Annotated in this window: 840 protein-coding genes, 17 tRNA genes, 1 other RNA gene, 3 pseudogenes and 2 riboswitches (2 of these 863 running past the window's edge); of the genes and pseudogenes, 391 read left to right on the forward strand and 470 right to left on the reverse strand. The window is 67.0% G+C overall.

The window, feature by feature from the left end; translation table 11 throughout:
- Together msrA and msrB are read right to left on the reverse strand one after the other, a co-directional pair.
- Nucleotides 1-188: the 5' end (the start) of a peptide-methionine (S)-S-oxide reductase MsrA gene (gene msrA / locus AC1C2U_RS00315; RefSeq protein ID WP_495359733.1), read on the reverse strand. Its footprint begins 334 nt before the window's first position; 188 of the gene's 522 nt are visible here — the first part of the coding sequence; it begins with the start codon at nt 186-188; its stop codon lies off the left edge, out of view.
- Nucleotides 185-646: a peptide-methionine (R)-S-oxide reductase MsrB gene (msrB, locus tag AC1C2U_RS00320; protein WP_495359734.1), complete on the reverse strand. Its 462-nt coding sequence runs from the start codon at nt 644-646 to the stop codon at nt 185-187. Before msrB ends, msrA begins: the two co-directional genes overlap by 4 nt.
- A gap of 212 nt (nt 647-858) precedes the next feature.
- Between msrB and metH the strand changes: the two genes are divergently transcribed.
- A complete protein-coding gene (metH, locus tag AC1C2U_RS00325) occupies nt 859-4485 on the forward strand; it encodes a methionine synthase (RefSeq protein ID WP_495360813.1) in 3627 nt (1208 codons plus the stop codon).
- A 13-nt stretch (nt 4486-4498) separates the two neighbouring features.
- Here metH and AC1C2U_RS00330 read toward each other — a convergent pair whose 3' ends face one another.
- The 3 genes from AC1C2U_RS00330 to AC1C2U_RS00340 are packed head-to-tail and all read right to left on the reverse strand — an operon-like array spanning nt 4499 to nt 7874.
- Nucleotides 4499-5365, reverse strand: coding sequence for an ECF transporter S component (locus AC1C2U_RS00330; protein ID WP_495359735.1), 867 nt, complete (start codon nt 5363-5365; stop codon nt 4499-4501).
- Complete coding sequence (locus tag AC1C2U_RS00335) at nt 5362-7350, reverse strand: ATP-binding cassette domain-containing protein (protein ID WP_495359736.1); 1989 nt, start codon at nt 7348-7350, stop codon at nt 5362-5364. The genes AC1C2U_RS00330 and AC1C2U_RS00335 overlap by 4 nt, the downstream gene beginning before the upstream one ends.
- Nucleotides 7350-7874 (reverse strand): hypothetical protein, encoded by a 525-nt coding sequence (locus AC1C2U_RS00340; RefSeq protein WP_495359737.1) that lies wholly within the window; start codon nt 7872-7874, stop codon nt 7350-7352. The genes AC1C2U_RS00335 and AC1C2U_RS00340 overlap by 1 nt, the downstream gene beginning before the upstream one ends.
- Nucleotides 7875-8087: 213 nt before the next feature.
- Here AC1C2U_RS00340 and AC1C2U_RS00345 point away from each other — a divergent pair, with 213 nt between their 5' ends.
- The 7 genes from AC1C2U_RS00345 (at nt 8088) to ligD (ending at nt 14123) form a co-directional block, all read left to right on the forward strand.
- A complete protein-coding gene (locus AC1C2U_RS00345; protein ID WP_495359738.1) occupies nt 8088-9005 on the forward strand; it encodes an aggregation-promoting factor C-terminal-like domain-containing protein in 918 nt (305 codons plus the stop codon).
- A gap of 190 nt (nt 9006-9195) precedes the next feature.
- Nucleotides 9196-10110, forward strand: coding sequence for an aggregation-promoting factor C-terminal-like domain-containing protein (locus tag AC1C2U_RS00350; RefSeq protein WP_495359739.1), 915 nt, complete (start codon nt 9196-9198; stop codon nt 10108-10110).
- Between the two features lie 117 nt (nt 10111-10227).
- Nucleotides 10228-11292: a YihY/virulence factor BrkB family protein gene (locus AC1C2U_RS00355; protein WP_495359740.1), complete on the forward strand. Its 1065-nt coding sequence runs from the start codon at nt 10228-10230 to the stop codon at nt 11290-11292.
- A gap of 40 nt (nt 11293-11332) precedes the next feature.
- On the forward strand, nt 11333-11839 hold the full coding sequence (locus tag AC1C2U_RS00360; RefSeq protein WP_495359741.1) for a nitroreductase family deazaflavin-dependent oxidoreductase: 507 nt from the start codon (nt 11333-11335) through the stop codon (nt 11837-11839).
- A 67-nt stretch (nt 11840-11906) separates the two neighbouring features.
- Nucleotides 11907-12695 (forward strand): lysophospholipid acyltransferase family protein, encoded by a 789-nt coding sequence (locus AC1C2U_RS00365; RefSeq protein ID WP_495359742.1) that lies wholly within the window; start codon nt 11907-11909, stop codon nt 12693-12695.
- A 66-nt stretch (nt 12696-12761) separates the two neighbouring features.
- A complete protein-coding gene (locus AC1C2U_RS00370) occupies nt 12762-13052 on the forward strand; it encodes a DUF2277 domain-containing protein (protein ID WP_495359743.1) in 291 nt (96 codons plus the stop codon).
- 51 nt (nt 13053-13103) lie between these two features.
- Nucleotides 13104-14123 carry a non-homologous end-joining DNA ligase gene (gene ligD, locus AC1C2U_RS00375; RefSeq protein ID WP_495359744.1) on the forward strand — a complete coding sequence of 340 codons (1020 nt, stop codon included), beginning with the start codon at nt 13104-13106 and terminating at the stop codon, nt 14121-14123.
- Nucleotides 14124-14168: 45 nt separating this feature from the next.
- Here ligD and AC1C2U_RS00380 read toward each other — a convergent pair whose 3' ends face one another.
- A complete protein-coding gene (locus tag AC1C2U_RS00380) occupies nt 14169-14999 on the reverse strand; it encodes an isocitrate lyase/PEP mutase family protein (RefSeq protein ID WP_495359745.1) in 831 nt (276 codons plus the stop codon).
- Nucleotides 14962-15807, reverse strand: coding sequence for a cytochrome P450 family protein (locus AC1C2U_RS00385; RefSeq protein WP_495359746.1), 846 nt, complete (start codon nt 15805-15807; stop codon nt 14962-14964). The genes AC1C2U_RS00380 and AC1C2U_RS00385 overlap by 38 nt, the downstream gene beginning before the upstream one ends.
- A gap of 64 nt (nt 15808-15871) precedes the next feature.
- Here AC1C2U_RS00385 and AC1C2U_RS00390 point away from each other — a divergent pair, with 64 nt between their 5' ends.
- Nucleotides 15872-16549, forward strand: coding sequence for an ArsR/SmtB family transcription factor (locus AC1C2U_RS00390; RefSeq protein ID WP_495359747.1), 678 nt, complete (start codon nt 15872-15874; stop codon nt 16547-16549).
- 24 nt (nt 16550-16573) lie between these two features.
- Here the strand turns inward: AC1C2U_RS00390 and AC1C2U_RS00395 are convergent, their stop codons facing one another.
- Nucleotides 16574-17242, reverse strand: coding sequence for a GTP pyrophosphokinase (locus AC1C2U_RS00395; RefSeq protein ID WP_495360814.1), 669 nt, complete (start codon nt 17240-17242; stop codon nt 16574-16576).
- A gap of 194 nt (nt 17243-17436) precedes the next feature.
- Between AC1C2U_RS00395 and AC1C2U_RS00400 the strand changes: the two genes are divergently transcribed.
- Entirely contained in the window at nt 17437-18288 is an 852-nt protein-coding gene (locus AC1C2U_RS00400) for an MBL fold metallo-hydrolase (RefSeq protein ID WP_495359748.1), read from the forward strand.
- Nucleotides 18285-19421 (forward strand): epoxide hydrolase family protein, encoded by a 1137-nt coding sequence (locus tag AC1C2U_RS00405; protein ID WP_495359749.1) that lies wholly within the window; start codon nt 18285-18287, stop codon nt 19419-19421. Before AC1C2U_RS00400 ends, AC1C2U_RS00405 begins: the two co-directional genes overlap by 4 nt.
- A 37-nt stretch (nt 19422-19458) precedes the next feature.
- Here AC1C2U_RS00405 and pdxR read toward each other — a convergent pair whose 3' ends face one another.
- Nucleotides 19459-20889, reverse strand: coding sequence for a MocR-like pyridoxine biosynthesis transcription factor PdxR (gene pdxR / locus AC1C2U_RS00410; protein ID WP_495359750.1), 1431 nt, complete (start codon nt 20887-20889; stop codon nt 19459-19461).
- 45 nt (nt 20890-20934) lie between these two features.
- Between pdxR and AC1C2U_RS00415 the strand changes: the two genes are divergently transcribed.
- Together AC1C2U_RS00415 and AC1C2U_RS00420 are read left to right on the forward strand one after the other, a co-directional pair.
- Nucleotides 20935-21426, forward strand: a complete 492-nt coding sequence (locus AC1C2U_RS00415) for a carboxymuconolactone decarboxylase family protein (protein WP_495359751.1) — start codon at nt 20935-20937, stop codon at nt 21424-21426.
- Nucleotides 21427-21456: 30 nt separating this feature from the next.
- On the forward strand, nt 21457-21921 hold the full coding sequence (locus AC1C2U_RS00420; RefSeq protein ID WP_495359752.1) for a VOC family protein: 465 nt from the start codon (nt 21457-21459) through the stop codon (nt 21919-21921).
- Between the two features lie 15 nt (nt 21922-21936).
- On the opposite strand, the gene AC1C2U_RS00425 is transcribed toward AC1C2U_RS00420, so the two are convergent.
- Nucleotides 21937-22347, reverse strand: a complete 411-nt coding sequence (locus AC1C2U_RS00425; RefSeq protein ID WP_495359753.1) for a YchJ family protein — start codon at nt 22345-22347, stop codon at nt 21937-21939.
- A 152-nt stretch (nt 22348-22499) separates the two neighbouring features.
- On the opposite strand from AC1C2U_RS00425, the gene AC1C2U_RS00430 reads away from it, so the two are divergent.
- Together AC1C2U_RS00430 and AC1C2U_RS00435 are read left to right on the forward strand one after the other, a co-directional pair.
- Complete coding sequence (locus tag AC1C2U_RS00430) at nt 22500-23336, forward strand: aggregation-promoting factor C-terminal-like domain-containing protein (RefSeq protein WP_495359754.1); 837 nt, start codon at nt 22500-22502, stop codon at nt 23334-23336.
- A 66-nt stretch (nt 23337-23402) separates the two neighbouring features.
- The gene (locus tag AC1C2U_RS00435) at nt 23403-23546 is read left to right on the forward strand and encodes a hypothetical protein (protein WP_495354277.1); all 144 of its coding nucleotides are present in this window, start codon (nt 23403-23405) and stop codon (nt 23544-23546) included.
- Between the two features lie 129 nt (nt 23547-23675).
- Here the strand turns inward: AC1C2U_RS00435 and AC1C2U_RS00440 are convergent, their stop codons facing one another.
- Nucleotides 23676-23969: a GNAT family N-acetyltransferase gene (locus tag AC1C2U_RS00440; protein ID WP_495359755.1), complete on the reverse strand. Its 294-nt coding sequence runs from the start codon at nt 23967-23969 to the stop codon at nt 23676-23678.
- A 23-nt stretch (nt 23970-23992) separates the two neighbouring features.
- Nucleotides 23993-24364 (reverse strand): RNA-binding S4 domain-containing protein, encoded by a 372-nt coding sequence (locus tag AC1C2U_RS00445; RefSeq protein ID WP_495359756.1) that lies wholly within the window; start codon nt 24362-24364, stop codon nt 23993-23995.
- Between the two features lie 62 nt (nt 24365-24426).
- On the opposite strand from AC1C2U_RS00445, the gene AC1C2U_RS00450 reads away from it, so the two are divergent.
- Nucleotides 24427-24876 (forward strand): NUDIX domain-containing protein, encoded by a 450-nt coding sequence (locus AC1C2U_RS00450; RefSeq protein ID WP_495359757.1) that lies wholly within the window; start codon nt 24427-24429, stop codon nt 24874-24876.
- A 9-nt stretch (nt 24877-24885) separates the two neighbouring features.
- On the opposite strand, the gene AC1C2U_RS00455 is transcribed toward AC1C2U_RS00450, so the two are convergent.
- Nucleotides 24886-25716 carry a DUF1295 domain-containing protein gene (locus AC1C2U_RS00455; RefSeq protein ID WP_495359758.1) on the reverse strand — a complete coding sequence of 277 codons (831 nt, stop codon included), beginning with the start codon at nt 25714-25716 and terminating at the stop codon, nt 24886-24888.
- Nucleotides 25717-25748: 32 nt separating this feature from the next.
- Between AC1C2U_RS00455 and AC1C2U_RS00460 the strand changes: the two genes are divergently transcribed.
- From AC1C2U_RS00460 to AC1C2U_RS00475, 4 genes are all read left to right on the forward strand, one after another.
- Nucleotides 25749-26372, forward strand: a complete 624-nt coding sequence (locus AC1C2U_RS00460; protein ID WP_495359759.1) for a CDP-alcohol phosphatidyltransferase family protein — start codon at nt 25749-25751, stop codon at nt 26370-26372.
- A 1-nt stretch (nt 26373) separates the two neighbouring features.
- A complete protein-coding gene (locus tag AC1C2U_RS00465; RefSeq protein ID WP_495359760.1) occupies nt 26374-26895 on the forward strand; it encodes an FHA domain-containing protein in 522 nt (173 codons plus the stop codon).
- Entirely contained in the window at nt 26892-27587 is a 696-nt protein-coding gene (gene ftsR / locus AC1C2U_RS00470; protein WP_495360815.1) for a transcriptional regulator FtsR, read from the forward strand. Before AC1C2U_RS00465 ends, ftsR begins: the two co-directional genes overlap by 4 nt.
- A gap of 111 nt (nt 27588-27698) precedes the next feature.
- Entirely contained in the window at nt 27699-28253 is a 555-nt protein-coding gene (locus AC1C2U_RS00475; RefSeq protein WP_495359761.1) for a MerR family transcriptional regulator, read from the forward strand.
- Nucleotides 28254-28344: 91 nt separating this feature from the next.
- Here the strand turns inward: AC1C2U_RS00475 and AC1C2U_RS00480 are convergent, their stop codons facing one another.
- A complete protein-coding gene (locus AC1C2U_RS00480) occupies nt 28345-29178 on the reverse strand; it encodes a ParA family protein (RefSeq protein ID WP_495359762.1) in 834 nt (277 codons plus the stop codon).
- 75 nt (nt 29179-29253) lie between these two features.
- Between AC1C2U_RS00480 and AC1C2U_RS00485 the strand changes: the two genes are divergently transcribed.
- The 3 genes from AC1C2U_RS00485 to def (AC1C2U_RS00495) are packed head-to-tail and all read left to right on the forward strand — an operon-like array spanning nt 29254 to nt 34590.
- A complete protein-coding gene (locus tag AC1C2U_RS00485; protein WP_495359763.1) occupies nt 29254-32658 on the forward strand; it encodes a pyruvate carboxylase in 3405 nt (1134 codons plus the stop codon).
- 37 nt (nt 32659-32695) lie between these two features.
- Complete coding sequence (locus tag AC1C2U_RS00490) at nt 32696-34087, forward strand: MinD/ParA family ATP-binding protein (RefSeq protein ID WP_495359764.1); 1392 nt, start codon at nt 32696-32698, stop codon at nt 34085-34087.
- Nucleotides 34088-34098: 11 nt separating this feature from the next.
- Entirely contained in the window at nt 34099-34590 is a 492-nt protein-coding gene (gene def, locus AC1C2U_RS00495) for a peptide deformylase (protein WP_495359765.1), read from the forward strand.
- Between the two features lie 76 nt (nt 34591-34666).
- Here the strand turns inward: def (AC1C2U_RS00495) and AC1C2U_RS00500 are convergent, their stop codons facing one another.
- Nucleotides 34667-36499, reverse strand: coding sequence for an AMP-dependent synthetase/ligase (locus AC1C2U_RS00500; RefSeq protein ID WP_495359766.1), 1833 nt, complete (start codon nt 36497-36499; stop codon nt 34667-34669).
- Between the two features lie 150 nt (nt 36500-36649).
- Between AC1C2U_RS00500 and AC1C2U_RS00505 the strand changes: the two genes are divergently transcribed.
- The 3 genes from AC1C2U_RS00505 to AC1C2U_RS00515 all read left to right on the forward strand — a co-directional run bounded on the left by AC1C2U_RS00505 (nt 36650) and on the right by AC1C2U_RS00515 (nt 39815).
- On the forward strand, nt 36650-37606 hold the full coding sequence (locus AC1C2U_RS00505) for an ROK family glucokinase (protein ID WP_495359767.1): 957 nt from the start codon (nt 36650-36652) through the stop codon (nt 37604-37606).
- A gap of 68 nt (nt 37607-37674) precedes the next feature.
- Nucleotides 37675-38364 (forward strand): lysophospholipid acyltransferase family protein, encoded by a 690-nt coding sequence (locus AC1C2U_RS00510; RefSeq protein ID WP_495359768.1) that lies wholly within the window; start codon nt 37675-37677, stop codon nt 38362-38364.
- 80 nt (nt 38365-38444) lie between these two features.
- Nucleotides 38445-39815 (forward strand): class II 3-deoxy-7-phosphoheptulonate synthase, encoded by a 1371-nt coding sequence (locus tag AC1C2U_RS00515; protein ID WP_495359769.1) that lies wholly within the window; start codon nt 38445-38447, stop codon nt 39813-39815.
- 100 nt (nt 39816-39915) lie between these two features.
- Here the strand turns inward: AC1C2U_RS00515 and pknB are convergent, their stop codons facing one another.
- Together pknB and AC1C2U_RS00525 are read right to left on the reverse strand one after the other, a co-directional pair.
- Nucleotides 39916-41850 (reverse strand): Stk1 family PASTA domain-containing Ser/Thr kinase, encoded by a 1935-nt coding sequence (gene pknB, locus AC1C2U_RS00520; protein ID WP_495359770.1) that lies wholly within the window; start codon nt 41848-41850, stop codon nt 39916-39918.
- A gap of 92 nt (nt 41851-41942) precedes the next feature.
- Complete coding sequence (locus tag AC1C2U_RS00525) at nt 41943-43208, reverse strand: LysM peptidoglycan-binding domain-containing protein (RefSeq protein WP_495359771.1); 1266 nt, start codon at nt 43206-43208, stop codon at nt 41943-41945.
- Between the two features lie 174 nt (nt 43209-43382).
- Between AC1C2U_RS00525 and AC1C2U_RS00530 the strand changes: the two genes are divergently transcribed.
- Nucleotides 43383-43724, forward strand: coding sequence for an Rv2175c family DNA-binding protein (locus AC1C2U_RS00530; RefSeq protein WP_495359772.1), 342 nt, complete (start codon nt 43383-43385; stop codon nt 43722-43724).
- Between the two features lie 45 nt (nt 43725-43769).
- On the opposite strand, the gene AC1C2U_RS00535 is transcribed toward AC1C2U_RS00530, so the two are convergent.
- A complete protein-coding gene (locus tag AC1C2U_RS00535; protein WP_495359773.1) occupies nt 43770-44882 on the reverse strand; it encodes a polyprenyl synthetase family protein in 1113 nt (370 codons plus the stop codon).
- Between the two features lie 75 nt (nt 44883-44957).
- On the opposite strand from AC1C2U_RS00535, the gene AC1C2U_RS00540 reads away from it, so the two are divergent.
- The 24 genes from AC1C2U_RS00540 (at nt 44958) to AC1C2U_RS00655 (ending at nt 72047) form a co-directional block, all read left to right on the forward strand.
- Nucleotides 44958-45344: an SCO2097 family morphological protein gene (locus tag AC1C2U_RS00540; RefSeq protein WP_495359774.1), complete on the forward strand. Its 387-nt coding sequence runs from the start codon at nt 44958-44960 to the stop codon at nt 45342-45344.
- A gap of 309 nt (nt 45345-45653) precedes the next feature.
- The gene (mraZ, locus tag AC1C2U_RS00545; RefSeq protein WP_115958231.1) at nt 45654-46085 is read left to right on the forward strand and encodes a division/cell wall cluster transcriptional repressor MraZ; all 432 of its coding nucleotides are present in this window, start codon (nt 45654-45656) and stop codon (nt 46083-46085) included.
- Between the two features lie 102 nt (nt 46086-46187).
- Nucleotides 46188-47141 (forward strand): 16S rRNA (cytosine(1402)-N(4))-methyltransferase RsmH, encoded by a 954-nt coding sequence (gene rsmH, locus AC1C2U_RS00550; RefSeq protein WP_495359775.1) that lies wholly within the window; start codon nt 46188-46190, stop codon nt 47139-47141.
- Nucleotides 47138-47731 carry a cell division protein FtsL gene (gene ftsL, locus AC1C2U_RS00555; RefSeq protein ID WP_495359776.1) on the forward strand — a complete coding sequence of 198 codons (594 nt, stop codon included), beginning with the start codon at nt 47138-47140 and terminating at the stop codon, nt 47729-47731. Before rsmH ends, ftsL begins: the two co-directional genes overlap by 4 nt.
- 24 nt (nt 47732-47755) lie before the next feature.
- On the forward strand, nt 47756-49564 hold the full coding sequence (locus AC1C2U_RS00560) for a peptidoglycan D,D-transpeptidase FtsI family protein (RefSeq protein ID WP_495359777.1): 1809 nt from the start codon (nt 47756-47758) through the stop codon (nt 49562-49564).
- A 13-nt stretch (nt 49565-49577) separates the two neighbouring features.
- Entirely contained in the window at nt 49578-51125 is a 1548-nt protein-coding gene (locus tag AC1C2U_RS00565; RefSeq protein ID WP_495359778.1) for a Mur ligase family protein, read from the forward strand.
- Entirely contained in the window at nt 51122-52534 is a 1413-nt protein-coding gene (locus tag AC1C2U_RS00570) for a UDP-N-acetylmuramoyl-tripeptide--D-alanyl-D-alanine ligase (RefSeq protein WP_495359779.1), read from the forward strand. The genes AC1C2U_RS00565 and AC1C2U_RS00570 overlap by 4 nt, the downstream gene beginning before the upstream one ends.
- Before the next feature lie 73 nt (nt 52535-52607).
- Nucleotides 52608-53708 (forward strand): phospho-N-acetylmuramoyl-pentapeptide-transferase, encoded by a 1101-nt coding sequence (mraY, locus tag AC1C2U_RS00575; protein ID WP_495359780.1) that lies wholly within the window; start codon nt 52608-52610, stop codon nt 53706-53708.
- Nucleotides 53708-55249 carry a UDP-N-acetylmuramoyl-L-alanine--D-glutamate ligase gene (murD, locus tag AC1C2U_RS00580; protein ID WP_495360816.1) on the forward strand — a complete coding sequence of 514 codons (1542 nt, stop codon included), beginning with the start codon at nt 53708-53710 and terminating at the stop codon, nt 55247-55249. The genes mraY and murD overlap by 1 nt, the downstream gene beginning before the upstream one ends.
- Entirely contained in the window at nt 55209-56477 is a 1269-nt protein-coding gene (ftsW, locus tag AC1C2U_RS00585) for a putative lipid II flippase FtsW (RefSeq protein WP_495359781.1), read from the forward strand. Before murD ends, ftsW begins: the two co-directional genes overlap by 41 nt.
- Nucleotides 56474-57574, forward strand: a complete 1101-nt coding sequence (murG, locus tag AC1C2U_RS00590) for an undecaprenyldiphospho-muramoylpentapeptide beta-N-acetylglucosaminyltransferase (protein WP_495359782.1) — start codon at nt 56474-56476, stop codon at nt 57572-57574. The genes ftsW and murG overlap by 4 nt, the downstream gene beginning before the upstream one ends.
- A gap of 112 nt (nt 57575-57686) precedes the next feature.
- Entirely contained in the window at nt 57687-59090 is a 1404-nt protein-coding gene (gene murC, locus AC1C2U_RS00595; protein WP_495359783.1) for a UDP-N-acetylmuramate--L-alanine ligase, read from the forward strand.
- A 289-nt stretch (nt 59091-59379) separates the two neighbouring features.
- Nucleotides 59380-60210 carry a cell division protein FtsQ/DivIB gene (locus AC1C2U_RS00600; RefSeq protein WP_495359784.1) on the forward strand — a complete coding sequence of 277 codons (831 nt, stop codon included), beginning with the start codon at nt 59380-59382 and terminating at the stop codon, nt 60208-60210.
- Nucleotides 60211-60382: 172 nt separating this feature from the next.
- Entirely contained in the window at nt 60383-61573 is a 1191-nt protein-coding gene (gene ftsZ / locus AC1C2U_RS00605) for a cell division protein FtsZ (protein WP_495359785.1), read from the forward strand.
- The gene (locus AC1C2U_RS00610; RefSeq protein WP_495359786.1) at nt 61570-62277 is read left to right on the forward strand and encodes a YggS family pyridoxal phosphate-dependent enzyme; all 708 of its coding nucleotides are present in this window, start codon (nt 61570-61572) and stop codon (nt 62275-62277) included. The genes ftsZ and AC1C2U_RS00610 overlap by 4 nt, the downstream gene beginning before the upstream one ends.
- Before the next feature lie 33 nt (nt 62278-62310).
- Complete coding sequence (locus AC1C2U_RS00615) at nt 62311-62787, forward strand: cell division protein SepF (protein ID WP_495359787.1); 477 nt, start codon at nt 62311-62313, stop codon at nt 62785-62787.
- 6 nt (nt 62788-62793) lie between these two features.
- Nucleotides 62794-63111: a YggT family protein gene (locus AC1C2U_RS00620; protein ID WP_495359788.1), complete on the forward strand. Its 318-nt coding sequence runs from the start codon at nt 62794-62796 to the stop codon at nt 63109-63111.
- A 114-nt stretch (nt 63112-63225) separates the two neighbouring features.
- Nucleotides 63226-63909 carry a DivIVA domain-containing protein gene (locus tag AC1C2U_RS00625; RefSeq protein WP_495359789.1) on the forward strand — a complete coding sequence of 228 codons (684 nt, stop codon included), beginning with the start codon at nt 63226-63228 and terminating at the stop codon, nt 63907-63909.
- Entirely contained in the window at nt 63899-64510 is a 612-nt protein-coding gene (gene lspA / locus AC1C2U_RS00630) for a signal peptidase II (RefSeq protein WP_495359790.1), read from the forward strand. Before AC1C2U_RS00625 ends, lspA begins: the two co-directional genes overlap by 11 nt.
- Nucleotides 64510-65430: an RluA family pseudouridine synthase gene (locus AC1C2U_RS00635; protein WP_495359791.1), complete on the forward strand. Its 921-nt coding sequence runs from the start codon at nt 64510-64512 to the stop codon at nt 65428-65430. The genes lspA and AC1C2U_RS00635 overlap by 1 nt, the downstream gene beginning before the upstream one ends.
- Before the next feature lie 77 nt (nt 65431-65507).
- The gene (dnaE, locus tag AC1C2U_RS00640; RefSeq protein WP_495359792.1) at nt 65508-69041 is read left to right on the forward strand and encodes a DNA polymerase III subunit alpha; all 3534 of its coding nucleotides are present in this window, start codon (nt 65508-65510) and stop codon (nt 69039-69041) included.
- A gap of 46 nt (nt 69042-69087) precedes the next feature.
- The gene (gene hisD / locus AC1C2U_RS00645) at nt 69088-70395 is read left to right on the forward strand and encodes a histidinol dehydrogenase (protein WP_495359793.1); all 1308 of its coding nucleotides are present in this window, start codon (nt 69088-69090) and stop codon (nt 70393-70395) included.
- Nucleotides 70396-70473: 78 nt separating this feature from the next.
- Nucleotides 70474-70947: a transcriptional regulator NrdR gene (gene nrdR, locus AC1C2U_RS00650; RefSeq protein ID WP_495359794.1), complete on the forward strand. Its 474-nt coding sequence runs from the start codon at nt 70474-70476 to the stop codon at nt 70945-70947.
- A 41-nt stretch (nt 70948-70988) separates the two neighbouring features.
- Nucleotides 70989-72047: a quinone-dependent dihydroorotate dehydrogenase gene (locus AC1C2U_RS00655; protein ID WP_495359795.1), complete on the forward strand. Its 1059-nt coding sequence runs from the start codon at nt 70989-70991 to the stop codon at nt 72045-72047.
- An 18-nt stretch (nt 72048-72065) separates the two neighbouring features.
- Here the strand turns inward: AC1C2U_RS00655 and AC1C2U_RS00660 are convergent, their stop codons facing one another.
- Nucleotides 72066-73124 (reverse strand): App1 family protein phosphatidate phosphatase, encoded by a 1059-nt coding sequence (locus AC1C2U_RS00660; protein ID WP_495359796.1) that lies wholly within the window; start codon nt 73122-73124, stop codon nt 72066-72068.
- Nucleotides 73125-73229: 105 nt separating this feature from the next.
- On the opposite strand from AC1C2U_RS00660, the gene AC1C2U_RS00665 reads away from it, so the two are divergent.
- The 5 genes from AC1C2U_RS00665 to AC1C2U_RS00685 all read left to right on the forward strand — a co-directional run bounded on the left by AC1C2U_RS00665 (nt 73230) and on the right by AC1C2U_RS00685 (nt 77146).
- Entirely contained in the window at nt 73230-73892 is a 663-nt protein-coding gene (locus AC1C2U_RS00665) for a TetR/AcrR family transcriptional regulator (protein WP_495359797.1), read from the forward strand.
- 92 nt (nt 73893-73984) lie between these two features.
- A complete protein-coding gene (locus tag AC1C2U_RS00670) occupies nt 73985-74797 on the forward strand; it encodes an ABC transporter ATP-binding protein (RefSeq protein ID WP_495359798.1) in 813 nt (270 codons plus the stop codon).
- On the forward strand, nt 74794-75483 hold the full coding sequence (locus AC1C2U_RS00675; protein WP_495359799.1) for an ABC transporter permease: 690 nt from the start codon (nt 74794-74796) through the stop codon (nt 75481-75483). The genes AC1C2U_RS00670 and AC1C2U_RS00675 overlap by 4 nt, the downstream gene beginning before the upstream one ends.
- A complete protein-coding gene (locus tag AC1C2U_RS00680) occupies nt 75480-76223 on the forward strand; it encodes an ABC transporter permease (RefSeq protein ID WP_495359800.1) in 744 nt (247 codons plus the stop codon). The genes AC1C2U_RS00675 and AC1C2U_RS00680 overlap by 4 nt, the downstream gene beginning before the upstream one ends.
- Nucleotides 76220-77146 carry an ABC transporter substrate-binding protein gene (locus tag AC1C2U_RS00685; RefSeq protein ID WP_495359801.1) on the forward strand — a complete coding sequence of 309 codons (927 nt, stop codon included), beginning with the start codon at nt 76220-76222 and terminating at the stop codon, nt 77144-77146. The genes AC1C2U_RS00680 and AC1C2U_RS00685 overlap by 4 nt, the downstream gene beginning before the upstream one ends.
- Here the strand turns inward: AC1C2U_RS00685 and AC1C2U_RS00690 are convergent.
- The 3 genes from AC1C2U_RS00690 to AC1C2U_RS00700 all read right to left on the reverse strand — a co-directional run bounded on the left by AC1C2U_RS00690 (nt 77143) and on the right by AC1C2U_RS00700 (nt 79299).
- Complete coding sequence (locus tag AC1C2U_RS00690) at nt 77143-77865, reverse strand: DedA family protein (RefSeq protein WP_495359802.1); 723 nt, start codon at nt 77863-77865, stop codon at nt 77143-77145. The genes AC1C2U_RS00685 and AC1C2U_RS00690 overlap by 4 nt on opposite strands.
- Before the next feature lie 121 nt (nt 77866-77986).
- A complete protein-coding gene (locus tag AC1C2U_RS00695; protein WP_495360817.1) occupies nt 77987-78922 on the reverse strand; it encodes a M56 family metallopeptidase in 936 nt (311 codons plus the stop codon).
- 2 nt (nt 78923-78924) lie between these two features.
- Entirely contained in the window at nt 78925-79299 is a 375-nt protein-coding gene (locus AC1C2U_RS00700) for a BlaI/MecI/CopY family transcriptional regulator (protein ID WP_495359803.1), read from the reverse strand.
- A gap of 111 nt (nt 79300-79410) precedes the next feature.
- Here AC1C2U_RS00700 and AC1C2U_RS00705 point away from each other — a divergent pair, with 111 nt between their 5' ends.
- The 10 genes from AC1C2U_RS00705 to holA all read left to right on the forward strand — a co-directional run bounded on the left by AC1C2U_RS00705 (nt 79411) and on the right by holA (nt 94617).
- On the forward strand, nt 79411-80823 hold the full coding sequence (locus tag AC1C2U_RS00705; protein ID WP_495359804.1) for a cytochrome ubiquinol oxidase subunit I: 1413 nt from the start codon (nt 79411-79413) through the stop codon (nt 80821-80823).
- A 13-nt stretch (nt 80824-80836) separates the two neighbouring features.
- Complete coding sequence (cydB, locus tag AC1C2U_RS00710) at nt 80837-81841, forward strand: cytochrome d ubiquinol oxidase subunit II (protein ID WP_495359805.1); 1005 nt, start codon at nt 80837-80839, stop codon at nt 81839-81841.
- A gap of 1 nt (nt 81842) precedes the next feature.
- The gene (cydD, locus tag AC1C2U_RS00715; protein ID WP_495359806.1) at nt 81843-83489 is read left to right on the forward strand and encodes a thiol reductant ABC exporter subunit CydD; all 1647 of its coding nucleotides are present in this window, start codon (nt 81843-81845) and stop codon (nt 83487-83489) included.
- On the forward strand, nt 83482-85209 hold the full coding sequence (gene cydC / locus AC1C2U_RS00720) for a thiol reductant ABC exporter subunit CydC (protein ID WP_495359807.1): 1728 nt from the start codon (nt 83482-83484) through the stop codon (nt 85207-85209). The genes cydD and cydC overlap by 8 nt, the downstream gene beginning before the upstream one ends.
- A 4-nt stretch (nt 85210-85213) precedes the next feature.
- Nucleotides 85214-86602, forward strand: coding sequence for an aminodeoxychorismate synthase component I (gene pabB, locus AC1C2U_RS00725; protein WP_495359808.1), 1389 nt, complete (start codon nt 85214-85216; stop codon nt 86600-86602).
- A gap of 74 nt (nt 86603-86676) precedes the next feature.
- Entirely contained in the window at nt 86677-89250 is a 2574-nt protein-coding gene (gene leuS / locus AC1C2U_RS00730; protein WP_495359809.1) for a leucine--tRNA ligase, read from the forward strand.
- A gap of 112 nt (nt 89251-89362) precedes the next feature.
- On the forward strand, nt 89363-90319 hold the full coding sequence (locus tag AC1C2U_RS00735; protein ID WP_495359810.1) for a phosphotransferase enzyme family protein: 957 nt from the start codon (nt 89363-89365) through the stop codon (nt 90317-90319).
- Nucleotides 90320-90444: 125 nt separating this feature from the next.
- Entirely contained in the window at nt 90445-91116 is a 672-nt protein-coding gene (locus AC1C2U_RS00740; protein ID WP_495359811.1) for a ComEA family DNA-binding protein, read from the forward strand.
- A gap of 1 nt (nt 91117) precedes the next feature.
- Nucleotides 91118-93562: a ComEC/Rec2 family competence protein gene (locus tag AC1C2U_RS00745; protein ID WP_495359812.1), complete on the forward strand. Its 2445-nt coding sequence runs from the start codon at nt 91118-91120 to the stop codon at nt 93560-93562.
- 26 nt (nt 93563-93588) lie between these two features.
- Nucleotides 93589-94617, forward strand: a complete 1029-nt coding sequence (holA, locus tag AC1C2U_RS00750) for a DNA polymerase III subunit delta (protein ID WP_495359813.1) — start codon at nt 93589-93591, stop codon at nt 94615-94617.
- A 140-nt stretch (nt 94618-94757) separates the two neighbouring features.
- Here holA and rpsT read toward each other — a convergent pair whose 3' ends face one another.
- From rpsT to AC1C2U_RS00770, 4 genes are all read right to left on the reverse strand, one after another.
- Complete coding sequence (gene rpsT, locus AC1C2U_RS00755) at nt 94758-95018, reverse strand: 30S ribosomal protein S20 (protein ID WP_495359814.1); 261 nt, start codon at nt 95016-95018, stop codon at nt 94758-94760.
- 122 nt (nt 95019-95140) lie between these two features.
- Complete coding sequence (locus AC1C2U_RS00760; protein WP_495359815.1) at nt 95141-95956, reverse strand: alpha/beta fold hydrolase; 816 nt, start codon at nt 95954-95956, stop codon at nt 95141-95143.
- A gap of 3 nt (nt 95957-95959) precedes the next feature.
- On the reverse strand, nt 95960-96583 hold the full coding sequence (locus tag AC1C2U_RS00765; RefSeq protein WP_495359816.1) for a response regulator: 624 nt from the start codon (nt 96581-96583) through the stop codon (nt 95960-95962).
- Nucleotides 96580-97806, reverse strand: a complete 1227-nt coding sequence (locus tag AC1C2U_RS00770; RefSeq protein ID WP_495359817.1) for a sensor histidine kinase — start codon at nt 97804-97806, stop codon at nt 96580-96582. Before AC1C2U_RS00770 ends, AC1C2U_RS00765 begins: the two co-directional genes overlap by 4 nt.
- 79 nt (nt 97807-97885) lie before the next feature.
- On the opposite strand from AC1C2U_RS00770, the gene lepA reads away from it, so the two are divergent.
- From lepA to hemW, 3 genes are all read left to right on the forward strand, one after another.
- Entirely contained in the window at nt 97886-99754 is a 1869-nt protein-coding gene (lepA, locus tag AC1C2U_RS00775; protein ID WP_495359818.1) for a translation elongation factor 4, read from the forward strand.
- 155 nt (nt 99755-99909) lie between these two features.
- Nucleotides 99910-100548: a DUF1990 domain-containing protein gene (locus AC1C2U_RS00780; protein ID WP_495359819.1), complete on the forward strand. Its 639-nt coding sequence runs from the start codon at nt 99910-99912 to the stop codon at nt 100546-100548.
- 2 nt (nt 100549-100550) lie between these two features.
- Nucleotides 100551-101801, forward strand: a complete 1251-nt coding sequence (gene hemW / locus AC1C2U_RS00785) for a radical SAM family heme chaperone HemW (protein WP_495359820.1) — start codon at nt 100551-100553, stop codon at nt 101799-101801.
- On the opposite strand, the gene AC1C2U_RS00790 is transcribed toward hemW, so the two are convergent.
- Both AC1C2U_RS00790 and AC1C2U_RS00795 read right to left on the reverse strand, forming a co-directional pair.
- Complete coding sequence (locus AC1C2U_RS00790; RefSeq protein ID WP_495359821.1) at nt 101785-102177, reverse strand: DUF4870 domain-containing protein; 393 nt, start codon at nt 102175-102177, stop codon at nt 101785-101787. The two genes, hemW and AC1C2U_RS00790, sit on opposite strands and share 17 nt — an antisense overlap.
- Nucleotides 102178-102311: 134 nt before the next feature.
- Nucleotides 102312-102701: a DUF4870 domain-containing protein gene (locus AC1C2U_RS00795; RefSeq protein WP_495359822.1), complete on the reverse strand. Its 390-nt coding sequence runs from the start codon at nt 102699-102701 to the stop codon at nt 102312-102314.
- Nucleotides 102702-102913: 212 nt separating this feature from the next.
- Between AC1C2U_RS00795 and hrcA the strand changes: the two genes are divergently transcribed.
- The 13 genes from hrcA to leuA all read left to right on the forward strand — a co-directional run bounded on the left by hrcA (nt 102914) and on the right by leuA (nt 116317).
- Nucleotides 102914-103936, forward strand: coding sequence for a heat-inducible transcriptional repressor HrcA (hrcA, locus tag AC1C2U_RS00800; protein ID WP_495359823.1), 1023 nt, complete (start codon nt 102914-102916; stop codon nt 103934-103936).
- Between the two features lie 55 nt (nt 103937-103991).
- The gene (gene dnaJ, locus AC1C2U_RS00805; protein ID WP_495360818.1) at nt 103992-105092 is read left to right on the forward strand and encodes a molecular chaperone DnaJ; all 1101 of its coding nucleotides are present in this window, start codon (nt 103992-103994) and stop codon (nt 105090-105092) included.
- A 12-nt stretch (nt 105093-105104) separates the two neighbouring features.
- Nucleotides 105105-105839, forward strand: coding sequence for a 16S rRNA (uracil(1498)-N(3))-methyltransferase (locus AC1C2U_RS00810; RefSeq protein ID WP_495359824.1), 735 nt, complete (start codon nt 105105-105107; stop codon nt 105837-105839).
- 24 nt (nt 105840-105863) lie between these two features.
- Complete coding sequence (locus tag AC1C2U_RS00815) at nt 105864-106238, forward strand: HIT domain-containing protein (protein ID WP_495359825.1); 375 nt, start codon at nt 105864-105866, stop codon at nt 106236-106238.
- Nucleotides 106225-107346: a PhoH family protein gene (locus AC1C2U_RS00820; RefSeq protein ID WP_495359826.1), complete on the forward strand. Its 1122-nt coding sequence runs from the start codon at nt 106225-106227 to the stop codon at nt 107344-107346. Before AC1C2U_RS00815 ends, AC1C2U_RS00820 begins: the two co-directional genes overlap by 14 nt.
- 22 nt (nt 107347-107368) lie before the next feature.
- Entirely contained in the window at nt 107369-107830 is a 462-nt protein-coding gene (ybeY, locus tag AC1C2U_RS00825) for an rRNA maturation RNase YbeY (RefSeq protein ID WP_495359827.1), read from the forward strand.
- A 1-nt stretch (nt 107831) separates the two neighbouring features.
- Nucleotides 107832-109148: a hemolysin family protein gene (locus AC1C2U_RS00830; protein WP_495359828.1), complete on the forward strand. Its 1317-nt coding sequence runs from the start codon at nt 107832-107834 to the stop codon at nt 109146-109148.
- Nucleotides 109141-110034: a GTPase Era gene (gene era / locus AC1C2U_RS00835; RefSeq protein WP_495359829.1), complete on the forward strand. Its 894-nt coding sequence runs from the start codon at nt 109141-109143 to the stop codon at nt 110032-110034. Before AC1C2U_RS00830 ends, era begins: the two co-directional genes overlap by 8 nt.
- A 91-nt stretch (nt 110035-110125) precedes the next feature.
- Nucleotides 110126-111319, forward strand: a complete 1194-nt coding sequence (locus AC1C2U_RS00840) for a sensor histidine kinase (RefSeq protein WP_495359830.1) — start codon at nt 110126-110128, stop codon at nt 111317-111319.
- Nucleotides 111316-111987, forward strand: coding sequence for a response regulator (locus AC1C2U_RS00845; protein ID WP_495359831.1), 672 nt, complete (start codon nt 111316-111318; stop codon nt 111985-111987). The genes AC1C2U_RS00840 and AC1C2U_RS00845 overlap by 4 nt, the downstream gene beginning before the upstream one ends.
- A 170-nt stretch (nt 111988-112157) precedes the next feature.
- The gene (locus AC1C2U_RS00850) at nt 112158-112919 is read left to right on the forward strand and encodes an ABC transporter ATP-binding protein (RefSeq protein WP_495359832.1); all 762 of its coding nucleotides are present in this window, start codon (nt 112158-112160) and stop codon (nt 112917-112919) included.
- On the forward strand, nt 112919-114316 hold the full coding sequence (locus tag AC1C2U_RS00855; protein WP_495359833.1) for an ABC transporter permease: 1398 nt from the start codon (nt 112919-112921) through the stop codon (nt 114314-114316). Before AC1C2U_RS00850 ends, AC1C2U_RS00855 begins: the two co-directional genes overlap by 1 nt.
- Nucleotides 114317-114541: 225 nt before the next feature.
- Nucleotides 114542-116317, forward strand: a complete 1776-nt coding sequence (leuA, locus tag AC1C2U_RS00860; protein ID WP_495359834.1) for a 2-isopropylmalate synthase — start codon at nt 114542-114544, stop codon at nt 116315-116317.
- A gap of 75 nt (nt 116318-116392) precedes the next feature.
- Here the strand turns inward: leuA and AC1C2U_RS00865 are convergent, their stop codons facing one another.
- Nucleotides 116393-117052 carry a trimeric intracellular cation channel family protein gene (locus tag AC1C2U_RS00865; RefSeq protein WP_495359835.1) on the reverse strand — a complete coding sequence of 220 codons (660 nt, stop codon included), beginning with the start codon at nt 117050-117052 and terminating at the stop codon, nt 116393-116395.
- Between the two features lie 95 nt (nt 117053-117147).
- On the opposite strand from AC1C2U_RS00865, the gene recO reads away from it, so the two are divergent.
- Nucleotides 117148-117885 carry a DNA repair protein RecO gene (gene recO / locus AC1C2U_RS00870; RefSeq protein WP_495359836.1) on the forward strand — a complete coding sequence of 246 codons (738 nt, stop codon included), beginning with the start codon at nt 117148-117150 and terminating at the stop codon, nt 117883-117885.
- Complete coding sequence (locus tag AC1C2U_RS00875) at nt 117882-118688, forward strand: isoprenyl transferase (RefSeq protein ID WP_495359837.1); 807 nt, start codon at nt 117882-117884, stop codon at nt 118686-118688. Before recO ends, AC1C2U_RS00875 begins: the two co-directional genes overlap by 4 nt.
- Before the next feature lie 25 nt (nt 118689-118713).
- On the opposite strand, the gene AC1C2U_RS00880 is transcribed toward AC1C2U_RS00875, so the two are convergent.
- From AC1C2U_RS00880 to AC1C2U_RS00890, 3 genes are read right to left on the reverse strand one after another with little or no spacing between them, the layout of a single operon-like run.
- A complete protein-coding gene (locus AC1C2U_RS00880) occupies nt 118714-120420 on the reverse strand; it encodes an ABC1 kinase family protein (protein ID WP_495360819.1) in 1707 nt (568 codons plus the stop codon).
- Nucleotides 120421-120422: 2 nt separating this feature from the next.
- Complete coding sequence (locus tag AC1C2U_RS00885) at nt 120423-120989, reverse strand: PadR family transcriptional regulator (protein ID WP_495359838.1); 567 nt, start codon at nt 120987-120989, stop codon at nt 120423-120425.
- A 46-nt stretch (nt 120990-121035) separates the two neighbouring features.
- A complete protein-coding gene (locus AC1C2U_RS00890; protein WP_495359839.1) occupies nt 121036-121602 on the reverse strand; it encodes a P-loop NTPase family protein in 567 nt (188 codons plus the stop codon).
- A 96-nt stretch (nt 121603-121698) separates the two neighbouring features.
- On the opposite strand from AC1C2U_RS00890, the gene AC1C2U_RS00895 reads away from it, so the two are divergent.
- Together AC1C2U_RS00895 and AC1C2U_RS00900 are read left to right on the forward strand one after the other, a co-directional pair.
- Nucleotides 121699-122364 (forward strand): DsbA family oxidoreductase, encoded by a 666-nt coding sequence (locus tag AC1C2U_RS00895; protein WP_495360820.1) that lies wholly within the window; start codon nt 121699-121701, stop codon nt 122362-122364.
- Nucleotides 122361-122486 carry a hypothetical protein gene (locus tag AC1C2U_RS00900; protein WP_495359840.1) on the forward strand — a complete coding sequence of 42 codons (126 nt, stop codon included), beginning with the start codon at nt 122361-122363 and terminating at the stop codon, nt 122484-122486. Before AC1C2U_RS00895 ends, AC1C2U_RS00900 begins: the two co-directional genes overlap by 4 nt.
- Nucleotides 122487-122529: 43 nt before the next feature.
- On the opposite strand, the gene AC1C2U_RS00905 is transcribed toward AC1C2U_RS00900, so the two are convergent.
- Complete coding sequence (locus AC1C2U_RS00905; RefSeq protein ID WP_495359841.1) at nt 122530-123006, reverse strand: aminoacyl-tRNA deacylase; 477 nt, start codon at nt 123004-123006, stop codon at nt 122530-122532.
- A 91-nt stretch (nt 123007-123097) separates the two neighbouring features.
- Between AC1C2U_RS00905 and dusB the strand changes: the two genes are divergently transcribed.
- The 3 genes from dusB to dnaG are packed head-to-tail and all read left to right on the forward strand — an operon-like array spanning nt 123098 to nt 127447.
- Nucleotides 123098-124255, forward strand: a complete 1158-nt coding sequence (gene dusB, locus AC1C2U_RS00910; protein ID WP_495359842.1) for a tRNA dihydrouridine synthase DusB — start codon at nt 123098-123100, stop codon at nt 124253-124255.
- Between the two features lie 2 nt (nt 124256-124257).
- A complete protein-coding gene (locus AC1C2U_RS00915; RefSeq protein WP_495359843.1) occupies nt 124258-125514 on the forward strand; it encodes a deoxyguanosinetriphosphate triphosphohydrolase in 1257 nt (418 codons plus the stop codon).
- A gap of 55 nt (nt 125515-125569) precedes the next feature.
- Nucleotides 125570-127447, forward strand: a complete 1878-nt coding sequence (gene dnaG / locus AC1C2U_RS00920) for a DNA primase (protein ID WP_495359844.1) — start codon at nt 125570-125572, stop codon at nt 127445-127447.
- A 6-nt stretch (nt 127448-127453) separates the two neighbouring features.
- On the opposite strand, the gene AC1C2U_RS00925 is transcribed toward dnaG, so the two are convergent.
- The 3 genes from AC1C2U_RS00925 to AC1C2U_RS00935 form a co-directional block, all read right to left on the reverse strand.
- Nucleotides 127454-128020 carry a TlpA family protein disulfide reductase gene (locus tag AC1C2U_RS00925; RefSeq protein WP_495359845.1) on the reverse strand — a complete coding sequence of 189 codons (567 nt, stop codon included), beginning with the start codon at nt 128018-128020 and terminating at the stop codon, nt 127454-127456.
- Complete coding sequence (locus AC1C2U_RS00930) at nt 128017-128520, reverse strand: hypothetical protein (RefSeq protein ID WP_495359846.1); 504 nt, start codon at nt 128518-128520, stop codon at nt 128017-128019. Before AC1C2U_RS00930 ends, AC1C2U_RS00925 begins: the two co-directional genes overlap by 4 nt.
- A 132-nt stretch (nt 128521-128652) precedes the next feature.
- Entirely contained in the window at nt 128653-130773 is a 2121-nt protein-coding gene (locus AC1C2U_RS00935; protein ID WP_495359847.1) for a metallopeptidase domain-containing protein, read from the reverse strand.
- 450 nt (nt 130774-131223) lie between these two features.
- On the opposite strand from AC1C2U_RS00935, the gene AC1C2U_RS00940 reads away from it, so the two are divergent.
- From AC1C2U_RS00940 to AC1C2U_RS00975, 8 genes are all read left to right on the forward strand, one after another.
- A complete protein-coding gene (locus tag AC1C2U_RS00940; protein WP_495359848.1) occupies nt 131224-132855 on the forward strand; it encodes an ABC transporter substrate-binding protein in 1632 nt (543 codons plus the stop codon).
- A 98-nt stretch (nt 132856-132953) separates the two neighbouring features.
- A complete protein-coding gene (locus AC1C2U_RS00945; protein ID WP_495359849.1) occupies nt 132954-134045 on the forward strand; it encodes an ABC transporter permease in 1092 nt (363 codons plus the stop codon).
- Between the two features lies 1 nt (nt 134046).
- Nucleotides 134047-135120: an ABC transporter permease gene (locus AC1C2U_RS00950; RefSeq protein ID WP_495359850.1), complete on the forward strand. Its 1074-nt coding sequence runs from the start codon at nt 134047-134049 to the stop codon at nt 135118-135120.
- Nucleotides 135117-136805 (forward strand): ABC transporter ATP-binding protein, encoded by a 1689-nt coding sequence (locus AC1C2U_RS00955; RefSeq protein WP_495359851.1) that lies wholly within the window; start codon nt 135117-135119, stop codon nt 136803-136805. The genes AC1C2U_RS00950 and AC1C2U_RS00955 overlap by 4 nt, the downstream gene beginning before the upstream one ends.
- Nucleotides 136805-137662 (forward strand): ATP-binding cassette domain-containing protein, encoded by an 858-nt coding sequence (locus AC1C2U_RS00960; RefSeq protein ID WP_495359852.1) that lies wholly within the window; start codon nt 136805-136807, stop codon nt 137660-137662. Before AC1C2U_RS00955 ends, AC1C2U_RS00960 begins: the two co-directional genes overlap by 1 nt.
- Nucleotides 137663-137755: 93 nt before the next feature.
- A tRNA-Asn gene (locus tag AC1C2U_RS00965) sits at nt 137756-137828 on the forward strand.
- Between the two features lie 104 nt (nt 137829-137932).
- Nucleotides 137933-138631 (forward strand): AzlC family ABC transporter permease, encoded by a 699-nt coding sequence (locus AC1C2U_RS00970; protein WP_495360821.1) that lies wholly within the window; start codon nt 137933-137935, stop codon nt 138629-138631.
- Nucleotides 138628-138933 (forward strand): AzlD domain-containing protein, encoded by a 306-nt coding sequence (locus AC1C2U_RS00975; protein ID WP_495359853.1) that lies wholly within the window; start codon nt 138628-138630, stop codon nt 138931-138933. The genes AC1C2U_RS00970 and AC1C2U_RS00975 overlap by 4 nt, the downstream gene beginning before the upstream one ends.
- A gap of 36 nt (nt 138934-138969) precedes the next feature.
- Here AC1C2U_RS00975 and def (AC1C2U_RS00980) read toward each other — a convergent pair whose 3' ends face one another.
- Nucleotides 138970-139536, reverse strand: a complete 567-nt coding sequence (gene def / locus AC1C2U_RS00980; protein WP_495359854.1) for a peptide deformylase — start codon at nt 139534-139536, stop codon at nt 138970-138972.
- A gap of 40 nt (nt 139537-139576) precedes the next feature.
- On the opposite strand from def (AC1C2U_RS00980), the gene AC1C2U_RS00985 reads away from it, so the two are divergent.
- From AC1C2U_RS00985 to AC1C2U_RS00995, 3 genes are all read left to right on the forward strand, one after another.
- Complete coding sequence (locus AC1C2U_RS00985) at nt 139577-140494, forward strand: DMT family transporter (protein WP_495359855.1); 918 nt, start codon at nt 139577-139579, stop codon at nt 140492-140494.
- A gap of 160 nt (nt 140495-140654) precedes the next feature.
- A complete protein-coding gene (locus AC1C2U_RS00990; RefSeq protein WP_495359856.1) occupies nt 140655-141911 on the forward strand; it encodes a glycosyltransferase in 1257 nt (418 codons plus the stop codon).
- Between the two features lie 10 nt (nt 141912-141921).
- Nucleotides 141922-141995: transfer RNA gene (locus AC1C2U_RS00995), tRNA-Ile, on the forward strand.
- 317 nt (nt 141996-142312) lie between these two features.
- On the opposite strand, the gene AC1C2U_RS01000 is transcribed toward AC1C2U_RS00995, so the two are convergent.
- Nucleotides 142313-142468, reverse strand: coding sequence for a hypothetical protein (locus AC1C2U_RS01000; protein ID WP_495359857.1), 156 nt, complete (start codon nt 142466-142468; stop codon nt 142313-142315).
- Nucleotides 142469-142687: 219 nt separating this feature from the next.
- On the opposite strand from AC1C2U_RS01000, the gene AC1C2U_RS01005 reads away from it, so the two are divergent.
- The 4 genes from AC1C2U_RS01005 (at nt 142688) to AC1C2U_RS01020 (ending at nt 144898) form a co-directional block, all read left to right on the forward strand.
- A complete protein-coding gene (locus AC1C2U_RS01005) occupies nt 142688-143008 on the forward strand; it encodes a hypothetical protein (RefSeq protein WP_495359858.1) in 321 nt (106 codons plus the stop codon).
- 144 nt (nt 143009-143152) lie between these two features.
- The gene (locus AC1C2U_RS01010) at nt 143153-143749 is read left to right on the forward strand and encodes a hypothetical protein (RefSeq protein WP_495359859.1); all 597 of its coding nucleotides are present in this window, start codon (nt 143153-143155) and stop codon (nt 143747-143749) included.
- Between the two features lie 195 nt (nt 143750-143944).
- The gene (locus AC1C2U_RS01015) at nt 143945-144658 is read left to right on the forward strand and encodes a hypothetical protein (RefSeq protein WP_495359860.1); all 714 of its coding nucleotides are present in this window, start codon (nt 143945-143947) and stop codon (nt 144656-144658) included.
- Between the two features lie 6 nt (nt 144659-144664).
- Nucleotides 144665-144898, forward strand: coding sequence for a hypothetical protein (locus AC1C2U_RS01020; protein ID WP_495359861.1), 234 nt, complete (start codon nt 144665-144667; stop codon nt 144896-144898).
- 805 nt (nt 144899-145703) lie between these two features.
- Here the strand turns inward: AC1C2U_RS01020 and AC1C2U_RS01025 are convergent.
- The 6 genes from AC1C2U_RS01025 to AC1C2U_RS01050 all read right to left on the reverse strand — a co-directional run bounded on the left by AC1C2U_RS01025 (nt 145704) and on the right by AC1C2U_RS01050 (nt 153496).
- Nucleotides 145704-147455 carry a sugar-binding domain-containing protein gene (locus AC1C2U_RS01025; protein ID WP_495359862.1) on the reverse strand — a complete coding sequence of 584 codons (1752 nt, stop codon included), beginning with the start codon at nt 147453-147455 and terminating at the stop codon, nt 145704-145706.
- A complete protein-coding gene (locus tag AC1C2U_RS01030) occupies nt 147452-149128 on the reverse strand; it encodes a GH39 family glycosyl hydrolase (RefSeq protein ID WP_495359863.1) in 1677 nt (558 codons plus the stop codon). The genes AC1C2U_RS01025 and AC1C2U_RS01030 overlap by 4 nt, the downstream gene beginning before the upstream one ends.
- A gap of 9 nt (nt 149129-149137) precedes the next feature.
- The gene (locus AC1C2U_RS01035) at nt 149138-150031 is read right to left on the reverse strand and encodes a carbohydrate ABC transporter permease (RefSeq protein WP_495359864.1); all 894 of its coding nucleotides are present in this window, start codon (nt 150029-150031) and stop codon (nt 149138-149140) included.
- A complete protein-coding gene (locus AC1C2U_RS01040) occupies nt 150028-150918 on the reverse strand; it encodes a carbohydrate ABC transporter permease (RefSeq protein ID WP_495359865.1) in 891 nt (296 codons plus the stop codon). The genes AC1C2U_RS01035 and AC1C2U_RS01040 overlap by 4 nt, the downstream gene beginning before the upstream one ends.
- A gap of 138 nt (nt 150919-151056) precedes the next feature.
- A complete protein-coding gene (locus AC1C2U_RS01045; protein ID WP_495359866.1) occupies nt 151057-152295 on the reverse strand; it encodes an ABC transporter substrate-binding protein in 1239 nt (412 codons plus the stop codon).
- Between the two features lie 202 nt (nt 152296-152497).
- Nucleotides 152498-153496, reverse strand: coding sequence for a LacI family DNA-binding transcriptional regulator (locus tag AC1C2U_RS01050; RefSeq protein ID WP_495359867.1), 999 nt, complete (start codon nt 153494-153496; stop codon nt 152498-152500).
- A 118-nt stretch (nt 153497-153614) separates the two neighbouring features.
- Here AC1C2U_RS01050 and AC1C2U_RS01055 point away from each other — a divergent pair, with 118 nt between their 5' ends.
- Nucleotides 153615-156920, forward strand: coding sequence for a LamG-like jellyroll fold domain-containing protein (locus AC1C2U_RS01055; protein ID WP_495359868.1), 3306 nt, complete (start codon nt 153615-153617; stop codon nt 156918-156920).
- Between the two features lie 906 nt (nt 156921-157826).
- Here the strand turns inward: AC1C2U_RS01055 and AC1C2U_RS01060 are convergent.
- Together AC1C2U_RS01060 and AC1C2U_RS01065 are read right to left on the reverse strand one after the other, a co-directional pair.
- Nucleotides 157827-158912 carry an aldo/keto reductase gene (locus AC1C2U_RS01060; protein ID WP_495359869.1) on the reverse strand — a complete coding sequence of 362 codons (1086 nt, stop codon included), beginning with the start codon at nt 158910-158912 and terminating at the stop codon, nt 157827-157829.
- Between the two features lie 81 nt (nt 158913-158993).
- Entirely contained in the window at nt 158994-160037 is a 1044-nt protein-coding gene (locus AC1C2U_RS01065) for an NAD(P)-dependent alcohol dehydrogenase (RefSeq protein ID WP_495359870.1), read from the reverse strand.
- 133 nt (nt 160038-160170) lie between these two features.
- Between AC1C2U_RS01065 and AC1C2U_RS01070 the strand changes: the two genes are divergently transcribed.
- From AC1C2U_RS01070 to AC1C2U_RS01080, 3 genes are all read left to right on the forward strand, one after another.
- On the forward strand, nt 160171-161007 hold the full coding sequence (locus AC1C2U_RS01070) for a helix-turn-helix transcriptional regulator (protein ID WP_495359871.1): 837 nt from the start codon (nt 160171-160173) through the stop codon (nt 161005-161007).
- A gap of 134 nt (nt 161008-161141) precedes the next feature.
- On the forward strand, nt 161142-161552 hold the full coding sequence (locus tag AC1C2U_RS01075) for a RidA family protein (protein WP_495359872.1): 411 nt from the start codon (nt 161142-161144) through the stop codon (nt 161550-161552).
- A gap of 98 nt (nt 161553-161650) precedes the next feature.
- On the forward strand, nt 161651-162307 hold the full coding sequence (locus tag AC1C2U_RS01080) for a TetR/AcrR family transcriptional regulator (protein WP_495359873.1): 657 nt from the start codon (nt 161651-161653) through the stop codon (nt 162305-162307).
- A 38-nt stretch (nt 162308-162345) separates the two neighbouring features.
- Here AC1C2U_RS01080 and AC1C2U_RS01085 read toward each other — a convergent pair whose 3' ends face one another.
- The 3 genes from AC1C2U_RS01085 to AC1C2U_RS01095 are packed head-to-tail and all read right to left on the reverse strand — an operon-like array spanning nt 162346 to nt 165027.
- On the reverse strand, nt 162346-162987 hold the full coding sequence (locus AC1C2U_RS01085) for an NAD(P)-dependent oxidoreductase (RefSeq protein ID WP_495359874.1): 642 nt from the start codon (nt 162985-162987) through the stop codon (nt 162346-162348).
- A gap of 30 nt (nt 162988-163017) precedes the next feature.
- Nucleotides 163018-164037 carry an LLM class flavin-dependent oxidoreductase gene (locus tag AC1C2U_RS01090; RefSeq protein WP_495359875.1) on the reverse strand — a complete coding sequence of 340 codons (1020 nt, stop codon included), beginning with the start codon at nt 164035-164037 and terminating at the stop codon, nt 163018-163020.
- 57 nt (nt 164038-164094) lie between these two features.
- Nucleotides 164095-165027: an NADP-dependent oxidoreductase gene (locus AC1C2U_RS01095; protein WP_495359876.1), complete on the reverse strand. Its 933-nt coding sequence runs from the start codon at nt 165025-165027 to the stop codon at nt 164095-164097.
- 97 nt (nt 165028-165124) lie between these two features.
- On the opposite strand from AC1C2U_RS01095, the gene AC1C2U_RS01100 reads away from it, so the two are divergent.
- The 4 genes from AC1C2U_RS01100 (at nt 165125) to AC1C2U_RS01115 (ending at nt 168776) form a co-directional block, all read left to right on the forward strand.
- Entirely contained in the window at nt 165125-165814 is a 690-nt protein-coding gene (locus AC1C2U_RS01100) for a TetR/AcrR family transcriptional regulator (protein WP_495359877.1), read from the forward strand.
- 451 nt (nt 165815-166265) lie between these two features.
- Nucleotides 166266-166502: a hypothetical protein gene (locus AC1C2U_RS01105; RefSeq protein ID WP_495359878.1), complete on the forward strand. Its 237-nt coding sequence runs from the start codon at nt 166266-166268 to the stop codon at nt 166500-166502.
- 655 nt (nt 166503-167157) lie between these two features.
- Entirely contained in the window at nt 167158-167325 is a 168-nt protein-coding gene (locus tag AC1C2U_RS01110) for an aldehyde dehydrogenase family protein (protein WP_495359879.1), read from the forward strand.
- Nucleotides 167326-167783: 458 nt separating this feature from the next.
- Nucleotides 167784-168776 carry a LacI family DNA-binding transcriptional regulator gene (locus AC1C2U_RS01115; RefSeq protein WP_495359880.1) on the forward strand — a complete coding sequence of 331 codons (993 nt, stop codon included), beginning with the start codon at nt 167784-167786 and terminating at the stop codon, nt 168774-168776.
- Between the two features lie 66 nt (nt 168777-168842).
- On the opposite strand, the gene AC1C2U_RS01120 is transcribed toward AC1C2U_RS01115, so the two are convergent.
- From AC1C2U_RS01120 to AC1C2U_RS01160, 9 genes are all read right to left on the reverse strand, one after another.
- The gene (locus tag AC1C2U_RS01120; RefSeq protein WP_495359881.1) at nt 168843-169376 is read right to left on the reverse strand and encodes a gluconokinase; all 534 of its coding nucleotides are present in this window, start codon (nt 169374-169376) and stop codon (nt 168843-168845) included.
- Nucleotides 169373-170611 carry a D-mannonate dehydratase ManD gene (gene manD, locus AC1C2U_RS01125; RefSeq protein WP_495360822.1) on the reverse strand — a complete coding sequence of 413 codons (1239 nt, stop codon included), beginning with the start codon at nt 170609-170611 and terminating at the stop codon, nt 169373-169375. Before manD ends, AC1C2U_RS01120 begins: the two co-directional genes overlap by 4 nt.
- A gap of 16 nt (nt 170612-170627) precedes the next feature.
- A complete protein-coding gene (locus tag AC1C2U_RS01130) occupies nt 170628-172088 on the reverse strand; it encodes a mannitol dehydrogenase family protein (RefSeq protein WP_495359882.1) in 1461 nt (486 codons plus the stop codon).
- Nucleotides 172085-173488 carry a glucuronate isomerase gene (gene uxaC, locus AC1C2U_RS01135; RefSeq protein WP_495360823.1) on the reverse strand — a complete coding sequence of 468 codons (1404 nt, stop codon included), beginning with the start codon at nt 173486-173488 and terminating at the stop codon, nt 172085-172087. The genes AC1C2U_RS01130 and uxaC overlap by 4 nt, the downstream gene beginning before the upstream one ends.
- A complete protein-coding gene (gene uidA / locus AC1C2U_RS01140; protein ID WP_495359883.1) occupies nt 173485-175299 on the reverse strand; it encodes a beta-glucuronidase in 1815 nt (604 codons plus the stop codon). The genes uxaC and uidA overlap by 4 nt, the downstream gene beginning before the upstream one ends.
- Before the next feature lie 39 nt (nt 175300-175338).
- Nucleotides 175339-176175, reverse strand: coding sequence for an ATP-binding cassette domain-containing protein (locus tag AC1C2U_RS01145; protein ID WP_495359884.1), 837 nt, complete (start codon nt 176173-176175; stop codon nt 175339-175341).
- Nucleotides 176175-178055 carry a dipeptide/oligopeptide/nickel ABC transporter permease/ATP-binding protein gene (locus AC1C2U_RS01150; RefSeq protein ID WP_495359885.1) on the reverse strand — a complete coding sequence of 627 codons (1881 nt, stop codon included), beginning with the start codon at nt 178053-178055 and terminating at the stop codon, nt 176175-176177. The genes AC1C2U_RS01145 and AC1C2U_RS01150 overlap by 1 nt, the downstream gene beginning before the upstream one ends.
- Nucleotides 178052-178993, reverse strand: coding sequence for an ABC transporter permease (locus AC1C2U_RS01155; RefSeq protein WP_495359886.1), 942 nt, complete (start codon nt 178991-178993; stop codon nt 178052-178054). Before AC1C2U_RS01155 ends, AC1C2U_RS01150 begins: the two co-directional genes overlap by 4 nt.
- 75 nt (nt 178994-179068) lie before the next feature.
- Nucleotides 179069-180610, reverse strand: coding sequence for an ABC transporter substrate-binding protein (locus tag AC1C2U_RS01160; RefSeq protein WP_495359887.1), 1542 nt, complete (start codon nt 180608-180610; stop codon nt 179069-179071).
- A gap of 815 nt (nt 180611-181425) precedes the next feature.
- On the opposite strand from AC1C2U_RS01160, the gene AC1C2U_RS01165 reads away from it, so the two are divergent.
- From AC1C2U_RS01165 to AC1C2U_RS01250, 18 genes and pseudogenes are all read left to right on the forward strand, one after another.
- Complete coding sequence (locus AC1C2U_RS01165; protein WP_495360824.1) at nt 181426-181881, forward strand: RHS repeat-associated core domain-containing protein; 456 nt, start codon at nt 181426-181428, stop codon at nt 181879-181881.
- Between the two features lie 591 nt (nt 181882-182472).
- Nucleotides 182473-182991 (forward strand): hypothetical protein, encoded by a 519-nt coding sequence (locus tag AC1C2U_RS01170; RefSeq protein ID WP_495359888.1) that lies wholly within the window; start codon nt 182473-182475, stop codon nt 182989-182991.
- Between the two features lies 1 nt (nt 182992).
- Nucleotides 182993-183361, forward strand: coding sequence for a hypothetical protein (locus tag AC1C2U_RS01175; RefSeq protein ID WP_495359889.1), 369 nt, complete (start codon nt 182993-182995; stop codon nt 183359-183361).
- Nucleotides 183362-183865: 504 nt separating this feature from the next.
- Nucleotides 183866-184105 carry a helix-turn-helix domain-containing protein gene (locus tag AC1C2U_RS01180; protein WP_495359890.1) on the forward strand — a complete coding sequence of 80 codons (240 nt, stop codon included), beginning with the start codon at nt 183866-183868 and terminating at the stop codon, nt 184103-184105.
- A 349-nt stretch (nt 184106-184454) separates the two neighbouring features.
- Nucleotides 184455-184925, forward strand: coding sequence for an immunity 26/phosphotriesterase HocA family protein (locus AC1C2U_RS01185; protein WP_495359891.1), 471 nt, complete (start codon nt 184455-184457; stop codon nt 184923-184925).
- A gap of 153 nt (nt 184926-185078) precedes the next feature.
- Nucleotides 185079-185750, forward strand: coding sequence for a hypothetical protein (locus tag AC1C2U_RS01190; RefSeq protein WP_495359892.1), 672 nt, complete (start codon nt 185079-185081; stop codon nt 185748-185750).
- Between the two features lie 63 nt (nt 185751-185813).
- Nucleotides 185814-186635, forward strand: a complete 822-nt coding sequence (locus AC1C2U_RS01195; RefSeq protein WP_495359893.1) for an RHS repeat-associated core domain-containing protein — start codon at nt 185814-185816, stop codon at nt 186633-186635.
- Nucleotides 186636-186637: 2 nt separating this feature from the next.
- On the forward strand, nt 186638-186877 hold the full coding sequence (locus tag AC1C2U_RS01200) for a hypothetical protein (RefSeq protein ID WP_495359894.1): 240 nt from the start codon (nt 186638-186640) through the stop codon (nt 186875-186877).
- Nucleotides 186878-187019: 142 nt separating this feature from the next.
- Nucleotides 187020-188240 (forward strand): annotated as a pseudogene (locus AC1C2U_RS01205) (FAD-binding oxidoreductase); the annotation flags it as partial.
- A 270-nt stretch (nt 188241-188510) separates the two neighbouring features.
- Complete coding sequence (locus AC1C2U_RS01210; protein ID WP_495359895.1) at nt 188511-188687, forward strand: helix-turn-helix domain-containing protein; 177 nt, start codon at nt 188511-188513, stop codon at nt 188685-188687.
- Nucleotides 188688-189489: 802 nt separating this feature from the next.
- Nucleotides 189490-189915 (forward strand): hypothetical protein, encoded by a 426-nt coding sequence (locus AC1C2U_RS01215; protein ID WP_495359896.1) that lies wholly within the window; start codon nt 189490-189492, stop codon nt 189913-189915.
- A 543-nt stretch (nt 189916-190458) separates the two neighbouring features.
- Entirely contained in the window at nt 190459-190905 is a 447-nt protein-coding gene (locus tag AC1C2U_RS01220; protein WP_495359897.1) for a hypothetical protein, read from the forward strand.
- Nucleotides 190902-191237, forward strand: a complete 336-nt coding sequence (locus AC1C2U_RS01225; protein ID WP_495359898.1) for a hypothetical protein — start codon at nt 190902-190904, stop codon at nt 191235-191237. Before AC1C2U_RS01220 ends, AC1C2U_RS01225 begins: the two co-directional genes overlap by 4 nt.
- Before the next feature lie 907 nt (nt 191238-192144).
- On the forward strand, nt 192145-192819 hold the full coding sequence (locus AC1C2U_RS01230) for a DUF3644 domain-containing protein (RefSeq protein WP_495359899.1): 675 nt from the start codon (nt 192145-192147) through the stop codon (nt 192817-192819).
- A 606-nt stretch (nt 192820-193425) separates the two neighbouring features.
- Nucleotides 193426-193974, forward strand: a complete 549-nt coding sequence (locus AC1C2U_RS01235) for a hypothetical protein (RefSeq protein ID WP_495359900.1) — start codon at nt 193426-193428, stop codon at nt 193972-193974.
- 744 nt (nt 193975-194718) lie between these two features.
- Complete coding sequence (locus AC1C2U_RS01240) at nt 194719-195363, forward strand: hypothetical protein (protein WP_495359901.1); 645 nt, start codon at nt 194719-194721, stop codon at nt 195361-195363.
- A complete protein-coding gene (locus AC1C2U_RS01245) occupies nt 195363-195554 on the forward strand; it encodes a hypothetical protein (RefSeq protein ID WP_495359902.1) in 192 nt (63 codons plus the stop codon). Before AC1C2U_RS01240 ends, AC1C2U_RS01245 begins: the two co-directional genes overlap by 1 nt.
- Nucleotides 195555-195632: 78 nt before the next feature.
- Nucleotides 195633-195941, forward strand: a pseudogene (locus tag AC1C2U_RS01250) (relaxase domain-containing protein); the annotation flags it as partial.
- Between the two features lie 273 nt (nt 195942-196214).
- Here AC1C2U_RS01250 and AC1C2U_RS01255 read toward each other — a convergent pair.
- Complete coding sequence (locus AC1C2U_RS01255) at nt 196215-197234, reverse strand: VOC family protein (RefSeq protein WP_495359903.1); 1020 nt, start codon at nt 197232-197234, stop codon at nt 196215-196217.
- 259 nt (nt 197235-197493) lie between these two features.
- Between AC1C2U_RS01255 and AC1C2U_RS01260 the strand changes: the two genes are divergently transcribed.
- The 6 genes from AC1C2U_RS01260 to AC1C2U_RS01285 all read left to right on the forward strand — a co-directional run bounded on the left by AC1C2U_RS01260 (nt 197494) and on the right by AC1C2U_RS01285 (nt 204011).
- Nucleotides 197494-198513: a fumarylacetoacetate hydrolase family protein gene (locus AC1C2U_RS01260; RefSeq protein ID WP_495359904.1), complete on the forward strand. Its 1020-nt coding sequence runs from the start codon at nt 197494-197496 to the stop codon at nt 198511-198513.
- Entirely contained in the window at nt 198510-199517 is a 1008-nt protein-coding gene (locus AC1C2U_RS01265; protein WP_495359905.1) for a cyclase family protein, read from the forward strand. The genes AC1C2U_RS01260 and AC1C2U_RS01265 overlap by 4 nt, the downstream gene beginning before the upstream one ends.
- Nucleotides 199518-199543: 26 nt before the next feature.
- Nucleotides 199544-200677: an FAD-dependent monooxygenase gene (locus AC1C2U_RS01270; protein WP_495359906.1), complete on the forward strand. Its 1134-nt coding sequence runs from the start codon at nt 199544-199546 to the stop codon at nt 200675-200677.
- Nucleotides 200674-201732 carry an amidohydrolase family protein gene (locus AC1C2U_RS01275; RefSeq protein WP_495359907.1) on the forward strand — a complete coding sequence of 353 codons (1059 nt, stop codon included), beginning with the start codon at nt 200674-200676 and terminating at the stop codon, nt 201730-201732. The genes AC1C2U_RS01270 and AC1C2U_RS01275 overlap by 4 nt, the downstream gene beginning before the upstream one ends.
- Nucleotides 201729-202703, forward strand: coding sequence for a fumarylacetoacetate hydrolase family protein (locus AC1C2U_RS01280; RefSeq protein WP_495359908.1), 975 nt, complete (start codon nt 201729-201731; stop codon nt 202701-202703). Before AC1C2U_RS01275 ends, AC1C2U_RS01280 begins: the two co-directional genes overlap by 4 nt.
- Before the next feature lie 66 nt (nt 202704-202769).
- The gene (locus AC1C2U_RS01285) at nt 202770-204011 is read left to right on the forward strand and encodes an MFS transporter (protein ID WP_495359909.1); all 1242 of its coding nucleotides are present in this window, start codon (nt 202770-202772) and stop codon (nt 204009-204011) included.
- Between the two features lie 40 nt (nt 204012-204051).
- On the opposite strand, the gene AC1C2U_RS01290 is transcribed toward AC1C2U_RS01285, so the two are convergent.
- The 4 genes from AC1C2U_RS01290 to AC1C2U_RS01305 all read right to left on the reverse strand — a co-directional run bounded on the left by AC1C2U_RS01290 (nt 204052) and on the right by AC1C2U_RS01305 (nt 206977).
- Nucleotides 204052-205038: a LysR family transcriptional regulator gene (locus AC1C2U_RS01290; RefSeq protein ID WP_495359910.1), complete on the reverse strand. Its 987-nt coding sequence runs from the start codon at nt 205036-205038 to the stop codon at nt 204052-204054.
- Between the two features lie 91 nt (nt 205039-205129).
- Nucleotides 205130-205966, reverse strand: a complete 837-nt coding sequence (locus AC1C2U_RS01295) for an NAD(P)H-hydrate dehydratase (protein ID WP_495359911.1) — start codon at nt 205964-205966, stop codon at nt 205130-205132.
- 13 nt (nt 205967-205979) lie between these two features.
- The gene (locus AC1C2U_RS01300; protein ID WP_495359912.1) at nt 205980-206726 is read right to left on the reverse strand and encodes a histidine phosphatase family protein; all 747 of its coding nucleotides are present in this window, start codon (nt 206724-206726) and stop codon (nt 205980-205982) included.
- A 104-nt stretch (nt 206727-206830) separates the two neighbouring features.
- Nucleotides 206831-206977, reverse strand: a complete 147-nt coding sequence (locus AC1C2U_RS01305; protein ID WP_495359913.1) for a hypothetical protein — start codon at nt 206975-206977, stop codon at nt 206831-206833.
- 286 nt (nt 206978-207263) lie between these two features.
- Here AC1C2U_RS01305 and AC1C2U_RS01310 point away from each other — a divergent pair, with 286 nt between their 5' ends.
- The 8 genes from AC1C2U_RS01310 to AC1C2U_RS01345 all read left to right on the forward strand — a co-directional run bounded on the left by AC1C2U_RS01310 (nt 207264) and on the right by AC1C2U_RS01345 (nt 212843).
- Nucleotides 207264-208241, forward strand: a complete 978-nt coding sequence (locus tag AC1C2U_RS01310; RefSeq protein WP_495359914.1) for a diacylglycerol/lipid kinase family protein — start codon at nt 207264-207266, stop codon at nt 208239-208241.
- A gap of 141 nt (nt 208242-208382) precedes the next feature.
- Complete coding sequence (locus AC1C2U_RS01315; protein ID WP_495359915.1) at nt 208383-208832, forward strand: SRPBCC family protein; 450 nt, start codon at nt 208383-208385, stop codon at nt 208830-208832.
- A gap of 88 nt (nt 208833-208920) precedes the next feature.
- Nucleotides 208921-209115: a hypothetical protein gene (locus AC1C2U_RS01320; RefSeq protein WP_495359916.1), complete on the forward strand. Its 195-nt coding sequence runs from the start codon at nt 208921-208923 to the stop codon at nt 209113-209115.
- A 132-nt stretch (nt 209116-209247) separates the two neighbouring features.
- On the forward strand, nt 209248-210258 hold the full coding sequence (locus AC1C2U_RS01325) for a manganese catalase family protein (RefSeq protein ID WP_495359917.1): 1011 nt from the start codon (nt 209248-209250) through the stop codon (nt 210256-210258).
- Nucleotides 210259-210388: 130 nt separating this feature from the next.
- Entirely contained in the window at nt 210389-211111 is a 723-nt protein-coding gene (locus AC1C2U_RS01330; protein ID WP_495359918.1) for a hypothetical protein, read from the forward strand.
- Nucleotides 211108-211539, forward strand: coding sequence for a phage holin family protein (locus AC1C2U_RS01335; RefSeq protein ID WP_495359919.1), 432 nt, complete (start codon nt 211108-211110; stop codon nt 211537-211539). The genes AC1C2U_RS01330 and AC1C2U_RS01335 overlap by 4 nt, the downstream gene beginning before the upstream one ends.
- Nucleotides 211536-212108, forward strand: coding sequence for a DUF3618 domain-containing protein (locus tag AC1C2U_RS01340; RefSeq protein WP_495359920.1), 573 nt, complete (start codon nt 211536-211538; stop codon nt 212106-212108). Before AC1C2U_RS01335 ends, AC1C2U_RS01340 begins: the two co-directional genes overlap by 4 nt.
- 255 nt (nt 212109-212363) lie before the next feature.
- On the forward strand, nt 212364-212843 hold the full coding sequence (locus AC1C2U_RS01345; RefSeq protein ID WP_495359921.1) for a DUF4383 domain-containing protein: 480 nt from the start codon (nt 212364-212366) through the stop codon (nt 212841-212843).
- A 188-nt stretch (nt 212844-213031) separates the two neighbouring features.
- On the opposite strand, the gene AC1C2U_RS01350 is transcribed toward AC1C2U_RS01345, so the two are convergent.
- The gene (locus AC1C2U_RS01350) at nt 213032-213361 is read right to left on the reverse strand and encodes a DUF7882 family protein (RefSeq protein WP_495359922.1); all 330 of its coding nucleotides are present in this window, start codon (nt 213359-213361) and stop codon (nt 213032-213034) included.
- 303 nt (nt 213362-213664) lie between these two features.
- Between AC1C2U_RS01350 and AC1C2U_RS01355 the strand changes: the two genes are divergently transcribed.
- Together AC1C2U_RS01355 and AC1C2U_RS01360 are read left to right on the forward strand one after the other, a co-directional pair.
- The gene (locus tag AC1C2U_RS01355) at nt 213665-214810 is read left to right on the forward strand and encodes a zinc-dependent alcohol dehydrogenase (protein WP_495359923.1); all 1146 of its coding nucleotides are present in this window, start codon (nt 213665-213667) and stop codon (nt 214808-214810) included.
- A gap of 32 nt (nt 214811-214842) precedes the next feature.
- The gene (locus AC1C2U_RS01360) at nt 214843-215409 is read left to right on the forward strand and encodes a hypothetical protein (protein ID WP_495359924.1); all 567 of its coding nucleotides are present in this window, start codon (nt 214843-214845) and stop codon (nt 215407-215409) included.
- Here AC1C2U_RS01360 and AC1C2U_RS01365 read toward each other — a convergent pair.
- The gene (locus tag AC1C2U_RS01365; RefSeq protein WP_495359925.1) at nt 215406-216611 is read right to left on the reverse strand and encodes an alpha-hydroxy acid oxidase; all 1206 of its coding nucleotides are present in this window, start codon (nt 216609-216611) and stop codon (nt 215406-215408) included. The two genes, AC1C2U_RS01360 and AC1C2U_RS01365, sit on opposite strands and share 4 nt — an antisense overlap.
- Before the next feature lie 275 nt (nt 216612-216886).
- Here AC1C2U_RS01365 and AC1C2U_RS01370 point away from each other — a divergent pair, with 275 nt between their 5' ends.
- On the forward strand, nt 216887-218392 hold the full coding sequence (locus AC1C2U_RS01370) for a PucR family transcriptional regulator (protein ID WP_495359926.1): 1506 nt from the start codon (nt 216887-216889) through the stop codon (nt 218390-218392).
- Between the two features lie 13 nt (nt 218393-218405).
- Here AC1C2U_RS01370 and AC1C2U_RS01375 read toward each other — a convergent pair whose 3' ends face one another.
- The 6 genes from AC1C2U_RS01375 to AC1C2U_RS01400 form a co-directional block, all read right to left on the reverse strand.
- Nucleotides 218406-219254, reverse strand: coding sequence for an ABC transporter substrate-binding protein (locus tag AC1C2U_RS01375; RefSeq protein ID WP_495359927.1), 849 nt, complete (start codon nt 219252-219254; stop codon nt 218406-218408).
- 260 nt (nt 219255-219514) lie between these two features.
- Nucleotides 219515-220321 (reverse strand): amino acid ABC transporter ATP-binding protein, encoded by an 807-nt coding sequence (locus tag AC1C2U_RS01380; RefSeq protein WP_495359928.1) that lies wholly within the window; start codon nt 220319-220321, stop codon nt 219515-219517.
- Complete coding sequence (locus AC1C2U_RS01385) at nt 220318-221262, reverse strand: amino acid ABC transporter permease (protein WP_495359929.1); 945 nt, start codon at nt 221260-221262, stop codon at nt 220318-220320. Before AC1C2U_RS01385 ends, AC1C2U_RS01380 begins: the two co-directional genes overlap by 4 nt.
- Before the next feature lie 6 nt (nt 221263-221268).
- The gene (locus AC1C2U_RS01390) at nt 221269-222162 is read right to left on the reverse strand and encodes an ABC transporter substrate-binding protein (protein ID WP_495359930.1); all 894 of its coding nucleotides are present in this window, start codon (nt 222160-222162) and stop codon (nt 221269-221271) included.
- Between the two features lie 136 nt (nt 222163-222298).
- Complete coding sequence (locus tag AC1C2U_RS01395) at nt 222299-222433, reverse strand: hypothetical protein (RefSeq protein WP_495359931.1); 135 nt, start codon at nt 222431-222433, stop codon at nt 222299-222301.
- A 55-nt stretch (nt 222434-222488) separates the two neighbouring features.
- On the reverse strand, nt 222489-223274 hold the full coding sequence (locus tag AC1C2U_RS01400) for a metal-dependent hydrolase (RefSeq protein WP_495359932.1): 786 nt from the start codon (nt 223272-223274) through the stop codon (nt 222489-222491).
- Between the two features lie 265 nt (nt 223275-223539).
- Between AC1C2U_RS01400 and AC1C2U_RS01405 the strand changes: the two genes are divergently transcribed.
- Nucleotides 223540-224052, forward strand: a complete 513-nt coding sequence (locus tag AC1C2U_RS01405) for a hypothetical protein (protein WP_495359933.1) — start codon at nt 223540-223542, stop codon at nt 224050-224052.
- 37 nt (nt 224053-224089) lie between these two features.
- Here AC1C2U_RS01405 and AC1C2U_RS01410 read toward each other — a convergent pair whose 3' ends face one another.
- From AC1C2U_RS01410 to AC1C2U_RS01435, 6 genes are all read right to left on the reverse strand, one after another.
- A complete protein-coding gene (locus tag AC1C2U_RS01410; protein ID WP_495359934.1) occupies nt 224090-225454 on the reverse strand; it encodes a dihydrolipoamide acetyltransferase family protein in 1365 nt (454 codons plus the stop codon).
- Nucleotides 225451-226473 carry an alpha-ketoacid dehydrogenase subunit beta gene (locus AC1C2U_RS01415; protein WP_495359935.1) on the reverse strand — a complete coding sequence of 341 codons (1023 nt, stop codon included), beginning with the start codon at nt 226471-226473 and terminating at the stop codon, nt 225451-225453. The genes AC1C2U_RS01410 and AC1C2U_RS01415 overlap by 4 nt, the downstream gene beginning before the upstream one ends.
- Nucleotides 226470-227603, reverse strand: coding sequence for a pyruvate dehydrogenase (acetyl-transferring) E1 component subunit alpha (gene pdhA / locus AC1C2U_RS01420; RefSeq protein ID WP_495359936.1), 1134 nt, complete (start codon nt 227601-227603; stop codon nt 226470-226472). The genes AC1C2U_RS01415 and pdhA overlap by 4 nt, the downstream gene beginning before the upstream one ends.
- Before the next feature lie 108 nt (nt 227604-227711).
- Nucleotides 227712-228206, reverse strand: coding sequence for an Lrp/AsnC family transcriptional regulator (locus AC1C2U_RS01425; protein ID WP_495353941.1), 495 nt, complete (start codon nt 228204-228206; stop codon nt 227712-227714).
- Nucleotides 228206-229030, reverse strand: a complete 825-nt coding sequence (locus AC1C2U_RS01430; RefSeq protein WP_495359937.1) for an oxygenase MpaB family protein — start codon at nt 229028-229030, stop codon at nt 228206-228208. The genes AC1C2U_RS01425 and AC1C2U_RS01430 overlap by 1 nt, the downstream gene beginning before the upstream one ends.
- Nucleotides 229031-229047: 17 nt before the next feature.
- Nucleotides 229048-230187 carry an aggregation-promoting factor C-terminal-like domain-containing protein gene (locus AC1C2U_RS01435; protein ID WP_495359938.1) on the reverse strand — a complete coding sequence of 380 codons (1140 nt, stop codon included), beginning with the start codon at nt 230185-230187 and terminating at the stop codon, nt 229048-229050.
- Between the two features lie 78 nt (nt 230188-230265).
- Between AC1C2U_RS01435 and AC1C2U_RS01440 the strand changes: the two genes are divergently transcribed.
- Together AC1C2U_RS01440 and AC1C2U_RS01445 are read left to right on the forward strand one after the other, a co-directional pair.
- Nucleotides 230266-231435, forward strand: coding sequence for a glycoside hydrolase family 3 N-terminal domain-containing protein (locus tag AC1C2U_RS01440; RefSeq protein WP_495359939.1), 1170 nt, complete (start codon nt 230266-230268; stop codon nt 231433-231435).
- 103 nt (nt 231436-231538) lie between these two features.
- Nucleotides 231539-232102 (forward strand): YceI family protein, encoded by a 564-nt coding sequence (locus tag AC1C2U_RS01445; protein WP_495353945.1) that lies wholly within the window; start codon nt 231539-231541, stop codon nt 232100-232102.
- 99 nt (nt 232103-232201) lie between these two features.
- Here AC1C2U_RS01445 and AC1C2U_RS01450 read toward each other — a convergent pair whose 3' ends face one another.
- From AC1C2U_RS01450 to AC1C2U_RS01460, 3 genes are all read right to left on the reverse strand, one after another.
- Nucleotides 232202-232963, reverse strand: coding sequence for an SDR family NAD(P)-dependent oxidoreductase (locus AC1C2U_RS01450; protein ID WP_495359940.1), 762 nt, complete (start codon nt 232961-232963; stop codon nt 232202-232204).
- Between the two features lie 117 nt (nt 232964-233080).
- On the reverse strand, nt 233081-233686 hold the full coding sequence (locus AC1C2U_RS01455; RefSeq protein ID WP_495359941.1) for a TetR/AcrR family transcriptional regulator: 606 nt from the start codon (nt 233684-233686) through the stop codon (nt 233081-233083).
- Between the two features lie 48 nt (nt 233687-233734).
- Nucleotides 233735-234850, reverse strand: a complete 1116-nt coding sequence (locus AC1C2U_RS01460; protein WP_495359942.1) for a winged helix DNA-binding domain-containing protein — start codon at nt 234848-234850, stop codon at nt 233735-233737.
- Nucleotides 234851-234986: 136 nt separating this feature from the next.
- On the opposite strand from AC1C2U_RS01460, the gene AC1C2U_RS01465 reads away from it, so the two are divergent.
- On the forward strand, nt 234987-236585 hold the full coding sequence (locus AC1C2U_RS01465; protein WP_495359943.1) for an ABC-F family ATP-binding cassette domain-containing protein: 1599 nt from the start codon (nt 234987-234989) through the stop codon (nt 236583-236585).
- Between the two features lies 1 nt (nt 236586).
- Here the strand turns inward: AC1C2U_RS01465 and AC1C2U_RS01470 are convergent, their stop codons facing one another.
- From AC1C2U_RS01470 to AC1C2U_RS01480, 3 genes are read right to left on the reverse strand one after another with little or no spacing between them, the layout of a single operon-like run.
- Nucleotides 236587-237423, reverse strand: coding sequence for an SURF1 family cytochrome oxidase biogenesis protein (locus AC1C2U_RS01470; RefSeq protein ID WP_495359944.1), 837 nt, complete (start codon nt 237421-237423; stop codon nt 236587-236589).
- Nucleotides 237420-237677, reverse strand: coding sequence for a hypothetical protein (locus tag AC1C2U_RS01475; protein WP_495359945.1), 258 nt, complete (start codon nt 237675-237677; stop codon nt 237420-237422). Before AC1C2U_RS01475 ends, AC1C2U_RS01470 begins: the two co-directional genes overlap by 4 nt.
- On the reverse strand, nt 237674-238009 hold the full coding sequence (locus tag AC1C2U_RS01480) for a DUF3099 domain-containing protein (protein WP_495359946.1): 336 nt from the start codon (nt 238007-238009) through the stop codon (nt 237674-237676). The genes AC1C2U_RS01475 and AC1C2U_RS01480 overlap by 4 nt, the downstream gene beginning before the upstream one ends.
- 133 nt (nt 238010-238142) lie before the next feature.
- Between AC1C2U_RS01480 and fabG the strand changes: the two genes are divergently transcribed.
- The 11 genes from fabG (at nt 238143) to AC1C2U_RS01535 (ending at nt 250602) form a co-directional block, all read left to right on the forward strand.
- Nucleotides 238143-238853: a 3-oxoacyl-ACP reductase FabG gene (gene fabG, locus AC1C2U_RS01485; protein ID WP_495359948.1), complete on the forward strand. Its 711-nt coding sequence runs from the start codon at nt 238143-238145 to the stop codon at nt 238851-238853.
- Between the two features lie 169 nt (nt 238854-239022).
- On the forward strand, nt 239023-240162 hold the full coding sequence (locus tag AC1C2U_RS01490) for a S1C family serine protease (RefSeq protein ID WP_495359949.1): 1140 nt from the start codon (nt 239023-239025) through the stop codon (nt 240160-240162).
- A 3-nt stretch (nt 240163-240165) separates the two neighbouring features.
- On the forward strand, nt 240166-243651 hold the full coding sequence (locus tag AC1C2U_RS01495) for an FUSC family protein (protein ID WP_495359951.1): 3486 nt from the start codon (nt 240166-240168) through the stop codon (nt 243649-243651).
- 158 nt (nt 243652-243809) lie between these two features.
- Nucleotides 243810-244115, forward strand: coding sequence for an urease subunit gamma (locus tag AC1C2U_RS01500; RefSeq protein ID WP_495359952.1), 306 nt, complete (start codon nt 243810-243812; stop codon nt 244113-244115).
- Nucleotides 244116-244254: 139 nt separating this feature from the next.
- The gene (locus tag AC1C2U_RS01505; protein ID WP_495359953.1) at nt 244255-245040 is read left to right on the forward strand and encodes a sirohydrochlorin chelatase family protein; all 786 of its coding nucleotides are present in this window, start codon (nt 244255-244257) and stop codon (nt 245038-245040) included.
- Between the two features lie 23 nt (nt 245041-245063).
- Nucleotides 245064-245492 carry an urease subunit beta gene (locus AC1C2U_RS01510; RefSeq protein WP_495359954.1) on the forward strand — a complete coding sequence of 143 codons (429 nt, stop codon included), beginning with the start codon at nt 245064-245066 and terminating at the stop codon, nt 245490-245492.
- A complete protein-coding gene (gene ureC / locus AC1C2U_RS01515; protein ID WP_495359955.1) occupies nt 245492-247216 on the forward strand; it encodes an urease subunit alpha in 1725 nt (574 codons plus the stop codon). The genes AC1C2U_RS01510 and ureC overlap by 1 nt, the downstream gene beginning before the upstream one ends.
- Nucleotides 247217-247223: 7 nt before the next feature.
- Nucleotides 247224-247919 carry an urease accessory protein UreF gene (locus AC1C2U_RS01520; protein ID WP_495359956.1) on the forward strand — a complete coding sequence of 232 codons (696 nt, stop codon included), beginning with the start codon at nt 247224-247226 and terminating at the stop codon, nt 247917-247919.
- 58 nt (nt 247920-247977) lie between these two features.
- Complete coding sequence (ureG, locus tag AC1C2U_RS01525; protein ID WP_495359957.1) at nt 247978-248613, forward strand: urease accessory protein UreG; 636 nt, start codon at nt 247978-247980, stop codon at nt 248611-248613.
- Nucleotides 248610-249593 carry an urease accessory protein UreD gene (locus AC1C2U_RS01530; protein WP_495359958.1) on the forward strand — a complete coding sequence of 328 codons (984 nt, stop codon included), beginning with the start codon at nt 248610-248612 and terminating at the stop codon, nt 249591-249593. The genes ureG and AC1C2U_RS01530 overlap by 4 nt, the downstream gene beginning before the upstream one ends.
- Nucleotides 249594-249666: 73 nt before the next feature.
- Nucleotides 249667-250602 (forward strand): urea transporter, encoded by a 936-nt coding sequence (locus AC1C2U_RS01535; protein WP_495359959.1) that lies wholly within the window; start codon nt 249667-249669, stop codon nt 250600-250602.
- Between the two features lie 105 nt (nt 250603-250707).
- Here AC1C2U_RS01535 and crcB read toward each other — a convergent pair whose 3' ends face one another.
- The 5 genes from crcB to AC1C2U_RS01560 all read right to left on the reverse strand — a co-directional run bounded on the left by crcB (nt 250708) and on the right by AC1C2U_RS01560 (nt 254041).
- Nucleotides 250708-251085, reverse strand: coding sequence for a fluoride efflux transporter CrcB (crcB, locus tag AC1C2U_RS01540; RefSeq protein ID WP_495359960.1), 378 nt, complete (start codon nt 251083-251085; stop codon nt 250708-250710).
- Nucleotides 251082-251531: a fluoride efflux transporter FluC gene (locus AC1C2U_RS01545; protein ID WP_495359961.1), complete on the reverse strand. Its 450-nt coding sequence runs from the start codon at nt 251529-251531 to the stop codon at nt 251082-251084. The genes crcB and AC1C2U_RS01545 overlap by 4 nt, the downstream gene beginning before the upstream one ends.
- Nucleotides 251531-252049, reverse strand: coding sequence for a universal stress protein (locus AC1C2U_RS01550; RefSeq protein WP_495359962.1), 519 nt, complete (start codon nt 252047-252049; stop codon nt 251531-251533). Before AC1C2U_RS01550 ends, AC1C2U_RS01545 begins: the two co-directional genes overlap by 1 nt.
- Before the next feature lie 64 nt (nt 252050-252113).
- Nucleotides 252114-252797, reverse strand: coding sequence for a phosphoserine phosphatase SerB (gene serB, locus AC1C2U_RS01555; RefSeq protein ID WP_495359963.1), 684 nt, complete (start codon nt 252795-252797; stop codon nt 252114-252116).
- A complete protein-coding gene (locus AC1C2U_RS01560) occupies nt 252794-254041 on the reverse strand; it encodes a glucose-1-phosphate adenylyltransferase (RefSeq protein ID WP_495359964.1) in 1248 nt (415 codons plus the stop codon). Before AC1C2U_RS01560 ends, serB begins: the two co-directional genes overlap by 4 nt.
- 80 nt (nt 254042-254121) lie before the next feature.
- Here AC1C2U_RS01560 and glgA point away from each other — a divergent pair, with 80 nt between their 5' ends.
- The 4 genes from glgA (at nt 254122) to AC1C2U_RS01580 (ending at nt 257234) form a co-directional block, all read left to right on the forward strand.
- A complete protein-coding gene (glgA, locus tag AC1C2U_RS01565; protein WP_495359965.1) occupies nt 254122-255312 on the forward strand; it encodes a glycogen synthase in 1191 nt (396 codons plus the stop codon).
- A gap of 70 nt (nt 255313-255382) precedes the next feature.
- A complete protein-coding gene (locus AC1C2U_RS01570; RefSeq protein WP_495359966.1) occupies nt 255383-256168 on the forward strand; it encodes an ABC transporter ATP-binding protein in 786 nt (261 codons plus the stop codon).
- Between the two features lie 111 nt (nt 256169-256279).
- Complete coding sequence (locus tag AC1C2U_RS01575; protein ID WP_022892088.1) at nt 256280-256528, forward strand: type B 50S ribosomal protein L31; 249 nt, start codon at nt 256280-256282, stop codon at nt 256526-256528.
- Nucleotides 256529-256622: 94 nt separating this feature from the next.
- Nucleotides 256623-257234 (forward strand): GNAT family N-acetyltransferase, encoded by a 612-nt coding sequence (locus AC1C2U_RS01580; RefSeq protein WP_495359967.1) that lies wholly within the window; start codon nt 256623-256625, stop codon nt 257232-257234.
- Here AC1C2U_RS01580 and AC1C2U_RS01585 read toward each other — a convergent pair.
- Nucleotides 257211-257909, reverse strand: a complete 699-nt coding sequence (locus AC1C2U_RS01585) for an exonuclease domain-containing protein (protein WP_495359968.1) — start codon at nt 257907-257909, stop codon at nt 257211-257213. The genes AC1C2U_RS01580 and AC1C2U_RS01585 overlap by 24 nt on opposite strands.
- A 125-nt stretch (nt 257910-258034) precedes the next feature.
- On the opposite strand from AC1C2U_RS01585, the gene AC1C2U_RS01590 reads away from it, so the two are divergent.
- Nucleotides 258035-258928 (forward strand): alpha/beta fold hydrolase, encoded by an 894-nt coding sequence (locus AC1C2U_RS01590; protein WP_495359969.1) that lies wholly within the window; start codon nt 258035-258037, stop codon nt 258926-258928.
- Entirely contained in the window at nt 258925-260025 is a 1101-nt protein-coding gene (locus AC1C2U_RS01595; protein WP_495359970.1) for a glycosyltransferase family 4 protein, read from the forward strand. The genes AC1C2U_RS01590 and AC1C2U_RS01595 overlap by 4 nt, the downstream gene beginning before the upstream one ends.
- A gap of 33 nt (nt 260026-260058) precedes the next feature.
- Here AC1C2U_RS01595 and AC1C2U_RS01600 read toward each other — a convergent pair whose 3' ends face one another.
- Together AC1C2U_RS01600 and AC1C2U_RS01605 are read right to left on the reverse strand one after the other, a co-directional pair.
- The gene (locus AC1C2U_RS01600) at nt 260059-260673 is read right to left on the reverse strand and encodes a histidine phosphatase family protein (RefSeq protein ID WP_495359971.1); all 615 of its coding nucleotides are present in this window, start codon (nt 260671-260673) and stop codon (nt 260059-260061) included.
- Between the two features lie 31 nt (nt 260674-260704).
- Nucleotides 260705-261487: an NAD-dependent protein deacetylase gene (locus AC1C2U_RS01605; RefSeq protein WP_495360825.1), complete on the reverse strand. Its 783-nt coding sequence runs from the start codon at nt 261485-261487 to the stop codon at nt 260705-260707.
- A 153-nt stretch (nt 261488-261640) separates the two neighbouring features.
- Between AC1C2U_RS01605 and AC1C2U_RS01610 the strand changes: the two genes are divergently transcribed.
- Together AC1C2U_RS01610 and AC1C2U_RS01615 are read left to right on the forward strand one after the other, a co-directional pair.
- The gene (locus tag AC1C2U_RS01610) at nt 261641-262462 is read left to right on the forward strand and encodes a TrmH family RNA methyltransferase (RefSeq protein WP_495359972.1); all 822 of its coding nucleotides are present in this window, start codon (nt 261641-261643) and stop codon (nt 262460-262462) included.
- Nucleotides 262455-263705: a D-alanyl-D-alanine carboxypeptidase family protein gene (locus AC1C2U_RS01615; protein WP_495359973.1), complete on the forward strand. Its 1251-nt coding sequence runs from the start codon at nt 262455-262457 to the stop codon at nt 263703-263705. The genes AC1C2U_RS01610 and AC1C2U_RS01615 overlap by 8 nt, the downstream gene beginning before the upstream one ends.
- Before the next feature lie 29 nt (nt 263706-263734).
- Here AC1C2U_RS01615 and AC1C2U_RS01620 read toward each other — a convergent pair whose 3' ends face one another.
- Complete coding sequence (locus AC1C2U_RS01620) at nt 263735-264520, reverse strand: SGNH/GDSL hydrolase family protein (protein ID WP_495359974.1); 786 nt, start codon at nt 264518-264520, stop codon at nt 263735-263737.
- A 71-nt stretch (nt 264521-264591) separates the two neighbouring features.
- Between AC1C2U_RS01620 and AC1C2U_RS01625 the strand changes: the two genes are divergently transcribed.
- Both AC1C2U_RS01625 and AC1C2U_RS01630 read left to right on the forward strand, forming a co-directional pair.
- Nucleotides 264592-266388 carry a DEAD/DEAH box helicase gene (locus AC1C2U_RS01625; RefSeq protein ID WP_495359975.1) on the forward strand — a complete coding sequence of 599 codons (1797 nt, stop codon included), beginning with the start codon at nt 264592-264594 and terminating at the stop codon, nt 266386-266388.
- A 45-nt stretch (nt 266389-266433) separates the two neighbouring features.
- Nucleotides 266434-267816 (forward strand): DHA2 family efflux MFS transporter permease subunit, encoded by a 1383-nt coding sequence (locus tag AC1C2U_RS01630; RefSeq protein ID WP_495359976.1) that lies wholly within the window; start codon nt 266434-266436, stop codon nt 267814-267816.
- A 26-nt stretch (nt 267817-267842) separates the two neighbouring features.
- Here AC1C2U_RS01630 and AC1C2U_RS01635 read toward each other — a convergent pair whose 3' ends face one another.
- Entirely contained in the window at nt 267843-269087 is a 1245-nt protein-coding gene (locus AC1C2U_RS01635; RefSeq protein ID WP_495359977.1) for a trans-sulfuration enzyme family protein, read from the reverse strand.
- A gap of 108 nt (nt 269088-269195) precedes the next feature.
- On the opposite strand from AC1C2U_RS01635, the gene AC1C2U_RS01640 reads away from it, so the two are divergent.
- From AC1C2U_RS01640 to AC1C2U_RS01650, 3 genes are all read left to right on the forward strand, one after another.
- Complete coding sequence (locus AC1C2U_RS01640; protein ID WP_495359978.1) at nt 269196-269672, forward strand: Lrp/AsnC family transcriptional regulator; 477 nt, start codon at nt 269196-269198, stop codon at nt 269670-269672.
- Nucleotides 269673-269865: 193 nt separating this feature from the next.
- Nucleotides 269866-270960 (forward strand): VIT1/CCC1 transporter family protein, encoded by a 1095-nt coding sequence (locus AC1C2U_RS01645; RefSeq protein WP_495359979.1) that lies wholly within the window; start codon nt 269866-269868, stop codon nt 270958-270960.
- A 7-nt stretch (nt 270961-270967) separates the two neighbouring features.
- Nucleotides 270968-271723: an SDR family oxidoreductase gene (locus AC1C2U_RS01650; protein ID WP_495359980.1), complete on the forward strand. Its 756-nt coding sequence runs from the start codon at nt 270968-270970 to the stop codon at nt 271721-271723.
- 56 nt (nt 271724-271779) lie between these two features.
- Here the strand turns inward: AC1C2U_RS01650 and AC1C2U_RS01655 are convergent, their stop codons facing one another.
- The 5 genes from AC1C2U_RS01655 to AC1C2U_RS01675 form a co-directional block, all read right to left on the reverse strand.
- Complete coding sequence (locus AC1C2U_RS01655; RefSeq protein ID WP_495359981.1) at nt 271780-272658, reverse strand: DUF3097 domain-containing protein; 879 nt, start codon at nt 272656-272658, stop codon at nt 271780-271782.
- A 9-nt stretch (nt 272659-272667) separates the two neighbouring features.
- Nucleotides 272668-276153 carry an error-prone DNA polymerase gene (locus AC1C2U_RS01660; protein WP_495359982.1) on the reverse strand — a complete coding sequence of 1162 codons (3486 nt, stop codon included), beginning with the start codon at nt 276151-276153 and terminating at the stop codon, nt 272668-272670.
- A 65-nt stretch (nt 276154-276218) separates the two neighbouring features.
- The gene (locus AC1C2U_RS01665) at nt 276219-277772 is read right to left on the reverse strand and encodes a DNA polymerase Y family protein (RefSeq protein WP_495359983.1); all 1554 of its coding nucleotides are present in this window, start codon (nt 277770-277772) and stop codon (nt 276219-276221) included.
- Nucleotides 277772-278485: a DnaE2-dependent mutagenesis accessory factor ImuA' gene (gene imuA' / locus AC1C2U_RS01670; protein WP_495359985.1), complete on the reverse strand. Its 714-nt coding sequence runs from the start codon at nt 278483-278485 to the stop codon at nt 277772-277774. The genes AC1C2U_RS01665 and imuA' overlap by 1 nt, the downstream gene beginning before the upstream one ends.
- A 252-nt stretch (nt 278486-278737) precedes the next feature.
- Nucleotides 278738-278821: transfer RNA gene (locus AC1C2U_RS01675), tRNA-Leu, on the reverse strand.
- Between the two features lie 111 nt (nt 278822-278932).
- On the opposite strand from AC1C2U_RS01675, the gene AC1C2U_RS01680 reads away from it, so the two are divergent.
- Together AC1C2U_RS01680 and AC1C2U_RS01685 are read left to right on the forward strand one after the other, a co-directional pair.
- Nucleotides 278933-280258, forward strand: a complete 1326-nt coding sequence (locus AC1C2U_RS01680; RefSeq protein ID WP_495359986.1) for a M20/M25/M40 family metallo-hydrolase — start codon at nt 278933-278935, stop codon at nt 280256-280258.
- A 70-nt stretch (nt 280259-280328) separates the two neighbouring features.
- Nucleotides 280329-281156 carry an undecaprenyl-diphosphate phosphatase gene (locus tag AC1C2U_RS01685; RefSeq protein ID WP_495353992.1) on the forward strand — a complete coding sequence of 276 codons (828 nt, stop codon included), beginning with the start codon at nt 280329-280331 and terminating at the stop codon, nt 281154-281156.
- 84 nt (nt 281157-281240) lie between these two features.
- Here AC1C2U_RS01685 and AC1C2U_RS01690 read toward each other — a convergent pair whose 3' ends face one another.
- Entirely contained in the window at nt 281241-282161 is a 921-nt protein-coding gene (locus AC1C2U_RS01690; protein ID WP_495359987.1) for a PAC2 family protein, read from the reverse strand.
- A gap of 74 nt (nt 282162-282235) precedes the next feature.
- Here AC1C2U_RS01690 and AC1C2U_RS01695 point away from each other — a divergent pair, with 74 nt between their 5' ends.
- From AC1C2U_RS01695 to lnt, 9 genes are read left to right on the forward strand one after another with little or no spacing between them, the layout of a single operon-like run.
- Nucleotides 282236-282910, forward strand: a complete 675-nt coding sequence (locus tag AC1C2U_RS01695) for an HAD family hydrolase (RefSeq protein ID WP_495359988.1) — start codon at nt 282236-282238, stop codon at nt 282908-282910.
- Nucleotides 282907-283959 (forward strand): tRNA (adenine-N1)-methyltransferase, encoded by a 1053-nt coding sequence (locus AC1C2U_RS01700; protein ID WP_495359989.1) that lies wholly within the window; start codon nt 282907-282909, stop codon nt 283957-283959. Before AC1C2U_RS01695 ends, AC1C2U_RS01700 begins: the two co-directional genes overlap by 4 nt.
- A 42-nt stretch (nt 283960-284001) precedes the next feature.
- Nucleotides 284002-284949 (forward strand): FKBP-type peptidyl-prolyl cis-trans isomerase, encoded by a 948-nt coding sequence (locus AC1C2U_RS01705; protein WP_495359990.1) that lies wholly within the window; start codon nt 284002-284004, stop codon nt 284947-284949.
- A 50-nt stretch (nt 284950-284999) separates the two neighbouring features.
- Nucleotides 285000-286061, forward strand: a complete 1062-nt coding sequence (locus tag AC1C2U_RS01710; protein ID WP_495359991.1) for a helix-turn-helix transcriptional regulator — start codon at nt 285000-285002, stop codon at nt 286059-286061.
- Nucleotides 286061-287080, forward strand: coding sequence for a helix-turn-helix transcriptional regulator (locus AC1C2U_RS01715; protein WP_495359992.1), 1020 nt, complete (start codon nt 286061-286063; stop codon nt 287078-287080). Before AC1C2U_RS01710 ends, AC1C2U_RS01715 begins: the two co-directional genes overlap by 1 nt.
- A 37-nt stretch (nt 287081-287117) precedes the next feature.
- Nucleotides 287118-287330: a twin-arginine translocase TatA/TatE family subunit gene (gene tatA, locus AC1C2U_RS01720; protein WP_495353999.1), complete on the forward strand. Its 213-nt coding sequence runs from the start codon at nt 287118-287120 to the stop codon at nt 287328-287330.
- A gap of 5 nt (nt 287331-287335) precedes the next feature.
- On the forward strand, nt 287336-288148 hold the full coding sequence (gene tatC, locus AC1C2U_RS01725) for a twin-arginine translocase subunit TatC (protein WP_495359993.1): 813 nt from the start codon (nt 287336-287338) through the stop codon (nt 288146-288148).
- A gap of 12 nt (nt 288149-288160) precedes the next feature.
- Nucleotides 288161-290590 carry a DEAD/DEAH box helicase gene (locus tag AC1C2U_RS01730; RefSeq protein ID WP_495359994.1) on the forward strand — a complete coding sequence of 810 codons (2430 nt, stop codon included), beginning with the start codon at nt 288161-288163 and terminating at the stop codon, nt 290588-290590.
- A 30-nt stretch (nt 290591-290620) separates the two neighbouring features.
- Nucleotides 290621-292183, forward strand: a complete 1563-nt coding sequence (lnt, locus tag AC1C2U_RS01735; protein ID WP_495359995.1) for an apolipoprotein N-acyltransferase — start codon at nt 290621-290623, stop codon at nt 292181-292183.
- Here the strand turns inward: lnt and AC1C2U_RS01740 are convergent.
- The 4 genes from AC1C2U_RS01740 to AC1C2U_RS01755 form a co-directional block, all read right to left on the reverse strand.
- Complete coding sequence (locus AC1C2U_RS01740) at nt 292180-292545, reverse strand: RNA polymerase-binding protein RbpA (RefSeq protein WP_495359996.1); 366 nt, start codon at nt 292543-292545, stop codon at nt 292180-292182. The two genes, lnt and AC1C2U_RS01740, sit on opposite strands and share 4 nt — an antisense overlap.
- An 84-nt stretch (nt 292546-292629) precedes the next feature.
- Complete coding sequence (locus tag AC1C2U_RS01745; protein ID WP_495359997.1) at nt 292630-293385, reverse strand: glycerophosphodiester phosphodiesterase family protein; 756 nt, start codon at nt 293383-293385, stop codon at nt 292630-292632.
- 9 nt (nt 293386-293394) lie between these two features.
- Nucleotides 293395-294336 (reverse strand): SPFH domain-containing protein, encoded by a 942-nt coding sequence (locus AC1C2U_RS01750; RefSeq protein WP_495359998.1) that lies wholly within the window; start codon nt 294334-294336, stop codon nt 293395-293397.
- Nucleotides 294337-294810, reverse strand: coding sequence for an NfeD family protein (locus AC1C2U_RS01755; protein WP_495359999.1), 474 nt, complete (start codon nt 294808-294810; stop codon nt 294337-294339).
- Between the two features lie 137 nt (nt 294811-294947).
- Here AC1C2U_RS01755 and AC1C2U_RS01760 point away from each other — a divergent pair, with 137 nt between their 5' ends.
- On the forward strand, nt 294948-295721 hold the full coding sequence (locus AC1C2U_RS01760; protein ID WP_495360000.1) for an SDR family oxidoreductase: 774 nt from the start codon (nt 294948-294950) through the stop codon (nt 295719-295721).
- Nucleotides 295722-295804: 83 nt separating this feature from the next.
- Here AC1C2U_RS01760 and AC1C2U_RS01765 read toward each other — a convergent pair whose 3' ends face one another.
- Complete coding sequence (locus AC1C2U_RS01765; RefSeq protein WP_495360001.1) at nt 295805-296413, reverse strand: HdeD family acid-resistance protein; 609 nt, start codon at nt 296411-296413, stop codon at nt 295805-295807.
- Nucleotides 296414-296767: 354 nt separating this feature from the next.
- Nucleotides 296768-298018 carry an amidohydrolase gene (locus tag AC1C2U_RS01770; protein WP_495360002.1) on the reverse strand — a complete coding sequence of 417 codons (1251 nt, stop codon included), beginning with the start codon at nt 298016-298018 and terminating at the stop codon, nt 296768-296770.
- 124 nt (nt 298019-298142) lie between these two features.
- On the opposite strand from AC1C2U_RS01770, the gene AC1C2U_RS01775 reads away from it, so the two are divergent.
- Both AC1C2U_RS01775 and AC1C2U_RS01780 read left to right on the forward strand, forming a co-directional pair.
- Nucleotides 298143-298895 (forward strand): M23 family metallopeptidase, encoded by a 753-nt coding sequence (locus tag AC1C2U_RS01775; RefSeq protein WP_495360003.1) that lies wholly within the window; start codon nt 298143-298145, stop codon nt 298893-298895.
- Between the two features lie 5 nt (nt 298896-298900).
- Nucleotides 298901-299311 carry a VOC family protein gene (locus tag AC1C2U_RS01780; RefSeq protein WP_495360004.1) on the forward strand — a complete coding sequence of 137 codons (411 nt, stop codon included), beginning with the start codon at nt 298901-298903 and terminating at the stop codon, nt 299309-299311.
- 21 nt (nt 299312-299332) lie between these two features.
- On the opposite strand, the gene AC1C2U_RS01785 is transcribed toward AC1C2U_RS01780, so the two are convergent.
- Nucleotides 299333-300496, reverse strand: coding sequence for an epoxide hydrolase family protein (locus tag AC1C2U_RS01785; RefSeq protein ID WP_495360005.1), 1164 nt, complete (start codon nt 300494-300496; stop codon nt 299333-299335).
- Between the two features lie 222 nt (nt 300497-300718).
- Between AC1C2U_RS01785 and AC1C2U_RS01790 the strand changes: the two are divergent.
- The 4 genes and pseudogenes from AC1C2U_RS01790 to AC1C2U_RS01805 form a co-directional block, all read left to right on the forward strand.
- Nucleotides 300719-301299: pseudogene (locus tag AC1C2U_RS01790) on the forward strand (ABC transporter ATP-binding protein); the annotation flags it as partial.
- Nucleotides 301296-302789: a hypothetical protein gene (locus AC1C2U_RS01795; protein WP_495360006.1), complete on the forward strand. Its 1494-nt coding sequence runs from the start codon at nt 301296-301298 to the stop codon at nt 302787-302789. The pseudogene AC1C2U_RS01790 and the gene AC1C2U_RS01795, both read left to right, overlap by 4 nt.
- Nucleotides 302790-303000: 211 nt before the next feature.
- Entirely contained in the window at nt 303001-303210 is a 210-nt protein-coding gene (locus AC1C2U_RS01800) for a hypothetical protein (protein WP_495360007.1), read from the forward strand.
- Between the two features lie 169 nt (nt 303211-303379).
- The gene (locus AC1C2U_RS01805) at nt 303380-304114 is read left to right on the forward strand and encodes a phosphotransferase (RefSeq protein WP_495360008.1); all 735 of its coding nucleotides are present in this window, start codon (nt 303380-303382) and stop codon (nt 304112-304114) included.
- A gap of 303 nt (nt 304115-304417) precedes the next feature.
- Here the strand turns inward: AC1C2U_RS01805 and AC1C2U_RS01810 are convergent, their stop codons facing one another.
- The 3 genes from AC1C2U_RS01810 to AC1C2U_RS01820 are packed head-to-tail and all read right to left on the reverse strand — an operon-like array spanning nt 304418 to nt 305714.
- Nucleotides 304418-304594: a hypothetical protein gene (locus AC1C2U_RS01810; RefSeq protein WP_495360009.1), complete on the reverse strand. Its 177-nt coding sequence runs from the start codon at nt 304592-304594 to the stop codon at nt 304418-304420.
- Nucleotides 304591-305121 (reverse strand): RNA polymerase sigma factor, encoded by a 531-nt coding sequence (locus AC1C2U_RS01815; protein WP_495360010.1) that lies wholly within the window; start codon nt 305119-305121, stop codon nt 304591-304593. The genes AC1C2U_RS01810 and AC1C2U_RS01815 overlap by 4 nt, the downstream gene beginning before the upstream one ends.
- Nucleotides 305118-305714: a hypothetical protein gene (locus AC1C2U_RS01820; protein WP_495360011.1), complete on the reverse strand. Its 597-nt coding sequence runs from the start codon at nt 305712-305714 to the stop codon at nt 305118-305120. The genes AC1C2U_RS01815 and AC1C2U_RS01820 overlap by 4 nt, the downstream gene beginning before the upstream one ends.
- A gap of 158 nt (nt 305715-305872) precedes the next feature.
- Between AC1C2U_RS01820 and AC1C2U_RS01825 the strand changes: the two genes are divergently transcribed.
- From AC1C2U_RS01825 to AC1C2U_RS01835, 3 genes are all read left to right on the forward strand, one after another.
- Nucleotides 305873-306223, forward strand: coding sequence for a hypothetical protein (locus AC1C2U_RS01825; RefSeq protein ID WP_495360012.1), 351 nt, complete (start codon nt 305873-305875; stop codon nt 306221-306223).
- Between the two features lie 386 nt (nt 306224-306609).
- Entirely contained in the window at nt 306610-306924 is a 315-nt protein-coding gene (locus AC1C2U_RS01830; RefSeq protein WP_495360013.1) for a PadR family transcriptional regulator, read from the forward strand.
- On the forward strand, nt 306921-307403 hold the full coding sequence (locus AC1C2U_RS01835; RefSeq protein ID WP_495360014.1) for a hypothetical protein: 483 nt from the start codon (nt 306921-306923) through the stop codon (nt 307401-307403). The genes AC1C2U_RS01830 and AC1C2U_RS01835 overlap by 4 nt, the downstream gene beginning before the upstream one ends.
- 820 nt (nt 307404-308223) lie before the next feature.
- On the opposite strand, the gene AC1C2U_RS01840 is transcribed toward AC1C2U_RS01835, so the two are convergent.
- Entirely contained in the window at nt 308224-308718 is a 495-nt protein-coding gene (locus AC1C2U_RS01840; RefSeq protein WP_495360015.1) for an SRPBCC family protein, read from the reverse strand.
- Nucleotides 308719-308821: 103 nt separating this feature from the next.
- Between AC1C2U_RS01840 and AC1C2U_RS01845 the strand changes: the two genes are divergently transcribed.
- Nucleotides 308822-309325, forward strand: a complete 504-nt coding sequence (locus tag AC1C2U_RS01845; protein ID WP_495360016.1) for a winged helix-turn-helix transcriptional regulator — start codon at nt 308822-308824, stop codon at nt 309323-309325.
- Nucleotides 309326-309478: 153 nt separating this feature from the next.
- Here AC1C2U_RS01845 and AC1C2U_RS01850 read toward each other — a convergent pair whose 3' ends face one another.
- Together AC1C2U_RS01850 and AC1C2U_RS01855 are read right to left on the reverse strand one after the other, a co-directional pair.
- Nucleotides 309479-309865, reverse strand: a complete 387-nt coding sequence (locus AC1C2U_RS01850; protein WP_495360017.1) for a hypothetical protein — start codon at nt 309863-309865, stop codon at nt 309479-309481.
- 1010 nt (nt 309866-310875) lie between these two features.
- A complete protein-coding gene (locus AC1C2U_RS01855; RefSeq protein ID WP_495360018.1) occupies nt 310876-311874 on the reverse strand; it encodes an alpha/beta fold hydrolase in 999 nt (332 codons plus the stop codon).
- Here AC1C2U_RS01855 and AC1C2U_RS01860 point away from each other — a divergent pair.
- Nucleotides 311848-312402: a helix-turn-helix domain-containing protein gene (locus AC1C2U_RS01860; protein WP_495360019.1), complete on the forward strand. Its 555-nt coding sequence runs from the start codon at nt 311848-311850 to the stop codon at nt 312400-312402. The genes AC1C2U_RS01855 and AC1C2U_RS01860 overlap by 27 nt on opposite strands.
- 409 nt (nt 312403-312811) lie before the next feature.
- Here AC1C2U_RS01860 and AC1C2U_RS01865 read toward each other — a convergent pair whose 3' ends face one another.
- Entirely contained in the window at nt 312812-314251 is a 1440-nt protein-coding gene (locus AC1C2U_RS01865) for a threonine/serine exporter family protein (protein ID WP_495360020.1), read from the reverse strand.
- 822 nt (nt 314252-315073) lie between these two features.
- Between AC1C2U_RS01865 and AC1C2U_RS01870 the strand changes: the two genes are divergently transcribed.
- Nucleotides 315074-315469, forward strand: coding sequence for a hypothetical protein (locus AC1C2U_RS01870; RefSeq protein ID WP_495360021.1), 396 nt, complete (start codon nt 315074-315076; stop codon nt 315467-315469).
- 220 nt (nt 315470-315689) lie between these two features.
- Here the strand turns inward: AC1C2U_RS01870 and AC1C2U_RS01875 are convergent, their stop codons facing one another.
- Nucleotides 315690-316412, reverse strand: coding sequence for an NADPH-dependent F420 reductase (locus AC1C2U_RS01875; protein ID WP_495360022.1), 723 nt, complete (start codon nt 316410-316412; stop codon nt 315690-315692).
- 265 nt (nt 316413-316677) lie between these two features.
- Between AC1C2U_RS01875 and AC1C2U_RS01880 the strand changes: the two genes are divergently transcribed.
- Complete coding sequence (locus AC1C2U_RS01880; protein ID WP_495360023.1) at nt 316678-317247, forward strand: dihydrofolate reductase family protein; 570 nt, start codon at nt 316678-316680, stop codon at nt 317245-317247.
- A gap of 266 nt (nt 317248-317513) precedes the next feature.
- Complete coding sequence (bsh, locus tag AC1C2U_RS01885; RefSeq protein ID WP_495360024.1) at nt 317514-318488, forward strand: choloylglycine hydrolase; 975 nt, start codon at nt 317514-317516, stop codon at nt 318486-318488.
- Between the two features lie 108 nt (nt 318489-318596).
- Here bsh and AC1C2U_RS01890 read toward each other — a convergent pair whose 3' ends face one another.
- Nucleotides 318597-319034 (reverse strand): VOC family protein, encoded by a 438-nt coding sequence (locus AC1C2U_RS01890; protein ID WP_495360025.1) that lies wholly within the window; start codon nt 319032-319034, stop codon nt 318597-318599.
- A gap of 439 nt (nt 319035-319473) precedes the next feature.
- Nucleotides 319474-319986 carry a TetR/AcrR family transcriptional regulator gene (locus tag AC1C2U_RS01895; RefSeq protein ID WP_495360026.1) on the reverse strand — a complete coding sequence of 171 codons (513 nt, stop codon included), beginning with the start codon at nt 319984-319986 and terminating at the stop codon, nt 319474-319476.
- A gap of 77 nt (nt 319987-320063) precedes the next feature.
- On the opposite strand from AC1C2U_RS01895, the gene AC1C2U_RS01900 reads away from it, so the two are divergent.
- Both AC1C2U_RS01900 and AC1C2U_RS01905 read left to right on the forward strand, forming a co-directional pair.
- Complete coding sequence (locus AC1C2U_RS01900; protein WP_495360027.1) at nt 320064-320408, forward strand: VOC family protein; 345 nt, start codon at nt 320064-320066, stop codon at nt 320406-320408.
- 206 nt (nt 320409-320614) lie between these two features.
- Entirely contained in the window at nt 320615-321136 is a 522-nt protein-coding gene (locus AC1C2U_RS01905) for a DUF1269 domain-containing protein (protein ID WP_495360028.1), read from the forward strand.
- 56 nt (nt 321137-321192) lie between these two features.
- Here AC1C2U_RS01905 and helR read toward each other — a convergent pair whose 3' ends face one another.
- Together helR and AC1C2U_RS01915 are read right to left on the reverse strand one after the other, a co-directional pair.
- Nucleotides 321193-323364 carry an RNA polymerase recycling motor ATPase HelR gene (gene helR / locus AC1C2U_RS01910; protein ID WP_495360029.1) on the reverse strand — a complete coding sequence of 724 codons (2172 nt, stop codon included), beginning with the start codon at nt 323362-323364 and terminating at the stop codon, nt 321193-321195.
- A 373-nt stretch (nt 323365-323737) separates the two neighbouring features.
- Nucleotides 323738-324709, reverse strand: coding sequence for an SDR family NAD(P)-dependent oxidoreductase (locus tag AC1C2U_RS01915; RefSeq protein WP_495360030.1), 972 nt, complete (start codon nt 324707-324709; stop codon nt 323738-323740).
- A gap of 79 nt (nt 324710-324788) precedes the next feature.
- Here AC1C2U_RS01915 and AC1C2U_RS01920 point away from each other — a divergent pair, with 79 nt between their 5' ends.
- Nucleotides 324789-325286: a MarR family winged helix-turn-helix transcriptional regulator gene (locus tag AC1C2U_RS01920; protein WP_495360031.1), complete on the forward strand. Its 498-nt coding sequence runs from the start codon at nt 324789-324791 to the stop codon at nt 325284-325286.
- Between the two features lie 13 nt (nt 325287-325299).
- Here the strand turns inward: AC1C2U_RS01920 and AC1C2U_RS01925 are convergent, their stop codons facing one another.
- A complete protein-coding gene (locus AC1C2U_RS01925; RefSeq protein ID WP_495360032.1) occupies nt 325300-325632 on the reverse strand; it encodes a hypothetical protein in 333 nt (110 codons plus the stop codon).
- Between the two features lie 75 nt (nt 325633-325707).
- On the opposite strand from AC1C2U_RS01925, the gene AC1C2U_RS01930 reads away from it, so the two are divergent.
- The gene (locus AC1C2U_RS01930; RefSeq protein WP_495360033.1) at nt 325708-326472 is read left to right on the forward strand and encodes an SDR family NAD(P)-dependent oxidoreductase; all 765 of its coding nucleotides are present in this window, start codon (nt 325708-325710) and stop codon (nt 326470-326472) included.
- Between the two features lie 17 nt (nt 326473-326489).
- Here AC1C2U_RS01930 and dhaM read toward each other — a convergent pair whose 3' ends face one another.
- The 3 genes from dhaM to dhaK are packed head-to-tail and all read right to left on the reverse strand — an operon-like array spanning nt 326490 to nt 328899.
- Nucleotides 326490-327224: a dihydroxyacetone kinase phosphoryl donor subunit DhaM gene (gene dhaM / locus AC1C2U_RS01935; protein ID WP_495360034.1), complete on the reverse strand. Its 735-nt coding sequence runs from the start codon at nt 327222-327224 to the stop codon at nt 326490-326492.
- A gap of 1 nt (nt 327225) precedes the next feature.
- A complete protein-coding gene (dhaL, locus tag AC1C2U_RS01940) occupies nt 327226-327873 on the reverse strand; it encodes a dihydroxyacetone kinase subunit DhaL (protein WP_495354045.1) in 648 nt (215 codons plus the stop codon).
- 24 nt (nt 327874-327897) lie between these two features.
- On the reverse strand, nt 327898-328899 hold the full coding sequence (gene dhaK, locus AC1C2U_RS01945) for a dihydroxyacetone kinase subunit DhaK (protein WP_495360035.1): 1002 nt from the start codon (nt 328897-328899) through the stop codon (nt 327898-327900).
- Between the two features lie 217 nt (nt 328900-329116).
- Here dhaK and AC1C2U_RS01950 point away from each other — a divergent pair, with 217 nt between their 5' ends.
- On the forward strand, nt 329117-329893 hold the full coding sequence (locus AC1C2U_RS01950) for an MIP/aquaporin family protein (protein WP_495360036.1): 777 nt from the start codon (nt 329117-329119) through the stop codon (nt 329891-329893).
- 91 nt (nt 329894-329984) lie between these two features.
- Nucleotides 329985-331499 (forward strand): glycerol kinase GlpK, encoded by a 1515-nt coding sequence (gene glpK / locus AC1C2U_RS01955; protein ID WP_495360037.1) that lies wholly within the window; start codon nt 329985-329987, stop codon nt 331497-331499.
- A gap of 25 nt (nt 331500-331524) precedes the next feature.
- Here the strand turns inward: glpK and trpD are convergent, their stop codons facing one another.
- Complete coding sequence (trpD, locus tag AC1C2U_RS01960) at nt 331525-332577, reverse strand: anthranilate phosphoribosyltransferase (protein WP_495360038.1); 1053 nt, start codon at nt 332575-332577, stop codon at nt 331525-331527.
- A gap of 135 nt (nt 332578-332712) precedes the next feature.
- Between trpD and ctaE the strand changes: the two genes are divergently transcribed.
- Genes ctaE through AC1C2U_RS01985 form a run of 5 tightly spaced genes read left to right on the forward strand, consistent with a single transcriptional unit; the run spans nt 332713 to nt 337855 of the window.
- Nucleotides 332713-333345 (forward strand): aa3-type cytochrome oxidase subunit III, encoded by a 633-nt coding sequence (gene ctaE / locus AC1C2U_RS01965; protein WP_495360039.1) that lies wholly within the window; start codon nt 332713-332715, stop codon nt 333343-333345.
- Between the two features lie 49 nt (nt 333346-333394).
- Nucleotides 333395-334189 carry a cytochrome bc1 complex diheme cytochrome c subunit gene (qcrC, locus tag AC1C2U_RS01970; protein ID WP_495360040.1) on the forward strand — a complete coding sequence of 265 codons (795 nt, stop codon included), beginning with the start codon at nt 333395-333397 and terminating at the stop codon, nt 334187-334189.
- Nucleotides 334190-334227: 38 nt separating this feature from the next.
- Nucleotides 334228-335304 (forward strand): cytochrome bc1 complex Rieske iron-sulfur subunit, encoded by a 1077-nt coding sequence (qcrA, locus tag AC1C2U_RS01975; RefSeq protein ID WP_495360041.1) that lies wholly within the window; start codon nt 334228-334230, stop codon nt 335302-335304.
- A complete protein-coding gene (qcrB, locus tag AC1C2U_RS01980) occupies nt 335301-336917 on the forward strand; it encodes a cytochrome bc1 complex cytochrome b subunit (RefSeq protein WP_495360042.1) in 1617 nt (538 codons plus the stop codon). The genes qcrA and qcrB overlap by 4 nt, the downstream gene beginning before the upstream one ends.
- 32 nt (nt 336918-336949) lie before the next feature.
- Nucleotides 336950-337855, forward strand: coding sequence for a methyltransferase domain-containing protein (locus tag AC1C2U_RS01985; RefSeq protein ID WP_495360043.1), 906 nt, complete (start codon nt 336950-336952; stop codon nt 337853-337855).
- 74 nt (nt 337856-337929) lie between these two features.
- On the opposite strand, the gene AC1C2U_RS01990 is transcribed toward AC1C2U_RS01985, so the two are convergent.
- From AC1C2U_RS01990 to AC1C2U_RS02010, 5 genes are all read right to left on the reverse strand, one after another.
- Entirely contained in the window at nt 337930-338361 is a 432-nt protein-coding gene (locus AC1C2U_RS01990; RefSeq protein ID WP_495360044.1) for a cytochrome c oxidase subunit 4, read from the reverse strand.
- Complete coding sequence (gene ctaD, locus AC1C2U_RS01995) at nt 338361-340097, reverse strand: aa3-type cytochrome oxidase subunit I (protein ID WP_495360045.1); 1737 nt, start codon at nt 340095-340097, stop codon at nt 338361-338363. The genes AC1C2U_RS01990 and ctaD overlap by 1 nt, the downstream gene beginning before the upstream one ends.
- Nucleotides 340098-340103: 6 nt before the next feature.
- A complete protein-coding gene (gene ctaC, locus AC1C2U_RS02000) occupies nt 340104-340997 on the reverse strand; it encodes an aa3-type cytochrome oxidase subunit II (RefSeq protein WP_495360046.1) in 894 nt (297 codons plus the stop codon).
- Nucleotides 340998-341195: 198 nt separating this feature from the next.
- Entirely contained in the window at nt 341196-341546 is a 351-nt protein-coding gene (erpA, locus tag AC1C2U_RS02005; RefSeq protein ID WP_495360047.1) for an iron-sulfur cluster insertion protein ErpA, read from the reverse strand.
- Between the two features lie 79 nt (nt 341547-341625).
- Entirely contained in the window at nt 341626-343068 is a 1443-nt protein-coding gene (locus AC1C2U_RS02010; protein WP_495360048.1) for a dipeptidase, read from the reverse strand.
- Nucleotides 343069-343105: 37 nt separating this feature from the next.
- On the opposite strand from AC1C2U_RS02010, the gene AC1C2U_RS02015 reads away from it, so the two are divergent.
- Nucleotides 343106-343687, forward strand: a complete 582-nt coding sequence (locus AC1C2U_RS02015; protein WP_495360049.1) for a DUF3043 domain-containing protein — start codon at nt 343106-343108, stop codon at nt 343685-343687.
- A 75-nt stretch (nt 343688-343762) separates the two neighbouring features.
- Here AC1C2U_RS02015 and AC1C2U_RS02020 read toward each other — a convergent pair whose 3' ends face one another.
- Nucleotides 343763-344911, reverse strand: coding sequence for an alkaline phosphatase family protein (locus AC1C2U_RS02020; protein ID WP_495360050.1), 1149 nt, complete (start codon nt 344909-344911; stop codon nt 343763-343765).
- A 73-nt stretch (nt 344912-344984) separates the two neighbouring features.
- Here AC1C2U_RS02020 and AC1C2U_RS02025 point away from each other — a divergent pair, with 73 nt between their 5' ends.
- Complete coding sequence (locus tag AC1C2U_RS02025) at nt 344985-347459, forward strand: DNA gyrase/topoisomerase IV subunit A (protein ID WP_495360051.1); 2475 nt, start codon at nt 344985-344987, stop codon at nt 347457-347459.
- Nucleotides 347460-347573: 114 nt separating this feature from the next.
- Nucleotides 347574-348905 carry an FAD-binding oxidoreductase gene (locus tag AC1C2U_RS02030; protein ID WP_495360052.1) on the forward strand — a complete coding sequence of 444 codons (1332 nt, stop codon included), beginning with the start codon at nt 347574-347576 and terminating at the stop codon, nt 348903-348905.
- 95 nt (nt 348906-349000) lie between these two features.
- On the opposite strand, the gene AC1C2U_RS02035 is transcribed toward AC1C2U_RS02030, so the two are convergent.
- The gene (locus AC1C2U_RS02035) at nt 349001-351079 is read right to left on the reverse strand and encodes a DNA gyrase/topoisomerase IV subunit B (RefSeq protein WP_495360053.1); all 2079 of its coding nucleotides are present in this window, start codon (nt 351077-351079) and stop codon (nt 349001-349003) included.
- Between the two features lie 146 nt (nt 351080-351225).
- Between AC1C2U_RS02035 and AC1C2U_RS02040 the strand changes: the two genes are divergently transcribed.
- Nucleotides 351226-351462 carry a DUF7455 domain-containing protein gene (locus tag AC1C2U_RS02040; RefSeq protein ID WP_495360054.1) on the forward strand — a complete coding sequence of 79 codons (237 nt, stop codon included), beginning with the start codon at nt 351226-351228 and terminating at the stop codon, nt 351460-351462.
- A gap of 125 nt (nt 351463-351587) precedes the next feature.
- Here the strand turns inward: AC1C2U_RS02040 and AC1C2U_RS02045 are convergent, their stop codons facing one another.
- From AC1C2U_RS02045 to AC1C2U_RS02060, 4 genes are all read right to left on the reverse strand, one after another.
- Nucleotides 351588-352325, reverse strand: a complete 738-nt coding sequence (locus tag AC1C2U_RS02045) for a type 1 glutamine amidotransferase (protein WP_495360055.1) — start codon at nt 352323-352325, stop codon at nt 351588-351590.
- Nucleotides 352322-353578, reverse strand: coding sequence for a Mur ligase family protein (locus AC1C2U_RS02050; RefSeq protein ID WP_495360056.1), 1257 nt, complete (start codon nt 353576-353578; stop codon nt 352322-352324). The genes AC1C2U_RS02045 and AC1C2U_RS02050 overlap by 4 nt, the downstream gene beginning before the upstream one ends.
- Before the next feature lie 7 nt (nt 353579-353585).
- On the reverse strand, nt 353586-354965 hold the full coding sequence (locus AC1C2U_RS02055) for an RNA polymerase sigma factor (RefSeq protein WP_495360057.1): 1380 nt from the start codon (nt 354963-354965) through the stop codon (nt 353586-353588).
- Between the two features lie 159 nt (nt 354966-355124).
- Entirely contained in the window at nt 355125-356051 is a 927-nt protein-coding gene (locus tag AC1C2U_RS02060; RefSeq protein WP_495360058.1) for a proteasome assembly chaperone family protein, read from the reverse strand.
- 87 nt (nt 356052-356138) lie between these two features.
- Here AC1C2U_RS02060 and AC1C2U_RS02065 point away from each other — a divergent pair, with 87 nt between their 5' ends.
- The 3 genes from AC1C2U_RS02065 (at nt 356139) to sucB (ending at nt 360711) form a co-directional block, all read left to right on the forward strand.
- Nucleotides 356139-357611 (forward strand): leucyl aminopeptidase, encoded by a 1473-nt coding sequence (locus AC1C2U_RS02065; RefSeq protein WP_495360059.1) that lies wholly within the window; start codon nt 356139-356141, stop codon nt 357609-357611.
- 98 nt (nt 357612-357709) lie between these two features.
- Nucleotides 357710-359083 (forward strand): dihydrolipoyl dehydrogenase, encoded by a 1374-nt coding sequence (gene lpdA, locus AC1C2U_RS02070; protein WP_495360060.1) that lies wholly within the window; start codon nt 357710-357712, stop codon nt 359081-359083.
- A 68-nt stretch (nt 359084-359151) separates the two neighbouring features.
- Nucleotides 359152-360711 (forward strand): 2-oxoglutarate dehydrogenase, E2 component, dihydrolipoamide succinyltransferase, encoded by a 1560-nt coding sequence (gene sucB / locus AC1C2U_RS02075; protein ID WP_495360061.1) that lies wholly within the window; start codon nt 359152-359154, stop codon nt 360709-360711.
- On the opposite strand, the gene AC1C2U_RS02080 is transcribed toward sucB, so the two are convergent.
- Entirely contained in the window at nt 360708-362279 is a 1572-nt protein-coding gene (locus AC1C2U_RS02080; RefSeq protein ID WP_495360062.1) for a serine/threonine-protein kinase, read from the reverse strand. The genes sucB and AC1C2U_RS02080 overlap by 4 nt on opposite strands.
- A gap of 229 nt (nt 362280-362508) precedes the next feature.
- On the opposite strand from AC1C2U_RS02080, the gene AC1C2U_RS02085 reads away from it, so the two are divergent.
- Nucleotides 362509-363222, forward strand: a complete 714-nt coding sequence (locus tag AC1C2U_RS02085) for a DUF4191 domain-containing protein (protein ID WP_495360063.1) — start codon at nt 362509-362511, stop codon at nt 363220-363222.
- A 41-nt stretch (nt 363223-363263) separates the two neighbouring features.
- On the opposite strand, the gene AC1C2U_RS02090 is transcribed toward AC1C2U_RS02085, so the two are convergent.
- Entirely contained in the window at nt 363264-363698 is a 435-nt protein-coding gene (locus AC1C2U_RS02090) for an RDD family protein (protein ID WP_495360064.1), read from the reverse strand.
- 138 nt (nt 363699-363836) lie between these two features.
- On the opposite strand from AC1C2U_RS02090, the gene glnA reads away from it, so the two are divergent.
- On the forward strand, nt 363837-365261 hold the full coding sequence (gene glnA, locus AC1C2U_RS02095; RefSeq protein ID WP_495360065.1) for a type I glutamate--ammonia ligase: 1425 nt from the start codon (nt 363837-363839) through the stop codon (nt 365259-365261).
- A 144-nt stretch (nt 365262-365405) separates the two neighbouring features.
- On the opposite strand, the gene AC1C2U_RS02100 is transcribed toward glnA, so the two are convergent.
- Complete coding sequence (locus AC1C2U_RS02100) at nt 365406-368420, reverse strand: bifunctional [glutamine synthetase] adenylyltransferase/[glutamine synthetase]-adenylyl-L-tyrosine phosphorylase (RefSeq protein ID WP_495360066.1); 3015 nt, start codon at nt 368418-368420, stop codon at nt 365406-365408.
- Nucleotides 368421-368431: 11 nt separating this feature from the next.
- Nucleotides 368432-369769 (reverse strand): glutamine synthetase family protein, encoded by a 1338-nt coding sequence (locus AC1C2U_RS02105; RefSeq protein ID WP_495360067.1) that lies wholly within the window; start codon nt 369767-369769, stop codon nt 368432-368434.
- An 88-nt stretch (nt 369770-369857) separates the two neighbouring features.
- Here AC1C2U_RS02105 and panB point away from each other — a divergent pair, with 88 nt between their 5' ends.
- Nucleotides 369858-370742 (forward strand): 3-methyl-2-oxobutanoate hydroxymethyltransferase, encoded by an 885-nt coding sequence (gene panB / locus AC1C2U_RS02110; protein ID WP_495360068.1) that lies wholly within the window; start codon nt 369858-369860, stop codon nt 370740-370742.
- A gap of 57 nt (nt 370743-370799) precedes the next feature.
- Here panB and AC1C2U_RS02115 read toward each other — a convergent pair whose 3' ends face one another.
- Nucleotides 370800-370985, reverse strand: a complete 186-nt coding sequence (locus AC1C2U_RS02115) for an SPOR domain-containing protein (RefSeq protein ID WP_495360069.1) — start codon at nt 370983-370985, stop codon at nt 370800-370802.
- A gap of 11 nt (nt 370986-370996) precedes the next feature.
- On the opposite strand from AC1C2U_RS02115, the gene map (AC1C2U_RS02120) reads away from it, so the two are divergent.
- The gene (map, locus tag AC1C2U_RS02120; RefSeq protein ID WP_495360070.1) at nt 370997-371860 is read left to right on the forward strand and encodes a type I methionyl aminopeptidase; all 864 of its coding nucleotides are present in this window, start codon (nt 370997-370999) and stop codon (nt 371858-371860) included.
- Between the two features lie 35 nt (nt 371861-371895).
- Nucleotides 371896-372648 (forward strand): polyphosphate--glucose phosphotransferase, encoded by a 753-nt coding sequence (ppgK, locus tag AC1C2U_RS02125; RefSeq protein WP_495360071.1) that lies wholly within the window; start codon nt 371896-371898, stop codon nt 372646-372648.
- A 39-nt stretch (nt 372649-372687) separates the two neighbouring features.
- Here ppgK and rnpB read toward each other — a convergent pair.
- The 3 genes from rnpB to AC1C2U_RS02140 all read right to left on the reverse strand — a co-directional run bounded on the left by rnpB (nt 372688) and on the right by AC1C2U_RS02140 (nt 374761).
- An RNA gene (gene rnpB, locus AC1C2U_RS02130) (RNase P RNA component class A) lies at nt 372688-373065 on the reverse strand.
- A gap of 87 nt (nt 373066-373152) precedes the next feature.
- A complete protein-coding gene (locus AC1C2U_RS02135) occupies nt 373153-373890 on the reverse strand; it encodes a zinc ribbon domain-containing protein (RefSeq protein ID WP_495360072.1) in 738 nt (245 codons plus the stop codon).
- A gap of 52 nt (nt 373891-373942) precedes the next feature.
- Nucleotides 373943-374761: a Nif3-like dinuclear metal center hexameric protein gene (locus tag AC1C2U_RS02140; protein ID WP_495360073.1), complete on the reverse strand. Its 819-nt coding sequence runs from the start codon at nt 374759-374761 to the stop codon at nt 373943-373945.
- 414 nt (nt 374762-375175) lie between these two features.
- Between AC1C2U_RS02140 and AC1C2U_RS02145 the strand changes: the two genes are divergently transcribed.
- The 3 genes from AC1C2U_RS02145 (at nt 375176) to AC1C2U_RS02155 (ending at nt 376528) form a co-directional block, all read left to right on the forward strand.
- A complete protein-coding gene (locus AC1C2U_RS02145) occupies nt 375176-375844 on the forward strand; it encodes a helix-turn-helix transcriptional regulator (protein ID WP_495360074.1) in 669 nt (222 codons plus the stop codon).
- Between the two features lie 130 nt (nt 375845-375974).
- Nucleotides 375975-376289 (forward strand): ArsR/SmtB family transcription factor, encoded by a 315-nt coding sequence (locus AC1C2U_RS02150; RefSeq protein WP_495360075.1) that lies wholly within the window; start codon nt 375975-375977, stop codon nt 376287-376289.
- On the forward strand, nt 376286-376528 hold the full coding sequence (locus AC1C2U_RS02155) for a hypothetical protein (RefSeq protein WP_495360076.1): 243 nt from the start codon (nt 376286-376288) through the stop codon (nt 376526-376528). The genes AC1C2U_RS02150 and AC1C2U_RS02155 overlap by 4 nt, the downstream gene beginning before the upstream one ends.
- A gap of 56 nt (nt 376529-376584) precedes the next feature.
- Here the strand turns inward: AC1C2U_RS02155 and AC1C2U_RS02160 are convergent, their stop codons facing one another.
- Together AC1C2U_RS02160 and AC1C2U_RS02165 are read right to left on the reverse strand one after the other, a co-directional pair.
- Complete coding sequence (locus tag AC1C2U_RS02160) at nt 376585-376902, reverse strand: transcriptional regulator (RefSeq protein WP_495360077.1); 318 nt, start codon at nt 376900-376902, stop codon at nt 376585-376587.
- Between the two features lie 343 nt (nt 376903-377245).
- Nucleotides 377246-377318: transfer RNA gene (locus AC1C2U_RS02165), tRNA-Val, on the reverse strand.
- A 54-nt stretch (nt 377319-377372) separates the two neighbouring features.
- Here AC1C2U_RS02165 and AC1C2U_RS02170 point away from each other — a divergent pair.
- Nucleotides 377373-378074 carry a hypothetical protein gene (locus tag AC1C2U_RS02170; protein ID WP_495360078.1) on the forward strand — a complete coding sequence of 234 codons (702 nt, stop codon included), beginning with the start codon at nt 377373-377375 and terminating at the stop codon, nt 378072-378074.
- Nucleotides 378075-378111: 37 nt separating this feature from the next.
- Here AC1C2U_RS02170 and AC1C2U_RS02175 read toward each other — a convergent pair whose 3' ends face one another.
- On the reverse strand, nt 378112-378567 hold the full coding sequence (locus AC1C2U_RS02175; protein ID WP_495360079.1) for a peroxiredoxin: 456 nt from the start codon (nt 378565-378567) through the stop codon (nt 378112-378114).
- A 174-nt stretch (nt 378568-378741) separates the two neighbouring features.
- Here AC1C2U_RS02175 and aceE point away from each other — a divergent pair, with 174 nt between their 5' ends.
- The 6 genes from aceE (at nt 378742) to AC1C2U_RS02205 (ending at nt 386370) form a co-directional block, all read left to right on the forward strand.
- Nucleotides 378742-381468, forward strand: a complete 2727-nt coding sequence (aceE, locus tag AC1C2U_RS02180) for a pyruvate dehydrogenase (acetyl-transferring), homodimeric type (RefSeq protein ID WP_495360080.1) — start codon at nt 378742-378744, stop codon at nt 381466-381468.
- 11 nt (nt 381469-381479) lie between these two features.
- Entirely contained in the window at nt 381480-382694 is a 1215-nt protein-coding gene (locus tag AC1C2U_RS02185) for a PucR family transcriptional regulator (RefSeq protein WP_495360082.1), read from the forward strand.
- Nucleotides 382695-382785: 91 nt separating this feature from the next.
- Nucleotides 382786-383706, forward strand: coding sequence for an ACP S-malonyltransferase (locus AC1C2U_RS02190; RefSeq protein WP_495360083.1), 921 nt, complete (start codon nt 382786-382788; stop codon nt 383704-383706).
- Between the two features lie 28 nt (nt 383707-383734).
- Nucleotides 383735-384739 carry a beta-ketoacyl-ACP synthase III gene (locus AC1C2U_RS02195; protein WP_495360084.1) on the forward strand — a complete coding sequence of 335 codons (1005 nt, stop codon included), beginning with the start codon at nt 383735-383737 and terminating at the stop codon, nt 384737-384739.
- A 66-nt stretch (nt 384740-384805) separates the two neighbouring features.
- On the forward strand, nt 384806-385054 hold the full coding sequence (locus AC1C2U_RS02200) for an acyl carrier protein (RefSeq protein WP_022894469.1): 249 nt from the start codon (nt 384806-384808) through the stop codon (nt 385052-385054).
- Nucleotides 385055-385134: 80 nt separating this feature from the next.
- Nucleotides 385135-386370, forward strand: coding sequence for a beta-ketoacyl-[acyl-carrier-protein] synthase family protein (locus tag AC1C2U_RS02205; RefSeq protein ID WP_495360085.1), 1236 nt, complete (start codon nt 385135-385137; stop codon nt 386368-386370).
- A 154-nt stretch (nt 386371-386524) separates the two neighbouring features.
- On the opposite strand, the gene AC1C2U_RS02210 is transcribed toward AC1C2U_RS02205, so the two are convergent.
- Nucleotides 386525-387046, reverse strand: a complete 522-nt coding sequence (locus tag AC1C2U_RS02210) for a DUF3145 domain-containing protein (protein ID WP_495360086.1) — start codon at nt 387044-387046, stop codon at nt 386525-386527.
- A 172-nt stretch (nt 387047-387218) separates the two neighbouring features.
- Here AC1C2U_RS02210 and AC1C2U_RS02215 point away from each other — a divergent pair, with 172 nt between their 5' ends.
- A complete protein-coding gene (locus AC1C2U_RS02215) occupies nt 387219-387863 on the forward strand; it encodes a PadR family transcriptional regulator (RefSeq protein WP_495360087.1) in 645 nt (214 codons plus the stop codon).
- Here the strand turns inward: AC1C2U_RS02215 and AC1C2U_RS02220 are convergent.
- Entirely contained in the window at nt 387842-389632 is a 1791-nt protein-coding gene (locus AC1C2U_RS02220) for a bifunctional 3'-5' exonuclease/DNA polymerase (RefSeq protein WP_495360088.1), read from the reverse strand. The two genes, AC1C2U_RS02215 and AC1C2U_RS02220, sit on opposite strands and share 22 nt — an antisense overlap.
- Before the next feature lie 79 nt (nt 389633-389711).
- Here AC1C2U_RS02220 and AC1C2U_RS02225 point away from each other — a divergent pair, with 79 nt between their 5' ends.
- The 3 genes from AC1C2U_RS02225 to AC1C2U_RS02235 all read left to right on the forward strand — a co-directional run bounded on the left by AC1C2U_RS02225 (nt 389712) and on the right by AC1C2U_RS02235 (nt 392637).
- Complete coding sequence (locus tag AC1C2U_RS02225) at nt 389712-390485, forward strand: putative endonuclease domain-containing protein (protein ID WP_495360089.1); 774 nt, start codon at nt 389712-389714, stop codon at nt 390483-390485.
- Nucleotides 390486-390622: 137 nt separating this feature from the next.
- Complete coding sequence (locus AC1C2U_RS02230) at nt 390623-391093, forward strand: NfeD family protein (protein ID WP_495360090.1); 471 nt, start codon at nt 390623-390625, stop codon at nt 391091-391093.
- 77 nt (nt 391094-391170) lie between these two features.
- Nucleotides 391171-392637 (forward strand): flotillin family protein, encoded by a 1467-nt coding sequence (locus AC1C2U_RS02235; RefSeq protein WP_495360091.1) that lies wholly within the window; start codon nt 391171-391173, stop codon nt 392635-392637.
- Nucleotides 392638-392816: 179 nt separating this feature from the next.
- On the opposite strand, the gene AC1C2U_RS02240 is transcribed toward AC1C2U_RS02235, so the two are convergent.
- From AC1C2U_RS02240 to pcaH, 7 genes are read right to left on the reverse strand one after another with little or no spacing between them, the layout of a single operon-like run.
- Entirely contained in the window at nt 392817-393479 is a 663-nt protein-coding gene (locus AC1C2U_RS02240; protein ID WP_495360092.1) for a 3-oxoacid CoA-transferase subunit B, read from the reverse strand.
- Nucleotides 393476-394222, reverse strand: a complete 747-nt coding sequence (locus AC1C2U_RS02245) for a 3-oxoacid CoA-transferase subunit A (RefSeq protein ID WP_495360093.1) — start codon at nt 394220-394222, stop codon at nt 393476-393478. The genes AC1C2U_RS02240 and AC1C2U_RS02245 overlap by 4 nt, the downstream gene beginning before the upstream one ends.
- Complete coding sequence (gene pcaC / locus AC1C2U_RS02250; RefSeq protein ID WP_495360094.1) at nt 394219-394635, reverse strand: 4-carboxymuconolactone decarboxylase; 417 nt, start codon at nt 394633-394635, stop codon at nt 394219-394221. Before pcaC ends, AC1C2U_RS02245 begins: the two co-directional genes overlap by 4 nt.
- Entirely contained in the window at nt 394632-395411 is a 780-nt protein-coding gene (locus AC1C2U_RS02255; RefSeq protein ID WP_495360095.1) for an alpha/beta fold hydrolase, read from the reverse strand. Before AC1C2U_RS02255 ends, pcaC begins: the two co-directional genes overlap by 4 nt.
- Nucleotides 395408-396769, reverse strand: a complete 1362-nt coding sequence (locus AC1C2U_RS02260) for a lyase family protein (protein WP_495360096.1) — start codon at nt 396767-396769, stop codon at nt 395408-395410. Before AC1C2U_RS02260 ends, AC1C2U_RS02255 begins: the two co-directional genes overlap by 4 nt.
- Complete coding sequence (gene pcaG, locus AC1C2U_RS02265; protein WP_495360097.1) at nt 396759-397322, reverse strand: protocatechuate 3,4-dioxygenase subunit alpha; 564 nt, start codon at nt 397320-397322, stop codon at nt 396759-396761. The genes AC1C2U_RS02260 and pcaG overlap by 11 nt, the downstream gene beginning before the upstream one ends.
- A gap of 1 nt (nt 397323) precedes the next feature.
- The gene (gene pcaH / locus AC1C2U_RS02270) at nt 397324-398133 is read right to left on the reverse strand and encodes a protocatechuate 3,4-dioxygenase subunit beta (RefSeq protein WP_495360098.1); all 810 of its coding nucleotides are present in this window, start codon (nt 398131-398133) and stop codon (nt 397324-397326) included.
- A 113-nt stretch (nt 398134-398246) separates the two neighbouring features.
- Between pcaH and AC1C2U_RS02275 the strand changes: the two genes are divergently transcribed.
- Together AC1C2U_RS02275 and AC1C2U_RS02280 are read left to right on the forward strand one after the other, a co-directional pair.
- Nucleotides 398247-398999 carry an IclR family transcriptional regulator gene (locus AC1C2U_RS02275; protein ID WP_495360099.1) on the forward strand — a complete coding sequence of 251 codons (753 nt, stop codon included), beginning with the start codon at nt 398247-398249 and terminating at the stop codon, nt 398997-398999.
- A gap of 111 nt (nt 399000-399110) precedes the next feature.
- Entirely contained in the window at nt 399111-400289 is a 1179-nt protein-coding gene (locus AC1C2U_RS02280; RefSeq protein ID WP_495360100.1) for a 4-hydroxybenzoate 3-monooxygenase, read from the forward strand.
- Between the two features lie 116 nt (nt 400290-400405).
- Here AC1C2U_RS02280 and AC1C2U_RS02285 read toward each other — a convergent pair whose 3' ends face one another.
- Genes AC1C2U_RS02285 through AC1C2U_RS02300 form a run of 4 tightly spaced genes read right to left on the reverse strand, consistent with a single transcriptional unit; the run spans nt 400406 to nt 407285 of the window.
- Entirely contained in the window at nt 400406-403129 is a 2724-nt protein-coding gene (locus AC1C2U_RS02285; protein WP_495360101.1) for a TIM barrel protein, read from the reverse strand.
- Nucleotides 403130-403177: 48 nt separating this feature from the next.
- A complete protein-coding gene (locus AC1C2U_RS02290; protein ID WP_495360102.1) occupies nt 403178-404941 on the reverse strand; it encodes a thiamine pyrophosphate-binding protein in 1764 nt (587 codons plus the stop codon).
- 11 nt (nt 404942-404952) lie between these two features.
- Nucleotides 404953-405837 (reverse strand): citryl-CoA lyase, encoded by an 885-nt coding sequence (locus tag AC1C2U_RS02295; protein ID WP_495360103.1) that lies wholly within the window; start codon nt 405835-405837, stop codon nt 404953-404955.
- Nucleotides 405834-407285, reverse strand: coding sequence for an aldehyde dehydrogenase family protein (locus AC1C2U_RS02300; RefSeq protein WP_495360104.1), 1452 nt, complete (start codon nt 407283-407285; stop codon nt 405834-405836). Before AC1C2U_RS02300 ends, AC1C2U_RS02295 begins: the two co-directional genes overlap by 4 nt.
- A gap of 451 nt (nt 407286-407736) precedes the next feature.
- Here AC1C2U_RS02300 and AC1C2U_RS02305 point away from each other — a divergent pair, with 451 nt between their 5' ends.
- The 4 genes from AC1C2U_RS02305 to AC1C2U_RS02320 all read left to right on the forward strand — a co-directional run bounded on the left by AC1C2U_RS02305 (nt 407737) and on the right by AC1C2U_RS02320 (nt 412998).
- Nucleotides 407737-410277 carry an outer membrane protein assembly factor BamB family protein gene (locus tag AC1C2U_RS02305; protein ID WP_495360105.1) on the forward strand — a complete coding sequence of 847 codons (2541 nt, stop codon included), beginning with the start codon at nt 407737-407739 and terminating at the stop codon, nt 410275-410277.
- Between the two features lie 206 nt (nt 410278-410483).
- Nucleotides 410484-411140, forward strand: coding sequence for a TRAP transporter small permease (locus AC1C2U_RS02310; protein ID WP_495360106.1), 657 nt, complete (start codon nt 410484-410486; stop codon nt 411138-411140).
- A gap of 3 nt (nt 411141-411143) precedes the next feature.
- Complete coding sequence (locus AC1C2U_RS02315) at nt 411144-412424, forward strand: TRAP transporter large permease (RefSeq protein WP_495360107.1); 1281 nt, start codon at nt 411144-411146, stop codon at nt 412422-412424.
- Nucleotides 412425-412524: 100 nt separating this feature from the next.
- Nucleotides 412525-412998 (forward strand): type II 3-dehydroquinate dehydratase, encoded by a 474-nt coding sequence (locus tag AC1C2U_RS02320; protein ID WP_495360108.1) that lies wholly within the window; start codon nt 412525-412527, stop codon nt 412996-412998.
- Nucleotides 412999-413007: 9 nt separating this feature from the next.
- On the opposite strand, the gene AC1C2U_RS02325 is transcribed toward AC1C2U_RS02320, so the two are convergent.
- Both AC1C2U_RS02325 and AC1C2U_RS02330 read right to left on the reverse strand, forming a co-directional pair.
- Nucleotides 413008-414369, reverse strand: a complete 1362-nt coding sequence (locus AC1C2U_RS02325) for an FAD-dependent oxidoreductase (RefSeq protein WP_495360109.1) — start codon at nt 414367-414369, stop codon at nt 413008-413010.
- Between the two features lie 28 nt (nt 414370-414397).
- Nucleotides 414398-415486: a Gfo/Idh/MocA family protein gene (locus AC1C2U_RS02330; protein ID WP_495360110.1), complete on the reverse strand. Its 1089-nt coding sequence runs from the start codon at nt 415484-415486 to the stop codon at nt 414398-414400.
- A 317-nt stretch (nt 415487-415803) separates the two neighbouring features.
- Between AC1C2U_RS02330 and dctP the strand changes: the two genes are divergently transcribed.
- Nucleotides 415804-416862 carry a TRAP transporter substrate-binding protein DctP gene (dctP, locus tag AC1C2U_RS02335; protein ID WP_495360111.1) on the forward strand — a complete coding sequence of 353 codons (1059 nt, stop codon included), beginning with the start codon at nt 415804-415806 and terminating at the stop codon, nt 416860-416862.
- 61 nt (nt 416863-416923) lie between these two features.
- Here dctP and AC1C2U_RS02340 read toward each other — a convergent pair whose 3' ends face one another.
- Together AC1C2U_RS02340 and AC1C2U_RS02345 are read right to left on the reverse strand one after the other, a co-directional pair.
- Nucleotides 416924-417688, reverse strand: coding sequence for an IclR family transcriptional regulator (locus AC1C2U_RS02340; RefSeq protein ID WP_495360112.1), 765 nt, complete (start codon nt 417686-417688; stop codon nt 416924-416926).
- 2 nt (nt 417689-417690) lie between these two features.
- The gene (locus AC1C2U_RS02345) at nt 417691-418449 is read right to left on the reverse strand and encodes an IclR family transcriptional regulator (RefSeq protein WP_495360113.1); all 759 of its coding nucleotides are present in this window, start codon (nt 418447-418449) and stop codon (nt 417691-417693) included.
- Nucleotides 418450-418585: 136 nt separating this feature from the next.
- Between AC1C2U_RS02345 and AC1C2U_RS02350 the strand changes: the two genes are divergently transcribed.
- From AC1C2U_RS02350 to AC1C2U_RS02365, 4 genes are read left to right on the forward strand one after another with little or no spacing between them, the layout of a single operon-like run.
- Complete coding sequence (locus AC1C2U_RS02350; RefSeq protein ID WP_495360114.1) at nt 418586-420433, forward strand: bifunctional sugar phosphate isomerase/epimerase/4-hydroxyphenylpyruvate dioxygenase family protein; 1848 nt, start codon at nt 418586-418588, stop codon at nt 420431-420433.
- Nucleotides 420430-420732, forward strand: coding sequence for a Dabb family protein (locus AC1C2U_RS02355; RefSeq protein ID WP_495360115.1), 303 nt, complete (start codon nt 420430-420432; stop codon nt 420730-420732). Before AC1C2U_RS02350 ends, AC1C2U_RS02355 begins: the two co-directional genes overlap by 4 nt.
- Nucleotides 420732-421661, forward strand: coding sequence for a shikimate dehydrogenase (locus AC1C2U_RS02360; protein WP_495360116.1), 930 nt, complete (start codon nt 420732-420734; stop codon nt 421659-421661). The genes AC1C2U_RS02355 and AC1C2U_RS02360 overlap by 1 nt, the downstream gene beginning before the upstream one ends.
- On the forward strand, nt 421658-422332 hold the full coding sequence (locus tag AC1C2U_RS02365; protein WP_495360117.1) for a TetR family transcriptional regulator: 675 nt from the start codon (nt 421658-421660) through the stop codon (nt 422330-422332). The genes AC1C2U_RS02360 and AC1C2U_RS02365 overlap by 4 nt, the downstream gene beginning before the upstream one ends.
- Nucleotides 422333-422338: 6 nt before the next feature.
- On the opposite strand, the gene AC1C2U_RS02370 is transcribed toward AC1C2U_RS02365, so the two are convergent.
- The 3 genes from AC1C2U_RS02370 to AC1C2U_RS02380 form a co-directional block, all read right to left on the reverse strand.
- Entirely contained in the window at nt 422339-423106 is a 768-nt protein-coding gene (locus AC1C2U_RS02370) for an IclR family transcriptional regulator (RefSeq protein WP_495360118.1), read from the reverse strand.
- Nucleotides 423107-423109: 3 nt separating this feature from the next.
- A complete protein-coding gene (locus tag AC1C2U_RS02375; RefSeq protein WP_495360119.1) occupies nt 423110-423910 on the reverse strand; it encodes an IclR family transcriptional regulator in 801 nt (266 codons plus the stop codon).
- A gap of 121 nt (nt 423911-424031) precedes the next feature.
- Nucleotides 424032-425012, reverse strand: coding sequence for a ThuA domain-containing protein (locus tag AC1C2U_RS02380; RefSeq protein WP_495360120.1), 981 nt, complete (start codon nt 425010-425012; stop codon nt 424032-424034).
- A 180-nt stretch (nt 425013-425192) separates the two neighbouring features.
- Between AC1C2U_RS02380 and AC1C2U_RS02385 the strand changes: the two genes are divergently transcribed.
- Nucleotides 425193-426143, forward strand: a complete 951-nt coding sequence (locus AC1C2U_RS02385) for a YncE family protein (RefSeq protein ID WP_495360121.1) — start codon at nt 425193-425195, stop codon at nt 426141-426143.
- Between the two features lie 99 nt (nt 426144-426242).
- Here the strand turns inward: AC1C2U_RS02385 and AC1C2U_RS02390 are convergent, their stop codons facing one another.
- A complete protein-coding gene (locus AC1C2U_RS02390) occupies nt 426243-426899 on the reverse strand; it encodes a flavin reductase family protein (RefSeq protein WP_495360826.1) in 657 nt (218 codons plus the stop codon).
- A gap of 953 nt (nt 426900-427852) precedes the next feature.
- Here AC1C2U_RS02390 and AC1C2U_RS02395 point away from each other — a divergent pair.
- Nucleotides 427853-428212, forward strand: coding sequence for an MmcQ/YjbR family DNA-binding protein (locus AC1C2U_RS02395; protein ID WP_495360122.1), 360 nt, complete (start codon nt 427853-427855; stop codon nt 428210-428212).
- The gene (locus AC1C2U_RS02400) at nt 428209-429522 is read left to right on the forward strand and encodes a replication-associated recombination protein A (RefSeq protein ID WP_495360123.1); all 1314 of its coding nucleotides are present in this window, start codon (nt 428209-428211) and stop codon (nt 429520-429522) included. Before AC1C2U_RS02395 ends, AC1C2U_RS02400 begins: the two co-directional genes overlap by 4 nt.
- A 547-nt stretch (nt 429523-430069) precedes the next feature.
- Here the strand turns inward: AC1C2U_RS02400 and AC1C2U_RS02405 are convergent.
- The 11 genes from AC1C2U_RS02405 to AC1C2U_RS02455 all read right to left on the reverse strand — a co-directional run bounded on the left by AC1C2U_RS02405 (nt 430070) and on the right by AC1C2U_RS02455 (nt 443424).
- Complete coding sequence (locus tag AC1C2U_RS02405; protein WP_495360124.1) at nt 430070-430618, reverse strand: DUF2243 domain-containing protein; 549 nt, start codon at nt 430616-430618, stop codon at nt 430070-430072.
- Nucleotides 430615-431442, reverse strand: coding sequence for a cytochrome c oxidase assembly protein (locus tag AC1C2U_RS02410; RefSeq protein ID WP_495360125.1), 828 nt, complete (start codon nt 431440-431442; stop codon nt 430615-430617). The genes AC1C2U_RS02405 and AC1C2U_RS02410 overlap by 4 nt, the downstream gene beginning before the upstream one ends.
- 1105 nt (nt 431443-432547) lie before the next feature.
- Nucleotides 432548-432775 carry a helix-turn-helix transcriptional regulator gene (locus AC1C2U_RS02415; RefSeq protein WP_495360126.1) on the reverse strand — a complete coding sequence of 76 codons (228 nt, stop codon included), beginning with the start codon at nt 432773-432775 and terminating at the stop codon, nt 432548-432550.
- A gap of 549 nt (nt 432776-433324) precedes the next feature.
- Complete coding sequence (locus AC1C2U_RS02420) at nt 433325-433693, reverse strand: hypothetical protein (RefSeq protein WP_495360127.1); 369 nt, start codon at nt 433691-433693, stop codon at nt 433325-433327.
- Nucleotides 433681-433896, reverse strand: coding sequence for an alpha-L-rhamnosidase N-terminal domain-containing protein (locus AC1C2U_RS02425; protein WP_495360128.1), 216 nt, complete (start codon nt 433894-433896; stop codon nt 433681-433683). Before AC1C2U_RS02425 ends, AC1C2U_RS02420 begins: the two co-directional genes overlap by 13 nt.
- 142 nt (nt 433897-434038) lie before the next feature.
- Entirely contained in the window at nt 434039-435052 is a 1014-nt protein-coding gene (locus AC1C2U_RS02430) for an SDR family NAD(P)-dependent oxidoreductase (protein WP_495360129.1), read from the reverse strand.
- Nucleotides 435053-435124: 72 nt separating this feature from the next.
- Nucleotides 435125-436204, reverse strand: coding sequence for a family 43 glycosylhydrolase (locus AC1C2U_RS02435; protein WP_495360130.1), 1080 nt, complete (start codon nt 436202-436204; stop codon nt 435125-435127).
- A complete protein-coding gene (locus tag AC1C2U_RS02440) occupies nt 436201-437448 on the reverse strand; it encodes a glycoside hydrolase family 1 protein (RefSeq protein WP_495360131.1) in 1248 nt (415 codons plus the stop codon). Before AC1C2U_RS02440 ends, AC1C2U_RS02435 begins: the two co-directional genes overlap by 4 nt.
- The gene (locus tag AC1C2U_RS02445) at nt 437439-439520 is read right to left on the reverse strand and encodes a hypothetical protein (RefSeq protein WP_495360132.1); all 2082 of its coding nucleotides are present in this window, start codon (nt 439518-439520) and stop codon (nt 437439-437441) included. Before AC1C2U_RS02445 ends, AC1C2U_RS02440 begins: the two co-directional genes overlap by 10 nt.
- 62 nt (nt 439521-439582) lie before the next feature.
- Nucleotides 439583-440941 (reverse strand): MFS transporter, encoded by a 1359-nt coding sequence (locus AC1C2U_RS02450; protein ID WP_495360133.1) that lies wholly within the window; start codon nt 440939-440941, stop codon nt 439583-439585.
- A gap of 38 nt (nt 440942-440979) precedes the next feature.
- Nucleotides 440980-443424 carry a glycoside hydrolase family 2 TIM barrel-domain containing protein gene (locus AC1C2U_RS02455; RefSeq protein ID WP_495360134.1) on the reverse strand — a complete coding sequence of 815 codons (2445 nt, stop codon included), beginning with the start codon at nt 443422-443424 and terminating at the stop codon, nt 440980-440982.
- A gap of 113 nt (nt 443425-443537) precedes the next feature.
- Between AC1C2U_RS02455 and AC1C2U_RS02460 the strand changes: the two genes are divergently transcribed.
- On the forward strand, nt 443538-444500 hold the full coding sequence (locus tag AC1C2U_RS02460) for a LacI family DNA-binding transcriptional regulator (protein ID WP_495360135.1): 963 nt from the start codon (nt 443538-443540) through the stop codon (nt 444498-444500).
- Nucleotides 444501-445147: 647 nt separating this feature from the next.
- On the opposite strand, the gene AC1C2U_RS02465 is transcribed toward AC1C2U_RS02460, so the two are convergent.
- Nucleotides 445148-445570 carry a hypothetical protein gene (locus AC1C2U_RS02465; RefSeq protein WP_495360827.1) on the reverse strand — a complete coding sequence of 141 codons (423 nt, stop codon included), beginning with the start codon at nt 445568-445570 and terminating at the stop codon, nt 445148-445150.
- A gap of 415 nt (nt 445571-445985) precedes the next feature.
- Here AC1C2U_RS02465 and AC1C2U_RS02470 point away from each other — a divergent pair, with 415 nt between their 5' ends.
- Entirely contained in the window at nt 445986-446690 is a 705-nt protein-coding gene (locus tag AC1C2U_RS02470; protein ID WP_495360136.1) for a hypothetical protein, read from the forward strand.
- Nucleotides 446691-447125: 435 nt separating this feature from the next.
- On the opposite strand, the gene AC1C2U_RS02475 is transcribed toward AC1C2U_RS02470, so the two are convergent.
- A complete protein-coding gene (locus tag AC1C2U_RS02475) occupies nt 447126-449015 on the reverse strand; it encodes an MBL fold metallo-hydrolase (protein WP_495360137.1) in 1890 nt (629 codons plus the stop codon).
- Nucleotides 449016-449441: 426 nt separating this feature from the next.
- Here AC1C2U_RS02475 and AC1C2U_RS02480 point away from each other — a divergent pair, with 426 nt between their 5' ends.
- Nucleotides 449442-452051, forward strand: a complete 2610-nt coding sequence (locus tag AC1C2U_RS02480) for an alpha-L-rhamnosidase (RefSeq protein WP_495360138.1) — start codon at nt 449442-449444, stop codon at nt 452049-452051.
- 68 nt (nt 452052-452119) lie between these two features.
- On the forward strand, nt 452120-453208 hold the full coding sequence (locus AC1C2U_RS02485) for a family 43 glycosylhydrolase (RefSeq protein ID WP_495360139.1): 1089 nt from the start codon (nt 452120-452122) through the stop codon (nt 453206-453208).
- Here AC1C2U_RS02485 and AC1C2U_RS02490 read toward each other — a convergent pair.
- The 9 genes from AC1C2U_RS02490 to AC1C2U_RS02530 all read right to left on the reverse strand — a co-directional run bounded on the left by AC1C2U_RS02490 (nt 453205) and on the right by AC1C2U_RS02530 (nt 466003).
- Nucleotides 453205-454272 (reverse strand): LacI family DNA-binding transcriptional regulator, encoded by a 1068-nt coding sequence (locus AC1C2U_RS02490; protein WP_495360140.1) that lies wholly within the window; start codon nt 454270-454272, stop codon nt 453205-453207. The two genes, AC1C2U_RS02485 and AC1C2U_RS02490, sit on opposite strands and share 4 nt — an antisense overlap.
- Before the next feature lie 220 nt (nt 454273-454492).
- Nucleotides 454493-455761 (reverse strand): ABC transporter substrate-binding protein, encoded by a 1269-nt coding sequence (locus AC1C2U_RS02495; protein WP_495360141.1) that lies wholly within the window; start codon nt 455759-455761, stop codon nt 454493-454495.
- An 86-nt stretch (nt 455762-455847) separates the two neighbouring features.
- On the reverse strand, nt 455848-456672 hold the full coding sequence (locus AC1C2U_RS02500; RefSeq protein WP_495360142.1) for a carbohydrate ABC transporter permease: 825 nt from the start codon (nt 456670-456672) through the stop codon (nt 455848-455850).
- Nucleotides 456669-457592, reverse strand: a complete 924-nt coding sequence (locus AC1C2U_RS02505; RefSeq protein WP_495360143.1) for a carbohydrate ABC transporter permease — start codon at nt 457590-457592, stop codon at nt 456669-456671. Before AC1C2U_RS02505 ends, AC1C2U_RS02500 begins: the two co-directional genes overlap by 4 nt.
- 493 nt (nt 457593-458085) lie before the next feature.
- Nucleotides 458086-458204: riboswitch (SAM riboswitch) on the forward strand.
- Nucleotides 458205-458351: 147 nt separating this feature from the next.
- Entirely contained in the window at nt 458352-460640 is a 2289-nt protein-coding gene (locus AC1C2U_RS02510; protein ID WP_495360144.1) for a glycoside hydrolase family 3 N-terminal domain-containing protein, read from the reverse strand.
- Entirely contained in the window at nt 460637-462916 is a 2280-nt protein-coding gene (locus AC1C2U_RS02515) for an alpha-L-rhamnosidase (RefSeq protein ID WP_495360145.1), read from the reverse strand. Before AC1C2U_RS02515 ends, AC1C2U_RS02510 begins: the two co-directional genes overlap by 4 nt.
- Nucleotides 462917-463003: 87 nt before the next feature.
- The gene (locus AC1C2U_RS02520; protein ID WP_495360146.1) at nt 463004-463825 is read right to left on the reverse strand and encodes a carbohydrate ABC transporter permease; all 822 of its coding nucleotides are present in this window, start codon (nt 463823-463825) and stop codon (nt 463004-463006) included.
- Between the two features lies 1 nt (nt 463826).
- Nucleotides 463827-464756 (reverse strand): carbohydrate ABC transporter permease, encoded by a 930-nt coding sequence (locus AC1C2U_RS02525; protein WP_495360147.1) that lies wholly within the window; start codon nt 464754-464756, stop codon nt 463827-463829.
- A gap of 98 nt (nt 464757-464854) precedes the next feature.
- A complete protein-coding gene (locus tag AC1C2U_RS02530; protein ID WP_495360148.1) occupies nt 464855-466003 on the reverse strand; it encodes an ABC transporter substrate-binding protein in 1149 nt (382 codons plus the stop codon).
- Between the two features lie 337 nt (nt 466004-466340).
- Between AC1C2U_RS02530 and AC1C2U_RS02535 the strand changes: the two genes are divergently transcribed.
- Entirely contained in the window at nt 466341-467378 is a 1038-nt protein-coding gene (locus AC1C2U_RS02535) for a LacI family DNA-binding transcriptional regulator (protein ID WP_495360149.1), read from the forward strand.
- Here AC1C2U_RS02535 and AC1C2U_RS02540 read toward each other — a convergent pair.
- The 5 genes from AC1C2U_RS02540 to mobF all read right to left on the reverse strand — a co-directional run bounded on the left by AC1C2U_RS02540 (nt 467375) and on the right by mobF (nt 474024).
- Complete coding sequence (locus tag AC1C2U_RS02540; RefSeq protein WP_495360150.1) at nt 467375-468340, reverse strand: IS481 family transposase; 966 nt, start codon at nt 468338-468340, stop codon at nt 467375-467377. The two genes, AC1C2U_RS02535 and AC1C2U_RS02540, sit on opposite strands and share 4 nt — an antisense overlap.
- Before the next feature lie 98 nt (nt 468341-468438).
- The gene (locus AC1C2U_RS02545; protein ID WP_495360151.1) at nt 468439-469725 is read right to left on the reverse strand and encodes a hypothetical protein; all 1287 of its coding nucleotides are present in this window, start codon (nt 469723-469725) and stop codon (nt 468439-468441) included.
- Between the two features lie 5 nt (nt 469726-469730).
- The gene (locus tag AC1C2U_RS02550; RefSeq protein WP_495360152.1) at nt 469731-469997 is read right to left on the reverse strand and encodes a hypothetical protein; all 267 of its coding nucleotides are present in this window, start codon (nt 469995-469997) and stop codon (nt 469731-469733) included.
- An 88-nt stretch (nt 469998-470085) separates the two neighbouring features.
- Nucleotides 470086-470442, reverse strand: a complete 357-nt coding sequence (locus AC1C2U_RS02555) for a sulfate permease (protein ID WP_495360153.1) — start codon at nt 470440-470442, stop codon at nt 470086-470088.
- Nucleotides 470443-470574: 132 nt separating this feature from the next.
- Nucleotides 470575-474024: a MobF family relaxase gene (gene mobF, locus AC1C2U_RS02560; RefSeq protein ID WP_495360828.1), complete on the reverse strand. Its 3450-nt coding sequence runs from the start codon at nt 474022-474024 to the stop codon at nt 470575-470577.
- On the opposite strand from mobF, the gene AC1C2U_RS02565 reads away from it, so the two are divergent.
- The 3 genes from AC1C2U_RS02565 to AC1C2U_RS02575 all read left to right on the forward strand — a co-directional run bounded on the left by AC1C2U_RS02565 (nt 473933) and on the right by AC1C2U_RS02575 (nt 476428).
- On the forward strand, nt 473933-474142 hold the full coding sequence (locus tag AC1C2U_RS02565; protein WP_495360851.1) for a hypothetical protein: 210 nt from the start codon (nt 473933-473935) through the stop codon (nt 474140-474142). The two genes, mobF and AC1C2U_RS02565, sit on opposite strands and share 92 nt — an antisense overlap.
- 258 nt (nt 474143-474400) lie before the next feature.
- Nucleotides 474401-475507 (forward strand): DUF8611 domain-containing protein, encoded by a 1107-nt coding sequence (locus AC1C2U_RS02570; RefSeq protein ID WP_495360154.1) that lies wholly within the window; start codon nt 474401-474403, stop codon nt 475505-475507.
- A gap of 108 nt (nt 475508-475615) precedes the next feature.
- Entirely contained in the window at nt 475616-476428 is an 813-nt protein-coding gene (locus AC1C2U_RS02575; RefSeq protein ID WP_495360155.1) for a DUF8757 domain-containing protein, read from the forward strand.
- Between the two features lie 11 nt (nt 476429-476439).
- On the opposite strand, the gene AC1C2U_RS02580 is transcribed toward AC1C2U_RS02575, so the two are convergent.
- The 5 genes from AC1C2U_RS02580 to AC1C2U_RS02600 form a co-directional block, all read right to left on the reverse strand.
- The gene (locus AC1C2U_RS02580) at nt 476440-476874 is read right to left on the reverse strand and encodes a DUF488 domain-containing protein (RefSeq protein ID WP_495360156.1); all 435 of its coding nucleotides are present in this window, start codon (nt 476872-476874) and stop codon (nt 476440-476442) included.
- 239 nt (nt 476875-477113) lie between these two features.
- A complete protein-coding gene (locus AC1C2U_RS02585) occupies nt 477114-478262 on the reverse strand; it encodes an alpha/beta hydrolase family protein (protein WP_495360157.1) in 1149 nt (382 codons plus the stop codon).
- Nucleotides 478259-479281, reverse strand: a complete 1023-nt coding sequence (locus tag AC1C2U_RS02590) for a hypothetical protein (RefSeq protein ID WP_495360158.1) — start codon at nt 479279-479281, stop codon at nt 478259-478261. Before AC1C2U_RS02590 ends, AC1C2U_RS02585 begins: the two co-directional genes overlap by 4 nt.
- Nucleotides 479278-479724 carry a hypothetical protein gene (locus AC1C2U_RS02595; protein WP_495360159.1) on the reverse strand — a complete coding sequence of 149 codons (447 nt, stop codon included), beginning with the start codon at nt 479722-479724 and terminating at the stop codon, nt 479278-479280. The genes AC1C2U_RS02590 and AC1C2U_RS02595 overlap by 4 nt, the downstream gene beginning before the upstream one ends.
- A gap of 82 nt (nt 479725-479806) precedes the next feature.
- Nucleotides 479807-480229, reverse strand: coding sequence for a hypothetical protein (locus AC1C2U_RS02600; RefSeq protein ID WP_495360160.1), 423 nt, complete (start codon nt 480227-480229; stop codon nt 479807-479809).
- Nucleotides 480230-480565: 336 nt separating this feature from the next.
- Between AC1C2U_RS02600 and AC1C2U_RS02605 the strand changes: the two genes are divergently transcribed.
- The 9 genes from AC1C2U_RS02605 (at nt 480566) to AC1C2U_RS02645 (ending at nt 487662) form a co-directional block, all read left to right on the forward strand.
- The gene (locus AC1C2U_RS02605) at nt 480566-481624 is read left to right on the forward strand and encodes an ArdC-like ssDNA-binding domain-containing protein (protein ID WP_495360161.1); all 1059 of its coding nucleotides are present in this window, start codon (nt 480566-480568) and stop codon (nt 481622-481624) included.
- On the forward strand, nt 481624-482553 hold the full coding sequence (locus AC1C2U_RS02610) for a bifunctional DNA primase/polymerase (RefSeq protein WP_495360162.1): 930 nt from the start codon (nt 481624-481626) through the stop codon (nt 482551-482553). The genes AC1C2U_RS02605 and AC1C2U_RS02610 overlap by 1 nt, the downstream gene beginning before the upstream one ends.
- Nucleotides 482541-483233, forward strand: coding sequence for a DUF2637 domain-containing protein (locus tag AC1C2U_RS02615; RefSeq protein WP_495360163.1), 693 nt, complete (start codon nt 482541-482543; stop codon nt 483231-483233). The genes AC1C2U_RS02610 and AC1C2U_RS02615 overlap by 13 nt, the downstream gene beginning before the upstream one ends.
- Nucleotides 483226-483636, forward strand: a complete 411-nt coding sequence (locus AC1C2U_RS02620) for a hypothetical protein (protein ID WP_495360164.1) — start codon at nt 483226-483228, stop codon at nt 483634-483636. The genes AC1C2U_RS02615 and AC1C2U_RS02620 overlap by 8 nt, the downstream gene beginning before the upstream one ends.
- 135 nt (nt 483637-483771) lie before the next feature.
- Nucleotides 483772-484530: a hypothetical protein gene (locus tag AC1C2U_RS02625; protein WP_495360165.1), complete on the forward strand. Its 759-nt coding sequence runs from the start codon at nt 483772-483774 to the stop codon at nt 484528-484530.
- The gene (locus AC1C2U_RS02630; RefSeq protein ID WP_495360166.1) at nt 484527-485504 is read left to right on the forward strand and encodes a ParB N-terminal domain-containing protein; all 978 of its coding nucleotides are present in this window, start codon (nt 484527-484529) and stop codon (nt 485502-485504) included. The genes AC1C2U_RS02625 and AC1C2U_RS02630 overlap by 4 nt, the downstream gene beginning before the upstream one ends.
- Before the next feature lie 57 nt (nt 485505-485561).
- On the forward strand, nt 485562-486218 hold the full coding sequence (locus tag AC1C2U_RS02635; protein ID WP_495360167.1) for a hypothetical protein: 657 nt from the start codon (nt 485562-485564) through the stop codon (nt 486216-486218).
- Nucleotides 486219-486227: 9 nt separating this feature from the next.
- Nucleotides 486228-487394, forward strand: a complete 1167-nt coding sequence (locus AC1C2U_RS02640; protein ID WP_495360168.1) for a M23 family metallopeptidase — start codon at nt 486228-486230, stop codon at nt 487392-487394.
- 1 nt (nt 487395) lies between these two features.
- Nucleotides 487396-487662 carry a DUF6112 family protein gene (locus AC1C2U_RS02645; protein ID WP_495360169.1) on the forward strand — a complete coding sequence of 89 codons (267 nt, stop codon included), beginning with the start codon at nt 487396-487398 and terminating at the stop codon, nt 487660-487662.
- A gap of 542 nt (nt 487663-488204) precedes the next feature.
- On the opposite strand, the gene AC1C2U_RS02650 is transcribed toward AC1C2U_RS02645, so the two are convergent.
- The 4 genes from AC1C2U_RS02650 to AC1C2U_RS02665 all read right to left on the reverse strand — a co-directional run bounded on the left by AC1C2U_RS02650 (nt 488205) and on the right by AC1C2U_RS02665 (nt 491218).
- Entirely contained in the window at nt 488205-489053 is an 849-nt protein-coding gene (locus AC1C2U_RS02650) for an SDR family oxidoreductase (RefSeq protein WP_495360170.1), read from the reverse strand.
- Nucleotides 489054-489220: 167 nt separating this feature from the next.
- Entirely contained in the window at nt 489221-489724 is a 504-nt protein-coding gene (locus tag AC1C2U_RS02655; protein WP_495360171.1) for a hypothetical protein, read from the reverse strand.
- Nucleotides 489725-489877: 153 nt separating this feature from the next.
- A complete protein-coding gene (locus AC1C2U_RS02660; protein WP_495360172.1) occupies nt 489878-490378 on the reverse strand; it encodes a hypothetical protein in 501 nt (166 codons plus the stop codon).
- Between the two features lie 48 nt (nt 490379-490426).
- The gene (locus AC1C2U_RS02665) at nt 490427-491218 is read right to left on the reverse strand and encodes a hypothetical protein (RefSeq protein WP_495360173.1); all 792 of its coding nucleotides are present in this window, start codon (nt 491216-491218) and stop codon (nt 490427-490429) included.
- A gap of 157 nt (nt 491219-491375) precedes the next feature.
- On the opposite strand from AC1C2U_RS02665, the gene AC1C2U_RS02670 reads away from it, so the two are divergent.
- On the forward strand, nt 491376-491759 hold the full coding sequence (locus tag AC1C2U_RS02670) for a RidA family protein (RefSeq protein ID WP_495360174.1): 384 nt from the start codon (nt 491376-491378) through the stop codon (nt 491757-491759).
- 188 nt (nt 491760-491947) lie between these two features.
- On the opposite strand, the gene AC1C2U_RS02675 is transcribed toward AC1C2U_RS02670, so the two are convergent.
- Nucleotides 491948-492274 (reverse strand): NIPSNAP family protein, encoded by a 327-nt coding sequence (locus AC1C2U_RS02675; protein WP_495360175.1) that lies wholly within the window; start codon nt 492272-492274, stop codon nt 491948-491950.
- 479 nt (nt 492275-492753) lie between these two features.
- On the opposite strand from AC1C2U_RS02675, the gene AC1C2U_RS02680 reads away from it, so the two are divergent.
- The 5 genes from AC1C2U_RS02680 (at nt 492754) to AC1C2U_RS02700 (ending at nt 497792) form a co-directional block, all read left to right on the forward strand.
- Nucleotides 492754-492882 carry a hypothetical protein gene (locus tag AC1C2U_RS02680; protein ID WP_495360176.1) on the forward strand — a complete coding sequence of 43 codons (129 nt, stop codon included), beginning with the start codon at nt 492754-492756 and terminating at the stop codon, nt 492880-492882.
- A gap of 936 nt (nt 492883-493818) precedes the next feature.
- Complete coding sequence (locus AC1C2U_RS02685) at nt 493819-494088, forward strand: DUF6112 family protein (RefSeq protein ID WP_495360177.1); 270 nt, start codon at nt 493819-493821, stop codon at nt 494086-494088.
- A gap of 29 nt (nt 494089-494117) precedes the next feature.
- On the forward strand, nt 494118-495503 hold the full coding sequence (locus tag AC1C2U_RS02690; protein WP_495360178.1) for a conjugal transfer protein TrbL: 1386 nt from the start codon (nt 494118-494120) through the stop codon (nt 495501-495503).
- A gap of 2 nt (nt 495504-495505) precedes the next feature.
- Nucleotides 495506-496966: an SCO6880 family protein gene (locus AC1C2U_RS02695; RefSeq protein WP_495360179.1), complete on the forward strand. Its 1461-nt coding sequence runs from the start codon at nt 495506-495508 to the stop codon at nt 496964-496966.
- Between the two features lie 64 nt (nt 496967-497030).
- A complete protein-coding gene (locus AC1C2U_RS02700) occupies nt 497031-497792 on the forward strand; it encodes a restriction endonuclease (RefSeq protein ID WP_495360180.1) in 762 nt (253 codons plus the stop codon).
- Between the two features lie 132 nt (nt 497793-497924).
- Here AC1C2U_RS02700 and AC1C2U_RS02705 read toward each other — a convergent pair whose 3' ends face one another.
- Nucleotides 497925-498545 carry a hypothetical protein gene (locus AC1C2U_RS02705; RefSeq protein WP_495360181.1) on the reverse strand — a complete coding sequence of 207 codons (621 nt, stop codon included), beginning with the start codon at nt 498543-498545 and terminating at the stop codon, nt 497925-497927.
- 161 nt (nt 498546-498706) lie between these two features.
- Here AC1C2U_RS02705 and AC1C2U_RS02710 point away from each other — a divergent pair, with 161 nt between their 5' ends.
- The 7 genes from AC1C2U_RS02710 (at nt 498707) to AC1C2U_RS02740 (ending at nt 505690) form a co-directional block, all read left to right on the forward strand.
- On the forward strand, nt 498707-499144 hold the full coding sequence (locus AC1C2U_RS02710; RefSeq protein WP_495360182.1) for a hypothetical protein: 438 nt from the start codon (nt 498707-498709) through the stop codon (nt 499142-499144).
- Nucleotides 499090-500625, forward strand: coding sequence for a putative type IV secretion/conjugal transfer ATPase (locus AC1C2U_RS02715; RefSeq protein ID WP_495360183.1), 1536 nt, complete (start codon nt 499090-499092; stop codon nt 500623-500625). Before AC1C2U_RS02710 ends, AC1C2U_RS02715 begins: the two co-directional genes overlap by 55 nt.
- 104 nt (nt 500626-500729) lie before the next feature.
- Nucleotides 500730-501674: a DNA-processing protein DprA gene (gene dprA, locus AC1C2U_RS02720; protein WP_495360184.1), complete on the forward strand. Its 945-nt coding sequence runs from the start codon at nt 500730-500732 to the stop codon at nt 501672-501674.
- Between the two features lie 10 nt (nt 501675-501684).
- A complete protein-coding gene (locus AC1C2U_RS02725) occupies nt 501685-503502 on the forward strand; it encodes a type IV secretory system conjugative DNA transfer family protein (RefSeq protein WP_495360185.1) in 1818 nt (605 codons plus the stop codon).
- Nucleotides 503503-503599: 97 nt separating this feature from the next.
- Nucleotides 503600-504088 carry a single-stranded DNA-binding protein gene (locus AC1C2U_RS02730; RefSeq protein WP_495360186.1) on the forward strand — a complete coding sequence of 163 codons (489 nt, stop codon included), beginning with the start codon at nt 503600-503602 and terminating at the stop codon, nt 504086-504088.
- Nucleotides 504089-504142: 54 nt separating this feature from the next.
- Nucleotides 504143-504685, forward strand: coding sequence for a hypothetical protein (locus tag AC1C2U_RS02735; protein ID WP_495360829.1), 543 nt, complete (start codon nt 504143-504145; stop codon nt 504683-504685).
- 729 nt (nt 504686-505414) lie between these two features.
- Nucleotides 505415-505690, forward strand: coding sequence for a hypothetical protein (locus AC1C2U_RS02740; protein WP_495360187.1), 276 nt, complete (start codon nt 505415-505417; stop codon nt 505688-505690).
- A 275-nt stretch (nt 505691-505965) separates the two neighbouring features.
- On the opposite strand, the gene AC1C2U_RS02745 is transcribed toward AC1C2U_RS02740, so the two are convergent.
- Both AC1C2U_RS02745 and AC1C2U_RS02750 read right to left on the reverse strand, forming a co-directional pair.
- On the reverse strand, nt 505966-506190 hold the full coding sequence (locus AC1C2U_RS02745) for a hypothetical protein (RefSeq protein ID WP_495360188.1): 225 nt from the start codon (nt 506188-506190) through the stop codon (nt 505966-505968).
- Between the two features lie 113 nt (nt 506191-506303).
- Nucleotides 506304-506522, reverse strand: coding sequence for a zinc-ribbon domain-containing protein (locus tag AC1C2U_RS02750; protein ID WP_495360189.1), 219 nt, complete (start codon nt 506520-506522; stop codon nt 506304-506306).
- A gap of 386 nt (nt 506523-506908) precedes the next feature.
- Between AC1C2U_RS02750 and AC1C2U_RS02755 the strand changes: the two genes are divergently transcribed.
- Nucleotides 506909-507649 (forward strand): hypothetical protein, encoded by a 741-nt coding sequence (locus tag AC1C2U_RS02755; protein WP_495360190.1) that lies wholly within the window; start codon nt 506909-506911, stop codon nt 507647-507649.
- Between the two features lie 110 nt (nt 507650-507759).
- The gene (locus AC1C2U_RS02760) at nt 507760-509031 is read left to right on the forward strand and encodes a hypothetical protein (RefSeq protein ID WP_495360191.1); all 1272 of its coding nucleotides are present in this window, start codon (nt 507760-507762) and stop codon (nt 509029-509031) included.
- Nucleotides 509032-509636: 605 nt separating this feature from the next.
- On the opposite strand, the gene AC1C2U_RS02765 is transcribed toward AC1C2U_RS02760, so the two are convergent.
- From AC1C2U_RS02765 to rplU, 12 genes are all read right to left on the reverse strand, one after another.
- Nucleotides 509637-510842, reverse strand: coding sequence for a site-specific integrase (locus AC1C2U_RS02765; protein WP_495360192.1), 1206 nt, complete (start codon nt 510840-510842; stop codon nt 509637-509639).
- A 60-nt stretch (nt 510843-510902) separates the two neighbouring features.
- Complete coding sequence (locus tag AC1C2U_RS02770) at nt 510903-511130, reverse strand: helix-turn-helix transcriptional regulator (protein WP_495360193.1); 228 nt, start codon at nt 511128-511130, stop codon at nt 510903-510905.
- Nucleotides 511131-511306: 176 nt separating this feature from the next.
- A tRNA-Ala gene (locus AC1C2U_RS02775) sits at nt 511307-511382 on the reverse strand.
- Between the two features lie 92 nt (nt 511383-511474).
- Nucleotides 511475-511849 (reverse strand): ribosome silencing factor, encoded by a 375-nt coding sequence (gene rsfS, locus AC1C2U_RS02780; RefSeq protein ID WP_495360194.1) that lies wholly within the window; start codon nt 511847-511849, stop codon nt 511475-511477.
- A gap of 34 nt (nt 511850-511883) precedes the next feature.
- Nucleotides 511884-512816: a hypothetical protein gene (locus AC1C2U_RS02785; protein WP_495360195.1), complete on the reverse strand. Its 933-nt coding sequence runs from the start codon at nt 512814-512816 to the stop codon at nt 511884-511886.
- A 311-nt stretch (nt 512817-513127) separates the two neighbouring features.
- On the reverse strand, nt 513128-513727 hold the full coding sequence (gene nadD / locus AC1C2U_RS02790; protein ID WP_495360196.1) for a nicotinate-nucleotide adenylyltransferase: 600 nt from the start codon (nt 513725-513727) through the stop codon (nt 513128-513130).
- Nucleotides 513728-513743: 16 nt separating this feature from the next.
- On the reverse strand, nt 513744-513965 hold the full coding sequence (locus AC1C2U_RS02795) for a hypothetical protein (protein ID WP_495360197.1): 222 nt from the start codon (nt 513963-513965) through the stop codon (nt 513744-513746).
- 51 nt (nt 513966-514016) lie between these two features.
- A complete protein-coding gene (locus AC1C2U_RS02800) occupies nt 514017-515285 on the reverse strand; it encodes a glutamate-5-semialdehyde dehydrogenase (protein WP_495360198.1) in 1269 nt (422 codons plus the stop codon).
- A gap of 49 nt (nt 515286-515334) precedes the next feature.
- Nucleotides 515335-516135, reverse strand: coding sequence for a glutamate 5-kinase (proB, locus tag AC1C2U_RS02805; RefSeq protein WP_495360200.1), 801 nt, complete (start codon nt 516133-516135; stop codon nt 515335-515337).
- Nucleotides 516132-517736 (reverse strand): GTPase ObgE, encoded by a 1605-nt coding sequence (gene obgE, locus AC1C2U_RS02810; protein ID WP_495360201.1) that lies wholly within the window; start codon nt 517734-517736, stop codon nt 516132-516134. The genes proB and obgE overlap by 4 nt, the downstream gene beginning before the upstream one ends.
- Before the next feature lie 72 nt (nt 517737-517808).
- Nucleotides 517809-518066 carry a 50S ribosomal protein L27 gene (rpmA, locus tag AC1C2U_RS02815; protein ID WP_022892059.1) on the reverse strand — a complete coding sequence of 86 codons (258 nt, stop codon included), beginning with the start codon at nt 518064-518066 and terminating at the stop codon, nt 517809-517811.
- A 19-nt stretch (nt 518067-518085) separates the two neighbouring features.
- Entirely contained in the window at nt 518086-518394 is a 309-nt protein-coding gene (gene rplU / locus AC1C2U_RS02820) for a 50S ribosomal protein L21 (RefSeq protein WP_495353896.1), read from the reverse strand.
- A 254-nt stretch (nt 518395-518648) separates the two neighbouring features.
- On the opposite strand from rplU, the gene AC1C2U_RS02825 reads away from it, so the two are divergent.
- A complete protein-coding gene (locus tag AC1C2U_RS02825) occupies nt 518649-518942 on the forward strand; it encodes a DUF4031 domain-containing protein (protein ID WP_495360202.1) in 294 nt (97 codons plus the stop codon).
- On the opposite strand, the gene AC1C2U_RS02830 is transcribed toward AC1C2U_RS02825, so the two are convergent.
- Nucleotides 518931-521669, reverse strand: coding sequence for an Rne/Rng family ribonuclease (locus AC1C2U_RS02830; RefSeq protein ID WP_495360203.1), 2739 nt, complete (start codon nt 521667-521669; stop codon nt 518931-518933). The two genes, AC1C2U_RS02825 and AC1C2U_RS02830, sit on opposite strands and share 12 nt — an antisense overlap.
- A gap of 274 nt (nt 521670-521943) precedes the next feature.
- On the opposite strand from AC1C2U_RS02830, the gene AC1C2U_RS02835 reads away from it, so the two are divergent.
- Nucleotides 521944-522570: a vitamin K epoxide reductase family protein gene (locus AC1C2U_RS02835; RefSeq protein WP_495360204.1), complete on the forward strand. Its 627-nt coding sequence runs from the start codon at nt 521944-521946 to the stop codon at nt 522568-522570.
- A gap of 64 nt (nt 522571-522634) precedes the next feature.
- Here the strand turns inward: AC1C2U_RS02835 and ndk are convergent, their stop codons facing one another.
- The 5 genes from ndk to AC1C2U_RS02860 all read right to left on the reverse strand — a co-directional run bounded on the left by ndk (nt 522635) and on the right by AC1C2U_RS02860 (nt 528890).
- Entirely contained in the window at nt 522635-523054 is a 420-nt protein-coding gene (gene ndk, locus AC1C2U_RS02840; protein WP_495360205.1) for a nucleoside-diphosphate kinase, read from the reverse strand.
- Nucleotides 523051-523518: a DUF4233 domain-containing protein gene (locus tag AC1C2U_RS02845; RefSeq protein ID WP_495360206.1), complete on the reverse strand. Its 468-nt coding sequence runs from the start codon at nt 523516-523518 to the stop codon at nt 523051-523053. Before AC1C2U_RS02845 ends, ndk begins: the two co-directional genes overlap by 4 nt.
- Nucleotides 523515-524876 carry a bifunctional folylpolyglutamate synthase/dihydrofolate synthase gene (locus tag AC1C2U_RS02850; protein ID WP_495360207.1) on the reverse strand — a complete coding sequence of 454 codons (1362 nt, stop codon included), beginning with the start codon at nt 524874-524876 and terminating at the stop codon, nt 523515-523517. The genes AC1C2U_RS02845 and AC1C2U_RS02850 overlap by 4 nt, the downstream gene beginning before the upstream one ends.
- A complete protein-coding gene (locus AC1C2U_RS02855) occupies nt 524873-528250 on the reverse strand; it encodes an isoleucine--tRNA ligase (RefSeq protein ID WP_495360208.1) in 3378 nt (1125 codons plus the stop codon). The genes AC1C2U_RS02850 and AC1C2U_RS02855 overlap by 4 nt, the downstream gene beginning before the upstream one ends.
- Before the next feature lie 244 nt (nt 528251-528494).
- On the reverse strand, nt 528495-528890 hold the full coding sequence (locus AC1C2U_RS02860; protein ID WP_495360209.1) for a GntR family transcriptional regulator: 396 nt from the start codon (nt 528888-528890) through the stop codon (nt 528495-528497).
- 140 nt (nt 528891-529030) lie between these two features.
- Here AC1C2U_RS02860 and AC1C2U_RS02865 point away from each other — a divergent pair, with 140 nt between their 5' ends.
- The 7 genes from AC1C2U_RS02865 (at nt 529031) to AC1C2U_RS02895 (ending at nt 537555) form a co-directional block, all read left to right on the forward strand.
- Nucleotides 529031-530677 carry an ABC transporter substrate-binding protein gene (locus AC1C2U_RS02865; RefSeq protein WP_495360210.1) on the forward strand — a complete coding sequence of 549 codons (1647 nt, stop codon included), beginning with the start codon at nt 529031-529033 and terminating at the stop codon, nt 530675-530677.
- A gap of 22 nt (nt 530678-530699) precedes the next feature.
- Complete coding sequence (locus AC1C2U_RS02870; protein WP_495360211.1) at nt 530700-531638, forward strand: ABC transporter permease; 939 nt, start codon at nt 530700-530702, stop codon at nt 531636-531638.
- On the forward strand, nt 531635-532507 hold the full coding sequence (locus AC1C2U_RS02875) for an ABC transporter permease (protein WP_495360212.1): 873 nt from the start codon (nt 531635-531637) through the stop codon (nt 532505-532507). Before AC1C2U_RS02870 ends, AC1C2U_RS02875 begins: the two co-directional genes overlap by 4 nt.
- Nucleotides 532507-534168: a dipeptide ABC transporter ATP-binding protein gene (locus AC1C2U_RS02880; protein ID WP_495360213.1), complete on the forward strand. Its 1662-nt coding sequence runs from the start codon at nt 532507-532509 to the stop codon at nt 534166-534168. The genes AC1C2U_RS02875 and AC1C2U_RS02880 overlap by 1 nt, the downstream gene beginning before the upstream one ends.
- 125 nt (nt 534169-534293) lie before the next feature.
- The gene (gene valS, locus AC1C2U_RS02885; RefSeq protein WP_495360214.1) at nt 534294-536876 is read left to right on the forward strand and encodes a valine--tRNA ligase; all 2583 of its coding nucleotides are present in this window, start codon (nt 534294-534296) and stop codon (nt 536874-536876) included.
- 8 nt (nt 536877-536884) lie between these two features.
- On the forward strand, nt 536885-537331 hold the full coding sequence (locus AC1C2U_RS02890) for a GNAT family N-acetyltransferase (protein WP_495360215.1): 447 nt from the start codon (nt 536885-536887) through the stop codon (nt 537329-537331).
- The gene (locus AC1C2U_RS02895) at nt 537331-537555 is read left to right on the forward strand and encodes a hypothetical protein (protein WP_495353882.1); all 225 of its coding nucleotides are present in this window, start codon (nt 537331-537333) and stop codon (nt 537553-537555) included. The genes AC1C2U_RS02890 and AC1C2U_RS02895 overlap by 1 nt, the downstream gene beginning before the upstream one ends.
- A gap of 29 nt (nt 537556-537584) precedes the next feature.
- Here AC1C2U_RS02895 and AC1C2U_RS02900 read toward each other — a convergent pair whose 3' ends face one another.
- Complete coding sequence (locus AC1C2U_RS02900; protein WP_495360216.1) at nt 537585-538412, reverse strand: methyltransferase domain-containing protein; 828 nt, start codon at nt 538410-538412, stop codon at nt 537585-537587.
- Between the two features lie 52 nt (nt 538413-538464).
- Between AC1C2U_RS02900 and AC1C2U_RS02905 the strand changes: the two genes are divergently transcribed.
- Nucleotides 538465-540510, forward strand: a complete 2046-nt coding sequence (locus AC1C2U_RS02905; protein ID WP_495360217.1) for a M3 family metallopeptidase — start codon at nt 538465-538467, stop codon at nt 540508-540510.
- On the opposite strand, the gene AC1C2U_RS02910 is transcribed toward AC1C2U_RS02905, so the two are convergent.
- Nucleotides 540424-541536, reverse strand: coding sequence for a DMT family transporter (locus tag AC1C2U_RS02910; protein ID WP_495360218.1), 1113 nt, complete (start codon nt 541534-541536; stop codon nt 540424-540426). The two genes, AC1C2U_RS02905 and AC1C2U_RS02910, sit on opposite strands and share 87 nt — an antisense overlap.
- 33 nt (nt 541537-541569) lie before the next feature.
- Here AC1C2U_RS02910 and AC1C2U_RS02915 point away from each other — a divergent pair, with 33 nt between their 5' ends.
- Complete coding sequence (locus AC1C2U_RS02915) at nt 541570-542190, forward strand: TetR/AcrR family transcriptional regulator (RefSeq protein ID WP_495360219.1); 621 nt, start codon at nt 541570-541572, stop codon at nt 542188-542190.
- 59 nt (nt 542191-542249) lie between these two features.
- On the opposite strand, the gene AC1C2U_RS02920 is transcribed toward AC1C2U_RS02915, so the two are convergent.
- The 5 genes from AC1C2U_RS02920 to sufB are packed head-to-tail and all read right to left on the reverse strand — an operon-like array spanning nt 542250 to nt 546406.
- On the reverse strand, nt 542250-542579 hold the full coding sequence (locus tag AC1C2U_RS02920; protein ID WP_495353877.1) for a metal-sulfur cluster assembly factor: 330 nt from the start codon (nt 542577-542579) through the stop codon (nt 542250-542252).
- 19 nt (nt 542580-542598) lie between these two features.
- Nucleotides 542599-543384 (reverse strand): Fe-S cluster assembly ATPase SufC, encoded by a 786-nt coding sequence (gene sufC, locus AC1C2U_RS02925; RefSeq protein ID WP_495360220.1) that lies wholly within the window; start codon nt 543382-543384, stop codon nt 542599-542601.
- 52 nt (nt 543385-543436) lie between these two features.
- The gene (locus AC1C2U_RS02930; protein ID WP_495360221.1) at nt 543437-543763 is read right to left on the reverse strand and encodes a non-heme iron oxygenase ferredoxin subunit; all 327 of its coding nucleotides are present in this window, start codon (nt 543761-543763) and stop codon (nt 543437-543439) included.
- Between the two features lies 1 nt (nt 543764).
- Nucleotides 543765-544973: a Fe-S cluster assembly protein SufD gene (sufD, locus tag AC1C2U_RS02935; RefSeq protein WP_495360222.1), complete on the reverse strand. Its 1209-nt coding sequence runs from the start codon at nt 544971-544973 to the stop codon at nt 543765-543767.
- Nucleotides 544974-544987: 14 nt separating this feature from the next.
- Nucleotides 544988-546406 carry a Fe-S cluster assembly protein SufB gene (gene sufB, locus AC1C2U_RS02940; protein ID WP_495360223.1) on the reverse strand — a complete coding sequence of 473 codons (1419 nt, stop codon included), beginning with the start codon at nt 546404-546406 and terminating at the stop codon, nt 544988-544990.
- 252 nt (nt 546407-546658) lie between these two features.
- Here sufB and AC1C2U_RS02945 point away from each other — a divergent pair, with 252 nt between their 5' ends.
- Both AC1C2U_RS02945 and AC1C2U_RS02950 read left to right on the forward strand, forming a co-directional pair.
- A complete protein-coding gene (locus AC1C2U_RS02945; RefSeq protein WP_495360224.1) occupies nt 546659-547567 on the forward strand; it encodes a COX15/CtaA family protein in 909 nt (302 codons plus the stop codon).
- 42 nt (nt 547568-547609) lie between these two features.
- Nucleotides 547610-547996, forward strand: a complete 387-nt coding sequence (locus AC1C2U_RS02950) for a VOC family protein (protein WP_495360225.1) — start codon at nt 547610-547612, stop codon at nt 547994-547996.
- 30 nt (nt 547997-548026) lie between these two features.
- On the opposite strand, the gene AC1C2U_RS02955 is transcribed toward AC1C2U_RS02950, so the two are convergent.
- Nucleotides 548027-548947 carry a heme o synthase gene (locus AC1C2U_RS02955; protein WP_495360226.1) on the reverse strand — a complete coding sequence of 307 codons (921 nt, stop codon included), beginning with the start codon at nt 548945-548947 and terminating at the stop codon, nt 548027-548029.
- A 328-nt stretch (nt 548948-549275) separates the two neighbouring features.
- On the opposite strand from AC1C2U_RS02955, the gene tkt reads away from it, so the two are divergent.
- From tkt to pgl, 6 genes are read left to right on the forward strand one after another with little or no spacing between them, the layout of a single operon-like run.
- Nucleotides 549276-551369: a transketolase gene (gene tkt / locus AC1C2U_RS02960; protein WP_495360227.1), complete on the forward strand. Its 2094-nt coding sequence runs from the start codon at nt 549276-549278 to the stop codon at nt 551367-551369.
- A gap of 26 nt (nt 551370-551395) precedes the next feature.
- A complete protein-coding gene (gene tal, locus AC1C2U_RS02965; RefSeq protein ID WP_495360228.1) occupies nt 551396-552505 on the forward strand; it encodes a transaldolase in 1110 nt (369 codons plus the stop codon).
- The gene (locus AC1C2U_RS02970; RefSeq protein WP_495360229.1) at nt 552502-554106 is read left to right on the forward strand and encodes a phosphoglucose isomerase-related protein; all 1605 of its coding nucleotides are present in this window, start codon (nt 552502-552504) and stop codon (nt 554104-554106) included. The genes tal and AC1C2U_RS02970 overlap by 4 nt, the downstream gene beginning before the upstream one ends.
- A 15-nt stretch (nt 554107-554121) precedes the next feature.
- On the forward strand, nt 554122-555663 hold the full coding sequence (zwf, locus tag AC1C2U_RS02975) for a glucose-6-phosphate dehydrogenase (protein ID WP_495360230.1): 1542 nt from the start codon (nt 554122-554124) through the stop codon (nt 555661-555663).
- Entirely contained in the window at nt 555660-556619 is a 960-nt protein-coding gene (locus AC1C2U_RS02980) for a glucose-6-phosphate dehydrogenase assembly protein OpcA (RefSeq protein ID WP_495360231.1), read from the forward strand. The genes zwf and AC1C2U_RS02980 overlap by 4 nt, the downstream gene beginning before the upstream one ends.
- The gene (gene pgl, locus AC1C2U_RS02985) at nt 556616-557386 is read left to right on the forward strand and encodes a 6-phosphogluconolactonase (protein ID WP_495360232.1); all 771 of its coding nucleotides are present in this window, start codon (nt 556616-556618) and stop codon (nt 557384-557386) included. Before AC1C2U_RS02980 ends, pgl begins: the two co-directional genes overlap by 4 nt.
- Nucleotides 557387-557479: 93 nt before the next feature.
- On the opposite strand, the gene AC1C2U_RS02990 is transcribed toward pgl, so the two are convergent.
- The 16 genes from AC1C2U_RS02990 to polA form a co-directional block, all read right to left on the reverse strand.
- Nucleotides 557480-557845 carry an RNA polymerase-binding protein RbpA gene (locus AC1C2U_RS02990; protein WP_495360233.1) on the reverse strand — a complete coding sequence of 122 codons (366 nt, stop codon included), beginning with the start codon at nt 557843-557845 and terminating at the stop codon, nt 557480-557482.
- 13 nt (nt 557846-557858) lie between these two features.
- Nucleotides 557859-558110: a preprotein translocase subunit SecG gene (gene secG, locus AC1C2U_RS02995; RefSeq protein WP_108595410.1), complete on the reverse strand. Its 252-nt coding sequence runs from the start codon at nt 558108-558110 to the stop codon at nt 557859-557861.
- A gap of 103 nt (nt 558111-558213) precedes the next feature.
- On the reverse strand, nt 558214-559026 hold the full coding sequence (gene tpiA / locus AC1C2U_RS03000) for a triose-phosphate isomerase (RefSeq protein WP_495360234.1): 813 nt from the start codon (nt 559024-559026) through the stop codon (nt 558214-558216).
- Nucleotides 559017-560231 carry a phosphoglycerate kinase gene (locus AC1C2U_RS03005; RefSeq protein ID WP_495360235.1) on the reverse strand — a complete coding sequence of 405 codons (1215 nt, stop codon included), beginning with the start codon at nt 560229-560231 and terminating at the stop codon, nt 559017-559019. The genes tpiA and AC1C2U_RS03005 overlap by 10 nt, the downstream gene beginning before the upstream one ends.
- 11 nt (nt 560232-560242) lie before the next feature.
- The gene (gene gap / locus AC1C2U_RS03010) at nt 560243-561247 is read right to left on the reverse strand and encodes a type I glyceraldehyde-3-phosphate dehydrogenase (RefSeq protein ID WP_495360236.1); all 1005 of its coding nucleotides are present in this window, start codon (nt 561245-561247) and stop codon (nt 560243-560245) included.
- 96 nt (nt 561248-561343) lie between these two features.
- Nucleotides 561344-561970, reverse strand: coding sequence for a superoxide dismutase (locus AC1C2U_RS03015; protein ID WP_495360237.1), 627 nt, complete (start codon nt 561968-561970; stop codon nt 561344-561346).
- Between the two features lie 104 nt (nt 561971-562074).
- Nucleotides 562075-563055 (reverse strand): DNA-binding protein WhiA, encoded by a 981-nt coding sequence (gene whiA / locus AC1C2U_RS03020; protein ID WP_495360238.1) that lies wholly within the window; start codon nt 563053-563055, stop codon nt 562075-562077.
- A gap of 38 nt (nt 563056-563093) precedes the next feature.
- Nucleotides 563094-563969, reverse strand: coding sequence for an RNase adapter RapZ (gene rapZ / locus AC1C2U_RS03025; RefSeq protein ID WP_495360830.1), 876 nt, complete (start codon nt 563967-563969; stop codon nt 563094-563096).
- Between the two features lie 38 nt (nt 563970-564007).
- The gene (gene uvrC, locus AC1C2U_RS03030) at nt 564008-565966 is read right to left on the reverse strand and encodes an excinuclease ABC subunit UvrC (RefSeq protein WP_495360239.1); all 1959 of its coding nucleotides are present in this window, start codon (nt 565964-565966) and stop codon (nt 564008-564010) included.
- Between the two features lie 4 nt (nt 565967-565970).
- Nucleotides 565971-568862: an excinuclease ABC subunit UvrA gene (uvrA, locus tag AC1C2U_RS03035; protein WP_495360240.1), complete on the reverse strand. Its 2892-nt coding sequence runs from the start codon at nt 568860-568862 to the stop codon at nt 565971-565973.
- 165 nt (nt 568863-569027) lie between these two features.
- Nucleotides 569028-571094 (reverse strand): excinuclease ABC subunit UvrB, encoded by a 2067-nt coding sequence (uvrB, locus tag AC1C2U_RS03040; RefSeq protein WP_495360241.1) that lies wholly within the window; start codon nt 571092-571094, stop codon nt 569028-569030.
- Nucleotides 571095-571157: 63 nt separating this feature from the next.
- Nucleotides 571158-571769, reverse strand: coding sequence for a dephospho-CoA kinase (coaE, locus tag AC1C2U_RS03045; protein WP_495360242.1), 612 nt, complete (start codon nt 571767-571769; stop codon nt 571158-571160).
- Nucleotides 571770-571887: 118 nt separating this feature from the next.
- Complete coding sequence (rpsA, locus tag AC1C2U_RS03050) at nt 571888-573339, reverse strand: 30S ribosomal protein S1 (RefSeq protein ID WP_495360243.1); 1452 nt, start codon at nt 573337-573339, stop codon at nt 571888-571890.
- A gap of 210 nt (nt 573340-573549) precedes the next feature.
- Nucleotides 573550-573858 (reverse strand): DUF1731 domain-containing protein, encoded by a 309-nt coding sequence (locus AC1C2U_RS03055; RefSeq protein ID WP_495360244.1) that lies wholly within the window; start codon nt 573856-573858, stop codon nt 573550-573552.
- 22 nt (nt 573859-573880) lie between these two features.
- Nucleotides 573881-575554, reverse strand: a complete 1674-nt coding sequence (locus AC1C2U_RS03060) for a DUF885 domain-containing protein (RefSeq protein ID WP_495360245.1) — start codon at nt 575552-575554, stop codon at nt 573881-573883.
- Nucleotides 575555-575699: 145 nt separating this feature from the next.
- The gene (gene polA, locus AC1C2U_RS03065; protein ID WP_495360246.1) at nt 575700-578396 is read right to left on the reverse strand and encodes a DNA polymerase I; all 2697 of its coding nucleotides are present in this window, start codon (nt 578394-578396) and stop codon (nt 575700-575702) included.
- A 57-nt stretch (nt 578397-578453) separates the two neighbouring features.
- On the opposite strand from polA, the gene AC1C2U_RS03070 reads away from it, so the two are divergent.
- Nucleotides 578454-578873, forward strand: a complete 420-nt coding sequence (locus tag AC1C2U_RS03070) for a hotdog fold thioesterase (protein ID WP_495360247.1) — start codon at nt 578454-578456, stop codon at nt 578871-578873.
- Between the two features lie 87 nt (nt 578874-578960).
- On the opposite strand, the gene AC1C2U_RS03075 is transcribed toward AC1C2U_RS03070, so the two are convergent.
- Nucleotides 578961-579566, reverse strand: a complete 606-nt coding sequence (locus AC1C2U_RS03075) for an ANTAR domain-containing response regulator (protein ID WP_495353845.1) — start codon at nt 579564-579566, stop codon at nt 578961-578963.
- Between the two features lie 36 nt (nt 579567-579602).
- Here AC1C2U_RS03075 and AC1C2U_RS03080 point away from each other — a divergent pair.
- Nucleotides 579603-579685 (forward strand) — tRNA-Leu (locus AC1C2U_RS03080).
- A 21-nt stretch (nt 579686-579706) separates the two neighbouring features.
- On the opposite strand, the gene AC1C2U_RS03085 is transcribed toward AC1C2U_RS03080, so the two are convergent.
- The 46 genes from AC1C2U_RS03085 to AC1C2U_RS03310 form a co-directional block, all read right to left on the reverse strand.
- On the reverse strand, nt 579707-580924 hold the full coding sequence (locus tag AC1C2U_RS03085) for a Fic family protein (RefSeq protein WP_495360248.1): 1218 nt from the start codon (nt 580922-580924) through the stop codon (nt 579707-579709).
- Nucleotides 580925-580971: 47 nt separating this feature from the next.
- Nucleotides 580972-581436 (reverse strand): SRPBCC family protein, encoded by a 465-nt coding sequence (locus tag AC1C2U_RS03090; protein ID WP_495360249.1) that lies wholly within the window; start codon nt 581434-581436, stop codon nt 580972-580974.
- A 131-nt stretch (nt 581437-581567) separates the two neighbouring features.
- Nucleotides 581568-582737 (reverse strand): DUF2776 family protein, encoded by a 1170-nt coding sequence (locus AC1C2U_RS03095; RefSeq protein ID WP_495360250.1) that lies wholly within the window; start codon nt 582735-582737, stop codon nt 581568-581570.
- Between the two features lie 70 nt (nt 582738-582807).
- Entirely contained in the window at nt 582808-584223 is a 1416-nt protein-coding gene (gene pyk, locus AC1C2U_RS03100) for a pyruvate kinase (RefSeq protein WP_495360251.1), read from the reverse strand.
- Nucleotides 584224-584296: 73 nt separating this feature from the next.
- Nucleotides 584297-585754 carry a glutamate synthase subunit beta gene (locus AC1C2U_RS03105; RefSeq protein ID WP_495360252.1) on the reverse strand — a complete coding sequence of 486 codons (1458 nt, stop codon included), beginning with the start codon at nt 585752-585754 and terminating at the stop codon, nt 584297-584299.
- The gene (gltB, locus tag AC1C2U_RS03110) at nt 585747-590339 is read right to left on the reverse strand and encodes a glutamate synthase large subunit (RefSeq protein WP_495360253.1); all 4593 of its coding nucleotides are present in this window, start codon (nt 590337-590339) and stop codon (nt 585747-585749) included. The genes AC1C2U_RS03105 and gltB overlap by 8 nt, the downstream gene beginning before the upstream one ends.
- Before the next feature lie 98 nt (nt 590340-590437).
- Complete coding sequence (lgt, locus tag AC1C2U_RS03115; protein WP_495360254.1) at nt 590438-591427, reverse strand: prolipoprotein diacylglyceryl transferase; 990 nt, start codon at nt 591425-591427, stop codon at nt 590438-590440.
- A 57-nt stretch (nt 591428-591484) separates the two neighbouring features.
- A complete protein-coding gene (gene trpA, locus AC1C2U_RS03120; RefSeq protein WP_495360255.1) occupies nt 591485-592270 on the reverse strand; it encodes a tryptophan synthase subunit alpha in 786 nt (261 codons plus the stop codon).
- Nucleotides 592267-593475: a tryptophan synthase subunit beta gene (gene trpB, locus AC1C2U_RS03125; protein ID WP_495360256.1), complete on the reverse strand. Its 1209-nt coding sequence runs from the start codon at nt 593473-593475 to the stop codon at nt 592267-592269. The genes trpA and trpB overlap by 4 nt, the downstream gene beginning before the upstream one ends.
- A gap of 1 nt (nt 593476) precedes the next feature.
- A complete protein-coding gene (gene trpC / locus AC1C2U_RS03130; protein ID WP_495360257.1) occupies nt 593477-594250 on the reverse strand; it encodes an indole-3-glycerol phosphate synthase TrpC in 774 nt (257 codons plus the stop codon).
- The gene (locus tag AC1C2U_RS03135) at nt 594250-594480 is read right to left on the reverse strand and encodes a DUF6704 family protein (protein ID WP_495360258.1); all 231 of its coding nucleotides are present in this window, start codon (nt 594478-594480) and stop codon (nt 594250-594252) included. Before AC1C2U_RS03135 ends, trpC begins: the two co-directional genes overlap by 1 nt.
- Before the next feature lie 34 nt (nt 594481-594514).
- Entirely contained in the window at nt 594515-595201 is a 687-nt protein-coding gene (locus AC1C2U_RS03140; RefSeq protein WP_495360259.1) for a Trp biosynthesis-associated membrane protein, read from the reverse strand.
- 11 nt (nt 595202-595212) lie between these two features.
- Nucleotides 595213-596739, reverse strand: a complete 1527-nt coding sequence (locus AC1C2U_RS03145) for an anthranilate synthase component I (protein WP_495360260.1) — start codon at nt 596737-596739, stop codon at nt 595213-595215.
- Between the two features lie 15 nt (nt 596740-596754).
- Nucleotides 596755-597126, reverse strand: a complete 372-nt coding sequence (gene hisI / locus AC1C2U_RS03150) for a phosphoribosyl-AMP cyclohydrolase (RefSeq protein WP_495360261.1) — start codon at nt 597124-597126, stop codon at nt 596755-596757.
- Nucleotides 597123-597884, reverse strand: a complete 762-nt coding sequence (gene hisF, locus AC1C2U_RS03155) for an imidazole glycerol phosphate synthase subunit HisF (RefSeq protein ID WP_495360262.1) — start codon at nt 597882-597884, stop codon at nt 597123-597125. Before hisF ends, hisI begins: the two co-directional genes overlap by 4 nt.
- A gap of 7 nt (nt 597885-597891) precedes the next feature.
- Nucleotides 597892-598731 (reverse strand): ATP phosphoribosyltransferase, encoded by an 840-nt coding sequence (gene hisG, locus AC1C2U_RS03160; RefSeq protein ID WP_495360263.1) that lies wholly within the window; start codon nt 598729-598731, stop codon nt 597892-597894.
- 61 nt (nt 598732-598792) lie between these two features.
- Nucleotides 598793-599056, reverse strand: a complete 264-nt coding sequence (locus tag AC1C2U_RS03165) for a phosphoribosyl-ATP diphosphatase (RefSeq protein ID WP_108595435.1) — start codon at nt 599054-599056, stop codon at nt 598793-598795.
- Between the two features lie 9 nt (nt 599057-599065).
- Entirely contained in the window at nt 599066-599737 is a 672-nt protein-coding gene (gene rpe / locus AC1C2U_RS03170; RefSeq protein WP_495360264.1) for a ribulose-phosphate 3-epimerase, read from the reverse strand.
- Between the two features lie 9 nt (nt 599738-599746).
- Nucleotides 599747-601192, reverse strand: coding sequence for an RsmB/NOP family class I SAM-dependent RNA methyltransferase (locus tag AC1C2U_RS03175; protein WP_495360265.1), 1446 nt, complete (start codon nt 601190-601192; stop codon nt 599747-599749).
- Nucleotides 601189-602124, reverse strand: a complete 936-nt coding sequence (gene fmt / locus AC1C2U_RS03180; protein ID WP_495360266.1) for a methionyl-tRNA formyltransferase — start codon at nt 602122-602124, stop codon at nt 601189-601191. The genes AC1C2U_RS03175 and fmt overlap by 4 nt, the downstream gene beginning before the upstream one ends.
- A 47-nt stretch (nt 602125-602171) precedes the next feature.
- On the reverse strand, nt 602172-602735 hold the full coding sequence (locus AC1C2U_RS03185) for a dTDP-4-dehydrorhamnose 3,5-epimerase family protein (protein WP_495360267.1): 564 nt from the start codon (nt 602733-602735) through the stop codon (nt 602172-602174).
- Nucleotides 602736-602859: 124 nt separating this feature from the next.
- Nucleotides 602860-604818, reverse strand: a complete 1959-nt coding sequence (locus AC1C2U_RS03190) for a primosomal protein N' family DNA-binding protein (RefSeq protein WP_495360268.1) — start codon at nt 604816-604818, stop codon at nt 602860-602862.
- A 1-nt stretch (nt 604819) separates the two neighbouring features.
- Nucleotides 604820-606013, reverse strand: coding sequence for a methionine adenosyltransferase (gene metK, locus AC1C2U_RS03195; protein WP_495360269.1), 1194 nt, complete (start codon nt 606011-606013; stop codon nt 604820-604822).
- Complete coding sequence (gene coaBC / locus AC1C2U_RS03200) at nt 606010-607287, reverse strand: bifunctional phosphopantothenoylcysteine decarboxylase/phosphopantothenate--cysteine ligase CoaBC (RefSeq protein WP_495360270.1); 1278 nt, start codon at nt 607285-607287, stop codon at nt 606010-606012. Before coaBC ends, metK begins: the two co-directional genes overlap by 4 nt.
- 13 nt (nt 607288-607300) lie before the next feature.
- Nucleotides 607301-607558, reverse strand: coding sequence for a DNA-directed RNA polymerase subunit omega (gene rpoZ / locus AC1C2U_RS03205; protein WP_022891987.1), 258 nt, complete (start codon nt 607556-607558; stop codon nt 607301-607303).
- A gap of 63 nt (nt 607559-607621) precedes the next feature.
- Nucleotides 607622-608557 carry a guanylate kinase gene (gene gmk / locus AC1C2U_RS03210; RefSeq protein WP_495360271.1) on the reverse strand — a complete coding sequence of 312 codons (936 nt, stop codon included), beginning with the start codon at nt 608555-608557 and terminating at the stop codon, nt 607622-607624.
- Complete coding sequence (gene pyrF, locus AC1C2U_RS03215) at nt 608550-609428, reverse strand: orotidine-5'-phosphate decarboxylase (RefSeq protein ID WP_495360272.1); 879 nt, start codon at nt 609426-609428, stop codon at nt 608550-608552. Before pyrF ends, gmk begins: the two co-directional genes overlap by 8 nt.
- Nucleotides 609425-612712 carry a carbamoyl-phosphate synthase large subunit gene (carB, locus tag AC1C2U_RS03220; protein WP_495360273.1) on the reverse strand — a complete coding sequence of 1096 codons (3288 nt, stop codon included), beginning with the start codon at nt 612710-612712 and terminating at the stop codon, nt 609425-609427. Before carB ends, pyrF begins: the two co-directional genes overlap by 4 nt.
- Nucleotides 612712-613923, reverse strand: coding sequence for a glutamine-hydrolyzing carbamoyl-phosphate synthase small subunit (carA, locus tag AC1C2U_RS03225; protein ID WP_495360274.1), 1212 nt, complete (start codon nt 613921-613923; stop codon nt 612712-612714). The genes carB and carA overlap by 1 nt, the downstream gene beginning before the upstream one ends.
- On the reverse strand, nt 613916-614647 hold the full coding sequence (locus AC1C2U_RS03230; RefSeq protein ID WP_495360275.1) for a PH-like domain-containing protein: 732 nt from the start codon (nt 614645-614647) through the stop codon (nt 613916-613918). The genes carA and AC1C2U_RS03230 overlap by 8 nt, the downstream gene beginning before the upstream one ends.
- The gene (locus AC1C2U_RS03235; protein ID WP_495360276.1) at nt 614640-615980 is read right to left on the reverse strand and encodes a dihydroorotase; all 1341 of its coding nucleotides are present in this window, start codon (nt 615978-615980) and stop codon (nt 614640-614642) included. Before AC1C2U_RS03235 ends, AC1C2U_RS03230 begins: the two co-directional genes overlap by 8 nt.
- Nucleotides 615980-616930 carry an aspartate carbamoyltransferase catalytic subunit gene (locus AC1C2U_RS03240; RefSeq protein ID WP_495360277.1) on the reverse strand — a complete coding sequence of 317 codons (951 nt, stop codon included), beginning with the start codon at nt 616928-616930 and terminating at the stop codon, nt 615980-615982. The genes AC1C2U_RS03235 and AC1C2U_RS03240 overlap by 1 nt, the downstream gene beginning before the upstream one ends.
- Nucleotides 616930-617475: a bifunctional pyr operon transcriptional regulator/uracil phosphoribosyltransferase PyrR gene (gene pyrR, locus AC1C2U_RS03245; RefSeq protein WP_495360278.1), complete on the reverse strand. Its 546-nt coding sequence runs from the start codon at nt 617473-617475 to the stop codon at nt 616930-616932. The genes AC1C2U_RS03240 and pyrR overlap by 1 nt, the downstream gene beginning before the upstream one ends.
- A gap of 242 nt (nt 617476-617717) precedes the next feature.
- Nucleotides 617718-618131, reverse strand: coding sequence for a transcription antitermination factor NusB (gene nusB / locus AC1C2U_RS03250; protein WP_495360279.1), 414 nt, complete (start codon nt 618129-618131; stop codon nt 617718-617720).
- Complete coding sequence (gene efp / locus AC1C2U_RS03255; RefSeq protein ID WP_495360280.1) at nt 618131-618694, reverse strand: elongation factor P; 564 nt, start codon at nt 618692-618694, stop codon at nt 618131-618133. The genes nusB and efp overlap by 1 nt, the downstream gene beginning before the upstream one ends.
- A gap of 130 nt (nt 618695-618824) precedes the next feature.
- Entirely contained in the window at nt 618825-619262 is a 438-nt protein-coding gene (locus AC1C2U_RS03260) for a type II 3-dehydroquinate dehydratase (protein ID WP_495360281.1), read from the reverse strand.
- Nucleotides 619263-619326: 64 nt separating this feature from the next.
- Complete coding sequence (aroB, locus tag AC1C2U_RS03265; RefSeq protein WP_495360282.1) at nt 619327-620412, reverse strand: 3-dehydroquinate synthase; 1086 nt, start codon at nt 620410-620412, stop codon at nt 619327-619329.
- Entirely contained in the window at nt 620409-620942 is a 534-nt protein-coding gene (locus AC1C2U_RS03270) for a shikimate kinase (RefSeq protein WP_495360283.1), read from the reverse strand. The genes aroB and AC1C2U_RS03270 overlap by 4 nt, the downstream gene beginning before the upstream one ends.
- Nucleotides 620920-622140 (reverse strand): chorismate synthase, encoded by a 1221-nt coding sequence (gene aroC / locus AC1C2U_RS03275; RefSeq protein WP_495360284.1) that lies wholly within the window; start codon nt 622138-622140, stop codon nt 620920-620922. The genes AC1C2U_RS03270 and aroC overlap by 23 nt, the downstream gene beginning before the upstream one ends.
- Before the next feature lie 66 nt (nt 622141-622206).
- A complete protein-coding gene (locus AC1C2U_RS03280; protein ID WP_495360285.1) occupies nt 622207-623037 on the reverse strand; it encodes a shikimate dehydrogenase in 831 nt (276 codons plus the stop codon).
- On the reverse strand, nt 623030-624547 hold the full coding sequence (mltG, locus tag AC1C2U_RS03285; protein ID WP_495360286.1) for an endolytic transglycosylase MltG: 1518 nt from the start codon (nt 624545-624547) through the stop codon (nt 623030-623032). The genes AC1C2U_RS03280 and mltG overlap by 8 nt, the downstream gene beginning before the upstream one ends.
- Nucleotides 624544-625020 carry a Holliday junction resolvase RuvX gene (gene ruvX / locus AC1C2U_RS03290; RefSeq protein ID WP_495360287.1) on the reverse strand — a complete coding sequence of 159 codons (477 nt, stop codon included), beginning with the start codon at nt 625018-625020 and terminating at the stop codon, nt 624544-624546. The genes mltG and ruvX overlap by 4 nt, the downstream gene beginning before the upstream one ends.
- A gap of 5 nt (nt 625021-625025) precedes the next feature.
- Entirely contained in the window at nt 625026-627683 is a 2658-nt protein-coding gene (gene alaS / locus AC1C2U_RS03295) for an alanine--tRNA ligase (protein WP_495360288.1), read from the reverse strand.
- Between the two features lie 122 nt (nt 627684-627805).
- A complete protein-coding gene (locus tag AC1C2U_RS03300; RefSeq protein ID WP_495360289.1) occupies nt 627806-628009 on the reverse strand; it encodes a hypothetical protein in 204 nt (67 codons plus the stop codon).
- Nucleotides 628010-628156: 147 nt separating this feature from the next.
- On the reverse strand, nt 628157-628780 hold the full coding sequence (gene rpsD / locus AC1C2U_RS03305; protein WP_495360290.1) for a 30S ribosomal protein S4: 624 nt from the start codon (nt 628778-628780) through the stop codon (nt 628157-628159).
- Nucleotides 628781-628995: 215 nt separating this feature from the next.
- On the reverse strand, nt 628996-630438 hold the full coding sequence (locus AC1C2U_RS03310) for a replication-associated recombination protein A (protein ID WP_495360291.1): 1443 nt from the start codon (nt 630436-630438) through the stop codon (nt 628996-628998).
- Between the two features lie 175 nt (nt 630439-630613).
- Between AC1C2U_RS03310 and AC1C2U_RS03315 the strand changes: the two genes are divergently transcribed.
- The 3 genes from AC1C2U_RS03315 (at nt 630614) to AC1C2U_RS03325 (ending at nt 633442) form a co-directional block, all read left to right on the forward strand.
- Nucleotides 630614-631393, forward strand: coding sequence for a peptidylprolyl isomerase (locus AC1C2U_RS03315; RefSeq protein ID WP_495360292.1), 780 nt, complete (start codon nt 630614-630616; stop codon nt 631391-631393).
- Between the two features lie 88 nt (nt 631394-631481).
- The gene (locus AC1C2U_RS03320) at nt 631482-632714 is read left to right on the forward strand and encodes a DUF349 domain-containing protein (protein ID WP_495360293.1); all 1233 of its coding nucleotides are present in this window, start codon (nt 631482-631484) and stop codon (nt 632712-632714) included.
- Nucleotides 632715-632839: 125 nt separating this feature from the next.
- On the forward strand, nt 632840-633442 hold the full coding sequence (locus AC1C2U_RS03325) for a hypothetical protein (protein WP_495360294.1): 603 nt from the start codon (nt 632840-632842) through the stop codon (nt 633440-633442).
- Here the strand turns inward: AC1C2U_RS03325 and AC1C2U_RS03330 are convergent.
- The 11 genes from AC1C2U_RS03330 to pdxS all read right to left on the reverse strand — a co-directional run bounded on the left by AC1C2U_RS03330 (nt 633429) and on the right by pdxS (nt 644275).
- Nucleotides 633429-635681 carry a RelA/SpoT family protein gene (locus AC1C2U_RS03330; protein ID WP_495360296.1) on the reverse strand — a complete coding sequence of 751 codons (2253 nt, stop codon included), beginning with the start codon at nt 635679-635681 and terminating at the stop codon, nt 633429-633431. The genes AC1C2U_RS03325 and AC1C2U_RS03330 overlap by 14 nt on opposite strands.
- Before the next feature lie 75 nt (nt 635682-635756).
- Complete coding sequence (secF, locus tag AC1C2U_RS03335; RefSeq protein ID WP_495360297.1) at nt 635757-636776, reverse strand: protein translocase subunit SecF; 1020 nt, start codon at nt 636774-636776, stop codon at nt 635757-635759.
- Nucleotides 636776-638518 (reverse strand): protein translocase subunit SecD, encoded by a 1743-nt coding sequence (secD, locus tag AC1C2U_RS03340; RefSeq protein WP_495360298.1) that lies wholly within the window; start codon nt 638516-638518, stop codon nt 636776-636778. Before secD ends, secF begins: the two co-directional genes overlap by 1 nt.
- A gap of 62 nt (nt 638519-638580) precedes the next feature.
- Nucleotides 638581-638985 (reverse strand): preprotein translocase subunit YajC, encoded by a 405-nt coding sequence (gene yajC / locus AC1C2U_RS03345; protein ID WP_495360299.1) that lies wholly within the window; start codon nt 638983-638985, stop codon nt 638581-638583.
- A 71-nt stretch (nt 638986-639056) separates the two neighbouring features.
- Nucleotides 639057-640133 (reverse strand): Holliday junction branch migration DNA helicase RuvB, encoded by a 1077-nt coding sequence (ruvB, locus tag AC1C2U_RS03350; RefSeq protein WP_495360300.1) that lies wholly within the window; start codon nt 640131-640133, stop codon nt 639057-639059.
- On the reverse strand, nt 640130-640747 hold the full coding sequence (gene ruvA / locus AC1C2U_RS03355) for a Holliday junction branch migration protein RuvA (RefSeq protein ID WP_495360301.1): 618 nt from the start codon (nt 640745-640747) through the stop codon (nt 640130-640132). Before ruvA ends, ruvB begins: the two co-directional genes overlap by 4 nt.
- On the reverse strand, nt 640744-641352 hold the full coding sequence (gene ruvC, locus AC1C2U_RS03360; protein WP_495360302.1) for a crossover junction endodeoxyribonuclease RuvC: 609 nt from the start codon (nt 641350-641352) through the stop codon (nt 640744-640746). The genes ruvA and ruvC overlap by 4 nt, the downstream gene beginning before the upstream one ends.
- Nucleotides 641353-641361: 9 nt before the next feature.
- Nucleotides 641362-642120, reverse strand: coding sequence for a YebC/PmpR family DNA-binding transcriptional regulator (locus tag AC1C2U_RS03365; RefSeq protein WP_495360303.1), 759 nt, complete (start codon nt 642118-642120; stop codon nt 641362-641364).
- A gap of 91 nt (nt 642121-642211) precedes the next feature.
- A complete protein-coding gene (locus AC1C2U_RS03370) occupies nt 642212-642742 on the reverse strand; it encodes a DUF1697 domain-containing protein (protein WP_495360304.1) in 531 nt (176 codons plus the stop codon).
- Nucleotides 642739-643383: a pyridoxal 5'-phosphate synthase glutaminase subunit PdxT gene (gene pdxT, locus AC1C2U_RS03375; protein ID WP_495360305.1), complete on the reverse strand. Its 645-nt coding sequence runs from the start codon at nt 643381-643383 to the stop codon at nt 642739-642741. Before pdxT ends, AC1C2U_RS03370 begins: the two co-directional genes overlap by 4 nt.
- Nucleotide 643384: 1 nt before the next feature.
- A complete protein-coding gene (pdxS, locus tag AC1C2U_RS03380; protein ID WP_495360306.1) occupies nt 643385-644275 on the reverse strand; it encodes a pyridoxal 5'-phosphate synthase lyase subunit PdxS in 891 nt (296 codons plus the stop codon).
- A gap of 144 nt (nt 644276-644419) precedes the next feature.
- Here pdxS and AC1C2U_RS03385 point away from each other — a divergent pair, with 144 nt between their 5' ends.
- Nucleotides 644420-645784: an aminotransferase class I/II-fold pyridoxal phosphate-dependent enzyme gene (locus tag AC1C2U_RS03385; RefSeq protein WP_495360831.1), complete on the forward strand. Its 1365-nt coding sequence runs from the start codon at nt 644420-644422 to the stop codon at nt 645782-645784.
- A 7-nt stretch (nt 645785-645791) separates the two neighbouring features.
- The gene (pdxY, locus tag AC1C2U_RS03390; protein WP_495360307.1) at nt 645792-646643 is read left to right on the forward strand and encodes a pyridoxal kinase PdxY; all 852 of its coding nucleotides are present in this window, start codon (nt 645792-645794) and stop codon (nt 646641-646643) included.
- Nucleotides 646644-646770: 127 nt separating this feature from the next.
- On the opposite strand, the gene AC1C2U_RS03395 is transcribed toward pdxY, so the two are convergent.
- Nucleotides 646771-647343, reverse strand: coding sequence for an HIT family protein (locus AC1C2U_RS03395; protein WP_495360308.1), 573 nt, complete (start codon nt 647341-647343; stop codon nt 646771-646773).
- Nucleotides 647340-649286, reverse strand: a complete 1947-nt coding sequence (gene thrS / locus AC1C2U_RS03400; protein ID WP_495360832.1) for a threonine--tRNA ligase — start codon at nt 649284-649286, stop codon at nt 647340-647342. The genes AC1C2U_RS03395 and thrS overlap by 4 nt, the downstream gene beginning before the upstream one ends.
- A gap of 380 nt (nt 649287-649666) precedes the next feature.
- Here thrS and AC1C2U_RS03405 point away from each other — a divergent pair, with 380 nt between their 5' ends.
- A complete protein-coding gene (locus tag AC1C2U_RS03405) occupies nt 649667-651736 on the forward strand; it encodes a glycosyl hydrolase family 28-related protein (RefSeq protein ID WP_495360309.1) in 2070 nt (689 codons plus the stop codon).
- Nucleotides 651737-651815: 79 nt separating this feature from the next.
- A complete protein-coding gene (locus tag AC1C2U_RS03410; protein WP_495360310.1) occupies nt 651816-652412 on the forward strand; it encodes a hypothetical protein in 597 nt (198 codons plus the stop codon).
- A gap of 131 nt (nt 652413-652543) precedes the next feature.
- Here the strand turns inward: AC1C2U_RS03410 and AC1C2U_RS03415 are convergent.
- From AC1C2U_RS03415 to AC1C2U_RS03425, 3 genes are all read right to left on the reverse strand, one after another.
- Nucleotides 652544-652615, reverse strand: a tRNA-Val gene (locus AC1C2U_RS03415).
- A 25-nt stretch (nt 652616-652640) separates the two neighbouring features.
- Nucleotides 652641-652714: transfer RNA gene (locus AC1C2U_RS03420), tRNA-Cys, on the reverse strand.
- Between the two features lie 57 nt (nt 652715-652771).
- A tRNA-Gly gene (locus tag AC1C2U_RS03425) sits at nt 652772-652843 on the reverse strand.
- A gap of 252 nt (nt 652844-653095) precedes the next feature.
- Between AC1C2U_RS03425 and AC1C2U_RS03430 the strand changes: the two genes are divergently transcribed.
- Both AC1C2U_RS03430 and AC1C2U_RS03435 read left to right on the forward strand, forming a co-directional pair.
- Nucleotides 653096-653168 (forward strand) — tRNA-Val (locus AC1C2U_RS03430).
- A 141-nt stretch (nt 653169-653309) separates the two neighbouring features.
- Nucleotides 653310-653669 carry a VOC family protein gene (locus tag AC1C2U_RS03435; protein ID WP_495360311.1) on the forward strand — a complete coding sequence of 120 codons (360 nt, stop codon included), beginning with the start codon at nt 653310-653312 and terminating at the stop codon, nt 653667-653669.
- 4 nt (nt 653670-653673) lie between these two features.
- Here AC1C2U_RS03435 and AC1C2U_RS03440 read toward each other — a convergent pair whose 3' ends face one another.
- From AC1C2U_RS03440 to zapE, 3 genes are all read right to left on the reverse strand, one after another.
- The gene (locus AC1C2U_RS03440) at nt 653674-654225 is read right to left on the reverse strand and encodes a type II toxin-antitoxin system PemK/MazF family toxin (RefSeq protein WP_495360312.1); all 552 of its coding nucleotides are present in this window, start codon (nt 654223-654225) and stop codon (nt 653674-653676) included.
- Between the two features lie 63 nt (nt 654226-654288).
- On the reverse strand, nt 654289-655509 hold the full coding sequence (locus AC1C2U_RS03445; RefSeq protein ID WP_495360313.1) for an ammonium transporter: 1221 nt from the start codon (nt 655507-655509) through the stop codon (nt 654289-654291).
- A gap of 295 nt (nt 655510-655804) precedes the next feature.
- Nucleotides 655805-656860: a cell division protein ZapE gene (gene zapE / locus AC1C2U_RS03450; RefSeq protein ID WP_495360314.1), complete on the reverse strand. Its 1056-nt coding sequence runs from the start codon at nt 656858-656860 to the stop codon at nt 655805-655807.
- A gap of 141 nt (nt 656861-657001) precedes the next feature.
- On the opposite strand from zapE, the gene AC1C2U_RS03455 reads away from it, so the two are divergent.
- Complete coding sequence (locus AC1C2U_RS03455) at nt 657002-657901, forward strand: sulfurtransferase (protein WP_495360315.1); 900 nt, start codon at nt 657002-657004, stop codon at nt 657899-657901.
- Between the two features lie 47 nt (nt 657902-657948).
- On the forward strand, nt 657949-658386 hold the full coding sequence (locus AC1C2U_RS03460; protein WP_495360316.1) for a SufE family protein: 438 nt from the start codon (nt 657949-657951) through the stop codon (nt 658384-658386).
- Nucleotides 658387-658434: 48 nt separating this feature from the next.
- Here the strand turns inward: AC1C2U_RS03460 and AC1C2U_RS03465 are convergent, their stop codons facing one another.
- Nucleotides 658435-659649 (reverse strand): alpha/beta hydrolase family protein, encoded by a 1215-nt coding sequence (locus AC1C2U_RS03465; RefSeq protein ID WP_495360317.1) that lies wholly within the window; start codon nt 659647-659649, stop codon nt 658435-658437.
- 85 nt (nt 659650-659734) lie between these two features.
- On the opposite strand from AC1C2U_RS03465, the gene AC1C2U_RS03470 reads away from it, so the two are divergent.
- The 4 genes from AC1C2U_RS03470 (at nt 659735) to AC1C2U_RS03485 (ending at nt 664933) form a co-directional block, all read left to right on the forward strand.
- Entirely contained in the window at nt 659735-660322 is a 588-nt protein-coding gene (locus AC1C2U_RS03470; protein WP_495360318.1) for a DUF3000 domain-containing protein, read from the forward strand.
- Nucleotides 660315-661511, forward strand: a complete 1197-nt coding sequence (locus AC1C2U_RS03475; protein WP_495360319.1) for an HRDC domain-containing protein — start codon at nt 660315-660317, stop codon at nt 661509-661511. The genes AC1C2U_RS03470 and AC1C2U_RS03475 overlap by 8 nt, the downstream gene beginning before the upstream one ends.
- 75 nt (nt 661512-661586) lie before the next feature.
- On the forward strand, nt 661587-662792 hold the full coding sequence (locus tag AC1C2U_RS03480) for a thiolase family protein (RefSeq protein WP_495360320.1): 1206 nt from the start codon (nt 661587-661589) through the stop codon (nt 662790-662792).
- Nucleotides 662792-664933, forward strand: a complete 2142-nt coding sequence (locus AC1C2U_RS03485) for a 3-hydroxyacyl-CoA dehydrogenase NAD-binding domain-containing protein (RefSeq protein WP_495360321.1) — start codon at nt 662792-662794, stop codon at nt 664931-664933. Before AC1C2U_RS03480 ends, AC1C2U_RS03485 begins: the two co-directional genes overlap by 1 nt.
- 103 nt (nt 664934-665036) lie before the next feature.
- Here the strand turns inward: AC1C2U_RS03485 and dxs are convergent, their stop codons facing one another.
- From dxs to dut, 5 genes are all read right to left on the reverse strand, one after another.
- Nucleotides 665037-666986 (reverse strand): 1-deoxy-D-xylulose-5-phosphate synthase, encoded by a 1950-nt coding sequence (dxs, locus tag AC1C2U_RS03490; protein WP_495360322.1) that lies wholly within the window; start codon nt 666984-666986, stop codon nt 665037-665039.
- Nucleotides 666987-667115: 129 nt separating this feature from the next.
- A complete protein-coding gene (gene acnA / locus AC1C2U_RS03495) occupies nt 667116-669926 on the reverse strand; it encodes an aconitate hydratase AcnA (RefSeq protein WP_495360323.1) in 2811 nt (936 codons plus the stop codon).
- Nucleotides 669927-670082: 156 nt separating this feature from the next.
- Nucleotides 670083-670871: a DUF3159 domain-containing protein gene (locus AC1C2U_RS03500; protein WP_495360833.1), complete on the reverse strand. Its 789-nt coding sequence runs from the start codon at nt 670869-670871 to the stop codon at nt 670083-670085.
- A gap of 5 nt (nt 670872-670876) precedes the next feature.
- Nucleotides 670877-671497, reverse strand: coding sequence for a DUF3710 domain-containing protein (locus AC1C2U_RS03505; RefSeq protein WP_495360324.1), 621 nt, complete (start codon nt 671495-671497; stop codon nt 670877-670879).
- Nucleotides 671494-671952 carry a dUTP diphosphatase gene (gene dut, locus AC1C2U_RS03510; protein ID WP_495360325.1) on the reverse strand — a complete coding sequence of 153 codons (459 nt, stop codon included), beginning with the start codon at nt 671950-671952 and terminating at the stop codon, nt 671494-671496. The genes AC1C2U_RS03505 and dut overlap by 4 nt, the downstream gene beginning before the upstream one ends.
- A 38-nt stretch (nt 671953-671990) precedes the next feature.
- Here dut and AC1C2U_RS03515 point away from each other — a divergent pair, with 38 nt between their 5' ends.
- A complete protein-coding gene (locus AC1C2U_RS03515) occupies nt 671991-672455 on the forward strand; it encodes a DUF3093 domain-containing protein (RefSeq protein WP_495360326.1) in 465 nt (154 codons plus the stop codon).
- Here the strand turns inward: AC1C2U_RS03515 and AC1C2U_RS03520 are convergent.
- Nucleotides 672452-672745: a DUF4193 domain-containing protein gene (locus AC1C2U_RS03520; RefSeq protein ID WP_495353764.1), complete on the reverse strand. Its 294-nt coding sequence runs from the start codon at nt 672743-672745 to the stop codon at nt 672452-672454. The two genes, AC1C2U_RS03515 and AC1C2U_RS03520, sit on opposite strands and share 4 nt — an antisense overlap.
- 194 nt (nt 672746-672939) lie before the next feature.
- Here AC1C2U_RS03520 and sepH point away from each other — a divergent pair, with 194 nt between their 5' ends.
- Nucleotides 672940-674007 carry a septation protein SepH gene (gene sepH / locus AC1C2U_RS03525; protein WP_495360327.1) on the forward strand — a complete coding sequence of 356 codons (1068 nt, stop codon included), beginning with the start codon at nt 672940-672942 and terminating at the stop codon, nt 674005-674007.
- Nucleotides 674008-674111: 104 nt separating this feature from the next.
- A complete protein-coding gene (locus AC1C2U_RS03530; protein WP_495360328.1) occupies nt 674112-674396 on the forward strand; it encodes a DUF6504 family protein in 285 nt (94 codons plus the stop codon).
- 52 nt (nt 674397-674448) lie between these two features.
- Here the strand turns inward: AC1C2U_RS03530 and AC1C2U_RS03535 are convergent, their stop codons facing one another.
- The 8 genes from AC1C2U_RS03535 to AC1C2U_RS03570 form a co-directional block, all read right to left on the reverse strand.
- Nucleotides 674449-675627, reverse strand: coding sequence for a benzoate/H(+) symporter BenE family transporter (locus AC1C2U_RS03535; protein ID WP_495360834.1), 1179 nt, complete (start codon nt 675625-675627; stop codon nt 674449-674451).
- A gap of 24 nt (nt 675628-675651) precedes the next feature.
- Nucleotides 675652-676926 (reverse strand): ATP-dependent Clp protease ATP-binding subunit ClpX, encoded by a 1275-nt coding sequence (gene clpX, locus AC1C2U_RS03540; protein ID WP_495360329.1) that lies wholly within the window; start codon nt 676924-676926, stop codon nt 675652-675654.
- 114 nt (nt 676927-677040) lie between these two features.
- On the reverse strand, nt 677041-677799 hold the full coding sequence (locus AC1C2U_RS03545; protein WP_495360330.1) for an AAA family ATPase: 759 nt from the start codon (nt 677797-677799) through the stop codon (nt 677041-677043).
- A 9-nt stretch (nt 677800-677808) separates the two neighbouring features.
- Nucleotides 677809-678477 (reverse strand): ATP-dependent Clp protease proteolytic subunit, encoded by a 669-nt coding sequence (locus tag AC1C2U_RS03550; RefSeq protein WP_495360331.1) that lies wholly within the window; start codon nt 678475-678477, stop codon nt 677809-677811.
- Nucleotides 678478-678504: 27 nt separating this feature from the next.
- Complete coding sequence (locus AC1C2U_RS03555) at nt 678505-679089, reverse strand: ATP-dependent Clp protease proteolytic subunit (RefSeq protein WP_495360332.1); 585 nt, start codon at nt 679087-679089, stop codon at nt 678505-678507.
- A 73-nt stretch (nt 679090-679162) separates the two neighbouring features.
- Nucleotides 679163-679645, reverse strand: coding sequence for a tetratricopeptide repeat protein (locus tag AC1C2U_RS03560; RefSeq protein ID WP_495360333.1), 483 nt, complete (start codon nt 679643-679645; stop codon nt 679163-679165).
- Nucleotides 679646-679791: 146 nt separating this feature from the next.
- Complete coding sequence (gene tig, locus AC1C2U_RS03565; protein WP_495360334.1) at nt 679792-681324, reverse strand: trigger factor; 1533 nt, start codon at nt 681322-681324, stop codon at nt 679792-679794.
- Nucleotides 681325-681373: 49 nt separating this feature from the next.
- A tRNA-Pro gene (locus AC1C2U_RS03570) sits at nt 681374-681447 on the reverse strand.
- Nucleotides 681448-681626: 179 nt separating this feature from the next.
- Between AC1C2U_RS03570 and AC1C2U_RS03575 the strand changes: the two genes are divergently transcribed.
- Nucleotides 681627-685406 carry an SCO7613 C-terminal domain-containing membrane protein gene (locus AC1C2U_RS03575; RefSeq protein ID WP_495360335.1) on the forward strand — a complete coding sequence of 1260 codons (3780 nt, stop codon included), beginning with the start codon at nt 681627-681629 and terminating at the stop codon, nt 685404-685406.
- Between the two features lie 85 nt (nt 685407-685491).
- A tRNA-Gly gene (locus tag AC1C2U_RS03580) sits at nt 685492-685565 on the forward strand.
- A gap of 100 nt (nt 685566-685665) precedes the next feature.
- Here AC1C2U_RS03580 and AC1C2U_RS03585 read toward each other — a convergent pair.
- Nucleotides 685666-686328 (reverse strand): response regulator transcription factor, encoded by a 663-nt coding sequence (locus AC1C2U_RS03585; RefSeq protein WP_495360336.1) that lies wholly within the window; start codon nt 686326-686328, stop codon nt 685666-685668.
- Nucleotides 686309-687592, reverse strand: a complete 1284-nt coding sequence (locus tag AC1C2U_RS03590) for a sensor histidine kinase (protein ID WP_495360337.1) — start codon at nt 687590-687592, stop codon at nt 686309-686311. Before AC1C2U_RS03590 ends, AC1C2U_RS03585 begins: the two co-directional genes overlap by 20 nt.
- A gap of 125 nt (nt 687593-687717) precedes the next feature.
- Here AC1C2U_RS03590 and AC1C2U_RS03595 point away from each other — a divergent pair, with 125 nt between their 5' ends.
- The 5 genes from AC1C2U_RS03595 to AC1C2U_RS03615 all read left to right on the forward strand — a co-directional run bounded on the left by AC1C2U_RS03595 (nt 687718) and on the right by AC1C2U_RS03615 (nt 691245).
- Nucleotides 687718-688458, forward strand: coding sequence for an ABC transporter ATP-binding protein (locus AC1C2U_RS03595; protein ID WP_495360338.1), 741 nt, complete (start codon nt 687718-687720; stop codon nt 688456-688458).
- Nucleotides 688455-689798, forward strand: a complete 1344-nt coding sequence (locus AC1C2U_RS03600; RefSeq protein ID WP_495360339.1) for an FtsX-like permease family protein — start codon at nt 688455-688457, stop codon at nt 689796-689798. The genes AC1C2U_RS03595 and AC1C2U_RS03600 overlap by 4 nt, the downstream gene beginning before the upstream one ends.
- A 217-nt stretch (nt 689799-690015) precedes the next feature.
- Entirely contained in the window at nt 690016-690297 is a 282-nt protein-coding gene (locus AC1C2U_RS03605; RefSeq protein WP_495360340.1) for a type II toxin-antitoxin system RelE/ParE family toxin, read from the forward strand.
- 11 nt (nt 690298-690308) lie between these two features.
- The gene (locus tag AC1C2U_RS03610) at nt 690309-690605 is read left to right on the forward strand and encodes a HigA family addiction module antitoxin (RefSeq protein ID WP_495360341.1); all 297 of its coding nucleotides are present in this window, start codon (nt 690309-690311) and stop codon (nt 690603-690605) included.
- 142 nt (nt 690606-690747) lie between these two features.
- Nucleotides 690748-691245 (forward strand): Dps family protein, encoded by a 498-nt coding sequence (locus AC1C2U_RS03615; RefSeq protein ID WP_495360342.1) that lies wholly within the window; start codon nt 690748-690750, stop codon nt 691243-691245.
- 100 nt (nt 691246-691345) lie between these two features.
- Here AC1C2U_RS03615 and AC1C2U_RS03620 read toward each other — a convergent pair whose 3' ends face one another.
- The 7 genes from AC1C2U_RS03620 to AC1C2U_RS03650 all read right to left on the reverse strand — a co-directional run bounded on the left by AC1C2U_RS03620 (nt 691346) and on the right by AC1C2U_RS03650 (nt 698915).
- Nucleotides 691346-692002 carry a response regulator transcription factor gene (locus AC1C2U_RS03620; RefSeq protein ID WP_495360343.1) on the reverse strand — a complete coding sequence of 219 codons (657 nt, stop codon included), beginning with the start codon at nt 692000-692002 and terminating at the stop codon, nt 691346-691348.
- Between the two features lie 70 nt (nt 692003-692072).
- The gene (locus AC1C2U_RS03625) at nt 692073-693482 is read right to left on the reverse strand and encodes a sensor histidine kinase (protein ID WP_495360344.1); all 1410 of its coding nucleotides are present in this window, start codon (nt 693480-693482) and stop codon (nt 692073-692075) included.
- On the reverse strand, nt 693472-695004 hold the full coding sequence (locus AC1C2U_RS03630) for a multicopper oxidase family protein (RefSeq protein ID WP_495360345.1): 1533 nt from the start codon (nt 695002-695004) through the stop codon (nt 693472-693474). The genes AC1C2U_RS03625 and AC1C2U_RS03630 overlap by 11 nt, the downstream gene beginning before the upstream one ends.
- Before the next feature lie 134 nt (nt 695005-695138).
- A complete protein-coding gene (locus tag AC1C2U_RS03635; RefSeq protein ID WP_495360346.1) occupies nt 695139-696653 on the reverse strand; it encodes an amidohydrolase in 1515 nt (504 codons plus the stop codon).
- A complete protein-coding gene (locus tag AC1C2U_RS03640; RefSeq protein WP_495360347.1) occupies nt 696650-697294 on the reverse strand; it encodes an FMN-binding negative transcriptional regulator in 645 nt (214 codons plus the stop codon). The genes AC1C2U_RS03635 and AC1C2U_RS03640 overlap by 4 nt, the downstream gene beginning before the upstream one ends.
- A gap of 44 nt (nt 697295-697338) precedes the next feature.
- Nucleotides 697339-698343, reverse strand: a complete 1005-nt coding sequence (locus AC1C2U_RS03645) for an Fpg/Nei family DNA glycosylase (RefSeq protein WP_495360348.1) — start codon at nt 698341-698343, stop codon at nt 697339-697341.
- Between the two features lie 2 nt (nt 698344-698345).
- Nucleotides 698346-698915, reverse strand: coding sequence for a ribose-5-phosphate isomerase (locus tag AC1C2U_RS03650; protein ID WP_495360349.1), 570 nt, complete (start codon nt 698913-698915; stop codon nt 698346-698348).
- 132 nt (nt 698916-699047) lie between these two features.
- Between AC1C2U_RS03650 and AC1C2U_RS03655 the strand changes: the two genes are divergently transcribed.
- Genes AC1C2U_RS03655 through AC1C2U_RS03665 form a run of 3 tightly spaced genes read left to right on the forward strand, consistent with a single transcriptional unit; the run spans nt 699048 to nt 701445 of the window.
- Nucleotides 699048-700235 carry a CE1758 family FMN-dependent luciferase-like monooxygenase gene (locus AC1C2U_RS03655; protein ID WP_495360350.1) on the forward strand — a complete coding sequence of 396 codons (1188 nt, stop codon included), beginning with the start codon at nt 699048-699050 and terminating at the stop codon, nt 700233-700235.
- A 2-nt stretch (nt 700236-700237) separates the two neighbouring features.
- A complete protein-coding gene (locus tag AC1C2U_RS03660) occupies nt 700238-700723 on the forward strand; it encodes a MarR family winged helix-turn-helix transcriptional regulator (protein ID WP_495360351.1) in 486 nt (161 codons plus the stop codon).
- The gene (locus tag AC1C2U_RS03665) at nt 700720-701445 is read left to right on the forward strand and encodes a CE1759 family FMN reductase (RefSeq protein ID WP_495360352.1); all 726 of its coding nucleotides are present in this window, start codon (nt 700720-700722) and stop codon (nt 701443-701445) included. The genes AC1C2U_RS03660 and AC1C2U_RS03665 overlap by 4 nt, the downstream gene beginning before the upstream one ends.
- A gap of 64 nt (nt 701446-701509) precedes the next feature.
- Here the strand turns inward: AC1C2U_RS03665 and AC1C2U_RS03670 are convergent, their stop codons facing one another.
- Nucleotides 701510-702529 carry a DUF2332 domain-containing protein gene (locus AC1C2U_RS03670; RefSeq protein WP_495360353.1) on the reverse strand — a complete coding sequence of 340 codons (1020 nt, stop codon included), beginning with the start codon at nt 702527-702529 and terminating at the stop codon, nt 701510-701512.
- 85 nt (nt 702530-702614) lie between these two features.
- Here AC1C2U_RS03670 and AC1C2U_RS03675 point away from each other — a divergent pair, with 85 nt between their 5' ends.
- The 10 genes from AC1C2U_RS03675 to AC1C2U_RS03720 all read left to right on the forward strand — a co-directional run bounded on the left by AC1C2U_RS03675 (nt 702615) and on the right by AC1C2U_RS03720 (nt 716926).
- On the forward strand, nt 702615-704099 hold the full coding sequence (locus tag AC1C2U_RS03675) for an SDR family NAD(P)-dependent oxidoreductase (RefSeq protein ID WP_495360354.1): 1485 nt from the start codon (nt 702615-702617) through the stop codon (nt 704097-704099).
- A 174-nt stretch (nt 704100-704273) separates the two neighbouring features.
- Nucleotides 704274-706823, forward strand: a complete 2550-nt coding sequence (pepN, locus tag AC1C2U_RS03680) for an aminopeptidase N (protein ID WP_495360355.1) — start codon at nt 704274-704276, stop codon at nt 706821-706823.
- 177 nt (nt 706824-707000) lie between these two features.
- Complete coding sequence (locus AC1C2U_RS03685; protein WP_495360356.1) at nt 707001-707912, forward strand: ABC transporter ATP-binding protein; 912 nt, start codon at nt 707001-707003, stop codon at nt 707910-707912.
- Nucleotides 707909-708766, forward strand: a complete 858-nt coding sequence (locus tag AC1C2U_RS03690; protein ID WP_495360357.1) for an ABC transporter permease — start codon at nt 707909-707911, stop codon at nt 708764-708766. The genes AC1C2U_RS03685 and AC1C2U_RS03690 overlap by 4 nt, the downstream gene beginning before the upstream one ends.
- A gap of 10 nt (nt 708767-708776) precedes the next feature.
- On the forward strand, nt 708777-710114 hold the full coding sequence (locus AC1C2U_RS03695) for a sensor histidine kinase (protein WP_495360358.1): 1338 nt from the start codon (nt 708777-708779) through the stop codon (nt 710112-710114).
- Nucleotides 710111-710821 carry a response regulator transcription factor gene (locus AC1C2U_RS03700; RefSeq protein ID WP_495360359.1) on the forward strand — a complete coding sequence of 237 codons (711 nt, stop codon included), beginning with the start codon at nt 710111-710113 and terminating at the stop codon, nt 710819-710821. Before AC1C2U_RS03695 ends, AC1C2U_RS03700 begins: the two co-directional genes overlap by 4 nt.
- Before the next feature lie 88 nt (nt 710822-710909).
- The gene (gene pepN, locus AC1C2U_RS03705) at nt 710910-713588 is read left to right on the forward strand and encodes an aminopeptidase N (protein ID WP_495360360.1); all 2679 of its coding nucleotides are present in this window, start codon (nt 710910-710912) and stop codon (nt 713586-713588) included.
- 11 nt (nt 713589-713599) lie between these two features.
- Nucleotides 713600-714718, forward strand: a complete 1119-nt coding sequence (locus AC1C2U_RS03710) for a mechanosensitive ion channel family protein (protein ID WP_495360361.1) — start codon at nt 713600-713602, stop codon at nt 714716-714718.
- A 47-nt stretch (nt 714719-714765) separates the two neighbouring features.
- A complete protein-coding gene (locus tag AC1C2U_RS03715; RefSeq protein WP_495360835.1) occupies nt 714766-715179 on the forward strand; it encodes a globin in 414 nt (137 codons plus the stop codon).
- Between the two features lie 61 nt (nt 715180-715240).
- Complete coding sequence (locus tag AC1C2U_RS03720; RefSeq protein ID WP_495360362.1) at nt 715241-716926, forward strand: FAD-binding dehydrogenase; 1686 nt, start codon at nt 715241-715243, stop codon at nt 716924-716926.
- 70 nt (nt 716927-716996) lie between these two features.
- Here AC1C2U_RS03720 and AC1C2U_RS03725 read toward each other — a convergent pair whose 3' ends face one another.
- A complete protein-coding gene (locus AC1C2U_RS03725; RefSeq protein ID WP_495360363.1) occupies nt 716997-717677 on the reverse strand; it encodes a DUF8185 domain-containing protein in 681 nt (226 codons plus the stop codon).
- 93 nt (nt 717678-717770) lie between these two features.
- Here AC1C2U_RS03725 and AC1C2U_RS03730 point away from each other — a divergent pair, with 93 nt between their 5' ends.
- The 3 genes from AC1C2U_RS03730 (at nt 717771) to AC1C2U_RS03740 (ending at nt 719780) form a co-directional block, all read left to right on the forward strand.
- The gene (locus AC1C2U_RS03730) at nt 717771-718661 is read left to right on the forward strand and encodes an acyl-CoA thioesterase (RefSeq protein WP_495360364.1); all 891 of its coding nucleotides are present in this window, start codon (nt 717771-717773) and stop codon (nt 718659-718661) included.
- 94 nt (nt 718662-718755) lie between these two features.
- Nucleotides 718756-719247 (forward strand): QcrA and Rieske domain-containing protein, encoded by a 492-nt coding sequence (locus tag AC1C2U_RS03735; RefSeq protein WP_495360365.1) that lies wholly within the window; start codon nt 718756-718758, stop codon nt 719245-719247.
- A gap of 2 nt (nt 719248-719249) precedes the next feature.
- Nucleotides 719250-719780 (forward strand): hypothetical protein, encoded by a 531-nt coding sequence (locus AC1C2U_RS03740; protein ID WP_495360366.1) that lies wholly within the window; start codon nt 719250-719252, stop codon nt 719778-719780.
- Between the two features lies 1 nt (nt 719781).
- On the opposite strand, the gene AC1C2U_RS03745 is transcribed toward AC1C2U_RS03740, so the two are convergent.
- The 4 genes from AC1C2U_RS03745 to ssb all read right to left on the reverse strand — a co-directional run bounded on the left by AC1C2U_RS03745 (nt 719782) and on the right by ssb (nt 723090).
- The gene (locus AC1C2U_RS03745; RefSeq protein WP_495360367.1) at nt 719782-720258 is read right to left on the reverse strand and encodes an acyl-CoA thioesterase; all 477 of its coding nucleotides are present in this window, start codon (nt 720256-720258) and stop codon (nt 719782-719784) included.
- Between the two features lies 1 nt (nt 720259).
- On the reverse strand, nt 720260-721942 hold the full coding sequence (gene ettA / locus AC1C2U_RS03750; RefSeq protein WP_495360368.1) for an energy-dependent translational throttle protein EttA: 1683 nt from the start codon (nt 721940-721942) through the stop codon (nt 720260-720262).
- 5 nt (nt 721943-721947) lie between these two features.
- The gene (locus tag AC1C2U_RS03755) at nt 721948-722436 is read right to left on the reverse strand and encodes a DUF6993 domain-containing protein (protein WP_495360369.1); all 489 of its coding nucleotides are present in this window, start codon (nt 722434-722436) and stop codon (nt 721948-721950) included.
- A 99-nt stretch (nt 722437-722535) separates the two neighbouring features.
- Nucleotides 722536-723090, reverse strand: coding sequence for a single-stranded DNA-binding protein (gene ssb / locus AC1C2U_RS03760; protein ID WP_495360370.1), 555 nt, complete (start codon nt 723088-723090; stop codon nt 722536-722538).
- 247 nt (nt 723091-723337) lie between these two features.
- Here ssb and AC1C2U_RS03765 point away from each other — a divergent pair, with 247 nt between their 5' ends.
- The 3 genes from AC1C2U_RS03765 (at nt 723338) to AC1C2U_RS03775 (ending at nt 725420) form a co-directional block, all read left to right on the forward strand.
- The gene (locus tag AC1C2U_RS03765; protein WP_495360371.1) at nt 723338-724345 is read left to right on the forward strand and encodes an aldo/keto reductase; all 1008 of its coding nucleotides are present in this window, start codon (nt 723338-723340) and stop codon (nt 724343-724345) included.
- Nucleotides 724346-724431: 86 nt separating this feature from the next.
- Nucleotides 724432-724689 (forward strand): hypothetical protein, encoded by a 258-nt coding sequence (locus AC1C2U_RS03770; protein WP_495360372.1) that lies wholly within the window; start codon nt 724432-724434, stop codon nt 724687-724689.
- A gap of 74 nt (nt 724690-724763) precedes the next feature.
- The gene (locus AC1C2U_RS03775) at nt 724764-725420 is read left to right on the forward strand and encodes a hypothetical protein (protein WP_495360373.1); all 657 of its coding nucleotides are present in this window, start codon (nt 724764-724766) and stop codon (nt 725418-725420) included.
- Between the two features lie 56 nt (nt 725421-725476).
- Here AC1C2U_RS03775 and nadE read toward each other — a convergent pair whose 3' ends face one another.
- The gene (nadE, locus tag AC1C2U_RS03780) at nt 725477-726298 is read right to left on the reverse strand and encodes an NAD(+) synthase (protein ID WP_495360374.1); all 822 of its coding nucleotides are present in this window, start codon (nt 726296-726298) and stop codon (nt 725477-725479) included.
- A gap of 143 nt (nt 726299-726441) precedes the next feature.
- Here nadE and AC1C2U_RS03785 point away from each other — a divergent pair, with 143 nt between their 5' ends.
- From AC1C2U_RS03785 to AC1C2U_RS03815, 7 genes are all read left to right on the forward strand, one after another.
- Nucleotides 726442-727662, forward strand: coding sequence for a cation:proton antiporter (locus AC1C2U_RS03785; RefSeq protein WP_495360375.1), 1221 nt, complete (start codon nt 726442-726444; stop codon nt 727660-727662).
- Between the two features lie 31 nt (nt 727663-727693).
- Nucleotides 727694-727766, forward strand: a tRNA-Arg gene (locus AC1C2U_RS03790).
- 111 nt (nt 727767-727877) lie between these two features.
- The gene (orn, locus tag AC1C2U_RS03795; RefSeq protein ID WP_495360376.1) at nt 727878-728498 is read left to right on the forward strand and encodes an oligoribonuclease; all 621 of its coding nucleotides are present in this window, start codon (nt 727878-727880) and stop codon (nt 728496-728498) included.
- Between the two features lie 43 nt (nt 728499-728541).
- Nucleotides 728542-728617, forward strand: a tRNA-His gene (locus AC1C2U_RS03800).
- Between the two features lie 30 nt (nt 728618-728647).
- Entirely contained in the window at nt 728648-728995 is a 348-nt protein-coding gene (locus tag AC1C2U_RS03805; RefSeq protein ID WP_495353718.1) for a metallopeptidase family protein, read from the forward strand.
- A 210-nt stretch (nt 728996-729205) separates the two neighbouring features.
- On the forward strand, nt 729206-732070 hold the full coding sequence (locus tag AC1C2U_RS03810; protein ID WP_495360377.1) for a sialate O-acetylesterase: 2865 nt from the start codon (nt 729206-729208) through the stop codon (nt 732068-732070).
- 44 nt (nt 732071-732114) lie between these two features.
- Nucleotides 732115-733383, forward strand: coding sequence for a serine hydrolase family protein (locus AC1C2U_RS03815; protein ID WP_495360378.1), 1269 nt, complete (start codon nt 732115-732117; stop codon nt 733381-733383).
- 38 nt (nt 733384-733421) lie between these two features.
- Here AC1C2U_RS03815 and AC1C2U_RS03820 read toward each other — a convergent pair whose 3' ends face one another.
- From AC1C2U_RS03820 to AC1C2U_RS03895, 16 genes are all read right to left on the reverse strand, one after another.
- Nucleotides 733422-733679, reverse strand: coding sequence for a hypothetical protein (locus AC1C2U_RS03820; protein ID WP_495360379.1), 258 nt, complete (start codon nt 733677-733679; stop codon nt 733422-733424).
- A gap of 58 nt (nt 733680-733737) precedes the next feature.
- Nucleotides 733738-734310: a nucleoside/nucleotide kinase family protein gene (locus AC1C2U_RS03825; protein WP_495360380.1), complete on the reverse strand. Its 573-nt coding sequence runs from the start codon at nt 734308-734310 to the stop codon at nt 733738-733740.
- A complete protein-coding gene (locus AC1C2U_RS03830) occupies nt 734307-735080 on the reverse strand; it encodes an energy-coupling factor transporter transmembrane component T family protein (protein ID WP_495360381.1) in 774 nt (257 codons plus the stop codon). The genes AC1C2U_RS03825 and AC1C2U_RS03830 overlap by 4 nt, the downstream gene beginning before the upstream one ends.
- Entirely contained in the window at nt 735077-736567 is a 1491-nt protein-coding gene (locus AC1C2U_RS03835; protein ID WP_495360382.1) for an ABC transporter ATP-binding protein, read from the reverse strand. The genes AC1C2U_RS03830 and AC1C2U_RS03835 overlap by 4 nt, the downstream gene beginning before the upstream one ends.
- Before the next feature lies 1 nt (nt 736568).
- Nucleotides 736569-737204: an ECF transporter S component gene (locus AC1C2U_RS03840; protein WP_495360383.1), complete on the reverse strand. Its 636-nt coding sequence runs from the start codon at nt 737202-737204 to the stop codon at nt 736569-736571.
- 38 nt (nt 737205-737242) lie between these two features.
- A riboswitch (TPP riboswitch) is annotated at nt 737243-737352 on the reverse strand.
- Between the two features lie 58 nt (nt 737353-737410).
- The gene (locus AC1C2U_RS03845; protein WP_495360384.1) at nt 737411-737743 is read right to left on the reverse strand and encodes a spore germination protein GerW family protein; all 333 of its coding nucleotides are present in this window, start codon (nt 737741-737743) and stop codon (nt 737411-737413) included.
- Between the two features lie 79 nt (nt 737744-737822).
- Nucleotides 737823-739079, reverse strand: coding sequence for a DNA polymerase IV (locus tag AC1C2U_RS03850; protein WP_495360385.1), 1257 nt, complete (start codon nt 739077-739079; stop codon nt 737823-737825).
- A gap of 62 nt (nt 739080-739141) precedes the next feature.
- Complete coding sequence (locus AC1C2U_RS03855; RefSeq protein WP_495360386.1) at nt 739142-739765, reverse strand: hypothetical protein; 624 nt, start codon at nt 739763-739765, stop codon at nt 739142-739144.
- 172 nt (nt 739766-739937) lie between these two features.
- Nucleotides 739938-741464, reverse strand: a complete 1527-nt coding sequence (gene gatB, locus AC1C2U_RS03860; protein ID WP_495360387.1) for an Asp-tRNA(Asn)/Glu-tRNA(Gln) amidotransferase subunit GatB — start codon at nt 741462-741464, stop codon at nt 739938-739940.
- A complete protein-coding gene (gatA, locus tag AC1C2U_RS03865; protein WP_495360388.1) occupies nt 741464-742999 on the reverse strand; it encodes an Asp-tRNA(Asn)/Glu-tRNA(Gln) amidotransferase subunit GatA in 1536 nt (511 codons plus the stop codon). Before gatA ends, gatB begins: the two co-directional genes overlap by 1 nt.
- Nucleotides 742996-743298 carry an Asp-tRNA(Asn)/Glu-tRNA(Gln) amidotransferase subunit GatC gene (gene gatC / locus AC1C2U_RS03870; protein WP_495360389.1) on the reverse strand — a complete coding sequence of 101 codons (303 nt, stop codon included), beginning with the start codon at nt 743296-743298 and terminating at the stop codon, nt 742996-742998. Before gatC ends, gatA begins: the two co-directional genes overlap by 4 nt.
- A 36-nt stretch (nt 743299-743334) precedes the next feature.
- Nucleotides 743335-745110: an alkaline phosphatase family protein gene (locus AC1C2U_RS03875; protein WP_495360390.1), complete on the reverse strand. Its 1776-nt coding sequence runs from the start codon at nt 745108-745110 to the stop codon at nt 743335-743337.
- An 18-nt stretch (nt 745111-745128) separates the two neighbouring features.
- Nucleotides 745129-747501, reverse strand: a complete 2373-nt coding sequence (gene ligA / locus AC1C2U_RS03880; protein WP_495360391.1) for an NAD-dependent DNA ligase LigA — start codon at nt 747499-747501, stop codon at nt 745129-745131.
- 58 nt (nt 747502-747559) lie between these two features.
- Nucleotides 747560-748243, reverse strand: a complete 684-nt coding sequence (locus tag AC1C2U_RS03885; RefSeq protein ID WP_495360392.1) for a hypothetical protein — start codon at nt 748241-748243, stop codon at nt 747560-747562.
- 87 nt (nt 748244-748330) lie between these two features.
- A complete protein-coding gene (gene mnmA / locus AC1C2U_RS03890) occupies nt 748331-749437 on the reverse strand; it encodes a tRNA 2-thiouridine(34) synthase MnmA (protein WP_495360393.1) in 1107 nt (368 codons plus the stop codon).
- Nucleotides 749438-749544: 107 nt separating this feature from the next.
- The gene (locus AC1C2U_RS03895) at nt 749545-750777 is read right to left on the reverse strand and encodes a cysteine desulfurase family protein (RefSeq protein ID WP_495360394.1); all 1233 of its coding nucleotides are present in this window, start codon (nt 750775-750777) and stop codon (nt 749545-749547) included.
- A gap of 102 nt (nt 750778-750879) precedes the next feature.
- Between AC1C2U_RS03895 and glgX the strand changes: the two genes are divergently transcribed.
- Nucleotides 750880-752958 (forward strand): glycogen debranching protein GlgX, encoded by a 2079-nt coding sequence (gene glgX, locus AC1C2U_RS03900; RefSeq protein ID WP_495360395.1) that lies wholly within the window; start codon nt 750880-750882, stop codon nt 752956-752958.
- Nucleotides 752958-753455 carry a Cys-tRNA(Pro) deacylase gene (ybaK, locus tag AC1C2U_RS03905; RefSeq protein ID WP_495360396.1) on the forward strand — a complete coding sequence of 166 codons (498 nt, stop codon included), beginning with the start codon at nt 752958-752960 and terminating at the stop codon, nt 753453-753455. The genes glgX and ybaK overlap by 1 nt, the downstream gene beginning before the upstream one ends.
- 119 nt (nt 753456-753574) lie before the next feature.
- On the opposite strand, the gene glgP is transcribed toward ybaK, so the two are convergent.
- A complete protein-coding gene (glgP, locus tag AC1C2U_RS03910) occupies nt 753575-756145 on the reverse strand; it encodes an alpha-glucan family phosphorylase (protein ID WP_495360397.1) in 2571 nt (856 codons plus the stop codon).
- A gap of 104 nt (nt 756146-756249) precedes the next feature.
- Between glgP and AC1C2U_RS03915 the strand changes: the two genes are divergently transcribed.
- Nucleotides 756250-758283, forward strand: coding sequence for an alpha-1,4-glucan--maltose-1-phosphate maltosyltransferase (locus tag AC1C2U_RS03915; RefSeq protein WP_495360398.1), 2034 nt, complete (start codon nt 756250-756252; stop codon nt 758281-758283).
- On the forward strand, nt 758276-760489 hold the full coding sequence (gene glgB, locus AC1C2U_RS03920; RefSeq protein ID WP_495360399.1) for a 1,4-alpha-glucan branching protein GlgB: 2214 nt from the start codon (nt 758276-758278) through the stop codon (nt 760487-760489). The genes AC1C2U_RS03915 and glgB overlap by 8 nt, the downstream gene beginning before the upstream one ends.
- 40 nt (nt 760490-760529) lie before the next feature.
- Here the strand turns inward: glgB and AC1C2U_RS03925 are convergent, their stop codons facing one another.
- Nucleotides 760530-761480, reverse strand: a complete 951-nt coding sequence (locus tag AC1C2U_RS03925; protein ID WP_495360400.1) for a co-chaperone YbbN — start codon at nt 761478-761480, stop codon at nt 760530-760532.
- Entirely contained in the window at nt 761477-763363 is a 1887-nt protein-coding gene (locus AC1C2U_RS03930) for a DUF8094 domain-containing protein (protein ID WP_495360401.1), read from the reverse strand. Before AC1C2U_RS03930 ends, AC1C2U_RS03925 begins: the two co-directional genes overlap by 4 nt.
- A gap of 146 nt (nt 763364-763509) precedes the next feature.
- On the opposite strand from AC1C2U_RS03930, the gene AC1C2U_RS03935 reads away from it, so the two are divergent.
- Together AC1C2U_RS03935 and AC1C2U_RS03940 are read left to right on the forward strand one after the other, a co-directional pair.
- Nucleotides 763510-765123 carry a DivIVA domain-containing protein gene (locus tag AC1C2U_RS03935; protein ID WP_495360402.1) on the forward strand — a complete coding sequence of 538 codons (1614 nt, stop codon included), beginning with the start codon at nt 763510-763512 and terminating at the stop codon, nt 765121-765123.
- A gap of 30 nt (nt 765124-765153) precedes the next feature.
- Nucleotides 765154-766218 (forward strand): AI-2E family transporter, encoded by a 1065-nt coding sequence (locus AC1C2U_RS03940; protein ID WP_495360403.1) that lies wholly within the window; start codon nt 765154-765156, stop codon nt 766216-766218.
- Between the two features lie 18 nt (nt 766219-766236).
- Here the strand turns inward: AC1C2U_RS03940 and AC1C2U_RS03945 are convergent, their stop codons facing one another.
- The 9 genes from AC1C2U_RS03945 to rpsB form a co-directional block, all read right to left on the reverse strand.
- Nucleotides 766237-766971 carry an alpha/beta hydrolase gene (locus AC1C2U_RS03945; RefSeq protein ID WP_495360404.1) on the reverse strand — a complete coding sequence of 245 codons (735 nt, stop codon included), beginning with the start codon at nt 766969-766971 and terminating at the stop codon, nt 766237-766239.
- Nucleotides 766968-767276 (reverse strand): Rv1322 family protein, encoded by a 309-nt coding sequence (locus AC1C2U_RS03950; RefSeq protein ID WP_495360405.1) that lies wholly within the window; start codon nt 767274-767276, stop codon nt 766968-766970. The genes AC1C2U_RS03945 and AC1C2U_RS03950 overlap by 4 nt, the downstream gene beginning before the upstream one ends.
- 51 nt (nt 767277-767327) lie before the next feature.
- The gene (locus AC1C2U_RS03955) at nt 767328-768011 is read right to left on the reverse strand and encodes an aggregation-promoting factor C-terminal-like domain-containing protein (protein WP_495360406.1); all 684 of its coding nucleotides are present in this window, start codon (nt 768009-768011) and stop codon (nt 767328-767330) included.
- Nucleotides 768012-768065: 54 nt separating this feature from the next.
- Nucleotides 768066-768620 carry a DivIVA domain-containing protein gene (locus AC1C2U_RS03960; protein ID WP_495360407.1) on the reverse strand — a complete coding sequence of 185 codons (555 nt, stop codon included), beginning with the start codon at nt 768618-768620 and terminating at the stop codon, nt 768066-768068.
- Between the two features lie 33 nt (nt 768621-768653).
- On the reverse strand, nt 768654-769640 hold the full coding sequence (locus tag AC1C2U_RS03965; protein WP_495360408.1) for a phosphatidate cytidylyltransferase: 987 nt from the start codon (nt 769638-769640) through the stop codon (nt 768654-768656).
- A gap of 9 nt (nt 769641-769649) precedes the next feature.
- The gene (gene frr / locus AC1C2U_RS03970) at nt 769650-770204 is read right to left on the reverse strand and encodes a ribosome recycling factor (protein WP_495360409.1); all 555 of its coding nucleotides are present in this window, start codon (nt 770202-770204) and stop codon (nt 769650-769652) included.
- Between the two features lie 33 nt (nt 770205-770237).
- Nucleotides 770238-770969 carry a UMP kinase gene (pyrH, locus tag AC1C2U_RS03975; protein ID WP_495360410.1) on the reverse strand — a complete coding sequence of 244 codons (732 nt, stop codon included), beginning with the start codon at nt 770967-770969 and terminating at the stop codon, nt 770238-770240.
- 165 nt (nt 770970-771134) lie between these two features.
- Nucleotides 771135-771965, reverse strand: a complete 831-nt coding sequence (gene tsf / locus AC1C2U_RS03980) for a translation elongation factor Ts (protein WP_495360411.1) — start codon at nt 771963-771965, stop codon at nt 771135-771137.
- 27 nt (nt 771966-771992) lie between these two features.
- Nucleotides 771993-773024, reverse strand: coding sequence for a 30S ribosomal protein S2 (rpsB, locus tag AC1C2U_RS03985; RefSeq protein WP_495360412.1), 1032 nt, complete (start codon nt 773022-773024; stop codon nt 771993-771995).
- Between the two features lie 274 nt (nt 773025-773298).
- On the opposite strand from rpsB, the gene AC1C2U_RS03990 reads away from it, so the two are divergent.
- Entirely contained in the window at nt 773299-773901 is a 603-nt protein-coding gene (locus AC1C2U_RS03990; protein ID WP_495360413.1) for a murein hydrolase activator EnvC family protein, read from the forward strand.
- A 2-nt stretch (nt 773902-773903) separates the two neighbouring features.
- On the opposite strand, the gene AC1C2U_RS03995 is transcribed toward AC1C2U_RS03990, so the two are convergent.
- Nucleotides 773904-774866: a tyrosine recombinase XerC gene (locus tag AC1C2U_RS03995; protein WP_495360414.1), complete on the reverse strand. Its 963-nt coding sequence runs from the start codon at nt 774864-774866 to the stop codon at nt 773904-773906.
- 67 nt (nt 774867-774933) lie between these two features.
- Entirely contained in the window at nt 774934-775842 is a 909-nt protein-coding gene (locus tag AC1C2U_RS04000) for a phosphodiesterase (RefSeq protein ID WP_495360415.1), read from the reverse strand.
- Nucleotides 775843-775957: 115 nt separating this feature from the next.
- On the opposite strand from AC1C2U_RS04000, the gene AC1C2U_RS04005 reads away from it, so the two are divergent.
- The gene (locus tag AC1C2U_RS04005) at nt 775958-776668 is read left to right on the forward strand and encodes a haloacid dehalogenase type II (protein ID WP_495360416.1); all 711 of its coding nucleotides are present in this window, start codon (nt 775958-775960) and stop codon (nt 776666-776668) included.
- A 6-nt stretch (nt 776669-776674) separates the two neighbouring features.
- Here the strand turns inward: AC1C2U_RS04005 and dprA (AC1C2U_RS04010) are convergent, their stop codons facing one another.
- The 8 genes from dprA (AC1C2U_RS04010) to AC1C2U_RS04045 all read right to left on the reverse strand — a co-directional run bounded on the left by dprA (AC1C2U_RS04010) (nt 776675) and on the right by AC1C2U_RS04045 (nt 782891).
- Nucleotides 776675-777961 (reverse strand): DNA-processing protein DprA, encoded by a 1287-nt coding sequence (dprA, locus tag AC1C2U_RS04010; RefSeq protein ID WP_495360417.1) that lies wholly within the window; start codon nt 777959-777961, stop codon nt 776675-776677.
- The gene (locus AC1C2U_RS04015) at nt 777958-779499 is read right to left on the reverse strand and encodes a YifB family Mg chelatase-like AAA ATPase (protein WP_495360418.1); all 1542 of its coding nucleotides are present in this window, start codon (nt 779497-779499) and stop codon (nt 777958-777960) included. The genes dprA (AC1C2U_RS04010) and AC1C2U_RS04015 overlap by 4 nt, the downstream gene beginning before the upstream one ends.
- Entirely contained in the window at nt 779499-779855 is a 357-nt protein-coding gene (locus AC1C2U_RS04020; protein ID WP_495360419.1) for a YraN family protein, read from the reverse strand. Before AC1C2U_RS04020 ends, AC1C2U_RS04015 begins: the two co-directional genes overlap by 1 nt.
- Nucleotides 779856-779960: 105 nt before the next feature.
- Nucleotides 779961-780284: a DUF2469 family protein gene (locus AC1C2U_RS04025; RefSeq protein ID WP_495353674.1), complete on the reverse strand. Its 324-nt coding sequence runs from the start codon at nt 780282-780284 to the stop codon at nt 779961-779963.
- A 5-nt stretch (nt 780285-780289) separates the two neighbouring features.
- Entirely contained in the window at nt 780290-780970 is a 681-nt protein-coding gene (gene rnhB / locus AC1C2U_RS04030; protein WP_495360420.1) for a ribonuclease HII, read from the reverse strand.
- Between the two features lies 1 nt (nt 780971).
- Nucleotides 780972-781715, reverse strand: a complete 744-nt coding sequence (lepB, locus tag AC1C2U_RS04035; protein ID WP_495360421.1) for a signal peptidase I — start codon at nt 781713-781715, stop codon at nt 780972-780974.
- Between the two features lie 104 nt (nt 781716-781819).
- The gene (gene rplS, locus AC1C2U_RS04040; RefSeq protein ID WP_495360422.1) at nt 781820-782167 is read right to left on the reverse strand and encodes a 50S ribosomal protein L19; all 348 of its coding nucleotides are present in this window, start codon (nt 782165-782167) and stop codon (nt 781820-781822) included.
- A 211-nt stretch (nt 782168-782378) separates the two neighbouring features.
- Complete coding sequence (locus AC1C2U_RS04045; RefSeq protein WP_495360423.1) at nt 782379-782891, reverse strand: hypothetical protein; 513 nt, start codon at nt 782889-782891, stop codon at nt 782379-782381.
- A gap of 73 nt (nt 782892-782964) precedes the next feature.
- Here AC1C2U_RS04045 and map (AC1C2U_RS04050) point away from each other — a divergent pair, with 73 nt between their 5' ends.
- Nucleotides 782965-783732, forward strand: a complete 768-nt coding sequence (gene map, locus AC1C2U_RS04050) for a type I methionyl aminopeptidase (RefSeq protein ID WP_495360424.1) — start codon at nt 782965-782967, stop codon at nt 783730-783732.
- A gap of 358 nt (nt 783733-784090) precedes the next feature.
- Here the strand turns inward: map (AC1C2U_RS04050) and trmD are convergent, their stop codons facing one another.
- From trmD to rpsP, 4 genes are read right to left on the reverse strand one after another with little or no spacing between them, the layout of a single operon-like run.
- Complete coding sequence (gene trmD / locus AC1C2U_RS04055) at nt 784091-784780, reverse strand: tRNA (guanosine(37)-N1)-methyltransferase TrmD (RefSeq protein ID WP_495360425.1); 690 nt, start codon at nt 784778-784780, stop codon at nt 784091-784093.
- A 7-nt stretch (nt 784781-784787) separates the two neighbouring features.
- A complete protein-coding gene (rimM, locus tag AC1C2U_RS04060; RefSeq protein ID WP_495360426.1) occupies nt 784788-785516 on the reverse strand; it encodes a ribosome maturation factor RimM in 729 nt (242 codons plus the stop codon).
- Nucleotides 785473-785709 carry an RNA-binding protein gene (locus tag AC1C2U_RS04065; RefSeq protein WP_022891825.1) on the reverse strand — a complete coding sequence of 79 codons (237 nt, stop codon included), beginning with the start codon at nt 785707-785709 and terminating at the stop codon, nt 785473-785475. The genes rimM and AC1C2U_RS04065 overlap by 44 nt, the downstream gene beginning before the upstream one ends.
- A gap of 3 nt (nt 785710-785712) precedes the next feature.
- Nucleotides 785713-786120 carry a 30S ribosomal protein S16 gene (gene rpsP / locus AC1C2U_RS04070; protein WP_495360427.1) on the reverse strand — a complete coding sequence of 136 codons (408 nt, stop codon included), beginning with the start codon at nt 786118-786120 and terminating at the stop codon, nt 785713-785715.
- A 276-nt stretch (nt 786121-786396) separates the two neighbouring features.
- Here rpsP and AC1C2U_RS04075 point away from each other — a divergent pair, with 276 nt between their 5' ends.
- The 3 genes from AC1C2U_RS04075 to AC1C2U_RS04085 all read left to right on the forward strand — a co-directional run bounded on the left by AC1C2U_RS04075 (nt 786397) and on the right by AC1C2U_RS04085 (nt 789317).
- Complete coding sequence (locus tag AC1C2U_RS04075; protein WP_495360428.1) at nt 786397-787566, forward strand: glutamate--cysteine ligase; 1170 nt, start codon at nt 786397-786399, stop codon at nt 787564-787566.
- A gap of 75 nt (nt 787567-787641) precedes the next feature.
- Entirely contained in the window at nt 787642-788313 is a 672-nt protein-coding gene (locus tag AC1C2U_RS04080) for a HEAT repeat domain-containing protein (protein WP_495360429.1), read from the forward strand.
- Nucleotides 788307-789317, forward strand: coding sequence for a HEAT repeat domain-containing protein (locus AC1C2U_RS04085; RefSeq protein ID WP_495360430.1), 1011 nt, complete (start codon nt 788307-788309; stop codon nt 789315-789317). The genes AC1C2U_RS04080 and AC1C2U_RS04085 overlap by 7 nt, the downstream gene beginning before the upstream one ends.
- Here the strand turns inward: AC1C2U_RS04085 and AC1C2U_RS04090 are convergent.
- Complete coding sequence (locus AC1C2U_RS04090; protein ID WP_495360431.1) at nt 789314-790747, reverse strand: GH1 family beta-glucosidase; 1434 nt, start codon at nt 790745-790747, stop codon at nt 789314-789316. The genes AC1C2U_RS04085 and AC1C2U_RS04090 overlap by 4 nt on opposite strands.
- 126 nt (nt 790748-790873) lie before the next feature.
- Here AC1C2U_RS04090 and AC1C2U_RS04095 point away from each other — a divergent pair, with 126 nt between their 5' ends.
- The gene (locus AC1C2U_RS04095) at nt 790874-791677 is read left to right on the forward strand and encodes a spermidine synthase (protein WP_495360432.1); all 804 of its coding nucleotides are present in this window, start codon (nt 790874-790876) and stop codon (nt 791675-791677) included.
- 27 nt (nt 791678-791704) lie between these two features.
- On the opposite strand, the gene AC1C2U_RS04100 is transcribed toward AC1C2U_RS04095, so the two are convergent.
- The 4 genes from AC1C2U_RS04100 to ftsY all read right to left on the reverse strand — a co-directional run bounded on the left by AC1C2U_RS04100 (nt 791705) and on the right by ftsY (nt 795429).
- On the reverse strand, nt 791705-792265 hold the full coding sequence (locus tag AC1C2U_RS04100) for a hypothetical protein (protein WP_495360433.1): 561 nt from the start codon (nt 792263-792265) through the stop codon (nt 791705-791707).
- Nucleotides 792266-792448: 183 nt separating this feature from the next.
- A complete protein-coding gene (gene ffh, locus AC1C2U_RS04105) occupies nt 792449-794023 on the reverse strand; it encodes a signal recognition particle protein (RefSeq protein ID WP_495360434.1) in 1575 nt (524 codons plus the stop codon).
- A 34-nt stretch (nt 794024-794057) separates the two neighbouring features.
- Nucleotides 794058-794540 (reverse strand): hypothetical protein, encoded by a 483-nt coding sequence (locus tag AC1C2U_RS04110; protein ID WP_495360435.1) that lies wholly within the window; start codon nt 794538-794540, stop codon nt 794058-794060.
- 13 nt (nt 794541-794553) lie between these two features.
- Complete coding sequence (ftsY, locus tag AC1C2U_RS04115; protein WP_495360436.1) at nt 794554-795429, reverse strand: signal recognition particle-docking protein FtsY; 876 nt, start codon at nt 795427-795429, stop codon at nt 794554-794556.
- A 107-nt stretch (nt 795430-795536) separates the two neighbouring features.
- On the opposite strand from ftsY, the gene AC1C2U_RS04120 reads away from it, so the two are divergent.
- Both AC1C2U_RS04120 and AC1C2U_RS04125 read left to right on the forward strand, forming a co-directional pair.
- Nucleotides 795537-796505 (forward strand): TIGR03885 family FMN-dependent LLM class oxidoreductase, encoded by a 969-nt coding sequence (locus tag AC1C2U_RS04120; protein ID WP_495360437.1) that lies wholly within the window; start codon nt 795537-795539, stop codon nt 796503-796505.
- Entirely contained in the window at nt 796502-798166 is a 1665-nt protein-coding gene (locus AC1C2U_RS04125; protein WP_495360438.1) for an alpha-amylase family protein, read from the forward strand. The genes AC1C2U_RS04120 and AC1C2U_RS04125 overlap by 4 nt, the downstream gene beginning before the upstream one ends.
- 40 nt (nt 798167-798206) lie before the next feature.
- On the opposite strand, the gene smc is transcribed toward AC1C2U_RS04125, so the two are convergent.
- Nucleotides 798207-801725, reverse strand: coding sequence for a chromosome segregation protein SMC (gene smc, locus AC1C2U_RS04130; RefSeq protein WP_495360439.1), 3519 nt, complete (start codon nt 801723-801725; stop codon nt 798207-798209).
- A 172-nt stretch (nt 801726-801897) separates the two neighbouring features.
- Here smc and AC1C2U_RS04135 point away from each other — a divergent pair, with 172 nt between their 5' ends.
- Nucleotides 801898-802971, forward strand: a complete 1074-nt coding sequence (locus AC1C2U_RS04135; RefSeq protein ID WP_495360440.1) for a GNAT family N-acetyltransferase — start codon at nt 801898-801900, stop codon at nt 802969-802971.
- Between the two features lie 15 nt (nt 802972-802986).
- Nucleotides 802987-804069, forward strand: a complete 1083-nt coding sequence (locus tag AC1C2U_RS04140; RefSeq protein ID WP_495360441.1) for a GNAT family N-acetyltransferase — start codon at nt 802987-802989, stop codon at nt 804067-804069.
- On the opposite strand, the gene AC1C2U_RS04145 is transcribed toward AC1C2U_RS04140, so the two are convergent.
- Nucleotides 804005-804697 (reverse strand): TetR/AcrR family transcriptional regulator, encoded by a 693-nt coding sequence (locus AC1C2U_RS04145; RefSeq protein ID WP_495360442.1) that lies wholly within the window; start codon nt 804695-804697, stop codon nt 804005-804007. The two genes, AC1C2U_RS04140 and AC1C2U_RS04145, sit on opposite strands and share 65 nt — an antisense overlap.
- Before the next feature lie 102 nt (nt 804698-804799).
- Between AC1C2U_RS04145 and AC1C2U_RS04150 the strand changes: the two genes are divergently transcribed.
- Nucleotides 804800-805357 carry a dihydrofolate reductase family protein gene (locus tag AC1C2U_RS04150; protein ID WP_495360443.1) on the forward strand — a complete coding sequence of 186 codons (558 nt, stop codon included), beginning with the start codon at nt 804800-804802 and terminating at the stop codon, nt 805355-805357.
- An 87-nt stretch (nt 805358-805444) separates the two neighbouring features.
- Here AC1C2U_RS04150 and AC1C2U_RS04155 read toward each other — a convergent pair whose 3' ends face one another.
- From AC1C2U_RS04155 to AC1C2U_RS04235, 17 genes are all read right to left on the reverse strand, one after another.
- A complete protein-coding gene (locus AC1C2U_RS04155) occupies nt 805445-805846 on the reverse strand; it encodes a hypothetical protein (protein WP_495360444.1) in 402 nt (133 codons plus the stop codon).
- A 57-nt stretch (nt 805847-805903) separates the two neighbouring features.
- The gene (gene mutM / locus AC1C2U_RS04160; RefSeq protein ID WP_495360445.1) at nt 805904-806827 is read right to left on the reverse strand and encodes a bifunctional DNA-formamidopyrimidine glycosylase/DNA-(apurinic or apyrimidinic site) lyase; all 924 of its coding nucleotides are present in this window, start codon (nt 806825-806827) and stop codon (nt 805904-805906) included.
- Nucleotides 806828-806867: 40 nt separating this feature from the next.
- Nucleotides 806868-809912 carry an alpha-mannosidase gene (locus AC1C2U_RS04165; RefSeq protein WP_495360446.1) on the reverse strand — a complete coding sequence of 1015 codons (3045 nt, stop codon included), beginning with the start codon at nt 809910-809912 and terminating at the stop codon, nt 806868-806870.
- A 30-nt stretch (nt 809913-809942) separates the two neighbouring features.
- Nucleotides 809943-810773 carry a carbohydrate ABC transporter permease gene (locus tag AC1C2U_RS04170; protein ID WP_495360836.1) on the reverse strand — a complete coding sequence of 277 codons (831 nt, stop codon included), beginning with the start codon at nt 810771-810773 and terminating at the stop codon, nt 809943-809945.
- Nucleotides 810774-810781: 8 nt separating this feature from the next.
- Complete coding sequence (locus AC1C2U_RS04175; protein ID WP_495360447.1) at nt 810782-811729, reverse strand: carbohydrate ABC transporter permease; 948 nt, start codon at nt 811727-811729, stop codon at nt 810782-810784.
- Between the two features lie 3 nt (nt 811730-811732).
- Nucleotides 811733-813085, reverse strand: coding sequence for an extracellular solute-binding protein (locus AC1C2U_RS04180; RefSeq protein ID WP_495360448.1), 1353 nt, complete (start codon nt 813083-813085; stop codon nt 811733-811735).
- Between the two features lie 113 nt (nt 813086-813198).
- On the reverse strand, nt 813199-814407 hold the full coding sequence (locus tag AC1C2U_RS04185; protein ID WP_495360449.1) for a glycoside hydrolase family 76 protein: 1209 nt from the start codon (nt 814405-814407) through the stop codon (nt 813199-813201).
- Nucleotides 814408-814563: 156 nt separating this feature from the next.
- Nucleotides 814564-815793 carry an ROK family transcriptional regulator gene (locus tag AC1C2U_RS04190; protein ID WP_495360450.1) on the reverse strand — a complete coding sequence of 410 codons (1230 nt, stop codon included), beginning with the start codon at nt 815791-815793 and terminating at the stop codon, nt 814564-814566.
- 94 nt (nt 815794-815887) lie between these two features.
- On the reverse strand, nt 815888-816598 hold the full coding sequence (rnc, locus tag AC1C2U_RS04195; RefSeq protein WP_495360451.1) for a ribonuclease III: 711 nt from the start codon (nt 816596-816598) through the stop codon (nt 815888-815890).
- 28 nt (nt 816599-816626) lie between these two features.
- Complete coding sequence (gene rpmF, locus AC1C2U_RS04200; RefSeq protein ID WP_495353628.1) at nt 816627-816830, reverse strand: 50S ribosomal protein L32; 204 nt, start codon at nt 816828-816830, stop codon at nt 816627-816629.
- Nucleotides 816831-816832: 2 nt separating this feature from the next.
- Complete coding sequence (locus AC1C2U_RS04205) at nt 816833-817402, reverse strand: YceD family protein (RefSeq protein WP_495360452.1); 570 nt, start codon at nt 817400-817402, stop codon at nt 816833-816835.
- Nucleotides 817403-817413: 11 nt separating this feature from the next.
- Nucleotides 817414-819741, reverse strand: a complete 2328-nt coding sequence (locus AC1C2U_RS04210; protein ID WP_495360453.1) for a transglutaminase TgpA family protein — start codon at nt 819739-819741, stop codon at nt 817414-817416.
- A 3-nt stretch (nt 819742-819744) separates the two neighbouring features.
- Entirely contained in the window at nt 819745-821112 is a 1368-nt protein-coding gene (locus AC1C2U_RS04215; RefSeq protein WP_495360454.1) for a DUF58 domain-containing protein, read from the reverse strand.
- Nucleotide 821113: 1 nt separating this feature from the next.
- Nucleotides 821114-822118 carry an AAA family ATPase gene (locus AC1C2U_RS04220; protein WP_495360455.1) on the reverse strand — a complete coding sequence of 335 codons (1005 nt, stop codon included), beginning with the start codon at nt 822116-822118 and terminating at the stop codon, nt 821114-821116.
- On the reverse strand, nt 822115-822606 hold the full coding sequence (gene coaD, locus AC1C2U_RS04225; protein ID WP_495360456.1) for a pantetheine-phosphate adenylyltransferase: 492 nt from the start codon (nt 822604-822606) through the stop codon (nt 822115-822117). Before coaD ends, AC1C2U_RS04220 begins: the two co-directional genes overlap by 4 nt.
- Nucleotides 822607-822657: 51 nt before the next feature.
- Entirely contained in the window at nt 822658-824883 is a 2226-nt protein-coding gene (locus AC1C2U_RS04230; protein ID WP_495360457.1) for an ATP-dependent DNA helicase RecG, read from the reverse strand.
- Nucleotides 824880-825689, reverse strand: coding sequence for a tetratricopeptide repeat protein (locus AC1C2U_RS04235; RefSeq protein WP_495360458.1), 810 nt, complete (start codon nt 825687-825689; stop codon nt 824880-824882). Before AC1C2U_RS04235 ends, AC1C2U_RS04230 begins: the two co-directional genes overlap by 4 nt.
- Before the next feature lie 49 nt (nt 825690-825738).
- Between AC1C2U_RS04235 and rsmD the strand changes: the two genes are divergently transcribed.
- Nucleotides 825739-826359: a 16S rRNA (guanine(966)-N(2))-methyltransferase RsmD gene (gene rsmD, locus AC1C2U_RS04240; protein ID WP_495360459.1), complete on the forward strand. Its 621-nt coding sequence runs from the start codon at nt 825739-825741 to the stop codon at nt 826357-826359.
- Here rsmD and thiL read toward each other — a convergent pair.
- Together thiL and AC1C2U_RS04250 are read right to left on the reverse strand one after the other, a co-directional pair.
- On the reverse strand, nt 826329-827339 hold the full coding sequence (gene thiL, locus AC1C2U_RS04245) for a thiamine-phosphate kinase (RefSeq protein ID WP_495360460.1): 1011 nt from the start codon (nt 827337-827339) through the stop codon (nt 826329-826331). The genes rsmD and thiL overlap by 31 nt on opposite strands.
- Nucleotides 827340-827364: 25 nt before the next feature.
- Nucleotides 827365-829101 carry a VWA domain-containing protein gene (locus tag AC1C2U_RS04250; protein ID WP_495360461.1) on the reverse strand — a complete coding sequence of 579 codons (1737 nt, stop codon included), beginning with the start codon at nt 829099-829101 and terminating at the stop codon, nt 827365-827367.
- Between the two features lie 204 nt (nt 829102-829305).
- Here AC1C2U_RS04250 and AC1C2U_RS04255 point away from each other — a divergent pair, with 204 nt between their 5' ends.
- Nucleotides 829306-829824 (forward strand): DUF3515 family protein, encoded by a 519-nt coding sequence (locus tag AC1C2U_RS04255; protein ID WP_495360462.1) that lies wholly within the window; start codon nt 829306-829308, stop codon nt 829822-829824.
- 130 nt (nt 829825-829954) lie between these two features.
- Here the strand turns inward: AC1C2U_RS04255 and AC1C2U_RS04260 are convergent, their stop codons facing one another.
- The 16 genes from AC1C2U_RS04260 to AC1C2U_RS04335 form a co-directional block, all read right to left on the reverse strand.
- Complete coding sequence (locus AC1C2U_RS04260) at nt 829955-831073, reverse strand: D-alanine--D-alanine ligase family protein (RefSeq protein WP_495360463.1); 1119 nt, start codon at nt 831071-831073, stop codon at nt 829955-829957.
- Complete coding sequence (locus AC1C2U_RS04265) at nt 830973-832112, reverse strand: NAD(P)H-dependent glycerol-3-phosphate dehydrogenase (protein WP_495360464.1); 1140 nt, start codon at nt 832110-832112, stop codon at nt 830973-830975. Before AC1C2U_RS04265 ends, AC1C2U_RS04260 begins: the two co-directional genes overlap by 101 nt.
- Entirely contained in the window at nt 832102-832878 is a 777-nt protein-coding gene (locus AC1C2U_RS04270; protein WP_495360465.1) for a lysophospholipid acyltransferase family protein, read from the reverse strand. The genes AC1C2U_RS04265 and AC1C2U_RS04270 overlap by 11 nt, the downstream gene beginning before the upstream one ends.
- Nucleotides 832879-832885: 7 nt before the next feature.
- Nucleotides 832886-834256: a UDP-N-acetylglucosamine 1-carboxyvinyltransferase gene (murA, locus tag AC1C2U_RS04275; protein ID WP_495360466.1), complete on the reverse strand. Its 1371-nt coding sequence runs from the start codon at nt 834254-834256 to the stop codon at nt 832886-832888.
- Nucleotides 834253-834873 carry a 3-isopropylmalate dehydratase small subunit gene (gene leuD / locus AC1C2U_RS04280; RefSeq protein ID WP_495353612.1) on the reverse strand — a complete coding sequence of 207 codons (621 nt, stop codon included), beginning with the start codon at nt 834871-834873 and terminating at the stop codon, nt 834253-834255. Before leuD ends, murA begins: the two co-directional genes overlap by 4 nt.
- A 2-nt stretch (nt 834874-834875) precedes the next feature.
- Entirely contained in the window at nt 834876-836468 is a 1593-nt protein-coding gene (leuC, locus tag AC1C2U_RS04285; RefSeq protein ID WP_495360467.1) for a 3-isopropylmalate dehydratase large subunit, read from the reverse strand.
- 165 nt (nt 836469-836633) lie between these two features.
- A complete protein-coding gene (locus AC1C2U_RS04290) occupies nt 836634-837137 on the reverse strand; it encodes an FHA domain-containing protein (protein WP_495360468.1) in 504 nt (167 codons plus the stop codon).
- Between the two features lie 43 nt (nt 837138-837180).
- Complete coding sequence (locus tag AC1C2U_RS04295) at nt 837181-839703, reverse strand: transglutaminase TgpA family protein (protein ID WP_495360469.1); 2523 nt, start codon at nt 839701-839703, stop codon at nt 837181-837183.
- Nucleotides 839700-841013 (reverse strand): DUF58 domain-containing protein, encoded by a 1314-nt coding sequence (locus tag AC1C2U_RS04300; RefSeq protein ID WP_495360470.1) that lies wholly within the window; start codon nt 841011-841013, stop codon nt 839700-839702. Before AC1C2U_RS04300 ends, AC1C2U_RS04295 begins: the two co-directional genes overlap by 4 nt.
- The gene (locus AC1C2U_RS04305; RefSeq protein ID WP_495360471.1) at nt 841010-841978 is read right to left on the reverse strand and encodes an AAA family ATPase; all 969 of its coding nucleotides are present in this window, start codon (nt 841976-841978) and stop codon (nt 841010-841012) included. The genes AC1C2U_RS04300 and AC1C2U_RS04305 overlap by 4 nt, the downstream gene beginning before the upstream one ends.
- Before the next feature lie 26 nt (nt 841979-842004).
- Entirely contained in the window at nt 842005-847326 is a 5322-nt protein-coding gene (locus AC1C2U_RS04310) for an Ig-like domain-containing protein (RefSeq protein ID WP_495360472.1), read from the reverse strand.
- A gap of 165 nt (nt 847327-847491) precedes the next feature.
- The gene (locus AC1C2U_RS04315; protein ID WP_495360473.1) at nt 847492-848208 is read right to left on the reverse strand and encodes a hypothetical protein; all 717 of its coding nucleotides are present in this window, start codon (nt 848206-848208) and stop codon (nt 847492-847494) included.
- The gene (locus AC1C2U_RS04320) at nt 848205-849872 is read right to left on the reverse strand and encodes a serine/threonine-protein kinase (protein ID WP_495360474.1); all 1668 of its coding nucleotides are present in this window, start codon (nt 849870-849872) and stop codon (nt 848205-848207) included. Before AC1C2U_RS04320 ends, AC1C2U_RS04315 begins: the two co-directional genes overlap by 4 nt.
- Nucleotides 849872-851080 carry an FHA domain-containing protein gene (locus AC1C2U_RS04325; protein ID WP_495360475.1) on the reverse strand — a complete coding sequence of 403 codons (1209 nt, stop codon included), beginning with the start codon at nt 851078-851080 and terminating at the stop codon, nt 849872-849874. Before AC1C2U_RS04325 ends, AC1C2U_RS04320 begins: the two co-directional genes overlap by 1 nt.
- The gene (locus AC1C2U_RS04330; RefSeq protein WP_495360476.1) at nt 851061-851954 is read right to left on the reverse strand and encodes a PP2C family protein-serine/threonine phosphatase; all 894 of its coding nucleotides are present in this window, start codon (nt 851952-851954) and stop codon (nt 851061-851063) included. Before AC1C2U_RS04330 ends, AC1C2U_RS04325 begins: the two co-directional genes overlap by 20 nt.
- A 110-nt stretch (nt 851955-852064) precedes the next feature.
- Nucleotides 852065-853102, reverse strand: a complete 1038-nt coding sequence (locus tag AC1C2U_RS04335; protein WP_495360477.1) for a TerC family protein — start codon at nt 853100-853102, stop codon at nt 852065-852067.
- Between the two features lie 249 nt (nt 853103-853351).
- Here AC1C2U_RS04335 and AC1C2U_RS04340 point away from each other — a divergent pair, with 249 nt between their 5' ends.
- The gene (locus AC1C2U_RS04340) at nt 853352-854041 is read left to right on the forward strand and encodes a TIGR00645 family protein (protein ID WP_495360478.1); all 690 of its coding nucleotides are present in this window, start codon (nt 853352-853354) and stop codon (nt 854039-854041) included.
- 142 nt (nt 854042-854183) lie between these two features.
- Here the strand turns inward: AC1C2U_RS04340 and AC1C2U_RS04345 are convergent.
- Together AC1C2U_RS04345 and AC1C2U_RS04350 are read right to left on the reverse strand one after the other, a co-directional pair.
- A tRNA-Glu gene (locus tag AC1C2U_RS04345) sits at nt 854184-854256 on the reverse strand.
- A gap of 98 nt (nt 854257-854354) precedes the next feature.
- Nucleotides 854355-855257: a diacylglycerol/lipid kinase family protein gene (locus tag AC1C2U_RS04350; protein ID WP_495360479.1), complete on the reverse strand. Its 903-nt coding sequence runs from the start codon at nt 855255-855257 to the stop codon at nt 854355-854357.
- Between the two features lie 60 nt (nt 855258-855317).
- Here AC1C2U_RS04350 and AC1C2U_RS04355 point away from each other — a divergent pair, with 60 nt between their 5' ends.
- Entirely contained in the window at nt 855318-855953 is a 636-nt protein-coding gene (locus AC1C2U_RS04355; RefSeq protein ID WP_495360480.1) for an MBL fold metallo-hydrolase, read from the forward strand.
- On the opposite strand, the gene AC1C2U_RS04360 is transcribed toward AC1C2U_RS04355, so the two are convergent.
- The 5 genes from AC1C2U_RS04360 to AC1C2U_RS04380 form a co-directional block, all read right to left on the reverse strand.
- On the reverse strand, nt 855954-857597 hold the full coding sequence (locus tag AC1C2U_RS04360) for a serine hydrolase domain-containing protein (protein WP_495360481.1): 1644 nt from the start codon (nt 857595-857597) through the stop codon (nt 855954-855956). It lies immediately after the preceding gene.
- Nucleotides 857521-859908, reverse strand: a complete 2388-nt coding sequence (locus AC1C2U_RS04365) for a transglycosylase domain-containing protein (RefSeq protein WP_495360482.1) — start codon at nt 859906-859908, stop codon at nt 857521-857523. The genes AC1C2U_RS04360 and AC1C2U_RS04365 overlap by 77 nt, the downstream gene beginning before the upstream one ends.
- A 184-nt stretch (nt 859909-860092) precedes the next feature.
- Nucleotides 860093-860167 (reverse strand) — tRNA-Gln (locus AC1C2U_RS04370).
- A 96-nt stretch (nt 860168-860263) separates the two neighbouring features.
- A complete protein-coding gene (gene gltX / locus AC1C2U_RS04375) occupies nt 860264-861778 on the reverse strand; it encodes a glutamate--tRNA ligase (RefSeq protein WP_495360483.1) in 1515 nt (504 codons plus the stop codon).
- 11 nt (nt 861779-861789) lie between these two features.
- Nucleotides 861790-862731, reverse strand: coding sequence for a LysR family transcriptional regulator (locus tag AC1C2U_RS04380; protein ID WP_495360484.1), 942 nt, complete (start codon nt 862729-862731; stop codon nt 861790-861792).
- A gap of 82 nt (nt 862732-862813) precedes the next feature.
- On the opposite strand from AC1C2U_RS04380, the gene AC1C2U_RS04385 reads away from it, so the two are divergent.
- Nucleotides 862814-863914, forward strand: a complete 1101-nt coding sequence (locus tag AC1C2U_RS04385) for an aminotransferase class V-fold PLP-dependent enzyme (RefSeq protein WP_495360486.1) — start codon at nt 862814-862816, stop codon at nt 863912-863914.
- A 58-nt stretch (nt 863915-863972) separates the two neighbouring features.
- Here AC1C2U_RS04385 and AC1C2U_RS04390 read toward each other — a convergent pair whose 3' ends face one another.
- Nucleotides 863973-864692 (reverse strand): helix-turn-helix transcriptional regulator, encoded by a 720-nt coding sequence (locus AC1C2U_RS04390; RefSeq protein WP_495360487.1) that lies wholly within the window; start codon nt 864690-864692, stop codon nt 863973-863975.
- Nucleotides 864673-865143 (reverse strand): group III truncated hemoglobin, encoded by a 471-nt coding sequence (locus tag AC1C2U_RS04395; protein ID WP_495360488.1) that lies wholly within the window; start codon nt 865141-865143, stop codon nt 864673-864675. Before AC1C2U_RS04395 ends, AC1C2U_RS04390 begins: the two co-directional genes overlap by 20 nt.
- Before the next feature lie 106 nt (nt 865144-865249).
- Here AC1C2U_RS04395 and AC1C2U_RS04400 point away from each other — a divergent pair, with 106 nt between their 5' ends.
- Entirely contained in the window at nt 865250-865753 is a 504-nt protein-coding gene (locus AC1C2U_RS04400; protein WP_495360489.1) for a hypothetical protein, read from the forward strand.
- 57 nt (nt 865754-865810) lie between these two features.
- Here AC1C2U_RS04400 and AC1C2U_RS04405 read toward each other — a convergent pair whose 3' ends face one another.
- From AC1C2U_RS04405 to AC1C2U_RS04420, 4 genes are all read right to left on the reverse strand, one after another.
- Complete coding sequence (locus AC1C2U_RS04405; protein ID WP_495360490.1) at nt 865811-866581, reverse strand: fumarylacetoacetate hydrolase family protein; 771 nt, start codon at nt 866579-866581, stop codon at nt 865811-865813.
- Between the two features lie 46 nt (nt 866582-866627).
- A complete protein-coding gene (locus AC1C2U_RS04410; RefSeq protein WP_495360491.1) occupies nt 866628-867743 on the reverse strand; it encodes a branched-chain amino acid aminotransferase in 1116 nt (371 codons plus the stop codon).
- Between the two features lie 25 nt (nt 867744-867768).
- Complete coding sequence (locus AC1C2U_RS04415) at nt 867769-868830, reverse strand: 3-isopropylmalate dehydrogenase (RefSeq protein WP_495360492.1); 1062 nt, start codon at nt 868828-868830, stop codon at nt 867769-867771.
- Between the two features lie 79 nt (nt 868831-868909).
- On the reverse strand, nt 868910-870463 hold the full coding sequence (locus tag AC1C2U_RS04420) for an MFS transporter (protein WP_495360493.1): 1554 nt from the start codon (nt 870461-870463) through the stop codon (nt 868910-868912).
- A 103-nt stretch (nt 870464-870566) separates the two neighbouring features.
- Between AC1C2U_RS04420 and AC1C2U_RS04425 the strand changes: the two genes are divergently transcribed.
- Nucleotides 870567-871142 (forward strand): TetR/AcrR family transcriptional regulator, encoded by a 576-nt coding sequence (locus AC1C2U_RS04425; RefSeq protein ID WP_495360494.1) that lies wholly within the window; start codon nt 870567-870569, stop codon nt 871140-871142.
- On the opposite strand, the gene serA is transcribed toward AC1C2U_RS04425, so the two are convergent.
- The 14 genes from serA to AC1C2U_RS04495 all read right to left on the reverse strand — a co-directional run bounded on the left by serA (nt 871132) and on the right by AC1C2U_RS04495 (nt 890957).
- Entirely contained in the window at nt 871132-872721 is a 1590-nt protein-coding gene (gene serA / locus AC1C2U_RS04430; protein WP_495360495.1) for a phosphoglycerate dehydrogenase, read from the reverse strand. The two genes, AC1C2U_RS04425 and serA, sit on opposite strands and share 11 nt — an antisense overlap.
- A 120-nt stretch (nt 872722-872841) precedes the next feature.
- The gene (locus tag AC1C2U_RS04435; RefSeq protein WP_495360496.1) at nt 872842-873213 is read right to left on the reverse strand and encodes a hypothetical protein; all 372 of its coding nucleotides are present in this window, start codon (nt 873211-873213) and stop codon (nt 872842-872844) included.
- Nucleotides 873210-873671 (reverse strand): DNA polymerase III subunit gamma/tau, encoded by a 462-nt coding sequence (locus AC1C2U_RS04440; protein WP_495360497.1) that lies wholly within the window; start codon nt 873669-873671, stop codon nt 873210-873212. The genes AC1C2U_RS04435 and AC1C2U_RS04440 overlap by 4 nt, the downstream gene beginning before the upstream one ends.
- Nucleotides 873672-873696: 25 nt before the next feature.
- Nucleotides 873697-874944 carry a hypothetical protein gene (locus AC1C2U_RS04445; RefSeq protein WP_495360498.1) on the reverse strand — a complete coding sequence of 416 codons (1248 nt, stop codon included), beginning with the start codon at nt 874942-874944 and terminating at the stop codon, nt 873697-873699.
- The gene (locus tag AC1C2U_RS04450) at nt 874941-875681 is read right to left on the reverse strand and encodes a copper homeostasis protein CutC (protein ID WP_495360499.1); all 741 of its coding nucleotides are present in this window, start codon (nt 875679-875681) and stop codon (nt 874941-874943) included. Before AC1C2U_RS04450 ends, AC1C2U_RS04445 begins: the two co-directional genes overlap by 4 nt.
- Before the next feature lie 25 nt (nt 875682-875706).
- Nucleotides 875707-877587, reverse strand: coding sequence for a 5'-nucleotidase C-terminal domain-containing protein (locus tag AC1C2U_RS04455; protein WP_495360500.1), 1881 nt, complete (start codon nt 877585-877587; stop codon nt 875707-875709).
- A gap of 378 nt (nt 877588-877965) precedes the next feature.
- Nucleotides 877966-878994: a ketol-acid reductoisomerase gene (ilvC, locus tag AC1C2U_RS04460; protein WP_495360501.1), complete on the reverse strand. Its 1029-nt coding sequence runs from the start codon at nt 878992-878994 to the stop codon at nt 877966-877968.
- Between the two features lie 109 nt (nt 878995-879103).
- The gene (gene ilvN, locus AC1C2U_RS04465) at nt 879104-879613 is read right to left on the reverse strand and encodes an acetolactate synthase small subunit (RefSeq protein WP_495353574.1); all 510 of its coding nucleotides are present in this window, start codon (nt 879611-879613) and stop codon (nt 879104-879106) included.
- Between the two features lie 3 nt (nt 879614-879616).
- On the reverse strand, nt 879617-881422 hold the full coding sequence (locus AC1C2U_RS04470) for an acetolactate synthase large subunit (RefSeq protein WP_495360502.1): 1806 nt from the start codon (nt 881420-881422) through the stop codon (nt 879617-879619).
- A gap of 44 nt (nt 881423-881466) precedes the next feature.
- Complete coding sequence (gene ilvD / locus AC1C2U_RS04475; protein ID WP_495360503.1) at nt 881467-883161, reverse strand: dihydroxy-acid dehydratase; 1695 nt, start codon at nt 883159-883161, stop codon at nt 881467-881469.
- 9 nt (nt 883162-883170) lie between these two features.
- Complete coding sequence (locus AC1C2U_RS04480; RefSeq protein WP_495360504.1) at nt 883171-885417, reverse strand: bifunctional alpha,alpha-trehalose-phosphate synthase (UDP-forming)/trehalose-phosphatase; 2247 nt, start codon at nt 885415-885417, stop codon at nt 883171-883173.
- 106 nt (nt 885418-885523) lie between these two features.
- Entirely contained in the window at nt 885524-887467 is a 1944-nt protein-coding gene (locus AC1C2U_RS04485; protein ID WP_495360505.1) for a YhgE/Pip family protein, read from the reverse strand.
- On the reverse strand, nt 887464-890349 hold the full coding sequence (locus AC1C2U_RS04490; protein ID WP_495360506.1) for an MMPL family transporter: 2886 nt from the start codon (nt 890347-890349) through the stop codon (nt 887464-887466). Before AC1C2U_RS04490 ends, AC1C2U_RS04485 begins: the two co-directional genes overlap by 4 nt.
- An 8-nt stretch (nt 890350-890357) precedes the next feature.
- Nucleotides 890358-890957 carry a TetR/AcrR family transcriptional regulator gene (locus tag AC1C2U_RS04495; RefSeq protein ID WP_495360507.1) on the reverse strand — a complete coding sequence of 200 codons (600 nt, stop codon included), beginning with the start codon at nt 890955-890957 and terminating at the stop codon, nt 890358-890360.
- Nucleotides 890958-891054: 97 nt separating this feature from the next.
- Here AC1C2U_RS04495 and AC1C2U_RS04500 point away from each other — a divergent pair, with 97 nt between their 5' ends.
- The 5 genes from AC1C2U_RS04500 (at nt 891055) to AC1C2U_RS04520 (ending at nt 894054) form a co-directional block, all read left to right on the forward strand.
- Entirely contained in the window at nt 891055-891243 is a 189-nt protein-coding gene (locus AC1C2U_RS04500; protein WP_495360508.1) for a hypothetical protein, read from the forward strand.
- Between the two features lie 102 nt (nt 891244-891345).
- Nucleotides 891346-891852 carry a hypothetical protein gene (locus AC1C2U_RS04505; protein ID WP_495360509.1) on the forward strand — a complete coding sequence of 169 codons (507 nt, stop codon included), beginning with the start codon at nt 891346-891348 and terminating at the stop codon, nt 891850-891852.
- Nucleotides 891853-892026: 174 nt separating this feature from the next.
- A complete protein-coding gene (locus AC1C2U_RS04510; protein WP_495360510.1) occupies nt 892027-892755 on the forward strand; it encodes a biotin transporter BioY in 729 nt (242 codons plus the stop codon).
- Nucleotides 892752-893432: an energy-coupling factor ABC transporter ATP-binding protein gene (locus AC1C2U_RS04515; protein WP_495360511.1), complete on the forward strand. Its 681-nt coding sequence runs from the start codon at nt 892752-892754 to the stop codon at nt 893430-893432. The genes AC1C2U_RS04510 and AC1C2U_RS04515 overlap by 4 nt, the downstream gene beginning before the upstream one ends.
- 28 nt (nt 893433-893460) lie before the next feature.
- Nucleotides 893461-894054, forward strand: a complete 594-nt coding sequence (locus AC1C2U_RS04520) for an energy-coupling factor transporter transmembrane component T family protein (protein ID WP_495360512.1) — start codon at nt 893461-893463, stop codon at nt 894052-894054.
- Between the two features lie 26 nt (nt 894055-894080).
- On the opposite strand, the gene AC1C2U_RS04525 is transcribed toward AC1C2U_RS04520, so the two are convergent.
- Together AC1C2U_RS04525 and AC1C2U_RS04530 are read right to left on the reverse strand one after the other, a co-directional pair.
- A complete protein-coding gene (locus AC1C2U_RS04525) occupies nt 894081-895328 on the reverse strand; it encodes an aminotransferase-like domain-containing protein (RefSeq protein WP_495360513.1) in 1248 nt (415 codons plus the stop codon).
- A 20-nt stretch (nt 895329-895348) separates the two neighbouring features.
- On the reverse strand, nt 895349-896149 hold the full coding sequence (locus AC1C2U_RS04530) for an SDR family NAD(P)-dependent oxidoreductase (RefSeq protein ID WP_495360514.1): 801 nt from the start codon (nt 896147-896149) through the stop codon (nt 895349-895351).
- Nucleotides 896150-896284: 135 nt separating this feature from the next.
- Between AC1C2U_RS04530 and AC1C2U_RS04535 the strand changes: the two genes are divergently transcribed.
- Nucleotides 896285-897916 carry a PucR family transcriptional regulator gene (locus AC1C2U_RS04535; RefSeq protein ID WP_495360515.1) on the forward strand — a complete coding sequence of 544 codons (1632 nt, stop codon included), beginning with the start codon at nt 896285-896287 and terminating at the stop codon, nt 897914-897916.
- A 76-nt stretch (nt 897917-897992) separates the two neighbouring features.
- Here the strand turns inward: AC1C2U_RS04535 and AC1C2U_RS04540 are convergent, their stop codons facing one another.
- Complete coding sequence (locus AC1C2U_RS04540; protein ID WP_495360516.1) at nt 897993-899486, reverse strand: NAD-dependent succinate-semialdehyde dehydrogenase; 1494 nt, start codon at nt 899484-899486, stop codon at nt 897993-897995.
- On the reverse strand, nt 899483-900739 hold the full coding sequence (locus tag AC1C2U_RS04545) for an aminotransferase family protein (protein WP_495360517.1): 1257 nt from the start codon (nt 900737-900739) through the stop codon (nt 899483-899485). The genes AC1C2U_RS04540 and AC1C2U_RS04545 overlap by 4 nt, the downstream gene beginning before the upstream one ends.
- Nucleotides 900740-900816: 77 nt before the next feature.
- Here AC1C2U_RS04545 and AC1C2U_RS04550 point away from each other — a divergent pair, with 77 nt between their 5' ends.
- Nucleotides 900817-901530 carry a GntR family transcriptional regulator gene (locus AC1C2U_RS04550; protein WP_495360518.1) on the forward strand — a complete coding sequence of 238 codons (714 nt, stop codon included), beginning with the start codon at nt 900817-900819 and terminating at the stop codon, nt 901528-901530.
- Here AC1C2U_RS04550 and nikE read toward each other — a convergent pair.
- From nikE to AC1C2U_RS04600, 10 genes are all read right to left on the reverse strand, one after another.
- Nucleotides 901527-903221 carry a nickel ABC transporter ATP-binding protein NikE gene (gene nikE, locus AC1C2U_RS04555; protein ID WP_495360519.1) on the reverse strand — a complete coding sequence of 565 codons (1695 nt, stop codon included), beginning with the start codon at nt 903219-903221 and terminating at the stop codon, nt 901527-901529. The two genes, AC1C2U_RS04550 and nikE, sit on opposite strands and share 4 nt — an antisense overlap.
- Nucleotides 903221-904189, reverse strand: coding sequence for an ABC transporter permease (locus tag AC1C2U_RS04560; protein ID WP_495360520.1), 969 nt, complete (start codon nt 904187-904189; stop codon nt 903221-903223). Before AC1C2U_RS04560 ends, nikE begins: the two co-directional genes overlap by 1 nt.
- Entirely contained in the window at nt 904186-905220 is a 1035-nt protein-coding gene (locus AC1C2U_RS04565; protein ID WP_495360521.1) for an ABC transporter permease, read from the reverse strand. The genes AC1C2U_RS04560 and AC1C2U_RS04565 overlap by 4 nt, the downstream gene beginning before the upstream one ends.
- 90 nt (nt 905221-905310) lie before the next feature.
- Nucleotides 905311-906972 carry an ABC transporter substrate-binding protein gene (locus AC1C2U_RS04570; protein WP_495360522.1) on the reverse strand — a complete coding sequence of 554 codons (1662 nt, stop codon included), beginning with the start codon at nt 906970-906972 and terminating at the stop codon, nt 905311-905313.
- A gap of 143 nt (nt 906973-907115) precedes the next feature.
- Nucleotides 907116-908123, reverse strand: a complete 1008-nt coding sequence (locus tag AC1C2U_RS04575) for a S66 peptidase family protein (protein ID WP_495360523.1) — start codon at nt 908121-908123, stop codon at nt 907116-907118.
- Nucleotides 908120-909547, reverse strand: coding sequence for a serine hydrolase domain-containing protein (locus tag AC1C2U_RS04580; protein ID WP_495360524.1), 1428 nt, complete (start codon nt 909545-909547; stop codon nt 908120-908122). Before AC1C2U_RS04580 ends, AC1C2U_RS04575 begins: the two co-directional genes overlap by 4 nt.
- Nucleotides 909544-910905, reverse strand: coding sequence for a M20/M25/M40 family metallo-hydrolase (locus tag AC1C2U_RS04585; RefSeq protein ID WP_495360525.1), 1362 nt, complete (start codon nt 910903-910905; stop codon nt 909544-909546). The genes AC1C2U_RS04580 and AC1C2U_RS04585 overlap by 4 nt, the downstream gene beginning before the upstream one ends.
- 228 nt (nt 910906-911133) lie before the next feature.
- Nucleotides 911134-911814 carry a MurR/RpiR family transcriptional regulator gene (locus AC1C2U_RS04590; protein WP_495360526.1) on the reverse strand — a complete coding sequence of 227 codons (681 nt, stop codon included), beginning with the start codon at nt 911812-911814 and terminating at the stop codon, nt 911134-911136.
- Nucleotides 911811-913241, reverse strand: a complete 1431-nt coding sequence (locus AC1C2U_RS04595; protein WP_495360527.1) for a serine hydrolase domain-containing protein — start codon at nt 913239-913241, stop codon at nt 911811-911813. Before AC1C2U_RS04595 ends, AC1C2U_RS04590 begins: the two co-directional genes overlap by 4 nt.
- Before the next feature lie 217 nt (nt 913242-913458).
- A tRNA-Lys gene (locus tag AC1C2U_RS04600) sits at nt 913459-913531 on the reverse strand.
- A 141-nt stretch (nt 913532-913672) separates the two neighbouring features.
- On the opposite strand from AC1C2U_RS04600, the gene AC1C2U_RS04605 reads away from it, so the two are divergent.
- From AC1C2U_RS04605 to AC1C2U_RS04615, 3 genes are all read left to right on the forward strand, one after another.
- Entirely contained in the window at nt 913673-914527 is an 855-nt protein-coding gene (locus AC1C2U_RS04605) for an inositol monophosphatase family protein (RefSeq protein ID WP_495360529.1), read from the forward strand.
- 2 nt (nt 914528-914529) lie between these two features.
- Nucleotides 914530-915453, forward strand: a complete 924-nt coding sequence (locus AC1C2U_RS04610; RefSeq protein WP_495360530.1) for an LLM class F420-dependent oxidoreductase — start codon at nt 914530-914532, stop codon at nt 915451-915453.
- Between the two features lie 125 nt (nt 915454-915578).
- A protein-coding gene (locus tag AC1C2U_RS04615) for a septum formation family protein (protein WP_495360531.1) crosses the window boundary here: on the forward strand, nt 915579-915951 show its 5' portion. Its footprint extends 152 nt past the window's final position; only the first 373 of its 525 coding nucleotides appear in the window; its start codon is at nt 915579-915581; its stop codon lies off the right edge, out of view.

Consider the following 915951-nt stretch of genomic DNA (forward strand, 5'->3'; position numbering starts at 1 on the left):
GTCTCGGGGTCGTACACGATCTCGATCGCCTCGGCGTGGGTGCCGTGGTTGCGGTAGGTCGCGTTCGGCACGTCGCCGCCCGTGTAGCCGACGCGCGTGCTGAGCACTCCCGGGCGCTTGCGGATCAGGTCCTCCATGCCCCAGAAGCAGCCTCCGGCGAGAATGGCGGTCTCGGTTCGTGCAGTCATCGTGCGTTCTCCTGGTTCTCGAAGAGGGTGCGGTATCGACCGTAGCCCGACTCGTCGAGCTCGGCGAGCGGGATGAAGCGGAGGGCTGCGGAGTTCATGCAGTAGCGCAGGCCGCCGGCATCGGCGGGTCCGTCGTCGAAGACGTGGCCGAGGTGGCTGTCGGCGCCGGCTGAGCGCACCTCGACTCGCTTCATGAAGAGCGAGCGATCGGTGTGCTCGGTGACGGCCTCAGGGTCGATCGGCTTCGTGAAGCTCGGCCAGCCCGAACGGCTCTCGTACTTGTCGGTCGAGGCGAAGAGCGGCTGCCCCGAGACGACGTCGACGTAGATGCCGGGATCGTGGTTGTTCCAGTACTCGTTGCGGAACGCCGGCTCGGTGCCGCCGTCTTGCGTGACCCGGTATTGATTCGGAGTGAGGCCGGCGAGGGCCTCGGGAGTCTTGCGGTAGTCCTGTGACACGTTTCCTCCAAGCTCGGCGTCGCTGGCTGCGGCGTCATCAGGGAAAACGACGGCGGGCGCAGGAGTGTTCCGCATTCGGGCTCGCCGAGCTGTGGGTTCGCTGTGAACGGAGGACATGCTGCAGCACGCCTCAGCTACCGTGACGGCGCATCCGTCACACGAGAGAGCTGAGATCGCCCGCTCGTTACGATTGCGGGGTGAGTGAACCCACCGTGCAGAGCCTGCCCGCATCCGTCGATGTCGAAGGCGCGGTGCGGCCCGAGCGATCGGCGCATCTGCTCGACGCGCTCGCACAGCGGGTGGTCATCGCCGACGGTGCGATGGGCACGATGCTGCAAGAGCACGACCTGACCCTCGACGACTATCAGCAGCTCGAGGGTTGCAATGAGATCTTGAACGTGAGCCGGCCCGACATCATCGGCCAGATCCACGACGCCTACTTCGAGACCGGCATCGACGCCGTCGAAACGAACACGTTCGGGGCGAACTGGTCGAACCTCTCCGACTACGGCATCGACGACCGCATCGAGGAGCTCGCCGCGGCCGGCGCCGCCATCGCCCGCGAACGCGCCGAGGCGTGGCAGGCGAAAGACGGTCGCGAGCGTTGGGTGCTCGGATCGATGGGTCCGGGCACGAAACTGCCGAGCCTCGGTCACACGAGCTACGCGCACCTGAAGCAGACCTTCGCGCTCCAGGCCGAGGGTCTCATCCGCGGCGGCGCCGACGCCTTCCTGATCGAGACCTCGCAAGACCTGCTGCAGACGAAATCGGCGGTGAACGGCTGCAAACAGGCCATCGCCTCGACCGGCGTGCGGCTGCCGATCTTCGTCGAAGTCACCGTCGAGACGACCGGCACGATGCTCATGGGCTCCGAGATCGGCGCCGCGCTGACCGCTCTCGAGCCGCTCGGCGTCGACGCGATCGGCCTGAACTGCGCGACCGGCCCCGCAGAGATGAGTGAGCACTTGCGGCACCTCTCGAAGTACTCGAACGTGCCCGTCATGTGCATGCCGAACGCCGGACTGCCGGTGCTCGCGGCGAACGGCGCGAGCTACCCGCTCACACCTGACGAACTCGCGACCGCGCACGAGCAGTTCGTGCGCGAGTTCGGCCTGAGCCTCGTCGGCGGATGCTGCGGCACCACGCCCGCGCACATGAGCGCCGTCGTCGCGAGGCTGCGCGGGTCCGAGGCATCCGCTCTCGCTTCGACAGACTCAGCGCGCGAGCACGACCCGGGAGTCGCGAGCCTCTACCAGCACGTGAGCTTCAGCCAGGAGAGCTCGTATCTCGCGATCGGCGAGCGCACGAACGCCAACGGGTCGAAGGCGTTCCGCGAGGCGATGCTCGACGGCCGATGGGACGACTGCGTCGAGATCGCCCGCAACCAGGTGCGCGACGGCGCGAACCTGCTCGACGTGTGCACCGACTACGTGGGCCGTGACGGCTCAGCCGACATGCGCGAGATCGTGTCGCGGCTCGCGAGCGCGTCGACGCTGCCGCTCGTCATCGACTCGACCGAGCCGGCCGTGCTGCAGGCCGGTCTCGAACTCATCGGCGGCCGGCCCGTCGTCAACTCGGTGAACTTCGAGGACGGCGAGGCGCCCGCCAGTCGCTTCGCCCGAATCATGCCGCTCGTCAAGGAGCACGGTGCCGCCGTCATCGCCCTCACGATCGATGAAGCGGGGCAGGCGCGCACCGCGGAGAACAAGGTGCGCATCGCATCCAGGCTCGTCGACACGCTCGTCGGCGAGTGGGGCATGCGCGTCGACGACATCATCGTCGACGCCCTCACCTTCCCCATCGCGACCGGTCAGGAGGAGACCCGCCGCGATGCGATCGAGACGATCGATGCGATTCGGCAGATCACGGCGAAGTACCCCGGCATCAACACGACCCTCGGCGTCTCGAACGTGTCGTTCGGGCTCAACCCGGCCGCTCGTTCGGTGCTGAACTCGGTCTTCTTGCACGAAGCCGTCGAGGCCGGCCTCACGAGCGCGATCGTCGACGCCGCGAAGATCGTGCCGCTCGCCTCGGTGCCCGATGACCGGCGCAAGGTCGCCCTCGACCTCGTGTGGGATCGCCGTGAGTACGCCGCCGATGGCACCCTCACCTATGATCCGCTCGTGACGATGCTCGATCTCTTCGCCGGCGTCGACATGGCCGCGATCCGCGATGCGCGGGCCGCCGAGCTCGAGGCGCTGCCAGTGGGAGAGCGGCTCGAACGGCGCATCATCGACGGCGAGGCGAAGGGTCTCGAAGCCGACCTCGACCTCGCCCGCGCCGGGGGACTCAGCGCCATCGAGATCATCAACGTGCACTTGCTCGAGGGCATGAAGGTCGTCGGCGAACGCTTCGGCTCGGGCGAGATGCAACTGCCGTTCGTGCTGCAGTCGGCCGAGGTGATGAAGAGCGCAGTCGCCCTGCTCGAACCGCACATGGAGAAGTCGGCCGCAGGTGGCAAAGGCAAGATGGTCATCGCGACCGTGCGCGGTGACGTTCACGACATCGGTAAGAACCTCGTCGACATCATCCTCTCGAACAACGGCTACGAGGTGATCAACCTCGGCATCAAGCAGCCCATCGCCGACATCATCAAGGCGGCCGAAGAGCACGACGCCGACGTGATCGGCATGTCGGGGTTGCTCGTGAAGTCGACCGTGGTGATGAAGGAGAACCTCGAGGAGCTGAACGCCCGCGGGCTCGCGAAGCGCTGGCCCGTCATCCTCGGCGGCGCCGCACTCACCCGTACCTACGTCGAAGACGATCTCGCCGGCATCTTCGAGGGCGAGGTGCGCTACGCCCGCGACGCCTTCGAGGGCCTCGCGCTCATGGAGCCGCTCGTCGCCGTCGCCCGCGGCGCCGATCCGGCGAGCGTGGGCCTGCCCGCGCTCAAGAAGCGCATCCACCGACCCGGACTCCTCACCGCCACCGAGCCGGAAGCGATGCCCGCGAGATCGGATGTCACGGCCGACAACTCCGTGCCGACCCCGCCGTTCTGGGGCACCCGCATCGTCAAGGGCATCGCGCTCGCCGAGTACTCCGCGTTCCTCGACGAGCGTGCGACGTTCATGGGGCAGTGGGGGCTGAAGCCCAGCCGCGCCGACGACGGCGCAAGCTATGACGAACTCGTCGCGACCGAGGGCCGCCCGCGACTGCGGTACTGGCTCGACCGCATCCTCGCCGAGGGGCTGCTCGACGCATCCGTCGCCTACGGGTACTTCCCGGTGGTCGCCGACGGCGACGACATGGTCGTGCTGCATCACGGCGACGACCCTGACGGCGTGCTGGGCGCTTCGGGTCTTCTCGCGCCCGATGGCGGCTCGGGCGGTGCGATCGGCAGCGACCGGCTCCGATTCCACTTCCCGCGCCAGCGCCGTGATCGACACCTGTGCCTCGCCGACTTCGTGCGTTCGCGGGAGTCGGGCCAAGTCGATGTCGTCGCCGTGCAGCTCGTGACGGCAGGGCAGCGCGTGAGCGAGGCCACCGCGAAGATCTTCGCCGAGAACCGGTACCGCGACTACCTCGAGCTCAACGGGCTCGCCATGCAGCTCACGGAGGCGCTCGCCGAGTACTGGCACTCCCGTGTGCGCGACGAGCTCGGCCTCGGCGGCGAAGACCCCGATGACGTCGCTGGACTCTTCAAGCTCCACTATCGGGGTGCCCGCTTCTCACTCGGCTACCCGGCGTGTCCCGACATGGAAGACCGCCGCAAGGTCGTCGAGTTGTTGAAGCCCGAGCGCATGGGCGTCGTGCTCTCGGAGGAGCTGCAACTGCACCCCGAGCAATCGACCGACGCGTTCGTCTTCCACCACCCCGAGGCGAAGTACTTCTCGGTGTAGTGCGGCGGAAGGGTCAGCGGCCAGCACGTCGTTCGCGCACCCGCTGCGGCCCATTCGCGGGCAGCTTCGCGCGCCGAAGCGCTGCGAGTACCGCCGGCCCCACGACCACGATGCCGATCACCGTGGTCACCGCGCGCACGGTATCCCACGTGAGGGTCGAGGTCACGAGCGAGTACATCGCGAAGGAGGCGACGTTCTCGCCGATCGGCGCGCCTCCGTCGTAGGAGATGCCGGTGCCGCCGCCGACTGCGAAGGGCCAGAACCAGATGTTCATGGCGAGGCCGAAGGCGTACGACGCGACCGCACCGTAGCCGGCGAGCATCACGATCTCGAGGACAGTCGCACGTCGTACTGAACTGACGGATGCCGTGCGCGGTCTGATGCGCGGCAGCAGCCCCGCACCAGCGGCCACCCAGGCGCACGCGAACATCTGGAACGGCGCCCATGGGCCGAACCCGACCCAGAGCACTGACGACACGGCGATCGTGAGCATGCCGAGAAGGAACCCGAACCGGGACCCGAACGCCCGGCCGGCGAGGATCAGCAGGATGAAGACCGCCTCGATGCCGCCGATGCCCGCGCCCGCAATGCGGATCCCGGCACCGATCGCAGCGAGCACGCCGAGGAGGGCGACCGCCTTCGCGGAGCGCATCTGCCGGTCGAGGCACAGGAGCACGCCCGCGATGGCGGCCGGCAGTACGGCGAACGCGACGATCGGCGCCGCGCGCTGCGCGTCGGCAGGCACTGCGGCCGCGAGCAGCGGCCAGCAGAACGCTGCCAGCGCCATGAGACTGCCGCCGACGAGGGCGGCCGAGGTCATGAGATCGCGACGATTCGCGGTGACGCGGCCGTCTCGGGTTCCGAGCTTCGCTCGCGTCACGCCCTCACCCCCGCTGGTGAAGCAGGCACGGGTGAGATCGTTCCGCCGACGATGTGCAGCTTGCGGCTCGCGAATCGCTCGGCGAATTCGGTATCGTGCGTCGCGAACAGCACGGTTCGCTGCTCGTTCACGGTCTCGACGAGCGCGGCGCCGACGAGGCTGCGGGCGTGCGCATCGAGTCCGCGAGCCGGCTCGTCGATGAGGAGCACGGAGGGGGCGGGTGCGAGTTGGATTGCAATGGCGAGGCACAGGCGCTCGCCGGCCGACAGGTCGCGCGGATGCCGCAGCAGCAGTTCGTCGAACGCGGTGACGTCTGACGGCGTGCTGCGCCCGAGCAGTCGGACGAACGTCTCGGCGGTCGGCACAGCCGGCCGATCTCTTCGATCGGCCCGGTGGCACTCTGCGGCGACCGTGGTGGAGAAGAAGAGATCGTCGAACGACTCCGGCACCAGGGTGACGGAGCGGCGGCGGTCGCGGGCGGCGAGCCCGGCCACGTCGGCGCCGTCGATGATCACGCTCTCAGCGGCATCCGGAACCGCGATCGCCCACAGCAGGCTGCTCTTGCCGGCGCCGTTCGCTCCCTCGAGCGCGACCACTTCGCCCGCGACGAGTGCGAAGCTCGCATCGCGTACCGCCTCGGTCTGGCCGCGCGTCACGCTCAGACCTCGCACGGAGGCGAGCGGATGCTGCGGCGTCGCCCCGACCGGGTTGCGCGCCGTGGGGGATGCCCATTCCGCGCCGCCCTCCGGATCGAACCGTGATTCCGGCACGGCCGACGGAGCGACACCGACGGCCACTCGCGTGTCGTGAATCTCGAGCCACGCGTCGGCGATACCGTGCCACTCGGCGGTGCGGTGCTCGGCGATGACGACGCAGACACCGGACTCGTGGGCGGCGCGGTCGAGTGCGTCGCACACCGTGCCGCGTGCCGCGGCATCGAGCTCAGCAAGGGGTTCGTCGACGAGCAGCAGGGCCGGGCTGGAGATCAGCGCCGCGGCGATCGCGACGAGCGTCGCTTCGCCGGCCGACAACGCGGCGATGGGACGCCCGAGCAGCCGAGTGATGCCGAGCCGTTCCGCGGTCTCGCGCACACGCTCGTCGATGTGCGCGGGGGAGTCGCTCCGCGTCGCGAGTGCGAACCCGATCTCGTCGAGCACCGTGGCGGTGGCGAACGCGAGACGAACCTGCTGAGCGACGGCGCCGACGAACCCCGACGTCTCACGCGGCGGGCTCTCGCGCCGGTCGAACCCGCCGACCTCGATGATCCCGCCCTGGCGGCCCCCCTCGAAGTGCTGGAACAGCCCGCTCATCGCGTCGAGCAGGCTCGACTTGCCGGAACCGGTCGGGCCGACGACGACCGTGAGCGTGCCGGGTGCGAAGGCGATGTCGAGGGCCTCGAGGCACCATGCACCGCCCTGATCGAGGGAAGCGTTCGTGAGGGTGACCGGCCGCGCCGGGTCGGGCTCGAGTCGGGAGGATGCAGCGAATCCCCGCACCTCCATCGATGCGGCTACCGCAAGTGCGCGTTCGATGGTGTGCTCGAAGACCGGGACGAGGAGTGCGGCAGGCCCGCGTTCGCCTCGGAGGGCGGCGGCTCGGCGCATCCGGCGCACGGACTCGGCCAGGGCTGGAGCGGTCGCCCACGCGATGACGAGCGATCGTGAGATCGCGCGCAGCGGCCCCCGCGTCGATCCGTGCACGAACATGCGCTGCACGTCGACGATGGCGTTCGCAAGGCCGAAGGCGAGGATGACGGCCGCGAACGGCAGAGCGCTCAGTGCGGCATTCGAGATCCCGCCACTGGTCACCGGACCGAACAGCGAGATGTGCGCGAACGGGCCGTCGAGCGGGATTCGCGGCGCATCCAGGAGGAGTACCCCGCCCCCGGAGCCGCCGCCGAACACGATCCGGTAGGCGACTCGCGCGACCACGAACACGGCTGCGACGATCGCCGCCGCCCGAAGCGGAGCCGCACGAAACCGCATCACCCGGCCGGAGTCGGCGTCTCCGTGCCGGTCGTGTAGACGAGGCCGACGCTCTGGCCCGGCTCGAGCTGCAGCGTCGGGAGCCCCGCTTGGGCGTACTCCCACTCGGCATCGGCCGACGACTTGACCCAGAGCGCCCAGTACGCGTACGCAGGGGGCATCGACCGGCACGACTCGACGAATGACGCTTCGCCTTCGACCTCGACGGTCTCGTCGGCCGCAGGTCGCCCTTGGACGCGGCAGATGATCTGTTCGCCCCACTCGGCCGATCCCTCGGTGGTGACGCCGGCCGAGCCGAGTGCCGACACCGCATCGACGACGGCTGTCGCCTCGACGCACTCCGACGCGGACGCGGTGTCGAGCGTGCCGAAGTCGACGATGACCGACACGCCTTCGCACGCGGAATCGGCCGCTGGAGTCTCCGAAGCCGAAGACGACGCGACCGTCGGCGCGGGGGATGCGGCCGCGCAGCCGCTGACGGCGAAGACGCCGACGAGAACCAAGGTGAAGAGGGGCAGTCGCACGTCGTCCACCCTAGCGACGAGCTGATCGAGGCCGCACTCACGTGAAGCACCGTGACGCCGACGGGCGGACGCTCGGTACGAATGGCTTGTGAACGCGAGGATCCCTTCGGTTAGTCTGTCGGGATTGGCAACTTCCGCGGGCGGAGGGCGCTCGCGGATCGTCGCATTTCGGGGGATCGGCCGATGAGTCGCGTTCCCCGACTGGGGAGAAGCATGAGCGAATCGTCCGGACCAACGACCGCCGCACGGCCCACGACGGGCGGATCGACCGGACTCGGCACACCGCGCAGGCGACCGCCCGGTCGGCGGTGGCGTGCGTTCGTCTCCGCCGGGGCCGTGATCGGACTCGCGGCCACGGCCGGCATCGGAGTGCTCGCGCGAGACGCCGTCGTCGATCGCGAAGCGAGCATCGAGGCGACGGCCCTGCTCACCGAGGCGTCGAATCTCGATGCGAGCCAGCTCGGCGTGCACGGCGGGATCCTGACTGCACGGGCGTCCCAGGACGCGACCGAGGCGCTCAGCGCGGCCGATGCGGCACTCGCGGCGGCGAGCGGTAAGTCGGACGCGGCCGACCTGGCGGCATCCGTCGCGGCGCTGAGGTCGTTCGAGCTCTTGGCGCCCGAACGCGTGTTCGCCCTCGCTGATCTGACGCGCGCCCACGCAGCGACTGTGCACGCCGCGGTCGCAGAGTACGACCGGATTGCGGCGGAGCGAGTCGCCGCAGAGCAGGCTGCCGCGGAGAAGGCTGCTGCGGAGAAGGCTGCAGCTGAGCAGGCGGAGGGCGCACAGCCTGCGCCCGCCGCACCTGCACCTGGCGCGCCCGCGAATCCGAGCGAGGCACAGGTCATCGCCCGCGACATGATGGCCGCGCGGTACGGGTGGGGCGACGATCAACTCGGATGCCTGGTCGCCCTCTGGAATCGCGAATCGGGCTGGAATGTCTACGCCGGCAACCCGAGCGGCGCCTATGGAATCCCGCAGGCGTTGCCGGGAAGCAAGATGGCCGCTGCAGGCGCCGATTGGCAGACGAGCGCGGCCACGCAGATCAGTTGGGGCCTCGGCTACGTGGCCGGACGGTACGGCACAGCGTGCGGTGCGTGGGCGCATTTCGAAGCGAACAACTGGTATTGATTCGCGCCGACAGGATTTACATCACGAGCGCGGGGTGCTGGTGCACGTGGATGACATTCACAGGAGAACATGAGGGTCTGTCCAGAACCTCTCGGCAGACTGGCCCCTTCGCCCGGGCGCCCCCGCTCGTGGATCGTCGATCAAGGATCGCCAAGCGCTCTGCGCCCCGGCGATCCGCCTTGTGAAAGTCATGCAGAACCAGTCTTCTTCTTCTGAAACCCCTTCGTCCGAACACCGCGAGACCACGGCACTTCGCCAACGGCCGCGCCGCAATCGCCCCCTCTGGAGGAGCGGCCCGATCCTCGCCACCGCCGCGGTCGTCGTCGTCGGCGCCATGGTCGGTACCGGTTTCGCCGTGCAGACCGCCGTCGCCGCGCAGAGCGAGAGCGTCGCCGAGACCGAGGCACTCACAGCTGCCGCGAACCTCGACATCGAGCAGCTCGGCTCCCATGCCGGCATCCTCGAGGCTCGCGCGGTGAAGGAGGCCAACGACACGCTCACCGTGGCCAACGACACGATCGTGGCGGCACAGGGCAAGGCGGATGCCACAGTACTCACCTCCTCCGTCGCCGCACTCGGGGACTACGAACTGCTCGCACCCGAGCGTGTCTTCGAGCTCGCGAACCAGACGCAGGCGCACGTAGTGCCGGTGCAGGCTGCAGTCGCCGAAGTCGATCGCATCGCCGCCGAACAGGCCGCATCCGCTGCGGCCGCTGCCGCGGAAGCTGCCGCCGCCGCCGCGGCAGCGGAGGAGGCCGCAACGCCCACACCGTCGACTCGCCCGACCGGGCCCGCGAACCCCAGCGGCGCCCAGGCGATCGCTCGCGACCTCATGGCCTCCCTGTACGGCTGGGGCGACGACCAGTTCGGCTGCCTCGTCTCCCTCTGGAACCGCGAGTCCGGTTGGAATGTCTACGCCTCGAACTCCTCGAGCGGCGCATACGGGATCCCCCAGGCTCTGCCCGGGAGCAAGATGGGCAGCGCCGGTGCCGACTGGCAGACGAACGCCGCGACCCAGATCACCTGGGGTCTCGGCTACATCGCCGGCCGTTACGCCACGCCCTGCGGCGCCTGGGACCACTCGGAGTCCGCCGGCTGGTACTGATCGCCGTCGAGTGATCGAGCGGCGGTGTCGTCGGGTTCAGCCCGATGTCACTGCCGCTCGGCATTTTCCAGGTGTCAAGCGGCTGCACGGACATCCATGCCTCGATAGCCTGACGGCATGAACGAGCACGGGGGCACGGGCCGGGAAACACGGAAAGCGACGGCATCGGCGAGTGGCGGCATCGTCGCGCTCGGAAAGCGTGTGACGGCCTGGGCATTGGCCAAGAAGCCCGTTCGTGCGTTCCTGCTGTACCAGGAGCACCACGGTGCGATGCTCGCCGACAGCGTGACCTACCGCGCGCTCTTCTCGGTCTTCGCGGGTGTCTTCCTCGGGTTCGCCATCGCCGGAGTCTGGCTGGCCGGAAACCCCGACGCGCTCGAAGCGCTCATCGCCACGCTCGGTACGGCGATCCCCGGCCTCGTCGGCGAAGGCGGACTCATCGACCCCGACGACCTCGTGCAGCCGCTGACCCTCAGCATCGCGGGCATCATCGCGCTGATCGGGCTCGTCGGAGCGGCAATCGGGGCGATCGGCTCGCTGCGCACGGCGTTCCGTGCGATCGGCGACCAAGCCGACGATCAGACGTTCTTCCTCTGGCTGCTGCTGCGCGACCTGCTGCTCGCCATCGGGTTCGGTGCTGCGCTCGCGGCCGCGGCTGCGGTGACGTTCTTCAGCACTTCCGCGCTCGGCACTTTGCTGGGCTGGCTCGGTATCGCCACGCACGACCCCGTGTTCGATGCGAGCACCAGAATCGTCTCGATCATCGTGATCTTCACCATCGACACCCTCGTGATCGCCGTGATGTTCCGACTGCTCTCGGGCCTGCGACCGAGTGCCCGTTCGCTCTGGACCGGGGCGGTCATCGGCGGCGTCGGGCTGTCCGTGCTGCAAGTGCTCTCGGGCCTGTTCCTCGGGGGCGCGACGAACAACCCGCTGCTCGCATCCTTCGGATCGCTCATCGCCCTGCTCATCTGGTTCAACCTGTCGAGCCAGGTCATCCTCATCGCCGCGGCGTACATCGTCACTGGCGTCGATGAGGAGCACGACCGCGTGCGCGCACGCCACGGCGCGCCGACGATCGCGATCAGGCGTATGCAGCACGCCGAGCGGCGGGCAGCGGATGCAGCGGCCGAACTCGCGGCGGCGCGCGACGCGGTCGAGCGTGAGCGGGTAGGCGGCTGACGGGGGCGACACGAAAGCCGCTGCACGCCAGAATGGGCAGATGCCGACCGTGTTGCATTTCGTCCGATCCGTGATCTCGCCGCTCACGCGCACTCGGCTGTTCCGCTGGAGCGCACCTCGAGTACTGCCGCGGGTCGAGCGGGTGTTCCGGGTGGCCTTCGGCGGCCGGGTGCAGCTCAGTGCGCTCCTCGTTCCGTCGCTCGTGCTGCACACGACGGGCGCGAAGTCTGGAGAGATGCGAGAGAGCGCGCTCATGTACACCCCCGACGGACGCGGGCGCGCGATCGTCGCAGGCACGAGCTTCGCGCGCGATCGGCATCCCGGCTGGACCTACAACCTGATTGCTCACCCCGATGCCGCCATCACGGTGCGGGGCAGGCGAATCCCGGTGCGTGCGAGCGTGATCGGCAGCGACGAACGCGATGCCGCGTGGGCCCGCATCGAGGCCCAGTGGCCGGGGTACCGCGCGTACGAGCGCGATTCGGGTCGTGTCGTGCGTTTGTTCCTGCTGCGGCCGGTCGCCGACACGCACCACGCCTCGATGTGAGGTGTCTGCGGCGACGCGTCGATGAATGCCACAGGCCGCGCTCAGCACCCGCGATTAAGCTGGGGACATGACGCGACGTCGCAGCGAACCCATCTACAGCGCGGCCATCGTGGCCGGGCGCGGACTCTTCGGGTTCTGGGGTCTGAAACGCAGCGTCACTGGCGTCGAGAACGTTCCCAAGTCCGGCGGCGCCGTTCTCGCGATGACGCATTTCGGGTACTTCGAGTTCGCACTCGTCGAATGGGTGACGTGGCTGGCGACGCGCCGGCACATCCGGTTCATGGCCAAGCAGGGCGCCTTCGACAAGCCCGTCGTCGGCTATCTCCTCCGTGGCATGAAGCACATCGCCGTCGACATGAAGGCCGGTGCCGCCGCCTACGGAAAGGCGGTCACCGCCCTTCGAGACGGCGAACTGCTGGGCGTGTTCCCCGAGGCCGGTGTCAGCGCGTCCTTCACCGTGCGCGAGCTGAAGTCGGGTGCGGCACGACTCGCGGCGGAGTCGGGCGTGCCGATCATCCCGGTCGCGGTCTGGGGTGGGCATCGATTGATGACCAAGGGTCATCGGATCCGATTCTTCGAACGGTTCGGGGTGCCGGTGAGCTTCGCTTTCGGGGCGCCGATCACCGTCGGCGCGAACGATGACCCCCGCACCGTGACCGAGCGACTGCGCGAGACGATGCAGGGGCTCGTCGATCGGCTCCAGGCCGAGTATCCCGTCGACGGCACCGGCAAGTGGTGGCAGCCGCGGAAGCTCGGCGGCACCGCGCCGACGCCCGAAGAGGCAGCCGCCGCCGATGCCGCGCGCGATGCGTCGCGTGCCTCCGCACGCGACGGCGACACCGCCCCGGCCGGCTGAGCTCGAACGCGCGCAGCGTCGCAAGCAACCCGAGACATCCCTGACTCCACGCGTTAAGCTCGGAACATGTGCAGGAACATTCACACCCTCCACAATTTCGAGCCCGAGACCACCGACGACGAGGTGCACGCCGCCGCGCTGCAGTTCGTGCGCAAGGTGAGCGGTTCGACGAAGCCCTCGAAAGCCAACGCCGAGGCGTTCGATCGCGCAGTCGCCGAGATCGCGCACGTCACGCGGCATCTGCTCGATGATCTCGTCACCAGCGCACCGCCGAAGAACCGCGAGGTCGAGGCCGCCAAGGCCCGTGAGCGGGCGGCTGGTCGGTACGCCGCGATGCCGGCCGCACAGACGGCGTGATCCCGCGAGGCGGCCGGGCGACGCGCCCACCGGGGGAGTAGCGTCGGTTCCATGGCCGATGCCGTCACTCTCACAGTTCCGGGTCCGCACGGCGATCGCGACGTGCGGATCTCCAGCCCGACACGTGTGCTCTGGCCCGAGGCCGGCATCACGAAGCTCGACCTCGCCGAGTACTTCATCGCGGTCGGCGCACCGTTCGTCGAGGCGAACGGCGACCGCCCGGTGTCGCTGCAACGATTCCCGGGAGGCGTCGACGGCGAGCAGTTCTTCTCGAAGAATCCGCCGAAGGGCGCGCCCGAATGGGTGCGGTCGGTGCCCGTGACCTACCCGAGCGGGCGCACGCATCCACAGCTCGTGATCGACGAGCCTGCCGCCGCGGTGTGGGCCGCGCAGATGAACACGATCGTGTTCCATCCGTGGGCCTCGCGCGCCGAGGCCCCCGACTTTCCCGATCAGCTGCGCATCGACCTCGATCCGCAGCCAGGTACCGGATTCAGCGAAGCCGTGCCCGTCGCGCTCGCGCTTCGCGAGCTCTTCGGTGAGGTGGGGCTCAGGGGCTTCGTGAAGAGCTCGGGCAGCCGCGGCATCCATGTATTCGCGCCGATCGAGCCCGAGCGCGAGTTCCTCGACGTGCGGCACGCGGTGATCGCGCTCGGTCGCGAGCTCGAGCGACGGATGCCGCAGCAGGTCACCACCAACTGGTGGAAAGAGGAGCGGGGCGACCGCATCTTCATCGACTTCAACCAGGCCAACCGTGATCGCACGATGGCGGGCGCCTACTGCCCCCGCCCGCTGCCGCTGGCCTCGGTGTCGTGCCCGCTCGAGTGGGATGAGCTCGAGCGGACGGATCCGAGCGAGCACACGGTGCGCACCGTGCCCGAACGGCTGCAGCGCGTCGGCGACCCCTGGAAGGGCATGCACGATTCGCCCGGCCGCATCGACACCTTGCTCGAGTGGTGGCAGCGCGACCTCGACGACGGGCTCGGCGAGTTGCCGTTCCCGCCCGACTTCCCGAAGATGCCGGGCGAGCCGCCCCGCGTGCAGCCCAGCCGGGCGAAGCAGCAGCCCTGATCCAGCGAACCAGCAGCGCTGATTCATCGAACTAGCAACGCTGATTCATCCGCGCGGGAGCGGCAACCCCGCGACTTCGGCATACGAGGGCATCGGTGCACCGTCGACCGAGTCACCGGTGAGCGAGGCCACGGTCGAGGCGATCGAGCCGAGCGCGGTGCGGAACAGCAGCGAACCGGTGCTGATCCTGGCCACACCGAAACCGGCGAGCTCGGCGATGCTCAGGCTCGGCTGCACGAGCAGGTTGAGCGGTGCGTCGATTTCGCCGGCGAGCGCGGTGATGGTCGCAGGCGTGAGCACGCCGGGCACGAAGATGCCGGATGCGCCGGCCGCCAGATACCGCCGGGCGCGCGACACGGCACTGCGGTGGCGTTCCCCAGAGCGGATGCCGCTTCGGGCGAGATCCTCGATCCAGAACGGGTCGGTGCGGGCGTTCAGGTAGAGCTCCGGCGCAGCGGCGGCGATCGCTGCGACTTTCGCCGCGGCCAGATCAGGATCGACGAGGCGCCCGTCGGCGTCGGAATCCTCGATGTTCACCCCGACGCACCCGAACGCCGCGAGCTGGGCGGCGAAGCGGCCGACCTCGTCCGGATCATCGGAGAACCCGGCTTCGAGGTCGACGGTCAGGGCGACGTCGTGCTCGGCGGCACGGCGAGCGAGATCGAGGGATTCCGGCGCGATCGCACCATCGCCGTCGCGCTTGCCCGCGGCGACGGCGATGCCGAGACTCGTCGTGCCGATCGCGTCGTGGCCGGCGGCGTGGAGCCAGCGCACCGAGGCGAGGTCCCATGCGTTCGGCAGGAGGAACGGGTCGCCCGGCCGGTGCAGGGCGGCGAATTCAGCGGCCGTGAGCATGCGCTGCCGCCGCTCTTCCATCGGTGCGTGCTGTGTCGATGATCGCCTCGGCGATCGCGAGTGCGTGGTGCGGTGCAGGGCATGCACGAGGTCCGGCGCCGAAGGCGAGCACTCGAGCCGCGTGATCTGCATCGGCGGCGCGGTCCGGGCCGTCCAGTCGCAGTGTGACGACGTCATGATCGTCGCGATCCGGCAGCAGACGCCTCGTGAACGGCACCGGGGAGTCGTCACGGAGCACGGCTTCGAGCAGCGCTCGCGTGGGCTCCGTGTCGGTGGCGGCCGCGGCTCGATCGAGTGCTCGCTCGATGAGCGCCGCCGTTGCCGCGTAGGCCTGCACGAGCAATTGCGTGCGCAACACCTGATCTGTCTCGTCGAACACACCCGCCGCGCCGAGCAGCGCGTCCACGGCGGCGTCCGCGGCCGACGATTCATCCGTGTCGCCGTTCGGGTAGGCCGACGCCACCGTCGCGACGAGCGCCGGCAGCGAGTCGGGGTCGCGGAAGCCGAGCGCCGCGCCGATCGTCACGATCGGGATGCGATGGGCCAGCTCAGCCATCGCGTCGGATCCGATTATGCCCCTGTGTCGGTCTGCGAGGGTGGATCGCGCACGTTCGGAGGCTGCGCGAGCGAGGAGCGCCGGGTCGAGCGCGGTGAGGAGCGCGTCGATGCGCGCTCGGCGAGCATCGTGTTCGGCACCGTTCACGAACCTCGACACCTGTGCGCGGAAGCGCTGCAATGAGGTGCCGTTCGTGCTCACAGCTTCGGGCACTCGAGCGGCCGGGTCTGAGAGGATGCGCGCGACATCGGCGCGGTCGATGATCTCGGTCATGACTCGACGCTATTCCCGACACGCTTCGATGGGCGACGAAGTGTCACCGTCGTATCGTGGAGGCATGCACGGAGATGCCGATCTCGCAGAACCAGCCCGACTCATGGGCGAGCCAGCTCGAGCGGCCATGCTCGTGGCACTTCTCGACGGTCGCTCGCTCCCGGCGAGCGAGCTCGCCGCGATCGCGGGCGTCGCCCCGCCGACCGCGAGCGCGCACCTCGCGCAACTGCTCGGCGGCGGCCTCGTCACCGATCGGAAGCTCGGCCGGCACCGCTACTTCACGCTCGCGGGGCCGGACGTGGCGAATGCCGTCGAGGCCCTGCAACTCATCGCGCCGCGCCGTGCCGTGACCTCGTACGCCCAGTCCACGGCCTCCGAACGGCTCGCGCTCGCGCGATCGTGCTACGACCACTTCGCCGGGCGGCTCGCGCTCGATCTCACGGACGCGCTCGTCGGGGAGGGCGTGATCGCGCCGCTCGTCGCCGGCGAGTCTGGCCGGGTGCTCGATCCGAGCACGCCGCTCGCGCAGCGCCTGGGCATCGCCGAGCTGGCCGGCCCTTCGCGCCGGCCCGCCGTACGCGGCTGCCTCGACTGGACCGAGCGGCGCCCGCACATCGCGGGCCGACTCGGCGAGCACGTGCTCGCGCGGCTCCTCGCCGAGGGCTGGGTCGTGCGGCGCTCCGGCGATCGCTCACTGCGGGTGACCGACGCGGGCGAGCGGGTATTCGCCTCGCTGGGGTGAGACGCGGTCAGACCTCGATGCCGGTCAGACCTCGATGCCGGTCTGGCCCGACGCAGGGTGGACGTGTGCCGACGCCGCGGGGGGTGGGGCGCCATGCACCTCGCGGTGCAGCCGCTCCATGCGCGCATCGAGGTCGGCCGCCGTGTGCGCGGCATTCGTCAGGCCGTCGAGGAGCTCTTGCGGCACCTGCCGGTCGTACTTGTAATAGATCTTGTGCTCGAGGCTCGCCCAGAAGTCCATGGCGATCGTGCGGATCTGCACCTCGACGGCCACGGGGTGCGCGCCGGTGGAGAGGAACACCGGCACCTCGACGATGACGTGCAGGCTCTGGTAGCCGTTGGCCTTCGGTTCCTTGATGTAGTCCTTGACCCGCATCACTCGGATGTCGCGCTGCGCCGTGAGCAGCTCGAAGATGCGATACGCGTCGGAGACGAAGCTGCACGTCACGCGCACGCCCGCGATGTCGGTGATCGTGTCGCGGATCATCTCGAACGTGGGATCGATGCCCTTGCGCTGCATCTTCTCGACGACGCTGTCGAGGCTCTTCAGCCGGCTCGAGATGTGCTCGATGGGGTTGTAGTCGTGGGTCTGGCTGAACTCCTCGCGCAGGATCGAGAGCTTCGTGATCACCTCGTCCATGCCGAACTTGTACCGGAGCATGAAACGCTCGGTCTCGTCGCGGAGCGCGCGCATCTCATCGAGCGTCTGGCCGTCGATGGTCTCGAGCGTGCGTTGCGCACGCGCCGTGAGCATGGGCGGCGTTGCGGCGTGCCGAGTTGGCGGGGTTCCGTCGAGCGGGGTCACGGATGCCACGCTACGACCTGAAGCTCTGCATTTCCTTTGATCACCGCGCCCGTTCGCCGATGGCGCATCGTTATTCTCGAGACATGGCAGATTGGCTCACCGTCGCACCCGGCATCCATCAGCGGCGGTACGACCCGTTCGACATTTCGATCGTCGTGATCGAGGGGGATGACGGCCTCCTCCTCGTCGACACCCGGGTGCAGCCGAGCGAGGCCGAAGAACTCGCCGCCGACATCGCGGCCCGATTCGGCCGACCGGTGCGCTGGGTCGTCAACACGCACGCGCACTTCGACCACACGTTCGGCAACCAGGTCTTCGGGCCGGGTACGACGATGGATGCCGCGATCTACGGCCATGCCCGCATCTACGCGCACTTCTCCGAATTCGAGGGCCCGCGGCTCACCGCCTGGCGGGCCGACCCCGCGCGTGAGCCCGGCCGGCAGTGGGAGGATGTGGTGCTCACCGCCCCGACGCATCCGCTCGCCGAACCCCTGATGCTCAACATCGGGGGCCGTCTCGTCGAGCTGCTGCCGCAGCTGCCGGCACACACCGACACCGACCTCGTGGTGTTCGTGCCCGACGAACGGGTGTGGATCCTCGGCGACCTCATCGAGCAGTCCGGGCCTGTGATGTACGGATCGGGCAGTTTCCCCCTCGACTGGCCGGGCGTGCTCGAGTCGCTCGCCGCTCAGATGCGGCAAGACGACCGCGTCATCCCGGGCCACGGCAGGGTCGTCGATCGTGCGTTCGTCGAGCGGCAGGCCGATGAGCTCCGGCTGATAGCCGACCGGTTCCGCGCGGCGCACGACGCCGGCCTCACGGCCGCCGAGGCGCTCGCAGCCCACGACGATTGGACGATCCCCGTCGATGGGCTTGTCGGCGCCGTCGAACGCGCCTACCTGACACTCGATCGTGCCGCGGAGGCCGGCGCGTGACGGGCATCGACGAGCCGTTCGAGATCAACGTCTCCGCAGGCGAGCTCGACGAGTTGCGCACGCGGTTGCGGCAGACCCGATTCGTCGAGGCGAGCAGCGCGCGCCCCTGGGCAGCGGGCGTTGATCCCACCTACCTTTCCGAGCTCGTCGCCGAGTGGGCCGACGCGTTCGACTGGAGCACGGTCGAGAAGGAGCTCAATCGTCTCGACCACCGCGTGGCGGTCGTGCACGGCACGCGGCTGCACTTCGTGCGTATGGGTGTCGGTGCGGCCGACGGGCCGGTGCTGCCGCTCCTGCTCATGCACGGCTGGCCGTCGAGCTTCCTCGAGATGCTGCCGCTCGCCCGCGCGCTGCAGCACGAAGGCGAGGCTCGAGGCATCCGTTTCGAGCTCGTCATTCCCTCGATGCCAGGTTTCCTCTTCTCGGAACTGCCCGACGGCCCGCTGACCAGGGAGGCCATGGCCGATCTGATGGCGGAGCTCATGGAGCAGCTGTTCGGCGACGCACGCTTCGGGGTGTTCGGCGGCGACATCGGCGGCACGGTCGCCGCCTGGATCGCGGCGAAGCACCCCGATCGTGTGCTCGGCCTTTACATGATCCACCCGCCGTTCCCGGCCGAGTTCACCGAACCGTTGGCCGACGCCGAACATCGATTGCTCGACGCTGAGGCTGCGTTCGACGAAGACGACGAGGGCTACAGCGCGATCATGGGCACGAGGCCCGACACGATCGGGGCGGCGCTCATCGACTCACCGGCGGGCCTGCTCGCGTGGATCATCGACAAGCTGCGCGACTGGAGCGACTCCGACGGCGACCTCGAGCGCCGGTTCGATCGCGAGAGCCTGCTCACGCTCGCGACCCTCTACTGGTCGACCGGTTCGATCGGCACGTCGTTCCGTCAGTACTTCGACTATCCGGCGAACCGTCCGCGACCGGTGATCACGGTGCCGGCCGGGTTCACGCTCAGTGCCGAGGCGATCATCCGCGACATGCCGAAGAGCATCGCCGACCGCGCTTGCAGTGACGTCCGAATCTGGCATGCGGCGACCGTGGGCGGTCATTTCATGGCGCACGAGGAGCCCGCGTTGCTCGCGGGACACCTCGCCGCGTTCTTCGAGGCGCTCGAGCGCTGACGTCGCGCACCGTCGGCGCTGCGATGCGCGCGAGCTGTCAGCCCCGCCCGACGGAGGCAGTGGGCTCGAGTTCCGATGCGATGGCGGCGAAGGCTCGGTCGAGTGCCGCCTCGAACCGGTGCGGCGGCGGTGCTCCGTACCCGACGACCATCGCGGGACCGCGTGACGCAGCCGCATCGCCGAGGCGATACGAGCGCAGCCCATCGAGGCGCACACCGAGCCGGTCGGCTGCGGCGGTCACGCGACGCTCGTCGACACCGGCAGGCAATTCGATGAGGCAGTGCAGCCCGGCGCGCATCCCGCTGACCCGACATCCCTCGAGTTCTGCGGCGACACGGGACTCGAGACGTTCGCGCCGCGCACGGTACTCGGCGCGGCGGCGGCGCACGGTGCGGTCGTACTCGTGCGCGCGCATGAAGGCGTCGAGTGTCGACTGGTTCAGCACGTCGGCGAGTCCACTCGTCGCGAGCAGTTGCTCGTCGAAGGCGGAGGCGAGGCGGTCGGGAACGACCGTCCAGCCGAGCGCGACGGCCGGCGCAAGGCTCTTCGACGCAGTGCCGAGGTAGATCACCGACTCGGGCGCGAGGGCTTGCAGGGCGCCGATCGCGCGCCGGTCGTAGCGGAATTCGCCGTCGTAGTCGTCTTCGACGATGAACGCCCCGGCGCGTTCGGCCCACGTGACCACCTCGAGTCGCCTCGAGGGCGCCAGTGCCGCTCCGGTCGGGAACTGGTGAGCGGGTGTGAGGAGCACGGCGTCAACGGAGAGTGCGTCGAGCTCTGCGACGACTGCGCCGTCGCGGTCGACCGGCACAGCGACGACCTCGAGTCCGGCGGCCCGGATGATGCGTCGGTGTGCCTCGTGCCCGTACTCCTCGACGGCGATGCGTCGGGCGCCGTGCGACACGAGGGCACGTGCGACCATCGCGAGACCCGCGCCGAAGCCACGCGTGACCGCGATCCGGTCGGCAGGCGCCCAAACTCCGCGGGTGCGGGAGACGTACTCGGCGAGCGTGGAGGCAAGCGCGGGGGAGCCGCGCGGCGGGCCATAGCCGAAGGCTGAGGCCGGCGCGTCGAGCGCCGAGCGGCGGGCGGCCGTCGCCCACTCGCGGCGCGGGAACGACGAGGCATCCGGAATGCCGCCGCGAAGGTCGAGACCGAGTCGCTCGGGCGTGCGCGGCGGTTCCGATTCCGCCGCTGCGCCGACGCTACGATCGCCGACCCAGGTGCCCGCGCCGACCCGCGTCTCGAGCCATCCCTCCGCCGCGAGACGCCCGTAGACCTCGGCCACGACGTTGCGCGCGATGCCGAGGTCGGCGGCGAGGGATCGGCTGGCGGGCAGCCGGCTGCCCGATTCGAGACGGCCATCACGCACTGCCACGCGCAGCGCCTCTTCGAGTGACGACGACTTTCGATGCGCATCGAGGTCGAGGTGCAGGTCGAGCCCGTGAATGGCCCATGTTCTCGGCATGGAATTGGACTGTAGCAGGGGTCCGATCATTCGTAGCGTTGGCTCATGACCATCACCGATGCACTCGTCGACGTCCCCGTCCGCCTCGACTTCGAGGCGATCGTCCCGCGGTTCTCGCGCGCGGTCGCTTCGCTCGACCATGCCGCCACCGCCGAGCTCGATCGAGTCGGCATCGACCCGCAGCTGCGCGAGATGGTGCGGCTGCGCGCCTCGCAGATCAACGGATGCGTCTACTGCGTCGACATGCACTCGAAAGATGCGCGCACGGCCGGCGTCTCCGAGCAGAAGGTCCACGCGGTCGTCGTCTGGCGCGACTCCGGGCTGTTCACCGCCGCCGAGCGGGCCGCCCTCCACCTGACCGAGTCGATCACACGCCTCTCGGAAACCCACGTGCCAGAGAAAGATCTCGCCGCCACCGTCGCCGTCTTCGGCGAGGAGCGCACGGCAGCGCTCATCTCACTCGTCATCACGATCAACGTGTGGGACGCGATCGGAGTGACCACGCGGTGCTGGCCCGTATCGCACGATGCCGCATGACCGGCCGCATCGGTCTGCGATGATGCAGAGATGACGGATGCCACGCGCCCACCGGTTCTGCAACTGCGAGTCGTCATCGAGGCCGAGGACTTCGACCGCGCCGTGGCGTTCTATCGCGACGCACTCGGCATGCCCGAACTCATGGCTTACGCCGAGGACGGTGACGACCGGGTCTCGATTCTCGACGCTGGGCGCGCGACGCTCGAGATTGCGAACCCCACGCACAAACGCGTCATCGACGAACTCGAGGCCGACGGAGTTCCGAGCCAGCGCATCCGGCTCGCTTTCGAGGTCACCGACGGTGCAGGCACCACTCGTCGGCTCGCCGACGCCGGTGCGGCAATCGTCGCCGAACCGGTGGTGACACCATGGCAATCCCTCAACTCGCGCCTCGATGCGCCCGCCGGTCTGCAGATCACGGTGTTCGAGGAACTCGAAGGCTCTGAGGAGCGAGCGCTGCGCGACGGGTTCAGTACGGAGGGCGAGCGCGGCTGAGCGCTCGGCATCGGGTCAGACGTCGCCGTCGACGTAGAACCAGCGGCGTCCGTCGCGAACGAACCGGCTCCGTTCATGCAGCGCGCCTCGATCTCCGTCGGAACGGTAGGAGGCGCGGAACTCGACCTCGCCGTCCCGGTCGAATGGACCGCCGCGAACGGCGTCGACGATTTCGAGTCGATACCACCGCAGCTCGTGCTCGATGTCGAGAACCGCCGGACGGGTGCTCGGATGCCACGTCGCCCGCAGGTAGTGGGCGTCGCCGACCGCGAAAGCCGTGTAACGGGAGCGCATGAGCTGGACTGCCGTCGGGGCATCCGTCGCCCCCGCGAGCAGCGGGCCGCAGCACTCGCCGAAGACGGATCCGCTGAGGCACGGGCAGCGCTCGTCGGCGGCCGGAATGGGGGAGCGGTCGGCAGTCGGCATGCTCCCAGTATCGCGGCGCACGGCGGCCGACCATCATGGTCTGCACAGGAAGAACTGAGGAACCCTTCAGAAACTCGGGGCAGAGTGTCTGACTTGTGCCCTCGCTCGGGGGCCGTCCCCCAACAGAAACCCGATCCGAGCACCTCAGACCTATGCGCAACGACACTACTTCAACGCCCGAAACCGAATCCGCCTCCGCAGAGCAGCACCAGCGCCGCGACATCCGCCGCCGCCGAATCGGCCGCAAGCGACTCGTCGTCGCCGGCGCAATCGTCGCCACCGGCCTCGTCGTCGGCGGCGGATTCGCGGTGCAGGCGACGCTCGCCACGCAGGCGAGCATCGATGCGACAGCCGCTCTCAGCGAATCGACCGGTGTACGTCACGACCAACTCGGCGCGTACAACGCCATCGCCGAGGCCCGCACGCGCAACAGTGCAGCGGACACCATCACCGCAGCCACTGTCACGCTCGCCGCAGTGGACGGCAAGGTCGATTCCAGTGGGCTCGCGGCATCCGTCGCCTCGCTCGGCGACTACGAGCGGTTGCCCCTCGATTCCATCGTCGACCTCACGAAGCAGACTCGCGCAGAGACCGCGAAGGCCGCCGCCGCGGCTGCGGAGTTCGACCGCGTCCAGGCCGAGCAGGCGGCCGTAGTGGCCGCGGCACTCGCACAAGCGAACACGCCTGACGGGGCACGAGCGACCGCCCGTGCTCTGGGAGCGTCGAAGTACGGTTGGAACGAATCTCAGTTCCAGTGCCTGAACCAGCTCTGGCAGAAGGAGTCGGGCTGGTCGTACACCGCCTACAACGCGTCGAGCGGCGCCACCGGCATCCCGCAGTCGCTGCCCGGCAGCAAGATGGCCACCGCCGGCGCCGACTGGCAGACCAACGCCGCGACCCAGATCAGCTGGGGCCTCGACTACATCGCGCGTGGCTACGGCACGCCGTGCGGCGCGTGGTCGCATTCTCAGTCGATGAACTGGTACTGACGCCGACCCATCTCGCGTATGGTTGCCGCACGGGGCCGTCCGGGCCTCCGATCAAAGGGCAAATCCATGTCAGACAAGTCGCCGAAAAAGTCGTCGTCCAAGACGGCAGCCAGCAAGACGCTCAAAGAGAAGCGCGCCGACAAGAAGGCGAAGGTGGAGAACCGCAGCGGAAGCGACGCAGTGAGCGACGCCACGCACCGCAAGCGTTGACAGCGGTCGTCGTCACCCGGTGAGAGGTTCGCCGTCGACACCGGTGCGATCGACACCGGTGCGATCGACCGTTCGGGCAGATTTGCGAGCGACGCTTCGGCTTCGTCGTCCGTCCGAACGGTTCGCCGTTCACGTCGCGCGAGGGTCGAGCAGCCCGGCGCGATCCGGATGCCGGTCGAACCACTCGCTGACATACCAGCAGCTCGGCACGATGTGGCGCGTCGAGGTCGCCTCGACATCATCGGCCGCGAATTCGACGAGCTCCCCGGCCAGGCCACTGCCACGGTACGGCGGGTTCGTGAAGGTCCGGGTGAACGCGACCGAGTCGCCGAGCACCCGGTAGTCGAGCACGCTCGCGATGTCTCCGTCGACCAGGAGCACGTAGCGGCGCGCGTCCGGGTCGTGGCTGAGTTCCTTGTGCACCTGTTCAGGCTACGCCGTGGCGTTCAGTGTCCGCGGAGGCGGTCGAGGTCTCGTCGCTCGCGTTTGGTGGGGCGGCCGGCGCCACGGTCGCGCGTGGCGACCACGGCCACGGTCTCTCGAGGCGGCGGGGGCGGCGTGCGATCGTCGACCGCCGCAGCTGCGAGCGTCGCCGACACACGCTTGACGAGGGTCTGACGCACGACGAGCATGCGATCGAACCCGCCGATGCGAACGCGCACCTCGTCGCCCGGTCGTACGGGCTGCGCCGCCTTCGCGCGTTCACCGTTGACCCGCACATGTCCCGCGCGGCATGCGGCCGTCGCAGCAGATCGCGTCTTGAACTGGCGCACCGCCCACAGCCAGGCGTCGACGCGCACCGGTGACTCGCCGTTCATGTCATCAGCCTACGGGCGGGCGGGCGGGCGTGCGCTCGCGGCGCGTGCGTCATGCTGGAGTCATGAGCGGAGCGAGCGGCGACGAATGGGTCGAAGGTCCCGACGGCGCACGGTATTGGGGCAGGTACGGTGCGGCGGGGCTGCTCGTCGTCAGCCCGACGCGAGAGGTGCTGCTCCAGCACCGTGCGGTGTGGAGCCATTTCGGCGGCACCTGGGGGATCCCCGGCGGCGCACGGCACGAGCACGAGACCGCTGTCGAGGCGGCCGTCCGCGAGGCCGGTGAGGAGGCGGGCGTGACGCCCGACCTTCTCGAGGTGCGTTTCAGCACCGTGCTCGACCTCGGATACTGGTCGTACACGACAGTCGTCGCCGATGCCACCGAACGATTCGAGCCGGTCGTGAGCGACCCCGAGAGCATCGAGTTACGGTGGATCGCTGCCGATCGGGTCACCGAGCTCGCGCTGCATCCGCGGTTCGCCGAAGCCTGGCCCGGCCTCGCCGCGAGGCTCTGAGCCGCCGGATCAGGTGGCGCGTTCGCCGACCTGCGATTTCGCAGCCCGCGGGAACCACGGCACGATCGGCGACGTGCGCGATCGGTACTCGTCGTAATCGGGGTACTTCGAGCGCGAGATCGACTCGGTGAAGATCGTGGATCCGATGAAGAGCGTCGTCAGCAGCACGGCCCCGGCGATGCTCCAGTGCAGCCACACCCCGGTCGCGGTGACGGCGAACCCATAGAAGACCCACCACTGCGCCTGCTCGAAGAAGAAGTTCGGGTGGCGCGAGACCCGGAACAACCCCGACTGCAGGAATCCGGGCTGCGGCGTGCGACCCGCTGCGCGCTCTGCGGCCTTCCACCGATGGAACACCCACTGCTGGTGGTCGGCGACGGTCTCTCCGGCGAGGAATGCCAGGAACACGATCGCGAGCACGGCGTCGCCGACCCCGAGTGGTGACGCGCCGGCCTCGAAGACGGTGTAGGCAGGCAGGCAGATGAGCAGGATGATCGCGTTCTGGTAGATCGAGATGAACAACAGATTGAACGTGGCGAACTGCGCGCGCGACATCCGCCCGCGCAGCACTGCCCAGCGGTAGTCCTCGCCGCCCGGGCGATAGCCGCCCTTGCGGGCGAAATTGAGGGTCAGACGGATGCCCCACGCACTCACGAGTACCGCCATCAGCACGAGCCGCGCGTCGAATCCGCTCGCACCCGCGAAGACCCAGACATATGCGATCGGGGCGATCGACCAGATGCGGTCGACCCATGAGTACTCGCGAGTGATGATCGAAGCGAGCCACGTCGCGAGGGTGATCGCGGCACAGATCAGGAGACACACGTGCAGTGGAGTCATGGCGGCATTCTACGGATCGATAGGATCGTGTCGTGGCTGGGGAGCGCGCGGGGGTCGTCGGTTCGGAGATCTGGACGATCCCGAACATCCTCAGCATGCTCCGACTCGCCCTCGTTCCGGTCTTCCTCATCTTCATCGTGCGCGGTGACTACGTCGTCTCGCTCATCGTGCTGATCGTCGCGAGCTTCACCGACCTGCTCGACGGATACCTCGCGAGGCGCCTCCGGCAGGTGACCAGGCTCGGGCAGCTGCTCGACCCTGCCGCCGATCGGCTGTACATCTTCGCCGCTCTCGTGGGGCTCGCCGCCCAGGGTCTCGTGCCCTGGTGGATCGTCGTCGTGATCGTCGCTCGCGACGTCTTCCTGCTCACCCTCGGCGTCGTGCTCGCGAACCACGGATACGGGCCGCTGCCCGTGCATCAGCTCGGCAAGGTCGCGACCTTCGCGCTGTTCTTCGGCCTGCCCGTGATCATGCTCGGGCTCGCATTCCCGGTCGTCGCCGACATCAGCCAGCCGGTCGGCTGGGCGATCACCCTGTGGGGGGCCTTCCTCTACTGGTGGGCCGGGATCATCTACGCGATCGAGACCGCTCGCGTCATCCGTATTCCGCGGGTGGCAGACGAGCCTCGATCGGATACGCTGGGACAGGGAGGTTAGTGTGGCGGATTCCGACATTACTCAGGCCGGTGGCACGAACGAGACCGGTGGCGAACCGTCGACGGCAACGTCGACGCAGGCTACGGTCGACGGTGCGACCGATTCGACCATCGGCTTCAGCCGTGAGACGGCGGCGCAATTGAGCGCGCTCGACGCCGACATCACCGCTGAAGAGCAGGAGGCGATCGCTGCGCTCCCCTCGGGGTCGGCGTTGCTCATCGTTCGTCGGGGCCCGAACAGCGGCGCCCGATTCCTCCTCGACACCGACGTCACAGTCGTCGGTCGTCACCCAGACGCCGACATCTTCCTCGACGACGTCACCGTCTCGCGGAAGCACGCGGAGTTCGTACGGCACCGCAGTGCGTTCGAGGTGCGCGACCTCAGCTCGCTGAACGGTACCTACTACGACGGCGTGCGCATCGAGACGGCCCTACTGAGCGATGGTGCAGAGGTGCAGATCGGCAAGTTCCGCCTCACCTTCTACGCCTCACGCCGCGACCTGGCTCCGGTGGCGAGCGAATAGTGGCAGCTCCCGCTGCGTCCACGCGCGCGAGCGGCCAGGCGCCACTGCTGGGCATCGGTCAGGTTCTCGCCCGACTTCAGCCCGAATTCCCCGAGCTGACTCCGTCGAAGCTGCGGTTCCTCGAAGAGCAACGTCTCGTCTCGCCGGCGCGCACCGCGGCAGGCTATCGCAAGTTCTCCACCGTCGATGTGGAGCGCATCACGGTCGTGCTGTCGATGCAGCGCGACCACTACCTGCCGCTCAAGGTGATTCGCACGCACCTCGAGGCGATCGACGCGGGCGAGACGCCGGCTCTGCCTGGGGCGACGAGTGCCGCGGCGTTCCTCGCCGGTGCCCGCAGGTTCCGACGTGACGAACTCATTGCACAGGCCGGCGCGACGAACGCGCTGCTCGACGACGCCGTCTCGACGTCGCTGCTGCCTGCAGCCGAGTACTACGGCGACGAGGCGCTCGGTGTGCTCCGCTCGCTCGTCGCACTCCGCGCGGTGGGCATCGAGCCACGCCATCTCCGCGGAGTACGAGCCGCGGCCGAGCGCGAGGCGGCGCTCGTCGAGCGTGCGATCGCGCCGTCGCGGCGAGCGGATGCCGCAGACAAGGCTCGTGCCGTCGAACACGGTCTCGAGCTCGCGGGTCACCTCGAGGCGGTGCACGCGAGCGTCGTGCGTGCCTCGCTCGGCAAGCTCGCGAGATGATGTCGCGACACGCCGTGACGTTCGGCCCGATGTGTTCGACAGAGGCTGTCGCCCTCGGTAGCGTGGAACTCGCGTCGACGGGTGCCGGCGCGAGAGTGAGGGGCGAATCGGATGAGTAAGCTCGACCGGACTCCACGCTCGCGCTACGACCTCGGGTTGCTCTTCACCGACGGCATGCCCGTCCACGATGACGCCACCGGGTATCGGGGCGCGGTCGCGGCTCGAGCTGCGGGCATCAGTTATCGACAGCTCGACTACTGGGCGCGCACGCAACTCGTCGAGCCGACGGTGCGCGGTGCAGCGGGTTCCGGAACGCAGCGACTCTACGGATTCCGCGACATTCTCGTGCTGAAGCTCGTGAAACGTTTGCTCGACACCGGCATCTCACTCCAGCAGATCCGCACGGCCGTCTCCCAGCTCCGAGAATCCGGCATCGACGACCTCGCGCAGACGACCCTCATGAGCGACGGCGCGAGCGTGTACCTGTGTACATCCGACGATGAGGTCATCGACCTCGTCAACCGCGGCCAGGGTGTGTTCGGCATCGCCGTCGGCAAGGTGCTGCGAGAGGTCGAGACGACTCTCGTCGAGATCAACACGCAGTCGGCCGATCCGCTCGACGAGCTCGCTGCGCGACGCGGCGAACGCCCGCGCAAGATCTCCTGACGATCACGCAGCCGACTGCTCGTCACTGCGACTGAGCGTCTGCACGACTCAGCGTCTGCACGACTGAGCGTCTGGGGGAGTTGGTCCGCGTTCAGGCGAAGGGTGTCGGGCTGTCGAGCGGCAGGCCGGCGAACTCGCCGATGTGCGCGGTGCGCAGCACGCGCTCGAGCAGCTGGTCGAAGTGCGCCGACATCTCTTCGGCACTCTCTCCGGGCCACATGTGCAGCGGCTTCGCGGCACCCTGCGCCTGCTGCAGCGAGGTGCGCTCGGGCAGCTGGGGCGAGAGCACGAGCGGGCCGAACATGTCGCGCAGCTCCTTGATGCGGAACTGGTGCTCGAGCGACTGCACGCGCGCGCGGTTCACGATGATGCCGAGCGGCTGCAGTCGAGGAGACAGGCCACGGCGGATCTCTTCGATCGCTCGGAGCGCCCGATCGGCCGCAGCGACGGAGAAGAGCCCCGGCTCGGTGACGACCGCCACCCGGTCGCTCGCGGCCCACGCGGTACGTGTCAGCGCGTTCAGCGACGGTGCGCAGTCGATGAGCACGAGTTCGTAGTCGGCTTCGACGTTCGCGAGCGCTTCTTCGAGCTTCCAGATGTCGCGAATCGACGGGTGCGGCCCGTCGAAATTGATCGCCGACGGGCTGCCGATCATCACGTCGATCGTCGACTGCGGGTTCGATCGCGCCCATCCGCTCGGCGCGATGGCCGACCGAACGATCTTCTCCTTCGGGGAGGCGAGCACGTCGGCGACGTTGAGATGACCGGCGACCTGGATGTCCATACCGGTCGAAACGTCGGACTGCGGGTCGAGGTCGACGACGAGGGTACGGACGCCGCGCGCGAACGCTGCCGACGCCAGTCCGAGGGTGACGGTCGTCTTGCCGACACCGCCCTTCAGAGAACTGACGCTGAGTACGTGCACGAACAGATACGTTACCTTTACTACTCGGGCGATACCTAAACGTTCGCTGTGCGGAAACCCGTCTGAAAGGTCTGCATGTTCACGAAGATCCTGGTTGCCAATCGCGGCGAGATCGCCATCCGTGCGTTCCGTGCCGCTGTCGAACTCGGTGCGAAGACGGTCGCGGTGTACCCGTTCGAGGACCGCAACTCGCTGCACCGCCTGAAGGCCGACGAGGCGTACCAGATCGGAGAGCCGGGGCATCCGGTGCGCGCGTATCTTGACGTCACCGAGATCATCCGCGTGGCGAAGCTCTCGGGCGCCGACGCGATCTACCCGGGATACGGGTTCCTCTCGGAGAACCCCGAGCTCGCGCAGGCAGCCGAGGCCGCGGGCATCACCTTCATCGGTCCGCCGAAGCGGGTGCTCGAGATGGCCGGCAACAAGGTCACCGCGAAAGAACACGCGATCGCCGCAGGCGTGCCAGTGCTGAAGTCGACACCGCCGTCGCGCGACATCGAAACGCTCATCGGCCAGGCCGACGAGGTCGGCTTCCCGATCTTCGCCAAGGCCGTCGCCGGCGGCGGCGGACGCGGCATGCGCCGGGTGAACACGAAGGATGATCTGCGAGCCGCCCTCGAGGAGGCGATGCGCGAGGCCGACAGCGCCTTCGGCGACTCGACGATGTTCCTCGAGCGGGCGGTGCTCCGGCCCCGTCACATCGAGGTGCAGGTGCTGGCGGATGCATCCGGCGAGACGGTGCACCTCTTCGAACGCGACTGCTCGGTGCAGCGCCGCCACCAGAAGGTCATCGAGATCGCGCCCGCTCCGAACCTCTCAGACGAGGTGCGCCGGTCGCTCTACCGCGACGCGATCGCCTTCGCGAAGTCGATCGGCTACGTGAACGCCGGCACCGTGGAGTTCCTCCTCGACACGGTGGGCGAGCGCGCGGGCGAGCATGTCTTCATCGAGATGAATCCGCGCATCCAGGTCGAGCACACTGTCACCGAAGAGGTCACCGATGTCGACCTCGTGGTCTCGCAGATCCGAATCGCGGCGGGGGAGTCGCTCGCCGACCTCGGCTTGGCGCAGGAGTCGATCCGGCTCCGCGGTGCCGCGTTGCAGTGCCGCATCACGACTGAAGACCCGACCGCCGGGTTCCGGCCCGACACCGGCAAGATCACCACGTACCGGTCTCCGGGCGGTGCCGGCATCCGCCTCGATGGCGGAACGATCAACCCCGGTGCCCAGATCAGCCCTCACTTCGACTCGATGCTCGCGAAGCTCACGTGCCGCGGACGCGACTACCCGGCCGCGGTGGCACGCGCCAAGCGAGCCCTTGCCGAGTTCCGCATCCGCGGTGTCTCGACGAACATCTCGTTCCTCCAGGCAGTCCTCGAAGACCCGGCGTTCGTCGCCGGAGACCTCAGCACGTCGTTCATCGACGAGCGCCCGCAGCTCGTGCGCGGGCGTGTCTCGAAGGACCGCGGCACCAAGATCCTGAACTGGCTTGCGGATGTCACGGTGAACCAGCCGAACGGAGCGGCACCGATGACCGTCAGCCCGGTCGAGAAGCTGCCTCCGATCGACCTCACGACCCCGGCACCGGCGGGATCGCGCCAGCGCCTCCTCGAACTCGGCCCCGTCGGTTTCGCACAGGCGCTTCGTGCGCAGACGCCGCTCGCCGTGACCGAGACGACATTCCGCGACGCGCATCAGTCGCTCCTCGCGACTCGCGTGCGCACTCGCGATCTCGTGGCGGTGGCGCCCTACGTCGCTCGGATGACTCCCGAGCTCCTCTCGGTCGAGGCTTGGGGCGGCGCGACCTACGACGTCGCCCTCCGCTTCCTCGGAGAAGACCCCTGGGCGCGCCTCGCTGCGCTCAGGGAGACACTGCCGAACATCAACATCCAGATGCTGCTTCGAGGCCGCAACACGGTCGGGTACACGCCGTACCCGACCGAGGTCACCGATGCGTTCGTGCGCGAGGCCGCGGCCACCGGCGTCGACATCTTCCGCATCTTCGACGCGCTCAACGACGTCTCGCAGATGCGCCCGGCGATCGATTCGGTGCTCTCGACCGGGCACGCCGTCGCCGAGGTCGCGTTGTGCTACACCGGCGATCTTCTCGATCCGGCCGAAGATCTCTACACGCTCGACTACTACCTCGGTCTCGCCGAGCAGATCGTCGACGCCGGAGCGCACGTGCTCGCGATCAAGGACATGGCCGGCCTCTTGCGGCCCACCGCCGCTGAGAAGCTCGTGACGGCCCTCCGCGAACGTTTCGACCTTCCGGTGCACCTGCACACCCACGACACCGCTGGCGGCCAGCTGGCGACGTTGCTCGCGGCAAGCCGCGCGGGCGTCGATGCCGTCGACGTCGCGAGCGCACCGATGGCCGGCACGACGAGCCAGCCTTCGGCGTCGTCGCTCGTCGCCGCGCTCGCGCACACCGAACGCGATACCGGCATCTCGCTCGACGCCGTCTCCGACCTCGAGCCCTACTGGGAGGCCGTGCGCCGCCTCTACCGCCCGTTCGAGTCTGGTCTGCCCGGTCCCACAGGTCGCGTGTACCACCACGAGATCCCGGGTGGACAACTGTCGAACCTCCGACAGCAGGCGATCGCGCTGGGCTTGGCCGACGACTTCGAACTCATCGAAGACATGTACGCGGCCGCCGATCGCATCCTCGGCCGGGTGCCGAAGGTGACGCCGTCCTCGAAGGTCGTCGGCGACCTCGCCCTCCACCTGGCAGCGGTCAAGGCGGACCCCGACGACTTCGAAGCGAACCCCGAGAAGTACGACGTGCCCGACTCCGTCATCGGATTCATGGCCGGCGAGCTGGGCGACCTGCCCGGCGGATGGCCGGAGCCGTTCCGCACCAAGGTGCTCGCGGGCAAAGACATCCGCATCGGCGTCACGGAGCTCACCGCGGAGCAACACGCGGCGCTCGAGGCCGACAGCGCGACGCGGCGGGCGACGCTGAACGCCCTCCTCTTCCCGGCGCCAACACGTCAGTACGAGCAGATTCGCGAACTCTTCGGCGATTTGTCGGTGGTCGATACGGCCGACTACCTCTACGGACTCCGCCAGGGCGCCGAGCACGTCGTCGAGATCGACACGGGTGTGCGCCTCTACGCCGGTCTCGAGGCGATCGGCGAAGCCGACGACAAGGGCATGCGCACCGTCATGACCATCCTGAACGGCCAGCTGCGGCCGGTCTTCGTTCGCGATCGTTCCATCGTCGTCGAGACGCGCACGGCCGAGAAGGCGGATGCCTCTCAGCCCGGACAGATCGCCGCGCCGTTCTCCGGCGTGGTGACCCTGCAGGTCGAGGCCGGCACCGAGATCGCGGCCGGCCAGAGCGTCGCTTCGATCGAGGCGATGAAGATGGAGGCCGCCATCACCTCGCCCATCGCGGGCGTCGTCGAGCGGGTCGCGATCCCCAAGACGCAGCAGGTCGAAGCGGGTGACCTGCTCGTCGTGGTGCGCCCGCGCTAAGCTGGGCGTTGGTTGACACTGATGAGGAGGGGTATCGGTGGCTGAAGACAAGTTCGAAGAAGAAGCTGCGACGCGTCGCGGTTCGGCAACACGTACGTCGGCGCTCGATCGCGGCCGCAGGCTCGCCGCCACCGGCGCGCACTCGGGAGCGGAGCTGGCAGAGAACCCGAACGTTCGGGTCGACCTGCCGCCGGCACCGGTGCACGAGATGCCCGACGACGAGGTCGCAGTTGCGATCGACGACGTCGCGGTCAATCCCGGCAGCCTGGTCGGCGGTGGCAGCAGTACCACTTCCGTCGAGGTCATCACTCCGGCTCTCGCCGGTGCCGGATACCGCGGTGCTGCGCGGCGTGAGCCCTCGCCATATAGCGCGCTGCTCGCCTCCGACGCATCGAAACTCCGCCGCGAGCGGGTGAGCACTGACACGGGCAGCCATGTCGCGATTGTCGATGTCCCCGGTGAACCGCAGCTCCCGCCAGAGGTGCCCGAGACCGCTGATTCGCTGACCGCCGATCGGCTCATCGACCTGAACCGCACGACTCGGCCCGCGCCGCAGGGCGGCCTGAACCGGTTCGTCTACGAGGCATCCCTCCACCTGGTCAACCTCGGTGATTCGGCGAAGGTGCAGGCGCACAAGGCCCTGAGCCACCGCATCCAGAAGCGTTTCGAGGGTGGCGCGCGCTTCGTGCCGGTGCTCACCCGAAAGGGTGGAGTCGGCAAGACGACCATAACGGCGCTGCTCGGTATGGCCCTCGCCAACGCGCGCGACGACCGCATCATCGCGATCGATGCCAATCCCGACCGCGGCACCCTCGCTGAACGCGTCGACCGCCAGACCCGCGAGACCGTGCGCGACGTCGTGGCGAAAGCCTCGTCGATCGGCGGGTACACCGACTTCTCCAGGTTCGTCTCACGCGATGAGACTCGTCTGGACATCCTCGCCTCCGACACTGACCCGACACTGTCCGAGGCGTTCGACGACAACGACTACAACGTCGTCGCCGGCCTTGCCGCGCGGTACTACTCGATCGTGCTCACCGATTGCGGCACCGGCATCGTGCACTCCGTCATGCGTGCCACGCTGCAGCGTGCCGACTCGGTTGTGATCGTCTCGGGCGGCAGCGTCGACGAGGCCCGTCTCGCGTCCGAGACGCTGACTTGGCTCGAGGCAAACGGATACGGTGAACTCGTGCGCAATGCCATCGTGGCGATCAACCTCGCGACCCAGGGCACGCACCTCGTCAAGGTCGACGAGATCGAGGCGCACTTCCAGTCCCGAGTGCGCGAGATCGTGCGCATTCCCTATGACCCGCAGCTCGCGGCCGGTTCCGTCGTGAACTGGCACGAACTGCGACCCGTCACCCAGCACGCGGCTCGTGAGCTCGCGGCGCTCGTGGTGGAAGGCATGCCCGCCGAGCGCGAGCACTGAACGGAGAACCATTGCCCGAACGACCCATTCGCCTGTTCGGCGACCCTGTCTTGAAGACCGTCTCCGCCCCCGTCGAACAGGTCGACGAGCGTGTGCGCGCACTCGTGACCGATCTGCTCGACAGCGTGAGAGTTCCCGGCCGCGCAGGTGTGGCCGCCTCGCAGATCGGCGTGAACCTGCGCGCGTTCAGTTACAACGTCGACGGTGAGGTCGGCTACATCTTGAACCCCGAGATCGTCGAGGTCACCGGCGGGAAAGAGCTCATCGACGAGGGTTGCCTCTCGGTTCCGGGGCTCTGGCACAAGACGCCGCGGCATCCGTTCGCCCGCGTACGCGGCATCGACCTCGACGGCAACGAGATCGAGGTTTCGGGCACGGGGCTCATGGCCCAGGCCTTGCAGCACGAGACCGACCATCTCGACGGTCTGCTGTACATCGACCGCCTCGAGAAGGCCGAACGGCGTCTGGCGATGAAGGAGATTCGCGAGTCGGACTGGTTCTGACTCGCGAGCACCCACCGACGACGAAGGCCCCGCGAGCGGGGCCTTCGTCGTTTCGTGAAGCAGTGGCTGATCGAACTCAGTGCACGATCGAGTGGCCCTCGGTCGCAGGTGCGCCCGAGTACATCGCCTCGACGTGCGGTGCGAAGTCGGCGAGGATGATGTTGCGCTTGATGCTCATCTTCGGCGTCAGGTGGCCGCTCTCTTCGGTGAGCTCGATCGCGAGCAAGGTGAACTTGCGGATCGATTCTGCACGCGAGACGGTCTCGTTGGCCGCATCGATGGCACGCTGAACCTCGGCGAGCACCGCCGGGTTGACGGTGGCCTCGTCGATCGACATGCCGGCGTCTTCACCGTTGTTGTTGAGCCAGACGGGCAGCATCTCGGGGTCGAGGGTGATCAGCGCCGAGATGAACGGCTTCTTGTCGCCGACGACGATGATCTGGCCCACGAGCGGGTTCGCGCGAATAGGGTCTTCGAGCGTGGCGGGGGCGACGTTCTTGCCACCCGCCGTGACGATGATCTCTTTCTTGCGCCCCGTGATCGTGAGAAAGCCGTCGGCGTCGAACGAGCCGATGTCACCGGTAATGAACCATTCACCGTCGAACGACGCTGCGGTCGCCTCGGGGTTCTTCCAGTACTCCTTGAAGACATTGAGGCCCTTGACCTGGATCTCACCGTCGTCGGCGAGGCGTACGGCGACACCGGGGAGCGGGGGGCCGACCGTGCCGATCTTCGACTTGTTCGCGAGGTTCACCGTTGCGGGCGCCGTGGTCTCGGTGAGGCCGTAGCCCTCGAGGATCGTGATGCCGAGGGCGTGGTAGAAGTGGCCGAGGCGCGGGCCGAGCGGGGCGGAGCCCGACACGGCGTACTTGACATTGCCGCCCATCGCCGCGCGCAGCTTGGAGTAGACGAGGGTGTCGAAGAGCTTGAACTTGAGCTTCAGGCCGACGGGGACCTTGCCGCTCTCTTTCGCGGTCGAGTAGGCGACCGCGGTGTCGGCGGCGGAACGGAAGATCTTGCCCTTGCCGCCGGCTTCGGCCTTCTGCTCGGAGACGTTGTAGACCTTCTCGAAGACTCGCGGCACTGCGAGCAGGAATGTCGGCTTGAAGCTCGCCAGCGAGGGGAGGAGCTGCTTGGTGTCGGGCTGGTGGCCGACGCGCACGCCGGCGTGCACGGAGAGCACCGCGATGAAGCGCGCGAACACGTGCGCTGTCGTGATGAAGAGCAGCGTCGAGGCGCCGTCGGGGTCGGACACGACCTCGCTGAGGGCGACCGCGGAGTTGCGGGAGAGCTCCACGAAGTTCGAGTGGGTGAGCACGCACCCCTTGGGCCTACCGGTCGAGCCGGAGGTGTAGATGAGCGTGGCGATGTCGGAGCCCACCGCGAGGCTGCGACGACGCTCGATCTCTTCGTCGGGAACCTCGGTGCCGCCGGCGATGAGCTTGTCGAGGTCGCCGAGGTCGATCTGCCAGGTTTCGCGGATCAACGGGAGATCGGGGTGTACCTCGTCGAAGCGTGCGAAATGGTCGGGCGTTTCGACGATGAGGGCGATCGCGCCGGAATCGCTGAGGTTCCAGCGCACCTGGGCGGGCGCACTCGTCTCGTACACCGGCACGAGCACGGCGCCGGCGAACCAGGTCGCGAAGTCGATCAGGGTCCACTCGTATCGGGTCTTGCACATCAGACCGATCTTGTCGCCCGGCTGGATGCCGGCCGCGACGAGCCCTTTCGAGAGTGCGATGACCTGGTCGTAGAACTCCTTGGTGGTGACCGGAGTCCAGCCGCCGTCAGCGGTCGGGAGCGAGAACAGCACGGAGTCGGGCGTCGCAGCGACGCGGTCGACCAGCAGGTCTGTGGTGTTCGCCTCGGGGTCGGCGGCAACCACGGGTGGGGCGGCGAATTCGATCACGGTAGCTCCTTCGGCACCGGGAGGGTTGCACGCGGCTCGGGTACCAGCGTGAACCGCGGCAATGGGGGTCTACTACACTCTAGTCGTTGCTCGTGCGGCCCCAGGTCTCGGCTCGATCACGCTCGTCCCCATCTGAAAGGCAGCCTCCTGGTGCACGCGATCGGAATCGACATCGGTGGAACGAAGATCGCCGGAGCGGTCGTCGACCAGCTCGGCAACATCGTCGCGAACGAGCGAGTCGCCACGCCGGCCGGTGACGCGAGACTGCTCGAAGACGCGGTCGTGCGAATGATCGATTCCCTGCGCGCCGGTGCAGAGGCCGAGATCGTGGCGATCGGTGTGGCGGCGGCGGGTTTCGTCGATGCGACGCACTCCACGGTCTACTACGCACCGAACATCGACTGGCGCAACGAGCCCTTCCGCGAGAAGCTCGAAGCCCGGGTCGGCACTGCCGTGGTCGTCGACAACGACGCCAACGCGGCGGGCTGGGCGGAGTTCCGGTTCGGGGCGGGCCGCATGGTCAGCGACATGGTGATGCTCACGATCGGCACCGGGGTGGGCGGCGCGATCGTCGCCGGCGATCGCCTCTTCCGTGGGGGCTTCGGCGCCGGTGCGGAACTCGGTCACCTCAGGGTGGTGCCCGACGGGCTTGCGTGCGGGTGCGGCCAGCGCGGATGCATCGAGCAGTACGGTTCGGGCCGGGCGCTGCTGCGCATGGCGAACGAGATCGCCGATGCCGGCGGCATCGGCCAGAACCTTGCGCGGGTACGCACCGAGCACGGCGGACTCGACGGGCACCTCGTCGGCGCGCTCATCGAGTCCGGCGACCCCGGTGCGATCGCTGCGCTGCGCCAGTTGGGCCACTGGCTCGGGCAGGCCGCGGCGAGTCTCTCGGCGGTGCTCGATCCGCAGCGCTTCGTCTTCGGTGGTGGGGTTGCGGCGGCCGGAGAGCTGCTGCTCGAGCCGATCCGCGCGGCCTTTCTCGAACACCTGCCGGCCCGCGGCTACCACCCCGAACCCGACTTCGTGATCGCCGAACTCGTCAACGACGCCGGGGTCGTCGGCGCGGCCGACCTCGCGCGAGTCTGGGTCGCCGAGCACGCCTGAGCCGCCGGCGCTAGGCTGAATCGGCGACGCTCGGCCGGGTCGCTGCCGCAGTGGGAAGGAGCTTCAGGGTGTTCTACTGGATCATGAAGCACCTCGTCATCGGGCCGATCCTCCTCTCGATCTTCCGACCGTGGGTCGTCGGCCTCGAGAACGTGCCCAAAGAGGGGCCCGTCGTGCTCGCCTCCAACCACCTCTCGTTCATCGACTCGATCTTCCTGCCGCTCATCGTCGACCGCCCGGTCGCCTTCCTCGCCAAGAGCGAGTACTTCACGGGCAAGGGACTGAAGGGCTGGGCGACGAGACTGTTCCTCAAATCGGCAGGGCAGCTCCCGATCGACCGATCGGGCGGCAGGGCCTCCGAGGCGTCGCTCGAGACAGGGCTGCGCGTGCTCGGCGACGGCAAGATCCTCGGCATCTACCCCGAAGGCACCCGCAGCCCCGACGGCAAGCTGTATCGAGGGCGCACCGGTGTCGCCCGCATGGTGCTCGAAGCCGGTGTCCCCGTGATCCCGGTGGCGATGATCGGCACCGAGCACGTGATGCCGATCGGCACGCGCCTGCCGAAGGTGCGACGCATCGGCATCATCCTCGGCGAGCCGATCGACTTCAGTCGCTTCGAGGGGCTCGAGGGCGACCGATTCGTGCTGCGTTCCGTGACCGACGAGCTCGTCTACGACCTCCGCGGGCTGAGTGGTCAGGAATACGTCGACGTCTACGCCAGTTCGGTCAAGGAGAAGCGCGCTCCGCAATCGCGATAGGCTCGTTCAGCGGCGGCGCAACGTGCGTCGCCTTTCTCTTTCCCGGCGCGATCGTGCGCCCGAATCCCTCAGGACATCCCGTGGTAGAGCTCGTCGAGCCGGTCGTGAATGCAGATCCCTCCGTGATTGCCGGCCTCGACTATTGGCGCACCCTCCCCATCAAGCAGCAGCCGACGTGGCCTTCGCCCGAGGCCGCCCACGCGGCATCCGCTGAACTCTCAACGCTGCCGCCGCTCGTCTTCGCGGGCGAGGTCGACATCTTGCGCGACCGTCTGGCCGCGGCCTCCAGAGGCGAAGCCTTCCTGCTCCAGGGCGGCGACTGCGCCGAGACCTTCGCGGGCGCCACGGCCGACCAGATCCGCAATCGTGTGAAGACCGTGCTGCAGATGGCGGTCGTGCTCACCTACGGCGCGTCGATGCCGGTCGTGAAGATGGGTCGCATGGCGGGTCAGTTCGCCAAGCCCCGCTCGAGCGACAGCGAGACTCGCGGAGATGTCACGCTTCCCGCCTACCGCGGCGACATCGTGAACGGGTACGACTTCACGCCCGAGTCCCGTGCCGCCGATCCGGCGCGGCTCATCAAGGGTTACCACACCGCCGCCTCGACCCTCAATCTCATCCGTGCGTTCACCCAGGGCGGGTTCGCCGACCTCCGGCAGGTGCACTCGTGGAACCAGGGGTTCGCGTCCAACCCCGCCAACGCTCGCTACGAGACCATGGCCCGCGAGATCGACCGCGCGATCAAGTTCATGGAGGCGTGCGGCGCCGACTTCGAAGCGATCAAGCACACGGAGTTCTACACCGGCCACGAAGGCCTGCTCATGGACTACGAGCGGCCCATGACTCGCATCGACTCGCGTACGGGCACGCCGTACGACACGTCGGCCCACTTCATCTGGATCGGCGAGCGTACGCGCGAGCTCGACGGCGCACACGTCGACTTCCTCTCGCGGGTGCGCAATCCGATCGGCGTGAAGCTCGGCCCGTCGACGACACCCGAGACCATGCTCGAGCTCGTCGAGAAGCTCGACCCTGAGCGCGAGCCCGGCCGCCTCACCTTCATCACGCGCATGGGTGCCGACAAGATCCGTGACGCGCTGCCGCCACTCCTCGAAGCCATCAAGGTGAGCGATGCCAACCCGGTGTGGGTCACCGACCCGATGCACGGCAACGGCATCACCACGCCCAACGGCTACAAGACGCGTCGCTTCGACGACGTCGTCGACGAGGTCAAGGGCTTCTTCGAGGCGCATCGCGACGCCGGAACGCACCCGGGCGGCATCCACGTCGAGTTGACCGGCGACGATGTCACGGAGTGCCTCGGCGGCTCCGAGCACATCGACGAAGAGACCTTGGCCACGCGCTACGAGTCGCTCTGCGACCCGCGCCTGAACCACATGCAGTCGCTCGAGCTGGCCTTCCTCGTGGCCGAGGAGCTCGCAGCTCGCTGAGTTGGAGCGCGGGGCGTCCGGTGGCGGGTGCCCCGCGCACCGCTCGTGAGCGGGCGGCCGGCGTCAGACCGTTCGTCCGATCCGTTCCGCTCCGATCTGCTCAGAGCGTGAGCGTGCCGACGAGCTTCACTTCGCTCCCGCGCACTGCCTGCGCGTCCGCGGCGGGGTCTTGCGAGGTCACGGTGACGAACGCCAGGAACGGCGTAGGGAAGCTGTGTGCGACGGTGAACTCCGCCGCCTCGAGCGCCTCGATCGCATCGGAGAGCTTCATGCCGACGACGTTCGGCACGCTCACGAGGTCTTGGCCCTTCGAGATGACCACATCGATCGAGTCGGCGGGTCGCACGGGATCGGTGTTCGCACTCGCGCTCAACACGGCGTCGGCCTCGACTGCCCCGGAGTTGTCGAACTCGGAGCCGACCTCGTTCATGGTCAGGTCCGCGGCGGCGAGCGCGGCCTCGGCCTCCGCCCTGGGCATGCCGACGACATCGGGCACGGCGCCGGCCGAGACCACGAGCGTCAGCGTGCCGAGTTCGGGGTACTCTGTGCCGACCGAATTGCCTTCGGCGTCGAGCACATCGATGACCTGGTCGGCCGGCACATCGGTCGAGAACTGCATGGCGCTGCCTTCGGCGACCGTGAAGTCGCTGAGCGCGGCGCGGGCTTCGGCGGAGGGGGAGCCTCGCACCTCGGGAACCGGCAGGATGCTCGGCCCCTTCGAGACGTAGAGCGTGACGAGCGAGCCGCGTTGTGCCTGCGATCCGGCTTCGGGGTCTGTGCCCGAGACCTGGCCGATCGGCACCACGGGGTCGTTCCGTTCGGCGGGCTCGACCGTGAACCCGGCCTCTTCGAGCAAGGTCGTCGCGCTGTCGGGTGCGAGGGTCGCGGTCTCGGGCACCTGGGTGAGCGCACCCGGCCCCGCGCCGAAGTACCAGCCGGTGCCTGCGGCGAGGCCGGTGAGGAGGACGACGAGGGTGAGGATCCAATAGCCGCGCCGTTTGCGGCGATCTGCATTCTTCGCGAGCGCGGCGGTGTCGTCGCCGTCGGATGCCTCGAGGGTCGCTGTCGAGGCGATCGATGCCGCTGCCCCGCCACCGTTGAGCACGCGGGTCTCCGCTGTCGCAGCACCGGCAGGCAGCGCCGAAGCGGGCAGCACCATCGTCGCCTGGGTGGAGAGCGGAAGGTGCGATGAACGGATCGACGGCTCGACCTCGCGCAGACGGTCGAGCATCTCGCGAGCGTCGTTCGGTCGCTCCTCGGGGTCGCGGGCCGTCGCCCAGAGCACGAGCTCGTCGAGTTCGACCGGCACCGCGGGGTTCTTGGAGCTCGGCGTGGGTACTTGGTCGTTCGCGTGCTGGTATGCGATCGCCATCGGCGCTTCGCCGACGTAGGGCTGCTCGCCCGTGAGCATCTCGTACATCATGATGCCGACGGCGTAGATGTCGCTGCGAGCGTCGGCGACGCCACGGGTGACGAGTTCGGGGGAGAGGTAGGCGATCGTGCCGAGCAGTGCCTGCCCGGTCGCGGTGTTCGCGCTGGCGGCCCGTGCCAAGCCGAAATCACCGAGCTTGATGCGCCCGTCGTCGGCGAGCAGCACGTTCTCGGGCTTGAGGTCGCGATGCACGATGCCGGCCTTGTGCGCGGCTGCCAGCCCTGACAGCACGGCGTCCATGATGTCGACGGTCTGCTCGGGCGTGAGCTTCTTGTAATCCTTCAGCAGGTCGCGGAGCGTGATGCCCGGCAGATATTCCATGACGAGGTAGGCCATGTCGGCGTCTTGGCCCTGATCGAAGACGTTCACGACGTTCGGGTGGGCCAGTCGCGCGGCCGAGCGAGCCTCTTGCACGAAGCGCGTCTTGAACGTGTTGTCGTCGGCGAGATGGCCGTGCATGATCTTGATCGCGACCCGGCGCTCGAGGCGCAGGTCGGTCGCGAGGTACACAGTGGCCATGCCGCCGCGAGCGATCCGCGAGCGCACCTGATAGCGGCCGTCGATGAGACGGCCGATCATGGGATCTGCGGGCGCGGTGGTCACCCTTCGAGTCTACGAAGAGGTATATGCCGCAGTCGGCGCAAACGCCGACGGCGCGCCGATCGCAATCCCATCGTGATGAGCGGGACCACCGATCAGCCGAGCTCGGAGAGCCAGGCCCTCGCCGACGCCTCCCACTTCGCGTAGTGGTCGGGGTGTGCGCTCAACTGCACGGCTTGCGCGGCCTGCGTGACGGTCAGCGCCTCCCAGCCCACGATGTCGAGGAGCCCCCGGGTGCGCCCGGGATTCGGGTTCGCGGCGCCCCCATAGAACGCCGTCGACGCCCGAACCGGGTCGAGTACCTCCTCGACGGTGCCCCAGCCTTGACTCGGACGTTGCTGGAAGAGCCCGAGCGAGTCGGCGTCGCCGTGGCTCGAGTTCTTCAGTCCTGATTCCTGTGCGGCCGAGGCGAGGGCGATGACGATGCCCTGGTCGGAAACGCCGAGTGCGCGGCCGACGTCGATGACGATTCGAGCGTTGGCGCGCATCTCGTCGGTGAGGGCGACACTCACCGACGCGACGGCCACAATGGCGACGGGCCGGGCGATGCGCAGTACCTGCCCTGCGCGGATGACCCCGGAAGCATCGAGTCCGTTGGCCGCGATGAGTTCCTGCACGCCGATATCGTGGCGCGCCGCGATATCCCAGAGCGTGTCGCCATCCACGACGACATGGGTGTCGGCGGTGACCGGGTCGGCGGGCGGCTGCGGTGCGGGTGCCGGTGCAGCCGGGGCCGGCGCATCCGCTTCGCCGGCCCCGGGAGGCAGCACGATCGACTGACCGGGGAAGATCAGGCTCTGCCGGCTGAGCCCATTGACGCTGAGCACCTGGTCGAGCGAGAGCCCGTAGGCCGCGGCGATTCCGCTCAGCGTGTCGCCTGCGGCGACAGTGTGGCGGGAGAGTTCGGTGGCGACAGGTGCGGGCGCAGGAGCGGGTGCCGACGCCGCGCTGTCGCCGGGCAGGGCGAGTCGCTGGCCCGGGAAGATCAGGCTCGACCAACCGAGTCCGTTCAACGCCAGGATGTCGGCGGTGGCAACGCCGTATCGTTCGGCGATGCCGCTCACAGTGTCGCCGTCGCCGACGGTCACTTCGCCGGGCACGGTGGCGGCCGATGCCTCACTCGACGCGGGCGGGGTGGTCGATGCACTCGCAGCCTTCGCCTTCAGCAGCCGTTTCGCCGATTGAGGCACTGCCTCGGCGGGCTGTGCGATGCCGAGCGTGACGGCGATCGTCGAGGCGACCGCGAGCGGCAGCGTGATCAGTCGACGGATGCCTCGACGGCGGCGTGGCATGTCGAACTCCGCCCGTCGCGAACGAGCCGTCGGGTCGGGTTCAGGTTCGGTCTCGGCTTCGTACGACATCGTTCCCCCTTCGCCGGCGCGCTGCTCCCGGCCCCCGCGGCAACCGTCGCATAGCCCCTCGGACGAGTCAAACACCTCCGCGCGAGTCCGGTGAAGCCGTGCCGCGGCGCCCTGCGGCCGCTCTCGCTCAAGTCCGGGTTCCGGAGTGGGCCCAGGTCATGGCAGTCTTGATCCGTGACCGATGCTGCTGCCGAGACCGACTGGCTGACTGTTCCTGACCTCGTCGAGATGCTCGGGCAGAGCCCGAGTCGCATCCGCCGACTCATCGATGACAGGCATCTGCTTGCCACGCGGGTCGACGGTGTCCTGAAGGTGCCCTCGGCGTTCCTCCGAGACGATGCGCCCCTGCCCGAACTGCACGGTACGGCGAACGTGCTCGCCGACGCGGGCTTCACCGACACCGAAGCACTCGAGTGGATGCTCGCCGAAGAAGACAGTCTCGGCACCTCGCCGATCGCCGCCCTCAGGGCGGGCCGAAAGGCCGAGGTACGACGCATCGCGCAAGCCCTCGCCTGATCCGAAGCCGTCCCGGCGCCTCGCGGCGCTCGCGGGCTCGGTGATTCAGCTCGCCCGACGGGTGACCGTCTTGGCGAGTGAACCGAGCTCGGCTCGGGCATCGCGGCTGAGCGGTGCGTCCTCGAGCGCCGCCATCGCCTTCGCGACATTCGTGGTGATGAGCGCTTCGACCTCGTCGACCGCGCCGCACTCACGGATCGTGCGCTGCAGCATCCGCACCTGTTCGGGCGCGAGGTCGGGGTCGCCGAGGAGTTCGTCGAGCAGTCGGCGCTGGCCGGGTGCGAGTCGTTCGCGGGCGATGGCGATGAGGATGGTCCGCTTGCCTTCGCGCAGGTCGTCGCCGCTCGGCTTGCCGGTGACCTCCGGGTCGCCGAAGACGCCCAGCAGGTCGTCGCGCAGCTGATAGGCGATGCCGAGCGGCAGGCCGAACGCTCGAAGGGCGCCGAGTTGGGCGCTCGTGGCTCCGGCGATCGCACCGCCGATCACGAGGGGCGCCTCGACGCTGTACTTGGCCGACTTGTAGATGATGACGCGCTCGGCGCGGAGCCGCTGTTCCGATTCGGGCTGGGCGAGCCAGGCGCGTTCTTCGAGGATGTCGAGATACTGACCGGCCGTCACCTCTGTGCGCATGCGCATGAACTCGCCGCGCGCGGCGCGGGCGGCTTCGCGATCGGGCAGCGGCGAGAGGCCCTCGTCGAGGAGCTCGTCGCTCCACCCGAGCAGTAGGTCGCCGAGCAGGATCGCCGCGGCACGGCCGAAGTCGGGGGAGCTGCCTGCCCAGCGGGAATCCGTGTGCAATTGCTCGAAGAGCCGATGGGCCGACGGAGCACCGCGCCGCGTATCGGAGTTGTCGATGATGTCATCGTGCAGCAGGGCGGCGGCGTGGAACACCTCGAGCGCGGACGCCGCGGAGACGATGGAGAACCGGTCGCGCCCGTTGTCGGCGGCGAACGGGTCGAACCCGTGTGCTCCGACGGCTTCCCAGCCCCAGTAGCAGAACAATGCCCGGAAACGTTTGCCTCCGCTGAGAAAGCGCCTTGAGAACTCATCGAGCGGCTCGAGGTCGGGGCTGATCGAGCGGAGAATGGAGGTGCGTTCGGCGAGGAAATCCTCGATGCGTTCGTGCACCAAATCGATCAGTCGGGAACCGTGAGCCACCTGCCTAGCCTAGCGAGGCGGGGCAGGGCTAGAATGAACTCGGATGCGCCGATCCCGAAGCCTGAGGGGAGTGAGATGCCGCTTTCAGAGCAGGAACAACGTCTTCTCGAAGAGATGGAGCGGAACCTCTATCGCAATGACGCCGACTTCGTGCAAGCAGTCGGCGGCGTTCGAGGTCGCCGACCGAACTACCGGGCGATCGTGCTCGGTGTACTTCTCGCCGTCGCCGGTGCCGGCGCACTCATTGCGGGGGTGGCATCGCAACTGCTCATCGTCGGCGTCATCGGGTTCGCCCTGATGTTCGCGGGTGTGCTCGTCGCTATCACGCCGTCGAAGCGGGGCGCTGCCACGGCCGCACCTGCCGAGCCCGCCGCCGCGGCCCAGGGTAGCCGCCGCTCGGGCGGCGGCTTCATGGACCGCATGAACGATCGTTGGGATCGCCGCCAGGAGGGCCGCGACTGATCCCTCCACTCTCCACCACCTGAACGGGTCGATCTTCGGATCGGCCCGTTTTTCGTGCGCCGGGCGTCGAGATCGTTCGATCGGACCGCCCGGCCGGAGCCATCCGTCGCCGATCGTCGCCGATCACGCCCGTTCCCTGCCGGGCGCGGCGCAACTCCCTCCACTCCACTCCACGCCAGGCTTTCCCACTGTTGCCGGGAAACTCACAGGCGGTTGACGAGGAAAACGAGCGAATGTCGTTGATTGGTGGATGAGAGTGGAGTAAAGTGGGGTCACCTGGATTCTGGCCGGAGGAAAGGGGGTGATGTGGTGTTCCTCGGTAGCTATGAACCAAAGCTTGATGAGAAAGGCCGTGTCATTCTTCCGGCGAAGTTCCGGGAGGAGCTTTCGAGCGGCCTCGTGCTCACGCGCGGGCAAGAGCACTGCATCTACGTGTTCAGCGCACGGGAGTTCGAGAGCATGAGCGACAAGATCCGCCAAGCCCCGGTAACGAGCAAGCAGGCGCGCGATTACATGCGCGTCTTCCTCTCGGGGGCTTCTGCGGAGACCCCTGACAAGCAGCATCGCGTCACCATCCCCGCAACGCTTCGTGCGTACGCGGGCCTCGACCGCGACCTCACGGTCATCGGTACGGGCAGCCGGGTGGAGATCTGGGACGCGACGGCATGGGCGACCTACCTCGCCGAGCAAGAGGCGGCCTTCGCGGACACGGCGGAGGAGGTGATCCCCGGACTCTTCTGAACCTCGGGCTCCGACTCCCAGCCGGCCGCGCCTGGTGCACTTCCCCGCATCAGGACGAACGGATGGGGATCGGAACCCGAGGCCTGGAAGGCAAGGCAGATCATGGACATCGAACGCATTCACACCCCGGTCATGCTCGAGCGCACGCTCGAGCTCCTGGCCCCTGCCATCGAGGGCGACGGCGCCGTGCTCGTCGACGCGACGCTCGGCATGGGCGGTCACGCGGCCGCGCTTCTCGAGCGGTTCCCGAAGCTCACCGTCATCGGCCTCGACCGCGACACCGATGCACTCGCCATTGCACGCGAACGACTCGCGAAGTTCGGCGACCGCGCTCGATTCGTGCACACGGTCTACGACGGCATCGAGCGCGCTGTGCGGTCGGAGGGGTTCCGCGAAGTGCAGGGCGTGCTCTTCGACCTCGGCGTCTCCTCGCTCCAGCTCGACCGGGCCGAGCGCGGCTTCGCGTATTCGAAAGACGCCCCGCTCGACATGCGCATGGACTTCACGAGTGGTCGCACCGCCGCCGACGTCATCGCTGAAGAGAGTGAAGAGGAACTGCGCCGCATCTTCCTCGACTACGGCGAAGAGAAGCTCGCTGCGCGATATGCACGAGCCATCGTCAAGGCACGAGCGGATGCTCCGATCACCCGTTCATCCGAGCTCGTCGCCGTCATCCAGGCCGCGACCCCGGTCGCCGTGCAGCGTCAGGGGCACCCCGCCAAGCGCGTCTTCCAGGCACTTCGCATCGAGGTCAACGAAGAATTGTCGGTGCTCGAGCAGGCCATGCCCGCAGCACTCGAGACGATCGCCGTCGGCGGTCGCATCGTCGTGCTGGCCTATCAATCGCTCGAGGACCGCATCGTCAAGCGCGCGCTCAGCGCCGCATCGAGTTCCACTGCCCCTGCCGGACTGCCGATGGAGCTGCCCGAACACCGCCCCGTGTTCAAACTCCTCGTGCGGGGCGCCGAGCTCGCGAGCGAGGCTGAGCAGGCGGAGAACCCGCGTGCGAAGCCGGTGCGACTGCGCGCAGCCGAACGAGTGCGGAGGCCGTCATGAGTGCTGTGCCCATCCAGTCCCTCCCCGTGCCGCGCCGGGGCACCCCCGACCGCGCACCGCGGCGTCTTCGACCGGCGCCCGAACGCGCTGTCCGTGCCGTTCGCGCGAAGCCGAGACTCGCCTACGCCGTCATCGCCCTCGGGGGAGTCGCCGCCATCATCGTCGCCCAGCTGTTGCTCTCGATCGCCGTCACTCAAGGGGCATACGACATCGACGCGCTGCAGACGCGCCAAGCGGCGCTCGCCCGCGAAGAGGCAACGCTCGCAGAAGACCTCGACCGCGTCGAGTCTCCCCAGTTCCTCGCGACGAAGGCCGAGGGGCTCGGCATGGTGCCGAACTCGAGCCCCGTGTACCTCCGACTTTCCGATGGTGCGGTGCTCGGCCAGCCCACCGCAGCATCGGGCGGCGCGGGTGCATCCGCGCCGCTCGTCCCGAATGCATTGATCGACGGCGTGCCGCCTGGCGCCGAGCAGCCGTCAGGAGAGACTCCGACCGGGGGAGTTCCCGGCGATGCGGCGGCCGACGTACCTGCTGGCGCACCGGCAGCACCGCCCGCCGACGGGGGTCTGCCGACTCCCGCCACGCACTGACCGTACGACCATTGGGAAGGCTCGATGAACCGCACCAGCCGTCACCCGATGCGGCGGATCCTCTTCTCCGCGGCCGTGCTCGTCGCAGTGGTCGGCGTCTTCGTCGTGCGCCTCGTCGACATCCAGGTCGTGCGGGCGTCGGAACTCAATGAGCAGGCCCAGGACGCGCGCTCCCAACCGGTCACGGTCCATGGGGCGCGAGGCGACATCGTCGACGCCAACGGCAAGGTGCTCGCCGACAGCGTGATGCGGTACGACATCGTGCTCTCGCCGAAGCAGGCGTCGAAGGCGGTCGTCGAGCGCGAAGTGCCCGACCCCGACAAGCCAGGCGAGCTCAAGGACGTCGAGGTGCCAATGGCCGACCTCGCTGCCGAACTCGGCGCCGAAGTCGGCCTGACCGGCGACCAGGTGCAGGGCATCATCACATCAGAGCTCGCCGAGAACGCGAACGCCGACTACGCGTACGTCGCCAAGCTCGTCGACACCGAGACCTACGAGCGGGTAAAAGCACTCGAGATCCCGTGGGTCTACGCTGACGAGCACCCCAGCCGCCGTTACCCCAACGGCGCCGTCGCTGGCAACCTCCTCGGCTGGGTCGGCACCGACGGCGAGCCGGCGGCCGGACTCGAGCTCTCTGAGAACGAGTGTCTCGCGAGCGAGAACGGCAAGGTCAGCTGGCTGCACAGCCTGCAGGACTGGGTGAAGATCCCCGGCACCGAGACCGTGCACAAGCAGGCACGCAACGGCGGCACGCTGAAGCTCACGATCGACACCGACCTGCAGTGGGAAGTACAGCGCATCGCCCAGGCGCAACGCCAGGCCGTCGGCGCCTCGTGGGCGATGGTCACCGTCATGGAAGTCAAGACTGGTCGACTCCTCGCGGTGGCCGACGTGCCGACCGTCGACCCGAACGACCCCGCCGCCACCGACAAGGACGATCGCGGATCGCGGTCGTTCACCGCGCCGTTCGAGCCGGGCTCGACGTTCAAAGCTCTCACCGCGGCATCCGTCATCAATGCGGGCAAAGCCGACCCGCTCAGCCAGGTCGTCGCGCCGTACCGATACAAGCCCTCGAACGGAGCCGACATCAACGACAGCGCCCGTCACGACGACCAGCAGCTCACGCTCACCGGTGTGCTCATCGAGTCGTCGAACACCGGCATGTCGAAGTTCGGCGAGTTGATGACCGACCGAGCGCGCTACGACGACATGCTCAAGTTCGGTCTCGGGGCCGAGACCGAGGTCGGCTTCCCGGCCGAGGAGCCCGGCGATCTGCACGGCGACCCCGATGAGGACTGGGACAACCAGACGAAGTACGCCACGATGTTCGGTCAGGGCCTCACAACGACCGCCGTGCAGATCGCGAGCGCCTACCAGACCATCGCCAACGGCGGAGTGCGCATGCCGGTCAGCCTCGTCGACGGCTGCGTCAGCGATGACGGCACCGCAACCACACCGCCGTCGCAGGGCACCCAAGTCATCTCCCCAGAGGCCGCAGGGCAGACGAGCCAGATGCTCGAGCGCGTGTACCAGGATGCCTGGCTCTCCGACGAATGGAACATCCCCGGCTACCGCGTCGCGGCGAAGACCGGAACGGCCCAGGTGCCTGACGGCAACGGCGGTTACCTCAAGGAGTATCTCGTCTCCGTGTCGGGCTTCGCGCCCGCTGATGACCCCCAGTTCGTCGTTTCGGTGAGCTACATGAATGCCGTTAAGATGAATTCGTCCGCCGCATCCGCTCCCGTCTTCCAAGAGGTGATGAGCCAGGTGCTGAAGAAGTACCGGACCGTTCCATCCGGCGCCCCGGCGCCCGAGCTGCCAGCTACCTGGTGAGAAAGTTGGGTTCGTGACCGGATCGCCTCTCACGGCCCTCCGGCCGAAGCACCCGAGCGCTCGATCGCTCTCCGGCCTCGCCGAAGCGTTCGGGTTCGCCGTGCTCGGCGACATCAGTGGAATCGAGGTGACCGGCGTCGACCTGTCATCGAAGGCCGTACAACCCGGCGACCTGTACGTCGGCGTTCCCGGGCGCAACGCGCACGGCGCCGAGTTCGCGGCTGCAGCGCGCGACGCGGGCGCGGTCGCGCTGCTCACCGACGCCGCCGGCGCCGAGCTCGCGTCCGACGCAGGCCTGCCAATCCTCGTCACGGCCGAAGCGCGCGCCGCGCTCGGCGACGTCGCCGCGTGGATTCACCGCACCGCCGAGAACCCCGCGACTCTCTTCGCCGTGACCGGTACGAACGGCAAGACGAGCGTCGTCTACCTGCTCTACGGCATCCTGCGCCAGCTCGGTGTCACGGCCGGGCTCACCTCGACCGCCGAACGCCGCATCGGCGATGAGGCCGTCACGAGTTCGCTCACCACTCCCGAGGCGAGCGAACTGCACGCCCTGCTCGCCCGCATGCGCGAGGTCGAGGTGAGAGCCGTCGGCGTCGAGGTCTCCGCACAGGCGCTTTCACGCCATCGCGTCGACGGTCTCGTCTTCGACGTCGTCGGCTTCACGAACCTCACCCACGACCACCTCGACGACTACTCGTCGATGGACGAGTACTTCGAGGCGAAGCGCGAGCTGTTCCAGCCCGAGCGTGCGCGTCGCGGCGTGGTCACGATTGATTCGGAGTGGGGTCGTCGCCTCGTCGCAGAGTCGCGCATTCCGGTGACGACGCTCACGGCCGTCGATGGAGTCGACGCCGATTGGCGCATCACCGTGCTCGAAGAAGGCGCCGACCACACCTCGTTCCAGCTCGAAGGTCCCGGCGGACGCCGGCTCGAGACGCAGGTTCCACTGCTCGGGTGGTACATGGCGGCCAACGCGGCACTCGCAATCGTCATGCTCGCCGAAGCCGGCTACGATCTCGACCTGATCGCGGTGGCGCTCGAACGCGATGGCGGCGTCGACGCTTACATCCCCGGCCGCGCGGAGCGAATCTCGGGCGACCGGGGCCCCGTCGTCTACATCGACTACGGCCACAGCCCCGACGCGTTCCTGCAGACGCTCGGCGCCATCCGGCGCAGCACCGCCGGGCGCATCGTCATGGTCTTCGGCGCCGACGGCGACCGCGATACGACGAAGCGCGCCGAGATGGGCGCGATCGCCGCCCGTGGCGCCGACGTACTCGTCGTGACCGACTTCCACCCGCGGTTCGAAGATCCGGCGGCCATCCGCGCCGCGCTCATCGCCGGCGCTCGCACGGCCGTGCCCGAGCGGGAGATCCACGAGATCGCCGACCCGCAGGCGGCCTTCCGTGCCGCGCTCGCCCTTGCAGGCGAAGGAGACGCGATCCTCTATGCGGGCCCGGGGCACGAGGACTATCACGAGGTGAAGGGTGTGAAGATCCCGTATTCGGCGAGAGAAGACTCCAAGCGGGCGCTGCGCGACGCGGGGTGGCTGGAATGATCGCCCTGACCTTGGCCGAGATCGCCTCGGCCGTCGGCGGCGTGCTCCGGCTCGACGGCACGACCGCCGCTCCCGAGACGATCATCGACGGCACGGTCACGACCGACTCGCGTGAGATCGGAGTCGGGGGAGTCTTCGTCGCCAAGCGCGGCGAGTTCGATGACGGCCACCGTTTCGCGCCCGCCGCGGCGGAACAGGGCGCCGCCCTGCTCATCGTCGAGCACGCGCTCGAGCTGCCGGTGCCTCAGATCGTCGTCACCGATTCGGTCGACGCCCTCGGGTCACTCGCGACCGAGGTCGTGCGCAGGGTCCGCGAGCTTGGCCGTCTCCGCATCGTCGGCGTGACCGGCTCGAACGGCAAGACGACCACGAAGAACCTGCTGCGCACCGTGCTCGAGCAGGTCGGCCCGACCGTCGCCGCACGGGCGTCGTTCAACAACGAGGTCGGTGCTCCGATCACGATGCTCGAACTCACCTCTGAAACCGAGTTCCTCGTTGCCGAGATGGGGGCATCGGCGGTCGGCGAGATCGCCCGGCTCGTGCGCATGGCCCGCCCCGACGTCGGCATCGTGCTGAAGGTGGGCCTCGCACACGCCGGCGAGTTCGGCGGCATCGAACAGACCGTGCGCGCGAAGTCCGAGATGGTCACCGACCTCCTCGAGACGGATGTCGCGGTGCTGAACGCCGATGACCCGCGGGTGGTGCCCATGGCGGATCTGACGGCGGCGCGCGTCGTCTGGTTCGGATTCGGCGAGTCCGCCGACGTGCGCGCCACCGACATCCAGGCGCACGCACGCGGTACCGAGTTCATCGTCACGGTGCCGGGCGGCGAATCGGCACGCGTGCGCTTCTCGGTGCTCGGCGAGCACCACGTCATGAACGCACTCGCGGCGATCGCGGCATCCGTCGAACTCGGTGTACCGCTTGCCGCGGTCGTCGATGCGCTCGAGCAGGTGACGCTCGCCGAACGCTGGCGCATGCAGGTCATGGGCGGCCGCGACGGTGTGACGATCATCAACGACGCCTACAACGCGAGCCCCGACTCGATGTCGGCCGCACTCAAGACGCTCGCACAGGTGAAAGCGCCCGGCTCGCGCACGATCGCGGTGCTCGGCGAGATGAGCGAACTCGGCGAGTTCTCGGGCGAGGAGCACGACCGCATCGGCCTGCTGGCCGTGCGCCTCGGCATCTCGCAGCTCGTCGTGGTGGGGGCCGGCGCCAGGCGCCTGCACATCACGGCGATCAACGAGGGCTCGTGGGACGGCGAATCCGCCTTCGTCGAGTCCGCAGACGAGGCATTCGACCTCGTCACGGCTTCCGTGCGCCCCGGCGACACGGTATTGGTGAAATCGTCGAACGCGGCGGGCCTCCGCCACCTCGGCGACCGACTGGGAGAATGGTTCGCGTGAGCACTGTGCAGGAACTCGGCGGGACTGGGCAGATGATCGGCCTGCTCGAAGACCGATTGGGAGAATGGTTCGCGTGAGAGCACTGCTGACCGCTGGGGCGTTGTCGCTCGCCTTCACGCTGTTTCTGACCCCGCTGTTCATCCGGCTGTTCACGCGGCTCGGGTGGGGGCAGTTCATTCGCGACGACGGGCCGAAGAGCCATCACGTCAAGCGGGGCACGCCCACCATGGGTGGCATCATCTTCATCCTGGGCACGCTCTTCGGCTATTTCACCGCGACCCTGCTCGTGAGCGACGAGCCGCCGACTGCCTCGGGATTGCTCGTGCTGCTGATGATGGTCGGCCTCGGCCTGGTGGGCTTCGTCGACGACTTCCTGAAGACACGCAAGAAGCAGAGTCTCGGACTCGGCGGCTGGGCGAAGGTGGCCGGACAAGTGGTCATCGCGGCGACTTTCGCGCTGCTGGCGCTGCAGTTCCCGAGTCGGCAGGGGGGCGTCACCCCCGCCAACACCAAGATCTCCTTCATCCGCGATCTCCCGCTGGATTTCATGGTGTTCGGCACAGTCGTCGGCATCGTGCTGTACGTCATCTGGATCTGTCTGCTCGCCGTCGGCACATCGAATGCCGTCAACGTCACCGACGGGCTCGACGGGCTCGCCACCGGTGCGTCGATCCTCGCGATCGGCTCATTCGTGATCATCGGATTCTGGCAGTTCAACCAGTCGCGCTTCAGTGTCAACCTGAATCAGAACGATCTATACCGCAGCTACGACGTGCGCGACCCGCTCGACATCGCGATCGTGGCGACGGCGATCGTCGGCGGGCTCATCGGATTCCTCTGGTGGAACACGAACCCCGCGAAGATCTACATGGGCGACACGGGCTCGCTCGCGCTCGGCGGCGCGCTCGCGGCGCTCGCGATCGTCAGCCACACCGAACTGCTCCTCCTGCTCATCGGCGGCCTCTTCGTCATCGAGACGGGCTCGGTCATCGTGCAGCGCGCGTACTTCAAACTCACGCACGGCAAACGCATCTTCCTGATGAGCCCGATTCACCACCACTTCGAACTGAAGGGCTGGGCCGAGGTCACGATCGTGGTGAGGTTCTGGATCATCGGTGGCCTCCTCGTCGCCGCGGGCGTCGGCGCCTTCTACTTCGAGTGGCTGCAGAGCTGATGACGGATGCCGCAACTCCCGTGCCCGATCGCCTCGATTCGCTGATCAGCTGGAACGCCGACTGGTCGGGGCTTCGCGTCGTCGTGCTCGGACTCGGTGTCACGGGGTTCGCCGTCGCCGACACGCTCACCGAGCTCGGCGCGAAGGTGATGGTTGTCGCGCCCGAGGTCGACGACGACCGTGCCCGCATTCTCGAGGTGATCGGGGCGGAGCTGCTGCGGCATCCGCTCGATGCCGTGCCGACCTCGGTCGTGCAGTTCGCACCCGAACTCGTCGTCGCCTCACCGGGCTTGCCCCCCGATCATCCCGTGCTCGCATGGGCCGCGACCGAGTCGGTCGCGGTGTGGGGCGACATCGAGCTCGCCTGGCGCGTGCGCGACAAGGTCGAGGCTGCCGAGTGGATCCTCGTGACCGGGACGAACGGCAAGACCACGACCGTGCAGATGACGGCGACATTCTTGGCTGCCAACGGCCTGCGCGCGGCACCGTGCGGCAACATCGGGGTTCCGGTGCTCGATGCCGTGCGCGACCCCGGCGGCTTCGACGTGCTCGTCGTCGAACTCTCGAGCTACCAGTTGCATCATCTGCCGAAGACCGGACCAGGCGCGCTGCACCCGTGGGCGAGCGTCGTGCTGAACGTGGCCGACGACCATCTCGACTGGCACGGCTCACCCGAGGCGTATCGCGCCGCGAAGGCGACGGTCTACGAGAACACGAAGGTCGCGTGCGTCTACAACCGCGCCGACGAAGCGACCCGTCGCATGGTCGAAGAGGCCGAGGTCGAAGAGGGCGCCCGCGCCATCGGGTTCGGACTCGACGTGCCCGGCCCGAGCGACTTCGGCGTCGTCGACGGCATCCTCTGCGACCGGGCGTTCCTCGACGATCGTCGTTCGGCAGCGCTCGAGATCATCACGCTCGACGAGCTGGAGCCGCATGGACTCGCCGCACCGCACGTCGTGGCGAACATCCTCGCCGCGTCAGCGCTCGCGCGTTCGTTCGGGGTGCCGGTGGGCGTGATTCACGACGCGCTCGGCGAATTCCGGCTCGACGCGCACCGCATCGAGACGGTCGCGGTGTCTGGTGGCGTCCGCTGGGTCGATGACTCGAAGGCGACGAACCCGCACGCGGCCGAAGCCTCGTTGCGCGCCTTCGGCAAGGTGGTCTGGATCGTCGGCGGTCTGCTGAAGGGCGTCGACGCCGACTCGCTCGTCGCTGCGCACGTGGGGCGGTTGCGCGCGGCGATCGTGATCGGCGTCGATCGCGCATCCCTCGTTGCCGCGTTCCGCCGACACGCCCCCGAGCTGCCGCTCTTCGAAGTGGCGACGGATGACACTGAAACGGTGATGCCCGACGCGGTCGCCTTGGCCGTGAGGGTCGCTGAAGACGGCGACACTGTGCTGCTTGCGCCTGCTGCGGCGTCGATGGACCAGTTCGCCGACTACGGCGACCGCGGGCGGCGGTTCCATGACGCAGTCCGATCGATGCTGGGGGGTGAGGCGCATGGCGACGCCGCCCCGCGCGAACCGCTCCCAGGAGCCTGACCGGCCGGGCGTCTCCGCCGCCCGCATCCGGCTCGGCCGCGTGTTCCGCGTCGAGTCGGCCGACTACTTCCTGCTCCTCGGCACCACGCTCTTCCTCGTCGTCTTCGGACTCGTCATGGTGCTTTCGGCATCCGTCGTGCAATCGCATCTCGAAGACGAGAGCTTCTTCGCCCAAGCGTTGCGGCAGGCGCTCTACGCCGTCTTCGGCGTTCCGATCATGCTCATCGCGAGCCGCATGCCCGAGCGGTTCTGGATGCGGATCGCATGGCCGGTGCTCATCGTGTCGTGCTTCCTCCAGCTCCTGGTCGTGGCGACGCCGCTCGGCATCAAGGTCGGCGGCAACACGAACTGGATCCAGCTGGGGCCCCTGCAGTTCCAGCCGTCGGAACTCATCAAAGTCGCCCTCGTCATGTGGCTCGGGCTGATCGTCACGAAGAAGGCGGCGCTGCTCGGAAATCTCGTGCACGGCATCCTGCCGATCATCCTCGTCGGCGGCGGTGCGATCGGGCTCGTGCTGCTCGGCGGCGACCTCGGCACCGTCATGGTCATGGGGGCGATGCTGCTCGGCGCCCTGTTCCTCATCGGCGTGCGATTGCGGCTGCTGGTTCCACCGATCCTCGCCGCGGGTGTCATCTTCGTGCTCGTCGCGATCTCGAGCGAGAGCCGCCTCCGACGCATCACCTCGTTCCTCGACGCGAACTGCGAGAGCGGCGGCTCGGGCGACGCGGTCAGCGATTGCTGGCAGATCCAGCATGGCTCGTTCGCCCTCGCCAACGGCGGCATCTTCGGCGTCGGCCTCGGCAACTCGGCCGCGAAATGGTCGTGGCTGCCGGCCGCCGACAACGACTTCATCTTCGCCATCATCGGCGAAGAACTCGGGTTGATCGGCGCGATCGTCGTCATCGCCATGTTCGTGCTGCTCGCCGTCGCACTCAGTCGCGTGCTGCGCGGGGCTCGCACCCCGTTCGCCCGTGCCGTCTCTGCGGCGGTGCTCGTGTGGATCATCGGTCAGGCATGTGTCAATATCGGTGTCGTGCTCGGCGTCTTCCCTGTTCTCGGTGTGCCTCTGCCTCTCGTCTCGGCGGGTGGCACGGCTCTGCTCACCACACTCTTCGCGATCGGCATCGTGTTGTCGGTCGCCCGCGACCCCGATGCGGCTTCTCGTGCCGCCGCTCGGGCCGCGTCGCGCAAGAAGACACGCGCGGCGTCTGCGAGAGCACCGCGATGACCGTCTACCTCCTCGCCGGCGGGGGCACAGCCGGACACGTGAACCCCTTGCTCGCGGTCGCCGACCGGTTGCGCGAGCGCGACCCGGCGGCAACCGTGCTCGTGCTCGGCACGGCCGAGGGACTCGAGGCGCGGCTGGTGCCCGCTCGCGGTTACGAACTGCTGACCATCCCCAAGGTGCCGTTCCCGCGGCGCCCGAACCATGCGGCTCTCGCCTTCCCAGCGCGATTCCGCGCGTCGATCGAGTCGGTCCGCGCCATCATCGACGAGCGCAGGGTCGAAGTCGTCGTGGGGTTCGGCGGCTACGTCTCGACGCCGGCGTACCTGGCCGCACGCCGGGCCGGCATCCCGGTGGCGATCCACGAGGCCAACGCGAAGCCCGGTCTCGCCAATCGGCTCGGCGCCCGATTCGCCGCAACCGTCGGCGTCGCATTCGAGGGCACCCCGCTGCCCGGCGCCCGCCTCGTCGGCATGCCACTTCGTCGTGAGATCGAGACGCTCGACCCTCCCGCACTCCGCGATGATGCGGCCGCACATTTCAGTCTCGACCCGTCCCGGCCGGTGCTCCTCGCCACGGGCGGTTCGCTGGGCGCGCGCCGCATCAACCGCACGATGGTCGACTCGGCGGCCACGATCACGGCTGCCGGCTGGCAGGTGTTGCACGTCACGGGCGCGAACGCAGAGGTCGCCGACCCTGGCGTCGTGGACTATCGCATGGTCGAGTACGCCGACCGCATGGACCTCGCTCTCGCGGTCGCCGATGTCGCCGTCTCGCGCGCCGGCGCCGCCACGGTCAGCGAGCTCGCGGCGCTCGGCATCCCGGCTGTGTTCGTGCCGTACCCCGTCGGCAACGGCGAGCAGCGCTTCAACGCGGCCGGCGTCGTCGAAGCCGGCGGCGGCGTGCTCGTCGACGATGCCGCCTTCGTTCCCGAGTGGGTCGCAGCACAGCTGCTGCCGTTGCTCACCGATTCCGAGCGCCGTCGCGGAATGGCGGCAGCCGCGGCATCCGTCGGGTTCCGTGACGGCACCGACCGCATGGTGGCGCTCGTCGACGAGGCGCTCGGCGAGGCAGCCGGCGACCGCGCGCGAGGCGCGTAACGTTGAGTGAGCGGATGTCGCGGCATCCGCTCCCATCGAATCCAGCGCCTGTCGGGCGCACCCGCGAACGACCGACCGCATTCCGACCGTACCGAGGAAGAACAGCCGCACCGTGACGATCAAGCCCGACCTCTCAGCCCCGATCCCCGCCGAACTCGGCGCCGTGCACTTCGTCGGCATCGGCGGATCGGGCATGAGCGGCATCGCGCGGCTCATGCTCGGGGCGGGGCACCGGGTCACGGGCTCCGACGCTCGCGATTCCGACAACATCGCCGCCCTCCGGGCGCTCGGTGCAGAGGTCGCGATCGGCCATGACGCGGCGAACCTCGCCGACGACGTCGACACGGTCGTCGTCACCGGGGCGCTCTGGCTCGACAACCCCGAATACCAACTCGCCCTCGAGCGCGGTCTGCCGATTCTGCACCGCTCGCAGGCCCTCGCCGCACTCATCGCGGGCCAGCGGCTCGTCTCGGTCGCCGGCGCGCACGGCAAGACCACCTCGACCGGCATGATCGTCACCGGCCTGCTCGCGCTCGGTGAAGACCCGAGCTTCGTCAACGGCGGCGTCATCGAAGAACTCGGAGTCTCTTCCGCGTCGGGCGACGGTGAGCTGTTCGTGGTCGAGGCCGACGAGTCCGACGGCTCCTTCCTGCTCTACGACACCTCGGTCGCGCTCGTGACGAACGTCGATCCCGACCATCTCGACCACTACGGTTCGCTCGAGGCGTTCGAGCAGGCCTTCGTCGATTTCGCCGATCGGGCCCGAGAGTTCGTCGTGATCTCCTCCGACGACGTCGGCGCGGCACGGGTGGCCTCGAGACTCACGCACGAGCGAGTGATCACCTTCGGCGAGGCGGCGGATGCGACGGTGCGCGTGCACTCCATCGCAACCGACGGGCCCGTGGCATTCGCCGTCTCCTACCTGGGTTCCGACTATCGCGCCCAGCTCCGCATCCCGGGGCGGCACAACGCGATCAACGCGGCGGGCGCGTTCGCGGTGCTCGTGGGCCTCGGCTTCGAACCCGGGGCATCCCTCGCCGGCATCGCGCGGTTCGCCGGCACCGGCCGACGTTTCGAACTGCACGGCACGGTCGGCGGCGTGAGCGTCTATGACGACTACGCGCATCACCCGACCGAGGTCGCAGCCGCGCTATCGGCTGCACGAACGGTCGTGGGGGAGGGGCGCATCATCGCGGTGCACCAGCCGCACCTCTACAGTCGCACGCGCATCTTCGCCAAGGAGTTCGCGGAGGTGCTCGAGCAGTACGCAGACGAGACCGTCGTGCTCGATGTCTACGGTGCAAGGGAAGACCCCGAGCCCGGCGTGACGGGAGCCCTTGTGAGCGAGCGTTTCGACGACCCCTCGCACGTGGCATTCGTGCGCGACTGGCAGGAGGCCGCCGACTACACCGCGGGAATCGCACGTGCCGGCGACTTCGTGATCACCCTCGGCTGCGGTGACGTGTACCGTCTCGTGCCGCAGCTGCTCGGGTCGCTCGAGCAGCAGCGCGGATGACGGTGGTGCCACGGTGAAGCGGCCGGAGGGGTTCGACGGGCCGGTCGCGCGCGCACCGCGCTCGAGGCGTCCGGCTTCCCCGGATCCTGCCGACGCGGGCCGCCGGCCGGCATCGGCCGGCGCATCCGAACCAGTGGTTTTCCGGGCCGGAGCGACGAAGCGCGCCAGCGCCCCGAGTTCGTCCTCGTTCGATCCCGACCATATCTCGACCGAGCCGATTGATGTCGTCACCGCAGCCCCGGTGTCTTCGATCGTGCCGGGATCGTCGCGACAGGGAGTTGCCGCACCAGTGCCCGATTCACAGGCGGACGCTCCCGCCGATGGCCGAACAGAAGCCGACCGGCTGCCACGGGATGCACGGGCCGCCAAGCGTGCGGTCGCGGCCGCCGCGAGGGAACGGCGCCGCTACGAGCGCCACGAGGTTCGCCGCTTCACGAAGCGGTCCCGGCGCCGGCGCATCGGCTGGTCGGTCGTGCTCGGCTCCGTCGCGGCGCTCGTCGTGGTGGTCGCGGTTGCCGCCTACTCGCCGTTGATGGCGCTGCGCGAGGTGCGCGTCGAGGGCGCATCGCGCATCCCTGTCGCCGAGGTGCAGGCGGCGTTCTCAGACACCCTCGGCACCCCGCTACCGCTGATCGCGAGCGCCGATGTGCTCGCTGCGCTCTCGGACTTCCCCCTCATCGAGACGTACTCGACGGAGACCATCCCGCCCGGAACCCTCGTCGTGCGAATCGTGGAGCGCGTTCCGGTGGGTGTCGTCGACACCGGCGAGGGACTCGAACTCGTCGACGCCGCGGGCGTCGTCATCGAACGCCCCGCCGAACGGCCTGAGGGGCAGCCGCTCATCGTCGCGGAGGGTGGAGTCGCGGGCGAGGGATTCCGTGCCGCCTCGGCGGTGATCAGGAGCTTGCCGGCCGAGGTGCGCGCCCAGCTCGTGGGGGCATCGGCCGCGACGGCCGACGATGTGCGCCTGGAGCTCTCGACGGGGGCGACCGTCGTGTGGGGAAGCTCCGAGGATTCCGCGCAGAAGGCGACGGTGCTCGCCAAGCTCATGGTCGCCGCTCCGCCCGATGTGGTCGGCGAGTACGACGTCTCGTCTCCGACGAGCGCCGTCACGCGGTGACCGAGGGGCCTGCGAGGCTGTTTTCGGGCTGATCCGGGACGCGGTTCGCGACACGCGGGCGCGCCTTGCGCAGGAGGGTAGGCCGGGCACCTACCGTCAATTTCAGGAATTGCATACTCAGCAAAACTTTAACCTTCGACTAGAGGTTCAGAGTTCGCACGGAAGGCCGGTCATGTCGACAAACCAGAACTACCTCGCCGTCATCAAGGTCGTCGGCATCGGCGGCGGCGGTGTCAACGCCGTCAACCGCATGATCGAACTCGGCCTCCGCGGAGTCGAGTTCATCGCGATCAACACCGACGCGCAAGCACTGCTCATGTCGGATGCTGACGTCAAGCTCGACGTGGGGCGCGACCTCACGCGTGGCCTCGGCGCGGGCGCAGACCCCGAGGTCGGCCGACGCGCCGCCGAAGACCACGCGGAAGAGATCGAGGAGGCGCTCGCGGGCGCCGACATGGTCTTCGTCACCGCGGGCGAAGGCGGCGGCACGGGCACGGGTGGTGCGCCTGTCGTCGCTCGCATCGCGAAGTCCATCGGCGCGCTCACCATCGGTGTCGTCACGAAGCCGTTCGGCTTCGAGGGCAAGCGACGCCAGACGCAGGCCGAACAGGGTGTCGCACGCCTGAAGGAAGAGGTCGACACCCTCATCGTGGTGCCGAACGACCGGCTGCTCGAGATCAGCGACCGCGGAATCTCGATGCTCGAGGCGTTCGCGACGGCCGACCAGGTGCTCCTCGCCGGTGTGCAGGGCATCACCGACCTGATCACCACGCCGGGCCTCATCAACCTCGACTTCGCCGACGTCAAGTCGGTCATGCAGGGTGCGGGCTCCGCGCTCATGGGCATCGGATCGTCGAGGGGGGCCGATCGTGCCATCAAGGCCGCGGAGCTCGCCGTCGCGAGCCCACTGCTCGAAGCATCGATCGACGGCGCGCACGGTGTGCTGCTCTCGATCCAGGGCGGATCGAACCTCGGTATCTTCGAGATCAACGACGCTGCACGACTCGTGCAAGAGGCCGTGCACCCCGAGGCCAACATCATCTTCGGTGCCGTCATCGACGACACGCTCGGCGACGAGGTGCGGGTCACCGTCATCGCGGCGGGCTTCGACGGCGGCGAACCGGGAGCGAAGCCCGTCGAGGCGCGGCGCACGAACTTCATGCCGGCAACAGTCGGTGCAGCTGTCGGAGGCGGGGGCATCTCGAGCGAAGCAGCCGATGTGATCGCCGAGATCGACATCGACGAACTGGTCGAGACAGCCAACTGGGGTGAGGTCGAGTCGAGCACGGCAGACCAGATCGTCTCCGACCCCGCGTTCGACACCGATGACGACGACCTCGACATCCCCGACTTCCTGAAGTGAGCAACATCCACGGCCGGAGCGCCGCGGCGGGCGCTGACACGCTCGCCGGGCGCCTGGTCGAGGTGACCGGGCGAATCGCGGATGCCGCGGCCGACGCCGCTCGTGACGCGAGCGAGGTGACGACCATCGTCGTCACCAAGTTCCAGCCTGCGACACTCGTCGCCGAGCTCGCGGCGCTCGGGGTGCACGATTTCGGTGAGAACCGCCATCAGGAAGCGCAAGCCAAGGCCGCCGAGCTCGCGAGTCTCGACCTGCGCTGGCATTTCATCGGCCAGTTGCAGAGCAAGAAGGCCAAGCAGGTGCGTGGATACGCTTCGGCGATCCACTCGGTCGACCGCGCTGCGCTCGTCGACGGGCTCCGTTCCGACGAGGCATCCGTCGACTGCTTCGTGCAGGTGAACCTGACCGATGACCCCGGCCGGGGCGGCGTCGCCCCCGATGCGCTCGAGTCGCTCGTCGAGCGGGTGCTCGGTGCGCCGGGGCTCCGGCTTCGAGGGCTCATGGCGGTCGCCCCACTCGGCGAGCCTGCGCGGCCCGCGTTCGCGCGCGTGCGAGAGTTCTCCGAACTCGTGCAGTCGTTGGAGCCCACTGCGAGAGATCTGTCCATGGGGATGTCGCACGATTTTCGCGACGCGATCATGGAGGGTGCGACACACCTGAGAATCGGAACGGCAATCACCGGGAATCGGCCGGTCGCCGGTTAACCTCGAAGAGACGGAACACAGACGGAGGCAGCGATGTCGAACCCGCTCAAGAAGACCATGGTCTACCTCGGACTCGCCGATGAAGAGCTCGAAGAGGAGACCCAGCAGGCACACGCGCCCGCGCCGGTGACACCGGTCGTGACCGCGGCGCCTGCACCGCGGACCGGCGCGGCGGTCACACCGCTGCGCAAGAACCATGTCCAACCGAGCACACCGCAGGCGGAGATGAACGAGATCCTGACCGTCCACCCGCGTCAATACCGTGACGCGCAAGTGATCGCCGAGTCCTTCCGCGAGGGAGTACCGGTGATCATCAACCTCTCGCAGATGTCGGATGCCGACGCTCGGCGTCTCATCGACTTCGCCAGCGGCCTCTCACAGGGCCTCTACGGCAAGATCGAGCGCGTCACGAGCAAGGTGTTCCTGCTCTCGCCCGCCCACGTGGTCGTCTCGGGGGAGACCGGCGAGAGCGAAGGCGACGTCGACGCGTCGTTCTTCACGCACGCGTAGCGCCCCGTGGGTGCTCTCGTCGTCGTTTGGAACATCCTCTACGCGCTGCTGCTCATCTACTTCTTCGTGATGTGGGGGCGGTTCGTGCTGGATCTGGTGCGCACCTTCAACAGGTCGTGGCGCCCGAGAGGCGCATGGCTCGTGGTCGTGGAGCTCCTCTACAGCCTCACCGATCCGTTGGTGCGCTTCTTCCGGCGGCTCGTGCCGCCGATTCGCATCGGCCAGATCGCACTCGATCTGGGCTGGAGTCTGGCTATGCTCGTGGTGATCGTGGCGATGACCGTGGTGTCACTATTGGCACAGGCAGCGGCCGTGCCCGGCTGATGATCTCCTCCGAGCATGAGGTCGAGATGATCGGCACTCACGACTCCGAGGATGTCTTTGCTACCGTTAGCTGAACGTGATCGAACAGTTCGACAGATTTGAGGGTGGAAAGCCATGGCGCTAACTCCGGAAGATGTGGTCAACAAGCGCTTCCAGGCGACGAAGTTCCGGGAGGGGTACGACCAAGATGAGGTCGACGATTTCCTCGACGAGGTCGTGGTCGAGCTTCGTCGACTGACCAGCGAGAACGAAGAGCTGCGGCAGCGGCTGGCAGCGGCCGAGGCCCGTGCTGCGGATGCGTCGAAGGCGCCGGCTGCCTCGGCGCCGACACCCGCGGTGTACGCCGCGCCGGCTGCGCCGCCTCCCACCGTCGCGGTGCAGATGCAGCAGCCCGCAGCTCCGCAATCGGACTTCGACGAGCAGACGAGCACCACGAACCTCCTGCAGCTGGCCCGCCGGCTGCACGAGGAACACGTGCGCGAGGGTATCGAGAAGCGTGACGCGCTCATCGCCGAGGGTCACGCGACTGCTGCGCGAGTCGTCGCCGAGGCCGAAGCGAAGCAGCGCGCCCAGATCGGCGTGCTCGACCAGGAGCGCGTGGCGCTCGAAAAGCGCGTCGACGAGCTTCGCCTGTTCGAGCGCGACTACCGGGCGAAGCTGAAGAACTACATCGAGGGCCAGCTTCGCGAGCTCGACACGGCGGCCCCGGTGCAGGCGTCGGGCAACCAGGGCTTCTCCGCTCCCGCGGGCTTGCCCGCTGAGCAGCCCGCACCGACCTTCCAGGGCTTTGGAGGCTGAGCGGGCCGTCAAGGTCGGCTCAACCACAGCACTCCTCGTCGTGGCCGGCGCCGCAATCGCGGCGTACGGCCTCGACCAGTTGAGCAAGTTCCTCGTCGTCACGAACCTCACCGAAGGTGAGATCGTGCCCGTGCTGGGAACGCTGTTGCAATGGCAGTTCGTGCGCAACCCCGGTGCCGCGTTCTCGTTTGCGAGCGGCATGACGTGGATCTTCACGATCCTGGCCGCGGGGGTCATCACCTTCATCGTGTGGTTCGCACGGCGCATCCGCTCGGTCGCTTGGGCCGTCGTGTTCGGACTCCTCCTCGGTGGCGTGCTCGGGAATCTGACCGACCGGCTCTTCCGGGAGCCGTCCTTCGGCCTCGGGCACGTGATCGACTTCATCTCGACGCCGTGGCTCATCCCGGCCATCTACAACGTCGCCGACATGGCGATCGTGTCGAGCATGGTGCTCTTCATGATCCTGACGATTCGCGGCATCGGCCTCGACGGCTCGCGTCAACCGCGCGAATCCAAGGCCGCCGAGACGGCACCGGCTACGCCGGAGGCGACCGCAGGCGAGGGCGATGCCGGGCTGCGCGAAGCCGCCCACGGCGCCTGATGGAGCACCGTTCCTTCCCTGTTCCCGACGGCCTCGAGGGTTCGCGCGTCGACGCGGGCCTCGCAAAGCTCCTCGGGTTCTCGCGCACACTGGCCGCGGAGATCGCGTCCCGTGGCGGAGTGAGCCTCGACGGGGCATCCGTCGACAAATCCGACCGCCTGCGCGCCGGCGCCTGGCTCGAGGTGAGTTGGGAGGAGCCGCGCGGTCTCACGATCGAACCGATCGCGGTTCCCGACCTCGGCATCATCCATGACGATGACGACCTCGTCGTCGTCGACAAGCCGGCGGGAGTCGCAGCGCACCCCTCGGTCGGGTGGGCCGGGCCGACCGTCGTCGGAGCGCTGGCCGCCGCCGGATTCCGCATCTCCACTTCCGGTGCACCCGAACGCCAAGGAGTCGTGCACCGCCTCGACGCGGGCACGAGCGGGCTCATGGTCGTCGCCAAGTCGGAGCGCGCATACACCGACCTGAAGCGACAGTTCCACGACCGCGAGGTCGAGAAGATCTATCACACGATCGTGCAGGGCCATCCTGATCCGCTCGCCGGCACGATCGACGCGCCAGTCGGCCGGCACCCCCGCTCGGAGTGGAAGTTCGCGGTGACCGCCGACGGCAAGCACGCGGTGACCCACTACGAGACGATCGAGGCGTTCCCGTACGCGTCGCTGCTCGAGGTGCATCTCGAGACGGGCCGCACGCACCAGATCCGTGTGCACATGGCTGCCCAGCGTCACCCGTGCGCGGGCGACTCGATGTACGGCGCCGACCCGACGTTGTCTGCCCGGCTCGGCCTCGAGCGGCAATGGCTGCACGCGAAGCAACTCGCGTTCGTGCACGTCGGCAGCGGTGAATGGACGACCTTCGTGTCGGAGTACCCGGCCGACCTCGCACACGCGCTCGACGTGCTGCGCGGGGACTGACGCGCGGTCGACCTGGGCCAGGCGTCACCCGGTCGCCGTAGACTTCAAGGACCCCCGAAACACACTCGCCATACACGATGAGGAGCCCAGTGGCCGCCGATTCCTTCGCCCACCTGCATGTGCACAGCGAGTACTCGATGCTCGACGGTGCAGCCCGGGTGGGGGAGCTCATCCAAGCGGCGAAGAACGAGGACATGCCCGCCGTTGCGATCACCGACCACGGCAACGTGTTCGGCGCCTACGACTTCTGGAAGCAGGCGACCGACGCCGGCATCAAGCCGATCATCGGTACCGAGGCCTACATCACGCCGGGCACGGCGCGCGGCGACAAGACACGCATCAGGTGGGGCAGCGGCGGTGGCGACGACGTCTCGGGCTCGGGTGCCTACACGCACATGACGTTGTTGTCGGAGACGACAGAGGGCATGCACAACCTCTTCCGTCTCTCGAGCCGCGCGTCGATCGAGGGCTACTACTTCAAGCCGCGCATGGACCGCGAGCTGCTGTCGACATATTCGAAGGGACTCATCGCGACGACCGGATGCCCGTCGGGTGAAGTGCAGACCCGGCTGCGACTCGGCCAGTACAACGAAGCGGTGAAGGCGGCATCCGACTTCCGCGACATCTTCGGCAAAGAGAACTACTTCGCCGAGATCATGGACCACGGCCTCGGCATCGAACGCCGCATCATGGAAGACCTGCACCGGCTCGCGAAAGACCTGGGCCTGCCGCTCGTCGCCACGAACGACCTGCACTACACGAACGCCGCCGACGCGAAGAGCCACGCGGCCCTGCTCTGCGTGCAATCGGGCTCGACCCTCGACGACCCCAACCGGTTCAAGTTCGACACCGACGAGTTCTACCTGAAGACCGCGGCCGAAATGCGGCACGTCTTCCGCGACTTCCCCGAGGCGTGCGACAACACCCTGCTCATCGCCGAGCGTTGCGACGTGCAGTTCAACACCAACGCCAACTACATGCCGCGTTTCCCGGTGCCCGACGGGGAGAGCGAAGACACCTGGTTCGTCAAGGAGATCGATCGCGGGCTGGCCGTGCGCTACCCGAACGGCATCCCCGCCGAGGTACGCACACAGGCCGACTACGAGGTCGGCGTCATCCTTCAGATGGGCTTCCCCGGCTACTTCCTCGTCGTCGCCGACTTCATCAACTGGTCGAAGAACAACGGCATTCGCGTCGGCCCGGGCCGAGGTTCGGGTGCCGGCTCGATGGCGGCGTACGCGATGCGCATCACCGACCTCGACCCCCTGCAGCACGGCCTGATCTTCGAGCGGTTCCTGAACCCCGATCGTGTATCGATGCCCGACTTCGACGTCGACTTCGACGAGCGTCGTCGTGGCGAGGTCATCAAGTACGTGACCGAGAAGTACGGCGACGAGCGTGTCGCGCAGATCGTGACGTACGGCACGATCAAGGCGAAGCAGGCGCTCAAAGACTCGGGCCGCGTGCTCGGCTTCCCATTCTCGATGGGCGAGAAGCTCACGAAGGCGATGCCGCCCGCGGTCATGGGCAAAGACATCCCGCTCACCGGCATCTTCGATACGAAGCACCCGCGGTACAAAGAGGCCTCTGATATTCGGGCGATCGTCGAGACCGATCCCGAGGCGAAGACCGTCTTCGAGACGGCACTCGGCCTCGAGAACCTGAAGCGCCAGTGGGGCGTCCACGCGGCCGGCGTGATCATGTCGAGCGATCCGCTCGTCGACATCATCCCGATCATGAAGCGCGAGCAAGACGGCCAGATCGTCACGCAGTTCGACTACCCTGCATGCGAAGCCCTCGGCCTCATCAAGATGGACTTCCTGGGGCTGCGCAACCTCACGATCATCGACGACGCCCTCGACAACATCGAGGCCAACCGTGGGCACCGCCCGGTGCTCGAAGACCTCGCGCTCGACGACCAAGGCGCTTACGACCTGTTGGCGAGGGGCGACACGCTCGGGGTGTTCCAGCTCGACGGCGGTCCGATGCGGTCGCTCCTGCGCCAGATGAAGCCCGACAACTTCGAAGACATCTCCGCCGTCATCGCGCTCTACCGTCCGGGGCCCATGGGCGCGAATTCGCACATCAACTACGCGCTGCGAAAGAACGACCTGCAAGAGATCACCCCGATCCACCCCGAGTTCGAAGAGTCGCTCCGAGAGATCCTCGACACGAGCTACGGCCTGATCATCTATCAGGAGCAGGTCATGGCGATCGCGCAGAAGGTCGCCGGGTTCTCGCTCGGTCAGGCCGACATCCTGCGCCGCGCGATGGGCAAGAAGAAGAAGTCCGAGCTCGACAAGCAGTACGCGGGCTTCTCGGGAGGCATGAAGGCCAACGGCTATTCCGATGCCGCAATCCAGAAGCTCTGGGAGATTCTCCTCCCGTTCTCGGACTACGCCTTCAACAAGGCCCACTCGGCCGCCTACGGCGTGCTGAGCTATTGGACGGCGTACCTCAAGGCGCACTACCCGGCCGAGTACATGGCGGCACTGCTCACGAGTGTCGGTGATGCGCGCGACAAGCTCGCCCTCTACCTCAACGAGTGCCGGCGCATGGGCATCAAGGTGCTTCCGCCCGACGTCAACGAGTCGATCGGATACTTCGCCGCCGTTGGTGAAGACATCCGCTTCGGACTCGGCGCGGTCCGGAACGTCGGTTTCAACGTGGTCGAAGCGATCCGCAGCGCACGCGAGACGAAGGGCCGGTTCGAGTCTTTCCACGACTTCCTGAAGAAGTCGCCGCTGCCGGTGGCGAACAAGCGCACGGTCGAGTCGCTCGCGAAGGCGGGCGCGTTCGACTCGCTCGGACACACACGTCGCTCGCTCGTCGAGATCCACGAGGGCGCTGTCGAGTCGGTCGTGAAAGAGAAGCGTGCCGAGGAGGTCGGCGACTTCGGCTTCGACTTCGACAGCCTCTTCGACGACGACGAGCGGGATGCCGCGCCGTCGCTCGTGCCCGCGCGTCCCGAATGGCCGAAGAAGCAGAAGCTGGCCTTCGAGCGCGAGATGCTGGGGCTCTACGTGTCCGACCACCCGCTTGCGGGACTCGAAGCTCCACTCGCGAAGCATGCGTCGACCACCATCACCGATCTGGTGACCTCGGATTCGACGCAGGATGCCGACACCGTCACGGTCGCGGGTCTCGTCACGAGCGTTCAGCACCGCATCGCGAAGGCCTCGGGCAACCAATACGGCATGATCACGGTCGAAGACTTCTCGGGCGAGATCACGGTGATGTTCATGGGCAAGGCCTACCAGGAGTTCGCTCCCGGCCTGCAGGCCGATTCGATCGTGGTCGTGCGCGGGCGCGTCAGCATGCGTGACGACGGTATGAACCTGCATGCCTACAGTGTGTTGACGCCCGAGATCGGTCAAGACGAAGATTCGGGCATCGTGAAGATCACGCTGCCCGACCAACGGGCGACGCAAGAGACGACAGAGGCGCTCCGAGAAGTGCTCGTACGTCATCATGGGGAGACCGAGGTTCGGATCACGCTGACGAAGGGTCGCGTCGGTCGTGTCTTCGAGGTCGGACAGTACCCGGTCAAGGTGACCGCTGACCTGTACGGCGAGCTGAAGAGCCTGCTCGGCCCGAACTGCCTCGTGTGAGGTGAGCATGGAGCCGGTCACGACACGTCGGTATTCTTGAGACATCATGTTGCGCACCATCGATCTCCGTGGCACCCGACCGACTCCGGCGGGCCTGCTCGCCCTCGTACCGAGATCGGCGACCGATGTGTCCGCCGCGCTCGACGCCACTCGCTCGATCATCGACGAGGTGCGCGAGCACGGCGAGACGGCACTGCTCGACCAGGCAGAGCGGTTCGACGGCGTTCGTCCGGCAGCGGTGCGCGTGCCCGCAGCTGAACTCGCCGCAACGCTCGATGGGCTCGCCCCCGAGATCCGCTCGGCCGCGCTCCAGACGATCGATCGCGTGCGCGCAGCGAGCGCGGCGCAGGTGCCGGCACCGCAGACGACCGAGCTCGCGGCCGGTGCCGTCATCGAGCAGCGCTGGCAGCCCGTCGCCCGCGTGGGTCTCTACGTGCCGGGCGGCAAAGCGGTCTACCCGTCGAGCGTGATCATGAACGTCGTGCCGGCACAGGTCGCCGGAGTGCGCTCGATCGCGCTCGCCTCGCCGCCCCAGTCCGAGTTCGGTGGACGCATCCATCCGACGATCGTCGGTATCGCGGCGCTCCTCGGCATCACCGAGGTCTATGCGATGGGCGGCGCCGGGGCGATCGGCGCGTTCGCGTACGGCGTCGAGGGCATCGGCCTCGAGCCCGTGCAGCGCGTCACGGGGCCCGGCAACGTCTACGTGGCAGCGGCCAAACGACTCGTGCAGGGGGTCACCGGCATCGACGCAGAGGCCGGCCCCACCGACATCCTCGTCATCGCCGACGAGAGCGCCGACGCTGATTTCGTGGCGGCCGACCTCCTGAGCCAGGCAGAGCACGACGAGCTCGCAGCAGCCGTACTGGTGACCGACTCACCCGAGTTCGCGGCGCGCGTGAGCGAACGCCTCGAGGCCCGGGCGAACGCCACCAGACACAGCGTGCGCGTGCGCCAGGCGATCGACGGTGCGCAGTCGGCAGTCGTGCTCGTCGATGATCTCGAGCAGGCCGCCGACTTCGCGAACGCCTTCGGCCCCGAGCACCTCGAGATCCAGGTGCGCGATGCGGATGCGACGCTCGCACGCATCGAGAACGCAGGCGCGATCTTCGTGGGGGCGTTCTCACCCGTCAGCCTCGGTGACTACGCGGCCGGCTCGAATCACGTGCTGCCGACCGGCGGTCAGGCACGGTATGCGTCGGGACTCTCGGCGGCGACGTTCCTGCGGCCGCAGCAGATCGTGCGGTACGACGAGACGGCACTTCGCGCAGTCGCTCCCGTCATCGCCGCACTCTCGACGGAGGAAGACCTTCCGGCGCACGGGGAAGCGATCACTGCTCGCTTCGAACGATGACACGAGCGCGCTGACGTTCGAGGGCCGGCGGCCCAGCGGCGAACACGTGCGAACCACCGCCGCTAGGCTTGGAGCACCATGTATTGTCCGTTCTGCCGCCACCCGGATTCCCGCGTCATCGACTCGCGCACGAGCGACGACGGGCTCTCGATCAGACGCCGACGCCAGTGCCCCGAGTGCGGACGCCGGTTCTCGACCACCGAGACCGCGAGCCTCGTCGTCATCAAACGTTCCGGCGTCGTCGAGCCGTTCAGTCGAGAGAAGGTCGTGCTCGGCGTGCGGAAGGCCTGCCAGGGGCGTCCGGTGACGGATTCCGATCTCGCGGTACTCGCGCAGAAGGTCGAGGAGACCATCCGCTCGACGGGCGCGTCGCAGCTCGAGGCGAACGATATCGGCCTCGCGATCCTGCCCCCACTGCGTGAGCTCGACGAGGTTGCGTACCTCCGATTCGCGAGCGTCTACCAGGCCTTCGACTCGCTCGACGATTTCGAATCCGCGATCGAACAGCTTCGCGAAGAGCACGGCCGGCTTCCGGCCCGACCCGTCGAGTGACGTCGGGTCGCGTGCTCGCACTCCGATAACCTGAGTGCGGCATGTATCGACTTCTCTTCTCCGTCTTCCTGTCTCGCATGGACCCTGAAGACGCCCATCACCTCGCATTCCGGGTAATCCGTGCGCTGCCGACGCTGGGGTTCGGAAAACTCGTCGAGCGGGTGACCGCGCCCGATCCCTCGCTCGTCGTCGAGACGCTCGGCCTCAGATTCCCATCGCCGTTCGGCGTCGCGGCCGGCTTCGACAAAGACGGCCTCGCCGTGCGGGGGCTCGGGCAGCTGGGATTCGGGCACGTCGAGGTCGGCACCATCACCTCGATCGCACAGCCCGGCAACCCTCGGCCGAGGCTCTTCCGCCTCGTCGGCGATCGCGCGCTCGTGAATCGCATGGGCTTCAACAACGGCGGTGCGGATGCCGCGGCGGGCCGTCTCTCGCGGCTGTCACGCCGTCGCGACCGCCCGGTCCTGGGCGTGAACATCGGCAAGAGTCGGGTCACCGAGGTCGAAGACGCCGTCGCGGACTACGAACGGAGCGCCCGGGTGCTCGCGCCGTTCGCCGACTATCTCGTGGTCAATGTCAGCTCGCCGAACACCCCCGGCCTTCGCGGCCTGCAGGAGATCGACTCGCTCGCCCCGCTGCTCGAATCGGTGCGTGCGGCCTCAGGGGCGACGCCGCTGCTCGTCAAGATCGCTCCCGACCTCGCCGACTCGGAGATCGTGCGCATCTGCGAGCTCGTGCAACGCCTCGGACTCGACGGCATCATCGCGACGAACACGACGATCTCGCGCGAGGGCCTGCGCGCCGCGGCATCCGTCATCGAGGCCATCGGGGCAGGAGGGCTCTCGGGCGCCCCGCTCGCGGCCCGCTCGCTCGAGGTGCTGCGGCTCATTCGCGGGCAGGTGCCTGCTGAACTCTGCGTCGTCTCTGTCGGCGGTGTCGAGACCGCGACCGACGTGCAAGACCGTCTGGATGCCGGCGCCACCCTGGTGCAGGGCTATTCGGCGTTCATCTACCGTGGGCCGCTCTGGGCGCGTCAGGTGAATCGCGGGCTCGCGAGGTTCGTACGTGACCGCCGGAGTTCCCTCGCTGCACGCGTCTAGGCACCGCGGGTCACTGCACTAGAGCACGCCGATCTCCGCGAGCTGGTCGGCGATCGTCGAGCCGTCGCTCGCCGACACCCACGGCACACCCGCCGCGTGCTGTTCACCCTTTGTGCGACCGCCCGCGAGCACGGCCTCGCCCTTCGAGAGACGCCGGATCGCGATGGCGGCCACCCGGCCGGGATGCTCTGCAGCGAAACGCTCATAGAGCTCTTCATCATGCTGGCCGTCGTCGCCGATCAGCAGCCAGCGCATGTCGGGGAACTCTTCGGCGAGGCGTCGCAGGTTGAGCTCTTTGTGCTCACGGCCGCTTCGGAACCAGCGGTCGTGCGTCGGACCCCAGTCGGTGAGCAGCAACGGGCCCGCGGGATAGAGATTGCGTGACAGGAACCGCGTCAGCGTCGGGGCGACGTTCCAAGCGCCTGTCGAGAGATAGATGACGGGCGAGCCCGGATGCGACCTGACGAGCCGTTCGAAAAGCACAGCCATGCCGGGTGTCGGGATGCGCGCGTGCTCGTCGAGCACGAAGGTGTTCCAGAATGCAACGAACGGCCGGGGGAGCGCGGTGACCATCACGGTGTCGTCGACATCGGAGATGATGCCGAAGTCGACATCGGGGCCGACGATCCAGATGGGCGCTTCGACGACCTCGGATCCTTCGGTGCGGAGAGTCACGCGATGCCAGCCCGGCTCGAGCGACACCGGCACCTTCGTGTCGACGACCCCGCCGCGGTCGGCCAGAACCTCGACGCGCTGGCCGGCGACTTCGATGACCACGGGCACGTCGCCGACGGGCACGCTCGTGAAGCTGCGCCATCCGCGAATGCCCTGTTCGCCCCGGCGGCGGCGGCGCTTGGACCGTTCGTTCGGGTCGACCGGGCGGCTGAGCAGGACGCGGCAGAGCACGCGCACCCACTCGGTCGAGCCGTAGCCGGTGTAGGGCACCACGGTGGGAACGTGTCCTCGACGCCGGGCCCAGCGTTCGCGGATGTCGTGGGCCCAGTCTTCGAGGCGCGCAGCACGATGCCGGACCTGGCGCTCTCGAGATCCGGCCGGAAGGGGGGGACTCGCCGGCATCCACTCAGTCTGTCATGAGGGGGAGTCGCGCCGCGAAACGGGCCGCGGGTGGTCGGAGCGCGCCTGCGGCTCCCGGTAGAGTGGACGCGCAACTGAGGAGGTTCCGTGCCGAATGTCGACCTGATCCTGGGGGCCGATCCGAGCCGGAGGCGCTCGATCCGCACCGAACCGACGCAGCGACGCAGTACGCAGCGGCTCGATGCGCTGCTCGATGCCGCCGCCGAGATCGTCGATGAGTCGGGCTTCGAACGGCTGACCACGCAGATGGTCGCCGAGCGTGCCGGTGCGTCGATCGGCACGGTCTACCGCTATTTCCCCGACCGTGTCGCGGTGCTGCACGCACTGCGAGAGCGATCGATCCGACGATTCCGGGAACGGGTCGCCGATGACTTGGCACGTACTGAACTCGCAAGCTGGTGGCAGGTCGTCGACGTCGCACTCGACGCCTGTGCCGCGATGTACCGCGACGAACCCGGTTTCAGCGTCGTGCACGCGGCGCAGCGCGAGACCGCCGACGGCGATGTCGAGCCCGAGTTCGCCCACCGCATGGCACGGGTGATCGAGGCCGAGTTCGGCGGCGATGCCGACCAGACAGAGCTCCGATTCCGCCTCGGTGTGGCGATCGAACTCGGCGACGCGCTCATCAGCCGCGCCTTCGAGCGCGCGGCGGCCGGCGACGAGCGTTACCTCAACGAGGCGAAGCGCCTCGTGCACGACTACCTCGCCGAACACCTCGGAGAATCCCGCGCCTCCAGCAACGCCGCCTGACTTGCCCGGGGCGCGTGCGTTGCCTCTCCGCCGAAATGGTGTTTGGCTTGAAACCGTGCCGGGCGAACGCCGGGCCGGGGATGAGGCACAGCATGATCGAGTTCCGGGGCGTCACGAAGCAGTTCCCCGACGGTACGGTCGCGGTGGCGGGAGTGGACATCGCCATCCCGCCGCGCAAGACGACGGTGCTCGTCGGGTCCTCGGGCTCTGGCAAGACGACCCTTCTGCGGATGATCAACCGAATGGTCGACCCGACCTCGGGCCAGGTGCTCATCGACGGAACGGATGTCGCAACCCTCGACCCCGTCTCGCTTCGCCGCGGCATCGGCTACGTCATGCAGAATTCCGGTCTGCTGCCGCATCGCAAGGTGATCGACAACGTCGCGACGGTGCCGCTGCTGCGCGGTGAGAAGAAGCGCGAGGCGCATGCGCATGCTCTCGAACTGCTCGATACGGTCGGACTCGATCGCTCGCTCGCCGACAAGTACCCGAGTCAGCTCTCGGGTGGGCAGCAGCAGCGGGTTGGCGTCGCCCGCGGCCTCGCGGTCGACCCGAACATTCTGCTGATGGACGAGCCGTTCGGTGCGGTCGACCCGATCGTGCGCGCCGAGCTGCAGCAGGAGTTGCTGCGCCTGCAGGGGGAGCTCGGCAAGACCGTCGTGTTCGTGACGCACGACATCGACGAGGCGTTCCTCCTCGGCGACCAGGTCGTGATCATGCAGCACGGCGGCCAGATCTCGCAGGCGGCGTCGCCGGCCGAGATCCTCGCGAACCCGGCCGACGAGTTCGTCGCGGACTTCGTCGGCGCGAATCGTGGCAAACGTGCCCTGCACCTGACTGAGGTCGATGGGCGCCGGCTCGTCGTCGACGCCGACGGTCGCCCGGCTGGAGTGCTCGCCTCGTGAACTGGCTCTGGTCGAATCTCGACCTGGTCGGCGAGCTGACGCTCACGCACCTCGCGTTGTCGGTGCCGGCGATCATACTGAGCTTCGTGGTCTCAGTGCCGATCGGCTGGCTCGCGCACCGCTACCGATGGTCGCGGGGGGTGCTGCTCGCTCTCTGTGCGCTGCTCTACGCGATTCCATCGCTCGCGCTCTTCATCGCCCTGCCGGCGCTCACCGGTCTCGGGCTGCGTTCGCCGGTCAACCTCGTGATCGCCCTGACGCTCTACGGTGTCGCCGTCATCGTGCGCACCTCGGCCGATGCGTTCGACTCGGTCGACCGCGACATCCGCCAGTCGGCCACCGCGGTCGGGTATTCGCCGGTAGGCCGGTTCTGGGGCGTCGAGCTGCCGTTGGCCGGCCCCGTGCTGCTGTCGGGGCTTCGGGTCGTCGTGGTCAGCACGGTGAGCCTTGCGACGGTGGGAGCGGTGATCGGCGTGCGGAGCCTCGGCACCCTCTTCACCGACGGATTCCAACGAGGCATCCAGATCGAGATCTTCACCGGCATCGTCGCGACGATCGTGGTCGCGCTCGTGCTCGACTGGCTCTGCGTGGTCGCCGGCCGGATGCTCATGCCGTGGTCGCGCAGCGACACGACGAGGTCGCGCGCCTCGTCGGCAGCGCTCGTGAAGCAGGCGGATGCCGCATGAACCTCATCATCGACGGCATCGCCTGGATCCTCGACCCGGCCAATTGGGTGGGAGTCGGCAGCATCCCGCAGCGCCTCTGGGAGCACCTGTGGATCTCGGCCGTCGTGCTCGTCATCGCTTCGGCGATCGCCCTCCCCATCGGAGCGTTCATCGGACACACCGGCCGGGGCCGGGAACTCGCGGTCAGGGTCTCGGGCGGGCTCCGAGCATTGCCGACCCTCGGCATGCTCACGCTCTTCGGTCTGTGGCTCGGCATCGGCCTCGGGGCCCCGATCATCGCCCTCGTCATCCTCGCCGTGCCGCCGTTGCTCGCCGGAGCCTACGCCGGCTTCGAATCGGTCGACCGGCGCACGATCGACGCAGCGCGCGCCATGGGCATGCGCGAATCGCAGCTCGTCGGCAAGGTCGAGGTGCCGCTCGGCATGCCGATCATCGTTGGTGGCATCCGCTCGGCGACGCTGCAGATCATCGCGACGGCGACGCTCGCCGCCTACATCGCCGATGACGGACTCGGCCGGTTCATCTTCGCGGGGTTGAAGACGCGCGACTATGCCGAGATGCTCGGCGGATCGATCCTCGTCATCCTCCTCGCCCTCATCGTCGACGGCGTCTTCGCGATCACGCAACGACTCGTGGTGCCCGCCGGCGTGCGTGCGACCCGAACCAGAGAGCTCCGCTCGCGGCCGACCCGGCCTCGAGCGGTCGTGGGGCAACCCATCATCGAAGGGAATCGAGAATGAATACAAAAGGAAAAGGCCGGCTCGCTGCCCTCGCAGCAGTCGCGGTCGGGGCGACAGTGGCCCTGGCAGGGTGCGCGTCGGGCGATCCGCTGGACAGCGGATCGGGAGGCGGCGACGCTTCGTCTGAGACGATCGTCGTCGGCTCGCAGGACTACTACTCCAACGAGATCATCGCCGAGATCTACGCGCAGGCGCTCGAGGAGAACGGCTACACGGTCGATCGGCAGCTCCGCATCGGACAGCGCGAGGTGTACATCCCCGAGATCGAGAGCGGGGAGATCGACGTCTTCCCCGAGTACACGGGCAACCTCCTCCAGTTCTACGTACCCGACACCACCGCCACGACGAGCGACGACGTCTACGCCGAGCTCGAAACCTCGCTGCCCGAGGGCCTTCGGGTGCTCGACCAGTCGCCGGCGACGGATCAGGATTCGTACAACGTCACCAAGGAGTTCTCCGAGACCAACGGCGTGACGAGCCTGGCCGATCTCGCGAAGGTGACGACTCCGTTGACGCTCGGCGGCAACTCCGAGCTGGAGACGCGTCCCTACGGTCCCGACGGGCTGAAAGAGGTCTACGGCGTCGAGGTCGGGTTCACGCCGATCGAAGACAGCGGTGGACCGCTGACGCTCAAGGCACTCGTCGACAACCAGGTGCAGCTCGTGAACATCTACAGCGCCGACCCGAACATCAAGGCCAACGACCTCGTCACCCTCGAAGACCCTGAAGGTCTCTTCCTGGCGTCGAACGTCGTGCCCGTTGTCAGCGAGAAGGTGACCGATGAGATCGCGGAGGTGCTCAACACCGTGAGCGCCGCGCTCACCCCCGAAGACCTCGTCGCGCTCAACTCGCTGAGCGTGAACGAACAGCAATCGGCCGACGAGATCGCGAAGAACTGGCTGGCCGAGAAGGCCCTCTTCTAACGATTCGCGTCGAGATTCGAGGGGTCGGATGCTGCGGCATCCGGCCCTTCCTCGTCGACGGGCGCCGTCGCGTCCGTCGACGCTGCAGCCATGTGCTTCGACTCGGAACGCACCAAGAGCTTCTTCACACCCCAAGCCGCGAACAGGAATACAGCGATGACTCCGACGAACAGGTAGCCGGCCCAATGCAATTCGCGGCTGAGCTCGCGGTAGCTGCCCGCCGCCAGCCAGCCGACGGTGACATAGGCGAAGGCCCAGACGACGCACGCTGGGAGAGTCCAGGCCATGAAGCGCCGGTAGCGCATCGAGCTCATGCCGACCGTGAGCGGGATGAGCGAGTGCAAGACGGGGAGAAAGCGGGAGATGAACACCGCGGGTCCGCCGCGGCGATCGAGATAGCGCTGGGCGCGATCCCAGTTCTCGTCGCCGATCTTGCGCCCGACCCACGAGCGATGGATATGCGGGCCGAACCAGCGGCCGAGGGCGAATCCGATGCTCTCGCCGATGAGGGCGCCGATGACGACGGTGATCGTGAGGGCGAAGTACTCGCCGAGCCCTTCGACGGCTGTCGACGCCACGATCACGATCGTGTCGCCGGGTACGATGAGGCCGATCAGCACCGAAGTCTCGAGCAGCATGCCGAGCCCGGCGAGCAGGGTGCGTGCGATCGGGTCGACGGCCTGGACGGTGTCGAGGATCCAGTCGAGGAGCTCGTTCATCGTTCGAGCGTAGCGAGGCGCGCTGAGCGCCCGCATCAGTCTGCGGGGTGATTCCGGGTCGCCGAAACCCGTACCGTAGTCGGGGTCGACGGCGCGCGAATCGACGTGTGCGGGGCCGGCGCTACGAGAACGAGCCGAGCGTGGCGAACAGTGACACGATCGGAATCGCGATGATCAGCACCGCGGCCCCGACGACCATTCCGCGGAAAGCGCCGCTCGGCCGACGGCCGGCCTCGCCGAGGCGGGAGAGCCTGGCTTCGAGCATCGCGATGTCGGGGATCACGCCGCCGGACTCGGCGTACGCCCCCGGCTCGCCGCCGCTACCGACCTGCAGCATCGCCCGCCGGAGGGCGTCGTCGCCCGCCGCCAGTCGGGCTTGATCGTCGGCGAGCATCTCCGCGAGCAAAGCGACTGAACGCTCGGCGCGATTGGCGATCGGGAACCACGGCAACGCAGTGTGCCACGCACGGAACGCGAGCAGCACGAGGTGATGCAACTGGTCGAGGTGCGCCCGTTCGTGAGCGATGACGGCGCGCAGCTCCGACTCGTCGAGTGCGTCGATGAGTCCCTCGGTGAGCACGGTCGCCGTGCGGATGCCGGGCACGCAGTAGGCGAGCGGCAACGGGTGGGCGAGCACCCGGGTACGAGGTTCCCCGGGCATCGGATCGCCGAGGATGTCGATGAGCTGGTGCTGTCGGCGACGCTCTCGTTCGGCGCGCACCCCGGTGAGCGCCAGGGTGAGCGCGAGGTGCACGGCGAGACCGGCGGCGAGGGTGAGCGCGGCGAGATGCACCACCCCGAATCCTGGGGGGATCGGTCCCACGAACAGGTGCGGAAGGAGTGCGGCGGCCGCAGCGAGCAGGGAGCCCTCTGGGGAGGCGCCGAAGACCAGCAGGCTGCCGATCATCGAAAGCCCGCCGCCGAGGGCGATGGCCTGCCACAGGGCGAGCGCGGTCGCGGGGGATCGGGAGGGCCAGGCTGCCCGGGAGAGCGCGACTGGAATGGGCCAGGCGAGCAGGAGCGCGAACCCGCCGAGCAGTGCAGCGACGGCGAGCATGGTCAAGATCGGGAGAGCTCGTCGAGGAGTCGTCGCAGCGTCGCGGCCTCGCCGGCGCTCACGGTGCCGACGAAACGAGCGAGGGCCGCGTCGCGGTCGCTCGAACGATCGAGCACCTCGTGCATGAGCTCTGCGGTGTGCTCTTCGCGGGTCAGGAGGGCTCGGTAGCGGTGCGGCCGGGTGTCGCGCGCGCGGGTGACGAACCCCTTGCGCTCGAGGCGCGACAGAACCGTGAGCACCGTCGTCGTGGCGACGGCGCGGCCGGGCTCACCATCGCGGAGCGCGAGCGCGTCGCGAAGATCATTGGCGGTAAGTGCGGCGTCGCGCGACCACAGCAGCTCCATCACGGAGCGCTCCAGTTCGCCGAGACTCGCCATGCCTCCAGACTACCGTCGCGGAGCGAAATGTTCTACGCTCTGTAGAAGAATCTTCTACGCGACGTAGAACGAACGATGGTCGCGACGTGATCGCGTGTGAAAGGTGCATCCGTGAACGAGCTGCTCGACCCGCTGCTCCTGGCCCGATGGCAGTTCGGGCTCACCACCGTCTACCACTTCCTGTTCGTTCCGATCACGATCGGTCTCGCGACCTCGGCGGCCATCTTCCAGACCGCGTGGTACCGCACCGGCAAGCTCGAATACCTTCGCATCACGCGCTTCTTCGGCACGATCTTCCTCATCAACTTCGCCATGGGCGTCGTGACGGGCATCGTGCAGGAGTTCCAGTTCGGCATGAACTGGTCGGAGTACTCGCGATTCGTCGGCGACGTCTTCGGCGCACCGCTCGCCCTCGAGGGACTGCTCGCGTTCTTCCTCGAAGCGACCTTCATCGGCATCTGGATCTTCGGTTGGAATCGCCTGCCGAGGGCCTTGCACCTCGCGAGCATCTGGATCGTCGCGGTCGGCACGATCCTGTCGGCGTACTTCATCCTCGCCGCGAATGCGTTCATGCAGAACCCGGTCGGCTTCCAGTTGAACGAAGAACGCGGGCGCGCCGAGCTCGTCGACATCTGGGCGCTCCTGACGAACCCCGTGGCGCTCGCGGCCTTCCCGCACACGATCGCGGCGAGCTTCATGGTCGGCGCCGGTCTCATCATCTCTGCTGCCGCATGGCACCTCGCGCGCAATCAGCATCTCGACACGATGCGGCCTGCGCTGAAGTTCGGCCTCTGGACGATGGTGATTGCGGGCGTACTCACGGTCGTGTTCGGCGACCAGCTGAGCCTCGCGATGGTCGCGACTCAGCCGATGAAGATGGCCGCGGCCGAAGCCGCCTTCAATACGGTCTGCGGCGCGGATGCCTCGTTCTCGCTCTTCACGCTCGGCACCCCCGACGGATCGAGTGAGCTCTTCTCGATTCGGGTGCCGTACCTGCTGTCGCTCCTCTCGACGCACAGCTTCGACGGATGCGTCGAGGGCATCAACGACCTCCAGGCCCAGTATCAAGTGCTGTTCGGGCCCGGCGACTACGCGCCGATCCTCTGGGTGACGTACTGGTCGTTCCGTTGGATGATGGGCCTCGGGTTCCTGCACATCTTCGTCGCCCTCGTCGGCCTGTGGCTCACCCGCAAGGGTCGTATGCCGAAGCAGGCATGGGTTTGGAAGGCGGCGGTCTGGAGCTTCCCGTTCTCGCTCGCCGCGATGATCTTCGGCTGGGTCTTCACCGAGATGGGCCGGCAACCCTGGATCGTCTTCAGCCAGCTCTTCACGGAATCCGCGGTGTCTCCGAACGTCTCCGGTCTCGACGTGCTCATCTCGCTCATCGCCTTCACCTTGATCTACGGCGCCTTGGCGGTCGTCGAGTTCAAGCTCGTCATCCGCGCGATCAAGACGGGCCCGCCGGAACTGGCGGAACCCGACCCCGAGACGGGGCGCGTCGAACAACCCACCACGGTGTACTAGGAGGAATGCGCACATGGATCTCTCGGTGCTCTGGTTCTGGATCGTCGCCTTCCTGTTCGTCGGCTACTTCGTACTCGACGGCTTCGACTTCGGCGTCGGCATGTCCCTGCCGTTCCTCGGCAGGGACGAGACCGACCGTCGCGTGCTGATCAACACGATCGGCCCCGTGTGGGACCTCAACGAGACCTGGGTGATCGTCGCCGGCGCCTGTCTCTTCGCGGCGTTCCCCGAGTGGTACGCGACCCTCTTCTCCGGGTTCTATCTCGCCCTCCTCCTGATCCTGCTCGCGCTCATCGCTCGCGGCGTCTCGTTCGAGTACCGTCACCAGCGTCCCGAAGCTGCGTGGAAGCGACGCTTCGACTGGATGATCATCGTCGGCAGCGCGGTGCCTGCGCTTCTCTGGGGTGTCGCGTTCGCGAACATCGTGCAGGGCGTGCCGCTCGATGCCGACCACAACTACATCGGCAGCTTCTTCGACCTGCTGAACCCGTACGCGCTGCTCGGCGGAGTGACGACACTGCTCTTGTTCTTCACGCACGGCGTGGTGTTCGTCGCGTTGAAGACCGACGGCGACATCCGCGGCCGGGCACGGCGGCTCGCGACGAGGGCCGGCGCGCTCACCGTGCTCGTCGCGGCGTGTTTCCTCGTGTGGACCGGCTTCGCATTCGGCTCCACCTGGTTCTGGATCCTCGCTGTCATCGCTGCGATCGCGCTCATCGGCTCCTGGGTTGCGAACGTTCGCGGAGCCGAGGGGTGGGCGTTCACGCTCATGGCCGTCACGATCGCGGCCGCCGTGTTCGCGCTGTTCGCCTCGCTCTTCCCCGACGTCATGCCGGCCTCGAACGATCCGGCGAACAGCCTGACGATCGCCTACGCCTCGTCGACGCCGTACACGCTCACGGTCATGACGTGGACCGCGGTGATCTTCCTGCCGCTCATCCTCGCGTACCAGGGCTGGACCTACTGGATCTTCCGCAAGCGTGTGATGCGCACGCACATCGAGGCGGCGGCGCACTGACGTGAAACCTCTCGACCCGAGGCTCGTGCGACGTTCGCGGGCGGCGCGCCGATTCCTGCTCGCGGGCGGCGTGCTGGCGTTGGTCCAGGCGCTTGCGATCATCGCGTTCGCCTGGGCGCTCGCGACCCTCGTCGCCGGGATCATCGGCGGGATGGCCTGGGCGGATGCCACTGCACCACTGACCGTCCTCGCCGCTGCGGTCGCGGCTCGCGCCCTCGCCGCCTGGCTCTGGGAGTGGACCGGATCAGCCGGCGCGATGCGTGTGAAGGGCGAGTTGCGCACGGAACTGCTCGCCGGGATCGAGCGCCGCCCGGGCGGACTGCCCGGATTCCCGACCTCGCGCATCGCCACGTTGCTCGGCCCCGGACTCGACGCACTCGACGAGTACTTCGGGCGGTACTTGCCGCAGCTCGTGCTCACCGCCGTCGCGACGCCGCTCCTGATCGCGGCCGTCTGGATCACGGACTGGCTGTCGGGGCTGATCCTCGTGATCGTTCTCCCGCTCGTCCCGGTCTTCATGGCGCTCATCGGTCTGGCGACCGAGGCCGTGCAGCGTCGCCAGTGGACGAGCCTGCAGTCCCTCTCGCGCGGCTTCCTCGAGGTCGTCGGCGGCCTGTCGACGCTCATGCTCTACGGCCGGGCCGAGCGGCAGACCCGGCGGATCCGTCAGGTGACCGACGACTACCGCGTGCACACCATGAAGGTGTTGCGCGTCACCTTCCTCTCGAGCTTCACTCTCGAACTCGCGGCCAGCCTCTCGGTGGCGCTCGTCGCCGTCTCGATCGGCCTGCGGCTCGTCGCCGGTGACATGACGCTCGCTTCGGGGCTTCTCGCGCTCGTACTCGCCCCCGAGGTCTTCTTGCCGCTGCGAAACGTCGGAGCGGCATTCCACGCATCCGCCGCGGGCGTCGAGGCGTCGCGAGATGCGTTCGACCTCTTCGAGGCCACGGATGCCACGGGGCGCGCGGAGCAGTCGGCGCACGGGTCGTTCGCTCCCGCGATCGTCGGCGCGGGCCTGCACGTGCGGGGACTCGGCGTGCGCCTCGACGATCGCGAGATCGTCAGCGGGTTGGACTTCGATGCGGGGCCGGGGGAGATCCTCGCCATCGCCGGGGAGAGCGGCGTCGGCAAGTCGAGCGTGCTCCGGGCGCTGCTCGGGTTCGTTCCCGCCTCAGGGAGCGTCACGCTGGACGACGCCCCATTCGACGCCGGTGCGCGACCGTCTGATCGCGGCAGGCTCGCCTGGGCCGGACAGACGCCGACGCTGCTCGCCGGAACCGTCGCCGCGAACGTGCGGCTCGGTGACGAACACGCCGATCCATTGCTGCTCGGCGAGGCGCTCCGACTCGGCGGCGTCGACGTCGCTCCCGAGCTCGAGCTCGGTGCGGGCGGTTCCGGCCTGTCCGGCGGCCAGTCGCAACGAGTTGCGACGGCCAGGGCGATGCACCGTCTGCTCGCCCGCAGCGCGCCGTTGTTGTTGCTCGATGAGCCGAGCTCTGCACTTGACGAGCGGCGGGAGGCCGAGCTCGTTGGGCACCTGCGGGAGATCGCAGCAAGGGGGCACACCGTCGTCGTCGCCACGCACCGCCCGGCCCTCCTCCACGCGGCCGACCGCGTCGTGACCCTCACGGCGGTGGCGCATGTCTGATCGCACGCGCTCGGTGATGCGACGCGCCGTGCCTGCGCCGAAGCGGCTCGCGTTGCCGGTGCTGCTCGGAGTCGCCTCCGCCGGGTCGACCATCGCGTTGCTCGCCTGCTCGGCGTGGTTGATCGCGCGCGCGGCTGAACAGCCGCCGGTGCTCTACCTCCAGCTCGGCATCGTCGGGGTTCGGGCGTTCGCGCTCGGACGCGCCACGTTCCGCTACCTCGAGCGCCTGACCGGCCACGACGCCTCGTTCCGGCAGCTCGCGAGTATCAGGGTGGGCATCTTCGGGCGGATGCTCCCGCTTGCACCCGACGGGCTGCGCACCAGCCGTCGCGGTGAGCTGCTCTCGCGCTTCGTGGGCGATGTCGACGAACTGCAGAACGTCACCTTGCGGGCCGTTCAGCCGGTCGTGAGCGCGGTACTCGTGCTCATCGCCGCGGTCACGGCGCTGGCGATGCTCGCACCGGCGGCCGCCATAGCCATCGGCGTGGTTCTCGTCATCGGACTCCTCGTCGCACTCCTGGCCGAGCGCACTGCAGCGGGCCGGGCCGAGCGTTCGATCGCGCCTCTGCGCGGCGCGCTGCAGGCGGCGGTCGTCGACCACGTACAGGCGCTCGACGTGCTGGTCGCCTTCGACGCAGCGAGCGACGACCGGTCGCGCATTCGGGCGATCGGCGTCGACCTCGAACGAGCCACCCGAACCCGAACGGCGTCTGCCGGTGCGGCTGCGGCGGTCGTGACGGCCATCGGCGGCTTCGCGACGCTCGCGAGTCTGCTCGTGGCCTGGCCGGTGTTCGCAGCGGGCGGCATCGACGGGCCCGAGTTCGCGGTGCTCTGTCTCGTGCCCCTCGCGATCGCCGAGGTCGCGGGTGCCATTCCCGTCGGGCTGGCCGCGTGGCGCGTCGCGCGCGTGAGTGCCGCGCGGGTCGCCGACGTCGTACCCGATTCGGTGCCGCCGGAGATTCCCGTCGCCCCGGCGGCTCCGCTCGCGGTTCGGTCGGAGCCGCACGACGGCCGACGAGAGCCCGATCGGTCGGGCCCGGGAGCGGGTTCGCGCGTGGGGCCGCCGGCGATCGAGCTGCGCGAGATCAGGGCGTCGTGGCCAGGAGGGCCCGCCGCCCTCGACGGACTCGATCTCACGCTCGCGCCGGGGGAACGGCTTCTCGTGCAGGGTGAGTCGGGCTCGGGCAAGACGACGCTCGCGCACGTCCTCGTGCGCTTCCTCGAGTACCACGGTTCGTACCGGCTCGACGGAGTCGAGGCGCGAGCGCTCGACCCCGTCGAGGTGCGGCGCACCGTCGGCCTCGTCGAACAACGTCCGTGGCTCTTCGACGAGGACATCAGGCAGAACCTCCTCTTCGCTCGCGAGACGGCGAGCGACGAGGAGCTGCTCGACGTGCTCGACCGGGTCGGTCTCGCCGATTGGGTCGCCGAACGCGGTGGCCTCGATGCACGGGTGGGGGAGCGCGGTGCGCTCGTCTCGGGTGGACAGGCGCAGCGCATAGCCCTCGCGCGGGCGATGCTCGCCCGATTCCCGGTGCTCGTGCTCGACGAGCCGACCGCGAACGTCGACCCCGACCGGGCCGGCGCGCTGCTCACCGAGATGCTCGGCGCAGCCGGAGCGGAACGCAGTGTCGTGCTCATCGCGCATGCCGGCGTCGACCCCGCGCTGGTCGATCGTCGCATCGAGATCCGCGACGGCCGGGCGCTCGACCTAGGCTGAGGGGATGCCCTGCCGCATCCGGAGCCTCGCGCTGGCGAGCTGGCGCGACCCCGCGCAGGCCTTCAGTGCGTTCGCCTCCGAAGCGCACACCGCCGTGTGGCTCGACGGTGGCCCTGGTGCGGTGGCCGGCTCGAGCGTCATCGCCTGGGCGCATGGCGACAGCACGCTGCTCGTGGGGGATGACCCGCCCGCCACGGTCTATGCGGAACTCGGCGCTGCGCTCGGCGACGAGGTCGTCGATGCCCGCGCCGAGGTCGGCTCGCCGTCTCCACTCGGCTGGATCGGATGGTTCGGCTATGAGTTCGGCACCCGCACGGCGGGCCTGCCGTTCGATCGTGCAGAGACGCCGGATGCTGCATTCCTCTTCGCCGACCGTGCGATCGTGTTCGATCATGCCGCCGGCTCGGTGCGTCTCGAGTGGCTCGAGTGGCTCGAGACGAGCGACTCCGCCGCAGCGCAGGAGTGGGCTGAGGGTGCCGCCGAGGCCTTCGCGCTGCTGCCCGCTGAGGTGAACACGGAAGCCGAACCCCCGCCGTCCCCGGCATCCGCACGGCCCGCATCGCACTGGCGCCACACCCCGGCCGAGTACGCCCGCCTGATCGCGGCATGCCAGGCCGCGATCACCCGCGGCGACGCGTATCAATTGTGTCTCACCAATCGCATCGACGTCGACGTCCGCCCCGATCCGCTCGAGACCTACCTGCGGCTTCGGCGCACGAGCCCGAGCCACCACGGGGGTTACCTGCGTTTCGGCGACACCGCGCTGCTCAGCGCCTCGCCAGAGCAGTTCCTGCGCGTCGAATCGAGCGGCTCGGTGTCGACGAAGCCCATGAAGGGCACCCGGCCGCGGAGCGCGGACCCGATCCTCGACGAGGCGCTGCGTCGGGACCTCGTCGAGAGCGAGAAGGAACGCGCCGAGAACCTCATGATCGTCGACCTCATGCGCAACGACCTCGGACGCGTCGCCGAGCTCGGCAGCGTCGAGGTGCCAGCGCTCCTCGACGTGGAGGAGTACGCCCACGTGCACCAGCTCGTCTCGACGGTCACGGCGCAGTTGCGACATCCGCTCACTGCGCTCGATGTGGTCGAGTCGGCGTTCCCGGCCGGCTCGATGACGGGAGCGCCGAAGCACAGCGCGATGACGATTCTGCACGAGCTCGAAGCGGGGCCGCGTGGCGTGTACTCGGGGGTCTTCGGGTATCTCGGGGTCGACGGCGGCGCCGACCTCGCGATGGTGATCCGCTCGATCGTGCTGACGCCGAAGGGTGCGAGCATCGGCACGGGAGGGGGCATCACGGCGTTGTCGGTCGCGGCCGAGGAGATCGAGGAGACGCGCATCAAGGCGAGGGCGCTGCTCGCCGTGCTGGGCGCGGATCTGCCGGTCGCGGAGTGAGTAGGCTTGATCTCCGAGTGCGCCGCGGTGCGGCGTGCCCGGAAGCCCCCGAGCGACACACGATTGAGAGTCACGTGGCACACGACCAGGACCCAGCGCACGCCGATGCCGACGCGTACGACTTCGCCGCAATCCAGGCGAAGTGGCTTCCCGTGTGGGAAGAGTCCGAGCCGTTCCGTGCCGGACGCCCGGGTGACACGAGGCCGCGCAAGTACATCCTCGACATGTTCTCCTACCCGTCGGGCGATTTGCACATGGGTCACGCCGAGGCGTTCGGCTACGGCGACACCGTCGCGCGCTACTGGCGGCACCAAGGCTTCGACGTGATGCACCCCGTTGGCTGGGATTCATTCGGTCTTCCTGCCGAGAACGCCGCGATCAAGCGCGGCGTCGATCCGAGCGCCTGGACCTACGCGAACATCGAACAGCAGAAGCGTGCCTTCCGCCAGTATGCGCCGTCGTTCGACTGGTCACGGGAGCTGCACACGAGCGACCCCGAGTACTACAAGTGGAACCAGTGGCTGTTCCTGAAGCTCTACGAGAAGGGCATCGCCTACCGCAAAGACGGTCAGGTCAACTGGTGCCCCAACGACCAGACGGTGCTCGCCAACGAGCAGGTCATCGACGGGCACTGCGAGCGTTGCGGCGCCGTCGTCACGAAGAAGGCGCTCACGCAGTGGTACTTCCGGGTCACCGATTATGCCGACCGGCTGCTCGACGACCTGAACCAGCTCGAGGGCGCCTGGCCGTCGAAGGTGCTCTCGATGCAGCGCAACTGGATCGGCCGATCCTCGGGTGCCGATGTCGAGTTCGAGATCGAGGGCCGTGATGCACGGGTCAGCGTCTTCACGACTCGGCCCGACACACTGTACGGCGCGACCTTCATGGTCGTCGCGCCCGACTCGGAGATCGCAGCCGAGCTCGCTGGTGGGGCATCCACCGAAGTGCAGACCCGGTTCCAGGACTACCTCGACTCGGTCCGTGCCGAGAGCGACATCGATCGCCTCTCGACCGACCGGCCGAAGACCGGGGTCTTCCTCGAGCGGTACGCGATCAACCCGGTCAACGGCGAGCGCCTGCCGATCTGGGCCGCCGACTACGTGCTCGCCGACTACGGCCATGGCGCGATCATGGCGGTGCCGGCGCACGACCAGCGCGACCTCGATTTCGCGCGGGCCTTCGGACTGCCGGTGCGAGTGGTCGTCGATACGAACGCGCCCGTGACCGGCGTGATCCCGGTCATCCCGCTCGACGAGAACGGCGACCCCTACCTGCCCGATGACCTGCCGGCCGACGACCCGGCGTCGACCGGTGTCGCGCTCGCTGGCGAGGGTCGGCTCGTGAACTCGGGTCCGCTCAACGGCCTGTCGAAGTCCAACGCGATTCGCCGGGTCATCGAGCTCCTCACGGAGCGCGGTCTCGGGCGTTCGTCGAAGAACTACCGACTTCGCGACTGGCTGATCTCGCGTCAGCGGTACTGGGGCACGCCCATCCCGATCATCCATTGCCCGACTTGCGGCGAAGTGCCGGTGCCCGAGTCGGAACTGCCGGTGCGCCTGCCGGACTCAGCGGGGCTCGACCTCAAGCCGAAGGGCGCGAGCCCGCTCGGTGCGGCCGAGGATTGGGTCAACGTCGCGTGCCCGAAATGCGGCGGTGCCGCGCGCCGCGACTCCGACACGATGGACACCTTCGTCGACAGCTCGTGGTACTACCTGCGCTACCTCGACCCGAACAACGACGAGCGCGCCTTCGACCCGGCAGAGGCTGAGAAGTGGCTGCCCGTCGACCAGTACGTCGGCGGCGTCGAGCACGCCATCCTGCACCTGCTCTATTCGCGCTTCATCACGAAGGTGCTCTTCGACCTCGGGTACCTGAGCTTCACCGAACCGTTCACCTCGCTCCTGAACCAGGGCATGGTCATCCTGAACGGCACGAAGATGTCGAAGTCCAAGGGCAACCTCGTCGAGTTCGCGAGCGAGCTGCAGGCGCACGGCGCAGACGCGCTGCGCGTCACGCTCGCCTTCGCCGGCCCGCCCGAAGACGACATCGACTGGGCGGATGTCTCGCCAGTCGGTTCCGCGAAGTTCCTCGCGCGGGCGTGGCGCATCTCGGGCGAGGTCACCTCGAGCCCCGACATCGAGTGGAAGACGGGAGACCCGGCCTTGCGCCGCATCACGCACCGGCTGCTCGCCGATGCGCCCGGGCTCGTCGAGGCGTTCAAGTTCAACGTCGTCGTCGCGCGACTCATGGAGCTCGTGAACGCCACACGCAAGGCGATCGACTCCGGCGCGGGTGCCGGCGATGCCGCGGTGCGCGAGGCAGCGGAGGTCACGGCGATGATCCTCGACCTGTTCGCTCCGTACGCCGCCGAAGACATGTGGCAGCGGCTCGGCTACGAGCCGACGGTCGCGCTCGTGCCCTGGCGCAAGGCCGATCCCGCACTGCTCGTCGAGGAGTCGGTGACGGCCATCGTGCAGGTCGACGGCAAGGTGCGCGATCGTCTTGAGGTGTCCCCGAAGATCTCGGGCGACGAGCTCGAAGGCCTCGCCCGCGCATCCGCTGCAGTGACCCGTGCCGTGGGTGAGCGCGAGATCGTGAACGTCATCGTGCGTGCACCGCGACTGGTCAACATCGCGACCAGGGGCTGACGGGCGGAGCGACTCAGAGCGCACTCGGCCTCTGTTCGAGAGAACGGCTGCGTCGCGGTCATCTCCGTCCTCGGATTCCCGACGGCGCTCCCAGTGTCGTTACCATTGGCGAATGCTGCCGCCGGGGTTGTCGATGTTGTGGGAGCCGGTCGACCCGAAAGCGGCGTTGCGGGAACGCTTCGGGTTCGATGGGTTCACCGCTGTCATCGACTGGGTCTCCAACGTGCTGGACGAGGTCTGGGAGATCTCGGTTGTGGATTGCGGCCGGATGGTGATCAGCGACCACAACGCCATCGTGTGGGTGGAGAGCAGCCGGGGTTCCCTCGTGATCAAGTGGTCGCGGGATCCGGAGCGGTTCGCGAGTCTGGAAGCGTCGGCCCGGTTGTTGCGAGTGCTCGGCGAGCAGAACGTGCCGGTGGCGGCACCGATTGCGGCGCTGGATGGGCGCGTTCGGGTGCTGTTGGACGGGCCGCTGGGTGCGTTGTCGATCGCGGTGCTGCCGGAATTGGCGGGCGACTGGCTGGATGCGCAGGATGCCGCGGCGGTGCGGGCCGCGGGAGCCAGTCTGGCCGAGCTGCACGACGCACTTCGTGCCTACCCGGTCGATCGATCGTTGACGACGACTGAGGTCGATGGGGTGCAGGCGCGGATCGAGGGCTGGCTGGCGAACCACGACCAGGGGTTGGCGCCGACGGCGTCGCACCGGTTGAACGAACTGGTGGCAGATCTGCCGGAGTTGGACGACGAAACTCAACTTGTGCACAACGACTTTCGCGCGGCGAACATCCTGACACGAGGATCGAGCATCGTCGGAGTGCTCGACTTCGACGAGTTGGTGTGGGACCACCGGGTGAACGACCTGGCCAAGGCCTGCGTCTACTTGAGCACGCGGTTCACCGACTGGCGGCCGACACCGGCAGCCGTTCGTCGCACGCTGCGCGCCGGATACGAGTCGGTGCGGCCGCTCGGGCCCGCCGAGACCCGATGGCTCGACGTACTGGTCCTGTGGCAAGCGATTCAGGCGATCCCGGGCACGGATGACCCGGCTGGATGGGCTGAGGCGCTGTAGCGGGTCACGGTCCAAGGGCTGGCGGGCGGCGTGACTCCTCCTCGACAGGGCGCTCGTCTCGCTCGGCGTCCGTCGCTCGACCGAGAAAGCGCGTGACGTGATCGTGCCTCGAATAGCGTGCGGGCATGCCCGCGAGCGACGTACCCGATCCGTTGGCTGCTCTCGACCCTGCTGCGCGCCGACACGGTCCTCGCGTGCGCGTCGCCGTCGGAGCCGGGGTCGTGCTCTTCGTCGTCGCAGTCGCCGTTGCTGCGCTCATGTCGTTCAGTGCGACGGGCGGCGGTGAGCAGGGCCGCATCGAGGCGTCGGGCGAGGCCGTCGCAGATGCCGACGACGGTGTGTCTGCGGCAGGCGTCGGCGCGCCACCAGTGCTCGTGCATGTGCTCGGCGCCGTCGCGAAGCCGGGTCTGGTCGAACTCGCGGCGGGCGCGCGCGTGGTCGACGCCGTCGCAGCGGCAGGCGGCTTCTCCGGCGACGCAGATCCCGCCGGGGTGAACCTTGCGCGCCTGCTTGTCGACGGTGAGCAATTGGCGGTGCCGGTGGTCGGTGAAGTGCCTCCACCGGCGGCGACGGGCAGCGGCACCGGCGCGCCGGGCGTGACCGACGGGCTCGTGCACCTGAACACCGCCGACCTCGCCGCACTCGACACGCTCCCGCGCATTGGTCCGGCACTCGCGCAGCGCATCATCGACTGGCGGGAGACGAACGGATCGTTCACGAGCATCGAACAGCTGCTCGATGTGGCCGGTATCGGCGACGCGGTGTTCTCGGGCCTCGCGAACCTCGTGGCGCTCTGACGTGCGCGACTTCCGGATGCTGCTGCCTGCGGCGGCCGCGTGGGTCGCCGCGTGGGTCGCGATCGGCCTGCCGGGTGCGGCACCCGGTGCAGCGATCCTCGCGTGGGTGCTGTGGGCAGCGGCCTGCGTCGCGGGCGGCATCGCCGTGCGCGGCGGCATCCGTCGTCGACGTCGGCTGGTGATGCGCGACCGCCGCGACCGTGCAGGCTGTGATGACCGCCGTGATGACCGCCGTGATCCGGATCACCACGCCGGGAGCACCTCGGTGCTCGTGCGGATGTCGGCGACGCTGCTCGTCACGCTCTCGGCGTGCGCGCTCATGGTGAGCGCCGCAGCACGCGGACTCGGCGCTCGCGAATCGTCGCCCCTCACTGAGGCGGCGCGGCATCACCGCACCGCGGAGGTCGTGCTCGAACTGACCGCCGCCCCGCGCGCGATGAGCACGAGCTGGTTCGCCAAGGGCGATTCACCACCATTGCGCGTCGAGGGCCGTGTCGTCGCCGTCGACGGTGGTGACACGCGGTCGGTACCGGTCGCGGCCGCCATTTCGCTCCCGACCCGCGAGCTGCAGCTGGGTGCGCGCATCGGGTTCGACACCCGGGTGGCCGCGCTCCCGAGCGCCGATGGCGCCGCCTTCCGGTTGAGTCCGACCGGTGACGTGCGGGTCCTGAGTGCACCGCCGCCGTGGTTGGGCTGGACGGTCGGCCTGCGCACCGGCTTCGCCGAGGCTGCGGGCGCGCTCGGCGGTGACGGGGGTGCCCTCGTGCCGGGGCTGGCGATCGGCGACACGAGCGCCGTCGACGATGGGCTCGATGCAGCGATGAAGGCCAGCTCGCTGAGCCATCTGACAGCCGTGTCGGGCGCCAACTGTGCGATCGTCACGGCCACGGCGTTCGCCTTCGCGGCCCTGCTCGGCGTGCCCCGATTCGTGCGAATCGTCGCTGCACTGACCGCGCTGGCGGGATTCGTCGTACTCGTGACACCCGAGGCGAGCGTCGTGCGTGCGGCGGCGATGGCGGTCGTGGTGCTCGTCGCCGTCGCAGTGGGTCGACCCGGAGGCGGCGTGGCGGCCCTTTCGCTCGCGGTCGTCGTGCTCCTGGCCGTCGACCCGTGGTACGCACGGGACTACGGGTTCGCGCTCTCAGTCTGCGCGACCGCCGGCCTGCTGCTGCTTGCTGCGCCGTTGACCGGCGCGCTCGCGCGGTGGATGCCGCTGCCCGTCGCCGCGGTGATCGGCGTGCCGCTCGCGGCCCAGTTGGCGTGCCAGCCGGTGCTCGTGCTGCTCGATCCCGCGCTCGCGCTCTATGGCGTCCCGGCGAACCTGCTTGCAGCTCCCGCAGCGCCGGTCGGCACCGTCGTCGGCCTCATCGGCTGTCTGCTGCTGCCGGTCCTGCCTTCCGTCGGGTTCGCATTCCTCCAGTGCGCCTGGCTTCCGGCGTCGTGGATCGCGCTCCTCGCCCGGGCGTCGGCTGCACTGCCGGGTGCGAGACTCGAGTGGCTGCCGGATGCCGCGGGCGCGCTGCTGCTCGCCGCCTGCACAGCGATCGCGCTCTGGCTCGTCCTCGACACGCGTCGTCGGCATCGGCGCCGACTTCGCGCGGTCGCGGCGGCGTCGCTGCTCATCGGACTCGCGGTGCCCGTCGGCGTGTTCGCGGGCGCACCTCTTCTCGGGGCGGCGACGAGGCCGGCCGATTGGGATGTCGCGGCCTGCGACATCGGACAGGGCGATGCCGTGTTCCTGCGCTCGGCGGGTGCCACGGCACTCATCGACACCGGGCCCGATCCTGCAGCGCTCGCTCGCTGCGTGTCGGTGCTCGGCGTCACGAGCATCGATCTGCTCGTGTTGACGCACTGGGACGCCGATCACGTCGGTGGAGCGTCGGCGGTGACGGGCATTGTCGGCACCGTGATCCACGGCCCGCTCGATGGCGAACGATCGAACCGGGCGCTCGGCCCATTGGTCGAGGCAGGTGCCGAGCCCGTCGAGGTCGTCGTGGGGTTCGGCGGCACACTCGGCGACGCGCGGTGGCGGGTGCTCTGGCCGAAACCGCGCGCCATGCCCGGCAACGACGCGAGTGTGGTGATCGATCTCACGACACCGAGCTACCGGGGCCTGTTCCTCGGCGATCTCGGCGAAGAGGCACAGGACCGGCTGCTGCGTTCTGCGAGCATCGGCCGGGTCGACCTGGTGAAGGTCGCCCATCATGGCTCGGCAGACCAGAGCGAGCGCCTCTACGACGAGCTCGACGCGACGATCGGCGTAATCGGTGTGGGCGCGGACAACGGATACGGGCATCCGACCGAGCGGCTGCTCGACCTCTTGCAGGCCGAGGGCACAGCCGTGGTGCGCACTGACCGCTCCGGTACCTTGTTGCTCACTGCCGAGGGCGACGGCTTCCTGCTCTGGAGCGAGCGGAGGGAAAGCGGTGTCGGTGCGGGCCCGTAGAATCGACGAAGAGAACGGGAGGTGCCGTGGCAGCGCGCACAGGGGCATCGGCCAAGACGAAGACGACGATTCCGCAACTCGCATGGCATGCGATCCGGCCCGCTCCGATCGTGCTGGTCTCGGGCGCAGAAGACGTGCTCGCCGAGCGGTCGATCACGATGCTGCGCGACTTCCTGCGTGGTGAAGATCCCGCGCTCGAGGTGAGCGACCTCGAAGCCGACGGGTATCGCCGTGGTGAGCTCATAACCCTCGCGAGCCCCTCGCTGTTCGGCGAGCCCCGTCTCATCCGGGTGAGCGGAGTCGAACGTGCGAGCGACGACTTCCTGCTCGATGCGCTCGACTACCTCGGGCAGACAGCCGAGTCGACCACGCTCGTCCTGCGCCACCGCAGCGGTGTGCGCGGTAAGAAATTGCTCGACGCTGTGCGTGCCGGCGGAGGGGGCGGCATCGAGATCGTCTGCGCCGAGCTCAAGAAAGACGCAGAGAAGCAAGACTTCGCGGCCGCCGAGTTCCGCGCAGCGGGCCGCAAGATCGCCCCGGGTGCTCTGCGCGCACTCGTGGGCGCGTTCAGCGACGACCTCCGCGAACTCGCTGCAGCGTGCCGGCAGCTCTTGGCCGACGCACCCGGCGACATCACCGAGGCGGTCGTGGCTCGCTACTACGGCGGGCGAGTCGAGACCAATGCCTTCGCGGTAGCCGACGCGGCCATCGCGGGTCGTCACGGTGAGGCGCTCATCGCCCTCCGGCACGCGCTCGACAGTGGCGCCGACCCGGTGCCCATGGTCGCCGCGTTCGCGATGAAGGTGCGCACCATGGCGAAGGTCTCGGGCACTCGTGGTGGGGGCGCGCAGCTCGCGGGCTCGCTGAGCCTCGCGCCATGGCAGATCGATCGCGCACGACGCGACCTGGTCGGGTGGAGCGACGAGGGGCTCGGTCGAGCGATCGAGGCGCTCGCGTCCACCGACGCCGCAGTGAAGGGCGCAGAGCGCGACCCGGTCTTCGCGCTCGAACGATTGGTCGGCGTGATCGCCTCCCGGGGTCGCGACCGCTCGTAGCGTCGCGTCGTGGGGGCCACCGGCTCACGACGGCGGCTTGGGCTGCGTGCGCTCCCAAGCCGTGTCGTCCGAGCACATATCGACGAACGACGAAGGCCCTGACACATCCGTGCCGGGGCCTTCGTGGAGTACGTGTCGCGTCAGAGCGCGGCGACCTGCTTCGCGATCGCCGACTTTTTGTTCGCGGCCTGGTTCTTGTGGATGACGCCCTTGCTGGCCGCCTTGTCGAGCTTGCGGGTCGCGGCGCGGAGGGCGGTCGTCGCCTTCTCCTTGTCGCCCGAAGCAACGGCGTCGCGCGTTGCGCGAACGGCGCTCCTCACTTCGCTCTTGACGGCCTTGTTGCGCTCTTGCGCCTTGAGGTTCGTGCGGATGCGCTTGATCTGCGACTTGATGTTTGCCACGTGGAGTTCGTCTTTCGTTCTTGTGCGGGTACCGGATATGCCGAGCGAAGGTAGAGGGGCCTCGCCGGCGAATCGTGCGGGGTGGGACCCACACGGAAGCCAACAGGCAACGATACCAGCTCTCAGCGGGAGTCACCAATGCGCTCGCGCGCGAGTCGGGCGGGGGATGTCTCGTGCGATCCGTGGCTCGCCCTGCGTCGCTCGGCGCCGGCGGCACGTCGGTCGAGTTCGGCGACCGCGCCGAGCACGATCGCGGCGAAGTCGTCTGGCCGGATGAGGCTGACGAGGTGGGTGGCACCGGGAATGATCACGAGCCGCCCGTCGCGGGCGGCGCGGAGCATCCGGCGCTCTTCGAATCGGAAGTGGTCGAAGCGTCCGTTCACGAACCAGACGGGTGCGTCGACATCCGCGAGCGCGGCCTCGGGGTCGAGTCGGCCGACCGCCTCGAGCACTGGCGCCATCACATCGAGCGCGACGCCGCCCGCGAGCACGTCGTCGGCGGCGCTCGGCGAGAGGAAGAGTCGGGCCATCGCGTCGTTGAGGCGACGCCCATGGTCGGGCATCGTGCCGATTGCGGCGGCGAGACGGCGATAGCCGTCGAGGGCGACGCCCCGCGGGCGCGTGCCGCACGACGCCGCCACGAGCCCGTCGAGACGGCCGGGATGGTGCGCGGCGTACTCGATCGAGATGTAGCCGCCGAGACTCAGGCCCACGAGAAGCCGCGGGATCGCAGTTTCGGCGGCGACCGGGTTCAGCGCAAGGTCGATGCTCCGCAGTGCCGCTTCGAGCGAGAAGGGTTCGCCGAGCCGCGTCCCGTGTCCGGGCAGGTCGACGGCGACCGCCTCGATGTCGTGCGCGGCGAGCAGCTCGAGCTGCCTTCGCCACATCGTCGACGAGGTGCGAAGTCCGTGCACGAGCACGACGCGGGCGCGAGGCATCCGTCAGCCCGCCCTGATCGCGCCGATTTCGCGGGCCCGTGCCACCGCAGCGGTGCGCGAACCGACGCCGAGCTTTGTGAAGCTGTGCACGAGATGCGACTTCACCGTCGCCTCGCTCAAGAAGAGGGATCTGCCGATCTCGCGGTTGGTGCGCCCTTCCGCGACGAGCGAGAGCACCTCGGCCTCTCGTACCGTGAGCCGCTCACCGCTCGCGAGCGACGCGTCGAGGCGCGAGGAGACCCCGGGTGCGAGTGCGGCATCGCCGACCGCCGCCGCGTGAACCGCGGCGATGAGTTCGGCAGGCGGTGCATCCTTCAGCAGGTAGCCGCTCGCGCCGGCCTCGATCGCGCCGAGGATGTCGGCATCAGTGTCGTAGTTCGTCAGCACCAGTACGCGGGGCGAGCCCGGTTGCGAACGAATTCGACGGGTCGCCTCCGCGCCCTGCATGGCGCCGGGGTACTGCAGGTCCATGAGCACGAGGTCGACTTCGGATGCCGCAGCGAGCCGTACCGCGTCTTCGGCCGTCGTCGCCTCGCCGACCACCTCGAGGTCGGGCTCGCTCTCGAGCATCGCGCGGATACCGGCACGCACAACGGGATGATCGTCGCTGAGCAGCAGCCGGATCACGGTGCCACCACCGGGATGCGAACGGAGACCGCGGTGCCGTCGCCGGGTGTCGATTCGATGTCGATGCTCCCGCCGAGGGCCTCGGCGCGCTGCCGGATGGCGCGGAGGCCGAAGCCGGCCGAGGCCGCGGCAGTGGGGTCATCGGCGTTCGAAGCACTGAAGCCGATGCCGTCGTCGACCACGTCGAGCGCGATCTCGTCGCCGAGGTAGCTCAGGGTGACGGATGCGTGGGCGGCATCCGAGTGCTGGAGCACGTTGGCGAGTGAACCCTGCGCGATGCGTAGGAGTGCAGCCTCGGTGGACATCGGCAGGAGGATCGGATCGCCGCTGGTGCCGAACTCGACCCGCAACGGTGTTCCCGCCTGCACCGACTGCTCGGTCGTGGCCTCGACGAGTCGCCGGAGCGCGGCGGGCAGCGTCTGCGCATCGAGCGAGGGCGGCGCGAGCTCGCGGATGAATCGCCGGGTCTCACCGAGATTCAGTGCTGCGGTCTCGCGTGCGAGCTGCAGCTTCTCTTGAGTCGCGGTGTCGGTGACATCGCGCTCGGCCGCGTGGAGCAGCATCTGGATGCTCGACAGGCCCTGCGCCACCGTGTCGTGGATCTCCTTGGCGAGGCGCTCGCGTTCGGCGAGTGTGCCGGCCTCCCGGCTCGCCGACGCCAACTCCTCGCGAGTGGTCATGAGATCGAGGATGAGCGCCTGGCGCTCCTGTGTCTCCTGCGCCATCGCGCGGTACCCGAGCCCGATGACGATCGCGACGCCGGCACTGATGAGCGGGCCGAGGATCGAGCCGACATTGAATCCGAGGTGGGTCGCGGTGCCCCAGACCGAGAGACCGAAGGTGAGCACGACGAGCGGCACGGCGATCGGGGCCGCGAGCACGTGCAGTTCGAGGAAGAAGAGCGGGAAGGCGAGGAACGCCGCATCGGGTGTCAGCGCCGACATGCCGACCCAGAGCATGAGAAGCCCGATCAGCCAGACCACTCGCGCCCAGGTCGGTAGGTGGCGGTGGGCCGCCGCGATGCCGGCGCCGTACCAGGCGAGGAACGCGACCGCGAGGATCGTGACGGAGACTTCATCGGGCGAATCGGCGAGCAATGCCCGCACGACGACGAAGAGCGCGAGTCCCACAACGAGCACGTGCAGGCCGAGCCGGAGCGCGGTGAAGACCGGACGGAGCGCCGAGGGCGCCACGTGCGCGTCAGGGATCTCGATCACGGCCATTTGCTCCGAGCGTAGCCCGGGGGCCTTGCGCGGGGCATCCGTCGAAAGTCTGAACGGAAGTCATGGGAGAATCGACTGGATGTCTCCGAGAGCTGCTAACCCGCCGGTGCCTGCCGCCACCGACCCCGCGCTGATCCGCAACTTCTGCATCATCGCGCATATCGACCATGGCAAGTCGACCCTTGCCGACCGCATGCTCGGAATCACCGGTGTCGTGAGCGATCGCGACATGCGTGCCCAGTACCTCGACCGCATGGACATCGAGCGCGAGCGCGGCATCACGATCAAGAGCCAGGCTGTGCGCATGCCTTGGGCCCTTCGACAGGCTCAGGGACCGGATGTCTCCTACGCCCTGAACATGATCGACACCCCGGGCCACGTCGACTTCAGCTACGAGGTCTCGCGTTCACTCGCTGCGTGCGAGGGCGCGATCCTGCTCGTCGACGCTGCACAGGGCATCGAAGCACAGACGCTCGCGAACCTCTACCTGGCGCTCGAGAACGATCTCGAGATCATCCCGGTGCTGAACAAGATCGACCTGCCGGCGGCCGATCCCGAGAAGTACGCGAAAGAGCTCGCCGACCTCATCGGCGGTTCGCCCGATGACGTGCTCAAGGTCTCGGGCAAGACCGGTGTCGGTGTCGAAGAACTGCTCGACCGCGTCGTCGAACGCATCCCTGCGCCGGTCGGCCGAGCGGATGCCCCGGCGCGCGCGATGATCTTCGACTCCGTCTACGACAGCTACCGCGGCGTCATCACCTATGTGCGCATGATCGACGGCCACCTGAAGCCGCGCGAGCGCATCCAGATGATGTCGACGAGGGCGACCCACGAGATCCTCGAGATCGGCGTGAGCGCCCCCGAACCGACCCCGTCGAATGGTCTCGGCATCGGCGAGGTCGGCTATCTCATCACCGGTGTGAAAGACGTGCGCCAGTCGAAGGTCGGCGACACTGTCACGACCGCCGCGAAGCCGGCCGCCGAGGCGCTGCCGGGCTACACCGAGCCGCTGCCGATGGTCTTCTCGGGTCTCTACCCGATCGACGGCAGCGATTATCCCGAGCTCCGCGAGGCGCTCGACAAGCTGAAGCTCTCCGATGCCGCGCTCGTCTACGAACCCGAGACCTCGGTGGCGCTCGGCTTCGGGTTCCGCTGCGGATTCCTCGGCCTGCTGCACCTCGAGATCGTCACCGAGCGCCTGGAGCGCGAGTTCGGGCTCGACCTCATCGCCACGGCGCCTTCGGTGATCTACGAGGTCACGACCGAAGACAAGAAGACCGTCACGGTCACCAACCCGAGCGAGTTCCCGACCGGCACGAAGATCGTCGAGGTTCGCGAGCCGATGGTGCGAGCCGCGATCCTCGCGCCGAAAGACTACGTCGGCACGATCATGGAGCTCTGCCAGTCCCGTCGAGGTGCGCTCATCGGCATGGAGTACCTCGGTGAAGACCGGGTCGAGATCCGCTACAACATGCCGCTCGGCGAGATCGTCTTCGACTTCTTCGACCAGCTGAAGTCGAAGACCGCAGGGTATGCCTCGCTCGACTACGAGCCGACGGGCGACCAGGCCGCCGATCTCGTCAAGGTCGACATCCTGCTGCAAGGCGAGCAGGTCGACGCGTTCAGCGCGATCGTGCACCGCGACAAGGCGTACGCCTACGGCGTGCTCATGACCGGTCGCCTGCGTGAACTCATCCCGCGCCAGCAGTTCGAGGTGCCGATCCAGGCGGCCATCGGCGCTCGCATCATCGCGCGCGAGTCGATCCGTGCGATGCGCAAAGACGTGCTGGCCAAGTGCTACGGCGGTGACATCAGCCGCAAGCGCAAGCTCCTCGAGAAGCAGAAGGAGGGCAAGAAGCGCATGAAGATGGTGGGTCGCGTCGAGGTTCCCCAAGAGGCGTTCATCGCAGCGCTCAGCGGCGACGTCGAGAAGAAAGACAAGAAGTAGCGTTCCGTTCGTCGCCGAGCGCTGATCGCGATGACCACGAGCCGCAGCCAGAACGGTCACAGGAGACATCCGTAGAATCGACGGATGCCTGCCGCCCGATCGCCGCGCCCGACCCGCACGCCCGTCAGGTGCCGCACCACAGGAGAGGCCGCCAGATGACCCGCCGAAGCACGTTCACGGACCAGTCGGTCACCTACGGGGCGATCGGGGCGACCCTCGCTCCCGACCTGCTTCGGTATCCGCCCGCCGGGTATCGCCCTGCCGAAGACGCGGTACGTCTGGGGTCGGGTGTCGACCGCTTCGAGCGCGCTGCTGAAGCACTCATGAGCTGGGGCATCCAGCGCGGTGCAGGCTTCGAGGTGACGGATGTCTCGGCCGGCACCGGTGCGCAGTACCCCGGCATCGTCTACGACGTCGAGGGGTCGCCGCTCGGCGAGCAGCCCGCCCCGCGCAGCGAGGAGCGCTTCGGGGCAGACGGCACGCCCTGCGTCGCCGCGGGAATGACCGCCGTGCTGCAGCGCAAGCGCCGGTTCGGTGCCGCGAAGACCCCTGTGCTCGTCGTCTACGTCATCGACGAGCCCGACCGCATCGGGTTCGCCTACGGCACGACGGGTGACGGTCCCGAGAGCGGTGAGGAGTCCTTCATCCTCGAGCGCCGCGACGACGACACGGTGTGGCTCACGATCCGATCGATCCTTGCGACCTCGGCCGTTTCGGCCCCGATGCAGCGCAAGCGCCGGCGCGAACTCACGAAGCTCGAACTCCGGGCGTTGCACCCTGCGGGCGGCGCGTAGGCGTGGCATCTGCGCTGCCTCTCGGCGATCCAGCACCGGCCGACGGGCTCCTGCCGGCATCGGCCGCCGTCGGCGCTGGCCAACGTGCGTTCGGCGTGTACATCCATGTGCCGTTCTGCCGGGTGCGCTGCGGCTACTGCGACTTCAACACGTACACCTCCGATGAGCTTCGCGGTGCGAGGCAGGTAGATTACGCCGACCATGCGATCGCCGAGGTGCGGATGTCGCGGCAGATGCTCGCGGCATCCGACCTGCCTGAACGCCTCGCGTCGACCGTCTTCTTCGGCGGCGGCACGCCGACCCTGTTGCCCGCGGCCGACCTCGTGCGGATGCTCGACGCCGTGCGCCAGGAGTTCGGCCTCGTTCCGGGCGCCGAGGTCACGACCGAGGCGAACCCCGACTCCGTCGGGCCCGAAGATCTCGTGCGACTCGCCGAGGGCGGGTTCACGCGTGTTTCCTTCGGCATGCAGTCGGCGGTGCCGCACGTGCTCGCCGCGCTCGACCGCACGCACGACCCGGCGCGGGTGCCGCTCGTCGTCGGCTGGGCACGCGACGCGGGCCTCGATGTCAGCCTCGACCTCATCTACGGCACGCCGGGGGAGTTGATGTACGACTGGGAGCGGAGCCTCGACCAGGCGATCGCGCAGCGACCCGATCATTTGAGCGCCTACGCCCTCATCGTCGAAGACGGCACGAAGCTCGCCCGGCAGATCCGTCGCGGCGAACTCGCGGCTCCGTCAGACGACCTCGAGGCGGACATGTACGAGCTCGCCGACGAGCGGCTCGCCGCAGCGGGCTACGAATGGTACGAGGTCAGCAACTGGGCGACGGATTCCTCGCATCGCTCTCGTCACAACCTCGGGTACTGGCGCGGCGACGACTGGTGGGGCGTGGGTCCCGGCGCGCACAGTCACGTGGGCGGGGTGCGCTGGTGGAACGCGAAGCATCCCTCGGCCTATGCCGATCGGGTGACCGCGGGCGTGTCACCGGCGGTGGGCAGGGAGGTGCTCGATGCGCCGACCCGCGAGACCGAACGTGTGATGCTCCTGACGAGGATCCGCGAGGGAATCGTCATCGCATCGCTGCACGCGGGTGGGCGTCACGCCGTGGCGGGTCTCATCGCCGATGGCCTCGTGGACGCGAAAACCGCCCTCTCCGGTGAGTTGGTACTCACCAGAAGAGGGCGGCTGCTCGCTGATGCCGTGGTCAGGCGCCTGCTCGACGAGTCGTCGGAGCTCAGCTCACGAACTTGATCGCGAGCGGGTAGGTGTAGGGCTGGCCCTGGTTCGCCTTCACTGCGGCGATGATGCTGAAGACGATGTTGACGATGTAAACCGCGATCAGCACGAAGATGCCGATGATGACGAAGGTCAGGATGGTGCCGACGACGTAGGCGATCGCCATGGTGATCTGGAAGTTCAGCGCCGTCGCGGTGTGCGCGCGCACGAACGGGCCCTTGTCCCTCAGGATGAGGTAGCCGACCAGGGCGGGAACGAAGCTGAAGAAGATGCCGCCGATGTGGATCAGCGTCGCCCAGAGCTTCTCGTCGGACGGGCTGAGCTGCGCGCCCTGCTGGTAGGGGTTCGCCGGCGGTGGCGGCGGAGGGGGAGGCGGGGTTGCGTCAGACATGTTGTCTCCTTGATCGGGTCGCCCGAAGGCGCGATTCGGCCTCGTCGCACGACGGGCGAGCTTTCAACCACCCCATGCTGGCACAGTGGCGCGCGCCGGGTGCGGAATTCGCCCGGCGCGCTTGGCCCGGCCGACTACTTGATGAGGCGGATCGCGAACGGGTAGCGGTAGTGCTGGCCGTCTTTCGTCTTGAGGAACGCGATGATCGAGAAGACGACGCTCACGATCCATGCCAGCCACACGACGAGGAAGCCGATGAGGATGAACGTGAGGATCCAGCCGACCACGTAGGCGATGAGGATCGTGATCTGGAAGTTCAGCGCCTCTTTCGCCTCGGTGTTCGTGAAGGAGCCCCGGTCTTTGAAGACGAGCCAGATGATGAGGGCCGGCAGGAATCCGAGGATGCCGCCGAGGTGCGCGAACGAACCCCACTGCACGTCTTGATCGGGTGCGAGCGGTGCAGCGGCGACGGGTTGGGCGGGCGGAACGTTCTGATCGGGTGCAGGTGAGTTCGGATCGGTCATGGCGGGTGCCTTTCGGGGTTCTCGGGTGAACCGCGTCTCGCGCGATGGGAAGATCGCATCCAAGGGTGACTCGCGGGATACCCATAAGCTAGCGCCGTCGCCTCGCTGCTGGCAACGGCCTCGTCGCAGGATGTCGCGATATGATTGGCACTCACTCAGAACGAGTGCTAAGTCTCAGAATGAGTGCTCAGCGTCAGACGGAAGCGAGGGTCATGGTCTCCGAACGCAGCCTCGCAGTGCTGCGCGTGATCGTTCAGGACTACGTCGCATCACGCGAGCCCGTCGGGTCGAAGACGATCGTCGAGCGGCACGCCTTCGGGGTGTCTGCAGCGACGATCCGCAACGACATGGCCCTCCTCGAAGAAGAAGAGCTGATCGCAGCTCCGCACACGTCTTCGGGTCGCATCCCGACCGATAAGGGCTACCGGGTCTTCGTCGACCAGCTCACCGACGTGCGCCCGCTGACCTCTGCCCAGCGTCAGGCGATCGAGACGTTCCTCGGCGAGTCGAGCGACCTCGACGAACTGCTGGCCCGAACCGTGCGCCTCATCGCCCAGCTCACCAAACAACTCGCGGTCGTGCAATACCCGAGCTTCGGCAGTGACCGCGTGCGTCACGTCGAACTCGTCTCCCTCGCACCCGATCGGGTGCTCTGCATTCTCATCACCGACTCGGGCCAGGTCGAGCAGCGCCTCGCCGAACTCGAGGAGCCGGTCGACGAGCGCACACTCGATGCGCTGCGGGCGCGGCTGAACAAGATCGCAGGGGGCCGGGCGATGGCGGATGCCGCTGAGGCGCTCTCGGGCGAGATCGACAGCGCCGACCAGCGGCACGCCGCTGTGCTGCACACGCTCGCAACGACGCTCGCCGAGCAGGCGCGCGCGCAGCGCACCGAGCGCCTCGTCGTGGCCGGGGCAGCGAACCTCGTGCGCACCGAGCAGGATTTCGCCGGATCGATCCTCGGCGTCATCGAGGCGATCGAGGAGCAGGTCACCCTGCTGAAGCTCTTCGGCGAGATGGCGACCGATGAGCATTCGGTGACCGTGCGCATCGGGCGCGAGAATGCGTCGTTCGGACTCGGCGAGACCTCGGTCGTCTCGAGCGCCTTCGCGATTCCCGGGCGCGATATCTCGCGACTCGGCATCGTCGGGCCCACCCGCATGGACTACTCCACCAGCATGGCGGCCGTTCGCGCCGTCGCACGCTACCTCTCCCGCACGCTCGGCGAGAGCTGAACCCGCCGCCCGTCGCACCCGACCGGCATCCGGCAATCGAAAGGACATGCCCTCCGTGGCCGACCATTACGAGGTCCTCGGCGTCTCGCGCGACGCCACACCCGACGAGATCAAGAAGGCGTACCGTCGTCTCGCCCGGGAGCTCCACCCCGACGTCAACCCGGGCGCCGAGGCATCCGAGCGATTCAAAGAGGTCACGCACGCGTACGACGTGCTCTCCGATGCCCGGGAGCGCGAGCAGTACGACCACGGAGGTCAGGGCGGCTTCGGCGGCGGTCAGAACTTCGGCGGCTTCGGCGACATCTTCGAGACGTTCTTCGGGGCCGGCCAACAGAGCCGCGGCCCGAGGTCGAGGCGGGAGCGCGGTCAAGACGCGCTCATCAGGGTCGAGGTGGGCCTCGAAGAAGTGATCTTCGGCACGCACCGCGACATCGAGGTCGACACGGCGGTCACGTGCGAGACGTGCCACGGCTCGTGCTGCCAGCCGGGCACCTCGCCCGTCACCTGCGACATCTGCCATGGCACCGGATCGATCCAGCGCTCGGTGCGTTCGTTGCTCGGCAACGTCATGACCTCGAGCCCCTGCGGCACCTGCCGCGGCTACGGCACGATCATCGCGACGCCGTGCGTGACCTGCCAGGGGCAGGGCCGCGTGCGTGCGCGTCGAACGGTGCCGGTCGATGTCCCCGCCGGTGTCGACACCGGCGTGCGCCTCCAGATGCCGGGCTCCGGCGAGGCCGGCCCCGCCGGCGGTCCGAACGGCGACCTGTATCTCGAGATCAAGGTCAAGAACCATGAGGTGTTCAGCCGCAACGGCGATGACCTGCTGTGCACACTCGAGGTCGCGATGACCGACGCGGTCCTCGGCACGACGGCCAACATCCCCGCGCTCGACGGCGACGTCGAGCTCGAGCTGAAGGCAGGGCTCCAGAGTGGCGAGATCCTCACCGTGAAAGACCGAGGCGTCACGCGGCTGCGCGGTGCAGGCCGCGGCGACCTGAAGGTCGGCGTGCAGATCGTCACCCCCACGAGGCTCTCCTCGAAGGAACGCGAGCTCATGCAGCAGTTCGCAGCCTCGAAGAAGGCGCCCGAGCCTGAACTCAGCCACTTCCAGCAGGGCATCTTCGCCCGGCTGCGTGACCGGTTCCTCGGTTAGGCGGATGCACCGGTGAGCCACCTCTACCTCGGCGAATCGCTCGACCTCGCGACCGTCGTATCCGGCGGCACCGTCGCGCTCTCCGGAGACGAGGCGCGGCACGCCGTGACCGTCTCAAGGGTGCGAACGGGCGAGCGCATCGCGATCGGCGACGGCCATGGCACGCTCGTTCACGGGATCGTGGCCTCGACGGGTGCGCGTGAACTCGAGCTCACCGTCGACGAGGTCATCGCCGAACGGCCGCCGGCACCGCGCATCACCCTCGTGCAGGCTCTGGCGAAGGGTGACCGCGACGAACTCGCGGTGCAGGCGGCGACCGAGCTCGGCGTCGACGCGATCGTGCCATGGGCGGCGAGCCGCTCCGTCTCCCGGTGGGAGGGCCCGAAAGCCGAGAAGGGTCGCCTGCGATGGGCTTCGATCGTGCGCGAGGCCGTCAAGCAATCGATCCGCGCCTGGTTGCCTGTGGTCTCGCCGGTCGCGACGACCGCGCAGCTCGCCGAGCGACTCGGCGGGCAACGGATGCTGCTGCTCGAGCCGACGGCGACGGCGATGCTGACCGACATCCGGCCCGATGGGCGTGATCTTGCGCTCGTGGTCGGTCCCGAGGGCGGCATCACCCCGGCCGAGTTGGAGCGCCTCACCGCTGCCGGTGCCGAACCCGTGCGGCTCGGGGCATCCGTGCTTCGTACCTCGACGGCCGGGCCGGCCGCGATCGCTGTGCTGAACGCGGCACTCGGGCGGTGGTGAGGCATCCGTCGCTACGATGGTGGAATGACCTCGTCCCGCGCAGAACCGACTCTCTTCGAGCGAATCGCCGCTCGTGAGATCCCCGCGCGACTGGTTGCGGAGACCGACCGCATCATCGCCTTCCACGACATCGCGCCCAAGGCGCCGGTGCACGTCGTGGTGACCCCGAAGTCGGGGGAGTACCGCGATGTCGTCGAGCTCGCGGCCGGCGACCCGGGGCTCCTCGCCGAACTCGTCGAGGTCGCGCACGGCGTCGCCGACGAACTCGCCGACGGCCAGTTCCGTCTCGTCTTCAACACCGGTGCCGCCGCCGGTCAGACCATCTTCCACGTGCACGCGCACGTGCTCGCGGACAGCCGTGACGGCGGTCTCGAGGAGGCCACGCTTGCCGGTGAGTGACCCCATCGGCGCCGGAGACGCCTCGCAGCCCGCCGAGGCCGACGAGGAACGGCTCAGCATCGACGGCATCGCCATGGTGCGGCTGCTCGGTCCGCAGGACCGCCTGCTCACGACCATCCAGCGCGAATATCCCGGCGTGGCCGTGCACGTGCGCGGCAACGAGATCGCGATCCGCGGCGACGTCGACGATCGCGTGCGCGTGCGCCGCCTCATCGAAGAACTGCTGGAGCTCGTGAAGAACGGGCAAGACCCCACCCCCACCGAAGTGAGGAGCTCGGCCCGCATGCTCGACGCCGATCCCAATGCCAAGCCGTCCGAACTGCTCGGGCAGGTGATCGTCTCGAGCCGCGGCAAGACCATCCGGCCCAAAACCGCGGGGCAGCGGCGCTACGTCGACGCGATCGACGAGCACACCATCGTCTTCGGCATCGGCCCAGCAGGCACCGGCAAGACGTACCTCGCGATGGCCAAGGCCGTGCAGGCGTTGCAGCGCAAAGAGGTCAGTCGCATCATCTTGACGAGACCGGCCGTCGAGGCGGGGGAGCGGCTCGGGTTCCTCCCCGGTACGTTGACGGACAAGATCGATCCGTACCTGCGCCCGCTCTACGACGCGCTCAACGAGATGATGGACCCAGAGCTCCTGCCGAAGCTGCTCGCGTCCGGCACGATCGAGGTCGCACCGCTGGCCTACATGCGCGGACGGACGTTGAACGACTCGTTCGTCGTGCTCGACGAGGCGCAGAACACCACGCCCGAACAGATGAAGATGTTCCTCACCCGCCTCGGATTCGGATCGCAGATGGTCGTCACCGGCGACATCACCCAGATCGACCTCCCGGGTGGCGCGAGCGGACTCCGGCTCGTCACCCGAATCCTCGACCACGTCGACGACGTCGAGTTCGTGCACCTCACGAGCGACGACGTCGTTCGGCACACCCTCGTCGGCCGCATCGTCGACGCGTACACCGAGTACGACCAGCGCCAGCAGGCGCAGCGATTCGAACGAGACCAGGCACGAGAGTTCGCGAACCGTGCCGAACGGCGCGGACACCAGGGTCCGCGCGACCACCAGCCACGGCTCGGCAAACGAGATGGACAGGCCAAGTGAGCAAGAAGGAGAGGTTCACGGCGTGAGCATCGAGATCAACAACGAATCGGCGATCGAGGTCGACGAGGCCGCCATCCAGCGGCTGGCCGTCTATGCGCTCGACGCCATGCACGTGCATTCCGACGCGGAGCTCGCGATCGTGCTCGTCGACGAGGGCGCCATGGAGCAACTGCACGTGCAGTGGATGGACGAACCCGGCCCCACCGATGTGCTGAGCTTTCCGATGGACGAGCTGCGGCCGGGCACCGAGGAGTCGCCCACTCCGCCCGGGCTGCTCGGTGACGTCGTGCTGTGCCCGCAGGTGGCCGAGGCGCAGGCACGCGCAGCGGGGCATCCGCTCATCGACGAACTGATGCTGCTGACGGCCCATGGAATCCTTCACCTGCTCGGCTTCGACCACGCCGATCCGGCAGAAGAGAAGGAGATGTTCGGCGTCCAGCGCGACATCCTCGTCGGGTTCTCAATGCAGGAGCGGCGCCGCTGACATGCAGCCGTGGATCTTCCTCGGCGCGGCCTTCGTGCTCGTCGCATTCGGCGGGCTCATGGCCGCCGTCGATTCGGCCATAGCGTCGAGCTCGCGTGCCGACGTGACCGAGTTCGCGCTCGAATCCCGCTCCCGGCGCTCGCTCCTCGCGATCGCCGTCGACACCGGCGCGCACGTCAACACGGTCAACTTCCTGCGCATCATCGCCGAGACGACCGCAGCGGTGCTCGTGACCCTCGCCTTCGCGTCGTTCCTCGACAATGTGTGGCTCGTGCTGCTGTACTCGGCGCTCATCATGACCGCTGTGTCGTTCGTGCTCGTCGGCACCAGTCCGCGCAGCGTGGGCCGAGTCAACGCAGAGACGGTGCTGCGACTGACCGCGACGCTCGTGCACTTCCTGCGTGTGCTGCTCGGGCCGCTGGCCGGCGCCCTCGTCTCGCTCGGGAACCGGGTCACCCCTGGGCGGGCCCGGTTCGGCGGGGTCTCGAGCGAAGAGGAACTGCTCAGCATGGTCGACGAGGCGACCGAGCTCGAGGTGCTCGAAGAGGGCGACCGTGAGCTCATCCACTCGATCTTCGAGTTCAACGACACCGTCGTTCGCGAGGTCATGGTGCCGCGTACCGACATGATCACGATCGAGTCGTCGGCGCATCTCTCGCACGCAATGGCCGTCTTCCTGAACGCCGGCTACTCGCGCGTTCCGGTGATCGAGCGTGACGCAGACGACGTCACCGGCATCCTCTATCTGCGCGATCTGGCCCGTCTCAGTTTCGAGCGCCCGCTCGACGCTGAGGGACTCACTGTCGGCGAACTCGTGCGACCGGCGGCGTTCGTTCCCGAATCGATGAAGGCCGACGCGCTTCTGCGTCAGATGCAGCTCGAGTCGAACCACCTCGCGATGGTCGTCGACGAGTACGGCGGCATCGCCGGACTCGTGACGCTCGAAGACCTGATCGAGGAACTCGTCGGCGACATCTCCGACGAGTACGACCGCGAGGCCGCTCAAGTCGAAGAGCTGGGTGATGGGCGGTTCCGCGTGAATGCGCGATTGCCGGTTGACGAGCTCGGCGAGCTCTTCGGCCTCGACCTCGACGACGAAGACGTCGACTCAGTGGGCGGCCTGTTCGCGAAAGAGCTCGGCCGCCTCGCGCTGTCGGGTGAACGCGTCACCGTGTCGGGCCTCGTGCTCGAGGCGGAGCGTACGGAAGGCCGACGCAAGCGCATCTCGACGATCCTCGTCGAACGCGATCAGGCGCTCATCGACGTGCAGAGCGCGTTCGAGTCGAGCGGCCCCGATGGAAGGAACAGCCGTGGCTGAGTACCGTGCCGGATTCGTCTCGTTCGTCGGGCGACCCAACGTCGGCAAGTCGACGCTCACGAACGCGCTCGTGGGTGAGAAGGTCGCCATCACGAGCTCGAAGCCGCAGACGACGCGGCGCGCCATTCGCGGCATCGTGCACCGCCCCGACGGGCAGTTGATCCTCGTCGACACCCCCGGCCTGCACCGGCCTCGCACTCTGCTCGGCGAACGACTCAACGCCCTCGTGCAATCGACGCTCGGCAACGTCGACGTGATCGCGTTCTGCGTGCCTGCGAACGAGCCGATCGGCCCGGGAGATCGATTCATCAACGAGCAGCTCGAGCACTATCCGCGGGCCAAGAAGGTCGCGATCGTCACCAAGACGGATGCCGCGTCGAAGAAGCAGATCGCCGAGCACTTGCTCGCGGTGTCGGAGCTCCGCGAGTGGGCGGCGATCATTCCCGTGTCGGCCCCGCGCGGTGAGCAGCTCGATGTGCTCGTCGCCGAACTGCTGGCGCTCCTTCCCGAGTCTGAGCAGCCGCTGTACCCGGCAGAGACCCTGACCGACGAAGACCCGGCCGAGCGCATCGCCGAGTTCATCCGCGAGGCCGCGCTCGAGGGCGTCTCCGACGAGCTGCCGCACTCGATCGCGGTCACCGTCGACGACATGGTCGAGCGAGAAGACAAAGACCTGCTCGAGATCTACGCGAATCTCTACGTCGAGCGCGACAGCCAGAAGGGCATCATCATCGGCAAGGGAGGGTCGCGCCTGCGCGAGGTCGGCACGACCGCTCGGGCGCAGATCGAGGGCCTACTCGGCCGCAAGGTGCACCTCGCGCTGCACGTGAAGGTCGCAAAGGAGTGGCAGCGCGACCCGAAGCAGCTCGGCCGCCTCGGCTTCTGACGCGGTCTGGTGCTTCGGCCCGCATACCTCTCGAGGATGATTCCGGGCGCCGGCTGAAGCTGTGCCACCGGTGAGCGCGTACGGTGGATCGGTGCCCACACCGATCAGCCGCGCGAAACTCACGACCGACATCGTGCTCGCCGGCGTGTTCGCGCTCGCGTGCCTTCCGTTCGCGTTGCTCGGCGGTGCGTCCGACATCGCGGTGCTCATCGTGTTCGCCGCGGCACTCGCGGTGCGGCGGTTTGCGCCCGGATGGTCGCTCGGCCTGGCATGGGCGGCCGCGCTGGCGCAGATGTTGATGCTGCGCGACCTGCAGCTGTACGACGTCGCCGTCTTCGGAGTGCTCTATTCGAGTGCCGCACACGGTGGTCGAGTCGTGAAGTGGCTGGGTCTGGTATCGGCGGGCGTCGGCGCCCTGTTCGCGACCGGGTATCTCGCGCTCATCAAACCGCTCATCGACAACGCCGGCTTCCTCGGTCCGCAGAGCACGATCAGCACGCTGATCTTGACCGCCGTGCTCTTCATCGCATCGATCGCCGTGTTCGTGCTGTCGTGGACGGCGGGCCTGCTTGTGCGGTCGGTGCGCGACACGCGTGAAGTGCGCCGGCGTGAGGACGCCGCGAACCGCGAACGAGAGCTGGTCGAGTACCGCTACGTCGTCGAGCAGGAGCGCAACCGCATCGCCCGCGACATGCACGATGTCGTCGCGCATTCGCTTGCGGTCGTGATCGCTCAGGCCGACGGCGCGCGTTTCGCCGCTCCATCACGCCCTGAGACGGCTATCGATGCCCTCGGTACGATCGCCGGCGTCGCCCGCGGCGCTCTCGGCGACGTGCGTCTGCTTCTCGCAGAGCTCCGTCATGATGAGGCGGGGGCGCCGCAACCGGTGCTCGACGACCTCGAGGGATTGCTCGAGCAGGTACGCGCAGCCGGACTCGACGTCCGCTTCGCCGAGACCGGTGCACGGCTGCAGCTCGGCACCGGCCACCAGATCGCGGTCTACCGCATCGCGCAGGAGGGTTTGACCAACGCTCTGCGACATGGCGACGTGAGCGCCCCGGTGCATCTCGAGCTGGGCTGGGACGCCGACGGTGTCGCGATCACACTCGTGAACGCCAGGCGAGCGGATGCCGCAGCACCCGAGTCGCACGCATTCCGGCACGGTATCCCCGGCATGCGGGAGCGCGCCCAGCTCACGGGCGGCACATTGCGGGCGGAGGCCGGCAGCGACGGGATGTTCCGGCTCATTGCGCGGATCCCGGCGCAGGCGGGCAGGCCGGCATGAGCGGCATCCGAGTCGCACTGGTCGACGACCAGTCGCTGTTCCGTGCCGGAGTGCGCATGCTCATCGAGTCGCAACCCGACCTCGAGGTCGTCGGCGAAGCGGGCGACGGTGCAGCAGCCGTCGTACTCGCAGCGCGCGAGCGACCCGATGTCGTGCTCATGGACGTGCGCATGCCGGTGCAGGATGGCATCGCCGCGACCGAGCAGATTCTTGCGACGGCCGAACGTGACGGCATCGCTGCGCCGAGGATCCTCGTGCTCACGACCTTCGATCTCGACGAGAATGCGGCTCGTGCGATCCGCGCCGGGGCGAGCGGGTTCGTGCTGAAGGACGCCGATCCCGAGTTCTTGCTCGCGGCGGTGCGCACGGTGCATCAGGGCAACCAGGTGATCGCTGCCGCAGCGACCCGCGCGCTGTTCGCCCATGTCGGGCGGGGCAGTGGCCGACGGCCGGCGCCAGCCGCATGGACGGACCTCACCCCGCGTGAACGCGAGATCTTCGGTCTCGCGGCCCGCGGGCTCAGCAACGGCGAGATCGCGGCATCCGAGTTCCTCTCGGAGGCGACGGTGAAGACGCATGTCAGTCGCATCCTCGCCAAGCTCAGCCTGCGCGATCGCGTGCAGCTCGTAGTCTTCGCCTACGAGCACGATCTGCCGGCCATCCCCTGACCACGTTTCTCAGGAGATATTCGCCGATTTCGCGCGTTCGGGTGCGGATTCTCCTGAGAAAGGTCGTATTCGCCAAGGGTGTTCCTGAGAAAGGGTCATCCGCAGGGATGACGACGAACCATCCATTCGCCGGATGCCCCGACACCTGCGCCGTCCGTAGCGTCGATGACATGCAGATCCAACCCTCTGACCTCGGCCTGATCGCCCGCGTCGCCGAACTCGGCAAGCGCTACGGAGGCGGCTCGGGAGCCGTCACCGCCCTCGACGATGTCTCCCTCGGCCTCCGCCGCGGTGAGTTCACCGCCATCATGGGCCCGTCAGGGTCCGGCAAATCGACGCTCATGCACATCATGGCAGGGCTCGACTCGCCGAGTGCCGGGCGGGTGTGGCTCGGCGACACCGACATCACCGAGCTCCCCGACTCGGCATTGACCGTGCTCCGGCGACGCCGCATCGGCTTCATCTTCCAATCGTTCAACCTCGTGCCGACGCTCGACGTGCGCGGCAACGTCATGCTGCCGTTCGATCTCGACGGGCGCCGGCCCACGCACGAGGAGCAGGGCTGGATCGACGAGCTCTTCGACACGCTCGGCCTGCGTTTCCGCATCGGGCATCGCCCGCACGAACTCTCGGGCGGCCAGCAGCAGCGGGTCGCGATCGCGCGGGCCCTCGCCACGCGGCCCGATCTCGTCTTCGCCGACGAGCCGACCGGCAATCTCGATTCACGCACCGGTCGCGAGGTGCTCGGGCTGCTCGCCGCTGCGAGCGCCCGATACGGCCAGTCGATCGCCATGGTGACGCACGACCCGATCGCGGCGAGCCACGCCGACCGCATCCTCTTCCTCGCCGACGGCCGGATCGTCCGCGATTCGGGGCGTTCGACGGCCGAGGAGATCTCGACCTTCATGCTGTCCATGGAGGCGGCGGCCTGATGCGTACCAGATTCAGGGATCAATGGCCGACGCTCATCGTTGCAACCCTCGCGGGCAGCTTCGGCGTCGCCCTGCTGCACGTCACCGGGTTGCTCGGCGCTGCGGTCGCCGCTGACGACGTCATGGGCTCGAGTGCGACGGTCGCACTCATGCTCGCCATCGTCGCGATCGTCTTCATCGTCATCTCGATCTACGTCTCTGCCATCGTCACCGCGAACACTGTCTCGACGGTCGTCGCCGGCCGCACGCGCCTCATCGCGTTGCTCCGCCTGATCGGCTCGAGCGCGAGGGCCCAGCGTGCGCAGGTCGCCAAAGAGGGGTTCCTCATCGGTGTCGTGGGAGCCGCCGTCGGTGTCGTCATCGGTTCTGGCCTCGCGTTCGCGCTCGAGGAGGTCGCGGTGCGGGTCGACCTGCTCCCTGCAACCGACTACGACTATCTGAACCCCCAAGTCGCCCTGCCTGCGATCGCCGTCGTGTTGACGACGTGGCTCGCCTCGTGGGTCGGATCGCGCCGGGTGCTCGCCGTGAGCCCCGTCGAGGCGATCGGCAATGCGAACGAGCACGACCGCAGCGAGGTCACCGCGCAGCGCGCGCGCAATGTGATCGCACTCGTGCTCGTCGTGGTGGGGCTCGTGCTGCTCGCGCTCGGGGTCGTCGTGGGGTTGGTCAGCCCGTTCGGGGTCTTCATCGGAGTGGTCGGCGGCGTGGTCTCGTTCACGGGCATCGTGCTCGGTGCGCACATCGTGATGCCGCCGGTGCTTCGCCTCGTCGGCCGGATGCTCGGGAGTTCGCCGGCCGCCCGGCTCGCAGCAGAGAACGCGGTGCGCCACCCCGAGCGCAGCTCACGCATGACGATCGGCCTGGTGATCGGCGTGACGCTCGTGACGACCTTCAGCGTCACGATGCAGTCCTATCGCGACATCATCGCGGCGGCGCAGCGGGCCCAGCCCGAGTTGTATCAGGGCATCGACGAGATGATGAACGTCACGGTGACGGTCTTCGCCGTGCTGATCGGCTTCAGCGCGCTCATCGCCGCGATCGGCATGGTCAACACGCTCTCGCTCAGCGTGTTGCAGCGCACTCGCGAGCTGGGACTGCTGCGGGCGCTCGGCTTCGATCGCCGGCAGCTGCGGGCGATGATCGTCGCCGAGAGCGCGGCACTCACGATCGCGGCGACCCTGACGGGGCTCGTGCTCGGCTTCGTCTACGGCTGGGCGGGGGCGCAGGCGTTGCTCGGCAACGTGAACGGCAGCCCCGGCATCGTGCTGCCCGGCATTCCGTGGGCGATGTTCGGCGTGCTCATCGCCGCGGCCGGCGTGTTGACGATCGTCGCTTCGATCGCGCCCGCACGGCGCGCGATGCGCGTCTCACCGGTCGTCGCCCTCGCGGCCGACTAGGGACTCACGACGCGAGGTGAAGAAGGGGAACGGAACGAGCGGATGCCTCTCGAGGCATCCGCTCGTTCCGTCATATTGCGCGCCCGGACAGGTGCGGTGTTAGCCTTGGGGGGTGCTTCACGGCCTGCTTCTCCTTAGCTGCCGCAGCGAGTCCTAGTTCTCAGGCCTCCCTCGCTGCGGAGTTCGTCGTCGGCTGAAACCCATCCGTAAGCGAGAAGAGCACTCATGCAGAACACCCAGAAGCCGTCGTCGATGCCCGTGCATCGCTACCGTCCGTTCCACGAGCAGATCCGCGTCGAACTGCCCGATCGCACGTGGCCGTCCAAGCGCATCGAGCGGGCGCCGCGTTGGTGCGCGGTCGACCTCCGTGACGGCAACCAGGCCCTCATCGACCCGATGAGCCCCGAGCGCAAGCGCATCATGTTCGACCTCCTCGTCAAGATGGGCTACAAGGAGATCGAGGTCGGGTTCCCGTCGGCGAGCCAGACGGACTTCGACTTCGTGCGCAGCCTCATCGAAGAGGGCGCGATCCCCGATGACGTCACGATCCAGGTGCTGACTCAGGCCCGCGACCACCTGATCGAGCGGACGTACGAGTCGATCGCCGGGGCCAAGCAGGCCATCGTGCACCTCTACAACTCGACGAGCATCCTGCAGCGCGAAGTCGTCTTCCGCACCGACCAGCAGGGCATCATCGACATCGCGCTGCACGGCGCGCGCAAGTGCCGTGAGATGGAATCGACCGTCCCCGGCACGACGGTCTACTACGAGTACTCGCCCGAGAGCTACACGGGCACCGAGCTCGAGTTCGCGGTCGACGTGTGCAACCAGGTCATCGAGATCTTCGAGCCGACGCCCGAGCGCAAGGTCATCATCAACCTGCCGGCGACGGTCGAGATGGCCACGCCGAACGTCTACGCCGACTCGATCGAGTGGATGTCGCGGCACCTCGCCCACCGCGAGAATGTGATCCTCTCGCTGCATCCCCACAACGACCGCGGCACGGCGGTGGCCGCCGCCGAGCTCGGCTACCTCGCCGGTGCCGACCGCATCGAGGGCTGCCTGTTCGGCAACGGCGAGCGCACCGGCAACGTCGACCTCGTCGCCCTCGGCATCAACCTGTTCACGCAGGGCATCGACCCGCAGATCGACTTCTCCGACATCGACGAGGTCAAGCGCACCGTCGAGTACTGCAACCAGCTGCCGGTGCCCGAGCGACACCCGTGGGCCGGCGATCTCGTCTACACGGCGTTCTCGGGGTCGCACCAGGATGCGATCAAGAAGGGCTTCGAGGCGATGGATGCCGAGGCCGACCGTCGAGGAGTCACCGTCGGCGAACTCGAGTGGGCGGTGCCGTACCTGCCGGTCGACCCGCGCGACCTCGGTCGCAGCTACGAGGCGGTCATCCGAGTGAACTCGCAGTCGGGCAAGGGCGGGGTCGCGTACCTCCTGAAGACCGATCACGCGCTCGACCTGCCGCGCCGCCTGCAGATCGAGTTCTCGGGCGTCGTGCAGGCCAAGACCGATGCCGAGGGCGGCGAGGTCTCGAGCGATGAGATCTGGCGCGTCTTCAACGACGAGTACCTGCCGGCGTCGCAGGAGCGCCCCGACGAGAAGTGGGGTCGCTTCGAACTGCTGTCGCTGCGCACCGAGAGTGCGCTCGACGGGGTCGTCAATGTGCGCGTCGGGCTCCGCGACGGCGAAGAGCGGGTCGAGGCCGACGCAAGCGGCAACGGTCCCATCTCCGCGTTCCTCGCCGTACTCGGCGCAGAGGGCGTCGAGGTGGCACTGCGCGACTACGTCGAGCACACCCTCGCGGCGAGCGGTAATTCACTCGCTGCCGCGTACGTCGAGCTCGAGGTCGACGGCCGGGTGCTGTGGGGCGTCGGCATCGACGCCGACATCTCGACGGCGTCGCTGAAGGCGGTCGTCTCCGCGGTCAACCGCGCACTCCGCAACGCGGTCGCCGTCGAACCCGAGCGCGAGGTCGTCGGCGTCTGACGAGTCTCCGGATGCCGCGTGCACGTTGTGCGCGCGGCATCCGCTCGGAACCGTTCCATCGAGTTGCAGGGGGTGTCAGGCTCGACGCCAGACCTTCCAGGTGCCGAGGGCACGCTGTTCGGGCAGGCTCCAACCGAAGCGGACCGAGCCCAGACGGGTGAGCGTGGTCACGACGACGCACACCGTCGCCGCGATGATTACGTTCACGCCGAGCGCGACGAGCGCGACGAGCAGCACCGTGCCGGTCGTTGCAGCGATGGCGTAGAGCGATCCGACGTGCATGAGCGCGATGGGCAGGTTGAGCGCGACGTCGCGCAGGATCGAACCGCCCACGGCCGAGAGCACTCCGATGAAGACCGCCGGCACTACCGGCACGCCGTAGGCGAGCGCCTTCGAGGTGCCGATCGCGCCGAAGAGTCCGATCGTCACCGCGTCGAGGGCGATGATGAGACCGTTGAGTTTCGTGAAGACGCGCAACAGCGCCATGCCGAGCAGGGCTGCCGCGGTCGCGATCGGCAGGTACCAGTTGCTCGAGATCGCGGCCGGCAGTTGATTCAGCAGCAGATCGCGCATGAGACCGCCGCCGAGGCCGACGATGACGCCGATGAGCGCGACGCCGAGCAGGTCGATGCGACGTTCGGTCAGTCGGGCGGCGAACATCGCACCCTGGATCGCGCCGATGGCCACGGCTGCGAGGTCGAGCCAGAGGGGGATCGTGAAGAGTGCGTGGTTCACGGCACCAGTGAACCATGTGCCGGAAGCGCTGGGAGACAACCGCGCCGCGGCATCCGCTTCGGCCGCTTCGCCCGTCTGGAGTGGGAGAATGAAGGGTGCCCGTGTATCGAGATGAAGCCGTCGTGCTCCGCACCCACAAGCTGGGCGAGGCCGACCGCATCATCACGCTGTTGACGCGGCAGCACGGCAAGGTGCGCGCGGTCGCGAAGGGTGTGCGGCGCACCGGTTCGAAGTTCGGTTCCCGGCTCGAGCCGTTCATGGTCGCCGACCTGCAGTTGTACGAGGGCCGCAGCCTCGACGTCGTCACTCAAGCCGAGTCGCTCGGCGCGTACGGCGCTCTCATCACCCAGGACTACTCGGCCTACACCGCAGCGAACGCCATGGTCGAGGCCGCCGACAAGCTCACCGAAGCTGAAGGCTCGCTCCAGCAGTACCTGCTGCTCGTCGGCGCCCTGCGCTCGTTGTCGAAGAGCGAACACGGCGCGAGCCTCACCCTCGATTCCTACCTGCTGCGCGCGCTCGCCCTTGCGGGCTGGGCCCCGAGCTTCCAGGACTGCGCGCGCTGCGGCCGCGTCGGTGAGCACACGGCGGTCGTCGTGCAACTCGGCGGCGTCGTCTGCGACGAGTGCGCGCCGCCCGGCACGCCCCGCATCGCACCCTCGACCGTTGCGCTGCTCGGCGCGCTGCTCGCCGGGGACTGGGCGTTCGCGAAGGCCTCGAGCGACCGTGACCGGGGCCAGGCGAGCGGTATCATCGCCGCCTACACCCAGTGGCACCTCGAGCGTGGCCTCCGCTCGTTGCCGCACGTATCCAGGGAGACGACCACCCAGTGAGCCCGAAGCCCTTCACACACCGTGACGCGGTTGCCTATCGGCCGATCGACTGGACGGGTCTGTATCCGCCCGAGCTGCCGAAGGGCGCGGCGCCCGCGCACGTCGCCATCGTCATGGACGGCAACGGCCGCTGGGCCAACCGCCGCGGCCTCACTCGCATCGAGGGGCACAAGGCAGGCGAAGCGGCCCTGCTCGACGTCGTCGCGGGGGCCATCCAAGCCGGCGTCAAGCACCTCTCGGTCTACGCCTTCTCGACCGAGAACTGGAAGCGTTCACCCGAAGAGGTGCGGTTCCTCATGGGCTACAACCGTGACGTGCTGCACCGGCGCCGAGACCAGCTCAACGAGTGGGGCGTACGCATCCGTTGGGCGGGGCGACGGCCGCGACTCTGGGCCTCGGTGATCAAGGAACTGCAGTTCGCCGAGAAGCTCACCGCGGGCAACGACACGCTCACCCTGACCATGTGCGTCAACTACGGCGGGCGCACCGAGATCGCCGACGCCGTGCGGTCGATCGCCGACGACGTGGCATCCGGTCGGCTGCGCCCCTCGGCCGTGTCGGAGAAGCTCATCGCGAAGCGTCTCTACGTGCCCGAGCTGCCCGATGTCGACCTGTTCGTGCGCAGCTCGGGGGAGCAGCGCACCTCGAACTTCATGCTCTGGCAGTCGGCCTACGCCGAGATGGTGTTCCTCGATACGCTCTGGCCAGACTTTTCGCGCGTCGATCTCTGGCAGGCCATCGAGTTGTATGCGGGTCGCAACCGCCGCTTCGGCGGCGCGGTGGATACGCCGACCGTCAGCTGAAGCAGGCACCGCTGGCGCGCCGTCGTCACCGCCTGCGCTGCCTGAAGAGGCCGGCGAACAGGGCGTGCAGCAGCGGCAGCACCGAGGCCGCCACGAGGGTCGTGCTGAGCACCGGGTTCGGCGTGGCGAGCAATGCGCCGCCGATGAGCAGTGCCGCGAACAGTACAGCGGAGACGACCCGGCGAGCGAGCCCTTCGATGCGATCGATGCGCCGCTCGAGCCGTGACGTGTCGAAGGACAACCTGCCTTCGTCGGCCTTGGTGATCAGCGCATCGATGCGATTCGGCAACTGCCAGACCAGTTTGGCGTTCGTCGCGGCCTGCGCCCCGAGATCTTGTGCGAGGTTGCCGCGCTCCTCGTTCAGGAGCTGTGTGGCGTAGGGCTCGACAGCCTTCCACACGTTGAAGTCGGGGTCCAGTGCGCTGCACATGCCCGAAGTCAGGGCCAGCGCCCGGAACAGCAGGAGCAGCTGCTCGGGCAGCTGGAAGGGCAGCGAGCGCATGACGTCGCCGAACTCATCGCCGAAGTCGCTGAGTTCGCGCGGATCGACGTCTTTCAGCTGGGCGAATCCCAAGCCGCCGAACCGCGCGAAGAGCTGGGTGAGGGCGCGCTCGAGTTCGCCGGTGTCGGCCGAGGGAAGGAGCACGCCGATCTGCTGCGCCGCCTGGATCATGCCGCGACCGTCGCGCGCGGCGACGGCGATGACGAGGGTGCGGAGGCCGGCTCGCAGTTCGGCGGGCACTTCGGCCATCATGCCGAAATCGACGAACGTGAGCCGCCACGGCGTGGCGGCTCCGGGCGTGGGCGCGCCCGCACTGGCCGCGCCCGGGGTGACGAAGATGTTGCCGGGGTGCGGGTCGGCGTGCACGAAACCGTGAGTGAACACCTGCTCGAACATGCTCTCGGCGAAGACCCGGGCCACCTCGCCAGGTGCGATGCCCGCGGCACGCAGCGCAGCGGTGTCGTTGATCTTGATCGCCGTCACGTCCTCGAGCGTGAGCACGCGTCGAGTGGTGCGCTCCCACACGATCGCGGGAGCGGCGACCCGGGAGTCGTCGGCGAAGGCCTCGGCGAATCGTTCGCCGCTCGCGGCCTCGTGCAGGTAGTCGATCTCTTCGAGGCTGGTCTCCGCGAACTCCTCGACGAGCGCTGGTGCGTCGACCCGGTCGGACACGATTCGGACGCGCTGCACCCAGCCGGCGATGCGGCGGAGGGCCGCGAGGTCGACCGCGACGATTTGATCGATGCCCGGCCGCTGCACCTTGACCACCACGTCGACGAGTCCGGTGTCAGCGGTATCGCCGTCGGCGAGTCGTGCGCGATGCACCTGGCCGAGCGATGCTGCGGCGACCGGCGTCTCGTCGATGCGGGCGAACACTCGCTCGAGCGGGGCACCGAGCTCGGCCTCGGCGAGCGCGCGGATCGCCTGGAACGGCTCGGCCGGCACTTCGTCTTGCAGACCCTCGAGCTCGGCGGTGATCTCGGGCGGCAGCACGTCGAGGCGGGAGGAGAGGAACTGCCCGACCTTGATCATGAGCCCGCCGAGGTCGACCGCGAGAACGCGGAACTGCTGGGCGAGTCGGCGCATCCGTCGTTCCCGCGAGCGCTCGGCGATGCCCGCGAGCCCGATGCGGGGGAGCACGAGTTCGAACCACCAGAGCGCCGCGAGTTGGCGCGCCGCGAAGCGCAGAATGCGGCGCGTTCGCGCGGGCCCGGCGCCTCCCTCCACCAGGTTCAGCCCTCGGCGAGGATCGAGTAGAGCCCGCGCCGGGTCTCATCGAGCAGCTCGACTGCGCGCCGCGCCTGCTCGGGTGTGCCGCTGCGGGCGATCTGCGCGGCTGCGGCGGCGAGTTCGACTCCCGCCTTCGACAGTGCTCGGTGCTGGTCCGCTCCCTGTGTCGCTGCAGATTCCCACGGCGCAGGTCGGTCGGCCCCGGCGGCGGCTTCGACGCGGCCGGCCTCGGTGAGCGAGTAGGTCTTGCGACCCCCGAGCTCCTCCGCGACGATGAGTCCCTCGTCGGCGAGCAGCTGCAGCGTCGGGTACACCGAACCCGCGCTCGGCTTCCATCTGCCGCCGCTGCGCTCCTCGATCTCGTGGATGATCTGGTAGCCGTGCATCGGCTCCTCGCTGAGGAGTGCCAGCACGGCCGCGCGCACATTGCCGCGCGCCATGCGGGTCGATGTGGGGCGCTGTTCGAACGAGGAGCGCAATTGCTGCATCGCCTCCCAGATCGCGGCGGCGGGCCCGTCGCGCGAAAAACCAGTTGAGCCGAATTCTCCTGTGGAGCCTGATCCGTTCATGATGACCTCCTGCGGTGCAATCGAACGATACTCAACGATATATCGTTCAGCCCGGATCTGGAAGGGGGTCATGGCCGGAGCGTCCGAAGACGCGAGCGACCCAGGCGTCTGCCTCGCGCGGATGCCGCAGCCGCACGACTTCGAGGGTCGAGTGACGCGCCTCTGCCGCGGTGACGAGCTCGAGCCGCCCGGCGTGGGTGTCCCACGCCCAGCGCACGATGTGCTCGGGGTCGGTGAAGATCGTGTGGAGCGGCGCCTCCCTATTGCCGTTCCAGAGCTCCTCGCGGCGCAGGCGACGGCGCACCGTGCGCGTGATCACTCGCTGCATCACGAGCGGGCGCGAGTAGTCGAGCGAGAGCATCACATCGGCCCGGCCGGCGAGCAGCTCGCGCACCGACTCGTACTGCCACTCGATGACCCAGCCCTGTTGCGCTGTGAAGGCGTCGACATCGACCATGAAGCTCGGGCGAGGCGTCCAGCCCGGTCCATGGAACAGGGCGTCGATCTCCAGGTACGGCAGGGCGGATGCCGCGGCGATCCGCCGCGCGAGGGTCGACTTGCCTGCCCCGCTCGTGCCGGCGACGAGGATGCGGCGCGGTGCGGGATCGGGCATCATCCGAGCCTATCGAGGTGCTGGTCGTCATCGAGTTCGCCGGGCTGGAACTCCGCGTGGGGAATACGGTGCACGATGCATCCGTTCGCATACTTCGTGAGTGAAGCCATCAAGATCGACATCTGGTCCGACATCGCGTGCCCGTGGTGCTACATCGGCAAGCGGCACCTCGAGAGCGGAATCGCCTCGCTCGGCGACGACGCACCTGCCGTCGACATCACGTACCACTCCTTCGAGCTCTCGCCCGACACTCCGCTCGACTTCGAGGGCTCGACGGTCGAGTTCCTGGCCGACCGAAAGGGCATGCCGGTCGAGCGCGTCGAGCAGATGCTCGAGCACGTCACGGGCGTCGCCGCGAACGCCGGACTCGACTACCACTTCGAAAAAGTCGCCCACACGAAGACGCTGAAGGCGCACGAACTCCTGCACTTCGCGAAGGCCAACGGCAAGCAGCTCGAGCTGAAGGAGCGCCTGCTGAAGGCCTACTTCGTCGAGGGCGGGCGCGTGAACCGCATCGACGAGCTCGTGAGCTTCGCCGTCGAGGTCGGCCTCGACGCAGACGACGCGCGCGAAGCGCTCGAGTCGGATCGCTACGCGTCAGACGTGCAGGCCGACATCGCGCAGGCACAGGACTACGGCATCAACGGTGTTCCGTTCTTCGTGATCGACGGCAAGTACGGCATCTCGGGTGCGCAACCTGCCGAGGTCTTCGCCCAAGCGATCACGCAGGTCGCCGGCGAGCGCGACGGGGCAGCCGCATGAGCGGCCCCGAGGCAGTTCAGGCGACGGATGCTGCTGTGCCCGCGCCGTTCGCGATGATCACGGGCGATGCGTCGGCGATGGTGTGCGAGGGCGACGTCTGCTACATCCCGACTGCTGGTTGAGCCTGTCGAAACCGGGTATCGACAGGCTCAACCAGCAGTCGCGCTATTCGGGATCGGAGATGTCGGCGACGGTCGCGTCGAACGCATCGATGAGCCGATCGGCGTCGACGAAGAGGCTGCGGCCGTGCTCGCCTGCTCCCATCGAGACGCGGCGGCCCGCGATCGAGGCATCGGCGACGACCGGCCAAGCCGTGGTCGAGCCCAGCGGGGTGATCGTGCCGCGTTCGTAGCCCGTCGCGGCGAGCGCGAGCGAGGCATCGGGCAACTGGAGCTTGTTGACGCCGACCACAGCGCGCAGTTTCGGCCACGAGATCTTGCGACCGCCCGGCACGAGCGCGAAGACGTACGTGTCGTCGCTGCGCTTGACGACGAGCGACTTGACGATGTCGGCGGGCGTGATGCCCAGGAGTTCGGCCGCCTCCTCGATGCTGCGCGCTGCCGGGCGCTCGATGATCTCGACGTCGAGGCCTCGTGCCGCGGCATCCGCTCGCACTCGATCTACGCCCGTGAGCTCTGACATCTCGTCCTCCCCAGCCTCGTCTTCCCGTGAATCTTAGGTGCGCATGGCCGAAGCGGGCGACTGCGCCCCGAACTCTGGGAGAATCTTGGTGATGTCCTCCACCACCACGCTTCCCGCGGGCCCGCTGACGATCGGCGGGCTCGCCCTCGACGTGCCCGTCGTGCTCGCCCCTATGGCCGGCATCACGAACACGGCGTTCCGTCGCCTCTGCCGCGAGTTCGGCGCCGGTCTCTACGTCAGCGAGATGATCACCTCGCGTGCGCTCGTCGAGCGCACTCCCGAGTCGATGCGCCTCATCACGCACCACGAGTCCGAGACGCCGCGCTCGATCCAGCTCTACGGCGTCGACCCGAAGACCGTCGCCGAGGCGGTCACCATGCTCGTCGCCGAAGACCGGGCCGACCACATCGACCTGAACTTCGGATGCCCCGTGCCGAAGGTCACCCGCAAGGGCGGGGGAGCCGCGCTGCCGTGGAAGAGCGGGCTCTTCCGGGGCATCGTCGAGGGCGCCGTGCAAGCCGCCGGCGACATCCCGCTCACGATCAAGATGCGCAAGGGCATCGATGCCGACCACCTCACCTACCTCGAGGCGGGGCGCATCGCCGAAGGCGCGGGCGTCGCCGCAGTCGCACTGCACGCGCGCACCGCCTCGGAGTTCTACTCCGGCGAGGCAGACTGGTCGGCCATCGCGAAGCTCAAAGAGACCGTGACGAGCGTTCCGGTGCTCGGCAACGGCGACATCTGGTCAGCCGATGACGCACTGCGCATGGTCGCCGAGACCGGGTGCGACGGCGTCGTGGTCGGGCGCGGATGCCTCGGTCGCCCGTGGCTCTTCGGCGACCTCGCCGCGGCGTTCCGCGGAGAATCGCAGAGCTTTCAGCCGTCGCTCGGCGAGGTCGCGCAGACGTTCCGGCGCCACGCCGAGCTCCTCACCGAGTTCTTCGACAGCGAAGAGCGCGGGTGCCGTGACATCCGTAAACATGTCGCCTGGTACTTCAAGGGTTATCCCGTCGGGGGAGACCTTCGGGCCCGGCTCGCGACGGTCGAGTCCCTCGCCCAGCTCGACGAGCTGCTCGGCACCCTCGACTGGTCGATGCCCTACCCGGGCGAGGGCGCCGAGGGTCCGCGCGGCCGCGCGGGCACTCCCAAGAAGCCGGCGCTGCCCGAGGGCTGGCTCGACTCCCAAGAGCTCGTCGGCCACGATCGGGTCACCCTCGTCGACGCCGAACTCGACACGAGTGGCGGCTGAGCGTGCGCGAACGACTCTTCGGCGGATACGAACCCGCCGATACCGAGCGCTGGCTCCCCGAAACGCACTCCTCACGGCGCAGCGACTTCGCTCGCGATCGTGCGAGGCTCCTGCACTCCAGTGCGCTCCGCCGACTGGCCGCGAAGACCCAGGTGCTGAGCCCCACTGCGGGCCTCGACTTCGCGCGCAATCGGCTCACGCACTCGCTCGAAGTGGCCCAAGTCGGTCGTGAGCTCGCCGAGAGTCTCGGACTCGACCCCGACGTCGTCGACACTGCTTGCCTCGCGCACGATCTCGGCCACCCGCCATTCGGCCACAACGGCGAGAAGGCGCTCAACACGTGGGCGATCGACGTCGGCGGATTCGAGGGCAACGCGCAGACGCTGCGACTGCTCACGAGGCTCGAACCGAAGGTGTTCGGGCCCGATGGTCGCAGCTATGGCCTCAACCTCACGAGGGCGAGCCTCGACGCGAGCTGCAAGTATCCGTGGCCCGAAGAGACGAGCGTCGCAGATCCGTCGGGCCGTGCGAAGTTCGGCTTCTACCAGGGCGACGTCGAGGTGTTCCGTTGGCTCCGCGCGGGCGCACCCGAGCGACGGCTCTGCATCGAGGCGCAGGTCATGGACCTCTCCGATGACATCGCCTACTCAGTTCACGACTTCGAAGACGCGGTCGTCAACGGCTACATCGACGTCGCCGCTCTCGGCGCACGGGTCGATCACGACGGTCTCGTCAGCTCGATGTACGAGTGGATCGGCGGGTCCATCGCCCACGACGAACTCATCGCGGCGTTCGATCGGCTCGATTCGCTCGACGGCTGGCTCGACACGTGGGACGGAAGTCGCCGCGACCAGGGCCGTCTGAAGAACCTCACGAGCCAGCTCATCGGCCGCTTCGCGCACGCTGCGACCGCATCGACTCGGGCGGCGTTCCCGGTCGCGAGCCTCATCCGATTCGACGCCGACGTCGTCGTGCCACGCAAGATCCAGGCGGAGATCGCGGTGCTGAAGGGCATCGTCGCGGCATTCGTGATGTCGCGCAACACTCGGCAGCCGATCTATCACCAGCAGCGCGAAGTGCTCACCTCCCTCGCAGACACGCTTCTCGAGACGGGCGAGCAGCACCTCGACTCGGGGTTCGCCGAAGACTGGCGAGCGGCCGCAGATGATGTTGCGCGCAAGCGCGTCGTCGTCGACCAGGTCGCGAGTCTCACCGACCAATCGGCTCTCGCTTGGTACGAGCGCCTCGTGCAGCGCTGAGAACCGATGCCGTCGGCCGGCCGTCGGGACTTCCGGGCGAACTAGGATGAGAACCATGGCGGGCCGAATTCGACAGAGCGATGTCGATGAGGTGAAGGCCCGAACCAACATCGCCGACATCGTGGGCGAGCACGTCAATCTGAAGTCCGCCGGCGTCGGGTCGATGAAGGGGCTCTGTCCCTTCCACGACGAACGCAGTCCGAGCTTCCATGTGCGGCCGGGGCTCGGCTACTACCACTGCTTCGGCTGCGGCGAGTCGGGTGACGCGTACACGTTCCTGCAGCGAATGGACCACGTCTCCTTCACCGAAGCCGTTGAGCGGCTCGCAGGGCGCATCGGGCTCGAACTGCACTACGAAGACGGCGGGCAGGCCTCCGATCATGGCAACCGGGCTCGGCTGCTCGCCGCGAATCAAGCCGCTGCCGAGTTCTTCACCGAACGACTCGGCACGCCCGAGGCCGAGGTCGGTCGCCGGTTCCTCGGCGAGCGCGGGTTCGACGCCGAGGCGGCGAAGCGGTTCGGCGTCGGCTTCGCGCCGAAGAGCTGGGATGCGCTCACCGACCATCTGAAGGGCCGCGGGTACACGAGTGATGAGCTCGCGGCATCCGGCCTCGTCTCGCAGGGCGATCGTGGCATATACGACCGTTTCCGCGGCCGACTCGTCTGGCCCATTCGCGACGTCACCGGGCAGACCGTCGGTTTCGGTGCCCGGCGCCTGCTCGACGACGACAAGGGCCCCAAGTACCTGAACACCCCCGAGACCGCGGTCTACCACAAGTCGCAGGTGCTCTACGGTCTCGATCTCGCCAAGCGCGACATCTCCAAGTCGCGTCGGGTCGTCGTCGTCGAGGGGTACACCGATGTCATGGCCTGCCACCTCGCCGGCGTCACGACCGCGATCGCCACTTGCGGCACCTCCTTCGGCGTCGACCACATCAAGGTGCTGCGCCGGGTGCTCGGCGACGACTCGGGCCTCGGCGAGGTCGTGTTCACCTTCGACGGCGATGCCGCAGGCCAGCAGGCCGCGATGCGCGCCTTCGGCGAAGAGCAGCGCTTCGCAGCCCAGACCTTCGTCGCGGTCGCTCCCGACGGGCTCGACCCGTGCGACCTGCGTCTCGCTCGAGGCGACGCTGCGGTGCGCACCCTCATCGACTCCCGCACGCCGATGTTCGAGTTCGTCATCAAGCACACCCTCGCTCGGTACGACCTCGAAACAGTCGAGGGGCGGGTCGCCGCACTTCGAGCGGCGGCGCCGATCATCGCCGAGATGCGCGACCCCGCGGCTCGCCCCGGGTACACGCACCAGCTCGCGCGCATGCTCGGCGTCGAACTCGCCGAGGTGACGCGCGCCGTGCGATCGGCATCGAGTCGTGCGAAGCCGGCGGGGGAGCGGGGCGGGTCGCCGGCGTCCGCCACGGCCGGCGGCGGCACGGCGGTCGCGACGGATGTCCCCGAGCGCCCGTTCTCGATCACCCAACTGCCGGCAGACCCCGCCACCCGCCTCGAGCGCGATGCCCTCCAGGCGATGCTGCAGTACCCTGACGCGGTCGGAGCCGAACTGCTGCGTCACGCCGTCGACAGCCGCTTCGGCAATCCGTCGCTCGCCGTCATCCGTGATGGAATCGCCTCGGTGCTGGCTACGCCCGATCCGGCGGTGCGAGTCGATCGCGTCATCGCCGAGGTGCCCGCGCCCTTCGCGGGCCTCGTGCAACAACTCGCGGTCGCCCCCGTGCCGCAGCGCAGCGAGGGCGAGCTCACTGCGTACGTGCAGGCGGTCGTGAGTGCACTCGTCGATCGCGAGCTGCTGCGACAGAAATCCGAACTGCTCGGGCGCCTGCAGCGTACGGATCGCACCGATCTCGCGGCGTACGGCACGCTGCAGCGCGCTCTCGTCGAGATCGAGACCGAGCGTCGAGCGCTTCGCGCGGAGTAGCGCGGGTCAGTCGTCGTCCGCGACGATGCGATCGAGCTGCTCCCTGAGCTTCACCACATCGGCTCCGGCGGGCCAGAGCTTGACGAGGTGTCCATCAGCGTCGATGAGTGCGGTCATGGGCGGTTCGGTCACCGCGTACGAGCGCCAGATCTGAAGTTCGGGATCGACGAGCACCGGCTGATCGACGTGATGCTCGTCGAGGTAGCTCGCGAGGGCCGCCCCATCGGTATCACCCGAGACCTGCGCGATGGCGATCATGTCGCCGTACTCCGAGTCGATCTCCGAGAGAACGGACTGTTGTTCAGCGCAGCTCGAACACCAACTGGCCATGAACTGCACGATCAGCGGCCGGCCGGCCGCGAGCGTCTCGAGGTCGACGGGTGTGTCATCGATGAGCGCGCCCTCGAGGGCCGGGGCCGCAGGGCCGACCGTGCCGGTTGCGTATGAGGCGCCCTCGGGCAGCGGCCCCGGCAATTGGGCGACGCCGCCTCGAGGGCCGCTCGTGCAGGCGGTCAGGGCGAGGATGAGTGCGGCGACGGTGCCGATCATCGCGATCGGTTGGATGCCGTTCATTCTGATCCTTCCGATCGTTCTGGTTCTTCGATGGCGGGGTCGAGGTCGGCGAGTGCGGGGACGAACACCATCGTCGCAGCAGCATCCGCTCGATGTTCGGCGACGACGTGGCCGTCGATGCTCACCCGATAACTCACGCCGTCTTCGAGTTCTGCGGCGCCGAGCTGGAAGCGGCAGAAGGTCGGGATGCGCGGTGCGTTCCCGTAGTCGATCTCGTCGACCTTCACGGCTTCGCCATCGTCGAGTACCGCCCCGAACGCTTGGCCACCGTTCTCGTCGAGCAAGCTCAGCTCGGCACCCTTGTGGAACTCGAGGTACGGCCTCGCGCCTGAGCACGAAGCGCCGAGCTCTCGCAGGTGACCATCGCGGACGACGAGTTCGAGCACAGCGCCATCGCCGGCGGAATCGTCGGCGCCGCGCGAACTCGCGCAAGCGGTGAGCGCGAGGGTCGGCAACAGGAGTGCGAGGCACAGTGCCGAACGTCGAACGGACGTGAACAAACGTTGCCTCCTCGTGCCCGTCAGTGCGGCGGGCGTGGTGGGTGGTGCAGGTACGGGGGATGCCGACGCCGAACGGGGCGGCGCGGAACGGGAGTGCTTCCCGTTCCGCGCGCCCCGATCGGCGCGGTCGACTCAGCGGCCGTTGCCCGGTGCGTCGAGCTCGCAGGTGATCGTCTCGGTTGCCGAGGGGTCGTTCTCCGACGTCGCGGTGATCGTGACGGTGGCATCCCGGGCGGCGTCGGCGCCGCGTGACGCATAGACCGGCACGGAGATCGTCTCCCCGGCCGTTGCGGTGACGATGCTGCTCGGCGTTTGCACCGACCAGCCGCGGCCCTCGATCGAGGTCGCGAGGCGATAGATGTCGCTGTTCGCCTTCGCATCCTCGACCGCGCCACCCGTGTTCGTCAGCGGAACGGCGCACTGCGCGATCGCGATGCCGTTCGCCTGCGCCTGACCGTGCATGGAGGCGAGGTGGCCGTTCACGACCGCCTGACCGAGGTCGACGCCACGGGCCTGCGGCCCGGCGCTCACCGTCGAACGCACGGCGACGTCGTAGGCGAGGATGCCGTCGTCGTCGCGTTGCACGTTCACGACGTAGAAGTGCAGCCCGTTCGCGGTGTCAACGTACTCGTACTCCGAACCGGAGTCGTTGCCGGCGTGGAAGAGCCCGTCGTTCAGTTGGCGCTGGTCGCCTCGAGTAACCATGATCGGCGTGCCGTCGGGGCGAACGTAGTCGACCGTCGCGAGGTCCTGCGGGTTCGCGTCGATCGTCCAGATGAAGGGGTTGCGATCCTGGTTCTTCGTCTTCGCGATCATCACGCCGTGGTCGGGCTGGAACGAGTCGGTGCCCATCTGGTCGATCACTTCGACGGTGTAGTTGTCGAAGGAACCGCCGTCGCAGTCGAACTGGGCCTGCCGGGTGCACGTGCCGCTCGAATCGTCGGCCGCGGCCTCGCCCGGCTTGTCGAACACCAGGTTGATGCCGGTGAGTTCACCGGGACGCATGACGGCCCGCGAGACGACGTTCGTGACGATCGAACCGAGCGAATCGAGTTCGCTCTCCTGAAGGTTCAGGTAGTTCGACTCGTCGATGATGCCGAGGTCGATGCGGTTGCGCAGCGCGACTCCCGAGGGCTGGGATCCGCCGGCGACCGACGGGACGCTCCATCGCTCGTGCGTGCCGCCCGGGCCGTTGAACGTTCCTCTGGCCAGGACATCGAACGGTCCACTGGTGTCGCGCAGTGGTCCGCCGTCGGCCGCTTCGGTACCGTACGGGTTTCCGTAGTTGTCTGAGATGCCGAGGATGTGTGCGAACTCATGCGCATACGTGCCCATGCCCGAAGACTCTGCCTGTGTCGAGTTGCCGGCCCGTCCGTTGCGCGGTGAGTTCGCGTTCGGCCAGTGGTTCACCGCAGCCGCCCATGAGGTCCACGGCACGTAGCGGGTCTTCGCCCAGTTCGCCATCGGCGCGCCGTTCTGGTCGAGGGCGATGCCGTTCTCATCACGGGGCGGTCCGAAGTCGTCGGTGACGTCTTCGGGGTTCTCGAACAGCATCTGCCCGAATTCCTCCCACGTCGCAGACTCGTCATGCCCGGCGGTGACGTAGAAGACCTGGTCGAACTGGGTCAGCGGATCCGTGCTCCCGATGTCGGCGCCCCAGAGTGCGAGCGCGTCGGTGCGGATGTTCTTGTCGCACGAGAGGCCCTGCGGACAGAATGCGGCGTTCGGCTTGTTGAACGAGTCGTTCAGACCGTACTCCTCGATGTTTCCCGGCAGTTCGTAGGGACCGAATGCCTCCATCTGCACGCTGAGCCGGCCACCGGACTGCTCCATCCAGTACTCATTGATGGTGCGGCCGTGGTTCAACTCGCTCGGCTTGTTGAGCAGGTCGAGATAGAAGCCGGGCACCGCTTCACGCTCGAGCCCGTTGGCGAGGCCCGAGGGATCGCCGAACGCATGCGTGCCTTCCGGCTGGGTCACGAGGAACGGCTGGTTCTCGAAGTCGACGAGCACGATGGCGCCGTTGAACTGCCGGTCCGAGCCTTCGGCGTCGTTCGCCCAGTCGGTGCCTGGCACGCCGACGTAGTCGTCCCAGGTCATGTCGTCCATGTTCTCCCAGTTCTGGGAGTCGACGGGGTTGAGGACGTCAGGGTCGAAACTGCCGGGCGGCGCGGCCATCGCGGCGCTGTTCGAGACTGACGCGAGCGCGATTGCGCCCGCAGCGGCGACGACCGCGACGGTCGTTCGCCTCATGCCGGTTCTGCGTCCCGCCTCAAGCCGTTCCGCTGGGTTGTGTCGTGTCACTGCCAACCTCCCGATCGTGTTCGCGGGCTTGCCGCCCACTCTCAATCCTGTGAAGCGGCGTTGAGTCCGCTGTCAAGATGGTGTGCAGGAAGCCTCCCACCGAGAGCTCTTCGAGCGACAGACGTCAGTACATTCCGAAGAGTGGGGACTTCCGACCGATATTGTTCGGAATTGTTGAACATTACGGTCCGATAACGTTGGGTTCTCCCTCAAGGTCGCCGTGCTACCTCTTGAAGGGTCTCCCGCAAGCGCGCGGTGGGGCGCCCTCACCTCATCTCATGAGGGTGGGAATGAGCAACCCGGCTCGTCCCGCGGGACCCGAACGTCTCGGTCTCACACACAGCTCGGCATCCGCCACGCGGCGGTCGTGCCGAAATCCATAGGAAGAGGTAGACGGATATGACATCCGCATCCAAGAACGGTCGGCGTAGCCTCGTCGCCGTGGCCGGTCTCTCGGTCGCAGCCCTCGCACTCGCCGGCTGCTCGGCCGACGCAGGCGGCGACAGCGCCTCGGGCGACTCGGTCACCGTCGGCACGACCGACAAGGTGACGACGCTCGACCCGGCCGGCTCGTACGACAACGGCTCGCTCGCGGTGCAGACGCAGGTCTTCCCGTACCTGCTGAACACCGACTACCAGAGCACCGACGTCGTGCCCGACCTCGCCGAGAGCGCCGAGTTCACCGCACCGACCGAATACACGGTCACGCTGCCCGAGGGCCTGAAGTGGGCCAATGGCAACGACCTGACGGCCGACGACGTGAAGTTCTCGTTCGACCGTCAGCTGGCGATCGCCGACCCCAACGGCGCCTCGAGCCTGCTGTACAACCTTGACAGCACCGAGGTCGTCGACGACACCACCGTCGTCTTCCACCTCAAGGCCGAGAACGACCAGGTCTTTCCGCTGATCCTCACGAGCTTCCCGGGTGCGATCGTCGACGACGAGGTCTTCGCCGCCGACGAGCTGACCTCCGACGACGACATCGTCGCGGCAAACGCATTCGCCGGCCCGTACACGATCGCGAGCTACGACTTCAACACCCTCATCTCGTTCAAGAAGAACCCCGAGTACAAGGGGCTCCTCGCCGAGGCGAAGACCGACACGGTCAACCTGAAGTACTACGCCGAGTCGTCGAACCTGAAGCTCGACGTTCAAGAGGGCAACATCGACGTCGCATACCGGAGCCTCTCCGCGACCGACATCGACGACCTCAAGGGCAACGACGCGGTCAACGTCGTCGAGGGCCCCGGTGGCGAGATCCGCTACATCGTCTTCAACTTCGACACGCAGCCCTACGGTGCGAAGACCGCCGAGGCCGACCCGGCCAAGGCACTCGCCGTTCGTCAGTCCGTCGCCGACCTCATCGACCGCGATGAGCTCGCCGAGCAGGTCTACAAGGGCACCTACACCCCGCTCTACTCCTACGTGCCCGCCGGCATCGCAGCTGCGGTCGAGCCGCTCGTCGAGATGTACGGCGACGGTCAGGGCGCGCCCGACGCCGACAAGGCGGCCGAGCGTCTCACGGCAGCCGGCGTGACCACGCCGGTCGAGCTGAACCTGCAGTACTCGAACGACCACTACGGCCCTTCGTCGGCCGACGAGTACGCGCTCATCAAGGACCAGCTCGAGGCGAGCGGCCTGTTCACGGTGAACTTGCAGACCACCGAGTGGGTGCAGTACTCCGAGGACCGCACGTCCGACGTGTACCCGGCGTACCAGCTGGGCTGGTTCCCCGACTACTCGGACGCCGACAACTACGTCACGCCGTTCTTCCTGATCGAGAACTTCCTCGGGAACCACTACGTGAACCAGGAAGTCAACGACCTGATCATCAAGCAGGCCTCGGAGCCCGACCCCGCCGCGCGCACCGCGCAGATCGAGGAGATCCAGCAGAAGGTGGCGGCCGACCTGTCGACCGTGCCGTACCTGCAGGGTGCCCAGGTCGCGGTCACCGGTACCGACGTCGAAGGCGCCGACGACACGCTCGACGCGTCGTTCAAGTTCCGCTACGCGGCACTGTCGAAGGGCTGAGTCGTCTGAACGACTAGAGTCTCTTCAACGCAAGGAACGGGTGGCCCGCTCTCCGGAGCGGGCCACCCGCGTTCCAGCCCACACCCGATTGGCGAACATTGACTTCAACGACGACGGCGCCCGTCAGCAGCGCGTCCCCTGAAAAACGGCGACGGCCGAAATCCTCCGGTGGTGGTCTCGGCCGATACATCATCGTTCGAGCGCTGCTCATCATCCCGACGGTGTTCATCCTCGTCACCCTCGTGTTCGTGCTCATGCGCTCGACAGGGGACCCGATCACCGCCGCGCTCGGCGGCCGGCTCACCGCCGACCAGCTTGCCGAGCGCATCCACGCGGCAGGCTACGACCGACCGATCATCGTGCAGTACCTCGAGTACATCGGCCAGTTCTTCACCGGCAACTTCGGCACCACGATCACCGATCATCGTCCGGTCACCGAGATCCTCGTCACCTACGGCAGCGCGACCCTCGAGCTCGCGTTCTACGCCCTGCTCGTCGCCTTCGTCGTCGGCATTCCGCTGGGTCTCGTCGCCGCGTACTTCCGCGACAAGGGTCAAGATGCCGCGTTGCGCGTGTTCGCCATCCTGTGCTACGCCACCCCGGTGTTCTTCGCCGGACTTCTGCTGAAGCTCGTCTTCTCCGTCTGGCTCGGCTGGCTGCCGGTGGCCGGGCGCGCTTCCGTCAGCGCGCAGCTCCAAATGGAGGTGCTGCCGAACAAGACGGGCCTGTACACGATCGACGCGATCATGACGGGCAACCCGGCGGTACTGGGCGATGTGCTCGCCCACGCGGTGCTTCCGGCGATCGCGCTCGGCCTGTTGACTGCCGGCGTGTTCCTGCGGCTCGTGCGCACGAACGTGATCGGCACGCTCTCGACCGATTACGTCGATGCGGCGCGATCGCGCGGAGTCAGCGAGTACCGGCTCGTGCAGAAGCACGCGTACCGCCCCGCTCTCATCCCGATCATCACCGTCATCGGACTGCAGATCGCCCTCCTGCTCGGCGGCGCAGTGCTCACCGAGACGACGTTCGAGTGGAACGGGCTCGGGTTCCAACTGGTCGAATACATCCAGGCGCGCGACTTCGTCGCGGTGCAGGGCATCGTCGCCCTGCTCGCCGTGATCGTCGCGCTCACCAACTTCATCGTCGACATCATCGCGGCGCTCATCGACCCGAGGGTGAGGTACTGACATGTCGACCGACACCGTCATCCGGGCGCCGAAACGGCGCCTCCGCGACCGGCTGCCCGTCGTGCACCAATTGCGCCAGAGCGTCGGCCTCCAGCGCGGCATGCTCGTCGCCGGCCTCGTGCTGACCGTCCTCTTCGTGCTGGTGGCGATCTTCGCGCCCCTGCTCGCCCCGTACGGCTTCGCACAGCTGCGCGACGCCGAGGGGCCGTTCGGAAGCCAGCAGCCCCCGTCGGCCGAGCATCTCTTCGGCACGACGGTCGGCGGCTACGATGTGCTGTCTCGAGTGCTGTGGGGTGCGCAGACCGCGATCCTCGTGATCATCATCGCCGTCATCCTCTCGATCTTCGCGGGTGTGCTGCTGGGGCTCGTCTCCGGTTACTTCGGAGGCTGGCTCGACCGCATGCTCGTCGTGGTCTGCGACGCCATCTACGCCTTCCCCTCGCTGCTCCTCGCGATCGTCATGGCGATCGTGATCTCGGGAGGCCAGTCGAACCTGTGGGGCGGCGTGTTCGCGGCCGCCATCTCGATCACGGTCGTGTTCATCCCGCAGTACTTCCGCGTGATCCGCGCCGAGACGGTGCGCATCAAGGCCGAGGCTTACGTGGAATCGGCGAAGGTGCTCGGCGCCTCCAACAGCCGGGTCATGTTCCGCCACGTGCTGCGGAACGCGACGCGCACACTCCCGCTCATCTTCACCCTGAACTCGTCAGAGGCCATCCTCACCCTCGCGGGCCTCGGCTTCATCGGCTTCGGTATCGAGCCGACCGCGGCCGCTGAGTGGGGCTACGACCTCAACAAGGCCCTGTCCGACGTCTCGAGCGGCATCTGGTGGACCGCGCTGTACCCCGGTCTGGCCATCGTGCTGGTCGTGCTCGGCATCACCCTCGTGGGCGAGAGCCTGAACGACCTCGCCGACCCGCGACTGCGTGGGCGACGCAGGGTCGCACAGTCGTCCGGTGAGGTCGCAGAGACATCCGTCGTACCCGGTGGCGCACTCACCGCTGGTCCGGGCGGACTGGCCGGGCTCGAAGACGGCGAAACATTCGACGAGCACGGAATCGAGGTCCGGTCATGAGCACGGTCGTCAGCATCGAACGGCTCGGCGTCTCGTTCGCCACCGACGCAGGCGCGGTCAAGGCCGTCGACGATGTGTCGCTCTCGGTCGAACGGGGCGAGGTCCTCGCGATCGTCGGCGAGTCGGGCAGCGGCAAGACCGTCACGGCGAAGGCCATTCTCGGGCTCCTGCCCGAGACTGCGACGGCCAGAGGCGCGGTCATCCTCTCCAACAAGGCGGGCACCGCCGAGCACGATGTCGTCTCGCTCTCGAGGAAGCAGTTGCGCGGCGTCAGGGGCACGGATGTCGCGATGGTGTTCCAGGAGCCGTCGAGCGCCCTGAACCCCGTCTACACCGTCGGGTGGCAGATCATCGAGGGGCTCCGCGCTCACACCAAGATCTCCAAGAAGGACGCACGGGCGAAGGCGGTCGAGATCCTCGGCCGCGTGGGCATCCCCGATCCTGAGCACCGTGTCGACCACTACCCGCACCAGTTCTCGGGCGGGCAGAAGCAGCGCGTCGTCATCGCGATGGCGCTCGTGCTCGACCCGGGTCTCATCGTCGCCGATGAGCCGACCACCGCGCTCGATGTCACGGTGCAGGCCGAGATCCTCGACCTGCTGCGTCGCTGCCGCGATGAGTTCGGCATGGGCATCGTGCTCATCACCCACAATATGGGTGTCGTTGCAGACCTCGCCGACCGGGTCGCCGTGATGTACCAGGGCAAGGTCTTCGAAGAGGCAGATGTCGAGACGCTCTTCGCCTCGCCGCAGGATGAGTACACGAAGGCGCTGCTCGCAGCCGTGCCGTACGTGGGCACCGGCACGGCGAGTGCGATCGACCGCGCCGAACAACGACCGACGGATTGGGCCGACCAGGCGCCGGTCGTCGAGGCATCCGGTCTCGAGATCGTCTACCCGGGCCGGTTCGGCCGTTCGGGCTTCCGAGCCGTCGATGGAGTGGACTTCGTCATCCGCCCGGGTGAAGTGCTCGGCCTCGTGGGGGAGTCGGGATCGGGCAAGACCACGATCGGGCGTGCCATCGCCGGTCTGACGAAGGTCACCGGCGGTTCCCTCCGCGTGCTCGGGCACGAGATGAATGACGTGCGCGAGCGCGAGTTCCGACCGTTGCGCAGCCGCATCGGCTTCGTCTTCCAGGACCCGGCGTCGAGTTTCAATCCGCTGCTCACGATCGCCGAGTGCGTCGCCGAACCGCTCGTGATCCACGGCCGGGCGTCGAATCCCGGCGCTGCGCGCGCCCGGGTCGACGAGCTGCTCGAGGCCGTGCAGTTGCCCCGTGCGTACGGTGACCGCTATCCGCATGAGCTCTCCGGCGGACAGCGGCAGCGTGCCAGTCTCGCCCGGGCGCTCGCGCTCGAGCCCGAACTGCTCATCGCCGACGAACCGACCTCGGCGCTCGACGTCTCGGTGCAGGCTCGCGTGCTCGAACTGTTCGCCGAACTGCAGCGCGAGTTCGGCTTCGCGTCGCTGTTCATCAGCCACGACCTCGCGGTCGTCGACCTGCTCGCCGACCGCATCGCGGTGCTCTACCGGGGCTCTCTGGTCGAGGAGGGCACCGGAGCAGAGGTGCTCGGCGCGCCGAGCGATCCGTACACCCAGCGGCTGCTCGCTTCGTTGCCGGTGCCCGATCCGGTCGCTCAGGCCACCCGACGGGAAGAACTCCGTCGACTTCGGGAGGCCGTCTGATGCGTGGCGCCGCCCACGGGTTCCCGATCGTGCTGAGCGATCTCTCGGTCGAGTACCCGGCGCACGGTGCGAGCCCCGCCTACGTGGCGCTGCACGGGCTCACTCTCACGATCGCTCCCGGTGAAGTGCTCGGTCTGCTGGGCAGTGCGGGCAGCGGCAAGAGCACTCTCGCGAAGGTGCTCTCGGGCGCTGCGTTCGAGACTCGAGCAGGTGAGGGCCGAGCCGTCATCACGGGCGGTGACGCGACCGTGCTCGGCCAGTCGCTGCGCGGAATCCCGAAGCGGAAGGTGCCCGAGTACCGGTTCCACGTCGGCTATCTCCCGCAGGATGCCGCATCGAAGCTGCCGGCCGACCGGAGCGTTTCCGAGATCATCGCGGAGCCGATCCTCGAGCGCGATCGCCGCTACAACGCGCGGGCCCTTGCCACGCGGGTCGCGACGATGCTCGACGGTGTGCGGCTCTCGCTCGGCATGCTCGACAAGTACCCGTACGAACTGTCGGGCGGGCAGCGGCAGCGGGTCGCCCTGGCACGCGCGCTCGTGCTCGGCCCTGCGGTGCTGGTCGCCGATGAACCGACCGCGGGCATCGACCTCACGGTTCGCGATGCGGTCGCGCAACTGATCGGCGAGCTTCGCGACCAGCACACGTTCTCGGCGATGATCATCAGCCACGATCTGCCTGTGCTGCGAAGCACGGCCGAGCGCATCGCCGTGCTCGACAAGGGCAGGCTCGCTGCGATCGGCACGATCGACGAAGTGCTCGACGATCCGCGGCATCCGTATGTCATGGCCCTGGCCGGGGCGCTCGACGCCGGTCATGCCGTGATCGACGACCTCGATCTGGGTCCCTCGGCATGACGGATGCCGCACCCGAGATGTTCACGACGCTCGGGCGGCGTCGAATTGGGAGTCGGGGCATCTTTTGCTAGAGTATTGACGCTGAACAAGCGATCCTCCATAGCTCAATTGGCAGAGCAATCGGCTGTTAACCGGTAGGTTCTTGGTTCGAGTCCAAGTGGGGGAGCAGTGAGGGCCGTCCGGGCATCCGGGCGGCCCTTCGTCGATGAGGGAGGTCTCGTGGACGAGCACGCCGATGCTGCGATGCCGCCTTCCGAGCGTGCCGAGACGATGCGCGCTGTGCGCTCCGGCGCGGTTCGCGACAGCCTCGCCGTCGGTCTCGCGACCGCGATCTACGGCATCTCGTTCGGGGCGCTCTCGGTCGCAGCCGGACTCGACATCTGGCAGACGTGCTTCCTCAGCCTCGTGATGTTCACCGGTGGCTCCCAGTTCGCGCTCGTCGGTGTGCTCGCGAGCGGAGGCGTCGCCGCGGGCGGCTCGGCGATCGCCACCGCCGCGATGCTCGGCATCCGCAACGTCGTCTACGGCATGCGCATGAAACCAATCGTCGACGGCGCCGATGGCGGCGGAGTGTGGCGACGCGTCGCCGCGGCGTGGATCACCATCGACGAATCCACGGCGGTCGCCCTCGCGCAATCGACTGAGCGCGGTGCGCGCATCGGGTTCTGGGTCACGGGCGTCACGATCTTCGTCGGCTGGAACCTCACCACACTCGCCGGTGCACTGATCGGCGACGCGCTCGGCGACACGAGGGCATGGGGGTTGGATGCCGCGGCCGCAGCAGCCTTCCTCGGGCTGCTCTGGCCACGCCTGAAGCGCTTCCAGGCAGGTGCGGTCGCCGTGGCGGCCGCAGTCGTGGCCACGCTCACGACACCGGTGCTGATGCCCGGCGTGCCGGTGCTCGTCGCCGCGGTGGTCGCGGTCGTCGTCGGCTGGTTCGACCTCTTCAACCGGAGGCGTGCATCGTGACGACCTGGCACATCATCCTCATCGCGACGGCGGCGACGCTGGCTCTCAAACTCGTCGGCCACTTCGTGCCGGCCGGATTCCTCGAACGCGAGCGGCCCGCGCGCATCGCGGACCTACTGACCGTCGCGCTGCTGGCCGCGCTCATCGCGGTGCAGACGCTCGGGGTCGGCCAAGAGATCGTCATCGACGCACGGGTTCCCGCGGTGATCGTCGCTGCCGCGCTGTATGCGCTCAAAGTGCCGTTCGTCGTGGTCGTCGCCGTCGCCGCAGCGGTGGCGGCCGGCATCCGTGCACTGGTGTGAATCGGCTGCACGAGGCATCCGTCGCCCTGAACCGGCTCAGGCCTCGAGGTCATCGACTCCCGGCATCCACTGCTGCCCAGGCTTGCCCCAACCCAGCTTGCGGGTGATCTTCGCGACGATGCGCTGGTCGCGCTCACCGAGGCGGTCTGTGTAGAGCGTGCCGTCGAGGTGGTCGTATTCGTGCTGGAAGATGCGCGCGAGCCATCCCTCAGCCTCGATCTCGAAACGCTGGCCGTCGAGATCGGTTGCGCGCAGAATCGCGCGCTCGGCCCTGCGCAGGCCGAAGCGCTCCCCGGGCACGGAGAGGCATCCCTCCGATTCTTCGTCGACGTCGGGCTCGCCCGGGGGCGGCGGTGTGATCCAGAGCTCGGGGTTGATCGCGACACCGCGCCAAAGAGTGGCCGACTCGTCGACCCAGCCGTAGGTGAAGAGCCGCAGGCCGACGCCGACCTGCGGTGCGGCGAGGCCGACGCCGGGCGCGGCATCCATCGTCTCGAACATGTCGCGCACGAGTGTGCGGAGATCGTCGTCGATCGTCTCGGCGGGAAGAGCGGGTGAGTGCAGCACCGGGTCGCCGGTGATTCGTATGGGGAGCACGGCCATTCGGCAAGGATATCCGGCTGTGAACGGGTAGGGTCGATGCGTGGATCCGGACCTGAGCGAGCTTTCTGAACAGATTGCCCTCGACCCCACCCAGTTCATCGGAATCCCGCTCGCTCTCGTCGGCGCGGTGTTCCTCTCGCTCGGTGCGCAGTTCCAGCACCGTGGTGTCGTCAAGGTCGAGTCGCACACCGTCGATACCCTCGGCAAGGGGCTGAACGGCCGGCAGCTCGCCCTCCTGCTTGCGAGGCCGTCGTGGGTCATCGGCACGGTCATGCTCGGGCTCGCGATCGCCTTCCAGCTGTCGAGCCTCTACTTCGCACCGATCATCGTGGTGCAGCCGCTCGGCGCGATCGCGCTCGTCATCACCTCGATCCTCAACTCGCGCATCAATAACGTGAAGCTGAACGGCAAGTCGATCTCGGCGATCGTGATGTGCGTGGGCGGCGTGTTCCTGTTCGTCGGTGTCGCCGCGTTCACCGCCGTCGACAAGCCGGTCACCGATCAGCAGCTCGTGACGATCCTGATCATTCTCGCCGTGGTGCTCGCCCTCGCCGCCGTGGCGTTCGGCATGTTCCGTGAGCGCATCCGGGCGATCTTCTACGTGATCATGGCGGGCGTACTGTACGGATTCGTCGCGACGCTCGCCAAGGTCCTGCTCGGCCGGCTCCAGCAGGGCGAGTTCGAATGGCTCAGCTGGCTGTGCGTGCTTGGACTGCTCGGCGCGACGGCGCTCGGCGCCTACTTCGTGCAGAACGCCTACGCCTCGGGCCCGCCCGATCTCGTCATCGCCGGTCTGACGGTCGTCGACCCCATGGTGGCGGTCGCGATCGGCATTCTCGTGCTCGGCGAAGCTTCGCAGGCGCCGCTCTGGGCGATCGGCGTGTTCATCCTCGCCGGGGTGATCGCCGTGTGGGGTGTGTTCCAGCTCGCACGAAACCACCCGCAGACGCGCTTGTGAGCTGAACCGAACTCACACTCCGACATGCGAGCGCACGGCAGCCTGCGTTGCGCTGCGTAGACTATCGTCGGATTCAGTCCGCGCGCCGATCCGCCTGTCGCGGCGCCCCGACGAAGGCCGATCGCCCTCGATTCGATGAAATGGTGAGGAACAACCCCACGTGTCTGACACCCCCGGTGCGCGTACCCCCGCCGGCACCGCCGGCGCGGAGACCGATCGACCGCTCACGGTCCTGATCGGCGCCGACACCTTCGCCCCCGATGTCAACGGTGCCGCCCGCTTCGCGGAACGCCTCGCTGCGGGCCTCGCCGAGCGTGGCCATGACGTGCACGTCATGGCTCCGGCAGCGAGCCGCAAGCATGGCACATGGAAGGAGGTGCACGAAGGTCAGGAGATCACCGCGCACCGCCTTCGGAGCTGGCGCTGGTACCCGCACGACTGGCTTCGCTTCGCACTGCCATGGCGCATCAGGCAGAACAGTGCCCGCGTCATCGACCAGGTGCAGCCCGATGTCGTGCACTTCCAGTCGCACATCATCACCGGCCGCGGCCTCTCGGTCGAAGCCAACAAGCGCGGCATCCGCATCATCGGCACCAACCACTTCATGCCCGAGAACATGCTCGAGTTCACGCTGTTGCCGCCTGCATGGCAGGAATGGGCCGTCGGGCTGGCATGGAAGGCCGCCGGCCGTACGTTCGGCCGCGCCGAAGCGGTGACGACGCCGACCCGCAGGGCGGCGCAGTTCCTCGAGAAGCACACCGGTCTCTCCGAGGTGCACGCCATCTCGTGCGGCGTCGACGCACACAAGTATTCACCGAGCTGGGAGCCTCGCACCGAGAACCGCATCCTGTTCGTCGGCCGCGTTACAGGTGAGAAGCAGATCGATGTGCTGCTGCGTGCGCTCACACTGCTCCCCGATTCGCTCGACGCGAAGGTCGAGATCGTCGGCGGCGGCGACCAGAAGAAGAACCTCGAGCACCTGGCCGTGGAACTCGGCATCGCCGACCGGGTGACCTTCACGGGGTACGTCACCGATGACGAGCTGCGCGAGGCCTACCATCGCGCCTCTGTGCTGGCGATGCCGTCGATCGCCGAGCTGCAGAGCATCGTCACGATGGAGGCGATGGCCTCGGCACTGCCGATCGTCGCCGCCAACGCGATGGCGCTCCCGCACCTCGTGCACGACGGAGAGAACGGATACCTCTTCGAGCCGGGCAGCGCGGAAGATCTCGCCGCGAAGCTCCGCACCGTGCTCGAGGCCTCCCCAGCCGACTACCGCGTACTGAAAGACGGGTCGATCCGACTCATCGCCGCACACGACATCCAGCGCACGATCTCGACATTCGAGAGCCTGTATCGTGGGAGGCCGGTGACCGACCCGGTCACCGATACCGCGCCGGCGACGCATCGAGACTGACCCGGCGCGCGGGGCGGTAGCTCAGCTGGTCAGAGCAGTGGACTCATAATCCATCGGTCACGGGTTCAAGTCCCGTCCGCCCTACTCATTGAATTGTACTTCTGATCAGGATTTTTTCCGTCCTTTCCGAGATGGGCATGTTCTCCGATCGAGTGGATCAGGATTGCCGTATATTGCTCTGATCAGGAGTTTTGCGCCGGATTTGAACCCGAGTCCAGATGATTCACGCATCAAGTCCCTGTCGTGGCAATTATCCCCTTGATCTGGGATTTCCCAGCATCATTCGCTCTGGATCGGGCGCGTTCACGTTTATCCAACGTTTATTCAACAGTGACACCAGCGCTGAGATGCTCGGCCGCTGATCGAGTTCCTGGTGAACGAAGGTGGGGCTGCCCGCTCGGTCAGCCGACGAAGGCCAGCTCGCGGCGCGCTTCCGCGATGGGCCCGTTCCTGTTCGATTCGGCGGAAGGCTGCGTGCCAACGCCAATCGTCGCGATGGCTGCGTAGGCGTCGTTCTCGGCGGTGGTGAGGCATCGTAGGGACGTGACGCGGGGCATGGTCGAAGCCACGAGCGAAGGAGGAGCATCCCTACATCTCTCGACAGCCAAGGCTTACCAGGGCGGCGTGGAGTTCACCACTCATGTCCCGGGGCGGGTGCCTGGTTCCTATGCGACCTATTCAAAGACAGTCGACTCGAGAGGGACGACGATTGGCTATACAAAGACTCAGGTTGCACCTGATGGCTCAATCGTCCACGTTAAGGACAAGCTGAACTGATGACCGCCCAATCCTTGACTCGTCGTGAAGCGATTTTGAGCCTCGTCGAGCTTCGTCATCCCGTTCAGCAGGCCGCGGCAGTGCTTGCCGGGTTTCCTTGGGATTCCGAAGAGGAGTTAGTCGTCCTTTCGTTCCACGATCTCGGCCGCGTGATTGACGCATTTCGTGTCGGTCTACTTCAAGAATCCGATCTCTGTACGTGGGCTGAGGCGTTATCGGGTCGCGAGGATATCGGGATGTCGGATGACGCCGAGCAACTCACGGAGTTTCTGTTCGACTCTCCATGGCAGAACTCTTCGGAGGACTTGACCAAGTCGTGAGCGACGTGAGTGCATGGCTGAGAGCGCGTGAGTCAGAGGAAGATTCGACCTGAATCGGCCTGACTTTGGTTCCGCCGTGTCACTTGGTTCTGCAATCGGCCCAAGCCCCAGTGTCACGCTTCTACTAAACGAGATGAAAATTCCATGGCGACTGGACGGTTGAGTTCCCCAGATTTCGGCTCCTACGATGCGGTGAACTATCGCCCGGATCAGTGGGTGAGCACGAGCGGTCCAGTGGCTCGCGCAGAGTATCGGCGGTTTCTCAGCGCGATCCCTGATCGGGTTTCGGCTTTTGAGGATTTTCTACGACGCAATGAGCTGCCCACAGGTCATGAGCGAGCGGATCTTCAGGAGTTGAATGACTGGTTCCTCAGAAATGTGCGGGCTGATCGGGCGGGGGCATGGCCCTCGCTTGAGTGGCGCTCGATTGCGATGGATATAGGGCTCTATCTCGGGCAAGCCGTCATTGAGTTACACAACAATCTGCGGTGGGACTTCGCGGTCAGTGCGCCGACGTCCGTCGAGTATCGCCAGCACGTGGTTGTCGGCTTCCAGCGTGCTGGATATGGGCGGCATCGAGTAAGTCCGTCCGCGGTGATGTTCACCTACGCAACTCGCGCGATACAGAAGGATCGCGTCGAGATCGTACTCGTTCAAGGCAAGCCCATGGAGTTTGACGCGGGGGCTATCGAGGAGCAGAGATTCGTTGAGTTCTTTGATGCAGTCAACGCAATGGCGTAGCGAGAATCCGTCTTGTCTCGAAACGGGACAGTGCAGATCCTCAGCAATGGGGGCGAATCCCGTTGGCTGAGTCGACTCTAGGAGTCCGACGACCCGCTGCTTGATCTGACCGATCCGCAACAGTGGAACGCGTACGCCTACGCAAACAGCAACCCAGTAAGCCGTGCGGATCCCACCGGGTTGCGTGTCACGGACGTGAACAACAATTCCTCGACGTCCTGGATTACAAATGCGCATCAGGCGGAGGCAGTCGCCGCGGATCAGGCCCGAGTTACCAACGCGTACAAGGCGGCCCGGAACCTCCAGACCGACATCGTGCCCTACGTCACGCCCTCGAATCCGTGCGTCGCCACCGACACCTGCTACGCCCCGAATCTGAGCAATCTCAGGGAGATGGCCCACGGGTCGTTGGACTTCATCGGATTGATTCCCGGAGTTGGCGAGTTCGCCGACGGAGCGAACGCGCTGTGGTGCCTATCTGAGAGTGACTACTTTTGTGCAGGACTCAGCGCCGGTGCCATGGTCCCGTTCGCCGGGTGGTTTGCGACGGCCGGAAAGGGCGTGAGGGCCGCCGCAGACACCGGCAGTGCGCGGAGCGTGATTGACGATGTCTTCGACGAGACCACCGGCCACTCCGGCGCGCCGAACCTGACGAGCGCGCTCGACTTATCTCAAGACGAAGCGCTGGATGCTGGTATCCGCTGGCTTGGCGACGGTTACACTGAGATCGGAAGGCCCGGGAGCGGCGTCTTCCGTTCCGCTGATGGCCGGCTGCAGTTCCGGATGGACAATGGCTCGATTACGGGTGGACATGCGCCGAAGCCCGGGCATGTGCACTTTGAGATCTATGAGCATGGCGGGCGCAAGCCGATCGTTAACAACCACGTCCCACTCGATTTCGGACGGTGAGGGGCGATGATCCGAAGAGACGCGCGGTTCACCGCCGGCCCCTATAACGGCAAATTCTTGGTCGCCGAGGAGGACGAGAGCGGGTCGATCATTGCGCTGATCTGCGATGGTCAGCCTGGAGCTCTGGAGACGATTGCAGACTTCTGGTTCGCCGACGTGGCTGAGTTGGAACTTGGCGTGACTGAGGACGGCTGGGAAGTCACCTGGCTGCCGCAGGGAAGCCTCGGGACGCCGTTTTGATCAGTAGTACAGCTCGGGGTACAGGCACGGTGCCGGTGCGGGACCGCACGCGGTCACGATCGCGACTACGGCGGGTGTCGCCCGAGCTCGGGGCCGCTGAAGGCTGGGGTGACTCTTGATTTGTTGTGCGGCGCTCCGCGATCATGCAACGTGCCAGGGGTGAGAGCGCGGACGCGGGGTCGAGTCGCGGGCGCATGGTCGGCATTTGAACCGTTCACGTTTATCCAACGTTTATTCGAACCGAGCCCGGCCCAGGCGCTCCGAGGTAACCCGAGTAGTCTGAAGTATGCAGATTCAGGATCGGCGAGAAATCCCCGATCATATCGAGATCAGTCGAGCAATAGCCGAGATTCGAGATCCGGGGGAGTAGTCCCGGGAGAGTCCATCGGTCACGGGTTCAAGTCCCGTCCGCCCTACAAATGCCTTCTCATCTGAGGTTTAATCGCCGAGTTCGGTATGCTGCGGGAGGCATTTGGCCCAAGAGTTCGTCCGTGCAGATGGTGCACGAGTGTCCTCGACAGATCGTGGCTGGACTCGGTTGAAGCGGACGGCATTAGGGCCTCTTTGATCATTGCGAGGTGTAGGTGCTCATGGCGAAATCGGCATGAGCTCCCACGGCCGAGGTCGAGGTCGAGGTCGAGGTCGAGCAGGCGTATTACGCTGACCAGGAATCAGCCCACCCGGCGACCGCCGGACAGGGAAACCGATAGGAACGAAACCCAGGCCGATTCACGACGTGGCGAGGGCGCCCGTAGGTGGGCGTTCTTCATTCTTGCCATCCTCCAGGTGATCCGTATGGAGCTTCTCAGCTGCCGAAAATACCGGCGAGCGTGTCGATCGGCACTTTGGGTGCACGATTCTCGTCAAGAAGGCCGTTCTGCTCCTGTGCGGTGTCGGTCAGTTGGGTGTAGCAGTACCCAGCGAACCCTGCGGTCCGGACTTCTTCCACGAGAGCGCGCAACTTGTCTACGTAATCGTCACCGTTCTGCGCGGCCCCGTAGCCAGTCCAAGCTTCTGTACGGCGGGTCAGGTTGATACCGCCAAATTCGCTGAGTAGTACGGGTTTGTGTGGGGTTGCATCGCCGTCCAGTGAGAGCCGACGGCCACCCGAGCGTCCGGTACAAACGGTGGTGCGCACGGAATCGACGGAGCCGTACCTCTCGCGGAGAACGGCTGGTTCGTGTGAATAGTCGTGTACACCGATGACATCGCCGTCGGTGTACTCCCACCCGTCATTCCCCATGACTAGCCGGGTGGGATCAAGCGCACGTATCAGCGAGTGCAGTGCTCTGACGGCGGAGCGTTGTCGCGGGTCCGTCTCCAGTTGGGGGATGCCCCAGCTTTCGTTGAACGGTACCCATGCGGCGATGCACGGATGGCTTCTGTCGCGCTCAACGATCTGAATCCACTCTTGCGTGGACCGCCGCAGCGCGTTCTCACTGAATTCGTATGCGGCGGCGGAATCCGCCCAGACGATCAGTCCGATTTCGTCGCAGTGTCGAAGAAATCTCGGGTCCGCCACCTTCTGATGTACGCGCAGTCCATTGAAGCCGAGCTGCTTGATGAGCAAGGCTTCAGCACGCAGCGCTTCACCTGACGGGGATGCGAGGTGTGTTTGTGGCCAGTAGCCCTGTTCGAGCACCAATCGCAGGAAGTATGGATGGTTGTTGAGCAGGATGTGGCGGTCGTCGGCGCTGATCGAGCGCAGCCCGGCGTAGGAGGCTACGTCATCCATGTCGCCGTTGTCGGCGCTCAACTGCATCTCGATGTCGAGAAGTGTGGGGTGCTCGGGGGACCAGAGGAGCGTTTCGGGTTCGATGTGCAACGTGGGCTGCTGGAGCTGAAGGTCGCCACGCCAGTTGGGGGCCAGCATGCGGTGCGTTGACTGGCTCAGCACGCGGCCGTCGTGCTTTACGACGATGTCGAGGCGGGATCCTCGCCAATCACCCGCAAGTTCGACAGCGGCCACCAAGGAGAAGTCCGAACCAGTGGTCAGTCCAACACTCTTGATGTGTGTGGCCGGAACATCCTCCCACCACACGGAGCGCCAGATGCCGGAGGTACGCCGGTACCAGATCACGTGAGGGTCGTCGGTCCAATCCTGCTTTCCGCGAGGTTGTCCAAGATCATGAGCTCGATCCAGGGTTCGAACCGTGAGGAGTTGGCCGCCACTCTGATTTAGGTACGGCGTGATGTCGAAAGAGAAACGTGTCTGGCCGCCCTCATGCGTTCCGATGTGGTCACCATTGAGCCAGACATCCGCGACGAAGTCGACCGCTTCGAAGTGGAGGAGCGCTCGGCGGCCGGGGGCGAGCGTGAGCTCGAATGATCGGCGATACCAGAGGACGTCGGTAACGTCGCGGCCGATTGTGGATTCTGTGGATTCAGGAGGGTAAGGCACGACGATTCGCTGGGCCTGTGTCCAGATCGGGTGCTCATCGAAGTAGCCGCTGTCCGCGCCCGACTCGGCGCCGTCCTCAACTAGCAGCCAGTCGCCGTCGAGCGAGGTCCAGTCGGCGCGGGCCAGCTGGGGACGGGGATAGTGGGCGGGGATCAAGTGCGCTCCTCGGGAGTGATGGTCAGGCGCTCGGGCCCGTTGGCGGGACAAATTGAGACGGCGAAACGGGTGAATCCGGGCTGGCGTGGACGGGGAGGCGTGGGAATGGAATTCTGAACTGCAACCGGCCGACCAGATATCTGCGTGGTCGCCGAGATCCGATCGTTGGTTTCGCTCACGTGCACCACGGCGTTGGTCTCTTCGGCGTGACTCTCCACTTTCCATCGAGCGCTAGCGAGCCGCGAATCGTCGGTGTCGATGACGATTGCTCGGTTGTGGTGCCCGTTCGCGCCCGTGGAAATGTCGATGCGACCGGATTGTTCGTCGACGTCGATCCACTCGCCTTCCATGCCGTGGCGGGGCAGCAGAGCCGTGCATCGTCGCGCAGACGGCGTGACGGGGTGGGCGGCAGAAAGTAGCGCTACAGCTCCCATCTCAAGCGCGAGTTCACCGTCCCAGGGTCGGGAGCTCCTGCCTCGCGAGTCGAGGATCGTCACCTCTACATCGTCAGCGGGCCAGTTCTGGTCGATGGTCAGCGTGACGTTGTCTTGAGCACGGTTCCATACGATGGCGGCCGCGCCCGATGAGTCGGCGGAGGCAACGGCGCCCACTCCTGCCGGTCCGTCAATGTCTACTCGTGAACGATCGCGCGGCATTGCTTGATAGAACTCATACACATGGAAGATTGGCTTCGGATTCCCGTCGATGTCGATCATCCCTGAGAAGTTCCCATGTCCACTGTCTTGGAACTGAGCCCAGTGCGTCCGTGTGAGTGCGCGGTTCTCGAGGAGGCGGGGGATATCGGCGGCGAATGCGGAGGCCATGAAGTGCTGATCCTGCAGGCCGCCGCGCGGATAGTCGATGGTGAAAGCGTTGTACTCGTTGAGGTGCAGTTCGAGATAAGGGAAGCCCTCGAATTCCGCGAGGATGTCGGTCACATTCCGGATCGTGTTATCCACCGAGAAATGGCCATAGTGATGGAACGACAAGAAGTCGAGTGGCAGGCCCTCGTCTTGCACCATTGTCAGGAATCGACGAATCCAATGCGAGTTCACAGACGCTGCAGCTAGCGCGGGGCCACCGATTCGCGCCCATGGGTTCACTTCTCGGATCGCTTGGGCGGTCTCGCGGTAGAGAGTGAGGTAGTCGTCGAGGTCCCCTGTGTAGAAGTGTGGTGCCCCGGTGCGTTCGTCGCGAAGGTCAGGCTCGTTGTAGACCTCGTGGTAGCCGACGCTCACGTGACGCTGCTCCATCCCTGCGACGTACTCCCGGACCGTGTCGACCCAGAGCGCGTCCGAGGTCCCCGTGCCCATCCACGTCGCCGCCTCGCCCTGCGCAGCGGTGGGGGTGTAGCAGTAGGACCAATAGGGGCGAACCCCACTCTCATTGAGGAACGCTGCGAGCTGGTCGGTCTCTGCAAAGTCGAAAGTTGGATCGAGCTCAACAGTCTTCCGCACGACCTCCCGCTGGCGGGGCATCCACTCGACTCCCCAGCCGAGATCGATGCGAAGCGACTCAGCACCGACGGCTTGGTAGAGCGGGCGGTCGCGGATGTATCGCTCGAGAGGAACCAGTCCCGAGTTGTAGATCGCGATGCGGTCTTTCGAGAGCGGTGGACCACCGTTGGTGGTGGCGTCAATGTAAACGGTCGCGTGCGTACGAGGTGTTTTCATGATGAACCTTTAGTTGGCGAGGCCGGTCATGGCGATTCCCCGCACGATCCATCGTTGGAAGACGATGTAGGCGATCATGATCGGCAGCGAGACGAGGGTCACGCCGGCCATGATCTCGCCGTACTGAGCGGTGTAACGTCCCATCAGCGATTGAAGTGCCTGGGTGAGCACCCAGCTGTCTTGGGAGGTCAGGTAGACAGCGTTGACGTAGAAGCTGTTCCACAGTCCGACAAACGTCAGCAAGCCAAGGGCAAGATAGGCCGGGCCGGAGAGGGGCACGATGATCGCAAAGAAGGTTCGCCAGGGACCTGCGCCATCGACCGCGGCTGCGTCCTCGAGTTCGCGTGGGAGCGTCAAGAAGAACTGCCGGAAGAAGAAGCTCGCGAACGCGGTCCCGAAGAGCATGGGAACGACGATCGGGAGCGGTGTGTTCAACCATCCGAGGTCGCGAAAGATCACGTACTGCGGGATGAGTGTCGCTTGAACCGGCACCATCAGCGTGAGAAGCAGGGTGACCAGGAGCGCTCCCCGTCCGGGAAACCGGAACCTGGCCAATGCGTACCCGGCAAGCGAGCTCGAGATAAGCGTGCCGGCCGTGCCCACCACAGCAATGACGAGAGTGTTCAGGAAGTATCGGCCAAGGTCGGGTAGGGCGGTGATGAGGTTCGCGTAATGCTCGAGCGTGATCGGGTTAGGAATCAACTGGTCCGCTCGGAACATGTTCTCGTCCGTGCGCAGCGACATCGAGACCGCCCACAGGGCCGGGAAGATGTAGGCGAAGACCAGGATGATCATGAGCGCGTGATACCCGACGGTCGCGGTCCGGCGTCTGCCGGCGAACCCCCGGGCGGAATATTCGCCGCGCAAGTTCGCGGAGGTTGGTGGGCTGAGCACTGTGGTCATCGCTTTCCCTTCCGCCGCGCGGTCTTGGTCGGAGCTGCGTCGGCGTAATAGACCCATCGACGGCTGATCGCGAACTGGGCCGCTGTGATCGCAAAGGTCAGCAGTGCGAGCATCCAGGCAAGAGTCGCGGCATAGCCGAGCCCCGACAGGGTTTCGTTGTAATTGAACATCTGGTTGTACATGTACAACACGACTGTCCGAGTCGAGTTGGACGGGCCGCCGGCCGTGGCCGGGCCGGAGGTCGAAGAGGTCATTGCCACGACCGGGTCAAACAACTGGAGCGCTGCAATCAGCGAGGTGATCATCAGGAAAAAGATGGTCGGCGAGATCATCGGGATTGTGACGTGGCGGAATCTTTGCCACCAATTGGCGCCGTCGATGGTTGCCGCCTCGACGAGGGTTGTCGGGACGCCCTGAAGCGCCGCAATATAGAGGGTCATGCCGAACCCGATCGTCTGCCATGTTGTGACCAGAGCGATCGATGCCATCGCCGTGGCCGGGTCCAGCAACCAGTCCGGGCTGTTGAAACCGAGCAGCTCGACTCCGAGCGTCACCGGCCCCGACTGGCTGTTGAACATCCACCGCCAGATCACGCCGATCGCTATCTGCGAAAGGACGTAAGGGAGGAAGATCGCGGCCCGGTACACACCGACGAACCGTCGAGGTGTGTACGCCAACAGTGCGGCGATGAGCGAACAGATGAGAAAGCTTGTGGTGCCGAACGCGATGAACTTGAGGGTGTTCAGCAGCACGGTAGGAACTCTCGGATCCTGGAACAGATAGATCCAGTTTTCTAGTCCGATGAACGTGGGCGAGGGGGCAATCAAATCCCAGTTCGTGAAGGAGTAACCGAGCGATGCCACGAGCGGAATGGCGGTGAATGCCACGAGTCCGAAGATCTGCGGGAGCACGAATAGGTAGGCTGTCCGCACTTGACGTTGGGCGAGCTTCGTTCCACGTGACTTCCGTCGCCGGGTGATAGGCGGCTCCTGCGAGGGCACCGCTCGGTTACGTTCCATCGGTTGCTAGCCTGCCGCTGCTTCGAGGATGGGGTCGATGCGCGTCTCGCAGATTCCGGAAAGCGCTTCGGCAGCAGACTTTCGGTTCATGATGATGTCCTCGAGCGCGGGGCCGATTCCATCCTGGCTAGAAACGGCACCCCACACCGCCGACGGGTCAGTATTCGTGAACGCAAGCGGCCATCCCGCTGGATCGAGCTGTGCGGCGACGAGGTTGCTGGGTTCATTCGGCGCCTCTGCGAAGTCCTGGCCGAGCGCGCGATCCTGGTATGCCGGGATCAGGCCCATCTGTTTGCCGGAGCCCTCGGTGGCCATGTACTTCAGAAACTCCCATGCAGAGTCCTTCACCTCGGACCCCTCGTACATCGCCCATGTGTGGATCTGGAACAGGGTCGCGTTACCCTCCGGGCCTTCCGGGAGGGCCGCAACGTTGTAGTTGAGATCCGGGTTCTGCTGTTGCACGGCGAGAACCTGCTCGTGGGAGCCCTGTTGCATCGCCACCTGGCCTCGCACCCATCGGGTGAAGCCGGGCTCTTCCTGCTGCAACTGCGGCGTGATCGCCGAGTGATCCTTCCACATCAGATCCTGCAACCACTGGAACCCCTCAACCGTTCCCGGGTCCTCGGCCGCACACTCGTCTCGCAGTTCGCCGCCGAGGATTCCTCCGCCAAAGGCCTTGAGGACCGGTGCGTAACCTGGTTCGATCGGAGCGGCCGCGAAGTTGAAGTACCCGTACTGAATGATGTTGTTCGGGTCGAAGTCGGCATCGCGGGCGTTGTTGCCGTTGGCGTCCAGTGTCAGCACCGCTGACCACTCGCGTAGGTCGTCGTAGGTGTACGAGCCGTCGGCCGCGGGTTCCTCCAAGCCAGCGGCGGCGAACATATCTTTGTTGTAGAACAGCGACTGGACGTTGTAGCCCATCGGCAGCGCGTAGATCTTGTCATCGATGGGAGAGGTAAGACCGTCAATGACGGCAGGCGTGAAGTCCTCGCGCGAGATGTCGCCGTCGTCGAAGTAGGGGGTGAGATCCGCCAACACCCCGTCGTTCGCGGCTTCGAAGTAGTTCCAACTGCCGGTGACGAAAACATCGGGCATATTGCCGCCGGCGACGAGGGTCTTGCAAGCGGCGTAGTCGACCGCGCAATCGCCCGACTCGAACTCGACCTTGATGTCGGGGTTGGCTTCAATGAAGCCGGCGGCGGCGTCCTGGATCGAGCTGATGTCGGCGTCGTTGCCCCAGAGCATGACCCTTACAGTCTGTTCGCCGGACGAATCGTTGCCGGCGGCAGTACAGCCGGCTATCGCTAGGAGCAGACCGGCGGCGGCAGTTGCCACCGCCAAGCGTGTGCTGTGTCCCACGGGATCTCCTTTGAATCGGTGGACTGTCAACATCTGCCACGTGGCAGATGGGACATTCTTACCCCAAGATCTGCCACGTGGCAAATCTCTAGCCGCCCGAACTCTCCCGAACGACCATGCGGTGCCCCACGGTGATGTCGGAAGGCGCGCCCGATCGGTCCTCGATTCGAGCCACCAAGGTGGCGACTACCGCGGTAGCGATCATGGATTTATCCGGCGCGACAGTGCTGAGGCTGGGAACGGCATACCGCCCATCTTCGAGATCGTCGAATCCGACAACTGCTAGGTCTTCGGGGACTTTTAGGCCTCGGTCGAAGGCGCGCCTCATCATTCCAAGTGCAAGGAGGTCGGTAGCGCAGAAGACAGCGTCCGGCGGCTCCACGGTGAGCAGGCGGTCCAATGCTTCTTGCCCGTCTTCGCGGTGATACGCGCGGGTAGGAATGATCAATGCCTCCTCGATTCTGATCCCGGCGTCGGCGAGGGCCGCGCGATAGCCGCGCTCGCGTTTGCGGGACATCACGAGCCGGTCCCGGGGGTCGCTTCCAGCGAAAGCGATCCGTCTTCGTCCATGCGAGATGAGATGAAGTGTGGCGTCGTAGGCCGCCTGACGATCGTCGATGCCGACGTGGTCAAAGCGCCCCGAATGCTCGGTCTCCCCGATGAGCACCACCGGATTAGCCGGATTTCGCGCGGATAGCCAGCGGAGAGCGCCGTCTACAGGGCTCAAGATTGTCCCCTCCGCGTACTCTGCGGCAGATCCGTAAAGTGCATCGCGTTCAGCGGCAGCGTCTCCGAGAGTCTGGCGCACCATGACCGCCAAGCCTCGATCCTCGGCGGCGATCACGATTCCACGCGCAAGCTCAGCGAAGTAGGGCACGTCGAGTTCTGGAATGACCAGTTGTATGACGCCCGAGCGACCCCGCCTGAGACTCCGCGCGACGTGGCTCGGCGCATAGCCGAGTTCGTCGATTGCTTTTTGGACGCGCTGCAACACGTCAGGGGAGATGTGCGGGTATCCGTTGACGACATTCGAGACCGTTCGGGGTGAGACTCCTGCGCGCTCTGCTACTTCGGCCTGTGTCGCCATGGTTCGTCCTCTCGTCGTCATGGATCGCCCCCGGAAGGGAATGCTGTTGTCTAGACGAGGATATCTGCCACGTGGTAGTTTCCGGTGTGCCACGTGGCAAACTATCAAGGAGGATTTCATGCCGGAGCGCTCAAGGTCGAAGACACGCCTGCTTCCGACAGCGTTGACGGCCGCCGTCGCCCTCATCGCGCCTGCGGTCGTCTACGGAGGCGCATCCCCTGCGTACGCTGCCACCGCCACCGTGACCGCCAACTTCGGTACTACCGTGAATTACCCGTTGGTGAAGTCGAAGTTCGCTCTCTACAACTCCTGCCTGGTGCCTGTCGACCGGTACAACCGCGACATCAATCTCATCAACGAGTTGGACACAGAACATCTACGCATCGACGGAGGATTCGGTGGAGATCCCAACTGTGGCTACGTCAACGATCCGGTGTCCGGAACCGCGAGCAACCTCACGTACAACTGGGCGGAGCCAGACCAATTCGTGCGTAACCTCAACGACCGAGCGGTAGCGCCCTACTTCTCGTACGGCTATCAGCCGGCACCACTGCAGATCAGCGGCAACTGGCGAAGCATGCCGTCGAGCCTGCCCGCATGGCAATCGGTCACGAACACGACGGCATCACACTTCGATCAGACCGATAATCCACTTGCATACCACGAGATCTGGAACGAACCGGATTTTGACGGGACCTTCTTCAACGGATCGATGACGGACTACTTCGAACTGTACAAGTACGGGGTGAACGGTATCCGCCAAGCGACGCCAGATGCCGTGGTAGGAGGACTCTCGAGCGCCTTCCGAACCGCGTGGATCACGCCGTTCCTCGATTATGTCGAGACCAACGACCTTCCCCTCGACTTCGTTTCCTTTCATCAGTATCCGTCTAACGCCAGTGATGAGCCGGCATTGATGAACAGCTACCTCGACGAGTTCAAGAGCCGCCTCAACGGCCGAGATCTGAATACCACCGAACTGCATCTGAACGAATACAACTCGTACCCCATCAACTACCCTCAAGGAGGCAGTCAGGACAAGGCGGGACTCGCGTCCTCGCTGCTGCGAGATTACAAGAACGTGTTGTCGCAGCCGTCGTTCGACCGCATCAGCTGGGCCCAGTTCATGGACAGTGGTCTTGGCAACTTCTCGGGCATGGTCACGATCGACGGCTACCGGAAGGCCGTCTACAACGGCTACAAGATCTACTCCATGCTGCCCACCGAGCGGCGTGAGCTCAACATCACAGGGTCCACAGGCGTCGACGGACTCGCCGCTTCGGACGACCATCGCGCCGGGATGGTGCTGTGGAACAAGTCCGGTTCCAGCCACACCATCAACGCAACCCTCAATGGGATCGCGTTCCCCACCGGCACGCTGCGCGTCTATCGCGTCGACGCGAGCAACGCCAGCTACGGCGACAACCCCGCCTCAGACCAGCTCGTACCCACCGAAACGCACGCGAACGTCTCAACAGCCGGACGCACCTGGACTGGGACGATCCCGAACGACGGCATCGTCTATCTCGAATTCGACGACAACACTGGCATCGGGACGAATTTGGAGCGAGACAACGGCGACTTCGTCCGCAATCTCAGCTACCGACCCGACCGCTACAAGACGTCCTACGCCGACTTCGAGCCCAAGACATGGACCGCGCACCTAGGAATGGCAGCCGAAACCTGGGCGGATGAAGAAGTCGGAGTGACCATCGACAACACTCCCGCTCGCCTGAACTTCAGCAACCAGGTCGGCGGGACGCTGCAGAACCTGGATGCCAACAGCTGTGCGTGCGTTCGGATCGACTACCAGGTAGGGAGCGCGTATACGAAGAGCGTTCTCTTTCACGGACCATTCAACGGGAGCGCGGACCTGTTTAACAGCTCGCGCAGTGCGCCGTTCCCGTGGGGAACCGCTGCGCAGGCCACTCAAGTCGTAGCACTGCCGAACATGGCCAACTTCGCGATCGACAACGCCACCTATGCACCTGCCAACTGGACAGGACGCAGCCAGATCACCTGGCTCCTCCAGAACTCTGGGTCGGGCACACGGTTCACCTCGGCCGTGGAGAATGGGATCGCCGGCTCATGGAAGTTCGACGAGGGTAGCGGGATCACTGCCATAGACGCTTCAGGTGTCGGCAACCCCGGGACTATCGCCAACGGGACACGAGCAGCGGCGATCACGCGAACCGGGCTCGTATTCAACGGCACCTCCACGTCCGTGAACGCCGGCAACTCAGCCTCGACAAGTTTCGGGACCGGAAGCTTCTCCATCGGCACGTGGTTCAAGTCGACGAGCACAGGCTTCACTCGGCTCGTCAGCAAAGGCAATTTCGAAAACACGAACGGCTATGCACTCGCCTTGAGCAATGGCACATTGACTCTGGCGGTCGGCGCTGGTGGTAATCAGAGTCAGTCTGTCCGCCTCAACACCCCCGCTGGCCTCAACGACGGAGCATGGCACCACGTTGCCGTATCCGTCGACCGAACGGCAGGGACGGTGAGGATATTTGTCGACGGAGTGCCCCAGACGCTCACCGTTGGCAGCGGCTACTGCGGCACCGCGAGCGGATCTACGGTAAGCATCTCGGCGTGCTCGAATGCCAACGCGTCGAGTTCAAGTGACCTGACGCTCGGGAGCTATAACGGCTCCTCCGAGTTCTTCGCAGGGACGCTCGACGAGCCGCGCGTCTACAACAGGCCGCTGACCGAGAAGGATGTACGGGGGTTGGCAGGGCAGGGCAGGGCGCCTGTGGCACGGTGGTTCCTCGACGACGGATCCGGCACCCGAGCGCTTGACGCAACAGGCGAGCGGAATCACGGTTATGTGTCCGCCCCGAGCTGGACCGGTTCGGGACAGCTCGGCGGTGCGCTGACCATGAACGGATCCACGACCAGTGTCAACCTCGGGAACCCGGGCCTCGCCAACTTCGGCAACGGCAGCTTCACGCTGAGCGCATATGCAAAGACAACCGGAACCGCGTTCCAGCGCCTTATAAGCAAGGGCAACCACGGAGACACGGACGGATACTTGCTCGCGATGAACGGAGGCGGCTTCACCTTCGCTCTCGGAGCTGGAGGCAACCAGAGTCAATCACTGGGCATGAACACTCCCACTGGGTTCAACAACGGAGCCTGGCGCCACGTTGCTGTAGTGGTCAACGGGACCGCCAAGACGGTGCAGCTCTTCGTAGATGGGGTAGCACAAACCCTCACAGTGGGAACGGGATACTGCGGCACGGCGAGTGGAACAACCGTGACCTACACCTCCTGCAGCCCAGACGCCACAGGCATTGATCGGCTGTACCTCGGCAGCTACAACGGCACCAGCGAGTTCTTCAACGGCTCGCTCGATGACGTCCGAATCTACAACCGAGCAATCAGCTCCACCGAGCTGACCAGTATCCGAGCAGGCAACTAGTGACATCACACCCCCCACCCGTCGCCAAAGCAGAGTCGGCGATGGGTGTGGCTGCTCGCGTCCACGCGAGTAGTCACAGGCGGCAGTTCATGGCGGCGGATGGCCTGTCGTTTCGCCCCGACGTTGCCGTCATGATAGGTCTGGATCAGTCGCTGACGGGGTGCTGTTGCTCTAATCCGTCAAACACGTCATCGAGAGCTATGATCCGTCCGCAGTAGTGTCAGTGTCCGTTCAAGGGTGCCGCGAACGCAAATAGCCTGAACCCGTGTGGCCACTCAAGACAGGTCGCGCCCATCCACGGGCGGGGTGTTGATTTGAACCGTTCACGTTTATCCAACGTTTATTCCATCCGAGTCCTGTCGAGTCGCTCCGAGATATCCCGAGTAGTCTGAACCCAGCAGTTTCAGGATCGGCGAGAAATCCCCGATCATGTCGAGATCAGTCGAGCAATAGCCGAGGTTCGAGATCTGGGGGAGTAGTCCTGGGAGAGTCCATCGGTCACGGGTTCAAGTCCCGTCCGCCCTACGGGTAGGAAATGATGCCTGATCTGGTATTTAAGGTTTGATACCATGAACGGCATGTGCTCGGATTGGCGCGGTTCGACTGATCGTGGATTGTGGAAATACCCTTTTGATCAGGGATTTCGATTCTGCACTTGAACCCGAGACCAGTTGATTCGCGGGTCTAGTGCCGGGGCTTCTGAATAGCTGTTTGATCAGGGGTTTTCCGGTCATTCTTCGCGCCGTCGGGCGGCGTTCACGTTTATCCAACGCTTATCCAACGAGTATTGGGACACCGGCCGGCACCGCGGGGCTCGTGGTTGCGCCGCGCAGCAGCACCGTCGGTGCCTGATCGGGATCCTTTGCGCGACAGCACACAAGAGCAGCAGTAAGGAGGGCTGGCGATCTAGTTCTTCCAGGCGGGTACGGCCTGTGACCACCGCTTCAGGTACGGGGCGAGGACGGGCAGATCGGCTGGCCCGAGGCGATCCACGGCGCCTTCGGCGTGGTGCCAGTACGGGTAGGGCAGCGGCGGCAGGCTGACATCATCCAGGCGCTGGCGCTCGTCGTCGGTGAGCGTGAGATCGACCGCGGCGAGGTTGTCTTCGAACTGCTCCACGGTGCGGGCACCCACGATCAACGATGAGACACCAGGGCGACCGAGGAGCCAGGCCAGAGCGATCTGGGCGGCGGACACCCCGCGGTCCGCTCCTACCCGGACGAGCTCGTCGATGATGTCGAACAGCTTCTCCCGGTCGTAAATCGGAGGCTCGGGCCATCCGAGGGTCTGGCGTGCACCGTCGGGACCCTTCTGGCCGCGCCGGAACTTGCCCGTCAGCAGGCCCGCTGCGAGCGGGCTCCACACCAGGATGCCGATGTTCTGGTCAAGAGCGACTGGCACCAGTTCGTGCTCGGCTTCGCGGGCCTGGAGCGTGTAGTGAATCTGCTGCGAGATGAACTTCTGGAAACCGCGGCGCTCCGAGATCCCAAGTGCCTTCATGAGCTGCCACCCCGAGTAGTTCGAGCTGCCTATGTAACGGATCTTCCCGGCCCGCACCAGCGTGTCGAGCGCCTCGAGGGTTTCCTCCAGGGGGGTGATGCCGTCCCACTCGTGGACCTGGTACAGGTCGATGTGGTCAGTGCGGAGCCGACGGAGACTGTCCTCCACGGCTCGGATGAGGTAGTGCCTGGACAGACCGGAGTCGTTGGGTCCGGACCCAACGGCCATGCGGCCCTTTGTCGCGATGAGGAAGGCATCGCGACGACCGGACAGCGCCTCTCCCAATATCTCTTCGGCGAGACCGTCCGAGTAGCCGTTGGCCGTGTCGATGAGGTTGACGCCATGCTCCGCCGCGACGTCGAGCAGACGGCGGGCATCCGAGACATCCCCGTTGCCAACGGGCTCGAAGAATCCCTTGCCGCCCAGAGACATCGTGCCGAGCGCAATCTCCGAGACCCGCAGGCCTGATCCGCCGAGGTACCGATACTTCATGATTCTTCTTCCTTCCTTCTACGCCGTGCAGGCGTCACTGGGCCGGCCGGCGTGGGATGTGTGGGGCCAGTACTGGGGCGATCAGGCGAAGCTCTTGGCGTCGATGACGAATCGGTAGCGCACGTCGGAGGCGAGGACGCGTTCGTAAGCTTCGTTGATGTAGTTGGCGGAGATGAGTTCGGTCTCGGGGAGGACGTTGTGCTCGGCGCAGAAGTCGAGCATTTCCTGGGTGACCGCGATGCCTCCGTTCGCGGAGCCCGAGATCGAGCGGCGCCCCGCGATGAGGGGCATGGCGGGGAGGCTGATGTCCTCCGACGGTGCGCCGAGCAGGACAAGGGTGCCGTCGACGGCGAGGAGATCAACGTACTGGGCGATGTCGAGCTTGGCGGAGACGGTGTTCAGGATGAGGTCGAACTGTCCGGCGAGCTTCTCAAACGTGTGCGGATCTTCGGTGGCGTAATAGTGGTCGGCACCGAGCGCGAGCCCGTCCTGTTCCTTCGAGAGGGTGCGGGACAGGACGGTGACTTCCGCGCCGAGTGCGTGGGCGAGTTTCACGCCGACGTGGCCGATGCCACCCATCCCGACGATCGCCACTTTCGTGCCGGGTCCGGCGTTCCAGTGCTTCAGCGGCGAGTACAGGGTTACGCCCGCGCACAGCAGTGGTGCGACTTTCTCGATCGGCAGTGATTCCGGGACCCTCAGGACGAAGTTCTCGTTGACGACGGTGGCCTGGGAGTAGCCGCCCTGGGTGATGGTGCCGTCATAGTCTTCACCGGCGTAGGTCTGCACGTTGCCGTTGAGGCAGTACACCTCTTCGCCTTTGAGGCACTGTTCGCAGTGCCCGCAGGAATTCGATTCGCAGCCGACACCGACGCGGTCGCCGACCTGGTGCTGGGTGACCTCGGGTCCGATCTCACGGACGAAGCCGACGATCTCGTGCCCGACGACCTGCGGGTAGGTGATGGGTCCCCAGTGGCCGCGGACGGTGTGGATGTCCGAGTGGCAGATGCCGGCGTAGGCGATGTCGATCAGCACGTCGTGCGGTCCGAGAGCGCGACGTTGAATCGTCGTGGGAACCAACGGTTCGGTGGGCGAGGTGGCGGCGTAGGCGTTGACGGTGAGCATCGGTTCTCCTAGTGGTGCAGAAGGCATGAGCCGGCGAAGGCCGGCACCATCAAGATTCCGCCTTCCGTCCGGGCAGGTGGGAGGCCCTCATAGGCCACCCCACTTCCCGAAGTGACGGAGGATGATTGGGGATATGAGCAGCAAGGACGAAGTTCGCGAGTTTCTGATCTCGCGGCGCGCCCGCGTCACAACAGCCAAGGCAGGCCTTCCCGACTTCGGCGGTGAGCGGCGCGTGCCGGGACTGCGCCGAGAAGAGGTCGCGATGCTCGCTGGCGTCAGTCTCGACTACTACAACCGGCTCGAGCGCGGCAATATCCACGGCGCCTCCGACAGCGTCCTGAACGCGATCGCCCGCGCCCTTCAGCTCGACGACGCCGAACGCGAACACCTGTTCCACCTCGCCCAAGGTGCACCACTCCCAATCGCCGCGCCGCCACGCACCGGGGAAGCCGCGGTGCGCTCCTCCGTGCAGCGCGTCCTCGACAACATGGCCGTGCCCGCGGTGGTCACCAACGCTCAGCAAGACATGATCGCCGCAAACGATCTGGGCCGCGCCCTCTATGCACCGCATTTCGATGTCCCGGGCCAGCCGAACATGGCCCGCTTCATCTTCCTCGACTCCCGGGCACCGGACTTCTACGCGGACTGGCCCCTCGCCCGCCGCATGAACGCCGCCATGCTTCGCCTGGAAGCCGGCCGCGATCCCCTTAACGAACAGCTCACCGCCCTCATCGGAGAACTCTCCACGAGGAGCCCACAGTTCCGCGCTGAATGGGCGCACCACGACGTCCACGAACACCGCACCGGTCAGAAGACCTTCAACCACCCCGAAGTCGGACCGATCCTGCTCACCTTCGACGCGTTCGACCTCCCCGGCGAACCCGGACTATCGATCGTCACCTACAGCGCCGAATCCGGCACTACCGACGCCGACAGACTCGCCCTACTCGCCAGCTGGGCAACGAACTAACCACGTCAGAGAAACGGGCCAACCCCGCCACACTCTCCTCCGCGCCAGCGCCGACGATAAATGGAACGGCAGGACCATTTAAGGTACTGGCGGTAAGTGGACATACCGGTCCACTTCTTGATTGGAGAATCACCATGGACACCAGCAGTGCATCGACCCGTTTCCTCTCACGCACGCCCCACGGGTTCTCCAACGTTGTCGAGGTGACCGGCGGGAGGCTTGTCTTTATCACCGGGCAGATGGCGCTTGATAAGGACGGGGCGCTCGTTGGGCCTGGGGATCTGAAAGCGCAGCTTGTCCAGGTGTTCGAGAACCTCAAGGCTCAACTTGAACTGGTCGGAGCTGAATTCCGGCACGTCGTGAAGATCGAAACCCTCGCTGAGGAGTCTTTCAGCGATCACGCCTACGACTTCGGCGAGGTACGCGACCGGTACATCAACACGGATAACCCGCCGGCCAGCTCCATCACACTCGCCCCGAAGCTCATCCACCCCGGCGCGCTCATCGATATCGCGCTTGTCGCCCACCTCCCGCTCGCGGCCTGACCGTAATGGCCTGGGGATGCGCGAAAAGCGTCCCCAGGCGTCGGGGCCGACCGGGGACTCCGAAATGGGTCACTCGTTCCGATTGTTAGGCTGGGCGAATGGCAGATTCAGTCTCGCCGCCGCAGGTGGACGGATCGCTCCGTGCGGACGCGGAGCGCAATCGCGACCGGATCATGGAGGCCGCACGCCGTCTTTACGCGGCAGAAGGCCTGAGTATCTCCATGGCGTCTGTGGCGAGAGAGGCTGGCGTTGGCAAGGCCACGCTGTCTCGTCGGTTCAGAAGTAAAGCCGAACTCGTCGCCGCCGTCTTCGCCGAACACATGAACGACTACGTCACAGCTACCGAGAAGGCCCTCGCAGACCCCGACCCCTGGCGGGGGTTCACCCAGTACATCGTCGCTGTGTGCGCGATGCAGGCCAATGACCGCGGCTTCGCAGACGTCCTGACGATCACGTTCCCACAGGCGCCTGAGCTCGAAGCACTCCGCAAGCGCGCGCTCACGAGCCTTCTTGAATTGATCGCAAACGCGAAGGCCGGGGGGAACCTGCGGCCCGACTTCGAGTCAGAAGACCTGTTCATCGTCCTCCTTGCCAATGCCGGCGTCGTGAGCGCGACCGGGCGGGTGACCTCGCGGGCTTCGAGTCGCCTCGCCGGTCACATGCTGCGCGCGTTCGCGACTCCGGACGCTCCGCTTCCCGAGATGCCGCCAGGACCGTCATCGAAGGATCTCAATCGTGCCATGGTTCGGGCGTAGGCCGAGGGATGCGATTCCTGCGAAGCTGCTGGTTCCGGTCAGTTGCTGATGGCAGGGGCGCGGTTGACGTAGGCGCGGGAGTCGACCTGCGCGGCGGTGAACGCCGCAATGTCGGCTCGGGTGATGGGGAACCCGATCGTGTTGGTGCCGTAGAATCCCGCGCGTACTGTCCCGGTCTTCTCGCCATCCTTCGGCGCGGTGAATCGGACGATCGTCCAGTCCAGGCCCGAGCGGGTGATGAGGTCGCTCATTCCGACCAGCTCGTCGTAGGCGCGGCGGAGGAACGTGCGGCCCATGAACGACACCAGACGGGTCTGGGCGGTCTTCTTCTCTTCCGGGTCGGCGACGCTGGGAGTGCCCTGGCCGATGATCCGGGTGACGCCGTGTTGCTTCATGGCTGTGAGGATGTGGCGGGTGCCCTCGACCAGGGGCAGGCCGGTGGCGTTCTTGTCCATACTGGGGCCGAGGGCGCTGACCACGGCGTCAGCACCCGAGACGGCCTCATCGATTGCGTTCGCGTTCGACATCTCCCCTACCACGATCCGCAACCGGTTTCCCCACGCGGCGGGGATCTTGGAGATGTTGCGGGCGTAGGCGGTGACGGTGTGTCCGTTGGCGAGCAGCTCGGCTACCGTGAGGGAGCCGATCGCGCCGGTGGCACCGAAGACGGTGACGTTCATCAGAGTGAGGTCCTTTCGTGTCTGGTGGGATTAGCTGGTGAGGACGTGGCGGACGGCGGGCGCGACGATGTCGCCGAACCGCTGGATCGAGTCGCGGACCATCTGCTGCGGCATGCCACCGAGGTCGACCTGGCCGAGGAACCGGTCCACGCCGAGTTCGCTGCTGAGGTCAAGGATCTTCTCGGCGATCTGGGCGGGTCCGCCGACCATCAGCGCGCCTCGGCGGGCCGCGAGCTCCCTCATCTGGAGGCGGTCGACGTAGAAGCCGCGGCCGCCGTTCGTCTCCGGGGAGAGGTACCGGTGGTAGTACGGGTAGAACTCCTCGAGCGCTTCCTCTTGGGTGGCGCCGACGTAGAAGTGGCTGGTGATGCCGACCTTCAGGCGGTCGTCGGAGTGGCCGGCGTCGCGGCCGGCAACCCGGTAGAGGTCGATCAGGCGTTTGGCGTGATCAATGGTTCCGCCGATGAGGCCGAGCACCATCGGCAGGCCGAGCCGGCCGGCGCGGAGCGCGGATGACGGGGTGCCGCCGACGGCGACCCAGATCGGGAGTTCGCCTAGGTGCCGCGGGTTCGCTGCCGCCTCGTTCAACGGCGGGCGGTACTGCCCGTTCCACGTGACCTTGTCCTCGTCGCGAAGACGCAGCAGCAGATCGAGCTTTTCGGCGAACAGTTCGTCGTACTCGGCCATATTTTGGCCGAACAGCACGAAGGGTTCGCGAAAGGCGCTGCGGCCGGCGCCGATCTCGGCGCGGCCGTGGCTGATCAGGTCGAGGGTCGCGAAATCCTGGTAGAGCCGCACCGGGTCAAGGACCGTGAGGACTGTCGCGGTGGTGGTCAGCGCGATGCGGCTGGTGGCCCGAGCGATGGCGGCGTGCACGACCGAGGGTGACGACACGGCGAACGCGCGGCTGTGATGTTCGCCGATGCCGTAGACGTCGAGGCCGTGCTGCTCGGCGAGTAGCCCGTACGTGATGATGTCGTCGGTTCGACTGGCGGCAGTATCGGGGCTGCCAGGGTAGATATCGGAGAGTGAGAAGACGCCGAGTTCCATTGCTTTTGCCCTTCCCCGCCGCCGCGGGGACCATCCGGTCCCCGCGGCGGTGAAGTGTTAGTTGATTGCGATGACGAGCTTGCCGAGAGTGCCGGCGGCGAAATCGCTGAACGCCTCGCCGGCCTGGTCCAGTTCGTAAACTCGCTGCACCGTGACGGTGGTGTGCTGCTCCTCCTGGTTACGAGCGACCCGCTCGAGCGTCGCACTCGACGGGGATGCGTAGATCGAGACGACCTGCACGCCCTCGGCGGGAACGTCCTCGGCTGTGCGGAGCATGGTCGACACGAATGTGCCGCCCTGCTTCACCGTGGGCAACAGCGGCTGCGGGTTGCCGGCGAAGTGCAGAACAGCGTCGAAACCATCCGGGTAGATCTGGGTGACCTGAACAGCTACGTCACCCTTGTAGTCGACCGTGTGCGCAGCGCCCAGCCGAGTGACCAGCTCGATCTCCTCCGCGGAAGAAGCCGTGGCCACGACCTCGGCGCCCGCCTTGACCGCGAGCTGGAGAGCCTGCTGGCCGACACCACCGGTTGCGCCGGCGATGAGTACCTTCTGGCCCTCGGTCAGGTTGGCGGCGTCGAACGCGTCGACGGCGGCGGTGCCGGCCAGGCCCAGGGCCGCGGCCTCTGTGAAGTCGACACCCTCCGGGAGCTTGGCGATGCCGACGGCAACCGGAACGGTCACGTACTCACCGATTGACCCGTCGCCGAGGGTCGACTTCGTTACGACACCGAACACCCGGTCGCCGGTCGCGAAACCCTCGACACCGGCGCCAAGGACGTCGACTTCTCCAGCGAAGTCCTTGCCGAGCACCACGGGGAAGTTGTGCTCCATCGCACCCTTGAGGTGGCCGTTCGCGACGGACAGGTCGAACCCGTTCACCGATGCGGCGCGGACGCGCACGCGGACCTCGCCCTCCGCAGGTTCTGGGAGAGCAACCTCGGTCACTTCGGGTGCCAGGTCATAGTCGTGCAACGCGAAAACCTTCATGATTCCTGCTTTCGATAAACTTGCGGATGTGGAACATGCGCTCCGCATAGATCAACCACGAACTGGAATTTCTATTCCGCATAGCTAGGATGAATCCATGCCGGACACTGCGAAGCCCCTCCGCGCCGACGCCGAACGCAACCGGCAGGCGATCATCTGCGCGGCCGGATCGGTATTCGCCCGGGAAGGAACCGCTGTGACACTCGAGCGCATCGCGGCTGAAGCGGGGGTGGGCGTAGGAACGATCTACCGCCGCTTCGCTTCCATCGACGAACTTGTCAGCGTCGTGCTCGAAGAGAAGATGCGCCGATACGCCGACCGAACCGAGGAAGCCGCAGCTCAGGCGGCAAGCACGCCTTGGGAGGCGTTTCGCGATTGGGTGCTGTTCCTCCTCGAGCAGCAGGCCAACGATCTCGCCTTTAGCGACGTGATCCTGTCAGCGGGTACGGTCAGCGAGTTGTTTGACGCTGAAGTGCGGCGCGCGCTCCGTGCATCGATCAGCCTCGTCAACCGGGCACGCACAGCCGGAGCGATCCGTCCCGACTTCGACCACAGCGACCTCCTTATGCTGCAGCACGCGAACGCCGGCGTGGTGCGTGGGACGCATCGAGCTGCGCCCGAGGCCTGGCGGCGCTTTGGTGACTACATGCTGCAGTCCTTCCAGACGGCTACCGGCCTGCTAACCGCGCCTCCGGCGGTCTGGGCTCGCGGTCAGGCAACGGGTGCCCAACTTCAGTCGCACCCACCGCGGCGGCGCCAATTTGCGGCCAAATCCACCACAATCTAGCGCTGCAAGTCACAGGAAGCGCCTGATTCTCACGCCTCAGGCGCAGTGCGCCAAGTCACGTCGAAGGTCGGGGTATTAGCGTTTGTGGTGCCGGCCTCGAGAGACCGCAAGCATGCGTAAGCCCTATGAGCGGTCCGTCAGCGGACGTCCGCAAGCGGATCGATCGGTTCCTACGAGAGGCCGAGGATCTCCACCGCTTTTCCTCGAACGCCCGCCTTCTTAAGTAGTGACCGTCCGGCTGGAGATCGTAGTGTCGCTACGTTGTGCGTTGTCTCTCCACACGACCCCGGAAGCGATGGAGCAGTTTGGCTTCTGGGCGGTCGTGCGTGCGATGCTGCGCACACACGTCTCGCCGGAGGGGCGAGCGCCAGACCACCTATTCAGAACCGCCTACGAGACTCGCCGGCCACCGGAGGGTTGCCGAGCGCACTTCGGATACTCGCAGCACTACGTGGCAGCGGCAGGCGTTCACCACGGCCCGACGGGCCTCGATGAGGATGCCGACTACGTCGCGCACGTGAGTTTCGGGCTCGGCTCCATGCTCTTTCAGGTCGGGCTCTCAGGCGGATCAGACTGGGGCAAGCGCCTGGCGCTCAAGCTGCTCAAGCGACCCCAACTCTGGTTCCCCGATTCGTTCTACTGGATCGCTCCGCGTGAGACTGATCTGCGCACGATCTATATCCGCTGACGCGAGAGGCCGCGTTCGCCGCGATCAACTCGGGCGCAATCGCCATGGGCTACCCAATCCTTACCGACGACGGATCGACCCTCCAGCCGACCGATGTCGTCCCCGAGCGATTCCACGATCAACTCGTCCTGCGGGAGTTCGGTGGCGCATCGCTCGCGTTCGGTCGCGACTCCACAGGTGCATAGGGATTCGCGATTTCCGAAGCTTCGGTCGCCTACACAGTCGGATATCATCCATCCCGGGCGCGTCGTTTCGGAACGGCCGGCGTAGGGGGCCTGCTAGGGAGATGCTAGGGAACGCTCAAGAATCGGGGGAGCGCTTAGAGGACGCTGACGGTGGGAGATTCCTCCTCTGATCTGGGAATGTGGATGCTTCGTACACGCTCGGATATCGGGTCGATATGGTGCCCTCGGAACTCAAACTCCATTGGTCACGGATGCCATTAACGGCATGTACCCGGATTTGGCGCGGTTCGGTCGCAGGAGCCTCACTGACCTCCGCCATGGACGCGATTGAAGAGCTCGAGGAAACCGCGAAACTTTTGCTACTGCTTCACGGCCGCGACATTCGTCCCCTTACCCACGATCAGGTCAACGCGCTCGCCGCACCATAGCGAGCACGTACCGAGCACCGAAAAACACTGATGTTCTACTCGATGAACCCAGCGACGGGGGAGCAAGTTGCACAGTTCTCGCAACACACCGCCGCCGACGTCGACGCCGCACTGACCTCCGCGGTCGAGGCACAACGTGAGTGGAGGCGGGAGCCAATCGGTGAGCACCCTCGACGAGGCGCTCGATCGGCGAGCCATCGGATGAGTTGACCGCCCTCGAGCTGTTTTCGCTCGGCGATCGATCAGGTGCGTCGGCGGTGAGGGCCTCAGCCTCCTACGCTTGCGCAGGCGCGCGCAGCGGATGTTGCCCCATTCCGTCCACGGGAACCGGCTCTTCTGTTCGACATCGCGATCGGCCGATCGCCGTCGCCACTTTGGTATTCCGACGACCCGCTCCTCTCGGCGGAGTCTATGATTCGGACCCTTGCCCTGTGGCGCCTGGCGGTGAAGAGCGTGGGAGAGATTTGCACACCATCCGATGTGCAACCATCATGCAATGCCACTCGAGATCGACACCACGCGCGCGCTCCGCACTCAAGACCAGCTTGTATCGCTGGTCGTGCAGTCCTGAGTGCGAGTGTCGATGACGAAAGCCGTGCTGCCCCTAGTTACCGTCCACCATGGCAATTGATAGAATATTGCCAAGTGTTGTCGGAAGAGGGTTAGCAATGGTCGAGGGGACTCGCGTCACCGCTCGAGACGTGGCCGCGCGTGCCGGCGTCGCTGCGTCCACCGTCTCGCGGGCGTTCAATACCCCGGGAAGAATCAACGAGAGTACCCGCCAACGGATCATGGATGCGGCGCGGGAGCTGGGATATACAGTTGCCCCTCGCGCTGCCCAGCGACGCGGCCTAGTTGCGCTGCTCGTTCCTGACGTGACGAACCCGTTCTACTTCGACATCATCCGCTCGACGCAGGAACAGCTGCGGAGCGCCGGTTACATGCAACTGCTCATCGACACCAGCGAGTCGGGCCGCACCGAGTCCGAGACGCTCGAACAGTTACTAGGTGTGGTGGACGGTGTGATCCTGTCTGCAACTCGTCTGGATTCGGAGGCCTTGCGTGAGGCCGCCTCCCGGCTTCCGTTAACGGTGATCAACCGAAGGCACGACGACATTCCCAGCGTGTTGATCGACATCCGCATAGGCCTCACACAGGCCGTCGACCATCTGAAAGCGCTCGGTCATCGGACGGTCGCCTTCATCTCCGGTCCACCCGAATCTTGGCAGAATCGTTGGCGATGGAAGGAGTTTGAAGGCCAGATCCTCTCGCAGGACATGGTGCCAATTCTCGTCGGGCCCCACCCGCCGACCCTCGCTGGGGGCGTTGGTGCCGCCGATGCACTGCTGCTGACGGACGCCACCGCCTGCGTGGCATTCAATGACATGCTTGCGATCGGCGTGCTCCAACGCCTCCGGCGCCGCGGAGTGTCCGTGCCAGGCAATCTCAGTGTCGTCGGCTGCGACGACATCTTCGGAGCGGACTTTTGCGATCCGCCGCTGACAACCATCGCGGGAGACACTCAGCAGGCGGGTCGGCTGGCGGCCGCACGGCTCCTTGCCGCGCTGAACGGCGAGCGAACCGTTGGTGGCAGCGCGACGTCCCTGATCCCCACGCACCTGCTGGTGCGTGAGTCCACGGGACCCGCGCCAGCCAAGTGAAGCGCCCGTGAATGCGCCGCTCGAACCGTAGAGCGCCTCATGAGCGCCGTCGATCTCTGGCGCCGCTCATGGGTGAACCGGCCCAGGAACAGCCGCCCGGAGCGCCACGAGCGCATCAGCAACGATCGCCCCGACATTCTGATCGATGCCTATGGTGACGCCGTTCTCTCGCTCTTCCAGCTGCTCCAGCGTCGCCAGCTGCGACGCCAGCATCGCCGCCGGCATGAAGTGCGCGGTGCGCGCGCGCAGCCGCCGTTCCAGTAGGTCCGCGTTTCCGTCCAGGTGCACGAACACCGTGCCGGGCGCCTGAGCGCGGAGCCGGTCACGATACGACCGTTTGAGCGCAGAGCAAGCGACAACGAGCCCGGGCGCTTCGGCATCCGCCAATACAGAACCGACCGCATCGAGCCATGGCAGACGGTCTGCATCGACGAGGGGGGCACCTGAGGCCATCTTCGCCACGTTCGACGGGCTGTGCAGGGAGTCGCCGTCGAGGAAGGGTAGCCCGGCGGCCACGGCCAGAGCGGCGCCCACGGTGCTCTTCCCGCAACCCGCAACCCCCATGACCACGATCCGGCGCGGCGGCGGCACGGCGCTCACCAGTCGTGGACGGTGCCGTCGAGCAGTCGATTGTAAGGCAGATACGCTTGCTCGTAGGGGTACTTGCCGGCCTCGTCGACGTTCAGGTTGACACCGAGCCCCGGCTTATCGCCGGGGTGCAGGTATCCGTCGGTCCAGGTAAACGACTGCTCGAAGACCTGGTCGGTCTTCGAGCCGTGCCTCATATACTCCTGGATACCGAAGTTGTGGATCGCCAGCCCCAGGTGCATCGCCGCGGCCATCCCGACCGGCGAGATGTCGGTCGGCCCGTGCATACCTGATTTGATCTGGTGCATCGCGGCGTAATCGAGCGTCTTCCTGAGCGCCGTGATCCCGCCCATGTGGGTGACAGCGCCGCGAACATAGTCGATGAGCTGGTCGCGGATGATGTCCTTGAAGTCCCAGATCGTGTTGAAGATCTCGCCGATCGCCAACGGGGTGGTGGTGTGCTGGCGCACCAGCCGGAGCGCCTCCTGGTTCTCCGCCGGTGTGCAGTCCTCGAGCCAGAAGAGATCGTACGGCTCGAGGTCCTTCCCCAGCCGGGCCGCCTGAATGGGGGTCATCCGATGATGACCGTCGTGGAGCAGTGGTATGTCGGGCCCGAACTCATTGCGGACGGCCTCGAACACTCCGGGCAGATGGTTGAGGTAGGCGCGGGTGTCCCAGTCCTCCTCGATCGGCTTGGTGCCGCGGCGCGCAGGCTCGTGGTCGTAGCGGACGGTGGCGTCTCCTACGTCGGCGCCCTGGGCGGCGATGCCGTAGATCGCCTTGAGCGTCGGGACACCGGTTTGCACGCGGATCGCCTTGTAGCCCTCCTCCTGATGCGACCGAATCGAGTCGAACAGCTCGGGCAGCTCCTTCCCGGACGCGTGCCCATACGCCATGAGGCCGTTGCGAGATGCGCCGCCGAGGAGTTGGTATACGGGCATTCCCGACGCTTTTCCCTTGATGTCCCAGAGCGCCATGTCGACCGAGGCGATCGCCGCCATCGTGACCGGTCCCCTCCGCCAGTATGCCGAGCGGTACAGGAACTGCCAGGTGTCCTCGATTCGCGACGCATCTGCCCCGATCAGCAGCGGAACCACGTGCTCGGTCAGATACGTGACGACGGCGAGCTCTCGGCCGTTCAGCGTCGCGTCTCCGAGCCCGGTGACACCCTCGGCCGTCGTGAGCTTGAGCGTCACGAAGTTGCGGTCGGGGCTCGTGACGATGACTTCGGCTTGTTCGATTCTCATCAGGTCTTTCCCTTCTTCAGAAGTATGCGGCGCCAGCGGGCAGGTCTTCGTCGAGCGACTCAACCCGGTCGATGAGTTCGTCGTCTGCGCCAAGAGCGGGGTCCAGGAGAGTCAGAAGCGAGGCGATGATGCGGCGTGGTTCATCGCCAAGACCGGCCGCCAGAGCGTCATCGATCTGGGACCTATTCGCGTCCTGGTCGCGTGCACCCGATTGAATCTCCCGGATCCACGTTGCGATCGGTCGTACGACTCCGTCAGGCATCCGCCCCTGCCCGCGCTCCGCTTTCAGCACTGGCACGATCCGAATTCGCAACTTCATAGTCGTTTCGGAGGCGATCTGATCGAGGCGGTGCACGATGCGAACGTTTGCGAACCGGTCGACCAGCAATCGCCGGTAGGCGTGAAGCTCGAGTTCCGGCTCCGGCAGCCATGTCTCGACGGTGTCCCAGAATTCGTCCAACCATCCCCGCACTGCGGGGTCTTCGATCGCCTGCGCAACTGTCGTACAGCCCAATCTGCGCGCAGTGGTGGTAAGGAGCGTATGGGCGCCGTTGAGCATCCATAGCTTCCGTCGCTCGTACGGTTCGACGTCGTCGACGATGCGCGCGCCGGAGCGCTCCCAAGTCGGGCGACCAGCGGGGAAGTCGCCCGCGATGATCCACTCGGAGAATGGCTCGGTGACAACGAGCCCCTCATCGAGGATGCCGGTGAGTGCCGCGAAGTCGTTGATGTCGCTTGCGGTGGTCGCAGGCGTGATGCGGTCGACGACGGATGATGCGAATGAGACCTGGCGGGAGATCCAGCCTTCGAGGTCTGTTGAGTAGGCAGCAGCGAGGTCGCGGATGGCGTTCCCGACCAGCCGGCCGTTCGATGGCATGTTGTCGCATGGCAGAACTGTGACCGGACCCCCGCCGGAACGCCGACGTGCATCCAGCGCGAACACGAGCCGTCCCATCGCCGTCTGCATTGCGGGAGGAGTGTGCGAGTCGGAGCGACGCAGTTCATCGATATCTGCGATCACGAGGGGGTCGCCGAAATCGAGGTGGCCGGACCCGTCGAGGCGGTACCCCGACTCGGTGATCGTGAGGGTGATCACCGCAACGGCAGGGTCGGCGGCCAGAGCCGACAGGCGAGCTGTGTCTGCCCCGTCGCACGCCTCCACGAGGTGAGTGATCGTATGAGCAATGTCGCCCTCCGAAGATCTCACCAGAATGGTGTAAAGCCCGTCTTGCCGAGCGAGCGTCTCCGCCGCGCGCGGGCTGCGTCCGGTGAAGGATGCATACCCCCATTCCCCATCAGGGTCAGCAAGCGAGGTGTGCCATAACTGATGCGAACGATGGAACGCACCCAGGCCGAAATGCAGCAGCCGCACAGGCGGTCGCGAAGAATTCGGGCTGGTGAGCGCCGCGGGCGACGCGCTGGAGAGATGGGTCGCCGCGCCAGGGTGATGTCGAAATTGTGCCGAAGACGTGGTCATAGATTGAACGCTCTTCGGGGGATGGCATCTTGCAGGTCGAGGACGATCCGTTCCGCTTCCCCGAGGGTCACCCGCTCGTCCGCGACGAGCCGAGCAAGATGCGCGGCGTCGGTGCGTCGCGCCATGTCGTGGCGCACCGGTATGGACAGGAATGCTCGTGTGTCATCGATGAACCCCGACCCGCGATAAAATCCGGCGGTCTCCACGGTCGCCTCCCGGAAACGAAGCGTGCTGTCGGGTGCGTCGAGAAACCACCACGGCGCGCCAACAAAGACGGAGGGATAGAACCCGGCCAAGGGTGCGATCTCACGTGAATACGTCGCCTCATCCACAGTAAAGAGCAGGAGGTGGAATCCGGGAGCAGTGCCGAAGCTCTCCAGGAGCGGCCGCAGCGGTTCGACGAACGTCGTCGCGACGGGGATGTCGTGACCTCGATCGGCTCCGAAGGCATCGAACGAGGCCGAGTGATGATTGCGCAGAACCCCTGCGTGCAAAGTCATCACAAGACCGTCTTCGGTGGACATCCGCGCCGATTCCCACAGCATGTGCGCAAGGAACGCCCGGGCACCGGCGGCATCGAGCTTTCCCGCGCGTCCGGCCTCGAACAGCCCAGCGGCCTCGGCTTCCGTGAGTTCCAGCGTCTGCGCCGAAAGGACACCGAAGTCTGCGGATACCGCGCCGTGGTCGACGAAGCGACGCCGGTGATGCTCCAGCGAGCGAAGATACCCGCGGTATCCCCTCTGCCCAGTCGACGCCAGCAGACACTCGACCCGCTCGCCCCACCCCGGTGCGCGGGGATCCAGGTAAGCATCCGGCCGGAATGTCGGCAACACCGCCGCCCCCACGGACGGATCATTCGCGAGCGCTCGGTGCGCGTCGAGGGCGTCGAGCGGGTCGTCGGTGGTGGCCAGAACGCTGATGCGGAAACGCTCCATCAGGGCACGAGGACGCATGTCGAGGCGCGCGAGAGCGGCGGAAATCTCGTCGAAGAGGTCGTCGGCGTGCTCTCCTCCCGGCACCCGATCAATCCCGAAGACGTCCGTCAAGGTCGAGCGCAGCCAGTAACCGGACGCCGTGCCCGCGAAAAGATGCCAACGGTCGCTGAACAGCCGCCAGATCCGCCGAGCATCGTCAGCGGCGAGGTCGCCCGCGCCGATGCCGAGTTCCGAGAGCGACACCCCATCGGCGTGCAAGAGGCGCGTGATGTAGTGATCGTCGCGGATGAGCAGCGTGGCGGGGTCGCGAAAGCTGTGATCGTCCACGAGGATTCGCGGATCGACGTGCCCGTGCGGAGAGATGATCGGCCTATCAGCGACCAGACCGTAGAGGCGGTCTGCGATCGTGCTCTCCTCGGACCCTCGAGGGAGAAGCCTGCGCGAGGCGACAACGGAAGTCGTCATGGCGATCCTTCGGTCGAGGCGACGGTCACGCTCGGTCGGGGCGTCGTCGCCGACAGCCACCGCGCTCGGAGTTCGTGGGCGGCGGCCTTGGGGCGGCGGTCTCGGGTGAAGACGCCCTTCTTGTTGCCGTCCACCCGGATGACTCCTTGCGACGTCTGGAAGTCCGCGAAGTTCCACACATGCTCACCGATCACGGCGTCCACCCTGTCGAATACCTCGTGGTAGGTGCGCAACAGTTCCGTCTGGAACTCCTCACTCCACGCCTGCGTGCTCACGGAATGAAGTCCGGCGAGCGTGTCGGCGCCGTACTCGGTGATGATGATCGGCTTGCCGTGGGTCGACTCCCAGCCGCGCAGTTCAGCCTCGAGCCGGTATGCCGCAGTCTCGAGATCGGCGGTCTCGATGTACCAGCCGTAGTAGCGGTTGAGGCAGATCACGTCGAAGAGGTCGGACAGGCGGTCATTGTCGAACGATCCGCGATATTCGTTCGCATATGTCAAGGGCCTCGACGCGTCGAGCTCGCGTGCGAGTGAGACGAGCGGCTCGAAGTACTCGCGGGCGCCTTCTTCGACCGACTCCGGCTCGTTCGCGATCGACCACATGACGACCGAGGGGTGGTTCTTGTCGCGGGCGATCAGCTCGCGGATGCCTTGGGCGTGGGCAGCCTGGGTGTGGTCGTTGAACATGGCCGGCGAGAACGAGCGCTCGGTGACGCGTCCGTGGAACCCGCCGCCCAGGCCGAGATTCAGCCCGACGGCGGCGGTTTCGTCGATGACCACGATGCCGTGACGGTCCGCGTAGTCGAGGAACTCCTCGGCGTAGGGATAGTGCGACGTGCGGAAGGAGTTCGCGCCGATCCACTCCATCAGCGAGAAGTCATGCACCATTAGCACGTTGTCGAACCCGCGCCCGCGGAAGGCGCTGTCCTCGTGCTTGCCGAAACCGCGGAAATAGAACGGCTCGCCGTTGATCAGGAACTTCGCTCCATCGACCCGGACGGAGCGGATGCCGACCGACAGCTCGTAGACGTCGAGGGTGACGTCGCCGTCAATCACCTCGGCGCTCAGCGTGTACAGGTAGCCGCGTCCGGGCCGCCACAGCTCGGCGTCGGCTACAGAGAACCGCCCCGACCGCCCCACGGCCCTGGCCACTTCGTTGCCCGCGGCATCCCGCAGCACGACGTGCACGTCGGCATCGACCGAGGTCTCGACGCGGTAGTCCACGACGCCATCGGCACCCTCGACATCCGTCGTGACGGTGACATCCGTCACGCGCGTCTCCGGAACGGAGAATAGCAGCACCGAGCGAGCAAGACCCGCGTAATTGTAGAAGTCGTGACGGTAGGTCTGCTTGCGTCGACCCATCTCGTTGACCTGGATCGTTCCTGGCGGGATCGTCTCGTTCGTCAGTTCATTATTCACGCCGATCGTGATGCGCACCTCTTCGCCCGCTCGGGCGACTTCGGTCACATCCGCCTCGAATGGCGTGTAGCCACCGACGTGCGCGGCGACGTGCGTGCCGTCGACGTAGACGACACCCTCGTGGGTGGCGGCCTCGACGCGCAGCATCACACGCTGGCCGGTCCAGCCTCGCGGGACGCGCACCGTGCGCTGATACCAGACCCACCCGACGTGGTCGTGGATCACCTGGTCGGCGAAGACATCGTTGTAGCTCGCCGGAACGGGAGCTTCGAGGGTCGACGCCAGCTCACCGCGCCACGGCTCGGGGGTCGCCTCGTCGTCGAGGGCGAATCGCCATAGACCGTCCAGTCGGACGAGCTCGCGGGTGGGGGTGGAGACGGGCTTCAGCACGATATCATCTCTTTCTGTCTACGGGGATGGGGGGACAGGTCAGGCTGCGTCGAGCGACGCCTTGAGCGCGAGTCTCTGTTCGCGGCGAATCCGCTGCTCGCGGGGGTCGGGCACCGGGGATGCCAGAAGCAACTGCTTCGTGTACAGATGCTCGGGCGTACGCGTCACCTCGCCCGCCGGGCCGTTCTCGACGATCTCGCCCTTATAGAGCACGGCGACGTCGTGGCTGACGTGGTGGACAACGTCCAGATCATGCGAGATGAACAGGTATGCGACTCCGGTGTCGCGCTGAATCTCGAGCAGCAGGTCGAGCACGCGAGCCTGAGTGGTCAGATCCAGCGCACTGACTGGCTCGTCGCACACGATGAGCTTCGGATCCAGCGCGAGCGCCCTGGCGATCGCGACCCTCTGCCTCTGCCCTCCCGAGAATTCGTTCGGCTGGCGTCCGATCGCGTTGGAGGGCAAACCGACACGGTCAAGCAGCGAAACGATGCGTTTTCGGGCGGCGTCGCGCCCCATGCCCTGCACGCCGAGCGGTTCGGCAAGGATGTCGCCGACATCCATTGCCGGATTCAACGACGTGTACGGATCCTGGAAGATGACCTGGAGGTCGGCGCTCAGCTTACGGCGGTCACGCCGATTGATCCGGGTGATGTCGTTGCCCTCGAACTCTATGGACCCCGACGCGACAGGCGCGAGACCGAGAACGGCCCGCCCGATCGTCGTCTTCCCTGAGCCCGACTCGCCCACCAGCCCAAGGGTGCGGCCTTCGGCAACGGAGAGCGAAACCTGGTGCAGAGCCCGGTGTGGTTTTGCGCGCATCTTCTTCGGCTTGTACTCGACAACGAGGTCGCGCACCTCCAGCAGATTACCCATCAGATGTCCTCTCGCAGGATGGTCTCGGCCACCGAGGAGAGCGGTTGCTGCATGTCGGCCTCAGCGATCGCCACCTCGGCGGCGTCCACGCCCTGGCCCGTTTCGGCTTCGGTGGCCGCGTCGGGCAGGTTGAGCGGCTTCAAGGGCTCCTTGCCGACGAGCATGCTCGCCATCAGGGAGCGGGTGTACGGGTGGGACGGGCTGCGGAGGATCTCCTCCACGGGGCCGGTCTCGACGATCTCTCCCTGACGCATGACCGCGACACGGTCGGCGATGTCGGCGATCACCCCGATGTTGTGCGTGACCAGAAGCACGGCGACCTGGAGCTCCTGCTGCATCTTGCGGATGACGTCCAGCACCTCGGCCTGGACGGACACATCGAGCGCCGTGGTCGGCTCGTCGGCGACTACGAGATCGGGCTCGCAGCTGAGCGCTCCGGCGATCAGCACGCGCTGCGCCATCCCGCCTGAGATCTCGTGCGGGTACCCGCTCATCACCCGGTCCGGGTCGGTGATGCCCACTCGACGGAGCAGGTCCCGCGCCCGAGCCGCCGCCTCCTTCTTGCTGATGCGCAGAAGCTTGACCATCGGCCGAGTCAACTGGTAGCCGATCGTGAACGCCGGGTCGAGGTTGGACATCGGCTCTTGCGGGATGTATGCGATGCGGCGACCGCGGACGCCGAGGACAGCTTTCGGATCGACCTGGCCGTCTCGGACGAGAACGGCCTCCTCGAAACGGATCGACCCCGACAGGACCCGTGCGTTCCGCGGCAGAAGCCCGAGGATCGAGAATGCGGTCTGGGACTTGCCCGAGCCTGACTCGCCAACGAGCCCGAGGACCTCGCCCGGCCGGATCGTGAGCGAAACGTCTCGCACGACGCGTGTGTAGTCTCCGTCGGCGTTCGGGTATCCGACACTGAGATCAGCGACCTGGAGGATGGCGTCCGTGTCATCGACGACGGCCTGCTCCCGGCTCGGCATGATCGGTGTGGCAAGCCGACGACGAGGTGCCTTGATCTCGCGCCGGTCCTCGAGGGCATCGCGGATGGCGTTGCCGAGAAGGACGAGCGTCCCGATCGTGATGCCGATGGCCAGCGCAGGCCAGAACATAAGAGACGGCTGCACGTAGATATTGTTGAAGCCGTCGCCGAGCATTTCGCCCCACGATGCTTCGGTCGGATCGCCCAGACCCAGGAACTGCAGTCCGCTCTGAACCGCGATCGCGACGCCGCAGATGAGTGCGGTCTGGATGATCAGGGGGGCTCTGACGACAGACAGGATGTGTCGCGAGATGATGCGCGCATCGCTCAAACCGACCACACGCGCGGCGTCGACGTATAGCTCGTTGCGGACGGATTGAACGGCGGTCCTGGTCAGCCGGAAGTAGCTCGGGCTGATGAGCACCCCGAACGCGATCATCGAGGTCCACGCCGACGGGCCGAACGCGGCGCGAACCGACAGCAGGACGATGATCCCGGGCAGGCACATGAGCATGTTGGACAGCCAGTTGGAGGTGCCATCGAATAGTCCGCCGTAGTATCCCGCGATGAGCCCCGCTGGCAGCCCGATCGCGATCGCGACGAACGCGCATAGTAGCGCCGACAGCAGTGTGAGCCGGGCACCGTAAAGCATTCGGGAGAACACATCGCGGCCCGCGCTGTCGGTTCCGAGCAGGTTGTCCCCGCCCGGATCGGCCAGCGTGTTGCCCACGTCTGCGAAGGACGGATCGAAGGGCGCGATCAGGGGTGCGAGCACAGCGGCACCCACGATGATCGTGAGCAGGACGAGGGAGATCGTCCCGAGCGGATTGCGCAGCATCCGGCGGAGTGTCCCCCGCTGAGAGCGCTTGGGCACCGAAGGGGTCTTGATCACGTCGGTCATGAGAGTCGAACCTTTGGGTTCAGCGCGCCGTGTGCCAGGTCGACAAGTAGATTCACGATGATGACGATCACGACGGTGACGATGACCACTCCCATGACGACGGGGATGTCGCCCAGGACAGTGGCGTTCACGGCGAGCGCGCCGATGCCCGGGATCGCGAAGACGCGCTCCAGGATGACCACGCCGCCGAGCAGGCCGATGAACTGCAGGCTGAGGACGGTCAGCCCCGCGGGCGCAGCGCTGCGCAGGACATTCTTGAGCACGATCTCTCTTTCACCTAGGCCACGACTGCGAAGAGTGCGGACGTAGTCCTTCTCGAGCTCCTGGATGACTGAGCTGCGGATCTGCTGCGCGCTGGAGGTGACGTAGTTGAGCACGATGGCGATGATCGGCAGGGACAGTGAGGCGATCCACGCCTCGGGCCCCGCGCCTGGCCGGATGGTGGACACGGCGGGGAACCAGCCGAGGTTTACGGCGAAGAGCGTGACGAGGAAGATTGCCAGCACGAACCCCGGGATGGCGTCGCCGACCACGGCGCCGACCTGCACCACCTGATCCACCCATCCGCGCCGTACGGCGGCGATGACGCCGAGTACGGTCGCGATCAGGGCGACGAGGAGGATCGACACGATCATCAGGAACAGCGTGACGGGGAGGCGATTGAGGATCGTCTGCGTGACAGGCTCGGAGTTGAACCACGACATGCCGAGGTCGCCTCGCAGCGCTGCTCCCGCCCACTCGAGGTAGCGCACGGGCAGTGGCTGGTCGAGGCCGAGTTCGGCCTCCTTGAGAGCGATCTGGTCTGGAGTGGCCTGCTCGCCGAGGATGTTGCGGGCGATGCTCGCGCTCGAGAAGAAGAGCAGGGTGTACGTCAGCATTGAGATGACGACGAGGAGCCCCAAGCCCGAGGCGAGCCGCCGCAGTGTGAACCTGATCATGGGAGTCTTCTGATCGGAGGACGGGGCAGCAGACGCGGTTGCGTTCGCTGCCCCGCCCTGATCCGGTCGTTCTACCTACTCCGCCGGAGCGAAGTTGTAGATGGACGGGATCGCTGACTGCATCTGGGCCTCAACGGTAATCGTCTCGGGGTTGTAGGCGCTGATCTGGTCAATGCGGTATAGCGGCATGAACCATGCGTTTTCCGTGACGAAGCGGTTCACGTCCTTCGCAGCTTCCTCACTGTCTTCGCCACCCCCCTGAACTACCGCGAGGAGTTCGCTCAACTCTGGATCGGTGGTCCCAAACGGGTTGAATGTGGCGGTCGGGGCGATGATCTGATTGATCGCTACCCAGGCTTCACCCTGAAACAGGTTGAAGTTGAAGGCCTCGAACTTGCTCTGAACGACGTCCGCTACGTAATTCGGGGCGGGCACCGTCTCCTGCGTGACGGTGATGCCCACCTCGCCGAGCTGCTGGGCGATGGCCGTGATCTGCGTCGAGAAGGCCGGGATCACAGGAAGCTTCAACTCGAAACCATCCGCATAGCCTGCTTCTTCGAGAAGTTCTCGAGCCCGCTCAGGGTCGTACGTGTAGTAATCCTCCAGTTCCTCGACGAACGCCCCGCTGTCGGGGCCGAAGACCTGGCTGGTGGCGGTTCCGCGCCCGAGCTGAAGCTGCTCGAGGAGTGTCTCGCGGTCGACGGCGTAGTTGATTGCCTGCCGGACGCGGACATCCGCGAGAGCTTCGTTGATTGCGCCATCGCGGTCGAGGATTGTCAGGCCGGTCCAGTCCACCTGGTAGTCCGGAATCAATTCCAGGCCAGCGCCCTCGGACTGCTCGGCCGACTTGGCATCAAGTGTGGAAAAGTCAACTTGGCCCGAGACCACGGCGTTCACTCGCGCCGAGAGCTCGTCCAAAATGCGGAGCACGACTCCGTCAAACTTCTGCAGTTCAGGGTTCCAGTATTCCTCGCGTGCCGTGAACGTGGCCTGGGAGTCCCGGACGGAGTTCGCTTTGTCGAACTCGTACGGCCCGGTGCCGACAGGATCGGTCTCGAGTGTGCCTGCCTCAATCGCGGCGGGGCTTGCCATGAGCCCGGCCGCCTGGCTGAGATAGTACTCGATCGCGGGGTCCGGGGCAGCCAGAGTGATCTCGACCGTGTCTTCATCCACGGCCTCTGCTGACTCGAACTGCGTCAGCTGGACCGCCTGGCGCCCATTGCCGGCCTTGAAGTGCTCGAGATTCGCCTTGACCGCTTCCGCATCGAAGGCTTCTCCGTCACTGAACGCAACATCGTCGCGAAGATCGAGAGTCAGCACGGTACGCGTGTCGTCGTACTCCCACGCTTCCGCGAGCATGGGCTTCAACGCGCCGTCGGGCTCCCGGAGTAGGAGGGTGTCATAAACGAGTTGGTAGGGAAGCAGCTGGTGCCCGACATGAGCTTGCGCCGGGTCCCATGACGCGACGTCGCCGATCTGTCCGATCGTCAGTGTTCCACCGCGCGGCGAGGCGTCACCCTCGCTCGACTCGTCTGGGGATGGGGTTCCGACAGTACACCCGGCGAGGAGGAGTGCCCCCGCCGAAATGAGGCCGATCTTGCTGATGATGGACTTCATTGTTCACACCTTCGATTGCGTCATTGGAGCGGCGGAGGACTTGTCGCCTCAAGTTCATGGAAATGCCCATGGCACCGTCTGTCAACAAATTGCCACCGGTTGCCAGTTGGCCCGTGACGCATTTGCCGTCATGCGAGGGGTGGAGACACCGGCTTCCTTCCGCTCTTAGCGGAGGAAAATGCGCGAAATGTGGCGGGACGCAGCTGTCTCGAAAGTCCGCGGCCGGTAGCAGCACCTTGTGGTCATCAGAATCTCGTATGGCAGCTATAGATGGTGCCTATCCGCCTCGGTTGCCGATGGTCAAGTCCCACTGGCGCTCCCCGCCGATGAGCGCTGAACTGAGTCTCGGGCGCGTTCATCACCGACATCTCATATTGACGGATGCTGCAGGCGGCGCCCGGACTCTGGGCGAGATCGCAGACACTCGGCCTTGATCGACAAGGCCTAAAGCAGCGACCAGCGAGCGACGAGGCCGTCAGGGTAGATCTCTATTCGGGATCGCTGTCCCGAGGTCCAGGCCATGGCATGGCTGCCAGCAGGCATGTTGCGAACGGGCCGAGGGCCCCGTTGCAGAGGAGGTAGAAGGCGATCAGCTCCTCACCAATGCTGCCCTCAGGAGTGATCTGTCCGTCTGGCCGTGTGAGCCACAGTCCAATGCCCGCAGCGATGAACAGCCCGCTCAATGCGCCCGCGGCGATGTAGAAGCCCCGAGCAACGTACCGGTCGGTTGTGCCAAACCTCACGCCGAGCCACGCGAGAACGGTCGCGATTGGAGCGCCAGCCACTACTACGCCCATGACGCACTCGGATCAGTCATCGGAGTATTCTCCTCGGCAGGCGTACACGAGGGCGGCTACTCCTACTCGCCCTACGGTGAAGCACGATTCACTTCCACCGGAACCGCCATCACCAGCAATCCACTCCGGTACATCGGCGGACACCTCGAGACCGGATCCATCTACAAGCTCGGCGCACGCTACTACGACGCCTCACTCGGACGCTTCACCCAAATGGATCCCAGCGGCCAAGAGACCAACCCCTACGGCTACGCCGCATGCAACCCCGTGAACAACGCTGATCCATCGGGGCTTGATTGTGCGAGTGCGATCTTCACAGGTGTACTCGGTGCCGTTGGGCTCGTAGCATCCACAATCGGGCTGATCGCTGGCGCCCCTACTCTGTTCCTCGGCGGGGTAGCCGCGGTAGGTTTTATCGCGAGTATCACAGGAGTGGTTTATAGCGTGGGAGAGGTAATCAACTCATGCTGGTAGGCAGACTTCGACTCCGGCTCACGGGCTTTCTCGCGCTACTCGCAGTTCTCGTGGTGGTGGCCGTATTGTCGCTGATGTTCATCGAGGACCCCGTCGCACGGTGGCTGATCTTCGCTGGTGCAGCCCTGTCTGCCATCCCAGTCTTTGTGACAGTTGCCCGACTGTCTGCTGAGATAGGCCGGCGCTCTAGAGAGAAAAGTGATCTCTGAACGATCGGTATAAATCGCCGCGTTGGCCGCGATAGCGGCACGCGAATGAACATGAAGATGCTCGCGGCGATTCCCCCAGGCGACGCTGGTTGGCATCGGTTCATGGCTACTTGTCGATCCATGGTGGATCGACAGCACTCTTCGCGGTCGGATGGCGGCTGTTGTTCTGCTGCGCATCGCTGCACGTCGGCGTCAGAGAGTGATGACCAGCGGGAACATTGGTCCCGCGACTACGATCTGCCGCTAACGACGGAGCTAGGTACTCCTGCATCCGGGATCATCAACCGCGCTCAGCGCGTGACCATCGGATAGGGCCTCGATGGTCCTCAGTTAGATTGTCGCCCTGGTCCTGAGTTCAGTTGACATAGTCACCCACGGGTCGTTGGACTTCATCGGCCTGGTTCCCGGAGTTGGCGAGTTCGCCGACGGAGCGAACGCGCTGTGGTGCCTTTCCGAGAGGGACTACTTCTGCGCAGGGCTCAGCGCCGGTGCCATGATCCCGTTCGCCGGGTGGTTTGCAACGGGCGGGAAGGCCGTCAATGCCGTCGGAGATGTCGCTACGGCCGCAAACGTGGGTGAAGATGGGCTTGAGACCGTCTACCGTGTCTATGGAGGTGATTCCGTGGCCGGAGGAGCCTCGTGGTCTCCTGTCAATCCAGGATCGGTGAGCAACTACCGCGACGCCGCAGGCCTGCCATCCGGCGGCGCAAGCGGGGCTACGAATTCCGGTCGATTCGTTATCGAGGGTAAGCTGGTCGATCCAAGTAAGGTGGTGCTCCAGCGAGACGCGCTTTCTCTCGACGGGATGGCCGGTGGTATACCTGAGTACATCATCCCAAACTGGCTTGAGAGCGGCGCGATTCGGATCACCCACGTCAGCGGCGTGAATCCGGAGTTCTGACATGGGCAATCACATTTTCTACTTGAGCTCCTTGGACAGCGAGCGATTTTCGCAGGTGCGCGAGTGCCGGTTTCTGCGACCAATCACGGTCGGGACTGATAAGCGTGGTGTCCTTGCACGCCTCTCGCCCGGTGTGATCGGGCAGGATTTCGGATCTGGCGAGGACCTAGATCAGGTCGCGCTGACAACCCGTTTCGAGGGCGCCGACATCCTGGCTATTGACGAGTTCCCCTGTTTCGTGTTCATCGCCCTTCCCCGGAGTTCTTGGGACGGGGCCACTGATGGAGTTGACGCTACCGACCTCGAAGTCATCGGCTGGGGTGAGCTCTACCGAACCGCGTCGGACGCCAAGGACCACCGGTTCGGTTGACAGGTAGAACTTGACCGGTTATGGCCTCTCGCTGATCAAAGTTTCATCGGTGCCGCGCGAGACGCAACGGGGCGCATCGTCTTCCTCGAGACAGGCGATTCTCGCGCTGGGTTGACCGATATCTTGGAGTGAATCGGCCTGAGTTTGGTTCCGCCATGTCTCTCTGTTCTGCAATCGGCGCGGCTCGTCTCAGCAGAGCTCCGAATCCTTCGGGCGTCGAGTACCTGAGGTGGACTCTGGATCGAATCGAGCGTGCTCGCTCGGCACTTGATGCATTCACGTTTATCCAACGCTTATTCCATCCGAGCCCGGTCGAGTTGCTCCGAGGCATCCCGAGTAGTCTGGACTGTGCAGTTTCAGGATCGGAGAGAAATCCCCGGTCATGTCGAGATCAGTCGAGCAGTAGCCGAGATTCGGGATCTGGGGGAGTAGTCCCGGGAGAGTCCATCGGGCACGGGTTCAAGTCCCGTCCGCCCTACCGTAAATCGATATGATCAGGGTTTCTTGCCTCGAATAGAGGGCAGCCTCTCCGGGCTCGGCCTCGAGCCCGTGTTGACCACGAGCGAGCTCGCCGAGTACCTCGGCGTGCACGTGCAGGCCATCTACGACCTGCGCACCGACGGACGCGGACCGGCGGGCATGCGTGTCGGCCGGGAGATCCGCTACCGCGTCTCCGATGTCATCCGCTGGCTGGATGGGATTCACGAACCTCAGGCTGTGCCCGCTCTCGGGGGTGAGCTCTGATGGCCACCGGAGGTGAGTGGTGGAAACCGTGGAAATGGCGGCCAAATTTACTCGCTGGTCGACGATGTCGGAAACGTGGTGCGCACCGGGCGTACCAGCAACCTGGGCGCGCGAGAAGCCGCACACCGAGCTGATCCCGAACTCGGGGGATTCCAGTTCCGTGCGGAGTACCGACCGACGTGTATGCCGAGCAGCGAGGGGTTGAGCAATTCCTGTACGATCGCTACCCCGGAGCGCAGGCTGGCAACGGCGGATTCAACCGTATCCAGGCAATCAGTCCTAGGAACCCGATGGGGCCGGAGTACATGCAGGCCGCTTTTGATTACCTGGCAGGAGGGGGTGGCCGCTGATGGCCCGAGCTAGATTCCACGAAGGAGACTGGTTCGCGGTTCCGCTTCGGAACGGTATGTGCGCGGTGGGTCTGCTGGCGCGACTAGGTGCCTCAGGTGCATTGCTCGGATACTTCTTCGGGCCACCCCGGAGCACGATTCCCCATCCCGATGAGTTGAATGACCTGACTCCAGATGATGCTGTGATGATTGGTCGCTTCGGCTATCTCGGGCTGCGGCGAGGTGAGTGGCCAGTCATCGGTCCTGCCCAGAGCTGGACTTGTACCGAGTGGCCCGTTCCAGTATTTGCGCAACGGGATCTCCTCACTGGGAGGTACCGCCTCGACTATTACGACGACAGTGATCCTGGCGTCTTGCTGCGCGAGGAATGGGTTCCCGACGAGCTCGGACTTGATCACCCGGAACCCGGCCAGATGGGTCACGTCTTCGTACAGAATCGTTTGTCACGGATGCTAGGGGTCGACGCGTGAGCCGAGCCACGTCGTGATCGAAAAGGGATCCAATCGAAGTCATGAAGCTGGCGCTGGGGCCATTTGCCATGTCGTTCTATTCCGGGGAGTTTCAGCTCTGGCTCATAGACTTGGCACGACCGTAGGCGCAAACTTCCAGAATCGAGATTGGCGATGAGCAATGTGCCTCGCCATGGACGATCCCTGAGTTGGTACCTGCTACTGGTGTTCGTCATCGGACAGACAGTCCTCTGGGTCTCCTCGATGGCGCGAGATGCCGCAGCGGCGCCTGAACAAGCCTGGTCGATTGTCGCGCGTACGCTGGTCGTCCCGGTTGCACTGACATTCGCGGGCTATTTTGTGCTGCTCCTGATCTATCGGCGGACTCTCCTTCGCAATCGCCTGCTTCGCCGCGACCCTGATGTGGTGATCCTGTGCACGACGCAGGTGACGGATCGTACGGCTCGGCTGGTTGCACATCTTGGCAATGACGTCGAAGCCAACCGGGCATATACCGATGCTGAGTTTGCGACTTGGAGGTACACGGTTGTCGACGCTGGCGCTGAGATTGTCTTTTACGATGGCTCGACTGACCCCTACGATGTTCTCCGGATCCCCTGGTCTGACGTGGTCGATACGGAGCTGAGCGATGTCCTGATGGGGCCACGGTCGTTCCGCGGCATCACATTGTCGTTCTCTCGCGAAGATCAAGTGTTTGAGTTCCCTCTCCTGCCGGTTGGCCGTGGCCCAGCTGGTGCGTTTCCCATCGGGCGACGCCGTGTGGACGAACTCAGGGCGTCGCTTCAGGCGCGAGCCGGCGTCGAAGCACACACGCTCACCGACTGAACGGTCGCGAAGTCGGGTACGGGCGATTCATGGTCGTATTCGAACATCCACGGAGATGTGACCGTGACCGCCGACGCTGCAGGAACCCGCAGTGCCGTCGCGTACCGCTACGACCCGTTCGGTCAACCCGTCGACCCGGTAACCGGGCAGATCGGCACCCTGACCGCGGATGACGCGGGCCCGGACACGTTACCCGGTGACGCGGACTGGGGCTGGCTCGGTGCGCACCGTAAACTCACCGAACACGCTGGCAGTGTGATGACGATCGAGATGGGTGCGCGTCAGTACGTGCCCGCGTTGGGCAGGTTCCTCGAAGTCGACCCCGTCGAAGGCGGCGTCACCAACAACTACGACTACCCCGCCGACCCCATCAACAAGCTTGATCTCAGCGGGCAAATGCAGGACTGCGGTGCATGCAGCCGTGGAAACGTACGGACGAACTCAAAGCAACGCGGGTTGATCATGTACCCCACGTCGCTCCTTGGTCCTGTAAAGGTCATTCCGCCCGACCGAAAACCAAGACAGCCAGGTCCTGGCTACTACAACGGTCCGCTGATCGACCTCGGATTCCGAGGAGAGCCGCAGTTCGCAATCAGCGCCTGCGCCTTCGCATGCATCAATGGCTCGCTCACACCGACATCTGCCTCTTTAGGAGCTGGAGTCGGCGCCGATGTCAGCATTACGGGTTCGATCGGTATCACCGCAGCCGATGCACCAGCGGGGTGGTCAACGTCCGCGGGCTGCAGCGTTGCATTTGGTCCAGGCGGAGTATCCGGAGAGGTTCTTCTGGCGCAAGATGGAAATCTCTATGGAAGCGGCGCATATGCCATCGGCGCCGGCGGCGGTTGTAGTGCAGGTTTCGCTCACACCTGGGATTGGGATTAGAAATGGGATCGACGATCGCATCGTTGCTTGTGCCGCTGCTCTTCCTGTCGTTCGGTGTACTCGTTATCGTGTTCCGCGCACCAATCTCAACTTGGTACCAAGGCGTTTATCGCAACAGCCTCGGAAGCCGTGGATCTCGGGTCGACAAGGCATTCAGCACTGGCACGATGGTTCTTTTGGGGTCGTTTGCGATACTCGTTGGCATAGGATTCCTCATTGCAAATATTGCGCGCCTGTTCTAGCTCGTCGACGTGAGCCGATCGCGAATCCCTGATTGGCTCGCATGCGCGGGCGCCGTGGTCAGCGATTGATCTGGGTCTTTAGTTCGTCTCGACTGGCGGTGAGCGCTTATTGTTCCGGGGCCGGCGGCGACGACGGAGTACCGCCAGCGCCGGGCTCGCAGGTGGCGCGATCGCCAGCAGGGGAGCCGCCGTGCTCGATCTGTCGCGCATGAACCGAATCCTTGAGATTTCGGACGCGGACGAGCTTGCCGTTGTCGAGGCGGGAGTCCTCAACGGCGACCTCAATGAGACACTCGCCGAGCACGGCCTTTGGTTTGCACCCGACCCAGCAAGCCGCGCGATCTCAACCATCGGGGGGAACATCGCGACGAATGCTGGCGGTCTCCTTCGCGCCAAGTACGGTGTCACACCGGAGGCCGTACTCGGGCTTACGGTGGTCCTGTCCGCCGGTCGACTGCTCCCCACCGGGCGCCGCACCGTGAAAGGTGCAACGGGCTACGATCTCACAGCGCTTTTCACTGGTTCAGAAGGCACGCTCGGCGTGATCGTCGAGGCCACTGTGCGGCTTCGGCCCATCGCCCGGGGAGACGTGGTCACTGTGGCCGCGGCGTTCCCAGATGTCGAGACCGCGGCAGCCGCCTCAGCGGCCGCAACTGCCGCCCGAGTCCGCCCAGCGATGCTTGAACTCATCGACGCATCCATCCTGGCGCGAGTCGCTGCCTACCTTGGCCCCGACGGTGTCGCCGGTACCCCATTGGAAGCACTTCGCCCGGGTGAAGCAGTGCTGATCGCGCAAAGCGACGCAGCCGGCGCAGCTGAAGAAGCCGATACCATCGCAGCCGTCTTCGCAACGGCCGGTGGGCGCGTTTCGAGATCCGCGGACGCTGCAGCAGGCGACCGGCTCCTCGATATCCGGAGGTCCATGCAACCGGCGCTTGCCTCGGCTGGACAGCTGCTCATCGAAGACGTGGCCGTGCCGCGATCGCGGTTGCCGGAGATGTTCCGCGCCATCGAAGAGATCGGGCGCCGACACGGCCTCGAGGTCCCAAGGATCGCGGGCGCTGGCGACGGGAACCTCCACCCGAACTTTGTGCTCGACGGCGATGAAGTGCCGCCGGAAGTTTGGGCTGCAGCGGACGACATCTTCCGCGCTGCGGTCTCTCTGGGTGGCACTCTCACAGGAGAGCACGGCGTCGGCGTCCTGAAGCGTCGATGGCTCGCCGACGAGCTCGGCGAAGACTCCTTCCAGTTGCAGCGTGAAATCAAGGCCGTCTTCGACCCTACGGGGATCCTCAGCCGGGAGTCATGTTCGAGGCATAGGCGCCAGTGGCGGCACTGTTCTCGCGTCGCCTCAATAGAATAGACAGGTCGCCGCCCATCCACGGGCAGGTGTGGATTTGAACCGTTCACGTTTATCCAACGTTTATTCGGTCCGAGCCCAGTCGAGTTGCTCCGAGGTGTCCCGAGTAGTCTGGGATGTGCACTTTCAGGATCGGCGAGAAATCCCCGGTCATGTCGAGATCGGTCGAGCATTTTCCGAGACTTAGAGTCCGGGGGAGTAGTCCCGGGAGAGTCATCGGTCACGGGTTCAAGTCCCGTCCGCCCTACCGTAAATCGATATGATCAGGGTTTCTTGCCTCGAATAGAGGGCAGCCTCTCCGGGATCGGCCTCGAGCCCGTGTTGACCACGAGCGAGCTCGCCGAGTACCTCGGCGTGCACGTGCAGGCCATCTACGACCTGGCGCCACCGGCGATGACGGCGCTGTGCTGGCGTCGTGGACGTACGACACCCTCGCGAAGGGGCAGCTGACGAGCTCGACGAGCTACACAGGATCGTCACCCGGTTCCCCCGGGCTGACATACGTGAACACGGTGGCCGGGTACGACGCGGGATACCGGCCGACCGGTGCGACGTTGGCGATCCCCGCTGGCGCGCCAGGCTTCGGGGGAACGAGCTTCACCACTGCGACGGCCTACAACCAAGACGGCACGGTCGCGTCGAGGACGTTGCCCGCGATGGGCGGTATCGTGCAGGAGAAACTCCGATGCGGGTACGGCCCGGTCGGGTTGCCATCCTCGGTGGTGGGTCTTGCCGTGTACGGGCGGTTCGCGTACACGGCATTGGACAAGTCGCGCAGATCACCCGCACCGGCACCGCTGCGTTGTTCACCTCGTACGGGTATGACGCCGCTAGTGGCGCGCTGCAGCACATCAAGGACACATCTCGGGTATCAGGGGTGTACACCGATGTCGCGGACCGAACCTACGGGCGAGACGCGGCGGGGAACATTACCTCCGCGACCACGGTCGGCACCGCGGCGGCCGCGGAGACGCAGTGATACCGCTACGACCCGCTCCGGCAGTTGACGGATGCATGGACCCCGGCGTCCGAAGCGTGCACAGCCGACCCCGACCCGGCTGCGTTGGGCGGCCCGGCACCGTACCTCGCGTCTTATTCGTACGACACGGCGACCGGGAACCGACTCTCCGCTGAAATCGTCACGGCGGGATGGCGACGTCGGACACGCACGAGTACCCGGCGCCGGGAACGGCTCGCCCACACGCGGTCACGTCGGTAAACCACGACGGCGGAACGACCGCCGGATACGGGTATGACGAATCGGGCAACACCACGACCCGGCCCGGAGCAGGTGCTGACGTACACGCCGACGGGGAGGCTCGAAACCGTCACCGCGGGCGATTCGTCCCGCTCGAACGTGTACGACCATGACGGCAATCTTCTATTGCGGGTTGATGATGACGGGGTCACCCTCTTTCTCGGGGAGACGGAGCTGCGTGAGACATCCGGGTCCGTGACCGCGACTCGCACTTACACCGCCGCGGGCCGTCCGATCGCGGAGCGCGTCACATCGGCCGGCGGGCCGACGAACGGGACGCCGACCTGGCTGGCCGCGGATATCGTGCAGACTGCCGATGTCCGCGTCGACCCGGTCACGGGTGCCGCCGTCCGGGTGTTCATCGGCTCGTTCGGGGATGTCCGTGACGGGTCGGGCTGGCAGGTGCGCACGGGTACCTGAATGCCCCGGTCGACGCCGGGACTGGGCTGACGCATCTCGGGGCCAGGGAGTACGACCCGGCGTTGGGTCGGTTCTGAGCGTGGACCCAGTCCTTGCTCCGGGCAACCCGATCCAGAACAACGGGTATGCGTACTCGGTGAACAACCCCGTCACCTTCGCCGATCCAACTGGGCTCTGCGCGATCGGCGCTGACGATCACACTGATGTCTGCGGGAACCGGAAGACCACGAAACCATCCGGCACCGCCACCACTGCCGCACCACCAGCCGCAGGCACGGACACCAGCACTGGGGGTGAGTGGTGGGAACCGTGGAAATGGTCAGGGAGCCAATGGCAAGATGCCGGCGCGATCGCCGGGGCGTCGTGGTAGGTGTCGCGATCGGTGCGGCCGTGGTCGCATGTGTCGCGGCGACCGCCGGGATCTGCGCCGTGGCCGGGGCAGGTGTCCTGGTCGGAGGCCTGATAGTCGCCGGTGCTGCCGCGACAGTGTCGACATACCACTGGTCCTCCGGGCCGAAGACCGCGGACGGGTACGCCCAAGCCATGCTCGGCGGTGCGATCGCCGGCGCTATCGCGCCAGGCGTAAGCAACGCCATCACAGCTGCCGTATCGAAAGCCGCCGCGGCCACCCTCCCCAAATCGGCGGCGAGTTCTGCGGCCACGTCAGCATCTGGCACCGCTGCCGCTAGGCCCTTCGCGATGGGTATTGATGATCACCTCGACGACTTCGCGAGTACACTCGGTGCGAGCACGTGGAAACAATTCGATGATCCGGTGAACTGGCAGTCCGGGGTGCTGAAAAACCTTGAGGACCCGAACCAGCGAGTGCTGTTCAACCTCGACGGCGTTGACGTCTGGCCGGGTGTCACGAGAGCTGCGTCAGGCCGGGGTGGCGCTACCGACTGGGAGTTGCTGCAGATCCGAACTGGCAACTTCCCCAATGTGGAATTTTGGCAGACCGGCATGCGAGTTGGGAGCCCGTTCGAATGATTGCCGACTACTCCGACCGTAGGTTCCAGCTCTGGGAGTACAGGGTTAGCCACGGCTCGCTACTTGTCCGCAGCCCGAAGAGCTCTAAGGCCGTTCGCAACGTCGACGTGGTCTTCGTAGGCGTTGAGTACCTCGCTGCGCCGCGCGTGCTCAATGGCTTGGCCGTGGACATGGGCGCGGAGGAGGATCGCGCGGCGGTGAACGCTGCGTTCGGCGAGGTTGCCCCTCAGCGACTCTTCGTCCTGCTTTCTGCAGGCCGTCGATATCCGGTTGTCGCCGTCACTTGCCGCGTCGCCGAAAACGACGGCGACATCTTCGACAGCCCGTTCTGAACGGAATCACCAAGGATTCCGCTACTCGGTACACCTCGAAGGAACTCAACGGCGGCAGCCTCAACATCATTGCCCGAGGTCCGAAACAGGACATGCTTGCGCTCGAGCGCTCACTCACGAGACGCTGCCTATCGGGCCCGAAGAGGGGCAGCTGTTCTACATCCAGAAGCAGATAGCCAATTGTCTCTGTCCACCCCCGTACCCCTGGTAGGCAGATATGCCGTTCGTCCTCGTTCTGCAATGGCCGGCCGCTTCCGAGGCCCCCTACGACGCCCTCATCGCCATGGAAGACACCCTGGAGTCCGATCTCGACGATGCCCATGGCTATGTCGATGGGCACGACTTTGGCTCTGGAGAGATGAACCTCTTCGTCCACACAGACCGACCACTCGACGCTTTCGGGACGCGCAGGCGTCCCTCAGCGCCGATCCACGGTGGGCCGATGTGCGAGCCGCGTACAGGTCGGCCGACGGCGATCGGTACACCGTCGTCTGGCCCGAAACGCTTCAGGAGTTCTCGGTGTCGTGACGTCTGCTCGTTGCCCTCGTAAGCCTCATCCTGGGTTGGATCGGTCTCGTCCACGCGGCTGACGCATCAGCGGCCGCTCCTAGCTCACCTGCCTGGCTCTACGACTTTCGCCGGCCAATTTCGCGCGTCGCTCGAGGTGCACACCGGGACCGAACCGGGCCCGCCAATGAAACCTCTACGAGTGCGCCGCATCGCCTCAAACCGTCGACAGCATTTCGCGCGGCCATTCGATGCGCCCACGCGTCGTCGGATCCGGAACCGTGACCACCTATGCCCCGCACGTGCAACCCGTGCAGGCCGACAACGATCCGGATGTGGTCCCTCACAGGGCACCTCGATCAGTGGTCATTGGATCCCCGATTCGCCGCGGACTGGATGGGTGGTTCCCGCAGGACCTGCCCGTCTCGGCGCGGTGATCTACCCGTTTTTACAGCAGAACGTCCTGAACTATCGAGACTTCATGGTCGCGAGATTCAAGAAGGACCTTGCTGACTCGATGACGTGGCAACTCCTGCCGATTGGGGCAACAGCGCCGGCCGACGCCGTCCAATTCATGAAAGTTGACAAGAACTCGACCATGATCGCGGAGGTTGAAGACTTCATCAACGAGCTGCGGGGGCTGATGGACATCGCACAGGCCGCCAGTGCGGATATGGGGCGTGTCGCGACCGTGTACGACATCCACATGCAGTCCGTGAAGAATATGACGAGCGCTGATCTCGTCGTGGCCGTAGCTCCAACGGCTGACGGGCAGGTCGCCGTCCGCAAGACGGATCCCAACCAGACCCATCCTTACAACGCGTCCGAGCTGATAGAGCGCGTGAACTCGAAGAGGTCTGGGCGGAAGCTCAACAGCTACGACCACCAGGCGGTCTGCTGGAAGGAGTCCCTTCGCGAGAATCCGAAGTTCGCCTGGAAGCACAGCCACGGGGCCGCTCATGTTTGGTCTGGAGACGCCGTCGCGCATCTCGCGAAGCTGACGGACGAGCAACTCGACACTATCCGAGCGGAGTATGGCGCACATCTCAAGGCCCGAGCCAAGAAGGCCAAGTAGATCGCCTCACGTACCGCCAAGCTTCCGGCAGATCGAGGTTGGGCACCCGGCCCGTTTTCCGAACGTAACGGTAGATGAAGGAAGAGTACGAAGATTACCGCCTCACCACCGTGCGCCGGCGCGAAGGGGTCTGCGGTCGGAAGTGCGAGCGGCACCAAGATCAGAACAGCTCGCGCCTGGTCGTCACTGTGTCCCTTTTGGGTCCCTTTTCAACCACAAGTACCGGCAAATGACCACAACAACCGGCATCTCCACGTCGCCCGCACGGCCGCCCGACCTTATGATTACTGGCATCCACAACCAAACACGTGCGCTCAAGCGAAATGCAGCACTGTCAGGGGGTTAGGGGTTCGAGTCCCCTCAGATCTAGCAAAAACCCCTGATGAATCGGAAGAATCACAGGGGTTTTTCGCATTGAAGAAGGCCGAAATAGGCCGTTGGTGCTTTTTCAAATCGATGAGGGGCTTCCACAGCCGGGTACGACGCGGGATACCGGCCGACAGGGCCGCAAATCTCGTTGGGAGTTGATCCGTGACGCTTGGACCGAACTTGAGCAAGCTGTTGTCATTGAGTGCGGGACCAGGAGCCAATGGGCCAGTCGCGGGAATGCCCAATGGCAGGCTCGGCGATGAGTTGGAGGAGCTGCTCCGTCGTGAAAACGGATTCTCGGCCTATGAATCCGCGTTAGTGGTTCGCGGTGCAGGCAAGGCATCCGGCGACCTCGCTGCTTGGAATTCCTCCACCTCGTGGCGAGAGTGCTACGCCGGAATGGCGGATGGCCCCTGGTTCTTTGCGGAGGACATCTTCGGGGGTCAGTTCGGGCTCCTGAATGACGTTGTTGTGACTTTCGACCCCGAGACTGGGCATCATGCCCCCATGGCGTCCAGCCTCGAGCACTGGGCAGAAAAGATCCTGGCCGAATTTGAGATGTTGACGGGATACCCGTTGGCCCTCGAATGGCAGAGGCGCTCCGGCTCATTGCCCATGGGACGAAGGTTGGTGCCGAAGGTGCCATTCGTGCTCGGCGGCGAGTTCGTCGCCGAGAACCTCGTCGCGATGGACGACGTTGGGGCAATGTGCCTGCGGGGTGAGTTAGCCGTACAGCTGCGCGACCTGCCAGACGGAACGCAAATCGAGTATCGAATCGAAGACTGAACGTTCGGCCTTGGAAAGCTGATTCGTGCCCTGATGCCGCCGAGAGCGGCGGCCGCCGTTCTCATTGCGGATCCGTGGCCGGGACATTCGCATTGACGCTGCATCTGGTTCGGGCGGTTCAAGTCCAGAGAAGGCGGCGACAGCCACTCAGCGACTTCGGAGGCGTTCTCAAAATCGCCCGTGAACGAGCGCCCGAAGCGGGGCAGCTGTTCTACATCCAGAAGCAGATAGCCAATTCTCTCCGTCCCCCCCGGTACCCTGGTAGGCAGATATGCATTTCGTCCTCGTCCTGCAATGGCCGGCCGCTTCCGAGGCCGACTACGACGCCCTCATCGCCGTGCGCAGGCGTCCCTCAGCGCCGATCCACGGTAGGCCGATGGGGACTGCTGAGGATTGAGTTGACTCGTGCCAGATCGCCATCGGGTCCGGCCGAGATCAGGCCGCGTTCTTCGAGCTCGGCCTTGTGCAGCCAGGCCGAGAGTGCCGTCTTCGAGATCCCGAAGTCCTTCGCGATCTGCCGCTGCGCGCCGTCGCCGCGACGAACTACCGCGAACTCATCCGTGTACTTCTTGGGGCATGACGCTCCATCCTCCCGCACCACCAAACGATGGGGGGCAGGAGTCAACCAAACCTTCAGCAGTCCCTATCGGCAGATCATGAAGGACGCGGAAATCGTTGCAAATCCGTCTTCCGGTGTTCGATCTGCCGAATGGGTGCTCCTGATCAGTCCGTCGACTGGCAAGGTTGGGCCATCCGATAGCGTCGCTCTGCTACTGCAAGCAAAAGAATCAACTGCGGGTCGATGAAATGAACGATGTTGAGCTCGGCTCGTATGACGTGTTCGACTATTGGCCTCACCAATGGGTGGGTTTGTCTGGTCGCGACGCTCGAGCGGAGTACCAGCGCTTTCTTGCAGCCGTTCCGGTCCGCGTGGCAGCGTTTGAGCGACTGCTCCTGCGTCTCGGCCTAGTTTCGGGAACCAGCGAGGCAGAGTTGCAGCTCATCAATGAGTGGTTCCTCGCGCACGTTGGCCCGGACGGATCGGGTGCGTGGCCGGCGGTAGAGTGGCGTTCGATTGCGATGGATGTGGGGCTGTTCCTAGGTCAGGCCGCAATCGTGGAGCATCCAAATCTGCGATGGGAACTCGTGGCGACCGGGCCGACGTACGGCGATTATCGCCATCACGTGATCAAGGGGTTCACCCGAGTGCAGTACGCCGGTTACCGCGTGAGCCCGTCCGAGGTGATGTTCGTCTATGCGACGGACGCGATCCGTGAGGATCGAACGGAGGCCGCCATCATCGAGGGCGTCCCGATGGAGTTCACTGTGCCGCCAGTGGATTGGCAGTTCTTCGTACGATTCATCAAGGCGCTTGAGGCACAGGCGTGATGGCGACGCTGCACGGTGTGTGCGGGATGCTTTGGGGAGGGTTCTCTGAGGTTGAGTCGCGGAAAGCGGCGGGTGAAGTGTTGGAGATCCCACTCGCATTCGACGGGTTCCCTGACGAGGAACTCCTGGAGTACGCCGACGCAGCTCTGGTGATCGAGATCTCTGAGGCATGGTCGGCTGAGACGCGGTGACGGTGTCGGTGCGGGTCATGAGTGACGGCGACGGATTCCGGTACCTCCTGCGCACGGTCGTTGCCGGCGACGGGGTGCGGTCGATGGCGACACCCGTTGCACGGCGCGGTCGTGGCTCTGTCGGAGTTGCACGAGGCGCTCTTCATGGATGCGCTCACCCGCGCGCTCGGCGTCGAATGGGAGCTGCGCGAGCGCGACCGCAACCAGGCGTGGGCGATCGCCGCGGTACCCGAGGCGCTGGTCACGGAGTTCTCGACGCGCGCACGCCACATCGACGCCGTGACCCATCGCCTCATCGCCGCGTTCGTGGAGGCGCGCGGCCGCCGCCCGAGTCGGGCGACGATCATGAAGCTCCGTGCACAGGCGACGCTACGACCGCTCCGGCAGTTCGGACACGTAGGAGTACCCGGCGCCGGGAGCGGCTCGCCCACGCGGTCACGTCGGTAACCCACGACGGCGGAACGACCGCCGGATACGGTTATGACGAATCGGGCAACACCACGACCTCGCGGCGGTCTTCGAGCGGGCCTGACCTCTCCATCTCTGGCCCGCCGTCGCCCGAGGTGGTCCATCGAGCGTCTATCGAAGTGTTCTGACGGCACGGCAGGAGGGCGGGGAAGGCGTCTGCCCTCCCCGCCCTTCGCGGCACACGTCCCGCTGCTATCCGCGACCCTGCTTCGCGTACGGGTTGATGATGTAAGCGAGGGTGTCGGGGTGCACGCCCTCTTCGGTCGCGCTGGGGCCATCTGCCGGGGGGAACGATTCCGTCATCGACATCGGCATCGAGCCGTTGCGGTAGAAGTTGTTCGATCCCTGCGATGGCTTCCAGTCGTAGGGTTCCCAGTCGGGCACGTAGTTGCGGTAGCCGCCCGTGTTGACCTCGACGCGCATGCCGCTCGGGTCGCGGAAGTAGAGGAAGCTCTGCTCACCGATGCCGTGGATCGACGGTCCGTACTCAATGTCAGTGCCGTTCTCCATCAGCACGTCGGCGGCCTGCAGGAGTTCCTCGCGGGTGTCGACCCAGTAGGCGTAGTGGTTGACCCGGCCGGCACGGCTGGATCCGTCATAGACGATGCCGAGGTCGTGCGACTTCTCATTGGTCGTGATGACGCCGAAGACGGTCAGCGGTGCCTCGTCGAGTTCGGTGAATGCCATGGCCCGGAAACCGAGCACGTCGCTGTACCACTTCGCGAAGCCTTTGACGTCGCTCGACGCGACGGTGACATGGTCGAGCTGGCGCGGCGCGACCGCGTGGCGACTGCGGCGCTCCGGTCGGTCGGGATACACGGATGCGAACTCGCCCTCACCCTTGTACTTTTCGACGTCCCAGTAGAGCTCCATGGCGTGACCGTACGGACCAGTGAACGTGTAGGAGCGGCCGTGACCGAAGCTCTTCTCGGTCCAGGTCCCACCGTGCCCTGCTGCCTCGATGCGCCGTACCGCCTCATCGAGGGCCTCATCGCTCGAGGTCCGCCACGCCATCACAGCCAGGGTCGTCTCCGGTCCATTCGAGATCACGAGGCTGTGCGTGTAGTAGTCACCCCAGGCGCGGAGGTAGTGCTTTCCACCCTCGGTGTGGATCGTGCGCAGCCCGACCTGCTCTTCGTAGAAGGCAACGGATGCTGCGACGTCGGTCGTCGTGATCTCCACGTGGGAGAGATGGGAGAGGAGTTTGATCATCGTTGATCCTTCGTTTCGGTGAAGTCGCCAGACGGTCGACTGTCTGCCCTCCCACTGTCGCGAAGCACGGTCCATCAGGGAAGCTGAATCTCATGATGAGGAGCATCAGGCTCGGTGATGGGCATGCTCACTAGTAGTCCCGCGAGGACATCAGGAAGACTGATGCGCTCCATAAGTCATATGCGCTTCACTGATGTACCCAGGATCGATTGGATGGTATTACGGTCGCAACGCTGCGCCGCCGTGATCGGAGATCCACGTGACATCGTCGTCGACAGGCCTGACAGGCTCATTCGCCCTCGCCCGCTACCGAGCCAATGAGGCGAGTGGCGCTACAGCTGAATCCGGCGGCCGACCCAAGCTCGGGCTCGTTGTCGGTTCCCGCATCCGCTCCCTGTCCGAGACCGACCTCGGTGCTCCCGATCTCAACTCCTTCTTGGCTCAAGGGACTGATGGCTGGAGCCGGCTCGCCTCGCTCGCGCAAGGCGGCCAGGCTGAAGAGTCAACCTGGCTCGACCTCGCCGATGTCACCCTGACGGCACCGGTGGAACCACGGCAGGTGTTGCAGACCGGCGCGAACTACCGCACCCACGTCATAGACCTCGTCGTGGCCGGGCGCCAGAAGACCGACCCGCGCCCGGTGGAGGAGCTGCGAGAGTGGGCGGCGGACATGATGGACACCCGGGCTCGCGAGGGCATCCCGTACTTCTTCATCGGCCTCCCGGCGTGCGTCGTCGGCGACGACGTCGATCTCGTGCTCCCCGGCTACAGCGACCAACACGACTGGGAGCTGGAACTCACCGTCGTCATCGGCAAGCCCGCATACCGGATCGACCGGGAGGACGCGATGGACCATGTGGCCGGATTCACCATCGCGAACGACATCACGACACGTGACCTGGTCTTCCGCCAGGACATGAAAGAGATCGGCACCGACTGGTACCGCGCCAAGAATGCCCCCGGCTTCCTCCCCGTCGGACCTTTCCTGGTGCCCGCCACGGCCGTCGCCGATCCCGGCGCGCTGCAGCTCCGCCTCGAGCTGAACGGGGACACGATGCAGGATGCGACGACGAGCGACCTCCTCTTCGACATCCCCGCATTGATCGCCGGCGCCTCCCAGAACATGCCGCTTCTGCCGGGAGACCTCCTGCTGACGGGCAGCCCCGCGGGAAACGGAGCGAAATGGGGCAGGCTCCTCCGCGACGGCGACGTGATGGTCGCCACGATCGAGGGCCTCGGCACCCAGACTGTGCGCTGCGTGGCGGAGCAGACCCGATGAACGTACCGACGGAAGACCCGACGCAACTGGACCGCGGCGACGCGACGTCCGCCGTCATCGCTTCGGCGGAAGCGTTCCGCAACTGGGGTCGCTGGGGCGATGACGACGTGCTCGGAACAGTCAACTTCATCGACGACGCCAAGCGGGCCGAGGCGGCCGCCCTGGTGAGACGCGGCGTGAGTTTCTCGCTGTCCCAGCCGTTCGACATGAACGGTCCCCAACTCGGCTGGCGCCGGCGCACAAACCCGGTGCACACGATGCTCGACACGGGAACGGATGCCGAAGCAGGCAAGCAAGGCTTCCCCCACGGCCTCGGCGGTGCGGACGACGTCGTCGCGATGCCGCTCCAGTGCTCGACCCAGTGGGACGGGCTCGGCCACATCTTCGACCGGGGCTTCGCCTGGAATGGCCGTCGCGCGGGAGACGTCGTCACGAGCGATGGCGATCTCGTCACCGGAATCGAGCACATGGCCGCCGCTCTCGTGGGGCGTGGAGTGCTTCTCGACCTCGGGCGGTTCCTCCGCCCGGGCACCGCCGTCGGCGAAGGCGAAGTCCCTGACGCCTACGCGATCACCACGGAGGAGATCGAGGCGTGCATCGCAGCGCAGGGTGCGACCAGCCGGGTTGGCCGCGGCGACATCGTGCTCGTGCGCACCGGCCGCTACACGCGGGCCCGCCGCGAGGGATGGAACGGCTACGCCGGTGGCCCATCGGCCGGGCTCTCCTTCACGACCGCCGGCTGGCTGCACCGCACCGAGATCGCCGCCATCGCCACGGACACGTGGGGATTCGAGGTACGACCCAACGAGTTCGACGACGCATTCCAACCACTGCACCAGGTCGTCATCCCGAACCTGGGCCTCACCATCGGCGAGATGTGGGACCTCGACGAGCTTGCGAGCGACTGCGCGGCAACGGGGAACTACGAGTTCCTCCTCGCCGCACCACCTCTCCCCATCACGGGCGCGGTCGGTTCCCCCGTGAACCCGATCGCCCTCCGTTAAGCCCAGACCAGAAAGCACAGACCAACATGAGCGCAGTTTCACGCGTAGCCATCGTCGGAGGCGGCGCGGCCGGGACAGCGGCCGCGATCCTCCTCGCAGAAGGAGGCGTCACCGTCGACGTCTTCGAAGCGAAGCCCGACGTCTCCGCCCTCGGCTCAGGTATCACTCTGCAAGGGAACGCCCTGCGAGTCTTCGACCAGCTCGGCATCTGGGAGCAGGTGAAAGAGGCCGGCTACGGCTTCGATGTCCTCGGCCTCCGCACCCCCGGCCCAGAGGCTCGAATTCTGGCCGAGATCCCCGATCAGCGCACCGGAGGCCCGGCGTTCCCGGCGACAGTCGGAATGTATCGACCTGACCTGGCGCGCATCCTCGTCGACCGGGCGACGGCCGTCGGGGCGTTGGTGCACTTCGGACAGACCGTCACCGACCTGGTGGGCGACGCCGACGGAGTCGACGTGACTCTCTCGGACGGCTCCAGTCGCCGCTACGACCTCGTGATCGGCGCGGACGGCCTCCACTCCCACGTGCGGGAGCTGATCGGAATCGACGTCGGCCCGCAGCGCACCGGTATGGGTATCTGGCGGGCCTTCGTGACGCGGCCGGCATCCGTCACCCACACCGAGTTGTACTACGGCGGTCCCTGCTACATCGCAGGGTACTGCCCGACAGGCGAGGACAGCATGTACGCCTATCTTGTCGAGAAGGCCGAGGACCGCTCGGGCGTCACCGACGAGCAGGCCGTCGAGATCATGCGGGACCTGTCGCTGGGCTACCACGGCCCGTGGGATGACTTCCGAGCCGGCCTCTCCACCGCCTCCCGGGTCAACTACACCTGGTTCACTCAGCATGTCGTGCCCGACGCATGGAACCGCGGCCGCGTCGTGATCATCGGCGAGGCCGCCCACAGCGGGCCACCGACCCTCGCGCAGGGTGCGGCACAGGCCGTCGAGGATGCAGCCGTCCTCGCCGAACTACTGCTCGCGGCGGATGCCGTCGACCAGGACCTCTGGGACGCCTTCCACGCTCGACGACTGTCGCGAGCCCGCGAGGTGGTCGAGGCGTCCGTCCAACTCGGCACCTGGCTGATCGAGGAGCGACGCGATGCCGACATCCCGGGCCTGATGGGTCGCATCGGCGCACTCGTGAGCGAGCCGGCATGAGCGCGACAATATCCGAGGACGCTCCCGCCGCGCCGATCGTCGACGCGCACGCCCATGTGCTCCTTCCCCAGCTGCAGGGTGCGATGCAGGAACGCGATCCGGCTGGATTCGCGGCCGCCGGCGAACTCGAGGCGCGACGGAACGGCGCCGCGAGCCTGGCGGCGTCGGGCGCGATGATCCGCGACCGGTTCGCGCGCCTCACCCAGCTGCCGCTGCGCCTGGCGGACATGGACGCCCAGGGCGTCGACGTGCAGCTCATCTCGCCGTCGCCTTCCCACTACTATCCCTGGGCCTCGGAGACGGATGCGTCCTGGGTCGCACGCGAGGCGAACAGGCTCACCGCCGAACTGGTCGCGAGCGCCCCGGACCGCCTCGTCGGACTCGGCCTCGTTCCGCTGCAGCATCCGGCCCTCGTCGTCGCCGCCCTCGAGGACGCGAGGATCGAGCACGGCCTCGCGGGCGTCGAGATCTCGTCGACCGCTGGCGACGTCGAGCTCTCGGATCCGCGGCTCGAGCCCTTCTGGGCACGCGCCGCAGAACTGGAGGCGGTGATCTTCCTGCATCCGTTCGGCTGCACCCTCGACGAACGACTGGACCGGTTCTACCTGTCGAACACCGTCGGCCAGCCGGCGGAGAACGCCGCCGCTCTTTCGCACCTGATCTTCTCGGGTGTGCTCGACCGGCATCCGGGGCTGCGCATCATCGCTGCCCACGGCGGCGGCTACCTTCCCGGCTACATCGGTCGCTCCGATCACGCCTGGGCGGTCCGTCCCGAAGCGCATGGCTGCCTGGAGACGCCATCCAGCTACCTGCGCCGGCTCTGGTTCGACTCGCTCGTCCACGACCCGGCCGTTCTCCGCGCGCTCGTCGATGTCGTCGGCGCCGACCGCGTGGTCCTCGGTAGCGACTACCCGTTCGACATGGGGGTCGACGACCCCGTGCAGCGCGTCGATGCGGCGGGGTTGGGCCATGAGGCCGAGCAGATGATCCTGTCTACCAACGCGGTCAAGCTCATACCCGTGCTCGGTGCCAGAACCGCCGGAGTGGCCCGATGAAGCTCGCACGATGGGAGCAGCATGGTGTTGCCGCTGAGGGCTTCGTGGTCGACGACCGCGTAGTGGCGTTTCCCGACGGCGTGAATATGGCCGACGTTCTCGAGGAGGGGCTGGCTGCCGCACTCGAGCTCGGCGCGTCCGTTCATCCCGGCGACGGAATCCCGCTCGCGGATGTCACACTCTTGGCGCCACTGCGGCCAGCGAGCATCCGTGACTTCGTTGCCTTCGAGGAGCACGTCGAGGGCGTCACTGCCTCGATCGACGGCGCCAGCGAGGTCGTGCCTGAGTGGTACGAGTTGCCCACGTTCTACTTCACGAACCCGCACACAGTCCTCGCGACCGGTCAGGCAGTGGTGCCGCCTGCAAGTGAGCGGCTGGACTTCGAGCTCGAGGTCGGTGCGGTTATCGGCGGTGTGCCCGGCAGCGACGGCGTCAACCTCACACCCGCCGATGCCGCCGAGCGCATCTTCGGGTATGTCATCTTCAACGACTGGTCTGCGCGAGACATCCAAGCGCGCGAGATGAAAGTGCGTCTCGGTCCCTGCAAAGGTAAGGACTTCGGCATCACGCTCGGTCCTTGGATCGTGACGGCTGACGAGTTCGCGTCCCTGCACGACGACGAAGGCTTCCTCCCCGTCGCAATGGAAGTGACCGTGAACGGTGAGCTGATCGGATCCGATCTCCTCTCGAACATGGGCTGGCCTTTCGCCGAGCTCGTTGCTTACGCGTCACGCAACAGCCGCGTTGTACCAGGGGACGTGCTCGGGTCCGGGACTGCTGGCAACGGGGGCTGCCTCGCCGAGCTGTGGGGGAGGCGCGGAGTACTCTCGCCGCCTCCGTTGGTCGCGGGCGACGAGGTCGTCATGCGCATCGAAGGCATCGGCGAGATCCGCAACACGGTGGGTTCGGCGATCGACGTACCACCCATTCGGCCAGCTCGTTCCAGACCTCGGTTGCGCCAACGTGCGTAATTCAAACTCCGACCGACGCCTCTCGCCGGTCGGCGCCCCAACACCCACCACTACCCAGGAGATTCAATGACGAACTCAACCATCGGGCGTTCCGCCGCTGTCAGGCGTGCGGGCGTCTGGCAGGCGGTGCTTCTGCTCGCAGGCAGTTGCATGCCGGTCCTCGGCGCGGTCCTGATCACACCGATCCTTCCGCAGCTCTCCGAAGTGTTCGGCGCAGAACCCGGAGCTGCGATCCTCGTTCCGATGATCGTCGCGATACCGGCCCTCATGATCGCCATCTTCGCGCCGTTCGCGGGCCAGATCGTTGATCGCCTCGGGCGGAAGAAGCTGCTCATCATCGCGATGATCGCGTACGCCTTCGTCGGTACGGCCCCCGCCTACCTCGAGTCCCTCTCTCTCATCCTCGCCACGCGAGTAGGAGTCGGCATCACCGAGGCGGCAATCATGACCGTCTGCACCACCCTCATCGTCGACTACTTCCACGAGGAGAAGCGGCGCAACAAGTACCTCGGCTTGCAGACCGTCGTCACGACCCTCGCAGCGACCGTCTTCATCATCCTCGGTGGTGCACTCGGCGTCGGCGGATGGCACACGCCGTTCTGGATTTACGCCCTGAGTCTCGTCATCGCGATTCCGATGATCTTCGGCCTCTGGGAGCCGAGCCGTGCCGACGCGACCGACACGCACACCGCCGCTGCCAAGGTTCCTGTCCCGTGGCGACGGCTGCGGCTTCCCTTGGTCGTCGCGCTATTCGGCGGGTTCACGTTCTACGTGATGCTCATCGAGACCAGCTACCTCCTCGTAGCGAACGGCGTCGATCCTGCGAACACCGCGATCATCGGTGCAGTTGCCGCCGGGGCGTCCCTAGTAACCGCAGCTGGTGCCCTGACCTTCCCGAAGCTCGCCAGGCGTGGGCCGAGATTCCTGCTCCCACTCGCGTTCGGTCTCCAGGCGCTGGGCATGCTCATCATCTGGATCATCGGCGGCGTACCCGGCGTCGTCATCGGCGCGGTCGTTGCCGGGTTCGGTTCGGGCCTCCTCCTGCCCTCCATGCTGACCTGGGCGCTGTCCACCATTCGCTTCGAGGAACGCGGTCGCTCGACGGGGTGGTGGCAGTCCGCGTTCTTCCTCGGCCAGTTCCTCACCCCGATCCTGATCGGAGCCATTGTGGCCGCGGTTGGAGGATTGCCGATCGCCGTCGGCATCGTCGGCATCGCCTGCGCCGTCGCTGCTGTAGCCCTGGGGCTCGGACTACGCCACAGTGCGGATGCGCCGCCTGTCGAAGCCCAACAGCTGGCCTCGCACTGACGGACTGAAGTCGGGACCCAGGGCGACGACCGGGTCCCGATCAGCTGGGCGTAGCTTCGAGAACGAGGCCCGCCTCAGCGAAAAGCTCGCGCATCCATATGTGTTCGGGGTCACGGCGGTGGATCGGATGCCACCACAAGGCATTCGTGATTCGCGTGGCCTCGAACGGAGGCGTCAGAACGCGGATGCTCGGATTCTGCAGAGCGAACTCCGTGAGATGCGCCTGGATGAGCCCAAGGCGTCGCGTACCAGCGATGAAAGAGGGAAGTGTCATGAAGCCCTCGACGACGCATTCGACATTCGGTTCGATACCCAATTGTTGGAGCTGGCGGCTCGCCGAGGTGAAGGCGGACCGGGACTGATACGTGAAGACCCAGGGAGACGTCGCCACATCCGACATCGTGAGCTGGTCTCCGATGTGATCGTTGTCAACGGATGCGAGTATCACCCATCCGTCGGAGGACACATCGACGTACGGTATATCCGTCAAGAACCCGTGAGGGATGAGCAGGGCGTCCGCCGACCGGAGCGCTGTCAGAGCATCCTCGACGATTTTCGGGTTGTGCAGCATGAAGCGGAATCGAACACGGGGGGCACGCTCGCTGGCCAGGTCGGCAACAGTGCGACCGACGGTGGCGAAGCCGTAATCGGAGCCATACACGGTGAACTCGCGCGTCGACTCGCTCGGATTCCACGCGGCCTGGCTGGCGAACACTCGCTGCGCCGCGTCCAGAGCAATACCTGTCTGTTCCGCCAGTCGCGACGCCAACGGGGTGAGCCGGTAGGCGTTGCCCTGCCGGGAGAGGATCTGGTCGTTGAAATGGACGCGCAGCCTCGCCAGTGATGCGCTGAGAGCGGGCTGGCTCAGACTGAGCCGCTCGGCCGCGCGCGTCACGCTCCGCTCCGTCAGGAGGGCGTCCAGTGATACCAGGAGGTTCAGGTCGAGTCGAGAAAGGCTATGAGGGGTCGGCACGTCGTCGTGTCCTTCGCGAGTTCGAGGCGACGCATCAGCGACACCTATGTTCACGCGACACTCTATTCCTCAGACGAATCTCGAGACGACGTGACTGGAGTGCGAGCGCTCACGACTGACGCTGCGGTTCAGGAGGCCGCGCGCTTCAGGCGCCAGTTGTCGCCTTCAGTGCCCTTGGGAGTCGCTCGGAAATATCCCGCGCCAGGAACCCGATCGAACCCACATCGGCAGCGAGGTCATTTCCCGCCGCTATGTGCAGGAAGGTAGCCCAGACAGTCGCCTGAGCGATGTCGTCAGTGCGTCCCGCCAAGCCGAGCACGGCGCCAGCCAGGACGTCCCCGCTGCCCGAGGTCGCCAGCCCAGGGTTGTCTGAGGGGATGTGCCAGGATCGAGCACCCGGTTGGCTGATCACCCCATAACAACTGACCGCCGCTCCGTAGCGTTCGGCGATCCGATCGAGATCCTCGTCGTCTCCCTCGTGGTCGTTGCCGAGTAGAATCGCCGCCTCACCGCGGTTGGGAGTGAGGATGAGCGGGTTCGGCCAGGCCGCCGCCTCGCCATCGAGATCTGGAAGGACCCCGAGCGCGAAGGCGTCGAGGACAAGTGGCGCGTCCGGCGGCATCGCCTCCCGAACCTGGTTGAGCGCCAGCCGAGTGACATCGGGGTCGGCGAGCCCGGGGCCGACCAGCACCGCATCCGCATCCTCCAGTTCACCGCGTGCGTCGCCAGAAAGTGTTCCGTCGTCACCGAGTTCGAACACGCCCGCCTCCGGCACGGCCAGAGCCAGCGGCACGGCGACTGCTCGGGGCACGATCAGGGTTAGCCGACCCGCACCCACGCGGAGCGCTGAGATCCCGGCCAGCGCAACGGCGCCCGGAGCGGTCAGCGACCCACCGACCACGACGACCCGGCCTCGGCTGTACTTGGAGTCGCCGGGTTCGGGGAGCGGCCAGGCGCGCAGGCGGGCCGGCGTGATCTCCACATTCCCTGCGTCGTCAGCTCGGCTTGACATCGCGGTCTCCTGAGTGAACGGTGACGGGTGCTCCGTGGTGGGCGAGGTGGGCGACGTCGGAGAAGCCCGCCACCTCCCACGGCTGCTCTGAAGAGGTCCGCACGAGGTGCGTGATCGACGCGTTCGCTACGGTGTGGGTCTGCGCGAAGTCCAGCAGGTCCGCTTCCGAGAGCTCGAGGAGGACGTAGAGGATCAGCACGACGATCGCGTCGTGAGCAACGATGAGCCCGCTGTGAGCCTGCTCTCCCCGTTCCGACGTGTCCGAGAGGAACGAGCGGAGACGGAGGACGACGTCGGCCCAGGACTCGCCGCCGGGTGGCCGATAGTACAACTTTCCGAGGTGGCGCCGTCGGGCGACCTCCTCGGGATGTCGGTGCAGTGCACCGACTGAGGTGAGTAGGTCGAGGACGCCGAGCTCACGGTCGCGCAGTCGTTCGTCCACCATGATCCGCGCCTCGGGAGCGTCGTCGCCGAGAGCCAGGTTCAGTGTCTCGCGGGCACGTGCGTACGGCGAGCACCAGACGGCTGCGAGCGACGGCAGCGTTTGGGCAAGCCACGGCCGTAGCGCGATCGCCTGTTCCAACCCTGACGCTGAGAGGCCAACGTCCGCATCGCGGATGTCGAGCGGGATGACCTCGGCACCGGCGGCCTCAGCCGCCGAGGCGGCGACGTTGCCCAAGCTCTCCCCGTGCCGGATGAGCCACAGCTCCGTCCACGGAAAGTCCTCCATTGCACCGCCCCTTTTCGATCGCTCGATCGGCACCGCCGCACCGGCGAAAGCTCCCTACTCCGATCGACTCTGCTTCGTTCGACTCGTCCCGCGTGGCGGGTACATCAGCCTGACGGGTTCTCCGGCTCCCCGTGCACGTCACGTTCGATCGCTGCGGGGGAGCCCTCGTCTCCGCTGGTGTCGAGTGCGGGGTCGTCAGCTTGGTCGGGATCGCGTGAATCCTTGTGCTGGTCTGAGGCGCCCGTAGTCATGTTCTGCTCCTTCTTGTTGATGCTCGAGGGTCGCTGACCTTCATGAGGTGCATGGGCAAACGTACGTCTGTCGCTCGCTACTCGTCTCTGGGTTGACATATCGTCTCGCACGGTGCAAAGGCCCCAGGGGCAGAGGCCCCAGGAGCCGAATACCACTGGAAGTGCGCAGCACCCTCTGAGAGGATGTTCTTGAGCGGGAGGGGAGAAGTTCCCCGGCATCAAGTTCGGCTCCGCATTCTTCGGGTGGCTCACGGCCGACGGAACCGCGGTCTAGGAGGAACTGAAGATGCAGACCACCCCGAACCGTCGCGCAGCCCTCATCTACAACCCGGTAAAACTCGACGCCGACTCGATGCGGCCGGTGCTGGAAGCGCTCGAAGCGGACGGCGACTGGGAGCCGAGCCTGTGGCTCGAGACATCCGTGGAAGATCCCGGAACTGGTCAGACGGCCAGAGCACTGGAGTGTGGTGTCGACGTCGTCATCGCAGCCGGAGGCGACGGCACCGTACGCGTCGTGGCGGAATCGCTGCGCGGTTCCGGCGTTCCACTCGCCCTGCTCCCGACAGGAACCGGCAACCTCCTCGCCCGAAACCTGGACCTGACTCTCGACGATCCAGAGCATTCGCTGCGAACCGCCCTGACCGGCACCGACCGACCGATCGATATGGCGCTCATTGAGATCCGCGCGGACGACGGGAAGACACGTCGCCACGCCTACCTCGTCATGGCCGGGCTCGGCCTCGACGCGAAGATGCTCGCGAACACGGATGATGATCTGAAAGAGAAGGCAGGGTGGCTGGCCTACGTCAAGGCGATCGGGCTGGCTCTCCAAGACAAGGACCAGCTGCGGCTGCGCTACAAGCTCGACACCGGCGGCATTCACCGTGTTCGTGCCCACACGATCATCATCGGCAATTGCGGTTCACTGCCGGCCAACATCCTGCTGCTTCCCGACGCGGCCCTCGACGACGGTCAACTGGAGATCGTCATGCTGCGCCCGGAGGGGTTCTTCGGCTGGGTGCAGATCATGACCAAGATCTTCTGGGAGAACGGGGTCCTGCGCCGCACATCGGCCGGTCGTCGACTCATGGGTCTCACGAAGGATGTGCGCGCGCTCGACTACCTGAAGGGCAAGGAGCTCGTGGTGTCACTCAGCCGACCGGAACAGATTCAGCTCGATGGCGACTCGTTCGGCGAGGCGCGCTCATTCAAGACCTGGGTCGACCCGTCGAGTCTTGTCGTGCGGATGCCGAGGGACGCCTGATCCTCCCGATCCAGAAATCGAGGAGGCTCCATTCGGCTGCGTCGTGCTTGTCGAGTTCCGCGCTGTCAACCCCGCGAGGCCTCGCGACTTGCCCGTTAGCGTCGAGGTGAGGTCGTCGCGTGTCGGCCGGGAGGGAGCGACATGTCGCGAAACGTCCGATCGATGGGCTGTACGCCGTCGGCGGTCTTCGACGTGTTGGCCGACGGGTGGCTCTACCCCACGTGGGTGGTCGGCGCATCGCGCATGCGCGACGTTGATGCCGCGTGGCCGAACGAGGGCAGCAGCCTCGCCCACTCCGTCGGCGTCTGGCCGATCCTCATCGATGACGAGACGGTGAGCCTCGAATGGAACCCGCCTCACCGGGCGGTCATGCGCGCCAAGGGCTGGCCGATCGGTGAGGCGCGGGTCACGATCGACGTGCGCCGACACGGGAGCGGGTGTCTCGTCCGTATCCAGGAGGAGCCGGTCGAAGGCCCTGGAACCTGGGTGCCGCGAGTGCTCACCGACCCGATGCTCCACGTGCGCAACCGTGAGACGCTCCAGCGCCTCGCCTTCGTGGCCGAGGGCCGGCAGCAGAACGGGGAATCCTGAAGCGGCCGGTCGCTGACGTGCTCGGCAGGTCAGCCGGACTCGGCCGCGCCGTCGTGCGCGAACTGGGCGGCGCCGGGTGGGACGTCGGGTGATCGCACGCGATGAGCAGCGGCGGCTGTCGACCACTGTCGACGAGGTCCAGCAGCGCGGGCGACGCGGGCTCGCGGCATCCGTCGATGTGGCCGATACCCATGGCGTCGAGGCGGCGGGCGAACGCTTCGAGCGCGAACTCGGCCCGATCGACGCTGCTCTCCTCATACCGCGCCGCGAAGGCGGCGAATAGCCACGTCGACCACCCGCGAAGGATGGGCTTGAGACGGACGCGGCACGGGCTGTCAACCCCTACTCGCGTCGACGATCGCCGACGTAGCCTAGCCTCCTCCGCGACGACGACGGAGCAATTCAGGAGGTAGAAATGTTCTTCCACGTGCAACGACTGATCAACGAGATCGTTCCCGACGAGCCGGATCCGGGTGCAGCGAACGCGCTGCAGGAGGGCCTCGGCGGACAGTTCGGTGAGATGCGCACGATGATGCAGTACCTGTTCCAGGCGATGAACTTCCGAGGGCCGGACGGCAAGCCGTACCGGGATCTCATCCAGGGAATCGGCACCGAGGAGATCAGCCACGTCGAACTCATCGGAACCACGATCTCTCGGCTGCTCGACGGATCGCCGCGGTACCAGGGCAAGCCCACCGACCCGGTTGACGAACCAGGGGCAGGCGGCGCGACCCCGCTGAAGATCGCGCTCGACGAGGGCAATATCCACCACTACCTGGTCGGAGCGCAGGGCGCCATGCCGGTCGATGCAGCGGGCAACCCGTGGCTCGGCAGCTACGTCTACAACTCGGGCAATCTGCCGCTCGACCTGCTCTACAACCTCATGCTCGAGTCCACCGGCCGGCTGCAGAAGTGCCGCATCTACGAAATGACGGACAACGCCACCGCGCGCTCCACGATCTCGTACCTGATCGTGCGCGATCAGGCCCATGAGAACGCCTATGCGAAGGCGCTCGAATCGCTCGGCGTGAAGTGGAACACCCTGCTGCCCATTCCGAAGACGAACGCCGAGCAATTCCCAGAGGTCAAGCGGCTGCTCGACCTCAACCTGCAGAGCAAGCAGTTCACGTTCGACCTCGCGGGGCAGTCGGAGGCCGGCCGCATCTTCCGGGGCATGTCGCCCTCGAACGACGGCACCGAGCTCGATGCACGCGAGCAGGCGCCCGAGGGTGTGCCGTCCACGATCGCTCCTGAGCGGTTCGAGGAGTACGCGCCCGGCCTCGATCCCGATCTCCTCGCGCTCGTGCAGGCGACCGCAGAGATGGAGATGGCCGAGGCCGCTGATCCGCTGTTCGGCCCCGTGGGTTCCGCTGCGGCATCCCGAACCAAATCTCAACCGAAGAACCAGAGTCCGTCGAAGAAGTGATGCAGGCGCGCGGCCTTCCGAGACCGGCTCGCGCGTTATACGCCGCGATCCGTCAAAAGGGAAGGGCCTGTTTCACCGAGGATCGCCGACCTAGCGTTGGCCATCCACCAACGAGAGAAGGAGCATCACTATGAGCAAGCCGACTACTCCGGATACCGCCGGCTCTTCGCCTGCGACCACGGAGTCATCGCGAGTCGGTGTCGGGGCGGAGAGTGACGGCACGCTGTCCTCCCTCGCCGCAGATGCAGGCGAAGCCACCCACCAGGTCGCCGAGACGGCCAAGGACGAGGCGCGATCGGTCGCATCGGAGGCCGGCCACCAGGCGAAGAAGCTTGCGGGGCAAGTGGGCGACGAACTGCGCGAGCAGGCCGCCACGCAGCAAACCCGTGTCGCTGACGCCCTGCACGCGACCGGATCGTCATTCTCCAAGATGGCCGAGAAATCGGACGACGACGGCTACGCGCCGCAGCTCGTGCGCGCTGCTGGCGATCGGATCGACTCTGTCGCGACCTGGCTCGGCACCCGCGACCCTGGCACCGTCGTCGAGGACGTGAAGCAGTTCGCCAGACGGCGCCCCGGCGTCTTCATCGCGATCGCAATCGGCGCGGGACTCGTGGTCGGTCGCCTGGCCAGAGCGCTCGCCTCGTCATCCGGCAATGACTCGTCTGACGGGCCATCACGATCGACGGACTCGACCCCGACGATGGCATTCGATGCGCCGCCTGCTCCGCCCCTTCGCGAGACCGTCGCGCCCAGCGCGACGCGTGTCGGAGCCGGCACCGGCGCCAGCCGCGCCACCGGCACCTTCGGAGCCGACTCCGAGTTCCCGACCGAGGTCGGTGATCTGCGGTGAGCGATCCAGGATTCCACGAGACCCGCACGCCGTCCGAGCGACAGGCCGACGCGAGCTCTGTCGGGGAGCTGCTGGCCGAGGTATCCCGCGACATCTCCACGCTCATGCGCCGGGAGGTCGACCTCGCCAAGGCCGAGCTGAAGGAGTCCGCAGCGAAGGCGGGCAAGGGCGCTGGCATGTTCGGCGGCGCCGGTGTTGCCGGCTTCCTCGCACTCGCGTTCCTGTCCGTCGCCCTGTGGTGGGCGCTCGGCTACCTGATGGGCAACGCGTGGTCGGCGCTGATCGTCGCCGCTCTCTGGGGCGTCGTCGCCCTTGTCCTCGCCCTTGTCGGCAAGCGCGAGATCGAATCCATCTCCGGCATGCCCGAGACCGTGGAGACGATCAAGGAGATTCCCGATGCACTGAAGCGAAATGAGGAGAACCGATGAGCAATCCAGATGTGATCCGCGAGGACATCGAACGCACGAGAGCTGAACTCGGCCAGGATGTCGACGCCCTCGCCGACAAGGTGAGCCCCGGCAAGATCGCCGAGCGGCAGGGGCGCAAAGTGAAGCACGCGTTCACCGCGCTGAAGGATCGAGTGATGGGCGCGGCATCCGATGCCACCCACGGAACGCGGGACGCGTTGTCGGACGCAGGCTCGGGTATGGCCGATGCCCCGCACAGGGTGGCCTCGACGACTCAGGGCAACCCCGTGGCGGTCGGCTTGATCGCGTTCGGCGCGGGCCTGCTCGCAGCGTCGCTCATTCCCGCATCGAAGCTCGAGGAGCGCGTCGCCGAGAGGGCGAAGGACGCTGCCGAGCCGCTCGTCGACGAGATGAAGGCTGCAGTGCAGGATTCCGCCCAGCACCTGCAGGAGCCAGCGAAGGATGCGGCGGAGTCCGTCAAGGATCGCGCCGCCGACGCCGTCGAGACCGTCAAGGCCGAGGGCGCGGAGGCTGTCGAAGGGGTGCGGGCCGACGCCGCGGGCGGCGACGCCGGGGCGGGTCACGGGTGACTGACCGTACATGCCACGGTGTCGACGCCACTGGACGCCCGGGCGTGACGGGCCTCAACGGCCGCCGCGCGGCTCGCCGCCCCGGCCGCGAGCTCCCAGTCCTTCCGGCGAGACGCTTTCCGAGTCGGCCAACTCGAATACGCGTGCGTCAACCCCCTTGCCTGTTCTCGAGCGGCTGTTGGACCATGTCGCGAGGAACCCGCGGGTTCCGCGGCCTCGGCAAGGTGCGAGTGCCGAATCGATGAGGAGGTTGTCATGCATAGCACCGTTCGCCCGACGGCGGATCGCACAAGCTACGCCGAAACGCCCGTCCAGAAGGTCGCCCTGGTATTCGGCATCGTCTTCGTGGTCGTCGGCATCGCGGGATTCATCCCCGGCCTTACAGCGGACCTGGAGACGATTCAGTTCGCCGGCCACGAATCGCAGGCCCTGCTGCTCGGCGTGTTCCAAGTGTCGATCTTGCACAATCTGGTGCATCTGCTCTACGGCATCGTCGGGCTCGCCGCCGCGGCGAGCTTCGCGTTCTCGAAGAACTACCTGATCTGGGGCGGAGCGGTGTACGCGCTGCTGCTCGTATACGGGCTCTTCCTCTCGGGTGATCACCCCGCGAACTTCGTCCCGTTGAACTCCGCTGACAACTGGCTGCACGCCTTCCTCGCGGTGGCGATGATCGTGCTCGGCGTCGTCCTCGGCCGCCGCGAAAGGGGCGACCGCACCGCCGGCACAGCCAGCTAGACGGCGCGTAGCTCTCGCCGATTCTGCGGGCGAGCCGCACGCAGTCTGGTTACCTTGTGATCAGTTGACATTCGCAGCGCCACCGTTCTACCGTGCGGGGCACCTGCAGCTCCAGCGATAGTTGAGTGCCCATTCCGACATCGTACGGAGCGTCAGAACTGGCGCGTGGCGATTGAACGTCCGATCGCTCATCCGCCGGTTCGGATTCGCTCGCTCTCGCCCGTTGGGACCTGTTCGGCCGGCTCCTGAACCAAACCGAGCATCCCGGTCATGCCGACCAGGTCCGAGAGTGCGTAGAGCCACGCACGATTCAGCGTCGGTCTCCGGCTCTCCGAGTACACGAACTGCAGTCGTGATTGTGGCGTCATCCACATCGTCACTGTCCGAGATTTCGCCACCAAGGACAGTGCGAACTTCTCTTTGCGGCGGAATTTGTCGACGATCACGACCTGCAAATGGGCGAGGGTCCGATCGTCCATTTCGATCTCGAGCTTGTTGTTGTAAATGAAGAGACCCATCGGTGCCCCCTTTCCACACCGGTGGTGCCTGGGTCGAGCGGCAACCGGATGCGCGACGAACTCTCAAGGAGAGATCCACGACGGAACCAATACTTAACGCCGATGATAGACACGCGGCGGTGGCGTGCTCAAGGACAGATGGCACGAATCGTCCAGCTCGATGTCCGCGGGCCGACCCCTGCTTCGATATGCGGAGCGAGGCCGCTGCTTTCGACGCCCGCGCTTGCATGCCTCGGCCATCGGTGCAACCCCCTGCGACTCGTTCGCTAGCGGGGTGATGCTTGCATGCCTGGGAGGTGCGATATGAAAGCCATGGTCTATCGAGGACCGTACAAGATTCGTGTCGAAGAGAAGGCGGATCCGAGATTGGAGCATCCCAACGATGCGATCGTGCGGGTCGAGCTGGCGGCGATCTGCGGATCAGATCTCCATCTGTATCACGGCATGATGCCGGACACTCGGGTCGGGCATACCTTCGGCCATGAGTTCGTGGGCACGATCGAGCAGGTCGGCTCGTCGGTGCAGAACGTCCAGGTCGGCGACCGCGTCATGGTTCCGTTCAACATCTACTGCGGCTCGTGCTTCTTCTGCGCACGCGGGTTGTTCTCCAACTGTCACAACGTCAACGCCAATGCCACTGCGGTCGGCGGCATCTACGGGTACTCGCACACCGCCGGAGGGTACGACGGCGGTCAGGCCGAGCTGGTCCGGGTGCCGTACGCGGACGTCGGCCCTTCGGTCATTCCGGCTGACATCGGGGTCGAAGATGCCCTGATGCTGACCGACGCGTTCTCCACGGGGTACTTCGGTGCGCAACTTGCCGACATCGTGGCGGGCGATACGGCGGTGGTGTTCGGGGCTGGACCCGTCGGTCTCGCGGCGGCGCGTTCATGCTGGCTCATGGGCGCCGGTCGCGTGATCGTCGTCGACTACCTCGACTACCGGCTGGAGAAGGCGAAGACCTTCGCATTCGCAGAGACGGTGAACTTCGGGCAGGTGAACGATATCGTGCGCGAGCTGAAGGACCTGACATACGGCCTGGGCGCGGACGTCGCGATCGATGCGGTCGGGGCCGAGGCGGACGGCCACGTGCTGCAGCACGTGACTTCCGCCAAGCTGAAGCTGCAGGGCGGCTCGCCGGTGGCGCTCAACTGGGCGATCGACGCGGTCCGTAAGGGCGGAACCGTCTCGGTGCTGGGGGCCTACGGCCCGCTGTTCAGCGCGATCAAGTGGGGTGATGCCGTGAACAAAGGCCTCACCATTCGCACGAATCAGGCTCCCGTGAAACGACAATGGCCACGCCTATGGGAGCACATCCGCAACGGCGTCATCTCGCCGAGCGAAATGATCACCCACCGCATCCCTCTGGATGAGATCGCCGAGGGTTACCACATGTTCTCGTCGAAGCTCGACGACTGCATCAAGACGGTCGTCACGCCGACACCCTGAGCTGCGAACTTCCATCACTTCGAAGGACAATCATGCCGTACACGTCTGAAAAGCCAGGAACCATGCCCACCGCCGAGGAGCTCCGCGCACGCATTCCCGGCTGGGGCGCGGACCTCGACCCTTCTGAGCGTCCCGCATTCCCGCGCGAACAGCCGGGAATCCACACAGGCGCCCACTGGGATCTGCCCGAGCAACAAGCCAATTCCGGTCGGCGCGAAAAATCGGTGGAGCACCTGCGTCTCACGCCTGTCTTCGGTACCGCACAGCCGCTGAAAGGACTCGCGGGCGCACTACGTCGACGGGCGTACGAGGCGTACAGCGAAGGACAGTCCGCGCACTGGCTCCTGCTCATCCTCGCCGACCGAGTCGATGCCGTGACCGCACACCTGAAATCCTTCGCGTCTGCGCGGCCGGACAACCCCATCACCCAGACGGGTGTGCTCGGTGAACGCGGCCGACGGCCGCTCGCATCACGGTTCGGGCGCGGAAGGGTGGACCTGAAGCACACCTGGTTGGACCCGATCCTCATCGCCGGCCCCTGGGTCCTCACCGCGGTAGTTCTCGTGCGAGGTGTGCGAAGGGCACTGCGGCCTCGTTAACCGGCAGTAGTAGACCGACCAGCCGGCGCACGCAGCTCGCGCACGATGTCGGGGCCGCGCTCCTTGAGTTGCGCGATCGACGAGACGCCAACAAGTGTCATCGTTCTGCGAAGCTCTTCGGCGAGGATGGCGATGACGCCGACCACGCCGGCGGTGCCTGCCGCAGCCAGCCCATAAAGATACGGGCGGCCGATGGAACAGGCGTCGGCGCCGAGCGCGATGGCCTTCACCATGTCACTGCCGCGTCTGATTCCCGAGTCGACGTAGATCTCGATTGAGTCGCCAAGCCGCTGACGCGTCTCTTGAATGACGTCCATCGGGCTCACCATGTGATCGAGCTGTCGCCCGCCGTGGTTGCTCAGTTGCACGGCATCGATGCCAATGCTCTCCGCCCTGACCACGTCGGCCGGATTCACCATGCCCTTGAGCACGATCTTGCCCGACCACGCCTCACGCAGGGCTGCAACGTCATCCCACCCCTGACTCGCCTCGGAGTGTCCGAGGATCTGCTCCCACATCGACGGCGTGGCGAGCGAGGCCGAATCATTGAGGTTGGGGAAGCGGATGCCTTCAGCACGCAGAAAGTTCATCCACCACGTTGGGCGGGTGGCGATTCCGTACATCGAGGCGACGGTGAGAGAGGGCGGCGCCGTGAATCCATTGCGGAGATCACGCTCGCGTGAGCCGAGTGCGCGGGTGTCGAGGGTGACCACGATCGCCCGGTATCCGGCGGCCGCACAGCGATCGAGTTTGTCCTGCATCGCCCCTTTGTCGGGCGACAGGCTGACGTTGAACCACCGGTCGAGGTCCGGCTGTTCGCGCTCTATCTGCTCCATCGACACCGTGCTCAATCCAGCGAGTCCGTACGGGATACCGGCGGTGGTCGCGGCTCGCGCCACGGCGGACTCACCCTCGCGTTGGAACAGTCTGGTTGCGCCCGTGGGTGTGAGCGTGAGAGGCAGCGCTGAAGCACGCCCCAGAATCGTTGTCGAGGTGTCCAGATCGACAACGGGCCCCCACGAAGGAATGAGACCCCAACGGTCGAAGACCTCCCGGTTGTGGCGCATCGTCGCCTCGTCTTCTGCGCCACCCTCGAGGTAGTCGAAGATACCGGCAGGCAGCATCCGCTTCGCTGCTGAACGATATTCGGCCACGCTAAAGCAGTCCCTCACGACGCGGTCCTGGCGCCTGAGCACCGGCATCTTGAGCTGCACTAGCTGCCGTACATCGCTTGGTCTCACGGAACACCCCTCTGCCACTCACAACGCGATCCTCACGCGCCGTCCGTCAGCCTAGAATCTGATTCGGCCGCAAACTATGGATGCCATGACGAAGTCGGGAGTGCGAGACTGTAATGAGATACCAAGGTCTGCTCCCTGAGGGCCTTCCCACCGTCGTTGAGGTCGCCAGGGCCGTCGGTTCTGAAGTCGCGGCGCTGGTTGAAACGCCGGCCGAAGAGCCGCCTCGCGTCACGGGAGTGACGATCCGCGATTTCTGTGCACCGTCCAAGCGATTTCCCGGCGCGCTCGCACTGCTCGTCGGCACGACGCTAGTCGAGTCGGAGCTCAGGGCGCACTTCGAGCGGCTCGCGGATGCCGGCTACGCGGCGGTCGTCTACAAGTCATACGGCGGTGCGGATGCCACGCTTCGCGAATCCGCCCGGGCCACCGGCGTTGCCGCGTTCAGGGCCGCAGACGATATTCCGTGGGATCAGCTCGCCGACTTCTTCCGCGCCGCCATTGTCCCGCAAGGAGAATCGAGCCATTCGCTTGTAGATATTCGGCCGGGCGATCTCTTCGAGCTGGCGAACGTCGTCGCCTCGCTGGCCGGTGGTGCGGTCGCGATCTCCGATCCGGACCAGACGGTGCTTGCCTATTCCACGCTGCCGGAGCAGCCGATTGACGACACCAGGCGGGCATCCATTCTTCGCCTGCACGTTCCGCACTCAGCCCAGAACGACCAGGACTACCGTCGCGTGCACGCCGCGCCACGGGTGGTGAGCGTTGCACCAGAAGAGAACTCTTTGACGCGTGTTGCCGTCGCCATTCGCGCGGGCGATGTCGTTCTCGGTTCACTCTGGCTGATCGACGCTGCCGATGCGGCCGACGAGGACACCAATCGTGTCCTGCTCGAGGCGGCGAATGTGGCCGCGTTGCATCTCCTGCACCGGCGCACGCATCACGATGCCGAGCGGACACGCACGATCGAGCTCGTGAACCCTCTGCTCTTCGAACGCGATCGGGCAGAGCTCGCAGCCCTTCAGCTCGGCATTGCCTCGGATGAGGTGCAGGTAGTGGCGATTTCGGTGAGCGGGGCCTCTGGCAGCGCCCTCGAGACCGTGCGCTTGAGCATGCAGCTCTTCGACACAGTGCGCACCGCCTGCGCGGTATGGCTGCCCGGCGCCATCTGCGGCGTAGCCGACAACATCATCTATATGGTGTTGCCGCACGGTCCCACCTCGTCCTTGCTCTTTCAGCGTGCTGCCGTGCTGCGCATCGCGCACCACGCTCGTCGCGCCATTGGCCGCTCAGTTCTGGCGGGAATGGGCAGCCGGAAGGCGATCATCGGCGCGGTTGAGTCACGCATCGACGCAGAGTCAGTGCTCGCGATGTTGTTGCAGGATGTCGACGACGGGCGCGTCAGCGCCGATTCAGATGAGATTGTGGCCGACTCGCAATCGTTCGGCGCTCGCCTCCAGCTGCGCCACATTGTTACGGCGCTGCGGGAGTCCGGTCAGCTGCCCGGCGACTTTGCGGCGCGCATCGCCGAGCACGATGCGCGCCGCCATACCGCGTACGAGGCGACCATTCGCACGTTTCTCGACTGCAACTCGAACGCGATCGAAACGGCGGCGAAGCTCGGTCTGCATTCGAACACGGTGCGATACCGGCTGTCGCGCGTGGAACCGCTGTTCGGCGTCAACCTCAGCTCGCCCGAGACGAGGCTGCTGGTGTGGCTACAGCTGAGCGCGAATCAGCTGTAGCCAACGGTTCGCGCTATCCGGCCGTTGCGGCGTTGATCGTGATTTCGTCGAGACCACCGGACGCAACCCCCCAGTCGTCGAGGATGGCGGCGTACGAGCCGTCATCAACCATTCCCTGGAGCGCGGCCTGAACCGCCTCGGCCATGCCGGAATCCTTCATCACAGCAAAGCCATACGGCGACACATCGAAGGTTTCGCCCGCGAGCTGTAGTTTGCCCGCCAGTTTCGAGATGGCGTACAGGGAGACTGGCGAATCGGCGCTGAAGGCATCGGCCTGGCCGAGGACGACGGCGTTGACCGCGGCATCCTGAGTGTCGAATGGCAGCTTCTCGATCGGAGCCTTACCTGCTGCGACGCACGCTGCGCTCTTGTCGGGAACCTCGTCCGTGTCTTGGAAGGTCGTGGCCTGAACAGCGACCTTGAGGCCACAGGCATCCGCCGGGTCGACGTCTTCACCTGTGCGAGAACCCCACTGAACCCCGGCCGTGAAGTAGTTGACGAAGTCGACCTGCTTTTCACGCTCCGGGTTGTCGGTGAAGGATGAATTGCCCACGTTGATCTGGCCGCCGACAATGCCGGGAATGATGGTCTCGAAGCGAGAGATCGTGACGGAAGGCTCGAGACCGAGGGTGGCAGCGAGCGCCTCGGTGAGCTCGATGCTCCAGCCGACAGGGGTTCCGGACTCGTCCTTGAATTCGTTCGGCGGATAGTTGGGGCTCGTCGCAATCACGAGTTTGCCCGACTCGGCAACGTCTTTCGGAAGCAGAGCCACCGCTTCGGCGTTGACCGTGGCATCGATGGTCTCGGAGTCATCGGCCTTGGGGTCTGCTGCGGAGTTGTCGACACAACCGGTGAGCAGCAAGGCTGCGGCAGCGGCGAGTGCGGGAAGGGCGAGTCTGGTGCGCATTGGGGGTCCTCATCTTTTGGTTACGGCTGCTGTGGACTTCAGCCGATGCCAGTTGTCACTGATTCATCGGCGAAGCAGGTGAGCGGGGTACAACACGGTTGAGCCTAGGAGCCCTGTCGCCGACGCTCTATGGAGCATCGTCCGAGCGCAGAAGCGCAGGCTTGTGAAGAATTGCCAAGGTGTCTTGCTGGAGCCCGTTCGATGCACGTGTGCGGTCAGAGGACCTTGGCGAGAAAGTCCTTGGTACGTTGGCGCTGCGGGTTCGTGAGCACTTGTGTCGGGTCGCCGGATTCGACCACCACTCCTCTATCCATGAAGACGAGCGAATCCGCGACCTCGCGCGCAAAGCCCATCTCGTGCGTGACCACGATCATCGTCATGCCGTCGCGGGCGAGCCCCTTCATGACCTCGAGCACCTCACCGACCAACTCGGGGTCGAGCGCACTTGTCGGCTCATCGAAGAGCATCAGCTTCGGTTCCATCGCGAGGGCTCGAGCAATTGCGACGCGTTGCTGCTGGCCACCGGAGAGGTGCGCCGGATAGTAGCCGGATCGCGCCGCGAGCCCAACTCGATCCAACAACTCATGGGCGTGCGCCTCGGACTTCGCCTTGGCGCGCCCCTTGACCGTTCGCGGTGCCACCATGACGTTCTCGAGCGCGGTCATGTGCGGAAAGAGGTTGAATCGCTGAAACACCATGCCGATGTCGCGACGTTGCCTGGCGGCATCCTTCGGTGCCAGCTCGTAGAGCTTTCCGCTGCCCTCTCGGTAGCCGATCAGCTCACCGTCGACACTCAATCGACCAGCCGAGACGACCTCGAGGTGATTGATGCAGCGCAGAAAAGTGGACTTGCCGGAACCGGACGGCCCAACCAGGCACATGACCTCGCCGCGGCTCACCGTCAGCGAAATGTCAGTGAGAACCTCGTTCGAGCCGAAGCTCTTCGAGACGTGTTCCGCCAGAACCATCGGCGGTTCGGATGCCCCCACCGGGGTTACCGTGAGTGCGGATGTCTCTGTCATGAGTGGGTGCCCGAATCTCTTGAGGTCGTGGTCGCCGCGGCGTTCGCGAGTCCGCCGTCGATCTCGGGAATGGCCCCGGTCGGTGCGGCTGGTCGATCCGGTCGCATCTCGCCGACGCCGCGGGCGAAGCGCTTCTCGAGGAAGTGCTGGCCGATCATGAGGATCGACGTGAAGAACAGGTACCAGATCGATGCGACGAGCAGCAGCGGGATCGGGTTGAACGTCTCGGCCGAAATGTCTCGGGTGCGGGTATAGAGGTCGAGCGTGAACGGCACCGCTGTCACGAGCGAGGTCGTCTTGAGCATGCCGATGACGCTGTTGCCGGTTGGCGGAATGATGACGCGCATCGCCTGCGGGATGACGATCTTGCGCATCGTCTGCCCCCAACTCATGCCGAGCGCGGTCGCAGCCTCCGCTTGGCCCTTGTCGACGGAGAGAATGCCGGCCCGCACGATCTCGGCCATGTAGGCGCCTTCGTTCAGGCCGAGGCCGATGACGGCGAGAAAGAACGCGCTGAACAATGCTTGGGTGCTGAACTGCGCCCACGGCTCTGTGAACGGGATGCCGATGTCGATGGTCTGGTAGATGGTGGCGAACAGCCCCCAGAACACCAGCTGCACATAGACCGGTGTGCCTCGGAAGATCCACAGATACGCCCACGCGACACCCTTGACCACGGGGTTGGGTGAGAGGAACATGACGGCGACGACGAGTCCGATGACGATGCCGAGCGCCATCGAGTACACGGTCAGCTGGACGGTGACGAACGCCGCCTGCGAGATTCGCCGATCGAAGAGATACTGCGCGACGGTCGGCCAGTCGTAGGCCGTGCGCCCGGCAGCATCGATGAGGAACAAGACAATGATGGCGAGCAGAACGATGGCGAATACCGCGCGCCACGGATGCCGCAGCCGAACCGCTTTGATGGCAGGTGCACTCATGGCGACCTAGATGCCCGCGTTGATCGTGGCCTCGTCGATGCCACCGTCACCAACGCCCCAGCCCTCGAGGATCGCCGCGTACGATCCGTCGTCGATCATCGACTGCAGCGCGGCCTGCACGGCCTTCACCAGTTTTGAGTCCTTGGCGACACCAAGGCCGTAGAAGGTGGTCTCGGCCATCGTTCCAGCCGTTTGCAACTCGTCGCCGGTCTTCTCGATGCCGTACAGAATGACCGGCGCTGCCCCGGTGACGGCGTCAGCCTGACCGAGCACAACCGCATTCATCGCACTGTCCTGCGTGTCGAACGGCAACTTGATGATCGGCTCCTTGCCTGCGGCAACGCAGGCGTCGCTCTTGGCTGGCAGCTCGACGACGTCTTGTTTCGTCGTCGCCTGAACCGCGACCGTCAGCCCGCACGCGTCATCTGGATCTACCGTTTCGCCCGCCGCAGATGCCCACTGGGTGCCGGAGCTGTAGTAGTTCACGAAGTCGATCTGCTCCTGCCGCACCGGAGTGTCGGTGAACGACGACTCGCCCAAGTCGATCGTGCCGCCGACGATGCCCGGAATGATGTTCTCGAAGTTCGCGATCTCAAAGCTCGGCTCGAGTCCCAGCTTGGCCGCGATGCCGGCCGCAACTTCGATGCCCCAACCGATCGGCTCGCCGGCTTCATCCTTGAACTCATTCGGCGGGTAGTTCGGGCTCGTGCCGATAACGAGAACACCGGCCGTCGCAACGTCTTCTGGGAGCAGTGCAGCTGCGGCATCATCTGTGGTGATGGTGGCAGGCTCGGCGTCGTCTTGCGACTTGCCTCCGCTCGTCGCGGAGTTGTCGACACAGCCAGTCAAGGCGAGAGCGGCGATCGCCGCAAGTACAGGGATCAGGAATCGGGCACGCATAGAACGTCCTTTGTCGGCAGTTGAGGTGAGAGGCAGTGAGTTGAGCCTAGGAGCCATCTCATTCGTACACTATGGGTGCTCGTACAGAGGGCGCCCATCGACCTTGGACCCTCCAACAAAGTCGCCTCGGCTCGCCTCAGGCCGGCTCCCGAGTCCGCGCCGCTGGAGGGCCGAGTCGACCGGCGTCGAGGCGCTCGTGGTCGCGGCGCGCGAGTGGCTCGGCATCCGCGCCTGAGCCCAGCAGCGGGGTGAGCACCGGCGCATGGTCCATTCCGCGACGATCACAAGCTCGGGCGACGCGAGCAACTGTGGTCGGCGAGCCCGAATCAGAGCAGGGTGAGGAGGTCGATGCCGCACCAGAGGAGCGCCTCGTGCGTCACCCCGACGAACACGTACAGGGCGAGCATCGATCCGAACGCCATCTCTCGCGGCGATCCCGTGTCGCCGAGCACGGGCAGCGCGATGTAGCCGTTCGGGCGCCAGATGCTGCTGATGACCGGCGCCTTTCGCAGCAGCTTGGGTGGCTTCGGCTTGATCGGCCAGAGGAGCCCGGGCAGACCACCGGTGGTGAGGAGGTCTCCGGCGAGGTGGGCGACGAACCCCACCACGACGGCGAGCGGGAACCAGCCGATGCTGCTCGGAGCCAACAGCACGAGGAGCATTCCGAACGCCGCCCCGAGGGCCCACGCCGTCAGCCACGATCCGACCAGGCCGCGCGCCTTGACTGCGAAGCACATGAGCGCTGCGGCGCCGATCACGGTGCCGACGGAGAAGGTGCCGAATCGCTCGGTCGTGAGTGTCAGGAAGGTCAGTGCCCATGCGCCGATGCCGACGATCGCCGCTGCGATCAGCGAGTGCGCACCGTGGCGATGACCGCCTGAGATCGATCCGACGGCGCCTGCGGCGAGCCGGCCGAGAATCGGCACCGACTGCGCGATGGTCGCGCTGTGGTGATCGGCATCGGGCAGCAGCGCCGCGCCGGCGCAGACGAAGGATCCGGCGACGACGCCGACCGGATCGAGCGGGTACGCGCCGCTCGTCAAGTACGGCATGGCTCCGGTCGCGGCGATCCAGGCGGCGGCGCCGCTCGTGGCATGGTTGACGCCCATCATCTCGGTGGCGTGCTCCTTCTTCTGCGGGCGTGCGACATCCGCTTCGGTGAGTCGTGTGAACTCCGACTGCGTGCTGGAAGTGCGGCGGTCGACGCCCGGAGAACATCAGCACACCGTCACTCGAATGGCTGCGCCCGGGCCGTTCGACCGTATCGTGCACGGGTGACACGGCTGCGCGAGGTCAGCGCCGCGCGGCGCCTTGACCCGTCGCGCCTCGCGACCCACAATTGGGAGGTTGACTGAATGCTAGGGGAGCGGAGAACTGATGTCCGACGCGTACACTCGTCCGACCATCGATGAGCAGACCGGCGCTAACGAGGTGCCGAACTTCGCGCCCGCGCCCGACGATGGGGTGCCGCCTGCCGCTCACACGCCCGTGGACTCGGTCGAGCGACGCAAGTGGAGCAGCGACCTCCGGTTCATGCTCGTCGTGCTGGCAGCGATCTTGGTGCTCTTCCTGGCGTTCGCGCTGCTCATCGCCTTCAGCCCGACGGGGCCCGCGATCAGTGCCCTCGCGATCATCGCCGCTCCGATCGCCACGATGGTCGTCGCGTACTACGGCATCTCCCTCGCGCTCCGCCAGGTGAAAGACGCTCGAGATGCGGCCGAGTCGGCCGATACCCGTGCACGCGCAGCCGAGGTGAGCGCCCGTGAGTCGGACGCGTGGGCGGCCCAGATGGAGTCGGGCCTGCGCGTCGCCGTCGCCAAGCTGACCGCCGCCGGTCAGGAGACGCGCGACGTCGAGCGCGCCGCAGGCACGCCCGACGAATTCTTCTGATCGGGAGCTGTTCAGCGCTGGGAGACCTGCTCGGGCCTTAGAGCTCCGCGAGAACTGCGACAGGGCGTTCGATGCACCCCGCCACGAAGGTGAGGAAGCCGGCCGCCTCCGCGCCATCGCACACGCGGTGGTCGAATGAGATGGTCAGTTCGGTCACGGTACGCACGGCGAGCTCACCGTCGACAACCCACGGGCGTTCGATGAACCGGCCGACGCCGAGCATCGCCGCCTCGGGGTGATTGATGATCGCGGCCGAACCGTCGACACCGAGGGTGCCGTAGTTGTTCAGCGTGAACGTGCCGCCGGTGAGCGCCGACGGCGGGAAGACACCCGTCGCGGCCTCGCCGGTGCGAGCGACGATGGCGTCGCGCAACGTGCGCAGCGACATCCGCTCGGCGCCGTGCACGACCGGTACCAGGAGGCCGCGCGGGGTCTGCGCGGCGAGCCCGAGGTTCACGGCCGAGTGGTAGACGAGCTCTTCGCGCTCGGCGTCGAAGCTCGCATTCAGAGACGGATGCCTGGCGAGGCCCGCGACGACGAAGCGGGCGATGAGGGCCGTGATGCCGAACCGCTCACCAGTCGACTCCTGCAATTGGCGGCGGGCAGTGAGGAGTCCGGTCGCGTCGACGTCGAGCCAGACGGTCGCTTCGGGGATCTCCCGGCGCGAGCGCGAGAAGTGGGCGGCTGCGGCGCGCGCCATGCGGTCGAGCGGCACGCGGCGGTCGCCGTCGCGGTCGGTCGTCGTGCTCGCAGGCTGCGGTGCTTCGAGCGACGGGGCAATGGATGCCGCAGCAGTCTGCTCGACCGCCGGTCCGCCTTGCTCGGCGATGAACGACTCCACGTCGCGCCGCATCACCAGGTGCTCCGGCCCCGATCCGAGAAGTTGGCTGGCGTCGAAGCCATGCTCACGGGCGAGGCGACGCACGATCGGTGAGACCACGGGGGAGCGGCGTGCGGCGTCGAGTCGGGCGGCTCCGCCTGAACGCGGCCCCGCCGATCCGTTGCCGCGACGGCCGAAGCGCGTGGGTGCCGACGCGGCGCGCTTCGTGATGGTCGATTGTCGCGTGCCATAGCCGATCAATACGGCGCCGGACTCCTCGGCGAGCGCGGTCTCGCTCGTCACGATGCCGGGTTCGGCCGGCTCCGCGGCATCCGCCGGCGAAGTCTCGCCGCCGAGCCTCATCAGCACGGTGCCTGCGTGAAGCACGTCGCCGACCTCGCCGCCGAGCGACTCGACGACGCCGGCGAACGGTGTCGGCAGTTGCACGACGGACTTCGCAGACTCGAGTTCGACGACGACCTGGTCGATCGTCACCTCATCGCCTGGCGCGACGAGCCATGCGACGATCTCGGCCTCGGTGAGGCCCTCGCCGAGGTCGGGCAGGATGAAGTCGCGGCTCATGCGTCCCACTCCCAGTTGTCGAGGGCCGCGAGCACGCGGTCGGCGGTCGGCAGGTGGTACTCCTCGAGTTTCGGTGAAGGGTAGGGAATGTCGAATCCCGCGATGCGAAGCACAGGCGCGGCGAGGTGGTGGAAGTTGCGTTCGGTGACGCGGGCGGCGACCTCGGCGCCGTAGCCGCCGAACTGTGCAGCCTCGTGGATGACAGCCGCTCGCGAGGTCTTGCGCACTGAAGCGCCGACGGTGGCGTCGTCGAAGGGGGAGAGGCTGCGCAGGTCGACGACCTCGATCGAGAGGCCCTCTTCGGCCGCTGCCTCGGCGGCCTCGAGCGCGGTGCGCACGGTGGGGCCGTAGCCGATGAGGGTGACGTCGGTGCCTTCGCGCACGACCTCGGCGCGATCCATGGGCGCGGTCGTCACGGGCAGGGCGAGCGGCGCCTTCGACCAGTAGCGGCTCTTCGGCTCCATGAAGACGACGGGGTCGTCACTGTCGATCGCCTCACGCAGCATCGAATACGCGTCGGCGGGGTTCGACGGCATCACGACTGTCAGGCCGGGAGTCGACGTCCAGTACGACTCAGAGGAGTCGGAGTGGTGCTCGACGCCGCCGATCGCCCCCGCGCAGGGGATGCGCACGACCATCGGAAGCGTGACGCGCCCTTTCGTGCGGTTCCGCATCTTCGCGACGTGCGAGACCATCTGCTCGAACGCGGGGTAGCTGAACGCATCGAACTGCATCTCGACCACGGGTCGCATGCCGTACATCGCCATGCCGATCGCGGTGCCGACGATGCCCGACTCCGCGAGCGGGGAGTCCCAGATGCGGTCGTCGCCGAACTCGGTTTGCAGGCCGTCGGTGACGCGGAACACGCCGCCGAGCGGCCCGACGTCTTCGCCGTAGACGACGACGCGATCGTCGGCCGCCATCGCGTCGCGCAGGGCGGCGTTCAGCGCCCCGGCCATGGTGAGCTGCGTCGGGGCGGATGCCTCGGCGGGCGTGGCGCTCGTCACGGTCGCGGTCATCGCGTGGCTCCTGCATGCTGTGCGAACGCACCGGCGGAGATCTCGGCCTCGAGGGCGGCGCGCTGCTCGAGGAGCGCTGCGCGCTCGCGCCCGTAGACGTGATCGAAGAGCTCGAGGGGATTGAGCTCGGCCTCGGTCGTCATGACGTCGCGGGTGCGTGCGGCGAGCTCCTCGGCGGCATCCGCGATCACGGTGCGCGTCGCCTCGGTGAGCGCGCCCTCTGAGACGAGGTATTTCTCGAGTCGCTCGATGGGGTCGCGGCGCTTCCAGTGCTCGACGTCGCGGGCGGTGCGGTAGCGAGTGGGGTCGTCGGAGTTCGTGTGCGCCTCGATGCGGTAGGTGACGCCTTCGATGAGGGTCGGACCGCCGCCGCTCCGCGCGCGTTCGACCGCCGCGCGGGTCACCGCGTACATCGCGGCGATGTCGTTGCCGTCGACGTGATACCCCGGCATGCCGTACCCGACGGCCTTGTCGGCGAGCGTGGCGGCGCGCGTCTGGCGCTCGAGGGGCACGCTGATCGCGAACTGGTTGTTCTGCACGACGAAGACGGTCGGTGTCTGCCAGACCGCGGCGAAGTTGAAGGCCTCGTGCGCGTCGCCCTCGCTCGTGGCGCCGTCGCCGAGGAAGGTGAGGGCGACGATCGGATCGTGGCGGAGCCTCGCCGCGTGCGAGAGGCCCACAGCGTGCAGCGTCTGCGTCGCGAGCGGAGTCGCCTGCGCGGCGGTGCGGTGCGCGTGCTGGTCGTAGCCGTTGTGCCAGTCGCCGCGGAACGAGGCGAGGATGTCGCCCGGCTCGATGCCGCGGGTGAGCAGCGCGATGCTGTCGCGGTAGGTCGGGAAGAGCCAATCGTCAGCCGTGATGGCTGAGACGGCGCCGATTTCACACGCCTCTTGACCGTAAGCCGAGGGATAGGTCGCGAGACGACCCTGCTTGGTGAGCGCGGTGACCTGCACGTCGAAGCGTCGGGCGATGACCATCTTTCGGTAGAGCTCGAGCAGGGTCTCTGCGTCGGGGAGACCGAAGCCTCCGGTCGCAGCGCCCGACACCGCGTGGCCGGCGTTGTCGAGCAGTCGCAGTGGCTTTTCAGAGGGCACCGTGCGAATGGATGCGCGCTCGACGTTGAGGGTCATGTCCTCATCGTGCGACACTCTCGCGCGCCGCGGAGGGGCTCTCGTGCAACCGTGAACGAACGGCTCCGCGCGCTCGAAAGCGGTACCGATCGTCCGTTCAGCGGAGGCTCAGGCGCGCCAGATGTCCAGCGTCTGAGCGGGCGGATGCCCCTCCAACTCGGCGAGGATCAGGTGCGATCTCGTCGACACCACACCCGGCATGTCATGGATGTCGCGGAGGATGGCCTGACTCAACTGCTCGTGGTCGGGGGCGCTCACCGTGAGGATGATGTCGATGTCACCGGAGACGGCCTGCACCTTCTCGACGAAGGGGAGGGTCGCGAGCTTCGCGGCGATCGACTCCCACGAGACCTCGCCGATGCGCACGACGACGAGCGCCGAGATGTTCAGGCCGATGGCCTTGCGATCGATCTGCGCGCCGAAGCCGGTGATGACACCGCGCTGCTGCAATTGCTGCACCCGATTGTGGGCTGCGGTGCGCGAGATGTGCACTCGTTCGGCGAGCGTGCGCACCGAGAGCCGGCCGTCGCGGCTCAACTCGGCGACGATGCGACGGTCGATGCTGTCGAGCCCGTCGTTCCGGTGCGGTGTCTGCTGGGTCATCATCGTCCTTGTGGCTCACGCCCAGCGTACCGGCTGCGGCGCTCCGCGCGTCGGAGCGAGATGCGCATCGGTGCGTGCCTGATCGCCCGCGGCAGCAGCGGCCAGAGCGTACCGATCGTGTCGAGCCATCCGTTCGCGACGCGTTCGACGCGGGGCGTCCAACGGAACCCGTACGCCGCGCGCATCGAAGGCGGCAGGAGCGCCGCAGTCATGAGGCGCACGAGCGGCAGTAGAGTAACGGCTCCGAAGGGCAGAGCGGATGTCTCGGTGAGCAGGCTCCGCGCAACCGCGCGGGCCTCATGGCCGACGTCGAGCGCGGCGACCCGATCGGCCCACCACTCGTCGAACTCGGCGCGGCTCGCCGGCCATCCTTCACCGGCTGACTGGAGGCTGGCACCGAGCGGCGCGTAGCCTTGCACGATCGCGTCGCCCGCCTCGGGCGGCAGCGCACCCCACAGCCGTTCGTGCAGGTCGAGCGCCACCACGAGCAGTGTCGAGGCGACGAAGCGTTGCGCGTCGGCGTCGAACGCGCTGTAGGCGGGGCCGTCCCCGTCTGCACCGCCTCGCACGGGTGCGTGACGGCGGTTGACCGTGCGCACCGCCGCAGCTGCGACCGCGTCGTCGCCGAATCCGACGGCATAGACGTAGTCGAGCGTTCCGATCAGTCGATCCAGCGGGCGTTCGCGGAAAGCGCTGTGCCGGGCGACTCCGCGGGCAACCCTGGGGTCGGCCAGTTGCAGCAGAATCGCTGCGCCGCCGCCGAGGAGCAGCACGCCTTCGGCGCCGTGGCGGCGGAACACCGCTCGATCGTCATGTTCGCGCATGAGTACCAGTTGTACCGCTAGTACCAGTTGTTCGCCTCCGAGTGCGCCCAGGCTCCGCACGGGGCGCCGTAGCGGCCGGCGATATAGGTGAGGCCCCATTCGATCTGGGTGGCGGCGTTCGTGCGCCAATCGGACCCCGCGCTGGCCATCTTGCTGCCGGGCAGCGATTGGGGAATGCCGTAGGCGCCGCTGGAGGCGTTGTAGGCGTCGGCCCGCCAACTCGATTCGCGCGTCCAGAGGAGCACCAGGCACTGGTACTGGTCGCTGCCCCATCCGTATCGCGCGACGGCGTCGGCCGCGTAGGCCTTCGCGCCGGCGGTGTCGACGACGACGCCGGGCGGCGGCGCGCTGCCCACTCCGCCGCTGTTGGCGGCGGCCTCGGCGGCCGCTGCGGCGGCCTTCTGCCGCTCTTCGGCGTCCCTGCGTATCTGTTCACCGACCTGAAACTGTCGTTCGAGTTCGACGGTGCGGTCACGAAGGCTTGCGAGCTGGGCGTAGAGCGTGTCGACGACGACTCGTTGCTCGGCCAGTTCCGTCTCGGCCGCCTCGTGTGCTGCTTCGGCCGCGGCGGCTGCTTCGGCCGCCTCAGTGGCACGGCGCTCCCGCTCCTGTTCGGCGACGTCTGCTTGAGCGCTGAGCGCCTGCGATTGAGCCTTCGCCTCGGTCGCGCGATCGGCGACGGCGCCGTAGATGTTGGTGAGTTGCGCTGCGCGGGAGAGGCCCTGCAACAGCTCGGTCGAACCGTCATCGGCGAGGAGCAGGCGCAGCGTGACATCCGCGCCGCCCGATCTGGCGAGGACGGCGCCGACCCGGCCGAGCCGCTCGCCCGACGCTGCGGCCTCTACGGCTGCGGCCTCGGAGGCCGCAGCGATGGTCGTCGCACGCAGCTCGGCCATCTCGTGTGCGGTCGCCGCGACGGCGGAGAGCCCGGCGGCTTCGACGGCGTCATCACCGAGCCGAGCGGACTCGGCCTCGAGGGAATCGACGAGGGCGGTGATGCGCGTCGCCTCGGTTTCTCGCGAGGCGACATCCTGCTTCGCGGCCTCGACTTCCTCCCAGCTCGGATAGTCCTCGCCGAACGCCGGAGCCACGGGCAACACGAGGGCGGCGACGATCAGCGCCGCCGCGCCCGCTGCGAACCTCGATCTTCCCCGCACAGCACCCCCTTCGAGGCCGTGAGTCTACCTACGGCGCCGCTCCGCGGACGTTCGGACACGCAGCGTAGAGTTGTCCGGATGCGAGTGAAGCGAATGGCTGCACTGCCGTTCGTACTTACGGCGGTGCTGCTCGCGGTGACGGCCTGCACATCCTCGTCGCCCGTCACCCCGGGCGCGAACGAGTCGCCGACGTCGACCCCTTCGGTGACTCCGACACCCGTTGACCCCATCGCCGAGTGGGTCGATGAGCGGATGTCGCGGCTCACGATCGAGCAGAAGGCAGCGGCGTTGTTCATGCTGCACGCGCCCGGCACCGATCCTGCACCGCTTCGCGCCTACGCTGACGCGGGCGTCTCCGGGCTCATCCTCATGGGCGACAACGTGCCGGCCGGGCCGGCCGAGCTCGCGGCGCTCACCGCAGCCGTACAGACCGACCCCGAGGCGCCCCTCCTCATCGGCATCGACGAGGAGGGCGGAGAGGTGCAGCGGCTCTCGTGGGATGCGGCGGCAGCCGCAGACACGTTGCGGGCCGTGCCCGCTGCAGCAGCGCGAGACGCCTTCGCGGCGCGAGCGGCGACGCTCGCCGCGAGCGGGGTGAATGTGAACTTCGGCATCGTCGCCGACGTCACCGCAGATCCCGATTCGTTCATCTTCGGGCGAGTGCTCGGCACCGACCCGGCCGGCTCGGCGGAGCGGGTCGCGGCCGCCGTAGCGGGGGAGCAGGGAGTGGTTGCGAGCACGCTCAAGCACTTCCCAGGCCACGGCGCAGCGCCCGGCGATTCGCACTCGAGCATTCCGACGGCGCCGCTCGGGCTCGAAGAGTGGCGCGCGGCGCCGGCGCTGCCCTTCGCGAGCGGTGTCGATGCCGGGGCCGAACTCGTGATGACGGGTCATCTCGCCTATCCGGCCGTCGACGCGGCGCCGGCATCGCTCTCGCCGGCCTGGCATCGCATCCTGCGCGACGAACTCGGGTTCGACGGCGTCGTGGTCACCGACGACATGCTGATGCTGGCGCACAACGGTCTCCCCGAGTACGCCGACCCCGGGGAGAACGCCGTTCGCGCGGTCGCCGCCGGCGCCGACCTACTGCTCTACGTGCTGCCCGCCGACCCGTCGACATTCGGCATCTCGGTCGACGGACTCGTCGGCTCGATCGTGGGTGCTGTGCAGGCCGGCCGGATCAGCGAGGCCCAGCTGAACGACGCGGTCGAGCGAGTCCTGACGCTTCGCCGCTCGTTCGCGAGCTGAACTCGTGCTGTTCTCTCCGGCGGGGAATTTCTCGGTGTTATATGCGTTTGCATAGGTGTGACCGAACGGTCGCCACGACATCGAACACGGGAGACTGCCCAATATGACGACCACTGCCTCGACGATCGAGATCCCCGGATACCGCGCCGGCACCTGGAAGATCGACACCACGCACAGCGAGGTCGGCTTCAGCATCCGCCACATCATGATCAGCAAGGTCAGGGGGAAGTTCGACCGCTTCGACGCCACCTTCGTCACCGCTGAGAACCCGCTCGACTCGAGCGTCACCGCCTCTGCCGAGGTCGCCTCGGTCACCACGAACGAGCCGACCCGCGACGCGCACCTGCGCACCGGCGACTTCTTCGAGGCCGAGACCCACCCGACCATCGACTTCGTCTCGACCGGCGTGCGCGTCGAGAAGGGCGACTTCAAGGTCGACGGCGATCTCACCATCCGCGGCATCACGAAGCCCGTCACCTTCGACTTCGAGTTCGGCGGCTTCGGCGGCGACCCCTACGGCAACTACAAGGGCGGCGCGACGGCGAAGACCGTGATCAACCGTGAGGACTTCGGGCTCATGTACAACGCGGCGCTCGAGACCGGCGGCGTGCTGCTCGGCGATCAGGTGACGATCACGCTCGAGCTGCAGGCTTCGCTCGACCAGTAGTCGGCATGGCGGGAACGGCGGTCGTGCACAGCGCACGACCGCCGTTGCCGTACGCGTGCGAGTCCGATTCAGAGTCCGGACCCGCGGATGCGCGCTCGATCAGGCGCGAACGGTGCGGCCGCCGTCCACAGAGAGCACCTGGCCCGTCACATAGCCGGCATCGTCCGAGAGCAGGTATGCGCCGGCTGCCGCGATGTCGCCGGGATTCCCGACGCGTGACTTGATGAAGGTCGCCTTGACGGTCGACTCCTCCATCGCCGCACGGATCTCGGCGGGAAAGCGGTCGTGCAGAATCACGCCGGGGGCGATGGCGTTCGCCCGGACTCCCTGAGCGCCGTAGCGGGCGGCCACGTGTCGCATCAGCGCGTGACCGGCGGACTTCGCCATCGCGTAGGCGACGCGCACGGGCTCGGCGACGTACGCGGCACCCGAGCTCGTGAAGACGATCGATCCGCTGCCACGTTCGATCATTGGCGGAAGCGCCGCGCGGGTGCAGAGCACGTAGCCGCGCTGGTTGATCCGGATGCTCTCGTCGAACTCGTCCATGGGCACGTCGAGCACTCCGTGCTCGGGATCGCCCGACATGCTCGCGAAATTCACGTGCAGGCCGTCGAGACCGCCGTAGGTGGCGAGGGCCAGCGACACGGCGGAGCCGACGGACGCCTCATCGGCGCCGTCGAGTCGGGTGGCGACGATCGAGCCGCCCTCACCGCGGATGCCGGCGGCGACCGATTCGACGCCGTCCGTGTCGATGTCACCCAGAACGACATTCGCGCCCTCCGCCGCATAGCGTTGCGCAAGCCCGGCTCCGATGCCGCCCGATCCCGCGATCAGGATGGTCTTGCCGTCGAGTCTCTTCATGGATTTCGATCTCCTTGTCCTCTGTCGATTTACGAGACGAATAGTCTCATAAATGTCGAGGCTAGCAGTCGAGGTCCACGGGAATACGGGTGCGGTGCGGTGCGGAGTCGCTCGAAATCAGTGTTCAGGGGCGACCGGCTGCGCCGCCGCGCCGTGCAGGATGAGGTCGACGAGTCCCTCCGTGCTGGTGCCGCCCGGCCGCCGGGGGTTGGCGATTCGGTGGAAGACAGCACCGAGCAGTGCGTCGGCGATGATCTCCACGTCGGCGTCCGATCGGAGTTCCCCGAGTGAAACCGCCCGTGCGAGGCGTTCCTCCAGTTGCTCGTGCAGGGGCGCGATCATGAGATCGTGCTGCCTGATTCCCACCTCCTCGTCGGCCGCCGCCGCAGCCACGAGGGCGCTGCGCAGCGCGGCTGCCCCCGGCGCGTTCAGGGCCGCCGAGATGGCGTGAAACGTCGATCTGAGGTCGGTCTCGATGTCGGAGGAGTCGGCGACGGATATCGGGAAGTACGAGATGTTCCCGTTGACGATGCCCTCTGCGACGACAGCGCCCTTGGTGCGCCACCAGCGGTAGACGGTCTGTTTCGAGACTCCGGCGCGGGTCGCGATCCGCTCGACGCTCAGCGCGTCCCAGCCGATCTCGGGGAGGAGATCACGTGTGGCGTTCAAGATCGCGGTGCGAGTCGATTCACTGCGCGGGCGCCCGCGGGCAATGGTGGCCATGCACGAAGAGTAGCGGGGGTCACGGCTCCCGGCCGATCGTGCCGGCGTTCACTTCGCAGTGCCGACCTCGCCGAGCTGCACCGCCCAGAACCGCGCCCATTCGCGCAGCCTCGGGGTGAACGACGCTGGGTCGAGCGGGCCCTCGAATCCGTCGAGCGTCACGGATGTCGCGCGTGCACGCTTCAGCGTGCGCCAGAGTCCGATCACCCGGCCGCTCTGCACGAGCGTCGGCTGGAACACTCCATTGCCACCGGGAACCACCCGGGGCGCATGAACAGGGTCGCAGACCGGGTCGCGGTCTCGATAGCCGAGATAGTACTCGTCGAACGCCGCGAGCGCGTGGCGGCCGGCAGCCCGCGTGGGTGAGGGCGTCGACGTGAACCCGGCTCCGACCTGATCGACGGGGTCGGCGACGACATGACGCTCATCATCGAAGGCGGCGACCGCGTCACCCGCGTCGGCGAGCGCCGCCCGCGCATCGGTGAGCGTGACTCCGCTCCACCAGGCGAAGTCATGCACGGTGGCAGGTCCGTGACCACCGAGGTACGAGAGGAAAAGCGCGACGAGCGTCTCACCGCGTTCCGATGCCGGCGCGCTGCGAGGCGACCACTCGTCGAGCAGCACGAAGCGCTGCCCGCGACCCTCGACCGGTCCGCAGCAGAGCACCCCGTCGTGGGCAAGCCACCAAATCAGGTGGTACCCGCGCTGGCCGGCGGTCGAGATGCCACCCGCCTGCCAGACGGCCTGCAGTTCGTCACGCGAGAGCGAGCGGCCGCCCACGAGTTCGCGTTCCGCGATGTCGCGGGCTGCGGAGTAGACGTCGGCGTCGAGCTCGAGCTCCCGATGGGTCGCGGCGGCGCGCTGCATGATGCGCGGCCCCGTGATCGCGAGGATGTCGCGCAGCGATTCGGCCGGCACGAGGTGGAGGGTGCCGCGCATCGGCCAGGAGCGGAGCACCTCGCGGGACTCGATCGCCGCATCGACGTCGGCGGCGACCGAACCCCGCACCCGAGCGCCGACGACCCACTTCGACGCGGCGAAGTCCTGCGCCTGCACAGCGCCGAGTCGCCGCACCGCTTCGACGGCCGAGGGCAGCCCTCGGGCGAGGCCGTGAGATTCGAGTCGGGCAGCGCGAACGCGGGCGTCGCTGGCGAGATGCGGCATGGTCCGAGTCTGGCGGATGCCTGAGACATCCGGTCGCAGACCCTGTATGGCTGCTGCCCGGGCACCCGAGCGGGATAGACTGGGAGGCTGTGCCGCTCGGCACGCCATCCCACCCTTGTTCCTTCGGAGGAATCCCGTGCTCGCCGTCCATGATCTCGAGATCCGCATCGGTGCGCGCGTGCTGATGGAGCACGTCGACTTCCGCGTCTCCGACGGTGACAAGATCGGCCTCGTCGGCCGGAACGGCGCCGGCAAGACTACCCTCACGAAGACACTGGCGGGCGAGACGCTGCCCACCGGGGGCCGTATCGACCGCGGCGGAGAGATCGGCTATCTGCCGCAGGATCCGCGCTCCGGAGACCCCGAGATGCTCGCCCGCACCCGCATCCTCGATGCCCGCGGACTCGGGCAGATCGCCCTCGGCATGCACGAGGCCTCCCTGAGCATGGGTGATTCCGACCCGGCGACCGCCGAACGCGCCATGAAGAAGTACGGCAACCTCACCGACCGTTTCAATGCGCTCGGAGGGTACGCCGCTGAAGCCGAGGCCGCTTCGATCGCATCGAACCTGAATCTGCCCGACCGCATCCTCGACCAGCCGCTGAAGACGCTCTCGGGTGGCCAGCGACGCCGCATCGAACTCGCCCGCATCCTCTTCTCCGCCGCCGAGACGATGATCCTCGACGAACCGACGAACCACCTCGACGCCGACTCCGTGGTCTGGCTTCGCGAGTTCCTGAGGGGCTACCGCGGCGGCGTCATCGTCATCTCGCACGACGTCGTACTCATCGGCGAGATCGTCAATCGCGTCTTCTATCTCGACGCCAACCGCTCGGCGATCGACATCTACAACATGGGGTGGAAGCACTACCAGCGTCAGCGCGCCGCTGACGAAGAACGTCGCAAGAAGGAGCGGGTGAACGCCGAGAAGAAGGCCGGCGTTCTGCAACTGCAGGCCGCCAAGTTCGGTGCGAAGGCCTCGAAGGCCGCCGCGGCGCACCAGATGGTCGCCCGTGCCGAGAAGCTCCTCGCGGGCCTCGACGAGGTGCGCGCCGTCGACCGCGTGGCGAAGCTGCGTTTCCCGACTCCGGCGCCGTGCGGTCGCACGCCTATCACCGCATCAGACCTTTCGAAGAGCTACGGCTCGCTCGAGATCTTCACCGCCGTCGACCTTGCGATCGACCGCGGGTCGAAGGTCGTCATCATCGGCCTGAACGGCGCAGGCAAGACGACCCTGCTCCGCATCCTCGCGGGCGTCGACGAGCCCGACACCGGTGTCGTCGAAGCCGGCCACGGCCTGCGCGTCGGCTACTACGCGCAAGAGCACGAGACGATCGACGTGAAGCGTTCGGTGCTCCAGAACATGGTCAGCGCATCACCGAACCTCACAGAGACCGAGGCGCGAAAGGTGCTCGGCTCGTTCCTCTTCACGGGCGACGACGTGCACAAGCCCGCCGGAGTGCTCTCCGGCGGTGAGAAGACCCGCCTCGCGCTCGCGATGATCGTCGTCTCGGGTGCGAACGTGCTGCTGCTCGACGAGCCGACGAACAACCTCGACCCGGCGAGCCGCGCCGAGATCCTCGACGCGCTCGCGCACTACGAGGGCTCGGTCGTGCTCGTCTCGCACGACCCGGGCGCGGTCGAGGCGCTGAACCCCGAGCGGGTGCTCATCATGCCAGACGGCACCGAAGACCATTGGAGCCGCGAATACCAGGAGCTCATCGAGCTGGCTTGACCTACCGCCGGTCGAGCACGCCATCTTCCAGGTCGGCGTCGGTGTCGCGCTTCGGCTGCTTCGGCTCGCGGCGTGGTCGCGTGGCGGTATCGGTCGAACCGGATGCCTCGGCAAGCCCCTTGCGCTCCTGGTTCGCAGCCCACCCGAGCCCGATGAACGCCAACAGGGCGAAGACGTACCACTGCAACGCGTACGAGAGATGCGGGCCCTCGTCGCGCTCGGGCCGCGCCGCTGCGAGCGGGGGCTCGCTGCCGTCGGCCCCCGATTGCACGAGCACGCCGTAGGCCGCCGTGTAGCTCGGCTCGCCGATGCGTTCGGCGAGCTCGGCGAGATCGATGGTCGCGAACTCGATGCCAGTCGACGTGCGTCCTGAGATTCGACCCTCACTGGCTTTCAGCCGAGCCTCGACTTCGACCTCTCCGGCGGGCGGCGCCGGCACCTCGCTCGGGCGCCCCTCGGAGTTCTGGGCGATCCAGCCCCGATCGACCATGAACACGGTGCCGTCGTCGAGGCGGAAGGGCGTGATCACCTGGAATCCGGTGCTGCCCTGGAACGGCCGGTTGCGCACCACGACCTCTTCATCGGGGAGATACTCACCGGACAGCGAGACGACCTGCCAGCGCTGGTCGATCTCGAACGCCCCCGGATCGGGCAGCGCCTCGGCCACGGGCAACGGTTCGGCGTCGTAGTTCGCGTCGATGCGGGCGACCTCGGCGAGCGCCTCGGCACGCCGATTCAGCTGCCACGTACCGAGCGCCGAGCAGACGATCGCGAAGATGATCGTGAGCAGGAGGTAGCCCGCCCAACGGCGGTGAAGGAGGAAACGCCACTCGTTCATCGACGATCCTCCTTCGCGGCATCCGCTCGCTCGTCGCCGGACTCGTCGAAGGCCGCCACCGAGACGGGGAACGACCGCGCCTCGAGGAACCCGCGGAGGTACTCGACGTGTTCGTCGCAGGCGAGCCAGGTCTTGCTCCGGTCGCCGGTGTGGATGCGCGGATTGCGCCAGTCGATGCGCCAGGTCGCGGACTCCCGGCATTCCGCGCGCGAGCAGACCCCATGGTCGGGCGACGCGCCCAGGCCACCGATCATGCGGCACCACGCTCGTCGTCGTGAGAGTCGTTCGCGGGTTCGGCCGGCGCGTCTGACGGGGCGGCAGGAGGCGGGGGAATGAGCGGCACGATGGCGCCGGGGCGGAGCACCTCGGATTGCGGGGGCGACGTGCCCACGTTGGCGAGGACCACTGCGAAGTACGGCAGGAAGATCGCCCCCACGGCGCAAACGGCGAGCCACCAGCCATCGACGAAGAGCATGGCGACGATGCACAGCATACGAATCGACATCGCGATCGAGTACTTGATCATGCGCGACCGCCGCTCCGCCTCGGGCGATGGCGGCAGCGAGGTGATCGACGGCTGCTTCATGGTGGTGGCCGTGGTCTGCGGCGCTCCTCTGCATTCAAGCCTACGTCCGTCTGAGGGCGGCGGATGCCCCGATTCGACCAGCCTCTAAACTGGAACGGGTCGATCGGCCCGACACCCAGAAGGAGACGCACGCATGACGACGAGCCGCACCGTTCTCGTGACCGGGGGCAACCGCGGGATCGGGTTCGCCATCGCCCGCGAGTTCATCGCACAGGGGCACCGCGTGGCCGTCACGGCGCGCTCGGGCGCGGGCCCCGAAGGGTCGCTCACCGTGCGGGCCGACGTCACCGACGCGGCATCCGTCGATCAGGCCTTCACCGAGGTGGAGGCCGCGCTCGGTCCCGTCGAAGTGGTCGTCGCGAACGCGGGCATCACGCGCGACATGCTCGTGCTGCGCATGAGCGAAGAAGACTTCGCGAGCGTCGTCGACACCAACCTCACTGGAGCGTTCCGCGTCGTCAAGCGTGCCTCGAAGGGCATGCTGAAAGCGCGCTTCGGCCGTATCGTGTTCATCTCGAGCGTCGTCGGGCTCTCCGGCTCCGCCGGCCAGGTCAATTACTCGGCGTCGAAAGCGGGGCTCGTGGGCATGGCCCGCTCGCTCACCCGCGAGCTCGGGGCACGGGACATCACGGCGAACGTCGTCGCGCCCGGCTTCATCGAGACCGACATGACCGACGAGCTGCCCGAGGCGCAGCAGGCGGAGTACAAGAAGCGCATCCCGCTCGCCCGTTTCGCCTCGCCCGACGAGGTCGCGAAGGTCGTCGCTTGGGTCGCAGGCGACGACGCCGGGTACATCTCCGGCGCCGTCATCCCCGTCGATGGCGGCTTCGGAATGGGGCACTAGGGCAGCGCCGCGCCGCGCCGACCATTGACCTGTCCGAGTATCGCGGGGCAGACTTGGGCCACTCGGGTCGAATTTCGACATCCGGTGCAGGTTCAGTTCGGGGGAACGATGAATCGCGCGGCGAAGCGTCTCCTGGTTCTGCAGTGGCGAGCGTTGGCGAGGGGGAGCCATGTCGGAACAAGCCGAAGCACCGAAGCAGGCCAGTCCGGGTCGGGGATGGATCTGGATCGTCGTCGCTATCGCCGTCGTCCTCGGCCTGATCGCGGGGGTCCTGGGCGGCGTGCTCGGACAGCGGCTCGTCGCCGCACCCGTAACGTCTGCGACACCTGAGCCCTCGGCTTCTGTCGCCATCGCCGATGGCAGCGTGTGCGATGCGACACAGGTCTCCGATGAGGTGCTTCCGGCGGTCGTGACGATCTCGGCGAGCGGCGAATCCGGAAGCGGTGTCGGTACCGGCGAGATCATCAGCGACGACGGCTACATCGTCACCAACAACCACGTGATCTCGCTCGCTGCCGAGGGCGGCGAGATCATCGTTCTGTACAGCAGTGGCGAGACCGCTCCGGCGACGCTCGTCGGTCGCGACCCGCGGGCGGACATCGCCGTGCTGAAGGTCGAGCACCCGTCGGCGCTGCCGACGATCGAGGTCGGCAGCTCGGCGGATGTCGCCGTCGGGCAACCGGTCGTGGCGCTCGGCGCGCCGCTCGGACTCTCGGGGTCGGTCACCGCCGGCATCGTCAGCGCACTCGGGCGCGACGTGACCGTGCCGAGCGACGGCGACCAGACCACCATCCTCACCGGTGCGATCCAGACGGATGCTGCGATCAACCCTGGCAACTCGGGCGGCCCACTCGTCGATTGCGACGGCCAGTTGATCGGCATCAACACGGCGATCGCTACGGTACCGAATGCCTCAGGGGAGGCGGGCGGCGGCAGCGTGGGCATCGGATTCGCGGTCCCCGTCGATCGGGCGATGTCGATCGTCGAGCAGCTCATCACCACCGGAAGTGCGAGCTACCCGTACTTCGGGGTCGCGGTCGCCGCGATCCCCGCGAGCGCCGCAGCAGACTTCGGTGTGGAGGGCGGCTTGTTCGTGGTGTCGGTCGTCGCAGGCGGCCCCGCCGATGAGGCGGGAATCCGTGCCGGCGACGTCATCGTCGAAGTGAACGGCGAGCCGGCGACCCGTCCCGAGGCCTTGACGGCGATCACGCTCGAAGCTCAGGTCGGAGACGAGGTGGAGATCGGCTACCTGAGAGACGGGACTCCAGAGACGGCGACGGTCACACTTCAGGAAGCGCCACAGGGCTGATCGGTGGAGGACATCTGGGTTGTCGCGGGAATCCTCGTCTTGGGGCTCACACTCCTCGATGTCTTCCTCACTGCGCTGAACTATGACGAGGCGGGGTTCCTCGCCGGGCGACTCGCCGCCTGGCAATGGGCGCTCGTGCGGCGCGGAACCCGTCGACTGTCGCGCCGTTGGAGACCCGTCGTTCTCCGGCAGGTCACGGGATTGCAGATCCTCATCACCGTCGTCACATGGCTCGCTGGGGTGATCGTCGGGTTCGGCTTGATCTACTTCGGCTTGATGAGGGGCCAGAACTTCCTCTACGACGGTGTGGACGGGAATCCGTTCAGCGCGATCTACTTCAGCGCAGCGCAGCTGTCGACCGTCGGAACGTCGCAGCTGACGCCGAACACCGACATACTCCGCGCACTCTCGATCCTCGAGACGCTCACCGGCGTTGTGCTCGTCTCGTTGATCCTCACGTTCCTGCTCGGCATCTATTCCGTGATCAGTGATCTGCGGGCGCTCTCGGTCCAGTTCTACAGCGCGGGTCCCGGGGTAGGGGAGCCGATCGCGAGCCTCGAGCCCTATTTTCCCGAAGGGAAGTCCCGCGGTCTGGACTCGCACCTGCAGAGCATCGCCGACTCCTTCAGTGCGTACACCGACGGCGTTCGGCTGCACCACTCCGCGTACTACTTCCAGAGCGGACGAGACACGTTCTCGCTGCCGTACTCGATCAGGATGATGGCGGGAGTCATCGGTGCCCTGCGCTGGGGGCTGCCGACGGGCAATCCGGTGACCCAGGAGCCGTCGCTGTTGCCCCTGACGGCGCAGTTCGACGCATTCCGCCGATATCTCCAACCGCTCTTGCGGTGGAAGAGCGAAGACGTGCCGGCCACGGTCGAGTTGGAGGAGTTCCGCCGTCAGGTCACCGAGGACGAGAAGACTCGAACCGACGAGCGACGACGCAGGAACCGGCACCCCATCGACCCCTGGGTCGATCGATTCATCCAGCTGAATCACGACATGGCCGATCTCGTGCACGGGACCGCGCTGACCGACGTCGATGAGGCGTACGCGCGTTATGTCGAATGGCTGCCGTTCGCCTACCGTTCGCAACAGTTCAGCGCGGCGGTCAGTCATGACCTCGACTACCAGCCCGTCTACTCCGACAGCGATGAACCGCTCTCGTTGCTGATTCCACCCGCTCCCAAGCCTCGCGGAACGCAGCGAAGCGGGGTCCGCGCCTTCTTCTCGCGGCGGCTCACTCTCGTCGATCCGGGAAACATCCGCTTCTTCCAGGCCCTTCGTGCGCTGATCGCGGCAATCGTGACCGTGCTCGTGATCGTGGCGGTGTTCACGGTGCTGAAGCTTCCGGTGATGCCGGCCGCGGTCTTCGGCGGCATCGTCGCGATGTTTGCCGGATCGGGATCGAGGTCAGCTCACGGCGCCGCGCGCCTCGCCGGGCTGCTCGCAATCGTGCCGGTGCTGATCGCAGTCGTGCTGAACGTCGTCGTACCGCACGATTCGTTCCTCACGACCGCGGTGTTGGTGGTGCTCGCCGTGGTCGGAGTGTGGGCCTCCACACTCGGACCCGCGATCGGCGGCCTCGGTCAATTGCTGTTCATCACCTACTACTTCACGCTCCTGATGCGCTTGCAACCGGGCGAGTTCGCCGAGTTCGCCCTTGCCGGAGCGATGGGCGTGGTCATTGCGACGATCGCTGCACTGTTGCGGAGTCGGGGGATGGAGCGCAAAGCGGTGCTCGCCGGAGTCCGGGCGTTCGAGATGCGGGTCGCTTCGACCATGGACCCGGTCATCGACACCGTCTCGGCCGCCCGCTGGGAGCCGGATCTCGTGCGACGCGTGCGGACCGAACTCGCGCAGACCCATCGCAGTGCGTCCTTCCTCACCGGCAGGCTCAGCGGCGTCGACGGCTCCGTCGGGCTGACACAGGAACAGGCGGATGTGCTGAGACTGCGCGTCTTCGACGCGGAACTCGCCCTCGTCAACATGGTGGACGCGGCGAAGGATGCGACCGGTTCGCGCATCCCTATCGAGGTCAGATCACGGCTCGCGGGAGACCTCGAGTCGGTCCAGGCACATATTCGCGGGTACTCGCCGACTCCGGAGTGGGCGGCGGCGGAAGGTGCCGTATCGGCGTCGACTGCCGGCGACTCCGCGGGGAGCGGCAACGACCCCGCGTCGGCTGGCGCCGACTCGACAGCGACCGGCGACGAGGCGGAGGTGACGCCGACCGCTCTCAGCCTCGAGGTTTCGGAGCGCTGGCCGGAGCAGGCACGCCGACTGGTCGGCGCGATCGCCGAACTCGAGGTCTCTCTCGACGCCGTGCAGTCGACCAGGAGCGACGACCTCGTGTTCTCCCGTTCCGAAGCCGAACTCGAGACAGCCGAAACCGGAGACACCGGCGACACCGGAGTCGACGCCGAGACGGTGTCGGAGGCCGATACCAGCGGCTCCCGTGGCGGACCAACGAGCGAGGTCCGCCGAGCCATCCAGGCGGGTCTCTCGACCGGTCTGGCTCTCCTCGTCGGGTCGACCGTGTCGCCGAGCTATCAGTATTGGGCGGCGATGCCGGCGTACATGACGCTCGGCGGAACCGACGGCGAGACGTACTCGAAGGGGGCCCGCCGGATCCTCGGCACGATTCTCGGTGCCACGGTAGGCTTCGGCATTGCGCTCGCCACCGATGGCAACGAGTTCGTGGTGCTGCTCGTGCTCGCGGTCTGCGTGTTCGCGACGATCTTCTTCCGGGCCACTTCGTCGCCGTTGTCGAGCTTCTGGCAGACGATGATGTTCGCCCAACTCTACGAGTATCTCGGCAAGCTCGACAGCGAGACGATCGAGCTGCGGGTCGCCGAGACGTTGATCGGTGCGGTCATCGCGCTGCTCGTGGCTGCACTCGTGCTCCCCACCCGCACGAGGACCCGACTTGCGCAGGACTCGCTCCGCCTCGTGCGTTCGGTGCAGGCGGTCACGGACATGTCGCTTGCCCGGCTGCGCGGCGGAGCAGCAGCCACCAGTGTCACCACCGAGAAACTGCGAACCGCCGAGATGGCGATGACGGATCAGCTCCGAGTCGTGCAGAAGACCGCTGCACCGCTGCGCCGCAGCTCCGGTTCTCTCGACCCGAGCGGTGTCGAAGCGAAGCTGACCGGCTATTGGGCGCTGCTCTACTACACTCGCCACCTCGCGCAGACGACCGTGCATCCCACGCGCTCGTCGCCGGTGACGTCGGATCAATGGGAGCACTTCGAGACGGTGACCGACGGCAACTTCGTCGCCCTCGAGACGATGCTCGACAACGGCGTCGCACAGCCGGTGCAAAACGATCTCGGAACGGTCGACCTCGACGAGATCGAGCTGCCGGCGTCGATCGAGCGAGCAGTGCGGTCGCTCGAGCGCATCAACGGCACGGTCTCGCTGCTCGTCGCGGGCGACGGCACTGGAAGCCCGAGGCGTATCCGGCTCGGCCGAGAGCAGGAAGGTTGATCTTCGTGTACACGACGTGAAATTCCGCGCGACCATGCGGCTCTCGGGACCCGGAGCGACAAGAGCTGGCGGCATTCTGGTGATAGGCGTAGGGTCGGGACTGCATTACCGACCTGGGGGGGCCAGGCCGAAATCGGCAGTTTTGCATTGGGGGGACCGTGAATCTCACACCGCGCGAGATCGAGAAGTTGTACGTGTACCAGGTCGCAGACTTGGCCCGGAAGCGGCGCGAACGAGGCACCAAGCTCAATCTGAGTGAGGCCCAAGCGCTCATCAGCGAGGCCATCCTCGAGGGTGCCCGTGACGGTAAGAGTGTCGCGGAGTGCATGGAGCTCGGAAAGAAGATCATCGCCGAGAAAGACTGCATGGGCGGTGTTCGCGAGCGTCTGGCGCTCCTTCAAGTCGAGGCGACATTCCCTGACGGGAGCAAACTCGTCTCCTGCCACGATCCGGTCGGCGTCTGACATGGGTCGACCGACCAACTCGCTCGCGACGTTGGTGCTGGTCGGCGGACACGAAAGCGCAAACGGCGCGGCTCTCGCATTCCTCGCGAGTGACATTCCCGGACTGGTCCTCACGACCGCCGGGCGCCGCCTTCATCAAGTGACCGCACGGGCCCTGACGCAGTCGACCGATCCGGTCGTCGTGCTTCCGATGACGTTCGGGCGCAACCCAGCGCTGGTCGCCGACGTCGCCAAGACGCTGGACTGGTTGTCGCGCGAAGCCGAAGGGCGCATCGCGCTCGCGGACGACTTCGGCACGCCCGATCATCTGACGGCATGGCTCCGAGCTGCGGCAACGCAGATCGAACGCGACTCGCCCGAAGCAGGGATGCTGGTAGCCGCGGCGGCCGCGAACCCGTTCGACGATGCCGATGTCTTCCGCACCGTGCACCTCGTGCGAACCCACGGGTCGGGCATCGAGGTCGAGGGCGGCATCATCGGCTCGAGCGAAGACCTGGCGAAGTCGGTCGATCGCCTTCACCGTCTCGGTTCGGAGGAGATCGTCGTGGTGCCCGCGGGGTTCCAGCGTGACTCCAACGCGGACTTCGGCGTCGGGGCGCTCGAGGGGGTCAGGTTCTTCGGTCCGCTCATGTCGGAGCAGGCCGTGCTCCGGGTGGTTCGCGACCGGCGTGAAGCCGCTCTCGAACGACTCCGTCACGGGCGCAACGGCATCGACGTCGGACTTCAAGCCGACCACGGCCACGGATACGCCCACTCGCACGCCTTCGAGGAATCTCAGGGCCACACGCACAGCCACGGCGGTACACCCCACTCGCATGGTGGATCGTCGCACCCGCACAGCGAACTCCTCGCGCGTGACCCCGCAACCGACGAACATGCCGCCGAAGACAACCACTCGCACGGCACGCTCGTCCACGAACACTGAACGGAAAGAAAGAAGGACGCATCATGCTCGGAAGTCCGAAGTATCAGCACCGAAGCGAAGAGATCGAGATCAACGCAGGCCGACACAGCGTGACGCTGAACGTCAGCAACACGGGCGATCGCGCGGTGCAGGTCGGTTCTCATTTCCACTTCTTCGAAGCCAACAAGGCTCTGCTCTTCGACCGGGAGGCCGCGTACGGCATGCACCTGGACATCCCCGCGGGCACCGGCGTCCGGATCGAGCCTGGCGACACCAAGGAGGTGACGCTCACCGCATTCGCCGGGTCGCGTCACATCATCGGCTTCAACGGACTCGTCGACGGAGGTCTTGACGCAGAGGCGACCAAGATCAAGGCGATCGCCTTGGCCAACGAACTGAACTACCAGAACGGAAAGCCGAAAGCTCGCACCAGTGCTGCCAAGGGCAGTGCAGCCGCAAAGGGGAAGAAGTAATGGCGATCATCTCTCGCAAGCAGTACACGGATCTCTACGGACCCACCGTTGGCGACCGGGTGCAGCTGGCCGATACCAACCTCGTCATCGAGATCGAAAAGGACTACAACGAGGGCCACTACGGCGACGAGATCGTCTACGGCGGAGGAAAGACCGCCCGCGACGGAATGGGCGCTGATCCTCAGGCCACCGGAGCTCAAGGGGTGCTCGATCTCGTGATCACCAACGCGGTCATCCTCGACCCCATCCTCGGGGTGGTCAAAGGCGACATCGGAATCCGCGATGGCAAGATCGTCGGCATCGGCAAGTCGGGCAACCCGCACCTGCAGGGCGGAGTCGACCCACGGCTGATCGTGGGGCCCGGCACCGAACTCCTCGCCGGCGAGCATCTGATCGCCACTGCGGGAGGCATCGACGCCCACGTGCACTACGTGTCACCGCAGCAGGCGGAGGCAGCTCTGTCGAACGGGATCACCACACTGTTCGGTGGCGGCACCGGTCCGACCGACGGCACCAACGGTGTCACCACGACCCCGGGTGTCTGGAACCTCCATCGGATGCTCGAGGCGGCGGATGGCCTGGCGGTCAACACCGGATTCCTCGGCAAAGGCAACGGCTCTCTTCCCGACGCACTGATCGAGCAGATCGAGGGCGGCGCCGCCGGGCTCAAGGTCCACGAGGACTATGGGGCAACCCCAGCGGCACTCAGCAACGCGCTCGACGTCGCCGACCGCTACGACGTGCAGGTCTCGGTGCACACCGACAGCCTGAACGAATCGGGCTTCGTCGAGAACACGCTCGATGCCATCAACGGTCGAACGATCCACACCTTCCACTCGGAGGGTGCGGGCGGTGGGCACGCCCCCGACATCCTGAAGATCACGGGACATCCGAACGTACTGCCGTCGTCGACAAACCCGACGCTGCCGTACACGGTCAACTCGGTCGACGAACTGCTCGACATGGTCATGGTGTGCCACCACCTCTCGCACGACATCCCCGAGGACGTCTCGTTCGCCGACTCTCGAGTCAGGGCCGAGACGATCGCTGCTGAGACCGTGCTCCACGACGAAGGAGTGATCTCGATCGTCTCCTCCGACTCGCAGGCGATGGGCCGGGTGGGAGAGTCGTTCATGCGAACCTTCCAGGTCGCGCACCACAACAAGGACCAGCGCGGAAAGCTCCCTGAGGACTCGAAGGACAACGACAACTTCCGCGTCCTGCGCTACCTCGCCAAGATCACCATCAATCCGGCAATCACGCAGGGGATCTCCGACTACATCGGTTCGCTCGAAGACGGCAAGATCGCCGACATCGTGTTGTGGCCGGTCGACTCGTTCGCCGTCAAGCCCAAGCTGATCGTGAAGGGCGGTCTCATCAACTGGGCGCTGATGGGCGAGCCGAACGCCTCGCTGCCGACGCCGCAGCCGGTCTTCTACCGGCCGATGTTCGGATCGTACGGCAAGGCGCAGACGAGCACGCGCATCACTTTCATGTCGAAGGCGGCCATCGCCAACGGGGTGCCGGAGAAGCTCGGCCTGGAAAGCATGATCCTGCCGGTCAAACGCACCCGTGAGCTCGGAAAGGAACACATGGTGCGCAACGGTGTCACACCGGTCGTCGAGGTCGACCCCGAGACGTACAAGGTCACGTACGACGGCAAGCCGGCGACGATCGAGCCGGCGAAGTCCCTTCCACTCACGCAGTTGTTCTTCCTTGCGTGAGGTCGGAATGGGGGTCTCGGAAGTGCAGCAGCTGCTGACGAGTCTGCAGTTCTCCGACTCCGCGTTCCCCAGCGGGTTCTACACGATGTCGCACGGGCTCGAAGGGTACCGTCAGGCGCATCTGGTCGGCCCGGGCGATGTGCAGGAACTGTTGACCGAACTGCTCGTGCACTCGGTGGGCCCCGGCGATGCGACTGCACTCGCCGGGGCCCACCGCGCGGCATCCGTGTCGGACTGGAACCGCGTCGAGGAGATCGACCAGTTGTTGTTCGCCTCGAAACTGAACGCGGAAATGCGCACGGCCTCCGTGCGGAGCGGGCATCAGTTCACCGATCTCGCGAGCGAGGTGATCGGCGGGGCCGGGCTCGCAGAGTACGGCCGCAGAGTGACGGCCAGAACGACCCCGGGATGCCAACCGGTCGCGGCGGCGGTCGCATATGCGGAAGGTGGCGTTGCGACCGAGCGGGCGGTCGTCTCCGACCTGTTCGCCTTCTCGGTGAGTTTCGTCGGCGCCGGACTCAGGCTCAGGCTCACCGATCACCGCAAGGCCCAGGTGATCCTGCGCGCGATCGCACCCGTCATCGAGGAGGTCGCCGGCGACGCACTTGCACGAGACCCCGACGAGCTCGGCGGGTGCGCACCGGTGGCCGACATCATGTCGGCCCAGCACGAACGGGCCGAGGCGCGGCTCTTCGCCAGTTGACCGAACGGAACGAGAACGTGATCAAACGTCGAAGCAACGAAGAGGGAATGAGGAACTCATGAGGGACAACGTCTTGAGAATCGGCATCGGGGGACCGGTCGGATCGGGCAAGACCGCGCTGGCGGAAGCGCTGGTGCCGATCCTGATCGCGGCCGGGCGCACGCCGGGTGTCATCACGAACGACATCTACACCCAGGAGGACGCCCACCACGTGCGTCGTGAGCTCGCGGGAATCCTCGACCCCGAGCGTGTGGTCGGGGTCGAGACCGGCGCATGCCCGCACACGGCCGTGCGCGACGATCCGACGATGAACCTCGCCGTCGGGGCCGAGATGCTCGAGCGGTTCCCTGATATCGACACGCTCATCTACGAGTCGGGCGGGGACAACCTCACTCTGACATTCTCGCCCGCCCTCGCCGATATCTTCATCTTCGTGCTCGATACCGCGGAGGGAGAGAAGATGCCGCGCAAGCGCGGCCCTGGCATCACCGACTCCGACATCCTCGTCATCAACAAGATCGACATCGCGCAATATGTGCGCACCGACCTCGCGGTGATGGAGAGCGATGCCCATCGCGTACGCGAAGGCCGGCCCGTCGCCTTGACGAACTCACTGACCGGCGAAGGGCTGGAGGAGCTCCACGCCGAGATCATGTCGCAGTGGAACGGCAGCAGATCCGAGCTCGTCGGATGAGCGTGACCGTCCCCGTGCCGGTGCCCGCCCCGGAGTTCCCGGGAGGGTACCGGCTCCGGCCCGAGCACTACGAGCCCCGCCGGGTTCCGGCGGAGGTGCTCCGGCACGCCGGCACGCCGGCGATGCTCCCAGTCGGGAGCCCGGGAAAGGTCGGGGTGCTGCAGCTGCGCTTCGAGCGCACGGGGCCGCGTACCGAGCTCGTCTCGCACTATCAGAAGTCGCCGCTGCAGATCATGCGCCCGCTCTACTTCGACCCCGAGCGACCCGACATGCCGCACACCTACCTGATGTCGACGGGTGGCGGCATCGTGCAGGGAGACCGGCTGCGGACCGATCTCGAGTTCGGGCCGGAGACGTCGGCTCATATCACCACGCAAGCACAGACGCGCGTGTACAAGTCGGAAACCGACTATGCCTCCGCGATCATGAACCTCACGGTGGGGGCGTCGGCATTCGTCGAGTACCTTCCCGACCCGGTCGTGCCGTTCGCCGGTTCGCGGTTCACTCAGCAGACGTCGGTCGTGCTCGACGAGACCGCCACACTCGTGGTCGGTGAGCAGGTATATGCGGGCAGGCTCGCCTACAACGAACGTCACGACTACGAAGTGTTCGCGTCGGACTTCGAGGTGCGACGGCCGGGGGGCCGTATCGTCGCCGTCGACCGGGTGCGCCTCTGCCCCGAGCGCCGCGGCGTCGGCGGCACCGCGGTGCTCGCCGATCACGACATCCTCATCTCGTTGTACGTCTTCACACCGCTCGTTCCGCCGGCCGAGATCGCGGAATGCCTGCGAACGGTGCTCGACGGCATGGCCGACGACGACCTCGTCTTCGGTGTGAGCGCGCTGCCGGGCGATACGGGCGCTTGGATGCGACTGGTCGGAAACGACCCGGTCGCCGTCGCGCGGGCATGGAGTGCGACATCCGCTGCAGTACACGAACTCCTGACCGGCCGCCGTGCACCGAAGTCGAGAAAGACCTGAGAGAAGGAGCAGACACCATGAGGATTCAGCGTTCATCTCCTGTACGGCGGTATCGCGGCGAAAGGTCACGGCGATGACCACGGCATCGGCGTCGGCAGCACCGACGCACGTCGGGTCGTTCCAGAATTGGCTGCTGGCATTCGTCCATGGCCCCTCGCAGATCTACTTCCAAGCGAACATCTGGACGGGGTTGCTCATCCTCGCCGCATTCGTGGTCGCCGACTGGCGCATGGCCATACTCGTGGTACTCGGCTGCGTGGCGAGCATGCTCGCCGGTCGATGGCTCGGGGCGAAGCCCGATAATGTCGTCGCCGGCATGCAGGGCTTCTGCGGGGCACTCGTCGGAGCCGCGACCTTCTCGGCGCTCGGGGGCGATCAGTGGGCCAGCTATCCGATCGCGATCGTGGGTGGGCTGATCTGCGCCCCCGTGACGTGGTTCGTGGTCTGGGTCTTCGCACTGAAACCGATGCAGCGGTTCGCGCTGCCGTCGACCACCGCGCCGTTCTGCATCGTGGCGACGGGCATCCTGCTCACGACGGTTCCGCTGCACGTGAGTTCAGCGCCACTGACCGTTGCCGACTCGGCCGTCGAGGCGTTCTTCCGTTCGCTCTTGACGAACGTGTCGCAGGTCGTGCTGATCGACAACATCTGGTCGGGCGCGCTGATCCTCATCGGCCTGTTCATCGCAAGCTGGAAGGTCGGAGTCGCCGCAGTCGTGGGAAGCGTCGTCGGCAGCCTGTGCGCGCTCTCGGTGGGGGAGACCCTCACCGAGACGGCGAACGGTCTCGCCGGTTACTCGGGCGTGCTGACCGCGATCGCACTCGCGGTGGTGTTCCTGCAGTCGAGCACCATCTCATGGATTCTCGCGGTGATCGGCACCATCGTGACCGCGTTCGTGACCCTCGGCATGCATCACCTGTCGGGGCCGACGTACACGTGGCCGTACATCCTCACGACCTGGGTGTTCTTGATCATCGCGGCGTTCATTCCGCAGGCCAAACGCACCTGATCGGGCGACATCTCGGGGCTCGCGTGAACGGCTGAACCCCCGGGTCTCGGAGGTTCAGCCGTTTCTCGGATCGTCCACGGAGCCGAGAGGCGACCGTCGGGAAACTCAGATCGAAAGGCCGATCCAGAACCCGAGGCCTGAGGCCGCGACGCTGAACACGAGCATGAGAACGCCGCTGATGAACGACTGTGCATACCGTCGCTGCTTGATCAGCTGAACCGTCTCGTAGCTCGCCGTGCTGAACGTCGTGTAGCCGCCGAGGAATCCCGTGCCGATGATGACGCTGAGGTCGGTCGGCAGGAGGTGCGTCATCGTGAGTCCGGTGATGAAGCCGAGCACGAGGGATCCCGACACGTTGATGATGGTCGTCGCCCAGGGGAACGCCGTGTGCAAATGCGAACGGATCGCCCCGTCGACGAGGAAACGCACGCCGGCGCCGAGTCCGCCGGCGACGGCGAGCAGGAGGAGGAGCCAGAAGGTCATGAGGTGGCCTCCACCTTCGTCGTGCGTGCCTTCCAGGAGCTGAACGCGGAACCGGCGATGATGCCGAGCCAGGTTGCGAAACCGCCCACGACGACGGTGCCGAGCGCATAGAGCACCGATGCTCCCACTGAGCCGTGATGTATGAGGACCACGGTGTCGGTCGCCAGCGAGCTGTACGTGGTGAACCCACCGCAGAATCCCGTTCCGAGCAAGAGCTTGAGGTTCTTCGCCGTCGAACTCGCGGGGCCGAGGAAGGTCACCCCGGAGTAGAGATACCCGAGGAGGAACGCACCGACGACGTTGATGATGGGAATCGCGATCGGAACGTCGCCGAGATTCGGGATCGCGAGCGAGAGCAGCTCGCGCGATGCGGCTCCGAAGGCTCCGCCCAGCACGACGAGACCGATCGGCGCCCACCTGAGGTGAGGCGGCCGTGCGGCGGTCATCAGCTGCTCCCCGGGAGCGCTGACGGAACGTCGGGGGCTCGCGCGGGGATGACGACGACGGGGCGCAATTGCTGGTGCACCAATTGCACACCGATCGAACGGTTGAAGAACTCCTGGATGCTCCCACCGATGGAGCGTTCGTGACTCCCGACCACGATCATCGATGCATCGAGCGTGTCTGCGAGGTGGCCGAGCGCACGCGCGATGTCGCCGGGCAGCACAAGCCGGCGCCAGACGACGTCGGAGTCGGCGAGGATCTCGCTGAGCGCCGCGCCGAGTTCCGCATCGAATTCGGCTTCGCTTTCATCGGCGTAGTCGGGATCGAGTGACGAACTCGTGACGGAACCGTCGTCGGCCTCTGCAACGGCGAATCGTGCCGGATTCACGTGGGCGCACACGAGTTCGGTGCCGAACCGCTTTGCGAACGACGCAGCGTGCAGAACCACGACCGGCGGCTGACCCGGTGCGACACCCACCACGACCGGATGCGAATGCTGACTTTCCCCCCGAAACGTCATGTGCGCCATGCTACGCAGCTCCGACGACAGGGTCAACGGGCCGAAGGGCCATCGCGGCGCGAGGTCAGCCGGCGATGGATGTTGCCCGCGCGGGCCTGCCGAGCAGCGCGAGCACACTCGACAGGTCGGCGCGATCGATCGCGACATCCGCTTGCGCACGCACGATCGGCTTCGCGCAGAAGGCGACGCCGAGCGCCGCGCGCTCGAGCATCTGCAGGTCGTTCGCTCCGTCGCCGATCGCGACGGTGCGCCGGAGCGGGATGCCGCTGGCCGTCGCCCATTCGACGAGCGCCCTGGCTTTGGCGTCGGCGTCGATGATCGGGCCGTCGACGAGACCGGTCAGTCGGCCGTCGACGATCTCGAGTCGATTCGCCCGGCAGAAGTCGAGTCCGAGGCGCTCGGCGAGCGGATCGAGCAGCTCATGGAACCCGCCGGAGACGACGCCAACACGCCCGCCGGCGGCGTGCACGCCCGCGATGAGTTCATGCGCCCCGGGCGTGGGTGTCATGCGCTTGCGCGCTTCCGCGAGCACGCCGACCTCGAGGCCCGCGAGCGAGGCCACCCGCTCGCGCAGGCTCTCTGCGAAGTCGAGCTCACCGCGCATGGCGCGTTCGGTCACGGCGGCGACGTGGTCGAGGGTGCCCGCCGCTTCGGCGAGCAGCTCGATCGCCTCTTCGCGGATGAGTGTGGAATCCGCATCGAGCACGACGAGGGGGCCGCTCGCGCGGCCGGTGGTGCCGGCACTCACGCGCTCGCCCGAACCCGTGAGCCCTTGCCGACCACGGTGATGCCACTGTCGGTCACGATGAATCCGCGGGCGAGGTCTTCAGCGCGGTCGACGCCGATGCGGGCGCCGGCATCGACGACGACCTCCTTGTCGAGGATCGCGCGTTGCACGGTGGCGCCGGCGTCGATGCGCGCCCGGTCGAAGAGGATCGAGTCGGCCACGTGCGCGCCCGAGCCGACGATCGCCCAGGGCCCGATGACGCTGCGTTCGACGTGCGCGCCCGAGATCACCGAACCGAGCGAGACGATCGAATCGATCACGGTGCCGAGCGTGCCGCGGGCGTCGCGCGTGAACTTGGCGGGCGGCGAATTGAGCTGCTGGCTGAAGATCGGCCACTCGCGGTTGTACAGGTTGAAGACGGGCAGCACCGAGATGAGGTCTTGGTGGGCTTCGAAGAAGGAGTCGATGGTTCCGACGTCACGCCAGTAGTACCGGTCGCGGTCGGTCGAGCCCGGCACGTCGTTGCGCTGGAGGTCGTAGACGCCGGCGGCACCCTGCGAGACGAACGCCGGAATGATGTCGCCGCCCATGTCGTGGCTGGAGTCGGTGCGTTCCCCGTCGCGGAGCACCGCGTCGATGAGAGCGTCGGCGTCGAAAACGTAGTTGCCCATCGAGGCGAGCACCTCATGAGGCGAGTCGGGGAGTCCGACCGGGTCACTCGGCTTCTCGAGGAAGCGGTGGATGCGCGCTGGATGCGATGGGTCGACCTCGATGACACCGAACTGGTCGGCGAGCGAGATCGGTTGACGGATCGCGGCGACCGTTGCCGCCGCGCCGGACTCGACGTGCGCGTCGATCATCTGGTCGAAGTCCATGCGGTAGACGTGATCGGCGCCAACCACGACGATGATGTCGGGGCGCTCGTCGTAGACGAGGTTGAGGCTCTGCAGGATGGCATCGGCCGAACCCGAGAACCAGCGCTTCCCGAGGCGTTGCTGGGCCGGCACCGAGGCGACGTAGGAGTTCAGGAGCCCACTCAGACGCCAGGTCTGCGAGACGTGGCGATCGAGGCTGTGCGACTTGTACTGGGTGAGCACGACGATCTGTCGCAGGCCCGAGTTCAGCAGATTCGACAGGGCGAAGTCGATCAGGCGGTACTGTCCGCCGAACGGCACCGCCGGCTTCGCGCGGTCTTCTGTGAGGGGCATGAGTCGCTTGCCCTCGCCGCCGGCGAGGACGATGCCGAATACCTTGCGCGTCGCCATGCCACAACTGTAGCCAGCGGCGAGCGGGAACGGGCAGCGAAGTCGGAGCGTGACGGATGCCGCTGCGCTACGTTTGCTGCATGCGCGTCGACCTGCTCACCCGCGAGTATCCGCCCGAGGTCTACGGGGGCGCTGGTGTGCACGTCGCCGAACTCGTGCGTGCTCTCCGCCGTTCGATCGACGTGCAGGTGCGCTGCTTCGGCTCGCCGCGTACCGAGGCGGGCACCACCGGCTACCCGACGCCGGCGGAGTTCTCCGCTGCCAACCCGGCGCTCGGCACGATGAGTGTCGACCTGCTCATGGCGGGTGACGTTGCCGGCGCCGACCTCGTGCATTCGCACACGTGGTACGCGAACTTCGCCGGGTTCACGGCGAAGCGACTGCACGGCGTGCCGCACGTGGTGACCGCGCACAGCCTCGAGCCGCTGCGGCCGTGGAAGGCCGAGCAACTCGGCGGCGGGTACCGGCTCTCATCGTGGGTCGAGCGCGCCGCCTTCGAAGACGCCGACGCGGTCGTCGCAGTGAGCGAGGGCATGCGCCGCGACATCCTTCGCGCCTATCCCTCCATCGACCCGGAACGGGTCGGCGTGGTCTACAACGGCATCGACCTCGTCGACTGGGCACCGCGCAACGATCCCGATACGGTTCGCACGCTCGGCGTCGACCCCGACCGTCCGTCGATCGTCTTCGTGGGGCGCATCACCAGGCAGAAGGGGCTTCCGTACCTCCTTCGCGCTGCGCGCCTGCTGCCCGCCGACGTGCAACTCGTGTTGTGCGCCGGCGCTCCCGACACCGACGAGATCATGGCCGAAGTCACGTCGTCGGTCGAAGCCCTTCGCGCCGAACGGGGCGGCGTGGTGTGGATCGACCGGCACCTACCGCGCGCCGAACTCACCGCACTCCTCACGGCTGCGACAGCGTTCGTCTGCCCATCGATCTACGAGCCGCTCGGCATCGTGAATCTCGAGGCGATGGCGTGCGGGGCACCGGTCGTCGGCACCGCGACCGGTGGCATCCCCGAGGTCGTCGATGACGGTGTCACGGGCGTGCTCGTGCCGATCGAGCAGCTCGACGACGGAACGGGCACCCTCGTCGACCCCGATCGATTCGTCGCAGACCTTGCGGCGGCGCTCACCGCGGTCGTCGCCGATCCCGCGCGCGCAGCGGCCATGGGGGCTGCCGGGCGACGTCGCGCTGAGACGCACTTCGGCTGGACGGCGATCGCCGAACGCACCCTCGAGCTCTACGAAGGGGTGCTCGCCGCACGTTGACCCGCGAGTGGCGCGGGCGGGCGCGCTCCCTGCGCCAAGCGACCCCCTCGCTGCCGATAGCATGGGACGCATGGCGAGCACGGTTCTGCAGTTCCACGATGTGTCGGTGGTCCGCGATGGCAACACGATCCTCGACTCGGTCGACTGGAGCGTCGCCTCCGACGAACGCTGGGTCATCCTCGGCCCCAACGGGGCAGGCAAGACGACGCTGCTGCAGATCGCCGCAGCGGCGATGCACCCCACTTCAGGCACGGCAGACGTGCTGCAGGAGTCGCTCGGCAAAGTCGATGTCTTCGAACTGCGGCCGATGATCGGCTTCGCCTCGACCGCGATGGCCCGCAAGATCCCGCGCAACGAGACCGTGCTCGACGTCGTGCTGACAGCCGCCTACTCGGTGACCGGCCGCTGGAACGAGGAGTACGAGACGATCGACCTCCGCCGTGCACAGCGGGTGCTCTCCGAGTGGGGCCTCGCCGGCTTCGCCGAGCGCCGTTTCGGCAGCCTCTCCGACGGCGAGCAGAAGCGAGTGCAGATCGCACGCTCCGTCATGACCGACCCCGAACTGCTGCTCCTCGATGAGCCGGCCGCGAGTCTCGACCTCGGTGCGCGTGAAGAGCTCGTCGGGCTGCTCGGCGGCTACGCCGGTTCGTCTGCGTCACCTGCGATCGTCATGGTGACTCACCACGTCGAAGAGATCCCCGTCGGCTTCACTCACGCGCTCCTCCTCAAGAAGGGCGGCATCGTGACCGCCGGCCCGCTCGCCGAGGCACTCACTGCCGAGAAGCTCACCGAGGCGTTCGGCATGAAGATCGAGCTCGCCGAGACCGACGGCCGGTACGCGGCTCGCGCCGTGTGACCGACCTTCGCTACCGATTCTGCTAGAATCGGTAGCTGGCCCATGGGCTGCACCACTTTCCTGCGTGCGCGCAGGCTTCGAATCCACCATACGCAGAGCAAGGAAGTCTCCATGAAGACCGACATCCACCCCGAGTACAACGCAATCGTCTTCCGCGACCTCGCTTCGGGCGCCACCTTCCTCACCCGTTCGACGACGACGAGCGACAAGACGATCGAGCTCGACGGTGTCACCTACCCGGTGATCGACGTCGAGATCTCGTCGGAGTCGCACCCGTTCTACACGGGCAAGCAGCGCATCATGGACTCGGCCGGCCGCGTCGAGAAGTTCAACCAGCGCTTCAAGAACTTCGGCAAGTAGCACTTGCCACACGAAGGAGGCCCCGCCTGACGGCGGGGCCTCCTTCGTGTACTCGCATTCAGCGCGGCGTGCGGCATCGTGTTAGCGTCGCCGGATGCCGGGATCGTCACCCATCCGCGCGGGCGCGACACGAGCGTTCGAGCTGCCCTCGATCGCGGGCGACCGCATCGCGCTCCGTGCGTTCCTCGACGATGACGTCGAAACGGTGCGCGAGGCTTCGCGGGACCCGCTGATCCCCGAAATCACTACCGTTCCGCCGAACACCGACCGCCGCGGCGCGCTTGCGTACATCGCGCGTCAGCATCGACGCCTCCGTTCGGGCGCGGGGTACTCGTTCGCGATCTCGGACCCTGCTGGTCGCGCCATCGGGCAGATCGGCCTCTGGCCCGTGCGCGACGACCCGGGTCGCGCCAGCATCGGGTACTGGATCGCCCCGTCGGCGCGAGGTCGAGGCTACGCGACCGAGGCGCTGTGTGCGCTCAGCGCGTGGGGGTGGAGCCTGCCGACGCTCGAGCGCCTCGAACTGTTCGTCGAGCCCTGGAACACCGGCTCGTGGAAGGCAGCCGAGGCGGCCGGATTCGAGCGCGAAGGACTGCTGAGATCGTGGCGCGTGATCCGCTCGGAGCGACGCGACCTGTTGGTCTATTCGAGGCTTCGCGAGGTGGGGGAGTCGAGCGACGGCTCAGCGCACCGGCCAGGTGCCTGAGGTGGTGAACTCGGGCTCGCCGTTCTTGCGGCGCCATTGCTGGTAGCTCTCGGCCTGCTCGCGACTCCAGCCGACCTGGCGCGCGTGCAAGTCGGCGACCGCCACCGCCGCGAGTTCGGGGTATGCGCGGGCGATGGCCTGTGCGACCCGGCCAGCCGCGACGGCGTCGGCTCCGGCGTCGTGTGCGTCTTCGAGCACCACGCCGTAGTGCTCGGCGGTGGCCGAGAGTGTGCGCTTGCCGCGGCGGTAGCGATCGACGGCCTTGTCGATGACGAGCGGGTCGATGACCGCGCCGGGGCCGGGCAGCGGAGCGTGCCCGTATCGCTCCGCCTCACGCTCGAGCACGGTGAGGTCGTAGGCCGCGTTGTACGCGACGATCGGCAGGCCGCGTGCTGCGGCATCCGCCAGTGCTTCGATGATCTCGACGACCGCGGTCGCCGCGTTCTGGCCCTCGAGTCGCGCACGCTCGGTCGTGACGCCGTGGATGAGCGAAGCGGCAGTCGGAATCTCGACACCGGGGTCGACGAGCCACTCACGTCGCTCGAGTACCTCTCCGTCGACGCCGACCACTCCGACGTGCGCAGTGACGATGCGACACGTGTCGACGTCGATGCCGGTCGTCTCGAGGTCGAAGACGGCGAGTGTGTCGGCCCAGCGGGCTCCCGTGAGATCCATGGCGTCAGGCTATGGTCGGCCACCGTCATCGCCGTGCCGGCGCACGCGTGTCGGCGGCATCCGGTCGAGATCGGTTCTCCACAGCACTCAGTCGAGTGCAGGCGGTGCGCCATAGAATGGAAAGGATGATCACCTCCCCGTACGCCGAGCAGCTCGCTCGCATCCCCGTGCGGGCGCACCGCGTCGACGTCGACGGCACCGAGACCGCCTGGTGGGAGTACGGCGAAGCGGATGCACCGGCGCTCGTGCTCGTGCACGGGTTCCGCGGCGACCACCACGGCCTCGAACCGGTGGTGGCCCAGCTCCCGGGCTTCCGCATCATCTCGCCTGACCTTCCGGGATTCGGCGAGTCGGCCACGTTCTCCGGTCGACCTCACGAGATCGCGGCGTACGCCGACTGGCTCGGCGCGTTCATCGACGCCGTCGGCATCACGGGGCCTTACGCATTGCTCGGCCATTCGTTCGGCTCGATCGTGTCCGCGGCGGCCGTCGCCGGCGGGCTCGCACCCGAGCGACTCGTGCTCGTGAACCCGATCGGCGCACCGGCGCTCGAAGGGCCGCGGGGCGTCATGACCCGACTCGCCGTGCTCTATTACCGCACGGCCGCGGCGCTGCCCGAGCGGGCAGGGTTCGCGCTGCTGCGCAACGGCGCCATCGTGCGCATCATGAGCGTGACGATGGCGAAGACCCGGTCGAAGTCGCTCCGTCGGTGGATCCATGACCAGCACGATCGTTTCTTCTCCGCCTTCGGCGACCGCGACGCCGTGCTCGAGGCGTTCCGTGCATCGGTCAGCAATGACGTCAGCCAGTTCGCCGCCGATATCGCCGTGCCGACGTTGCTCGTCGCCGCCGAGCGCGACGACGTCACGCCGCTCTCGGCTCAGCACCGGCTCGTGACGCTTTTCCCCGACGCGAGCCTCGAGGTGATCCCCGAGGTGGGCCACCTCATCCACTACGAGACGCCGGGCGACGCCGCATCCCGCATCCTGCGGTTCCTTCGCGCCGGAGCGCGCGCGTGAGAATCATCGTCGACTGCCGTTACACCCGCATCGGGCAGCACGACGGCATCAGCCGGTTCACGGTGGGCATCGTGACCGAGCTCGGCAAGCGGCATCCGCTCACCATGCTCGTCAGCGACCATCGCCAGCTCGACATGCTGCCCGAGCTACCGTGGCAGCTCGTGAGCTCGCCCACGAGCATCCGTGAGCCGTTGGTGGCGCTGCAGGTCAAGAAGCTCCGACCCGACGTGGTGTTCACGCCGATGCAGACCATGGGCTCGTGGGGGCGCGACTACAAGCTGCTGCTCACCCTGCACGACCTCATCTACTACGAGAACCGCACGCCGCCACGCGATCTGGCGGCCCCGGTGCGCCTGCTCTGGCGGCTCTACCACCTCGCGTGGTGGCCGCAGCGCCTCTTGCTGAACGGCGCCGACCAGGTCGTCACCGTGTCTGAGACGACCGCCCGGCTCATCCACGAGCACCACCTCACCGACCGGCCGGTCACCGTCGTGCCGAACGCCGCCGACGACCTCGGTACGCCCTCGCTACCGCGTGTACGCCCTGAGGGGCACCGGCTCGTGTACATGGGCTCGTTCATGCCATACAAGAACGTCGACACCCTCGTGCGCGCCGTCGCAGCGCTGCCCGATCACGAGCTGCACCTCATGAGTCGCATCAGCCGAGACGAGCGGGCGCGGCTCACGCGACTCGCCCCGCAGGCCAGGCTCGTCTTCCACGACGGCGCAACGGATGCCGCGTACGCCGAGCTGCTCTCCGGCGCCACGGCCCTCGTGCACGCCTCGAAGGCAGAGGGCTTCGGCATCCCGCTCGTCGAGGCCATGAGGCTCGGCACTCCGGTGGTCGTCAGCGACATTCCGATCTTCCGCGAGATCGGCGGCGACGCGGCGGTGTACTTCGACCCCGAGAACCCCGAGTCGCTCGTCGCGGCCCTGTGGTCGCTCGAGCGTGCGGGGGAGTGGGAGCGGCGCTCCGCGGCATCCGTCGAGATCGCAGCCCGCTACAACTGGGCGGCGTCGGCCGAACGACTGCTCGCACTCATGCGCACCACCGTCGCAGGCAACGGGCTCAGGCACCGTCGACGCCGCAAACGCTGATTCAGCGCGGCCCCGTCGATCGGCTCGCGAGCCTCACGCGTCGGTGCCGGTGAGCGCTTCGGGTTCGACGAGCTCCAGTTCGCCCGCTTCGAATCGTACGAGGTGCACCGAACCGTTGGCGATCGCGTACCCGGGGCCAGGGAGCGCCCACTCGCTCAGGTGCAGCATGAGCGAGTGGATCACCCCGCCATGGGAGACGACGATGACGGAACCGCCCGGGTGGACCGCGGCGATGCCGGCGAGTGCTGCCGTCGCCCGGTCGATCACCGCCGAGCGCGGCTCGAGTCCTTCGATGGTCGCCGCTTGGGCCTCGATGGCGGCGCGGCCGGCGTGGTCGAGCCCCTCGAGCACGCCGTGGCCGCGCTCGGCCAGCTCGGCGATGAGGGCGGGCTCGGGCAGTTCGAGCGATCGGGCGATGATCTGCGCGGTCTCCGACGCACGTGAGAGGGGCGTTCCGTAGACGGCGTCCCATGGCTCCTCGCCGAGGAGCTCGGCAGTCAGCGCCGCCTGCCGACGCCCGGTGTCGTTCAAGGGGATGTCGGTCGTGCCCTGAATGCGGCGCGCGCGATTCCAGTCGGTCTCGCCGTGGCGCACGAGGGCGATGCGCACCGGGGCGTGGCGAGTGGCGTCGGTCGCGGCATCCGTCATTGCGCCAACTCTTGCAGAACGGCCGCTGTCGTCACGAATCGAGCGCTGCAGCGAAAGCTTCGAGCGTCTCGCTCGCGCCCGCGTCGATCTTCACGACGGCTCGGCTGTCGCCCTTGGTGATGCCGCGGTTGACGACGATGATCGGCAGGTGCTTGCGGCGCGCCTGCTCGATGAGTCGCATGCCCGAGTTCACGACGAGCGAAGAGCCGGCGACGAGCAGCACGTCGGCGCCCTGCACGAGCGCGGCGGCCGCCTGGAAGGTGGCGGCCGGAACGAACTCGCCGAAGAACACGACGTCGGGCTTCAGGATGCCGCCGCACACGGTGCACGACGGGATCACCATCGCGTCGACGTCGTCGACCTCGACATCGCCGTCGGGCGCGGGTCGAATCGCGGTTTCGAGGTCGATGTCGGGGTTGAGGGCTTCGAGTCGATCGGCGATCGCCTGGCGGGCGTAGTGCTGGCCGCACGTGAGGCAGAGCACGCGATCCATGCTGCCGTGCAATTCGATGACGTGCCGGTTGCCTGCGCGCCGGTGCAGGCCGTCGACGTTCTGCGTGATCACTCCGCTGACGACTCCGCTCGCCTCGAGCTCGGCGAGCGCGAGGTGCCCTCGGTTCGGGCGAGCATTGCCGAAGCTGCGCCAGCCGAGGTGGCTGCCGGCCCAGTAGCGTTTGCGGGCTGCCTCGGAGGCGAGGAACGTCTGCACGGTCATCGGCGTGCGCACCGGCGCGCCCTCGCCGCGATAGTCGGGAATGCCCGAATCGGTGCTGACGCCGGCGCCTGTGAGCACCGCCACACGCGCACCGCGCATGAGCTCGATCGCTTCGGCGAGTTGCGTTTCGGCCACGACCGGAGTCTCGATGCCAGCGCTCACTGCACGTCTCCCTTCGGCGGTGGTCCGATTCTAGACGTGTCCGTTTTCCGGAATGTTTCCGGCACTGGCAGGCTGGAGGTGAGGAGACCCATGCATATCGAACGAGTCCGCGACGCGGCATCCGATGCGGTGGCCGATTACGCGCGGCTCACCGACGTCGCCCTGCGCAGCGTCAGCGAGCCCGAGCGGGGCCTCTACATCGCCGAATCGGCCAAGGTCATCGGCCGCGCGATCCGTGCCGGCCACAGCCCCCGGTCCGTGCTCATGGAGGAGAAGTGGCTCGCCGCGCTCGAGCCGGTACTCGCGCCGTTCGACATCCCCGTGCACCTCGCCGACCCTGACCAGCTCGAGGCGATCACCGGCTATCGCGTGCACCGCGGTGCCCTGGCGGCGTTCGAGCGCCCGGTGCTCGCCGACCCGGCAGAGCTCCTCGCGAGCGCCCGTCGCGTCGTGGTGCTGGAAGACATCGTCGATCACACGAACGTCGGCGCGATCTTCCGCAGCGTCGCCGCGCTCGGCGCCGACGCAGTGCTCGTGAGCCCCCGATGTGCCGACCCGCTTTACCGCCGCAGCGTTCGAGTGAGCATGGGCACGGTGTTCCAAGTGCCATGGACCCGGCTGCCCGAGTGGCCCGAGGCGGCAGGGATGCTGCACGCTCACGACTTCACGATCGCTGCCCTCGCCCTCGCCGATGACGCGGTCTCGCTCCGCGAGCTCGCGGCAGATGCGCCAGAGCGGCTGGCACTCGTGTTCGGCGCCGAGGGCGACGGACTCAGCCGAACTGCGCTCGATGCCGCCGACCGAGTCGTGACGATTCCCATGCGGCACGGCGTCGATTCCCTGAACGTGGCTGCCGCTGCTGCAGTCGTGCTCTACGCGGTCGCGGTCGACGAGGAGGCTGCGGATGACTGAGATCGAGGCGCGCCAGGCGAAGGCCAGCGTGTACCGGCGGCGGCGCATCGTCGTCTTCAGTGCACTCGTGATCGTGATCGCGCTCGTCACGACGGGCGGGGTCTACACGGCCAATACGCTCGGCGCAGCGGTGCCGGCCGCCGCGCCGCAGATCACCGACCCCGAGCCCGTCGCGGCGGCCGCGCAAGCGCTCGCACTGCCGGGCTTCGGCGGATACGCCGTCGGGGCCGTCGGGTTCGACGGTCTCGTCGCCTCTGGAAACGAGGCGGCGCCGATGGCGATGGCGAGCATCACGAAGGTCATCACGGCCCTCGTCCTGCTCGAGGCGCATCCGATCCCGGCCGGCGAGAGCGGCCCCGACATCGAGTACACCGAAGCCGACGTCGACATCTACTGGGACATGGTCGCCCAGAACGGGTCGGTCGCTCCCGTCGAGGCAGGCGCGACCCTGAGCCTCAAGGAGAGCCTCGAGGCGCTCCTGATCCCGTCGGGCAACAACTACGGCATCTCTCTCTCGAACTGGGCCTTCGGCTCCGAACAGGCGCTCGTCGAGAAGGCGAACGCCTGGTTGGCTGCCCACGGGCTCGCGAACACGCACGTCGTCGACTCCAGCGGCATCTCCGACTACAACGTCGGCACCCCGGCCGACATGGTCGCGCTCGGGGAGATCGCTCTCCAGGACCCGACGATCGCGGCCATCGTCGCGTCGAAGAGCGTCGAGATCCCCGAGATCGGTGTTCTGACGAACTCGAACAAGCTGCTCGGCACGCACGGCGTCGACGGCATGAAGACCGGCTCGACGGATGACGCGGCGAACCTGCTCTTCACGGCCGACTACGCCGTGGGTTCGTCGACTGTGACCGTCATCGGCGTGCTGCTCGGCGGCGAGTCGCATGCCGTGCTCGACGAGGCGATCGCGATGCTGCTCGACTCCGTCGCGCCGGGCTTCCACGAGGTCGCGGCGCTCGAGGCGAACACGGTGCTCGCCGAGTACACGACGCCGTGGGGCGACTCGGCGCGGGCACGCGCCGCCGACGGGGCATCCGTCGTCGTCTGGAGCGATACGCCGGTCGACGTCGAGGTGCGGGCCGACCCCGTCGGGCTCGCGGCTCGCGGCGAGCAGGTCGGCACCGCCGTCGTGCGCGCCGGGTCTCAAGAGATCACCGTGCCGCTCGTGCTCGACGCCGCGATCGACGACCCCGGCACGTGGTGGCGGCTCGCCAATCCGGGCGCGCTCGACTGACGATCGCGTGAGCCTCCGATGGCCGTGCGTCAGTCGGGCAGTGAGTACGGCCCGGCATCGGGTCGCTTGGCGCTGATGAGGTCGCCCGACGACTGGTGACGCACTCGGCGCACCACCCAGGGCACGAGGTATTCGCGCGCCCACGAGAGGTCTTCGACTCGCGCCTGACGCCAGGTGCTCGACGGCAGCGGCTCGGGCTTCAGCGGCTCGAGTGAGTTCTCGACGTTCAACGCATCGAGGACCATGCGTGCGACGGTGTGGTGCCCGAGCGAGTTCAGGTGCAAACGGTCGGGCGACCACATGCGCTGGTCCTGGATCGCGGTCAGTCCCCACTGGTCGGCGACGATGCAGTCGTACTTCTGCGCGATGGCGCGGAGGTTCTCGTTGTAGATCGCGACCTTGCCGCGGATGCCGCGGAACACGGGGGAGAAGCCGACATCGACGCCGGTGAAGATCACGATCGTCGCATGATCACGGGAGAGTCGCTCGATCGCGTACTCGAAGCGCGCCGCGATCTCATCGGGGTCGGTGCGCGGCCGGAGCACGTCGTTGCCGCCCGCCGAGATGGTGATGAGGTCGGGGCGCAACGCGAGGGCGGGTTCGAGCTGTTCGTCGATGATCTGCTGGATCAACTTGCCGCGCACCGCGAGGTTCGCATAGGCGAAGTCTTCCGTGCCCTGGGAGAGCACCTCGGCAACGCGATCGGCCCAGCCGCGGTGGCCGCCGGGCACAGTCGGCTCGGGATCACCGATGCCCTCGGTGAAAGAGTCGCCGAGGGCGACGTAGCGCGACCATGGATGCTGCTGGGTGACCATGCCTCCATTCTGCACGTCCCTGCACGTGCTCGGTTCGAGGATGTCGGCCCCCTCCGCTACGCTCGGATTCAGTGAGCACCGCGATCCCTTTCGGCCCCCAACCGGGCACGTCAGCCGCCGAGCACCTCTCACCCTCATTCCCCGAACGTGCAGCGTGGGGCACCGCCTCGAAGCTTCGTGCATGGCAGGCCGAAGCGCTCGAGCAGTACCTCGCCGAGCTACCCCGCGACTTCCTCGCGGCCGCCACTCCCGGTGCCGGCAAGACGACCTTCGCACTCCGAATCGCGGCCGAGTTGCGCTCGCGCCGCATCATCGATCGCATCACGGTGGTGGCGCCGACCGACCACCTGAAACGCCAGTGGGCGGATGCCGCGGCGCGCGCCGGCATCCGTCTCGACCCGGGTTTCCGCAACGCCCACGGGCGAAGCGCCCGGCACTACCACGGAGTGGCGGTCACTTACGCGCAGGTCGCCATGCGGCCGGCGCTGCACCGTGAGCTGACCCTCTCGGGCAAGACCCTGGTCATCCTCGACGAGGTGCACCACGGCGGCGACGCGCTCTCTTGGGGCGACGCGATCCGCGAGGCGTTCGAGCCGGCGGCGAAGCGACTCTCGCTCACCGGCACGCCGTTCCGATCAGACACGGCGCCCATTCCGTTCGTGCAGTACGAGCCCGACGCTCAAGGCGTGCGGCTCTCGAAGTCCGACTACAACTACGGTTACGGCCGGGCACTCGCCGACGGCGTCGTGCGCCCAGTGCTCTTCATGGTCTATGCGGGCCACATGCGCTGGCGCACGAAGGCCGGCGACGAGATGGAGGCGAAGCTCGGCGAAGACAACACGAAAGACATCACCTCCTCGGCGTGGCGCACCGCGCTCGAGCCGAGCGGCGAATGGATCCCGGCGGTGCTCGCAGCGGCCGATCGCCGTCTCACCGAAGTGCGTCACGGCATCCCCGACGCAGGCGGGCTCGTCATCGCCACCGATCAGACGGTCGCGCGCGCGTACGCGCAGATCCTCGAGCAGATCAGCGGCGAGAAGGTCACGGTCGTGCTCTCCGACGAAAAGGAGGCGAGCGCCCGCATCGAGGAGTTCTCGGAGAGCGCGACTCGCTGGATGGTCGCGGTGCGCATGGTCTCCGAAGGGGTCGACGTGCCGCGCCTCGCGGTCGGCGTCTACGCGACGAGCGCCTCGACGCCGCTCTTCTTCGCCCAGGCCATCGGCCGCTTCGTCCGGGCCAGGCGGCGCGGTGAGACGGCATCGGTGTTCCTGCCGAACGTGCCCGGTCTCATGGCGCTGGCCGCGCAGCTCGAACTCGAGCGCGACCATGCTCTCGACCGGCGCAGCGGCGAGAACGACGATGACGGCCTCGACGACAGCCTGCTCGAGTCGGCCAACCGAGAAGAGCGCGCCTCCGAAGAGGCCGATCTCGGCACATGGGAGGCGATCGGGTCGGATGCCTCGTTCGACCGGGTGCTCTACGACGGCACCGAGTTCGGTACCCTCGCCGAGCCCGGCAGCGACGAGGAATTCGACTTCATCGGCATCCCCGGCATCCTCGAACCAGAGCAGGTATCCGAGTTGCTTCGCCATCGCCAGACGCGGCAGGCGCGGCGCGTCGGGGAGCGCCGCAAGCAGGTCGTCGCCGACGAGAACCCCGAGCCGGTGGCGCTCTACCGCACCCTGAAAGAGCAGAGGTCGCTGCTCAACAGTCTCGTCGGGCTCTGGGCCCGACACACGGGCGAAGCGCACTCGCAGGTGCACGCAGAACTGCGCCGTGTCTGCGGTGGCCCCGCAGTTGCGCAGGCCACGGTCACGCAGTTGCAGGCGCGCATCGAGTTCCTCCGCAAACGGCTCGGCAGCCGCTGAGCCGCACCGACTCGCGGCATCCGTGGCGGGTCTAGCATGACCCGTATGGAACGTCGCTCGCGAGTACTCGTCGTCGCCATCGTCGTCTCATTCATCGCGTTCCTCGACGGCGCGGTCATCAACGTCGCCTTGCCGGCGATCGAAGCGGAGCTCGGCGGGGGTCTCGCGCTGCAGCAATGGGCGGTCGACGCATACCTCCTGACCCTCGGTTCGCTGATCCTGCTCGCCGGTTCACTGTCGGACTCCTTCGGGCGATTGCGCATCATCCGCATCGGCCTCTACGGCTTCGCAGCCACCTCGGTGCTCTGCGCGGTCGCGCCCGACGGTCTCGTCTTCGTGATCGCCAGGGCACTGCAGGGCGCAGCGGGGGCGCTTCTCGTGCCGAGTTCGCTCGCGCTCATCATCGCGACCTTCCCGGCTGCGGCGCAGGGCAAGGCGATCGGGCGATGGACCGCGTGGACCACCGTCGCCTTCCTCATCGGGCCGCTCTTGGGCGGAGCGCTCGTCGACCTCGTCTCGTGGCGGCTCGTGTTCTGGATCAACCTGCTGCCGATCGCCTTCTCCCTCGTCTTCATGCACGCGCTCGGTCGAGATGCGCCGAACCCCGCGAAGGAGCGCATCGACTGGCTCGGGGCGGCGCTCGGCGTCGTCGGTCTCGGCGGTACGGTCTTCGCGCTCATCGAGCAGGGCCGGTTCGGTTGGTCGTCGCCGGTGGTCTACATTCCGCTCGTCGTCGGCCTCCTCGCGCTCGTGGCGTTCGTGTGGTGGGAACATCGGGCGCCGCAGCCGATGCTGCCACTCAGCCTCTTCCGCGCGCGCAACTTTGCGGCGGGCAACCTCGCCACGCTCTTCATCTACGCCGCGTTCTCGCTCGGACCGTTCGCGATCACGATCTTCCTGCAGGAGTACGCCGGCTTCTCCGCGACGCTGGCCGGGCTCGCGACCCTGCCGCCGACCATCATGATCGTCTTCCTCGGATCGTGGTTCGGCGGACTCTCGTCGCGCCTCGGGCCGCGGATCTTCATGACGCTCGGCCCGATCACGGTCGCAGTCGGGTACTTGTTGACGCTCACGGTGGCGCCCGATGTCGAGTACTGGACGCAGTTCCTGCCCGGCATCGTGGTCACGGGTCTCGGTATGGCTATGACCGTCGCGCCGTTGACCGCGGCGATCCTCGGCGCGGTCGACCCGGCGAGGGCCGGCATCGGCTCGGCGGTGAACAACGCAGTGGCACGCATCGCCGGGCTCGTCGCGATCGCGTCGATCGGTGTCATCGTCGGCACGCAGCTCGACGTCGACGGCTATCACCGCGTCGCGATCGCGACGGCGGTATTCCTCGTCGTCGGTGGCATCGTGTCGTGGATCGGGATCCGAAACCCGGCGCCGGTCGCCGCCCCCGGCTCCGAATCGGAGCCGGCGCGCGACTGAGGACCGTGCGCCGTCGGCCGACCGGGTCAGCGCACTCCGGCATCTTCCCGCTTGGCCGTCCCGGCCTCGGCGTCGTGGTGGAGTCCGCCCAGTTCGGCCGCACGGTCGAGCGCGGCCATGAGGTCGCTCGTGAGGTCGTCGACGTGCTCGAGCCCGATCGACAGGCGCACGACGCCCGCTCCGGGCTTCGCCTCACCGGCGACCGGGCGGTGCGTGAGCGAAGCCGGGTGTTGTATGAGCGAGTCGACACCGCCGAGCGACACGGCATGCGTGATGAGCTCGCACGATTCCGTGAACCGCGCTGCAGCGTCGTATCCGCCGATGAGTTCGATGGCGATGATCGATCCAGGCCCCTCGAGCTGAGTGCCGAGGAGACCGGCAGGGTCTTGGCCGGGCAGGCCCGGGTAGTGCACACCGGCGACCGCCGGATGCGTGAGCAGCCGCTCGGCGAGCACGGTGGCCGTCTCCTGTTGCGCGCGCACGCGCAGCGGGAGCGTGCGGAGTCCGCGGTGCAAGAGGTACGCGGCCATCGGATGCAGCAGGCCACCGGTGAGTGCCCGCACCTGCCGCAGCCGCTCGACCCAGCTGCGGTCACCCGCGATGATGCCGCCCATCACGTCGCCGTGCCCGCCGAGGTACTTCGTCGCGCTGTGCAGCACGAGGGTCGCGCCGTGTTCGACGGGGCGCTGCAGCACGGGGGTCGCGAAGGTGTTGTCGACGAGCACCGGCACGTCGCCCGCGGCATCCACGACGGCCCGGATGTCGACGAGTTCGAGCGTCGGGTTCGCGGGTGTCTCGACGACCACGAGCCCGGTGTCGGGACGGACGGCCGAGCTGATGTCCGCGGCATCCGCCCACGTCACCTCGGTGCCGAGCAGGCCGCTCGCGAGCACGTGGTCGGTGCCGCCGTAGAGCGGCCGGACCGCGACGATGTGCGGCTGACCGGCCGAAGCCGTGGCGATGAGCGTTGCTGCGAGCGCGGCCATGCCGCTCGCGAAGGCGACGGCGCCTTCGGTACCCTCGAGCCCGGCGAGCGACTCCTCGAAGCGCGCGACGCCCGGCTGCCAGAGACGCTGGTAGACCGCGGAGCGGCCTTCGCCGAGGTCGTGGCCGGTCGCGAGCTCTTCGTACGACGCACCGCCGTTCTCGACGGAATCGAGCGGGTTGGTGGTCGAGAAATCGATGACGGGCACGTGGGATCCGCTCTCTCGAACGCCCGCCATGCCGCCGTGAACGGCGCGGGTCTCGAGATGGGACGACGATGTCTGCATGGGTCGAACCAAGCAGAATCTGTGAGATTCAGCAACTCGGCATGAAGCATCGATGCGATATGCTCGAAATCTCGAATCTTCTGCAAATCCGACGCAAGGAGCCGACTCGTGGCGCAGAAACCAGAACTCGACCGTGTCGACCGCGCACTGCTCCAGGCGCTCTCGACGAATGCGCGCGCCTCGGGTGCCGCCCTCGCTGCCGAGGTCGGGGTCGCCGAATCCACGGTGTCGCTCCGTTTGCGACGCCTGCAGAGTCTCGGCACCGTGCGCGGCTACCGCGTCGACGTCGATCTCGCCTCGCTCGGCGTCTCGCTTCAGGCGCTCATCGCAATTCGTCTCGTGAAGCACGATCGCAGTGAGATCGATGCGTTCCGGCAGGCGGTGCCGCACCTGCCCGGCGTGCTCGGCGTCTTCCACATGGCCGGCGCAGAGGACTACCTGATCCACGTCGCCGCGCGCGACGCCGAAGAACTGCGCGAGTTCGTGCTCGCGTACCTCACGGGGCATCCGGCCGTCGCGCACACCGAGACGAACCTGATCTTCGAACACGTCGACGGCGACGGCTGGAACCGCCTCGTCAGCTGAGATTCCGGCCTCGTTGCCCGATGTCCCCGCACCGCCGGTTCGGCGTTCCGAAATCCTGCCAATCCGGGCGAACCGCGGAATCCCGCGGGCAACGGCCGATATCGTGACTTTGGTCGCGCGAGCGGTCGGCAAGCGATGGCGCGGAGCGAGCACGGCCACGGCTGCCGGTTCCACGCCGTGAAATGGGAGCATGATGAGCAACGACCAGTCGAGGGGCACCTCGACCGACCGCGCCCGATGGCGGCGTTATCTCGCCGACGAACGCGCAGAGGCAGCCGTCTACCGGGAGCTCGCGGCACGACGCGAGGGTGAGGAACGAGAGATCCTGCTCGCGCTGGCCGCCGCGGAAGGGCGCCATGAGGCGCATTGGCTCGACCTGCTCGGCGGCGACGACCACGGCGTGCCCCGCGCCGACGTTCGCACGCGACTGCTCGGCGCGCTCGCGAGACGGTTCGGTTCGATCTTCGTGCTCGCGCTCGCGCAGCGTGCCGAGGCACGCTCGCCGTATGCGAGCGACCCCGATGCCACCGCGGCGATGGCTGCCGACGAACGCATCCACGGCGAGGTGGTGCGCGGGCTCGCAGCTCGAGGCCGCCGCCGCCTCGCCGGCACCTTCCGTGCCGCCGTCTTCGGCGCCAACGACGGGCTCGTCTCGAACCTTGCACTCGTGCTCGGAATCGGCGCCACGGGCGTCCCAGCTTCGGTGGTGCTCTTCACGGGTGTCGCCGGACTGCTCGCTGGTGCACTGTCGATGGGCGCCGGAGAGTACGTTTCGGTACGATCGCAGCGCGAGCTGCTCGAGGCATCCACCCCCGACCCCTCGGCGCGCGACGCCTTGCCCGACCTCGACATCGACGCCAACGAGCTCGCGCTCGTCTACCGGGCGCGCGGCATGGAGGAGCGCGCTGCAGTCGAACACGCCGCCCTCGTCGTCGCCCGTGTGCACGCAGCCGAGCAGGCGCAGACGCCGACCGACGCATGGACCGTCGCCGAACACGACGACGAGGCTGTCGGCACCGGACTCTCGGCCGCGATCTCGAGCTTCTGCTTCTTCGCATCTGGCGCACTGATCCCGGTGCTGCCCTACCTCTTCGGTATGACCGGTCTTCCGGCGGTCATCACGGCGACGGTGCTCGTGGGCATCGCGCTACTCGCGACCGGGGCGATCGTCGGGCTCCTCTCCGGAGCGTCGCCGCTGAAGCGGGCGCTTCGCCAGCTCGCCATCGGACTCGGCGCGGCGGCCATCACCTACGTGCTCGGACTCGCGTTCGGCACCACCATCGCCTAGGAGCTCCATGTCACGACGTACTGCCCTGATCACCGGTGCCGGCCGCAGCAATGGCATCGCCTGGGCGATCGCCACCTCACTCGCCGCCGACGGCTGGGACATCGCATTCAGCTACCTGGGCGACTACGACCGGCGGATGTCGCTGGGCGGCGATCCCGACCGGGACCCTGCGGCGCTCGAGGCCGAGCTTCGCACGATCGGCGTGCGTGCGCTCGGCATCGACGCCGATCTCGCCGATCCTGAGGTGCCCGGCCGACTCGTGTCCCAAGCGGCTGCCGAGCTCGGACCGATCGGTGCGCTCGTGCTCTCGCACGCGGAAGGCGTGGATTCCGGCCTCCTCGACACCTCGCTCGAGAGCTTCGACCGTCACTTCGCCGTGAACACCCGGGCATCGTGGCTGCTGCTCCAGGCCTTCGCCGCGCAGGTGCCGGTCGATGGCGGCGGCCGGGTCGTCGCCCTCACCAGTGATCACGTCGTCGGCAATCTGCCGTATGGTGCGAGCAAGGGGGCGCTCGATCGCATCGTCATCGCGGCTGCCCGTGAACTGGCGCCGCTCGGCATCACGGCGAACCTCGTGAATCCGGGGCCCGTCGACACGGGTTGGATGGACGATGCGACGCGCGCAGCACTCATCGCTGCACAGCCGAGCGGGCGTCTCGGCACGCCAGATGATGCCGCACGACTGGTGCGCTTCCTCGTCTCAGACGAGGGGCGATGGGTCTCGGGTCAGCTGATCAAGAGCGACGGCGGCTTCTCGATCTGATGCGCCCTGATGCGCCCTGATGCACCTCGACCGGCGAACGTGCTCCGACGGCCGCCTCATCCGACCGGTGCGGTCACGAAGTCGATGAGTTCTTCGACTCGGCCGAGCAGCGCGGGTTCGAGGTCGCCGTAGCCGCGCACACGGCCGAGAATGTGCTGCCAGGCCCGCGCGATGTCGGCCTGCTCGGCGCGCGGCCAGCCGAACGCATCGCATACGCCGTGCTTCCACTCGGTACCCCTCGGGATCACCGGCCAGGCGGTCTTGCCGAGGCGGGCGGGCTTGACGCCCTGCCAGATGTCGATGAACGGGTGCCCGACGACGAGTACGTTCGCCACGTGCGGGCCCCGCATGACGGCGTCGGCGATGCGCTGCTCCTTCGAGCCGGGCACGAGGTGGTCGACGAGCACGCCCGCCTTGCGGCCGGGGCCCGGCCGGAACTCGTCGAGCACATCATCGAGCACATCGACGCCTTCGAGGTACTCGACGACGACGCCCTCGACGCGCAGGTCTGCGCCCCAGACCTTCTCGACGAGCTCGGCATCGTGGCGCCCCTCGACGAATATGCGACTCGGCAGCGCGACCCGGGCGGGTGCGGATTCCACCGCGAACGATCCCGATGCCGTGCGCAGCCGGCCGGCCGGTGCCTTCGGTTTCGGTGCGACGAGTTGTACGGCTTCGCCGTCGACGAGGAACCCATGGCCGAGCGGGAACATCCGCTTGCCGCCGAAACGGTCCTCGAGCGTCACGACACCCTTCGCAACACCGGTCACTGCACCGCAGAAGCCGTTCTCGGCGAGTTCGACCACCAGATCGCGTTCGGCCTCGACCTCGGGGATGGTGCGACGGCCGCGAGCCTTCCAATCGCCTGCGAGCACGTCGGCTCCGTAGCGGTCGAAGGGATCACGGTGGGAGGCATCAGAGGGTGTCGCGGGCACCGGTCGAGGCTAACGGAAGTCGCGCGATCGGTGCGGCGCCGACACGGTGAGCGGCTCGAATCGATCGGCGATGAGATTGGTGACCCCCTCGCGTGATCGTTCGAGCATGCCGCGCACGATCATCGCAGGTGCCTCGCGGGCGATGCGCCGGTAGCGGTTCCACACCCCGACGCCGGCGATCACGTTCAGCGTGCCGGACTCGTCTTCGATGTTGAGGAAGGTGATGCCGCTCGCAGTCGCCGGTCGCTGCCGATGCGTGACCACCCCTCCAACCTCGATGCGGCGGCCACTCTCGGCCTGCTGCAGCCGGTCGATGCGGATTGCTCCTCGCTCGTCGAGTCGCTCGCGCACGTGCCGGATCGGGTGGTCGTCGGGGGAGATTCCCGTGGCCCACAGATCGTAGACGACCTGCTCGGCCGGGCTCAGCATCGGCAGCAGCGGTGGTTGCACGACGACGACGGATCCGGCGAGATACTCCTCGCGGTCGGCGGCGGCCTCGCCCGCGAGCCAGAGGGCTTCACGTCGCTCGAGCCCGAACCCGTCGAAGGCGCCGGCCGCGGCGAGCGCCTCGAGCTGGGTGGCGTCGAGAGCTGCGCGACGCGAGACGTCGGCCATGTCGCGGTACGGGCCTCGAGCCTCGCGTTCGGCGATGATGCGCTCGGCGACGACCTTGCCGATGGAGGAGACGTCGGCGAGTCCGAGTCGCACTGCGAAGGCGCCATCGCGACGGTGCTCGGCTCCGCGGTCGGGTGCAGTGCGGTCGAAGCTCTGGTCGATGGGCGGCTGCACGGGGTTCGCGCACGCATCGAGGCCAGTCGGATGCTGCGTTCCCTGAGCCTGTCGAGTTCCCTGAGCCTGTCGAGTTCCCTGAGCCTGTCGAAGGGAACCCGCTTCGACAGGTTCAGCGAGCGGTTCGTTCGCCTCGAGCCCCGCGTGCACCCCCGACCGCAGGATGTCGGGGCGCAGCATCTCGACGCCGTGGCGCCGTGCATCGGCGGTGAGCGTCTGCGGCGAGTAGAAGCCCATCGGCTGCGCGCGCAGGAGCGCGGCGAGAAACGCGGCCGGATAGTGCAGCTTCAGCCACGAGCTCGCGTAGACGAGCAGTCCGAAGCTCAGGGCGTGGCTCTCGGCGAAGCCGAAGTTCGCAAAGGCTTCGATCTTCGCGTAGATCGAGTCGGCGACGTCGTCTTCGATGCCGTTCTCGGCCATGCCCGCGTAGAGCTTCGCTTTCAACCGCTCGATCTTCTCGACCCCGCGCTTCGAACCCATGGCACGCCTCAACTGGTCGGCGTCGGCGGCGTCGCAGTTGCCGACCGCGACCGCCATCTGCATGAGCTGCTCCTGGAAGAGGGGGACTCCCAGCGTGCGCTCGAGCACCGGCTCGAGTTTTGGATGCAGGTAGCTCACCGCCTCTTCACCCGTGCGGCGTCGGATGTACGGATGCACCGCGCCGCCCTGCACGGGACCTGGACGGATGAGCGCGATCTCGACGACGAGGTCGTAGAAGCACCGGGGTTTGAGCCGAGGGAGCGTGCCCATCTGCGCCCGGCTCTCAACCTGGAAGACACCGATCGAGTCGGCGCGACAGAGCATGTCGTAGACCGCCTCTTCCTCTTTCGGCAGGGTCGAGAGCTCCCACACCTCACCCGTCGACTCACGCACGAGGTCGAAGGTGTACTGCAGCGCCGCGAGCATGCCGAGGCCGAGCAGGTCGAACTTCACGAGCCCCATCCACGCGCAGTCGTCTTTGTCCCACTGCACCACGGTGCGGTTCTCTTTGCGGGCGTGCTCGATCGGCACCACCTCGCCGACCGGGCGGTCGGTGAGCACCATGCCGCCCGAGTGGATGCCGAGGTGGCGCGGAAAGGTGAGCACCTGCTCGGCGAGCTCGACGACGGCGGCGGGGATGTCGTGGTCGTCGGTCTCGACGACCGCCCCCCATCGTTCGATCTGTCGCGACCAGGCATCTTGCTGGCCAGTGGAGTAGCCGAGCGCCTTCGCCATGTCACGCACCGCGACCTTCGGCCGATAGCTGATGACGTTGGCGACCTGCGCCGCGTTCTGCCTGCCGTACTTGTCGTAGACGTACTGGATGATCTCTTCACGTCGGTCGGAGTCGAAGTCGACGTCGATGTCGGGCTCTTCGTCGCGGAGCGCGGAGAGGAAGCGCTCGAACGGCAACCCGTACCCGATCGAATCGACCGCGGTGATGCGTAGTGCGTAGCAGACCGCCGAGTTCGCCGCCGATCCGCGCCCCTGGCAGAGGATGCCGCGCCGCCGCGCCTCGGCGACGATGTCGTGCACGATGAGGAAGTAGCCGGAGAAGTCTTTCAGCTCGATGACGTCGAGCTCGCGCTCGAGCCGCTCGCGCACATGCGTCGGCACACCGGGATAGAGCTGTTCTGCGCCCTGCCAGACGAGCACCCGCAGCCAGCTCATCGGCGTGTGCCCCTCTGGCACCTCTTGCTTCGGCAGCTTCGGACGGGCACTGCGCAGAGTGAATCCGAGCTCTTCGGCGAGCGTCACCGAGCGGGCGACCGCTCCGGGGTAGCGGGCGAACCGCTCGGCCATCTCGGCGCCGCTGCGCAGATGCAGCTGGTCGGATGCCGGCAGCCATCCGTCCAGTTCGTCGAGGCTGCGGCGTGCCCGCACCGCCGCGAGGGCGGCTGCGAGACGATGCTCGGGCGGTGTCGCGTAGTGCACGGCGTTCGTGGCGAGCAGCGGCAACCCGGCGCGCTCGGCGAGTCCGGCGAGGGCGTCGTTCGCCGTCTGATCGAACGGATGCCCGTGGTCGAAGAGCTCGACCACGACGTTCTCGTGGCCGAAGAGCGCGGTCAGGCGATCGAGCTCGCGCGCCGCGGCATCCGCCCCGCCCTCGGCGAGCGCACGACGTACCGCGCCCTTGCGGCATCCGGTCGGCACGACCCACTCACCGTCTGCTCGCTCGGCGAGCTCTTCGATGGAGTACACCGGTCGCCCCTTCTCGCCGCCGGCGAGCTGACCGGCGGTGATCGCGCCGGCGAGCCGGTGATAGCCCGCCTCACGCCGGGCGAGCACGAGCAGATGTTCGCCCTCGGGGTCGGCGAAGCCGTTCTGCGGGCCTTGCAGGCCGAGCGAGAGTTCGGCGCCGAAGACCGTCTGCAGCTCGGGGAAGCTCTCGGCGGCCTCGGCGAAGTGCACGATGCCGTAGAAGCCGTCGTGGTCGGTGATGGCGAGCCCCGTGAGCCCGAGCCGCTGCGCCTCTTCGACCAGTTGCTCGGGGGAGGAGGCGCCGTCGAGGAAGCTGAAGTTCGAGTGCGCGTGCAGCTCGGCGTAGGGCACGATCGGCCCGGCCGGTGCCTCGAGGTCGGTTGCCGGGCGATACGGATGCCGCTTGCGGCTCCACGCCGGACTGTCGCCGCCGTCGCCGATGAGCTTGGGCGCACCCGGCCGACGCGCATCGGAGAGCTTGCGCTCGAGCTCCGACCACGGGATGCCGGGGTTGTTCCACCCCATCAGCGACCACCACCCATCAGCACAGCCAGTCGTTCCACACGATCAGTTCAGCCAGTTCCACCTCATCAGTCGTACCTCGCCTCGGCCCACCAGCCCTCGTCGTCGCGCACGAGAAGCCACGCACACCCGTCATCGTCGACGATCTGGAAGCGGTGCACACGTTTGGCGTGCTCGGCGTCCCACCAGCGCTCGACGACCGGCCAGGGCCCCGCCCAGGCCCGCACAGGGGCGGCATCGCCGCCGGCGAGCGCGAAGCGTTCGGGGTTCGCCGAGATCGCCCCACGGGCGTCGATCGTGACCGGGGAGCCGCTGGCGTCGAGCAGCCCGATCGGCAGCCGCTCACGGAAGACGCTTGCGGGCGCGAGAGCGGGCAGGCTGCCGGGCCACGGCGCCGCCGTCTGCTCGCCCGTGCGCTCGGGAACCCGGTCGCCCCACGGCACGAGCACCTGCCGGTCGGCGAGCATGCGGCCACCACCGACCGACGCGGTCACGACCGCATCGTGGCCGAGCATGCTCTGTACCCGGGTGAGCCCATGGTGCACGCGCTCGTCGGGTCCGCCGCCCCAGAGCCCCTCTTCGTGGTTGCCGGTCGAGTCGATGCGTTCGGGCACGACGCGCAGCCGCACGATGGGCGAGGCGAGCCCGCTGTCGGCGGTGCCCGCGCCCTGCAACTGCCAGCGCACCCGGTCGACGACGTCGGCGGGTGTGAACCAGCGTGGGTGCAACCAGCTTCGGCTCGAGTGCCCGCCGCCTTCGTCGTCGATCTCGACGCGGATACCGGTGCACACGAGTCGCTTCGCCCGCATTCGTTCGATGAACTCGGAGGCATGCACCCGAAAGGCGAAGGCGAGCTGGTCGATGCGATCGAGCGGCGGCTCGAACTCCTGCGCCACCTCGAACTCGGGCGGCGGTGTGCGTGCGAGCACCCTGGCCTGCTCGCGCCCCGACGCCCGGTCGTGTGCGAACGCGCCCGCCGCGCCGAAGCGACGCCGCACATCGGCCTCGGGCAGCGCTGCGAACTCGCCGAGGGTGCGAACGCCGAGCCGGTTGAGCAGGGTCGACGTGCGGGCATCGACGACGAGGCTCACGGGCAGCGGAGAAATGAACGCAGCGGATGTCCCGGGCGCGACGATGCCCACGGGGGATTCGCCGGTCGCCCGCGCAGCCTGCTCGGCCGCGAAGGGGCCGTCGGCGACACCGACCCGGGCGCCGGGCACCCCGAGCGCTGCGACGGTGTCGAGGAGCGCCTGCGCCGCGGCATCCTCACCGCCGTAGTAGCGGGCCGCGCCGCGGGCCCTCATTGCGAGCGTGCCCGGGCGGATGAGCTGCACACCCGGCACCGTCTCTTCGACACGTCGCACGACCGGTTCGAAGACCCGCACGTCGAGCGAGGCGTCGTAGTCGAGCAGCGTGAGCGCGGGGGAGCGGTACTGGGCCTCGCGAATCTTCAATCCGCGAACGACACCGTCGCTGCGGGCGGCCGCCGAGCAGGCGAAGACCTGCCCTCCCTCGGTGAGGGCGATGGGGGAGGCCGGGTCGATCCCGTGTTCGCGACAGGCCGCGAACACGGGCCAGTCGGCACACCAGAGCACGATCGTGCGGCCGGGGTCGATGACCATCAGACGGCCCGCCGCACATATTCGTCGAGACGCACCGGATCGGGAGTCGCTTCCGAGGCGGCCCGGAACTCGAGCGAACGACCCGGCAGCCGGAGACGGGAGCGAGGACGCCGCCCGAACTCCCCACGCCCGCCCGCAGCGACGACGACGTCGCGATCGCTGAGATGCCCGTGACCCAGCTCGAGACCGTGCCACTCGCTCGCCTCGACGCCGAGGCTCGCATCACTGCCCGGCCATTCGCCCGCGACGAGCAGCACGGTGCCGCGCTGCCTGAGCCGCGCCGTCAGTCGTGACGTCTCAGCTGGGGTGACCCGACCGGCCGGTCGCACGGCGACCACGGGGATCACATCGGCGAGCGCGGCGATCACGGTGAGCCACTGCCGTCCGGGGTCGGGCACGAGCACGAGCCGCTCGAGGTCGATGCCGAACCGTGCGGCCGCCTCGATGCCGAACTCCGGCATGCCTGCGACGGCGACCCAGCGCCCGCTCGCCGACGGGCCGGCGAGGAGGGCCATGAGCAGGGTCGTCGAGCCTTCGACGGTGACGACCGTGCCCTCGCGAAGGCTGCCGCCCGGCAGCACCTGTTCGAGGGCCGGATGTGTCGGCACCGTCTTGGAGTCGAGCCGCGTGGCCTGCATCCCGCGGATGCGGGCCTGCAGCTCCTCGACGCGCGAGGGCACTTCGGCCGGGGCGAGGGGAGCGGTCATGGTCATTTACACAGTTTCGAACACATGTTCGAATAGAGCAAGTCGGCAGTGCCGACTGTCCGGAACATCCGATTTGTCGCGACAGACATCGGATGAGTGAGGCGCGGTCGTCGGATGTCGTGCGATGAGGCGTCTCTCGGCACACGAGAACACGATGTGCGGGGGAGATGCGCGGATCACAGCGCAACGTCCGGAAACGCAACGTCCGGAAACGCAAGAAGGCCGGATCGCAATGATCCGGCCTTCTCGACACAAGCGTGCGCGAGGGGGGACTTGAACCCCCACGCCCGTTAGGGCACTAGCACCTCAAGCTAGCGCGTCTGCCATTTCCGCCACCCGCGCTCGTGTCAGGCCCTTCCGATTCCTCGGTGGCCCGAGAGAAGACATTAGCACGATTTCCGGGGCGCTTCCGACACGTTGGCCATTGCAGGATGCCCCGGCTAGCGTGATGGCATGGCCCTGTCATCCACCGATTCCGACCTCGTTCCAGAACTCGATGAGACGGCGATCGTCGCACAGGAGCTGATCCGCTTCGACACCTCCAACTACGGCGAGGGCAAGGCGAACGGCGAGCGCGAGGCTGCCGAGTACGTCGAGGCGCGGCTGGCCGCGCTCGGGCTCGCACCGCAGCTCTTCGAGTCCGAGCCGAGACGCACGAGCGTCGTCGTACGTGTTCCTGGGCGGGACTCCGCGAAGCCGGCCCTCGTCGTGCACGGACACCTCGATGTCGTGCCGGCAGATGCCCGCAATTGGAGCGTCGACCCGTTCGCCGGTGAGGTGCGCGACGGCATGCTCTGGGGTCGCGGTGCGGTCGACATGAAAGACATGGACGCGATGATGTTGACCGCCCTCGGCGACATCATCGGCTCGGGCTCTCAGCCGGCACGCGACCTCGTCGTGGCGTTCTTCGCCGACGAGGAGTCGGGCGGCAGCCTCGGCTCCCGATGGCTCGTCGACCACCATCCGGAACTCTTCGCGGGAGCCACCGAGGCGATCAGCGAGGTCGGCGGGTATTCGATCACCGTCGGCGGGCAGCGTGCGTATCTCCTGCAGACCGGGGAGAAGTCGCTGCTCTGGATCCGACTCGTCGCGCGCGGGACCGCCGCTCACGGCTCGAGGCTCATCCGCGACAACGCCGTCACGAAGCTCGCCGAGGCGGTGGCGACCCTCGGCCGTACTGAATGGCCGATCCGGCTCACCGACACCACTCGCGAGCTGCTCGCCGAGATCGCGGGAGTGCTGGGTGTCGACCCCGAGCAAGTGTCACCCGACGAACTCGCCCTCGCCACGGGTTCTGCGTCGGGGTTCATCACCGCGACCCTGCGTACCACGAGCAATCCCACGCTCCTGACCGCGGGATACAAGCACAACGTCATCCCCGACCGCGCCGAGGCGCTCATCGACATCCGCACGCTGCCGGGCGAAGAAGACGCGGTGCTGGCCGAAGTGCAGGCGCTCATCGGCAACGAGGTCGACATCGAGATCGTGCACCGCGACGTCGGGCTCGAGGCCGCGACATCCGGCGCTCTGGTCGATGCCGTGAAGCGCTCCCTCGGTGTGCATGACCCCGGCGTGCCGGTCTTCCCGTACCTGCTCTCGGGCGGCACCGACAACAAGGCGCTCAGTCGGCTGGGAATCGCCGGATACGGCTTCGCGCCGCTGAAGCTGCCAGAAGGCTTGGACTTCCCGGCGATGTTCCACGGGGTTGACGAGCGGGTGCCGCTCGACGCATTAGTCTTCGGGAGGCAGGTCCTGCGAGACCTCCTCCTCGACTACTGACCGAACCAGTCCCTGATCAGCACGCCCCTGACCAGCGCAGTCCTCCGACTTCCGCGGAGGCGGAAGGCGGATGCACCACGTGATCGAAGCGCTCATCCTCGGCCTCGTGCAGGGGCTCACCGAGTTCCTCCCGATCTCCTCGAGCGCGCACCTGCGCATCCTGGGGGAATTCCTGCCAGGGGCCCAAGACCCGGGTGCGGCGTTCACCGCCATCACGCAGCTCGGCACCGAGACCGCGGTCGTGGTCTTCTTCTGGCGTGACATCGTGCGAATCGTCTCGCACTGGTTCGGTTCGTTCACGGGAAGGGTCCCGCGCAATGATCCGGATGCGCGCATGGGCTGGCTCATCATCGTCGGCTCGGTGCCGATCGTCGTGCTCGGCATCCTCTTCCAAGACGAGATCGAGACGAGCCTGCGCTCGCTCTGGATCGTCGCCACGATGCTCGTCGTCTTCGGGCTCATCCTCGGCCTCGCCGACTGGGCGGGCGCGAAACGGCGGGGGCTCGACGATCTGACCGTGCCGCACGGCATCTACTTCGGTCTCGCGCAGGCGCTGGCACTCATCCCCGGGGTCTCACGCTCCGGCGGCACCATCACCATGGGGCTCTTCCTCGGCTACGAGCGCGCGGCCGCCGCACGCTATGCGTTCCTCCTCGCGATCCCCGCGGTGTTCGGCAGCGGCGTCTTCCAGCTGGTGAAGAGCCTGGGCGAGCCCACGGTGTACGGGCCCATCGAGACCGCGGCGGCGACGCTCGTCGCGTTCGTCGTCGGAATCCTCGTGATCGCGTTCTTCATGAGCTACATCTCGAAGCGCAGCTTCCTGCCGTTCGTGATCTACCGGGTGCTGCTCGGCATCACGCTCTTCGTGCTGCTCGGCACGGGCGCACTCACCGCGTAATGGTTCGCTGAGCTCGTCGAAGCGGACCACGGAGGGCTGCAAGCGCCCTTCGACGGGCTCAGGGAGCGAACCTCGACATGGCCGTCAGCGGGGGCCGTCGCCACGACCGTCGGCGCGCCCCTCGGGGCCGTCGCCACGACGGCGAAGGTACCGCTCGAACTCCTGGGCGATCGCCTCGCCGCTCGCCTCGGGGGCATCGACGGCGTCGCGCGCCTGCTCGAGCTGGGTGATGTAGCCGGCCATCTCGTCGTCGTCGGCGGCGAGCGCGTCGACCCCGGCCTCCCACGCTGCGGCATCGATCTCGAGACTGCCGCGGGGGATGGAGAGTCCCGTGAGCTCCTCCAACTTGCCGAGCAGGGCGAGCACCGCCTTCGGCGACGGCGCGTTGTGCACGTAGTGCGGCACCGACGCCCAGAGCGACACCGTGGGAATGCCCGCATGCTCGGCCTGATCGGCGATGACACTGAGGATGCCGACCGGGCCCTCGTAGTTCGAACGCTCGACGCCGAGTGCAGACCGCACTTCGGGGTTCTCACTCGAGGCGAAGATCGACAGCGGCCGGGTGTGCGGCGCGTCGGCGAGCATCGCACCGAGCAGCACGATGCCCTCGATATCGGCGGCGAGCGCGGCATCGATGAGTTCGGCGGCGAAGCCCTTCCAGCTGCGAGCCGGTTCCGCACCGATGAGCACGTGCAGGGTGTCGGCTCCCGGCCCCGTGACGCGGTCGTCGTCATCCGCATCGTCAGTGACGGGAAGATCGCCCGGGCCCATGATCGCCGCCCCAGGCCACTCGAGACGACGCACGCCGTCATCACCGACGACGATGGTCGGGCGCGTGAACTGGTAGTCGAAGTAGAGCTCGGGGTCGACGGCGGCGATCTCGACGAGGTCGAGTCGCTCGACGAGGAGCTTCGCAGCTCCGGTCGCCGCCTCTCCGGCGTCGTTCCATCCTTCGAATGCGACGACGAGCAGCCTTCCGCCCTCGAAACCGGTCGGCTGATTCACTCCTGGTGCCCCGCTTTCCGCCCCGGATCCCGGGTACACCTCCACAATAGGCCGTGCCCGTAGACTTGACGGTTGTGACCACTCGCCTCCCCGCCGCAGTCCTCTGGGACATGGACGGTACCCTCGTCGACACCGAACGCTACTGGATGGCCGCAGAAGAAGAGCTCGTGGAGTCCTTCGGCGGCTCCTGGGGCCACGACGACGCGCTCGAACTCGTCGGCAGCGGTCTGTGGGAGGCGGCGGCGTACTTCCAGGCGAAGGGCGTCACGCTCGACGCAGATGCCATCGTGCAGCGGCTCACGACGCGAGTGCGCGAGCAGTTGAAGGAGCACGGCGTGCCGTGGCGGCCCGGAGCCCGTGAGCTGCTGCAGGCGCTGCGCGAGGCATCCGTGCCCACCGCGCTCGTGACCATGTCGATCCGTTCGATGGCCGACGACGTCATCGCGACGATCCCGTTCGAGGCGTTCGACGTGATCGTCACCGGCGACATCGTCGAGAATGCGAAGCCGCACCCCGAGCCGTACCTACTGGCCGCGGCACTGCTCGGCGTCGACATCGCCGAGTGCGTGGCGATCGAGGATTCGCCTGCCGGCCTCGCCTCCGCATTCGCCTCGGGCGCGATCGCCGTCGCCGTTCCGAACATCATCGCGCTCGACGACGAACCGTCGAGTGCACTGTGGCCGACTCTCGACGGCACGACGGTCGCGGATATCGCGGGGCTCATCGCCGCACGGCAGGCCTCGGCATGACCGAGAGCCGAGGAGAGCAGAGCGGCCCGTTCCGCGTCGGTGACCGGGTGCAGCTGACGGGCCCCAAGGGCCGACTGCACACGATCACCCTGCAGCCGGGCGCGCACTTCCACTCGCACAAGGGCCTCCTCGCGCACGACGACCTGATCGGCCGGCCCGACGGCTCGGTCGTCGCCAATCAAGCGGGCATCGAGTACCTCGCCCTGCGCCCGCTGCTCACCGACTTCGTCATGTCGATGCCGCGCGGTGCGGCGATCGTCTACCCGAAAGACGCAGCCCAGATCCTCGCGCAGGCCGACATCTTCCCGGGCGCGCAGGTCGTCGAGGCAGGTGTCGGCTCCGGAGCGCTCTCGCTCTGGCTGCTCCGCGCGATCGGCGCCGACGGGCACCTCTTCTCCTTCGAGCGCCGCGACGACTTCGCGAGCGTCGCCCGAGCCAATGTCGCGACGTTCCACGGCGCCGACCCCGAGAACTGGTCGATCACGCTCGGCGACCTTGCAGAGGCATTGCCTGAGACCGTTGCCGAGGCATCCGTCGACCGCGTCGTGCTCGACATGCTCGCGCCATGGGAGTGTCTCGAGTCGGTCTCGGTTGCGCTGAAGCCCGGCGGCGTGCTGCTCTGCTACATCGCCACTGCCACACAGCTCTCTCGGATCGCCGAGGCGATCCGGGCGACGGGGGAGTACACCGAGCCGCAGTCGAGCGAGACGATGGTGCGCGGCTGGCACGTGCAGGGCCTCGCCGTGCGCCCCGATCACCGCATGATCGCCCACACCGGATTTCTCATCACCGCGCGCAGACTCGCGCCCGACACGATCCTTCCCGAGCTCAAGCGACGCCCGTCGAAGACCGAGTTCAGCGACGAGGACTTCGAGGCATGGACGCCCGGCGCACTCGGGGAGCGAAACGTGAGCGACAAGAGTCTGCGCAAGCGCGTCAGGCAAGCGGATGCCGCGGCATCTCGCTCGCGCGAGATCGACACGACTCCGCCGGCGGACGCTGCCGATGCCGAACCGCCCAGCACCGAACCCACTGGTTCGGCCGGGTAGGCTTTCTACGCCCTTCACCGATCACCAAGGAATCGAGGATCAGTGCGCTCGTCATTCGCGCTCATCGCCACGGCCGGCCTCATCGCCCTGACACTGTCGGGTTGCGCTTCGGCGCCCGCGCCTGAGGCAGGATCCGGTGATTCGTCCAGCGCTGTCACGGTGAAGGGCGACTTCGGCGAGAAGCCACGGGTCGAATTCCCATCGCCGCTCGCGCCCGAAGAGACGCAGTGCACCGAGGTCATCGCCGGCGACGGCGAACGTCTGGTCGACGGTCAGCAAGCACTCGTCGGGCTCGCCGTGTACAACGGCGCCACGGGCGAAGAGCTGCAAGTCGGGGGCTTCGGCGGCAAGACCGGCGACCCCGTCCCGCTGACGATCTCCGACTCCACACTGCCCGGACTCAGCCAGGGGCTGACGTGCGGTTCGGTCGGATCGCGCATCGCCGTCGTCGTGCCCGAGAAAGACGGCTTCGGCCCCAACGGCAATCAGTCGCTCGGCATCGCGCCCGGTGACAGCCTCGTGTTCGTACTCGACATCCAGCGGGCCTTCCTCCCGCGTGCCGACGGGGCAGTGCGCCTCAGCCGCGACGGATTCCCGGCCGTGGTGCTCGCACCCGATGGACGGCCGGGCATCACGGTGCCGAAGGCCGACCCCTTCGAAACCACTGAGATCGAGGTGCTGAAGGAAGGCTCGGGCGAGGTCGTCGAATCCGGCGACGCCGTCGTCGTGCACTACACCGGCGTGATCTGGGCCGACGGCAAGGTGTTCGAGTCGACTTGGGAGAACGGCGCACCGTTGATCATGACCGTCGCCGACGGCGAGGGAAGCCAGGCGGTTCCCGGCTTCTCGAAGGCGGTCATCGGCCAGAAGGTCGGCTCGCAGGTCGCGGTCGTGATCCCGCCGGGCGACGGCTACGGTGACCAGGCGAACGAGAAGGTTCCCGCGAACTCGACCCTGTTCTACGTGATCGACATCCTGGGCGTCGTCTGACCCGGTCCGAGCGGCCGTCGCTATCGCCACGGTTCAGTAAGATCGCACCTGTGGCAAGCGGCGGAGAGGCAAGAGGCGAGTCGCGGATTCCCGTCGAGGATCGCCTCTTCAGTCTTGTTCTCGCGCTGCTCGCAACCGAGACGGGCCTCCTGAAGTCAGAGATCCTCTCGACCGTTCGCGGCTATGCCGATCGCTTCGATTCCGGCGGTCAGAATGCGAACCTCGAGCGCCAGTTCGAGCGCGACAAAGACGACATCCGCGAACTCGGCATTCCGCTCGAGACCGTCGAGTCGCCCGATCGCCCCGGTGACAACCAGGCGCTGCGCTACCGCATCCCGAAGGGGCAGTACAACCTGCCAGATGAGGTCAGGTTCACTCCTGACGAACTCGCACTGCTCGGCCTTGCCGCCGAGGTCTGGCGTGAGGCATCCTTGTCAGCCGATTCGCAGCGCGCGCTCACGAAGCTGCGCTCTCTCGGCATCGAGCCGCGCGAGCCGGTGATCGGCTACGCACCCCGGCTCCGCGTGCGCGACACCGCGTTCGAGCCGTTGCGGCAGGCACTCGACCGCCGCCACGCGGTGCAGTTCCGCTACTTCAAGCCCGGTGAGGCCGAGCCGCGACTGCGCACCGTCGATCCGTACGCCGTAGTGCTGCACGACGGCCGGTGGCACCTGCATGCGCATGATCGCTCGGCCGGCGACGTGCGCACCTTCCTGCTCTCGCGCATCATCGGCGAGGTGACGCCCGTACCGGGTTCGAGCTTCGAGGCACCGCCGCTCGGTATCCAAGACCGCATCATCGCCGAGCTGCAGGAACTGCACCTGCGCAACGTCGCCGACCTCGCGGTCTCGGCCGGCAGCGATGCCGAGGTGCGGCTCGGCAAGCGGGCCATCGAAGGCGACGAAGACGCCGGGGTCATCCGTCTGCACTACACCGATGCGGCGGTGTTCGCCGACGAGCTCGCGGCCTACGGGCCCGAGGTTCGGGTGCTCTCGCCCGAGTCGTTGCGCGTCGCGGTGCGCGACCGGCTCGCGACGGTTGCCGCCGCTCACCGTGCCACCGCGCTTCACGATCCGATCGAGCAGGGCGCAGCAGAGGGGGAGGAACGTTGATGGCGAAGCGATCAAAGCCGCTGAAGGCACCCGACAAGCTCGTCTTCCTGCTCTCGTTCGTGCCGTACCTGCTCGAGCAGCGGGTCGTCGACGTCGCCGACGCTGCGGTGCACTTCGGCATGTCCGAAGAGGAGATCCGGCTCGCGGTGCGCCTCATCGCCACCTCTGGCCTGCCCGGCGAGACCGGCACCTACCAGCCGAACGATCTCTTCGACATCGACTGGGACTCCTTCGAAGACGAAGACGTCATCGTCATCGTGCACCACGTCGCGATCGATGATGCGCCGAGGCTCTCGGCTCGTGAGGCGGCCGCCCTCATCGCGGGGCTCCAGTACCTGTCGGCATCGCCCGAAAACGCCGGGCGGGCATCGCTCGCGTCGCTCATGGCCAAGCTCACCGCCGGCGCATCAGCGGCGCCCAGCCGCCTTGCCGTCGCCGAATCCGAAGCGGATGCCTCGCTGGCGCTCATCCGGGCGGCGGTGACCGGCGGTCGGCAGCTCGAGTTCGACTATCGCAACGCTCTCGGCGTCGCCGGCCGACGGCGTGTCGATCCACTGCGGATCCTCTCCCAAGACGCCGATTGGTACCTGCAGGCGTACTGCCACACGCGCGAAGACGTGCGCAATTTCCGCGTCGACCGCATGAGCGACCTCCTCGTCTCCGATGCGCCGATCGGCGATCATTCCGATCGTGTCGTTCCCGACACGCTCTTCCAGAGTTCCGAGTCCGATCTCGACGTCGTCGTAGATGTGGCGCCCGAGACCCTGCCGCTCCTCGCCGACTATCTCGCGGATTCCCGCACCGAAGCAGTCGACGGGCGGCTGCGAGTCACGCTTCGACTCGCGCACGTGCACGGCCTGAAGCGCCTCGTCGCCGGGCTTCCCGGGCTCGTGACGGTCGTCGAGCCGGCCGAGGCGCGCGCGGTCGTCGCCGAGTGGGCGACGGCGGGCCTGGCGGGCTATGCCGAGCAGGAGGCATCCGAAGCGCGATCACAACCGACGAACGCTCACGACAGGTAGACTGTCGTCACCCTCACCGACGAACGGACGAACCCCCATGTGGCAAGGATTCACCGGTTGGCACGCGCTGATCATCCTCGTGGTCATCCTGTTGCTCTTCGGAGCCCCCAAGCTCCCGGCGCTCGCTCGCAGCCTCGGCCAGTCGATGAAGATCTTGAAGACCGAAGTCCGCTCCGACAAGGTTGACGGCGAGGCACCGAGCGACGAGACGACGAAGACCGAAGAGCCGGATTCCGGCAAGAAGTCCTGACTCCGGTGACCGCGGTGGATGATCGCGGCGAGAAGAGCCGCGAGAAGAAAAGCCCCGAGAAGCGGATGTCGCTCGGTCAGCACCTGATCGAACTCCGCAAGCGCCTCTTCATCTCGGCGATCGCGATCGTCGTCGGCGCCGGCATCGGCTGGTGGCTCACGAATCTGTTCATCTGGAACGCGCTCCAAGAACCGGTCGAGCGCGTCGCCGAGGCGCGATCGAATGAGACATCCCTCGTCTTTCCGACGATTTCGAGTGGGTTCGATCTCTATCTGCAGATAGCATTCACCGTCGGCATCGTGCTCTCGAGTCCGGTCTGGCTCTATCAGGTCTTCGCCTTCCTCGTGCCGGGACTCAACACGCGGGAGCGGCGCTTCACACTCGTCTTCTTCGTGACCGCGATTCCGCTGTTCTTCGCAGGTTGCGCCGCCGGTTGGTTCGTGCTGCCGAACATCGTGAAGCTCATGACCGGATTCGTTCCCGAAGGCTCGCTGTCGCTACTCACCGCCAAGGAGTACATCGACTTCGTGCTGAAACTCGTCGTCGCGATCGGTATCGCCTTCGTCGTGCCGGTCTTCGTCGTACTGCTCAACTTCGCCGGCGTCATCAGCGCGGCGGCGATCATCAAATCGTGGCGGGTGGCGATTCTCGTGATCGTGCTGTTCACGGCCATCGCGACGCCGTCGGCCGATGTCGTGTCGATGTTCATGCTCGCGATCCCGATGATCGTGCTCTACTTCGCTGCATGGTTCATCGCGCATCTGCACGATCGCCGTGTCGCGCGCCGCAACGAGGCCGAATTCGGCGCAGCTGTCTAGGCTGAAGGGGTGATGAGCCCCTCGCCGGCCGAGCGTTACGCGCAGTCTCGCCAGCAGCACCGCCAGCCCCGTCTCGCCGAGTTCGTCGCGGGTCTCCGCTTCGATCTCGATCCATTCCAGCTCGCCTCGTGCGGCGCGCTCGACGAGGGCCGAAGCGTGCTCGTCGCTGCCCCCACTGGCGCAGGCAAGACGGTGGTGGCCGAGTTCGCAGTGTTCCTCGCGATGCAGGAGTCCGGCGAAAAGGTCTTCTATACGACTCCGATCAAGGCGCTCTCGAACCAGAAGTACCAGGAGTTCGTCGAGGCCTGGGGTGCCGAGTCCGTAGGTCTGCTCACGGGTGACACGAACATCAACTCCGGAGCGCGCATCGTCGTCATGACGACCGAGGTGCTGCGCAACATGCTCTACGCCGACTCTCCGCTGCTGGACCGGCTCGCGTACGTCGTGATGGACGAGGTGCACTACCTCGCCGACCGGTTCCGCGGTGCAGTGTGGGAAGAGGTCATCATCCACCTGCCCGAGGCAGTGCGCCTCGTCTCACTGTCGGCCACCGTCTCCAACGCGGAGGAGTTCGGCGACTGGTTGCAGGCCGTGCGCGGAGACACCGACGTCATCGTCTCCGAAGAGCGTCCGGTGCCGCTCGAGCAGCACGTGCTCGTGAAGGCGAAGCTGCTCGACCTCTTCGACTCCTCGGGTCAGGCGGCGGCCCACCGGGTGAACCCCGAGCTGAAGCAGCTCGCTCGAGCCGGAGGACGCTCGATCTCCAGCCGGTCGACACGAGGGCAGCGCGGCGGAGACCGTGGTCGCTACCATCGCGAAGCGCGTGGCAACGGCCGTGCCGACCGTGCGGCGGTCGTCGCCCTCCTGCAGGGCAAGAACCTGCTGCCGGCGATCGCATTCATCTTCTCGCGTGCCGGGTGCGACCAGGCCGTTCGGCAAGTGCTGCGCAGCGGCATCCGTCTCACCGACTCGGCTGAGCGCGCCGAGATCAGGCAGATCGTCGAATCGCGGGCGCGCGTGCTGCGTGACGAAGACCTCGCTGTGCTCGGGTACTGGGAGTGGCTCGAGGGTCTCGAACGCGGCGTCGGCGCCCACCATGCCGGAATGCTGCCCGCGTTCAAGGAGATCGTCGAAGAGCTCTTCCAGCTGAAGCTGCTGAAGATCGTCTTCGCCACCGAGACGCTCGCCCTCGGCGTCAACATGCCGGCGCGTTCGGTGGTGCTCGAGAAGCTCGAGAAGTTCAACGGCGAGGCTCGCGTGCCGATCACGCCGGGGGAGTACACCCAGCTGACGGGGCGCGCCGGCCGGCGGGGCATCGACGTCGAGGGGCACTCCGTCATCCAGTGGGTCGACGGTCTCGACCCGGAAGCGGTCGCCTCGTTGGCATCGCGTCGCAGCTACCCGCTCAACTCCAGCTTCCGGCCGACCTACAACATGGCCGTGAACCTGATCGACCAGTTCGGTCGCGAACGCACCAGACAGATTCTCGAGCTCTCGTTCGCACAGTTCCAGGCCGACCGCGCCGTCGTCGATCTCGCTCGCACCCTGCGCAAGCAAGAGGAGTCGATGGCGGGCTTCGAGCAGGCGATGACCTGTCACCTCGGTGACTTCGGCGAGTACGCGGCACTTCGCCGTCGCATCGGCGAGATCGAACGGCAGACGTCGAAGGGCAATCCGACGCACGGGCAACGCGAGCGGATGCAGCGTGAGCTCGTATCCGCCCGCAAGGCGATGCGCGCGCACCCGTGCCACGGCTGCGCCGAGCGCGAGTCGCACGCTCGATGGGCGGAGCGCTGGTGGCGGCTGAAGCAGGAGCACGAGCAGCTCTCACGCCAGATCCGCACCCGCACGGGTCAGGTCGCGAAGCGTTTCGACCGGGTCACCGAAGTGCTCGAGTCGCTCGGATATCTCGAGCGCGACAGCGACGGCGCGCTCGTCTCCACCTCATCCGGGCGCATCCTGAAGCGCATCTACGGTGAGCGCGACCTGCTCGTGGCAGAGTGCCTGAGGCGCGGTCTCTGGGATGGTCTCGACGAAGCAGGGCTGGCCGCGATGGCCGCGGCCCTCGTCTACGAGCCGCGGCGTGACGACAGCGGTGTCGAGTATCGGCTGCCGCGCGGGCGCTTCCGTGAGGCGTTCGAACGCACGACCGACACGTGGAGTGTGCTCGACGACCTGGAGCGCGAGCATCGGCTTCCCGGCAGCGAGGTTCCGTCACCTGCGCTCGCCTCGGCGATGCACTCGTGGGCGCGAGGCACCGGGCTCGGAACCGTGCTCGGCGACACCGAGCTCGCCGCGGGTGATTTCGTGCGTCTCACGAAGCAGGTGGTGGATCTGCTCGACCAGGTCTCGATCGTCGCCGATGCCGAACTCGGCGCCACCGCGCGGGCGGCCATCGACGCCGTGCGCCGGGGCGTCGTGGCGTACGGCACCGTCGCCTGAACAGCCTTCGTCGTCGCTTAGGCTGAGCTGGTGCCCGAGAACGCCGTTCGCCCCCTGCTGCCGCTCTGGGGTGCGGTGCTCGCCGCGATCGCGGGTGGGTTCGCCTACGATCTCGGTTTTCCGGGCGCAAGCATCTGGCCGGCCGCCTTCCTCGGCATCGGGCTCGGCCTGATCGGCCTGATCGGTCGATCCGCCTGGGGCGCCGCCCTCGTCGGCTTCGCGTTCGGGATCACGTTCTACCTGTTGCAGGTGTCGTGGACGGCGCTCTATCTCGGTCCTGTGCCCTGGCTCGCGCTCTCGGTGCTCGAGTCGCTCTTCGTCGCGGGGGGCGGCGTGCTGATCACGCTCGCGTACCGATGGATGCCACGCGTGAGTACCTCGCCGTGGGTGAGGCTCATCGCGCTGCCGTTGCTCGTGGCCGGTCTCTGGTGCGTGCGCGAAGCGGCGACCGGGAGCGTCCCCTACGGCGGATTCCCGTGGGGTCGCGCCGCCCTCAGTCAGTCGGAGAGCCCGTTCGCCCAAGTCGTGTCATGGGTGGGCTCGACCGGGCTCGGATTCCTCATGGTCGCTCTCGTGTCGGGCGTCATCGAATGGGTCCGGCTGGCGGGCTGGCGCCGCCTGAGCTTCGCGGTGCCGACGGTGAGCCTCGTCGCCGTCGCGGTACTCGTGCCGGCTTGGCCGACGACGCCTGCCGGCGAGATCCGGGTGGCGAGCGTGCAGGGCAACGGGCCCGCGGGATACTTCGACGAGCGTGAGCCCGGCGACGTCTTGGCGGCACAGCTCGCAGCGACCGAGCCGATCCTTGATGAACCGGGCATCGACGTGCTGCTCTGGCCCGAGGGCGGCTCCGACATCGACCCGACTCGAAGTGAGTCCGTTGCACGCATCTTCGATGGGCTCTCCGAACGTCTCGATGCGCCGATCGTGCTGAACACGGTGACGACGAGCGACGAGCTCTACTTCAACTCATCGCTGCTCTGGCGCGCCGACGAGGGCGCCGTCGATCAATTCGACAAGCGCAACCCCGTACCGTTCGGCGAGTACATCCCCGACCGCTGGTTCTTCGACGCGATCGCCGGCGATCTCACGGGGCTCATCCAGCGCGGCTACACTCCCGGCACGAACGCGCCCGTGTTCGACCTCGGCGAGGCGGTCACGGGGCTCGCGATCTGCTTCGACGTCATCTACGACGAAGTGATCTGGGAGGGCGCGCGCGACGGCGCGCAGCTCTACATGCTCCAGACGAACAACGCGGATTTCCGCGGCACCGACGAGAATGAGCAGCAGCTTGCCATCGCACGACTCCGCGCGATCGAGACGGGCCGGTCGGTTGTGAACATCTCGACCGTCGGCACGAGTCAGGTGATCGACCCGACGGGTCGTACGATCGACTCGCTCCCGGCCGATCAGCCCGGCGCCATGGTCACCGACGTCGAACTTCGCGACGGGCTCACCCCGTCAGTGGTTCTCGGTGGCAGCGTTCCACTCGTGATCACGATCGGATCGCTTGCGGCACTCATCGCCTCGGGCCTCATCGCTCGCCGTCGATCTCGTGACGGCGACGATGAGACCAGTGAGACGAGTGCGGTCTAAGCGCCGATCTTCTGCTGGCCGCGGCGGGCGCGCAGGTAGTTGAGGCGATCTTCGAGCAGTTCCTCGAGCTCGGCACGAGTGCGGCGCTCGAGCAGCATGTCCCAGTGGGTGCGTGCGACCTTCTCGCCCGAGCGGTCGATCTCGACCGGCTTCGAATCCACGAGCAGCGTTGCGGATGCTCCGCAGTGCTTGCACTCCCACGACTCGGGCAGCTCGGCCTCGGTGGAGAACGTCATCACGGTCTCGCGACCGCACGTCTCGCAGCGATAGGCGTATTCGGCCCGGTCAGCGAACACCACGCCGTCTTCACTCTGCAGGCTCTGTGCGCCGATGCGCATTCCCCGTAGGCTCCTGTCCGCCATGGCGTACTCCTTTCGCTCGTCTACATGTCTAAACGATCAAGCTGGGCGTTCCCTTTCCGCAGGCTGATGTTTAGCGGGGAATTCTCAGTTTCGAGCGGCGATGAGCGGCAATGCGATGTCTGCGCGATCGGTCACCAGACCGTCGACGCCGAGATCGAGCAATCGTTGCATGTCGGGCGCCTCGTTCACGGTCCACACGTGCACCTCGGCGCCAGCGCGGTGCACGGCCGCCACGAACCGTTCGGTGACGAGTCGCAGTGGGCCGGCGCGCTCTGGCACCTGCAGCGCTCGGGCACCTCGGAGAGATCGGGTGAGGATCTTCGTCGAACCCGAGAGCGAGGCGAGACGAGCGCGGATGACGCCTGCTGCGCCCGCCGAGGTGACCGCTTCGGGCACCTGCGCGGCGAGCCGTCGACGGCGCGGTTCAGAGAAGCTCGTGAGCAGAACGCGCGGTGCCGCCCGAAGCCGGCGGACTGCTTCGACTGCTGGTGCGACTGCACCCTCGACCTTCACATCGATGTTGAACCGCGTCTCGGGGAATGCATCGAGCGCTTCCTCGAGCGAGCAGAAGCCCTGGGCGTGGCCGAGATCGATGCGTCGCAACTCGGGCATTGTGAGCTTCGCGACCTCGACCCGGCGACCGGCGAGACGCTCGAGGTTCGGGTCGTGCGCCACCACAGCGGCGCCGTCGTGCGTCAGGTGCACGTCGGTCTCGATGTACTCGCAGCCGATCGCGACCGCCTTCGCGAAGGCGAGCAGCGTGTTCTCGGGGGCATCGAGCGCGAGGCCGCGGTGCGCGAGCACACGCGGCCTCGACGGCTCGAAGTACGCGGAGACCACGGACCGGCGTCAGAAACGCTGACCGGTGGCCCCTGAGGCATCCGGAGTCGAACCGGCCGGCCCAGTCGGGGCGGTGGGCACGAACGCCTTGCCGATGCCCTTCAGCGCCTCGGTGAGTTCGCTCGGCACGATCCAGAGCTTGTTCGACTCGCCCTGTGCGATCTGGGGGAGTGTCTGCAGGTACTGGTAGGCGAGGAGCTTCGGGTCAGGGTCGCCCTTGTGGATGGCGTCGAAGACCGTGAGGATCGCTTCGGCCTCGCCCTGAGCGCGGAGCACCGCGGCCTTCGCATCACCCTCCGCTGAGAGGATCGCAGCCTGACGAGCACCCTCGGCGGTGAGGATCGCGGACTGCTTGGTGCCCTCGGCTGTGAGGATGAGCGCGCGACGGTCACGCTCGGCGCGCATCTGCTTCTCCATCGAATCCTGGATGGAGTGAGGCGGGTCGATCGCCTTCAGCTCGACGCGACCCACGCGAATGCCCCATTTGCCGGTCGCCTCATCGAGCACGATGCGCAGTTGGCCGTTGATGTTGTCGCGCGATGTGAGCGCCTCTTCGAGGTTCAGCCCGCCGACGACGTTTCGAAGGGTCGTGGTCGTGAGCTGCTCGACCGCACCGAGGTAGTTGGCGATCTCGTAGGTCGCTGCTCGCGCATCGGTCACCTGGAAGTAGACGACCGTGTCGATGGAGACGACGAGGTTGTCTTCGGTAATGACCGGCTGCGGCGGGAAGGAGACGACCGTCTCGCGCATGTCGACCAGCGGGCGAAGCCGATCGATGAACGGCACGAGGACGTTCAAGCCCGGGCTGAGCGTCTTGTGGTACCGCCCCAGCCGCTCGACCACGCCGGAGTACGCCTGCGGAATGATGCGGATCGACTTCGCCAAGACGACGATGACGAAGATGACGATCGCAATGACGATGACCGTCACGACGATGCTGGAAATATCCATCTAAACTCCAGTGCTCCTCTCAATCGGGACGACGACGGCCGTCGCCCCGTCAATACCCGTGACGAGCACTCGCTCGCCGACCGCGACATCCGACTGCTCGGTGATGGGCGACAATCGAGCCGTCCAGACATCACCGTTCCGCAGGCGCACCTGCCCACCCGCTGCGGTCACCGTGCGCACGACCTGACCGTCGGCGCCGATGAGCGCGTCGATGTTGCTCCGCGCCGGGTCGCCGCCGCGGCGCAGCATTCGGAGCAAGGAGGGCCGCAGTGACAGGATCAGCGCGATCGCGACGAGTGCCGCGATGATGAACTGCGCCCACCACGGAATGCCGAAGAGCCCGGAGAGGAGCCCGGCAACGCTGCCGAGCGCGAGCATCAGGAACGTCATCTCCAGAGTGAAGACCTCGATGGTCGCGAACGCCAGGATCAACACCAGCCAGACGATCCACGCGTACTGGGTCAGGACATCCAATTCGTTCTCCTTCGCACGCGGCCTGTACCGAAACTATCAGTGCGCATGACCCCACGGGGATCAGCCTGCGGAGTTGATAGTCTCGGTTCGCCTGTTCCGCCGCGGACCAAGTCCGTTCAGCCTCGAGGAGTACCACTGTGACCAACCCGCTCGCCCCCGGTTCGCTCGACGGCCGCGTAGCCCTCGTGACCGGCTCCTCGCGTGGAATCGGCGCCGACACAGCCCGGTACCTCGCTGCAGCCGGAGCATCCGTCGTCGTGAATTACCGCAGCAAGGCGCCCCGTGCCGAGAAGGTCGTGGCCGAAATCTCGGGGGCAGGCGGCACGGCGATCGCGATCGCGGCAGACCTGACCGATGCGGCATCCGTCGCCTCGATGTTCGATCGTGCGGTCGCGGAGCTCGGCCCGATCGACATCCTCGTGCTCAATGCCTCCGGCGGCATGGAGACCGGCATGGGCGAGGACTACGCGATGCGACTGAACCGCGACGCTCAGGTCAATGTGGTCGAGGGTGCACGGCCGCACCTCGCGCCCGGTGCACGCGTCGTGTTCGTCACGAGCCACCAGGCGCACTTCATCCGCACGACGCCGACCATGCCCGAGTACGAAGCGGTCGCACTCTCGAAGCGTGCCGGTGAAGACGCGCTGCGCGCCAAGCTGCCGGAGCTCGAGGCGGCCGGGTTCGAATTCGTCGTCGTCTCCGGCGACATGATCGAGGGCACCATCACGGCGACGCTGCTCGAGCGGGCCAACCCCGGCGCGATCGAAGCGCGCAAGCAAGACGCAGGGCGGCTCTTCAACGTCGCGGAGTTCGCCGCAGAGGTCGCATCGGCCGCCGTCGACCCTGTACCCGCTGAGAACACCCGGTACGTCGGCGACACTTCAGGCTTCGCTCGCGAAGGCGATGCCTGAGCGCACCCGCTCGAACTCGCTCACCTGAGACGGCCAACGGCCGGCCGAAGCAACTGCTTCGGCCGGCCGTTCGTTCGTTCGAGCTATGCCGCAGCCGTGACGCCGCGTCCGAAGGTGAATGCGCGCACGATCTGCACGATGCCGAGCACGATCAGGCTGATGCCCGCGACGATGAAGAGCACGACGGCGCCCCACAACGGCGAGAACAACAGCACAATGCCGGCGACGATGCTCAGGATGCCGAAGAAGATCGCCCACCCCTTCGAACCCGCATCACTGGACTGGGCGAGTGCGACGACGCCTTCGACGATCCACAGGATGCCCACGAGGATACCGAGGAAGATGCCGAGGAACACGGCGGACCCGCTCGGGTTCGTGAGCACGATGATTCCGGCGATCACGAAGAGCAAGCCGAGGATGATGTCGAGCGCTCGAGCACCGCCCGAGATGCCCTTCGAGAAGATGCCGAGGCCGAGGTAGGCGATGCCGGCGATCAGGAAGTAGATGCCGAACAGCACCGTGATCACCACGGCGGACCTCTCGGGCCAGAAGGTGATCAACAGGCCGAAGATGAGCGCGACGGCGCCGCTGATGCCGAGCGTCGCGCGGATGGTGTTGATCGCCGACTTCGTGAGTGACGAAGCGTCGAGCGAGAATGACGCGAAGACCCCACTGGGCTGCGACGTAGACATGATGTGTCCTTTCTGGCGGCGGGTGCTGTGCAGGGTCAGGCTATGGCCCTCTGTCGGCTGAGTGTTGGATGTGAAACCGCGAGTCGTCGGAAGTCTCGGCGTGACGGTGTGCTGTGGTCGGGCTCGCCCGCGACGACATCCGGGCACGGGGCGTCACGGAAGCGCCCGAGCCTCGGGGGAGCGACGACGAAGGCCGGGAAGTGCTCAGCTTTCTCCCAGGTTTGATGCACCGCTGATGCGACACGCCTGACCGGATCGTTCCGTCATCACCGATGGTCGACCGAAGGGCCGTCTTGACGGCTCAGGAATCGACAAACGCTGCTGAGCGATGAGTGCCGGATGCCCCGGGCCGCATCACTGGGACGGGAGCCACGTCCTCGCGGCGGTGACGAGCGCCGTTACGCCGATCGTGAGGGTCGGTTCGATGACCGGTGCGTAGTGCGGTGAGTGGTTGGACGGAACTTTGAGCAGCGCGGGGTCGTTCATGTCTCCGGTGGTGAACAGCGACGGGTCGGTGCCGCCGAGGAGCCAGTACGACAACGGTGCATTCGCGCTCGTCGCGAGGACGCCGACATCCTCGCTTCCGGCTCCTGCGCCCGGGTCGAGGATCTTGTCCGGTCCGAGCCACGCCGCGAACGCCTGGAGTGTCTTGCCGAGCGCGGCCGCGTCATTCACCACGACCGGGAACCGCTCGATCTCGGTGATCGTCGGCTGGTCAGGAGCGCCGGCGGTCGTGGCTTCGCCTTTGACGATGCGGTCGACGCTATCGAGGATGTGCTGGCGCACTTTCGTGTCGAGGGTGCGGATGTTCAGCTGCAGTTCGGCCTCGCCGGGGATGACGTTTGCAGCATCCCCTGAGTGGATCGAGCCGACCGTGACGACCGCGACATCGGTGCTCGGAACCTCTCGCGACACGATGGTCTGGAGCCGCAGTATGGTCGAGGCCGCCATCACCACCGGGTCGATCGAGTTCTCTGGCCTCGATCCGTGCGCTCCTTTGCCGATCAGGCGTACGAGCAACGAATCCGAGCTGGCATACGAAGCGCCCGCGTGTCCGGCGATCTTGCCGGCCGGTAGTGGGGCCACGTGCTGACCGAGCACGATGTCGGGCTTCGGGACCTTCTCGTAGAGTCCGTCGTCGACCATGGCCTGTGCGCCGGCGCCGAGTTCTTCTGCTGGCTGGAAGACGAGCACCAGCGTGCCGGCCCAGCTGGAGGTGTCGGACGAGAGGATCTCGGCTGCACCGAGCAGGCAGGTCGTGTGCAGGTCGTGCCCGCAGGCGTGCGCCACGGGAACGACCTTGCCGTGCTCGTCAGTCGCCGTCACCGTGCTGGCATAGTCGAGGCCGGTGTCCTCCTTGACCGGCAGCGCGTCCATGTCCGCGCGCAGCAGCGCCGTGGGCCCCGCACCGTTCTTCAACACCCCGGCCACCCCGGTCTTGCCGATACCGGTCGTGACGTCGAACCCAAGAGACGTCAACCGCTTCGCCACCATGTCGGCGGTGCGATGCTCTTGGAAACCGAGCTCCGGATGGCTGTGGATGTCCTTGTAGAGATCGGCCAGTGCCGGATCGATGTTGATGTTGTCGTGCGCAGTTGTACCCATGAGCGTCGTTCCCCCTGAACGTTCAGCGACTTCCCTGCCTGCAGGATATGAGGTTTACTCGACGGCCGCTAGACCTGTGACGTCGGGCTCGGGTAGTGGCGATGGCGCTGACTAGGCTTGCGACATGACGGATGAGTCGGCAGCGCGGGGTTCGATGACGCTGGAGACGGTGCTCTCGCTGCCCTTCACTGGTACCTGGATGGCGCAGAACAGTCCTGCGCGGCGGGTGCCGAGTCACGGCGTGGATCTCTTCGGCGAGCGCTACGCCATCGACTTCGTCGCGGTCGATCATCGCCGACGCACGGGGGAGCACCGTGACTGGCGCACGTTCTTCGCGACCGAACCGGCAGAACGATTCTTCGCCTTCGGGCAGCCGATCCTGGCACCGGCCGACGGGGTCGTCGTCGGCGTGCACGATGGCGAGATCGATCACGTCGGGCGGCGGTCGCAGTTGGCGCTGCTGCCGTACATGCTGGGTCAGGCCGGCCGCCTCCGGGAAGGGGTGCATGCGATCGCGGGGAACTCGCTGACCATCGCGCTGCCCGAAGGTGGTGTGTTCGTGGCCCTTGCTCATCTGCGAAGCGGTTCGATGCGTGTCGCGGTCGGCGATGCGGTGACGGCCGGACAACCGATCGCCGAATGCGGAAACTCCGGAAACTCGACCGAGCCCCATCTGCACATGCAAGTGATGGACAGCGATGACTTCTCCGTCGCCCGGGGCATTCCGATGTCGTTTCGGAACTATCGAGAGTGGCCACGTGGGGTGCATCGGCCACTGATTCGGGAAGTCGGCATACCAGGTGAACGGTCGATCGTCGAAGCAGCGCGGATCGGGCAGGATCCGAGAAGCGGCGGGCCTGATCGACAACTATCGTGACGGTCATGGACATCACCATCCACTCGAGCTTCCTTCCGCACGATGACCCCGACGCCTCGTTGGTCTTCTACCGCGACATCCTCGGTTTCGAGGTCCGCAGCGACATCCGGTACGACGGAATGCGCTGGATCACAGTCGGCCCGGCCGATCAGCCCGGCACGTCGATCGTGTTGGAGCCGCCCGCGGCCGACCCGGGAGTCACCGACGACGAGCGCAGTCTCATCGTCGAGATGATGGCCAAGGGAACGTATGCCGGCATCCTCCTCGCCACGCCCGATCTCGATGATGCATTCGCACGACTGATGGCCGGAAACGCAGAGATCGTCCAGGAGCCGACTGAGCAGACCTACGGAGTTCGCGACTGCGCCGTTCGGGATCCCGCGGGCAACCTCATCCGAATTCAAGAGCTTCGATAGACGCTCAGCGGTCACCGCGTGTCAAGAGGCCCACCGGAGAGCGCGGAAGAACGTACGCACGTCGCCGACCAGCAGCTCGGGGACTTCCATGGCTGGGAAGTGGCCGCCATGCTCGAACTCGGACCAGTGCACGACGTTGTGGTCGCGTTCGGCGATGGAACGGATTCCGACGTCGCCGGGGAACACTGCGACCCCCGAGGGTACTTCTGAGCGTTGCGTCTGGTTGCCCCAGCTCGCCTGGCCTTCTTTGTAGAGTCGTCCGGCGGAGGTTGCGGTGTTGGTGAACCAGTACACGCTGACGTTGGTGAGCAACTGGTCGCGATCGACGGCTTCGTCGGGAAGTTCGAACGCCGGGTCGGTCCACTCCTTGAATCGCTCGACGATCCAGGCGAGTTGGCCGACGGGGGAGTCGGCGAGGCCGAAGCCGATGGTCTGCGGGCGGGTCGATTGGATCACGGCGTAGCCGGAGCCCTCCTGCAGTTGTCGTTGCATGTCGGCCAGTCGGGCCAGCTCGGCCTCGTTCATGCCGGCGAGCTCTGCCGGATCTCCGCTGGGGAAGCCGAGGCTGCCGTTGACGTGGACGCCCACGACATGCTCGGAGTCGATGGCCCCGAGCATCGGTGAGATCACCGCGCCGGTGTCGGTGCCCTGCGCGCCGTACTGCTCGTAGCCGAGCCGGCTCATCAGTTCCGCCCAGGCGCGCGCGATTCGCGACATGTCCCAGCCGGTCTCGTGCGTCGGTCCGGAGAATCCGAAGCCCGGCATCGACGGGGCGACGATGTGGAACGCGTCGGCCGGGTCGCCGCCGTGGGCGCGGGGGTCGGTGAGCGGCCCGATGACCTGCATGAACTCCACGATCGAGCCCGGCCAGCCGTGGGTGAGGATCAGCGGCATCGCGTTCGGCTCGGGGGAGCGCACGTGCAGGAAGTGGATGTTCTGCCCGTCGATCGTGGTCGTGAACTGCGGGAACTCGTTGAGCTTCGCCTCCTGCGCGCGCCAGTCGAATGAGGTGCGCCAGTGCTCGGCCAGCCCCTGCAGGTAGTCGGCCGGTACGCCGTAGCTCCACCCGACGCCGGGAAGTTCGTCGGGCCAGCGGGCGCCTGCCAGTCGAGCATTCAATGCATCGAGTTCGGCCTGCGGGATCTCGATGCGGAAAGGACGAATGTCGGTGTTTTCGGAGGTCATGGAATGAACGTATCGAGCCTTATGGACTGTTTCTGTCCTAAAGAAGGAACTGCTACCAGGCACGGATCCGAAAGATGATTGCGGCTCGCAAGACGCGATTCAGATTGGAGACGCCGGTGCGCCGCTCGGTGTGGTGTCGCCCACTGATCAATTCCGCCCTGAGAGGATGGTCGGATGATCGAAGTGAACGATGTCGGCGTCATCGCGGGCGACGTGACGCTCCTGGCACCCGTCTCGGTGACGGCGCAGCGCGGTGAAGCGCTGGTCGTGCGTGGCAGGAACGGGCCGGAAAATCGACGTTGCTGCGAGTGCTGGCCGGGGCACTGAAGCCGTCGAGCGGGAGCGTGCGCGTTGGCGGTGCCGCGGTGGTCGAGCGTGACAGTCGCTTCCGTCGACGCGTCGCCGCAATGATCGGGCTACCGCCGATGGCGCCTGACCTCACTGTGGTCGATCACGTCACTCTGGTCGCAACCACGTGGGTCGACGATCCGTCGGCGGCCACTGAGGTCGCGCAGAGCGTCCTCGCGGAGTTGGGGCTCGACGCGCTGGGGGAGCGGTTCCCACACGAGCTGTCATCGGGCCAGACCCAGTTGGCGGGCCTCGCGCTGGTGCTGGCCAGGCCGTTCGAGGTTCTGATCCTCGACGAACCGGAGCAGCGGCTGGACCCGGAGCGCGTCGCTTCGGTGACCCGCACCCTGCGTGCTCGACGTGATGACGGCGCGACACTCGTGGTCGCCACGCACAACCCGGTGCTCGCGCACGAACTGGCTGATCGCACGCTACTGCTGGATACGGCTGCATGAGCGCGAGAGCCGGGGTCGCCATCAGGATCTGGCGGGCGCGCAACATCCGCACAGCAGGTGATCGCGCATTCGTGATCTACACGATCCTCATGGTCGCCGGGGTCGCAGTCGCCCCGGTCGGCCGTGCCGTGTGGCTGAGCGCGACGAGTCCCGAGGCGGTCGCGGCCTTCGCCTCGCCTGCCGCATCCGGAGTGACGGTGCTCGTCGTCGCGACGTTGTGGGCGTGCGCGCTGCTGATCGGCCGGGACCGTGGCCCGGCATTGCTGGCCCCGTTCCTGACCTATGCCCTCGCCACCAGCGACCTGCCACGGTCTGACACGCTTCGGGGCCCGTTGCTGCGTGCCGGGGCGCTCGTGACCGCGCTGACGACGATCGTCGCCGGGCTGGTCGGCGGCAGCTTGTTGAGCCACGGGCTGGCCGACCCGATCAGCGTCGTGATCTTCACCGCGTTCGGCACGCTCGTCGGGGTCATCACCACCGTTGCCTGGCTCACCGGTCAAGCGTTCCCGCGCGCTGCTGTGCCCGTCGCTCTGGTTCTTCTGATGCTCGGGGCGACGACGGGTGCAGTCCCGGTCATGCAGCCGTTCACTCCATGGGGATGGGTCGGGCTCGCCTATCCAGGGAGCGGCTCGTCAGACAGTCTCTTCGCTCTGACCGCTCTCGTCGTCGCTCTCGTCGCCGCAGTTCCTGGCCTGATGAACCGGCTCGAGTCGGCGGCGCTGGCAGAGCAAGCCGCGCGCTGGAGCTCCGCGACGAGCCACGCGACGGTCATGGACTTCAGCGCAGCCGCGACGATCTACCGGGGAAGACCGCACATCGGTCGGCGCATCCGCGCTGTCCGACCGATGCATCGACTGCCGATGATCTTCCTGATCCGTGATGCGATCGGGGTCACCCGCACGCCGGGTCGACTCGTCGTCGGCATGATCGCCCTCGCGAGTGCTGGAGTGCTTCTCACGCTTGCATTCGCGCCGGCCGCACCGGGCTGGCTGCTCGGCGCGGCCGCCGGCCTGATCCTCTTCGCCGGGCTCGGCCCACTCACCGACGGAATCCGGCACGCCGCGAGTGTCGCGTCAGACTTCCCCCTCTACGGGATCAGCGACCTGCATCTGCTCGCAAACCACATGCTCCTTCCGCTCACCGTGACTGTCATCGTGCTGCTCGCGATGGTCGTCGCGTGCTCGATCGTCGCCGGAATCGCCCCCGGCGTGCCGATCATCACCTCACTCGTTCTCGGATTGCTCGGCCTGATCGCCCGCGTCGGCAACGCGTTGAAGGGCCCGTTCCCGCCTGTCCTGCTCACCCCGATCCCGACACCGATGGGTGATCTCAGCGCGGTCGTCCAATTGACATGGGCCCTGGACGGCCCGCTCCTCGCGGCACTTGCAGGAACCGCCGTAGCGCTCGTGTTCGAGGCACCCGTTCTCCTCGTCGCTGTGGCCGCCACCCTCATCGGAGTCGGGATCAACCGCTGGCGCCACCGGTCATAGCATCCGGCTATGCTCAACCAACCTCAAGGAGGAACTGTGGAGTTCGAGGCTCATGAAGCAGCGCTCGACGTGGCACGCCGATTCATCCGCAATGCGCACCCTGACGCGGCAGCCGCAGCTCTGGCCGGCAGCTCTGCCTCTGGCAAAGCGACCGAGACATGTTCGCGGGCGGCGAGCCTGATGACGGCGCGGTTGTTACCAGGATGAGGCCATGAATCACATCCTCGTCCCGGCGGCGATCGTTGTTCTAGGGATCGGCGCTCTGTGGAGCTGTGTCGGGTGGGTCCTGGACAACTACGTCAACTCGGCACCGGCGAGCGTCAGTCGGTGGGTGCTTTGGTCTGGCGTCGCAGTTCTCGCCGTCGGTGTGCTGCTCTACATCTGGCCGGTGTTCGGGAGCTTCTTCGCTCATCCCGCATAGGGCACGCCGAAACGGACTGAACGCCCGGCGGCTCTGCTGATGCTTGGAGTGCGTTGGATAGGATCGCGGAATGCGCCCGCCAACACACGTACTCGAGGCGTTTGGCGCCACCGGTCCGATTGTTCGATTGATGGGAGGCAGAGGAACTGCGTGGCGGGTCGGAGACGTTGTGCTCAAACCACTCGACGTGCTGCCCGAAGAACTCGACTGGCTACGCGAGCACGGTGTGAACGCTTTGGGCGACGCGAACGGAGGGATCATCCGGCAGAGTCTGCCGATCATCAGCCGGGCGGGGGAGTTGGTCGTCGAAGGATGGACCGCGTTCCCTGTGCTCGAAGGTGAGCACCGAGCGGGCATGTGGGCTGAGATCGCGAATGTCGCTCGCGTGTTCACAGATCGATACCGAGGAGTCGACAGGCCCGCCTTTCTCGATGAACGGACTCACGCCTGGGCCCGTGCTGATCGTCTCGCCTGGGGAGAGGGCGCCCTTCCCGAGCTCGACGGCGCGCCGTTTCTCGCCGAACTGCTCGCAGCACGCCAGTTCGTGTCAGATCCTCCGGGCATCGTCCACGGCGATCTCACCGGGAATGTTCTATTCGACGAGACGAAGGCGCCCGCGGTCATCGATCTGACGCTGTACTGGCGGCCGGTCCAGTACTCCATCGCGATCGTCGCTGTGGACGCGGTGTGCTGTGAGGGAGCACCTCTGTCGTTGCTCGAGACGATCGAACTTTCCGATCATTTCGCGCAGTACGTCTTGCGCGCGCTCATCTTCCGTATCGCGACCGATTGGTTCAACCAGCAGGCGCAAGCTGACTTCACTGTGTATCAGGATGCCACTCAGCGTGTACTCGAGCTTGTCTCAGCTGACATGAATCCATCGACGTCCGCAGAACTCAGCTGAGAGCCGCTCGGGCTTCATTTTCGACTGGCGGGACGTCGATCGATCGAAGACGCGGCTCCCGCTCACTGAAATCACATTGAACCTGTCGCCCTCAACGCGCGGCCTCCACTGGTGAGCAGGAGCGTTCCGCGACCAGATCGCGGGGGGCGTCGGCAAGGTTCTCGAGTGGCGCAGGCAACCGGTTGCCCGACCGTTCACCAAGAGCCGATAATGCACATTATGTCCGAATGGAAATCCCCTATCTGCAGAAAGTGCAGGATCTGGCAGGATCTGGCGCACTCGAGCGCGCAGGCTGGAACGACGTCAGAACATCCGTCCCTTGTCGATTTGCTCCTGCGCTTGTTCGATCGCGACGTCGATTTCTGAGCTCCCGGTCCTAGAGCGGCGCGGACGCGAGCGCGCCAATACGATCCCGGCGATCATTGCGACAGTAATCGCCGTACCGCCCGAAGCGATCAGCGCAATCAGGTATCCGCTCATCGTCGGATCTCCTCTCGTGGATGTTCCTCTTCCGGAGCGACGAGGGCCTGCTTCATGGTTTCGCGTGCCCTCGCGTACTTGCCCCTGGCTGTTGACGCATTGATGCCCAGAACCGTCGCGGCCTCGGCGATGCTGAACCCATCCCAGTGGATCAGGCGGACGAGCTCCGCTTGCGGTGGAGCGAGCTTCGCGATCGCGTCCGCCACATCGAGGCGAATATCGGGATCTGGTGCTCGCTGCACGGAAAGCTCGGTTCGGACACGTTCGAGCGCCGCCGACTGCCGTCGACGCGAACGCGTGGCATTCGCAATGACGTTGCGGAGCACCACGAAGAGGTACATACGCGCTGCGGTCGGATCTGCAGGCACGCGCGCGCTCCGCCGCCAGACGATCTCGAGAGCGTCGCCGAGGGCGTCTGCCGCGTCAGGTCGGTCCACCACGCGGCGCTCGGCGTAGGCGAGCAGGTCGGAGAGATTCTGCGCAATGATTCGTTCGAGAGCATCGTCACGGCCCTGGCGACGACTCATGCGCTGCCCCGCTCACACGCCACACGTAGCTGCCTGCCGGCCAGAACGATCCCCTCCGAGGCGAACGCTTCATCGAGGGCGTCAATGATCGCTTCCGAGACGGCATACTCTTCGAACTCGGCAGGCGCGTTTGCGAGAATCGAGAATGGATCATCTACCTCGAGTTCCGCGCGCGCATCGGCGACGATCTTGTCGATCCCTGCCTGTGAGAAGTCAACGCTGTCGGCAGCGCTCATCGCTGCTGCATACATCTCGTCTTCCGTCTTGGGTTGGCCCATGCGCCACTGCTGGTAGTCGAGGCCGAGCAGCACCGTGCAGTTGCCACCGTCTTCAGTCGTGTAAGTGATCGTGCGATCTACTTCCCAGCCGAGGAACTGCCTGACGGCTGGCAATGCCATGGCCGTGCTCGTGCCCGCGCCTGCAATTACGAGCGCTCCCACCAACCCGACTGTGCCGAACCAGCGCCGGCGATGCTTGCGTGAGGCCCGGCCCTCGGAACTCATTGCGGCCATCGCCCCAACGAGCTCTTGGCTGCGCTCGGCAAAAGCTGGCGCGCTCGCGCGGAGCTGTTCATCGAGCTGTTGATCATCCATCAGTGAAAACCGTCCTCACGTCCATCCTGTCCCCTACTCATACATGTCCGCGGGTGGGTGAAATGTCCTCGACGGGAGAACATTTCGTTGGAGCGCAAAGAAACATGCCCCGCCAATCACTCCTCGATCGCGGTCGTTCCGGCCGCTAGCATGCGGGGATGAGCACTCTGCAGGCTGAGAAGGTCACGCTGTCGACCACTGCGACACCGTGGCGCCGCTACTACGTGTGGGCGGCCGTCGGAGGCGTGCTCGTAGTACCGCTGGTGCTCGCGTTCGCTTTCAACAGTTGGTCGGCACCCGACGATGCGGCTTTCGTTCGAATGGCTTTCTCGCAAGTCGCCGGCGGGACGATCGCGATCGCGACGATGCTCACGCTCGTCGTCGTGAGCCTTGTGAACCGCACCAAGACAGCAACGCCCGTGCTCATCGTGGTCGCCGTGATCGTCACTCAGTACTGGGTCGTGTCTCTCTCCACCGCAGCAGACATGCTGCTCCAAAGAATCGGCTGAAACCGCCGCTTCGCCGATATGGCCGTGCGCCTGGATCGAGCGTTGTGGAAAAACGGTTAAGGGACTTCACCATCAGAAGAGGCATTATTGCAAAAGATTCACGATTCGGATTCCTATCCACTTCCCCATCGGTCCGGTTGCGTAATGCCGACGAATGCCGCGTCTGATCAGCAAGTTTCCGCGCATGGCGCTGGAGTTGGCGCGAGTTCCGATGTTCAGGTCGGCATTGTTCACCGGCGCCATGTTGCTCGAGTCCTGAGCGCGGCCTGACGCCCGTTGATCATCCGGCGAGAATGCAGTGACGGGTGCGTGGCGGCCGTGTGGCTGGTCAGATTCCGCCTCTGGCATCGTTGACAAGCTTATTTTGCATAGGTAGCTTAACCGACATGGGGCCAATTACTCGCGTGACTGTTCCAACGGTCGAGGTGCTTGAGGTTCTCCTCGACGAGGAGGGACCCACTTGGGGCTTGCGGATCGCGAAACACACCGGCCGCGCTCCCGCCAGTATCTACCCGATACTCAATCGCCTCAAGCAAGGTGGATGGCTCGACGCATCTTGGGAGTCCGACGTCGGACGGACTGGTCCCCGACGTCGCTTGTATCAACTCACGTCTCGTGGCCGCGTCGAGGCTCAGCGCGTCACAGCGGACTTCAGACGGCAACAAGATCACCCCGCGCCGATAGAGCCGAGACTGGCATGAACATCTCCCGGATGATCGTGACGGCGAGCAGCGCTCTGATCAGCCCAGAACACCGCGAAATCTGGCGAGAAGCACTCCTCGCAGACCTCCGAGATTGCGAAGAACTCGGGATCAAGCCCACCCAGGTTGCCCTAGGCGCAGCGCGCATCGCCGTCTCGCTGCAGAACGGCCGGCAACTCAGTGAAGCCGACACTCCACCAGGAAAGGAACGCCCGATGCAAATCTCTCCACGCATGAGAACATTTCTGCTCACCATCATTGCGACCACATGGACGCTGGGAGCCCTTGGCCTTCTCAATATTGCGCTGACTCACTTTTCGGTCACCGGAAGCGATCTCGGCTTTCGCCTGCCCAACGGCGGTCTGGAGTTGGAATTGGTTCCTGTCATGATCGGGGTTGCGGCTGCGGCGATCGCCGCTGGAATAGCAAGTCTCGTGCTCATCGCGGCGAGAGCGCGTCGGTCCACGCCAGCCAGCTGATGAGAGGCCGACGCCTTAGAACTCTGCCGCGCGTTCCGAACGCTGACTACCCGCAGCGACGCGGGGCATGGCGGGCCTCAATATCGACAGATCGAATATTGCTTCTCACCGATAAAACTCACACTATTTGCGAGATGTGCAAATAGGCGAGATGTGCAAATAGGGAAGAATCAGGTAACGCTTCCCAACTCCCCCATAACCGCGTCACGCACTCACAGCAGAACACCGGACGGCCAGAAACGCCCCTTCACGCAACGCGAGGTGCAGCAACTCTTCGACCTCGCTGACCTCGAAGTAGCCAGGATTCTGGACTCCGGCCGGCGTGGCGCGCTGAGCGCATGGCGCGATGCCGTCGCGTTGAAGACCTTGTACGGCTGGGGTCTGAGCACCAACGAGATGCGCCACCTCCAAACGGTCGACTTCTCTCGCAACAGCCGTGCGCCCTACCTCGGCGACTATGGCGTAGTTCGCGTCCGTTGGGGCAAGGCACATCGCGTGTCCGCCAAGAAGGTTAGAGCAGTGCTCACCGTATGGCAGTGGGCCGCCGACGTAATTGGCGGCTGGGTCGACTACGGGCTCCCCCGCTATGGGGAACCAGGTGCGCTCTTCGACGGTCGACCGCTCGAACGCGCCCACGAGGCGGAGCGATGGCGCGTGACCCTTGCCGCCGAATCACCGCTGCAGCGGCATCCATTCGGCGATCACCGCGACGGCGCAGTCCATGCCTCAACCCGTACGACGGGCGGAGGAGCAAGTCGAGGAGCGAGGCAGCGCGGTGCGCGCGGCCTCGGGGATGCGGGGACGTCCGGGGCGGCTGGGCTCACACGTAGATCGCGACGAGCTTGTCGAGGGACTCCTCGAGGCCCTTCTTCGAGAGCGCGAGCTGCTCGGGGTCGATGTAGCCGAGTTCGGTGACGGTGAGTCGAGTCGCGTCGTCGCCGATCGACTCGAACGTGATGACGTGCCGCACGTCGCGCGGGATGCCCGCGGCCCCGATGGTCGCGGGGTCGATCGCGGCGCCGTGCTCGTCGGCGATGTTGTGGATGAACTCGAGGCGGTGCGGTGCGTCGACGAGCGTGTACGCCCAGGTGCTGTACAGCGCCCGGAACCCCCAGTCGGGGGCGCTCATGCACACAAGGGACGTGCCGCCGACGCGCACGTCGAGCTCGGCGACCGTGCAGGTGAAGCCGTTCGGGCCCCACCAGCGAAGCACGCGGTCGGGTTCGGTCCACGACTTCCAGGCCGCCTCGATGGGGGCGGGGATGTCGCGGTTCACGACGAGATCGTGCGTCTCGTGCTGGGTCGTGTCGTTCATCGTGGCTCCTCCGCTGCAGGCCGCCGCCGCGGCATCTGTTTCACTTCGATGATCGAAGCGTAGATCACTACGATGATCAAAGTCAATGCCGTAGACTCGACGCATGAAGCGAGCTGAAGGGCGGTCGACCTGCCCCACCAACTTCACCGTGGAGACCTTCGGCGACAGCTGGTCGCTGCTGATCATGCGCGACCTGCTCACACTCGGCAAGCACACCTTCGGGGAGTTCCTTCGGTCCGAGGAGCGCATCGGTCCGAGCGTGCTCGCCGACCGCCTCGCCCGACTCGAGCGCAGCGGAATCATCGTGCGCACCCCGAGCGAGACGGATGCCCGCAAGGTCACCTACTCGGCGACGGAGAGCGGCATCGCGGCGATCCCGCTCTTGTACGAGGCGGCGCGATGGGGCATGGGCAACGTTCCCATCGAGGAGGACGATCCGTGGGAGGCGGTCATGGCGATGGACCGCCACGACGTGCTCGACGCGTGGCAGCAGGCCGTGCGCGAGGGTGGTTCGCTCCTCGGAGGCGCGGAGAGCGCGTTCGCGCGGCTGAGCGCCAGCGCGCGCGGTCGCGTGACGGCGACGGTGGAGGTTTCCGGGCGCACATAAGCGGCGAACCACGTGGAATTCCGCGGCATTTGTCATCGGTTCTGTGGGCTAGATTCCATGAGAAGTGGCCAATTCCTACACTGGCCGCTGCGAGGTGCCCGCTCGAATTCTCGGACTCGACTCTCGAGCACCGTCGTCCCGAAAGTCGATCCCTCAGTGGTCTCTGATGCGGAGGGTTGCGTTGCTCTCGTCATCCAGTTCATAGCGCCACGCGTACCATCCGAATACGGTCGCGGAGCCCAGGGCCGATACCACCCAAGCCCAGGCCGGAGGCGCCTCGAACTCGATGCACCACCAGAAGATTGTCGCGATGGCGATCCCACCGATCCCTGCGATCGCAGCGAGGGCGAGCACTCGGGCGAGCGCTTCTCGGGCAAACGTCGCCCGCACGGCGAGGAACGCCAGCACAATGGTCTCGGTCACGAGGAAGAACGCAAGTAGGTACAGCGGAACCGCAAACACAGCCCATACGCCGGTCGCTGGATTGCGGGCGAGGAACACCGCTACGACACCCAACGTCAGTGCGGTTGCGAGAATCATCGCGAGAGAGCTGTAAGCGCTGAGTGGTCTCCACCGCAGGGATCGACCGATCACCCGCTATCGTCCGCCTGCATATCGATCCCCGACGGGAACCCATCGTCTGCACCAGAACCGGGTGCGCTGCCATCCACCCGCCCATACTGCCAGAGGCCCGTCGGAAACGCGCCCGAAAGCCGGTCCCCCCAGCGGTGCTCGCGCTCGAGCGGAGCAGCCCGAGGGCAACAACCGGCCGCGATTCCCGTATGCCCCGCCCGCGTCACTTTCGCGTTGCATCGATCAATAGAATCCGGGGTGCCCTAAACGCTTCGAAAGCCCCGCGAGCTTTGTTGAAATCCGGTTAAGCAACTCCACCATCAGTAGACGACATCTTCGCATTGGTTGCGAACTGGCCGCTCCCCCGACGTGCCTCATACGGCACCGATCCAGCGATGCACGACGTGCCAGAAAGAAACGGCACGAAACCCGGGACGGTTCACCACCGAACACATCGAGCTTCGACCCGAGGTTATGCTCATCCGGCTCGGCGGGATTCCCAGCGAGATCCCCGAACTTCTCGCGCCCTTGTTCTGGCGGTAACTTGACGACAGAGAGGGCCTGACGACGAACACCGGTACCGATTGGCTCTTTCCCGGATACCGAGCCGGCCAACATATCTCCGTCCCCACCCTCCAGCAGCGGCTCACCACCCTGACAACGGACGCGAAACACGACCCTGAAGCAACTCGCAACGCTCATCGACGTGAAGTCCCTGTCCGACCTGCTGGGCTACTCCCCAAGACACTCGCACAGCACGCCGCACGTGCCGACTCACACATGGCCCGCTGTGTCGATGCGAAGCACCGGCTTCACATCTCGGACACGGTGCAGCCGAATGTGGCTCAGCCGGAGCGAGCTTTGTGGAACTTCACCATCAGTAAATCCCCCATCTGCAGAAATTGCAGGTTGTCGGTCGACCGGGATTGCCGGGCCCGTCACAGCCGTCACGTACTCGGCATGTCACGAACAGGGACTCAGCGTCCGATAACGTCGCGAATGGCTTGGAGCACTGCGGCTTCGCGCTCGATGTGCAGGTACTGATGTGAGGCGTCCGGGAGTAGGCGCTGCTCGCCCCGCGGCACCGATTCGGCGATCGCTGCTTGCATCCGGCGTACGCCGTCAAGCGCCTCGCGCATGTCCGTTTGGGACATGAAGTTCGCCCAGTAGGGGTTCACACCGCCGGCGGTGAGGACCATCACAGGAACCTCGGGAAGAGGGCCGCCTGAGCGCAGCTCGTCGTAGACCTCGGTCTCGAAGTTCTTCGTCTCATCGATTTGGGTTCGCCACGATTCGAGGTGCTCTTCAATGAGCGGACCGCGGACCTCCTCGCCCCACGCCGAGTAAATCTGGGCATACTGCTCGCGGGCCGTCTGCATCTGTTGGACCGTCAGGTCGGGGAGGTCGTCAAGGCCCGAGGTCATCTGATCGTTCAGCTTTGCGGCCTGCGGCGGCATGAACGACATGATGTCCTCGTGGCCCGGGTCGAGCAGCACGAGGCCCGCGACCTCGTCGGGATGGAGCTGCGCGTAGCGGCGCGCGTAGAAGGCGCCCAGGGAGTGTCCGACGAGGACGTACGGCCCAGAAACACCGGCCTCGGCGAGTACCGCGCGGAGCTCGTTGACCACCTCGGTCGGGGTCCGGGGTAGTTCGACGGGGTCGCTCCATCCCGTGCCGCCACGGTCGTAGAGAACGCTCGTCGTGATGTCCGCGACCTGAAGATGCAGGTTCAGGAAGTCGAGGCCGATGAGACCAGCGCCCGGAAGGAAGATGACGACTGGCCCGTCGCTCCCGGAGCGGTGTAGCATCACGCGGCGTCCACCGAGCTCGTACAGCTCGCCGAGCGGCGGGCGTTGGGTCGCTTCGATCCTTGGGATGACTCCAGTCATGGTGCCCCTCTCACTCAGTCTCATTTCTGAGACCAATCTAACCCATGAGACTATTGATTCGTGACCACGTTCGATCTCTTGACGCACCCCGTGCGCCTCCGCATCGTTCACGCCATGTCGGGAGGGCGCGCGGTCACGGCCACTGAGCTCCGGGCCTGGCTCGCCGATGTGCCCAAGGCCACGCTCTACCGCCACCTCGCACTGCTCGCCGGCGGCGGCGTGCTCGAAGTCGACGGCGAGCAACGGGTGCGCGGCGCTGTTGAGCGCCGGTATCGCCTCAACCGTGCAGCTTCCGTCATCGACGCGGCCGCCGCCGCCTCAGCTTCCATCGCCGACCACCGTCGCGCGTTCGCCGCCGCGACTGCGGTGCTGATCGCCGAGTTCAACAGCTATCTCGATGATCCCGACGCGGACCCGACTGCCGACCTTGTGGGCTACCGCCAGCACTCGATCTGGCTCAGCTCCGAGGAGCGCGCCCAGCTGATCAGTGAACTCCGTGACGTCATCATCAAGCACATCGGCAATGAACCATCGGCGTCACGGAGTCGCCATCTCCTCAGCCCGATCCTGTTCCCCGTCAACAGTGCCGAAACTGGTCCACTCGAGAGCGAATAGTCCGGCGCGACGTTCGAGACCAAGGTTTGCGCTGCCTGCATCCAGGTCCCCAGACTGGCACCTCACCGACGATGCCGCGCCAGAGAATCTGCACTCGCTCGGCCGTCGCGGATCGAGCTTTGCGGAAATCCGGTTAAGCAACTTCACCCATTGAAGAATGAGGCAAAGGTCAGATTCCGCACTTTGTTGAAAGCGCACCAATGATTGCCTCGCCTCTTCTTTCGCTGACGTGATCAGGGATATTCCAACCCTGAGTGCCGTGCGCACGGGAGTGCATCACCGAAGCCGGCAAGTTTCTCATCTGGCTCGAGGAGGAGCACGTCAACGTCTTCGCCTTCGGCCAAGCGCACATCGACAAGTACCTCGCGAACGCCGTCACCACCGTACCGGCACGCGAGAACCGCTTCGGTCAGAGCGGCGGTCGCCGCATCCGATCCGACACGATCGACCCGGCGAGCACGCCGAGCGAGATCGCGATCATCGTCGCGAGCGTGGCGATCAGCGAGGCGGTGCCACCGGCGTCACCGCCGAGCACCTCCGCCACGCCGACGAGGCCCAGCGCGCCGGGCACGAGCAGCCAGAACGCGGGGATGAAGCTCACCATCGCGGCCGGGCCGGTGGGCTGCCGGGCGACGAGCGCCGTCACGGGCGTGACGACGAGAGCACCGACGAAGGCCGACAGCACGCCGCCGAGCACAACGCCGCCGATGACCTGCGCGGCGTAGGCGATGTAGAGCACGAACATCATCCAGAGCATGGCGCGGGGCGGGGCGCATTGATGCACGGCGATCCCCACGCCGAAGACGGCAACGGCGACCCAGGGCGCGACCGTGCCGAGCGCCTCGGGATTCTCGGTGAACTCGAGGTCGGGCACGCCGACGAGCGCCCCCGCACTGACGATGCCCGCCGCGATGAGCACGAGCTGCATGCCGCCTGCGGCGAGGCGGCCAGCGCCCGCGATCATCTGGCCGGTCGACAGTTCGAGCGCCGCGGTCGTCAGCAGCACGCCCGGCAGCAGCACGACCAGTGGCCCGATCAGCGCGGCCAGGAGTCCGGGGCCGAATCCGGCGCGCATCAGCACGAACACGACGAGCGCGACGCTGAACGCCACGGTCACGGTGATGAGGGCGCCGTATCGGTCCGGCAGCCGCTCGCCGATGAGGAGGAGCGTGCCGACGACGGCGCCCAGCGCGGCCGCGACGCCGATGCCCAGCCACGACGCTCCGAGCATCGCCGAAAGCCCGGCGCTGAGCAGTACGTACCCGAGCACGCGCAGCACCCGCCCGTACGGCGGCTTCATCTCGCGCACCCAGCGGATGCGGGCGATCGTCGAGGCGGGGTCGAGCAGGCCCGTGCGCGCGGCATCCACGGTTCGCTGCACCTCGTCGATCTGGCAAAGGAGCAGGCGGCCCTCGCCGCTGAGGACGGCACCGGTACGCTCCTCCCCCTCCTCCCCCTCCTGGCCCTCGTCACGAGCCGACACGAGGAGCGCGGTCGGGAACACCACGACCTGGCTCGCCGGAAGGCCGTTCACGCGCGCGATGTCGTCGAGGGCGTTGCGCACCGTCATGACCGAGAACCCGGCGTCGGTCATGGCGGCGCCGACCGCCTCCGTCGCGGCGAGCGCTGCCCCCGGGTCGGGTTCGCCGGCCGATGGTACCGGCACCGCTCCCGTGTCCACCGCGGAGCGAGCGCTCGTGGCCAGGTCGGGTTCGGCGCGGCGGCGCAATGCGAAGAGCACGACGGCCCCCGCGAGCAGCACGGCGAGGGCGACGAACGTCGGCACGGTGGACTCGCCGAGTCGCTCGAGCACGGGGGCGATCGGATCCGGTGCGAACTTCGAGATCATCTGCACACTGTAGAGCGGCCGGGTGGGTGCGGCACGATCAGCGGGACTGTCGGGACGGGATCGCCGGAGAACGCACACGCTCGGCCGTATGGCACGCTGGAGGGCAATGGGACGGCGCGGCCGCAGCTATCACTCCCCCGGCTTGACCAGAGCTGGGTGCTGAACCGGACAGTTGACCACGTTTCCTCCCTCGCCACATGTCTATCTGCGGTTTGAAGCACGGCTACGTGAGAACGGGTGGCTCTGCCTACGCGGCGACGAAAGAAGAAGGCCAGCCGCTGGAGGGCTGGCCTTCTCTTGTTACTCTGCTACTTCGATGGCTCGCTCTGATGGGTGAGCAATCCGGTCACGAACTCAGGGCGATTCGCGGGGGCGGATGTCGCCGAGTTCCGCCTTCTGGGCGGTGCTCATTCCTCGTGTGTCGCCGGCGAGGAGATTGTTCCGACCTCGTGGAGTGACGGGTCGGGAGAGCCGATCCCCACCCCATCAGGCAGCAGGTAACCCTCTGCATACGCGATGCGGTCTCGCTCAGCCGCCAAGTCGTCTGTCCCTTCAGTAGCAACGAGTTTCGCGAAACACGCCCCGTCAATGTCATGGAGCACCTTGGCTCCCGACTCCCCCGTAGTAACCGGCGCCCACTCCCCTCCCGTCGGCGGGCAGCAGCCCATCACCATCTTCGAAGTGTTCGCCAGCATGCAGTTTGGGGAAAGTTGGCTACGCTGCAGTGGCGCACGGAACTGCCTCTAGCAGCGGGCGGGTACGCGATAGCCACAGTCAGTTGGGCGACGTCGCAGTATGCCAGAACACGGATATCCTCGCGGTATGACTCAGCTGCTGGTGCCCACGACCTCGTCGCATTCAGCGCGGGTTGGCTTCTGGACCGTAGCCACTCTCGGGCCGTTGGGAGCCACAGTCGCATGGGTTTGGTACGGCTTCGCTCAGTTCGAAGCGCAGACCGAGCAATGCAAGGCGCTCGCAGCTGGCACGACCGAGGCAGGGTTCGCCGAGCTCTTCGGCGGCATTCCACTGATCCTCCTTCACCTCGTAGGGCTGATCGCGCTCGTGGCACTCGGATGGAGGAGCTACCGGTGGCGCGGTCTCACCTACGCTGCCGCTGCACTCGTGATCGCCTCAGCGATCGGCATCGGCATTGCACAGCTCCTGTGGGCAGGGGACCTGTTTCAGCTCGGCATCAACAACACCAACTGCTTGCCCTGATCCGCCGGCGGAGCTTTGTGCAAATTCGGTTGAGAGACTTCACCATCAGTAGATCTACAACCTGCAAAGAATGCAGGATGTTGTGGCGCGCTCGAGCTCGCCAACTGGGGCTGCGCTAGCCCGTTGAGGGATCGGCAAACAAGTAGACCTGACCACTTGCGATGATCGTCGAGGCACAACCCACACCGCGATCTCATCGCGCAGAGAGAGTGCGAGAATCTCAGAAGACGCGGTCGGCGACCTTCACACGAGTGGCCGATGCTAACGCGGCGTTGACCTGATCTGCTGATGTCGGGCCGGGTTCGGAGGAAAGAAGCTGGTCATCGGGAGTGTTCGAATCCGCGAGGTAGATGCGTGTGAAGCCTCCGGACTCGGGTTCGAACTTCCAGCTGTCGGAGAGCGTGCCGGCGTCGACAGTGTCGAAGCCGAGCCGGTCAATGAGTGCCGCCGCTTCACGCTTTGCTTCGTCGTCGTCGGACGCGATGGGGAGGGCGGAGCGGTCGGCGGCACCGCTGGGCCGTGAAAGGAGGGGGATGTGGTGGGCGAGGATATTGCCGAATGCTTTGACATAGCGGGCTCCCACGAGCCATCCGTGCACCAGCTCGCTTGCAGTCACGGTCTCGGTATCGAGTTGCGTGACCCGGCCGTCGCGGAACGGGTAGTAGTTGCTAGTGTCCAGCACAAGTTTGTCGCGGAGCAGTCCGGCAGGTAGGTCCTTGATCGCGAGTAGTGGAATGGAGAGCACAATCGCCTCTCCGCTGCTGGCCGCTTCTTCGACTGTGCCAGCCTTGGCGAGTGGTCCGAGCTCGGTAACGAGGTCACGGAGGGACTCAGGTCCGCGGGAGTTCGCAAGGACCACGTTCATACCTGACGCAACGGCGAGTCGAGCGACCGCCGATCCGATGTTCCCACTTCCAATGATTCCCAATGTCGTCATGCTCATTCCCTTCGATAATGTTCAATGGTCTGGGTGCCAGCCGAGCGACACTCCTTAGGCTTGAACCCGACCTCAGTCGCACTGATTCCCTTATCCCTGACGACGAGGGCGTCGCTCGAGTGCGCGCAAAGAGGGACGTTGAGCGACGCGGATTGATCACGAGCTGCATGAGACAGAGGTCGGCACGCCTCGCGTGTCACAGGCGGAACCCTAACCGGACGGACAGTTCGTCCGGTGAATTCGGGGCCGCGCATCGAAGGAGAGCAACGAGATGAGACCACTTCGGTACTCGATCAACGTCACGCTCGACGGCTGCTGCCATCACGAGGCGGGGCTCCCCCCGGACGAGGAGTCAATGCGCTACTGGACGGCTGAGATGGAGCGAGCCGATGCCCTGCTATTCGGCCGGGTGACCTACGAGATGATGGAGTCGGCGTGGCGGAAGCCGGCCACGGGCACGTGGCCTGACTGGATGGATGAGTCGCAGATCCCGTTCGCCGAGACCATCGACCGGGCGAAGAAGTACGTCGTGTCGAGCACGCTGAGCGGGGTCGATTGGAATGCCGAGCCGGTGCGAGGCGACTTGGGGCCAGCGGTTCAGCGGCTCAAGCAGGAGTCGGGCGAGGGCCTGTGGGTGGGCGGCGTGACGCTCCCCCTGGCATTGGCAGATCTGGGACTGATCGACGAGTACGAGTTCCTGGTGCAGCCGGTGCTTGCCGGACACGGGCCGACGTTGCTCGCTGGTCTGCGCGAGCGCATCCAGCTCGCGCTCGTGGATCGCCATGAGTTCCGGTCGGGGGCGATCGCGCTGCGATACCGGCCCACGCGAGTCACTGCGTGACGTGATTTGGTGCCCTGGACGCTTCAAGCGTGACCGAACTTTGTGGGTCGGTTAGCGACTTCGTCATCAGCAAGAAGCGCTATTGCAGTAGATGCACATCCAGTTTGGCCAATGCTTGCGTGCACCGTTTCAAGACGCCCTGACGACGGCACCGCGCTTCCCGCGGGCACGGCTTCGCAGAGAGATCGTGCGTGTCCGAGAGGGTAGTCACGCGCCCCTCTTCCGGCTAGCGTTGCACCTACCTACACACGAGAAGCGGGGGCAACATGTGCACAGGGCTGAGCTACACCACGCGGGATCACTACTTCGGGCGCAATCTCGACCTTGAGTTCTCATATAACGAGACCGTCACCGTCACACCGCGGAACTTCACGTTCGACTTCCGCAAGGCGCCTGCGCTCACCACGCATCACGCGATCATCGGGATAGCGACCATCGCGGACGGCTACCCGCTGTACTACGACGCGACGAACGAGAAGGGCCTCAGCATGGCAGGGCTCAACTTCGTGGAGAACGCCGACTACAAGCCCGAAGCGGACGGCAAGACGAATATCACGCCGTTCGAACTCATCCCTTGGCTCCTCGGTCAATTCGAGACCGTTGACGAGGTGAAGACGGCCCTTTCGACGCTGAACCTCGTGAAGATCGACTTCAGCGAAACCTTCCCGCTCTCCCCGCTGCACTGGATCATCTCCGACCGAACGGCATCCATCACGGTCGAGAGCGTGAAGGACGGGCTGAAGGTCTACGACAATCCCATCGGGTTGCTCACCAACAACCCGACCTTCGACATCCAGTCCTTCAACCTGAACAACTACATGCACCTGTCGAGGAAGCCTCCCGAGAAGAACTTCTCAGACGAGCTGCAGTTCGACGTCTACAGCCGAGGAATGGGCGCGATCGGCCTCCCGGGAGACCTCTCTTCGGCATCTCGCTTCGTCAAGGCGGCCTTTACGAAGATGAACTCGGTGTCTGGCGACTCCGAGTCGGAGTCGATCAGTCAGTTCTTCCACATCCTGGGGTCAGTGGCACAGCAGCGGGGATGCGCCGAGGTCTCCCCCGGGAAGTTCGAGATCACGATCTACTCGACGTGCTGCAACACCGACAAGGGAATCTTTTACTACACGACCTACGAGAACAGCCAGCTGACCGCGGTCGACATGCACAAGGAAGACCTCGACGGAAACACGCTGACTGCATACCCGCTGATCAAGGGCCAGCAGGTGCATATGCAGAATTGAGGTTGGTACAGCCGGAGACGGGCCAACCCGGTCGTTCGCGGGCCGAACCATCAGCGGATGCCAAGTTCGCGAGATGCAGCATGCTGCATCTCGCGAACACCGGCGTGTTCAGCTCTTCTTCAGCTCTTCGGCGAACATTACGAGGATGCCGCTCGGACCGCGGAGGTACGTGAGCTTGTAGATGTCTTCGTAGGTCGCCACGCCGCGAAGCGGACGGTATCCGTGCCTCGCGGCTGTCTCGAGGGCTTCGTCGATGTCGTCGACTGAGAAGGCGACTCGGTGCATGCCGATTTCGTTGGGAAGAGTGGGCGTCGTCTCGATCGCTTCGGGATGGATGTACTCGAAGAGCTCGAGTCGACCGTGACCGTCTGGCGTTTGGAGCATTGCGATGTTGGCGTGGTTGCCATCGAGGCCGACGGCAGTGTCGGTCCACTCGCCGCTGACCGTGTCACGGCCGACGACCGTGAGACCGAGGTCGGTGAAGAAGGAGATCGTTGCTTCGAGGTCGCGAACGGCGATGCCGACGTTCTCAAGTTTGATGGACATAGTTTGCATGCTACCGAGCCGTCCCGATTCGTATCGCCTGGGCCTCCCCGACGTCTGCCGACCTCGTAGGCGTCAGCGCCAGAATTCAGCCGCCGACTGAGCGCCGCTATCTGCGCGTTTCTACGCTCAGTGCGGTCGTCGGAGCCGCTTCGTGGTTGCGAAAGTCGACACGTCGCACCCCGCAGACGGTGCACTGCACGTAGAGCACTTCACCGTCAGACGTGATGTGCCTGGATTCAACCCGCCACGCGTGCTCATGTCCTGCGTTCGAATCAACCGATTGATGGTTCTCTGGCGTGAAGCGTGTCGTCATGCATCCCACAGTGATGTAATGGTGTTGTGCATCTCAACCCTTACGGCGAGTATGCGGTCATGCTCGCAGTATGGCTGGCGAATGAATGGCGTGCCGAGCCCTGTCCAGGCGACGCCTCGATAGGGCTCACCTGCGGTCGGCATTCCCGTCGACGCGAATGTCCAGTGCAGTCAGAGCGCTGCGTGCCTGATCGGCATCGACGCCCTCCGCGACCGCCAGCAGAGCGGCTCTCCAGGCCGCAGCGATCATGCGACCCATCGGCGGCGGGGCTGGGTGGCTGAGCGTCGTCAGCAGTTCCACCAACGGGTCGTCCGCCGATCCGGCAGGCGGCTCACAGAGGAGCCATTCGAAGTCGTGGCTGACGGCGAAGTCGAACCCGACCAGTAGTGCCGCATTCACGGCTTCGGGGCCTCCCCCGGTGGCGCTGACAGCCCCCTCCATTCGATCGAGCAGTCGACGCTCGACATCGCGGCGCACGAACGTGTAGAGACCGAGCTTGCTCTCGAAGTGGTGGTAGATCGCGCCGGTCGTCACCCCGGCATCTGCGGCGAGCTCCCCGACGGTGACCACATCGAACGGCCGTGCTCCGAATGCGCGGACAGCGGTCAGCGCCAGCCGCCCCTTCGGGGACGTCGACACAGGAATCCACTCGCGCATATGTACATAATGCCGTTACGCTGGAAGCAATGCCAGTTACGACACGAAAGGAACACCTCATGAAGTTCGAATTCCTCTTCGCTCCCACTGCGAACATGGAAGCCTCCATCGCTCTCTACCGCAACGTCTTCGGCAGCGAAGAGGTGTGGCGCGAGGGTGACACGACGGTTGCGCTCACCCTTCCCGGCACTGACGTTCAGCTCATGCTCGATGCCAACGATCCGAGCGCACCGAGTGGGCCGCTGTTCGTCGTCGAGAGCGTGCAGGCCTTCCACGACAAGCGTCCGGCTACGCTCCAGGTCGTCGAGGAGCCTTCCGAGATCCCCGGTGGCTTCAACGCCGTCTACAAGGATGTCGGTGGCCAGACGATCTACATCATGGATCAATCGATCGACGCCGAGTAGCGCCTTCGTTCCCCTTCCTTGCGTTCCTCGTCCCGACTCTCGGCGCGGCAGCGGCCTGAACGGCGCCCATACGGCATACCAACGCTTGGGGCAAGGGGGTGACGTGATGGCTACAACGTGATTCTATGAAGGAACCTCATTCTGAAATCGGGGTCCACGAAGAAGCTTCATTTCTGAAATCGGGGTCAAAATGATTGGAGATCAACATGGCTGACAACGGCGGAATCTTCCTCTACATCGGCACGTACCCGAGCGAACTTGCCGCTCGGGCCGATTACGACATCGTCAAGGAGTTGCATCATGCGGGCGACGTTGGCACCTACGACGCGGCAGTGATTACGAAGGACGCCGAAGGAAAGGTGCACCTCAACAAGGACGAGATGGCAACTCGGCACGGCGGTTGGGGCGGGGCAGTCGCCGGCGCGGTGGTTGGTCTCCTCTTCCCGCCGGCCATCATTGGAACTGCGATTGTCGGTGGCGCGATCGGCGCGGCGAGCGGCCACCTGTGGCGCGGTGTGTCCCGCGCCGATGTCAAGGAAATCGGCGATCTCATCGACTCAGGCCAGGCAGCGCTGCTCGTTGCCGGCGCCAGCAACGTCGAAGATGCACTCGGCAAGGTAGAGCTGAAGGCCGAGAAGCACGTTGCCAAGCAGCTGACCAAGGTGAAGAAGTCCGAGCTCGACGCAGCAGTCAAGGCCGCTGCAAGCGAAGTGCGCGCAGGAAGCTAACTCCCACTCCGCGAGACGACGGGCCCGGCTCAGAGGAATCTGAGCCGGGCCTCTCGCTAGCGTCGACCGGGACTCGTGAGGATGACGAGTCGCTGGGTGGCTCTGGTCATCGCGACATATCGGTCGACCGCTCCTTCGATGCCCGTGCCGAAATCCTCCGGGTCGATGAGAATGACGAGATCGAATTCGAGCCCCTTCGAAAGTTCAGGGGTCAGTGACCGGACTCGGGACGTCGCCCCGAACGCGTCGACATCGACATCGCGCGTACCGATGACGCACGCGATCCCGTCGGCATACGTGGCAAGCCAGTTGCTGAGGATCGCGCCCAGGTTCGACAGGGATTCGTGCTCGACTGCGACGCCGCTGCTGCGAATCGAGGTCGGCACATTGGCGTCTGGCAAGACGGCTCGGATGATCGGCTCGGCTTCCGCCATCACCTCGGACGGCGTGCGGTAGTTGATGGTCAGGGCAGACTGGGTGATCCGGTGGAGTCCGATCCGTTCGAGCCGCTCCTGCCAGGACTCCGTGAACCCGTGTCGTGCCTGGGCGCGGTCGCCGACGATGGTGAAGCTGCGGGACGGGCAGCGGAGCAGCAGCATCTGCCACTCGGCATCCGTCAATTCCTGAGCCTCATCGACGACGATGTGCGCGAACGGACCGGCGAGCACGTCTGGATCGACCGCCGGCAGAACCGCGTCGTCGACCAGCGCGTTCTGCGCGTCGTGTCCGCGCAGCATCGACATCACCTGGAGCTCGGAGTCGTCGGTCGCGATCAGGTGATCGACCACCCGTGCCATCTCATCACGCTCGGCGGCGAGGATGGCAGCATCACGACGCTTGCGCTGCGACGCTCTCGGGTCGCCGATCCGCTGCCGCGCCGCGTCCAGCAGCGGTAGATCGGCCACCGTCCAAGCGCGGGCGTCTGCGCGCTGCAGTGCCTGGATCTCGTCGTCGTCGAGCCATGGGGCGCACTTCCTCAGGTACGCAGGGACAGACCACAGGTCACCGACGACGCCGGCCGCATCGAGCAGCGGCCACGCTCGGTTGAAAGTCGAGCGCAGTTCGCTGTTCTCCTCGAGTGACCGACGGAGCAGGTCAGCCGAAACGTCCTCGTCGTCGTGGTTGTCCATCAGGATCGTGAGCAGCTCGTCCCACACCTGATCGCGCGCCTCGTTGTGTGGAGTGCCTGGTTCCGGCGCCTCGAATGCCTCGGCCCAATCGCCGGCGTCCAGCCAGATGTCCGACCAGTGGGTCTCGATCACCATTCCCGCGGTGGGCGGCCGCTCGTAGTGCCTGACCGCCGCCTCGACCCCCTTCACCAAATCGGCGGATGCCTTCAGCCGGGCTACAGGCTGGTCGACTTCGATCGTTGCCTCCGCGCCCTCGGGAACGAGGTCCCGCAGGGTGCAGATCTGTACGCCCTCCTCTCCGAGGCTGGGAAGGACGTCGGCGACATAGGCCAGGTAGGCCGGATGCGGACCGACGAACAGCACCCCACCTCGGCGGTGCCCGAGGCGAGGGTCGGAGAAGAGGAGGTAGGCGGTGCGATGCAGGGCGACGACGGTCTTCCCCGTGCCCGGGCCGCCGTCGACGATGAGTGCACCACGGGATCCCGCGCGGATGATGGCGTCCTGATCGGCCTGAATGGTGGCGAGCACGTCCCGCATCCGGGTGGACCGGCTGCTGCCGAGGCTGGCGATGAAGGCGGACTGGTCGTCGAGCGCGGCGTTCCCTTCGAATCCGTCCGTGGTGAACACCTCATCCCAAAAATCGACGATTCGACCGCGTGTCCAGCGATATCTCCGGCGACTCACCAGACCCATCGGGTTGGCGTGCGTCGCTCCGAAGAACGGCTCGGCCGCAGGGGAACGCCAGTCGATGAGCAGCTGGTGTCCCGTACTGTCCGTTAGGCCGAGCCGTCCGACGTACACGGGTTCGGGAATCTCCGCGCTCACCATGCGCCCGAGGCACACGTCCAGGCCGAAACGGCGCAGCGTACGTAGACGAGCGGTCAGCCGGTGGATCTCAAGGTCCCGGTCCAACGCCTCCTGCCCCGTCCGCCCGGGTTCCTTACGCACAGCATCGAGACGGTCTGATACGTCGGCGATCGAGTGCTCGAGGCTCTCCGCGATCGTCGCGAAGTGCTGCTCGTCGTCGACGATCAGCGGTGGGACGGCCTTGGCTGTGAGACGGTCGGGAAGGTTGAACACGCTTGTGGTCAGGGTCATGTCATCGGTTCCCTTCACCGCTGTGCGCGTCGACCAGATCGAGACACGGCGTATGCTGCCCCGGCCTTCGTAGCGCAGCGCACCTCGTCGCCGCCCGGCGAGTCCCACTCGCGGTTCGACGACCCCCCGAACAACCCTTCTTCGACAACCATGCACGCATCGCTTGACTCCCCTATGCCGCTGACTCCGGCCTCGGCCGACCAGTCTGCGGCATGCCCGGGGCCTTGCCGCAAGCCCCCCTCACTGCTATAGATTTGAAGTGGCGAGGTGAGTAGTCCCCCGCTCGCAAGCAGCTCCTGCCACTGCGCCCAGCTCGAGACGAATCCGACGGACAGATCGTGGAGCTTCAAGTGCGACGCGCCGTCGACGACGTTCAGATCGGCGTTGTCGACGGCGTCGCTCGGCGACGCTCGCCGACGCGCGGCAGATCGACCATGGCGGCACTCGACTCCCACAGATCGACAGCGTTCTCCAAGTCGTACGACAGCCTCGACGAACGCGTCTCGCGCCCGTTGGAGTAGTACCTCCCGTCACCCGGCACATCGTTGCTCACGACGAGCTCCGCCAATCTCCTGCCGGAGGTCGCGGGACGGTGATGGTTTCGCCGAACCAGCGTCGCGACCGGAAGCACGTACTTCCACCCGAATCGGAACAGCGGTGGATACGAACGCGCAAGGCCCGTGCCGGGCATCTGACCAGGATCGAAACTGCTCACGCGAATGGAACGGAGGCGTTCGTCCGTCGAGGTGGAGAGTCGCCGTGAGAGCTCGTGCGCACAGTAGATGTTGCACAGTTTCGAAGTCGTGTATCGGCGTCTGCCGGCGACCTTGCCCGGCTCGAAGTCGCCGGCGAGCTCGCGCGCGTTGCGATAGCGCGGCTCCGGGAATCCGGTCTTCTCAGCAGGATCGTGTGTCGCGCTGGAGACGAATACGATGTGACCGCGAGCAGCGACTTCCGGCAGCAGGAGTCTCGTCAGCAGGTAGTGGCCGAGGTGGTTGACCCCGAATGTGGCTTCGTAGCCGTCGGCGGTCTTCACGGCGGCGCCGACGCTGTGCACGCCAGCGTTGCAGACGACGCCGGCAAGGGGCGGCCGTTCGGCGTGCCGGTAGGTCTCGACGAAGCTCCGAACGGAGTCGAGCGCAGCGAGATCGAGCGTCGACGCCTCGGCGGAACAACCCATCCCCCGCAGGCGGTTCACGGCCAGCGCGCACTTCTCCGCGTCGCGACCGGCGATGATGACGTGATTGTCGCTGCCGGTTCCGAGGAACCGGGCGCATTCGAAGCCCAGGCCGGCGTTGCCGCCGGTCACGACGAATGTCCGGGTTGTCGGCCAGCGCGTGTCCATGTGTCTACTCCTCGATGCAAGTATGCACCCATGGTGACAATCACACAAGAATGCAATCCTCCGGATGTATCATCAACCCATGTCCGAAGCGAAGCGCACTCCTCCGCAGAGCCTGCGAGAGCGCCCCAGTTTTCTGCTCTCTCAGCTGGGATACCTCTCCGACACGCGATTCGACGAGCTGCTCGTGCCACTCGGCATCAACGCCCGACAGGTGGGGTTGTTGCGCATCCTCGCCGACACCGAATGGCGGACACAGCAGCAGTTGTCTGCGGAGCTGCGGGTCCATCGCAACGTGATGGTCGGCATGGTCGATGAGCTCGAGCAACGTGGATTGGTCGAACGCCGGCGGCATCCCGTCGACCGGCGCGCGCACGCCGTTCACCTCACCGACGCGTCGAAGAACCTGTTGCCACGAATCGAATCAAGCCTCGACGAGTGCGACGACGGCCTGCTGGGCGTACTCGCTCCGACGGAGCGGAAGTCACTCGTCGCAATGCTGCAACGCATCGCCGACGGTGCCGGGCTCGCACCGGGGGTGCACCCGGGGTACGACGCGATCTACCCAACAGGTACCTAACCGACTCGCGCGCTCAGCGCGACGAATTCCGCTCGGCGAACTTCTCGAGACGCTTTCCGGATGCCGGCATGCCGAGTTCGTTGAACGGCCCCTCGACCTCGGGTTCGGGCAGGCGCTCATCGGTCGGGCAGACCAGCACCGTATTCGCGGTCGAGTGGTCGATGACGTGCTCGAACATCGGATGCCCGCAGATCGGACACGCCCGCTCGCTGGCGGGTATTTGAGGATCCGACCCCTCTTCCACCACCGGCGGTGGGCCGAACGCGGGCAGCAACGCCCGGTCGATACGGTCGAAGAAGTGAGTGAATGCGTTGCCGTCGGGGCGGCTCGCCTCGTCGCGTGCCATGGCCAGATGGTACGCCTGCTCGCCGTTCACCGCCACCGTCGGATTCGCGCGGCCCAGCGCGCATAGGGTGAAGACATGACGGATGCCGCAACGACACGCCCGGTCACGATCATCACCGGCGCGAGCCGCGGCATCGGTGCAGCGATCGCCGAGCGCCTCGCCGCCGATGGTCACGACCTCGCGCTCACCTACCGCGAGCGTCGAGACGAGGCCGACGCGATCGCTCGCCGGTGCGCTGCATCCGGTGCCCGCGTGCTCCTGCTGCAGGTCGATCTTGCCGACCTCGATGTCGCGGCGACCGTGGTGCCCGCGACCATCGCCGAGTTCGGTCGAGTGACGGGGCTCGTCAACAACGCCGGGATCACCGGCCTCATCGGCGGATTCCTCGACGCGACGATCGAAGAGAGCGAGCTGCTCTTCCGGGTCAACGTGCTCGCACCGATCGTGCTCACGAGAGCGGCGATCGCCCACATGGCGACCGACCGCGGCGGGGCGGGCGGATGCATCGTGAATATCTCTTCGGGCGCGGCGACGACCGGTTCGCCGAACACGTACATCCCGTATGCCATGAGCAAAGCGGCGCTGAACGCGCTCACCGCGGGTGCTTCGAAGGAGTTCGGACCCGTGGGAGTACGGGTCAACACGGTCTCCCCCGGCACCACACGCACCGAGATCCATGCTGCCGCGGGGCGGCCGAATGCGCCTGACGAGCGTGCCCGCAAGATCCCAATGCGCCGCGCCGGAGAACCGCATGAGATCGCCGGCGCTGTCGCCTACTTGTTCTCAGCCGACGCGGCGTACACCTCCGGTGCCGACATCAGGGTCGCCGGCGGCAACTGAACTGCACGACGGGCGCATCACGCCTCGCCGAAGCCCGATTCAGCGAGCTCGGCGATCGCGTCGACTGCCGCCCGCCCGTCGGGGTCTTCGCTCGCGATTTCGACCCGGGCACCTTTCGTGAGCCCGAGCGACATGATGCCGAGCAGGCTCTTCGCGTCGGTGCCATTGACGGTGACCTTCTGTGCGAACGTGCTCGCGAGCTTCACGAGTTCCGCCGCGGGCCGGGCGTGCAGTCCGTCGGAATTCACGAGGCTGATGGTTCTGGCATAGCCGGATGCCTCGTGCCGGCTGTCATCGGCAGCATCCGCGCGTTCGGCCGAGTGCACGCCGCCGGCCGTTTCGGCGGCTCCCGCGCCCGCCGCCCCGCGCGCCGACTCGGCGGCCGCGATGACGACGTCGATCGGGTCCCCCGACTCCGCCGCAACCGCTGCGGCCACCCCGCCCTCGACGAGCGGTGCGTCGGCGATACGTACGCGCGCCCGCAGTTCGTCGTCGAGGAAATCGAGGGCGGTTTCGGTCGTGAGGATCGCTGAGCCCAAGTCGCACAACACCACGACGCCCGCGCCGGCGTCGGCCTCTGCGATACCCGCGGTCACACGATCGAAACTCGTGCCGATGCGACCGTCGTCGGTGCCGCCCGCCGCGACGAGCGTGGCCGTCGGCGCCATCTGCCGGGCGAGTTCGACGAGTCCTTCGGCGATGCCGGCCGAATGCGAGACGAAGACGATGCCGACTTTGCCGGTAGTGCCCACCTCACGCCCCCGCTGAAGCCGCAGCCGCGTCGGCGGCGGCTCGCAGGAGCAGAGCGCTCGATTCGGCGCCCGGGTCACGGTGGCCTGCAGAGCGTTCGCCGAGATAGCTCGCCCGGCCCTTTCGGGCGATGAGCGGCTCGGTCGCCGCCGCACCGGCCTCGGCAGCGTCGGCCGCGGCGGCGAAGACGCCGGCAGCGTCCGTGCCGGCTGCGGCCGCGGCAGCCGCTGCGTCGACGGCTGGAGTCCACGCGTCCACCATCGTCTTGTCGCCCGACTCCGCCTTGCCGCGTGACACCACCCCATCGCGCGCCGCCGCGAGGATCGCGGCGATGGCCGGGCCGTCGAGTGAGACCGCACCGCCTGCCGCTGCCGCTGCCTTCAGGTAGGCGGTGCCGTAGAGCGGGCCGGCGGCTCCGCCGACCGTCGAGATGAGGGTCGTCGCCACGAGCTTCAGCACATCACCGGGGGTTGATCCGGCAGCCAGGTCGTCGAGTTTCGGCAGCACCGCCTGGAAACCGCGATCCATGTTCTCGCCATGATCGCCATCACCGATTTCACGATCGAGCGTGATCAGCTCAACTCGATGCTCCGAGATGACCTGCGCGCTCCGTCTGACCCAGTCCACAGCCCAGGTGATGTCCAATCCCACCGAGATTCCCCCTTCGATCCGTTTTCATCGTCCCCACCGCAGTGCAGCAGTCTGCACCGGAGCATCCCACAATTCGACCATCTCGTCGTCGAGCTTCAGCAGCGTGATCGACATGCCCTGCATCTCGAGCGCCGTGATGAAGTTTCCGACGAGCGACCGGCCGATCTCGATGCCGCGCTCTTCGAGCACCTCTGCCGCACGTCGGTACGCGAGGTACAGCTCGATCTGCGGGGTGCCGCCCATGCCATTCACGAACAGCAGCGCGCGTTCGCCTCGCTCGTACGGCAGGTCTTCGAGGATCGGCTCGAGCAGCCGGTCGACGAGTCGGTCGGCGGGTTCGAGCTTGATGCGCGCCCGCCCTGGCTCGCCGTGGATGCCGATGCCGATCTCGATCTCGTCCTCGGCGAGCGTGAAGCTGGGCTCACCTGCATGCGGCACGATGCAGGGCGTCAACGCGAGCCCCATCGACCGCGCATGCGCGTTCACCCGCTCCGCGATGACGGCGACCTCATCGAGGGAGTCGCCCCGCTCTGCGGCGGCTCCCGCGATCTTCTCGACGAGCACCGTGCCGGCTACCCCGCGCCGGCCCGCCGTGTAGAGCGAGTCCTTGACGGCGACGTCGTCGTCGGTGATGACGGCGCGCACGTCGATGCCGTCGGCGGACGCCAGGTCTGCAGCGGTCTCGAAATTCAGCACGTCACCCGTGTAGTTCTTCACGATGTGGAGTACGCCCGCTCCCCCGTCGACGGCTTTGGTCGCGGCGAGGATCGGATCCGGAGTCGGAGATGTGAACACCGCGCCGGGCACGGCGGCATCGAGCATGCCGAATCCGACGAAGCCAGCGTGAAGGGGCTCGTGCCCACTGCCGCCGCCGCTCACGATGCCGACCTTGCCGACGCTCGGAGCGTCGGCCCGCACGACGAACATCGGATCGAACTCGACTCGAACGAGATCGGCGTGGGCGAGCCCGAACCCCGCGACCGACTCTTCGACGACCCGCTTCGGATCGTTGATGATCTTCTTCACGGACATCCCTTCCACTCAGCTGCCGGACGCCGTGCAGCCGTGCATCGACGTCGACGCAGTACTCATCGCAAACCTACGCCCGTCGCGCCGTCGACCGTAAGAGGCCGTGTGAAATCTCATACCCCCATTCCGCGGCGCGGCCGGTCTGAGTATCGTGGGCAGTGTTCCGCCCCTGGGCGTGGCCCACTGGGCTCAGCGAAAAGGATGGATGGTCAACGTGGACAATCTCGGAGTGCTGTTCCTCAGCGAGCTCGTCGGAACGGCGATGCTCGTGCTCCTCGGCTGCGGGGTGGTGGCCAACGTCGCCCTCGCCAAGACGAAGGGCTTCAACGGCGGGTTCCTCATGGTGACGATCGGCTGGGGCCTCGCGGTCTTCGCCGGCGTCATCGTGTCGTATGCGTCGGGCGCGCACATCAACCCTGCAGTCACCCTCGGTCTCGTGGCGAACGGTGCCACGGAGTTCGGAAATGCCGCCCTCGGTCTCACCGTGCCGGTGGACTTCCTCTCGGTGACCGCGTACATCGGTGCGCAACTGATCGGTGCCATCATCGGTGCCGTGTTCGTCTGGCTCGCCTACAAGCAGCACTTCGACGAGGAGCCGCAGCCGGCGTCGAAGCTGGGTGTCTTCTCGACCGGCCCCGGCATCCGCAACTATGCGTGGAACATGGTCACCGAGATGATCGGCACCTTCGTTCTGGTCTTCGTCGTGATCGCTTTCGGCGGCGGACGCCAGGGTGACGGCGGTCTGGCAGCGCTCGGCGCGCTCCCGGTGGCGCTTCTCGTGATCGCCATCGGCGTCTCGCTCGGTGGCCCGACGGGGTACGCGATCAACCCGGCCCGTGACCTCGGCCCCCGCATCGCGCACGCGATCCTGCCGATCAAGGGCAAGGGCGGCAGCGATTGGTCGTACTCGTGGGTGCCGGTGTTCGGACCGATCCTCGGCGGTCTGATCGCCGGATGGGCGGCGATCCCACTGCTCCCCCTCATCAGCTGAGCGCGTCGGGGCCGGCCCGTCGGGCCGGCCCCGACGTCATCCATCCGAACGATCGCCGGCGCCCGCCGGCCGAACAGAATGAGAGAACCGAATGGCCGACTACATCTTGGCGATCGATCAGGGCACGACCTCGTCGCGCGCGATCATCTTCGACAAGGCCGGATCGATCGTCTCGACCGGGCAGCTCGAGCACGAGCAGATCTTCCCGAAGGCGGGCTGGGTCGAGCACGACCCTGCCGAGATCTGGCGCAACACCCGGGAGGTCATCGGGCAGGCCCTCGGCAAGGCCGATCTGACCCGTCACGAGATCGCGGCGGTGGGCATCACGAACCAGCGCGAGACCGCGGTGGTGTGGGACAAGAACACCGGCGAGCCGGTCTACAACGCGATCGTGTGGCAGGACACCCGCACGCAGCCGATCGTCGACCGGCTCGCGGCCGACGGCGGCGTCGAGCGCTTCAAGGCGAAGGTCGGCCTGCCGCTGGCGACGTACTTCTCGGGCACGAAGATCGTGTGGATCCTCGAGAACGTGCCGGACGCGCGCGAGAAGGCCGAGGCAGGCGACCTGCTCTTCGGTACGACCGACTCGTGGGTGCTCTGGAACCTCACCGGCGGCCCTGACGGTGGTGTGCACGCGACGGATGTCACGAACGCCTCGCGCACGATGTTCATGGACCTCGAGACCCTCGCGTGGGACGACGAGATCCTCGCGGCCTTCGGCGTGCCGCGCTCGATGCTGCCCGAGATCAAGTCCTCCTCCGAGGTCTACGGCATCGCGGAGCCGTCGAGTCTGCTCCGCGAGGTTCCCGTCGCCGGGATCCTCGGCGACCAGCAGGCGGCGACGTTCGGCCAGGCCGCGTTCGACACCGGTGAATCCAAGAACACCTATGGCACGGGCAACTTCCTGATCTTCAACACCGGCGAAGAGATCGTCCACTCCAAGAACGGGCTGTTGACGACGCTCGGCTACAAGCTCGGAGACGCCGCCCCGCACTACGCGCTCGAGGGATCGATCGCGGTCACGGGTTCACTCATCCAGTGGCTTCGCGACAACCTCGGACTGATTTCGAGCGCGCCCGACGTGGAGCGGCTGGCGAACACGGTCGACGACAACGGCGGCGCGTACTTCGTGCCGGCGTTCTCGGGCCTGTTCGCACCGTACTGGCGACCTGACGCGCGCGGCGCACTCGTCGGCCTGACCCGCTTCGTGAACAAGGGCCACATCGCCCGCGCAGCGCTCGAGGCGACGGCCTTCCAGACCCGCGAGGTGCTTGAAGCGGTGAACGCCGATTCGGGCGTCGATCTGACGGAGCTCAAGGTCGACGGCGGCATGATCGCCAACAACACGCTCATGCAGTTCCAGGCCGACATCCTCGGCGTTCCGGTCGTTCGCCCGGTAGTCGCCGAGACGACAGCCCTCGGCGCCGCCTATGCGGCCGGCCTCGCGGTCGGCTTCTGGGCGAACCTCGACGAGCTCCGCGCCAATTGGCAGGAGGACTCCCGCTGGGAGCCGAAGATGGATCCCGCTGAGCGCGATCGTCAGATCCGACTCTGGAAGAAGGCCGTCACGAAGACCTTCGATTGGGTCGACGACGACGTGAAATGAGCAGTCGCGGCGGCGGATGCCTCGTTCAGGCCTTCGTCGCCGCGATCCACTGTTCGAGTTTGCGGGTGCCCGCGCCGCTGTCGATCGTTTCTTCGGCGACCGCCATCTTTTCGCGGAAGCGATCGAGGATCGCGCGCTGCACCTGGGCCGGATCCTTCGCGAGATCGAAGGCGACGAGCCCTGCAGCGGCATTCAGCACGACGATGTCGCGCACGGGGCCGCGCCCGCCCGCGAGAAGCTCGTTGACGACTCCCGCGTTGTATTCGGCGTCGCCGCCCTTGAGTTGATCGATCGTCGCCCGCGGAATCCCCAGGTCGCGCGGGTCGAGGTCGTGCTCCTTGACCGTGCCGAGGGAGACCTCCCACAGGTGACTGTGCCCGGTCGTCGTCAGCTCGTCGAGGCCGTCATCGCCACGGAATACGAGTGCAGTCGCGCCGCGGGTCTGGAAGACGCCGACGATGAGCGGGACGCGATCGAGGTGAGCGACACCGACTGCAGACGCTTCGGGGCGCGCCGGGTTCGCGAGCGGCCCGAGGAAGTTGAACACCGTCGGCACCCCGAGCTCGGCACGAACCCGCCCGGCGTGGCGGAAGCCCGGGTGGAATGCGGCGGCGTAGGCGAAGGTGATGCCTGCCTCGTCGAGAACTGCTGCGACACGTTCGGCGGGCAACGCGAGGTCGAGCCCGAGAGCCGCGAGCACATCAGAGGATCCGGAGGACGAACTCGCCGCCCGGTTGCCGTGCTTGATGACGGGCACTCCGGATGCTGCGGCGACGATCGATGCCATCGTCGAGACGTTGACCGTGCCGAAGCGGTCGCCGCCGGTGCCGACGATGTCGAGCGCCATCGGATCCACCGGCAGCGGCACGGCGTGTTCGAGGATCGCGTCGCGGAACCCGACGATCTCGTCGACCGTCTCCCCTTTCACTCGGAGCGCAACAAGGAACGCGGCGAGTTGCGCTTCGCTGACTGCGCCCGTCATGACCTGCTCCATGCACCACGCGGCATCCGAAACGCTCAGATCGGTGCCCTCGAGCAGGGAATTCAGGATGTCTGGCCAGTTCTGTCGCGCGGGCATGCGTCGATCCTATCTGCGGGATTCACGGCGGATTCGCGGCCGTCACCCAGCTCGACTTAGGTCTGCCTAACCACCTCAGGTCGACGCAACTCCCCCGGATGACGAAAACTCAGGCCTCGTTTCAGCCATAATGGGATGGTGACGAGCACCTCAATCACTTATCAGGCGAACGCGCCCCTGATCAAACGACCGAACACCGTTGCGGTGGGCACGATCGTCTGGCTCGGCAGCGAGGTCATGTTCTTCGCGGGACTCTTCGCGATCTACTTCACGCTGCGGTCGACATCTCCCGAACTCTGGGAGTTTGAGGCAGGCCGGCTGAACGTGCCGTACGCGTTGGTGAACACGCTGATCCTGGTGTTGTCATCAGTCACGTGCCAGTTCGGCGTTTTCGCCGCGGAGCGCATGCAGCCATACGCCACCGGGTGGAAGCCCAAGCAGTGGGGCATGGTCGAGTGGTTCTTCCTCACGTACGCGATGGGTGCCGTCTTCGTCGCCGGCCAGGTCTGGGAGTACGCCACCCTCGTCTCCGAGGGAATTGCGATCGACTCCAACGCCTACGGCTCGGCGTTCTACATCACCACCGGCTTCCATGCCCTGCACGTCACCGGTGGCTTGCTCGCCTTCCTCTTCGTGATCGGCCGCGTCTTCGCGGTCAAGAACTTCGGTCACCGCGAGGCGACGAGTGCGATCGTCGTCTCGTACTACTGGCACTTCGTCGACGTCGTCTGGATCGGACTGTTCCTCGTCATCTACGTCCTCAAGTAAGCCGCATCAGGAGCGTCAGCACAGCATGCCCGTGAACAGGAAGATACCCATGACTCGCCAGAAGCGACGCACCGGACGCCGGCACCCGCTCGCCACCGTCGCCCTCCTCGCGCTCGGCCTCGTCTTCACCGGTGGCGCGTACGCGGCCCTCAGCAGCGGCACCATCGCGCAAGCCGAGATCGACCCCGACTCGCAGCAGACCATCGAACAGGGCAAGAAGCTCTTCCAGGCCAACTGCGCCACCTGCCATGGACTCGAGGCGCAGGGCAGCGACACCGGCCCGAGCCTCGTCGGCGTCGGTGCAGCTTCCGTCGACTTCCAGGTCGGCACCGGGCGCATGCCGATGCAGATGCAGGGCCCGCAGGCGCAGGCGAAGCCCGTGCAGTTCACCGACGATCAGGTCAAGCAGCTCGCGTACTACGTCGCCTCCCTGGGCCCTGGACCAGACATCCCCGACGATCACCTCACCAACGGCGGCGGCGATGCAGCCAACGGCGCAGAGCTCTTCCGCATCAACTGCGCGATGTGCCACAACGTGGCCGGTGCAGGTGGCGCGCTCACCGAGGGCAAGTTCGCTCCCCCGCTGTCGGATGTCTCGGGCGTGCACATCTACGAGGCCATGGTCACCGGCCCGCAGAATATGCCGGTCTTCAACGACCTGAACATCTCCCCGGAAGACAAGCGCGACGTGATCACGTACCTCAAGTACGTGCAAGACAACCGCTCGCCCGGCGGAATCGAACTCGGCTCGCTCGGACCGGTCGCAGAGGGCTTGTTCATCTGGATCTTCGGTCTCGGCGCGATCGTCGCGATCACCGTGTGGATCACGGCGAAATCCAACTAGCGCACGCCCAGCACTGAAGTAGCTGAAGAAGGAGAACCATGGCACAGGACGACCACAGCGGCGAAGAGCTCGTCGCTGCCGACTCGTCGCTCGCCGCGCACGAATTCCCTGGATCGCCCGGCACGGCGGTCATCCCGCACGACGGGTTCGAGAATCCCGGATTAGAGCCGCACCGCGCTCGCGTCACCGATGAGAACCCGAAGCGCGAGAACCGAGCCCAGCGAACGGTCTACACGCTCTTCTACCTGTCGGTGCTCGGCAGCGTGTGGGCCATCGCCGCATACATCCTCTTCCCCATCGAGTCGAACGATGTCGGTGCCGTGCGCCTCAACAACATGTTCTTCGGTTTGGGCGCCACCCTCGCGCTGCTTGCTCTCGGGTTCGGCGCGGTGCACTGGGGCAAGTCGCTCATGACCTCCCCCGAGTCGATCGACATCCGTCACCCGATCAGTGGGAGCGAGGCCACGAAGCAGGGCGCCATCGAGGTGTTCCGCGAGGCCGACGAGGAGTCGGGCTTCTCTCGCCGCTCCGTCATCCGGAACAGCCTCATCGGTGCGCTCCTCGTCTTCCCGCTGCCGGCGGTCGTGCTGTTCCGTGGGCTTGCGCCACAGGATCAGCTCCCGGTCGAGCTCCTCAGCCACACGATGTGGGCGAAGGGCACTCGCCTCGCGCTCGACCCTTCCGGCGTGCCGATCAAGGCCGGCGACGTCACGATCGGCAGCGCGTTCCACGTGATCCCCGAGGGACTCAACGATCTCGAGCACGGCAAACTCGATGAGAAGGCGAAGGCTGCGGTGCTGCTCATGCGGCTCGAGCCGAGTGAGCTGCATCCGGCCCCGGGCCGTGAATCGTGGGCGTACGACGGCATCGTCGCCTACTCGAAGATCTGCACGCACGTCGGATGCCCCGTCGCGCTGTACGAGCAGCACACGCATCACCTTCTCTGCCCGTGCCACCAGTCGCAGTTCGACGTGTCGAACAACTGCGAGGTCGTCTTCGGCCCGGCGGCACGAGCCCTTCCTCAGCTTCCGATCGCGATCGATGACGAGGGCTATCTCATCGCGCAGAGCGACTTCACCGAACCCGTCGGCCCGAGCTTCTGGGAGCGCCATTGACCACCGCATCGACGCAAACGCCCGCGCCCGCGCCCGTCAAGCGCTCATTCACGGCAGCGGCGTCCGAGTACGTCAACGATCGCACCGGACTCGCCGTCGCGATCAAAGGCCTCGGGCGTAAGGCCTTCCCCGACCACTGGTCCTTCCTCCTCGGCGAGGTCGCGCTCTTCAGCTTCATCGTCATCCTCGTCTCCGGCACCTTCCTGACGTTCTTCTTTCAGGCGTCGATGGCCGAGGTGCACTACGACGGCTCGTACGTTCCCCTGAAGGGCGTCGAGATGTCGGTGGCGATGGCATCGACGCTCGACATCTCATTCGACATCCGAGGCGGGCTCTTCGTTCGTCAGATGCACCACTGGGCAGCTCTGCTGTTCGTGGCCGCCATCGGCCTGCACATGCTGCGCGTGTTCTTCACCGGCGCGTTCCGTAAGCCTCGTGAGATCAACTGGGTGTTCGGCTTCATCCTCTTCATCCTCGCGATGGCCGAAGGGTTCACGGGATACTCGCTGCCCGACGATCTGCTCTCTGGCAACGGACTTCGCATCATCGACGGCATTCTCAAGGGCATGCCGCTCGTTGGCACATGGGCCTCGTTCCTCTTCTTCGGCGGCGAGTTCCCCGGTACCACCATCGTCGGACGCCTCTACACGCTGCACATCCTGCTGCTGCCGGCACTCGTCGTCGCGCTCATAGCGGTTCACGTCGTGTACGTGTTCATCCACAAGCACACGCAGTTCGCCGGTCCAGGTCGCGAGCCGACCAACTCCGTCGGCCCGCCCATCCTGCCGATCTACGCGGCGAAGGCCGGCGGCTTCATGTTCATCGTCTGGGGCGTGGTCGCCCTCATCGCGGCGCTGTTCACGATCAACCCGATCTGGAACTACGGCCCGTACGATCCGTCGCCAGTCTCGGCCGGCACACAGCCCGACTGGTACATCGGATTCGCCGACGGTGCTCTTCGTCTCATCCCGCCGGGCTGGGAGTTCGTCTGGCTCGACCGCACGTGGTCCTTCAACATCCTCGTACCGCTCATCGCCATCGGCATCTTCATCGTGCTGGTGCTGATCTACCCGTTCATCGAGGCCTGGGTGAAGGGCGACAAGCGGGAGCACCACATCGCCGATCGTCCGCGGAACGCTCCCACGCGTACCGCCATCGGTGCGGCAGGCGTGACGTTCTACGCCGGCCTGTGGGCTGCGGCGAGCTCGGACATCCTGGCCACGCACTTCTCCCTCACTATGGAGGGCGTGATCCACGCGCTCCAAGCCGTGGTGATCATCGGGCCGTTCATCGCGTACTTCATCACGAAGCGCGTGTGCATCGCCTTGCAGAAGAAGGATCGCGAGATCGTGCTGCACGGCTACGAGTCGGGTCGCATCGTGAAGCTGCCCGGTGGCGAGTTCATCGAGGTGCATCAGCCGCTCGACGAGTACGACCGCTGGAGGCTCGTGAGCCAAGAGACCTACGAGCCGCTCATGCTCCGCCCGAACGCTCGTGGCAAGATCACCCTCGGTGAGCGCACGCGCGCGGCACTCTCGCGCTGGTTCTTCGAAGACCGCATTGCGCCGGTCACGAAGGGCGAGCTCGAGGCCGGGCACGAGACCCACCACTGAGAAGACCAGTAGACGGATTCGGGCACCGCGCCATGTCGATCGATTCGACTTGGCTGCGGTGCCCGAACTGTTTCCTCGATCTCGGTGCGATCGCGGATGGTGTGCTCGGTTGCGAGAGTGGGCACCGCTTCGATATCTCCAAGCAGGGCAGCGTGGCGCTCCTCCCCCCACGAGCACCGCGCACGATCGGCGACGATCGTGCGATGCTCGAGGCGCGTGCCTCACTGCTGGAGTCCGGGTCGTACGCACCGATCGCATCCGCCATCGTTGCTGCGAGTCGGCTGGCGCTCGAGCATCGGCCAGTGCACACCGCCGTCACCGCTTCGGGTGAGTCAAGTCGAGGATCTCGGATCGTCGACCTCGGTTGCGGCACCGGATACTACGCACGGCAGCTCGCCGAGGCGGTGCACGCGACTTCGGTGCTGCTGGCCGACAGATCACCGACCGCCGTGCGCATGGCGATCCGCACCGTACCTGCCTCGACAGGCGTCGTGCTCGATCTCTGGCGCCCGCTCCCGATTCGCGACGGATCAGCCGACGTTGCGATCAACGTGTTCGCACCCCGAAACCCCGCTGAATTCGCGCGCATCGTGCGTGTCGGCGGCACGCTCATCGTCGTCGTCCCGACCTCGTCTCACTTCGTCGAGCTACGCCGCCTCGGGGCCGCACTCGACGTTCCCGAAGGCAAGGCGGAACGAGTCACCGAGCAATTCACCGACGTCGGATTCGATTCCTTCTCGTCGACGCGGGTCGAATACCCACTCGCGACGAACGCGACGACGCGAAGCCTCCTCGTGGATATGGGGCCAGCAGCACACCACCGGGCGGCCGCTGGCGACGTCGACGCCCCCGAAACGATGTCTGTGACGGTCTCTGTCGATGTCATCGCATTCGTCCGTGCGCAGCACGCCTCCCCTGGCCGTTCGGTCGCCGGCTGACTCGGAGAGCTCACGAGCACGAAAACAACCCCATGCATCTGGTGCATGGGGTTGATTCGCTTGGTTCTCGGATGCTAGCGGGCGAAGTTCCCGCGGTAGTACTCGTAGACCCAACCGACCAGGCTGATGATGCCGAGTCCGACCGCGATGAACGAGATCCAGACGCCGATGGCGAGGCCGAGGAACATCAACGCGGCGGCGCCGGCCAGCATGATCGGCCACCAGCTCCACGGGCTGAAGAAGCCGAGCTCCGCATCGCCGTCGTCGATGTTCGCGTCGAGGCGGTCTTCTGGAAGCTCCGCTCCCTGCGCCTTGTGCACCCGGCCGAGATAGAAGGCGATGAATGCGCTCAACACGGCGGTCAGCGTGAGGGCGACGGTCCCGGCCCACTCTGGGTAGTTGAGTCCATGCGAAGCGTTGTCAGCCCAACTCCACCCGGTGTATGTTCCCGCCACCAGCAGGAGGAAGACCGTGAGGATCCAGAAGAGATTGGCGTTCGCGCGCATTACTTGATCTCCTCCGACGCGGCGTCATAAGTGGGCGCCTGTGGGGCATCTTTCGCCGGCCCGATGCCGACGGGGATGCCGGCCTCAGGGTGGTTCAGGTCGAACGCGGGTCGCTCCGAACGGATCCGCGGGATCGACGTGAAATTGTGGCGCGGCGGCGGGCAGCTGGTCGCCCACTCGAGCGAACCGCCGTAACCCCATGGGTCGTTGACGGTCACCTTCGGTGCGCGACGAGCCGTGATGTAGACGTTCAGGAAGAACGGGATCATCGAGATGGCCAGGATGCCGGCACCGATCGTCGACAGCTGGTTCATCCAGGTGATGTTGTCTTCCGGCAGGTACGAGTAGTACCGTCGCGGCATCGCGACGACGCCGAGCCAGTGCTGGATGAGGAATGTCGTGTGGAAGCCGATGAACAGCAGCCAGAAATGCCACTTGCCGAGGGTCTCGTTCAGCATCTTGCCGGTCCACTTCGGCCACCAGAAGTAGAAGCCGGCGAACATCGCGAACACGACGGTGCCGAAGACGACGTAGTGGAAGTGAGCGACGACGAAGTACGTGTCGGAGACGTGGAAGTCCAGCGGCGGCGACGCGAGGATCACGCCCGTGAGGCCACCGAAGACGAACGTGATCAGGAAGCCGAGCGACCAGATGAGCGGCGTCTCGAACGTGATCGAGCCTCGCCACATCGTGCCGATCCAGTTGAAGATCTTCACACCGGTCGGCACGGCGATGAGCATCGTCATGAGGGCGAAGAACGGCAACAGCACCGAGCCGGTGACATACATGTGGTGCGCCCACACCGTGACCGAGAGCGCAGCGATCGCGATCGTCGCGTAGATGAGGGTCTTGTACCCGAAGATCGGCTTTCGACTGAACACCGGGAAGATCTCGGAGACGATGCCGAAGAACGGCAGGGCGATGATGTACACCTCTGGATGGCCGAAGAACCAGAAGAGGTGCTGCCAGAGGATGACGCCGCCGTTGGCTGGATCGAACACATGAGCACCGAAGATGCGGTCGGCAGCGGCGGCCAGGATCGCGGCAGCGAGCACCGGGAAGGCCATGAGCACGAGGATCGAGGTCACGAGGGTGTTCCACGTGAAGATCGGCATGCGGAACATCGTCATGCCGGGCGCGCGCATCGTGATGATCGTGGTGATGAAGTTCACCGCACCGAGGATCGTGCCGAAGCCGGAGAGGCCGAGGCCGACCATCCAGAGGTTGCCGCCGACGCCTGGTGAGAACGTCGTCGACGCGAGTGGTTGATATGCGAACCATCCGAAGGACGCAGCGCCCTGCGGGGTGAAGAAGCCGGCGACCGCGATCAACGAACCGAAGTTGAAGAGCCAGTACGCGAAGGCATTCAGTCGCGGGAACGCCACGTCGGGGGCGCCGATCTGGAGCGGCATGAGCACGTTGGCGAAGCCCGCGAACAGCGGGGTCGCGAACATGAGCAGCATGATCGTGCCGTGCATCGTGAAGAGCTGGTTGTACTGCTCACGCGTCTGGATGATCTCGAGGCCCGGCTCGAAGAGCTGCGCTCTGATGATCAGCGCCATCACGCCGCCGATGCAGAAGTAGATGAACGCGGTGATCAGGTACATGTACCCGATGACCTTGTGGTCGGTGGACGTGATCCACTTGACGAGGATGTTGCCCTTGTGTTCGACCTTGGAAGAGCCGAACGGAAGCGTGCTCGCTGAGGGGCGAGCCGGTGCGGTCGTGGTGCTCATCGCGGCTTAGTGCTCCTCTTTCAGTTCGGGCGCGCCCGTTCCGGGCAGGTTCTGGTTGCGGTCGTACTCGTTGGACAGCTGGCCCTCTTGGCCGGCGTCGCGAAGCGACTCGATGTAGTCGTCGTACTCGCTCTGGGAGACGACCTCGACGTTGAAGAGCATGAGCGAGTGGTACTCGCCGCAGAGCTCGGCGCACTTGCCGGCGTAAGTGCCTTCACGCTCGGGCACGAACGACATGTAGTTGGTCTTGCCGGGGAACATGTCTTTCTTGTAGAGGAAGTCGACGACCCAGAACGAGTGGATGACGTCGCGCGACTCGAGTTCGATCTCGACGTTCGCACCGACCGGCAGGAAGAGGGTGGGCAGCTCGGACTGCACGAGTGAGCCCCTCGGGCCTTCGTCGGAGAGTTGGCCCTGGATGCCCGGCGAGTACACGTCTTCTTTGACGTAGTTGAAGTCCCAGGCCCACTGCTTCGCGATGACCTCGACCTGGACGTCGATCTGGTCTTCGGCGAAGCGCTGCTCGATCTCGGCCTGATCGCGCGCAGTGAAGGCGAAGAATCCGAGCACCAGGATGAGCGGGACGATCGTGTAGAACACCTCGATCGGCATGTTGTAACGCAACTGCACCGGCAGGCCGGTCTGACCCTTGCGGCGACGGTATGCGATGACTGCCCAGATCGTGAGCCCCCAGGTGATGACACCGACGATCAGCAGCACGATCCACGAGGTGACCCAGAGTCCGGAGACGATCTCGGTGTGGTTCGTGACCGGCGCCTCCCCCTCGAGGAATCCGGGGAGGAATCCGTTCAGCTGAGCCTGCGTGCACCCTGCGAGTACGAGGCTGAGTGACGCTGCGATCGGAATAGCAGCCCATCGGAGTCGGCGATTGTGGCGCACCGGTGACCTTTCGGGAGACTCGAAGGCGCTTCACAGCGAAGCGCGTTGATCGTTGCCTAGCCTACTCCGACTCGACGCCCGAGGTGTGCACCGGAACGCGGTGTCGGGCGTGCCGGATCACGGAATTCCCGCTCGACCGGCGGAAACGACGAAGGGAGGCCGCTCTTGCGGCCTCCCTTCGGAGTAGACATCAGCGACTCAGTGGAACGAGTCGCCGCAAGCGCAGCTGCCCTCTGCGTTCGGGTTGTCGATCGTGAAACCCTGCTTTTGGATGGTGTCTTCGAAGTCGATAGAGGCGCCATCGAGGTACGGCACGCTCATCTTGTCGACGACGACCTCCACGCCCTCGAAATCGACGACGGCATCACCATCGAGGAGACGCTCGTCGAAGTAGAGCTGGTAAATGAGCCCCGAGCAGCCACCGGGTTGCACGGCGACCCGGAGGCGGAGATCGTCGCGGCCCTCCTGCTCGAGGAGGTTGCGCACCTTGTCGGCGGCGGGGTCGCTCAGCTTCACGCCGTGCGCGGTCTGGATGATCGTGTCGCTCATGTCTCTCCTCGGTGCGTCAGGAAGCGCGGAACCTGTCTCCATGGTAACTCCCGAACCGGAGAGTGCATCCGGCACGCTCTCAGGAATCTTCCTTGCGCGCGTCGAGGCGCGCGAGGAACAGCGCCTCGCTGAGCAGCGCGCGCTGGAAGACTCCGAGGTGGAGGGACTCGTTCGGGCTGTGCGCACGGGAGTCCGGGTCCTCGACACCGGTCACGAGGATCTGCGCCGACGGGAACTCGTCGACGAGTTCCGCGATGAACGGGATGGAGCCGCCGACGCCGATCTCGACGGGCTCCTTGCCCCAGGCTTCGGCCATCGCCGCATTGGACTCGGCGACCGCCCAGCCAGATGTGTCGACGAGGAAGGGGTTGCCCAGCTCGAACGCATCGAACTCGAGCTGCGCACCGAACGGAGCGTGACGCTCGAGGTGGCCACGGATCGCCGCGAGCGCGTCCACATCGCTCTGGCCGGGCGCAACGCGTGCGCTGACCCGCACGGCGACACTCGGCACCAGTGTGTTGGAGGCGTTCGCGACGGTCGGCGCATCGATGCCCGTGATCGTGATCGAGGGCTGCGCCCAGATGCGGGAGAGGATCTCGCCTCGTCCGATCGGCGTCACGCCGTCGAGGAGGCCCGTCTCGGAGCGCAATTGCGCCTCGTCGTAGGCGGGCGTCTCGAGATCGGCTGAAGTAAGACCCTCGACCGCGACGGATCCGTCGGCGTCGTGCAGTGTCGCGAGCATCTGGATGGCCGCGAGCATGGCATCGGGCACCGCACCGCCGAACATGCCCGAATGCGATGCGTGCGCGAGCGTCGACACGCGCAGGCGGAACGCGACGGCACCCCGAAGCGCGACTGTGAGCGCCGGCGTCTCGAGGTCCCAGTTGCCGGAGTCCGCGACCACGATCGCATCGGCCGCGAGCACGTCGCGGTTCTCGCGGAGGAAGTTGGCGAACGAGAGCGACCCGGACTCCTCCTCCCCCTCGATGAACAGGGCGATTCCGAGATCGAAATCCGCGCCGAGTACTTCGGTCAGTGCCCGGATGGCGCCGACATGGGCCATCACTCCGGCCTTGTCGTCTGCGGCACCGCGCCCGTAGAGCCGATCGCCGCGCAGCGTCGGTTCGAACGGGGCGGAATCCCAGTCCTCGTCCTGTCCGGGTGGCTGCACGTCGTGGTGGGCGTAGAGCAGCACGGTCGGCCGCCCGTTGCGCGCAGCACGACGTGCCACGACCGCAGGCTTGCCGAGCGGGGCATCCGCATCGCCGCTGTCGCCGATCGCCGCACGCCGGATCTCGACGAGGTCGAACACGCCGAGCCCGCGCACGAGCTCCGCCACCGCCTCTGCGCTCGCCTCGACGTGGGCCGGATCGAACGCGGCCCACGAGACTGAGGGGATCTTCACGAGTCGCGTGAGGTCGGCGATGGTGGTCGGGAAGGCGGCTTCGACGGCACCGCGCAAGGCGTCGCTCGTCGTCGGGGTGTCGGAGGTTCCGCCTGAAGCGGGAGAAGTCTCGGTCATGCCGGTAATCTTAAGGGGAACCGATTCGAGGACTCCCGTGGCCAAGCAGCCGAACAACACCGATGAACCGAGCGCAGAGACGCTCGAAGAGACCCAGGCTCGCCTGAAGGGCAAGGGCGCGCCCACGCCGAGCCGTGCGCAGCAGGAGGCGGCCCGTAAGCGGCCGCTCGTGCCGAACGACCGTAAAGAAGCAGCGAAGCAAGCGCGCGCGAAGGCCGCCGAGTCGCGAGAGCGCGCCCGGGTCGGCATGGCCGTCGGCGACGAGCGCTACCTGCCGGCTCGCGACCGCGGCCCGCAGAAGAAGTACGTGCGCGACTATGTCGACGCGCGGTTCAGCATCGGCGAGATCCTCATCCCGGTGATGTTCGCCGTCATCCTGCTGACGTTCGTGCCGAGCCCCGAGGTGCAGTCGATCGGCATCCTCTCGCTCTGGGCGTTCTTCCTCGTCGCGGTCATCGACTCGGTCGCGCTCGGCTTCATCCTGACGAAGAAGCTCGGAGCGAAGTTCGGTGCCGACAAGGTCGAGCGGGTGCGCTGGTACGCCGCGATGCGGGCGCTGCAGCTTCGCCCGCTGCGCCTGCCGAAACCGCAGGTCAAGCGAGGGCACTACCCCTCCTGAGGCGGATGCCGCGGTGCGGGCGCCGTTCGGTCGCGACGCCCGTGACTCCGCGGCCGCGGGCGCCGCGCCAGAGAATCACGCGCGGGTGAACACTCCCCCGCGGATGAGCGGTACTCGCGTCTCCTCATCACTGAGCGAACCGTGCTGGCCGATCATCGACTCGGCCTGCCGGTTGGCCTCGCGCCGGTCGTAGTAGGCGATGCCTGCACGGGCGGCGATGATGATGTCCCCGATACGCTCGCGCACCGAGGGGTCGACGACACCGTAGAGTCCGGCGTCGAGCGCCTCGTCGCGGCTCAGCACCCAGGCGCGAGACGCCTCGGCGGTACGCCAGGATTCGAGGAGCCGGGCCCCCGAGCTCGCGTCGAGCTCGGGCTCCAGGTAGAGCGAGAGACAGCGCGGCTCACCGCCGACGTGCCGCACGCCGTCGAGCAGGTCAGGATCGGCGTCGATGTACACGTGCCGGTGCGACGGTACGTCGACGACCCCGTGGTCGGCCGTCACGAGGAGACCCGCGCCTCGAGGCATCCGACGTTCGAATGCCGCGAGTTCGGCGTCGAGTTCTTCCAGCAGGGCGAGCCACCGGTCGGACTGCCAGCCGTGCGAATGCGCGGCCTGGTCGAGTTCGGGCACGTAGAGGTAGACGAGCGCCGGCTCACCGGCGGAGATGAGCCGCGCGGCCTCGGTGAAGCGGTCGGCGACGGATGCCGCTGGGCGGTACTCCGCCCCGCGGAGCACGGCGCGCGTGAACCCCGAGTCGGCGTAACGCGCAGCGCCGATCGCGTAGCTGGCGACGCCGGCCCCGCGCGCGGTCTCGAAGATGGTCGGGACGCGTTGCCAACTCTCGGGGCGCATGCGGTCGTCCCATCCGTTCAGCTGGTTGACGACGCGGTCGTGCGCGGCGTCGAGCACTCGATAGCCGACGAGTCCGTGCTCGCCCGGCGCCTTGCCCGTGGTGAACGTCGCGAGGGCCGCGGCCGTCGTCGAGGGGAACACTGTGCGGATGATGTCGCGCTTTCCCATGCGGGAGGCGAGGAATCGAGCGTGCCCCGAGCGGGATTGGAGGTTCGACGCACCCAACCCGTCGACGAGCACGACGACGACGCTCGACGCCGGCGGCAGAGCGAGGTCGTTCGTTGCCCCGCGCATGCTCGAGAGCGAACTGCCGAGCACCCCGGCAAGGCGCGGAGCTGTGTCGGCGGGCACGGGTAGCATGGCAGACATCGCGCCCATTCTGGCATAGGCCGGGCGCGCCCCTGTTCCCTGCGCGTGCGCACGCTTGCCATAGAGACGACGGATGACCCGAGCCAAGAATCAGCCCGCTGAAGAGACGATCGTCGAGCGAATCGAAGACGTCGACGTCGCCACCGAGATGCAGGGTTCGTTCCTCGAATACGCGTACTCGGTCATCTACTCGCGGGCACTGCCAGACGCTCGTGACGGGCTGAAGCCCGTGCAGCGGCGCATCCTCTACCAGATGACCGAGATGGGCTTGCGACCCGACCGCGGGCACGTGAAATCGGCCCGCGTCGTGGGCGAGGTCATGGGCAAGTTGCACCCCCATGGCGACACGGCGATCTACGACGCACTCGTGCGCATGGCTCAGGCCTTCACTCTGCGGGTGCCGCTGATCGACGGGCACGGCAACTTCGGCTCGCTCGACGACGGGCCGGCCGCGCCGCGATACACCGAGGCGCGGCTCGCGTCCCCCGCCCTCGCGATGACCGACGGCCTCGATGAAGACGTCGTCGACTTCGTACCGAACTACGACAACCAGCTCACCCAGCCTGAGGTGCTGCCCGCCGCATACCCCAACCTGCTGGTCAACGGTGCGAGCGGCATCGCCGTCGGCATGGCCACGAACATGGCACCTCACAACCTGATCGAGGTGATTGGGGCGGCCAGGCACCTCATCGCCCATCCCAACGCGACGCTCGATGAGCTCATGGAGTTCGTTCCCGGCCCAGACCTGCCCACCGGTGGCACGATCGTCGGCCTCGCCGGCATCAAAGACGCCTATGCCACGGGTCGCGGCAGCTTCAAGACCCGCGCGAAGGTCAGTGTCGAATCCGTCACTGCTCGCAAGACCGGTCTCATCGTCACCGAGCTGCCCTACCTCGTCGGCCCCGAGAAGGTCATCGAGAAGATCAAAGACGGCGTCAACGCGAAGAAGATCAGCGGCATCTCCGACGTCACCGACCTGACCGACCGTACGCACGGTCTCCGGCTCGTGATCGGCATCAAGACGGGGTTCAGCCCCGACGCCGTGCTCGAACAGCTCTACCGGCTCACACCGCTCGAAGACTCCTTCAACATCAACAACGTTGCGCTCGTCGACGGCGGCCCGCAGACCCTCGGGCTCCGCGAACTCCTGCAGGTCTACGTGGCGCACCGCATCTCGGTGGTGACCCGCCGCTCCGAGTACCGACTCGCCCGCAAGCGCGAGCGCCTGCACCTGGTCGACGGACTCCTCATCGCCATCCTCGACATCGACGAGGTCATCCAGCTGATCCGATCGAGCGACGACACCGCGGCGGCTCGCGCGCGACTGATCGAGGTCTTCGAACTCAGCCAGGTGCAGGCCGACTACATCCTCGAACTGCAGCTTCGGCGACTCACGAAGTTCTCGCGCATCGAGCTCGAGGCCGAGCGCGACAAACTCCGCGCCGAGATCGCCGAGCTCGAGGCCTTGCTCTCGAGTCGGCATCGCATCGAAGCTCTCGTCTCCGACGAGTTGGCCGAAATCTCCGAGCGCTTCGGCACACCACGACGCACCTTGCTCACCGATGCACGTCCAAGCATCGCGGGCGCGGCCGCGAAGCGCGCCGCCGCGGTGCTCGAAGTCGCGGATGTCCCGTGCCGGATCTTCCTCTCAGCGACCGGGCGCATCGCGCGGGTCGACCTTCCCGTCGGCGACGACGGCCCGCCGGTGATCACTACACCGGCACGCCGCAGCAAGCACGATGCCATTCGGTCCACGCTCGACACGACGAGCCGCGCCGAGATCGGCGCCGTGACGAGTCTCGGCAGGCTCATCCGCTTCACGCCCGTCGACCTCCCGATGCTGCCGCCGACGTCGGTGCAGCTGGGTGCGGGCGTGAAGATCGGCGATTACCTCACGCTCCCCAACCGTGACGAGAAGGTGCTCGCGATCGTCTCACTCGACTCCGACCGCTCGATCGCGCTCGGCACGAAGCAGGGCGTCGTCAAGCGTGTCGCCACCGGCGCGTACCCCAACAAGCCGGAGTTCGAGGTGATCGGGCTCAAGGCGGGCGACGAGGTCATCGGCGCAGTGCAGGGCGATGAGAGCGACGAGCTCGTGTTCGTGGCATCCGATGCCCAGTTGCTGCGATTCGCAGCCTCCGCGGTTCGCCCGCAAGGTTGCGCTGCCGGCGGCATGGCTGGCATCAACCTTGGCAGTGGGGCGCACGTCATTCACTTCACGAGCCTCGCCGCAGACGAAGCAGCCGAGACGGTCGTCGTCACGATCGCGGCCACGACCGACACACTGCTCGGCACCGACCCCGGCAGCGCGAAGGTCAGCGACTTCGCCGAGTTCCCGGTCAAGGGCCGCTCGACCGGTGGTGTGCGCGGGCAGCGCTTCCTGAAGGGCGAAGACGCGCTGCACCTCGCCTGGGTCGGCCGCTCCCCCGCACTGGCCGTCGGCACCGATGGATCGGCCAAGCAGCTCCCCGACGGAGGCGCGAAGCGCGACGGGTCGGGCGTCCCGCTCGCGGCCGTCGTGGGTGCCATCGGGTCACGCATCGGCTGACCAGCGTCGACCGGCGCCCTTGACGCCGCGGCGCTCGAGGAGCATATTCGGCCGTGGCCGGAATCGGCGGGGCATGATGTGCACCCCCACCGGCCCCGGCGAATGGAGCAGTCGATGTCACCGACGAGCCTGCAGGCATTGTTCACGGGCGAGGTGCTCGAGCCGGGCGATGCCGGCTATGACGCGGCACGCTCCATCTGGAACGCGATGGTCGACCGACGACCGAGGTACATCGTTCGGTGCGCCCAGACCGCCGACGTGATCGCGGCGGTGCGATTCGCCACCGAACACGGGCTCGAGATCGGCGTTCGCTGCGGCGGGCACGGCATCATCGGCCACGCCGTGCCTCAGGACGGGCTCATGATCGACCTTCGTCTGATGAACGACGTGCAGGTGGACCCGGTGCGCCGTCGTGCCCATGTGCAAGGCGGCGCCCTACTCGGCGCCCTCGACGAGGCGACGCAGACGCACGGACTCGCAACGACCGCGGGCAACGTGTCGCACACCGGCGTCGGCGGGCTGACGCTCGGCGGTGGCATGGGGTGGCTCGCCCGGCAGCACGGGCTCGCGTGCGACAACGTGGTCGCGTTCGAGGTCGTCACGGCCGCGGGTGACGTACTGCGCGCCAGCGCCGAATCGCACCCCGAACTGTACTGGGGTCTCCGTGGCGGTGGCGGCAACTTCGGCATCGTCACCGAGTTCGTCTTTGCCCTGCACCGTGAGTCTGGACACGCCATCTCGGCCGAGCTGCACTACCCGACGAGCAGCGCCCGCGACGTGATGCGTCGCTGGCGCGATCTCAGCCCGGATGCCCCGCGCCAGGCGACGTCGACCGCCATCCTCGGGCCCGATACCGTGTCTCTCGGGGCGATCTGGGTCGGCGACCCGGACTCGGGCGCTGCGTACATCGACAGGTTCACCGACGCGATCGCCACGGTCGCCGAGCCTGCGTTCCGCGACATCACGCCGCTCTCATACCGCGACCTGCAGACACGCGATGACGATGTCGAAGGGTATGCGTGGCGTCGCTACTGGAAGGGGCACTACTTCGCCGAGTTCGGCGACGCGGCCATCGACGCCGTGCTCGACCGCGGCGGAGACGACCCGCCGAACGTGGAAATCCAGGCGTACGGCGGCGCGATCGCCGACATCGGCGAACACGATACCGCCTTTTCGCATCGCGATACCGCGTTCGAGTTCGTCGCGGCCTCGAAGTGGACGGACCGTGCCGACGATGAGCGGCGGATCGCAGCCGCGCGCGCGTATGCGGCACCGCTCGCCCCGTATGCGAGTGGCGCGTACGTTAACGCGCTCTCGGACGAGGGCGAGGCGGGGCTCCGGCGCGCGTACCGTCCGGAGCAACTTGCACGGCTCGTCGCGGTGAAGGATGCCTACGATCCCTCGAACGTCTTCCGCTTGAACCAGAACATCAGGCCGTCGGCCTGACCGGCAAATCGCCCGCAGCGCGAGCCACTTGTGCTCCGAAGAGCGCATGTGCCCGCCCACGGCGGCCGACGACAGCGCGCGTGCGCTCGGCGCGGTCAGGCGTCGATGCGGTCGCGCTCGAGCGTGTCGGAGCTCTCGATGATGAACTCCTTGCGCGGCGCGACGTCGGTGCCCATCAGCAGCTCGAACACGCGTCCGGCGTTCTCGGCATCGCCGATGCCGACACGGCGGAGGGTGCGGTGCCGACGATCCATCGTCGTCGTCGCGAGCTGGTCGGCATCCATCTCGCCGAGTCCCTTGTAGCGCTGGATCGGGTCTTGATACCGCTTCTTCTGCTTCTCGAGCCTCTTGAGCACCCCCTGCAGCTCGGCCTCGGAGTAGGTGTAGATGGTCTCATTGGGCTTCGAGCCCGGATTCATGACCACGACGCGATGCAACGGCGGCACCGCGGCGAAAACGCGGCCGTTCTCGATCATCGGTCGCATGTAGCGGAAGAAGAGCGTGAGAAGCAACGTGCGGATGTGCGCACCGTCGACGTCGGCGTCGGCCATCAGAATGACCTTGCCGTAGCGTGCGGTCGAGAGATCGAAGCTGCGACCTGAGCCGGCTCCGATCACCTGGATGATCGAGGCGCACTCGGCGTTGCCGAGCATGTCGGCGACGCTGGCCTTCTGCACGTTCAAGATCTTGCCGCGAATCGGCAGCAGTGCCTGGTGCTCGCTGTCGCGAGCCAGCTTCGCCGTGCCGAGCGCGGAGTCGCCCTCGACGATGAAGAGCTCGCTATGGGCAACGTCGTTCGATCGGCAGTCGACGAGCTTCGCGGGCAACGAGGAGCTCTCGAGCGCGTTCTTCCGGCGCTGTGTCTCTTTGTGGGCTCGCGCGGAGATGCGCGACTTCATCTCGGCCACGACCTTGTCGAGAAGCAGCGCCGACTGCGCCTTGTCGTCGCGCTTCGTGGAGGTGAAACGCGCGCCGAGCTCGTTCGTCAGCACACTGGAGACGATGGCACGCGCGGCCGGAGTGCCGAGCACCTCCTTCGTCTGTCCTTCGAACTGCGGCTCGGGCAGGCGCACGGTGACGACTGCGGTGAGACCCGCGAGCACGTCGTCTTTCTCGAGCTTGTCGTTTCCGGCCTTCAGACGTCGCGCGTTCTGCTCGACCTGTTGGCGCAGGAACTTCAGGAGCCCCTGATCGAAGCCCGCCTGATGGGTGCCGCCCTTCGGGGTCGCGATGATGTTCACGAACGAACGGATGACCGTGTCGTACCCGGTGCCCCATCGCAGTGCGATATCGACCGCGCACTCGCGCTTCAGCTCGGTGGGCACCATGGCGCCGCCGTCGGTGAGCACGGGAACGGTCTCGGTGAAGTGGCCGACTCCGGTCAGACGCCAGATATCGGTGAGCGGGGCATCGGACGCCAGGTGCTCGACGAACTCGGAGATGCCGCCCTCGAACTGGAACGAGGTGGTGTGCGGTGCCTCGCCGCGTTCATCGGTGACGTCGAGCGCGAGGCCGGGCACGAGGAATGCCGTCTGTCGGGCGCGGCCGAGCAGCTCTTCGGTCTGGAACTCCGCACCCTTCGTGAAGATCTGACGGTCGGCCCAGTATCGGATGCGCGTGCCGGTCACGCCCTTGCGGACCTTGCCGACCACACGAAGCTCGCTGCGCTGTTCGAACGGCGTGAACGGGGCGTCGGGTGACGGGGCCCCCGCGTCGGCGAAGTTGCCGGGTTCGCCCCGATGGAACGACATCGCCCAGGTCTTGCCGTCACGATCAACCTCGACATCGAGACGCTCGGAGAGGGCGTTGACGACGGAGGCGCCGACGCCGTGCAGACCGCCTGAGGCCGCGTAGGAACCCGAGCCGAACTTGCCGCCCGCGTGCAGCTTCGTGAAGACGACCTCGACACCCGAGAGCCCGGTCTTCGGTTCGATGTCGACCGGGATGCCGCGTGCACTGTCGCGCACTTCGACGCTGCCATCGGGGTGCAGCGTCACGCCGATGTCGGTGCCATGGCCTGCGAGCGCCTCGTCGACAGAGTTGTCGATGATCTCCCAGAGGCAGTGCATGAGGCCACGCGAGTCGGTCGAGCCGATGTACATGCCGGGGCGCTTGCGCACGGCCTCGAGGCCTTCGAGCACGGAGAGATGGCGGGCGGAATAGTCGGAGCTCACGTCGGTCAAGCTTACTGAGCCGCACCGACACATCTGGTCAGACGCTACGCGCTGAGCGAAATGCCCGGCCCAACGGAAGGAACCAGGCCTCCCCCGTGTTTTCATTGATGAACGGAACACCGAGCATGAGCGACGAAGGAGGAGCCATGACCCAATACACCGAGACCACCGGTGCGGTCGATGAACTCGAGACCCCTTACGAGCTCACCGCGCTCGATCGATGTGACGCGTGCGGCGCGCAGGCGTACATCCGCGTCGTCGTCGCGAGCGGCGAGCTGCTGTTCTGCGCCCACCACGGTCGCAAGCACCAGGAGAAGCTCTCGCAGATCGCCCACAGCTGGCACGACGAGTCGAGCAAGCTGCTGGCTGACGACCGCAACTGACACGAACAACTGACACGAACTCGCGAACGCCCCAGGCCAACCGGGGCGTTCGTCGTTTCCCGGCATCTCGGCGCTGAGCGTCCGACCTCGCTCGCATCCGACCTCGCTGACCCGGCCCACCGCCGTCAGGACGCGGGGACGGCTACTCCGGCCGCGGTGAGTTGCGCCGCCCGAGCCGCCGAAGCGTACCCGTCGACGGTTCGTGCCCGCTCTCCGGGGGTGTACTCGAGCCCGGCACGGGAGGCCATGATGCCGAGCAGATGATCGGCGAACGCTGGATTCTTCGCGAGCACCGGTCCGTGCAGGTGAGTGCCGTAGACACTGCCCATGGCCACGCCCTCTTGACCCGACTCACGTCCGTTGCCGTGTCCGGCCTGCACGCGGCCGAGCGGAGAGCCTTCCGCGCCGACGTAGTCGCGGGCGTGGTTCTCGAAGCCGACGAGGGTTCCCAATCGAGGCACCTTCACGACGAGGTCGCCGGTGACTCGGCCGGCTCGAGGCACCGCCCTGCCAGGAAGGATGCCAAGACCCTCGACGGTACGGCCGTCGGCCAGCTCGATGCCCCAGCTCAAGAGTTCCCATCCGGTGCCGATCGAGAGGATGGGCAGACCTTCGGTGCCCCAACGGCGCAGCTCGTCGTGCATCGTGATGAGCGCAGCTCGGCTCTGATCGAGCGCAGCGTCGCTGCCGGAACCGAGGACGACCGCATCGACCCGCTCGGGCAGGTCGGCGGGCCCCTCGACGTCGACGACCTGAGCAGCCACGCCGGCCCAGTTCGCCCGGGATGCGAGCACTCGCGCGTTCTCCGCGTCGCCGTTGGTGTTCGCCAGCCCGGGCAGCAGCGAGACGATGGTGAGGGTCATTCTGCTCCCGCGAGTCCGAGATGGGCGCGTGTGCGGCGCATCGCATCGGCCGTGAAGACGATGGTCTTCACCCCGACGGCAGGCACCGGCATCGCGAGGAAGTCGTCGAGCGCACGCGAAAGGTCGGGCTCGACGCGGTCGATGTCGACGCCGTCGTATGCGAGCATCAACGCGGCCTCAGCCGCCTTCGACCCGCTCACGATCGAGACACGGCCGAGCGAAGAGGCATCCGTCGGCCAGAAGTACGACGGGTCGCGCACGTCGGAGCCGATCGCGAACAACACCTGCTCGGTGCCCGGCGCAATGCTGTCGACGTTGAGTTGGTAGCTTGCGGGGTTCTGCACGAGCACGAACTCGACCTCGTGGCCGCGCACGCGTGTGCGCTCGCCTCGCCCGAACACCGCGGGGATCGCGCTGAGCGCACTCGACGCCGTCTCGGGCGAGAACCGGTCGGTGAGAACCGCCTTGGCCGTCGCGTACGCAGCGGCAGCATCGACCGCATAGTGGATGCCACGGGCTGGAAGTCCGATCGCGACGGATGACCCAGCATCGTCGAGCACCGCGGCCGCGCCGTCGACCGAGTCGACGAGCACGCCCGAGCCGGTCGGCAGTCGGGCGGCACTCGTCTCGGTGTAGCCGAGCCCGCGAGGGGCGGCAGCCAGCACCTCGGGTGCGACCCCGAAGCGATGCACGGCGACATTCGGCGGCACGCGCTTCGCGATGCGCTCGAGGTAGGCGTCGTCGGCGTTCACGATGACCGCCTCGCCAGCCCGTGCTGCGATGCGTTCGAGCATCGCCGCGACCATCTCCGAGTCGTGGAATCGGTCGATCTGGTCGACCATGACGTTCATGAGCGTGACGACGCGCGCATCGACACCCTGCATGACGAGGGCGCCATGGCCCTCGTCCATCTCGAGCACCGCGACGTCGCCGGGTACCCGCCCACGCCAGTCGGCCTGTTCGAGCAGCGCCGACGTCAGCCCCTGACTGATGTTGGCGGTCGACGGATTCGTGAACACGTCGACGCCATGGGCGCGAAGGATCGCGACGAGCATCTTCGTCGTCGTCGACTTGCCACTCGATCCCGAAACGACCACGAGTCCTTGCGGAAACCCCGAGAGCGTGCGTTTCAGGTAGCCGGGCGCGATGCGGTTGACGACGAGGCCCGGAACAGCCGATCCGCCGCCCGGCTTGCGCAGCCGGGCGGCGAATCGGGTGAGCCTGCCGACGAGGATCGCCGGGGCGTAGCGCACTGGTGGCCTACTCCAGGTAGTCGCGGAGCGACTGCGAGCGCGAGGGGTGGCGGAGCTTCGCCATCGTCTTCGACTCGATCTGGCGGATGCGCTCGCGCGTGACTCCGAACGTGTCACCGATCTGGTCGAGGGTCTTCGGCATGCCGTCACCGAGGCCGAAGCGCATGCGGATGACGCCGGCCTCGCGCTCGCTGAGCGAGTCGAGCAGCGACTCGAGCTGCTTCTGCAGCATCGTGAAGCCGACCGCGTCGGCCGGGACGACCGCTTCGGTGTCTTCGATGAGGTCACCGAACTCGCTGTCGCCGTCTTCACCGAGCGGTGTGTGCAGCGAGATCGGCTCGCGGCCGTACTTCTGCACCTCGATGACCTTCTCGGGGGTCATGTCGAGCTCGCGGCTCAGCTCTTCGGGCGTGGGCTCGCGGCCGAGATCTTGCAGCATCTGGCGCTGCACGCGGGCGAGCTTGTTGATGACCTCGACCATGTGCACCGGGATGCGGATGGTGCGTGCCTGGTCGGCCATGGCGCGCGTGATCGCCTGGCGGATCCACCACGTCGCGTAGGTCGAGAACTTGAATCCCTTGGTGTAGTCGAACTTCTCGACCGCACGGATGAGACCCAGGTTGCCCTCTTGGATGAGGTCGAGGAACTGCATGCCACGACCGGTGTAGCGCTTCGCGAGCGAGACGACCAGGCGCAGGTTCGCACCCAGGAGGTGACTCTTCGCGCGCTGTCCGTCTTTCGCGACCCACTGCAGCTCACGACCGAGTTGCGAACGCTTCTCGGCATCGGACATGTGCGAGAGCTTTTCTTCGGCGAACAGGCCCGCCTCGATGCGCATCGCCAGCTCGACCTCTTCGGCCGCGTTCAGGAGCGCGACCTTGCCGATCTGCTTCAGGTAGTCCTTGACGGGGTCGGCCGTCGCACCCGTGATGGCGCTCGAGTAGACAGGGACCTCGTCTTCGTCGTCGACCGCGCGCAGCACGAGCGCACCCGTGGGGTGCGGCTCGACCGCAACGGGCTTCGCGTCGTCATCATCACCCGCATCGGCCTCGACATCGACCGCCTCGAGTTCTTCAGTCTCTTCTTCGCCGACCTTGGCCTTGCCTCTCGGCTTGGCCGGTGCCTTCGCGGTGGCCGTGCGCGGCGCCTTCGCCACAGGCGTAGCCGCCGCCTTCGCCGTCGTCTTCGCGGCGGTCGACTTCGCGGCCGACGCGCGCTTCACGGCGGGCTTGTCCGCCTCGCTCGCAGCCTTCGTCGCGGCTTTCGTCGTTGCCATTCGTTGAACCTCTCCTACCGTCGTGCGGCGTGTACCCGTTCGGGCGCGGCTCGTGCACTCGGCCGGTCGTTTTCGGACATCATGTCGTTTTCGGACACTACGAGGACCCATGTCAAGTCCGCTTGTTCGGTGCGAGGGTGTCACGCCGGCGGACCAGAACGGGTCCTGATCACCATTATACAGACCGATACACCGGATCGCTCCCGATGCTGGCGGCCCGCGCCCTCGGTAATGAGAACGTCGGCGACGTGACCGGAATTCCCTGGTCGCTCAGACCCCGCGCGGCGTGTCGCCGTCGTTCGTGCGACGGTACGCGAGGAACTTCTCGAGCTCAGCCGCGATCTCATCGGCGGAGGGCAGCTCGCCGTCTTCGTCGGTGAGCGGTGAGCGCAGCGTCGTGCCCTCCATGTAGGAATCATGTCGCTGCTCGAGGGTGCCGACGAGCTTGGCGAGTTCAGGGTTCTCGGAGACCTGCTCATCGATGCGTGCGACGAACTCACGTCCTTGTTCGCGGAGCGCATCGGTCGGGAAGATGCGGCCGGTCGCCGCGCTGATCGCCTCGAGGGCGGCGATCGCCGCCGATGGGTATTCGGCGTCGGAAAGGTAGTGCGGGATGAGCAGGACGAATCCGGTCGTCGGGTGCTCGAGCTCCTGCAGTCGGTACTCCACGAGGTGCAGCGCGTTCGCGGGCACCTGCGTCGTGGGCCGCCAGATCGACATCGCCTCGATGAGATCTGCACGGTTGCCGCTGACCGTGACGCCGATCGCACGCGTGTGCGGCACCGGCATGGGGATCGAATTGATCCAGGTCGTCGTCGACACCTCGAACTGCTCGATCAGACCGAGCACCGCAGCACTGAACCGCTTCCACTGGAAGTCGGGCTCGTAGCCGGTGAGGAGCAGGAACGGCTGCCCGAGCTCGTCGGTCGCGAGGTCGAGACTGAGTCGCGGCGGCGTGTAGTCGGCCAGGTGATCGCCCTCGAAGAGGATGATCGGGCGGCGCGCGCGATAGTCGAGCAGCTCGTCGGCGTCGAACGTCGCCACGACCATGCTGTCGAGGGTTGCGAGCAGGTACTCGGCGGTTTGCGCGACGGCCGCCCCTGCGTCGGCGAAGCCCGTGAGTCCCGCGACGAGCGGCAGGCCCGAGGGCACCACCACATCGGGGTTCAGCTCGTAGAGGGAACGAGGTTCGCGCATGTCATCAGCCTACTGAGGTCGACGGAGACCTCCTCCGGATCGGCTCCGTGGGCGTGATGCCGAGAGCGAACACGTACGATCGGCTGCATGCCCGTTCCGACCCTTTCCGTGACCGACTCTCCCGCAGCCTCTTCCGACGCCGACGTCGTCGTGCTCGCCGCACGCAAGGGCGCAGAGGGCGCAGAGCTCCTCGCCGCGCCCGGATTCGAGTGGGTGACACCGCTTCTCGACGTGTTCGACATCGGCGGTGCACCCGATGAATTCGTGCGGCTGCCGGCTCCCGACGGCGGACCGCGAATCGTGGCCGTGGCCGGCATCGGCGACCGAGCGGATGCCGCGAGCCTCCGTCTCGCCGCCGGCAGCGCGCTGCGCCAGCTCAACGGCCCGCTCTCCGTGGCGATCGCCATCCCGACCGACGATGCCGACGAGGCTGCCGCCCTGCTCGAAGGCGCGGCGCTCGGCGCCTACGGCTACGGCGAATACCGCTCCGACCCGAAGCCGCGCCCGACGCAGATCACCCTTCATTCCACCTTCGATGAGCGCGCGGTCGGCATCGACCGGGTGCGCGCGGTCGTCACTGCGGTTGCACGCACCAAAGACCTCGTCAACATGCCGCCTGCCGACCTGTTCCCGGCGCGTCTCGCCGAGATCGCCGTGGAGGCGGCAACTGCCGTCGGCATCACCTCCCGGGTATGGGACGAAGAGGCGCTCGCCGCCGACGGCTTCTCCGGAATCCTCGCGGTGGGCCGGGGGTCGAGCCGCGGCCCGCGGCTCGTGCGCCTCGAGTATGCGCCGGTCGGGGCATCCGTTCACCTGGCACTCGTCGGCAAGGGCATCACCTACGATTCGGGCGGCATTTCGCTGAAGCCCATGGGCTCGCTGGTCGGCATGAAGACCGACATGGCCGGGGCCGCGGCGATCCTGGCGGCCATGGTGGCACTGGCCGAACTCGAGGCGCCGATCCGCATCACCGGATGGCTCTGCCTCGCCGAGAACCTGCCTTCCTCGACTGCGGTGCGGCCGAACGACGTGCTGCGCATCCGCGGCGGCAAGACCGTCGAAGTGATCAACACCGACGCCGAGGGCCGTCTCGTGCTCGCCGACGGCCTCGTCGCGGCGAGCGAAGAGCAGCCCGACGCGATCGTCGACGTCGCGACGCTCACTGGCGCGCAGGTCGTCGCACTCGGTCATCGCATCGCCGGCGTCATGGGCGACGACGACCTCGTCGAGCAAGTGCGCGACGCAGCGGAGCAGGTCGACGAACGCACCTGGCCGATGCCCCTTCCCCGCGATCTCATGCAGTACTTGAAGTCGGATGTCGCCGACCTGACGAACACCAAGCTGGGCATGACGGTCCCCGGAATGCTCCTGGCCGGCGTGTTCCTGCGCGAGTTCGTGGGTACCCGTGAGGGCACCGACGTACGCATTCCGTGGGCGCACATCGACATCGCGGGGCCGTCGAACAACACCGGCGGCGGCTACGGATACACCGGCACGGGCGCCACCGGCGCCGCGGTCCGCACCCTCGTTCGGCTGGGCGAGCGGCTCGCCGCCAAGTAGTAAGGTCATATGGGCGAGAACGTCGCCCATACACCCTGTCCCGGCAACCAACCGGAGACAGTCCGTGTCGCAGATCTGGTGCGCAAGGGAGATTGCGGTTGTCCGAGCAGAACTTTGACATTGTCGTCCTGGGCGGAGGCAGCGCGGGCTACGCGGCTGCGATCCGCGCCGTTGAACTCGGCCTCACGGCCGTGGTGATCGAGAAGGACAAACTCGGCGGCACATGTCTGCACCGCGGCTGCATCCCGACGAAGGCCCTGCTGCATTCGGCGGAGGTCGCCGAGGTTTCGCGGGAGTCCGCGAAGTACGGCGTGAAGACCGCATTCGAGGGCATCGACATCGCCGGGGTCTCCGCGTATCGCGAGGGCATCGTGGCGAGCAAGTTCAAGGGCCTGCAGGGCCTGCTGAAGGCCCGCGGCATCCCCGTGGTCGCCGGTGTGGGCCGACTCGTCGGCGCCAACACGGTGGCCGTCGGCGACGACCGCTACGTCGGCAAGAACGTCGTGCTCGCGACCGGTTCGTACTCGCGCTCGCTGCCCGGCCTCGAAATCAACGGCCGCGTCATCACGAGCGAGCAAGCGCTCGAGCTCGACTTCATCCCGAAGAAGGTCGCCGTGCTCGGCGGCGGCGTCATCGGCGTCGAGTTCGCGAGCGTGTGGAAGTCCTTCGGCGCCGAGGTGACCATCATCGAAGCGCTCCCCCACCTCGTACCCAACGAAGAGGAGACGATCTCCAAGCAGCTCGAGCGCGCCTTCCGCAAGCGGGGCATCGAGTACTCGCTCGGCGTTCGATTCCAGAGCGTGACCCAGAACGATGACGGTGTCGTGGTCACGCTCGAGAACGGCACCACCTACGAGGCCGAGCTGCTGCTCGTCGCCGTCGGGCGCGGGCCGGTCACCCAGAACCTCGGCTACGAAGAGGCCGGCGTCACGATCGATCGCGGTTTCGTGATCACGAACGATCGTCTCGAGACGAGCGTGCCGGGTGTCTACGCCGCCGGCGACATCGTGCCCGGCCTCCAACTCGCGCACCGCAGCTACCAGCAGGGCATCTTCATCGCCGAAGAGATCGCGGGTCTCTCGCCGATCATCGTCGAGGATGTCAACATCCCGAAGATCACGTACTGCGAGCCCGAGGTGGCCTCCGTCGGCTACACCGAGGCGAAGGCTGCCGAGAAGTTCGGCGCCGACCAGGTGTCGGCCTACGAGTACAACCTCGCAGGCAACGGCAAGAGCAGCATCCTCGGCACCACCGGTTCGGTCAAGGTCGTGCGCGTCAACGACGGACCGATCGTCGGAGTGCACATGATCGGCGGCCGAGTCGGCGAGCTGATCGCCGAGGCCCAGCTCGCCGTGAACTGGGAGGCCTACCCTGAAGACATCGCCCCGTTCATCCACGCCCACCCGACCCAGGGCGAGGCGTTCGGCGAGGCCGTGCTGAAGCTGGCAGGCAAGCCGCTTCATGCCATCTGAACCCGTCGTACGTATCGACGACTGCAATAAGCTAGAAAGCGTTCCCACGCTGTGAAGGAGACAAGCGCATGAGCGAATCCGTCAGCCTCCCGGCACTCGGAGAGAGTGTCACTGAGGGCACGGTCACCCGCTGGCTGAAGAATGTCGGTGACCGTGTCGAGGTCGACGAGCCGCTGCTCGAGGTCTCGACCGACAAGGTCGACACGGAGATCCCGTCACCCGTCGCGGGTGTCATCGAGGCGATCCTCGTCCAAGAGGACGAGACCGTCGAGGTCGGCACCGCGCTCGTGACCATCGGCGATGGTTCCGGGTCGGGTGCAGCACCCGCTGCTCCTGAGGCAGAGGCACCCGTTGTCGCCCCCGAAGCAGCAGCACCCGCCGCTGCCCCGGAGCCCACGGCAGCGCCGGTTGCGCCGGCGGCCGTGCCTGTTGCTCCGGCCCCTGCCCCTGTAGCCGAGCAGGTTGCTCCTGCTCCGGCAGCACCCGCGGCCGAGCCGGTTGCTCCTGTCGCTGAGCCGGCAGCCCCGGCTGCTCCCGCTCCAGTCGCTGAGCCGGCAGCCCCGGTTGCTCCCGCTCCAGTCGCTGAGCCTGTTGCCCCGGCTGCTCCCGCTCCAGTCGCTGAGCCTGTTGCCCCGGCTGCTCCCGCTCCGGCAGCAGAGGCTGCGCCTGTCGCCCCGGCGTCCGCCGCACCTGCGCCCGAGACCGCCCCGACCGGTGGCGCCCACGCCGGCTCCGCCGGATACGTGACGCCCATCGTGCGCAAGTTGGCCAACGAGCAGGGCGTCGACCTCGCGAGTGTCACCGGAACCGGTGTCGGCGGTCGCATCCGCAAGCAGGATGTCATCTCGGCGAACACCGCACCCGCGGCATCCGCAGCACCGGTCGCGACGCGTCAGCCGCTCGAGGTCTCGCCGTTGCGCGGCACCACGGTGCCGATGACGCGACTGCGCAAGGTCGTCGCCGAACGCGCCGTCGTGTCGATGACGTCGACCGCGCAGCTCACGACCGTGGTCGAGGTCGACGTGACCCGTGTCGCGCGCCTGCGCGACAAGGTGAAGGGCGACTTCCTCGCCAAGACCGGCAACAAGCTCTCCTTCCTGCCGTTCTTCGCCATGGCCGCCGCCGAGGCGCTCCGCGCGTACCCGATCATCAACTCCACCGTCGATGGCGACACCATCGTCTATCCGGCGCAGGAGAACATGAGCATCGCGGTCGACACCGAGCGTGGCCTTCTGACTCCGGTCATCCGCGACTCCGCCGAGCTCGACCTCGCCGGCCTCGCGGCACAGATCGCCGATCTCGCAGACCGGACGCGCAACAACCAGCTGAAGCCCGACGAGCTCTCGGGTGGCACATTCACCCTGACGAACACGGGATCACGCGGGGCGCTCTTCGACACACCCGTCGTGTTCCTGCCCCAGTCCGCGATCCTCGGCACCGGCATCGTGGTCAAGCGGCCCGTCGTCGTCTCGACCGACGGCGCCGACGCGATCTCCGTGCGCTCGATGGTCTACCTGGCGCTCTCGTACGATCACCGCATCATCGATGGCGCCGACGCTGCCCGCTTCCTCACGGCGGTCAAGAGCCGCCTCGAAGAAGGAGCCTTCGAAGCCGATCTCGGCATCTAGTCGAAGATCTCACGCAGTCGCCAACCGGCCTCGCCCCTCATCACGAGGAGCGAGGCCGGTTCTCGTTCGTCGACGGCAAACGGAACGGTCAGTAATACCGCCGAGCCCATCTCCGCAATGACCGTGATGCGGCTCGAGTCGAATGCAGGCGGGGTGCCGCCTCCATCACGGGCGACGGCCATGTCGGCGGCATCTTCGGCTTCACTCACGGATCCCGGTTGCAGCACCCCTGACAGGCACGCCAGGTCGAGGGCGGCAAAGCACTCGGCACGACGATCGAGCAGTGAGACGGCGGCCGCGACGACGTCGCCGCCGGTCGACGCGTCGGATTCGGATGGCGGCGACCCGTCATCGACCGATGGGTCCGCACCGGGTGCGACTGCGACGTTCGCGGCATCGCTGTCGTCACCTGCCTCGGGTGCTTCGGGGACTGCACTGGCGCCACCTCCGGCGATTGGACCTTCAGCGGAGCCGGCCGTCGCGGGGGGAACGAGGGTCAGCAACAGCACGAGTACTCCCCCGCCGACGAGCCCGGCGACGAGGAGCGCCGGCCGACGACGCCGCACGGCATCTCGGAGGCGACCACGGCCACCGGACCGGCCATCGCGGTCGGTGCCGCGGTGAACATCTTCTGGATTGCGAGCGAGGAAGCCCGGCAATTGTGCCAGCTCGAGTAGCGTCCGGAGCCCCCTGCGACGGTCGGGCACGGCATGGTCGGCCCGGGTGGCGTCGCCGAGGTCTGCCGCCGTTGCCTGCGGCTCGAGCGGGGCGGTCACCCGCGCCGGCAGACCTGCGCGGCGGGCACGAACGACCTGACCGCCGATCGGCGTCGGAGCGGCGGCCGCGAACAGCGCGCGCTCGAGCTCGGCTTCGCACGGAGTGAAGGGCCGCGCCGTCAGCCGATTGCGCAAGAGCTCGGCCGCCGCAGCGAGCTCTTCGGACGGCCGAGTCGCATTGATCACCTCGTCGACGAACTCAGCGAGGGCGACGTGCCCGGCTCGAACAACCGGAGTGCGGGCGTGTGCGGCAGCCGGCAGACGCTCGAGCCTCCCCAGCCCGATCAGGCGCGGCCGCCCCAGATCATCGAGCAACACGTCACCGGGTGAGAGCCGTGTATGCACGAAACCGAGCCGCGCGAGCTCGGCTACGGTGACCACGATCGGCGCGAGAATCGTGACCGCTTCGCCGGGCGTGAGGGTTCGTTCGCCGATGATCCGAGCAACTGAGGGTCCGCTCAGGCGCTCGACCGCCACCGCGCAGCGCCCGTCGTCGAGGGAGGCGATATCGAAGAGCTCGGGCAGTGAGCCCGAGGCATCCGTCGACATCGCCTCGATCTCGGCCGCGATCGAGGCGCCGGGCACTTCTGCGCCGTACACCCGCACGGCTACCAGTGGGGCAGGCTCGGCGTTGTCGGCTTCGGCAGGGCGATCGACGGTGGCGAGGAACACATCAGCTCGTTCACCGGAGGCGATGCGGCGCAGCAGGCGATAGCCCGCGAGCGTCGAAGACGGTGGCGGCTGCCCTTCGGGCAACGTATCGGCGGGAACCCCTCTGCCATGTCGAACCATGGAGTCAGCCTGCGTCTGCAGTGACCGTGCGAATCGCGATCGACCACCGTTGGTGGACCGGCTCGCGGAACGCCGGGTGTTGAGGAGGAGTGACCTCGGCACGAACACCATGCTCGACTTCGTCGTCGCGGGGCTCAATCGCGCAGGCGGTCGGCTCGCGACATCCAAGTCTCAGGCCGCTCGAATATCGCGGTCCGAGACGGCCCGCTGCGCCGGTATCCTTGAGACCATGGCACGCACCAAGGACGCATCGAAGGCTCAGAAGGAGCCCGGCCGCATGAAGCAGATGTGGCAGGTCTTCCAGATGACCCGCCGCTACGACCCCACCGCGCAGTGGCTCATGCTCCTCGGCTTCCTCGCCCCAGTGCTCGTCAGCCTCGGTCTGGCACTCTGGCTCGGCGAGGGCAATGGCCTCACGATCGCTCTCTGGGTCGTTGCCGGCGTCCTCGCCGGCCTGCTCATCGCGCTCGTGATCCTCGGCCGTCGCGCCGAACGCGCCGCATACTCGCAGATCGAGGGTCAGCCCGGTGCCGTCGGCGCGGTGCTCCGCAGTGGTCTCCGCGGCGGCTGGGTGGGCAACGAGATGCCGGTGGCCGTGAACGGCAAGACGCAGGACGCGGTCTATCGCGCGGTCGGCCGCGGCGGTGTCGCCCTCATCAGCGAAGGCCCGACCACTCGCACGAAGCGCATGCTCGATGACGAGCAGCGCAAGGTGACACGAATCCTGCCCAACGTGCCGATCACCCTCATCTCGGTCGGAAACGACGAAGGATCGATCGAGCTTCACCGGCTCCCCGCGGCGCTGCGCAAGACGAAGCGGTCGCTCACCAAGCCCGAGGTACTCGCCGTCTCGAACCGGCTGAACTCGCTGCAGACTTCGCTTCCGATCCCCAAGGGCATCGACCCGATGAAGGCCCGCCCGCAACGCGGCAAGATGCGCTGATCCGCTCTTCGACCACGTTCAGCGACTCGGGTCAGGATCACTCAAGACCGGATGAGCACCGTGCCGGCGAGCTTGTCGTGGAAGCCGCGTTGATCGGCGTCCCAGATGAGCGCGGGCACGACCAGGAGGAGCAGCGCGGTGCGCACGAGCGGACGCCAGACGCCGACCCAACCGCCCGAGAGCGGCACGACGTACATGCCGAGCAGACGATGTCCGATGCTTCCGCCGAGTGTCGGGATGAACACGATCTGTAGCGCCGCGAACGCCAGCGTCGTCACCCACGTGTAAGCCGACGATTCGTACGGCGTGAAGAGCAACGCGGTGAGCATCGCGGTCGCCCAATCGATCGCGAGTGCAGCGATGCGCCGGCCTGCGCGGGCGACTGAGCCTCGGCCTTCGGCCGGAAGTCCGAGTCGTTCTCCCGGCCACCGGTTCGGCTCGAGGTCTCCGAAGGTCTGGGGTTTCGCGTCAGGCACCCGATGAGTCTACCGAGCCGCTCTCGGCGTAACATGGCCGAAACATTCCGGTCACGGCAGGGAAACGGCACCCGGCTAGCGTCACTACCGGCTGTGAAAGTCCGTCCGGTCCATCCGCCCCCTTGGAGATTCCGTCACATGTTCAGTGATTCGTCCGAAGTTCTCAAGTTCATCAAAGAGACGGATGTCAAGTTCCTCGACATCCGCTTCACCGATCTTCCGGGCGTGCAGCAGCACTTCAACATCCCGGCATCCACCGTCGATGAGGAGTTCTTCACCGTCGGCCAGCTCTTCGACGGCTCCTCGATCCGCGGATTCGCGAACATCCACGAGTCGGACATGCAGCTGATCCCCGACGTGACGACCGCGTACGTCGACGCCTTCCGCGCCGAGCGCACGCTCATCATGGTGTTCGACATCTACAACCCGCGAAACGGCGAGATCTACGCGAAGGACCCGCGCCAGATCGCGAAGAAGGCCGAGAAGTACCTCGCCTCGACGGGCATCGCCGACACCGCGTTCTTCGCCCCCGAGGCCGAGTTCTACGTCTTCGACGACGTGCGCTACGAAGTGAACCAGCACTCCAGCTTCTACTCGGTCGACTCCGAAGAGGGTGCCTGGAACTCGGGCCGCACCGAAGACGGCGGCAACCTCGCTAACAAGACCCCCTACAAGGGCGGCTACTTCCCGGTGTCACCGGTCGACAAGCAGGCCGACCTGCGCGACGACATCTGCCTGAAGCTCATCGACGCCGGCCTGATCCTCGAGCGCAGCCACCACGAGGTCGGCACGGGCGGCCAGGCCGAGATCAACTACCGCTTCGACACGATGGTGCACGCGGCCGACGACATCCTGAAGTTCAAGTACATCGTCAAGAACACCGCCGAGCAGTGGGGCAAGACGGCGACGTTCATGCCGAAGCCGCTCTTCGGTGACAACGGCTCGGGCATGCACACCCACCAGTCGCTCTGGAGCGAAGGCAAGCCGCTCTTCTACGATGAGGCCGGCTACGGCGGGCTCTCCGACCTCGCACGCTGGTACATCGGCGGTCTGCTCAAGCACGCGCCCGCAGTGCTCGCGTTCACGAACCCCACGGTGAACTCCTACCACCGCCTGGTGCCGGGTTTCGAGGCTCCCGTGAACCTCGTGTACTCGGCCGGCAACCGCTCGGCCTCGATCCGCATTCCGATCACGGGCACCAACCCGAAGGCCAAGCGCATCGAGTTCCGCGCGCCGGATGCCTCGGGCAACCCGTATCTCGCCTTCGCCGCGCAGCTCATGGCGGGCCTCGACGGAATCAAGAACCGTATCGAGCCCCACGAGCCCGTCGACAAGGACCTCTACGAGCTCCCGCCCGAGGAGGCCAAGTCGATCCCTCAGGTTCCCGGTTCGCTCGGCGAAGCTCTCGCAGCGCTCGAGGCCGACCACGACTTCCTCCTCGAGGGCGGCGTGTTCACCAAGGAGCTCATCGAGACGTGGATCGACTACAAGCGCGAGAAGGAGCTGAAGCCGCTGGCCCAGCGTCCGCACCCGTTCGAGTTCGAGCTCTACTACGGCGTCTAGATAACTGCAGCCTGCTCTGCTGTCCCCAGGATCTGTGCCTGCATCACCAGCAGACAACAGATCCGACCTGAATGGGCCCGCACCGCTTCGGCGGGGCGGGCCCATTCGCCGTTCACAGGTTCGGTCGAGGCAAAGCCGAACACCTCACCCGGAGGTGGGTTCTCGCCGCACCTCGATGCCGTAGAAACCACGATCGAACACGGCCCGCGCGCGGCGCGTGACGTGGAGGTAATCCTGTTCGAGCTGCGTCGCCGAACCGGGCGGGTAGCCCATGATGCGGGCGACACCCTCGAGCTGCGACCGCTCGACCGGCAGCACGTCAGTGGTGCGATCGAGCCACAAGGTGAGCGCAGAGCGCGCTCGCGAGGCGAACACCCAGGCTGCGCGAAGCGTTTCAGCGTCGGATGCCTCGACGAGGTCGTACTCGACGGCGGCCGCCAAAGCGTCAAGCGTCGAGGTCGTGCGGAGCGCTGGAACTTCGGCGGCGTGTTGCAGTTGCACGAGCTGCACGAACCACTCCACGTCGGAGAGGGAACCTCGCCCGAGTTTGAGGTGCCGGGTCGGGTCGGCGCCCTGCGGCAGCCGCTCGTTCTCGACGCGTGCCTTGATGCGCTTCACCTCTCGCACATCGTGCTCGCTGATCGAGACCGGGTATCGCACGGTGTCGGCGAGTTCCGTGAACGCATCGACCAGCCCACGGTCGCCAGCGACGCCTCTGGCCCGCAGCAGCGCTTGCGCCTCCCACGTCAGCGACCACCTCGCGTAGTACGCGCGGTACGCGTCGAGTGAGCGGGCGACGACCCCGTTTCGTCCCTCAGGGCGCAGATCGGCATCGAGATCGAACGGCAGGCGCGCGTCTTCGCTGAGGCGCACGAGCTCGGCGACGACGCGCAGCGCCCGCGAATGCGCGGCGTCGGCCGCGGCATCCGTCGCCCGATAGACGTAGATGATGTCGGCGTCCGAGCCGATGCCCAGTTCGCGCCCGCCGAACCGCCCCATGCCGATGACAGCGAACTCGATGCCGTCGGGCTCGGGAGCCCTGATGGCCGCAACGAGTGCAGCGATGTGGTTCTCGGTCACGTCGCTCAACCCGTGCCCGAGCTCCTCGACGGTGCAGACGTCGAGGATGGCGGACAGCGCCAGCCGCAGCACCTCACGGCGCCGGATGGCACGGAAGATCTTCGCGGCGGCATCGGGCTGCTCGTGCCGTCGGAGCACCGCGCGAGTCTCGTCTTCGAGCGCCGAGAGCGACCGAGGGCGCAACTCGTCGATGTCTTCGAGCCAGGCGACCGCCTCGGGGCTGCGCTCGAGCAGCTCTGCCGCGAAGCGGGAGCCGGTCAGCACCCTCGTCAATCGGAGCGCAGCGTCTGACGAGTCGCGGAGCAGCCGCAGATACCAGTGCGTGGTGCCGAGGGTGTCGCTCAGGCGGCGGAACGACAACAGCCCGAAGTCGGGGTCCGTTCCATCGGCGAACCAGGAGATCAGCACCGGCATCAAGTGCCGCTGGATCTGCGCGCGCCTCGACACACCGGTGGTGAGCGCGGCGATGTGCGCAAGCGCTCCCCGCGGGTCGCGGAAACCGATCGCCGCCAGACGTGCCTCAGCCTGGTCGCTCGTGAGCCCGAGACCGGATGCTGGCAACGCCGCGACCGCCGAGAGCAGGGGGCGGTAGAAGAGGCGTTCGTGCAGGCCGCGCACCCGTTGACGGGTGCTCTGCCACACCGTCGTGAGTTCACCGGCGGTACGACCGAGACCGGAGGCGCGCGCGAGTACTCGGAGCCGATGCTCGTCGCGAGGCATGAGGTGGGTGCGACGAAGCCGTTCGAGCTGCACGCGGTGCTCGAGCACCCGCAGCACCCGGTAGTCGCGGGCGAACTCCGCCGCCTCCTCCCGCCCGACGTAGCCGCGCTCTGCGAGAGCTGCGAGGGCGGGCAGGGTGCCGCCCTGACGGATGCCGTCGTCGGTCGCGCCATGCACGAGTTGCAGCAACTGCACGGTGAACTCGATGTCACGGATGCCGCCGGGCCCGAGCTTGATCTGCACGTCGACTTCATCGGCCGGGATGTGCTGGGTGACCCGCTCGCGCATGGCCTGCACCGACTCGACGAAGCCCTCGCGGCTGGAGCTCGTCCACACCTTCGGCGCGACGCCATCGGCGTAGCGGCGTCCGAGGTCGTGGTCGCCGGCGAGTGGACGGGCTTTCAGGAGGGCCTGGAACTCCCAGTTCTTCGCCCAACGCTCGTAGTACTGCAGGTGCGACTCGAGCGTGCGCACGAGCGCACCGTCTTTACCTTCGGGCCGGAGGTTCGGGTCCACCTCCCACAGCGGTGGCTCGATACCGGGCTCGCCGATGATGCGCATCGTGAGCATCGCGAGACGTGTCGCGATCTCGAGGGCTCGTGGCGTGGAGACGACGGTCTCGTCGGAAGATTCAGCGACGAAGATCACGTCGACATCGCTGACATAGTTGAGCTCGCGGGCGCCTGCCTTGCCCATGCCGATGATCGCGAGCCGAGTCGCCTCGACCTCGGCTGCGAGATACAGACCGGGCGCCGCAGTCGCACCGGAATCGCGAGTGATCACGCGCCGAGCGGCTTCGAGCGCGGCGTCGAGGGTCGCCCCAGCGAGATCGGCGAGCCCAGCAGCGACGACCTCGACAACGTCGACCGGGTTGCTCCGTGTGAGGTCGAACACGGCGATGTCGGCGAGCAACCGGCGATACCGGATGCGGATGGCGCTGGCAGCGGCCTCGGAGTCGCCGGGTGCGATCGAGACCTCGTCGAGCGCGGCGAGCAGCGATGCTCGTGCGTCGTCGACGCTCGGCGGTGAGATCGGCACCTGTTCGAAGACGGTGAGCTCCGCGGGGTGTCGCAACATGAACTCGGCGAAACCGCGCGACGCGCCGATGAGCCGCGCCAGGCGCGCGGCGGCACTCTCGTGCGCGAGCACCGCCGCGAGCTCGGCCGGAGCCTGCTCATGGAGTCGTTGCACGACCGCGAGCGCCTCGTCGGGATCGGCGGCTTGGGCGAAGAGGTCGAGCAGTCGCTCGACGTCGATTCCCGTCTCGAGCGAGAGCCCCGCGAGTGCAGTCGCAGCGCCGTCGAGGTCGGCGAAGCCCGCACGAGCGACTCTTCCGAGCGTGGGAGTCTGCCGAGACATCCGCTGCGAGGTCAGAGGATCTCGAGGTTGCGCTGCAACTCGAACGGCGTGACCTGCGAACGGTAGTCGCGCCACTCGGCGCGCTTGTTCGCCAGCACGTAGTTGAAGACCTGCTCGCCCAGCGTCTCGGCGACGAGCTCGGACTCCTCCATGCGCTGGATCGCGTGGTCGAGGCTCGCCGGAAGCGAGTCGTAACCGAGCGCCCTGCGCTCGCGGTCGGTGAGGGCCCACACGTCGTCTTCGGCCTCGGGAGGAAGGTCGTACTCCTCTTCGATGCCCTTCATGCCCGCAGCGAGCAACAGCGAGAATGCGAGGTAGGGGTTGGCCGCCGAATCGATTGCACGGTACTCGACCCTTGCGCTCTGGCCCTTGTTCGGCTTGTAGAGCGGCACCCGCACGAGCGCGGATCGGTTGTTGTGGCCCCAGCACACGAAGCTCGGCGCCTCGTCGCCGCCCCAGAGTCGCTTGTAGGAGTTCACGAACTGGTTGGTGACGGCGGAGATCTCACCGGAGTGGCGAAGTAGGCCCGCGATGAACTGCCGGCCGATCTTCGACAGCTGGTACTGCGAGCCGGCCTCGTAGAAGGCGTTCGCATCGCCCTCGAAGAGCGAGAGGTGCGTGTGCATGCCGGAGCCCGGGTATTGCGAGAACGGCTTCGGCATGAATGTCGCGTAGACGCCCTGCTCGATCGCGACCTCTTTGATCACCGTGCGGAACGTCATGATGTTGTCGGCGGTGGTGAGCGCGTCTGCGTAACGCAAGTCGATCTCGTTCTGCCCTGGGCCGGCCTCGTGGTGGCTGAATTCAACCGAGATGCCGAGGTCTTCGAGCATTCGCACCGAACGGCGACGGAAGTCGTGGGCCGTGCCGCCTGGAACGTTGTCGAAGTAGCCGGCCGAGTCGACGGGCTCGGGGCCCGCTTCGCCGTACTTCGACGACTTCAGCAGGTAGAACTCGATCTCGGGATGCGTGTAGAACGTGAATCCACGGTCGGCAGCACGTGCGAGGGTGCGTTTCAGCACATTGCGCGGGTCGGACACCGCCGGTTCGCCGTCGGGCGTCGTGATGTCGCAGAACATGCGCGCGGTCGGATCGATGTCACCGCGCCACGGCAGCGTTTGGAACGTCGTGGGATCGGGGTAGGCGAGGAGGTCGGACTCGAACGTGCGGGTGAGACCTTCGATGGCCGAACCGTCGAACCCGATGCCCTCGGTGAACGCACCCTCGACCTCAGCGGGGGCGATGGCCACCGACTTCAGGGTGCCGACGACGTCGGTGAACCAGAGCCTGACGAACTTGACCCCTCGCTCCTCGATCGTGCGAAGTACGAAGTCGCGCTGCTTATCCATCCACACCCTCTCTCGCACCTCTCAGCGTACTGGCTCGCACGCGCCCACGAGAGCGGGAGCGGGTACCGCGTATGCCAGACTTGGCCCCATGTCAGGCGAGCTTCAGACCGCAGCATCCGACTCCTCGGCCGGCGCCGAGCAGAACCCCTACAGCGGCGGCGCCGCAACCGGAGGGCCGAAGCGCGTGCGCACCCGGCACTTCCAGAACGCCAAACGTGACGGCATCAAGATCACGGGCCTGACGAGCTACGACCAGCTCACTGCCCGCATCTTCGACGAGGCCGGCATCGACTTCCTCCTGGTCGGCGACTCGGCGGGCAACAACGTCTTCGGCTACGAGACGACACTGCCGGTCACGGTCGACGAGCTCATCCCCCTCACCCGAGCGGTCGCAGGTGCCGTCAAACGCGCCTTCGTCGTGGCCGACATGCCCTTCGGCTCCTACGAGAACGGCCCCGAAGACGCGCTGCACACCGCGGTTCGGTTCATGAAAGAGACCGGCGCGCACGCCGTGAAGCTCGAAGGCGGTGAGCGCAGCCACAAGCAGATCCGTCGCATCGTCGGCGCCGGCATCCCCGTCATGGCGCACATCGGCTACACGCCGCAGAGTGAGCACGGCCTCGGCGGTCACGTGATCCAAGGGCGCGGCGAAGGGGTCAAGCAACTCCTCGCCGACGCAAAGGCCGTGCAAGAGGCGGGCGCGTTCGCCGTCGTGCTCGAGATGGTGCCGGCTGATGCCGCGCGTCAGGTGACCGAACTCCTCGAAATCCCGACCATCAGCGTCGGCGGGGGGCCCCACACCGACGGTCAATTGCTCGTCTGGACAGACTGGGCCGGACTCACAATCGGTCGGGTGCCGAAGTTCGTGAAGCAGTACGCCGACCTCTCGGGCATTCTCAGCGCAGCCGCGAAAGAATGGCGTACCGACGTCGAGTCGGGCGTCTACCCGAGCGCCGAGCACTCGTACGAGTAGCGCGCTCCCTGAGCTTGTCGAGCTCCCTGAGCTTGTCGAAGGGAGCTCGCGGCCGGGTCAGTCTTCCGCGGCTTCTTCCTCGGCCCACTTCGCGCTGTTCGCGCGCAGGATGTCGAGCGCCCGCTCCGCCTCGGCGCGAGTCTCGAACGGACCCACCCGATCGGTCGACGGCGACTCGAATCCCTGCTCCACTTCACCGGTGCGCAGGTTGTACCAGAACAGGTGTTCGACATCCTCGGCCATAGGCTGATCCTATGCCCAAGGACGCTTCCGGCCACCTGATTCCCGGCCGCTTGTCGCCGACGCGAACCGTGCCCGCCTCGATCGCACGCCCCGAGTACGTCGGAAGGCGGAAGCCGGCACCCTACTCGGGTGGCGACCGTTACTCCCCCGAGGAAGTCGAACGCGTTCGTGCCGCCGGACGGGTCGCCGCAGGCGCCATCGAGGCGGCGTCGGCCGCGATCAGGCCCGGCGTGACAACCGAAGAGCTCGACCGCATCGTGCATGAGCACGTCGTTGCGCACGGCGCATATCCGTCGACGCTCGGCTACCGCGGATACCCGAAGTCCTCCTGCACCTCGGTCAACGAGGTCATCTGCCACGGCATCCCCGACGACACCGTGCTCACCGACGGCGACCTCGTCAACATCGATGTCACCGCCTACCTCGATGGCATGCACGGGGATCTCAATCACAGCTTCTTGGTCGGCGAGGCGAGCGACGAGGCCGCGCAGCTCGTCGAGCGCACCAGGGAGGCGCTTCGCCGAGGCATCCGTGCCGTCGCACCGGGTCGACAGGTCAACGTCATCGGACGCGCGATCGAGGCATACGCGAAGCGCTTCGGCTACGGGGTGGTGCGCGACTACACGGGCCATGGGGTCGGTCGCGCATTCCACTCCGGACTGATCGTCCCCCACTACGACGCGCCGGAGCACGACACGGTCATCGAGCCCGGCATGGTGTTCACGATCGAACCGATGCTGACCATCGGCGCGATCGAATGGGATCTGTGGCCAGACGAGTGGACCGTCGTCACGCGCGACCGCTCACTCACCGCCCAGTTCGAGCACACCCTCGTCGTCACCGAACGAGGTGCCGAGATCCTGACCCTCCCCTGATCGTCACTCGTGCAGCTCGCGATAGTGTGGCGCATATGGCCTCTGAGCACGCGATCGGCATCGACATCGGCGGCACCGGCATCAAGAGCGCGGTCGTCGACCTCGACACGGGGCAGCTCGTCTCCGACCGTCGCAAGGTGCCCACACCTGAGGGTGGTCGCCCTGCAGACATCCTCACTGCCACGGGCGAACTGCTCGACGGACTCTCCGACGGGTTCGGCGACGCTCTCCCTCTCGGTGTGTGCTTTCCGTCGATCGTCAAGCATGGCCGCACGCTCTCAGCGGCCAATATCTCGCGCGAGTGGATCGGCTTGCCGGCCGAGCAGCTCTTCGAGGACGCCTTCGGTCGCGAGATCCATTTCATCAATGATGCGGATGCCGCGGGGTACGCAGAATCCCGCTATGGGGCCGCGGTCGGCGCTGACGGGCTCGTGATCCTGACGACCCTCGGCACCGGTATCGGCTCGGCATTCCTCTACGACGGTGTGCTCCTGCCCAACACCGAACTCGGCCACATGGAGGTCGACGGGGTGCAAGCTGAGAAGCGTGCCGCCTACTCGGCGATGGAACGGGAGTCGCTCAGCTGGGAGGAGTGGGCTGCCCGACTGCAACGCTTCTATGCGGCCGTCGAATTCCTGTTCTCACCAGACTTGTTCGTCGTCGGCGGCGGCGTCTCGAAGCACCATGCCCAGTTCCTGCCGCTGCTCGATCTCCAGACGCCCATCGTTCCGGCGGTGCACCGCAACAACGCGGGCATTCTCGGGGCTGCGTCGCTCGCCGCGCACTGAGGCTCGCGTTCGCATTCGTCGCTCGACGATGCCGGGGTGTGAGTGGGCCGGCTGATACGCCGGGTTCTGTTCACCGGGCGCTTGCGCGACACCGGCTGGACGGCCATCTCTCTCGGGACTACGTTGCCGCAGCCCTCCAGCGGTCTACCCGGGAACGGGGCGGGCAGCCCCATCGTTCCCTGTCTGACTTTGCTCCGGACGAGGTTTACCGAGCCGACCGCGTCACCGCGGCCGCTGGTGGGCTCTTACCCCACCGTTTCACCCTTACCTGGTGCTTGCGCACCCGGCGGTCTGCTTTCTGTGGCACTGTCTCGCGGGTTACCCCGGGTGGGTGTTACCCACCGTCCTGCCCTGTGGAGCCCGGACGTTCCTCGGCGCACGATCGAAACCGTGCGACGCGACCGTCTTGCCGACCCACTCGCACCACGAGTCTACCGTTGGCCGCCGCTCACGGATCGCCGAGGCATCCGCACCCGATGCAGACCGTCTCGAACTGCGGCTCGGTCAGAGACCCGACTCTTCGGTGCGCACCAGGATGCGATCGCACTCGGGGCACTGCACGACATCGTCGGGGGCGGCACGGCGCACCGCCTCGAGATCGGAGCCGGTCAGCGTCATACCGCAGCCACCGCAGGTGCGCGCCTGAAGCAACGCGGCTCCGACTCCCCCGCCGCGCACTCGACGCTGCTCGTAGAAGGCGAGCAGCGGCTCGGCGATGCCGCCGGCGACGACCCCGCGATCACGCTCCGTCTGCTCGCGCTCGACAGCGAGCCCTCCGGCGGCTTCATCTCGTTCGGCCTCGAGCTTCGCCACATCGGCGTCGATCGCCGCGCGCTGCAGATCGATGCTCGAGACGGCCACCTCTGCTTCTTCGACCCGCTCCATCACGACGAGTTCCTGCTCTTCGAGATCGCTCAAGCGACGCCGTAGCGATGCGAGTTCGGACTCGAGCGCCGAGACGTCTTTCACCGACGAGGTGTGCTGCAGCCGGTCGCCGTCGCGCGCGATCCTCGCCTCGACCACACTGACGTCGGATTCGAGGCGCTTCAGCTCCATGCGGGCGTCTTCGAGCGCGCCGATCGCTTCGGCCCGCGTGCCGCGCACCGCCAGGTCATGAGCCGCGAGTTCGGCGAGGGGCCCAGCCTGCGGCAAGGTGGCGAGCCGGTGGGCGAGTTGCGTCAACCGGGTGTCGAGGGATTGGAGCCGCAGCAGCTGTTCTTGTTCGGCGGGGCTGGCCTTCACGTGGTGCTCCTCGTGGGATCGGGTCGTCGGAGAGGACGGTGGTGGTGCTGGTTCACTGCACGATCTGGAAGTCCCAGGGGTCGGTGCGGAGTTCGGAGACGATGACGGTGAGCTCGGGATGCGCGGCGCGCAGCTGCTCGGCTGCAGTATCGAGCCAGAGCCACTCGCTCGCCCAATGCGAGACGTCGAGTAGGGCGGGCCCACCGGTGAGCTTGGCCTGCTCGCGCGCCTCTGAGGCCGGATGGTGGCGCAAGTCTGCGGTGATGTAGGCGTCGGCCGCTTGCACCGCAGGGTCGCCGAGCAGCGAATCGCCGGCACCGCCGCACACGGCGACTATTTCGACCTGATCGTCGAATCCGCCGGCGACGCGCACGCCGGTCGCAGTCGGTGGGAGGATCTCGGCGAGCCGTCTGGCCAATCGGCCGACAGTGGTGGCCTCGGGCAGCCGCCCGATACGGCCGAGCCCAGAAGCTGGATCGGCCGACGGAACGATGGGGGTCGTCTCGACGAGTCCAAGTCGTTCGGCGAGCACAGCCGAGGTACCCGCGTCGACGACGTCGGCGTTCGTGTGCGCGGTGACGAGCGCGCAGTCGGCTCGGATCAACCGCGCGAGGAGCGAACCCTTGTAGCGGTCTTCGGCGACCGAGGTCACCCCGCGCAGGAGCAGCGGGTGGTGGGCGATGATGAGGTCCGCGTGCTCGGCGAGCGCCTCGTCGATGGTCTCGGCAACCGCGTCGACGGTCAGAACGACGCGGCGCACCGCAGCAGCGGGATCGCCGGCCACGAGCCCCGGGGCATCCCACGATTCGGCACCCGCGATCGGCCAGAGACGATCGATCGTCGTCAGGAGGTCGGCGAGGATGGCGGTCACTCGCTCAGCCTACCTTCGCGGTCGACGCTGGCACCGCGCGGTCGTCACCGCACAGCGCGGCTGCCTGAGATGTCGGTCGGATCAGGCGCCCCATGCTGCGTAGCCGCGAGAGGTCCGGTGGAACTGCCTGTCTCGAGGCCAATGCCGTCTCCGGTGCTCACAGCTCCTCCAGCGGCATACGCTCGTCGGCAAGGCGTTGCGGATCGACCCGATTGTTTGGCCGCCGTGGCGCCGGCCAGGCCGGCACCGACGATCACGAAGTTCGCCGTTTTACTCATGATCACCAGTTTTCCGTGCGACTCGATCGCAGCCCTGCTCCCGACTGTAGGAGCGGTGATTTCTTAAGACAATGCTGCTTGTTTTAGATCCTGCTCTTCAATCGAAAACTACTGTTTTAGAGATATCATGTCGCGTATGGATGACCCCACGCGGCACGACGATCTCGTTGCCATCGCTTCGATCGCGGACCCGCAGCGGCGGGCGCTGCTCGAGTTCGTAGCGCGGCATGCAGAGCCCGTCGGGCGAGACGAGGCGGCCAGGGCCCTCGGCATGGCGCGCGGAACCGCGGCGTTCCACCTCGACCGACTCGTCGAGGCCGGTCTGCTCGTTGCCGAGTTCCACCGACGCAACGGCAGATCCGGCCCAGGTGCCGGGCGCCCCGCGAAGCTCTATCGCCCGGTCCCCCGTGAACTCGTGGTCTCGGTGCCCGAGCGTCACTACGACGTCGCCGCCGAACTCCTGACTCGCGCCGTGGAGGAATCCGACCGCACGGGAGAACCCATCCGACCGACGCTCGAGCGAGTCTCGACCGAACTCGGTCGAGCGCTCGGAGCGGCCTCCGACTCGATGGCCGACGTGCTGCAGCGCCTCGGCTACGAACCGATCGACGACGGTGACGGCGGGATGCTGCTGACGAACTGTCCTTTCCACAGAGTGGCGCAGAACCACACCGCCACAATCTGCGGTGCGAACACGGCGCTCCTGCGTGGCGCAGCCGAGGGCGCCGGCGAGGCGTGCCGTGTGGCCCTCGAGCCTCGCGACAGTCATTGCTGTGTCCGACTCGTCGCCGACGCCGCGCACTGAAGCACTCGGATGCCTTGAGAGGAAGGCTGCCGCCTTCGGCGATCGCAGTGACATCGGAGCCGCGGCCCGATCGATGACTTGCGCAAATCCTGCATGTGCAATATTTTTATTACATGTGCAGGATTCACGCGTGAACGCCGAGGAGCTGAGTGCCACGCTCGCAGCAATCGCGAGTCCGCAGCGCATGCGCATCATCACGATCCTCTCGACGGAAACACTCCACGTGAGTGAACTCGCCCGGCGGATGGGAATGTCCCGCGCGCTGCTCTACATGCACCTCACCAAGCTCGAAGAGACCGGATTCGTGACCGGGCATCTCGAGATGTCCGACGACGGCAAAGCACTCAAGCTCTTCGAGCTGCTTCCGTTCACTCTCACACTCACCGCGGAAACGCTCGCAGAAGCCATCGCCGCACAACAGGAAAGCGAGAACAAACGACCATGAACGAGGATATTCCAACCGTCTATCTCCTGGTCCCCTTCATCTTGCTGGTGTTCGGTTTCGTCTACATAATCATCCGCACGTCCTTGAAATCGAAGGAGCGGATCGCGCAGGGCAGCTCGGACCTCACCGAGGCTCTCGCGACGAGTACAGCCGCGAACACGGCGATCGCTGAACACCTCGACCGCATCGATGCCCGCCTGGCCGCCATCGAGAAGACGCTCAACGACGTCCCGTCCTAGGGTTCGACGCCGAGTCGGCCTGAGAACGTCTCGAGACTCGAACAGGAACGGTCACTCTAGGTGGTGTCGTTCGTGTCGAGCATTCCGTCGGTGATCGCGTGCAGGGCGAACAGGTGATCATGGTACGCCCGATGGCCTTTGGCGGTGGTTCTGACCCAGGTCCGTGGCCTATTGCCGACGTAGCCTTTCGTGACTTTGACGTACCCGGCGCGCTCCAGGTGCGCGACGGCCTTGCTCACGATGGAGTCGTCGGTCTTCAGTAGTTCGCGAAGGGTACGGAAATCAAGTTCGTTTTCCTTCCCGAGCGCGGCCATGAGAGAAAGGCGGATCGGGGTCTGGAACGCATCGTCCAGACGGTGTCTCGGATGGGTCACCCTCCCGCCTCCGAGTAGCGTCGCGCGCGGATTGGCAGGAGTGCCGCGATGACCATGATGGCAGCTGCAATCACGCCGAGAGCGACCGCGACCCATGCGGTGATCCAGTCCGTGCGTACCAGCAACGCAACCCAATGGATTGGACCCCACTCGAACCCGGTTCGCGCCGCGATGGCTGGCTGGTTCTACTTTCCATTTGGCAAGTACATGCAGATAGGCAGGCAGTGGCGACAAGCTCCTCGCCGCGCGCTTCGCCACGATCGCCGAGGGAGCACGAAGCGAGGGGACGAAACTCGACACGATGCATCATGCGATGTCACCTGTTCCGTAAAGGAACTTAGGGTGGGCCCTGCCGGGCTCGAACCGACGACATCCACGGTGTAAACGTGGCGCTCTACCAACTGAGCTAAAGGCCCGCGACCGCGCGCGGCGCACGCCAATGCTATCGCGGGATGCCTAGACTCGCGGCCATGGAGCCGATGCAGCAGCATCCGAGCCGGAGCACGCCGACGGAACATCGATGGCCCTCCGTCGTCGCACTCGTCGTCGCGTTGGCCCTGTATGCAGGACTGCCGAACGACTTCCTCGGTGCGCAGCGATTCACCGTCGTGGTCTTCGGTGCGGCGCTGCTCATTCCACTCATCATCACGAACCCGCACCGCCTCACGCGCCGCTCGACATTCACGACGTGGGCGTCGATCACCCTCGCCTGCGGACTCGTACTCAGCAACCAGCTCACGATCGCGCTCCTACTCATCAAGCTCGCCGGAGGCCGCGCGGACGACGCGCACGGGCTTCTCCTCGCTGCGGTACAGGTCTGGGTCGCGAACGTCATCGGGTTCACACTGCTGTACTGGGAGCTCGACCGCGGCGGCCCGGTGATGCGCACCATGGAGGCTCGCGCCGATCTGCCGCCCGCCGACTTCCGGTTCCCACAAGACGAAGACGATGACGCCGTCAGCGAGGTCGCGGCCCGATCGTCGGTCGTGCACGACTGGATGCCGCGGTTCGTCGACTACTTCTACTCGGCGCTGTCGAACTCGATGGCGTTCAGCGCCACCGACGCCATGCCGTTGTCGCCGCGGTTCAAGCTCCTCATGGCACTCCAGGCGTTCGGCGGCTTCCTGATCCTCGCCCTCGTCATCGCCCGGTCGGTCAACATCCTCGCGTGAAGCCCGGCGTCAAGCGAGCGGATGGCGCAGACCCGGCTCAGAGCGCCGAGAGCGCTTCCCGGTACTGCTCGAGCGAGCGAGCCTCACCGCGAGGGGTCGCGAAGCTCGCAGCGATGACACCATCGGCGTCGATCACGAACGTCGCACGCTCGGCCAGCCCGGCGGTGTCGTCGAACGCGCCGAACGACGACGCGACCGCTCCGTGCGGCCAGAAATCGGACAGCAGCGGGAAGCCGTACCCCTCGCGCTCCGCCCAGGCGCGCAGCGTGTGCTTCGAATCCACCGAGACGGCGAGGAGTGCGACATCCGGTTCATCGAACATGGCGATGTTGTCGCGCAACTCGCAGAGCTCACCGTGGCAGATGCCCGAGAACGCGAGCGGAAAGAACACTACGGTGACGGCCCGCCCACGGAATTCGGCGAGCTGAACGGGTTGGCCGAACTGGTTCACGAGGGCGAAATCGGGGGCCGGAGTGCCGGGGGCGAGAATCACGGGGCGGGTTCCTTTCGCGGGACGTCCGGTCGAACCGAGGCCTCAGCCTAGCCCCCACCTTGCAGGCATAGAATCACTAGGATGGCGTGGTGCCACTCGGCCGCGAACCGGCCCATTCGGCGTGCGCACGCCCCCACACCCGCAGGCATGATCTGCTGAAGAGAGAGGTCGAGTGTGACTGTCAACGACCAGGATCCTTACTCGGTCGAGGCGATGGACGCCGATCCGGAAGAAACTTCCGAATGGGCCGAATCCCTCGATGCGCTTGTCGCTGAGAAGGGACACCAGCGTGCGCGAGAGATCATGCTGAGCCTCCTGAAGCGCTCGAAAGAGCTGCACCTCGGTGTGCCGATGGTGCCGACCACCGACTACCTCAACACGATCGCCACTGAGAACGAGCCCGAGTTCCCCGGTGACGAAGAGATCGAGCGCCGCTACCGTGCGTGGATCCGCTGGAACGCCGCCGTGCTCGTGCACCGCGCACAGCGCCCGGGAATCGCCGTCGGCGGGCACATCTCGACGTACGCCTCGAGCGCCTCGCTCTACGAGGTCGGTTTCAACCACTTCTTCCGCGGCCAAGACCACCCGTCCGGTGGCGACCAGATCTTCATCCAGGGTCATGCCTCCCCCGGGCCGTATGCCCGTGCCTTCCTCGAAGGGCGCCTCACGGGCGACCAGCTCGACGGCTTCCGCCAAGAGAAGTCGCACGCGCCCAACGGTCTCTCGTCGTACCCGCACCCGCGTCTCATGCCCGAGTTCTGGCAATTCCCGACGGTGTCGATGGGTCTCGGACCGATCAACGCGATCTACCAGGCGCAGACCAACAAGTACCTGACCAACCGCGGTATCAAAGACGCCGGCGACCAGCAGGTCTGGGCATTCCTCGGCGACGGCGAGATGGACGAGGTCGAGAGCCGCGGCCAGTTGCAGGTCGCTGCCAACGAAGGCCTCGACAACCTGAACTTCATCGTCAACTGCAACCTGCAGCGACTTGACGGCCCCGTTCGCGGCAACGGCAAGATCATCCAGGAGCTCGAGAGCTTCTTCCGCGGCGCGGGCTGGAACGTCATCAAGGTCGTCTGGGGCCGCGAATGGGACGACCTGCTCGCCCGCGACCACGACGGTGCGCTCCGCAACCTCATGAACGTCACCCCCGACGGCGACTACCAGACGTACAAGGCCGAGTCGGGTGCGTACGTGCGCGAGAACTTCTTCGGCCGTGACCCGCGCGCCCTCGAGCTGGTCTCCCACCTGTCCGATGACGAGGTGTGGGGCCTGAAGCGCGGCGGTCACGACTACCGCAAGGTCTACGCCGCGTTCAAGGCCGCGAGCGAGCACAAGGGCCAGCCGACGGTCATCCTGGCGAAGACGATCAAGGGCTACGGCCTGGGTCCTGCCTTCGAGGGTCGCAACGCGACCCACCAGATGAAGAAGATGACCCTCGACAATCTGAAGACCTTCCGCGATCAGATGCGCATCCCGATCACGGACGCGCAGCTCGAGGAGAACCCGTACCTCCCGCCGTACTACCACCCTGGCGAGGGCGACGAGGCGATCCAGTACCTCCACGAGCGCCGCCGGGAGCTCGGCGGGTATCTGCCCGAGCGCCGGTCGAAGTACACCCAGGTCGCCCTGCCCGACGACTCGACCTACGCGATCGCGAAGAAGGGCTCGGGTACGCAGGAGATCGCCACCACGATGGCATTCGTGCGCCTGCTGAAAGACCTCATCCGCTCGAAGGACTTCGGCCACCGCATCGTGCCGATCATCCCCGACGAGGCGCGCACCTTCGGCATCGACGCGTTCTTCCCGACGGCGAAGATCTACAACCCGAACGGCCAGCACTACACCTCGGTCGACCGCGAACTCCTGCTCGCCTACAAAGAGAGCCCGCAGGGCCAGATCCTGCACGTCGGCATCAACGAAGCCGGTGCCATGGCCGCGTTCACGAACGTGGGCACGTCGTACTCGACGCAGGGCGAAGTACTCATTCCCGTCTACGTCTTCTACTCGATGTTCGGTTTCCAGCGCACGGGCGACGCCATGTGGGCTGCTGGCGACCAGATGGCACGCGGATTCATCATCGGCGCCACCGCAGGTCGCACGACGCTCACCGGCGAAGGGCTGCAGCACGCCGACGGGCACTCGCCGCTGCTCGCGTCGACGAACCCGGCCGTCGTCTCGTACGACCCCGCCTACGGGTATGAGATCGGGCACATCATGCGATCGGGCCTCGAGCGCATGTACGGCGGCAACCACGCCGACCCGAACGTGATGTACTACATCACCGTCTACAACGAGCCGCTCGTGCAGCCGGTCGAGCCCGATGGCGTCGACATCGACGGCATCATCCGCGGCATCCACCGTCTCGGTGAATCAGGCGTCGCCGGGCCCAAGGCCCAGCTGCTCGCCTCTGGTGTCTCGGTGCCGTGGATCCTCGAAGCGCAGAAGCTGCTCGCTGAAGACTGGGGTGTGTCGGCCGACGTGTGGTCGGTCACGAGCTGGGCTGAACTGCGCCGCGACGGTCTCGCCGCAGACGAGCACAACTTCCTGAACCCCGATGCCGAGCGCCGCGTCTCGTACCTCACGCAGAAGCTCGCCGAGGCACGCGGCCCGTTCGTCGCGGTCTCCGACTTCATGCACGCCGTGCCCGACCAGATCCGCGCGTATGTGCCGGGCCCGTTCGCGACGCTCGGTGCCGACGACTTCGGATTCTCCGACACGCGGCCCGCTGCGCGGCGCTTCTTCAAGATCGACGGCCCATCGGTCGTCGTGCGCACGCTCGAGTTGCTCGCCGACCGCGGCGAGGTCGACCGCTCGCTCCCTGCCCAGGCGATCGCGAAGTACCGGCTGCACGAGGTGAATGCCGGCACCACGGGATCGGCCGGCGGAGAGAGCTAGCAGGCGACGAGGTGGCGACGAAGCCCAAGACGAAGGCGGAGACGCTCGCATGGTTGCGGACCATAGCGGGCGAGCTCGCCACTGCGACGCTCAAGCGTCTCGAAGACACGTTGCCGTGGTACGGCGATATGCCGCCGAGTCGCCGCTCCGCAGTGGGCCTCGTCGCCCAAGCCGGCATCTCCTCGTTCATCGCGTGGTTCGAGGACCCGCGGTCCACTCCGTGGATCGCAGCGGATGTCTTCGGGGCCGCCCCACGTGAGCTCCTCCGCTCGGTGAGCCTGCAGCAGACGCTGCAGCTCATTCGGGTGACGGTGGAGGTCGTCGAAGACCGCGTCAAAGACGGCGGCGAGCTGCTCCGCGAGGCGATCCTCCTCTACTCGCGCGAGATCGCGTTCGCAGCAGCCGACGTGTATGCGCGCGCCGCGGAAGCGCGTGGGCTCTGGGACGCACGTCTCGAGGCGCTCGTCGTCGACTCGATCCTCTCGGGCGAGGCCGACGACGAGCTGCCGAGCCGCATCGCCGCTCTCGGCTGGCACGGTCACGGCGAGGTGTCGGTGCTCGTCGGCACGGCGCCGAAACAACTCGACGTCGATCATGTGCGCCGAGCCGCACGGCACATGCACGCCGACGTGCTCATCGGCGTGCAGGGCAACCGGCTCGTGCTCGTGATCGGGCGGGCCGACCCGCTCGCTCGCGAGGCCGACGACGCCATCGGCACGGCCCCTGCGCTCACCTTCATGGAGATCGCCGACCAACTCGAACCGCACTTCGGGCCCGGGCACCTCGTGCTCGGTCACGCGGTGCCGAATCTCGTCGATGCATCGAAGAGTGCGAAGGCGGCGCTTGCAGGATTCGCGGTGGCGCGCTCCTGGCGTCACGCCCCGCGGCCGGTTCACGCCGACGATCTCCTCCCCGAGCGCGCGCTGGCCGGTGACCCTCTCGCACGGGCGACGCTCGTGCACCGTATCTACCGGCCGCTGCAGGCGCACTCCACCGAGCTGCTGACGACTCTGTGGAGCTACCTCGACAACGGCCGTTCGCTCGAGGCGACCGCGCGCGAGCTCTTCGTACACCCCAACACCGTGCGGTACCGCTTGAAGCGAGTCTCCGACGTCATCGGTTGGGATGCCACGGGTGCGCGTGAGGCGCTCATCCTGCAATCGGCGCTCATCATCGGGTCGATGAGTGATCACGAGCACCCACCTCGCCGCCGGACGCCGAGCTGACGCTCCTTCTGTACTGTCTGTACAAGGCTTTTGCGAAGAGCTTGTCGCGTGTGCACACTCAAGCTGGTCGTCAGGTTGGCAGACTGGTGTGGTGATCGTCGTCGTCTGCCCTGGACAGGGCTCCCAGACCCCTGGTTTCCTCTCCCCCTGGCTCGGAGAACCGGCCTACGCTACGCGACTGTCGGCGCTGTCGGATGCCGCGGGGCTCGACCTCACCCGCTACGGCACGGAAGCTGACGCCGACACGATCCGCGACACCGCGATCGCCCAGCCGCTCATCGTCTCGGCCGGCATCCTCGCGCTTGAAGCGCTCCTGGCAGATGGCCGAGGGGCCCGCATCGGCGGCATCGCCGGGCACTCGGTGGGCGAGATCACCGCCGCGGCCGGATCGGGCGTGTTGAGCGACACCGACGCGATCCGTTTCGTCGCCGAACGTGGCCGCGCCATGGCGGATGCTGCGGCACTCGTTCCGACCGGCATGAGTGCGGTCCTCGGAGCTGACGAGGCCGACCTCCTCCCCCGGCTCGACGAGCTGGGCCTCGAACCTGCGAACTTCAACGGCGGCGGACAGATCGTGGTCGCCGGCGCCCTCGACGCCCTCGCGACGCTGAAGGCCGACCCTCCTGCCGGTACCCGGGTGATCCCCCTCCAGGTGGCCGGGGCCTTCCACACGCGGTACATGCGCCCGGCCGTCGAACGCCTCGCCGAAGTCGCTTCCAGCCTCGCCGCGGCCGACCCCGCCTTGCCGCTCTGGACGAATCGCGACGGCAGCCTCGTCGTATCCGGTGCCGCCTTCCTCGATCTTCTCGTCGGCCAGGTCTCCTCGCCCGTACGCTGGGACCGCTGCATGGAGTCCTTCGCCGCTGCCGGCGTCACCGGCATCATCGAGGTGGCGCCCGCAGGAGCCCTCGTCGGTCTCGCCAAGCGTGCGCTCAAGGGTGTGCCGGCCGTGGCCGTGAAGACTCCCGACGACCTGCCTGCAGCGATCGCGCTCATCGAGCAGCACGCCTGAGCCGACGACCGACACGAGAAAGCCGAGCATGACGAGACCGACCCTGCAGCAGTCCCATGGGCCCGCGTACACCCGCATCTACTCGATCGGCGCCGCACGAGGCGCGAACGCAGTGCCGAATGACGACCTCGTCGGCCCGATCAACTCGTCTGACGAGTGGATCCAGCAGCGCACGGGCATCGTCACCCGTGCGCGCGCCGGCGCTGACGTGCCAGCCATCGACCTCGCAACGGATGCCGCCGTCGAGGCGATCGAACGCTCTGGGGTCACACCCGAGCTCATCGACCTCGTGATCATCGCCACGATCTCGAACGTGCAACAGACGCCGTCGATGGCCGCCGTCGTCGCCGATCGGGTCGGCGCGAACCCCGCGGCGGCCTATGACACGAACGCGGCGTGCGCCGGTTACGCCTACGCGGTCGCGCAGGCCGACGCGCTCATCCGCACCGGAGCGGCGCACTACGCGCTCGTGATCGGTGCCGAAAAGCTCTCCGACGTCGTGGACCCGACCGACCGCAGCATCTCGTTCCTGCTCGGCGACGGCGCAGGCGCGGTCGTCATCGGCCCGAGCGACACGCCCGGCATCGCACGTACGATCTGGGGTTCCGACGGGTCGAAGGCGGGCGCGGTCGGCATGAACGGCACGCTCACCGAGTTCCGTGACGGCAAAGCCGAGTGGCCGACGCTCCGACAGGAGGGCCAGACGGTCTTCCGCTGGGCCGTGTGGGACATGGCGAAGGTCGCGAAGCAGGCTCTGGATGCCGCGGGCGTGACGTCCGCCGACCTCGCGGCGTTCATCCCGCACCAGGCGAACATGCGCATCATCGACGAATTCGCCAAGCAGCTGAAGCTGCCCGAAACGGTCGTCATCGCCCGCGACATCGAGACGACGGGCAACACCTCCGCTGCGTCGATCCCGCTCGCGACGCACCGTCTGCTCGAAGAGCACCCTGAACTCTCCGGAGGCCTTGCCCTCCAGATCGGCTTCGGCGCCGGACTCGTGTTCGGCGCCCAAGTGGTGGTTCTTCCCTGAACCTCCTCCCCCATGTCCATCTAGACTGTCTCTCGGTCAAACGAGACACCCCCAAGGAGAAGAACAATGGCATTGTCCACCGAAGAAGTGCTTGCCGGCCTGGCCGAGCTCATCAACGACGAGACCGGCATCGCAACCGACACGGTTGAGCTGGACAAGTCGTTCACCGACGATCTCGACATCGATTCGATCTCGATGATGACCATCGTCGTCAACGCCGAAGAGAAGTTCGACGTGAAGATCCCCGACGAAGAGGTCAAGAACCTGAAGACCGTCGGCAACGCCGTCGACTTCATCGTCAAGGCCCAGGCCTAGCAGCTGCGTGGAGCGGGCCGGCGCCTCTGCCCGGCCCGCTCGTTCAGCATGACCGTTCTCTCCATCGGAGTATTTCTCGAATGACCAAGAAGATCGTCATCACCGGTATCGGTGCGTCCTCGCCGCTCGGCGGCACCGCCCCCGAAAGCTGGAATGCCCTGCTCGCCGGCGAATCCGGCACGCGTACGCTCGAACACGAGTGGGTCGCCGAGCTCGAACTGCCAGTCACCTTCGCCGCCGAGGCGAAGGTTCGTCCCGAAGAGGTGCTCGAGCGTCCGGTCGCGAAGCGACTCGACCCGTCAAGCCAGTTCGCGCTGATCTCAGCCAAAGAGGCGTGGGCCGATGCCGGCGCACCCGAGGTCGCCCCCGAGCGACTCGGCGTCGACTACGCCACCGGCATCGGCGGCATCTGGACACTGCTCGACGCCTGGGACACGCTGCGTGAACGCGGCCCGCGTCGCGTGTTGCCCATGACCGTGCCGATGCTCATGCCGAACGCCGCGGCCGCAGCCATCTCGATGCACTTCGAGGCGCGCGCGTTCGCTCGAACGGTCGCCTCTGCTTGCGCCTCGAGCACCGAGTCGCTCGCGAACGCCTACGAGCACCTGCAGCTCGGCCTCGCCGACGTCGTCATCGCCGGTGGATCAGAGTCGGCGATCCACCCGATCACGCTCGCATCGTTCTCGTCGATGCAGGCACTCTCACGCCGCAACGACGACCCGGCTCACGCGTCGCGCCCGTACAGCGTCGACCGCGATGGCTTCGTCATGGGTGAGGGTGCTGCAAGCCTTGTGCTCGAGACCGAGGAGCACGCGCTCGCGCGCGGCGCCCGCATCTACGCCGAACTCGCCGGCGGTGGCGTGAGCGCGGACTCGTTCCACATCACGGCGAACGACCCCGAGGGCCGAGGTGCGCGCCGCGCCGTGCTCGACGCGCTCGCTCAGGCGGGTGCCACGCCCGATGAGGTGACCCACATCAACGCGCACGCTACGAGCACGCCGGTCGGCGACATCGCCGAGTACACGGCACTCGCGGGCGTGTTCGGCGACCGCGTGCGCGAGATCCCCGTCTCCGCGACGAAGGCCTCGACCGGTCACCTGCTCGGCGGTACCGGTGCGTTGGAAGCGGTATTCACGATCCTCGCGCTCCAGCACCGCGTCGCTCCGCCGACGATCAACATCAGTACGCAGGACCCCGACATCCCGTTGCTCGTCTCCGGTGAGCCGCAACCGCTCGCCGACGGCCCGCAGCTCGCGATCAGCAACTCGTTCGGGTTCGGCGGGCACAACGCGGTCATCGCGATCCGCACCCCGTAGGCGAAGTCCGGGCGCGATCGCGCACGCATGAGAAGACCCCGGTCGCGCCATCGCGCCGGGGTCTTCTCTCGTGCACGGTCCGAGGGTTTCGCTCGTGCGCTGCCGGGATCGTTCCTCCGACCTCGCGTCACGCCGCCGGCGGACCGAGGCTCGCTCAGCCCACCTGGTGCAACCAGACGACCGGAGCGAAGTCGCTCGCGTGACGGAACGGCTCGAGCTCGTCGTCCCACGCTTGCCCGAGCGCGAGTCGCAGCTCGCGGTGCAACTCGATCGGGTCGGTGCCGCCGACCTCCATCGCGTAGCGGATTCGGTCTTCGGGCACGACGGTGTTGCCGGCCGTGTCGGTCTGCGCGTAGAAGACGCCGAGTTCGGGCGTGTGCATCCACCTGGCGCCGTCGGAGCCGGGAGTGGGGTCTTCACTCACCTCGAAGCGAAGCTGCTCCCAGCCGCGCAGCGCGGACGCGAGCTTCGCACCGCTGCCGGCCTCGCCCTCCCAGTAGAATTCCGCGCGCATCGCGCCTCGGAACACCGGTTGCTCGCTCCAGTCGAAGTTCACCGGCGTACCCAAAGCGCTGCCGACCGCCCACTCGACATGCGGGCACAGCGCCCTCGGCGAGGAGTGCACGAACAGCACACCTCGCGCGGAGCGCACAGCCCGCGTGGCATTCTTCGTCATCTCGATCTCCGTTCGTGAGGTGCGTCTTCCCCAACGACCTCTGACGGACGGATGACCGGTATTCGATTGTCGACGAGCGAGCCGTCACCGCCGATTATGCCCCGCATCAGGCTCCTTGACAAGACTCGAAACCATATACTCGGTGAGACGTTCACATCTGATCGGAGAGTCCATGGCCGTACGCGATGCATTGCTCGCCCTCCTCACTGCTGGGCCGGGGTACGGTTTCCAGCTCCACGGCGACCTCGCTGAACGCACCGGCGGCCGTCGGAGCGTGAATGTCGGCCAGAGCTACGCGACCCTCGACCGCCTTGGCAAACAGGGGCTCGTCGAGTCCGCCGGCGCCACCGACGACGGTCTCCCCCTCTACCGATCGACCCCAGACGGCACCAGCGCCACCACAGCCTGGTTCAACGGCGCGGATGCCTCGGGCAGCGACCCGTGGGACGAGACGGTCGATCGGGTGCTCATCGCCGCGTCGTTGCCGGGCGTCGATGCCGGCCGCATCGTCGCCGCGGAGCGTCGGCGATGGGAAGAACGCCGCGACGCGGCATCCGCTCGCTCGACGCCCGACGACCGTGGGAGCGCACGCGATGCCGATGTTGCGGCGCCCGCGCGGCTCGGCGCGCTCGCCGCCGCAGCCGAGCGCGCCCGCGCCGGAGCGGCACTCGCGTGGTTCGACGAGGTCGAATCGGTGCTCGGAACGCATGATCTCTCATTCGCGCCACGCATGGAACGACCTCGGCGCGGCCGCAGGCCGACGGCGCAAGCGGGGCCGTCGGCGACCGCCTCCGATCAGGCGTCGGCCAACTCGTAGCTGTCGACGATCGCGAGGTCGAGCGGGAACTCCACGGGGAACTCGCCGAACATCAGGCGGCCCGCCGCGTCCGCGGCTTCCGTGACGGCCGCGGCAACGTCGTCGGCGAGTTCGCGCGGAGTGTGCACGATGATCTCGTCGTGAAGGTAGTACACGAGATGTGGCACGTTCGCGAACGCGATGCCGGAACGGTGCGCGCTCTCGCCGGGGTCGGGTGCCGCGAGCGCGATCGCGGCGAGTTTCGAGCGCAGGGCGGCCATCCAACAGAGCGCCCACTCGGCCGCGCTGCCCTGCACTACGAAGTTGCGGGTGAAGCGGCCCCAATCCCGAGCGCGCGAACGGGCCCGGCGTTCGTCGGCCGCTGTCGCCTCGGGCTGGCTGGCCAGCGATTGCGTCGATCGCCAGTCTTCGCCAGGCAGCGGCGAGGAGCGGCCGAGCAGGGTGGTGACACTGGCCCCGCGCTCACCGTCGGCGGCAGCACGATCGACCAGCGCCATGGCGCGCGGGTACGCACGCGCGAGCCGCGGCACGAGCCGGCCGCTCTCGCCCGTGGTCGCGCCGTACATGGCGCCGAGGATCGCGACCTTCGCCTCGTCGCGTGACTCGACGACGCCGGCTCCGACGATGCCGCTGTAGAAGTCGCGGCCTCGCCCCGCCTCGGCCATCGACTCGTCATGCGCGAGACCGGCGAGCACGCGCGGCTCGAGTTGGGCGGCGTCGGCGACGACCAGCACCCAGCCGGGGTCGGCCACGACGGCGCTGCGCACGTTCTTCGGCAGCTGCAGTGCTCCCCCGCCGGCGGTCGCCCAGCGACCGGTCGCCGTACCGCCCGGCACGTAGTCGGGACGAAACCGGCCATCGATCACCCACTCGTCGAGCCACGTCCAGGCGTTCGCGCTGAGCAGTCGGGCGAGCTTCTTGTACGCGACGAGGGGATCGATCGCCGGATGCTCGTGCTCGCGGAGCTCCCATCTGCTGGTCGACTCGACCTGGATGCCGGCTCCGCGAAGTGCCTTCAGCAACGCCGCCTGCGAGTCGAGGTTGAGTGAGGCCGCGCCGAGCGCCGCACGCACCTCGACGGCGAGCTCCTCCATGCGAACGGGCTTGCGTCCTGGCGCGGGTTTCGGACCGAGCTCACCCTCGAGCACGCGCTCGTGCACACCACGGTGCCACGGCAGGCCCGCGGCGTGCAGCTCGGCGCCGATGAGCGCGCCGGCCGACTCCGCCGCGAGCAGTAGGCGAAGTGCGCCCGGCCGTTCGGACTCCGCCACGAGGGCGAGCTGTCTGGAGTGCTCGGCGAGGATCTCGCCGACCGGCACGCCGAGCAGGTCACGCGGGCCGGCGAGTTCGCCCGGCCCCGAGGCATCCGTCTCGCTCTCGAAGTCGCCGAGGTCGAAGAGAGCTGCGTGGGCAGCGGATGCCGCCGGAGCGAAGCCGACCGGCTGCCCGGCCTCGGCGGGGCCCGGGGGCAGCCAGGCGGGTCTCGCGAGCTCGCCTGCGCCGCGAGCCGCGGCCGTCGTCGTCGAGTGGTCGAGGATCGCCCCGGCGAGAACGAGATCATGACAGCGCTCGACTCGAACGCCCTCGGCGAGCAGCCGCGGATACCACCGGCGAGTGTCGGCCCAGATCCATCGTGGGTGGCGTGACTCGAGCGCTCGCACGGCGATCGGGAATTCTTCGAGCGACACCGTGTCGAAGGGATCGTTCGAGACCGACGGATCGACGAGGCCGACCCGGCCGGGCCCCATCGCTCCGACCACGATCCGCATGCTCTCATTCTCGCGGTTGCATCCGACATCCGCTGCCGATGTCGGTGGTCGACGACAGGATCGTCGACATGAACCGGATGTGGCAGTGCACATGGTCGCGGTGAGCTTCGGGTGCGGGCACGGCGCCGATGCCGGTGCACCCGGAACCATGACACTCGCTCGCGTCTGCCCGCTCTGCATGCTCCTTCACGAGACTCAGCGTTCCCGCGCCGAGCTGCTCACGCGGGTCGTGCCGCCGCAGCGCGCTGCACTCGCCTGCGAGACGCGCATCGGTGCGAGCTACGAGTGGCGGTGCCGTCGCGGGCACGACCGATACCCGGCGACGGTGAGCGCGGTGCTCACCGGTCCGAGCTGTGCGAAGTGTCGTGCCAATGCCGCATCGCCCGGAGCGCTCCGCGAGGCCGGCCTCGCATTCATGAAGCCGGGGCTCAAGGTCGGCACCTCGCGTGTGGAGCAGCGACTGCGACTGCTCCTCGGCGAACGCATTCGTCTGCACCATCGCGTCAACGCAGTGCGCATCGCTCGCATGTTCTACGGCAAGCAGGAGGTCTGGCCCGACGTCCTGGTGCCGCAACTGCGCATCGCTGTCGAGTACGACGATCCCGGTCGATCGCGGCGGGCGCATCTCGGCCTGAAAGTGGCCTCCGACCTCGAGAAAGACGAGGCGCTCCGTGAGGTCGGCTGGGAGGTCATCAGAATTCGGGCGGGCGGTCTCGGCCCGCTCGGTGCGTACAGCGTCGTCTGCCAGGGCCTCACCATTGCTGCCGTCGACGAGGTGGTCGCGATCATGCGGCGCATCCGCGGCGACGCTGCGATCGACGCCCTGTCGATCCGGCGCGAGGTGGCCGGCTGAGCACAGGATGCCCGGCGTGGCATACTCTCGGCGATCCATCGCGAGCAGTTGGTGCATGCGAGCAATCCTCCCGATAGGGTGAGTGGACCCGAGCACCCCTTCTGGCCCGGGATTTCGCGCGCGCAGAGAGGCACTCGATGCTCCTTCCGTTCATCATCGTCGGCGGCATCGGCCTCGTGCTCCTGCTCATCTCACTGGTGCTCGGCGACATCTTCGATCACCTCGACATCGGCGACGGCGCACTCTCGGGCACTGCGTTGGCGGTGGGCATGGTGGTCTTCGGAGCATCCGGCGCCCTCGTCTCGAGCATGGGGCTCGAACTGGTCTGGGTGTACGTGCTCTCGATCGTGCTCGCCGCCGTCGCCTACGGGCTCTGCGTGCTCGCCATTCGCAACCTCACCCGCAGCTCCGACGGCGCGCCGGCATCGGCCGCCGGGCTCTCGGGCGTCGCGAGGTCGGATATCTCCGCCGCCGGCGGCGAGGTGAGTCTCGACGGCCCGGGCGAGGTCGAACGCCGTCTCGCCTATTCCGAGCAGCCGATCGCCGAAGGTGTACGCATCCGCGTCACCGAACACGTCGGCAGCCGCGTGAAGGTCATCGCTGACTGACCTCTCGGCTGCCCTCGGGTGGCAATCTGCACGCCCATCCACTGCCCCTACCCATCCCTCCTCCTGATAGGAACCCGATGCTCTCCCCCCTGCTGATTCAGGTCATCTCCGTCGTTGCGATCGTCATCGCACTCCTCGCACTGCTCACCTTCATCTCCCGCCGCATCAGGCGTGTGCCGCCGAACGAAGCCCTCGTGATCGTCGGCCGCGGCGCCGGCCGCGCAGCCCCCGAACAGTCGTCGGGGCAACGCGTCGTCATCGGAGGCCGCACCTTCGTCTGGCCGATCCTGCAGCAGGGCTTCGCGATCTCGCTCGAACAGCGTCAGATCGGCATCACCGTCGAGGGCGTCGACAAGAACCGCATCAAGATCGCGATCAAGGCCTCGATCAACTTCAAGGTGAGCGGCACCGAAGACGGGGTGCGGCGTGCTGCGCAGCGCTTCCTCTCGCAGCAGGAGCTGCTGACCGAGATCATCAAGGAGTCGCTCGAAGGATCGCTCCGCTCGATCGTCGGCGACATGACGATCGAACAGATCATCTCCGACCGCAAGAGCCTCTCCGACCGAGTCGTGTCCGAGACGAAGACCGACCTCGTCGAGCAGGGCCTCCAGGTCGACCTGCTGAACATCTCCGACATCTCCACCCCCGGTAGCGAATACCTCGCGAACCTCGGTCGCGCCGAAGCCGCGCGGGCTCGCCAGGTCGCCGAGGTCAGCGAAGCCGAGGCGGCACGGGTGAGCGAGTTCGCGCGCATCGATGCCGCCGAGCAGGTCGCCGAGCGTCAGAAGGCGCTGAGCCTGAAGCAAGCCACGATCAAGGCGGAGACCGACCGGGCCAACGCCGAGGCAAACGCATCCGGCCAGCTCGCCACGGCCGAGCAAGACAAGCTCGTCGCCGTGCAGGAGCGCGACGCGCTCTCCGAGCAGGCGCTCGTGACGCAGGAGCGCCTCGACATCGAGGTTCGCAAGCCGGCTGAGGCCGAGGCGTACGCCGAGGTGCAACGCGCCACAGCCCAGCGCGACGCGGCGAACGCCGCGACCGAAGCTGACGCATACAAGCGCACCAAGATCGCCGAAGCCAACAAGGTCGCGGCCGTGCAAGACGCCGAAGCATCCGCCACCTCCGTGCGCTTCTCAGGCGAGGCCGAGCGCGACCGACAGGTCGCCCTCGCCGCGGGTATCCGTGCCGACGGCGAAGCGCGCGCCGCAGCGGTGCAGGCACAGGGCCTCGCCGATGCTGCAGCGACCGACGCCAAGGCGATCGCCCTCAAGAAGTACGGTGAGGCAGCGCTCGCGCAGGAGATCATCTCGCGCCTGCCCGAAATCGTGCGTGCCGCCGCCGAGCCGATCTCGAATATCAAGAACCTCACGGTCGTCTCGACAGACGGCGCGAGCGCGATCACGAAGACCGTCGGGCAGGTGCTGAGCGAAGGCACGGAGGTCGTGAAGTCACTGACGGGACTCGATGTCGGGTCGATCCTCGCCGGCCTCGCCGGCGGGCAGCTCACGAAGGCCGACAGCGCCACCACGACCGCCACCGAGTAACCTCGGCGCTCTCTCGTAACACGATCGACGAACGAGGGTGTGTGTCGCGCGACGCACACCCTCGCGGCTCGAACCGGCCTTCAGCTCCGGGTTCGTCGGGCTGCACTGCCTTCGGCATCGATCGCCCGCGGCGCATATCGTCGACATACCGAGATCACCACGCGATGTCGGTCACGCGGTCATGACTGCTCCATTTGCGTATCGGATGCCGCGAGAGCGAGCCCGGTCAGCTCCGCAAGCGAGGCGACGGTATTGCCGCCGAACGCCTCCCTCACGGCGAATCCGTTCGGCGTGACGTCGAAGATCGCATGGTCGGTGTAGACCCGTGTGACGCAGCCGACGCCGGTGAGCGGATACGTGCACGCCGCGACGAGTTTGGAGGAGCCGTCTTTCGCGAGCAGATCCGTCATGACGTACACCGACTTCGCGCCGATCGCGAGGTCCATCGCGCCGCCGACCGCGGGGATCGCACCGGGCGCACCGGTCGACCAGTTCGCAAGATCGCCGGACTGCGACACCTGGAACGCCCCGAGCACGCAGACATCGAGGTGCCCGCCGCGCATCATCGCGAAGGAGTCCGCGTGGTGGAAGTACGCGGCTCCCGGCGATGCAGTCACCGGCTGTTTTCCCGCGTTGATCAGATCGGGGTCGATGCGGCCCGCTTCGGGAGCAGAACCCATTCCGAGCAGTCCGTTCTCGGTGTGCAGGATGATCTCGAGGTCGTCGGGCAGATAATTCGCAACGAGCGTCGGTGCTCCGATGCCGAGGTTCACGTAGGAACCCTCGGGGATGTCCGCGGCGATGCGCACCGCGAGCTCGTCACGGGTGATGCGGGCGCTCACTGGGCCTCCTCGCTCGCGGCGAGCGGTCGTCCTTCGATGTCGACGCCGCCGACGAACACCCCATCGTGCACCCACGAGCGGGAGCCGACGGCGACGAGGCGGTTCACGAAGATCCCGGGGGTCACCACGGCCTCGGGGTCGAGTGCCCCCAACTCGACGACATCATCCACCTGGGCGATCGTCGTCGTCGCGGCGGTCGCCATGATCGGGCCGAAGTTGCGCGCTGTCTCGCGATAGACGAGGTTTCCCCATCGGTCGCCCGTCAACGCGGAGATGAGCGCGAAGTCCGCCCTGATCGGATACTCCAGCACATACGCGCGCCCGTCGATCTCCCGGCGCTCTTTGCCCTCGGCGAGCTGTGTGCCGACGCCGGTCGGCGAGAAGAACGCACCGACTCCGGCCCCGGCAGCGCGAATGCGTTCGGCCAGGTTTCCCTGAGGCACGAGGTCCAGTTCGATCTCCCCGGCCCGGTATAGCCCGTCGAACACCCACGAATCGTGCTGCCGCGGGAACGAGCAGATGATCTTGCGCACCCGCTTCGCCGCGAGCAGGGCTGCAAGGCCCGTGTCGCCGTTTCCGGCATTGTTGTTGACGATCGTGAGGTCGGATGCACCGTGGGCGATGAGGGCGTCGATGAGCTCGACGGGCTGACCGGCCCGCCCGAAGCCGCCGATCATCACCGTCGCGCCGTCCGTGATGTCGGCGACCGCGGTGGCGGCGTCGGGAACCCTCTTGTCGATCACCTGCCCTCCCCGGAATCGGATCGAGTGAACACTTCGGCTGCGATGCGGAAAGCGGTGTTCGCGGCCGGAACGCCCGAGTAGACGGCAGACTGCAGGATCACTTCGCGGATCTCGTCGATCGTGAGCCCGTTGCGCAGCGCTCCGCGCAGGTGCATCGCGAGCTCCTCGTGATGACCGTTCGCGATCAGAGACGACAGCACCGCGATCGACCGGGAGCGCCGGTCGAGGCCTGGCCTCGACCAGACGTCACCCCAGGCGACGCGGGTGATGAAGTCCTGCCAGTCCGCGGTGAGTTCGGTGGTGTTCGCGTCTGCGCGGTCGACGTGCGCATCGGAGAGCACCGCACGGCGCACGGCCATGCCCTGTTCGTAGCGCTCCGCGTCAGTGAGCCCTGCACCAGCGGGTCTGGTCATGATGCCTCCTCCTCGGAGTCGAAGAACTCGAGCAATAGCCCCGCGATCGTCGCGGCCTGTTCCGCGGGCGGCAGGTGCGCGGCATCCGCAATTCTGGCGACCCGTCCGGCCTGCACACCGGATGCGATCTCCTTCGCATTCTCCTCGGGCGCTACGGCGTCGTACTCGCCCCAGGCTGCGAGTACCGGCGCGGCGATGTCAGCGAGCCTGCTTCGCACGTCGTAGGCGGCGAGGGCCTCGCAGCAGCGTGCGTAGCTCTCGTCGTCGGCGTCCTGCAGCACGTGCAGGAGTCGCCCGGACAGCTCCGGTTCGCGGGCGATGGAGTCGGGTGCGAACCAGCGTTGCGCGGCGGGGATGAGCAGGCTGGAGGTGCTCTCGGCGCGTACCTTGGCTGCGCGCGCCGCCCAGTCGTCCGGGGTGCCGAGCTGCGCGCCGGAGGCGATGATCGCGGCGCTCAGTACGCGGTCCGGATGCCGGAGCAGGAGCTCCAGTCCGACCGCTCCTCCGAGCGACACGCCGGCGTAGCGGAAGGGTCCTCTGCTCGACACGGCTCGTGCGACGGCATCGGCGAGCTCGCCGACGGTGAACGGCTCCGCCGACGGGGCGGAAGCGCCATGCCCCGGGAGGTCCCAGGTGGTGACCCGATACCGCCGGGCGAGCATCGGGATGCAGTGCTCCCAGAGGATCCCGGAAGTGCCGAGTGATGGCCCGAGAACGAGCAGCGGCGCTCCTTCCGGTCCGACCGGATCGGTCAGCGCGATGTCGGGTGTGGTCACGGCAATTCCTTCTCCGCACTGGCGATCGCCTCGTCGACGAGTGGGCCGGCGAGCCCGGTGTACTGCGCGGGATCGAGCAGCTCGCCGAGGTCGGCGCCGCCCGCCGCTTCCTGCACGAGCGCCGCCAAAGATTCACCGGCACTCCCACGCGCGAGGATGTCCGCCACGCCATCCGCGCCGATGGTCGGCGTGAGACGGATCGACAGTCGTTCCGCGACGATGAGTCCGTCGGTGAGTGCCAGATTGCGGGCGACGGCCTCACGGTTCACCCGGAGTCCGGCGAGCAGATCCGCGGCGGTGCCGCTCGCGCCGCGCGTCAGGCGCAGCAGCTCGCGCAGCGTCGGCCATTCGGCGTGCCACGCACCATCCGGCCGCTCGTCGACGGCGAGTGCCGCGGCGGTGTGCAGCGTGGCTCCCAAGTGCGGTGCGCGGATCGCGGCGGAACGGATCAGGATGGATGCTGCCGGGTTCCGCTTCTGGGGCATCGCGCTGGAGCCGCCGCCGGTGCCCTCCGCCAATTCGCCGATCTCGGTGCGGCTGAGCGTGGCGACGTCAGCGGCGATGGCGCCGAGTGCGTCGTTTACCTGCACGAGCGCATCGGCCAGCTCGGTCACGGGCCAGCGAGTGGTGTGCCAGGGCGCCGCGGGCGCCGCGAGCCGCAGTTCGGACGCGAACGCAGCGGGGAGATCAGCCGCGGCATCCGCCCCGCCGATCTCGACGAAGGATGACAGCGTGCCGCCTGCGCCGCCCAGCTGTGCCGGCAGCCCGGCCACCGCATCGCCGAGCCGTGCGCGGGCTCGCGAGACCGCGCGCAGCCACGTGGCCATCCGCAGTCCGACCGTGGTCGGAACGCCGTGTTGCGTGAGAGTGCGAGCTGCGGCGGCGACGTCTCGCTGAGCTCTGGCGAGCTCGATGAGCCGGCGCTCCGTTCTCACGAGATCCTGCTGGATCCGCTCACCTGCACGGCAAGCGGTGACCATCAGCGCGGAGTCGAGGATGTCCTGGCTCGTCGCACCGCGATGCACCCATGCCGCACCCTCCCCTCCGACTCGCGTGCGAAGCAACGCGACCAAGGGGATCACCGGGTTTCCCCCGGCACGTGCGGCAGTCGCGACCGCGGCGGTGGAGAACAGGAAGGCGTCAGCCGGCCGGGCCGATCCTGTCTCGCCGAGGGCGGCCACGACCTCGGCAACGGCCTGCGCCGGTGCCACCCCGACCGCGCCCCACGCCTTCGCGAGTGCCACTTCGACTGCGACCAGATGCGCGAGGATCACGGCATCCGTCGTGTCCTCTTCGAACTCGACGGTGACAGGTGAGAGCAGGCCGATGTCGAACGGCGTACCCGGTTCAGAAGGCAAGGAAGATGGTCTCCTTCTCCCCCTGCAGCCGGATGTCGTGGTGGAGATATCCGTCGGGGGTGCGCGTTGCGATGAGCGTAGCCCGTTCATCGGCGGGGAGGGTGGCGAGAAGTGCATCGGCGTCGAGGGCGGGCTCGTCGTCGGGCAGGTAGATGCGGGTGTGCAGCTTGTTCGGGAGGCCGCGAGCGTAGACGATCGCGGCGACGAAGGCCGCCGCGCCGTCGGTCGTGGCGCCGGGGTTCCGCGTCCAGAATTCGTAGTGCCCCTCATCGTTCGTGAAGGCGCGCCCGAAGCCCGTGAACGTGTGACCGTCTCGTCGGAACGAACCTCGCGCTCGCGGCACCGAGCCGTCGGCGCCTGGCGAGAAGATCTCCACGAAGGCGTCCGGCACGGGCGATCCGTTGCCGTCGTACACGGTGCCTCCGAGCACGATCGCTCCCGGCGAATGCGGATGCACGAGTTGATTCATCAGCGGGAACTCGACGCCGTAGGCGAAGAAGGGCCCGACGGTCTGCCCCGGTGTCGGTCGGTGCGTTCGTGCGGGTACGGGCACGTCACTCCCCCTCGGGTTCGAACCAGGTGGCATCGAGTCCGTCGACGACGATGTCGAAGCGATACCCCGTCGACCACTCGGGAGAAGTGAGGTCGTGGTCGTAGACGCTGATGAGCGCATCTCGATCCTTCTGCCGCCAGATCGTGTTGTAGATGGGGTCGAGGGCGAACAGCGGGTCGCCCGGGAAATACATCTGGGTCACGAGCCGCTGGGTGAACGACGAACCGAAGATCGAGAAGTGGATATGCGCCGGACGCCACGCGTTCACGTGGTTCTTCCACGGATACGGGCCCGGCTTGATCGTCGTGAAGACGTACTCGCCGTCATCGTTCGTGACGGCCCGCCCGGCACCCGTGAAGTTCGGATCGAGGGGGGCCGGGTGCTGGTCACGCTGATGGATGTAGCGACCGGCGGAGTTGGCCTGCCAGATTTCGATCAGTTGATCCGCCACCGGGCGACCCCAGGAGTCGAGCAGTCGTCCGCGCACGGTCATCCGCTCACCGAGCGGCTCACCGGCGTGCTGGATCGTGAGATCGGACTCGACCACGGCGACGTCGCGCTGACCGAATGCCGGGGAGAGCAGTTCGATCGTCTCCGGGTCGACGAGCTTCGGGTTCTTGGTCGGATGCCGCAGGATGCTGGAGCGATACGGCGGGAAATCGTGCATCGTCGCAGGCAGCCTCTCGCCGGCGGCCTCGCGTTGCTCGTATGCCGCGTGCAGGTCCTGGATCTCCTGAGTGATCCCCCGCTGCGAGGCCTGATCGGATGACTGGAGCGGCGACTCCGGAGCTGCGGTTGCGCGGTCTGACATGGGCCTCCTTCAACACCTCAACGGGCTGTTCACATCCTCCGCCGGATACGGCCGCTACCGAGCCCTACTCCCGATCAATGGGATTCGAACTCGATCTCTGTCATGCTGTCGCTGTGGCCAACTCACCCTCCGGCGACTCCTCGACCGATCGCCTGGTGCGGATCCTGGAGACGTTCACTCCCACCCGAACCGTGCAGACGACCGCCGAGATCGGTCGGCGATCGAGGCTCCCCTCATCCAGTGCCCACCGCATCGTCGCAGAGCTCGTCGAAGCCGGACTCCTCGAGCGCGACGACACTCGGCGCGTGCGCATCGGCATGCGGCTCTGGGAGCTCGCCACACGCTCTTCCGGCGCACTGCGCCTGCGTCAGGCGGCGATGCCGTTCATGGAGCGCGTGCAGGCGAGGGTACGCGAGCACACCCAACTCGCCATTCTCGAGCAAGACGAGGCACTGTTCCTGGAGCGACTCAGCAGCCCGAGCTCCGGCTCGAACATCACCCGGGTCGCCGGTCGGCTGCCGCTGCACGCCTCCAGCTCCGGACTGGTGCTGCTGGCCTTCGCCGACCACGACGTTCAGGACCGCATCCTCGCAGCCCCGCTGACGTCCCTCACCCGCGCGACCCTGTCCGACCCGGCAGCCGTACGGCGCAAGCTCGCGGAGGTGCGTGTACTCGGTCATGCAGTCGCACCCGGCTACATCGAAGAGGTCTCCACCGGCATCGCCGTACCGATTCGGGATGAGACCTCGACGGTCATCGCCGCACTCTCCGTCGTTCTTCCTCGGGGGGCGGAGTCGGAGTACGCGCTCGTGGAGCTGCACCGCGCGGCTCGCGACATCGAGCGGGTACTGGGCTTCCGCCGCTGAGCACGGAATCCCGATGAACGGGATCGTGCCCCGGAACGAGCTGGCGACGTGCACACAATGTGAACCAGCCGCGCGACGGCCCAGTGCCGTCCGCTCGTCGAGGGAGACGCCATGAGCACCACCGTCCGCACGCAGGTCGCCATCGTCGGCGCGGGCCCCGCCGGTCTGGTGCTCTCCCAGCTGCTCGCGGATGCCGAGATTTCTTCGATCGTCATCGACCAGCGCTCCCGCGACGAGATCGAGACGACGATCCGCGCCGGCATCCTCGAACAGGGCACGGTCGACCTCCTCGCCGCCATTGATCCGAACTCGCGCGTTCACACCACCGGCCAGCGGCACGACGGAATCGAGTTGCGATTCCAGGGCGAGGGGCACCGGATCGACTTCCCCGGCCTCGTCGGGCGCAGCGTCTGGCTGTATCCGCAGCACGAGGTGCTCACGGATCTTCTCTCGCTCCGACTGGGAGCAGGACAGGATCTCCGCTTCGGCGTCACAGCGACGCACATCGAGGGTGTCGAGGGCGACCGACCGCGCGTCATCGCGACCGACGCGAACGGCGGCGTCCTCGAGCTCGACGCCGACTTCGTCGTCGGGGCCGACGGCTCGCGCAGCGTCGTCCGCGCAGCCGTCACGGGCTCTGCGACCGGCGGATACTTCCGCGAGTACCCGTTCGCCTGGTTCGGCATCCTCTGCGAGGCGCCGCCGAGCTCTCACGAACTCATCTACAGCAATTCGGATGCCGGTTTCGCACTCATCAGCCAGCGCAGCTCCGAAGTGCAGCGGATGTACTTCCAGTGCGATCCCGACGCCGACCCGAGCGCGATGAGCGAGACGGAGATCTGGGAGACGCTGCAGGAACGAGTACCGGGTTCGACGTTGACCGAGGGCCCGATCTTCCAACGCGATGTGCTCCGCTTCCGCAGCTTCGTCGCCCACGAGCTCCGCCACGGCCGCGCTGCACTCGTCGGCGATGCCGCGCACACGGTTCCGCCGACCGGCGCGAAGGGCATGAACCTCGCCGTGGCCGACGTCATCGTGCTCGCCGAGGCTCTGCGCCCCCTGCTCCGCGAAAATGACTCCCGCCTCATCGACGACTATGCCGAACTCGCCCTGAAGCGCATCTGGAAGGCGCAACACTTCTCCTGGTGGATGACGAACATGCTCCATATCGCACCGGATGCAGCCGACTTCGACCGGCGCCGTCAGCTCGGCGAGCTGCGCTCCGTCGTCGAGTCGGAAGCCGGCCGCACCTACCTTGCGGAGGCGTACACGGGATGGCCGGTCAGGTGACTCGGTAGGCGATGTATCGCACCATGGAGGCGTGCCGCTCGGCGACGGCGATGTCCACCGATTTCTCGAAGTCGCGTGGACGGTTGCCACTCAATGGGACCCCGCACTCCACACCCTCAGCTGACCAGGTGAGCCGCGTCGAGATGACGGCGGGCCGCGACGATCGCAAGGCGGGCGTGCTCCTTCGCACCGACCTGCGCCACGAGCATCGCGCGCGGGATCTCCAGCGCGAACGGAATGCCCGCCGGCAAGGCCGCGAGGATGCCGAGCATGTCGATCTCGCCCTCGCCGGGAAAGAGCCGCTCGAAGCGTGCGGTGTGAATCAATCCTGCCGTGGTGGTGGGAATCCCTCCTGGGGCGTCGCACACGTGGGCGTAGTGGAACCACTCGGGCGGGAGCTCGCGCAAGTCGTCCACGCTGGATCCCGACCGGGCGAAGTGCAGGAGGTCGATGAGCATCCCTGCGTTGGGTTGGTCTGCCGTTCGCAGGACCCGGGTGGCCTCGGTCAGGTTCGGGGTTTCCGTCCATGACGGAAACTCCAGGTCGATGGTCAAGCCGAGAGGCAGGGCCAACTGGCACAGCTCGGTGAATCGATCAGATTTGCGTGAGAAATCCGAGTCCGGCAGTTGCGTGATGACGTGACGCGCTCCGAGCTCGGCGCCGGCCTCCAGGAAGCGCAGATAGTCGCGCGGATTGTCTCCGGAGGTCATCCGCGCGAGCTCGATGTCGAGCACTTCGATGCCGGTCGCGGCGAGGTGTGTCTTGGTAGCGCGCATCAATGCCGGGTCGTATGCCAGAGGGTAGTAGGGCTCCTGCGCCGTGACCTTGGTCATCCGCAGGCCCACATAGCGGTAGCCAGCCGCGGCGGCGGCATCGACCAGCTCGGGAGGTGACAGGCTCAGAGCGGTCAGGTGGGCGAGCGAGTAGTGGTGCCGGTGTTTGGATGAGGATTCATCCGGCGCGCTCGCCATCATGCGCAGCCGCTGACGACGGTGCGCGGCCATGCGCAACGGAACACTGTGGGGGTCACCGAAGCCGTCATAACCGTTGATGCGCTGTGCCACCTCGAAGAACACGCGCGAACCCAGCATCTCGGTGAAGAAGTGCAGGAACTCTCCACCACGCTCGTCGCGGTCGTACAGGATCGAGTTCTCACGAAGAAGGTCGACGAACTCGGCCTGCAGGGAGAAGCGGGCGTCGAGATTGTCGTAGTAGTTGTCCGGGATCTCGAGGATCGGTGCCCCGCGCTCACGCATGATCTTCGCGCAAGCGATCGCGTCATCCGTGGCGAACGCGACGAGTTGCGGGCTCGACACACCGGGCGCCCAATCGCCACGCCGCAGCGGAGTGGTGCTCAACGTGATGCGCACGCCTCCGCTGGGATCGCTTGCCGACCAGTTTCGGATGAGACCGAAGGGAGCGGTGACTTCCGTGGACTCCCCGGGTACGAGGCCGAGGACGGCGCGGAAGAACAACGTGGACTGATCGAAGTCGTCGATCGACTCGGTGATCGACACATGATCGATCTCCCCGAGGAGTGGGGACGGGCGAGCCGCTGTTCCGGTCGGCTTGAAGTCGTCGAGCCACTGACGCCGACCTGCGGAATCGCAGAAGAACAGCGCAGTGCCGTCCGGCGTGGCCACGGAGCTCAGGTCGGTCTCATCAGGTCCGCGAGGTCGGGCAAGCTTCGGCGCCAACAGCTTCTGCGCCCGTTGCATCGAAGCAGTCGCGTCCGCACTCTCGACCGCGAGCGCACAGATCGATGCAGTGGCCGGGTCGATCGATCGCTCCGGGGCGAGGTTGAGCAGGAGCCGAGCACCGCCCTGCTCCCACAACTGCACCGGCTTGGAACGGTGCTGCCCGGCATGGGAGAACCCGAGGGCGTCGAGGACACGTGAAACCAAGGGGGCGGACACCTCATCCACAGCGAGCTCCGCGAACGCGAAGCCCGCAAGCCGAGGAGCCGGCGTCACGTCGCCGTGAGAGAACTGCTGGAGAACATCGCCCGAGCCGCGTGCGGCTACCGCCTCTGCGAGCGCAAGCATCGAGCGCATCGCGTCGGTGGCGGCGTGTCTGGGATCTTCCTGCTGGTAGACGTCATTGAACACCTCGAGAGCGATCGGGCCGGCGTATCCCATGGTCAGGATCTGACCGAGGAAACCCGCGACGTCGAGTGAGCCCTGTCCGGGGAACATCCGGTAATGAAGGCTCCACTCGCGGACATCCATATTCAATCGGGGTGCATCGGCGAGCTGGACGTGGAACACCTTGTCGATGTCCATCTGCGCGATGACGCCGGGATCGTTGTCCACCGAGAGAACATGGAAGCTGTCGAGACACAGACCGAGCGCGGGGTGGTCGACTCGTTGAACGATGCGCCAGGCGTCCTCGTGCGTACGAACACGTCCCCAAGGCACGGCTTCGTACGCGAGCCGCAGCCCGCGTTGCTCGGCGCGCTCTGCAATGGCGTGCAGCTGCTCCGCCGTGAGATCGTCGTCGTCGAGTCCCCTCGCGGTCCTGGCCGAGCAGCACACCAGGACGCGCGCACCGAGCTCGGACAGCAAGTCGAACGTCCGCTCCGCGCGACGCAAGCTGGCGCCGAACAGCTCGGGCGGAACCGTCTCGACGTGAAACGGCTGATACACCTCGACCGACAGACCGAGGCCCGCAGCCTCCTCGGCCAGACGGCGAGGCGACCACGGCGACATGACGAGGTCGTACTCGAGCATCTCCACGCCGGCGAAGCCGGCGGCGGCGGCGGCGCGCAGTTTGTCCTCGAGCGTGCCGGACAAGCACACGGTCGAGATGGAGACGTTCTGCGCACCAGGTACGACGTTCATGAGCGGACCGCCTAACGGATCAATGAGTCGTTCTTGTGCCCGCGGAGGTCATTGCGTCGCGACGTGCTCGATCGTTTCGCCCGGCGAGTAGATGTCCAGGATGTTCCAGTGGCCGGTCGTCGGCGTCGGCACGTTCACCATCGACACGTCGATCACGACCGGACTGCCGAGCGCGATCGCCCGCTGGAGGGCGGGCTTGAACTCCGCAGCCGAATCGACCCTGATGCCGGTGACCCCGTACGCTTCCGCGATCGCCGCGAAGTCCGTGTACATGGGATCGTCAGCGTTGCCGAAGACGGTCCCGTAAGTGGTGTCGAAGGCGGCCTTCTCGAGTCCTGCGATGGTGCCGAAGGCGTTGTTGTTCATCACGACCCAGACGACGGCGACACCCTGCTCGCGCGCCGTGGCGAGCACCGCGGGGTTCTGTCCGAAGCCACCGTCCCCCACGAGAGAGACGACGACGCGATCCGGGTGGGCGATCTTGGCGCCGACGGCGGCCGGCGCGCCGAAACCCATGGTCGCGAAGCCGCCCGGTGTGAGGAACGTGCCTGGGGTGAGGATGTCGAACTGCTGACCGACCCCGTTCTTGTTCCAGCCCACATCCGTGGTGATGATCGCGTCGCGCGGCAGCACCTCCCGAGTCTCGGAGAGGATACGCTCGGGCCGCATGGGCCATGCGTCGGAGACCTGGGCATCCGCGTTCTGGAGCTTCATCGCCGCGCGGTTCCCCGCGATCTGTGCGAGCAGCTCGGTGCGCTGCAGACCTGCCGGGGCGAGGCGCCGCGCGACCCGGATGAGCACGGTCAGCGCGGACTTGAGGTCTGCCAGTGCGCCGATCTCGAGCGGGTAGTTGCGCCCCAGCTCGGCAGGATCGATGTCGATCTGCATGAGCTTCGTAGCCGGGATGTCGAAGGTGTACTCGGTGTACCACGAGCTCGAGTCGGCTTCCGCGAATCGGGTGCCGAGTGCGAGGATCCAGTCGGCGGTTCGCGTCGTCTCGTTGGTGAACGCCGTCCCCCAGAATCCCGTCATGCCCAGGACCAGGGGGTTATCGTCGGGCACTGCGCCCTTGCCCATGAGGCTGTGCGCGATGGGCAGCGACAGCAGGCCGGCGAACTCGGCGAGCTCGGCGGCCGCGTCCGCCGCGACGATGCCGCCGCCGACGTAGAGCACGGGCTTCTTGGCAGCAAGCAGGCTCCGCACGATCTGCTCGGCGACCGCCTCATCGAGGCTGGGCCTCGCGAGCGAGCGGGTGTTGCCGACCACCTTGTCGAACAGTGCGATATCGACCTCCGCTGAGAACACGTCCATGGGCACGTCGACGAGAACGGGCCCGGGGCGGCCGCTCGCCGCAAGGGTGAACGCCTTGTCCAGCACCTCGGCGATGAGGTGCGGCCGATCGACGCGCCACGCACGCTTGACGAACGGCCGATAGATCTCGTACTGGGCCGCATCGGCGTGGAGATTGATCTCCTGATGCGGGTGCTTCCCGAAGTAATGCGTCGGCACGTCGCCCGCGATGACGACCATCGGGATCGAGTCGAGCGCGGCGTTCGCCACTCCCGTTGCGGCATTCGTCAGCCCAGGGCCGAGGTGCGTGAGTACGACTCCTGTCCGCTTGGTCGCCCGTGCGTAGCCGTCCGCAGCGTGGGCGGCGATCTGCTCGTGACGCACGTTCACGAAGGAGATCCGGTCGCTCTTCTCGAGGGCTGCGAGCAGCGCGATGTTCGTATGCCCGCACAACCCGAAGACATGCTCGACCTCGCGCGCTTCCAGATAACGGACGATCTGGTTGGACACCAGGTCCTTCATTGCGATCTCCTTCATTCGTCGCGGGTGTTCGGAACGGGTCGGCGTGCAGGACCCGTGTAGGTGTATCCGATGGATTTCGGCATTGGCCCCTTGATGCGGCCTCCCTGCGTCATCTGCTCGATGGCGTGAGCGAGGATGCCGACGGAGCGGGCGAGGATGAAGACACCGCGACCGAGTTCGGGGGCCAGACCGAGTTCGCAGTAGATGACGGCCGTCACTCCGTCGACGTTCATGGGAACTCGCTTGGGCTTTCCCGCGCTGATCGCGTCCTCGACGGCGCGTCCGATCTCCGCGAAGCGGCCGTCCACGACGCCCTCCGCCGCTGCGGCGTCGACGAGCGACAGCAGACGCGGCGTACGCGGATCGAGCGGATGGAATCGGTGGCCGAACCCGGGGAAGTACCTGACGCCTGCATCGCGGTGTCGTTGGAGGACGACGCGAGCCGCCTCTTCGAGATCACCGACTCGCGCGAGTTCGGCGTCGATCTCGAGGTACAACTCCATGCACTGCTGGCCGGGACCGCCATGGATGTCGTCGAGGACGTTGATCGCCGAAGCCATCGCGCCGTTGACGGGCGTGCCGCAAGTCGTCGCCATTCGGGCAATCGCGATCGACGGCGCTTGCGGCCCGTGGTCGACGGACGCCACGAGTGCTGCCTCGAAGAGGGTCGCCTGCGCCTTCGACGGCAGCTCGCCGCGCAGCATGAGCCAGATGGTGTCGACGAAGCCGACGTTGCCGATGAGGTCCTGAATGGGATACCCGCGCAGCGCGATCGCGCCCGGGCGGACGTCGATGATCTCCGTCTGCCACCATCGCCGTGCTTCGTCGACGAGCTCTTCCGGCGACACTCCGGTCATCGGCTCGTTCTCCTTACCGAGGTCGATGGGTGTGCTCACGGCGCCGCAGCCAATGTCGCGTCCGCCGATTCGAGCGCAGCGTCGTAGAAGTCTCCGAACAGCTCCTCGTCGGATGGCCGGTCCTCCGCGATGGTGCGCGAGACCCATGTCGTGTTCAGGTAATGGCGAAGGGAGATGTTCTCGGAGGTGATGTTGCCTCCCCAAGTACCGCATCCCATCGACGAGGTCATCGGCATCCCATTCGTGAAGGATCCCGCGTTCGCTTTGGAGTTCGGCTGGCGAACCATGATGCGCGAGACCGGCATATGCCGCGCGAAGTAGTCGATGTGCGCGTCGTCGGTGGAGGCGATGCCGCAGGAGTGGCCCTTGCCACCGATGTCGTAGAGCCGCTTTGCGAGTTCGACGCCATCCTCGAAACTGCCCTCGTAGGGGTGGACCGCCATCAGGGTCGTGAGCTTCTCCTTGCAGAACTGCCTGTCGTCGCCGATGCCGTCGCCCTCGACCAGGATGAACCTGCTGTGCGACGGGATGTCGAATCCCGCCGCCCTCGCGAGCGCCTGTGGCGATACGGCGACGGTGTCTGGCAGACGGTGCCCTTCCTCGTCCCACATCACCGACTGCAGCGCCGCGCGCTCGTCCGAGGTGGCGAGATACCCGCCTTCGCCCTGGAGTGCTTCGAGCATCTCCCGATATCTCGCCGCCGGCACCAGGACGTTCCCATCCGCCGAACAGCCCGAGCCGAAGTCCGACGTCTTCGACATCATGCAGTTGCGTGCCGTCTCCTGAATGTCCGCGGTCTCGTCGACGAACTCGGTTGCGTTGCCCGCCCCCACCCCGTAAGCGGGCGTTCCGGAGCTGTAGGCCGCTCGGACCAGCCCCTGGCCGCCCGTGGCGATCACGAGGTCCGAGCGGCGCATGACCTCCTGCGACGCTGCGAGACTCGGAAGAGTGATGCACTGCAGAATGTCGGCCGGAGCACCCTCAGCTTCCAGCACCTCTCGCATGAGCCTGACGGTCTCGAGGGTCGTGTGCTTCGAGCGCGGGTGCGGAGAGAAGACGACCACGTCGCGCGCCTTGATGGCGTAGATGGCGTTGCCGGCGGGCGTCAGGTCCGGGTTGGTCGTCGGGACGACGCATCCGATGACCCCGACCGGCTTTCCGTACTTGACGAGTCCCTTCTCGGCGTCCTCCTCGATGATGCCCACCGAAGGACTCCGGAGCGCGTCACGAAGGACGCCGCGAATCTTCATGCGTTTGTTCATGCGACTGTCGAAGTCGCCGAGGCCGGACTCTTTGATTCCCATCCCGACCAGCCGATGGAATGCTGAGCGATTCGCGACCGCCCACGCGACCGCCTGGATCAAGCGGTCGACGCGGTCCTGGTCATAGGTCTCGATGATTGCGAGCGCCGCCCGGGCGCGGGCGAACACGTCGTCGAGCTCCTGCTCCTGCTCCGGCGACAGGGATTTGGGTGCGGCAGTGGCCATGAAAACTCCGTCTTGAGCGTTGGTGGGGACTGCCGCATGTTAGGCACACGCCGTCGTCGTCGACAAAGCGTGTCCCATTGGGCAGAAATGATCCGATGGCTGTGCCCGCGTCACGACGGGAGTTGTGCCACTCGATGGATCGTGTACTTGCCCCCGAACGGGGGTCGGCGATAGCGTCCTCAGCGCTGACCGGGTTCACCGATCGCAATGTCGGGCGGGCTGGCGGCACCCCCAGAACGACGTCGGGCGCGCGTGAGCTCATCCGCCGTCGGATCAACGACGATCAAGGAGCCAAGGGATGCGCACACGACTGACTACGAGGTTGGGCGTCGCGGGGATCGGGGCACTGGTTGTGCTCGCGATGGTCGCTTCACCTGCCCATGGAATGGCGGGACCGGCCGAACCGGTCCCGCCCATCGGGTTGACGGGCTTGGAACCGACGGGCGCGGACATGCCGACCGTCGGCGGGAACCTCGGCAATCAACACTACTCGGGGTTGACGGAGATCCGGAAACGCAACGTCGACCGCCTCGCACCGGCATGGCGAACTCATGTGTCGGCCGTCGCGCCCGCCTCCGATGATGTGGGTCAGCAGACGACCCCAATCGTCGTCGACGGCGTGATCTTCCTCGATACGCCGAGCGGCGGCGTGATCGCCGTCGACGGTGCGAGCGGTGATCCCGTCTGGAAGTGGGAGAACGACGTCTACGGCATGTCGGGCACTCGCCGTGGCGTCTCGGCCGGTGACGGCAAGATCTTCACACTTGCAGGCGACAACCACGTCGTCGCCCTCGACGAGGCCACCGGCCAGGAGATCTGGGCGGCGCAGCCCGTCGGCCCGGGGGGTGAGGATCTGGGACGGGTCGGAAAAGTCGCGACCGTGTACTACAACGGAATCGTCTACGCCCACGCTGCGGACGGCGACCGCGGCGCCGTCGTCGCGCTCGACGCGACCGACGGGTCTTATCTGTGGCACTTCTTCGGCGGACCGAAGCGGGGCCAGGAGTTCACCGGAGTCGACGGCGTGACGTTCGATGCGTCGGCGACGTGGGGTCCGGTGCTCCCCGATGGCACCGACTGCGCTGAGGAAGGCGGTGCGACGTCATGGATGCACGGCGCTGTGGACGCTGAACTCGGCATGTACTACATGACCTTCGGCAACGCCCGCAGCTGCGCGTCCTCGCAGAACGGGTCCCTCCGCCCCGGAGACAACCTCTTCTCGAGCACGATGGTGGCCGTCGATGCCACGACGGGCGAGTACAAGTGGCACCACCAGTCCATTCGCCACGACGTCTGGGACATGGACAACGTGCACCCGCCGACACTGGCCGACATCGAGATCGGGGGCGAGGAGCGAAAGGTCGTCTTCTACGGCAGCAAGTCGGGGCACCAGTTCGTGCTCGACCGCACGAACGGCGAACCGGTGCTTCCCGTGATCGACAAGCCCATGATCACCGACTCGCGCCAGAACCACGCCCTGACCCAGCCTTTCCCCGAGACACGGCTCCTGCCGGAATGCATCGTGTGGGACAAGCTCGACCCGGAGAACATCCCCGGCGATCCCTGGCGTGGCGTGCCGAACTACAACGGCTACCAGGCCGACGCCGAGGGCAACCTGGTCTTCAACCCCGACAGCTACGTCGCGGTTGACGAGCCGTTCCTCACCTTCCCCGACGGGCACTCGTCGGGGCACCGTGAGGGTTGTATGTACGACCCTCAATGGGATGCGCCGATCCTCTCGACCACCAGCCAGAACGGCGGCGGCGACTGGTCGAACCACTCGTACAGTCACAGCACGAATCTCGTCTACTTCCCGTACGGAACGAACCCGGTGGCTCACTACAACGGCGCCTCCGCCAACGGCCTGCGGGCCATCGGGCAGTACCAGACCGGCGGCATCCTCGCGTACGACGCGTCGACCGGTGAAGTCGCGTGGCGCAACCATCTCGGCACGGACATGTCGCACGGCCAAGGACCGCTGACGACCGCATCAGACCTGCTCTTCGTCGGACAGATCGACGGGGAGTTGCTGGCGATGGATGCCGCTGACGGCGACGTGCTCTGGAACTTCCAGACGGGCTCGGGCATCGCATCCGCGCCGGTCACCTACGAGGTCGACGGCGAACAGTACGTCGCCGTGTTCGCCGCAGGGTCGACCAACCCCTACGGCGGATCGGTCACTCAAGGCGACTCGCTCTGGGCGTTCAAACTCGGTGGCACCTACACGACCGAGTCGGGAAGCCAAGAGGGACCGGACACGGCTCCGCTGTCGATCCGTCGTCCGGTGGGCGGCGCTGCTGTCGCTGGCGAGACGGTCGACAACACCGTGCTGCTCGCACGCTCCAACCGCACCGCCGACACCGCTGCGGCGCGCGACAGCGTGTCGCAGAACGGGATGCAGCCCACGCATCTGCGAGTGCCGGTCGGTACGACGGTGACGTTCAGCAATCCGGGGGCCGAGACGTTCCCGAACTTCCCGAACCTGAAGCCGCACTGCGCGACGCAGTTCTTCGAGGGTGAGTTCAACGTCGAGCTGCAGCCAGGAGAGACCTACCAGCACACGTTCGACCGTGCCGGCGAGTACTACTTCAATGACTGCACTGATCCGCGGCCGACCGGCAAGATCGAGGTCTACCTGGAGCCACAGGATCAGCTGGGCGCGCTGAGGTTCACACCTGCCCGGCTCGACCTCGGCTCGGGGACGGGCCTGTTCACCGGCGTGAACCGCAAGATCTCGGCACACTTCGAGCTGCCGCCGGGATACGAGTACGAGAGCGGCGCAGTCCTGGTCACTCCGCTCTCGACGACTCCGATCCCGGCCTCGAAGGTGACGGCCAACAAGAACCGGATCATCGTCAAGTTCGACGCCGCCGACCTCGACAACAACGTGCCGACCGGAGAGGTGACCTTGACCCTGCGGGTCAACGTCCTCAACTCTGAGGCCGTTCAGGAGCAGCTCACGTCGAGTGCGACCGTGACCGTCGTCAAGTAGTCGATTCCGACGCACCACCGATCCGTCTCCGTCGAATTCGACGGGGGCGGATCGGTGCGTGCAGCGTGTGTCCCATTCGGCGAGACTCGACTTTGCACGCACAGGATCGCAGACCAGAGTCTCAGGGGCAGCGATGTGCGCGAGCACGCTCGGCCCGCATCAACAGAGAGGTTGACAATGCACCCTGACACCGTGGCGGTGACGCCGTGACCGACAAGGAACGTGGGTCCGACCCTGAGGAGGGCCGGTCCGCTGAGCCCGAGAAGGCTGCCCCCAAGGCCTCGGAGGCCGCCCTCGGCGAATCCATCTATCTTCACACCGACACCTTCTATGCGGGGCCCGAACTCAACACGGGCGTTCCGGCCGACCCCTTGTTCATCCGCGTGCTCTCCCGGATCGAGATCACGATCGGCGTTGCGCTCTTCGCCCTCATCGTCTTCGGCGTCATGTATCAGGTGCTCGGCCGCTACTTCCCGTCGATCAGCTGGGTCGGCGCGGGTGAAGTCGCACTCATGTCGATGATCACCATGACCTTCATCACGACCGGATACCTCGTGGGTCGTAACGGCCATATCGTGCTCGAGATCTTCGACGAGCTGCTTTCCGGAAGGCGGCTCTTCGTTGTGCTGCGGGTCATCTCGGCGGTCATCATGGTCGCCACGAGTCTCGCCCTCGCATACGAGGCATTCGTCAAAATTGAGACGGAATGGGGCAGACTCAGCGCCGCGATGCATATGCCGATCGGCGTGCTGTACCTCTTCGCGCTGGTCGGCTTCGCGTCGGCCGCGATCCACTCCATCTTTAAGATCCCGTTTGCGAACCGCCCGGAGCGCAAGCTCGACATCGGCGAGATGGAAGGCTGACCCTTGGACCTCTGGCTCTACATCCTGCTGTTCGTCATCTTCCTCCTACTCCGGGTGCCCGTCGCGTTCGCGATGATCGCGGCGAGCATGCTGTACTTCTACAGCCAGGGCCTCTCCGCGGGTTACGCGATCTCGTCCGTCGTGAACGGGATCAACAGCTTCCCGCTGCTCGCAGTCCCGCTGTTCATCTTCGTCGGCACCATCGCCAACCATCTCGGCATCGCCACGCGGCTGTACGACCTTGCACGGTCGCTCCTGCCGCGGCTGCCGGGCAATCTCGCCTACGTGAACCTCGGCACCGCGATCGGCTTCTCCTGGATCAGCGGCTCCGCGCTCGCGGACGCTGCGTCGACGAGCAAGGTCCAGATCCCCCAGATGCTCAAGTCCGGCTACCCGTACGGGTTCTCGGCAGGCCTCACGGCATCGGGCTCGCTCATGAGCACCGTCATGCCGCCGAGCATTCCTGCCGTGCTCTTCGCGGCGACCGCATCGATCTCGACCGGTGCCCTGTTCGCAGGCTCGATCATCCCGGCCATGCTCATGGCGCTCGGACTGGGCGCATACGTCTTCTTCTGGGTGCGGCGCCACCCCGACATCGCGGTCAGCCAGCCGTTCGTCGGATCGATGCTCGCCAAGGCGGCCGTGCGAGTGATCGGACCGGCGATGCTGCCCGTGATCATCCTCGGCGGCATCTTCAGCGGATGGTTCACCCCCACCGAGAGCGCCGGCATCGCGGCGGTCTACATGCTCGTCCTGGGTGCGATCTACCGCACCCTGACCTGGCGGGTGTTCTGGAAGGCGGCCACGGAGACAGTCGTCGTCTCCGCTGGGATCCTCCTGATCCTCGGCGCGTCGAACCTCATGGGTCAGGTGCTCGCTCGCGAGCAGGTATCCCGCGCGCTGGGCGAGTGGCTCACAGGCTTCACCGACAACCCGATCGTGTTCCTGCTGATGCTCAACGTGCTCCTGATCCTGCTCGGCATCCCCCTCGAGGCTCCGCCGGTGATCCTGGTGCTCGTGCCGATCCTCATGCCGATCGTCGCGCAGTTCGGTATTGATCCGGTGCAGCTGGGCGTCATCATGATCCTCAACCTGATGATCGGATCGCTGACACCACCGGTCGGTGCAGTGCTGTTCGTCGTCGGCTCGATCACTCGCAGACCCATGGGCGAGCTGTTCCGTGGAATCCTGCCCTTCCTGATCCCGCTCGGAGTCGTTCTGCTGCTCCTGACACTGTTCCCAGTGATCGTCACGAGTCTGCCGACGCTGCTCGGCCTCATGTAGCCGGGCCCCAGTCTCCGATGGCCCCGCGACGCTCGTGTCCCTCCCCCACCGTCGCGGGGTCATCGGACGAACACGTCGGTTGCGACTGAAAGGCATTCCTATGGCCAGAGACCTCTTCGTGCTGAACGGCTCGAATCTGAACATGCTCGGTCTGCGCCAGCCCGAGCTGTATGGCACCACGACGTTGGACGACGTGCGCCGCGACTGCGAGCGAGTTGCGCGCGAGCTGGGGTTCGACCTCTTCTTCGCGCAATCCAACGCGGAGCACGAAGTCGTCGAGTGGGTGCACGAGGCCTTTCGCCGGCAAGCGATCGTGGTGATCAACCCAGCGGGCTTCAGTTTCCAGTCCGTGCCGCTCCTCGATGCGCTCAGGATGCTCACCGCTCCGGTCATCGAGGTGCACATCACGAACATCCATGCTCGCGAGGCCGTCTACCACCACTCCCTGATCTCCTCGGTCGCGCGCGTGGTGATCGCAGGCGCCGGCGCGTATGGGTACGAACTGGGGATCCGCGCCGCCGGCCGGTTGGCGGCCGAGGGCATCCGGGATTCGGACAACCACGAAGAGCTGTGATGCGACGGGTCAGCCTTGAGCGATCGCGTCGGCGGCCTCGAACCCGAACACCAGCGCCTTCGTGAGCGCTGTTCCCGTCATGTAGGACGCCCCATGGAAGCCGCCGACGACCTCCCCCGCGGCGTAGAGCCCCTCGATGCGACTTCCGTCGACCCGCTTCACCGAGCTGTCCGCTGCGACGCTGAGTCCGCCATACGTCGAGGTCATCGCGGTCACCGCGGCGTACGCGTAGAACGGTCCGGTTGCCACTGGCACCAGCGCGCCCACCCCGTTCACGAGACCCGTCCGGCCGAATGGGTCCTCATGGCGACCCGATACGCTCTCGTTGTAGTGCGCGACCGTGCGTTCGAGCCTTTCCGGCGGGATTCCGAGTTCGCGCCCGAGCGCCGCAATCGTGGGTGCGCTCACGAAGTGCCCGAGCTCCTCGAGGCGCTCCATGTCCGAGAGCGGAACGCCGGGCTTCGAACGGGCCCGCACGACGGAGTCGAAGATCTGGAAGGCCGTCCGCCCCGGCTGGCTCAGCACCGCAGACCCGAGGACCTTGTACGACTCCGACTCGTCCGCGAAGCGCTCCCCGCGAGAGTTCACGAGGATCGCCCCGAGGTAATTGGCGGTCAGCAGCTCGTGCTCGTCGTCCGTCGTTTCCGCGTGCTGCCCGTAGGTGCCGGTGACGTGCCCGATGTCGGCCAGTCCAGCACCGAGCATCCAGGCCATTCGAAGCCCGTCGCCCGTGTTACCGACACCGCCGTACGGCATGGCCGCAGCCTGATCGGGCACGAAGAGCTCGAGCAGTTCGTGCGAGCGCGAGAATCCCCCACTGGCGAGGACGACTCCCGAGCCTGCGATGAGGGCTCCGCTCTCGGACGTGATGCCCGCCACTCTGGATCCATCCGTGACAAGGCCGCCGGCCGCGTGTCCGGGGAGGATTGCGGCACCCGCGGCGACCGCCTCGTACTCGAGATGCGCGAGCAGATCGCCGATGCGAATCAGATGTGCCCGTGCGACCGTCATCCCTGCACTGACCTTGAGTTCGTCGGTCCACGCCCCAGCATGATCGATCGCGGCAACCGCGTTCGCTTGCCGGTCGACGAGCGCCCGCATCAGCACCTCGTCGGCGAAGCCTCCGCCAGTCTCCAGCATGTCCACGAGGAAGAGGTCGCCGGAGTCCTCGACGCCTGCTCGGCGCTGGAGCGTCGTGCCGGACAGTGCGAACCATCCTCCGCTCATCGCGGAGCTGCCGCCCAGCCGATCGCGCTTCTCAACAAGGGCGACGCTCAGTCCGTGCGCGGCGAGACGCTGCGTCGCCGCCAGGCCCGCGAGTCCTCCCCCGATGACGATCGCGTCGAATACCCGACCATCCAGCTTCGTCATCGCCGGCCCTCCTCGTCATGTGCACGGGTCACGACTGCTCCGCTGCATCGATCTCGGCCCGGAACCGTGCGACGTCGACCGTTGCGCCAGTGCGGGCGGCAAGCGTTGCCGCCTCGACGAGCGCGAGCGTGCGCGAGGCGTCCTCGGCTGAAACGAGGGGTTCCGCACTTCCACGCGCGACCTCGATGAAGTGATCGAGCTGCGCCTGGAACGAGCCCCGCGATGCAACGGGGAGGTAGGTGCGCGACAGGGGCGAATGCCAGTCTGCTGGCACTGACGGATCGTAGGCGTACTTCGCGAGGTTGGGCACCGACAACGCCCCGCGCGTGCCGACGATCCGGTAGGCCACCCCGTCGGGGAGGAATGGGAACGCGAGCGTCTCTTCGGTGGCCTGGTCCCAGCCCCACGGCGAGACTCCGGCATCGGAGGCGAGGAGGCTTCCGACCGCTCCGCTCTCGAATCTGAGATTGAGCGACACCGTGTCCTCGACCTCGAGGCCTCGGGCATGCGAGCTGTGCATCGCCTGAATCTCGGCTACCTCGCCGCACAGGTGCCGCAGCAGATCGACGTCGTGCACGACGTTGATGAGCGTCACGCCGGCACCGGGTCGGCGGTGCCAAGGGGTGCCGGTGAAATACGCGTCCCCCTTGCGTGCCGACCAGAGTCCGCTGACGGCGACGATCTGTCCGAGCTCACCGTCGTGGATGGCGGTGCGGGCGCGCGCGACGGCGGGATGGTGACGCCGATGGTGGCCGACCAAGAGGCGTCCGTCCAGACGCGCGACGGTGTCGACGAGCCGACGGGACTCGGCGTAGCGCATGGCGACCGGCTTCTCGAGGAGTACCGCGACGCCGGCCTCGAGGCATTCGACAGCCGACTCCACATGCAGCGGGTTCGGGTTGGCGATGATGACCGCATCGAGCTGCTCGGATGCCAGCATTCCCGCGGTGTCCTGAAACGTCGGACACTCGAAGCCGATGCCATCGGGTAAGACCGGGTCGGCGATCGCCGCGAGGGCCGAGCTTGACGCCGCTCGGATGAAGTCGATGTGCTGGCGCCCCATGAAGCCGACTCCGACGACACCGATGCGAAGTGGCAAGGGTTCGGATGCCGTCACGGAGCCTCCCAGCATCGTCGCCTTCGCGACGGTCCCGGCCGAGCGTATGCCACGATGAACCGACGCACAGGGAACGTTCCATTCACCGGCGAAAGCCACGAACGATAGCACGGACTGCATGTTCCACTCGACGGGACATCGCTTTGCGAACCGATCGATGTCGGTAAGAGTCAGCACTGCACCGGGCCGTAACTTGACAGCGTGGTCGACGACGATCCCGCTCCGTGCGAGAGGTCTCGACCGGATGTCGCGCGTCGGCCACCGAATGTCACGTCAGAACCCGCACGAAGACGTGCGCACAACAAGAGGAGAGTCCCATGGGCATAGCCCGTTCGACGCGCCGAGGCCTAGCCGCCGCGTCGGTGCTCGCAGCAACCACCCTTGTCATCACCGGCTGTGCCGGAGGCGGCGGCGCTCCCGAAGAGACCGGCGATGCGGGTGCTTCGGAGAACAAGCCCGTCACCCTCACTGTCGCAACGAGCCAGAATGAGCAGACGCCCAACTATTTCTGCGGCGTCGAGGTCCTCCAGGAGCGACTCGAAGGTGCCGACATCGGCTTTACGGTCGAGCTGTACCCGGCGAGTCAGCTCGGCCCAGATGCCGACCGATTCCCGCAGGTCCAGGCAGGCGATATCGATATCGACTTGCAGGGTGCGTCCGCGCTCAGTGCCACCTACGAGCCGATCGGCGTCGTCGATGCCGCCTACGCGTTCAATGACGTGGAACACGCGTTCCAGTGGATCGATGAGAGCTCGGAAGACCTGTTCTCGGGCTTCCACGAGGCCACTGGTGTCAACATCGTCGACGGCTGGTACTTCGGCAACCGTACCTTCACGACGAAGGACGTCGAGGTGCACAGCCCCGACGACCTGGCGGGCGTGCCCATCCGGTTCCCGAACTCCCCGATCTTCCTCGCGAACGCCGAGGCGCTCGGAGTGACGAGCCCCGTCTCGGTTGCGGTGGAGGAGGTCTACACCGCCCTGCAGCAGGGGATCGCGGTGGGCCAGGAGAACCCCATCGTCGCGACGCGCTCGTCGAGCTATGACGAGGTCCTCAACACCGCGATCCTCAACGATCACAACGTCGGCATCCACTGGATCATCGTCAGCGACAAGACATACGAGAAGATGAGCGAGGAGCAGACGGCGCTGCTCGAGGAGACGATCCACGAGATTCGGCCTGAGAATCGCGAGTGTGTCGACGAGGAAACCGAGGAAATCCTCGACGAGTACCGCGCGAACGACGCCTTCACAGTGATCGAGCAGGAGGACATCGACATGGATGCCTTCATCAACAAGTCGGAGGAGTTCTTCGAAGGCTACTTCACCGGCGAGAGCCTCGAGGCCTACCAGGCGATCCGCGAGACGGCAGACTGACCTCAGAGATCAGCAAACGGGGTGGGTGCGATGCGCACCCACCCCGTTCCCGTCTCCACGGTCAGTGATGGCCTCCTGCGCTAATCCGACGACCCAGGCTCAGGGCGGCAGCGCGCACGGCCGGAGCGATGCGGTCGGGTACCACGTCGGAGGCTGATCCAGCCACAGAGATCGCTGCGATGGGCGCGCCGCCATGATCGAGGATCGGGCTCGCCGCGCATGCGCGGTCGTTCGCGCACTCATTCATCGCGGTGGCTACCCCGAGCCTGCGGATGTCGCTCAGCTCCCGCAGGAGCGCTGACGGCTCGGAGATCGTGTGCGGTGTTCGCACCTCCAGTCGACCCTGGATGATGCGCTCGCTGACACCGCTTGGGGAGAACGCCAAGATGGCCTTCCCGAGCGCCGTCGCGTGTGCTGGGAGGCGACCGCCGATCCTCGCGAGTGGCTTGGAGGTCGGCCCGCCGCGCAAGATTGCGATGAAGACGACGTCGGCTCCTTCGAGAATCGCGAGGTTCACCGTCTGACCGGTCGCGTCGCGCAGCTCGGCCATCACGGGGAGCGCGAAGTGACGCAGCCTTCGCGGCTCCTCCACGCTCTGCGCCAGCTCGAAGAGGCGGACGCCCAGGTAGAGCTTGTCGCCGTCGCGGTCGAGGAAACGCTGCGTGACGAGATCAGCGGCGATCCTCGAGACCGTCGACTTCGGAAGGTTGGCACGCCGGGCCAGCTCCGAGACACCGAGCCCTACGTCTTGGTCGCCGAAAGCGTCGAATACGGCCGTCACGCGGTCGAGAACGCTGACCGAATCGGTCCAGTCGGCGGTGCGCATGCCTACGCGGCCGTGAGCCGACGGCTGACGCTCGTGCCTGCGGCACGAACCAGGGGTGCGGCGCTCTCCGGGTCCATCGCTCCGCTGGGGCCCGCGATGGAGATCGCACCGAGCACGACGCGGTCGCCCGAGAGGACGGGGCTGGCGACGGCGAGGATGCCGGGGTACGAGACCTCCAAGTCCACCGCGACGACCGAGGCACGCACATGAGTGAGTTCGTCTCGGAAGTGGTCGGCAGCGGCGGCGATGAGCGGTGCGCTCACCCGGTCAACTACGCCCTGATCGGCGCAGAAGGCGAGGTAGGCTTTGCCGCTCGCCGTCGTCAGTGCGGGCGAGTGCATGCCGGCCCGCGTCGGGAGCATCGGAAGGCGACCCGCGACGGCGGCGATCGACACCATGTCGGTCCCCTGCGGCACCCAGAGGCCCACTCGTTCTCCCGTGACATCCCGCAGGTGCCGTATTACGGGCGCCGCAGCGGCGAGGAGCCGACGAGGGAGGCTCGCGCGTGCGCCGAGCTCGAAAAGACGCAGCCCGAGCGTCACGCCGTCGTCGCGGCGCTCCAGGTAGCGCTGCCCGGTCAGCTCCGCGACGAGGCGCGAGACGGTGGACTTCGGCAAGTCGGTGCGCATCGCGAGATCGGTGATCGAGATCGAGCCGCCGGACTCCTTCACCGCGTCGAGGATCGCGATGATGCGACCGAGCACGGAGACCGGTCCGCCCGACCGAGCGGGGGTCGTGTTCCATTCGGCGAGACTCGTCATCGAGTGTCCCCTCTCAGCGGCTTGAATCGACGTCGATCGCCCTTCGAACTCGAATGTACTAGTTAGTACAGACCTATGCAATGCTGTTCCGAGAATCACGCGGGCACACCATAGCCGGTGGCCACAGAAAGGTGCCATGCGCACATCGATCGCCACGGTCTGCCTGAGCGGCACACTCGATCAGAAGCTCGTCGCCGCACATGAGGCGGGTTTCGATGGAGTTGAGATCTTCGAGCCGGACCTGGTCGCCTCGCCTCAGTCGCCTGAGGCGATCAGAGCGCGAGCCGAGGAGCTCGGGCTCTCTCTCGACCTGTACCAGCCCTTTCGCGATTTCGAGGGCGTCGGCCCTGAACTCCTCGAGCAGAACATTCGTCGCGCGGCGGCGAAGTTCGCCCTGATGAATCGCCTTGGCATCGAAACCATGTTGCTGTGCAGCAACGTCGCGACCGCGCGCAGCGGGGATGAGCAGCTTGCCGCGACTCAACTGCGGCAACTCGGGGACGTCGCCGGGCGCTTCGGTGTTCGCGTCGCCTATGAGGCGCTCGCTTGGGGCCGATTCGTCGACAGCTATGAAGTCGCCGCTCGCATCGTGCGCCTCACCGACCATCCACGCATCGGCCTCTGTCTTGACAGCTTCCATATCCTCTCGAAGGGGCATGATCCTCAGGCGATCGAGACCATACCCGCCGACAAGATCTTCTTCGTCCAAGTGGCAGACGCCCCGCTCCTCTCGATGGACGTGCTCTCGTGGAGCCGGCACCACCGCCTCTTTCCGGGAGAGGGCGGCTTCGACCTCGGCACCTTCATGGCACACCTGGTCCGCACGGGCTACGACGGTCACGTCTCGCTCGAGATATTCAACGACACGTTCCGCCAAGCTGATCCCCGCGCTACGGCGGTCGACGCTCGACGCTCCCTGCGCTGGCTCGAGCATGAGACAGCCGCGTCCTTGGGCTCCGCCGCGGGTGGCCGCGCCGCTCGAATGTCGACGGCCACGCTTCCCAAGATCGAACCCGCTGCCGACATGAACTACGTGGAGTTGCGAACCAGCGAGCTGCAAGAGCTCAGACGCCTTCTTATGCAACTGGGCTTTCGCTCCCATGGGGAGCACCGGACCAAGAACGTCGAGCTGTGGTCACAGGGTGCAGCTCGGGTCGTGCTCGGCGCGCCGGACTCGGAGCATCCGCGGCCGACGGTGGCCGGCCTCGGCCTCTCGGTGAGTGATCCCGCCACCGCATTGCGACGGGCGAAGGAACTCTTCGCGCCCGAGATTCCTCGCGAGGAGGGAGCGGGCGAGGAACCCCTCGTGGGTGTTCGAGCGCCCGACGGTTCGGAGGTGTTCTTCGGTGCCGAGGGAGAAACGGAGCCGCGATGGGTGAGTGAGTTCGGCACCCCCGATCACGATGACCCGCACATGATCGAACGTGTCGATCATGTCAACCTTGCGCAGCCGTGGCAGCACTTCGATGCAGCGGTCCTCTTCCTCCACTCGGTGCTCGATCTGCGCGCGGAGGCATCGATCGAGGTGGCCGCACCGGTGGGCCTCGTGCGCAGCCAGGTGCTTCGTAGCGCCAACGGAACCCTTCGGATCGCTCTCAATCTGGTGCCATCCGGTGCGAGCGAAGATGCGATCCTGCCGCAGCACATCGCCTTCGCAACGTCCGATATCCTCGCGCTCGCTCGAGCGGCACGCGAGCGCGGCTTCAGACCCCTCGACATCCCCGCGAACTACTACGACGACATCGAGGCGCGCTTCCAGATCGAACCTGCCCTCCTGGATGAGCTCAGGGAACTGAACGTCATGTACGACCGGGACGAGTCCGGTTCGTTCCTGCATTTCTACACACCTCCCATCGGGACCGTGTTCCTCGAGGTCGTCGAACGACGTGATGGATATGCGGGCTACGGTGCGCTCAACGCGCCCGTCCGACTGGCGGCCCAGTACGAGCATCGCCGCGCCGCAAGTCAGGAGGCTCGCGCGTGATCCGCCACGTCGCCGTCTTTCGATTCATCCCCGAATTCACGACTGAACAGCGAGACCACTGGATGTCACTCTTGCGGGCGCTGCCGGAGCAGATCCCGCAACTGCGAAGCATGAGCGTCGGTCCGGATGTGCTGGGAGGCCCGGCCTCGCATGAACTTGCGCTCGTTGCCGACTTCGATGATCTTGACGCGCTGGATGCCTACACGCGGCATCCAGCCCACGCCGAGGTGCTCAGGATCTCCGCACCGGTGAAGGCGTCACTCGCGACGGTCGACTTCGAAATCCCGGATGCGTCGTGATGGGTCGAAAGCGGGACCTCGGATCGAGTCTTCGCCCGCGCCGAGGACACTACCTCGTCGGCCTGATCGGCGAAGGCATCACAGCATCCCTGACGCCGGCGATGCATGAGTCAGAGGCCACGGAGCTGGGACTCGACTACGAGTACCGCATCTTGGATCTCATCGAGCTCGGCCGACCGGCCGAGGACGTCGGCGCGATACTCGCCGAAGCCGAATCTGCCGGCTTCGCCGCGATGAACATCACCCACCCCTGCAAACAGCTCGTCCTCGACCTCGTCGATGAGCTGGACACGGATGCCGCGCACCTGGGTGCAGTGAATCTCGTGGTGTTCGACGATGGCCGTCTCGTCGGGTACAACACGGACTGGATGGGATACCGCGACGGTCTCACGACAGGCCTGCCAGGAGCATCGCTCGAGCGCGTCGTGCAGATCGGCTGCGGCGGCGCGGGCGCTGCGACCGCATATGCGCTCCTCTCGAAGGGCACGGAGCGGTTAGATCTGTCGGACGTCGACGCCACTCGCGCGGAGGACCTCGCCGCCCGCATGCGGGTTCACTTCCCGACACAGACCATCGAAACGTTCGACCTGGACGACGTTCCCCAGGCCATCGCCCACGCAAGCGGCGTCGTCCATGCGACACCGCTGGGGATGCTGCATCACCCGGGGATCGCCTTCGACCTCGACCTGCTGCGGGAAGGAGCGTGGGTGTCGGATGTCGTCTACCGACCGCTCGAGACCGACCTCGTCCGGCAGGCGACCAATCGGGGGCATCCTGTGCTCGACGGCGGGCGGATGGCCGTGGGCCAGGCATGCGCTAGTCTCCGAATCATCACGGGTATGTTGCCCGATCGTGACCGGATGGAGCGGCACTTCCGAGCGCTCATCTGCGCTGAGGAGCAGTCCGGCACTGGAGGGAGCTCGTCATGACCGATCGGCTGAGCGATCCGCGCGACAGCGGGATGACCGACCGTGCGATCCGCACCCAGGGAGACATCCTCGAGGTCGCCACCGCGGAATTCGCAGCAAACGGTTATGCGGGTGCGCGAGTCGACGAGATCGCCGCGCGCACGCGCACTACGAAGCGCATGATCTATTACTACTTCGGCTCGAAGGAGGGGCTCTACCTCGCAGTTCTGGAACGCGTGTACGCGCAGATCCGCCAGGTTGAGCGCGGCATCCACATCGACGAGCTGTCCCCCGACGAGGCACTGCGAACGCTCGCGGAGGCGACGTTCGATCACCACACGACGCACGAGGCATTCATCCAGCTCGTCGGCATCGAGAACATCCATCGCGCCGAGCATCTGCGTCAGTCCGAGACGATCCTGCGCGAGAACGTCACGGCCATCACACTGCTCGAGGAGGTCATCGAACGAGGGGTGCGCGACGGCATCTTTCGCGCCGACGTCGATGCGCTGGACGTGCACATGATCATCAGCGCCTACGCGTGCTTCCATGTTGCCAACCGGCACACGTTCGCCGCCATCTTCGAGAGGGACATGCTCGACCCCGCACTCCAGGAATCGCACCGACGGCTCATCGGCGACATGATCGTCGCGACGATGACGGGTCATCGCGACGACCGACGCGTGCACTGACGGGCGTCAGACCGCTCCTGGCCTGCCCGCGCCCAGGCGGCCCGTGAGAGTCAGCGCGGCCGCGCGGATGGCCGGTGCGAACCGGTCAGCGTCGAATCCGTCCGCGCATCCCGACACCGAGATCGCCCCCACGAGTCCGCCCGAGGGCGCGAACACCGCGCTCGCCGCACAGGACAGGCCGGCGGCGAACTCCCCCACCTCTGCGGCGAGCTCGCCTCGTCGAATGTCGTCGAGCTGACGCCTCAGCTCTGCCGGCTCGCTGATCGTCCGGGACGTCCAGGCGTCGAGCCCTGAAGAGACGACCTCGTCGACGTCGGAAAGGGGTGAGTGCGCGAGCACTGCCTTTCCCAGCGCGGTGGCATGGATCGGGAGCCGTCCGCCGATGCGAACGGCCGGCGGTACCGCCGAGCGGCCGTGCATGACGGCGATGCAGACCATCTCACGCCGGTCGCGGATGGCCAGGTGCACGTTCTCGCCCGTCTTGTTGCGAAGGCCTGCCATCACAGGCAGAGCGGCGACCCTGAGTTCCCGCGGCTGCTCGGCGAGCTGCCCGAGCTCGAAGAGCCGTAGGCCCAAATGGATCCGCTTTCCATCGCGTTCGAGATATCTCTGGCGCACGAGCGTCGCGACAAGCCGGGAAACGGTCGACTTGGGAAGGTCTGCGCGCAGAGCGAGTTCGGAGATGCCCAATCCCCTGTCGTCCTGGTCGAAGGCCTCGAGGATGGAGGTCATCCGGTCGAGGACGCCGACTGCGTCGTTCACGGCGTCGGGCATCGGTCAGGCCATCTGCAGTGCCAGCCGGTGCGTGAGCGCGAGAGCCGCGTGCCGCACCAGCGGCATCATCCTGCCCGCGTCCATGTCCGTCACCGGCCCCGCGACGGAGATCGCCGCCACCGGCACGCGTTCCGGCGACAAGACCGGGCTCGCGACCCCGACCACTCCGGGAAAAGTCTCGCAGCGGTCGATGGCGACCGATTCTCTGCGAACCATGGCGAGCTCCAGCTCGAACATGTGACGCTGGTGAGGGTCGAGGGCGGTCATCACGCTGGAGAGGACCGACTCGTCGTTCGTGAACGCCAGGACCGCCTTGCCGAGGGCGGTCGTCACCGAGGGCACTCGAACCCCCGCCCGGGACGGCACCGGTCGCAACCGCCCCCGCACCGAGATCACTGAGAGCATGTCGCTTCCCTCCTGAACCGCGACGTTCAGATGCTCACCGGTCGCGTTGAACAGCTCGGCCAGCACCGGCAGTGCCGCGACACTGAGGCGCCGGGGGGTGCTGGCGCGTGCGCCGAGCTCGAAGAGCCTCAGACCGATTACGACTCCATACTCGCTCCGCATCAGGTACCGCTGCCGGATTAGGTCGCCAACGAGTCGCGAGACGGTGGACTTCGGGATGCCGGTGGCCAGAGCGAGCTGGGTGATCGTGGTTGTGCCGTGCGACTCGCGGACGGTGTCGAGAATGGCGAGGATCCGGTCGAGCACGCATACCGGCTCGTCTCTGAGTGCGGATCGCATGAGTGCAGTATCCGTCGAGTTCGAGAGGGCGGCAAGCGTGCCTCGCGTCGACGCTGTCATGATTCCACTCAATGGAACACGGCCCTCCATAGCACCGTCTCAGGGCGCTGAGAGGGGGCCTGAACCCTCCACATGGATGGGTTCAGACCCCCTACCTGGGACTCTCGGTCTTGGTTCGGCGTTAGGCCGCGCAGAACGGCTTGATACCCATGGCGCTCTCCAGACCCTCCATGACGTGCTGCTTGAAGAACTCGTCGCCCGCCAGCGGAGCGTCGGTCCAGGCCGCGACGTCGTGACCGAGCGTCGTCAGCCACGACCGACCACCGTCGTAGTAGTGGCACCAGCTGACCGGGTGCGATTCGCCGTGGCCCGCGGGGGTGGCCTCGCTGGTCGCCTGGTCGACCTCGAGCAGCACGTTGACGTAGCTCGGGTAGGGCACCAAGTTGTACCACTCGTCCTTGAAGGTCCAGGTCTTCGGCATGAACGAGGTTGACACGTCCTTCCTGTTGATCCTCTCGACCGTTCCCTCGCGGTTCGGTCCGTGGTTGTAGAAGTTCGCTCCGCCCAGGAGGCCCTCGTAGTACGGCCAGTGGTATTCGGCACCGAAGGCGTTGTGGATGCCGACGAAACCACCGCCGCCGCGGACGTACTGCATGAGCGAGGTCTGCGCAGCGTCGTCGAGGGTGTCACGGTTGGAGCCCAGGAACACGACGGCCTGGTACTTGTTCAGTCGGCTGAAGCTCGCGAGGTCCTCCGTGTAGTCGACGGCGATCCCCCGTTCCTCGGCCCACGCCTTGAGGGCGATCTGGGCGACGTTGTCGGCGTTCAGCGGCGGGTTGAGCCCTGGTGCCAGCGGTGTGCCGAGGTGGGCGTGTCGCGGGCCGGCAGTGCGGCTCCAGACGAAGATGCGCTTCTCTTCGCCCTCGACCCATCCGTTGCCCCACTCGTTGTAGCACTCGGGATCGGTGCCGCGACAGACGCCGTAGTCCTTGATCTCGTCGAGGTAGATCTCGTCGGCGGATACCGACTGTCCACCACCTCCGTGTCCGTTTCCATGTCCATTGCCCCGGTCGTTGCCGAGGGCCGCTCCGCCGAGCGCCAGGCCGGCGCCGAGCGCCGCGGCGGCGACGAGGGCGGCTCCGGAGCGTATGAGCGATTTCATTTGATCTCCTTTGATCGTTCGTGCTGACCTCGGGTGCGCCAAGCGCGATCGGCCCGGGGCTGGTGCGAATCTAGGCGTCCCCGAAGCCGCACGGCAAAGCCCGTTCCACCCAGTAAGCCAGCGGGGTCTTCCGATGGACACGAACGTCGGTCATGCCCTTCACTGGAAAGCGGAGGCGCCATGAACGACGGACGATTGCTCGTCGTATGCAAAGACGACAGCATGCTCGAGGTGATCGACCTCGAGACGTCGAAAACCGCAGGGGCCGTGCTCGCTTCAGGCTTCGCACCGCACGAGGTCGTCGCGACAGGCGACGGACGACTTGCGTACATGCCGGTGTACAGCAATGCGCCTGTCGGGTCCCCTGGAAGCGACGGCCGGCGGGTCGATATCGTCGATCTCCTGACCTTTCAACGTGTCGGCGAAATCCGCATGGCCTTTCCGAGCCGTCCGCACCAGTCCAGTCTGCTCACGAGCGATCGTGTGGTGGTCTCCACTGAGCTCGACGAATCAGTCACCGTGATCGACCGGCGAACCCTTGACGTCGTCGCACGGTTGCCGACCGGTCAGGCGGAATCCCACACGTTCGCGGTCAGCGCCGATGGAAGTCGTATCGTGACGGCGAATGTCGGCCCGGGGAGCGTCAGCGTCATCGATGTCCCTTCGCGCACGCTCCTCGGCGTCGTGGAGGTCGCTGCGAAGGTGAATCGCATCTGCCTCGAACCCGATGGACGTTTCGCCTACACGGCTGACCAGGGTTCGCCCTGCATCGCCGTCATCGATACAGAGCTCGTCGAGCATGTAGCTTCGATTGAACTGCCGTCGATCGGATTCGGCACGGCCGTGACGGGCAACGGCTCGCACATCGTCGTCGCTCTCAGGGAGGCTTCGGAGATCGCGGTGGTCGATCGCCGATCAGGCGAGATCGTGCATCGAGTCGCAACACCGAATCACCCTCAGGCGATCGTTCTCCATCCCGACGGCGTCCGCGCATATTCCGCCTGCGACGCCGACAATTGCGTCGTGGAGGTCGACATCCGCGCGGGTCGACTCCTGCGTCGGCTAGAGACCGGTCGCAAGCCCGATGGGATCGCCTGGAGCCCGCTTCCCTCTTCGGACTCGAAGAGCTGACAGTGCGAGTCATAGAGATCGGCACTGACCCCTACCGGCTCAACCACGCCCGTCAGCACACCAGCAGCTGAGACCCCAGCGACGAGTCCGGCGCTGCGATCACGCAGCCGTGGACGTGGTGGGGGTGTCGGAACGGTATGAGTGCCCGAGTTGGGTGCTGAGTCCGAAGTAGTGACGGAAGTTGTAGATCAGCGGTTCCCATACCCCGGGATCCACATGGTTGGTGCCCGGCACCACGATCTGCTCAGCGGCGTGCACCCGGCTCACAGCCGCCTCGATGATCATGAACCCGCCCGCTGCCCCAGGGATCACGTTCACGGCTTCACCTTCGAGCTGGAACGGGCACTCCGCCACCCGCGGCGGCCGGACCGTCGCGGACGGGGCGGGCGTCAACCCGGCGGCACCGAATTTGTCCGGTTCGAACCTCATTCCAGCGGGTTTGCTCGCCGGGACCGGGAACCGCCCCGTCAACGACGCCAGCCGTTCAATGTTCGCCCACGACCCCGCGGACGGCACACTCACGACCAGCTCAGGTCGTTCGAGAAGATTCGTGACGGTCTGACCAGTTGAGCCGATCCCGAGCACCAGGGTGTGGCCCAACGCCCATGCCGAGGAGATCGGCGCGAGGTTGAACGTCCCATCGGAGTTCTCGGTCGTGACCAACACCACCGGGGTCCCGAAGTACAGGATGTTCGGCTCGATCACGACAAAGCCGTCAGCACCAACCTGTGATTCAACGTCAACAGCACTACTCACACCAACCAACGTAGGCGCTGGACACTTCGGTCTGAGGCGAATTGTGCCGCACGACGTACTCCGCACTTCGATTGCCGCGGTGGGCCACACCTTCAGTTGACGTGACCACCGGCCAGTGGCCTTCGTTCAAGCCGTGGCCTTCGTTCAAGCCGTCACAGTCATCCGGCCGATTCAATCGCCTGCCCGCCCTCATTGGCGTCGCCGCGCGTTTGCTGCCCAGACAACCTCATTTACACTGACCCAGTCGTCGACGCCGAGCTGAAGCTGTAATTCGACTACTCCCGTGTCAGCGCGACCTCGGCTCCAAGATCGTTGAAGTCCGGGTCTCCTTCACCGTCGCTGCATCGGAATGTCAGCAGGCCGTTGGCATCTACCGAAACCCGCATTCCCGCATTCCCGCATTCCCGCATTCCCGATCCAGGCATGCGTGACATCCTGAATCTCTCAGGCGTTCCAGACCCGAAGCGACCGAACCGCCTTTGAATTCCACCTGAGCCGAATCTGGATGCTACTTGGCGCCATATCTCGCCAGAGGACGATGTCGTCGGAGATCATCGAATTGATCTTGAACGTACCGCCGCGCACCTTTTAACCGGAACCCTTGGGGTGGGTACGCCTTTGAACCGATGAACCGAACGACGAGTTCGGTCACCTCGGTGGGCAGTTCATAGAGGCTGTAAAGGGGCCCACCCCAGTCGATCTCATTCGTCCGTTGCGCAGCGAAGCGTGATGCCAAGTCAGGAGTCATCTCAACACCCCGGTCGTCTGAAGGGATCAATTGCTGCGTGGTCCCGTAGAGGTGCATCTCCTCATGCAAGCGGATATCCTCGAGCCTAGGGGCTGTTGAGCCGCACGTGGCGGCCACGAGCGCGTCAACGACGTCAGTGTCGGTGCGGGCGTTTCACAGTGGAGCCGCGTATCGATCCCGATTTCTTCGGCAACAGGAGGGGTCTATGACGCTGTCGGGCAAGCAGCTGCAGCAGCACGCCCGTGAGGTCGCGGGATCGCTCGATGACGTCACCCGTGGGCGGCCGTTCACCCCGCACCTTGACGTGTGGAAGGTGCATGACAAGGTTTTCCTCGTCGTCACCGACGATGATCCGGACCTGCAGATCATCACTGTGAAAGTTGATCCTCACCAGGGAGACGCGCTCCGCCGTGATATCGAATCCATCACAAGCGGCCGCTATTTCGACAAGAGGCACTGGATCTCCATCGGGCCCGGTTCCGGCATCACGAAACAGCTCATCGAACACCTGGTGCACGCGTCCTACGACCTCGCAGACGGCCGCGAGCCGAGGGGGCAATCGTGAGCGAGACGCCGTCGCTGTTCGAAGTCGACGATGCCTCCCGGCCGCTGGCCGACCGGCTCCGGCCCCGCACCCTCCAGGATGTCGTCGGGCAGGGCCATGTTCTCGGGGCAGACGCGCCGATCGGGCGCATGGTCGACGCCCAGAGACTCGTATCGATGGTGCTGTGGGGACCGCCCGGATGCGGGAAGACCACGATCGCGCGGCTCCTCGCCGAGCAGACCGACCTGGCGTTCGAACCGCTTTCCGCCACGTTCTCCGGCGTCGCCGACCTTCGTAAGGTGTTCCAGGTCGCGCAGCGTCGGCGCGAAGTCGGCCAGGGCACGCTGCTCTTCGTCGACGAGATCCACCGCTTCAACCGCGCCCAGCAAGACTCGTTCCTGCCCTACGTCGAAGACGGCACCGTCATCCTCGTCGGCGCAACTACGGAGAATCCCAGCTTCGAACTCAACGGCGCGCTGCTGTCCCGCACACAGGTCTTCGTTCTGAAGCGCCTCGACGACGTCGCGCTCAGCACCCTCATCACCCGGGCCGAAGCGCTCGTCGGTCACCCGCTACCGCTGACTGATGATGCTCGCCAGGCGCTGATCGCGATGGCGGACGGCGACGGCCGCTACTTACTGAACATGATCGAACAGATCCACACCCTGCCCGCACCCGTCGACCCTGCCGCCCTCGCCGCCGCCGTGCAGAAACGGGCGCCGCTGTACGACAAAGCGCAGGAAGGCCACTACAACCTCATCTCCGCTCTCCACAAGTCGATGCGCGGCTCTGACCCGGATGCAGCCCTGTACTGGCTGGCACGGATGCTCGACGGCGGTGAAGACCCCCTGTTCATCGCCCGCCGCATCACCCGCTTCGCCACCGAAGACATCGGCATGGCCGACCCGAACGCCGTCCAACAGGCCCTCGCCGCCTGGGACGTCTACGAGCGTCTCGGCTCACCCGAAGGCGAACTTGCGATCGCGCAGGCGGTTCTCTACCTGGCGACTGCGCCGAAGTCCATCGGCGTCTACCGCGGGTTCAACAAGGCGCGCGCCGCTGCGAAACGCACCGGATCGCTGATGCCGCCCGCGCACATCCTCAATGCCCCAACCCGGCTCATGAAAGACCTGGGCTACGGCGATGGGTACCAGTACGACCCCGATACCGAGACCGGGTTCTCTGGCGCGAACTACTTCCCCGACGATATGCCCAGGCAGACCTACTACGAACCCACCACCGGCGGATACGAGCGCGCCATCACCGAGCGGTTGCGTCACTGGGCGCAGCTGCGCCATGGCGATACTCCCCTCGAATCCGACGCGGACTAAGTCCCTACCGAAAGGAATGAAGGGTCTGCTGCATCGGCGAGTGACAGCTGCGATGGCGTGCCCGAGTTAGCCACGAACGATGTCGCTCGCCTCGAGTTCTCCTGATCAAGTTCAGTGGTGCTGCGCGGCGCAACCACCAGCCCAGCGTTGCCGGGCCGGTGTCCCAATACTCGTTGGATAAACGCGATTCGATCCAGAGCCCACCTCAGGTACTCGACGCCCGAAGGATTCGGAGCTCTGCCGGAAGCGAGCCGCGCCGATTGCAGAACGAGCGACACAGCGGAACCAAAGTCAGGCCGATTCACTCGAGTACGCCACCGCAGACTGGGTCGACCTGTAGAACCACCGCAGGCTCCACGGTAGCCTCGGGATGGTCCTGTCCGATGAGTTCCAGCAGACCTACTACGCGACCCAGCCGGGTCGCGCGCTCACGCAACTCGTCTGGGTAGTTCTTGGGTGCTGCCATGACTCTCATCCTCCATGGGATCAGAGCCTCCACCGAACCCGGGGTGCATCACATGGCCCGCCTGCTGTGCAGCAGGTCAGCTCATCGGTCCCAATTGGGGGCCTCCACGTGGGCGTCTGCCATGGCCGCGGTGGTGAGCGCAGGGTTGCCGCGGCGGGCGAGAATGATGGTCCAGATGATGCCGGTGAGCAACAGCAGGCCGCCGGCGGCATTCCAGGCGATGTCGTACGGCAGGAGCTCGACCCCATATCGGATCTCGTGCAAGCGCAGGACCTTGTGGTCGATGATGCCGTCCCACATCTGGAACAAGCCAAGCCCAACCAGGAATCCCGCCCAGGCCGCGGCGGGCCAGAACGTTCGGCGGCGTCGGGCGTCGAGCATCAGGAAAAACCCGAAGACGAAGATGAACAGCTCCGCGGCGTGCAGCAGCCCGTCGGAGAGGAGGGCGATGTCTGGGGTGGCGTTGTCGTAGAAGTGGTGCCAGGCCAGGATCTGGTGGAAGACGATTTCGTCGATCGCTGCCATTGTCGCGATGCCGAGCAGAAACGCCGCCCAGTACGACCGATTCCGCAACGGCGACCCGCCCGCGCGGGTGGAAACACTGGTCATCTTGGTCGTCCCTTCGCTCATCCGGTCCGGCCGGCCGGGTGGTCAATCAGATGCGGCGCTCTCTGGAGGCGTCGCCCGGTGACGCGGTACCACTCCGCACACAGCAGCACGATCAACACGAAGTCGACCGCGTCACCGCCGTAGAACATGAGCTGCGCGCCGGCGTGCGCGTCCGCGGCGGCGACTCCAGACAGTGGATAGGCGTAGAGCAGTTTCGCGAGCACACCATGCGCCGCCAGCGACACCACCAGCACGCCCGCGCGCATCGCGAACCCGGCCCTGTGCGGGGACGGGTCGACCGCCACCAACGACACCGTGTACAGGTAACCGACTAGCAGGACATGCAGCATCACCAGCCAGTGCACCAGCATGACCTGCTGCATCAGCTCGTACAGCGGCGTGAGATACAGCACCCACAGGCCACCGACATTCAGCACTGCCGCCACGATCGGGTGGGTCAGCACCCGTCCGAGCGGGCTGCGTAGCAGCCGGCTCAACCGCCTCGCAGGCACGACGCTCATCGTCCGCAGCGCCAAAGTCAACGGAGCGGCCAGCACCAGAAGCAACGGCGCCACCATCCCGACCAGCAGGTGGGCTCCCATATGTGCGGTGAAACTCTCGTGTCCAGCCGACGCGAGCGGGCCGGCAAAGCCTGCAACAGCCGAAGTCAAGCCGAGAACCCAGAAGACGCTGCGATACCAGGGCCAAGCCCGACCGCGCCGACCAGCGCTCACCGACGCGGCGACATAGACAAGCGCTGCCAACACGAACGGGGCCACAAGAATGAGGTCCAGGCCGACTCCGCTCGGACCCATCTCATGCACATGCGCCGTATCCGTTCCCAACCACCACCCTCGTCAGCGATGCATCCCACGCCGCACCCCGTTGCCTGAAGGTAGCCCGCAGCCACCGGTGCACACACGGCCTTGACACGAGCGCTGACCATTTGTGTGTGGGCATCGGCCACGCCGACGGCTCTACGAGAATGGGAGGCATGTATCGGGAGTGGGAACTGCCTCAAGCGGGTCCGGTGCGCCTGGTCGGTTGATGCGACAACGAGTGGTTCGTGGACCCAGCCAGCGATCGAGTTCTGGCGGCTCGGAATCAGCTCGACATCCGACGGCATTGGGAGTCAATTGGTAAGGATGCTCACCCGCAACGCTTTGAGGTGCAGGCAGGCGACCGGTTCTGGGGAGAATAACTACACGCACACGTGTTACTGCGCTGAAGATCTGCACTGTACCGTTTTGTGACAGACGGATTCTCTCTACGCCATGTGCCCAAGAGCGCGTCCGGGTCGCACGTTTTCAGTCGCTGACGCGGATCCGCATGCGGGCAATGCGCACGGGTGCTACTGCCTCGGGCAGTCCGCACTCTGATCCACGCGCGTGGAGGCGCAGTGTATCGGGGCGTCAGCGCCGCCTGCGAGGCTTGCTTGGGCGCTCAATTGGTGAGCCGTGCCCAACGACGTGCCACCATCCGCAATATGGGCACTGCACTGGCACCCTTTAACACCCAGCGGCGACTGTCACAGCCTCTGCCTGGGTTCCGATCGGTGCACGACCCGTGCGACATTTCACGCCTCTCATGCGTCGAACATATCGGGCAGTTCCGACATCGTTGGTCGCCGGTGAACGCCACGTGCTCCATGTATTCATGGGCGAGCTCGATGAAGAGTGAGTCCGGCGTCAGGCCGTCACCCGTAGTGTGGGCAGCTTCGTACCCGTCGCCAACTGCTTCGACGAGCGTGCGCCGTGCTCGCGCCCGAGAGGCCGCCCGGGTGCGGAGCTTGCCGTAGCTCCCGTCGACGCGACGGAATTTGACGGTACCGTGAACGCGTCCGTCGGGTAGGTCGCGGTAGTAGATCTCCCCGTGTGAGCCGGGTTCCATTTTGCTGCGTGGCATTGCAATCGCCCTCTGTCTTCGCAGAGCAGGAGGCCATCACCGTGGTCACCGTCGGTCCGTTCGGGCACTCAGCCAGGCCAGAACGTTCTCGCGGCTGTATCGCAGATGCTTGCCGAGCTTGGTGGCCTTCGGGCCGGTGCCCTCGAGACGCCAGTGGTAGATCGTCTCTTTGGACAGCTGCAAGTACTGCGCGAGTTCGTCGACGCTGAGGTAGTCCCCGAGCTCGTCGACGAACCGGGAGGCCGGAACGGTGGGTTGGGTTGATGTGCTCATACTCCTCAGGAGTGCGCATCAAGCCGAAATGCTTGCTGTCTCAGGACTTAGCATGTGGATTCCTGTGGCGGCCCGTCATCGTTTTGAAAAGGGCCCCAAAAGGGCCTCAACGGCCCACTTTCGGCCTTCTTCAACGAAAGAACCCCTGACAAATCTTGCGATTCATCAGGGGTTTTTGGTGGATCTGAGGGGACTCGAACCCCTGACCCCCTGACAGTGCTGCATTTCGCTTGAGCGCACGTGTTTGGTTGTGGATGCCAGTAATCATAAGGTCGGGCGGCTGTGCGGGCGATGTGGAGATGCCGGTTGGTTGTGGTCATTTGCCGGTACTTGTGGTTGAAAAGGGACCCAAAAGGGACACAGTGACGACCAGGCGCGAGCTGTTCTGATCTTGGTGCCGCTCGCACTTCCGACCGCAGACCCCTTCGCGCCGGCGCACGGTGGTGAGGCGGTAATCTTCGTACTCTTCCTTCATCTACCGTTACGTTCGGAAAACGGGCCGGGTGCCCAACCTCGATCTGCCGGAAGCTTGGCGGTACGTGAGGCGATCTACTTGGCCTTCTTGGCTCGGGCCTTGAGATGTGCGCCATACTCCGCTCGGATAGTGTCGAGTTGCTCGTCCGTCAGCTTCGCGAGATGCGCGACGGCGTCTCCAGACCAAACATGAGCGGCCCCGTTGCTGTGCTTCCAGGCGAACTTCGGATTCTCGCGAAGGGACTCCTTCCAGCAGACCGCCTGGTGATCGTAGCTGTTGAGCTTCCGCCCAGACCTCTTCGAGTTCACGCGCTCTATCAGCTCGGACGCGTTGTAAGGATGGGTCTGGTTGGGATCCGTCTTGCGGACGGCGACCTGCCCGTCAGCCGTTGGAGCTACGGCCACGACGAGATCAGCGCTCGTCATATTCTTCACGGACTGCATGTGGATGTCGTACACGGTCGCGACACGCCCGCGCCGAAGGCGTTTGCTCCCTCAGTGATGAGGTCGGTCACGTCGTAGGAACTGACGTAGAGGTGGTGCCGGTAGGAGGTCCAACCGGGTGCCAGCACTTCGTCGCCGACGCGGGCGCCATTCAGGTAGGGCTCGACGATGCCCAGAGCCGTGACCTTCAGGGTCGCGCGCACTGGACGCTCCGACGCCTCGAAGTCACGGCAGAAGTACGCAGCCGGATCTTCCTGCCCGCTCGGACGACTCGCGCTGATGAATGATGCCTGCCACTGATGCGTGGGTTTGGTTGCCTTTCGAGGAGATCAGTGCGGAGCGCGTCTAGAAGACGGATTCGCCACCATCGGAGGTGAGCAGTGCCCCGCTGACGTTGACACCGTCGTCGCTGAGCAAGAATGTGACCGACGCCGCAAGGGCTTCGGGAATCGCGATGGGTGCATCCGCCACGTGCTCATTGATCCGGGCGTAGCCGAACTCGCTCACATTGGTGGGTCGCATGCCAGTGAGTGTTCCGCCGGGAGCGACGGAGTTCACCCGGATGCCGAACTTCTCGTACATGTACGCCGAGCTGCGAGTGATGCCGATGACCGCACTCTTCGAGGCGGTGTAGGCCAAGCCGGCGGATGAACCACGCAGGGCGGCTTCGGAGGCGATGTTGACGATCGAGCCGCGCTTGGCCGCGATCATCAGTGGCACCACGGCGCGCGTGAGTCGGATGACCCCGAAGACGTTGACGTTGAAGACGCGCTCCAGCATCGCGTCGCTGACCTCGTGGATCGGCGAGAAGTCATCGACGATACCCGCCACGTTCGCCAGGGCATCCACTCGATCGCCCGCCGCTGCGACGACTCGGTCGATGTCGGCCTGCTCCGTCACGTCGGCCGCTACCGGCACGATGTCGGCCTCGGGGAGGGATGCCGCGAAAGCATCGAGCCGCTCCTGGGACAGATCGACCGCAACAACTCGGCCGCCTTCGCGAGCGATCCGGGATGCGACGGCGCGACCGATGCCGGAGGCCGCACCCGTCACGATCACGGTCTTACCCGCGAACCGGCTTGGCGTGATCGTCTCGCGCCATCCGATGCCGGTGACTGCCTCGGGGTCGGGCGCGGCACCACCGTTGACCTGACGCTCGAGGGTCTCGACGAGCCCCTCAGGCGCACTACCAGACGCGGACAGCAGACGGATGAGTGGGATGTTGCGCATGAGGAAGATCGCGCTCTCGTCCATGCCCGCTTGTGCTGCGATGCCCGCGATGATCTGCGCGCCGGCGGGGTGGTCGAGCCAAGCTCCGATGCTGCTCTCCGCGGAAAGGGTATCGAGGGTGATTCTCATGAACGTTCTCCAGTGTTTTCGATGAGGTACAGGCCGGGGAACCACTCGTGCCACGTGCCACCCGCGGTGTGCTCACGTGTAGTCCTCGATTCGCCACTCGTCGAGCCAGTCGATCCGCGGCACGTCGCCGTCGAACCTGATGGGAAGCCAGACGTAGTCGGAAATGGCAGTGTTCTCACCGGAACCCGCGGCTATCACCGCGGCCATGCCTGCCGCGTCATACGCTGATGACACCCGGTCGGGAAGCGCTTCTCCTTGGGCTCGCGCCGCAACGCTGTCGTAAACGTTCGGCATCGAGTCCGGCAGTTGTGGCAACCAACGGTCCGCGAGCGCGATGTACAGATCCTGCTTGAGCGGATGCTTGAACACACAGCTGATCTGCGATCGGAACGAGGTGCCAGAGGGGTCATCAGGATGCGCGTCGCCGAGCACCGTCCACGGGCCGTGATTGTCGGTCGCACTCGCGAACTCGGAGAAGTTCGGGAAGTAGCCGGTCGACCCTGAGGTCACCAGGTAGTGCGTGCCGTTGCGCTCGAAGTGTGCCGGCGCCTCCCGAGTGAAGGGAGGGCCGGGGTGCGGGAAGTGGCTCGAGTAGACGCCCGTGACGTCGGTATAGTCGTCGCTGAGCTCGGCGACGATGAGGTCGGTGTGCACCTTCTCGAAGTAGTAGTACGCCCTGTTCGTCTTCGGGTCGACGACGAGGTCGAAGTCTCCCGCACTCACGCCCAACGGGGTCAGGCCCGTGCGAACGATCTCATACGGGCCGAGCAGTGAGTCTGCGATGAGCACGGTTGATGCCTGGGTGTCGTGCGAGCCCTCCCCCATGACCTTGAGCCAACAGACGTACTTGCCGGTGGCCTCGTTCAAGATGATGTGCGGGCGGTCCATCTTCTGGGCCGGATGCAGCGGCGACGACGGATCGTCGAGCACCGGCGGGATGATCAGCCCGAGGTCGTGCCAGTTGTACAGGTCGGTCGACGAGTACGCGCGCACGCCCCAGTGCCAGTTCCCGCTCCCGGGCGTCGTCTTCTCCTTGTTCTCGCCGTACCAGAAGTAGGTGCCATTCTCGAAGAAGAGCGACCCGCCGTGCGCCTGGATGCGCTCGCCCTTGGTGTCGAGCCAGACCTGGCCAGGCTTGATCGAGTCATTCATAGGATGCCTGCTCCGTTGGCTTTGGCAACATCACCCAAGAATTTCGCGCTGCCCTTCGGTGTGCGCTCAAAGGTCTTTCGATCCACTGCGACGAGGCCGAACGTCATCGCGTATCCGTGCGTCCACTCGAAGTTGTCGATGAATGACCAGTGCAAGTAGCCGCGCACGTCGAGGCCATCTGCGACGGTGCTCGCCAATCCAATGAGGGCGCCAGAGATGTAGTCGATGCGCCTCGTGTCGTCAGCTGTTGCGACTCCGTTTTCGGTAACGAGCATCGGGGTGCCGCCCGTTACCTTCCACGTCCGCCGCAGCGCCATTTCGAGAGCGTCGGGTCGGTAAGCCCATCCGGTCTGCGTGACCTCCGCGCCCGGCGGGGCTCCCTCAGGACCGTTCGGACCCACGAGTTGGCTCGTATACGTCTGGACGCCCACCCAGTCGTCGGCGCGAGAAGCCTCAAGGTACATGTCCTCCCAGACACGGAGGTGTTCTGCGGCGTCGGACTCGTACCCCTCCCGAGCGACGAGATTCTGAATCGCCACCGTCCATCCGACTTTGGCGGTGGTCTTGGCCCGGAGGATGCTTCGTGCGCGCTCGTGCGCCGCGAGCATGACTTGCGCAGCGTCGTCGAGTGGTTCGGGCATTGAGTACGCGTTGAGGCCACCCTCACCATTGCCGGCGACCATCGCTGCACGCATGCGCGCCAATGCTTCTGCGGGATCGGCGTACTTGAGTGGCACCGACATTTGGTACATGACCGCGAAAATGTTCGGTTCATTGATCGTCGCGACCCACGTGACACCGTCCAGGATGTCGCATACGGCGTTGACGTAGTCGCCGAATCGATCGACTGATTGGTGGGAACCCCATCCGCCAGCCTGGGCAAACCAGAGGGGGCTCGAGAAGTGGTGCAGCGTGACTACCGGCTCAATACCCTGGGCGAGGCAGTACTCGATGATCGCGCGGTAGTGAGCAAGTTCGGCGGTCGAGAACTCGCCCCGCTTCGGTTCGATCCGTGCCCATTCGATGCCGAAGCGGAAGGAGTTGAAGCCGAGAGACTTGAGAAGGTCGATGTCGTCCTTCCAACGATTGTAGAAATCGAGTCCTTCGCCGCTGGGCTCGACGAATGATGAGCCCTGCAGGTGTTCCAGCGCCCACATGTCGCTATTGGTGTTGTTGCCCTCGTTCTGGTGCGGGGCGGTGGACGCACCCCAAAGGAAACCAAGAGGGAATTGGCCTATGGCCATGGCACGAATCCTTCCGATTCGACTACCCACGAGGAGGGGAAGCCGTTGGTTGCGAGCATCGAGACGGCGGCGAGCAGTGAGCCGTTGCCCGGGAGGTAGATAGGCAGAATGGAGCCCATCTGGCTGTTGTGACCGACGAGGGTGAACTGGTTCTTCACCTCGTCGCGCAGCAACGCGTCGACGGCGATGTCGGGCCGGCCGAGGCGGGATGCTGTCATCGCCATGACGGGGAAATCCCAACCCCATGCTGTGGGCCAGTCCCAGCTTTCGAGCACGTCGAGCAGAGTGTCGCTCATGATCGCCGGGTCGATGATCGGGGTCGGTGGCACCATCCCGAGGGCGGCCAGCAGGGCGGGGTGGTCATCGCGACGCAAGAACGGCGCTGTCGCGATGGCAGTGTAGTGACCGTCTTCGACGTGCGGGTGCGCGAGCCCGTCTTGCACGGCCGACCATGTTGAATCGCGGGCCCGTCCAGTTCTGTCGCGCCACAGCTGAGCAATCTCGAGGCCCCACCACCAGTAGGCAAGCTCATACGTTGGATCTTCAGTGGTGGTGACGTCGTAGAACTCCTGCGCGGGCATGATCGGAGCGAGGAGGTGAAATACTCCGTCGCTCTCCTCCGCGAAGGCAGCCATGAACGTGGCGGTCGCGTCGACCAGTTCCGCAAACTGGAGCGCAAGCGCACTCTGCTTTTGGGGTGAGGATGCCCGCCAGACAAGTTCCAGCATGTAAAGCACATGCGGCTGCTGCCAGACCAGGAACGAGCCGATTGGATCTGGACTCTCTCGTCCGTCCGGCCCCACCTGTTTGGGCCAGCGTGCACCCGGGTAGCCTTGCCCGGCGGCCGTAGCGCGGGCTTTCTCGAGGATCGTCAGGTACCAGCCAAGACTCCGTTCAACGAGTTCCGGGCGACCCCACGTGGCGAAGTGGGCGGAGTGCCAAAAGTGCATCTCGAGGTGGGATTTTCCCGACCAGGAGTTCGTGATGAGCCCAGTTTCTGCTGGCGGCATCACACCGGCGGAGTTCACTGCTGTGAGGTACTGCGAGAGAACGACGCGCCTTTCGAGCTCAACCGCGCGAGGGTCGGCGGTACCGCTGAGGTCGATCATGGCGCCGGATGCCCAGAACCTGTCCCATGAAACCCCAGCGGCCGCCGCGATCGAATCGAATGAGGGGAGAGCCCCTCGCTCAGCTTCTCCGAAGCACACGACCAGATCGACACGGTTTGCCTCGGCCGTCAGTTCAAACTCGTGAGCAGTGCCATCTACGGCCGTGACAGAACCGTTGGTGAATGCCAGGTCGACGCGGTAGGCGGTCGCATCGAGTTCGCGCGAAATTACGGCCGAGGTCGTTGAGGAGGTGAGAGTCGAAGTATGGCTATCGGGTTTGTCCCACGCTGACGTTTGGAAGAAGCCGGCGTGCGCGTAGGGAAACCGGAGCGCAACGCGAAGTACGCCTGTGGCAAGAAGCGGTGACCGCACGCGGAATGCGACCGTTGCCGAGTCCGGGGCCGAAACGGTCTCTACAGTGACCCCTTCACCGGCGTAGCGAAATTCGCTGGTGATCTTGCCTGACCACAAGTCAAGGTGCTGCTCGGTGTCGCTCAATTGATCGGGCGCAAGGTCCACCACGCCGCCGTCGGCGTCGTGGAACGCGAAGCCGATTCGGCCAAGGTCGAGTCGCTGAGGGTTTGCGTTGAGCCATGCACCTGGACGGTTCTCGTCGCTGACATTGCCGCGCATCGAGCCTTCCATGTCATGACGGTCCGGATAGCGCACAAGTCCCCGCCGCGTGGCATGCTCCGACATGGCATCCTCGAGCACAAACCCCTCAGGATTGGGCATCTCGTGCCAGCCCCACGAGCTCATCGTCGCCGTATTGACTGCGGTGCGGCCCTGCATGATCGCCGAGGCCTGGTCGTGGAATGCCGTGAACGTCTGCATCCCGGTGATGTCGGCGGTATAGGCGAAGTCGCCGTTGCCCACACTGAGAACATGCTCGGGGTGTGGGGTCGTTATCGTCACGTTGTGACGTCGAACGACCGCCTCGCGGTCAATGGAATTCGTAGTCATGGGGATCCTTCTGAACGTCGTGCGGCCGGGCCGTCGATGAGCCCGACCGCACTTCAAGGTGCTCAGCGAACGGCTTTTACTCGAAGCACGAGAAGACCGCCGACCACCGTCAACACGGCCGCGGCGATGTAAAGCACGCCGTAGTTCTTGTCGGCACCCGCGACAGCACCCACCGTGATCGCGGCAGAGGCGACGAACGGGGCCAGACCCTGCGGGATGGTCACGGAGAACTGAGTGATAGCAAGGAAACGCCCGGCATCAGTCTTCTTCTCGGGCAGTACATCCAGGATCAGCGCCTGGTCAACCGCGGAGAACACGCCGATGCCAAGGTTGCACAAGAACGTGCCCACGATCAGGAGCGGCAACGTGGGTGCAAAGAGAATAACGATGCAACCGACAGCGAAGATGCCCGCGGCTCCAAGCACAAATGGCTTGCGGCGCCTCAACTTGTCAGAGAGGAAACCGCTACTCAGCGCGCCGCCCATCGTTCCCAGGATTCCGATCAAACCAACGATGGCGACGGTGCCGCCGATTTCTTCGATGGGAATTCCGAGGCGGGACGAAAAGAAGAAGGCAGTGAAGGTCGTGCTGAGTGTGAGCCCAAAGTAGAACAGGAAGCGTCCCGCCCAGTTCCACGAGAAATCAGGGTAGCTCTTGGGGTTGTACACGTACTTCGCGAATATCCCGCCCAGCGTCAGTGGTGCGTCGAACGTGAGGCCGCGGCTGTCAGCGTCCTTCGCGACGAGGAGGAACAAGGGCACGAGCACCAGTGCGACGGCGCCTGGCACGAGGAACAACAGGAACGGCTGGGACGCGAGCGCGCCTCCCAAAACTGCGCCGAAGACGGGGGCTGCCATTGATGCAACGCCTCCAAGTCCGGCCACTTTGCCGCGCTGCGATTCCGGCAGCTTGTCCGCGCCGATTGCGTTCAGAGTGTTCAGGGTTGTCTGAAGACCAATCTGAGCGATCGCCCACCCCACGCCCAGGAGCACCACTGAAGTCGCTGCAGCCATCAACGCGAGGCCCACGAGGCCCACGAACACACCGGCCATCACCCACGGTGCACGGCGGCCGAAGCGCGACCGGGTGCGGTCACTGAGCTGTCCTGTGAGGGGGCCGGTGACTACAGCAGCGATCGAGCCGATGCCGAGAATGATGCCCAGATACTCCTGGTGATCCGGAGCAAGTCGGTTCACCTGGATCGCCAGCGAGATTGCAATCGGCGTGACCAATGCCATGTAGGCACCGAATGTCGCGAGGGTGTTTGTCAGGATGAAGGGTTTGGAGACTTTGGGCAGGTCGTCGGGACCGCCTGCATCGAAGGCCGCTCGCTCTTGTTCAAGATCGACGGACGCTCCTGTGCTTGGAAGTGGGAATGAACCCGCGGGTGGGACGCTCACTTCGCTGTCCTGGTTACTCATGAAGACTCCTTTGTCAGTATTCATTGTTAGTTGGAACTTCAGCGGGCGCTGAAGGTGATGCGGGTCGGCGAGAGTCCCTCGGCGACCGCGGTCACCGTGATCTCGCCTGCACCGATCGGGCGCACGATCGCGAGCGCGCGCCCGTGGAATGTGGTGTGTTCGGGCACGGCGAAGACCTCGTGGGTGACGGGGTTTCCGCTGCCAAGCGCCGCCAGCGTGGCTGGCCCCTCGACCGTGATGGTGACGAGCCGGTCGACGTCATTCCGCACAATCCCCACCCCATCGGTGAGGCTGAGCTCCACGAAGCCGAGGTCGGTCCCGTCGAGACGCAGCTCCGTTCGCGCGGCCGTTGCCTGCAGCGTGAGGGATGCCGCGGCGCTGCGAATGCTGAATCGCCCCGTCTCGGCATCCGCTGCATACGCGACCGCCGTCAGCTCGCCCGGCGCATAGACGGTGTCGAATGCCACACGGAAGCCCTCGACCGCTGCGCGGCCCAGCGAGACGCCGTCGAGCAGCAGCTCGACCTCGTCGGCGTCGCTGTAGACGTCGACCGTGACCGGGTGGCCCTCGAATCCGGCCCAACTCCAGCTCTCGATCGCGTCGCCCCACGCCCACGGCGTTGCGACGGCGACGGCGCGGCCGTGGTTGGCGGGCGGGTTCACCGCGATGTACGGCTCTGCGCGCAGGCCGAAGACGATCTCGCGGAAGTAGGAGACGGGCCGGCGCTGCCCGGTGATGTCGATGTCACCGCACCACGCCGTGAGCTCCGGGAAGCCTCCGGAGAACGCCGCGGCGGCGCCGTCGCTTTGATCCGCGTACCGCGTCGAGCCGATGCCGGTCTCGCCGAGGTAGTCCCAGCCGGTCCATGTGAAGTCGCCGATGACGTGGCTATTGGCCTCGACGAGCGCCCAGTTGCCGACGATCGACGTCGGCCAGGTCTCGGTGCCGACGATGATGCGGTCGGGGAAGAGCTGCTTGTCGAGCTCGTAGCGCGCTTCGGCATAGTTCATGCCCGCGACATCCAGCACCGCATACGACTCTTCGGTGCGCTGCGTCGCGGGCTCCGAGGTCTGGATGTGGCTCATCATCTGGCCGAACCCGGCCATCATCGTGTTGACGCCGCCTTCGGGATCGGCCGCAGCGGCATCCCGCCTCGCTTGCATCTGCGGAATGATCGTGTCGAGCATCGATACGAAGCCGTTGATGCCGTTCGTCACATATCGGTTCGGGTCGAGCGCGCGCACCTTCTCGGCCAGGCGGCGTCCCCAGGTGGCGCCGATGTGGTTGCCCGTCTCGGGGATCTCGTTCCCGATCGAGTAGAAGATCACGCTCGGGTGATTGATGTCGCGCGCGACCATCGCCTCGACGTCGCGCTCCCACCACTCGGGAAAGTCGAACGCGTAGTCGAAGTCGCTCTTGCTCTGCGTCCACATGTCGAAGGTCTCGTCCATCACGAGCATGCCGAGCTTGTCGCAGGCGTCGAGCAGAGCCGTCGACATCGGGTTATGAGCGCTGCGGATGGCGTTGAACCCGGCGGCCTTGAGAATGGCCACACGGCGCTCTTCGGCGGCGCGCATCGACACTGCGCCGAGCGGTCCGTTGTCGGAGTGGATGCACGCGCCGCGCAGCTTGACGCTCTCGCCGTTGATGCGCAGGCCGTTCTGGGGGTCGAGCTGCAGTGCGCGGATGCCGAAGGCGACGCGTTCCTCGTCGACGACCGTGTCTGCATCGGTGAGCGTGAGACCGAGTGTGTGGAGGGCGGGCGCGTCGACGCTCCAGAGCTCCGGATCCTGCACGTACATGCGGTGCCGTACGGTCGCTCTCGTTCCGGGGAGCAGAGTCACGGGCGAGCTCGCGGATGTCACTGCGTCGCCGTCGGCGCGCTGAACGCTCGCGGCGAGCCTGAGCGTCTTCGTCACCGCACCGGCGTTCTCGATCTCGACTGCAACCTCGACGGTCGCGCGGCCCTGCTCGATGTTCGGGGTCGTCACGACGACGCCATCCGTGGCGATGTGCACGGGGTTCTTCACGACGAGGTGCACGTCGCGGTAGATGCCCGCGCCGGCGTACCAGCGACTGTCGAGGTGGGTGCGACACTCGACGCGAATCTCGTTGTCGGCGCCGAAGTTCAGGTACGGATCGATGCGCACGAAGAAGCGGGAGTACCCGAAGGCCCGCTGACCGGCGAGGTTACCGTTGACGAACACGGCGGCATCTCGATAAACACCGTCGAACTCGAGAAGCACCTGGCTTCCACGCAACTCGTCACTCGCATGGAAGGTCCTTCGGTACTCGAACGCGCCGCCGGCGTGGTACCCGTTCGTCTCGCCGCGCGGAGCATCCGCCCGACGCTCGGCCCCGAGGAGCGCGTCGTGCGGAAGCTGAACCTCGGTCCAGGCGGAGGTCGCGCTGCCGCCGAGCTCCATGAACGCAGTGACCTTGGGCCGGAAGCTCCAGCCGGTGTCGAAGATCTCGCGGGTCATTCGGGGAACTCCGTTACGTCGTTGTGGGAAACCGCGGCGAAGTATCGCGCGTTACCTGAGGTAGGTAATCATATTTAGTAACGCGCGTCAACTCCCGAATGTATGCTGAATCCATGATCGCGACGAGCGAAGATGTGGCGAGGCACGCAGGTGTGTCTCGAGCAACGGTGAGCCAGATCCTGAACGGCCGTGGGCAACGCTTCGCGATCGAAACCCGGGAACGGGTGACGCGGGCCGCGGCCGAACTCGAGTATCAGCCGTCGGCCGCCGGGCGCACCCTCGCGATGGGCTCCAGCGACATCGTCATCGCCGTGATCCCGAACACCACCTTCGGTGGCAACCTGCAGGACATCTTCCAGGCCGCGACCGAAGAACTCGCCTCTCGCGGATTGACGCTGCTCCTCCACCTGTCCACCGACTCAACCGCGCCGCTCGATCGAGTCATCACGGGCATGAAGCCGCGCGCCGTGATCTCGATGACGCCGTTCACCGACGCCGAGCACGAGTTGCTCGTCAGCCGCGGCGTGAAGGCTTTTGACCCCAGGTCTGCGACGGCGCAGCGAGGGGATCGCAACGTCGAGATCGGGGCGATGCAGGCTCGACACCTCGTCGATCGCGGATTCTCCCGCCTCGCGTTCGCCCACCTGCAGGACGCACGCCAGGACCCGTTCGGTCAAGGCCGCGAGGAGGGCGTCCGCCGCGTCTGCTCTGAGCTTGCTCTCCGCGAGCCAGCCATCGTCCGGCTGGGCATCAACCCCGACGATGCGCTCACTGCAGTCGACTCGCTGCAAGTGCCAGGCCTTGGCGTCGTCTGCTACAACGACGACGTGGCAACGGCCCTGCTCTCGGCAGCGACGAAACGTGGGTGGAGAGTTCCCGATGAGATCGGCTTCATCGGCATGGACCACACGCCGCTTTCGGCACTGACCCTGCCGCCGCTGACCACGATCGGCTACGACCTCCGGTCCGCGGCATACAACCTCATCACCGCAGCATTGAAGGGCATCGGCGAACCCGTCGAGGATCGGGATTTCGTAGACGTCGGTTTCGCGTTGGTGCCGGGAGGGACGAGTTAGGCAACTCTGGGACGCCCATCTTTGCCCGCATCGTAGGCTCAGATGCCTGCCTCTCGACGACCCCAGCGCTGCCTCGCGACCTTTAGAGCCGGTGGGGAATCAGCTCGACATCCGACGGCATAGGGAGTCAATTTGTCGGTCCGGCTGCTCACCCGCAACGCTTTGAGGTGCAGGCAGGCGACCGGCTCTGGGGAGAATAGCTGCACGCATACGTGTTACTGCGCTGAAGATCTGCACTGTACCGTTTTGTGACAGACGGATTCTCTCTACGCCATGTGCCCAAGAGCGCGTCCGGGTCGCACGTTTTCAGTCGAGGACGCGGATCCGCATGCGGGCAATGCGCACGGGTGCTACTGCCTCGGGCAGTCCGCACTCCTGATCCACGCGCGTGGAGGCGCAGTGTATCGGGGCGTCAGCGCCGCCTGCGAGGCTTGCTTGGGCGCTCAATTGGTGAGCCGTGCCCAACGACGTGCCACCATCCGCAATATGGGCACTGCACTGCACTGGCACCCTTTAACACCCAGCGGCGACTGTCACAGCCTCTGCCTGGGTTCCGATCGGTGCACGACCCGTGCGACATTTCACGCCTCTCATGCGTCGAACATATCGGGCAGTTCCGACATCGCGGCCGCGCCCTCCGGCTACGGCTACGCGGGCAGAGTGAAAAGCAAGTTTTCGTCAGTGTCGAGAGCTTCACACATTGCTGAGAGGTGCTTGGAATCATTGGCGCGCATCAGAAGAAAGAGCGAGCGAAGAACCACCGTCGCCTCGCTCGGATCGAGCACGGCGGAAACGTTGCCTTCTTCGTTGTATGAATACGCGTAAAGATATCGCTCGACGTGTGTCCGGACCGCTGGATCCTCGAGTTCGCCGATTGCTGCTTTCATGCCCGCATGGAAGTTGCCGATGTGTTGCGGGTATCGAAAACTCAGGAACGCCTCGATCATCTTTCGTGCTGCGTTCGGCGCGAGAGCGAGGAGGTCCATTCGCTCGGCGAGTCCAAGTTCCGGTGTGGCTTCAATGACCGACTTTGCTACGCGCGCGAACAAGAAGTGGTAGAGCGAACGCAGCCGTCGGCTCTGTTGTCGGTCTTTAGTCTAAGGATCCAACTGCGGGAGCCTCCGCGGCACGCCTGAGCGATGAGGCCGATAGCGCATCCGAATTTCGTGGATCGTTGACCCACCCGACACGTAGCGTCCAGCACTCTCGAGCTGCATTACCCACTGCCGAAGGAGTTCGAAGTTGTGGGTCAGCAAGAAGATCTGGCTTGCGTAATCGTCTCGACGAGAGATACCCAGAGGAAGGAGGACACGCCGAACAGGATGCCGTCGTCCATGCTTGAACCGGATCGTCGATCACTACGATCGGTTCGTCCCTAGCTACGACCCCGCGGCGAACACTCGCAGGAAGTGGAGGAGAGCAATCGCGGTGCGCTCGCCTTCGCTTAGATGGGTGGCAGGGGCGCCGGACCCGCTCTATGCGATAGTGCTTACCATCATCGCTCGGCTCGAACCTCAGATCCGCGCGTCCCAGAAGACGGGCAACATCATTGGTCAGCTCAGCCGCCTGCGCAACGGGATCGGCATCCACGTTGCTGAGAGCGATGACGAGCTCGCAAATTTCCCTCAGCTCAGTCTCGAGCTGGCCCGCGACGCGCTGTCTTGCACGAACCTCGGCCGCACGCTCGTCGTACTCATCAACGAGAGCCTTCACGCGTGCCAATTCAACTCGCCGAGCCGCGGAGATTGCTTCTTTTGCGTGAGCATCCCGTCGCTGCTCATGCTCTCGGACAACAGCGGCGACGTCTTCGAGCGAGGGCACGATCAATATTCGCCGAGGCCCGCGAAGTCACCGCGAACTATTTACTCCACGGAATCAGCACCGCCGACCGTGCGACGTTCCGAGATGGCCTGTGGCACCCCGCTCACGCAACCCACTGCTCACGGCGGCCGTGGCCAGCCGAGTTGGTCACCGATGCCCGGCACGGCTGATTGGACGAGCCGCTCAGAGGCCGTGATCATCCTCGACGCGTGCTCCGGGGTCATGGTTGGCGACGTCTGGATCGCGTTGCCGTCGCGGCCAAACATCGCGCCGTTTACCCGATCCAGGTCCGGGGACACCAGCAACGGAACGACAGTACGCGCGTATCGCTCTGGGTGTCGGCGCGAAGAGCCGGATGAGAGGTCGTAGATCGTCGCGATGCCCTATGAAGCCCTGATCAGCTCGAGAAATCTCGATCGAGCTGGTTGGAGTGTTCGTTCCATCCTATCGGATGCCTCGTGCTTGGTCGTCGAAGCTCGGGACAACTCGGAGCCGCATCGCGCCGACTTTTCGCCGAGTGCTCAAGTCTGGCTCAGAGCCTCTTGTGGCGTATCGCGGCGTCGTAGGAAGGCTCAAATCCTGCCGCCAAAGGATTCGCCGCGCCGCGCTCACCCGCGCGACGGTTCGGTATCGTGCAGGTGGTTCTGGTCGCCGCAGCCAGCGCAAGCCACCGGCCGGTGCGCGACCTTGCGCTCGTGGCGCCAGACGACAATCCGAGTTCCAGTGGAGGCAGGGGCGGGGGCGGTTCCCGCCGCGCCACGCGGGGCAGAGCATCATCGCCTGGCCCCGCGCGGTGGGTGACGCTCACGAAGTGACTGGCACGTGAATCCAAGCCGTGAGCTCTCCCGCTTCGAGCCTGAGGGCTCGATATCCGGGGAGCGGGGATGTCGTGTACGCACTTTCGCTGGCCAGACCGGAGGCCGCAGCGCTCTGCAAGGAGTCAACGTACGCGGGGCGTGTGATCCACTGGTGATTGTGCGCCGTGTACAACGTGTCGTACCGTCCGTTTGTGCGAGCTCGCCAGTCGGCGAGGGCGCTCCCGAACTCCGCCAGAGTTGAAGAGAGGATGAGGCCCGCGGTTCCTTGGGTGCCCAGCGCGTCACCAGCGAACAGCACGCGCGAGACGGGGTCGAGCACGGTGATCCCATCAGCGGCGTGTCCTGGGAGGCGATCTACTTCGAGGCGGATTTGGCGGCGGTCTGCGTCTCGCCCGAGGTCGATCTTGTCGCCGCTCTTCAAACGCACTACGTCGCGGAAGCCGCGCAAATCGACGGAGGACTCGTTTGCGACATAGATTCGACTTCGTGAGAACTGCTTCAGACCGCCGACCTGGTCCGCGTCTCCGCTCGTGATCAGCACATCGAGGTCGAGGTGGCTCCGGCGGAGCAGGCGGTCGACGTAGTCCGCGAGGCCGGGGGTGCCTTCGCCGGTACCGATTAGGAGCGCCCGAGAGCTGCCTCGCATGAGGTACATCGAGTTGTCCGCGTAGTCGCGAATCATCACGAGCCCGGTCTTGATGTTGTTCATGAAGAGGTAGGGTGCCTCGCCCCACGGTTCGAGACTATACCGCGCCGGAATGGAGATGGCGTGGTACCTCCGGGGATCCCCGTTCCCTCCCGTCGGGCCCCCGGGGTACAGGTTTGCCAGCGAGTAGACCATTCGGGCCGAACCGCTCCCGATCCAGACAGTCTCTCTGCCGGCAGCATAAGGCTCGCCGACAATCGACCCGTCGAGAGCGCCGCGAGCCGCGGTGGCCATGTCCTTGACGTACTGGAGGTCGGGGACTCGGCCGTTGATGGGAGGCAACGCGCGTACGAACTGTCGAAGCTGGTCGAAATGCGCCGGGAGCAGGAGGATGCCCCGGAGCGGCTTCAGCGTCTCCACGAAGCCGTTGAGCATCGCGAGATACTTCGACGTTGTGGCCGAGCCGGATTGCGCCCAGACGAATCCAGACCCTACCGCATCACCCGTCGCGATCATGAGGTTCTTCGCGTCGAGGTACCCGGTCGATCCAGCGGTGTGGCCGTACAGCGCGACGACTTCGAGCGTGCGATCCCCAAGGTCGATGCGTTTGACCGCCTGTCCGCCGCCATTGACTGTGGCGCCGCCATCCTGACGGACAGGGACATAGTTCGCGGTCGGCGGAGTCCGCGGCCAGTCCAGGTCGGGGTAGTAAATAGTGCGCGCAGACATCTGGGAATTCTTGCCCGTGTGGTCGCCGTGGCTGTGAGTGATCGCCACGTCGAAGTCGACGACGTGCAATCGGGGGCTGCCGTCGTCGTTGTGACTCAGAAGGTGACGGACCACGGTGGTCAGATCGTTCACTCCCATCGTCTCCGCCGTGTTCTGACCGGTGTCGATGAGGAGGGCACGGTCTGCACCCTCGAACAGCCAACACGTTGAGCCCAACGCAATCTCGGGTCGGTCGCCGGTCGCTGGCAGCGGCGAGTAGTTATCGATGCGCCAGGTGCGGTATCCCTCCTGCGTGACGGACGCTCGATGGGCTGTATACGCCCCCCACGGATTGAACTGTCCGCCGAACCCGTTCCCAAGCACGATCCCGATCGAATCCCGCACTACTTCGAGGAAGCCCGGGACGAGCTCGTCCGGTGTGAATGGCCGCGTCCGGTTGGGATGGGCGCTGGCTGGCAATTCATCGACGGCGACAGAAGCGAGTGCCGCCGCGGCGGCCACGACGCCCGCAATGGCGATGAGGCTGCGCCGACTGAGTTCGGGCGGCGACTCGTGGCAGACCGCAGGGTCATGCGAATGGTCGCGTGAACCGTCGGTGTAATGGTGCGGCGCATGATCCATGGAGACTCCTCACTGAGTGGTCCAACACTTCCGACGCCGCGTCAGGATGTAGAACGTTATACGACCTCGGTCTTGTGTAACGTTATACGCCATGCGCCCGGATGCACAACGACTGTGCGAAAACACGGGACACGAAGAGCGTGCCCAGCAGGTGGCGAGACGTCTTGACCCTCCACCTCCTGCGTTTGAGAGGAGCTGGGCAGAATGACGGCCCGCCGACGCTGGATTGACACTCCCGATCGTCGGGTTTAGCGTGTACAACGTTATACACCGCAGCGTTGCTCGTCGATTGGACACCGGCCCGATATGCCAACTGGTCTCATCCCTCGCCGGATCCGGTTCGAACACCGACCCGATGCACTTGGCATCGGTACTGGAACGCCTCGATTGTCCTGGGACCTTCCACCGTCGGCGCCCGCACTGCAGCCCGCAGCGGTCGACATTCGAATCGCGCGCGGCGATGGTCTAGACGGAACCGTCCGTCGAGTCGAGACCACCGAGCGTGTTCTCGTCGCCTGGCCGTTCGAGCCGTTGGCGTCGCGGGACCAGCGAACGGTGTCGGTTCGCACGGTAGACCCGGCAGGTGAGACCTCGGATTGGAGCGAGCCCGCCGTCGTCGAAGTGGGTCTTCTCCACGCATCGGATTGGCAGGCTCGACTGATCGGTCCTCCCGCCGATTCCGGAGCGCGGCTTCCACTCATCAGGCGCGAGTTCGTCCTCGACCGTCCGGTTGTCCAGGCCCGCCTCTACATCTCGGCGCACGGCGTGTATGACGCTGAGGTCAACGGGCATCCAGTCTCCATAGACGTTCTCTCTCCCGGTTGGCAGTCATACCAGAACCGTCGCCGATACCAGACCTACGATGTCACCGAATACGTCAAGGACGGAGTCAACGCGATCGGGGTGAGGCTCGGCGACGGCTGGTTTCGAGGTCGACTCGGGTTCCTGGGACAGCGGGCGCTCTACGGGGACTCGCTTGCGGTTCAGGCGCAGCTCGAGCTCACGTTCGATGACGGATCGAGGGAAACTCTCGCCACGGACCACTACTGGTCCTGGGCTCCCGGACCGATCATCGCCAGTGATCTCTATGACGGCGAGACATACGATGCGGGATACGACATCCCCGGGTGGTCAGAAGCGCATGCGGAAGGAGTCTGGCGGCCCGTGGCCCTCCGGGCTGACGACCCCGCTGAGCTGGTTGCCCCGACCGGTCCCCCGGTCCGCGCAACGATGGAGTTGTCGCCCACACGCATCTTCACCTCTCCTCTCGGCAAGACATTGATCGACTTCGGGCAGAATCTGGTGGGCCACATCCGCATCTTCACCAACGCGCCAGCGGGTCATGAACTCACCCTTCGCCACGCCGAGGTCCTTGAGAACGGGGAACTGGCCGTCAGGCCGCTCCGCACGGCGAAGGCCACCGACCGGTACCGGTTCGCGGGCAGTCAGCGGGAGACGTGGGAACCCGCTTTCACGTACCACGGATTCCGCTACGTCGAGGTGGAAGGTTGGCCGCACGGATCGGTCGCGCCCGGCAGCATCACCGCTGTAGTGGTGCACACGGACCTGGAGCGCACGGGGTGGTTCACCTGCTCCAATCCGTCCCTTAACCGGCTCCATGAGAACGTCGTATGGAGCATGAGAGGAAACTTCGTCGACGTTCCGACGGACTGTCCGCAGCGGGACGAGAGGCTCGGCTGGACCGGCGACATCGCAGCGTTCGCGCCGACTGCCAGCTACCTTTTCCATTGCGCGGGCATGCTCACCTCGTGGTTGCGGGACCTGGCGGCGGAACAGCGTCCGGATGGGCTCGTGCCGTACTTCATACCCGACGTCCCGTTTCCGGCCGAGCACTCGGATGTGCCTGGTTTCGTCCACACGCACGCGGCCGCCTGGGGCGACGCCGCACTGACGGTGCCTCACGCGCTGTACGAGGCATACGGCGACGAGCAGATCCTCGCGGACCAGTATCAAAGCATGAAAGCCTGGGTCGATGGCGTCGCCGCGCTTGCCGATCCCGATCGCGTGTGGGACTCCGGGTTTCAATTCGGTGATTGGCTCGACCCGACCGCGCCCCCCGACGCGCCGGGCGATGCCGCGACGGACAAGTACCTGGTGGCAACCGCCTGGTTCGCCCGATCAGCTCAGCTCCTGTCGAAGACGGCCGGCATTCTCGGCCGGGTCGATGACGAGCGCGAGTACCACGCGCTCGCCGACGAGATCATCGCGGGCTTCCGGAAGCGGTACTGGAGGTCCGGCGCGCTGACGAGTGACACGCAGACCGGGTACGCGCTAGCGCTCTGCTTTGACCTCCTTCTCCCGGAGCACGTGCCGGCGGCGAGCCGTCGGTTGATCCAGCTGGTCCGGGAGGCCGGCCATACGATTGCTACTGGATTCGTCGGCACCCCGCTCATACTTGACGCGCTGACGATGGCCGGAGGAATTGACGACGCCTACAAGCTCCTGCTGCAGACCGAGTGTCCCTCCTGGCTCTACACCGTCGCGATGGGTGCAACGACGATCTGGGAGCGCTGGGACAGCATGCTCCCGGATGGGAGCATCAACCCGGGCGAAATGACATCGTTCAATCACTACGCGCTCGGCGCAGTCGCAGATTGGATGCATCGCACCATCGGAGGATTGACCGCCATCGCCCCCGGGTTCCGCCGGGTCCGAATCGCCCCTCGACCCGGACCCGGTCTGACTGCAGCGTCGACGGCCCATCAGGCTTCGTACGGGCTGATCTCGCTGGATTGGGTGATCGAGAACGGGGCCATGACAGTCAGAGCGGCCCTCCCATCGGGCGTGACCGCACTAGTTGACCTTCCCGGCGCAGCGTCCTTCTCCGTTGCCGAAGGGATCCACGAATGGACCCACCCGATCTCGCAAAGTACCGCACTGGGTGCTGTGCGCTGACGCCTCAACGGACGGTCCCGCTCGATCCCACTCACTCATACACATAGGAATTGACGAAAGGGCCACCGATGACCAGCAATTCCGCCATCCGGCCAGGCGAGGTCTGGCTCGACTCGGCTGGCAATCGCATCCAAGCCCACGGCGGATCCATGTTCTACGAGGACGGCATCTTCTACTGGTATGGCGAGAACAAGGAGAGGTCGGGTCCCGGCACCGGTATCTGGCACTACGGCATTCGGTGCTACTCCTCGACAGACCTCTACAACTGGGAGGACCTGGGACTCATCATTCCGCCCGTCCTGGATGATCTCGACTCCCCGCTTCATCCGTCTCAGCTCACAGATCGACCGCACATCGTCCGCCATGCGCAGACGGGCAAGTACGTGTGCTGGCTCAAGACCATGAGTCGCACCGCGCTTCAGATGTCGTCGGTATTCGTCGCCGACCGTTTGCTGGGACCGTACGTGGAAGTTCGGCGAGGATTGCGCCCGTTGTCGATGAACGCGGGAGACTTCGACCTCGTCATCGACCCCTCCGACGGTAAGGGCTACTACTACTTCGAGCGTGTGCATAGTGAACTCATATGCGCCGACCTCAGCGACGAACTCACCGATGTGACGGGCTACTACTCCACCCACTTTCCGCACCCGGGACCGCCGGCTGTCCGCGAGGCGCCCGCGCACTTCAGTCGCCAGGGTCGCCACTACCTGGTGACATCGGGTACGACTGCTTATTTTCCGAACCAGTCAGAGCTGGCCACGGCGGTCAGCTATCACGGACCGTGGACAGTCCTCGGCGATCCGCATCCGACTGACCCGTCGCACACCTCGTTTCGATCGCAGATCAGCTGCGTGTTTCAGCACCCCGACCGTGCAGATCTCTTCATTGCGATGGCGGATCGCTGGCTGCCGCAACTCACTCCCGACGAATCTGCGGTTACGGCGATCTTCGATCGAGTTATGGCTGGCGAACGTGTCGACTCGGTCCCTGCCGCGACGGCTCGCCTCCTGTATGGCGACATCACCGCGACGGACACCGCCCGCGCGGACTACATCTGGCTGCCCTTCCGCTTCGACGGCACGATGGGCTGCCTTGACTGGAAGTCCGAGTGGCGGGTCGAGGACTATCCGGTCACCTCAACTGCACTCAGCCCCTAACTCGGCGGAGGCCCACTGGTGGCGCGCACCACCAGTCGCGTGGGGAGCACCCGATGCACTGCCTTCGTGCGGCCCTCAATGCGCTCGAGAAGAAGCTTTGCGCTCAACGCTCCGGTCTCGAACCCCGACTGGTCGACGGTCGTGAGCGAGATGCGCCCTATCGACGAGACATAAATATTGTCATACCCCACCAGAGCGACATCTTCCGGGACCCGCAGCCCACGCTCTTCGATCGCCCGGAAGGCACCCAGGGCGGCGATGTCCGCCCCGGCGAAGATCGCGGTCGGCGGCTCGGCGCGTTCCAGCGCGGCCAACGTCGCCAAATAGCCGCCTTCCTCGGTATACGCCGAGACGATCACGTCTGGCTCCAGCCCGCGGGAACGCATCGCGCGCACGTACCCCTCCTGCCGCGCAGTGTGTGACAGCACAGATGGAGCCGAGAGTCCGCCGTCACTCTGGCTGGTGTGGACGATACGTCGATGGCCCAAATCGACGAGATGGTCGACAATCTGACGGGCTCCGTCGAACTCATCGTCGACGACCGTGTCATAGCCTTCGGGGGCGCCATGCCGCGCAATGGTGACGGTAGGAATCGCGGCCGCCAGCTCGTCTAGATAGTCGCCAGGGACCCAAGGCGCGATGAGGATTAGCCCGTCGACTTGGCGGTCGAGGAGCGCTTCAATCCCGCGCCGTTGGCGATCCGGATGGCTGCCGGGAGCAACCAAAATCTCCTGGTAGGGGGTTGGCCCCAACTCGGCGGCGATGCCGGCGACGATCTCCGGCTGGAATGGGGATGAGAGCTCCACCATCACGACGCCAACCGTGTAAGAGCGTCCCCGCATTCCCCGCGCGCCGGAGTGAGGTCGGTATCCGAGACGCTGGATCACTGCGCTGACGTTCTCTCGCATCCCGGGGCTCACACCGTAGGCGTCCCGAACCACCTTCGACACCGCAGCCGTCGAAACCCCCGCTTCCCGCGCGACATCCTCGATCGTGACGCGACGTTCTACGCGCGACGCCTTCGACGCTGGTCGTGCTGCCTTGGTGGGCCCGGATTCGTCCATTCCTTGCAGATTAGCGCGAAGCGCCGATGGTTCGGACTGCAACGCCGGGACGGGGAGTAGAACGATGCACGGTCGTGGGGTCCCTCAGGGAATAGGTCAAGAGCTGTGGTGGTTCCGGGAGGTGGTTGAGGAAGCCTGTTCGACCGATGGTGCCGCGCGTTTGTGCGCGGCACCATCGCCGATTCGGGGCACTGTCGCCTCAGCGACTCCCCGCCTTCCGCTAGCCGTCCGAAGCCTTCTGCATCCCTTCGGCAACCTGGACCGGGGTCAGGTCCCCCAGCAGGAGTGACTGGACACCTTCGTTGAGCTCCACCTGAACCGCGTTCGAGGTGAACTCGGCGAGCTGGGCGAAGTCGCCCGCTGCCACGAGGTTGGCGAAGTCCGTGAGGTTATCCGGCGCCGTGTACTCATCGTTCGGGATGATTGGCACCGAGGAGAACCCATTGGCGTAGATGACGGACTGCGCCGGCTCCGCGAGGAAGGCCAGGAACGCTTTTGCCGCACTGGGGTTCTTCGCCTTCGCGTTCATTGCGACAACGGCGCTCGGCAACGCGGTCACATAGTTCTCTCCGTCATCGGTTGCGGGGATCGCAGCGACCGCAAAAGATGAGTCCGGCGCGATGCCCTGCATGATGCCCATCTGTCCGCCGACATCCACCTGCGCCAGCGCATCCCCTGCCGCAACTGCTTCCGCGCCCTGCTGGCGAGTCCGGCCGAGCGAGCCTTCCCCGAAGCAGCCGTTGTCGTACATCTCCTTGTAGGTCGTGAGCTGATCCACCCACGGCGAATCCTGATAGGTCATGGACCCGTCGGCGATCTGGGCGGGGAAGTCCGGCGTCGGACCATACACAAGAGAAGCTGTCTGCCCGAACGAGAGCATTTGAGGTCCAGCTCCGGCTTCGCCAAGTCCTTGGGCATAGGCGTAGACGCCATTCGCGGTCGCTTCGGCGCACAGCTTATAGACCTCCTCCAGCGTGGTGGGTACCTCCAACCCGAGCTCATCGAGGACGTCCACGTTATAGATCGCTGCGAGCGGCTGAACCGCCCCGGGATACGCATACACGCTGTCCTCGTAGGAAACCCTGCCCTTCCACCCGTCGGGGATTTCGTCCGTCCAGGAGTCATCGGAGAGATCCGCGAGAAGTCCGAGCGAGGCGAGAGGGATCACAGCCACGCTCGACGTATCGCCCTCCGTGCCTCCGGGGAACGCCTGCAAAATGTCGGGCGCGGTTCCCGCCTGAAGCTGCGTCGACAGCACGGTGTCGTAGTCGCCCGTGTAGTTCATCTTCACCGTGACATCGGGGTACTCCTCTTCGAAGTTGGCAATGATCTCGTCCATCATCGCCTTATAGCCGATGTCATAAAGCCCGGTGACTTCCCCGGACGGTGCCCCGTCAGCAGGGGTGGGATCCGCTCCCGCTGAGCATCCAGCCAGCGCCAGCCCTGCGATCAGCGAGATCGCGATCGCGGTGGAAAATCTCTTCGTCATTGAATCGTTCCATTCTGCGAGTACTGCTCTTGGTTCGCCGTCGGCACTCCGACGGTCGCTTTGGAGGCGGGACCTGACCGCCGAGCTCAGCCCTTCAGCCCCCCCGAGAACCCCTCGATCACGTAGCGCTGGAAGATCAGGTAGAGCACAAGGATCGGCACCATCGAGATGATCAGGGCGGCGAAGACGAGGGGCCAGTTCGTCGAGTACTGTCCAACGAACTGATAAATCGCCATGGGGATCGTGAGTTGCTCCCCCCCAGCGAGGTACAGCAGCGGGGTAAAGAAGTCGTTCCAGATGGCCACGCCGTTGAGGATCACGCATGTGCCGAGCACCGGGCGCAGCATGGGGACGACGACGTACCAGAATACGCCCACGTTGCCGCATCCGTCGATCCGCGCTGCCTCCTCGAAGTCAATGGGCACGCCCGTCCGCAGGAAGGTGGTGATCAGAAATATCGAGAACGGCATCTGCACTCCTGTGTAGACGATGACAAGGGACCAGACGCTGCCTAAGAGCCCAATGTCGCGCATCTGTATGTAGAGGGGCAACAGGGCGAGCTGGAACGGAATCAGCAGTCCAACGAGAAACACATAGAAGGTCGCATTGGAGAGCCGGGCTGTCGACCGTGCGAGCGGGTATGCCGCCATCGTGGCGAAGGCGATGAGGACGACACACGACAGCGTCGTGACGAGGATGCTTGTGAAAATGGCCCCCGGCAGCGACGACTCCGTCCACGCTTTACCGAAGTTGCTCAGCGTCGCGCGACTGCTCGGGATTATGCCTGGCGTCAAGTCTCCGGACGGACGTATCGCCAGATTGATTAGGACGTACACGGGCAGGAGGAAGACGACGGTGACACCGTACGCACCGGTATGAGAGAGGACGTTCAGGCCCGATCGCTTGGTCATGTCGGTTGCTCCTGCCGACGCAAGACCGAGAATTGAACGAACGACAGCACGCCGATCGCGACGGCCAACACCAGTGCGAGAGCGGCAGCCTGACCGTACTGACCGAAGACAGAGAACAGTTTGTAGATCAGCGTCGACACGGTCTCCGTCTGACCGCCGGGGCCACCCCCGGTGATCGCGAAGATCTGATCGAAGATCTTCAGGCCACCGATCAGTCCCAGCATCAGATTCACAGTGATAGCGGGCGCAAGCAACGGCCGCGTTACAAACCAGAAGCGCTTCCAGTAGCCGGCCCCGTCAAGCGCCGCCGCCTCAAGCAGCTCTGGAGGTACGCTCGTCAATCCAGCCAAGTAGATCACCATGGTTGCGCCGGTGAACTGCCAGACGATGGCCACGATGATGATCGCCATTGCCGTGCTGGGAGTGCCGAGAAAATCGACCTGTGCCAGGCCCAGAAAGGCCAGCGTGGTATTGATCGCACCAATACCAGGCGGTCCGAAAATGTACTGGAAGAGGTAGCCCACGACCAACGCCGAAACGACCATTGGAGCAAAGATGATCGTGCGGAGGATGCTACGGCCGACGATTCTTCCGCTCAAGAGCAGAGCGAGCGCCAGCCCAAGCAAGTTCTGCACAAGGACGACAGCCAATGCGAGGAACAGCGTGCGCACGGCCGCCGCGCCGGCATCGCCTTCGAAGATCGTTGTGAAATTCTCAAACCCGACGAACTCGAGTGTCGGCGCGATGGACCAGTTCGTGAACGAATAGAAGACCCCCTGCGCGGACGGGAGGAGAACCACGTACACGTAGACGGCGGCGGCGGGCAGGACGAACCACCAAAGGCTTCGGCCGATGGACCGGCCGCTGCGAGGCTTCCTATCCGCACGTTCGACGGCGTCCGCAAAAATCTGGGGGGTCACTGACGTCGTCACCGGCACAGTCCCAAAGCGCCCGCCGCCGTGTTGGCGAGCGTGGACCAGCGACGGGCAGGTCGTGGCTCCGTCGCAGAGTCTCGAAGGATAGGCATCCGGCTCCCTTGCTGGCATACGGGTGTGGAACTCTATCGAGCGCGTTCTGTATAACGTTATACGCGGGTTCAACTCGACGCAAGGAGTTCCCTGCAACGACTCATTCACGGCGTGCGCCCCTCTAGCATCATTCGACGATGATGTGGTCGATTCGGCTGCAGCATCAGCGTCGACTGTCCGCTGCTGACGGCGGATCGCGATAACTCGCGGAGCGCAAGCACGACGAATACGTGGGTGAGCGCGACCAGCGCCATGCGTCTGCGGGGCCGTCCAGACGTGAACGATCGCCTGACCTCACAACCGCCGATCCGCGCCGACTAATGTGAAAGAAGTTTTGGGATCCGTCGTACGGCCGAGGGCGCCGGCCGCCCATGTGCTTCTGAGAGGTCAGGAGTTCCACCGGCACGCCTATGGACGTGGGTGGACGGCAACCGCGCTGCCCGGCACGGATGCCGTCTGGAGAAGACTTCGGCCGTCCAGACCAAGGACAGCCAATAGGGGCGATCGCCCCCTTTCGTCCTCGAAGAACCTCCGACCCCTCCACTGCGAGCCGCGACACCCCGGTTCATCCCGAGAGCATTCGGCCAGTACCCCCACATTGCCAAGGCTCAGTGAGGAGGTCGAGACGCTCATCGGCAAACGAACGACGACTCACCGCGCTGGAGCGCGTGAATCGACTACCTCAAACGAAGCGCGCAAGAGAGATTCGACTGCAGAATTCGGACCAACGAGCACCTCAAACGACCCCGGTTCGACCACTCGGTCGCCATTCGCGTCGACGAGCGAACATTCCGCGGCGCGGATCTCGACAGAGACGGTGAGACTGGCGCCGGCGGGCACGCTGACCTGCGTGAACGCCTTGAGCTCCCGATCCGCCCACGTGACGCTGGTGGTCGAGTCAGAGATGTAGGCCTGCACGGTCTCGAGCGCAGGCCTCTCGCCCGTGTTGGTCAGCGTTACTGTTGCGACCACCGTGTCGTCAATTCCTACATCGGTCTCCGCCAATCTCAGGTCGCTGTACTCGACGCTTGAGTAGCTGAGTCCGAATCCGAACGGAAACAGCGGTGCCTGAGTCATGTCGGCGTACCGATCGCCGTGCTGCCCTCGAATCTGGTTGTAGAAGACCGGAAGCTGTCCTACATGGCGCGCGACGCTGATCGGGAGCCGACCGGAAGGTTCGATGCGTCCGAGGATGAGTTCGGCGATCGCGCACCCACCTTGCATGCCGGGATTGAATGCCTGGATGATGGCGTCGGCCGCGAGGGCGGACTCGGGCAATGTCGACGGCTTCGACTGGATCAAGACGACCACGAATGGCTTACCGGCGGCAGCAACCGCGTCGAGGAGAGCGATCTGGGATCCCTGAAGTTCGAGTGTCGCAGTTGAACGACCTTCCCCGGTTAGAGCGACGGTGTCGCCGACGACCACGACAACGGTATCGGCCCCGTCCGCCGTGGCGATCGCTTCGGCGATCTGCTCGGGATCTGGAACTGACGGAGAGAAGATCGGCGGCCGTGGCTGTCCGTCTGCATAGGTGGAACCGGCCGGGTCGGGTAGCAACTCGCCCAAACTCGCCCCGCGGCTTGCTGTGACGGCCCACGTCTGCGGCACGAGCTCGCGAAGACCGTCGAGCACTGTTGACGTGAGTTCGCGCGGATGGCCGTCCGGCATCCAGTTGATCTGGCCGGATGCCCCAGCCCAGTCGCCCAGTTGAGCATGGGGATCGTCCGCAAGAGGTCCCAGTACCGCGATGCGATGTCCGCGTGGTGCGGCTGGAAGCGGCAACAGCCCGTCGTTCTGGAGTAAGACCAGCGCCCGTCGCGCCATCTCGAGATTCACAGCGCTGTGCTCTGCGGATCCAATGACGTGTGCTTGAGCAGCTGGGTCCGGAACCCTTGGGTCCTCGAAGAGGCCCAGTTCGAACTTGAGGGTGAGTATTCTCTTCACCGCGCTGTCGATTTCTGATTCCTCGAGGCGACCCTGCTCGACAGCAGATTGGGCGGCTTCGAAGAACTGGGGCGTGTTCATGACGAGGTCGTTTCCGGCGTTCACGGCGACGATCGCCGCGTCGACGTCGTCAGCGCATACGCGCTGTTCCCAGACCATTCGGCCCACGTTGTCCCAGTCAGTGACGAGGGTGCCCTGGAATCCCCACTCGCCTTTCAGCACATCGTTGAGCAGCCACTTGTTGGCGGTGATGGGAACTCCGTCGATCGCCTGATAGCCGAGCATGAAGGTCTGGCACCCGGCTTCCACGGCTCGTTGGAACGGGGGAAGGAACCAGGCGCGCAGTTTTCTCTGGCTCAGGTCTGCCTCGCTCGCATCGCGGCCGCCCTGCGTCTCTGAGTAGCCGGCGAAATGCTTGGCGGTTGCCATGACCGAACTCTTGTCGGTGGGACCCTTCCCCTGATAGCCACGAATCATCGCGGCCCCGAGCTCACCGATCAGGTAGGGGTCCTCCCCGAAGGTTTCGTCGACGCGACCCCACCGCAGGTCGCGGCTGATGCAGAGCACGGGCGAGAACGTCCAGTGCAGTCCGGTTGACGCGATCTCCATCGCGGCCGCACGCGCGCCGCGTTCGAGAAGGTCAGGGTCCCAGGTGCAGGCCATTGCGAGTTGGGTGGGAAAGATCGTGGCACCCGACCAAAAGGAGTGGCCGTGGATGCAGTCGTCGGCCATGAGCAGCGGGATCTGCAGTCGCGTTTGGAGAACGAGCTTTCGAGCCTCGAGCATCCGCTCCGGCGATGCGTGCAGAAGTGAGCCCCCCAACCGCGTCTGCACGAGTTCGGGCAGGTCGTTGCGAGCATCCAGCTGCAGCATCTGTCCGACCTTCTCTGCAAGGGTCATGCGGGAGATCAGGTCCTCGACGCGTTGCGCTACGGGAAGGTTGGAGTCGGTGAAGGGCACGCCGGTGAGATCCGGCCGGCGGGAGGCGCTCATCGCGTCCCACCATCGACCAGGACAGCAGCCGGCAGCGTCACGGTGTGTGTACCTGACGCTAACCAACGGTCGGCGGTGCGAGGCCAGACGACCTTCGCGGAGACGCTTTCGGGCACGGTCGCCCGCAGGTGGACGTTATCTCCGTCGCGGTCCCAGCGCACGGAAGCGAACCCATGGGGGGTCTCCAGCGAGGTTTCGGCCCAATCGACTCCTGCCTCGACCTGCGGGGCGATAAGGATGCGTCGGTATCCGGGTTCGAGGGGCGCGAGCCCTCCGACGACTCGGTGGAGCCAGTCGGCTATGGCGCCCAGTGCGTAGTGGTTGAAGCTCGTCATGTCACCGGCGTTGATGGATCCATCCGGAAGCATGGAGTCCCACCGCTCCCAGATCGTGGTCGCTCCCATCGTCACCGGGTACAGCCAAGACGGGCACTCCCGCTGAAGGAGCAGTTGATAGGCCGTCGCTGCGTGTCCGGTATTCGTCAGAGCATCGGCGATGAACGGGGTGCCGGCGAATCCTGTCGAAATGTGGAATCCGCTCTGCTCGACAAGCTCTGCAAGGCGAGCGCCGGCCCAATCCTCTTGTACTGAATCGAGCAGACCGAACACGATGGCGAGCGAGTATACGGTCGTGCAATCGCTGAATATCCTTTCGCTGGAGACATATTCACGTTGAAACGCATCCCGTAGGTTGCGAGCGATCGATCCGAACTCTTCAGCTTCGGAGGTGCGTCCGAGAATTTCTGCCGCAGCTCGAACGCGATCCGCCGTTCGGTACGCGCACGCGGTCGCGACGACGCCAGGGTCGGCCTTAGCGAGCTCCGGATGCTCGGCCGGGGCATCAGGGTCTAGCCAATCCCCGAATTGAAAGCCTCTGTCCCACACCCCGGACGGTGACAGCAAAGACTTCACTCGGCGACCGTGCGCGAGCATGGACGGGAAAGCTTCTTCCAGAACTCGTGGGTCACCGTACGCCTCCCACAGTGACCACGGAACCCAGACGGCCGCGTCGCTCCAGAACGCCGCCGATTCATCAGCGGTTGCTCCACCCTGCGGCTTCACCGCGTACTTGAGGATGTCCGGAACGACGTACGGGACTATTCCGTCATGGTGTGCCTGCTCGAGAGCAAGGTCTCGGAGCCAATCGGCGAGGAACTCCTTTGCATCAAAAAGGAAGGCGGCCGTCGGTGCAAATGCGGAGATATCGCCGGTCCAACCCATTCGTTCGTCACGCTGCGGGCAGTCAGTCGGAAGGTCGATGAAGTTGCCGCGCATGCCGCGGACGACGTTCTCGTGCAGTTGGTTCAGGTCGGGAACGGAACACTCGAAGTGTCCCGTTCTGCGCAGGTCGGAGGACAGCACGATTGCCCTCACGTTGTCGTGGATCCCGCGGAGGTCGTCTGGCCACCCATCGAGTTCGGCATAGCGAAAACCGTGGAACGTGAATGTGGGTTCGAAGGTGTCGTTCCCGCCGCTGAGGGTAAATCGATCGATGGACACCGCGGTCCGTAGCGGTCGCACCGCAAGTTCACCGTCGTCGAGGACTTCGGCGTGCCGGGCAGTGAGGACGGCTCCTTCCTCGCCGCTCACGTTCACGCGAAGGAATCCCACGACATTTTCGCCGAAGTCGATGAGGACCTTGCCGGACGCGTTCTGCCAGACCTCGACAGGGGCGAGTTCGGCTATTCGCCGCACAGGCGCCGCTGGGTCAAGAGTCAGCTCGCCGGCGTAGTCAACGACGTGGACGCCTCCCCACTGGGCGTTCTCGTAGCCGGGATACTTCCATCGCTCGTCGATCTGTCGCGCGTCGATACTCTGACCGTCGTAGAAGTCGTCGGAGGTTGTCCCACCCGGCCCGACCCGCCAGGACTCATCGGTGACGATGATCTGCTCGAACCCGTCGACGTACTTCACGCGAAGCTCGGCGAACGCGGCGATCTCGTCCCCGTAGCGTCGAGTCTCAATCCATCCCAACCGACCGCGATACCAGCCATTGCCGATCGCAATACCAATCGTCGAATCCTGGGCGATGAGATCCGTGACGTCATGCTCGACGTAGTGCAGTCGCCACTCGTAGCTGGTCCACCCAGGAGTAAGGACGTCCGTCGACACAGAAGCGCCGTTGATCCAGGCCTCGCAAACTCCCAGCGCGCTCAGGGAGAGTGTCGCCGAGAGTACTGCGCCGTGGCCTTTCTCCAGGGTCAAGTCGCGCCGAAACAGGGGTGCGCTTGAAGGCTCAACATCTGCGGCGATGAAGCGTGCGGTGGGGTTGCTCACTGTAGGTCTTTCATGCATTGAGGGCGGCGTGCGGACAGCTGACGATGCGCAGAGCGCTCGCAACAGGCCGCGTGGTTCGAGATGCGATCAGCCTTTCAAGCCGCCCGCGAATCCTTGGACGATGTACCGCTGGAGGAGGAAGTACGCGAGGAGTACCGGCAAGATGCTGATGATGATCCCGGCGAAGATGAGGTTCCATTGCGCGCCGTACTGGCCGACGAATCCGTAGATCGCCACCGTGATCGTCTTCTGGTCCGAGCCCGAAAGGTAGAGGAGAGGGTTGAGGAAGTCATTCCAAGTGGCAACAGCAGTCAAGATGATGAGGGTGCCCGTGATGGGGCTGAGGAGTGGGAACACCACGGACCAGAACGCGCGAAACGCGCTTGCTCCATCAATGGCCGCCGCCTCTTCGTATTCGCCGGGTAGCGATCGCATGAAGCCGGCGTAGAGGAAGATCGAGAACGGCATACTCGCCCCGACGTTGACCAAGATGACACCGGCCAGCGTGCCCAGCAACCCGAGGTCACGAATGGTCTGGTAGAGCGGGAGGAGTGCGAGTTGGGCGGGGAGCAGCAACCCGGCCAGAAACGCGAAGTACGCGGCCTTCGACCATCGCGCACCCACTCGCGAGAGAGGGTAGGCAGCGGCCGCTGCGAAGATCAAGGTGAAAACGACGGTGACTGCCGTGACGATCGCACTGTTGAGCAGTGCAGCGGCCAAACCCCCCTGCTGCCAAGCGTCGATGAAGTTCTGGAAGGTCGGCGATTGCGGAAGGGCCAGTGTGTCGCTCTGGTCTCCTGGTGCCTTGAGCGCCAGGACCACTAGGACATAGATCGGGAACAGGAACGCGAGCCCTACGAGAATCGTGCCAACTTCGAGGATGGCCGTTCGCCACGTGTACTTGAACATCTCAACGCTCCTGCTTCGCGAGAAGCCAGTACTGGATGGCGGAGACGCCCGCGACGAAAATGGTGAGGACGACCGCGAGGGCCGCGCCGTAGCCGAACCGGCCCAGCTGGAACGCGTTCGAGTAGATGAGGGTCGAGATCGTGTTCGTAGAACCTCCCGGTCCGCCCTGTGTCATGACGAAGACCTGGTCGAACAGCTTCAACCCGCCGATGATGGACAGCATCAGGTTGATGGTGATCGCCGGGGCGAGTGAGGGGCGGATCACAGACCAGAATCGGCGGATCGGCCCTGCCCCGTCGATGGCTGCAGCTTCAAGGACTTCTGGCGGAATGCCCTGTAAGCCGGCCAGGAAGATGACCATCGAGTAGCCCACGAACTGCCAGATGACGACGATCATGACCGACCAGATTGCGACGTCGGGATTCCCCAACCAGTTTTGTTGGAGCCCACCGAGTCCCACCGCTTCGAGCGCTTGGTTCACGCCGCCATCCGGGGCGAGGAGGTTCTGCCAGAGGAAGCCGACGGCGATGGAGGTGATCACCACGGGAGCGAAGATGAGCACCCGAACGATGTTGCGTGTCTTGATGCGGGAGTTGACGGCGAGAGCCAACAGGAGACCAATGGCGTTCTGAACGATCATGACCACGATCGCGAGGAGCAGCGTGTTCCTGATCGCCGTGAGCCCGTAGGGATCGGAGAAGATTCGAGCGAATTGGTCGAAGCCCACGAACGACGGGTCGGGGGAAACTCCATCCCAGTCAGTGAAGGCGAACAGGCTGCCCTTGACGCTGGGCACAACGACGGCGAACACGTAGAGGGCTGCTGCGGGGATGATGAACCACCACACCGATGCCGCGTAACCACGGTACCGACGTCGCGGCTTCTTCTGAGGAGCAGTGGCCTTTACGCTCTCGGCCAGTGTTAGTGCCATGGTGTTGCTCGTTTCGTTGCTCTTGCTGTGGAAACCGAGTCGCGGCGCGATGACATGTGGTTCACATCGCACCGCGACTCGATTGCTGCTGCTCGGTGTTAGCCCTTGAAGGCGTCATCCATCGACTTGAGCAGATCGGCTGCCGATGCCTGGCCGCCGATGAACGTCTGCAGTCCGTCTGTATAGGTCTGATTGACGACCGAGTTCGGCCAGGTCTGGTCGGGGAAGGCGACTGTGTCGTCGCTCCGGGCCTGACCAGCGACACCAGCGAGCTCCGGGGTGGGCGTGTAGCCATCCACAGGAGCGCTCGGGAACATGGATCCGGCGTCGAGGGCGATGTTCAGACCAGCGTCCGACAGGTAGAACGCGACGAACTTCTTCGCCAAGTCCAGGTGCTCCGACTTCGCGTTGACCCCGTAGCCGGCACCGAGGCCGACGGGCAGGATCGTCTCGGAGGCATCGTCCGTCGCGGGGAACGCTGCGGTCTCGAATGTGGTTCCCTCGGGAGCCAGTTCCTGAATCGCGGCGATCTGCGGGCTGACCGTCACGATGCCCAGCGCGTCGCCCGCGGCGACCTGGCCCTGAGCTGCCTCGAGGCTGGTACCGGTCGCGTCGGCAGTGAAGCAGCCCGTGTCGGTCATCTCCGTGATCTTGTCCAGTGCTTCCGTCCACTTCGAGTCGCTGAAGGAAGTGTCACCGGAGGTCTGCTCCGCTACGAAGTCGGGGTTCGGTCCGTAGACGAGCGACGCCGTCAGCGCGTAGGGCAGGTTGGTGTAGTTGCCGCCGGCGAGAGCGCCGAGCGCGTATGCGACCTTGCCCTGGGACTTGGCTGTGGCGCAGAGGTCGAGAACTTCGCTCCACGTGGTGGGGGGCGTTGCTCCAGCTGCCTCGAGGGCCTGGGTGTTGTAGATGGCGGGGATGATCGTGAACCCGTTCGATCCCATCAAGACCTTGCCGTCGGCACCCATGACCGCCTTGTTGGCGTCGTTGTAGTTCGACACCCACTCCTCATCAGTCAGGTCTGCCAGGTAGTCGCCCTTGGCGAGGGTCTGAGCCGTGATCGGGTTGCCGTTGCCGGGGAAGACAACGACGATGTCGGATGCCGTCCCGGAGACCAGCTCCGTATTGATCTGCGTCAAGATGCCCGGCCACGGCAGACCTGTGTACTTGATGGTGACGCCGGGGTTGTCCTTTTCGAACTGGGCGATGAGCGCTTCGGCTACGCCGTCATCCGCCCAACCAGACATCGTGAGCGTTGTCTCGCCGCTGTCACCGGAGTCGCCCCCGACCGAACACCCCGCGAGAGTCAAAGCCAGGACTGTGGTCGCCGCGACCGTTAATGCTGCAGGTATCTTTCGCATGAAATGCTCCATTGGACTTCACTGGACCGCTGAGTCGGTGCGCTCAGACGGGAGTCGCCCGTAGAACGGAAATATCCGCCCGGGTTGTCGAATCGACACTAAATGTCCGGGTGGCCGCTTGTCAATCGATTTACATAAATCGATGTACGTTTTCGATAACAATTGTCGAGACGATCGATAGACTCTGGGTTTGTGGCTGTTCAGAAGGCCGGAGGGAGGCACGATGACGCGGGAGAGCGTTCAGGCCGGACGAAAGCGTCGACCATCGCTGGCAGACGTGGCCAATCACGCCGGGGTTTCACAGGGTGCGGTCTCGAAGGTGATTCGGAACGCCTACGGAGTCAGTCCCGCAATGCAACAGCGCGTTCAGGAAGCGATCGAAGCCCTCAACTACCGGCCAAGCACCTCAGCCCGCGGGCTGCGCGGGCAGACTTTCACGATCGCCATTGGTTCCGAAATCCCGCAGATCGGGAATGACTTCTTCACCCAGGTCACAACAGGCGCTGCTCGCCGCCTCGCGAACTCCGGATACCAACTGATTATCGCGCCCGCCCTGGAGGGGAAAGGCGACAAACACGTCCTGGATGCTCTCGCAGATCGCCAGGTCGACGGCATTATTGCGATCTCACTGGACGTGAGTTCAGAGTGGCTGGATCGGCTCGCGGAATATGTCCCGGTGGTGTTGGTCGGGCGTCACGATCAGCCGCAGAACTACGACACTGTAACCAATGACGATAACGCTGGCGTCAACCTTGCAATGGACCATCTGCTCACTCTCGGCCACACCAAGATTTCGCACCTCACAGTGCGTTCCGCGGTGGACCTTCCAAAGTCCAGGGCTCCCCACGCGATTCGACAGGCAACGTACGAAGCCCGGATGGCTGAGCTCGGTCTCGTTCCCCACGTCGTCTACTCCGATGCGTCCGAACACTCCGCCTCCGCTGCAACACTCGACCTGCTTGACGACGCGGCCCGGCCGACAGCGATCTTTGCCGGCAACGACACACTGGCAATCGGAGCCCTTCGGGCGATCGCCGAGCGCGGACTCACCGCGAGAGATGTTTCCGTCGTCGGCTATGACAACATTGAGCTCGCCAGCCACCCGCTGGTCTCGCTCACTACCATCGATCAATATGGCGAGGTGACAGGGACCACGGCCGTGGAACTTCTCCTCGAACGCATCGAGAATTCCCGCAACGAGGCCAAGCAGATCAAATTGGGCCCGACGATCCTCGTCAGGAATTCAACCTCCGCACCCTAGATGTATTTCCCCGTGAGGTTGTGAACGCGGGCTGAGGGTGTGAGGCCGCCGATGCCGGTGTGGGGTCTGTGGTGATTGTAGTGATGCACCCACGCCTGGTAGGTCGACGCGCGGGCTTGGTCGCTGAGGTACGTTGCGGCGTAGGCCCATTCGGTCGCCAAGGTGCGGTTGAAGCGCTCGACTTTCCCGTTCGTCTGCGGCCGATAGGGGCGGGTCAGGCGGTGTCGCACGTTGTCGCCGAGCACGTTCTTGAACGCGTTCGACCGGTAGCAGGCGCCGTTGTCGGTCATCACTGCGGTGACCGTGATGCCCGCGTCGGTGAAGAAGTCTCGGGCGCGTTCCCAGAAGCCGGCGGCGGTTTCCTTGCGTTCGTCGTCGAGGATCTCGGAGTACGCCAACCGGGAGTGGTCATCGACCGCGTGGTGCAGATAGGCGTAGCCCCTGCCGCGGCGCCCGCTGTTCTTGCGGCCCTGGGTCTTGCCGAGCATGCGCCAGCCTCCGCCGTCCGGGATCCGCCCGAGCTTCTTGATGTCGACGTGCACGAGTAGCCCCGGCGCGGCGACTTCGTAACGGACCGGTTTCGGCTTGCGGACCGGTAAACCAGTGCTCTGATCCAGGCACGCCAGCAGTGGCATTCGATACCGGTCGAGCACGCGCCCGACCGTGGAACGGGCAACACCCAGGTGGAACCCGATTCGGTGCGGCCCCCACCGCCGCGTGAACCGCAGCGCGATGATCCGACGCTCCAGCCTGCGCTGACACCGCGACGGCGACGCGAGCGGCCTCGAGCTTCGGTCTGTCAACGCCTCGCCCGCACGGTATCGGCCAGCCCAACGTGACGCCGTTGCTGGCGAGCACTGGAACCGTTCCGCAGCGCGGCGCACGGACCAGCCCTCCTCGACGATCAGAACCGCAAGACGACGATGCCCTTCAGGCGTCAAAGGAGCATTAGCGTGAGTCACGAGGACCTCCGTGGAACGACGTGTGTGTGGTAACCCACATCGTCCCGGAGGTCCTCGCCTACATCACCCCACGTTCACAACGTGTCGGGGAAATACATCTAGCGCTCAATTCGAATCTCCAGTTTTGCAGCGGTTCGAAATTGCGATGGCCGTGCCGCAAGCCGTAGTCTCGCGCGGGCCATCACGCGTCGGGCGTCGTCTGACGCGATCGGGCCTGTATACAGCCGCGAGCTGACTTCCTGCACTGCGATCATCATCACGAGGTCGTCGGCGTCGACACGCTGCCTCCCCCGGGCCACGCGAGCCCGGTTCTCCATTTCCGCATCCGCCGCGAGACGCGCTCGATTCCGCAGTACGTGCATCACGACTGCCTCTACGCGATGCTCATGCTGCCGCTTCTGCTCCGCTCGCCGCACCGTCGCCTTCGCGCTCCGCACCGCCGCAGCGACGTCGCGGCTCGTAAGCAGGTCGACCCGCCGACTGCCGTCGAGCACGACGTCAACCGCCCTCGCCCACATCACATCATCTACATTCATCGGCGGCAGGGCCATCCGTTCACGGGTCGCGACGTAGGACTCGGCGAACTCGCGCATCCGGACGTGGTGCTTGAGCATGTGCTGCGTCAGGGACTCGCCGAAGACGGTCGCCTGACGCACGTGCTCGGGGAGCGTGGGGTCGCCGAAGAACGTGACGGCGGCTCGCTCGTTGGCGCGGCGTTCAGCAGCGGTTGTCGGGTGCAGGAGCTTCGGCGGCAGGCCCGCCCGGGCGAGCGCGCGTTTGAGTCGGCGGGCAGCGGCGTTCGCCTCAAGCTCAGCCGCGTAGACCTCCGGGTCGGCGCGGCGGGCGCGCTGCAGCTCGGCACGGCGCTCATGCTGGCCCGAGGCCCACGCCTGCCGCCTGGCCTTCGTCCCTGCGGGGTCAGCGTCACGGCGGGCCGTCGCCCGGGCGTTCACCGTGTCGCGGTGCGTGCGGTAGTAACGGTTGTAGTACTCGCGCACCCTGTCGCGGTTCGCCGCGACCCAATCGCGCTGGTAGTCCCGAACGCGATCAGAATTCTCCTCCCGCCAAACGCGCACGCGTGTGCGCGACTTCGCTCGAGTTTCGGCATCGCGACGCTTGCGGGCAGCGGTGCGGCGCATCGAGTCGCGGTTGTGATCGCGGGCGCGCTCGAGATGCTCTTCGCGCCACCGACGGTTCAACTCGCGGATGTGGTCGCGGTTTGCCTCGACCCATCTGCGGCGCTGAGCGCTGAGCTCCTCCGGATGCTCGAGCCGATATCGTCGGTCGCGCTCGCGCTTTCGCGCGCGAGCAACCTCTTCTCGCTTGGGCGTGCGGGACGTCGGCGCCGGCTGGGGCGCAGCATCCTTGTCGACCGGGCCGCTCATGATCGCTACTCGCTCGGTGGCGGCGCCAGTTCGACGACGAGCGCGAGCAGATCGGACCGGTACGCGGTCGGGTCAGCGATCGCTCGCGCGACCGCTTGACCCAGCCGCTCGACATCGGCGGCGGGCAGACCTTCGACAGGCTGCAGGCAGTACTCGACATCGTCCTGGATGCGGTACTCGCCGTTCTCAACAGTGACCTCTGGGTAATAGAACAGCGCGGCCAGCGCAGTGCGTCCGAGTAGGTCGTCGAACTGCTCCTGCGAGATCATCATGGCGGGCCTCCCTGTCGGCGTGCTCGTATGCGACCAGCCTGCCGTGAACGAGAGGTGCGCCGACAGCGCCGTGCCGTGCGACCGTCCTTCAGTTTCGGAGCGCGGGTTCCGCGACCCGGGCCCGCTCCTGCTCAGCCTCGAGTTCGAGCATCGCGAATATCCGTCGAGCGCGTGCCTCGCGTGCGCGCACACGAATCAGCCGCACGAGGGTCGCGGGGCCGGCGACTAGGAACTTGAACGCGTTCCAGACGCACAGCAGCGCGAGTGCGCCGAACCAGCCACCGTGCTCCGTCATCTCGGCGAATGCGAGGCCGGCGAGGAGGTACGGGATGGCGAGCAGCATCGCCGGCCCACCCCACTTCAGGCCGCGACGCGTGTGGATTGCGTCCAACACGATGCTGGTCGGCATGAAGCGGCGAAGGAAGACTCCAGTGCGGACGCTCATGGCCCAGACGAGTGCGAACATGCGGCTGCTCTCCGATCGGTCAGCAACGAGAACCTGGAGAGACGGCCGGTCAGTCGTCGTGCCATCGCATCGAATGATGGCGAACGCATCTAATGCTGCCTAACCCGCACTTTAGACCCGAAGTCCGACATCCGAAAGGCCCGCGTTGACGTTCGGCACATGGTCGCGGGTCCGGTCGTTTTCACGATCCGCGATCCGGCGGGCCGCTTCGAGGGCGGCGCGGGCGCGCGTGGCATCTGCCTTCTGGGCATCGGATGTCGGTTGGCCGATGCCGAGCGGGCGGCCTCCGACGATTCTGTAGTGGTCACGGTACGCGGCGATGGTTGCCGCGTGTTGGCGCCACAACGTCCCGTCGGATCCGATGGATGGCGCCCCGAGCGCGCGCATCCACGACTCCCCAGACGCGATTGCCTGCTCAGCCAACGCCATCGCTCGCGTCTCGATGAGGTCGGCTCGCTCGCGCAGCGCCCGCTTCGATGCGGCATCCATCGGTCCACCAGCGATCGGAAGTAGCCCGGCGACGAGACGTGGCGTGTGCCCGCTACGTCCAGCTGCGACATCCTGCGCCATCGCTCGCGCAACCCGTGCCCGCAGTACTGCGGCGATGTCCGCGGCATCCTCGATACCGCGCCGCCTGACCACGCGAGTCAGCAACGTCCCGACATCCGCCCGGTGTGCCTCAGCCCGACGGAGCTCCGCCCCGAGTGGCCCGAACGCCTCCGAGCCGACCACTGCATCCGCCTGCTCGCCAGTGAGCCCGCTGCCTCGCACGAGCGCAACCCAGCGCTCCTGCTGTGCGGCGGCGGCGATGGTCTCGTACTCGGCGGCGAGCTGCGCGATCGATCCCCAGGTCTCCTGCTCAGCGATGACCATCTCGTGCGCCGAAAGGTCGGCACCGACATGGTGAAGCACGCCGACGAGCACCGACTGGGCACTCGCGTCGGCGTCATCACGGGGCCGGATGCCTGTGTGTGCGACATCTGGGCGGTCGAGTGCGACGTATGCGGTGTTGGCTTCGCGTCCGCGGGTCATGGCGACGTAGAGGTTCTCGCGCGTCATGCCGCGGGCGACGACGACGTGCGCGGTATCTGTCGTCAGGCCCTGAGCGCGATGGGCAGTCACGGCGTACCCGAGTTCGACGTGCTCGGCGACGTACCCGGCGGGCAAGAGTGTGCTGCTCCCCCACCGGCGCCCCTGCCGCCGCACCTCGAGCGCTCCGTTCCGGTGCGCGGCGAGGACCGTCCATCGGTCGCCGTTGCGAACCCATGCCCGACCGGTCCGAAGACGCCGGTCATTGTGGCGGGTGATGATCATGTCTCCGGCCGCGGCGCGGGTGCCGTCATGCAGGCTGACCTCGTGCAGGGCATCCACCCGCCCGTCGAGAATCGAGTCCGTGCGCGCCCGCTCATTCAGAGCGGCAACGGCCCCGGTCGAGTCAGTGATCAGCACACTCACCCGGCCTGCACGAGTGTCGGCCCGCCACGCGAGGTAGGCGGCATCCGCCATCTCCTCGGTGTCGCCATCCCGCACGCGGTCGTGCGCGAGATAGCGGTCGATGGATGCCTCGTCGCCACGGCGCAGGCCGAGGGATGCCGCTTTCTCCCAGTCGTGCACGAATCGGTGCACATCGACGAGTTCAGGCGCATCGCGCCGGTCGTGCACCAGCATCGCGAACGCGCCGCCAGCATCCACGGATTGCAGTTGGGCGTAGTCGCCGACGAGCAGCACCTTCGCACATATCGCCGCGGCGAGCGCGCTCACCCGGTCGAGGGCGAGCGTTCCGGCCAAGGATGCTTCATCGACGATCACCAACTGGCCTGCGCGGAACGCGTCGCCATGAGCGAGGTGGTTCGTCCACCACTTTGCGAGATTCTCGGTCGCAATGCCGAGGTCTTCGGCGAGGACGTGTGCGGCGGCGGCCGACGGCGCGAGGCCAACCACAGAGCCGCGGCCGTGCTCGGCCTCCCAGGCGCGCCGGAGCGCGCCCATGACCGTGCTCTTGCCAGCGCCGGCCGGGCCGACGAGCACGTCGACGATTCGGCCCGACCCGACGATCGCCTGCAAGGCGGCCGACTGATCATCACCGAGGGACCCTCCGCCCGGCAGGCGTCGGCGGGCGACCTCGTGCAACGTGGTGATAGCGATCGTCGGTCCCGAGACATCCGTCGCCCGCTCGCGAAGCCGCGCCTCAGCGTCTATCAGCGCCTCGGAGGTGTAGACGATGGAGTGCTTCGGGCGGAAGACTGACGTGCCATCATCGCGCTGAAACACGGCCGGGCTGGACGCGAGCTCGGGCGGAGTGATGCGCAATGACGCACGCTCAGCCGCGTCAACGACGAGCCCGATGATGGCCTCACGATCGGAAGCCGTTGCGAACCGGTACTGCATGGTCTGCCGTGCGGCCTCGGCGGCCAGATTCCAGTGCCGCCACGTTGCACGCTTCTCGCTCACTGCCTGCAACACCTGTGCGCCGAGGGTTGCAACGACGTCGATCGGCACGTCTTCCGCGTGCAACACCGGCGGCGAAACATCCGCGGCTGCAATGCGCGCCCATTCCGTTGCATCCTGCCCGATCACCTGCGTTGCACGCTCCCGCCACCCGCGCGTGAGCTCGGCGAGTGAGCGCACGTGTTTCTCGGGACGCGTCGACAGGGTCGCCTGTGCACGGAGCTTCATGATCGTCGCCCGGCTCGGGCGGTGACCGTGTGCATCCATGTATTCGGCGATGAGGCGATCGGTCGCGGCATCGATGTGGTGCGAGCGCGTCGAGAACTCCGCGACCAGTTCCTCGGGCACGACGGCGATCGCCCACGCCGGGTTGCGGTCGCGGCCGCGCTCGCGCTGCTCCCACTCGACACCGAGCGTGCGCGTGAGCGCATCCGCGAACAGCGCCTCGTGTAACTCCGACAGCGCGACGACCGCGCCGTGCAACGGGCGCCCGTCGAGGGAACGCCACTTGCCGTCGAGCACTGTCTGCACCTTGTTGCTCACCACGACATGCGTGTGCAGGTGTGGATCGCCCGCGCGACTGTCGAAATGATCGAACGCCGTCGCGATCAAACCAGCGACATCGACCTGGGCGACAGCGCCATCGGCAGCCGCCACGCCCGTACGGGTAGCTGCAACCTCACGTTCCATGAACGCGACCACCTGCGCGACCGCGTCGTGGTGTGCGCCCACGATGATCTCCTGCGTCGTGGCATCTGCCACGCCCCAGAGCACGCTCGCCGACTTCGGCACCGAGAAGGTGAAGTCGAACCCGGCCACGGCGCGCTTGCTGCCCTCATAATGTGGGAATGCGCGGCCGAGCGGATCGCCGGTGACCGGATCACGGCCGAGACCGATCAGTAGTTGGAGTTGCTCCTCGGTGACTTCATCGCCGGCGGCGAGTTGGCCGCCGCCGCCGAGACCGCGGACGCCGTCGCCCATCCATTGACCGGGTGGGGTTCCCCTCGCCTCGTAGTAGCGGGTGAGGGGTGTCGCCATCGACCGCACCCCGTCGCCGGCGACGACCGTGCGCAACAGGTACCGGCATCCGTCGCCGGCACTCATCACCCGCATCGACACCGTCACCCGCGCCACCCCCGATCACGCGATCAAGGTGCGCGCCCTCGATCTGCAAGAGGCGTGGGAGATCCGCGGAGTGCGGGTAGGGAGGTTCGGTTCGCAGCTCTGGTAGCGGACAGACGCGACCATCGGCACGCAGAGATTGCCGATCGACGTGTTCTGGTTGTTGCGTTCGAGGCACATTCATCGGGCCCTTTTGCGGGCAGGTCGTACGGGATTGGGCCATGTTTGGATGCCCCGTCCTCACAACCCCGTTCGAGAACGAGACGACCGCCGCAGGCGACGACCAGCTTTCGGTCACACTCGGACTCCATCAACTTCGCGCGTGTCGGGAAGGCGCCCAATCGTCGCGGTAGTCGATGCTGACAACATGAAGCTTCGTCAAAGCGCCCGGATCCTCAAAGGCAAGGCGGTCGCGTCTGTCCGAGCGAGCGTGATCACCTTCAACGGTCTTGACGAGGACGGCCGCGTCACGAATGTGCTGCTGCGCATGCAGCATGCCTTCGAGATGCTGATGAAGGCGGCTCTCAATCAGCGCGGTGTCTCCGTATTCGACAAGAAGACCGGAAAATCGATCGGTCTCGATAAAGCGATCAATCTCGCCCAAGGCGACCCGAAGATCGTGCTCGGCGCCGACGAAGCGGGAATGATTCGAACTATCGACGCGATGCGCGACGAAGAACAGCACTGGTACACGGTCGTCGACGAAGCAATCCTCTACATGCACGTCAGAGCCGGCGTTACCCTCTTCGACGACTTGCTGTGGCGTGTATTTGAAGAGAGATTGGGCAATCACATGCCGCGGCGAGTCCTCCCAATTGGCGCTGAGCCGCCAAGAGACTTCCAGCTCCTCGTCGACGAGGAGTACGAGCGAGTGCGAGATCTATTGAAGCCAGGTCGCCGAATGGGCGCGCAGGCACGAGCCCATATTCGAACGCTTCTTGCGATGGAGGCCCACTCCGACCCGGACACCCTCGTGTCTGACAAAGATGTGACTCGCGTAGTGAAAGGCATAGCAGAAGGGAAGAGTCGGGATCAGGTGTTCCCGAAACTCAGCGGGGTGAGCACCAACCTCAGCGGCGAGGGACTCGAGCTTGAGGTGCGCTTTGTCCGGAGCGGCGGGATGCCCGTCACCTACGTTAGCGACGGTGCCGATGCTTCCGCTGTCCGGGTCGTGGACCTGCATAAGAAGTACTACCTGACCGCTTCTGAACTGGCGATCAAACTCGGAGCAACCTCACCGCGTGCAACAGCCCTGCGAAGGCATGTCGGCGCGGACACGAATCCCGATATGTCGAACACATTCCACATGGGCAAGGTGCGCTACCTCGGATACTCCGATAACGCCTACACCGCCATGCTCGCCGCCAAGAGGGATCTCGACATGAGCGAAATCTGGGCGGCGCACCGCCCAACGAACAGGCCCGTCCCGGCCTGCACTCAGCCCGGGTGCGCTGCGGCGCTCCCCGCTCGATAGTCGGATGAGCAGCGCGATGCGAGCGGGAAGAATCGGTGTACTCGTAACAAATCGGACTCTAGACTCCCGCCTACAGAGGAGGCGATGATGCTTAGTCAGCGTGCACGCGTGTTGATCACGGTGAAGGCGTCGCCTGAGCCGTCGAAAACATACGGCGATACGGTGTGTGTTGCTGGCGTCCGTTTGAACGATGACGGGACTGGAACGTGGGTGCGCATTTATCCAGTAGCGTTCCGGCATCTAGATAGTGAATTGAAGTTCAAGAAGTTCGAAGTCATCGAGGTCGACCTCACCCCGTCGTCTAAGGACGCCCGGTCGGAGAGTTACCGCCCGAACTGGGAGACGCTAACCAGAAGAAGGCAGAACGGCAAGTTCAAGACGTACGACGCCGACGCGCGCGGCCCGATCCTCGAGAAGCTCATCGGGCCGACCATGTGCGATCTCCGCACCGGTGTCGAGGCCGACCTCAACGCTCAGTCTCTCGGTCTCGTGGAAGTGCGCGACCTAAAGCCCTTGAGGTTCGAGGACCACGGCCCATGGACCGAGGCGCAGATCGCGAGCATGACCGCAGTCATGGGTCAGTCCGACCTGTTCGGCGAAGCGGACATGACGCCAATGCTCGTAGCGCCTCGTTACATGGTCCGCTATGACTACCTCTGCATGAGTCCCACGTGCAAGGGCCACAAGCCTCGAATCCTCGACATGGAGCTCAGCGCCCTCCAGCATAGATATCGGTTCAAACCCGACGCGGAGCTGAAGGCGATCATCGCGACGAAGTTCCATGCAGAGATGTGGAACGAGAAGGTACGTACCTATTTCTTCGTCGGAAACTTCGGCGACATCGTCAAGCGGAAGAATTTCTCCGTCCTCGGGATCTACCGCCCGCCGCGAGCAGCCAACTACCCCACGGCCCTCTTTTGAGGTGCTCCGAGTTACGCGGCTATTAGCCGCGCGCGCAAGGCCGTCAGGACGAGCTCGCGGTGGCACCGCGTCTCGTCCTCCTCGAAGCAGAGCAGTGCGACCGTGCCCGCCGCGGCGAGCTCTATCACTCGAGTTAAGGCCTCTCTAGCCGCCTCGGTCTCCAATATCTCACCGAACTTCGCACGGGCGTCGCGTGCCGCGAGACCGTCGAGACCAGCGAACCCCTCGCGGTTGTCGCGTGGGTTCCCGAGCGACGGAAGATGCTCGTACCCAATCTCGTCGTCGGCGAGGCGTGCCTTGAGCGCACTTTTCGATAACCCACGCTTCCGGGAGATCGGATTGAGGCGAACATCGACAACCGTCCTTACCCCACGAAGACGCAGCTTCGAAACGAGTCCCTCCGAGTCAAGTCCCTCGTAGCCGACACCGATGACGTTTGCTCCCATGATGCCCAAGTCTCCCACTGAAAGCGTGCCCTCGATCTCAGGCGAGTCGCTCGGTGATCGATCGGTCGGTGATCGATCGCTTGATTGAACACCGCCAGACTTGAACGCGGGTGGGTCCGCAGTAGCACCGGGACGTCGCTGCCCCCGAGGGCACTGACGCCGCGCCCCCGTGTCAGCGGCGGCCCACACCCTGCAGGTGTCAATCACCGTGTTCAACTGCAGCACCGAGCTGTTGTCAATCATCGTCCGACAAGATCATCCAACACGGTAGCCACAGTTGCCCGCCAACGCTCGGGGTCGGAGTTCCACGTCATAGTGTGGTCCGCATCAAAACGCTCGAGTTGGACGAGATCGGATCTGCCATTTCGGAGGCGCGCCGCTACCCCGATCGGCGCCGACGTATCAGCGGAACCGTGGAGGATGAGGGTGGGCACGGCGAGTTCGTCGGCACGCGCAATCCAATCGAAGCGACGCAGCCCGACGGGCGCACCGAGACCTATGACGCGCGACAGCTGCCGGTTGTCGAGCCACGGCACGGTGAGCACGCCGGTCCACGCGGGAAGTCCTGACCGCTTGCAGTTCGCCTTGATCGTCGAGACCCAGTCGAGTACCGGCGACTCAAGCACGAGCCCCGCGACGATACCCCGCAGCTCGGGGTTTGCAGCGAGTTGCAGGGCAATGGCCGCGCCCATCGACCATCCGAAGAGAATGACTCGGCTCGCGCCGTGTGCGAGCGCGTAGTGCACAGCGGCCCGCACGTCGTCGACTTCGGTGGCGCCGAGGGTCGACCGTCCTGAACCAGTGTTCGGGCCCTCGCCATCATTCCGATAGGTCACCACGAGCGACGTGAGTCCGGTCTCGGCGGCGACTTGCACGCCGCGGAGCGTTCCGGCACGGGGGCTTCCGAGACCGTGAATGTGGATGGCCCACATCGTCGATGAGCCAGCTCGAGGGCGAATGAGCCAGGCGGGAGCCGGGCCGGCATCCGTCGGGATAGCGACGTCTGATGCCTCGAGGCCGGCATCCTCCGGGCTCGAGAAGTAGATGCCGCTCCAGGACGCTCGTTCGCCGACATGCAGACCTGCACGGGGCTCCCCCAATACCCCGCGGCCAACGAGCTCCGGACCGAGATCGTCGACTTCACTCGACAGCCGAACCCAGCCCCCGCTCTCTAGCAGGAGGCAGTAGCGACCGGGCGCTACCGTTTGCGGCGTGCGGTCGAGCGCAACGATCGGCCGCTCCCCCGAGCCATCCAGCCCACGAATGGTGAGGTCGTACGTCCGACCGCCCACAGGAGCAGTGAGGCGCCTCGCGATACCCAAGCCAAAGCCTCCGAGCGCGACGCCGACTGAGGCCACCGCGCCCATTGCTGCCCACCCCACTCTCATCGCTTCTGCTGCCCCCACCCGACACGCGGCCGCCCGTGTGCCACCGATGCAGCAGCACCCGGACCAGCTCTGAGCAGATGCCGCTCCGCCCGCTCGACAAGCCCTCGTTCGTCATCACTCACCTCGAACGACACCCGCCTGTCGATCATCGCGTCGCGGACCTCAACGACCTGGCGGTGCAGCAGTGTTTCGCCGTCGTCGGCGTGGAATGGGGCATCCTGGCTCTGGCTGATTCCGGGTCGCACCGCGATCGCTCGGTCCCACAGCAGCTCGAGCTCGCGCGCCAGCGCACGCGTTGTCCGTTCCCGAGCTCGTGCGTGCAGGGTTCGGGCGACTGGCTGTCCGGCGAACCCGAAGCAGAGGAAAAGGAACGTAAGCAGGTACAGCGGGTTGTATGCGACGGAGACGGCGGTCATCAGGTCGAGGTCGCCGGCCACGTGCGCGACATCCATCGTGATGACGACGGCGGTGAGCGCGAAGCCGAAGACGCTACCGAGTACCAGCGAGGCTGGCGGCAGAAGCTGGACGCCCCGGTTGACTCGCAGTTGTCGAGCCGCCAGCACTGCCATCGCCGTGAGCACGATCGCGTAGTAGGCGAAGTGAATCATCGAGTAGGCGGCTGCCGCCGGCTGACTTCCGAGGTCGAGCATGAAGGTCGTGGTTGTGGAGCCCCGATCGATGAGGAAGAAGGCGACGATCGCACACACCAGCGCGGTCGCGAGCGCGGGCGTCCCGAGTGCAAGCTGCACGGATCGCGGCTGGTGATCGGATGCCTTCATGACGCCGCGACCGAGGAAGAACACGCCGACCGTGAGGGCAAGATCGGCAAACAGTGTCACGAGGTTCCTACCGCCGACAATCCCGTCGAGAGCGACATAGACCGAGTCGATATTCAAAGTCATGGCGATGGCGATGACGAGCGCAGCGTACGTGATGCTGCGCTCGCCACGTCCACGCCGCAGGATGAGCAGGCATGCAAGCAGCAGCCACATCAGAGCGGAGACGAGAACCGGAATCACCCGAAGATCTCCAGGAAACGCGACTCGTGCATCGCTGACCCGCGGATCGCGGCGGCCAACTGGTCGGCCATGGATTCCGCCATAATCTCTTCGGCGGTGTCCGGATCCTGTCGCCGGAGTAGGCGCCGCCGGGTCTGGGGCGGGATGTCCGGCAGCAGGAAGTCGGGTTCTGCAGGATCATCGTCCTCGCCGTGATCGAAGATCATGTGCGCGAGCTCGTGCAGCACGAATTGCTGTCGATGCAACGCCGATTCGCTGTGTGCGTGGAGTACCAGATCTTCTGAATCGGTCTTGAGCCAGATCGCGCAGAGCCCGTCGTGATCTCCAAGTTCGGAGAGTTCGATGATCCGTAAGCGGCGCCCGCGCCGGGACTGCACTGCGCCGACCAGCTCGTCGAACGTGAACGCCTCCCCGAGGGCGAGCTCGTCGAATGCCGCTGACACGGCCGCCTCGCTTTTCACGAGTCGTCACCTCCATTGGGACTTTGTAGGGCTCCCGGCGTCGTCGGCGCATTCGCGGCGCCGGCTACGTACTCATGATCTCCTCATCGAGGAACTTGCTGATCGCCGCGAGTGCGTTCGGCGAGATGTCACCGAGTGTGCGAGCGGCGTACGACTTCACACGAGCGGCGCGCATCGAGCGAACGAGATCGAGCTGTGCGTTCACCCTCTCCGGAGCTTCCGCACCTTCGGCGCCCATTAGGAATTCGGTGTCGACGTCGAAGTATGCGGCGAGCCCGTCGAACAACGCGCGGTCCTGGACGTACCGGTGGCCGTTCACCATGTACGTCCAGCGGGATCGCGACAGGTTAATCCCGCCCTTTTCGAGGTACGCGGCGATCTGCGAGTACGTGGGCTCCGAGCCTGATTCAGTGACGGCGACATCGAGGAGGAGCCGGAGTCGCTTCGCAAGGTCGTCTGCGGCTGCTTTGCTCTCGTTCTCGTTCATGTCTCGCATCACCATCACCCTCGGGATAGGTCTGGTATCGCTGATCTCGGTCGCTCGGAATGTGAGCGTTGGGCATGCTCAATCTACTCGTTGGGCATGCCCAACGCAACCATTGCGCATGCTCAAATCACGTGGTATGAACGAGGCAAACAGAAGTTTGAGCATGCTCAACAAGGGAGGTCACGAGCAAGTTCGGAACTCCCGCGCTGTCCGTGCTGTTGTTCGCGAGGGCGCTGCAATGCCGCTCCCTGCGCCCGGAGCATCCGTGCGCAAGCGGGCACACCTATGCGTCAGCCGCGCACGTCAGCGCGACGGTCGTTCCGAAGGGTGGTCACCGTGTCGACGAATCCGCAACCGCATCACGACTGGGAGGCGAAGCTCGCCGAGCTGCACGAGAACCTTGTCGCGTCCGTCGAGACGCTCGTCACCGGCGACGAGTGGAAGCGCGCGCTCGAGTTCGCCGCCCGGTTCCGCACGCGATCGTTCAACAACACGCTGCTGATCTGGTGGCAGCACGACGCCGCCTACCGGCTGGGCCGCGTACCCGACCCGATGCCGACGTACATCGCCGGCTTCAAGCAGTGGCAGATACTCGGTCGCCGCGTGATCGCCGGCCAGCACGGGTACATGATCTTCGCCCCGCTCACCGCGCGGTTCGCGACGTCGTCGCCGATGGATGCAGACTCGTGGCGCCGACTCGAGCGGAACGAGCGCCCACGTGCCGGCGAGATCGTCCGCCCGCGAATGATCGGAGTCCGGCCGGCGTACGTGTGGGATGTCTCGCAGACTGACGGCCACCCGCTGCCCGACCTCCCGGTTCCGCGCCTGCTCCGCGGCGAGGCACCGCTGGGACTCTGGGATGGGCTGGCAGCGATCGTAGGCGACGAGGGCTTCAGCCTGTCGATGGTGACGGATGTCTCGGAGCTGCGCGGCGCGAACGGTGTCACCGATTTCGGGGTTCGCGAGGTCATGGTGCGCGACGACATGGATGCCGCTGCCCGCATGAAGACACTCGCGCACGAGCTCGCGCACATCAGGATGCACGGGCCCGCCAGCGATGCGGTGTCGCATCGCGGGATCGGCGAGGTCGAAGCAGAGTCGGTCGCGCTGATGATCGGCGCGGCGCACGGGATGGACACGAGTGACTACACGATCCCGTACGTCTCGTCATGGGCGAACTCGGTGCAGGCCAAAAGGCCGACCGAAGTGGTACAGGAGACCGGTGAGCGTGTGCGACGAACCGCCGCCGCGATACTCGATCAGCTCCCCACCACGCAAAGGGGCGCCGGGGATCCTCCCGGACTCGATCGGTCTACGCCCGCCCAGCGCGTCAGCGCGACCGCTGCCGCGTCGCCCGAGCGGCAGCCGGAGGCACTCGAAGCGCGGAGCCTCTGATGGACATCGCAGAGCTGCTGTTGACGACGAACCAGATGCCGACGAGCGACGCGGCGATCGCAATCGCTCGTGCTGGCGTCCCGGTCTTCCCATGTGCCCGCGACGAGAAGCGACCCTTGACCTCGGCGGGATTCCACGATGCGAGCTGCGACCCCGACCAGATCCTCGCCTGGTGGGCTCGTTGGCCCGAGGCGAACCTCGGTATGCCGACCGGCAGCGCCTCCGGGATCGACGTCGTCGATGTCGACGCGAAGGGCCTCGCGGGATCGGGCTTCCCAACGTTCGAGCGCGCCGCCACCGCCGGACTTGTCGACGGCGAACTCGCCCGGGTTCGTACGCCATCTGGTGGCCTGCACGTGTATTTCCCAGCGATGCGGTCCCGCCCGCAGCACTGCTGGCAGGCTGCCAGCGCGCGCATCGACTTCCGCGGGACGGGCGGCTACGTGATCGCGCCGCCATCGACCCTGGCGACGGATCGCGGCCGCGTCGCGTACCGGCTCTTCTCCGTGTCAACCGCTCACACGAAGCCCGTCGACGCCGTCACACTTCGCGAGTTCGTCGACCCGCGTCGGACACAACCAACGACGCGCTCGGCAGAGTCGGCGCCAGCCGCTGCACTCGACCCGAGCAGGCTCGCCGGATGGGTAGGCCACCTCCAAGAGGGCGAGCGGAACGCCGGTCTGTTCTGGGCCGCCTGCCGGCTGGCCGAAGCCGGGTATCCACCTGACGCCGTCGCATCCGCACTGGCGCCGGCTGCGGCAAGCGCCGGCCTCGCGAATGGTGAGATCGCGACCACGATCCGATCCGCCAGCCGTCAAGTTTCGGCCAGGCCACCGGGGCCACCAGGACCGAGGCAAGTACCGCCGATCCCCTGGTCCGCTCACCCGTCCCCACCGCGAAGGGCAGGTGAGTCGCGATGCCTGCCCTGACCCGCCCGAGCTCTCGCCCCGACGGCGTCCGCCTCGCGATGATCACCGCTGTAGTGGGCACCGTGTTCATCGCAGCTGGCGCGTTCTGGCTGTCGTTCACGTCGCTCAGCGACCTCGCGCGCCGCTCCGGTTTCGATGCTGCACACGCGTGGGTATGGCCGCTCATCGTCGACGGGATCATCGTTGTCGCCACGGTGGCTGCCGTCGCGCTCGCGCGGTCGCGGGTCGCGTGGTATCCGTGGATGCTCCTCATCGCCGGCGCCGCCATCTCCGTCGCCGCGAACGCCATCCACGCGATTGTCGCGGACTCGATCGAGGTGCCGCTGTTCCTCGCGGCATCCGTCTCGGCCGTCCCGCCGCTCGTACTGCTTGCGATTACCCACCTGACCTCGGTCCTCATGCGCGCTCCACGGAAGAGGGCTTCCGCCGAGGCCACGGCGCCCGCAGCCGCGAAGTCGCCGACGAGAATGCCGGCGGCCACGATCATCCGTCAGCAGCCCGCCGCCGGCCTCGTACCGCGCGACGACGCTTCCTCCCTGCGTGCGCTCGGTTGGTCGAACTCGGCGATCGCGCGTCAGCTCGGCGTACACCCCTCGACCATCGGCCGGTGGCTGCGTGACCATGTCGGCGCACCTACGTCGCAGACCGGCACCGTAAGGGAGGGCGCGACCGATGGATGAAGACGAATTCGAGCAGAACCGCCGCTTCGGGGATGACTGGCGCGCAGGTATCCCGAACGCGGAAGCACCGACCGGCGACGTCGCCGAGCGCATTCGCGCCGCGCTCGCCCCCCGCAACAGCGTGACCGAGGCCGATCCGGCTCGCGCCCTCGACCCGAGCCGACCCGCTCAGCGGCCAGGAATCGTGTGGGTGCGGGCATCCGACCTGTTGAGCACCGGCACCGGCCGCATTGCCGGCCGCGGGCTTGATCTCGAAGCGGACCTCGCCCGGCGCCTCCGCCGCGCGCCGGCGACGACGAGGCGGGCGATCCGCGAGCGGGCGGCGAAACTGGCCCCCCTCTCCGAGTTCGGCCGCTCCAGCGAGCACCCCCGGTTTGCCCGCCCAGGGATGGGACGGCGGTGAGTCGTGAGCATCCTGGAAACCGCGGCAACACGCACCGATCCGACGGGAGGTGCCGCGATGAACTGGAGCTCGACGCGGGAGCGCGAACCGGAGCCATTCCGGAACTCCGAAGGCCTGAGGATGCTACTCAAGCGCATGCAGGACTCCGACGGCAGAGCCTGGCGCACCGACCCGGAAGCCAACGCCCTCCTCCAGTACGCCGCCGAGAAATACTCGGCCCTCGCCCGCAAGCACCGCCTCGACCCGTGGGAGGCCGCTTCCGCGGCATTCGACGCGATGCGCGCTCCGGCGACGATCCGCGCGGATGACCCGTGGGCGCTGGTCACCCGCGCCGTGCAGGTTACGTGCATCGCCGAGGAACGCGCGCAGGGACTGCTGTGCTCGGTGCATCAGGCGCGGCGCGCGAAGGTGTCGGTGTTCCACGATGCCGAGCGTTTCAGCGACCGCGAGCATGAGTTGCCTGAGTACCACCCGGCGTTCCGCACCGCCGCCGCCGACGCGATCACCGACGCTGAAACGGCGCCGCGCGAGGACGTGAACGCTGCCATCCACGACGCGATCACCCTCTTCACGTTGCTCGGCTGGCCGTCCGACCGCGCCCGCACCGGCGTCGAGTACGTCTGCGGTCGACTTGCGGATGCCCCGTCCCGAGCATCCGCGTATGAATCCCTCCGCCGTGACTACGCGGCTCGCGCTCAACTCGACCTGCCGCAGAGAGCCTGGCACGCCATGCTCAAGGCCCTGCTCGGATGCTGCGACCCGATGCATCAGCACACCGTCGCGGGCCGAGGCATCCTGCTGCGCTTGCTCGTTGGCGAGCCTCTTCGCGCCTTGCTGCACGACGACGACCTCGTCACCGACGTTGTCGTCAACACTCCGTGGGTGACGGCATGAGCAGCGGCCAGGGGCACATCGAGCTCGAGCGAGCGATCGACTCGATCCGCGTCGGCGCCCGACACCGCACGGACCTCGGCGACATCGACGCCCTCGCCGCCTCCATTGAACGCCAGGGGCTGCTGCAGCCGATCACGGTCACGCCCGATGGCGACCTCGTCTGCGGGGCTCGGCGGCTCGCAGCGTTGCGTCGGCTCGGGCATCGGGCGGTGAGCGTGTGGGTGCGATCCGGGATCTCCGACGACCTCGCACGGCTACTCGCCGAACAGGACGACAACGCCCTGCACAAGTCCCTCGCCCCGACCGAAGCAGCAGCTCTCTACCGCGAGGTCAAGCAACTGCTTGCCGAAGACGCCCAGCTGCGGCAATCAGCCGGTCGGTTCGGAGCCGGCGGCGTGCACCAGAGCGGTGCCGCACCCGGTGCGGCACCGCTCCCTCGGGGTTCCGGTGACACCCGTGCGCAGGCGGCACAACTGGTGACCGGCATGCGCTCGTACAACACGCACGAACGCATTGGGCGGCTGCAGCAGATCGTCGATGACGAGGATGCCACGGACGAACTCAGAGCCTACGCGGCGCGAGCGCTCGTGGCCATCGACGGTGGCGCACCGGTCAAGCCGGCACTGCGGACTGTGGCGACGCAGCTGCACGCGATCGACGGATCCACCACGCCTGTGGATCTCGAACAGCTCGCGAAGGAAGCACTCGCCCGCGTGAAAGCAGAATCGCGATCGAAGCGACGTAGCCGACCAGCTGGGAGCGAAGGCGATGAGATCGTGAAGCTGCCGCTCCGGGCGTTCGTGCTGCAGTGGTCCGACCTGTGGGAGTGGTGGCTGCACTTCGACCTCGACGAGATCGCAGCGGAGCTCACCGACGAGCAGTGGGATCAGTTCGAATCGACTGTCGCCGGCACGGTCTCGTTCGCCGAGGCGATCCGGGCGCTCCGGAACCCGTCTCAGGCGATCGCCCGCTGACCTCGCGCGCACCTGCCTCGTGACCTTGCTCATCGGGACGCTGCAGAGGAGACGACCATGCTGTTTGCCGATCGTCGCCGGCTGATCATCGCCGTTGTGGCGGGCGGATGCATCCTGCTCGCGCTCATCGGTGTGGGCATCTACGGACTCCTGCGCGGGCCAGCGGTCAAAGCCGAGCGCGAGTCTCTTCCAGGGTCGGCAGCAAGCATGGCGCCAATTCGACCTGACCCGATCTCCTCACCGCACACGGTTGCCGAGACATCCGACCCCGAACGCTTCGCGCGCAGCGTCGCTCGGTCGCTCTTCAACTGGGACACGCGAGCGCCCGAGAACGCCGCCGAGTGGGCGCAGCCCCTCGTCGACGTCGCGGACGCCGACGAGGCGGTCGGCGTCGCGACCGATGTGCGCGCCTACCTTCCCGCCTCCACCGTCTGGAAACAATTGCAGACCTATGGCACTCGGCAGCGCCTCGACATCGACACGGTCAAGGTTCCGGATGCCTGGACTACCGCCCTCGCACAGGCATCCGCTGATCAGCTCTCGAAGACCACCGTGGCCTACACCGTGACCGGCACTGCCTACCGCGACGGCGCCTGGAACCGCGAGCTCGTCGAGAGCTCCCGCCTGGTGTCGTTCACCGTCTTCATCGACTGCCCGACTGACCAGCCGTGCGAGCTTCTGCGGCTGTCGCGCCCCGACGCGCCGCTGCAGTGAGGATGCCTGGTGAAGAAATTCCTCGTCATCCTGCTAGTGCTCGTCTTCATCGGCCCGCCCGCCGGGCTCGTGAGCGTCGCCGCGCTCGTCAACCCGGCCGCGCGCTCGTGCGCGTCGGGCTCGCTCATCGTCGGCAGCATCCCCGACGCTCTCACCGCCCGTACCGCCAGCGGCCAGGCCCTCACGCTGAACCGTCGACAACTGACGCATGCGGCCACGATCATCACGACCGGCTCGCAAATCGCCGGCGTCGGCCGAGACGGGGTGCTCATCGCGCTCATGGCCGCTCTCACCGAGTCGGGCCTCAGGATGCTTGCCAACCCCAGCGCCTACCCCGAATCGACCGGCTACCCGAACGACGGCCGCGGATCCGACCACGACTCCCTCGGACTCTTTCAGATGCGCGCAGCCTCTGGATGGGGCACCGTCGCCGAACTCATGGATCCGAATTACCAGGCCCGCGCCTTCTTCGGCGGGCCGTCCGGGCCGAACGGCGGCTCGCCGCGGGGGCTACTCGACATCCCCACCTGGCAGCAGCTTGAACGCGGCGCGGCTGCGCAGGCCGTCGAGGTCAGCGCCTACCCCGATCGCTACCGCGACTACGAGCCCGTCGCCGAGGCGATCCTCGCCACGCTCACGCGGTCGAACTCGACCGACATTGGCGGCGGCCTCCCCCGCGTGCCCGAGACGACGCAGCTCGTGTTCCCTCTTCCGCAAGGCAGCTACACGAGTACCGACAGCTTCGGTTGGCGCACCGACCCCGTCACCGGCGCCCGAGTCTTCCACGCCGGTAGCGATCTCGCCGCGCCTGGCGGCACCACGATTCTTGCGGTCGCTAACGGCCGCGTCGCCTTCGCCGGCCCGCGCGGCACTTACGGCGGATTGATCGTACTTGAGCACACCGTCGCCGGCCAGACCGTTGCGTCGTACTACGCGCACATGTACGACACCGGAATCCACGTCAAAGCCGGCGACAGCGTCGCCGCCGGCCAGCACATCGGCGACGTCGGCTCAGCCGGCAAGTCCACTGGTCCGCACCTGCACCTCGAGATCCACCCTGGCGGGCAAGGCCAACCCGCCGTCGACGCGCTCGACTGGCTCGCCGAACACGGCGCCGCCGGCATCGGCGATGCAGAGGTCAGCCTCGCCGGATGCCGCCCCGAAAGGACGCTCTGATATGGACATCTTCCCCGACTTCGGCGCCGTCGGCGCCGCCGCCGAACTCCGCAGCATCATCGGCGCCCTCATGACGTACGTCTTGATCTTCGCCGTGCTCATGATCATCATCAGCGCCATCACCTGGGCGCTCGCCACCGCCAACGGCCACTTCCAAACCGCTACTCGCGCCCGTCTTGGGCTCTGGGTCGCATGCGGCGCGGCGATCCTCGCCGGCCTCGGCGTGGCGTGGGCAAACTTCCTGCTTGGCATCGGGGCGAATCTTTAGCCCCTACGAAGGGGAGTGTTCCCGCGGATGCGGCGATACGATTCGTGCAGTGTCTGCAGATCTCATCGATGCGCTCGTCGCCATTCCATCGACGCTCTCCGCGGACGAACTTCTATTTCGATTCCAGCGATAGGGTCAGTGACTTCAAGACGACCTCGGTCGAACGACTTGACCGCATGCGCGAGCACGTCGATGCCACGGCGGGCGGCGGGCTCGTACTAGTCGGAGAGGCCGCGGGTTGGCGCGGCGCACGTCAATTCGGCGTTCCGTTCACCGCGGCGGCGACCGTCGGACTGCCTGGTAGCAAGGAGCCCACGGCGGATCTCACTCGCACTTCGGGAAGATACCGGGAACCAACAGCGCGTTCGCCGCAGAGACCGACGATTAATGTGAAAACGGATAACGGTCTTCACCAGCACTATTCCAACTATTTGCAGAAAGTGCATTCAGAATAGCGCCGGGTTAGAGCTCCACTCCTCCACAGTCGTTGCAGCCTCCGCGGGGCCGAAGGATTGCGCAACGGCATGTGTGCACGATGCGTGTCAGCCCGCGAAGGCGTCTTTGTGGTCGAGAGCCCACTGGGTGAGGGTTCGTCCGGGGTGGCCGGTGAGGTCGGTGACCGAGGTTTTGGGGATGTCGGGCGCGTTGACTGTGTCGCGCCAGTAGTTCAGTAACATCATGATCACGTCCGTGGGGATGAACCGCGACACGTCGTTGGTGAATTCCTCGGGCGTGATTTCGTCGATTGCGATCTCGCGGTCGATGGCCGCGCTGATGGCGGCGACCTGTTCGATCTTGGTGAGCGACTGGGGCCCGGTCAGCTCGTAGACCTTGCCCTCGTGGCCCGGCTGCGTGAGGGCGAGCACGGCGACTGCCGCGACATCGGCCTCGTGGATTGGCGTCTGTGCCGAGTGAATGTATGGCGCTGTCACGCGGCCCGTCGACGTGATCGGGTATGCCCATGACAGCAGGTTGTTGGCGAAGGTGCCGGGACGGAGCATTGTCCAGCGCGCGGTGCGCGAGGAGACGGCGTTCTCGATGGCGAGGTGATGCACCTGGCTCGCAGATCCGATATCGCGCGGAAACTCGGCCGACACGGCGAGCGACGACAGCACGACGAAATGGTCGACGCCAGCAGAGATCGCGGCGTCGAGGAATGCGCTGAGCGGGTGGTCGGTCGGGAAGACGAACGCGGCATCGACTCCGTCGAAGAGGGCAGGCGTGAGAGTGGATGCGTCGGCCAAGTCGACCTGTGCGACATCGACCCCGGCGGGCAGTGCCGCCTTTGCGGGGTCGCGGGTGACGGCGCGCACGGCTGCGCCAGTCGCAAGCAGTTCGTCGACGATGTGCCGGCCGACGGCTCCGGTCGCGCCGGTGATGAGGATGGTCATGGGTGCTCCAATCGAAAGTGATGCCGCAACCCTAAAATCTAATCAGGACTGATATTGACCTAAATAGAGACAGGTGTCTCGTAACCTCACCTGGCTCGTATGCCAAGGGTTACGAGACGCTAGGCAGGAGGCGTGCCGTAAGGCACATCTTGCGGCGGGACCCGCGTCTACACGTTCTCCAGCGTCAAGGCGACGGCATCGGGTCCTGCATAGTCTGTTGTAATCCAGGTCGGGCAGTTCAGCGGGACGACCTGAATCTCCGATCGGTCAGGCGACCCCTGCGCCTCCAAACATGCAAAGACACTTGCCTCGTCGCCTGGTGGGTATCCGCCAGCGGCTCCGGTGCTCCAAAGAACAAAACTGACGCGAATCGCACCGTCGTTCGCGTCGAGGTTGTAGAAAGCGATGGGGTGTCTCTGAAAATCTGCGTCGGCCGGATCCCTAAGATCCAAGCCAAAGTAGTTGCCTCCAACCGCCTTGAGCAAGGCTTCGGGACTATCCGCCGCCCCGTTCTGCACGACATATTCGAGCAGGGCGGGAATCTCTTTTGCCTGGGCCCGTAAGTTCTGCTCCGCGACGTCCAGAGCGGTGGCACCACAACCCGTGAGGCAAATGGTGCCGAGGGCGAATATAGCTCCGACTGCAACTCGGAGGACGTTCGGCATCCGCATGGCGGCAATAGTATGCCCCACCCGGCTTGACCTTTAATGGCTTCGCCTCTGCGATGGGTCGCATCCTGGGCTACGGACTATTCGCACGGCGAGTCGGTGCCCCTAGCCGATCCGTTTGCGGGCGTGCCAAGGCCTATCGGCTTGCCGACGGCACTAGCAATTTCGTGCGTCCCGATTCGCGAGAGCTCGTTTCTCGGCCGCCTTGCTTCGAGCCCGATCTTCTACCCACACCATCACGGCGCTATCGCGGCGGTCGAAGAGCTGAGCCCCGACTTCAAGATCTGAGTGGTGCCAGAACACAGGTGTGGGCTCGTCCGCCCAGAATCGTTTTGGCGAATACAGAGTCGTCGCGAGCGAAGCGAGCAGGTTCTCATATGCCGACCTTGTGGCTAGGTTCTCTCGCTCAGGAGAGGAAGCGATGAAGAAGGTGATGTTGGTGGGCGCGCCGTCCAGGATCGACAGTGAGGCGTGATCGATTCCGGGGACAGCTATCAGTTCGCGTTGCCGCGAACCAGACGGCAGTACTACTGTGCCGTGGCCAGGCATCACAGCGAATCCAAGTCGCCGCAGAGAAGCGACTGCTGCCTCTTCGCTCTCGAGCCACCGCCCTTCCAATAGCGACAAGACGATGCCGACTGTCCGCTCCACGGTCATTTCACCAGCGTCCACTACGCGGAGTGGATGTGCACCGCAAGGGATCGTTCAGTGCCCATGCGCCCGTTGCACGATCTCTGAGAGAGGCGGCAGAACCTCCTCGATCAAGAATCGATTGATGCTGCCTCCGAGGAGCAGAAGCTGTTCTGACCAGGAGGCGTCTGAATCCCCCAGAACGACAGTGTTGGAAATTTGACCCGCTAGTCGCGCAGCACCGATATAGCCGCTTTCGGGTCGAATGATCTCTCGATGGCCGTCGACGAGTTGTATGGGGTATCGAGCCGTTTCCTCGGTGAGCTCGGGCGCTGTTGCTTGCAACGGTACGAGCGATGCGAGATAGGTGCCACTGATGGCCGTGACATGCAACAGTCGGTGCTTGTCGTGGTTGCTGATCTGCTGCAGTCGCCACAGAGGATGCAGGGCGGGAGTCGCCGCGTTGTACGGCTGAAATTTCTCGATGATCGCCAACGCCTCGTCCGAGACTCCAGGCCTGACCCTGAGAGCGTCGCGGGGAGAAGTGAGATAGATCGGAAACTGGGTGGAGCCGCGGCCGCCGTCGATCGGGGCCTGCCCGTGCGCCAAGACCAAAGCGCGCGCCATGTAGTCGAGCGTTGCCCTGAAGTTCTGAATCGCGTCACCGAAGGCGAGCGCCAAGCCGAGCGGAGCTGGTGTGACGCGCACGGAAGCGACATAGTCCTGCGTCTCTGCGCGCGATTCCAAATCCACGCGAGTTGGCCCGGAGTCCATGAACGCCATCGCAAGACGATCCACCTCCTCCATGTGACGGACCGCACGACTCAGCTTTGCCTTGATCCCCGTGATCGATTCATTCACTTCCACGGGGCCATCGTGCCCTATCGGGCACGCACTAGACGCGCACGGAGGATGTCCCGGTAGCGGGTCGGGTTTCGGGCGCTGCCGTCTCGGCTTCGTGCATGTCAGGACGTGTGTGGCATTTTCGGTTGTTCTTGCCCACCACGGGAATATGCTCCGGTCCATGAACAGGCAGATCATCAGTACGGAGAACGCGCCGAGCTCTCCGCTTTACAGCCAGGGTGTGCGAGCGGGTTCGACGATCTACGTGTCGGGAATGGTCGGGATCGACCCGGCGACCGGCGAGCTGGCGGGGTCATCGATCCAGGATCAGACGCGGCAGGCACTGCGCAACTGCGAGGCCATCCTCCACGCAGGCGGAAGCACCCTTGCAGACGTCACCCTAGTCACGGTGCTACTCGCGCAACCAGATGAATTCGCCGGCATGAATGAGGCATATTCGGAGGCCTTCAGCCAGCTTCCCCCGGCCCGCGCCGTCGCCAGGCTCGGACCGGACTTGCGAGGCATCCTAGTGTCGATAATGATGACGGCGCATACGGACAGCTGACCGCGTCACTGAACGGGACCACTGTCTGAGCGGCGTCTCAGCCGTTTGAGAATCATCGAGGTTCATACCGCCCGCAAGCCGGTCCGGGACTGGACACTCGACCAGGAGTTGCACGCAAGGTGATCGGTTCGGCGCGACCGATGGCGGCACCTAGCCTCGTCTCCATGATGGAGCGCTGACTCGCACGGTCAGCTCGTCAAGGGCCTGGCATCTGGCAGCAGCGGCCGCATGAAGGTGCGTTCGTACCGGATGACGCATCCGCTCGAATCGCGAATGCGGTCCGCCTGCACGAACTCGGGGTCGACACCGAACCTCACCCGGTAGATCTCGTAGTCGGCGAACGATGGGAAGGAGAAGAGTGCCAAGGCCTCGTCGCTCGCCCCCTCCGATGGTAAGAAGTAGCCGTGATGGACGCCGCCATGGCTGGTGACGAGTTTCATCCAGGCCTGCGCGAACTCTTCGAACGCGTCGATCTTGTTCGGGTCGATGGTGTAGGTCACGACGCAAGTGATCACAGAAACACCCTACTCGCGGCCGGTGATCTCGAGTCGAGAGCGCCACGACTTCTAACTCATGACGGCGAACGTGGTCGATCAGGCAATCGGCCGAGCCACAGCGAGCGGCTTTGTAGGCACCACGTCGGAGTGGCATCGGAGGCACATGTCGTCGATTCGAGGGCGCAGAGTCCACGGAAGATGACGAACTCCTCCAGACCGAGAGCGGAGCTACTTCGTGATCGACGCCGAAGGTGGGGCTGAGACCTAGCGACGATCCGTATCCGATTGCGTCCCCGTCCGCCGACAGCCGCGTCCCATAAGGATCGTCGCCTGCTACGACGAGCTCGCGATCATCACGCCATCGCCCGTCGTCGAGCTCAATCGCGCCGTCGCGCTCGGTCTCGCGGGCGAAGCGGCGGGAGCGCTTGCGCTGCCGGCCTCGAGGCATCCGGCCGACTCGGAGACCACCACCTGCTCGCGGCCGCGAGGCCGACCTGTTGCGGCGCAGCGGTCGGCTCGACGAGGCGGCAGAGCGCTACCGCGAGGCGCTCTGCCTGGCACCGACGCGACCCGAGCGCCGCTTCCTCGAGGGCTGGCTCGCCGAGTTCGGTCGCCCCGGCGACTGAGACGCCCGGGATGGCGCGCATAGACCGACCGGTGGATGCGCGCATCGGTCGGCTGGGGGCTGTCGACGAGCGCGCGAACGCGGCAGGCTCTGAGCATGGACAAGAGAGCGCCCGCAACGGGCAGAACGAGCGGAGTGAGCACGGATGCCGCGGTCCAGGCATCGCAAAAACTGCTCACGGGTCATGAGCACGGGTGGATCGTGGAGTCGGCGCACTCCACATCAAGGGGTCGGGTTCTTTACGTGCGATGCGCCGAGTGCGGCGCCAGACGGATCGACGTGCAGCAGTACCCGGACGCTCCGCCCACGGTGCTCAGCGTTGAGTTGCGCCAGCCTCCCGGCAGCGCCACGCCATGAGCCCGGTGGGCAGTGGCACGTGCCGGAACACCTGGCTCAGCTCCATCCGATGGTGAAGTCTCCTAACCGGACTTCTACGACGTTCCGCCCGCCCGGGCTCCTGGGGGTCCCGCGTGGGCAGCGTTCCCAGCACGATTACTCGGCCCAGCGACCTGGAGCGCTGCCCCCTGGGTTGACCCCAAGCCGGTCCCCCAGCGCACGTGCTGCCGGCTTGAGTGAATGCTCGCCAGGCGCTCAAACCGGGTGATGCCCGTTTACCCCGCCCGATGAAGATGCCCGAAGCGGTACGGCGGGGTACGACAACCGCAACGCGATCGAATCCCGAAGAGTTGTCCGTTTGGACAAATCGGTGACAACTGCGGTGGGAATTGGACATGATTCGCGGGAACCTACAAGATGCTCCGCGACGCCGCAAGCACCGGCGTGGCTGCTACTGGCAGGTTCTGTATCGAGTCCCCGCTGTCTGCCTGAACATTGCGTCTATTCCATGTTGATCACGATCGGCTGACGTAACCCCGTCTGTTCGGGAGGACGTTGCTTACCTCTCAGTCGAACCCTTCCTACGACTGAGGAGCCCACTGTGATCGACATCGACCCCAACGGCACCGGTCTACCCGGCATAGACCAACTGCGCATCATCGTCGGCGCCGTCATGACGATTGGCCTGATCATGGCCGTCCTCGCGCTGATCGTCGCGGCGATTGTGTGGGGGTTCGGTTCGAACTCCTCGAACCCGCACCTGGCCTCGCGCGGCAAGGCCGGCGTGCTGATCGCGTGCGGTGCCGCTGTCGTCTGCGGCGCCGCCGTGACCTTGACGAACTTCTTCTGGAACGTCGGCCAGGCCATCTGAGGCCGCGCAGCCGGATCGAGGGCTGGACGATGAGCGTATGCGACGTCCCGGTCATCGCCGAAATCTGTACCGCGGTCGGCGAGGGCACGGCCTCGCTGGTCACTGCACCCTTTGATTGGCTGGCCGCCGCGATGGGTGCCGCGGCAGCATGGATGTTCGAAGCCGTCTGGACCGCTTTCGACACCACAACCCTCGTCGACGTCACGGATCCCAGTTACCTCGCGGTCTTCAACGTCCTCTTCGGAGTGGCCGTGTTCGTCACCCTGATCTTCTTCTTCCTGCAGTTGATCACCGGCCTCGTCCGCCGCGACCCAACCGCCCTCCCCCGCGCTGGCATCGGCTTGGCCAAGTCGATCCTCGGCTCGTTCGTCATCGTCAGCCTCACCGCCCTCCTGCTGGAGATCACCGACCAACTCTCGATCGGCATCGTGCAGGCAACCGGCAACACCATGGAAGGCATGGGCGACCGCATCGCCCTCCTCGCCGGCGGACTCGCGACGGTCAACATCGCCGCCCCCGGCGTCGGCGCGATCGTCACGATCTTCCTTTCCGCCCTCGCGATGAGCGCCGCCGCGATCGTGTGGTTCTCACTCCTGATTCGCAAGGCGCTGCTGCTGGTCGCGATCGTCTTCGGCCCGATCGCACTGGCAGGGGCGACATGGGATGCCACGAAGGGCTGGATCTCCAAATGGATCGCGTTCGTCCTGGCCCTCGTGCTGTCAAAGCTCGTGCTCGTCGTGATCTTCCTCGTCGCCATCGCGCAAGTCGCCGCCCCGATCGACGCCGACCTCGCCTCGATCAGCGACCCGATCGCCGGCATCGTGCTGATGTTCATCGCCGCGTTCGCCCCGTACATCACGTACAAGTTCCTCAACTTCGTCGGCTTCGACATGTACCACGCCATGTCCAGCGAGCAGGAGGCGAAGTCGGCATTGAACCGTCCCGTTCCGGTGCCAGGAGGGCCCGGCATCGACAACGCGAAGAAGATCCTCGACGGCGGAAGCGGAGGCGAGGGCAAGGGTGCCCAGGGCGGCGGCCCCGCACCGACCGGCTCGACCGCCGGGCACGCCGGAGCACGAGCTGGCAGCACTGCAGGCGCGGCGGCTGGCGGTTCAGCCGGAGCCTCTGGCACTGGCGCAGCCAGCGGCGGCGCAGGAGCAGCGGGCGCAGGCGCGGCAGCCGGGCCGATCGGCATTGCCGCAGTCGCCGGCGCCCAAGTGATTGGTGCGACCGCGAAGGCCGGGCACCAGTTCGGCAGCAGCATCGGCCAGACCGCCGACTCCGACTTCGGTGCAGCGGATGCCTCGGCTACACCTCTGCCACCTGCATCCGCGCCGCCCGGCCCAGCGTCCCACCCGCGCCCGCCGGCCCCAAGCACACCCGCGGCCCCGCCGTCACCGCGAAAGGATGCCTGACCATGCACACAGATACCGCCCGCGACTACAAACTCGCACCGGTGCAGTTCTCGAGGCTGACGAAGCGAGGCATCCTGCTCGGCCTCTCCACACCGCAACTCATCGCGCTTACCGTCGCCCTCCTCACCCTCGTGTCAACGCTCTACACGGCCGGGGCATCCGGCGTCGCCTGGTCGTCGCCATTTTGGGGCGCCGCCGCCCTGACCGCCGTCATCCCCCTCGGCGGGCGCAAGCTCGTCGAATGGGTGCCCGTCACGACCAAATGGATGCTGCGCGTCGCTCGCGGGCAGCTCACGTACCGGCGCCGCATCATCCGGCCACGTCCCGTCGGTACCCTCGCGCTGCCCGGCGATGCCGCATCCCTGCGTGAATGGCACGACCCTGAATCCGGCGCCGTCATGATCCACGACCCGCACCAGCAAACCCTCACCGCGATCATCGCGATCTCCCACCCCGCCTTCGCGCTTGTCGACCCCGGCGAGCAACACCGCCGCGTCCAAGGGTGGGGACGCGTCCTCGCCGGCGCCTGTCGCTCCGGGCGTATCGCTCGTATCCAAGTCAATGAACGTACCCTCCCCGACTCCGGCACCGGCCTCGCCGAATGGTGGGAACGTCACGGCACCGACGACGACTCCTGGGCCGCCAAGACTTACCGCGACCTCATCGAACGCGCCGGCCCCGCAGGAGAACGCCACGCGACCACCATCAGTATCGCTCTCGATCTGAACGCCGCCGCACGGCAGGTGCGGGCGAACAGTGGCGGGATGCGCGGCGCCGCCGCCGTCCTACGCCAAGAAATGACCGCCCTCTCGAGTGCACTCCGCGCCGCCGACCTCATCGTGGGCAGATGGCTCACGGCCCCCGAACTCGCCAGCGCGCTGCGGACCGCCTACGACCCGGCGGTCGGCGTGAGCCTCGAGCGCCACCCGGATTTCGGCCGCGAACTCGCGACGGCCGGCCCCGTCGCCGTCACCGAGACCTGGGACCGCCTCCGCACCGACACGGCATTCCACGCAGTGCTCTGGATCAGCGAGTGGCCCCGCTCACAGGTTTACCCCGGCTTCCTCGCACCACTCGTCTTCACGAACGGAATTCTGCGCACGGTCGCCCTCCACTATCTCCCCGTCCGCGCAGACCAAGCTGCCCGAGACATCCGCAAGAAGAAGACTGAACTCATCTCAGACGCTCACCAGCGACGCCGAATCGGTCAGATCGAGGATGCGTCCGCAACTGCGGAGTACGGAGACGTGCTTCAGCAAGAGGCCGACCTCACCGCCGGCCACGGCGTACTCCGGGTCACCGGACTCATCTCGGTGACGGCGCCAACCGTCGACGACCTCGATGCCGCGGTTGCCGCAATCGAGCAAGCGGCGATCCAGTCGTCATGCGAAGTACGTCGGCTTGTGGGTCAGCAGGCCCAGGCGTTCACCGCTGCGTCGCTGCCTCTCTGCAGGAGCTGCTAGGGCGTGTCTCCTTAACGATTGCGCGTACGGTCATCCACCTTCTCACCGGGACTACCGTCAGGACATGGAGATTCTGATCGCGACATGGCGCGAGGCCGAGCTATTTGCTCAGGAACACATGCGAGACCTTGGGTTTCGTGACGCGGAAGCCACGCCACTCGGTGTCGATGGCGGCCTGGATGTCATCTCCGACCGTGCAGCCGCACAGGTCAAGCACTACGCGACCAGTCCCGTCGGAGCCCCGGCCGTTCAGCAACTTCGCGGCGCGGCACACGACTCCAAGCATGCGATCTTCTACGCATTGTCCGGTTTCACTCCGGCCGCAGTCGCCTACGCCGAATCCGCTGGCATCGCACTCTTCCAGTACTCGCCCGACGGCGCAGTGCGAGCCCTTTCCTCCAAGGGAGAGGCATTAAACTCATCGGGGCACGGTCACCTACGCACAGACATCGGTCGCGCTACCTCGGCCCGCGAGCGGATGCTGAACGAGATCGCCGAGTACGTCCAAGCCACGCTTGACGCCACGTCGGCTGTCTTGGACGAAGCCGTCAAGCGAGTTCAGCCCACTGATTTCCAGACGCGTCCGGCGGAGGAACAGGCGTTCTACCGAGAGATGTTGGCGTACGAGGACTACGCCAACAACGAGCTGTTCGCGAGGATGCAGCGAGGCACTCCAGGCAGCGTGCTCGCGGCGACAGCCGAAATGGAAGGGTTCCTCCAGCGAGTTGCCGAGCACTTCGGCCTCGACTATGCGCACATGGTGAAACAAGCCGTAATCGCGCGAGCCGACAGCGACTTTCGACCAAGCGCGCGTCAGGTCGACTAAGGCGGTTCTTAAACTTCGTAGAGCCAGAAGGCGATGGCTCTTACGAGGGCGCGAACACGCCCAGTCAAGACGGCATCACGAATCACCCGCCCGTCATTCCCCGAGCCAACTCGGTGAATAAGGAGACACGCCCTAGCTGTTGGCCGAGACCAGCGCGCCAATCTGCTGGACGGTACTCCCGACTCTCACCGCATACTCTGACACCTTGCTGCGGTGCGACTGCAAGCCATTTGCACGATGTGCCTCAGACGCGAGCGCCCACGCTACGTGGGCCAGCATTGGGTCGTCACCTTTCGACCCGTGGTGCGCCGTGACCTCGTTCCGCATTCGCTTGACGAGATCCCAGACGGGCTGGTCTTCACGGATGGCCTTTACTGTTGCCGAGAAGATCGAGTTCGCTTCTTTGTACTTGCGGAACTCTGAAGACCGCGCATCCGTACGGCGCAGGATCGCGCCAAGCCGTTTCGGGACGGCTTCCACGGCCTCGTACACCTCGAGGGCGAGGAATCGCTCCCAAACCGCACGGTTCTCAACGTCGCTGTGATAGCGGTGAATCAAAACCTTCAGCTCGTAGTCGAGGCTTGTGAGGTAGACCGTCAACTCCGCGACCGGCTTGACTACTGGCCAATCCGTGCGCGCCCTCATCTGACGGTATGCCTGCGCAGCAAGGACCCACTGCTTCCGGGCGCGTTCGGCTGACGAGTTTAGTTTGTCGACTGCGGCTTGAAACTTCTGATCTTCATTTACTGACATCGCTCCTCCACTGACAATTCTGGTAGTCAGCACTGACGCAGTCGGGCGGACCCGACAGCCGGGAGTCTGTAGCGCTGGGGGCTGAGACCGTTCCTGATGGCTCCGAAGCCGTGGGCTTGGACGTGCACCTTGCATGCGAAGCATCCTGATTGGAGCCGAGCATGTACGTCTTCGAACGCGATGAGCCATCGACGCGGTGGATCAGCGTCGTCTTCCTGCAGGGCGAGGAAGCCGATGAACTTCTCGGCACGATCGAACGCGAAGGCCCGATCTCCGCGATCTATCGTCTGCGGGAGTACGACCATGGCGACGCAACCATCGAGACCGCCCTCGCGGACGGGTATGTGTACGACGCCGTTCCCGCTGGCAGCACCGATCACACGATCGAACCGTTCGGGTCGCCATACGCGCTGACATACAGCGACACGTTCGGCTATGTGTCGCTGCTGCGCCGGTACGACGGCAGGCCCGAGCCGGAACTCGTCTCCAGCGTGGCCACCGTCCTCACGCCGTTGGAACGGTCATCGCGAGCTATCACCGACGCATGGCAGGCGACACCAACGTCGGCTGCGAACCTGAATCGCGCCGTGGCACTGTGAGCATCGACGAGCGGGTGCACGCCGCCCCACTGGTCAGCCCCCGCGACGAGCCACGGCGGGACCGGCGCGCCGGAAAGCGCACTGCCTCGAAGATCGAGCAGGACGCCCGCAAAGGGAACGCGGCAGAACGGCGAACGCGATTCGAGTCCGAACGCGCCGAAGCACGGTCAGCCTCCTACCTCCCGACCCCGGGCGAGCACGGCCCGGCCGCGCTCCGCACGCCGGGTCGGCTGAAGCTGCCGAAGCATCAGGACACCTCGGCAACGCTCGCGGGCCACTACCCGTTCCTCGCCGAGGCCGGCCTCGGCTCGGCCGGGGTGTTTGTCGGGCAGGACCTCTACTCGGGCGGTTCGTTCGTGTACGACCCGTGGGTGCTCTATCAGCAGGGCATGATCACCGCTCCGAACGTCGTGCTCGCTGGCATTGTCGGCTCCGGCAAGTCGTCACTCGCGAAGTCGCTGTACACGCGATCGCTGCCGTTCGGGCGGCGCGTGTACGTGCCGGGTGACCCGAAGGGCGAGCACACCGCCGTCGCCGAAGCCGTTGGCGGCAAAGCGATCATCCTCGGGCATGGCCTGCGCAACCGGCTGAACCCGCTCGACGAAGGACACCGGCCGGCCGCGGCATCCGATGCCGAATGGGCCGCGCAACTTGCCGCGCGCCGTCGTGGACTCATCGGCGCCTTGGCCGAGACGGTCCTGGATCGCCCGCTGTCCCCGCTCGAGCACACCGCGATCGACTTGGCGCTCGGCGATGCGGTGCGCAGCGCCGAGGTGCCGATTCTGCCGATGGTCGTCGACCGCATCCTCGACCCCAGCATCACGGATGACCGTGAGCGGCGCCTGGCCGAAGACGGCCGCCTCGTCGGGCACGCCCTCCGGCGCCTCGTCGCCGGAGATCTCGCCGGCTTGTTCGATGGTCCCTCGACGGTGCGGTTCGATCCGTCGCTGCCGATGGTCTCTCTCGATTTGTCCCGTGTTGCCGAGAACTCCACCCTGATCTCGGTGCTAATGACCTGCTCGTCGGCGTGGATGGAGTCCGCCCTCTCCGACGCCGCCGGCGGGCAGCGCTGGGTGATCTACGACGAAGCCTGGCGGCTGATGGCCTACCCAGCGCTCCTGCGCCGCATGGACGCCCAATGGCGTCTCGCCCGTCACTTCGGCATCGCGAACATGCTGATCTTCCACAAACTCTCCGACCTCGACAACGTCGGCGACTCCGGCTCCGCGATGCGCGCCCTCGCATCATCCCTCCTCGCGAACGCCGAAACCCGCATCATCTACCGGCAGGAGCCCGACCAACTCGGCGCCACCGCGACCGCCCTCGGCCTCTCCGGCACCGAGCAGAAACTCCTGCCGACGCTCGGCATCGGGCAAGGGCTGTGGCGAGTCAAAGACCGCAGCTTCGTCGTGCAGCACCAACTGCACCCCGACGAGCTCGCCGCATTCGACACGACGGCGCGCATGATGGAAGGCCAATGATGCGGATGCCGCGCGCCAACGGGCGCCCCGGCGCACCTGTCGGACACACCCGAGGAGGCGCCGTGACCGCAGACGAACGAGCAGCGAGGATGACACTCGCCACGGTGTCAGAACCAGCCGACATCATCACCGGCACCCTCATCGCTCACATCGGTGCCGCCGAGACGCTCACGCTCCTCGAGTCGAGAAGCACCCTTCCGCCCAGCATCGACCCTGCCGAAGGCGAGCTCTGGCGCCGGCGACTCGCCGCACGCCTAAGCCCCGCAGAGACCGATGGCATCCACGCGCGCATGGAGCAGCAGGATCTGCAGATGATCACGCCCGGTGACGCAGCGTGGCCGGCCGAGCTGAGCCAACTCGGACCGAGCGCACCGCTCGCCCTCTGGCTCAAAGGCGACTCGGCACCGCTGACGGCTCCGTTGACAGACCGAGTCACGATGGTCGGCTCGCGGGCGGCCACCTCGTACGGCGATCGGATCACCGCGGACCTCGCCACCGACCTGACCCACAGCGGAAAGGTGATCGTGACCGGGGGTGCCTACGGCATCGACGCAGCTGCGATCCGCGCCGCGACCGCCACCGCTTCCGGACACACGATCGTGGTCCTCGCCGGCGGACTCGACCGCGCCTACCCGAGCGGGCATGACGACCTCTTCACCCGCATCACCCATTCCGGGGGTCTCCTCGTCAGCGAACTCCCACCTGGTGCTGCGCCGACGAAATGGCGGTTCCTGCAGCGCGGCCGACTCGTGGCAGCCCTGGGCAGCGCAACCATCGTCGTCGAAGCCGGGCAACGCTCGTCGGCCTTGAACGTCGCGGCCTACGCTCACGCGCTCGGCCGCCCCGTCGCCGCCGCACCTGGGCCGCTCACCTCACCCGCGAGCGCAGGCGCGCACCGGCTAATCCAAGAAGGCGTCGCTACCCTCGTCGTCGACGCCAATGACATCCTCGCTCTGACCGACCCTGCCGTCAGGTATGCCGCCGAGCGGCCCTTCGCCTACTCCCCCACCCGCCGCGGCCTCCCCATCAGCACGGATATCGCCCGATAAGCCGATGACTATGGAACGCAACTCGGGCGGGCTCGGCGACGAACTCACGAACCTCGGCATAGGCGTCCTAATCAGTGCCGCCGCGCTCGCGCTCGTGCTGCGCGCGGCCGGCAGCGCCGCGGCGTGGGCCACCGGCATCCCTCAACCGACCAGCGGCCCTGAAACGGGCCTCGCCGTCATCCTCAACACTGGCGACCCCGGCACCGCGCTCGGCGCTCCAGGCTTGCATCCGGCCGCATACTGGGTCACCGCCGCGCTGCTACTCGCGATCGCGGTTGCTACCGTCATCCTGATCTGGCGGATGCTGCATACTTCGAGCCGCAATCGACGGGTCGACCCGTACCGTCTACCGGGCATCGCCACGAAGACCGACGTCACCCGCGCGGCGTCGCGAGCCGCACTCATGAGACGCGGCCGCCATCTGCGTCCTTCACTGTCCGATGCGAAACCAGCGGATGTGGGCTATCGGCTCGGCAGCTCTCGCGGTGTTGACGTGTGGGCCTCCATCGAAGACTCGATCCTCGTCATCGGCCCACCCCGCTCCGGCAAAGGGGCGCACATCGTCATCAACGCGATCCTCGACGCACCCGGCCCCGTCGTGGCGACCTCTACCCGCCCCGACAACCTCACGGCGACACTGCGCGCCAGGCAGCAGCACGGACCCGTCGCCGTCTTCGACCCACAGCAACTCGCCCCCGGAGTGCCCGCCGGGCTGCGGTGGTCACCGATCCGTGGCTGCGACGACCCCCTCACCGCGATGATCCGCGCCACCGGCCTAGCCGCCGGCACCGGACTCGCCGCAGGCGGTGTCGAGGGCGGCGGCTTCTGGGAAGCCAAGACCCGCGTCGCCCTCCAAGCACTCCTACACGCTGCCGCGCTCGACCGCTGCACCCCGGCAGAGCTCTTTCGCTGGACCCTCGACCCGACAGCCGCCGCCGACGCCGTCGCGATTCTCACCACCAACCCCAATGCGACAACCGGATGGGGTGACTCGTTGCAGGCCATGCTCGAAGCCGACCCACGCACCCGCGACTCGATCTGGCAAGGCGTCTCCCTCGCACTCGCCGCGCTCGCCGACCCACGCGTGCTCGACGCAGTCTCTCCCAGTGACAGCGAGCAATTCCATCCCGAAACGTTTCTACAGAGCAACGGCACCCTCTACCTATTGGCCACCAGCGCAGGCGCGAACAACTCCGCATCCCTCGTTGCTGCATTCCTCGAAGACCTCATCGAGACCGCCCGCAGAATCGCCGCCCGCAACCCTGGCGCCCGCCTCGATCCGCCGCTGCTGCTCGCCCTCGACGAGATCGGCAACCTCGCCCCACTCCCGTCACTGCCGAACCTCATGGCCGAAGGCGGCGGCACCGGCATCACCACCATGCCCGTGCTGCAATCGCTCGCCCAGGCTCGCACCAAGTGGTCCGACAGCGCCGCCAGCACGATCTGGGATGCCTCGATCGTCAAGATCGTGCTCGGGGGCGCTTCCAACTCGAAAGACCTCCAAGACCTCTCCACCCTCATCGGCGACCGCGACGACACCACCGACTCCACCACGGTGGGCGACCGCGGATCCCGCTCCGCCCAGCGCTCGGTGCGCCGCATCGCGACGATGCCGCCCGACACGATCCGCACCCTTCCGTTCGGCACAGGCCTCATCTTGCTCCGCTCGGCGCCGCCGATCGTCGCCCGGCTTCGCATGTGGACGAACCGCGCCGACGCGAACGACCTCCGCACCGGACGCGCGGAGATCGAGGCACTGCTGCGTGCACCACCACCGCGAGCGGCATCCGAATCGACAGCCGACGAAGCTGCCGAGCCCGTCGAATAGGGATGCCTCGTGGGCGCGACTGCTGCACCGGGGCGCCAGGCGCACCTGATGGTGAGCGCGGATCATTGATTCGCCCGGCACAGGAAGGCACAGTCCCATGGCTCTCCACACCCAGCAATCGATCTCGGGGTTCATCGCGACCGAACCGCAGCAGACCGTCACCGAACGCGGGGAGACCCGCTTCTACGCCCGCATCGGCCAGCCCCGATTCCGGCGCGAAGACGACGGCGCCTTCACCGAACTCGCACCCACATTCCACGACCTCGTCGCGTACCGCGCCACCGCCGACCGAGCCATGGCCCGTTTCGCGAAGGGCGACAGCTTCGTCGCCGAAGGCTACGTCCGCACCTTCCAGATCGAACGCGACGGCGAGATCACCGACCGCGAAGAGTTCGTCGCCAAGAAGATCGGCCACGACCTCGCCCGTACCGAATACAACGTCGACCGCACCCGTCGAAACGTCGCAGTGCCCCAGACCGATGCCGCGGCCAACGGCCGCGACGTGAGCGGAACCGAGCGCGACGAAGCCCGCACGCAACATGGTGAGGTGCAAGCACCCGCCGAATCTGCTGTCCTCAGACTGTGAACCGACGTGACTGGCACATCCGCACGCGCTGCCGCTGCCGCTGACCAGGAGCGACTGCTCGGCGGCAGCGCGTTCAGCGGCACCGCGTTTGACGACGACGCGTTCGATGACCTCGAAGCACCGCTGATCGCCGAGCCCCCACATCCGGTCAACTGGAATCTGCTAACCGCCGAACAAGCCGAAAACGAATGGATCGAGCTCAACCGCTGGGTGAACTGGCTCCGCCACACCTACGGCCTCCGGGCATCGATCATCCCGCCGTTCTGGCACCGCCACCCTGAACTTGTCTGGGAACTCTCCGCGCTCCACCTCCACTGGCTCAGCGCCTACGACCCCGACCAACACGGCTCCGCCCCTCTCGGATGGCACCGCGACTTCGCTGACGCCCGAAACCGCCTTCGCGATTGGGTCGCCGCCTCCGGCACCCGCCTCGACCGCGACCGCCCTACCCGTCAGACGGCCTGGCCCGGCGAACCGGCGGCTGAAGCCGTCGACGAAGTCGAAATCGCTCACCGCGACGACGACTTCGTGCGCTTCGTCGTCGACGATGTCGAGCGTCGACGCGCGACTGAGAATGCGTTCGCTCCTCCACGCTAGCGGGCTGCTCTGCCGATGCGCGGCGGCGGCGTTCATCGACCATCGACAACGAACGCGCGATCAAGCTGATGTCGTCCTGCACGGTGATCCTCGAGTTTGTGGCCAAGCAGTTCGGCGGCGATCGGTGGGGACTGCTGTAGCTTCGGTTGACTCCGGCTTTCGAATGCCGGCCAACGGTATTCGGCACGAGAGGCCGCGCGTACGGGTGACCCGGCCGACTGCGAACTTTGCTACCCAGCGTTGGGCGCACCGCCCGGCCGGGGTGCATAACTCCCGCCGGCTGAATCTACTTCGCGTCCTTGCGGGGGGCGCGAAGTCTCTGGACACCGATACTTCACCGCCGGTGTGTCTGGCTTCCGGATATGCGGGATGGTGCCGGCCCTATTCATATGTGTGGGCAACGATCCAGCCCTCACCTTCCCGAAGGACATCGACCACGAGCACATCATTCTCGTCGCCGCTCGCTTGAAAGCGCCACCCAACCTGAACTGTGGGCGGATGAGTGAACGCCGCAGGAATCTCGCGCGTCGCGTAACAGCGGAGTCGGAGTGTCCGTCACCGACCAGCGCCGGCCTCGCCAGACGAGACGGGTAGGAATGTCCCGTTCGAACCAGAGTGTGACGTGATCGGCGAGGGTCTGCATGGCGCGCTCCGAGGTTGCAAAGTTCGAATATGTGTTCGAAGCTTAGGCGAGCATACGCCGAACCCGCTGAACGTCAAGAGAGCACCATGGATCGCAAACCAATCCGCTACGACACCGACACATGGCTGTGCATGCGCGACGATCCCGTCGTCCCGAAAGCAGTCATCTGCCGTTACCGAGACGTGAAGCACGGAGACGTTTACCTGATCATCCGATGGGATCTTGACCCCGCCAACCGTGTGCTGATGGCATCAGCGTCCACACTCAAGCAAGCCAACGAGCTCGTGCTCTACGACAAGCCAGAGAGCACCGCCCCGCCATTCGCCGGCTACCCACACCACGCTCCGACGAGGAATCAATAGATCGCAGCCGAGCTACGACAGCAGCGCCACACCACGCAACATCACGATCCGAGAGCCGGGCGTCGTCACGGTGCACCGTCCCGTTTGCAGGACGTGGTCACGTCGCGGTGGACTTCCGCGTTCGGAGCCGGATGAGCGTCCCGATGGCCCCTGCCTGTCCTCGCCCGGCGCATCGATACCGATCTCCGTGCTCCGGGGGCTGCGGCTTTGCTCGCGAAGGGCGAAATGTCAGTCGTGCAGTCGAAGCACACTGTGCTGGCGACAACGGCGCGGGCTCAGAATCGGGTCTCGTTGCCGACCCGAGCGCACACCCCATAGGAATCGAACACTAGATTGATCTGCCAGCTGCCGCTCCAAGCACTGGTCCTGCCCCAGACGACTGAACGCAATCCATCCCGCTGCACGTCGACCATCGCCGGCCCGACTGCTGCAAGGATCTCGTTGATGTGCCGACCGATTAGCGTGCCCATGGCAACGAACTTCTGATCGATCTTCCCCACGCGCGCCGGGTCCGAGGGGAAGGGTCCCGGATACGGCCAGAAGGCCCATACGCAATCAGCTGGAACGAGTTCATCTGGCATCGGCGGGCGAATGGAGGGATCAAATCCGCTGCCTACAAGCAGGCCTCTGTGGAGCCCACCGGAACTGACACGGGCGTATCAGCCGCTTCTGGATCAGTCAGCGAGCCCATTGGCACCCGCCGCTGGCTCGGAGTCAAGGTAACCAGTCCCTCCGTTCGGATCGGTTCTGGTGCGTCGCCGCGCGGCCGCCCACAGCTCGGACAGAATCTTGCATCCTCGGCGAGCACAGCTCCGCATCCACTGCAGTACATTCAGTTTCCTTCGTGGGAAGTTGCTTTCTCAGCCGCACTTCGGCTGATCCTGGGGAGCGGCCACTGCCACGCGGCCGGCGAACCAGCTCAATCTTCGTCGGACTCAGGCTCCGGTCGCTCGTCCGGGCGGGGCATCGTCATCGGCCAGTAACTCATGGTCGTCCTCCTCATTGCGGAACGGGTGTTTGAGGGCCGCGGGCATCCGGGTGTTCGTCGGTGCGTGTGTCCGGCTGTTCGCGATCGCTAGATCCTAACGAGCCTGGTGCCTCGGATGGGGAGCAAACCCTACCCCCTTTCGGGGCTCTGTTGGTTCAGGAGCGCTGCCTGTGCACGCGCAACAGTGACGCGATGGAGACACCTTCTGAGTCCTGATCCATCATGAAGAGATGACCAATCTCCACGATCTCGTCCCGCCTCACGAACCGGCGGAGGATGTTTTCGCGTTCGCCAGCAAAGCAGCGCTGTCCCTGATTCCCATCGTCGGCACGCTCGCGGCGGATACTTTTGCCCATGCCATGGAAACACGACAGGCGCAACGGCAGCACGATTTCAACGTTGCGATCGCGCAGTCTCTCAGTACTGCAATTAAGGACATCGAGTCCACCACGCCGCTCGAGGACATCGTGGGCTCGGATGAATTCATCGCCGCGGTCGCGCGCGCCCAACGGGCCGCGGCCGAGACAGCCAGCGAAGAGAAGCGCCGTCGCCTCGCTGCCGCGGTCGCGAACGGCGGCAGCTGGGCACCGTTCACCGCCAGCCAGCAGGAGCAGTTCACCCGCCTCGTCGGCGAGTTTGATGCACTCCACGTCTGGCTCTTGCACTACTTCACTGACCCCGCCGCTTGGCTGCAGGCTCGAAGTCTCTACGCACAGCACGCGGACGTCATGATGGGCGGCATCGACGGCCCCCTCGGCTCCGCGCTCAACGCACCGATAGGCACGTGGTACGATCCGGTGACCCAGGCCGTCGCCGACCTCGAACGCGCCGGCCTCGCCACCATCCCCCTCGATACGATCCTGAGCGCCCAGGGCGTCTTCGCCCCTCGCACATCCCCCAAGGGCAACCGCTTCCTCGCATTCATCAACGAACCAGACTCCCTCGAGGCGGCGCCACCCACCTCCCTCTGACAGCTCAGTACATCCCTGACGCCGATCTCAATATCGACGGCTTCCTCCCGAACTCCACGCGAGCGTGGGAGTCTGAACACGTGAATGCAGGAAGGCGAACCAACCCTCGGATGAGCACTACTCCGACGGTGCTGGATGTGATCGAAAATGCACTCGGCGCAGTACCCATTCGTGCTGAGCTCGAGCGGTTGACAATTCCGGAGCTCGAGGATCTTCGCGATCTCCTGTCCCGGCTGTGGGCGGCCCAGCATGATCAGCCCGAGAATGGCGACGCGTATCTGGTGGGTGGGTGGCTCGGGGCCTTCTGGAGCGAGCCGTCGCTCCGCGCCGAGCTGAGCGCGTCGCTGCTGTATTACTCGAAGCTGTTGGTCCTCGACCCACTCGCGGACTTCTTTGTTGAGCCATCGATTGTTCAGCCAATGCGCGGCATCCGATACCGCCGTCAAGATGGCAAACACAACATCGTCACAACCGGGCCGGCGCTGTGGAGCCAGAACGAGTCCTTCGCCAGGCTGCGGGAGGATCCGACGCGGGCCGCCGCTCGATTCGCCGCGATTGTTGCGAATCTCTATGAGCTCGAGCACCTGATCCGGTCGGGTGTCGTCATCGTGAGGAGCCAATGGCCGACGCTGCAGCAGCGAGCGCATCAACTCGCCACCTCAGTGCGGCGTGACGTGAGGTCATCCGAGATGCAGGAGTTTGTCCGATCTGCGTCGGCTGAGGGAACGCCGCTCATGGTCTGGGACAACTTCCGGGGACTAGATCTCAAGATGAACCTGCCGGTGCACCGTGCGGACGAACCTTGGCAGATTGAGCCGACCCTCTACTACCTGGCCAAGACGCTCGCGGTCGCGGACGCCGCAAATGCGCAGTATGTTCCGACTGAAGAAGTAGATCTCCATCACCTGCGTCTGAAGGTCAATACCGGGTTGCACCAGTCGCATCCGGGCGTATTCCTTCGTGAGGTGTCACGGGTCATCGTCCCGACTGTGGACGTGCCGATTGCTCGCGCTATCGAGATGCGCCAGTCGTCGGAGAATTTCGATGACTGGCGACGGTCACTGGACAAGCTCCGTCGCGCCGCCACGGCCAGCACCGAGGACGAGCTCGCGGAACAGATCAAAGACGAGCTGCAGCCCCGCGCTCACGCCCTGGCACGTGAGGCGAAACGCGGACGCACCTCGCTGGGCGAAGACGGCGCCGTGGTGGTTATCGACGGGATGGTCGGCGCCGGCGTTGCTCTGGGCGCTCAGGACGGGCTTACAGGTGTCGCCGCATCGGCCGGGGCGGGCGTGCTGTGGTGGCTCTACCGGGCGTACACGCGTGAGAAGCCCGGTGGAGCGGACGCCGTGCTCGCCGCGCTGTTACGGCGCAGCTCCTGAGGCTCACAAGCGGAGCCGATTTGCCGCAATCGTCGGCGCTGGGGTGTAGCGCTTCCTCACTGGTGATGGAGCCTCATGTCGTTATCGTCGCGTTGACCCGCCTGTAATCGTTCAGCCCGTGTGTCCGCCAATGGGCGGATAACCCCGCACAACGATGCGACGGGTGCCAGGTGCGCGCCGCGGGCGACGCGTCACGGCGTCTTTGTGACGACGCGGCCGTACTTTGCAAGATGCCCGCTTCCTCCACGACTCAGAGCCTACGACCCTGACCAGCACGGCCCCGCGCCCTTCGGATGGCGCCGCGACTTCGCCGACGCCCGCGCCGCCTCCCGACTGGATTGCCACTTCCGGCGCCCGCCTCGACCTCGACCGCCCCACCCGCCAAACAGCCTGGTCCTGGGAACCGTCGGCGGACACCGTCGAAGACGTCATCATCACGAACCGTGACTCCGACTTCGTCACGTTCGCGGTTGCTGACCTCGAACGTCGCCGAGCGGCTGAAACGGGCGCCGAACCTGACCCCCGGTGAGGCGGCATGCTCGACGCCCGCGAGTTCACCCGAATCGACCAAAACCCCGCCGATACATGGGCAGACCTGCCGACGCTCATTGCGCCCTGCGACTGCGGTCGATGTTGACCACTGCGACGGACTCGAGTCGAGAGCGCTGGAGCCTGCCGAGCACCATCGAAGTATCAGGAGCCTGAACGGCGCGCTTCGCGTAGTACTGCTCGGTCACGCGAGAACGTTTGTGGCCGGCGAACCGCGCAGCCCCTTCGATGCCCAGCGCGTCAGCCACCACGGTCACAGCCGACTTGCGGAGCGCGTGCGGCACAAGCTCCTCGTCGAGATGGGCCCATTCCCGCACGCGCCGCAACGATCGATGGACATCTTGCGTGCCACTGGGCGCTCCGGTACGCGTGTGGAAGACGAACTCGTTACCACCGGATGCAAGCTTGCGACGGCGGAGCATCGGAAGGAGCTCGACCGGCACAGAGATGCACCGCCAACCAGCCTCCGACTTGAGATAGTCCTCGTAGTGCTTGGGCTGGCCCTTGGAGTCGACGATCTTTCCGGCGATGGTGATGCTCGGCCGTTCTGACTCGAGGTCGACGAACTGCCATTTAAGTCCCACTGCTTCGCTGACGCGAGCGCCACTGGCCAGGATCAGGTCGACCACGTCGCCGAGGAGGTCGGACGGCCGCGGCCCCATCCGGTCTTCGCGATTCTGGTGATCGCGAATGATCGCTCGAAACTGATCCAACTCGAGGGCATCGGGCGCGTAGATCGGCTTCGGCCGCTTCTTGACGCTCTTCACCTCTCGAGCTGGATTGGCGATCATGAGATCGTTCATGACGGCATACGAACAGATCTGACTGATCAGCGCCTTGCACGTATCCGCCTGTCGCGGCGTCTCCCGGTGGATGGCCTTGTAGACCCGCAGAATCGTGCTCGCCTTGATCTCCCGAAGCGCCAGCGCTCCCATCAACGGAGCGATCTTCTTCTCGATCAGCCGCCGGTTCTCGTGCCGTGTCGTATCGCGTTGATCGCCGGTGAACGCCACGTGCTCCATGTACTCATGGGCGAGCTCAACGAAGAGCGAGTCGGGCGTCAGACCCTCACCCGTCGTGTGAGCGGCTTCGTACTCGTCGCCAACGGCCTCGACCAGCGTCCGACGTGCTCGCGCCCTGGAGGTCGCGCGGCTGCGGAGCTTGCCGTAGCTCCCGTCAATGCGACGGAAGATGACGGTGCCGCGAACCCGCCCGTCGGGCAGGTCGTGGTACGTGATCTCCCCGTGTGAGCCGGGTTCCATTCTGCTGCGTGGCATTGTAATCGCCCTCTGTCTTCGCAGAGTAAAAGGCCATCACCGGGTTCACCGTCGGTCTGTTCGGGCCCTCAGCCAGGCCAGAACGTTCTCGCGGCTGTATCGCAGATGCTTGCCGAGCTTGGTGGCCTTCGGGCCGGTTCCTTCGAGACGCCAGTGGTAGATCGTCTCTTTGGACAGCTGCAAATACTGCGCCAGCTCGTCGACGCTCAGGTAGTCCCCAAGCTCGTCGACGAACCGGGATGCCGGAACGGTGGGATCGGTTGATGTGCTCATACTCCTCAGGAGTGCGCATCAAGCCGAAATGCTTGCCGTCTCAGGACTTCGCATGTGGATGCCTGTGAAGGCCCGTCATCGATTTGAAAACAGACCCAAAACAGCCCCAACGGCCTGTTTTCGGCCGTTTTCAACGAAAAGAACCCCTGTGAATCTTGCGATTCATCAGGGGTTTTTGGTGGATCTGAGGGGACTCGAACCCCTGACCCCCTGCATGCCATGCAGGTGCGCTACCAGCTGCGCCACAGACCCGTAAACCCCGTGCGGGGCAACGAATTGAGCTTACACCAGCCCCTGCCCGCGAAAGAAATCGAGCGGACCTCGACCAGCGGATGCCGCGACGGTCAGTTGCTCGCGGCGAGCAGCGGCGCCACCGGCAGTGCCGGACAGTCGGCCCAGAGCCGCTCGAGGCCATAGTAGAGCCGCTCTTCCTGGTGAAAGACGTGCACAACGAGGTCGCCGAAATCGAGCAGGATCCAGCGGCCCGTCTGGTGGCCCTCACGCCGTCGCGTCGGAGTGCCGGCACGTCCGAGCACCTCTTCGATCTCGTCGGCGATCGCGACAACGTTGCGTTCGGAGTTGCCGGTCACGAGGAGGAACACGTCGGCGAAGGGAAGCGGGGCCGACACGTCGAGAGCGACGAGGTCGTCGCCGCCCTTCGAGTCAGCTGCCCGCGCCGCCAGCGCGAGTGTGTCGAGTGCTTGGTCGGATGCGGTCATGCGCTCACTTCCGGTGGGTGATGGATATCTCGGATCAGAACAACCCGGAGATCGAGCCGATGACGAGGGTCGCGACGACGCCGAGCGCGAGCACACCGGCGGTGACGGCGAGCACGAGCGGCAGGTTCATGCCCTCTTTCTTGGGCGGTGCGATCATGGCACGCGAAGCGCCCTGTGTACTGATCGCGCGGGTGGCCGAGACGGGCGCGGCGCCGGCGCCGACGTCTTCGACCTGGTCGAAGAGACGATCGACGTCGGAGGAATCGATATGACTCGGGTGCACCCCCGTCGCCCCGTAGGAGCGCGGGAGGTCGATCGAGCCGGTGGCGATGATCTCACCGCTCGACGCAATCGGATCGCCGATCGAACCGTTGTCGGGAAGCGTCGGGAGGATGAGCGCGTTCGTCGTGGTCGGAACACCGTGGCTCACGCCGCCACGTGAAAGCAACTGGTCGAAGGGTTCGGCCGATTCCACAGGGGTGTTCAGCTGCGACGTCCAGTGGCCGACTGCAGCCGACACTGGGGCCGCAGGATCGGCCTGTCGCGGTGGACGCGTCGGGCTCGCTGCTGCGGGAGGCGGCACCGCAGGCCCAGGCTGCGGGAGGCCGGCGGAGTACTGCGCGGCCTCTTCCTCTTCTTCGAGGTCGAACTCATCGAGTTGGTTGGAGTCGAGCATCGCGCGAAGCTCACGCCGGGTGAGGGTGCGCTCCGGCGTCGTCGGCTCTTCGGCGACAGGCCACGGCTGCTCTTGGGGTGATGCCGGGCGGACGTTCAACGGCGCCCCCTGCTGCGGAGGCTGCTGGGGCTCCCACGGAATCTGCTGCTGCGGAGGCTGCTGGGGCTCCCACGGAATCTGCTGCTGCGGAGGCTGCTGGGGCTCCCACGGAATCTGCTGCTGCGGAGGCTGCTGGGGCTCCCACGGAATCTGCTGCTGCGGGGCCTGCTCCACTGCGGGCGGCTGCGGCACGGCTGGAGCCGGCGGCACCGGGCGCGGAGCGAACGGGCTCTGCTGCTGCGGCGGCGCTGCGTACGGCGAAGTGGGTTCTGCGAACGCACCAGCGGGCCGGGGCGCTGCATACGCAGGGTCCGAGGCCGACACCGGGAGCGCCGGCGCGGGGACCGCTTGCGCGGGAGCCACGGGAACAGGCTGCGGCGGCACAGGAGCAGGAGCAGGAACCGCCGGCGGGGCATCCGGGCTCGCTGAAGGAACCTGCTGCTCCAGCAGACGCTCACGTTCGCGTATTTCGCGGCGCGTCAGCGGCAGATCCTGCGACGACGTCATTCGACACTCCGGTAGAGATGGTGCTTGGAGATGTACTGGACGACCCCATCGGGCACCAAGTACCAAACCGGGAAACCCCGGCGCACCCTGCTCCGGCAATCGGTCGACGAGATCGCTAGTGCCGGAACCTCCAGCAAGCTTACGTCTTGCTCCGGCAATCCAGAAACAGACAGCACATGTCCCGGACGACTCACAGCAACGAAGTGCGCCAGATCCCAGAGTTCCCGCACGTCTTTCCAGGAGAGGATCTGTGCGATGGCGTCGGCGCCGGTGATGAAGTAGAGGTCGGCATCGGGGCGTTCACGGCGGATGTCGCGCAGCGTGTCGATCGTGAACGTCGGCTTCTCGCGGTCGATATCAACGCGGCTCACGGTGAACATCGGGTTCGAGGCTGTGGCGATGACCGTCATCAGATAGCGATGCTCGGCCTGGGTGACGTTCGACTTGTAGCTCGGCTGGCCGGTCGGCACGAACACGACCTCGTCGAGATCGAGTGACCGCGCCACTTCGCTCGCGGCGACGAGGTGGCCGTGGTGAATGGGGTCGAATGTACCGCCCATCACCCCGATTCGAGGCCGACGCTCCGCGACCGTCATCGCGCGCTCGCCAACCTCAGTGGCCGCCGTGCTCGTCTCCGGAGTGCCGCGCGGCGTAGGCCGCGGCCTTGGCGCTGTGGCGGTTGGCGACGTCGCGGTACGACGCGACGACGAACCCGAGCGCAGCGAAGATGACGATCGCGATGAGGCCGTAGACCCAGGTCTCCATCGGCAGTTCCCTCGCGTGCACCGTCTCGGTCAACACGGTCGAGGTCTGTACTGCGGTGGCTAGGCTCATTCGCCATTCCTTTCGAATCCTGCGGGTCGTGCTCCGAACAGTCTAGCGAGGTCAGTCGCGCACGTGCCCGGCACCGCGCACGATCCACTTCGTGCTGGTGAGTTCGGGGAGCCCCATCGGCCCACGGGCGTGCAGCTTCTGCGTGGAGATGCCGACCTCTGCGCCGAACCCGAACTCCGCGCCGTCGGTGAAGCGGGTGGACGCGTTGACCATGACCGCCGCGGCGTCGACCTCGTTGAGGAACCGTTCGGCGTTGCCGAGATCGTTCGTGACGATCGACTCCGTGTGCTTGGTGGAGTACCGCCGGATGTGGCGGAGAGCGCCGTCGAGCGAGTCGACGACACCGACCGAGATGTCCAGTGACATGTGCTCGGTCGCCCAGTCCTCATCGGTGACCGCCTCGACCTCGGGACGGATCGCGCGCACGCGCTCGTCGCCGTGCACGGTGACACCGGATGCCTCGAGACGAGCCAGCACCGGAGGAAGCAGACGCTCGGCCGCGCCCGCGTGCACCAGCAACGTCTCGAGTGCGTTGCAGACGCTCGGCCGTTGCGTCTTGGCATTGTGTACGAGATCGACCGCCCAGTCTTCGCGGGCGCTCTCGTCGAGGAACATGTGCACGACGCCGGCTCCCGTTTCGATGACCGGCACCTTCGCCTCTTCGACGACGGCTCGGATGAGGCCGGCGCTGCCCCGCGGGATCAGCACGTCGACGTAGGCGCGGGCCTGCATGAGATGGCGGGCCCCTGCGCGGCCGAAGTCGTCGACGGTCTGCACCGCATCGGCCGGCAGGCCGACCGAGTCGAGCGCGTCGCGGAGTACCCCGAGGAGCACCCGGTTCGTCTGTTCAGCCGCCGTGCCGCCGCGGAGCACCACGGCGTTGCCGCTCTTGAGTGCGAGCACTGCGATGTCGATCGTGACGTTCGGTCGTGCCTCGTAGATGGCGCCGATGACGCCGAGCGGCACTCGGATCTGATCGATGCGCACGCCATTGGGCAGCGAGCGGCCGCTCACGGTGTCGCCGACTGGATCAGCGAGGCCGATCACTTCGCGAACCGCATCGGCGAGTGCGCTGATCCGCCGTTCGTCGAGCGTGAGCCGGTCGAGCAGCCCTGAAGCGAGCCCGGCCGCGCGACCCGCTTCGAGGTCGGCGCCGTTCGCTGCAATGATCGCTTCCGAACGAGCCGTGAGCAGCACTGCGACCTGGTCGAGCGCCGCTTCCTTCTCAGCCGTCGTGGCCTGCGCCAGGCGGCGGGAGGCGTCTTTCGCGGCAACGAGGCGGGTGTCGATCACCGAGGTGTCGAGGTCGGTCTGCTCCATGCGACCAGCCTAGGTGAGCGGCGTGTCGCCCGTCACCGTGTGACGGTCGTCACCGTCGCTGGGCGCCCTTCGGGGCAGGATCGAACCAAGTGCCGACCGCTGCGCCGGTGAGTGCCTCCGAGACGAGCGGAGTCGAAGTGATGAGCACGGAGGCGCCGGCTTCAGCGGCGATACGGGCTGCGGAGACCTTGGTCTCCGCTCCCCCGACTCCGACTCCGGCGCGGCCGGCCGCCCCGATCTCGACGCCCGCGAGGGGGTCGCCGAACGGCACGTGCTCGATGCGCACCGCGCCATCGAGATGCGGCGGCTTCGTGTAGAGCGCGTCGACATCGGAAAGCAGGATGAGAAGCTCAGCGCCGATCAGCTCGGCGACGAGGGCCGCGAGCCGGTCATTGTCGCCGAACCGGATCTCATGGGTCGCGACGGTGTCGTTCTCGTTCACGATCGGCAGGATCCGGAGGGAGAGCAACCGGTCCATCGCGCGCTGCGCGTTCGAGCGGGGCGTGGCGTTCTCGAGATCGCCGGCGGTCAGCAGCACCTGACCGGCAAGTACCCCGTAACGGTCGAGGCTCGTCTGGTAGCGCCACATCAACACGTTCTGGCCGACCGCGGCAGCCGCCTGCTGCGTGGCGAGGTCTGTGGGTCGGCCGTCGAGGCTGAGGAACGGGATCGCCGTGGCGATCGCCCCTGACGACACGAGCACGACCTCGGCGCCGCGAGCATGCACGGCAGCAAGGGCATCGACCAACGGCCCGATCTGTTCGGCGTTCTCACCGCTGATCGACGAGGAACCGACCTTCACGACGATGCGGGTCGCCGCCGGGATCTCGGATCGAGTGCGAGGCGTCATGCGCGCTCCTCGCTGCTCGAGTCCTCCCCGTCGTCGGACACGGCTGCAGGTGCTGGGCCGTCGGCGTCGCTGCCGGCGGCAGCCTCTGCGGCAGTCTGCTCATCGAGCTCCGACCACATGCCTGCGCCGCGCTCACGCTCGAGCTCGGCACGTGCCTCGGCCTTCGCGTCCATGCGCTCGTAATACTCGCTTCGACGCTCGGCGCGAGTGGCACGCCGGTTCTCGTCGAGACGGATGTCGGACCCGCGCGGTGCGGTGATGAGCTCGGCGGTCGACGTGAGCGTCGGCTCCCAATCGAAGACGACCCCGGCACCCTTGCCGATGACGACGGCCGAGCCTGCGTCGGCGCCGGCGCGCACGAGCGCGTCTTCGACGCCGAGCTTCGCGAGACGATCGGCGAGGAAGCCGACCGCCTCGTCGTTCGTGAAGTCCGTCTGCTGAACCCACCGCTCGGGCTTCTGTCCGAGCACGCGGTACAGGGTGCCGTAGCTGCCGCCCTCTGCCCGCACGGTGAAGCCGGGATCGTTGGAGGACTTCGGACGCATGACGATGCGTTCGGGCGCAGGCTCAGCGGCCGCCTCGGCGCGGCTTGCGTCGACGAGTTCGCCGAGCGCGAAGCCCAACTGGCGAAGTCCCTCGTGGCTGACCGTGGAGATTTCGAACACGCGGTAGCCACGGGACTCGAGCTCGGGACGCACGAAGTCGGCGAGCTCACGTGCCTCGGGCACGTCGATCTTGTTGAGGGCGACGAGCTGCGGGCGATCGAGCAGCGGCACCTGCCCTTCGGGAACGGGGTAGGCGGCCAACTCGCCGAGGATCACCTCGAGGTCGGTGATCGGGTCGCGACCGGGCTCGAGGGTGGCGCAATCGACGACGTGCAGGAGCGCTGTGCAGCGTTCGACGTGACGGAGGAACTCGAGCCCGAGCCCCTTGCCCTCGCTCGCACCCTCGATGAGGCCGGGCACGTCGGCCATGGTGAAGCGGTGGTCGCCCGCCTGCACGACACCGAGGTTCGGGTGCAGAGTCGTGAACGGGTAGTCGGCGATCTTCGGTCGAGCCGCTGACAGCGCAGCGATGAGGCTCGACTTGCCCGCCGATGGATAGCCGACGAGCGCGACATCCGCGATGGTCTTCAGTTCGAGCGTGATCTCGACCTCGTCGCCGAGGGTGCCGAGCAGGGCGAAGCCGGGCGCCTTTCGCTTCGTGCTCGAGAGTGCGGCATTGCCGAGGCCGCCGAGGCCGCCGGCGGAGGCGACGTAGCGGGTACCCGGCTCGGTGAGGTCGGCGAGTTCGACGCCGTGCTCGTCTTTGACGACCGTGCCGACGGGCACGGGCATTTCGAGAGTCTCGCCGAGCGCACCGGAGCGGTGGTCGCCCATGCCGGGCTGGCCATTGGAGGAGCTGCGGTGCGAACGCCCGTGATAGGCGAGGAGGGTGGTCACCTGCGGGTCTGCAACGAGCACGATGTCGCCGCCGTGCCCGCCGTTGCCGCCGTCGGGGCCCGCGAGGGGCTTGAACTTCTCACGGCGCACCGAGACGCAGCCGTTCCCGCCATGACCGGCACGCAGGAACAGCGTCACCTCGTCGACGAAGCTGACCATGCTGCACTCTCCAAACCGATGAAAACACGTGAGGGCGAGCCGAAGCCCGCCCTCACGAAAACCGTCGATCGACTATTCGCCGACCGCCACGATGTTGATGACCTTGCGGCCGCCCTTGTGACCGAACTGCACCGCGCCGGCCTCGAGTGCGAACAGGGTGTCGTCGCCACCGCGACCGACGCCCGCGCCCGGGTGGAAGTGGGTGCCGCGCTGGCGGACGATGATCTCGCCTGCGCCGACGACCTGGCCACCGAAGCGCTTCACGCCGAGGCGCTGTGCGTTGGAGTCACGACCGTTGCGAGTAGAGCTCGCTCCCTTTTTGTGTGCCATTAGCTGCTCTCCTCAGGCTCTACTTGATTCCGGTGACCTTGACGCGCGTCAGGTCTTGACGGTGACCCTGGCGCTTCTTGTAACCGGTCTTGTTCTTGAACTTCTGAATCACGATCTTCGGGCCGCGGAGGTCGTTGAGAACCTCGGCCGTGACCGTGATCTTCTCGAGCGACTTCGCGTCGGAGGTGATCTTGTCGCCGTCGACGAGGAGCACCGCGGCGAGCGTGACGTTGCCGTCTTTATCTGCCTTGACGCGATCCATCGTCACGATGGTGCCGACTTCGACCTTCTCCTGCCGACCGCCGGCGCGCACTACTGCGTAAACCACTCTTCGTACCTATCTCTGGGGAAACCCGGGGGCTCCGACTGTCTGATGGGGTGTCACTGCGCGGGACCTCAGCGGGAAGAAGGGGTCGTCACTGCCAGAAAACGCGGGTGCAGATGAACTGCTGTGCAGATGAACTGCAGTGGGCACACCGGGATAAGCGGTGGCGCCAACGGTCGAGTTTATCTGATGTATGGGGGCCGGTCAAACGCGCGGCCCGCGGCGAGTCGTGACCACTCGCGCATAGGATCGCAAACATGACCGTGCTGATCGACACGCCGCTCTGGCCGAAGCACGGAACCGTGTGGGCGCACCTCGTCAGCGACGAGTCGATCGATGAGCTCCACGCGTTCGCGCAGCGAGCCGATCTCCCGCCGAGATCCTTCGATCTCGACCACTACGACGTGCCGGTCGAACGCTACGACGACCTCGTGGCGGCGGGCGCCCAGGCCGTCTCGCCGAGGGAACTCGTGCTGCGACTCCGCCGAAGCGGGCTGCGCGTCACGCCGCGTGAACGACGCGAACGCGCAGCCCGGCGATCACTCGGCTGAGTCGGATGCCCCGTCGTCGCCCGAGCCGTCGGCCCGCGTGATGACGGGCGTCGCGCCGGCCGTGCTGAGTGCCGCCGTCGAGACACGACGACTGCGCGTGCGCCCTTCGCCGGCCTTCTTCGGAGCCGGCAGTGCATCGAGCACCGAATCGAGGAGCACCTCGGTCTCGGCGACGCGCGCCGGGCGCTTGCGCTCCACCGGCGGCGCGGGCAGATCGAGGACCTGCGGAACCCCGGGCGCCGCCTTGGGCGCCTCGTCGGCCGCCTTCGGCGCCTCGTCGGCCGTCTTGGGCGCCTCGTCGGCAGCAGAGGCCACAGCTGCGGCACCCTGCTCCTGGGAGACCCGACGATGACGGCCGCGGCGACGGGAGCCCGTCGACTCGGCTGACTTCTCGGCGGCATCGGCCTTGGGGGCGCGTTCGGCGACGGTCGATTCGGCCGCTGGCGTCTCGCCCGCGGCATCCGTCTCGTGCTTCTGCTCGGTGTGCGGAATCGTCGATGCCGCGATCTGGGCGAGCGCGTTCTTCACGTCGTCGGTGATGGCGTGGGTACCGGTGTGCGTCTTCGGCTCAGCGGGCGACTGCGCCGACTGCTGCTGGTTGCCGCCCCGTCCGCGCCGACGCTCGGGCTGCTGCTGCTGCGCCGAGCGGTGCTTCACGACGGGCTCGTGGTGCACGATGATGCCGCGGCCCGCACAGATCTCGCAGGGCTCGCTGAACGACTCGAGCAGCCCGAGACCGAGCTTCTTGCGCGTCATCTGCACGAGGCCGAGCGAGGTGACCTCGGCGACCTGGTGCTTCGTGCGGTCCCTGGAGAGACACTCGACGAGACGTCGCAGCACGAGATCGCGGTTGGTCTCGAGCACCATGTCGATGAAGTCGACGACGATGATGCCGCCGATGTCGCGGAGCCGGAGCTGTCGAACGATCTCTTCGGCCGCCTCGAGGTTGTTCTTCGTGACCGTCTCTTCGAGGTTGCCGCCAGAGCCGACGAACTTGCCGGTGTTGACGTCGACGACGGTCATCGCCTCGGTGCGGTCGATCACGAGCGAGCCACCCGAGGGCAGCCACACCTTGCGGTCGAGCGCCTTCTCGATCTGTTCGCTGATGCGGAACTCATCGAAGGAGTCCCGCTCGCCGGCGTATGCGTCGACGCGCTCGAGGAGGTCGGGAGCGACGGCACGAAGGTACCGCTCGATGGTCTGTCGCGCGTCGTCGCCCTCGATGACCATCTTCTGGAAGTCTTCGTTGAAGACGTCGCGCACGATCTTGATGAGCAGGTCGGGCTCGGAGTGCAGCAGCGCAGGTGCTTGCACCTTCTCGAGCTGGGTGGCGATCTCGGCCCACTGCGCGATGAGGCGGTTCACATCGAGCGTGAGTTGCTCTTCGGTCGCGCCCTCGGCGGCGGTGCGCACGATGACGCCCTGATTGTCGGGCAGCACCTCTTTGAGGATCTTCTTCAGACGTGCGCGCTCGGTGTCGGGGAGCTTGCGGCTGATGCCGTTCATCGAACCGTTGGGCACGTACACGAGGTAGCGACCGGGCAACGAGACCTGGCTCGTGAGCCGGGCGCCCTTGTGGCCGACCGGGTCTTTCGTGACCTGCACGAGCACTCGGTCGCCGGGCTTCAAGGCGAGCTCGATGCGGCGAGGCTGGTTCTTCTCGCCGTTCTCGGCCGCGGCCTCCCAATCGACTTCGCCCGAGTAGAGCACCGCATTGCGGCCCCGGCCGATGTCGACGAACGCGGCTTCCATGCTCGGCAGCACGTTCTGCACGCGGCCGAGGTAGACGTTGCCGATGAGCGACGCCTCTTGGTTGCGGGCGACGTAGTGCTCGACGAGCACACCGTCTTCGAGCACGCCGATCTGGATGCGGCCGCCCTTCTCGCGCACGACCATCGAGCGATCGACCGACTCGCGTCGGGCGAGGAACTCGGCCTCGGTGATCACCGCACGTCGGCGTCCGGCGTCGCGGCCGTCGCGCCGGCGCTGCTTCTTCGCCTCGAGTCGGGTCGAGCCCTTGACCTTCTGCGGCTCTGTGATGAGCTCGACCTCGCGGGGCTGGCGCACCTTGACGACCGTGTTGGCCGGCTCGTCGGTGTTCGAACGCCCCTCTTCGCCGCTCCGGCGTCGAGTGCGCCGGCGAACCGTCGAGGACTCCTCGTCGTCTTGGTCACGGTCGCGGTCGCGATCACTACCTTCGCGATCGCGGTCGCGATCACTACCTCCGCGGTCGCGGTCGCTACCTCCGCGGTCGCGATCGCGACTGCCTGGGTCGCGGTCGCCACGCTCCGAGCGTTCGGGGTGATCCGGGCGCTCCGATGCGACGAGCACCGGCGGCGCGTGGAAGATCAGCGACGTCGTCGTGAGCGCCGCCGGGATCGGCGAAACCGATGCGGGCGGCTCCGACTCCTTCTCGGGCTCCGGTGTCGAAGGCGCTTCGACCTCGGGCGCGACGGATGCTCCGGCGCTGCCCTCGACCGCGGTACCCGTGCCGACCGGAAGCGACGCCTCGACGGCGCTGCGCTCGTGGTCTTCGGCATCAGCGGCCGGGCTCGACTGCGTGACCGCGGCTTCCGTTACCGGAATCGCCGGCGCTTCGGCCGCCACCGCCGGATCGGTCGCCTTCGATCGGCCACCGCGACGCGAGCCGAACAGGCCTCCACGCCGTCGGGCCGGGCCGTTGCCGGGCTCGGGTTCGTTCGTGTTCTTCTCGTTGCCTTCCACCATCTCTGGTGCACTCCTACGCCGGTTTCCGACGGCCGCGCCGTCGTACCGTACTCGTCTGGAGCGGCCTCGCGCTTCGCGCTGAGCCGCTGAATCCTTCATAACTGCGACCGGCAGGTTGCCTTGTCGCCACGTCTCGCGGTGCGTTCACCGCCTACTCGGATGCGCTGCATCCTCAAGCCCTCATTGGCGTCGTGTCGGGCGCGGCCCGGACGACTCATTCGATTATCGCATGCTCTCGCAGCTGAGGGCGGAATCGGCATGCCATAATCCGAGCATGCCGGACTCCTCCCGACGTTCCCGACCCGTCGCCCTCGCGATCTTCTTCATCATCGCAGGCGCTCTCGGCCTCTATGCTGCGTTCGAACTCTCGGTCGAGAAGGTGCTCACGCTGGCCGATCCCGCCCACGTGCCAGCGTGCAATGTCGGCGTGCTCGTCGGTTGCGGCACGAACCTCGAATCGTGGCAGGGCGGGGTGTTCGGCTTCCCGAACCCATTCATCGGCCTCATGGCCTGGCCCGTGCTGATCACGGTCGGGGTGGCGATCCTCGCCGGTGCAACGTTCGCCCGCTGGTTCTGGGTGCTCTTCAACATCGGCGTCGCCGGGGCGCTCGTCTTCGTGGGGTGGCTCATCTTCCAGAGCATCTACGTGCTCGATGTGCTCTGCCCGTGGTGCATGCTCACGTGGGCGGTCACGATTCCGACTTTCTGGGCTCTCACGCTCTACAACCTGCGCGAAGGTCATATTCCGGCATCGGCACGTATTTGCCGTCTCGCCGGTACCTGGCTCGCCTGGGTCCCGCTCATCACCGTGGTCTGCTACGCAGTGGTCGTGCTGCTCGCGCAGGCGCATATGAACGCGATCCCTCGGGTCATGATCGACCTGCAGAACCTGTTCCGCTGAGCCGGAACGGTCGCGGCCACCGGGTGAGCCGGTGGCCGCGACATCCGTTCATCGAACTCGAAGCTCAGAACCAGAGAGCGAGCTCGCGCTCGGCGGATTCGACCGAGTCGGAGCCGTGCACGAGGTTCTGCTGCACCTTCAGGCCCCAGTCGCGGCCGTAGTCGCCCCGGATCGTGCCGGGGGCCGCAGTCGTGGGGTCGGTCGTGCCCGCGAGCACCCGGAAGCCCTCGATCACGCGGTTGCCGGCGACGCGCATCGCGACGATGGGACCGGACTCCATGAACTCGATGAGCGGCTCGTAGAACGGCTTGCCCTCGTGTTCGGCGTAGTGGTGGGCGAGCAGCTCGCGGTCGGCCTGCACCAGCCGGATGTCGACGAGCGAGTAGCCCTTCGCCTCGATACGCCGGAGGATCTCGCCGGTGAGATTGCGGGCGACGCCATCGGGCTTGACGAGCACGAGGGTCTCTTCGATCGGAGTGGTCATTCCTGTTCCTTCCATTGAGCGGCCGCGGCCGCTCGTTCTCGGTCGATTCGTGCGCCGGCGACCATGCAGTACCACCACATGCCGCCGAAGAGCGCGCCCACGACGAACATCGCAGGGTTGAGGAAGCCTGCCGCGAGGATGAGCACCTGGATGACCCAGCCGAGCAGATAGGCCCACTGGTATCGAAGGAGCCCGATCGTCGCGATCAGTCCGATGATGATGACACCGCCGGCCACGAGGGCGACCCATGACGGCAGTGCGCCTTCGCCTTCGCCCTGGGCGAGGCCCCAGATGACGAGGGCCGCGAGGAAGACGACGATGACTTCGAAGGCGAGCACGATGGTGGCGAGGGTCTGACGCACCGAGCGCGCGCCGGCGCTTGGCGCGGTACCCGCAGCACCGTCACGCACACGGTCGGAGTCACTCTCGGGCGCGGGCTCCTGCGATGACATCGGGTCGCTCATGCTCGCCCCCATCCACGATCCGAGGCGATGCCGATCGCCTCGCCGACGAGCACGATCGACCCTGCGACGACGACCGCGCGCTTCGGCGCCGCAGCCGCCCAGTTTCGCGCCTCGTCGAGTGCATCGTCGAGCCGCGCAACGAGGTCGACGCGATCTGCGCCGACGACGCGGGCGACGGATGCCGCGAGCTCGTCTGCACCGATCGCGCGCTCGGATGCCGGCGCGGTGACGATGAAGCGAGCCCCACCCGGCGAGAGGGCGGTGACGATGCCGTCGACGTCCTTTCCAGCGAGCACGCCGAGCACGAAGACGACCTCCTCGAAATCGAAGTACTCCTCGAGCGCGGCGGTCAGGGAAGCAGCGCCGTGCGGGTTGTGCGCGGCGTCGACGAGCACGGGGGGCTCGGTACCGACCATCTGAAGGCGCCCGGGCGAGGTCGTCAGGCCGAGGCCCTGCTGCAGCACCTCGTCGGCCAGGCGCATCGTGCCGGCGCCGAGGAACGATTCGACGGCGGCGATCGCGACGGCGGCGTTCTCGGCCTGGTGGCGCCCGAAGAGCGGCAGGGCGAGGTCACGGTACTCCCCCGCGAGCCCCTTCACAGAGATGAGCTGACCGCCGACTGCGACCCGCGAGTCGAGCACAGCGAAGGCGCCGCCCTCGACGGCGAAGGTGCCGTCGAGCTCGGCGGTCTTGTCGCGCAGCACGGTGAGCGCTTCGGGTGTCTGGAAAGCTGTGACGACTGCTGCGGCGCGCTTGATGATGCCCGCTTTGGTGCGGGCGATCTGCTCGATGGTCGTACCGAGCGCCGATTCGTGATCGAGGGCGATCGGCGTGAAGACCGCCACCTGGCCGTCGGCGACGTTGGTCGAGTCCCATTCGCCGCCCATGCCGACTTCGAGCACGACGACGTCGACGGGGGCGTCGGCGAAGCACGCGAACGCGAGCACGGTCAGCGCTTCGAAGAAGGTGAGCCGCGGTTCGCCGGTGGCATCGAGTTCGGTGTCGACGAGGAGGATGAACGGCGCGATCTCCTCCCAGTTGCGGGCGATCGCCTCGTCGGTGATCGGCTCGCCGTCGATGAGGATGCGTTCGGTGAAGCGCTCGAGGTGCGGACTCGTCATGAGGCCGGTACGAAGGCCACCGGCACGCAGTATCGATTCGACCATGCGGCTGGTCGAGGTCTTGCCGTTGGTGCCGGTGATGTGGATGACCGGTGCCGCCCGGTGCGGGTCGCCGAGCATCTCGACCGCGCGTCGGGTGGCGCTGAGGCGAGGCTCGGGGGTGGCTTCGCCCACCCGATCGAGGAGGCTCCGGTAGACGGCGTCAGCCGCCTCGGTGAAGTCGAGCTCGTCGGTCATGCCTTCGCCACCTTTACGGTCAGGCGAGAGGATTCGCCCACGGTTCGCGCTTCATCGCCGGGTTCGCCGGCGACCACTGCCAGTTCGGTCGCGAGCGTCTCCCCCGCGATCAGCTCGCGGTGCGTCTCGGCTGCGGCAGCACCGGCCGCGTCGAGAGTGAGCTCGAGCCGGATGCGGTCGCCGACGTCGAGACCGGCCGCCTTGCGCGACTCCTGCACGACGCGCACGATGTCGCGTGCGAGGCCCTCGGCCTCGAGCTCGGGAGTCGTCGCCGTGTCGAGGATCACGAAGCCGCCGTCGGCGAGCAGCGCGAGTGCGCTCGACCCGGTGCCGGCTCCGCCCGCCTCGAGCACGAGCTCGTACTCCCCCGGCTCGAGTGGGATCCCGCCCGCGACGACCGACTCGCCGTCGACGCTCCAGTCGCCCGTGCGAGCGGCCTGGATCGCCTGCTGCACGGTCTTGCCGAGGCGCGGCCCCGCTGCGCGCGCGTTGACGGTGAGGCGCTTGGTGACGCCGAACGTCTCGGCGCTCGACCCGTCGAGGGTGACGAGGTCGACGGCCTTCACGTTGAGTTCGTCGCGCAGGATGGACTCGAACGGCGCGAGCACCGCGGCATCCGTCGCAACGACCGTGAGGCGCGCGAGCGGAAGTCGCACGCGACGCCCTGACTGCTTGCGCAGCGAGAGTGCCGCCGAGCTGATCTCCCGTACGGCGTCCATCGCGGCGACGAGCTCGTGGTCGACCGGGAACCCCGCGGCGTCGGGCCAGTCGGCGAGGTGCACGCTGCGACCGCCCGTGAGGCCTCGCCAGATCCGGTCGGAGATGAGCGGCAGCAGCGGCGCTGCGAGGCGCGTGAGCGTTTCGAGCACCGTGTAGAGGGTGTCGAACGCCTCAGTGCTTCGGTCCCTGAGCCCGTCCGAAGGGTCGGCATCGACCCCTGCCCAGAAGCGGTCGCGCGAGCGACGCACGTACCAGTTGGTCAACACGTCGCCGAAGTCGCGGAGCTTCGCCGCAGCGAGCGGCGAGTCGAACTCTTCGAAGTCGGTGGTGACCGCGGTCACGAGCTCGCCGAGCTTGGCGAGCAGGTACCGGTCGAGCACGTCGGTCGAGTCCGTGCGCGCGGATGCCTCGTAGCCCCCGTCCCCTGAACCTGTCGAAGGGTGCGCCGAGTTCGCGTACAGCGAGAAGAAGTACCACGTGCTCCAGAGCGGCAGCATGAACTGGCGCACGCCTTCGCGGATGCCCTCTTCGGTGACGATGAGGTTGCCACCGCGGAGCACCGAGCTCGACATCAGGAACCAGCGCATCGCGTCGGAACCGTCGCGCTCGAAGACCTCTGAGACATCCGGGTAGTTGCGCAACGACTTCGACATCTTCTGCCCGTCGCTGCCGAGCACGATGCCGTGGCTCACGACGTTCGAGAATGCGCGCCGATCGAACAGCGCCGTCGACAGCACATGCATGACGTAGAACCAGCCGCGCGTCTGGCCGATGTACTCGACGATGAAGTCGGCGGGGTTGTGGCTGTCGAACCACTCCTGGTTCTCGAACGGGTAGTGCACCTGGGCGAATGGCATCGAACCCGAGTCGAACCACACGTCGAAGATGTCGGGGATGCGACGCATCATCGAGCGACCGGAGGGGTCGTCGGGGTTCGGGCGCACGAGATCGTCGATGTAGGGGCGGTGCAGGTCGGGTTCACCGTCGGGGTTGCGGGGCAACCGCCCGAAGTCGCGCTCGAGTTCTTCGAGTGAACCGTAGACGTCGATGCGCGGGTACTCGGGGTCGTCGCTCTTCCAGACCGGGATCGGCGAGCCCCAGTAGCGGTTGCGGCTGATCGACCAGTCGCGGGCGCCGGCGACCCACTTGCCGAACTGCCCGTCTTTCACGTTGTCGGGCACCCAGTTGACGTCTTGATTGAGCTCGCCCATGCGGTCGCGGAACTCGGGCACGCGGATGAACCAGCTCGAGACGGCCTTGTAGATCAGCGGGTTGCGGCAGCGCCAGCAGTGCGGGTACGAGTGCTCGTAGCTCGCCTGACGGAGCAGGCGCCCCTCGGCCTTGAGGAGCTGGGTGAGCGGCTTGTTCGCGTCGCTCCACAGCAGCCCCGCGACATCCGTCACCGCCGGCAGGAACTTGCCGCCCTCGTCGAGTGAGATGACGACCGGGATGCCGGCGGCCTCTGAGATCTTCTGGTCCTCCTCGCCGTACGCGGGAGCCTGGTGCACGATACCCGTGCCGTCTTCGGTCGTGACGTAGTCGGCGACGAGGATGCGCCACGCGTTCTGAAGCCCGTACTCCTCGACGTCGGCGTAGTAGTCGAAGAGCCGGTCGTAGTCGACCCCCTCGAGCTCGGCGCCGCGCACGGTGCGCGAGACCGCGGCGCGCGCCTCGTCGGCGGAGTCGTAGCCGAGGTCTTTCGCGTAGTTGCCCACGAGATCGATGGCGATGAGATATTCGCCGCCGAGCACTTCGGTGTCGCCCCCGGTCTCGTTCCCGGTCTCGTTCCCTGAGCCTGTCGAAGAGGCCATGCCGGCACTTTCGCGCAGCACGGTCGCGTCGGGCGTGCCGTTCGGCCCGGCGGGCACGACCGCGTACTCGATGTCGGGCCCGACGGCGAGTGCGAAGTTCGTCGGAAGCGTCCACGGCGTCGTCGTCCACGCGAGGGCGCGCACGGCAGTGAGCCCGAGCGACTCCGCCTTCAGCCCGATGAGCGGGAACGTGACGGTGACCGTCTGGTCTTGGCGCATCTTGTAGACGTCGTCGTCCATGCGCAGCTCGTGATTCGAGAGCGGGGTCTGGTCGCGCCAGCAGTACGGCAGCACCCGGTAGCCCTCGTAGGCGAGGCCCTTGTCGTGCAGGGTCTTGAACGCCCAGATGACGCTCTCCATGAACGTCACGTCGAGCGTCTTGTAGTCGTGCTCGAAATCGACCCACCGCGCCTGTCGGGTGACGTACTCCTGCCACTCCTTCGTATAGCGGAGCACGGCGTCTTTCGCGGCCTGGTTGAAGGCCGCGATGCCCATCTCCTCGATCTCGCTCTTGTCGACGATGCCGAGCTGGCGTTCGGCCTCGAGTTCGGCGGGCAGCCCGTGGGTGTCCCAGCCGAAGCGGCGGTGCACCTGCTTGCCCCGCATCGTCTGGAAGCGCGGGAAGAGGTCTTTCGCGTACCCGGTCAGCAGGTGCCCGTAATGGGGCAGGCCGTTGGCGAACGGCGGGCCGTCGTAGAACACCCACTCGGGTGCACCCTCGCGCTGGTCGATCGAGGCCTGGAACGTGCCGTCGGCCTTCCAGAAGGCGAGCACGTCACGCTCGACGGCGGGGAAGTCTGGTGAGGCGGCGACACCGTGGTCGTCTGGGGTACGGGGGTACACGCTCGCTCCTTGCGGGGACGGATGCTCTCGCGAGGACGCCGATGCTCGATCGAGCGCCGCCGCGGTACCACCTCGCTTGTGGATCGGGCCCTTCGACAGGCTCAGGGAACAATCCACCCCTCGTTGCCGGCTGTGACGGGCCGCCCCGTTCGGTTCTACTGGTGAGCGGATGCCGCGAGGCATCTGTTCGTGTTCTTCCGAAGACTCCCCGGTGATGGCCGGATCGGTGTCGTTGTCGTCAAGACTACCGCGTCGGCATGGGGCGAAGCACGCCCGATGCCTGCGGCGCGGAGCGGTAGGCCTCGCGGATCAGGGCGAGAAGGGCCGCCTCGGGCAGATCGTGGTTCTTCGCTTCGTCGACGAGGTCGTACACGGCGCCGGCGAGCGCGGCATGGCCGCCGATGCGCACTGCGACGACGGCACCGCGGCCGCGGTGGAGCTCGATGAGATGCTCGTCGCGCAGGCGGTGGTACGCCCGCAGCACCGTGTGCACGTTGAGCTCGAGCGATGCGGCGAGGTCGCGAGCGGCGGGGAGGCGCTCGCCGCCCGAGAGTCGCCCGTCGATGATCGAGGCCCGGATGCCAGAGGCGAGTTGTTCGAAGAGAGGAGCGTCGAGAGTCGGATCGAGTCGAATCAACACATTCACAGTCTATTGTTCTAGCTGAACTCGAACAACTTCCTTGTCGCGGCGGTGCCGCAGTGTCAGGATGAATGCGGGCCCGCGCTGATGAGAGCCCGCCTCACTCCCCCATTGCAAGGACCTCGATGCGTGCTGCACCAATGACCACCACCTCGAACGCTCGCAGGTTCGGACTCCTCGGCGTCGCCCTCGTGTCGACGATCATGCTCGCCGGGTGTCAGGCACCGGCGCCCGAGGCATCCGGTGACCCGGTCTCTGGCGGCACCCTCGCCTACGCGAGCGGCGACGCCGAACCGACCTGCCTCGACCCGCACGTCGGCGGCAACTACCCGCAGGCGCTCCTCGCGGGACAGTTCCTGGAATCGCTCGTCTCCCGTGACGGCTCGGGCGAGATCATCCCCTGGCTCGCCGAGTCGTGGGAGGCGACGGACGACGGCCTCTCGTGGGACTTCACCCTTCGCGACGACGTCGCCTTCACCGATGGGACACCCCTCGATGCCGAGGCCGTGAAGGTCAACATGGAGCACCTGAAAGACCCCGCGACCCAGTCCTCGACGGGCTACCTCGCACTCGGCAAGGTCGACCGCGTCGAGGTCGTCAGCGACCAGGTCGCGCGATTCGTGTTGAGCTCGCCCGACAGCGCGCTGCTCGAGTCGCTCAGCCAGCCGTGGCTCGCGATCCAGTCGCCCGCCGGCCTCGCCCGCGGAACGGACGAGAACTGCCAGGCGCCGATCGGCACCGGGCCGTTCGTCATCGAGGAATGGGTCAAGCAGGATCACGTCTCACTCGTGCGCAACGACGAGTACACCTCGCCGCCCGCCGACGCGGCACACGACGGCGTGGCGTACCTCGACGCGATCGACTGGCGCTTCGTGCCCGACTCGGCGTCGCGGTATGCAGCGCTGCAGGCCGGTCAGGTCGACGTCATCGACAACCCGCAGCCCGACACGATCGCGGCGGCCGAGTCGAACGACTCGCTCACCTGGCTCGACGCACCCCGACCCGGTGCGGCGAACCGCATCGAGCTCAACTCGGGCCAGGCGCCGTTCGATGACGAGCGCGTGCGCGAGGCGTTCATCCGCGCCGTCGAGGTCGACGAGGGCATCGATTCGCTCTTCTTCGGCACCGCCGAGCGCTCGTATTCACCGCTCTCCTCCGTCGAGGCCGTCGCGTACTCAGACGACTCGCTCTTCCAGCCCGACCTCGACGAGGCGAACGCGCTGCTCGACGAGGCCGGTTGGAGCGAACGCGACGCCGACGGTTACCGTGTGAAGGACGGCACTCGACTCACCCTTCGCTTCCCGGTGAGTACCAACCAGTCGGTGCCGGCAGAACAGTCGCTGTTCGAGCAGGTGCAGGCCACGGCGAAAGCGGCAGGATTCGACGTCGTCATCTCGCTCCTCGACCTCTCGGGCTGGTACGGCGCCCTGGCCGCGAACGAGTACGAGATCGTGAGCGCTCCGTACACCAAGGTCGGCCCCGACGTGCTGCGCATCCTCTACCACTCCGACAGCATCACGCCTGCGCCGAGCGGCTATTTCGCGAACCTCGCCCAGCTCGACGACCCCGAGGTCGACGCCCTGCTCTCCGAGGCTGCGACGACGAACGAGGCCGATGCCCGCGCCGGGCTCTACGAGCAGGCACAGCAGCGCATCCTCGGCGGGTACTACCTGCTCCCGTTGTACGACCAGCAGAACAGCTTCCTGGTGAGCAACTCGGTGCACGGCGCACGTGCGATGCCCACCGTCTCGACGCCGAGCTTCTATGACGCCTGGCTCGCGGGCTGACTCTCGTCGCGCCGCTCACGGCGTGACGCTTCGCCGCGCCGGCCTCCTGATGGCCGGCGCGGTGTTCGTGCTGTGGGCCGTCTCCACGCTCACCTTCTTCGCCATCCGGCTGATCCCCGGCGATCCGGCACAGGCGATCCTCGGCGGGCCGGGGTCCCAGGCCTCGCAGGAGGCACTCGACCAGGTGCGCCGTGACTACGGGCTCGACCAGCCGCTCATCGTGCAATACCTCGCGATGCTCGGCCGGCTCATCACGGGCGACCTCGGCATCTCCTACGCCCTCAAGCTGCCCGTCGCCGAGCTCCTCGGTGCGCAGATCGGCGGCACGCTCCTCCTCGCGTTCCTTGCCCTGGTGCTCGCGTGGTTCTTGGCCCTCGGCCTCGCACTCTGGTCGACAGGGCGCGGGCGAGTCGCCTCCGCGGTCGGCGAGGGCGTCGAGATCACCGCTGCCGCATTGCCGCACTTCTGGCTCGCGGCCGTGCTCATCGCGGTCTTCAGCACCGCGCTCGGCTGGCTGCCGCCTGTTGCCACCGGCACACCGGCCGGGCTCGTGCTGCCGGTCGTGACGCTCGCGATCCCGCTCGCGGGGTTCCTCGCCCAGGTCATGCGCGAGAGCCTCCTCGACGCGATGCAACAGCCGTTCGTGGTCTCGGCGCGCGCTCGCGGCGAGAGCGCGCTCGGCGTTCGGTTGCGCCACACCGTGCGTCATGCGGCGCTGCCGGCGATCAGCCTCTCGGGCTGGGCGCTCGGCTGGCTGCTCTCGGGGGCCGTCGTCGTCGAGACGATCTTCGCGATGCCGGGGCTCGGTCGCACCCTGTTGCAGGCCGTGACGCTCCGCGACATCCCCGTGGTGACCGGTGTGGTGCTCCTCGTCGCGGTCGTCTACGTGCTCATGACCGTGCTCACCGATGTCGCGTCGCGCATCGCCGACCCCAGACTTCGACAGGAGGCCGGGCGATGAGCGAGCTCGAACTGCGACAGACGACGGTCGAAGCATCCGCCGATCACCTGCCGCTGAGGCGACGCGGTCGGATGCCACGCGCCGGAACGCTGCTCTCGGCCGCGTTCGTACTCTTCCTCGTCGCCGCGACCTGCGCGCCTGCCCTCATCGCCACGCAGGATCCCAATCAGATCGCGGCAGCCGACGCCTTCCAGGCACCGTCGCTCGCCCACTGGTTCGGCACCGACGAGTCCGGGCGCGACATCTACAGTCGAATCGTCGCCGGCACCGGCACGTCTTTGCTCATCGGCGTCGCGGCGACCCTCATCGGGCTCGTGCTCGGGCTCGTACTCGGCGTGGTGGCGAGCTTCGGTGGTCGCATCCTCGATTTCAGCGTCAACCGGCTCGTCGAGGTGCTCTTCGCCTTCCCCGGGCTGCTCCTCGCGCTCCTCGTGATCGTCGTGTACGGGCCGGGGCCGGTGACCGCGACCGTGGCCGTCGGCCTCTCGACGGCGCCCGGCTACGCGCGGATCATCCGCGGCCAGCTCGTCTCGATCCGCTCCTCGCAGTACGTCGAGGCGGCGCGGGTGCTGGGTCGTTCCCCTGCGCGCATCCTCGGTCGGCATGTGCTGCCGAACGCACTCATCCCACTCTTCGTGCTCGCAACCCTCGGTATCGGCCAGGCGATCGTCTGGGCGGCGGCGCTCAGCTACCTCGGCCTGGGCGCGCAGCCGCCCGCTGCCGAATGGGGCGCCATGCTGGCCGCGGGTCGCACCTATCTCGCGACCGCCTGGTGGATGACTGTCTTCCCCGGGCTCATGATCGTCGCCACGACCATCGCGACGACCGTGCTCGGCCGGGCACTCACCCGACGCGGGAGGAACGAATAGTGACGGATGCACCCGTGCCCGTGCTCGATGTCGCAGGCCTCAGCGTCGGCTTCGGCCCGAGCGAAGTCGTGCATGGCGTGAGCTTCACGATTTCGCCCGGCGAATGCGTCGCGATCGTCGGCGAGTCGGGCTCGGGCAAGTCGGTGACGGCTCGAGCCCTGCTCGGCCTGGCCGGCCCCCGATCTCTCGTCTCATCGCAGAGACTGCGTATCGCCGGGCAGGAGCTGGGCGCGGCGACCGAGCACGAATGGCGCCGCGTCCGCGGCCGCCTCGCCGGGCTCATCCTGCAGGACGCGCTCGTCTCGCTCGACCCGCTCCGCCCCGTCGGTCGCGAGATCGAGGATCCCCTCCGCATCCACGAACGGATGCCGCCAGCTGCGCGCCGCGCGCGGGTGCTCGAGCTCCTCGCCGACGTCGGCATGCCCGACCCGGCGCTCGCCGCCGGCCGGCGCTCAGGCGAGCTGTCCGGCGGCCTCCGCCAGCGGGCGCTCATCGCGGCCGCGATCGCACTCGACCCGCCGCTCCTCATCGCCGACGAACCGACGACCGCGCTCGACGTCACCGTACAGGCGCGCATCCTCGCGCTCATCGCCGATATCCGCGCCCGCGGCACGGGTGTGCTCCTCATCAGCCATGATCTCGCGGTCGTCGGGCAGCTGGCCGACCGCATCCTCGTCATGCGCGAGGGCGAGATCATCGAGCAGGGAACGGCCCGCGAGGTATTGGAGACACCCCGGCAGGCGTACACGAAGGCGCTCATCGCGGCGGTGCCGTCGGGCACCCCGCGCGGTGCCCGCTTGTCGACGCTGCCGGCCCTGCCTGCGCCGATCGGCTACGCAGCACCGAGCCGTGTTCCGCCGGCGGCCGCGGCGGCGATGCCCGCGACGCCACCCTCCGCAGCACCTCCGCTGCTCTCGCTCGCGCACGTCACCAAGACCTTTGCGATCCCGGGCGGCCGCTTCGCCGCGGTCGACGACGTGTCGCTCTCGCTCCACAGGGGCGAGACGCTCGGCCTCGTCGGCGAATCCGGCTCGGGCAAGACGACGGTCGCGCGGCTCGCGCTCGCTCTCACGGCGCCCGACAGCGGCGCGGTGCACCTCGACGGCGAGGAGTGGTCAGCGCTCGGAGAACGGCAACGGCGAGCCTCGCGCCACCGCATCGGCGCGATCTACCAGGACGCCCTCAGCTCGTTCGATCCGAGATGGACCGTCGGCCGCATCCTCACCGATGCGGCACGTGACGCTCGCGACGCCGCAACCGGCCTCGACGTCGCGACGCTGCTCGATCAGGTCGGGCTCGCGGCATCCGTCGCCGGGCGAAAGCCTCTGACCCTCTCAGGCGGCCAGCGGCAGCGGGTCTCGATCGCCCGGGCGCTCGCCGCGTCACCCGAGCTGCTGATCTGCGATGAGCCCGTCTCGGCGCTCGACGTGACGATCCAGGCGCAGATCCTCGACCTGCTCGACGAACTCCAGCAGGGGCGAGGCCTCGCGCTCCTCTTCATCTCCCACGATCTCAGCGTCGTGCGCCATATGGCCGATCGGGTCGCGGTGATGCGCGCCGGCCGAATCGTCGAGACCGGCGAATCCGAGCGGGTCTTCGCCCGGCCGGAGCATCCGTACACCGCCCAACTGGTTGCCGATTCGCCGCGACTCGCGTACTGAGCCGCCCGGCCGAGGCTCGGTGCACTCGCCAGCCGGCATGCAGTTCGCTCTCGGGTAGGCTGGATCGTCGCACATTCAGGCACCTCACCACAGACACGGTGCCGCATACATCGAACCGGAGCATCATGACCGACACCCCGCGCATTCCCGACAAGCCCGCTCTCGAAGGCCTCGAATCGGCCTGGGGAGGCGCTTGGGAGCGCGAGGGCACCTACCGGTTCGATCGCGAATCGGCCACCCGCGAGTGCATCTACTCGATCGACACTCCCCCGCCGACGGCCTCCGGCTCGCTCCACATCGGCCATGTGTTCTCGTACACCCACACCGACGTCGTGGCGCGGTATCAGCGCATGCGCGGCATGAGCGTCTTCTACCCCATGGGCTGGGACGACAACGGACTGCCGACCGAGCGCCGCGTGCAGAACTACTACGGTGTGCGCTGCGACCCGACGCTCCCCTACATCGACGGCTTCGCGCCGCCGTTCGAGGGCGGCGAAGGCAAGTCGACGAAGGCCGCCGATCAGGTGCCGATCAGCCGCCGCAACTTCATCGAGCTCTGCGAACGCCTGACCGTCGAAGACGAGCAGCAGTTCGAAGCCCTCTGGCGCCAGCTCGGCCTCTCGGTCGACTGGACCCAGACCTACCGCACCATCGGCGATGAGTCGTTGTTCGCTTCGCAGCTGGCGTTCATTCGCAACATCGAGCGGGGCGAGGCGTACCAAGCGCTTGCACCGACCCTGTGGGACGTCACATTCCGCACCGCCGTCGCCCAGGCCGAGCTCGAAGACCGCGAGCAGCCGGGCCACTACCACCGCGTCTCGTTCCACAAGCCCGGCGGCGGCACCGTCGACATCGAGACGAGCCGTCCCGAACTCATCCCCGCGTGCGTCGCCCTCGTCGCGCACCCCGACGACGAGCGCTACCAGCCGCTCTTCGGCACCACGGTCACGAGCCCCGTCTTCGGCGTCGAGGTACCCGTGCTCGCGCACCACCTCGCGCAGAAAGACAAGGGCACCGGCATCGCGATGATCTGCACCTTCGGTGACATCACCGACGTCGTGTGGTGGCGCGAACTCGACCTCCCGAACCGCGCGATCATCGGCTTCGACGGCCGGGTCATCGCAGATGCCCCCGAAGTCATCACCTCCGAGGCCGGCCTCGCCGCGTATGCCGAGCTCGCGGGCAAGACGACGTTCTCGGCCAAGCAGGCGGTCGTGCAGCTCCTTCGCGACTCGGGCGACCTGCTCGCCGACCCGAAGGCGATCACCCATCCGGTGAAGTTCTTCGAGAAAGGCGACAAGCCGCTCGAGATCGTCTCGACCCGTCAGTGGTACATCAGGAACGGCGCTCGCGACGAAGCGCTGCGCGAGCGGTTGCTCACCCACGGCCGTGAGATCGACTGGCACCCAGACTTCATGCGTGTGCGCTACGAGAACTGGGTGGGCGGGCTCTCGGGCGACTGGCTCGTCTCCCGCCAGCGCTTCTTCGGCGTGCCGATCCCCGTGTGGTACCCGCTCGACGATGCGGGCGACCCCCGCTTCGACGAGCCGATCGTCGCCACGCGCGAGATGCTTCCCGTCGACCCCTCATCGGCGGCGGCACCCGGCTTCGACGAAGCCCAGCGCGGCGCCGCGGGCGGCTTCATCGGCGAGCACGACGTCATGGACACGTGGGCGACCTCCTCGCTCACCCCGCAACTCGCCGGCGGCTGGGAGCGCGACCCCGAGCTGTTCGAGCTCGTCTTCCCCTACTCGCTCCGCCCGCAGGGTCAAGACATCATCCGCACCTGGCTCTTCTCGACGACATTGCGCGCTGAGCTCGAGCACGGTGTCGCGCCGTGGTCAAACGCCTCGATCTCGGGCTTCATCGTCGATCCCGACCGCAAGAAGATGTCCAAGTCCAAGGGCAACGTCGTCACCCCTGCCGGCCTCCTCGAGCAGCACGGCTCCGATGCGGTGCGCTACTGGGCGGCCTCGTCGCGTCTCGGCACCGACGCCGCCTTCGACCCGCAGAACCCCACGCAGGTGAAGATCGGCCGACGCCTCGCGATCAAGGTGTTGAACGCGGCGAAGTTCATCCTCACCTTCGACGGGCGAGCGGATGCCCCAGTGACCGTGCCGGTCGATCGCAGCATGCTCGCCGAGCTCGCCGGCGTCGTCGACCGCGCCACCCGCGCCCTCGACGCCTACGACCACGCGCGCGCCCTCGAGCTCGCAGAGACCTTCTTCTGGACGTTCTGCGACGACTACCTCGAGCTCGTGAAAGAGCGCGCGTACGGTGCGGCGAGCCCCGAGCAGGCCTCAGCGGTCGCCGCGCTGAAGACCGCGCTCGATGTGCTGCTTCGCCTGTTCGCCCCGGTCATTCCGTTCGCGACCGAAGAGGCCTGGCGCTGGTCGCACGACGGCTCCGTGCACGTGGCACAGTGGCCGACCGTCGAAGACCTCGCCGCGCGTGGAGAGGCGGGCGTCGAACTGCTCGAGCTCGCGAGCCTCGCGCTGACCGGCATCCGGCGCGCCAAGACCGATGCGAAGGCGTCGCAGAAGACGCCGGTCGCGAGCGCCGCGATCGCGGCGTCGGCAGCGACGATCCCGCTGCTGGAGTCGGTCGAATCAGATCTGCGTGCGGTGGGGCGCATCGCGGAGCTCAGCTTCGTCGAAGCTGAGACGTTCGAAGTCCGCGACGTCGTCTTCGAGGCGCCGTCGGAATAGGGGGAACCATGAGTTACGAAATACGGGCGGCCGGTGACGACGACTTCTTCGGATGGCTGCCGTTGTTCGAGACGTACTGCCGCTTCTACGAAACCGAACTCGACGACGCCAAGGCGCTGATCGTCTGGAATTGGATCCGTGACGAGGCCGAGCCGCTCACCGCTGCACTGGCCGTCGATGACGAGGGCCGGCCCATCGGGCTCGCCCACTTCCGGGCCGTGCCCCATACGTTGACCGCGACCCGCGGCATGTACCTCGATGACCTGTACGTCGACGAAGGTGCACGCGGTTCGGGCATCGGGAAGGCGCTCATCGAGTTCGTGCACGCTCGTTCAGCAGAGATCGGCCACGGCGGGGTCAGCTGGATCACTGCAGATGACAACGCGGAATCGCAACGCCTCTACGATCAGCTCGCCAAGCGCACCAGCTGGGTGACCTACGAGATGGATGCGTGATGCGACTCGGCACTCGCTGGGCGTTCGGCACCGTTCCGCCGGCATCCGTGCCCGCTGAGCTTCGCGAGCGCATCGCGGCCGCCGAGACAGCCTTCACTGGTGACGGCGCGAATCGTCACTGGACGCTCACCTGGCTCGAGGGTCGACCGATCGCCGAGCTCGACGATGGCACCGTGGTGCGCGAGACGATCATCGATGCGAACGACGCCGACGAGGATTGGTAGCGGGCCGACGACTTCCACCGTCGGGCTCGCTACGCGTGCGCGATGATCTCGCCGTGCGGCATGAGCAGCCAGCCGTCTTCGTCGGCCGCCCATGCGCGCCACGCGTCGGCGATGCGACGCAGCTCCTCGGGATTCGAATGACCAGATTCGATCGCGTGCGCCGCGAACTGCGACTCGGTCGCGCGTTCTGCCCACGACCCGCCCCACCATTCACGCTCGAGCTCGGTTGCGAACACCCAGGTCGTACCCGTCGCAGCGATGTCGGTGAAGCCCGCCTCTCGCGCCCAGCTCTTCAGGCGGCGACCGGCATCGGCCTCGCCGCCGTTCCATTCGTGCACCGAATGGTACAGCTCGAGCCAGCGGGTGAGGCCCGGTGAGACCGGGTTCCAGATCACACCGCCGTAGTCGACCTCGCGTGCCGCGACGACGCCACCTGGCTTCGTGACACGGCGGAACTCGCGCAACGCCTCGATGGGGCGGCCGAGGTGCTGCAAGACCTGGTGCGCATGCACGATGTCGAAGGAGTCGTCTTCGAACTCGAGCGCGTAGGCGTCGCCGACTCTGAACTCGACGTTGGCGACGCCCTCGCTCTGTGCGAGACCCGCCGCGTGGGTGACGACGCCGGCCGACGAGTCGATGCCGATGGCGGAGCCGGGCCGCACTCGACGGGCGAGATCGATCGTGATGGTCCCGGGGCCGCTGCCGACGTCCAGCACTCGCGCGCCCTCACGCAGGTGCGGCACGAGGTACGCCGCAGAGTTCTCCACGGTGCGCCATGAGTGTGTTCGCAGCACGCTCGAGTGGTGGCCGTGGGTGTACTCGTCTCGTCGGGCGTTCTCGGGCCGATCGGTGCTCATATCCCGAGCCTATGCTCCTCACTGATCGTGCGACACGAACTACGGTGGATGGATGCGCGACCCATCGAACCCGTTCCTCGAGCCGAGCCCCCTGCCCTATCGACTCCCCCTCTTCGCCCTCATTCGCCCAGAGCACTATCGGGAAGCGATCGAGCGCGGCATGCGCGAGCAGCGCGCAGCGGCCGCGGCGATCGCCATGAATGACGAACCGCCCACGTTCGAGAACACGATCACCGCGCTCGAGCGCTCGAGCGCCCTCCTTCGCCGGGTGCTTCCCGTGTTCGAGAACGCGAGCTCGGCCGACAGCAATGCCGCAATCGACCTGATCGAGGCCGAGTTCGCTCCGCTTCTCGCGGAGCACCGCGATGCGATCCGGCTGGACCCCCGCATCTACGCCCGGATCGTCGAGCTGCACTCCACCCTCGAAGAACTCGGCCTCGACGCCGAGTCCGCGTATCTGCTGGAGCGGTACCACCGCGAAGCCACCCTCGCGGGTGCTGCCCTCGAACCCGCCGATCGAGCCGAGCTCACTGCGCTGAATGCGCAGATCTCACGACTCACGACCGACTTCCAACAGCGCCTCCTCGCCGACACGAACGAGCTTGCGCTGCACATCGTCGAGGCCGACGAGCTCGCGGGCCTCGATGAGAGCCGGCGCTCGGCGGCACGCGAGGCCGCCGTCGCCCGCGGTCTCGAAGGCTGGCTCATCACCCTCGTGCTGCCGACGGCGCAGCCCGCCATCGCCTCGCTCTCTCATGACGAGGTGCGCGATCGGCTCTTCACCGCTTCACGGTCGCGCGGATGTCGCGGCGGCGACCACGACACCCGCGAGACGCTGCTCCAACTCGTGCGGATCCGAGCCTCGCGGGCACGGTTGCTCGGCTTCGCGGACCACGCGTCAGCAGTGACCGTCGACGAGACGGCCGGTACTCCTGAGGCGGTCGCCGACCTCCTCGCCCGCCTGGTGCCGGCCGCAACACAGAACGCCCGTCAGGAGGCGGCCGCGCTCACCGAACGCGCGGCTCGGCTCGGTTGGCGCAGCGTCGAGGCGTCGGACTGGGCGATTCACACCGAAGCGGTGCGACGTGAGCGTTTCGACGTCGACCTGCAGGCGATGCGCCCGTATCTCGAGTTCGATCGGGTGCTCACCGAGGGCGTCTTCCACGCTGCATCACTGCTGTACGGAGTGCACTTCGCCGAGCGCACCGACCTCGTCGCGTACCACCCCGACACCCGGATCTTCGAAGTCTTCGACGACGACGACAGCCCGGTCGGCCTGTACCTGATCGACCCGTACGCGCGCGACTCCAAGCGCGGCGGTGCCTGGATGAGCTCGCTCGTCGAGCAGTCCGACCTCGAAGCGACGCTTCCCGTAGTCGTGAACAACCTCAACGTTCCGAGGCCCGCGTCCGGTGAGCCGACCCTGCTCACCTTCGATGAGGCCGAGACGCTGTTCCACGAGTTCGGCCATGCGCTGCACGGCCTTTTCGCGAGAGTCGCGTTCCCCTCGTCGGCCGGCACCAACGTCTATCGCGACTTCGTCGAGCTGCCGAGCCAGGTCAACGAGTTGTGGCTCCTTCGACCGGAGGTGCTCGAGCACTTCGCCCGGCACGTCGAGACGGGCGAGCGAATGCCGCAGGCCCTCGTCGATCGCCTGTTCGCGTCGCGCACCTTCAACGAGGGCTTCTCGACGACCGAGTACCTTGCCGCTGCGGCTCTCGACCAGGCATGGCACCGTCTCTCCCCCGACGACGCCGCCGCGGTGACCGACGTCGCCGCCTTCGAACGACAGGCACTGGCCGCCGTGGGCCTCGACGACCCGCTCGTGCCCCCGCGCTACTCGAGCACCTACTTCGCCCATATCTTCGCCGGCGGCTACGACGCCGGGTACTACTCGTACATCTGGAGCGAGGTGCCGGGCGCCGACATCATGGCGTGGTTCGAGCAACAGGGCGGTGCGACGCGTGCCAACGGCGATCGATTCCGGGCGGAGATCCTCGAGCCGGGCGGCTCACGAGACCCGCGCGAATCGATCCGGCGTCTGCTCGGGCGCGAACCCGACATCGCCCCGCTCCTGGCACGACGGGGCCTCGCCTGAGCGTCGCTCAAGCCACCTCCGACGCGCTCTCCGAGCAGACCTGGCGACGAATACGCTCCTCGTTCGGACTTGTCGGTCTGATCTCGGACTTCGAGGAATCTGTCGACGCACGCGCGGCGGCGCCGACCGCGGTGACGCGATGACGAGCGCGACCGCTCCTGCACCGAGCACGAGGCCGACGAGGGTCGCCGGCGTGAACGGGTCGGCGAAGAGGATCGCGCCGGCGACCGCGGCAGTCGGGGCCACCAGGTACAGAAGCGCATTCAACGCGGTGATGCCGAGGCGACGGAGAAGGTACCAGTAGAGCGCGTAGCCGAGGAGTGTGGGGACCACAGCGATCACGAGCGTCGAGACCCAGAACGCGGCTGTGGCAGGCGGGGCGAACGTTCCGGTGACGGCGGCGAGGAGTGCCACGGCCACGAGGGTGACGGACGAGTGCACGGTGAGGGTCGCGAACACGGAGAGGCGAGCCGAGGTGCGCCGCTCAAGGAACGTGGCGGTGACGAGGCTGCCCAGTGCGACGAGCGGGAGGAGGTACGCGGGCGTGGGAGACCCCGCGGCCAAGGCGTCGGCCGCCACGATGAGCGCCACCCCCACCGCGCCGAGCACCAGGCCGAGCCATTGGAGCGCACGGACGCGAAGGCCGAGGAGCGGGCCGACGAGGGTCGCCACGACAAGAGGTTGGACCGCATCGATGAGCGCGGTCGTTCCCGACGACACGCCGGCGCCGACGGCCAGGTAGATCGGGACGACGTAGCCGAACTGTGCGAAGAATCCGATCGTGAGGTGCGGACGGATGTCGCGCCATGGCGGAAACACGAGCGGACGCCGTCGGACGTTCGCCGCGGCGATGAGGATCAGGAGGATGACCCCGACGGTGAGGTATCGCCAGAACAGGACTGTCAGAGCCGGAGCAGCGTCGGTGCCGATCTTCGCGATCACGAAGCCAGAACTCCAAGCCAGGACGAACGCGACGGATGCACCAATGAGAAGGAGGAATCCTGGTATACCGGTCTGTTTAGTCATTCGAACGAGTATACAGAGCGGTATAGTGGAGCCATGACCGCCGAGAATCTGCCCGAAGCGCTTCCTCACTACACGCCTGGAGCAGAGCGCGTGCTCGCCGCGGCATCCGAGCTCTTCTACCGTGAGGGAATCCACGCCGTGGGTGTCGACACCATCGCAGCCGCGGCAGGGGTGACGAAGAAGACGCTCTATGACCGGTTCGGATCGAAAGAGGCGCTCGCCGTCGCGTACCTGCGCGGGCGCGACGCGCGGTGGCGTGAGTACCTTGAACGGGAATTCGCGCAAGAGCCTCCGGGAAGCGTCGAACGCATCCTGGCAGTGTTCGACATCGCGGGCCGGTGGGCGATCGACAACTGCGGCAAAGGGTGCAGCGCCATCAACGCTCGCGCCGAGATGGACTACGCAACGACGCCCATTGCTGTCGAAGCCATCCGCCAGAAGAAATGGCTGCGGGATGTCTTCGAGCAACTCTGCCGCGATGCGGCGATCGCCGATACCGAACGCGTCGCCAAGAGTCTGATGCTGCTCTACGAGGGCGGCCTGGTGACCACCGGCATGGGCACGTTCGCCGAACCGTTCGCGGCGGCACGGGATGCGGCGGCCCTGCTCCTCACGTTCAGTGCACGCGGGCAGCGACCCGACGATGGCGCCTGAAACGACGGATGCCCCGTGCAGGCGTACTGCACGAGGCATCCGTAGAGGCGGAAGACGACTCAGATCGCGAAGCCGAGCGCCCGCATCATGTCGCGGCCGTCGTCGGTAATGCGCTCGGGGCCCCACGGCGGCATCCACACCCAGTTGATGCGGAACGCGTCGACGGTGCCGTCGAGCGCCTCAGCGGTCTGCTCTTCGATCACGTCGGTGAGGGGGCATCCGGCGCTCGTGAGCGTCATGTGGATGACCAGGGCGTCGTTCTCGTCGTCCCAGCCGAGGTCGTAGATGAGGCCGAGGTCGACGATGTTGACCCCGAGCTCGGGATCCATGACGTCTTTCAGCGCTTCTTCGACCTGGTCGTAGCGCTCAGGTGCGAGTGTGGTGACCATAGTGTGATTCTACCTCGCCCTATTCGGCCGGCACCGCTTCGGCCGCGGCCGTCTCGGCGACCTGGTACCGGTCGTAGCCCTCGTCTTCGAGTCGGTCGGCGAGCTCGGGGCCGCCCTGCTCGGCGATGCGGCCCGCCACGAAGACGTGCACGAAGTCGGGCTTGATGTAGCGCAGGATGCGCGTGTAGTGCGTGATCAGCAGGACGCCGAGGCCGGTGTGCGAGTGCGCCCGATTGACGCCCTCGGAGACGACCTTCAGCGCGTCGACGTCGAGTCCCGAGTCGGTCTCATCGAGCACGGCGAACTTCGGCTTCAGCAGTTCGAGCTGAAGGATCTCGTTGCGCTTCTTCTCGCCGCCCGAGAAGCCCTCGTTGACGTTGCGCTCGGCGAACGCCGAGTCCATCTTGAGGTTCGACATCGACTCGCGCACGTCTTTGATCCAGCCGCGGATCGGAGGCGCCTCGCCGTCGATCGCCGTCTTGGCGGTGCGGAGGAAGTTCGTGACCGTCACGCCCGGAATCTCGACTGGGTACTGCATCGCGAGGAAGAGGCCGGCGCGTGCGCGTGCGTCGACCGACATCTCGAGCACGTTCTCACCGTCGAGCAGGATCTCGCCCTGGACGACCTTGTACTTCGGGTGGCCGGCGATCGTGTACGCGAGGGTCGACTTGCCCGACCCGTTGGGGCCCATGATCGCGTGGATCTCGCCCTCGTTGATGACGAGGTCGACGCCGCGGAGGATCTCGCGGGTGCCCTGGTCGGTCTCGACGTTGACGTGGAGGTTCTTGATCTCGAGAACGGACATGTTCGTAGTGGTCTCTTTCGGTTGCCGGCCGTTCCGGGCCGGAGGAGGTGGGTCAGACGGTCAGGGTGACCATGGGGTCGATGTGGACGTCGCCGTCTCTGAGCTCGACCTGGTAGACCGGGACGGGCTCGTACGCGGGCAGCGTCAAAGGCTTGCCCGTCTTCAGGGAGAACATGGAGCCGTGGGCCCAGCACTCGAGGGTGTCGTCTTCGACGAAACCCTCGGCCAGCGAGATGTCGCCATGCGTGCAAGTGTCGCCGATGGCGTAGATCTCGCCCGCGGAGTCTTTCACCACGGCGATGGGAACGCCCTCGAGCACGAAGCGCGAGGCCTCGTTCACCGCGAGGTCGTCAGCTGAGCAGACACGAACAGATGCCACGTCAGCGACCTTCCAGTTCGGCTTCGATGGCCGCGGTCAGGCGGGCTTCGAGGTCGGCCGAGCCGATCTTCTGCACGATGTCGGTGAGGAAGCCGCGCACGACGAGTCGACGTGCTTCGTCTTCACTGATGCCGCGAGCCATCAGGTAGAACAGCTGCTCGTCGTCGAAGCGACCGGTGGCACTCGCGTGCCCGGCGCCTTCGATGTCCCCGGTCTCGATCTCGAGGTTCGGCACGGAGTCGGCGCGAGTGCCCTCGGTGAGCACGAGATTGCGGTTCTGCTCGTAGCTGTCGGTACCGGTTGCGGCGTTGCCGATCAGCACGTCGCCGACCCAGACGCTGCGCGCACCGGCGCCCTGCAGCGCACCCTTGTAGGTGACGCGGCTCTTGGTGTGCGGTGCGTCGTGGTGCACGTACACCTGCTGCTCGAGGTGCTGGCCCGCGTCGGCGAAGTAGAGGCCGAGGGCCTCGATGTCGGCGCCCTGCTCGGCAAGGTGGGTCGACGGGTTCACCCGCACGACCTTGCCGCCGAGGGAGACGACGATGTGCTTGAGGAACGCGTCCCGGCCGAGACGGGAGAACTGGCTCGAGAGATGCACGGCCTCGTCGTCCCACTCCTGCAGCGAGACGACGGTGAGGGATGCCCCGTCGCCGACGAGGATCTCGACGTTCTCGCTGAGTCGGGCGGCACCCGTGCCGGCGAGCACCACGAATCCGCGGCTGTTCGGCGCGGCCTCGATGACGGTGTGCGCGGCGCGCGGGGCGTCGCCGAGACCGGTGCGGGTCACGAACGCGATCTTCTCGTCTTCGCCGGTGACCGAGACGAGGAGGGCCTCGCCGAAGGTCGACCACGCGTTGGCGCTCGCGCGCTCTTCGGGCGTACCCGCCGTGCCGATGCGGGCGTCGTCGCGCGGGATGTACGAGAAGGCGATGCCCGAGACATCCGCGCCGTCTTGAGCCTGTCGAAGGGTCGTCTCGATCGGAAGTCGCGAACCGTCGAGCTCACCGCCGGTGAGGTCGGCGAAGGTCGCGACCGGGGAGAGCTTCCACTCGCGCTCGCGTCCGTTGACGGGCTCGAAGTCGTCGACGTTCACCGAGCGGAACCGCTCGGAGCGGGTCTGCACGGGCACGAAGGCGCCGTCGGAGTGCGCGACGAGGCCGTGTTGCCCGGGAGTGGCCAGAGGGGATGAACGCTGTGTTGTGCTGGTCATCTGATCGGTCATTCCTAGCCGACGCTGCCTTCCATGCCCATCTCGATGAGCTTGTTGAGTTCCATGGCGTATTCCATGGGGAGTTCACGCGCGATCGGCTCGATGAAGCCGCGCACGATCATCGACATGGCCTCGGTCTCGTCGATGCCACGGCTCATGAGGTAGAAGAGCTGCTCCTCGCTGACCTTCGAGACCGTGGCCTCGTGTCCGAGCTTCACGTCGTCGACGCGGATGTCGATAGCCGGGTAGGTGTCGGAGCGAGAGATCGTGTCGACGAGCAATGCGTCGCAGACGACGCTGTTCGCCGAGTGATGCGCGTTGGCGTCGATGCGGACCTCGCCGCGATAGCCCGCTCGGCCGCCGCCGCGCGCGATCGACTTCGAGACGATCGACGACTGCGTGTACGGCGCCATGTGGATCATCTTGGCGCCGGCGTCCTGGTGCTGGCCGGGGCCGGCGAAGGCGACGGAAAGCGTCTCGCCCTTGGCGTGTTCGCCCATGAGGAAGATCGACGGATACTTCATCGTGACCTTGGAGCCGATGTTGCCGTCGACCCATTCCATGGTCGCGCCTTCGGCTGCAGTCGCACGTTTGGTCACGAGGTTGTAGACGTTGTTCGACCAGTTCTGGATCGTCGTGTACCGAACGCGTGCGTTCTTCTTCACGATGATCTCGACGACGGCCGAGTGGAGCGAGTCGCTCTTGTAGATCGGCGCCGTGCAGCCTTCGATGTAGTGCACGTAGCTGTCTTCGTCGGCGATGATGAGCGTGCGCTCGAACTGACCCATGTTCTCGGTGTTGATGCGGAAGTAGGCCTGCAGCGGGATCTCGACGTGAACGCCTTTCGGCACGTAGACGAACGAGCCGCCCGACCAGACGGCGGTGTTGAGCGCGGCGAACTTGTTGTCGCCGGCCGGGATCACGGTGCCGAAGTACTCTTCGAAGACCTCGGGGTGCTCGCGCAGCGCGGTGTCGGTGTCCATGAAGATGACACCCTGACGCTCGAGCTCTTCGTTGATCTGGTGGTAGACCACCTCGGACTCGTACTGGGCTGCGACGCCCGCGACGAGGCGCTGACGCTCGGCCTCGGGGATGCCGAGCCGCTCGTAGGTGTTCTTGATGTCGTCGGGCAGGTCTTCCCAGGTCTGGGCCTGCTTCTCGGTGGAGCGGACGAAGTACTTGATGTTGTCGAAGTCGATGTCCGACAGGTCGGCACCCCAGGTCGGCATGGGCTTGCGCTCGAAGAGCTGCAGCGCGCGCTGGCGACGCTTGAGCATCCATTCGGGCTCGTTCTTCAGCCCTGAGATGTCGGCGACCACCTCGGGTGAGACACCGCGTCGGGCGGATGCCCCGGCGGCGTCGGAGTCGGCCCAACCGAACTCGTACGTACCGAGTCCTTCGAGTTCTGGGCGGTCGATCAATACGTCCGTCATGCTCTCCCTCTTCTCCTCCCGTGCAACCGGCTATCAGGCCGGCCCATTCCCCTCGTGAGTCGAGGCGCTCATTGAGTGGGTGATGATGTGCCCGGTGGCTTCAGTGCGAACCTAAGATGGCTGGTGGCTCATCCCGCGCGGTTTCGCGCGGTCGGCGAGCCTGCCAACCAGTCAAGTCTATAGGGTCGCAGGGGGCGCGGGGCAGGACTCCCAGCGCCGTCACAGCGCGACCAGGATCAGGATCGAACCCGCGTGACCCGCACTCTCCGCACCTTCGCCTGGGCCTCGTTCATCGCCCAGGTCACGATCATCGCGACGGGCGGCGCGGTGCGTCTGACGGGCTCGGGCCTCGGATGTCCCACTTGGCCCACGTGCACGGCCGACTCTCTCGTGCCGACCGACGAGCTCAGCTACCACTCCCTCATCGAGTTCGGCAATCGCATGATGACGGGCGTCGTCGGCATCATCGCCCTCGTCGTCTTCCTGCTGGTCTGGCGCATCCGGCGCGAGCGCCGCGACCTCTTCGCGCTTTCCTTCATCGTCGGTGTCGGAATCGTCGCTCAGGCGATCGTCGGCGGCATCACGGTCTGGACGGGCCTGAACCCGTTCATCGTCGGGTTCCACTACCTTTCATCGCTCGCCCTGGTCTGCGTGACGGCCGCGTTCCTCGACCGCATGGACTCCCTCCCAGGGCCTCGGGAGCGGGCCGCGCCCGGCTGGTACGCAGCGCTCACGCACGGCGTGACGGCCGTGCTGCTCGTCTCGATCGTGTTCGGCGTGCTGACGACCGGCTCGGGCCCGCACTCCGGCGACTCGGCGGCGGGCCGCAGCGGCTTCGACTCCGAGATCCTCGAGCACATCCACGCCTGGCCGGGCTACGCCCTCCTCGCCCTGACGATCGTGCTCGTGGTCGCCGCATGGCGCCTGCGGCTGCCGACGCTCCGCTGGTCGATCGCGCTCCTCGTCGTCGAGCTCGTCCAGGTCGCAGTCGGCCTGTACCAGGCCCGCAATGGACTGCCGGCATTCGCGGTCGGCGTGCACATGGTGCTCGCGGCGCTCACTGCAGCGACGATGACGCTCGTCATCCTGCGCCTCAAGCGCCCGGTCGCCGCAGCGGTCACCGCGGGCGAGGGCGCGGCCGCCGCCGCATCCGCTCGCTGATAATATCTCGACGTCGAGAGATCTCGCGGCGAGAGGAGCAAGATGCGGCTGCATCACGTGCAAGTGGCGTGCCGGAGCGACGGCGAGGAAGAAGCCCGCCGCTTCTACCGCGACGGACTCGGGATGACCGAGGTGCCGAAGCCGCCAGAGCTGGCAGCCCGCGGCGGCTGTTGGTTCCGCTCGATCGCTGACGACGGCACCATCACTGCCGAGATCCACGTCGGGGTCGAAACTCCGTTCGCGCCGGCACGCAAGGCGCATCCCGCCTTCATCGTCGACTCGGTGACCGAACTCGACGCGACGGCTGAGCTGCTGCAGCAGCTCGGATTCGACGTCGACCGGCGCGAGCGCTCGACCTTCACCGGATACCTCCGATTCCACACCCGCGACGCCGACGGCAACCGAGTCGAAGTGCTCTGCCCGGCGTGACCGAAAACGACTCGCGCTGGTTCGGCGGGGTCAGAACGGCAGCAGCGGATCGACGCCGATGGCGAGGAACAGCAGCGACAGGTACGCGATCGAGCCGTGGAAGACGCGCATGGGCGAGACCTGCTCGTGCCGGATCGCCATGCTGTAGAGACGGTGCGTCTCGTAAATGAACCAGACGCCGGTGACCACCGCGACCGTCGAGTAGATGATTCCCATGTCGGCGATCGGAATGAGCAGCAGCGAGCAGGCGACGGTCGCCCACGCGTACAGGATGACCTGGAGGCCCACCTGCGCTCGGCCGCGCACGACAGCGAGCATCGGCACACCGGCTGCCGCGTAATCGTCTTTGTACTTCATCGAGAGCGGCCAGTAGTGCGGCGGCGTCCAGAGGAAGATGATGAGGAAGAGGATGAACGGCGGCCAACTGAGATCGCCGGTCACCGCAGCCCACCCGATGAGCACGGGCATGCAGCCGGCCACGCCGCCCCAGACGATGTTCTGCGCGGTGCGGCGCTTCAGGATGAGGCTGTAGAAGACCACGTACAGGAGGATGGCGCCGAGCGAGAGTGCGGCTGCCAGCCAGTTGGTGAAGACCCAGAGCCAGACGATCGACGCGAGTCCGAGCCCATAGGCGAACACGAGCGCTTCACGGTCGGTCAGTTCACCCGTGACGAGCGGTCGCCCCTGGGTGCGCTTCATGACGCGGTCGATGTCGCGGTCGATGTAGCAGTTGAACGCGCCGGCGGAGCCGGCGCTCATGGCGCCGCCGATGAGTGTGGCGACCAGCAGCCAGAGGCTCGGCAGCCCCCGCTCCGCGAGGATCATCGTCGGTGCCGTCACGACGAGCAACAACTCGATGACTCGCGGCTTCGTCAGCGCAAGGTAGGCGGAGAGCTTGCGCCGTACGGTCATCGCCGGTCGGGTGTCTCGAGTCTGTACGGCTGCCTGCATCGTTCCTCTTCCGGCGCGCGGGCGCGCATGTGCCGCCACGCCCGAGTTCGATTCTATGACATCAAATGTCGCAAGATCAGGTAATCGCTTTCCCTCGGCATATGGCCTCACTTCGTCCCCCGAGGCCGGTGATCTTCCCGTCACGTTCACGAAACGTGAGGAGTCCATATACTTGGCATTGCGCGCCCGACGGCGCGGATTCGAATTGCCGTCCGGGGCGACGACCAACGGGTCATCCGCCGGACAACTCGCGCCGTAGCGAATTCCGCGGTGACGGGAACCAACGGGTTCTCGCCGCCGTTCAATGACCGGAAGGAACGTACACCTCGTGGCAACTCTGCAGTGGGAAACCATCGACGACCAGGCGGTCGACACGGCTCGCGTGCTCGCGGCCGACGCCGTTGAAAAGGTCGGAAACGGGCATCCGGGCACCGCGATGAGCCTCGCGCCCGCCGCCTACCTCCTCTTCCAGAAGGTCATGCGCCGCGACCCCGCAGACCACGACTGGCTCGGCCGCGACCGGTTCATCCTCTCCGCCGGACACTCCTCGCTCACGCAGTACGTGCAGCTCTACCTCGCTGGCGACGGGCTCGAACTCTCCGACCTCGAGGCGCTGCGCACCTGGGGTTCGAAGACCCCCGGCCACCCCGAGTACGGCCACACCGCCGGCGTCGAGATCACCACCGGACCGCTCGGCCAAGGCCTCGCATCCGCCGTCGGCTTCGCCTACGCGGCGCGCTTCGAGCGCGGCCTCTTCGACCCCGAGGCCGCGGCGGGCACCAGCCCGTTCGACCACTTCGTGTACGTCGTAGCGGGTGACGGCGACCTGCAGGAGGGCATCACGAGCGAGGCATCCTCACTCGCCGGCCACCAGCAGCTCGGCAACCTCGTCGTGATCTACGACTCCAACCAGATCTCCATCGAAGACGACACCAACATCGCCTTCACCGAGAACGTCGCCGGGCGCTACGAGGCCTACGGCTGGCACGTGCAGACGGTCGACTGGAAGAAGACCGGCCAGTACGTCGAAGACGTCGCCGAGCTGAACGCGGCCATCCAGGCTGCGAAGGGCGAGTCCTCGAAGCCGTCGATCATCATCCTGAAGACGATCATCGGCTGGCCCTCCCCGGGCAAGCAGAACTCCGGCAAGATCCACGGCTCGGCGCTCGGCGCCGCCGAGCTCGCCGCGACGAAAGAGGTGCTCGGCTTCGACCCCGAGCAGAGCTTCGTCGTCGCCGCCGAGGTCATCGACCACACGCGACTCGCCGTCGAGCGCGGCGCAGCCGAGCACGCAGAGTGGCAGATCGCGTTCGACGCCTGGGCGGCGGCGAACCCCGACCGCAAGGCCCTGCTCGACCGGCTCGAGGCAGGCGAGCTCCCCGACGACATCGAATCGGTGCTCCCCGTCTTCGACGGTGGCACCGAGGTGTCCACCCGTGCAGCGTCCGGCAAGGTCATCAACGCCCTCGCCGGCGTACTGCCCGAGCTCTGGGGCGGTTCGGCCGACCTCGCCGAGTCGAACCTGACCACGATCAAGGGCGCGGCCTCATTCATCCCGACCGAGTGGTCGACGCACGAGTTCGCCGGCAACCCCTACGGTCGCGTGCTGCACTTCGGCATCCGCGAGCACGCGATGGGCGCCATCGTCAACGGCATCGTGCTGCACGGCAAGACGCGCGCCTTCGGCGGCACCTTCCTGATCTTCAGCGACTACATGCGACCTGCAGTGCGTCTCGCCGCACTCATGCAGGTGCCCTCGATCTTCGTCTGGACGCACGACTCGGTCGCCCTCGGCGAAGACGGCCCGACGCATCAGCCGGTCGAACAACTCGCAACCCTGCGGGCGATCCCGGGCCTCACGGTCGTGCGGCCCGCCGACGCGAATGAGGTCGCGCACGCCTGGCTCGAGATCCTGAAGCGCACGGATGCCCCGACGGGCATCGCACTCACCCGTCAGAACATCCCCGTGTTCGAGCGCGGCGACGGCGAGGCATCCGGTGACACCCTCGCCGCCGCGTCGAACGTCTCGAAGGGCGCGTACGTGCTCGCAGATGCGGCGTCTGGCGCGCCCGACGTGATCATCATCGCAACCGGCTCCGAGGTGCAGCTCGCCGTCGCCGCTCGCGAGACGCTCGCGGCAGAGGGCATCGGCGCGCGCGTCGTCTCGGCGCCATCGCTCGAGTGGTTCGAGGAGCAGCCGGCCGAGTACCGCGAACAGGTGCTGCCCGCGAGCGTGACTGCGCGAGTCTCGGTCGAGGCGGGCCTCGCCCTCTCCTGGCAGCGCTACCTCGGCAACCAGGGCCGCGCCGTGTCGATCGAGCACTTCGGCGCCTCCGCCGACTACAAGACCCTGTTCCGCGAGTTCGGCATCACGGCCGAGGCCGTCGTCGCCGCCGCGAAGGAATCGCTCGCGTCGGCCTGACGCGCGCCAGAAGAGGAGACACTCCCATGACCAGCTCCCCCACCGCAGCACTCTCGGAGGCGGGCGTCAGCATCTGGCTCGACGACCTCTCGCGTGAACGCATCGCCTCGGGCGACCTCGCACGGCTCATCGCCGAACGCGACGTCGTCGGCGTGACCACCAACCCGACGATCTTCGCAGGCGCCCTCGCCAAGGGCGAGCGCTACGCCGAACAGGTGCACGCCCTCGCTGCAGCAGGCGCCGACGTCGACACCGCGGTCTTCGAGATCACGACCGACGACGTGCGCGACGCCGCCGACATCTTCCGTCCGGTGTACGACCGCTCCAAGGGCTTCGACGGCCGCGTGTCCATCGAGGTCGCGCCCGGACTCGCACGTGACACCGCCGGCACGATCACTGAAGCCAAAACCCTGTGGGCGAAGGTCGACCGCCCCAACGTCATGATCAAGATCCCGGCGACGGTTGAGGGCCTCGACGCCATCACCGAAGCCATCGGATCCGGTATCAGCGTCAACGTCACGCTCATCTTCAGCCTCGACCGGTACCGCGAGGTCATCGAGGCATACCTCGCCGGCCTCGAGCAGGCCAAGGCAGTGGGCATCGACCTCTCGACCATCCACTCGGTCGCCTCCTTCTTCGTGTCGCGCGTCGACACCGAGATCGACAAGCGACTCGTGAGCATCGGCACCGACGAGGCGCTCGCCTTGAAAAGCAAGGCCGGCATCGCAAACGCCCGCCTCGCCTACGAGCTCTTCGAGCAGCAGTTCGCCACCGAGCGTGCCGCTGCCCTCCTCGCTGCCGGTGCCAACCGCCAGCGTCCGCTCTGGGCGTCGACGGGCGTGAAAGACCCGGCGCTTCACGACACCCTCTACGTGACCGAACTCGTCGCGCCGGGCGTCGTGAACACGATGCCCGAGAAGACCCTCGAGGCGACCTTCGATCACGGCGTCATCACTGGCGACACCGTCACCGGTGCGTACGCCGAGGCAGGCTCGGTGCTCGACGCACTCGCGAGCGTGGGCATCGATTACGACGACGTGACCCTGGTGCTCGAGAACGAGGGCGTCGACAAGTTCATCGTCTCGTGGAACGAACTCCTCGACACCGTCCGCGCTGCGCTGGAGGCAGCACGATGAGCTTCCGCATCTCCGTCAGCGGCGCCGCGGCCGACGCAGTACGCCGCACCGTTCCCGGACTCGTCGCCGACTACGTGGCGAGCGGCATCACCGGCCAGGACGCCGCGCTCTGGGGTGCAGCCGCTGAAGAGGAGTCGGCGAAACGACTCGGTTGGACCGAGGCCGTCGCGGTCTCCCGTCCTCTAATTCCAGAGATCGAGGCCCTCCGCGAGGAGCTCGAGGCGGCAGGCGTCGACCACATCGTGCTCGCGGGCATGGGCGGTTCGTCGCTCGCCCCCGAGGTCATCACGCGAACAACGAACGTCGACCTCACGGTGCTCGACTCGACCGAACCCGGACAGGTTCGCGCCGCCCTCGCCGATCGGCTCGCGACATCCGCCCTCGTCGTCTCTTCGAAGTCGGGGTCGACCGTCGAAACCGACAGCCAGCGCCGCGTCTACGAGCAGGCGTTCCGCGATGCGGGCATCGACCCCGCCTCGCGCATCATCGTCGTGACCGACCCGGGCTCGCCGCTCGACGAGTCGGCACGCGCCGCCGGGTACCGAGTCTTCAACGCCGATCCCAACGTCGGCGGCCGCTACTCGGCGCTCACGGCGTTCGGGCTGGTGCCCTCAGGCCTCGCGGGCGTCGACATCGCCGAGATCCTCGACGAGGCCGAGACGATCGAGCTCTCGCTCGCGATCGACAGCCCCGAGAACCCCGGACTCGTGCTGGGTGCCGCGATCGCGGCCACTCAGCCACTGCGCGACAAGCTCGGCATCATCGCCGACGGCACCCACATCGTCGGCTTCGCCGACTGGGCTGAACAGCTGATCGCCGAATCCACCGGCAAAGAGGGCACAGGGCTGCTTCCCGTCGTCCTCGGCGTTGACGCCCCCGAACTCGGCGAGAACCTCTCCGACCTGCAGATCGTGCGCCTCGTCGACGACGCCGGCGACGAGATCTTCGGCGACGACGACTCTGGCGAGATCCGAGTCTCCGGCACCCTCGGCGCGCAGCTGCTCGTCTGGGAGTACGCGACGGCGGTCGCCGGACGAGTCCTCGGCATCAACCCCTTCGATCAGCCCGATGTGGAGTCGGCGAAGATCGCCTCGCGCGGTCTCCTCGACTCTCGCCCCGAACCTGCGCCCGCGGCATTCGTGGAGAAGGGCATCGAAGTGCGCGGCACGCCCGAGGTCATCGGCGCCTCCAGCGACCTCGCCTCCGCGATCGACGTCCTGCTCGAAGAGCTCCCTGCGAACGGATACCTCTCGATCCAGGCGTATGTCGATCGCGTCGCGCACCCCGAGCTCGAGCGACTTCGTGATCTCCTGGCCGCACGTTCGGGTCGCCCGGTCACGTTCGGCTGGGGTCCGCGGTTCCTCCACTCGACCGGGCAGTTCCACAAGGGCGGCCCAGCGGTCGGCGCATTCCTCCAGATCACGCAGACACCCGCCGAAGACCTCGAGATCCCCGATCGGCCGTTCACGTTCGGTCAGCTGATCGCCGCGCAGGCTTCGGGCGATGCGAGCGTGCTCGCCGAGCACGGTCGTCCGGTGCTCACCTTGACCTTGACCAACCCATCGGCCGACACGGCGACGTTGTTCGACGTCGTCGACTGACCTCCCGGAGGAACGATGCAACCGGCCGCGATCACCGCGCAGCACAACCCGCTCCGCTCCCCCAAAGATTATCGATTGAACCGCATTGCGGGTCCGTCGAGCCTGATCATCTTCGGTGTCACCGGCGACCTGTCGCGCAAGAAGTTGATGCCGGCGGTCTACGACCTCGCGAACCGCGGTCTGCTGCCACCGGGCTTCGCCCTCGTCGGGTTCGCCCGACGGGACTGGGACGACCAGGACTTCGAAGCCGTCGTGCACGACTCGGTGAAGCAGTACGCCCGCACCGAGTTCCGCGAAGACGTCTGGAAGCAGCTGGCGCGCGGCATCCGCTTCGTTCAGGGCGACTTCGACGACGATGCCGCATTCGACCGCCTGCACTCGGTCGTCGAAGAACTCGACCGCGAACGCGGCACGATGGGCAACCATGCGTTCTACCTGTCGATCCCGCCGAAGTCGTTCCCAGTGGTCACCGAGCAGTTGAAGCGATCGGGGCTCACCGAGCAGCACGACAACCAGTGGCGCCGCGTCGTCATCGAGAAGCCCTTCGGCAGCGACCTGAAGACCGCGCGCGAGCTGAACGACGTCGTGGCTTCGGTGTTCCCGCCCGACTCGGTGTTCCGCATCGATCACTACCTCGGCAAGGAGACCGTCCAGAACATCCTGGCGCTCCGCTTCGCGAACCAGCTCTACGAGCCAATCTGGAATGCCAACTACGTCGATCACGTGCAGATCACGATGGCCGAAGACATCGGCGTCGGGGGCCGAGCCGGGTACTACGACGGCATCGGCGCGGCGCGCGACGTCATCCAGAACCACTTGCTGCAGCTTCTTGCACTCACGGCCATGGAGGAGCCGATCTCGTTCGAGGCCGGTGACCTGCGTGCCGAGAAGGAGAAGATCCTCGCCGCAGTGCGCCTGCCCGAAGACCTCGCATCGGGTACGGCCCGCGGGCAGTATTCCGGCGGGTGGCAGGGCGGCGAGAAGGTCATCGGATTCCTCGACGAAGACGGGATGAACCCCGAGTCGACCACCGAGACCTACGCGGCGATGAAGCTCACGATCGGCACCCGCCGTTGGGCCGGGGTTCCGTTCTACCTTCGTGCCGGCAAACGGCTCGGCCGACGCGTCACCGAGATCGCCGTCGTGTTCAAGCGTGCACCGCAGCAGGTGTTCGCCGACAGCCAGACGTCGCAGCTCGGCCAGAACGCACTCGTCATCCGGGTGCAGCCCGATGAGGGCGTCACGATCCGCTTCGGCTCGAAAGTGCCGGGAGCCGGCATGCAGGTGCGCGACGTCACGATGGACTTCGGCTATGGCCACGCCTTCACCGAGGCGAGCCCCGAGGCCTACGAGCGTCTGATCCTCGACGTGCTGCTCGGCGATCCGCCGCTCTTCCCCCGCCAAGAGGAGGTCGAGCTGTCGTGGAAGATCCTCGATCCGATCGAGGAGTTCTGGACGACGCAGGGTCAACCCGAGCAGTATCGGCCCGGCACGTGGGGGCCCTCCTCCGCCGACGAACTGCTCGAACGCGACGGACGAAACTGGAGACGCCCATGATCGTCGATCTGCCCGACACGACGACGAGCAAAGTCTCGAAGACCCTCGTGAAGATTCGTGAAGAGGGAGGCGTCGTCGCCCTCGGGCGCGTGCTCACCCTCGTCATCGCGACGACTCCCGGGGCTGAAGAAGAGGCGATCGAGGCGGCCAACGATGCCTCACGCGAGCATCCGATGCGCGTCATCGTCGTCTCGACCGAGCCAGGCACCGAGAACTCGGCGGTCGCACCGCGGCTCGACGCGGAGATCCGTGTCGGCGGTGATGCCGGTGCGAGCGAGGTGATCGTGTTGCGCGCCTGCGGCGATGCGGCGCTCGACGAGGAGAGCCTCGTCATGGCACTCCTGCTGCCTGACGCGCCTGTCGTCACCTGGTGGCCGGGTGCTGCACCCGAAGTTCCCGGGCGTTCAGCGCTCGGGCGCATCGCACACAGAAGAATCACGGATGCCTCGGCGCAGCCCGACCCGCAGGCGGCGCTGCGTGCGCTGGCTTCGAGCTACACGCCGGGTGACGCCGACTTCGCCTGGACGCGACTGACCCTGTGGCGGGCTCAACTCGCCGCAGTGCTCGACCAACCGCCGTACGAGCTCGTCACGGCCGTGGAGGTCTCCGGGGCGATCGACTCGCCGTCGACCACGCTGCTCGCCGCGTGGCTTCGGCTGGAACTCAACGCCCCGACCGCGTACGACCTCACCGGCGTCGAAGCAGGATCCCACGGCATCCACGGCGTACGGCTGGTGCGTGACGGCGGTGCCATCGAGCTGATCCGTGACATTCCCGGCATCGCGACTCTCCGCCAGCCTGGGCAACCGGTGCACGACCTGGCATTGCCCCGCCGCAGCCTCCGCGATTGTCTCGCCGACGAGCTTCGTCGGCTCGACCCCGATGAGTTGTACGGTGAAGTGATCACGAGCGGGCTCGAGCTCCTCGGCGCCGGCGACGAAGGAGACGTGGCATGACCAACGAACGACGGGTGCTCGTGCACCCCGACAAGGCCTCGCTGTCGGGCTCGGTTGCTGCCCGCTTCATCACGAAGCTCCTCGACATCCTCGACACGCAAGCGGTCGCCCACATCGTGCTCACCGGCGGCTCGATGGGCGCGGCCGTGCTCGAGGCGGTCGGTGCTTCGCCGGCGCACACGTCGATCGACTGGGCTCGGGTGCACTTCTGGTGGGGCGACGAGCGATGGGTTCCCGCGGGCGACGCCGAACGTAACGACGAACAGGCTCGCGTCGCCTTCCTCGGCGAGCTCGATCTGCCGGCCGAGAACCTGCACCCGTTCCCCGCCGCCGACTCCGGCCTCGAACTCGACGTTGCAGCAGAGGTGTACGCCGCAGAACTCGCGTCGCACGGCGTCGACGGGCTGCCGCATCCGATCTTCGACATCACCTTCCTCGGGGTCGGACCCGATGGCCACATCGCGTCGCTCTTCCCACACCGATCCGGCATCCAGGTGACCGACCGCACGGTGATCGCCGTGCGCAATTCGCCGAAGCCGCCGCCCGAGCGGCTGAGTCTCACGCGCCCGGTCATCAACGCCTCGCAGCGGGTCTGGCTCGTGCTCGCAGGCGCCGACAAGGCATCGGCCCTCGGCCTCGCTCTGGCCGGCGCGAGTCGTGACGAGGTGCCGGTCGCAGGCATCAAGGGGCGACGACGCACGGTCTTCTTCGTCGACGCGGCCGCCGCGTCCGAGGTTCCCGAGTCGCTCATCGCTCGCGACTACTGAGACGCTCAGCACTCTGCCGCGACACGTGCTGAGCTCCAGACGCGGAGAAGGGGTCGGCCTTCGGGCCGACCCCTTCTCATATTCTGCGTCGAGTCAGCTTTTGGGTGCCTGACCGCGACGGGTGCGAAGCTGTGTGAGCGCGTCATCGAGGAGGGCGGCCGCCTCTTCGTCCGTGCGACGTTCCTTCACGTAGGCGAGGTGCGTCTTATACGGCTCGAGTTTCGAGACCGACGGCGGGTTCTCCCGGTCGCGCCCCGCCGGCAGTCCGGACGACGGGCTGTCGATGGTCTCTGGGATCTCCTCTTCGGGCAGGCTGGCCGCGAAGTGGCGCACAGTCTCATTGCCGTGGGCGTCCCAGTAGCTGATGGCGACGCGATCGGCGTGGAACCCACGGTCTTGCTCGCCCATGGGTCCCGCTCCGACGCGTGAACCGCGGATAGCGCTGTTTCCTGATGCCATGATCGTGCTCCCGTCAGATTCCGGCGTCGAACTTGGTGATGAGGCCCAGCACGACGATGCAGGTGACCCACACGAGCCCGAGGATGACCGTGATGCGGTTCAGGTTGCGCTCGGCGACCCCGGATGCACCGAGGCTCGACGTGACGCCGCCACCGAACATGTCCGACAGACCGCCGCCACGACCCTTGTGCAGCAGGATGAGCAGCGTCAGCAGGAGGCTCGTGAGACCGAGCAGCACCTGCAGGACGACCTGGAGAATCTCCACTGGTGAACCTTTCCGGGCACGACAGATGAGTCGGGCCGACAATCGAGTATAGCTGGAAGCGCCAACGTGCCCGGGATCGCGAGCGACCCCGGGCACGGAGAATTCAGGCGCCGACGTGCTTCTTGAACCGCACGATGCTCGAGAACTCGTCGATGTCGAGGCTCGCACCGCCGACGAGCGCGCCGTCGACGTTCGGCTCGCGCAGGAAGGACGCGATGTTCGAGGCCTTCACGGAGCCGCCGTAGAGCACCCTCGTCGATTGTGCGACGTCTTCACCGACGAGCTCGACGAGGAGTGCACGGAGTGCGGCAGCCACCTGCTCGGCCTGCGCCGGCGTCGCGGCCTGGCCCGAACCGATCGCCCAGACCGGCTCGTACGCGACGACGAGGCCCTTCGCTCCGTCGACGCCCTCGAGAGCCGCGCGCAGCTGCGCGACCGGGACTGCACTCGGACCGTGCGTCTCGAGGTCTTCGGCGGTCTCGCCGATGCAGACCACCGGCACGAGGCCGTGGCGGTGCGCGGCCTTCACCTTCGCGTTGACCTCTGCATCGGACTCAGCGTGCAGCTGACGCCGCTCGGAATGCCCGATGATCACGTAGCGGCAGTCGAGCTGCGCGAGGAACGCGCCGGAGATCTCGCCGGTGTATGCGCCGGAGTCGTGCGCAGAGAGATCCTGCGCCCCGTAGGCGATGGGCAGTGAGTCTGCCGCAACCAGCGTCTGCACCGACCGAAGGTCGGTAAACGGCGGGAACACGGCGACCTCGGCGTCGGCGAAGTCGTGCTTCGCGTCGGCGAGGGCCCACGCCAACTTCTGCACGAATGCGATCGCCTGCAGGTGGTCGAGGTTCATCTTCCAGTTGCCTGCGATGAACGGGGTGCGTGCGCCGCCCTGAGCCGGTCGAAGCGTCACTGCCATCCGAGTACCTCCAGTCCGGGGAGCTTCTTGCCTTCGAGGAACTCGAGACTCGCGCCCCCGCCAGTTGAAATGTGACCGAATTGGTCATCGGCGAAGCCGAGTTGGCGAACGGCGGCCGCCGAATCACCACCGCCGACGACACTGAGCCCGTCGACCTGGGTGAGCGCCTCGGCGACCACACGGGTGCCCGCAGCGAACGGTTCGAGTTCGAACACGCCCATGGGGCCGTTCCAGAACACCGTCTTCGATGCGCGAATGTGTTCGGCGAACGCGGCGGCAGTCGCAGGTCCGATGTCGAGACCGAGTCCGGATGCCCCGAACGGCGTCTGTTCGATCGAATCGGCGGGTGCGATGACATGGTCGGCTTCCGCCGAGAACGATGCGGCCACCACGACGTCGGTCGGCAGCACGATGTCGACGCCGCGCTCGGTCGCCTCGGCGAGGTAGCCCTTGACCGTGTCGATCTGGTCGGCTTCGAGCAGGCTCGAACCGACCTTGTGCCCTTGGGCCGCGAGGAAGGTGAAGAGCATACCGCCGCCGATCAGCAGCGCATCGACCCGCGGAAGCAGGTGGGCGATGACGCCGAGCTTGTCGGAGACCTTGGAACCGCCGAGCACAACCGTGTATGGGCGTTCAGGTGTCTCGGTGAGACGGTCGAGCACGTCGAGCTCGGCGGCGATCAGGAGACCGGCCGCGCTCGGGCGCAACTGCTCGAGCTCGAACACGCTCGCCTGCTTGCGGTGCACCACGCCGAATCCGTCGGAGACGACGGCGTCGGCGAACGCCGCGAGTTCCCCGGCGAACGCCGTGCGCTCCCCCTCGTTCTTCGAGGTCTCCCCGGGGTTGAACCGCAGGTTCTCGAGTACGAGCACCTCGCCGTCGCCGAGGGCATCGACCTTCGCCGCGGCATCCGAACCGACCGTGTCGTTCGCGAAGGCCACCGGCGCTTCGATCAGCTCGCCGAGACGAGTCGCCACCGGTGCCAGGCTGTACTTCGGGTCGGGTGCGCCCTCTGGGCGCCCCAAGTGGGAAACCACAATGACGCGGGCTCCCTGAGCGACGAGCGCCGTCAGGGTGGGGACCGATGCCCGCACACGGCCGTCGTCCGTGATGACCCCGTCCCGCAGGGGGACGTTCAGATCACAACGGACGACGACGCGCTTGCCGGCGAGCGGACCGAGGGAATCGATCGTTCGCAGGGTCACTGGGTCTCGATTCAGAGACGTTCGGCGACGTACTCGGTGAGGTCGACGAGACGGTTGGAGTAGCCCCACTCGTTGTCGTACCAGCTCGAGAGCTTCACCTGGTCGCCGAGCACGCGCAAGAGGCCGGCATCGAAGATCGACGAGTGCGGGTCGCCGACGATGTCACTCGAGACGATCTCGTCTTCGGTGTACTTGAGGATGCCCTTCATGGGGCCTTCAGCCGCAGCCTTGTACGCGGCCTTGACCTCTTCAACGGTCACCGGGCGCGAGGAGGTGACCGTGAGGTCGGTGATCGAGCCGGTGGGAACGGGCACGCGCAGGGCGAAACCGTCGAGCTTGCCGACGAGCTCGGGCAGCACGAGGCCGAGGGCCTTCGCTGCACCGGTCGAGGTCGGCACGATGTTGACCGCGGCGGCGCGGGCGCGGCGCAAGTCTTTGTGCGGGCCGTCTTGCAGGTTCTGGTCGGCGGTGTACGCGTGGACCGTCGTCATGAGACCGCGCTCGATGCCGAAAGCGTCGTTGAAGACCTTGGCGAGCGGTGCGAGGCAGTTCGTGGTGCAGGAGGCGTTCGAGATGATGTGGTGCTTCTCGGGGTCGTAGTCGTGCTCGTTCACGCCGATGACGAACGTCGCGTCTTCATCGGTCGCGGGTGCCGAGATGAGCACCTTCTTCGCGCCGGCCTCGATGTGCTTGCGCGCGTCGGTGGCTTTCGTGAAGAAGCCGGTCGACTCGATGACGATGTCGACACCCAACTCGCCCCAGGGCAGGTTGGCGGGGTCGCGCTCTGCGAAGGCCTTGATCGCCTTGCCGTCGACGATGATGTTGTCGTCGTCGTAGTCGACCGTCGCGTCCAGTCGGCCCGCGATCGAGTCGTACTTCAGGAGGTGAGCGAGGGTCTTGTTGTCGGTGAGGTCGTTCACGGCGACGATCTCGAGGTCTGCCCCCTGGGCGAGGGCGGCACGGAAGTAGTTGCGGCCGATACGGCCGAAGCCGTTGATGCCGATCTTTACAGACACAGATTTCTCCTGATTGACGATGGCGCGAACGCGCTCTTTCACTGGTGAACTGGTCGGACGGCGGTGTCCCCGGATAGGCCCGAGGACACCATCCGTTTACGACAGTAGCAGCAGCCCTGAGGTCTTCTCACCAGCGGTCTGGAACCGCTTCTGGACGTTCTCCCAGTTCGTGATGACCCAGAACGCCTTCACGTAGTCGGCGCGCACGTTCTTGTAGTCGAGGTAGTAGGCGTGCTCCCAGACATCGAGCATGAGCAGCGGCACGATGCCGGCCGGCAGGTTGCCCTGCTGGTCGAAGAACTGCACGATGATCAGGCGTTCTCCGATCGAATCCCAAGCGAGCACCGCCCAGCCGGAGCCCTGCACGCCGAGGGCCGTCGCCGTGAAGTGCGCCTGGAACTTGTCGAACGATCCGAAGTGATCGTCGATCGCCGCGGCGAGATCGCCGGTGGGCTTGTCGCCGCCGTCTGGTGAGAGATTGGTCCAGAAGATCGAGTGGTTGACGTGGCCGCCGAGATTGAACGCCAGATCTTTCTCGAGCTTGTTGACGTTCGCGAGATTGCCCGAGTCGCGGGCCTCCGCGAGCTGGGCGAGCGCAGTGTTGGCGCCAGTCACATACGCCTGGTGGTGCTTCGAGTGGTGCAGCTCCATGATCGTGGCGCTGATCGACGGCTCGAGCGCTGAGTAGTCGTACGGCAGATCGGGCAGGGTGTAGTCGGCCATTGCTTCTCCTTGTCAGATGCGCCGGGCCTCCGGGCGACCCCCGAGGTTCCGCGGCTGCCTTTCGAGTCTATGCCCGTCTCGATGCCCGCTGTCGGGGCATCCGCTCAGACCTCGTCAAGATCTGCAGGCAGGCTCGCTTCGGTGCCCGGCACGCCGAGATCTGCGGCCCGCTTGTCGGCCATCGCGAGGAGACGGCGGATGCGGCCTGCGACGGCGTCTTTGGTCATCGGCGGGTCGGCGTAATGACCGAGCTCGTCAAGGCTCGCCTCACGGTGGGACAGGCGCAACTCACCGGCGTACTTCAAATGCTCGGGGATGCCGTCGCCCAGCAACTCCATCGCCCGATCGACACGAGCGCACGCCGCAACGGCAGCCTGTGCCGAACGGCGCAGATTGGCGTCGTCGAAGTTCACGAGGCGATTCGCCGTCGCACGCACCTCGCGCCGCTGGCGCAGCTCCTCCCAGTTGCGCACCGTGTCGGTGGCACCCATCACTGCGAGCATCGCGCTGATCGCCTCGCCATCGCGAATGACGACACGGTGCACACCACGCACCTCCCGCGCCTTCGCCGAGACTCCGAGCCGACCAGCGGCGCCGACGAGGGCCATCGCGGTCTCGTTTCCGGGGCAGATGACCTCGAGAGCGGCCGAGCGGCCCGGATCGGTCAGACTCCCCTTCGCGAGGAACGCGCCGCGCCAGATCGCTGCCACCTCGTCGCGGGAACCGGTCGTCAGCTTGTTCGGCAGACCCCGAACCGGGCGCCGCCGAGCATCGAGCAAGCCGGTCTGGCGAGCGAGGGTCTCTCCGCCGTCGAGCACGCGCACGAGGTATTGGTTGGAGCGTCGCACGCCCGTCGGCGAGATCACCGAGACGTCGGGCCGCACGCCGTAGATCTCGGCCAGATCTCGAGTCACCCGTCGCACGAGCGTCGGCGAGTCGAGCTCCGCCTCGATCGCGATGCGGTTCGAGATGATGTGGAGCCCGCCCGCGAACCGCAGGATCGACGCCAGTTCTGCGACTCTGACGCCCGTCTTGGACACCTCGACGCGCGCCAGTTCTTCTTTCACGTCAGCGGTCAGTGCCACCTCAAGTCCCATCTCTCGTCATGTCGCCTGGCCGTCGATCACTCGCGGCCGAGATCCCGGTCTTTCACGCTGACGACGACTCCGGGCAGCGCGGCGATGCGCGAGCTCAGTTCGCGCACCAGGGCGACCGAGCGGTGTTTTCCCCCGGTGCATCCGATCGCGATCGTGGCATGTCGTTTGTTCTCGCGCTGGTAGCCCGCGAGTACGGGCTCGAGCGCCTTCGTATACGCGTCGAGGAACTCGCGCGCGCCGGGCTGGCTCAGCACATACTCCGAAACTGCGGCGTCGTTGCCGGTGAGGTGGCGAAGCTCGGGGATCCAGAAGGGATTGGGGAGGAACCGCGCATCGGCGACGAGATCGGCGTCGGCAGGCACCCCGTACTTGAATCCGAAACTCTGCATGGTGATGCGAAGCCCGGCGTGACCTTCTTCGGCGAATGTCTCGGTGACGAGGGTCGCGAGCTGGTGGATGTTGAGATCGGAGGTGTCGACGACGATGTCGCTCGCTTCGCGCAACTCGGACAGCCGCGCGCGCTCCGCGCCGATGCCGTCGAGGAGCGTGCCGTTGCCTTGCAGCGGGTGCGGGCGACGCACCGACTCGAAACGGCGCACGAGCACAGCGTCGGTCGCGTCGAGGAAGACGACGCGGACGCTGATGCCGGTTCGCAGCGCCTGAATGATCTCACGCAGCTCGGAGAAGAAATCCCCGCCGCGGATGTCGACGATCGCGGCGATGCGCGGCAGCGACGTGCCTGCCCGCTCCACGAGCTCCACGAGTGGGCGCAGCATCTGCGGAGGCAGGTTGTCGACGACGTACCAGCCGAGGTCTTCGAGTGCATTGCCAACGGTCGAGCGCCCGGCGCCGGACATGCCCGTGACGATCAGCATCTCTTGTTGCTCGGAATCAGCGGTCATCATGTCGAGGCCCCCTTTCCGCGTGTCGACACCCCAGCCTATCGGGGTGCAGGCGCGCCGTCGGCGTGCAGGGTTCGGTGCACGGTCGCCGCGAGCGTGGGTCCGATGCCCTTCACCTCGGCGATCTCGGGCTCGGAAGCGGTTCGCAACCGCGCGACCGATCCGAAGTGCCGCAGCAGCTCCTTCACCCGCGACGGACCGAGGCCCGCAATCTCGGAGAGCACGCTGCCGATGTCGCGTTTGCGGCGTTGCCGTTGGTGGGTGATCGCGAAACGGTGGGCCTCATCGCGCACCCGCTGGAAGAGGAAAAGAGCGTCGCTGTTGCGGGGCAGGATCACCGGGAAGTCACCCTCGGGCGTCCAGATCTCTTCAAGACGTTTGGCGATGCCGCAGAGGTAGATGCCCTCGACACCAGACTCCTCGAGCGCTCGGGCGGCCGCCGCGACCTGCGGTTGCCCGCCGTCGACCACCAGCAGGTTCGGTCGATAGGCGAACTTCTTCCGGCGTTCGGATGCCGCGGCATCCGTCTCGGCCGCGGCCTCAGTATCTTCGGGTGTCGTCGCCGAGCCTGGCTCGACCGGCGAACCGATCTGATCGGGCGATTTCAGGTAGGCGAGGCGGCGCGTGAGCACCTGGTGGATCGAGTCGGTGTCGTCGGTGGAGTGCGGAATCGTGAATCGGCGGTATTCGTCTTTGCGCGGAAGACCGTCTTCGAAGACGACCATCGAGGCGACGATGTTGGTGCCGCTGAGGTGGCTGACGTCGTAGCACTCGATGCGCAGCGGGGCGTCGGCCATTCCGAGCGCCTCTTGGATGTCTTCGAGAGCGCGGGAACGAGTCGTGAAGTCAGCACTGCGCCGTGTCTTGTAGAGCATCAGAGTCTGTCTGGCGTTCTGCGTCGCGGTCGCGAGCAATGCCGCCTTGTCGCCGCGTTGCGCGGCGCGCAGTCGCACCTTTCGCCCGGAGAGGTCGCCGAGCCAGGTCTCGAGGGCAGGAGCATCATCGGGAAGCTCGGGCACGACGACTTCGGCCGGTGGTCTGCTGCCGTCACCATAGGCGTTCTGCACCACGGAGTCGACGAGATCGCTGAGCGGCACGTCGAGCTCTTTGTCGACGGTCCACGAACGGACACCGCGGATGCGGCCGCCGCGAACGATGAACAGTTGTACGGCCGCTGCGAGCTCATCGTGGTCGATTCCGAATACGTCGATGTCGACCTTCTCGCCGAGCACCACAGCACTCTTCTCGAAGAACGACGTCGCGGCCTGCAGCCGGTCGCGCAGTCGTGCAGCCGATTCGTAGTCTTGCGCTGCGGCGGCCGTGCGCATGCGCTGCGTGAGCTCGCCGATGATGCGCCGGTCTTGACTCGCCATGAAGGAGACGAAGCGGTCGACGTTCTCGCGGTGCTCTTCGACACTGACGCGACCGGAGCACGGGCCGAAACAGCGTCCGATCTGCCCGGCGAAGCAGGGCTTTCCACTGGCGATGGCCCGGCGGTAGTCGGAGTCTTTGCACGTGCGGATGGGGAAGAGCTTGAGCAGGATCTCGAGAGTCTCGTTGACGGCCCAGACCTTGGGATACGGGCCGAAGTACCGGGCTCCGCGAATGTTGCGGTTGCGGGTGACCACCGCGCGCGGCGCCTCGTCAGCGAGCGTCACAGCGAGGTACGGGTAGGACTTGTCATCTTTGAACTGCACGTTGAACGGCGGGTCGAACTCGTTGATCCACGTGAACTCGAGCTGCAGCGCCTCGACTTCGTTGGCGACGACCGTCCATTCCACCGAAGCTGCGGTGGTGACCATCCGGCGGGTGCGCTCGTGCAGCGTGTGGAGGGGGGCGAAGTAATTCGACAGTCGCGCGCGCAGGTTCTTCGCCTTGCCGACGTACAACACGCGCCGGTCGGCGTCACGGAACCGATAGACGCCGGGAGATGTGGGGATCTCGCCCGTCTTCGGGCGGTACGGGACGCCCTGCGTGCTCGACAATGCTGTGTTCATCGCCTCAGCTGGCGACCTCGGCTCGCACCGACGCCGCGTCGAGCATCTCGCGCAGGAAGTAGCCGGTGTGACTCTCGGGCATGGCCGCGACCTGTTCTGGTGTGCCGGTCGCCACGATCTGGCCGCCACCCGACCCGCCTTCGGGTCCGAGGTCGATGATCCAGTCGGCCGACTTGATGACATCGAGACTGTGTTCGATCACGATCACAGTGTTGCCCTTATCGACGAGCTTGCCAAGCACCTTGAGCAGCTTCTGCACGTCTTCGAAGTGCAGACCGGTGGTCGGCTCGTCGAGCACGTACACGCTACGGCCGTTGGAACGACGTTGCAGCTCGGTTGCGAGCTTCACGCGCTGCGCCTCGCCGCCGGAGAGCGTCGTGGCGCTCTGTCCGAGCTGCACGTAACCGAGGCCGACATCGACGAGCGTCTTCAGGTAGCGGTGGATCGCCGAGATGGGCTCGAAGAACTCAGCCGCCTCACTGATCGGCATCTCGAGCACTTCGGCGATGTTCTTGCCCTTGTAGTGCACCTGGAGGGTCTCGCGGTTGTACCGCTTGCCACCGCACACCTCGCACGCGACGTAGACGTCGGGCAGGAAGTTCATCTCGATCTTGATCGTGCCGTCACCCGAGCACGCCTCGCAACGGCCGCCCTTGACGTTGAAGCTGAACCGGCCGGGGAGGTAGCCACGGGCCTTCGACTCGGTCGTCTCGGAGAAGAGTGTGCGAATGCGGTCGAAGACACCGGTGTAGGTGGCCGGGTTCGATCGAGGCGTGCGCCCGATCGGTGCCTGGTCGACATGCACCACCTTGTCGAGCTGGTCGAGCCCGGTGACGCGACGGTGCTTGCCCGCGACCTTCCGGGCGCCGTTGAGGCGGTTCGCGAGCACCCGGTACAGGATGTCGTTCACGAGTGACGACTTGCCCGAGCCGCTCACGCCGGTCACGGCGGTGAGGATGCCGAGCGGGAACTCGACGTCGACACCGCGCAGGTTGTTGGCCTCTGCGCCCTGCACGGTGATCGTGCGCTCGGGGTCGACGGGGCGGCGCGTCTCGGGAATCGGAATCGCCTTGCGGCCCGACAGGTAGTCGCCCGTGAGTGAGCGCGTGTTCTTCACGAGATCGGCGTAGCTGCCGGAGTGCACGACAGTGCCGCCGTTCACGCCCGCGCCCGGTCCGATGTCGACGATCCAGTCGGCCGTGCGGATCGTGTCTTCATCGTGTTCGACGACGATGAGGGTATTGCCGAGATCGCGAAGTGCGATCAGTGTGTCGATGAGTCGACGGTTGTCACGCTGGTGGAGGCCGATGCTCGGCTCGTCGAGCACGTAGAGCACGCCGGTGAGACCGGAACCGATCTGCGTCGCCAGACGGATGCGCTGCGCTTCTCCGCCGGAGAGGGTTGCCGCCGCGCGCGAGAGGTCGAGATAGCTGAGCCCGACGCGGATCAGGAAGTCGAGACGCAGCTTGATCTCGCGCAGCACTTGCGCGGCGATGGCCTTCTCGCGATCACTGAGTTCGAGGCGATCCATGAATGCACGGGCGTCGGTGAGACTCAGCAGGCCGACGTCGGCGATGCTCGCGTCGTGGATGAGCACCGACAGCACCTCGGGCTTCAGACGCTTGCCGTCGCAGACCGGGCACGGCACCTCGCGCAGGTACTCCGACCAGCGCGCGCGCTGCACATCGGTCTCGGCCTGCAGGTACTGGCGCTCGATGTAGGGCACGACGCCCTCGAAGCCGGAGGTGTAGCTCATCTCGCGGCCGTAGCGGTTGCGCCACTTCACCTTGACCTCGAAGTTGTCACCACGGAGCACTGCCTGGCGAGCCACCTCGTCGAGCTCCTCCCACGGGGTATCGAGCGAGAACTCGAGATCTCGGGCGAGCCCGCCGAGGAGCTTCTCGTAGTAGTTGTAGAGACTCTTGCCCTGCGAGGTCCATGGAATGATGACCCCCTCGGTAATGCTCAGGCTCGGGTCGCCGAGCAGCAGCGCATCGTCGACCGACATTCGCGTGCCGAGCCCGGAGCACTCTGGGCAGGCACCGAACGGCGCGTTGAACGAGAAGGTGCGCGGTTCGATCTCGGTGAGTTGGATCGGGTGCTGATTGGGGCAGGAGAGCTTCTCGGAGAACGTCGCCCATGCGGCCGGCCCGGTCTCGTCGATGTAATTGATCTGCACGACGCCGTCGGTCAGTCGCAGCGCCGTCTCGAGGGAGTCGGTGAGGCGGCCGAGCATGTCGGGGCTTGCGACGAGCCGGTCGATCACCACCGAGATGTCGTGCTTGACCTGCTTCTTCAGCGTCGGCGGTTCATCGAGTCTGATGACGTCGCCGTCGACGACGGCGCGCGTGTACCCCTGGGCGGCGAGGTCGCGGAAGAGGTCGACGAACTCGCCCTTCTTCTTCGACACGACCGGGCTCACGACCTGGTAGCGGGTGCCCTCAGCCAACTCCATGAGCTGGTCTGCGATCTGCTGCACCGTCTGCCGCTGGATGCGCTCACCGCAGACCGGGCAGTGCGGCACACCGATGCGCGCCCAAAGGAGGCGCATGTAGTCGTAGATCTCGGTGATCGTGCCGACGGTCGAGCGCGGGTTCCGGTTCGTCGACTTCTGGTCGATCGAGACTGCAGGGCTCAGGCCCTCGATGAAGTCGACATCAGGGCGGTCGACCTGCCCCAGGAACTGGCGAGCGTAGGCCGAGAGCGACTCGACGTAACGTCGCTGCCCTTCGGCGAAGATCGTGTCGAACGCGAGCGAGGACTTGCCCGAGCCCGAGAGACCTGTGAACACCACCATCGCATCACGCGGGATCTCGACGTCGACGTTCTGCAGGTTGTGTACGCGGGCACCGCGAACACTCAGGTGCGAATGGGCATCGAGACGTGAAACTGACACCCTTCGAGTTTAGAGAGCACCACCGACACGGATGCCTCGCGCACACGCGCTCTGAGCGAACATACGTTCGAATCGGGGCGAGATCACGGCTCGCTCCGCCTGAGCGCGAACCGGGCGATGGACGCGGCGGCAACGCGCGCGCGCCAGAGAAACAGGGATCGATCTTCAGCCAAGGTGACCGGCTTTCTCCATCTGGCGGAGCTCGCGCTTGAGATCGGAGACCTCGTCACGCAAGCGCGCGGCGAGTTCGAACTTCAATTCGCCGGCCGCGACGAGCATCTGCTCGTTGAGATCGCGAATGAGGTCTTCGAGGTCGTTCGCGCCGGCCGCAGCGATGCCCTCGCGCCGAAGGTTCGGCACCGGCGCCTTCTTCTTCGCATCGCGACCGGCGAGCAGGGCGGCGGTGTCGGCGCCTTCGCGTGCGAGCACCTGGGTGATGTCGGCGATGCGCTTGCGAAGCGGTTGCGGGTCGATGCCGTTGACGCGGTTGTACTCGAGCTGACGATCTCGTCGTCTCGTCGTCTCGTCGATCGCCGACTTCATCGAATCGGTGAGCACATCGGCATACATGTGCACCTCGCCCGAGACGTTTCGTGCGGCGCGACCGATCGTCTGGATGAGTGACGTCGACGACCGCAGGAATCCCTCTTTGTCAGCGTCGAGGATCGCGACGAGGGACACCTCGGGCAGGTCGAGCCCTTCACGAAGAAGGTTGATGCCGACCAGGACGTCGTACACACCCGCCCGGAGTTCGGTCAGCAACTCGACGCGGCGCAGCGTGTCGACATCTGAGTGGAGGTAGCGCACTCGCACCCCAGCCTCGGAGAGGAAGTCGGTGAGCTCTTCGGCCATCTTCTTGGTGAGGGTCGTGACGAGCACGCGCTCGTTTCGCTCAGCGCGAATGCGGATCTCGTCGAGAAGATCATCGATCTGGCCCTTCGACGGCTTCACGATGATCTGCGGATCGACGAGTCCTGTCGGGCGGATGATCTGCTCCACCACGCCGTCGGCGATGCCCATCTCGTAGCGACCGGGTGTGGCCGAGAGATAGACGGTCTGACCGACGCGCGCCTTGAACTCATCCCACTTCAGCGGTCGATTGTCGAGCGCGCTCGGCAGGCGGAACCCGTGCTCGACGAGAGTGCGCTTGCGGGAGGAGTCGCCCTCGTACATCGCGCCGATCTGGGGAACCGTGACGTGCGACTCGTCGATCACCACGAGGAAGTCGTCGGCGAAGTAGTCGAGGAGGCAATGCGGGGCCTCCCCCGCCTGTCGGCCGTCGATGTGCCTCGAGTAGTTCTCGATGCCAGAGCAGAAGCCGATCTGCTCCATCATCTCGAGGTCGAATGTCGTGCGCATGCGCAGCCGCTGCGCTTCGAGCAGCTTGCCCTCGCGCTCGAGCTCGGCGAGCCGCTCTTCGAGTTCGATGCGGATCGTGCCGATCGCCCGCTGCATCACATCGGTGCTCGCCACGTAGTGCGACCCGGGGAACACCGCCACCGAGTCGAGCTTTGCAACTACCTGCCCGGTCAGCGGATGCAAGCTGTACAGCGCTTCGATCTCATCGCCGAACATCTCGATGCGGATCGCCAGTTCTTCGTAGATCGGAATGATCTCGATCGTGTCGCCACGCACTCGGAAATTGCCGCGCGAGAAGTCGACGTCGTTGCGCTGGTACTGCATCGAGACGAACTTGCGGATGAGCCAGTCGCGATCAACCCGTTGCCCGACCTGCAGCGGCATCATGGCACCGAGGTACTCCTCAGGCGTACCGAGGCCGTAGATGCACGAAACCGACGAGACGACCACGACGTCGCGCCGGCTCAGCAATGAGTTCGTGGTGGAGTGCCGGAGCCGTTCGACTTCAGCGTTGACCGACGAGTCCTTCTCGATGAAGGTGTCGGTCTGCGGCACGTACGCCTCGGGCTGGTAGTAGTCGTAGTACGAGACGAAGTACTCGACCGCGTTGTTGGGCATGAGTTCGCGGAACTCGTTGGCCAGTTGCGCGGCCAGCGTCTTGTTGTGTGCGAGCACGAGCGTGGGCCGCTGCACCTGTTCGATGAGCCAGGCGGTGGTCGCCGACTTACCGGTGCCGGTCGCACCCAGCAGCACGACGTCGGTCTCGCCCGCGTTGATGCGACCTGCGAGTTCGGCGATCGCCGCCGGCTGGTCGCCGCTCGGGACGTACTCGCTGATGACCTCGAATGGTCGAACGGATCGTGTGGCCTGCATGCCCTCCAGTCTAGGATCGCCCGCCGACACCACGGCTGGGAGCGTTCTCGGACTGGCAGCGCACTACGCCTGGGCGCGCTCCTCGACGATTCGCCGCCAGAGGGCGTCGGTCTCACTCATCGTGTGCGCGAGCGACCCATCGGTGTCGATCACGACGTCGGCGATCGCGAGCCGCGCGGTGTTGTCGACCTGCGCGTCGACGCGAGCCTCGGCCTGGATCGGTTCGAGACCTCGATCCTTCACGAGCCGTTCCACCTGGGTGCGCCGCGGCGCGTTCGTCACGACGATGAGATCGAAGGGGTGGTCGACGGATGCCTCGACGAGGAGCGGAACGTCGTAGACGACGACCGCATCGGGGTCCTCCCGTTCGGCCTTCGCGAAGAGCTTGGCCGAGAGTTCGCGCACGGCTGGATGAACGATCGCGTTGAGCTTCGCGAGTGCGACCGGGTCGCCGAACACCTGCTCACCGAGTTTCGCCCGATCGAGCGACCCGTCGCGGTGCAGCACGTCGTCGCCGAACTCGGCGACGATCGCTGCCAGTGCGGGCGTGCCCGGCTCCACCACTCGCCGTGCGAGCTGGTCGGCATCGATGTGCACGGCGCCATGCTCGTAGAGCCGACGTGCGACGGTGGACTTTCCTGAGGCGATGCCGCCCGTGAGACCGATCAGATACACGCCACCACTCTAACCGTGCGGCACTCGACGCGACGCCACAAGGAGGCGGGCCGACCGCGCCATGAACGCAGGAAGGCCGGCTCCCGAGGGAACCGGCCTTCCGAATTGCGGGTCGTGACTAGTTGTTGCTCGAGAGCTTCTCGCGCAGCGCCGCGAGCGACGCGTCATCGGCGAGGGTACCCGCGCCGGCGGAGTCGCCCGTGAACGACGGAGCACTCGTGGTGAACGAGTCGTCGGCGGCAGCAGCAATGCTCGCTTGCGCGACCTGCTTCTTGTGCGCCTCCCAACGAGCCTGGGCGGCAGCGTAGTCCTGCTCCCACTTCTCGCGCTGAGTATCGAAGCCCTCGCGCCACTCGTTGGTCTCGGGGTCGAAGCCCTCGGGGTACTTGTAGTTGCCCGCCTCGTCGTACTCGGTGAGCATGCCGTAGAGCGCCGGGTCGAACTCGGTGCTCTCGGGGTCGACGCCCTCGTTCGCCTGCTTCAGCGAGAGCGAGATGCGGCGACGCTCGAGGTCGATGTCGATGACCTTGACGAAGACCTCTTCGCCGACCGACACGACCTGCTCGGCGAGCTCGACGTGCTTGCCCGACAGCTCGGAGATGTGGACGAGGCCCTCGATGCCATCGGCAACGCGAACGAACGCACCGAACGGAACGAGCTTCGTGACCTTACCCGGGGCGACCTGGCCGATCGCGTGGGTACGGGCGAAGACCTGCCACGGGTCTTCCTGCGTCGCCTTGAGCGAGAGCGAGACGCGCTCGCGGTCGAGCTCGACGGAGAGCACCTCGACGGTGACCTCCTGGCCGACCTCGACGACCTCGCTGGCGTGCTCGATGTGCTTCCACGAGAGCTCGGAGACGTGGACGAGACCGTCGACGCCGCCCAGGTCGACGAACGCACCGAAGTTGACGATCGACGAGATGACGCCCTTGCGGATCTGGCCCGGGTGGAGGTTCGCGAGGAAGGTCGAACGCGACTCGGACTGCGTCTGCTCGAGCAGCGCGCGGCGCGAGAGCACGACGTTGTTGCGGTTCTTGTCGAGCTCGAGGATCTTCGCCTCGATCTCCTGGCCGAGGTACGGCGTGAGGTCGCGCACACGGCGAAGCTCGATGAGCGAGGCCGGGAGGAAGCCGCGAAGGCCGATGTCGACGATCAGGCCGCCCTTGACGACCTCGATGACCGAACCGGTCACGACGCCATCGGCTTCCTTGATCTTCTCCACGTCGCCCCATGCGCGCTCGTACTGCGCACGCTTCTTCGACAGGATGAGGCGGCCTTCTTTGTCTTCCTTCTGAAGAACGAGCGCCTCGACGGTGTCGCCGACGCCGACGACCTCGCTGGGGTCGACATCGTGCTTGATGGAAAGCTCACGCGAGGGGATTACACCCTCGGTCTTGTAGCCGACGTCGAGGAGTACCTCGTCGCGGTCGATCTTCACGACGGTGCCCTCGATGAGGTCGCCGTCGTTGAAGAACTTCAAAGTCTTCTCGACCGCGGCGAGGAAATCGTCAGCAGATCCGATGTCGTTGATCGCGACCTGCTTGGGTGCCTTGGTCGTTGCGGTTGTCATGTAGTGAATGCTCCGTAAAGGACAAAATCGAGCCCATCGCGCGGGAGAGCGTTATGTTGGTTCCGCGATGGGCGTGCGGACAGGGATGTCACACGAGTGACACTCAATCCTAACGGAATCACTCCCCCATGGGCAAACGAGCAGGTTCTGGCGGTCACACGAGACGTCGCTCGCCCGATTCTTCGGTGAGCGGAGCGGGCCGAAGGATGCTCAGCAGCGCCGGCATTCTTCGGTGAGCGGAGCGGGCCGAGTGATGCTCAACAGCGCCGGCTCGAGGTCTGGATATTCGAAGGCGTACCCGGCATCGACCAGTCGTTCGGGCACGACCCACTTCCCTGCGAGGTTCACGAGCACACCGGCGCCGTCCACCACACGCCGGATCGCGGCCGTGTCGCCCCACGGGGCATCCGTTTCAGCACCGCGGCCGATCGTCACGACCTCGGCGCCTGCAGCACGGACGTGCGACACCAGGTGTCGCCCGATGAATCCGGAGGCCCCCGCACTGACGATGCGCGTCATGCGTCTTCCTCTGCGTGCGGAATCAGGCGAGCAGCGCTGAGCGCAGCGTGTCGAGGCCGACGCCGCCCAGACCCAGCGCCCTGCGGTGGAACTCGCGGATGTCGAACGATGCACCCTCGCGGCGCGCGACCTCGTCACGCAACTGCTCCCAGATTCGCTGCCCGACCTTGTACGACGGCGCCTGCCCCGGCCAGCCGAGGTAGCGGTTCACTTCGAAGCGCACGAAACCGTCGTTCATGTTGACGTTCTCACCGAGGAACTCGAACGCGTAGTCGCCGGTCCACACGCCATTGCCGTCGGGGCGCCGCTTGCCGAGGTGCACGCCGATGTCGAGCACCACGCGCGCCGCGCGCATGCGCTGGCCGTCGAGCATGCCGAGGCGGTCAGCCGGGTCGTCGAGGTATCCGAGGCCCTGCATGAGTCGTTCGGCGTAGAGCGCCCACCCTTCGGCGTGGCCCGAGGTGCCCGCGAGCTGGCGGCGCCACGTGTTGAGCTGACCGCGGTTCACGACCGCCTGGCCGATCTGCAGGTGGTGACCGGGTACGCCCTCGTGGTACACCGTCGTGAGTTCGCGCCACGTGTCGAACTCGGTGACGCCTTCGGGTACCGACCACCACATTCGCCCCGCGCGCGAGAAGTCGTCGCTCGGCCCGGTGTAGTAGATGCCGCCCTCTTGCGTCGGCGCGATCATGCACTCGAGCGTGCGGATCTCGGCGGGAATGTCGAATTGGGTACCGGCGAGCTCGGAGACAGCGCGGTCGCTCGTCTCCTGCATCCACCGCTGCAGGGCGTCGGTACCGTGCAGCTTGCGCGACGGGTCGTTGTGGAGGAACGCGATCGCTTCGGCGACGGATGCCCCGGGCACGATCTCGTTCGCGATCGACTCCTGCTCGGCGACCATGCGGGCGAGCTCTTCGATGCCCCACTCGTAGGTCTCGTCGAGATCGATCTCGGCGCCGAGGAACTGGCGCGACTGCAGCGTGTAGATCTCACGCCCCACGGCGTCGTGCTCGCCGGCGACCGGCTGCAGTTCGTTCTCGAGGAACTCGGCGAGCCGGGCGTACGAGGCTGTGGCGGCCGCAGCACCGCTGCCGAGCTGGCTCGTCACCGACGACGGAAGTTCTGCGTCACCGGCCTTCGCGGATGCGGCGAAAGTGCCGAAGAACCCATCGGGCTGCGCAATACGACGCGCCTGCGCGGCGACCTCGCGCACCTGACGAGCCGCGGGCACGATGCCTCGCGCGATGCCCTCGCGCAACGTTTCGACGTAGCCGTCGATCGCACCCGGAACCGATTCGAGGCGGGTCGCGATGCGCTCCCACTCCTCTGGAGCGTCGGTGGGCATGAGGTCGAACACCTCGCGGATCTCTTGTGCGGGGCTCGCGATGACGTTGAGGTCGCGCAGGTGGAGGCCTGCATCGTGCCGCTCGAGTGCGAGCTCGAGTTCGCTGCCGAGGTCGGCGACGGTGATCCGGTCGACGTCGTCGACCGGGCTCGCCGCACGGAGCGCGGCGAGTGCCTCCCGCGTGGCCGCGATCGAGCGCTCGTGACCTTCGGGAGAGAAGTCGGCGAGTCGGTCGTCGTGCGTCGTACGCCCGATGTAGGTGCCGACGCCCGGGTCCAGTTCGACGAGTGTGTCGACCCACCCCTCTGCGATGCGATCGACGTCGGTCGGGGTGCGCTCACTCGATGCCATGCTGCGAGCCTATGACAGCGAGCCGACATCGCGCTCGCTTCCGGCGACCCGGCAGAACTCGCACGCGAACTCCCCGGCGTGCGAGTTTCACCGTGCGAACGAGCAGTGTCCGGTCATGGGCGCTGCCACCACCGCGGCACCACGATCAGTGCGCAGCGTCCTCCCAGTTCGCGCCGCGCCCGATCTGCACGTCGAGCGGCACGAGCAGTTCGGCGGCGTGCGCCATGCGGTCGCGGACGACGGCCTCGAGCACCTCGGACTCCCCCTCTGCGACCTCGAAGATAAGCTCGTCGTGCACGGTCAGGAGCATGCGGCTGCCGAGCCCCTGTGCGGCGATGTCGGCCTCGACCTTCGCCATCGCGATCTTGATGATGTCGGCGGCCGAACCCTGGATCGGCGAGTTCAACGCAGCGCGCTCCGCGTTCTCACGGTGCACCCGGTTGGGGCTGTTCAAGTCGGGGAACGGGCGCCGGCGGCCGAAGATCGTCTCGGTGTATCCGTCGATCTTCGCCTGCTCGACCACGCTGCGCAGGTAGTCGCGTACGGCGCCGAACCGCTCGAAGTACTCCTTCATGAGCTGCGTGGCCTCAGCACGATCGATGCGGAGCTGCTTCGAGAGGCCGAATGCGCTCAGCCCGTAGGCGAGACCGTACGACATGGCCTTCACCTTGGTACGCATCACGGGGGTGACCTCGGAGGGCTCGACCGAGAACACTCGCGCACCGACGAATCGGTGGAGGTCTTCGCCGGCATTGAACGCTTCGATCAGGGCGGGGTCGCCCGAGAGGTGCGCCATGATGCGCATCTCGATCTGCGAGTAGTCGGCGGTGAGGAGCTCGGTGTATTCGGGGCCGTGACGGAACGCCTTGCGGATGCGCCGGCCGTCTTCGGTGCGGATCGGGATGTTCTGCAGGTTCGGGTCGTTCGAGGACATGCGACCCGTCGCCGCGCCGATCTGCCCGTAGCTCGTGTGGATGCGCCCGTCATCTGCGATCGACTTGTCGAGGGACTCGACGATCTGCCGCAGCTTCGTGGCGTCACGGTGCTCGAGCAGGTAGCCGAGGAAGGGATGCGGGTTCGACTCCTGCAGATCGGCCAGCGCACTCGCGTCTGTCGTGTAACCCGTCTTCGTCGCCCGTGTCTTCGGCATGCCGAGCTGGTCGAAGAGCACCTCTTGCAGTTGCTTCGGTGAACCGAGGTTGACCTCCCGGCCGATCTCCGCGAACGCCGCCTCGGCAAGGCCCGCTGCGCGAGTGCCGAGCTCGGAGGAGAGTTCGGCCAGCTCGGCGTGGTCGACGGTCACACCGCGCATCTCCATCGCAGCAAGCACCGACACCAGCGGCATCTCGATGTCGGCGAGCAGCTGCCGCGAGCTCTCGGGGAGGGCTCGGAGCACGACGGGGGCGACCCGGAGCGAGTACCAGGCATACTCGGGGGCGCCTGCGTCGCCGCCCTCTTCGGGCACGAGCTGAGCGGGATCGGCCTGCGGCACGGTCTCACCGAGATAGCGCTCGACGAGATCGGCGAGCGTCTTCTCGGCGAGGATCGGTCGCACGAGCCATCCGGCGACGAGGGTATCGACGACGAGCCCGTCGAACGCGAGCCCCGATCGCATGAGCGCCTTCAACTGCGGCTTCGCGTCGGTCATGATCTTCGGTGCGTCGCTCGCGAGCCATGCCTCGAACGGGGCGTAGTCGGGTCGCCCCGCCTGCCACGGCAGCTGCACGGTCTCGTCGGCGGTCGCGATGCCCGCGCCGATCACGAGGCCGTCGAGCACCTCGACGCTGAGGCCGAGGCCGGCGGGCTCGGCGGCGACGGCGCGCTCGATCCAGGCGGCGAGCTCTTCGTCGAGGAGGCGGCGCGGGTTGGGCGCTACGGGGGCGGCGGGCGCGTCTGCGGCCGGGGTTGCAGGCGCAGCGGATGTCGCGGCTGCGCCGTTGCCATTGCCGTTGCCCGCCGCGATCTTCTTCATGCGTTCGAAGAGCGTGCGGAACTCGAGCCGCTCGAACAACGGCTGCACCGCATCGATGTCGATCGGCTTCGCCTCGAGTTCGTCGAGCTCGACCTCGAGCTCGACATCGGTGACGAGCCGGTTGAGCCGGCGATTGCGGATCGCGTTCTCTTTCTCGTCGCGCAGGTTCTGCCCGACGACGCCCTTGATCTCGTCGGCGTGCTCGAGGATGCCGTCGAGGGAGCCGTAGAGGCCGAGCCACTTGACCGCGGTCTTCTCGCCGACCTTCGTGATGCCGATGAGGTTGTCGCTCGTCTCACCGACGAGCGCCGCGATGTCGGGGTACTGTTCGGGGCGGATGCCGTAGCGCTCGATCACCGCATCGGTGTCGTAGCGCTTCAGCTGGGAGACGCCCTGCGTGTTCGGGTAGAGCAGCGTGACATCGTCGTTGACGAGCTGGATGGTGTCGCGGTCGCCCGAGACCAGCAGCACCCGGTAGCCCTCTGCGCGCCCGCGCGCCGCGAGCGTCGCGAGGATGTCGTCGGCCTCGAAGTCCTCTTTCTCGATGGTGCGAATGCCCATCGCCTTCAGCGCGTCTTGCAGCAGCGGCACCTGCCCCTTGAACTCGACCGGTGTCTCACCGCGCGTGCCCTTGTACTCGGGGTACTCGCGAGTACGGAAGGAAGCGCGCGAGATGTCGAAGGCGACCGCGATGTGCGTCGGCTTCTCGTTCTGCAGCAGCAGGAGCAGCATCGACAGGAAGCCGTGGATGGCGTTCGTGTGCTGACCGTCGCGGGTGGTGAAACTGTCGACTGGGAGGGCGTAGAAGGCCCGGAAGGCCAACGAATGGCCGTCGACGACGAGGAGGGTAGGCTTTTCTGCGTCCGACACCCCCCAAGACTACAAGCGGCCGACGACACTGCCCGACGGCCCATCTCGAAGGCGAGCATGACTCAGACGAGCGACCCGATCGACTTCCTGCAAGTGCGTGGAACGGGCGCGCTGGCCGAGAAGATGGGCATCGAGTTCCTCGAGTTCTCCGTCGATCGTTCGGTCGCGAGAATGCCGGTCGAGGGCAACACGCAGCCCGCGATGCTGCTGCACGGCGGAGCGTACGTCGTGCTCGGCGAATCACTCGGTTCCATGGCCGCGAACCTCTGGGCCGGCGACGGCCGGCTCGCCGTCGGCATCGAGGTCAACGCGACCCACACCCGCTCCGCGACGAGCGGTTGGGTCACCGGCGTCTGCACGCCGATCCACCTCGGCCGCACCCTCACGACGCACGAGATCGCCATGACCGACGACGCGGGCCGGCGCTGTTCGACGATCCGCATCACGAACCTGATCAAAGACCTGCCGGTGGCCTGAGCAGGTACGGGAACAGCAAGCACGAGAACAGCGGATGCCGCGGCGACACGTGTCGCCGCGGCATCGGCTGTTGTGGAACGGTGTCGCCTACTTCTTCGCCGAAAGCTGCTCGATGATCGCCTGCGAGACGTCTTTCATGGTGAGACGGCGGTCCATCGATGCCTTCTGGATCCACCGGAACGCCTCGGGCTCGGTGAGCCCCATCTTCTCGTTGAGCAGGCCCTTCGCGCGATCGACGAGCTTTCGGGTCTCGAAACGCTCGACGAGGTCGCCGACCTCGGCCTCGAGCGCGATGATCTGCGCGTGGCGTGCGAGGGCGATCTCGATCGCGGGCAGCAGGTCGTTGGGGGTGAACGGCTTCACGACGTATGCGAGCGCACCCGCCTCGCTTGCCCGCTCGACGAGCTCCTTCTGGCTGAACGCCGTGAGAAGCACGACGGGCGCGATGTGGCCTTTCGAAAGTCGTTCGGCGGCCGAGATTCCGTCGAGCTGGGGCATCTTGACGTCCATGATGACGAGATCGGGCCGAAGCTCGGTCGCGAGCGCGACCGCGGTTTCGCCGTCTCCGGCCTCTCCGACGACCTCGAAGCCGTTGTCGCGCAGGATCTCGACGATGTCGAGGCGGATGAGCGACTCATCTTCGGCTACGACGACGCGGCGCGGTGCCGGCTGGGTTGATTCTGTGTCTGTCACGCAGGAAAGCCTACGGTATCCTGAGCGAGGCCCTTGGCCGGTGTGGCGGAATGGCAGACGCGGAGCACTCAAAATGCTTTGCCCGAAAGGGCGTGTGGGTTCGACCCCCACCACCGGCACGGAGCACGATCGGCTCCCGTTCAGAGGCGATCGCGACGAGCTCGCTCTCCGAAGGCGTCGAGAGCCCGCAGCACGTCGCTCGCCTGCCAGATGCGATAACGCGCACCGCCCGATGCCTTCGTGAGCACGCCTGCCTCCACGAGCTTGTCGATGGAGCTCTGCGCCGCCACCTCGCTGACGTTCAACGCGACGGCTGCCGTCTTCGCGAAGATCACGGGCTGTCGCAGCAGGTACTCCTTCAGACGATGCACCGACGAGTCCGCTCGTGCGGTCACCGCCGTGTTCCACCGGGCACTGATCTCTTGGATGTCGTCGACCAGGCGTCGGCCGTTGTTGATCGCGGTGAACGACGCTTCGGCGACGATTCCGACGATGTCGTTCGGGTCTCCGTCTCGGTACCTCGTGAGTGCCTCGAAATAGGCGTGCGTATCGCCGAGGAGTCCGGCTGAGACCGGCACCGCAACGTTCCGAGTGACTCCGCCTGCGCGCAGCATGCCCTGCAACAGCGCGCGCCCGGTGCGGCCATTGCCGTCTGGGAACGGGTGGATCGTCTCGAACTGGGCATGAGCGATCGCCGCTTGGGCGAGAACCGGGACATCTGTGCGCTGGGCGAACGCCACGAGATCCGACATCAGCTCGGCTACTCGGTCGTGATGGGGAGGCACGAACTTCGCTGCATGTGGTGAGATGCCGCCGCCACCGATCCAGACCTGTTGATCGCGCCACCGGCCGACGTAGTGCGGTGCGGATGACGTGAGCAGAGCTTCGTGCATCGCGATGATCGCGTTCTCGTCGAGACGGTCCGACAGCGCGATCGCCGCGTTCATCGCCCCCACGTTCGACACGACGAGGTCGGCGTTTCCGGAGCGGGACTCGCCGATCTCGGCAAGGGCGACCTGCTTCGCGCTCGAGGTGAGGTCTTCGACTTCGGAGCTGGAGGCACTCTCGGTGCGAAGCAGGATCGATGCGAAGGGAGCCGCGATGAGGCCTGTGCTCGTGTCGAACCGCGTCAGCTCATTGCTCGCATCATCTGCAAGGGCGAGCACTTCGGGTTCCAGCTCAACTCGCTCATTCGCGATCAGTGGCGGGATCGACGCCCGATAGTCTCCGGCGGCAGCCCGGAGGGCCCGGCGAGACGCCACTGCATCCCCCCGGCGTTCCCACGCACGGGCCTCGTACTCGACCGGCGGCCATGAGTTCGGGCGACGGCTCATCTGGCGCGGTTGATCGTTTGCCATGTCAACAGCTTACCAAAGGCTCTTTGAGTATCCTTTGCTCAGTTGAATCACTCAATCGCCGGTGGTGCGGCCAGGTATGCATTGCGCCGCTCGATGAGACGACGAAGATATGGGCCGATGACGAGCTCGGCGAGGCGGCCGAGCGGGCCGAGCGGGGCGAGCGGGGCGGCGAAGGCCACCCGATCGATCATGAGCGTGCCGACATCCTCGGCCGCCTCGAACCGATGCTCGTGCCGGAACCACCGGAACGGACCGCGCACCTGCTCGTCGACGAACGAGTCCGGCCGGCCGAGGTGCGTGATGCGACTCGTCATGTGGATCGGCACGCCGAAGTGCCACGCGCGCCACGTGACCTCCTCGCCGAGACCGATCACGCCCGAAGTCACCCCGTCGACGGCGCGCTCCCGTGTCGCCGCCATCGAGGCCGTGTGCGCGTCAATGCTGAGGGATCGATCGAACGCCGTCTCGACCGCGATCGGCAGACGGGTACGACACTCGAACTCGACGACCACTCCCGCATTCTGGCACGCAGGGAGACGGATGCCGCGACATCCGCTGCCCGACCAGGAGCGCGCGAAAGGAGCCGGTCCGATCGGACCGGCTCTCCTTCCACCGTGCTCGGGGTCGTGCCGAGGCGTCCGAGCTACTTCGACGTCCCCGCCTCGAGGATCGACACGATCGAGAACAGCGTGAAGCACACCGCGCCGAGACCCACCAGGACGTGCGCGCCGACGAAGAAGCCCGACTGGGTCGTGGTCGCCACGAAGAGGAACGCCGCGAAGAACAGGCAGGAGAGCGCCGTAGCTATCGGGATGATCGGAATCCGATTGGCGAGGGCGAAGACCTGGCGCCACACGAGCGCGAGCAGCAGCACCTTCGACAGGATGCTGAAGCAGATGAGGCCCAGACCGATCAGGACGGTCCCGGGGGCGAGGCGCGCCGGCTCATCCGAGCTGAACAGCACCACGAGCCCCAAGACAACGTTGATGGTTCCCATCGCGACGACCCACCACGACCAGCGGTAGCGCTCGGCGTCGCCGAACTCGTTGCGGACCTGTCTCACGATGCTCGCGACGAGCGCGATGAGTGCGGAGCAGATCAGCGACAGGCCGGTCAGGACGTGCCCCGCGACCAGCGCGGCGCTGCCGCCCCTCGCATACAGGGTCACCGCGATCACGAGCCCGACGAGTGCGAGCAGCGCGGGGATCGCGATCAGCACGGCACCGACACCACGTGAGTAGGCACCTTCCGGCGCACCGCCCCCGACGGGCCGCGCAGCGCTCTTCTGGATGAGCACGAACTTGGTCGACGCCGTGGCCACGGTGCTCACGCATCCCGCGATGAACCCGATACCGAGTACCACATGACCGGCCACGACGAACTGCGGCTCGTCGCCTCGACCGATGATCGTGATGCCCCAGATCACCGTCGCGAGGGCGACCGCGTACCCGAGCACCGGCAGCGCGACGACCCAGAACTGGCCGTACCGGTGAACGAGCTGACGAATGATCGTCGCGGCCGTCGTGAAGAGCGCGATGCAGATCGCGGTCAGGGCGATGTTGACGTGGCCTGCGACGAAGTGGTCCGCGTCGCTACCGCCCGACAGGACATAGAGCCCGAACCCGAGGCATACGGCCCCCATCACCAACGGGATCGCACGAAAGAGAACGCTGATCGACGGATTCAACTCCACTCCCCAGGTGGATGAGATGGTGCGTTCGCATTCTAGCAACACGTGAGTCCGGCCCGTCGGGCGGAGTCGCCCGCTCCGTGGTGTTCCACTCCCGCGCGAGGTGCCCCCGAACCGCGACATCCGCACCCCGCCTGTGAGCGCGCGAACGGAGCCGGCCCCTCAGCGGGACCGGCTCCTCGCGGGCTGACGGCTAGAGCACCTCGCCGACGACATGCACACGGACGTCGTTCGTGGTGCCCCGGATTCCAGGAGGGGAACCCGAGATGAGCACGACCTTCTCGCCCTTGGTTGCCTTGCCGGTCTTGGCGAGCACCTCGTCGACTTGACCGACCATCTGGTCGGTGTGCGTCACGCGGGCCACGACGAAGGACTCGACGCCCCAGTTGAGGGCGAGGCGACGACGGATCGCGGGGTCGGGCGTGAATGCGAGGATGGGGATCGCCGAACGCAGGCGCGTCATGCGACGCACCGATTCGCCAGACTCGGTGAAGACGCAGAGGTACTTCGCCTCGACGAAGTCGGCGACCTCGACGGCCGCGGCCGTGATGGCGCCGGCCTGGGTGCGTGGCTTCGTGCCGAGCGGCAGGATGCGATCGAGCCCGTGCTGCTCCGTCGACTCGACGATGCGGGCCATCGTCTGCACAGTGATGACGGGGTACTCCCCCACGCTCGTCTCGCCCGAGAGCATCACCGCGTCGGCGCCGTCGAGCACGGCATTTGCGACGTCCGAAGTCTCGGCGCGTGTCGGCACCGGGCTGTGGATCATCGACTCGAGCATCTGCGTGGCCACGATGACGGGCTTGGCGAGACGACGAGCGATCTCGACAGCGCGCTTCTGCACGATCGGCACAGCCTCGAGGGGCAGTTCGACGCCGAGGTCGCCACGGGCGACCATGATGGCGTCGAAGGCCTCGGTGATCTCTTCGAGGGCTTCGACGGCCTGCGGCTTCTCGATCTTCGCGACGACGGGCACGCGACGCCCCACCTCGTCCATGATCTCGTGCACGCGAGTGATGTCAGAGGCGTCCCGCACGAAGGAGAGCGCGATGAGGTCGGCGCCGAGCTCGAGACCCCAGCGGAGGTCGGCCTCGTCTTTGTCGGAGAGCGCGGGCACATTCACCGCCACACCGGGCAGGTTGATGCCCTTGTTGTTCGACACCGGGCCGGCCACGATGACCCGGGTCGTGACGACGGTGCCATCGGTCTCGACGACCTCGACGCGCACCTTGCCATCGTCGATGAGCAGGAAGTCGCCCGGTTTCACGTCGTCGGGCAGGCCCTTGTACGTCGTGCTGACGAGTTCCTTCGTACCGAGCACGTCATCGGTGGTGATCTTGAAGATGTCGCCCTCGGCGAGCTCGTGCGGCCCGTCGGCGAACTTGCCGAGCCGGATCTTGGGCCCCTGGAGGTCGACGAGAACGGCGACCGCCTTGCCGCTGTCGTTGGCGGCCTTGCGAACGTTCTGGTAAACGCCCTCGTGCACGTCGTAACTGCCGTGGCTGAGGTTCATCCGCGCGACATCGACGCCCGCATCGATGATCGCCCGGATCTGTTCATAGCTCGATGTCGCAGGCCCGAGGGTGGCGACGATCTTCGCTCGTCTCATGTGGTGTGTGCTCCCGATGTTCCGCGCAAAGCGCTGGGTTGTTGGTCGAAGCGCGCCGTGCGGCGCGCAGTGGTCAGATGGAGAACGCCTGTGCCGTCGAGGGGATCGGTGCGGGCAGCAGGGTCTCGCCTTCAAGGTAGCGGTCGACAGCGGATGCCGCAGCACGGCCTTCCGCGATCGCCCACACGATCAGGGACTGTCCGCGGCCGGCATCGCCGGCCACGAACACGCCCGGTTGTGCCGTCGCGTAGTCGGCCGCGCGCGCGATGTTGCCGCGGTCGGTGACCGGCAGCCGCATCTGCTCGTCGAGCGCCCCGGTCTCGGGGCCGGTGAATCCGAGCGCGAGCAGCACGAGGTCAGCGGGAATCTCCCGCTCAGTGCCGGCCTTCGGAACTCGGCGCCCATCGAGGTACTCGGTCTCGGCGACGCGGATGGCTCGAACCTCGCCCGCCTCGTTTGCGAGGAACTCGACCGTCGAGGCGAGGAACTGGCGGATGCCGCCCTCTTCGTGCGCGCTCTGCACCTCGAACAGCGTCGGGTGCATCGGCCATGGCTGGTGCTCGGGCCGGCTGGCGCCCGGCTCCTTGCCGATCGCGAGATTGGTGACCGACAGGGCGCCCTGACGGTGCGCGGTACCGATGCAGTCGGCCCCGGTGTCGCCGCCGCCGAGGACGACGACGTGCTTGCCCTCCGCCGTGATCTGGTCGAAGACCTGGTCGCCGGCGAGGTGGCGGTTGGACTGGGTCAGGTAGTCCATGGCGAAGTGCACGCCCGGCAGGTCGCGCCCGGGAACGGGCAGGTCACGCGGCACGATCGCTCCGGTCGCGACCACGACGGCGTCGTAGCGCTCGCGGAGCTGGGCCCAGGTGATGTCGACGCCGATGTTCACTCCGGCACGGAAGCGGGTGCCCTCGGCCGTCATCTGCGCGAGGCGCACGTCGAGGTGCTTCTTCTCCATCTTGAAGTCGGGGATGCCGTAGCGAAGCAGGCCGCCGATGCGGTCGTCGCGCTCGAAGACGGCGACCGTGTGCCCCGCACGCGTCAGCTGCTGTGCGGCAGCCAGGCCGGCTGGGCCGGAGCCGACGACCGCGACGGTCTTGCCCGTGAGCCGACCGGGCGGCTGCGGCTGCACCCAACCGTGTCCGAACGCCTGATCGATGATCGAGACTTCGACCTGCTTGATGGTCACGGCGGGCTGGTTGATGCTGAGCACGCACGACGACTCGCAGGGAGCGGGGCAGAGCCGGCCGGTGAACTCTGGGAAGTTGTTCGTCGCGTGGAGCCGGTCTGCTGCCGCGCGACCCTCACCGCGGTACATGAGGTCGTTCCACTCGGGGATCAGGTTGCCGAGCGGGCACCCCTGATGGCAGAAGGGAATGCCGCAGTCCATGCAGCGGCCGGCCTGGCGGCGGAGCTGCGCCGGGTCGCCCTGTTCGTAGACCTCTTTGAAGTCCATGATGCGCACCGGAACTGGCCGCCGCTTGGGCAACTCGCGCTCGGTGACCTTCAGAAAGCCCTTCGGGTCAGCCATTCGTCACCTCCAGAATTCGCGTCCAAACCACGTCTCCGTCGGGGTCGAGCCCCTCGTCGACCGCGCTCTGACGAGTGCGGAGCACTGCGGCGTAGTCGCGCGGCAGCACCTTGGTGAACCGGTCGAACGCCGCGTCGCCAGTAGCGAGGAGTGCCGCGGCGACTGCGGAATCGGTGTTCGCGATGTGCTGTTCGAGCAGGTCGCGCACGATCTCGCGGTCGGCACTGCCGAGCGACGTCAGCTCGAGTTCTCCGGTGGTGAGGGACTCGCGGTTGACTCGTCCCTCGCGGAGCCCGAGCACGTAGGCGGTGCCGCCCGACATGCCGGCGCCGAGGTTTCGCCCCGTCTCCCCGAGGATCAACGCGAGACCACCGGTCATGTACTCGAGCGCGTGGTCGCCCACACCTTCGACGACCGCAGTCGCCCCCGAGTTGCGCACGAGGAACCGTTCACCCACGATGCCACGGATGAACATGCTGCCCTGCGTCGCCCCGTAGCCGATCACGTTGCCGGCGATCACGTTGCGTTCGGCCACGAATCCGCTATCGCTCGACGGACGGACGACGATCTGGCCGCCGGAGAGGCCCTTGCCCACGTAGTCGTTCGAGTCGCCCTCGAGTCGCAGGGTGATGCCGCTCGGCAGGAACGCACCGAACGACTGCCCGGCCGAACCGGTGAGCGTGACGTCGATCGATCCGGCGGGCAGACCGTGCTCGCCACGACGGACCGTGACCTCGTGTCCGAGCATCGTGCCGACCGCGCGCTCGGTGTTGCGAATCGGCAGGGCGATCTCGACCGTGCCGCCCTGCTCGAGCACGAGCTTGCTGCGACGGATGAGCTCGTTGTCGAAGTGCTTCTCGAGCTCGTGGTCTTGCGCGCGAGCGTTGCGCCGCGGCTCGGCCTCGGCGAAGTCGGGGCCGACGAGCACCGGGGACAGGTCGAGGCCCGACGCCTTCCAGTGATCGACGGCACGGTCGACGTCGAGCAGTTCGCGTCGACCGATGATCTCGTCGATCGATCGGTAGCCGAGTTCGGCGAGGTACTCTCGCACCTCTTGGGCGATGAACTCGAAGAAGTTGACGACGAACTCGGGCTTGCCCGAGAAGCGCTTGCGCAGCTCGGGGTTCTGGGTCGCGACGCCGACGGGGCAGGTGTCGAGGTGGCAGACGCGCATCATGACGCAGCCCTGCACGACGAGAGGTGCGGTGGCGAAGCCGAATTCCTCGGCGCCGAGCAGCGCGCCGATCACGACATCTCGGCCGGTCTTCAGCTGCCCGTCGACCTGCACCACCACGCGGTCGCGCATGCCGTTGAGCATGAGCGTCTGCTGGGTCTCGGCGAGGCCGAGCTCCCACGGCGTGCCGGCGTGCTTCAGCGAGTTCAGCGGGCTCGCCCCGGTGCCGCCATCGTGTCCTGAGACGAGGATCACGTCGGCGAGAGCTTTGGCCGTGCCTGCGGCGACCGCGCCGATGCCCGACTGGCTCACGAGCTTCACGTGCACGCGAGCCTTCGGATTCGCGCGCTTCAGGTCGAAGATCAGCTGCTTGAGGTCTTCGATGGAGTAGATGTCGTGGTGCGGCGGCGGCGAGATCAGGCCGACACCGGCGGTCGCGTGCCTGGTGCGCGCCACCCACGGGTACACCTTCGTCGGCGGCAACTGACCGCCCTCGCCGGGCTTGGCACCCTGGGCGAGCTTGATCTGGATGTCGTCGGCGTGCGTGAGGTACATGCTCGTGACGCCGAACCGGCCCGATGCGACCTGCTTGATCGCGCTGCGTCGCTCGGGGTCGAGCAGCCGGTCGAGGTCTTCACCGCCTTCGCCCGTATTGGACTTGGCGCCGAGGCGGTTCATCGCGATCGCGAGCGACTCGTGCGCTTCCTTCGAGATCGAGCCGTAGCTCATCGCACCGGTCGAGAATCGCTTGACGATCGACTCGATGGATTCGACCTCATCGATCGGCACGGCCGCGCGAGTGCCGGTGCGCAGCGCGAACATGCCGCGCAGCGTCATGAGCTCTTCGGCCTGCGCGTCGACGAGCGAGGTGTACTCGCGGAACACGTCATACCGCCGGTTCCTCGTGGAGTGCTGCAGGCGGAAGACGGTCTCGGGGTTGAAGAGGTGGGGCGAGCCGTCGCGACGCCACTGGTACTCGCCGCCGGTGCTCAGACGCTCGTGCGCGCGCACTGCGGCGTCTTGCGGGTACGCCTGGGTGTGCCGGTCGAGGTTCTCGACCGCGATCACGTCGATGCCCACCCCGCCGAGCTTGGAGGTCGTGCCGGTGAAGAACTCGTCGATGAAACCCTGCGCCAGACCGATGGCCTCGAAGGCCTGCGCGCCGCCATACGAGGAGATGGTCGAGATGCCCATCTTCGACATGATCTTCAGCACGCCCTTGCCGAGCGCCTTGATGACGTTTCGCACGGCCTCTTCGGGCGTCACACCGGTGATCACGCCCGAACGCACGAGGTCTTCGCACGTCTCCATCGCGAGGTAGGGGTTCACAGCGGATGCCCCGTAGCCGATGAGCAGCGCGACGTGATGCACCTCGCGCACATCGCCCGCCTCGACGACGAGTCCGACCTTCATGCGGTTCTCTGCGCGGATGAGATGGTGGTGCACCGCCGAGAGCATGAGCAGCGACGGAATCGGCGCAAGGTCTTTGTTGGAGTCCCGGTCGCTCAGCACGATGAAGGCAGCGCCGGCCTCGATGGCCTCGTCGACCTCACCGCAAATCGCCGTGAGACGGTTGCGCATCGCCTCGGGGCCCTCGTCGAAGCGGTAGAGGCCGCGCACGGTGACCGTCGTGCGGCGCCCGGGTGTCGGGTCGATGTGCACGATCTTCGCGAGCTCGTCGTTGTCGATCACCGGGAACGTGAGCGAGACCTGCCGGGCGTGCTCAGGGCCTGCGTCGAGCAGGTTGCGTTCGGGGCCGAGGGAGGTGCCGAGCGAGGTGACGACCGCCTCGCGGATCGAGTCGAGCGGCGGGTTGGTGACCTGCGCGAACTGCTGCGTGAAGTAGTCGAAGAGCAGGCGCGGGCGCTCGGAGAGCACTGCGATCGGCGTGTCGGAGCCCATCGCTCCGAGAGGCTCCGCCCCGGTGCGCGCCATCGGCGCGAGCAGGATCCTCACCTCTTCCTCGGTGTAGCCGAAAGTGCGCTGGCGCCGATTGACGGATGCCGGCGGGTGCACGATGTGCTCACGTTCGGGTAGGTCGGCCAACTGGATGCGCCCCTGCTCGAGCCAGTCGCCCCACGGCTCGGATGCGGCGAGCTCCGCCTTGATCTCGTCGTCTTCGATGAGGCGACCAGCCTCGGTGTCGACGAGGAACATGCGCCCCGGCCGCAGCCGGCCCTTGCGCACGATGCGACTCTGCTCGATGTCGAGCACGCCGATCTCGCTCGCGAGCACGACGAGTCCGTCGTCGGTCACGACGTATCGACCCGGGCGCAGTCCGTTGCGGTCGAGGGTCGCGCCGACGAGTGCGCCATCGGTGAAGACGATCGCCGCCGGGCCGTCCCATGGCTCCATGAGCATCGAGTGGTACTCGTAGAACGCGCGCCGCTCGGCGTCGATCTCAGTCTGGTTCTCCCATGCCTCGGGCACCATCATCATGACGGCGTGCGGCAGGCTGCGGCCGGCGAGCGTCAATAGCTCCACGACCTCGTCAAAGGAGGCGGAGTCGCTCGCGCCCGGCGTGACGATCGGCCGGATCGGCGCGAGGTCGCCGAGGAGCTCCGACTCGAGTTGCGACTGGCGCGCCCGCATCCAGTTGCGGTTGCCCTGGATCGTGTTGATCTCGCCGTTGTGCGCGATCATGCGGAACGGTTGGGCCAGCGGCCACGACGGGAAGGTGTTCGTCGAGTAGCGCGAGTGCACGAGCGCGAGCTTCGATGCGAAACGCTCATCGGAGAGGTCGGGGTAGAAGGGCTCGAGTTGCAGCGTCGTGACCATGCCCTTGTAGACGAGGGTGCGGCTCGACAGCGAGGCGAAGTACAGTTCGAGCTCGCGCTCGGCGCGCTTGCGCAACCGGAATGTGAGCCGGTCGAGCTCGATGCCCGACACGGTCGCACCGCTCGACGAGGTGGCCACGGCGTGCACGAACAGCTGCTGCACGACGGGCATCGCCGCGCGGGCGAGCGAGCCGAGTTCGTCGGGTCGTACCGGCACTTCGCGCCATCCGATCACCGAGAGGCCTTCGGATGCCGCGAGCCCGGCCAGTGCCTGCTTGACCCTGCTGCGCGCGGTGGGGTCGACGGGCAGGAAGGCGTTGCCGACGGCGTATGCCCCGGCCGCCGGAAGCGCGAATGCGGTGACCGCACGGAGGAATTCGTCGGGCACCTGCGTGACGATGCCCGCCCCGTCGCCGGTGCCGGCGTCGGAACCGACGGCACCGCGGTGCTCGAGGTTGCGCAGGGCGTCGAGTGCCACGGTGATGATGTCGTGTCCGCCCGTGCCACGCAGGGTCGCGACCATCGCGAGGCCGCAGGCGTCCTTCTCATCGGCGGGGTCGTACATGCCCTGGGCAGCCGGAACGGTACCGAACCTCGAGAAGGGTGGGGTGAGCGACACGTGAACCGTCCTCATCAACTAAGTGTGCAGCGGGGGACGTCGTCGGCCCATCAAGGGAGATGTCGTGACGCGTGGTGCGGCGTCACTTTCGGAGAACGCGGTGTTGGGGCGACCTACTTCGAGGTGGATCGGCTGGGGCTTGTGGCCGCCGGTTCGCCCGATTCGCTCGCGCTCTCGACCTCATCGTCGAGTGAGTCGGAGTCGGACTCGGTGTCTTCGGAGTCTACCTCAGCATCCGGAGCGCTCCACTCACGCCCGGGCACGTACGGACTCGGCTCATCGCCGGTGTGACGGCGCCGCTGCACGAGGATCAGGACGATGCCGATGACGATCGCGGCGAAGGACGCCCAGACGTTCACCCGGATGCCCAGGAACATCTCGCTCGGGTCGACACGGATGGACTCGAAGAACGAGCGACCGGCGCCGTACCAGATGAGGTAGACGCCGAAGGCCTTGCCCCAGCGCATGTTGAACTTGCGCTCGAGCAGGATGATGACGGCGGCACCCGCGAGGTTCCAGATGAGTTCGTAGAGGAACGTGGGGTGGAAGAGCGTGCCTTCGGCCAGGCCGGCCGGGAAAGCGGCGTTGTCGGAGGAGATCTCGAGGCCCCACGGCAGGTCGGTCGGCGAGCCGAAGAGCTCGTGGTTGAACCAGTTGCCGAGGCGGCCGACCGCTTGTGCGACGAGCAGGCCGGGCGCAAGTGCGTCGGCGAACGACCAGAACCGGATTCCCGTGAACCTGCAGCCGATGATGACGCCGACCGCGCCGCCGATGAGGGCGCCGTAGATCGCGTTGCCGCCCTCCCAGATGGCGAAGACCGTCCACCACTCCTGCCCAGCGAAGTAGTCGGCGGGGTGCGTGAACACGTGGTAGAACCGGGCGCCGATGATGCCGAGGGGCACGGCCCAGAGTGCGATGTCGAGCACGATGCCGGGCTCTGCGCCGCGCTTGGTGAGCCGGCGCGACGTGATGATTACAGCGAGGATGATGCCGACGAGGATGCAGAGCGCGTAGGTGTTGATGACGAGAACGCCCCAGGGCACGGGGATCTCGAATGCGCGCCACGCGGGGTCTGGGCTCGGAATGCTGAACGGTGCGATCACGCCGGCTTGTGCCTTTCCTCAGTTGCGTCGGCCGCTGACGGCCTCAATGAGCGTACTTCACTCCGCGCGGGTTCCGCGCGAGAGTTCCGCGGCGAGCTCGCCGACGGCCGCCACACCGCCCGTCGCGAGTGCGTTCACGAGCGCCGAGCCCACGATCGCGCCCTCTGCGTACTCGAGCACCTCGGCGACCTGCGCGGCCGTGGAGATGCCGACACCGACGCAGCTCGCTGCCGCGCCTGCCTCGGTCAGCCGCTCGACGAGCGTGCGAGCCGCCCGGTCGACGTCGCTGCGCGCACCCGTGATGCCCATCGTCGACACGGCGTAGACGAAGCCGCGGCTCGCCTCGATGACCTGTTTGATGCGAACATCACTCGAAGTCGGGGCAGCGAGGAAGACCCGGTCGAGACCGGTGCGCTCGGATGCCGCGGTCCACGCCGCACCCTCGTCGGGGATGAGGTCGGGCGTGATGAGGCCCGCTCCCCCGGCCGCCGCGAGATCGTCGGCGAACCGGTCGACGCCGTACTGCACGACCGGGTTCCAGTAGGTCATGATCAGCACCGGGGCATCCACCCGCTCGGTGATGCGCCGCACGGCCTCGAAGCCGTCGGCGAGACGGAACCCGTTCGCGAGCGCTTGCTGCGTGGCGGCCTGGATGACCGGGCCGTCCATAACGGGATCGGAATACGGCAGGCCGAGCTCGATGGCGTCGACGCCGTTCTCGACCATGGCCACCGCCGCTTCGATGCTCTCGTCGAACGTCGGGAAGCCGACCGGAAGGTAGCCGATGAGGGCGCCGCGTGCCTCGTCGTTGCGACGGCGGATTACGGGACCGACCGTATTCATTCGGCGTTCTCCTGGTCGTAGAGCTCGAAATAGCGTGCCGCGGTGTCCATGTCTTTATCGCCGCGCCCCGACAGGTTCACGAGGATCGTCGCCTCCGGGCCGAGCTCGCGCCCGAGTTCGAGCGTGCCAGCGAGGGCGTGAGCCGATTCGATGGCCGGGATGATCCCCTCGGTGCGGGTGAGGAGCCGGAGCGCATTCATGGCCGCGACATCGGTCACGGGACGATAGGTCGCCCGGCCGAGTGCAGCGAGCCACGAGTGCTCGGGGCCGACGCCCGGGTAGTCGAGGCCCGCAGAGATCGAATGCGACTCGATCGTCTGGCCGTCATCGTCTTGCAGCAGGTAGCTGCGTGCACCGTGAAGCACACCAGGGCGCCCCTTCGTGATGGTCGCCGCGTGCCGCTCGGTATCGACGCCCTCACCGCCGGCTTCGAAGCCGTAGAGCGCGACGTCGGTGTCGTCGAGGAAGGCGTGGAAGATGCCGATCGCGTTCGAGCCGCCACCGACGCAGGCCGTGACCGCGGTGGGCAGCGCTCCGGTGAGGTCGATGACCTGCTGGCGGGCCTCTTCGCCGATGATCTTCTGGAAGTCGCGCACCATCTCGGGGAACGGGTGCGGGCCCGCGACCGTGCCGAAGATGTAGTTGGTCGTCTCGACGTTCGTGACCCAGTCGCGCATCGCCTCGTTGATCGCGTCTTTCAGCGTGCGCGAGCCTGCCTTCACGGCGATGACCTCAGCGCCGAGCAACCGCATTCGGGCGACGTTCAGCGCCTGCCGCTCGGTGTCGACCTCACCCATGTAGATGACGCATTCGAGCCCGAAGAGGGCCGCAGCGGTCGCCGTCGCGACGCCGTGCTGACCGGCACCCGTCTCGGCGATCACGCGCGACTTGCCGATGCGCTTCGTGAGCAGCGCTTGGCCGAGCACGTTGTTGATCTTGTGCGAACCCGTGTGGTTGAGGTCTTCGCGCTTCAGGATGACCCGGGCGCCGCCGGCGTGCGCCGCGAACCGCGGCACCTCGGTGATGATCGAGGGCCGACCCGTGTAGCTGCGCCCGAGCTCGGCGAGCTCGGCGCCGAACGCCGGATCGAGCTTCGCGAGATCGTATGCCTCGCCGAGCTCATCGAGGGCGGCGATGAGCGACTCGGGCACGAAGCGTCCGCCGAAGTCGCCGAAATACGGACCGGTCTGCGCTCTGAGCGCCATGTCACACCGCCAGGAAAGCTGAGAGGTTGGCAATCGGGTCGCCGCCCGTGACGAGCGCCTCGCCGACGAGCACGACATCGGCGCCCGATGAGCGGTAGTGCGCGACATCCGCAACCGAGAGCACCGCGGACTCCGCGACGCGGATCGCGCCCTCGGGGAATCGGGGAGCGAGTCGGCCGAAGAGGTCGCGGTCGAGTTCGAAGGTCGAGAGGTCGCGGGCGTTCACGCCGATGAGCCGCGCACCGAGCGCGGCAGCTCGCTCGAGCTCTGCGGCGGAATGGGTCTCGATGAGCGGCGTCATGCCGAGTTCGACGATGAGATCGTAGAGTTCGCGGAGCACGGTGTCATCGAGCGCAGCGACGATGAGGAGCACGAGGTCGGCGCCCGCGGCGCGAGCTTCGAACACCTGGTACGGCGTCGCGATGAAGTCTTTGCGAAGCACCGGCAGGGCGACGGCGCGGCGCACGGTCTCGAGGTCTGCGAGGGAGCCGCCGAACTTGCGGCCCTCGGTGAGCACGCTGATCGCGCTCGCACCACCCAGCTCGTAGCTCCGGGCGAGGGCGGCAGGGTCTGCGATCGACGCGAGCGAGCCGCGCGAAGGGCTCGAGCGCTTGATCTCTGCGATGACCTTCACGTGGGCCGCCGGTCGCAGCGCCTCGAGCGCATCGAGGGCGGCCGGGCGCGCGAGCGCGGCTGCCTCGACTTCGGCGAGCGGCGCGCTCTCGCGGCGCGCCAGAGCGTCGGCGACAGCGTTCGCCGTCAACTCATCGAGCATCAGTGCACCTTTTCGGCGACCTTCGAGCCGCCGACGCCGTAGCCGGCGCGCGTGAGCACCCAGCCGACGATGAGGCCGACGATGAGGAGCCCTGCCGACGCCCAGACGAGCCACTGCAGCTCGAAGAAGAACGCGACGGTGCCGATCACGAACGCGATGAGCATGATCGTGACGGCGGTCCATGCCGCGGGCGAGTGTCCGTGGCCGGGATCTGCGGTCTCAATGCTCATGATGCTCCTTCGTGCGGGGTTTTCGTCGGTCAGTCTAGCGGTTCGGACCGCTGGGGCTCTCGTCATGGTGCGGGTCGGCTGCATCGCCGTCGGTCGGATCGCCAGTCGATTCGTCGGCCGGTTCCCCGGTGGGGTCGTCGCCGCGGCTCAAGCCGTCCCAGTCGTCGATCGCGCGATCCGAGGCGGGGCGTTCGCCTTCGCCGGCCCCCGCATTCGACGCTCGCGCGCCACCGTAGCGCCGCGACGAGCCCGGCCAGCGGCCGCCGGTCACGAGCACCGCCAGGCCCGCGAGCACCATGAGCGCTCCGCCCACGATCGCGATCACCGGCCACAGCGTCGGGGATGCGGACGCCACGAGCTCGGCCGTCGGCGCGGCGCCGGCGACTCCCGTGGCCTCGGTGACCGCGGGAGACACTGCGGCGACCGGATCGGCCAGCGACATGCCCGCGGCGAGCAGCACGCACCCGCCGAGCACGATCTCGAGCACGCCGAGCACGACACGGATGCCCGGGCCCGCGATCGCCAGAGCGGCCACGAGGGCGAGCCCGGCGAGCCCGAGCGCGGCGAGTGCCGGTGAGGCGGCGCTGCCTGCGACAGCGACCGGCTCACCGGAACCGGCGACGGTGCTCGCCTCGATCACGAGTTCGAACCAAGTCTGGCTCCAGGAGAGCAGCACGAGCCCCGATGCGACGATCGTCGCGAGGATCGTCGGCAGCTTCATGCGCGCCGGCTTCATGACTGCACCCGTCTCATCGCGTTGGCCACCGCAACGGCGCGGAGCGGTGCAGCGGCCTTGTTGCGCGATTCCTGGTACTCGGACTCGGGATCGGAATCGGCGACGAGACCGCCGCCGGCCTGCACCCGGGCGACACCGCCCGAGATGGTGGCCGTGCGGATCGCGATCGCGAGGTCGGCGTCGCCGCCGAAACCGAAATACCCGACGACTCCCCCGTAGAGACCGCGCTGCGCCGGCTCGAGCTCATCGATGATCTCGAGCGCCCTCGGCTTCGGTGCGCCCGAGAGCGTGCCTGCTGGGAAGGTCGCACGGAACACGTCGATCGCGTTCGCCCCTGGCACGAGATCACCTTCGACGGACGAGACGAGGTGCATGATGTGGCTGAAGCGCTCGACGCGCATGAACTCGGTCACCTCGACGGATCCTGCGGTGCAGACCTTCGCGAGGTCGTTGCGGGCGAGGTCGACGAGCATCAGGTGCTCGGCCTGCTCCTTCGGGTCGGCGATGAGCTCTGATTCGAAGTCAGCATCCGCCTCGGGGGTCGCGCCTCGCGGCTTCGACCCGGCGATCGGATGCGTGAACACCCGGCTCTGCTGCACCTTCACGAGCGCCTCGGGTGAGGACCCGACGATCCAGTAGGGGTCACCCGCCGTGTCTTCGAGGTGCAGGAGGTACATGTACGGACTCGGGTTGAGGCTGCGGAGCACGCGGTACACATCGATCGGATGCGCCGTGGCCTGCTGCTCGAACCGCTGAGAGATGACTACCTGGAAGATGTCGCCGTCGTGGATGTACTCCTTCGAGCGATCGACGGCGGCGAGGAAGTCGGACTTCTCGGTGCGGTGCACAGGGTCGGCGGCACGTGTGAGATCGATCTCGGCGAGCCACGCCTCGGTGGGCTGCGCAAGACCGCGCTGCATGCGGTCGAGCCGCGTCTGCGCGTCGTTCCAGAGTGCACCGGCGTCGTCGCCACGGTCGTTCAACACCGATGCGATGAGCTGCACCGTGCCGGTGCGATGGTCGATCACGACGAGCTCGGAGACGAACGCGAACGCCTGTCCTGGCATCGGGAACTCCGACGGCGGGCGGTTCGGCAACCGCTCGATCTGACGGATCGCCTCCCAGCCGATGAAGCCGACGAGTCCGCCAGTGAGCGGCGGCGCACCGGGCACGTCTTCGGTGCGCCACCGTTCGAACAGAGCCTCGAGCGCTGCGAGCGGTGCGAGTTCTGCGGCTTCGCCGAGCGCGCGTTCTGCGCTGAGCCCGTAGTCCTGCCATTCCACCCGGTCATCGGCCTCGGTGATCACGCCGTACGACGAGACGCCCACGAAGGAGTACCGCGACCAGATGCCGCCCTGCTCCGCCGATTCGAGCAGGAATGTGCCCGGCCGGCCGGCCGCGAGCTTGCGGTAGATGCCCACCGGCGTCTCGCCGTCGGCGAAGAGTTCGCGCACGACGGGCACGACGCGGCGCCCCGCGAGCAGGGCGGTGAACTCGTCGAACGTGGTCGTGGCGTCGGCCAACGTGTGCTCCTCAAGTCAGTCGGCGGGTGGGAACCCCGGGGTCACGGCGATCGGGTCGCCGTCGAAGCACGTGCGAGTGCCGGTGTGGCACGCGGCACCGACCTGCTCAACCTTCACCAGCAGGGTGTCGGCGTCGCAGTCAAGGGCGGCCGAGCGTACGTACTGCACGTGGCCAGAGGTGTCGCCCTTGCGCCAGTACTCCCGCCGCGATCGCGACCAGAACGTCACGCGGCCCTCGGTCAGCGTGCGCCGCAGCGCCTCGCGATCCATCCAGCCGAGCATCAGCACCTCGCCCGTGTCCCATTGCTGGATCACCGCGGGCAATAGGCCGTCACCGTTGAACACCGCTCGTTCGAGCGCCGCATCGACCGTCGATTCCGTGGTCATCGCACTATCCTCCCATCGGCCGCCAGTGCGGCCTTCACCTCGCCGATGGTCACCTCGCCATTGTGGAACACGGATGCCGCGAGCACCGCATCGGCACCGGCCGCGATGGCCGGTGCGAAGTCGCCGACCGCGCCCGCTCCACCCGAGGCGATGACCGGCACGCTCGACAGCTCGTGCATGAGGGCCGTGAGTTCGAGGTCGAACCCCGCCTTCGTGCCGTCGGCGTCGATCGAGTTGACGAGCAACTCCCCCGCGCCGAGTTCGATGGCCCGGCGCGCCCAGTCGAGCGCGTCGAGGTCGGTCTCGGTTCGGCCGCCGTGCGTCGTCACCACGAAACCCGACGCCGTGCGACCCGAGCGCTTGACGTCGAGTGAGAGCACGAGCACCTGTGCGCCGAAGCGGTCGGCGATCTCAGCGATCAGCGGCGGGCGCGCGATCGCGGCGCTGTTCACGCCGATCTTGTCGGCGCCATGGCCCTGCAATCGCGCGACGTCGTCGGTCGAGCGGATCCCGCCCCCGACCGTGAGCGGGATGAAGACCTGTTCGGCCACCCGCTGCACCATGTCGTAGGTCGTCGAGCGATCGTCGACGGTCGCGGTGACGTCGAGGAACGTGAGCTCGTCGGCGCCCTGTTCGGCGTAGCGGGCAGCGAGCTCGACGGGGTCTCCGGCATCACGCAGGTTCTGGAAGTTGACGCCTTTCACCACGCGGCCTGCTGCTACGTCGAGGCATGGGATCACACGGACGGCGAGAGACACGGTGGCCTCACAACCGTGCCGCGTGGATGGCGCTGACGAGGATCGCCCGTGCACCGAGCTCGTAGAGCTCATCCATGACGTGGTTCATCTCGGCGCGAGCGATCATGACTCGCACCGCGACCCACTCGGGGTCGTGCAGCGGCGACACGGTCGGCGATTCGAATCCCGGAGCGGCAGCCGTGGCGCGCTCGAGGTGCTCCACCGGCACGTCGTAGTCGAGCAGCACGTACTGGCGCGCGACGAGCACTCCCTGCAGCCGTCGCAGCAACGTCGACGCACCGGGCTTGTCGACGCCCGAGCCGATGAGCACGGCCTCGGAGTCGAGAATGACGGGACCGAAGATCTCGAGGCCTGCCGCGCGAAGCGTCGAGCCCGTGGAGACGACGTCGGCGACGGCGTCCGCGACGCCGAGCCGCACAGCGGATTCGACCGCGCCGTCGAGCTTCACGAGCTTGGCGGTGACACCGTGACCGGCGAGGAACGCCCCCACGAGACCCGGGTAGCTCGTGGCCACGCGAACGCCTTCGAGCTCGGAAAGCTCGACGAAGCCGCCCGCCGGCCCGGCGAAGCGGAATGTCGAGTCGCCGAATCCGAGCGGCGCGATCTCTACGGCATCCGACCCGGAATCGAGCAGGAGGTCGCGACCCGTGATGCCGACATCGAGCGCGCCGGAGCCCACGTACGTCGCGATGTCGCGCGGGCGCAGGTAGAAGAACTCGACCCCGTTGCGGGGGTCGGCGGCGTGCAGGTCGCGGGGGTCGCGGCGTCCGGTGTACCCGGCCTCCCACAACATCTGCGCGGCGGTTTCAGCGAGCGAGCCCTTGTTGGGCACAGCGATTCGGAGCATGTTCTGTCTCTGGTTCTCGGCAATACTGCCGTGTCGACGGTTCTGATCGGCCATGGGCGTTTCAGAGATGTCGGTACACGTCGGCGGGCGAGAGCCCCTTCGCGAGCATCAGCACCTGCAGGTGGTAGAGGAGCTGCGAGATCTCTTCAGCTGTCTCGTCGTCGCTCTGGTACTCGGCGGCCATCCACACCTCGGCCGCCTCCTCGACGATCTTCTTGCCGATGGCGTGCACGCCGGCGTCGAGCTCGCGCACCGTGCCGGAACCCTCTGGTCGGGTTCGGGCTTTGTCTGCGAGCTCGACGAAGAGGTCGTCGAAGGTCTTCACTCTTCTAGGCTACCGGTGCGTCTGGGCGTGCGCGGACGCGACGTCACGAAGCTCGGCGATGCGCTCGGCCGGCACCTCGGCCCCGAAGACCGCCGAACCCGCGACGAAGGTGTTCGCGCCGGCCTCGGCGGCGATGCCGATCGTGTCGAGCGAGATGCCGCCGTCGACCTGCAGCCACACGTCGAGGCCGGTCTCACGCACCGCGCTCGCGAGCCGGGTGAGCTTCGGCATCGTCTCGGGCATGAACGACTGACCGCCGAAGCCGGGCTCGACGGTCATCACGAGCACCTGGTCGAACTCTGGCAGGAGTTCGAGGTAGGGCTCGACATCAGTGCCGGGCTTGAGAGCGATGCCCGCGCGCGCGCCGATCTCGCGGAGTCGCCGCGCAAGTGCCACGGGGTCGGCGGCGGCCTCGGCATGGAACGTCACCGAGAACGCACCCGTCTCGGCGTAGCCGGGCGCCCAGTGGTCGGGATCGTCGATCATGAGGTGCACATCGAGCGGAATCGGGCTCACCTCTTGCAACCGCCCGACCATCTGCGGACCGAAGGTGAGGTTCGGCACGAAATGGTTGTCCATCACGTCGACGTGCACGAGGTCGGCACTCGCGATGCGCCCGAGCTCGCGCTCGAGGTTCGCGAAGTCGGCAGCGAGGATGCTCGGGTTGATCCGCGTCGTCATGCAGCCACCCTACCGATCGGTGCCCGCCGGTGAAGGTGCGTCGTGCTGCTTCTGCACGAGGGCGATGAACATCGCGTCGGTGCCGTGCCGGTGCGGCCAGAGCTGCACCGTCTCAGCCTCGCCTGCGAGGTCGAGCGGATGCCGCGACAGCCCCTCGACCACGGCACGCGTGTCGAGCTGACGAGCTGATGCGCCTGCTCGTCGAAGCGCCGCGGCGAGCGTGCCCTGCGTCTCGGCGGTATGCGGCGAGCAGGTGACGTACGCGAGGATCCCGCCGGGCGCGAGCGCGGCGAACGCGCTGTCGAACAGCTCGCCCTGGAGTTTGGTCAACTCGGCGACATCCGATGGGGCCTTGCGCCATCTCGCCTCGGGGCGGCGGCGGAGCGCGCCGAGTCCGGTACACGGTGCATCGAGCAGGATGCGATCGAAGCCGGCGGGCGCGCCGAGCGCCTCGAGGTCGAGGTCACGGCCATCGCCGACGTGAACATCGACCGAGAGCGGCACTCCGGTGATCGCCTTGCGCACGAGCTCCGCCCGAACCGGCACGGTCTCCGTCGCCGACAGCGCGGCCCCACCCGTCAGCGCCTCCGCGGCGAGCACCGCGGTCTTGCCGCCCGGGCCGGCGCAGAGGTCGAGCCAGTGCTCGCCCGCACGCACGGGCATGGCACGACTGAGCGCGAGTGCCGCGAGCTGGGAGCCCTCGTCTTGCACGCGGATGCGGCCGCCGGAGCCCTCGGCAGCGGCGATCGGGTCGTCGGCGACCGCGCCGATCGGTGAGAACCGATCGGGTTCGAATCCCTCGATGCCATCGGTGTCGACATCGAGCCCCGGCAGCACGGCGAGATTCACCCGGGGCGAGGCGTTGTCGGCGTCGAGCAGCGATTCCAGCTCATCGGCGCGACCCTCGCGCTCGAGCGCGGTGCGGAGCGCTCGCACAATCCACTCGGGATGGCTCGCCACCGCGGCGAGGCGGGCATCTTCGCCGACAGCACCCTCGGCGACGAGCTCACGCCATGTTTCGGGCGACGATCGCGAGATCGTGCGCAGCACCGCGTTCACGAACCCGGCGGCCTTCGGTGACGCCCTCCGCGCGAGCTCGACCTGCTCGTTGACGGCGGCGTGCGTGGCGACCCTGGTTGCGAGCAACTGGTGCGCGCCAAGCCGCAGCACATCGAGCACCGCTGGGTCGATGGCGCCGACGGGGCGATTCGCGGCGAGCTCGATGACGCGATCGTAGAACCCCTGCATGCGCAGCGTGCCGTAGGTCAACTCGGTCGCGAAGGCCGCGTCGGCGCGACTCAGGCCGGCACGGCGGATGCGAGCAGGCAGGAGGAGGTTCGCGTAGGCCTCATCGGTTCGCACAGCTTCGAGTACGTCGACGGCGACGAGGCGTGCGGGCGAGATCCGAGCACCCGTGCCGCCGCCGGTGCTGCGCGGCCGGCCAGTCCCACTCATCGGGCCACCCCCACGGTCTGGGCGGCGCCGCGCCACCAGTCGCCCGCGTCCATCGCCGGCTTTCCTGCGGGTTGTACCCGGCGCAGCTCGAGCGGCGTCGTGGCCGTGCCGATCAGCAGGCGTCGTGCAGCGAGGGTGATCTCGCCGGGCGCGAGCGCCGGGACATCCGCCGCATCGTCGACGCCGTCGAGCCCCAGTATCTTGACTCGCTGCCCGTCGACCGTCGTCCATGCGCCCGGCTCGGGCGTCACTCCGCGGTAACGCGCTCGCACCTCCGACGCAGGGTGCGACCAGTCGAGGCGTGCGTCGTCGATCGTGAGCTTCGGCGCGAGACTCGGCTCTCCGTGCTGAGGCACGGCGCGCGCCACCCCCTCGGCGATGCCGTCGACCACACCGGCCAACAGCGCCGCCCCCGAAACGGCGAGTTCCTCGAGCAGTTCTCCGGCCGTCTCGTCACCGCCGAGCGGTCGTTCGTGCATCGCGAAGACGTCGCCCGCATCGAGATCGGGCACGAGCTGGAACACGGATGCGCCAGCGACGGTGTCCCCCGCGATGAGAGAGTGCTGCACGGGCGCGGCCCCACGCCAAGTGGGCAGGAGTGAGAAGTGCAGGTTGATCCAGCCGTGCGCGGGCGTCGAGAGAAGCGGCTCGCGTACGAGCCCGCCGTAGGCCACGATGACGCCGAGATCGGGCGCGAGCTCGACGATGCGCGCAGTCGCGTCGGCATCGAGTCGATTGGTCTCGATGAGCGGCAACTGCAGGCGTGCCGCCGCCTGCGCGACGGGCGATGGGGTCAGCACGCGCTTGCGACCGAGGGGTGCCGGCTGTCGTGTGACGACTCCGACGAGATCATGGCGGCTCGCCGAGAGGCGCTCGAGTGATGGGACGGCCGCGGCAGGAGTGCCGGCGAAGATGATGCGGAGCTTCTGCACACTCCATTGTCGCCGACGAACGAGCGGCTACGGGACCCGGACCGAGCTCAGATTGAGATCGGCTCGACATCCCGGAGGAACGGATGAGTCTCGTCCTTGTCCGACAGAACGGCGTCACCGAGCGGGATCGGCCAGTCCACCGCGAGCTCCGGGTCGGCCAGATTCACGAAGGTGTACAACTCGTAGGCGTCGGGGGTCCAGTGTCGGTTCACGCTGTAGAGGTAGTGGAGTGCGCTCAAGCACTGATACGAGTTCGCGACACCTGCTGGAACGAAGACCGCGTTGTCCGGGCGGAGTTCAGTCGTCACGATCCTCCCGAACGTCTCCCCCGCTCTGAGGTCCACATATGCAGCGAAGGCGGTGCCGTCGATGATCGAGATGTACTTGTCCCACGGTTCGGCGTGAAACCCCCGAGTCGATGCCCGCTCATTGAAGGCGACGCTGGTCTGGACGACGTCGAACGCCGCAGGAAGCCCCGCGCCGACCAGTTTCTCGCGATGGTACTTCTCCTGAAACCATCCTCGAGAATCTTCGACACGGGTCACATCGAACACGAGCAGTCCGGGAATCTCCGTCGTCCTGCCAGTGAACTGCGTGGTCGATGAACCCATCCTCAGCGCCTCCGTGCTCGAACGTCCCAAACCCGCGAGTCGCTTGACCAACCGCGAGAACCACCCCACGATAGCGCCCCGAAGTCATGCCGATTCGACGCGCCGAACGCTGAAGACCGTGCGGCTACGGAACCTCGGGATCGTCGAAGCGCACCCGAAGCACCGACGGTCGCTTCGGCGGCCGACCCGTGACCGGCCGCCGTCGCTCCGTCGCGACCCGGATCATCTCTGCGCGCAGCGCCTTCGCGACCGCCCCGCCGGCCGAGTAGTCGAACCGCACGATCGCCCGCTCGAGTCCTTCGTCGGCGGGCACCGGACCGAGTGCATCGACGCCCTCGGCCGCGGCCTGTGCCGCCGTGAGCGCCTGCGCGACCAAAGCGGGCGCAGCCGTCACGCTCGCCACACGCACGGCGGGAGGGAAACGCAGCGCCCGGCGAGCCGCGAGCTCTCCGCTCGCCCACTCGGGCTGACGCCACGACGCCAGCGCGGTCGCCAGCGCTCCCGCGACCCCGACGAGGAAGACCGGCGACCCCGGCGCTGCGAGCGCCGCGGCATTCGACCACCATCGCAGGCAGTCCTCGGCAACGCGGAGGGACTCGCGCAGCAGCATCCGCTCGCCGTCGAGGAGGAGCACCGCGCGGTAGCCGCCGTCAGCGATCGGCTCGGCACCGCGCGTCGCCACCACCAGGGCCGGTTCAGCACCCACCCTGAGCACCGGACGCTCCCCGTCGGAGAGAATGACCCTGGCAGTCGGGAATGCCCGACCGAGCTCTTCCGCCGTGCGGCTCGCCCCGACTGTGACGGCACGCAGCTTGACGCCCTCGCAGACCGGGCATCGCCACGTACTCGCACTCGTGCCGCAGAGGACGCAACGCGGGTCACCACCGCTGCGCGGCACGACCAGTGCGCCGCCGCACGCGGTGCACCGCGCCGGTTCACGGCAACGATCGCAGGCGAGCAGCGGCGCGTGGCCGGGACGAGAGACCTGCACGAGCACCGGCCCCTCACGGATCGCCTGCTGCGCCGCTCGCCAAGCGCTCGACGGGATGCGCGCCGAACCGGGGGCGGGCGCCGACTGCTGCTCGGTCGGGATGACGCGGGGTCGAACATGCTTGACGGCAGGCACCTCCCGCGCCCAACCGATCTCGACGAGACGCTCGACCTCGACGCTGCGCGTGTGACCGAGGAACACGAGCGCCGCGCCCGACTGCTCCTGCCGGATGAGCGCAGCATCGCGCGGGTGCACGCCGGGTGAGAGCTGCTCGTTCTGCAGCGAGTCGCCGTCGTCCCACATGGCGATGAGGCCGAGCCTGGTCGCGGGAGCGTAGACGGTCGAACGGTTGCCGATGATGACGCGGGCCTCGGGCGCGGTCGCGTCGAGGAAGGCACGGAAGCGCTCACCGCCCGTCTGACGCGCATCGGTGCGCAGCACGCGTCGAGGGTCGACGCGATCGGCCAGGGCGGCCTGAAGCTGCTCCTGATCCCGGTAGTCGGGCACGATGATGAGACTCGAGCGATCGGCGGCGAGCGTATGAGCGGCCGCGGCCGCGAGCGTCGCGGCCCACGCACCGACCCACTCCCCCGAGCCGAGCCGTACCGGCCGAGGGTCTGCGGCCAGCGACATCCGCTCGCCCGCGTCGATGCCGGTCTCGAGACGGCCTGCCTCATAGCCGGGAATCGCCGCCGGCGGGGCCGGCAGCTCGCCTGGGTCGGGTTCTGCTGCACGCCACGCCCGCTCGGCCCGCACATAGCGGCTGGGAATCGCCAACCGCAGGATGTCGCCGGCGTTGCCGGCAGCGCGATCTGAGGCCGCGCGGGCCAGCGCCCACACCTCGGGCATGAGCAACGGCACCTCGGAGACGACGTCTTCGAGCTCGCTCAGCCGCCCCGCGAACTCACTCGTCTCTGCGACCTCGACGAGCCAGCCGTTCGCGATGCGCCCACCCGACCGCAATGGAACCCGAACTCGCACCCCCGCGACGGCCGCCTCGCGGAGCCGCTCGGGCACCGCGTAGTCGAAGAGCTGGTCGAGTTGAGGCAGTGGCGAGTCGACGAGCACACGGGCGACGGAGCCGCCTGCCACGTCAGATCCTGGCTGCGGTGCGGAGATCGTCGACGCGGTCGAGGCGCTCCCATGTGAAATCGGGCAGCTCCCGGCCGAAGTGGCCGTAGCTCGCGGTCTGCGCGTAGATCGGCCGGAGCAGATCGAGGTCGCGGATGATCGCCGCAGGACGCAGGTCGAACACCTCACGGATCGCGGCGATGATCTGCTCGTCAGGCAGCTTTCCTGTGCCGAAGGTCTCGACGTAGAGCCCCACGGGCGCTGCCTTGCCGATGGCGTACGCGACCTGCAGTTCGAGCCGGTCGGCGAGCCCTGCGGCGACCGCGTTCTTGGCGACCCAGCGCATTGCGTATGCCGCCGAACGGTCGACCTTCGAAGGGTCCTTTCCACTGAAGGCGCCGCCGCCATGCCGGCTCGCGCCGCCGTAGGTATCGATGATGATCTTGCGCCCGGTCAGCCCGGCGTCGCCCTGCGGCCCGCCGATCTCGAAGCGGCCCGTGGGGTTGATGAGCACGTCGAGCTCTGGGCGCATGAGTTCGACCGTGTCGAGCACCGGGCGGATCACGAGCTCTTCGACCTCGACCCGGAGCTGCTCGGTCGAGACGGCACGAGTGTGCTGCGTCGAGAGCACTACAGTCTCGATCGTCTTGGGCACCTGCCCGTCGTAGCCGACCGTGACCTGGGTCTTGCCGTCGGGGCGAAGGTACTCGAGCTCGCCGTTCTTACGTACGGCCGCGAGTCGCTCGGCGAGTCGATGCGCGAGCCAGATCGGCACCGGCATGAGTTCTGGAGTCTCACGCGTGGCGTAGCCGAACATGATGCCCTGGTCGCCGGCGCCCTGTTGGTCGAGCGCGTCGTCGCTGTCTCGTTCACGGGACTCGAACGCGTGGTCGACGCCCTGGGCGATGTCGGGTGACTGACCCCCGATCGACACCGAGACTCCGCAGGAGCGGCCGTCGAACCACGCGTCGGATGAGTCGTAACCGATCGACGTGACGCGCTCGCGCACGATCGCTGGGATCTCGACGTAACCGCGCGTCGTGACCTCGCCCGCGACATGCACGAGGCCCGTGGTCACGAGGGTTTCGACCGCAACTCGGCTCGTCGGGTCTTGACGCAGGAGCGCGTCGAGGATCGAATCGGAGATCTGGTCGCAGAGCTTGTCGGGGTGCCCCTCGGTGACGGACTCGGACGTGAAGAGGCGGAGTGCGCTCATACGGGATCGGATTCCTTCGTGGTCGTCGCGGCACGCGCCGCAGTCGTCAGTTCCGAGACAACCACGTCGAGGATGTCATGCGCCACCGACAATTTCGTTCCGTGCGCTCGCGTGACGACGACGCCGTCGGTGCCGATGACGACGACCTGGTTCTCGTCGCTCGCGAAACCCTCGTTCCAGCCGACCCGATTCACGACGAGCAGGTCTGCGCCCTTCGCATCGCGCTTGGCTCGGCCGAGCGCGAGCAATCGTTCGTCGTCGACCTCGGTCTCGGCCGCGAAGCCGACGAGCAGGGTGCCGTCATGCGGTGCATGACCGAGGCCCGCGAGGATGTCGGGGTTGCGCACGAGTTCGATCGTGAGCCCGTCGTCGCTCTGGTCTTTCTTGATCTTCGCTTCGCTCACCGTCGCGGGACGGTAGTCGGCCACGGCCGCAGCCATCACGACGACATCGGCGCCCGATGTCGCCTCGGTCACCGCGCGCTGCAGTTCGAGCGCGGTCGAGACACGGCGGATGTCGCAACCGTCGGGTTCGGCGACCTCGAGGTTCGCCGCGATGAGCGTGACGCGCGCGCCCCGCGCCCGCGCTGCCTCGGCGATCGCGGTTCCCTGCTTGCCACTCGAACGGTTGCCGAGGAAACGCACGGGATCGAGCGGTTCGCGCGTGCCGCCGGCGGTGACGACGACGTGCAGTCCCGAGAGGTCACTGCGATCGGCGGATGCCGCGGCCGCGCCGCTCTCGCCGAGCGCACGCTCGAGTGCCGCGCGCACGATTTCACCGGGTTCCTCCATGCGACCCGGCCCACTGTCGGTTCCGGTGAGCTGGCCGACCGCCGGACCGACGATCGTGACGCCGCGGGCACGCAGCGTCGCGATGTTCGCCTGGGTGGCGGGGTGACGCCACATCTCGGTGTGCATGGCAGGTGCGATGACGACGGGCGCCTCGCTTGCGAGCACCGAGTTGCCGAGCAGGTCGTCGGCAAGGCCCGCTGCGAGTTTCGCGATCGAATTCGCCGTCGCCGGAGCGATGACGATGAGGTCGGCCGCCTGACCGATGGCGACGTGCCGCACCTCGGAGACGCCCTCGTACAGCTCGGTGTGCACAGGGTTGCGCGAGATCGCCTCGAGCGTGGGCTTGCCGACGAAGCGCAGTGCGCCTTCGGTCGGCACGACGTGCACGTCATGCCCCGCGAGCACGAGCGCGCGAACGACGCCGACGGCTTTATAGGCGGCGATGCCGCCCGTGATGCCGACGACGATGTTGAGCCGAGTCATCCGGCCCTCCGGATCACTCGGCGATCGGGCGGAGCCGGAGCTTGTCTTCGTTGATCTCGTGCAGCGCGACCGAGAGGGGCTTGTCGTCGATCGACGAATCGACGAGCGGGCCCACGTTGTCGAAGAGGCTTCCTTCGTGCAGGTCGGCGTAGTAGTCGTTGATCTGACGTGCACGCTTCGACGCGAAGATGACGAGCTGGTACTTCGAGTCGACCTTGGAGAGCAGGTCGTCGATGGGCGGATCGATGATGCCGGACAGCTTCTCAGCCATGAAATGACTCCTTGATCGTGGGGTGCACACCCGCAGTGCGCGGAAAGTCGTGGCGAGGGCAGCTCAACGCCGACCCTTGCGAGATCTCATCAAGTCTACGACCTCTTGCGCGGCTTCGGCGACGTCGTGGTTGACGACCTGGTAATCGAACTCGTCGACCGCGGCCAGTTCAACCCTCGCTGTCTCGAGTCTGCGCTGTTGTTCGGCCGGGCTTTCAGTGCCCCGACCGACGAGCCGTCGCACGAGTTCGTCCCAGCTCGGCGGGAGCAGGAAGACGAGGGTCGCCTCGGGCGCAGCCCGTCGTACCGACCGGGCTCCCTGGATATCGATCTCGAGCAGCACGCTGTTGCCGGCGGCGATGGCCTCTTCGACTGCCTTGCGAGGTGTGCCGTAGCGGGACGCGTTGTGGACCGTGGCCCACTCGAGCAACTCGCCGCCCTCGACCATCCGATCGAATTCGGCATCGTCGACGAAGAAGTAGCTTTCGCCCTCGACTTCGCCGGGTCGGGGCTTTCGTGTCGTCGCCGACACCGAGAGTCGCACGTCGGGGTGATGACGACGGATGTATTCGGCCACAGTGCCTTTGCCCACCGCCGTGGGACCGGCGAGCACGACGAGCCGGTCGCCGGTGCCGCCGTGCGCGGCGACCCAATCGGCGAGGAACTCCCGCAGACGCCGCCGCTGCAGCCGGCCGAGACCGCCCAGACGCTTCGACGTGGAGATCTCGAGTTCCTCCATGATGCGTGCCGACTTCGTCTGGCCGATCGCAGGGATGGAAGTCAGGAACTCGGTCACCCGCAGTCGCCCCTCGACCCCGTCGGGTGACTCGAATGCCTCACGCAGCACGTCGAGTGGACTCCGCGAGCCGGCCGCGATCGCGGACTTGACCGTGGCCCGCGCACGACGCGCAGCCACGGCGGCGCGGGATGCCGCGACCCGGTCGACCTCGGGCGGAGCCTGCCGCGTCGCGGCGGCGGCGGCGGATTCATGCTCAGACACTCGCGGCCCCCACTTCGTCGACGCGACGGGTGATCGCCTCTGCGAGGCCGTCGGGCCCGGCGCTGAGAATCGACCGTGATTCGCTGACGATGACGCCGGCGGCGAGCGATCCGTAGATCGCCCGGAGGTCGGAGAGCTCTGCCCCCTGATATCCGAAGCCCGGCGCCAGCACCGGCAAGCCGGGTCTCGGCGGGTCGGCATCGAGATCGATGCCGAACGTGCGGGGGTCGACGGTCGCTCCGAGCACCACGCCCACCGAGCCGAGCGGCCGGCTCGTGGCATCCGCTCGCCCCTGGTTCCAGCCGATGACGCCGGAGGTGATGGCCTGCGCGACCGTGAAGCCCTCGCGGCTCGATTGCTGCAGCACCGCCCGCTGGATGGCCGCCGCCTCGGGGTTGGAGGTCGCGGCGAGCACGAAGACGCCCTTGCCTGCCGACTCGGCTGCGGTCAGGACGCCCTCGAGCGAACCCAGGCCCTGGTAGGCGCTGACGGTCATCGCATCGGCCTCGAGGCTCGATCCGGGTCGCAGCCACGCCTGGCCGTACGCCTCGACACTCGTGTCGAGATCGCCGCGCTTCACGTCGGCGATGATGAGCACCCCGGCGTCGCGCGCCTCGGCAAGCACCCGCTCGAGCGCCGCGTACCCCGCTGCACCGTGTCGTTCGAAGAACGCCACTTGCGGCTTCACGATGCCCACGCGACCGGAAGCGGCCTCGACCACGCGCAAGCCGAACTCCCGCACTCCCTCGGCCGAGTCGGGCAGGCCCCACGCGTCGAGGAGTGAGGCGTGCGGGTCGATGCCGACGCACAGCTTGCCGTACGCGGCGAAGACGGCCTCGAGCCGTTCGCCGAAAAGCTGCTGGCCGCTCATGCGTTCGCCTCCCGTCGGAGCTGGTATTCCTGCAGGCTCGTGACCTCGAAGCCCTCGCGCTGCACGTCGAGCGACGCGACCGCCGCCGAGAGCTCGGCGATGGTCGTGAACAGCGGGATGTCGGCGGCGACGGCCGCCGCGCGGATCTCGTAGCCATCGGCGCGCGACGAACGCCCGCTCGGGGTGTTCACCACCACGTCGACCTCGCCGCGGTGGATGAGCTCGACCACGGAAGCCGCGTCTTCGCTCGTCTTCTCGCTGAATTTCAGCACCTCCTGCGCCCGGATGCCGTTGCGCCGCAGTACCTCGGCGGTGCCCTCGGTTGCTGCGATGTCATAACCGAGTTGCTGCAGGCGGAGCACGGGGAGGATGATCGAACGCTTGTCGCGGTCGGAGACCGAGACGAAGACCGTGCCCGACGTCGGCATTCCGCCGTACGCGGCGAGCTGGCTCTTCGCGAACGCAGTCGGGAAGTCCTTGTCGATGCCCATGACCTCGCCGGTCGAACGCATCTCAGGCCCGAGCACGGAGTCGACCATGATGCCTTCGCGGGTGCGGAAGCGGTGGAAGGGCAGCACAGCCTCCTTCACTGCGACCGGCGCATCGAGCGGCACGCGCGAGCCGTCGGATGCCGGCAGCATGCCCTCTTCGATGAGCTCGGCGACGGTCGCGCCGACCATGATGCGCGAAGCCGCCTTCGCGAGCGGGATACCGAGCGCCTTGGAGACGAACGGGACGGTGCGGCTCGCTCGCGGGTTGGCCTCGAGCACGTAGAGCACGCCGGCGCCGATCGCGAACTGCACGTTGAGCAGGCCCCGCACCCCGATACCCTCGGCGATGGCGCGCGTCGCCACGCGCACGCGGTCGACCTCTGCACGCCCGAGGGTCACGGGCGGCAGGGTGCAGCTCGAGTCGCCGGAGTGGATGCCGGCCTCCTCGATGTGCTCCATGACGCCGCCGATGTACAGGTCGGTGCCGTCGTAGAGTGCGTCGACGTCGATCTCGATCGCGTCGTCGAGGAACCGGTCGACGAGCAGCGGATGACTCGGGCCGACGATGCCCTGGCCCTCGATGCGGTCGAAGTAGTCGGCGAGCGAGGGCGAGTCGTAGACGATCTCCATGCCACGCCCGCCGAGCACGTAGCTCGGGCGCACGAGCACGGGGTAGCCGATGCCCTCTGCGACCTGCACCGCGCCGGCGACGTCGAGGGCCGTGCCGTTCTTCGGCGCGAGCAGCCCGGCCGCATCGAGGATGCCGGAAAAGCGGCCGCGCTCTTCGGCGAGGTCGATCGCGTCGGGGGTCGTGCCGAGGATCGGGATGCCCGCAGCCTCGAGGCCCTTCGCGAGACCGAGCGCCGTCTGGCCGCCCAGTTGCACTACGACCCCGACGAGTTCACCGGACTGCGACTCGGCGTGGATAACCTCGAGCACGTCTTCGAGGGTGAGCGGCTCGAAGTAGAGCCGGTCGCTCGTGTCGTAATCGGTCGAGACCGTCTCTGGGTTGCAGTTGATCATGATCGTCTCGAAGCCAGCCGCCGAGAGGGCGAACGAGGCGTGCACGCAGGAGTAGTCGAACTCGACGCCCTGGCCGATGCGGTTCGGGCCGGAACCGAGGATCACGACCTTCTTGCGATCGCTCGGTTCGACCTCGGTCTCCTGGTCGTAGCTCGAATAGTGGTAGGGCGTGAGCGCCGGGAACTCCCCCGCGCAGGTGTCGACGGTCTTGTACACCGGCCGGATGCCGAGGATGTGCCGCACCTCGCGGGCGTCGGTCTCGCCGAAGCCGCGGAGCTGTCCGATCTGCGCGTCGGAGAACCCGTGGTTCTTCGCGAGCAGCAGGAGTTCGGTGTCGAGGTTCTCAGCTGCCGCGATCGTCTCTGCGACCTCATTGATGAGCACGATCTGGTCGAGGAACCAAGGGTCGATCTTCGTCGACTCGAAGAGCTGCTCGAGGGTGGCGCCCTTGCGAAGCGCCTGCTGCACGAGCACGATGCGACCGTCGGTCGGTGTGCCGGATGCCTCGACGAGCTCGTCGGCCGTGCGGGCCTCGTCTCCCCAGTGGAACGAGGAACCGCGCTTCTCGAGCGAGCGGAGCGCCTTCTGCAGCGCCGTCGCGTAGTTGCGGCCGATCGCCATGGCCTCGCCGACCGACTTCATGGTCGTCGTGAGCGTCGGGTCGGCGGCCGGGAACTTCTCGAACGCGAACCGGGGCACCTTCACGACGACGTAGTCGAGTGTCGGCTCGAAGCTCGCGGGCGTGACCCGCGTGATGTCGTTGGGAATCTCGTCGAGACGGTAGCCGATCGCGAGCTTCGCGGCGATCTTGGCGATCGGGAAGCCGGTCGCCTTCGATGCCAGCGCACTCGAACGCGACACACGGGGATTCATCTCGATGACGATGATGCGTCCGTCGGCGGGGTCGATCGCGAACTGGATGTTGCAGCCCCCGGTGTCGACGCCCACTGCCCGGATGATGTCGATGGCGATGTCGCGGAGCTTCTGGTACTCGCGATCGGTCAGCGTGAGTGCCGGCGCGACCGTGATCGAGTCGCCCGTGTGCACGCCGACAGGGTCGACGTTCTCGATCGAGCAGACGACGACCGTGTTGTCGGCCGTGTCGCGCATGAGTTCGAGTTCGTATTCCTTCCACCCGAGGATCGACTCCTCGAGGAGCACCTCGCTCGTGGGCGAATCATGCAGGCCTTGCGTGACGATGCGCACGAGGTCTTCCTCGGTGTGGGCGAAGCCGGATCCGAGACCGCCCATCGTGAACGACGGGCGCACGACGAGCGGGTAGCCGAGATCGAGGGCGAACTCCTTCGCCTGCTCGAGCGTCTTCACGACGTGCGAGCGCGCGACCTCGGCGCCGATCTCGATCACGAGGTCTTTGAAGAGCTGGCGGTCTTCACCCTTGCGGATGGCGTCGACCTTGGCGCCGATGAGTTCGACGCCGTGCTTCTCGAGGATGCCGGCGTCGTGCAACGCGATCGCTGCGTTCAACGCCGTCTGCCCGCCGAGCGTCGGCAGTACCGCGTCGGGCTTCTCCTTGATGATGATCGACTCGATGATCTCGGGCGTGATCGGCTCGATGTAGGTCGCGTCGGCGAAGTCGGGGTCGGTCATGATCGTCGCCGGGTTGGGGTTGACGAGGATGACCCGCACGCCCTCCGCCCGGAGCACACGGCACGCCTGGGTGCCCGAATAGTCGAACTCGGCGGCCTGGCCGATGACGATCGGACCCGATCCGATGACGAGGACGCTGTTGATGTCGTCGCGCTTGGGCATCAGTTGCCTGCCTCCTGGCTGGTCTCGGTGGTTGGCGACTCGCCCTGATCCTGCGGCCTGCCCGGAGCTTGTCGAAGGGTGACCATGTCGCGGAATCGATCGAAGAGGTAGTTCGCGTCGTGCGGGCCGGCCGCGGACTCGGGATGGTATTGCACGCTGAACGCGGGGATGTCGAGGCAGTTCAATCCCTCGACGACGTTGTCGTTGAGGCCGTAGTGGCTCACTTCGACGCGGCCGAAGCCTTCGCTGGACTCGCTCACCCGGTCGATCGGCGCGTCCACTGCGAAACCGTGGTTGTGCGCCGTGATCTCGACGCGACCGGTGGCCTTGTCGAGCACGGGCTGGTTGATACCGCGGTGGCCGAACGGCAGCTTGTACGTGCCGAAGCCGAGGGCCCGGCCGAGTAGCTGGTTGCCGAAGCAGATGCCGAAGTAGGGCAGCCCTTCACGCAGCGTGGTGCGCAGCAGTTCGACATGGCGGTCGGATGCCGCGGGGTCGCCCGGCCCGTTGGAGAAGAACAGTGCGTCGGGGGCGAGGGCGAGCACTTCTTCAGCAGTGATCGACTGCGGCACGACGTGCACCTCGAAGCCGCGCTCGGCGAGGTACTTCAGGGTCGAGGTCTTGACGCCGAGGTCGAGCACCGCGACCGATCCGACCCGCTCGCCTTCGGCGGGCAGCGTGTAGGCCTCCGTGGTCGAGACCGCGCTCGACAGGTTCGCGCCGACCATGGGCGCCGCGCCTTGCACGAGGTCGAGCTGCTCCCCAGGGGTCAGCAGCGCGTCGTCGCCCGAGAAGACGCCTGCACGCATGGCACCCGCGGAGCGGAGATGGCGAGTAAGCGCTCGGGTGTCGATGCCGCTGATGCCGACGACGCCCGCGGCCGTGAGATCGTCGTCGAGACTCCGCTGCGAGCGGAAGTTCGACACGACCCGTGACGGGTCGCGCACGATGAACCCCGCCACCCAGATGCGGCCGGACTCCATGTCTTCGTCGTTCATGCCCGTGTTGCCGATATGCGGCGCGGTCATCATCACGATCTGGCCCGCGTACGACGGGTCGGTGAGGGTCTCCTGATAGCCGGTCATGCCGGTGGCGAAGACCGCCTCGCCGAGCGTGCGGCCGCGCGCGCCGTAGGCGCGCCCGTCGTAGCGGCGTCCGTCTTCGAGGACGAGCACGGCGGTGTCGCTCGTGCCTGCTGGGGTCTCAGTCATTCGAGGCCTCACTCTCCTGCTCTGGCCGCGGCGCGACTGGCGCTACGGCGATGTCCTCTGACCGCGGCGCGGCTGGCGCTGCGGCGATGTCCTCTGACCGAAGCGCGGCTGGCGCTGCGGCGATGTCCTCTGACCGAAGCGCGGCTGGCGCTGCGGCGATGTCCTCTGACCGCGGCGCGGCTGGCGCTGCGGCGATGTCGTCTGACCGCGGCGCGGCTGGCGCTGCGGCGATGTCGTTGACGGCCTGGATGATTCTGGCCGGGTCGCCCGGATACCGGGCGCGCACGTAACTGTCGACGCGAGGTTCGGCCTCAGCCGGGCCTCGCTCCTGGGCGATCCAGGTGAGGGCGATGAGACCCTCGGGCTCGACGCCGCGGTCGATCGCGTAGCTCGCGAGTTCGGCGCCGACCAGCCGGTCGGCCGGGACGAAGGTCGTCGACTCCCCCGCGATGCGGAGGATGATCCCTTCGGGGAGCACTTCGATGCGGGCAGAGCCGCGGAACGCGAGACCGTGCACGGCGAGACGCTCGAGCGGCTCGCCGACAGGTGTCGTCGCGACGTAGAGCACCTCGGTCTCGAGCACGGGCGTACCGCGCGTCGCCGGCTCGGGATACGACCCGAGGGTCTCGTCGCGCACGGTGCGGCGCTTCCAGGAGCGGTACATCAGCCAGCCGGCGACACCGACGATGACGACCGCGACCACGATGCCCATCCACTTATCCATGCTGGACCTCCCGCGCCACCGCGAGCCGGGCGACCTCGTCGTGTGGGCGCACCTCGCCGTCGAGGAACGTCGGGTAGCCGCCGTGGAAGGTCGCGACGACGCGGCCGGGCAGGCTCCGCCCGAGGTACGGCGAGTTCGTGCTGCGGCCGGCGAGGCGGTCGAGGTCGAATACGGATGCCGCGGCGGGGTCGTACAGCGTCAGCTCAGGTGCGGCCCCGACGGCGATCGACTCACCGTGCCCGCGGAGTCGGCCGATTCGTGCAGGGGCGGCCGACATCACGCGCGCGACATCCGCCCAGCCCATGAGCCCCGTCTCGACGACGGCGGCGTGCACGACCGCGAGCGCCGACTCGAGACCGACCATGCCGTTCGCCGCAGCCTGCCATTCGCTCTCTTTCGCCTCGACCGGATGCGGGGCATGGTCGGTCGCGACGATGTCGATCGTGCCGTCGGCCAGTGCCGCGCGCAGCGCCTCGACGTCTTCAGGGCGGCGCAACGGCGGGTTGACCTTGAAGCGGGGGTCGTAACCGGCGATGAGTTCCTCGGTGAGGAGGAGGTGGTGGGGAGTCACCTCGGCGGTCACGTCGATGCCACGGGCCTTCGCCCAGCGGATCACCTCGACGGAACCGGCGGTCGAGACGTGGCAGACGTGCAGCCGCGACCCGACGTGCTCGGCGAGGAGCACATCGCGGGCGATGATCGACTCCTCGGCGACGGCCGGCCAGCCGGCGAGGCCGAGTTCGCCCGAGAGCGCCCCCTCGTTCATCTGAGCGCCCTCCGTCAGGCGCGGTTCCTGCGCGTGCTGGGCGATGACGCCGTCGAAGGCCTTCACGTACTCGAGGGCGCGGCGCATGAGCAGCGGGTCGGAGACGCAGAAGCCGTCGTCGGAGAAGACGCGCACATTCGCACGAGAACGGGCCATCGCGCCGAGCTCGGCGAGTTGTTCGCCCTTGAGCCCCACGGTCACCGCACCGATCGGCTGCACGGTGGCGTAGCCGGCGGCCCGGCCGAGACTGGCCTCCTGCTCGACGACCCCGGCCGTGTCTGCCACGGGGAAGGTGTTCGCCATCGCGAACACGGCGGTGAACCCGCCGGCCGCAGCGGCCTGGGTGCCTGTGAGCACCGTCTCGCTCTGTTCGTAGCCCGGCTCGCGCAGGTGCGTGTGCAGGTCGACGAGGCCGGGAAGGGCGACGAGCCCTTCGGCGTCGATCACCGTTGCGCCCGCGGCATCCGCAATCCGACCGACCTCGGCGATGATGCCGCCATCGAGGAGGATGTCGGCGCGTTCGCCGTCGGGCAGACTGGCGCCCGTGATCAGGAAACGCTCGTTCATCAGGCATCCCCCCGATCGCCGGACAGCAAAAGGTACAGGGCGGCCATTCTCACTGAAACTCCGTTCGCAACCTGCTCGCGCACCGTCGACTGCGGGGAGTCGGCTGCACGAGCGGCGATCTCCAGCCCACGATTCATCGGGCCGGGATGCATGACCATCGTACTGGGGGGCAGTGCGTCGAACCTGGCGTCGTCGAGGCCCCAGGTTCGCGCGTACTCGCGACTGTTCGGAAAGAACGCCGCGTGCATGCGCTCTGCCTGAATACGAAGCATCATGACGACGTCGGGCGTGCCTCGCAGCGCCGCGTCGAGGTCGTACCCGACACGAGCGGGCCAGGCCGTCGTATCGACGGGCACGAGCGTCGGCGGAGCGACGAGCTCGACCTCGGCACCGAGGGTCGCGAGGAGCCAGACGTTCGACCGTGCGACACGCGAATGCAGGATGTCGCCCACGATGACGACGCGAACTCCGTCGAGCGCCCGCCCACGCGAAGCGCTGCCGTGGAGGCGCCGGCGCATCGTGAACGCGTCGAGCAGCGCTTGGGTGGGGTGCTCGTGGGTTCCATCGCCGGCGTTCACGACGCCGGCGTCGATCCATCCGCTCGTCGCGAGCGTGTACGGCGCACCCGAAGCATGGTGGCGGATGACGACGCCGTCGGCGCCCATCGCCTGCAGGGTCTGCGCCGTGTCCTTCAGGCTCTCGCCCTTCGAGACGCTCGAGCCCTTCGCGCCGAAATTGATGACGTCTGCGGAGAGCCGTTTCGCGGCCGCTTCGAACGAGATGCGGGTGCGCGTGGAGTCCTCGAAGAAGAGGTTCACGACCGTCTTGCCGCGCAACGTCGGCAGCTTCTTGACCTCGCGCTCCTGCACTGCGGCCATGTCTTCGGCGATGTCGAGCAGCTCGATCGCCTGCTCGCGCGACAACTCGCGGGTGCTCAGCAGGTGACGCATCACTCCTCGCCCTCGTCGATCGTCACGCCGTCTTCGCCGTCGATCTCGGCGAGGCGCACGTTGATGCGCTCTCGGGTCGAACTCGGCAGGTTCTTGCCGACGAAGTCGGCACGGATCGGGAACTCGCGGTGACCACGGTCGACGAGCACCGCGAGCCGCACCGCGCGAGCACGGCCGAGGTCGCTCAGGGCGTCGAACGCTGCGCGGATCGTGCGGCCCGAGTACAGCACGTCGTCGACGAGCACGACCGTCTTGCCGTCGATTCCGCCCGGTGGCAGCTCGGTCGGCTGCGGCGTGCGCGTGCGGGTACGCGTGAGATCGTCGCGGTACATCGTCACGTCGAGCGCCCCGGCGGGCGCCGGCGGAGTGTGCGGTTCGATGCGGGCGATCGTCTCGGCGATTCGACGGGCGAGGAACACGCCCCTGGTAGGGATGCCGAGGATGACGAGATCGGAGCTACCACGATTGGACTCGAGGATCTCGTGCGAGATGCGGGTCAGCGCCCGCGAGATGTCAGCTTGACTCAGCACAGCACGTGCCATCAAACGACTCCCTTCTCCGCCTCACAGGACGGCCTTAAAGGTTGTCAACTTCGGCAAGTCTATCGTGTCGCACGAGCGGGCACTGCCGAACGGACGCTGCGTTCAGCGGCGGCGGCCGTCCACGGGGTACGTGGCGCCGGGGTCGACGGAAGCGCTCGGAGGCATCCGATCGCGCCGTTTCGACCTCAGTCGTTCGAGGATTTGCAGCATCGCGCCCGCGACCAAGTCGCCGAACGCCCGCGCCGTCAGGCCTTCGCGTGCGAGATCGCCGCGAGCAGGCCGTTGACGAAGCCGGCCGAGTCGTCGGTCGAGAGCACGGTGGCCGCCTCGACGGCTTCGGAGATCGCCACGCCGTCGGGCACGGCGTCGTTGTGAGTGATCTCCCACACGCCGATGCGCAGGATCGCCCGGTCGACGGCGGGCATGCGCTCGATCGTCCATCCGTGCGAGTTCGTCTCGATGAGTTCGTCGATCTCCGCACGGTGATCGACGATGCCGTCGACGATCTCGCGGGCGTACAGCCACGAGGCGGCTCGTTCAGGCTCTCCGACGGCTTTCTCCGCCTCGACGACGAGCATCTCCTCGACCGGCACTTGGCGCATGTCGGCGGAGTACAGCATGTCGAGCGCGCGTTTGCGTGCTTTGGTTCGAGCGCTCACTAGTCGTTCACTCGGCCGAGGTAGTCGCCCGTGCGGGTGTCGACCTTGACCTTCGTGCCGGTCTCGAGGAAGAGCGGCACCTGGATCTCGTAGCCGGTCTCAACTGTGGCAGGCTTCGTGCCGCCCGTCGAGCGGTCGCCCTGCAGGCCGGGCTCGGTGTAGGTGATCTCGAGCACGACCGATGCGGGCAGGTCGACGTACAGCGGGTTGCCGTTGTTCAGCGCGATCGTGACTGCCTGGTTCTCGAGCATGAAGTTCGCGGCGTCGCCCACGACCGTGCCGGGCACGGTGATCTGGTCGTAGTCGCTCGTGTCCATGAACACGAATCCGTCGCCGTCGGCGTACAGGTAGGTGAAGTCGCGGCGGTCGACGTTCTCGATCTCGATCTTCGTGCCCGCGTTGTAGGTGCGATCGACGGTCTTGCCGGTGACGACGTTCTTGAGCTTCGTCCGCACGAACGCACCGCCCTTGCCGGGCTTGACGTGCTGGAACTCGATGACGTTCCAGAGCTGGCCGTCGATGGAGAGGACGACGCCGTTCTTGATGTCAGCGGTGCTTGCCATGCGTGTGTGTTCCATTCGGTAGCGAAAAAGGCTCGGCCTGAGTCGGCCGCAGAAGTACAGTCGGTCGAGTTTAGTCGCTCGGTTCCAGCTGCGCCAATGCGGGCGGATGCTGCGGTGCGGAGTGTGCGCGTCAGGCGTGACGCAGCAACCAGTCGACCGCGAGACGATACGAATCGCCGCCGAAACCGGCGATGACGCCGGTCGCCACGCCGGAGATCACACTCGTGTGACGGAACGTCTCGCGAGTATGCGGGTTGGTGAGATGCACCTCGACGAGCGGCAGGCCCGCCTGCTTCAACTGGGCAGCGGCGTCACGGAGCGCGTAGCTGTAATGGGTGAACGCGGCCGGGTTCAACACGACGGGAAGCCGCCGATCAACGGCCTCGTGGATCCAGCCGATGAGTTCGGCCTCGTCGTCGCTCTGGCGCAGGTCGATCTCGACCTCGTCTGATCTGAAGCCGGCGAGCGAGGCACGAATGTCGGCGAGGCTCTCACTGCCGTAGATCTCGGGTTCGCGGGCGCCGAGCCGGCCGAGGTTCGGGCCGTTGAGCACGAGGATCGTCGTCATGCGAAAAGCCTAGCGTCGAGGCCCCCTTCGACAGACTCAGGGGGAACACCGTCGCCCTGTTCGTTCAGGAGGCGATCTCCTGGTAGGCAGCGAAGAGGAGCGACTGGTCGGGCGCGAGCATGACGGTCGGCTTCGCGAGGTCGTCGAGCACGATGAATCGGAGCTGGCCGGCGCGGGCTTTCTTGTCGCGCTGCATGGTTGCGAGCAGGGTGCTCCAGCGTCCGGCGGGGTACGACGTCGGCAGGCTCAACAGGTCGAGAACCCGTTTGTGTCGATCGGCGACCTCGTCGGAGAGGCGGCCGGAGAGGCGGCCGAGCTCGGCCGCGAACGACATGCCGACCGCGACGGCAGCGCCGTGCCGCCATTGGTACCGCTCGGCGTGCTCGACCGCGTGGCCGAGGGTGTGCCCGTAGTTCAGGATCTCGCGCAGCCCCTGCTCGGTGAGGTCTTCGGAGACGACGTCGGCCTTCATCTGAATCGCGAGCTCGACGACGCGCCGGAACTCGGGCGTCGCCGGGTCGGTCGCGGCCTCGGGATCGGCCTCGATGATGTCGAGAATCTCGGGGTAGCGGATGAAGCCCGCCTTCACGATCTCGGCGAAGCCGGCGAGGATCTCGTTCTTCGGCAGTGTGTCGAGCACGTCGAGGTCGCAGATCACGGCAACGGGCGGGTGGAAGGCCCCGACCAGGTTCTTGCCCTCGTTGGTGTTGATGCCGGTCTTACCTCCCACAGCTGCGTCGACCATGCCGAGCACCGTGGTCGGCACCTGCACGACCCGCACTCCGCGGAGCCACGTCGCAGCGACGAATCCTGCGAGATCGGTGACCGCTCCCCCACCGAAGCCGACGATCGCGTCGGTTCGAGTGAAGTCGGCCTGCCCGAGCACCTGCCAGCAGAATGCGGCGACCTCGACACGCTTGCCGGCTTCGGCGTCGGGCACCTCGGCGAGCAGCACCTGGTACCGGTCGGAGAGCGCTTCGCGCAGCTCGGCGGCGCGAGCACCGAGCGTCGCAGGGTGCACGATGAGCACTTTCGTCGGTGCCGTGCCGAGCACATCGCCGAGCTCGGCGATCACTCCTCGGCCCACGATCGCGTCATAGCCCGATTCGCCGCCGACGCGGATGCTCGTGCGTGCCTCGTCTGCCGTCATCGTGTTCCTCCGAAGTGCTCGGTGATGTCGTCGACGATCCGCGCGACCGAGCGGCGCGAGGTGTCGATGCCGAGATCGGCCAGTGCTTCGTAGATGGGGCGGCGCGCCTCGAGGATCGCCGTCCAGCGCTCGAGGCCGCCTTCGGCGAGAAGGGGACGGTTGCCGCCGGCGAGTCTGGGGGTGACTGCTGATGCCGAAACCTGGAGCCACACCACGGGCAGGTCGGCCAGGTCGTCGCGAGTGTCGGCGTGCAGCACGGCGCCGCCGCCGAGCGAGACGACCGCCTCCTCACGGAGCGCCTCGACGACGACCTCGCGCTCGACGATGCGGAAGTACTCCTCACCCTCGCGTTCGAAGATCTCCTCGATCGGTCCGTAGCGGTCGACGATGCGCAGATCGGTGTCGATGAACGGTGCACCGACGGATGTCGCGAGCCGCTGTCCGACCCGGGACTTGCCCGCGCCCATCGGGCCGACGAGCACGATCGGCAGGGCGAGGCGCGACGTCTCAGGCACCGTCTGCCGCGGCATCCGCCGATGCGACCGCCGTGCGGAGGGTTTCGGGAATCGCAGCGAGGTATGAGTCGAGGTTGCGGCGCGTCTCGGCGACCGAGTCGCCGCCGAACTTCTCGAGCACCGCGTTCGCGAGCGTGAGGGCGACCATCGCTTCGGCGACGACGCCGGCAGCGGGCACGGCGACGACATCGGAGCGCTGGTGGTGCGCTGCGGCGGCCTCCCCCGTGGCCACGTCGACGGTCGGCAGCGCGTGCGGGATGGTCGCGATCGGCTTCATGCCGGCTCGCACGCGCAACACGGTGCCGGTGGACATGCCACCCTCGGTTCCGCCCGCGCGGTCGCTCGAACGCGAGATACGCCCGTCTGCGACGTGCAGTTCGTCGTGTGCCGCAGAGCCGCGTCGCGTCGTCGTGAGGAAGCCGTCTCCGACCTCCACCCCCTTGATCGCCTGGATGCCCATGAGGGCAGCGGCGAGTTGCGAATCGAGCCGGCGGTCCCAGTGCACGTGCGAACCAAGACCGGGCGGCACGCCATAGGCGAGCACTTCGACCACGCCGCCGAGGGTGTCGCCCTCCTTGTGGGCGAGGTCGACCTCGGCGACCATCGCGACCGAAGTCTCAGGGTCGAAACAGCGCAACGGATCGCCGTCGAGACGGTCGACGTCGTCTGGCATGGGCAGCGGGCGCCCCTCGGGCACTCGTACCGGCCCGATCGCGAGCGTGTGCGCGACGAGTCGGATGCCGAGTTCTCCGAGGAACGAGCGGGCGACGGCACCGAGCGCGACGCGGGCGGCGGTCTCACGGGCGCTCGCCCGCTCGAGCACGGGCCTGGCCTCGTCGAAGCCGTACTTCTGCATGCCGACGAGGTCGGCGTGCCCCGGCCTCGGGCGAGTCAGCGGCGCACCGCGACCGCGCCCGAGCTTGGCAGGGTCGATCGGCTCGGGGCTCATGACCTCTTGCCACTTCGGCCATTCGGTGTTGCCGATGCGCAGCGCGATCGGACTGCCGAGACTCAGGCCGTGCCGCACGCCACCCGAGATCGCGAGCTCGTCTTGCTCGAACTTCATGCGGGCACCCCGGCCGTAGCCGAGCTTGCGTCGCGCGAGGTCGGCGCGAATATCGTCGAGCGAAACGGGGATACCGGCGGGAAGACCCTCGAGGATCGCGACGAGCTCAGGGCCGTGCGACTCTCCGGCAGTGAGCCAACGGAGCATGCTCCCATCCTTCCACAGGCTCACGCACGAGACTTGCGCATGACGCACCCGCGCGAACGTACTCGATCAGCTGACGGCGTCGCGCATGACGGCGAGCACGCGCTCTTCACTGTCGAGGGCGACGCTCGGGTCGCCATGCACGAAGACGCGCACCTGGAGCAGCGCCTGCTGAAGGAGCATCCCCAGGCCGTGCACGACCGTGCCGCCGCCGGCGAGCCAGTTTGAAGCCAGCGGCGTCGGCCACGGATCGTATGCGACGTCGAGCAGTGCGGCGTTCGAGATGAGCGCCGCGGATGCCGCGACACCGATGTCGGAGCCGCCGGGAATCGTGCTCACCACCAGATCGACTGCCTCGACCGCCGCGAGATCGGAGATCGCGCCTTCGGTGACCTCGACGCCGAGCTGCGGCCCCAACGTAACGAGTGCCGCCGCCGCGCCGGGTCGTCGCACGAGCACCTGCACGCGGTGCGCGCCGATCTCCGCCATGGCGACGAGCGCCGATGCCGCGGTGGCGCCGCCGCCGAACAGCAGTCCGACGTTGATCTCGTTCACGCCCGCGTCACGCAGCGTGCGTACGATGCCGCCCACGTCGGTGTTGAACCCTCGCCGAACTCCATCGTCGAAGAGCACGGTATTCGCCGCCCCCGTGAGCGCCGCGATCCCGTCGACGGTGTCGAGGAACGGCAGCACCTCCTGCTTCAGCGGCATCGTCAGCGAGAGCCCGCGCCACTCATCCCCCCGGCTCTCGATGAACTCACGAAGTCCGGCCCCATGCATCTCGATCGCGGTGTACTGCCAGGGAAGACCAAGCAGTTCATAGGCGGCTCGGTGCAACGCCGGGCTCTTGGAATGCGAGATCGGTGAGCCGAGCACCGCAAGCCGGCGAGGTTCATTCACAGTACGAAGCGTTCTCGTCTTGCGCGCACCATTCCTGTAGCTGTGCCACGGCGGCCTCGTGCTCGTCAACCGTGGTTGAGAAGACCGTCTCACCAGATTCGAGGTTCACCGGCACGAAGAACAGCCAGCTGCCGTCAGCGGGGTGGATGGCAGCGTTGATGGCGACGTCGCCCGGGTTGCCGATCGGGCCGACCGGCAGACCGGGGTTCGCATAGGTGTTGTACAGGTTCGAGGCGTCGGCACGTTCCTCATCGGTGGTCCAGACCGTGTGCGTGTTGCCTGTGCCATATGCCACGGTCGCGTCGGATTCGAGATTGATCCCCTGGTCGAGTCGGTTCTGGAACACACGTGCGACCTTGGGGAAGTCAGCGACATTCGATCCCGCCTCGCGCTGCACGATCGAGGCGAGCACGATGGTCCGCCAGCGCTGATCGGTCGGCACGCCCGCGGCATCGAGCGCTTCGAACTGTCGGTCCACGAGGGTCTGTAGCACGGTGTGCGCGTCGAGCTCTGGCTCGAGAGTGTACGTCGCCGGGAAGAGGAAGCCCTCGAGCGTCGTCGCTTCGGCTGGCAGCCCGTAGCTCGCGGGCGGCTCGGCCGCTGCCGCCTGCAGCTCTTCGATGGGCACGCCGGAGCCCTCGGAGATCGCGACGAGCGCGTCGGGCAGAGCCGTGCCCTCGGGAATCACGAAGGTGTTCTCGAGCTTGTTCGCAGGATCGACCAGGGCGTCGAGTGCTGCCTGCGCACTCATCTGCTCAGCGAGCTGGTAGGCGCCGGGGTGGAAATCGGGCTCGGGGGTCTGCTCGAGCAGGAGGTCGTAGAACGCGTCGTACGACGCTGTGATCCCCTCATCGACGAGGTTCTCGGCGATGCTCGATCCGGTGTCGCCGTCGTGGATCATGAACACGACCTCGCCGGTTCCCGCGCCGGAGTAGTCGGCGGCCGGGGAGAACCGCTCGATGAGCGCGTTGATCGGCCCCTGCAGGAAGAAGAATGCACCGGCGCCGAGCGCGATGACGACGAGAAGCCCGACGAGGCATCCCCACGCACCGCGTTTCTTGGGCTTTTCGGGTTCGTAGGGATCGGATGTCACGGTGCGGCGCTCCGCCCGCGACGGTCGCGCCGGCTCGGGCTCGTCGGACGTCGGTCTCTCGGGCACCGGTGTCTCGGGCACCGCCGCAGCCCAGTCGTGCGTCGGGACCGGCCGTTCCGACGGCGCTGCAGCCCAGTCGGGCATCGGTACCGGGCGGTCCGTCGCCGCGGCTTCCGCTTCGGCCGCACGGCGTTGCTCCGCCTCGCGCGCCTCGCGCCGAGTCATCGGGCGGTCTTCTGCGCCGCCCTGGGTCGGCCCGACGGAAGCGGCGCCCGGTGCGGGCGCGGCGCCCGGTGCGGGCGCGGCATCCGTACGAACCGGTGGCGACGTCGGCGGCTTGCCGGCAAGCATGTCGTGCCAGTCGGTTGCCGCGCGGGCGGCGGCGTCGTCGTTGTGCTCTGGGGGGAGCTGGGTCACAGGGGGGATGGCCCTTCGTCAGTGTCGATCGTGCGGCCGGGCGGGCGGCCGGAGGTCCGTTCAGCGTCAATGGCGTGTTGCAAAATGATAACGGCTGCAACCTGGTCGACGATGGGACGTTGCTTGCGCGTCGACTTTCCCGCCGCACGAAGCGCCTGCTGGGCGCTCACGGTGGAAAGACGTTCGTCGACCAGCCGCACTGCGACTCCCCCCTCCGCAAGTCGCTCAGCGAAGTCCACCGCATCGTCCGTCGACGGGGTCGCAGCGCCCGAGAGCGAGAGGGGGTTGCCGACCACGACCTCGATCACGTCGAGTTCGCGTGCGATGTTGAGGATTCGAGTCACGTCGGCGTCACCGTCGGCTGCGCGGGGAACCGTCTCGATGGGGGTCGCGAGCAACGCTCCGGCGTCGCAGCGTGCCACGCCGATGCGCGCTCTGCCGACATCGACGCCGAGTCTCACCCCGAGTCGCACGAGCGCTACCCGCGGAGCGCCGAGCGCACCGCGTCGAGTGCAGCAGGGATCGCCGCAAGATCGCTGCCGCCACCCTGGGCGAGGTCGGGCTTGCCGCCGCCGCCGCCGCCGAGCACGCCGGCCATGGTCTTCGCGAGCGCACCGGCGTTCGCACCGGCATCGCGAGCGGCCGGCGAGGTCGCCACGATCGCCACGGGCTTGCCGCCGACCTCGGCGGTCAATGCAACGACGGATGCCGCGTCGCCGAGCTGCGCCCGCACAGCGAGCGCAAGCGCACGCAACTCGTCACCGGAGCCGAGCGCCCCGACCATCTCGGCGACGAGCAGCACTTCCCCGGTGCGCACGGCCTTGGCTGCCAGAGCCGGCACACGGTCGTTCAGTGCCCGAGCCTCGAACGTCTGGATGCGCTTCTCGGCTGCTTTGAGGCTCGACACGAGCTCGCCGACACGGTCGACGAGCTGCTCCGGCCGGGTCTTCAGCGTGGAGGTGAGTTCGGAGACGAGCGCGCGCTCCGATGCGAACCTCCTGAACGCATCGAGGCCGACGAGCGACTCCACACGGCGATTCGAGGCGCCGACGGATGATTCGCTGACGATGTTGATCATGCCGACTTCGGAGCTCGTCGCCACGTGCGTGCCGGCGCAGAGCTCACGCGACCACGGACCGCCGATGTCGACGACGCGCACGACATCGCCGTACTTCTCGCCGAACAACGCCATCGCGCCGAGGGACTTCGCCTCATCGAGTGGCATCTCACGGGTGACGACCTGGAGGTTGTCGCGGATCGCGGCATTCGAGATCTCCTCGATCTCGCTGCGGGTCTCTGGCGACAGGGCGGAGTTCCAGCCGTAGTCGAGCCGGAGGTAGCCGGCCTTGTTGAACGATCCCGACTGGTGCGCGTTGGGGCCGAGTACCTGCCGGAGTGCGGCGTGCACGAGGTGGGTGCCCGAGTGCGCTTGCGTGGCGCCGCGACGGTACTGTTCGTCGACGAGCGTGGTCGCAGGCACGCCGACGCCGACCTCGCCGGAGGTCACCTTCACGGTGTGGCTGATGAGGCCCTTGATGGGCCTCTGCACGTCGAGCACCTCGAGCTCGAATCCGTCGCCGACGATGCGTCCCTGATCGGGCGCTTGTCCGCCCGACTCTGCGTAGAGCGAGGTCTCGGCAAGGATGACTTCAGCGGTCTGCCCTACCGTCGCGAATGGCACCGGGCGGCCGTCGACGAGGAGGCCGAGCACCGTCGAGCCCGTGGCGAGCTCGGTGTAGCCCGTGAAGATGGTCTCGCCCTTTGCGCGGAATTCGGCGTACACCGAGAGGTCGGCGAGCACCTTCTTCTTCGACTTCGCGTCGGCCTTCGCGCGAGAGCGCTGCTCGGTCATGAGTGTGTCGAACGCGGCGCGATCGACGGCGAGACCGGCTTCGTCGGCCATCTCGAGGGTGAGCTCGATCGGGAAGCCGTAAGTGTCGTGCAGGAGGAACGCAGTGTCGCCCGCGAGCTCGGCGCGGCCCGACTGCTTGGTCTTGGAGACCGCCAGGTCGAGGATCGACGTGCCGGCGGTGAGCGTGCGGAGGAAGGTCTCCTCCTCACCGATCGCGAGCTGCTCGATGTGCGCGTAGTCGGTCGCGACCTCGGGGTAGGCGGACTTCATCGCATCGCGAGACGCTGCGAAGAGCTCGCGGAACGTCGGGCCCTCGACGCCGAGAAGCCTCATTGCACGGATGCTGCGGCGCAGGAGTCGACGCAGGATGTACCCGCGCCCCTCGTTCGACGGGCTCACGCCGTCGCTCATGAGCATGAGGGCCGAGCGAACGTGGTCGGCGATGACGCGCATACGCACGTCGTCGTCGTGGTTCGCACCGTAGCGACGGCCCGAGATCTCGGCAGCGCGATCGAGCACCGGGCGCACCTGGTCGATCTCGTACATGTTGTCGACGCCCTGCTTGATGAACGCGACACGCTCGAGACCCATGCCGGTGTCGATGTTCTTCTTCGGAAGCTCTTTCACGATGCGGAAGTCGGTCTTCGACGTCACGTCATCGATGAGGTACTGCATGAAGACGAGGTTCCAGATCTCGACGTACCGGTCGTCATCGGTCGCCGGGCCACCGTCGATGCCGTACTCGGGGCCGCGGTCGAAGAAGATCTCCGAGCACGGGCCCGCAGGGCCCGGCTGGCCGGTGTGCCAGTAGTTCGTGTCTTTGCCGAGGCGCTGAATGCGCTCTTCGGGAAGACCCGCGATCGACTTCCAGAGCTCGATCGCCTCATCGTCGTCTTCGTAGACGGTCACCCAGAGGTCGTTCGGCTCGAAACCGTAGCCGCCGTCGTTCTCAGAATTCGTGAGCAGCTCCCACGCCATGCGGATGGCGCCCTCTTTGAAGTAATCGCCGAATGAGAAGTTGCCGCTCATCTGGAAGAAGGTGCCGTGACGCGGCGTCTTGCCGACTTCTTCGATGTCGTTCGTGCGGATGCACTTCTGCACGCTCGTCGCGCGCGGGTACGGCGCGGGCACCAGACCGGTGAGGTACGGCACGAAGGGCACCATGCCGGCGACCGTGAAGAGCAACGTCGGGTCATCGGACACGAGCGAAGCCGAGGGTACGACGGCGTGGCCGCGCTCGGCGAAGAAGTCCAGCCAGCGCTGGCGGATGTCGGCAGTCTGCATGTTTCCGTTTCTCAGTCTTGCCCGGCGCAGCCGGGCCATCAGATTCGCGTGCGGCCCGTTCGCGTCGGCTTACTCGCGTCGGCTTCGTCAGCGTCGGCTTCGTCAGCGTCGGCTTCGTCAGCTCAGAGCGACGCGGGCGCTTCGCCCTGCTCGGCGCGGATCTCCGCGTCACGTGCGTGGTAGCCCTCTGCGATCGCGTGGCCGAAGGCGCGGGCCTTCGCGTCCACCGTGGAGAAGAAGTCCTGCCCCTGCTTGGTCTGGTTGACCTGGTGCGCGACGGCGAATCCGGCCGCGACGCCGACGGTGAACCACAGAATGCTCTTCACGAGGTGTTCCTGCTCCCTGATCGATATATCGCCGACGCGGTGGGCTCGGCACGCCTCGAACCAGTGTAGTGGCCGGGCACGAGCCCCCGCCGAGTACGCGACAGGGGCCGCGGGAAACCCCGCGACCCCTGTCGGAACTGCTCTGCGTCAGCGAGCGGCGTAGTACTCCACGACCAGCTGCACGTCACAGGTCACGGGGACCTCGACGCGCTTCGGACGACGGAGGAGCTTCACCTGGAGCTTGTCGAGCTCGACCTCGAGGTAGCCCGGAAGCTTGGGGAGCACGTCGACGTGACCGCCGGCGGCCGCCACCTGGAAGGGCTCGGTGCCTTCGCTGCGCACCTTGACGTGCACGAGCTGGCCCGGCTTCACGCGGAACGAGGGACGGTCGACGAGCTGGCCGTCGACGAGGATGTGACGGTGCACGACGAATTGGCGGGCCTGCGAGATGGTGCGGGCGAAACCGGCGCGCAGCACGATGGCGTCGAGACGCATCTCGAGCAGCTCGACCAGGTTCTCACCGGTCAGGCCGTCGGTGCGACGGGCCTCGTTGAACGCGATGCGCAGCTGCTTCTCGCGGATGCCGTACTGGGCGCGCAGGCGCTGCTTCTCGCGCAGACGCACGGCGTAGTCGCTGTCCTGCTTGCGCTTGGTGCGGCCGTGCTCGCCGGGAGCGTACGGACGCTTCTCCATGTAGCGGGCGGCCTTCGGGGTGAGGGCGACGCCGAGCGCACGGGAGAGGCGGGTCTTGCTACGTGACTGGTTCGACACGAATGTCCTTTCGGAAGAATCTCAAGTGAATTTCACGGCGCGATCATGCGCCGAAAATCTGTGTCAGAGGGATTCGCCAAGGGTGCATCGGCTACAGATCGCACCCATTCGCCGGTGATCCTCTCGCAGCCGCGCTCGAGAATCAGGCTTCAGGCCAAGGGAGATAATACCACGGAGCCAGGCACGGCCCAACACGCCGTGAGGCGCGATCGGCGTCAGCCCTCGCCCCGCACGATGCGACGCAGCTTCGCGAGTCGCGCCGATACCTCGCGCTCGTTGCCGTGCTCGGTCGGCTCGTAGTAGACGGCGCCGCGCAGCGAGTCGGGTAGGTACTGCTGCTCGACAACGCCGATCTCGTCGTTGTGCGGGTAGCGGTAGCCCTTGCCATGCCCGAGCCGTTTGGCACCCGGGTAGTGCGCATCGCGCAGGTGCTTCGGCACACGGCCCGCCTTGCCCTCGCGCACGTCGGCGATCGCCTGGTTGATACCGAGGTAAGCGGCATTCGACTTCGGGGCGGTCGCGAGATGCACCACGGCCTGTGCGAGGGGGATGCGGCCCTCGGGCATGCCGATGAGCTGCACGGCGTCTGCCGCAGCCACCGCGACGCCGAGCGCGCTCGGGTCGGCGAGCCCGATGTCTTCGGAGGCGAGCACGATGATGCGTCTGGCGATGAACCGTGGATCTTCGCCGGCCTCGATCATGCGCGCGAGATAGTGCAGCGAGGCGTCGACGTCGCTGCCTCGCACCGACTTGATGAACGCGCTGATGACGTCGTAGTGCTCGTCGCCGTTGCGGTCGTACCGCAGCAGTGCGCGATCGACGGCGCGGGCCACGATCTCGGTGGTGATCACGGGCGTGGCGGATGCCGCGGCATCCGCTTCACCGTCGCTCTCGTCTGCGTCGGCGCCCGCGGCTTCGCCATCGCCATCGCCTTCACCATCGGCGAGTTCGGCGGTCGCGGTCTCTGCAGCCGGAACCGACTGGGTCGCGGCGACCGCTGCCGCTTCGAGCGCGGTGAGGGCGCGCCGCGCGTCGCCCGAGGCGAGCCGGATGATGGCGGCCCGCGCCTCGGCGTCGAGCACCACCCGGCCGCCGAGCCCGCGTGGATCGGAGACCGCGCGGTCGACGAGCACGCCGAGGTCGTCGTCGGTGAGGAGTTCGAGGGTCAGTAGGAGCGACCGCGACAAGAGCGGGGAGATCACCGAGAACGACGGGTTCTCGGTCGTCGCGGCGACGAGGATGACCCAGCCGTTCTCGACACCCGGTAACAGGGCGTCTTGCTGCGCCTTCGTGAAGCGGTGGATCTCATCGAGGAAGAGCACCGTCGACAGGCCGTAGAGGTCGCGGCTGGCATGTGCCTCTTCCATCACCTGGCGTACGTCGCGCACGCCGGCACTGACCGCGGAGAGTTCGATGAACTTGCGGCCGGAAGACCGGGCGATCGCCTGCGCGAGCGTCGTCTTGCCCGTGCCGGGCGGCCCCCAGAGGATTACGGAGACCGAACCCGACTCCCCCGTGCGGTCGCCCGCGAGCGCCACGAGCGGAGAGCCTGGGGTCAGCAGATGCTTCTGCCCCGCGACCTCGTCGAGACTCGTGGGGCGCATCCGCACCGCGAGAGGGGTCGCGCCGGAGCGCAACCCCGGGCCGGAATCCACCATGGGATCCAGCGTAGTCGCGGCATCCGACACCGGATCCCGGCCCGAGGCCACGCCACGGGCGCCGCGCACCGACCCCGCCAGCGCCGGGGATCACGACCTCGAACGGAGCGGCGATTGGTATGCGCACCGGCGCTTGCGTAGAGTCGGCACGCAGGAGTCCCGAGAAGGAGCATGCGTGGCATCGAACGATCGGCTGGCGCGCGAAGAGCGAGCGCGCCTTCGCACCTATCAGGCACGCCAGGAAGTCCACACGCGAAAGCAGCGCCGCCGCACGCGCGACAACGTCATCGCGGTGCTCGCGCTCGTGGTCGTGCTGGCTCTCGCCATCGGGGCTCAGCTCTTCTACTTCAGTGGCGGGCCGGGTACTCCCGAGCCTGTCGCGTCCGAGACGCCGACCCCGAGCGCCACGCCCGCGGCCGGTGAGAATCAGGGCGACGTGCCCTCCGCCGATATCGCCGAAGGCCGCACGTGGGCCGGCACGTTGACCCTCAACGAGATCCCCCTCGGCATCGAGCTCGGCGGTGCAGCCGCGCCGCAGGCCGTGTCGAGCGAGATCAGTCTCATCCAGGCGGGGTTCTACACCGGCACGAGCTGCCATCGACTCACGACCGCCGGCATCTGGGTGCTGCAATGCGGCGACCCGGCCGGCGACGGTACCGGCGGCCCTGGCTACAGCTACGGCCCCGTCGAGAACGCGCCTGCCGACGCGCTCTACCCGGCCGGCACGATCGCGATGGCGCGTAGCGCCGACCAGTACAGCCACGGCAGCCAGTTCTTCATCGTGTACGAAGACACGACGCTACCCGGCGACACCGGCGGCTATACGGTCGTCGGCCACGTCACGAGCGGTCTCGAAGAACTCCGGGCCGGCATCATCGATGCCGGCACCGCCGACGGTGCAGAGGACGGTGCCCCAGCGGTGCCGACCACGATCACCTCGTTCACCATCCAGTGACGGCCGGCCCCGCCATTCGGCGGTGCAATAGGCTTGATGCCGTCATCGCCGCCTCCGGGCGGCATCCGACCTACGACAGGGTGAGCCCGTGACCGATTCAGAGCAGCAACCGTGGGGCCGCGTCGACGCGACGGGCACCGTCTTCGTGCGCACGATCGACGGCGAACGCGCCGTCGGGCAGTATCCCGACGGCTCGGCTGAAGAGGCACTGGCCTACTTCGAGCGCAAGTACGCCGATCTCGCCGGTCAAGTGGGTCTGCTCGAGCAGCGTGTTCGGGGCGGTGCACCGGCAGCCGACGTCGCGAAAGCCGTCGCCACTCTCCGGTCCTCGGTGTCCAGCGCCAACGCGGTCGGCGACCTCGAGTCGCTCGCCCGTCGACTCGAAGCACTGTCGGGCACGACGAAGGAGCTGACCGAGCAGCAGCAGGCCGAGACGAAGGCCGCGGTCGCCGAGGCCATCACCGAGCGCACCGCGATCGTCGAAGCCGCCGAGGTGCTCGCCGCCGGCGACCCGGCGAAGACGCAGTGGAAGCAGGCGACCGCAGAACTCGAAGAGCTGTTCTCCCGCTGGCAGCGTCACCAGCAAGACGGCCCTCGGCTGCCCAAGACCGAGGCCAACGAGCTCTGGAAGCGGTTCCGCGCCGCACGTTCCACGATCGAGACGCACCGCAAGGCGTTCTTCGCAGAACTCGACGCCGCGCACCGCGACGTGCGCACCCGCAAGCAGGCGCTGATCGAACGTGCCGAGGCGCTCGCGCCCCGCGGCGCCGACGCCGTGGGCGACTACCGCAACCTGCTCGATGAGTGGAAGCTGGCCGGCCGCGCCGGAAAGAAGCTCGATGACGCGCTCTGGGCGAAGTTCAAGGCCGCAGGCGACGTGCTCTTCCATGCCAAGGCCGAGATCGACGCACAGGAGGACGAAAGCTACCGCGCCAACCTCGACGAGAAGCTCGTGCTTCTCACCGAGGCCGAGCCCCTGCTCGCCGAGAAGGACCCGAAGCAGGCTCGCGCCGGCCTCAACAAGATCCAGCGCAAGTGGGACGAGATCGGCAAGGTTCCGCGCGATCAGGTGCGGGTCGTCGAAGACCGACTGCGCAAGGTCGAGAACCACGTGAAGTCGCTCGAGGAGGAGCGCTGGCAGCGCGAAGACCCCGAGAAGAAGGCCCGCTCCGAGGGCATGCTCGGGCAGCTGAACGACGCCATCGAGAAGCTCGAGGCCGAGCTCGCCGCAGCAGAGGCTTCGGGCGACGCGCAGGCTGCGGCATCCGCTCGCGAGGCGCTCGAGGCGCGTCGAGCCTGGCTGAAGGCCGTCGGCGGCTGAGATTCGTCGGCGGCTGTCGCTGACCCCACCCGCTGACTCGTCCTCGACCGTCAGCCGTCGTTGCCATTGTCCACAGATGACGCGCAGCCATGCGATTTCGGGCACGGATGCTGCAGCATGAGGTCATGGCCAAGCTTCCGACGGTGCTCAGCACCGACGATCTCCCGCTCGCCGAACTCTACGCTGCACGCATCGACGGCGAGCTGATCGCGATCGACGAGGTCTGGGCACCCATCGACGAGCCCGATCTGCCGTCGCTTCGCGCTTCGGCCGTGGCGTTGCGTGCGCCGCGCGCCCTCGTGATCGAGCGCTACTCAGCGGCCTGGGTGCACGGTGCGTTGCCCGCTCCCCCGGCGCTCGCCCAGTTCTGCGTTCCGCGCACCTCGCGCATCGCGGTGATCTCGGCTCAACGCCTCGTCGTGCGAGAGGTGGTGCTCGCCGAGGCCGACATCGTGGAATTCCCGCGTGCGCGATGTACCTCCGTCGTTCGCACGGCGTTCGACCTGTTGCGGGAGCCTGGCCGCGACGACCTCAGACCCGAGCAGGTCGTCGCGGAGCTCTGTGCCACCCGCGCCTGGCTCGTCGGCGAGCTCCGTGGCAGGTTCGCCGCGGCGAACCGACTGCCCCATCGCGCGCTCGCGCTCGAACGGCTCGATCGCATCGGCATGAGGCTTCGCGCCATGGGCGACGCCGGTGGCACCGCCGCTTCGCCCGTCAGCCGTCGCTGACGCGATAGACGTCGTACACCGCGTCGATGCGACGTACCGCGTTCAGTACGCGGTCGAGGTGGGTCGTGTCGCCCATCTCGAAGACGAACCGGCTGAGCGCGAGCCGATTGGTGGAGGTCGACACGTTCGCCGAGAGAATATTGACGTGATGCTCCGAGAGCACTCTCGTCACGTCGGAGAGCAGTCCTGCTCGATCGAGAGCCTCGATCTGAATCTGCACGAGGAAGACGCTCTTCGAGCTCGGCGCCCACTCGACCTCGATCATGCGCTCGGGCTCTTGCATGAGCGATTGCACATTGTGGCAACTCGCCTGGTGCACCGAGACACCCGCGCCTCGGGTGACGAACCCGACGATCTCGTCGCCTGGCACGGGCGTGCAGCATCGCGCGAGCTTGACGAGGATGTCAGGCGCTCCTCGCACGAGCACCCCTGAATCCGATTGCCGAGGCAACGGCCTCGACCGCACGGGCATCGGCAGATCGGGCTCGTCGCCTCCGTCGACGTCGCGTACGAGCGCGACGACCTTCTCCAGCACCGACTGGGTCGAGACGTGGCCCTCGCCGACCGCTGCGTACAGCGATGACACGTCGTCATAGCGCAGTTGGGCTGCGACTTCGGCGAAGGACTCCTGGCTCATGAGCTTCTGCAGCGGCAGGTTCTGCTTGCGCATGGCACGTGCGATCGAATCGCGGCCCTGCTCGATCGCCTCGTCGCGGCGCTCCTTGGTGAACCACTGCCGGATCTTGTTGCGTGCGCGGGGGCTCTTCACAAAGCCGAGCCAGTCTTTGCTGGGGCCCGAATCGGGGTTCTTCGAGGTGAACACCTCGACCACGTCGCCGCTCGACAACTCGCTCTCGAGCGGCACGAGCCGCCCGTTGACCTTGGCGCCCATCGTGCGGTGGCCGACCTCGGTGTGCACCGCGTACGCGAAGTCGACCGGGGTCGCTCCGGCGGGCAAGCCGATCACCCGCCCCTTGGGGGTGAAGACGTAGACCTCTTTGGCCCCGATCTCGAATCGGAGGGAGTCGAGGAATTCGCCAGGATCGGCGGTCTCCGCCTGCCAATCGGAGATATGCGCGAGCCAGGCCATATCGGTGTCGTTCTGGCCGGACTTCTCTGCTGTACGGCTCCCCGCCATGCGCTCCTTGTACTTCCAGTGCGCGGCGACACCGTACTCGGCGCGCTGGTGCATGTCGTGGGTGCGGATCTGGATCTCGACCGCGCGGCCATTCGGGCCGATGACGGTCGTGTGCAGCGACTGGTACAGGTTGAACTTGGGGGTGGCGATGTAGTCCTTGAACCGGCCGGGCAGTGGCGTCCACCGGGCATGAATGGCACCCAGCACTGCATAGCAGTCACGCACTGAGTTCACGAGCACTCGAATGCCGACGAGGTCGTAGATCTCGTCGAAGTCACGACCGTGCACGATCATCTTCTGATAGATCGAGTAGTACTGCTTCGGTCGGCCGACGACCTTGCCCCGGATCTTCCCGGTCTTCAGGTCTTCGGTGACGAGATCGATGACGTTCTGCACGAACTCTTCACGCTGCGGCGTGCGCTGCTTGACGAGACTCTCGATCTCGGCATAGAGCTTCGGATAGAGCACGGCGAAGGAGAGGTCTTCGAGCTCCCACTTGATCGCCTGGATACCGAGTCGGTGCGCGAGCGGTGCGTAGATCTCGAGCGTCTCAGTCGCCTTGCGCGCAGCTGACGCGGCCGGGACGAAGCCCCACGTGCGCGCGTTGTGAAGCCGATCGGCGAGTTTGATGATGAGTACCCGGATGTCTTTCGACATCGCGACGATCATCTTGCGAACGGTCTCAGCCTGCGTCGAGTCGCCGTACTTGACCTTGTCGAGCTTCGTGACGCCGTCGACGAGCATCGCGATCTCGTCGCCGAAGTCGGCCCGCACCTGGTCGAGGGTGTACGCGGTGTCTTCGACGGTGTCGTGCAGCAGTGCTGCGGCGACGGTCTTCGAACCGATGCCGAGGTCGGCGAGGATCTGCGCCACCGCGATCGGGTGCGTGATGTACGGCTCACCGCTTTTGCGCTTCTGACCTTCGTGTGCGCGTTCAGCGACCGTGTACGCGCGCTCGATGAGCGACAGATCGGCCTTCGGGTGGTGCATGCGCACCGTGCGCATGAGCGTGTCGACGGCACCCGAAGGTTGTGCCTTCGAGAAGATGCGGGGTACCAGACGGCGCAGCGATGCCGTCGAGTTGACACCCGTCTCCGTCATCGATCACCTCCGGAACTCAATTATCGCCGCTCCGGAGGCCTCGACATGCCATATAGCGCACGCCGAACGCGAACATCATGCAGTGGGCAGTGCCTCTGCCCCGCTCGAGACGGATGCCGCGCGCTCACGTTCCTTCAGCACCTTCTGGTCGTGACGGTGAATCACCGGTTCTCCTTCGCGGAGCTGCGAGTACAGCGGAGCCGCGACGAAGACCGTCGACCACGTGCCGACGAGGATGCCGATCAGGAGCGCCAGCGAGATGTCGCGCAGTGTGTCAGCGCCCAGGACGCCCGCACCGATGAAGAGGATCGCCGCGACCGGGAGCGCAGCCACGATGCTCGTGTTGATCGAGCGCACGAGCGTCTGGTTGACCGCGAGGTTCACGGACTCCGCGAACGTGCGGCGAGACTCCTGACCGTCTTCGGCGGTGTTCTCGCGGACCTTGTCGAAGACCACGACGGTGTCGTAGAGGGAGTAGCTGAGGATCGTCAGGATGCCGATCGTCGCGGCCGGGCTGATCTCGAAGCCGACCGCGGCGTAGATGCCCACGGTCACGACGAGGTCGCCGATCAGCGCAAGGATCGCCGCGAGCGACATCTTCCAGGTGCGGAAGTACAGCGCCATGATGATGCCCGCGAGCAGGAGGAAGGCGACGAGGCCGACGAGCGCCTGACGGGTGACGTCCGCACCCCAGCTGGGTCCGATGAACGAGGAGGTGACCTCGGACTCGGGAACGTCGTAGGCCTCGGCGAGAGCACCGGTCACGTCCTGCGAATCCGCTTGGTCGAGCTGGTCGGTCTGCACACGCACACCGGTGCCGCCGACGATCGCGACGTGCACCTCAGCGTCGGGAACGACGGAGTGCACCGCCTCGATGGCGGGCTCAGCCGAAGCGTTCTCGACCTCTGTGATCTGGAACTGGGATCCGCCGCGGAACTCGATGCTGAAGTTGACGCCGGTGAGGAGCGGCACGACGATCGACAGCAGGATCAGAATGCCGGCGATCGTGTACCACTTCTTGCGGCCTCCGACGAAGTTGAAGGAGCGCTTGCCGGTGTAGAGGTCGTTACCGAAGGTCGTGAGACGGTTCGCCATCAGGACTCCTTCCCTTCGTCGGACGAATCGGAGGCGCCGACTGCTGCAGATGCCTTCCGTTCGGCGATCGTCTGACGGCGCTGCGCTTCTTTGGCGCTTGCCGCGGTCTTCTTCGCCGGCTGTCCGACGGGCTTGCGGAACTCGGCACGACCGCGGTACACGGCTCCAAGTGCGTTCGGGTCGAGGCCCGACCAGGAGTTGCCGCTGGAGAAGAAACGGGTCTGCGCGAGCAGCTGCAGCATCGGGTGCGTGAAGAGGATGACCACGACGACGTCGATGATCGTGGTGAGTCCGAGTGTGTACGCGAAGCCCTTGACGCTGCCGACGGCGAGCACGAAGAGTACGACGGCTGCGAGTAGATTGGTGGCCTTCGACGCGAGCACGGTTCGGAATGCGCGCTTCCAACCCGTCTCGACCGCACCGATGAGTGGCCTGCCGTCGCGGAGTTCGTCTCGAACGCGTTCGAAGTAGATGATGAACGAGTCGGCGGTGAAGCCGATCGAGACGATGAGGCCCGCGATGCCGGCAAGCGACAGGCGGTAGCCCTCACGCCACGACAGGATCGTGATCATCAGGTAGGTGATGATGCCCACGATCACGAGCGAGGCGATGGTAACCGACGCGAGGGCGCGGTACTGGAAGATCGTGTAGATCACCACGAGGATGAGGCCGATGAGGCCGGCGATCAGGCCGGACTGCAGCTGCGACGTGCCGAGGGTCGGAGAGATCGTGTCGGAGGACTGCACCGTGAAGCTCAGAGGCAGCGCGCCGAACTTCAACTGGTCGGCCAGCGATTTCGACGACTCCTGGTCGAAGCTGCCCGTGATCTGCGGCTTGCCATCGGTGATCGCGCCGTTCATCGAGGGCGCAGTGAGCACAGCACCGTCGAGCACGAACGCGAACTGGTCGCGCGGCGTCTGGCCCTGAAGGCCGTACAGGCGGGTGCTGACCGCGGCGAAGTCTTCGGTGCCCTGTTCGTCGAAGACGATGTTCACGGCCCACTGGCCGGTCGACGCGCCGGTCGAGGTCTGCACCATGCCGTTGGTGGCGTCGACGATGTTCTCGCCGCTGGCCTCCACAGGGCCGAGCAGGTACTTCGCCGTGCGATTCACATCGCAGGTGACCAGCGGTTCATCGGCAGGTGCGACGTTCGTCGACGCCTCGTCGAGCTGGGAGCAATCGAAGTCGTCGAACTGCTGCTGCAGCGCCGGCGTGATCCACGAGGGATCGCTGCCGTCGGTGGGCTCAGCGGTCGGAGTCGACTCGAGCTCTTCGGCGGGCGCTTCAGTCGGCGACGGGCTCGCGCTGGGATCGGCCGCGGTCGTGGTCGCCGCGTCGGCGAGCAGCACAGCTCGGAGCTCGAGCTTCGCCGAAGCTTGGATACGGGCACGGGTCTGGTCGTCGAGTTCACCCGGAATGCGGACGACGACGTTGTCGCCCTCGGTGTTGATCTCCGCCTCGGCCACACCGGACGCGTCGACGCGCTGACGGATGATGGAGACGGCCTGATCGAGCTGTTCCTGCGAGACGTCAGCGCCGGTCTCGACCTTCGGCGCCAGAATGATCTGCGTGCCGCCCTCGAGGTCGAGCGCCAGCTTCGGCGCCCACGATCCGTCACCCCAGATGACACCGGCGGCGTTGATGCCGAACAGCAGCGCGATGATGACACCCAGCCAGGTGAGTGATCGCCATGCCTTGCGCACGGGGGTCGGCCGGGATGACCGCTTCGATTGTGCAGCCACGTGCTCCGCTTTCTCTGCAGGAGCCCGCGCGACAGCGCGCGGGCCCAGCCTCGGGGTGAGTCTTAGTCGTCCGACTTCTTGGTGTCGGGCGTCTCGTCGGTCGTGTCGCCGGGAGTCGCGTCGGGTGCGGAGTCGGCGAGACGCTCTCCGAACTCGGGCTCGCCGTCGACGGGTGCCGCGGTCTCATCGACATCGTCGGCCTTGGGCTCGACGACGCGGGCGATCGTCTGGCGGTGCACGGTGAGGATCGTGCCGGGCGAGGTCTCGAGCAGCACCTGGTTCTCTTCTTCGTCCATCGAGAGAATGGTGCCGAAGACGCCGAAGTTGGTCATCACCTTTGCGCCCACCTGCACCTTCGACTGCAATTTCTCCGCGTCGGCCTTGCGCTTGCGCGAGTTACGGAACATGAAGAAGATGAGCACCGCCAGGACGGCGAGCATGATGATGGTGAACGGATCGAACGTCATGAGAGGGAGGTACCTTCCGGAGTGCGGTGTGCGCACGAAGTCATCGGTGCTGAGGGGTCAGCCTCAAAGGATTATAGGTCATCGATGGGAAGAGCCGTTGCCGCGTCGGGCGCGCTTGCGGCGAGACCGAAGTGACGCCAGGCCGCCGGGGTCGCGACACGGCCCCTCGGCGTGCGGGTGATGAGACCGATGCGTACAAGGAATGGCTCGACCACGGCCTCGATGGTCTCGGACTCTTCGCCGATCGAAACGGCGAGCGTGTTCAACCCCACAGGACCGCCCCCGAACCTCGTGAGGATCATCTCCATGACGGCCCGGTCGAGCCGATCGAGGCCCAACGGGTCGACGTCGTAGAGCTCGAGCGCGGCCCGCACCGACGTGATATCGGCTCGCACAGCGCCGCGCCGCCCTGAGCTTGTCGAAGGGTGCACGAGCGCATAGTCGCGCACCCGCCGCAGCAGTCGATTGGCGATGCGCGGAGTGCCGCGACAACGGCCGGCGATCTCGGCGAGCGCTTCGTGGTCGACGTCGAGGCCCAGCAGGGCGCCCGCACGTGAAAGCACCTGCTCGAGTTCGGCTTCATCGTAGAACTCGAGATGCGCGGTGAACCCGAACCGGTCGCGGAGCGGGTTCGGCAGGAGACCGGCGCGGGTGGTGGCGCCTACGAGCGTGAACGGAGACAGGTCGAGTGGCACCGAAGTCGCCCCGGCGCCTTTGCCGACCATGATGTCGATGCGGAAGTCTTCCATCGCGAGGTAGAGCATCTCTTCGGCCGAGCGAGCCATGCGGTGGATCTCGTCGATGAACAGCACCTCGCCGGGCACGAGGGAGCTCAGAATGGCCGCGAGGTCGCCCGCGTGCTGGATCGCCGGGCCGCTCGACATGCGCAACGGCCGGCCACTCTCATGAGCGACGATCATCGCAAGTGTCGTCTTGCCGAGCCCCGGCGGGCCGGCGAGCAGGATGTGATCGGGCGTGCGTTGCTGCAGCGTGGCAGCCGTGAGCAGGAGCTGCAGCTGGCTGCGCACCCTGGTCTGGCCGACGAACTCGCCGAGGCTCTTCGGGCGCAGCGCACCCTCGAACGCGAGTTCGGCCTCTGAGGCGAGCACGGGGTCGGTCAGGTCGAGGTCGCCGTTCGCGTCGCTCATCGTGCCCGGCCCGCCTGCTGTGCGGGCCCGAGCCGGGCGAGCGTGAGCCGAAGCAGGGTCGGCACCGAGGCGGCCTCGATGTCGGATGCCTCGGCGATCGTCTCATCGACGGCCTCGGCCGCCACGCGTTCCGACCAGCCGAGGCCCGTGAGCGCCGCGAGCACGCTGTCGGCCGCACCGCGTGCCACGATGGTCGGCCGTGCGGGAGTCGCCGGTGCGACGAGCTTGCCCGAGAGCGAGACGTTGATGAGCTTCGCGGTCTTGGGGCCGATGCCGCTCACCTTGCGGAAGACGGCATCGTCGTCGCGCTGCACGGCCTCGGCGATCTGGCCCGGCGACAGCGCAGAGAGCACGCCGAGCGCGGACTTCGGGCCCACCCCGGTGACGCCGATCAAGAGGTCGAAGACGTCGAGCTCATCGCGTGTGGCGAAGCCGAAGAGCGTCAGCGCGTCTTCGCGCACCACCAGGGTGGTGTGTACCGACGCCTCGTGCCCTTCTCTCGTCGAGAGGGCGAACGCAGGGGTCGTGTTGACGTGCAGGCCCACGCCGCCGACCTCGATCACGACCGAACCACCGGCTGCAGCGAGCACACGGCCACGAAGAGAGGAGATCACCGCTTCAGCCTACGGGCCGCCCCCGACACGGCAGCGGAGCGTTCAGCGGCGAGCCACGCTCGCTGCGCCGGAGTCAGCGCCGAGTCGTCGACGGTCGCGTCGGCACCGTCGCGCACGGCGGCGCCCGCCACTCCCCCGGTGCGCCAGGCGTGGCAGATCGCGAGGGCGAGCGCGTCCGCGGCATCCGCAGGTTTCGGCACCTCGTCGAGGCCGAGGATTCGGGCCACCATAGCGCCGACCTGCTTCTTGTCGGCTCGTCCGTAGCCCGTGATCGCCGCCTTGACCTCGCTCGGCGTGTGCAGGGTGACAGGGAGCGCTCGACGAGCGGCGATCAGCATGGCGACGCCAGAGATCTGGGCCGTGCCCATGATCGTCGAGACGTCGCTGCGCGCGAAGACTCGCTCGAGCGCGACGGCCTGCGGCCGATGCTCCTCGATGATCGCCTCGAGTCCTTCGGCGATGCGCACGAGCCGGCGCGGCGTGTCGAGGTCAGCCGGCGACCGCAGCACCACGACGTCGACGAGGCGCGCCGTGCGGTTCGGATCGACGTCGACCACACCCACGCCGCACCGCGTGAGCCCCGGGTCGATGCCGAGCACGCGCACGGCGATCGGCTACTCCGCCTCGAGCTCGGCCTGCACCTCTGGGGTGAGGTCGAGGTTGCTGTAGATGTTCTGCACGTCGTCGCTGTCTTCGAGCGCGTCGATGAGCCGGAACACCTTGCGGGCGGTCTCGGCATCGACCTCGACCTTGATCGACGGCACGAACGCGGCATCCGCCGAGTCGTAGTCGATGCCGGCCTCTTGCAACGCACTGCGCGCCGCGACCATGTCGGACGCCTCGGTGATGACCTCGAAGGTCTCCCCCTCGTCGGTGACCTCTTCGGCACCGGCGTCGAGCACCGCACCGAGCACGTCGTCTTCGGTGAGGCCATCGGCCTTGCCGACGACGATGAGGCCCTTGCGTGCGAAGTTGTAGGCGACCGAACCGGGGTCGGCCATCGTGCCGCCGTTGCGGGTCATCAATGTGCGCACTTCGGCGGCCGCACGGTTCTTGTTGTCGGTGAGGCACTCGATGAGCAGCGCAACACCGTGGGGGCCGTAACCCTCGTACATGATCGTCGTGTACTCGATCGACTCACCCGTGAGTCCGGCGCCGCGCTTGATGGCGCGATCGATGTTGTCGTTCGGGACGGAGGTCTTCTTCGCCTTCTGCACGGCGTCGACGAGCGTGGGGTTGCCAGACATATCGGCGCCGCCCATCTTCGCGGCGACCTCGATGTTCTTGATGAGCTTCGCGAACGACTTCGCACGGCGCGAATCGATGATCGCCTTCTTGTGCTTGGTCGTCGCCCACTTGGAATGCCCGGACATGCGTCTCCTGAATCGAATCCTCGCGCGCGACTGCGAGCCGCGCCCAGCCATTCTAAGACAGCGAAGGGAGCTTCCTGAGATTGTCGAAGGATCAGCCGAGCAGCTTCACGAGCGTGCGCAGATTGCGGTTCGTCGTCGTGGGCTTGAAGCGCGTCTTCGCCGTGAGCTTCGCGAACGCGCTGTCGACGCCGCGCTCACGGCGGTTGTGCCAGTAGATCACGTCGTCTCCCGGCGCGATCACGTCGTCGGCGGCATCGAGGTCACCGGCGGCTGCGATGAGCTGGGCGAGGTGCTCGGCATCCGAGCCGAAGAGCACGTACGGATGCCACCCCTCGCGCGTCGCATCGAAGGGGAACGCCGCGACGATCCGCTCGAGTTGCTCCCGGCTGATGAGCACGATCCAGGCTTCGTACCCGAAACGCTCGCCGAGCGCCTGCTCGATCCGCCTCTTCAGGGCATCGGAGGTCGCGGCATCCGTCGTCTCGAATGCGACGTTGCCACTCGCGAGAACTGTGCGCACTCCCCCGAAGCCGAGACGCTCGAAGAGTTCGCGCAACGCCGCCGACTTCACCGTGATGCCGCCGACGTTCACTCCGCGGAGGAGCGCGATGTACCCGGTCATTCCCCTACCGTACGAGCCGTGACCTTGCCGAGGAAGTACTCGTGGAAGCGGTACTCCCCCGTGATCTCGGGATGGAAGCTCGTGCCGAGCAGGTTGCCCTGTTCGACGGCGACCACGCGGCCGTCGGCGAGTGTCGCAAGCGGCGTCGCCGCATCGCCAACCGACTCGACGACGGGGCCGCGGATGAAGACCGCGTGCACCGGCTCTTCGCCGAGCACGGGGATGTCGAGGTCGGTCTCGAACGACTGGTTCTGCGAACCGAAGGCGTTGCGGCGCACGACCACGTCGAGACCACCGAGCGACTCCTGCCCGGCGATCGCGTCGAGCACGGTGTCGGCGAGCATGATGAGGCCGGCGCAGGTTCCGTAGACCGGCATGCCCGCAGCGATCGCGGCCTGCAGCGGCTCTTGCAGCCCGAAGGTGCGGGCGAGCTTGTCCATCACGCTCGACTCGCCGCCCGGGATCACGAGGCCTTCGATCGTTTCGAGTTCCTCCGGGCGCCGCACGAGCGACACATCGGCGCCGAGTTTCGCGAGCACGTGCGCGTGCTCGCGGAAGTCGCCCTGGAGGGCGAGCACACCGACGCGGGGCGCGGCCGAAGCCGGTCGCCCCGCGTCGAGCGATTCACTCCGGAGGTTCAAGTCACCAGCCGCGCTCGGCGAGCCGGTGCGGGGCAGCCAGGTCGGCGACGTTGATGCCGACCATGGCCTCGCCGAGTCCGCGCGAGACCTCGGCGACGACCGACGGGTCATCGTAGAATGTGGTCGCCTTGACGACGGCAGCCGCACGCGCCTCGGGGTTGCCCGATTTGAAGATGCCCGAGCCCACGAAGACGCCGTCGGCACCGAGCTGCATCATCATCGCGGCATCCGCGGGGGTGGCCACGCCGCCCGCGACGAAGAGCACGACCGGGAGCTTGCCGGTCTCGGCGACCTCGAGCACGAGCTCATAGGGGGCCTGCAGTTCTTTCGCGGCGACGTAGATCTCGTCGCGCGACATCGACTTCAGCTGGTTGATCTGGGAGGAGATCTTGCGAATGTGCTTGGTCGCCTCCGAGACGTCGCCCGTTCCGGCCTCGCCCTTCGAGCGGATCATCGCGGCACCCTCGTTGATGCGGCGCAGCGCCTCGCCGAGGTCCGTCGCCCCGCAGACGAAGGGAGTGTTGAACGCCCACTTGTCGATGTGGTTGACATAGTCGGCCGGCGACAGCACCTCGGACTCGTCGATGTAGTCGACGTCGAGCGCCTGCAGCACCTGCGCCTCGACGAAGTGGCCGATGCGGGCCTTCGCCATGACGGGGATCGACACTTCGGCGATGATGGCGTCGATCAGGTCGGGGTCGCTCATGCGGGCGACGCCGCCCTGAGAACGGATGTCGGCGGGCACGCGCTCGAGCGCCATGACGGCGACGGCGCCCGCGTCTTCGGCGATACGCGCCTGCGCGGCCGTGACGACGTCCATGATGACGCCGCCTTTCAGCATCTCGGCGAGGCCGCGCTTGACGCGGCTCGATCCCGTCTCGGATACGGTCACAGGGGAATCCTCTCGGACGAGCGCGCGCTTCGTCGCGCATCAGAACTCGGACGTGCGCGGCACGTTGTCGCGCATCAGAACAGATCAACATAACTATTGTCCTAGGCCAAAAGATAGCATGGTCGCAGACATGAAGAAGGGCGGATTGCGATCATCGACATCGAGGGCCGTTCTGCGGCGGAGATCGCCGACAGCCTGCGCACGCTCATCGAGCGCGGCGCACTCCGCCCGGGCGACGCGCTCCCGCCGGTGCGGGCGCTCGCGGAGCGTCTCGGCGTCAACCGGAACACCGCCGTGTCCGCCTACCGGCAGCTGACGAACGCGGGCGTCGTCATCACCTTGGGCCGCGGCGGAACGCGCGTGGCAGGCGCGTCGACCGTCGCCCAGGAGGGATTCGCCGCCGACACGGCACTCCGCGACATCGGCACCGGCAATCCGGATCCCGGGCGAATCCCTGACCTCTCCCGCGCGCTCGCGAGCACCGCCCGTCGCCCAGTGCTGTACGGCGAACCCGTCATCGATCCCGAGCTGGCACGATGGGCACACGCGTGGATGAGCGGAGATCTGCCAGCCGCAACGTCGATGCGCATCACGGTGACGAGCGGCGCCGCCGATGCCGTCGAACGCCTGCTCGCTCAGGCGCTCACCCGCGACGACGCCGTGGCCCTCGAAGACCCGTGCTTCCTCACGAGCATCCATACGGTCCGCGTCGCCGGCTACCGCCCCGTCCCAGTGCCGATCGATGACGAAGGCATGACGGTCGCCGGTCTCCGGGCCGCACTCGAGCAGGGGGTCCGTGCGGTCATCTGCACACCGCGCGCGCAGAACCCCACCGGGGCGAGCCTCACCGAGCGGCGCGCGGCCGAACTGCGCGCGGTGCTCCGGGACCATCCATACGTCCTCGTCATCGAGGACGACCACTACTCGCTGCTCTCGCAGGTGCCCTTCCACTCGCTCATCAGTGCCGAGCACCGCCGCTGGGCGCTCGTGCGCTCTGTATCGAAGTTCCTCGGACCCGACATGTGCCTCGCCGTCACGGCGTCCGATCCCGAGACCGCCGACCGGCTCGCCGTGCGGCTGACCCCGGGCACGACGTGGGTGAGTCACCTGCTGCAGAGACTCGTGCACGCGCTCGCGACCGACCCCGACGTCGCGACGGGCATCCGGGCGGCCGGCGAACACTACGCGGCTCGAAACGCCGCGTTCGCCGAGTCGCTCACGGCGGAGGGGATCCTGACGCGGCCCGGCGACGGCCTCAACGTCTGGGTTCCGCTCGACGCGCCGGCGCGCGCCGTGTCCGAACAGCTCATGCGGCGCGGATGGCTCGCCCGACCGGGCGACGAGTTCGCGCTCGGTGACAACGCACCCTCCGAACGCCTGCGCCTCACCGTCCACGACCTCGACGATGCCGACCAGCGAAAACTGGCGGCCGACCTCGGCGCTTCCGTCCGTACGGCGAGCGAGCAGGCAAGGTTCGCAGGAGGAACGCGGGCCCCGGAGATGCGATGATCGATCGGTGAAGATTCTCTCGATCCAGTCCGCGGTCGCCTACGGTCACGTCGGCAATTCCGCCGCCGTCTTCCCCCTTCAGCGCATCGGCATCGAGGTGCTGCCGGTTTACACGGTCAACTTCTCGAACCACACCGGTTACGGTGCCTGGCGCGGACCGATGATCAGCCCCGACGAGGTGCGCGAGGTCATCACGGGCATCGAGGAACGAGGGGCGTTCCCGCAGATCGACGTGGTGCTCTCGGGCTACCAGGGCGGCGAGGGCATCGCCGACGTCATCCTCGACGCGGTCGCTCGGGTCAAGGCCGTCAATCCCGACGCCGTCTACGCTTGCGACCCGGTCATGGGCAATGCGAAATCCGGATGCTTCGTGGCCCCCGCCATCCCGATCCTGCTGCGCGAGCGCGTCGTGCCTGCAGCCGACATCATCACGCCCAACCAGTTCGAGTTGGGCTTCCTCACGGAGACCGAACCCGACACGCTCGAGTCGACCCTGGCGTCGGTCGACCTCGTGCGCGCCACCGGACCGCGCACCGTGCTCGTGACGAGCGTGGAGCGTCCCGATCGCGAAGACGGCACGATCGAGATGCTCGCAGTCGACGACACAGGCGCCTGGATCGTGCAGACCCCGCTCCTGCCGATGAAGGCGAACGGCTCCGGCGACGTCACCGCGGCGCTCTTCACGGCGCACTACCGACGCACAGGCGATGCAGCAGACGCGCTCGCACGTGCCACATCGAGCGTCTTCGACCTGCTCTCACTCACCCATACCTCGGGCGAACGAGAGCTGCAGCTCGTGGAGGCGCAGGAGGCCTACGCCAACCCCCGCTTGCAGTTCACTGTGCGCCAGGTGCGCTGACCCTCCAACGCCGGTCGAGCAGCGTCGTCACGAAGTCTCGATACGGTGCTGGCGCGCCTACTCGACCTACGGAGCGCCCGCCGGTCGAGTTGCGACGAAGGAGCGTATCGAGACCCCCAGACCGCACCTACTCCACCGACGCGGGCCACGCTTCCGCGATCTCCTGACGCACCTCGCCGAGGAGTCGGGGCAGCGCCTTCGTGCCGGCGATGATCGGGAAGAAGTTCGAGTCGAGGGCCCAGCGCGGCACGATGTGCTGATGCAGGTGCTCGGCGATGCCGGCACCGGCGATGCGGCCCTGGTTCATGCCGATGTTGAAGCCGTCGCACTTCGACACCTGCTTCACGACCCGCATCGCGATCTGCGTCAGTTCGCCGATCTCGGCGACCTCTTCGAGCGTCGCCTCGTCGTACGTCGCGACATGCCGATAGGGGCATACCAGCAGGTGTCCGCTGTTGTACGGGTAGAGGTTCAGCAGCACATAGGCGTGCGTGCCGCGTGCGACGATGAGCGACTGCTCGTCGCTCATCTCGGGAGCGCGGCAGAACGGGCACGTGTGCTCGTCGGGCTGCTGGCCGTGCTGGATGTAGACCAGCCGATGCGGCGTCCAGAGCCGTTGGAACGCATCGGGCACGCCGGCGAGGTCTGCCGCGTCATCCGTCGGCACGCCCTCGAACTCGTCGGGCTGGTACGCACTCATGCGAACAGGTCGTCGCGCGTGATGACCTGGCGACGCTCCTCGATCACCTGCTGGATGCGCTCGACCGCCTCGGCGATCGCGACGCCGTTCTCCTGGGTGCCGTCGCGGAAGCGGAAGCTCACGGTCTCGGCCGAGCGGTCGCTCTCGCCTGCGATGAGCTGGAGCGGCACCTTCTGAGTCGTGTGCGTGCGAATCTTCTTCTGCATGCGGTCGTCGCTCACGTCGAGCTCGGCGCGCACGCCGGCGCCCTTCAGCTGCTCGATGATCGCGCCGAGGTAGGGCGCGAAATCGTCGGCGACCGGGATGCCCACGACCTGCACGGGTGCGAGCCAGACCGGGAATGCACCGGCGTAGTGCTCGAGGAGAATGGCGAAGAAGCGCTCGATCGAACCGAACAGAGCCCGGTGGATCATGATGGGGCGCTTCTTCTGCCCGTCGCGGTCGGTGAACTCGAGTTCGAAGCGCTCGGGCAGGTTGGGGTCGACCTGCACGGTCGAGAGCTGCCAGGTGCGGCCGATCGCATCTCGCGTCTTGAGGTCGATCTTCGGCCCGTAGAACGCGGCTTCACCGGGCATCTCGGTGAGCTTGAGCCCACTCGCGCGGGCGACATTGCGGAGCGCGTTCGTGGAGTACTCCCAGAACTCGTCCGAGCCGATCCACTTGTCTTTCTCGTCGTCGCGCATCGACAACTCGAGTTCGAAATCATCGAGGCCGAAGTCGCGCAGCATCGAGATGACGAATGCGATGACCTTGGTGGTCTCCTCCTCGAGCTGGTCGGGGGTGACGAAGAGGTGCGAGTCGTCTTGCGTGAAGCCGCGCACTCGAGTGAGTCCGTGCAGCGCCCCTGAGAGCTCGTTCCGGTAGACGGTGCCGTTCTCGGCGAGTCGCATCGGCAGGTCGCGGTAGCTGCGCCCGCGCTCCTTGTAGATGAGGATGTGCATTGGGCAGTTCATGGGCTTCAGGTAGTAGTCCTGGCCCTGCTTCGTCACGTTGCCCTCGGCGTCGCGCTCCTCGTCCATGCGGATGGGCGGGAACATGCCCTCCTTGTAGGTGACGAGGTGGTTCGACTGGAGGAAGAGGTCTTCCTTCGAGATGTGCGGGGTGTACACGTAGGTGTAGCCGCCCTCGATGTGGCGACGGCGTGCGTGCTGCTCCATCTCCATGCGCACGACTCCGCCGCGCGGGTGCCACACCGAGAGACCGGAACCGATCTCCTCCGGGAAGCTGAAGAGGTCGAGTTCACGCCCGAGCTTGCGGTGGTCGCGACGTGCGGCCTCCTCGAGTCGGTGCTGGTAGGCGCGCAGCTCGTCTTTCGTCGCCCACGCGGTGCCGTAGATGCGCTGCAGTTGCGGGTTCTTCTCGGAGCCTCGCCAGTACGCGGCCGCGAGGCGCGTGAGCGCCCAGCCGTTGCCGATCATGCGGGTGTTCGGCAGGTGGGGCCCGCGGCAGAGGTCTTTCCAGACGGTCTCGCCGGTCTTCGGGTCGACGTTGTCGTAGATCGTGAGCTCGCCGCCGCCGACCTCGACGGACTCGTTGTCATCAGTGCTGGTTGAGCCTGTCGAAACCCCGCCCTTCAGGCCGATGAGTTCGAGCTTGTAGGGCTCGTCGGCGAGCTCGGCGCGGGCCTCGTCATCGGTGACGACGCGGCGCATGAAGCGCTGGCCGGCACGGATGATGCGCGACATCTCTTTGTCGAGCGACTTGAGGTCTTCGGGGGTGAACGCCTCTGCGACGTCGAAATCGTAGTAGAACCCATCGGTGATGGGAGGCCCGATGCCGAGCTTGGCCTCGGGGTTCACGGTCTGCACCGCTTGGGCGAGCACGTGGGCGGCCGAGTGCCGCAGAATACTGAGCCCGTCAGGCGAGTCGATCGTGACGGGTTCGACAGCATCCGCGTCGGTGACCGTCGTGGCGAGGTCCTTGAGCTCGCCGTTGACGCGCATCGCGACAACGGATCGGTCGGTGAAGAGCTCGAAGCCGTCGGCCACCTGGTCCACTCCTTGCAGTAGGAAAACGAATCCTTCAACTGTAGTCGGCGCACCAAGGCCGCTCGGCACTTCGGCGGTGGCCCTGAACCGTTGTCGGGGCGACGATTTCACGCTCTTGCGCGATCCACGCAAGTCCGTGTCAAGAGTCGACTGAACTTCCACCTTCTTTCGACCGTTTCCGCAAGAACTCGACTTTTCCGTGATGTTCCCTCACATCCCCTTGTGACGGGGTGCGCTCGCGCCGTACAGTCGGCACACTCGGCGAGCGCAGATGGCCCACCGAGGTGTCCGATGGCGTGCACCCACCACGAGGAGACGAGTCGACGATGACGCGTATGACGAGCCCCATTCCACTGCCACCACGTGTTCCACTGCCACGACGTGCGCCACGACCGGCCCGCGTCGCAGCGCTCGCCGCAGCCGGGGCGTTGACGCTCGGCGCGATCGCGGGCGCTCCGCTTTCCGCGGGTGCGACACCCGGCACGGCGCCGCCTCCCGTCGTCACTCGTGCTGCACTCGACCCCGCCCTCGTCGAGGGGCGAGGAGCATCCGTCGCGTTCCTCGAGCAGGAGGCCGAGTTCTCGGTGCATACCGGCACCGTCATCGGCCCCGACCGAAGTGCGTACACACTGTCCGCCGAGGCCTCGGGCCGGAGCGCGGTACAGCTCGCGCCGGGCCAGTACGTCGAGTTCACGCTCCCGGCGGCAGCGAACGCCCTCACCGTGCGCTACAGCATCCCGGATGCGCCGAACGGCGGCGGCATCGAGGCCCCCCTCGACATCACCGTCAACGGCAAGCACAAGCGCACCATGACGCTCACGTCCGAGTTCGCCTGGCTCTACAACCAGTACCCGTTCACGAACGACCCGAATGCCGGCCTCCTCCACCCCGACTGGTGGATCACCGAGTGCACTTGCGTTCCCGGTGACGGGTACGAGGTCGCGAAGCCGTTCCGCCCGATGCACTTCTACGATGAGCAGCGGATGCTCCTCGGCAAGTCCTCCCGCGCGGGCGACGTCATCCGGCTCACAGCGCCGGCGGGCACGAATGCCGCTTCGACCACGATCGACCTCATCGACACCGAGCAGGTCGATCGGCCGCATGTCCGGCTGAAGGCCGCGAACGTACTCCTGTTCGGTGCAGACCCGTTCGGTCGTCGCGATTCGGCGAAGGCGTTCGATCGTGCGATCGCATTCGCGCAGCGGCACGACCTGCCCGTCTACGTGCCGCCGGGCAGGTTCCGGGTCGATCGGCACATCATCGTCGACGACGTGACGATCGAGGGCGCGGGCAGTTGGTACACGACCATCACGGGCGAGCAGGTGGCGCTCGACGAGCCCGCACCCGATGGCTCCGTGCACACCGGCGTCGGCTTCTACGGCAAGGATGCCTCGGCGGGCGGCAGCTCCAATGTGCACCTCTCGGGCTTCACGATCGAAGGTGATGTGCGCGAACGCATCGACACCGACCAGGTGAACGGCGTCGGCGGCGCGATGAGCGACTCGACGATCGAAGGGCTGTACATCCGGCACACGAAGGTCGGCATGTGGTTCGACGGTCCGATGGACGCCCTGACCGTGAAGGACAACATCATCGTCGACCAGATCGCCGACGCCCTGAACTTCCACGGCGGTGTGACGAACTCGACCGTCTCGAACAACTTCATCCGCAACACGGGCGACGACGGGCTCGCGATGTGGTCGGAGCACACCGCGAACGCGAACAACACGTTCGACCGGAACACGGTGCAGACCCCGACCCTCGCCAACGGCATCGCGATCTACGGCGGCACCGACAACACCGTGTCGAGCAACCTCATCGCCGATCCGATCCGGGAGGGCAGCGGCATCCACGTCGGGTCCAGATTCGGTGCCGAGGCATTCACCGATCACCTCTGGATCACCGACAACACCACGGTTCGCGCGGGCACCTACGAGCTGAACTGGAACATCGGGCTCGGTTCCATCTGGCTCTACGCGCTCGATCAGTCGATCGACGCCGACATCCAGGTCGTCGGCAATCATTTCCTCGACAGCACGTACAACGCGATCATGCTCGTGGCCGACTGGCCGGTGAAGGACCTCTACGGCATCACAGATGTCCATTTCGCCGACACGCTGGTCGACGGCACCGGATCGTCGGTGCTGAGTGCGCGCGTCGCAGGTTCCGCCAGCTTCGAGAACGTCGATGCGCGCAACGTGGGGGCGGTCGGGGTGAACAATTGCGGTTCGTTCAACTTCCCGCCCACAGGCTCCGAGTTCTCGATCGTCGACCTCGGCGGCAACGACTCGAGCGGCGTGAACACCACCGGGCCATGGCTCGCCCCGTGGGAGCTGCCCAACACCATCACGTGTGATGATCGCCCTGCGGTGGTCGCGCCGCCGGCACCGTCGCCGTGGTGGTGAGTGCACCTGATCGCCGATCGGGTTGCTTCGGTGTTCGCACTGAGGCGCACACCTCGATGGCGATACTAGAGTTTTGCTCATGTTCAATGACGACAAGGAATCCCCCGGCGGCGGCTTCGACGACCGGGTCATCCACCTCTCCGAATTCGAGGTTGATATCACGCCCGCCGACTGGGTGGAGAAGCACCGTCTCGACAGCCTCTTCCCCGGGCCGGTCTTCTGGGCGCCGATCGAGACCCTCGCCCCCACGCGCACGGTCGGCAGCGGACGAACGAACCTCACACTGATCCGTCCCACGATCATGCAGACGGATGCCGCGACCCCCCACGCCGGATTCGACCTGCGCGAGGCCCCGAACCGGAACCCCGCGGTCTCGGTGCACTTCGCCCCCGGGGCGTACGGCATCACCGGGGTCGGCACTTACGTATTCACCTTCGCCGTCGACGCACCGACGCGGGCCGCGTTCAGCCCCACCGGCTTCGCCGGAGGCGGAACCGTCGACGCGCCTGGATCGATCCGGTTCAGCGGGAGCCGCGTGATCACGATCATCCTGAGGAACGTGCCACCGACGGCCGAGGTGTGGGCGGCGATCGAACAGACCGCGGGCGAAACCTGGTCGTGGTTCAGCACCCGGATCGGGCACCCGCCGCTCGTGCTCGAGGTGCTGCAACCCTGACGAACAACCGGAGCGCAGCCCTCGAGAGCGCGTTGGTACACCCTCCCCCAAAGGCAAGTTGCAATATTGCCCGAGTATTGCCCACGCGATCCAGGCAAGAAAAAACCCCCGGTAAACCGGGGGTTTCAGTGTGGGCGATACTGGGATCGAACCAGTGACCTCTTCCGTGTCAGGGAAGCGCGCTACCGCTGCGCCAATCGCCCAAGTCGAGAATGGAGGTTCTCAGCTTGGAGGTGGATACGGGATTCGAACCCGTGTATACGGCTTTGCAGGCCGCTGCCTCGCCTCTCGGCCAATCCACCGTGTCTGGGTTCACCACCAAAAGAACAGGAATCGGGCTTTCGCCCGATCCTGATCAGAGCGGATGACGAGATTCGAACTCGCGACCCTCACCTTGGCAAGGTGATGCGCTACCACTGCGCCACATCCGCAACGCCCGCATTTCTGCGTGCAGAGAGACTCTAACCGATTCCCGGATCGATTCACAAACCGAGGTGATCGAGTGGCCCGTTCGCGCCGGTCACGAGGGGAATCCGTGCCCACTTCCCGGGCGTGTCGAGGTCATTCGTCTCGCATCCGCAGCGATGGGGCATCCTGCGCCCCCATCTCATCGATGTGCATTCGCCCCACGCCGTCGGCTAGTATCGAGTCCGCGGTCACCATGTGCGACCGCAATCACACACGGGCGATTGGCGCAGTTGGTAGCGCGCTTCCTTCACACGGAAGAGGTCATCGGTTCGAGTCCGGTATCGCCCACGAAAGCCCCCACTCCACTGGGGGCTTTCTTCATTCTTCGGGCGCCCCAGACGCGCCCCTCCCGCTTCGGTCCCCCTGTTGTGGCAGCTGCGGCCGCCCACTACGGTGTGCCGTGAACACGCATCGATGCGAGGGGGAACCATGTCGGGCGAAGTGTCGTTCATCGAGTTCGGGGCAGCGGATGCCACGACTGCACGCAGCTTCTACGGGAAGCTCTTCGGCTGGTCGTTCGAGTCGGGGCCGGGCGGCAACGGCTACGCGGTCGACGGTGCGGGCGTGCCCGCCGGCGTGCACGGCGGCGATCCGGCCGCCGCACCGTATGTGTTCTTCAGGGTCGATGACCTCGACGCCGCTGTCGCCTCGGTCGAACGCCTCGGCGGTACCGTCGAATCGCTTCCCGGTGCCGAGGACGAGGAGACCGTCGCCATCTTCGGTGAGTTCCGGCTGTGCCGTGACGATCAGGGCTCCCCGTTCGGGCTCCACCATCCGCCGCGGGCGTGAAAGCTCAGCGCCAACCGTAACGCGCGTCGAGTGCGGCCGCCACGAGGCTGTAACGCGCCGCGTCGAGCGACGCCGCCTCGCGCCGCATGCCGCCCGCCCGCACCCGGAACACCCGGTCGATGCGCGCCCAGCTCGGGCGCCCCTCCGCGTCCCACGCGCCATCGCCGAGCGCGACGAAGTCGCGATCAGCGTCGTGCGCCTTGCTGGTCAGCTGTACGGCGAGGTAGTCACCTGCACCGGATGCCGCGATGATCACGACCGGCCGGTCCTTGCCACGCCCGTCGTTCTCCTCGTAGGGCACCCAGGTCCAGACGACCTCACCGGGATCGGGCGCACCGTCACGCGCCGGCGCATAGCCGAGCCTGACACCGCGCAGCTTCCGCGGATCCACCTCGACGGTGGCCGACGGCCCCGCCTGCCCCGCTTGCCCCGGCGAGAGCGTGTCGGTCGCGGTGGCCGCCCGCGACGGGGCATCCGATGACTGTGTCGACCCACTGCCGACGAGCGACCTGAAGACGCGGCTGAGGGCGGTGAGGAAGCGGCTGGTGTCTGACACACCGGCACACTACCCCACCGCCCTCGCGACCCGACGGGCCCGTTCACCGCGGGCCCGTCAGGATCAGACGTTCTCGAGCTTGTAGCCTTCCTCGCCGTGCACGACCGTGTCGATGCCCGCGATCTCGTCTTCGTTCTTCACGCGGAAGCCGATCGTCTTCTCGATCGCGAAGCCGAGAACGAACGCGACGATGAAGGAGTAGAGCATCACCGCGAGTGCGGCGATCGTCTGCACTGCGAGCTGGCCGAGGTCGCCGCCCGTGAAGAGGCCCGTCTCGATCGCGAAGAAGCCGAGGTAGAGCGTGCCGATGAGGCCGCCGACGAGGTGGATGCCCACGACGTCGAGCGAGTCGTCGAAGCCGAGCTTGAACTTCAGCTCGACCGCGAGGGCGCACACCGCACCCGCGACGGCGCCGAGGAGCAGGGCCCAACCGGGCTCGAGGTTGGCGCACGCCGGGGTGATCGCGACGAGACCGGCGACGGCACCGGAACCGGCGCCGACCGAGGTGGGCTTGCCGTCCTTGAACTTCTCGACGAGCATCCAGCCGATGATTGCGGCTGCGGTTGCGCCCAGGGTGTTCACGACGATGAGTCCGACGTTGGCGAGGCCGTTCAGCCACTCGGCGCCGGCGTTGAATCCGAACCAGCCGAACCAGAGGATTGCAGCGCCGAGGAGCACGAGCGGCACGTTGTGCGGCTTGTCAATGCCCTTCTGGAATCCGACGCGCTTGCCGAGAACGAGCGCGAGGGCCAGAGCCGCGGCACCCGCATTGATGTGCACGGCGGTACCGCCGGCGTAGTCGATGACGCTGGGCAGGCCGAGCGTCTCGCCGAGGTTCAGGATCCAGCCGCCACCCCACACCCAGGCCGCGACCGGGAAGTAGACGAGCGTCGCCCAGATGCCGGCGAAGATCATCCAGGAGCCGAACTTCGCGCGGTCGGCGATGGCGCCGGAGATGAGAGCGACCGTGATGATCGCGAAGGTGGCACCGTATGCGACACCGATGAGGTCGGTGTTCGCCGACTCACCCGTCGCGAGTGCACCGAGCCCGAAGTCCGAGAACGGGTTGCCCGCGAAGTCCCAGACGCCGCCCACGGCGCTCATGTTGAAGCCGTACAGCAGCCAGAGCACGCTGACGAGCCCGAGTGCGCCGAAGCTCATCATCATCATGCTGACGACGCTTTTGGCCTTGACGAGGCCGCCGTAGAAGAAGGCGACACCCGGCGTCATGAACAGCACGAGCGCTGTGGCCGTGATGGCCCACGCAATGCTTCCCGTATCCATTGGATTTCCTCACACCTCGGTGAATCTGCAGGGGACATACCGCGAGGGTGACAGGGCGTCGGTCTCGGGTACTGCGATCAGAGTGGTGCGGTGAGGTTTCGGCGACGCTGCACGGTTCGTTTCGCGTCGGTTACGAACGAGCGCCCTGTGTAACGAGCATGTTTCCGGATGCCGCGAGGCCGCCGACAGATCGGCGGACACGGGGTGCCGCGGTTGCGGGTGACACGATCGATGCGACATCCGCTCGGCGGCCGTCGAGCGACGGGCCAGACCAGCGGATGCCGCGGAGCGCGCGTCAGTCGTGCGGCGGCAGTTCGCCCGTCGTGAGCGCGATCATGCGCGACATGGCCCGCAGGTACTTCTTGCGGTAGCCGCCGGCCATCATGTCGGAGGCGAAGACCTCGTCGAGCGGCAGACCGCTCGCGATGATCGGCACCTCGGCGTCGTAGACGCGGTCGATGAACGCGACGAGTCGCAGCGCAGCATTCTGGTCGGTGAGCTCGTGCACGCCCTCGAGCGCGATGAACTCGAGTCCGGCGACGAGCTTGACGTACTTCGAGGGGTGCACGGTCGCCAGATGCTCGACGAGTTCGTCGAAGCCGTCGAGCGAGACGCGATGGCCGCGAGCTGCGAGCGCAGCCGCCGTGCGAGCGACGTCGGCGTCGCCCGCGAGCGACTCGGCATGCCCCTCGGTATCGCGGCGCCGATAGTCGAGGCCGTCGATGCGCAGCGTCTCGAAGTTCGACGAGAGTGCGTGGATCTCACGGAGGAAGTCGGATGCGGCGAACCGCCCTTCGCCGAGCGCATTCGGCGGGGTGTTCGAGGTCGCGGCGACGCGGGTGCCACCGGCCATGAGTTCGCCGAGGAACCGGGTCATCAGCATCGTGTCGCCCGGGTCGTCGAGCTCGAATTCGTCGATGCAGACGAGTTTCGCGCCACGCAGCAGCTCGACCGCCGGCTGGTAGCCGAGAGCGCCGACGAGGGCCGTGTACTCGATGAAGGTGCCGAAGTACTTCGGGCCGTGCGCAACGTGCCACAGCGCGGCCAGCAGGTGCGTCTTGCCGACGCCGAACCCGCCGTCGAGATAGACACCTGGCAGCTCGATGCGCGCAGGACGCTTGCGAGAGAAGAACCCGCCCGGACGCTGGGCCGCGCGCCAAGCACCTGCGAACTCCTTCAACCGATCGAGCGCGGCCTGCTGCGAGGGGAAGTCGGGGTCGGGACGATACGACTCGAACGATGCGTGCTCGAACTGCGGCGGCGGTGAGAGCTCCGAGGCGATCTCTGCGCCCGAGATCGATGGGCTCCGCTCGATGAGACGGATGAGGGCATGGCTCGATGCCGTGGTCATGCTGGAGGAGCTCCCGTATTGCATCGGATGACGGGTGTACTGACTTCACCCCGTGCGCCGCGTAGATTCGTGGTGGACAGGTGATCAGCCTAGTCCGCTCCCCCGCACACCCCGCCCGACCGGGCTCCCCAGGAGGCTCCCATGCCCGCCGAATTCGACTCCGCAGCGAAGCTCGCCGAGTACGCCCACCCCGAGCGTCTCGTCACCACGGAATGGCTCGCCGAACACCTCGGTGAGCCCGGCCTCGTCGTCGTCGAATCCGACGAAGACGTGCTCCTCTACGAGATGGGGCACATTCCCGGCGCGGTGAAGATCGACTGGCACACCGACCTGAACGACCCCGTGGTGCGCGACTACATCGACGGCGAGCAGTTCGCTGCGCTCCTCGGTTCGAAGGGCATCGCCCGCGATACCACGGTCGTGATCTACGGCGACAAGAACAACTGGTGGGCCGCGTACGCGCTCTGGGTCTTCACGCTCTTCGGTCATGAAGACGTGCGCCTCCTCGACGGCGGTCGCGACCTCTGGATCGCCGAGGGTCGCGAGATCACGACGCATGCTCCCGAGGTCACACCCGTCGAGTACCCCGTGGTCGAGCGCGACGACAGCTCCGTGCGCGCCTACAAGGACGACGTGCTCGCCCACCTCGGCAACCCGCTCGTCGACGTTCGCTCGCCCGAGGAGTACAGCGGCGAGCGCACGACCGCACCGGCCTACCCCGAAGAAGGCGCTCTTCGCGCCGGACACATCCCCACCGCGGCCTCCGTGCCCTGGGCTCGTGCTGCGGCCGCCGACGGCACCTTCAAGCCCCGTGAAGACCTCGACGCCATCTACCGCGGCGAGGTCGGCCTGGAAGACGGCGACGACATCATCGCCTATTGCCGCATCGGCGAGCGTTCGAGCCACACGTGGTTCGTGCTGAACCACCTCCTCGGCTTCGAGAAGGTGCGCAACTACGACGGTTCATGGACCGAGTGGGGCAGCGCCGTGCGGGTTCCGATCGTGACCGGCGAGGCGCGCGGCGAGCTCCCCGCACGCTGAGACGGCTGGCGGGCGGGGTCGCCGGCCACCATGGGAGAATGGAACCGATGGAAGCGCCGACCCTGCCTGCACGACTCGCCGAGACCCGAGACGATTTCCTCGCACTCGAGGTGCGCGATCGTCTGCAACTGCTGCTCGAATTCTCGAACGAGCTGCCCGAACTGCCCGCGCGATACGCAGACCACCCCGATCTCTTCGAGCGGGTCGAAGAGTGCCAGTCGCCGGTGTTCATCTTCATCGAGGTCGATGACGGCCGGGTGCACCTCTACGCGACGGCACCGGCGGAATCCCCCACCACGCGCGGGTTCGCCTCGATCCTCGCGCAGGGCCTCGACGGGCTCACTGTGCAGGAGGTCTTCGACGTTCCCGCCGACTACCCGCAGTCGCTCGGCCTCGCTGCGGCCGTCTCACCGCTCCGGGTTCGCGGCATGACCGGCATGCTCGCCCGCACCAAGCGGCAGCTGCGCGATCGCATCGCCGCCTGACCGGCGATCGGAACGTTCAACGCCGGCGGTCGGCGCTGCCGGGCGCGGTCAGCCCGCGATCTGCGCCTCGTCGCCGAGTCGAGCGACGCTCTCACCGCGTCGGGTGAGCCAGTCGTGCACGAGTCCCGTCCATCGTTCGGGATCGTGATTCCAGAGCTTCGTGTGCCGCGCACCCTCGAACTCCTCGAACTCGATGAGGTCAGGCCTGGCCGCGGCGAAGCGGCGTGATCCGTCGATCGGCACGAAGCCGTCGTCGACACTGTGCATCAGCAGCATCGGCACGTCGAACTCGTCGGCCCGAGCGATGGGATCGAGCTCCTCGACGTCGATCGGCGCCGCGATGCCGGTGAGCCCGGCCCCGAGCGGCCCACCGAGCACCCGCACCACGAGGTCGCCGAGTTCGGGCGGGAGGCCCTGCAACCGGCCCTGGAATCGGAGGATGTCTGTCCAGTCGATCGCGGGTGAGTCGAGCATGACGCCAACGAGGTGTTCGCGCACCTCCGCAGAGCGCAATACCGCTTGGAGCGTGATCGCGCCGCCCATCGACCAGCCCATGAGCACGATCTGCTCGGCGCCGTGCTCGACTGCGAATCGTGTCGCAGCGACCACGTCGACCCACTCGGTGCCGCCGAGCCCGTACTTGCGGTCTTCACTCTCGGGCGCCTCGCTGTCGTTGCGATAGGAGATGAGCAACGAGTTCCAGCCGGCGGCACGCACCGGCGGCACGGCGCGGAGACCCTCTGGTCGTTTCGACCCTCGGCCGTGCACCTGGATCACCCAGCGCGCCGATGCATCCGCAGCCCTGATGAGCCATGCCGGGGCCGGGCCCAGCTCCGTCTCGATCGCCACGTTCTCGTACGGCGCATCGAATTCCCACGGGCCGAGGTGGTACCACCCGTTGATGCGGCCGCGTCTCGCCCGGGCGAGTCGGCCGAAATCGACGGATTCGATGCCGCGACGCACCTCGCGTTCACCGTCGTCGATGACGTCGCCGAGTCGGGCGTGCCCCGCGTCGTGATCGAACCAGAGCCCGTACCGGCCCCGCATGCGGGTCTCGTCGGAGCCGACGAGCGTGATCTCGCCCGCCGCGAGGTCGACGCGGGCGATGCGCACGTCTTCTTCGTGCTTTTCGGGCGGAGTGACGACCTTCCGTGCGAAGTACACGGCCAGGGCGGCGGTCGCCGCGCCGATCGTCACCGCGATGAGCCCCACGGCGGCAGCCGCGATCCCGATTGCAGAACTCGTACCGTGCGTTCGACGCATCCGTTCCTCCCGAACCAGCCACCGTGTGCAGAGTGATGCGGCGTGCCGCCGACGTCCCCCGCACCCGAGACTCTAGTCTGCACACGTGCCCGACTCCGTGCCTCCGCTTCCTCCCGAGTTCGAGGCCGCGCTCGACTCGTTGCGTGCGGCCGCTCCGCGGTCCGAGCTGCGCGTCACCGAAATCCCGGCGCCGGGCTCGCTCGCACCGAACTCGGTGGCCCTCTCGGCCGACGTCACGCCGAGTCGTCACGACGATTCCGAACTCGGCACCGGACGATTCGTGCTTCTGCACGACCCGAGCGAACCGGAGGCTTGGGGCGGCCGGTTCCGGATCGTCTGCTTCGCGCAGGCACCGCTCGAGACCGACATCGGCCTCGACCCATTTCTCGCGGATGTCGCGTGGTCGTGGTTGGTCGACGCTCTCGACGCACGTGGCGCCCGTTACATCGCGGCGTCGGGCACGGCGACGAAGATCCTCTCCACCGGATTCGGTGAGCTGGCCCGGCAGGGCGACGGCGCCCAGATCGAGTTGCGCGCCTCATGGACGCCCCTCGACTCGACCATCGGCCCGCATGTGGAAGGCTGGGGAGAGTTGTTGTGCATGCTCGCAGGACTCCCACCCCGATCGGAAGGGGTGACCGCACTGCCACGTCGGAGGACGAACCGTGGATGAATTCCGGGTGATCGACACCCCCGCCGCCTACGATGAGGCGGTGCGGCGGCTCCTCGGCGGTGAGGGTCCCATCGCCGTCGATGCCGAGCGTGCCAGCGGATTCCGATACTCCCAGCGTGCGTACCTGATCCAGATGTTCCGGCGCGGTGCGGGCACCTTCCTCTTCGATCCGCCGCAGATTCCCGACTTCTCCGAACTCCAGGCCGGCATTCGCAGCGAAGAGTGGGTGCTGCACGCAGCCAGTCAAGATCTCGCCTGCCTGCGCGAGGTCGGGCTCGATCCCGACCGCATCTTCGACACCGAGCTCGCCGCGCGGTTGCTCGGCATGCCGCGCGTCGGCTTGGCGTCGGTGGTGGAAGAGCTCCTCGACATCCGTCTCGCCAAGGAGCATTCGGCATCCGACTGGTCCACTCGGCCCCTGCCGCAATCGTGGCTGAAGTACGCGGCCCTCGATGTCGAGCTCCTCGTCGATGTTCGCGAACGCCTCGGCGTCGCTCTTATCGACGCCGGCAAAGCGGAGTTGGCCGACGAGGAGTTCGGTGCAGTGCTGCACCGTGCGGCCAAGCCGCCGGCTGCCGAGCCATGGCGCCGTCTCTCCGGCATCCACGCGATGCGCGGGCCCCGAAACCTCGCGGTGGCCCGCGAGCTCTGGCTTTCACGCGACGAACTCGCGACCGAGACCGACGTCGCACCCGGTCGTCTGGTTCCGGATGCCTCGCTCCTCGCGGTGGCGCGCTCGTTGCCGTCGACCCGGCGTGCGCTCGCCGACCTGCGCGAGTTCAACGGTCGTGCGAGCCGCACCGAACTCGATCGTTGGTGGGGCGCTGTAGAGCGCGGCTTGGCCACCACCGATCTGCCGGCCGTGCGGGTTCCCAGCGATGCGCCTCCCCCGCCGCGCGCATGGGCGGCGCGCAATCCCGAAGCCGATGCCCGTTTGCGAATCGCGAAGGTGGCCGTCGCCGAGATCGCGGAGCAGATCGACATGCCGATCGAGAACCTGTTGACGCCCGACCATCTGCGCCGGGTTGCATGGACTCCGCCCTCCGAACCGACCGCCGAGGCGATCCGCGACGCGCTGCTCGCACTCGGCGCGCGCCACTGGCAAGTTGCGGCAACCTCACAGATAATCGCCGATGCATTTGTAGAGGCAGCACAATCGGTCGAGGACGCCACCTCCGACGCTTCGTAGGTTCCGTCAAGCGATTCAGCGGCACCGCAGCGGCGTTCGTAGGATCGAAGCAACTGATCGAAAGTGAGCTGCAGCGTGGCTGATCAAGCTGAAGTCGTGTTCGTCGACGGGGTCCGCACCCCGTTCGGCAAGGCCGGCGACAAGGGCATGTACTGGAACACCCGAGCCGACGACCTCGTCGTGAAGGCGATCGTCGGACTCCTCGAACGAAACCCGAACGTCCCGAAAGACCGCATCGACGATGTCGCCATCGCCGCGACGACGCAGACCGGAGACCAGGGACTCACCCTCGGACGAACGGCGGCGATCCTCGCCGGCCTCCCGAAGACGGTCCCGGGCTTCTCGATCGACCGCATGTGCGCGGGCGCCATGACGGCCGCCGCGATGATGTCCGGCTCGATCGGCTTCGGCATGTACGACATTGCGATCGCCGGCGGTGTGGAGCACATGGGCCACCACCCGATGGGCTCAGGCGTCGACCCGAACCCGCGCTTCCTCAGCGAGAAGCTCGTCGGCGAAGACGCCCTCGTCATGGGCGCGACCGCCGAGCGCATCCACGACCGGTTCCCGCAGCTCACGAAGGAGCGCAGCGACCGCTACGCCCTCGCCAGCCAGCAGAAGACGGCCGCGGCCTACGCTGCGGGCAAGATCCAGCAAGACCTCATCCCGGTCGCGATCCGCACCGAAGCGGGCTGGGGACTCGCCACTCGCGACGAGGTCATGCGCCCCGAGACCACCCTCGAAGGCCTTGCCGCGCTGAAGACTCCGTTCCGCCCGCACGGCCGCATCACTGCCGGCAACGCTTCCGGGCTGAACGATGGCGCGACCGCGGCGATCCTGGCCTCCGGTACCACCGCCAAAGAGCTCGGCCTCTCGCCGAAGATGAAGCTCGTCAGCTACGCCTTCGTCGGCGTCGATCCCGAGATCATGGGAATCGGCCCGATCCCAGCGACCGAGAAGGCACTCCGCAAGGCGGGGCTCTCGATCGACGACATCGGCCTCTTCGAGATGAACGAGGCGTTCGCGGTGCAGGTGCTCTCCTTCCTCGACCACTACGGCATCGCCGACGACGACCCCCGCGTGAACCCGTGGGGCGGTGCGATCGCGGTCGGCCACCCGCTCGCCTCCTCCGGGGTGCGCCTCATGAACCAGCTCGCGAGCCAGTTCGCCGAGCGGCCCGACGTGCGCTACGGCATCACGAGCATGTGCGTCGGCCTCGGCCAGGGCGGCACGATGGTCTGGGAGAACCCGAACTACGACAAGAAGGCGAAGAAGGCCTGATGACCGACTACACGAAGATCGACTTCGGTTCGCTGGTGGCCCTCGCGGGCGACGATGAGGTCGTCACGCACTCGTACGTGCGCGACATCCCTCTGGCTTCGGGCAAGACGCTCGCACTCATCACTCTCGACAACGGACGCGACCACACGCGCCCGAACACACTCGGTGCGGCGACACTGCTCGAGTATGCGAAGACGCTCGATGAGCTGAAGGCGCGCGCCGCCGCCCGTGAGATAGACGCGGTCGCCGTCACGGGCAAGCCGTTCATCCTCGCTGCCGGCGCCGACCTCTCGAAGGTCGCCGAGATCCCCGACAAGGAGACCGCGAAGAAGTTCGTGCAGCTCGGCCACTTCGCGCTCGCGAAGATCGGCGAGGTCGGCGTGCCGTCATTCGTGTTCTACAACGGCCTCGCACTCGGCGGGGGCCTCGAGATCGGGTTGCATGCCGACTACCGCACGGTGGATGCCTCGGCACCGGCCCTCGCGCTGCCCGAGGTCTTCCTGGGCCTGATCCCCGGCTGGGGCGGCGCGACGATCCTGCCGAACCTCATCGGCATCGAGAACGCTCTCAAGGTCGTCATCGAGAACCCGCTGAAACAGAACCGCACACTCAAGGGCCAGGATGCATACGACCTCGGCATCGCCGACGCGATCTTCCCGTCGGTGAGCTACCTCGAGGACTCCATTCGCTGGGCCGACGACGTCATCTCCGGACGGGTCAAGGTCAAGCGGTCGAACGAACCCGGCAAGGTGGAACGCCTCGTCAAGTGGGATGCGGCTATCGGCATCGCCACCAAGATGCTGAAGAGCCGCATCGGTGCGATTCCGCAGTCGCCGTACGCCGCGCTCGACCTGATGAAGGCAGCGAAGAGCGGCACGCGTGCCGAGGGATTCCAGCGTGAAGACGAGGTGCTCGCCGATCTCATCGCGGGCGACCAGCTTCACGCGTCCATCTACGCCTTCAACCTCGTGCAGAAGCGGGCCAAGCGCCCGGCGGGCGCACCCGACAAGGCGCTCGCGAAGAAGGTCACCAAGGTCGGCGTGCTCGGCGCCGGGTACATGGCGAGCCAGCTCGCCCTGCTCTTCGTGCGCCGCCTGCGGGTGCCGGTGGTCATCACCGACATCGACCAGGCACGCGTCGACAAGGGTGTGGCCAACATCGCGGAGGAGATCGACAAGCTTCTCGAGAAAGGTCGCATCTCCCCCGATGAGGCGAACCGGTTGAAGGCCCTCGTCACGGGCACGGCCGACAAGGCCGACTTCGCCGACTGCGACTGGGTCATCGAGGCCGTCTTCGAGGAGCTCGAGATCAAGCAGAACGTCTTCGCCGAGGTGGAGCAGTTCATCTCGCCCGAGGCTGTGCTCGCCACGAACACCTCCTCGCTGTCAGTCGAGCAGATCGGCGCGAAGCTTGCACACCCCGAGCGCCTGGTGGGCTTCCACTTCTTCACTCCGGTCGCGGTCATGCCGCTGATCGAGGTCGTGAAGACGCCGCACACCGATGAGGCGACGCTGTCGACCGCCATGGTGACCGCAAAGAATCTGCGCAAGAACGCCGTCATCACGGCCGACACACCCGGATTCGTCGTCAACCGTCTGCTCGCGGTGCTGCTCGGTGAGGCGATGCGCGCCGTCGACGAGGGCACCTCGTTCCAGACCGTCGACGAGGCGATCGCACCACTCGGCCTGCCCATGGCCCCGTCGGCGCTGCTCGACCTCGTCGGGCTCAAGGTCGGCGCGCACGTGCTCGACACGCACCACGCCGCGTTCCCCGACCGGTTCTACCGCAGCGAGAACCTCCACAAGCTCGCCGACTACGGCACGCTGCTCGACAAAGACGACAAGGGCAAGGTCAAGGGCTTCGACAAAGGTGCCCTGAAAATCGTCGCCGGCGGCAAGAACCCGCGTTCGGCGGCCGACATCCTCGTCGCACTGCAAGACGGGCTCGCCCGCGAGGTGCGCCTCATGCTCGACGATGGCGTGGTCGCGGCCGCTGAAGACATCGACCTGTGCATGATCCTCGGCGCGGGCTTCCCGTTCCAAATGGGCGGCCTGACGCCGTACCTCGATCGGGTCGGCGCGTCCGAACGGGTCTTCGGCGACACCTTCCATCACCCGACGATCACGGGTGTCGGAGCGTAACGTCCGGCTCGAGACGAACGGCCCTCGGCTTCACGCCGAGGGCCGTTCGCCGTACCGATAGTGCCGCGCCCCGAGGCATCCGATTCGCGGCCTCGACGCCGAGTCAGACGCGCGGCTGCGGTCTCGTGTCGGTCGGGACGTCTGCATCGACCCCGGCACCGCGCGCGTGCGGCAGCTTCGAACCGAGCACCATCGCGGTGACGTCTCGGGCAATGTGCTGGGGGGTCAGGCCGACCCGTTCGAGGATGTCGGCGCGCGAACCGTGATCGAGGAACTCGTCGGGCAATCCGAGCTCGGTCACCGCGGTGTCGACACCGGCCTCGCGCAGGTCTTGCCTGATGCGGGTGCCGATGCCGCCCACACGGATGCCGTCTTCGATGCTCACGACGATGCGATGCTCGGCGGCGAGATCGATGACGCTGCGGGGCACCGGAACGACCCAGCGCGGATCGACGACGGTCGCCCCGATGCCCTGCGCCTCGAGGCGCTCGGCCACTTGGAGGCCGGTGCCGGCCATCGGCCCGACCGTGACGATGAGCACGTCCTTGCGGTCGGACTCGATGAGGACGTCGACCCCATCGGCCGTGCGGCGAACGGCATCGAAGTCGCCACCGACCGTGCCCTTCGGGAAGCGGATCACGGTGGGAGCGTCGTCGACGACGACGGCCTCACCCAACTCCTCGACCAGTCGCACCGAGTCTCGCGGCGCGGCGATGCGGATGCCGGGAACCACCTGCAGGATCGACAGATCCCAGACCCCGTGGTGGCTCGGCCCGTCGGGGCCGGTCACTCCTGCCCGGTCGAGCACGAACGTGACACCGGCCTTGTGCAACGCGACATCCATCAGCACCTGGTCGAATGCGCGATTGATGAAAGTCGCATAGACGGCGACGACGGGGTGGAGTCCGCCGAACGCGAGACCCGCCGCGGCGGTGGCCGCATGCTGTTCGGCGATGCCGACATCGAAGACCCGGTTCGGGAACCGCTCGGCCATGCGGTGCAGGCCGGTGGGACGGAGCATTGCGGCGGTGATGCCGACGAGACGCTCGTTGCTCTCAGCGAGATGCACCATCTCATCGGCGAAGACGCCCGTCCACGACGGGGCCGAGGCGGTCTCGAGGGACTCGCCCGTCTCGGGGTCGATCTGACCGACGGCGTGGAACTGGTCGGCGGCGTCCCGCAACGCAGGCTCGTACCCGCGGCCCTTTTCGGTGATGGCGTGCACGATCACCGGCGCGCCGTAGTCTTTCGCCTGGCGCAGCGCCGCCTCCATGGCACGCTCGTCGTGGCCATCGATGGGGCCGATGTACTTGATGTCGAGGTTGGAGTACAGCGCCTCATTTCCGGTGAACCGGCTGAGGAAGCCATGCAGCCCGCCTCGCACACCCCGGTAGAGCGCACGCGCCGGCGCGCCCATGTTGTCGAAGGCGCGGCGACTCGAGAGGTGCAGGTTGCGGTATGTCTGCTTCGTGCGAACGGTGTTCAGGAACCGCGCCATGCCTCCGATCGTCGGCGCGTAGGAGCGGCCGTTGTCGTTGACGACGACGACGAGCTTTCGCGTGTTGTCGTCGGAGATGTTGTTCAGCGCCTCCCACGTCATGCCGCCCGTGAGTGCGCCGTCGCCGACGACGGCGACGACGTGTCGATCGGTCTGTCCGGTCATCTCGAACGCCTTGGAGATGCCATCCGCCCACGACAGTGAGCTGGAGGCGTGCGAGCTCTCGACGATGTCGTGTTGGGACTCGGACCGTTGCGGGTAACCCGCGAGCCCGCCGGTCTGGCGGATGGTCGAGAGATCTCTGCGCCCGGTCAAGAGCTTGTGGACGTACGACTGATGCCCGGTGTCGAAGACGACCGCGTCGCGCGGCGACTCGAAGACCCGATGGATTGCGATCGTGAGTTCGACGACGCCGAGGTTCGGTCCAAGGTGCCCGCCGGTCTTGGAGACCGACTCGACGAGATACTCGCGGACCTCGCGCGCGAGCTGATCGAGCTGTTCGGAACTCAGTGCATCCAGATCACGAGGTCCCGAAATCGTCTCGAGCAGGGTCATGCAAATGCCTCCGGAGAATCGCGGGCGCTGCCGCTGGACGGAACGAGTCTACGCCGGGCTCTCTGAGAAGCCGGGCAGGGAACGGGGCGATCGGCGAAAAGCCGACCGCCCCGTTCCTCGCGAAATCGCTCAGACGAGCGAGCGCAGCACGTACTGCAGGATGCCACCGTTGCGGTAGTAGTCGGCTTCACCCGGTGTGTCGATGCGCACGACCGCGTCGAATTCGACCGTCTGCTTTCCGGCCGGGGAGTGCTCGGTCGGATCGGCGACGACCCGCACCGTCTTCGGCGTCGTGCCCTCGTTCAGCTGCTCGATGCCCGTGATCGAAACGACCTCCGTGCCGTCGAGCCCGAGCGATGCCCAGCTCTCCCCTGCGGGGAACTGGAGCGGCACGACACCCATGCCGATGAGGTTCGAGCGGTGGATGCGCTCGAAGCTCTCGGTGATGACCGCCTTCACGCCGAGGAGGCTCGTACCCTTGGCCGCCCAGTCGCGCGACGAACCCGAGCCGTACTCCTTGCCGCCGAAGATGACGAGGGGGGTGTCCTGCGCCTGGTAGTTCTGGCTCGCGTCGTAGATGAACGACTGCGGGGCGTCGGCCTGCGTGAAGTCACGCGTGTAGCCGCCCTCGACATCGTCGAGGAGCTGGTTCTTCAGGCGGATGTTGGCGAAGGTGCCGCGAATCATGATCTCGTGGTTGCCGCGACGCGAGCCGTAGGAGTTGAAGTCCTTGCGGTCGACGCCGTGCTCGGTCAGGTACCGGCCAGCGGGGCTGTCGGCCTTGATCGAACCGGCGGGGCTGATGTGGTCGGTCGTGACCGAGTCACCGAGCTTGGCGAGCACACGCGCGCCGACGATGTCGGTGACGGGCGTGGTCTCCATGGTCATGCCGTCGAAGTACGGAGGCTTGCGCACATAGGTCGACTCGGCATCCCACTCGAAGGTGGCGCCCGTGGGCGTCTCGAGGTTGCGCCAGCGCTCGTCGCCCTCGAACACGCTCGCGTACTGGTGCGTGAACATCTCGGTGTTGATCGAGGTGTCGATCGTGTGCTGCACCTCGGCCGCGTCGGGCCAGATGTCTTTCAGGAACACGTCGTTGCCGTCGGTGTCGGCGCCGAGCGCGTCGACCTCGAAGTCGAAGTTCATCGACCCGGCGAGGGCGTACGCGATGACGAGCGGCGGGCTCGCGAGGTAGTTCATCTTCACGTCGGGGTTGATGCGCCCCTCGAAGTTGCGGTTGCCCGAGAGCACCGCGGTGACCGCGAGGTCCTGCTCGTTGACCGCGGTCGAGATCTCGTCGATCAGCGGGCCCGAGTTGCCGATGCAGGTCGTGCAGCCGTAGCCGACGGTGTAGAAGCCGAGGTCTTCGAGGTAGCTCGTGAGACCGGCCTTCTCGTAGTAGTCGGTGACGACCTTCGAGCCCGGCGCGAGGGTGGTCTTCACCCACGGCTTGGCCTTCAGGCCCTTCTTCGCCGCATTGCGGGCGAGGAGGCCCGCGGCGAGCATCACCGAGGGGTTCGAGGTGTTCGTGCACGAGGTGATCGCCGCGATGGCGACGGCGCCGTGATCGAGCGTGAACTGCTGGCCGTCTTCGAGCCGCACCGACGTCGGGTTCGACGCGGTCGCAGGCGCGTGGCTGCGGTGGTGGTGCTCGTGGTGGCTGTGCTCGTCTTCGGGAGTGTTGCCGGGCGGGTCGGAGGCCGGGAAGGACTCGGCGCCCTCGAGATCGACGAGATCGTGGTCGACCCGAGCGTAGCTCAGCAGGTCTCTCTCGAACGCGCTCTTCGAATCGGTGAGCTCGATGCGGTCTTGCGGGCGCTTCGGGCCGGCGATCGAGGGCACGACCGTCGAGAGGTCGAGCTCAATGTACTCGCTGAAGGCCGGCTCGCTGTCGGCGTCGTGCCAGAGCTTCTGCACCTTGGAGTACGCCTCGACGAGCGCGATCTGCTCGGCGCTGCGGCCGGTCAGCCGCAGGTAGTCGAGGGTGACGTCGTCGATGGGGAACATCGCGGCCGTCGAGCCGAACTCGGGGCTCATGTTGCCGATGGTGGCGCGGTTGGCGAGCGGCACGGATGCCACGCCCGAGCCGAAGAACTCGACGAACTTGCCGACCACGCCGTGCTTGCGGAGCATGTCGGTGATCGTCAGCACGACGTCGGTCGCGGTCACACCCGTGGGGATCGCGCCGGAGAGCTTGAAGCCGACGACCTTGGGGATGAGCATCGACACGGGCTGGCCCAGCATGGCCGCCTCGGCCTCGATGCCGCCGACGCCCCAGCCGAGCACGCCGAGGCCGTTGACCATCGTGGTGTGCGAGTCAGTGCCGACGCAGGTGTCGGGGTAGGCGCGCAGCACACCGTCGACCACGCGCGTGAAGGTGACCTTCGCGAGGTGCTCGATGTTGACCTGGTGCACGATGCCGGTGCCCGGAGGCACGACCTTGAAGTCGTCGAACGCCGTCTGGCCCCAGCGGAGGAACTGGTACCGCTCGCCGTTGCGCTCGTACTCGATCTCGACGTTGCGCTCGAGTGCGTTCTCGGTGCCGAAGAGGTCGGCGATCACCGAGTGGTCGATGACCATCTCGGCGGGCGCGAGCGGGTTGATCTTGTTGGGGTCGCCGCCGAGGCCGACGACCGCCTCGCGCATCGTGGCGAGGTCGACGATGCAGGGAACACCGGTGAAGTCCTGCATGACCACACGGGCCGGCGTGAATTGGATCTCGGTGTCAGGCTCGGCCGTCGGCACCCACGACCCGAGGGCCTCGATCTGCTCCCTGGTGACGTTCTTGCCGTCTTCGGTGCGCAGCAGGTTCTCGAGCAGCACCTTGAGACTGAACGGCAGCGTCTCATGACCCGGCACGCTGTCGAGTCGGAAGATCTCGTAGGACTCATCACCGACGCGGAGCGTGTCCTTCGCCCCGAAACTGTTCACTGCAGACACGATGTCCTCTCCTTCGTGGATGCCGCCGAACATGCGGGCGACGCTCCATCTTCTCCGTCAGACATGGGGCTGTTCCAGCAAGGGTAACCTAAGCCACTCGCCCGCCGACAGGCCTCGCACGGTGTGCGGATTTATCTTGACGTCGAGATAACTCTATCACTCGGCAGAGCGAGCCGAAGACGGGTAGATCGCCCGCACGACGAGCCAGGAGAAGACCAGCACGAGCGCGTAGAGCGGCACACCCATGAGGAGGCGGGTGGCGCCGAGCGCCTCGACGTTGTCGACGAGGTAGAACGGCAACTGCACGGCCAGGCGTGCGACGAACAGCCCGATCCAGACGAGTGTGAGAACCTGCGCCGCCCGGTACTTGCGCTTGTCCTGCTTCCAGGCGACACCGTCGCCCATGAGAAACCCCACGATGAGGCCGATCGCCGGCCAACGAACGAGCAGCGACACGATCAGCGCGAGCGCGTACCCCGCATTCGTGAAGAACCCCAGCACGTAGTTGTCGCGCGCATTGCCCGACCAGAGGGCGAGCGCCGCCGAGGCGAGCACACCGATGAGCCCGGCGATCGCCTGGGTCGGCTGCCCCTTGGTGGCGAGGCGCACGATCGTGAACACCACGGCGAGGCCGACGGATGCCGCGAGCGCGGGCACGAGCGCAACCTGCGCGTCTTGCCCGGCGAAGCTCGTGAGCGCGCTGTAGACCACCAGGAACACGAGCCCGGGCAGGAGGGCCTCGAGGATGCCGCGAACGCCGCCGACCGCGGTCAGCAGGTCGCGGCCGCTCAGCTTCTCGTCACGGGCGAGCGCGCCGAGGCCGCTCTTCTCGGCGGCGGCTGCGAACTGCCTTCCGAACTCGCCGCCCTCTGCGGGCTGCCCCTCGGACGCGGCATCCGTTCGGCCGCTCTCATCGGGACGCGACGGCCCAGACGCATCCGTCATCTCGGTCACGCCGTGGGTGCGCCTGCGGAGGACGCGGGCATACGCAGCGGAATCAGGTCGCGCGGCGGCATCGGCGTGGTGCCGCGCACCACGACGATCGAACGGAAGAGGTCTTCGACCTTGGCAGCCGCAGTCGGGTCGACTGCTGCTTCGCCGGCGATCACGCCGCGCAGGAACCATCGGGGTCCGTCGACCCCGATGAAGCGCGCGAGTCGCATCTGACCCTGCTGTCCCTCGCCCGCGGCGACGGGGATCTGGGCGAGCAGTTCGGGCCCGAAGGTGCCCTCGCGCACGTTCGTCGTGCCGCCCTGGCGGGCGATCTGGTCGGCGATCTGCGCGCGGATCTCGTGCCAGAGGCCACTCGAACGCGGCGCGGCGAACGGCTGCACCTGCAGCGTCGAGTTCGCGTAGTCGAGCCCGATGGCGACGACCCGCTTGGTGCCCTCTTCGACCTCGAGGCGAAGGTGGAGCCCCTCACGCGGCAGCACCTTCACGCCGCCCAGATCGACATAGGGGCGAACCGGGTTCGCCTCGGCCTCATCGAAGGGGCCCGCGCTCGCGCGGTCTTCGGGGGCCGACTTTGGCTGGTCGGCGGATACCTCGCCGAGATTCTCGATGTCGCTCACGCGTTCACTCCTGACTTGTGCGCCCCGGTGCCTGTGGAGCCGAATCCGCCCTCGCCGCGCACGCTGCCGGGCAGTCGCTCGACCTCGACGAACCGCGCACGGAGTACGGGCATCACAACGAGCTGGGCTATACGGTCGCCGGCCTCGATCGTGTACGGCTCGGTCGCGTCGGTGTTCAGCAGGGCGACCTTGATCTCGCCGCGGTAGCCCGCATCGACGGTGCCCGGCGCATTGACGATCGTGATGCCGTGCTTGAAGGCCAGGCCCGAGCGAGGCACGACGAAGGCGACGTACCCGTCGGGCAATGCGATCGAGACGCCTGTGCCGACGGTGGCACGCTCTCCGGGATCGAGCACGACCGACTCGGCGGCATGGAGATCGGCGCCCGCGTCGCCCGGATGGGCGTATGACGGAACGTGCTCGGCCGTGATCAGCACATCGATGGAATCGGTCACTGTTCGAGGGTAGTGCAGAAGTCTGGTCGAATAGAGCCATGCCCGACTACCGCGAAAGACTCTGGCCGACGCCGTGGATCTACCTCGCCTCACTGTTCTTCATCCCCGCGAGCATCCTCGTGCTTGCGCCGGTTTCGCTGCCCGCGGGCATCGCGACCGGGATCATCCTCTACGGCGCGGTGGTCGCCTCGCTCAGCTTGACGGCGCCAGTCATCGAGGTCGCTGACGGTCGACTCAGTGCGGGTCGTGCGTCGATCCCGCTCGCCGACACCGGAACGGCGGTGGGGGCGACGGATGCCGCTGCGCGCGTCGAACGCGGAACGGGCCTCGACGCCCGCGCCTTCCTCGTGATCCGGGGCTGGGTGCAGCCGGTGGTGCGTGTTCCCGTCACCGATGCGTCCGACCCCACGCCGTACTGGCTGATCTCGACACGTCATCCGAAAGAACTGGCCGCCGCGATCAATGGATCACGACGGCCTGAGCGTTCTGAGTCGGGCGTCTAGGACGCGCACTCCAAGCAGATCGGCCCGAGCTTCGTCTCGTGGTCGATCTGTGAACGGTGCTTCACGAGGAAGCAGTTCACACAGGTGAACTCGTCAGCTTGCGGTGGAAGCACCACGACGTCGAGTTCGACGTCGGAGAGATCGGCACCAGCGAGGTCGAACCCACCGGGGTTATCGGCGTCTTCGACATCCACTACGCCCGACATCTTGTCGGGGACGCGCTCCTTGAGGGCCTCGATCGACTCAGAGTCGTCTTCGGTCTTCCTCGGTGCGTCGTAATCCGTTGCCATTCCCATCCATTTCCTCATCGCCGAAGATTCGGCGGCCATAGTCTGCATCAAATCGGTTGCGTTAGCAAACCCCTTGTGTGGGTTTTCTCAGGTGCTTCGTGCTCAACTTCCGCCGCGCCCGAGGTATTCCCACGAGCACACATCTCGACGTGGCATCCTTGGGCGGAGACGAAGGCACGGAAGGGCTTGTCGCGATGCAGGAACTCAAGGTAATCGGAGTCGAGAACGGCGCGTTGCTCGCCGCGTCCGACGATGGCGCGCGCTTCCGGATCGAGATCGACGAAGTACTGCAATCTCGCATCCGGCAGGCGCAACCCGAGCAGCACACCGGGCCCAAACCTTCGCCGCGCGAAGTGCAGTCCCACATCAGGTCGGGCATGTCGGCCGAAGAGGTCGCCCAGGTCACCGGCGCATCCCTCGACTACATCCGCCGCTTCGAAGGCCCGGTGCTCGCCGAGCGCGAACACATGGTCACCTCGGCGCTCGCGGTGCCCGTGCACGTCTCGATCGAGGTCGATCCAGCCGACGAGCCGCCGTCGTTCGGCGGAGTCATCCGCGACCGACTCGCCCAGCTCAGCGCCCATGGTGAACGCTGGGCGAGCTGGAAAGACGAAGAGCGCGGCTGGATCATCAAGCTCGAGTTCACCGCCGAGACGATCGACCACGACGCGCGCTGGAGCTTCGAACCTCGCAAGCAGTCGTTGCAGCCGCTGAACTCCGAGGCGATCACGCTCTCGCAGCAGGGTGAGATGAAGGGCGGGCTGATCCCGCGCCTGCGTGCCGTCGCTCCCGATTCCGACGAATCCCGTTTCGACAGCGGCGCCTTCACCTTCGAAGAGCCCGAGCACGGCGACTTCGACACGGCCCCTCACCTCGAGCCTCTCCCGTACTCGCGGTCGCCTCAGACGTCGAGTCCTGCGGCATCGCGCGCGGCGATCAAGCGGGCGGATGAACCGAAGCAGACGCTCGGCGAGACAGCAGACCTGCTCGAGGCGCTCCGGCGACGGCGCGGCGAGCGAGAGGCTGCCGGCAACGGGCAAGAGCAACCGCCGACTCCCACTCCGGCGGTACTTCAGGAAGCAGCGCCTGCCCCCGAGCAACCGGTCGAAGAGAAACCCGGCACGGCCGCTCGAAGCATTTGGGGAGGTAAGGCCTCCACCAGCCCGGCTGGCACGCGAGGCGTCTCCAAGAAGGGGCGTGCTTCGATGCCGAGCTGGGATGAGATCGTCTTCGGCGCGCGCACCGACGACGATCTCGCCTGACCGCCTACTGACCTGAGGAACGCCGCCGTGCAAGTGCACGGCGGCGTTTGTGCGCTCGGGCGCGGTGCTACCATCGAACATACATTCGATTCGGTGAGGTGCCCATGTCGCTCGTTCACGAGTTCGTCGAGGTATTGACGAACGACGACGGCCGCCCCGAGCGACTCGTGTGGCGCTCCCGTCGCTTCCGCGTGACCGACACGCCGACGACGCTCGTGGGCCCGTGCGACTGGTGGTCACCCGTCGCGGCACACGATGTCTCACCGGGTAGACCGCCGCTGCAGATCGCGGGCTGGCGTTTCCAGGCCAGTGCCGACGACGGCGAGACCCACGTCTTCGACGTACGCCGCCAGGAGCGCCGCTGGGAGCTCGTGCGCATCTTCGATTGAGCACCCGCTGTCACAGCCGTTTTCAGGGCGTCAGGAGTCTTCACCGCGCCGTTCAGCGCGCTTCGCTGGCCTTCGCGTTCCTGTCGCGACTGCGCGGACGCAACCAGAGCATGAGGATGCCGCCCACCACGAGCCCCCAGAACGCCGAGCCGATCCCGGCGACCGCGACTCCCGACGCGGTCACGAGGAAGGTGCCGATCGCGGTGATGCGCTGCCCCGGATCTTCGAGTGCCCCCGTGACGGAGGTGACCAGAGCGCCGAGCAGCGCGAGCCCGGCAACCGCCGTGATGATGACCGGCGGTGAGGCCTGCACCACAGCGGCAGCCAGCCCCGCCCCTGCGCCGAGCACGAGATAGACGACCCCCGAGGTGAGCGTGGCGACCCAGCGGCGCCCCGCATCGGGATTCGACTCGGGGCTCGCCATGATCGCCGCGGTGATAGCTGCGAGGTTGATGGCGTGTCCGCCGGCGAAAGCTGCAGCCACCGATGCGACGCCCGACGTCACGAGCACGGGCCGAGGCGCCAGGCGATAGCCGAACGTCGACATCACCGCGAACCCCGGCACGTTCTGGCCGGCCATCGTCACGATGAAGAGCGGCAACCCGAGACTCACGATGACGAACGGGTCGAAGACCGGTGCGACGAACTCGAGCTGCGGCCCGACGGCATCACTGCCGAGCACAGCCGGACCCGCGATCATCGCGATGCCGATCACCGCCACGAGCATCGCTGCCGGAACGGCCCAGCGAGGCGCGAGGCGGGCGAGCAGCAGCCAGACGAGCACCATCGGAATCGCGATCGCCGGCTGTTCGACGGCCGCGAAGACGGGCGCGACGCAGATCGGAAAGAGGATGCCGGCGAGCATCGCGCTCGCGATCGGCTTCGGGATGCTCGTGATCGCACGCCCGAGCGCGGGCCACAAGCCCGAGAGCACGATGAGCACACCGCAGACGATGAACGCGCCGATCGCCGCCGCGAACTGCTGGGTGGTGGCGGCCGCCGCGACGAGCAATGCCGCACCGGGTGTCGACCAGGCGAACGAGACAGGCATCCGGGTGATGATCGGTAGGAGGACGCACGTGACGCCGGTCGCGATGCACAGTGCGAACAAGCCTGAAGCCGACTGCGTCTCGCTCGCGCCGACGGCGAGGAGTCCCGCGATCACCAGGGCGAACGAGCTCGCGAACCCGGTGATGGCCGCGATGACGCCCGCGACGACGGTATGGAAGATGGCCGGTGCTCGCTCGAACGAGTTCTACGCCGACTTCTCAGCGCGACGCGGCTTGTGCTGCACGATCGTGGGGGCTGCGTTGTCGAGCACAGCGGCCTTGGTGACGACGACTCGGGCGACACCCGTCGAAGAGGGCACCTCGAACATGATCGGTCCGAGCACTTCCTCCATGATCGCGCGGAGGCCGCGCGCACCGGTCTGTCGAAGCACTGCGAGGTCGGCGATCGCCTGCAACGCCTCCTCTTCGAAGTCGAGTTCGACGCCGTCGAGCTCGAACATGCGCTGGTACTGGCGCACGAGCGCGTTCTTCGGCACGGTGAGGATCTCCATGAGCGCCTCGCTGTCGAGGGGCGTCACGGTCGCCACGACCGGCAGCCGGCCGATGAACTCTGGAATCAGGCCGAACTTGTGGAGGTCTTCGGGCAGCACCTCACTGAAGATGTCGGCTTCGTCTTCTTTGTTGTGCAGCGGGGCACCGAATCCGATGCCGCGCTTGCCTGCGCGCGAGGAGATGATGTCTTCGAGCCCGGCGAATGCGCCGGCCACGATGAAGAGCACGTTCGTCGTGTCGATCTGGATGAACTCCTGGTGCGGGTGCTTGCGCCCGCCCTGCGGCGGCACCGATGCGACGGTGCCCTCGAGGATCTTCAGGAGCGCCTGCTGCACGCCCTCACCCGAGACATCCCTCGTGATCGACGGGTTCTCGGCCTTTCGCGCGATCTTGTCGACCTCGTCGATGTAGATGATGCCGGTCTCGGCGCGCTTCACATCGAAGTCGGCGGCCTGGATCAGCTTGAGGAGGATGTTCTCGACGTCTTCACCGACATACCCCGCCTCGGTGAGGGCTGTGGCGTCGGCCACGGCGAACGGCACGTTCAGCTGCTTGGCCAAGGTCTGCGCGAGGTACGTCTTGCCGCAGCCCGTGGGGCCGATCAGCAGGATGTTGGACTTCGCGAGCTCCACATCGTCGCGCGCGTCTGCCGAAGTGAGCGTCGTGCGCGCGCGAACGCGCTTGTAGTGGTTGTAGACCGCGACGGCGAGCGCCTTCTTGGCAGCCTCTTGACCGATCACGTACTCTTCGAGGAATCCGAAGATCTCTTTCGGCTTCGGCAGCTCGAACTCGCCTGCCTCGGTCTCGCCGGCCTCGGCGAGCCGCTCCTCGATGATCTCGTTGCAGAGTTCCACGCACTCGTCGCAGATGTAGACGCCGGGTCCGGCGATGAGCTGCTGCACCTGCTTCTGGCTCTTTCCGCAGAAGGAACACTTGAGCAGGTCGGCGCTCTCTCCGATGCGTGCCATCGAAACCCTCCCTGTCAACGAGTCTGTTCCGAGCCTAGCCCGAGATCGGGCCGATCGAGGGTAGCCGGTCGGATTCGACACGCCCAGCGGTTCGCCGGTCGCGAACTGCGGCGATCAGTCGAGCAGGTGGCGCAGATACCGCTTCGGGTCATCGAGGTACAGACGCCAGTGCGAGACGAGCTCGAGTTCCTCCCAGGTGGTCTCGCGGATGCCCCACTCCCCCAGCTCGAGGATCGTGGCGCCGGGCACCGAGGCGAGGATCGGCGAATGGGTGGCGCAGATGACCTGCGTGCCGCGCGACACCATGCGGTCGAGGCCGGCGATCCAGCTGAGGATGGAGGCGAACGAGAGGGCTGCCTCTGGCTCGTCGAGGCAGACGAGGCCGGCCAGGTACTGCGAGTGGTTCAACTTGTTGTCGAGTAGGTCGTTGAACGACTCGCCGTGGCTCATCGAGTGCAGATGCTGGTCGGGGCTGCCGGGCAGCGCCTCGAGGTAGCTGTAGTAGCCGTGCATCGTCTCTGCCCGCAGGAAGAAGCCCCATCGCGGCGCCGAAGGACTGCGTTCGATTCGCAGCCAGTCGCCGAGCGGCGATTCGCTCGGTCTGGTGGATCGCCCGCCGTTGTTGCTGCCGCCCTCTGGCGGGAGCCCGTAGGCCGTCGCGATGCCCTCGAGCAGGGTCGACTTGCCGCTGCCGTTCTCGCCGACGAGGAAGGTGAGTCCTGGCGCGAACTCGATGCCGCCATCCCCGATGAGCTGGGCGACCGCGGGAATCGTCGCCGGCCAGGAACCGCGGTCGATCGCGGCATCCGAATACAGCGAAACGCGACGGATGGCGCGGCTGTCGTTCAGCCAGTCATCCGCCGCGTTCACCACGCTGCGAGGTTATCGCGTGATCGCCGGGAGGCTCTTGCGCGAAGTGAGCACCTGGTCGATGAGACCGTACTCGAGGGCTTCAGCCGCGGAGAGGATCTTGTCGCGGTCGATGTCGGTGTTGACCTGCTCCTGCGTGCGGTTCGAGTGACGCGAGAGCGTCTCTTCGAGCCATCCGCGCATGCGCAGGATCTCGGCCGCCTGGATCTCGATGTCGGATGCCTGGCCGTGCCCGGCCTCCCCCATCGCCGGCTGGTGGATCAGGATGCGCGCATTCGGCAGTGCCAGGCGCTTGCCGGGCGTGCCTGCAGCGGCGATGACCGCCGCCGCCGACGCAGCCTGGCCGAGTACGACCGTCTGGATGTGCGGACGGATGTACTGCATCGTGTCGTAGATCGCCGTCATCGCGGTGAAGGAGCCACCGGGCGAGTTGATGTAGAGGATGATGTCGCGGTCGGGATCCATCGACTCGAGCACGAGGAGCTGCGCCATGATGTCGTCGGCGGATGCGTCGTCGACCTGCACGCCGAGGAAGATGATGCGGTCCTCGAAGAGCTTGGCGTAGGGGTCTTGGCGCTTGTAGCCGTAGGCAGTGCGCTCCTCGAAGGTCGGCAGGATGTAGCGCGAGCCCGGCGCCTGGACGCCGTTGAAGGCGGTGCCACCGAAAGCAGGGATGTTCATTCGCTCGTTCTCTCTTCTCTCGAGTGCCTACGCCTGGGTTCCGCCGCCGCCGGCGACGTCGAGTGCCGACTCGCGGATGTGGTCGACGAAGCCGTACTCGAGTGCCTGCTGTGCGCTGAACCAACGGTCGCGGTCACCGTCGGCGTTGATCTGCTCGACGGTCTTGCCGGTCTGCGCTGCGGTGATCTCGGCGAGTCGCTTCTTCATGTCGAGGATGAGCTGCGCTTGCGTCTGGATGTCGCTCGAGGTGCCGCCGAAGCCGCCGTGCGGCTGGTGCAGGAGCACGCGCGCGTTGGGAGTGATGTACCGCTTGCCCTTGGTGCCGGCGGTGAGGAGCAGCTGCCCCATCGAGGCGGCCATGCCGATGCCGACCGTGACGATGTCGTTCGGCACGAATTGCATCGTGTCGTAGATCGCCATGCCGGCCGTGATCGACCCGCCCGGTGAATTGACGTAGAGGAAGATGTCTTTCTTGGCATCTTCGGCGGCGAGCAGCAGCAGCTTCGCCGCTATCTCGTTGGCGTTGTCGTCGCGCACCTCGGAGCCAAGCCAGATGATGCGGTCCTTCAGCAGTCGATCGAAAACACCGGTGCCTGGTGTCGGTTCGGCCATGTGTCGCTCCGTTTCCGTTGTCGCGTTCACTCGAATCTATCCGGTGCAACGCACGCGAACAGGGCTGTTCGCCCTAGGCGGATGCCGCGAGCTCCGCGGCGTACGCAGCGACCGAGACGCGGTAGCGCCGCAGGTGCGGCGCGAGGGCCGAGAGAGCGTCGGATGCCGCACGACGAGCGTCGCCCGCATCGACGAGGGCGAGAGCCCTGAACGCGACGACGGCATCGTGCAGTTCCGCTGCGTCGGGCTCGATCGCATCGAGGAGGGCGATCGCCTCGAGCGGCCGCCCGAGGTTGCGGATCGTGGAGGCGAGCTGGACGTGGGCCTGCACGCGTTCAGAACCGGCGAGGCCGTTCGCGAGGGCATCACGGTACAGCACTTCGGCGTCGGCTTCGCGGCCTGCGGAGTCACGCGAACCCGCACGCTCGAAGAGCGCGAGCGGATCATCTGCCGGCCGCTCGGCCGCGATGGCGTCGATGCGGCGGATCACCTCGTCGTCACCGAGTTGGTCTGCTTCCGCCCAGACGGCGTCGACCCGCTGCTGCCAATCGCTCATGCGCGCACCTCTCAACTGCTCCGACGACGTTCTGCGGCGTGGAGGACACCCCGAATCCGACCTCCATGCCGGAAACCGTCGTCGGAAGGGAACGGAATGAGCGAAGGGGCCGGGCGAACTCGCCCGGCCCCTTCGCTCATGCGGAACTACTCTGCGGTCTTCTTCGTTGCGCGCTTCTTGGGCGCGGGCTTCTCGGCAGCGTCATCGGCAGCGGCAGCCTTCTTCGGCGCACGCTTCTTCGGCGCGGGCTTCTTGGGCGCGGGCTTCTCGGCAGCGTCATCGTCAGTGGCAGCCTTCTTCGGCGCACGCTTCTTCGGCGCGGGCTTCTCGGGGGCTTCGGCCTCTTCGACGATCTCTTCAGCTTCGTCGACGACTTCGGCCTCTGCTTCGGCTTCGCTTTCGGCAACAGCAGTGAACTCGGAGAGATCGACGGGCTTGCCCGCGGCATCCGACACCTTCGCCTTGCCGAGCGCGATCGCGAGCGCCTTGTTACGCGCGACCTCGCCGACCATGGCCGGAATCTGGTTGTTCTGGCTGAGCGCCTGAACGAACTCGTTCGGGTCCATGCCGTACTGGCCCGCGCCCTGCACGAGGTACTGGGTGAGCTCGTCCTGGCTGACCTGCACGCCCTCGGCTTCGGCGATCGAGTCGAGCAGGATCTGCGTCTTGAACGCCTTCTCGCTCGATTCGGCGACCTCTGCGCGGTGCTCGTCGTCTTCGAGGCGGTTCTCGTTCTCGAGGTGACGGTGCACCTCGTCGTCGATGACGGCCTGCGCGACCGGCACCTCGACGAGCTCGAGGAGCTTCTCGACGAGAAGGTCGCGGGCCTGGTTGCCCTGGCCGAACGACTTGTTGCGTGCGACCTGCTCTTTGAGGCTGTCGGTCAGCTCGGCGAGAGTGTCGAACTCGCTCGCGATCTGCGCGAAGTCATCGTCGGCCTCGGGAAGCTCGCGCTCCTTCACGGCGGTGACGGTGACGGTGATCTCAGCGGTCTCGCCCTCGTGGTCGCCGCCCAGGAGCTTCGATGCGAAGGTCGTGGTCTCGTCGGCCGAGAGCGTGTCGAGCGCCTCGTCGATGCCCTCGAGCAGTTCACCCGAGCCGAGCTCGTAGGAGATGCCGCTCGCCGTGTCGACCTCGGTCTCTTCGATCATGGCGACGAGGTCGAGGGTCACGAAGTCGCCGGTCTCGGCCGGGCGATCGACGGTGATGAGCGTGCCGAAGCGGCTGCGCAGGCGCTCGAGCTCTTCGCCGACCTCGTCGTCGCCGACCTCGACGGAGTCGACCGTGAGCTCGATGCCGTCGTAGGCGGGCAGTTCGATCTCGGGGCGAACGTCGACCTCGATGGCGAGCAGCAGCTCGCCCGAGAAGTCCTTGTCGCTCGGCCACTCGACGATGTCGGCCTCTGGCCGGCCGAGGGGGCGCAGTTCGTGCTCGGCGACGGCGGCGCGGTAGAACCCGTCGAGGCCCTCGTTGACGGCGTGCTCGAGCACGGCGCCCTTGCCGACACGCTGGTCGACGATGGGCGGCGGCACCTTGCCCTTGCGGAACCCGGGCACATTGATCTGCTCGGCGATGTGCTCATAGGCGTGGGTGATGCTGGGCTTCAGCTCCTCAGGCGTCACCGAGATGGTGAGCTTGGCGCGTGTCGGGCTCAGCTTCTCAACCGAAGTGGTCGGCATGTGGAAGATCTCCTGTTGTGTGGAAGTTCGTGTCGAGTCCTGGAACTCGTCGGGGCGACAGGATTCGAACCTGCGACCTCCCGCTCCCAAAGCGGGCGCTCTACCAAGCTGAGCTACGCCCCGAGTCGCGACTCAACTCGTCGATTCAGCCGCACGGACATGCCGAGGCATGCGTCAGACGGATGGACCCCGGAAAGTCTACTGCACAGCGCTTGCGCTCGTTGTGCACTTGCCTTCCGGCAGCCGACGCGCTGCGGTGGATGAATCGTCACCGTGACTGCGCACCGTGGCAGAGTGTGCGCATGCCCGACCACGATTCCGTCGTCCGACGCGACCTCCGACGCTGGCCGTCCGGCCCGGCGCAGCTGGTGGACACGACCCTCTGCCCCGCGTGCTTCAGCCCCTTGCGTTCGGCAGCGTGCGACACGTGCGGTCTCGATCTGGCCGTTCCCGCGGCTGGAGAGCTGCTCGCTGCTGGGCGACGGCTGTACGACGACGAGGCGAGTCGGCAGTCGCTGATCTCGGCCATGCGTGACGCTCAGGCGGCAGGGGCCCGCGACGCAGCCATGACGACGGATGTCGCGGCGCAGGTCGGCGCGCAGGTCGCCGCAGCGGCGCATCCGGTAGTCAGTGCGACAGCAGCGGATGCCGCACACGCCGTTCCCGCGCCGCTCACGTCTGCTCCGGCTCCGGTTGCGGTTCCCGCTGCACCGAGTGCGCTCATTCCGCCTCCCACGGCCGCTTCAACGGCGCCCTCCGCTCCGACGGCACCCGCTTCGACCCGTTCCGGTCGCTCCGGCGTACAGGTGCTGCTCCTCACACTCGGCGTCGTGTTGATTTCGATCACGGCCGTTGTGTTCCTCTTCGTCGCCTACCTCGTGGCGAGCCTCGAGGTGCGCTCGGTGATCATCGCGATTGCGAGCGTGCTGGTGCTCGGCGTCGCATGGCTGTTGCGGGCGCGAGGCCTTCCGGGGACGGCAGAGGGCGTGGCATCCGTCGCCATCGTGCTGCTGTTGCTCGACGTGTGGATCGTGCGGGCCAACGGGCTGTTCGACACCGACTCCCTCGGCGCCGCCGGGTACACGGGCGGAGCGCTGTTGATCGTCGCGGCCGTGCTCTTGGGCGTGCGTAAGGTCAGCGGCATCCGCGTGACCGGCTTCGCCGCGGCGGCGCTCGAGCCCGTCGGCGTCTTCCTGCTGACGTTCGAGCTTGCGCCCGACGACCTCCCGGGCACTGGCTGGTGGCTCGGCTTCCTCACCGTTTCGCTGCTCGGGTCGGTTGCAGTACTGCTGCCGCGCACCGCCGAGCGCGCGATCGTGCTCGGCGCTGGATTCGTCGCCGGTGCGTTCGCGCTGATCCCTGCGTTCTGGGCGCTGGTCGACATCCAGTGGAACCAGCTGTGGAGTTACCTCGCCGTCGCGGTGGCGTGGTTGGTCGCACTGATCGCGGTGCGCTTGCGAAGCAACGACGTGTCTCCGATCTGGGCTCGCATCGCCGCGCCAGCGTTCGGACTGAGCCTGGCACTCGCGCCGACCGTGTCGATCGTCTCCGAACTCGACACGGATCTCGCGATCTGGCTCGCGCCCGCCGCGGCGGGCGTCGTGGCCTCCGTGTTCGCGGCCGGCGTGCGTCTGACCGGGCCGGCGTCGCGCGACTCGCTCTGGGCGTGCGTGGCTGCGGTGGTCGTCGCCGTCTCCGCTGCGATACCCGGAGCGTTCCTCGGCCTCGGCGCGATCGCCGCCAGGCTCGTGGCGAGCGTGCCGCCGTGGAGCCTCGCCGTCGACGAACCATCCGTGACCTTGCCAGTGGAGCACGATCTCGTGGTCGTCCTTGTGCCGTTCGTCGCTGCGGTCGGTGCACTCGTCATCACGGCACTGGTGCGCCGGGTGCGCATGCTCGTGGCCATCCCCATCGGCGCAGGGCTTGCGGGTGTCCTCGTGGCCGGTGCGATCGCTCCGAACCTCGTCGTGTGCGCCGTCGTCCTGACTGCACTCGGGGGCGGCGCATTGGCGCTCGCGGCGGCACTTCGACGCTTCATGTTGCCTGGCCTCCTCGTGACGCTCATCGTCATCGGAAGCTGCGGCGGTGCGCTCGCCTGGTGCGTGGGCTACTCGAGCTCGGCACTGTGGCCTTGGGTGGCTGGCCTCGTGATCGCCATCACCGTGGCCGGACGAGTGCTTGCGCGTCGCGTCTGGGCGGCGCACGTCAGCGCGCCGATCGGCTCGGCGCACCTTGCGATCGCGACGACGCTCTTCGCCGGCTCCGTCTTCTCGATCGCTCCCTGGCTCGATGCGGCCGGGTGGCGACTCCTCGAATCGTGGAACTCGCCATGGATGTGGCTCGCAACGGTGAGCGCCGCCCTGCTCGCCATCGCCGCACTTGTGCGGAACGGCAGCACGGGCGATCGCCTGGCCGTCACCGTGCCACTGCTCGCGGCATCCGTCGTCGCGCTGTGGGCGCTCGCCTTCGAGACGGATGCCGCTGTGCGCTGGCTGCCCGCGATCGTCTTCGTCGTCGCGGGTGTGCTGTGGCTTCGCGTCGGTACCCCGGCGGTGCTGCGCACGGTCTTCGCCGCGACGACCCCGCTCGCCCTCGCGTTCACGTCTGCCGTCGTCGTCGACGTCGTCTTCGGGGCTGAGTTCGTCGCCATCGGTCTCGCCGGAGCCGGCCTGCTCGCAGCCGCGCTCGCACACCTGGTGCCGCCGCGTACCGGGAGTTCGCGGCTCGCATGGGGCATCGCGGTCGGGGTCATCGGCCTCACGGCTCTCGTCTCGGGCTTCACCGGCGCCTTCGCGACTGACACGTCGTGGCTGGTACTGCTCCTGCTCACCCCCGTGCCGATCGTGATGGCCGCGCTCGACGGCGACCCGATCGCCGGCCAGAAGCCGACCCGACACCTCGCCTGGCTGAGCCTCGGGCTCGGCGTATCCACGGTGTGGGCCTGGCTCGCGGGTGACGGCGTCGAGAACGTCGAGGCCTACACGCTTCCACTCGCCGCTGCGTTGGCCGTCACCGGCGGTCTCATCACCTGGCGGCGAATCACCGCCGACTCGCGCGCCACGGGCCGCACGGCCCTCTTCGGCGCTGCCGCGGCGATCGCGGTGCTGCCCAGCGTCGGGTCGAGCGGCGACTCCGAATTTCGCACTCTGCTGCTCGTTTCGATCGGCATCGTCGTGTCGATCGCCGCGATCTTCCTGCCCGAGGCGGCACGCGGAGTGCCCATTCGCCTCCTTGGAGTGAGCGCCGGTTGGGTGGCCGTCACCGGCGCGGCGCTCGTGCGCACTTCTGCCGTCGCGTCGGGCGCAGCCGACAGCGTGCTCATCGTCGAATTCTGGCCGGTCGTCGCGCTCATCGCCGGTGCGACGATCGCGGTGATGTGGGCCCGCACCGGGTCGACGCCCGAGTGGTTCGGGCAGGTGATGCTCGCGGCATCCGTCGCCTTCGCCGCCGTGCCGACCGTGCTCGCGATTGCCAGCGGTGAGGAGCCCACAGTGCGCGCTGCCGTGCTGTTCCCGCTGCTCGCGCTGGCGCACATCGCCGCTTCGGCGACGACCGCGAAGCCGGTCGCTGGGCCGATGCTCGGCTGGACCAGCCTCGGCGTACTCGTCATCGGCGGCCTCATCGCGCTCGTGCAGGGCGAAGTCGACCCGTTCGACCTCGTCACGGCGTCGGTCGGCGTCGCGCTCATCGGCGCGGGCGCATTCCGTTTGCGCCGCTCCCCCGAGCTCGGCAGCTGGCCGGCACTCGGGCCGGGACTCGCGGTGCTGCTCATTCCGACGCTCATCGCCGACTTCGCCGATCCCGAACTCTGGCGCAACGTGGCTCTCGGCGTCGTGGCGGTCGCCGTCGTGGTCATCGGCGCCGTGCGTCGCCTGCAGGCGCCGTTCCTCCTCGGTGGAACTGTGCTGCTCATCCACGCGATCGTGCAGCTCTGGCCGTGGATCACCGCGCTCTACGAGGCCGTCTGGTGGTGGCTGTGGCTCGGCATCGCGGGCGTGCTGCTCGTCGTTCTCGCAGCAACCTACGAGCGTCAGATGCGTCTCGCGCGCGGCACGATCCGCTCGATCGCGTCGCTGCGGTAGTCGGCGCGCGCGGTTTCTGCGGCGCGCGTCACAGCGACGGATGCATCGTGTACTACGATGATCCAGTGCCCGCGAACGGGTGCGCGGGGATGTAGCTCAATGGTAGAGCCTCAGTCTTCCAAACTGATCACGCGGGTTCGATTCCCGTCATCCCCTCCACATATCCGGCCAACGATCAGCCGTTTTCCCGCAGCTCCATGCTGTTTGTCCCAACGGGTTCTCAGGGAACGAGTCAGGCCGGAATCCGTCTCGCTGCGAGTTAAGGGCGATCGTTCTGGAGATAGGTCAGGACCGCCCTGACCCGGCGATTTTCATCGACTGGGTTGAGTCCGAGCTTGATGAAGATGTTGCCGATGTGTTTGCTGACTGATGCGTCGGTGAGAACGAGTGTGGCGGCTATATCGGCATTCGACTGTCCGTCTGCCATGAGGCCGAGCACTTGGCGCTCTCGTGCCGTGAGAGTTTCGAGCGGTCCCGGCTGGGTAGTGCTGAGGAGGTGCTGCACCACGTCGGGGTCGATGACGGTGCCGCCGGCCGCAACTGTTTCGAGTGCGTCGTCGAAGTCGCGGACTCGATTCACGCGGTCCTTGAGGAGGTAGCCGATCGCACCTTCGCGGAGTGTGAGCAGTTCGCGGGCGTAGTTGTCTGCGATGTATTGCGACAGAACTATGATGGGCTGGGTCGGATGCGCGCCCCGAATCTCGAGTGCGGCGCGAAGCCCATCGTCGCTGTTGGTGGGCGGCATCCGGACATCGGTGAGAACGAGATCTGGTCGCTCGTCGATATCGGCGAGGCGCGCGAACTTCGCGAGGAGATCAGGTGCGGTCTCCGCGGTGGCGGCGACGGTGTGGCCGAGCCGTTCCAAGAGGGCAGTCAGCGCTTCGCGCAGCAGCGCGGAGTCCTCAGCGAGCAGCAGACGCATCGCGCTCCGAGATCGCCGCAATGATCGGCAGGGCCATGTACAAGGTCGTTGGTCCCCCGTCTGGACTGATGATGGTGAACTGCCCGCCGAGCGTCTCAGCTCGCTCGCGGAGTCCGCGCAGCCCGGTTCCAACGTTCTCATCGGCCCCGCCATGCCCGTTGTCGGTGACGCCCACAGCGAGTGTGTCGGCTTCGATGCCGACTCGAACGGTCAGGCGTGTGGCGGTGGTGTGCTTGGCGGCGTTGCTCATCGCCTCGGTGACGAGATAGTAAGCGGCCGTCTCGACCGCGCTCGGGAGCCGACTGAATTCGGCCATGTCGACGATGATCGGGACCGGGGTGCGGTCCGCCAGCTCGTTGAGCGCGGCACGGAGGCCGTAGTCCGTGAGAACAGCGGGGTGGATGCCACGGACAGTATCGCGCAGCGTCGCCATCGCGTGCTCGGCCTGGCCTTGAGCAGCATCGAGCGCGCCGCGCGCGAGCTCCGTGTCGCTCCCTTGTGCGGCGAGATCATCGAGTTCGAGGCTGACCATTCCAAGTCGGGCAGCGAGAGTCACGAGTTCCTGCTGTACTCCGTCGTGCAGGTCGCGCTCGATGCGTCGCCGTTCGCTCTCGAACGCCTCGACCAGCGCGGCACGCGACTGGATGAGCCGTTCGACGTTTCGGGCGAGCTCACGTGGGCGAGGTCCGCAGAGCATACGCAGTAGCGACGATTGGCCCGCCGCAACGAAGGCATTGACGTAGGCAATCAGGCACATCGCGACCAGGCCGATCGGGATGACCAGCCACCAGTTGTCCGGTCCCACGATGATCCGGACGTCTGCGAAGAGGTGTACTTGCGCGAGACCACGGGCGCCGGAGACACCGATGAAGACGAACACGACGAGGCAGAGCCCTTGAGCGAACAGGGCGGCCAGCGCGACCCAGCCGAGCACGAGGTCGAGAAGCAGTGCCGCGGTCTCCCGCCAGGTCGCGCCCTCGTTCATCCGCACACCCAACCAGATATGCCGTTGCGCACGAGTGAGGGGCACGTGCCCGGAGGCTTGACGGGGAAAGCCGAGGATGTGGGTGCGACGGCGCTCGATCGCGCCGATGACGATGCCCCACAGTGGCAGGAGCAGAAGCGTGACGATCACGACCGGCAACAACACGAGCCCGAGCGCGGAGCTCGCCAGCAGGTAGATGAGCGTGCGCCAAGGCCATCGGCTGAGCAGGAACCGCCACGGCGGCTGCATCAGCGCCTGCCATACGGTTGCCGGCCTCATACCCCAACACTACGGAGGCGACGGCCACGGGGGCTGGCGCCTTTGCGAAGAGTAGAGCCAGCTCTACCCCGACTCTCCACCTCGCCCCCTCGCGCCCGTCCCGGCCGTCGCATCCAATAGAGAGTGTGACCGAACCGCTCATTCGCGCCGAGAACCTGCACAAGACCTTCCCCGGAGTCGGGCCGAAGGAACCCCGCGTGCCGGTGCTGCGCGGGATCTCCCTCGACGTTCATCCCGGCGAGATGGTCAGCATCGTCGGACCCTCCGGCTCCGGCAAGTCCACACTGCTCTACTGCCTCTCCGGGCTCGAACCCTACGACTCCGGCTCCGTTCAACTCACCGGGCGCGAACTGCGCACGCTCCGGCGCGGTGGACTCGCCACTCTTCGTCGCAAGCATGTCGGTTTCGTGTTCCAGTCCTACAACCTCATCCCTTCCCTCACCGCCCGGGAGAACATCGCCTTGCCTGCGCGACTCGCCCGCCGGGGGGTGAACCGGGCGAGCATCGATCGCGTGCTGGCCGAAGTCGGGCTGACTGACCGGGGCAGCCACAGGCCTGGGCAGCTCTCCGGCGGGCAACAGCAGCGTGTCGCGATCGCCCGCGTGCTCGCCATGCGGCCCGACCTCGTGTTCGCCGACGAGCCCACAGGCTCCCTCGATACCGCAACCGGCGCCGACGTGCTCCGGCTTCTACGTGGCGCAGCCGATGACCACCGCTCGGTCATCGTCGTCACGCACGACCTCGAAGCTGCCGCCCTCGCCGACCGCGTGCTGGTACTGCGAGACGGCCTCATCCACAGCGAACTCCGGCATCCGGCTCCCGAACAGGTACTCGAGGCAATCACTCTCGCCGGGGTCGCCGCGTGATCCGGCTCATCTTGTCCGATCTGGCCGCTCACGGCCGGGTGTGGCTCGGCATCGTCGCCGTAACCGTCGCCACCGGCTTCGTCGCCGCCATTGCCGCCGGACTCATCGAGACCGGCGCGGTCCATGGCGGCCGCATACAGGAAGGGCTTGCCAGCACCAGCGCCGCCGTCATCATGTTCACCACCGTCGCCGCGCTCATCGTGCTCAGCTCGACCGCGAACCTCACCGTCGCCCTGCAACAGCGCAGCTATGCCCTGTGGCAACTCGTCGGTATCCGACCTCTCCTTGTCGCGCTGGTGGTGCTCGCTCAGCTCGCCATCGTCGGCATCATCGGCGCGCTGATCGGATGCATAGTGGCGATCCCGACATTCGGCCCGCTGTTCACGTGGGCGTTCAGTGATTGGGAGCAGATGCAGGGCATCACGCTTCACCTGGGACTTGTCAGTGTGTTCGTGGTGACCGCCGCGATCACCACGGTCGTGCTCCTCGGCGGGCTCCGCGGCGCACGCCGGGCCAGTCGCACACCCCCTATTGAGGCGCTGCGCGACGCGGACCTGCCCCTGATCAAGATGGGGCGGGTCCGTATCGTCCTCACTGCGGCGATCTTCGCCGGCACCACCGCGCTGGCGATGAACCTCGACGGAAGCGCGTCGATGTCCGCGCTTTCCGGCCAAGCCATCCTGTTCACGCCACTCATCGCGGCGGCCCTCGCTGCAGCGGGACCCGTTGTGTTCCCGATCGTCCTTCGAGCATGGACGTCGCTGCTGCCGGCGAGGGCATCGGCGTCGTGGTTTCTCGCACGCAACACCGCCCGCTACCGGCTCGGCCAGTCCAGCGCCGCGATCGGCCCGCTCATGGTCGCCATCGCCCTTGCCGGCGGCCTCTACACCACCGGCGCGACCCTTGCAGCAGCCCAAGCCACGCGAACCGGCACCAACGAGGGATTCGATCTTGCGCCAGAAGGCGTCGTGATCCTCCTCGGCGGCCCGCTCCTGCTCTCGGCCGTTGCCGCTGCTGCGACCGTGTTCATGTCCGGCCACGCACGCGAACGCGAGTTCGCACTCGTCCAGGCGGCTGGCTCAACGCACACCGGAATCATCCTCACCGCGATCTGGGAGGCCGTCATCTTCACCGTCACTGCGGCCATCCTCGGGGCACTCGCCACCGTCATCGGCGGGCTCATCGTCGCCGCCGCGCTCGCACTGCCGTTCCCCGTAGTGTCGTTCGGAACCATCGCACTGATCGCCGGCGGCGGCCTAGTGCTCACCCTCGCGGCGACCGTCGCACCGACCACCGCGGCTCTCCGGCATGAGATGCCCCGAACGCTCGCCGTCGAGTAGCACTGCTTCTGTCATTGAGTCAGGATTGAACGGGCATAGCGCCGGCAATTGCACTCACGGACACCGAAGGCACTCCGACCAATCGATTCATCCTCCGTCGATTGCGACGCACACGTCAGTCCGATCGAGTCGCTCGGTCACCCGCAGGCGTCCCTGCGAGCGAATCGCTCCACTAGAAACGCTTGCCGTTATTATCGCATTGCGTTACTATTGAGTCGTGATCCGTTCTTTCGCCGACGCGGCAACTGAGCATGTGTGGAGACGTGAGCATGTGCGACGGTTCGGGCCGGATCTCCAGAGGATGGCGCTCCGAAAACTGCTCATCCTCGATGCCGCCGAGACGCTCGCCGATGCCAATTCGCCGCCCGGCAACCGATTGGAGAGCCTCAGCGGCGACCGGCACGGGCAGCACAGCATTCGTGTCAACGACCAGTTTCGGATCTGCTTCATCTGGACCGCCTCTGGTCCTGAAGACGTCGAAATCGTCGACTACCACTGAAAGGAGACATCATGACCGACACGTTCGAACCGATCCACCCCGGAGAGATTCTCCTCGAGGAGTACATGAAGCCGCTCGGGCTGACGCAGTATGCGCTCGCGAAGGCGATCAGGGTGCCGGCGCCGCGCATCGGGAGCATCGTTCACGGCACCCGATCGATCACCCCTGACACCGCCCTTCGACTCGCTCGAGCCTTCCGCACCTCTGCACGCTTCTGGTTGAACCTCCAAACCCGTTACGACCTCGAGCTCGAGGTCGCCGCCCATAAGGCCGACATCGACGAGATCACTCCGCTCGTCGGCGCGTAGCTGCATCCCGCGGCACGTCCGGCGCTGCGACATCCGCAACGCCCGATGTCAACCCCCACCCAGCCGAGCCTTCCCTTCCTTGAAATACGCGGGCATCCGCGTAGCGTTGAGGAAGACATACGCTCCAGGGAAGGTGGACCACATGACCGATACCAAGATCGCTCCCAAGACCCCGAAGACCGGCGCGAACGCCGACGTCGCCTCGGGCGTCGCCCAGTTCCTCACGCCCGTCGTGCAGGAGCTCGTCGCCCTCGCCGTCAACGGCAAGCAGGCGCACTGGCACGTACGCGGGTTGAACTTCATCGCCGTGCACGAACTGCTCGACGAGGTCGTGGCGCACGCACAGGACTGGGCCGACCTCGCCGCTGAGCGGGTCGTCGCCCTCGGCTTGCCCGTCGACGGCCGCCTGAAGTCTGTTTCCGACAAGAGCGGGGCCGTGAACCCGAAGCTCGGCTTCCAGCCCTACGACGAGGCGATCGCCGACGTCGTCGCGCAGATCGACCTCGCCGCCGAGAAGGTCGCCGAAGCGATCGAGGGCCTCGACGAGCTCGACCCGGTGAGCCAAGACGTCGTCATCGAGATCCGCCGCGGGCTCGATAGGGACCGCTGGTTCCTCTTCTCGCACGTCGCCGTGAAGTAAACGCGCGATGGCGGCCTGACGGGCCCGGGTGCAAAATGCCGGTATGACGGCGGATGCACCCGGGCCCGACTCGTCCCACGGCTGCGACGACCAGCGGTGATCAGCGCTGCAACCAGGTGAGCACCGCGAGTACCCGCCGATGGTCGGTGCCCGAGTCTTCGAGGCCGAGCTTCTGGAAGATCGAGGTGACGTTCTTCTCCACAGCTCCGACGCCGATGAACAGCTGCTTGGCGATGCCGGCGTTGGTGCGGCCCTCGGCCATGAGGGTCATCACCTCGCGCTCGCGTGGGGTCAGCGACTCGAGTGGGTCGCTTCGACGCGCGATCAGCTCGCGCACCACCTGCGGGTCGAGCACGGTGCCGCCCTGGCTGACGCGTTCGACCGCGTCTTCGAGCTCGTCGAGAGATGCCACGCGATCTTTCAAGAGGTACCCCATGCCACCCTCGCCCGATGAGAGCAGCTCGTGCGCGTAGGTGCCCTCGACGTACTGGCTGAGCAGCAACACCCCGACCTTCGGCATTCGCCGTCGCAGTTCGAGGGCCGCGCGCACTCCCTCGTCGCGGAACGTCGGCGGCATGCGCACGTCGAGCACGGCGAGGTCGGGCCGGGTCTCGTCGAGCGCTGCGAGCAGCGAATCGGCTTCGCCGTAGGCGGCGACCGTCTCGAAGCCGGCCTCATCGAACAGACGTATCAGACCTTCACGCAAGAGCACCGAGTCTTCGGCGAGCACGATTCGGAGCGGCGTGCGGTCGGTCATTCCCCCCACATTAGCGGGGGGCGAGCGGATGCCTCGCGGCGGTGCGGCCGCGAGGCATCCGCTGATCGGGTCAGTTGCCTGAAGGCGGCGACTGGAGCGGCACGTACGGGATGTGGGCGCCGATCGTCGTCGGTCCGCCGACGGGGCTGTCGACGACGAACATGCCGCGCAGGCCCTGCACCCGATCTTGCAGCCCGGCGAGCCCGTGGCCGGAAGCGAGCGTTGCACCGCCGCGCCCGTTGTCAGTCACCCAGAGGTCGATCCAGTGGCCGGTGGGCCCGGTGTCGCGGGTCGAGACGGAGAGACGGATGCCGGTGGCCTCGGCGTGCTTCACGGCATTCGTCAGCAGCTCTGCGGCGACGAAGTAGACGTTGCGTTCGATCGGCGCCGGCAGCGCGGCATCCGTCGGCAACACGATCTCGATCGTCACCGGAACCGGGCTCCGGGCCCCGAGCGACTGCAGGGCGACGGCGAGACCGCGGTCCTGCAGGATCGGAGGTGCGAAGCCTCGTGAGAGAGCTCGCAGCTCGTCGAGCGTCTCGCGGGCCTGCTCGCGGGCCTCGCCGAGGAGTCCACGCGCCGAGTCCGGGTCGCGCTCGAGCTTGCGCTCGATGGCGGCGAGGTCCATCTGGAGGCGCACGAGCCGCTGCTGCGGGCCATCGTGAATGTCGCGCTCGAGGCGGCGAAGCGAGGCGTCTTCGGCCTGCACGGCGGCGCCGCGGGAGGCGGAGAGCTGTGCAACCTCGCGCTCGAGAGCCTCGGAGCGCCATGCGCCGAGCACGCCGCGCGCGATGACGTCGTGCAACAGGGTCAGGCCGCGGAAGACGAACGGCAGCGTGGCGAGGAAGATCAGGCCGATGACGAACTCGAAGATCGCTTCGCCCACCCGCGGATCCACGCTCATCGTGTTGCCGGGGAAGGCCCAGTCGACGACGACGTCGTAGAGCCAGAAGTCCTGATCGCCACGGCCCTCGGGAATGTACCCCTGCCAGATCCAGCCGGTAGTGCCGCCGAGTGCGACGGAGGTCCATGCGACGGTGACGCTCCACGTGACGACGCTGACGATCGGGTTGATCACCATGCCGTGCAGGAGGTACAGCCAGTAGTGGCCTTCGATGAACGGTGCGAATATCGTGCGCCAGAAGCCCCGGTCGGGGTCGGCCCGCTCCCATGGCGGTCGGGCGATCGGGCGCCGCCCCGCCCCGCGAAGGCGCGCCAGTTCGAGCGTGCCGAAGCCTCGCGCCATGAACAACGACGCGACGAGGATGAAGACGCCGAAGACGAGGATGATGAGCCCGAGCCCGGTGAAGAAGGTCGTCGACAGCAGCACGAGGCCCGCGATCGCGATGGGCATCGTGAGGATGAGGAAGCCGAACTCCCGCGGCACCGTCGCCCACAGCGACCAGTAGCTGCGGCGCTTCGCCGCGGCATCCGTGGGGGCCGCCTCGGGCGCAGTCTGGGTGATGGTTTCAGTGCTCATGGTGGGTTCCTTCAGTCATCGTCGCACGCTGGCCCGGTTCGACAACGGCGAACTGGCCCATCATTCCCTGGTCTTCGTGCCACAGCAGGTGGCAGTGGTACATGTACGGCGTGTCGGGGTCGGTGTAGTCCTCGAAGCGCATCAGGAGTTCGTACTCGGTGTGCGGCTCGGTGAAGATCGTGTCCTTCCAGCCCGCGAGCTCGGGTGGTGGTGCGGCGCCGCCGATCGATGCGATGCGGAACTGCACGTCGTGCACGTGGAAGCTGTGCGGCACGTCGGTCGCATTCTCGACCACCCACCGCTCGAGGGTATCGACCGTCACGGTCGCGTCGATTCGGCCCATGTCCATCGAGTCGCCGTTGATCTCGAAGCTGTCGTTCAATTCGAAAGTTCGTGTGTTCGCAACCTCGGCCTCGTCGAACTCGGGAATCGTATTCAACCGCTCGGGCACGGCGGGCGCCGGGTCGAGTGTGTCGGCGGCGCGCAACTCGAGCACGTCGTACGAGTCCGTGCCGCCGTTCGTCGCAGCGATCGGCGCCACGAGCGAGGCGATCTCAGGGGTCATAAGCGACTGCAGAGTCAGGCGCTCGCCGGGAGTCACGCGCACGAGCACCTCGGCGCGCTCCCCCGGCGACAAACGCACATGATCGAGTTCGACGGATGCCTCGAGCAGACCGCCGTCGGTCGCGATGAGTTCCACCGGCCGCCCATCACTCCACGTGAACGCATAGCTGCGGGCGGTGGAGGCGTTCAGGAGTCGGAGCCGTACGAGCTCGTCTTCCACGTCGAGATACGGGCCGCGGGTGCCGTTGACGATGAGTTCGTCGCCGAGTCCCCCGGCGTATCCATAGGGGTTCGGTTCCTTCTTCCCCTCCGCCGAGAAGCCGGTGTCCTGCACGATCACGGGAACGTCGTCGACGCCGTACTCGCGTGGGAGGCCAAGAGCGGCCTCGGCGTCGTCCTGCACGATGAACATGCCCGCGAGACCGCGAGAGACGTGGTCTTCGGTCTCGCCGTGCGGGTGCGGGTGGTACCAGAGGGTCGCCGCCTGCTGGTCGATATCCCACTCGGGCGACCACGCGCCACCCGGGTCGACCATCTGGTGCGGCCCGCCGTCCATCTCCGCCGGCAGGTGCATGCCGTGCCAGTGCACGGTCGTCGGTTCCTCGAGCGAGTTCGTGACGTCGACGCGCACGTGGTCGCCGCGCTTGGCGACGATCGTGGGGCCGAGATAGCTGCCGTTGAAACCCCAGGTCTTGTCGGGCTGGCCCGGTTCGAACTCGGTTTCGCCCGCTTGCGCGTCGAGCGCGAAGACTCGAGTGCCGTCGGCGTCGACGGTCGCCTCGGCGAGCGGCGGGATCGCGAGCGGCTTGTCGAACACGACATCGCCGACGGTGGAGACCTGACTCGGACCGGCGTTGCTGCATCCCGCGAAGGCCACTGCGATGAGCCCGCCGGCCGCGACTGCGGCGAGCGCGGATCCGATCGCGGCACGGGGTCTGCGGAGGCGTGTCTGAAGCATGACTCCAGCCTCGTGACGTCGGGGCCGGCAACCCAGCCGGTGCACGCCCCGATCGCATCGGGGGTTTTCCCCCGCTCGCGCAGCGATGACGCGCGGGGGATCGCGTGTGATCGCGCGCGTCGCGCGCTGCGGCCTCAGTGGATCGACGAGAACGTGAAGCGGCCGGCGAGGAGCGTGCCTGCGACCGGCATCCGGCGCAATTCGTCGACGGATGCCTCGAGCGGGTCGATCTCGACGATGGCGAGATCGGCCGCTCCGCCGACCTGCACCGCGGCGCCGTGCCCGCCGGTCGATGCCGCGAGCGCGGTTCGTGCCTCGATCGCCTGCTCGGGATGCCAGGGCTCACGGCCATCGCGAGTTCGCCCGACCGCGGCGGAGATCGCGACCCATGGGTCGAGAGGCGCGACGGGTGCGTCGGAACCGAGCGCGAGCTCGACGCCCGCAGCCGCGAGCTCGGCGAGCATGAACGCCCGTTCGGTGCGGCCAGCCCAATACCGGTCGGCGACGTCGCGGTCGTCCATCGCGTGCTCTGGCTGCACGCTCGCGACGATACCGAGGCGTGCGAAGCGCGCGATGTCGTCGCGAAGCAAGAGTTGGGCGTGTTCGATCGATCCAGCGCATCCCACCTCGTCGAACGCGTCGAGCACCCGCGCATTGGCCTGATCGCCGATGGCGTGGACAGCCGGCGTGATGCCCGATTCGTGGGCTCGGCGCATGAGCGGCACGAGCTCGTCGTGCGCCACCGTCGCGAGCCCGTACTGGTGGTCGGACGCTGCAACGCCCGAGTACGGGTCGAAACACCACGCGGTTCGCGTGTTGAGCGAGCCGTCGGTGATGACCTTGTACGCGCCGACCGTGACGAGACCCGCGGTGGCCGGCACGACGTAACCGGTGCGAAGACCCTCATCGATCGCACGGTCGAGGTGCTGGGTGTACACGCCGAACGAGACGCGCAACTCGTTGACGCCCGAACCGACGCGCCGGGCCCAGTCGTCACGGTTCCACCGCATCTCGTAATCGGTGATGCCGACCACTCCGCGGGCTGCTGCCTGTCGTGCGGCCTCGGCGACCCATCCGTCGAGCACCTCGTCGGCGATGTCGTCGAGCTGCCGCACGAGGCGGAAGCAGTCGTCTTCGCGAAGCTGTCCGCTCTGCCCGGCGAGCGACTCGACGCCATGTCGTCGCAGCGCCGCGGTGTTCAGCCAGCACGAGTGCAGGTCGGCCGAGACGAGCACCACCGGCACGCCACCCGAGATGGCGTCGAGCCCCTCGCGGGAGGGCGCATCGGCCCAGAGCCCGTCGCGATAGCCGAATCCGATCACCTCGTGTGCGCCTCGGTCGACGCATGCCGCGACCAGGCGTGCGACGGCGGCCGCCGACTCGGCCCCGGCGAGATCGAGGCGGCGCGACACCATCGCCCACTGGGAGAAGTGCACGTGCCGGTCGTGCAGGCCGGGCAGTACGAAGCGGCCGTCGAGGTCGAGACGGCGGATGCCGCGGGGCCGGACGGCACCGGAAGGGATCACCGCGGCGACGCGGCCTCCGTCGAGGTGGAGGTCGACGAGCCCGTCAGTGCCTGGCAACCGGGCTCCGGCGAGCAGCAGCGACCCAGCGACATCCGCGGCACCCGTCGTGACCGAAGCTCTCACGCCCGAGCCGCCCGCAACGCTTCGTGGGTGCGGCGCATCTCTGCGGCGAGCGCGGGGCTCCCATACGGGCCGTCGCCCTCGAGCTCGTCGATGATGCGATCGACGGTCTCTGCAGGCTTGTTCTGGCTCATCTTGTTCTTCGCGACGAACCGCGTGATGGGAATGCGGAGGCCGATGGTGCCCGCGGAGATGCGATCGGCGTAGGCCGAGTTCTCCGCGGTGCCGCGCATGCGCCGCGGTTCGGGCATGGGGTCTTCGAAGTGGTCGACGAGCGCTTCGAGCACCCGAAGGTTCTCGTCGGCGGAGAGCAGCTCCGGCGTGCCGTAGAGGTGCGCCGTGACGAAATTCCAGGTCGGTACCGCGGGATTCGCGTCGTACCAGCCGGGCGAGATGTAGCCGTGCGGGCCCTGCACGATGATCAGCAGCTCGTGGCGTCCGAGCTCGTGCACGACCTCGTCGGGCCGGCCGACATGCGTGAGCAGCACGATGCCGGAGGCGGTCTCATCGAGGAGCACCGGATAGTGGGATGCGACGAGCCCCGCGGCATCCGTCATGCTGACGATCGTCATCCAGGGGTGCTCGCGGATGAGGCGCTTCACGCCGTCGTCGCTCGCGAGGGTGAAGCTGGGGTTCTGGCGCATCGGGTCTCCTCGGGGTGGGTTTCGACGGGCTCAATCCGCAGTTCTCAGGCCTGGCAGTAGGGGCACCAGTAGAGCTTGCGGGCACCCATCTCTTCGAGCACGATGTTCGTGCCGCAGACGCGGCACGGCAGGCCCTCGCGCTTGTAGACCCAGTGGCGGTCTGCGCGGTTGGCCATCGCAGCACGGTAGGCCTCGGGGTCGAGGTCGTCCATCGTCATCATCTGCCCGGTCTCGACGCCGATGCGCAGCAGCTTCGCCCAATCGCGCCAGAGGTGACGAACGTGCTCTTCGGGCACGAGCTTGCCCGGCGTATGCGGGTTCTGCCTGGCACGGAACAGCAGCTCGGCCCGGTAGACGTTGCCGATGCCGGCGACGACGTTCTGGTCCATCAGCAGCAGGCCGATCGGGGTGGGCTTCTTCAGGATCGTGCGGGTGAAGCGCTCTTCCGCCTCGGGCCCGTCGTCGAGCAGCGGGTCCGGCCCGAGGCGGTTGACGACGGCCTCGACCTGCGCGGGGTCGAGCACTTCGCACGCGGTGGGCCCGCGGAGGTCGGCGCAGATCGTGTCGGTGAGCAGGCGCACCCGCACCTGGCCGATCGGCTCCGGGGGAAACGTCGTGAGCTCGTTCCCCTCCTTCTCGGACTCCGACATGCGCAAGCGGGTCTTGCGGGGCGCGCCGATGGACTGCAGGGAGTTCTCACCCGCCGTGTCGAGCACGACCGCATCGGGGTTCGGCCCGTCGAGAAATGTTCCCGCCTGATTCGTCTGACCCATGCGACCGTTCGCCGAGGCGATCGTCGCATCCATCAGGATGTCGCCCGCGAAGTCCCACGCGCCGTACATGCCGAGGTGCACGCGCAGCCACACATCGCCCTCGAAGCCGAGGAACATCTGCTTGCCAACGGCGCGGGCGTCGATCATGCGCCGCCCGTCGATCTCGGCCGCGCCGACCGCGAACCGGCCCTGCGGACTCGACGCGTGCACGACGTGCCCGACGAAGTTGCGTTCGAACTGCCGGGTGATGCGGTGAACGGAGTGACCCTCGGGCATGCTCAGTCCTCGCTGGTTGAGCCTGTCGAAACCCCGTCGGCGCCGCTGGCGGACTCCGGCGAGTCGCGCCGTGCTGAGCCTGTCGAAGTATCGACGCCCTTGCCCGCGATGTCACCCGTCGTCTCGTACTCGGCGACCTGCGCGATGCGTCGCACGTGCCGCTCATCACCCGAGAACGGCTCGGCGATGAAGGCGTCGATGTAGCGGATGGCCTCTTCGACGGTGTGCTGGCGCGCACCGATCGAGATCACGTTGGCGTCGTTGTGCTCGCGCGCGAGGATCGCGGTGTCCATGCTCCAGACGAGGGCGGCGCGGATGCCCCGCACCTTGTTGGCCGCGATCTGCTCGCCGTTGCCCGAACCGCCGAAGACCACGCCGAGCGCGCGTACTCCCGCGGCCTGGTCGCGCGCGACGCCGAGCGCCGCGTTGATGCAGAACGCCGGGTAGTCGTCGAGGGCGTCGTATTCGGCCGGGCCATGGTCGACGACCTCGTGACCGCCGTTGGTCAGGTGATCGACGAGCGTGCGGCTGAACTCGAGGCCGGCGTGGTCGGTCGCGATGTGGATGCGCATGCGCCAATCCTATTGACAGGAGAGACTGGCGAACCCATCGAACTGCACTCAGGAGAACAGATCGAGCGACGCGGGAATACATGCGCAGTCATGTTGTTGTGACTGACAAGACACCGCGGAAAGGCGGACACAATGCAGTTCGGAATCTTCACCGTCGGGGACATCGCCCCCGACCCGACCACCGGGTACACGCAGAGTGAGGCGGAGCGCATCGCCAATATGGTGCGAGTCGCACAACGGGCCGACGAGGTCGGGCTCGACGTGTTCGCACTCGGAGAGCACCACAATCCCCCGTTCGTGCCATCCTCACCGCCGACCCTGCTGGCGCACATCGCGGCGCTGACGAAGAACATCGTGCTGAGCACGTCCGTCACGCTGATGACCACGAACGACCCGGTGAAGATCGCCGAGGAGTACGCCATGCTTCAGCACGTGGCGAAGGGCCGCCTCGACCTCATGGTCGGGCGCGGCAACACCGTGCCGGTCTATCCGTGGTTCGGCAAGGACATCCGCCAGGGCGTCGCTCTCGCTCTCGAGAACTACAACCTGCTGCACCGACTCTGGCGGGAGGATGTCGTCGACTGGGAGGGGAAGTTCCGCACGGCGTTGCAGGGCTTCACCTCCACCCCGCGTCCCCTCGATGATGTGCCGCCGTTCGTCTGGCACGGTTCCATCCGCACACCCGAGATCGCCGAGCAGGCCGCGTTCTACGGCAACGGATTCTTCGCCAATCACATCCTTGCGCCGAACCTGCACTTCAAGCCGCTCGTCGACTTCTACCGGGAGCGATTCGAGCACTACGGACACGGCACGAAGGAACAGGCGATCGTCGGCCTCGGCGGTCAGGCCTTCATCGCGAAGCGTTCCCAGGATGCCGTGAGGAGCTTCCGCCCCTACTTCGAGCAGTACCCCATGTTCCGGGGAAGCTCGCTCGACGACTTCATGACGCGAACGCCGCTGAGCGTCGGCAGTCCGCAAGAGGTCATCGACAAGACCCTCACCTTTCAGGAGGGTTTCGGCGACTACCAGCGCCAGCTCTTCACGGTCGACAGCATGGCACTCCCGGTCGAGATGGCGCTCGAGCAGGTCGAATTGCTCGGCACCGAGGTCGTACCGGTACTCCGAAGGGAAATGGCAGCCCGGCGCGCCCCGGGTGTTCCGAATGCCCCGACCCACGCGAGCCTCATCGCCGAGAAGTACGGCGATGCGGAACCACGGCAGCCGCGGCCGAATCCGAACCGCGGCGACAACCTCTCAGGTGCGTCGCCGTATCAGGACAGCGACCCGGCCGTCGAGGCTCGCTTCCCGATGGTGGCGTGACGATGGTCCGCGATGTCCGACTCGCGAACGAGGCCTGGGAGGCGTACTACCGCGCACAGGCCACGATCGCCCGCGAGCTCTCCGACGCCGACATCTGGGACGGCCTGCTCACGAAGGAGTACGCCGTCCTCCACGCGCTCTCGACCGAGCCCGACGGCTTGCGCATCACCGAACTGGGTGAGGATGTGCTGCTCACCCAGCCCGGAATGAGCCGGCTGATCACCCGTCTGGAGGCCCGCGGCCTGGTGGAACGCAGTGACGATGTCGGCGACGCCCGCGCGCAACGCATCCTCCTCACTCACGAAGGCGCGCAATGTCAGCGACGCGTCGGTGCGCATGTCGCCCAGAACGTCGCCCGGGTGATGTCCCGCGCTCTGGACGCCGAGCAACTCGAGGCACTCCGTGAGCTCAGCCTCACGCTTCTCGCCGGCGCCACCGGCACGAACGCGAGAGTTCAGCAGAACGCCGTCGAAAGGTTCACGTCATGACCGATCAGCTTTCCGGGCTGCACGACCCGGTCGAACCGGATGCTCCGCGCCTCCCCGTGCGCCTGATCATCGTGAGCGCCGGAGTGAGCGAGCCTTCCTCGACCAGACTGCTGGCGGAGCGGGCGGCGCAGAAGAGCATCGACCTGCTCCGTGAGGCCGGGAGGCCGGCATCCGTCGGCGTCATCGAACTGGGTCCGCTGGCGGTCGAGATCGCTCAAGCCATCGTGTCGGGAATCCCCGGTGAGCGCCTGCAGGCGGCGATCGAACGTCTCGCGGCCGCCGACGCCGTCATCGCAAGCACCCCGGTCTACAAGGCTGGGATCAGCGGCCTGTTCAAGTCCTTCGTCGACGTGCTCGACAACGACCTGCTCATCGCGAAGCCGGTCCTGCTCGCTGCGACAGCCGGCACGGCGCGGCACGCAATGGTCGTGGACGAGCAGCTCCGGCCCCTGTTCGCGTTCCTCCGCGCGCTCCCCCTTCCGACGTCACTGTTCGCCGCGCCCGAGGATTGGGGATCCGCGACGCTCGGCGACCGCATCGAGCGTGCGGCGACCGAATTGGCGCTGTTCGTGCGAAGCGGCGTCGGCCCGTCGATAACCGAGAGCGCCTGGGGCGGCTATCAGCACCAGTTCGCGGGCAACGCGACTCGCGCCGAACACAGCACCACGGATGTCGACTTCACGACCGACCTCATGCGGCTCGCCGCGGGCGGAGGAGGGTGAGCGCGAGCCCGGTGACACGTCACCGCGGCTGAGGCGGAGGGATCAACGCTGAGCCTTCGGATGATCACCGCTGAGCCTTCAGAGCGGAATCACTTCTCGGGATTCGGCGTCCAGCGCAGCGCACGGCCATGGGCTGTGCCCACGCTCGTTGCTCGCCGTCGAGGGCGAGTACGAATTCCGTTCCGTCGCCGATCTCGTCGCGCACAGCGATGCCGGGAACGATCGAGCGACCCTCGGCGGAGATCCAGTGGCCGGGCAAGTCGCGCACGGTCTCGACGAACTGCTCACGCGCCGCTTGCTCGAGGTAGGCGATCACTGCGGTGTGGAAGACAACGAGTGTCGAGTCGGGCGGCGCATCGGCCGCGAGAGCCCGGAGTCGGTCGTTGAGGTCGCCGGAGACGATGCGGGGCGGATCGGCGGCGGCGATGCTCGCCGCGGCACGGAGCCGCGCCCGCCGGTCGTCGTGCTCGGGCCAGATCAGGGCTTCGAGCCAAGCGAGATCCTCGGCTCGAGTCACGTCGAGCGGGTTGAGATCGATTCCTGCGCGCCACACAACGTCTGGCAGTCGCGCGGGCACCGGCACTTCTCCCTCGCCCTCGATCTCGCAGTCGAGCACGACCTCGCTCGGGCCGTCGAGGGGGTCGAGTTGCGGATGCCCCGTGTAGCGGTAGCTGTACCGGTCGGGGTAGAGGCAGAGTCCGGCCGAGGCACCGACCTCGAGCAGAGCGAGCGGGCCGGGCAACCCGGCGAGCACGGGAAGGTGAAGCGCACACCGAGCCGCCTCGTTCGTCTGCGTCGCGTTGTCGAGCGCGGTCGCTCGCACTTCGTCCCAATGTTCGTGCAGCCAATCGCGGAAGTTCTCGTACCCGCCGACCGGCGCGCCTTGGAACCGGGCGGCGCCGAACACGAGATTCGGTTGGCGCTTCGCGGGCGGCAACTCGTCGATGAGCCTGATCGTCGACGGGTCATCCGCGACGCCGAGCGCCCATCCCTCGTACGTCGCCGACATCCCCCGAGACTCGACCTCGGCGAATGCCCGGTACCGCTCGGCCGTCGGAGCGTGAGAGTCGACACTGGTACGCATGCGGTCACGCTACTCCGACGACATCGCACCCGCCCACTCGGCAGCGCACAGGTGATCGTGGGGTGGCGGCCCGTAGAATTTCCGGATGTCCTCCGACGCCTCTCCCTCCTTCAGCGCGCCCACGATCGACGCGGGAGACCTCGAGGCGACGCTGCGGGTACTGGCCACGCTCAGCGAGCTCGATGAGCACGACCCCGACTTCGAGACCGTGCGCCATGCGACCGCGAAGATGTTCAAGGCGGTCAAGGTTGCGCGCAGACTCGAGAAGCGGAAGGTCGTGCAAGAGGCCGACCGCGCCGTGATCGCCGCGACGGCGACCGGCGCACCCACCCGCATCGACGACGAGACCCGCGGCGCAGACCTGGTCAGCGGCACCGATGCCCGCACCGCCGGCGAGCTGCGCGTGGCGCGCCCCTGCTACATCTGCAAGCAGCGCTACACGCTCGTCGACGCGTTCTACCACCAGCTCTGCCCGACCTGCGCCGCACTGAGCCACGCCAAGCGCGATGCGCGCACCGACCTCACGGGCAAGCGTGCGCTGCTCACCGGCGGACGAGCGAAGATCGGCATGTACATCGCGTTGCGACTGCTGCGCGACGGAGCCCACACCACGATCACGACGCGGTTCCCGCGGGATGCCGCCCGGCGGTTCGCCGCGATGCCCGATGCCGGCGAATGGCTCGACCGCCTGCGGATCGTCGGCATCGACCTGCGCGATCCCGCACAGGTGATCGCGCTCGCCGACGACGTGGCCGCGCAAGGACCGCTCGACATCCTCATCAACAACGCAGCACAGACCGTGCGCCGCTCCCCCGGTTCGTACTCGCCCCTCGTCGAGGCCGAGTCCTCGCCCCTCCCCGACGGGCCGATGCCCGAGCTCGTGAGCTTCGGCCACACGAACGATGCGCATCCGCTCGCTCTCGCGGACTCGGTGTCGAGCCACCCGGTGCTCTCGTCGGGTCTCTTCGCGGGCACCATGACGGCCGACGATCTCACGGCGCTCGCGCTCGCACCTGGCTCGAGCTCGCTCGCGAGACTCGCCGATCGCACGGCGATCGACGCCGGCGGCCTCGTGCCCGACCTCCACCACGAGAACAGCTGGAGCGCGGTCGTGCAGGATGTCGACCCGCTCGAGATGCTCGAGGTGCAGCTCTGCAACACGACAGCCCCGTTCATCCTCGTGAGTCGCCTGCGGGCGTCGCTGGCCGCGACATCCGCTCGCCGCAGCTACATCGTGAACGTGTCGGCCATGGAGGGCGTGTTCAGTCGTGGCTACAAGGGACCGGGGCATCCGCACACGAACATGGCGAAGGCGGCGGTGAACATGCTCACCCGCACGAGCGCGAAGGAGATGCTCGCCGACGGCATACTGATGACGAGCGTCGACACGGGATGGATCACCGACGAACGCCCGCACCCCACGAAGGTGCGGCTCGCCGAGGAGGGATTCCACGCGCCGCTCGACCTCGTCGACGGTGCCGCGCGGGTCTACGACCCGATCGTGCGCGGCGAGGCCGGCGAAGACGTCACCGGGGTGTTCCTGAAGGACTACGCACGCGCCGACTGGTGACGTCGCAGTGACGGTCACGGCGGCGGTCTCGATCGCGGCGCGCTGAGCCGCGGCATCCGCTCGACCTGCGACCTGCGACCTTCGAATCTTCGTGACCGCGGCCCGGCCGAGAGCTAGGCTGGTGCACGTTGCCTGCGGCCATGAGCCGCGTCGATGACTGGCGAAGGAGCGCACGTGCCCGGAGAGAACCTCACCCGAATCGAAGCTGAGGAGCGCGCAGCGCTCGTCTCGGTGCATGACTACGACGTCGTGCTCGATGTCACCACGGGGCCGGAGGTGTTCCGGGCCACGACGACCGTGCGCTTCGCCGCATCGACCCCCGGCGCATCGACGTTCATTGACGCGATCACGGCGGCCGTACACTCGGTCACCCTGAACGGCATCGAGCTCGACCCCGCCGAGGTGAGCGACGGCGTGCGAATCCAGCTGGCGAATCTCGCAGCTGAGAACGAGCTCGAAGTCGTGGCCGACGGCCGCTACATGAACACGGGCGAGGGCCTGCACCGCTTCGTCGACCCGGTCGACGGCGAGGTCTACCTCTACACGCAGTTCGAGGTGCCCGACTCCCGGCGCATGTTCGCCGTGTTCGAGCAGCCCGACCTGAAGGCCGCGTTCAAGTTCACCCTCACGGCGCCAGCCCACTGGGAGATCGTGTCGAACTCTCCGACGCCCGAGCCGGTCGACGCCCACGACGGCGCCAAGACCTGGGCGTTCACGCCCACCCCGCGTATCTCGAGCTACATCACGGCGATCGTGGCCGGGCCGTACCATGTGGTGCGCGACGAGCTCACGAGCAGCGACGGCCGCACCATTCCGCTCGGCGTGTTCAGCCGCAAGAGCCTGTCGCAGTACCTCGACGCCGACTACATCTTCGAGAAGACGAAGCAGGGCTTCGAGTACTACGAGGCGAAGTTCGACGTGCCGTACCCGTTCGAGAAGTACGACCAGATGTTCGTGCCCGAGTACAACGCGGGTGCGATGGAGAACGCGGGCGCGGTGACCTTCACCGAGGTCTACGTGTTCCGCTCGAAGGTCACCGACGCGGTGCGGGAGCGTCGCGTGGTCACGATCCTGCACGAGCTCGCCCACATGTGGTTCGGCGACCTCGTCACCATGAAGTGGTGGAACGACCTGTGGCTGAACGAGTCGTTCGCCGAGTGGGCGTCCACGATCGCCACCGCCGAGGCGACCGAGTGGACGGAGGCGTGGACGACCTTCAACTCCATGGAGAAGAGCTGGGCCTACCGTCAAGACCAGCTGCCGTCGACGCACCCGGTCGTCGCGACCATCAATGACCTCGAAGACGTGCAGGTGAACTTCGACGGCATCACCTACGCCAAGGGCGGCTCGGTGCTGAAACAGCTCGCCGCGTGGGTGGGTGTCGAGGCCTTCTTCAAGGGCGTCTCGGCGTACTTCAAGAAGCACAAGTGGGGCAACACGACCCTCGCCGATCTGCTCGCCGAGCTCGAGATCGCGAGCGGCCGCGACCTGTCGGGCTGGTCGGAGCTCTGGCTCGAGACGGCAGGCGTCAACACCTTGCGTCCTGAAATCGCGACGGATGAATCGGGCACGATCACGGCCTTCACGGTGCTGCAGTCCGCACCGGCCGACTACCCGACGATCCGCCCGCACCGCCTGGCGATCGGCTTCTACAACCTCACGGGCGGCAAGCTCGTTCGCGACCACAGGGTCGAACTCGACGTCGACGGCGAGCGCACGGATGTCGCGGAGCTCGTCGGTCTCGCCCGCCCCGACCTCGTGCTGCTGAATGACGACGACCTCGCCTACGCGAAGATCCGTCTCGATGACGCCTCCCAACAGGTCGCCCTCGCGAACCTCTCCGAGATCGAGGACCCGCTCGCGCGGGCCCTCGTGTGGAGCTCGGTGTGGGACGCCACGCGCGACGCCGAGACGAGTGTGAGCGCCTACCTCGACCTCGTGCTCGGCAACATCGCGAGCGAAACCGAATCGACGACGCTGCGCATCGTGCTCGCCAACGCTGGGCTCTCGGCGAGCGCGTACACCGCAGCCGAGCACCGCACCGAAGCGCGCCGCAAGCTCGCCGACGGGTTCTGGAAGCTCGCCGAGGAAGCCGCGCCCGGCAGTGACGCGCAGTTCCAGTTCGTGATGAACTTCGCGGCCATCGCCGAGGCCGGATCGCACATCGACGAACTCGCCTCCCTCGCCGGCGGCTCGCTGACCCTCGAAGGGCTCGAGATCGACACCGACCTCGGCTGGGAGTTGCTCATCGCACTCGTCGCTGCAGGCCGGGCGGGCGACGCCGAGATCGATGCGCGCCTCGCGACCGACAACACCGCGACGGGTCTGCAGTCTGCTGCACACGCGCGTGCCGCGATTCAGACGGTCGAGGGCAAGGAACGTGCCTGGGCCTCGCTCATCGACGTCGACACTGCGACCAACACTGTCGTGCGCGAGACGGCCGAGGGTTTCCTTCGTGCCGGCGATCCCGCTCTGCTCGAGGCCTTCGTGGAGCGCTACTTCGCGATGCTCGAAGAAATCTGGGAGGCGCGCAGCTACGCGATCGCAGAGAAGCTCGTCGACGGGCTCTACCCGTCGCCGCTCGCAAGCCAGGCGCTCGCCGATGCGAGCCGCGCCTGGCTCGAGACGCACCCCGACGTGCCGGCACTCCGCCGGCTCGTCGTCGAGCGTCTCGCGGGCATCGACCGGGCTCTCGCCGTGCAGGCACGCGACGCACAGAAGTAGCCGCCCGCCGGTCGAGTAGCGAAGCGTAGCGAGACCCTTCGCGAGGTCTCGATACGCTCCTGCGTCGCTACTCGACCGGCGCACGGCTGGTCGAGTGGTACCGCGGTACTACCTGACCAGCCCTGAACCATTCCCCAGACGGATGTCCCGGCCGCGACTGATCCGTAGCGTTGAAGCATGATCACGGCAGAAGGGCTCGTCAAGCGCTACGGCGCGAAGACCGCCGTCAACGACATCAGTTTCACCGTCCGTCCTGGGCAGGTCACCGGATTCCTCGGTCCGAACGGCGCAGGCAAATCCACCACGATGCGCATGATCGTCGGCCTCGACCGACCGAGCGCCGGTAGCGTCATCGTCAACGGCAAGCCGTTTGCCTCGCATCGCGCGCCGCTGCACGAGGTCGGCGCACTGCTCGACGCCAAGGCGGTGCACACCGGCCGGAGCGCCTACAACCACCTGCTCGCGATGGCGGCAACGCACGGCATCGGCGCGAGCCGGGTGCGCGAGGTCATCGAGCTCACGGGGCTCGAGTCCGTCGCACGCAAGCGCGTCGGCGGGTTCTCGCTCGGCATGGGCCAGCGACTCGGCATCGCCGCGGCGATGCTCGGCGATCCCGCCACGCTGATCCTCGACGAGCCCGTCAACGGCCTCGACCCCGAGGGCGTGTTGTGGGTTCGCCAGTTCGTGCGCCACCTCGCTTCCGAAGGCCGCACGATCTTCCTCTCCTCGCATCTGATGAGCGAGATGGCCGTCACCGCCGACCATCTCATCGTGCTCGGCCGAGGCGAGATCATCGCCGATGCACCCGTCGCCGACATCATCGCCGGAGGCACACGTCCCCGCGTCATGGTGCGCTCACCACACTCCTCGCAACTGGCGGATCTGCTCGCCGCACCCGACGTCGCCGTGGTGCGCTCCGAGGCAGGAGTGCTCGAGATCACGGGCGTCGAGGCATCCGGCATCGGCGACCTCGCAGCCCAGCACGGGCTGGCAATCCACGAACTCACCCCCCTCAGCGCGTCGCTCGAAGAGGCCTACATGGCCCTGACCGCCGACGCCGTCGAATACCGTACGGAGGCAGTCCGATGACCACGATCACACCCACCGCAGCGCACCCGTCGCAGCGTGCTCGATCAACCTCGCTGAGCTTCGGCGGCGTGCTGCGCTCCGAGTGGATCAAGCTCCGGAGCCTCCGTTCGACCGTGTGGTCGTACCTCATCGTCATCGCGCTCTCGCTCGGCATGGCGCTCATCATGTCGTTCAGCATGGTGAGCGGTATGAGCGGCGGCGCGGATGCCTCGGGCGCGCCGGCCGAGCAACAGCTCGCGCTCATCGGGCAGTCCTCAGTGTTCGGCGTCTACTTCGGCCAGCTCGTCGTCGGTGTCCTCGGCGTGCTCGTCATCAGCGGCGAGTACACCACGGGCATGATCCGCTCGACCCTCACGGCTGTTCCGAAGCGGCTGCCGGCCCTCGCGGCAAAGGCCATGGTGCTGTTCGCGGCGACGTTCCTCGTCGGACTGATCAGCACGTTCGGCGCCTACCTCGCCTCGTCGCTCGTCTTCGCGGGCGACGGCGTCTCGGCGAGCATCACCGAGCCGGGCGTGTACCTCACCCTGCTCGGCGGCGCACTCTACCTCGCCCTCGTCGCGGTCTTCGCGCTCGGCGTGGGCACGATGCTGCGCTCGAGCGCCGGTGGTATCGCCGCAGTGCTCGGCCTGCTGCTCCTCCTCCCGAGCGTGCTGCAGATGATCCCCGCCGACTGGGCCCAGGACATGGTCCCCTACCTGCTCTCCAACGCCGGACTCGACCTGTTCTCCGATGCGATCTCGGGTGGCGCCACTGGCGACGGGCTGAATGTTTGGCAGAACCTCCTGGTCGTGCTGGCGTGGGTGGGGGCATCCATCGCCGGCGCTGCGGTGCTGTTGAAGCGACGGGACGCGTAGAGTCCTGTCCATGGCGGAAGCACCCTTCTCCCCCGGCTACCCGGCTTCGGTAGTCGGGGGAGAGCTTCGTCTGCCGAAACCGCCCGGCGTGATCCGCCAGTTCTGGGCGAGGCATCCCAGGATGACCGACGCACTCATCGCGGGCCTCTACTTCCTGCCGACCTTCATCGGCACGCTCGTCGTCGCGGTCGTCGGCGTCCTGGCTCCTCCGCTGTGGACGAGCGTGCTGCACCTGGCCGGTATCGTCGCGGTCGGCGCAGCCCTGCTGCTCTTCCGCCGGTCGCGACCGTGGTGGGTCCTCGGCACGGCCTGGGCGGTCTGCCTGCTCGTCTACCCGTTCGGCACGACCGACGTGCTGCCGATGCTGTTCGCCCTTTACGGGCTCGGCGTCTACCGCTCGACGAAGGCGGCGTGGATCGGGTTCGCGGGGTCGGTCGCCGTGGTCACGGCCTCGGCGTACATCGCGGAGTGGCTCTCGACGAACGCGCTCGTCGCGCGACTCAACATCTCCGAGGGCGGCCCCTTGGCATCGGCGTCGCAGTATGCCGTTGTCATGCTCGTCGCGACGCTCATCGGCGTCACGGTCGGCAACCGCCGTCGATACCTGAACGCGCTCATCGCGCGGGCCCACGACCTCGCACGGGAACGCGACCAGCAGGCTCGGCTCGCCGCGGTGGCCGAACGGGCGCGCATCGCCCGTGAGATGCACGACATCGTCTCGCACGGCCTGACCGTCATGATCACGCTCGCGGACGGGTCGGCAGCGACCGCCGAACGAGATCCCGCCCGCGCCGCCGACGCGATGCGCAACGTCGCCGACACCGGGCGCAGCGCGCTCGACGAGATGCGACGCATGCTCGGCGTGCTGCGGGATCCCGCCGACGAAGGGGCCGACCTCGCACCGCAACCCGACGTTGCGGCGATCCCCCGCCTCGTCGACGGGTTCCGCGAGGCCGGGCTGCCCGTGCACCTCACCACCGTCGGCGCTCCGATCGTCGAACCGACCCTGCAACTGGCGGTGTACCGCGTCGCGCAGGAGGGCCTCACCAACGCCCTGCGCCATGCGGTGCGCGCCCACCGTGTCGACGTGCGCATCGAGCACCGCGACGACGAGGTCGAGATCTCGGTCGAAGATGACGCGCCCGTGGCGACCGACCAGACCATGCACGGTGCAGGCCGCGGCCTCGCGGGCCTCCGCGAGCGCGTCGCCCTCTACGGCGGCACCCTCGAGGCCGGCGCGCTGCCCGTGCGAGGCTGGCGGCTGCGTGCAGTGCTGCCGACGCGACGAGGCGCAGACGTACGCGACGGCGAGCGCGACCACGAGAGCGACGGCGAGGAGCCACGATGACCGACGAGCACGCACCGATCCGAGTCGCGATCGTCGACGACCAGGCGCTCGTGCGCACGGGGTTCCACATGGTGCTCGATGCCGAGCCCGGCATCGAGGTCGTGGGCGAGGCCGCTGACGGCCACGCCGCCGTCGCGCTCGTGCGCGACGTACCGGTCGACGTCGTGCTCATGGACGTGCGGATGCCCCGACTCGACGGCATCGCCGCGACCGAAGCCGTGACCTCCGGCGCCACGCCCCCGCGCGTGATCGTGCTGACGACCTTCGATCTCGACGAGTACGCTTTCGCCGCGATCCGCGCGGGCGCGAGCGGGTTCCTGCTGAAAGACGTGCGCCCAGCCGAGCTGGCGTCGGCGATCCGCACGGTCCACTCCGGCGAAGCCGCGCTCTCGCCTCGCGTCACTCGACGCATGATCGAGTTGTTCAGCAATGAACTGCCTGGCCCGATCGACGGGCACGACGGCGAGCCCGACCGATCCGTCGGAGTGCTCGAAGTGCTCACCCCACGCGAGCGGGAGATCCTCGTGGCGATCGCGGAAGGCTTGAGCAACAGCGAACTCGCCGCGCGGTTCTTTCTCTCGGAGTCGACCGTGAAGACCCACGTCGGCCGCGTGCTCGCGAAGCTCGATGCCCGCGATCGAGTGCACCTCGTGATCATGGCGTACGAACAGGGGCTGCTGCCCGCGCCCGGCTCCGGGGCGGGTTGAGTCGGAGCGCATCGAGTTCGGCCGTGCAGTGCTCGGCGGCGTCGAATCAGTAGGCTGGCGAGTCAACGACCATACGGAGGCCCCGCACATGCCCGCTGTCGATCTCACCCGAACCGAAGCCGAGGAACGCGCACTGGTCGTGCGCACCCCTCGCTACGAAGTTCAGCTCGATCTGACCGGCGCGGGCGAGACTTTTCGCAGCGAGACGCGCGTGAAGTTCCTGGGCACCGTCGGAGCATCGACCTTCATCGAGGCGTGTACCAGCGAAGTGCACGAGATCACCCTGAACGGCCGGCCACTCGACCCTGCCGTCGTGAGCGACGGCACTCGCATCCGGCTCGATGGGCTCGACGAGGAGAACGAGCTCCACGTCATGGCGACGGCCTCGTACACGAACACGGGCGAAGGCCTGCACCGATTCGTCGATCCCGTCGACGGCGAGACATACCTCTACACCGAGTTCGCCGTCGCCGAGGCGAACCGAGTCTTCGCGGTATTCGACCAGCCCGACCTCAAGGCCTCGTTCACGTTCACCATCACCGCGCCCGCCGCATGGACGGTGCTGAGCAACGCGACGACGCCCGAGCCGGCTTCGTTCGCTGAGCCCGCCGAAGCGATCGCGCCCGAGGGCTTCCCTTCGACAGGCTCAGGGCGCACGAGCGCGACAGGTTCAGGGGGCACGAGCGCGACAGGCTCAGGGCGCACGAGCGCGACCTGGTCGTTCGAACCGGGCCCGGTCATCTCCAGCTACATCGTCGCGATCATCGCCGGCCCGTACGCCGCATGGCACGGCACCGCGCGCAGCATCGACGGTCGCGACATCCCGCTCGGCCTCTTCACACGCGCCTCGCTCGCCCGGTACGCAGAGCCCGAGGTCATGTTCGAGCTCGTGCAGGCCGGCCTCGGGTTCTACGAGACGGCCTTCGGCGTGCCGTACCCCTTCGGCAAGTACGACCAGATCTTCGTGCCCGAGTACAACTGGGGCGCCATGGAGAATGTCGGCGCAGTCACGTTCAACGAGTCGTACCTGTTCCGCTCGCGTGTGTCCGACGCACGACGCGAGCAGCGCGCGATCGTCGTGCTGCACGAACTCTCGCATATGTGGTTCGGCAACTCGGTCACGATGCGGTGGTGGAACGACCTGTGGCTGAACGAGTCGTTCGCCACGTGGGCGTCGACGCTCGCGACGGCCGCTGTCACGGAGTTCACGGGGGTCTGGGCGACGTTCGCAAGCGACGAGAAGACGCACGCAGCCGAACAGGACCAACTGCCGTCGACGCATCCGATCGTCGCCGAGATCGCAAGCCTCGCCGATGTCGAGGTCAATTTCGATGCGATCACGTACGACAAGGGCGCCTCGGTGCTGAAGCAGCTCGTGGCCTGGGTCGGACTCGATGCCTTCCAGCGGGGCGTCGGCGCGTATCTCACGGCCCACGCCACTGGCAACGCCACCCTCCGCGACCTGCTCGACGAGCTCGAGAGCGCGAGTGGCCGCGATCTCACCCGGTGGTCGGCGCTCTGGCTCGAGACGGCGGGCGTCAACACCCTTCGAGCGGTGATCGAGACGACTGAGCCGACCACGACCGGCGCGGGTACGATCACGGCGGCGCGTGTCGAGCAGTCCGCGGCACCGGGGCATCCGACGCTGCGCCCCCACCGTCTCGCGCTCGGCTGCTATGTACTCGGCCCCGACGGTCTGCAGCGAACCCACCGCATCGAGCTCGACATCGACGGCGCAGTGACCGAGGTTCCCGATCTCATCGGCCAGCACCGACCCGACCTGCTGCTCGTGAACGACGACGACCTCACGTACGCGAAGGTTCGACTCGACGCCGCGTCTCTCGAGACGGCGATCGCCCATCTCCCCGACATCGTCGACCCGGTCGCGCGCGCCGTCATCCTCGGCTCGGCGTGGGACGCCGTGCGCGACGCGGAGGTGCCGACGATCGATTTCGTGCGACTCGTCATCGGCAGCATCGGTCACGAGACGCAGTCGGCGGCGCGGGGGCTGGCGCTGATGCGCCTCGAACTCGCGATCGGACGCTACCTCGCCGAAGAGCGCCGCCCACAGCTCGCCGCCGAGGCGGGCGATGCCGTGTGGGCGCTCGCCGAGCTCTGCGAGGCCGGCTCAGACGCCCAACTGCAGTTCGTCAAGGGGTTCACCCGACTCGCGGCCACCGCGGCGCACGCCGACGTGCTCGGCAGCCTGCTCGACGGCTCGATCAAGCTCGACGGGCTCGAGATCGACCTCGACCTGCGCTGGGAGCTCGTGATCGCCCGGGCCACCCTCGGCGCAGCCTCCGACGAGGAGATCGCCGATGCACTCGCCCGCGATAACACGGCCAAGGGCCGCCTGCTCGCCGAGACGGCACGCGCTGCACGCCCCGATCAGGCGATGAAGGATGCCGCATGGCGGCGCGTGGCGACGGACGCCACGCTGTCGAACGATCTCGCGCGCGCGATCGCCGATGGCTGGCGGCGCACCACGCAACCCGAGCTCCTGGCCGGCACCGCCGCGGAGTACTTCGCCTCGCTGCAATCGGTGTGGGAGCGCCGCAGTTTCACGATGGCCTCGCTCGTCGTGAATCGACTGTTCCCGGCGCCATTCGTCTCCACCGAGCTCGCCGCGATGGCCCGCGATTGGCTCGAGGCGAATCCGACGCCGGCGCCACTCCACCGCCTGGTCTCCGAGCAACTCGACGAACTCGAACGTGCACTCGCCGCTCAGGCCCGCGATGCCAGCGAGCTCTCGGGCACGGCTCAGTAGACTTTCACAACATGTTCGTTTTCGATTCGCCCGCCACTGACGAGAACCCGGTGTCCGTCGACTTCTGGGCGCGCATCGTCGATTACTGGGTCGAGAACTGGGACGTCGTGCTCGGCAAACTGATCTCGATCATCTTCATCATCGTCATCGCGCTTCTGGTGCGTTGGGTGCTGCACTTCGTCATCGAGCGAGTCGTCACGCAGGTCGTCTCGGGCGTCAAGAAGAAGCAGGATGTCACCGACACCCAGGCGCTGCAGGCATCGCCGCTCGCGGCCGTTCGTCTCGTGCAGCGCACGAGAACCCTCGGCTCAGTGCTCACGAACATCGTGAACGTGACGCTCTTCATCATCGTCACGCTCCTCGTCGTGACCACCATCAACGAGACGATTCTGAGCTCGTTCGCCCTGCTCACTGCGGCACTGGGCGCCGGTCTCGGCTTCGGCGCCCAGAACATCGTGAAAGACGCGCTCAACGGCATCTTCATGGTCGTCGAAGACCAGCTCGGCGTCGGCGATGTCGTCGACCTCGGCCCGGCAACCGGCATCGTCGAAGAGGTGCGCATCCGGGTCACGAAGATCCGCGACGTGAACGGCACGCTCTGGTTCGTGCGCAACGGCGAGATCCTCCGGGTCGGCAACATGTCGCAGGGCTGGGCGCGGGTGATCGTCGATCTCGCCGTACCGTACGACGTCGACGTCGACGAGGTCGAGGCGACGCTGTTGCGTACCGCGACCGAGATGGCGCAGTCGGCCAAGTGGCGTTCGCGCGTGCTCGAGAAGCCCGAGGTCTGGGGGATGGAATCGATCACGGCAGATGCGCTCGTCACCCGCGTCGTCATGAAGGTGCGGTCCTCGGCGAAAGACGACGTCGCAAGCGAGCTGCGCATGCGCTTGAAGCGGGCGCTCGACGAGCTGGGCGTCAAGCTGCCGAGCCTCACCAGCGTCGTGCTGGCCGGGTTCGACGGCGCGACACGGGTGAAGGGTGCGAGGCCGCCCAAGACCACGCCGAGCGCCGTCGTCGACGGCGACACGGGCGCCGCAGCGGCGCGGGCCGCGCTGAAGATGCCGCGAGCGCCGCGCGCCCCCAGACTGCCGAAGCTGCCGAAGCCGCCGACCGGAGAATCATCGTGAGTGAGCAACTGCCGACCGAGGCATCCGGCCCCCCGCAGCCTGCGAACGTGCCGCTCCGCGGCACCGAACACGGCGCGGCACTCGGGCCCTCGTTCTACGAGACCGTGGGCGGCCGCCAGACCTTCGAGCGGCTCGTCGCGGAGTTCTACCGGGGCGTCGCAAGCGACCCCGTGCTGAAGCCCATGTATCCCGAGGAGGACCTCGGGCCTGCTGCCGAGCGGCTCACGATGTTCCTCGAGCAGTACTGGGGCGGGCCGGGCACCTACAGCGAGCAGCGCGGGCACCCGCGCCTGCGCATGCGCCATCAGCCGTTCAAGGTGAACCCCGACGCCCGTGATCGTTGGCTCGCGCACATGCGGGTCGCCGTCGATTCGCTCGCATTGCCGCCGCTCGCGGAAGAGACCCTGTGGGACTATCTCCAACGGGCCGCATACGCAATGGTGAACACCTTCGACGAATAACCGCACGCCCCGCTCGATCAACACCCGCAATCCGATCACCACCCGAGACGAAGGAGTCCTTGTGGCCGCCTCCCCCGCACCCACCGCGACCGATCGCACCCCGAAGCCCGCCGACGCGATCGTCGTCGGCGCCGGACTCTCCGGCCTCGTCGCCGCGGCCGAACTCGTCGACGCCGGCAAGCGCGTCGTGATCGTCGACCAAGAGCCCGAAGCGAGCCTCGGCGGCCAGGCGCACTGGTCGTTCGGCGGACTCTTCCTCGTCGATTCCCCCGAGCAGCGCCGCATGGGCGTCAAAGATTCGGTCGAACTCGCGCATCAGGACTGGGCAGGCACCGCGGGCTTCGACCGGGACGAAGACGACTGGGGGCGGCGCTGGGCCGAGGCATACGTCGACTTCGCGGCAGGCGAGAAACGAGCGTGGCTCCACCAGAAGGGCGTGCGATTCTTCCCCGTAGTCGGCTGGGCCGAGCGCGGCGGGTACAACGCCATCGGGCACGGCAACTCGGTTCCGCGATTCCACATCGTGTGGGGCACCGGCCCCGGAGTGCTTGCGCCCTTCATCGCCAAGGTGAAGGCGGGCGAGGCCGCAGGTCTCGTCGAACTGCGCCATCGGCACCGCGTCGACGAGCTCATCGTCGAAGCCGGCGCGGTCGTCGGCATCCGCGGCGCCGTGCTCGCACCCGACACCGCTGCCCGCGGCGAATCGTCCAATCGCGACGAGGTCGCCTCGTTCGAGCTGCGTGCGCCGGCGGTCGTCGTCGCCTCCGGGGGAATCGGCGGCAACCACGACCTCGTGCGCGCAGCGTGGCCTGAACGACTCGGGCAGGCGCCGGCGAACCTGCTCTCGGGCGTGCCTGCACACGTCGACGGTCGCATGCTCGGCATCGCCGAGGCATCCGGCGCCCGGCTCGTCAACGGCGACCGCATGTGGCACTACACCGAAGGCATCACGAACTGGGATCCGGTCTGGCCCAAACACGGCATCCGCATCCTTCCCGGCCCGTCGTCGCTCTGGTTCGACGCCGACGGCAAGCGACTACCGGTGCCGCTCTTCCCCGGATTCGACACCCTCGGCACGCTCGAACACATCGCCTCGACCGGTCACGACCACTCATGGTTCGTGCTCACGCAGAAGATCATCGAGAAGGAGTTCGCCCTCTCGGGCAGCGAGCAGAACCCCGATCTCACCGGCAAAGACGTGAAACTGCTCGCCGAGCGCCTCGGTTCGGGCGCACCCGGCCCTGTCGAGGCGTTCAAGCAGCACGGCGTCGACTTCGTGGTCGCCGATACTCTGCCCGAGCTGCTCGAGGGCATGCGCGGCCTCTCGGCCGAAACCGAGCTCGACACCGAGAACATCGAGCGCGAGATCATCGCCCGCGACCGCGAACTCGACAACGAGTTCTCCAAAGACCTCCAGCTCACGGCGGTGCGCGGTGCACGGAAGTACCGCGGCGACAAGCTCATCCGCGTCGCGACCCCGCACAAGATCCTCGACCCGAAGGCCGGCCCGCTCATCGCGGTGAAGCTGCACATCCTCACCCGCAAGAGCCTCGGCGGCATCCAGACCGACCTCGACTCGCGGGCTCTCGGAAGCGACGGCGCCCCGGTTCCGGGTCTCTACGCGGTCGGCGAAGCGTCGGGGTTCGGCGGCGGTGGCGTGCACGGGTACCGCGCGCTCGAGGGCACCTTCCTCGGCGGATGCCTCTTCACAGGGAGGGCCGCGGGGCGCGCGATCGCCCGGGGCTGAGCCTTCTGAGGGTTGAGCCTGTCGAAGCCCCCGGCGCACAGCAGGTTTCGACAGGCTCAACCCGCAGGAGTCACGCCTTCAGCGTCCATGGCTTGCGGCGCACGAGCACGTGGCCTCGCCGCGAGGAGAGACGGGTCCACGGACCAGTCTCGAAGAGCTTCACCTCATCGTCGCCGAGGAACCCGAGGCTGTAGGCCGCGAATGCCGCACCGGTCGGCACGTACTCGACGCCCTCGACACCACGCCCCCACACCTCTGAGCGCACGCGCTGCACGAGCTGCTCCCCGGTGCCGGCCGGAATCGCCTCGGCCACCTCGTCGATGCCCGCACGTGCCGCAGCCTCGAGCGTCGCGGCATCCGTCACACCGAGCGGTCGCCACCCGCCTCTGGGCGGTGAGATGCCCGCCCAGGTGACGGTGTTGACCTCGGGAGGTCGTGACATCGAGACCGGGCGCGAGTCGTCGTCTTCGCCGAGCTCGCCCCTGGCCCGCACGATGCGTTCGACGAGCGAACGCATCGGCACGACCGAATCGAACTCCTCGTCGTCGGCGAGCGCGAAGGTGCGCAGCCCGAGAACGGTCGGGCTCTCATCGAGGATGCCTCGTGGATACAGGATCGCGGTGTACACGGCGAGGATGCCCGAACCGGCGATCAGGCGCACCGAACCGTCTTCGACGCGGCCTGCACGTTGCAGGTAGGTATGCAGGTCTCCGAGCGACAAGCTGTCGGCGAGCGTGAGTTGTTGAACCATCTCCTGTCTAAACTACCAAGTGAGCGCCGCCGCCCCGGCGGCCTCGCGCTCCGCGGGCGCCGGGCGGTCACCGACCACCGACACGGAGGAACGATGAACGGTCCGATCGACGGCCTGCTGAGCACCCTGCACCTCACCGACACCGGGGCCCGCACCACCGAAGACATCTTCACCGGGCCTTCGCAATGGATGCCGCTCGGGCGTGTCTTCGGCGGTCAGGTGCTCGCGCAGTCGCTCATCGCCGCGATGCACACCGTGCCCGACGACCGCACGATCCATTCGATGCACGGCTACTTCCTCCGCCCCGGCGATGTCGCGCACCCCATCACCTTCTCCGTCGATCGACTGCACGACGGGCGATCGTTCTCGACGCGCCGCACCCACGCATTCCAGAACGGCGAGCCGATCCTCTCGCTCATCGCCTCGTTCCAGACTCCCGACGAGGGTGTCGAGCATCAGGTCGACATGCCGGCCGACCTCCCCGACCCTGAGAGCCTGCCGTCGACCGCCGACGTGCTCGGCGCGTTCGATCACGACATCGCCCGATACTGGTCGAACGAACGTGCCTTCGACATGCGGCACGTCTCTTCGCCCGTCTACCTCACGGTCGAAGGCGAGCGAGTGCCTCGGCAGGCGGTGTGGATGAAGGCGTTCGGCAAGCTTCCCGACGATCCGAAGCAGCATCGTGCCGCCCTCGCTTACGCGAGCGACTACTCGATCCTCGAGCCGATCCTCCGCGCACACGGTGTGGCTTGGGCGACGCCCGGCCTCAAGGTTGCGAGCCTCGACCATGCGATGTGGTGGCACCGCGATGCGCGGGTCGACGAGTGGTTGCTGTACACGCAGGAGTCGCCGTCGGCGAGCGGGGGTCGCGGTCTCTCACTCGGCCGCATCTACACTCGCGAGGGCGTGCTGGTGGCAAGTGTTGCGCAAGAGGGAATGGTGCGCGTGCCCGAATCGGCCGGGATGCATTCGCCTGAATAGATCCTGTGGAATCCGGCAGTGGCACCGCGCCGTGACACACAATGGGCAAAGGCGCGCGCGTGACGCGAGCGAAGTGGACGAAGGAGCTCAGGCGATGACCGATCCCACCGATCTCACACGACGCACCATCCTCACGCTCGGCTCCGTCGGAGCCGTCGGCGGTGCCCTCGCGCTGGCCGGCTGCGCAGCGGATGCCCCGTCGGACACCGCTTCACCCTCGACGCCTCCCGATCCCTCGATCACCGACGAACCGCCCACCGAGCCGAGCGCCGCGCCCGATGCGCCACCGGTCGGCGAAGACATCGCGGCTGTCGCCGACGTGCCCGTCGGCGGCAGCATCGACGCGAAGATCAATGGCGAGCCCGCGCTCATCGCACAACCGACGGCAGGCCAGGTCGTGGCGTTCAGTGCGATCTGCACGCACCAGCAGTGCGTCGTCGCCGCGGCGGCATCCGAGTTTCACTGTCCCTGCCACGGCTCGATGTTCGATGCGGCGACAGGTGACGTGATCCAGGGCCCAGCGCTCGACCCGCTCACGGCCATCCCCGTCGCGATCTCGGGTGACCGCATCGTCGCGGCGTCCTGACCATGGACGACTTCGACTTCACGTTCGCAGGACTCCCGATGCACGTGTTGCTCGTGCATGCGGTCGTCGTACTGACCCCGTTGCTCGGCTTGGCACTCGTCGTCGTCGCGGCGTGGCCGGCAGCTCGACGGGTGCTGTGGTTGCCGGTACTGATCGGCGCGGTACTGCTCCTCCCCCTCGGTCTCTTCACGATCGAAGCCGGCGAGTGGCTCGAGGAGCGGGTGTCGCCGACACCGCTCATCGAGGAGCACACCGACCAGGGCGAGGGAATCGTGCCGTGGCTCATTGCGATCCTCGTGCTCGCCGTCGTCGTCGCGGCGTGGGCGGTCGTCGAGCGCAGCTCGGCTCGTCGCACCGCAGCAGGGGATGGAACCGGCATCGGCCGCGGCATCCGCCTCATCGTCGGCATCGCACTGACCATCGCTGCGCTCGTCATCGCGGCAGGCTCCACCTGGACGCTCGTGCAGATCGCAGAGGCGGGAAGCCGTGCCGTCTGGGAGGGCTCGTTCAGCGACGATCCACTCGGCGACTGAGTCAGCGGCGGCGGAAACCGATCGGGTCGCCGACGTACGGCTCCCAGGCCGCGCGTTCGGCCTCGCTGACACGCCGCGGACGCTCGGTCGCCGCGTCGACGAGCACGATCGTCGTGACGGCGCGGGTGTACAGCGTGCGAGGGTCGACGCCGACCGGCGAGTACACCTCGTAGCAGACGTCGAGGCTCGCCCCGCCCATGTGGCCGATCCAGAGCTCGATGTCGACGGGCTGGCGCTGGTACGGGATCGGCGCGAGGTACTCGACCTCCTGCCGCGCGATCAGGGTGATCGTGTTCGCGCCCGGCGTGGCGTCGAGCACCGCCGTCGACGCGCCGACGGCGTGCTCTGGCGTGTCGTCGTTCACCCAGAAGGCCTGGATGCGGGCTTCTTCGAGCAGACCCAGCATGCGGGCATTGTTCACGTGCCCATATGCGTCGAGATCACTCCAGCGCAACGGCGTCGGCACGTGCAACCGCATGTCAGTCTCGCGTGAGCTTGCGGTACGCAGAACGGTGCGGCTTGGCCGCGTCGGGGCCGAGCCGCTCGATCTTGTTCTGCTCGTACGACTCGAAGTTGCCCTCGAACCAGTACCAGTTCGCCGGGTCGTCTTCGGTGCCCTCGTACGAGAGGATGTGGGTCGCGATGCGGTCGAGGAACCAACGGTCGTGGGTGATCACCACTGCACAGCCGGGGAATTCGAGGAGGGCGTTCTCGAGGCTCGACAGCGTTTCGACGTCGAGGTCGTTGGTCGGTTCGTCGAGGAGCAGGAGGTTTCCGCCCTGCTTCAGCGTGAGCGCGAGGTTCAAGCGGTTGCGCTCGCCACCGGAGAGCACCCCCGCCTTCTTCTGCTGGTCGGGCCCCTTGAATCCGAATTGCGAGACGTATGCCCGCGACGGGATCTCGGTCTTGCCGACGATGATGTAGTCGAGCCCGTCGGAGACGACCTCCCACAGATTCTTGTTCGGGTCGATGCCGCCGCGGCTCTGGTCGACGTAGGAGATGTCGACCGTCTCGCCGATCTTCAGTTCGCCGCCGTCGAGCGGCTCGAGCCCGACGATCGTCTTGAACAACGTCGTCTTGCCGACGCCGTTCGGACCGATGATGCCGACGATTCCGTTGCGCGGAAGGCTGAAGCTGAGGTTGTCGATCAGAATGCGTTCGCCGAAGCCCTTGCGGACCTTCTTCGCCTCGATCACCTGCGCGCCGAGACGCGGACCGACGGGGATCACGATCTCTTCGAAGTCGAGTTTGCGTGTGCGCTCGGCCTCGGTTGCCATCTCGTCGTACCGCGCGAGACGCGCCTTCGACTTGGCCTGTCGGCCCTTCGCGTTCGAGCGCACCCACTCGAGTTCTGATTCGAGGCGCTTCGCGAGCTTCTGGTCTTTCTTGCCCTGCACCTGCAGGCGTTCCTGCTTCTTCTCAAGGTAGGTCGAGTAGTTGCCCTCGTACGGGTAGAGCCGGCCACGGTCGACCTCGCAGATCCACTCGGCGACGTGGTCGAGGAAGTAGCGGTCGTGCGTGACGGCAAGCACGGCGCCGGGGTACTTCGCGAGGTGCTGCTCGAGCCAGAGCACGCTCTCGGCGTCGAGGTGGTTCGTGGGCTCGTCGAGGAGCAGCAGATCGGGCTTCTGCAGCAACAACTTGCAGAGCGCGACACGGCGCTTCTCACCGCCCGAGAGCACGGAGACCTGCTCGTCGCCAGGCGGGCAGCGAAGGGCATCCATGGCCTGCTCGAGCTGGGAGTCGAGGTCCCACGCGTCAGCGGCGTCAATGGCCTCCTGGAGAGTTCCCATCTCGGCGAGGAGCGCGTCGAAGTCGGCGTCGGGGTCTGCCATCGCAAGCGAGATCTCGTTGAATCGATCGAGTTTCGCCTTGATCGGGCCGACCCCCTCTTGCACGTTCTCGAGCACCGTCTTGGTCTCATCGAGCACGGGCTCCTGCATGAGGATGCCGACGGAGTAGCCCGGGCTCAGCCGCGCCTCGCCATTCGACGGCTGGTCGAGACCGGCCATGATCTTCAGGATCGTCGACTTGCCGGCCCCGTTCGGGCCGACCACGCCGATCTTCGCTCCGGGCAGGAACGCCATCGTCACGTCATCGAGGATGACCTTGTCTCCGACCGCCTTGCGGGCGCGAACCATCGAGTAAATGTAATCAGCCATGTCGCCTACCAGTCTATGGGGCGGGTCTGCCCGACGAGACAGCCGCCGGTGCCGAGCGGCGGGCGCACCGCGCCGTGGTAGCCGCCCGATTTCGGGCCGTACTGGCCGACCAGGCATTCACCCTGGAACAGCACGGAGAACTGCACCGAGTCGGCCGGCTCACCGATCGTGGTCGTGTCTGCGGTCACCTGCATCTGAGCCTTGTCGAAGCCTGCAGCGGCGAGCGCGTCGATGAAGTCACGGCCACCAGCGGCACCGTTCGCGGCGACGACGCCCGCGTTCACCCAGTCGAAGAACCCCAGGTTTTCTGCGGCCGACAGTTCTGGCCGGAACTCGGGTGCCGTCGGCGTCGGTGCACTGGCCTCCGAGGGTGTCGGGCGAGCCGTCGAGGGGGCCGTGGGCTGCGGGTCTGCAGTCGTGCAGCCGGCGGTGCCTGCGATGATCGCGACAGCCGTGAGCGCCACAGCCGCGGATGTGCCGAAGCGCCGTCTCATCGTTCCCCTCACCGGCGGTGCCGACCGCCCGAGCAGAGTCTATGCGTTCGCGTTCGACCGTTGCCCGGGCGGCCCGCCGTGTGGCGTCCGCTCGATCGATCAGACGGTGGCCATCGCTTCGTCGAGTTCAGCAGGTTCAGCGCTGTCGTCGCTGGCCTCGTCGTGGCCCTCATCGGTCGTTGCGACGTCAGGCCACGCGGACGCGCCCTGCTCGAGGCCTTCCGCCGCACCGAACGCGTCGACGACCTCGGCGCCGCCCGACGAAGCGTCGTCGGCCGCGGCATCCGCTGGGCGCGCGGAGCGCACTTTCGCGTAGGACGTCACGCACCAGGCGAGGTCGTGCCCGATCGAATCCGCCTCGATCTCGACAGCGGTGCCCGACTTCTCGCCGGTCTCCCATGCGCGCAGCCGGAGCCGACCGCGTACGATCAGGCGTTCACCTTTGCGGATCGAGAGCTTCGCGTTCGAAGCGAGCTGCCGGAACGCCGAGACGGTGTACCAGTTCGTCTCGCCGTCTTCCCAGGTGCCCTTCGCCCGATCGAAGACTCGTCTGGTCGATGCCAGACGGAACGACGTGATGGCGAGGCCGCCGTTGGTGACGGTGTGTTTGGGATCGGTTCCCACTACGCCGGTCACGGTGATGATGTCGGTCATGTGCTGCACTCCTCAGTCGGATGCCGCCGCGAGTCGACGGCACGCGGCTCCGAGGTGCGCTCGTGCCGGGATCGTCACCCCGGAGCCGCAAGCACCAGCATCACCGGCCGGCCGAGGCATCCGATGCCCGCATCGACGACGGTGCAGAAGAACCGGGTACCGACCGTTGTGGAGGACGAGTGACCCCGAATGACGATGTGGGCGGCCGCGGCACGAGCAGCGCGGCGTATCGCCATAGAGTTGCAGAATGAGCTACGTCGCCCTCCCCGAACGCTACGAACGGATGCAGTACAACCGGGTCGGCCGCAGCGGCCTGAAACTGCCGGCACTCTCTCTGGGGCTCTGGCACAACTTCGGTCACGAGCGGCCGTACGACACGCAACGCGCGATCGTGCGACGTGCGTTCGACCTCGGCGTCACCCACTTCGACCTCGCGAACAACTACGGGCCGCCCGCCGGGAGCGCGGAGGAGAACTTCGGGCGCATTCTCGCCGACGACCTCGCCCAGTACCGCGACGAGCTGATCATCTCGTCGAAGGCCGGGTTCGACATGTGGCCCGGTCCGTACGGTGATTTCGGTTCGCGCAAGTACCTGCTCGCCTCGCTCGATCAGAGCCTCGAGCGTCTCGGCCTCGACTACGTCGACATCTTCTACTCGCACCGGCCCGACCCCGAGACGCCCATCGAAGAGACGATGGGCGCCCTCGCCACCGCGGTGCGCCAGGGCAAGGCGCTCTACGCGGGCATCTCGAACTACGACCCCGATCAGACTCGAGCGGCCGCCGCCGCCCTCGCTGCCGAAGGCGTGCCGCTGCTCATCCACCAGCCGCGGTACTCGATGTTCGACCGGCACATCGAAGACGGGCTCTTCCCCGCTCTCGAAGAAGTCGGCGCCGCGAGCATCGTCTTCTCGCCGCTCGCGCAAGGGCTGCTCACCGATCGTTACCTGAGCGGCGACGTGCCCGCGGACTCGCGTGCCGCAACGAGCCGGTTCCTCTCAGCCGATCGCATCAGCACCGACTACCTCGAGCGCGCGCGGGCGCTCGACACGATCGCGAAGGAGCGCGGCCAGACCCTCGCCCAGCTCGCGCTCTCGTGGGTGCTCCGCCAGCCGCTCGTGGCGAGCGCACTCATCGGCGCCTCGAGCGTCGCGCAGCTCGAACAGAACGTGGCAGCGCTCGATGCCCCGCCCCTCACCGATGAGGAGATCGAACGCATCGAGCCGCTCGCGGCCCACGGCACCGCACTCGGCTGAGTCGGCACCACCGGTCGGATGTCGGTGGCCCTTCGTACTCTCGTGACATACACCAGCAGGGCCGGCTGCGTCACGAGAGGAACGACATGTCCGCCATCGCAACGAACGCCGCACGCACGCGCGAACCGTTCCCCATCGACGTTCCCGGTCTGCTCATCTCGCCGGCCGCTCCGGGCCTGTGGCGAGTCACTCGCCCCCACGGGCCGGTGCTCGGTCACATCGAGCAGCGCGGTGCTGGCACCGAGACGCGCTTCGGAGCGAAGCGACTGGTTGCCGGCGGCATCCGCTCGATCGACCTCGGTGAGTTCTGGTCGTCGCGCGACGCCGCTGAACTCTTCCGGTGACCGGGCGTCGAGCGAATTCGGGCACGCCGTCCCTGCTCGCCCGGCGCGACACCGACGCGAGGTAACCTGCGGCCATGCAGTGGTGGAATGATCTCGTCTCCTGGCTCGACTCGGCTGCGGCGCGGCCCGCGATCTTCTCGGCCGCCGTGCTGTTCTTGGCGGTGCTCGCCGCCGGGCTTCTCGCGGTGTGGATCGCCAGTATCGCGATCAAGCGTCTCGTCACACAGCGCGACCGTGAGGCCAAGGCGACGGCGATCGCCGCGCTCGTCGACGCCGCGACCGAGGCTTCCGTCTGGAACTCGCTCACTCCTCAAGAACAGGTGCTCGTCGATCGCGCCGTCGGCCAGGCCGACATCATCGTGCGCCTGCTCCCGATCCGCGGGTCGGATGTCGCGGCGAACTGGGCTTCCCACCAGTTGCACGAACTCAAGCGCGCATCGGCGACGTTCGGCTACCAGCTCGATCCCGCCGTGGTGGAGTTCCGCGACCGACTGCTCGAATGGCAGCGTCACCCGGCGCGCACACGCCGGCAGTTCCAGAACGACCTCGCACGGTGGCGCACCCAGCGTCAGGATCCGGATCAAGCCGCAGTGGACCAGCAAGACACGTGGGTGGCCGAGCAGCACCAGCAGCGCTACCAGGGCAGCGTCAACCTCGCCGAGCCGAGCGAGCCCACTGCCACGGCGAACACCGCACCCACACCGACGATGCAGAGCGAGCCGCTGCGCTGACCTACTGCTCAGCTGACTCGCGGCTCCGGCCGCTTCGGGTCAGCTCGAGCGATTGATCAACGCCACCAGTCATCGAACATCGAGACGGGCACCGTGCGCTTGTGCCGGGTCTGCAGGAATCTCGCCTCGATGCGTTCGGCGACCTCCTCGTCGATGTCGTGACCTTCGAGGAATGCGTCGATGTCGAGGTAGCTCAGCCCGAGGTTCGCCTCGTCGGTCTGCCCCGGGTTCGCATCGAGCAGGTCGGCGGTCGGTTCCTTCAGGAACAGACGCTCGGGAGCACCGAGATACTCGAGCAACGCACGGCCCTGCCGCTTCGTGAGCCCGGTCAACGGCAGGATGTCGGCGCCACCGTCGCCGAACTTCGTGAAGAAGCCGGTGACGGCCTCCGCAGCATGATCGGTGCCGACGACGAGCAGCCCCTGCTCGCCCGCCAGCGCGTATTGCGCGACCATCCGCAGTCGTGCCTTGACGTTGCCCTTGCCGAAGTCGCTGAGTGGCGCTTGCGTCGCCGCCTCGAAGTCTGCTGCGAACCCGTCGACACCGCCCTTGATGTTGAACACCACGGCCTCTTGCGGGGCGATGAACTCGAGTGCGAGTTGCGCATCGTCTTCGTCACGCTGCACGCCGTAAGGCAATCGCGCCGCGACGAAGCGCGCAGGAGTCCCCTCGGAGACGAGTTCATCGACCGCCAGTCGGCAGAGCCGCCCGGCCAGTGTCGAATCCTGTCCCCCGCTGATGCCGAGGATGAAGCCGCGTGCACCGGTCGAGCGCAGGTAGGACTTCAGGAAGTCGATGCGCGCACGCACCTGCTCTGCCGGTTCGATGACCGGGACGACGTTGAGTTCGGCGATGATTCGCGACTGCAGCTCTCGCATTCCACGACGATACCGCTGACATGTTTCCGGGATGCAAACGAGCACGGCCGCGTCATCGCGCAGATGCCATCAGGCCTCCGCTAGCATCGCGACAAGTGCAACGCCGCCGACCCTGGCGACGTCGTGTCCTGACGGGAGTTCGGATGGATATCTCGATCGGAACCATGGTGCTCGTGCCGGCGATCGCCGTTGCCGCGCCGCTGCTCGTGCGAGCGATCGGACGTTGGGTCGTCATCCCGCTTGTCGTCTTCGAGATCGTGCTCGGACTCGCACTCGGACCGGCGGTGCTCGGCTGGGTCGTGCCAGATGAGTTCATGGGCCAGCTCGCCGACTTCGGACTGGCAATGCTGTTCTTCCTCGCAGGCAATGAGGTCGACTTCCGCTCGATCCGCGGGCGCCCCCTGAGCCGTGCCGCCATCGGCTGGATAATCTCACTCGCCGCGGGCATCGGGATCGCCTCGGTGCTGGCGGCCGACCTCCCCGCGGCGGCCTTCATCGGCATCGCCCTGACCTCGACGGCGCTCGGTACGATCATGCCGGTGCTTCGAGATTCGGGCGATCTCGGCACCCCCTTCGGCATCGCCGTCATCGCGCTCGGCGCCGTGGGCGAGTTCGGGCCGCTGCTTGCGATCTCGATCTTCCTCAGCGGGCGCACCCCGCTGCTCGCGACGGTCGTGCTCCTCGCCTTCGCGCTCATCGCCGGGATCGCCATCTGGCTGGCCGCGAAGGGCGTGGGCAAGCGCATGCATCGGGTGATCACCGCGACGCTCCACACGAGCGGGCAGTTCGCAGTGCGACTCGTCGTCTTCGTGCTGCTCGCGCTCGTAGCGCTCAGCATCGTGCTCGACCTCGATATGCTCCTCGGTGCATTCACCGCCGGCGTGATCTACCGCTTGCTGATGACCGGCGCACCCGAGCGCGATGCGGAGATCGTCGAGACGAAGCTCGAGGCCGTCGGCTACGGCTTCCTCGTACCTGTGTTCTTCATCAACACAGGCGTGACCTTCGACCTCGAAGCGCTCTTCGCCGATGCCAGCACGACGGCGCTCCTCCCGATCTTCCTCGTGCTGATGCTCATCGTGCGCGGACTTCCCTCGCTCCTCGCCGCACCGAAGGGCTCGAGTCGGCGCGACCTCGCGGCGACCGCACTCTTCGGCGCCACCGGTCTGCCGATCATCGTCGCGGTCACCGCCATCGGAGTCGACAACGGCGACCTGCCGAGCGGTACCGCCGCGGCGCTCGTGGGGGCGGGGATGGCCTCGGTGCTCCTGTTCCCGCTCATCGCACTCACGATTCGCAAGGGCCGAACAGATGCCGCCGCGAAGCAGCCGGACGACGATCCGTACGTTCCCGTCGAGGGGTGACCCGGCCTGCCCCGGTATGCTTGGCACCGTCGCCCCCGTAGCTCAGCGGATAGAGCAGGAGCCTTCTAATCTCTTGGTCGCAGGTTCAATTCCTGCCGGGGGCACCGATCCCAACGCCTGGAAGCGCGACACCTCGACCGGGCGTCCATCCCAGCGTTCACCGTCGCCCGAGGCACTGAAACAGCAGTGTCGGAGCGCCCCGGTAGACTCACCGCATGGCTTCCTCGAGTGACCGACTGGTCTGGATCGACTGTGAAATGACCGGACTCGACCTCGAGGTCGATGAACTCGTCGAAATCGCCGTCGTCATCACCGACTACGACCTGAACCCCGTCGATGCGGGGCTCAGCATCGTCATCAAGCCCGATTCGAGCGCGCTCGAGTCGATGGGCGAGTTCGTCCGAACCATGCACACCCAATCCGGACTCATCGAAGAGATCCCGAACGGTGTCAGCGTCGCCGAGGCGGAGTACGAAGTACTCGAGTACGTGCTGAAGCACATACCCGAAGAACAGAAGGCACCCCTCGCGGGCAACTCGATCGGCACCGACCGCGCCTTCCTCGTGAAGTTCATGCCTCGCCTCGATGCGCACCTGCACTACCGCAGTGTCGACGTCTCCTCGATCAAGGAGCTCGCAAAACGCTGGTTCCCTCGCGCGTACTTCAACTCGCCTCAGAAACACGGCGGACACCGGGCGCTCGCCGACATCCTCGAATCGATCCGCGAACTGCATTACTACCGGCGCGCGGTCTTCGTCACCGAGCCCGGCCCGTCGACCCAGGAACTCCAGACCCTTGCGGCGACCGTCGTGGACGAGTTCGACGCCAAGGTGTAGTAGTCTCTTTGAGTTGCCAGATCGCTTCGGCGGTCGACACATGGTGGGTATAGCTCAGTTGGCAGAGCGCCTGGTTGTGGTCCAGGAGGTCGCGGGTTCAAGCCCCGTTACTCACCCCAATTCTTCACCCGCTCCGAACGGAGTTGCTCGTGGAACTCGATGCCGAGGCGTTCGAAGCTCTCGTCGTCGATGAACTCGACCAGTTGCCCGACGACATGGTCGACGGCCTCGAGAACGTCGTCTTCGTCGTCGAAGACCGCCCCGAAGACGGCTCGCTCGACCTGCTCGGCCTCTACGACGGGTGGGCGCTGACCGAACGCGACCGGTACGGATTCGGTGAGATGCCCGACCGCATCATCCTCTACCGCGAGCCGTTGCTTTCGATCTCAGACGACGAAGACGAACTCCGTGAAGAGATCCACGTCACGCTCGTACACGAGATCGCCCACTTCTACGGCATCGACGACGCTCGCCTGCACGAACTCGGCTGGGCCTGAGCCCGACGCGTCGCTCCACCGGCCACCACGGCCCGCTCCGGGGCATCGAAGCGCGCTCAGACCGACGACGGGCAGCTCAGGCATCACGGGCCGCCCGGTGCATTGACGCGCCGCTCGACTGGCGGCTACTGTATCGACTGACCGCTTCTGAATCGTTTCATCATCACATTCACTCCACACGTTGCGCACATCAAAGATGATTGGCCCGTATTGATCAACGCGCTTTCGGCACGCACACCCGTCCGCCTCCTCGCTCTCGCCGCCCTGACCGGGGCACTCGTCCTCACCCCCACCGCTCCCGCGCCGGCCGCCGAGACAGCCGCACCCACTTCGTGCGATGCGGCCGCCACGGCCGACGGCCAGGCGCCGGTGCTGCAACTCGAGCTCCCTGCCAACGCTTCGTGGCCGGGCGCCGTGCCCGACTACGCGTTCAATGCACTTCAATCGGCCGAACAGGGCTTCGACCGCGTGGGGTATTGCCTTGAGACGACGAGCGGCACAGGCACGCAGTGGGCCTGGTCCGGTATGGACGCCTTCACCGCCGATCCTTCGCTGCTCGGCCTTCATACGATCCCGGGCCAGATGACGCAGCTGCGCGTGAACGACTTGGATGTCGCCTCGAACGTCGCCGACGTCGCGACGGGTGAAGGTATGACGGGGTGGATCGAGCACTGGCCGAACACCTACGAGCGCTACCGCAGCGGGCAAGTACAGGGCGCGACGAACGACGCGTACGACGCCGACGACCAGCCGACCGTCGGGTGGTACGGCTCGTTCCAGATCCACCGGGTGAACGTCGAACCGGGCGACACCCAGACCCCGAGCACCGTGATGGCACTCAACGGGTTCACCGGAACGGAAACGCTCGACATCGGGTTCGGAGACGCGCCAGGCGGCTCGGCGGAGTCGGACTGGACCTTCGCCCGCAATGCGGCCTCGTTCGCGAGCCGTACGCTCACGGTCTACACACGCTCCGCCGTCGTCGAGCTGAGCAACGCCCCGCAGGATCGGGAGCTCTTCCCGCGCGATGCCGACAACGGTGCGAACGTGATCGTCGCCGGTACTTCGGATGCCGCGGTCGAGAACGTGCGTCTCTCGGTCACGAGTGCCGGAGAGACGACGACACAGGCGACATCGGACTCGTCGTTCTCGTTCGACACGCGCATCACGGCGGGCCTTCACGACTACGAGTTCCACCTGGAGGCCCAGGTCGACGGCGTCTGGCGCACGAGCGGCCGGTGGACCCACGTCGTCGCCGGCGACGTCTTCGTGATTCAAGGACAGTCCAATTCGGAGTCCGCCGCATGGCAGGACGGATCGGATTCGAGCGCTCGCAATCAGTCGCCGTGGGTGCGGAGTTACGGCACGACGTCGTGGCATCCCGAGACCTCTCACGGCAGCCGCGCATGGCATTACGCCTACGGTGACATGACCTCCGCGAACAAGGGTCAGGTGACCAATGTCGGCATGGTCGGCCAGTGGGGTATGCGCATGGGCGGCGCGCTCTCGCAAGAGCTTCAGGTTCCGGTCGCGATCTTCAATGGCGCGCATGGTGGGCAGCCGATACACGTGTTCCAGCGCAACGATTCCGACCCGAATGACAGCGCAACGAACTACGGCCGGTTGCGGCAGCGCCTGGAAACGGCCGGGGTCCTCGACGACGTCAAGGCGGTGTTCTGGTACCAGGGCGAGTCGGACAACGGCGACACGGTCCGTCACATCGACGGCTTCACCACCCTCCTCGAGGACTGGCGAAGTGAATTCGGCTCGAGTATCAGCGGCGGCGCGCAGTATTACGCGTACCAGCTCCGAACTTCGTGCAACGGCGCCGGCAATGCGGCCCGCGGAGACGACATCGCCCTGCGCGAAGCGCAACGGAACCTCGCGCGGACGCATGGCGTGACCGTGCTCTCCACGACAGGAGCACCCGTCCATGACGGCTGCCACTTCGGATACGAAGGCGGCTACAAGATGTTCGGCGAGCAGGCGACGGCCGTGCTCCTCCGCGACCTCTATGACGGGCCGAGCGCCGGCGTTGCCGCTCCGAACCCGATCGCAGCAGCGGCGGCGGCACCGTCGAGCACGGAGTTCACCATCCAGCTCGACTCGGCAACCGATCCGCTGACCGTCGACGCGAACATCAACTCGACAGGCGACTTCGTGGTGAACGGCTCATCTGCCAAGGTCACGAACGTGAGTTCTCACGAGGGAGGAAAGCTGCTCGTGACACTGGCCGGGGCCATCGGAGCGAATACGACGGTGAGCTATCTCTCGCACTACGGCGCCGGCCCGATGATTCGTACCTCGAACGATGTCGGCCTGCTGGCGTTCAACCGACTCCCGGTGGCCATCGGGGCAGCCTCGCCCGAGCTGGTGACTTCCATTCCGAATGCAGTGGCCGGGGTCGAGCACTCGGTTCTGCTGGGAGCGACCGGCACCGACTCCGCGCGCTACACGGTGACGGAGGGATCTCTCCCCGCTGGGTTCGTGCTCGACCGCACGAGCGGCGAACTCGCGGGCGAGTCCGATCTCGCCGTGACGGCCACCTTCACGGTGCGGATGGATTCCGCGACAGGCTCGAGCAGCCGAGCGCTCACGTTCGAAGTCGCCCCAGGTCCGATCACCGACATCACCATGTCAGCCGACTCACTCGAGGCGACGGTGGGCGACTCCGTGGAGATCGCCGTCTCGGGGGTGGACGCTTTCGGAAATGACCACGGTGATGTGGCTTCCGACGTGACCCTGACCAGTGATCAACCAGGCGACATCGTCTCGGGCAACCGAGTGACGTTCACTCACGCGAGTGCGCACGTGATCACGGCGAGCGTGGGCGAAGCTTCGGCATCGATCACGATCGAAGTCTCACCAGCGGCCACCGGCGGCAACGGAGGAGGAAACACGCCCGGCGGCACGGGGGGCGGCGGCGGAGGCGCCTCGAACGATCCCGACTCCGCGGGCGGCCTCGCCGCCACGGGCTTCGAACCAGGCGTCGGCGTCGTCCTGGTGCTGTTCCTCACCGTGCTCGGCGCACTCGCCGTGCTGCGCGGTCGGCGTGCGCAGCGCCGCACCGAGTAGTCGGGCCGTCCTGGGCGTGAACGCGGCCGGGTTACGCTGATTCCATGAGCATCACCCCCCGCCGCATCGTCGGCATCGCCGTCGGCGCGATCGCGATCCTCGGCATCGGGGTCTACGGTCCGGCGATGCTCCTCGGCCCGCTCCCGGCCGTGAGCGTCACGGTCGATGACACCGGTGCAGCGGCATCCGCGGTGGGCACGCCCACCGCGATCACGCTTCCCACCGCGGGCGCGAGCGCGATCGCCGTCCTCGCTGACGACAGCACGCCGACGACGCTCGCTGTGGCAGGCGACACGGCCGCGGTTCCGATCGGCAGCGCCGCAAAACTCATCACCGTGCTCGCGACCCTCGACTCTCTGCCGCTGCCCGCAGACGGCGGTGCCGGCCCGGCCATCAACATCGGACCCGAGGACTACACCGACTACCTCCGCTACGTCGCGGAGGACTCGCGCACTCTGCAGGTCTCGCCCGGCGAGAGTTGGACGGAGCGAGACGTCGTGCGTGCGGTGCTGCTCGCATCGAGCAACAACCACGCCGACACGCTCGTGCGCTGGGCGTTCGGCGGCGTCAACCCCTATGTCAAGGCGGCCAATGCCTGGCTCGCCGAGCAAGGTTTCACCGGGACCCGGGTCGCCGATGCGACGGGCCTGTCGGGCGACAATGTCGGCACCGCCGAAGAACTCACCCGCCTCGCGGCGCTGGCACTGGCCGACCCGGCGCTCGCGGCGATGTACGACACGGTCGAGTCCCCAGCAGTCGCCGGGGCGCGAAACGTGCCGGACGTGGTCGCCCATCTCGGCGACGCGGGAGTGCGTGCCCTCGCGCGCAGCTACACCGACCAGGCGGGCCTGACCTTCCTGTTCTCAACTGAGATCCCGGGCGCAGAAGGCGACCCATCACATCACCTCGTCGGCGCGATGACGCTCATGCCCGACTACGAGACTCTCGACGCCGCCGTTCGTGCGGCGGTCGAATCGAGCTCGCTCACCGCTCAGCCAGTCGAAGTCATCACCGCCGGCACGCCGTACGCGAGTGTCGAAGCGCCCTGGGGAGACCGAGCCGAGCTCGTCGCCACTGTGAGCCAGACGGATGTCTCGTGGGGCAACCCGGGCGGCGAGACATCCGTCACCGTCGAGGCGTTCACGACCGCGTCGGCGGGTCGTGACATCGGCCGGGTCACCGTGGCTACGGCCAGCGGGGAGCTCGCCTCCCCCCTCGAGTTGACGAGCGGCATCCGCGATCCGGGTCCGCTCTGGCGACTCACGAACCCCGCCGCGCTCATCGGGGCGTTCTTCGCCGATCAGCAGGGCTGAACCCGGGGGTCGCGCGCGGCCTCACTCTTGCGGTGTACTCAGTCGTTCTCGTCGTCGGACTCGACCGGGTCGGAGTCATCGGCATCGAACCGGAACTGCACCCGCACCTGTCCGTTGACCTCGCGCTCGTCGACCGCGTCGTACCAGAACAGCGATTCGAGACCGTCGACGGCGGCGACCATGCCGACGCGCTGTTCGGGCTTGCCGCCCACGAGGATGCGCTGCTCGAACTCGCCCTCGAGCGGACCGTCGAGGAACTCCGCGACGTACTGGGCGCCTGTCCTGTCTGTGCTCATATGACTACCGTAGCCCTCGGTCGCAGCGAGGGGCAGGGGGCCGCACGGGCGCGCCGACTCAGGCGTCGGCGACGCGAACCCGCAGGTCGGCACGACTGGCGGGAGCCGTACGCGCGACGTATCGCCGCCACTGCCGCTCCCAGAGATCCCAATACGGATCGAATGCGCCGTCGTCTCGTGCCAGCGCCCTGCGTTTGCGCACCCGTGCCGAGGCTTCGACCCAGACATGCACCGCATCGACCTGCGAGACGGCGGCGAACGCACCGCACCCCTCGATGATCAGCGCGTTGCCCGGATCGCTCGACTCGATCGAACCCGCACGGTCGGCCGCCCAGTCCCAGCGCCGCCACTGCCCCACCTTGCCACGCGCCCGGCGGGCGATGAGGGTGCGCGACAACTCGGTTCCGGCCCGTTCCAGCCCGGTCCAGCCGCGATAGGCGTCGTCGAGACGAACGAGGTCGGGCCTCTGACCTGGCCAGGCCCGCAGGATCGTGTCGGCGAGCGTGCTCTTGCCTGAGCCGCTGGGTCCGTCGATCGCGATGATCCGCGATCGCTCCGCGCGTACCCGAGCGAGCACGGCCTGAACGGCGGATGCCGCGGGGCCGACCTCGACACCCGGGCGATCGGTCACGACCACACCGGGTGGAAGGTGCCGGCCCAGATGGCCGCGCCGATCGCGAGCGCGGCGATGCCGACGGCGAGTGCGAGGAGCGCCGCGTCCGACCAACCGACACGGGAGACACGCGCCCAGGTGCGCGGTCGGTCGGACCCGAAGCCGCGTGCCTCCATCGCGGTCGCGAGTTTGCTTCCCCGCCGAATGGCGAGCACGAGCAGCGCGAAGGCCATCGTCGCGAACCGGCGAATGGCACCATGATCGCCGATGCCGCGCGCGCGGCGCGACAACGCCATCGCCCGCCAATCCTCGATGAACAGGCCGACGAGGCGTGCTCCCGCGAGCGCGCCCAGCACGAACCTGCTCGGCAGGCGAGCGATCTGTGCGAGCCCGTCGGCGAGCTCGGTCGGGTCGACATTCATGAACAGCAGCACCGCCGGCAATCCGATCGCGAGTACGCGCACGGTGACGGCGATGGCGAGTTCGATGGAGCCGTCGGTGACCCGCGCCAGCCAGAACGACCAGTACTCGGTGCCCTCGGGGCGCCCGTACAGCAGCATGCTGAGACCGGCGATCGGCGCCGCGATGAGGATCGGCCAGGTGCGTGCCACGAGTACTTTCGGGGTCACCCCGGCCATGGCGAACAGTGCGAGCTGCACGATGAGTGCGACCGCGGCGCTCACCCAATCGACCGTGAGGAGCAGCGGTGTGGTGAGGAGCATCGCCGCGGCGAGGCGGCTGACGGGGTTGACGCGATCGACGAGTCGCAGGCGGGGTGCCGCGATCATGCCGCCGCCTCCGCTCGGAGGCATTCCCGGCTGAGATCGAGATGCTGATCGCCGAGCGCCGCGAGATATGCCGCATCATGACTGATCGAGAGCAGGGTCACCCCGTCGTCGACGAGTCCCCTGAGCAGGCTGACGAGTTCGATCCAGGTGAGACGGTCTTGGCCGAAGGTCGGCTCGTCGAGGATGATGACGCGGGGCTGGGCGACGAGCGCGCACGCGACCGTGAGCCGACGTTGCTCACCGCCTGAGAGCGTGAACGGGTTCGCCTCGGCGAGCCGGTCGAGCCCCAGGCGTTCGAGCACCTCGCGAGTGCGCAGGCGGGTCGTCGCCGTGTCGAGACCCAGCGCCCGCGGGGCGACTTCGAGTTCGCGCTGCACGGTGGAGGCGACGAACTGGTGCTCCGGCTCTTGAAACACGGTTCCGATGCGGGTCAGCAATTCGCGCGAACGCCATCGGATCGGCTCCCCGCGCAGCCCGCTCGCGAGTTCCGCTGACGCGCGCACCTGCCCCGCGATCGGTGCCAGAAGTCCGCCCATCGTGAGGGCGAGGGTCGACTTTCCGGCGCCGTTCGGCCCAGTGAGCACGGTCGACGAGGCCCTCGGCAACGACAGCTCGAGCCCCTCTCGCACGACCGCATCGCTCCGGCGGCCGATTGCGAGGTCGATGCCGGCGAGATCGATGACGGATGCCGCCGCGGCGGGCCGCGCGGACGTGACCGTCGGCGGCGAGCCGGGCACCCAGACCCCGGCGGCGAGGAGCGCCGCGCGCTGCGTGTCGATGACGTCTCGCGGGTCGCCGTCGGCGATGATTCGACCGTTCCTGCCGAGCACCACCACTCGGGTCACGAGGTCGATCCAGACATCGACGCGGTGCTCGACCACGACGAAAGTGGCTCCCGTGCGCTCGAGCGTACGGTCGACCGCGTGACGAACCTCGCTCACCCCGTCGGGGTCGAGGTTCGCAGTCGGCTCGTCGAGAAGCAGTAGCCCCGGTCGCATCGCGAGCGCGCCCGCGAGCGCCAGACGCTGCTTCTGCCCGCCCGAGAGCGAGCTCGTCGGGTGGTCGAGTGGGAGATCCAGCCCGACGTCATCGAGTGCACGGCGTACGCGCGGCCAGATCTCCTCTCGGGGCACCCCGAGGTTCTCGCAGCCGAAGGCGACGTCATCACCGACGCGAGCGAGGATCACTTGCGAGTCGGGGTCCTGCAGCACGAGGCTCGCGCGGCCCCGCATCGAGCCCGGCCATTCGCCGTCGATGCGCAGCGAACCGGTCTCCTCGCCCTCCTCGGCTCCGCCGTGAACGCCGGCAAGGGCGTGAAGGAGCGTCGATTTGCCCGAACCCGACGGCCCGAGCAGCAGCACCCGCTCCCCCGGTTCGATACGAAGGTCGATGCCATCGAGCGCGGCGTCGCGCCTGCTGGCGTGGCGCCACCCCCACCCGCGCGCCTCCACGCGCGCGGGCCGGATTGCTTCGGAGTCGTGACCCACGTCAGACCCGCTGGGTCACGTCTTGACCCGCGGCGAAACGGCTGAGCGCCCCGGTGGCCGCGAGACCCCGCACGATGAGCCAGCCGAGCAGCCCGGCCAAGACCGCGCCCGACACGACCACCGTCGTGAAATAGAGCCCCAGGAACTCGGCGGACTTCTGCAGATTGCCCGACGTGAAGAGCTCGAGGCTCCAGGCCGCCGCGCCAGCAGCCGCACCGGCGAGCATGGCGGGCAGCACGCCGAAGCGGCGGTAGGCGAGGAGCGCGAACACCAGTTCGGCGCCAAGCCCCTGCGCCACACCGGCGTAGATCGTCTCGATGCCCCACTGGTTGCCGATGAGCGCGGACACCACGGCGGCAAGCAGTTCGACGAAGAGCGCCGCACCCGGCTTGCGAATGATGAGTCCGCCGAGCACGCCGCCGATGAGCCAGATGCCGACGGCGATACCGCCGAGGCCCGGCGTGAGCGCATCAGCCGCGCTGAACCACGCGTAACCGATGTTGTTCCAGAAGAGGAAGAGAAGCCCTGTCGCGATGCCGATCACGCTGGCGACGACGATGTCCACGACCCGCCAACTCAGATTGCGCGGCTTCGGATCGGCTGGAGGCGTGCTGGATTCAGTTGCTGCAGTGTGCACTGTCGTGCCCTTTCGATTCGTGGAAAGAGGCACGGGAATTGAGATGTGATTGCCCTCCCTGCGCTGGCATTACCCAGATCAGGTTCGACGGTCGAAGGTTGAGAACCTTCCTCTCAGCCCGGCTCACCGGACTCCCGTGTTCGTTGACGAGTATACGCCGACGAGCACGGTGAGGGTCGGCCGCGACGGCGGCGACGGTGGGCGTCTCAGCGCTTGAGCGCTCTGATCACCATGCGCAGCGCCTTGCCGGTGACCCACACGAGCGGGGTGGCGACGAGCAGCAGCCCGATGAGGTTCGGTTCGAAGCGAACCCCGCCATCGCGACCGACGTATGCGCCGAGCGGAATGGAGAGGCCACCGCCGCCACCACCGCCCGCCTCGTCACCCTTCTCGTCGGAGCCGCTGCCGGCACCGAAGCCGTAGTATCCGAGCGCCACCGGTACGAGCGTGGTGCCGTCGATCTCGACGGCATCACCGTAGGAGGTCTTCACGCCGACGCCGGCGACGGATTCAGCCAGTTCCAGTACGAGTTCAGCCATGCCTCCAACGCTACCCTCGGATGCGCCACTCAGCCACCCCCCTCACGATTCACACTGAGGCGGGTTCATCGCGGCGCGCTCACTCGCCGCCCGCATCCTTGCGTCGTGACGACTCGACACGATCGACGGCCGGGCGCACGAGCGAGGCCGGACGCACGGTACCTCGGCCGAAGCGAGCGGTCACCTCATCGATCGTGCGCTCAGCCTCGCGCCACTCCTCGTCGGGGTCCCACAACATCGCACCGGTACCCGACGGTCGAAGCTGCTCGGCGCGAACACCGATGAGACGGATGCGCGCGCCATCGCCGGCGAGTTCGCCGAGGGCCGCGGATGCCTCGTCGTAGATGCGGCGCGCGACATCCGTGGGCTCGCCCAGCGTGCGCGACCTGGTGACCGTGCGGAAGTCGCCGTAACGGAGCTTCAACACGACCGTGCGGCCGAGGAGCCCTGCCTTGCGCAGCCGCACAGCGACGTCGTCGGAGAGCCGGAGGAGCTCGCGCCTCAATTGCTCGAGATCGGTGAGGTCGTAACCGAACGTGACCTCGTGACCGATGCTCTTCTCCTCTCGGCCCGTGACGACGTCGCGAGCGTCGACGCCCATCGCGAGATGGCTGAGCTTGGCCGCGAGCGCCGGCCCGAGTGCACGCTCGAGCGCGTCGACCGGCATGGCGGCGACATCGCCGACGGTGCGCAGCCCGATGCGCGTGAGTGACTCCTCGGTGACCCGGCCGACGCCCCAGAGCGCCGAGACCGGCAGCGGGTGCAGGAAGTCGAGCGTGCGCTCGGCCGGCACGACGAGCATGCCGTCGGGCTTCGCCCTGCTCGACGCAACCTTGGCCACGAACTTCGTCGCTGCCACGCCGACCGAGCAGGTCAACCCGGTTTCACCGTGTACGCGCTGCCGCAGGGTCCACGCGATCTCGGCCGGGCTGCCGTGCAGGCGACGCGCGCCCGACACGTCGAGGAACGCCTCATCGATCGAGAGCTGCTCGACGAGCGGAGTGACCTCTTCGAAGATGGTCATCACCCGACGCGAATACTCGGTGTAGCTCGCGTAGTCGCCGCGCAATACGACGGCGTTCGGGCAGCGCTGCAAGGCGAGCGACATCGGCATCGCCGAGTTCACGCCGTACTTTCGGGCCTCGTAGCTCGCCGCAGAAACAACCCCACGCCCGGCGGTACCGCCGACCAGCACCGGCTTGCCGCGCAGATCTGGCCGCTTCAACAACTCGACCGACACGAAGAACGCATCCATATCGACGTGCAGGATGGGTGTCGCCGAATCGTCGACGGGGCCAGTGGTGACCTGCCGCGACGAGCCGTCCTGCTTGCTCATGCTCCGAACCTAGCCCGTGCCACCGTCATCGGAAGCCCAGGGCTTGCCGACGCGATCGAGTGTCAGAACCCGAAGTCGCCACCACCACCGAAATCGCCACCGCCGAAGTCTCCGAAGCCGCCTTGATCTGAACCAGAAGCGTCAGAGCCGCCGGCATCGGCGCCCGTGTCGGCGCCGGAGTCGCTCCCGGTGTCCCCGCCGTCGGCACCCGCCTCGAACGAGGCGGGGTCGGGCAGGAACGCCTGCGCGATCGCCGAGCCGACCACCACACCAGCGATGGAGCCGAGCAGCGAGCCTGCGAACATACCGCCGAACGACGGCCCGCCCTGTCGGCTGCGGCCACCCGAGGCATCCGCTCGGTTGAAGGCTCGTTCCACGCTGCCGGGAGCTCGAAGCTCGGCACGGGTCGCCGCTCGGGCCAGTGCGCTGGGCTCGTCGGAGACGAGTCGTTCACCGGCAGGTGCCTCTTCGGAGAGCGAGGCGAAGACCGCCGCTCGCTGCTCGGGAGTGAGCTTGGCGAACGCCTCGGCGTGCACAGCCTCAACCGACTCGGGCGGCGCCGTGCGCAGCAGGTAGCGGTATCGCTCGACGGCGAGCTCGTCGTCGCTCAGTCTGCGTGCCGAAGGAACCGGGCGCGCCGCGGGTTCATCGGGGACGGTGCCGAACAGTCGGTCCAGGAATCCCATTTCGTGCTCCTCAATCGTTCAAAGGACGACCACTGTACGGCCGTTCGTATCGTGCCGGCTGTGAGTCGGTCTCGATACGCTCGCTACTCGACCAGCGGTATGAGTACGCTCGCTACTCGACCGGCGGTATCGGAACGCTCGCCACTCGACCAGCGGTGGCGGAACGCACCCGCTACTCGGCCACCGGAGTCGCGGCCCGCTCGAGCACGAGCTCGCGCACACGCGCCGCATCGGCCTTGCCCTGCATGGCCTTCATGACGGCGCCGATCACCGCACCGGCCGCCTGCACCTTGCCATCGCGGATCTTCGCGAGCACGTCGGGCTGCGAGGCGAGTGCCGCATCGATGGCCGCGATCAGGGCCCCGTCATCGGAGACGACGGCGAGACCGCGCGCGTCGATGACCTGCTGCGGCGCGCCTTCGCCCGCGATGACGCCTTCGAGCACCTGGCGCGCCAGGCGGTCGGTGAGCGTGCCGGCGTCGACGAGCTGTGCCAGCTCGGCGACATGTTCGGGCGACACGAGGCCCGTGGCATCCCGGTCGGCGGCGTTCGCGAGACGCGCGATCTCACCCGTCCACCACTTGCGCGCGGCAGCCGGGGTTGCGCCAGCGGCGACGGTCGCGGCCAGCTCGTTGAGCATGCCCGAGTTCGCCACGATCTGGAACTCGTCGTCGGTGAAGCCCCAATCGGCCTTCAGCCGGCGGCGGCGCACCGCCGGCGGCTCGGGCAACGCGGCACGCAGCCCGTCGACGAGCTCTTTCGACGGCACGACGGGAAGCAGGTCGGGCTCAGGGAAGTACCGGTAGTCGTCGGCATCGGACTTGGGCCGTCCGGCGCTCGTCGCACCGGTGTCTTCGTGCCAGTGACGCGTCTCTTGAGTGATCGTGCCGCCACCGGCGAGGATTGCGGCCTGACGCTGGATCTCGTAGCGCACCGCACGCTCGACCGACCGCATCGAGTTGACGTTCTTCGTCTCGGTGCGTGTGCCGAGCTTCTCCTGGCCGCGGGGGCGGAGCGAGACGTTCGCGTCGCAACGGAGGTTGCCGCGCTCCATGCGCGCCTCGGAGATGCCGAGCGAGAGCACGATGTCGCGGATCGTCGACACGTACGCCTTCGCGAGCGCAGGAGTGTCGGCCTCGCCTCCGAAGATCGGGCGCGTGACGATCTCGACGAGCGGAACACCGGCACGGTTGTAGTCGACGAGCGAGTACTCGGCGCCCTGGATGCGACCGGTCGAACCGCCCACGTGCGTGAGCTTGCCGGCGTCTTCCTCCATATGCGCGCGCTCGATCGGCACTGTGAACGTGCGTCCGTTCTCGAGCTCGACCTCGACCTCGCCGTCGAACGCGATCGGCTCGTCGTATTGCGAGATCTGGTAGTTCTTCGCGAGGTCGGGATAGAAGTAGTTCTTGCGGGCGAAGCGGCTCGAGGGGGCGATCGAGCAGCCGAGCGCGAGCCCGAGGCTGATCGAGTACTTCACTGCCTCACCGTTGACGACGGGAAGCGAACCCGGAAGACCGAGGCACACCGGCGTCGTGAGCGTGTTCGGCTCTGCGCCGTGGAACTGCGAGTTCGCAGGGTTCGGTGCAGACGAGAACATCTTCGTCACGGTGTTCAGCTCGACGTGCACCTCGAGACCGATGACCGGCTCGAAGAGCTCGAGGGCCTTATCGAAGTCCATCAGTTCAGCGCGTGCCATCAGAGTGCGCCTTCCTCGGTCGCGGTGAGCTCATGGGCGGAGAGGTCGGGGGCCTGCGCGAGAAGCGGGCCACCCCACCGCTCTTCGAGCAGCTGCTCGAGCGCAGCGCCGACGTTGTAGAGTCGCGCATCCTCGCGCGCCGGCGCGAGGAACTGGATGCCGACGGGCAGCCCGTCTTCGGGGGCGAGCCCCGAGGGCAGCGAGATGCCCGGCACGCCGGCGAGGTTCGCTGGAATCGTCGCGATGTCGTTCAGGTACATCGACACGGGGTCGGCGAGCTTCTCGCCGAACTTGAACGCGGTCGTCGGTGCGGTCGGCGAGGCGAGCACGTCGACGTTCATGAACGCCGCGTCGAAGTCGCGCTGCACGAGCGTGCGCACCTTCTGTGCGCTGCCGTAGAATGCGTCGTAGTAGCCGGCCGAGAGCGCGTAGGTGCCGAGGATGATGCGTCGCTTCACCTCGGGACCGAAGCCGGCCTCGCGAGTCGCCGCCATGACCTGCTCCACCGTGCCGCCGCCCTCTGGAGTGACACGGAGGCCGAAGCGCACCGAGTCGAACTTCGCGAGGTTCGACGACGCCTCTGCGGGCAGGATCAGGTAGTACGCCGCGATCGCGTACTGGAAGTGCGGTGCGGAGACCTCCACGATCTCGGCGCCCTGCTGTTCGAGCAGTTCGAGCGACTCGTGGAACCGCTGCCGCACACCGGCCTGGAAGCCCTCGCCGTCGAGCTCCTTGATGACGCCGATGCGTAGGCCTGAGACATCCGCTCGCCGTACTGCCTCGGCCATCGACGGCCAGGCCTCGGGAATCGAGGTCGAGTCGAGCGGGTCGTGCCCGGCGATGACGTCGTGCAGCAGCGCTGCGTCGAGCACGGTGCGAGTGACCGGGCCGATCTGGTCGAGCGACGATGCCAATGCGATCGAGCCGTAACGGCTGACGGCGCCATAGGTCGGCTTCACGCCGACGGTGCCGGTGACGTGCGCCGGTTGACGGATCGAGCCGCCGGTGTCGGAGCCGAGCGCCAGGGGGGCTTCGAAGGCGGCGACGGATGCCGCGGAGCCGCCGCCCGAACCACCGGGGATGCGCTCGAGATCCCACGGGTTATGGGTGGGGCCGTATGCCGAGTGCTCGGTCGACGAACCCATGGCGAACTCGTCCATGTTCGTCTTGCCGAGCGGGATCATGCCTGCCTCGCGCACCTTGGTGACCGGGGTCGCGTCGTACGGCGGAACCCAGCCCTCGAGGATGCGCGAACCAGCGGTCGACGGCATGCCTTTGGTGACGAGCACGTCTTTGATCGCGATCGGCACCCCGGCGAGCGGGCCGAGCGGGGCACCTGCTGCACGTTGCCGGTCGATCTCGGCTGCCGTCTCGATAGCGCGATCGCCCTCGATGTGGAGGAACGCGTGCACGGCTCCGTCGACGGCGGCGATGCGGTCGAGGTGCGCGCGGGTCGCCTCGACCGACGAGACCTCGCCAGAGGAGAGCTTCTCGCCGAGCGCGGCAGCTGTCAGGCGGATCAGTTCGTCGCTCACTGTTCTTCTCCCAGGATCGCCGAGACCTTGAATCGGGCGTCGTCGGACTCGGGGGCGCCCGCGAGCGCCTCGTCGACGGTGAGGACCGATTCGCCGACGACGTCGTTGCGGTAGACGTTCTGCATCGGGATCGGGTGACTCGTCGGCGGCACGTCGGGCGTGGCCACCTCGCTCACCTGCTCGACCGCGTGCATGATCTGGCCGAGCTCTGTCGTGAGGTGCTCGATCTCTTCATCGGTGAGCGCGATGCGGGCGAGGTTCGCGAGATGTGCGACCTGCTCCGCAGTGATTTCGGACATGCTGCTCCGTCGTCTCGGGATGGGGATGGATCGATTCTATCCGGGCACGCCGAACAGCCCGTCGCCGTAGCGGTGCAACAGCTCGTAGGCCTCGGCATACGTCTCGGGCAGCGGTTCGCCCGGCTCGCCGTACTTCGCGAGCAACAGACCGAGGAGTCCTTGCCCGGGCGGACTCAGCGGCCGCGTCGACGCGCTATCCGTTTCGTCAGGCGGTCGCTCCTCGTCGTTCAGCGGCACGTACTGCGGGGTCGGCGACGGCCAGGTCGACGGATGCCTCGGCACGGTGAGGTTGAGCGCCGCAGTGAGGTCGCGGACACCGTCGTCTCGATTCGTCAGGGCAGCGAGATCGTACTTCTTCGACAGGGTCGCGATGACGGCGGCGTGGTGGAATTCGTCGCTGATGATCGTGCCGGCCCCGGTGTAGGCAGAGATGGCGATCGCCGGCACGCGGCATCCGAGACGATCGAAGCCGAACCCCATCTCGCCTTCGCCGTCGTCGTTCGGGGGCTTCGCCGAGGGCGGGGGCACGTGGTCATATGTGCCACCATGCTCATCGAAGGTGATGAGCAGCATCGTGTTGAGGGCGTTGGAACCCGACTCCGACGCCGCCCCGCGCACCGCCTGATAGACGCGGCCGACCAGCGCGTCACCGGCACGCACGTCGGAAACGGCGCTGTCGACGATGGGCTCTCCGTCGAACTCTCCTTCGCGAAGCTTGCCGAACGGCGGGTGGAAGTCGTTGTGGTCGTAGACCATGCGCGGCTCGAGGAACGCGTACGCGGGCAGCGTGCCCGCAGCGGCGTCACTCTCGAAATCCTCCATCGTGGCGAAGTGCTCTGTGCGCCAGAAGCGTTCGAGCGCCGGCGCGTGCAGGAATCCGGTGAAGGAGATCAACTGACGCTCGTCGAAGTAGACGCGCCAGCTCACGCCCTGCTCTTCGAGGCGATTGAAGATCGTCGGCGAATCGGGGGCGTCGAGCCACTTGCGGTAGCCCCCGTCGAGCACGTTCGTGACGAAGCCGTGCGACGTGGACGCGTGGAAGAACGATCGGTTGCAGAAGGTCTGCGACGGCACCGCGCAATACCAGTGATCGAAGACGGCGAACTCGCGAGCCAGCGTCGACAGCACCGGCAGCATGACGGGATCGAACCCGCCCATGATCTGGCGAACCTCGTCGGCCTCGGGTGCGCGTCCGTGGCGGAGTGCGCGGAGATTCGACTCGTAGTCGCGCACGAAGCCAGACATGTCGGGCTTCGAGGCGTCGCTCGGCGCGTTGTACGGCGCGGTCATCTCCGCAGTCTCACGACCCTCGTTGTGCGCGGGGTCGATCGTGCCGAACAGTTGGGTGTTGACGTGCGGGTACTCCTCGCCGGGATCTGGATCGGGCTGCTCCATGATCCGGTCGGTCGCACCCGTGTAGACGTGCGCGGACACCGTGCTGCCATCGGACGCGACATTCGAGTACTCGCCGAAGTCGAGCCCGTCGAAGCTCGCACCCGCGGGCAACGACTCCGTCGTGTACAGCCGGCCGAGGAGATTGTCGAACGAGCGGTTCTCTCCCATCAGCACGACGAGGTGTTCGATCGGCGATGCGCCCTCTGGCACGGCCGTCGCACTCGGCGACGGCGCGATCGCGTTCGATGCTCCCCCGGCGAGCGCGACACCGACCGCCCCACCGGCCGCGCCGCCGACGACGACTCCGGCCGCCGCCGCACCGCCGACCCTGAGGAACTCGCGGCGCGAGGGGCCGCGCGGAGCCTGCTTCGACGAAGCATCCGCCGATGCCGCTGCGTCGTTCTCTGGTGCCGACATACTCCTCCTGATACCCGGCTAGTCGCCTTCAGCTGCCTCGATCGCCTGCAACGCAGCCGGACCTTCGCTCACGAGCACCGCGAACTGGGCGGCGTCGAGCACGCGGATGCCGAGCTCTTCGGCTTTCGCGAGCTTGGAACCGGCTCCCGGCCCGGCAGCGACGAAGTCGGTCTTCTTCGAGACGCTCGACGCGGCTTTGCCGCCGGCGGCGATGATCGCCTCGAGCGCCCCGTCACGTGTGAAGCCCTCGAGCGATCCGGTCGCGACGATCGTGAGCCCCGCGAGCACTCCCCCGGCTTCGGCTGCGGCGCCCGGCCCCGGATGCCCCGGCGTCGTCCATTGGACGCCTGCGGCGGTCCACCGGTCGATGATCTCGAGATGCCAGTCGACACCGAACCAGTCGATGAGCGAGTCCGCGATGATGCCGCCGACGCCGTCGACTTCGGCGAGCTCTTCTCTGGATGCACCGCGGATCGCCTCGAGCGAGCCGAAGTGGTCGGCGAGCGCTCGCGCCGCGACCGGCCCGACGTGGCGGATGTTGAGTGAGACGAGCAGACGCGAGAGTGGTTTCGTCTTGGCCTTGCCGAGCTCGGCCAGGAGTTTCGTCGCCGCCTCGGACGGACCGACCTCGCGAAAGTTCTTCTTCACGCCCGCTGCACGGCGCTCGGCCGGTGTCATGGTCTCGGTGCCGGGCGGATAGCTCGCGGGCCCGAGCTTCTGGAACGGCGCTCGCTTCACCGGCTCGCCGGTCTCATCGTCGACCTTCGGTTCGCCCGTCTCGGCGTCGCGCACGACGACTTCGATCGGCACGAGCTCCTCGATCGTGAGGTCGAAGAGGCGGGCCTCGGTGGGCAGCGGCGGCTGCGTCGGGAAGGACGGCTGGGTGAGCGCGGCCGCGGTCACCTCGCCGAGCGCCTCGATGTCGAGGCCACCCCGTGAGCCGATGTGCTCGACCCGCCCGCGCACTTGGGCGGGGCAGGATTTCGCATTGGGGCAGCGCAGATCGATGTCGCCCTCTTTCATGGCGCGCAGCGGAGTACCGCACTCGGGACAGCGCTCGGGCATGTGCCACTCGCGCTCGCTGCCGTCGCGCAATTGTTCGACCGCACCGAGGATCTCGGGGATGACTTCGCCCGCCTTGCGCAGCACCACGGTGTCGCCGATGAGCACGCCCTTCGCCTTCACGACCTGCTGGTTGTGCAGTGTCGCCTGCCGCACGGTGCTGCCGGCGACCTTCACGGGCTCCATGACGGCGTAGGGCGTCGCGCGGCCGGTGCGGCCGACGCCGACGACGATGTCGAGGAGCTTCGTGTGCACCTCCTCGGGCGGATACTTGTACGCGATCGCCCAGCGCGGCGCGCGACTGGTCGCCCCGAGCTCATCGTGCAGGGCGAGCTCGTCGACCTTGACGACGATGCCGTCGATCTCGTGCTCGACGTCGTGGCGGTGCTCGCCGCGTTCGACGATGTACCCGGCGACGTCGTCGACTGAGTCGAACACGCGGGAGTGCGGCGAGACCGGCAGGCCCCACCCATCGAGGAGCGAGTAGATGTCGGACTGGTTTCGCACATCTGGCCCAGTCGGTGAGGCACTGCGCCACGCGCCGATGCCGTGGAGATACAGGGCGAGTCGGCCGAGCCGCTCGCGCATGAGCGAGAGCTCGAACGCGCTCTTCTTCTCACGGCGCTGGCGCAAGCTGCCTGCCGCGGTGTTGCGCGCGTTGGCGAACTCGGGATACTTCGTGGGGATCTGCTCGATCGCACGACCCTTTGCGATCTGCTCGGCCTCGAAGGCTGCCTGCAGTTCGTGCTGTCGCTCGTTCAGCGCCTCGAAGTCGCTCGTGCGCAGGAACACCTCGCCGCGCACTTCGAAGAACGCGGGGTACCCGGCGCCCTCGAGCCGCGGTGGGATGGCGGGGATCAGGTCGACATTCTCGGTGATGTCTTCGCCGACACGTCCGTCGCCTCGCGTCGTCGCGGTCTCGAGCACACCGTCGCGGTAGGCAAGGCTGATCGCCAGTCCGTCGATCTTCAACTCGGAGAGCCAGCGCACGGGCCGCCCTGCCGCAGCGGCGGTCTTCGTCGCCCAATCGCGGAACTCGTCGATCGAGAAGACGTTGTCGAGGCTGAGCATGCGTTCGGCGTGCTCGTGCTCGGGGAAGCCCGCCGAGACGATGGCCGCGCCGACCTGCTGGGTCGGGCTGTCTTGGCCCGCGAGCTCGGGGAAGGCGCGCTCGAGTGCCTCGAGCCGGTGGAAGTCGGCGTCGTACTCGGCGTCGGAGAGTGACGAGTCGCCATCGCCGTAGTAGGCGAGCCGCGCACCTTCGATGCGGTCGGCGAGCAACGCGGCTTCGGCACGGGCGGCTTCGAACTCGGTGGGGATGTCGCTCACAGCGCCATCCTATGGGCGCGCAGCGACGCCCGCCGGGCGTTCGGGGCGCCTGTCTCTGCTACCGATCGAACCCGACGAGATCGACGCGACGGTGGTAGCGCACCCCGACGACGCCGCCGAGGATGGCACCGCCGACGCTCACGAGGGCCGCAACGACCGCGGCGGTGATGACCGCGATCGTCAGGGCACTCTCGGGCACGGGGATGCGCGGGAACGCATCGAGGTAGCCGAGGATGTCGTCCTGGCGACCCAGCACCACGCTGAGCACCGCCGCCAGGATCGCGATCACGAGCGCCCAGAGCCACACGGCGAGACCCTGCAGCACGCCGCTGAAGCGCGCCATGCGGCCGGTGACGTAGCCGCCGCAATAGAAGGCCGCCAATACGATCACGAGCAGTGCGCTGACCCCGACCCATCCGACGGTGTCAGCATCGAGCAGCGCGTCACCGGTCGACGCCGCACCGCGCGCCGCACCGCGACCGAGCGCAATGCCGATGGCCGTGACGCCTGCCGCGGTGAGCCACCCGAAGAGGGCCGAGCCGATCTTCATGCCGCCGAACACCTGTCGCTGGCGTTCGATGACCTCCTCGGCGGTGATGGGGGCGACCTCCACGATCGGTTCCCATTCGTCGGCGGGCGGGGCGACGATCGTGATGCGGCCCGTCGTGGGCGCCGGGCCGAGGTTTCGGAACGGGTCGGCCGGGTCGCGGTTCGGATCGGCGGGACTTTGCGGGTAGGACACAACGACTCCTCGTCACTGACGCGGCGCCGGGGGTAGCGCCAGCGCGAATCTACGCGATGCTGGCCGTCGAGGCGAGCCTGTCCGGGGCTACGCGTCGACCGGAACGGCGCTCACCGTGCGGTCGATCGTGAACTGGCCGAGCACCCGCGTACCGACGTAGATCACCGCGGTCTGGCCGGGCGCCACTCCATCGAGCGGATGCCCCGGCGTGACCACGAACTCGCCGTCGACGAGCTCGGCGACCGCCGGCACTGGGTCGGCGTGTGCGCGGATCTGCACCTCGCACTCGAACGGGGTCGACGGGTCGGCGGGCGCGAGCCCGGCCCACGAGAACCGGAAACCGGCGATGAGCCCGATCGCGAGCGCCGCCTTCGGGCCGACCACGACGGTGTTCTCTTTCGGCCGCACCTCGAGCACGAATCGCGGCTTGCCGTCGGCGGCCGGAGTTCCGAGTCGCATGCCGCGCCGCTGGCCGACCGTGAATGCGTGCGCGCCCTCGTGCGACCCCACCACGGCGCCGGTGCGGTCGACGATGTCGCCCGTCTCGGTGCCGACGCGCTCGGCCAGCCAGCCCTTCGTGTCGCCGTCGGGGATGAAGCAGATGTCGTACGAGTCGGGCTTCTGCGCCACCGAGAGACCGCGTTCGGCGGCTTCGGCGCGCACGAGCGTCTTCGACGGCGTGTCGCCGAGCGGGAAGTAGGCGTGCGCGAGCTGCTCGGCGGTGAGCACCCCGAGCACATAGCTCTGGTCTTTCGCCTCGGCGCTCGCACGATGGAGCTCACGGTTGCCCGCGGCATCCGTCACGATCTTGGCGTAGTGGCCGGTGGCCACGGCGTCGAACCCGAGGGCGAGCGCCTTCTCGAGGAGGGCCGCGAACTTGATGCGCTCGTTGCAGCGCATGCACGGGTTCGGGGTGCGCCCGGCGGAGTACTCGGCGATGAAGTCGTCGACGACGTCGGCCTTGAACCGCTCGGAGAAGTCCCACACGTAGTACGGGATGCCGAGCACGTTGGCCGCCCGCTGCGCGTCCATCGAGTCTTCGATCGTGCAGCAGCCGCGGCTGCCGGTGCGGAGTGTTCCGGGCATGCGACTGAGGGCGAGGTGCACTCCGACGACCTCGTGACCGGCTTCGACGGCGCGCGCAGCGGCAACGGCGCTGTCGACGCCGCCGCTCATCGCAGCGAGAACCTTCATGTGCTCCAGTCTAAACAGACCTGTCTGAGCGGATGCCTCGGCCCCGAGCTGCCCGATTCCGTCCGGAGTCGGGCAACTCGAGAAATCGAGGAGACGCCACCGCCTTCTCAGCGGTCGAAGGAGGTGGCGCGCGCGGCGAGCCCGGCGCGAGCCGCCTGGGCGTGTGCGACCGGCAATGCCGCGAGGAACGCATCGACGTCGGCGTCGGTCGAAGCGTGGCCGATCGTGATGCGGAGGGCCCCGCGCGCGTCGGCCTCGGAGCGCCCCATGGCCATGAGCACGTGCGAGGGCTCGGGTACACCCGCCTGGCATGCCGAGCCCGTCGAGACGGCGACCCCGGCGGCATCGAGCAGGAAGAGCAGCGAATCACCCTCGCACCCCGTGAACGAGAAGTGAGCGTTGCCCGCCAGGCGGCCGTCAGCGGCGGCATCCCCGGAGAGTCGCGCGTCGGGCACCGCATCGAGCGTGCCCGCGATCAGCCGGTCGCGCAGCTTCGCCATGCGCGCCGCATCGGCGTCGAGATGAGCGGCCACGACGGATGCCGCTGCTGCGAACGACGACGCTGCAGCGACGTCTTGCGTGCCCGAGCGCACCTTGCGCTGCTGCCCGCCGCCGTGGATGAGCGGTTCGACGGCCGCGGAGCGGTCGAGCACGAGCGCTCCGATGCCGGCTGGGCCGCCGATCTTGTGCGCTGAGACGCTGAGGGCGACGAGTCCGGCGCCCCGCGGGGCATCCGTTGCCCGCCTGATGCCGTGGAAGTCGATCGGCACCTGCCCGTAGGCCGAGATCGCGTCGACGTGCAGCGGCACGCCGGCACGCGCGGTCAGGCGAGCGGCCTCCTCGACGGGCTGAATGGTGCCGACCTCGTTGTTGGCCCAGAGCATCGTCACGAGAGCCACGGATGCCGCATCGTGCGACAGCTCGGCGGCGAGCACGTCGAGGCGCACCCGGCCGACCTCGTCGAGCGGGATCTCGACCACGTCGGCGCCCTCGTGGGTCGCGAGCCACTCGACCGTGTCGACGGTGGCATGGTGTTCGCCGGCCGGAACCAGGATGCGCGTGCGAGCAGCGCCCGTCGAAGCATCCGCTCGCCGTTGCCACCAGATGCCCTTGATCGCGAGGTTGACCGCCTCGGTGCCGTTGCCCGTGAAGACCACTTCGATGCCGTCGGCGCCGAGCGTCGCGGCGACGCGCTCGCGCGACTCCTCGAGGAGTCGTTTCGCCTGCTGGCCGGCGCTGTGGATCGACGAGGGGTTGCCGACCACGGCGAGCGCGGCGGTCAACGCCTCGATGGCCTCGGGCAGCATCGGGGTGGTCGCGGCGTGGTCCAGATAGACCATGCGACCTCCAACCCTGATGATGACCCTGATGACCGAGTGCGTGCGAACACGCCCGTGCACACGCTTGCAGGCGTCTCGCCTCCACGAACTACTGTAGAACGCATGCCTGAGCGCGATCCCCTGCATGACCTCGGCGTTCGGGCCGGTGCCGACGGTGGGGTCGCCCGAGTGTGGTCGCAGCACGCGACATCCGTCGATCTCGTCGTCTTCGACGCCGACGACCTCGACTGGGCGATCGCTCGCTCGCCGCTCACGCGCGACGTGCACGGCGTCTGGCAGGGCGAGTCGACCGCCCTGCGAGCGGGAGCGCACTACGGCCTCCGCGTCGACGGACCCGCCGGCATGGATCACGCGTTCAATCCAGTGCACACGCTGCTCGACCCCTACGCCCGCGGACTCGCCCGCGCTGACGACGGGTCATGGCGGGGCGTCGCCCTCGATTCGCTCACCGCGACGGGTTTCGAGTGGGGCGGCTCGGCGAAGCCCCGAGTACCGCTCGACCGCACCGTCGTCTACGAAGCCCACGTGCGCGGGTTCTCCAAGCTCAACACGGCGATTCCCGAGGCGTTGCGCGGCACCTACGCGGGCCTCGCGCACGACGCATCGCTCGAGTACCTGACGGGCCTCGGCGTCACGACGGTCGAGCTCCTGCCCGCGCAGGCCTTCGTCTCCGAGCAGCGGCTCGTGCGCCAGGGCAAGCTCAATTACTGGGGCTACAACACGCTCGCGTTCTTCGCGGCGCACGCACCCTACGCGAGCGCTGCGGCACAGGCCGAGGGCGCCTCTGCCGTTCGGCGGGAATTCGCCGGCATGGTTCGGCGCCTGCACGAGGCCGGCCTCGAGGTGGTACTCGACGTCGTCTACAACCACACGGCCGAAGAGGGGCGCGAGGGGCCGACCTACTCGTTCCGCGGCATCGACAACGCGTCCTATTACCGGCACGACGCGCACGGGCGCTACGTCGACACGACCGGATGCGGCAACAGCCTCGACTTCGGGGCCGACGCACCGCAGCGACTCGTGCTCGACTCGATGCGATACTTCGCCGAGGAACTGCAGGTCGACGGGTTCCGCCTCGACCTCGCCGCGACGCTCGGCCGCGACGACCACGAGGCGTTCACGCCCGAGCATCCGCTGCTGCGCGCGATGCTCGACGACCCGGTGGTCGGCACCACGAAGCTCATCGCCGAGCCGTGGGACGTCGGACCCGGCGGCTGGCAGACCGGCAACTTCCCAGCGGGCTTCTCCGAGTGGAACGATCGTTACCGCGACCGGATGCGCGACTTCTGGCTCGGCGACCTGCGGCGTGAGCGCGAGACCGGCTCGGCCGGCAGCGGCATCGGCCGCTTCGCGACGCGGCTCGCGGGCTCGTCGAACACCTTCTCGGCCGACCGGGGTCCGCTCGCGAGCCTGAATTTCGTGACCTCGCACGACGGATTCACGCTCGCCGACCTCACGGCCTACGACACGAAACACAATCAGGGCAACGGCGAGGGCAACCGCGACGGCACCGACTCGAACAACTCCTACAACCACGGCGTCGAGGGCGAGGCGGCCGACCCTGCCATTCGGGCGGCGCGCCGGCGCAGCATCCGCAATCTCCTCGGCACCCTGCTGCTGTCGGCCGGTGTGCCGATGATCACCGCGGGCGACGAGTTCGGCCGCAGCCAACGCGGCAACAACAACGCCTACTGTCATGACTCGCCGCTCACCTGGCTCGCCTGGGACCCGGTCGAGCGGGCTCGGTTCGACCCCGAACTCCTCGAGACGGCGCGTCACCTCATCCGGATCCGCGCCGAGAACCCCGCGCTTCGACCGATGCGATTCGGTCGCCTCGGCGAGCGAACGCCGAGCGCCACGCGCATGGAGTGGTTCAACGCCGACGGCGAGTCGATGGACATCGACGACTGGAACTCTCCCGCAGAGCGCACCCTGCAGTACCTCGCGGCCTCGACGCCCGAGACAGAGGCGTTGAACCAGATCCTCCTCGTCGTACACGCGCACGAGTCGAGTACCGTCGTCGTGCTGCCCGAGCACGACGACGTCAGCGGATACGCCCTGCTCTGGGACTCAGCAGACGAAGCGCCACCGGCCGCCGGCACGCCGGCGATCGCGCCAGGCAACCGCGTCGACGTCGATGCCCAATCGATGCGCCTGTACCGCGCCGAGGGCCGCGAGTGATGGCCAAGCGAGCGGATGCCTCGGCGAGCACGCCCGCCACGCTCGCCCTCACCCGGGCAGGCGTCGCCTTCACTCCGCACGCATACGACCACGATCCGCGTGCCGGGGCCTACGGCCTCGAAGCGGCCGAGAAACTCAGTCTCGATCCCGACCGGGTCTTCAAGACCTTGCTCGCGAGCGTCGATGGCGCACTGGCCGTCGGCATCGTTCCCGTCGCCATGCAACTCGACCTGAAGGCGTTCGCTGCCGCGCTCGGCGGCAAGCGCGCAGAGATGGCCGACCCCGCCGTGGCCGAGCGCAAGACCGGGTACGTCGTCGGCGGCATCAGCCCCATCGGGCAGAAGACGGCGTTGCCGACGGTGCTCGACGAATCGGCGATCCTCTGCGAGACGATCTACGTCTCGGGTGGGCGGCGCGGCCTCGACCTCGAGCTCGCCCCCGACGACCTGCTCGCCGTCACCGACGGCCGCGTCGCGCCGATCGCCCGCACCCGTTGACCGCGGGCCCCGCGGGTTGAGGAGGCGCGCCAGCACCGTCTCGAAACCCACACGCGCGGGCAAGCAGATTTTGAGACGAGTCCTCCTGCGTCGGGCGCTCCTCAAACAGCGGGTCAGGCTCACTCGGCAACGGCGACGAGGCCGAGCTCGGCCGTCGACAACAGCAGCGGATGCCGCGGCACCACGCGCACCGTGTACCCGAACGCCCCCGGCCGGTCGAGCACGACGGTGCCCGTATACAGGCGCTGGCCGGGCGCGACCGTGGTCGCCGAGGCATCCGGCGCCGGATCGAGCGCGGCCCGCTGCACAGCATCGATCGTGTCATCGGCACGGCTTCGGCCGTAGACGACCTCGACGGTGACATCGTCGGGCGAGAGCTCGCCGAGTGCGATGTACGCGCGCAGGTGCAGCTCGTCGCCGACGTGCGGCGTATCGACGCCGCCCGACTCGACGTGCACGACCTGCACGCCGCCCCACGCTGCCCGCACCCTCGCGCTCCACGCCGAGAGCTCTCGCGCTCCGCGGGCCCCCTCGGCCGAGACATGGGCGAAGTGCTCGGCCGCCGGCCGGTAGAGACGCTCGACGTACTCGCGCACCATGCGATCGGCACCGAGTTCGGGAGCGAGGGTCGCGAGGGTGGTGCGCACCCGACGCACCCACTCGACCGGTACCGCATCATCGTCGCGTTCGTAGTACCGGGTCGCGACCCGGTGTTCGAGAAGGTCGTAGAGGGCGGCCGCCTCGAGGGCGTCGCGCTCCCCCGCGTCGCCCGCGGAATCGGCCGACGGGATCACCCAACCGGAGTCGTCGCTTGCGAACTCGGCCCACCAGCCGTCGAGGATCGACAGGTTGAGCGCGCCGTTCATCGCCGCCTTCATACCCGAGGTGCCGCACGCCTCGAGCGGGCGCAAGGGATTGTTCAGCCAGACATCGCACCCGGGGTAGAGAATCTCAGCCATGCCCATGTCGTAGTCGGGCAGGAACACGATGCGCTCACGCAACTCGGGCTGCTGCGCGAACTGCACGAGCTGCTGGATGAGCCGTTTGCCTTCGTCGTCGGCCGGGTGCGACTTGCCGGCGATCACGAACTGCACCGGCCGCTCGGGATTCGTGAGGATCGACTTCAGTCGCTCGGGGTCGGCGAGCATGAGCGTGAGTCGCTTGTACGTCGGCACTCGGCGCGCGAACCCGACCGTGAGCGTGTCGGGGTCGAGCACCCGGGCCACCCACTTCGGCGGTTCGGCACCCGAGTGCTGTTCCCGCCAGGCCGCCGCGAGACGCCTGCGTGCATCGTCGACGAGCTGTTGACGCATCCGTCGCTTGACCGCCCAGAACTCGCCATCGGCGAGCGCGGGGCTTCGCCAGTCGGCGTGCTCGGTGTCACCCGTGCCGAGCGTCGTCTCGGCGAGGCCGAGCAGCGCGGGGTCCGTCCACGTCGGCGCATGCACGCCGTTCGTGATCGATGTGATCGGCACCTCATCGGAGTCGAACCCCGGCCACAGCTCGCCGAACATGCGCCGGCTCACCTCGCCGTGCAGTTTCGAAACGCCGTTCGCGTGCTGGGCGAGCCGCAGGCCCATGACGGCCATGTTGAACGCACTCGTGGCCGGATCGGCGCCTGGTTCGACGCCGAGGGCGAGCGCATCTGCGGGGTCCACGCCGGGCAGCAGCGAGCCCGAGAGATACCGCTCCACGAGCGCGCGGTCGAAGCGATCGATGCCGGCGGGTACGGGCGTGTGCGTCGTGAAGACCGTACCGGCGCGCACGAGCTGCAGCGCCTCGGCGAACGTGAGCCCCTCGCCGATGTAGGTGGCGATGCGCTCGAGCCCCAAGAAACCCGCGTGCCCCTCGTTCATGTGGAACACGTCGGGAGCGGGGCATCCGCTCAGCTCGGTCCACGCCCGAACGGCACGCGCGCCGCCGATGCCGAGCAGCAGCTCCTGCAACAGGCGATGCTCACCCCCACCGCCGTAGAGGCGATCGGTGACCGAACGCAGGTCATCGCTGTTGGCCGGCACGTCGGTGTCGAGCAGGAGGAGCGGAACGCGACCGACATCGGCCTTCCACACCCGCGCGTGCAGCGAACGGTCGTCGGGAAGAGCGAGCGTCACCTGCACCGGTGCGCCGTCTGCACTGCGCAGCACCGAGAGCGGCAGGCCATCGGGGTCGAGCACCGGGTAGCGCTCCTGTTGCCAGCCATCGGGCGAGATCGACTGCGAGAAGTACCCCGCCTTGTAGAAGAGGCCGACGCCCACGAGGGGAACGCCGAGGTCGGATGCCGCCTTCAGGTGATCGCCCGCGAGGATACCGAGACCGCCAGAGTACTGCGGCAGTGCCGCGGTGATGCCGAACTCGGGCGAGAGATACGCGATCGTTCGCGGCGCCTCGGCGCCGAGCGACTGGAACCATCGCGGCTCAGCGAGGTACTCGCGAAGGCCCGCCCGCTCGCGTTCGGCCCACTCGACGTAACCGCCGTCGACGGCCAACTCGTCGAGACGCGTGGGGTCGACCTCGCCGAGGAACGCGACCGGATCGCGCTCGGAGGTGCGCCACAGCTCGGGGTCGATGTGCTGGAACAGGCGACGAGTGGGCTCGTGCCACGACCAGCGCAGATTGGCGGCGAGCTCTTCGAGCGCAGAGAGCGAGCCGGGAACGACGGCGCGAACGGTGAACTTGCGAATCGGCTTCACGACTCAACCCTAGGTCGAGGGCCCGTCGAACGTGTGAACGGCGGCACGCGCGCAGGCGCACGTTTCGACCGGCTCGATCAGCGCAAACGCGCTACGGTCGAACCGTGACGTCCAGCCCTGTGCTCGCCGGCCGGATCCCAGTGACCCGGCTCACCCCAGCCGTGCCCGACGAGCGGTGGCGGCCGAAGGCCTTCGAGGGCGAGGTGGTGCCGTTCCAGGCCACGGTGTTTCGCGAGGGGCACGACCAGGTGGGCGCGATGCTCGTCATCACGAGCCCGTCGGGCCAGACGCGCAGCGAGCGGATGTCTCCGCTGGCGGCCGGCACCGACCGGTGGGAGGCCAAAGTCCTCCTCGACACGACCGGGGAGTGGCGCTGGCACGTCACCGGATTCGACGACGAGATCTCGACCTGGCGCCACGATGCCGCGCTCAAGGTCGACGCCGGCGTCGATGCCGAGCTGATGTTCGAGATCGGCGCGCGCCTCGCCGATCGGGCCGTCGCCGAGAAGACCCGCCCGCTCGCGGCACGCAAGCGCCTCACGACGCTCGCCGCCGAGTTACGTGACAGCGAGGCATCCGTCGCCGAACGCCGACCGCTCATCGACGACCCCGCACTCGACGAGTTCGCAGCGCGCCCGCTCGCGCGGCTTTCGACCGACTCCCCCGAGCGCACGATCCTCGTCGAGCGTCGCCGTGCCGGCGTCGGCGCCTGGTACGAGTTCTTCCCCAGGTCGGAGGGGGCGAAGCAGCTGAAGGACGGCAGTTGGAAGTCGGGCACTTTCCGCTCGGCGGCCAAGCGCCTCGACGGCGTCGCCGCGATGGGATTCGACGTCGTCTACTTGCCGCCGATCCATCCGATCGGCGTCACCAACCGCAAGGGCCGCAACAACACCCTCGACCCCGGCCCGCACGACCCCGGCTCACCGTGGGCGATCGGCGGACCGCTCGCCGACGGCACACCTGGTGGCCACGACGCCGTGCACCCAGATCTCGGCACGCTCGCCGACTTCCGCGCCTTCGTGCGGCGCGCGTCGGCGCTCGGCATCGAGGTCGCGCTCGACCTCGCCCTGCAGGCCTCTCCCGACCACCCGTGGGTCGTCGAGCATCCCGACTGGTTCACGCATCTGCCCGACGGCACGATCCGCTTCGCGGAGAACCCGCCGAAGAAGTACCAGGACATCTACCCCGTGAATTTCGACGACGATCCGGAACGGCTATTCGACGAGGTGCTGCGTGTGGTGCGGCACTGGATGAAGCAGGGCGTGCGCATCTTCCGGGTCGACAACCCGCACACGAAGCCGCTCGCGTTCTGGGAGCGGCTGATCGGAACGGTGAACGCGGAAGACCCCGGCGTGATCTTCCTCGCCGAGGCGTTCACGCGCCCCGCGATGATGCAGGCCCTCGCGATGGTCGGCTTCCAGCAGTCGTACTCCTACTTCACCTGGCGCAACACCAAGGCCGAGCTCGAGGAGTTCCTCACGTCGGTGTCGCTGGAGACCGCCGACTTCATGCGCCCGAACCTCTTCGTGAACACCCCTGACATCCTCACGGAGTACCTGCAGTTCGGCGGCCCAGCCGCATTCACGGTGCGTGCGACCATTGCCGCGACCGCAGCGCCGCTCTGGGGCGTCTACGCGGGCTTCGAGCACTTCGAATCGGTGGCCCGCCCCGGCGCCGAAGAGGCCATCGACAACGAGAAGTACGAGTACAAGCCGCGCGATTTCGCCGCCGCCGAGCGCGGGGGCCGCTCGCTCGCGCTCTACCTCGGCATCCTCAACCGCATCCGGGCTGAGCATCCCGCGCTCGGCCAGCTCCGCAACATCCGCTTCCATACCAGCGACGACGACTCGGTGCTCGTCTACTCGAAGCACCTCGAGGGGCGCTTCACCGGCACCGGGGCTCGACCCGGTGCCGACGACACGATCATCGTCGTCGCGAACGTCGACCCGCACTCGGTGCGGGAGACCACCGTGCACCTGGACCTCGAAGCGCTCGGCCTCGAACTCGGCAGCACATTCGAGGTCGAAGAACTCGTCACCGGCGAACGATGGCGCTGGGGCGCATCCAACTACGTGCGACTCGACGCCTTCACCCGACCGGCGCACATCCTGCACGTGAGAAGGAGCACGGATGCCTGATTCACTCGCCGCACCCGTCATCGCCGACGAGGTGCTCGCGGCCGTCGCCGACGGCCGGCACCCCGATCCGCACTCGGTGCTCGGACAGCACGGATTCGACGTGCCCCAGCTCGATGGGCCGCTCACGGTGATCCGCACCCGCCGCCCGCTCGCCGAATCGGTCGAAGCCATGCTCGCCGGCGGCGAGGTGCTCACCCTCACTCACGTCGGCCACGGCATCTGGGCCGGGGCCGGAGCATTCGGGCCGATCGACTATCGCATCCGCGCCCGGTACGGAGAGGATGTGGAGTGGACGAGCGACGACCCGTACCGCTTCGCCCCCACCATCGCCGAACTCGACTTGCACCTGATCGGCGAGGGGCGGCACGAACAGCTCTGGCACGTGCTCGGTGCGCACCATCGCGATCATTGGGGCGTCGCGGGCAGCGTTCATGGCACAGCCTTCACGGTGTGGGCGCCGCGCGCCCGCGCTGCGCGGGTCGTCGGGGTGTTCAACCGTTGGGACGGCACCGGGCATGCCATGCGCACCATGGGCGCGACCGGCATCTGGGAACTCTTCATCCCCGACGTCGAGCCCGGCGCGATCTACAAGTTCGAGCTGCTCACCGCCTCGGGCGACTGGATCATGAAGGCCGACCCGATGGCACGGCAGGCCGAGATCGCTCCCGCCACCGCTTCCGTGGTGTCGGTGAGCGATCACGACTGGGACGACGACGAATGGATGTCGCGGCGCGCGCGCACCGACCTCCATTCGCAGCCCATGAGCATCTACGAACTGCACCTCGGCTCCTGGCGCCCCGGTAAGGGATACCGCGACGTCGCCGACGAGCTCATCGAGTACCTCGATTGGCTCGGCTACACGCACGTCGAGTTCATGCCCCTCGCGGAGCATCCGTTCGGCGGTTCGTGGGGCTACCAGGTGACCGGCTACTACGCGGTGACGAGCCGATTCGGCTCCCCCGACGACCTGAAATATCTCATCGACCGACTGCACGGTGCCGGCGTCGGCGTCATCATGGACTGGGTGCCCGGGCACTTCCCGAAAGACGAGTGGGCACTCGCCCGTTTCGACGGCGAGCCGCTCTACGAGCACGCCGACCCACGCCGTGGCGAGCAGCTCGACTGGGGCACCTACGTCTTCGACTACGGCAACCCACGAGTGCGCAACTTCCTCGTCGCGAACGCCCTCTTCTGGTTCGAGGAGATGCATGTCGACGGGCTGCGCGTCGACGCCGTCGCGTCGATGCTCTATCTCGACTACTCGCGTGAAGAGGGCGGCTGGCTGCCGAACATCCACGGCGGCCGCGAGCACCTCGAGGCGATCGCCTTCCTGCAGGAGGCGACCGCGACCGCGTACAAGCGCAACCCGGGCATCGTCATGATCGCCGAGGAGTCGACGAGTTGGCCCGGAGTCACGGCGCCGACCTCGACCGGCGGGCTCGGCTTCGGCTACAAGTGGAACATGGGCTGGATGCACGACTCGCTGCAGTACATCCAGAACGACCCGCTCTACCGGTCGCATCACCACCACGACCTCACCTTCTCGTTCCTCTACGCGTTCAGCGAGCACTTCGTGCTGCCGATCAGCCACGACGAGGTCGTGCACGGCAAGGGCTCCCTCGTGCGCAAGATGCCCGGCGATCACTGGCAGCAGCTCGCGAACGTGCGCGCCTACCTCGCCTTCATGTGGGCGCACCCCGGCAAGCAACTGCTTTTCATGGGGCAGGAGTTCGGCCAGCTCTCCGAGTGGAGCGAAGAGCGGGGCCTCGATTGGTGGATCCTCGACCAGCCGAGCCACCGGCAGCTCGCCGAGTTCGTCGGCGAGCTGAACCGCGGCTATCGCGCGACCCCGGCGCTGTGGCAACTCGATGACGACGACGCCGGATTCGAGTGGGTCGAGGGCGGGGCCGCTGCCGAGAATGTCATCGCGTTTCTCCGCTACGACCGCGAGCGTCGTCCGCTGCTGTGCGTCGTGAACTTCGCGGGCGTGCCGCACGAGGGCTTCCGACTGGGACTTCCGTCTGCCGGCCGCTGGCGCGAACTCTTGAACTCGGATGCCGCGGAGTTCGGTGGCTCGGGTGTCGGCAACCTCGGCGGGATCGATGCGACCGCGACGCCGTGGGCGGGGCGACCCGCGTCGGCGTCATTCACGTTGCCCCCGCTCGGGGCGGTCTGGTTCACGCTCGACCACACGTTGATCGAGTAGCGAGCGCAAGCGAGCGTATCGAGATCCGCCCGCGCCCGCCTCAGTACAAAAGGTTCGTGAACCGTCGCCGCGCGGCGACGACTCGCGGGTCGTCGGTGCCGACGACCTCGAACAGCTCGACGAGCCGCTCGCGCACGAGATTCTTGCCATCGGCATCGAGGTTCGGGAACAACGTCAGCAACCGGTCGAACGCATCGTCGATGTGACCGCCCGACAGATCGAGGTCGGCGACGTCGAGCTGGGCACCGAGATCGTCCGGAGATGCTGCCGCAGCATTTCGGATCTCGTCGAGGGTCTTGCCCTGCAGCCGACCGAGCAGGTTCGCCTGAGCGAGCCCCGCCACGGCGAGGGTGTCACGCGGGTCCTGCGCGATCGCCGTGCGATAGGCGGATGCCGCGGCATCGAAGTCGCCGCGCTCGATCGCGTCGTACGCCTCTTGATGCAAGGGCGGCAACGGCTCCTCGACCGGCTCTGCGGGTGCAGCGTCACCAGTCTCGCCCTGCTCGATGCTGCCGGTCACGCCGTGCTGGCCGGCGAGCTCGAGCAACTGATCGAACACCTGGTCGATGACCTCGTCGGGCTGCTCCCCTGCGAAGAGCGGCACCGGCTGGCCGGCGACCACCGCGACGACCGTCGGGATGGACTGCGCCTGGAACGCCTGCACGAGCTGGGCGCTGCGATCGGCGTCGGCCGCAGCGAGCACGAGGCGTCCGCCCCGCGCACGAACGAGGCGTTCGAGCGTGGCGAGCAGCGCCTTCGACGGCTCACTCCAGGTCGCCCAGAGCGCGACGACGACCGGCACGGTGCGCGAGAGTTCGAGCGTGGCGCCGAACGCCGCGTCATCCGTCTCGAAGACGATCTGATCGGTCGGGCCGGATGCCGCGTGCGCACCTTGCGCATTCTGACCGGCCGGCGGCTGCCGTTGCACGAGGGCCGACAGGTCGACCGCGCCGCGAAGCGCTGCACCTGAGGGGGGAATCGGGTTGGTCACGGTATCTCCGATGCTCCGATGAGGCTTTCCGACCAGCCGAGCAGTCGGATCTGGTCGGCGGCGTCGTTGCCGACGCCCGGGACGTAGAAGAGCAGTTGGATGCCGATGACGCGCTGCACACCCTTCGCGCTCTTGTCGGCGAAGCCGGACAGTGCCGCGGCAGGACCCGGCTGATATCCGATCGTTCCGCCGTCATTCGGCACAACGTTTTCGGTCTGCTTGATCGAGACGGTCACGAGTGCGCCCGCGTCGTTCGTGGCGAGCGCGATCGTCGGACTGTCGCCGACCACATTCGAGAAGGTCGCGTCGACCGTGGCAGGCAGCCCGTCGTTCGTGGCCTGTTGCCCGGTCACCCCGAGTTGCTCTCTGAGCGCATCGCCCTCGGGGTCGAACATCGGCGCGAACTCCGAGGCGTCGCCCTTGATCAGGATGTCGGCGTAGGCCGCTGCAACCTGGCCGGTCGGCATCACGAGACCCTTGAACTCCGGAGAGATGGGCGGAGCACCGATCGACGCCGGTGCGACCTCGGGAATATCGGCATCGGGCGCGAGCGCCATCGCATAGAGGATCCGGTAGTTCTCGCGCGGCGTCTGCTGCACGAGCACGAGTGCCGTCGGTGCGATGGTCGGATCATCGGCGTTCTTCGCGATGGTGAGCACCGTGCGCGGCCAGCCTGTGGCCTGCTGCGGCAGCGTCAACGTGAGCGGCGATGCCGGAATGGGCGTGGGCGCTGGATGCTCGGCCAATGCGCCACGGATCGCATAATTGGCGGTGCGCGCCTCGAGCGCCGGCCCGGTGAATCGCTGTGCAGCAGCGGTCGCGTCGCGCGAGGTATCCACTTCGTTGGCGAACACCGCAACGCGACGCATGATGCGCTCCATTTGCGGAACCGTCACTGCCGGCTGCGCTTCGGGCACCGCCTCGCCCGCGTCTTCGGTCGCCGGCGGGGTGGCAGGAAGGGTGGCTGGCGCTGTCGTCTCGGGGGCGCTCTGGTCGAAGCTCGGCCAGTAATCGGACGAACACGCGCTCAGCGCGAGTGCCGGGATCACGAGGAACGGCACGATCGCTACACGCTTCGCGCGGCCGATCGCGCGACGAGCACCGCCGGCACCGACCTGGGTACGGCCCGGTTTCGGGGCGCTCGGAAGCTTGCCTCGCGACCCCTTCGACAGGTTGCGGCGAGGACCTCGCGAACGACGGTGGTTCATGAACCCTGAGATGAGGAGTGCGATTCCCACCAGGAAGACGAGTGCGCCGCCGACGATGAGCGGACCCGCCCACGGTGTGGCGTTGTCGAGCGGCCAATCGATCTTCACGCGCGAGGGAAGGGTGTCGCCGCCGCCGGCTGTGATCAACACCGAGATGCCATCGGGCACGTCGACCGTCGTGGTGAGCACCATGCTGTCGCTGAATTCGTCGAGCCAGAGGTCGGAGCCGACCGGTGAAGGAACGACGGCAGTCTCGGGCGGGGTCGTGGTGGCCGGTGGCGTGGCCGTCCCCGAGTCGTCGATGGGTTCGGCGACGACGATCTCGTTGGTCAGCTCGTCGGTGGCTGCGTCGTACCCCACGGCCACGTACTGCGTCTCGCCGAGCCAGGCTTCCACATCAGAGCTTCGCCCGTAAGCGAGGTACGCCTTCGGAGAGCCCGACACGGTGATCGTCTGCTTGCCGTCATGAGCCGCCAACGCCTCGGGGCCGACCACGACGAAGTCGGCCTCACCGCCCGAGAGCTGGGCGGACATCGAGACACGGTCGGGTTCGAGGAACACCGTGCGCTGGGCGATGCCGAGCCCGATCATCACGGCCGCGGCGATGAACGCCACGATTGCGAAGACGAAGCGCACGAACTGACCTCCACTGTCGCCAACGGCGATAACTGACAAGACAGTTCACACTATCGGCGGAATCTGGGAGACTCCTAACTGCTCGCTGAACGAGCGGTGTTCTACGCGTCTCCCCCGCGACCCGTAGAATCGGACGCACATCCCGCATGCGCCCCCACGAACGCGGGAACGAGCCCGGAGGAAGAATGGCCGTCGAAGAGACCGAGTTCACGCAAGTGTTCCGCGGATACGACAAAGACGAGGTCGACAAGGCGATCAATGGACTTCGCCGCGACATCATCGCAGCGAACAACCAGGGCACCGACAGCGTCAAGGAGACCAAGCGTCTCCTCGCCCGTATTGAAGAACTCACCGCTGAACTCGAAGAGGTCGGCAGCCCGACCTTCTCCGGACTCGGCACCAAGCTCGAGAACACCCTTCGCGTTGCCGAAGAGCAGTCGACCCGCCTCATCGCGCAGGCCGACATCGACGCAGAGAAGCTCCGTCGTGCCGCAGAAGACGAGGCGCACCTCATGCGCTCCGATGCGCACGAGCTCGCCGAGCGCACCCTCACCGAGGCGCGTGCGCAGGCCAACCGCATCCTCGAGAACGCCAGGGCCGAAGCCGACGACATGGTCTCCCGCTCGCACGAGTCGAGTGAACAGCTCCGGCAAGACGCCGCCCGTGACGCCGCGGCGATCCGCGGCGCCGTCGCGACCGAGACCGCCGAGATCCGCACAAGCGCGAAGCGCGAATCCGCCGCGATGACCGCCGCGGCCGAGCGCAAGGCATCCGAGATCCTGGCCGCCGCGAACACCGAGGCCGCCGACGCCCGTGCGACCGCCGCCGGCCTCACGCAGGAGACCGAGCAGACGCGCGCCGAAGTGGCCATCGAGCTCGACCGCGCACGCGCCGACCTGGCCCGTGAGACCGACCAGGCACGCATCGACCTCGCCGCGGAGACGGAGCAGTCACGCCTCGACCTCGAGCGCGAATCCGCCGAAGCACGCGCCGCGATCGATGCAGAGATCGCCGAGCGTCGTGCCGACCTCGTGCACGAGCTCGAGCAGTCACGTGCTGACCTCGACCGCGAGCTCGAAGGCATTCGCGCCGAACTCCTGCAGCAGCGCGAGCAGGCCAAGACCGACCTCGAGCGTGAGGCCGAGGCCGCCCGCCTGAAGCTGCAACACGAACTCGAGCGCATCCGTGCCAAGCACGCGGCCGACCTCGACCAGATGCGTGCAGACCTCGCCCTCGAGCAGGAGCAGGCGCGCGCCGACTTCGACGCCGAGTCCGAACAGGGCCGCATCGACCTCGACAACCAGCTCACCGCGATGCGCAAGAAGACCACTCACGAGGTCAACCGCATGCGACGCGAGATCGAGAAGGCCCACCTCGACCTGGCGTCCGAAGTCTCCACCAAGCGCGACGAGGCCGAGCAGGAGCTGCTCGCCGCCCACCAAGAGGCCGTCTCGCAGACGCAGAAGTTCCTCGAGGACGCCAACGCCGAACTCGCTGAAGCCGTCTCCCGCACGGCGGAGAGCCGCGCCGAAGCCGACCGACTCGAGACCGCGGTGCGCTCCGAGATCGCGGTCGTCCGCGACAAGGCCGACGACGACGCACGCGACCGCATCGCGGCCGCGCACGAGCAAGCACGCAAGCTCATCGCCGATGCTGAGGAGCGCACCCGTGCCCTCGTCGCCGATGCGGAAGACCGCCTCTCGCAGATCAGGATCGAACGCGACGCGGTCGCCGGCTACTTCGAAAGCCTGCGCGGCGTGCTCACACAGGCCGAACAGATCGCGGCCAAGACCAAATAGTCGGTTCGAAGAGAAGGCGCGGGCCGTTCCATGAAGATCCAGAACGCGTTCCGCATCGGGCTGGTCGGCACCCTCGGCGTCGGTGTCGGCCTCCTCATCCTCACCTCGGTCGTCACGCTCTCGACGATCATCACCTACATCGGCGCGGCCCTCTTCCTGGCCCTCGGCCTCGACCCGGCGATCAGCTGGGTCGAGCGCCGAGGGCTTCCGCGTTGGGCCGCCATCCTGATCGTCATGACCGGGGTCGGGCTCCTCGTCGCCGCTCTCGTGCTCGCGGTCGTACCGATCATCGTCGACCAGGTCAGCCAGCTCGTCGAGGAGATCCCGCGGATCGTCGATCGAATCGACTCCCAGGAGTGGATCGAAAATCTGAAGGACCAGTTCCCCCAGGTTCCGGTCGACGAGATCAACCACCAGGTGACCACCGGCCTCACCGATTTCTTCACCAATCCCGACAAGCTCAGCGAACTCGCCGGCGGCGTGTTGCAGGTCGCCGTGGCGATCGGCGTCGGCGTCTTCGGCGTCGTCATCGTCTTCATCCTCACGCTCTACTTCGCCGCGTCGCTGAACACGATGAAGCGCGCCGCCTACCAGCTGGTTCCCGCATCGAAGCGCGCTCGCTTCGCCGACCTCACCGAGCAGATCACGCAGTCGGTCGGCCGGTACGTGCTGGGGCAGGTCTCACTCGCGGCGGTCAACGGCGTCGCGAGCTTCATCTTCCTCTCGATCATCCAGGCACCGTTCCCGGCAGTCCTCGCATTCCTCGCGTTCCTCTTCTCACTGGTGCCGCTCGTCGGCACCCTGAGCGGCTCGGTAGTGATCGTGCTCGTCTGCCTGATCCCCGGCCTCGGCTCCCCGCTCACCGCGCTCGTCGCAGCGATCTACTACATCGTCTACATGCAGGTCGAGGCGTACGTGCTCAGCCCGCGCATCATGAACCGTGCGGTGAAGGTGCCCGGCGCGGTCGTCGTGATCGCGGCACTCGCCGGCGGCTCACTCGGCGGGGTGCTGGGCGCGCTCGTCGCGATCCCGGTCGCGGCAGCCACCCTCTTGATCATCAAGCAAGTCGTCATCCCCCGCCAGAACGAGCGGTGAGCGCCACCCGCCCTCGGCTCACGCTACCGGCGGGGGCCAGACGGTCGGCAGTGGCGCGGCCGCCGGGTTGACGACTGCAACGATCTCGTCGAGCACGCGGCGGGTCTGCGCCTCCCCGACCCACAAGTGCTTTCCGCCCGCGACATCGATGCGTGTGAGCTTCGGCAATCCGGCGAAGCGCTCGGCGGCTTCGGGCGGCCGCAGGTAGTCATCGTGCTCGGGAATCAGGGCGACGAGCGCCGGCGACGCGTCCTTCCACCGGGCGAGCTCATCATCGCTCGTGCGATGCAGCGGCGGCGACAACAGGATCGCCCCTTCGATGCCGTGCTCGAGCCCGTACTTCAGGGCGAGCTCCGTGCCGAACGACCAGCCGACGAGCCATGGGTGCGGCAGAGCCCGCTCCTCCACGAACGCCATCGCCGCCGCGACATCCGCTCGCTCGTCGATGCCATGACCGAACGAGCCCTCGCTCGTGCCGCGCGGTGAAGCGGTGCCGCGCGTGTTGAAACGCAGCACCGCGAGATCGGCGAGGGCCGGCAGCCGCGCAGCCGCCTTGCGGATGATGTGCGAGTCCATGAACCCACCGGCGGTGGGCAGCGGATGCAGCGTGACGAGTGTGGCGACCGGTGCGTGTTCCATCGGCATCGCAAGCTCACCGACCAGCGTCAGCCCGTCGCTCGTGTGCAGCTGGATCTCTTCGCGTCTGGCCGGCAGTTCGACACCCGCGCGGATTTCGATGGGTCCATCGCTCATGGGGTGCCGATCCTCCAACAGTGGATGTGCCAGTGGCGACGAGAGGCGAGATCTGCGGCGTCACCGAGCACGCCGTCAGCGCGCCACGCCACGAGGTGCGCCACTCCCAGCGTGACGTCGAGCCCGCATCCGGGGCAGAGGTAGGCCTTCACGGCCTGCGCCTCGGAGACCGGTTGCACGTTCCACTCGCGGCCACCGCGCGATTCGCTGCGCTTCCAGCCCGAGGTGAGACGTTCGACGTCGAGTTCCGGATGACCCTCTCGGGCACGATCCGCCCGACTCCGGGATCGGTTCGAGCGGGCCATGTCTCAAGTCTAAGCGAGGCAGCGGGTTCGCTTCACGCGCGAACGGCCGACTCAGTACCAGCCGATGTCTTGCGAGTGGGCCCACGCTCCGCAGGGCGTGCCATACCGACCGGACACGTAGCCGAGGCCCCACTCGACCTGCGTTGCCGCGTTCGTCTCCCAGTCGGCTCCGGTCGTGGCCATCTTCGAACCGGGCAGCGCCTGGGGAATGCCGTACGCACCGCTCGACGCGTTGTACGCGTTCACCCGCCAGCCCGATTCCTTGCTCCAGAGCGCGACGAGGCAGTCGAACTCGCTCGACGGCCAGCCGCGGGCGGCGACTGCGCCGGCAGCGTACGCCTGCGCAGAGCCAGGATCGGGTGTGATCGCAGGCGGAGCCCAACCGCTTTCGGCGCTCGTCGAAGCAGGCGCGAGCTTGACTTCCTCGGGCTTCTTCTCGACGATGTAGCTCTCTTGACCCACATCGATCGAGTACTCGCCGTCGACCTCGATCGCCTGGACGTCGGCGCCACCGAACCGGTCACCATCGGTCGCGAAATTCGAGGAGGCGGTCGCTCCCGAGAACGGGTCGACGATGTTCACGAGGAGAAAGCTCACGGACGCCGCGAAAGCGAACACGACGGTTGCGGCCTGCTTGACCCGACCGGTGCGTGCGGGTCTGACCGCGACGGGAGTGCTGTCAGGCGTCGATCGACGCGACTGGACCGTCTCGTCACTGTCTGTATGCCTACCCACGATGGCACGAGTGTATCGGAGGTTGGCCTGCCGTGGCGAGCTCGACTCGCGCGTTCACCGCACCGCCAGCATCACGTCGACGACAGCGTCGAGCAGGAGATCGACCTGAGCCTCGCGATACCCGCCTCGTTGGGTCTTGAACACGACCGTGCGCACGTTGTCGACCGAGATCGGCCAACCGTCCCTGAAGTAGCGGTTGAGCTTGTCGGCGAGTCGGTCGACGTCGCGCGTGCTGTATCCGCGAACCAGCGGGTTGACCCGATCGAACCGCCGGCCCTCCGGCCGCGCGAGTCTGTTGGAGACGACTTGAGCCGTCGTGCGCGCTTCACGCAACCACGCCTCGCCACCGTGCAGGCGAGCGGCGACCTGTCGCTCCTGCGCCGCGAACGCGTCTTCGAGTCGTTCCAACGCCTGATCGACGTGGGTCGTGGAGTAGCCGCCCTTCTCCATGCCGAAGGCCGTGAGCCGGATGCGATCGGACGTCAGCGGCTCGTCACCGGGTCTGACGGTGCCGTCGTAGGCGCGTCGGGCGAGCTGGAGGAACTCCTCGACCTGAGAGGTGTTGTACCCGAGCTTGGGCTTTCGTACGCGAGGGAAGGTGGCATCCACCGCTCCATTATTGCGGAGCCGCAGCGCCGAGGCTCACCCGAAGATCCGGAAGGCGACGAATGCGACGGCGGCCGACGGGAGGATCGAGTCGAGTCGATCGAGGATTCCGCCGTGCCCGGGCAACCAGGAACTCATGTCCTTGATGCCGATGTCGCGCTTGATCAACGATTCGACCAGGTCGCCGAGACTTGCGCTCAGGAAGATCGCTGCCCCGAAGATGAGTCCGAACCACCACGTGTTGCCGAGCATCAGCGTCGAGAGCAGCACGCCGGCCAGAAGGCTCGCGCCCGCTCCCCCGGCGAAGCCCTCCCAGGTCTTCTTCGGACTGATGATGGGCGCCATCTTGTGCTTGCCGAACATGAGCCCGAAGGCGTAGGCGCCTGTGTCGGCCGCGACGGCGATGGCGATGAATGCGAGCGTCCAGAGTTCGCCTCCCTCGGCCGCCGTCAGCACCACCGCGAAGGTCGCGAGGAAGGTGACGTAACCCTGCACGAACGCTCCCGCGACGAGGTCGCGGGCGAGCGCTCGTGCCGACGAGCGCCGCAGTGACGGCACCATCTGTTCGCCGAGCCGCCAGAGCGCGACGATCAGGATGCCGCCGAGCACGGCGATCAGCTGCCCGCCTGCTCCGCCGTAGTACGAAAGCGGAACTGCGGCCACGGCAACCGCAACGGTCGGGATGCGAGGAACGTGATAGTCGGCCTTGCGCAGCGCCTGCGCGAGCTCGTAACTCGCGAACGCGGCGATGAACACGGCGAAGAGCATGAACAGCTCTTTGATCCACAGGAGGCTGAGCAGCAGTACGACACCGAACGCGAGTCCGATGAGAATCGCGAGGATCAGGTTGCGGCCGGTGCGGGCCTTGATCTTCTCCTGCGCCTGATCGAACTGCGCCCTGCTGACCTCGAACTGACGTTCGAGATCGGCCTTGCGTGCGTGTACCTGCGCACGGAACTCGTCGCGCGAGGTTCGTTCAGGCCCCCCGGCGTCCGACTGATCCTCTTCTGGGACGCCCGACATCTTCTTGCCTCAGACCTCGAGGAGTTCGGCTTCCTTGCGCTTCAAGGCCTCGTCGATGGCATCCACGTTGGACTTCGTGATCTGCTCGAGTTCCTTCTCTGCGCGCGAAACCTCGTCGTCGCCCACCTCGCCCTTGAGGGAGTCGAGGTCGTCCTTCGCCTTGCGGCGGATGTTGCGCGCCGAGACTCGGGCGTCCTCCGCCTTGGCACGCACGATCTTCACGAACTCGCGCCGGCGTTCTTCGGTGAGCTCGGGCAGCGTCACCCGAATGATGTTGCCGTCGTTCGACGGATTCGCACCGAGGTTCGGAGTGTCGCGGATGGCTTGCTCGATGTCTTTCAGCGCGCCCTTGTCGTACGGCGTCACCAACAGCGTGCGGGCCTCGGGGTTCGCGAGCGAGGCGAGTTGCGCGAGTGGGGTGGGAGTGCCGTAGTAGCTCACCAGGATCTTCTGGAAGAGCTGTGGGTTGGCCCGACCCGTGCGTACGGTCGCGAAGTCGTCTTTGGCGACCTCCACGGCCTTCTGCATGCGTGCGGTGGCATCGGAAAGTACGTCCGCGATCACGGGGGCTCCTTCTGGTTCGCTACTCTGGACAGTCTACCGACTGGCGGCGGGCACGCCGTTGCTGACGATGGTGCCGAGGTCGGCGCCGAGGATCGCCGCAGTCACGTTGCCGTGCGGTGTCATGCCGAATACCTGCATCGGCATGCCGTTGTCCATGCACAAGCTGAATGCCGTCGAGTCGACGACCTTGAGCCCTCGCTGCAGCGCCTCCTGGTAGCTGATGCGGTCGATCTTGCGCGCGTCGGGATTCGTGCGCGGGTCGTCGGAGTAGACGCCGTCGACACCGTTCTTCGCGACGAGCACGACCTCGGCACCGATCTCGAGCGCCCGCTGCGCGGCGACCGTGTCAGTCGAGAAGTACGGCAATCCGGCGCCGGCGCCGAAGATGACGACCCGGCCCTTCTCGAGGTGGCGCTCCGCACGGCGCGGGATGTACGGCTCTGCGACCTGCGTCATGGAGATCGCCGACTGAACGCGCGTCTCGGCGCCGGCCTGCTCGAGGAAGTCCTGCAGGGCGAGCGCGTTCATCACGGTGCCGAGCATGCCCATGTAATCGGCCCTGCCGCGGTCCATGCCGCGCTGGGAGAGCTCGGCACCGCGGAAGAAGTTGCCGCCGCCGACGACGATGGCGATCTCGACGGTTCGTGCTGCATCGGCGATCTCGCGTGCGAGTGCGCTGATCACGTCGGGATTGACGCCGAGCGACCCCGCCCCGAACGCCTCACCCGAGAGTTTCAAGAGGACCCTGCGCTTGTGTTCCGTCATGCCGACCGATCCTTCCCTGTGGGTGTAAAACTACTGGTTCGCCGACCGCGGCGCAGCGTCGATTGTCGTGCGTGTTCGACGAGTGCGGGGCGTCGGGCATCCGAAATCACTCCGGACACAGCAAAGGAGTCCGGATCGCGAACGATCCGGACTCCCGTGGTGCACCTAGGCGCCGACCTTGAAGCGAGCGAAGTCGCTCACCGTGAGGCCTGCACCTTCGAGAACCTTCGCGACGGACAGCTTGTTGTCTTTCGCGTAGTCCTGCTCGAGCAGCGCGACCTGCTTGAAGAAGGCGCCGAGGCGACCTTCGATGATCTTCGGAAGGGCGGCCTCGGGCTTGCCCTCCTCACGCGAGATCTGCTCGACGATGCCGCGCTCCTTCTCGACCGCGTCGGCCGGAACGTCCTCGCGGGCGAGGTACTCCGGGTTCGCGAACGAGATGTGCTGGGCGACCGAGCGAGCGGTCTCCGCGTCGTCACCGGAGTAGCCGAGCACGACGCCCACCTGCGGTGGGAGGTCTTTCGACGTCTTGTGCAGGTAGATCGAGAAGTGCTCGCCCTTGACGAGACGGATGCGACGAAGCTCGACCTTCTCGCCGAGGATCGCGGCTTCTTCGTCGATCACGACGGCAACGGTCTTGCCATCGGCCGGCGCGGCCAGGGCGGCCTCGACGGTCTCGGCACGAGCCGCGGCGACGGCCGCGAGCACTCGGTCGGCGAGGCCGACGAACTTGTCGCCCTTGGCGACGAAGTCGGTCTCGCAAGCGAGCTCGATGATCGTGGCGGTGCCGTCGCCGTTGTCGACGGCGGCGACGAGGCCCTCGGCGGTGGAGCGGTCGGCACGCTTCGCGTTGCCCTTCGCGCCCTTCAGGCGGAGGATCTCGACGGCCTTCTCGAGGTCACCGTCGGCCTCCACGAGTGCGTTCTTCGTGTCGACCATGCCGGTGCCGAGGCGCTCGCGCAGGTTCTTGACGTCTTCGAGAGTGAAGTTGGCCATATCTGTAAGTCTCCTGGACTCGTGGTCTTACTTGGACTCGGCGGCGGGCTCGGCCTCGACGACCGGCTCAGCCTCGACGACTGCTTCAGCCTCGACGACCGGCTCGGCCTCGACGACTGCTTCAGCCTCGACGACTGCTTCAGCCTCGACTGCTGCTTCAGCGTCATCGGCCGACTCGGTCGCGGCTTCCGCGGTGGCATCCGCTGAAACGACCTCGACGATCTCGGCGACCTCTTCGGCCTCGGCCGTTGCGCCGTCGACCTTGTCGGTCTCGGGCGAGGACTGCTCGGGCGTGCCTGCCTGGAGGAGCTCCTGCTCCCACTCGGCGAGCGGCTCGACGGCGGAGACGTTGCCCTCGGCCTCGGGCTTCTGGTGGCGCTCGATGAGGCCCTCAGCAGCGGCGTCGGCGACGATGCGGGTGAGCAGGCTCACCGAACGGATCGCGTCGTCGTTGCCCGGAATCGGGTACTGGACCTCGTCGGGGTCGCAGTTCGTGTCGAGGATGCCGATGACGGGGATGCCGAGCTTCTTGGCCTCGTCGATCGCCAGGTGCTCTTTCTTGGTGTCGACAACCCAGAGCGCCGAAGGCGTCTTCGTCAGGTTGCGGATACCGCCGAGCGACTTGTGCAGCTTGTCGAGCTCGCGCTTCTTGATGAGCAGCTCTTTCTTGGTGAAGCCACTCGTGGTGCCTTCGAAGTCGAGCTCCTCGAGCTCCTTCATGCGCGCGAGGCGCTTGGAGACCGTCTGGAAGTTGGTGAGGAGGCCACCGAGCCAGCGCTGGTTCACGTAGGGCTGGCCGACGCGGGTCGCCTGCTCGGCGATCGCGTTCTGCGCCTGCTTCTTGGTGCCGACGAAGAGGATGGTGCCGCCATGGGCGACCGTCTCGCGCACGAAGTCGTACGTCTTGTCGATGTAGGCGAGCGACTGCTGCAGGTCGATGATGTAGCTGCCCGACCGCTCCGTGAGGATGAAGCGCTTCATCTTCGGGTTCCAACGGCGGGTCTGGTGCCCGAAGTGAACGCCGCTGTCGAGCAGCTGGCGAATGGTGACGACGGCCATGAGCCGTACTCCTTTGTTCTCAGTTGTCGCTCCGGCCGGCGGCTGGAGCCCTGGCGCCCGGCACGGCTCCGCCTGCTCCGGCTGTCGAAACAGCATGGAGCGGGACTGAGTGGAGTCGTCGGCCGAAATGGCGCGCGTAGTCACCCCGGAAGACCGGAGTGCTCCCGACACTCTATCATCGGCACTCCCCCTCCCCAACCGCGTCTGGTTCGCCGTCGTCCACATCCGAGCGAGCGAGACGAGCGGATGCCGCGTGGCGCCCGAGCATCGAGGCATGAACGCAGCTCTCCCTCCGCCCATCTCCTCGTCGATCGCCCGTCGACGCAAGCGCCGCTGGTGCGCCGCAGCGGCATCCGCCCTCACCGCGGCGACGCTGCTCGCCCTGGTCACGACGGCCCCCATGGCCACAGCGCTGGGCGTCGGCGACGGTCCGAGTTCGCACGAGCAGCGCGCCGTCGCTGAGTATCCAGAGCAATGGCAGTGGCCGGTTGCCGGGCCCATTCGGGTCGTCTCGCCGTTCCGCGCCCCTCCGTCGCCCTACAAGGCCGGTCACCGCGGCATCGATGTTGAGACCGAGGTCGGCGCACCCGTGGTCGCATCAGCCGCCGGCGTGGTCAGCTACGCCGGCATGGTCGCCGGGCGGCCCGTCGTCGCCATCGATCACGGTGACGGCGTGGTGAGCGCGATCGAACCAGTTGCCGCGCTCATCGAGGCCGGCGCTTCCGTCGCCGCCGGTGACCCCATCGGCACCGTGTCGACGGGCGGGCACTGCGCGACGGGCTGTGTGCATTTCGGCGTGCGGGTCGACGGCGAGTACGTCTCGCCGTTCCTCTTCCTCGGGGGGCTGCCGCGCGCCGTTCTGCTGCCGTCGAGCTGAGGTCACGCCCGGGGGTGGGCGGTGCGGTAGCTCTGCTTCAGCCGCTCCGTCGACACGTGGGTGTAGGTCTGGGTGGTGCCGAGACTGGCGTGCCCGAGGAACTCCTGCACCGCACGCAGGTCCGCGCCACCGTCGAGCAGGTGTGTGGCGGCGCTGTGACGGAAGGCGTGCGGGCCGCTCGGTCCGCTGCCGGGGATTGTCGAAAGCAGCGCGGCGACGAGTCGATAGACGCTGCGCACGCCCATGCGGGCTCCGCGGGCACCGAGGAAGACGGCGCGCATCTGGCCAGACCTCACGCCGACTGCCCGACCGGGCGTGTCCTTGGCTGTCGCAGCGGCCTCGGCGGCCGCAATCATCGCGGGCCTCGCCTCATCGAGGTATCGGTCGATCGCGCGTGCCGCCGGCGCCCCGTAGGGCACCATTCGCTCCTTCGATCCTTTGCCGAGCACCCGCACGAGACGGCGGCGGCGGTCGATGTCCTCCAGGTCGAGCCCGACGAGTTCTGAGACCCGCAGCGCCGAGGCGTAGAGCAACTCGATGATTGCGGCATCCCGGATCTCGGTGGGTTCACCGGTGGCGGCCCGCGCGGCGAGGCCGGCGAGTGTCTCGGCGACGGCCTGTTCAGTGACGACGCGCGGCAGGGTGCGCTGGGCGCGTGGGGCCTTGAGTCTCGCCCCGGGGTCGGTCGCGAGTGTGCCGCGGCGCGTGAGCCAGGCGGTGAAACCACGAACGGATGCTGCGCGGCGGGCGATGCTCGTCCGGGCGAGGCCCCGCTCTGTGGCCCGCCACAGCCAGTCGCGCAGAAGCGGCAGGTCGAGTACTGCGGCGTCTGCTGGACCCCGTTCCTCGGCGAATGAGATGAGTTCGAGGAGGTCGCTCCGGTATGCGGCGACCGTGTGCATGGAGTATCCGCGCTCGACGGCGACGTGCGACAGATAGTCGTCGAGGAGGAGGTCGAGGCTCACAGCTCCAGCTTGCTCCCCCGGTGGTCATCGCCCGGTCCGACGCGCCCGCGGCATGCCGAGGCCGCGTTCACTCTGCGGGTCGCTTGCGGGAGAACCGCTCCAGGCGCTCATCGGGCGCCAGTGCCTCGATCTCGGCGAGGAACGTCTCGCTGAAGCTCGTGACCGGCGGGAACGGCCCCACCGGCACCACCGAGGTCACCAGGCCGTCGTCGGCGAGATGCACGAGCGTGAACGAGCGGCCGCCGTCGATGCCGACGAGCGCACGCGGCGGGGCCGAGAGGTCCATCGTGTACGAGGTCGCGCCTGCGACGGAGACGGGGATGCCCGCGAAGCTGCCGTTGGTCGCGTAGTGCAGGTGACCGCCGAGGATGAGTCGCACATCGCGGTCGCGGACGACCTCGGCGAATCGGTCTTGACCACGCAGCTCGAGTAGGTCCATCAATGCGAGTGGCGTGGCGATCGGTGCGTGGTGCATCGCGATGACGGTGCCGTTCGCCGCGGGTTCGGCGAGCGCGGCATCGAGCCAGTCGAGCGACGCATCATCGAGTTCGCCGTGGTGGAAGCCCGGCACGGTCGAGTCGAGGGCGATGATGCGCAACCCGTCGACCTCGAGGATGCGATGCACGGGGGAACCGTCGGCGCGTTCGCCGAGCAGTCCGGCGCGGAACGCGGCTCGTTCGTCGTGGTTTCCCATGACCCAGACGAGGCGGGCACCCGTGCGCTCGGCGAGCGGCTCGAGCGACTCGCGGGCGAGCCGGTAGGCATCGGGCTCGCCGAGATCAGCGACGTCGCCGGTGATGACGATCGCGTCGATCGAGGAGCCGAGTCGGTCGAGTTGCGCGGTCACCTGGGAGAGCGCGGCGACCGTGTCGGCGACGCCGCCGAGTGGTGCGCCCTCGCGCAGCAGGTGCGTGTCGCTGACGTGGACGATGACGTGACGGGCGGCCGGATACCGGCCGAGTTGCGGATGCTGCATAGAACCCCCTCTTTCCGCCGCCAGCCTAGAGGCTGCCGCCGACGTGCCGACCCTGGCGGGCTCTCTTCTCCACACCGACCACGCCGTCGTATCTGCGGCCCATACAGTTGAAAAGATGAGCACCTATGCCCCGACAGTTCGCGAAACCGTGGTCTTCGACGTTCTCGGCACCTTGGTCGATCAACGAGGGAGCCTGCTCGGGCAGATGAAGTCGGTGATCGTGGCGGACGAGGACGCCGCGGACCTCGCTCTCTCGGCATGGCTTGCCCACGTCGAGGCGCAGCAGGAAGAGATCCTCTCCGGGCGACGCGCCTTCGCTCCGAGCGACACTCTCGACCGGGAGGCCCTCGACGACCTTGCCACGCAGTGGCGATTCAGGCCCGGACGAACTGTTGCCGACCTCTACGCCGCCGGCGAGCATCTGACGCCGTGGCACGACACGATCGACGGAGTGAACCGATTGGCCCGAGACATGACCGTCATGGGTCTCTCCAATGCAAGTAGGAGCACGCTGACCGGGCTCAGCTCTCGCTCGGGAATGAGGTGGCATCAAGTGCTTTCCGGCGAGGACGTGCAGAGCTACAAGCCGGCAGCGCGGATCTACGAGGCGGCCATCGCGAGCGCCCCATCGTCTTCTGGGATTCCGATCATGGTTGCAGCGCACGCCTGGGACCTCCGCGCTGCAGCGAAGGCGGGTATGCGGACCGCGTATGTTCCCCGCCCGAATGGTGATGCACCGACAGTGCAGGATGATTTCACCTTCTTCGCCGAGAGCATTGACGATCTTCACAGGCAGCTTCAGGCCGCAGCACGCTCGGCTGGCTGAGGCGACTCACCTCCGCTTCGCCCGCAACCAGCCCAGCGGATGTCTCGTGGCCAGTGCTGCGGCCTCGAGCCCGCCGAGCACGCCCATCACCGTGGTCGGCGCCATACCGCACCTGCGCGCCACGTCGGCGAGCTCTCGAGGACTGCGGGAGCTGAGCGCGTCGAGCACACGCACCGCCTCGGGGGTCGAGTCGATGCCCCACCGTCGGGTGGGTGCCTTATCGGCAGCTCCACTCGAGGTCGCGCCCTGTTCTGGTGAACCGTGCGCCGTCGAGATGACGCGCCGCCGCTGACCACCGGCGAGCTCGGCCATCTGATCGGCATCCACGACGCAGACCGCGTCGAACTCTCGCAGGAGTCGGTGGCAGCCGGCCGATGCCGGGCTCGTCACCGGGCCGGGAACCGCGCCCAACGGGCGGCCGAGGGTGGCCGCATGCCCGGCGGTGTTCAGTGAGCCCGAGCGGAGTCCGGCCTCGAGCACCACCGTCGCATCGCTCGCGGCGGCGATGAGTCGATTTCGTTGCAGGAACCGCCACTTCGTCGGCGCGGCGCCGCAAGGCAGCTCGGAGATGACGGCACCGGTTTCGACGATGCGGGTCAGTAGCGTCTCGTGCCCCATCGGATAGAACCGGTCGACGCCTCCGGCGAGGAAGGCGACGGTCGTGCCGCTGCTCGCGAGCGCGGCCCGGTGCGCCATGCCGTCGATGCCGTACGCACCGCCGGAGACGACGGCGAAGCCTCGATCGACGAGCCCCGCCGATGCCTCCATGGTCACGTGCTCGCCGTAGCCGGTTGCGGCTCGTGCGCCCACGAGCGAGATCGAAGCGCCGGCGCTTGCGAGTGCAGCCGCCCGACCCCGAACCCAGAGGCCGATCGGCGCGTGCACACCGAGCTCATCGACGCCTCGCGGCCAGACCGTGTCGGGTGGGAGCACGAGGCGGGCTCCCACTCGCGCCGCCTGCCCGAGCGATCGCACGAACGCGTCGTGATCGAGGCGGGGCAGCCAACGCTCGAGCCCCGTGGTCGCCTCGCGTTCGTCCACCGCTCCCCCGGCTTGCGCGACCTCGTCGATGAAGCGAGCTGGGCTTGCCCGGCCGAGCAGCAGCTCGGCCGTCGGCGCAGCACCGAGCACTTCGATCGCGCGCCCGAGCACGCCATCGCCGGGTTCGGCCAAGGTGCCGAGCAACGCCCTGGCGAAGACGTCGTCGAGCGCGGTCGCATCGTCGGGCGCGACGGTCCGTACGGCGGAGAGTTCGGTGCGCAGTTGGGTGGCCGAGCGGCGGACGATGCTCATTGCGGGAGCCCCTTTCGGAGGAAGAGCGCCCGCCCGACATGTTCGAGTCCCGGCGAGGCGACGCCGTCGAGATCGGCAAGTGTCCACGCGACCTTGAGGATGCGGTCGTACCCGCGCATCGTGATTCCGCCGAGCTCGAGTGAACGGTCGAGATCGGCCGTCGCGCGGCCACCGGGGTGCAGCCCGCCTGCGCCGCGCAGCCAGGGGCCGGGCATCTGCGCGTTGGTGCGCCATGGCGTCTCGCGCAACCGGCTGGCTGCCCGCTTCCGGGCTTCGAGAACCCGCTCACGCGCCACGGCCGTCGACACTCCCGGCTGCTCGGCCGCGATTCGCAGCCCGGCGGCCGTGATGCGCGGAACGAAGAGCTGCAGGTCGAGCCGATCGCGGAGCGGCCCCGACACGCGGGCCATGTAGCGCCGACGGGCCGCAGGCGGACAGATGCAGTCGCCGACCTTGGAGCCGTGGTTGCCGCACGGACAAGGGTTGGCCGCCAGCACGAGCTGGAAGCGGCCGGGAAACGACGCGACGGCATTCGCACGATGGATCGCGATGGTGCCGGATTCGAGCGGTTGGCGGAGGACATCGAGCACCGCCGACGGGAACTCCGGCGCCTCATCGAGGAAGAGCACCCCGTGCGAGGCTCGGGCTGCGGCACCAGGACGGATCAGCCGACTGCCGCCACCGACCATCGCAGCCGCCGTGGCCGTGTGGTGCGGTGCCTCGAAGGGCGGCCGCAGCGAGAGCCCGGCGCTGAGCGGTTGCCCGGCGAGTGATCGGAGGGAGGCGACCTCGAGCGCCTCTTCGGTCTCGAGGTCGGGGAGCAGGCCCGGCAGCCGCGAGGCGAGCATCGTCTTGCCCGCCCCGGGCGGGCCGAGGAGGAACATGTGGTGCCCGCCGGCCGCGGCCGCGATGAGGGCGTCGACTGCACCATCGTTGCCTGCGATGTCGGCGAGATCGCCGGGCGACTCGTCAGCCGGTTCAGCGCGTTCGGGAGCGGGGACCGGCTCGAACACCCGCTCATCGAATGCTCCTCCGTGCGAGATTGCCGCGTCGATGAGCGACGCGACCCCGATGACCGTGACTCCGGGAACGAGGCTCGCTTCGCCCGCATTCGCCGCCGGCACCATGACCGTGTCGTAGCCTGCCCGAACCGCGGCGAGAACGGCAGGCAGGATGCCGTCGATCGGGCGGAGCCGACCGTCGAGGCCGAGCTCGCCGAGGTGCACGACATGTTCGATCGACTCCGGCGAGATCTCGCCAGACGCGGCGAGACAGGCGATCGCGATCGCGAGGTCGAAGCCCGAACCGTGCTTCGGCAGCGCCGCCGGCGACAGGTTCACCGTGAGCCGCCGCTGTGGAAGGGGGCATCCGGCATTCACCGCAGCGGCGCGCACCCGATCGCGTGCCTCGCCGAGTGCGGCATCGGGCAGCCCGATGATGATGAACGCGGGCAGCTGCGACGAGAGATCGGCCTCGACCTCGACGATCGAGCCCGTCAATCCGAGCAACGCCACCGAGCGCGTGCGAGCGACGGGCATCAGTTGATCCCCTCGAGATGCTCGATGAGCGCGGGCGCCTCGGTCGGCGCGAGAACCGCGACAGCGTCGATGCGAATGCGCGACACCGCTGCATCAGTCGCCTCGCACCAGGCGATCGCGAGGCGACGCATGCGCGCGAGCTTCAGCGGGGTGATCGCCTCGAACGGATGCCCGTAGTCACCCGATGTACGCGTCTTGACCTCGACGAACACTGTGTCGCGGCCGTCGCGCGCGACGATGTCGATCTCGCCGATGCGGCAGCGCCAGTTACGCTCGAGCACCTCCATGCCGCGTGCCTCGAGATGCTCCACCGCGAGCTGTTCGCCGCGCCTGCCGAGTTCTGCGTTGTGCGCCATCCGCACCACCTCCGCAACCAGCGTCGCGGCCGGCCGCACCTGCGGAGGCCGGATACGGCGAAGTGGCGAAGGTCGATCGAAAAGCTCAGCTGTGGAGGAACAGTGCTACTCGTCGAGTGCAAGCTCTTTCGGCAGTTCGAACTCGCGCGAGGCGAGCTCTTCGACGTTGACGTCTTTGAAGGTGAGCACGCGCACCGACTTCACGAAGCGGTCGGCGCGATAGACGTCCCAGACCCAGACGTCTTTCATCGTCAGCTCGAAGTAGAAGTCGTGCTCGGTGTCGCGGCGCACGAGTTCGACCTCGTTGGCGAGGTAGAACCGTCGCTCGGTCTCGACCACGTACTTGAACTGCGACACGATGTCGCGGTACTCCCGATACAGGGCCAGCTCGACCTCGCGGTCGTAGTCTTCGAACTCGTCCTCATCCATCGCACTCATCCTACGCCGAGGTCGAACAGTGTCGGTGCGGCCGCCACGCGATCGTGCAACCAAGTCGCGCGGTGCAGCTCGCTCGGCCCGTGCTCATCGATCGCCGCGAAGTGCGCCCGGCTCGAGTATCCCTTGTTCTCGTCCCACGCGTAGAGCGGCCGCTCGTCGTGCGCACGGCGCATGCCACGGTCGCGATGCACTTTCGCGATGACGGATGCCGCGGCCACCGAAGCACAGTCGCGGTCGGCCTTGATGCGGGTGACGACTCGCGCCCGATGCTCGATCGAGACGCTGAGCCAGTCGTGGTTGCCGTCGAGGAGCAGTGGGACTTCGGCGGCGAGTTCGATCGCCGCCGACAACTCGGCGAATGCCCGCGCACCGGCGAGCCCCAGGCAGGCCATGATGCCGAGCTCGTCGATCTCGGCGGCACTCGCCTCGCCGACGGCGGAGGCGCGCACCCAGGCGGATGCCTTCGGCGCCATCGCCTCGCGGCGCGGTTCGCTCAGCAGTTTCGAGTCGCGCAGACCTGCGGGCATGCGCCGCACGCCCGAATCGATCAGCACGAGGCCGACGGACACGGGACCGGCGAGCGCGCCACGACCGACCTCGTCGCAGGCGAGCAGCATGGGCGCACCGGCGAGGAACTCTCGTTCGGTGCGCAGGGTCGGCACGGCGACGGGCGTCATGTCAGCGACCCGCCTCGTCGACCCCGTCGAAGACCTGCGGGTAGTTGTCGAGCCACGCCCAGTGATCGATCGGCCAGCTGACCACGAATGCGCGCCCCACGACGTTCTCGATCGGCACGAAGCCCTTCAGCGGGGTGTCGCCGTTGTAGCGCGAGTCCTTCGAGTTGTAGCGATTGTCGCCCATGACCCAGAGGGAGTCATCGGGAACGACGACGTCGAAGTCGTCACGGGAGACCTTCGACTCGCCCGGGGGCAGGGCGACGTAGGGTTCGTCGAGCGGAACGTCGTTGACGCTCATCTGGCCGAGCGCGTTGCAGCACACGACGTGATCGCCTGGCAGCCCGATCAGGCGCTTGACGAGGTGGTCGTTCGAATCGGGCGCCGAGAGCCCCACGAACGCGAGGAACCAGTCGACGGCGGCCACGAGCGGCGGTTGCGGGGTCTCGACGCGCGCGGGCAGCCAGCCGCCGGGATCTTTGAACACGACGACGTCGCCGCGAGTGAGCGGCGTGACCTCGGGAACCAGCTCGTTCACGATGATGCGGTCGTCTTTGACGAGCGTCTCCTCCATCGACTGCGACGGGATGAAGAACGATCGGATGAGGAACGTCTTGATGAGGAATGAGACGAGTACCGCCACTACGAAGATAACGAGCAGGTCCCGCAGGAACAGCAGGACACTGCGTCGTCTGCTCGGCGATGCCGAATCCACGCGACCAGTTCGCGTGTCTGTATCTTCTGTCATTTAGTGTCTGTATCTTCTGTCATTTAACCGCCCGAGCTCCCCGCCCAGTCTAGGGGTGGGGAGCTCGGGGACGAGTTCGCGTTGAGCGCGATCCGCGTGGCGGATCAGTTGTCGCGCTTCTCCTTGATCTTCGCCTTCTTGCCGCGCAGCTTGCGCAGGTAGTAGAGCTTCGCGCGACGCACGTCACCGCGGGTGACGACCTCGATGTGGTCGATCACGGGCGAGTGCACCGGGAACTTGCGCTCGACGCCGACCTGGAAGCTCACCTTGCGGACAGTGAAGGTCTCGCGCACGCCTTCGCCCTGGCGGCCGATGACGACGCCCTGGAAGACCTGGACACGCGCACGCGTGCCTTCGATGATGTTGACGTGCACCTTGACGGTGTCGCCGGGGCGGAAGTCGGGGATATCCGACCTCAGGCTCGCGGCGTCGACATGGTCGAGGATGTGCATGATGGTTCGCTCTCTGCGCCCGCAACCGGTCGAACGCTGATCATTGAATGGAAGTGACTGGTGCCGCCTCGCACGATGATTCGTGCGTGCGCGCTCCCCGGAGGCAGAGTCCTACGGCGGCACAATCCTCTATTGTGCCATGCCGGTGGGCAGCTCGGCAAAAGCGGGCGCCGGATGCCACGTGACGGCGCGCCGACCGTGCGTGCTGCCGCTACTCGCGGACCTCGTTGATGATGATCACGTCGTCGCCGCCGTCGTCGAAGGGCGGCCTCCGCACACCGGGTGCAGCGGGTCGAGCCGGGCCACCCTGCTGTTCAGCCGCGAGTCGCTCGAACTCGGCCATCGAGGCTTTCACCCGATTGGCGCCGTCGGTGATGAGCTGCCACACGGCGAGCCAGAACGCCGCGATGCCGAGCAGGATCGCGAGGACGCCGACGAGCGTTGCGGACGTGCCGTAGAAGCCTGTCGCGATGATCGCGAGGTGCCATGCCGTGAGCACGCCGAGGTCGGTCCACGAGACGGCGTGCTGCTGGCGAACGGTCGGTCGAATGCTCGTGAGGAGCGCAACGATGCCGAGCACGACGAAGGCGACGGGCACGATGACCACGAGCCCGAGCGTGCCCCAACCTCCGCCGCCGAAGATGGCCCAGCCGACCGCCAGCCAGACGGGCAGCACGACGACCGCGATCATCTGCCATCGATAGAACACGCGCCGCAGGAGCATGTTCACAGCGTAATCCGCCGATCCTGCGCGCGTGCCGAGTGTTCACTCAGGGCGGACCCGCCAGAATGGACTCGTGATTGAACTTCGAACCCCTGCAGAGATCGAGGAGATGCGTCCTGCCGGCCGCTTCGTGGCGAGCGTGCTGGAGGCGACCGCGGCTGCCGCAGCCGTCGGCGTGAATCTGCTCGAGCTCGATGCCCTCGCGCACGAGATGATCCGCAAGGCCGGCGCTGAGAGCTGTTACATCGACTACCACCCGTCGTTCGGTGCGAGCCCGTTCGGCAAGGTCCTCTGCACCTCGGTCAACGATGCCGTGCTGCACGGCCTCCCCCACGACTACAAGCTGCGCGACGGCGACCTGGTGAGCCTCGACTTCGCTGCCTCGGTGAACGGTTGGGTCGCCGACTCGGCGATCTCGATCGTGGTCGGCACGCCCCGCGCCGAAGACCTGCGCCTCATCGACACGACCCGCCGCGCGCTCGACGCCGGCATCGCCGCTGCGCGCACTGGCAACCGCATCGGCGACATCTCACGAGCCATCGCGGATGTCGCGAAGGCCGAGGGGTACTCGATCAACACCGACTTCGGCGGGCACGGCGTCGGCCGCACCATGCACGGTGACCCGCACATCCCGAACAACGGCCGCCCCGGCCGTGGTCTGCCGTTGAAGCCGGGCCTCGTCGTCGCGATCGAACCGTGGTTCCTCGCGACGACCGATCGGATCTTCACCGATCCCGATGGCTGGACCCTGCGCAGCGCCGACGGTTCGCGTGGCGCGCACTCGGAACACACGATCGCGGTCACCGAGGGCGACCCGATCATCTTCACGCAGCGCGGCTGAGCGCCGAGGCGCCCGTCTCGGTCCGCGGCGATGCGTGCGAGGTCGAGCACCGCGGCCACGTCGGGCTCGGAATCAAGGCTCAGCGCTGGGCATTGCCCGAGCCGACGGGCAGTCTCGAAGCACTCCCTGACGGCTCGCGGGTCATTGGATCCGGCCGCGGCGAGCAGCACCGCATCACCTTCGGCCAACAGCGGGTCGAGCCGGGTCGCGAGCACGTCGACGGCCGATCGTCGGGTCCGAGCTCTGCTGCCAGACGTGCGCCTCCGCCGAGCAGAGCGTGTTTCGCGCACCGCACCCGCGTGTTTCCGGCAGGTGAAGAACGGCTCACGCCCCGAGATCTGGGTGCGGCGCGGGCCGGCTACTCGCCGAGCAGTTCGGGTCGGACGCGCCGGGTGCGCTCCAGTTGCTGCTCGCGGCGCCACGCGGCGATCGCCCCGTGGTTGCCCGAGAGCAGCACCGGCGGTACCTCGAGCCCGCGCCATGCGGCGGGCTTGGTGTAGCTCGGGTACTCGAGCAGGCCGTCTTCGTGGGACTCTTCGACGAGGCTCTCTGGGTTGCCCACGACGCCGGGCACGAGGCGGCCGGCGGCCTCGATCATCGCCATGACTGCGACCTCGCCGCCGTTCAGTACGTAGTCGCCGAGGCTGATGAGACGAACGCGCATGCGCGTCTCGTAGTGATCGACCACGCGCTGGTCGATGCCCTCGTAACGACCGCAGGCGAACACGAGGTGCTCTTCAGCTGCGAGCTCACGGGCGATCTGCTGGGTGAACGGCTCGCCGGCGGGCGACGGCACGATGAGCAGGGCATCGGATGCCCCGTCGCCCACGATGCCGTCGAGCGCCTCGCCCCACGGCTCGGGCTTCATGACCATGCCCGCCCCGCCGCCGTAGGGGGTGTCATCGACCGTGCGGTGCCGGTCGTGCGTGGCGTCACGGAGGTCGTGCGCCTTCACGTCGATGAGGCCGGATTGGCGGGCCTTGCCGAGGAGTGACAGATCGAGCACCGAGAAGAACTCGGGGAAGATCGTGACGATGTCGACGCGCATCGGCCGACTACTCGTCGCGGTCGGCCTCGGCGGGTGCCGTGGCATCCGCTTCGGCAGCTTCGGCCGGCGACTCGGATGCGACGGTCTCGACCGGCGCCTCGGGCGCCGCGGCCGTCTCGACCGCGGCCGTCTCGGCCTCCGGCGTCTCGACCTCGGCCACCTCCTCGAAGAGCCCGGGAGGCGGCGTCACCGTCAGTGTGCCGGACGCGAGGTCGACTTCGGGCACGATCGCCGACACGAACGGCACCATGACCTCGCCGCCCTGCGTCTTGACGATGAGAAGGTCTTGCGCGGGGAAGTGGTCGACATGTGCGACCTCGCCGACATGCTCGCCGTCGCGGATCACCGCGAGGCCGATGAGCTGGTGGTCGTACCAGGCGTCGTCTTCGGGCGCCTCTTCTTCAACGTGCGTGACCCAGAGGATCGCCTTGGCAAGGCCCTCGGCCGCGGTGCGGTCGTCGACGCCGTCGAAGAACCCGACCGCGTGCCCGTTGTACCAGCGGAGCTCACGCAGCGTGAGGTTCTTGCCGTGCCACGGCGACGTGTCGGGCACCTGCAGCGAGAACTCCGCGCCCGGCACGAAGCGCCGGTCGGGGTCGTCGGTGTAGAGCTCGACCTTGATGGCACCTTTGAGGCCGTGCGCCTTCAGCAGGCGACCGACCCGCAGCTGCGTACTTGCGGTGTCGGCCACGTCAGTCGTCGGTGTCGACGACGTCGACGCGAACGCGTCGACCATCGGCGAGCGCGGTGACGAGGGTGCGCAGCGCCTTCGCGGTGCGGCCTGCACGGCCGATCACGCGACCGAGGTCCTCGGGGTTCACATGAACCTCGAGGACCTCGCCGCGTGCGCTCGACGCGGAAACGACCTTGACCTCGTCAGGGTGATCGACGATCCCTTTGACGAGGTGTTCGAGCGCGGACTGGAGCAAGGTTTACGCCTCGTCCGTCGCGGTCTCGGCGGGAGCCTCTTCGACCTTCGGCGCGGGCTTGTCGGCCTTGGGCTTCAGCACCGGCTTCTTCTTCTCGTCGGCGACGAAGGCGGCCTTCGGCTCGGCGACCTGAACGGTCGAGACGGCATTCTTGTCACCCTTGAACTTGCCCCAGTCGCCCGTGAGCTTGAGGATCGCGGCGACCTGCTCGGTCGGCTGGGCGCCGACGGAGAGCCAGTACTGCGCGCGGTCCGAGTCGACCTCGATGACCGAGGGGTTCTGGGTGGGGTGGTACTTGCCGATCTCCTCGATCACACGACCATCGCGCTTGGTGCGCGAGTCGGCGACGACGATGCGGTAGTACGGCGCACGGATCTTGCCGAGGCGCTTGAGACGGATCTTGACAGCCACAATTCTCCTGAAATGTTGTGAGTTGGCGAACTGACAGCCGTGAGCGTGGGGTGCACACTCGGCGGAAGCTCAATAGGTTCTGCGCGCCGGATAGAGGGTCGGGCGATACAGAACTCGACTGACCATTCTTGCAGATCTCACGTCGCAACGGTAATCGCCCGGATGTCGGCACCATCGCCTGCGACATCGGATGACGCGGCGACCTCATCGACCGCAGTCATCATGTCATGATGTCCCCACGCCGGCGTACGCGCCGCAGGAACCGGGGGCGCTCACATGGACATCGCATTCGCGGACTCGCCGCGGTCGAGCGTGGGTCTCGAGTGGGAGATCGCGATCGTCGATCGGGCCACCGGCGAGCTCGCCTCCATCGCCGACCGGGTGCTCGACGTGCTTGACTCGACGAGCGAGGGCACGGCGCATCCGTTCATCACCTCGGAGCTCCTCACGAACACCGTCGAGCTCGTGAGCGGCCCGCACGCGCGGGTCGCCGACGCCGTCGCCGACCTCGAGACCCAGCTCGAGGAGGTGCGCGGCGTCATCGACGGTCTCGGCGACTACGAGCTGGTCTGCGCCGGATCCCACCCGTTCAGCCAGTGGTATGACCAGCATCTGACTGACAAGCCGAGGTACCACAAGCTCATCGAGCGCACCCGATGGTGGGGCCGCAACATGATGATCTGGGGTGTGCACGTGCACGTCGGCATCGAAGACCGCGACAAGGCGCTGCCGATCCTCGATGGTCTGCTGGCGTACCTGCCGCACCTGCAGGCCCTCTCGGCGTCGAGCCCGTTCTGGGCCGGCGTCGACACGGGGTACGCCTCGAACCGTGCCCTCATGTTCCAGCAGCTCCCGACGGCAGGACTCCCCTATCCCCTCGCCGATTGGCCGGCCTACGAGCGCTGCGTCGACGACCTCGTCCGCACGGGCGTCATCGAGGATCACAGCGAGGTGCGCTGGGACATCCGTCCCTCGCCGAAATGGGGCACCGTCGAGGTGCGAGTCTGCGACGGACTGTCGACGGCGGCCGAGATCGCAGCGATCGGTGCGCTCGTGCAGTGCCTCGTCGAGTGGATGAGCACGACGCTCGATGAGGGCGGCACGCTGACCGTGCTGCAGCCCTGGTACGTGCGCGAGAACAAGTGGCGGGCGGCGCGATACGGGCTCGAAGCCGAGGTGATCACGGATGTCGCGGGCACCGAGCGCCCCGTCGCCGACGACCTTCGGGCACTCATCACGACGCTCGCCCCGATCGCGGAGCGCCTCGGCTGCGCCGTCGAGTTGCAGGGGGTCCGCGGCATGCTCGACTCAGGAGCGAGCTACGCCCGCCAGCTGCGGGTCGCCGCGGCTGCAGGCGGCGACCTCAGGGCTGTGGTGGCACACCTCGCCCGCGAATTGCGCGACGGCATCGAGAGTGGGCTGCCTGCGGCATCCGCTGGGCGCTGACCGTGACCCTGACGCTGACCCGACTTGACCTTGACACGGTGACAAGGTCTGGACTGTATCCATGAGGTACCCACGATGACCGCCCCGTCCGACACAACGCATGCAGCGCTCATCGGAGCGTTGAGAGATCCGCGATCGTCGACGCGACTGCAGGCTGCGCTCTCGGCGGGAACCTACCCGGACGCCGCACTCGTCGAGCCGCTCATCGAGCGCTGCCGCGCGGAGCCGGACTTCTTCGTGCGCGACATGCTGACCTGGGCGCTCACACGGCAGTCCGCCGCCACGACGGTGCCCCGGATCCACGAGGAACTCCATTCCCCGCACGCGCAGGCACGCAGCCAGGCGCTGCACACACTCTCGAAGATCGGCGACCGCAGCTCATGGGAGGCGATCCCGATGGAGCTGCTGCACGACGAAGACGATGCCGTCGCGCGCAGTGCGTGGCGCGCGACCGTCGCGCTCGTTCCCCAGGGCGGCGAACCGAACCTCGCCGCGGAACTGATGGAAGAGCTCGGACGAGGCGACAGCGAGACGCAGCGAAGCCTGAGCCGCGCCCTCGTCGCCCTCGGCGACGCCGTGCCGCCCTTGCTCAGGGCGGTGACCTCGAGCACCGCGAACAAGCGAGTGCACGCGATCGCGACGGAACGATTGCTGCGCGACCCCGACAGCGATTTCGCGTCCGCGCTCGAGCACGCCAAGCGCACCACGATCCTGGACTCCGCTCCCCTCGGAGGACGACCGTGCTGATCGGTGAGGTGTCGCGACGTTCGGGGGTGAGTACCCGCATGCTCCGGCACTACCACTCGCTCGGACTCGTGGCACCCTCCGGGCGCACGACCGGTGGCTACCGCGAGTATTCACCCGAAGACATCCATCAACTGTTCCGTGTGGAGAGCCTCCGGTCTCTCGGTCTGCCGCTCGGCGAGATCCGACAGGCGTTGAACGACGCGACGATCGGGCCGTCATCACTGATCCCAGACCTGATCGAGCAGACCCGTCAGCGACTCGCCCGCGAACAGGAGCTGCTGGAGAGACTCCGCCGCATCGATGACACCGCGCCCTCCGACTGGGAGGAGGTCCTTCGAACAGTGAACCTGCTGCGGGCCTTGAACTCGGAGCACCCCGCGATCCGTCAACGTGCCGCTCTCGCGTCGGGCGACGGCGAGCCGCTCTCCGCCGAGACCCTCGCGACGGCGATCCTCACAGAGTCCGACCCGAACGTCGCCGGAACCCTTCGGTGGGCGTTGGCAGCAACCGGCAGCCACGATGGCATGCGCGCCCTCGCCGGCGGCTTGGAATCGTCCGAAGCCGACATACGGCGGCGCGCGGTCACTGCGATCGCCGAGCTGCAGTTCACCGATGCGGCCGCCATGCTCCGGCGTGCACTCTCCGACACCGACGACGTGGTCCGCGGCCGCGCGGCACTGGCGCTCGGCTCGCGCGGCGACCAGGACGCCGTGCTGGTGCTCATCGAGATGGTGGTGGCGGGCATCAGCGACGTCGAGGCCGCGGATGTGCTCGGCGAACTGGCGCAGGGCACCGGCGCTGTCGACCGCATCGCCGAAGCCCTCGTCGGCAGACTCGAAGATGACCCCACCAGGCCGGGCGCTCGCGGCCGACTCGCCCAGGCGCTCATCGAAGTTCCCGGAGAGATCTCGTTCGGGATTCTTTCGCGCCTGACCGACGACGACGACCCCGCCGTCGCGTTCACGGCGAGAGCGTTCCTGCGAACCGCCCGGCCGCACCCCTAGCCCGGGATGCGCCTCGTGCGGATCAGCTCCGCGTACCAGTGCGCGCTGTCTTTCAGCAGGCGCTCGAACGAGTCGTAGTCGACCCGCACGATTCCGAAGCGCTTGGAGTAGCCGTAGCCCCACTCGAAGTTGTCCATGAGCGACCACACCTGGTAGCCGCGCAGGTCGACGCCGCGTTCGATCGCCCGGTGCGCGGCCGTGAAGTGGCGGCGCAGGTAGTCGATGCGGTCGACGTCGTGAACGGCTGGGCCGTCGGGCTCCTGCACGAGGACGTCGTCGAACGCTGCCCCGTTCTCGGTGATCATGAGCGGGAGATCGGGGTAGCGCTCGCTCAGCGAGACGAGCAGGTCTTCGAGGCCCGAGGGGTCGATGTTCCACCCCATCGCGGTGTACGGCCCCGGCTGCTCGAGGAACTCGACGTGCTCGGAGCCCGGCCATGGTGTGCCGCCCATATCCTTGTGGCCGTCGGCGTTCGTGCGTGACAAGACGCCGTCCCACATGTCGACGGTCACGGTCGAGTAGTAGTTCACACCGAGCAGGTCGATCGGCTGGGCGATGAGCTCCGTGTCGCCCGGCAGCACGAACGACCAGTCGGTGACGCCCGCGGTGTCGGCGATCACGTCGGACGGGTAGCCATCGCCGAGGAGCGGCCCGAGGAAGACCCGGTTCGCGAGCCCGTCGATGCGCCGGGCGGCTTCGGCACCGCCCGCGCCTGACGGCCGGATCACGTGCAGGTTCAGCGTGATCGAGTAGCCGGGGTCGTTCGTCACGACCTCGCGTAAAGCGGCGATCGCGAGCCCGTGCGCGAGGTTGAGGTGGTGCACCGCGGCGAGCGCCTTCGCGCCGTCCATGAGCCCCGGGGCATGCGCCCCCGAGCCGTAGCCGAGGTAGGCGCTGCACCACGGCTCGTTGAGCGTCGTCCACACTGCGACGCGGTCGCCGAGGCGCTCGCCGACGAGTCGGGCGTAGTCGGCGAACGCGTACGCCGTCGCACGGTTGGTCCAGCCGCCCTCATCTTCGAGAGCCTGCGGCAGGTCCCAGTGGTAGAGCGTCGCGATGGGCCGGATGCCCCGGGCGATGAGTCCGTCGACGAGGCGCTCGTAGAACGCGAGCCCGGCCTCGTTGGCCGCGCCCCGCCCGGTCGGCTGGATGCGCGGCCACGCGATCGAGAAGCGGTACGCCTCGAGACCGAGCCGGGCCATGAGATCGAGGTCTTCGTCGAGGCGGTGATAGTGGTCGCACGCCGTGTCACCGGTGTCGCCGTTCGAGATCTTGCCCGGCGTGTGGCTGAAGGTGTCCCAGATCGATGGACCGCGACCGTCTTCGTGCACGGCCCCCTCGATCTGGTACGAGGCCGTGGCCGAGCCGAACACGAACTCGTCGTCGAATTCGAGGCCCGCATCGCGGTAGTCGGGGGTGCCGATCGTCATCGTCAGTGCTCCAAGTCGTCTCGCGCGTTTGCCGCCGAATCACTGTATCGCGGTCGCTGAACCGTTCACTGACCCCTCGGTAAGCAACCCGCGGGTCCGCGCGCTCGGATCGCCTAGGGTCGAGATATGGACACGTCGCCGACACTCGAGACCGCCGCGTTCAGGGCCGAACTCCAGCCCGACCGCGGCTCGAACGGCGGCTATGCGCTCGTCATCGACGACGTCACGCAATCGCACGTGAACCCCGATGACCCCCGCGACCTGCAGCTTCCGTACGTGCGCCGCATCGCCGCCGTGCTCGCCACGCTTCCGGGCGAGTCGCCGTCGGTGCTGCACCTCGGCGCGGGAGCCCTCACGCTCCCCCGCTACGTGCACGCCCTGCACCCGTCGAGCCGTCAGCGCGTCGTCGAGCTGTATCCCGAGCTGCTCGAGTTCGTCACGCAGCACGTGCCGCTGCCCCCCGACGCACCGATCGAACTCGCGATCGACGATGCCCGCGCCGAGGTGCAGCGGCTCACGGGCGACGGCGACGACCAGTGGGACCTCGTGCTCGTCGACGTCTTCTCGGGTGGCGCCGTGCCGCGTCACGTCACGACGATCGAGTTCTTCACCGAGCTCGTCTCGCTCCTGTCGCCGGGCGGCGTGCTCATCGTCAACTGCCTGAACGGCGCCGAGCCGCAGGTGACGGGCGACACCCTCGCCGCGGTGCTCGAACTCCTGCCCGACGTGCTCGTGATCGGCTCGGAGGCCGTGCTCATGCGGGTGGCGTCCGGCAACACGATCATCGTGGCGTCGCGGCATCCGCTCGACCCGGAATCGGTCGCGCAGTGGCTCTCGACCGACCCGCTCTCGGTCGCGACCGGCGCGACGGTCGTCGACGGGCCAGCCCTCGAAGAGCTCTCGGGAACGACGCGTCATGACGCTCGGTAGGAACCCGGAGAGTGGCACAGGCAGCCATCAGCGGGGTGGGCGCGTCGACCGATCCTCGCGGAGCACGGCTGCGAGCTTGATCCGGTAGACCGCGAGCACTGCGAAGAACGCGCTCAGGTCGACCTTCTCGGAGTTCGGATCCTCGAGCTCCTTGAGCCGGATCGGACGGATCTTCGCGACCACGGCGACCTGCTTGTGCGTCGCATTACCTCGGCTCTTGACGAGGAAGTCCGCCAGCGCCGCCCGGTCGCCGAGGACGCGATGCGTCTCGGTCGCGAGGTCGATGCGACTGTGGCCGATGTGGAGGTGGCCGCAGTGCTGGCAGGTGTACCAGCTCGTCGACGGGTCCTCACGGAGCTTGCCCGGAATCTCGATCTCGCTCCGATACCGGCGCTTGAACTCCCATCGGCCGCCCCGATCGGTCTTGCACTCGCGAGGTGCGTTCGCAGCATCGAGCACCAGCTCCGCCATGCCTGCGCACCGAGGCGTGCAGTACAGCCCCTGGTAGACCGGAACCCCGGGTCCGCCGAGCTTCTGCGCACACTTCCTGCAGCGCTGCCGCCCTGGGAAGAGCTTCTCCTGGACCATGGCCCTCCTTGGATTCTCGTCGCCCGTCATGGGACCTACCGGTGCGCCGGCCCATCGTCGGACAGCACCCGCTCGACGGCGAGGGGTTCTCGCCCCGACGTCGGTTCGGATACGACACCCGGAAGGAATCGGCGGAGGACGAGATCGACCAGCCCCATCCAGGATCTGACGGGCGAGCCGATTCTAGCGGCGCAGCATCTTCTGCAGGGCCGCGAGCTCTTCTTCGCTCGGTGCAGCCTTCGCGCCGCCGCCGAGGCCGAAGCCCGAGCCTGCGGGCGCAGTGGCTGCGCCGGGCGCGGCACCCGAGGCGATCGCCGCGTTCTCGGCGGCGCGTTTGGCCGGGTTTCCCGAGCGCGACGAGCTGGACTTCTTGCCCTTGCCGCCCTGTCGCTTGCCGCCGCCGTGGCCGCCGCCGCCCGGCATCGGCCCCATGCCGGGGATCTGCGGCATGCCGCCGCGCGCGACCGTCTTCATCATCTTCGCGGCCTGCTCGAAGCGCGACACGAGCTGGTTGACGTCGGTGACGGTCATGCCTGAGCCCCTCGCGATGCGGACCCGCCGCGATCCGTTCAGGAGCTTCGTGTTCTCGCGCTCGGCGGGCGTCATCGACTGGATGATCGCCTCGGTGCGCACGATCTCGCGCTCGTCGAAGTTCTCGAGCTGCTGCTTCATGCCGCCAGCGCCCGGCAGCATGCCGAGCATCTTCTTGATCGAGCCGGCGCCCCGAAGCTGCTGCATCTGGCCGAGGAAGTCGTTGAGGGTGAACTGGTCGGTCGCGAACTTCTCGGCGACCTTCATCGCCTCGTCTTCATCGAACGCCGACTGCGCCTGCTCGATGAGGGTGAGGATGTCGCCGAGGTCGAGGATGCGGCTCGCCATGCGGTCGGGGTGGAAGGGCTCGAAGTCGTCGAGCCCCTCGCCTGTTGAGGCGAACATGATGGGGCGACCGGTGACCGAGGCCACGCTCAGCGCTGCGCCACCGCGGGCGTCGCCGTCGAGCTTGGTGAGCACGACGCCCGTGAAGTCGACGCCCTCTTGGAAGGCCTTCGCGGTCGTGACCGCGTCTTGGCCGATCATGGCGTCGATAACGAAGAGCACCTCGTCGGGGTTCGTCGCCTTGCGGATGTTCGAGGCCTGCTTCATGAGCTCGGCGTCGACGCCGAGCCGGCCGGCGGTGTCGATGATGACGACGTCGTGCTGGGCGCGCTCGGCCTGCGTGACTGCGTCTTTCGCGACCTTGACCGGGTCACCGGTGCCGTTGCCCGGTTCGGGGGCGTAGACGGGAACGCCTGCCTGGGCGCCGACGACCTGGAGCTGGTTCACGGCGTTCGGGCGCTGGAGGTCGGCCGCGACGAGGAGCGGGGTGTGCCCGTCTTTCACGAGCCACTTCGCGAGCTTGCCCGCGAGCGTCGTCTTGCCTGCACCCTGGAGACCGGCCAGCATGATGACGGTCGGCGGGGTCTTCGCGAACTGCAGGCGCCGCTGCTCGCCGCCGAGGATCTTGATGAGCTCCTCGTTGACGATCTGCACGACCTGCTGCGCCGGGTTCAGCGCCTTGTTGACCTCGTCACCGAGCGCGCGCTCGCGCACGTCTGACGTGAACTGCTTGACGACGTCGAGTGCGACGTCGGCGTCGAGCAGCGCGCGGCGGATCTCGCGAACGGTGCCGTCGACGTCGGACGCCGAGAGCTTGCCCTTGGTGCGGAGATTCTTGAAGGTCTCGGCGAGGCGGTCAGACAGGTTTCCGAATGTAGCCATGGTCTGCCAAGTCTAAATGAGGTCGGATGCCGTCTCAGCCGTCGAAGCGGAGGTCGACGACATCGCGGCCGATGTCGATGGACGCGACGAGCCGCGTATCGATGTCTTCAGGCGCGAGACCGTACTCGAACTCGGCGAACGTCTCGCCGTCGCCGTCGGCGTCGGGCCTCAAGTCGACGCGCACGAGGCTCAGTGAGCGGAGCGCATCGATGTGCCGGTCGCCCGAGTCGCGGCTGATCGCCTCACTCGCGGCCTCTGCATCGTCACCATCGAGCACCGCGACGAGGAACTGCGAGACCACGCTGCTGCCCGAATCGAGCTGGCCGACGAAGACGCCGCGGATCTCATCGTCGATGAGCTCGAGCTCGCCGACCATCGTCGCCGCTGCGTCGAGCGACGGGGTGGAGACCTCGTCGGCGTCGGCATCGAGCACGACCTCGACATCTTGGTCGCCGTATTCCTTTCGCTCGGCCCAGTAGTCGCCGATGAGTCCGAAGTAGTCGTGTTCGATCGCCATATCGTTCTCCTTCTCAGCCGACGAGCTTCTGCGCGAAGACGTGCGGCGTGAATCCTGTGAGGTCGCCAATGGCCTCGCCTTGGCCGATGAGTTTGATGGGCAGCCCGGTCTTCTCCTGCACGGCGAGCACGAAACCGCCCTTGGCGCTCCCGTCGAGTTTCGTGAGTACGAGACCGGTGACGCCCCCGTGCTCGATGAACGCCTCGGCCTGCGCGAGGCCGTTCTGCCCTGTGGTGGCGTCGAGCACGAGCAGCACCTCGCTGATCGGTGCGAGCTTCTCGACGACACGCTTGATCTTGCCGAGCTCGTCCATGAGCCCGCCTTTGGTGTGCAGGCGCCCGGCTGTGTCGATGATGACGATCTCGGTGCCGTCGCGCTTGGCCTGCTCGACGGTCTGGAACGCGACGGATGCGGGATCTTGCCCCTCACGCTCGGGCCGCACGATGCCCACGCCCGCGCGTTCGGCCCACGTCGCGAGCTGGTCGACGGCGGCCGCGCGGAACGTGTCGGCCGCGCCGACGACGACACTGCGGTCGTAGCTGCGCAGAAATCTCGCGAACTTTCCGATCGTCGTGGTCTTGCCCACGCCGTTCACTCCGACGACGAGCACGACGGCCGGCCGTTCGGTGAGTTTCAGAGTGGGGTCGTACTTCGAGAGCCGCTCCTCGACGATCTCGCGGAGCATCCGCTGCACGTCTTTCGGGTCGGTGGTCTTGTATCGCTCGACCTGCGCCCTGATCTGCGCGACGATCTCCTCGGTCACCGAGGGGCCGAAGTCCGCACGGATGAGTGCCGACTCGAGATCGTCCCATGTGTCGTCGTCGATCGTCTTCGCGCCGAAGACCCCGCGAAGGGCCGCGCCGAGAGACCACGATGCACGTTCTGCCATGCGTCCAGCCTAGAGCGCGCGCCCGGTACACCGATCCAGCGAACGCCCGCAAGGGGTTGCCGGTTACGGTCGCCATCGGAAGCCTCGGAGGGACGGAAGGAGTGCGAATGACGATCGTGGGATTCCACGCCTCGCACGAACAACTCCCACCGAGCCGCCTGCTCGAGGCGGTCAAGCACGCGGAGCAGGCCGGCTTCGACGCCGCGATGTGCAGCGACCACTTCGAACCGTGGAGCGTGCGCCAGGGCCATTCGGGATACGCATGGAGCTGGCTCGCCGCCGCGCTCGAGGCCACCCGGTTCTCGCTCGGCGTCGTCACGGCGCCAGGCCAGCGCTACCACCCGGCGATAGCCGCACAGAAGATCGCGACCCTCGCCGAGATGTATCCGCGGCGATTCTGGGCGGCGATCGGCAGCGGCGAAGCGATCAACGAGCACATCACCGGCGACCCGTGGCCGGAGAAGGAGGAACGCGACGCGCGGCTCATCGAGACCATCGACATCATGCGGCGCCTGCTCGCGGGCGAGGAAGTCTCGACCGAGGGCAGGATCCGAACCGATCGAGCCCGCATCTGGAGCCTGCCCGAGTCACCGGCCCCGCTGTTCGCGGCAGCGGTGAGCACCGAGACGGCACGTGAGGCAGCAGCGTGGGCCGACGGCATCATCACGGTCGACCAGCCGCGCGACGAGCTCCGCCAGTTCATCGACGCCTATCGAGATGCGGGCGGGCGCGGCCCGGTCAGCGTGCAGGTGCACCTCAGTTGGGCGCCGACCGATGAGGAGGCACGAGCGATCGCGCACGACCAATGGCGCCAGAGTATCGTTCCCGCGCACCTCGCATGGGAGCTCGACACTCCCGAAGCGTTCGACGAGCGCACAGCGGATGCCACGGCTGACCAGGTGGCCGAAACCCTGCAGGTCTCCTCCGACCCGAGCCGGCACCTCGACCAACTGGCCGCCATCGCCGAGCTCGGTGTCGACCGCATCTTCCTCCACCACGTGGGCATCGAGCAAGACGCGTTCATCGACAAATTCGGCGAGCGCGTGTTGCCCGCCTTGAAGGAGGTAGGCAGATGAGGATCACCGACCGCAGCGACCTCTGGTGGAAGACCGCCGTCGTCTACTGCCTCGATGTCGAGACGTACATGGACTGGAACGATGACGGCTCCGGCGATTTCGAAGGACTCGCGCACCGGCTCGACCACCTCGCCGAGCTCGGCGTGACGTGCATCTGGCTCATGCCCTTCCAGCCGACCCCCGACCGCGATGACGGGTACGACATCACCGACTTCACCGGCGTCGACTCCCGGCTCGGCTCGCTCGGCGACGTGGCTGAGTTCACACGCACCGCCCGCGATCGCGGCATGCGGGTGATCATCGACTTCGTCATGAACCACACCTCCGACCGGCACCCTTGGTTCACGGCTGCGCGCCGGAGCCGCAACTCGCCGTACCGCGACTACTACGTCTGGCGTGACGAGCCGCCGAAGAAGCAGGCGAAGACGGTCTTCCCTGGCGAGGAGGACAGCGTCTGGGAGCTCGACGAGCGCAGCGGCCAGTACTACCTGCACAGCTTCTACCGCCACCAGCCCGACCTCAACATCGCCAACCCGGCCGTGCGCGACGAGATCGCGAAGACTGTCGGATATTGGCTGGAGCTCGGCATCTCGGGGTTCCGGGTCGACGCGGTGCCGTTCCTGATCGAGCCGCCGGAAGGGGTCGACATCGGCGACCCGCACGAGTTCCTCCGAGACATCCGCCGCTTCCTGCAGCGCCGCTCGAGCGCGGCCATGCTGCTCGGCGAGGTGAACCTGCCGTACGACCAGCAGGTCGAGTTCTTCGGCCGGCCCGGCAATCCGCCTGAGCTCACGATGCAGTTCGACTTCCTCGGCATGCAGGCGCTCTACCTCTCACTTGCGAGGGAGGACGCCCGACCCTTCGCCGCGTCTCTCGCGAAACGGCCCCAGCTCGAACCCGAGGCCCAGTGGGCGAACTTCGTGCGCAATCACGACGAGCTCACCCTCGACAAGCTGAGCGACGCCGAACGCGAGGAGGTGTTCGACGCCTTCGCCCCCGAGGAGTGGATGCGCGTCTACGATCGCGGCATCGCGCGCCGGCTGCCCACAATGCTCGACGGCGACCCGCGCCGAATCCGCATGGTCTACAGCCTGCTCTTCTCGCTGCCGGGAACCCCAGTGCTCTTCTACGGCGAGGAGATCGGCATGGGCGAGAACCGCGACGAGGGCGGCCGGATGACGGTGCGCACCCCCATGCAGTGGACCGACGGGAAGAACGGCGGATTCTCGCGCGCCGCCGCGGGCCGGCTTCCCGCGGCACCACCCGACGACGGCTACGCCCCTGAACATGTCAACGTCGAGGCGCAGATGCACGACCCCGATTCGCTGCTCAGTGTCATCCGGAGCTTCGCGGTGCGCTACCGCAGCTCGCCCGAGATCGGCTGGGGCCGCCACGAGGTGCTGTCGAGCGGGCAGGACGCCGTGCTCGCACACCGCATCACCGCGGATGTCGGCCGGTTCGTGGCGGTGCACAACTTCGCCCCCACCCCGACGGTCGTCTCGCTCGAACTCGGTCCTGTCGCAGCCGGCTCGGTGCTCTCCGACCTGTTCGCGCCCGACAGGTTCGACCTCGACGAGCGCGGGCGCATCGACGTGCACCTCGACGCGTACGGCTACCGTTGGTTCCGCATCGTCGAGCCCGACGATCGCCGGCTCACCTGAACGACACGGCGCCGACGATGAGCGGATGCCGCGGCATCCGTCAGCTCGCCTTCGCCTCGCGCTCTTCGCGCACGCGCTGGCCGACGACCGCCGAGACACCGTCTTGCCGCATCGAGACGCCGTAGAGCGCGTCGGCGATCTCCATGGTGCGCTTCTGGTGCGTGATGACGATGAGCTGCGAGTCTTCGCGCAGCGACTCGAGCGTCGTGAGCAGCCGGCCGAGGTTCGCGTCGTCGAGCGCCGCCTCGACCTCGTCCATGATGTAGAACGGGCTGGGGCGGGCCTTGAAGATCGCGATCAGCAGCGCGACGGCTGCGAGTGAACGCTCACCGCCCGAGAGCAGCGAGAGACGCTCGATCTTCTTGCCCGCGGGCTTCACGCTCACCTCGATGCCCGTGGTGAGCATGTTCTCGGGATCGGTGAGCGTGATGCTGCCGGCGCCACCCGGGAAGAGCACCGGGAAGACCTCGGCGAACGCCGCCCTGGTGTCTTCGAACGCGCTGCGGAAGATGGACTCCATCTTGCCGTCGATCTCTTCAATGATCGTCAGCAGGTCCTTGCGTGTGTTCGCGAGATCGATCAGCTGCTCGGTGAGGAACTGGTGGCGCTGCTCGAGCGCCGCGAACTCCTCGAGCGCGAGGGGATTCACCCGGCCGAGCTGGGCGATCTTGCGTTCGGCTTGCGCGAGCCGACGCTGCTGTTCCTCGCGCCGGTACGGACGAGCTTGGCCGTCTTCGTCTTCGGCGGGGATCTCCTGGTCGGGGCCGTACTCCTCGACGAGCACGTCTTCGGTCAGTCCGAGCTCGGACTCGGCGCGCTCGACGAGCCCGCCGACGTGAAGCTTCTTCTCGTAGATGCGCAGTTCGAGCCCGTGCACGTCCTCGGTGACCGAGTGCAGGCGCTCACGCACGGCGGCCTCGTCGCGGCGCACCGCCTGAAGCTCTTCGTTGCGGCTCGCCCGCTCGGCTTCGGCACGTCCGAGCGCGACACGCGCCTCGGCGACCGAAGCGTCGACCGACGCGAGCGCAGCTGGCAGCACCTCGGCGACCCGGGTGGCCGCTTCGAGCTGTGCTCGACGGATCACCGCCCGCCTCGCGGCATCCGCTGCAGCCTGCCGTTCGGCTTCGAACTGCGCTTCCATGGCGCGGATGCGGGCCTCTTCGGCACGCACACGCTCTTTCGCCGTCTCGAGGCGCAACTTCGCCTCGACCTCGGCCTCGCGTGCCGACTCGAGCGCGACGAGCGCCCCATCACGCGCGCTCGTCTCGAGCACCGGTCGCGCCTCGGCACGTGCTGCCTCGAGCGCCGTCTTCGCCGCGGCAGCGAACTGCTCGGCCTCGACCACACGCTCTTCGGCGTTCGCTGCTGCTTGCCGCAGGCGCTCACTCTCGGCATCGGCGGCTTCGGCCTGCACGCGTGCACGATTCAAGCGCTCGGTGCGCTGGGCGAGCTGGGCGTCGAACTCGCGCAGCGCGGCGAGCGCGCGCTTCGCCTGGTCTTTGGACTGCTCGACGATCTGTCGTTGCTCGGTGAGCTCGAACCGTGCACGCTCGATCTCGGCGCGCACCTCTTCGAGTCGAGCAGCAGCCCGATCGCGTTCGGCGATGAGTTCGATGCGGCTCTGCTTGCGCCCCGATCCCCCGCGCAGCACGAATCGGCCGACGACGGTGCCGTCTTTCGTGATGACGGTGGCCGGTGTCGCCCGCTTCGCGAGGGCGGATTCGGCGGCGCGCACGGCGTCGAGGTCATCGGCGATCAGCACGTCGGCGAGCAAGCCGAGCACGCCGGCGGGTGCGGTGACGATGTCGGATGCCGCGGTGAGCCCCGCGATCGACGATGAGGCCGGGGGCGTGACACCGGCGTCGGCCAGCGTGAGCGCGACCCGGCCGAGTTCGCCGCGCTCGGCATGCTCGAGGGCGCGGAACGCCGCGTCGCGGTCGTCGACGAGCACCGCATCGCTCAGCGAGCCGAGGGCCGCGGCGATCGCCGGCTCGTAGCCGGGTTCGACCTGGAGGGCCTCGGCGAGGAGACCGCGCACGCCGCGTACGCCTGCGACGACGAGCGCGGCCGATCCGTCTTTCTGGTCGAGCGCGAGCGAGAGGGCCTGCGTGCGGGCACCGAGTGCACCGTGCTCGCGTTCGCGTCCGTGCAGCTCTTCACGGATGCGCTCGATCTCCGCCTCGGCCTCGAACACCGCCGCTTGAGCTAATTCATAGGCCTCGTCGAGGTCGGTCTCCGCGGTCTCGCCGCTGTCGGCGTCGGCTTCGGCCGACGCGAGCGCGGTGGCGGCGGCAGCACGGCGTTCAGCCGATGCCTCGAGCGCATTCGCGTGGCGCAGCACCTCGCCGCGCGCGCCCGCGAGCTTGGAGGCGGCGGTGTCGGCCTGGCCGGTGAGCTTGGAGAGCTCGAGGTCGTACGCGGAGACCAACGCGCTCTGGCGCGCGATGCCCTCGTCGACGGTGTCGAGCTCGGCCCGTCGCCGCATCGTGGTCTCGTGGGCCTCGTCGAGCGCGGATGCCGCGGCGCCGACGCCGTCGCGGATACCGGTGAGCTCGGCGACGGCCGCGTCGATCATCGCGCGGGTCACGCTCGGCGAGGCATCCGTCTGCTCTTGCGCGCTGCCGAGCAGGGCGATGCGCTGGCTGGCGAGCGAATCGAGCGAGCGGAGACTGCCCTGCGCCTGCTCGAGGGCGAAGGTCGTCGATCTCGCCCGGTCGACGGCGTCGCCGATCTGCGCCTGTTCGAGTCTCGTCACCTTCGCCTGGTGCTGTTCGAGCTGGTCTTGCAGCACGAGTCGTTCGGCGTGGCGCTCGTGCTCGCTCTTGCCGTGCTCGTCGAGCGCCCTACGGAGGCCGACGACCTCGTCGGCGAGAAGTCTCGCCTTGGCATCGCGTACGACGGCGGCGATGGTCGCGGCCTCGCGCGCGACTTCGGCCTGACGACCGAGCGGTTTCAGCTGTCGACGGATCTCGCCCGCGAGGTCGGAGAGGCGCGTGAGGTTGGCCTGCATGGCATCGAGCTTGCGGAGGGTCTTCTCCTTGCGCCGACGGTGCTTGAGGATGCCGGCGGCCTCCTCGATGAAGCCGCGCCGATCTTCGGGGGTCGCGCGCAGCACCTGGTCGAGCTGCCCCTGCCCGACGATGACGTGCATCTCACGGCCGAGGCCCGAATCGCTGAGGAGCTCCTGCACGTCGAGCAGCCGGCAGGTCTCGCCGTTGATCGCGTACTCGCTCGCTCCGTTGCGAAAGAGCGTGCGCGAGATCGTGACCTCGCTGTACTCGATCGGGAGCGCGCCGTCGGCGTTGTCGATCGTGAGGCTCACCTCGGCGCGACCGAGCGGGCCTCGCGTCGAGGTTCCCGCGAAGATGACGTCCTCCATCTTGCCGCCGCGAAGCGTCTTCGCCCCCTGCTCGCCCATCACCCAGGCGAGCGCGTCGACGACGTTGGACTTGCCGGAGCCGTTGGGACCGACGATGCAGGTCACGCCGGGCTCGAATGCGAACGTCGTCGGCTGCGCGAAGGACTTGAAGCCCTTGAGCGTCAGGCTCTTCAGGTACATGGCCCCCCGTGCGGCTCAGATGGTGCGGATACCTCGGAAAGCGTACCCGAGCGGATGCCCCTCGTCGTGTCGCCCTCGCCGTCGATGGTCGATCGCGGTTGCGGCCGAAACAGCGCGCCGATAGCCTGATCGGCTGCCCGCATCGACGCGGGCCGGAGAGGCAGTACTCCAAATGAACTTCGTCATCCGCCCGATTCCCGTGCCCGCTTCGCTCGGAACCCCCGATTCCGCCGACTTCGAGGCGTTCGCGGCGTTCGCCGAGGCGCTGGAGGTCGAGGTGCACGGCACTGACGAGCTCAGCTTCGGCGCCGACGAACTGCTCGTGTTCTACAGCGACGAGCGGTACACGATGCGGCGCGCATTCGGCGCGTGGGACGGTGATCGCCTCGTCGGAGTCGCGAACGTCGTGTGGGAACTCGATGCCGATGCAACAACCGCGTTCTCGACGATCCTCGGGATCTCACCCGAGCTGCGACGCCGGGGCATCGCCAGCCGCCTGCTCGCAGCACTCGAGCGCACTGCTCGCGATGCCGGCAAACCCACACTCGTGCTTCGCGCCAACCATCCCATCGACGACGGCGCGCCGGGGACCGAACGTCTGAGGGCTCCGCAGGGCGATGCGAGTATCGCCGCAGACGAGCCCGCCGCCCGCTTCGCGCTCGCGCACGGCTACACGCTCGGTCAACTCGACCGAATGAGTGCGATGCCGGTGGCCGGCCGGGCAGAAGAGTTTCACGAGCGCCTCACGCGGCACGAGGCGACCTCGCCGGGCTATCGGCTCGTGACGTGGCACGATCGGGCGCCAGTAGAGCTGATCGTCGCACTGGCCCATGCGCGCGAACGGATGTCGGTCGATGCGCCGAGCGGTGGCATCGACTTCGAGCAGGAGACATGGGACGCCGAACGGATCCGCGCAGAGGAACAGCATGCCCTCGATGCCGGCCGCGGCACGATCATCACGGCCGCGATCACCGACGACGGCGTCGTGGCCGGGTACACCCAGTTCCTCCTTGCGCCGCGCAAGCGAGTGGCCTTCCAAGACGACACCTTCGTGCTCGCCGATCACCGCGGCCACGGCCTCGGCATGCGTATGAAAGTCGCGAACCTCGTCGAACTCGATCGCACCGCACCTGATCGAGGGCGTGTGATCACGTGGAACGCCGACGAGAACGAGCACATGCTCGCGATCAACATCGCGCTGGGATTCGAACCGGTCGCGGTCGATTCGGCCTGGCAGAAGGGTTGATCGGAGAGAACGATCATGACCGTGGACATCCGCCGGGTACCCATGCCGAATGAGCTCGGCACAGACGAGGCCGCCGAGTTCGAGGCGTACGCCGAGCTCGGCTTTCGACTCGAGCGCGTCAACTGGGGGCACGACCATTTCGCGGAGTCGGCGGCGATGCTGCTCGGGCAGCACCGCAACGACACGAACCGCGGGCATGCGCTCTACGGCGCGTGGGTCGGCGACATGATGGTCGGCAGGGCCGGGCTGGGTTGGGAGCGGGACGCTGGAGCCGCCACCGTCGAGCTCACCCTCGGCGTGCTCCCCTCTCATCGCAGACTGGGCATCGGATCGCGACTCCTCGCCGCAGCCGAGGACGCGGCTCGCAACCTCGGACGCTCCACGGTGGTCGCCTACTCCGACCATCCCGACGCCGATGGCTCTCCCGCCGGCCCGATGTTGCACGCACCCGACGGCGACGCCGGGCTTGCGGCATCCACCCCTGCCGCCGGGTTCGCCTCGGCGCACGGCTACTCGCTCGAGCAACTCGAACGGGTGAGCAGCCTCACCGTGGCCGGCCGCTCCGACGAGTTCCATCGTGAGCTCGACTCGCGGGCGGCTCGTGCGAAAGCGCGCGGCTACCGGGTCGAGTGCTGGACCGATCGCACCCCGGCCGACCTCGTCGACGCCTACGCGACCGCTCGAGAGCGCATGGTGCTCGACGTTCCCGCGGGCGGCGTCATCATCGACGAGGAGCGATGGGATGCGGCTCGGGTGCGCGACCGCGAGACCGAGTCGCGGGGCGGCGGCACGACCCTGCTCGTGGCGGCGGCCGTGACCGGCGACGGTGACGTCGCGGGGTACACGGAGCTCGAACTCCCGAGCGGGCGCGAGTTCGCCTACCAGTACGACACCCTCGTCGTCGGTGCACATCGCGGCAACGGGCTCGGCATGCTCGTGAAGCTCGCGAACCTGGTGCGGCTCGCCGAGGCCGCACCCCAGCGCACGGTCGTCTACACGTGGAACGCCGACGAGAACGAGCACATGCTCGCGATCAATATCGCCCTCGGTTTCCAGCGGTGCGGCCTCGAGTCGATCTGGCAGCGCGAGCTCCGATAGCGCGTTCGATGATGCCGTACCGCGCGACGATCGTGCGCACAGCTTCGTCCACCACATCGCGCGTCTCGTCCTCGCTGAGTGACCAACCGCCATGGATGAGGCGGGGCCAGAAGACGACGGTGGAGATCATGCCGAGAAACTGGGCTGCCGCGGCATCCGGATCATCGATGTGTGCGGATCCAGCGGCGTCCTCCGCGCGGAGGTACCGCCCCAGTGCCGCGAACACGGGCAATGTGCCGAAATCGAACGTGCGCTCGCGCAGCTCGGGGAATCTCTGGGACTCGCCGATCAAGGTGCGGATCAACTGCTCCATGCGGGGGCGGTTCAGCAGCTCCACGTACGCGCTGCCCAGGGCGGTCAGGCCCGCGCTGAAGTCCCCGGTCGGCGGGTCGACGACCTCTCCGGCAGGTGCATCGCCTGCCGCGAGCACCATCGCCTCGAAGAGCTCGGCCTTCGTCGGGAACTGTTTGAACAGGGTCGCCTTGGAGACCCCGGCGCGCTCGGCCACGCGAGTGAGCGATGTGCGGTCGTAGCCGTGTTCGAGGAACAGGCCTGTGGCCGCGTCGACGATGGCCGCACGGTTCGCTGCGGCGATCCGGCGGTGATATGCGGAGAGCTCGCGGGGCATGCGCCTAGTATGCCAGAGAGGTGAGTCACTTGACTCATGACTTGGGTTGGTCTACTTTGCTAGTGGTGAGCTGCATGACTCACCTCAAGCAAAGGAGCTGAAATGGGCAAGCTCATCTACTCGATGATCACCTCGCTCGACGGATACGCCAAGGCGGCAGAAGGCGACCTCGGCAGAGGGGCCGAAGACGAAGAGGTGCACACCTTCATCGGCGACGCCTTTCGCAACGTGGGCACCTTTCTCTACGGCCGTCGCATGTACGAGACGATGGTCTTCTGGGAGACCGTTCACACCCAGCCCGACGTGCCGCCGTACATTTTGCAGTACGCCGACGAGTGGAAGGCCGCACAGAAGGTCGTGTACTCCACGACGTTGGAGGCGGTGTCGAGCGCGAAGACCAGAATCGAGCGCACGTTCGACCCCGACGCGGTTCGCAAGCTCAAGGCCGAGTCCGACCACGACCTCAGCGTCGACGGGCCGAACCTCGCTGCCCAGGCGATCGCGGCCGGGCTCGTGGACGAGTACCACCTCTTCATCACCACGAGCGTGGTCGGTGGCGGCACCCGATTCTTTCCTGACGGTGTACGTCTCGATCTCGACCTGGTCGAGGAGCGGGCCTTCGACAACGGGTTGATCTATGCGCACTACCGCGCCCGGTGAGCCCGCCCCACCCGCTGGCACTTCGGGCAGAAGTGCGACCCCCGATGAACTGCTCGCCCAGCCTGCCCGGCTTGGCACCGAAGCTATTCAGGAAGTCCCTATCACCGGCATCGTCCGCGCGCTGCTGTTCTGTCTCAGCACGACGGCGTCGAAGAGGATCCATCCATCGACTTCGCGCTCTCCCTCGGCCGGGAACATTTCGCGGAGCAGCGCCTGATCGAGGAGCGATCGCACGACTCCGGGCGCGTGAAGGTTCAGATAGGCGCGATCCGGCAATCGGATCACGGCACCGGACTCGTAGACTCCATCAGAAACGACTCGATCGTTCGCCGGCGAGAAGACCATTCGCAACCTCGCTGCACGGTCGGAGCGTCGCACGGCCACTTCGCTTGGGCCACCATCGCTGCGCCCTTCGTCATATCGGTGCCTGAAGGTCCAGAAATAGACGGTTTCACCAACCGTAAGTTGACGGAGCCTGCGACGCGTCACTTCCAGATCCTCACTCCAGAGCCACAGGGCCTCGCCGGCGGACGGGTGGCCCCGACCTCACCGCCGCCGCTGGCACCGCGGGCAGAAGTGCGACCCGCGGTTCATGAACTGCTCGCGCACCATGGCGGTGCCGCAGCGCAGGCACGGCAGTCCGGCGCGCCCGTACGCGTTCAACGAGTGCTCGAAGTATCCGGATGCCCCGTTGACGTTGACATATTGCGCGTCGAAGCTCGTGCCGCCCTCGGCGAGCGCCTTGCCGAGCACCGAGCGCACGGCTCCGAGCAGTTCACGTGCGCGACGGGTCGACAGAGTCGACGCGGGCCGCTCGCCGTGCAGTCGCACCGCCCAGAGTGATTCGTCGGCGTAGATGTTGCCGATGCCGCTCACGACGCCCTGGTCGAGCAGCACGCGCTTGATGGCCGTGTCGCGTTTCGCGAGTGCCGCGAAGAAGGCGCGCTCGGAGAACGCAGGGTCGAGCGGGTCGCGCGCAATGTGAGCGACCTGGGCGGGCACCTGTCGCGCCCACTCCCCCGACACTCCGTCGGAGAACCCGCCGACCTCGCCGTCGATGGTCGGTACGAGCCGGTCGACGGCGAGCGAGCCGAAGATGCGCTGGTCGACGAAGTCGACCCGCAGTTCGCCGAGTTCGGGATGCTCGAGATGCAATCGCACTCGGGCGTGGGCGTCATCGCCGGGGTGGTCTGGCGTGCGCAGCAGCATCTGCCCGCTCATGCCGAGGTGCCCGACGATGGCGCGGCCGGCACGCATCTCGTCGCTCGACAACGGCAGCCAGAGGAACTTGCCGCGGCGCACGGCCGCCTCGATGTGCGCACCCGTGACCAGCGCCTCGAAATCGCCGGATGCCGCGTCGTGCCGTTTCAGCGAACGAGGCTCGAGCACCTCGACCGCCGAGACGACGGCGCCGGTCACGGCCGGAGCGAGACCGGCCCGCACGACCTCGACTTCGGGCAGTTCAGGCATCCCTCGAGACTACTGCGGCCGGCCCCTCCAGCCGCCGTGATCAGCTGCGTGCGAACCGGAGCGTCACCAACTGGAAGGGGCGGAGTCGGAGTTCGGCGCTCGCGCCGCGGGCCTCGACCAATGCCGACGGTTCGGCGATCGCACGCTCGAGCAGATCGGTCTCCACGATGCCGTCGACCGTGCCGTCGACCGTCACCATTCCCTGTGCTCGAGCGCCACGCGCCTCGTAGAGTCGCACGATGAGGTCGCCTGACCGATCTTCAGCCAGCTTGACCGATTCGATGACGATGCTCGGCGAATCGGTGCGCACGAGCGCCGGCACCGCGTGCGCGCCGTCGATGGTTCGGAGGGGGAGGTTCAGCCGATACCCCTCCTCCGCCGCGTCGAGCACATCCGTGCCGATCGCAACCGAGGTGCGGAGGCGGTGGCGGCCCTGATCACTCTGAGGGTCGGGGAAGAGCGGGGCGCGCAGCAGCGACTGGCGAACGAGGGTCGTCGTGCCGCCGCGCGGCCCGGCGATACGCGTGACGTCGTGACCGTATGTGGAGTCGTTGGCAACCGTCACGCCGAAGCCCGGTTCGGCGACGTGCACCCAGCGATGCGCGCATGTCTCGAAACGGGCCGCATCCCACGAGGTGTTGACGTGCGTCGGCCGTTGCACGTGGCCGAACTGCACTTCGGACGCAGCACGCTCGGCGTGCACGTCGAGCGGGAATGCGAGCTTCAGCAGTTTCTGCTTCTCGTGCCAGTCGACCGTCGTCTCGATCTCGAGGGCCGTGGCGTCTCCTGTCAGGGTGAGCAGTTGCGACACCGTCGAGGCACCGAAGCGTCGCTCGACACGCACGGCCGCCCGCCCCGGGGCATCCGTCACCAGTTCGACCGACTCCGCTTCACGCAACTCGGTGCCGGATCGTTGGTAATGCTCGTCGATGTCCCAGGCATCCCACTGGGTCGGGGTGTCCCGGAACAGCTGCAGCAGGTTGCCGGATTGCCCGGCCGGGATCGCGTCGCGGCCGCTCGCCACGTCGACGAGCGAGGTGAGCAGTCCGTGCCGATCGATGACGACGCGAACGCGAGCGTTCTCGAGCACGAAGCCGTCGGGTGTTCGTTCCGCACGCACCGTCTGCGACGTGTCGACCGGCCCGGCCGACAACGCCGCGACACCCGACACGGCGAAGGGCGAGGCGTTGAATGCAACCGTGCCGCCGTCGACGGACTCAGCGCTGGCATCATCGCCGCCGAGCGCCGCGATCGCGGCCCCGACGATCTCCTCGAGCTCGCCCGCGATGCGCGCGTAACTCGCCTCGGCCTCACGGTGCACCCAGGCGATGGAACTGCCGGGCAGAATGTCGTGGAACTGCAGCAGCAGCACTGTGTGCCAGAGCTCGGCGAGTCGTTCGTAGGGATACTCGGCCCCCGTGCGCACCGCCGCCGTCGCGGCCCAGAGTTCGGCCTCGCGCAGCAGGTGCTCGCTGCGCCGATTGCCTGACTTCGTCCTCGCTTGCGAGGTGTAGGTGCCGCGGTGGAACTCGAGGTAGAGCTCGCCCGACCAGACCGGCGGGTTCGGGTAGTCTCGCTCGGCCTCCTCGAAGAACGCGAGCGGCGAGGCCACGGTCACGGTCGGCGAGCCCTCGAGCGACGCGGTCCGCGCCGCGGCAGCGAGCATCTCACGCGTCGGCCCGCCGCCGCCGTCGCCGAAGCCGAACGGCACGAGCGACACGTTCGATGCACCCTTCTCCGCGTACTGCCGTTGCGCCCTGGCCAGTTCCTCCCCCGAGAGCACCGAGTTGTACGTATCGACCGGAGGGAAGTGGGTGAAGATGCGCGAACCGTCGATGCCCTCCCACGAGAACGTGTGATGCGGCATCGTGTTGGTCTCATTCCAACTCGTCTTCTGCGTCAGGAAGTAGCGGGAACCGGCGGCGGCCGCGATCTGCGGCAACGCCGCCGAGTAGCCGAACGAGTCGGGTAGCCAGACCTCGAGCGGCTCGATGCCGAACTCGCGCATGAAGAACGCCTTGCCCGCGAGGAACTGCCGCACGAGGGCCTCACCACCCGGCATGTTCGTGTCGGACTCGACCCACATGCCGCCGACCGGCACGAACCGGCCTTCGGCCGCTCGAGCCCGGATGCGCTCGAACAGCTCGGGATAGTACGCCTTCATCCAGGCGTACTGCTGCGCCGAGGAGGCGGCGAAGACGAATCCCGGATCCCGATCCATCAGGTCGAGCACGTTCGAGAAGGTGCGGGCGCACTTGCGGATGGTCTCCCGCACGGGCCACAGCCACGCCGAGTCGATGTGCGCGTGGCCGACCGCGACAACCCGGTGCGCACTCGCGTACGCGGGTTGTGCGAGCACCGGGGCGAGAAGAGCCCGGCCGAGCGATGCAGTGCCGGCCACGTCGTCGGGGTCCATCCGGTCGACGACCGACTCGAGCGCCCGCAGGATGTCGGCGGTGCGCGGCAGGTCGCTGCTGAGCTCGTTCATGAGGCCCGTCAGCGTCCAGATGTCCATCTGGAGTTCCCACACCCCGGTGTCGCGCAGGGCGACATCAACCCGTCGAAGCCGGTAGATCGGCTCGATGCCGGCCGTGGCCTTGTCGCCGACCGGGGTCGGCCGGAAGCTCCAGTCACTGCCGACATCCGGATTCGACGCCGCCTCGATGTAGACGTCGATGCGACCGCCAGGCAGGGCCTCGACCGGGACGTGGTCGTTGAGCGGTTCGATCGCCTTCACGATGCGACCCGTCGGGTCGAACACGAGCCCCTCTGCCTGGAATCCGGCCTGACCCGAGAGGAACCCCAGGTCGACGACGAGTTCGATGGCGCCGGCGCGCCCGGCCCACTCGACCGGCACTTCGCCCGTGACATGGAACCAGGTCGTGCCCCACGGCTTGCCCCATGGCGAGCCGACGGCGAACGGTTCGAAGGTCTGGGCCACGGCCTCCGCGAACGGCACGGGTTCGTCGGGCACCTCCCATGCGGTGATCGTGAGCGGAGTGCTCGCGACGTGGATGGCGGGCTTCACGCGTTCCTCCACGAACCGGGCGATCCGGGCGCGGACGAGGGCGGAGTTGTCGTGCATCGAGGATGATTCCTAACGAGTCGGGTGCGATCAGCCCTTGACGGCGCCTGCGAGTGCGGACGACCCGCCGAGCACTCGTGAGACGAGCACGTACAGGGTGATCACGGGAACGGAGTAGAGCAGTGAGAACGCGGCCAGCTGCCCGTAGGCGACCGACCCGTATTGACCGAAGAACGCGAAGATGCTGACTGCGGCAGGCAACTTGTCGGGCGAGAGCAGCAACACGAACGGCACGAAGAAGTTCCCCCATGCGCCGATGAACACGAAGATGAACACCACCGCGAGGCCCGGCCGCATGAGAGGTACGACGATGCGGGTGAGCGTGGTCATCATCGAGGCGCCGTCCATCCATGCCGCCTCCTCGAGCGTGACCGGCACACTGTCCATGAAGCTCTTCGTCATGTAGATCGCCATCGGCAGGCTCGTCGCGGCGAGGAACAGGATCGTGCCACCCATCGAGTCGATGAGGTTGAACGCGACGAACAGGCTGTAGACCGGCACCATCATCGCCGTGATCGGAAGGCACGTGCCGAAGAGCACTCCATAGAGGAACGGCTTGTTGATGCGCATCCGATAACGCGACAGCGGGTAGGCCGCCAGCACCGCGACGACGACCGTGATGACGGCGCATCCGGCCGAGAGGATCAGGCTGTTCAGGAGCGGAATGAATGCCTTCTCGGGCGTCATCACCTCGACGAAGTTCTGCAAGGAGAGCGCATCGGGCAACTTGATCGACAGGGTCGCACGCTCGTCGACCGATGCCAGCACGAGCCAGACGAGCGGCAGGGCGAAGGCGAGGCCGACGAGCAGCAGCACGCCGTTCGAGACGAAGCGCAGGCTCCGCCTGCTGGGCGAGGTCATGCCCATGGTCAGTCCACCTCCGGTTTGAGGGCGCGCAGGTACACGATCGAAAACAGCGCTCCGACGAGCAGCAGGATCGTGGCGATCGCCGTGCCGAACCCGAGTTTGCCGAACTGGAACGCCTCCTGATACGCCAGCACCGGCAGCGTCGAGCTGTCGGTGCCGGGTCCGCCGCCGGTCATGACGAAGATCAGCGTGAACACCGAGAGCGTCTGAAGCGTCGTCAGCATCAGGTTGGTCGAGATGCTGCGCCGGATCATCGGCACGGTGATGAACGCGAGTCGCTGCCATCCGCGTGCCCCGTCGACCTCCGCGGATTCGGTGATCTCGGGAGGGACATCCTGCAGCGCTGCCGAGTAGACGAGCATCGAGAAAGCGGTGCCCCGCCAGATGTTCGCCAGGATCACCGCGAGCATCGGAGTCGCATACAGCCAGTTCGTGCCCTCGAGCCCGATGGAGGCGAGCAGGGTGTTCAAGGTGCCGGTGTCGTTGAAGAACGCGTACGCGGCGAATGCCGCCACGATCTCGGGAAGCACCCACGCCGTGACGACGAAAGTACCGACCATGCCTCGCGTGAATCGGTTGGATGACCGCATGAGGATCGCAAGGGCGAGGCCGATGATGTTCTGGCCCACGATGGCCGACGCGACCAGGAACAGCAGCGTCAGCATCACCGATTTCGGGAAGTCCGGGTCGGCGAACAGCTCCTCGTAGTTGTCGAAGCCGACGAAGGACGAGCCCCGAGCGGCCGACCCCGTGAGGGATGCATCGGTGAACGAGCCGTAGAACGAACTGATCACCGGCCCCAGCAGGAAGATCGCGAGGAGCACGATCGCGGGCACCAGCGGAATGCTCCGCACCAGCGATCTGCGGGTGCCGGCCTTCGACCGGCCGGGCCGGGGAGCAGGTCCCCGGCCCGGCGGGGCGTCCGGTCGCACTTGGGCGAGCGTGGCCATCGGCTACTTCGCGCTCGTCGTGTTCTCTTCGCCCACGATGCCGACGACAGCCTCGTCATAGGCGGCCGCGGCCTCGGCCGGACTCTGCTGTCCGGTCATGACCGCCTCCATCGCGATCGTGATCTCGCTGGAGATCTGGCCGTAGTCGCTCGTGGCCGGACGGAAGTTGGTGACGGACACGATTTCGGAGAAGAAGCCGAAGCTCGGGTTCGCAGCCTGGTAGTCGGGGTCCTCCGAGACGTCGCTGCGCACCGCGATCTGGCTGGCGGCGATGTCGTAGGCCTGCGAGTTGTCCTTGTCGAGCGCCAGGGCGATGAAGTCCCACGCGGCATCCTTGTTCTGCGACTTCGAGCCCATGGCGAGGGTCCAACCGCCCGACATGCTCGTCGCACCGGGCTCGTCGCCGTTCTGCGTCGGCATCGGTGCCTGCGCCATGACGTTGCTCCACTCGGGCCACGGGGCGGTGCCGGTCTCGAGCCAAGTGCCGCTCAGCCACGAGCCGTCGAGGCCGATCGCGAGGGTGCCCTGCGGGAACCACTCGGACGCGACGAGGTTGCCGACGTTCTTGTCGAGTGCCTGTTCGGGAGTCGGGCCGAGGCCGCCCTGGTAGAGGTCCTCGATGAAGGTCAGCGAGTCTTCGAAGCCCTGCGAGCCCGTCACCCACTTCTTCTCGTCGGTGTCGTAGAGGGTGTCGCCGGTGCCGTAGAGCAGCATCTCGAACCCCTGCATCGCGGCTGCTTCACCCTGGGCCTTGCCCGAGTAGACGTTCAGCGGCACCACGTCGGGCAGCTCGGCCTTGACGGTCGCGGCCGCATCGAGCACGTCTGCCCAGGTCGTCGGCTCCCACGGCACGGGGATGCCCGCCTGCTCGAACACCTCGGTGTTGTACCAGAGCGCCCGGGTGTCGGTGCCCATCGGGATGCCGTAGGTCTTGCCGTCGCCGCCGAGACCGGCGCTCTTCGCGTTGTCGTAGAACGCACCCCAGTCCTCCCACGACTCGGTGTACTCGTCGAGAGGGGCGAGATAGCCGGCGTCGGCGTCGGATTCCACCATGAAAGTGTCCTCGTACATCACATCGGGCGCCGTCGATGCCGACTGGTTCATGAGCGCCAGCTTGGTGAAGTAGTCGTTCTGCTGCGCCTCGATCGGCACGAGCTCGACGGTCAGACCCTCGTTCTCCGCCTCGAACGCGGCCTTGACCTCCTTCATGTGGTCGTCGAGCTGGGTGAAGGTGCCGAACTTCTGGTAGGCGACTTTGATCGTGTCGGACGATCCGCCGTCATCGGCCGAGCATCCTGAGAAGGCCAGTAAGCCCGCCGCGGCGAGCGCGACGGCTGCGGTGAATGTGTGCTTCATCGAATCTCCTTGTGATTTCCTCTGGGTGGCGGGGGTGGGGGCCGCCGCGGCTTCGGTGCCGCGGTCGACGCACTCCCGAAATGGTCGAACGGATGCCGGTGGCATCCGTTGCATCAGTACAGGTCGCTCCACTGGCTCGGCGTCCAGCTGAGCACCGCGAAGATCTGCGTCATTGCGGCCTGCTCGAGCAGCTGAGTGTGCCCGTTGAAGACGAACAGCCCGGTCTCGGCGTCGCGGTTGTCCGCCCAGACCTGGTCGGCGTAGTCCTGCATCGCGTCGTGATACTTCGAACCACGGGTCTCCGACTCGAGGAGGAGCAGGTTCTTGAAGAAGATCGAGTTGAAGAAGGCGGGCTGGTCGGCCAGTCGCCCTTCGGTGACGTAGTACCGGTAAGCGGCGTCGGCGATCCGCTCGGCCTCATCGAGGTATCGATGGTCGTTCGTCACCTCGGAGAGGAGCACGTTGACCCCGACCGGCACGCCCTGGTTGTACGACCAGACCGTCGGCTCGATGGTCCCGGTCAGGTCCACGTGGTCGGAGTACAGGCCGTCAGGTCGCTGCAGGTTCTCGTTGGTCCACTCGTACATCCGCAGTGCCCAGTCGAGGTACGCCTGCTCTCCGGTGATCTGGTGGAGCCGCAACCCCAGTTGGGCTCCTGGCATGTTCGAGACGGTGTTCCGGTCGCTGCTCCATGGCGCTTGCGTCCAGAAGACGCCGCCGGGGTTCGGATGGCTCTGGTCGGTGTCCCAGCCGGAGACGACGAGGTCGAAGATCTGTTCTGCGCGTTCGAGCGCCGCCTCGTCGCCGTCGGTCAGGTACCGCTGCACGTCGAGGAGGCCGACCCACTCGTTGTCGTCGTAGAAGTAGTCGCCGCCCTCGCCGTACTCCCCGACCGGGTACGAGGCGTACCCGGGCAGTCCGGTCGTTCCGCCATCGGCATCCCAGTAGTGCTCTTGCGCCGAGGCTGCGGTCGCAAGGGCCGCGTCGTACCGACGGCCGTTCGATCCGTGCTGGTTGGCGAGGTCTGCGATGGCGATGTGCGCCTGGGAGAACGGCCACTCGAACGCAGAGGGGCGATCGCCGTCTTCCACCGGGTACTGTTCGCGGAAGAGGCCGCTGCCGTCGTCGACCGCGAAGTGCTCGTGCATCGACAGGAACGCCGAGTGCGCACGTGCGGAATTCTGGTGACGGGTGGCCGGGTGGTGCCGCTCATCGGAGTGGGCGGCCGGTTCGGACGTGGCCGCCAGGGCCGGGGTGGATGCCGAAAGCAGGAGTGCCGATGTCGCCGCGACGGCGAGCGCTGCGGCAAGTGTGCTCTTCATGGATCTCCTTTGATTCCAAGTTCCTCCCTTTGCGGCGTCGATGCCGAGGGAGCCCATCTCGTATAACTAAAAAGCATGGACTAATTCTTGTCAACCGTTCTGCGGTCACTGAGCTTCGTCGATCGTCCGGTACTTCCGCCCCGGCGGGCGACCGCCTCAGCCCGAGATCAGCAGCGCTGACGGGCGCGGCGACAGCACGTCGTCCAGCACGAGGCATGCGGCGCCGACGGCCGCGACGTCATCGCCCGTCTTCGAGACGGTCATCACGATGGGATGCGTCGTGACGAGTGCGCTCGACGAATTGACGAGCTCGGAGACCCGAAGCAGCAACGACGACGAGACACGATTCCAGTACGGCCCCCCGAACACCACCGTGTCGAGGTCGAGCAGGTTCGCGACGGTCACGACGGCGACGGCGATGCGGTCGGCCATCACCTCGAGCACTTCGGATGCCTCAGCGTCGCCGGAACCCGCCAGCGCCGCGATCTGCGCGAGACCGTCGTCGATTTCCCGGCCGCCCAGGCGCTCACAGGGCGCGACGATCAGGCCGGAGGTGATGGCCGAGCCGACGACGGCTCGCGGCATGATCGCGTCGCCGAGGCATCCGCGACGCCCGCAGCCGCAGAGCGGACCCTCGGGATCGACGATGATATGCCCGGCGTCGCCCGCGTTGTTCGTCGCGCCCCGCACCGCCTCGTGCGCGATCGCCAGGCCGACACCGACGCCCGTGCCGTAGTAGAAGAACATGAAGTCATCCCGCTCCTGCGCGGAACTCATCCAGAGCTCCGCAACCGTCGCCGCGGTCACGTCCTTCTCGAGCAGCACCGTCAACCCGGTCGACTCCGCGAGGGCGTCCCGGAGCGCGACCCCGTGCCACCCCTCGAGGAGCGGTGGATCGAGCACGACACCGCGTTCGAGGTCGAGTGGCCCCGGTGCCGCGATGCCGACGCCGAGAATGCGAGCGCGATCGACGCCCGCCTCGGCGATGATGGCCTCGATCGAGTCGTGCATGCCGGCGATCACCCGATCGGGCGCCACCCCGGAGGGCGTTCTCGTCGCGGAGTGGGCGACCACCCGGCCGTCCAGGTCGAGCACGACATACGTGATCACGGCCGGGTCGAGGTGAACGCCGATCGCGTAACCCCCCGCGGGATCCAGCTCCAGGATGATGCGCGGCTTGCCGACACCGAGGATGCGTTGCCCCGCCTCGCGGATGATGCCCTCATCGAGCAGGCGGCGCGAGACGTTCGACACGGTCTGCGCGCTCAGCCCGGTCTGCTCGGCGATCTCAACTCGGCTCAATCCGTCGCGAGTACGCCGGATCGTGTCGAGTATCACGATCTGGTTGAACCCGCCGAGCGCTTGGACGTTCGTGCCTCGTCGCATGCACACCCCCTCGAGCCGCCTCTGCCACCAGTATGCCGTTCGGGCAGTGCATGGTCGGGCAGTGCATGGTCGGGCAGGAGCGGCCGCCCGGGCGTCAGCGCGTGTTCAGGCGGGTCCACGCCTCGAGTGCTGCGGCCATCTCGGCCTGCTTCTTGCTCGACCCCTCGCCTTTCGCCTCGACGAGGTCGCCGACGACGACGGTCGCGATGAAGTGCTTGTTGTGATCGGGACCGCTCTCGGCGACCGTGTACATCGGTGCGACGGCGCCCCGGCGGGCGGCGATCTCCTGCAGGCTCGTCTTCGGGTCCATGGCAGCGCCGAACCGGGTCGGGTCTTGCATGAGCGGAGCGACGAGTTGCAGCACGAGCTTCGTTGCGGCGTCGCCGCCGGCATCGAGGTAGACGGCACCGATGATCGCCTCGACGGTGTCGGCGAGGATCGAGGGCTTGTCGGCACCGCCGGTCATCGTCTCGCCGCGTCCCAATCGCACGTACGGCCCGATGCCGATCGCGCGGCCCACCTCGGCCAGCGCAACGCTCGAAACGAGGCTCGCACGCCGCTTGGCGAGTTCGCCCTCGTCGAGGTCGGGGTGGTCGCGAAAGAGCTTCACCGTCACGGCCTGTCCGAGAATCGAGTCGCCCAGGAATTCCAGGCGCTCATTCGTCGGGATTCCGCCGTTCTCATACGCGAATGACCGGTGCGTGAGCGCGAGGCCGAACAGGGCCGGATCAATCGAGATCTGCAGTCGTTGCTGCAGCTCTTCGAGTGTTCGATCCTCTGCCCCGGTGAGCTCCGTTCGCGTCACGACCGGTCGTTCGGGTGTCTGGGGCCGACTAGACGTCGGCGACCTTGCGGCCCTTGTACTCGAGGAACAGCGGGGTACCCGCTGCATCCTCGACGACCTTCGCGCGGTGCGGAAGGCTGTAGGTGACCTTGCCGTTCTCCACGGTCTTGACGAGCGTGGGAACCTCGGCCTTCCACTGCGCACGGCGCATGTGGGTTCGGGCGCGTGACTTCTTCCTCTTGGGAACAGCCATGACTATCTCTCTTCTCTCTGCTGGTCGGCGCCGGATGCGGCATCCGAGCCGTTGTCTTCGGAAGCCTCGAACCCCGAGAGCGCGGCCCAACGTGGGTCGCTGTGCTCAGGGGTGACGAGTTCCGGATGATCGGCCAGTCGGAGCCCTGTCTCGGGGTCGAGACCCGGGCAATCCGGTCGGCACACCGGCTGAAACGGCAGTGCCAGCACTACCGCATCTCGGATGAGTGATTCAAGATCCACGTGGTCGTCTTGAACCTCATACTCGATAGCTTCCCCAGAATGATACCCGAAGAGCTCTTGGAACTCGACTTCGACCGGAAGCGCGATGTCGATGAGGCATCGACCGCACTCCCCCTCGGCGACCGCGTCGATCTCTGCCGAGACGAGGATGCCCTCGTGCACCGACTCGAGTCGCACCTCGAGATCGAGCTCCGAGCCGGGGCGCACAGCCACGAGTCCCTCGCCCATCTGCTCGCCGACGGCGACGATGAACGGGTGCTCGCGCATCTCGCCGGGACGGTTGACGAGGTCGCGCACGTTGACGCGGTACGGGGAATACTTGATGGCCACGATCGACGATTCTACGCGCCGGCAGATGGACGTTCGCCGAACGCGCGCCGTGCCCCCTCGAAGAGCGACCTCGGTGCGAGCACGGCCCGCACGCGCGCGGCCGGCGTCGAGCCGGTCAGCAGCGCCGCGCGAACGAGCGAGAGGTCGTCGAGCAAGATGCTGCCGGATGCCGCGAGATCGCCGCCCGGCCCGTATCGCTCACGCTCGACCGCGTCACGCAACGCGACGAGTGCGGCCTCGGTTCGCGGATCCTCGAACCCGTCACGCCCGGTGAGCGCCGCAGTGAAGGCTCGCGGCGTCTCGGCAGCGTCGCCTCCTGCGCGGAGATCTCGCGCGGTGGCGATCACCTCGTCCCACGCGGCATCCGCGGGTCGCTCACCAGTCACCACTCGACGGCGTCGGCTCCAGCGCTGGCCGAGTCTCAGCACCGCGGGCAGGAGCAGCACGAGTGCGACGACGAGCGCGACCGGCACGCCGCGCTGCCACCATGAGTTCGCAGCGAGCGCGTCGCCGCCCTGCCCGGCCAGATCGCGGTCGGGATCGAGTTCGGGGCGACCGCTCGCACCGGGGGTCGACGGCGCAACACTCGGCGCCGTCGCACCCGAATCCTCGCCAGCGCCCGGTCGCGAGTACTCGGGTACGCTGCCCCGACCCGGCGTCGGCTCGAACGGCACCCAACCGACACCCTCGAAGTACAGCTCCGGCCAGGAATGCAGGTCATGGGAGTCGACTTCGACACGCTGCACACCGTCGACCCGCTCTTGCATGGGCGTGCCCTGGGTGTAGCCGAGGGAAATGCGCGACGGGATGCCGACCTCGCGAGCGAGCACCGCCATGGTCGAGGCGAAGTGCACGCAGTAGCCCGCCTTCGTCTCGAGGAATTCGGCGATGACGTCGAATCCGCCGCCGTCGTACCCGTCAGTCACCGGCGCCTCGGTCGAGTAGTCGAACTGGCTCGACCGCAAGTACGCCTGGATCGCCACGGCCGCATCGTAGGGCGAGGCCGCGTTCGACGCGACCGCAGCGGCCGTCTCGGTGATCACCGACGGAATCTCATCGGGCAGCTCGAGATACCGGTCGAGCTCAGGCGGAGACGCACGCCCCGCGTCACGAAGCTGATCGACCGTGGGCTCGACCTCGAGTCTCGTGACCCGGTAGCGCTGGCCGCCGGTGTTCGTGTCGACGCTGCGCACAGCGAGGCTCTCGGCGTCCCAGAACCACGAGCCGTTCAGTCCCTCGATGCGCGAGGACGGATACGGCACCGGCAACCACGTGGTCCGCACCTCGTCGACGACGACCTCGATCGGATGCTCCGAGGTCGAAACGTCGTCGGAGAGACCGTCTGGGCGCGGCATCGCGTCGACGGTGTTGTCGCCGTCGACGGCCGAATCGGTCGCCCCCCACACCTCGCCTTCGAAGCGATCGAGGGTGAGGAGCGTGAAGTAGGGTCGGTCGGCGTCGCGTGCGAAGTAGTGGAACGCCGGCCGCGGCTCGGGTCGCCGGAGGTCTCGTCCGAGGTCGATGAACGGACTCACCCCCCGCGCGAAGAGCGTGCCCTGGCTCGGTGAGCCGAGCAGCAGGCTCGTCGACACACTCGGGGTCGACGCGGCCAGCACCGACGCGGCGAGGAGCCCGACGGCCGCGAGCCCGAGGGAGACGCCGAAGGTCGAGACGATCGGCACACGCTTCGGAGGGATGATCGTCGCGACGTTCTCGCCCTCGTCGACCGTCATCAGTCGGGCCCGGCGCCGCACCCTCACATCGACGCGGAGGAGGAGGAGGTACGCGGCCGCTGTGAGCACGAGGGTCGGCACCTCGGCGCCCGCCTCGATGATGAAGCCCGGAACGAGGATGGGTACGAGCGCGGGCGCGGCGGCGAGCGCGGGCATGCGGAGAGTCTGCACGAGGATGTCGGTGATGACCGCCATCAGTCCGACGCCGAGCGCGAGTGCGAAGAGCAGCGGGGGCACGGGAATGGCGGGCACCGATTGCTGCTCGATGGTGCGCTGCGCGCCCGACAGGAGCCCTCCGAAGGTCTCGAACGTGCCCTGCGTCGGTACGATGAGCGCGATGCTCGTGGATCCGCCGAAGACGAGCGTGAGCAGCAGCAGGAGCACCACGAGCTCGAGCACCGGCACGAGCGAGGCTGGGGTGCGCACTGCGCGGAGCGCAGTGCCGGAGAAGAGCGTTCCCGCAGCGATGAACGCGCAGAGCCACCACCAGCCGCTGCCGGCGATCAGCGGACCGAGCGCCATCGCGGCGATCGCGAGCAGCAGGAACGATGCGGCGGTCAGCGCGAGCCGCTGCGCCCGCGACAGGGGAACCGGGTCAGGGCGCATCGTTCAGCCCCGCCCTTCACCGTCGCGCCGCGATGCCGATTGGACCGGACCGGACCGTGCAGGGAGCGTCGTGCCCGACCATGCTGCACCGATGTCGGCGGCCCGTCGCACGCGTACCACGCGCCAGTCGGCCTTCTCCAGCGCGTCGACGATGCCGGCGCCGACACCCTCGGTGACGAACACGACGGCCGGTTCGAATGTCGTTCGGAGTGCCACGAGGGTGCGCGCGTCATGCTCGTCGGGGTCGACGAGCACCGCGAACCCCGGCATACGTGCGTCACGGCCGCGCGGGCCCGACTCGGGCGACGACTCGTGCACCGCCTCGCGTGCGTTCGTGTGCTTGGGCGGACCGTCGAGCCTCGCCAGGTCTTCGAGCAGCATGCGATCGCCGCCCGGCATCCGGTACCCGGCTCCCGATTCCTCGGAGAGCAGGCTGCGCTCCGGGTCATCGACACGGTCGCAGCGCACCCGGAACCCGCGCTCCAACAGGTGCATGCCGATCGAGGCGACGATCTCGACGCCGAGTTCGAATCCGAAGTGCGGGCCGACGTCGCCGTCTCGCCGGAGTGCCGACGCCTTCGGCCGCCCGGCGAGCGTCGTATCGAGGATGATGCGCGCTTCGGGATCACCGCGCTGCTCCTCTTCGCGCACCATGAGCTCACCGCGGCGTGCGGTCGCAGCCCAATTCACCCGGCGAAGCGGATCGCCGTACCGATACTCGCGAGCGATGAGCTCGTCGGAGTTGGGGTGTGAGCGTCGCTGCAGACCGTTGAGCACGCCGTCGACGCTCGCCGCCGAACCGAGCGCGGCGTCGAGCGGGGTGATCCGCGGGGTCACGGCCACCTCGTGGCCGTTGCCGACGTCGCGTTCGATGCGCGCGAGGCCGAACGGGTCGGCGATGACCACCCGCAACGGACCGATCTGGTACATGCCTCGCCGTGGCATCCGGAGCCGGTATTCGAGACGAGCCGAGTCGTCGCCGGTCGGCAGCATGGATTCGTGCGGCCCGATCGCCGGGAGGATCGCCTCGGCCGGCGCGGTCAGTGCCGTGGGCACGCGATCACGCCAGTGCGCGCCGTCGAAGGTGCGACGCGACCGGTTCTTCACGACGAGTGAGACCAGCGTCGATCCCCCGGCAGCGACCACGTGCGGTGAGAATCGGCGGGTAACGGCGATGCGGGGATTTCGCATCACGACGAAGAGCGCGGCGACGGCCGGCATCGCGATGCCGACGAACGCGAGCACGAGGATGTCACGCAGATCGAACCACAGCGACACCGCGAGGAGCAGTGCCCCGACGATCACGAGCGTCGCACCCCGCCGGGTGAGTCGCGGCCAGGTCGCGACTCGAGCGGAGCGGGGGTGCCACATTTCAGTTCCTTCGCGCGCTGCCGACCGGAACCGGCGTCTCCCCCACGATGCGGCGCACGATGGCGTCGATGAGCGGCCCGCTGTCACGGTCGTGCGCCCCGATCGCACGACTGGTGGGCACGAGGCGATGGGCGAGCACGGGCACCGCGAGCGCGTCGACGTCGTCGGGCAGCACGAAGTCGCGGCCGTGCATCGCCGCGTGCGCCTTCGCCGCGCGGATGAGCTGCAGCGTGGCGCGCGGACTCGCACCCAGTCGCAACTGACGGTCTTCGCGAGTGGCCCGAGCGAGGTCGACGGCATACTCTTTGACCGGCTGCGAGGTGAACACGTGCTGCACCGCCTCGATCATGCCGCGAAACTCTTCGAGAGTGACGACCGGCTCGAGGTCGTCGAGCGGGCTCGAGGTCTCGCGCGTCGAGAGCATCGCGAGTTCATCGGCCGACGACGGGTACCCCATGGAGATGCGGGCCATGAACCGGTCGCGCTGCGCCTCGGGCAGCGGGTAGGTGCCCTCCATCTCGACCGGGTTCTGCGTCGCGATGACCGTGAACGGCGGCTCGAGGTGGTACGTCGTGCCGTCGGCGGTGACCTGCCGCTCTTCCATGCACTCGAGGAGCGCCGACTGCGTCTTCGGACTCGCGCGGTTGATCTCGTCGCCGATCACGATGTTGGCGAACACGGGCCCGTGCTTGAACTCGAATCGCCGACTCGCCTGGTCGAACACCGAGACGCCCGTGACGTCGCTCGGCAGCAGGTCGGGGGTGAACTGGATGCGGCTGACGGTCGCGTCGACCGAGCGGGCGAGGGTCTTGGCGAGCATCGTCTTGCCGACGCCGGGGACGTCTTCGATGAGCAAGTGCCCCTCGGCGAGCAGCACGGTCAGGGAACTGGTCACGGCGTCGCGCTTGCCGGCGATGACCGTCTCGACGTTCTGCACGATCGAGGCCGCTCGAGCGCCGACCTCGTCGATGCCCATCTTCGCGGCGATGGCGGTGACCTCGGTCATGGTGTCGTCGCCGCCTGCAGGTAGTCGGCGACGACGGCCGGCACGTAGGGTGCGACGTCGCCGCCGAGCGCCGACACCTGTCTCACGAGCGAACTCGAGACGTGCGCATTCGCAGGGTCGGGCAGGAGGAAGACCGTCTCGACCCCCGCGAGGTGCCGATTGACGATCGCCATGGGCGTCTCGTACCCGACGTCGAGCTGCGACCGCACGCCCTTGACGAGCACCGAGGCACCGACGTCGCTGCAGTAATCGACGAGGAGACCCATGGTCCACGACGCCACGACGATGCGCCCCTCGATGCCGGCGTCGGCGATCGAGCGTTCGATGAGCGCGACCCGCTGGGCGATCGGCAACAGCGCGGTCTTGTCGGGATTGTGCACGACGACGACGTGCAATTCGTCGTAGAGCCCCGCTGCTCGCCCGATGACATCGAGATGGCCGAGCGTGACGGGGTCGAACGATCCTGGGACGACGGCGATCCGCTGCATACGCACCAGCGTACTGCCCGGATGCCACAGCGTGAGGTGCTGTGGAGAGTCTCAGCCCTTGCTCAGGTACCCGCTCGCCTCCTCGTCGAGACGTCGCCGAACGGCGGCGGCGAGAGCGGGGTGATCGGCGAGCCCGTCGCCGCTCGCCAACAGCTCCTGCGCGAGTTCTCGCGCCTCGGCGATGAGGTCGCCGTCGCGGGCGACCCTGAGCAACTTCAGCGACGAACGGCCACCCGATTGCGTGGCGCCCAGCACGTCGCCCTCCTGCCGCAGTTCAAGGTCGGCCTGGGCGAGCTCGAAGCCGTCGAGCGTCGCTGCGACCGTCTCGACGCGCTGCAACCCCAGCGACCCCGGCACTGCGGACGTCACGAGCAGGCACAGACCCGGCACACTGCCTCGACCGACGCGGCCACGCAATTGGTGCAACTGCGAGACGCCGAATCGGTCGGCATCGACCACGACCATCGCACTCGCGTTCGGCACGTCGACGCCGACCTCGATGACCGTCGTCGCGACGAGCACGTCGAGCTCGCCTGCTGCGAACGCACGCATCGTGGCGTCTTTCTCCTCGGCCGACATGCGACCGTGCAACGGTGCGATGCGAACGTCGGCGAACCGGTCGTCGGCCCGCAGCTCGGCGAGCACCGCGGTGACGGATGCGACGGGCCCGGCGGCATCTGCAGAGCCCTCGTCGCCCCGCCCCTCTGCACCCGAACCCACATCTTCGACGACTTTCGCCTCGATCGCCGGACACACGACGAAGGCCTGGCGCCCCTGACCGATCTCTTCCGCGAGCCGTTCCCAGATGCGCTGGCGCCACGTCGGCCGGATCGCGAGCGGTACGACCTGCGAGGTGATGCCGGCGCGGCCGGCCGGCAACTCACGGATCGTCGACACGTCGAGATCGCCGAACACCGTCATCGCGACGGTGCGCGGAATGGGTGTCGCCGTGAGCACGAGCACGTGCGGCGGGTTTCGGCCCTTCAGGCGCAACGCCTCGCGCTGCTCGACACCGAATCGGTGCTGCTCGTCGACGACCACGAGGCCGAGGTCGGCGAAGGAGACCGTGTCTCCGAGGAGGGCATGCGTGCCCACGACGATGCGCGACTGCCCGGCCGCAGCGCGCAGCATGGCCTTCTTGCGCTGCGCCAACGGCAGCTGGCCGGTGAGGAGGGTCGGCACGAGTTCGGCGGCGAGGTCGGGGCCGAGCATCTTCGCGATCGAACGCAGGTGCTGGCCGGCCAGCACCTCGGTCGGTGCGAGCAGAGCGGACTGCCCACCGGAATCGGCGACGGCGAGCATCGCCCGCAGCGCGACGACGGTCTTGCCCGAGCCCACCTCGCCCTGCACCAGCCGGTTCATCGGCACCGGTTCGCCGAGGTCGTGCGCGATCTCGGCGCCGACCTCGTTCTGGTCGCCGGTGAGGGTGAACGGCAGCACGGCGTCGAAGCGCTCGAGCAGCCCACCGGGTACCGGCTGCCGCGCCGCCGTCGTGTGCGTGCGGAGTTCGGCACGCCGCTCGAGCAACGCCGTCTGCAGGACGAACGCCTCGGTGAAGCGCAGGGTGCGCCGTGCGCTCTTCCAATCGCCGTCGCGTTCGGGCCGGTGCACGAATTCGAGTGCCTCGCGGTGGGCGAGCAGCGACTTCGCCTGCCGCACGCTCGGCGGGATCGGATCGTCGAGCGGCGCAAGCCCGTCGAGCACGAGCGCGACGGCCTTGGCGATCTGCCAGCTGGCGAGGGTGCCCGTCGCAGGATAGATCGGGATCGGCGCCTCGGCCCACCGCTTCGCCGCGGCGTCGCCCGCCTCGACCGGCGCAGCTTCGTCGAACAGCTCGTAGTCGGGGTGTGCGAGCTGACGCTGACCCTTGTAGTCGCTCACCTTGCCGGCGAAGATGCCGCGCCGCCCGGGGCGGAGATCGGCGGCCCGCCAGCGCTGGTTGAAGAACGTGAGGGTCAGCACACCCGTGCCATCGGTGATCTTCGCCTCGACGATCGAGCCGCGCCGCGCGCGCATCGAACGCTCGCCGACCTCGATCACCTCGGCGATGATCGTGATGTTCTCGTCGAGTGGCAGCGACTCGAGCGCGGTCAGCTCACCCCGCATCGCATACCGACGCGGATAGTGGGCGAGGAGGTCTCCGACGGTGCGGTGGCCGAAGCCGCGCTCGAAGGCCTGCGCCGTGCGACCGCCGAGTGCTCCCGAGAGTTTGGAGTCGAGGGTGAACGCGCCGGGGGCGGCCTCGCCGCCCGCCGTCACCCCTGCACCATCGGTCATGCGTCGATCGTAGGCTCCGCCTCCGTCAGCGCGGCGAGCTCGGCCTGCACGTACGGGTCGGCGGGGCGGGCCGCTGTGAGTTCGCGCTGCATCGCGAGTGCTTCGTCGGTGCGACCGACGCTGCGCAGGCACCGTGCGACCGACCAACGGGCGACGTGGCGTTGCTCGGCGGTGCCGTAGCGATCCGCCGCCTCGACGGCCTGCTCGAAGTGCGAGAGCGCCGCCTCGGCGCGCCCGCCGTCGTGAAGGGTCCAGCCGAGGTTGTTGTGCAGTGCGACCCCCCATCGACGCACTCGGGGGTCGCGCGCACCGGCGAGCACGTCGAATCCCTCGGCGGCCCACTCCTCCTCGTGCCCGACATCGTTCAGGGCGAGCATGTGCAGCGCGTCGAGCACGAGGAACGGCGAGCCGGCGAGCGCGGCCTCGCGAACACCGCGGGTGAGTTCGGGCACGGCATCGGCAGGGCGGGCATCGGATGCCGCGAGCCGGCCTCGTTCGATGGCCACCCGCGCCCGCAACTCCGCGGCATCCGCCTCGACATCGTTGGCGGGGGTATCGGACGCGACCGTGTCGAGCACGGCGAGCGCCTCGGCCAGCCGCCCCTGGATGCCGAGCGCCCGCGCAAGCTGGGTCGCCATCACGGCGCGCACGTGCGCGGAGTTCCCGTCGTCATCGTCAGCGGCCTCCCGGAACCGCTCCTCACTGGCCGCTGGGTCGCTGAAATCCCAGAGTCGGTCGATCATCTGCTGTTCGGCGCCCCGGTGTCGGGACGGTTCGGCGGGCACCTGGTCGGTCGAGTCATCCACCCTCCCATCATGGCAGCGCAGCGGGGTCGCCCGTTATGCTGCCGAGAGCATGACCCGCATCATCGCCGGATTCGCCGGCTCTCTGACCCTCCGGGTGCCGCGTTCCGGCACCCGTCCGACGAGCGACCGGGTGCGCGAGGCGATCTTCTCCGCCCTCGAGGCACGAGACGCCCTCGAGGGCGCACGAGTGCTCGACCTGTACGCCGGATCCGGTGCGCTCGGGCTCGAGGCTGCGAGCCGCGGCGCGACCGACGTCGTCCTCGTCGAACGTGCCAAACCCGCCGCCGAAATCTGCCGCGCCAACGCCGGAGCACTCCTGAAGGCGACACGCGGCCACCACGCACCGCACATCCGAGTGGTCGTGCGTGCGGTCGCCGCCTACCTCGACGGCGCGCCGGCCGGCGTCGACATCGCGTTCATCGACCCGCCCTACGAGCTCGACGACGTCGCGCTCGCCCGGGATCTCGAGCTGCTCGCACCCCTGCTCGCCCCGGATGCGATCGTGATGGTCGAGCGCAGCTCCCGCTCACCCGAACCTCGGTGGCCGGCGGGCGTCGCCGCCGAACGTCGGCGCGACTACGGTGAGACCACCCTCTGGTGGGCGAGCACGACGAACGCGGTGAACCCGGCAACCACGGATCAGCCCGATCGGCCATCCCAGCCGGAGTAGGGATCCCACCCGGAGGCGTCGATCGCGACCGCGTCGACGAAGAGCTCACCCGCGGCTGCCGTCACCAGGCCGATGCGCTCGAACGGCTCGGGCAGCGCCGCGTCGGGCGGGAACGTCGCGAGGAGCCCGTGGTCTTCCCCGCCTGCGAGCGCGAGCCGCACATCCGGCCCGAGCGCGGCGGCCGAGAAGTCGAACCCGACGCCGCTCGCCACCGCGATGCGGCGGGCGTCGCGAGCGAGCCCGTCGGAGACGTCGAGCATCGCCGTGGCCCCGGCCTCGGCTGCGACGACCCCGGCCGCGACCGGCGGGGAGGGTGCGAGCTGCGCGCCGATGAGCTCTGGAAACCGGGCGCGGAGTGATTCGGCCAGCTCGGCATCGGGCGCGCCCGCGGCATCCGTCGCCTCGTCGAACAGCAGCGCGAGCCCGCGGGCGGCGTCGCCGCGCGCACCTGCGTGCGCCACGACGTCGCCGGGACGTGCACCGCTGCGGGTCACCGGTGCACGACCCTCGAGGTCGCCGAAGGCGGTCACTGCAATCGTCATCACAGCCGAGGCCGACAGGTCGCCGCCGACGACGCCCGCGCCCGGCGCGAGCACCGCGAGCGCCTCGCGGACGCCATCCGCGATGCCCTCGAGCACCGACGCATCCGTCGACGGCGGGACGGCGATCGCCACGACGAGCGCGGTCGGCCGGGCGCCCATCGCCGCGACATCCGTGAGGTTCGTGGCGGCCGCCTTCCACCCGAGCTCGAACGGGGTCGACCACGCGAGGCGGAAGTCGGGCCCGTGCACCATGAGGTCGGTGGTCACGACGAACCGCCCGTCGGCTGCAGAGACGACTGCTGCGTCATCGCCGGCGCCGAGGAGCGCAGCGTCGCCCGGGCGCAGTCGCGGCAGGATCAACCCGAGCACCGCGTCTTCGCCGAGCGCGCCGACGGTTCGAGAGTGCGCCGCGGCATCCGCTGGCTGAAGCTCGTGCATGCCCATCACGCTAGCGTGCGCGCCGTCAGCAGTTGGGTCGGCAGGCCCGCTGCGAGAGCGCGTCGGTGAGCACAACACTCAGGTCTTCCGGGCGGGCTGCGGAGTAGGCAGCGCCGCCGGTGGCCTCGGCGATCCTGCGCATCGAATCGATATCGGTGTCGGGGCCGATGCCGATGAGCACCACGGGCACCGGCTTGTCAGGGTCGTTCAGGGCTGCGAGCTCGGCCAGCACCTGTTCGCCCGAGATGCCGACCTCGTCTTCGTTGCGCCCGTCGGTGAGCAGCAGCACCGAATTGACCTTCGCGGGGTCGTACGTCTCGAGCACGCTCTTCACCGCCGCGAGCGTGGTGTCGTAGAGGCCCGTCGCGCCGCCCAATCGTGCCGGCAGTGAGGCGATGACCTCGTTCATGTGCTGCTTGTGGGCGTCGCTGGAGAGGCGATCGATCGGCGCGAGCTCCTCCCAGTCCTGCTCGCCGACTCGAAGTGTGGAGAACCCCCACATGCCGAGGTCGACCTGCTCCGAGAATTGGTCGATGGTGGCCGCTGCTGCCTGCTGGAGCACATCGATGCGACGCTGACCGGACACGGTCGGCTCCTCCATCGACCCCGAGAGGTCGACCACGGCGAGGATGCGCGACCGCACGCTCACGACGCCCCAGGTGCGCAGAATCGCGACTTGAGCGGATGCCGCGGCCGAGCTCACCTCGATCGGCGTCTCGATCACGCCGTCCTGCTCGAGTTTTCCGCCGCCGCTGCCGTCGCGGAAGCCGTCGGTCGCGAATTGCGTGCTCGCCTCCCAGAGGGCGATCTTCAATGCGCCGAGCTCGCGGGCACGGAGCTCGAGCGCGAGGCTGTCGGCATCGGGTTCGGCGCGTGCCTCACCCTCGGCGGGCAGGTTCTTGGCGAGCTCGCTCTCCTCGAGGAGCCGAAGGAACGGGTAGCTGAGTGCGAGGCTTCCATCGCTCGGGTAGAGCGCCACGAGCGGGTCGGCGCCCTCCTTGCGGTTGTGCAGGGCAATTTGCTGCTCGCTGGCGATCGCCACGGTGCCGGGCTCGCTCACAGTGAGCGCGGCGAACGCCGCGTCGGCGTTCGCGGGAACTTCCCCGTTGAGCCTGAACATCGCGTCTTGGAACTGCCGCGGCTGGGTGATGTCCACCTCGCCCTGAAGCGACTGCAGCGCGCTCAGGCTGGCCGACGATGCCTCTGGATCGGGCAGCAATGCGTCGAACTGGTCGATCAGCAGCCCTCTCCAGCTGAGGTCGACGCCGGTGAACTCCTCGGCGCGGCTCACGGGAGCGGCGAAGATCACCGGGCTCGTCGCGATCGAACGTTCGAGCGCGATGTCGGGCACCGGGCGACCGAGGGAGCGCGCCATGCTCGACATGCGCACGAGCCAGACCGGCGAGTCCGGAATCCACGCGTCGACCGCGGACGCGTTGCCGGAAGCGAGCACGGCAGCAGTGTCGGCCGACGCCTGCGCCTGCACCTCGGTGTGCGAGCATGCCGCCTCGCTCGCGTCGTACTCGGCCGCGACGGCTTGCACCGTTGCCGCGATCGCCGGGTCGGCCACGACGGTCAGTTCGGCCGGCTCGGTGCACTCGACGACCGGATCGAGCCAGGCACCGAGTCCGCCGGTGGCCCACGCGGTGCCGACGGCTCCGACGCCGCCGACGAGTACGACGGTCGCGACCGCCGCGGCGATGACGGTGTTCGTACGGCGCCGCCGCTTCCTATTCTGCTCTCGCTCGCTTCGACGACTCACTCGTGCTCCATTGCTCGTCGGTGAGTAGTTTCGCTCACCGCGCTCGGGATCACCGCGATCGTTCAGGGGGTCCAACGGGGTAGGGCATCGCGGCGTGCTGCTAAGCATCATGACATTCGATCACCCGAAACGCATCTTCCGCGTCGGTCCGGAGCTGGGCGGCACCCGGCTTCCGGCCGTCTCAGTCGCGATATCCTGAGCAGGATGTCTCTGTCACCCCAGTCCGCCCGACCGCACCTGCGGCTCCGAGTACTCGCTTCGGCGGCCCTCACCGCGGCCTCGGTGTTCGTGCTCGCCGCGTGCAGCCAGACCGTGCCGGTCGAGACCGCACTCGAGGCGAGTGATGTCGATTGCGCCGCCGTCGTCGTTCGATTGCCCGACACGCTCGCCAAAGGCACGGATGCCGAGCAGGTGCAGCGTGAGACGAACGCGCAGGGCACCGGCGCATGGGGCACGCCGGCTTCGGTGGTGCTGCGCTGCGGGGCGGAGACGCCGGGCCCGACCACCGATCGCTGCGTCAGCGTCAACGGCGTCGACTGGGTCATCGACGAGTCTGAAGCCCCGCAGTACCTGTTCACCACCTACGGGCGCACGCCCGCCGTCGAAGTGCTCGTCGACAACGACGTCGTCTCGGGCACGACGGTGATCACCGAGCTCGCTGCCGCGGTCTCCGTGATTCCGGCCGATGGTGCGTGTACGACACTCGACGATCCCGTCGAGTGACGTCTGCAGGTTGAGCCCGCCGAAACCCACCTGACGTCTGCAGGTTGAGCCCGCCGAAACCCACCTGACGTCTGCAGGTTGAGCCCGCCGAAACCCACCCGGGCGTCGACGGGCTCAACCCTCGACGCCGCTACCGACTGCCGCGCGCGTGGCCTCCATCGATCAGTTCGGCGATCAGATCGGTGTAGCTGAGTCCCGACTGCTGCCAGCACGTCGGGAACATCGAGATCGGAGTGAAGCCCGGCATCGTGTTGATCTCGTTGACCACGTACCCCTCACCCGTGAGGAAGACGTCGACACGTGCGAGCCCTTCGGCGCCGATCGCCTCGAACGCCCGCCGCGCGGTGCGCTGCAATTCGAAGAGCTCACCGTCGCCGAGATCTGCCGGGCAGATCAGCTCGACGCCCGGGGCGTCGAGGTACTTCGCGTCGAAGTCGTAGAACTCGCGGCCGCTGACGACGACCTCGCCGGCGACGCTCACACGAACGGATGCTCCGCCGCCGCCGCCGAGCACACCGCACTCGATTTCGCGGCCGACGACCGCCGCCTCGACGAGCACGGTGCCGTCTTCGGCGAAGGCCACCTCGAGCGCGTCGTCGAGGCCCGCCCAGTCGCTCACCTTGGTGACTCCGACGGACGAGCCTGCACGGGCGGGCTTGACGAACACGGGCAGGCCGAGCGCCTTGGTGCGACGCTCCCAGAGCTCACGGTCGTCGTTCCATGCCGGCCGGGTCAGCGTGACCCACGGCGCCACAGCGATGCCAGCGCCCTCGAGCACCGTCTTCGTGAAGTGCTTGTCCATGCCGATCGCCGAGGCGAGCACGCCGTTGCCGACGTACGGCAGGCCGAGCAGCTCCAGCAGCCCCTGGATCGTGCCGTCTTCGCCGAACCGCCCGTGCAGGATGGGGAAGACCACGTCGACGTCGCCGAGCGAGCGCTCGCCTGAAGAGGCAGTCCCACTGAGCTCCGTCGAAGTGTCCGTCACCCGCAACTCTCGCGACGACGCGCTCTCTGGCCAGTGCACGCGGCTTCCGTTGTCGGCGACCTCCGGCAGGCGCGCCGGATCGAGCGCGAAGCGATCGGGGTCGTCGGACTCGAGCACGAAGGCGCCGTCACGGGTGATGCCGACCGGGATCACCTCGTAGCGACTACGGTCGATCGCCCGGAGCACTCCGCCCGCCGTGGCGCAGCTGATCGAGTGCTCGCTGGAACGCCCGCCGAACAGGAGAACCACCCTGAGCTTGTCCATCGATCGTCCTTTCGCCTTGCGGCTCGTCATCGGTCGTGAGGTGGGGCGCGATGTCCTTCGGGTCGAGGGTGCCCGCGAGCACCTGTCGCACCTGTTCGACGATGGGCATCTCCACGCCCATCGCTCGCGCCAGTTCGAGGATCGGCCCGACGGATGCGAGCCCCTCGGTGGTCTGCTGCATCTGATTGACGACGTCGTTCAGGTGGTACCCCTGGCCGAGGAGCCGGCCCGCCGTGTTGTTTCGCGAAAGCGGTGACTGGCTCGTCGCGATGAGGTCGCCGAGCCCGGCGAGCCCCGCGAGAGTCTCGGGGTGCGCTCCGTAGGCGACCGCGAAGTCCGTCATCTCGACGAGACCTCGGGTGATGATCGAAGCCTTCGTGTTCTCGCCGTAGCCGACGCCGTCGACGATGCCGATCGCCACGGCGATGAGGTTCTTCAGCACGCCGCCGAACTCGGTGCCGATCACATCGGTGTTCACGAACGAGCGGAAGTAACGGTTGCGGGCGACGGATGCCACGGCCTGCGCCGTCTCGAGACTCGTCGAGGAGACCACGGCCGCCGTCGGCTGCTCCTTCGCGATCTCGAGTGCGAGGTTCGGCCCCGAGATCACGGCGATCTGCGACGGTTCGATGCGCAGCACCTCGGCGATGACCTCGCTCATGCGCTTGCCCGTCGACTTCTCGACGCCTTTCATGAGCGAGACGACGGTGGATGCCGCGTGCAGGTGCGGCGCCATCGTGGTGAGGTTCTCGCGCAGCGACTGGCTCGGCACCGAGATGTACACCTGCTCGGCCCCCGCAAGCGCGAGGTCGAGTCGACTCGTCGCCCGCAGGCCGAGCGGCAGGTTGACCCCCGGGAGGTAGTCGCTGTTGCGCTTGGCCTCTTGGATCTCCCGCGCGAGTTCTGGGCGCCGCGCCCAGATGACGACGTCGGCACCGCCATCGGCGAGAATCTTCGCGAACGTGGTTCCCCAGCTGCCCGCGCCGAGCACCGCGACGCGCTTGCCTGCGGTCTTCCTGGCCGGAGTTCTAGTCTTCAATGCGACCTGTCTCCTTCTGGCCGTGCGCCGTCGGATCCCAGCGCTGCTCGGGAGCAGCTTCACCGCGCACTTCGGAGAGGAGCTCCGCGATGGCGTTCATCAGCTGCTCGGTGGCCGCGAGCAGCGTGCGCTGGTCGAGCGGCTTGCCGCGGTACGCACTGAGGTCGAGCGGTTCGCCGATGATGACGTCGATGGTATTGCGGGGGAAGACGCTGATCTTCTTGCTGTAGCGCGGCATGAGCCCCTGCGTGCCCCAGTGCGCAGCGGGGATGATCGGGATGTCGCGTTCGAGCGCGATGCGCACCGCGCCGGTCTTGCCCCGCATCGGCCAGAGATCGGGGTCGCGAGTCAGCGAGCCCTCGGGGTAGACGACGACCAGCCGCCCCTTCTCGACGAGCTCTTCGGCCGCACGGAGCGCCGTGTGGGTCTTGCTGCCCGCGCGCTCCACGGGGATCTGGCCGGAGGTGCGCAGAAGCCAGCCGAGCACCGGGTTCTTGAACAACGAGGCCTTCGCGAGGAAGCGCGGCGCTCGGCCGAGCTTCCATGCCGCAGCACCCATCACGAGCGGGTCGATCTCGCTGTAGTGGTTCGGCGCCAGCACGAAGGCGCCGGACTGCGGCATCCGCTCGGGGTAATGGAACCGGAAGCGGGTCGCGAGGTTCAGCGGCGGCAGCGCGATGCCGGCGAGGAGCCAGAAGAACGAGGGGCGGCGGGTCTCCGAACGTGCCTTCACCGAGGTGTTCGAAGACGGGTCGTCGTGTGGCACTCCCCCATTATCCTTCGAGTTCGAAATCCGCCCCGAGCAACTCGAGCTTCGTGATGAAGTCCTCGTAGCCGCGCGCGATGATTCCGACGTTCGACACGGTCGACCGGCCTTCGGCGGTGAGCGCCGCGATGAGGTGGCTGAAGCCGCCGCGCAGGTCGGGCACCTCGATGTCGGCTCCGGTGAGCTTCGTCGGGCCCGAGATGACCGCGGAGTGCTTGAAGTTGCGCTGACCGAATCGGCACGGGCGGCCGCCGAGGCACTCTTTGTGCACCTCGATCGATGCACCCATCTCGACGAGCGCGTCGACGAAGCCGAAGCGCTGCTCGTAGACCGTCTCGTGCACGATCGAGACGCCCTTCGCCTTCGTGAGGGCGATCACGAGTGGCTGCTGCCAGTCGGTCATGAACCCGGGGTGCACGTCGGTCTCGATGATGACGGGCGAGAGTTCGCCGCCGGGGTGGAAGAAGCGGATGCCGTCTTCCTGGATCTCGAAGTCGCCGCCGACCTTGCGGAAGACGTTCAGGAAGGTGAGCATCTCGGCCTGGCGCGCACCGCCGACGAAGATGTCGCCGTCGGTGGCGAGGGCGGCCGCGGCCCAGCTCGCGGCCTCGTTGCGGTCGAAAAGCGCTCGGTGCGTGTATCCGTCGAGTTTCTCGACGCCCTCGATACGGATGACGCGGTCGGTGTCGACCGTGATGATCGCACCCATCTTCTGCAAGATGTTGATGAGATCCATGATCTCGGGCTCGATGGCCGCGCCAGAGAGTTCGGTGATGCCGTCGGCGAGCACCGCGGTGAGCAGCACCTGCTCGGTCGCACCGACGCTCGGGTACGGCAGCGACACCTTCGCCCCGTGCAGACCGCCGGGGGCGGACATGCGGATGCCACTCGGCAGCTTCTCGACGATGGCGCCGAAATTGCGCAGCACCTCGAGGTGGAAGTCGATCGGGCGGTCGCCGATGCGGCAGCCGCCGAGATCGGGGATGAACGCCTCGCCCAGACGGTGCAGGAGCGGACCGCAGAACAGGATCGGGATGCGCGAAGAACCCGCGTGCGCGTCGATGTCGGCCATGTGCGCCGTCTCGACCGCAGACGGGTCGAGGATGAGCTCGCCTTCGACGGGGCCGTCGGTGACGGTCACGCCGTGCACCTCGAGGAGGCCTCGTACGATGCGCACATCACTGATGTTCGGAACGTCTTTCAACACGCTGGGGGTGTCGCCAAGGATCGCTGCCACCATCGCCTTGGTGACGAGGTTCTTCGCGCCCTTCAACTCGATGCGGCCGCGAAGCGGTTTGCCTCCGTTGATCGTGATCTTGTCGACGTTCAACCCGACTGCCGTTCCGTGGTTCTTTGCATCCTGCCCGATCGTGTTCACAGACTCCCTGATTCCGCCGGCTCCCGGATGGGGAGCGTTTTCGGCCGCCACGATTCTCGATGAGACTCGAATTCGGCGATTGCTGGTTCATCTCTGAGGGTGAGCCCGATGTCATCGAGCCCCTCGAGCAGCCTCCACCGAGTGTAGTCGTCGAGGTCGAACGGCACTCTGAGCGACCCTACGGCCACAGTTCGCTCAACGAGATCGACCGTCACGGCTATTCCCGGATCGGCCTCGACGACCTCCCAGAGCCGTTCGACGTCTTCGTAGGCGACTTGCGCTGCGAGGAGGCCTTGCTTGCCCGAGTTGCCACGGAATATGTCGCCGAATCGCGAGCTGATGACGACGTCGAAGCCGAAGTCGCGCAGCGCCCACACGGCGTGCTCGCGACTCGAGCCCGTGCCGAAGTCGGGGCCCGCGATGAGCACCCTCGCTCCCTGGAACTCGGGGCGGTTCAGCACGAACTCGGGGTCTTGACGCCAGGCGTGGAAGAGCGCGTCTTCGAAGCCGGTCTTCGTGACGCGTTTCAGGAACACCGCGGGGATGATCTGGTCGGTGTCGACGTTCGAACGGCGCAGCGGGGCTGCAGTGCCCGTGACGGTGGTGATCTTCTCCATGACTACGCCTCGTTCTCTGAGATCGCTGAGCTCGCTGAGTTCGCTGAGCTCGCCGAAGCTGAGCTCCGTTCGCTCCCCAGCGGCACCGCAGCCACGTCGCTGCGCGACGCGCCGGAACCGGCCGCTGTGGGCCCAGGCTCAGGGAACTGCTCGGCGAGATCCCACGGGCTCGACAGGGTTCCCCGGATCGCCGTGGCCGCAGCGACGAGCGGGGACACGAGGTGGGTGCGGCCGCCTTTGCCCTGCCGGCCCTCGAAGTTCCGATTCGAGGTCGAGGCGCAACGCTCGCCGGGGGCGAGTTGGTCGGGGTTCATGCCGAGGCACATCGAACAGCCCGCGAAGCGCCATTCGGCCCCGAACTCGGTGATGATCTTGTCGAGACCCTCGGCCTCAGCCTCGAGGCGTACGCGGGCCGAACCCGGCACGACCATGACGCGCACGCCGTCGGCCTTCTGCTTGCCCTGGATGATCGAGGCGAATGCACGCAGGTCTTCGATGCGGCTATTGGTGCACGAGCCCATGAAAACCGCGTCGACCCTGATCTCTTTCAACGGAGTGCCCGGCTCGAGAGCCATGTATTCGAGCGCACGCTCGGCTGCCGCACGTTCGTGCTGGTCGGCGATCGCCGCGGGGTCGGGAACCGCTTCTGAGAGCGCGACGCCCTGGCCGGGGTTCGTGCCCCACGTGACGAACGGCTCCAGCGCGTCGGCGTCGATGAAGACCTCGGCGTCGAATTGCGCACCCTCGTCGGTCGCGAGGGTCTCCCAGTATTCGACGGCCGCCTGCCAATCGGCGCCTTCCGGCGCGTGGGCGCGACCCTTGAGGTAGTCGTACGTCGTGGCATCCGGTGCGACCATGCCGGCGCGTGCGCCCGCCTCGATCGACATGTTGCAGATCGTCATGCGACCGTCCATCGAGAGGGCGCGGATCGCGCTCCCTCGATATTCGAGCACGTAACCCTGCCCGCCGCCGGTGCCGATCTTCGCGATGACCGCGAGGATGATGTCTTTCGCGGTGACGCCCGGGCGCAGAGCCCCCTCGACGTTGATGGCCATCGTCTTGAACGGCTTCAAGGGGAGGGTCTGGGTGGCGAGCACATGTTCGACCTCGCTCGTGCCGATGCCGAAGGCCATCGCACCGAATGCGCCGTGCGTCGACGTGTGCGAGTCGCCGCACACCACCGTGATGCCGGGCTGCGTGAGACCGAGCTGCGGCCCCACGACGTGGACGATGCCCTGCTCCTTGTCGCCGAGCGAGTGCAGGCGGATGCCGAACTCGGCTGCGTTGCGTCGCAGAGTCTCGATCTGCGTACGGCTCGTGAGGTCGGCGATCGGCTTGTCGATCTCGAGAGTCGGCGTGTTGTGGTCTTCTGTGGCGATCGTGAGATCGGGCCGGCGCACCGGGCGACCGGCCACTCGCAAGCCGTCGAAGGCCTGGGGGCTCGTGACCTCGTGCACGAGGTGCAGGTCGATGTAGATGAGGTCGGGAGTGCCGTCTTCGCCCTGCGTGACCAGGTGCGCGTTCCAGACCTTCTCGGCCAGGGTGCGCGGGCGCTCGCCCGTCGCGATGGCGCTGTTCGAGCGTGCTGCATTCATGCGATCTTCTTCCTCAGTTCCAAGGGTCAGCCGACGACGAACTCCGCGACGGGGAAGGCCTTAGAACGAGGCCCCATCGCGGCACCGAAGGAGAAGAAGTCGTCGTGCGCGCACCACTTCAGGCTAACACTTCGGAATCGCCGGGCTCGCCACGCACGACACCGGTCACGCTCGGTCGATCGTCACCGCGAACGACCCGAGATCGACGCGGGAACCGGGCGCCAGCACGACGCGTTGGCCGGGAGCGAGGTCGTGTTCGATGCCGTGCGGGTCGGTGAAGAGCACGCCGTTCGTCGAATGCAGGTCGGTGATCGAGAGTTCGGCACCCTCGAGGTCGATGATCGCGTGGGTCTTCGAAACCGACTTCGCGGGATCGACGACGGGCACGAGCGCGGCGTGCGGCCGCACCGCAACGGGCGATGGGTCACGACCCAGTACGAGCGACCCACCGACCTGGAACCGCTGCCCGTCGGCGAGGCTGAGCACCCACGGCCCGTGCGGAGTCGCCTCGGCGGCGGGCACGACCGGGTCAGGGGGCGCAGTCGGGGCGCCCGCGGGTACGAACACGGGGAACTTCGCCGACCGCACCGTCTGGGCAGGATCGGGCGCAACCTCGACCGGGGCAGGGATCAGACCGGGAGGCGGAACGATGAACCCCTCGTGTTCCACGACACCACTCTAAGCGAGCTTGTCAATCCTCACGGTGAGCATTTCACCCTGTTGCGGGCGCAGCGGGTGGTGCTGTCGCGGGGTTCGCGCCCTTCGTGCCCTTCGCCCTCTTCGCCGGCTTCGCACCTGAGATGTCGACCTTCGACCAGTCGCGTTTCGAACGGATGCGGAACCGGCTGAAGAATCGTCGCAAGCGACCGGATGCCGCGCGCGCAAGCCCGACAGATTCGAGCGCCTCGTTCCAACTCTGCTCCACGACGGCCTCGTCGACGACCTGACCGCCGAAGACGGCGCGATCGGTGGCGTCGGCCAACGGCGTGACTCGGATGCTGCTCGCCGGTGAATCTGCCCGCACCACACGTACCGGACCCGTGTCCGTGTGTGCTGCTCGCGCATCGCCGAGTCCCTGCTCTCGCAGCTGCCGTTCGATCGAAGCAGCGACCTGCCGGCGACTACCGATGCGCGGCACCTCGAAGCCGAGCTCGGCGAACTCATCGGTCAATTCGTCCCACGCACCGGCGGCGCGCCGATCGCCCGGTCCGCGAGTGCGACGACGCCGACGACGACGCGTCTTGATCGCGGCGATGACGAACATCGTTCCGAAGAAGAGGAGGAGCGGGATGCCCACTGCGCCGGCGGTGACCCACGCCCACGCCGGGATCACGAAGCCCTGGTCCTTCTTTTCGTCGTCGCTGTCGTCGATCTCCACAGCCGTCAGCAGGTCTTCGTCCTCGTTGTCGCTGCGCGGGGGCTGGCGCACCTGCGGCTGCGGCTCGGACTTCGGCTTCGGCGTCTGATCCTGCGGGATGTCGGTCTCATCGGGTGTCGGGTGGAATGCCACCCAGCCTGTCTTGTCGAACGCGACCTCGACCCAGGCGGTGACGTCGTCGCCGACGACCTCGACCGATTCGGCGTCTTCGCCCACTGCGGGGGCGAAGCCCATCACCACACGAGACGGGTATCCGAGATACCGCGCCATCAACGCCATCGCCGAGGCGTACTGCTCTTCGTCGCCGACCATCTGCGATCGGGTGAAGAGCTCGATCATGCGGTCGGCGCCGTGGCCAGCGCGTGACGGCACCGAGTCCGAGGCGAGGCCGTGGCTGAGGAAACCCTGCGTCTTCAGGGCGGTCTCGATGGCGCGGAGCTGCTCGATCGGCGTCTCGGCCGTGCCCGCGAACTCCTGAGCCTTCGCGACGACGACGTCGGGCGTGTTCTCGACGGGCGCCAGGTCGATCTGCGCGGGTGGCGTGTTGATCAGGTCTTCATCGTCGATGCTCCGCTGCACGGTCGCGTCGATCGAATACCGGTACCCCTCGGTGACCCCGCTCGTGAGCACCGCCGTTCCCGTGGCCGGGTTGTACCGGAGGTCGCCGGCCCGGTCGGAACTCGTGCGGTCGCCGAAGACCAGGCGGGTCGGGTACCCGACCCCCGGCAGCCACACGTCGTCGTAGGCACTGACCTCGACCTCTGCCCGACGTTCGCCGCCCTCCCGCATGAGCCCCGGCAACGGGATGCTCTCGCCGACGAGCGTGAATCCGCCGTCGGTCGAGGTCATGTCGTCGGGTCCGGCGACGTTCCAGAGCTTGCCGTCGTACGAGTCCATGCTCGCGAGCCGGATGACATCACCGGGCTCGAGCCCGGTCGCGGTGAAGAGCGGCGTGTCGGCGAGGTCTTTCGTGTACGCGCGGAAGCCCGCGAGGGGGCTCGGGAAGGCCAGCGGGTCGAATGGGGGCGTGATCTCCTCCCTGAGCACGAAGCGGTCGGGCTGCGTCGGCGCGAGCGCCGTGCCGGCGAGTGCGCCGACGAGCACGGCGCCCGTGACGAGGATGCCCGTTCCCATGACCTTGCGCCGGCGCAGCCGGGCGGCACCCTCGTCGTTCGCCGACGGCGCGGCATGCCGTCGCCATCCGAGCCAGATGAGTGCGATCACCGCGAACGCGACACCGCGAACGCCCGCGAAGTACGCCTCGTCGGTGCCGAGCAGAATGCCCGACAGGAAGAGCAACGCCGGACCGATGAGCAGCACGCTCGCTCGAAGCGGCGTGCGCCGCTCGACGAGCCAACGGCTCGCGAGCATCGTGCCGACCAGCGCGACGAGCCAGGTCGCGAAGTACGGCACGACCGGAATGTAATAGGGCGCCTCGACGGGTGTCTGCAGGGTGACGATGTCGGCCCAGCCCCAGACCGCGCCGAGCGCGAGCCCCGCGAGGCTCTCGAGGCTCGGCACGAAGCCGAGCAGCGATTGGCCGGACATGGTGAGTACGCTGCCGAAGAGGAAGTAGCCGAGCAGCGCGGCGAGCACGTTCGTCACGACGCCGAGCCGCAGTATGTAGCCGAGCACGCCGAATGCGGTGCCGACGACGAGTCCGCCGATCCCGGCGATCAGGAAGTTGTGGTCACCGAACGACGTCTCGTAGCCGATGACGCCGAGGAGCGAGAGGATCGAGAGGAACGCGACATCCGGCCAGGCACGCACCGGGAACGCACGGGTGGCCTTCTCGGTCGCGGGCGATGGCGAGGGCGCGCCGGGCACGGCCGGCGCGGGAGTCAGGGTCTCGGTCACGGCCGCACCCTCCGCAGCACGCGAGGCAGATCGCCGATCTGTCCGATCGTGACGACCGTGAGCCCGGATACCTTCGCGATGCGCGACGGTGCGCCGAACTCGGCGCGGAACCCGATGGTCTGCGTGTCGAGTCCGAAGACCGTCTCGGCTGCGCGGAAGTCCGCCAGCGGCACCAAGGAGCCGCCCACGATCATGACGACGCTCGGCGAAGGCAGTCGCTTCGTCGCGTCCCGCGTGAAGTCGCGCAGATTCGCGTGGTCGCCGGATGTCTCGGTGAGCCGCGACGAGTCATCGAGCAGTGCCATCGGGGTAGCAGTGGAGAGGGGCATCCGTTCGCTCACGATGCTCATGTTCGTGCCGTCGCGCACCACCTGCACGCCGATGGACGCGGTAATGGAGATGGCGAGCTCGAATTCGTCTTCGGAGGCGTATGCCACGCGGTCGGTCGTGTGCACGATGGTGAGCTGTGAGCGGCGCGTCTCTTCGAACTGACGCACCATGAGCTGGCCGGTGCGCGCCGAGGTGCGCCAGTGCACGTTGCGCAGCGCGTCACCGGGCTCGTACGAGCGCAGCGCGTGGAAGGAGATGTCGTCGTTCGTGATGGTCTTCGTGATCTCCCCTTCGAGGTCGCGCACGAGGCCCGACGCGCTGGGGGCGAGGCGCGCGGTCACGGGGTGCACGAAGAGCTCGACCTCATCGGTCCAGCGCACGGTTCGGCGCAGCAGCCCGAGCTGGTCGCCGCGAACGGTGATCGCCGGTCCGGCGACGATGACGGCGCGCCGATGCGTGGGCACGGCGAAGAGCTCGTCGTGCTCGGTGTTCGGGGCGAGCACTGGGATGACGAACTCGGCGGTCGCACCGCCGACCGGCAGTTCCATGCGCGAGGGGATGGACGAGTTCGCGGCCACGTTGGTCACGACCATTCGGCCGAGTGCCCGCTCCCCCGCGACCACGCGGCGCGGATTCAATTCGATGCGCACGCCGAAGTTCGTGCGGCCGAAGACGAAGGCGATCGCCACGAGGAGCGCGGCGATGAGCGTCGCGCCGACGTAGCCGAACTCGACCCATCCGAAGATGCGGCTGAGAGCGAATGCCACGACGGCGCCGGCGAGCACGAGCCAGCCGGTCGGTGAGACGACCCTGGTGACGGGCGCAGCGAAGCCGAAGACGCGCGCGAGCGCTTGTCCGGCCAGACGCACGGAGTTGCTCGCGCCGCCGACGATGGCGCGCCACAGACCCCGCACCGCGATGGCGGTCTGCGAGGGCGTGCGCGGTGGAGCGTCCGGGCGTTCGGCGGCGGTGCGACTCATGCCGCGCGGTACGCCGGGGGTTCGATGTCGACCAGCACGCGGCTCACGATGTCTTCGGCGGTCACCCCGGCGAAGTCGGACTCGGGGTCGACGATGATGCGGTGCGAGAGCACCGGCACCGCGAGTTCGCGAACGTCGTCGGGGGTCACGTAGGTGCGCCCCTGCGAGAGGGCCCAGGTCTTCACCGCACGGGCGAGGGCGAGGGCGCCGCGCATGCTGACGCCGAGGGTGGAGTCTTTGTGACTGCGCGTCGCGGTCACGATGTGGTTCAGGTAGGCGAGCACGGATGCGTCGACGAACACCTCTGACGCGAGCTGTGCCATGGCCGACACCGAGCCGGGGGCGATGATCGGCGCTACCTTCGAAGCGCGGGCACGGTTCGAGGAGTCGAGGAGCAGGGCGACGGCGGTGTTGTGGTCGGGGTAGCCGAGCGAGGTCTTGATCAGGAAGCGGTCGAGCTGGGCTTCGGGCAACGTGTAGGTGCCAGCCTGCTCGACGGGGTTCTGCGTCGCGATGACCATGAAGGGGCTGCCGACGTCGTGGCTCACGCCGTCGACGGTCACTCGAGCCTCTTCCATGACCTCGAGGAGTGCAGACTGCGTCTTCGGGCTCGCACGGTTGATCTCGTCGGCGAGCACGATGGACGCGAAGATCGGCCCCTTGTGGAACTCGAAGACGCCCTTGCCCTGGTCGTAGATCGTCACACCCGTGACGTCGGAGGGCAGCAGGTCGGGGGTGAACTGGATGCGCGAGTTCGTTCCGTCGAGCGTGTTCGCCAGTGCCTTGGCGAGCACGGTCTTTCCGGTGCCCGGCACATCCTCGAGCAGCACGTGACCGTCGCTCAGGAGCGCCATCACGACGAGCCTGATGACGTCGCGTTTGCCGAGGATCGCCTGGTCGACGTTGTCGACGAGCTTCGCGAAGGCGTCGGAGAACCAATCCGCCTGTTCTTGGGTCACTGCCATCGGGTCATCTCTCTGTATCAGGGGTTTCAGGGTTTGCCGCCGCGAACCGGAAGGCCGTCCCAGTTGCTCGTGCTGGCGGAGTACTTCGTCGCGCCGCCGCCGACCGGGCTGAATCGGACGCGGATCGAATCACTGTTGCGTTGGCCGAGTCCGTTCTCGAGCACGAGCGAGCCCGAGCTGCCGAGGTTGTAGCGGCCGACGTAGAAGGAGGCGGAGCTGCCGTTCACCTCGGTGACGACGTCGTAGGTGCCCGCGGTCAGATTCGAGAAGTCGACGCCGACATAGTGGCACCCGGAGCAGTACGACGCCGAGCCGGCCTTGAACACGTCCGCCGAGAACTGCGGCGGTGGCTTGCTCTCAACACCGAACGTCGTACTTGCAACTGGGCCCGTGCTCCCGCTGCCGTTGTTCTTCGCCTGCACTTCGACGGTGTGATTGCCTGCAGCGAGATTGCTGAAGGTCTTCGATTCACCGCTCTGGTATCCCGACCAGCCGCCACCGTCGAGATTGGTCCGGTACACCACCGCGCCACCGCCCGTGTCGGACGGCGCATTCCAAGTGACAGAGACGTCGGCCGGCGCATAGCCGATCGAACCGTGACCGACGCTGCTCGGCGCGGTCGGTATGCCATACGGCGTCTCGCTCTTCGAGTTGGACGCATCGGATGTGCCCTTCTCGTTCACTGCTCGGACCGTGAAGCTGTACGCGGTGCCGTTCGTGAGCCCAGTGATGGGCTGAGTGGTGCCCGCAGCATCCGCACCGAAGTTCCACGGTCCGCCTGCCGCCGGCGAAGCCGACACGATGTACCCGGTGATCGGTGAGTTGTTCGTGGCGTTGGGCTTCCACGCCAATCTCACGGAGCTGTCGCCGCTCGAGATGCTCGTGATGCTCGGCGCGTCGGGCCGGTCGCGAACGATCACGGTAACCCTGCCTGTCACCTCGCGCAACGGGTCCTTCGTGCCATCTTGCACACGGTAGACGACGCTCAACTCGCCCGTGAAGCTCGGGCCGGTCTTCACGGTGATGCCCGTCGACGTGAAGGTCACATTCGCCGTCGAACCCACCGACGCCTGGTCGATCTGCGCGTCGATGACGCGGAGCGGCGTGCCCTCGGCCTCGAACGGGTTGATGTCGTTGGCGAGCACATCGATCAGCTTCGACTTCGCGGGCTCCATCTCGAACGGACCGTCGTCACGGGCCTGCGCCTTCGGCCGCGACGAGCTCACGACCTCGACGTCGATCGAACCGGGAACCGAGAACTCCTTGTAGTCCACCGTGAACGTCAGCGTCGTCTTCGTACCGGGTTGCACGCCGAGCGGCGAACCCACCGTCAACATCGAACCGCCGATACCGGCGTTGAAATCGGCACTCTGCCCCTGCAACCCGTTGTACGAGAGCTCCTGCAGCACCTTGTCGCTCGGGTGGCCGCTCGATTGACGCAGATCGATCTCCTGCGCGGCCTCGCCGGCCTCGACCTTCACCGTGCGCGGAGTGAAGGTCGGCGGCACGTCTTCGAAGTTCGGATCGCCGACCGTGACCGGAATCGTCAGGAACGCCTTCCTGCCCTTCGGGTCGTTGGCGTTCTCTCCGTCGGTGACCTCGAACGTCACTGCGGATTGTCCACGGAAGTCCTTCGCCGGGGTGTAGGTCAGCGTCGAGGCATCCGTCATCGGGGACGACCCGTCGCCGTTGGTCGAGGTCGCCGAGAGGATGCGTGCGGGCTTGCCCGACGGCACGATCACGATGTCGCCCACGCTCCACGAGATCGTGCCGTTCATGCGCACGATCTGCGGGCCGAGCTCGGCGAGGTAGGGCGGCGGGAAGGCCTCCTCCTCTGCCTTCTCGTCGTCGTCGGGGTCGGTGCTCGGGGGGACGATGATGAAGGCCATCGCCGAGAGTTCGTCGATTTCGTTCGTGAGACGGTAGGCGATCGCCTGGCGCTTCGAGGTCGGCGTGACCTTGACGGTGCCGTCGGTCTTGACCTCGGCGTTCCCGGCATTGGGCCCCTCGAGGCTCACCACGAGATCTTCGACGAGCCCGCCGGGATTCTGCGCGTCGCTCAAGGGGTCGACGGTCACGGTGGCCTTGTCGACGACCTGTTTCGGCTCGACGACCTGATCATGCGCGGTCGGCGGCTCGATCTTCGCATCTTCGGTCACGAGCACCTGGATGAACGCACCATCGGCGCCGCCGTGGCCGTTCGTGATCTCGTAGCGCACCGAGTTGCCGCCCTCGGCGTCGGGTGCCTCGACCAGCACTCGGTTGTTCTTCACGCTCGCGGTGAGGCCCTCACCGACCTCGGGCAGCTTCTTCTGCACCTTGATCGGGTAGCCGCTCGGATCGGAGTCGTTCGCGAGCACGTCGATCGCCGCACGGCGACCCGGCCGGAGCTCGACGACATCGTCGACGGCGTTCGGCGGAAGCGTCTCCGTCGGTCGCGGGATCACGCCGATGCGGATCGTACCCGTCGCCGACTTGCCGCCCGTGTCGGCGACCTCGTACGTGAACGACTCGGTGCCCGCCGAACCGGCATATGCCTCGTAGCTGATGTGCGTGCTGCCGATGTCGACGATCTTGCCGAGTGACGGCGGCGTCGTGATGCCGACGAGAGAGACGGAATCGCCGTCGGGGTCGAGACCGTCGAGCGGGATGTCGATCTTCACCGCGGTGCCCTCGAAGGTGCGCGAGGTCAACGGAAGCGGGAGGGGCGCGCGATTGTTCTTCGCGTCGGGAGCCACGACCGTGAAGCGCACCGCGGCAGTCGCCGACTGCTCGTAGTCATCGGTGACGCGGTACGAGACGGAGTACACGCCCGGTTCGTCGGGCGCCTGGAAGCGCACCGTGTCATCGGCGGCGAAGGCGAGGCCACCGTCGCCGCCGACTTCGACTTCGACGAGCTCGGGGTCGAGGGTGAGCGGTGCGGCATCGGGGTGGTAGTCGTTGTCGAGCACCGGCACGGTCACGATGTCTCCGGCGCGCACCGTGACCGCGTCATCGGTGGCGACGGGCGGTTGGTGCTTGACGAGCGGCGGCACGGGCACGACCGTCACGGTCGTCGTCGAACTCGCGATGCCGTCGGAGACGGTGTATCCGAACTGGAGCTGCTCGGTGAGCGCCTCGGACGCCGTGATGCGGGCGACCGAGTTGTTCAGCACCTCGACCGAGAGGAGGTCACCGGATGCCTCGGTGTCGACCGTCTGCACTGCGAGCACCCGGCCGCTCGGTGACACGTCGTTGGTCAGCATCGCGAGCGTCGTCGGCTCGCCCGGGCGAAGGTAGGCGGTGTCTTTCACGGCGATCGGCGGCGGCGACTCCTTGGGCGCCTCTTTCACGTCGACCCGTACGAGACCCACGCTCGTGGCGGCCCCGGCACCCAGGTTGTAGATGAAGATGTGACTGCCGACCTGGTCGGAGGAGAAGGCGATGGCCCCGCGCTCGAGGTTCGGTGCAACCGATGCCCCCGTCGGCGTCTGCTCGATGCCGAGCAGCGCCAGTGGTTCGCCCGAAGGGCTGAGATCGTTGACGAGCGGCTCGATCATCACCGTCTCGCCGGCGAACACCTCGGCGAAGTCGGGAGTGCCGACCGGGTTCAACGCACCCGTCTCTTTGACATCGACCGTCAGCACCCCGGCAGACGTCACGGTGCCATCGGAGACGACGAACTGCACCTCTTTCGTGCCGAGTTCGCCGGTATTGTGCTCGAAGGTCACGAACCCATCGGGCGCGAACCGCACCGAGTCGCCGCTCGTCGGCGACGCGCTCACGAGGTACACGTCGTCGCCGTCGGGGTCGAGCCAGTCGCTGAGCACGTTGTAGCCCATCGACTTGCCCTGCTCGACACTGATCGCGCCCTCACGCAGCGCGACCGGGGCGTTGTTCTCGGCGGCCGGCCGGATCGTGACATCGACGTGGGCCTGCGCGACGCCGAGACGGCCGTCGTCGGCCGTGTACTGGAACGACACCGTGCCTGCGGCATCCGGCGCCGGAGTGAACTGCAGTGCACGGCCGCCGTCGATGACCTCGAGTCGGCCCGACTGCTCTCCGATCTCACTCACGTTCGTCACGGTCAGCACGTCACCGTCGGGGTCGGTGTCGTTCTCGAGCACCTCGAGCAGGGTGGTGCGGCCGGGCCGCGCTCCGAAGGTGTCATCGCGCGCCGTCGGGGGCCGATTGGTCTCGCTGCGTTCGGCGAGCGTGTCTTCGAAGGTCTGCTGCGAGGCCTTCTCTTCGCCCTCTTCGGCGTCGGTCTCATCGGGCGGAGTCACCTCGTCCCAATTGTCGACGAGACGCATGTTCGAGTCGACGAGCCAGACGTTGCCGTTCGACAGGTTGTTCAGGGCGATCACGTTGCGGTTCACCCGGAACTCGAGATGCGAACCCTTGGTGGCTTGTTCGATCGACTGGGTCGACGGCTCGCCGTCGTCGCACGCGTTCACGTACTGGCCCGCCCCCGCCCACGCGCCGTGGGCGCATCCGTCGAGCCAGACCGGACTCGACACCTCATCGGGGGAACTGATGGGCACGTCGATGTCGGCCGGGATGAACTCGGGGTCGCCGCCACCGAGTGGTACTTGCAAGAGCCCGGCACCCGTGGCGAGCAAGACGGAGTCGTTCTCGGCACCGACCTGCTGGAGCTTCAGCGCGTTCTCGGTGAGTTCTCGCGGCGAACCGTCGACGATCAGCCGGTTCTGGTCGAGATCGAGCACGACGGGTTCGTCGCCGACGACCGAGAGTTGGTGTTCGTCCATCGAAGGGAGGTCGCTCAGCTCGGGTTTCGCACCGGGCGCCGCGATGCGCGCGAGCTGATCCTCTTTCGCCGAGCTCGCGTACACGACGCCGTCTTTCGACACCGCAACGTGCGAGCCCTCACCGAGCTTCACCGAGGGCTTGGTCTCTGCCGGGTTCAACTGCAGTTCTCCGGCGGCGCCCGTGACCCAGAGCTCACCCTTCGGCGACAGGATCGCGAGCGTGTCGCCGCCGTACGCCACCTCTGAACCGGGCGGCACTGCAATGCCCTGACCGAGTGTCGTGAATGCCGGATCGATGCGCTCGATCGACCCGAGGCTCTCGTCGTAGAGGAAGACGTCATCGCCGTCTTGCAACACGTCGAACGAGTTGGAGGCGGTGTTCACCGCAGCGTTCAACTCTTCGATCTGCCGGTTCAATCGACCCGCGAGCAACTCTTTACCGTTGGTGACCCACACCTCACGCGCATCGAGATCGACATCAGTGACCGGGAACCCCTGGTGCAGCACCGCGAATGTGAGCGGAACACCGGCGAGCAAAGCGATCGCGACAGTGGATGCGGCGGCTTTGCGCGTGCGCACCCACGATGTGAAGGTACCCAACGCACGCTCCCTGAACTCGGCCGACCACAGACGGGCGCCGAGTCTGACCCCACACCGGGGTACACGGTAACACGATCGACCTGCGACAACACATGGGGAGAACTCCCCGTGACGCTCGTTGGCGTCAGGCGAAGACGTGGCGTCCTCAGGTGAAGATCGGTGGCGTCACTCGCCGGTCTTCTGCTCGGCGTCGCGCCGAGCTGCATCGATGAGGGTGAGGTCGTCAGCGTTCACGAGCCGCGTCGCGACCGCGTACTCGACGAGTCGCGCGCGACGGTTCGTGGCCAGTTTGCCCCGCCCACCCCGCAGGCCGTCGACGCCGATGCGGTCGAGCTTCTCGCAGACGTTGTCGAGCTTGCGGTTGAACGTCGTCATGCTCCAGCCGAGTCTCGCCGCAGCTTCAGCCGAACTCGGCACGAGTGCACGACCACCGGCTGGCTGGGCCAGCACGTTCTCGGCGAGTGCGACAACGAGCAGCCGCTGACTCGAAGTGAGTGTCACGGGCAGAATCGTCGTGCCGCCGTCGGCCGGTGCAGCGGTGAGGGAGGTGTTGTAGAAGTCCTCTTCAGCGTGCACCGTGAAGTCGTACGTCGTCGCGCCGGCGCTGAACATCACGTGAACCGTCTGGAAGACGAGCGGCAGCTTCGCACCCGGAGCAAGCCACGCCTGCACGCTACCCGTCGAGTCCGAGATCGTCGCAGACAGGATCTGGCCGACGTTCGAAAGCCACCAGAGGCCGAACTCCGAGGAGAGCGTGAGGAAGGTTCGATGCAGATACGGATTGTCGTCGATCGTGAGGTCTGATTCACGCCCGATCGTGAACGGGGCGCCCATCTCGACGGTGTACGACTCCCCGCAGTACTCGACGCGAAGCGGTCTCATGGCGTGCAACCTCTCGTGGGGTCGGAGGTCTTGCTGCCGCGCTGCACCTGCACGTCGATGCACGTGCGCGCGCCTGCCGCTGCGCGTTCGACGACGATGGACGGACCATCTGCGACCTGCGGATCCCCTGACCCATCGGACAGGGTCCAGCGGTACCTGTCGCCTTCAGCGGAGTCGCTATGGGAGACCTGGAAGGTCACGCTGGTGCCGTCTGAACTCGCGACACCGGTCGAGACGACTGCTGTCGGCACCGTCCCGGCTATCACGGCATTCTCTCCGGGGTTCGATGTCTCGGCCACCGGTGGGGGGTTCACCGTTCCCGACAGCGCGATCGCGATGCCGATGACCGCCGCGATCACGACGGCGGCGGCGATGCCCACGATGAGACCGAGTCGATTCCGGCGTGGCATCGTCGAGGCGACAGACGCGGGCGTCGCGCCGGCCGGTCGCACAATCGTCGAGTCCTGGATGGTATCGCGGACGACGCCGCGAACCACGGTTCCCTCATCCGGCAACTCGCCGGCCGTGCCCGCTGCGGCGCTGCTCGACGGCGTCTGGGCATTGATCTGCTGCGGCGAACGAGCGCGCGTCGCATCGTCGTCGGCGACAGTCGGCACGCCGCGCACCGGAGTCGGAGTCACCGGCGTGGCCGACCGCGATGCCTGCGCGTCGACCGTGCGCACCGAGCGCGCCCGCGTCGCATCGTCGTCGTCATCGTCTGGCTCGGCCTCACTTCGAGCGCTCGCGAGGTTCGGCACCTCGATCGTCGTGGCCGCGTACCCGAGTTCGAGCTCGACACGCTGCAGCGCGCGAGCGAATTCGACGGCGCTCGGGTAACGGTCGTCGCGGCGTGTGGACATGCCCTTGGCGAGCACCGCGGCGAGACTGCGCGGAACGTCGGACCGGTCCATCGGCGTGATCGCGCCGCGCTCGATGCGACCGATGAGATCGAGCGATCCGTTCGAGCGTCCGGCGATCTCGAAAGGCGTGCGACCTGCGACGAGCGTGTGCACCGTCGCGGCGAGCGAGAACACATCGCTGCGGGTATCGGGTCTCGGGTCGTCTTCGAACATCTCGGGCGGCGACCACGGCACGCTCATGCCCACGGCCGACTGGCCGGACGCGGTCGACGACGACTCGGACGGCAACGTCATCGTGTGCACGGGCAGCTCGCCCTCGAGGTTCGAGGAGATGCCGAAGTCGGTCAGCGCGGGCCAGCCGTAGTCGTTGGTGAGCACGTTCGCCGGCTTGATGTCACGGTGCAGGATGCCCGCCGCGTGTGCGGTGGCGATCGCGCCCGCCAGACGCACGCCGGTGCGCAGGGCGTCTTCGATCGAGAGCGGCTGGCGCTTGTATCGTTCGGCGAGGCTCGGACCCGAGCAGTACTCCATGACGAAGTACGGGCGGCCGTCGCCGGAGACGTCGGCGTGAAAGATCGTGACGATGAATGGATGCGCCGACAACTGCGCCATCAGGTTCGCCTCGGCGACGAACTGCGCCTTGGTGTCGCGACCGAGGCCCTCGGCGAGCAGCACCTTCACGGCGACCTTGCGTCGCGGCAGTTTCTGTTCGAAGAGGAAGACGTCGGCGAAGCCGCCCGATCCGAGCAGCCCGAGCGGGGCGTAGCCCGGAAGCTCGGGCGGCGTCGATGGGGCTCGACGCATCAGCCGCCCACGATCTGAATGGTCCAGCCGCCGCCGAGATCGACGACGGTGCCGGTGAGCACCGGGGTCGGTTCACCCGAACGCAACTTCACGGGCGGCTTGCCCGGGGCCACGACATGGGTTCCATTTCGCGAGTGCAGGTCTGTGATGACCACCGTGTCACCTTCGAGGGCGAGTCGCACATGGCTGCGTGAGATGTCGGGGTCGCCGAGGCCGATGGTGATGAGGCGCGGGATGCGGCCACCCGACACCTTGCTGACGCTCGGCGCGCGCCCGAGCACGACCTCGTGCCCGATCGATTCGAGCGTTCCATCAGGCATCCTGATGCTCGCCTGCGCCTGCGCAATCGCTGTGGCGGTGGCCCCGCCCGCGGGAGTCGCGACCGCCCCACGGGCCGCACGCTCCTCGCGAAGGCGGCGGATGTCGATACTCGCAACCGTCATGCCATCGTGGTCGCCGTCGACCTCGGCGACCGGCGCCGCTGGGGCTGGTGCCGCCGGCGCCGCTGGGGCTGGCGCAGCTGGGACCGGGGCGGGCGGAGGGCCGGCGGGCAAGCCCTGCGTGAACGTGGACGACACCCCGGCGACGGTCTCTTCGTCGGGCACCATCGTGAGCTCGACGGGCGCGGTCACCCGCACTGGCGCTATCGGAACAGGCGGGGCAAGCAGCGGGAGGTCGGGTCGCACGGCCGGCGCAGCACTCGGGGCGGGGCGGGGAACGGGGACTGCTCCGGATGCCGACGCCGAAGGTGTGCTCGGCCGCTCAGGGGCGACCGGCTCGACGCCCTCGGAGACCACCGATCGCACGGGCACCACGGCCTCGATGACGGGCAACGGCTCGGACGCGGCATCCGTGTCGCCTTCGACGACGATTGAGATCTCGGAAGCCCCGTCGAGGACGCGTTCGACCCAAGTGGACACTCCTGCATCGTGGATCTCACCCGAAGCCGAGCGCACGGTGATCGGTCCGCGCACCACGACGCGTGCTGAGCCCGTCGATTCGTCGCGCACCACGAGCGCGAACGAGGGGGTCGCCGCGAGTCCCTTCGCGGTGAGGCGATCGAGCACGAGCGGTGTCGGGTCACCCGTGCCGAACACGGGCCAGAGCTCGGCGAGGTGCCCCGCGGCATCGGCCGGAAGGACGAGGATCACGCCGCCGCGAACCGCCGCGAACCACTCGCCAGCTGGATCATGCCGATACGTCGCCATCTCCGCCTCCCTCGGTGCGCGGCCGTGTGTCTTCAGCTGCCCTCGAAAGTCTGCCCCGCCGGTCGCGCGTCGTCTCGTCATCGTCGTCGTCGGATCCGAGCACCGACTCGACGACGATCGCGGTCACGTTGTCGCGACCGCCGTGGGCGAGGGCTGCGTCGACGAGCTCACCGGCGAGCCCCGCCGCGTGTCCGGTGTCGCCCGCGAGGATGTGGGCGATCGACTGATCGTCGACCTCTTTCGAGAGGCCGTCGCTGCACACCAGGAAGACCTGCCGGCCTGCCGCTGGGATCAACCACACGTCGGGGTCGACGAACTCGTCGGCTCCGAGGGCGCGCGTGATCACGTTGCGCTCGGGGTGCCGTTCCGCTTCTTCGGGGCGGATGAGACCTGCATCGACGAGCTCTTGCACCGCCGAGTGGTCGACGCTCAACTGCTCGAGCGTGCGGCCGTCCCACGCGTAGACCCGCGAGTCACCGATGTTGAAGACCATCCAGTGGAACCCTGCACCGTCGCCGGCGTCGACCAACGCGATGCCCGAGAGTGTCGTGCCCGCGACCGCGGTGCCCTCTTCGCCGGCCTCGCTCAGCGCACGCACCGCGTCGTTGGAACTGTGGATCGCATCGAGCACCTGCTCGGGCGACGAAGGCACACCGAACTCGAGATGACGCGAGAACGTGTCGATCACCGCACGACTCGCCGCGTCACCACGGGCGTGCCCGCCCATGCCGTCGGCCACGAGATAGACGGGAGCCTCGGCGAGGAACGAATCCTCGTTGACGCTTCGCACGCGCCCGACATCTGTGCGCGCGCTATGCGCGATGAGCGCAGCACCGTGCGTCAGGGCGACGACGCCCTCGCCATCACCTGACACGGTTCTCCTCGATCGAGTGGGAAAGCGGGCGGCGGCCACGACGATGCGTCCCGGTGCCGACCACAACGCTAGCAACTCCGGCGCCATGCTGACGACGCCTGTGGAGAGTCTCAGCGACCGTCGGTGTGCGAATCCTCCGTGAAGTGGGGCACCTCGTCCATGAGCTTGTGGCCCCGGGACTTGGCGTCGTGACGGGCCTTCACGAGGCTCGCGACCGTGGCCACCGCCATCGCCGCGAGGATGACGATGAGCGAGGTCCACGTGGAGATCTCGGGCGCCCACTCGATGTGCTCGCCGCCGTTGATGAATGGCAATTCGTTGACGTGCATCGCGTGCAGCACGAGTTTGACGCCGATGAAGGCGAGGATGAACGCGATGCCGTACTTGAGGTACTCGAGGCGCTCGAGCAGCCCGCCGAGCAGGAAGTACAGCTGGCGCAGGCCCATGAGCGCGAACACGTTCGCCGTGAACACGATGAACGGACTCTGCGTGATGCCGAAGATCGCCGGAATCGAGTCGAGGGCGAAGAGCAGGTCGGTCGTGCCGATCGCGACGAAGACGATGAGCATCGGCGTGAAGAACCGCTTGCCGTCGATGACCGTGCGGAGCTTGACGCCGTCGTACTCGTCGGTGATCGCCACCCGCCGGCGGAGGATCCGCACGATGAAGGTGTCTTTGTCCTCCTCATCGTCGTCGCCGCGCACCTGTTGGATCGCGGTCCACACGAGCCACGCGCCGAAGATGTAGAAGATCCACGAGAAGTTCTCGATGAGCGAGGCGCCGAGGAGGATGAAGATGCCGCGCAGCACGAGGGCGATGATGATGCCCACCATGAGCACCTCCTGCTGCAGCTTTCTCGGCACCGAGAACTTCGCCATGATGATGACGAATACGAAGAGGTTGTCGATCGAGAGGCTGTACTCCGTCAGCCAGCCGGCGAGGAACTGCCCGCCGTGCTCTGCGTCGCCGAGCACGAACATGAATCCAGCGAAGACGAGCGCCAGGCCGACGTAGAACGCGACCCAGAGCGTCGACTCCTTCATCGAGGGCACGTGGGGTCGTTTCAGCACGAGCAGGAGGTCGCCGACGAGGATCAGCGTCAGGATGACCAGGGAGCCGACTTCGAACCAGATGGGGAGATCGAGCACGTTGTGCCTTTCGGAATGCGGGGACGGCGGACTCCGAAAGTCTCTCCCACTGCTGCTCTCGCAGGTCCCACGCCCGGAGCGGCAACGACGGCGCTCGTACTGACGATCGTGGGTCGAGGCCGGGCCTCGCGGGATACTCCCCTTCGCTGTGGCGAGTCTAGCCGAACACGTCGCCCGGCGGCCGGGGCACGCACATCGTGGCGACGATTCGCGCCCGTAGAATCAGGGTCCGCACGAGAAGGAGTATCTGTGAGCCCGACACCCCCCGCCCGCCAGTACCGCAAAACCCCGGGCTCTGCCCTGGTCGGGTACGCGATCTTCGCGAGCCGCTGGTTGCAGGCGCCGCTCTACCTCGGGCTCATCGTCGCCCAGGCGATCTACGTGCTCGTCTTCGTGGTCGAGCTCTGGCACCTCGCCGAAGAGGTCGCGACCGATATGGGTCATCTCGATGAAGCGGCGATCATGCTCGCCGTGCTCGGCCTCATCGACGTCGTCATGATCGCGAATCTGCTCATCATGGTGATCATCGGCGGCTACGAGACGTTCGTCTCACGCATCAACGTCGACGGTCACCCCGACCAGCCCGAGTGGCTGAGCCACGTCAACGCGAACGTGCTCAAGGTCAAGCTCGCGATGGCCATCGTCGGCATCTCCTCGATCCACCTGCTGAAGACCTTCATCGAGATCGGCGGCATGACCGATAACGGCGTGGTCGAAGAGAACGTGAAGTACACGCCCACGGGCGTCATGTGGCAGGTCATCATCCACTGCGTCTTCATCCTGTCGGCACTCGCGCTCGCCCTCATCGATCGGATGTCCTACCACAAGGTCGGCCCGCACGAGGTGCACGACGGCGTCACCGTTCCCTACCCCGACGCCCGCCCAGGGCTCGACGACGACGCGATGCCCGAGCTCGTCGACAGCGTCCACCGCCGCTGACGGCCTCTGCGGTGCGGCATCGAGCGGATGCCGCACCGCAGCGCCGAACACCTCGTCGCCGCGTCTCGGCGCGTACGACCGGAAACGCCGAATGCCCTCGCGGAAGCGAGGGCATTCGAGTGGTTGTCGCTTGTCACATGCGTGACCCCAGCGGGATTTGAACCCGCGCTGCCGCCGTGAGAGGGCGGTGTCCTAGGCCGCTAAACGATGGGGCCGAATCGACAACTTGAAGAGTATGACACAGCTTCAGGGCCGCCGCAAAATCGCGACAGCACCGACATCCGCTCGATCGACGGGGTCGTTCGCTGCCCTCTCAAGCGAAGACGGAGACGGCGCCGGGCATGATCTCGATGTCGATCGGCAGCGGCCCGATGCGTTCGCCGTCGGCGTAGGCGACGATGTCGTCTGCCTCGATGCGCACCGTGCGGGCGGTGAGGAACTCGACCGCCGGATGATCGGCGTGCCGGCCCGCGAACACCTTGGGGAAGACGGCGACGAGCCCCGCCCTCGACAGCGGATGCACGATGAACACGTCGAGCAGTCCGTCGGTGTGGTCGGCGTGCGGCACGATGCGCATGCCCCCGCCGATCGAGGAATTGTTCGCGACGGAGACGAGCATCGCGCGTTGCTCGCGGCGCACTCCGTCGACCGTGATCGTGTAGTTGCGGGGTCGAAAGGTCACGAGTTCGCGCACCATGGCGAGCGTGTACCGGCTCGGGCCTCTGGGCGCGACCATGCCGTTCGCACGTTCATTGACGGCGGCGTCGAAGCCGGCCGAGACGACGCTGGCGAACCAGGTCGTCAATTCGCCGTGGCGGATGACACCGGCGTCGATCGTCCGCGGCGTTCGGCCGAGCGCCTCGACGAGCGCTTCGGTCGCCGCTGCCGGATCGTCGAACGGCAGTCCGAGGCCGCGTGCCAGGTCGTTGCCCGTGCCGGCCGCGACGATGCCGAGCGGCACGCCGGTGCCCGCGACGAGGTTCACGCCGAGCGATACCATGCCGTCGCCGCCGACCACGATCACGCCATCGGTGCCGAGTGCGAACCCCGACTCGGCCTCGCGCCGGAGCAGTTCGAAGTTGGCCTCACGGAGCACCGAGACCTCGTACCCCTCTCCGATCAGTCGCTCCGCCACGGCCGGTCCGACCGCGCGATTACGACCGAACGAGGCCGCGGGATTGATCGCGACGAGAAGTCGCCTGGGAGCACTGGGCATGGAGCGATTCTGGCAGGCATACGGCTTGCGCGCCGACCCTGCGCAGTGTTGGCTCGGACCATGCGTCTCACGAAACTCGAACATGCCGCGCTCGTCATCGAACACTCGGGCGACAAGCTCTACATCGACCCGGGCAAGTTCACGACGCCGATCACCGAGTCGGCCGGCACCGTCGCGGTCGTGATCACGCACCAGCACGACGACCACTGGACGCCGGATCAGCTGGCACGCATCGTCGAGGCCGACCCGGAGGTACGCATATTCGGCCCTGCTGGCGTCGCTGCCGCGGCCGCCGACTTTCCGATCGAAGTCGTCGCTGCGGGCGACACCATCGAGGTCGGGCCGTTCCGGCTTCAGTTCTTCGGCGGGCGACACGCGCTCATCCATGCGTCGATCCCCTTGATCGACAACCTCGGCGTGCTCGTGAACGACGCCCTCTACTACGGCGGCGATTCGTTCACAGTGCCCGGCGTACCCGTCGACGTGCTCGCCGCGCCCGCCGGCGCTCCATGGATGAAGATCGGCGAGTCGATGGACTACGTCGTCGAGATCGCGCCGCGGCGGGCATTCCCGACCCACGAGATGGTGCTCTCGCGCGCCGGCAAGGCACTCTCGAACGCGCGACTGGCCTGGGCGACCCAGCAGGGCGGCGGCGAGTACCTACCGCTCGAGCCGGGCGACACGCTCGACTTCTGATCAGGCGACGGATGCCTCTGGATCTTCAACCCGAACGATGAATGTCTGCGCCCTCGGCGCGGCGAGCGGGGTCATCCGCACCTCGAGCCTCAGCCTCCCGGTCTCGCCGGGCAGGAACCACACGAGGTGATCGGGCGAGTCGCACGTCGCATCAACCGGCGTCGCGCTCCCCTCGGTGCGCCCCCCGACTGCGGCCCAGGCGGTTTCGATCGCCCTGCGGCGTTCGTCGTACGGCGCGTCGAGCGCGACGTTCGTCGCGAGCACGGCCGAGGCCGTGGCATCCGACCATTCGTTCACGAGCGCACTGAGTGCAACGGATGCATCGAGGGTCTCGGGCCACGGCACCGGTGACGCCGTCACGGGGCTCGCACCGTCGATCGCTTCGAGCAGCATCGCAAGCGCGACCTCGGCACCCTGGGAGACCCTGGCATACGTCGCGTTCTCGAAGGCGATGACCCCCAGGCCGGATGCGGCGTGCCAGCGCATGTGCGCACTGAATCCCGGATAACCGCCCGAATGCGACACGATCGCGCCGAACCGCTCATCGAGTTCGACGAAGAGCCCGAAACCGTAGCCGTACACCTTCGGCGTCGGCGCGACCTGCGTGCCCGGCATCGCCGGAGGGCCGTGACGTTTCGCGGCGACTCGCATGAGCTGCTGCATCTCGCGCCGGCTGGCCGCGCTGAGCGGGCCGCGTTCATCACCTTCCCATGCCGATGCGAGCCAGGCCGCCCACGCCGCCAGGCTGCTTGCCGAGGCGAACAGTCCGCCGATGGCCGAGAAGACGCCCGGCCCCGTGAACGGGAGTGCGCGCCATCCTTCGCCATCGACATTGCGGTAGCCGACCGCGACCGAGGGCTTGGCACCCTCTGGCCGCTCGAATCGAACGTCGAGCCCGAGCGGCTCGATGAGCTCGCGTTCGATGAACTCGGTGAACGCCACCCCCGACACCCGTTCGACGACCTGACCGAGCACCGCGTAGCCCAAGTTCGAGTACTCGAGCGCGGTGCCGGGGATCGTGACGCAGCGGATGCCGGCGGCGAGCGTCCCACGGAACTCTGCGCGTGACATCGCCTCCTCACGGTCGGCCCACGGGTCGTCGGTGGGCAGTCCACCCGACATCGTCATGAGCATGCGAACGGTCGGGGCGGCGTCGATGCCGCCCGGGATCTCAGGCGAGAACTCGGGCACGAATGCGTTCGCCGGGGTGTCGAGGTCGATGAGGCCTCGATCGCGAAGCAGCAGCAGGGCTGCGGCAGTGAAACTCTTGGTGCAGCTCGCGATGCGGAAGAGCGTGTCGGGGCCGGATGCCGCGGCCGTTCCGTCAATCTCCGCGGCGCCGGAACCCCCCGCTGCGATCAGGCCACCGCGATCGAACACGGCCCAGCTCGAACCGGGGGCGGTGCCAGCGGCGAGTCGATCGGTGAAGACGGATTCGACAGCCCGAACGGTGTCGGCGGCGACGCGCATGTTCTCCCTCGTGATCGTCCCGCCGACGCGGGGCCTCCCCCAGCGTACAAGTCGGTTTCGCACCAACCGGTGAATAGCGCCGGGAGCCTGCCGGCCGTCAGCCGCGACCGCGGTCGCCGCCGCGATCGCCGTCGTCGCGATCACCTCGACCCGGGCCGCCGTCGCCGTCGCCACCGGGCCCGTCGTCGGGCGGCTCGACCTCGGGTGCCGGCGCATCGCCCGTAGCCGGAGCGGTCGTCGGTGGCGCAGCCGGCCCGGGCGCCGCAACCGTGAACGGGTCGCCGCCGTACTTGGCAGCCGCGACCGACATGACGATCGGCCACATCCGGTGTCGGGCAGTCGCCGCCTGACCGCTCTCGAATGAGATTCCACGCTGGTTCGCGTCACCCGTGAGGCTCATCACGCCGGCCACTGTCGCAACCTTCGAGCTCGCTCCCGCCATCCAGGTGTCTTTGTTGCCGTCAGTCGTGCCCGTCTTGCCGATCATCGGAACGCGCGGTTGTACGCCGCCGTTCGAGACCGTGGCAGTGCCGCTCGTCATCACGAGCTGCATCGCGTAGTGCATGGCGGCGGCCACTTCGGGTGAGACGGCCGGGGTACAGGTCGACGCAGGCACCGCGATCTCATTGCCGTCGCGGTCGACGATGCGGTCGATCGCGATCGGAGTGCAGGCCACGCCGTTGTTCGCGATGCCGGCGAAGGCGACGGCGAGGCTGAGCGGTGCCACCTCATTCGTGCCGATCACGCTCGACGGACCCTGTTGCAGCGGATCGCCATCGGCGCGGTGCATCCCGAATGCCTCCGCGGTCTTGCGGATGCCGCAGAGATCGAGCTGCTTTGCCATGCCGATGAACCCGGTGTTGATCGAGTTCACGGTCGACTCGAGAGCCGTGTAATTGGCGCCGGCCTCGTTCGCGTCGTTCTTCGGATTCCACGGCCCGGCATTCTGCGGGCCGAAACAACTGTCTCGGAATGTGCCCCAGTTCGACTTCGGCTTGGAATCGACGCGCTGGGCGAGCGAATGGCCCTCGTTGAGCCACTGCGCGAGCGTGAATACCTTGTAGGTCGACCCGGGCTGGAAGCCGCTCGAGCCGCCCTGCGAATAGTCGGTGTTGTAGTTGATGCTCGTGTACTGCGGGCCGGTTTCGAGCACCTTGGGGTCTTGGCTGTATTGCTTGTTCTGCGCCATGGCGAGCACACGCCCGGTGCCGACCTGCACACTCGAGATCACGCTCCCGACGTCCCAACCCGGATAGGTCTGGGGCACGTTCTGGGCGATCGCACCAACGGCGGCGTTCTGCAGGTCGAGGTCGAGCGTCGTGTAGACGTCATAGCCGCCGCGCCGGAAGTTCTGCATGCGCGTCTCGGCGTCTTCCCCGAACGTCGGGTCGGTCTGCAGGATGTTCTTCACGTAGTCGCAGAAATACGCCGACTCCACGGCGGTCTGGCAACCGGTGCTCGGCTCGGCGATTACCGGCTGCACCGGAGTGGCCACCGCCGCGTCGTACTCCTCCTGCGTGATCTTCCTCTCGTCGAGCATGTGGAACAGGATGTAGTCACGACGAGACTGGTTTCTCGCGTACCCGTTCGCCGCGCCGTTCGTCTCGCTCTCGGGCTTGTCGAGCTGGAACTCCACCGGGTTGTTGACGATCGCCATCAACGAGGCTGCTTGGGCGAGCGTCAGGTTCGCCGCTGTTGTCGTGTAGTAGTAGTTCGCCGCCGCCTCGATGCCGTAGACGGTGCCGCCGAAGCCGGCGATGTTCAGGTATCCGAGCAGGATGTCGTTCTTGGAGTAGCGCTTCTCGACGCCGATCGCGAGGCGCATCTCTTTCAGCTTGCGTTCGATACCGGAGGTGCCGTCGGAGTCCGTCGCGGCCTCGTAGCACTCCGCCTTCTCCTCGTCGATGAGAGCCCGGCGTCCGTCGATGCCGAGTGCCTCTATCTCCTCCTCCGACATGTCCTCGAACGCCGTCACGTTCGCCTCGCCCTCGCATTCCTGCACGCGCACGTTCTTCACGTACTGCTGTGCGATCGACGACCCGCCCTGGGTCTCCCCGCCGCTCGCAGTCGTCACCGCGGCGCGGAGGGTGCCCTGCAGGTCGACGCCGCCGTGTTCGTAGAACCGCGGATCCTCACCGGCGATCGCGGCATCCTTGACGTACTGGCTGACGGCGTTCCAGCCGACCTCGACCCGATTCTGGTCGTAGAACGAGGCGAGCAGCACCGGGTTGCCGTCACTGGCGGTCGCGTAGATGTTGCTCTTCTCGGAGAGCTCGTCGATCTCGAGATAGCCGGGGAGATTGTCGAACATTCCGATGGATCCGGATGCCGCGATGCCGACGGTCGCGAGCGCGGGTGTGACACCGGCGACGACGAGCAGCGCGGCACCCACGCTCGCCGCGATGAATCCGATGAAACCGCCGATCACCCCGATGGGTGTTCGCGTCTCCTGGAAGTCACGATTCCGCATGTTTCCAGAAACCATGGCTCACCATTCCCTTGTCGGCGTCTCTTGATTCACCAGGAGCCTGTAGGGAGGCTCGAACGGTGCCGACACTCAATGCAAGCGCAGCGCGCCACCGAAGTCCAGCCCACACGAATACCGCTTCGCGGCTCGGTATTCGGGAAAAGAAGAAGGCCCGCGTGACCGGGCCTTTCTCACAAAATATTGGCTGGGGTACCTGGACTCGAACCAAGAACAACGGTACCAGAAACCGCCGTGTTGCCAATTACACCATACCCCAATGGCCGAAACCGAAGTCCCCGGCCGACATGTAACTCTAGCCTACGAGCACACCCCCGCCAAACCGAGCTGCGCTCAGCGGGAGCATCTCGGGCACTCAGGCGATGAGCGCCGCGAGCCGATCGATGCGCTCGAGAGAGTCGACCTTTCCGAGGATCTGCATCGACTCGAAGAGCGGCGGCGAAACCCGTCGACCGGAGATCGCCGTGCGTACGGCACCGAAGGCCACGCGCGGCTTCAGCGCGAGGCCGTCGACGAGGGCGGCGCGAAGCGCCTCTTCGATCTGCTCGTGCGTCCACTCTTCGGCGGGCAATCGGTCGAGCGCTTCACGAGCGGTCGCGAGCACGGTGGCGGCGTCGGCGGTGAGCGCGGCGACGGCCGATTCATCGAACTCGAGCCCCGCGGCGTCAGTGAACAGGAATCCCAGCATGCCGGGGGCCTCGCCCAGCAGCGAGATACGCTCCTGCACGAGCGGCGCGCCCTCGGCGAGCACGGCCTCCTCACCGGGAGTGATCGGTGTCGAGACGGCGCCGGCAGCCTGCAGGTACGGCACAGTGCGGCCGGCGAAGTCGCCGATGTCGAGTTGGCGGATGTGGTCGCCGTTGATCGACTCGGCCTTCTTCAGGTCGAAGCGCGCGGGGTTCGGGTTCACGTTCTCGACATCGAAGGCGGCGACGAGTTCGTCGCGGCTGAACACGTCGCGGTCGGCGGAGTAGCCCCAGCCGAGGAGCGCCAAATAGTTCAGGAGTCCTTCGGGGATGAACCCGCGATCGCGGTGGTGGAAGAGGTTCGACTCGGGGTCGCGCTTGGAGAGTTTCTTGTTGCCCTCGCCCATGACGTAGGGCAAGTGGCCGAAGCGCGGGACGAACGTGGTCACACCGATGTCGATGAGCGCGTGGTACAGCGCGATCTGACGGGGCGTCGACGAGAGCAGGTCTTCGCCGCGAAGCACGTGCGTGATGCCCATGAGGGCGTCGTCGACGGGGTTCACGAGTGTGTACAGCGGGGCACCGTTCGGGCGCACGACGACGAAGTCGATCGTGTTGCCGGCCGGGAAGGTGATCTCGCCGCGCACGAGGTCGTCGAACCCGAGGTCGGCCTCGGGCACCCGCAGTCGCAGCGCCGGCTCGCGACCCTCGGCGCGAAACGCCGCACGCTGCTCGTCGGTGAGATCGCGATCGAAGTTGTCGTAGCCGAGCTGTTTCGGCCGGCCGGCGGCCTCGTTGCGGGCGTCGATCTCTTCAGCGTTCGAGAAGCTCTCGTAGACGTGGCCCGAGGCCTTCAGCCGTTCGATGACGTCGGCGTAGATGCCGGCGCGCTGCGACTGCCGGTAGGGCTCATGAGGTCCGCCGGCGCCGACGCCTTCGTCCCAGTCGAGGCCGAGCCACGTGAGCGCGTCGAGGATCTGCTCGTAGCTCTCTTCGCTGTCGCGCGCGGCATCGGTGTCTTCGATGCGGAACACGAACGTGCCCCCGGTGTGGCGCGCGTACGCCCAGTTGAAGAGGGCGGTGCGTATGAGGCCGACGTGCGGCGTGCCGGTCGGCGATGGGCAGAAGCGCACACGGATGTCGCTGCCGGTGGCCTGGGTCGTGGGGTGAGCTGTCTCAGACATACCCCTCAATGCTATCGAGCGGTGAGGGTCGCGAGTACGGCGAGTGTCGCGGCCACGGCCGGCACCCGTTCGGCGCCGCGCGCCGTGACGAGATGGAGAGAACGCACATCGGCCCCGGCAGTGGGCCTGGCGACGACGTCGGCATGCCGCGGCGATGCAGCGAGCGCGAGCGCCGGCAACAGTGCCACCCCGAGGCGTTGCGCGACCATGCCCTCGACGGCGACGAAGTTGTCGGTCTCGAAGGCGATGCGCGGCGTGAACCCGGCGGCGCCGGCCAGCTCGAGCAAGTGGCCGCGGCACCGCGGGCAACCCGCGATCCAGGGCTCGTCGCGCAGCGCCTCGAGCGCGACGACGTCGGATGCCGCTGCAGGATGGCTCGCCGGGAGCACGAGTCGCATCGGCTCATCGCCGAACCCCCGCACCTCGAGCCCGCGCGCGCTCGCCCGGTGCGGGTCGTCGCGGTCACCCGGGTAACTGAACGTGATCGCAAGGTCGGCGCCGTCGACTCGCACCGCGTGCACCGCTTCGGGCGGCTCGGCCTCGACGTAGGTGACATCGATGCCCGGGTGGGCGGCGGCGAGCGCCGCGATCACGCGCGGCACGAGGGTCGCCGACGCCGAGGGGAAGGCGACGAGACGCACACGGCCGGCTCGGAGCCCGCGGATCTCGGCGAGTTCGCCGGCCGCGGTTTCCAGAACCGTGGCGACTCCGTGAGCATGCCGGGCGAGCACACGACCGGACTCCGTCAGGCGGATGCCGCGACCGACGCGCTCCACGAGAGCGATGCCGGTGCGCTCCTCGAACCGGCGCAGCTGCTGGCTCACCGCGGGCTGGCTGTAGCCGAGGGATTCGGCGGCCGCCGTGAGCGAACCGCGCTCCGCGATCTGCCGCACGACCCGCACGGTCTGCAGGTCGAGCGCGGCGGCGAGAGCGTTGATCGCGGCATCCGGCATATTCAAATCATAAGACAGCGGCATGTATATGATCGATCACTAGGTCTTGTCGAATGAATTCGCGCGTTCGAAACTGGATCGCATGCACCCGACTCGTGATCGCTTCGCTGCCGGACGCGGCTATCTCGCCGCTTGCACCCTCGGCCTGCCGGCCGACGTCACCCGCGACGCAGTGCGACGCGACCTCGAGTCATGGTCGTCGGGCACGGCGAACGGAGCCGACTACACGGCGGTGCACGAACGGGCGCGCGGCCATGCGGCAACCCTGCTCGGCCGCACACCTGCCGACATCGCCACCGGGTCGCAGGTCTCGGTGTTCACCGGCATGGTCGCGGCATCCGCGCCCTCGGGCGCCGAGGTGATCTGCGTCGACGGCGACTTCTCCTCGGTCGTCGCACCGTTCCTCGCCCGTGGCGACCTGCGAGTGCGGCACGTTCCCCTCTCTGCGCTCGCCGACGCTGTCGGCCCGTCGACGTGGCTGGTCTCCTACTCGCTCGTGCAATCAGCCACCGGCGAGGTCGCCGACGCGGCATCCGTCGCTCGCGCCGTGCGCTCGGCCGGCGCACTCAGCCTCGTCGACACCACACAGGCCACAGGGTGGATGGCGACCGACGCACTCGAGGCCGACGTCGTCGTCTGCCACGCCTACAAGTGGCTGTCGGCACCGCGCGGCGCCGCCTTCGCCGCGTTCTCGCCACGCGCCGTCGCCGAGATCACCCCGCACGCCGCCGGCTGGTACTCGGGCGACAACCCGTGGGCCTCGTGCTACGGGCCGGGCCTGTACCTCGCCGACGACGCGCATCGATTCGACGTCTCCCCCGCCTGGCACGCCTGGGCCGGCGCCGAGGCGGCGCTCGAATTCGCCGCCTCGCTCGACATGACAGGCGTGCGCGACCACGATGTCGCCCTCGCGAACGCATTCCGTGAGCGTCTCGGGCTCGAGGCATCCGACAGTGCGATCGTGGCCTGGCCCGACGCAGATGGCACCGCATTGGCCGCGCTCGGCGCAGCTGGCATCACGGCATCGGGTCGAGCAGGCAGGGCCAGGGTGGCGTTCCACCTCTGGAACGACAACGAGGACGTCGAGCTCGCCGCCAGCGCCCTCGACATCGGCATCGACATCGGCATTGGCATTGGCATTGGCATCGGCCGCACCCGATCGCCGCTCAGCGCACGGCGCTGAGTGCAACAGGCCAGCGCCCTCGACATCGGCATCGACATCGGCCGCACCCGATCGCCGCTCAGCGCACGGCGCTGAGCACGACGAGGCACCGGTCGGGCGCGGCGAACGGCAGCAGCCGGGCTTCGACAGCCGAGTCCGATGCCTCGCCCGAGAGCACTTCGCGGATGAGACTCTCATGCACGGCGCAGATGACATCGCGGTGACGTCGCGCCGCATCGCGGAACGGGCAGGCGTGGAGCGAGAGCCCTTCGGGTGCCGGTTCGGGCTCGAAGCCGAGCTCGTCGAGCACCCGGACGAGTCGTTCGGTCGACGATGCCCGGGTCGACGCGATCTCGTCGGGCGAGGGTTCGACGGGCGCAACGCCCTCGTCGGGCGGGATCGACAGGCTCGAGGCCCAGCTTCGGCCCGCCTCACGAGCGAGCATCGCCCGCGTCTCGACTCCCTGCCCCTCGAGTGCGGCCGCGAGCAACTCGATCAGCCGTTCGCGGGAGCGTTCGTCTCGTGCGCGTGTCGCAACGGTGTCGACGAGCGCGTAGCGCAGGCGCGGTCGCCCTCGACGCGAGGGACGCTCGGCCGTCGTGGCGACGACGCCAGCCCCGACGAGCTGGTCGAGGTGGAAACGCGCGGTTGTGATGTGCACGCCGATCGAGTCGGCGAGCTCCGCGGCCTCGACGGGCTCTCCGGCCCGATGCAACGCGTCGAGCACCCGCCGCCTGGCCGGTGACGCGAGTGCGAGTGCCCAGCGGTCGGTGCCGGACTCAGCTTCCGCCGATTGCATCGATCGCCCCCTCCGCCTCGAGCCGAGCGCGCGTCGAGATTGTCTCGAACGCGCTGCCCGAACCGCCCGACAGCCGAAGGCCGATCGATCCGGCGATGCGGCGCGCCTGGATCTTCGCGCGCTCGGCCGACTCGCCGGCGAACTGCGCGTCGACGTTCGCGACCCAGAGTTCGAGCCATCGGTTGAAGTGCGCCGCGCCGAGCGGGGACTTCGCGTGAAGTGCGACATGCATGGCGAGCGCGTTTCGACGGTAGCTGCCGGTGCGGAAGAGAACCGTCTCCCAGAAATCGCACATGATCGGCAGGTGGTGATCGAGATTCATGTGCGCGACATCGGTGAAGATCGGTCCGATGAGCGGATCGGCGAAGGCGCGACGGTAGAAGGATTCGACGAGCCGCCTCACGTCGACACGGTCACGGATGTCGCGGAGCTCTCGCGGGTGTTCGGCCATGCGCCCACGGTACCCGTCCTGCCAAATAAACCGCAATCTGTTACGTTCAATTCGACGGTCTCCGCCCAGGCGGGTGTCCGGGCGAATCGACGTCGAAGGGATCGAAATGGGTTCGGGCTATCAGATCGTCGCCGCAGACGGACACCTCCGCGACGCGGGGCCGGCTCCGAGGCTCGGACCGACCACCGTCGGCAACGCCCTCGGCATCGCGTTCATCGTCATCGGCGGACTCGTTGCCGCACTGACCGGGCCGCTGCAGCTGGAACCGGGCAGTTGGCTCGCGGCCTATCTCGTGCTCGTGGGCGGTGCCACCCAGTGCCTCATCGCTCGCGTGCTCGAACACGCCCCGTGGGCCACCGGCCGTGGCGGCTGGTTCACCTTCGCCGCTTGGAACCTCGGCAACCTGCTCGTCGTCGTCGGGGCGCTCGCACGGGTGCCGCTCATCGCCGACTCCGGCGGTCTGCTGATCGCGGTGCCACTCGTCCTGGCATTGCGGACTCCCGGCGGATCGGGGCCTGCTCGGCGTGCTGTCACGGCGCTCGCGCTAATTGTCGTGCTTGTCGGAGTGCCGGTCGGGCTCGTGCTCACCCACCTCCGTTCGGTGGGCTGACCGGGCGCGTTCGAATGCCTCGCCGCGCCGCCACGCCACGACTCCCCCGCCGCCGGCTCAGGCGGAACGCACGGAATTCGACAGTGTGCCGAGGCCCGAGATCGTGACCTCGACGGTGTCGCCGTCGACGATCGGACCGACGCCCGCCGGAGTGCCGGTGAGGATGACGTCGCCCGGCAGCAGAGTGAACACGCTCGACGCGTAGGCGATGATGGCGGGCACCGAGTGCACGAGGTCGGCGAGCCGGCCCTCTTGTTTGCGGACCCCGTTGACGCTCGTCTCGATCGTTCCGTTCTCGAAGTCCACCTCGGTGTCGATGACGGGGCCGAGGGGGCAGAACGAGTCGAAGCCCTTCGCCCGCGCCCACTGCCCGTCGCGCTTCTGCAGGTCACGGGCCGTGACGTCGTTGGCGATCGTGTAACCGAAGATGTACTCGTCGGCATCGGCTTCGGCGACGTTCTTCGCGATGCGGCCGATCACGACGGCGAGCTCACCCTCGTGCTCGACGCGCTCGCTCTGCTTCGGCAGCACGATCGTGTCGCCCGGGCCGATGACCGAGGTGTTCGGCTTCAGGAACAGCAGCGGCTCAGCCGGCGCCTCGCCGCCCATCTCGGCGGCATGGTCGTGGTAGTTCTTGCCGACCGCGACGACCTTCGACCGCGGGATCACGGGCGCGAGCAGCTTCGCCTCGGCGAGCGGCACGCGCGCACCGGTCGGCTCGAAGCCCGCGAACATCGGGTCGGCCTTCAGTACGACGAGCTCGTCTTCCTCTTCGTCGACGATGCCGAACGAGATGGCTTCACCATGGCTGAACCGCGCGATCTTCATGCAAGACAGCCTACTGAGCGGCGAGGCCCGCTCGTTTGCACCGCACTTACGCGTCGAGCCGGAGCATCCAGCCGTGGCGGTCTTCGACTCGGCCGTACTGGATGCCTGTCAGTTCCCCGCGAAGCGACAACGCCAGCTCGGAGGCGGTATCGCCGTCGTGCACGATCTCGAAGTCGTCGCCGAGCAGGCGCCCGATGGGCACGACGACCGCGGCGGTACCGCAGGCGAACGCCCCGACGATGTCACCGGATGCCGCACCGGCACGCCACTCGTCGAGCGAGACGCTCCGCCGCTCGACCACGTGACCGCGGTCTGTCGCAAGCTGCAGGATCGAGTCGCGCGTGATGCCCTCGAGGATCGACTCCGATTCTGGCGTGACGAGGGTGCCGTCGCGCTTGACGAGCACGATGTTCATGCCACCCAGCTCTTCGAGGTTGCCCTCGCTGTCAAGGAACGCGACCTGCTGGCATCCCTTCTCATACGCCTCCGCCTGAGGCAACAGGCTCGACGCGTAGTTGCCGCCGGTCTTCGCAGCACCCGTGCCGCCCTTGCCCGCCCGCGAGTACTGCGTCGAGAGCCAGATGCTGACGGGCTCCACGCCGCCCGGGAAGTAGGCGCCCGCAGGGCTCGCGATGACGTAGTAGTTGACCTTCTTCGCTGGGCGCACGCCGAGGAACGCCTCTTTCGCGAACATGAACGGCCGCAGGTACAGGCTCGTCTCGGCGGCGCTCGGCACCCAGTCGGCGTCGACGGCGATGATCTGCTTCAGCGACTCGATGAAGTACTCGCTCGGCAGCTCGGGAAGCGCCATCCGATGCGCTGAGCGCTGCATGCGAGCCGCGTTCTCGTAGGGCCGGAAGGTGTGGATCGACCCGTCGGCGTGCCGATACGCCTTCATGCCCTCGAAGATCTCTTGCGCATAGTGCAGCACCGCGGCAGCGGGGTCGAGCGCGATCGGCCCATAGGGCGAGACGCGCGGGCGGTGCCAGCCGCCCTTCTCCGACCAGCAGATGTCGACCATGTGGTCGGTGAAGTGGTTGCCGAAACCGGGGTCGGCGAGGATCGCCTCGCGTTCGGCGGGCGTCTTCGCCTGCTCGTTGCGGGTGACCTGCCAGATGAGTCCGGCGGCGGATGGGGCCTGGAGCGGGAGGTTGATCGTCATGATGTGTGTCCTTCGATGCGCTGGATCAGTCGAGTGCGCCGATACGGTCGGCGATGGCGTCGCCGACCTCTGAGGTCGTGCGCCGACGGTCGCCGCGTTCGGCCACATCGGCGACGACGGCCCGCTCCACCCTCGCCGCAGCATCCGCCCGGCCGAGGTGGCTGAGCAGCAGTGCAACGGAGAGGATCGCGGCGGTGGGGTCGGCGATGCCTTTGCCGGCGATGTCGGGTGCTGAGCCGTGGACCGGCTCGAACATGCTGGGGAATCGGCCGTCGGGGTTGATGTTGCCCGAGGCGGCCAGGCCGATGCCGCCGCTGATCGCGCCGGCCAGGTCGGTGAGGATGTCGCCGAAGAGGTTGTCGGTCACCAAGACGTCGAACCGCGCGGGGTCGGTGACGAGGAAGATCGTCGCCGCATCGACGTGCAGGTAGTCGACGGCGATGTCGGGGAATTCGGCGGCGACGGCGTCGACCGTGCGTTTCCAGAGAGAGCCGGCGAAGACGAGCACGTTCGTCTTGTGCACGAGAGTGAGTTTCTTGCGCGGGCGAGCGGATGCCGCGGCGAACGCGTAGCGTACGACCCGATCGACACCGTAGGCGGTGTTGACCGAGACCTCGTTCGCGACTTCGTGCGGCGTGCCAGCACGGATCGCACCGCCGTTGCCGACGTACGGCCCTTCTGTACCCTCGCGCACGACGACGAAGTCGACCTCGCCGGGATCGGTGAGCGGGCTCGCAACGCCCGGGTAGAGCACCGACGGGCGCAGGTTCACATAATGGTCGAGCTCGAAGCGGAGTTTCAGCAGCAGCCCACGCTCGATGTTGGCGCCCGCGAGCCGGGGGTCGCCGGGAAGCCCGCCGACCGCGCCGAGCAGGATCGCGTCGTGGCTCTTGATCGACTCGAGGTCGTCGTCGGTCAGAACGTCGCCGGTCTCGAGATAGCGGGCGGCGCCGAGGGCGAACTCGGTCTGCTCGAACGAGACATCCGTTCCCCGGGTTGCGGCAGCGAGCGCTTTCAACGCCTCGCCGACGACTTCGGGTCCGATCCCGTCGCCGGGAATCACCGCGAGCTTGACCGTGTCCACCATGAATGCTCCTTCGTGCGTCAGCTCTCCCAGAGTACTGGCCGCATTGCCGAGTGACACCCGGCGTGTCACGAGCCCGTGGTCAGTCGCGAGCGACCGGGGCGGGGTTGCGCAAGGCGAGCGCGGCGATGAGGGCGGCTGCGACCATGAGTGCGACGCCGATGAGCGAGGTCACCACGACCCCCTCGTCGAAAGCGAGCGCAGCGGATGCCACGAGCTGATCGCCGATCGAGGCTGGCAGCTGCTCGGCGACGGTGACCGCGCCGGCGAGCGTCTCTTGCGCGGTGGACGCCTGTTCGGTGCTGAGCACGGCGGGCAGCTCGATCGCAGCCCGGAAGTGCGCCGCGAGGATGGATCCGAGCACCGCGGTTCCGAGCACCGCGCCGAGCTCGTATGCCGTCTCCGACACCGCCGACGCTGCGCCCACCTTCTCGGGCGCAGCGCTCGAGAGGATGAGCTCGTTGGAGACCGTCTCGGCGGCGCCGATGCCGACGCCGAGCAGCACGAACGCGATCACGACGGGTGCGATCGACTCGGCGGTTGCGGTGAACGCGATGACCGCATATCCCGACGCCGAGAGCAAGAGCGCCACGGGCACGAGCACTCGGGGTCGCACTCGCCGTGCGATCGGCACGACGACGAGTCCGGCGATGATCATCGCAACGAGCCCTGGCAGCAGAGCGAGGCCCGCTGCGACCGGAGAGAGGCCCGCGATGAGTTGCAGGTGCTGCGAGACGAAATACAGGAACCCGACGAGAGCGATGACGCTGAAGAGGTTCACGAGCACGGCTCCGCCGAACGATCCCTGCCGGAACAGTCGCACGTCGAGCATCGGGGACTCGGCCTTCAGCTGCCGTCGCACGAACCAGACACCGCAGACGATACCGAGGATGATCGCCGGGATGCCGATGCCCGAGACGCCCTCGGTCGCGATGGACTTGATGCCGAAGACGACGGGCACCATCGCGGCGAGCGAGAGGAGCGTGCTCGGAATGTCGATGCGCCCGGGCGCGGGGTCGCGGCTCTCGGGAATCAGGAGCGGCACGAGGACCAGCATCGGCACGAGCACGGGCACGGCGAGCAGGAAGACGGCGCCCCAGTGGAAGTGCTCGAGCAGGATGCCGCCGACGAGCGGGCCGAGGGCACTGCCCGCTGCGAAACCCGACGCCCAGATGGCGATCGCGAGCCGACGCTGTTCGCGGTCGACGAAGACGGTGCGCAGGAGCGACAGGGTCGACGGCATGAGCATCGCGCCGAAGAAGCCGAGCGCCGCACGGGCGGCGATGAGCGCCTCGGCGGTCGGCGCGAACGCGGCGACGATCGAGATCACGGCGAAGCCGACGGAACCGATGAGGAGCATGCGGCGGCGGCCGAAGCGGTCACCTGCGCTGCCCATCGCCACGAGGAGGCCTGCGAGCACGAGTGGATAGGCGTCGATGATCCAGAGTTGCCCTGCCGCGCTCGGCGCGAGATCGCGCGAGATCGCCGGCAGCGCGAAGCTCAGCACGGTGTTGTCGACCGAGACGAGCAGCACGGGCAGCATGAGCACGGCGAGCGCGACCCAGGCGCGACGGGGCGCTCGGGTCGTGACGTGCGTGGTCGTTGGGATCTGGTCGGTGTCGGTCGTTTCAGTCATCCTGGCTCGTTCGTCTGAGACGATTACTATACCGTCCAGCTGGTATAGTAACAGACATGTCACGAGCAATATCACTCATCAGCTCATCGACCGCGCCGAGCTCATGAGTCGCCCGCCCGTCGCCCACGAGGCGGTGCTCGACGCGTTCGAGCGCATCATCATCGCCGACGGCGAGCGCACCGCGACCCTCGACGCCACCGCTCGTGGCGCCGGCGTCTCCAAAGGCGGACTGCTCTACCACTTCGGCTCACGGCACGCGTTGATCGCCGGGCTCATCGAACGTCTGCACCGACTCGTCGACGAAGACGTCGCCCGCATCCACGCCGCCCCCGAGGGCGCGATCTCCTACTTCGTGCGATCGTCGGTCGACCTCGCGTCACCGCTCGACCACAGCTTCGTCGCCACCGTGCGGCTCGCACAGGGCGGCGACCGGCAGGCGGCGCAGGCGATCGACGCCGTGCGGTCGCGCTGGCTCGAGGTGATCAGCCGGCACGTCGACGACCCCTCGCTCTCCCTCGCGATCACGCTCATCGGCGACGGGCTCTACTACCATTCGGCGCTTCGCGCCGAGGTCGAGGCGAGCACCTCAGACGACGCCGCTGACATCGGCCCTGCCGCGATGGACGGGCTCGTCGCACTACTCGAGCGCATCGCCCAGACACCGACCGCTACTCCGTGATGTCGACCTCGACGAAGAGGGTCGCGTCGATCGCCGATCGCACGCGCTCGAGCACCTCGGCGGGCACCGGCGAGTCGACGGTCAGCACGCTGAGCGCGTGGCCACCGGCTTCGCGGCGTGCGATCTGCATGCCGGCGATGTTGATGCCGGCCTCGCCGAATTCCTGCCCGTAGACCGCGACGATGCCGGGGCGATCGGCGTACTCCATGACGATGTGGGTCGTCGCGATCGGCACCTCGAGCTCGTAGCCGTTGACGCCGACGAGCTTCTCGATCTGCTTCGGCCCGGTGAGCGTGCCCGACACCGACACCTGGCGGCCGTCGGCGAGCGCACCCGTGAGAGTGATGACATTGCGGTACTCGGGCGACTCGGGCGCCGTGATGAGGCGCACGTCGAGACCACGCTGCTCGGCGAGGAGCGGGGCGTTCACGTACGACACGGTCTCGCTGACGACGTTCGTGAAGACGCCCTTCAATGCCGCGAGCTTCAGCGCGCTCACATCGAAGTCGGCGAGCTCGCCACGCACCTCGACATCGAGACTCGTGAGGGGGCCGTTCGCGATGCCGGCGAACAGTTGGCCGAGCTTCTCGACGAGCGGGATGCCCGGGCGGACATAGGGGTCGATGACCCCGCCGGCGACGTTGACCGCGTCGGGCACGAGCTCGCCGGCGAGCGCGAGCCGCACAGACTTCGCGACCGAGACGCCTGCCTTCTCTTGAGCCTCGTCGGTCGAGCCGCCGAGGTGCGGCGTGACGATGATGTTGTCGAGCTGCAGCAACCGCGACTCGGTGGGCGGCTCGGTGACGAAGACGTCGAGCGCCGCGCCGGCGATCTCGCCGGTCGACAGCGCGTCGAAGAGCGCGTCTTCGTCGATGAGTCCGCCGCGCGCGACATTCACGACGAAGGCCGTCGGCTTCATGCGCCGCAATTGCTCGACGCCGATCATGCCGAGCGTCTCGGGGGTGCGCGGCATGTGGATCGTGATGAAGTCGGACTGCTCGATGAGTTCGTCGAGGGTCACGGTCTGCACACCCAGCTGCTGGGCGCGGGCTGCGGTGATGTACGGGTCGTACGCGATGACGTTGGTGCCGAAGGCCTGCAGGCGAGCCGCGATGAGGGCGCCGATTCGACCGAGGCCGATGATGCCGACCGTCTTCTCGTAGAGCTCGACGCCCGTGTACTTCGAGCGCTTCCACTCCCCCGCCCCGAGCGACGCGCGGGCCGCAGGAATGTGACGGGCGAGGCTCAGGATGTGGCCGACCGTGAGCTCCGCCGCCGAGATGATGTTCGACGTCGGAGCATTCACGACCATGACGCCTGCGGCGGTCGCCGCCTTGATGTCGACGTTGTCGAGGCCGACGCCTGCACGGGCGATGACTTTCAGCTTCGGGGCTGCGGCGATCGCCTCGGCGTCGACCTTGGTCGCCGACCGCACGAGGACCGCGTCTGCGTCGGCCAGCGCCGCGAGCAACGCGGGCCGGTCGGTGCCGTCGACGGACCTGACGTCGAAGTCGGGGCCGAGGGCTTCGACGGTGGCGGGCGAGAGTTCTTCGGCGATCAGCACGATCGGCTTTGACACGAACGATTCCTTCGGAGCGACGCGCGGCGGGGCGCGCTGACGGGAGCACCTACGCCAGTGGGGGCGCCATTATCCCGTCAACCCTAATGGAGCAGTGCCGCCACCTCGTGCCTTGTGACCTCACACGACGACTCCGCCGAGTCGGCCGAGCAGCACCGACAGGCTGAGGAAGAGGGCGGCCGAGACGCAGAGCCCAGTGAAGTACAGGGCGATGCCCACGAGCAGGCCGCGACGACGGCCCAGCATGAACGCGGCCGCGAAGCAGCCGAACGGTGCGAGGAACGCGACCGCCATGACCACCCAACCGCCCGCGGTGAACGAGAGTCCGATGCCGAGCAACTGCACGACGCTCTCGACGACCTCCCACACGTCGTAGGCGTAGAACAGGCCGAACACGACCGCGAGGGTGACGGTCAGCCACATGGGCGGCTTCGAAATGCCAAAGACCCCGGTGACGACGGATACCTCGGGCTCGGTGTACTCCGCGCTCATACAGCTACCCCCAGGATGAACGGCATGGGTGCGAGCACGACGACTCCCACGATGAGCCAGACGAGACGAGAGCGCATGCCCGCCGTGGCCCGCAGCGCAAGGAGGAACCAGCACGGTGCGGCGAGCACCGCGAGCCACAGCCCGAGTGCGTACATGAAATCGCCGACGATACTGGTGCCCGGCGTGCTCGTGCGCAACGCGGTGATGATCCACCCGATCGTGTAGAGCAGGTAGACGCCGCCCAGCACCCCGAGCACGACGAGCTCGACCGAGCCCGTCTGCCCAGCGGCATCCGGCCCCTGGTGCTGCTCGGCTGCCTCGCCGACGTTCGCGTCGACGCCGGCGTGGGACTCGGACTCGGCGGGCGCAGGAGCGCCGACCACCTTCCACCCCGGCGCCAAGGTCGGGTCGTCGTCGCCCTCCCAGCGCAGTGCGTCGTCGTCGGGCTCGCGGCTCATGTTCACCACACTAGCGACCGACGGCTCAGGCAACCGGCACGCACTTCCCGTCGACGCTCGGCAGCACGATGCCGAACTCGAAGTCGATCCGCGCGGAGTCGACGGCGCCCAGCGAACCGCCGCCGACCAACGGTTCGTCGTGAATGCGCTCGACCGTGCCGAGGCCCGCCGCGCGCCAGGCCGCGACGATGCGATCGGCGGCCGCGACGTTGCCCTCGGTGACCTCGCGATCGTGTTCGTCGCTCGTCGTGTCCGTGATCACTCCCGTCGTGAACTCGCCGTTCAGGCTCAGCTGGATGCCGCCGTCGCACGCCGTCTCGACGACGGCGAAGGGCGCAGCCGCCGACCACATCGCCGAGGGGCCGGCGGCCGCCCGGGCCGCGTCAGCGAGCGTGGCGAACTGTCGTCGCGCCTCGTCGAGCGACGGGATCGGGACGTCGGGCAGCACGGCTTCGTCGGCTTGGTCGGGACCGCCGGCCGGCATCCCGTCTTCGGGAATGAGGCTCGGGGCCGGCTCGGCGAGCGGCGGCGACGGCGGGGTCGTCGGCACCGAGGTGGTGATCATCGCCGCAGCCAGGCACGCGATCAGCAGGTAGGTGCCCGCCCATGCGACCACCGCCCGGCCGCGAGTCCGGAACGGCCCGAACGAAACGAGAAGTCCACTGAGCCCCAGTGCGCCGGCCAGCACGAGCAGAACGAACGCGGACGATTGCCCGGACCAGACGCCGCCCGCGGGAAACGACGAGGAGTCGGCACGGGTCAGCAGCACGAGCGCGAGCGTGCCGAGGGCGATCCCGAGTGCGAAGAGCAGTCGAATTGCCACGGGCCGCCAGCGCTCGAGCGGGTGCGCGAGTTCCTGGCGATGCGAGACCAGCGGTGCGATGAGCGCGGTCGGGACCCAGAGCCATCCCGCGATCGGCACCACCGCGCCGGCGAAGGTCGAGAACGCGATGAGCGCCGGGATCGAGAGCAGGAACCCGCCCGCCGGCACCGCGAACGCCTCGACACCGAGACGCCAGCGCAGCGCGCGACTCACTACGAGCATCGCTGCCGCTCCGACCCCACCCGCCGCGGCAGCCGACGGAAGCATCAGCCACAGGGGGCCGATGAAGAACAGGAGCGGCAGCGCGAGGCCGAGCATGAAGAAGCCGGCGGCGCCGATACCTCCGATGAGGATGCTGCGTGCCACGAGCTGCGCGGCCGCACGAAGAATGCCGTCGGCGCTGAGGTCGCGCGGCAGCCGCACCGGTATCGGCGGCGGCGCGATGGTCATCGCATCGCCACGGTCGCGGCCGCGACGGCCGCGCGTACGAGGCCCGGATCGGTCACGTCGAACCCGTCGACGCCCCCGCCGGGTCCGCTCACTCCGCCTCGAGTCGTCGTGCCCCGCGCCGACAGGTGCACGGCGTCGACGCCCGCTGCAGCGATCTCGGCGATGTCGGCGATGCGCACCCCGCCGCCCGCCATGACCTCGAGTGCGCCGGATCCGGCGGCCATCAGTCGCAGCGCTGCGAGCCCGGTTCGGCAGTCGGATGCTCCGCCAGAGGTGAGCACTCGGCGCACGCCGAGTTCCTCGAGGGCGGCGACCGAGGCCCGAGGGTCGGCACTCGCGTCGACGGCGCGGTGCACCGTCACGTCGCCGCCGGATGCCGCATCGACGAAACGTCGAATGGCCGGTAGGTCGAGGTCACCGGCGTCGGTGAGCGCACCCACGACGACCCCGTCGGCACCGTGAGCGAAGGCCGCACGAATGTCGCGCTCGATCGTGTCGAGTTCATCGGAGTCGTACGCGAAGCCGCCGCCGCGCGGGCGAACGAGGACGTGCACGAATCCGGGCACCGAGGCGTCGAGCGACGCGGCTGCTGCGGCCTCGATCAGCCCCGCGGACGGGGTCAACCCGCCGAGCCCGAGCGCCTGGCAGAGCTCGACACGGGTGGCACCCGCCGTCAGTGCGATGCGCACTCCCGCGACATCTTGGACCGCGATCTCGACGGGGAGGGTTCCTGACATTCCCGATACGCTACCGGTTTCGGACTCAGAACACCGGAGCGCCGTTTCGAACAAGCCGCCAGTTCACGACGTGGAAGGTCGCCGGGTCGATCGTGCCGGCCGCCGAGGCATACGAGACGATCGCCTCGCGGATGGCGACTTGAGCGTTGTACACGACCGGCGCGGTCGCGATGTGCGGGAAACCGCCGCCTCCGGACTGCCGATAGTTGTTGATCGCGACGAGGAACTGCTGCCCGGCCGCGACCGGTGCTCCCTCGAACGAGAGCCCCGTGATGCGCGATCCCACCGGCCGCGAGAGGTCGACGTCGTAGACGATGCCCGAGAACTGGTCGTAGTTGTAGTCGGGCGTCGTCGGCGATTCGGGGTTCGGCCACGGCGCGTTGGTCCAGTTTGCGGGGTCGACCGCGGCATCCGGGGCGACCTGCCTGAAGTACTTCGCCGAGAACTCGAGGTAGTCCTTCAGCTGCGCACCCGTCAGCACCGAGGCCATGAGGGTGTTGTCGTAGATGTAGAGGCCCGCGACGTCCTTGATCGTGACCGGGCCGGCCGGGAAGCTCGCGGCGCGATTGAACGGCGCGGCGATCGAGATGATCGGCAGGGATGCCTCGGGGCTGCCCGCGACCGCGGCAGCGACCGTCGCCGTCTGCACCTCGTTGACGTAGTCGAGTATGGCCGTGTCCTTCCAACACGCCTCGGCGGCCGACATCACCTCGGTCGAGTTCGCGACCGCGGTGTTCATGTACGTGACGACCGCATCGTGCTGATCGCGCACGAGGGCGACGAACGCAGGATCGTCGACGACCGTGTTGGTGTTGACCGTCATCGCACGGCTCTGCGCGACCCGCCAGTTGCCGCGCGCGAACTCGAGCTGCAGGTCGAAGACGCTGACCCGCTGCCCCCAGTTCTTCGGCTCGCTCATGATGACCCGCTTGCCGGTCTTGAGATTCGTGACGAAGCGCTCCGGCACCTCGAGGTGCGCGTGGCCGAAGAGGATCGCGTCGATGCCGGGCACCTGCTCGGCGACGAGCGCCGCCGCATTCTCGACGGGAAGATCGCCCGAGTACGAGGAGGTGCCACTGTCGCCCGAGTGCGCGCTCACGACGACGATGTCGGCGCCCTCCGAGCGCATGACGGGCACCCACCGCGCGGCCGCCTCGACGAGCCCCTGCACCTCCAGCGCGCCCTCGACGTTGGCCTTGTCCCAGATGACGACGCCGGGGTTGGTGAGGCCGAGCACGCCCACGCGGATCGGCGGCCGGCCCTTCACCTTCATCCTCGTGATCGTGTACGGCCGGAACCTCGGCACCTTCGTGCCGGCGTGCACGGCGTTCGCCGCGAGCACGGGCGCGTCCATCTGCGAGATCCAGTGGTCGAGGAATTCGAGGCCGTAGTTGAACTCGTGGTTTCCGAGGGCGACGGCGTCGTAGCCGAGGGCGTTCATCTGCGCGGCCATCGGGTGGATCGCGCCGGTCTCGGTGACGGGTTCGACGGTCGCGTAGTAGAAGCCGAGTGGCGTGCCCTGGATCGTGTCGCCCGCGTCGAAGAGCAGGGTCCTGTCGCGACCCCGGTCGGCGCGGATCTGCTTCACGACGCTCGCGACGCGGGCGAGGCCGACGGCGTTGCCCGCACTGTCGCTGTAGCCCGCGTCCTTGTAGTAGTCCCAGTTGACGACGTTCGAGTGCAGGTCGGAGGTGCCCATGATCGTGATGGTCACAAACTTTCCGCCGGGGGTGGCATGGGCGGCGCCTGGCCAGCCGACCGCCGCGAGGGCGCCGGCAGCGGACATGCCGACGAGGACGTTTCGTCGTGAGAACCCTGAGCGCGCAGGCTCGACATCTTCGTCGGGCGCGGCGCACGAGCACCAGCGAGGGGCGGGTTCGGTGTGGCGGTGTGTGAGTTCGCTCATGGCACCACATGCGACCACAACTCCGGCCCCGACGATAAGAGGCCGACGACAAGAGGCCGACGATGAATTCGTCGTGCTCATTCGCGCACGACGACGAACGTCCCGCCACGGAAACTCCGGGCGGGACGTTCGTGGTGTCGATGGCGCTCGAGCGGACGACCTCGACCGCGGTGACGCGCTTTAGCGCGCGACCTCGCCGTCGGACTGGGCCGGACGAAGTCCGGCGCAGCATCAGCGCAGTGTCGTCTGACGACTGCGTCGACGGCGCAGGGCCGCGCTTTAGCGCGCGACCTCGCCGTCGGACTGGGCCGGACGAAGTCCGGCGCAGCATCAGCGCAGTGTCGTTTGACGACTGCGTCGACGGCGCAGGGCCGCGCTTTAGCGCGCGACCTCGCCGTCGACGTAGTCGTCGTCGTTCGACGCGTTCCAGGCGAAGAGCTTGCGGAGCTCGCGGCCGGTTGCTTCGATCGGGTGCGCCTCGCCCTTCGCGCGGAGCTCGAGGAACTCGGGGGCACCGGCATCCTGGTCGGCGATGAACCGCTCGGCGAACGCGCCCGACTGGATGTCGGCGAGCACGGCCTTCATGTTCTCCTTGACGTGCGGGTCGATGACACGCGGGCCCGAGACGTAGTCGCCGTACTCGGCCGTGTCGGAGACCGACCAGCGCTGCTTGGCGATGCCGCCCTCCCACATGAGGTCGACGATGAGCTTCAGCTCGTGCAGCACCTCGAAGTACGCGACCTGCGGCTGGTAGCCGGCCTCGGTGAGAGTCTCGAAGCCGTACTGCACGAGCTGCGAGACGCCGCCGCAGAGCACGGCCTGCTCACCGAACAGGTCGGTCTCGGTCTCTTCGGTGAAGGTCGTCTTGATGCCGCCGGCACGCAGACCGCCGATGGCCTTGGCGTACGAGAGCACGAGCGGCCAGGCATTGCCCGAGGCATCCTTCTCGACGGCGACGATCACGGGAACGCCGCGACCGGCCTCGTACTCACGGCGCACCGTGTGGCCGGGGCCCTTCGGTGCGACCATGATCACGTCGACGCCCTCGGGGGCCTCGATGTAGCCGAAGCGGATGTTGAAGCCGTGACCGAAGACGAGGGCCTTGCCCTCTGCGAGGTTGTCCTTGATGGACTCCGCGTAGATGTGGCGCTGGTACTGGTCGGGCGCGAGGATGACGATGACGTCGGCGGATGCCGCGGCATCGGCGACGCTCAGCACCTCGAAGCCGGCCTCTTCGGCCTTCGGCTTCGACTTCGAACCCTCCTTGAGTCCGATGACGACCTCGACGCCCGAATCACGAAGGTTCTGCGCGTGCGCGTGGCCCTGCGAACCGTAGCCGATGACAGCGACCTTCTTGCTCTGGATGAGCGCGAGGTCGGCGTCCTTGTCGTAGTAGATCTCAGCCATTTGCTGTTCTTTCTCCTTGTGTCCCGCTCCCTGAGTCTGTCGAAGGGAGCTTGTCGGTCTCGGTCCCTGAGCCTGTCGAAGGGTCGACGAGTTCAGGGAACGATTCTGGTCAGTTCTTGAAGACGCGTTCGGTGATGGACTTGCCCCCGCGGCCGATCGCGAGAAGGCCCGACTGGGCGATCTCCTTGATGCCGTAGGGCTCGAGCACCTTGAGGAACGCAGTGGTCTTGCCCGAATCGCCCGTGACCTCGATTACGACCGCGTCGGTCGAGACGTCGACGACGCGAGCACGGAAGAGGTTCACGGCTTCGAGCACTTGCGAGCGGGTGGTGTTGTCGACGCGCACCTTGATCAGCAGGTGCTCGCGGTGCACCGACTGGTTCGGGTCGAGCTCCACGATCTTGATGACGTTGATGAGTTTGTTGAGTTGCTTGGTGACTTGCTCGAGCGGCAGTTCCTCGACGTCGACGACGACCGTGATGCGACTGAGTCCGTCGATCTCGGAGTGGCCGACGGCGAGGCTCTCGATGTTGAAGCCGCGCCGGGCGAAGAGACCCGCCACTCGGGTGAGCAGGCCCGGCTTGTCCTCCACGAGGAGGGAGAGAACGTGGGTCGACATGTCTTAGTCCTCCTCGGAGAATGCCGGCGAGTGATCGCGTGCGTACTGGACGTAGCTGTTCGAGACGCCCTGCGGCACCATCGGCCAGACCATCGCGTCAGCGGACACGACGAAGTCGATGACGACGGGGCGGTCGTTGGTCTCGAGGGCCAGCTTGATCGCGTCGTCGATCTCCTCCTCTTTCGTGACCCGGATGCCGAGTGCACCGTATGCCTCGGCGAGTGCCACGAAGTCGGGGATGCGCACAGTGTCGTGTCCGGTGTTCAGGTCGGTGTTCGAGTACCGGCCGTTGTAGAACAGCGTCTGCCACTGGCGCACCATGCCGAGTGAGGAGTTGTTGATGATCGCGACCTTGATGGGGATGTTGTTCAAGGTGCAGGTCGCGAGCTCCTGATTCGTCATCTGGAAGCATCCGTCGCCGTCGATCGCCCAGACCACCCGGTCGGGCTCGGCCACCTTCGCGCCCATCGCGGCCGGAACCGCGTAGCCCATCGTGCCGGCGCCGCCGGAATTCAGCCAGGAGTTGGGCCGCTCGTACTTGATGAACTGCGCCGCCCACATCTGGTGTTGGCCGACACCCGCGGCGTAGACACCCTCAGGCCCGGTGAGCTCACCGATGCGCTGGATGACCTGCTGGGGTGCGAGCAAGCCGTCGGACGGCGTCGAGTACCCGAGTGGAAACTCCGCCCGCAGGCCGTCGAGCGTGGCCCACCATTCGCTGAGGTCGCTGGCGACGCCACCGGTGATCTCGGCGTAGGCGGTGTTGAGGTCGACGAGCACGTCTTTCGCATCGCCGACGATCGGCACGTCGGCGACGCGGATCTTCGAGATCTCCGCAGGATCGATGTCGACGTGCACGACCTTCGCGTTGGGTGCGAAGAGCGCGGCCTTACCGGTGACGCGGTCATCGAAGCGCGCGCCGAGCGCGATGAGGAGGTCAGCCTCTTGCAGGGCGATCACCGCGGGCACCGTGCCGTGCATGCCGGGCATGCCGAGTTGCTGCTGGTGAGAGTCGGGGAACGCACCCCTCGCCATGAGCGTGGTGACGACCGGGGCGTTCGTCGCCTCGGCGAACGTGAGCAGCTCTGCAGATGCGCCCGAGCGGATGACTCCGCCACCGACGTAGAGCACCGGGCGCTTCGCCTCGGCGAGCATCTGCGCCGCCGCGGCGACCTGCTTGCCGTGCGCCTTCATGATCGGACGGTAGCCGGGAAGATCGAGCTTCGGCGGCCAACGGAACGGTGCGGTCGCCTGCTGCGCGTCTTTCGTGATGTCGACGAGCACTGGACCGGGCCGGCCGGTGGAGGCGATGTGCGCCGCCGCCGCGATGGTCGCCGGAATCTCCGCGGGATCCTTCACGAGGAACGAGTGCTTCGTGATGGGCATCGTGATGCCGACGATGTCGGCCTCCTGGAAGGCATCCGTGCCCATGAGGTTCGAGAACACCTGTCCGGTGATCGCGAGCAGCGGTACGGAGTCCATGTGCGCGTCGGCGATGGCGGTGACGAGGTTCGTCGCCCCGGGGCCGGATGTCGCGATGGTGACACCGAGCTTGCCCGACGACGAGGCGTAGCCCTCGGCCGCGTGCCCGGCGCCCTGTTCGTGGCGCACGAGGATGTGGCGGAGCTTCTTGCTGTCGAGCAGTGGGTCGTAGACGGGGAGGATCGCACCGCCGGGCAGGCCGAACACGTCGGTGATGCCGAGCATCTCGAGAGAGCGCACGACGGCTTGAGCACCGGTGAGCTGTTCGGGGACGCCGGAGGATGGCACTGCAGCGGGCGATGGCACGGGGTTGGATTCCGTGGTCATTCGGTTCCTGTTCTGGTGGACGGTGTGTGCGGGAAGCGCAGCACTCAGCCCGTCGTGGCGCCTTCTGCGGCGGAACGCACGAGCTTCGAGTACTTCGCGAGGACGCCACGGGTATAGCGCGGGGGAAGCGGAGCCCAGCCTTCACGGCGGGCAGCCAGCTCGGCATCGTCGACCAGTAGGTCGATGGAACGAGCTGCGATATCGACCCGTATGAGATCACCATCGCGCACGAAGGCGATGGGACCTGCGTCCACCGCTTCGGGTGCCAGATGGCCGATGCAGAGGCCGGTTGTGCCGCCTGAGAATCGACCGTCCGTCAAGAGTAGTACATCTTTTCCGAGGCCCGCGCCCTTGATGGCGGCGGTGATGGCGAGCATCTCGCGCATGCCGGGCCCGCCCTTGGGGCCCTCGTAGCGGATCACGACGACGTCGCCGTGCTTGATCTCGCCCTCAGTGAGGGCGTCCATCGCATCGCGTTCGCGTTCGAACACGCGCGCCGGACCCTCGAACGTCGCCGCATCGAAGCCTGCTGTCTTCACGACCGCGCCCTCGGGGGCGAGCGAGCCGTGCAGGATCGTGAGCCCGCCGGTCTCGTGGATCGGGTTGTCGAGTGTGCGCAGCACCTCGCCGTCGAGCGGCTCGATGTCCATCTCGGCGAGGTTCTCTGCGAGGGTCTTGCCCGTCACGGTGAGCGCGTCACCGTGCATGAGGCCGGCGTCGAGGAGTGCCTTCATGAGCACGGGGAGCCCGCCGCGGCGGTCGACGTCGTTCATGACGTATTTGCCGAAGGGCTTGAGGTCGCCGATGTGCGGCACCTTCGAGCCGATGCGGTTGAAGTCGTCGAGCGTGAGGTCGACCTCGGCCTCGTGCGCGATCGCGAGCAGGTGCAGCACGATGTTGGTCGAGCCGCCGAGGGCCATGCCGACGGCGATGGCGTTCTCGAACGCCTTCTTGGTGAGGATCTGACGGGCGGTGATGCCGTGCCTCAGCAGGTTCACGACGGCTTCGCCCGACCGGTGCGCGTAGTAGTCGCGCCGGCGGTCGGCGGATGCCGGTGAGGCCGAGCCCGGCAGTGACAGCCCGAGCGCTTCGGCGACCGAGGCCATGGTGTTCGCCGTGTACATGCCGCCGCAGGCACCCTCGCCCGGGGCGAAGGCGCACTCGATGCGCTTCGCGTCGGCCTCGCTCATCGTGCCGGCCTTGACGGCGCCGACCGCTTCGAACGAGTCGATGATCGTGATGTCTTTCTCGGTGCCGTCGGAGAGACGCACCCAGCCCGGCGCGATGGAGCCGGCGTAGAGGAAGACCGAGGCGAGGTCGAGTCGGGCAGCCGCCATGAGCATTCCGGGGATCGACTTGTCGCAACCGGCGAGCAGCACCGAGCCGTCGAGGCGTTCGGCCTGCATGACGACCTCGACCGAGTCGGCGATGACCTCGCGGGAGACGAGGGAGAAGTGCATGCCCTCGTGGCCCATCGAGATGCCATCGGAGACGGAGACCGTGCCGAACTGCAGCGGGTACCCGCCGCCGCCGTGCACACCCTCTTTCGCAGCCTGAGCGAGGCGGCCGAGCGAGAGGTTGCAGGGAGTGATCTCGTTCCAGGACGACGCGATGCCGATCTGCGGCTTGTCCCAATCGGCATCTCCCATGCCGACGGCGCGGAGCATGCCCCGGCTCGTCATGGCTTCGATGCCGTCGGTGACGGTGCGGCTACGCGGTTTGGGATCGATCTCCGACATGCATCGAGTCTATGGCCAGCGCGACGGGCCCCCGCGCGCCGTGTCACGGGCATCGGCGAGGTGCTCGAGGAGGTCGGCGACGTCTTCGGGGCTGCGCACGCGATGGGTGGCGAGCGACCTTCCCTGGCCCACTTTCACGCCGACGTCGTCGGACTCGAGAACGGCGAACGCGTCTTCGTCGGTGATGTCGTCGCCGACGTAGACCACTGCGCTGGCACCCGAGTGCTGACGGAGTCGCGTGAGCGCTTCTCCCTTGTCGCTCGGGCGCACCGAGAATTCGAGCACCCCCTTGCCGCTGCGCACGGTCAGCTCGGGAATCTCCGACTCCACACGCTCTCGCGCAGCACGCTGCAGCTCGACGGCCGTCGCGGGGGCCACTTTGCGGGTGTGCAGTGCGAGGCCCGCCGGCTTCCACTCCACCCACGCGCCCTCCGCACCGGACGCGACCTCTTCGAGGATGCGCGTGAGGTGCTCGAGCGCGGCGAGTTCGGCATCGCGCAGGTCGATCGTCACGCCACCGGTGTCGAGCTGTAGTTCGACGCCGTGCGAGCCGCTGAGCAGTGCGCCCTGCGGCGGATCCGCGACCTTGCGGAGGCTCTCGAGTGCACGACCCGAGACGATCGCCACCCTCGTGTCGTCGATGGCCGCAAGCCGTTCGATCGCGGCGCGTGCACGATTGGTCGCTCGCGCATCGTCGGGTCGATCGACGAGCGGGGCGAGCGTGCCGTCGAAGTCGAGTGCGACGAGTAGTCGGTCGGTGGTGGAGATGCGCATGATCGCGGCGTCGAGGCTCTCTGGAACACCCGACGCGATGATGCCCGCGCCGGTCAATGTCTTCAGGAACGTCGCCGACCACTTGGCCACATCGTTCTCCCGCACACGCTTGCGGAGTGCCCGCATGCGGCGGGCGCGTTCCTTTCGGGGCATCCGCGCCGCCTCGACCATCGCATCTTTCAAGCCCTCGATGTCGTGCGGGTTCACCAGCACTGCCTGCCGCAGCTCGTCGGACGCACCGGTGAACTCGCTCAGCACGAGCACGCCGTCATCGTCGAAGCTGCAGGCGACGAACTCTTTCGCGACGAGGTTCATGCCGTCGCGGAGCGCGGTCACGAGCATGACGTCGGCGGCGAGGTAGAGGGCGACCATCTCTTCACGCGGGTAACCGTGGTGCAGGTAGGTGATGGCCTGGTGGCCGAGGGTCGAGTGGTCGCCGTTGAGGCGTCCGACCATGAGCTCGATCTCGTCGCGCAACTGCCGGTACGTCTCGACGCGTTCGCGCGATGGGCTCGCGACCTGCACGAGCGTGACGTCTTCGACCGAGAGGCGGCCGTCGCGCAGGAGCTCGCCGAACGCCTTCAGCCGGTGGCGGATGCCCTTCGTGTAGTCGAGCCGGTCGACACCCAGCATGATCGTCTCGGGGTTGCCGAGGCTCTCACGGATCTCATGGGCGCGCGCCTGCACTTCGGGTCGGCGTGCGATCTCTTCGAAGCCGGCCGCGTCGATGGAGATCGGGAACTGGCGGGCGACGACATGACGCACATCTCCGTCGGGGCCGGGCACGTCGATGACGCTGCCACGGGTCGCGTAGCCGAACAACCGGCGTACCGCGCGGGTGAAGTTGCCGGCGTCTGCGGCGCGCTGGAAGCCGATGACGTCGGCGCCGAGCAGTCCGTCGATGACCTGACGTCGCCATGGCAGTTGCGAGTAGATGCCATATGCCGGAAACGGGATGTGATTGAAGAATCCGATGACGAGGTCGGGGCGCTTCTCGCGCAGCATCCGCGGCACCAATTGCAGTTGGTAGTCGTGCACCCAGACGACCGCACCGTCGGATGCCGCGCGCGCGGCGGCCTCGGCGAAGCGACGGTTGACCCGCACATAGGCATCCCACCACTCGCGGTGGAACGAGGGCGGCGCGATGACATCGTGGTACAGCGGCCACAGGGTGTCGTTCGAGAAGCCCTCGTAGTACTCCTCGAGCTCCGACTCGGACAGTGGCACGGGGATGATGTTGATGCCGTCGTATTCGAACGGATCGAACTCCCGGTCGGCGACGCCGGCCCAGCCGATCCACGCTCCGTCTGCAGCGCGCATGACCGGTTCGAGCGCGGTGACGAGCCCGCCCGGTGAGCTCTTCCACCCGGTCTCGCCATCGGGGCCGCGTTCGTAGTCGACCGGTAGCCGGTTCGAGATCACGATCATGTCGTAGGCGGCGTCGACGTAGAGCTCGTCGCCTGTGAGTTCAGGGGCGTGCATGGCGGGTGTCCCTCCTGGCGCTTCACTCAGGCTAACAGTCGCCCGTCTCGCACTCAGGCGGCGATCGAGGGCGGCGGGCCGGGCGCGGCGGCGCCCGGCCTGCAAATCAGCCCAGCGCGGCGGCCGCGAAGCCGATCGAGCGGATGCCGCGGCGCCGACCCACCACGATGCCGGTGCCGATCACGCCGACGACACCGAAGAGCGCGAGCATTCCAGCAGCCATCGCCACTGCTCCCCCGGCTGCGCCCGAGACGATGAGCTGCATACCCTGCACCGCCCAGGTCAGCGGCAGGAACGGGCTGATCGCCTGGAACGGCCCGCTCAGCACCTCGATCGGGTAGAGACCGCCGGATGCGGTGAGTTGCAGCGCGACGAGCACGAGCGAGACGAGCAGGCCCGCGCGTCCGAGCCACACCGTGAGGAAGGCGTGCAACGACGTGAACGCGAGCGCGAGCAGCGCCGCGAACGCGAGGGTCTGCGGCAGCAGGCTCCAGGCAACGCCCATAGTGCCGTGCAGGAGCAGCACGACGGTGACGGCCTGCGCGAGGGCGAGGAGTCCGGCGCGAGCGAGCGTGCGCCAGACGAGGCCGCCCGTCGACGCCGTGCTGCGCAGCGCTTCGCGCCCGAACGGGCGGAACACGAGGAAGAGCGCCATCGCGCCGAGCCAGAGCCCGATCGGCACGAACAGCATACCGATCACCTCGCCGATGCCCGCGATCTCGTGGTCGCGGGTGGCGTCGACCGTCACAGGCTCGGCTACCACGTCGGCGGTTGCTGCGCTGTCGATGTCGGTGAGCGCCTTCGCACTCTCGGCACCGGAGGTGAGGCCGGTTGCGAGAGTGTTCGCGCCGCCCGCGAGGTCTGTCGCTCCGGTCGCCGCATCCGCTGCGCCGGTCGAGAGCTGGCCGAGGCCGACCGCGAGTTCGTCGACGCCGGTCGCCAGGCCGTTCGCCCCCTCGCTGATGCCACTCGAGCCGCCGGAGAGCGCCGCGGCGCCGCCCGAGAGTTGGGAGATGCCGCCCTGAACACCGTCGATGCCTGCGGTCGTCTGCGCCGAGAGCGCCTGGCCACCCGCCGCGAACTGGGCGAGTCCCCCATTGACGCCGTTCACGATCGCGACGTACTTCTCGAGCTCGGGGTACTCGACGATGAGATCGGGGTTGGCGGTGATGTAGGCGTTCAGCTCGGCGACGGACCCGCTGAACTGGGAAGACGTGCCTGCGATCTGCCCCACGTACTGTGCAACTCCGGCGGAGAGCCCGTCGAGCTGTGCAGCTTGCGCATCGAGTTGAGCGAGCCCACTCGCGATGCCGTCGACGCCCTCGGTGTACTGCGCGACGCCATCGGCGTACGTGTCGGCACCGTTCGCGGCCTCCGTCGCGCCCGACGCCGCCGTTGCGACGCCGCTCGAGAGTGTGCCGAGCCCGCCCGCAAGGGCGCCTGCCCCCGTCGAGAGCTGGGTCGCGCCGTCGGCGGCGTCGCCGAGCGAGCCGCCCATCACCGCGAGATTCGTGTAGAAGCCCTCGAGGTACTGCGCGGTGAGCGCGCGGCCGAACGTCGTCGACATGGCATCGCCCACCGACTGGGCGACGGATCCGGCGAGGTAGCCGTGCGCATCGTCGGTGCGGATGTCGAGGTTCGCCTTCGTGGGCGTCTGACCCGAGAGGGAGGTCACCGACTTGGAGAAGTCCGCGGGAATCGTCAGCACCGCGTAGGCGTCGCCTGAAGCGAGGAGGTCGGCCGCCTCTTCGTCGTTGGAGATCTTCCACTGGAACCCGGCGGTGTCGGGGTCGCTCAGTTCGGTCACCAATTGGCGGCCGGCCAGCACGGGCTGGTCGGTGCCGTCGGGCAGGGTCATCGTCACCATCTCGTCGTTGTTCACGACGACGGCGGGGATCTGCTCGAGGTTGTCGCCGGCGCCGCCGAGCGCGCCGGAGACGAGCCCGGAGACAGCGAGCGGCACCGCGATGACCGCGGCGACCAGCACGCCATAGCGCACGCGGCGCTGCACGGGCGTCGAGCCGAAGAGTTGGGAGAGTCGAGTGCTCATCGGAGTGCCTCCAGGGTGTCTGAGACGGGTTCGAGGGTACGGATGCCGCGAGCGGCGAATTCTGGCGAGATCGCAGGTGAAACGGCCGAAGGCCCGAGGCCCACGATCGTCGTGACCTGGGAGGGCACGAGCACGGCGAGGGCGCGCCACAGCTCACCGCTGGCTGATCCGGGATCGTCGTCGAGGTCGATCACGAGGGCTTTCGGGCGTTCGGCGAGCGCGGCCGCGACCGCCACGAGGATGCGCGCCTCCACACCGAGCCCGGCGAGCGGGGTGTCGGCGGTGAAGCGCGGCCCGTCGGGGCCGTGGCCCGCGGCGTCCGCCGCCCGCACCACCCACGACTGCACGAGGGTGTTCGACGGAGCGAGCCGGTACCAGGGGCGAGTGGCATCGAGGCGTCGGGCGATGAGTTCACCGACCGTGCCGCCCGGCGAGGCATCCGCTGCGACCTCGGCGATCGCGACGCCGCGCATGACGGTGCCGGCGTCTGAGGGCAGGGGGGAACCGAGCACGGCGAGGCGACCGTCGACCGGGTCGAGGCGCCCCGCGAGAGTTGCAGCGACGACGCGCCGATCGACCGTCTCTCCGCGCACGACGAGCACGCCGCCGACGGGAACCTCGACGGAGAGCGGACCGATTCGCCGTTCGGGCAGGCCGAACACGGCGTCGTCGGCGTTGACCGCCGCAGGGTGTGCGGCCGCCCATGCCTCCTGGTCGAGGTGGGCGCGCAGTCCCTCGCCTTCGATGTCGACGTTCGGCAGCGCTTTCGCAAGCCAGTTCGGCAGCCACCACGCGGCCTTGCCTGCGAGGGCCATCGCGGCGGGCACGAGGGTCATGCGCACGAGGAAGGCGTCGAAGGCGACACCGACGGCGAGAGCGAAGGCGATGCCCTTGATCACCCCAGAGCCTTCGGGCACGAAGGCGAAGAAGACGAAGAACATGATGAGCGCTGCCGCGGTGACGACCCGGGCGGCGTGCTGGAAGCCGTGCACGACGGCCTTGCGGGCGTCCCGGTTCTTCACGAACTCTTCACGCATGCCCGACACGAGGAACACCTCGTAATCCATCGCGAGGCCGAACAACACGGCCATGAGCAGGATCGGCAGGAAGCTCAGGATCGGGCCCGGCTCGACGTGCAGGAGGTCGGCGAACCACCCCCATTGGAAGATCGCGACGGTGACGCCGATGGCGCCGAACGCAGAGAGCAGGAATCCGAGGGCGGCCTTGATGGGCACGAACACCGATCGGAACACCATGAGCAGCAGCACGATCGAGAGCCCGACCACGATGAGGGCGAACGGAATGAGCGCGTCGGCGAGTCGGTTGGAGATGTCAATCGCGACGGCCGTGTAGCCGGTCACCGCGATGGGGGTGCCGAGGTCGGCGCTGATCGAGGGCTCGAGATCGCGGATGTTCTCGACGAGCACCTTGGTCTCAGGAGCATCCGGAGCACTCTCGGGGATGACCTGGATGATCGCCGTGTCGACCGTCGCGTTGGGCAGGCCTGCGCCGACGTAGGCGACGTCGTCGAGTTCGTCGATGCGCGCGCCGATGGTGTCGAGGTCGCCGAAGATGTCGGTCGTCTGAGTGATGTCGACGGTCACGATGAGCGGCCCGTTGTAGCCCGGCCCGAAGCCGTTCTCGATCATCTCGTAGGCCTCGCGCTGGCTGGAACCCTCGGTCCCCGATCCGTTCGGAAGATTCAGGTCGAGGCTCGCCGCCGGAATCGCCGCGGCGCCCAGCAGTCCGACCACGAGCACTACGAACACGACGGGCGCCTTCAGCACGAGGTCGACCCAGCGGCGACCCAGAGTGCGCTTGCCGCTGTCGTCATCGGCGTTGGCGCGGCGATACGCCCGACTCCCGGGTTTCGGGATGAGGCGGCGCCCGAACACGCCGAGCAGCGCGGGCAGGAGCGTGACGGCGCCGGCCACCGCGATGAGCACGGCGAAGGCGGCGCCGACGCCCATCACGCTGAGGAACGGGATGCCGACGACGAGCAGTCCGAGCAGCGCGATGATCACGGTCAAGCCCGCGAAGACGACGGCCCCGCCCGCGGTCGCGACCGCCTCGGCGGCGCTCTCCTCGGGATCTTCCCCGCGCGCGAGTTGGTTTCGATGGCGCGACAGGATGAAGAGGGCGTAGTCGATGCCCACCGCAAGGCCGATCATGACCGCGAGCATCGGCGCCGTCGACGACACCGTCGCGAACGCCGCGACGATCGAGATTCCGCCGAACGCTGCACCGACACCGACGAGTGCGGTCAGTAGCGGCATACCCGCAGCGAGCAGCGAGCCGAAAGTGATGATGAGCACCACGGCGGCGAACAGTACGCCGAAGACCTCGGTGAGCGTGAGCCCGAAGCTCGTCTCCTGGAAGACGTCGCCGCCGAAGGCGACCGTGAGCCCGGCGTCGCGGCCGAGTTCACCTGCGGCCGTCACCTCGTCGAGCGATTCCGCCGTGACATCCGTGACCGGTCCGTCGAACTGCAGCTGGATGTAGGCGGTGCGGCCGTCGCCGGAGATCTGGTCGCCCGCGTACTCGTCGAACGGACCGAGCACACTCGCGACCCCATCGACCTGCTCGATCTCAGCCTCCATCGACTCGATCGCGCCGCGGAACGAGTCGGACTCGACGGTTGCGCCGTCGGGCGCCTCGACGACGGCCTTCGCCGACGCACCCGCGGTCTCGGGGAAGACGGCGGCGAGCTGGTCGATCGCGGTCTGCGACTCGGTCCCGGGGATCGCGAAGGAGTCCTGCAGCTGACCGCCGAGTCCGATGCCCGCACCGAGGAGCGCGCCGAGCGCGAGCACCCACGCGGCGATGACGTACCAGGCGCGGCGGAAGGCGAAGCGGCCGATGCGGTGGAGGAGCAGTGCCATGGGCGGGCCTATCGGGTCGGGCGGCCGTCGGCCGTCAGCAGGAGTTCGGAGAGCACGGAGATGAGGGCGTCGCGCACGTCTTCATCGGGGATCTTCTGGTCATCGTCGAGGAAGGTCGCACCGGCCACGAGCGTGTAGGTGGCGCCGGCGAGCGCGACGCTGAAACGCATCTGCTCGGCGATGGACGCGTCGTCTTCGCAGATCGAGTCGGCGAGACCGCGAATGGCGATGTTGGCGCGTTCGATCACGGGTAGGCCGCGCAGCGACTGGCCCTGGTTGACGAAGGTGTGCACCGCGAGCCGGTTGCCGAGCAGGAAGTCGACGAAGCGCTCGATGAATACGGCGCGGGCCGCCCCCGTGCGCCCTCCCGCGACGAAGTCGCGGAGCAGGGTCTCGAGCAGGTCGATGGCCGGGCCGATGGCCGCCTCGAGCAGGGCCTCTTTCGACGCGTAGTGGTAGAGCACGCTCGACTTCGAGTACCCGGCCTGGTCGGCGATCTGCTGCAGAGAGCTCGCGGCGAAGCCGACGGTGGCGAACTGTTCGAGGGCGACCTGGCGCAGCTCATCGCTGGCGCGCACGCGGGACGGCACGAGTGCTTCGTTGGGCATGCCTCCACGATAATTGACCGATCGGTCAGCTTCTGCACGATCGGTCAGTTTCACGGATGTCTCCCAGCCCGGCGATACCAGACGGTAGCGTTGCGGCATGCGCAAGTACCTGTTCAGCGGAGCCGTGATCGGCGCCATCTTCAGCGGCATCGGCGTCGTGCGGGCGACCGCGTCGGGCCCCCGCGACTGGCGCCTGCTGCTCATGTGGGTGTCGTGGGCGGCGAGCCTCGCGATCGCGATCGGCACGGTCGCCGACGAGACGAAGCAAGGCGAACTCGGCGAATAGTTTCACCGCCCGCGGGTTGCGCGGCGTGTCATTGGCGATCCGCAACGCCGTACCCGAAACTGGGACGAACGACCCGAAACGATCCCACCGAGAGGGGCCACGATGTTCCGCCGCTGGCGCCGTGCACGGCTTGCCGCTCAGGCCTCCGCCCATGTTGCCGCCCAGACGCCGCGCCCTTCCGCGGCCGATCTTCGGGGTGAGCACATCTTCGATCTCCTGAACACGAGGTTGTCCGAGTTCATCGGCCCGGGCGGCGGCTGGTCGCTCGTGCGCAAGTCCGATGGCGACACCGATCGCATATTCCACGCGATGCTGACCCATCAGATCGCGGGCGAACTGACCCGCGCCATCCTCGAAGAGCGTGACTCAGTCGCCGTCGTCGTGCCGGCCGGTGAAGAGACCCTCGCGCTCGGCTGGGAGCCCGCGCCGCTCATCGTCTGGGCCGACCCCGTCGAGACGTCGGCGCCCGCCGATGAGCTCATCGTCGAGGCATCCGCCGATTTCGAAACCGCCGATTTCGAAACCGCCGAATTCGAATCCGCAGACGTCGAGGCCGCCGCCCTGCCGACGATCGGCGCGGCCACCGCGCTCGAGGCCCGCGCCGCCTGAGGCCCGTGCGGGTTGAGTCTGCCGAAACGCGTTCCGACAAGCTCAACCGGCAGCTTCGATCACGCTGGTCCAAGATCGACCCGTGATTCTTGTACAGCTGAGCCGACGAGCGTCACCGCCTCCCTCGTAACGTGATTTCCGGGCAACAGCCCGCACGCCACGAGAGGGGACCCGATGAGCTCCGCCCACAGCACGACCTCGAGCGACACCGCCGCGAACGAGGCGCCCGCGTCGCCCCCGCGTCGCAGCACCGCACGCGACCTCGCGCAGATCGCCGTCTTCGCCGCACTCATCGCCGCACTCACTCTGCCGGGCGCGATCCCCCTCGGCTTCGGTGTGCCGATCACCCTGCAGACCCTCGGCGTGATGCTCGCCGGCGCGATCCTCGGCGCCCGCAAGGGCACCCTCGCCGTCACCGTCTACGTCGCACTCGGCCTCGCCGGCCTGCCGATCCTCGCCGGCGGCGCCGCCGGCCTCGGGACCCTCGCCGGACCGACGGGCGGGTTCCTGCTCGGCTTCATCCCCGGTGCATTCGGCATCGGCTGGTTCGTGGAACGCTTCGCACCGAAGCTGCCGTTCTGGTCGCTGCTCGTCGCGAGTCTGGTCGGCGGCGTGCTCGTCGTCTACCTCGTCGGCATCCCGTGGTTCGCAGTCGTGACCGGCATGCCTGTCGGCGGCGCGATCGCGGCGATGTCCCCGTTCCTGATCGGCGACGTCGCGAAGGCCGTCGTGACGGCCATCGTCGCGGCCGGAGTGCACCGCGCCTGGCCCGGCCTCATCACCGCGCGCCCGTGGCCGTGGGCCCGCTGCGTCGCTGCACCCGACGCCGTGGCCGCCGACGCCGCTGCATCCGACGCCGTGGCATCCGACGCTGCTGCCGCCCCGGAGTCGCCCGCCGCATGAGTGAGATCGTCTTCGACCACGTCACGCACCGCTACGACGGCGAGGCGGTGCTGAGCGACGTCTCGCTCCGCCTCACCGAGCGGCGCATCGGCGTGGTCGGGGCGAACGGCTCGGGCAAGTCGACGCTCGCCCGCCTGGTGAACGGACTCGTCACACCCAGCACCGGCCGGGTGAGCGTCGACGGTCTCGACGTCGCACGCAACGGTCGCGCCGTGCGGCGCAGGGTGGGTTTCGTCTTCACGAACCCCGACAACCAGATCGTCATGCCGACAGTGCGCGAAGATGTCGCGTTCTCCCTACGGCGGCTGCGGCTGAGCGCAGCGGATGCCGCGGCGCGCGTCGACGGTGCACTCGAGCGCTTCGGACTCACCGAGCTCGCCGACCGCCCGGCGCACCGCCTCTCGGGCGGGCAGAAGCAATTGCTCGCCCTCGCCGCCGTGCTCGTGATGCGACCCGCGGTCGTCGTCGCCGACGAGCCGACGACGCTCCTCGATGCGAGGAACGCAGCGCTCGTCGAACGGCACTTCGCCGAGCTCGACGAGCAGCTCATCGTCGTCACCCATCGGCTCGAAGCCGTTGCCGAGTTCGACCGTGTGCTCGTCGTCGAGCACGGTCGCATCGTCGCCGATGACGTGCCGTCGGTCGCCCTCGACGCGTATCGGGCGCTCATCTCATGATCGGCGCGACCCTCAAGAGCGGAGCAACGTGATCGGCGCGTACTTCGCGGGCGACTCGTTGCTGCATCGCACGCCGGCGGGTGCGAAACTCGTGGGGCTCGCGGCATCGGTCATCGTGATCGCATTGCTTCCGGCCTGGTGGATGCTCGCCATCGCGCTCCTTGTCGTGTTCGCCGGCTTCGCGCTCGCGCAGATACCGTCTCGCCTCGCGCTGCGCCAGCTCGTGCCCGTGCTCTGGATCCTCGCAATCGCCGCGCCGCTGAACGCGCTCTTCTCCGGGTGGGAGTCGGCACTCGTCATGTCGATGCGACTCGCGGCGTGCGTCGCCCTCGCGGCCCTCGTGACGCTGACCACGAAGGTCTCGGCGATCCTCGACGCCGTGCAGCGTGGGCTCCGCCCCTTCGGATCGCGCGTCGACGCCGACCGGGTCGGCATTGTGCTGGCGATGACCATCAGGGCGGTGCCGCTCATGGCCGAGATCGTGCGCGCGGTGCTCGAAGCTCGCAAGGCGCGCGGTGCCGAGGGATCCCTCCGCGCCGTTGCGGTTCCGGTCGTCGTACGGGCGCTGCAGACGGCCGATGCGATGGGCGAGGCATTGATCGCCCGCGGATTCGACGACTGAACCGGATCCCGCGGCCGGCATCCTCGCTAGCGCGAGGTACTGGCGGCGTCGTCGATCACCGCGCGCAGCCTGCGCACCCCCTCGACAGTGCGCTCCGAGCCCGTGGAGGCGAAACAGAGTCGCAGCGAACGGGAGAACCCTCCGCCGAGGGCGAAGGCGGAACCTGGGATGTACGCGACTCCCGCTTCGAGAGCCTCCGGAAAGAGCGCGGTCGTGTCGATGTCTTCCCTGAGGGTCAGCCATAGGAAGAAGCCGCCGCGCGGGTTGGTCCACTCGGCACGCACTCCGAACTCCTGCGCGAGAACCGCCTGCATCGTCTGCTTCCGTTCGAGATATTGGGCGCGAAGCACGTCGAGATGCGAGTCGAGGTGTCCACCGTCGAGGAACGCCGCGACGAGCATCTGGCTCGGCACGGTCGTACAGGTGTCCATCGTCTGCTTGGCGTCGATCATTCGTGCGATGATCTCGGGCGCGGCATCCACCCATCCGACCCTCAATCCCGGTGCGAGGATCTTCGAGAATGTGCGCACGGAGATCACGTGCGGATCACCGTCGCCGAGCGCTCGGAATCCCGGAATTGCCTCGCCCTCGAAACGCAGCAGCCCATAGGGATCGTCGTCGATGATGACGCTGTTCCACCGTCTGGCGAACTCGAGCATGAGAAGCCGTCGCTCGCGGGAGAGAGCTGTTCCGGAGGGGTTCTGAAAGTTCGGGATGACGTAGATCGCCTTGGGCGTGCGCCCCGCACGTTCCACGTACTCCGGAAGCGATTCCACGATCATGCCCTCGGAGTCGATCGGGATCTCAACGATCTCCGCGCCGTAGGCGAGCAGCGTTGCCATTCCGTTGGGATAGGTCGGCCCCTCGACGAAGACGAGATCGCCCGGGTCGATGAAGAGTTTGCCGACGAGGTCGAGCCCCTGCATGCCGCCGCTCGTGACGAGCAACCGTTCGGGGGCCGTCCGTTCCTCGGTGGTGTCGAGATGTCGCAGGAGGGCGGCGCGCAGCGCCGGGTCCCCCTCCGTCGCTGCGTAACCGAAGGCTGTCGGGCCGACGTCCGCGAGCACCCGATCGCCCAGTTCACGCAGGAGCGCCGTGGGGATCGCCTCATCGGCAGGGCTCCCCATCGCGAAGGAGACGATGTCGTGGGTCTGCCGTTGCAGCAGTGAGGTACTGGAGTCGATGACCGATCCCACGAGGCCGGAGGCGCGGTGGGCGAGGCCAGGTCGCGCGAGCACTCCCTGCGGAGACGCGTCTGCGAGGGGTGCTGCCATGGCTTCACGCGTGCTGGGATTCATTGTGCGGTGTATCCGCCGTCGACGGGCAGAGAAACCCCGGTGAGGTACGAGGCTTCGTCGGAGACGAGGTACAGGATCGCCGATGCGACATCCGCGGGCACGGCGAGTCGACCGAGCGGGATGCTCCCCCGCGTTGTCTTCTCCGCCACGGCAGGGTCGTCGAGGCCCTCGATCCAGGCCTCGTAGAGAGGTGTTCTGGTCATGCCCGGTGCCACGGCGTTGACTCGAATGTTGTGGGGCGCGAGTTCGATCGCTGCCGCCCTGGTGAGCGACAGCATCGCACCCTTCGACGCGCTGTAGACGCCCATGATCGGCACCCCGATCGAGGCGAGCCGGGAACTCACATTGACGATCGATCCGCCGCCCGTCGCGCGCATCTCGATCGCCGCAGCCTGAAGCATCCGCAGGGCGCCGAAGGTGTTGACCTCGAACACCTCACGAATTTCGGTCATGGGGGTGGAGAGCAGGTCGCCCGTGTGATCGAGGGCAGCGTTGTTGACGAGGGCGTCGATGCGACCGAACCGCGCGACCGCAGCCGCAGCGATCGCGCTCGCTGCCTCCTCCTGAGCAAGGTCTGCTGCGAGGAAGATCGATCGCGGCCCCCACCGCGCAACAAGTTCCTCGCCGCGAGCCACGTTCCTGCCGGTGAGGAGCACCTGGGCGCCCTCCGCATGGAGTCGCTCGGCGACGGCGGTGCCGATGCCGGAGGTCGCACCGGTTACCACCACGACCTTGTCGTGCGCACGTCCCGATGCGATTGCTGGTGCTGCTGCTGCTGCTGCTGCTGCTGACGACACGGTGCTCCTTCTGGTCTGCTCCCATCGTCCGGTCAGGGGCGGGGTATCGGCCACTCACAAACTGGTGGAGGTTGCCGAGCCGATGTGCCCCAGGTTTTCCGCGTCGGCACGTGCGAGGACGGTTAGCGTTAGGGGGTGACGCGCACCGAGATCGAATCACCCGGTCCGACGCTGACCCTGGCAGAAAGCCTGGAGCTACCGGAGCTCGCCACCGCCCACGTGCTCCACACGGGCGACCTCTCGCAATCCGTCCGCTGGATCTCCGTCATCGAGTGGCCGGTCGAAGATTTCGTGAGCGGCGGCGATCTCGTGCTCACGACGGGTGTCGGCTGTGACGAGGCTCAGCTCGAGGACCTCGTGCGCGAGGTCGCAACCGCCGGAGCGACTGGGCTGTGTCTGAGCGTCGGTCCCGGCGCGATCCACGAGAGCGTGCCCGCCTCGGTCATCTCGAGTGCCGCGGAACACGGGCTCACCCTCGTCAGGTTGCCGTGGCAGCTGCGCTTCTCCGATATCTCGCGCGCGATCATTCAGTCTCTCTATCGACGGGACGACGGCTCATCGCCCACGGCCGGCGCACTGCCCGGGGAGTTCACTCGCGCGCTGCTCGGCAAGCCGGGCGGGATCGTCGGTGTGGCGGAGGCCCTCGAAGCGGTGCTCCGCACGCCTGTGCTCGTCACCGATTCCAGCCTCGCGGTGATCGGCGCCGGCCGCCTCGGCTCTGGTTGGCTCACGGCAGATCTCGCGGCGGAGACGCTACTCAAGGCGCTCTCCGAGCTCGCGACGGCCTCTCGTGCGAGCGGATTCTCCGGAGCCGTCGCCGAGACGTTCGGAGAACGACCCCCAGTTGTCATGGTGGCCGCCCCGGCTGTGGTCCACGATGGCGTGCTCGGCTGGGTCGTCACTCTGCTCGAGACCTCCAACGATCACGACCAGGCGAGCATCGCGGTCGAACACGCGGCGACGGCAGTGGCGATCGAGCTCCTCCGACGATTCACCGCGGAGGAGTCCGAGTCCGCCGCGCGGGAAGACTATCTCTGGGCACTCGCGGATGACGCGATCGCCTCGCCCCAACAGACGACGAGCCGCGCCGCTCTGCTCGGGCTCTCCGCCCGTACCGAGTATCTGGTGTGCGTGGGGCTCATCGATCTTCCCCCCACGGCGCACGGCGCCCCCGCCGCGAACTCGGCACGCATGCTGCTCCGTCTGATTCGGAGCCGATTCAGCCACCCCGGAAGCCTCATCGCCGCCCGTGGATTCGAGCTGCTGTTGTGTCTGCATCCCCTCGATCGGTCCGCACCGGCATTCGCTCGCGCGACATCGCCCGAGCCGGGAGTCTCCTGGGGTGTCGCGGCGGGAACTCACGATTTCGCGGGCCTCGCCAATGCAGTACGCGAGGCAAGGATCGCTCTCGATGTGACGCGCGCGATCGCGGGCTCCGGAAGCGTCGGCCGTGCGGAGCGCCTCAGGTCATACCGGCTTCTGCACCGCACCCTCGGCGATGACGTCGCCCTCCGTCTCATCGATGAGACGCTCCTTCCGCTCGAGAACGCAGACGACGCGAAGAACTCGCAGATGATCCGCACCCTCTCCGTGTTCCTCGAGGAGAACGGCAATATCTCCGCCGCTGCACGGCTCCTGCACTTGAACCGGCACTCGCTCATCTACCGGCTGCACCAGATCGAGGCGCTCACAGGTTGCGTGCTCTCCTCCCACGACGACAGGCTGCTGCTCACGATGTGCCTGCGGATTCGAGCCATGCAGAGCTGACCTTCGCGGGAGCGCGGGCGGAGCGGCCGTCTCCGGCCGCCCCACCGTCAGCGAACGCCGCTTGCTCGGCCGCGGCTCAGGCGCCGCGGGCGATCGCGATGTAGCGAACGTCCTGATATTCCTCGAGGCCCTCCGCTCCGCCCTCACGCCCGAGTCCGGAGTGCTTGATTCCCCCGAACGGCGCGGCGACGTTCGAGACGACGCCCTGGTTCACCCCGACCATCCCCGTCTCGAGGCGCTCGGCGATCTCGAAGGCACGGTCGAGGTCCTGCGTGTAGACGTAGCCCGAGAGGCCGAAGGGGGTGTCATTGGCGAGCGCGATCCCTTCCTCCTGCGAGTGGAAACGGCTGACCGCGGCGACCGGGCCGAAGATCTCCGTCTCCAGCGCATCGGCGCCCCGAGGCACGGCGTCGAGCACGGTCGGCTCGAAGAAGTATCCGGCATCGGGAAGCGCGTGGCCACCCGTGAGCAGCCGAGCACCTCGATCGACGGACTCCTCGACGAGGGCTGCGAGCCGGTTCTGTGCGCGGGCGTCGATGACCGGGCCGAGCGTGACGGCGGGGTCCAGGCCGTTTCCCACAGTGACCGCCCGCATCCGCTCGGTGAAGGCCTCGACGAAGTCGTTCGCGATGCCGTCCTGGACGAGGAAGCGATTGGCCGCGATGCAGGACTGCCCACCGTTGCGAAGCTTCGCGAGCATTGCGCCGCTGATCGCCCGTTCGAGGTTCGCGTCGTCGAGTACGAGAAACGGAGCGTTGCCCCCGAGCTCCATGGATGCGCGCAGCACATTCCTCGCCCCTTGCTCGAGCAGGCGCATCCCGACCGGGGTGGAGCCCGTGAATGAGATCTTCCGAACTCGCGGATCCGCCATGACCGCGGCGCTCAGTGCGCCGGCATCCGTCGTCGTGACGATGTTCACGACCCCCTCAGGGAGGCCCGCAGCCCGCAGCATCTCGAGAAACAGGAGGCTCGCGAGGGGCGTGAGCGCGGCAGGCTTGAGAATCACGGTGCACCCCGCGGCGAGCGCGGGAGCGATCTTGCGCGTCGCCATGGCGAGAGGAAAGTTCCAGGGGGTGATCAGCAGGCAGACGCCGACCGGACTGCGGCTCGTCACGAGACGGCTCGTGCCCGTCGGGCTCAGCTGGTAGCTCCCAGCAGGCCGGACCGCCTCATCCGCGTACCAGCGAATGAAGTCCGCCGCGTACTCGACCTCGGCCCGAGATTCGGCCAGGGGCTTGCCCATCTCGCGCGTGATGAGGAGCGCGAAATCCTCTGCCCGGTCGATCACGGCGTCGTAGACCCGACGGAGGAGGTCGCTGCGGTGACGGAGCGTGGTCCGCGACCACTCGCGCCCCGTCACGAAGGCCCGGTCGACCGCCGCGATCGCCTCAGGCGCGCCGTCGTCGACGACGGTCATCAGTACCGCACCGGTCGCGGGATCGGTGACCTCGAACTCGCTTCCGCCGGACCCTGCGACCCTCGATCCGATCCCGGCTATCACCGCATCGGACCGGGCGATCGCCGCCGTGCCGGTCTCACTCGAAGCGCTGACTGTGCTCCCCGCGCTCATCGGAGCACACGCCCGGATTCGAGTGCCTCGGCGATGACTTGCGTGATGCGCTGCGTCTCCGCATCGGTGACGACGAATGGGGGGCTGATCTGCAGAGTGTTGCCGCGCAGCACTCGCAGGATCACTCCACGATCGAGGGCGAAATCGGAGACAGCATCCCCGTCGACGTGATCGGCGAGCTGCACGCCGCCGATGAAACCGCTGGAACGCACCTCTGCGACCAGTTCGTGGGCACGCAGCGGCTCGAGGGCCGCGTCGAGCACGCCCTCCAGGGCGACGACGCGGGCGAGGAGTCCCTCCTCCTCGAGGATGTCGAGGTTGGCCATCGCAACGGCACAGGCTGTCGCGTGACCCGCGTAAGTGAGGCCGTGATGGTAGACGGGGGCGCCGGCGCCGGCGTAGAACCGCTCCCAGATGCGGGGCGTCACGAGGATGCCGCCGAGTGGCGCGTAGCCGGAGGTCACTCCCTTGGCGAAGAGCACCAGGTCCGGCGCGAAGGCGAACCGTTCGCTTCCCCACATCGTGCCGACGCGGCCGAAGCCGGTGATCACCTCATCCGCGATGAGCAGAATGTCGTTCTCTTTCGCGAGACGCTGCAGGCCTTCGAGATAGCCGGGCGCCGGCGGGATGACGCCGCCCGTTCCCATGACGGGCTCGGCGATGATCGCGGCGATGTTCTCGGCCCCGAGCTCCGCGATGCTCACGGCAACGCTCGCGATATCGGAGTGTGCGATGCGCGCCGTCTCCGGGATGAGGGAGTCCGAGCCGTAGCCCTCGCGGTTGTAGTCGAGACCTGCAATGCTCGTGCCGTAGCCGTGCACCCCGTGGTACGAGTAGGTGCGGCTCAGAATGAGCTTCTTATTCTCGCGACCTTCCAGTTGCCAATGGCGACGGGCGAGCTTGCAGGCGCTTTCGATCGCATCGGATCCCCCACTCCCGAGGATGACCTTGGCGTCCGCGAAGGGAGCGAGGCCCGCCAGCCGCTCGGCGAGGTCGAGAGCCACGTCGTTGGCGAAGCGATTGAAGACGTGGTACGTCTCGAGCTTCTGCATCTGCTCGTACGCGGCGCGTGCGATCCGCTCCCGACCGTGGCCGACATTGGCATGCCACAGACCCGCGGTGGCATCGAGGAGCCGTCGCCCGTCCGCCGTAGTGACGTAGGCGCCGTCTCCCCCGGAGACGACGATCTGCCGCCCGAGGATGCTCGGCATGTGCGCCTGCGCGCTCCACAGGGCTGGGCTTGATGCTGACATGCTGACTCCTTAGAAGTTGCGAATTGTCCTACAATAGAACACTAGGACGAAGTCTCTCGGACGTCTAGGCTGAAACGATGCGAGGAATCGACGGCATCGAGCTGCAGCGCAGCAGCACCGCGGAGCAGCTGGCCGCAGCCCTGACCGAGAAGATCCTCAGCGGCGAGGTTCGACCCGGGGAGGCGCTCCGCGAGAGCACGATCGCCGCAAGCCTCAAGATCTCTCGCAACACCGTTCGCGAAGCCGTACGCCTCCTCGAGCAGGGCGGCCTCGTCGACTACGAGTTCAACCGCGGCACCGTCGTCATCGTGCCCACGGTCGAAGAACTCACCGAACTGTTCCAGGTACGGCTCGCGCTCGAGAGTGCCGCGGTATCGCGCCTCCCGAGCACCGCCGGACTCCGACGAGTGCGGGACGCGTTCGACGGGTTCCGTGAGGCTGCCGAGAACGGCGCTCCAGAACAGATCGTCCGCGCAGACCTCGCCTTCCACGCCTCGATCGTCGCTCTGCTGGAGAGCAAGAGGATCGACGCCTTCTACGCCCAGGTCTTGCAGGAGCTGACGTTCTATCTCAGGGTCCTCTCGACGGAGGACCGTGAACACGAGCACGCCGAGAAGCTCATCGAGGATCATCGCCGCATCCTCGACGCGCTCGAGAACCCCGCACCGGGCCCGGCCGCCGTCATCGTCGAGGCTCATATCTCCGCGAACCGGGAGCGCCTGCACAGCATCCTGCTCGCCCGGCTTCAACCCCTGCCCGCGGTCGCCGCACCGCGGCGCACCAACTCCTAGGGCAAGACCCCCTCCGACTGCTCGACACGCGCCGCGACGGGAACGACCGAGAGCAGCTTGCGCGTGTACTCGTGCTGCGGATTGAGGAGCACATCCTCGACAGGGCCACCCTCGACGATCACGCCGCGATGCATCACGAGCACCCTGTCTGCGATGTTCCAGGCAAGACCGAGGTCATGGGTGATGACGAGAGCTCCGAGCCCCAACTCACGTTTGAGCTGGAGGAACAAGGCGAGAATCTCGCCGCGCGCCGAGGCATCGAGGGACGCCACAGGCTCATCCGCAACGAGGAATTGGGGGCCGAGAGCGAGGGCGCCCGCGATGACGACTCGCTGACACTGTCCGCCGGAGAGCTCCTGCGGGATCGCGCGGTAGTACTGCTCTGCGGGAGAGAGCTCGGCATCCCGCATCGCCTGGGCGACACGTTCGCGCTCGTCCCCCGGCAGAGAATGGATGCGGATACCCTCCGCGACCGACTCGTAGACGGAATGCTTCGGGTTCAGCGCTCCCGAGGGATCCTGCGGGATGAGCTGCACCAACCTGCGATACGCCTTCAGATCCTTGGTATCGGACGAGAGTCGTTGGCCGCGGAAGAGGACTTCCCCACTCGTCGGCTTCTCGAGTCCGAGAAGCGTTCGTGCAAGCGTCGTCTTGCCGGAGCCCGACTGGCCGACCAGCGCGATGATCTCGCCCTCGCGACACTCGATGTCGACGTTGTCGACCGCCTTGAGGTTTCCCGCCCGAGTCTGGAAGTTGACGCTCAGCCCCCGGCCCTCCAGCACAACCGCACCAGTGCCAGTGCCCGTGCCCGTGCCCGCTGAACGCTCATGGGACTCCGCGATCGAGGGAGATTCCGAGTCCCGTCGCGTCACCGGGCGGAACCTGCTGGCAGGATCGCCGATCTCTGGGAAGGCCGCAGCGAGTGCCTTGCTGTGCGGGTGCTGGGGATCGTTCACGATATCCGCGGCCGGACCGAGCTCGACGAGCTCGCCCTTGTACATCACCCCGATGCGCTCGCAGACGCTTCCGAGCACGGAGAGATCATGGCTGATCATGAGGAGCGAGATGCCACGATCGCGGACGAGCCCGCTCAGCACCTCGAGCACCTGGGCCTGCACGATGACGTCGAGCGCGGTCGTCGGCTCGTCGGCGATGATGAGGTCGGGATCGCAGGCGAGCGCGATCGCGATCATGACGCGCTGCTTCTGACCGCCCGAAAGCTGATGGGGGAAGGAGAGCGCCTTCTCCGGGAGGAGATCGACGAGCGCGAGAAGCTCGACCGCGCGCTTCTCCTGGGCCACCAGCGTGGGAAACGTCTTCTTGAGGTGCAGGTCCAGCGCTTCCGCGATCTGGCGACCGACGCGTTTGACCGGATTGAGCGAGTGCATCGCGCCCTGGAAGACGACGGCCGCCTCCCCCCAGCGCACGATGCGAAGCTTGCCCCAACTCAGTGAGAGCAGGTCTCGATCGTCGAGGAGGATCCGGCCCGTCACCGTGGCGTTGCGGGGCAGCAATCGGAGCACCGACATCGCGAGGGTGGATTTTCCGGAACCGGACTCCCCCGCGATGCCGAGGGTTCCGCCCGCCGGAAGCGAGAGGCTGATGTTTCGTACCGCGGCAACCTCCCCGCGGCCCGACTCACCGTGGGTTCGGTAGGAGATGCTGACGTCGTCGAAGGTCAGGGATGGCATCAGCGGCCTCTCAGGGTCGGGTTGATGACGGTCTCGATGGCGCGCCCCACCAGCGTGAAGGCGAGTACGACGGCGACGATCGCAATGCCCGGGGGAAGCACGAACCACCAGTACCCCGCCGTCGCGGCGCCCGTATCGAGCGAGAGCTTGAGCATGGATCCCCAGGAGACCTGCCCCGGATCGCCGAGGCCGAGGAAGGAGAGCGTCGACTCCGCGATGATCGCGGCGCCCACCGTGAGCGTGGTGCTCGCCATGATGAACGGCATCACACCGGGAAGGATGTGCCGACGCACGATGTGCCCGCTGCTCGCGCCCAGCGCGATGGAGCGCTCGATATAGGGGCGCGATTCGATGGTGAGGGCCTGCGAACGGACGAGTCTCGCCGTTCCCGCCCAGGAGGTGACCCCGATCGCGATGATGATCGTCCAGAGCCCGCGCTGCAGAACGCTCGAGAGCACGATGGCGAGCACGAGCGACGGCAGCACGAGGAAGAAGTCGATGACTCGGAGCAGAATCGCGGACCGCCAGCCGGTGAACCTGGCCGCGAGGATGCCGAAGACCGCGCCGAGCACCATGGAGACGACGGTTGCGGCGACGCCGACGAGGAGCGACATCCGCGAGCCCCAGAGCAGCATGGCGAGAACTGACCGCCCGAGCGGATCGGTACCGAGTGGGTTCTCCCAGCTCGGCGGCTGGTTGGCGGGATTCGTCACCTTCGTGACGTCGAGCATCGACTCGTCGGCGAGCACAGGTGCGAGGATCGCGGCGAGGACGACGACGACGAGGAAGATCAGGCCGCAGACGCCGCTTCGGCTCTTCGCGAAGGAGTGCCAGCTCACGGCGAACGCATCGATCCGACGTGGCCGTATCGCGACGCGGCCCGTGGGCTTCTCGGGCCGCTTGGGCTTCTCCGGCCGCTTGGGCTTCTGCGCCTGCTCGGACTTCGCCGCGGCTTCGAGTCTTGTCATGCGGCACGCACCCGTGGGTCGATCGTGCGGTAGACGAGATCCGCAGCGAGGTTCATGATGATGACGATCGCCGAGAAGACGACGAACGTTCCCTGCAGCAGCGGCAGGTCGGGACCGCGCAGGGCCTGGAAGGTCAGGAAGCCGAGGCCCGGCCAGGAGAACACGGTCTCCACCGTGACCGCTCCCGCGATGAGGCTGCCGATCTGGAGGAAGACGAGGGTCACGGTCGGCAGGAGTGCGTTGGGCAGGGCGTGACGGGTTCGCACGAGGTCCTCCGGAAGACCCTTCGCTCTTGCCGTGACGAGGTAATCGGACGTCATCTCCTCCAAGAGGGAGGCCCTCATGACGAGCATGTACTGCGCGTAGGTGACGGCCACCATCGTTGCGACGGGCAGCACGAGGTGCCGGATGACATCCCAGACATAGGCGAAGCCCGTATAGCCGGCCCCTGCGGTCACCATTCCGCCGATGGGGAGGATCTGCAGCATCCCCCCGAAGACCATGAGGAGGAGCAGTCCGAGCCAGAAGGTCGGCACCGACCACAGTGTGAGGGCGACAGCCGTGCTGCTCCGATCGAACCATTTGTCGCGGCGGGCGACCGCACGCTGACCGATCCAGAGACCGAGGGCGATCGCAAGCACCGCTGAGGTGCCCGTGAGCAGCAACGTGGGGAGGAGATGGTCGGCGATGAGCGCGGAGACGGGGGCCCGGAATGTGTACGAGGTTCCGAGATTGCCGTCGAACAGACTCTTGATGTAAAGGAAGAACTGGGTGCTGAGCGGCTGGTCGAGCCCGAACTGGTGTTTGAGGTTCTCGAGCTGCTCCGCGGTGATCTGCTTGCCGCGGGTGAGGCTTGCGACGGGGTCCCCCGGCAGGATCCGAAAGGCGAAGAATCCGAGAAGCACGACCATGACGAGGCTGATGAGAGCCCCGCCGGTTTTACGAAGAAGATACGACCAGAACGAGCTCGCGCGTGGCGCTTCCGCGCCCTCCTCCACGGCTGCGCCGTGGATGGATTCAAGGGCTGACACGGTTTCCCCTTCACTGCAGTGGGCGGACGTCGGATGGATGCGGCCCGTCAGCGCGAACGATGTCACGCTGACAGGCCACGGTGATTCCGACTACTCGCGATCCTCCGCGGTCTTCTTGCGCCGAGCGATCATCAGCGCCACTGCGGCACCGACCAGAACGACAGCACCGATACCGACGGGGAGCAGCCATCCCGCGCCACCGCCGCCGGCGGTCGCCGCACCAGCCGCGGGCTCGGCGTCGGCGTACGCCCAGTAGTAGTTGATGTCACCGGCGTACGGGGTGAGGTTGGTCACATGGTCCGACCGGTAGGCCTGGAGCGGGTTCGGGTAGTACAGGACGATCGCGACCGCAGACTCGTAGTGGAGGCTGAGCGCGTCCTTCACGAGGTCCTTGCGCTCGGCCTCATCGGTCTCCGTGTGCTGCGCGGAGTAGAGCGTGTCGAACTCCGGGTTGCACCAGTTGTCCGATGAGGGGTTGGCGGCTCCGGCCGACTCCGGCAGCGCCGAGCACGTGTTGATCGAGAGCATGTAGTCGGGGTCGATTCCGACGCCCCACTGGTTGATGTACATGTCGTACGTGCCCTCGGCGGCATCCTGAGCCATCTGGTCCCAGTCGGTCGGCTGGGAGACGATGGTGATACCGAGTTCTTCGAGCCAGGTCTGCACGAACTGCGCAGTCTGGGTGTCTTCCGTGCTCGAGGCGTCGAACGAGAGTCGGAGCTCGATGGGCTTGCCGTCGGCGCCGAGACGCGTGCCGTCAGCGCCGGCCGTGTACCCGGCGGCGTCGAGACGAGCAGCGGCGTCCTCAGGCGAGTACGGGTCGATCAGGTCCGTCTCGTCCCAGTAGTAGGCAGGGCGACCGGGGGGCATGATCTCCGCACCAACGGAACCGTGACCGGCGAGCACTCGCTCGACGAGCATCTCCTGGTCCATGGCCTGGCGGATCGCCTGACGGAACTCCTGGTCCTTGAGCACCGCCGCACCGTCGCCGATGGGGTTGCCCTGACGGTCAGCGGCACCGGGGTTGATCGAGAGGTCCTTGTAGTCCGTCGAATCCGCCTCGTTGCGAGTGATCCCGTCCACGCCGTCGAGAGAGTCGTACTGCGCGACGGTCATATCGCCGACGAGGTCGAGTTCTCCCGTGCGCAGCGCCTGGATGGCGGCGTCCGTGTTCTTGTACTGGATGAAATTGATGCCGGAGAGGGCGGGAGCGCCACGCCAGAACTTGTCGTTCGCCGTCAGGATGGCCGAAGTACCGCGCGAATACTCGCTCAGCAGGTAGGGGCCGGAGCCGACGGTCGGCTCCGTGTTCTCGAACTCGGCGGGCTTGTCGATGTCCTTCCAGACGTGCTCGGGAACGATCATGATTCCGGCAACCGGGTTGGGCGCCTGCGGGGACTTCGTCTCGACGACGATCGTGTTCTCGTCAGGGGCAGAGACTTCGGTCACGCTTTCGACGAAGCCGCCGTTCTGCGTTGCGAGCTCGGGGTTGTCGAGGATCGCGTTGTACGTCCACAGCACATCGTCGACCGTGAGCGGCTCGCCGTCGGACCATTGCAGATCGGGACGCATCGTATACGTCCACGTCGTGCCCTCCGCGGTCCACTCACTCGCGAGGTCGGGCACGTTCGTCGCATCCGGTCCGGAACGGGCGAGCGCCTCGTACTGCAGGGTGAGCACATTGAGTGCGGCCTGGTTGCTTGCGAGGAATGGGTTGAGTGAATCGATGGTTCCGCTGAGGTTGACGCTCATGACCGCATCACCGCCGGAATCCGCGGCGACGGCCGCGACTCCCGGACCGAGAAGGAGTACGGAAGAAACGAGTACTGCCGACGTTCGTCTTACGTATCGCATGCAATCTCCATTGTGTGAAGGGGGTGATCGTGGTGCAGGGCTCAAAGGGGCGCGCTGAGCTCTATTCGCGGATTGCCGGGTTCGCTGATGAGACTCGCCTCGACACCGAGCGGAAGGGAAAGTGCTCCTGCGCAATGCCCGAAGCCGAGCTGCCAGATGACCGGGATGCCGAGGGGCTCGACATACTCCTCGAGGAGCGCACGGATCAGTGCGTCGTCACCGCTCTCCTCCCACGAGCCGAGAGCTATGGCCGAGAGCGCGGCGAACCAACCGCTGCGCTTGAGTTCGAGTAGCAGCAGGTCGAGGCGGTAGGGCTCCTCGTAGATCTCCTCGATGAGGCCGATGCCGCCGTACGGCAGCGCGAACTCCGGTGCACCGACGCTTGCCGCGAGCAGGCTGACGTTTCCGCCGACGAGAACCCCCGTCGCGCGTCCGGCGACCATGGCCTCAGCCTCCGGTCCGCTGAAGACGGTCGTTTCCTCTGGGCTGAAGAGCAGGGCGTGGAGGTGGTCGCGCGCCGTCGCATCATCGAGAAAGGCTCCCGTCGCGGGCATCGGTCCGAAGACCGTTGCGACACCGAGTCGGGTGCTCCACGCTGAGTGCAGTGCGGTGATATCGCTCGAACCGATCAGCAGCTTCGGGGCCGCCGTCGCCAGCTCATCGAAATCGAGCAAGTCGAGCACTCGCAGGCTGCCGTAGCCGCCTCGGAGGCAGAACACGGCCGAGATGGAGGGGTCGAGCCAGGCCCCGCGAAGATCGGCTGCGCGCTCGGCATCGCTGCCGGCGAGGTATTCCGCACGCGAATCGACACGGTGCGCATTCGGCGCAACGATCGGCTCGAGTTCCCACGCCCGCAGCTGGGCCACGGCGCGCTCGAGAGTCTTGGGAGGGGTCGGGCCGGCGGGCGAGACGAGGGAGACGGTGTCGCCGGGGGCAAGGCGCGGAGGACGACGCCGCTCGGACAGCGCGCCGGATGACACCTCGGGAGTCGCGGGAAAGGTCACGAGTTCTGCACCAGTCTGTCGGGGATTCGCGGTGTCCGGGCTCACGCTGTGCGAGCCACGTCAACGGCACGGACGATCGCACTGAGCGGAGTCTGTGCGGTGAAGGCAGTGCTGCGGGAGCCCGCGATGATGACGGCCTCGAGTTCGCCGTCTTGCCCTCGGATGCACTGCACCAGCTCGCCGACCTTGCCGGATCCGCCATCGTCCTCGATGAGGAAGACGCCATCCGTGTCGGTCGGTGCGAGCCGCAGAGCCTCGTCGAGGGGGTCGGATGCGCTCGGGTCGAGAATGAACAGCACCGAGCCGAGCGGCACCAGATCGCGCACACCCCAGAGGTTGGCGAAGCGTCCGGAAAAGTTCGCGACGTACGCGGCGGCCGTCTCCGCGATTGCGCTGCCGACGCTGCGCTCGGCCGCATCGAGCAGGCGATAGAACCCGGCGCTCATGCTGTACGCCGGGGCGTCGATGGCATTCGCCAGAACAGAGACGGCGATCTCCGCCTCCCGGTCGAACATCGAGCTCGTGATGGTTCCGGGGAATCCGCCGCCATGGCCGCGGACCAGCCGTTCGCCCACCGTGTAGACGCCCATACCCAGTCCGTAGCGACTGCCATCCGGCTGCTGCGCGGCGGGGATCTGCATGAGGCGCTTGGATTCGTCGCTCAGCAGGAGGCCGGAACCGAGGAAGTGGGCGGAGAAATACTTGACGAGATCCTTTGCGGTCGAGACGACGCCGGTCGCGGGCGACAGTGCTCCGGTGTCGAGGTCGGCGAGCGGCACGCGGTGCTCCGCATAGCTCAGCGCGCTGTGGCCCGCTGTACGCCGGCCGCCCCGCGCCGTGTCAGCGTCTGGCGCGGTGTTGTGCAGTCCGAGAGGCTCGATGACCGCAACCATCAGATGCTCGTTGTAGGTGACGCCGACGCACGCTTCCACGATCTGCCCGAGCACGGCGAATCCGATGTTCGAGTACTTGAAGCGGTCGTTGCGGGGCAGGGTTCGAGCTTCGGCATCCACGAGAACCTCGCGGAGCTCCGCGTCGTCGAGGAAGCGTCCCTCGTGCTGCCAGAAGTCCGCGTTCTTGCCGTCGCGAATGGTGCCGGCGGAATGGCAGAGCAGTTCGCGGATGGTGGCATCCGCGAGCGGTGACCCCTGCTCGACGAGAGCGGGAAGCCAGCGGCCCGCCGAATCGTCGAGCCGCAGAGCGCCACGCTCCGCGAGCTGAAGCAGCACCGTACCGGTGAACGTCTTCGAGTGGGACGCGACACGGAACGTGTGGTCAGCGCGAAGCGGCTCCCCCGTCTCGATGTCGGCGACGCCCTCGGTGAAGGAGAGTGCGGTGCGTCCACCGGCGAACACCGCGGCCTGAATTCCGGGGATGCGCAGGAAACCGCGACGAAACGAGAGCCAGCGCGGAAAGTACTCGAGCACGGAGAACAGTGCCCGGTCCGAGGGGGAGAGGATGGCGCTCATACGGTCGTCAGAAACTGTTCGAGCATCCTGGCCCCAGCCTCGAGTGACGCAACCGGGACGCGTTCATCGACGCCGTGCATGCCGGAGCCGACACGCCCCTCGGGGTCGATCCCCTGGGGGGAGAATCCGTAGCCGATGATTCCGAGCTTCGCGAAGGCCTTGGCGTCGGTTCCCCCGCCCATGCAGAACGGCAGCACGACTGCTTCCGGATCCTCCCGCACGATCGCCTCGCGGATCGACTCGAACCACTCCGTGTCGATCGGGGCGGAGACGGAGGGCGCGTTCGAGATGAATTCCCGCGTCACGTGTTCGCCGAGCATTCTGTCGATCTCCGCGAGAACGAATGGCTCGGAGCCGGGCACAGTGCGGATATCGAGTTCGGCCTCCGCGGTTCCGGGTACGACGTTGACCTTGTAGCCGGCCCGTAGCACCGTCGGATTCGCGGACGGTCGCGATGCGGGCCGCACATAGCCCCGCAGGTCTTCCCCGATCCGTTCGAGTGCGTCCTCGACGCCGGAAACCGTACTGAGGTCGAGGGGCAGGCCGAGGGCCGTCGTGGTTCCGCGAAGGAAGGCCTCGACGGTGGGACTGAGCACGATCGGCCACGTGTAGTTGGCGATCTGGGAGAGAGCGTCGATGAGGTGAACGACGGCGTTGTCGGTTGTCGGCCGGGAGCCGTGCCCTGAGGTGCCGTTCGCGCGCAGGGTCATATGCAGCGTGCCGCGCTCCGCAGTCGCAATCGGGTAGAACCGTCGAAGGCCGCCATCCGCGGCGGCGGCCTCCACCGGGATACCGCCCGATTCGCTGATTCCGACGACGACGCCCTCGAAGAACTCGGGATGATGGGCGACCAGCCACTCGGATCCGAACTCCCCGTCTTCCTCCTCATCCGCCACGAAAGCGAAGACCATGTCCCGGCGCGGAGCCAGATCCTTCTCCTTCCAGCGCAGAAGGGTACTCAGCGTGTTGGCAACCATGTCCTTCATATCGGTCGCCCCACGGCCCCAGACGTAGCCGTCGCGCACGAGACCACCGAAGGGATCGACTGACCACTGGTCGGCTTCTGCAGGCACGACGTCGATGTGGCCGTGGACGAGGAGCGCAGGAAGACTGCTGTCGCTGCCAGCGACGCGCAGCACGACATTCGCCCGTCCGGGAGCCGACTCGAATAGCTCGGGCTCGTAGCCCGCCTCACGCAGAACAGCAACGATGTAGTCCGCGACCTCGCGCTCGCCCGCGCTGCCGGCAGAGCCGTAGTTGCTCGAATCGAAGGAGATCAGCGTGGAGCACAGCTCGACGACGGACGGCGACTGCTCTCGTGCGGCCGTACCGGGCGATGACGCGCTTGCTATCGACACAACCGGGACCTCTCCATCGTGAGAACCGAAGAATTTACGTTACGCAAATCTTGTTCCTGACAACCTATAGCCCCTTACTCTGAAAGAGAAAGGTCAAAGATGTAAAGAAATGCGTTGCGTATTTCTACACTTTGGCGCATGTTTGCCAACCGCGTTCACGACGTTACGATCTCGTGAACAATTGCTCCAAGAGATTCTCGTCACCGGTGAATGTCGAGCCCGGTCGGCTCACGACTCGAGGTAGAGGCCGAGGAGATTGCTCAGCCGGTCGCGCTCGGCGAGCCGGCGCCTGGCGCCTTTGGCGCTGGCCGTTGCGAGGGTCGTGATGAGATGACAGATCGAGGCGATCGCTGTGGGCGAATCGGCGGAGGACACGCTGTCGGTCGGCACGAAGATGCAAGCCTCAGCAACCTCGGTTATCGGCGAGTCCCGCTCATCGGTCACGCCGACGACGGTGCCGCCGGCCGCGACGAACTCCCGACAGAACTCGACCGTGTCCCGCCGGTATCGGCGGAAGGAGAAGGAGATGAGAACGTCCGTCGACTTCGTTTCGCTCAGTATGTCAACGGAGCGGATGACGGTGTCATCGACGAGGAATACCTGGGAGAGCCCCGCGGCAAGATCACGCGACAGCAGCGTCGCGTAGGTGAAGGACCTGCCCGAGCCGACGACGAAACGGCGCCGGGCGGCGACGACGATGCTCGTAACAGCGACCGCGGAGCCGTCGCTCCCCACACGCTCGAGCGCCTCGACGAGAACGTGCTGCTCCTTCTCGATCACCCGCTGCTGGAGGATGGTCGCCGCAGACCGCTGCTCGAGCCTCTCGCGATGGGGGCCGCCGGGTGTGCGCAATCGCCGATGCGCCTCGTGATCGGCGTCCAGGCCATCTGAGGAACCCGCTTCACTCATTCCTCGGAACCTCCTGCTCGGCTCAGCCGGAGGGTCTGCACTCGGGGAGAGACCGTCGGCGTCAGCAGGATCTGGCACCGCAGCCGACCCCGCTCGGTCGCCAGATGCCAGACGAGCTGAGACGGGTCCTCAGAGGTTCCCACCAGCTCGCCGGCATTCTCGTCGCCGAGAGGCCCGATCTCATTCAGGATGCCGGCGAGCACAGTCCGCCGCTCGGAGAACGGTGAGTCATGGGCCACGTTCTCGGCGAAGATCCGTGCGGCCTCGGCATCATCCCAGTGGCGCAACAGCGCACTCGCCCGCTGGGCGAGGTCTACGGTCTCGGGCCACGGCTGCGCGACCGGAGCGGAACTGTGCTGCTCGATGACGTGTCGCAATGCCTTCTCGGCCGGCTCCGAGACGCCGGCGTAGGTGGCGTTCTCGAACGCGACGATGCCCCAGCCACTCTGCTCGTGCCAGCGCATGTGCGCACTGAACCCGGGATATCCGCCGGAGTGGAACACGGTGCGGTCGAGGGCGGAGCGTTGCTCCACGAACAAGCCGAAACCGTAGCCGCGCACACTGCCGGCAACGGGCGGAGCCTGCACGGGAATCGCACGATGGATCTGCTGCATCTCGCGACGGCTCGCCGCGGAGAGCACATCCGCCCCGTGCTGCTCACGCTCAAGTGCGCCGCGGAGCCAGTTCGCCCACGCAGCCATCTCTCGGGGGGTGGCGAAGATGCCGCCGATCGGCGAGAACGCGCCGGGCTCCGAGAATGGCAATTCGAGCCATTCGCCGCCGCGCTTGGTGTAGCCGAGGGCGAGATCCGCCTCCGGAATGCCGTGCCCGTCGAAACGCGCCGTCAACCCCAACGGGCGCAGCAGGTCATCCGCAACCACGTCGATGAAACGACGGCCGGTCACAGCCTCGACGACGAGGCCGAGAACGGCGAAGCCCAGATTGGAGTACTCGTAGGCGGTTCCCGGTGTCGAGATGAAGCGGACACCCTCGTCGAGAAGACTGAGGAGTTCCTCCGTCGAGATCGACTCCTGCCGGTCGCCCCATGGATCGTCCGTTGGCAGGCCGGCGGACATCGAGAGCAGCATTCGCACCGTCGGTACGGTGCCGGGAAGTCCGCCCGTCACCCGCGTGAACCGCGGCACGAAATCGGTCACGGGGGCGTCCAGGTTCAGTTGGCCGCGATCCCGCAACAACAGAATCGTGGCCGCCGTGAAGCTCTTGGTGCAGGACGCGATGCGGAACGATGTCGACCCGGTCGGGGTGCTGCCACCGAGAACGCTCACACCGAAGCCGCGCTCGAACACAATTCCGTTCGGTCCGAAAACGGCGACATACGATCCCGGGCTCACCCCTTCATCGAGGCGCGCCTGAAAGATGTCGACGATCGCCGTGCGGGTGGCGTCATCGAGTACCGCTGAGCTCATACGCTGGTTTCGCTTTCGTGGTGTTGTCTCGGTGGGGAGCGCGGGCCGCGCGTGGCAGCCTCTTCGGCACACGGTGACGAGCGTACGACGAAAGAGCCGGACCTACCACGGACGATCTCTGAGGCGCGATTCGACGGCCGCACTCGCACAAGTCGTGCACGGCGCGCTCTGAACGTGAAAAAGCCCCGAACCCGGCGAGAGGTTCGAGGCTTAATCGTGCACCCCCTGGGACTTGAACCCAGAACCCACTGATTAAGAGTCAGTTGCTCTGCCGATTGAGCTAGAGGTGCATGCTTTCGCATGTCGAAGTTCGGATTTTTCAGCAACCCGAACCGAGGAACCACGTTATCAGGAGAACCCGCGGTTGCACCAATCGGGTCCGGAATCGGCGCGTCGCGGTCCCGGCGCGACATGCCGGTAGCCTGAACGACGTGACCGATGCCGACGCCAACGACCTCGCCGCCGAACTCGCGCTCGCCCTCGAACTCGCCGAATTGGCCGATGCCGTCTCCCTCGCGAGATTCCGTGCGATCGACCTCGACGTGCAGACGAAGCCCGACCGCTCCCCCGTGACCGAGGCCGATCTCGCGGTCGAACGCGCGATTCGCGATCGCATCGCCGAGGCCCGCCCCGGTGACGGCATCCTCGGCGAGGAGTTCGGCACCGAGGGCGAGAGCACCCGGCAGTGGATCATCGACCCGATCGACGGCACCGCCAACTTCCTGCGCGGCGTGCCGGTGTGGGGCACGCTCATCGCGCTGGCCGTCGATGGCGTGCCGGTCGTCGGCGTCGCCTCCTCGCCAGCGATGGGCCGCCGCTGGTGGGCCGCGACGGGTCTGGGCGCATGGACGACGGGTTCGGCCGCCGAGGCCGGTGCCAGCGAGCAGGGCACGGATGCCTCGTCCAGCCCCTTCCCCGGTGCCAGGCGCCTTCGGGTCTCCGGCGTCGAGACGCTCTCCGACGCCGTCTTGAGCTTCCAGAGCATCGCGCAGTGGCGCGACGCTGGCTACCTCGACCGGCTCCTCTCGCTCGCCGAACGCGTCTGGCGAGACCGGGCTTACGGCGACCTCTGGTCGTACATGCTGCTTGCCGAAGGCCTCATCGACATCACAGGAGAGTTCGATGTGAAGCCGTTCGACCTCGCCGCGCTCATTCCGATCGTCGAGGAGGCGGGAGGGCGGTTCACCTCCATCAGCGGTGAATCCGGACCGTGGCATGGCAGCGCCTTGGCCACGAACGGGTTGCTTCACGACGACGTTCTCGCGGCGCTCGACGGGAAGGCGTAGTCATGGAACTCTGCATCTTCACCGAGCCGCAGCAGGGCGCGAGTTACGACGACCAGCTCGCGCAAGCGAGCGCGACCGAGCGGCTGGGCTTCGACGGCTGGTTCCGCTCCGACCACTACCTCGCGATGGACGAGGCCGATCCGCTGCCCGGCCCCACCGATGCCTGGGTCACCCTCGCCGGCCTCGCGCGTGAGACCAGCCGCATCCGACTCGGCACGCTCGTCTCTTCGGCGACGTTCCGGCACCCGTCGGTGCTCGCGATCCAGGTCGCACAGGTCGATGCCATGTCGGGCGGCCGGGTCGAGCTCGGCCTCGGAACGGGATGGTTCGCCGAGGAGCACGAGGCGTACGGCATCCCGTTCCCGCCCAAGCGCTTCGGCATTCTTGAAGAGCAGCTCGAGATCGTGACGGGCCTCTGGTCGACTCCGGTCGGCGAGCACTACGACTTCGCGGGCGAGCACTATCGTCTTGTGCACTCACCAGCCCTGCCGAAGCCCGCACAGTCGCCACTGCCGATCATCGTCGGCGGCGCCGGGCCGCGGCGCACACCGGCTATCGCCGCACGGTTCGCGAGCGAGTTCAACATCGGGTTCCGCGACGAGCACATCATCGCCGAGACGTTCGAGGGAGTGCGGCGTGCGTGCGAAGAACTCGGCCGCGACCCGGGTTCGATTCGCACAAGCGTCGCGTTGCCCGCTGTGGTCGCGACATCCGACGCGGAGTACCTGCGCCGTCTCGCCGCCATCGGTGCCGATCCCGACGACTTCGCCGAGGTCAACATCGCCGGATCCCCGGCCGCGGCCGTAGAGAAGTTGCTGCGCCTCCGCGACCTCGGCGCCGAGCGGGTCTACCTGCAGCTCGTCGACATGCGCGATCTCGAACACCTCGAGCTCATCGCCGCCGAGGTGGCACCGCACTTGCGCTGAACCGGCAAGCGGCGCGTTCCCGAGTCCCGCTATGCTGACAGCGAATCACCCGGATGAGGCGGGCGCCGGTGTGTGACGGCCCTCTCGCGATCATCGATCCCCACCCCAACTGAGAGGCCCTACCCGTGAACTCTGCCACGCGCCGCCCCCTGACGCGCGCACTCGTCGCCATTGCCGCTGTCGCGGTCGCGATCCCGCTCTCCGGATGCAGCATCGTCGGAAACCTCCTCGGCGGCTCCGCACCGCAACCCGAACGCGACGAGACCACCCAAGAGATCGTCGAAGAGGGTGACGCCGATGTCTTCGCGCTCCAGGTCGGCGACTGCATGAACGAGGTCACCGAAGAGCTCGTCTCCGAGGTGCCCGTCGTTCCCTGCGGCCAGTCCCACGACGAAGAGGTGTTCTTCGACCTCACCCTCGATGGCGAGGAGTACCCCGGCGACGACGTCGTGGAGACTCAGTCCGACGAGGCCTGCCTCGCGCAGTTCGAGCCGTTCG

This window comes from Agromyces sp. Y575 (assembly GCF_059445445.1).

What these genes read in the sequence shown, in the direction of transcription:
- AC1C2U_RS01390 (WP_495359930.1), bottom strand. Translation starts at nt 222,162, where the DNA reads ATGCGTGCCCGATTCCTGATCCCTGTACTTGCGGCGATCGCCGCTCTC.
- AC1C2U_RS00430 (WP_495359754.1), top strand. Translation starts at nt 22,500, where the DNA reads ATGCGCAACGACACTACTTCAACGCCCGAAACCGAATCCGCCTCCGCA.
- leuC (WP_495360467.1), bottom strand. Translation starts at nt 836,468, where the DNA reads ATGAATGCAGCACGCTCGAACAGCGCCATCGCGACGGGCGAGCGCCCG.
- AC1C2U_RS01345 (WP_495359921.1), top strand. Translation starts at nt 212,364, where the DNA reads ATGCATAGCACCGTTCGCCCGACGGCGGATCGCACAAGCTACGCCGAA.
- AC1C2U_RS00780 (WP_495359819.1), top strand. Translation starts at nt 99,910, where the DNA reads ATGACCCGCCGAAGCACGTTCACGGACCAGTCGGTCACCTACGGGGCG.
- AC1C2U_RS01000 (WP_495359857.1), bottom strand. Translation starts at nt 142,468, where the DNA reads ATGCCCCGCGTCACGTCCCTACGATGCCTCACCACCGCCGAGAACGAC.
- crcB (WP_495359960.1), bottom strand. Translation starts at nt 251,085, where the DNA reads ATGACCTTCTGGCTCCTCCTCCTGCTCGCCGTCGCCGGCGGACTCGGC.
- AC1C2U_RS02155 (WP_495360076.1), top strand. Translation starts at nt 376,286, where the DNA reads ATGAACGAGGATATTCCAACCGTCTATCTCCTGGTCCCCTTCATCTTG.
- AC1C2U_RS02365 (WP_495360117.1), top strand. Translation starts at nt 421,658, where the DNA reads ATGACCGATCGGCTGAGCGATCCGCGCGACAGCGGGATGACCGACCGT.
- AC1C2U_RS00900 (WP_495359840.1), top strand. Translation starts at nt 122,361, where the DNA reads ATGAGCGGCCCCGAGGCAGTTCAGGCGACGGATGCTGCTGTGCCCGCG.
- AC1C2U_RS01685 (WP_495353992.1), top strand. Translation starts at nt 280,329, where the DNA reads ATGCACCACGTGATCGAAGCGCTCATCCTCGGCCTCGTGCAGGGGCTC.
- AC1C2U_RS04365 (WP_495360482.1), bottom strand. Translation starts at nt 859,908, where the DNA reads ATGGTTTCTGGAAACATGCGGAATCGTGACTTCCAGGAGACGCGAACA.
- AC1C2U_RS01060 (WP_495359869.1), bottom strand. Translation starts at nt 158,912, where the DNA reads ATGAAGTATCGGTACCTCGGCGGATCAGGCCTGCGGGTCTCGGAGATT.
- AC1C2U_RS02955 (WP_495360226.1), bottom strand. Translation starts at nt 548,947, where the DNA reads ATGCAGGCAGCCGTACAGACTCGAGACACCCGACCGGCGATGACCGTA.
- AC1C2U_RS02020 (WP_495360050.1), bottom strand. Translation starts at nt 344,911, where the DNA reads ATGTCTGCCATGCTACCCGTGCCCGCCGACACAGCTCCGCGCCTTGCC.
- trpA (WP_495360255.1), bottom strand. Translation starts at nt 592,270, where the DNA reads ATGAATACGGTCGGTCCCGTAATCCGCCGTCGCAACGACGAGGCACGC.
- AC1C2U_RS03850 (WP_495360385.1), bottom strand. Translation starts at nt 739,079, where the DNA reads ATGAGCAAGCAGGACGGCTCGTCGCGGCAGGTCACCACTGGCCCCGTC.
- AC1C2U_RS02085 (WP_495360063.1), top strand. Translation starts at nt 362,509, where the DNA reads ATGGCACGCACCAAGGACGCATCGAAGGCTCAGAAGGAGCCCGGCCGC.
- AC1C2U_RS00685 (WP_495359801.1), top strand. Translation starts at nt 76,220, where the DNA reads ATGAATACAAAAGGAAAAGGCCGGCTCGCTGCCCTCGCAGCAGTCGCG.
- AC1C2U_RS02300 (WP_495360104.1), bottom strand. Translation starts at nt 407,285, where the DNA reads ATGGCCACTGCCGCACCCAAATCCCTGTCGCCGGAGCAGGAGCAGGAG.
- AC1C2U_RS02360 (WP_495360116.1), top strand. Translation starts at nt 420,732, where the DNA reads ATGGGTCGAAAGCGGGACCTCGGATCGAGTCTTCGCCCGCGCCGAGGA.
- AC1C2U_RS02055 (WP_495360057.1), bottom strand. Translation starts at nt 354,965, where the DNA reads ATGGGTCCTCGTAGTGTCCGAAAACGACATGATGTCCGAAAACGACCG.
- AC1C2U_RS02405 (WP_495360124.1), bottom strand. Translation starts at nt 430,618, where the DNA reads ATGAGCGAAGGGACGACCAAGATGACCAGTGTTTCCACCCGCGCGGGC.
- AC1C2U_RS03330 (WP_495360296.1), bottom strand. Translation starts at nt 635,681, where the DNA reads ATGACGGAGACGGGTGTCAACTCGACGGCATCGCTGCGCCGTCTGGTA.
- AC1C2U_RS03260 (WP_495360281.1), bottom strand. Translation starts at nt 619,262, where the DNA reads ATGACGACGATCCTCGTGCTCAACGGCCCGAACCTCGGCCGGCTCGGC.
- trpD (WP_495360038.1), bottom strand. Translation starts at nt 332,577, where the DNA reads ATGCCCGCGCGACAGAACTGGCCAGACATCCTGAATTCCCTGCTCGAG.
- AC1C2U_RS01460 (WP_495359942.1), bottom strand. Translation starts at nt 234,850, where the DNA reads ATGCCGCATCTCGCCAGCGACGCCCGCGTTCGCGCTGCCCGACTCGAA.
- AC1C2U_RS01770 (WP_495360002.1), bottom strand. Translation starts at nt 298,018, where the DNA reads ATGGGTACAACTGCGCACGACAACATCAACATCGATCCGGCACTGGCC.
- AC1C2U_RS04435 (WP_495360496.1), bottom strand. Translation starts at nt 873,213, where the DNA reads ATGAGCGCGGAGTACACCGAGCCCGAGGTATCCGTCGTCACCGGGGTC.
- AC1C2U_RS04500 (WP_495360508.1), top strand. Translation starts at nt 891,055, where the DNA reads ATGCGCAAGTACCTGTTCAGCGGAGCCGTGATCGGCGCCATCTTCAGC.
- AC1C2U_RS04190 (WP_495360450.1), bottom strand. Translation starts at nt 815,793, where the DNA reads ATGCGACGAGGCACGAACGTCCAAGCGCTCGGCGGGTTCAACCAGATC.
- AC1C2U_RS03270 (WP_495360283.1), bottom strand. Translation starts at nt 620,942, where the DNA reads ATGCCGCGGCAGACGGTGCCTGAGACGTCGCGCCTCGCCCTGCCGATC.
- AC1C2U_RS00435 (WP_495354277.1), top strand. Translation starts at nt 23,403, where the DNA reads ATGTCAGACAAGTCGCCGAAAAAGTCGTCGTCCAAGACGGCAGCCAGC.
- AC1C2U_RS03395 (WP_495360308.1), bottom strand. Translation starts at nt 647,343, where the DNA reads ATGAGTGCGTACCAGCCCGACGAGTTCGAGGGCGTGCCGACGGATGAC.
- AC1C2U_RS01930 (WP_495360033.1), top strand. Translation starts at nt 325,708, where the DNA reads ATGACGGATGCCGCAACGACACGCCCGGTCACGATCATCACCGGCGCG.
- AC1C2U_RS03815 (WP_495360378.1), top strand. Translation starts at nt 732,115, where the DNA reads ATGAGCATCACCCCCCGCCGCATCGTCGGCATCGCCGTCGGCGCGATC.
- AC1C2U_RS01270 (WP_495359906.1), top strand. Translation starts at nt 199,544, where the DNA reads ATGAGCGCAGTTTCACGCGTAGCCATCGTCGGAGGCGGCGCGGCCGGG.
- AC1C2U_RS02500 (WP_495360142.1), bottom strand. Translation starts at nt 456,672, where the DNA reads ATGACCAAGCGATCGGGCCTGAACGTCCTCTCTCATACCGGTGCGTAC.
- dprA (WP_495360417.1), bottom strand. Translation starts at nt 777,961, where the DNA reads ATGAGCATCGTCCGCCGCTCGGCCACCCAACTGCGCACCGAACTCTCC.
- fabG (WP_495359948.1), top strand. Translation starts at nt 238,143, where the DNA reads ATGACGACGAGCCGCACCGTTCTCGTGACCGGGGGCAACCGCGGGATC.
- AC1C2U_RS02145 (WP_495360074.1), top strand. Translation starts at nt 375,176, where the DNA reads ATGGATGACCCCACGCGGCACGACGATCTCGTTGCCATCGCTTCGATC.
- AC1C2U_RS00415 (WP_495359751.1), top strand. Translation starts at nt 20,935, where the DNA reads ATGACCATCACCGATGCACTCGTCGACGTCCCCGTCCGCCTCGACTTC.
- AC1C2U_RS04325 (WP_495360475.1), bottom strand. Translation starts at nt 851,080, where the DNA reads ATGGCGACGTATCGGCATGATCCAGCTGGCGAGTGGTTCGCGGCGGTT.
- AC1C2U_RS01560 (WP_495359964.1), bottom strand. Translation starts at nt 254,041, where the DNA reads ATGGCGACGCGCAAGGTATTCGGCATCGTCCTCGCCGGCGGCGAGGGC.
- hisD (WP_495359793.1), top strand. Translation starts at nt 69,088, where the DNA reads ATGTTGCGCACCATCGATCTCCGTGGCACCCGACCGACTCCGGCGGGC.
- AC1C2U_RS01740 (WP_495359996.1), bottom strand. Translation starts at nt 292,545, where the DNA reads ATGGCGGACAGGAGCCTACGGGGAATGCGCATCGGCGCACAGAGCCTG.
- AC1C2U_RS01185 (WP_495359891.1), top strand. Translation starts at nt 184,455, where the DNA reads ATGGCCCGAGCTAGATTCCACGAAGGAGACTGGTTCGCGGTTCCGCTT.
- AC1C2U_RS00420 (WP_495359752.1), top strand. Translation starts at nt 21,457, where the DNA reads ATGACGGATGCCACGCGCCCACCGGTTCTGCAACTGCGAGTCGTCATC.
- AC1C2U_RS04610 (WP_495360530.1), top strand. Translation starts at nt 914,530, where the DNA reads ATGGAACTCTGCATCTTCACCGAGCCGCAGCAGGGCGCGAGTTACGAC.
- AC1C2U_RS01160 (WP_495359887.1), bottom strand. Translation starts at nt 180,610, where the DNA reads ATGAAGTCCATCATCAGCAAGATCGGCCTCATTTCGGCGGGGGCACTC.
- AC1C2U_RS04260 (WP_495360463.1), bottom strand. Translation starts at nt 831,073, where the DNA reads ATGGACAAGCTCAGGGTGGTTCTCCTGTTCGGCGGGCGTTCCAGCGAG.
- AC1C2U_RS03755 (WP_495360369.1), bottom strand. Translation starts at nt 722,436, where the DNA reads ATGAGACGGCGCTTCGGCACATCCGCGGCTGTGGCGCTCACGGCTGTC.
- AC1C2U_RS01765 (WP_495360001.1), bottom strand. Translation starts at nt 296,413, where the DNA reads ATGTCTACGTCGCAGCCCAGTGGGGTCTTCGCGTCATTCTCGCTCGAC.
- AC1C2U_RS02080 (WP_495360062.1), bottom strand. Translation starts at nt 362,279, where the DNA reads ATGGTTCGACATGGCAGAGGGGTTCCCGCCGATACGTTGCCCGAAGGG.
- proB (WP_495360200.1), bottom strand. Translation starts at nt 516,135, where the DNA reads ATGACGCCTCGCACTCGATCCGAGATCCCGGCGGCGACCCGCATCGTC.
- AC1C2U_RS01100 (WP_495359877.1), top strand. Translation starts at nt 165,125, where the DNA reads ATGCCGGACACTGCGAAGCCCCTCCGCGCCGACGCCGAACGCAACCGG.
- AC1C2U_RS01220 (WP_495359897.1), top strand. Translation starts at nt 190,459, where the DNA reads ATGCTCGGCGGTGCGATCGCCGGCGCTATCGCGCCAGGCGTAAGCAAC.
- AC1C2U_RS04455 (WP_495360500.1), bottom strand. Translation starts at nt 877,587, where the DNA reads ATGAGCGAACTCACACACCGCCACACCGAACCCGCCCCTCGCTGGTGC.
- AC1C2U_RS01385 (WP_495359929.1), bottom strand. Translation starts at nt 221,262, where the DNA reads ATGAGTGCACCTGCCATCAAAGCGGTTCGGCTGCGGCATCCGTGGCGC.
- ftsW (WP_495359781.1), top strand. Translation starts at nt 55,209, where the DNA reads ATGGCGACGCCGCCCCGCGCGAACCGCTCCCAGGAGCCTGACCGGCCG.
- AC1C2U_RS04090 (WP_495360431.1), bottom strand. Translation starts at nt 790,747, where the DNA reads ATGACGATCGGCACCCCCGACTACCGCGATGCGGGCCTCGAATTCGAC.
- AC1C2U_RS01615 (WP_495359973.1), top strand. Translation starts at nt 262,455, where the DNA reads ATGACTGAGATCGAGGCGCGCCAGGCGAAGGCCAGCGTGTACCGGCGG.
- AC1C2U_RS02435 (WP_495360130.1), bottom strand. Translation starts at nt 436,204, where the DNA reads ATGAATGACTCGATCAAGCCTGGCCAGGTCTGGCTCGACACCAAGGGC.
- AC1C2U_RS03520 (WP_495353764.1), bottom strand. Translation starts at nt 672,745, where the DNA reads ATGGCAACGGATTACGACGCACCGAGGAAGACCGAAGACGACTCTGAG.
- AC1C2U_RS01610 (WP_495359972.1), top strand. Translation starts at nt 261,641, where the DNA reads ATGCATATCGAACGAGTCCGCGACGCGGCATCCGATGCGGTGGCCGAT.
- rnhB (WP_495360420.1), bottom strand. Translation starts at nt 780,970, where the DNA reads ATGACGCCCGTCGCCGTGCCGACCCTGCGCACCGAACGAGAGTTCCTC.
- AC1C2U_RS03945 (WP_495360404.1), bottom strand. Translation starts at nt 766,971, where the DNA reads ATGAGCGATGGACCCATCGAAATCCGCGCGGGTGTCGAACTGCCGGCC.
- AC1C2U_RS01145 (WP_495359884.1), bottom strand. Translation starts at nt 176,175, where the DNA reads ATGGGTAATCTGCTGGAGGTGCGCGACCTCGTTGTCGAGTACAAGCCG.
- AC1C2U_RS00935 (WP_495359847.1), bottom strand. Translation starts at nt 130,773, where the DNA reads ATGAGGCGAACGACCGTCGCGGTCGTCGCCGCTGCGGGCGCAATCGCG.
- AC1C2U_RS02060 (WP_495360058.1), bottom strand. Translation starts at nt 356,051, where the DNA reads ATGCGCGAACCTCGTTCCCTCTACGAGCTGAACCCCGATGTGGTGGTG.
- alaS (WP_495360288.1), bottom strand. Translation starts at nt 627,683, where the DNA reads ATGCAGACTGCCGACATCCGCCAGCGCTGGCTGGACTTCTTCGCCGAG.
- glgB (WP_495360399.1), top strand. Translation starts at nt 758,276, where the DNA reads ATGCCTGATTCACTCGCCGCACCCGTCATCGCCGACGAGGTGCTCGCG.
- AC1C2U_RS01605 (WP_495360825.1), bottom strand. Translation starts at nt 261,487, where the DNA reads ATGCGCGGTGCGCGTGTGGCGGTGCTCACAGGCGCCGGCGTCAGCACC.
- rimM (WP_495360426.1), bottom strand. Translation starts at nt 785,516, where the DNA reads ATGGTCGACGCGTTCGCGTCGACGTCGTCGACACCGACGACTGACGTG.
- AC1C2U_RS01535 (WP_495359959.1), top strand. Translation starts at nt 249,667, where the DNA reads ATGACCACGGCATCGGCGTCGGCAGCACCGACGCACGTCGGGTCGTTC.
- AC1C2U_RS02655 (WP_495360171.1), bottom strand. Translation starts at nt 489,724, where the DNA reads ATGCGGATGCCGAACGTCCTCCGAGTTGCAGTCGGAGCTATATTCGCC.
- def (WP_495359854.1), bottom strand. Translation starts at nt 139,536, where the DNA reads ATGGCCGTGCTCCCCATACGAATCACCGGCGACCCGGTGCTGCACTCA.
- AC1C2U_RS01990 (WP_495360044.1), bottom strand. Translation starts at nt 338,361, where the DNA reads ATGCGCGCGAACGCCAATCTCTTCTGGATCCTCACGGTCTTCCTCCTG.
- AC1C2U_RS01490 (WP_495359949.1), top strand. Translation starts at nt 239,023, where the DNA reads ATGTCGGAACAAGCCGAAGCACCGAAGCAGGCCAGTCCGGGTCGGGGA.
- AC1C2U_RS00690 (WP_495359802.1), bottom strand. Translation starts at nt 77,865, where the DNA reads ATGAACGAGCTCCTCGACTGGATCCTCGACACCGTCCAGGCCGTCGAC.
- AC1C2U_RS03765 (WP_495360371.1), top strand. Translation starts at nt 723,338, where the DNA reads ATGAGCTACGTCGCCCTCCCCGAACGCTACGAACGGATGCAGTACAAC.
- AC1C2U_RS02630 (WP_495360166.1), top strand. Translation starts at nt 484,527, where the DNA reads ATGAGCAGCGGCCAGGGGCACATCGAGCTCGAGCGAGCGATCGACTCG.
- hrcA (WP_495359823.1), top strand. Translation starts at nt 102,914, where the DNA reads ATGGTCTCCGAACGCAGCCTCGCAGTGCTGCGCGTGATCGTTCAGGAC.
- AC1C2U_RS02725 (WP_495360185.1), top strand. Translation starts at nt 501,685, where the DNA reads ATGGAACGCAACTCGGGCGGGCTCGGCGACGAACTCACGAACCTCGGC.
- AC1C2U_RS02280 (WP_495360100.1), top strand. Translation starts at nt 399,111, where the DNA reads ATGAGCACCACCGTCCGCACGCAGGTCGCCATCGTCGGCGCGGGCCCC.
- AC1C2U_RS03095 (WP_495360250.1), bottom strand. Translation starts at nt 582,737, where the DNA reads ATGTCGCGGTTCGGGGGCACCTCGCGCGGGAGTGGAACACCACGGAGC.
- AC1C2U_RS01810 (WP_495360009.1), bottom strand. Translation starts at nt 304,594, where the DNA reads ATGAGCGGATACCTGATTGCGCTGATCGCTTCGGGCGGTACGGCGATT.
- AC1C2U_RS02290 (WP_495360102.1), bottom strand. Translation starts at nt 404,941, where the DNA reads ATGAAGGACCTGGTGTCCAACCAGATCGTCCGTTATCTGGAAGCGCGC.
- AC1C2U_RS01785 (WP_495360005.1), bottom strand. Translation starts at nt 300,496, where the DNA reads ATGACCTCCGAAAACACCGACATTCGTCCTTTCCGCATCGAGATCCCG.
- AC1C2U_RS04025 (WP_495353674.1), bottom strand. Translation starts at nt 780,284, where the DNA reads ATGGATGAGGACGAGTTCGAAGACTACGACCGCGAGGTCGAGCTGGCC.
- AC1C2U_RS02045 (WP_495360055.1), bottom strand. Translation starts at nt 352,325, where the DNA reads ATGACCCTCACCATCGTCTCGCTGCTGCCCGGGCTGGCGAACACCAAC.
- AC1C2U_RS01075 (WP_495359872.1), top strand. Translation starts at nt 161,142, where the DNA reads ATGGACACCAGCAGTGCATCGACCCGTTTCCTCTCACGCACGCCCCAC.
- AC1C2U_RS01265 (WP_495359905.1), top strand. Translation starts at nt 198,510, where the DNA reads ATGAACGTACCGACGGAAGACCCGACGCAACTGGACCGCGGCGACGCG.
- AC1C2U_RS00850 (WP_495359832.1), top strand. Translation starts at nt 112,158, where the DNA reads ATGCAGATCCAACCCTCTGACCTCGGCCTGATCGCCCGCGTCGCCGAA.
- coaBC (WP_495360270.1), bottom strand. Translation starts at nt 607,287, where the DNA reads ATGACTCGGCTCAACATCGTCGTCGGCATCACGGGCGGCATCGCCGCC.
- gatC (WP_495360389.1), bottom strand. Translation starts at nt 743,298, where the DNA reads ATGTCCGAAATCACTGCGGAGCAGGTCGCACATCTCGCGAACCTCGCC.
- AC1C2U_RS00625 (WP_495359789.1), top strand. Translation starts at nt 63,226, where the DNA reads ATGGCGCTAACTCCGGAAGATGTGGTCAACAAGCGCTTCCAGGCGACG.
- AC1C2U_RS02490 (WP_495360140.1), bottom strand. Translation starts at nt 454,272, where the DNA reads ATGGACGAATCCGGGCCCACCAAGGCAGCACGACCAGCGTCGAAGGCG.
- efp (WP_495360280.1), bottom strand. Translation starts at nt 618,694, where the DNA reads ATGGCAAGCACCGCTGACATCAAGAACGGCGTCGTCCTCTCCATCGAC.
- AC1C2U_RS02890 (WP_495360215.1), top strand. Translation starts at nt 536,885, where the DNA reads ATGAGTTACGAAATACGGGCGGCCGGTGACGACGACTTCTTCGGATGG.
- AC1C2U_RS00790 (WP_495359821.1), bottom strand. Translation starts at nt 102,177, where the DNA reads ATGTCTGACGCAACCCCGCCTCCCCCTCCGCCGCCACCGCCGGCGAAC.
- AC1C2U_RS03015 (WP_495360237.1), bottom strand. Translation starts at nt 561,970, where the DNA reads ATGGCCGACTACACCCTGCCCGATCTGCCGTACGACTACTCAGCGCTC.
- AC1C2U_RS03820 (WP_495360379.1), bottom strand. Translation starts at nt 733,679, where the DNA reads ATGAGCACAGACAGGACAGGCGCCCAGTACGTCGCGGAGTTCCTCGAC.
- nrdR (WP_495359794.1), top strand. Translation starts at nt 70,474, where the DNA reads ATGTATTGTCCGTTCTGCCGCCACCCGGATTCCCGCGTCATCGACTCG.
- AC1C2U_RS04075 (WP_495360428.1), top strand. Translation starts at nt 786,397, where the DNA reads ATGGACATCGCATTCGCGGACTCGCCGCGGTCGAGCGTGGGTCTCGAG.
- AC1C2U_RS00760 (WP_495359815.1), bottom strand. Translation starts at nt 95,956, where the DNA reads ATGCCTCGCGCCCGCGTCGTGCTCGTGCACGGACTTCGCACCTCGTCG.
- metK (WP_495360269.1), bottom strand. Translation starts at nt 606,013, where the DNA reads ATGAGCGCACTCCGCCTCTTCACGTCCGAGTCCGTCACCGAGGGGCAC.
- glnA (WP_495360065.1), top strand. Translation starts at nt 363,837, where the DNA reads ATGTTCAGTGATTCGTCCGAAGTTCTCAAGTTCATCAAAGAGACGGAT.
- AC1C2U_RS01875 (WP_495360022.1), bottom strand. Translation starts at nt 316,412, where the DNA reads ATGAGCATGACGACATTGGGAATCATTGGAAGTGGGAACATCGGATCG.
- AC1C2U_RS03405 (WP_495360309.1), top strand. Translation starts at nt 649,667, where the DNA reads ATGACGAGCCCCATTCCACTGCCACCACGTGTTCCACTGCCACGACGT.
- AC1C2U_RS00525 (WP_495359771.1), bottom strand. Translation starts at nt 43,208, where the DNA reads ATGTCGTACGAAGCCGAGACCGAACCTGAACCCGACCCGACGGCTCGT.
- mutM (WP_495360445.1), bottom strand. Translation starts at nt 806,827, where the DNA reads ATGCCTGAACTGCCCGAAGTCGAGGTCGTGCGGGCCGGTCTCGCTCCG.
- AC1C2U_RS01445 (WP_495353945.1), top strand. Translation starts at nt 231,539, where the DNA reads ATGACGACCACTGCCTCGACGATCGAGATCCCCGGATACCGCGCCGGC.
- AC1C2U_RS02220 (WP_495360088.1), bottom strand. Translation starts at nt 389,632, where the DNA reads ATGCGGATCGTGGTCGGAGCGATGGGGCCCGGCCGGGTCGGCCTCGTC.
- AC1C2U_RS01835 (WP_495360014.1), top strand. Translation starts at nt 306,921, where the DNA reads ATGAACATCTCCCGGATGATCGTGACGGCGAGCAGCGCTCTGATCAGC.
- AC1C2U_RS01225 (WP_495359898.1), top strand. Translation starts at nt 190,902, where the DNA reads ATGATTGCCGACTACTCCGACCGTAGGTTCCAGCTCTGGGAGTACAGG.
- rpe (WP_495360264.1), bottom strand. Translation starts at nt 599,737, where the DNA reads ATGACGACGCGGATCAACCCGAGCATCCTCGCTGCCGACTTCGCGAAC.
- glpK (WP_495360037.1), top strand. Translation starts at nt 329,985, where the DNA reads ATGGCCGACTACATCTTGGCGATCGATCAGGGCACGACCTCGTCGCGC.
- AC1C2U_RS01425 (WP_495353941.1), bottom strand. Translation starts at nt 228,206, where the DNA reads ATGACCCAGCAGACACCGCACCGGAACGACGGGCTCGACAGCATCGAC.
- rpsB (WP_495360412.1), bottom strand. Translation starts at nt 773,024, where the DNA reads ATGGCCGTCGTCACCATTCGCCAGCTGCTCGACAGCGGCGTTCACTTC.
- AC1C2U_RS02800 (WP_495360198.1), bottom strand. Translation starts at nt 515,285, where the DNA reads ATGGAGCAGACCGACCTCGACACCTCGGTGATCGACACCCGCCTCGTT.
- AC1C2U_RS02205 (WP_495360085.1), top strand. Translation starts at nt 385,135, where the DNA reads ATGACCAAGAAGATCGTCATCACCGGTATCGGTGCGTCCTCGCCGCTC.
- AC1C2U_RS04450 (WP_495360499.1), bottom strand. Translation starts at nt 875,681, where the DNA reads ATGTCAGGAACCCTCCCCGTCGAGATCGCGGTCCAAGATGTCGCGGGA.
- AC1C2U_RS02645 (WP_495360169.1), top strand. Translation starts at nt 487,396, where the DNA reads ATGGACATCTTCCCCGACTTCGGCGCCGTCGGCGCCGCCGCCGAACTC.
- valS (WP_495360214.1), top strand. Translation starts at nt 534,294, where the DNA reads ATGACCGACACCCCGCGCATTCCCGACAAGCCCGCTCTCGAAGGCCTC.
- AC1C2U_RS02025 (WP_495360051.1), top strand. Translation starts at nt 344,985, where the DNA reads ATGACCCGAGCCAAGAATCAGCCCGCTGAAGAGACGATCGTCGAGCGA.
- AC1C2U_RS01020 (WP_495359861.1), top strand. Translation starts at nt 144,665, where the DNA reads ATGATCCGAAGAGACGCGCGGTTCACCGCCGGCCCCTATAACGGCAAA.
- AC1C2U_RS01365 (WP_495359925.1), bottom strand. Translation starts at nt 216,611, where the DNA reads ATGCCGGTGCTCAGGCGCCAGGACCGCGTCGTGAGGGACTGCTTTAGC.
- thiL (WP_495360460.1), bottom strand. Translation starts at nt 827,339, where the DNA reads ATGCACGAGCTTCAGCCAGCGGATGCCGCGGCGCACTCTCGAACCGTC.
- ybaK (WP_495360396.1), top strand. Translation starts at nt 752,958, where the DNA reads ATGGCCAAGCGAGCGGATGCCTCGGCGAGCACGCCCGCCACGCTCGCC.
- AC1C2U_RS03710 (WP_495360361.1), top strand. Translation starts at nt 713,600, where the DNA reads ATGTTCGTTTTCGATTCGCCCGCCACTGACGAGAACCCGGTGTCCGTC.
- AC1C2U_RS03725 (WP_495360363.1), bottom strand. Translation starts at nt 717,677, where the DNA reads ATGGTTCAACAACTCACGCTCGCCGACAGCTTGTCGCTCGGAGACCTG.
- AC1C2U_RS01455 (WP_495359941.1), bottom strand. Translation starts at nt 233,686, where the DNA reads ATGGCCACCATTGCCCGCGGGCGCCCGCGCAGTGAATCGACTCGCACC.
- AC1C2U_RS03590 (WP_495360337.1), bottom strand. Translation starts at nt 687,592, where the DNA reads ATGAGGCCGGCAACCGTATGGCAGGCGCTGATGCAGCCGCCGTGGCGG.
- AC1C2U_RS04120 (WP_495360437.1), top strand. Translation starts at nt 795,537, where the DNA reads ATGACGATCGTGGGATTCCACGCCTCGCACGAACAACTCCCACCGAGC.
- AC1C2U_RS01830 (WP_495360013.1), top strand. Translation starts at nt 306,610, where the DNA reads ATGGGGCCAATTACTCGCGTGACTGTTCCAACGGTCGAGGTGCTTGAG.
- AC1C2U_RS01905 (WP_495360028.1), top strand. Translation starts at nt 320,615, where the DNA reads ATGGCTGACAACGGCGGAATCTTCCTCTACATCGGCACGTACCCGAGC.
- AC1C2U_RS04505 (WP_495360509.1), top strand. Translation starts at nt 891,346, where the DNA reads ATGTTCCGCCGCTGGCGCCGTGCACGGCTTGCCGCTCAGGCCTCCGCC.
- AC1C2U_RS02895 (WP_495353882.1), top strand. Translation starts at nt 537,331, where the DNA reads ATGCGACTCGGCACTCGCTGGGCGTTCGGCACCGTTCCGCCGGCATCC.
- AC1C2U_RS01590 (WP_495359969.1), top strand. Translation starts at nt 258,035, where the DNA reads ATGATCACCTCCCCGTACGCCGAGCAGCTCGCTCGCATCCCCGTGCGG.
- AC1C2U_RS00345 (WP_495359738.1), top strand. Translation starts at nt 8,088, where the DNA reads ATGAGCGAATCGTCCGGACCAACGACCGCCGCACGGCCCACGACGGGC.
- ruvB (WP_495360300.1), bottom strand. Translation starts at nt 640,133, where the DNA reads ATGAGCGACGCGAACGGCGACCTCGACCTGACCGACCCCGTGCTCGCC.
- sufB (WP_495360223.1), bottom strand. Translation starts at nt 546,406, where the DNA reads ATGACGGACGTATTGATCGACCGCCCAGAACTCGAAGGACTCGGTACG.
- AC1C2U_RS01570 (WP_495359966.1), top strand. Translation starts at nt 255,383, where the DNA reads ATGGCGAGCACGGTTCTGCAGTTCCACGATGTGTCGGTGGTCCGCGAT.
- rsfS (WP_495360194.1), bottom strand. Translation starts at nt 511,849, where the DNA reads ATGACCGCATCCGACCAAGCACTCGACACACTCGCGCTGGCGGCGCGG.
- AC1C2U_RS00425 (WP_495359753.1), bottom strand. Translation starts at nt 22,347, where the DNA reads ATGCCGACTGCCGACCGCTCCCCCATTCCGGCCGCCGACGAGCGCTGC.
- AC1C2U_RS01355 (WP_495359923.1), top strand. Translation starts at nt 213,665, where the DNA reads ATGAAAGCCATGGTCTATCGAGGACCGTACAAGATTCGTGTCGAAGAG.
- AC1C2U_RS02065 (WP_495360059.1), top strand. Translation starts at nt 356,139, where the DNA reads ATGCCCGTTCCGACCCTTTCCGTGACCGACTCTCCCGCAGCCTCTTCC.
- AC1C2U_RS02285 (WP_495360101.1), bottom strand. Translation starts at nt 403,129, where the DNA reads ATGAACGTCGTACCTGGTGCGCAGAACGTCTCCATCTCGACCGTGTGC.
- ureC (WP_495359955.1), top strand. Translation starts at nt 245,492, where the DNA reads ATGGCGATCATCTCTCGCAAGCAGTACACGGATCTCTACGGACCCACC.
- AC1C2U_RS01300 (WP_495359912.1), bottom strand. Translation starts at nt 206,726, where the DNA reads ATGGAGGACTTTCCGTGGACGGAGCTGTGGCTCATCCGGCACGGGGAG.
- AC1C2U_RS01635 (WP_495359977.1), bottom strand. Translation starts at nt 269,087, where the DNA reads ATGCAGACATCGTCGTCCCATCTCGAGACCCGCGCCGTTCACGGCGGC.
- AC1C2U_RS03685 (WP_495360356.1), top strand. Translation starts at nt 707,001, where the DNA reads ATGATCACGGCAGAAGGGCTCGTCAAGCGCTACGGCGCGAAGACCGCC.
- nadE (WP_495360374.1), bottom strand. Translation starts at nt 726,298, where the DNA reads ATGCGAGAGCTGCAGTCGCGAATCATCGCCGAACTCAACGTCGTCCCG.
- AC1C2U_RS01330 (WP_495359918.1), top strand. Translation starts at nt 210,389, where the DNA reads ATGAGCAAGCCGACTACTCCGGATACCGCCGGCTCTTCGCCTGCGACC.
- AC1C2U_RS04005 (WP_495360416.1), top strand. Translation starts at nt 775,958, where the DNA reads ATGAGCACCTATGCCCCGACAGTTCGCGAAACCGTGGTCTTCGACGTT.
- dctP (WP_495360111.1), top strand. Translation starts at nt 415,804, where the DNA reads ATGGGCATAGCCCGTTCGACGCGCCGAGGCCTAGCCGCCGCGTCGGTG.
- AC1C2U_RS01005 (WP_495359858.1), top strand. Translation starts at nt 142,688, where the DNA reads ATGACCGCCCAATCCTTGACTCGTCGTGAAGCGATTTTGAGCCTCGTC.
- AC1C2U_RS01715 (WP_495359992.1), top strand. Translation starts at nt 286,061, where the DNA reads ATGGCGAAGCGATCAAAGCCGCTGAAGGCACCCGACAAGCTCGTCTTC.
- AC1C2U_RS01550 (WP_495359962.1), bottom strand. Translation starts at nt 252,049, where the DNA reads ATGACGTTTCGGGGGGAAAGTCAGCATTCGCATCCGGTCGTGGTGGGT.
- AC1C2U_RS00700 (WP_495359803.1), bottom strand. Translation starts at nt 79,299, where the DNA reads ATGGCGAGTCTCGGCGAACTGGAGCGCTCCGTGATGGAGCTGCTGTGG.
- AC1C2U_RS03455 (WP_495360315.1), top strand. Translation starts at nt 657,002, where the DNA reads ATGCCCGCCGAATTCGACTCCGCAGCGAAGCTCGCCGAGTACGCCCAC.
- AC1C2U_RS01585 (WP_495359968.1), bottom strand. Translation starts at nt 257,909, where the DNA reads ATGGATCTCACGGGAGCCCGCTGGGCCGACACACTCGCCGTCTTCGAC.
- AC1C2U_RS03700 (WP_495360359.1), top strand. Translation starts at nt 710,111, where the DNA reads ATGACCGACGAGCACGCACCGATCCGAGTCGCGATCGTCGACGACCAG.
- AC1C2U_RS00475 (WP_495359761.1), top strand. Translation starts at nt 27,699, where the DNA reads ATGAGTAAGCTCGACCGGACTCCACGCTCGCGCTACGACCTCGGGTTG.
- AC1C2U_RS03410 (WP_495360310.1), top strand. Translation starts at nt 651,816, where the DNA reads ATGTTCAATGACGACAAGGAATCCCCCGGCGGCGGCTTCGACGACCGG.
- AC1C2U_RS03935 (WP_495360402.1), top strand. Translation starts at nt 763,510, where the DNA reads ATGGCCGTCGAAGAGACCGAGTTCACGCAAGTGTTCCGCGGATACGAC.
- AC1C2U_RS00365 (WP_495359742.1), top strand. Translation starts at nt 11,907, where the DNA reads ATGACGCGACGTCGCAGCGAACCCATCTACAGCGCGGCCATCGTGGCC.
- AC1C2U_RS00560 (WP_495359777.1), top strand. Translation starts at nt 47,756, where the DNA reads ATGAACCGCACCAGCCGTCACCCGATGCGGCGGATCCTCTTCTCCGCG.
- AC1C2U_RS02830 (WP_495360203.1), bottom strand. Translation starts at nt 521,669, where the DNA reads ATGGTGGAAGGCAACGAGAAGAACACGAACGAACCCGAGCCCGGCAAC.
- AC1C2U_RS00970 (WP_495360821.1), top strand. Translation starts at nt 137,933, where the DNA reads ATGCGCGCTGTGCGCTCCGGCGCGGTTCGCGACAGCCTCGCCGTCGGT.
- tsf (WP_495360411.1), bottom strand. Translation starts at nt 771,965, where the DNA reads ATGGCCAACTTCACTCTCGAAGACGTCAAGAACCTGCGCGAGCGCCTC.
- AC1C2U_RS03645 (WP_495360348.1), bottom strand. Translation starts at nt 698,343, where the DNA reads ATGCCCGAGGGTCACTCCGTTCACCGCATCACCCGGCAGTTCGAACGC.
- AC1C2U_RS02030 (WP_495360052.1), top strand. Translation starts at nt 347,574, where the DNA reads ATGTCACCGACGAGCCTGCAGGCATTGTTCACGGGCGAGGTGCTCGAG.
- AC1C2U_RS01050 (WP_495359867.1), bottom strand. Translation starts at nt 153,496, where the DNA reads ATGGCGACACAGGCCGAAGTAGCAGAGCGCGCAGGAGTCTCACCCCGA.
- AC1C2U_RS01650 (WP_495359980.1), top strand. Translation starts at nt 270,968, where the DNA reads ATGTCACGACGTACTGCCCTGATCACCGGTGCCGGCCGCAGCAATGGC.
- AC1C2U_RS04355 (WP_495360480.1), top strand. Translation starts at nt 855,318, where the DNA reads ATGCGTCTCACGAAACTCGAACATGCCGCGCTCGTCATCGAACACTCG.
- erpA (WP_495360047.1), bottom strand. Translation starts at nt 341,546, where the DNA reads ATGAGCGACACGATCATCCAGACCGCGCACGGCGTGAAGCTGAGCGAC.
- zwf (WP_495360230.1), top strand. Translation starts at nt 554,122, where the DNA reads ATGCAACCGGCCGCGATCACCGCGCAGCACAACCCGCTCCGCTCCCCC.
- AC1C2U_RS00815 (WP_495359825.1), top strand. Translation starts at nt 105,864, where the DNA reads ATGACCTCGTCCCGCGCAGAACCGACTCTCTTCGAGCGAATCGCCGCT.
- AC1C2U_RS01275 (WP_495359907.1), top strand. Translation starts at nt 200,674, where the DNA reads ATGAGCGCGACAATATCCGAGGACGCTCCCGCCGCGCCGATCGTCGAC.
- AC1C2U_RS02480 (WP_495360138.1), top strand. Translation starts at nt 449,442, where the DNA reads ATGCCAACTGGTCTCATCCCTCGCCGGATCCGGTTCGAACACCGACCC.
- rsmH (WP_495359775.1), top strand. Translation starts at nt 46,188, where the DNA reads ATGGACATCGAACGCATTCACACCCCGGTCATGCTCGAGCGCACGCTC.
- AC1C2U_RS00955 (WP_495359851.1), top strand. Translation starts at nt 135,117, where the DNA reads ATGAGCACGGTCGTCAGCATCGAACGGCTCGGCGTCTCGTTCGCCACC.
- AC1C2U_RS01360 (WP_495359924.1), top strand. Translation starts at nt 214,843, where the DNA reads ATGCCGTACACGTCTGAAAAGCCAGGAACCATGCCCACCGCCGAGGAG.
- AC1C2U_RS03785 (WP_495360375.1), top strand. Translation starts at nt 726,442, where the DNA reads ATGGATATCTCGATCGGAACCATGGTGCTCGTGCCGGCGATCGCCGTT.
- AC1C2U_RS00380 (WP_495359745.1), bottom strand. Translation starts at nt 14,999, where the DNA reads ATGGAAGAGCGGCGGCAGCGCATGCTCACGGCCGCTGAATTCGCCGCC.
- AC1C2U_RS03655 (WP_495360350.1), top strand. Translation starts at nt 699,048, where the DNA reads ATGCAGTTCGGAATCTTCACCGTCGGGGACATCGCCCCCGACCCGACC.
- AC1C2U_RS04210 (WP_495360453.1), bottom strand. Translation starts at nt 819,741, where the DNA reads ATGCGCCCTGACCCGGTTCCCCTGTCGCGGGCGCAGCGGCTCGCGCTG.
- AC1C2U_RS01775 (WP_495360003.1), top strand. Translation starts at nt 298,143, where the DNA reads ATGACGGATGAGTCGGCAGCGCGGGGTTCGATGACGCTGGAGACGGTG.
- AC1C2U_RS03845 (WP_495360384.1), bottom strand. Translation starts at nt 737,743, where the DNA reads ATGGCTGAACTCGTACTGGAACTGGCTGAATCCGTCGCCGGCGTCGGC.
- AC1C2U_RS00695 (WP_495360817.1), bottom strand. Translation starts at nt 78,922, where the DNA reads ATGCTCGCCGTCGCTGCACTGCTCGGCGGGTTCGCGCTCCTGCTCGCC.
- AC1C2U_RS02920 (WP_495353877.1), bottom strand. Translation starts at nt 542,579, where the DNA reads ATGGTCACCACACTCGCACCTGAGCGCTACGACCAGGTCGAAGAAGCG.
- rapZ (WP_495360830.1), bottom strand. Translation starts at nt 563,969, where the DNA reads ATGACCGCTGATTCCGAGCAACAAGAGATGCTGATCGTCACGGGCATG.
- AC1C2U_RS02610 (WP_495360162.1), top strand. Translation starts at nt 481,624, where the DNA reads ATGGACATCGCAGAGCTGCTGTTGACGACGAACCAGATGCCGACGAGC.
- pabB (WP_495359808.1), top strand. Translation starts at nt 85,214, where the DNA reads ATGCCCTGCCGCATCCGGAGCCTCGCGCTGGCGAGCTGGCGCGACCCC.
- AC1C2U_RS01795 (WP_495360006.1), top strand. Translation starts at nt 301,296, where the DNA reads ATGAGCGCGAGAGCCGGGGTCGCCATCAGGATCTGGCGGGCGCGCAAC.
- ftsL (WP_495359776.1), top strand. Translation starts at nt 47,138, where the DNA reads ATGAGTGCTGTGCCCATCCAGTCCCTCCCCGTGCCGCGCCGGGGCACC.
- AC1C2U_RS02875 (WP_495360212.1), top strand. Translation starts at nt 531,635, where the DNA reads ATGAGCGAGCTCGAACTGCGACAGACGACGGTCGAAGCATCCGCCGAT.
- AC1C2U_RS02865 (WP_495360210.1), top strand. Translation starts at nt 529,031, where the DNA reads ATGACCACCACCTCGAACGCTCGCAGGTTCGGACTCCTCGGCGTCGCC.
- AC1C2U_RS02770 (WP_495360193.1), bottom strand. Translation starts at nt 511,130, where the DNA reads ATGAGCACATCAACCGATCCCACCGTTCCGGCATCCCGGTTCGTCGAC.
- AC1C2U_RS01440 (WP_495359939.1), top strand. Translation starts at nt 230,266, where the DNA reads ATGCGAGTGAAGCGAATGGCTGCACTGCCGTTCGTACTTACGGCGGTG.
- AC1C2U_RS00615 (WP_495359787.1), top strand. Translation starts at nt 62,311, where the DNA reads ATGTCGAACCCGCTCAAGAAGACCATGGTCTACCTCGGACTCGCCGAT.
- AC1C2U_RS04145 (WP_495360442.1), bottom strand. Translation starts at nt 804,697, where the DNA reads ATGCCCCGCGAGCTCTCCGCATATCACCGCCGGATCGCCGCAGCGAAC.
- AC1C2U_RS03185 (WP_495360267.1), bottom strand. Translation starts at nt 602,735, where the DNA reads ATGGGTTCATCGACCACGCAGTTCACTGGCAGGACGACGGAGATTCCC.
- AC1C2U_RS01530 (WP_495359958.1), top strand. Translation starts at nt 248,610, where the DNA reads ATGAGCGTGACCGTCCCCGTGCCGGTGCCCGCCCCGGAGTTCCCGGGA.
- AC1C2U_RS01395 (WP_495359931.1), bottom strand. Translation starts at nt 222,433, where the DNA reads ATGGACCATGCGCCGGTGCTCACCCCGCTGCTGGGCTCAGGCGCGGAT.
- AC1C2U_RS03175 (WP_495360265.1), bottom strand. Translation starts at nt 601,192, where the DNA reads ATGAGTGGGACTGGCCGGCCGCGCAGCACCGGCGGCGGCACGGGTGCT.
- AC1C2U_RS04220 (WP_495360455.1), bottom strand. Translation starts at nt 822,118, where the DNA reads ATGACCGAGGTCACCGCCATCGCCGCGAAGATGGGCATCGACGAGGTC.
- AC1C2U_RS03665 (WP_495360352.1), top strand. Translation starts at nt 700,720, where the DNA reads ATGACCGATCAGCTTTCCGGGCTGCACGACCCGGTCGAACCGGATGCT.
- ftsZ (WP_495359785.1), top strand. Translation starts at nt 60,383, where the DNA reads ATGTCGACAAACCAGAACTACCTCGCCGTCATCAAGGTCGTCGGCATC.
- AC1C2U_RS01450 (WP_495359940.1), bottom strand. Translation starts at nt 232,963, where the DNA reads ATGAAGAGACTCGACGGCAAGACCATCCTGATCGCGGGATCGGGCGGC.
- AC1C2U_RS03640 (WP_495360347.1), bottom strand. Translation starts at nt 697,294, where the DNA reads ATGCGCCAGAACCCCAGCTTCACCCTCGCGAGCGACGACGGCGTGAAG.
- AC1C2U_RS04595 (WP_495360527.1), bottom strand. Translation starts at nt 913,241, where the DNA reads ATGAGCTCAGCGGTACTCGATGACGCCACCCGCACGGCGATCGTCGAC.
- AC1C2U_RS04445 (WP_495360498.1), bottom strand. Translation starts at nt 874,944, where the DNA reads ATGACCATCGCGCCGCCGCCGATACCGGTGCGGCTGCCGCGCGACCTC.
- AC1C2U_RS03740 (WP_495360366.1), top strand. Translation starts at nt 719,250, where the DNA reads ATGGACGACTTCGACTTCACGTTCGCAGGACTCCCGATGCACGTGTTG.
- helR (WP_495360029.1), bottom strand. Translation starts at nt 323,364, where the DNA reads ATGACCCTGACCACAAGCGTGTTCAACCTTCCCGACCGTCTCACAGCC.
- AC1C2U_RS04580 (WP_495360524.1), bottom strand. Translation starts at nt 909,547, where the DNA reads ATGAGCGCCATCCTCTCCCCCTCGGACCGGGCACTGTTCTCCGTGCTC.
- AC1C2U_RS00845 (WP_495359831.1), top strand. Translation starts at nt 111,316, where the DNA reads ATGAGCGGCATCCGAGTCGCACTGGTCGACGACCAGTCGCTGTTCCGT.
- AC1C2U_RS02580 (WP_495360156.1), bottom strand. Translation starts at nt 476,874, where the DNA reads ATGGGAGCAAACGTCATCGGTGTCGGCTACGAGGGACTTGACTCGGAG.
- sucB (WP_495360061.1), top strand. Translation starts at nt 359,152, where the DNA reads ATGAGCGAATCCGTCAGCCTCCCGGCACTCGGAGAGAGTGTCACTGAG.
- AC1C2U_RS00350 (WP_495359739.1), top strand. Translation starts at nt 9,196, where the DNA reads ATGCAGAACCAGTCTTCTTCTTCTGAAACCCCTTCGTCCGAACACCGC.
- AC1C2U_RS00855 (WP_495359833.1), top strand. Translation starts at nt 112,919, where the DNA reads ATGCGTACCAGATTCAGGGATCAATGGCCGACGCTCATCGTTGCAACC.
- AC1C2U_RS01700 (WP_495359989.1), top strand. Translation starts at nt 282,907, where the DNA reads ATGACCGAGAGCCGAGGAGAGCAGAGCGGCCCGTTCCGCGTCGGTGAC.
- AC1C2U_RS00455 (WP_495359758.1), bottom strand. Translation starts at nt 25,716, where the DNA reads ATGACTCCACTGCACGTGTGTCTCCTGATCTGTGCCGCGATCACCCTC.
- ssb (WP_495360370.1), bottom strand. Translation starts at nt 723,090, where the DNA reads ATGACCGACATCATCACCGTGACCGGCGTAGTGGGAACCGATCCCAAA.
- AC1C2U_RS01870 (WP_495360021.1), top strand. Translation starts at nt 315,074, where the DNA reads ATGACTCAGCTGCTGGTGCCCACGACCTCGTCGCATTCAGCGCGGGTT.
- aroC (WP_495360284.1), bottom strand. Translation starts at nt 622,140, where the DNA reads ATGCTCCGTTGGCTCACTGCCGGAGAGTCGCACGGCCCTGAGCTCGTC.
- AC1C2U_RS01215 (WP_495359896.1), top strand. Translation starts at nt 189,490, where the DNA reads ATGACGAATCGGGCAACACCACGACCCGGCCCGGAGCAGGTGCTGACG.
- AC1C2U_RS01085 (WP_495359874.1), bottom strand. Translation starts at nt 162,987, where the DNA reads ATGAACGTCACCGTCTTCGGTGCCACCGGCGCGATCGGCTCCCTCACG.
- AC1C2U_RS01630 (WP_495359976.1), top strand. Translation starts at nt 266,434, where the DNA reads ATGGAACGTCGCTCGCGAGTACTCGTCGTCGCCATCGTCGTCTCATTC.
- rpmA (WP_022892059.1), bottom strand. Translation starts at nt 518,066, where the DNA reads ATGGCACACAAAAAGGGAGCGAGCTCTACTCGCAACGGTCGTGACTCC.
- AC1C2U_RS04080 (WP_495360429.1), top strand. Translation starts at nt 787,642, where the DNA reads ATGACCGCCCCGTCCGACACAACGCATGCAGCGCTCATCGGAGCGTTG.
- AC1C2U_RS00485 (WP_495359763.1), top strand. Translation starts at nt 29,254, where the DNA reads ATGTTCACGAAGATCCTGGTTGCCAATCGCGGCGAGATCGCCATCCGT.
- trmD (WP_495360425.1), bottom strand. Translation starts at nt 784,780, where the DNA reads ATGCGCGTCGACATCGTCACGATCTTCCCCGAGTTCTTCTCGGTGCTC.
- AC1C2U_RS02440 (WP_495360131.1), bottom strand. Translation starts at nt 437,448, where the DNA reads ATGGCCATAGGCCAATTCCCTCTTGGTTTCCTTTGGGGTGCGTCCACC.
- AC1C2U_RS03460 (WP_495360316.1), top strand. Translation starts at nt 657,949, where the DNA reads ATGGAAGCGCCGACCCTGCCTGCACGACTCGCCGAGACCCGAGACGAT.
- AC1C2U_RS02305 (WP_495360105.1), top strand. Translation starts at nt 407,737, where the DNA reads ATGCCGACCGTCGGCGGGAACCTCGGCAATCAACACTACTCGGGGTTG.
- AC1C2U_RS01280 (WP_495359908.1), top strand. Translation starts at nt 201,729, where the DNA reads ATGAAGCTCGCACGATGGGAGCAGCATGGTGTTGCCGCTGAGGGCTTC.
- AC1C2U_RS01045 (WP_495359866.1), bottom strand. Translation starts at nt 152,295, where the DNA reads ATGCTCTGGGGCAACGACGCCGACATCAGCTCGATCCAGGACGCCGCC.
- AC1C2U_RS02760 (WP_495360191.1), top strand. Translation starts at nt 507,760, where the DNA reads ATGAGCACTACTCCGACGGTGCTGGATGTGATCGAAAATGCACTCGGC.
- AC1C2U_RS03055 (WP_495360244.1), bottom strand. Translation starts at nt 573,858, where the DNA reads ATGACGCGCATCGTCAGTGCGGGGGCCTCCGGATTCATCGGGCGACAC.
- AC1C2U_RS04110 (WP_495360435.1), bottom strand. Translation starts at nt 794,540, where the DNA reads ATGGCGATCGAACACGACTACTTCGGACTCATCGGCGACTACTGGGCC.
- AC1C2U_RS01350 (WP_495359922.1), bottom strand. Translation starts at nt 213,361, where the DNA reads ATGGGTCTCTTCATTTACAACAACAAGCTCGAGATCGAAATGGACGAT.
- dnaG (WP_495359844.1), top strand. Translation starts at nt 125,570, where the DNA reads ATGGCGGGCCGAATTCGACAGAGCGATGTCGATGAGGTGAAGGCCCGA.
- AC1C2U_RS03735 (WP_495360365.1), top strand. Translation starts at nt 718,756, where the DNA reads ATGACCGATCCCACCGATCTCACACGACGCACCATCCTCACGCTCGGC.
- pyk (WP_495360251.1), bottom strand. Translation starts at nt 584,223, where the DNA reads ATGAGACGAGCGAAGATCGTCGCCACCCTCGGGCCTGCGACATCGAGC.
- AC1C2U_RS04545 (WP_495360517.1), bottom strand. Translation starts at nt 900,739, where the DNA reads ATGTCAGCATCAAGCCCAGCCCTGTGGAGCGCGCAGGCGCACATGCCG.
- AC1C2U_RS01545 (WP_495359961.1), bottom strand. Translation starts at nt 251,531, where the DNA reads ATGACCGCCGCACGGCCGCCTCACCTCAGGTGGGCGCCGATCGGTCTC.
- AC1C2U_RS01080 (WP_495359873.1), top strand. Translation starts at nt 161,651, where the DNA reads ATGGCAGATTCAGTCTCGCCGCCGCAGGTGGACGGATCGCTCCGTGCG.
- AC1C2U_RS03670 (WP_495360353.1), bottom strand. Translation starts at nt 702,529, where the DNA reads ATGCGTACCAGTGTCGACTCTCACGCTCCGACGGCCGAGCGGTACCGG.
- hisI (WP_495360261.1), bottom strand. Translation starts at nt 597,126, where the DNA reads ATGACCACGGAATCGACGGTCGATGCGGCGCTCGAACGAGCGGTGTTC.
- ftsY (WP_495360436.1), bottom strand. Translation starts at nt 795,429, where the DNA reads ATGGCAGAACGTGCATCGTGGTCTCTCGGCGCGGCCCTTCGCGGGGTC.
- uvrC (WP_495360239.1), bottom strand. Translation starts at nt 565,966, where the DNA reads ATGAACACAGCATTGTCGAGCACGCAGGGCGTCCCGTACCGCCCGAAG.
- AC1C2U_RS03530 (WP_495360328.1), top strand. Translation starts at nt 674,112, where the DNA reads ATGTCGCTCGTTCACGAGTTCGTCGAGGTATTGACGAACGACGACGGC.
- AC1C2U_RS04390 (WP_495360487.1), bottom strand. Translation starts at nt 864,692, where the DNA reads ATGCAATCGGCGGAAGCTGAGTCCGGCACCGACCGCTGGGCACTCGCA.
- thrS (WP_495360832.1), bottom strand. Translation starts at nt 649,286, where the DNA reads ATGCGCGTCAACGGCGAGCTCAAGGACCTCGCCACGACGGTCACCGAC.
- lepB (WP_495360421.1), bottom strand. Translation starts at nt 781,715, where the DNA reads ATGACAGAAGATACAGACACGCGAACTGGTCGCGTGGATTCGGCATCG.
- pdhA (WP_495359936.1), bottom strand. Translation starts at nt 227,603, where the DNA reads ATGACCCTCAACGTCGAGCGCGCATCCATTCGCACGGTGCCCTCTGAA.
- AC1C2U_RS02520 (WP_495360146.1), bottom strand. Translation starts at nt 463,825, where the DNA reads ATGTTCAAGTACACGTGGCGAACGGCCATCCTCGAAGTTGGCACGATT.
- AC1C2U_RS04230 (WP_495360457.1), bottom strand. Translation starts at nt 824,883, where the DNA reads ATGACCGATGGTGCAGGGGTGACGGCGGGCGGCGAGGCCGCCCCCGGC.
- AC1C2U_RS01380 (WP_495359928.1), bottom strand. Translation starts at nt 220,321, where the DNA reads ATGACAGAGACATCCGCACTCACGGTAACCCCGGTGGGGGCATCCGAA.
- leuA (WP_495359834.1), top strand. Translation starts at nt 114,542, where the DNA reads ATGCAGAACACCCAGAAGCCGTCGTCGATGCCCGTGCATCGCTACCGT.
- AC1C2U_RS04385 (WP_495360486.1), top strand. Translation starts at nt 862,814, where the DNA reads ATGCACCCGACTCGTGATCGCTTCGCTGCCGGACGCGGCTATCTCGCC.
- AC1C2U_RS04320 (WP_495360474.1), bottom strand. Translation starts at nt 849,872, where the DNA reads ATGCGTCGAGCCCCATCGACGCCGCCCGAGCTTCCGGGCTACGCCCCG.
- obgE (WP_495360201.1), bottom strand. Translation starts at nt 517,736, where the DNA reads ATGGTCAGCTTCGTCGACGAGGTGACGCTGTTCCTGCGTGCCGGTCAT.
- clpX (WP_495360329.1), bottom strand. Translation starts at nt 676,926, where the DNA reads ATGGCACGCATCGGAGAGAGCGCCGACCTGCTCAAGTGTTCCTTCTGC.
- AC1C2U_RS02765 (WP_495360192.1), bottom strand. Translation starts at nt 510,842, where the DNA reads ATGGAACCCGGCTCACACGGGGAGATCACGTACCACGACCTGCCCGAC.
- AC1C2U_RS04415 (WP_495360492.1), bottom strand. Translation starts at nt 868,830, where the DNA reads ATGGTGGACACGGTCAAGCTCGCGGTGATTCCCGGCGACGGGATCGGA.
- AC1C2U_RS04140 (WP_495360441.1), top strand. Translation starts at nt 802,987, where the DNA reads ATGACCGTGGACATCCGCCGGGTACCCATGCCGAATGAGCTCGGCACA.
- AC1C2U_RS02545 (WP_495360151.1), bottom strand. Translation starts at nt 469,725, where the DNA reads ATGAGCGGCCCGGTCGACAAGGATGCTGCGCCCCAGCCGGCGCCGACG.
- AC1C2U_RS02795 (WP_495360197.1), bottom strand. Translation starts at nt 513,965, where the DNA reads ATGAGCCTAGCCACCGCAGTACAGACCTCGACCGTGTTGACCGAGACG.
- ndk (WP_495360205.1), bottom strand. Translation starts at nt 523,054, where the DNA reads ATGACCACTCCGATCGAAGAGACCCTCGTGCTCGTCAAGCCCGATGGC.
- AC1C2U_RS03325 (WP_495360294.1), top strand. Translation starts at nt 632,840, where the DNA reads ATGGCCAAGCTTCCGACGGTGCTCAGCACCGACGATCTCCCGCTCGCC.
- cydB (WP_495359805.1), top strand. Translation starts at nt 80,837, where the DNA reads ATGGATCTCTCGGTGCTCTGGTTCTGGATCGTCGCCTTCCTGTTCGTC.
- tatA (WP_495353999.1), top strand. Translation starts at nt 287,118, where the DNA reads ATGTGGCAAGGATTCACCGGTTGGCACGCGCTGATCATCCTCGTGGTC.
- pyrH (WP_495360410.1), bottom strand. Translation starts at nt 770,969, where the DNA reads ATGACGGAACACAAGCGCAGGGTCCTCTTGAAACTCTCGGGTGAGGCG.
- pcaH (WP_495360098.1), bottom strand. Translation starts at nt 398,133, where the DNA reads ATGTCAGACCGCGCAACCGCAGCTCCGGAGTCGCCGCTCCAGTCATCC.
- AC1C2U_RS00540 (WP_495359774.1), top strand. Translation starts at nt 44,958, where the DNA reads ATGCCGCTTTCAGAGCAGGAACAACGTCTTCTCGAAGAGATGGAGCGG.
- AC1C2U_RS02660 (WP_495360172.1), bottom strand. Translation starts at nt 490,378, where the DNA reads ATGACCGTGGAGCGGACAGTCGGCATCGTCTTGTCGCTATTGGAAGGG.
- uvrB (WP_495360241.1), bottom strand. Translation starts at nt 571,094, where the DNA reads ATGCAGGCCACACGATCCGTTCGACCATTCGAGGTCATCAGCGAGTAC.
- AC1C2U_RS04300 (WP_495360470.1), bottom strand. Translation starts at nt 841,013, where the DNA reads ATGAGTCGCACCGCCGCCGAACGCCCGGACGCTCCACCGCGCACGCCC.
- AC1C2U_RS02485 (WP_495360139.1), top strand. Translation starts at nt 452,120, where the DNA reads ATGACCAGCAATTCCGCCATCCGGCCAGGCGAGGTCTGGCTCGACTCG.
- AC1C2U_RS03775 (WP_495360373.1), top strand. Translation starts at nt 724,764, where the DNA reads ATGCAGTGGTGGAATGATCTCGTCTCCTGGCTCGACTCGGCTGCGGCG.
- AC1C2U_RS04000 (WP_495360415.1), bottom strand. Translation starts at nt 775,842, where the DNA reads ATGCAGCATCCGCAACTCGGCCGGTATCCGGCCGCCCGTCACGTCATC.
- qcrA (WP_495360041.1), top strand. Translation starts at nt 334,228, where the DNA reads ATGGCACAGGACGACCACAGCGGCGAAGAGCTCGTCGCTGCCGACTCG.
- AC1C2U_RS01520 (WP_495359956.1), top strand. Translation starts at nt 247,224, where the DNA reads ATGGGGGTCTCGGAAGTGCAGCAGCTGCTGACGAGTCTGCAGTTCTCC.
- AC1C2U_RS00385 (WP_495359746.1), bottom strand. Translation starts at nt 15,807, where the DNA reads ATGACCGAGATCATCGACCGCGCCGATGTCGCGCGCATCCTCTCAGAC.
- AC1C2U_RS01340 (WP_495359920.1), top strand. Translation starts at nt 211,536, where the DNA reads ATGAGCAATCCAGATGTGATCCGCGAGGACATCGAACGCACGAGAGCT.
- rplS (WP_495360422.1), bottom strand. Translation starts at nt 782,167, where the DNA reads ATGCACATCCTCGACCATGTCGACGCCGCGAGCCTGAGGTCGGATATC.
- AC1C2U_RS03950 (WP_495360405.1), bottom strand. Translation starts at nt 767,276, where the DNA reads ATGGCCCGCTCGAACCGATCCCGGAGTCGGGCGGATCGTGCCCGAGAG.
- AC1C2U_RS02850 (WP_495360207.1), bottom strand. Translation starts at nt 524,876, where the DNA reads ATGACCGACGAGCTCGACTTCACCGAGGCGGCTGACGCCGTCTACCGG.
- AC1C2U_RS03585 (WP_495360336.1), bottom strand. Translation starts at nt 686,328, where the DNA reads ATGCGTCTGCTGCTCGCTGAGGACTCCGCGCTGCTGCGCGAAGCGCTG.
- AC1C2U_RS04420 (WP_495360493.1), bottom strand. Translation starts at nt 870,463, where the DNA reads ATGACTGAAACGACCGACACCGACCAGATCCCAACGACCACGCACGTC.
- AC1C2U_RS02210 (WP_495360086.1), bottom strand. Translation starts at nt 387,046, where the DNA reads ATGACGAAGAATGCCACGCGGGCTGTGCGCTCCGCGCGAGGTGTGCTG.
- AC1C2U_RS02325 (WP_495360109.1), bottom strand. Translation starts at nt 414,369, where the DNA reads ATGACGAAGCTGGATGGTCGGGTATTCGACGCGATCGTCATCGGGGGA.
- AC1C2U_RS04015 (WP_495360418.1), bottom strand. Translation starts at nt 779,499, where the DNA reads ATGCCCGTCGCTCGCACGCGCTCGGTGGCGTTGCTCGGATTGACGGGC.
- AC1C2U_RS01255 (WP_495359903.1), bottom strand. Translation starts at nt 197,234, where the DNA reads ATGATCAAACTCCTCTCCCATCTCTCCCACGTGGAGATCACGACGACC.
- AC1C2U_RS02700 (WP_495360180.1), top strand. Translation starts at nt 497,031, where the DNA reads ATGGAGATTCTGATCGCGACATGGCGCGAGGCCGAGCTATTTGCTCAG.
- AC1C2U_RS03515 (WP_495360326.1), top strand. Translation starts at nt 671,991, where the DNA reads ATGCCCGACTACCGCGAAAGACTCTGGCCGACGCCGTGGATCTACCTC.
- AC1C2U_RS01200 (WP_495359894.1), top strand. Translation starts at nt 186,638, where the DNA reads ATGGGATCGACGATCGCATCGTTGCTTGTGCCGCTGCTCTTCCTGTCG.
- AC1C2U_RS01235 (WP_495359900.1), top strand. Translation starts at nt 193,426, where the DNA reads ATGCCCAATGGCAGGCTCGGCGATGAGTTGGAGGAGCTGCTCCGTCGT.
- rsmD (WP_495360459.1), top strand. Translation starts at nt 825,739, where the DNA reads ATGACCCGCATCATCGCCGGATTCGCCGGCTCTCTGACCCTCCGGGTG.
- AC1C2U_RS03105 (WP_495360252.1), bottom strand. Translation starts at nt 585,754, where the DNA reads ATGGCTGACCCGAAGGGCTTTCTGAAGGTCACCGAGCGCGAGTTGCCC.
- AC1C2U_RS02650 (WP_495360170.1), bottom strand. Translation starts at nt 489,053, where the DNA reads ATGACCATCCTCATCACCGGCGCGACCGGAGCCGTCGGCCGGCACATC.
- pepN (WP_495360360.1), top strand. Translation starts at nt 710,910, where the DNA reads ATGCCCGCTGTCGATCTCACCCGAACCGAAGCCGAGGAACGCGCACTG.
- AC1C2U_RS00680 (WP_495359800.1), top strand. Translation starts at nt 75,480, where the DNA reads ATGAACCTCATCATCGACGGCATCGCCTGGATCCTCGACCCGGCCAAT.
- AC1C2U_RS04020 (WP_495360419.1), bottom strand. Translation starts at nt 779,855, where the DNA reads ATGGCGCACAACGCAGAACTCGGCAGGCGCGGCGAACAGCTCGCGGTG.
- AC1C2U_RS02980 (WP_495360231.1), top strand. Translation starts at nt 555,660, where the DNA reads ATGATCGTCGATCTGCCCGACACGACGACGAGCAAAGTCTCGAAGACC.
- pdxR (WP_495359750.1), bottom strand. Translation starts at nt 20,889, where the DNA reads ATGCCGAGAACATGGGCCATTCACGGGCTCGACCTGCACCTCGACCTC.
- AC1C2U_RS03310 (WP_495360291.1), bottom strand. Translation starts at nt 630,438, where the DNA reads ATGGTGGATTCCGGCCCGGGGTTGCGCTCCGGCGCGACCCCTCTCGCG.
- glgX (WP_495360395.1), top strand. Translation starts at nt 750,880, where the DNA reads ATGCCTGAGCGCGATCCCCTGCATGACCTCGGCGTTCGGGCCGGTGCC.
- AC1C2U_RS02835 (WP_495360204.1), top strand. Translation starts at nt 521,944, where the DNA reads ATGCCGGACTCCTCCCGACGTTCCCGACCCGTCGCCCTCGCGATCTTC.
- AC1C2U_RS04485 (WP_495360505.1), bottom strand. Translation starts at nt 887,467, where the DNA reads ATGAGCACTCGACTCTCCCAACTCTTCGGCTCGACGCCCGTGCAGCGC.
- sufD (WP_495360222.1), bottom strand. Translation starts at nt 544,973, where the DNA reads ATGACCAGCACAACACAGCGTTCATCCCCTCTGGCCACTCCCGGGCAA.
- AC1C2U_RS01090 (WP_495359875.1), bottom strand. Translation starts at nt 164,037, where the DNA reads ATGGAACTCGGCGTCTTCTCACTCTCCGATATCTACCCTGGCAGCCCC.
- AC1C2U_RS00450 (WP_495359757.1), top strand. Translation starts at nt 24,427, where the DNA reads ATGAGCGGAGCGAGCGGCGACGAATGGGTCGAAGGTCCCGACGGCGCA.
- AC1C2U_RS02170 (WP_495360078.1), top strand. Translation starts at nt 377,373, where the DNA reads ATGGAGCCGATGCAGCAGCATCCGAGCCGGAGCACGCCGACGGAACAT.
- AC1C2U_RS00655 (WP_495359795.1), top strand. Translation starts at nt 70,989, where the DNA reads ATGTATCGACTTCTCTTCTCCGTCTTCCTGTCTCGCATGGACCCTGAA.
- murD (WP_495360816.1), top strand. Translation starts at nt 53,708, where the DNA reads ATGACGGATGCCGCAACTCCCGTGCCCGATCGCCTCGATTCGCTGATC.
- AC1C2U_RS04540 (WP_495360516.1), bottom strand. Translation starts at nt 899,486, where the DNA reads ATGAGCGCGGGGAGCACAGTCAGCGCTTCGAGTGAGACCGGCACGGCG.
- AC1C2U_RS04590 (WP_495360526.1), bottom strand. Translation starts at nt 911,814, where the DNA reads ATGAGTGAAGCGGGTTCCTCAGATGGCCTGGACGCCGATCACGAGGCG.
- AC1C2U_RS01405 (WP_495359933.1), top strand. Translation starts at nt 223,540, where the DNA reads ATGTCCGACGCGTACACTCGTCCGACCATCGATGAGCAGACCGGCGCT.
- AC1C2U_RS02900 (WP_495360216.1), bottom strand. Translation starts at nt 538,412, where the DNA reads ATGAGCACCGATCGGCCCGAGAACGCCCGACGAGACGAGTACACCCAC.
- AC1C2U_RS02510 (WP_495360144.1), bottom strand. Translation starts at nt 460,640, where the DNA reads ATGAGCGCCTCCCGCCGGCCGGATCTCACCGGCGTGCCCTTCACCGAC.
- AC1C2U_RS04515 (WP_495360511.1), top strand. Translation starts at nt 892,752, where the DNA reads ATGAGTGAGATCGTCTTCGACCACGTCACGCACCGCTACGACGGCGAG.
- AC1C2U_RS01865 (WP_495360020.1), bottom strand. Translation starts at nt 314,251, where the DNA reads ATGATCTCGAAGTTCGCACCGGATCCGATCGCCCCCGTGCTCGAGCGA.
- sufC (WP_495360220.1), bottom strand. Translation starts at nt 543,384, where the DNA reads ATGTCCGTTCTCGAGATCAAGAACCTCCACGTCAACGTCGAGACCGAC.
- pgl (WP_495360232.1), top strand. Translation starts at nt 556,616, where the DNA reads ATGACCAACGAACGACGGGTGCTCGTGCACCCCGACAAGGCCTCGCTG.
- AC1C2U_RS02690 (WP_495360178.1), top strand. Translation starts at nt 494,118, where the DNA reads ATGAGCGTATGCGACGTCCCGGTCATCGCCGAAATCTGTACCGCGGTC.
- AC1C2U_RS03575 (WP_495360335.1), top strand. Translation starts at nt 681,627, where the DNA reads ATGCCCGACCACGATTCCGTCGTCCGACGCGACCTCCGACGCTGGCCG.
- AC1C2U_RS01150 (WP_495359885.1), bottom strand. Translation starts at nt 178,055, where the DNA reads ATGACCGACGTGATCAAGACCCCTTCGGTGCCCAAGCGCTCTCAGCGG.
- AC1C2U_RS04135 (WP_495360440.1), top strand. Translation starts at nt 801,898, where the DNA reads ATGAACTTCGTCATCCGCCCGATTCCCGTGCCCGCTTCGCTCGGAACC.
- AC1C2U_RS01825 (WP_495360012.1), top strand. Translation starts at nt 305,873, where the DNA reads ATGAGCACTCTGCAGGCTGAGAAGGTCACGCTGTCGACCACTGCGACA.
- AC1C2U_RS00795 (WP_495359822.1), bottom strand. Translation starts at nt 102,701, where the DNA reads ATGACCGATCCGAACTCACCTGCACCCGATCAGAACGTTCCGCCCGCC.
- AC1C2U_RS02535 (WP_495360149.1), top strand. Translation starts at nt 466,341, where the DNA reads ATGACGCGGGAGAGCGTTCAGGCCGGACGAAAGCGTCGACCATCGCTG.
- gatB (WP_495360387.1), bottom strand. Translation starts at nt 741,464, where the DNA reads ATGGCACGCGCTGAACTGATGGACTTCGATAAGGCCCTCGAGCTCTTC.
- manD (WP_495360822.1), bottom strand. Translation starts at nt 170,611, where the DNA reads ATGAGAATCGAACAAGCCGAAGTCATCGTCACGAGCCCCGACCGCAAC.
- AC1C2U_RS02010 (WP_495360048.1), bottom strand. Translation starts at nt 343,068, where the DNA reads ATGACCGAGACTTCTCCCGCTTCAGGCGGAACCTCCGACACCCCGACG.
- AC1C2U_RS02710 (WP_495360182.1), top strand. Translation starts at nt 498,707, where the DNA reads ATGTACGTCTTCGAACGCGATGAGCCATCGACGCGGTGGATCAGCGTC.
- AC1C2U_RS02905 (WP_495360217.1), top strand. Translation starts at nt 538,465, where the DNA reads ATGCGCGACCCATCGAACCCGTTCCTCGAGCCGAGCCCCCTGCCCTAT.
- AC1C2U_RS02585 (WP_495360157.1), bottom strand. Translation starts at nt 478,262, where the DNA reads ATGAGAGTGGGGTGGGCAGCAATGGGCGCGGTGGCCTCAGTCGGCGTC.
- AC1C2U_RS03615 (WP_495360342.1), top strand. Translation starts at nt 690,748, where the DNA reads ATGACCGATACCAAGATCGCTCCCAAGACCCCGAAGACCGGCGCGAAC.
- AC1C2U_RS02530 (WP_495360148.1), bottom strand. Translation starts at nt 466,003, where the DNA reads ATGTCTGGTTGGGCGGATGACGGCGTAGCCGAAGCGCTCATCGCCCAG.
- gltB (WP_495360253.1), bottom strand. Translation starts at nt 590,339, where the DNA reads ATGAGGACGGTTCACGTGTCGCTCACCCCACCCTTCTCGAGGTTCGGT.
- carB (WP_495360273.1), bottom strand. Translation starts at nt 612,712, where the DNA reads ATGCCCAAGCGCGACGACATCAACAGCGTCCTCGTCATCGGATCGGGT.
- AC1C2U_RS02600 (WP_495360160.1), bottom strand. Translation starts at nt 480,229, where the DNA reads ATGAACGAGAACGAGAGCAAAGCAGCCGCAGACGACCTTGCGAAGCGA.
- AC1C2U_RS01915 (WP_495360030.1), bottom strand. Translation starts at nt 324,709, where the DNA reads ATGGACACGCGCTGGCCGACAACCCGGACATTCGTCGTGACCGGCGGC.
- AC1C2U_RS01470 (WP_495359944.1), bottom strand. Translation starts at nt 237,423, where the DNA reads ATGAACGAGTGGCGTTTCCTCCTTCACCGCCGTTGGGCGGGCTACCTC.
- cydC (WP_495359807.1), top strand. Translation starts at nt 83,482, where the DNA reads ATGTCTGATCGCACGCGCTCGGTGATGCGACGCGCCGTGCCTGCGCCG.
- ettA (WP_495360368.1), bottom strand. Translation starts at nt 721,942, where the DNA reads ATGGCTGATTACATTTACTCGATGGTTCGCGCCCGCAAGGCGGTCGGA.
- AC1C2U_RS04525 (WP_495360513.1), bottom strand. Translation starts at nt 895,328, where the DNA reads ATGGCAGCACCCCTCGCAGACGCGTCTCCGCAGGGAGTGCTCGCGCGA.
- AC1C2U_RS01880 (WP_495360023.1), top strand. Translation starts at nt 316,678, where the DNA reads ATGAGACCACTTCGGTACTCGATCAACGTCACGCTCGACGGCTGCTGC.
- nadD (WP_495360196.1), bottom strand. Translation starts at nt 513,727, where the DNA reads ATGACGGTCGCGGAGCGTCGGCCTCGAATCGGGGTGATGGGCGGTACA.
- ctaD (WP_495360045.1), bottom strand. Translation starts at nt 340,097, where the DNA reads ATGAGCACCACGACCGCACCGGCTCGCCCCTCAGCGAGCACGCTTCCG.
- yajC (WP_495360299.1), bottom strand. Translation starts at nt 638,985, where the DNA reads ATGACGTTCGATCCGTTCACCATCATCATGCTCGCCGTCCTGGCGGTG.
- AC1C2U_RS04170 (WP_495360836.1), bottom strand. Translation starts at nt 810,773, where the DNA reads ATGACCTCGCCCAGCAGGCGGAGCCTGCGCTTCGTCTCGAACGGCGTG.
- ffh (WP_495360434.1), bottom strand. Translation starts at nt 794,023, where the DNA reads ATGGCTACATTCGGAAACCTGTCTGACCGCCTCGCCGAGACCTTCAAG.
- AC1C2U_RS04255 (WP_495360462.1), top strand. Translation starts at nt 829,306, where the DNA reads ATGTCTCTGTCACCCCAGTCCGCCCGACCGCACCTGCGGCTCCGAGTA.
- AC1C2U_RS01920 (WP_495360031.1), top strand. Translation starts at nt 324,789, where the DNA reads ATGTCCGAAGCGAAGCGCACTCCTCCGCAGAGCCTGCGAGAGCGCCCC.
- AC1C2U_RS02415 (WP_495360126.1), bottom strand. Translation starts at nt 432,775, where the DNA reads ATGAGCACATCAACCCAACCCACCGTTCCGGCCTCCCGGTTCGTCGAC.
- AC1C2U_RS02615 (WP_495360163.1), top strand. Translation starts at nt 482,541, where the DNA reads ATGCCTGCCCTGACCCGCCCGAGCTCTCGCCCCGACGGCGTCCGCCTC.
- AC1C2U_RS02375 (WP_495360119.1), bottom strand. Translation starts at nt 423,910, where the DNA reads ATGACAGCGTCGACGCGAGGCACGCTTGCCGCCCTCTCGAACTCGACG.
- AC1C2U_RS01815 (WP_495360010.1), bottom strand. Translation starts at nt 305,121, where the DNA reads ATGAGTCGTCGCCAGGGCCGTGACGATGCTCTCGAACGAATCATTGCG.
- AC1C2U_RS04045 (WP_495360423.1), bottom strand. Translation starts at nt 782,891, where the DNA reads ATGCTCCTGCGGCGCGTGTTCTATCGATGGCAGATGATCGCGGTCGTC.
- AC1C2U_RS00770 (WP_495359817.1), bottom strand. Translation starts at nt 97,806, where the DNA reads ATGGCCGTGATCGAGATCCCTGACGCGCACGTGGCGCCCTCGGCGCTC.
- AC1C2U_RS02620 (WP_495360164.1), top strand. Translation starts at nt 483,226, where the DNA reads ATGGATGAAGACGAATTCGAGCAGAACCGCCGCTTCGGGGATGACTGG.
- tal (WP_495360228.1), top strand. Translation starts at nt 551,396, where the DNA reads ATGACCAGCTCCCCCACCGCAGCACTCTCGGAGGCGGGCGTCAGCATC.
- qcrC (WP_495360040.1), top strand. Translation starts at nt 333,395, where the DNA reads ATGACTCGCCAGAAGCGACGCACCGGACGCCGGCACCCGCTCGCCACC.
- trpC (WP_495360257.1), bottom strand. Translation starts at nt 594,250, where the DNA reads ATGCTCGATGAGTTGACGGCGAACGCTGTCGCCGACGCTCTGGCGCGC.
- secF (WP_495360297.1), bottom strand. Translation starts at nt 636,776, where the DNA reads ATGGCGAACCGTCTCACGACCTTCGGTAACGACCTCTACACCGGCAAG.
- AC1C2U_RS04350 (WP_495360479.1), bottom strand. Translation starts at nt 855,257, where the DNA reads ATGCCCAGTGCTCCCAGGCGACTTCTCGTCGCGATCAATCCCGCGGCC.
- AC1C2U_RS03465 (WP_495360317.1), bottom strand. Translation starts at nt 659,649, where the DNA reads ATGCGTCGAACGCACGGTACGAGTTCTGCAATCGGGATCGCGGCTGCC.
- AC1C2U_RS01750 (WP_495359998.1), bottom strand. Translation starts at nt 294,336, where the DNA reads ATGGATATTTCCAGCATCGTCGTGACGGTCATCGTCATTGCGATCGTC.
- AC1C2U_RS00735 (WP_495359810.1), top strand. Translation starts at nt 89,363, where the DNA reads ATGCTGCCGCCGGGGTTGTCGATGTTGTGGGAGCCGGTCGACCCGAAA.
- uxaC (WP_495360823.1), bottom strand. Translation starts at nt 173,488, where the DNA reads ATGACGACTTCCGTTGTCGCCTCGCGCAGGCTTCTCCCTCGAGGGTCC.
- ligD (WP_495359744.1), top strand. Translation starts at nt 13,104, where the DNA reads ATGGCCGATGCCGTCACTCTCACAGTTCCGGGTCCGCACGGCGATCGC.
- AC1C2U_RS00395 (WP_495360814.1), bottom strand. Translation starts at nt 17,242, where the DNA reads ATGCGCGCGCTCCGCGACGAGACCGAGCGTTTCATGCTCCGGTACAAG.
- AC1C2U_RS04395 (WP_495360488.1), bottom strand. Translation starts at nt 865,143, where the DNA reads ATGGCCGAACACCCGCGAGAGCTCCGCGACATCCGTGACCGTGTCGAC.
- AC1C2U_RS01430 (WP_495359937.1), bottom strand. Translation starts at nt 229,030, where the DNA reads ATGCGCGAACATGACGATCGAGCGGTGTTCCGCCGCCACGGCGCCGAA.
- AC1C2U_RS02555 (WP_495360153.1), bottom strand. Translation starts at nt 470,442, where the DNA reads ATGAGCGTCCGCACTGGAGTCTTCCTTCGCCGCTTCATGCCGACCAGC.
- pcaC (WP_495360094.1), bottom strand. Translation starts at nt 394,635, where the DNA reads ATGACCAGACCCGCTGGTGCAGGGCTCACTGACGCGGAGCGCTACGAA.
- AC1C2U_RS03235 (WP_495360276.1), bottom strand. Translation starts at nt 615,980, where the DNA reads ATGAACGAGCGTTTCCTGATCACGGGCGCCAGTCTGCCCGACGGCGAA.
- tpiA (WP_495360234.1), bottom strand. Translation starts at nt 559,026, where the DNA reads ATGGCAGTGACGCTTCGACCGGCTCAGGGCGGCGCACGCACCCCGTTC.
- AC1C2U_RS04470 (WP_495360502.1), bottom strand. Translation starts at nt 881,422, where the DNA reads ATGACCACGGAATCCAACCCCGTGCCATCGCCCGCTGCAGTGCCATCC.
- AC1C2U_RS04185 (WP_495360449.1), bottom strand. Translation starts at nt 814,407, where the DNA reads ATGAAGAGCACACTTGCCGCAGCGCTCGCCGTCGCGGCGACATCGGCA.
- AC1C2U_RS04400 (WP_495360489.1), top strand. Translation starts at nt 865,250, where the DNA reads ATGGGTTCGGGCTATCAGATCGTCGCCGCAGACGGACACCTCCGCGAC.
- carA (WP_495360274.1), bottom strand. Translation starts at nt 613,923, where the DNA reads ATGACTGAGACCCCAGCAGGCACGAGCGACACCGCCGTGCTCGTCCTC.
- AC1C2U_RS01665 (WP_495359983.1), bottom strand. Translation starts at nt 277,772, where the DNA reads ATGGTCATCGACCCCGGCCGCACGATCGTGCTCTGGTGTGCCGACTGG.
- rpmF (WP_495353628.1), bottom strand. Translation starts at nt 816,830, where the DNA reads ATGGCTGTTCCCAAGAGGAAGAAGTCACGCGCCCGAACCCACATGCGC.
- coaD (WP_495360456.1), bottom strand. Translation starts at nt 822,606, where the DNA reads ATGCAGCGGATCGCCGTCGTCCCAGGATCGTTCGACCCCGTCACGCTC.
- AC1C2U_RS01780 (WP_495360004.1), top strand. Translation starts at nt 298,901, where the DNA reads ATGGACATCACCATCCACTCGAGCTTCCTTCCGCACGATGACCCCGAC.
- AC1C2U_RS03070 (WP_495360247.1), top strand. Translation starts at nt 578,454, where the DNA reads ATGACTCAGACGAGCGACCCGATCGACTTCCTGCAAGTGCGTGGAACG.
- AC1C2U_RS04095 (WP_495360432.1), top strand. Translation starts at nt 790,874, where the DNA reads ATGGACACGTCGCCGACACTCGAGACCGCCGCGTTCAGGGCCGAACTC.
- AC1C2U_RS01820 (WP_495360011.1), bottom strand. Translation starts at nt 305,714, where the DNA reads ATGGATGATCAACAGCTCGATGAACAGCTCCGCGCGAGCGCGCCAGCT.
- AC1C2U_RS01030 (WP_495359863.1), bottom strand. Translation starts at nt 149,128, where the DNA reads ATGAAAACACCTCGTACGCACGCGACCGTTTACATTGACGCCACCACC.
- AC1C2U_RS03140 (WP_495360259.1), bottom strand. Translation starts at nt 595,201, where the DNA reads ATGAAGCTGCCGACGATCCTCGCGACGATCGTCGCATCGGGGCTCGTG.
- AC1C2U_RS01620 (WP_495359974.1), bottom strand. Translation starts at nt 264,520, where the DNA reads ATGGTCACCCAGCAGCATCCATGGTCGCGCTACGTCGCCCTCGGCGAC.
- AC1C2U_RS00830 (WP_495359828.1), top strand. Translation starts at nt 107,832, where the DNA reads ATGCAGCCGTGGATCTTCCTCGGCGCGGCCTTCGTGCTCGTCGCATTC.
- aroB (WP_495360282.1), bottom strand. Translation starts at nt 620,412, where the DNA reads ATGACGGCAGACGAGGCACGCACGAGCATCCGCGTCGGCGGCGAATCG.
- AC1C2U_RS03650 (WP_495360349.1), bottom strand. Translation starts at nt 698,915, where the DNA reads ATGCGCATCCACATCGCGACCGACCACGCCGGCCTCGAGTTCAGCCGC.
- AC1C2U_RS03855 (WP_495360386.1), bottom strand. Translation starts at nt 739,765, where the DNA reads ATGGGATTCCTGGACCGACTGTTCGGCACCGTCCCCGATGAACCCGCG.
- AC1C2U_RS01680 (WP_495359986.1), top strand. Translation starts at nt 278,933, where the DNA reads ATGGCCCTGTCATCCACCGATTCCGACCTCGTTCCAGAACTCGATGAG.
- AC1C2U_RS00355 (WP_495359740.1), top strand. Translation starts at nt 10,228, where the DNA reads ATGAACGAGCACGGGGGCACGGGCCGGGAAACACGGAAAGCGACGGCA.
- AC1C2U_RS00670 (WP_495359798.1), top strand. Translation starts at nt 73,985, where the DNA reads ATGATCGAGTTCCGGGGCGTCACGAAGCAGTTCCCCGACGGTACGGTC.
- hisG (WP_495360263.1), bottom strand. Translation starts at nt 598,731, where the DNA reads ATGCTCCGAATCGCTGTGCCCAACAAGGGCTCGCTCGCTGAAACCGCC.
- AC1C2U_RS04315 (WP_495360473.1), bottom strand. Translation starts at nt 848,208, where the DNA reads ATGAGACCGCTTCGCGTCGAGTACTGCGGGGAGTCGTACACCGTCGAG.
- murG (WP_495359782.1), top strand. Translation starts at nt 56,474, where the DNA reads ATGACCGTCTACCTCCTCGCCGGCGGGGGCACAGCCGGACACGTGAAC.
- ureG (WP_495359957.1), top strand. Translation starts at nt 247,978, where the DNA reads ATGAGGGACAACGTCTTGAGAATCGGCATCGGGGGACCGGTCGGATCG.
- ctaE (WP_495360039.1), top strand. Translation starts at nt 332,713, where the DNA reads ATGGTGACGAGCACCTCAATCACTTATCAGGCGAACGCGCCCCTGATC.
- AC1C2U_RS00890 (WP_495359839.1), bottom strand. Translation starts at nt 121,602, where the DNA reads ATGCCCGATCCCGCACCGCGCCGCATCCTCGTCGCCGGCACGAGCGGG.
- AC1C2U_RS03555 (WP_495360332.1), bottom strand. Translation starts at nt 679,089, where the DNA reads ATGGCCGAACCGACACCAGGCACCGGTGTTTTCGATCGACTGCTGAAG.
- AC1C2U_RS03830 (WP_495360381.1), bottom strand. Translation starts at nt 735,080, where the DNA reads ATGATCGCGGCACCCCGCCTGCGACTCGTCGATCGCGTCAACCCCGTC.
- ilvC (WP_495360501.1), bottom strand. Translation starts at nt 878,994, where the DNA reads ATGGCTGAGATCTACTACGACAAGGACGCCGACCTCGCGCTCATCCAG.
- AC1C2U_RS00740 (WP_495359811.1), top strand. Translation starts at nt 90,445, where the DNA reads ATGCCCGCGAGCGACGTACCCGATCCGTTGGCTGCTCTCGACCCTGCT.
- AC1C2U_RS01035 (WP_495359864.1), bottom strand. Translation starts at nt 150,031, where the DNA reads ATGACCACAGTGCTCAGCCCACCAACCTCCGCGAACTTGCGCGGCGAA.
- AC1C2U_RS00940 (WP_495359848.1), top strand. Translation starts at nt 131,224, where the DNA reads ATGACATCCGCATCCAAGAACGGTCGGCGTAGCCTCGTCGCCGTGGCC.
- AC1C2U_RS04175 (WP_495360447.1), bottom strand. Translation starts at nt 811,729, where the DNA reads ATGGCCACGCTCGCCCAAGTGCGACCGGACGCCCCGCCGGGCCGGGGA.
- ppgK (WP_495360071.1), top strand. Translation starts at nt 371,896, where the DNA reads ATGGCCTCTGAGCACGCGATCGGCATCGACATCGGCGGCACCGGCATC.
- AC1C2U_RS02345 (WP_495360113.1), bottom strand. Translation starts at nt 418,449, where the DNA reads ATGACGAGTCTCGCCGAATGGAACACGACCCCCGCTCGGTCGGGCGGA.
- AC1C2U_RS02105 (WP_495360067.1), bottom strand. Translation starts at nt 369,769, where the DNA reads ATGGATAAGCAGCGCGACTTCGTACTTCGCACGATCGAGGAGCGAGGG.
- AC1C2U_RS04480 (WP_495360504.1), bottom strand. Translation starts at nt 885,417, where the DNA reads ATGCACGCCCCTGAACTCACAGGCGACGAGCTCTACGTCGACGCCGCC.
- AC1C2U_RS04410 (WP_495360491.1), bottom strand. Translation starts at nt 867,743, where the DNA reads ATGACGATCAACCTCCCGCTCCAGGCCCCATCCGCCGCCGGACTCATC.
- AC1C2U_RS02635 (WP_495360167.1), top strand. Translation starts at nt 485,562, where the DNA reads ATGCTGTTTGCCGATCGTCGCCGGCTGATCATCGCCGTTGTGGCGGGC.
- ilvN (WP_495353574.1), bottom strand. Translation starts at nt 879,613, where the DNA reads ATGTCGACCCACGTTCTCTCCCTCCTCGTGGAGGACAAGCCGGGCCTG.
- AC1C2U_RS02825 (WP_495360202.1), top strand. Translation starts at nt 518,649, where the DNA reads ATGACCGTGCTGATCGACACGCCGCTCTGGCCGAAGCACGGAACCGTG.
- AC1C2U_RS04380 (WP_495360484.1), bottom strand. Translation starts at nt 862,731, where the DNA reads ATGCCGGATGCCGCGATCAACGCTCTCGCCGCCGCGCTCGACCTGCAG.
- AC1C2U_RS02430 (WP_495360129.1), bottom strand. Translation starts at nt 435,052, where the DNA reads ATGAGAATCACCCTCGATACCCTTTCCGCGGAGAGCAGCATCGGAGCT.
- AC1C2U_RS04150 (WP_495360443.1), top strand. Translation starts at nt 804,800, where the DNA reads ATGGGCAAGCTCATCTACTCGATGATCACCTCGCTCGACGGATACGCC.
- panB (WP_495360068.1), top strand. Translation starts at nt 369,858, where the DNA reads ATGTCAGGCGAGCTTCAGACCGCAGCATCCGACTCCTCGGCCGGCGCC.
- orn (WP_495360376.1), top strand. Translation starts at nt 727,878, where the DNA reads ATGGCTTCCTCGAGTGACCGACTGGTCTGGATCGACTGTGAAATGACC.
- AC1C2U_RS02115 (WP_495360069.1), bottom strand. Translation starts at nt 370,985, where the DNA reads ATGGCCGAGGATGTCGAACACCTGTTCTGGTACAACCTGCGCACCGGT.
- AC1C2U_RS04570 (WP_495360522.1), bottom strand. Translation starts at nt 906,972, where the DNA reads ATGAGCGTCAACCTCAGCGGAACCATCGATTCACTCAACCCATTCCTC.
- AC1C2U_RS03485 (WP_495360321.1), top strand. Translation starts at nt 662,792, where the DNA reads ATGACCGACTACACGAAGATCGACTTCGGTTCGCTGGTGGCCCTCGCG.
- AC1C2U_RS02845 (WP_495360206.1), bottom strand. Translation starts at nt 523,518, where the DNA reads ATGAGCGACCCGATGTCATCGCAGGAGCCCGCGCCCGAGAGTGACTCC.
- AC1C2U_RS02420 (WP_495360127.1), bottom strand. Translation starts at nt 433,693, where the DNA reads ATGCAGTCCGTGAAGAATATGACGAGCGCTGATCTCGTCGTGGCCGTA.
- AC1C2U_RS03060 (WP_495360245.1), bottom strand. Translation starts at nt 575,554, where the DNA reads ATGGCATCGAGTGAGCGCACCCCGACCGACGTCGATCGCATCGCAGAG.
- AC1C2U_RS01660 (WP_495359982.1), bottom strand. Translation starts at nt 276,153, where the DNA reads ATGGGGTGGAACAACCCCGGCATCCCGTGGTCGGAGCTCGAGCGCAAG.
- AC1C2U_RS01130 (WP_495359882.1), bottom strand. Translation starts at nt 172,088, where the DNA reads ATGACCACGTCTTCGGCACAATTTCGACATCACCCTGGCGCGGCGACC.
- AC1C2U_RS01985 (WP_495360043.1), top strand. Translation starts at nt 336,950, where the DNA reads ATGTCGATCGATTCGACTTGGCTGCGGTGCCCGAACTGTTTCCTCGAT.
- AC1C2U_RS03990 (WP_495360413.1), top strand. Translation starts at nt 773,299, where the DNA reads ATGAACGCAGCTCTCCCTCCGCCCATCTCCTCGTCGATCGCCCGTCGA.
- ilvD (WP_495360503.1), bottom strand. Translation starts at nt 883,161, where the DNA reads ATGTCGGAGATCGATCCCAAACCGCGTAGCCGCACCGTCACCGACGGC.
- bsh (WP_495360024.1), top strand. Translation starts at nt 317,514, where the DNA reads ATGTGCACAGGGCTGAGCTACACCACGCGGGATCACTACTTCGGGCGC.
- AC1C2U_RS04100 (WP_495360433.1), bottom strand. Translation starts at nt 792,265, where the DNA reads ATGGTCCAGGAGAAGCTCTTCCCAGGGCGGCAGCGCTGCAGGAAGTGT.
- AC1C2U_RS02370 (WP_495360118.1), bottom strand. Translation starts at nt 423,106, where the DNA reads ATGCCCGACGCCGTGAACGACGCAGTCGGCGTCCTCGACCGGATGACC.
- AC1C2U_RS01400 (WP_495359932.1), bottom strand. Translation starts at nt 223,274, where the DNA reads ATGATGGGCGTCAACCATGCCACGAGCGGCGCCGCCGCCTGGATCGCC.
- imuA' (WP_495359985.1), bottom strand. Translation starts at nt 278,485, where the DNA reads ATGACCATGACCGCTCCCCTCGCCCCGGCCGAAGTGCCCTCGCGCGTC.
- AC1C2U_RS01190 (WP_495359892.1), top strand. Translation starts at nt 185,079, where the DNA reads ATGAGCAATGTGCCTCGCCATGGACGATCCCTGAGTTGGTACCTGCTA.
- AC1C2U_RS02385 (WP_495360121.1), top strand. Translation starts at nt 425,193, where the DNA reads ATGAACGACGGACGATTGCTCGTCGTATGCAAAGACGACAGCATGCTC.
- AC1C2U_RS01305 (WP_495359913.1), bottom strand. Translation starts at nt 206,977, where the DNA reads ATGACTACGGGCGCCTCAGACCAGCACAAGGATTCACGCGATCCCGAC.
- AC1C2U_RS01475 (WP_495359945.1), bottom strand. Translation starts at nt 237,677, where the DNA reads ATGATCGGTGGCCTGGGCGCGTCGCCCGACCATGGGGTCTGCTCGCGC.
- AC1C2U_RS02395 (WP_495360122.1), top strand. Translation starts at nt 427,853, where the DNA reads ATGACGCTGTCGGGCAAGCAGCTGCAGCAGCACGCCCGTGAGGTCGCG.
- AC1C2U_RS00445 (WP_495359756.1), bottom strand. Translation starts at nt 24,364, where the DNA reads ATGAACGGCGAGTCACCGGTGCGCGTCGACGCCTGGCTGTGGGCGGTG.
- nikE (WP_495360519.1), bottom strand. Translation starts at nt 903,221, where the DNA reads ATGCCATCCCTGACCTTCGACGACGTCAGCATCTCCTACCGAACCCAC.
- AC1C2U_RS04495 (WP_495360507.1), bottom strand. Translation starts at nt 890,957, where the DNA reads ATGCCCAACGAAGCACTCGTGCCGTCCCGCGTGCGCGCCAGCGATGAG.
- AC1C2U_RS01055 (WP_495359868.1), top strand. Translation starts at nt 153,615, where the DNA reads ATGCCGGAGCGCTCAAGGTCGAAGACACGCCTGCTTCCGACAGCGTTG.
- AC1C2U_RS03620 (WP_495360343.1), bottom strand. Translation starts at nt 692,002, where the DNA reads ATGACCGACCGCACGCCGCTCCGAATCGTGCTCGCCGAAGACTCGGTG.
- AC1C2U_RS03675 (WP_495360354.1), top strand. Translation starts at nt 702,615, where the DNA reads ATGTCCTCCGACGCCTCTCCCTCCTTCAGCGCGCCCACGATCGACGCG.
- zapE (WP_495360314.1), bottom strand. Translation starts at nt 656,860, where the DNA reads ATGACCACGGCATCGAGCCATGCCCTCATCCGTCTCATCGAGCGGAGC.
- AC1C2U_RS01800 (WP_495360007.1), top strand. Translation starts at nt 303,001, where the DNA reads ATGAATCACATCCTCGTCCCGGCGGCGATCGTTGTTCTAGGGATCGGC.
- AC1C2U_RS02100 (WP_495360066.1), bottom strand. Translation starts at nt 368,420, where the DNA reads ATGTCTCGGCAGACTCCCACGCTCGGAAGAGTCGCTCGTGCGGGCTTC.
- AC1C2U_RS01415 (WP_495359935.1), bottom strand. Translation starts at nt 226,473, where the DNA reads ATGACCGCGACCGTGACGAGCGCCACGCCCGCCGAGGCATCCGCCCCG.
- AC1C2U_RS02550 (WP_495360152.1), bottom strand. Translation starts at nt 469,997, where the DNA reads ATGATGATCTCGCAGGAGCAGTTCGACGACCTACTCGGACGCACTGCG.
- AC1C2U_RS00570 (WP_495359779.1), top strand. Translation starts at nt 51,122, where the DNA reads ATGATCGCCCTGACCTTGGCCGAGATCGCCTCGGCCGTCGGCGGCGTG.
- AC1C2U_RS02695 (WP_495360179.1), top strand. Translation starts at nt 495,506, where the DNA reads ATGCACACAGATACCGCCCGCGACTACAAACTCGCACCGGTGCAGTTC.
- AC1C2U_RS00635 (WP_495359791.1), top strand. Translation starts at nt 64,510, where the DNA reads ATGGAGCACCGTTCCTTCCCTGTTCCCGACGGCCTCGAGGGTTCGCGC.
- AC1C2U_RS01850 (WP_495360017.1), bottom strand. Translation starts at nt 309,865, where the DNA reads ATGATTCTCGCAACCGCACTGACGTTGGGTGTCGTAGCGGTGTTCCTC.
- AC1C2U_RS00960 (WP_495359852.1), top strand. Translation starts at nt 136,805, where the DNA reads ATGCGTGGCGCCGCCCACGGGTTCCCGATCGTGCTGAGCGATCTCTCG.
- AC1C2U_RS04405 (WP_495360490.1), bottom strand. Translation starts at nt 866,581, where the DNA reads ATGAAGATCGCGCGGTTCAGCCATGGTGAAGCCATCTCGTTCGGCATC.
- AC1C2U_RS01845 (WP_495360016.1), top strand. Translation starts at nt 308,822, where the DNA reads ATGAAGCGAGCTGAAGGGCGGTCGACCTGCCCCACCAACTTCACCGTG.
- AC1C2U_RS01925 (WP_495360032.1), bottom strand. Translation starts at nt 325,632, where the DNA reads ATGGCACGCGACGAGGCGAGCCGCCCCGACGGCAACGCATTCACTCAC.
- AC1C2U_RS04440 (WP_495360497.1), bottom strand. Translation starts at nt 873,671, where the DNA reads ATGAGCCGCGAGCCCGACGACGACGCACTGCGCTGGGAGGGCGACGAC.
- leuD (WP_495353612.1), bottom strand. Translation starts at nt 834,873, where the DNA reads ATGGAGAAGATCACCACCGTCACGGGCACTGCAGCCCCGCTGCGCCGT.
- dnaE (WP_495359792.1), top strand. Translation starts at nt 65,508, where the DNA reads ATGAGGAGCCCAGTGGCCGCCGATTCCTTCGCCCACCTGCATGTGCAC.
- AC1C2U_RS03770 (WP_495360372.1), top strand. Translation starts at nt 724,432, where the DNA reads ATGTCCGCCATCGCAACGAACGCCGCACGCACGCGCGAACCGTTCCCC.
- AC1C2U_RS02715 (WP_495360183.1), top strand. Translation starts at nt 499,090, where the DNA reads ATGGCAGGCGACACCAACGTCGGCTGCGAACCTGAATCGCGCCGTGGC.
- AC1C2U_RS02910 (WP_495360218.1), bottom strand. Translation starts at nt 541,536, where the DNA reads ATGACTAAACAGACCGGTATACCAGGATTCCTCCTTCTCATTGGTGCA.
- AC1C2U_RS00905 (WP_495359841.1), bottom strand. Translation starts at nt 123,006, where the DNA reads ATGTCAGAGCTCACGGGCGTAGATCGAGTGCGAGCGGATGCCGCGGCA.
- AC1C2U_RS04510 (WP_495360510.1), top strand. Translation starts at nt 892,027, where the DNA reads ATGAGCTCCGCCCACAGCACGACCTCGAGCGACACCGCCGCGAACGAG.
- map (WP_495360070.1), top strand. Translation starts at nt 370,997, where the DNA reads ATGCCCAAGGACGCTTCCGGCCACCTGATTCCCGGCCGCTTGTCGCCG.
- dxs (WP_495360322.1), bottom strand. Translation starts at nt 666,986, where the DNA reads ATGACCCTGCTCGAGACGATTTCGGGACCTCGTGATCTGGATGCACTG.
- AC1C2U_RS03240 (WP_495360277.1), bottom strand. Translation starts at nt 616,930, where the DNA reads ATGCGTCACCTGCTGAGCACCCGCGAGTTGTCGCGCGAGCAGGCGATC.
- rpoZ (WP_022891987.1), bottom strand. Translation starts at nt 607,558, where the DNA reads ATGGCTGAGAAGCTGTCCGGCATCATCGATCCGCCCATCGACGACCTG.
- AC1C2U_RS03550 (WP_495360331.1), bottom strand. Translation starts at nt 678,477, where the DNA reads ATGAACATCCCTGCTTTCGGTGGCACCGCCTTCAACGGCGTCCAGGCG.
- trpB (WP_495360256.1), bottom strand. Translation starts at nt 593,475, where the DNA reads ATGGCGCTCAGAGCGCAGACCGGTCCGTATTTCGGCGACTTCGGCGGA.
- AC1C2U_RS02450 (WP_495360133.1), bottom strand. Translation starts at nt 440,941, where the DNA reads ATGAGTAACCAGGACAGCGAAGTGAGCGTCCCACCCGCGGGTTCATTC.
- AC1C2U_RS03965 (WP_495360408.1), bottom strand. Translation starts at nt 769,640, where the DNA reads ATGTCGGGCGTCCCAGAAGAGGATCAGTCGGACGCCGGGGGGCCTGAA.
- glgA (WP_495359965.1), top strand. Translation starts at nt 254,122, where the DNA reads ATGCGCGTCGACCTGCTCACCCGCGAGTATCCGCCCGAGGTCTACGGG.
- AC1C2U_RS03365 (WP_495360303.1), bottom strand. Translation starts at nt 642,120, where the DNA reads ATGTCCGGGCATTCCAAGTGGGCGACGACCAAGCACAAGAAGGCGATC.
- AC1C2U_RS04215 (WP_495360454.1), bottom strand. Translation starts at nt 821,112, where the DNA reads ATGTGGCACCCCCGCTCCGCTCGAGTCGCGACCTGGCCGCGACTCACC.
- AC1C2U_RS01580 (WP_495359967.1), top strand. Translation starts at nt 256,623, where the DNA reads ATGCCGGGATCGTCACCCATCCGCGCGGGCGCGACACGAGCGTTCGAG.
- AC1C2U_RS02460 (WP_495360135.1), top strand. Translation starts at nt 443,538, where the DNA reads ATGATCGCGACGAGCGAAGATGTGGCGAGGCACGCAGGTGTGTCTCGA.
- AC1C2U_RS03560 (WP_495360333.1), bottom strand. Translation starts at nt 679,645, where the DNA reads ATGAGCGATTGGCAGCAGCGGGTCGACGCCGTCTGGGCGGAAGCAGAC.
- AC1C2U_RS02970 (WP_495360229.1), top strand. Translation starts at nt 552,502, where the DNA reads ATGAGCTTCCGCATCTCCGTCAGCGGCGCCGCGGCCGACGCAGTACGC.
- AC1C2U_RS02670 (WP_495360174.1), top strand. Translation starts at nt 491,376, where the DNA reads ATGAACAGGCAGATCATCAGTACGGAGAACGCGCCGAGCTCTCCGCTT.
- pyrF (WP_495360272.1), bottom strand. Translation starts at nt 609,428, where the DNA reads ATGAGCGGCCAGCAGCTTTTCGGCGAACGGCTCGAGGCCGTCTTCGCC.
- AC1C2U_RS02320 (WP_495360108.1), top strand. Translation starts at nt 412,525, where the DNA reads ATGGCCAGAGACCTCTTCGTGCTGAACGGCTCGAATCTGAACATGCTC.
- AC1C2U_RS04305 (WP_495360471.1), bottom strand. Translation starts at nt 841,978, where the DNA reads ATGGCAGTGACCCAAGAACAGGCGGATTGGTTCTCCGACGCCTTCGCG.
- AC1C2U_RS04425 (WP_495360494.1), top strand. Translation starts at nt 870,567, where the DNA reads ATGAGTCGCCCGCCCGTCGCCCACGAGGCGGTGCTCGACGCGTTCGAG.
- AC1C2U_RS03085 (WP_495360248.1), bottom strand. Translation starts at nt 580,924, where the DNA reads ATGGCAAACGATCAACCGCGCCAGATGAGCCGTCGCCCGAACTCATGG.
- AC1C2U_RS00335 (WP_495359736.1), bottom strand. Translation starts at nt 7,350, where the DNA reads ATGCGGTTTCGTGCGGCTCCGCTTCGGGCGGCGGCGATCGTCGCAGCC.
- AC1C2U_RS00950 (WP_495359850.1), top strand. Translation starts at nt 134,047, where the DNA reads ATGTCGACCGACACCGTCATCCGGGCGCCGAAACGGCGCCTCCGCGAC.
- AC1C2U_RS02455 (WP_495360134.1), bottom strand. Translation starts at nt 443,424, where the DNA reads ATGACCCGCGAGATCTTCGACACCGGCTGGAGCTTCCGGCCCAAGGTC.
- AC1C2U_RS01645 (WP_495359979.1), top strand. Translation starts at nt 269,866, where the DNA reads ATGAGCAACGACCAGTCGAGGGGCACCTCGACCGACCGCGCCCGATGG.
- AC1C2U_RS02215 (WP_495360087.1), top strand. Translation starts at nt 387,219, where the DNA reads ATGGCCGTACGCGATGCATTGCTCGCCCTCCTCACTGCTGGGCCGGGG.
- AC1C2U_RS02950 (WP_495360225.1), top strand. Translation starts at nt 547,610, where the DNA reads ATGCGGCTGCATCACGTGCAAGTGGCGTGCCGGAGCGACGGCGAGGAA.
- AC1C2U_RS04560 (WP_495360520.1), bottom strand. Translation starts at nt 904,189, where the DNA reads ATGACAAGACTCGAAGCCGCGGCGAAGTCCGAGCAGGCGCAGAAGCCC.
- AC1C2U_RS03625 (WP_495360344.1), bottom strand. Translation starts at nt 693,482, where the DNA reads ATGAGCACTGAAACCATCACCCAGACTGCGCCCGAGGCGGCCCCCACG.
- smc (WP_495360439.1), bottom strand. Translation starts at nt 801,725, where the DNA reads ATGTACCTGAAGAGCCTGACGCTCAAGGGCTTCAAGTCCTTCGCGCAG.
- AC1C2U_RS02380 (WP_495360120.1), bottom strand. Translation starts at nt 425,012, where the DNA reads ATGAAATCGCTCATACGCTCCGGAGCCGCCCTCGTCGCCGCCGCGGCG.
- AC1C2U_RS01010 (WP_495359859.1), top strand. Translation starts at nt 143,153, where the DNA reads ATGGCGACTGGACGGTTGAGTTCCCCAGATTTCGGCTCCTACGATGCG.
- AC1C2U_RS01410 (WP_495359934.1), bottom strand. Translation starts at nt 225,454, where the DNA reads ATGAGCCGCGACTTCATCCTGCCCGACCTCGGCGAGGGCCTCACCGAG.
- AC1C2U_RS02570 (WP_495360154.1), top strand. Translation starts at nt 474,401, where the DNA reads ATGAAGCTTCGTCAAAGCGCCCGGATCCTCAAAGGCAAGGCGGTCGCG.
- AC1C2U_RS01115 (WP_495359880.1), top strand. Translation starts at nt 167,784, where the DNA reads ATGGTCGAGGGGACTCGCGTCACCGCTCGAGACGTGGCCGCGCGTGCC.
- AC1C2U_RS01325 (WP_495359917.1), top strand. Translation starts at nt 209,248, where the DNA reads ATGTTCTTCCACGTGCAACGACTGATCAACGAGATCGTTCCCGACGAG.
- AC1C2U_RS02445 (WP_495360132.1), bottom strand. Translation starts at nt 439,520, where the DNA reads ATGACTACGAATTCCATTGACCGCGAGGCGGTCGTTCGACGTCACAAC.
- AC1C2U_RS02200 (WP_022894469.1), top strand. Translation starts at nt 384,806, where the DNA reads ATGGCATTGTCCACCGAAGAAGTGCTTGCCGGCCTGGCCGAGCTCATC.
- AC1C2U_RS03435 (WP_495360311.1), top strand. Translation starts at nt 653,310, where the DNA reads ATGTCGGGCGAAGTGTCGTTCATCGAGTTCGGGGCAGCGGATGCCACG.
- lepA (WP_495359818.1), top strand. Translation starts at nt 97,886, where the DNA reads ATGTCTCCGAGAGCTGCTAACCCGCCGGTGCCTGCCGCCACCGACCCC.
- AC1C2U_RS02040 (WP_495360054.1), top strand. Translation starts at nt 351,226, where the DNA reads ATGACCCAATACACCGAGACCACCGGTGCGGTCGATGAACTCGAGACC.
- AC1C2U_RS02705 (WP_495360181.1), bottom strand. Translation starts at nt 498,545, where the DNA reads ATGTCAGTAAATGAAGATCAGAAGTTTCAAGCCGCAGTCGACAAACTA.
- AC1C2U_RS01155 (WP_495359886.1), bottom strand. Translation starts at nt 178,993, where the DNA reads ATGATCAGGTTCACACTGCGGCGGCTCGCCTCGGGCTTGGGGCTCCTC.
- AC1C2U_RS01730 (WP_495359994.1), top strand. Translation starts at nt 288,161, where the DNA reads ATGAGCCCCTCGCCGGCCGAGCGTTACGCGCAGTCTCGCCAGCAGCAC.
- AC1C2U_RS02740 (WP_495360187.1), top strand. Translation starts at nt 505,415, where the DNA reads ATGGATCGCAAACCAATCCGCTACGACACCGACACATGGCTGTGCATG.
- AC1C2U_RS02195 (WP_495360084.1), top strand. Translation starts at nt 383,735, where the DNA reads ATGACGAGACCGACCCTGCAGCAGTCCCATGGGCCCGCGTACACCCGC.
- AC1C2U_RS03940 (WP_495360403.1), top strand. Translation starts at nt 765,154, where the DNA reads ATGAAGATCCAGAACGCGTTCCGCATCGGGCTGGTCGGCACCCTCGGC.
- AC1C2U_RS01575 (WP_022892088.1), top strand. Translation starts at nt 256,280, where the DNA reads ATGAAGACCGACATCCACCCCGAGTACAACGCAATCGTCTTCCGCGAC.
- AC1C2U_RS01890 (WP_495360025.1), bottom strand. Translation starts at nt 319,034, where the DNA reads ATGTCCATCAAACTTGAGAACGTCGGCATCGCCGTTCGCGACCTCGAA.
- sepH (WP_495360327.1), top strand. Translation starts at nt 672,940, where the DNA reads ATGCAGGAACTCAAGGTAATCGGAGTCGAGAACGGCGCGTTGCTCGCC.
- AC1C2U_RS01510 (WP_495359954.1), top strand. Translation starts at nt 245,064, where the DNA reads ATGCTCGGAAGTCCGAAGTATCAGCACCGAAGCGAAGAGATCGAGATC.
- AC1C2U_RS04180 (WP_495360448.1), bottom strand. Translation starts at nt 813,085, where the DNA reads ATGAAGCACACATTCACCGCAGCCGTCGCGCTCGCCGCGGCGGGCTTA.
- AC1C2U_RS01175 (WP_495359889.1), top strand. Translation starts at nt 182,993, where the DNA reads ATGGGCAATCACATTTTCTACTTGAGCTCCTTGGACAGCGAGCGATTT.
- AC1C2U_RS00360 (WP_495359741.1), top strand. Translation starts at nt 11,333, where the DNA reads ATGCCGACCGTGTTGCATTTCGTCCGATCCGTGATCTCGCCGCTCACG.
- AC1C2U_RS03690 (WP_495360357.1), top strand. Translation starts at nt 707,909, where the DNA reads ATGACCACGATCACACCCACCGCAGCGCACCCGTCGCAGCGTGCTCGA.
- AC1C2U_RS00370 (WP_495359743.1), top strand. Translation starts at nt 12,762, where the DNA reads ATGTGCAGGAACATTCACACCCTCCACAATTTCGAGCCCGAGACCACC.
- AC1C2U_RS01110 (WP_495359879.1), top strand. Translation starts at nt 167,158, where the DNA reads ATGAACCCAGCGACGGGGGAGCAAGTTGCACAGTTCTCGCAACACACC.
- AC1C2U_RS04490 (WP_495360506.1), bottom strand. Translation starts at nt 890,349, where the DNA reads ATGGCACTGCTCCTCCACCGCATCGGCCGCTTCGCCTTCCGCCGCGCC.
- AC1C2U_RS03730 (WP_495360364.1), top strand. Translation starts at nt 717,771, where the DNA reads ATGAACGGTCCGATCGACGGCCTGCTGAGCACCCTGCACCTCACCGAC.
- AC1C2U_RS04125 (WP_495360438.1), top strand. Translation starts at nt 796,502, where the DNA reads ATGAGGATCACCGACCGCAGCGACCTCTGGTGGAAGACCGCCGTCGTC.
- AC1C2U_RS03230 (WP_495360275.1), bottom strand. Translation starts at nt 614,647, where the DNA reads ATGGATAAGTGGATGGGCATCGTGGTCGCGGTCGTCATCGTCGGTGTC.
- AC1C2U_RS01315 (WP_495359915.1), top strand. Translation starts at nt 208,383, where the DNA reads ATGTCGCGAAACGTCCGATCGATGGGCTGTACGCCGTCGGCGGTCTTC.
- AC1C2U_RS01600 (WP_495359971.1), bottom strand. Translation starts at nt 260,673, where the DNA reads ATGACGGATGCCGCGACCGACGCCACTCGCCACGCCCCGGTGCGCATC.
- AC1C2U_RS01900 (WP_495360027.1), top strand. Translation starts at nt 320,064, where the DNA reads ATGAAGTTCGAATTCCTCTTCGCTCCCACTGCGAACATGGAAGCCTCC.
- AC1C2U_RS00390 (WP_495359747.1), top strand. Translation starts at nt 15,872, where the DNA reads ATGCACGGAGATGCCGATCTCGCAGAACCAGCCCGACTCATGGGCGAG.
- AC1C2U_RS01065 (WP_495359870.1), bottom strand. Translation starts at nt 160,037, where the DNA reads ATGCTCACCGTCAACGCCTACGCCGCCACCTCGCCCACCGAACCGTTG.
- AC1C2U_RS02525 (WP_495360147.1), bottom strand. Translation starts at nt 464,756, where the DNA reads ATGGCACTAACACTGGCCGAGAGCGTAAAGGCCACTGCTCCTCAGAAG.
- AC1C2U_RS02235 (WP_495360091.1), top strand. Translation starts at nt 391,171, where the DNA reads ATGCTCTCCCCCCTGCTGATTCAGGTCATCTCCGTCGTTGCGATCGTC.
- AC1C2U_RS02990 (WP_495360233.1), bottom strand. Translation starts at nt 557,845, where the DNA reads ATGGCATCAGGAAACAGCGCTATCCGCGGTTCACGCGTCGGAGCGGGA.
- AC1C2U_RS03500 (WP_495360833.1), bottom strand. Translation starts at nt 670,871, where the DNA reads ATGACGGATGCGTCTGGGCCGTCGCGTCCCGATGAGAGCGGCCGAACG.
- AC1C2U_RS03875 (WP_495360390.1), bottom strand. Translation starts at nt 745,110, where the DNA reads ATGTCGGCACCAGAGAACGACGCAGCGGCATCGGCGGATGCTTCGTCG.
- AC1C2U_RS03445 (WP_495360313.1), bottom strand. Translation starts at nt 655,509, where the DNA reads ATGGATACGGGAAGCATTGCGTGGGCCATCACGGCCACAGCGCTCGTG.
- AC1C2U_RS01310 (WP_495359914.1), top strand. Translation starts at nt 207,264, where the DNA reads ATGCAGACCACCCCGAACCGTCGCGCAGCCCTCATCTACAACCCGGTA.
- AC1C2U_RS00400 (WP_495359748.1), top strand. Translation starts at nt 17,437, where the DNA reads ATGGCAGATTGGCTCACCGTCGCACCCGGCATCCATCAGCGGCGGTAC.
- AC1C2U_RS02625 (WP_495360165.1), top strand. Translation starts at nt 483,772, where the DNA reads ATGCAGGACTCCGACGGCAGAGCCTGGCGCACCGACCCGGAAGCCAAC.
- AC1C2U_RS04550 (WP_495360518.1), top strand. Translation starts at nt 900,817, where the DNA reads ATGCGAGGAATCGACGGCATCGAGCTGCAGCGCAGCAGCACCGCGGAG.
- AC1C2U_RS03630 (WP_495360345.1), bottom strand. Translation starts at nt 695,004, where the DNA reads ATGCTTCAGACACGCCTCCGCAGACCCCGTGCCGCGATCGGATCCGCG.
- AC1C2U_RS01070 (WP_495359871.1), top strand. Translation starts at nt 160,171, where the DNA reads ATGAGCAGCAAGGACGAAGTTCGCGAGTTTCTGATCTCGCGGCGCGCC.
- AC1C2U_RS04165 (WP_495360446.1), bottom strand. Translation starts at nt 809,912, where the DNA reads ATGCACGACAACTCCGCCCTCGTCCGCGCCCGGATCGCCCGGTTCGTG.
- AC1C2U_RS01245 (WP_495359902.1), top strand. Translation starts at nt 195,363, where the DNA reads ATGGCGACGCTGCACGGTGTGTGCGGGATGCTTTGGGGAGGGTTCTCT.
- AC1C2U_RS03895 (WP_495360394.1), bottom strand. Translation starts at nt 750,777, where the DNA reads ATGGTCTATCTGGACCACGCCGCGACCACCCCGATGCTGCCCGAGGCC.
- AC1C2U_RS02230 (WP_495360090.1), top strand. Translation starts at nt 390,623, where the DNA reads ATGCTCCTTCCGTTCATCATCGTCGGCGGCATCGGCCTCGTGCTCCTG.
- AC1C2U_RS01095 (WP_495359876.1), bottom strand. Translation starts at nt 165,027, where the DNA reads ATGAAGGTTTTCGCGTTGCACGACTATGACCTGGCACCCGAAGTGACC.
- AC1C2U_RS03745 (WP_495360367.1), bottom strand. Translation starts at nt 720,258, where the DNA reads ATGCGGTTGCACGTGCCGACGCCGTTGCGCTGGAGTGATCTCGACGCA.
- mnmA (WP_495360393.1), bottom strand. Translation starts at nt 749,437, where the DNA reads ATGAAGGTTCTCGCTGCGATGAGCGGCGGCGTCGACAGCGCCGTTGCC.
- AC1C2U_RS01480 (WP_495359946.1), bottom strand. Translation starts at nt 238,009, where the DNA reads ATGAAGCAGCCGTCGATCACCTCGCTGCCGCCATCGCCCGAGGCGGAG.
- AC1C2U_RS02750 (WP_495360189.1), bottom strand. Translation starts at nt 506,522, where the DNA reads ATGTACTGCAGTGGATGCGGAGCTGTGCTCGCCGAGGATGCAAGATTC.
- AC1C2U_RS02350 (WP_495360114.1), top strand. Translation starts at nt 418,586, where the DNA reads ATGCGCACATCGATCGCCACGGTCTGCCTGAGCGGCACACTCGATCAG.
- gltX (WP_495360483.1), bottom strand. Translation starts at nt 861,778, where the DNA reads ATGTCTGAGACAGCTCACCCCACGACCCAGGCCACCGGCAGCGACATC.
- AC1C2U_RS00660 (WP_495359796.1), bottom strand. Translation starts at nt 73,124, where the DNA reads ATGCCGGCGAGTCCCCCCCTTCCGGCCGGATCTCGAGAGCGCCAGGTC.
- AC1C2U_RS00925 (WP_495359845.1), bottom strand. Translation starts at nt 128,020, where the DNA reads ATGAACGGCATCCAACCGATCGCGATGATCGGCACCGTCGCCGCACTC.
- AC1C2U_RS02730 (WP_495360186.1), top strand. Translation starts at nt 503,600, where the DNA reads ATGGCTCTCCACACCCAGCAATCGATCTCGGGGTTCATCGCGACCGAA.
- AC1C2U_RS03610 (WP_495360341.1), top strand. Translation starts at nt 690,309, where the DNA reads ATGACCGACACGTTCGAACCGATCCACCCCGGAGAGATTCTCCTCGAG.
- AC1C2U_RS02755 (WP_495360190.1), top strand. Translation starts at nt 506,909, where the DNA reads ATGACCAATCTCCACGATCTCGTCCCGCCTCACGAACCGGCGGAGGAT.
- AC1C2U_RS02495 (WP_495360141.1), bottom strand. Translation starts at nt 455,761, where the DNA reads ATGACGAAGAGATTTTCCACCGCGATCGCGATCTCGCTGATCGCAGGG.
- AC1C2U_RS02340 (WP_495360112.1), bottom strand. Translation starts at nt 417,688, where the DNA reads ATGCGCACCGCCGACTGGACCGATTCGGTCAGCGTTCTCGACCGCGTG.
- AC1C2U_RS01285 (WP_495359909.1), top strand. Translation starts at nt 202,770, where the DNA reads ATGACGAACTCAACCATCGGGCGTTCCGCCGCTGTCAGGCGTGCGGGC.
- AC1C2U_RS03135 (WP_495360258.1), bottom strand. Translation starts at nt 594,480, where the DNA reads ATGAGCATTGAGACCGCAGATCCCGGCCACGGACACTCGCCCGCGGCA.
- dusB (WP_495359842.1), top strand. Translation starts at nt 123,098, where the DNA reads ATGTCCTCCACCACCACGCTTCCCGCGGGCCCGCTGACGATCGGCGGG.
- AC1C2U_RS03660 (WP_495360351.1), top strand. Translation starts at nt 700,238, where the DNA reads ATGGTCCGCGATGTCCGACTCGCGAACGAGGCCTGGGAGGCGTACTAC.
- rpsA (WP_495360243.1), bottom strand. Translation starts at nt 573,339, where the DNA reads ATGACAACCGCAACGACCAAGGCACCCAAGCAGGTCGCGATCAACGAC.
- AC1C2U_RS03370 (WP_495360304.1), bottom strand. Translation starts at nt 642,742, where the DNA reads ATGACCGGGTACATCGCGCTCCTCCGCGGAGTGAACGTCGGCGGCATC.
- tig (WP_495360334.1), bottom strand. Translation starts at nt 681,324, where the DNA reads ATGCCGACCACTTCGGTTGAGAAGCTGAGCCCGACACGCGCCAAGCTC.
- mobF (WP_495360828.1), bottom strand. Translation starts at nt 474,024, where the DNA reads ATGCGGGTGATGAGTGCCGGCGACGGATGCCGGTACCTGTTGCGCACG.
- AC1C2U_RS01840 (WP_495360015.1), bottom strand. Translation starts at nt 308,718, where the DNA reads ATGAACGACACGACCCAGCACGAGACGCACGATCTCGTCGTGAACCGC.
- AC1C2U_RS02915 (WP_495360219.1), top strand. Translation starts at nt 541,570, where the DNA reads ATGACCGCCGAGAATCTGCCCGAAGCGCTTCCTCACTACACGCCTGGA.
- AC1C2U_RS00885 (WP_495359838.1), bottom strand. Translation starts at nt 120,989, where the DNA reads ATGAACGGATCAGGCTCCACAGGAGAATTCGGCTCAACTGGTTTTTCG.
- AC1C2U_RS03695 (WP_495360358.1), top strand. Translation starts at nt 708,777, where the DNA reads ATGGCGGAAGCACCCTTCTCCCCCGGCTACCCGGCTTCGGTAGTCGGG.